The 913182-nt window shown below is 60.1% G+C and carries 861 protein-coding genes, 22 tRNA genes, 10 rRNA genes, 2 pseudogenes and 2 riboswitches (2 of these 897 cut by a window edge); of the genes and pseudogenes, 545 read left to right on the top strand and 350 right to left on the bottom strand.

Annotated elements, in window-relative coordinates:
* Positions 1 to 464, top strand: partial view of a TetR/AcrR family transcriptional regulator gene (locus FAZ30_RS04660; RefSeq protein ID WP_124641590.1) — the 3' portion only. It extends 127 nt beyond the left edge of the window; 464 of the gene's 591 nt are visible here — the last part of the coding sequence; its start codon lies beyond the left edge, outside the window; its stop codon occupies positions 462 to 464.
* A gap of 18 nt (positions 465 to 482) precedes the next feature.
* On the opposite strand, the gene FAZ30_RS04665 is transcribed toward FAZ30_RS04660, so the two are convergent.
* Positions 483 to 1304 carry a substrate-binding periplasmic protein gene (locus tag FAZ30_RS04665; RefSeq protein WP_199730948.1) on the bottom strand — a complete coding sequence of 274 codons (822 nt, stop codon included), beginning with the start codon at positions 1302 to 1304 and terminating at the stop codon, positions 483 to 485.
* Positions 1305 to 1497: 193 nt separating this feature from the next.
* Positions 1498 to 2967, bottom strand: a complete 1470-nt coding sequence (locus FAZ30_RS04670) for a DEAD/DEAH box helicase (RefSeq protein WP_137008904.1) — start codon at positions 2965 to 2967, stop codon at positions 1498 to 1500.
* Positions 2968 to 3219: 252 nt separating this feature from the next.
* Between FAZ30_RS04670 and FAZ30_RS04675 the strand changes: the two genes are divergently transcribed.
* Entirely contained in the window at positions 3220 to 3900 is a 681-nt protein-coding gene (locus FAZ30_RS04675) for an MliC family protein (protein WP_158613540.1), read from the top strand.
* A gap of 86 nt (positions 3901 to 3986) precedes the next feature.
* Entirely contained in the window at positions 3987 to 4532 is a 546-nt protein-coding gene (locus FAZ30_RS04680; RefSeq protein ID WP_124641596.1) for a YaeQ family protein, read from the top strand.
* Positions 4533 to 4700: 168 nt separating this feature from the next.
* Here the strand turns inward: FAZ30_RS04680 and FAZ30_RS04685 are convergent, their stop codons facing one another.
* The 4 genes from FAZ30_RS04685 to FAZ30_RS04700 all read right to left on the bottom strand — a co-directional run bounded on the left by FAZ30_RS04685 (position 4701) and on the right by FAZ30_RS04700 (position 6880).
* Positions 4701 to 5309, bottom strand: a complete 609-nt coding sequence (locus FAZ30_RS04685; protein ID WP_137008906.1) for an FMN-binding negative transcriptional regulator — start codon at positions 5307 to 5309, stop codon at positions 4701 to 4703.
* Positions 5306 to 5617 carry an antibiotic biosynthesis monooxygenase family protein gene (locus tag FAZ30_RS04690; RefSeq protein WP_137008908.1) on the bottom strand — a complete coding sequence of 104 codons (312 nt, stop codon included), beginning with the start codon at positions 5615 to 5617 and terminating at the stop codon, positions 5306 to 5308. The genes FAZ30_RS04685 and FAZ30_RS04690 overlap by 4 nt, the downstream gene beginning before the upstream one ends.
* Before the next feature lie 112 nt (positions 5618 to 5729).
* Positions 5730 to 6161, bottom strand: coding sequence for a carboxymuconolactone decarboxylase family protein (locus FAZ30_RS04695; protein WP_137008910.1), 432 nt, complete (start codon positions 6159 to 6161; stop codon positions 5730 to 5732).
* An 86-nt stretch (positions 6162 to 6247) separates the two neighbouring features.
* Positions 6248 to 6880, bottom strand: a complete 633-nt coding sequence (locus FAZ30_RS04700) for a LysE family translocator (protein WP_246043406.1) — start codon at positions 6878 to 6880, stop codon at positions 6248 to 6250.
* A 132-nt stretch (positions 6881 to 7012) separates the two neighbouring features.
* Here FAZ30_RS04700 and FAZ30_RS04705 point away from each other — a divergent pair, with 132 nt between their 5' ends.
* The 3 genes from FAZ30_RS04705 to FAZ30_RS04715 all read left to right on the top strand — a co-directional run bounded on the left by FAZ30_RS04705 (position 7013) and on the right by FAZ30_RS04715 (position 8632).
* Positions 7013 to 7456: an Lrp/AsnC family transcriptional regulator gene (locus tag FAZ30_RS04705; RefSeq protein ID WP_137008912.1), complete on the top strand. Its 444-nt coding sequence runs from the start codon at positions 7013 to 7015 to the stop codon at positions 7454 to 7456.
* 73 nt (positions 7457 to 7529) lie between these two features.
* On the top strand, positions 7530 to 8066 hold the full coding sequence (locus FAZ30_RS04710) for a GNAT family N-acetyltransferase (protein WP_124641606.1): 537 nt from the start codon (positions 7530 to 7532) through the stop codon (positions 8064 to 8066).
* A 50-nt stretch (positions 8067 to 8116) separates the two neighbouring features.
* Complete coding sequence (locus tag FAZ30_RS04715) at positions 8117 to 8632, top strand: M48 family metallopeptidase (RefSeq protein WP_124641609.1); 516 nt, start codon at positions 8117 to 8119, stop codon at positions 8630 to 8632.
* Here FAZ30_RS04715 and FAZ30_RS04720 read toward each other — a convergent pair.
* On the bottom strand, positions 8629 to 9567 hold the full coding sequence (locus FAZ30_RS04720; RefSeq protein ID WP_137008914.1) for an alpha/beta hydrolase: 939 nt from the start codon (positions 9565 to 9567) through the stop codon (positions 8629 to 8631). The two genes, FAZ30_RS04715 and FAZ30_RS04720, sit on opposite strands and share 4 nt — an antisense overlap.
* An 85-nt stretch (positions 9568 to 9652) precedes the next feature.
* Positions 9653 to 10909: an MFS transporter gene (locus FAZ30_RS04725; RefSeq protein ID WP_233578301.1), complete on the bottom strand. Its 1257-nt coding sequence runs from the start codon at positions 10907 to 10909 to the stop codon at positions 9653 to 9655.
* 195 nt (positions 10910 to 11104) lie between these two features.
* Between FAZ30_RS04725 and FAZ30_RS04730 the strand changes: the two genes are divergently transcribed.
* Positions 11105 to 12121: a class I SAM-dependent rRNA methyltransferase gene (locus tag FAZ30_RS04730; RefSeq protein ID WP_124641613.1), complete on the top strand. Its 1017-nt coding sequence runs from the start codon at positions 11105 to 11107 to the stop codon at positions 12119 to 12121.
* Between the two features lie 265 nt (positions 12122 to 12386).
* Entirely contained in the window at positions 12387 to 14252 is a 1866-nt protein-coding gene (locus FAZ30_RS04735; protein ID WP_124641619.1) for an ABC transporter ATP-binding protein, read from the top strand.
* A gap of 265 nt (positions 14253 to 14517) precedes the next feature.
* Here the strand turns inward: FAZ30_RS04735 and FAZ30_RS04740 are convergent, their stop codons facing one another.
* Positions 14518 to 14733, bottom strand: coding sequence for an HP1242/YdcH family protein (locus FAZ30_RS04740; protein WP_124641621.1), 216 nt, complete (start codon positions 14731 to 14733; stop codon positions 14518 to 14520).
* Between the two features lie 294 nt (positions 14734 to 15027).
* Here FAZ30_RS04740 and FAZ30_RS04745 point away from each other — a divergent pair, with 294 nt between their 5' ends.
* Positions 15028 to 16095: a GGDEF domain-containing protein gene (locus FAZ30_RS04745; protein ID WP_158613541.1), complete on the top strand. Its 1068-nt coding sequence runs from the start codon at positions 15028 to 15030 to the stop codon at positions 16093 to 16095.
* Between the two features lie 54 nt (positions 16096 to 16149).
* Here FAZ30_RS04745 and metH read toward each other — a convergent pair whose 3' ends face one another.
* The gene (gene metH / locus FAZ30_RS04750) at positions 16150 to 19863 is read right to left on the bottom strand and encodes a methionine synthase (protein WP_137010189.1); all 3714 of its coding nucleotides are present in this window, start codon (positions 19861 to 19863) and stop codon (positions 16150 to 16152) included.
* 118 nt (positions 19864 to 19981) lie between these two features.
* On the opposite strand from metH, the gene FAZ30_RS04755 reads away from it, so the two are divergent.
* On the top strand, positions 19982 to 20746 hold the full coding sequence (locus FAZ30_RS04755; RefSeq protein WP_137008916.1) for a substrate-binding periplasmic protein: 765 nt from the start codon (positions 19982 to 19984) through the stop codon (positions 20744 to 20746).
* A gap of 230 nt (positions 20747 to 20976) precedes the next feature.
* Complete coding sequence (locus tag FAZ30_RS04760; RefSeq protein ID WP_246043407.1) at positions 20977 to 21546, top strand: YqiA/YcfP family alpha/beta fold hydrolase; 570 nt, start codon at positions 20977 to 20979, stop codon at positions 21544 to 21546.
* On the opposite strand, the gene FAZ30_RS04765 is transcribed toward FAZ30_RS04760, so the two are convergent.
* Positions 21488 to 22906, bottom strand: coding sequence for an ATP-binding protein (locus tag FAZ30_RS04765; protein WP_137008918.1), 1419 nt, complete (start codon positions 22904 to 22906; stop codon positions 21488 to 21490). The two genes, FAZ30_RS04760 and FAZ30_RS04765, sit on opposite strands and share 59 nt — an antisense overlap.
* Entirely contained in the window at positions 22903 to 23442 is a 540-nt protein-coding gene (locus tag FAZ30_RS04770; protein WP_137008920.1) for a heme NO-binding domain-containing protein, read from the bottom strand. The genes FAZ30_RS04765 and FAZ30_RS04770 overlap by 4 nt, the downstream gene beginning before the upstream one ends.
* A 216-nt stretch (positions 23443 to 23658) precedes the next feature.
* Between FAZ30_RS04770 and FAZ30_RS04775 the strand changes: the two genes are divergently transcribed.
* Positions 23659 to 24633, top strand: coding sequence for a quinone oxidoreductase family protein (locus FAZ30_RS04775; RefSeq protein WP_137008922.1), 975 nt, complete (start codon positions 23659 to 23661; stop codon positions 24631 to 24633).
* A gap of 62 nt (positions 24634 to 24695) precedes the next feature.
* Here the strand turns inward: FAZ30_RS04775 and FAZ30_RS04780 are convergent, their stop codons facing one another.
* From FAZ30_RS04780 to FAZ30_RS04790, 3 genes are all read right to left on the bottom strand, one after another.
* Positions 24696 to 25163 (bottom strand): hypothetical protein, encoded by a 468-nt coding sequence (locus tag FAZ30_RS04780; RefSeq protein ID WP_246043408.1) that lies wholly within the window; start codon positions 25161 to 25163, stop codon positions 24696 to 24698.
* Between the two features lie 48 nt (positions 25164 to 25211).
* Entirely contained in the window at positions 25212 to 25583 is a 372-nt protein-coding gene (locus tag FAZ30_RS04785; RefSeq protein WP_124641634.1) for a hypothetical protein, read from the bottom strand.
* 91 nt (positions 25584 to 25674) lie between these two features.
* The gene (locus FAZ30_RS04790; protein WP_137008924.1) at positions 25675 to 25887 is read right to left on the bottom strand and encodes a hypothetical protein; all 213 of its coding nucleotides are present in this window, start codon (positions 25885 to 25887) and stop codon (positions 25675 to 25677) included.
* Between the two features lie 215 nt (positions 25888 to 26102).
* On the opposite strand from FAZ30_RS04790, the gene ompR reads away from it, so the two are divergent.
* Positions 26103 to 26828, top strand: a complete 726-nt coding sequence (gene ompR, locus FAZ30_RS04795; protein ID WP_124641638.1) for an osmolarity response regulator transcription factor OmpR — start codon at positions 26103 to 26105, stop codon at positions 26826 to 26828.
* Between the two features lie 3 nt (positions 26829 to 26831).
* A complete protein-coding gene (locus tag FAZ30_RS04800; RefSeq protein WP_233578305.1) occupies positions 26832 to 28151 on the top strand; it encodes an ATP-binding protein in 1320 nt (439 codons plus the stop codon).
* A gap of 14 nt (positions 28152 to 28165) precedes the next feature.
* On the opposite strand, the gene FAZ30_RS04805 is transcribed toward FAZ30_RS04800, so the two are convergent.
* Complete coding sequence (locus FAZ30_RS04805) at positions 28166 to 29026, bottom strand: DMT family transporter (protein ID WP_246043409.1); 861 nt, start codon at positions 29024 to 29026, stop codon at positions 28166 to 28168.
* Between the two features lie 179 nt (positions 29027 to 29205).
* Between FAZ30_RS04805 and FAZ30_RS04810 the strand changes: the two genes are divergently transcribed.
* Together FAZ30_RS04810 and FAZ30_RS04815 are read left to right on the top strand one after the other, a co-directional pair.
* The gene (locus FAZ30_RS04810) at positions 29206 to 29613 is read left to right on the top strand and encodes a ribonucleotide reductase subunit alpha (RefSeq protein WP_124641640.1); all 408 of its coding nucleotides are present in this window, start codon (positions 29206 to 29208) and stop codon (positions 29611 to 29613) included.
* 119 nt (positions 29614 to 29732) lie between these two features.
* Positions 29733 to 31349 carry an FMN-binding glutamate synthase family protein gene (locus tag FAZ30_RS04815; protein WP_137008926.1) on the top strand — a complete coding sequence of 539 codons (1617 nt, stop codon included), beginning with the start codon at positions 29733 to 29735 and terminating at the stop codon, positions 31347 to 31349.
* Positions 31350 to 31396: 47 nt separating this feature from the next.
* Here the strand turns inward: FAZ30_RS04815 and FAZ30_RS04820 are convergent, their stop codons facing one another.
* The 7 genes from FAZ30_RS04820 to FAZ30_RS04850 form a co-directional block, all read right to left on the bottom strand.
* Complete coding sequence (locus tag FAZ30_RS04820) at positions 31397 to 32434, bottom strand: histone deacetylase family protein (protein ID WP_124641643.1); 1038 nt, start codon at positions 32432 to 32434, stop codon at positions 31397 to 31399.
* Between the two features lie 80 nt (positions 32435 to 32514).
* On the bottom strand, positions 32515 to 33558 hold the full coding sequence (locus FAZ30_RS04825) for an extracellular solute-binding protein (protein ID WP_124641645.1): 1044 nt from the start codon (positions 33556 to 33558) through the stop codon (positions 32515 to 32517).
* Positions 33559 to 33625: 67 nt separating this feature from the next.
* On the bottom strand, positions 33626 to 34414 hold the full coding sequence (locus FAZ30_RS04830) for an ABC transporter permease (protein WP_103525836.1): 789 nt from the start codon (positions 34412 to 34414) through the stop codon (positions 33626 to 33628).
* A 1-nt stretch (position 34415) separates the two neighbouring features.
* Complete coding sequence (locus FAZ30_RS04835; protein WP_124641647.1) at positions 34416 to 35306, bottom strand: ABC transporter permease; 891 nt, start codon at positions 35304 to 35306, stop codon at positions 34416 to 34418.
* The gene (locus FAZ30_RS04840) at positions 35296 to 36381 is read right to left on the bottom strand and encodes an ABC transporter ATP-binding protein (protein WP_137008928.1); all 1086 of its coding nucleotides are present in this window, start codon (positions 36379 to 36381) and stop codon (positions 35296 to 35298) included. The genes FAZ30_RS04835 and FAZ30_RS04840 overlap by 11 nt, the downstream gene beginning before the upstream one ends.
* Before the next feature lie 96 nt (positions 36382 to 36477).
* Positions 36478 to 37368 carry an N-carbamoylputrescine amidase gene (gene aguB, locus FAZ30_RS04845; protein ID WP_137008930.1) on the bottom strand — a complete coding sequence of 297 codons (891 nt, stop codon included), beginning with the start codon at positions 37366 to 37368 and terminating at the stop codon, positions 36478 to 36480.
* 307 nt (positions 37369 to 37675) lie between these two features.
* The gene (locus tag FAZ30_RS04850) at positions 37676 to 38728 is read right to left on the bottom strand and encodes an AraC family transcriptional regulator (RefSeq protein WP_158613542.1); all 1053 of its coding nucleotides are present in this window, start codon (positions 38726 to 38728) and stop codon (positions 37676 to 37678) included.
* 247 nt (positions 38729 to 38975) lie between these two features.
* Between FAZ30_RS04850 and FAZ30_RS04855 the strand changes: the two genes are divergently transcribed.
* The 3 genes from FAZ30_RS04855 (at position 38976) to FAZ30_RS04865 (ending at position 40939) form a co-directional block, all read left to right on the top strand.
* Positions 38976 to 39479: a hypothetical protein gene (locus FAZ30_RS04855; RefSeq protein ID WP_124641655.1), complete on the top strand. Its 504-nt coding sequence runs from the start codon at positions 38976 to 38978 to the stop codon at positions 39477 to 39479.
* Entirely contained in the window at positions 39443 to 40417 is a 975-nt protein-coding gene (locus FAZ30_RS04860) for a DUF2145 domain-containing protein (RefSeq protein WP_124641657.1), read from the top strand. Before FAZ30_RS04855 ends, FAZ30_RS04860 begins: the two co-directional genes overlap by 37 nt.
* A 177-nt stretch (positions 40418 to 40594) precedes the next feature.
* Positions 40595 to 40939 carry a hypothetical protein gene (locus FAZ30_RS04865; RefSeq protein ID WP_124641659.1) on the top strand — a complete coding sequence of 115 codons (345 nt, stop codon included), beginning with the start codon at positions 40595 to 40597 and terminating at the stop codon, positions 40937 to 40939.
* Positions 40940 to 41142: 203 nt separating this feature from the next.
* On the opposite strand, the gene FAZ30_RS04870 is transcribed toward FAZ30_RS04865, so the two are convergent.
* Positions 41143 to 42048, bottom strand: coding sequence for a DMT family transporter (locus tag FAZ30_RS04870; RefSeq protein WP_124641661.1), 906 nt, complete (start codon positions 42046 to 42048; stop codon positions 41143 to 41145).
* A gap of 119 nt (positions 42049 to 42167) precedes the next feature.
* Here FAZ30_RS04870 and FAZ30_RS04875 point away from each other — a divergent pair, with 119 nt between their 5' ends.
* Positions 42168 to 42650: an Lrp/AsnC family transcriptional regulator gene (locus FAZ30_RS04875; protein ID WP_124641663.1), complete on the top strand. Its 483-nt coding sequence runs from the start codon at positions 42168 to 42170 to the stop codon at positions 42648 to 42650.
* Between the two features lie 40 nt (positions 42651 to 42690).
* Here FAZ30_RS04875 and FAZ30_RS04880 read toward each other — a convergent pair whose 3' ends face one another.
* Positions 42691 to 43293 (bottom strand): CBS domain-containing protein, encoded by a 603-nt coding sequence (locus FAZ30_RS04880; protein ID WP_124641665.1) that lies wholly within the window; start codon positions 43291 to 43293, stop codon positions 42691 to 42693.
* Positions 43294 to 43772: 479 nt separating this feature from the next.
* The gene (locus FAZ30_RS04885; protein ID WP_233578310.1) at positions 43773 to 45164 is read right to left on the bottom strand and encodes an aminopeptidase P family protein; all 1392 of its coding nucleotides are present in this window, start codon (positions 45162 to 45164) and stop codon (positions 43773 to 43775) included.
* Positions 45165 to 45386: 222 nt separating this feature from the next.
* On the opposite strand from FAZ30_RS04885, the gene FAZ30_RS20365 reads away from it, so the two are divergent.
* Complete coding sequence (locus tag FAZ30_RS20365; protein ID WP_158613543.1) at positions 45387 to 45542, top strand: hypothetical protein; 156 nt, start codon at positions 45387 to 45389, stop codon at positions 45540 to 45542.
* 51 nt (positions 45543 to 45593) lie between these two features.
* On the opposite strand, the gene FAZ30_RS04890 is transcribed toward FAZ30_RS20365, so the two are convergent.
* Positions 45594 to 46856, bottom strand: a complete 1263-nt coding sequence (locus tag FAZ30_RS04890; protein ID WP_137008932.1) for a benzoate/H(+) symporter BenE family transporter — start codon at positions 46854 to 46856, stop codon at positions 45594 to 45596.
* Positions 46857 to 46968: 112 nt separating this feature from the next.
* Here FAZ30_RS04890 and FAZ30_RS04895 point away from each other — a divergent pair, with 112 nt between their 5' ends.
* The 5 genes from FAZ30_RS04895 (at position 46969) to FAZ30_RS04915 (ending at position 51724) form a co-directional block, all read left to right on the top strand.
* Positions 46969 to 48402, top strand: a complete 1434-nt coding sequence (locus tag FAZ30_RS04895) for an aminotransferase-like domain-containing protein (RefSeq protein ID WP_137008934.1) — start codon at positions 46969 to 46971, stop codon at positions 48400 to 48402.
* Entirely contained in the window at positions 48402 to 49502 is a 1101-nt protein-coding gene (locus FAZ30_RS04900) for an NAD(P)/FAD-dependent oxidoreductase (protein WP_137008936.1), read from the top strand. Before FAZ30_RS04895 ends, FAZ30_RS04900 begins: the two co-directional genes overlap by 1 nt.
* A 7-nt stretch (positions 49503 to 49509) precedes the next feature.
* On the top strand, positions 49510 to 50109 hold the full coding sequence (locus tag FAZ30_RS04905; protein WP_137008938.1) for an MOSC domain-containing protein: 600 nt from the start codon (positions 49510 to 49512) through the stop codon (positions 50107 to 50109).
* A 97-nt stretch (positions 50110 to 50206) separates the two neighbouring features.
* A complete protein-coding gene (locus tag FAZ30_RS04910) occupies positions 50207 to 50971 on the top strand; it encodes a DeoR/GlpR family DNA-binding transcription regulator (RefSeq protein ID WP_124641675.1) in 765 nt (254 codons plus the stop codon).
* A gap of 204 nt (positions 50972 to 51175) precedes the next feature.
* A complete protein-coding gene (locus FAZ30_RS04915) occupies positions 51176 to 51724 on the top strand; it encodes a peroxiredoxin (RefSeq protein WP_137008940.1) in 549 nt (182 codons plus the stop codon).
* A 27-nt stretch (positions 51725 to 51751) separates the two neighbouring features.
* Here FAZ30_RS04915 and yddG read toward each other — a convergent pair whose 3' ends face one another.
* The 5 genes from yddG to glpK form a co-directional block, all read right to left on the bottom strand.
* Positions 51752 to 52615, bottom strand: coding sequence for an aromatic amino acid exporter YddG (gene yddG, locus FAZ30_RS04920; protein ID WP_124641679.1), 864 nt, complete (start codon positions 52613 to 52615; stop codon positions 51752 to 51754).
* Between the two features lie 78 nt (positions 52616 to 52693).
* Positions 52694 to 53428, bottom strand: coding sequence for a helix-turn-helix transcriptional regulator (locus tag FAZ30_RS04925; RefSeq protein ID WP_124641681.1), 735 nt, complete (start codon positions 53426 to 53428; stop codon positions 52694 to 52696).
* A 139-nt stretch (positions 53429 to 53567) separates the two neighbouring features.
* Positions 53568 to 55106 carry a glycerol-3-phosphate dehydrogenase gene (gene glpD, locus FAZ30_RS04930; protein WP_199730950.1) on the bottom strand — a complete coding sequence of 513 codons (1539 nt, stop codon included), beginning with the start codon at positions 55104 to 55106 and terminating at the stop codon, positions 53568 to 53570.
* Positions 55107 to 55470: 364 nt separating this feature from the next.
* Complete coding sequence (locus FAZ30_RS04935; RefSeq protein ID WP_124641683.1) at positions 55471 to 56175, bottom strand: MIP/aquaporin family protein; 705 nt, start codon at positions 56173 to 56175, stop codon at positions 55471 to 55473.
* A 228-nt stretch (positions 56176 to 56403) separates the two neighbouring features.
* Positions 56404 to 57900 (bottom strand): glycerol kinase GlpK, encoded by a 1497-nt coding sequence (gene glpK / locus FAZ30_RS04940; RefSeq protein WP_124641684.1) that lies wholly within the window; start codon positions 57898 to 57900, stop codon positions 56404 to 56406.
* A 620-nt stretch (positions 57901 to 58520) separates the two neighbouring features.
* On the opposite strand from glpK, the gene pyk reads away from it, so the two are divergent.
* The gene (gene pyk, locus FAZ30_RS04945) at positions 58521 to 59930 is read left to right on the top strand and encodes a pyruvate kinase (protein WP_124641686.1); all 1410 of its coding nucleotides are present in this window, start codon (positions 58521 to 58523) and stop codon (positions 59928 to 59930) included.
* A 76-nt stretch (positions 59931 to 60006) separates the two neighbouring features.
* Here the strand turns inward: pyk and FAZ30_RS04950 are convergent, their stop codons facing one another.
* From FAZ30_RS04950 to FAZ30_RS04960, 3 genes are all read right to left on the bottom strand, one after another.
* Positions 60007 to 60912 (bottom strand): alpha/beta hydrolase family protein, encoded by a 906-nt coding sequence (locus tag FAZ30_RS04950; RefSeq protein WP_124641688.1) that lies wholly within the window; start codon positions 60910 to 60912, stop codon positions 60007 to 60009.
* The gene (locus FAZ30_RS04955; protein ID WP_137008942.1) at positions 60902 to 61675 is read right to left on the bottom strand and encodes an alpha/beta fold hydrolase; all 774 of its coding nucleotides are present in this window, start codon (positions 61673 to 61675) and stop codon (positions 60902 to 60904) included. Before FAZ30_RS04955 ends, FAZ30_RS04950 begins: the two co-directional genes overlap by 11 nt.
* A 140-nt stretch (positions 61676 to 61815) precedes the next feature.
* Positions 61816 to 62817 (bottom strand): sulfate ABC transporter substrate-binding protein, encoded by a 1002-nt coding sequence (locus FAZ30_RS04960; protein WP_124641692.1) that lies wholly within the window; start codon positions 62815 to 62817, stop codon positions 61816 to 61818.
* A 217-nt stretch (positions 62818 to 63034) separates the two neighbouring features.
* On the opposite strand from FAZ30_RS04960, the gene FAZ30_RS04965 reads away from it, so the two are divergent.
* Both FAZ30_RS04965 and FAZ30_RS04970 read left to right on the top strand, forming a co-directional pair.
* Complete coding sequence (locus FAZ30_RS04965; protein ID WP_124641694.1) at positions 63035 to 63607, top strand: RBBP9/YdeN family alpha/beta hydrolase; 573 nt, start codon at positions 63035 to 63037, stop codon at positions 63605 to 63607.
* 196 nt (positions 63608 to 63803) lie between these two features.
* Positions 63804 to 64343, top strand: coding sequence for a DUF2059 domain-containing protein (locus tag FAZ30_RS04970; RefSeq protein ID WP_124641696.1), 540 nt, complete (start codon positions 63804 to 63806; stop codon positions 64341 to 64343).
* 57 nt (positions 64344 to 64400) lie between these two features.
* Here FAZ30_RS04970 and FAZ30_RS04975 read toward each other — a convergent pair whose 3' ends face one another.
* Positions 64401 to 64973, bottom strand: a complete 573-nt coding sequence (locus FAZ30_RS04975) for a helix-turn-helix domain-containing protein (RefSeq protein ID WP_124641697.1) — start codon at positions 64971 to 64973, stop codon at positions 64401 to 64403.
* A gap of 84 nt (positions 64974 to 65057) precedes the next feature.
* On the opposite strand from FAZ30_RS04975, the gene FAZ30_RS04980 reads away from it, so the two are divergent.
* The 3 genes from FAZ30_RS04980 (at position 65058) to FAZ30_RS04990 (ending at position 67523) form a co-directional block, all read left to right on the top strand.
* Complete coding sequence (locus FAZ30_RS04980) at positions 65058 to 65951, top strand: DMT family transporter (protein ID WP_124641699.1); 894 nt, start codon at positions 65058 to 65060, stop codon at positions 65949 to 65951.
* A gap of 92 nt (positions 65952 to 66043) precedes the next feature.
* Positions 66044 to 66343, top strand: coding sequence for a superinfection immunity protein (locus tag FAZ30_RS04985; RefSeq protein ID WP_124641701.1), 300 nt, complete (start codon positions 66044 to 66046; stop codon positions 66341 to 66343).
* Positions 66344 to 66398: 55 nt separating this feature from the next.
* Positions 66399 to 67523, top strand: coding sequence for an SLC13 family permease (locus tag FAZ30_RS04990; protein ID WP_124641703.1), 1125 nt, complete (start codon positions 66399 to 66401; stop codon positions 67521 to 67523).
* 73 nt (positions 67524 to 67596) lie between these two features.
* Here FAZ30_RS04990 and hutH read toward each other — a convergent pair whose 3' ends face one another.
* The 6 genes from hutH to hutC all read right to left on the bottom strand — a co-directional run bounded on the left by hutH (position 67597) and on the right by hutC (position 75062).
* Complete coding sequence (gene hutH / locus FAZ30_RS04995) at positions 67597 to 69129, bottom strand: histidine ammonia-lyase (RefSeq protein WP_124641705.1); 1533 nt, start codon at positions 69127 to 69129, stop codon at positions 67597 to 67599.
* A gap of 114 nt (positions 69130 to 69243) precedes the next feature.
* On the bottom strand, positions 69244 to 70926 hold the full coding sequence (gene hutU, locus FAZ30_RS05000) for a urocanate hydratase (protein ID WP_124641707.1): 1683 nt from the start codon (positions 70924 to 70926) through the stop codon (positions 69244 to 69246).
* Between the two features lie 61 nt (positions 70927 to 70987).
* Complete coding sequence (gene hutG / locus FAZ30_RS05005; protein WP_124641709.1) at positions 70988 to 71932, bottom strand: formimidoylglutamase; 945 nt, start codon at positions 71930 to 71932, stop codon at positions 70988 to 70990.
* Positions 71929 to 73176 carry an imidazolonepropionase gene (gene hutI, locus FAZ30_RS05010; RefSeq protein WP_137008945.1) on the bottom strand — a complete coding sequence of 416 codons (1248 nt, stop codon included), beginning with the start codon at positions 73174 to 73176 and terminating at the stop codon, positions 71929 to 71931. Before hutI ends, hutG begins: the two co-directional genes overlap by 4 nt.
* Positions 73177 to 73376: 200 nt before the next feature.
* Positions 73377 to 74201, bottom strand: a complete 825-nt coding sequence (locus tag FAZ30_RS05015) for an undecaprenyl-diphosphate phosphatase (RefSeq protein ID WP_124641712.1) — start codon at positions 74199 to 74201, stop codon at positions 73377 to 73379.
* Positions 74202 to 74345: 144 nt separating this feature from the next.
* Positions 74346 to 75062 (bottom strand): histidine utilization transcriptional repressor HutC, encoded by a 717-nt coding sequence (gene hutC, locus FAZ30_RS05020; RefSeq protein WP_205676649.1) that lies wholly within the window; start codon positions 75060 to 75062, stop codon positions 74346 to 74348.
* Between the two features lie 211 nt (positions 75063 to 75273).
* Here hutC and FAZ30_RS05025 point away from each other — a divergent pair, with 211 nt between their 5' ends.
* Both FAZ30_RS05025 and FAZ30_RS05030 read left to right on the top strand, forming a co-directional pair.
* Complete coding sequence (locus FAZ30_RS05025) at positions 75274 to 76113, top strand: D-hexose-6-phosphate mutarotase (RefSeq protein WP_233578313.1); 840 nt, start codon at positions 75274 to 75276, stop codon at positions 76111 to 76113.
* A gap of 104 nt (positions 76114 to 76217) precedes the next feature.
* Positions 76218 to 76793: an Rcat domain-containing protein gene (locus FAZ30_RS05030; RefSeq protein ID WP_124641718.1), complete on the top strand. Its 576-nt coding sequence runs from the start codon at positions 76218 to 76220 to the stop codon at positions 76791 to 76793.
* Between the two features lie 400 nt (positions 76794 to 77193).
* Here FAZ30_RS05030 and FAZ30_RS05035 read toward each other — a convergent pair whose 3' ends face one another.
* Positions 77194 to 77922, bottom strand: a complete 729-nt coding sequence (locus FAZ30_RS05035) for a 16S rRNA (uracil(1498)-N(3))-methyltransferase (RefSeq protein ID WP_124641720.1) — start codon at positions 77920 to 77922, stop codon at positions 77194 to 77196.
* A 317-nt stretch (positions 77923 to 78239) separates the two neighbouring features.
* Here FAZ30_RS05035 and FAZ30_RS05040 point away from each other — a divergent pair, with 317 nt between their 5' ends.
* Positions 78240 to 79025, top strand: coding sequence for an inositol monophosphatase family protein (locus FAZ30_RS05040; protein WP_199730958.1), 786 nt, complete (start codon positions 78240 to 78242; stop codon positions 79023 to 79025).
* A 69-nt stretch (positions 79026 to 79094) separates the two neighbouring features.
* Here FAZ30_RS05040 and gmhA read toward each other — a convergent pair whose 3' ends face one another.
* The 8 genes from gmhA to rarD all read right to left on the bottom strand — a co-directional run bounded on the left by gmhA (position 79095) and on the right by rarD (position 86194).
* Positions 79095 to 79679, bottom strand: coding sequence for a D-sedoheptulose 7-phosphate isomerase (gmhA, locus tag FAZ30_RS05045; protein WP_124641723.1), 585 nt, complete (start codon positions 79677 to 79679; stop codon positions 79095 to 79097).
* Positions 79680 to 79808: 129 nt separating this feature from the next.
* Positions 79809 to 80696: a DMT family transporter gene (locus FAZ30_RS05050; protein WP_233578314.1), complete on the bottom strand. Its 888-nt coding sequence runs from the start codon at positions 80694 to 80696 to the stop codon at positions 79809 to 79811.
* A gap of 59 nt (positions 80697 to 80755) precedes the next feature.
* Entirely contained in the window at positions 80756 to 81151 is a 396-nt protein-coding gene (locus FAZ30_RS05055) for a GFA family protein (protein WP_137008948.1), read from the bottom strand.
* Positions 81145 to 81798 carry an alanyl-tRNA editing protein gene (locus FAZ30_RS05060; RefSeq protein WP_137008950.1) on the bottom strand — a complete coding sequence of 218 codons (654 nt, stop codon included), beginning with the start codon at positions 81796 to 81798 and terminating at the stop codon, positions 81145 to 81147. Before FAZ30_RS05060 ends, FAZ30_RS05055 begins: the two co-directional genes overlap by 7 nt.
* Positions 81795 to 82724 (bottom strand): methyltransferase domain-containing protein, encoded by a 930-nt coding sequence (locus tag FAZ30_RS05065; protein WP_137008952.1) that lies wholly within the window; start codon positions 82722 to 82724, stop codon positions 81795 to 81797. Before FAZ30_RS05065 ends, FAZ30_RS05060 begins: the two co-directional genes overlap by 4 nt.
* A 6-nt stretch (positions 82725 to 82730) precedes the next feature.
* Entirely contained in the window at positions 82731 to 83204 is a 474-nt protein-coding gene (locus FAZ30_RS05070; protein ID WP_137008954.1) for a GNAT family N-acetyltransferase, read from the bottom strand.
* 35 nt (positions 83205 to 83239) lie between these two features.
* Positions 83240 to 85108 carry a M3 family metallopeptidase gene (locus tag FAZ30_RS05075; RefSeq protein WP_137008956.1) on the bottom strand — a complete coding sequence of 623 codons (1869 nt, stop codon included), beginning with the start codon at positions 85106 to 85108 and terminating at the stop codon, positions 83240 to 83242.
* 168 nt (positions 85109 to 85276) lie between these two features.
* Entirely contained in the window at positions 85277 to 86194 is a 918-nt protein-coding gene (rarD, locus tag FAZ30_RS05080) for an EamA family transporter RarD (protein WP_124641737.1), read from the bottom strand.
* 398 nt (positions 86195 to 86592) lie between these two features.
* Between rarD and FAZ30_RS05085 the strand changes: the two genes are divergently transcribed.
* Entirely contained in the window at positions 86593 to 90069 is a 3477-nt protein-coding gene (locus FAZ30_RS05085; protein WP_124641739.1) for an indolepyruvate ferredoxin oxidoreductase family protein, read from the top strand.
* A 125-nt stretch (positions 90070 to 90194) separates the two neighbouring features.
* Here FAZ30_RS05085 and FAZ30_RS05090 read toward each other — a convergent pair whose 3' ends face one another.
* Complete coding sequence (locus FAZ30_RS05090) at positions 90195 to 90434, bottom strand: hypothetical protein (protein ID WP_103523731.1); 240 nt, start codon at positions 90432 to 90434, stop codon at positions 90195 to 90197.
* Positions 90435 to 90581: 147 nt separating this feature from the next.
* Between FAZ30_RS05090 and FAZ30_RS05095 the strand changes: the two genes are divergently transcribed.
* Entirely contained in the window at positions 90582 to 91478 is an 897-nt protein-coding gene (locus FAZ30_RS05095) for an NYN domain-containing protein (RefSeq protein WP_124641741.1), read from the top strand.
* Positions 91479 to 91547: 69 nt separating this feature from the next.
* Entirely contained in the window at positions 91548 to 92060 is a 513-nt protein-coding gene (locus FAZ30_RS05100; protein WP_124641743.1) for a GNAT family N-acetyltransferase, read from the top strand.
* Positions 92061 to 92368: 308 nt separating this feature from the next.
* On the opposite strand, the gene pyrI is transcribed toward FAZ30_RS05100, so the two are convergent.
* The 5 genes from pyrI to FAZ30_RS05125 all read right to left on the bottom strand — a co-directional run bounded on the left by pyrI (position 92369) and on the right by FAZ30_RS05125 (position 97293).
* Positions 92369 to 92827 (bottom strand): aspartate carbamoyltransferase regulatory subunit, encoded by a 459-nt coding sequence (gene pyrI, locus FAZ30_RS05105; RefSeq protein ID WP_124641745.1) that lies wholly within the window; start codon positions 92825 to 92827, stop codon positions 92369 to 92371.
* A gap of 18 nt (positions 92828 to 92845) precedes the next feature.
* Positions 92846 to 93766 carry an aspartate carbamoyltransferase gene (gene pyrB, locus FAZ30_RS05110; protein ID WP_103523727.1) on the bottom strand — a complete coding sequence of 307 codons (921 nt, stop codon included), beginning with the start codon at positions 93764 to 93766 and terminating at the stop codon, positions 92846 to 92848.
* A 294-nt stretch (positions 93767 to 94060) separates the two neighbouring features.
* On the bottom strand, positions 94061 to 94666 hold the full coding sequence (locus tag FAZ30_RS05115; RefSeq protein ID WP_124641746.1) for a LysE family translocator: 606 nt from the start codon (positions 94664 to 94666) through the stop codon (positions 94061 to 94063).
* A gap of 104 nt (positions 94667 to 94770) precedes the next feature.
* A complete protein-coding gene (locus FAZ30_RS05120) occupies positions 94771 to 96846 on the bottom strand; it encodes a methyl-accepting chemotaxis protein (RefSeq protein WP_124641748.1) in 2076 nt (691 codons plus the stop codon).
* 192 nt (positions 96847 to 97038) lie between these two features.
* Positions 97039 to 97293 carry a YkgJ family cysteine cluster protein gene (locus tag FAZ30_RS05125; protein ID WP_059284398.1) on the bottom strand — a complete coding sequence of 85 codons (255 nt, stop codon included), beginning with the start codon at positions 97291 to 97293 and terminating at the stop codon, positions 97039 to 97041.
* Positions 97294 to 97473: 180 nt separating this feature from the next.
* Here FAZ30_RS05125 and FAZ30_RS05130 point away from each other — a divergent pair, with 180 nt between their 5' ends.
* Positions 97474 to 98688, top strand: a complete 1215-nt coding sequence (locus tag FAZ30_RS05130; RefSeq protein ID WP_137008958.1) for a cyclic di-GMP phosphodiesterase — start codon at positions 97474 to 97476, stop codon at positions 98686 to 98688.
* 50 nt (positions 98689 to 98738) lie between these two features.
* Here the strand turns inward: FAZ30_RS05130 and FAZ30_RS05135 are convergent, their stop codons facing one another.
* From FAZ30_RS05135 to FAZ30_RS05155, 5 genes are all read right to left on the bottom strand, one after another.
* Complete coding sequence (locus FAZ30_RS05135) at positions 98739 to 99542, bottom strand: mechanosensitive ion channel family protein (RefSeq protein WP_124641752.1); 804 nt, start codon at positions 99540 to 99542, stop codon at positions 98739 to 98741.
* Between the two features lie 92 nt (positions 99543 to 99634).
* Positions 99635 to 100369 carry an NAD-dependent protein deacylase gene (locus tag FAZ30_RS05140; protein ID WP_124641754.1) on the bottom strand — a complete coding sequence of 245 codons (735 nt, stop codon included), beginning with the start codon at positions 100367 to 100369 and terminating at the stop codon, positions 99635 to 99637.
* 93 nt (positions 100370 to 100462) lie between these two features.
* The gene (locus FAZ30_RS05145) at positions 100463 to 100816 is read right to left on the bottom strand and encodes a nucleotide pyrophosphohydrolase (RefSeq protein WP_124641756.1); all 354 of its coding nucleotides are present in this window, start codon (positions 100814 to 100816) and stop codon (positions 100463 to 100465) included.
* A gap of 100 nt (positions 100817 to 100916) precedes the next feature.
* The gene (gene gstA, locus FAZ30_RS05150) at positions 100917 to 101528 is read right to left on the bottom strand and encodes a glutathione transferase GstA (protein WP_124641758.1); all 612 of its coding nucleotides are present in this window, start codon (positions 101526 to 101528) and stop codon (positions 100917 to 100919) included.
* Between the two features lie 114 nt (positions 101529 to 101642).
* Positions 101643 to 101930 carry a VF530 family protein gene (locus FAZ30_RS05155; protein WP_124641760.1) on the bottom strand — a complete coding sequence of 96 codons (288 nt, stop codon included), beginning with the start codon at positions 101928 to 101930 and terminating at the stop codon, positions 101643 to 101645.
* A gap of 216 nt (positions 101931 to 102146) precedes the next feature.
* Here FAZ30_RS05155 and FAZ30_RS05160 point away from each other — a divergent pair, with 216 nt between their 5' ends.
* The 3 genes from FAZ30_RS05160 to FAZ30_RS05170 all read left to right on the top strand — a co-directional run bounded on the left by FAZ30_RS05160 (position 102147) and on the right by FAZ30_RS05170 (position 103618).
* Positions 102147 to 102644, top strand: a complete 498-nt coding sequence (locus FAZ30_RS05160; protein WP_137008960.1) for a Spy/CpxP family protein refolding chaperone — start codon at positions 102147 to 102149, stop codon at positions 102642 to 102644.
* A gap of 76 nt (positions 102645 to 102720) precedes the next feature.
* Positions 102721 to 103143, top strand: a complete 423-nt coding sequence (locus FAZ30_RS05165; RefSeq protein ID WP_124641764.1) for a hypothetical protein — start codon at positions 102721 to 102723, stop codon at positions 103141 to 103143.
* Between the two features lie 16 nt (positions 103144 to 103159).
* Complete coding sequence (locus FAZ30_RS05170) at positions 103160 to 103618, top strand: glycine zipper family protein (RefSeq protein ID WP_124641766.1); 459 nt, start codon at positions 103160 to 103162, stop codon at positions 103616 to 103618.
* Positions 103619 to 103694: 76 nt separating this feature from the next.
* Here FAZ30_RS05170 and FAZ30_RS05175 read toward each other — a convergent pair whose 3' ends face one another.
* From FAZ30_RS05175 to FAZ30_RS05190, 4 genes are all read right to left on the bottom strand, one after another.
* Positions 103695 to 104159 (bottom strand): DMT family transporter, encoded by a 465-nt coding sequence (locus FAZ30_RS05175; RefSeq protein WP_124641768.1) that lies wholly within the window; start codon positions 104157 to 104159, stop codon positions 103695 to 103697.
* Between the two features lie 53 nt (positions 104160 to 104212).
* Positions 104213 to 104629 carry a YkgJ family cysteine cluster protein gene (locus tag FAZ30_RS05180; RefSeq protein WP_199730952.1) on the bottom strand — a complete coding sequence of 139 codons (417 nt, stop codon included), beginning with the start codon at positions 104627 to 104629 and terminating at the stop codon, positions 104213 to 104215.
* A 7-nt stretch (positions 104630 to 104636) separates the two neighbouring features.
* A complete protein-coding gene (locus FAZ30_RS05185) occupies positions 104637 to 106613 on the bottom strand; it encodes a peptidase U32 family protein (RefSeq protein ID WP_137008962.1) in 1977 nt (658 codons plus the stop codon).
* Between the two features lie 243 nt (positions 106614 to 106856).
* Positions 106857 to 107090 carry a DUF2789 domain-containing protein gene (locus FAZ30_RS05190; RefSeq protein WP_124641772.1) on the bottom strand — a complete coding sequence of 78 codons (234 nt, stop codon included), beginning with the start codon at positions 107088 to 107090 and terminating at the stop codon, positions 106857 to 106859.
* A gap of 107 nt (positions 107091 to 107197) precedes the next feature.
* On the opposite strand from FAZ30_RS05190, the gene FAZ30_RS05195 reads away from it, so the two are divergent.
* The gene (locus FAZ30_RS05195) at positions 107198 to 108442 is read left to right on the top strand and encodes a winged helix-turn-helix domain-containing protein (protein ID WP_233578315.1); all 1245 of its coding nucleotides are present in this window, start codon (positions 107198 to 107200) and stop codon (positions 108440 to 108442) included.
* Positions 108443 to 108499: 57 nt separating this feature from the next.
* Here FAZ30_RS05195 and FAZ30_RS05200 read toward each other — a convergent pair whose 3' ends face one another.
* The 4 genes from FAZ30_RS05200 to thiC all read right to left on the bottom strand — a co-directional run bounded on the left by FAZ30_RS05200 (position 108500) and on the right by thiC (position 113275).
* Complete coding sequence (locus FAZ30_RS05200; protein WP_124641774.1) at positions 108500 to 108814, bottom strand: EthD family reductase; 315 nt, start codon at positions 108812 to 108814, stop codon at positions 108500 to 108502.
* A 59-nt stretch (positions 108815 to 108873) separates the two neighbouring features.
* Complete coding sequence (locus tag FAZ30_RS05205) at positions 108874 to 109326, bottom strand: GNAT family N-acetyltransferase (RefSeq protein WP_124641776.1); 453 nt, start codon at positions 109324 to 109326, stop codon at positions 108874 to 108876.
* Positions 109327 to 109494: 168 nt separating this feature from the next.
* Positions 109495 to 111030, bottom strand: coding sequence for an NCS1 family nucleobase:cation symporter-1 (locus FAZ30_RS05210; protein WP_137008964.1), 1536 nt, complete (start codon positions 111028 to 111030; stop codon positions 109495 to 109497).
* A 334-nt stretch (positions 111031 to 111364) separates the two neighbouring features.
* The gene (gene thiC / locus FAZ30_RS05215; protein ID WP_124641780.1) at positions 111365 to 113275 is read right to left on the bottom strand and encodes a phosphomethylpyrimidine synthase ThiC; all 1911 of its coding nucleotides are present in this window, start codon (positions 113273 to 113275) and stop codon (positions 111365 to 111367) included.
* A 75-nt stretch (positions 113276 to 113350) separates the two neighbouring features.
* Positions 113351 to 113498, bottom strand: a riboswitch (TPP riboswitch).
* Between the two features lie 118 nt (positions 113499 to 113616).
* Between thiC and FAZ30_RS05220 the strand changes: the two genes are divergently transcribed.
* The 4 genes from FAZ30_RS05220 (at position 113617) to FAZ30_RS05235 (ending at position 116898) form a co-directional block, all read left to right on the top strand.
* The gene (locus FAZ30_RS05220; protein WP_124641782.1) at positions 113617 to 114276 is read left to right on the top strand and encodes a protein-L-isoaspartate O-methyltransferase family protein; all 660 of its coding nucleotides are present in this window, start codon (positions 113617 to 113619) and stop codon (positions 114274 to 114276) included.
* A complete protein-coding gene (locus tag FAZ30_RS05225; RefSeq protein ID WP_199730959.1) occupies positions 114273 to 114602 on the top strand; it encodes a rhodanese-like domain-containing protein in 330 nt (109 codons plus the stop codon). The genes FAZ30_RS05220 and FAZ30_RS05225 overlap by 4 nt, the downstream gene beginning before the upstream one ends.
* Positions 114603 to 114737: 135 nt before the next feature.
* Positions 114738 to 115466 carry a uracil-DNA glycosylase gene (gene ung, locus FAZ30_RS05230; protein WP_233578318.1) on the top strand — a complete coding sequence of 243 codons (729 nt, stop codon included), beginning with the start codon at positions 114738 to 114740 and terminating at the stop codon, positions 115464 to 115466.
* 112 nt (positions 115467 to 115578) lie between these two features.
* Positions 115579 to 116898 carry a hemolysin family protein gene (locus tag FAZ30_RS05235; RefSeq protein WP_199730953.1) on the top strand — a complete coding sequence of 440 codons (1320 nt, stop codon included), beginning with the start codon at positions 115579 to 115581 and terminating at the stop codon, positions 116896 to 116898.
* Between the two features lie 105 nt (positions 116899 to 117003).
* Here the strand turns inward: FAZ30_RS05235 and FAZ30_RS05240 are convergent, their stop codons facing one another.
* Entirely contained in the window at positions 117004 to 118218 is a 1215-nt protein-coding gene (locus FAZ30_RS05240; RefSeq protein ID WP_137008966.1) for a cation:proton antiporter domain-containing protein, read from the bottom strand.
* An 82-nt stretch (positions 118219 to 118300) separates the two neighbouring features.
* Complete coding sequence (locus tag FAZ30_RS20370) at positions 118301 to 118456, bottom strand: hypothetical protein (protein ID WP_158613544.1); 156 nt, start codon at positions 118454 to 118456, stop codon at positions 118301 to 118303.
* A 173-nt stretch (positions 118457 to 118629) separates the two neighbouring features.
* On the opposite strand from FAZ30_RS20370, the gene FAZ30_RS05245 reads away from it, so the two are divergent.
* Positions 118630 to 119304 carry a hypothetical protein gene (locus FAZ30_RS05245; RefSeq protein ID WP_124641792.1) on the top strand — a complete coding sequence of 225 codons (675 nt, stop codon included), beginning with the start codon at positions 118630 to 118632 and terminating at the stop codon, positions 119302 to 119304.
* Between the two features lie 13 nt (positions 119305 to 119317).
* On the opposite strand, the gene FAZ30_RS05250 is transcribed toward FAZ30_RS05245, so the two are convergent.
* The 3 genes from FAZ30_RS05250 to FAZ30_RS05260 all read right to left on the bottom strand — a co-directional run bounded on the left by FAZ30_RS05250 (position 119318) and on the right by FAZ30_RS05260 (position 121721).
* Positions 119318 to 119815, bottom strand: a complete 498-nt coding sequence (locus FAZ30_RS05250; protein WP_124641794.1) for a GNAT family N-acetyltransferase — start codon at positions 119813 to 119815, stop codon at positions 119318 to 119320.
* 164 nt (positions 119816 to 119979) lie between these two features.
* On the bottom strand, positions 119980 to 120957 hold the full coding sequence (locus FAZ30_RS05255; protein ID WP_124641796.1) for an NAD-dependent epimerase: 978 nt from the start codon (positions 120955 to 120957) through the stop codon (positions 119980 to 119982).
* Positions 120954 to 121721, bottom strand: a complete 768-nt coding sequence (locus FAZ30_RS05260; protein ID WP_124641798.1) for a glycosyltransferase family 2 protein — start codon at positions 121719 to 121721, stop codon at positions 120954 to 120956. The genes FAZ30_RS05255 and FAZ30_RS05260 overlap by 4 nt, the downstream gene beginning before the upstream one ends.
* Before the next feature lie 496 nt (positions 121722 to 122217).
* Here FAZ30_RS05260 and waaC point away from each other — a divergent pair, with 496 nt between their 5' ends.
* The 8 genes from waaC (at position 122218) to FAZ30_RS05300 (ending at position 131567) form a co-directional block, all read left to right on the top strand.
* On the top strand, positions 122218 to 123180 hold the full coding sequence (gene waaC / locus FAZ30_RS05265; RefSeq protein ID WP_124641800.1) for a lipopolysaccharide heptosyltransferase I: 963 nt from the start codon (positions 122218 to 122220) through the stop codon (positions 123178 to 123180).
* A complete protein-coding gene (gene waaA / locus FAZ30_RS05270) occupies positions 123177 to 124436 on the top strand; it encodes a lipid IV(A) 3-deoxy-D-manno-octulosonic acid transferase (protein WP_137008968.1) in 1260 nt (419 codons plus the stop codon). Before waaC ends, waaA begins: the two co-directional genes overlap by 4 nt.
* A gap of 134 nt (positions 124437 to 124570) precedes the next feature.
* Positions 124571 to 125206: a TetR/AcrR family transcriptional regulator gene (locus FAZ30_RS05275; protein ID WP_137008970.1), complete on the top strand. Its 636-nt coding sequence runs from the start codon at positions 124571 to 124573 to the stop codon at positions 125204 to 125206.
* Positions 125207 to 125211: 5 nt separating this feature from the next.
* Positions 125212 to 126186 (top strand): secretion protein HlyD, encoded by a 975-nt coding sequence (gene hlyD / locus FAZ30_RS05280; protein WP_137008972.1) that lies wholly within the window; start codon positions 125212 to 125214, stop codon positions 126184 to 126186.
* A complete protein-coding gene (locus tag FAZ30_RS05285) occupies positions 126183 to 127934 on the top strand; it encodes an ATP-binding cassette domain-containing protein (protein ID WP_137008974.1) in 1752 nt (583 codons plus the stop codon). The genes hlyD and FAZ30_RS05285 overlap by 4 nt, the downstream gene beginning before the upstream one ends.
* Positions 127931 to 129055, top strand: coding sequence for an ABC transporter permease (locus FAZ30_RS05290; RefSeq protein WP_124641810.1), 1125 nt, complete (start codon positions 127931 to 127933; stop codon positions 129053 to 129055). Before FAZ30_RS05285 ends, FAZ30_RS05290 begins: the two co-directional genes overlap by 4 nt.
* The gene (locus FAZ30_RS05295; protein WP_233578324.1) at positions 129055 to 130155 is read left to right on the top strand and encodes an ABC transporter permease; all 1101 of its coding nucleotides are present in this window, start codon (positions 129055 to 129057) and stop codon (positions 130153 to 130155) included. Before FAZ30_RS05290 ends, FAZ30_RS05295 begins: the two co-directional genes overlap by 1 nt.
* A complete protein-coding gene (locus tag FAZ30_RS05300; protein WP_124641812.1) occupies positions 130155 to 131567 on the top strand; it encodes an efflux transporter outer membrane subunit in 1413 nt (470 codons plus the stop codon). Before FAZ30_RS05295 ends, FAZ30_RS05300 begins: the two co-directional genes overlap by 1 nt.
* A gap of 323 nt (positions 131568 to 131890) precedes the next feature.
* Here the strand turns inward: FAZ30_RS05300 and FAZ30_RS05305 are convergent, their stop codons facing one another.
* The 3 genes from FAZ30_RS05305 to thiD all read right to left on the bottom strand — a co-directional run bounded on the left by FAZ30_RS05305 (position 131891) and on the right by thiD (position 133873).
* A complete protein-coding gene (locus FAZ30_RS05305; RefSeq protein ID WP_124641814.1) occupies positions 131891 to 132340 on the bottom strand; it encodes a GNAT family N-acetyltransferase in 450 nt (149 codons plus the stop codon).
* Positions 132341 to 132432: 92 nt separating this feature from the next.
* A complete protein-coding gene (thiE, locus tag FAZ30_RS05310; RefSeq protein WP_124641816.1) occupies positions 132433 to 133047 on the bottom strand; it encodes a thiamine phosphate synthase in 615 nt (204 codons plus the stop codon).
* The gene (gene thiD, locus FAZ30_RS05315; protein WP_137008976.1) at positions 133034 to 133873 is read right to left on the bottom strand and encodes a bifunctional hydroxymethylpyrimidine kinase/phosphomethylpyrimidine kinase; all 840 of its coding nucleotides are present in this window, start codon (positions 133871 to 133873) and stop codon (positions 133034 to 133036) included. The genes thiE and thiD overlap by 14 nt, the downstream gene beginning before the upstream one ends.
* A gap of 73 nt (positions 133874 to 133946) precedes the next feature.
* Between thiD and FAZ30_RS05320 the strand changes: the two genes are divergently transcribed.
* From FAZ30_RS05320 to FAZ30_RS05355, 8 genes are all read left to right on the top strand, one after another.
* Positions 133947 to 134111 carry a rubredoxin gene (locus FAZ30_RS05320; protein WP_045845915.1) on the top strand — a complete coding sequence of 55 codons (165 nt, stop codon included), beginning with the start codon at positions 133947 to 133949 and terminating at the stop codon, positions 134109 to 134111.
* Between the two features lie 58 nt (positions 134112 to 134169).
* Positions 134170 to 134988 carry a M48 family metallopeptidase gene (locus tag FAZ30_RS05325; RefSeq protein WP_124641818.1) on the top strand — a complete coding sequence of 273 codons (819 nt, stop codon included), beginning with the start codon at positions 134170 to 134172 and terminating at the stop codon, positions 134986 to 134988.
* A 61-nt stretch (positions 134989 to 135049) separates the two neighbouring features.
* Positions 135050 to 135466, top strand: a complete 417-nt coding sequence (locus FAZ30_RS05330) for a CopD family protein (RefSeq protein ID WP_124641820.1) — start codon at positions 135050 to 135052, stop codon at positions 135464 to 135466.
* 88 nt (positions 135467 to 135554) lie between these two features.
* Positions 135555 to 136025, top strand: a complete 471-nt coding sequence (locus FAZ30_RS05335; RefSeq protein ID WP_137008978.1) for a CYTH domain-containing protein — start codon at positions 135555 to 135557, stop codon at positions 136023 to 136025.
* A 145-nt stretch (positions 136026 to 136170) separates the two neighbouring features.
* On the top strand, positions 136171 to 137448 hold the full coding sequence (gene hemL, locus FAZ30_RS05340) for a glutamate-1-semialdehyde 2,1-aminomutase (protein ID WP_124641823.1): 1278 nt from the start codon (positions 136171 to 136173) through the stop codon (positions 137446 to 137448).
* 164 nt (positions 137449 to 137612) lie between these two features.
* Positions 137613 to 140351 carry a DEAD/DEAH box helicase gene (locus FAZ30_RS05345; protein WP_137008980.1) on the top strand — a complete coding sequence of 913 codons (2739 nt, stop codon included), beginning with the start codon at positions 137613 to 137615 and terminating at the stop codon, positions 140349 to 140351.
* A 61-nt stretch (positions 140352 to 140412) separates the two neighbouring features.
* Positions 140413 to 140871 carry a hypothetical protein gene (locus FAZ30_RS05350; RefSeq protein WP_137008982.1) on the top strand — a complete coding sequence of 153 codons (459 nt, stop codon included), beginning with the start codon at positions 140413 to 140415 and terminating at the stop codon, positions 140869 to 140871.
* Positions 140858 to 141676 carry a DUF2145 domain-containing protein gene (locus FAZ30_RS05355; protein WP_246043410.1) on the top strand — a complete coding sequence of 273 codons (819 nt, stop codon included), beginning with the start codon at positions 140858 to 140860 and terminating at the stop codon, positions 141674 to 141676. The genes FAZ30_RS05350 and FAZ30_RS05355 overlap by 14 nt, the downstream gene beginning before the upstream one ends.
* 15 nt (positions 141677 to 141691) lie before the next feature.
* Here FAZ30_RS05355 and FAZ30_RS05360 read toward each other — a convergent pair whose 3' ends face one another.
* The 7 genes from FAZ30_RS05360 to lptM all read right to left on the bottom strand — a co-directional run bounded on the left by FAZ30_RS05360 (position 141692) and on the right by lptM (position 145909).
* On the bottom strand, positions 141692 to 142060 hold the full coding sequence (locus FAZ30_RS05360) for a CZB domain-containing protein (RefSeq protein WP_137008984.1): 369 nt from the start codon (positions 142058 to 142060) through the stop codon (positions 141692 to 141694).
* 351 nt (positions 142061 to 142411) lie between these two features.
* A complete protein-coding gene (locus tag FAZ30_RS05365) occupies positions 142412 to 143125 on the bottom strand; it encodes a helix-turn-helix transcriptional regulator (protein ID WP_137008986.1) in 714 nt (237 codons plus the stop codon).
* A 15-nt stretch (positions 143126 to 143140) separates the two neighbouring features.
* On the bottom strand, positions 143141 to 143533 hold the full coding sequence (locus FAZ30_RS05370) for a VOC family protein (RefSeq protein WP_137008988.1): 393 nt from the start codon (positions 143531 to 143533) through the stop codon (positions 143141 to 143143).
* Positions 143530 to 143796: a helix-hairpin-helix domain-containing protein gene (locus FAZ30_RS05375; protein WP_137008990.1), complete on the bottom strand. Its 267-nt coding sequence runs from the start codon at positions 143794 to 143796 to the stop codon at positions 143530 to 143532. Before FAZ30_RS05375 ends, FAZ30_RS05370 begins: the two co-directional genes overlap by 4 nt.
* Before the next feature lie 94 nt (positions 143797 to 143890).
* Positions 143891 to 144244: a VOC family protein gene (locus tag FAZ30_RS05380; RefSeq protein WP_137008992.1), complete on the bottom strand. Its 354-nt coding sequence runs from the start codon at positions 144242 to 144244 to the stop codon at positions 143891 to 143893.
* 241 nt (positions 144245 to 144485) lie between these two features.
* Positions 144486 to 145586, bottom strand: coding sequence for a pyridoxal phosphate-dependent aminotransferase (locus FAZ30_RS05385; RefSeq protein WP_137008994.1), 1101 nt, complete (start codon positions 145584 to 145586; stop codon positions 144486 to 144488).
* 179 nt (positions 145587 to 145765) lie between these two features.
* Complete coding sequence (gene lptM, locus FAZ30_RS20710) at positions 145766 to 145909, bottom strand: LPS translocon maturation chaperone LptM (protein WP_342773774.1); 144 nt, start codon at positions 145907 to 145909, stop codon at positions 145766 to 145768.
* A gap of 62 nt (positions 145910 to 145971) precedes the next feature.
* On the opposite strand from lptM, the gene cyaY reads away from it, so the two are divergent.
* The 8 genes from cyaY to FAZ30_RS05425 all read left to right on the top strand — a co-directional run bounded on the left by cyaY (position 145972) and on the right by FAZ30_RS05425 (position 152647).
* Positions 145972 to 146292: an iron donor protein CyaY gene (gene cyaY / locus FAZ30_RS05390; protein ID WP_124641841.1), complete on the top strand. Its 321-nt coding sequence runs from the start codon at positions 145972 to 145974 to the stop codon at positions 146290 to 146292.
* Complete coding sequence (locus FAZ30_RS05395) at positions 146292 to 146708, top strand: YqaA family protein (RefSeq protein WP_124641843.1); 417 nt, start codon at positions 146292 to 146294, stop codon at positions 146706 to 146708. The genes cyaY and FAZ30_RS05395 overlap by 1 nt, the downstream gene beginning before the upstream one ends.
* A 72-nt stretch (positions 146709 to 146780) precedes the next feature.
* Entirely contained in the window at positions 146781 to 147554 is a 774-nt protein-coding gene (gene rsmA, locus FAZ30_RS05400; protein WP_124641845.1) for a 16S rRNA (adenine(1518)-N(6)/adenine(1519)-N(6))-dimethyltransferase RsmA, read from the top strand.
* 332 nt (positions 147555 to 147886) lie between these two features.
* Entirely contained in the window at positions 147887 to 148786 is a 900-nt protein-coding gene (locus FAZ30_RS05405) for a glutamate/aspartate ABC transporter substrate-binding protein (RefSeq protein ID WP_124641847.1), read from the top strand.
* 236 nt (positions 148787 to 149022) lie between these two features.
* Positions 149023 to 149766 carry an amino acid ABC transporter permease gene (locus FAZ30_RS05410; protein ID WP_124641849.1) on the top strand — a complete coding sequence of 248 codons (744 nt, stop codon included), beginning with the start codon at positions 149023 to 149025 and terminating at the stop codon, positions 149764 to 149766.
* Positions 149766 to 150437, top strand: coding sequence for an ABC transporter permease subunit (locus FAZ30_RS05415; protein ID WP_124641851.1), 672 nt, complete (start codon positions 149766 to 149768; stop codon positions 150435 to 150437). The genes FAZ30_RS05410 and FAZ30_RS05415 overlap by 1 nt, the downstream gene beginning before the upstream one ends.
* 5 nt (positions 150438 to 150442) lie before the next feature.
* Positions 150443 to 151177, top strand: a complete 735-nt coding sequence (locus FAZ30_RS05420) for an amino acid ABC transporter ATP-binding protein (RefSeq protein ID WP_103525711.1) — start codon at positions 150443 to 150445, stop codon at positions 151175 to 151177.
* A 258-nt stretch (positions 151178 to 151435) separates the two neighbouring features.
* Complete coding sequence (locus tag FAZ30_RS05425) at positions 151436 to 152647, top strand: EAL and HDOD domain-containing protein (RefSeq protein ID WP_124641853.1); 1212 nt, start codon at positions 151436 to 151438, stop codon at positions 152645 to 152647.
* Between the two features lie 45 nt (positions 152648 to 152692).
* Here the strand turns inward: FAZ30_RS05425 and FAZ30_RS05430 are convergent, their stop codons facing one another.
* The 3 genes from FAZ30_RS05430 to FAZ30_RS05440 all read right to left on the bottom strand — a co-directional run bounded on the left by FAZ30_RS05430 (position 152693) and on the right by FAZ30_RS05440 (position 156593).
* Positions 152693 to 154318: a response regulator gene (locus tag FAZ30_RS05430; RefSeq protein WP_124641855.1), complete on the bottom strand. Its 1626-nt coding sequence runs from the start codon at positions 154316 to 154318 to the stop codon at positions 152693 to 152695.
* Positions 154319 to 154381: 63 nt separating this feature from the next.
* Positions 154382 to 155518, bottom strand: a complete 1137-nt coding sequence (locus tag FAZ30_RS05435) for a PilT/PilU family type 4a pilus ATPase (RefSeq protein WP_124641857.1) — start codon at positions 155516 to 155518, stop codon at positions 154382 to 154384.
* A 37-nt stretch (positions 155519 to 155555) separates the two neighbouring features.
* Entirely contained in the window at positions 155556 to 156593 is a 1038-nt protein-coding gene (locus tag FAZ30_RS05440) for a type IV pilus twitching motility protein PilT (protein ID WP_124641859.1), read from the bottom strand.
* Positions 156594 to 156753: 160 nt separating this feature from the next.
* Here FAZ30_RS05440 and FAZ30_RS05445 point away from each other — a divergent pair, with 160 nt between their 5' ends.
* The 6 genes from FAZ30_RS05445 to aroG all read left to right on the top strand — a co-directional run bounded on the left by FAZ30_RS05445 (position 156754) and on the right by aroG (position 161146).
* Positions 156754 to 157449, top strand: coding sequence for a YggS family pyridoxal phosphate-dependent enzyme (locus FAZ30_RS05445; protein ID WP_137008996.1), 696 nt, complete (start codon positions 156754 to 156756; stop codon positions 157447 to 157449).
* Positions 157450 to 157525: 76 nt separating this feature from the next.
* A complete protein-coding gene (gene proC, locus FAZ30_RS05450) occupies positions 157526 to 158329 on the top strand; it encodes a pyrroline-5-carboxylate reductase (RefSeq protein WP_137008998.1) in 804 nt (267 codons plus the stop codon).
* 6 nt (positions 158330 to 158335) lie between these two features.
* A complete protein-coding gene (locus FAZ30_RS05455) occupies positions 158336 to 158914 on the top strand; it encodes a YggT family protein (protein ID WP_124641865.1) in 579 nt (192 codons plus the stop codon).
* Positions 158915 to 158991: 77 nt separating this feature from the next.
* A complete protein-coding gene (locus FAZ30_RS05460) occupies positions 158992 to 159297 on the top strand; it encodes a c-type cytochrome (RefSeq protein ID WP_124641867.1) in 306 nt (101 codons plus the stop codon).
* A gap of 202 nt (positions 159298 to 159499) precedes the next feature.
* Positions 159500 to 159910 (top strand): RNA polymerase-binding protein DksA, encoded by a 411-nt coding sequence (gene dksA, locus FAZ30_RS05465; RefSeq protein WP_045845893.1) that lies wholly within the window; start codon positions 159500 to 159502, stop codon positions 159908 to 159910.
* Between the two features lie 159 nt (positions 159911 to 160069).
* A complete protein-coding gene (aroG, locus tag FAZ30_RS05470; RefSeq protein ID WP_137009000.1) occupies positions 160070 to 161146 on the top strand; it encodes a 3-deoxy-7-phosphoheptulonate synthase AroG in 1077 nt (358 codons plus the stop codon).
* A gap of 71 nt (positions 161147 to 161217) precedes the next feature.
* Here the strand turns inward: aroG and FAZ30_RS05475 are convergent, their stop codons facing one another.
* Positions 161218 to 162180 (bottom strand): DMT family transporter, encoded by a 963-nt coding sequence (locus FAZ30_RS05475; protein WP_124641871.1) that lies wholly within the window; start codon positions 162178 to 162180, stop codon positions 161218 to 161220.
* A gap of 200 nt (positions 162181 to 162380) precedes the next feature.
* Here FAZ30_RS05475 and FAZ30_RS05480 point away from each other — a divergent pair, with 200 nt between their 5' ends.
* Positions 162381 to 163322 (top strand): LysR substrate-binding domain-containing protein, encoded by a 942-nt coding sequence (locus tag FAZ30_RS05480; RefSeq protein WP_124641873.1) that lies wholly within the window; start codon positions 162381 to 162383, stop codon positions 163320 to 163322.
* On the opposite strand, the gene mobA is transcribed toward FAZ30_RS05480, so the two are convergent.
* From mobA to tkt, 9 genes are all read right to left on the bottom strand, one after another.
* Positions 163270 to 163851: a molybdenum cofactor guanylyltransferase MobA gene (gene mobA, locus FAZ30_RS05485; protein ID WP_124641875.1), complete on the bottom strand. Its 582-nt coding sequence runs from the start codon at positions 163849 to 163851 to the stop codon at positions 163270 to 163272. The two genes, FAZ30_RS05480 and mobA, sit on opposite strands and share 53 nt — an antisense overlap.
* Positions 163848 to 164306: a molybdenum cofactor biosynthesis protein MoaE gene (locus FAZ30_RS05490; RefSeq protein WP_124641877.1), complete on the bottom strand. Its 459-nt coding sequence runs from the start codon at positions 164304 to 164306 to the stop codon at positions 163848 to 163850. The genes mobA and FAZ30_RS05490 overlap by 4 nt, the downstream gene beginning before the upstream one ends.
* 1 nt (position 164307) lies before the next feature.
* Positions 164308 to 164559: a MoaD/ThiS family protein gene (locus FAZ30_RS05495; RefSeq protein WP_124641879.1), complete on the bottom strand. Its 252-nt coding sequence runs from the start codon at positions 164557 to 164559 to the stop codon at positions 164308 to 164310.
* Positions 164556 to 164756, bottom strand: a complete 201-nt coding sequence (locus tag FAZ30_RS05500; RefSeq protein ID WP_124641881.1) for a hypothetical protein — start codon at positions 164754 to 164756, stop codon at positions 164556 to 164558. Before FAZ30_RS05500 ends, FAZ30_RS05495 begins: the two co-directional genes overlap by 4 nt.
* Positions 164757 to 164833: 77 nt before the next feature.
* Entirely contained in the window at positions 164834 to 165898 is a 1065-nt protein-coding gene (fba, locus tag FAZ30_RS05505) for a class II fructose-bisphosphate aldolase (protein ID WP_124641883.1), read from the bottom strand.
* Between the two features lie 113 nt (positions 165899 to 166011).
* Positions 166012 to 166641, bottom strand: coding sequence for a LysE family translocator (locus FAZ30_RS05510; protein ID WP_124641885.1), 630 nt, complete (start codon positions 166639 to 166641; stop codon positions 166012 to 166014).
* A 73-nt stretch (positions 166642 to 166714) separates the two neighbouring features.
* Positions 166715 to 167890 carry a phosphoglycerate kinase gene (locus tag FAZ30_RS05515; protein WP_137009002.1) on the bottom strand — a complete coding sequence of 392 codons (1176 nt, stop codon included), beginning with the start codon at positions 167888 to 167890 and terminating at the stop codon, positions 166715 to 166717.
* Between the two features lie 397 nt (positions 167891 to 168287).
* Complete coding sequence (gap, locus tag FAZ30_RS05520; protein WP_124641889.1) at positions 168288 to 169301, bottom strand: type I glyceraldehyde-3-phosphate dehydrogenase; 1014 nt, start codon at positions 169299 to 169301, stop codon at positions 168288 to 168290.
* A 112-nt stretch (positions 169302 to 169413) separates the two neighbouring features.
* On the bottom strand, positions 169414 to 171399 hold the full coding sequence (gene tkt, locus FAZ30_RS05525) for a transketolase (RefSeq protein WP_137009004.1): 1986 nt from the start codon (positions 171397 to 171399) through the stop codon (positions 169414 to 169416).
* A gap of 327 nt (positions 171400 to 171726) precedes the next feature.
* On the opposite strand from tkt, the gene FAZ30_RS05530 reads away from it, so the two are divergent.
* Positions 171727 to 172458: a BPSS1780 family membrane protein gene (locus FAZ30_RS05530; RefSeq protein ID WP_124641893.1), complete on the top strand. Its 732-nt coding sequence runs from the start codon at positions 171727 to 171729 to the stop codon at positions 172456 to 172458.
* A gap of 170 nt (positions 172459 to 172628) precedes the next feature.
* On the opposite strand, the gene FAZ30_RS05535 is transcribed toward FAZ30_RS05530, so the two are convergent.
* Positions 172629 to 173099 carry a GNAT family N-acetyltransferase gene (locus tag FAZ30_RS05535; protein ID WP_124641895.1) on the bottom strand — a complete coding sequence of 157 codons (471 nt, stop codon included), beginning with the start codon at positions 173097 to 173099 and terminating at the stop codon, positions 172629 to 172631.
* Positions 173100 to 173269: 170 nt separating this feature from the next.
* On the opposite strand from FAZ30_RS05535, the gene parC reads away from it, so the two are divergent.
* The 12 genes from parC (at position 173270) to FAZ30_RS05595 (ending at position 192053) form a co-directional block, all read left to right on the top strand.
* The gene (parC, locus tag FAZ30_RS05540; RefSeq protein ID WP_370449618.1) at positions 173270 to 175600 is read left to right on the top strand and encodes a DNA topoisomerase IV subunit A; all 2331 of its coding nucleotides are present in this window, start codon (positions 173270 to 173272) and stop codon (positions 175598 to 175600) included.
* A complete protein-coding gene (locus FAZ30_RS05545) occupies positions 175600 to 177153 on the top strand; it encodes a two-component system sensor histidine kinase NtrB (protein ID WP_124641899.1) in 1554 nt (517 codons plus the stop codon). Before parC ends, FAZ30_RS05545 begins: the two co-directional genes overlap by 1 nt.
* Positions 177146 to 178477 (top strand): sigma-54-dependent transcriptional regulator, encoded by a 1332-nt coding sequence (locus FAZ30_RS05550; protein ID WP_137009006.1) that lies wholly within the window; start codon positions 177146 to 177148, stop codon positions 178475 to 178477. Before FAZ30_RS05545 ends, FAZ30_RS05550 begins: the two co-directional genes overlap by 8 nt.
* Before the next feature lie 487 nt (positions 178478 to 178964).
* Positions 178965 to 180500 (top strand): 16S ribosomal RNA (locus FAZ30_RS05555).
* A gap of 64 nt (positions 180501 to 180564) precedes the next feature.
* Positions 180565 to 180641 (top strand) — tRNA-Ile (locus tag FAZ30_RS05560).
* Between the two features lie 4 nt (positions 180642 to 180645).
* Positions 180646 to 180721, top strand: a tRNA-Ala gene (locus FAZ30_RS05565).
* Between the two features lie 276 nt (positions 180722 to 180997).
* Positions 180998 to 183889, top strand: a 23S ribosomal RNA gene (locus tag FAZ30_RS05570).
* Between the two features lie 147 nt (positions 183890 to 184036).
* Positions 184037 to 184151: ribosomal RNA gene (rrf, locus tag FAZ30_RS05575) — 5S ribosomal RNA — on the top strand.
* Together the 16S, 23S and 5S rRNA genes with 2 tRNA genes alongside form the textbook arrangement of a ribosomal RNA operon.
* Positions 184152 to 184344: 193 nt before the next feature.
* A complete protein-coding gene (locus FAZ30_RS05580; protein ID WP_137009008.1) occupies positions 184345 to 185967 on the top strand; it encodes a mechanosensitive ion channel family protein in 1623 nt (540 codons plus the stop codon).
* A 250-nt stretch (positions 185968 to 186217) separates the two neighbouring features.
* A complete protein-coding gene (locus tag FAZ30_RS05585) occupies positions 186218 to 187384 on the top strand; it encodes an EAL domain-containing response regulator (protein ID WP_137009010.1) in 1167 nt (388 codons plus the stop codon).
* Between the two features lie 65 nt (positions 187385 to 187449).
* A complete protein-coding gene (locus tag FAZ30_RS05590) occupies positions 187450 to 188187 on the top strand; it encodes a response regulator (protein ID WP_124645364.1) in 738 nt (245 codons plus the stop codon).
* A gap of 26 nt (positions 188188 to 188213) precedes the next feature.
* On the top strand, positions 188214 to 192053 hold the full coding sequence (locus FAZ30_RS05595) for an ATP-binding protein (RefSeq protein ID WP_137009012.1): 3840 nt from the start codon (positions 188214 to 188216) through the stop codon (positions 192051 to 192053).
* Positions 192054 to 192062: 9 nt separating this feature from the next.
* Here FAZ30_RS05595 and FAZ30_RS05600 read toward each other — a convergent pair whose 3' ends face one another.
* The 3 genes from FAZ30_RS05600 to hemA form a co-directional block, all read right to left on the bottom strand.
* Positions 192063 to 192971: a LysR substrate-binding domain-containing protein gene (locus tag FAZ30_RS05600; RefSeq protein WP_205676650.1), complete on the bottom strand. Its 909-nt coding sequence runs from the start codon at positions 192969 to 192971 to the stop codon at positions 192063 to 192065.
* A 516-nt stretch (positions 192972 to 193487) separates the two neighbouring features.
* Positions 193488 to 194564 (bottom strand): peptide chain release factor 1, encoded by a 1077-nt coding sequence (gene prfA / locus FAZ30_RS05605; RefSeq protein ID WP_124645361.1) that lies wholly within the window; start codon positions 194562 to 194564, stop codon positions 193488 to 193490.
* A complete protein-coding gene (gene hemA, locus FAZ30_RS05610) occupies positions 194564 to 195817 on the bottom strand; it encodes a glutamyl-tRNA reductase (RefSeq protein ID WP_124645360.1) in 1254 nt (417 codons plus the stop codon). The genes prfA and hemA overlap by 1 nt, the downstream gene beginning before the upstream one ends.
* A 193-nt stretch (positions 195818 to 196010) precedes the next feature.
* On the opposite strand from hemA, the gene pdxH reads away from it, so the two are divergent.
* The gene (pdxH, locus tag FAZ30_RS05615) at positions 196011 to 196652 is read left to right on the top strand and encodes a pyridoxamine 5'-phosphate oxidase (RefSeq protein WP_124645359.1); all 642 of its coding nucleotides are present in this window, start codon (positions 196011 to 196013) and stop codon (positions 196650 to 196652) included.
* A 6-nt stretch (positions 196653 to 196658) separates the two neighbouring features.
* On the opposite strand, the gene FAZ30_RS05620 is transcribed toward pdxH, so the two are convergent.
* A complete protein-coding gene (locus FAZ30_RS05620; protein ID WP_233578652.1) occupies positions 196659 to 197606 on the bottom strand; it encodes a LysR family transcriptional regulator in 948 nt (315 codons plus the stop codon).
* A 107-nt stretch (positions 197607 to 197713) separates the two neighbouring features.
* Here FAZ30_RS05620 and speB point away from each other — a divergent pair, with 107 nt between their 5' ends.
* Both speB and FAZ30_RS05630 read left to right on the top strand, forming a co-directional pair.
* Positions 197714 to 198670, top strand: a complete 957-nt coding sequence (gene speB, locus FAZ30_RS05625; RefSeq protein WP_124645358.1) for an agmatinase — start codon at positions 197714 to 197716, stop codon at positions 198668 to 198670.
* An 89-nt stretch (positions 198671 to 198759) separates the two neighbouring features.
* Positions 198760 to 200127 (top strand): sodium:solute symporter family protein, encoded by a 1368-nt coding sequence (locus tag FAZ30_RS05630; RefSeq protein ID WP_124645357.1) that lies wholly within the window; start codon positions 198760 to 198762, stop codon positions 200125 to 200127.
* Positions 200128 to 200189: 62 nt separating this feature from the next.
* Here FAZ30_RS05630 and fghA read toward each other — a convergent pair whose 3' ends face one another.
* Positions 200190 to 201023 (bottom strand): S-formylglutathione hydrolase, encoded by an 834-nt coding sequence (fghA, locus tag FAZ30_RS05635; protein WP_370449676.1) that lies wholly within the window; start codon positions 201021 to 201023, stop codon positions 200190 to 200192.
* 145 nt (positions 201024 to 201168) lie between these two features.
* Positions 201169 to 202302, bottom strand: coding sequence for an S-(hydroxymethyl)glutathione dehydrogenase/class III alcohol dehydrogenase (locus FAZ30_RS05640; protein ID WP_124645355.1), 1134 nt, complete (start codon positions 202300 to 202302; stop codon positions 201169 to 201171).
* A gap of 165 nt (positions 202303 to 202467) precedes the next feature.
* Here FAZ30_RS05640 and FAZ30_RS05645 point away from each other — a divergent pair, with 165 nt between their 5' ends.
* The 9 genes from FAZ30_RS05645 (at position 202468) to FAZ30_RS05685 (ending at position 211059) form a co-directional block, all read left to right on the top strand.
* Positions 202468 to 203388, top strand: a complete 921-nt coding sequence (locus tag FAZ30_RS05645; RefSeq protein ID WP_124645354.1) for a LysR substrate-binding domain-containing protein — start codon at positions 202468 to 202470, stop codon at positions 203386 to 203388.
* A 121-nt stretch (positions 203389 to 203509) separates the two neighbouring features.
* On the top strand, positions 203510 to 204085 hold the full coding sequence (locus tag FAZ30_RS05650) for a 3'-5' exonuclease (RefSeq protein WP_158613660.1): 576 nt from the start codon (positions 203510 to 203512) through the stop codon (positions 204083 to 204085).
* On the top strand, positions 204082 to 204738 hold the full coding sequence (locus FAZ30_RS05655) for a Crp/Fnr family transcriptional regulator (protein WP_124645352.1): 657 nt from the start codon (positions 204082 to 204084) through the stop codon (positions 204736 to 204738). The genes FAZ30_RS05650 and FAZ30_RS05655 overlap by 4 nt, the downstream gene beginning before the upstream one ends.
* Before the next feature lie 133 nt (positions 204739 to 204871).
* Positions 204872 to 205060 (top strand): YgaP family membrane protein, encoded by a 189-nt coding sequence (locus FAZ30_RS05660; protein ID WP_124645351.1) that lies wholly within the window; start codon positions 204872 to 204874, stop codon positions 205058 to 205060.
* A 219-nt stretch (positions 205061 to 205279) separates the two neighbouring features.
* Complete coding sequence (locus FAZ30_RS05665; protein WP_124645350.1) at positions 205280 to 207064, top strand: ABC transporter transmembrane domain-containing protein; 1785 nt, start codon at positions 205280 to 205282, stop codon at positions 207062 to 207064.
* Positions 207061 to 207882, top strand: a complete 822-nt coding sequence (locus FAZ30_RS05670) for an AraC family transcriptional regulator (RefSeq protein WP_124645349.1) — start codon at positions 207061 to 207063, stop codon at positions 207880 to 207882. Before FAZ30_RS05665 ends, FAZ30_RS05670 begins: the two co-directional genes overlap by 4 nt.
* A gap of 30 nt (positions 207883 to 207912) precedes the next feature.
* Entirely contained in the window at positions 207913 to 209310 is a 1398-nt protein-coding gene (locus FAZ30_RS05675) for an NAD(P)/FAD-dependent oxidoreductase (protein WP_124645348.1), read from the top strand.
* Between the two features lie 66 nt (positions 209311 to 209376).
* A complete protein-coding gene (locus FAZ30_RS05680; RefSeq protein ID WP_124645347.1) occupies positions 209377 to 209721 on the top strand; it encodes a cupin domain-containing protein in 345 nt (114 codons plus the stop codon).
* A gap of 126 nt (positions 209722 to 209847) precedes the next feature.
* Positions 209848 to 211059 (top strand): GGDEF domain-containing protein, encoded by a 1212-nt coding sequence (locus FAZ30_RS05685; protein ID WP_199731098.1) that lies wholly within the window; start codon positions 209848 to 209850, stop codon positions 211057 to 211059.
* A 13-nt stretch (positions 211060 to 211072) separates the two neighbouring features.
* Here FAZ30_RS05685 and FAZ30_RS05690 read toward each other — a convergent pair whose 3' ends face one another.
* From FAZ30_RS05690 to FAZ30_RS05705, 4 genes are read right to left on the bottom strand one after another with little or no spacing between them, the layout of a single operon-like run.
* The gene (locus tag FAZ30_RS05690) at positions 211073 to 212302 is read right to left on the bottom strand and encodes a Zn-dependent hydrolase (RefSeq protein WP_124645345.1); all 1230 of its coding nucleotides are present in this window, start codon (positions 212300 to 212302) and stop codon (positions 211073 to 211075) included.
* 44 nt (positions 212303 to 212346) lie between these two features.
* Positions 212347 to 213276, bottom strand: coding sequence for a 2-hydroxyacid dehydrogenase (locus tag FAZ30_RS05695; protein ID WP_124645344.1), 930 nt, complete (start codon positions 213274 to 213276; stop codon positions 212347 to 212349).
* Positions 213273 to 214031, bottom strand: a complete 759-nt coding sequence (locus tag FAZ30_RS05700; protein ID WP_124645343.1) for a class II aldolase/adducin family protein — start codon at positions 214029 to 214031, stop codon at positions 213273 to 213275. Before FAZ30_RS05700 ends, FAZ30_RS05695 begins: the two co-directional genes overlap by 4 nt.
* Before the next feature lie 15 nt (positions 214032 to 214046).
* Entirely contained in the window at positions 214047 to 215345 is a 1299-nt protein-coding gene (locus FAZ30_RS05705; RefSeq protein WP_124645342.1) for an MFS transporter, read from the bottom strand.
* Positions 215346 to 215513: 168 nt separating this feature from the next.
* On the opposite strand from FAZ30_RS05705, the gene FAZ30_RS05710 reads away from it, so the two are divergent.
* Both FAZ30_RS05710 and FAZ30_RS05715 read left to right on the top strand, forming a co-directional pair.
* A complete protein-coding gene (locus FAZ30_RS05710) occupies positions 215514 to 216494 on the top strand; it encodes a LysR family transcriptional regulator (RefSeq protein ID WP_199731097.1) in 981 nt (326 codons plus the stop codon).
* Between the two features lie 112 nt (positions 216495 to 216606).
* Positions 216607 to 216870 (top strand): hypothetical protein, encoded by a 264-nt coding sequence (locus tag FAZ30_RS05715; protein ID WP_124645341.1) that lies wholly within the window; start codon positions 216607 to 216609, stop codon positions 216868 to 216870.
* 48 nt (positions 216871 to 216918) lie between these two features.
* Here FAZ30_RS05715 and FAZ30_RS05720 read toward each other — a convergent pair whose 3' ends face one another.
* Together FAZ30_RS05720 and FAZ30_RS05725 are read right to left on the bottom strand one after the other, a co-directional pair.
* Complete coding sequence (locus tag FAZ30_RS05720) at positions 216919 to 218535, bottom strand: methyl-accepting chemotaxis protein (protein ID WP_124645340.1); 1617 nt, start codon at positions 218533 to 218535, stop codon at positions 216919 to 216921.
* Between the two features lie 419 nt (positions 218536 to 218954).
* A complete protein-coding gene (locus FAZ30_RS05725; protein WP_199731096.1) occupies positions 218955 to 219956 on the bottom strand; it encodes a cytochrome-c peroxidase in 1002 nt (333 codons plus the stop codon).
* 288 nt (positions 219957 to 220244) lie between these two features.
* Here FAZ30_RS05725 and FAZ30_RS05730 point away from each other — a divergent pair, with 288 nt between their 5' ends.
* Complete coding sequence (locus tag FAZ30_RS05730) at positions 220245 to 220493, top strand: hypothetical protein (protein ID WP_124645338.1); 249 nt, start codon at positions 220245 to 220247, stop codon at positions 220491 to 220493.
* Here the strand turns inward: FAZ30_RS05730 and FAZ30_RS05735 are convergent.
* The 6 genes from FAZ30_RS05735 to FAZ30_RS05760 form a co-directional block, all read right to left on the bottom strand.
* Complete coding sequence (locus FAZ30_RS05735; RefSeq protein WP_137009014.1) at positions 220486 to 220704, bottom strand: hypothetical protein; 219 nt, start codon at positions 220702 to 220704, stop codon at positions 220486 to 220488. The genes FAZ30_RS05730 and FAZ30_RS05735 overlap by 8 nt on opposite strands.
* A 277-nt stretch (positions 220705 to 220981) precedes the next feature.
* On the bottom strand, positions 220982 to 221296 hold the full coding sequence (locus FAZ30_RS05740; protein ID WP_124645336.1) for a hypothetical protein: 315 nt from the start codon (positions 221294 to 221296) through the stop codon (positions 220982 to 220984).
* Positions 221297 to 221334: 38 nt separating this feature from the next.
* Complete coding sequence (locus FAZ30_RS05745) at positions 221335 to 222207, bottom strand: slipin family protein (RefSeq protein WP_233578647.1); 873 nt, start codon at positions 222205 to 222207, stop codon at positions 221335 to 221337.
* A 140-nt stretch (positions 222208 to 222347) separates the two neighbouring features.
* Positions 222348 to 224246, bottom strand: a complete 1899-nt coding sequence (locus tag FAZ30_RS05750; RefSeq protein ID WP_124645335.1) for a putative bifunctional diguanylate cyclase/phosphodiesterase — start codon at positions 224244 to 224246, stop codon at positions 222348 to 222350.
* Positions 224247 to 224252: 6 nt separating this feature from the next.
* Positions 224253 to 226781: a chemotaxis protein CheB gene (locus tag FAZ30_RS05755; RefSeq protein ID WP_137009016.1), complete on the bottom strand. Its 2529-nt coding sequence runs from the start codon at positions 226779 to 226781 to the stop codon at positions 224253 to 224255.
* Between the two features lie 174 nt (positions 226782 to 226955).
* A complete protein-coding gene (locus tag FAZ30_RS05760) occupies positions 226956 to 227642 on the bottom strand; it encodes a Crp/Fnr family transcriptional regulator (protein WP_168190814.1) in 687 nt (228 codons plus the stop codon).
* 344 nt (positions 227643 to 227986) lie between these two features.
* Between FAZ30_RS05760 and FAZ30_RS05765 the strand changes: the two genes are divergently transcribed.
* Complete coding sequence (locus FAZ30_RS05765) at positions 227987 to 228379, top strand: hypothetical protein (protein ID WP_137009020.1); 393 nt, start codon at positions 227987 to 227989, stop codon at positions 228377 to 228379.
* A gap of 50 nt (positions 228380 to 228429) precedes the next feature.
* Here FAZ30_RS05765 and FAZ30_RS05770 read toward each other — a convergent pair whose 3' ends face one another.
* The gene (locus FAZ30_RS05770) at positions 228430 to 229140 is read right to left on the bottom strand and encodes a Crp/Fnr family transcriptional regulator (protein WP_205676651.1); all 711 of its coding nucleotides are present in this window, start codon (positions 229138 to 229140) and stop codon (positions 228430 to 228432) included.
* Between the two features lie 233 nt (positions 229141 to 229373).
* Between FAZ30_RS05770 and FAZ30_RS05775 the strand changes: the two genes are divergently transcribed.
* The 3 genes from FAZ30_RS05775 to fumC all read left to right on the top strand — a co-directional run bounded on the left by FAZ30_RS05775 (position 229374) and on the right by fumC (position 231963).
* Entirely contained in the window at positions 229374 to 230030 is a 657-nt protein-coding gene (locus tag FAZ30_RS05775) for a BON domain-containing protein (RefSeq protein ID WP_199731094.1), read from the top strand.
* Between the two features lie 151 nt (positions 230031 to 230181).
* Positions 230182 to 230385, top strand: coding sequence for a hypothetical protein (locus tag FAZ30_RS05780; protein ID WP_124645331.1), 204 nt, complete (start codon positions 230182 to 230184; stop codon positions 230383 to 230385).
* Between the two features lie 192 nt (positions 230386 to 230577).
* Entirely contained in the window at positions 230578 to 231963 is a 1386-nt protein-coding gene (gene fumC, locus FAZ30_RS05785) for a class II fumarate hydratase (protein ID WP_124645330.1), read from the top strand.
* 185 nt (positions 231964 to 232148) lie between these two features.
* Here fumC and FAZ30_RS05790 read toward each other — a convergent pair whose 3' ends face one another.
* The 9 genes from FAZ30_RS05790 to FAZ30_RS05825 form a co-directional block, all read right to left on the bottom strand.
* Positions 232149 to 232547 carry a hypothetical protein gene (locus FAZ30_RS05790; protein ID WP_124645329.1) on the bottom strand — a complete coding sequence of 133 codons (399 nt, stop codon included), beginning with the start codon at positions 232545 to 232547 and terminating at the stop codon, positions 232149 to 232151.
* Between the two features lie 607 nt (positions 232548 to 233154).
* Positions 233155 to 235056 carry an AAA family ATPase gene (locus FAZ30_RS05795; RefSeq protein ID WP_137009021.1) on the bottom strand — a complete coding sequence of 634 codons (1902 nt, stop codon included), beginning with the start codon at positions 235054 to 235056 and terminating at the stop codon, positions 233155 to 233157.
* A complete protein-coding gene (locus FAZ30_RS05800; RefSeq protein WP_342773794.1) occupies positions 235025 to 235546 on the bottom strand; it encodes an ABC-three component system middle component 5 in 522 nt (173 codons plus the stop codon). The genes FAZ30_RS05795 and FAZ30_RS05800 overlap by 32 nt, the downstream gene beginning before the upstream one ends.
* Entirely contained in the window at positions 235546 to 236100 is a 555-nt protein-coding gene (locus tag FAZ30_RS05805; RefSeq protein ID WP_124645326.1) for an ABC-three component system protein, read from the bottom strand. Before FAZ30_RS05805 ends, FAZ30_RS05800 begins: the two co-directional genes overlap by 1 nt.
* 5 nt (positions 236101 to 236105) lie before the next feature.
* Positions 236106 to 236267: a hypothetical protein gene (locus FAZ30_RS20375; protein ID WP_158613656.1), complete on the bottom strand. Its 162-nt coding sequence runs from the start codon at positions 236265 to 236267 to the stop codon at positions 236106 to 236108.
* Positions 236268 to 236718: 451 nt separating this feature from the next.
* The gene (locus tag FAZ30_RS05810) at positions 236719 to 238707 is read right to left on the bottom strand and encodes a helix-turn-helix domain-containing protein (RefSeq protein ID WP_137009023.1); all 1989 of its coding nucleotides are present in this window, start codon (positions 238705 to 238707) and stop codon (positions 236719 to 236721) included.
* The gene (locus FAZ30_RS05815; RefSeq protein ID WP_137009025.1) at positions 238700 to 239746 is read right to left on the bottom strand and encodes a TniB family NTP-binding protein; all 1047 of its coding nucleotides are present in this window, start codon (positions 239744 to 239746) and stop codon (positions 238700 to 238702) included. The genes FAZ30_RS05810 and FAZ30_RS05815 overlap by 8 nt, the downstream gene beginning before the upstream one ends.
* On the bottom strand, positions 239746 to 241710 hold the full coding sequence (locus FAZ30_RS05820; protein ID WP_137009027.1) for a DDE-type integrase/transposase/recombinase: 1965 nt from the start codon (positions 241708 to 241710) through the stop codon (positions 239746 to 239748). Before FAZ30_RS05820 ends, FAZ30_RS05815 begins: the two co-directional genes overlap by 1 nt.
* Positions 241691 to 242329: a TnsA endonuclease N-terminal domain-containing protein gene (locus tag FAZ30_RS05825; protein WP_137009029.1), complete on the bottom strand. Its 639-nt coding sequence runs from the start codon at positions 242327 to 242329 to the stop codon at positions 241691 to 241693. Before FAZ30_RS05825 ends, FAZ30_RS05820 begins: the two co-directional genes overlap by 20 nt.
* A 650-nt stretch (positions 242330 to 242979) precedes the next feature.
* Between FAZ30_RS05825 and FAZ30_RS05830 the strand changes: the two genes are divergently transcribed.
* From FAZ30_RS05830 to FAZ30_RS05845, 4 genes are all read left to right on the top strand, one after another.
* Positions 242980 to 243894 carry a hypothetical protein gene (locus tag FAZ30_RS05830; RefSeq protein WP_137009031.1) on the top strand — a complete coding sequence of 305 codons (915 nt, stop codon included), beginning with the start codon at positions 242980 to 242982 and terminating at the stop codon, positions 243892 to 243894.
* A gap of 426 nt (positions 243895 to 244320) precedes the next feature.
* A protein-coding gene (locus FAZ30_RS05835) for an IS3 family transposase (protein WP_137008754.1) occupies positions 244321 to 245471 on the top strand; the annotation gives its coding sequence in 2 pieces (ribosomal slippage) (positions 244321 to 244558 and positions 244558 to 245471; 1152 coding nt in all).
* The gene (locus tag FAZ30_RS05840; protein WP_137009033.1) at positions 245464 to 247329 is read left to right on the top strand and encodes an ATP-binding protein; all 1866 of its coding nucleotides are present in this window, start codon (positions 245464 to 245466) and stop codon (positions 247327 to 247329) included. Before FAZ30_RS05835 ends, FAZ30_RS05840 begins: the two co-directional genes overlap by 8 nt.
* Before the next feature lie 54 nt (positions 247330 to 247383).
* On the top strand, positions 247384 to 249207 hold the full coding sequence (locus FAZ30_RS05845; RefSeq protein WP_137009035.1) for a hypothetical protein: 1824 nt from the start codon (positions 247384 to 247386) through the stop codon (positions 249205 to 249207).
* Between the two features lie 305 nt (positions 249208 to 249512).
* Here FAZ30_RS05845 and gyrB read toward each other — a convergent pair whose 3' ends face one another.
* From gyrB to dnaA, 3 genes are all read right to left on the bottom strand, one after another.
* Positions 249513 to 251903 (bottom strand): DNA topoisomerase (ATP-hydrolyzing) subunit B, encoded by a 2391-nt coding sequence (gene gyrB / locus FAZ30_RS05850; RefSeq protein ID WP_124645325.1) that lies wholly within the window; start codon positions 251901 to 251903, stop codon positions 249513 to 249515.
* A gap of 135 nt (positions 251904 to 252038) precedes the next feature.
* Positions 252039 to 253145, bottom strand: a complete 1107-nt coding sequence (gene dnaN / locus FAZ30_RS05855) for a DNA polymerase III subunit beta (RefSeq protein WP_103523662.1) — start codon at positions 253143 to 253145, stop codon at positions 252039 to 252041.
* A gap of 53 nt (positions 253146 to 253198) precedes the next feature.
* Positions 253199 to 254596, bottom strand: coding sequence for a chromosomal replication initiator protein DnaA (dnaA, locus tag FAZ30_RS05860; protein WP_124645324.1), 1398 nt, complete (start codon positions 254594 to 254596; stop codon positions 253199 to 253201).
* 354 nt (positions 254597 to 254950) lie between these two features.
* Here dnaA and rpmH point away from each other — a divergent pair, with 354 nt between their 5' ends.
* The 12 genes from rpmH (at position 254951) to FAZ30_RS05920 (ending at position 265846) form a co-directional block, all read left to right on the top strand.
* Positions 254951 to 255085, top strand: coding sequence for a 50S ribosomal protein L34 (gene rpmH / locus FAZ30_RS05865; RefSeq protein WP_103523664.1), 135 nt, complete (start codon positions 254951 to 254953; stop codon positions 255083 to 255085).
* 7 nt (positions 255086 to 255092) lie between these two features.
* Positions 255093 to 255455 carry a ribonuclease P protein component gene (gene rnpA / locus FAZ30_RS05870; RefSeq protein WP_124645323.1) on the top strand — a complete coding sequence of 121 codons (363 nt, stop codon included), beginning with the start codon at positions 255093 to 255095 and terminating at the stop codon, positions 255453 to 255455.
* On the top strand, positions 255431 to 255640 hold the full coding sequence (yidD, locus tag FAZ30_RS05875; protein WP_045848138.1) for a membrane protein insertion efficiency factor YidD: 210 nt from the start codon (positions 255431 to 255433) through the stop codon (positions 255638 to 255640). Before rnpA ends, yidD begins: the two co-directional genes overlap by 25 nt.
* A gap of 19 nt (positions 255641 to 255659) precedes the next feature.
* Complete coding sequence (gene yidC / locus FAZ30_RS05880; RefSeq protein WP_124645322.1) at positions 255660 to 257309, top strand: membrane protein insertase YidC; 1650 nt, start codon at positions 255660 to 255662, stop codon at positions 257307 to 257309.
* Between the two features lie 149 nt (positions 257310 to 257458).
* Positions 257459 to 258811 (top strand): tRNA uridine-5-carboxymethylaminomethyl(34) synthesis GTPase MnmE, encoded by a 1353-nt coding sequence (gene mnmE / locus FAZ30_RS05885; RefSeq protein ID WP_124645321.1) that lies wholly within the window; start codon positions 257459 to 257461, stop codon positions 258809 to 258811.
* 146 nt (positions 258812 to 258957) lie between these two features.
* Positions 258958 to 260073 carry a sterol desaturase family protein gene (locus FAZ30_RS05890; RefSeq protein WP_124645320.1) on the top strand — a complete coding sequence of 372 codons (1116 nt, stop codon included), beginning with the start codon at positions 258958 to 258960 and terminating at the stop codon, positions 260071 to 260073.
* A gap of 201 nt (positions 260074 to 260274) precedes the next feature.
* On the top strand, positions 260275 to 261060 hold the full coding sequence (locus tag FAZ30_RS05895; RefSeq protein ID WP_124645319.1) for a substrate-binding periplasmic protein: 786 nt from the start codon (positions 260275 to 260277) through the stop codon (positions 261058 to 261060).
* Positions 261061 to 261706: 646 nt separating this feature from the next.
* Positions 261707 to 262828, top strand: a complete 1122-nt coding sequence (locus tag FAZ30_RS05900; RefSeq protein WP_124645318.1) for a Re/Si-specific NAD(P)(+) transhydrogenase subunit alpha — start codon at positions 261707 to 261709, stop codon at positions 262826 to 262828.
* 10 nt (positions 262829 to 262838) lie between these two features.
* On the top strand, positions 262839 to 263135 hold the full coding sequence (locus FAZ30_RS05905; RefSeq protein WP_045848133.1) for a proton-translocating transhydrogenase family protein: 297 nt from the start codon (positions 262839 to 262841) through the stop codon (positions 263133 to 263135).
* Between the two features lie 9 nt (positions 263136 to 263144).
* Positions 263145 to 264518: an NAD(P)(+) transhydrogenase (Re/Si-specific) subunit beta gene (locus tag FAZ30_RS05910; RefSeq protein ID WP_137009037.1), complete on the top strand. Its 1374-nt coding sequence runs from the start codon at positions 263145 to 263147 to the stop codon at positions 264516 to 264518.
* A 180-nt stretch (positions 264519 to 264698) separates the two neighbouring features.
* Positions 264699 to 265379, top strand: coding sequence for an META and DUF4377 domain-containing protein (locus FAZ30_RS05915; RefSeq protein WP_158613654.1), 681 nt, complete (start codon positions 264699 to 264701; stop codon positions 265377 to 265379).
* Positions 265380 to 265408: 29 nt separating this feature from the next.
* Positions 265409 to 265846, top strand: coding sequence for an META domain-containing protein (locus tag FAZ30_RS05920; RefSeq protein ID WP_158613652.1), 438 nt, complete (start codon positions 265409 to 265411; stop codon positions 265844 to 265846).
* Positions 265847 to 265912: 66 nt separating this feature from the next.
* Here the strand turns inward: FAZ30_RS05920 and FAZ30_RS05925 are convergent, their stop codons facing one another.
* The 4 genes from FAZ30_RS05925 to hemC are packed head-to-tail and all read right to left on the bottom strand — an operon-like array spanning position 265913 to position 269810.
* Positions 265913 to 267121: a heme biosynthesis protein HemY gene (locus tag FAZ30_RS05925; RefSeq protein WP_124645314.1), complete on the bottom strand. Its 1209-nt coding sequence runs from the start codon at positions 267119 to 267121 to the stop codon at positions 265913 to 265915.
* A gap of 3 nt (positions 267122 to 267124) precedes the next feature.
* Positions 267125 to 268147 (bottom strand): uroporphyrinogen-III C-methyltransferase, encoded by a 1023-nt coding sequence (locus FAZ30_RS05930; protein WP_137009040.1) that lies wholly within the window; start codon positions 268145 to 268147, stop codon positions 267125 to 267127.
* Positions 268144 to 268884 (bottom strand): uroporphyrinogen-III synthase, encoded by a 741-nt coding sequence (locus tag FAZ30_RS05935; RefSeq protein WP_124645312.1) that lies wholly within the window; start codon positions 268882 to 268884, stop codon positions 268144 to 268146. The genes FAZ30_RS05930 and FAZ30_RS05935 overlap by 4 nt, the downstream gene beginning before the upstream one ends.
* The gene (hemC, locus tag FAZ30_RS05940; protein ID WP_124645311.1) at positions 268881 to 269810 is read right to left on the bottom strand and encodes a hydroxymethylbilane synthase; all 930 of its coding nucleotides are present in this window, start codon (positions 269808 to 269810) and stop codon (positions 268881 to 268883) included. Before hemC ends, FAZ30_RS05935 begins: the two co-directional genes overlap by 4 nt.
* A gap of 348 nt (positions 269811 to 270158) precedes the next feature.
* On the opposite strand from hemC, the gene ppc reads away from it, so the two are divergent.
* The 4 genes from ppc (at position 270159) to FAZ30_RS05960 (ending at position 276159) form a co-directional block, all read left to right on the top strand.
* Positions 270159 to 272858 (top strand): phosphoenolpyruvate carboxylase, encoded by a 2700-nt coding sequence (ppc, locus tag FAZ30_RS05945; protein ID WP_137009041.1) that lies wholly within the window; start codon positions 270159 to 270161, stop codon positions 272856 to 272858.
* Positions 272859 to 273211: 353 nt separating this feature from the next.
* The gene (locus FAZ30_RS05950; RefSeq protein WP_137009043.1) at positions 273212 to 273982 is read left to right on the top strand and encodes a gluconate 2-dehydrogenase subunit 3 family protein; all 771 of its coding nucleotides are present in this window, start codon (positions 273212 to 273214) and stop codon (positions 273980 to 273982) included.
* Positions 273983 to 273992: 10 nt separating this feature from the next.
* Positions 273993 to 275750, top strand: coding sequence for a GMC family oxidoreductase (locus FAZ30_RS05955; RefSeq protein WP_137009045.1), 1758 nt, complete (start codon positions 273993 to 273995; stop codon positions 275748 to 275750).
* Between the two features lie 52 nt (positions 275751 to 275802).
* Complete coding sequence (locus FAZ30_RS05960) at positions 275803 to 276159, top strand: c-type cytochrome (RefSeq protein ID WP_124645308.1); 357 nt, start codon at positions 275803 to 275805, stop codon at positions 276157 to 276159.
* 34 nt (positions 276160 to 276193) lie between these two features.
* Here FAZ30_RS05960 and FAZ30_RS05965 read toward each other — a convergent pair whose 3' ends face one another.
* Both FAZ30_RS05965 and FAZ30_RS05970 read right to left on the bottom strand, forming a co-directional pair.
* Entirely contained in the window at positions 276194 to 277234 is a 1041-nt protein-coding gene (locus FAZ30_RS05965) for an ABC transporter substrate-binding protein (RefSeq protein ID WP_137009047.1), read from the bottom strand.
* 114 nt (positions 277235 to 277348) lie between these two features.
* Positions 277349 to 277936: a cupin domain-containing protein gene (locus tag FAZ30_RS05970; protein WP_124645306.1), complete on the bottom strand. Its 588-nt coding sequence runs from the start codon at positions 277934 to 277936 to the stop codon at positions 277349 to 277351.
* 105 nt (positions 277937 to 278041) lie between these two features.
* On the opposite strand from FAZ30_RS05970, the gene FAZ30_RS05975 reads away from it, so the two are divergent.
* Complete coding sequence (locus FAZ30_RS05975; protein WP_233578645.1) at positions 278042 to 280066, top strand: oxidoreductase; 2025 nt, start codon at positions 278042 to 278044, stop codon at positions 280064 to 280066.
* A gap of 12 nt (positions 280067 to 280078) precedes the next feature.
* On the opposite strand, the gene FAZ30_RS05980 is transcribed toward FAZ30_RS05975, so the two are convergent.
* The 4 genes from FAZ30_RS05980 to FAZ30_RS05995 all read right to left on the bottom strand — a co-directional run bounded on the left by FAZ30_RS05980 (position 280079) and on the right by FAZ30_RS05995 (position 283547).
* The gene (locus tag FAZ30_RS05980) at positions 280079 to 280891 is read right to left on the bottom strand and encodes an FkbM family methyltransferase (RefSeq protein ID WP_124645305.1); all 813 of its coding nucleotides are present in this window, start codon (positions 280889 to 280891) and stop codon (positions 280079 to 280081) included.
* 65 nt (positions 280892 to 280956) lie between these two features.
* Positions 280957 to 281535, bottom strand: a complete 579-nt coding sequence (locus tag FAZ30_RS05985) for a TMEM175 family protein (RefSeq protein WP_124645304.1) — start codon at positions 281533 to 281535, stop codon at positions 280957 to 280959.
* Positions 281536 to 281552: 17 nt separating this feature from the next.
* Positions 281553 to 282566, bottom strand: a complete 1014-nt coding sequence (locus FAZ30_RS05990) for a sensor histidine kinase (RefSeq protein WP_205676652.1) — start codon at positions 282564 to 282566, stop codon at positions 281553 to 281555.
* A 75-nt stretch (positions 282567 to 282641) separates the two neighbouring features.
* Positions 282642 to 283547: a DMT family transporter gene (locus tag FAZ30_RS05995; RefSeq protein ID WP_137009049.1), complete on the bottom strand. Its 906-nt coding sequence runs from the start codon at positions 283545 to 283547 to the stop codon at positions 282642 to 282644.
* 90 nt (positions 283548 to 283637) lie between these two features.
* Between FAZ30_RS05995 and FAZ30_RS06000 the strand changes: the two genes are divergently transcribed.
* From FAZ30_RS06000 to FAZ30_RS06020, 5 genes are all read left to right on the top strand, one after another.
* A complete protein-coding gene (locus FAZ30_RS06000; protein ID WP_137009051.1) occupies positions 283638 to 284561 on the top strand; it encodes a LysR family transcriptional regulator in 924 nt (307 codons plus the stop codon).
* 114 nt (positions 284562 to 284675) lie between these two features.
* Positions 284676 to 286058, top strand: coding sequence for an argininosuccinate lyase (gene argH / locus FAZ30_RS06005; RefSeq protein WP_124645301.1), 1383 nt, complete (start codon positions 284676 to 284678; stop codon positions 286056 to 286058).
* A 92-nt stretch (positions 286059 to 286150) separates the two neighbouring features.
* Positions 286151 to 287737, top strand: coding sequence for an EAL domain-containing protein (locus FAZ30_RS06010; RefSeq protein ID WP_137009053.1), 1587 nt, complete (start codon positions 286151 to 286153; stop codon positions 287735 to 287737).
* An 18-nt stretch (positions 287738 to 287755) separates the two neighbouring features.
* Positions 287756 to 288454: an aspartate/glutamate racemase family protein gene (locus tag FAZ30_RS06015; protein ID WP_158613650.1), complete on the top strand. Its 699-nt coding sequence runs from the start codon at positions 287756 to 287758 to the stop codon at positions 288452 to 288454.
* A 134-nt stretch (positions 288455 to 288588) separates the two neighbouring features.
* The gene (locus tag FAZ30_RS06020) at positions 288589 to 289359 is read left to right on the top strand and encodes a DeoR/GlpR family DNA-binding transcription regulator (RefSeq protein ID WP_059286917.1); all 771 of its coding nucleotides are present in this window, start codon (positions 288589 to 288591) and stop codon (positions 289357 to 289359) included.
* A gap of 98 nt (positions 289360 to 289457) precedes the next feature.
* Here FAZ30_RS06020 and FAZ30_RS06025 read toward each other — a convergent pair whose 3' ends face one another.
* Positions 289458 to 291089: a GGDEF domain-containing protein gene (locus FAZ30_RS06025; RefSeq protein ID WP_246043411.1), complete on the bottom strand. Its 1632-nt coding sequence runs from the start codon at positions 291087 to 291089 to the stop codon at positions 289458 to 289460.
* A 268-nt stretch (positions 291090 to 291357) separates the two neighbouring features.
* Here FAZ30_RS06025 and FAZ30_RS06030 point away from each other — a divergent pair, with 268 nt between their 5' ends.
* Positions 291358 to 293232 carry a ribonuclease catalytic domain-containing protein gene (locus tag FAZ30_RS06030; RefSeq protein WP_137009055.1) on the top strand — a complete coding sequence of 625 codons (1875 nt, stop codon included), beginning with the start codon at positions 291358 to 291360 and terminating at the stop codon, positions 293230 to 293232.
* Between the two features lie 268 nt (positions 293233 to 293500).
* On the opposite strand, the gene FAZ30_RS06035 is transcribed toward FAZ30_RS06030, so the two are convergent.
* From FAZ30_RS06035 to edd, 10 genes are all read right to left on the bottom strand, one after another.
* A complete protein-coding gene (locus FAZ30_RS06035) occupies positions 293501 to 294319 on the bottom strand; it encodes an HDOD domain-containing protein (RefSeq protein WP_124645297.1) in 819 nt (272 codons plus the stop codon).
* A gap of 88 nt (positions 294320 to 294407) precedes the next feature.
* Positions 294408 to 295301, bottom strand: coding sequence for an aldo/keto reductase (locus tag FAZ30_RS06040; RefSeq protein WP_137009058.1), 894 nt, complete (start codon positions 295299 to 295301; stop codon positions 294408 to 294410).
* Complete coding sequence (locus tag FAZ30_RS06045; protein WP_137009060.1) at positions 295301 to 296410, bottom strand: ABC transporter ATP-binding protein; 1110 nt, start codon at positions 296408 to 296410, stop codon at positions 295301 to 295303. Before FAZ30_RS06045 ends, FAZ30_RS06040 begins: the two co-directional genes overlap by 1 nt.
* Before the next feature lie 3 nt (positions 296411 to 296413).
* A complete protein-coding gene (locus FAZ30_RS06050) occupies positions 296414 to 297271 on the bottom strand; it encodes a carbohydrate ABC transporter permease (protein WP_137009062.1) in 858 nt (285 codons plus the stop codon).
* Positions 297264 to 298166, bottom strand: a complete 903-nt coding sequence (locus FAZ30_RS06055; protein ID WP_124645293.1) for a carbohydrate ABC transporter permease — start codon at positions 298164 to 298166, stop codon at positions 297264 to 297266. The genes FAZ30_RS06050 and FAZ30_RS06055 overlap by 8 nt, the downstream gene beginning before the upstream one ends.
* Before the next feature lie 207 nt (positions 298167 to 298373).
* Positions 298374 to 299618 carry an ABC transporter substrate-binding protein gene (locus FAZ30_RS06060; RefSeq protein ID WP_124645292.1) on the bottom strand — a complete coding sequence of 415 codons (1245 nt, stop codon included), beginning with the start codon at positions 299616 to 299618 and terminating at the stop codon, positions 298374 to 298376.
* Between the two features lie 259 nt (positions 299619 to 299877).
* Positions 299878 to 301305, bottom strand: coding sequence for a sensor histidine kinase (locus tag FAZ30_RS06065; protein WP_124645291.1), 1428 nt, complete (start codon positions 301303 to 301305; stop codon positions 299878 to 299880).
* Between the two features lie 6 nt (positions 301306 to 301311).
* Complete coding sequence (locus FAZ30_RS06070) at positions 301312 to 302007, bottom strand: response regulator transcription factor (protein ID WP_137009064.1); 696 nt, start codon at positions 302005 to 302007, stop codon at positions 301312 to 301314.
* A 130-nt stretch (positions 302008 to 302137) separates the two neighbouring features.
* The gene (locus FAZ30_RS06075) at positions 302138 to 302761 is read right to left on the bottom strand and encodes a bifunctional 4-hydroxy-2-oxoglutarate aldolase/2-dehydro-3-deoxy-phosphogluconate aldolase (protein ID WP_137009066.1); all 624 of its coding nucleotides are present in this window, start codon (positions 302759 to 302761) and stop codon (positions 302138 to 302140) included.
* A gap of 1 nt (position 302762) precedes the next feature.
* Complete coding sequence (gene edd, locus FAZ30_RS06080) at positions 302763 to 304598, bottom strand: phosphogluconate dehydratase (protein ID WP_124645288.1); 1836 nt, start codon at positions 304596 to 304598, stop codon at positions 302763 to 302765.
* A 249-nt stretch (positions 304599 to 304847) separates the two neighbouring features.
* On the opposite strand from edd, the gene zwf reads away from it, so the two are divergent.
* The 5 genes from zwf (at position 304848) to pgi (ending at position 310623) form a co-directional block, all read left to right on the top strand.
* Positions 304848 to 306326, top strand: coding sequence for a glucose-6-phosphate dehydrogenase (gene zwf / locus FAZ30_RS06085; protein ID WP_124645287.1), 1479 nt, complete (start codon positions 304848 to 304850; stop codon positions 306324 to 306326).
* A 152-nt stretch (positions 306327 to 306478) separates the two neighbouring features.
* Positions 306479 to 307156 carry a 6-phosphogluconolactonase gene (gene pgl, locus FAZ30_RS06090; protein WP_124645286.1) on the top strand — a complete coding sequence of 226 codons (678 nt, stop codon included), beginning with the start codon at positions 306479 to 306481 and terminating at the stop codon, positions 307154 to 307156.
* Positions 307137 to 308114 (top strand): glucokinase, encoded by a 978-nt coding sequence (locus tag FAZ30_RS06095; RefSeq protein WP_124645285.1) that lies wholly within the window; start codon positions 307137 to 307139, stop codon positions 308112 to 308114. The genes pgl and FAZ30_RS06095 overlap by 20 nt, the downstream gene beginning before the upstream one ends.
* A gap of 3 nt (positions 308115 to 308117) precedes the next feature.
* Positions 308118 to 308969, top strand: a complete 852-nt coding sequence (gene hexR, locus FAZ30_RS06100; RefSeq protein WP_103523703.1) for a transcriptional regulator HexR — start codon at positions 308118 to 308120, stop codon at positions 308967 to 308969.
* 4 nt (positions 308970 to 308973) lie between these two features.
* Positions 308974 to 310623 (top strand): glucose-6-phosphate isomerase, encoded by a 1650-nt coding sequence (gene pgi, locus FAZ30_RS06105; RefSeq protein ID WP_124645284.1) that lies wholly within the window; start codon positions 308974 to 308976, stop codon positions 310621 to 310623.
* A gap of 80 nt (positions 310624 to 310703) precedes the next feature.
* Here pgi and FAZ30_RS06110 read toward each other — a convergent pair whose 3' ends face one another.
* The 3 genes from FAZ30_RS06110 to FAZ30_RS06120 all read right to left on the bottom strand — a co-directional run bounded on the left by FAZ30_RS06110 (position 310704) and on the right by FAZ30_RS06120 (position 312615).
* Entirely contained in the window at positions 310704 to 311453 is a 750-nt protein-coding gene (locus FAZ30_RS06110; RefSeq protein ID WP_124645283.1) for an outer membrane protein OmpK, read from the bottom strand.
* Positions 311454 to 311629: 176 nt separating this feature from the next.
* Positions 311630 to 311965 carry an MGMT family protein gene (locus FAZ30_RS06115; RefSeq protein ID WP_124645282.1) on the bottom strand — a complete coding sequence of 112 codons (336 nt, stop codon included), beginning with the start codon at positions 311963 to 311965 and terminating at the stop codon, positions 311630 to 311632.
* Positions 311965 to 312615 carry an MBL fold metallo-hydrolase gene (locus FAZ30_RS06120; RefSeq protein WP_124645376.1) on the bottom strand — a complete coding sequence of 217 codons (651 nt, stop codon included), beginning with the start codon at positions 312613 to 312615 and terminating at the stop codon, positions 311965 to 311967. The genes FAZ30_RS06115 and FAZ30_RS06120 overlap by 1 nt, the downstream gene beginning before the upstream one ends.
* 124 nt (positions 312616 to 312739) lie before the next feature.
* Between FAZ30_RS06120 and FAZ30_RS06125 the strand changes: the two genes are divergently transcribed.
* The gene (locus tag FAZ30_RS06125; RefSeq protein WP_124645281.1) at positions 312740 to 313561 is read left to right on the top strand and encodes a class I SAM-dependent methyltransferase; all 822 of its coding nucleotides are present in this window, start codon (positions 312740 to 312742) and stop codon (positions 313559 to 313561) included.
* On the opposite strand, the gene FAZ30_RS06130 is transcribed toward FAZ30_RS06125, so the two are convergent.
* The 5 genes from FAZ30_RS06130 to FAZ30_RS06150 form a co-directional block, all read right to left on the bottom strand.
* Complete coding sequence (locus FAZ30_RS06130) at positions 313555 to 313893, bottom strand: GIY-YIG nuclease family protein (RefSeq protein WP_342773776.1); 339 nt, start codon at positions 313891 to 313893, stop codon at positions 313555 to 313557. The two genes, FAZ30_RS06125 and FAZ30_RS06130, sit on opposite strands and share 7 nt — an antisense overlap.
* A complete protein-coding gene (locus FAZ30_RS06135; RefSeq protein WP_124645280.1) occupies positions 313880 to 315466 on the bottom strand; it encodes a TerC family protein in 1587 nt (528 codons plus the stop codon). Before FAZ30_RS06135 ends, FAZ30_RS06130 begins: the two co-directional genes overlap by 14 nt.
* A 120-nt stretch (positions 315467 to 315586) precedes the next feature.
* A complete protein-coding gene (gene ccsB / locus FAZ30_RS06140; protein WP_124645279.1) occupies positions 315587 to 316729 on the bottom strand; it encodes a c-type cytochrome biogenesis protein CcsB in 1143 nt (380 codons plus the stop codon).
* Positions 316729 to 318753, bottom strand: coding sequence for a cytochrome c biogenesis protein ResB (locus FAZ30_RS06145; RefSeq protein ID WP_137009068.1), 2025 nt, complete (start codon positions 318751 to 318753; stop codon positions 316729 to 316731). Before FAZ30_RS06145 ends, ccsB begins: the two co-directional genes overlap by 1 nt.
* Positions 318754 to 318826: 73 nt before the next feature.
* Entirely contained in the window at positions 318827 to 319438 is a 612-nt protein-coding gene (locus tag FAZ30_RS06150; RefSeq protein WP_124645277.1) for a c-type cytochrome, read from the bottom strand.
* 90 nt (positions 319439 to 319528) lie between these two features.
* Between FAZ30_RS06150 and yihA the strand changes: the two genes are divergently transcribed.
* Positions 319529 to 320152: a ribosome biogenesis GTP-binding protein YihA/YsxC gene (gene yihA / locus FAZ30_RS06155; RefSeq protein WP_124645276.1), complete on the top strand. Its 624-nt coding sequence runs from the start codon at positions 319529 to 319531 to the stop codon at positions 320150 to 320152.
* A gap of 235 nt (positions 320153 to 320387) precedes the next feature.
* On the opposite strand, the gene FAZ30_RS06160 is transcribed toward yihA, so the two are convergent.
* From FAZ30_RS06160 to FAZ30_RS06170, 3 genes are all read right to left on the bottom strand, one after another.
* Positions 320388 to 321185 carry a septal ring lytic transglycosylase RlpA family protein gene (locus FAZ30_RS06160; protein WP_246043412.1) on the bottom strand — a complete coding sequence of 266 codons (798 nt, stop codon included), beginning with the start codon at positions 321183 to 321185 and terminating at the stop codon, positions 320388 to 320390.
* Between the two features lie 275 nt (positions 321186 to 321460).
* Positions 321461 to 321925, bottom strand: coding sequence for a tRNA (cytidine(34)-2'-O)-methyltransferase (locus FAZ30_RS06165; protein WP_103522942.1), 465 nt, complete (start codon positions 321923 to 321925; stop codon positions 321461 to 321463).
* Positions 321926 to 321965: 40 nt separating this feature from the next.
* A complete protein-coding gene (locus FAZ30_RS06170) occupies positions 321966 to 322676 on the bottom strand; it encodes a ComFC family protein (RefSeq protein WP_124645274.1) in 711 nt (236 codons plus the stop codon).
* Between the two features lie 128 nt (positions 322677 to 322804).
* Here FAZ30_RS06170 and bioB point away from each other — a divergent pair, with 128 nt between their 5' ends.
* The 8 genes from bioB to FAZ30_RS06210 all read left to right on the top strand — a co-directional run bounded on the left by bioB (position 322805) and on the right by FAZ30_RS06210 (position 332015).
* Positions 322805 to 323788 carry a biotin synthase BioB gene (gene bioB / locus FAZ30_RS06175; protein ID WP_124645273.1) on the top strand — a complete coding sequence of 328 codons (984 nt, stop codon included), beginning with the start codon at positions 322805 to 322807 and terminating at the stop codon, positions 323786 to 323788.
* A 108-nt stretch (positions 323789 to 323896) separates the two neighbouring features.
* Positions 323897 to 325051 carry an 8-amino-7-oxononanoate synthase gene (bioF, locus tag FAZ30_RS06180; protein ID WP_124645272.1) on the top strand — a complete coding sequence of 385 codons (1155 nt, stop codon included), beginning with the start codon at positions 323897 to 323899 and terminating at the stop codon, positions 325049 to 325051.
* Between the two features lie 64 nt (positions 325052 to 325115).
* Complete coding sequence (locus tag FAZ30_RS06185; RefSeq protein WP_124645271.1) at positions 325116 to 327959, top strand: putative bifunctional diguanylate cyclase/phosphodiesterase; 2844 nt, start codon at positions 325116 to 325118, stop codon at positions 327957 to 327959.
* A gap of 76 nt (positions 327960 to 328035) precedes the next feature.
* Positions 328036 to 328800, top strand: coding sequence for a pimeloyl-ACP methyl ester esterase BioH (gene bioH, locus FAZ30_RS06190; protein ID WP_137009072.1), 765 nt, complete (start codon positions 328036 to 328038; stop codon positions 328798 to 328800).
* Positions 328797 to 329708, top strand: coding sequence for a malonyl-ACP O-methyltransferase BioC (bioC, locus tag FAZ30_RS06195; protein WP_124645269.1), 912 nt, complete (start codon positions 328797 to 328799; stop codon positions 329706 to 329708). Before bioH ends, bioC begins: the two co-directional genes overlap by 4 nt.
* A 7-nt stretch (positions 329709 to 329715) precedes the next feature.
* The gene (locus FAZ30_RS06200) at positions 329716 to 330258 is read left to right on the top strand and encodes a GNAT family N-acetyltransferase (RefSeq protein ID WP_124645268.1); all 543 of its coding nucleotides are present in this window, start codon (positions 329716 to 329718) and stop codon (positions 330256 to 330258) included.
* 51 nt (positions 330259 to 330309) lie between these two features.
* Positions 330310 to 331200: a patatin-like phospholipase family protein gene (locus FAZ30_RS06205; protein ID WP_137009074.1), complete on the top strand. Its 891-nt coding sequence runs from the start codon at positions 330310 to 330312 to the stop codon at positions 331198 to 331200.
* Positions 331201 to 331361: 161 nt separating this feature from the next.
* On the top strand, positions 331362 to 332015 hold the full coding sequence (locus FAZ30_RS06210; protein WP_124645266.1) for a glutathione S-transferase family protein: 654 nt from the start codon (positions 331362 to 331364) through the stop codon (positions 332013 to 332015).
* A gap of 6 nt (positions 332016 to 332021) precedes the next feature.
* On the opposite strand, the gene dinB is transcribed toward FAZ30_RS06210, so the two are convergent.
* The 3 genes from dinB to FAZ30_RS06225 form a co-directional block, all read right to left on the bottom strand.
* Positions 332022 to 333086: a DNA polymerase IV gene (gene dinB / locus FAZ30_RS06215; protein ID WP_124645265.1), complete on the bottom strand. Its 1065-nt coding sequence runs from the start codon at positions 333084 to 333086 to the stop codon at positions 332022 to 332024.
* 12 nt (positions 333087 to 333098) lie between these two features.
* Positions 333099 to 333407, bottom strand: a complete 309-nt coding sequence (locus FAZ30_RS06220) for an Rdx family protein (protein ID WP_124645264.1) — start codon at positions 333405 to 333407, stop codon at positions 333099 to 333101.
* Positions 333408 to 333801: 394 nt separating this feature from the next.
* A complete protein-coding gene (locus tag FAZ30_RS06225) occupies positions 333802 to 334251 on the bottom strand; it encodes a copper chaperone PCu(A)C (RefSeq protein ID WP_370449674.1) in 450 nt (149 codons plus the stop codon).
* A 194-nt stretch (positions 334252 to 334445) separates the two neighbouring features.
* On the opposite strand from FAZ30_RS06225, the gene FAZ30_RS06230 reads away from it, so the two are divergent.
* The 5 genes from FAZ30_RS06230 (at position 334446) to FAZ30_RS06250 (ending at position 337510) form a co-directional block, all read left to right on the top strand.
* Positions 334446 to 335090, top strand: a complete 645-nt coding sequence (locus tag FAZ30_RS06230; RefSeq protein WP_124645262.1) for a MarC family NAAT transporter — start codon at positions 334446 to 334448, stop codon at positions 335088 to 335090.
* A 78-nt stretch (positions 335091 to 335168) separates the two neighbouring features.
* On the top strand, positions 335169 to 335996 hold the full coding sequence (locus FAZ30_RS06235; protein WP_124645261.1) for an AraC family transcriptional regulator: 828 nt from the start codon (positions 335169 to 335171) through the stop codon (positions 335994 to 335996).
* A gap of 85 nt (positions 335997 to 336081) precedes the next feature.
* Positions 336082 to 336477, top strand: a complete 396-nt coding sequence (locus FAZ30_RS06240) for a GFA family protein (RefSeq protein WP_124645260.1) — start codon at positions 336082 to 336084, stop codon at positions 336475 to 336477.
* Positions 336474 to 337190 (top strand): AzlC family ABC transporter permease, encoded by a 717-nt coding sequence (locus FAZ30_RS06245; RefSeq protein WP_137009076.1) that lies wholly within the window; start codon positions 336474 to 336476, stop codon positions 337188 to 337190. The genes FAZ30_RS06240 and FAZ30_RS06245 overlap by 4 nt, the downstream gene beginning before the upstream one ends.
* Positions 337187 to 337510 carry an AzlD domain-containing protein gene (locus tag FAZ30_RS06250; RefSeq protein WP_124645258.1) on the top strand — a complete coding sequence of 108 codons (324 nt, stop codon included), beginning with the start codon at positions 337187 to 337189 and terminating at the stop codon, positions 337508 to 337510. The genes FAZ30_RS06245 and FAZ30_RS06250 overlap by 4 nt, the downstream gene beginning before the upstream one ends.
* Here FAZ30_RS06250 and FAZ30_RS06255 read toward each other — a convergent pair.
* The 6 genes from FAZ30_RS06255 to FAZ30_RS06280 form a co-directional block, all read right to left on the bottom strand.
* Positions 337461 to 338348 (bottom strand): sterol desaturase family protein, encoded by an 888-nt coding sequence (locus tag FAZ30_RS06255; protein WP_124645257.1) that lies wholly within the window; start codon positions 338346 to 338348, stop codon positions 337461 to 337463. The two genes, FAZ30_RS06250 and FAZ30_RS06255, sit on opposite strands and share 50 nt — an antisense overlap.
* A 156-nt stretch (positions 338349 to 338504) precedes the next feature.
* On the bottom strand, positions 338505 to 339605 hold the full coding sequence (rodA, locus tag FAZ30_RS06260) for a rod shape-determining protein RodA (protein WP_199731091.1): 1101 nt from the start codon (positions 339603 to 339605) through the stop codon (positions 338505 to 338507).
* Positions 339580 to 341520, bottom strand: a complete 1941-nt coding sequence (mrdA, locus tag FAZ30_RS06265) for a penicillin-binding protein 2 (RefSeq protein ID WP_246043413.1) — start codon at positions 341518 to 341520, stop codon at positions 339580 to 339582. The genes rodA and mrdA overlap by 26 nt, the downstream gene beginning before the upstream one ends.
* Before the next feature lie 3 nt (positions 341521 to 341523).
* The gene (mreD, locus tag FAZ30_RS06270; RefSeq protein WP_137009078.1) at positions 341524 to 342027 is read right to left on the bottom strand and encodes a rod shape-determining protein MreD; all 504 of its coding nucleotides are present in this window, start codon (positions 342025 to 342027) and stop codon (positions 341524 to 341526) included.
* 2 nt (positions 342028 to 342029) lie between these two features.
* Positions 342030 to 342935, bottom strand: coding sequence for a rod shape-determining protein MreC (mreC, locus tag FAZ30_RS06275; RefSeq protein ID WP_124645255.1), 906 nt, complete (start codon positions 342933 to 342935; stop codon positions 342030 to 342032).
* A gap of 53 nt (positions 342936 to 342988) precedes the next feature.
* Positions 342989 to 344032, bottom strand: a complete 1044-nt coding sequence (locus FAZ30_RS06280) for a rod shape-determining protein (RefSeq protein ID WP_103522960.1) — start codon at positions 344030 to 344032, stop codon at positions 342989 to 342991.
* A 307-nt stretch (positions 344033 to 344339) separates the two neighbouring features.
* Between FAZ30_RS06280 and gatC the strand changes: the two genes are divergently transcribed.
* The 21 genes from gatC (at position 344340) to moaC (ending at position 366739) form a co-directional block, all read left to right on the top strand.
* Positions 344340 to 344627 (top strand): Asp-tRNA(Asn)/Glu-tRNA(Gln) amidotransferase subunit GatC, encoded by a 288-nt coding sequence (gene gatC / locus FAZ30_RS06285; protein ID WP_059284572.1) that lies wholly within the window; start codon positions 344340 to 344342, stop codon positions 344625 to 344627.
* 127 nt (positions 344628 to 344754) lie between these two features.
* Positions 344755 to 346206, top strand: coding sequence for an Asp-tRNA(Asn)/Glu-tRNA(Gln) amidotransferase subunit GatA (gatA, locus tag FAZ30_RS06290; RefSeq protein ID WP_124645254.1), 1452 nt, complete (start codon positions 344755 to 344757; stop codon positions 346204 to 346206).
* Between the two features lie 64 nt (positions 346207 to 346270).
* A complete protein-coding gene (gene gatB / locus FAZ30_RS06295; protein WP_124645253.1) occupies positions 346271 to 347698 on the top strand; it encodes an Asp-tRNA(Asn)/Glu-tRNA(Gln) amidotransferase subunit GatB in 1428 nt (475 codons plus the stop codon).
* A 392-nt stretch (positions 347699 to 348090) separates the two neighbouring features.
* A complete protein-coding gene (gene mraZ / locus FAZ30_RS06300; RefSeq protein WP_103522963.1) occupies positions 348091 to 348537 on the top strand; it encodes a division/cell wall cluster transcriptional repressor MraZ in 447 nt (148 codons plus the stop codon).
* The gene (rsmH, locus tag FAZ30_RS06305; protein WP_124645252.1) at positions 348534 to 349496 is read left to right on the top strand and encodes a 16S rRNA (cytosine(1402)-N(4))-methyltransferase RsmH; all 963 of its coding nucleotides are present in this window, start codon (positions 348534 to 348536) and stop codon (positions 349494 to 349496) included. The genes mraZ and rsmH overlap by 4 nt, the downstream gene beginning before the upstream one ends.
* Positions 349493 to 349765 (top strand): cell division protein FtsL, encoded by a 273-nt coding sequence (ftsL, locus tag FAZ30_RS06310; protein ID WP_059284568.1) that lies wholly within the window; start codon positions 349493 to 349495, stop codon positions 349763 to 349765. Before rsmH ends, ftsL begins: the two co-directional genes overlap by 4 nt.
* Positions 349765 to 351516 carry a peptidoglycan D,D-transpeptidase FtsI family protein gene (locus tag FAZ30_RS06315; RefSeq protein ID WP_124645251.1) on the top strand — a complete coding sequence of 584 codons (1752 nt, stop codon included), beginning with the start codon at positions 349765 to 349767 and terminating at the stop codon, positions 351514 to 351516. The genes ftsL and FAZ30_RS06315 overlap by 1 nt, the downstream gene beginning before the upstream one ends.
* Positions 351517 to 351527: 11 nt before the next feature.
* The gene (locus FAZ30_RS06320; protein ID WP_137009080.1) at positions 351528 to 353006 is read left to right on the top strand and encodes a UDP-N-acetylmuramoyl-L-alanyl-D-glutamate--2,6-diaminopimelate ligase; all 1479 of its coding nucleotides are present in this window, start codon (positions 351528 to 351530) and stop codon (positions 353004 to 353006) included.
* Positions 353003 to 354379, top strand: a complete 1377-nt coding sequence (locus FAZ30_RS06325) for a UDP-N-acetylmuramoyl-tripeptide--D-alanyl-D-alanine ligase (protein WP_137009082.1) — start codon at positions 353003 to 353005, stop codon at positions 354377 to 354379. The genes FAZ30_RS06320 and FAZ30_RS06325 overlap by 4 nt, the downstream gene beginning before the upstream one ends.
* 1 nt (position 354380) lies before the next feature.
* The gene (mraY, locus tag FAZ30_RS06330) at positions 354381 to 355466 is read left to right on the top strand and encodes a phospho-N-acetylmuramoyl-pentapeptide-transferase (protein WP_124645248.1); all 1086 of its coding nucleotides are present in this window, start codon (positions 354381 to 354383) and stop codon (positions 355464 to 355466) included.
* Between the two features lie 12 nt (positions 355467 to 355478).
* On the top strand, positions 355479 to 356858 hold the full coding sequence (gene murD, locus FAZ30_RS06335; RefSeq protein ID WP_137009084.1) for a UDP-N-acetylmuramoyl-L-alanine--D-glutamate ligase: 1380 nt from the start codon (positions 355479 to 355481) through the stop codon (positions 356856 to 356858).
* Positions 356855 to 358012 (top strand): putative lipid II flippase FtsW, encoded by a 1158-nt coding sequence (ftsW, locus tag FAZ30_RS06340; protein ID WP_124645246.1) that lies wholly within the window; start codon positions 356855 to 356857, stop codon positions 358010 to 358012. The genes murD and ftsW overlap by 4 nt, the downstream gene beginning before the upstream one ends.
* Before the next feature lie 232 nt (positions 358013 to 358244).
* On the top strand, positions 358245 to 359333 hold the full coding sequence (murG, locus tag FAZ30_RS06345; protein WP_137009086.1) for an undecaprenyldiphospho-muramoylpentapeptide beta-N-acetylglucosaminyltransferase: 1089 nt from the start codon (positions 358245 to 358247) through the stop codon (positions 359331 to 359333).
* A gap of 39 nt (positions 359334 to 359372) precedes the next feature.
* The gene (gene murC / locus FAZ30_RS06350) at positions 359373 to 360767 is read left to right on the top strand and encodes a UDP-N-acetylmuramate--L-alanine ligase (RefSeq protein WP_137009088.1); all 1395 of its coding nucleotides are present in this window, start codon (positions 359373 to 359375) and stop codon (positions 360765 to 360767) included.
* Between the two features lie 53 nt (positions 360768 to 360820).
* Positions 360821 to 361732, top strand: a complete 912-nt coding sequence (locus FAZ30_RS06355; RefSeq protein ID WP_137009090.1) for a D-alanine--D-alanine ligase — start codon at positions 360821 to 360823, stop codon at positions 361730 to 361732.
* Positions 361722 to 362447, top strand: coding sequence for a cell division protein FtsQ/DivIB (locus FAZ30_RS06360; protein ID WP_059285654.1), 726 nt, complete (start codon positions 361722 to 361724; stop codon positions 362445 to 362447). Before FAZ30_RS06355 ends, FAZ30_RS06360 begins: the two co-directional genes overlap by 11 nt.
* A gap of 46 nt (positions 362448 to 362493) precedes the next feature.
* Positions 362494 to 363705, top strand: a complete 1212-nt coding sequence (gene ftsA, locus FAZ30_RS06365) for a cell division protein FtsA (RefSeq protein WP_220272880.1) — start codon at positions 362494 to 362496, stop codon at positions 363703 to 363705.
* 95 nt (positions 363706 to 363800) lie between these two features.
* The gene (ftsZ, locus tag FAZ30_RS06370; RefSeq protein WP_103522973.1) at positions 363801 to 364985 is read left to right on the top strand and encodes a cell division protein FtsZ; all 1185 of its coding nucleotides are present in this window, start codon (positions 363801 to 363803) and stop codon (positions 364983 to 364985) included.
* Between the two features lie 117 nt (positions 364986 to 365102).
* A complete protein-coding gene (lpxC, locus tag FAZ30_RS06375) occupies positions 365103 to 366014 on the top strand; it encodes a UDP-3-O-acyl-N-acetylglucosamine deacetylase (protein WP_199731101.1) in 912 nt (303 codons plus the stop codon).
* A gap of 2 nt (positions 366015 to 366016) precedes the next feature.
* On the top strand, positions 366017 to 366199 hold the full coding sequence (locus FAZ30_RS06380; protein ID WP_137009093.1) for a hypothetical protein: 183 nt from the start codon (positions 366017 to 366019) through the stop codon (positions 366197 to 366199).
* A 60-nt stretch (positions 366200 to 366259) separates the two neighbouring features.
* A complete protein-coding gene (gene moaC, locus FAZ30_RS06385; RefSeq protein ID WP_137009095.1) occupies positions 366260 to 366739 on the top strand; it encodes a cyclic pyranopterin monophosphate synthase MoaC in 480 nt (159 codons plus the stop codon).
* Between the two features lie 14 nt (positions 366740 to 366753).
* On the opposite strand, the gene FAZ30_RS06390 is transcribed toward moaC, so the two are convergent.
* The 3 genes from FAZ30_RS06390 to FAZ30_RS06400 all read right to left on the bottom strand — a co-directional run bounded on the left by FAZ30_RS06390 (position 366754) and on the right by FAZ30_RS06400 (position 369122).
* The gene (locus tag FAZ30_RS06390) at positions 366754 to 367668 is read right to left on the bottom strand and encodes a DMT family transporter (RefSeq protein ID WP_246043414.1); all 915 of its coding nucleotides are present in this window, start codon (positions 367666 to 367668) and stop codon (positions 366754 to 366756) included.
* A 138-nt stretch (positions 367669 to 367806) separates the two neighbouring features.
* Entirely contained in the window at positions 367807 to 368328 is a 522-nt protein-coding gene (locus tag FAZ30_RS06395) for a CNP1-like family protein (RefSeq protein ID WP_137009097.1), read from the bottom strand.
* Positions 368329 to 368342: 14 nt separating this feature from the next.
* The gene (locus FAZ30_RS06400; RefSeq protein WP_137009099.1) at positions 368343 to 369122 is read right to left on the bottom strand and encodes an NRDE family protein; all 780 of its coding nucleotides are present in this window, start codon (positions 369120 to 369122) and stop codon (positions 368343 to 368345) included.
* A 113-nt stretch (positions 369123 to 369235) separates the two neighbouring features.
* Between FAZ30_RS06400 and FAZ30_RS06405 the strand changes: the two genes are divergently transcribed.
* The 8 genes from FAZ30_RS06405 (at position 369236) to FAZ30_RS06440 (ending at position 377712) form a co-directional block, all read left to right on the top strand.
* Positions 369236 to 369466, top strand: coding sequence for a sulfurtransferase TusA family protein (locus FAZ30_RS06405; RefSeq protein WP_124645237.1), 231 nt, complete (start codon positions 369236 to 369238; stop codon positions 369464 to 369466).
* Positions 369467 to 369542: 76 nt separating this feature from the next.
* Positions 369543 to 370577: a dihydroorotase gene (gene pyrC, locus FAZ30_RS06410; protein WP_124645236.1), complete on the top strand. Its 1035-nt coding sequence runs from the start codon at positions 369543 to 369545 to the stop codon at positions 370575 to 370577.
* Between the two features lie 597 nt (positions 370578 to 371174).
* Positions 371175 to 372794: a peptide ABC transporter substrate-binding protein gene (locus FAZ30_RS06415; protein ID WP_124645235.1), complete on the top strand. Its 1620-nt coding sequence runs from the start codon at positions 371175 to 371177 to the stop codon at positions 372792 to 372794.
* 185 nt (positions 372795 to 372979) lie between these two features.
* The gene (gene oppB / locus FAZ30_RS06420) at positions 372980 to 373900 is read left to right on the top strand and encodes an oligopeptide ABC transporter permease OppB (protein ID WP_059285663.1); all 921 of its coding nucleotides are present in this window, start codon (positions 372980 to 372982) and stop codon (positions 373898 to 373900) included.
* 15 nt (positions 373901 to 373915) lie between these two features.
* Positions 373916 to 374830, top strand: a complete 915-nt coding sequence (locus FAZ30_RS06425) for an ABC transporter permease subunit (RefSeq protein WP_124645234.1) — start codon at positions 373916 to 373918, stop codon at positions 374828 to 374830.
* A gap of 11 nt (positions 374831 to 374841) precedes the next feature.
* Complete coding sequence (locus tag FAZ30_RS06430) at positions 374842 to 375843, top strand: oligopeptide/dipeptide ABC transporter ATP-binding protein (RefSeq protein ID WP_124645233.1); 1002 nt, start codon at positions 374842 to 374844, stop codon at positions 375841 to 375843.
* Entirely contained in the window at positions 375836 to 376828 is a 993-nt protein-coding gene (gene oppF, locus FAZ30_RS06435; protein WP_124645232.1) for a murein tripeptide/oligopeptide ABC transporter ATP binding protein OppF, read from the top strand. Before FAZ30_RS06430 ends, oppF begins: the two co-directional genes overlap by 8 nt.
* Before the next feature lie 143 nt (positions 376829 to 376971).
* Positions 376972 to 377712, top strand: coding sequence for a M48 family metallopeptidase (locus FAZ30_RS06440; RefSeq protein ID WP_124645231.1), 741 nt, complete (start codon positions 376972 to 376974; stop codon positions 377710 to 377712).
* Positions 377713 to 377786: 74 nt separating this feature from the next.
* Here the strand turns inward: FAZ30_RS06440 and tcdA are convergent, their stop codons facing one another.
* Positions 377787 to 378572, bottom strand: a complete 786-nt coding sequence (gene tcdA / locus FAZ30_RS06445; protein WP_124645230.1) for a tRNA cyclic N6-threonylcarbamoyladenosine(37) synthase TcdA — start codon at positions 378570 to 378572, stop codon at positions 377787 to 377789.
* Between the two features lie 239 nt (positions 378573 to 378811).
* On the opposite strand from tcdA, the gene FAZ30_RS06450 reads away from it, so the two are divergent.
* The 3 genes from FAZ30_RS06450 to FAZ30_RS06460 all read left to right on the top strand — a co-directional run bounded on the left by FAZ30_RS06450 (position 378812) and on the right by FAZ30_RS06460 (position 381038).
* Positions 378812 to 379036 (top strand): hypothetical protein, encoded by a 225-nt coding sequence (locus FAZ30_RS06450; RefSeq protein WP_103522987.1) that lies wholly within the window; start codon positions 378812 to 378814, stop codon positions 379034 to 379036.
* Positions 379037 to 379167: 131 nt separating this feature from the next.
* Complete coding sequence (ltaE, locus tag FAZ30_RS06455) at positions 379168 to 380196, top strand: low-specificity L-threonine aldolase (protein WP_137009101.1); 1029 nt, start codon at positions 379168 to 379170, stop codon at positions 380194 to 380196.
* A 71-nt stretch (positions 380197 to 380267) separates the two neighbouring features.
* Positions 380268 to 381038 carry an alpha/beta hydrolase gene (locus FAZ30_RS06460; RefSeq protein ID WP_137009103.1) on the top strand — a complete coding sequence of 257 codons (771 nt, stop codon included), beginning with the start codon at positions 380268 to 380270 and terminating at the stop codon, positions 381036 to 381038.
* Between the two features lie 77 nt (positions 381039 to 381115).
* Here FAZ30_RS06460 and FAZ30_RS06465 read toward each other — a convergent pair whose 3' ends face one another.
* The gene (locus FAZ30_RS06465) at positions 381116 to 381430 is read right to left on the bottom strand and encodes a hypothetical protein (protein WP_124645227.1); all 315 of its coding nucleotides are present in this window, start codon (positions 381428 to 381430) and stop codon (positions 381116 to 381118) included.
* Between the two features lie 368 nt (positions 381431 to 381798).
* On the opposite strand from FAZ30_RS06465, the gene FAZ30_RS06470 reads away from it, so the two are divergent.
* From FAZ30_RS06470 to FAZ30_RS06485, 4 genes are all read left to right on the top strand, one after another.
* Entirely contained in the window at positions 381799 to 383832 is a 2034-nt protein-coding gene (locus tag FAZ30_RS06470; protein ID WP_137009105.1) for a prolyl oligopeptidase family serine peptidase, read from the top strand.
* Between the two features lie 212 nt (positions 383833 to 384044).
* Positions 384045 to 384761: a glutathione S-transferase family protein gene (locus tag FAZ30_RS06475; RefSeq protein ID WP_137009107.1), complete on the top strand. Its 717-nt coding sequence runs from the start codon at positions 384045 to 384047 to the stop codon at positions 384759 to 384761.
* Positions 384762 to 384814: 53 nt separating this feature from the next.
* Positions 384815 to 385345 (top strand): arsinothricin resistance N-acetyltransferase ArsN1 family B, encoded by a 531-nt coding sequence (locus FAZ30_RS06480; protein WP_137009109.1) that lies wholly within the window; start codon positions 384815 to 384817, stop codon positions 385343 to 385345.
* Between the two features lie 116 nt (positions 385346 to 385461).
* Entirely contained in the window at positions 385462 to 385824 is a 363-nt protein-coding gene (locus tag FAZ30_RS06485; RefSeq protein WP_124645224.1) for a cupin domain-containing protein, read from the top strand.
* A 123-nt stretch (positions 385825 to 385947) separates the two neighbouring features.
* Here the strand turns inward: FAZ30_RS06485 and FAZ30_RS06490 are convergent, their stop codons facing one another.
* Together FAZ30_RS06490 and FAZ30_RS06495 are read right to left on the bottom strand one after the other, a co-directional pair.
* A complete protein-coding gene (locus FAZ30_RS06490) occupies positions 385948 to 386577 on the bottom strand; it encodes a YceH family protein (RefSeq protein ID WP_137009111.1) in 630 nt (209 codons plus the stop codon).
* 191 nt (positions 386578 to 386768) lie between these two features.
* Entirely contained in the window at positions 386769 to 388301 is a 1533-nt protein-coding gene (locus FAZ30_RS06495) for a glycine betaine uptake BCCT transporter (RefSeq protein ID WP_281279259.1), read from the bottom strand.
* Positions 388302 to 388731: 430 nt separating this feature from the next.
* Between FAZ30_RS06495 and FAZ30_RS06500 the strand changes: the two genes are divergently transcribed.
* On the top strand, positions 388732 to 389484 hold the full coding sequence (locus tag FAZ30_RS06500; RefSeq protein WP_137009114.1) for a TlyA family RNA methyltransferase: 753 nt from the start codon (positions 388732 to 388734) through the stop codon (positions 389482 to 389484).
* A 101-nt stretch (positions 389485 to 389585) separates the two neighbouring features.
* Here the strand turns inward: FAZ30_RS06500 and FAZ30_RS06505 are convergent, their stop codons facing one another.
* Positions 389586 to 390044, bottom strand: a complete 459-nt coding sequence (locus tag FAZ30_RS06505; protein WP_137009116.1) for a universal stress protein — start codon at positions 390042 to 390044, stop codon at positions 389586 to 389588.
* Between the two features lie 269 nt (positions 390045 to 390313).
* Between FAZ30_RS06505 and FAZ30_RS06510 the strand changes: the two genes are divergently transcribed.
* On the top strand, positions 390314 to 390628 hold the full coding sequence (locus tag FAZ30_RS06510; protein WP_137009118.1) for a hypothetical protein: 315 nt from the start codon (positions 390314 to 390316) through the stop codon (positions 390626 to 390628).
* A gap of 2 nt (positions 390629 to 390630) precedes the next feature.
* Here the strand turns inward: FAZ30_RS06510 and ggt are convergent, their stop codons facing one another.
* The 11 genes from ggt to FAZ30_RS06565 form a co-directional block, all read right to left on the bottom strand.
* Positions 390631 to 392349, bottom strand: coding sequence for a gamma-glutamyltransferase (gene ggt / locus FAZ30_RS06515; RefSeq protein WP_137009120.1), 1719 nt, complete (start codon positions 392347 to 392349; stop codon positions 390631 to 390633).
* 185 nt (positions 392350 to 392534) lie between these two features.
* Positions 392535 to 393887 (bottom strand): glutamine synthetase family protein, encoded by a 1353-nt coding sequence (locus FAZ30_RS06520; protein WP_124645218.1) that lies wholly within the window; start codon positions 393885 to 393887, stop codon positions 392535 to 392537.
* Between the two features lie 212 nt (positions 393888 to 394099).
* A complete protein-coding gene (locus tag FAZ30_RS06525) occupies positions 394100 to 395710 on the bottom strand; it encodes a methyl-accepting chemotaxis protein (RefSeq protein ID WP_168190815.1) in 1611 nt (536 codons plus the stop codon).
* Between the two features lie 157 nt (positions 395711 to 395867).
* The gene (locus FAZ30_RS06530; protein ID WP_137009123.1) at positions 395868 to 397250 is read right to left on the bottom strand and encodes a DUF2252 domain-containing protein; all 1383 of its coding nucleotides are present in this window, start codon (positions 397248 to 397250) and stop codon (positions 395868 to 395870) included.
* A gap of 101 nt (positions 397251 to 397351) precedes the next feature.
* The gene (locus FAZ30_RS06535) at positions 397352 to 398110 is read right to left on the bottom strand and encodes an alpha/beta fold hydrolase (RefSeq protein WP_124645215.1); all 759 of its coding nucleotides are present in this window, start codon (positions 398108 to 398110) and stop codon (positions 397352 to 397354) included.
* A gap of 215 nt (positions 398111 to 398325) precedes the next feature.
* Entirely contained in the window at positions 398326 to 398700 is a 375-nt protein-coding gene (locus tag FAZ30_RS06540) for a hypothetical protein (RefSeq protein ID WP_124645214.1), read from the bottom strand.
* Positions 398701 to 398779: 79 nt separating this feature from the next.
* Entirely contained in the window at positions 398780 to 399232 is a 453-nt protein-coding gene (locus tag FAZ30_RS06545; RefSeq protein WP_124645213.1) for a DUF2214 family protein, read from the bottom strand.
* Between the two features lie 169 nt (positions 399233 to 399401).
* A complete protein-coding gene (locus FAZ30_RS06550) occupies positions 399402 to 400661 on the bottom strand; it encodes a glutamate-5-semialdehyde dehydrogenase (protein WP_124645212.1) in 1260 nt (419 codons plus the stop codon).
* Positions 400662 to 400809: 148 nt separating this feature from the next.
* The gene (locus FAZ30_RS06555) at positions 400810 to 401196 is read right to left on the bottom strand and encodes a DUF1987 domain-containing protein (RefSeq protein ID WP_124645211.1); all 387 of its coding nucleotides are present in this window, start codon (positions 401194 to 401196) and stop codon (positions 400810 to 400812) included.
* Positions 401197 to 401207: 11 nt separating this feature from the next.
* Entirely contained in the window at positions 401208 to 401768 is a 561-nt protein-coding gene (locus tag FAZ30_RS06560) for a SiaB family protein kinase (protein WP_124645210.1), read from the bottom strand.
* Positions 401769 to 401799: 31 nt separating this feature from the next.
* Positions 401800 to 403041, bottom strand: coding sequence for a PP2C family protein-serine/threonine phosphatase (locus tag FAZ30_RS06565; protein WP_124645209.1), 1242 nt, complete (start codon positions 403039 to 403041; stop codon positions 401800 to 401802).
* Positions 403042 to 403347: 306 nt separating this feature from the next.
* On the opposite strand from FAZ30_RS06565, the gene FAZ30_RS06570 reads away from it, so the two are divergent.
* Positions 403348 to 405246, top strand: coding sequence for a propionate--CoA ligase (locus tag FAZ30_RS06570; protein ID WP_124645208.1), 1899 nt, complete (start codon positions 403348 to 403350; stop codon positions 405244 to 405246).
* A gap of 104 nt (positions 405247 to 405350) precedes the next feature.
* Here FAZ30_RS06570 and FAZ30_RS06575 read toward each other — a convergent pair whose 3' ends face one another.
* Together FAZ30_RS06575 and FAZ30_RS06580 are read right to left on the bottom strand one after the other, a co-directional pair.
* Positions 405351 to 406976: a methyl-accepting chemotaxis protein gene (locus FAZ30_RS06575; RefSeq protein WP_124645207.1), complete on the bottom strand. Its 1626-nt coding sequence runs from the start codon at positions 406974 to 406976 to the stop codon at positions 405351 to 405353.
* 458 nt (positions 406977 to 407434) lie between these two features.
* Positions 407435 to 408748 (bottom strand): DUF3422 family protein, encoded by a 1314-nt coding sequence (locus FAZ30_RS06580; protein ID WP_137009125.1) that lies wholly within the window; start codon positions 408746 to 408748, stop codon positions 407435 to 407437.
* Positions 408749 to 409202: 454 nt separating this feature from the next.
* Here FAZ30_RS06580 and FAZ30_RS06585 point away from each other — a divergent pair, with 454 nt between their 5' ends.
* Genes FAZ30_RS06585 through FAZ30_RS06600 form a run of 4 tightly spaced genes read left to right on the top strand, consistent with a single transcriptional unit; the run spans position 409203 to position 413062 of the window.
* The gene (locus tag FAZ30_RS06585; RefSeq protein ID WP_124645205.1) at positions 409203 to 410195 is read left to right on the top strand and encodes a sulfate ABC transporter substrate-binding protein; all 993 of its coding nucleotides are present in this window, start codon (positions 409203 to 409205) and stop codon (positions 410193 to 410195) included.
* Positions 410196 to 410215: 20 nt separating this feature from the next.
* Complete coding sequence (gene cysT, locus FAZ30_RS06590) at positions 410216 to 411049, top strand: sulfate ABC transporter permease subunit CysT (RefSeq protein ID WP_124645371.1); 834 nt, start codon at positions 410216 to 410218, stop codon at positions 411047 to 411049.
* Between the two features lie 12 nt (positions 411050 to 411061).
* Positions 411062 to 411934, top strand: coding sequence for a sulfate ABC transporter permease subunit CysW (gene cysW, locus FAZ30_RS06595; RefSeq protein ID WP_137009127.1), 873 nt, complete (start codon positions 411062 to 411064; stop codon positions 411932 to 411934).
* Between the two features lie 45 nt (positions 411935 to 411979).
* Complete coding sequence (locus FAZ30_RS06600; protein WP_124645203.1) at positions 411980 to 413062, top strand: sulfate/molybdate ABC transporter ATP-binding protein; 1083 nt, start codon at positions 411980 to 411982, stop codon at positions 413060 to 413062.
* Between the two features lie 95 nt (positions 413063 to 413157).
* On the opposite strand, the gene FAZ30_RS06605 is transcribed toward FAZ30_RS06600, so the two are convergent.
* The 6 genes from FAZ30_RS06605 to FAZ30_RS06630 form a co-directional block, all read right to left on the bottom strand.
* Positions 413158 to 414768, bottom strand: coding sequence for an inorganic phosphate transporter (locus tag FAZ30_RS06605; RefSeq protein ID WP_124645202.1), 1611 nt, complete (start codon positions 414766 to 414768; stop codon positions 413158 to 413160).
* A gap of 158 nt (positions 414769 to 414926) precedes the next feature.
* Positions 414927 to 415358 carry a DciA family protein gene (locus tag FAZ30_RS06610; protein ID WP_124645201.1) on the bottom strand — a complete coding sequence of 144 codons (432 nt, stop codon included), beginning with the start codon at positions 415356 to 415358 and terminating at the stop codon, positions 414927 to 414929.
* 69 nt (positions 415359 to 415427) lie between these two features.
* Entirely contained in the window at positions 415428 to 416303 is an 876-nt protein-coding gene (locus tag FAZ30_RS06615) for a fimbrial protein (protein ID WP_158613648.1), read from the bottom strand.
* Between the two features lie 355 nt (positions 416304 to 416658).
* A complete protein-coding gene (locus tag FAZ30_RS06620) occupies positions 416659 to 417735 on the bottom strand; it encodes a fimbrial protein (RefSeq protein WP_137009129.1) in 1077 nt (358 codons plus the stop codon).
* Positions 417736 to 417937: 202 nt separating this feature from the next.
* Positions 417938 to 419254 carry an ABC transporter ATP-binding protein gene (locus FAZ30_RS06625; RefSeq protein ID WP_124645198.1) on the bottom strand — a complete coding sequence of 439 codons (1317 nt, stop codon included), beginning with the start codon at positions 419252 to 419254 and terminating at the stop codon, positions 417938 to 417940.
* 13 nt (positions 419255 to 419267) lie between these two features.
* A complete protein-coding gene (locus FAZ30_RS06630) occupies positions 419268 to 421007 on the bottom strand; it encodes an ABC transporter permease (protein ID WP_137009131.1) in 1740 nt (579 codons plus the stop codon).
* 475 nt (positions 421008 to 421482) lie between these two features.
* Here FAZ30_RS06630 and secA point away from each other — a divergent pair, with 475 nt between their 5' ends.
* The 7 genes from secA (at position 421483) to FAZ30_RS06665 (ending at position 429778) form a co-directional block, all read left to right on the top strand.
* The gene (gene secA / locus FAZ30_RS06635; RefSeq protein ID WP_137009133.1) at positions 421483 to 424200 is read left to right on the top strand and encodes a preprotein translocase subunit SecA; all 2718 of its coding nucleotides are present in this window, start codon (positions 421483 to 421485) and stop codon (positions 424198 to 424200) included.
* A 176-nt stretch (positions 424201 to 424376) separates the two neighbouring features.
* A complete protein-coding gene (locus FAZ30_RS06640) occupies positions 424377 to 424973 on the top strand; it encodes a Maf family protein (RefSeq protein ID WP_137009135.1) in 597 nt (198 codons plus the stop codon).
* A gap of 11 nt (positions 424974 to 424984) precedes the next feature.
* A complete protein-coding gene (gene rng / locus FAZ30_RS06645) occupies positions 424985 to 426481 on the top strand; it encodes a ribonuclease G (protein ID WP_124645194.1) in 1497 nt (498 codons plus the stop codon).
* A gap of 47 nt (positions 426482 to 426528) precedes the next feature.
* Positions 426529 to 427311, top strand: coding sequence for a serine O-acetyltransferase (gene cysE, locus FAZ30_RS06650; protein WP_124645193.1), 783 nt, complete (start codon positions 426529 to 426531; stop codon positions 427309 to 427311).
* Entirely contained in the window at positions 427308 to 428093 is a 786-nt protein-coding gene (locus tag FAZ30_RS06655) for a DUF1835 domain-containing protein (RefSeq protein ID WP_137009137.1), read from the top strand. The genes cysE and FAZ30_RS06655 overlap by 4 nt, the downstream gene beginning before the upstream one ends.
* Positions 428094 to 428197: 104 nt before the next feature.
* Positions 428198 to 429040, top strand: coding sequence for an isopenicillin N synthase family dioxygenase (locus tag FAZ30_RS06660; RefSeq protein ID WP_137009139.1), 843 nt, complete (start codon positions 428198 to 428200; stop codon positions 429038 to 429040).
* Positions 429041 to 429157: 117 nt separating this feature from the next.
* Positions 429158 to 429778 (top strand): cell division protein FtsI, encoded by a 621-nt coding sequence (locus FAZ30_RS06665; RefSeq protein WP_137009141.1) that lies wholly within the window; start codon positions 429158 to 429160, stop codon positions 429776 to 429778.
* Here FAZ30_RS06665 and FAZ30_RS06670 read toward each other — a convergent pair.
* The gene (locus FAZ30_RS06670) at positions 429765 to 430445 is read right to left on the bottom strand and encodes a flagellar basal body L-ring protein FlgH (protein ID WP_124645189.1); all 681 of its coding nucleotides are present in this window, start codon (positions 430443 to 430445) and stop codon (positions 429765 to 429767) included. The two genes, FAZ30_RS06665 and FAZ30_RS06670, sit on opposite strands and share 14 nt — an antisense overlap.
* Before the next feature lie 202 nt (positions 430446 to 430647).
* Between FAZ30_RS06670 and FAZ30_RS06675 the strand changes: the two genes are divergently transcribed.
* Entirely contained in the window at positions 430648 to 430875 is a 228-nt protein-coding gene (locus tag FAZ30_RS06675) for a hypothetical protein (RefSeq protein ID WP_124645188.1), read from the top strand.
* Between the two features lie 33 nt (positions 430876 to 430908).
* Here FAZ30_RS06675 and FAZ30_RS06680 read toward each other — a convergent pair whose 3' ends face one another.
* On the bottom strand, positions 430909 to 431685 hold the full coding sequence (locus FAZ30_RS06680; RefSeq protein WP_137009143.1) for a substrate-binding periplasmic protein: 777 nt from the start codon (positions 431683 to 431685) through the stop codon (positions 430909 to 430911).
* Between the two features lie 185 nt (positions 431686 to 431870).
* Here FAZ30_RS06680 and FAZ30_RS06685 point away from each other — a divergent pair, with 185 nt between their 5' ends.
* The 17 genes from FAZ30_RS06685 to FAZ30_RS06765 all read left to right on the top strand — a co-directional run bounded on the left by FAZ30_RS06685 (position 431871) and on the right by FAZ30_RS06765 (position 449070).
* Positions 431871 to 434024: a UvrD-helicase domain-containing protein gene (locus tag FAZ30_RS06685; RefSeq protein WP_124645186.1), complete on the top strand. Its 2154-nt coding sequence runs from the start codon at positions 431871 to 431873 to the stop codon at positions 434022 to 434024.
* A 34-nt stretch (positions 434025 to 434058) separates the two neighbouring features.
* A complete protein-coding gene (locus tag FAZ30_RS06690) occupies positions 434059 to 435771 on the top strand; it encodes a tetratricopeptide repeat-containing response regulator (protein WP_124645185.1) in 1713 nt (570 codons plus the stop codon).
* Positions 435759 to 436493: a LytR/AlgR family response regulator transcription factor gene (locus FAZ30_RS06695; RefSeq protein WP_137009145.1), complete on the top strand. Its 735-nt coding sequence runs from the start codon at positions 435759 to 435761 to the stop codon at positions 436491 to 436493. The genes FAZ30_RS06690 and FAZ30_RS06695 overlap by 13 nt, the downstream gene beginning before the upstream one ends.
* A gap of 145 nt (positions 436494 to 436638) precedes the next feature.
* Positions 436639 to 438144, top strand: coding sequence for a sensor domain-containing diguanylate cyclase (locus FAZ30_RS06700; RefSeq protein WP_124645183.1), 1506 nt, complete (start codon positions 436639 to 436641; stop codon positions 438142 to 438144).
* Between the two features lie 106 nt (positions 438145 to 438250).
* Positions 438251 to 438430, top strand: a complete 180-nt coding sequence (locus FAZ30_RS06705; RefSeq protein ID WP_124645182.1) for a DUF3460 family protein — start codon at positions 438251 to 438253, stop codon at positions 438428 to 438430.
* A gap of 123 nt (positions 438431 to 438553) precedes the next feature.
* On the top strand, positions 438554 to 439219 hold the full coding sequence (locus tag FAZ30_RS06710; protein WP_137009147.1) for a class I SAM-dependent methyltransferase: 666 nt from the start codon (positions 438554 to 438556) through the stop codon (positions 439217 to 439219).
* A gap of 140 nt (positions 439220 to 439359) precedes the next feature.
* A complete protein-coding gene (locus tag FAZ30_RS06715) occupies positions 439360 to 439779 on the top strand; it encodes a biopolymer transporter ExbD (RefSeq protein WP_124645180.1) in 420 nt (139 codons plus the stop codon).
* A gap of 3 nt (positions 439780 to 439782) precedes the next feature.
* Positions 439783 to 440739: a TonB C-terminal domain-containing protein gene (locus tag FAZ30_RS06720; RefSeq protein ID WP_137009150.1), complete on the top strand. Its 957-nt coding sequence runs from the start codon at positions 439783 to 439785 to the stop codon at positions 440737 to 440739.
* Between the two features lie 101 nt (positions 440740 to 440840).
* Positions 440841 to 442106, top strand: a complete 1266-nt coding sequence (gene tolB / locus FAZ30_RS06725) for a Tol-Pal system beta propeller repeat protein TolB (RefSeq protein WP_233578634.1) — start codon at positions 440841 to 440843, stop codon at positions 442104 to 442106.
* Positions 442107 to 442137: 31 nt separating this feature from the next.
* Positions 442138 to 442671: a peptidoglycan-associated lipoprotein Pal gene (gene pal / locus FAZ30_RS06730; RefSeq protein ID WP_124645177.1), complete on the top strand. Its 534-nt coding sequence runs from the start codon at positions 442138 to 442140 to the stop codon at positions 442669 to 442671.
* Between the two features lie 134 nt (positions 442672 to 442805).
* Positions 442806 to 443558, top strand: coding sequence for a tol-pal system protein YbgF (ybgF, locus tag FAZ30_RS06735; protein ID WP_124645176.1), 753 nt, complete (start codon positions 442806 to 442808; stop codon positions 443556 to 443558).
* A 50-nt stretch (positions 443559 to 443608) separates the two neighbouring features.
* Positions 443609 to 444430: a CPBP family intramembrane glutamic endopeptidase gene (locus FAZ30_RS06740; RefSeq protein ID WP_124645175.1), complete on the top strand. Its 822-nt coding sequence runs from the start codon at positions 443609 to 443611 to the stop codon at positions 444428 to 444430.
* Between the two features lie 121 nt (positions 444431 to 444551).
* Entirely contained in the window at positions 444552 to 445040 is a 489-nt protein-coding gene (gene purE / locus FAZ30_RS06745; RefSeq protein WP_103523042.1) for a 5-(carboxyamino)imidazole ribonucleotide mutase, read from the top strand.
* Complete coding sequence (locus FAZ30_RS06750) at positions 445041 to 446171, top strand: 5-(carboxyamino)imidazole ribonucleotide synthase (RefSeq protein ID WP_124645174.1); 1131 nt, start codon at positions 445041 to 445043, stop codon at positions 446169 to 446171.
* Positions 446172 to 446279: 108 nt separating this feature from the next.
* The gene (locus tag FAZ30_RS06755) at positions 446280 to 447161 is read left to right on the top strand and encodes a phosphoribosylaminoimidazolesuccinocarboxamide synthase (RefSeq protein WP_124645173.1); all 882 of its coding nucleotides are present in this window, start codon (positions 446280 to 446282) and stop codon (positions 447159 to 447161) included.
* Between the two features lie 244 nt (positions 447162 to 447405).
* Positions 447406 to 447987, top strand: coding sequence for a GNAT family N-acetyltransferase (locus FAZ30_RS06760; protein WP_124645172.1), 582 nt, complete (start codon positions 447406 to 447408; stop codon positions 447985 to 447987).
* A 75-nt stretch (positions 447988 to 448062) separates the two neighbouring features.
* On the top strand, positions 448063 to 449070 hold the full coding sequence (locus FAZ30_RS06765) for an alpha/beta hydrolase (protein WP_246043415.1): 1008 nt from the start codon (positions 448063 to 448065) through the stop codon (positions 449068 to 449070).
* 11 nt (positions 449071 to 449081) lie between these two features.
* Here FAZ30_RS06765 and FAZ30_RS06770 read toward each other — a convergent pair whose 3' ends face one another.
* Together FAZ30_RS06770 and FAZ30_RS06775 are read right to left on the bottom strand one after the other, a co-directional pair.
* Complete coding sequence (locus FAZ30_RS06770) at positions 449082 to 449450, bottom strand: DUF1294 domain-containing protein (protein WP_124645171.1); 369 nt, start codon at positions 449448 to 449450, stop codon at positions 449082 to 449084.
* A 121-nt stretch (positions 449451 to 449571) separates the two neighbouring features.
* Entirely contained in the window at positions 449572 to 451083 is a 1512-nt protein-coding gene (locus FAZ30_RS06775; RefSeq protein ID WP_199731088.1) for an amidase, read from the bottom strand.
* A gap of 314 nt (positions 451084 to 451397) precedes the next feature.
* Here FAZ30_RS06775 and FAZ30_RS06780 point away from each other — a divergent pair, with 314 nt between their 5' ends.
* On the top strand, positions 451398 to 453419 hold the full coding sequence (locus tag FAZ30_RS06780; RefSeq protein WP_137009152.1) for an NADPH-dependent 2,4-dienoyl-CoA reductase: 2022 nt from the start codon (positions 451398 to 451400) through the stop codon (positions 453417 to 453419).
* A 79-nt stretch (positions 453420 to 453498) separates the two neighbouring features.
* On the opposite strand, the gene FAZ30_RS06785 is transcribed toward FAZ30_RS06780, so the two are convergent.
* Entirely contained in the window at positions 453499 to 453987 is a 489-nt protein-coding gene (locus FAZ30_RS06785; RefSeq protein WP_137009154.1) for a TlpA family protein disulfide reductase, read from the bottom strand.
* Between the two features lie 333 nt (positions 453988 to 454320).
* On the opposite strand from FAZ30_RS06785, the gene gshA reads away from it, so the two are divergent.
* From gshA to FAZ30_RS06805, 4 genes are all read left to right on the top strand, one after another.
* Complete coding sequence (gshA, locus tag FAZ30_RS06790; RefSeq protein WP_137009156.1) at positions 454321 to 455604, top strand: glutamate--cysteine ligase; 1284 nt, start codon at positions 454321 to 454323, stop codon at positions 455602 to 455604.
* Between the two features lie 4 nt (positions 455605 to 455608).
* Positions 455609 to 456541 carry an XAC2610-related protein gene (locus FAZ30_RS06795; RefSeq protein WP_137009158.1) on the top strand — a complete coding sequence of 311 codons (933 nt, stop codon included), beginning with the start codon at positions 455609 to 455611 and terminating at the stop codon, positions 456539 to 456541.
* Positions 456542 to 456598: 57 nt separating this feature from the next.
* Complete coding sequence (gene gshB, locus FAZ30_RS06800) at positions 456599 to 457555, top strand: glutathione synthase (RefSeq protein ID WP_124645166.1); 957 nt, start codon at positions 456599 to 456601, stop codon at positions 457553 to 457555.
* A 147-nt stretch (positions 457556 to 457702) separates the two neighbouring features.
* On the top strand, positions 457703 to 458089 hold the full coding sequence (locus FAZ30_RS06805) for a diacylglycerol kinase (RefSeq protein WP_124645165.1): 387 nt from the start codon (positions 457703 to 457705) through the stop codon (positions 458087 to 458089).
* On the opposite strand, the gene FAZ30_RS06810 is transcribed toward FAZ30_RS06805, so the two are convergent.
* Positions 458086 to 458835 (bottom strand): hypothetical protein, encoded by a 750-nt coding sequence (locus FAZ30_RS06810; protein ID WP_137009160.1) that lies wholly within the window; start codon positions 458833 to 458835, stop codon positions 458086 to 458088. The genes FAZ30_RS06805 and FAZ30_RS06810 overlap by 4 nt on opposite strands.
* Positions 458836 to 458964: 129 nt before the next feature.
* On the opposite strand from FAZ30_RS06810, the gene FAZ30_RS06815 reads away from it, so the two are divergent.
* Complete coding sequence (locus tag FAZ30_RS06815; RefSeq protein ID WP_199731087.1) at positions 458965 to 459336, top strand: DUF1622 domain-containing protein; 372 nt, start codon at positions 458965 to 458967, stop codon at positions 459334 to 459336.
* 36 nt (positions 459337 to 459372) lie between these two features.
* On the opposite strand, the gene FAZ30_RS06820 is transcribed toward FAZ30_RS06815, so the two are convergent.
* From FAZ30_RS06820 to FAZ30_RS06840, 5 genes are all read right to left on the bottom strand, one after another.
* On the bottom strand, positions 459373 to 459756 hold the full coding sequence (locus FAZ30_RS06820; RefSeq protein ID WP_137009162.1) for a hypothetical protein: 384 nt from the start codon (positions 459754 to 459756) through the stop codon (positions 459373 to 459375).
* Positions 459757 to 460050: 294 nt separating this feature from the next.
* On the bottom strand, positions 460051 to 462348 hold the full coding sequence (gene topA / locus FAZ30_RS06825; RefSeq protein WP_124645161.1) for a type I DNA topoisomerase: 2298 nt from the start codon (positions 462346 to 462348) through the stop codon (positions 460051 to 460053).
* A 170-nt stretch (positions 462349 to 462518) separates the two neighbouring features.
* A complete protein-coding gene (locus FAZ30_RS06830; RefSeq protein ID WP_059287381.1) occupies positions 462519 to 462977 on the bottom strand; it encodes a Smg family protein in 459 nt (152 codons plus the stop codon).
* Positions 462978 to 463018: 41 nt separating this feature from the next.
* Entirely contained in the window at positions 463019 to 464101 is a 1083-nt protein-coding gene (gene dprA, locus FAZ30_RS06835; protein WP_124645160.1) for a DNA-processing protein DprA, read from the bottom strand.
* Positions 464098 to 465135, bottom strand: coding sequence for a LysM peptidoglycan-binding domain-containing protein (locus tag FAZ30_RS06840; RefSeq protein ID WP_124645159.1), 1038 nt, complete (start codon positions 465133 to 465135; stop codon positions 464098 to 464100). The genes dprA and FAZ30_RS06840 overlap by 4 nt, the downstream gene beginning before the upstream one ends.
* Positions 465136 to 465260: 125 nt before the next feature.
* Between FAZ30_RS06840 and def the strand changes: the two genes are divergently transcribed.
* From def to FAZ30_RS06880, 8 genes are all read left to right on the top strand, one after another.
* Positions 465261 to 465764, top strand: a complete 504-nt coding sequence (gene def / locus FAZ30_RS06845; protein WP_124645158.1) for a peptide deformylase — start codon at positions 465261 to 465263, stop codon at positions 465762 to 465764.
* A gap of 87 nt (positions 465765 to 465851) precedes the next feature.
* Positions 465852 to 466772, top strand: a complete 921-nt coding sequence (gene fmt / locus FAZ30_RS06850; protein WP_124645157.1) for a methionyl-tRNA formyltransferase — start codon at positions 465852 to 465854, stop codon at positions 466770 to 466772.
* 33 nt (positions 466773 to 466805) lie between these two features.
* Entirely contained in the window at positions 466806 to 467657 is an 852-nt protein-coding gene (htpX, locus tag FAZ30_RS06855; protein WP_124645156.1) for a zinc metalloprotease HtpX, read from the top strand.
* A gap of 163 nt (positions 467658 to 467820) precedes the next feature.
* Positions 467821 to 469074: a 16S rRNA (cytosine(967)-C(5))-methyltransferase RsmB gene (rsmB, locus tag FAZ30_RS06860; protein WP_124645155.1), complete on the top strand. Its 1254-nt coding sequence runs from the start codon at positions 467821 to 467823 to the stop codon at positions 469072 to 469074.
* Positions 469075 to 469078: 4 nt separating this feature from the next.
* Complete coding sequence (locus FAZ30_RS06865) at positions 469079 to 469633, top strand: DUF4390 domain-containing protein (RefSeq protein ID WP_233578629.1); 555 nt, start codon at positions 469079 to 469081, stop codon at positions 469631 to 469633.
* On the top strand, positions 469633 to 471738 hold the full coding sequence (locus FAZ30_RS06870; RefSeq protein ID WP_124645153.1) for a sensor histidine kinase: 2106 nt from the start codon (positions 469633 to 469635) through the stop codon (positions 471736 to 471738). The genes FAZ30_RS06865 and FAZ30_RS06870 overlap by 1 nt, the downstream gene beginning before the upstream one ends.
* On the top strand, positions 471738 to 473006 hold the full coding sequence (locus FAZ30_RS06875) for a sigma-54-dependent transcriptional regulator (protein WP_059285445.1): 1269 nt from the start codon (positions 471738 to 471740) through the stop codon (positions 473004 to 473006). Before FAZ30_RS06870 ends, FAZ30_RS06875 begins: the two co-directional genes overlap by 1 nt.
* A gap of 122 nt (positions 473007 to 473128) precedes the next feature.
* Entirely contained in the window at positions 473129 to 473884 is a 756-nt protein-coding gene (locus FAZ30_RS06880) for a HesA/MoeB/ThiF family protein (RefSeq protein WP_124645152.1), read from the top strand.
* Positions 473885 to 473945: 61 nt separating this feature from the next.
* Here the strand turns inward: FAZ30_RS06880 and FAZ30_RS06885 are convergent, their stop codons facing one another.
* The 5 genes from FAZ30_RS06885 to FAZ30_RS06905 all read right to left on the bottom strand — a co-directional run bounded on the left by FAZ30_RS06885 (position 473946) and on the right by FAZ30_RS06905 (position 476739).
* Positions 473946 to 474437 (bottom strand): TlpA disulfide reductase family protein, encoded by a 492-nt coding sequence (locus FAZ30_RS06885; RefSeq protein WP_124645151.1) that lies wholly within the window; start codon positions 474435 to 474437, stop codon positions 473946 to 473948.
* Between the two features lie 57 nt (positions 474438 to 474494).
* Entirely contained in the window at positions 474495 to 474902 is a 408-nt protein-coding gene (locus FAZ30_RS06890; protein WP_124645150.1) for an acyl-CoA thioesterase, read from the bottom strand.
* A 30-nt stretch (positions 474903 to 474932) separates the two neighbouring features.
* On the bottom strand, positions 474933 to 475307 hold the full coding sequence (locus FAZ30_RS06895; protein ID WP_124645149.1) for a VacJ: 375 nt from the start codon (positions 475305 to 475307) through the stop codon (positions 474933 to 474935).
* Positions 475308 to 475331: 24 nt separating this feature from the next.
* A complete protein-coding gene (locus FAZ30_RS06900; protein ID WP_137009164.1) occupies positions 475332 to 476177 on the bottom strand; it encodes a cell envelope integrity TolA family protein in 846 nt (281 codons plus the stop codon).
* Between the two features lie 97 nt (positions 476178 to 476274).
* Positions 476275 to 476739 (bottom strand): Dps family protein, encoded by a 465-nt coding sequence (locus FAZ30_RS06905; RefSeq protein WP_103523069.1) that lies wholly within the window; start codon positions 476737 to 476739, stop codon positions 476275 to 476277.
* Between the two features lie 106 nt (positions 476740 to 476845).
* Here FAZ30_RS06905 and FAZ30_RS06910 point away from each other — a divergent pair, with 106 nt between their 5' ends.
* Positions 476846 to 477142: a DUF167 domain-containing protein gene (locus FAZ30_RS06910; protein ID WP_124645147.1), complete on the top strand. Its 297-nt coding sequence runs from the start codon at positions 476846 to 476848 to the stop codon at positions 477140 to 477142.
* Here the strand turns inward: FAZ30_RS06910 and FAZ30_RS06915 are convergent.
* Positions 477136 to 477564, bottom strand: coding sequence for an FxsA family protein (locus FAZ30_RS06915; RefSeq protein WP_124645146.1), 429 nt, complete (start codon positions 477562 to 477564; stop codon positions 477136 to 477138). The two genes, FAZ30_RS06910 and FAZ30_RS06915, sit on opposite strands and share 7 nt — an antisense overlap.
* A 17-nt stretch (positions 477565 to 477581) precedes the next feature.
* Between FAZ30_RS06915 and cutA the strand changes: the two genes are divergently transcribed.
* The 8 genes from cutA (at position 477582) to FAZ30_RS06955 (ending at position 479059) form a co-directional block, all read left to right on the top strand.
* Positions 477582 to 477920, top strand: coding sequence for a divalent-cation tolerance protein CutA (gene cutA, locus FAZ30_RS06920; protein WP_124645145.1), 339 nt, complete (start codon positions 477582 to 477584; stop codon positions 477918 to 477920).
* 140 nt (positions 477921 to 478060) lie between these two features.
* A tRNA-Lys gene (locus FAZ30_RS06925) sits at positions 478061 to 478136 on the top strand.
* Between the two features lie 7 nt (positions 478137 to 478143).
* Positions 478144 to 478219: transfer RNA gene (locus tag FAZ30_RS06930), tRNA-Lys, on the top strand.
* Positions 478220 to 478249: 30 nt separating this feature from the next.
* Positions 478250 to 478325: transfer RNA gene (locus FAZ30_RS06935), tRNA-Lys, on the top strand.
* 10 nt (positions 478326 to 478335) lie between these two features.
* A tRNA-Lys gene (locus tag FAZ30_RS06940) sits at positions 478336 to 478411 on the top strand.
* Positions 478412 to 478440: 29 nt separating this feature from the next.
* Positions 478441 to 478516: transfer RNA gene (locus FAZ30_RS06945), tRNA-Lys, on the top strand.
* Positions 478517 to 478525: 9 nt separating this feature from the next.
* A tRNA-Lys gene (locus FAZ30_RS06950) sits at positions 478526 to 478601 on the top strand.
* Between the two features lie 131 nt (positions 478602 to 478732).
* The gene (locus tag FAZ30_RS06955; RefSeq protein ID WP_124645144.1) at positions 478733 to 479059 is read left to right on the top strand and encodes a hypothetical protein; all 327 of its coding nucleotides are present in this window, start codon (positions 478733 to 478735) and stop codon (positions 479057 to 479059) included.
* A 15-nt stretch (positions 479060 to 479074) separates the two neighbouring features.
* Here the strand turns inward: FAZ30_RS06955 and FAZ30_RS06960 are convergent, their stop codons facing one another.
* Complete coding sequence (locus tag FAZ30_RS06960; RefSeq protein ID WP_124645143.1) at positions 479075 to 479680, bottom strand: DUF4124 domain-containing protein; 606 nt, start codon at positions 479678 to 479680, stop codon at positions 479075 to 479077.
* Positions 479677 to 480324, bottom strand: a complete 648-nt coding sequence (gene pyrE / locus FAZ30_RS06965) for an orotate phosphoribosyltransferase (RefSeq protein WP_124645142.1) — start codon at positions 480322 to 480324, stop codon at positions 479677 to 479679. The genes FAZ30_RS06960 and pyrE overlap by 4 nt, the downstream gene beginning before the upstream one ends.
* Positions 480325 to 480400: 76 nt before the next feature.
* Here pyrE and FAZ30_RS06970 point away from each other — a divergent pair, with 76 nt between their 5' ends.
* From FAZ30_RS06970 to FAZ30_RS06980, 3 genes are all read left to right on the top strand, one after another.
* The gene (locus FAZ30_RS06970; RefSeq protein ID WP_124645141.1) at positions 480401 to 481183 is read left to right on the top strand and encodes an exodeoxyribonuclease III; all 783 of its coding nucleotides are present in this window, start codon (positions 480401 to 480403) and stop codon (positions 481181 to 481183) included.
* Between the two features lie 161 nt (positions 481184 to 481344).
* The gene (locus tag FAZ30_RS06975; RefSeq protein WP_124645140.1) at positions 481345 to 481803 is read left to right on the top strand and encodes a hypothetical protein; all 459 of its coding nucleotides are present in this window, start codon (positions 481345 to 481347) and stop codon (positions 481801 to 481803) included.
* A 167-nt stretch (positions 481804 to 481970) separates the two neighbouring features.
* Positions 481971 to 482567 carry an alpha/beta hydrolase gene (locus FAZ30_RS06980; RefSeq protein ID WP_233578627.1) on the top strand — a complete coding sequence of 199 codons (597 nt, stop codon included), beginning with the start codon at positions 481971 to 481973 and terminating at the stop codon, positions 482565 to 482567.
* 82 nt (positions 482568 to 482649) lie between these two features.
* Here the strand turns inward: FAZ30_RS06980 and FAZ30_RS06985 are convergent, their stop codons facing one another.
* Positions 482650 to 483486 (bottom strand): sulfurtransferase, encoded by an 837-nt coding sequence (locus FAZ30_RS06985; RefSeq protein ID WP_124645139.1) that lies wholly within the window; start codon positions 483484 to 483486, stop codon positions 482650 to 482652.
* A 183-nt stretch (positions 483487 to 483669) separates the two neighbouring features.
* Positions 483670 to 484092: an HIT family protein gene (locus FAZ30_RS06990; RefSeq protein ID WP_124645138.1), complete on the bottom strand. Its 423-nt coding sequence runs from the start codon at positions 484090 to 484092 to the stop codon at positions 483670 to 483672.
* A gap of 169 nt (positions 484093 to 484261) precedes the next feature.
* Between FAZ30_RS06990 and paeA the strand changes: the two genes are divergently transcribed.
* Complete coding sequence (gene paeA, locus FAZ30_RS06995) at positions 484262 to 485569, top strand: polyamine export protein PaeA (RefSeq protein ID WP_199731086.1); 1308 nt, start codon at positions 484262 to 484264, stop codon at positions 485567 to 485569.
* Between the two features lie 136 nt (positions 485570 to 485705).
* Positions 485706 to 486002: a protein YbgS gene (locus FAZ30_RS07000; protein ID WP_137009166.1), complete on the top strand. Its 297-nt coding sequence runs from the start codon at positions 485706 to 485708 to the stop codon at positions 486000 to 486002.
* Between the two features lie 85 nt (positions 486003 to 486087).
* Here the strand turns inward: FAZ30_RS07000 and FAZ30_RS07005 are convergent, their stop codons facing one another.
* Entirely contained in the window at positions 486088 to 486624 is a 537-nt protein-coding gene (locus FAZ30_RS07005) for a cysteine hydrolase family protein (protein WP_124645136.1), read from the bottom strand.
* A gap of 153 nt (positions 486625 to 486777) precedes the next feature.
* Here FAZ30_RS07005 and FAZ30_RS07010 point away from each other — a divergent pair, with 153 nt between their 5' ends.
* The gene (locus FAZ30_RS07010; RefSeq protein ID WP_158613646.1) at positions 486778 to 487530 is read left to right on the top strand and encodes a glutathione S-transferase family protein; all 753 of its coding nucleotides are present in this window, start codon (positions 486778 to 486780) and stop codon (positions 487528 to 487530) included.
* Positions 487531 to 487586: 56 nt separating this feature from the next.
* On the opposite strand, the gene FAZ30_RS07015 is transcribed toward FAZ30_RS07010, so the two are convergent.
* The 4 genes from FAZ30_RS07015 to FAZ30_RS07030 all read right to left on the bottom strand — a co-directional run bounded on the left by FAZ30_RS07015 (position 487587) and on the right by FAZ30_RS07030 (position 496209).
* Positions 487587 to 491429, bottom strand: coding sequence for a DUF3683 domain-containing protein (locus FAZ30_RS07015; protein WP_124645134.1), 3843 nt, complete (start codon positions 491427 to 491429; stop codon positions 487587 to 487589).
* A gap of 218 nt (positions 491430 to 491647) precedes the next feature.
* Complete coding sequence (pdxA, locus tag FAZ30_RS07020; RefSeq protein ID WP_124645133.1) at positions 491648 to 492637, bottom strand: 4-hydroxythreonine-4-phosphate dehydrogenase PdxA; 990 nt, start codon at positions 492635 to 492637, stop codon at positions 491648 to 491650.
* 3 nt (positions 492638 to 492640) lie between these two features.
* Positions 492641 to 493930, bottom strand: a complete 1290-nt coding sequence (locus tag FAZ30_RS07025; RefSeq protein WP_233578625.1) for a peptidylprolyl isomerase — start codon at positions 493928 to 493930, stop codon at positions 492641 to 492643.
* A gap of 2 nt (positions 493931 to 493932) precedes the next feature.
* Positions 493933 to 496209, bottom strand: a complete 2277-nt coding sequence (locus tag FAZ30_RS07030; RefSeq protein ID WP_233578624.1) for an LPS-assembly protein LptD — start codon at positions 496207 to 496209, stop codon at positions 493933 to 493935.
* 98 nt (positions 496210 to 496307) lie between these two features.
* On the opposite strand from FAZ30_RS07030, the gene amgK reads away from it, so the two are divergent.
* The 5 genes from amgK to ruvA all read left to right on the top strand — a co-directional run bounded on the left by amgK (position 496308) and on the right by ruvA (position 500236).
* On the top strand, positions 496308 to 497339 hold the full coding sequence (amgK, locus tag FAZ30_RS07035) for an N-acetylmuramate/N-acetylglucosamine kinase AmgK (protein WP_124645130.1): 1032 nt from the start codon (positions 496308 to 496310) through the stop codon (positions 497337 to 497339).
* A 10-nt stretch (positions 497340 to 497349) separates the two neighbouring features.
* Positions 497350 to 498048 carry an N-acetylmuramate alpha-1-phosphate uridylyltransferase MurU gene (murU, locus tag FAZ30_RS07040; protein ID WP_124645129.1) on the top strand — a complete coding sequence of 233 codons (699 nt, stop codon included), beginning with the start codon at positions 497350 to 497352 and terminating at the stop codon, positions 498046 to 498048.
* The gene (gene ruvC / locus FAZ30_RS07045; RefSeq protein ID WP_124645128.1) at positions 498045 to 498575 is read left to right on the top strand and encodes a crossover junction endodeoxyribonuclease RuvC; all 531 of its coding nucleotides are present in this window, start codon (positions 498045 to 498047) and stop codon (positions 498573 to 498575) included. The genes murU and ruvC overlap by 4 nt, the downstream gene beginning before the upstream one ends.
* Positions 498576 to 498664: 89 nt before the next feature.
* Positions 498665 to 499612 carry a prenyltransferase gene (locus FAZ30_RS07050; protein ID WP_124645127.1) on the top strand — a complete coding sequence of 316 codons (948 nt, stop codon included), beginning with the start codon at positions 498665 to 498667 and terminating at the stop codon, positions 499610 to 499612.
* A gap of 30 nt (positions 499613 to 499642) precedes the next feature.
* A complete protein-coding gene (gene ruvA / locus FAZ30_RS07055; RefSeq protein WP_124645126.1) occupies positions 499643 to 500236 on the top strand; it encodes a Holliday junction branch migration protein RuvA in 594 nt (197 codons plus the stop codon).
* 94 nt (positions 500237 to 500330) lie between these two features.
* On the opposite strand, the gene ribB is transcribed toward ruvA, so the two are convergent.
* Positions 500331 to 500978, bottom strand: a complete 648-nt coding sequence (ribB, locus tag FAZ30_RS07060) for a 3,4-dihydroxy-2-butanone-4-phosphate synthase (protein WP_137009168.1) — start codon at positions 500976 to 500978, stop codon at positions 500331 to 500333.
* 179 nt (positions 500979 to 501157) lie between these two features.
* Positions 501158 to 501312: riboswitch (FMN riboswitch) on the bottom strand.
* Between the two features lie 90 nt (positions 501313 to 501402).
* Here ribB and ruvB point away from each other — a divergent pair.
* The 4 genes from ruvB to FAZ30_RS07080 all read left to right on the top strand — a co-directional run bounded on the left by ruvB (position 501403) and on the right by FAZ30_RS07080 (position 504607).
* Positions 501403 to 502437: a Holliday junction branch migration DNA helicase RuvB gene (gene ruvB, locus FAZ30_RS07065; RefSeq protein WP_103524448.1), complete on the top strand. Its 1035-nt coding sequence runs from the start codon at positions 501403 to 501405 to the stop codon at positions 502435 to 502437.
* Positions 502438 to 502441: 4 nt separating this feature from the next.
* Positions 502442 to 503158 (top strand): glutamine amidotransferase, encoded by a 717-nt coding sequence (locus FAZ30_RS07070; RefSeq protein WP_124645124.1) that lies wholly within the window; start codon positions 502442 to 502444, stop codon positions 503156 to 503158.
* A 44-nt stretch (positions 503159 to 503202) separates the two neighbouring features.
* Complete coding sequence (locus tag FAZ30_RS07075) at positions 503203 to 503637, top strand: hypothetical protein (RefSeq protein ID WP_124645123.1); 435 nt, start codon at positions 503203 to 503205, stop codon at positions 503635 to 503637.
* 142 nt (positions 503638 to 503779) lie between these two features.
* Complete coding sequence (locus FAZ30_RS07080; RefSeq protein ID WP_124645122.1) at positions 503780 to 504607, top strand: hypothetical protein; 828 nt, start codon at positions 503780 to 503782, stop codon at positions 504605 to 504607.
* A gap of 66 nt (positions 504608 to 504673) precedes the next feature.
* Here FAZ30_RS07080 and proB read toward each other — a convergent pair whose 3' ends face one another.
* The 3 genes from proB to FAZ30_RS07095 form a co-directional block, all read right to left on the bottom strand.
* A complete protein-coding gene (proB, locus tag FAZ30_RS07085) occupies positions 504674 to 505792 on the bottom strand; it encodes a glutamate 5-kinase (protein WP_103524445.1) in 1119 nt (372 codons plus the stop codon).
* A 66-nt stretch (positions 505793 to 505858) separates the two neighbouring features.
* Positions 505859 to 507397 (bottom strand): hypothetical protein, encoded by a 1539-nt coding sequence (locus FAZ30_RS07090; RefSeq protein ID WP_124645121.1) that lies wholly within the window; start codon positions 507395 to 507397, stop codon positions 505859 to 505861.
* 126 nt (positions 507398 to 507523) lie between these two features.
* Positions 507524 to 508873: an adenosylmethionine--8-amino-7-oxononanoate transaminase gene (locus FAZ30_RS07095; protein WP_124645120.1), complete on the bottom strand. Its 1350-nt coding sequence runs from the start codon at positions 508871 to 508873 to the stop codon at positions 507524 to 507526.
* A 189-nt stretch (positions 508874 to 509062) separates the two neighbouring features.
* Between FAZ30_RS07095 and FAZ30_RS07100 the strand changes: the two genes are divergently transcribed.
* The 4 genes from FAZ30_RS07100 to FAZ30_RS07115 all read left to right on the top strand — a co-directional run bounded on the left by FAZ30_RS07100 (position 509063) and on the right by FAZ30_RS07115 (position 513716).
* On the top strand, positions 509063 to 509491 hold the full coding sequence (locus tag FAZ30_RS07100) for a pilin (RefSeq protein WP_124645119.1): 429 nt from the start codon (positions 509063 to 509065) through the stop codon (positions 509489 to 509491).
* 21 nt (positions 509492 to 509512) lie between these two features.
* Entirely contained in the window at positions 509513 to 509947 is a 435-nt protein-coding gene (locus FAZ30_RS07105; RefSeq protein WP_124645118.1) for a pilin, read from the top strand.
* Positions 509948 to 510003: 56 nt separating this feature from the next.
* Positions 510004 to 511833, top strand: coding sequence for a PglL family O-oligosaccharyltransferase (locus tag FAZ30_RS07110; protein WP_124645117.1), 1830 nt, complete (start codon positions 510004 to 510006; stop codon positions 511831 to 511833).
* A gap of 95 nt (positions 511834 to 511928) precedes the next feature.
* Positions 511929 to 513716, top strand: coding sequence for a PglL family O-oligosaccharyltransferase (locus FAZ30_RS07115; RefSeq protein WP_124645116.1), 1788 nt, complete (start codon positions 511929 to 511931; stop codon positions 513714 to 513716).
* 68 nt (positions 513717 to 513784) lie between these two features.
* Here the strand turns inward: FAZ30_RS07115 and rpoH are convergent, their stop codons facing one another.
* The 4 genes from rpoH to ftsY form a co-directional block, all read right to left on the bottom strand.
* Complete coding sequence (rpoH, locus tag FAZ30_RS07120) at positions 513785 to 514648, bottom strand: RNA polymerase sigma factor RpoH (RefSeq protein WP_103524438.1); 864 nt, start codon at positions 514646 to 514648, stop codon at positions 513785 to 513787.
* Between the two features lie 201 nt (positions 514649 to 514849).
* The gene (gene ftsX, locus FAZ30_RS07125) at positions 514850 to 515758 is read right to left on the bottom strand and encodes a permease-like cell division protein FtsX (RefSeq protein ID WP_124645115.1); all 909 of its coding nucleotides are present in this window, start codon (positions 515756 to 515758) and stop codon (positions 514850 to 514852) included.
* Complete coding sequence (gene ftsE, locus FAZ30_RS07130; protein WP_103524468.1) at positions 515755 to 516408, bottom strand: cell division ATP-binding protein FtsE; 654 nt, start codon at positions 516406 to 516408, stop codon at positions 515755 to 515757. Before ftsE ends, ftsX begins: the two co-directional genes overlap by 4 nt.
* 112 nt (positions 516409 to 516520) lie before the next feature.
* Complete coding sequence (ftsY, locus tag FAZ30_RS07135) at positions 516521 to 517639, bottom strand: signal recognition particle-docking protein FtsY (protein WP_124645114.1); 1119 nt, start codon at positions 517637 to 517639, stop codon at positions 516521 to 516523.
* Between the two features lie 704 nt (positions 517640 to 518343).
* Here ftsY and rsmD point away from each other — a divergent pair.
* From rsmD to rplQ, 48 genes are all read left to right on the top strand, one after another.
* A complete protein-coding gene (rsmD, locus tag FAZ30_RS07140; RefSeq protein WP_124645113.1) occupies positions 518344 to 518904 on the top strand; it encodes a 16S rRNA (guanine(966)-N(2))-methyltransferase RsmD in 561 nt (186 codons plus the stop codon).
* Between the two features lie 99 nt (positions 518905 to 519003).
* Positions 519004 to 519255, top strand: coding sequence for a YfhL family 4Fe-4S dicluster ferredoxin (locus tag FAZ30_RS07145; RefSeq protein WP_124645112.1), 252 nt, complete (start codon positions 519004 to 519006; stop codon positions 519253 to 519255).
* 139 nt (positions 519256 to 519394) lie between these two features.
* Positions 519395 to 519480, top strand: a tRNA-Tyr gene (locus FAZ30_RS07150).
* 53 nt (positions 519481 to 519533) lie between these two features.
* A tRNA-Gly gene (locus tag FAZ30_RS07155) sits at positions 519534 to 519607 on the top strand.
* 21 nt (positions 519608 to 519628) lie between these two features.
* A tRNA-Thr gene (locus tag FAZ30_RS07160) sits at positions 519629 to 519703 on the top strand.
* 39 nt (positions 519704 to 519742) lie between these two features.
* Positions 519743 to 520933, top strand: coding sequence for an elongation factor Tu (tuf, locus tag FAZ30_RS07165; protein WP_137009171.1), 1191 nt, complete (start codon positions 519743 to 519745; stop codon positions 520931 to 520933).
* A gap of 13 nt (positions 520934 to 520946) precedes the next feature.
* A tRNA-Trp gene (locus FAZ30_RS07170) sits at positions 520947 to 521022 on the top strand.
* Positions 521023 to 521089: 67 nt separating this feature from the next.
* Complete coding sequence (secE, locus tag FAZ30_RS07175) at positions 521090 to 521446, top strand: preprotein translocase subunit SecE (protein WP_124645614.1); 357 nt, start codon at positions 521090 to 521092, stop codon at positions 521444 to 521446.
* The gene (gene nusG / locus FAZ30_RS07180) at positions 521446 to 521979 is read left to right on the top strand and encodes a transcription termination/antitermination protein NusG (RefSeq protein ID WP_059287633.1); all 534 of its coding nucleotides are present in this window, start codon (positions 521446 to 521448) and stop codon (positions 521977 to 521979) included. Before secE ends, nusG begins: the two co-directional genes overlap by 1 nt.
* Before the next feature lie 98 nt (positions 521980 to 522077).
* On the top strand, positions 522078 to 522509 hold the full coding sequence (rplK, locus tag FAZ30_RS07185; RefSeq protein WP_059287632.1) for a 50S ribosomal protein L11: 432 nt from the start codon (positions 522078 to 522080) through the stop codon (positions 522507 to 522509).
* The gene (gene rplA, locus FAZ30_RS07190; protein WP_124645615.1) at positions 522510 to 523205 is read left to right on the top strand and encodes a 50S ribosomal protein L1; all 696 of its coding nucleotides are present in this window, start codon (positions 522510 to 522512) and stop codon (positions 523203 to 523205) included.
* A 176-nt stretch (positions 523206 to 523381) separates the two neighbouring features.
* Positions 523382 to 523456, top strand: a tRNA-Thr gene (locus tag FAZ30_RS07195).
* Positions 523457 to 523546: 90 nt separating this feature from the next.
* Positions 523547 to 524041, top strand: coding sequence for a 50S ribosomal protein L10 (gene rplJ / locus FAZ30_RS07200; RefSeq protein ID WP_124645616.1), 495 nt, complete (start codon positions 523547 to 523549; stop codon positions 524039 to 524041).
* Between the two features lie 36 nt (positions 524042 to 524077).
* On the top strand, positions 524078 to 524446 hold the full coding sequence (gene rplL / locus FAZ30_RS07205; protein ID WP_059285903.1) for a 50S ribosomal protein L7/L12: 369 nt from the start codon (positions 524078 to 524080) through the stop codon (positions 524444 to 524446).
* 155 nt (positions 524447 to 524601) lie between these two features.
* Positions 524602 to 528777: a DNA-directed RNA polymerase subunit beta gene (gene rpoB, locus FAZ30_RS07210; protein ID WP_124645617.1), complete on the top strand. Its 4176-nt coding sequence runs from the start codon at positions 524602 to 524604 to the stop codon at positions 528775 to 528777.
* Positions 528778 to 528833: 56 nt separating this feature from the next.
* Positions 528834 to 533027: a DNA-directed RNA polymerase subunit beta' gene (gene rpoC, locus FAZ30_RS07215; protein ID WP_124645618.1), complete on the top strand. Its 4194-nt coding sequence runs from the start codon at positions 528834 to 528836 to the stop codon at positions 533025 to 533027.
* A 164-nt stretch (positions 533028 to 533191) separates the two neighbouring features.
* Positions 533192 to 533563 (top strand): 30S ribosomal protein S12, encoded by a 372-nt coding sequence (gene rpsL / locus FAZ30_RS07220; protein WP_059285905.1) that lies wholly within the window; start codon positions 533192 to 533194, stop codon positions 533561 to 533563.
* A gap of 98 nt (positions 533564 to 533661) precedes the next feature.
* On the top strand, positions 533662 to 534132 hold the full coding sequence (rpsG, locus tag FAZ30_RS07225) for a 30S ribosomal protein S7 (protein ID WP_103526094.1): 471 nt from the start codon (positions 533662 to 533664) through the stop codon (positions 534130 to 534132).
* A 27-nt stretch (positions 534133 to 534159) separates the two neighbouring features.
* Positions 534160 to 536259 carry an elongation factor G gene (fusA, locus tag FAZ30_RS07230; RefSeq protein ID WP_124645619.1) on the top strand — a complete coding sequence of 700 codons (2100 nt, stop codon included), beginning with the start codon at positions 534160 to 534162 and terminating at the stop codon, positions 536257 to 536259.
* A gap of 75 nt (positions 536260 to 536334) precedes the next feature.
* Entirely contained in the window at positions 536335 to 537525 is a 1191-nt protein-coding gene (tuf, locus tag FAZ30_RS07235) for an elongation factor Tu (RefSeq protein ID WP_137009173.1), read from the top strand.
* A 14-nt stretch (positions 537526 to 537539) separates the two neighbouring features.
* Positions 537540 to 537851 carry a 30S ribosomal protein S10 gene (gene rpsJ / locus FAZ30_RS07240; protein ID WP_017507377.1) on the top strand — a complete coding sequence of 104 codons (312 nt, stop codon included), beginning with the start codon at positions 537540 to 537542 and terminating at the stop codon, positions 537849 to 537851.
* 144 nt (positions 537852 to 537995) lie between these two features.
* Positions 537996 to 538640, top strand: coding sequence for a 50S ribosomal protein L3 (rplC, locus tag FAZ30_RS07245; RefSeq protein ID WP_103522831.1), 645 nt, complete (start codon positions 537996 to 537998; stop codon positions 538638 to 538640).
* Positions 538640 to 539260, top strand: coding sequence for a 50S ribosomal protein L4 (rplD, locus tag FAZ30_RS07250; protein ID WP_059287127.1), 621 nt, complete (start codon positions 538640 to 538642; stop codon positions 539258 to 539260). Before rplC ends, rplD begins: the two co-directional genes overlap by 1 nt.
* Positions 539251 to 539565 (top strand): 50S ribosomal protein L23, encoded by a 315-nt coding sequence (gene rplW / locus FAZ30_RS07255; protein ID WP_197077176.1) that lies wholly within the window; start codon positions 539251 to 539253, stop codon positions 539563 to 539565. The genes rplD and rplW overlap by 10 nt, the downstream gene beginning before the upstream one ends.
* An 11-nt stretch (positions 539566 to 539576) precedes the next feature.
* Positions 539577 to 540410, top strand: a complete 834-nt coding sequence (gene rplB / locus FAZ30_RS07260) for a 50S ribosomal protein L2 (RefSeq protein WP_124644160.1) — start codon at positions 539577 to 539579, stop codon at positions 540408 to 540410.
* A 6-nt stretch (positions 540411 to 540416) separates the two neighbouring features.
* Entirely contained in the window at positions 540417 to 540695 is a 279-nt protein-coding gene (gene rpsS / locus FAZ30_RS07265) for a 30S ribosomal protein S19 (RefSeq protein WP_008955640.1), read from the top strand.
* A gap of 9 nt (positions 540696 to 540704) precedes the next feature.
* A complete protein-coding gene (gene rplV / locus FAZ30_RS07270; protein WP_045846869.1) occupies positions 540705 to 541034 on the top strand; it encodes a 50S ribosomal protein L22 in 330 nt (109 codons plus the stop codon).
* Positions 541035 to 541044: 10 nt separating this feature from the next.
* A complete protein-coding gene (gene rpsC / locus FAZ30_RS07275; protein WP_045846870.1) occupies positions 541045 to 541746 on the top strand; it encodes a 30S ribosomal protein S3 in 702 nt (233 codons plus the stop codon).
* On the top strand, positions 541730 to 542146 hold the full coding sequence (rplP, locus tag FAZ30_RS07280) for a 50S ribosomal protein L16 (RefSeq protein ID WP_045846871.1): 417 nt from the start codon (positions 541730 to 541732) through the stop codon (positions 542144 to 542146). The genes rpsC and rplP overlap by 17 nt, the downstream gene beginning before the upstream one ends.
* Positions 542146 to 542334 (top strand): 50S ribosomal protein L29, encoded by a 189-nt coding sequence (rpmC, locus tag FAZ30_RS07285; protein WP_021478360.1) that lies wholly within the window; start codon positions 542146 to 542148, stop codon positions 542332 to 542334. The genes rplP and rpmC overlap by 1 nt, the downstream gene beginning before the upstream one ends.
* Position 542335: 1 nt before the next feature.
* Positions 542336 to 542599: a 30S ribosomal protein S17 gene (gene rpsQ, locus FAZ30_RS07290; RefSeq protein ID WP_045846872.1), complete on the top strand. Its 264-nt coding sequence runs from the start codon at positions 542336 to 542338 to the stop codon at positions 542597 to 542599.
* 204 nt (positions 542600 to 542803) lie between these two features.
* A complete protein-coding gene (gene rplN / locus FAZ30_RS07295) occupies positions 542804 to 543172 on the top strand; it encodes a 50S ribosomal protein L14 (RefSeq protein ID WP_043579386.1) in 369 nt (122 codons plus the stop codon).
* Positions 543173 to 543181: 9 nt separating this feature from the next.
* Positions 543182 to 543496: a 50S ribosomal protein L24 gene (rplX, locus tag FAZ30_RS07300; protein ID WP_059287129.1), complete on the top strand. Its 315-nt coding sequence runs from the start codon at positions 543182 to 543184 to the stop codon at positions 543494 to 543496.
* A gap of 12 nt (positions 543497 to 543508) precedes the next feature.
* Entirely contained in the window at positions 543509 to 544048 is a 540-nt protein-coding gene (rplE, locus tag FAZ30_RS07305) for a 50S ribosomal protein L5 (RefSeq protein WP_045846874.1), read from the top strand.
* A 4-nt stretch (positions 544049 to 544052) separates the two neighbouring features.
* On the top strand, positions 544053 to 544358 hold the full coding sequence (gene rpsN, locus FAZ30_RS07310) for a 30S ribosomal protein S14 (protein WP_045846875.1): 306 nt from the start codon (positions 544053 to 544055) through the stop codon (positions 544356 to 544358).
* 14 nt (positions 544359 to 544372) lie between these two features.
* Complete coding sequence (rpsH, locus tag FAZ30_RS07315) at positions 544373 to 544768, top strand: 30S ribosomal protein S8 (protein ID WP_059287130.1); 396 nt, start codon at positions 544373 to 544375, stop codon at positions 544766 to 544768.
* A 9-nt stretch (positions 544769 to 544777) separates the two neighbouring features.
* Complete coding sequence (rplF, locus tag FAZ30_RS07320) at positions 544778 to 545311, top strand: 50S ribosomal protein L6 (RefSeq protein WP_124644161.1); 534 nt, start codon at positions 544778 to 544780, stop codon at positions 545309 to 545311.
* A gap of 13 nt (positions 545312 to 545324) precedes the next feature.
* Positions 545325 to 545678, top strand: coding sequence for a 50S ribosomal protein L18 (gene rplR, locus FAZ30_RS07325; protein ID WP_045846878.1), 354 nt, complete (start codon positions 545325 to 545327; stop codon positions 545676 to 545678).
* A gap of 13 nt (positions 545679 to 545691) precedes the next feature.
* A complete protein-coding gene (gene rpsE / locus FAZ30_RS07330; RefSeq protein WP_059284788.1) occupies positions 545692 to 546210 on the top strand; it encodes a 30S ribosomal protein S5 in 519 nt (172 codons plus the stop codon).
* Positions 546203 to 546388, top strand: coding sequence for a 50S ribosomal protein L30 (gene rpmD / locus FAZ30_RS07335; protein WP_059284787.1), 186 nt, complete (start codon positions 546203 to 546205; stop codon positions 546386 to 546388). The genes rpsE and rpmD overlap by 8 nt, the downstream gene beginning before the upstream one ends.
* Positions 546389 to 546391: 3 nt before the next feature.
* Positions 546392 to 546823 carry a 50S ribosomal protein L15 gene (gene rplO / locus FAZ30_RS07340; RefSeq protein WP_124644162.1) on the top strand — a complete coding sequence of 144 codons (432 nt, stop codon included), beginning with the start codon at positions 546392 to 546394 and terminating at the stop codon, positions 546821 to 546823.
* A gap of 11 nt (positions 546824 to 546834) precedes the next feature.
* A complete protein-coding gene (gene secY, locus FAZ30_RS07345) occupies positions 546835 to 548154 on the top strand; it encodes a preprotein translocase subunit SecY (RefSeq protein WP_124644163.1) in 1320 nt (439 codons plus the stop codon).
* A 275-nt stretch (positions 548155 to 548429) separates the two neighbouring features.
* Positions 548430 to 548543 (top strand): 50S ribosomal protein L36, encoded by a 114-nt coding sequence (gene rpmJ / locus FAZ30_RS07355; protein ID WP_011137711.1) that lies wholly within the window; start codon positions 548430 to 548432, stop codon positions 548541 to 548543.
* A 70-nt stretch (positions 548544 to 548613) separates the two neighbouring features.
* Positions 548614 to 548976, top strand: a complete 363-nt coding sequence (gene rpsM, locus FAZ30_RS07360; protein WP_103522827.1) for a 30S ribosomal protein S13 — start codon at positions 548614 to 548616, stop codon at positions 548974 to 548976.
* A gap of 16 nt (positions 548977 to 548992) precedes the next feature.
* Entirely contained in the window at positions 548993 to 549388 is a 396-nt protein-coding gene (gene rpsK / locus FAZ30_RS07365; RefSeq protein ID WP_008955659.1) for a 30S ribosomal protein S11, read from the top strand.
* A gap of 18 nt (positions 549389 to 549406) precedes the next feature.
* Complete coding sequence (gene rpsD, locus FAZ30_RS07370) at positions 549407 to 550027, top strand: 30S ribosomal protein S4 (RefSeq protein ID WP_059284783.1); 621 nt, start codon at positions 549407 to 549409, stop codon at positions 550025 to 550027.
* Between the two features lie 23 nt (positions 550028 to 550050).
* Entirely contained in the window at positions 550051 to 551034 is a 984-nt protein-coding gene (locus tag FAZ30_RS07375; protein ID WP_059284782.1) for a DNA-directed RNA polymerase subunit alpha, read from the top strand.
* Between the two features lie 24 nt (positions 551035 to 551058).
* Positions 551059 to 551454 (top strand): 50S ribosomal protein L17, encoded by a 396-nt coding sequence (gene rplQ, locus FAZ30_RS07380; RefSeq protein WP_103522826.1) that lies wholly within the window; start codon positions 551059 to 551061, stop codon positions 551452 to 551454.
* A 184-nt stretch (positions 551455 to 551638) separates the two neighbouring features.
* Here rplQ and FAZ30_RS07385 read toward each other — a convergent pair whose 3' ends face one another.
* A complete protein-coding gene (locus tag FAZ30_RS07385) occupies positions 551639 to 552436 on the bottom strand; it encodes an MOSC domain-containing protein (RefSeq protein WP_137009175.1) in 798 nt (265 codons plus the stop codon).
* Positions 552437 to 552472: 36 nt separating this feature from the next.
* Positions 552473 to 553891: an aminotransferase-like domain-containing protein gene (locus FAZ30_RS07390; protein ID WP_124644165.1), complete on the bottom strand. Its 1419-nt coding sequence runs from the start codon at positions 553889 to 553891 to the stop codon at positions 552473 to 552475.
* A gap of 178 nt (positions 553892 to 554069) precedes the next feature.
* Between FAZ30_RS07390 and aptA the strand changes: the two genes are divergently transcribed.
* The 3 genes from aptA to FAZ30_RS07405 all read left to right on the top strand — a co-directional run bounded on the left by aptA (position 554070) and on the right by FAZ30_RS07405 (position 558823).
* Complete coding sequence (gene aptA, locus FAZ30_RS07395) at positions 554070 to 555386, top strand: omega-aminotransferase AptA (protein ID WP_124644166.1); 1317 nt, start codon at positions 554070 to 554072, stop codon at positions 555384 to 555386.
* A 35-nt stretch (positions 555387 to 555421) separates the two neighbouring features.
* A complete protein-coding gene (locus FAZ30_RS07400; RefSeq protein ID WP_124644167.1) occupies positions 555422 to 556909 on the top strand; it encodes a CoA-acylating methylmalonate-semialdehyde dehydrogenase in 1488 nt (495 codons plus the stop codon).
* Positions 556910 to 557182: 273 nt separating this feature from the next.
* Positions 557183 to 558823 carry a methyl-accepting chemotaxis protein gene (locus tag FAZ30_RS07405; RefSeq protein WP_124644168.1) on the top strand — a complete coding sequence of 547 codons (1641 nt, stop codon included), beginning with the start codon at positions 557183 to 557185 and terminating at the stop codon, positions 558821 to 558823.
* Between the two features lie 43 nt (positions 558824 to 558866).
* On the opposite strand, the gene lnt is transcribed toward FAZ30_RS07405, so the two are convergent.
* The 8 genes from lnt to FAZ30_RS07445 are packed head-to-tail and all read right to left on the bottom strand — an operon-like array spanning position 558867 to position 565125.
* The gene (lnt, locus tag FAZ30_RS07410) at positions 558867 to 560384 is read right to left on the bottom strand and encodes an apolipoprotein N-acyltransferase (RefSeq protein WP_124644169.1); all 1518 of its coding nucleotides are present in this window, start codon (positions 560382 to 560384) and stop codon (positions 558867 to 558869) included.
* Position 560385: 1 nt separating this feature from the next.
* Positions 560386 to 561240, bottom strand: coding sequence for a CorC family transporter (locus FAZ30_RS07415; protein WP_124644170.1), 855 nt, complete (start codon positions 561238 to 561240; stop codon positions 560386 to 560388).
* 4 nt (positions 561241 to 561244) lie between these two features.
* Entirely contained in the window at positions 561245 to 561751 is a 507-nt protein-coding gene (gene ybeY, locus FAZ30_RS07420) for an rRNA maturation RNase YbeY (protein WP_124644171.1), read from the bottom strand.
* Complete coding sequence (locus FAZ30_RS07425) at positions 561729 to 562688, bottom strand: PhoH family protein (protein WP_124644172.1); 960 nt, start codon at positions 562686 to 562688, stop codon at positions 561729 to 561731. The genes ybeY and FAZ30_RS07425 overlap by 23 nt, the downstream gene beginning before the upstream one ends.
* A 19-nt stretch (positions 562689 to 562707) precedes the next feature.
* Entirely contained in the window at positions 562708 to 563058 is a 351-nt protein-coding gene (locus tag FAZ30_RS07430) for a hypothetical protein (RefSeq protein WP_124644173.1), read from the bottom strand.
* On the bottom strand, positions 563055 to 563360 hold the full coding sequence (locus tag FAZ30_RS07435; RefSeq protein ID WP_124644174.1) for a YciI family protein: 306 nt from the start codon (positions 563358 to 563360) through the stop codon (positions 563055 to 563057). Before FAZ30_RS07435 ends, FAZ30_RS07430 begins: the two co-directional genes overlap by 4 nt.
* A 22-nt stretch (positions 563361 to 563382) precedes the next feature.
* Positions 563383 to 564717 carry a tRNA (N6-isopentenyl adenosine(37)-C2)-methylthiotransferase MiaB gene (gene miaB / locus FAZ30_RS07440; RefSeq protein WP_124644175.1) on the bottom strand — a complete coding sequence of 445 codons (1335 nt, stop codon included), beginning with the start codon at positions 564715 to 564717 and terminating at the stop codon, positions 563383 to 563385.
* Between the two features lie 36 nt (positions 564718 to 564753).
* Positions 564754 to 565125: a hypothetical protein gene (locus tag FAZ30_RS07445; RefSeq protein WP_124644176.1), complete on the bottom strand. Its 372-nt coding sequence runs from the start codon at positions 565123 to 565125 to the stop codon at positions 564754 to 564756.
* Positions 565126 to 565572: 447 nt separating this feature from the next.
* On the opposite strand from FAZ30_RS07445, the gene FAZ30_RS07450 reads away from it, so the two are divergent.
* The 8 genes from FAZ30_RS07450 to FAZ30_RS07485 all read left to right on the top strand — a co-directional run bounded on the left by FAZ30_RS07450 (position 565573) and on the right by FAZ30_RS07485 (position 575321).
* On the top strand, positions 565573 to 566460 hold the full coding sequence (locus FAZ30_RS07450; RefSeq protein ID WP_124644177.1) for a ribokinase: 888 nt from the start codon (positions 565573 to 565575) through the stop codon (positions 566458 to 566460).
* A complete protein-coding gene (gene rbsD / locus FAZ30_RS07455) occupies positions 566457 to 566855 on the top strand; it encodes a D-ribose pyranase (RefSeq protein ID WP_124644178.1) in 399 nt (132 codons plus the stop codon). The genes FAZ30_RS07450 and rbsD overlap by 4 nt, the downstream gene beginning before the upstream one ends.
* 10 nt (positions 566856 to 566865) lie before the next feature.
* Positions 566866 to 568356: a sugar ABC transporter ATP-binding protein gene (locus FAZ30_RS07460; protein ID WP_124644179.1), complete on the top strand. Its 1491-nt coding sequence runs from the start codon at positions 566866 to 566868 to the stop codon at positions 568354 to 568356.
* A gap of 21 nt (positions 568357 to 568377) precedes the next feature.
* Entirely contained in the window at positions 568378 to 569316 is a 939-nt protein-coding gene (locus FAZ30_RS07465) for an ABC transporter permease (protein ID WP_124644180.1), read from the top strand.
* Positions 569317 to 569395: 79 nt separating this feature from the next.
* Positions 569396 to 570340, top strand: coding sequence for a ribose ABC transporter substrate-binding protein RbsB (gene rbsB, locus FAZ30_RS07470; RefSeq protein WP_124644181.1), 945 nt, complete (start codon positions 569396 to 569398; stop codon positions 570338 to 570340).
* Positions 570341 to 570480: 140 nt separating this feature from the next.
* On the top strand, positions 570481 to 571485 hold the full coding sequence (locus tag FAZ30_RS07475) for a substrate-binding domain-containing protein (RefSeq protein WP_137009177.1): 1005 nt from the start codon (positions 570481 to 570483) through the stop codon (positions 571483 to 571485).
* A gap of 134 nt (positions 571486 to 571619) precedes the next feature.
* A complete protein-coding gene (locus FAZ30_RS07480; protein WP_137009179.1) occupies positions 571620 to 574556 on the top strand; it encodes a bifunctional diguanylate cyclase/phosphodiesterase in 2937 nt (978 codons plus the stop codon).
* Positions 574557 to 574664: 108 nt separating this feature from the next.
* Positions 574665 to 575321 carry a HugZ family pyridoxamine 5'-phosphate oxidase gene (locus FAZ30_RS07485; RefSeq protein ID WP_205676653.1) on the top strand — a complete coding sequence of 219 codons (657 nt, stop codon included), beginning with the start codon at positions 574665 to 574667 and terminating at the stop codon, positions 575319 to 575321.
* 27 nt (positions 575322 to 575348) lie between these two features.
* Here FAZ30_RS07485 and FAZ30_RS07490 read toward each other — a convergent pair whose 3' ends face one another.
* From FAZ30_RS07490 to FAZ30_RS07510, 5 genes are all read right to left on the bottom strand, one after another.
* Positions 575349 to 576050 carry a S4 domain-containing protein gene (locus tag FAZ30_RS07490; RefSeq protein WP_137009181.1) on the bottom strand — a complete coding sequence of 234 codons (702 nt, stop codon included), beginning with the start codon at positions 576048 to 576050 and terminating at the stop codon, positions 575349 to 575351.
* An 84-nt stretch (positions 576051 to 576134) separates the two neighbouring features.
* Positions 576135 to 577412 (bottom strand): HD domain-containing phosphohydrolase, encoded by a 1278-nt coding sequence (locus tag FAZ30_RS07495; RefSeq protein WP_137009183.1) that lies wholly within the window; start codon positions 577410 to 577412, stop codon positions 576135 to 576137.
* A 188-nt stretch (positions 577413 to 577600) separates the two neighbouring features.
* Positions 577601 to 577677, bottom strand: a tRNA-Met gene (locus FAZ30_RS07500).
* A 33-nt stretch (positions 577678 to 577710) separates the two neighbouring features.
* Positions 577711 to 577787, bottom strand: a tRNA-Met gene (locus FAZ30_RS07505).
* A gap of 97 nt (positions 577788 to 577884) precedes the next feature.
* On the bottom strand, positions 577885 to 579036 hold the full coding sequence (locus FAZ30_RS07510) for a class I SAM-dependent methyltransferase (protein ID WP_137009185.1): 1152 nt from the start codon (positions 579034 to 579036) through the stop codon (positions 577885 to 577887).
* A 140-nt stretch (positions 579037 to 579176) separates the two neighbouring features.
* Between FAZ30_RS07510 and FAZ30_RS07515 the strand changes: the two genes are divergently transcribed.
* The 20 genes from FAZ30_RS07515 to FAZ30_RS07610 all read left to right on the top strand — a co-directional run bounded on the left by FAZ30_RS07515 (position 579177) and on the right by FAZ30_RS07610 (position 599895).
* Positions 579177 to 579950, top strand: a complete 774-nt coding sequence (locus FAZ30_RS07515; RefSeq protein WP_137009188.1) for a pteridine reductase — start codon at positions 579177 to 579179, stop codon at positions 579948 to 579950.
* Positions 579951 to 580050: 100 nt separating this feature from the next.
* Positions 580051 to 581019 carry a tRNA 2-thiocytidine(32) synthetase TtcA gene (ttcA, locus tag FAZ30_RS07520; RefSeq protein WP_124644187.1) on the top strand — a complete coding sequence of 323 codons (969 nt, stop codon included), beginning with the start codon at positions 580051 to 580053 and terminating at the stop codon, positions 581017 to 581019.
* Entirely contained in the window at positions 581009 to 581809 is an 801-nt protein-coding gene (locus FAZ30_RS07525) for a polyamine aminopropyltransferase (RefSeq protein ID WP_124644188.1), read from the top strand. The genes ttcA and FAZ30_RS07525 overlap by 11 nt, the downstream gene beginning before the upstream one ends.
* A 224-nt stretch (positions 581810 to 582033) precedes the next feature.
* Complete coding sequence (locus FAZ30_RS07530) at positions 582034 to 583338, top strand: nucleotide sugar dehydrogenase (RefSeq protein ID WP_124644218.1); 1305 nt, start codon at positions 582034 to 582036, stop codon at positions 583336 to 583338.
* A gap of 72 nt (positions 583339 to 583410) precedes the next feature.
* Positions 583411 to 584475 carry a Gfo/Idh/MocA family protein gene (locus FAZ30_RS07535; protein WP_124644189.1) on the top strand — a complete coding sequence of 355 codons (1065 nt, stop codon included), beginning with the start codon at positions 583411 to 583413 and terminating at the stop codon, positions 584473 to 584475.
* 38 nt (positions 584476 to 584513) lie between these two features.
* Positions 584514 to 585182 carry a hypothetical protein gene (locus FAZ30_RS07540; protein WP_124644190.1) on the top strand — a complete coding sequence of 223 codons (669 nt, stop codon included), beginning with the start codon at positions 584514 to 584516 and terminating at the stop codon, positions 585180 to 585182.
* Between the two features lie 97 nt (positions 585183 to 585279).
* Positions 585280 to 585810 (top strand): DUF4337 domain-containing protein, encoded by a 531-nt coding sequence (locus FAZ30_RS07545; protein WP_124644191.1) that lies wholly within the window; start codon positions 585280 to 585282, stop codon positions 585808 to 585810.
* A gap of 21 nt (positions 585811 to 585831) precedes the next feature.
* On the top strand, positions 585832 to 586401 hold the full coding sequence (locus FAZ30_RS07550; protein WP_137009190.1) for an acyltransferase: 570 nt from the start codon (positions 585832 to 585834) through the stop codon (positions 586399 to 586401).
* An 84-nt stretch (positions 586402 to 586485) separates the two neighbouring features.
* Positions 586486 to 587583: a DegT/DnrJ/EryC1/StrS family aminotransferase gene (locus tag FAZ30_RS07555; protein ID WP_137009192.1), complete on the top strand. Its 1098-nt coding sequence runs from the start codon at positions 586486 to 586488 to the stop codon at positions 587581 to 587583.
* Between the two features lie 2 nt (positions 587584 to 587585).
* Positions 587586 to 588881: a lipopolysaccharide biosynthesis protein gene (locus FAZ30_RS07560; RefSeq protein WP_205676654.1), complete on the top strand. Its 1296-nt coding sequence runs from the start codon at positions 587586 to 587588 to the stop codon at positions 588879 to 588881.
* A complete protein-coding gene (locus tag FAZ30_RS07565; protein WP_137009195.1) occupies positions 588868 to 590094 on the top strand; it encodes a DegT/DnrJ/EryC1/StrS family aminotransferase in 1227 nt (408 codons plus the stop codon). The genes FAZ30_RS07560 and FAZ30_RS07565 overlap by 14 nt, the downstream gene beginning before the upstream one ends.
* Positions 590091 to 591179 (top strand): glycosyltransferase family 4 protein, encoded by a 1089-nt coding sequence (locus FAZ30_RS07570; protein WP_124644195.1) that lies wholly within the window; start codon positions 590091 to 590093, stop codon positions 591177 to 591179. The genes FAZ30_RS07565 and FAZ30_RS07570 overlap by 4 nt, the downstream gene beginning before the upstream one ends.
* Positions 591176 to 592273 (top strand): glycosyltransferase family 4 protein, encoded by a 1098-nt coding sequence (locus FAZ30_RS07575; protein WP_124644196.1) that lies wholly within the window; start codon positions 591176 to 591178, stop codon positions 592271 to 592273. The genes FAZ30_RS07570 and FAZ30_RS07575 overlap by 4 nt, the downstream gene beginning before the upstream one ends.
* An 11-nt stretch (positions 592274 to 592284) precedes the next feature.
* Positions 592285 to 592977, top strand: coding sequence for a DUF1345 domain-containing protein (locus FAZ30_RS07580; RefSeq protein ID WP_137009197.1), 693 nt, complete (start codon positions 592285 to 592287; stop codon positions 592975 to 592977).
* Between the two features lie 35 nt (positions 592978 to 593012).
* A complete protein-coding gene (locus FAZ30_RS07585; protein WP_137009199.1) occupies positions 593013 to 594248 on the top strand; it encodes a glycosyltransferase family 4 protein in 1236 nt (411 codons plus the stop codon).
* 4 nt (positions 594249 to 594252) lie between these two features.
* A complete protein-coding gene (locus FAZ30_RS07590; protein WP_124644199.1) occupies positions 594253 to 594822 on the top strand; it encodes a hypothetical protein in 570 nt (189 codons plus the stop codon).
* A gap of 7 nt (positions 594823 to 594829) precedes the next feature.
* Positions 594830 to 595951, top strand: coding sequence for an acyltransferase family protein (locus tag FAZ30_RS07595; RefSeq protein WP_124644200.1), 1122 nt, complete (start codon positions 594830 to 594832; stop codon positions 595949 to 595951).
* 201 nt (positions 595952 to 596152) lie between these two features.
* Entirely contained in the window at positions 596153 to 597316 is a 1164-nt protein-coding gene (locus FAZ30_RS07600) for a DegT/DnrJ/EryC1/StrS family aminotransferase (RefSeq protein WP_124644201.1), read from the top strand.
* Positions 597313 to 597990 carry a sugar transferase gene (locus FAZ30_RS07605; RefSeq protein ID WP_124644202.1) on the top strand — a complete coding sequence of 226 codons (678 nt, stop codon included), beginning with the start codon at positions 597313 to 597315 and terminating at the stop codon, positions 597988 to 597990. The genes FAZ30_RS07600 and FAZ30_RS07605 overlap by 4 nt, the downstream gene beginning before the upstream one ends.
* Before the next feature lie 21 nt (positions 597991 to 598011).
* Entirely contained in the window at positions 598012 to 599895 is a 1884-nt protein-coding gene (locus FAZ30_RS07610) for a polysaccharide biosynthesis protein (RefSeq protein WP_124644203.1), read from the top strand.
* 61 nt (positions 599896 to 599956) lie between these two features.
* On the opposite strand, the gene FAZ30_RS07615 is transcribed toward FAZ30_RS07610, so the two are convergent.
* Positions 599957 to 601120 carry a GGDEF domain-containing protein gene (locus FAZ30_RS07615; RefSeq protein ID WP_124644204.1) on the bottom strand — a complete coding sequence of 388 codons (1164 nt, stop codon included), beginning with the start codon at positions 601118 to 601120 and terminating at the stop codon, positions 599957 to 599959.
* A 154-nt stretch (positions 601121 to 601274) separates the two neighbouring features.
* Between FAZ30_RS07615 and FAZ30_RS07620 the strand changes: the two genes are divergently transcribed.
* The 6 genes from FAZ30_RS07620 (at position 601275) to FAZ30_RS07645 (ending at position 606313) form a co-directional block, all read left to right on the top strand.
* Positions 601275 to 602186 carry a LysR family transcriptional regulator gene (locus FAZ30_RS07620; protein WP_124644205.1) on the top strand — a complete coding sequence of 304 codons (912 nt, stop codon included), beginning with the start codon at positions 601275 to 601277 and terminating at the stop codon, positions 602184 to 602186.
* A 136-nt stretch (positions 602187 to 602322) separates the two neighbouring features.
* Positions 602323 to 603084, top strand: a complete 762-nt coding sequence (locus tag FAZ30_RS07625) for a histidine phosphatase family protein (RefSeq protein WP_158613602.1) — start codon at positions 602323 to 602325, stop codon at positions 603082 to 603084.
* Positions 603085 to 603349: 265 nt separating this feature from the next.
* Positions 603350 to 604750, top strand: coding sequence for an aspartate ammonia-lyase (gene aspA, locus FAZ30_RS07630; RefSeq protein WP_124644207.1), 1401 nt, complete (start codon positions 603350 to 603352; stop codon positions 604748 to 604750).
* A 143-nt stretch (positions 604751 to 604893) separates the two neighbouring features.
* Entirely contained in the window at positions 604894 to 605250 is a 357-nt protein-coding gene (locus FAZ30_RS07635) for a hypothetical protein (RefSeq protein ID WP_124644208.1), read from the top strand.
* A gap of 87 nt (positions 605251 to 605337) precedes the next feature.
* Positions 605338 to 605577, top strand: coding sequence for a DUF2164 domain-containing protein (locus FAZ30_RS07640; protein ID WP_124644209.1), 240 nt, complete (start codon positions 605338 to 605340; stop codon positions 605575 to 605577).
* 136 nt (positions 605578 to 605713) lie between these two features.
* Positions 605714 to 606313 carry a YdcF family protein gene (locus FAZ30_RS07645; protein ID WP_124644210.1) on the top strand — a complete coding sequence of 200 codons (600 nt, stop codon included), beginning with the start codon at positions 605714 to 605716 and terminating at the stop codon, positions 606311 to 606313.
* 74 nt (positions 606314 to 606387) lie between these two features.
* Here FAZ30_RS07645 and FAZ30_RS07650 read toward each other — a convergent pair whose 3' ends face one another.
* Complete coding sequence (locus FAZ30_RS07650; protein WP_124644211.1) at positions 606388 to 606747, bottom strand: 50S ribosome-binding protein YggL; 360 nt, start codon at positions 606745 to 606747, stop codon at positions 606388 to 606390.
* A gap of 80 nt (positions 606748 to 606827) precedes the next feature.
* Complete coding sequence (gene ubiD / locus FAZ30_RS07655) at positions 606828 to 608303, bottom strand: 4-hydroxy-3-polyprenylbenzoate decarboxylase (protein ID WP_137009201.1); 1476 nt, start codon at positions 608301 to 608303, stop codon at positions 606828 to 606830.
* Between the two features lie 147 nt (positions 608304 to 608450).
* Here ubiD and FAZ30_RS07660 point away from each other — a divergent pair, with 147 nt between their 5' ends.
* Positions 608451 to 609047, top strand: a complete 597-nt coding sequence (locus tag FAZ30_RS07660; RefSeq protein WP_137009203.1) for an OmpW/AlkL family protein — start codon at positions 608451 to 608453, stop codon at positions 609045 to 609047.
* A gap of 103 nt (positions 609048 to 609150) precedes the next feature.
* Positions 609151 to 610206, top strand: a complete 1056-nt coding sequence (locus tag FAZ30_RS07665; protein WP_124644214.1) for a PLP-dependent cysteine synthase family protein — start codon at positions 609151 to 609153, stop codon at positions 610204 to 610206.
* A 26-nt stretch (positions 610207 to 610232) separates the two neighbouring features.
* On the opposite strand, the gene FAZ30_RS07670 is transcribed toward FAZ30_RS07665, so the two are convergent.
* Complete coding sequence (locus FAZ30_RS07670) at positions 610233 to 610928, bottom strand: pyrimidine 5'-nucleotidase (RefSeq protein ID WP_246043416.1); 696 nt, start codon at positions 610926 to 610928, stop codon at positions 610233 to 610235.
* 313 nt (positions 610929 to 611241) lie between these two features.
* Here FAZ30_RS07670 and FAZ30_RS07675 point away from each other — a divergent pair.
* From FAZ30_RS07675 to FAZ30_RS07700, 6 genes are all read left to right on the top strand, one after another.
* Positions 611242 to 612777 (top strand): 16S ribosomal RNA (locus FAZ30_RS07675).
* A gap of 64 nt (positions 612778 to 612841) precedes the next feature.
* Positions 612842 to 612918, top strand: a tRNA-Ile gene (locus FAZ30_RS07680).
* A 4-nt stretch (positions 612919 to 612922) separates the two neighbouring features.
* Positions 612923 to 612998 (top strand) — tRNA-Ala (locus FAZ30_RS07685).
* Positions 612999 to 613274: 276 nt separating this feature from the next.
* Positions 613275 to 616166, top strand: a 23S ribosomal RNA gene (locus FAZ30_RS07690).
* A 147-nt stretch (positions 616167 to 616313) separates the two neighbouring features.
* Positions 616314 to 616428 (top strand): 5S ribosomal RNA (gene rrf, locus FAZ30_RS07695).
* A gap of 207 nt (positions 616429 to 616635) precedes the next feature.
* Positions 616636 to 616989 carry a DUF5329 family protein gene (locus FAZ30_RS07700; protein WP_137009205.1) on the top strand — a complete coding sequence of 118 codons (354 nt, stop codon included), beginning with the start codon at positions 616636 to 616638 and terminating at the stop codon, positions 616987 to 616989.
* Positions 616990 to 617050: 61 nt separating this feature from the next.
* Here the strand turns inward: FAZ30_RS07700 and FAZ30_RS07705 are convergent, their stop codons facing one another.
* Genes FAZ30_RS07705 through FAZ30_RS07715 form a run of 3 tightly spaced genes read right to left on the bottom strand, consistent with a single transcriptional unit; the run spans position 617051 to position 622788 of the window.
* Positions 617051 to 618445 carry an efflux transporter outer membrane subunit gene (locus FAZ30_RS07705; RefSeq protein ID WP_246043417.1) on the bottom strand — a complete coding sequence of 465 codons (1395 nt, stop codon included), beginning with the start codon at positions 618443 to 618445 and terminating at the stop codon, positions 617051 to 617053.
* The gene (locus FAZ30_RS07710; protein ID WP_137009209.1) at positions 618438 to 621581 is read right to left on the bottom strand and encodes an efflux RND transporter permease subunit; all 3144 of its coding nucleotides are present in this window, start codon (positions 621579 to 621581) and stop codon (positions 618438 to 618440) included. The genes FAZ30_RS07705 and FAZ30_RS07710 overlap by 8 nt, the downstream gene beginning before the upstream one ends.
* A 13-nt stretch (positions 621582 to 621594) precedes the next feature.
* Positions 621595 to 622788: an efflux RND transporter periplasmic adaptor subunit gene (locus tag FAZ30_RS07715; protein WP_233578691.1), complete on the bottom strand. Its 1194-nt coding sequence runs from the start codon at positions 622786 to 622788 to the stop codon at positions 621595 to 621597.
* A 658-nt stretch (positions 622789 to 623446) separates the two neighbouring features.
* Between FAZ30_RS07715 and FAZ30_RS07720 the strand changes: the two genes are divergently transcribed.
* The 5 genes from FAZ30_RS07720 (at position 623447) to FAZ30_RS07740 (ending at position 628885) form a co-directional block, all read left to right on the top strand.
* Positions 623447 to 624349 carry an ABC transporter ATP-binding protein gene (locus tag FAZ30_RS07720; RefSeq protein WP_124645588.1) on the top strand — a complete coding sequence of 301 codons (903 nt, stop codon included), beginning with the start codon at positions 623447 to 623449 and terminating at the stop codon, positions 624347 to 624349.
* Positions 624349 to 625104: an ABC transporter permease gene (locus FAZ30_RS07725; protein ID WP_124645589.1), complete on the top strand. Its 756-nt coding sequence runs from the start codon at positions 624349 to 624351 to the stop codon at positions 625102 to 625104. Before FAZ30_RS07720 ends, FAZ30_RS07725 begins: the two co-directional genes overlap by 1 nt.
* Positions 625105 to 625126: 22 nt before the next feature.
* A complete protein-coding gene (locus FAZ30_RS07730; protein WP_059286005.1) occupies positions 625127 to 625375 on the top strand; it encodes a BolA family protein in 249 nt (82 codons plus the stop codon).
* Between the two features lie 8 nt (positions 625376 to 625383).
* A complete protein-coding gene (gene murA, locus FAZ30_RS07735) occupies positions 625384 to 626637 on the top strand; it encodes a UDP-N-acetylglucosamine 1-carboxyvinyltransferase (RefSeq protein ID WP_137009211.1) in 1254 nt (417 codons plus the stop codon).
* Between the two features lie 265 nt (positions 626638 to 626902).
* Positions 626903 to 628885 carry a methyl-accepting chemotaxis protein gene (locus FAZ30_RS07740; protein WP_158613676.1) on the top strand — a complete coding sequence of 661 codons (1983 nt, stop codon included), beginning with the start codon at positions 626903 to 626905 and terminating at the stop codon, positions 628883 to 628885.
* Between the two features lie 66 nt (positions 628886 to 628951).
* On the opposite strand, the gene FAZ30_RS20380 is transcribed toward FAZ30_RS07740, so the two are convergent.
* The 7 genes from FAZ30_RS20380 to FAZ30_RS07770 form a co-directional block, all read right to left on the bottom strand.
* Positions 628952 to 629113, bottom strand: a complete 162-nt coding sequence (locus FAZ30_RS20380) for a hypothetical protein (protein ID WP_158604645.1) — start codon at positions 629111 to 629113, stop codon at positions 628952 to 628954.
* A 135-nt stretch (positions 629114 to 629248) separates the two neighbouring features.
* Positions 629249 to 630094, bottom strand: coding sequence for an MlaA family lipoprotein (locus tag FAZ30_RS07745; RefSeq protein WP_246043418.1), 846 nt, complete (start codon positions 630092 to 630094; stop codon positions 629249 to 629251).
* Positions 630095 to 630097: 3 nt separating this feature from the next.
* Positions 630098 to 630391, bottom strand: coding sequence for an STAS domain-containing protein (locus FAZ30_RS07750; protein WP_137009215.1), 294 nt, complete (start codon positions 630389 to 630391; stop codon positions 630098 to 630100).
* A gap of 11 nt (positions 630392 to 630402) precedes the next feature.
* Positions 630403 to 631014: an MlaC/ttg2D family ABC transporter substrate-binding protein gene (locus FAZ30_RS07755; protein WP_124645593.1), complete on the bottom strand. Its 612-nt coding sequence runs from the start codon at positions 631012 to 631014 to the stop codon at positions 630403 to 630405.
* Between the two features lie 42 nt (positions 631015 to 631056).
* Positions 631057 to 631545 (bottom strand): outer membrane lipid asymmetry maintenance protein MlaD, encoded by a 489-nt coding sequence (mlaD, locus tag FAZ30_RS07760; RefSeq protein WP_124645594.1) that lies wholly within the window; start codon positions 631543 to 631545, stop codon positions 631057 to 631059.
* A 10-nt stretch (positions 631546 to 631555) separates the two neighbouring features.
* Entirely contained in the window at positions 631556 to 632341 is a 786-nt protein-coding gene (gene mlaE / locus FAZ30_RS07765) for a lipid asymmetry maintenance ABC transporter permease subunit MlaE (protein WP_059285994.1), read from the bottom strand.
* Complete coding sequence (locus tag FAZ30_RS07770; protein ID WP_124645595.1) at positions 632334 to 633152, bottom strand: ABC transporter ATP-binding protein; 819 nt, start codon at positions 633150 to 633152, stop codon at positions 632334 to 632336. The genes mlaE and FAZ30_RS07770 overlap by 8 nt, the downstream gene beginning before the upstream one ends.
* A gap of 136 nt (positions 633153 to 633288) precedes the next feature.
* Between FAZ30_RS07770 and FAZ30_RS20385 the strand changes: the two genes are divergently transcribed.
* Entirely contained in the window at positions 633289 to 633426 is a 138-nt protein-coding gene (locus tag FAZ30_RS20385) for a hypothetical protein (RefSeq protein ID WP_158613678.1), read from the top strand.
* Between the two features lie 66 nt (positions 633427 to 633492).
* Here the strand turns inward: FAZ30_RS20385 and dapD are convergent, their stop codons facing one another.
* Together dapD and dapC are read right to left on the bottom strand one after the other, a co-directional pair.
* Positions 633493 to 634314 carry a 2,3,4,5-tetrahydropyridine-2,6-dicarboxylate N-succinyltransferase gene (dapD, locus tag FAZ30_RS07775; protein WP_124645596.1) on the bottom strand — a complete coding sequence of 274 codons (822 nt, stop codon included), beginning with the start codon at positions 634312 to 634314 and terminating at the stop codon, positions 633493 to 633495.
* A gap of 55 nt (positions 634315 to 634369) precedes the next feature.
* On the bottom strand, positions 634370 to 635560 hold the full coding sequence (gene dapC, locus FAZ30_RS07780) for a succinyldiaminopimelate transaminase (RefSeq protein WP_124645597.1): 1191 nt from the start codon (positions 635558 to 635560) through the stop codon (positions 634370 to 634372).
* Between the two features lie 109 nt (positions 635561 to 635669).
* On the opposite strand from dapC, the gene FAZ30_RS07785 reads away from it, so the two are divergent.
* Complete coding sequence (locus FAZ30_RS07785; RefSeq protein WP_124645598.1) at positions 635670 to 636572, top strand: DMT family transporter; 903 nt, start codon at positions 635670 to 635672, stop codon at positions 636570 to 636572.
* Entirely contained in the window at positions 636569 to 637147 is a 579-nt protein-coding gene (locus FAZ30_RS07790) for a GNAT family N-acetyltransferase (protein WP_233578693.1), read from the top strand. The genes FAZ30_RS07785 and FAZ30_RS07790 overlap by 4 nt, the downstream gene beginning before the upstream one ends.
* Positions 637148 to 637205: 58 nt before the next feature.
* Here the strand turns inward: FAZ30_RS07790 and FAZ30_RS07795 are convergent, their stop codons facing one another.
* On the bottom strand, positions 637206 to 637421 hold the full coding sequence (locus tag FAZ30_RS07795) for a SlyX family protein (protein ID WP_103524424.1): 216 nt from the start codon (positions 637419 to 637421) through the stop codon (positions 637206 to 637208).
* A gap of 155 nt (positions 637422 to 637576) precedes the next feature.
* On the opposite strand from FAZ30_RS07795, the gene FAZ30_RS07800 reads away from it, so the two are divergent.
* On the top strand, positions 637577 to 637873 hold the full coding sequence (locus FAZ30_RS07800) for a DUF2325 domain-containing protein (protein WP_124645599.1): 297 nt from the start codon (positions 637577 to 637579) through the stop codon (positions 637871 to 637873).
* A 12-nt stretch (positions 637874 to 637885) separates the two neighbouring features.
* On the opposite strand, the gene FAZ30_RS07805 is transcribed toward FAZ30_RS07800, so the two are convergent.
* Both FAZ30_RS07805 and FAZ30_RS07810 read right to left on the bottom strand, forming a co-directional pair.
* Positions 637886 to 638635 carry an MgtC/SapB family protein gene (locus FAZ30_RS07805; protein ID WP_124645600.1) on the bottom strand — a complete coding sequence of 250 codons (750 nt, stop codon included), beginning with the start codon at positions 638633 to 638635 and terminating at the stop codon, positions 637886 to 637888.
* A 78-nt stretch (positions 638636 to 638713) separates the two neighbouring features.
* A complete protein-coding gene (locus FAZ30_RS07810) occupies positions 638714 to 639505 on the bottom strand; it encodes a class I SAM-dependent methyltransferase (RefSeq protein WP_124645601.1) in 792 nt (263 codons plus the stop codon).
* A gap of 109 nt (positions 639506 to 639614) precedes the next feature.
* Between FAZ30_RS07810 and FAZ30_RS07815 the strand changes: the two genes are divergently transcribed.
* On the top strand, positions 639615 to 641936 hold the full coding sequence (locus FAZ30_RS07815) for a DNA internalization-related competence protein ComEC/Rec2 (RefSeq protein WP_137009217.1): 2322 nt from the start codon (positions 639615 to 639617) through the stop codon (positions 641934 to 641936).
* A gap of 7 nt (positions 641937 to 641943) precedes the next feature.
* Here the strand turns inward: FAZ30_RS07815 and FAZ30_RS07820 are convergent, their stop codons facing one another.
* The 4 genes from FAZ30_RS07820 to FAZ30_RS07835 all read right to left on the bottom strand — a co-directional run bounded on the left by FAZ30_RS07820 (position 641944) and on the right by FAZ30_RS07835 (position 646823).
* Positions 641944 to 642837 carry an ATP-binding response regulator gene (locus tag FAZ30_RS07820; RefSeq protein WP_137009219.1) on the bottom strand — a complete coding sequence of 298 codons (894 nt, stop codon included), beginning with the start codon at positions 642835 to 642837 and terminating at the stop codon, positions 641944 to 641946.
* The gene (locus FAZ30_RS07825) at positions 642812 to 645430 is read right to left on the bottom strand and encodes a sensor histidine kinase (protein WP_124645604.1); all 2619 of its coding nucleotides are present in this window, start codon (positions 645428 to 645430) and stop codon (positions 642812 to 642814) included. The genes FAZ30_RS07820 and FAZ30_RS07825 overlap by 26 nt, the downstream gene beginning before the upstream one ends.
* Before the next feature lie 14 nt (positions 645431 to 645444).
* Positions 645445 to 646218, bottom strand: coding sequence for a ParA family protein (locus FAZ30_RS07830; protein WP_124645605.1), 774 nt, complete (start codon positions 646216 to 646218; stop codon positions 645445 to 645447).
* Positions 646219 to 646340: 122 nt separating this feature from the next.
* Complete coding sequence (locus tag FAZ30_RS07835) at positions 646341 to 646823, bottom strand: surface-adhesin E family protein (RefSeq protein ID WP_124645606.1); 483 nt, start codon at positions 646821 to 646823, stop codon at positions 646341 to 646343.
* 405 nt (positions 646824 to 647228) lie between these two features.
* Here FAZ30_RS07835 and recQ point away from each other — a divergent pair, with 405 nt between their 5' ends.
* From recQ to rrf (FAZ30_RS07875), 8 genes are all read left to right on the top strand, one after another.
* Entirely contained in the window at positions 647229 to 649022 is a 1794-nt protein-coding gene (gene recQ, locus FAZ30_RS07840) for a DNA helicase RecQ (protein ID WP_137009221.1), read from the top strand.
* 73 nt (positions 649023 to 649095) lie between these two features.
* Entirely contained in the window at positions 649096 to 650313 is a 1218-nt protein-coding gene (gene argJ, locus FAZ30_RS07845) for a bifunctional glutamate N-acetyltransferase/amino-acid acetyltransferase ArgJ (protein ID WP_124645608.1), read from the top strand.
* 468 nt (positions 650314 to 650781) lie between these two features.
* Positions 650782 to 652317: ribosomal RNA gene (locus tag FAZ30_RS07850) — 16S ribosomal RNA — on the top strand.
* Between the two features lie 64 nt (positions 652318 to 652381).
* Positions 652382 to 652458 (top strand) — tRNA-Ile (locus FAZ30_RS07855).
* 4 nt (positions 652459 to 652462) lie between these two features.
* A tRNA-Ala gene (locus tag FAZ30_RS07860) sits at positions 652463 to 652538 on the top strand.
* A 276-nt stretch (positions 652539 to 652814) separates the two neighbouring features.
* Positions 652815 to 655706: ribosomal RNA gene (locus FAZ30_RS07865) — 23S ribosomal RNA — on the top strand.
* Positions 655707 to 655853: 147 nt separating this feature from the next.
* A 5S ribosomal RNA gene (gene rrf, locus FAZ30_RS07870) occupies positions 655854 to 655968 on the top strand.
* Positions 655969 to 656066: 98 nt separating this feature from the next.
* Positions 656067 to 656181, top strand: a 5S ribosomal RNA gene (gene rrf, locus FAZ30_RS07875).
* Between the two features lie 75 nt (positions 656182 to 656256).
* On the opposite strand, the gene FAZ30_RS07880 is transcribed toward rrf (FAZ30_RS07875), so the two are convergent.
* Together FAZ30_RS07880 and pdxR are read right to left on the bottom strand one after the other, a co-directional pair.
* The gene (locus tag FAZ30_RS07880) at positions 656257 to 656757 is read right to left on the bottom strand and encodes a 2-thiouracil desulfurase family protein (protein ID WP_124644440.1); all 501 of its coding nucleotides are present in this window, start codon (positions 656755 to 656757) and stop codon (positions 656257 to 656259) included.
* On the bottom strand, positions 656754 to 658205 hold the full coding sequence (gene pdxR / locus FAZ30_RS07885; RefSeq protein ID WP_124644439.1) for a MocR-like pyridoxine biosynthesis transcription factor PdxR: 1452 nt from the start codon (positions 658203 to 658205) through the stop codon (positions 656754 to 656756). The genes FAZ30_RS07880 and pdxR overlap by 4 nt, the downstream gene beginning before the upstream one ends.
* A gap of 102 nt (positions 658206 to 658307) precedes the next feature.
* Between pdxR and FAZ30_RS07890 the strand changes: the two genes are divergently transcribed.
* The 3 genes from FAZ30_RS07890 (at position 658308) to FAZ30_RS07900 (ending at position 660994) form a co-directional block, all read left to right on the top strand.
* Positions 658308 to 658697, top strand: a complete 390-nt coding sequence (locus FAZ30_RS07890) for a rhodanese-like domain-containing protein (protein ID WP_124644438.1) — start codon at positions 658308 to 658310, stop codon at positions 658695 to 658697.
* An 8-nt stretch (positions 658698 to 658705) separates the two neighbouring features.
* Complete coding sequence (locus FAZ30_RS07895) at positions 658706 to 659461, top strand: GNAT family N-acetyltransferase (RefSeq protein ID WP_124644437.1); 756 nt, start codon at positions 658706 to 658708, stop codon at positions 659459 to 659461.
* A 93-nt stretch (positions 659462 to 659554) separates the two neighbouring features.
* Positions 659555 to 660994 carry a hypothetical protein gene (locus FAZ30_RS07900; RefSeq protein WP_124644436.1) on the top strand — a complete coding sequence of 480 codons (1440 nt, stop codon included), beginning with the start codon at positions 659555 to 659557 and terminating at the stop codon, positions 660992 to 660994.
* 105 nt (positions 660995 to 661099) lie between these two features.
* On the opposite strand, the gene gabD is transcribed toward FAZ30_RS07900, so the two are convergent.
* The 6 genes from gabD to FAZ30_RS07930 all read right to left on the bottom strand — a co-directional run bounded on the left by gabD (position 661100) and on the right by FAZ30_RS07930 (position 670322).
* Positions 661100 to 662560, bottom strand: coding sequence for an NADP-dependent succinate-semialdehyde dehydrogenase (gene gabD / locus FAZ30_RS07905; RefSeq protein ID WP_124644435.1), 1461 nt, complete (start codon positions 662558 to 662560; stop codon positions 661100 to 661102).
* A gap of 91 nt (positions 662561 to 662651) precedes the next feature.
* Complete coding sequence (gene gabT / locus FAZ30_RS07910; RefSeq protein WP_124644434.1) at positions 662652 to 663917, bottom strand: 4-aminobutyrate--2-oxoglutarate transaminase; 1266 nt, start codon at positions 663915 to 663917, stop codon at positions 662652 to 662654.
* 273 nt (positions 663918 to 664190) lie between these two features.
* Positions 664191 to 665495, bottom strand: coding sequence for a TolC family outer membrane protein (locus FAZ30_RS07915; protein WP_124644433.1), 1305 nt, complete (start codon positions 665493 to 665495; stop codon positions 664191 to 664193).
* A complete protein-coding gene (locus FAZ30_RS07920; protein WP_199731046.1) occupies positions 665492 to 668554 on the bottom strand; it encodes an efflux RND transporter permease subunit in 3063 nt (1020 codons plus the stop codon). Before FAZ30_RS07920 ends, FAZ30_RS07915 begins: the two co-directional genes overlap by 4 nt.
* Positions 668554 to 669639, bottom strand: a complete 1086-nt coding sequence (locus tag FAZ30_RS07925; RefSeq protein ID WP_124644431.1) for an efflux RND transporter periplasmic adaptor subunit — start codon at positions 669637 to 669639, stop codon at positions 668554 to 668556. Before FAZ30_RS07925 ends, FAZ30_RS07920 begins: the two co-directional genes overlap by 1 nt.
* Before the next feature lie 14 nt (positions 669640 to 669653).
* Entirely contained in the window at positions 669654 to 670322 is a 669-nt protein-coding gene (locus tag FAZ30_RS07930; RefSeq protein ID WP_233578535.1) for a TetR/AcrR family transcriptional regulator, read from the bottom strand.
* Positions 670323 to 670461: 139 nt separating this feature from the next.
* On the opposite strand from FAZ30_RS07930, the gene argB reads away from it, so the two are divergent.
* Positions 670462 to 671334, top strand: coding sequence for an acetylglutamate kinase (gene argB / locus FAZ30_RS07935; RefSeq protein ID WP_124644430.1), 873 nt, complete (start codon positions 670462 to 670464; stop codon positions 671332 to 671334).
* Between the two features lie 174 nt (positions 671335 to 671508).
* Positions 671509 to 671943, top strand: a complete 435-nt coding sequence (locus FAZ30_RS07940; protein ID WP_124644429.1) for a CBS domain-containing protein — start codon at positions 671509 to 671511, stop codon at positions 671941 to 671943.
* 62 nt (positions 671944 to 672005) lie between these two features.
* On the opposite strand, the gene FAZ30_RS07945 is transcribed toward FAZ30_RS07940, so the two are convergent.
* Positions 672006 to 672779, bottom strand: a complete 774-nt coding sequence (locus tag FAZ30_RS07945; RefSeq protein ID WP_124644428.1) for an IclR family transcriptional regulator — start codon at positions 672777 to 672779, stop codon at positions 672006 to 672008.
* A 191-nt stretch (positions 672780 to 672970) separates the two neighbouring features.
* Here FAZ30_RS07945 and FAZ30_RS07950 point away from each other — a divergent pair, with 191 nt between their 5' ends.
* From FAZ30_RS07950 to FAZ30_RS07995, 10 genes are all read left to right on the top strand, one after another.
* On the top strand, positions 672971 to 674158 hold the full coding sequence (locus tag FAZ30_RS07950; protein ID WP_124644427.1) for an acyl-CoA dehydrogenase: 1188 nt from the start codon (positions 672971 to 672973) through the stop codon (positions 674156 to 674158).
* Positions 674159 to 674339: 181 nt separating this feature from the next.
* Positions 674340 to 675530: a CaiB/BaiF CoA transferase family protein gene (locus FAZ30_RS07955; protein ID WP_124644426.1), complete on the top strand. Its 1191-nt coding sequence runs from the start codon at positions 674340 to 674342 to the stop codon at positions 675528 to 675530.
* 105 nt (positions 675531 to 675635) lie between these two features.
* Entirely contained in the window at positions 675636 to 677255 is a 1620-nt protein-coding gene (locus tag FAZ30_RS07960; RefSeq protein WP_124644443.1) for an electron transfer flavoprotein-ubiquinone oxidoreductase, read from the top strand.
* 329 nt (positions 677256 to 677584) lie between these two features.
* Positions 677585 to 678196 (top strand): hypothetical protein, encoded by a 612-nt coding sequence (locus FAZ30_RS07965; RefSeq protein ID WP_137009223.1) that lies wholly within the window; start codon positions 677585 to 677587, stop codon positions 678194 to 678196.
* 22 nt (positions 678197 to 678218) lie between these two features.
* The gene (locus FAZ30_RS07970; protein ID WP_124644424.1) at positions 678219 to 678557 is read left to right on the top strand and encodes a DUF4870 family protein; all 339 of its coding nucleotides are present in this window, start codon (positions 678219 to 678221) and stop codon (positions 678555 to 678557) included.
* Positions 678558 to 678910: 353 nt separating this feature from the next.
* Complete coding sequence (locus FAZ30_RS07975) at positions 678911 to 679123, top strand: DUF3820 family protein (RefSeq protein ID WP_059285267.1); 213 nt, start codon at positions 678911 to 678913, stop codon at positions 679121 to 679123.
* Between the two features lie 4 nt (positions 679124 to 679127).
* Positions 679128 to 680075, top strand: coding sequence for a ribosome biogenesis GTPase YlqF (gene ylqF, locus FAZ30_RS07980; protein ID WP_124644423.1), 948 nt, complete (start codon positions 679128 to 679130; stop codon positions 680073 to 680075).
* Between the two features lie 350 nt (positions 680076 to 680425).
* On the top strand, positions 680426 to 680779 hold the full coding sequence (locus FAZ30_RS07985; RefSeq protein ID WP_124644422.1) for a DUF2834 domain-containing protein: 354 nt from the start codon (positions 680426 to 680428) through the stop codon (positions 680777 to 680779).
* A 344-nt stretch (positions 680780 to 681123) separates the two neighbouring features.
* On the top strand, positions 681124 to 682455 hold the full coding sequence (locus tag FAZ30_RS07990) for an MFS transporter (RefSeq protein WP_124644421.1): 1332 nt from the start codon (positions 681124 to 681126) through the stop codon (positions 682453 to 682455).
* Positions 682452 to 683918 carry an amidase gene (locus tag FAZ30_RS07995; protein WP_137009225.1) on the top strand — a complete coding sequence of 489 codons (1467 nt, stop codon included), beginning with the start codon at positions 682452 to 682454 and terminating at the stop codon, positions 683916 to 683918. The genes FAZ30_RS07990 and FAZ30_RS07995 overlap by 4 nt, the downstream gene beginning before the upstream one ends.
* Positions 683919 to 683999: 81 nt before the next feature.
* On the opposite strand, the gene FAZ30_RS08000 is transcribed toward FAZ30_RS07995, so the two are convergent.
* The 6 genes from FAZ30_RS08000 to moaA form a co-directional block, all read right to left on the bottom strand.
* Positions 684000 to 684542, bottom strand: a complete 543-nt coding sequence (locus FAZ30_RS08000) for a hypoxanthine-guanine phosphoribosyltransferase (protein WP_124644419.1) — start codon at positions 684540 to 684542, stop codon at positions 684000 to 684002.
* Between the two features lie 66 nt (positions 684543 to 684608).
* Positions 684609 to 685478 (bottom strand): UTP--glucose-1-phosphate uridylyltransferase GalU, encoded by an 870-nt coding sequence (galU, locus tag FAZ30_RS08005; protein ID WP_124644418.1) that lies wholly within the window; start codon positions 685476 to 685478, stop codon positions 684609 to 684611.
* A gap of 80 nt (positions 685479 to 685558) precedes the next feature.
* Complete coding sequence (locus FAZ30_RS08010) at positions 685559 to 686998, bottom strand: tetratricopeptide repeat protein (protein ID WP_124644417.1); 1440 nt, start codon at positions 686996 to 686998, stop codon at positions 685559 to 685561.
* Between the two features lie 10 nt (positions 686999 to 687008).
* On the bottom strand, positions 687009 to 689435 hold the full coding sequence (ligA, locus tag FAZ30_RS08015) for an NAD-dependent DNA ligase LigA (RefSeq protein WP_124644416.1): 2427 nt from the start codon (positions 689433 to 689435) through the stop codon (positions 687009 to 687011).
* A 55-nt stretch (positions 689436 to 689490) separates the two neighbouring features.
* Complete coding sequence (locus tag FAZ30_RS08020; protein ID WP_124644415.1) at positions 689491 to 690672, bottom strand: cell division protein ZipA C-terminal FtsZ-binding domain-containing protein; 1182 nt, start codon at positions 690670 to 690672, stop codon at positions 689491 to 689493.
* 97 nt (positions 690673 to 690769) lie between these two features.
* Entirely contained in the window at positions 690770 to 691744 is a 975-nt protein-coding gene (gene moaA / locus FAZ30_RS08025; RefSeq protein WP_124644442.1) for a GTP 3',8-cyclase MoaA, read from the bottom strand.
* A 330-nt stretch (positions 691745 to 692074) separates the two neighbouring features.
* Between moaA and FAZ30_RS08030 the strand changes: the two genes are divergently transcribed.
* Genes FAZ30_RS08030 through FAZ30_RS08045 form a run of 4 tightly spaced genes read left to right on the top strand, consistent with a single transcriptional unit; the run spans position 692075 to position 694168 of the window.
* Entirely contained in the window at positions 692075 to 692467 is a 393-nt protein-coding gene (locus FAZ30_RS08030) for a MarR family winged helix-turn-helix transcriptional regulator (protein WP_233578534.1), read from the top strand.
* Positions 692454 to 692999, top strand: coding sequence for a cytochrome b (locus FAZ30_RS08035; protein WP_124644413.1), 546 nt, complete (start codon positions 692454 to 692456; stop codon positions 692997 to 692999). Before FAZ30_RS08030 ends, FAZ30_RS08035 begins: the two co-directional genes overlap by 14 nt.
* Before the next feature lie 25 nt (positions 693000 to 693024).
* Entirely contained in the window at positions 693025 to 693576 is a 552-nt protein-coding gene (locus tag FAZ30_RS08040; RefSeq protein ID WP_233578531.1) for a YceI family protein, read from the top strand.
* Between the two features lie 19 nt (positions 693577 to 693595).
* Positions 693596 to 694168: a YceI family protein gene (locus tag FAZ30_RS08045; protein ID WP_124644412.1), complete on the top strand. Its 573-nt coding sequence runs from the start codon at positions 693596 to 693598 to the stop codon at positions 694166 to 694168.
* Positions 694169 to 694235: 67 nt separating this feature from the next.
* On the opposite strand, the gene FAZ30_RS08050 is transcribed toward FAZ30_RS08045, so the two are convergent.
* The 3 genes from FAZ30_RS08050 to smc all read right to left on the bottom strand — a co-directional run bounded on the left by FAZ30_RS08050 (position 694236) and on the right by smc (position 699959).
* Entirely contained in the window at positions 694236 to 694931 is a 696-nt protein-coding gene (locus FAZ30_RS08050) for an energy transducer TonB (RefSeq protein ID WP_137009227.1), read from the bottom strand.
* A gap of 8 nt (positions 694932 to 694939) precedes the next feature.
* Positions 694940 to 696319: an MFS transporter gene (locus FAZ30_RS08055; protein ID WP_124644410.1), complete on the bottom strand. Its 1380-nt coding sequence runs from the start codon at positions 696317 to 696319 to the stop codon at positions 694940 to 694942.
* 124 nt (positions 696320 to 696443) lie between these two features.
* Positions 696444 to 699959 carry a chromosome segregation protein SMC gene (gene smc / locus FAZ30_RS08060; RefSeq protein ID WP_425456394.1) on the bottom strand — a complete coding sequence of 1172 codons (3516 nt, stop codon included), beginning with the start codon at positions 699957 to 699959 and terminating at the stop codon, positions 696444 to 696446.
* Positions 699960 to 700064: 105 nt separating this feature from the next.
* Here smc and FAZ30_RS08065 point away from each other — a divergent pair, with 105 nt between their 5' ends.
* The 25 genes from FAZ30_RS08065 (at position 700065) to FAZ30_RS08185 (ending at position 726826) form a co-directional block, all read left to right on the top strand.
* Positions 700065 to 700625, top strand: coding sequence for a YqgE/AlgH family protein (locus tag FAZ30_RS08065; RefSeq protein WP_124644408.1), 561 nt, complete (start codon positions 700065 to 700067; stop codon positions 700623 to 700625).
* Positions 700618 to 701046 carry a Holliday junction resolvase RuvX gene (gene ruvX / locus FAZ30_RS08070; RefSeq protein WP_124644407.1) on the top strand — a complete coding sequence of 143 codons (429 nt, stop codon included), beginning with the start codon at positions 700618 to 700620 and terminating at the stop codon, positions 701044 to 701046. The genes FAZ30_RS08065 and ruvX overlap by 8 nt, the downstream gene beginning before the upstream one ends.
* Before the next feature lie 13 nt (positions 701047 to 701059).
* Positions 701060 to 701572: a DUF3592 domain-containing protein gene (locus FAZ30_RS08075; RefSeq protein ID WP_124644406.1), complete on the top strand. Its 513-nt coding sequence runs from the start codon at positions 701060 to 701062 to the stop codon at positions 701570 to 701572.
* Positions 701565 to 702032 (top strand): DUF3592 domain-containing protein, encoded by a 468-nt coding sequence (locus FAZ30_RS08080; RefSeq protein ID WP_137009229.1) that lies wholly within the window; start codon positions 701565 to 701567, stop codon positions 702030 to 702032. The genes FAZ30_RS08075 and FAZ30_RS08080 overlap by 8 nt, the downstream gene beginning before the upstream one ends.
* Positions 702033 to 702207: 175 nt before the next feature.
* Complete coding sequence (locus tag FAZ30_RS08085; RefSeq protein ID WP_124644404.1) at positions 702208 to 702933, top strand: S-methyl-5'-thioinosine phosphorylase; 726 nt, start codon at positions 702208 to 702210, stop codon at positions 702931 to 702933.
* 187 nt (positions 702934 to 703120) lie between these two features.
* Complete coding sequence (rfbH, locus tag FAZ30_RS08090) at positions 703121 to 704563, top strand: lipopolysaccharide biosynthesis protein RfbH (RefSeq protein WP_124644403.1); 1443 nt, start codon at positions 703121 to 703123, stop codon at positions 704561 to 704563.
* A gap of 42 nt (positions 704564 to 704605) precedes the next feature.
* Complete coding sequence (locus FAZ30_RS08095; protein WP_137009231.1) at positions 704606 to 705571, top strand: glycosyltransferase family 2 protein; 966 nt, start codon at positions 704606 to 704608, stop codon at positions 705569 to 705571.
* Between the two features lie 31 nt (positions 705572 to 705602).
* Positions 705603 to 706376 carry a glucose-1-phosphate cytidylyltransferase gene (gene rfbF, locus FAZ30_RS08100; RefSeq protein ID WP_137009233.1) on the top strand — a complete coding sequence of 258 codons (774 nt, stop codon included), beginning with the start codon at positions 705603 to 705605 and terminating at the stop codon, positions 706374 to 706376.
* Positions 706373 to 707437, top strand: coding sequence for a CDP-glucose 4,6-dehydratase (gene rfbG, locus FAZ30_RS08105; protein WP_124644400.1), 1065 nt, complete (start codon positions 706373 to 706375; stop codon positions 707435 to 707437). The genes rfbF and rfbG overlap by 4 nt, the downstream gene beginning before the upstream one ends.
* A gap of 26 nt (positions 707438 to 707463) precedes the next feature.
* Positions 707464 to 708021: a dTDP-4-dehydrorhamnose 3,5-epimerase family protein gene (locus FAZ30_RS08110; RefSeq protein ID WP_124644399.1), complete on the top strand. Its 558-nt coding sequence runs from the start codon at positions 707464 to 707466 to the stop codon at positions 708019 to 708021.
* Complete coding sequence (locus tag FAZ30_RS08115) at positions 708018 to 708869, top strand: NAD-dependent epimerase/dehydratase family protein (protein WP_124644398.1); 852 nt, start codon at positions 708018 to 708020, stop codon at positions 708867 to 708869. Before FAZ30_RS08110 ends, FAZ30_RS08115 begins: the two co-directional genes overlap by 4 nt.
* Before the next feature lie 10 nt (positions 708870 to 708879).
* Positions 708880 to 709902 (top strand): radical SAM/SPASM domain-containing protein, encoded by a 1023-nt coding sequence (locus tag FAZ30_RS08120; protein ID WP_124644397.1) that lies wholly within the window; start codon positions 708880 to 708882, stop codon positions 709900 to 709902.
* A gap of 3 nt (positions 709903 to 709905) precedes the next feature.
* Positions 709906 to 711210, top strand: coding sequence for a glycosyltransferase family 4 protein (locus tag FAZ30_RS08125; protein WP_137009235.1), 1305 nt, complete (start codon positions 709906 to 709908; stop codon positions 711208 to 711210).
* Complete coding sequence (locus tag FAZ30_RS08130) at positions 711192 to 712346, top strand: FkbM family methyltransferase (protein WP_137009237.1); 1155 nt, start codon at positions 711192 to 711194, stop codon at positions 712344 to 712346. The genes FAZ30_RS08125 and FAZ30_RS08130 overlap by 19 nt, the downstream gene beginning before the upstream one ends.
* Positions 712343 to 713476 carry an FkbM family methyltransferase gene (locus FAZ30_RS08135; protein WP_158613610.1) on the top strand — a complete coding sequence of 378 codons (1134 nt, stop codon included), beginning with the start codon at positions 712343 to 712345 and terminating at the stop codon, positions 713474 to 713476. Before FAZ30_RS08130 ends, FAZ30_RS08135 begins: the two co-directional genes overlap by 4 nt.
* A 69-nt stretch (positions 713477 to 713545) precedes the next feature.
* A complete protein-coding gene (locus FAZ30_RS08140) occupies positions 713546 to 720427 on the top strand; it encodes a glycosyltransferase (RefSeq protein WP_137009239.1) in 6882 nt (2293 codons plus the stop codon).
* Positions 720428 to 720517: 90 nt separating this feature from the next.
* Positions 720518 to 721360 carry a flagellin N-terminal helical domain-containing protein gene (locus tag FAZ30_RS08145; RefSeq protein WP_124644392.1) on the top strand — a complete coding sequence of 281 codons (843 nt, stop codon included), beginning with the start codon at positions 720518 to 720520 and terminating at the stop codon, positions 721358 to 721360.
* 41 nt (positions 721361 to 721401) lie between these two features.
* Positions 721402 to 721863 carry a flagellar protein FlaG gene (locus FAZ30_RS08150; protein WP_246043420.1) on the top strand — a complete coding sequence of 154 codons (462 nt, stop codon included), beginning with the start codon at positions 721402 to 721404 and terminating at the stop codon, positions 721861 to 721863.
* Positions 721864 to 721900: 37 nt separating this feature from the next.
* A complete protein-coding gene (gene fliD / locus FAZ30_RS08155) occupies positions 721901 to 723259 on the top strand; it encodes a flagellar filament capping protein FliD (protein WP_124644390.1) in 1359 nt (452 codons plus the stop codon).
* A 24-nt stretch (positions 723260 to 723283) separates the two neighbouring features.
* Complete coding sequence (fliS, locus tag FAZ30_RS08160; protein ID WP_124644389.1) at positions 723284 to 723712, top strand: flagellar export chaperone FliS; 429 nt, start codon at positions 723284 to 723286, stop codon at positions 723710 to 723712.
* Positions 723713 to 723735: 23 nt separating this feature from the next.
* Positions 723736 to 724053, top strand: a complete 318-nt coding sequence (locus FAZ30_RS08165; protein WP_124644388.1) for a hypothetical protein — start codon at positions 723736 to 723738, stop codon at positions 724051 to 724053.
* 66 nt (positions 724054 to 724119) lie between these two features.
* Complete coding sequence (locus tag FAZ30_RS08170) at positions 724120 to 724476, top strand: DUF2802 domain-containing protein (RefSeq protein WP_124644387.1); 357 nt, start codon at positions 724120 to 724122, stop codon at positions 724474 to 724476.
* Positions 724473 to 725528, top strand: a complete 1056-nt coding sequence (fliK, locus tag FAZ30_RS08175) for a flagellar hook-length control protein FliK (protein WP_137009241.1) — start codon at positions 724473 to 724475, stop codon at positions 725526 to 725528. The genes FAZ30_RS08170 and fliK overlap by 4 nt, the downstream gene beginning before the upstream one ends.
* Complete coding sequence (locus FAZ30_RS08180) at positions 725506 to 725847, top strand: EscU/YscU/HrcU family type III secretion system export apparatus switch protein (protein ID WP_124644385.1); 342 nt, start codon at positions 725506 to 725508, stop codon at positions 725845 to 725847. Before fliK ends, FAZ30_RS08180 begins: the two co-directional genes overlap by 23 nt.
* Positions 725848 to 725959: 112 nt before the next feature.
* A complete protein-coding gene (locus tag FAZ30_RS08185; RefSeq protein ID WP_137009243.1) occupies positions 725960 to 726826 on the top strand; it encodes an NAD(P)-dependent oxidoreductase in 867 nt (288 codons plus the stop codon).
* Positions 726827 to 727001: 175 nt separating this feature from the next.
* Here the strand turns inward: FAZ30_RS08185 and FAZ30_RS08190 are convergent, their stop codons facing one another.
* Positions 727002 to 727292 (bottom strand): DUF1272 domain-containing protein, encoded by a 291-nt coding sequence (locus FAZ30_RS08190; protein ID WP_124644383.1) that lies wholly within the window; start codon positions 727290 to 727292, stop codon positions 727002 to 727004.
* Between the two features lie 382 nt (positions 727293 to 727674).
* Here FAZ30_RS08190 and FAZ30_RS08195 point away from each other — a divergent pair, with 382 nt between their 5' ends.
* Entirely contained in the window at positions 727675 to 727914 is a 240-nt protein-coding gene (locus tag FAZ30_RS08195; protein ID WP_124644382.1) for a hypothetical protein, read from the top strand.
* Here FAZ30_RS08195 and FAZ30_RS08200 read toward each other — a convergent pair.
* From FAZ30_RS08200 to FAZ30_RS08210, 3 genes are all read right to left on the bottom strand, one after another.
* Positions 727898 to 728407 carry a hypothetical protein gene (locus FAZ30_RS08200; RefSeq protein ID WP_124644381.1) on the bottom strand — a complete coding sequence of 170 codons (510 nt, stop codon included), beginning with the start codon at positions 728405 to 728407 and terminating at the stop codon, positions 727898 to 727900. The two genes, FAZ30_RS08195 and FAZ30_RS08200, sit on opposite strands and share 17 nt — an antisense overlap.
* 206 nt (positions 728408 to 728613) lie before the next feature.
* Positions 728614 to 729246 (bottom strand): hypothetical protein, encoded by a 633-nt coding sequence (locus FAZ30_RS08205; protein WP_124644380.1) that lies wholly within the window; start codon positions 729244 to 729246, stop codon positions 728614 to 728616.
* Positions 729247 to 729823: 577 nt separating this feature from the next.
* Complete coding sequence (locus FAZ30_RS08210; RefSeq protein WP_124644379.1) at positions 729824 to 730690, bottom strand: YicC/YloC family endoribonuclease; 867 nt, start codon at positions 730688 to 730690, stop codon at positions 729824 to 729826.
* 100 nt (positions 730691 to 730790) lie between these two features.
* On the opposite strand from FAZ30_RS08210, the gene FAZ30_RS08215 reads away from it, so the two are divergent.
* The 3 genes from FAZ30_RS08215 (at position 730791) to rph (ending at position 733498) form a co-directional block, all read left to right on the top strand.
* The gene (locus FAZ30_RS08215; RefSeq protein WP_137009245.1) at positions 730791 to 731759 is read left to right on the top strand and encodes a serine/threonine-protein kinase; all 969 of its coding nucleotides are present in this window, start codon (positions 730791 to 730793) and stop codon (positions 731757 to 731759) included.
* Between the two features lie 10 nt (positions 731760 to 731769).
* Positions 731770 to 732663, top strand: a complete 894-nt coding sequence (locus tag FAZ30_RS08220) for a PP2C family protein-serine/threonine phosphatase (protein ID WP_124644377.1) — start codon at positions 731770 to 731772, stop codon at positions 732661 to 732663.
* Positions 732664 to 732781: 118 nt separating this feature from the next.
* The gene (rph, locus tag FAZ30_RS08225; protein ID WP_124644376.1) at positions 732782 to 733498 is read left to right on the top strand and encodes a ribonuclease PH; all 717 of its coding nucleotides are present in this window, start codon (positions 732782 to 732784) and stop codon (positions 733496 to 733498) included.
* Between the two features lie 61 nt (positions 733499 to 733559).
* Here the strand turns inward: rph and FAZ30_RS08230 are convergent, their stop codons facing one another.
* The 4 genes from FAZ30_RS08230 to rstA form a co-directional block, all read right to left on the bottom strand.
* Complete coding sequence (locus tag FAZ30_RS08230; RefSeq protein WP_137009247.1) at positions 733560 to 734369, bottom strand: trypsin-like serine peptidase; 810 nt, start codon at positions 734367 to 734369, stop codon at positions 733560 to 733562.
* 89 nt (positions 734370 to 734458) lie between these two features.
* Complete coding sequence (locus tag FAZ30_RS20570) at positions 734459 to 735472, bottom strand: hypothetical protein (protein WP_205676655.1); 1014 nt, start codon at positions 735470 to 735472, stop codon at positions 734459 to 734461.
* A 138-nt stretch (positions 735473 to 735610) separates the two neighbouring features.
* Positions 735611 to 736882, bottom strand: a complete 1272-nt coding sequence (gene rstB / locus FAZ30_RS08240) for a two-component system sensor histidine kinase RstB (protein WP_124645386.1) — start codon at positions 736880 to 736882, stop codon at positions 735611 to 735613.
* Between the two features lie 2 nt (positions 736883 to 736884).
* Entirely contained in the window at positions 736885 to 737601 is a 717-nt protein-coding gene (gene rstA, locus FAZ30_RS08245) for a two-component system response regulator RstA (RefSeq protein WP_124645387.1), read from the bottom strand.
* 308 nt (positions 737602 to 737909) lie between these two features.
* Between rstA and FAZ30_RS20990 the strand changes: the two are divergent.
* The 7 genes and pseudogenes from FAZ30_RS20990 to cyoE form a co-directional block, all read left to right on the top strand.
* Positions 737910 to 738989 (top strand): annotated as a pseudogene (locus FAZ30_RS20990) (FIST signal transduction protein); the annotation flags it as partial.
* Positions 738972 to 739802 carry a methyl-accepting chemotaxis protein gene (locus tag FAZ30_RS20995; RefSeq protein WP_370449679.1) on the top strand — a complete coding sequence of 277 codons (831 nt, stop codon included), beginning with the start codon at positions 738972 to 738974 and terminating at the stop codon, positions 739800 to 739802. The pseudogene FAZ30_RS20990 and the gene FAZ30_RS20995, both read left to right, overlap by 18 nt.
* Positions 739803 to 740583: 781 nt before the next feature.
* The gene (gene cyoA / locus FAZ30_RS08255; protein ID WP_233578661.1) at positions 740584 to 741474 is read left to right on the top strand and encodes a ubiquinol oxidase subunit II; all 891 of its coding nucleotides are present in this window, start codon (positions 740584 to 740586) and stop codon (positions 741472 to 741474) included.
* Between the two features lie 3 nt (positions 741475 to 741477).
* Positions 741478 to 743520 (top strand): cytochrome o ubiquinol oxidase subunit I, encoded by a 2043-nt coding sequence (gene cyoB, locus FAZ30_RS08260; protein WP_137009251.1) that lies wholly within the window; start codon positions 741478 to 741480, stop codon positions 743518 to 743520.
* Positions 743521 to 743534: 14 nt separating this feature from the next.
* Positions 743535 to 744146 carry a cytochrome o ubiquinol oxidase subunit III gene (gene cyoC, locus FAZ30_RS08265; RefSeq protein WP_103525800.1) on the top strand — a complete coding sequence of 204 codons (612 nt, stop codon included), beginning with the start codon at positions 743535 to 743537 and terminating at the stop codon, positions 744144 to 744146.
* Complete coding sequence (cyoD, locus tag FAZ30_RS08270; protein ID WP_137009253.1) at positions 744146 to 744469, top strand: cytochrome o ubiquinol oxidase subunit IV; 324 nt, start codon at positions 744146 to 744148, stop codon at positions 744467 to 744469. The genes cyoC and cyoD overlap by 1 nt, the downstream gene beginning before the upstream one ends.
* On the top strand, positions 744430 to 745365 hold the full coding sequence (gene cyoE / locus FAZ30_RS08275; RefSeq protein ID WP_246043421.1) for a heme o synthase: 936 nt from the start codon (positions 744430 to 744432) through the stop codon (positions 745363 to 745365). The genes cyoD and cyoE overlap by 40 nt, the downstream gene beginning before the upstream one ends.
* A 182-nt stretch (positions 745366 to 745547) precedes the next feature.
* Here cyoE and FAZ30_RS21000 read toward each other — a convergent pair.
* From FAZ30_RS21000 to FAZ30_RS08295, 4 genes and pseudogenes are all read right to left on the bottom strand, one after another.
* A pseudogene (locus tag FAZ30_RS21000) lies at positions 745548 to 745727 on the bottom strand (transposase); the annotation flags it as partial.
* Between the two features lie 479 nt (positions 745728 to 746206).
* Positions 746207 to 746785 (bottom strand): hypothetical protein, encoded by a 579-nt coding sequence (locus tag FAZ30_RS08285; protein ID WP_124645392.1) that lies wholly within the window; start codon positions 746783 to 746785, stop codon positions 746207 to 746209.
* Positions 746785 to 748875 (bottom strand): peptidoglycan DD-metalloendopeptidase family protein, encoded by a 2091-nt coding sequence (locus FAZ30_RS08290; RefSeq protein ID WP_124645393.1) that lies wholly within the window; start codon positions 748873 to 748875, stop codon positions 746785 to 746787. The genes FAZ30_RS08285 and FAZ30_RS08290 overlap by 1 nt, the downstream gene beginning before the upstream one ends.
* Before the next feature lie 12 nt (positions 748876 to 748887).
* On the bottom strand, positions 748888 to 751506 hold the full coding sequence (locus FAZ30_RS08295; protein WP_137009255.1) for a type VI secretion system Vgr family protein: 2619 nt from the start codon (positions 751504 to 751506) through the stop codon (positions 748888 to 748890).
* A 609-nt stretch (positions 751507 to 752115) separates the two neighbouring features.
* Here FAZ30_RS08295 and dusA point away from each other — a divergent pair.
* The 8 genes from dusA (at position 752116) to recG (ending at position 759475) form a co-directional block, all read left to right on the top strand.
* A complete protein-coding gene (dusA, locus tag FAZ30_RS08300) occupies positions 752116 to 753084 on the top strand; it encodes a tRNA dihydrouridine(20/20a) synthase DusA (RefSeq protein WP_246043422.1) in 969 nt (322 codons plus the stop codon).
* 82 nt (positions 753085 to 753166) lie between these two features.
* On the top strand, positions 753167 to 753760 hold the full coding sequence (gene rdgB, locus FAZ30_RS08305) for an RdgB/HAM1 family non-canonical purine NTP pyrophosphatase (protein WP_137009259.1): 594 nt from the start codon (positions 753167 to 753169) through the stop codon (positions 753758 to 753760).
* A complete protein-coding gene (gene hemW / locus FAZ30_RS08310; RefSeq protein ID WP_137009261.1) occupies positions 753757 to 754998 on the top strand; it encodes a radical SAM family heme chaperone HemW in 1242 nt (413 codons plus the stop codon). The genes rdgB and hemW overlap by 4 nt, the downstream gene beginning before the upstream one ends.
* Positions 754999 to 755382, top strand: a complete 384-nt coding sequence (locus FAZ30_RS08315; RefSeq protein ID WP_045847662.1) for a RidA family protein — start codon at positions 754999 to 755001, stop codon at positions 755380 to 755382.
* A gap of 144 nt (positions 755383 to 755526) precedes the next feature.
* Positions 755527 to 755964, top strand: coding sequence for a DUF4124 domain-containing protein (locus FAZ30_RS08320; protein ID WP_168190818.1), 438 nt, complete (start codon positions 755527 to 755529; stop codon positions 755962 to 755964).
* 12 nt (positions 755965 to 755976) lie between these two features.
* Positions 755977 to 756813, top strand: coding sequence for a PhzF family phenazine biosynthesis protein (locus tag FAZ30_RS08325; RefSeq protein ID WP_137009265.1), 837 nt, complete (start codon positions 755977 to 755979; stop codon positions 756811 to 756813).
* Between the two features lie 100 nt (positions 756814 to 756913).
* The gene (locus FAZ30_RS08330; protein WP_124645400.1) at positions 756914 to 757351 is read left to right on the top strand and encodes a DUF2147 domain-containing protein; all 438 of its coding nucleotides are present in this window, start codon (positions 756914 to 756916) and stop codon (positions 757349 to 757351) included.
* A gap of 75 nt (positions 757352 to 757426) precedes the next feature.
* The gene (gene recG / locus FAZ30_RS08335; protein WP_137009267.1) at positions 757427 to 759475 is read left to right on the top strand and encodes an ATP-dependent DNA helicase RecG; all 2049 of its coding nucleotides are present in this window, start codon (positions 757427 to 757429) and stop codon (positions 759473 to 759475) included.
* A gap of 338 nt (positions 759476 to 759813) precedes the next feature.
* Here the strand turns inward: recG and FAZ30_RS08340 are convergent, their stop codons facing one another.
* The 5 genes from FAZ30_RS08340 to pstS form a co-directional block, all read right to left on the bottom strand.
* Complete coding sequence (locus FAZ30_RS08340) at positions 759814 to 761274, bottom strand: inorganic phosphate transporter (RefSeq protein WP_137009269.1); 1461 nt, start codon at positions 761272 to 761274, stop codon at positions 759814 to 759816.
* Positions 761275 to 761534: 260 nt separating this feature from the next.
* On the bottom strand, positions 761535 to 762299 hold the full coding sequence (gene pstB, locus FAZ30_RS08345) for a phosphate ABC transporter ATP-binding protein PstB (RefSeq protein ID WP_059284814.1): 765 nt from the start codon (positions 762297 to 762299) through the stop codon (positions 761535 to 761537).
* Between the two features lie 12 nt (positions 762300 to 762311).
* Positions 762312 to 763223 (bottom strand): phosphate ABC transporter permease PstA, encoded by a 912-nt coding sequence (gene pstA / locus FAZ30_RS08350; RefSeq protein WP_168190819.1) that lies wholly within the window; start codon positions 763221 to 763223, stop codon positions 762312 to 762314.
* Between the two features lie 15 nt (positions 763224 to 763238).
* Complete coding sequence (pstC, locus tag FAZ30_RS08355) at positions 763239 to 764201, bottom strand: phosphate ABC transporter permease subunit PstC (protein ID WP_124645404.1); 963 nt, start codon at positions 764199 to 764201, stop codon at positions 763239 to 763241.
* Between the two features lie 114 nt (positions 764202 to 764315).
* The gene (gene pstS / locus FAZ30_RS08360; protein WP_124645405.1) at positions 764316 to 765356 is read right to left on the bottom strand and encodes a phosphate ABC transporter substrate-binding protein PstS; all 1041 of its coding nucleotides are present in this window, start codon (positions 765354 to 765356) and stop codon (positions 764316 to 764318) included.
* A 165-nt stretch (positions 765357 to 765521) separates the two neighbouring features.
* Between pstS and tpiA the strand changes: the two genes are divergently transcribed.
* From tpiA to FAZ30_RS08450, 18 genes are all read left to right on the top strand, one after another.
* A complete protein-coding gene (gene tpiA / locus FAZ30_RS08365; RefSeq protein ID WP_124645406.1) occupies positions 765522 to 766268 on the top strand; it encodes a triose-phosphate isomerase in 747 nt (248 codons plus the stop codon).
* A 1-nt stretch (position 766269) separates the two neighbouring features.
* Positions 766270 to 766620 (top strand): preprotein translocase subunit SecG, encoded by a 351-nt coding sequence (secG, locus tag FAZ30_RS08370; protein ID WP_124645407.1) that lies wholly within the window; start codon positions 766270 to 766272, stop codon positions 766618 to 766620.
* A gap of 17 nt (positions 766621 to 766637) precedes the next feature.
* Positions 766638 to 766723, top strand: a tRNA-Leu gene (locus tag FAZ30_RS08375).
* 91 nt (positions 766724 to 766814) lie between these two features.
* Complete coding sequence (locus FAZ30_RS08380; RefSeq protein WP_045847652.1) at positions 766815 to 767171, top strand: NADH-quinone oxidoreductase subunit A; 357 nt, start codon at positions 766815 to 766817, stop codon at positions 767169 to 767171.
* On the top strand, positions 767162 to 767638 hold the full coding sequence (locus tag FAZ30_RS08385; RefSeq protein WP_045847651.1) for a NuoB/complex I 20 kDa subunit family protein: 477 nt from the start codon (positions 767162 to 767164) through the stop codon (positions 767636 to 767638). The genes FAZ30_RS08380 and FAZ30_RS08385 overlap by 10 nt, the downstream gene beginning before the upstream one ends.
* An 11-nt stretch (positions 767639 to 767649) precedes the next feature.
* Entirely contained in the window at positions 767650 to 768246 is a 597-nt protein-coding gene (locus tag FAZ30_RS08390) for an NADH-quinone oxidoreductase subunit C (RefSeq protein WP_124645408.1), read from the top strand.
* The gene (locus FAZ30_RS08395) at positions 768239 to 769492 is read left to right on the top strand and encodes an NADH-quinone oxidoreductase subunit D (protein WP_124645409.1); all 1254 of its coding nucleotides are present in this window, start codon (positions 768239 to 768241) and stop codon (positions 769490 to 769492) included. The genes FAZ30_RS08390 and FAZ30_RS08395 overlap by 8 nt, the downstream gene beginning before the upstream one ends.
* Positions 769492 to 769992: an NADH-quinone oxidoreductase subunit NuoE gene (nuoE, locus tag FAZ30_RS08400; protein ID WP_124645410.1), complete on the top strand. Its 501-nt coding sequence runs from the start codon at positions 769492 to 769494 to the stop codon at positions 769990 to 769992. Before FAZ30_RS08395 ends, nuoE begins: the two co-directional genes overlap by 1 nt.
* Positions 769992 to 771287, top strand: coding sequence for an NADH-quinone oxidoreductase subunit NuoF (nuoF, locus tag FAZ30_RS08405; RefSeq protein ID WP_124645411.1), 1296 nt, complete (start codon positions 769992 to 769994; stop codon positions 771285 to 771287). The genes nuoE and nuoF overlap by 1 nt, the downstream gene beginning before the upstream one ends.
* A gap of 3 nt (positions 771288 to 771290) precedes the next feature.
* Positions 771291 to 773645, top strand: coding sequence for an NADH-quinone oxidoreductase subunit NuoG (nuoG, locus tag FAZ30_RS08410; protein ID WP_124645412.1), 2355 nt, complete (start codon positions 771291 to 771293; stop codon positions 773643 to 773645).
* A gap of 3 nt (positions 773646 to 773648) precedes the next feature.
* Positions 773649 to 774695 (top strand): NADH-quinone oxidoreductase subunit NuoH, encoded by a 1047-nt coding sequence (nuoH, locus tag FAZ30_RS08415; RefSeq protein WP_124645413.1) that lies wholly within the window; start codon positions 773649 to 773651, stop codon positions 774693 to 774695.
* 26 nt (positions 774696 to 774721) lie between these two features.
* Positions 774722 to 775201: an NADH-quinone oxidoreductase subunit NuoI gene (gene nuoI / locus FAZ30_RS08420; RefSeq protein WP_197077215.1), complete on the top strand. Its 480-nt coding sequence runs from the start codon at positions 774722 to 774724 to the stop codon at positions 775199 to 775201.
* A gap of 9 nt (positions 775202 to 775210) precedes the next feature.
* The gene (locus tag FAZ30_RS08425) at positions 775211 to 775855 is read left to right on the top strand and encodes an NADH-quinone oxidoreductase subunit J (protein ID WP_124645414.1); all 645 of its coding nucleotides are present in this window, start codon (positions 775211 to 775213) and stop codon (positions 775853 to 775855) included.
* 26 nt (positions 775856 to 775881) lie between these two features.
* Positions 775882 to 776187 (top strand): NADH-quinone oxidoreductase subunit NuoK, encoded by a 306-nt coding sequence (nuoK, locus tag FAZ30_RS08430; RefSeq protein ID WP_045847642.1) that lies wholly within the window; start codon positions 775882 to 775884, stop codon positions 776185 to 776187.
* Between the two features lie 35 nt (positions 776188 to 776222).
* On the top strand, positions 776223 to 778253 hold the full coding sequence (nuoL, locus tag FAZ30_RS08435) for an NADH-quinone oxidoreductase subunit L (RefSeq protein WP_124645415.1): 2031 nt from the start codon (positions 776223 to 776225) through the stop codon (positions 778251 to 778253).
* A gap of 43 nt (positions 778254 to 778296) precedes the next feature.
* Positions 778297 to 779793: an NADH-quinone oxidoreductase subunit M gene (locus tag FAZ30_RS08440; RefSeq protein WP_124645416.1), complete on the top strand. Its 1497-nt coding sequence runs from the start codon at positions 778297 to 778299 to the stop codon at positions 779791 to 779793.
* Positions 779794 to 779811: 18 nt separating this feature from the next.
* Positions 779812 to 781266, top strand: a complete 1455-nt coding sequence (nuoN, locus tag FAZ30_RS08445) for an NADH-quinone oxidoreductase subunit NuoN (RefSeq protein ID WP_124645417.1) — start codon at positions 779812 to 779814, stop codon at positions 781264 to 781266.
* Positions 781267 to 781282: 16 nt separating this feature from the next.
* Positions 781283 to 781579: a DUF2818 family protein gene (locus FAZ30_RS08450; RefSeq protein WP_124645418.1), complete on the top strand. Its 297-nt coding sequence runs from the start codon at positions 781283 to 781285 to the stop codon at positions 781577 to 781579.
* Between the two features lie 222 nt (positions 781580 to 781801).
* Here FAZ30_RS08450 and FAZ30_RS08455 read toward each other — a convergent pair whose 3' ends face one another.
* Positions 781802 to 782668 carry a lipid A biosynthesis lauroyl acyltransferase gene (locus FAZ30_RS08455; protein WP_124645419.1) on the bottom strand — a complete coding sequence of 289 codons (867 nt, stop codon included), beginning with the start codon at positions 782666 to 782668 and terminating at the stop codon, positions 781802 to 781804.
* The gene (locus tag FAZ30_RS08460; protein ID WP_124645420.1) at positions 782665 to 783558 is read right to left on the bottom strand and encodes a lysophospholipid acyltransferase family protein; all 894 of its coding nucleotides are present in this window, start codon (positions 783556 to 783558) and stop codon (positions 782665 to 782667) included. Before FAZ30_RS08460 ends, FAZ30_RS08455 begins: the two co-directional genes overlap by 4 nt.
* Before the next feature lie 77 nt (positions 783559 to 783635).
* Here FAZ30_RS08460 and metK point away from each other — a divergent pair, with 77 nt between their 5' ends.
* A complete protein-coding gene (gene metK / locus FAZ30_RS08465; protein WP_124645421.1) occupies positions 783636 to 784805 on the top strand; it encodes a methionine adenosyltransferase in 1170 nt (389 codons plus the stop codon).
* 160 nt (positions 784806 to 784965) lie between these two features.
* Here the strand turns inward: metK and FAZ30_RS08470 are convergent, their stop codons facing one another.
* Positions 784966 to 786276 (bottom strand): ammonium transporter, encoded by a 1311-nt coding sequence (locus FAZ30_RS08470; protein WP_124645422.1) that lies wholly within the window; start codon positions 786274 to 786276, stop codon positions 784966 to 784968.
* Between the two features lie 24 nt (positions 786277 to 786300).
* Positions 786301 to 786639: a P-II family nitrogen regulator gene (glnK, locus tag FAZ30_RS08475; protein WP_124645423.1), complete on the bottom strand. Its 339-nt coding sequence runs from the start codon at positions 786637 to 786639 to the stop codon at positions 786301 to 786303.
* Between the two features lie 273 nt (positions 786640 to 786912).
* Here glnK and FAZ30_RS08480 point away from each other — a divergent pair, with 273 nt between their 5' ends.
* The 5 genes from FAZ30_RS08480 to FAZ30_RS08500 all read left to right on the top strand — a co-directional run bounded on the left by FAZ30_RS08480 (position 786913) and on the right by FAZ30_RS08500 (position 790356).
* Positions 786913 to 787200, top strand: coding sequence for an accessory factor UbiK family protein (locus tag FAZ30_RS08480; RefSeq protein ID WP_124645424.1), 288 nt, complete (start codon positions 786913 to 786915; stop codon positions 787198 to 787200).
* 6 nt (positions 787201 to 787206) lie between these two features.
* Positions 787207 to 788706, top strand: a complete 1500-nt coding sequence (locus FAZ30_RS08485; RefSeq protein ID WP_124645425.1) for a YifB family Mg chelatase-like AAA ATPase — start codon at positions 787207 to 787209, stop codon at positions 788704 to 788706.
* A gap of 73 nt (positions 788707 to 788779) precedes the next feature.
* Positions 788780 to 789538 (top strand): SPOR domain-containing protein, encoded by a 759-nt coding sequence (locus FAZ30_RS08490; RefSeq protein WP_124645426.1) that lies wholly within the window; start codon positions 788780 to 788782, stop codon positions 789536 to 789538.
* Positions 789539 to 789564: 26 nt separating this feature from the next.
* Positions 789565 to 790182 (top strand): thiol:disulfide interchange protein DsbA/DsbL, encoded by a 618-nt coding sequence (locus tag FAZ30_RS08495; protein ID WP_124645427.1) that lies wholly within the window; start codon positions 789565 to 789567, stop codon positions 790180 to 790182.
* Positions 790183 to 790279: 97 nt separating this feature from the next.
* Positions 790280 to 790356, top strand: a tRNA-Met gene (locus FAZ30_RS08500).
* Positions 790357 to 790569: 213 nt separating this feature from the next.
* Here the strand turns inward: FAZ30_RS08500 and purB are convergent.
* From purB to ffh, 3 genes are read right to left on the bottom strand one after another with little or no spacing between them, the layout of a single operon-like run.
* The gene (gene purB, locus FAZ30_RS08505) at positions 790570 to 791940 is read right to left on the bottom strand and encodes an adenylosuccinate lyase (protein ID WP_124645428.1); all 1371 of its coding nucleotides are present in this window, start codon (positions 791938 to 791940) and stop codon (positions 790570 to 790572) included.
* Positions 791937 to 792914 (bottom strand): ATP-grasp domain-containing protein, encoded by a 978-nt coding sequence (locus tag FAZ30_RS08510; protein ID WP_124645429.1) that lies wholly within the window; start codon positions 792912 to 792914, stop codon positions 791937 to 791939. Before FAZ30_RS08510 ends, purB begins: the two co-directional genes overlap by 4 nt.
* A gap of 47 nt (positions 792915 to 792961) precedes the next feature.
* On the bottom strand, positions 792962 to 794317 hold the full coding sequence (gene ffh, locus FAZ30_RS08515; protein ID WP_137009271.1) for a signal recognition particle protein: 1356 nt from the start codon (positions 794315 to 794317) through the stop codon (positions 792962 to 792964).
* Between the two features lie 108 nt (positions 794318 to 794425).
* On the opposite strand from ffh, the gene FAZ30_RS08520 reads away from it, so the two are divergent.
* Positions 794426 to 795247, top strand: a complete 822-nt coding sequence (locus FAZ30_RS08520) for a cytochrome C assembly family protein (RefSeq protein WP_124645431.1) — start codon at positions 794426 to 794428, stop codon at positions 795245 to 795247.
* A 63-nt stretch (positions 795248 to 795310) separates the two neighbouring features.
* Positions 795311 to 795664, top strand: a complete 354-nt coding sequence (locus FAZ30_RS08525; protein ID WP_124645432.1) for a ComEA family DNA-binding protein — start codon at positions 795311 to 795313, stop codon at positions 795662 to 795664.
* A 48-nt stretch (positions 795665 to 795712) separates the two neighbouring features.
* Here the strand turns inward: FAZ30_RS08525 and FAZ30_RS08530 are convergent, their stop codons facing one another.
* Entirely contained in the window at positions 795713 to 797113 is a 1401-nt protein-coding gene (locus FAZ30_RS08530) for a cryptochrome/photolyase family protein (RefSeq protein ID WP_124645433.1), read from the bottom strand.
* Between the two features lie 341 nt (positions 797114 to 797454).
* Between FAZ30_RS08530 and FAZ30_RS08535 the strand changes: the two genes are divergently transcribed.
* The 7 genes from FAZ30_RS08535 (at position 797455) to yacG (ending at position 804166) form a co-directional block, all read left to right on the top strand.
* Complete coding sequence (locus FAZ30_RS08535) at positions 797455 to 798528, top strand: porin (RefSeq protein WP_124645434.1); 1074 nt, start codon at positions 797455 to 797457, stop codon at positions 798526 to 798528.
* Positions 798529 to 798743: 215 nt separating this feature from the next.
* On the top strand, positions 798744 to 800456 hold the full coding sequence (pilB, locus tag FAZ30_RS08540) for a type IV-A pilus assembly ATPase PilB (protein WP_137009273.1): 1713 nt from the start codon (positions 798744 to 798746) through the stop codon (positions 800454 to 800456).
* Positions 800457 to 800473: 17 nt separating this feature from the next.
* Positions 800474 to 801694, top strand: a complete 1221-nt coding sequence (locus FAZ30_RS08545) for a type II secretion system F family protein (RefSeq protein ID WP_124645436.1) — start codon at positions 800474 to 800476, stop codon at positions 801692 to 801694.
* Between the two features lie 2 nt (positions 801695 to 801696).
* Positions 801697 to 802566 carry a prepilin peptidase gene (locus FAZ30_RS08550; RefSeq protein WP_124645437.1) on the top strand — a complete coding sequence of 290 codons (870 nt, stop codon included), beginning with the start codon at positions 801697 to 801699 and terminating at the stop codon, positions 802564 to 802566.
* Positions 802556 to 803167 (top strand): dephospho-CoA kinase, encoded by a 612-nt coding sequence (coaE, locus tag FAZ30_RS08555; RefSeq protein ID WP_124645438.1) that lies wholly within the window; start codon positions 802556 to 802558, stop codon positions 803165 to 803167. Before FAZ30_RS08550 ends, coaE begins: the two co-directional genes overlap by 11 nt.
* A 39-nt stretch (positions 803168 to 803206) precedes the next feature.
* Positions 803207 to 803965 carry a cell division protein ZapD gene (zapD, locus tag FAZ30_RS08560; protein WP_059284846.1) on the top strand — a complete coding sequence of 253 codons (759 nt, stop codon included), beginning with the start codon at positions 803207 to 803209 and terminating at the stop codon, positions 803963 to 803965.
* 3 nt (positions 803966 to 803968) lie between these two features.
* Positions 803969 to 804166, top strand: coding sequence for a DNA gyrase inhibitor YacG (gene yacG, locus FAZ30_RS08565; RefSeq protein WP_103524355.1), 198 nt, complete (start codon positions 803969 to 803971; stop codon positions 804164 to 804166).
* Positions 804167 to 804231: 65 nt separating this feature from the next.
* On the opposite strand, the gene FAZ30_RS08570 is transcribed toward yacG, so the two are convergent.
* Positions 804232 to 805473, bottom strand: coding sequence for an N-acetylmuramoyl-L-alanine amidase (locus FAZ30_RS08570; RefSeq protein WP_124645439.1), 1242 nt, complete (start codon positions 805471 to 805473; stop codon positions 804232 to 804234).
* Positions 805434 to 805919 carry a tRNA (adenosine(37)-N6)-threonylcarbamoyltransferase complex ATPase subunit type 1 TsaE gene (tsaE, locus tag FAZ30_RS08575; RefSeq protein WP_233578663.1) on the bottom strand — a complete coding sequence of 162 codons (486 nt, stop codon included), beginning with the start codon at positions 805917 to 805919 and terminating at the stop codon, positions 805434 to 805436. The genes FAZ30_RS08570 and tsaE overlap by 40 nt, the downstream gene beginning before the upstream one ends.
* Before the next feature lie 30 nt (positions 805920 to 805949).
* Here tsaE and queG point away from each other — a divergent pair, with 30 nt between their 5' ends.
* Complete coding sequence (queG, locus tag FAZ30_RS08580) at positions 805950 to 807017, top strand: tRNA epoxyqueuosine(34) reductase QueG (RefSeq protein ID WP_246043423.1); 1068 nt, start codon at positions 805950 to 805952, stop codon at positions 807015 to 807017.
* A 43-nt stretch (positions 807018 to 807060) separates the two neighbouring features.
* On the opposite strand, the gene FAZ30_RS08585 is transcribed toward queG, so the two are convergent.
* Both FAZ30_RS08585 and FAZ30_RS08590 read right to left on the bottom strand, forming a co-directional pair.
* Positions 807061 to 807525, bottom strand: coding sequence for a GNAT family N-acetyltransferase (locus FAZ30_RS08585; RefSeq protein ID WP_124645442.1), 465 nt, complete (start codon positions 807523 to 807525; stop codon positions 807061 to 807063).
* A 1-nt stretch (position 807526) separates the two neighbouring features.
* Positions 807527 to 807946, bottom strand: a complete 420-nt coding sequence (locus FAZ30_RS08590) for a MaoC family dehydratase (RefSeq protein ID WP_124645443.1) — start codon at positions 807944 to 807946, stop codon at positions 807527 to 807529.
* Positions 807947 to 808187: 241 nt separating this feature from the next.
* On the opposite strand from FAZ30_RS08590, the gene FAZ30_RS08595 reads away from it, so the two are divergent.
* The 9 genes from FAZ30_RS08595 to FAZ30_RS08635 all read left to right on the top strand — a co-directional run bounded on the left by FAZ30_RS08595 (position 808188) and on the right by FAZ30_RS08635 (position 818299).
* Positions 808188 to 808937 (top strand): electron transfer flavoprotein subunit beta/FixA family protein, encoded by a 750-nt coding sequence (locus FAZ30_RS08595; RefSeq protein WP_124645444.1) that lies wholly within the window; start codon positions 808188 to 808190, stop codon positions 808935 to 808937.
* 3 nt (positions 808938 to 808940) lie between these two features.
* The gene (locus FAZ30_RS08600) at positions 808941 to 809876 is read left to right on the top strand and encodes an electron transfer flavoprotein subunit alpha/FixB family protein (RefSeq protein WP_124645445.1); all 936 of its coding nucleotides are present in this window, start codon (positions 808941 to 808943) and stop codon (positions 809874 to 809876) included.
* A 216-nt stretch (positions 809877 to 810092) separates the two neighbouring features.
* A complete protein-coding gene (locus tag FAZ30_RS08605) occupies positions 810093 to 811874 on the top strand; it encodes an acyl-CoA dehydrogenase (protein ID WP_124645446.1) in 1782 nt (593 codons plus the stop codon).
* A 60-nt stretch (positions 811875 to 811934) separates the two neighbouring features.
* The gene (locus tag FAZ30_RS08610) at positions 811935 to 812153 is read left to right on the top strand and encodes a hypothetical protein (RefSeq protein ID WP_124645447.1); all 219 of its coding nucleotides are present in this window, start codon (positions 811935 to 811937) and stop codon (positions 812151 to 812153) included.
* On the top strand, positions 812119 to 813249 hold the full coding sequence (gene carA, locus FAZ30_RS08615) for a glutamine-hydrolyzing carbamoyl-phosphate synthase small subunit (protein ID WP_124645448.1): 1131 nt from the start codon (positions 812119 to 812121) through the stop codon (positions 813247 to 813249). The genes FAZ30_RS08610 and carA overlap by 35 nt, the downstream gene beginning before the upstream one ends.
* 23 nt (positions 813250 to 813272) lie before the next feature.
* Positions 813273 to 813929 carry a leucine efflux protein LeuE gene (leuE, locus tag FAZ30_RS08620; protein WP_124645449.1) on the top strand — a complete coding sequence of 219 codons (657 nt, stop codon included), beginning with the start codon at positions 813273 to 813275 and terminating at the stop codon, positions 813927 to 813929.
* A gap of 26 nt (positions 813930 to 813955) precedes the next feature.
* Positions 813956 to 817165, top strand: coding sequence for a carbamoyl-phosphate synthase large subunit (gene carB / locus FAZ30_RS08625; protein ID WP_137009277.1), 3210 nt, complete (start codon positions 813956 to 813958; stop codon positions 817163 to 817165).
* A 168-nt stretch (positions 817166 to 817333) separates the two neighbouring features.
* Entirely contained in the window at positions 817334 to 817810 is a 477-nt protein-coding gene (gene greA, locus FAZ30_RS08630; RefSeq protein ID WP_124645451.1) for a transcription elongation factor GreA, read from the top strand.
* A gap of 60 nt (positions 817811 to 817870) precedes the next feature.
* On the top strand, positions 817871 to 818299 hold the full coding sequence (locus FAZ30_RS08635) for a DUF4149 domain-containing protein (RefSeq protein WP_124645452.1): 429 nt from the start codon (positions 817871 to 817873) through the stop codon (positions 818297 to 818299).
* Positions 818300 to 818381: 82 nt separating this feature from the next.
* On the opposite strand, the gene FAZ30_RS08640 is transcribed toward FAZ30_RS08635, so the two are convergent.
* The gene (locus FAZ30_RS08640; protein ID WP_124645453.1) at positions 818382 to 818714 is read right to left on the bottom strand and encodes a YhbY family RNA-binding protein; all 333 of its coding nucleotides are present in this window, start codon (positions 818712 to 818714) and stop codon (positions 818382 to 818384) included.
* Positions 818715 to 818850: 136 nt separating this feature from the next.
* Between FAZ30_RS08640 and rlmE the strand changes: the two genes are divergently transcribed.
* The 4 genes from rlmE to glmM all read left to right on the top strand — a co-directional run bounded on the left by rlmE (position 818851) and on the right by glmM (position 823832).
* A complete protein-coding gene (gene rlmE, locus FAZ30_RS08645; RefSeq protein WP_124645454.1) occupies positions 818851 to 819468 on the top strand; it encodes a 23S rRNA (uridine(2552)-2'-O)-methyltransferase RlmE in 618 nt (205 codons plus the stop codon).
* Positions 819469 to 819548: 80 nt separating this feature from the next.
* Positions 819549 to 821459, top strand: a complete 1911-nt coding sequence (ftsH, locus tag FAZ30_RS08650; protein WP_103524369.1) for an ATP-dependent zinc metalloprotease FtsH — start codon at positions 819549 to 819551, stop codon at positions 821457 to 821459.
* 69 nt (positions 821460 to 821528) lie between these two features.
* The gene (folP, locus tag FAZ30_RS08655) at positions 821529 to 822371 is read left to right on the top strand and encodes a dihydropteroate synthase (RefSeq protein WP_124645455.1); all 843 of its coding nucleotides are present in this window, start codon (positions 821529 to 821531) and stop codon (positions 822369 to 822371) included.
* A gap of 126 nt (positions 822372 to 822497) precedes the next feature.
* A complete protein-coding gene (glmM, locus tag FAZ30_RS08660; protein ID WP_124645456.1) occupies positions 822498 to 823832 on the top strand; it encodes a phosphoglucosamine mutase in 1335 nt (444 codons plus the stop codon).
* A gap of 78 nt (positions 823833 to 823910) precedes the next feature.
* On the opposite strand, the gene alr is transcribed toward glmM, so the two are convergent.
* On the bottom strand, positions 823911 to 824981 hold the full coding sequence (gene alr / locus FAZ30_RS08665) for an alanine racemase (protein ID WP_124645457.1): 1071 nt from the start codon (positions 824979 to 824981) through the stop codon (positions 823911 to 823913).
* A gap of 116 nt (positions 824982 to 825097) precedes the next feature.
* Between alr and FAZ30_RS08670 the strand changes: the two genes are divergently transcribed.
* Entirely contained in the window at positions 825098 to 825727 is a 630-nt protein-coding gene (locus FAZ30_RS08670; protein ID WP_124645458.1) for a DedA family protein, read from the top strand.
* 53 nt (positions 825728 to 825780) lie between these two features.
* Here FAZ30_RS08670 and FAZ30_RS08675 read toward each other — a convergent pair whose 3' ends face one another.
* Complete coding sequence (locus FAZ30_RS08675) at positions 825781 to 826107, bottom strand: FKBP-type peptidyl-prolyl cis-trans isomerase (protein WP_059286051.1); 327 nt, start codon at positions 826105 to 826107, stop codon at positions 825781 to 825783.
* 162 nt (positions 826108 to 826269) lie between these two features.
* Here FAZ30_RS08675 and FAZ30_RS08680 point away from each other — a divergent pair, with 162 nt between their 5' ends.
* Positions 826270 to 827052: a DUF2189 domain-containing protein gene (locus FAZ30_RS08680; RefSeq protein ID WP_124645459.1), complete on the top strand. Its 783-nt coding sequence runs from the start codon at positions 826270 to 826272 to the stop codon at positions 827050 to 827052.
* Positions 827053 to 827062: 10 nt separating this feature from the next.
* Entirely contained in the window at positions 827063 to 828016 is a 954-nt protein-coding gene (locus FAZ30_RS08685; RefSeq protein WP_124645460.1) for a D-2-hydroxyacid dehydrogenase, read from the top strand.
* Between the two features lie 288 nt (positions 828017 to 828304).
* Here the strand turns inward: FAZ30_RS08685 and FAZ30_RS08690 are convergent, their stop codons facing one another.
* Positions 828305 to 828784 carry a DUF1841 family protein gene (locus tag FAZ30_RS08690; RefSeq protein ID WP_199106928.1) on the bottom strand — a complete coding sequence of 160 codons (480 nt, stop codon included), beginning with the start codon at positions 828782 to 828784 and terminating at the stop codon, positions 828305 to 828307.
* A gap of 58 nt (positions 828785 to 828842) precedes the next feature.
* Between FAZ30_RS08690 and FAZ30_RS08695 the strand changes: the two genes are divergently transcribed.
* On the top strand, positions 828843 to 829337 hold the full coding sequence (locus FAZ30_RS08695; protein WP_124645461.1) for a glutathione peroxidase: 495 nt from the start codon (positions 828843 to 828845) through the stop codon (positions 829335 to 829337).
* A gap of 13 nt (positions 829338 to 829350) precedes the next feature.
* Here FAZ30_RS08695 and trmB read toward each other — a convergent pair whose 3' ends face one another.
* Both trmB and FAZ30_RS08705 read right to left on the bottom strand, forming a co-directional pair.
* Positions 829351 to 830031, bottom strand: a complete 681-nt coding sequence (gene trmB, locus FAZ30_RS08700) for a tRNA (guanosine(46)-N7)-methyltransferase TrmB (RefSeq protein ID WP_124645462.1) — start codon at positions 830029 to 830031, stop codon at positions 829351 to 829353.
* Positions 830032 to 830067: 36 nt separating this feature from the next.
* Positions 830068 to 830985 (bottom strand): Rossmann-fold NAD(P)-binding domain-containing protein, encoded by a 918-nt coding sequence (locus FAZ30_RS08705; RefSeq protein ID WP_137009279.1) that lies wholly within the window; start codon positions 830983 to 830985, stop codon positions 830068 to 830070.
* A gap of 38 nt (positions 830986 to 831023) precedes the next feature.
* On the opposite strand from FAZ30_RS08705, the gene FAZ30_RS08710 reads away from it, so the two are divergent.
* The 6 genes from FAZ30_RS08710 to arcC all read left to right on the top strand — a co-directional run bounded on the left by FAZ30_RS08710 (position 831024) and on the right by arcC (position 838136).
* The gene (locus FAZ30_RS08710) at positions 831024 to 832052 is read left to right on the top strand and encodes a CDP-6-deoxy-delta-3,4-glucoseen reductase (RefSeq protein ID WP_124645464.1); all 1029 of its coding nucleotides are present in this window, start codon (positions 831024 to 831026) and stop codon (positions 832050 to 832052) included.
* A gap of 236 nt (positions 832053 to 832288) precedes the next feature.
* A complete protein-coding gene (locus FAZ30_RS08715) occupies positions 832289 to 832426 on the top strand; it encodes a DUF3149 domain-containing protein (RefSeq protein ID WP_124645465.1) in 138 nt (45 codons plus the stop codon).
* Positions 832427 to 832792: 366 nt separating this feature from the next.
* Positions 832793 to 834232: an arginine-ornithine antiporter gene (gene arcD / locus FAZ30_RS08720; RefSeq protein ID WP_137009281.1), complete on the top strand. Its 1440-nt coding sequence runs from the start codon at positions 832793 to 832795 to the stop codon at positions 834230 to 834232.
* A 75-nt stretch (positions 834233 to 834307) separates the two neighbouring features.
* Entirely contained in the window at positions 834308 to 835540 is a 1233-nt protein-coding gene (locus FAZ30_RS08725) for an arginine deiminase (protein ID WP_137009283.1), read from the top strand.
* A 92-nt stretch (positions 835541 to 835632) separates the two neighbouring features.
* Positions 835633 to 836643, top strand: coding sequence for an ornithine carbamoyltransferase (locus tag FAZ30_RS08730; protein ID WP_124645613.1), 1011 nt, complete (start codon positions 835633 to 835635; stop codon positions 836641 to 836643).
* A 548-nt stretch (positions 836644 to 837191) separates the two neighbouring features.
* Positions 837192 to 838136, top strand: coding sequence for a carbamate kinase (gene arcC / locus FAZ30_RS08735; protein ID WP_124645612.1), 945 nt, complete (start codon positions 837192 to 837194; stop codon positions 838134 to 838136).
* Positions 838137 to 838282: 146 nt separating this feature from the next.
* Here the strand turns inward: arcC and FAZ30_RS08740 are convergent, their stop codons facing one another.
* Positions 838283 to 839320, bottom strand: a complete 1038-nt coding sequence (locus FAZ30_RS08740) for a patatin-like phospholipase family protein (RefSeq protein WP_124643288.1) — start codon at positions 839318 to 839320, stop codon at positions 838283 to 838285.
* 226 nt (positions 839321 to 839546) lie between these two features.
* On the opposite strand from FAZ30_RS08740, the gene FAZ30_RS08745 reads away from it, so the two are divergent.
* A complete protein-coding gene (locus tag FAZ30_RS08745) occupies positions 839547 to 839885 on the top strand; it encodes a PadR family transcriptional regulator (protein ID WP_124643286.1) in 339 nt (112 codons plus the stop codon).
* The gene (locus tag FAZ30_RS08750; RefSeq protein WP_137009285.1) at positions 839882 to 840712 is read left to right on the top strand and encodes a DUF1700 domain-containing protein; all 831 of its coding nucleotides are present in this window, start codon (positions 839882 to 839884) and stop codon (positions 840710 to 840712) included. Before FAZ30_RS08745 ends, FAZ30_RS08750 begins: the two co-directional genes overlap by 4 nt.
* A gap of 75 nt (positions 840713 to 840787) precedes the next feature.
* On the opposite strand, the gene FAZ30_RS08755 is transcribed toward FAZ30_RS08750, so the two are convergent.
* Positions 840788 to 841345, bottom strand: coding sequence for an adenine phosphoribosyltransferase (locus FAZ30_RS08755; RefSeq protein ID WP_124643282.1), 558 nt, complete (start codon positions 841343 to 841345; stop codon positions 840788 to 840790).
* Between the two features lie 100 nt (positions 841346 to 841445).
* On the bottom strand, positions 841446 to 842744 hold the full coding sequence (locus FAZ30_RS08760) for an NCS2 family permease (protein ID WP_124643280.1): 1299 nt from the start codon (positions 842742 to 842744) through the stop codon (positions 841446 to 841448).
* Between the two features lie 168 nt (positions 842745 to 842912).
* Between FAZ30_RS08760 and gmk the strand changes: the two genes are divergently transcribed.
* The 12 genes from gmk (at position 842913) to FAZ30_RS08820 (ending at position 854967) form a co-directional block, all read left to right on the top strand.
* A complete protein-coding gene (gmk, locus tag FAZ30_RS08765) occupies positions 842913 to 843542 on the top strand; it encodes a guanylate kinase (RefSeq protein ID WP_124643279.1) in 630 nt (209 codons plus the stop codon).
* Between the two features lie 68 nt (positions 843543 to 843610).
* Positions 843611 to 843817, top strand: coding sequence for a DNA-directed RNA polymerase subunit omega (rpoZ, locus tag FAZ30_RS08770; protein ID WP_059284935.1), 207 nt, complete (start codon positions 843611 to 843613; stop codon positions 843815 to 843817).
* Positions 843818 to 843840: 23 nt separating this feature from the next.
* Positions 843841 to 845997, top strand: a complete 2157-nt coding sequence (locus tag FAZ30_RS08775) for a RelA/SpoT family protein (protein ID WP_124643277.1) — start codon at positions 843841 to 843843, stop codon at positions 845995 to 845997.
* A 3-nt stretch (positions 845998 to 846000) separates the two neighbouring features.
* Entirely contained in the window at positions 846001 to 846201 is a 201-nt protein-coding gene (gene thiS, locus FAZ30_RS08780) for a sulfur carrier protein ThiS (RefSeq protein WP_124643275.1), read from the top strand.
* Between the two features lie 22 nt (positions 846202 to 846223).
* On the top strand, positions 846224 to 847018 hold the full coding sequence (locus tag FAZ30_RS08785; RefSeq protein WP_226034193.1) for a thiazole synthase: 795 nt from the start codon (positions 846224 to 846226) through the stop codon (positions 847016 to 847018).
* Between the two features lie 130 nt (positions 847019 to 847148).
* Positions 847149 to 847361: a 30S ribosomal protein S21 gene (gene rpsU / locus FAZ30_RS08790; protein ID WP_059284939.1), complete on the top strand. Its 213-nt coding sequence runs from the start codon at positions 847149 to 847151 to the stop codon at positions 847359 to 847361.
* Positions 847362 to 847467: 106 nt separating this feature from the next.
* Positions 847468 to 847914, top strand: a complete 447-nt coding sequence (locus tag FAZ30_RS08795; protein ID WP_124643273.1) for a GatB/YqeY domain-containing protein — start codon at positions 847468 to 847470, stop codon at positions 847912 to 847914.
* Between the two features lie 63 nt (positions 847915 to 847977).
* Positions 847978 to 849759, top strand: a complete 1782-nt coding sequence (gene dnaG / locus FAZ30_RS08800; RefSeq protein WP_124643271.1) for a DNA primase — start codon at positions 847978 to 847980, stop codon at positions 849757 to 849759.
* Between the two features lie 71 nt (positions 849760 to 849830).
* Positions 849831 to 851759, top strand: coding sequence for an RNA polymerase sigma factor RpoD (rpoD, locus tag FAZ30_RS08805; protein ID WP_124643269.1), 1929 nt, complete (start codon positions 849831 to 849833; stop codon positions 851757 to 851759).
* Between the two features lie 87 nt (positions 851760 to 851846).
* Positions 851847 to 851923 (top strand) — tRNA-Ile (locus tag FAZ30_RS08810).
* Between the two features lie 387 nt (positions 851924 to 852310).
* A complete protein-coding gene (locus FAZ30_RS08815; RefSeq protein WP_124643267.1) occupies positions 852311 to 853579 on the top strand; it encodes a dicarboxylate/amino acid:cation symporter in 1269 nt (422 codons plus the stop codon).
* Positions 853580 to 853890: 311 nt separating this feature from the next.
* Positions 853891 to 854967: a type II asparaginase gene (locus FAZ30_RS08820; RefSeq protein WP_124643265.1), complete on the top strand. Its 1077-nt coding sequence runs from the start codon at positions 853891 to 853893 to the stop codon at positions 854965 to 854967.
* Positions 854968 to 855149: 182 nt separating this feature from the next.
* Here FAZ30_RS08820 and FAZ30_RS08825 read toward each other — a convergent pair whose 3' ends face one another.
* From FAZ30_RS08825 to FAZ30_RS08840, 4 genes are all read right to left on the bottom strand, one after another.
* The gene (locus FAZ30_RS08825; protein ID WP_124643263.1) at positions 855150 to 856481 is read right to left on the bottom strand and encodes a sigma-54-dependent transcriptional regulator; all 1332 of its coding nucleotides are present in this window, start codon (positions 856479 to 856481) and stop codon (positions 855150 to 855152) included.
* Positions 856474 to 858333: a sensor histidine kinase gene (locus FAZ30_RS08830; RefSeq protein ID WP_199730984.1), complete on the bottom strand. Its 1860-nt coding sequence runs from the start codon at positions 858331 to 858333 to the stop codon at positions 856474 to 856476. Before FAZ30_RS08830 ends, FAZ30_RS08825 begins: the two co-directional genes overlap by 8 nt.
* 164 nt (positions 858334 to 858497) lie before the next feature.
* Entirely contained in the window at positions 858498 to 860084 is a 1587-nt protein-coding gene (locus FAZ30_RS08835) for a methyl-accepting chemotaxis protein (protein ID WP_137009287.1), read from the bottom strand.
* Between the two features lie 175 nt (positions 860085 to 860259).
* On the bottom strand, positions 860260 to 861174 hold the full coding sequence (locus tag FAZ30_RS08840) for a LysR family transcriptional regulator (protein WP_137009289.1): 915 nt from the start codon (positions 861172 to 861174) through the stop codon (positions 860260 to 860262).
* Positions 861175 to 861292: 118 nt separating this feature from the next.
* On the opposite strand from FAZ30_RS08840, the gene lysA reads away from it, so the two are divergent.
* Positions 861293 to 862528, top strand: coding sequence for a diaminopimelate decarboxylase (lysA, locus tag FAZ30_RS08845; protein ID WP_137009291.1), 1236 nt, complete (start codon positions 861293 to 861295; stop codon positions 862526 to 862528).
* A gap of 63 nt (positions 862529 to 862591) precedes the next feature.
* Here the strand turns inward: lysA and FAZ30_RS08850 are convergent, their stop codons facing one another.
* On the bottom strand, positions 862592 to 863707 hold the full coding sequence (locus FAZ30_RS08850) for a porin (RefSeq protein ID WP_137009293.1): 1116 nt from the start codon (positions 863705 to 863707) through the stop codon (positions 862592 to 862594).
* Between the two features lie 418 nt (positions 863708 to 864125).
* Positions 864126 to 864425, bottom strand: a complete 300-nt coding sequence (locus tag FAZ30_RS08855; protein WP_233578404.1) for a BON domain-containing protein — start codon at positions 864423 to 864425, stop codon at positions 864126 to 864128.
* Positions 864426 to 864692: 267 nt separating this feature from the next.
* Here FAZ30_RS08855 and mltA point away from each other — a divergent pair, with 267 nt between their 5' ends.
* The 4 genes from mltA to FAZ30_RS08875 all read left to right on the top strand — a co-directional run bounded on the left by mltA (position 864693) and on the right by FAZ30_RS08875 (position 871350).
* Positions 864693 to 865943, top strand: coding sequence for a murein transglycosylase A (gene mltA, locus FAZ30_RS08860; protein WP_124643252.1), 1251 nt, complete (start codon positions 864693 to 864695; stop codon positions 865941 to 865943).
* A 205-nt stretch (positions 865944 to 866148) separates the two neighbouring features.
* Entirely contained in the window at positions 866149 to 867231 is a 1083-nt protein-coding gene (locus FAZ30_RS08865) for an efflux RND transporter periplasmic adaptor subunit (RefSeq protein ID WP_137009295.1), read from the top strand.
* A 12-nt stretch (positions 867232 to 867243) separates the two neighbouring features.
* Positions 867244 to 870363, top strand: coding sequence for an efflux RND transporter permease subunit (locus tag FAZ30_RS08870; RefSeq protein WP_137009297.1), 3120 nt, complete (start codon positions 867244 to 867246; stop codon positions 870361 to 870363).
* Positions 870364 to 870495: 132 nt separating this feature from the next.
* Complete coding sequence (locus FAZ30_RS08875; RefSeq protein WP_124643246.1) at positions 870496 to 871350, top strand: hypothetical protein; 855 nt, start codon at positions 870496 to 870498, stop codon at positions 871348 to 871350.
* A 15-nt stretch (positions 871351 to 871365) separates the two neighbouring features.
* Here FAZ30_RS08875 and gcvA read toward each other — a convergent pair whose 3' ends face one another.
* Positions 871366 to 872253 carry a transcriptional regulator GcvA gene (gene gcvA / locus FAZ30_RS08880; RefSeq protein WP_124643244.1) on the bottom strand — a complete coding sequence of 296 codons (888 nt, stop codon included), beginning with the start codon at positions 872251 to 872253 and terminating at the stop codon, positions 871366 to 871368.
* A gap of 76 nt (positions 872254 to 872329) precedes the next feature.
* Between gcvA and FAZ30_RS08885 the strand changes: the two genes are divergently transcribed.
* The 10 genes from FAZ30_RS08885 to FAZ30_RS08930 all read left to right on the top strand — a co-directional run bounded on the left by FAZ30_RS08885 (position 872330) and on the right by FAZ30_RS08930 (position 881966).
* Positions 872330 to 872890 (top strand): chromate transporter, encoded by a 561-nt coding sequence (locus FAZ30_RS08885; RefSeq protein WP_124643242.1) that lies wholly within the window; start codon positions 872330 to 872332, stop codon positions 872888 to 872890.
* Positions 872887 to 873408: a chromate transporter gene (locus FAZ30_RS08890; RefSeq protein WP_124643241.1), complete on the top strand. Its 522-nt coding sequence runs from the start codon at positions 872887 to 872889 to the stop codon at positions 873406 to 873408. The genes FAZ30_RS08885 and FAZ30_RS08890 overlap by 4 nt, the downstream gene beginning before the upstream one ends.
* Positions 873409 to 873498: 90 nt before the next feature.
* A complete protein-coding gene (locus FAZ30_RS08895; RefSeq protein WP_124643239.1) occupies positions 873499 to 874464 on the top strand; it encodes a fatty acid desaturase in 966 nt (321 codons plus the stop codon).
* 15 nt (positions 874465 to 874479) lie between these two features.
* Positions 874480 to 875541, top strand: coding sequence for a uroporphyrinogen decarboxylase (hemE, locus tag FAZ30_RS08900; protein ID WP_124643237.1), 1062 nt, complete (start codon positions 874480 to 874482; stop codon positions 875539 to 875541).
* A gap of 487 nt (positions 875542 to 876028) precedes the next feature.
* Complete coding sequence (locus FAZ30_RS08905) at positions 876029 to 878203, top strand: primosomal protein N' (RefSeq protein WP_124643235.1); 2175 nt, start codon at positions 876029 to 876031, stop codon at positions 878201 to 878203.
* Positions 878203 to 879624, top strand: a complete 1422-nt coding sequence (dacB, locus tag FAZ30_RS08910; RefSeq protein WP_137009299.1) for a D-alanyl-D-alanine carboxypeptidase/D-alanyl-D-alanine endopeptidase — start codon at positions 878203 to 878205, stop codon at positions 879622 to 879624. Before FAZ30_RS08905 ends, dacB begins: the two co-directional genes overlap by 1 nt.
* 29 nt (positions 879625 to 879653) lie before the next feature.
* Positions 879654 to 879911, top strand: coding sequence for a glutaredoxin 3 (gene grxC, locus FAZ30_RS08915; protein WP_124643230.1), 258 nt, complete (start codon positions 879654 to 879656; stop codon positions 879909 to 879911).
* Positions 879912 to 880059: 148 nt separating this feature from the next.
* A complete protein-coding gene (gene secB, locus FAZ30_RS08920) occupies positions 880060 to 880512 on the top strand; it encodes a protein-export chaperone SecB (RefSeq protein ID WP_124643228.1) in 453 nt (150 codons plus the stop codon).
* Positions 880512 to 880958 carry an SH3 domain-containing protein gene (locus FAZ30_RS08925; protein WP_124643226.1) on the top strand — a complete coding sequence of 149 codons (447 nt, stop codon included), beginning with the start codon at positions 880512 to 880514 and terminating at the stop codon, positions 880956 to 880958. Before secB ends, FAZ30_RS08925 begins: the two co-directional genes overlap by 1 nt.
* A gap of 3 nt (positions 880959 to 880961) precedes the next feature.
* Entirely contained in the window at positions 880962 to 881966 is a 1005-nt protein-coding gene (locus FAZ30_RS08930; protein ID WP_124643224.1) for an NAD(P)H-dependent glycerol-3-phosphate dehydrogenase, read from the top strand.
* A 200-nt stretch (positions 881967 to 882166) separates the two neighbouring features.
* Here FAZ30_RS08930 and FAZ30_RS08935 read toward each other — a convergent pair whose 3' ends face one another.
* From FAZ30_RS08935 to aroQ, 7 genes are all read right to left on the bottom strand, one after another.
* Positions 882167 to 882397: a hypothetical protein gene (locus FAZ30_RS08935; protein WP_124643222.1), complete on the bottom strand. Its 231-nt coding sequence runs from the start codon at positions 882395 to 882397 to the stop codon at positions 882167 to 882169.
* Positions 882398 to 882601: 204 nt separating this feature from the next.
* Entirely contained in the window at positions 882602 to 883180 is a 579-nt protein-coding gene (locus FAZ30_RS08940; RefSeq protein WP_205676656.1) for a thioredoxin domain-containing protein, read from the bottom strand.
* 124 nt (positions 883181 to 883304) lie between these two features.
* Positions 883305 to 884459: a DUF3426 domain-containing protein gene (locus FAZ30_RS08945; protein ID WP_137009301.1), complete on the bottom strand. Its 1155-nt coding sequence runs from the start codon at positions 884457 to 884459 to the stop codon at positions 883305 to 883307.
* Positions 884456 to 885352, bottom strand: a complete 897-nt coding sequence (prmA, locus tag FAZ30_RS08950) for a 50S ribosomal protein L11 methyltransferase (RefSeq protein ID WP_124643218.1) — start codon at positions 885350 to 885352, stop codon at positions 884456 to 884458. Before prmA ends, FAZ30_RS08945 begins: the two co-directional genes overlap by 4 nt.
* Entirely contained in the window at positions 885352 to 886710 is a 1359-nt protein-coding gene (gene accC / locus FAZ30_RS08955; RefSeq protein ID WP_124643216.1) for an acetyl-CoA carboxylase biotin carboxylase subunit, read from the bottom strand. Before accC ends, prmA begins: the two co-directional genes overlap by 1 nt.
* A gap of 100 nt (positions 886711 to 886810) precedes the next feature.
* On the bottom strand, positions 886811 to 887266 hold the full coding sequence (gene accB, locus FAZ30_RS08960) for an acetyl-CoA carboxylase biotin carboxyl carrier protein (RefSeq protein WP_124643214.1): 456 nt from the start codon (positions 887264 to 887266) through the stop codon (positions 886811 to 886813).
* A 34-nt stretch (positions 887267 to 887300) separates the two neighbouring features.
* Positions 887301 to 887750, bottom strand: a complete 450-nt coding sequence (gene aroQ, locus FAZ30_RS08965; RefSeq protein ID WP_059287045.1) for a type II 3-dehydroquinate dehydratase — start codon at positions 887748 to 887750, stop codon at positions 887301 to 887303.
* 300 nt (positions 887751 to 888050) lie between these two features.
* Between aroQ and queA the strand changes: the two genes are divergently transcribed.
* Genes queA through ubiB form a run of 6 tightly spaced genes read left to right on the top strand, consistent with a single transcriptional unit; the run spans position 888051 to position 893051 of the window.
* Entirely contained in the window at positions 888051 to 889082 is a 1032-nt protein-coding gene (gene queA / locus FAZ30_RS08970) for a tRNA preQ1(34) S-adenosylmethionine ribosyltransferase-isomerase QueA (protein WP_137009303.1), read from the top strand.
* A 30-nt stretch (positions 889083 to 889112) separates the two neighbouring features.
* Positions 889113 to 889484, top strand: coding sequence for a gamma-butyrobetaine hydroxylase family protein (locus tag FAZ30_RS08975; RefSeq protein ID WP_124643210.1), 372 nt, complete (start codon positions 889113 to 889115; stop codon positions 889482 to 889484).
* A gap of 2 nt (positions 889485 to 889486) precedes the next feature.
* On the top strand, positions 889487 to 890221 hold the full coding sequence (ubiE, locus tag FAZ30_RS08980) for a bifunctional demethylmenaquinone methyltransferase/2-methoxy-6-polyprenyl-1,4-benzoquinol methylase UbiE (RefSeq protein ID WP_124643208.1): 735 nt from the start codon (positions 889487 to 889489) through the stop codon (positions 890219 to 890221).
* Positions 890222 to 890267: 46 nt separating this feature from the next.
* Entirely contained in the window at positions 890268 to 890897 is a 630-nt protein-coding gene (locus FAZ30_RS08985; protein ID WP_137009305.1) for a LysE family translocator, read from the top strand.
* Between the two features lie 31 nt (positions 890898 to 890928).
* A complete protein-coding gene (locus FAZ30_RS08990; RefSeq protein ID WP_137009307.1) occupies positions 890929 to 891507 on the top strand; it encodes a ubiquinone biosynthesis accessory factor UbiJ in 579 nt (192 codons plus the stop codon).
* Positions 891508 to 891524: 17 nt separating this feature from the next.
* Positions 891525 to 893051 (top strand): ubiquinone biosynthesis regulatory protein kinase UbiB, encoded by a 1527-nt coding sequence (ubiB, locus tag FAZ30_RS08995; RefSeq protein WP_124643202.1) that lies wholly within the window; start codon positions 891525 to 891527, stop codon positions 893049 to 893051.
* 73 nt (positions 893052 to 893124) lie between these two features.
* On the opposite strand, the gene FAZ30_RS09000 is transcribed toward ubiB, so the two are convergent.
* The 5 genes from FAZ30_RS09000 to FAZ30_RS09020 all read right to left on the bottom strand — a co-directional run bounded on the left by FAZ30_RS09000 (position 893125) and on the right by FAZ30_RS09020 (position 898481).
* Positions 893125 to 893805, bottom strand: coding sequence for a 3-oxoacid CoA-transferase subunit B (locus FAZ30_RS09000; protein WP_137009309.1), 681 nt, complete (start codon positions 893803 to 893805; stop codon positions 893125 to 893127).
* Positions 893806 to 893807: 2 nt separating this feature from the next.
* Positions 893808 to 894521, bottom strand: a complete 714-nt coding sequence (locus tag FAZ30_RS09005; protein WP_137009311.1) for a CoA transferase subunit A — start codon at positions 894519 to 894521, stop codon at positions 893808 to 893810.
* A gap of 18 nt (positions 894522 to 894539) precedes the next feature.
* Positions 894540 to 895316 carry a 3-hydroxybutyrate dehydrogenase gene (locus FAZ30_RS09010; protein WP_124643196.1) on the bottom strand — a complete coding sequence of 259 codons (777 nt, stop codon included), beginning with the start codon at positions 895314 to 895316 and terminating at the stop codon, positions 894540 to 894542.
* Between the two features lie 54 nt (positions 895317 to 895370).
* Positions 895371 to 896762 (bottom strand): GntP family permease, encoded by a 1392-nt coding sequence (locus FAZ30_RS09015; RefSeq protein ID WP_124643194.1) that lies wholly within the window; start codon positions 896760 to 896762, stop codon positions 895371 to 895373.
* A 309-nt stretch (positions 896763 to 897071) separates the two neighbouring features.
* The gene (locus FAZ30_RS09020) at positions 897072 to 898481 is read right to left on the bottom strand and encodes a sigma-54 interaction domain-containing protein (protein WP_281279264.1); all 1410 of its coding nucleotides are present in this window, start codon (positions 898479 to 898481) and stop codon (positions 897072 to 897074) included.
* A gap of 133 nt (positions 898482 to 898614) precedes the next feature.
* Here FAZ30_RS09020 and FAZ30_RS09025 point away from each other — a divergent pair, with 133 nt between their 5' ends.
* A complete protein-coding gene (locus tag FAZ30_RS09025; protein ID WP_124643189.1) occupies positions 898615 to 898974 on the top strand; it encodes a carboxymuconolactone decarboxylase family protein in 360 nt (119 codons plus the stop codon).
* A gap of 75 nt (positions 898975 to 899049) precedes the next feature.
* Here the strand turns inward: FAZ30_RS09025 and FAZ30_RS09030 are convergent, their stop codons facing one another.
* The gene (locus tag FAZ30_RS09030; protein ID WP_124643187.1) at positions 899050 to 899418 is read right to left on the bottom strand and encodes an Mth938-like domain-containing protein; all 369 of its coding nucleotides are present in this window, start codon (positions 899416 to 899418) and stop codon (positions 899050 to 899052) included.
* A gap of 247 nt (positions 899419 to 899665) precedes the next feature.
* Between FAZ30_RS09030 and FAZ30_RS09035 the strand changes: the two genes are divergently transcribed.
* The 10 genes from FAZ30_RS09035 to FAZ30_RS09080 all read left to right on the top strand — a co-directional run bounded on the left by FAZ30_RS09035 (position 899666) and on the right by FAZ30_RS09080 (position 909027).
* On the top strand, positions 899666 to 900895 hold the full coding sequence (locus FAZ30_RS09035; RefSeq protein WP_124643317.1) for a pyridoxal phosphate-dependent aminotransferase: 1230 nt from the start codon (positions 899666 to 899668) through the stop codon (positions 900893 to 900895).
* A gap of 137 nt (positions 900896 to 901032) precedes the next feature.
* Complete coding sequence (locus tag FAZ30_RS09040; protein WP_124643185.1) at positions 901033 to 902343, top strand: homoserine dehydrogenase; 1311 nt, start codon at positions 901033 to 901035, stop codon at positions 902341 to 902343.
* Positions 902344 to 902534: 191 nt separating this feature from the next.
* Positions 902535 to 902882, top strand: a complete 348-nt coding sequence (locus FAZ30_RS09045; RefSeq protein WP_124643183.1) for a hypothetical protein — start codon at positions 902535 to 902537, stop codon at positions 902880 to 902882.
* Between the two features lie 26 nt (positions 902883 to 902908).
* Positions 902909 to 903331 carry a hypothetical protein gene (locus FAZ30_RS09050; RefSeq protein ID WP_137009313.1) on the top strand — a complete coding sequence of 141 codons (423 nt, stop codon included), beginning with the start codon at positions 902909 to 902911 and terminating at the stop codon, positions 903329 to 903331.
* Positions 903332 to 903333: 2 nt separating this feature from the next.
* Positions 903334 to 904743: a threonine synthase gene (thrC, locus tag FAZ30_RS09055; protein ID WP_124643315.1), complete on the top strand. Its 1410-nt coding sequence runs from the start codon at positions 903334 to 903336 to the stop codon at positions 904741 to 904743.
* A gap of 140 nt (positions 904744 to 904883) precedes the next feature.
* Positions 904884 to 905558: a flagellar basal body P-ring formation chaperone FlgA gene (flgA, locus tag FAZ30_RS09060; protein ID WP_233578402.1), complete on the top strand. Its 675-nt coding sequence runs from the start codon at positions 904884 to 904886 to the stop codon at positions 905556 to 905558.
* 71 nt (positions 905559 to 905629) lie between these two features.
* Positions 905630 to 905932, top strand: a complete 303-nt coding sequence (gene flgM, locus FAZ30_RS09065) for a flagellar biosynthesis anti-sigma factor FlgM (protein ID WP_137009315.1) — start codon at positions 905630 to 905632, stop codon at positions 905930 to 905932.
* Positions 905933 to 905957: 25 nt separating this feature from the next.
* Positions 905958 to 906422, top strand: coding sequence for a flagella synthesis protein FlgN (locus FAZ30_RS09070; RefSeq protein ID WP_158613568.1), 465 nt, complete (start codon positions 905958 to 905960; stop codon positions 906420 to 906422).
* Positions 906423 to 906533: 111 nt separating this feature from the next.
* Positions 906534 to 907454 (top strand): CobD/CbiB family protein, encoded by a 921-nt coding sequence (locus FAZ30_RS09075; RefSeq protein ID WP_137009317.1) that lies wholly within the window; start codon positions 906534 to 906536, stop codon positions 907452 to 907454.
* Between the two features lie 121 nt (positions 907455 to 907575).
* Complete coding sequence (locus FAZ30_RS09080; protein ID WP_124643173.1) at positions 907576 to 909027, top strand: DEAD/DEAH box helicase; 1452 nt, start codon at positions 907576 to 907578, stop codon at positions 909025 to 909027.
* A 141-nt stretch (positions 909028 to 909168) separates the two neighbouring features.
* On the opposite strand, the gene FAZ30_RS09085 is transcribed toward FAZ30_RS09080, so the two are convergent.
* From FAZ30_RS09085 to FAZ30_RS09100, 4 genes are all read right to left on the bottom strand, one after another.
* Entirely contained in the window at positions 909169 to 909735 is a 567-nt protein-coding gene (locus FAZ30_RS09085) for a LutC/YkgG family protein (RefSeq protein WP_137009320.1), read from the bottom strand.
* Positions 909732 to 911150 carry a lactate utilization protein B gene (locus FAZ30_RS09090; protein ID WP_137009321.1) on the bottom strand — a complete coding sequence of 473 codons (1419 nt, stop codon included), beginning with the start codon at positions 911148 to 911150 and terminating at the stop codon, positions 909732 to 909734. Before FAZ30_RS09090 ends, FAZ30_RS09085 begins: the two co-directional genes overlap by 4 nt.
* A complete protein-coding gene (locus FAZ30_RS09095) occupies positions 911147 to 911947 on the bottom strand; it encodes a (Fe-S)-binding protein (protein WP_246043424.1) in 801 nt (266 codons plus the stop codon). The genes FAZ30_RS09090 and FAZ30_RS09095 overlap by 4 nt, the downstream gene beginning before the upstream one ends.
* Positions 911948 to 912009: 62 nt before the next feature.
* On the bottom strand, positions 912010 to 913182 hold the 3' portion of the coding sequence (locus FAZ30_RS09100) for a methyl-accepting chemotaxis protein (RefSeq protein WP_137009323.1). It continues 162 nt past the right edge of the window; the window shows 1173 of its 1335 coding nt (coding positions 163-1335); its start codon lies off the right edge, out of view — the gene reads right to left on this strand; it ends in the stop codon at positions 912010 to 912012.

Genomic DNA, 913182 nt, shown 5'->3' on the forward strand with positions numbered 1-913182 from the left:
CCCACGGTGGCTTTTACTGGCACTTCAAGGACAAGGAAGATCTGGTCGCCCAGGTTTGCCAGCAGGCCATGCAGCAAATGGCACAGCAGTGGCAGCAGCAAGGCCAGCAGGCCGATGCGGGGCAGCAATGTCAGGCGGTGGCCGAGGACTACCTGAGCATTTCGCATCGGGATTTTCCGGATACCGGTTGCGTCGCGGCCGCACTGGCCGGCGAACTAAGCCGGCGTGGCAGCCAGGCGCGTCAGGCGTTTACCAGCGGGCTGGAGCAACAGCTGGCCACACTGGCCGAGGCCGCACAGCAGGACGCAGCCAGTGGCGGCAGCCCACTCAAACCGACGGTGCAATTGAGCCTGATGGTCGGTGCCCTGCTGTTGTCGCGTGCCGTCACCGACCCGGCACTATCCGCCCAACTGCTACAGGATGCGGCCGCGCTGATTGCTGGCCAGACCGCACCCGCCTGCTGAAGCCAGAACAGGTGGCCGTCAGGGCTGGCTGCGCTGGCAGGCCAGCCGCGTCTCCCGCACCATACGGTCGAATTCGCCGCTGCTTTGCAAGGCCTGCAAGCCGCGATTGAAGCGCGCGATCAGCTCGGCGCCTTGCGGATGCCGACGCCAGATCACCACATGCAAGGGAGCGGACCAGAATGCCGGGCTACTGGCCAGCTGTCCGGCCTGCAAGGGGGAAAAGTTGCGCGCCAGCAAAAACTGGCCAACATCTTCTTCGATGGGAAACAGATCGATGCGCCGTGCCAGCAACTTGCGGAAATTGCTCAGATCATCGGCCGCGCCGTCGGTATGCAACACACCCTGCTGCACCAGGCGGTCGAATTCTGCGGAATAGAAATTGCCGATGGTAATGCCGATACGCAGCCCGGCCAGATCAGCCAGTTGCGCCCAGCGCCGCTGCTCGGACTTGCGCTGGAAAAAAACCATGCGCGCCGACATCACCGACTGGCTGTACAGCAAATCCTGCAAGCGCTCTGGGCTGGGAGCCCAGCCCAGGCTGCCGTCCGCCGTGCCATTACGCGCCGATTGCAAGCTACGGTTATTGGGCAGGAAGCGGTAGGTCACCGTGACGTCGGCGCGGGCAAATGCCGCTGTCACCACACGGGACAGGATGCCGTTATCGGGAAGATGATTACCCAGATAGGGGGGCCACTCGTCGGACGCCAACACAATGGACAGCCGGCTGCCTCCCGGCAGCGGGCCGTGCGCGGCCAGTGCAGCCAGCGCCCACCCCAGCAACATGACGCCCAGGGCAACATGCCGGGCGCTGCCGGCATGACCTGCAAGCCATTGTTTCATGACCTGCTCCGTAACTCGAATCGTTAGCCACTGACGTGCAGACGCCAGACTTCCCCGCGACGGTCACTGCCTGACAGTGTCGTCATTCATTGACGATCGCGGCAGTGACTCGGTTCACTTCAGCATACGGGCCGCCAGCGGCGACAGCAAGCGCGGCGATCGACCGCCACCGCACCGCCTGGGCTACATCGACTTAGCGCTTGTTGGGCGACAGCAAGGCCGACACCGGGCGTGCCGGCTGGCTGCGACGCTGCTGCGGGGCATTGCCCGGCTTGGCCGTGGCGGCCTGACGGGCCGGCTGCGGCTGGCCACCCTGGCTACGCGGCTCGGCGGCCTTGCTGCGCGGCGTGCTGCCGGCCGGACGATGGCCATGACCGGTAGGCTTGCTCTGCTGTTCGTGGCGCGACTTGCCAGCTGCCTGGCCCTGACGTGCACCCTGCCCCTGACGACCGCCACCACCCTGACCACGACCACGGCCAGCGCTGTTGCCACCCATGGGAATGGGTTCCGGCTTCACGTTCAGGTCCGCCTCGAAACCCGGAATGGTGAAGCGGGCGATGGATTGCTTGGTCAGCTTTTCGATTTCGCGCAGGAAGCTGAATTCGTCGACACACACCAGGGAAATGGCTTCACCCGGGCTGCCGGCACGGCCGGTACGGCCAATGCGGTGTACATAGTCTTCCGGCACATTCGGCAATTCGAAATTGACCACATGCGGCAGCTGGTCGATATCCAGGCCACGGGCGGCGATATCGGTAGCCACCAGCACCTGCAGCTTGGAAGTCTTGAAATCGGCCAGGGCGCGGGTACGGGCATTCTGGCTCTTGTTGCCATGAATGGCCGCCGACGGAATGCCGATCTTGTCCAGCTTTTCGGCCAGACGGTTGGCACCGTGCTTGGTACGGGTGAACACCAGCACCTGATACCAGTTGTGGTCGCGGATCAGCTTGATCAACAGATCGGTTTTCTTGTCGCGGTCCACCAGGTGGACGCGCTGGTCGACCAGCTCGTTGGTGGTATTGCGGCGGGCCACTTCCACCAGCTTGGGCTGGTTGAGCAGCTTGTCGGCCAGGGTCTTGATTTCGTCGGAGAAGGTCGCCGAGAACAGCAGATTCTGGCGCTTGGCCGGCAGCAGTGCCAGCACCTTGCGGATATCGTGGATGAAGCCCATGTCCAGCATGCGGTCGGCTTCGTCCAGTACCAGGATTTCCACGGCGGACAGATCCAGCGTGCGCTGGCTGACATGGTCAAGCAGGCGGCCAGGCGTGGCCACCAGGATGTCTACCGGCTTTTTCAGGGCGGAAATCTGCGGGTTGATGCCAACACCGCCGAACATCACCATGGATTTGAGCGGCAGATGCTTGCCGTACTCACGGACCGATTCTTCTACCTGGGCTGCCAGTTCGCGGGTGGGGGTCAGCACCAGGGCGCGCGGCTTGCCGGGCTGGCGCGAGGGCGCATCCATCAGCAATTGCAGCAGCGGCAGGGTAAAGCCGGCGGTCTTGCCGGTACCGGTCTGTGCGGCAGCCAGCAGATCGCCACCTTGCAGCACCTGGGGAATGGCTTGTGCCTGAATCGGCGTGGGAATGGTGTAACCGGTATCGGCCACGGCACGCAACAAAGCTTGCGCCAGACCAAGGTCAGCAAAGGTAATTTCGGACATACTGCACTCCTGCGACTGCCTGATCGCAGTAAGCGACACCAATCTAGGCTGACGATAAACGGTTGAAATAAATGCGGAACGCCTCGGGATGAGGCTTGCATTGCGCGCCGATTGGCAAGACGCGGAAGTCGGCGAGTTTACAGACAATTGCCCGGGCAGGGAAATCATCCTGCGTATTGGTGCAGCGTAACATCGCGCCACATGGCACAATAAAGCATGCTCAAAATCCCCCCAGTACCATTCGCAGTCCTTTTGCTACTGCTCGTATCCGGCCAGGCCCATGCCCTGAACGGCGCGCACTCGCTTGGTACCGGGCCGGACAAAAACGGTGGCCGTGGCGGCCTGCGCCAGCCCGTACCGCCGGCATTGCCTCCCACGCCTACGATGCAGGCCACCGAGTTCGACTGCAACAAGCCGGCCAATGCCATGGAAACCATGCTGTGCCAGGATGAAGGGCTGATCCGGCTGGGTAACCGTCTGGACAAGGTCTTTACCCAGGCCATGGACAAAGCCAGGCAAAACAGCGCCGGCGCACCCAGCCAGAACAAGCTGGAGCAAGAGCAACGGCGCTGGGCGCACAATCTCAAGGAATGCATGAAGAACGATAATCCCCATATGTGTCTGGGGGATACCTATATTCTGCGCATTACCGAATTGCAGGCCGGCTGGGAGCTGGCACCCTCGCTGACCCCGCTGCACTACCTGTGCGGTGGCGGTGGCAATAACGATGTACTGGCCACGTTTTACCGCACCAAGCCGGCCACGGCGCGGCTGGTACGCGGCAAAAGCCAGGTCATCCTGCATCAGCAGGAGCTGGTCACCGGCGGTGCCCGCTATGCCGGCCAGAATGTCGAATTCACCATCCGGGGCAAGGAAGCCAGCATCAACTGGAAAGGCGAAAGCCTGCTGTGCATCAGCCAGCCAGAGCAATAGCGCCTGCCTCGCCCCTCCCGGTTTGTTCCAGACTCCTGCCGCCGCCTGTGCAGCGGCCTTCAACCCAACATTGCGGAAACATCACCATGGCGCTTACAGCCACCATTTATAAAGCCGGCCTGTCGATTTCCGACATGGACCGCGGCTACTATGCCAGCCACAACCTGACCCTGGCCCAACACCCGTCGGAAACCGTGGAACGCCTGATGGTGCGCCTGGTAGCCTTTGTGCTGAACGCCAGTGAAACCCTGAGCTTTACCCGAGGCCTCAGCTCTGATGACGAAGCCGAACTGTGGCAGAAGAATTACAGCGACGAAATCGAACTGTGGATAGAGCTGGGCGAACCGGATGAAAAGCGCCTGAAAAAAGCCTGCAGCCGGGCCGACCAGGTGGTGCTGTACAGCTATGGTGGCCGTTCCAGCGAAGTATGGTGGCCGCAAATCGAAAACAAGCTGGTGAAGCTGGACAAACTCAGCGTCTACCGCATCAGCACCGCTACCCTGGCCGAACTGGCCAGCCTGTGCCAGCGCGGCATGCAGCTGACCGCCACCGTACAGGACGGCCAACTATGGCTGGCCGACGAAAGCCGCAGCGTGCTGGTAGAAGTCGAGCCGCTGAAAGTGCCGCATTAACAATATGTTTACGATCTGTGCGACGCGGGTAGCCCGGCGTTCGCCAGATCGAGACAGGCTCCAAGCCCCTCTAACAAAACCCCTACTCCGGCGTTGCACCTGCTGGCGGTATGACTTCTGCTAGCGTCGGCGTCGGCAGACCTTGAGCCGGACCGCTACGAGGTTTTATCAGCCGTGCACAGGCCGAGGCATGACAGCCGCCAGCTGACGGGCGGCTTCGTCGCCCTGCTCCAGTGCGGCAATCACCCCCTGCCGGTCTTGCGGCAGCCGGTTCTGGCTGAGCTTGGCCTTGATATCCCAGCGCTGCACCCGCAGCCGAAAGCCGACAATGCCGCGCTGCATGGCGGCCATGGCCTGTGCCGATAGCGCGCTGCTGTTCCAGCCGGCCTCGCCTTCAAACTGCAGTGCCAGCTGCTGCAACAAGGCCGACAGCGCCCCGCCCTCCACCGGCTCTGCCCGGCCATGGGCATGCGCCACCCGGTAGTTCCAGGTTGGCACCATGCCGTCCGATACATACCAGCGCGGCGAGACATAGCCATGGGCACCACTAAACACCGCCACACTATCCTGCCCGAACAGCACCCCGGCATGGCCGTTGGCTCGCGCCAGATGACCAAGCAGGCAGTCTGGCTCGGTTGGGTCGGGCAGCAACACCAGATGGCTGAGCCAGGGTTCGCCATCCGCCTGGGTAATCAGCGTGGCCAGCGGATTGTCGGCCATTACCTGGCGCGCATAGTCGGCTTCGGCACGAAATGCCGCAGGACAGTACAAGCTCATGGTTGCTCTCCTGCCGCGGCGGGAAAGGCGTAGTCACGCAGCACCTGGGCAATCTGCACCCGGTAGCCGGCATACCAGCGCTCGCGTCCCAATTGCTGCGCCAGCAGATGATCGGCGTTGGCTTTCCAGGCGCTGATACTGTCCAGATCCGGCCAGTAGGACAACGCCACCTCCTGCCCGCCTTCATTGACCGCGACAAATTCCAGGCAGCCAAAGCGGCTCAGCGCCAGTTCGCGCAATTGTGCCGCCACCCGGCTGTATTCCTCGTCCAGCTGGCGGGCCGTAGCCCGGAAAATCACCACGTACATATTGTGTCTCCTTAGCGCGGCTAACAAAATAGCATCGCGTCCCTGACGCCAGGCGCGCCGACGCACACAGTACAAGGGTACGACGCAGCAGCAGGGGTTTTGTTAGCTGCTCTTATTGCCGCATGGCGATGGCCAGGCGGTTCAGTGCATTCATGCTGGCGATGGCCATGGTCAGGTCGCAGATTTCCTGCGCGGAAAAATGCTGCAACAAGGGCTGATACACCGCATCGGCCGCCTGGCTGGCCGCAATATCGGTCAGCGACTCGGCCCAGGCCAGCGCGGCCTGCTCTGCTGCCGAAAAATGCGGGCTCAGCCGCCAGCCGGCCAGCGTGTCCAGCCGGGCATGGCTTTCCCCGCCGCTGCGCAATGCCCGGGCATGCATATCCAGACAAAAGGCGCAGCCATTGAGCTGCGACACACGCAAGTACACCAGCTCCACCAGATTACGCCCCAAGGGGCTGTCCTCCAGCAGTTTCTTGATGGCACGCAAATGCTGCAAGGCGGGGCCGGACAATTCGGCATAAGGCTGACGCAGGCTGGACATGGCGGTTTCTCCTGAGGGCAAGCCTGCATTATCGGCCTGACAATGGCTCTGTTACAGGTCCACTTTTATCATCAAGTAGGGAACCACTAGCCCGCCAGGCTGGCCAGTGCACGCCACAGCAGCAGCAGGCCCATACCCAGCAATAGCACGCCACAGACGATATCGATGCCATGTCGCCCGGCCTCTCCCAGTCGGCCCAGCAAGCGACCGGCACCGAAAGCCAACACACACCACCACAGCGCCGAGCCGGCAAACACGCCAGAAACCATCAGCAAGGCCTCAGCCGCCCCCGGCGCGGCATGGCCGGACAGGCTGGCGAACACGGCCAGAAAGGACAAGATGGTCATGGGGTTGCTTAGGGTCAGCAGCAGCGCCGATGCCCAGGCGCTGCACCAGCCATGGGCACTTGCCGCCCGCGCAGCCTCGCTTGCCGCATGCCGCCGCAACATGCCCAGCCCCATCCATAACAACAGCAGGCTGCCAGCCACAGCCAGCGGCAGGGCCAGCGTAGTCAGCCGCTGAATCAGCGCACTCAGACCCAGCGCCCCCAGCGTGGCATACAGCGCATCGGCCGTCGCCGCGCCCAGCCCGGTGGCCAGCCCCACCCACGGCCCCTGCCGCACACTGCGCTCGATACAGAGCAGGCCAATGGGGCCAACCGGGGCGGCAATCGCCAGGCCCAACAGCAAGGCTTGGGCAAACAAGGTCAACAGATGCATGAGCAGGCTCCTGATTTAGAACCGACAGTGTGCGCGGCCTGCGGGCTGGCTTACATGAGTTTTTTCAGGCAAACCCAACCATATAACTGATAAATTAAAGCCAGAATGCAGTTCGACCATAAAGGAGCGGACATGGAGATCGACAGCAAAGCTTGGAAAATTCTGGAATGCCTGCAGCAGGATGCCCGCTTGTCACTGACCGAGCTGGCCCGTGCGGTGGAAATGTCAGTACCGGCGGTGTCGGAACGGGTAAAACGGCTGGAAGAAGCCGGCGTGATCCAGGGCTACCACGCCCGACTGTCGCCCGCCAAGGCTGGTTACACCTTGTCGGCCATGGTGGGCATTACCGTGGCGCAGCCCTACAAGAAAAAGCTGCTGCAATTGCTGGAGGACATGCCTGAGGTACTGGAATGCCACCACGTCACCGGGGCCGATTCCTATCTGTTCCGCCTGCTGGCGCGTGATGTCGGCCATCTGGAAGCCCTGGTGGCGCGGGTGAATCATCTGGGCGAAACCCGGACATCCATCATCCTGTCCACCCCGATTACTGCGCGCCCCTTACGTGCACCACGTTAATTGCCATGCAAAGCGAACCTTAACGTCATCTGCTTGTCGTAAAATCCGGTATTCCTAGCCCCTAGCCAAGCCCATGACCTCGCTGACCTTGCGTGTTGCCACCTTTGACGATGCCGGACTGATTGCCCGGCTGCATACCGAAAGCTGGCAGCACAGCTACCGCACCATCCTGTCCGACGACTATCTCGACCACGTCGCCCCGACCGAGCGCCACACCATGTGGACCCGTCGCTTCCATTACGACAATCATCTGTGGGTGCTGCTGGCCCTGTGGGAAGGCGAGCCGGTGGGCTTTGTCTGCCTGCTGCCGGATGGCGAGACCCAGCGCGGCCTGCTGCTGGACAATCTGCACGTGCTGCCCGGCCAGCAAGGCCGTGGCGTGGGCCGCAGCCTGCTACGGGCCGCAGCAGCCCAGGCCGACACCCTGCAGCCGGGCCGACCGATGCACCTGTGGGTATACGAGGCCAATAGCGAGGCGCGGCGTTTTTACAGCCGCATGGGCGGGGAAATGGTAGACCGCGAAAACGTGCTGGCCCCGGATGGACGCAAGGCCATTGCCCTGTGCTATCGCTGGCAGCAACCAGCGCAACTGGCCGCCGTCCAAGCATAAACCGCAGGCGTGGTGCGGCAGCGCAGCGCCGGCTTTGCTAAACTGGCGGCATGTCTGCCCTCAAATACCTGCTGCACTACCCACCCAGCCTGCTCGCCCAGGTCCAGGCCCGTCTGGACGACGGCAGCCTGGGCGACTGGCTGGCCAGCCGCTATCCCGACAGCCATGCAGTGCAGAGCGATAACGCGCTGTACCAGTATGTCAGCGAGCTGAAACAGCGCTATCTAAAAAATGCCCCGGCCCCCACCAAGGTGCTGTACGACAATCGCCAACACCCGGTCAAAGGGACGCTGGGCACCAATACCCAGATCTCGCGGGTGCAGGGCAGCAAGCTCAAGGCCAAACACGAAATCCGCATTGCCACGCTGTTCCGCGACGCGCCCGAGCCCTTCCTGCGCATGATCGTCGTGCACGAGCTTTCGCATCTGCGCGAGAAAAACCACGACAAGGCCTTCTATCAGCTGTGCTGCCACATGGAACCGGCTTACCACCAGCTGGAGTTTGATACCCGGCTATGGCTGACCCTGCGCGAGCTGGAGCCAGCCCCCAGCCCGGCAACGCGCTAACGGCGCTCGAGGAAAGCGGCGATCTGCTGGTAAGTCTGGGCGCACTCGGCCGCCACCAGCTGCTCCATATTGAGGAAGGCATGCACCAGATCATCAAAATGCAGATGCTGGTGCGGCACGCCAGCTGCCTGCAATTTATCCAGGTAGCACAGCGCCTCGTCACGCAGCGGATCAAAACCCGCTGACACCACCAGGGTGGCCGGTAGCCGCTCGGTCATCGCCATATGCAAGGGCGACGCCGCCAGCCGGTCTTCACCATGCTGGAAATAATTGTCGAAATACCAGGCAATGCGATCGCTGTTGAGGAAATAGCCTTCGCCATTCTCGCTAATCGACGGCAGGCTCATGCTGTAGTCCAGGCTGGGATAGATCAGCACCTGGGCGGCAATCTGCAAGGCAGTATCGTGCTGCGAGCGCGCACTCACCGTGGCCGCCAGCGCCGCACCGGCAGAGTCACCCATCAGCGACAGGCTGGGAAGAAACGGCAGCTGGCGCGCACTCAGCGCGGCAAACACGCCGCGGGCGGCGGCATAAGCATCATGCAGTGCTGCCGGATAAGGGTTTTCCGGAGCCAGCCGGTATTCCGGCACCACCACGATATGGCCGGTGGCTGCAGCCAGCCGGCGGCTGATGGGGTCGTATACGCTGACACTGCCGGCGGTATGGCCGCCACCATGCAGAAACAGCAGCACCGGCCGCGCCTCGCTCGGTGCCGGATGATAAATCCGCACCGGCACGCTGTAATCGCGGCCATGGATGATTTCGTCATTGACCCAGGCAATGTCCGGCCCGGCACTGACCAGGCTGCGGGTGACATTGGCCAGCGCCTCGCGGGCGCCGATGGCGGTGGGCTTGTAGCCGCTATCCCGCAGGCGGCGGATGAGCTGGTTGAGCTGGGACAACCAGTCGGTCAGCTTGGGGCTGACTGCATGCATTTTTACTTCTCCTGACTTGGGCAAACTTCAGCGTTTGCCGCCCATTAATATACCAAAGTCATTAAATGTGCCAGCGCAAGTGGTTTCACGAACTGGATACCAGCTGGTCACGGCCGGCCAGTTGCGGAAACCAGCGCATCCACAGCACCACCACCAGCAAGGTACCCGCCCCGCCCAGAACCACGGCCGGCACGGTTCCCAGCCAGGCCGCCGTGACGCCAGACTCGAACTCGCCAAGCTGGTTGGAGGCACCAATGAACAGCGAGTTCACCGAATTGACCCGGCCACGCATGTCATCCGGTGTTTCCAGCTGCACCAGCGTGCCGCGAATCACCACGCTGATGACATCAGCCGAACCCAGCAGCATCAGCGCCAGCAAGGACAGCGGGAAAGAGCGCGACAGACCGAACAGGATGGTGGCCAGGCCAAACACGGCGACTGCGGCAAACATGATATGCCCGGAGCGACGGCGTATCGGATGACGCATCAGCCACACCGACATCAGCAGCGCCCCGGCAGCCGGAGCCGAGCGCAGCAAACCCAGTCCCCACGGCCCGGTCAGGAGGATGTCGCGGGCAAACACCGGCAGCAAAGCCGTCGCCCCGCCCAGCAGCACGGCAAACAGGTCCAGCGAAATGGCACCAAGAATATCCGGCCGGCTGCGGATGAAGCGCACCCCCATCAGCAAGGAATCCAGCGACACACGCTGGCCAGTGGGCAGCACCCGGCTGGAGGGCAGCAGGCTCACCAACACCAGGCAGGCCAGAAAGCAGGCGGCTGACAGGCCATAAGTCAGTTCCGCACCCACGGCATACAGGAAACCGCCCAATGCCGGCGCGATGATGGTGGCAGCCTCATTGGCCGAGGCCGCCATGGCAATGGCCTGCCCCAGCAGGCTGGCAGGCACGATATTGGGCAACAGCGACTGCATGGCCGGCATGTCGAAGGCGCGGCAGCAGCCCACCACCACCGACAGGGCAAAGATCAGCTCGCGGCTGACCTGCCAGCCCGCGCCCAGATTACCCAGCAGCAGTGTCAGGGCAGCCAGCGACTGGATGAACAGGCTGATGGCCACCACCCGGCGACGATCAAAACGGTCCGACACCACCCCGGTGACCAGCACCAGCAGCACCCGTGGCAGAAATTGCAATAGTCCGACCAGCCCCAGGTCGAACGCACTGCCGGTCAGGGCATACACCTGCCAGCCAATGGCCACAGTGAGGATTTGAAAACCGGCAGTCAGCAACACACGGGCCGACCAGAACTGCCAGAAAGGGCGGCAATGCCGCAGGGATGCAGAAGCGTCGTTCATCGGGAAGATAAAGCAGGCCAGACTGGCCATGACAAAGAGATCAAGCCTACCGGCTAAACGCCTGTAACTCTAGCCTTACATGGCCTGCTTAAAACTCGCCAACACATTAGGCCCGCCCCACGATTTTTCCACGGCAGCCTGTTTGCCATTACCGTGGTGGTAGTAATTTTGAGGCCGGCCATCACTGGGCTTACAATTGCAGCCATTCCAGAAAGAAAGCATTCCATGTCCAACTCCCTGAGCGCCCTGCTGCAAGCAGCAGCCGACCGCCGCAGTGATCTTGTTAGCCGCCTGATCGCCGAAGATACCAATACTTACCGCCTGTTCCACGGCAGCGTGGAAGGCGTGGCCGGCCTGACGGTAGACCGCTACGGCGACCTGCTGCTGGTGCAAAGCTTCCACCAAAGCCTGGAAGATGCCGAGCTGGACGAAATCCGCAGCTTCTACGCCGGCCTCCTGCCGGAATTGCAGCTGGTCTACAACGACCGCAGCGGCAAGAATTCCCGCATCAACAACACCCTGAGCCTGCCCGAGCAAGCGGTAGCGGAAGAAAACCGTGTGGCCCATGAGATGGGCATCCGCTACCACATCCGTGGTCGCCACAGCGGCCAGGACCCGTGGCTGTTCCTCGACCTGCGCGCCGGCCGCCGCCGCGTGATGCAGCTGGCCGAAGGCAAGAGCGTGCTCAATCTGTTTGCCTACACCTGCGGTGTCGGCCTGGCAGCGGCCAAGGGCGGCGCGCAATTTGTGCTGAACGTGGATTTTGCCGAATCCAGCCTGGCCGTCGGCCGTGCCAATGCCAAGCTGAACAGCCTGGCCACCCGCCCGCGCTGCGTGCAGAGCGATGCCTTTGCCGCCTTGCGCCAGCTGTCCGGCATCGGCCAGCCCAAGATGGTGCGTGGCAAGAAAATGCCTCCCTTCCCGGCTCTGGAAGCCCGCCAGTTCGATCTGGTCTTCCTTGACCCGCCGCGCTACGCCAAGAGCCCCTTCGGCGTGGTCGACCTGATCAACGACTACCAGGCCCTGTTCAAGCCGGCCCTGCTGTGCACCGCCGAAGGTGGCATGCTGATCTGCTGCAATAATGTGGCCCAGGTTGATGGCAATGCCTGGCTGGAGTCGCTCAAGCGCAGCGCAGAAAAAGCCGGCCGTACCGTGCACGAAGTGGAATGGATTACCCCGGAGCAGGATTTCCCCAGCGCCGATGGCCAGCATCCGCTGAAGATCGTGCTGCTGCACGTCTGATTGCCGCTGTACCAGACTGCCCGGCCGACCCGCTCGGCCGGGCAGTTTTGTTTTTACCTGCGCCCGTTCGGGCCACCATCCGGGCAAGCTATCGCTACGCCACCGGGAACTGCCGGCAACAAAACCCCACTAAAATGGCGGCAACGCAGAAGGCGAGCCTGTGCCCAGCCATGCAAAAAAAGCATTGCTGATTACTTCGCTTCAAGCTATCGTCATACCCCCATACAACCTCAACGGACCACAGGTCCCGACAAGGACGATCTTTATGTTTTCCTGGTTTGAAAAGCGGGTAGACGTCTACCCGGATACACCTCCCGTCCAGCCACCCAAGGGCTTCCTGCCCTTTGTCTGGTCCGCCACCAGCGGCATGCGCCCCTACATCCTGTGCATGACCTTGCTGACCTCCCTCATCGGTGCCTTCGAAGCCTTGCTGTTCTCCATGCTGGGCTCCATTGTCGACTGGCTCAGCCATGTGGCGCCGTCGCAACTATGGACCCAGGAGCGTCATCACCTGCTGTTGCTGGGCGGCATCCTGCTGGCCAGTCCGCTGCTGATCGCCCTGCAGGCCATGTTCAAATACCAAAGCCTGTTCGGCAATTTCCCCATGCGCCTGCGCTGGCAGTTTCACCGCCACCTGCTGGGACAGAGCATGAGCTTTTATCAGGATGAATTTGCCGGCCGGGTAGCGGCCAAGGTGATGCAGACCGCGCTGGCCGTACGCGACACGGTGCTGATCATCACCGACATCCTGGTGTTCGTGGTGATCTACTTCATCACCATGGTGGCGGTGGTCGGCAGCTTCGATAGCAGCTTGCTGCTGCCCTTCATCGGCTGGTTGCTGCTGTATGTGGCGACCCTGGCTTTCTTCGTGCCACGGCTGGGCAAGGCCTCGGCCCGCCAGGCCGATGCACGCTCGCTGATGACTGGCCGCGTGACTGATGCCTATACCAATATCGCCACGGTCAAGCTGTTTGCCCAGGGTCAGCGCGAGGCCGCCTTCACCAAAAGTGCGATGCAGGAATTCATGCAGACTGCCTATGGCCAGATGCGCCTGGTCAGCGGCTTTGAAATCGCCAACCACATTCTCAGCATGGGGCTGATCGCCAGCACTGCCGGTGCCACGCTGTGGCTGTGGACCCAGGGCCAGGTCGGTATCGGTGCCGTGGCCGCCGCCACCGCCATGGCCTTGCGGCTCAATGGCGTGTCGCACTGGATCATGTGGGAAATGTCCAGCCTGTTCGAAAATATCGGTACCGTGCACGATGGCATCAGCACCCTGTCGCGGCCGGTCGCCATTGTCGACCAGCCGGCTGCCCAGGCGCTGCAGGTAGCACGTGGCGAGATACGCTTCGACAATGTCAGCTTTTCCTATGGTGGCGAACGCACCATTGTCGACGGGCTGAACCTCACCATTCGTCCCGGCGAAAAAATCGGTCTGGTCGGCCGCAGCGGTGCCGGCAAGTCCACCATCGTCAATCTGATGCTGCGTTTTTACGACATCGAACAGGGCCGCATCCTGATCGACGGCCAGGATATTGCCACGGTGACCCAGGACAGCCTGCGCGCGCAGATCGGCATGGTGACGCAGGACACCTCGCTCTTGCACCGCTCGGTACGCGACAACCTGCTGTACGGCAAGCCAGATGCCGGCGACGAGGCCATGATCCATGCCGCCAAGCAGGCCGAGGCGCATGACTTCATCCAGGCATTGACCGACCCCAAGGGTCGCCGTGGCTACGATGCCCATGTGGGCGAGCGCGGCGTCAAGCTGTCCGGTGGCCAGCGTCAGCGCGTGGCCATTGCCCGGGTGATGCTGAAAGATGCCCCCATCCTGCTGCTGGACGAAGCCACCAGCGCGCTGGATTCGGAAGTGGAAGCCGCCATCCAGAGCAGCCTGTACCGGCTGATGGAGGGCAAGACTGTGGTGGCCATCGCCCACCGCCTGTCCACCATCGCCGCCATGGACCGGCTGATCGTGCTGGACAAGGGACGGGTGGTGGAAGAAGGCGACCATGCCAGCCTGCTGGCTCAAGGCGGCCTGTATGCCCGGCTGTGGGCGCACCAGAGCGGCGGCTTTCTGGGAGAAGAAGTCGACGAGGCCATCCGCCCAGGAGAACTGGACCCGGCCTGATGCCATCATCCTGCCTGCCACAAACAAAAACCCGCCAGCTGGCGGGTTTTTTCATACTATCGACACCCCCTCGCTTTCCGGAAGGAAAGCGAGGCTCCCTTGCAGGGCAAGGGCGGGGGGAAAGGGAATAGATGGGAAGGCTGCGGAAGCAATAACTTAGTCGAAAGGCCCGGCTTTGCCGGGTCCAATGCAATCGCACCAAATAACTTTATCAGCAGCCTGAAACCCGCCAGTTGGCGGGTTTTTTCATGGCCGGCCCTGGGAATCAGGCTTCGGCTTTTTTGAGGATGACGTACAGTTCATCCTTGAGTTTCAGTTTTTCCTTCTTCAGCACTTCCACCTCCTGCGAACTGCCCTTCTCGATGGCGGCCTCGATATTCTTGATCTTCTGGTCCAGTTCATTGTGCTTGTTGAACAGGCGGCTGAAGTGGTCGTCTTCGGTTTTCAGTTTACTGATCAGATCACGGAATTCTGGGAACATCGGCTTCTCCTGATTGGTGGGTGGGGTGGCGTTCATGCCACCTGACTACAAGCTCATGCTAGTCCCGACACCAGTCTGCTTTCTTGATCTAAGGCATATGCGCCGGTAACAGACATCAGTGCATTGTGCACCGCCAGAGCGCGGATGCAAGAGCACACGGCGGGCCGGCCAGCCCTTCCCTGCCAACACCGCCTGCACATAGGTCCAGTCGACCACCCCAGACCAAGCCGCCACGATGCTGCGATGTTCCCGGGAGTGGCAGCCTCCGCTGTCGCCGCTTTGCAAGGAGGCCCCATGAAGTACCTTTATGCTGGCGATGCAGATTTCCAGCATCAATCCTTTCTCGAGCTGCGCCCCATCGCGGTATGGACACAGCTGCTGGGGGAGCTGTCCTGGCTGGCTTCCCTGCTGCTCAGCCACCCGCACCAGCAGGTCGACGCCGCCAACACGGTGCTGGTCTGCCTGATCATGCTGGCCGGCACCTTGCTATCGCTGAATGCCGGCCACCGCCACACCCTGCTACTGGGCATGCTGCTGAATCTGTGTGGCCTGGCGCTGGGCTTTCGCCTGAACATGCTGTTTGTCGCCGATACCAGCCTGTGGGCCACCTCGATTGCCGTGTGCATCAGCCTGACCATGGCTCCGGTTTTCCACAGCTCGTATTGCTTCGTGCTGGCCAGTGGCTGCGTGTGGGGCATCCTGCTGCAAGGTACGCTGGATGACCGACGCTTATGGCAACAGGATACGCTGATCGCTCTGCTGACCATCGTGACACTGGCCTCCGGCCTGATGCTCAACATCCTGTTTCGCCGCCTGCGGCTACGTGGCTACCATCTGCGTCGAGATCTGGAAGCGCTAGCCTTTCAGGACGCCCTCACCGGTATCGACAACCGCCGCAGCCTGCTGGAAAAGCTGCAGGCCTGGTATCCGGCCCAGCACGGCCATTTCCTGATGGTCGATATCGACGACTTCAAAAGCGTCAATGACGACTTCGGCCATGAAGCGGGCGATCAGGTGCTGCAACAAGTGGCGCGGCAGCTGAGCGGGCATCCCGACGTGGCCTTGTGCGGGCGGCTGGGCGGTGAGGAGTTCGGCCTGTTCACCCGGCTGCAGGACAGCCAGCGCGTCAGCGAACTGGCGAGCCAGCTGATACACCGGGTGAATAGCTGCAGCGTGGAGCAGCGACGGCTGTCCATCAGCATCGGCATCGTGCTGATGGATGGCCGCATCGGCCTGAGTGCCGCCCTGCGCCAGGCCGATGCGGCGCTGTACCAGGCCAAGCACCGCGGCAAGAACGGCTTTGTGCTGGCCCTGTCCTGCGGCCATCCGGCACCGCCGCACACACTGGCGCAGGCGGGCTAGCCCACGAAAAAGCCGCCCGCAGGCGGCTCGGTAGCTGGGCGCGGCAAGCCTGCGTCAGGCGTCGTAGCCCAGATTCGGTGCCAGATCACGCTCGGCCTGTTCCAGCGACACGCCGCGCCGCTGGGCATAACTTTGCACCTGATCCTTTTCCACCTTGCCCACGCCGAAGTAGCGCGCCTCCGGATGGCTGAAATAAAAGCCGGAGACGGCCGCCGTCGGCAGCATGGCATAGCCTTCGGTCAGCGTCATGCCGATGCCCGGGGCATCCAGCAAGGCAAACAGGGCCTTCTTCACCGTATGGTCCGGACAGGCCGGATAGCCCGGAGCCGGACGGATGCCACGGTATTCCTCGTCGATCAGCTGCTCATTGCTCAGCGTCTCGTCAGCGGCATAGCCCCAGAATTCGCGACGTACACGCTGGTGCATCAGCTCGGCAAAGGCCTCGGCCAGACGGTCGGCCAGCGCCTTGAGCAGAATGGCCGAGTAGTCATCGTTGGCAGCCTCGAAACGGGCCACATGCGGCTCGATGCCGATGCCGGCAGTCACCGCAAAAGCACCGATATAGTCCTGCACGCCGCTGTCGGCCGGGGCGATATAGTCGGCCAGCGCCCAGTTGGGCTTGCCATCCATTTTCGGCAGTTGCTGGCGCAGGCCCACCCAGCTCATCTGGCTGCTGTGGCCATCCACACTGCGGATGTCGATATCGTCATCGTTGACGCTGGCGGCCGGGAACAGGCCGATAACGGCACTGGCAGACAGCCAGTTTTCCTCGATGATCTGCTGCAACATCACCTGGGCATCGGCATACAGGCTGCGTGCCGACTCGCCCACGATTTCATCGTCCAGAATGCGCGGGAAGCGGCCGGCCAGCTCCCAGCTCTGGAAGAAAGGCGTCCAGTCGATGACGGCGGCGATATCCGCCAGCGGGTAGTTTTCGAAACGGCGCACGCCCAGCCACTGCGGCTGGGGCGGCACATAGCTGGCCCAGTCGGTTTTTTGCTTGTTGGCACGGGCCTGCTCCAGGCTGACTACCTTGCGGTTGGCCTTGTTGGCATGGCCTTCGCGGGCACGCTGGTACTCGGCCGCCACTTCGGCGACAAAGCCATCGCGCAGGGTATCGGACAGCAGATTGGAGCACACACCCACCGCACGGCTGGCATCCGGCACATAAATCACCGGATGCTGGTAGTGCGGCGCAATCTTCACCGCCGTGTGCACTTTGGAAGTGGTCGCCCCACCAATCAGCAAGGGAATGTCAAAGCCCTGGCGCTGCATTTCCTTGGCCACATGGCTCATCTCTTCCAAGCTTGGAGTGATCAGGCCGGACAGGCCGATGATGTCGGCCTTGTGTTCGCGGGCTGCATCCAGAATGGTCTGGCAGGGCACCATCACGCCCAGGTCGATCACCTTGTAGTTGTTACAGCGCAGCACCACGCCGACGATGTTCTTGCCGATATCGTGCACATCGCCCTTGACCGTGGCCATGATGATGACGCCCTTGGCCGGCGCATCGGCCAGACCCATGCGGATCTTTTCTTCCTCGATGAAAGGCTCCAGATGCGCCACGGCAGCCTTCATCACGCGGGCCGATTTCACCACCTGCGGCAGGAACATCTTGCCGGCACCAAACAGGTCGCCCACCACGTTCATGCCGTCCATCAGCGGACCTTCAATCACATGAATGGGGCGCGCGCACTTGAGGCGGACTTCCTCGGTATCTTCCACGATAAAGGTGGTCATGCCCTTGACCAGCGCATGCTCCAGCCGCTTCTCCACCGGCCAGTCGCGCCAGGCCAGGTCTTCCACCTTTTTCTCGCCTACCGCCTCGCCCTTGAAGCGTTCCGCCAGCGCAATCAGGTGTTCGGTGGCATCGCCGCCATCAGCCGGAGTGCGCATCAGCACCACGTCTTCAATGCGCTCGCGCAGCGCCTTGTCCACCTCGTCATACACTTCCAGCGCACCGGCGTTGACGATGCCCATGGTCATGCCGCGCTGGATGGCGTGGTAGAGGAATACCGCGTGGATGGCTTCGCGTACCTTGTTGTTGCCACGGAAGGAGAAGGACACATTGGACACGCCGCCGGAAATCTTGGCGTGCGGCAGGTTTTGCTTGATCCAGCCGGTGGCTTCGATGAAGTCGAGGCCGTAGCGGGCGTGTTCTTCAATGCCGGTGGCTACGGCAAAGATATTGGGGTCGAAGATGATGTCTTCCGGCGGGAAGCCCACTTCGTCCACCAGGATGCGGTAGCTCTTTTCGCAGATTTCCACCTTGCGGGCGTAAGTGTCGGCCTGGCCCTTGTCATCAAAAGCCATCACGATCACCGCCGCGCCATAACGGCGCAACAGGCGTGCCTGTTCCTTGAACTTGTCCACCCCTTCCTTCATGGAGATGGAGTTGACGATGCCCTTGCCCTGGATGCACTTGAGGCCGGCTTCAATCACCTCCCACTTGGAGGAGTCGATCATGATAGGCACACGGGCGATGTCCGGCTCGGCGGCGATCAGCTTGAGGAAGCGATCCATGGCCGCCAGCGCGTCCAGCATGCCCTCGTCCATATTGATGTCGATGACCTGAGCGCCGTTCTCCACCTGCTGCCGTGCCACATCCAGCGCGGTGGCGTAGTCGCCATTCAGGATCAGCTTGGCAAAGGCGCGGCTGCCGGTGACATTGGTGCGTTCGCCCACATTGACGAACAGGTCCTTGTCGCCGATGTTGAACGGCTCCAGGCCGGACAGGCGGCACTTTTTCTCGATATCCGGCAGCGCGCGCGGGGCGATGCCGTCCACCGCATGGGCAATGGCGGCGATATGGTCCGGCGTGGTGCCGCAACAGCCGCCAACGATATTGATCAGGCCGGACTCGGCCCATTCACGCACGAATTCGCCCATGGCGGCCGGTTCCAGATCGTAACCGCCAAAGGCATTGGGCAGGCCGGCGTTGGCATGCACCGACACATAGCTGGCGGATACCCGCGACATTTCTTCCACATAGGGGCGCAAGAGGTCTGGGCCCAGTGCACAGTTCAGGCCATACGACATGGCGTTGGCATGCGACAGGCTGTTGTAGAAGGCCTCGGTCGTCTGGCCAGTCAGGGTGCGGCCGGACTGGTCGGTAATGGTGCCGGACACCATGATGGGCAGCCGGGTCTTGTCGGGGTGATCGTCAAAATACTGATGGATGGCAAACACCGCCGCCTTGGCGTTCAGGGTGTCGAAGATGGTTTCCACCAGCAGGAAATCCGCGCCGCCGGCCACCAGGCCGTCAATCGCCTCGGTGTAGCTGCTCACCAGCTCGTCGAAGCTGACATTGCGATAACCGGGGTCGTTCACATCCGGGCTGATGCTGGCGGTGCGGTTGGTGGGTCCCAGCACGCCGGCACAGAAACGCGGCCGCGCCGGATTCTTTGCCGTTTGCGCCACGCACAGCTCTTTGACCAGCCGGGCGGCGGCGTGGTTGATTTCCCACACCAGGCTTTCCATCTGGTAGTCGGCCATGGCAATCGAGGTGGCATTGAAGGTGTTGGTTTCAATGATGTCGGCCCCGGCATCCAGATAGGCTTGGTGAATGCCGCCGATCACATCGGGCCGGCTCAGCACCAGCAGGTCGTTGTTGCCTTTTACGTCACAGGGCCAGTAGGCGAACCGCTCGCCACGGTAGTCAGCTTCCTGCAGATCATGGCGCTGGATCATGGTGCCCATGCCGCCATCCAGGATCAGGATGCGCTGCGACAGCTGGGAAAATACCGGGTGGGTGGTGTTTTTGGTCATGGCAAACAGGCTGTTATGGGCTGGATCGATAAAAGGCACACTCAAGGTGCGGCCGATCATATTACCATTGCGTCTGGAACTGTCAGACAACTAACTAAGAAGAAGAGAGTACAAGCTTATGGTTCGTTTGAATAAGACCTGGCTGGCGCTGTTGACGGGAGCAGCACTGGCGCAAGTGGCCGCAGCGGGCGGCGTACTGAAAATCGGGGTGTCGGATTCGGACGCACCGCCCATCGTGGTGCTGACGCCGGACAACCAGGCGCTGGCCGGTGGCCTGACCAAGGAACTGGGCGATGCACTGGCCGGCGAGCTGGGACTGAAAGCGCAGTATGTGGTGATCGCCCGCAAGCGGGTGGAAAACACCATTGAAGCCGGCAAGGTCAATATCGTGTGCAATGCCAATCCGGAATGGTATGGCAATGCCGCACGCCTGGGCTGGACGCGCGAATTTTATCCACAGGTGGAGCGGGCACTATCGCTCAAAGACATGCCAGACCTGCACCAGGCCGATGAAATGGTCGGCAAGCGCATCGGCACCATTCGCGGCTACAGCTATCCGACACTGGAACATCTGTGGGCGGTGGGCCGCACCACCCGCGTGGATGAGCCACGGCTGGAGCTGCTGGTGAAATCGCTGCAGAAGAAACTGACCGATGTCGCCATCTCCTCGGAACTGGAGCTGGCGTGGTGGGCCAAGACCAATCCGCAGGAAGCCCGCGCCTTCAAACAGCACCCGATGACGGTGACCTATATGCCCACCATGTGCGCGGTGGCACCCAATTCGCCGATCAGTACCGACAAGCTGAACCAGGGTATTGAAGCCATGCGCCGCAGCGGCAAGCTGAAGGCCATTCTCAAATCCTACGAATGGCAGACGCAATAAGCTGTTTCACGTGAAACCGGGCAAGCCCACCGGCTTGCCCCTGGCTGCGAACAAGGGGTGGGATGCCATACGCCGCCCCGGCCAACCCGGCCTCACCCTCCAGACAGCTGGTTTTTCAACTTACCTGCCAAATAGTCATCCCCCGCCCTTGCCCTGCAAGGATGTCTCGTTGTCATCGCAGCAAACGCGGGGGCCTTTGTCATCACTCTGCTCTTTTTTGCACACGCATCATGCATATCATTTATCTGCACGGTTTCAACTCCAGCCCGCAATCGCTGAAAGCACAGGAAACAGCAGCCTGGCTGGCCCAGCATGCACCCACCGTCACCTTGCACTGCCCGAAGCTGTCGCCTCATCCGGCCACGGCCATGCGGCGGGCGGAAGAATTATTGCTGTCACTGCCCGCCGACAGCTGGCTGATCGGCAGTTCACTGGGCGGCTATTACGCCGGTTGGCTGGCAGAAAAACATGGCCGCAAGGCCGCGCTGATCAATCCGGCCATCACGCCATATATCGATCTGCAGCGCTATCTGGGTGCGCAGCGCAACCCCTACACCGGGGAAGAGTACGTATTGGATGATGCCGACATGCAGGCCTTGCTGGCCATGCGTCTGCCAGCACCGGCGGCCGGCCAATACTGGCTATGGCTGGGCAGTGCGGACGAGGTGCTGGACTGGCAGGACGCAGCGCGCTATTACCGTGGCCACCGGCAAACCATTTTCAATGGCGACGACCACCGTCTCAAGCGCTGGCTTGAGTGTCTGCCGCCCCTGCTGGGCTGGGCAGCTTCTGCTGGCTGAGCAACTTGCTACCGCGCTGCATGGCCATTGACAGGCGCTCCAGGCTCACCGGTTTGGACAGGAAGTCATTCATGCCGGCCTGCTGGCAGCGTTCGCGGTCTTCATCGAAGGCATTGGCCGTCAGCGCAATGATGTGGGGCTGGTAGTCCAGCTCCAGCTGGCGAATGGCACGGGTGGCATCCAGCCCGTCCATTTCCGGCATCTGCATGTCCATCAGGATCAGCTCCACCCCGCCCTGGCTGACCCGCTCCAGCGCCTGCCGCCCGTTGCCAGCCAGCATGACATCGCGAAAACCGAGTTTTTCCAGCAGTTTGATAATCAGCTTCTGGTTCACCGTATTGTCCTCGGCCACCATGACCGACAACGGTGCCACGCCGGGAGCTGGCGTCTCCACCGGCGGCACCGCAACAGGTGCTTCGGCCGCCGGCGCACTGGCCTCGGTGGCCACCCAGTGCACGCTGAAGCTGCTGCCCACGCCGTGTTCGCTGCTGACATCGATGCGCCCGCCCATGGCCTCCGCCAGCCGTCGGCAGATGGCTAGCCCCAGCCCGGTACCGCCATAGCGCCGGGTCGTGGTGGAGTCGGCCTGCTCAAATGCGGTAAACACCTTGCCCAGCTGCTCCTGGGTCATGCCGATGCCGGTATCACGAATCACCAGCACCAGGCGCTTCATGTCGAAGGTATCTTCCAGCGGCTCGATGCCCACCGTCACGGTGATGCCGCCCTGATGGGTAAACTTGATGGCATTGCTCAACAGATTGCTGGTGATCTGGCGCAGCCGGGTGGCATCACCCAGCAGCCAGGCACTGCCCAGCGGCCGTTGCCATTCGATGCGCAGGCCCGCCTCCATCGCCTTGGGCACAAACAGATTCACCACGCTATCGAGCAAGGCATACAGATTGTAAGGTCGCTGCTCCAGCGTCAGCTTGCCGGCATCGATCTTGGACAGGTCGAGAATATCGTTGATCAGGGCCAGCAGCGAAGTGCCGCACTCCTGCAAGGTGGCCACCTGATCGCCCTGCTCCGGTGTCAGGCGCGAATGCGATAGCAGCTCGGCCATGCCCAGCACACCATTGAGCGGAGTGCGGATTTCGTGGCTCATCACCGCCAGGAATTCCGACTTGGACTTGGCCGCCATTTCCGCCTTGAGCAGCGCCTCGGACAGCTGTGCCATGCGCCATTCGACGATTTTTTCCAGCTGGGCCGCTACGGTGGACAGTTCAAAGTTGGCGTCGTACAAGGCGCGGCTACGCTGTTCCAGCAGCACCTCCGCCTCTTTGCGCGCGGTTTTCTCACGCTGGTAGCGCTTCTGGAAGCGCAGCAGCTGGTCTTGCAACTGGGCCAGTTCGTCATCGCTCATACCAGTTCCACCACGAAGCGTACCTTGCTGCCATCCTCGCTCAATGGCTCAGCCACGATGCGCCCTTGCTCACCGAAATGATCGAGCGCGCCCTGGATCAGGCCGGAGGCCAACGGTGCCAGGCAGCGCGGCGAGCTGTACAGCAAGGCCATGCAGCGCGCGTCGCTGCTGAGCACCTCGATTTGCGGCAGCTGCGCATCCGGATAAAGCTTTTGTACTTCCTGGTGAATGTGCTTCTCGATATTACCCAGCACCGTAAATGCGCTGCTGCAACCCTGGATGCTGTACGGATACAGCAGGGCAAAGCGGCCGAACAGGTAATGGCCGAAAGTGTAGATCAGTGCCTGCGCTTCCAGTCCGCTGCGCTGCGACAAGGCCGTCACCAGCGCCACCATCTCGGCAAAAGGATAGCTGCCCACCGCGGTGTAGGCCCCTCCCGATTTGATGCCGGCATCCTCGATGATGTCATCCACCATGTCGGCAGAAAAGCGGCTCTCCACCATTTCCAGAAACTCGGTAAACACCACGCCTTTCATGCTTGTTCCCTTCGTGTGGCTTGCATGCGCTGCTCTGCTCGCTACGATTAACCCTGCACGCAACAGTGCGTCATGGATTCAATGTAGGAAGAAAACCGGCCAAACACCAAGTCACCACCTGCGGGAAACACTCTGTTCTCTGGACACGGCTTGCATGGCAGTGGCCTGCGGTGCAGACTCGACGGCATGTCATCATGCTGGAAAAAGGACCGTACCATGAGCCAGGCCATCCGTTTTCATGTCACCGGATCACCCGATGTGCTGCAGCTGGAACACATCAGCGTCGGCGAACCAGGCCCAGGCGAGGTGCGCCTGCGTCACCGTGCCATCGGCATCAATTTCATCGATACCTATCAGCGCAGCGGACTCTATCCGATTGCCCTGCCCAGTGGCCTGGGCAGTGAAGCGGCCGGTGTGGTGGAAGCCGTAGGCGAAGGCGTGACGCAGGTGCAGGTGGGAGACCGCGTCGCCTATGCCGGCGGGCCGCTGGGGGCCTACAGCACACTCCGGCTGATTCCCGCCGCTGTACTGGTCAAGCTGCCGGACAGCATCAGCGATGAAGTCGCCGCCTGCATCATGCTGCAGGGCATGACGGTGGAGTACCTGATCCGCCGCACCTTTGCCGTACAACCCGGCATGACCGTGCTGTGGCATGCCGCCGCCGGCGGTGTCGGCCAGATCGCCGTGCAGTGGCTCAGCTCACTGGGGGTGCAGGTGATCGGCACGGTGGGCTCGGCCGCAAAAGGCGAGCTGGCACGCCAGCTGGGCTGCGCCCATGTCATCAATTACAACGAGGAAGATGTGGTGGCGCGGGTGCGCGAGATCACCGCGGGCAAGGGCGTGCCGGTGGTATACGACTCGGTGGGAAAAAGCACCTTCGAGATGTCGCTGAACAGCCTGGCTCCGCGTGGCACGTTCGTCAGTTTTGGCAATGCCTCGGGGGCCGTACCGGCATTCGAACCGCTGCTACTGTCGCAGAAAGGTTCGCTGTTTTTCACCCGGCCCAAATTGGGAGACTATATTGCCCAACGCGAGGAGCTGGAGGCATCGGCGGCAGCCTTGTTCGAACGCATTGCCACCGGTGCGGTACAGGTCCGGCCATCTGCCAGCTACCCGCTGGCCGCCGCCGCCACAGCGCACCGTGATCTGGAAAGCCGCCGCACTACCGGCTCCATCATTCTGCTGCCCTGAGCACCGGCTAGCCATGAAAAACCCCGCTGTCGTGACAGCGGGGTTTTATTTTGTGTCTGGTTTCAGTTGCCTGAAGGGGCCAGTGCCTTGCGCACACATTCGCGGCCTTGCTGGGTGGCGGTTTCGGCACAGCTTTGCTCGGCCGCCGCCCGTTGCTCGCAGCGGGCCTTGTTGCTGGCGTGGCTGCAATCGGCAGCGGGCAATCGCTCGCGCACACACAGCCGTCGTGCCAGCCCCTCGCTACCCTCGCAGGCCGCCTGTGCCGCCAGCAAGGCTTCACAGCGCCGGGCATCACGGCTGCGCTGGCAGCTGAGCGCCGGGGTGAACTGCTCGATGCAGGCTCGGCGCGACCCCGCCGTCAGATCAGAACAACTGAGCCAGCCTTGCCGGTAACTGGCGCAGCGTTGCGGCGCCATGGCCTTGTCACAATCCGGGGCCGCCTGCACTTGCGCCGACCACGCCAACCCCACCAACATGGCCAAACCCACCAGCCAGTTGCCGCTACTCCACTTACCCCAAGCTTTGTTCAAGGCCGTGATCCTTGCCACTGGCAATGTCCGGCTACAAAGATAGCCGGATCAATCGTTCTGGAATTGCTCCTGAGCCTTTTGTCGCTTGTCGCGCCAGAAATTGCGCTGTCCCGGCGGCGGATGAGAAAAACCATCCGGTGCAAAACGATCAGGTCCACCCATGCCACCCGCAGGCGGCGCCCCCGGAGGATGTCGGCGTTGCAGGCGGCGCGCGTCTTCCGGCGACAAGTCACCGGCCTGCACGGCCTCCTTCAGACGCAGATTGCGCAAGCGGCGTTCCTCTCCGGCTGATTGCCGGGGCGGGAAACGCTGGAATTCCGCCGCGCCGTCCTCCGCGCCATTTGGGCCCTGCGCCAGCACCGGCAAGGCGAACGCCGTCACCGTGGCAAACAGCAAGACATAAATGGCATGGTACTTCATGGCTTCATTTTAACCTGACATTACGCCTCCTGCCATGATGACTCACCGGCATCACAGCAGAAGACTGATGGAACATGAATGATTGTGGGGCTTACTTTTCGCCGGTTGGACGCCGCATCGAAGTCGATGCGCCATCCGGCACGGTGTATCCGGTGGCAGGCGTCGCCGCTGGCGTGCTCTGTGCGGCCAGCTGGCGCGCCTCGCGGATATCCGCGCCGTTACCGCCGCGCTCGGCGGCCTGCGCGGCCGAAGCCACGCCCAGGGTAGCAACGGCAAACAGCAATAGAATCAAGGGGTTTTTCATGATCATGATCTCCGGTATGCAGCACACTCTGGCAGTCTAGAAGGTGGCTTTTGCGCATCCGTGTGTCACATGTTACCAAATGTTAACTTTTGTGAATGCCTGATGGCGTTTAACAGAAATTCATGATCCACCATCGCCTTGCCGGCTGGGCCGGGTTAAGCTTTGCCACCAGTATGCCTGCCGCGTTGCCGCGCCGTGCGATCAAGGAAAACACCATGGAACACAACAAGATTCTCATCGTCGACGACGACGCCAAGCTACGCGAACTGCTTACCCGCTACCTGGGACAGCAGGGTTATGTGGTCGACACCCTGCCGGATGCCCGCGAACTGGACCGCAAACTGGCACGCAACCGTCCCGACCTGATGGTGCTGGACGTGATGATGCCCGGCGATGACGGCCTGGCGGTGGTGCGCCGCCTGCGCGCCCAGGGCGAGACGGTGCCGGTCATCATGCTGACCGCCCGCGGCGAAGATGTGGACCGTATCCTGGGCCTGGAAATGGGTGCCGACGACTATCTGCCCAAGCCTTTCAATCCGCGCGAACTGACCGCGCGCATCCAGTCGGTGCTGCGCCGCCACCACGCCACACCGGCGCTGGCCGCCCGCCACGAGTCCGACGAAGTCATCGAGTTTGGCGACTTCCAGCTTAATCTGGGCCGGCGCGAGCTGCTGAAAAACCAGCAAGCCCTGTCACTGACCACCGCCGAATTTGCCGTGCTCACCGTACTGGCCACCCACCCGCGCCGCCCGCTGACCCGCGAGCAACTGATGGAAATGGCGCTGGGCAAGGGTAATGGCGAATCGCTGGATCGCAGCATCGATGTGCACATTTCCCGCCTGCGCAAGACGCTGGAAGGCGGCGACAGCCCCTTGCGCTTCATCCAGACCGTGTGGGGCTACGGCTATGTGTTCGTGCCCGACGGCAGCGAGCGGGAGTAAGCGGTGCTGCGACGCCTGACCGGTTCCCTGCTGTTTCGCCTGATCGTGCTGGTGGTGGTGGTGGTGGTCACCACCCAGATCGTCACGGTCTATATCGCAGCGGGTGAGCGCCACAAGCTGATGGACAAGCAGCTGTATGCCCAGGTGGTGGATACACTGGCCTTCCTCGAAGGCTCGATGGACAATATGAGCCCCGTCCAGCGCACTGCTTTTCTGGCCAGCTACAACCGTCCGGGCCTGCCGCGCCTGCTGCCGCAACAAGCGGCGGCCAAGCAACAGTTCGACACCGAATTGCCACGGGTCGCCAGCAGCCTGGTCAGCCGGCTGAGCAAGGGGCTGGACGACACCGTGCGCGGCTACATGGTGCGCCGTGAAGACCGCAACGAGCTGTGGGTCAACGTGCATGTGCTGGACACCCCCTACTGGCTGGTCATCCCCTTTGGCCGTTACAGCGACCGCCCCATCTACGCCATCATCCAGGCGGCCTTGCTGGCTACCTTGCTGGCCACCCTGCTGGCCTCGCTGGTCGCCTGGCGCATTACCCGCCCCATTGGCAAGGTAGTGGCCGCTTCGCGCGAACTGGCGCGCGGCAATATGCCGCCACCGCTGCAGGAAAACGGCCCGCGCGAGCTGCAGGCGCTGGCGCGCGGCTTCAACCACATGGCCAGCGCACTGGACAGCGCGGCCCGCGAGCGCCGGCTGATGCTGGCCGGACTGTCGCACGACCTGCGCACGCCGCTGACCCGGCTGAAGCTGATGCTGGAACTACAGGAACACAATAGCGATACCCCGGACATGCTGGCCGACATCGACGAGCTGTCACGCATCGTGCGCCAGTTCATCGATTTCGCCCGGGCCGAAGAGTCGGCCAGGCTGGAGCCGGTGGCGCTGGCCGAGCTGGCCGACAGCGTGGTGGCACGCTTTGGCCGCGACGGGCTGGATGTGAAACTGCTGCGCCAGGCCGAGCCGGAATTGCAGGCCGATGCGCTGGCGCTGGAGCGGCTGCTCTCCAATCTGCTGGAAAATGCCCGTCGCTACGGCAAGCCGCCGCTGCGGGTGGAAGTCGCCCAGCGCGACGGCATGGCGGAGCTGAGCGTGATCGACCACGGTCAGGGCATTCCCGCTGCGCTGCGCGAATCGGCACTGGCCCCCTTCGAGCGGCTGGCCGAACACCGTGGCACCGATGGCGGCAGCGGTCTGGGGCTGGCCATCGTGTCGCGGGTGGTCAAGCAGCACCACGGCCAGCTGCAGTTTGCCGATGAGGCCGATGGTGGCTTTCGCATCCGCATCCTGCTGCCGCTGGCCACCCATCCAGCGGCCTGAAGCCGGCTGGCAGTTCAAGAACGGGACCGCCAGCCCAGCAGCAATACCCCGCACAGAATCAGCACCCCTCCCAGCAGCATCAGCACACCCACCGGCTCCGCCAGCAACAGGCTGCCCCACAGCACGCCGAATACCGGCACCAGATAGGTCACGCTGCTGGCGCGGGTCGCGCCCAGTTTGTCGATCAGCCAGTAGAAAATCAGATAGGCCAGGGCGGTGCTGCCCAGTGCCAGCAGCACGACCGCGCCCCATACCGTGGTCGATGGAGACTGGGCCGGCAGGGTCAGCAAAGCCAGCGGCGTCACCAGCACGGCGCCGCTGAACAGGCTACCCGTCGCCGTCACCAGCGCAGGCAGGCCGGGCAGCCAACGCTTGGCCATGTGACCGGACCAGCCATAGCAGGCCGTGGCCCCCAGCATGGCCAGCACCGGCAGCACAGTCTGTACATCGAAGGCGGCACCGCGCCCCAGCATCAACACCAGCACACCGGCCAGCCCCAGCGACAGGCCGGCTGCGCGGGGCAGCGTCATGCGCTCACCCGCCAGTGGCATGGCCCACAAGGCCGTCATCAGCGGCGTGGTGGCGTTCAGCACCGACGCCACGCCGGCCGGCAGGCTGAGGCTGGCCCAGGCAATCAGGCAAAATGGCAGCGCCGACAGAAACACCCCCACCACGGCAATGCGCTGCCAGTGTTGCCGCCACAAGGGCAGGCCTCCGCGCAGCAGCAAGATCGGCAACAACACCAGTGCAGCCAGCCCCAGCCGCAAGGCAATCAGCACGAATGGCCCCAGCGCGGGCACCGCCACCCGCATGAACAGAAACGAAGCCCCCCACAAGGCGGCCAGCACCACCAGTCCTGCCATTTCCCGTCGCATCGCCACCCTCCCCTTTGTCATGCCTGTCAGCATAAGCGGACAAACATGCTGCCGCCTCCTGTTTCTTGCCATTGAATTGCTCCCTCCAATGCCGCTGCCAACTAGTTCCAGCGGAGGATGGCAAACAGGATGACGACACCACACACTGCAAGCTGCCACTTCACCCTGTACTGAGCACCATGGACATCCACGATTTCAACGCGCTGCTGGCTGCGGCCCGCCAGCAAGCTGAGCCGCAGCATCTGCTGCTGGTATTTACCAAGGCCGTGCTGCATGACGACCACCAGCCGCAGGAAGCCGAGCGCTTCGCCCGTGGCGAGGGCGGCATCCTGCTGCCCATCATGTGTCTGGACCGCGCCGCTGGCGCACTGGTGGACTTTGCCAGCCTGCAGGCCGAATCGGCTCGCATGGGCGAGCCGTGGCAGATCGTGTTTGTCGCCTGTCTGGACGGCAAAGCCGGCCAGCAACCACCGGCTGATGCAATCGAAGCCGCGCTGAAACGCATGATCCAGACCATCCAGACCGGTGGCGACGTGGCGCGCTACCTGGCTTTCGACACCAGCGGCGAGCCGGTACGTTTCCACTGAGTTGCCGCCGCCAGGCATGGCATTGCGTCTGAGCAGCCGCTAAGCTGAAACACCGTTGCCGGCAACCAAGCAGGTTTGCCGTGCTCCAACCTGTTTCAGCCCAGCCTGCCGGAGCCCGCATGAATCTGTCCCTGCTCAGCCGTTATGCCTTTTTTGTCGCCTGCATCCTGCTTAGCCTGATCGGCCTGGCCCTGCACCGGATCGAATGGCTGTGGCCCTTCACCCTGACAGCCCTGGTACTCAGCCTGGTCGGCATACTGGACCTGCGGCAAACCCGCCATGCGGTAAGGCGCAACTACCCGGTGCTGGGCAATATCCGCTATCTGGTGGAGGCCATCCGCCCGGAAATCCGCCAATACCTGCTGGAAGCCGACGGCGAGCAGCTGCCCTTCTCGCGTGACCAGCGCTCGCTGGTTTATGCCCGAGCCAAGAACGTGGCCGCGGACAAGCCCTTTGGCACCATGCTGAATGTCTACGGCAGCGGTTTCGAATTCATCAGCCACTCCATCCGCCCTGCGCCGCGCAGCGACCCGGCCGGCTTTCGTATCACGATTGGCGGCCCACAATGCCGCCAGCCCTACTCGGCATCGGTATTCAATATCTCGGCCATGAGCTTTGGCGCACTCAGCGCCAACGCCATCCGCGCCCTCAATCAAGGGGCCAAACAGGGCGGCTTTTACCACGATACCGGCGAGGGCAGCATCAGCCCCTATCATCTGGAACACGGTGGCGACCTGGTATGGGAGCTGGGCAGCGGTTACTTTGGCTGCCGCGATGCGCAGGGCCATTTCGATGCGGAACGTTTTGCCAGACAGGCGCAAAACCCGCAGGTGAAGATGATCGAGATCAAGCTCAGCCAGGGGGCCAAGCCGGGCCACGGCGGCATTTTGCCCAAGCACAAGGTGACGCCGGAAATTGCCGCCACCCGTGGTGTGCCGCTGGGGCAGGACTGCGTGTCGCCATCCAGCCATAGCGCCTTTGCCACCCCGCTGGAGATGATGGCCTTCATCGCCCGCCTGCGCGAACTGTCCGGCGGCAAACCGGTGGGTTTCAAGTTCTGCTTGGGCCACCCCTGGGAATTCATGGCCATTGCCAAGGCCATGCTGGAGAGCGGCATCCTGCCGGACTTCATCGTAGTGGATGGCAAGGAAGGCGGCACCGGCGCGGCACCGCTGGAATTCACCGACCACATCGGCGTGCCGCTGCGCGAGGGCCTGCTGTTTGTGCACAACACCCTGGTGGGGCTGAACCTGCGCGACAAGATCAAGCTGGGGGCCAGCGGCAAGATCGTCAGCGCCTTCGACATTGCCAGCATGCTGGCCATCGGTGCCGACTGGGCCAATTCCGCCCGCGGCTTCATGTTTGCCGTCGGCTGCATCCAGAGCCAGAGCTGCCATACCAACCGCTGCCCCACCGGGGTGGCCACCCAGGACCCCTTGCGCCAGCGTGCGCTGGTGGTGCCGGACAAGGCCGAGCGGGTGTTCAATTTCCACCGCAACACCCTGCATGCGCTGGCCGAGATGCTGGCCGCCGGCGGCCTCACCCACCCCGAGCAACTGGCCGCCCACCATCTGGTGCGGCGGGTGAGCGATACCGAAATCCGCCTGTACTCGCAGCTGCACGTCTTCCTGCAAGCAGGAGAACTACTGGGCGAGGACATCAAGGCCGAGTTCTACGGCCGCATGTGGCGCATGGCGCAGGCGGGCAGCTTTGCCCCAGCCCCGGCCCATGCCTGAACACTAGGTCTGCGCGACGGCGAGGGAGGCAAGCCTCCCTCCTGCCATCAACCGGCCACACCCTCAAAGCCAGCCAGCACATTCACCGCATTCACCCCGATGTCCTCCACCGCGTAGCCACCCTCCATCACGAACAAGGTGGGCAAACCTAGCGTACCGATCAGCTGGCCCATGCGCAGATAGTCGGCGTTCTTCAATTTGAAACGCGAGATCGGGTCCTGTTCGAAGGTATCCACCCCCAGCGATACCACCAGCGCATCCGGCGCATAGGCGGCAATCCTGTTACACGCATCGGCCAGCGCCGGGCCGTAGTGCGACCAGTCGGTGCCGTGGGCCAGCGGATAGTTGTGGTTGAAGCCCAGCCCCTGGCCCGCACCCGTTTCGTCGGCATGACCGAGGAAATAGGGATACTCCACCAGCGGGTCACCGTGCAGCGACAGGAACTGCACATCCTCGCGGGCATAGAAGATGCTCTGGGTGCCATTGCCGTGGTGATAGTCCACATCCAGGATCGCCACCCGTCTGGCCCCCTTGTCCAGCATGGCCTGGGCGGCAATGGCGGCATTGTTCAGATAGCAATAGCCGCCCATATAGTCGGCCGCGGCATGGTGGCCCGGCGGACGGCACAGGGCGAAAGTGCTGTGGCCGGTGGCCTGCATGACATCCAGCGCAGTCAGCGCCACATTGGCCGAAGAGCGGATGGCCTGCCAGGTGCCGGCGGTGATCGGCACCCCGGCATCGAAAGAGTAATAACCCATCAGGCCGTCGATGTCCTGCGGAATGCGGTCGGTACGCAGGCCGCGCACCGGCCACACCAGCGGCAGCGCGTCATGGTTGCGGCCTTGGGCCTGCCACAAGCTCCAGGCTTGCTCCAGAAAGCGTACATAGCCGGCGTCATGCACCCGCAGCAACGGCTCCAGCCCGTGCTCGGTGGGGGCGATGATGTCGCCCAGGCCAGTCTGGCGCACGCGCTGCAACACCATGTCAGCGCGGCTGGGCATTTCGAAGCAGGGCTTGAGGGTGCCGTCGATCAGTTCGGCATTGCCGTGGTGCAGGTGGTGGTCGTCACTGTAAATCGTCAGCATGCAGGTCTCCCTGCCGCGGGCGGGGAGCCAGCGGCATTATGTCGTGGTGGTAAGGAAATGCCGGCGTCAGCCGGCGAAGCTTATTTCTTCAGCTTGGTCCACACCCGGTCGCGCAGGGCATTGGCCTTGGCCGAACAGTTCTTGTTGGGCACGAACAGCGCGCGCATGGCGGCCGTGGGGTTGATGGCCGGATCGGCCTTGAGGTCGGCCACAAAATAAGCCGAGCTGCCCTTGATGGCATTGTTGTAGCCGGTGAAGTTGGAGGCCTCGGCAATATTCTTAGGCTCCATCATCCAGTTGATGAACTTGAGCGCGTTGTCGCGGTTCTTCGCCCCCTTGGGGATGACCAGATTGTCGTTCCAGAAGGGGATGCCTTCTTTCGGATAGACAAACACGGCGGACTTGAGCTTCTGGCGGGTACGGTAGGCCGCGCCGTTCCACTGCTGGTGCAGGATGACTTCCTGCGCCTGCATGCGCTCGATGGTGCCGTCGGAGTTATACATGGCCAGCATGGGCTTTTGTGCTTCCAGCAGGTCCTGGATGCGCTTGGCCTGCTTGGGGTCCTCGGTACACTGATCCACTTTCAGGTAGATGGCGGCAGCCTTGTACAGCTCGGCCACGTCGTTGAGCGCCACCACCTTGCCCTTGAGCGCGGCCGGCGGGGTGAAGAAGCTCTTCCAGCTGTTGTCCAGCTTGCCGCCCGGCACGCGGCTGGCGTCATAGGTAAAGCCGGTGACACCCCACATGTATGGTGCGGAATAAGCACGCTGCGGGTCGAAATCCGGCTTGTTGAGCGGGGCTTCCACCAGCTTGAAATTGGCCATCTTGCTGGCATCGATTTTTTCCAGCAGGCCCTCTTCGATCATGATTTTCACCATGTAGTCGGACGGCACCACCACGTCGTAACCCTTGGCCCCGGCCTTGAGCTTGGCCAGCAGGGACTCGTTGGAATCGAATACATCCAGGTTCACCTTGATGCCGCTTTCCTTTTCAAAGCGCTTGAGCAAATCCTGCGGGATGTAGTCGGACCAGTTGTACAGGTTCAATTCGCCAGCGGCCATGGCCGAGGCGGATACCAGCAGGCCCGCAGCCAGGGCCAGCGAATGCAGTTTGCAGACTTTCATGGCATTTCTCCTTCGTAGGGTGAACAAGCAGCGAAAAATGAGAGGCGGACCAGACCGCCGACCCGGTTCAGGATTTGCGCTGGCCCATCCAGTAGGACAGCGCGACAAAGGCAATCGACACCAGCAGCATCAGCGCCGATACCGCATTCACTTCCGGGGTGATCCCCATGCGGATCAGGCCGAAGATGTACACCGGCAGCGTGGTGGCACCGGCACCGGCCACGAAAAAGGTGATGACGAAATCGTCCAGCGACACGATGAAGGCCAGCATGGCACCAGACAGCACGCCCGGCAGGATCAGCGGCAGGGTGACGCGGCGGAAGGTGGCAAACGGCCCGGCATACAGGTCGGCCGCGGCTTCGGCCAGCCGTGGGTCCAGCCCTTCCAGCCGCGCGCGGATGGGCAGGTAGGCAAAGGGAATGCAGAACACCGTGTGGGCAATCAGCACCGTCAGCAGCCCCAGGTCCAGCCCCAGCGCGAGAAAGAACAGCAAGGACGCCACGGCGGTGACGATTTCCGGCACCAGCAGCGGCAGGCCCAGCATGGCATTGATGAAGGCCTGACCACGAAAGCGCTTGCCGGCCATGGCCAGCGCCGCCATGGTGGCAAAGCTGGTGGCCAGCACCGTGGCCCCGCAGGCGATGATCAGCGAGTTCTTGGTCGCCCGCAGGATGTTGTCGTTGTCCATCACCTTCAGATACCAGTCGAAGGAAAAACCGGTCCACAGCGTGGCAATGCGGTTGGCGTTGAAGGACAGCACCACCAGCACCACGATGGGCAGGTAGAGATAGACAAAGGCCAGCATGGCGGTGGGTGTTACCCCGCGAAAGCGCCACAGCGTATTGGATGCTTGCATGTCATTCTCCCGGCGGACGCTGGAAGCGTCTGGTGTAGATCCACATCACCAGCAGTACCAGCGCCAGCAACATGAAGGACAGGGCCGCCCCGAACGGCCAATTGCGGGCAGTGCCAAACTGGTTCTGGATCAGATTGCCTATCATCAGGCTCTTGCCGCCGCCCAGTAGCTCGGGAATGAAGTAGGAACCGATGGCCGGGATGAACACCAGTAAACAGCCCGCCACGATGCCGGGCATGGCCAGCGGCAGAATCACCCGCCTGAGGGCCAGCCAGCGGTTGGCACCCAGGTCGAATGCCGCCTCCACCAGCCGCCAGTCCATTTTTTCCAGACTGGTGTAGATGGGCAGCACCATGAAGGGCAGGAAGGAATAAACGAAGCCGATGGCCACCGCCGTGGGGGTGTACAGCACATCCAGCGCGCCCTGACTCAAGCCCAGCCAGGACAGGCTGCTGTCGATCAGCCCGCCATTGCGCAGCAGCAGCATCCAGGCATAGGTGCGCACCAAGAGGTTGGTCCAGAAGGGAATGGAAATCAGCAGAATCAGCCGCTGGCGGGTCTTTTCCTCTTTCAGCGCGATATACAGCGCCGTGGGAAAGCCGATCAGCAGCGTCACCACGGTGGCAAAGCCGGCCAGCAGGAAGGAGCGGCCAAAGATTTGCAGGTAATCGCTATTCAGCGTGAGGCTGTCGTCCAGATCGCGCTCGTACAGAAACTGCACATAGGCATCCAGGCTCCACTCCTTCCAGCGCACCCCGCCATAGGTGTCCGGTGCCAGCAGCGACATCCAGCCCATCAGCAGCATGGGCAGCACCATGAACAGCAGCAGGGTCAGCGTGGTGGGAGCCAGCAGCAGGCGCCGGCGGGTGCGGCGATAGGGATCAAGCGTCATGGCCGGCCTCCTGCAGACGATGGAAAGCTCCCGGCTGAGCGGCAACCCGTACCGCATCGCCCACCCGTGCCAGGCGCGAGGCACCGCTGTCATTGGTATGGCGCACCCGGCAGGGCTGGCCATCGGCCAGTTGCACGGTATAGACGGTATCCACGCCGCGATACACCACCTCGGCCACCACACCGGCCAGGCCGCTGCCGGTGGCCGACAGTTGCAGCCGTTCGGGCCGCACGGCCAGCGCTGCCGCGCCATCGTGTGATTGATCCAGCACCTGACAGGACAGGCTGCCTGCTTCGCCAAACTGCAGCTGACCATCTGCCACCTGGCCTTGCAGGAAGGAGGTTTCGCCGATGAAGTCGGCGACAAAGCGATTGGCCGGCCGGTCGTAAATGTCTTCCGGGCTGCCCACCTGCTGCAACTTGCCGGCCGACATCACCGCGATGCGGTCCGACATGGTGAGCGCTTCTTCCTGGTCGTGGGTGACGAAAACAAAGGTGATGCCGGTTTCGCGTTGCAGGCGCTTGAGCTCCACCTGCATTTCCTTGCGCAGCTTCAGGTCCAGCGCCGACAGCGATTCGTCCAGCAGCAACACCCTGGGGGACGGGGCCAGCGCACGCGCCAGCGCCACCCGCTGCTGCTGGCCACCGGACAGCTGGTGCGGACGACGGCGGGCAAAGCCGGACAGCTTCACCAGCTCCAGCTTTTCCGCCACGATGGGTTTGATGTCGGCCGGCTTGAAACCGCGCATTTCCAGCCCGAAGGCGATGTTCTCCTCCACCGTGAGGTGCGGGAACAGCGCATAGCTCTGGAACACGGTATTGACCGGACGCTGGAAGGGCAGCTTGCCAGTGAGCGAGGCTCCGTACAGGCGGATATCGCCGGCACTGACATCCTCGAAGCCGGCAATCATGCGCAGCAAGGTGGTCTTGCCGCAGCCCGACGGCCCCAGCAGGGTGAAAAATTCGTTTTCGCGGATATCCAGCGCGATATGGTCCAGCGCCAGCACGGCCTGTTCGCCTGCGCCGAAGCGCTTGCAGACATGGTCGATCTCAATCGCCACACGGTTGCCGGTCATGGCAGTCCTCCTGTGGAATACAGTGGATAACATGGCCACGCCCTGCCCGCTGACGGGTCATGCGCAGACACGCAATACTTCGGAAATGAGGGAGGTTTAGCCGGCGGTGGGGACTGGCGTGTGCCCGTCCAGCGTCAGCAGCGCCGCATAGGCATCCGGCCGACGGTCGCGGAACACGCCCCAGCTGGCGCGCACGGCGGCCAGTTCTGCCAGGTCGAAGTCCTGCACCAGCACCGCCTGTTCATCACGCCCGGCACTGTGCAGCACAGCACCCTTGCCATCGGTGATGAAGGAGCTGCCGTAGTAGGTCTGGGAAAAGTCGCGACCCTGCTCGCTGCCAATGCGATTGGCGGCAAACAGCGGCATCAGGTTGGCGGCAGCATGGCCCTGCATGGTGCGCTGCCAGTGGTCGCGCGAGTCCAGCGTGGCGTCCTGCGGCTCGCTGCCGATTGCCGTGGGGTAGCACAGCAGCTCGGCCCCCAGCAGCGCCATGGCGCGGGCGCTTTCGGGGAACCACTGGTCCCAGCAGATGCCCACGCCCAGCCTGGCATAGCGGGTGTGCCACACCTTGAAACCGGTATCGCCGCCATTGAAATAGAATTTTTCGGAATAGCCCGGACCATCCGGGATGTGGGTCTTGCGATAGTGGCCCAGCACGCTGCCATCGGCATCGATGATGACCACGGTGTTGTAGCGCGCCTGACCGGCAGCTTCGAACACACTCAGCGGCAGCACCACCTGCAACTCGGCGGCCAGCCGCGAAAAATGCGCTACCGCCGGGTGGCTGGCCAGCGGTTCGGCCAGCGCGTGATAGCGCGCGTCCTGCTCGGTACAGAAATAGCGCCACTCGAACAGCTCGGGCAGCAGGATGATCTGTGCGCCCTGTGCTGCGGCCTGGCGGATCAGGGTTTCAGCCTGCTGCCAGTTGTGCTGGCGCGAGGCGGGATCGACTGCCATCTGGATGACGGCGACGGATGCCTTGCTCATTGGTTTCTCCTCCACTCTTGTGTAAACGGACAGGCTGCCGCCCTGGGCAATGACTGTTGGCAACAGTCACGGCGCGGGCGAATTCGGGCTGCGAAGTGGTCCGTTATTTTTTTATTCATTCTGCCAACAAGGCAGCGCAGCGAAAGATACAAAGCGGTCAACTAAGGGATAATTCCGGCCAAATCATGTGGCCAGATGGCCAACTGCCGATGCTGCAATGCGCTGCCCGGGCCGCAGATGGCTAGGGCAGGCAGGGCAAGAAAACGGGTAGACCGGCCGCGCTGGCCCGGAACAGGACCGCAGCGGCCTAGCGGCGCAGGTCGGACGGGCGCTTGCCGGTCCAGCGGGCAAAGGCGTGGCGAAAGCTGGCGGATTCGGCAAAACCCAGCCGTTCGGCAATCATGCCGATGGACAGCCTGGTGTCATGCAGCAGATGCAGGGACTGTTGATGGCGGGCCTGATCCAGCAAGGCCTGAAAGGAGGTGCCCAGTGCGGCCAGCTTGCGCCGCAGGGTACGCTCCGACATGTGCAGGGTGGCGGTCAGCTCGTCCAGCCGGGCAAAGCGTACCGGGTCGGACTGGATCAGCCGCAGCACCCGTGCCACCAGGGCCGAGCCATGGCTGCTGGCCCATTGTTCCTGCTGGCGCTGGCATTGCTCCTGCGCCATGTGAAAGCTGACGGCATCGGCCAGCGGCTGTGGGCGGTCCAGCCATTTGGCCGGAAACACCAGCGCATTGTCCGCCATGTCAAACTGGCCGGCATGGCCGAAAATGGCCGGATAAAGCCCGGCGTGGGCCGGCTGGGCAAAGCTCATGTGCACCGCCTTCGGACTCCAGCGCACGCCCATGCAGTCGCCGGCGATGCTCCACATCGACGACAAGCACATCTCGGCATTGAAACTGAGCAGGTCGGCCCGGTAGTGGTAATCATCGGCCAGCAGCCAGGCTTCCTTGCCACGTTCTTCCAGCCGCAGGGTAAAATAGCTGGCCAGCAGCAAGGGAAAACGGATGGCGGTTTCCAGTGCCACCCGTAGCGTGGGACTGACCAGCATGGTGTAGCCCAGAATGCCGTAATTGGAGGTGTGCATGGCGCGCCCCAGCCGCAGGCCCAGCGATTCGTCACAGGCCAGGCGGCGGGCATTGTCGAACACCGTCATTTCCTGGTGATGGTTGACCAGCCGTGCCGGCTCCTGCAGCCGCTCCGGTGGAATGCCGCTGCCAGCCAACAGATCGGCCGCGGCAATGCCCTGCTCGGCCAGCACATTCACCGTGGCCACGATGGCGTGCAGCGACACCGGCCGGCCGGATGGATTGTCGCTGCCGGGCAGAACAGCGCTGTCGTTGCAGGAAGACTGGGCCAAGCGGGGTTTCCTCGCGGTTTGCCGTGCAATGGCCTGATCTTGCCGTCTTGGCTGCCGCCACACAAGCCAGGCAGCTGGATGGCCAATCAATTTTTGTAAATCCGCTTGTGCCATGCAGCGCCCACTGGGAACAATAGGCCTGCGCATGCAGTCCACCGTTGCCACGGCTGGCTTGATCCTGCCTGACAACAGGCTTGTTCCTGCCGGTTTACCGGCCGCCCGCAATCCTCAGGAGGCCGCTGCTGCAATGATTTTTCTCACCGCAAGATTCCGCACCTTGATAGATAACACCAAGACCATGACCCACCTGAAGAAAACCATTGCCGGCTCCCTGCTGCTTAGCCTGGGCTTGCTGTGCGGTACGGCACACGCTGCCGTATCCCTGCTCTCCGTTTCCGACAGCGTCAGCGCGACGGTAGGCAGCATTTCCACCTCCTTGCAGAATTCGTCCAAGGCCATTGGCAAGATTGCTGAAGGCGACTACAAGGTCGTCGCCGTGGCTCAGGCAAACCAACCGGGCAAAACCCAGCTGACGCTGGTGCCGCTGGCCGCGGCCAATGCCACGGAGCCGTTCAACCTGTTTGTGGCGCAGGCCGACGTGAAACATGCTGGCGTGGAAGTCGGCCAGATCGTGCATGCACAGAAACAGGCTTATGGCCTGGCCTTTGCCCGCGCCGACAAGCGGCAGCCGTTTGCCCTGCTGCTGGATCAGGCATGGCAATCCGACGTGCAGCCCAAGGTGGTTTCCTGATTAGCCGGCCCATGCGGCAGCCGGCGCGCATCGCCCAGGCCCTGCTGACCGCAGGGCTGTTTGCATTGGGCGCGGCCCTGCTGCCCGCCAAGGCCGGGGCCTCCTCGCTGCTGTTCTGCGAACAGTCCTCGCCAGCGAGCGTGGCGCGCAAGAGCAGCCTGCTGCTGTTCAGCCAGCAGGTGAAAAACCTGCTGGAGCAGTCCGGCCACCAGGCGGCCATCATCTCCCGCTCCGGGCTGGACCTGGAGCGCTTCAACATTCGCCTGTCGCATGCCGGCATCAGCCTGCGTGACAACCCCAATTCGCCGTGGTCGGTGCGCCAGCTGTATTACGCCTGCGACGAGCAACGCCCCCACCTGTACGACCAGGGGTTGCCGGGTTTTCTGATCGACCAGCCGCAAGGCAGCACGGTCTATCTGTCCATCCTGCTGCTGCCCCCGGCACAAGAGGCGCCATTGCGGCAGGCCGCGCTGGACAACAAGCTGGCCTTGCAGCTGCTGTCTGCCGACTACAGCGCCAATGCCTACCCCTATTCCACCCGTTACCAGAACTGCAACCAGTGGCTGGTGGAGCTGCTGGCCCATGCCTGGGGCAGCCTGCCCGGCGGCAATGCGGCGCGCCAGCAGGCACAGGACTGGCTGCAACAGCAGGGCTACCGCCCGGATAGCGTTGATGTGAAACACCGCTACATGGTGTGGGCCGCCCATGTGGTGCCGCTGGTGCATAACGACGACCACCCTGCCGCCGAGCTGGACGCGCGCCGCTATCAGGTGAGCCTGCCGGCAGGTATCGAAAGCTTTGTCCGGCAGCAGATTGCCGGCACCGAGCGCATCCAGCTGTGCCTGCGCGAGCACACGCTGGTAACGCATCGCGGCTGGGATGACATGGCCACTGATTGCCGCCCGGCCAACGGCGACACCGTGCAACAGCTGGATTAGCTCCTGCGGCGGGCCAGCCAGCCCGGCACGCCCACGCAGCGCACACCTCGCTTACCTTTCTTTACCTGATCTTTACATTGCGCCCCCTCATGCCGCCGCCACGGGCTGTCGATAATGAAGCATCGATCATCATTACCCTGTAGCGAGCTCATGATGGATATCAGCAAGACAAATTCAGTGACGAGCAGCAACGCCAGCAAACTGGCGCTCGCGAACAAGCAGGCAGGCAAGACGGCGCTGGACGCCAAGGACGGCACACCGGAGCAGCCTTCGCCCTCCACCGTGGTCAAGCTGCAAAGCAGCGGCAAGACCAGCACCAGCGGGGATAACAGTAGTACTGGCGACGACAACACGCCTTCTGCGGTCAAATCCTTTACCTACGGCGTACTGAACCTGCCAGACCCGGCCGCCACCACCCCGGCCCCCGAGCCCAGCAGCAGCGCGGACAACAGTTATTTCACCGCCGGCCGCTGGGCCGCCGCAGCCGTCACCGTGGGGACGCTGATTTCATTGGTGGTGTAAATCGCCACCCGGCCGCAAGCGGCCCACAGGCCATCCAGTAGCAAGCCTAGAAGGTGTGCACAATCTAGAGAACAAAGGTTCAGACAAGACGCAATAGCGTGAAAAAGCGCAATGAACAGGGCATCCATGCGCATGTTGAACGCCATTTCAACGCAGGATCACCCGCCTAGCACAGATGCCTAGCACAGATCGTTAACAGCTTGTTAACGCCGGGCAATCAGCACGATGCCGGCCCCCACCAGCAGCATGCCGGCCAGTTCGCGGCTGGCCGGCCATTCCCCCAACTGGCTGGCCGCCATGGCCACCGCCAGCACCGGAATCACCAGCGCATTGAAACTGAGCGTACTGGCCGGCAGGCGCTTGAGCAGCCACAGCCAGGCCAGCCAGCCCACGGCGCTGGACAGGACTCCCGCATACAACATGCCCAGCACAAAACCTGCCGACCAGCGGATATGGGCAAAATCGGCCCATGGCCACAGCGCCAGCAAGGGCAGCAGGCCGATCACCGCCTGCCAGGCGGAAAAATTCAGGCTGTCCATGCCGCCATCCTGCGTCACCCGCTTGCTCAGCACAGAACCCAGCGCCCAGAAGAAACCGGCCAGCACCGCCAGCGCCATCGGCAGCACCCCGCCGTGCAACTGCCAGGGTGCCACGATCAACATCAGGCCGGCAAAGCCGGCGGCCAGCGCCTGTCGGCTACGGCGGGTAAACGGCTCGGCCAGCAGCCAGCGCGACAACAGCGCCACCCAGAACGGCATGGTGAACACCAGCACCGAGGTACGCCCGGCGGCACCGGCCACCAGCGCCAGGGTAATGGACAGACTGTAGAGAAAGGTGGTGCTCAGCCCCACCTGCGCCGCCTGAACCAGGCGCTGCGGCCGGATGGCGCGGCCGCGGGCCAGCAGCACGCCAAACAAGGTCAGGCTGCCCAGCGAGGTGCGCAAAATCAGGTGGGTGATGGGCGTGGTGGCCTGCAGGGTCTGCTTCATCACCACGTAGTTGTAAGCCCACAGCAGCACCAGCGCACAGAACAGGGCCATGGGCAGCCAGCGCTCTGCGCCGGCGCTGCGGAAAAAGGACGGGGCCAGTACGGCACTGGATGTAGACATGGAGCATCTCCTGAAGATGCAGCCAGTGTAGGCAGCGCTGGCGCTTGCGCCGCTGCGTTTTACTGCGCCAGAATGCACGCAAACTGAAGTTTTCGGAAAAGTAATGCAGGATTTCTGATATGACCAATGAAATAGTGCTGGATAGCTATGACCGCAAACTGCTGGCCTTGCTGCAGGATGATGCCCGCCGCACCCACGACGAGCTGGCCGAGGCTGTCAGCCTGTCGCCCACCGCGGTCACCCGGCGGCTGAAACGGCTGCGCAGCGAGGGCATCATCCGCCGCGAAGTGGCACTGGTCGACCCGGCCGTGCTGGGGCGGCCGCTACGGCTGGTGGTGAACGTGATTCTGGAGCGCGAACGCATTGCGCTGGTGGATGCCTTCAAGCAGGCCATCCGCGCCGCGCCGGAAGTGGTGGAGTGCTACCACGTGACCGGGCGGCCGGACTTTGTGCTGGTGGTGCTGGTGCGCGACATGGGGGACTACGAGCGCTTCTGCCGCGAGCACATCATGAGCAATGACAATGTGCGCGAGTTCGAGTCGCTGGTGGTGATGGAAACCACCAAGTACAGCACGGCCGTGCCCCAGGATGCGGCGGGCTAAGCGGGCTGGACCGGTTTGATAGTAGCCCAGCCCTACCCCGTTAACCCTCGTGCAACAGCGCGTGCTGGATTTCCGACAGCGCCTGCGGCACCCGCATGAAGTTGAGCGGCATGCCCAGCCGCCGCGCCATGTGCGAGGTGGAGAACATGCCACACAGTTGGTAATGGCCGGTATTGAGGTCCAGCTCGGCCACCAGCGCATGCTGCCGGCCCTGCTGCTTGAGCGTGGCCACCATGTGGCCGACGGTGGCGTGCTGCACATCGGCCAGCGACAGCATTTCCAGCTCGCTGCGCGGGGTCATCACATCGCGCACCAGCACTTCGTCATGGCGCTTGCCATGCCCCAGCATGCACTGCACCGGGCGCTCGCCCAGGATGTCGGATGCGGTGATCAGGCCCACCAGCCGGCTGTCTTCGTCCTGCACAAACAACAGGCGGATGCCACGGCTGATCATCAGGTTGTGGGCGTGACGCAGGATTTCATCTTCGCCGATGCTGACCGGGTCGATGATGCGCAGGTCGGTCATCACCTCCAGCGCCGGACTTTTCAGATTGATGGGGCGCAGCGGACGCTGGTCCAGATGCACCAGGTCGGTATGTTTGGGCATGGCCATGGATGGCAGCGCTTGAAATGAAGTTTCCATGTGACTCTCCAGCTGGATCGATGTTGTTGTCTGGCCAGACGGCGAGGCCTGGTCACAGTGGCACGGCGGACTGACTGTCGTGTCGCTAACGGGCTGGGCCGGCGCTGTCTCCCCCGCTACGGTCCAGATTTCATTCTAGGCAGGATTTTCCGGATGCAAGGCCGCTGTTGAGCCAAGGCTGCAAATTTGTGTTGCCGGCAGCCACCGACGGGGCTGGCCATCCAAACAAAAACCGCCGTAAACGGCGGTTTTTGTTTGGTATTGACATGCCTCATCTCGCTTTCTGAAATGAAAGCGAGGCTCCCTTGCAGGGCAAGGGCGGGGGGATAGGGATGAAACAGGAAGGCTGCGGAATCAACCACTTACCTAAAGAGGCCCGGCGGTGCCGGGTCCTGGTGCATCGTACCAAATCACTTTGTCAGCAGCCTGAAAAACCGCCGTAAACGGCGGTTTTGTGGTGTCGCAATGCCAAGGCAGGCTTACATCTGCATGATGGCTTCCAGCTCGTCCACCGTCTTGGGAATCGGCTCGCCCAGCACGCGGCTGCCACTATCGGTAACCAGTACATTGTCTTCGATGCGGATGCCGCCAAAGCCGGTCATCTCGGCAAAACGCGCATAGTTGATGTACTGGCTGTGGCGGCCCTCGGCCTGCCAGGCCTCAATCAGCGCCGGGATGAAGTAGATGCCCGGCTCCACCGTCAGCACCATGCCGGCCTTGAGCGCCTTGCCCAGGCGCAGATAGCCCATGCCAAACAGCGGGCTGCGCTGCACGGTGTCGTCATAGCCCACCAGATCCTCGCCCAGCCCTTCCATATCGTGCACATCCATGCCGATCTGATGGCCCAGCCCATGCGGGAAGGCGATGGCATAGGCGCCAGAGTCGACAATCTCCTCCACTGGCCCGTGGAAGAAGCCCAGCTCGCGCATGCCCTCCACCATCACCTGCGCCGCCAGCTTGTGCACGTCCAGATAACGTACCCCCGGCTTGATGGCGGCGATGGCTTGCAGCTGCATGTCCAGCACGATGTTGTACAACTCGCGCTGCTGCTGGTTGAAGCGCCCGCCCACCGGGAAGGTACGGGTGATGTCGCTGGCGTAGCCGCCACCGGAAGTACAACCGGTGTCGTTCAGCACCAGATCACCCTTTTGCAGCACATTGTCGTGGGCATGGTTGTGCAGCACTTCGCCACGACGCGAGAAAATGGAGGGGTAAGCCAACTGCCAGTCGTGACGGCGCATGATGCCTTCCATGATGCCCACCACCTGATGTTCCACCACGCCCGGTCGCGAAGACTGCATCGCCGCCACGTGCATGGCACCGGTCACCGCCAATGCAGCCTCCATTTCGGCCACTTCCTCGGCACTCTTGATCTCGCGCAGCGCCACCACGGCGCGGGTCAGCTGTGGCGAAAAGCCGGCGGCCACCTCGGCCGGATGCACGCCCAAGAGGCGACCCAGCTCCAGCCGGGTTTCACCACGATAGGGTGCCAGATAGTGAATCGTTCGGCCGGCAGCCACCGCATCCGCCAGCGCCTGCTCCAGTGCCGCATACGGCTGGCTGGCTGTGATGCCGGCACGCGCGGCGCGCTCGGCCAGCATCGGCTGCGGACCAGTCCAGACAATGTCTGCCACGTCCGGATCATTGCCAAACAGCGTGGCCACACCACTGGCACAGTCGATCAGCGCCGCCATACCCGGCTGGTTCTGGCCGAAGAAGTAGCGAAAGCTGGAATCCTGCACAAAGGGAAAGATGTTGTCGTGGTAGTTCATCGGCGAATCCACATTGCCGACGAACAGCAGCAGGCTGCCCGACAAAGACTGTTGCAGCGCGGTGCGGCGCTGCTGATAGGTGGCGGCAGAAAACATCATGTTCACTCCTTTTTCAACCATGTCAGCCGTGTTAACCGTAGCCGGCCGGCATTTTATGGCCGATATTGTGCTGACTGGAAAATTGTATACAGAATGACCACTGTACACGGCAGGCCGGAACATGACCAGCTTGCCGCCATGATAGTGCGGGCCCAAACCCGCCCCAAAGCGGGCGTCACCGTGCTGGCCGGGCAGCACTAGCCGGCCACCACCAATCTTTATGTGACCTTTACCGACAACAACAATACCAGCCAGCGTTTTCTGGCCAACCTTGCCGGCCTGCACAGCTTTCCCTGTGCCGTGAGCTACATCCCTACCGGCATGCTCGGTGCCGGCAGCCTGTCGGCCACTTCCACCTTCACCCTGTCTTACCAATGAAAAATGGCCACCCGGTTCATACTGGGCGGCCATTTTTCCTCAACTACTAGGTCAGTTTTTGCTTTGCATCACCGGCTTCAAGGCCGGCGTGCTTTTGGGGCGCGCCTTCAATAGCCAGCTTACGCTGCCCCCCGCCAGTACCGCCCACAGCGGTGAGCCCAGCCCGGCGATGGTGACACCCGATGCGGCCACCACAAAGGTGAGCAAGGCCGCTTCGCGGTGGCCGTCGTCCATCAGCGCGGCAGTGAGCGAAGAAGCCAGTGTGCCGAACAGCGCCAGACCGGCCGCTGTCACCACCAGCGCCTTGGGCAAGAGCAGCACCAAGCCTGCCAGTGCGCCACCGGCAATGCCCAGCACAATGTACAGCGCACCGCACACCAGCCCGGCCATGTAGCGGCGCTGTGGGTCCGGGTGGGCTTCCGGCCCGGTGCAGATGGCGGCGATGATGGCGGCCAGCGTCACACCATGGCCACCCAGCGGCGCGGTAATGATGGAGGCCAGCCCCAGCACGGTTACCGGGGAGCGCGCCGGAATGTGGTAGCCGGAAGCCGATAACACCGCCATCCCCGGCAAGAACTGGCTGGTGAGCGCCAGCAAGGCCAGCGGCAGCGCCAGGTTGACGAAGGCCGTCCACGACCACTGCGGCATGGTGAACAGCGGGCCGCTGCTGCCCTGCCAGCTAGCCGCCGTGCCATACAGCCCCTGCCAACCGGCCAGTGCCAGCCCCAGTGCGATGGCTGCCAGCAGGGCAAAGCGCGGAAACAGCTTGCGGCCGACAAAGAACAACACCGCCATCGGCACCACCAGCATGGCCTGCTGACTGGCCGCCCCGGCCACATCGGCGACAAAGTGAAACAGAATGCCCGCCAGCATGGCTGCCGCCAGCGAAGCAGGGAAAATTTTCATCAGCTTGTCAAAAGCACCGCTCACGCCCACCACGGTGACAATGACGGCGGCAGCCAGAAAAGCCCCCACCGCCTCGCCGTACGGTACGCCGGGCAGCGCCGCCAGCAGCAGCGCCGCACCCGGCGTGCTCCAGGCGGTAATCACCGGCACGCGCCAGCGCAGGGTGAGCCAGATGCCGGCCACGCCGGAGGCAATGGACACCGCCCACACCCAGGAGCCCAGCTGTGCCGCGCTCAGGCCGGCGGACTGGGCGGCATGCACAATAATAAGAAAGGGGCCGGAATACCCCACCAGCAGTGCAAGCACTGCGGCAAGGCCGGCCGAAGGCGAGAAATGAGACCAGCTAAACGGCACACGATCAGCATGCGTCTGGCCAGCAGGAGACTCTCGCGGGGAAAGGGTGGACATGGATGACTCCAAATGCGTTGATGCACACAGGCTAGAGCAAGCCGGCCCGCCTGCCTTCCCACAGCTGCCACAAACAGCGTAGACTGGACTGAATCTGTTATATAGAACAGCGATGACCGATCTTCCGCTTTATCTGCATATCGCCCGCCAGCTACAGGCAAGGCTGGACAGCGGCGAATGGCCACCGGGCAGCCGCCTGCCTGCGGTGCGCCGGCTGGCAGCCGAGCACGGCGTCAACACCCTGACCGCACTGGCCGCCTATCGCCACCTGGAAGAACAGCAAAGCGTGGTGGCGCGTCCGCGCAGCGGATTTTTTGCCGCCCTGCCACGCCATGTCGCCAGCGGCACGGCCGCCCAGCCCGGCCCAACCGCCGCCGCACTGGTGGACGTGGACAGCCGCATGAGCCAGCTGATCCGCCTGTCTGCCTCGTCCATCCGCCAGCAACTGCACATGGCCGAGGCGCACAGCAGCCTGTACCCGGCGCAGGAGCTGTCACGCCGCATGCAGCTGCTGCTGGCGCGCCAGCCAGAGCTGATCGGTGCCTACCTGCCCACGGCCGACCAGCAGCAGCTCCATCAGCAGATACGGCGGCTGGCCGCCAGCTGGCAGCTGGACATTCCACTGGACAAGGTGCTGTTTACCCAGGGCATTACCGAAGCCATCAGCCTGTCGCTGCGCTTGCTCACCCGGCCGGGCGACGTGGTGGCGGTGGAAACCCCGGTCTACTTCGGCCTGCTGCAAACCCTGCAGACGCTGGGCCTGAAGGCACTGGAGATTCCCTGCACGCCGGATGCCGGCCTGTCGCTGGAAGCGCTGGAATTCGCCCTGCGCCACGGTGCGCCAGTCAAATGCCTGGTGACGGTTACCAACTTCCAGAACCCTACCGGCGCACTGATGCCGGACGACAACAAAAAGCGCCTGCTGCAACTGGCACGCCGCCACGGCCTCACCATCATCGAGGACGATGTGTTCGGCGAACTGTACTTCGGCCCGCAGCATCCCACTCCACTCAAGGCCTGGGACCGCGACGGCGACGTGATTTACTGTTCGTCCTTCACCAAGAGCTTTGCCCCGGCCTTCCGCCTGGGCTGGCTGTCCGGCGGCCGTCACCATGCCGCACTGGAACGGCTGCGCGAAAGCAGCAGCCTGGTCAGCCCGGCCATCCTGCTGGCGGTGTTGTCCGAGGTGCTGGCCAGCGGCGATTACGCCCGCATCAGCCAGCGCATCCGCCAGCAACTGAAACAGCAAATGGATGCTCTGGCCGATGCGGTGCTGGCAGCCTTCCCGCGTGGCACCCGCGTACGCCGGCCACAAGGTGGCATGCTGCTATGGGTGGAAGGCCCGGAGGGGCTGGACAGCCAGGCCATGCTGGAAACGGCACTGGCGCGCTCCATCAGTTTCGCCCCCGGCCTGGTGTTCTCGGCCGAACCGCGCTTTGCGCATTGCCTGCGCATCAATTGCGGCCAGCCCTGGTCCACCCAGCTGGCGGAAGACATCCGTACCCTGGGCTGGCTGGCCAGCGAACAACTGAGCGGGAAAGCCTGATGGACACACTGGATTGCGTGGTCATCGGTGCCGGCGTGGTGGGGCTGGCCATTGCCCGGCAACTGGCCATGGCCGGACGCGAGGTGATGATCTGCGAAGCCGAAGCCCAGATCGGCCAGCACAGCAGCAGCCGCAACAGCGAAGTGATCCACGCCGGCCTCTACTACCCGCCCGCCAGCCGGAAAGCACAGCTATGCGTGCAGGGCCGCGATCTGCTGTATCGCTACTGTGCCGAGCGGCACATCCCGCACCAGCGTATCGGCAAGCTGCTCGTGGCCAACACGGCGGCCGATCTGCCACGGCTGCACGCCATTGCCCAGCGCACGACCCAGAATGGCGTGCACGATCTGCAATGGCTGGACGCTGCCGGCATCCGCGCGCTGGAGCCGGCGCTACACGCCCATGCGGCCCTGCTGTCGCCGTCCACCGGCATCATCAACAGCCACGCGCTGCTGCAAGCCCTGCTGGCCGATGCCGAAGCCCACGGCGCACAGCTGGCCTGTCATTCGCCGGTGAGCGGCGGACGCATCACGCCGCAGGGCCTGGCGCTGGACATTGCCGGCATGCCAATACCAGCCCGGCTGGTGATCAATGCCGCCGGACTGTGGGCACCCAGCGTGGCCGCCAGCATCACCGGCGTTCCACGTGAAACCATTCCCGCCGCCCATTACGCCCGTGGCGTGTATTTCAGCCTGAGTGGTCGCTCGCCCTTCTCGCGGCTGATCTACCCGCTGCCGGAAGCCGGCGGCCTGGGCTGCCACCTGACGCTGGATCTGGCCGGGCAAGCGCGCTTCGGCCCGGATGTGGAATGGATAGACGGCGTGGACTACCGGCTGGACCCAGCCCGCGCGGTGGCCTTTTATCACAGCATCCGCCGCTGGTGGCCGCAGTTGCCGGATGGTGCGCTGCAGCCCGCCTATGCCGGGGTACGTCCCAAGCTGGCCGGGCCGGGCGAGCCGGATGCCGACTTTGTCATCCAGGGGCCGGCACAGCATGGCGTAGCCGGGCTCATCAACCTGTACGGCATCGAATCCCCCGGCCTCACCAGTTGTCTGGCACTGGCCGAGGCCGTCAGCACGATGGTGAATCAACGCAGATGAGACAAACATGACCGACAGCGGCACCCTGCACTCCATCAATCTGGCTGCGGTCAGCCCCATGCTGATCGAGGGCCGCCGCATCATGAGCGGCATCAACAAGCTGCCGGTCAGCACCCTGCAACGGCCCGAGGCCATTGCGGTGGGCAAGCTGGGGCTGACTGGCGACGAACAGGCCGACCCCACGGTACATGGCGGCCTGGCCAAGGCCATCTACGCCTATCCGCTGGAGCATTACCCATTCTGGGAGCAAGCCTGCCAGCAGCACGGTTCGCGCCATGCCGGCAGCACATTGCATCACGGCATGCTGGGAGAAAACCTCACGCTCAGCGGCCTGCTGGAGCACGACGCCCACGTGGGCGATGTGCTGGAGTTTGCCGATTGCCGGCTGCAGATTACCGAGCCGCGCCAGCCCTGCTTCAAGTTCCAGGCGCACATGGACATGCGCCTGGCGGTGAAGCTGATGGCGCAAAGCGGCCATTGCGGCTTTTATCTGGCGGTGTTGCAAACCGGCACGCTGCGCGCCGGTGAATCCTTCCGCATCCTGCCCGGCCCGCGCCAGCTCAGCATGGCCGAAGCCTTCCGCCGCCGCGTGCACCGGCTGGACTGACACGGCAGCGCCTGCCAACGGCATTTGGCGAAATGCGCTGCTCATGTAGAATCAGGCAGCTTCCAACACCGCTGCATACAGACAACGACCCACCACCATGATCATTCTCAATCAGCGCCAGCAAGAACTGCTGGGCATCGTCCATCGCGAAAGCTATGTCACCGTGGAAAAGCTGGCTGCCCATTTTGGCGTCACCCACCAGACCATACGCCGCGACATTGCGCTGATGGCAGAACACCAGTTGCTGCAACGCTATCACGGCGGTGCCAGCGTGCTGTCCAGCGTGGAAAACGTGGCCTACAACGCCCGCCAGGTTCTGTGCATCGAGGAAAAGCGCCGGCTAGCCGAGCTGCTGGCCAAGCAGATTCCGGATAATGCCTCGCTGTTCATCAATATCGGCACCACCACCGAGGAAGTGGCCAAGGCGCTGCACCGCCATCGCGGCCTGCGGGTGATCACCAACAACCTGCACGTAGCCGACATGATGTGCGACTACCCGGATTGCGAGGTCATCGTGCTGGGCGGCGTGTTGCGCAAGCGCGACCGTGGCATTACCGGCGAAGCCACGGTGCAGCTGATCCGCCAGTTCAAGGTGGATTACGGCATCATCGGCATTTCCAGCATCGAAAACGATGGAGTGCTGCGCGATTACGACTATCGTGAAGTACGCACCTCGGAAGCCATCATCCAGCAATCGCGTCAGGTACTGCTGGCGGCCGACCACTCCAAGTTTGGCCGCCCGGCGCTGGTGGAACTGGGCCATCTGTCGCAGGTGCATGCGCTGTTTACCGACAAGCCGGTGCCGCCAGAAATGGAAGCGGTGATTGCCGAAGCCGGCACCCAGCTGTTTGTGGCCGGCTGATCCTTAGAGCCTGTTCAAAGTCTCGCGAGCTAGAGTGAGACAAGGCGAAAACGACCGGAAATGAAGTGGGGAAGCGGAGTTTACCTAGAGTAAATGAGCATTCCGCAGGTGTTTTTAACGCGGTATCACCCCATTTCGACTAAATCCAGCAGACTATGAACAGGTTCTTACGCCCAAGCACCCACTGTACTACGGAGTCATGCCATGAAACTGTTATCCCGTCTGTGTCTGTCGCTGGGTGTCACCGCCCTGCTGTGTTCGGCGCTGGCCCAGGCCGAACTGGCCAAGGGTGCTGCCGCGCCCGACTTTCGCACCGAAGCCTCGCTGGGCGGCAAGCGCTTTCAGTACTCGCTGAACGAAGCCCTGCAGCACGGCCCGGTGGTGCTGTACTTCTACCCGGCAGCCTTTACCAGTGGCTGCACGGTGGAAGCACACCTGTTTGCCGAGGCAGTGGACAAGTTCAAGGCACTGGGTGCCACGGTCATCGGCGTATCCGGCGATGACATCGAAAAGCTGCAGCGCTTTTCCGTGTCCGAATGCCGCAGCAAATTCCCGGTGGCGGCCGATGGCGAACGCAAGATCATGAAGGCTTACGATACGGTGATGATTCCCGGCACCAGCTATGCCAGCCGCACCTCCTATGTGATCACCCCGGATCACAAGGTGTGGTATAGCTACAGCGCCATGGCCCCCAACCAGCATGTGGCCAACACCATGCAGGCGGTCGAAGCCTGGAAAACTGCCGGCCACTAGCCAAGCCAGCCACCTGGCGGATGCGGCTCAGCGGCCGCGCGCCGCCAGCGCCGCCCCGCCGATGATGGCCACACAAGCCAGGGCCAGCGCACCACTCGGCTGAGCCAGGCCACACGCCAGCAACAGCAGGGTGGAAATCAGCGGCGCGGCATAGGACAACACCCCCAGCAGCGGCAGATTGCCCTGCTTCATGCCGATATCCCAGGTAAAGAAGGCGATGCCCACCGGCCCCAGGCCCAGGGCCAGCACGCCCAGCCAGGCCGACCACGGCGCGGACCACACCGTGGTTTCGCCATACAGATGGCACAGCCCGCCCAGCAGCGCTGTGCCTGCACAAAACCAGCCCACGGCGTCGGTCGGTACCTGCGCCACCATGCGGCTGGCTACCGAGTACAGCGACCAGATCAGCGCGCACAGCAGCGCCATCAGATAGCCGGGCAGATACTGGCCGGCAAAACCACCCTGCCCGCCGCCCAGCAATAGCCAGCACCCCGCCAGCGCCAGCAGGCCACCCAGCACATGCCAGCGCGACAGGCGCTGCCCCGGCAGCAAGGCGGAAAACAGCAGAATCAGCAACGGCCACAGATAGGCCAGCAAGCTCACCTGCACCGCCGGGGCCAGCCGCATGGCGAGGAAATAGCAGAAGTGATAGCCGAACAAGCCGCCCACCCCCAGCAGCCAGGCCAGCGGCGGCTGACGCAGATAGCCCAGCGGTGACTGACCGGCGTACAGCCATTTGGCCAGCATCAGGCCAAAGGCCAGGGCAAAGGTCATGCTCAGCAACTGAAAGGGCGGAAACACTCCGGCGGTGAGCCGGGTCAGCAGGGCCAGACTGCCCCACAACACAATGGACAGACTGCCGATCAAGGTAGCCTGGTGGCGGCTCAGCATGGCAAAACACCCGTGATGAAAATGCAATGCAGCAGCGTAGCGCGCTGGCAGCAGGCCGGCTTTGCCGCTGTGGCGGGCTTATTTGCCGTGCAGGCGGAAATGGCTGGGCGCGACACCGAAATGACGGCGAAAGCGGTCGCTGAAGGCCGACAGGCTGGCATAGCCGCAGTACTCGGCCACCTGCTGCACCGGCAAACGGCCTTGCTCCAGCAACAGCCAGCCATGCTGCATGCGCTGCTCCAGCTGGTACTGGCCAGGGCTCATGCCCAGCTGCCGGCGGAACAGCTCGGACAGCTGGCGCACGCTCAGGTGTGAGGCCGCTGCCAGTTGCGCCAGGCTGATGTCTTCGGCAAAGCGCGCATCCAGCAACGCGCGGGCCGCCGCCACGCGCCGGTCCAGCTGCAAGGCGGCCCCGGCACGCTCGGACAGCAATTGCGTCAGCAGCAGCAACATCTGCCGCTGCCCGGCCGCGCCGGCCGGTGGCCGTTGCAACTCCTCGCGCAAAAAGGCGACATAGGCCAGCAGGCTGGCATCCAGCGGCAAAAACGCTGGCAGCTGCGCCAATTGCGGGGCCAGCGCCGTCGGCACATTGGCCACCACAAAGGCATTGTCGCCCGGCGCAGCAAAACCGTGGCCGCTGCCCGCAGCGATCACGGCCAGTTGCCCGGCCGCAACATGGCCGCCACGGCCATCTACTTCCAGCTCCAGCCGACCACGCGCCGGCAACACCAGCTGGTGGTAATCATGCTGGTGCTGCTGGCTTTCCTGCTGATAGCTGCGCAGCTCCAGCAACAGGGTATCGGTGGTATGCATGACAGCATGGTAATGGCTGGCCACAAGGTGGCGTCAAGCTGCAGACAAAAAAAATGCCCCACCGACAAAGGTGGGGCCAGGGGAGGAGACGGGAGCAAGCCCCGATACAACAAGATACGCCAACAACAAAATCGATGACTCAGCCCGGCTGGGTGTTTGCTGCCCATTGCGCAGTCTGGCGCAGGCCAGCGCCGGCACGGTACTGCGCCAGCCAGCCGTCCAGGATGGCGCCGGCATCCGCCGGCAAATGCAGACGCAGCTTGCTGCGCCGCCACAGGATGTCTTCTGCGCTGACCGCCCATTCCTGATCCACCAGATAGCTCAGCTCGGCCTCGTACACGCCAGGGAGGATTTCCGCCCCCAGCTCGGCCAGCGTGCTGGCACTGCCGATCAGCGTGGCCAGACGCGTGCCGTAACTCTTCACATAGCGCTGCAGCACGGCGGCTGGCAGCCAGGGATAGCGCTGCGCACTGGCGGCAAGAAAGGCCGCCGCGTCGGCACCCGGCATGTCGCCGCCCGGCAGCGGCACGCCTGCGGTCCAGGTGGGCTGGCCATTGCCCAGCAGCGGGGCCAGCCGGTCCACCGCTTCTTCTGCCAGCTTGCGATAGGTGGTGATCTTGCCACCGAACACCGATAGCATCGGCGCTGCGCCGGCATCCAGCTCCAGCGCATAGTCGCGGGTCACGCTGGCGGCATTGCTGGCTTCGTCATCCAGCAAGGGGCGCACGCCGGAATAGGTGCTGAGCACATCCCCGGGGCCGATCTGGCTGTTGAAATAGCGATTACTCATGCGGCACAGGTAGTCCACCTCTTCCGCGTCGATGGCGACGGCACCGGGGTCGCCGTGGTATTCCACATCGGTGGTACCGATCAGCGTGAAGTCGTTTTCGTAGGGAATGGCGAAAATGATGCGCTTGTCCGGATTCTGGAAAATATAGGCATAGGGGTGATCGAACAGCTTGTTCACCACGATGTGACTGCCCTTGACCAGACGGATGGACTTGGGTGACGGCAGCTGCAAGGTGTCTTTCAGCAGGCTTTCCACCCAGGGGCCGGCAGCATTCACCACGGCGCGGGCCTCTACCTGCTCACGCTGGCCATCTGCCCGCTGCAGGGTGCAAATCCAGCGCTCGCCCTCGCGCCGCGCCCCCACACAGGCGGTGCGGGTAACGATGCGGGCGCCATGTTCGGCTGCCGCCATGGCATTGAGTACCACCAGCCGGGCATCCTGTACCCAGCCATCGGAATAGACAAAACCACGCTTGAACGCGGCCTTCAGCGGCGCGCCGGAGGGGTGCTTGGCAAAGCTGATGGTTTCCGAGCCGGGCAATACTTCACGTTTGGCCAGGTGGTCGTACAGGAACAGGCCGCAGCGGATCATCCACTCCGGGCGCTGGGATTTGTCGTGCGGCATGACAAAGCGCAGCGGCCAGATGATGTGCGGTGCCGCCTTGAGCAGCACTTCGCGCTCCTGCAGCGCCTTGCGCACCAGGCCGAATTCGTAATATTCCAGATAGCGCAGGCCGCCATGAATCAGCTTGGTACTGGCCGACGAGGTGTGCGAAGCCAGATCATCCTTTTCACACAGCAGCACGGACAGACCGCGCCCTGCCGCATCGCGGGCAATGCCGGTGCCATTGATGCCGCCGCCTATCACCATCAAATCATAGCGTTTCACTGTGCCATCCTCTGTCTTGTCGCCAGCCTACCGGCCTTGCTGTTATGCCTGCCCTGCCGGCTGAGCCGGCAGGTTCGATGTTGCCAGCATAGAGTCATGCGAATATAAATTCAACACAAAATGTTCGTTTATGTTCGTTTTGTGCGCTGCAATGTGTGTATGGACCACAATCTTGTTTGCTGACTGGTGGCAATAGCCGCCCTGCCCCGCAACAGCCAGCGCAGCTCCTGACTGGATGGCACGGTGACAGCAGCGCGCCGTCAGACGGCATCGGCGCAGGCTATGCGCAGAGTGACATAAAAAAAGCCACCCGCAGGTGGCTTGCCGGCCCCGAACCTCTGGGGCGACCAGGAGCAAAGCAAAATCACAGGTGGGTATAGGTCACCGCTGCCAGGGTAGCGCCCAGCAAGGAGCCCACCACCGGCACCCAGGCATAGCCCCAGTCGCTGGAGCGCTTGCCGGGAATCGGCAGCAGGGCATGCATGATGCGCGGGGCCAGGTCACGCGCCGGGCTCATGGCATAGCCGGTAGTGCCGCCCAGCGACACACCGATGCCCAGCACCAGCAGCGCCACCGGCAGGGCATCCATCGCCCCCAGCGACATCTTGGGGGCCACCATGCTGAGGATGGCAAACACCAGCACAAAGGTCGCCAGCACCTCGGACAACAGATTGCCCGGCAGGCTGCGAATGGCCGGGCCGGTGCAGAAGGTCGCCAGTTTCAGCTCGGCACACTCGGTGGTTTCGTAGTGCTTGCGGTAGATCACCCACACCAGCAGCGCACCCATCATGCCACCCAGCATCTGTGCCAGCACATAACCGGGCACGCGCGCCCATTCGAACTTGCCGGCCACCGCCAGCGCCACACTTACTGCCGGGTTCAGGTGGGCACCACTGATGGCGGCCACGCTGAATACACCGACAAACACCGCCATGGCCCAGCCAAAGGCAATCACGATCAGGCCGCTGTTATGGCCCTTGGTATTGCTCAGCAGCACATTGGCCACCACGCCATTGCCCAGCAACACCAGCAGGGCCGTTCCGATAAATTCACCAAACAAAGGATTCATGGTTTTGTCTCCGCACCAGGGCTCCCGCTACCATCCGCTACATTGGCAGACAGCTGCTCTCCCCCGGTGCGGCTACCACCGCGACAGACCGCTGGCGACGCAAACGTCGCCATGCCGGCTGCACGGTGGACACTCAGGAAAATGAAGCAAAGCAACCGCCGGACGGTTCATCCGGCCCACCGTCCGCCCGGGCATGGCGGCGGTGGGACAAGGCGGTCAGTTTGCGTCTCAGGATTCAGCCCAGGCCTTGGCTGCGTTGACTGCACGGTTCCAGCCACGGACATTGCTGCTCACTTCTTCGGCCGCCATGTCCTGCTGGAAGCGGCGGTCCAGCTGCCACTGGCCCTGGATATCGGCCACGCCATCCCAGTAACCCACAGCCAGGCCCGCCAGATAGGCAGCACCCAGTGCGGTGGTTTCGGTGATTTTCGGGCGCACCACATCCACGCCGAGAATGTCGGACTGGAACTGCATCAGCAGTTCGTTGACAGTGGCACCTCCATCCACGCGCAGCTCGGCAATGGCCATGCCGGCATCGGCTTCCATGGCCTTGAGCACATCCATGGTCTGGTAGGCAATGCTGTCCAGCGCGGCACGGGCGATATGGGCCGCCTTGGTCCCCAGGGTGGCACCGACAATGGTGCCTCGGGCATTGGGGTTCCAGTGCGGCGCACCCAGCCCGGCAAAGGCCGGTACCAGGTACACGCCGTCGCTGCTGGCCACTTCCTGCGCCAGCGGGCCGACATCGGCCGAATGGCGGATGATGCCCAGGCCGTCGCGCAGCCATTTCACCACCGCACCGCCAATGAAAATGGAGCCTTCCAGCGCGTACTGCACCTGGCCATCCACCTTCCAGGCAATGGTGGTCAGCAGATTATTGGAAGATTCAATCGGCTTGCTGCCGGTATTCATCATCATGAAGCAGCCGGTGCCGTAGGTATTCTTCACCATGCCCGGACGGGTGCACTGCTGGCCGAACAAGGCCGCCTGCTGGTCGCCGGCCACGCCGGCAATCGGGATTTCCACGCCCAGATGGGCGGCGTGGGTGTGGCCATAGACTTCGCTGGAGCTTTTCACCTCCGGCAACATGCTGGCCGGAATGCCCATGATGTCCAGCAGCTCGGCATCCCACTGCTGGGTGTGGATGTTGTACAGCATGGTGCGCGAGGCGTTGGACACGTCGGTAACGTGTACCTTGCCGTGGGTGAAGTTCCAGATCAGCCAGCTGTCCACCGTGCCAAAGGCCAGCTTGCCGGCTTCGGCGCGGGCACGAGCGCCCGGCACATTGTCCAGAATCCACTTGATCTTGCTGCCGGAGAAATAGGCATCGACCGGCAGGCCGGTCTTGCTGCGGATCGATTCCGCCAAGCCACGCTCCTTCAGCTGATCGCAAAATGCAGCGGTACGGCGGTCTTGCCAGACGATGGCGTTGTAGACCGGCAGGCTGGTTTCACGGTCCCACACGATGGTGGTTTCGCGCTGGTTGGTAATGCCGATGGCGGCAATGCTGCGGCCATCGATACCGGCCTTGGCCACGGCTTCGGCAGCCACGCCGGCCTGGCCGCCCCAGATCTCCTGCGGGTCGTGCTCCACCCAGCCCGGCTGGGGATAGATCTGGCGGAATTCCTTTTGTGCCAGCGAAACGATGTCGCCAGCCTGGTTGAACAGAATGGCGCGGGAACTGGTGGTTCCCTGGTCCAGAGCCAGGATGAACTGGTTTTTCATGTGAGGTGTCTCCTTTGCAATCCAAAGGCCGTTGCAGGCCGAGCGCTTTTTGCTGACTGGTTTTGACGGCATCACCTCAGACATCCCCGCCGGACTGGCCGGGAAAGTGAGGCAGCAATCTTTGTTATGTTGTTTTTTGTATTTATATTGTTCGTTTTATTTTCGGCCCATTCTAGTTGTCACGCTTCAGCTGTCAATCAACACGCATAAAACTTTCGCTGTTTGCTGAAATCCGACTAGTCGCCAGCGACCAGCTGGCCGTTTTGCAGCGCACGATATCGTAAATGACTATGGTCTGTAAGCACTGCACTACAAGGATTTGCGCCTTTCTTGCTTTGCAGCAAACCAGGCGTTTTATCGGGCGAGGCAAAATAACAACACCAGACCCCCGCAGCGCAAGCAAAACGCGCATGAACCGCACCCGCAAAATCTGTCTACTGGCAAGACGGCAACACCCAGACCAAGTACCGGCAAGGTAGCGCAGCCACTACAGCGCGGATGTGGCAGCATGATGCGGAAACAAAGAGACCCTGACGGGCAACTAGCCTGCAGATCAGGCGCACCGGACAACACCTCACGCCCGCCGGCAGCACTGGCCGGGCATCGACAAGGACCAAGACATGCTCCGCAATACCAAGATTCTCGCCACGCTGGGACCGGCATCCAGCAGCCCGCAGCAGATTCTGGCGCTGGCTCGCGCCGGGGTGAATGTGTTCCGGCTCAATATGAGCCACGGCAGCCACGACGATCACCGCGCCCGCCTGGCCGCCATCCGCGCGGCGGAAACAGAAATGGGCCGCCCCATCGGCGTGCTGGTTGATCTGCAAGGCCCCAAGCTGCGCATCGGCACCTTCCCGCAGGGTCCGGTCACCGTGCACACCGGCCAGCCCTACCGCTTTGTGCTGGATCAGGTGGATGGCGACGCCGAGCAGGTCACGCTGCCCCACCCGGAAGCCTTTGCCGCGCTGGAACACGGCCATCACATCCTGGTGAACGACGGCAAGCTGTCGTTTCACGTGGAACGCGTGCAGGACCGGGTGATCCACACCACGGTGGCCGTGGGTGGCGAGCTGTCCGATCGCAAGGGCTTCAACCTGCCGCAAACCATCCTGCCCTTGTCGGCCATCACCCCGAAAGACCGCAAGGACGCCGAATTCGCCCTGCAGGAAGGTGCCGACTGGATCGCGCTGTCTTTTGTGCAAACAGCCGAAGACGTGCGCGAATTGCGCCAGATGATAGGCAACAGCGTGGGCATTGTGGTGAAAATCGAGAAGCCCTCGGCCGTAGACCAGCTGGACGAGATTGCTGCGCTGGCCGATGCGGTGATGGTGGCCCGTGGCGATCTGGGCGTGGAACTGCCGCCGGAAGACGTGCCGGTGGTACAGCGCCGCATCGTGCACCAGTGCCGCCACCTTGGCCGCCCGGTGATCGTGGCCACCCAGATGCTGGAATCGATGATTTCCGCCCCCACCCCCACCCGCGCCGAAGCCAATGACGTGGCCACGGCGGTGTATGAAGGTGCCGATGCGGTGATGCTGTCGGCAGAAACCGCTGCCGGGGCCTTCCCGGTGGAAGCGGTGCAGATCATGGACCGGGTCATCCGCCGCGTGGAAGGTGCACCGGATTACCGCCGGGTAATGGCGCTGGACTACAGCGCCGCCGAGGCACCGGGCCAGGCCGATGCCATCGCCGCCTGCGTGCGCAAGGTGGCCTCCATCCTGCCGGTGACCGTCTCCGCCGCCTTCACCACCTCCGGCTCTACCTGCCTGCGGCTGGCGCGCGAGCGCCCGCACACGCCCATCATGGGCATCTCGCCGCGCCTGGACACCGCCCGCCGCCTGACCCTGGTGTGGGGCGTGGTGGCCTATAACGGCCCGGACGCGGAAAACCTGGAAGACATGGTGGTGAAAACCACCTTCTGCGCCACCAAACTTGGCCTAGCCGAACAGGGCAAGCCGATGGTGATCATCGCCGGCGTCCCCTTCGGCACACCGGGCGCCACCAACCTGCTGCGCATCGTCTACCCCTGATATTGATTGCAGCATGAAAAAAGCCGCCAGTGGAGCAGTCCGCTGGCGGCTTTTTCATCACTGCGCAGCAGGGCCGCTAGCGTTTTGCTGCCAGCGCCGGCAGTGTACGCAGGTAGGCATCCACCTCCGCGGCCCACAGCGCCGCCGGATGCCGGCTCAGACCGTGGCCGTCGCCATCGGCGACTGCCGGAGCATGGACGAAACGGGTGGAGCTGCCGCCAGCGGCAAAGGCCTGATGCCAGGCCACCGGTTCATCCGGCCCCCAGTACTGGTCGTTTTCGGCGTAGATCCACAGATTGGCCAGAGTGGTACGGCGGCCAAAATCGGCATACAGCGTGGTGAGTGCAGATGGATCGCAACTTTGACCGGGTGATTTCTCCGGATTGCCACCAGCGCCGCCGGCAAAATTGATATAGCCGATCACCCCGGGCGGGGTGGTGGCAGCGACTGCCACGGTAAGCAGGCCGCCGACCGACTGACCTTCCAGCACGATGGGCTGGCCGGCCCCCCAGGGCTGCTGGTCAATCCAGCGGATGGCAGCCTGCAAGGCCGCCCCGCCACCTTCGGCAGTACGCCGGTAATCCGGGTGACCGCTGCACTGCCCCGGTGCCTGCATGTGGGCGCTGTGGTATTCCGGATCGCCGCCGCCGGTACTGCCATAACCGGGGCGAATCGGTGCCACGATGGCAAAGCCCTTGCCCAGCCAGTAGGCAATCTGGCTGCGGCCCAGGGGATGCTGCAGCTGGTGGCGTTCCTGCTGGCTGCCAGCGCGACCATGGGAAAACAGCAGCACGGGAAATGGCCCGGTGCCCGCGGGCAGATAAACCAGGGTCGGCATATCCAGGGTGGAGCCGAAGATTCCTGCCCCCGGCAAGGGGATGGTGACCTCCTGCGGCTTGGGCAAAGTGGCCGCGCTGACCGGCTGGGCCAGACTGGCGGCCAGCAACAAGGCAGCAGACAAACGACGACATTCACGCCACATGTGCTCGCTCCAGAATGCCGGCCAGCAAGGTCGCCAGCCCGGCTGGGTTGTCTTCACTCATGGCATGGCCGGCATCGGCCAGCACATGCACCGCCACGCCCTTGGCCGGCAGTTGCTCCCTATCCGGCTGTGGCAGGGAAAGCGATCCGAATACCACGCTCCGTGGCATGGTCAGCGCCAGCAACTGGGAGCGCCAGCTGGGCTCGGCCCCGGCCACCAGCGATACCGCCGCACGATGCACCGCCGGGGCATGACTGGCCGCCAGCGAGCCGGCCCACAGCGGGCTGCCTTCGCGGCTGGCCAGGCGTGCCATGCGGCGCTGACCACGCTGGATGAATTCGTCTTCGCTCATCGCGGCCAGCGCACGGCTGAAGGGGCCGCCACCGCGATCCAGATTCGGCTCCAGCAACACCAGCTGCGCGACCCGTGCCGGACGCAGACTGCTGGCGGCAATCGCCACCGCGCCACCCATGCTGTGGCCGACGATGTCCAGCTGCGGCAGGCCCAGGTGATCGATCAGACTGGCTACGGTTTCGGCATGCGCGGCGATGGTATAGGCAAAGTCATCCGGCCGGTCGGAAAAACCGGCCTCCAGCAAATCCAACAGCAAACGGCGCTTTCCGGCCAGCGCCGGGTCTGCCGCCACGCGTGGGAAGTCACTGGAACCGGCACAGCCCAGGCCATGGATGAACAATAGCGGCACGCCGCTACCGGGCAGATCGTGATAGCGCAGCGCGCCATGGCTGCTGTGAAATACCTGCATGATGCTGATTGCCGCCTAGACCTGTTCAATGACAGCGCCCAGTCTAGTGCCTGTTGGCCGGCCTTGGGTAGCGCGACTGCCACAATGACAAAACCGCCACACCTTGCAGTGTGGCGGCCGGTTTCGTGTCGCGCGGGGGATTAATTCTTGCTGTAGATCTGGTCAAACACACCGCCATCGGCGAAGTGCTTTTTCTGGGTGGCACGCCAGTCGCCAAACACGTCCTTGAGGGTGAATAGCTTCACCTTGGGAAACTGGCTGGCGTACTTGGCTGCAATCTTGGCATCACGCGGACGGTAGTAGTTTTCTGCGGCAATGGTCTGGCCTTGCGGGGTGTACAGGAACTTCAGGTAAGCCTCGGCCTGCTTGCGTGTGCCTTTCTTGTCCACCACCTTGTCCACCACCGCTACCGGCGGCTCGGCCAGAATGGAGATCGACGGGGTCACGATGTCGAACTTGTCCGGGCCCATTTCCTTCACGGCCAGCACTGCTTCGTTTTCCCAGGCCAGCAGCACATCGCCCAGACCGCGTTGGGTAAAGGTCAGCGTGGCACCACGCGCACCGGAGTCCAGCACCGGAACATGCTTGTACAACTCGCTGACGTAAGCACGGGCCTTGGCCTCGTTGCCACCGTTTTTCTTCAGGGCATAACCCCAGGCCGCCAGATAGTTCCAGCGTGCACCACCGGAGGTTTTCGGATTGGGCGTGATCACTTGCACATCATTGCGTACCAGATCGCCCCAGTCCTTGATGCCTTTCGGATTGCCCTTTTTCACCAGGAACACGATGGTGGAGGTGTAAGGCGAGCTATTGTCCGGCAGGCGGGTTTGCCAGTTTTTCGGCAGCAGGCCTTCGTCAGCCAGCACATCAATGTCGTAGGCCAGCGCCAGCGTGGCCACGTCGGCAGCCAGACCATGCTGGATGGACAGCGACTGCTTGCCCGAACCGCCGTGCGACTGCTTGATGGTGAGTTCTTCGCCGGTCTTTTTCTTCCACTGCTCGGCAAAGGCCTTGTTCACGTCCTGGTACAGCTCGCGGGTCGGGTCGTAGGACACGTTGAGCAGTTCGGCCGCCTTCAGCGGCGTCACCGCCAGCAGCAGCACGGCTGCCAGCGCTTTCAGATTGGTGCGGATAGTCGTCATGTGGCGGCTCCTGAGGCTATGGGCTGGTTTGTTATGCAGCACACTGTAATCAGGATTTGTTTATCACTAGAAATGATTGTTTTTTATTCTGTTATTCGAAATAAATCTATTAAGCCGATCAATGAAATTTCTAAATCGCATATAAAAACAATTATTTATTACTTTTTGCGCCAATAGGTTTGTCCTATAGTGGCCACATCAGGATAAGGACTGCGCCATGACGCGATTTGCCGACGATTTCGATTTCATCATCCAGCCTGGCTGGAAAGGAAGTGGTGCCGACCACTGGCAAAGCCATTGGCAGCAGCGGCTGGACGCCATCCGGGTGAACAACGCCAACTGGGAACAGCCCGATCTGGAAAGCTGGCTCTCCGGGCTGGACCAAGCCCTGCAAGGCGCCAGCAAGCCGGCCATCGTCATTGCCCACAGCCTGGGCTGCATTACCGTGGCGCACTATGCGCGCCGCCATCCGGGGCGGATTGCCGCCGCGCTGCTGGTGGCACCGGCCGATGTGGAGCGCGCTTTCGTACCGCGCGAACTGCTGCCATTCGCCCCGCTGCCACGCCAGCCGCTGCCCTTTGTCAGCCGGGTGGTGGCCAGCGACAACGACCCCTTCTGCAAGGTAGCGCGCGCAGCGCGGCTGGCCGGCTACTGGCAAAGCCCACTGACCTGGCTGCATGAGGCCGGGCATATCAATGTGGCTTCCGGCCATACCCAGTGGGAAGACGGGCTGGCTTTGCTGCCGCCCTTGCTGGAGCGCGCCCGCGCCCAGCGCCAGGCAGCGGCCTGAACCGCTTGCCCGCCCTGACGGGAACTGTCCTTTTGTGATGTCATCCAAGCATCTTTGACCGCGCTGGCCGGCAGTGTCACACTCCCTGCCAGCCTGTTTTCTGATGCCCAGAGCGGCCGACAGCTGATTTCCCTGCCACAGGACACATCGCAGCAGGGTGCTTGTCATCCGTTCTTTATTCCCAAAAGGATGTCCCATGTTTGCTGCTAGCCCGATCAAGACCGCCATTGCCGCCATTGCGCTGACCCTGCCCATGCTGGCCCATGCCGATGCCGCACAGGATGCCGCCGCCAAGGAACTGGCCCAGGTGATCGGCCTGAACAATATGCCGAATGATCTGGCCAACCGCACCACTGGTTCGGCCGGCCCGCTGCTGCAGGAATACTTCGTCAAGAACAAGATCAACCTGACGCCGGAACAGCAAAAGAAGGCCCAGGAAGGCTTCAAGTCCTATGCTGAAGGCGTGCACAAAACCGCCGCCGACTACTTCAACTCCGCCGCCGTGAAAAAGCAGTTTGAACAGGAAGTGGCAAAGAATTACAGCGCACAGTTCTCTGCTGCCGAGATGCAGCAGATCGTGGCTTTCTACAAGACCCCGGCCGGCCAGAAGCTGATGAAGCAGCAGCCGGTGGTGATCGACGGCATCATGAAGAACATGCTGGGTTCTGCCGAAAAAACCCTGCTGCCGAAAATGCGTAGCGCTGCCGAGTCCTACGGCAAGACCATCAGCAAATAAGTAGGCGCATCACCAAGATCAAACGGCCCTGCGGGGCCGTTTTGCATGGCACAACCATCAGCGGTGCGGCACCATCAGGATGGTCTTGCTGAAACTGCACGGCAGCCCGCCAGGGTTGTGAAAGCTGTACAGCTGGTCCGAGGCAAAAGCCAGCGACTGTCCGGCCTGCAGATGGTATTGCTGTTGCGGCAGGGTGATGTCCAGCACACCGTCCAGCACATAGATGATTTCATTGCAGCCCGGCGCATCCGCCTCGGCGTGGTAGCTATCTGCAGCGGCCAGTTGCCAGCGCCACAACTCCAGTACCATGCCCGGCTGCGGTACCGACTCCAGCAGCGTGGCGTGGCTATCGGCCTGCACACCCTGCCAGATGCGCAGCGGCAGGTTGCGCGTGCTGGCCGGCAATAGCGGCGGGCGTACCACCTCGGCAAAAGCCAGCCCCAGCGCCGAAGCCAGCTTGTCCACGGTGGCGATGCTGGCATTGCTTTCACCCGCCTCGATATTCACCAGCATGCGCCGGCTGATACCGGCCAGTTCGGCCAGCCGCTCCTGGCTGTAACCCTGCTGCAGCCGTGCCTGGCGCAGATTGGCCGACACGTTCTGAATCACTTCCAGCGAACCGTTGCTCATGATATTGGGCAATATATTGCACAAATGATAACAAGTGCATTATATTGCACTTACCCACCTACCAGCAATGCACGACATACCATCATGACTACCCTGACCGCCAGCGCCGGCCTGCCGCCGCGCCACTCCCGCCTGCCCGACATGGTGCTGATCGTTGTCACCATGATCTGGGGCGGCACTTTCCTGGTGGTACAAAACGCCCTGCAGTGGGCCGGCCCTTTCGGCTTTGTCGGCCTGCGCTTTGCTGTGGCCGGGCTGATTGCCATGCTGCTGTGCTGGCGCGAACTGGCCGGCATCCGGCGCACCGAGCTGTTGACCGGCGTGCTGGTGGGCAGTGTGCTGTTCGGCAGCTACAGCCTGCAAACGCTGGGCCTGCAGCTGATTCCCAGCAGCAAGTCCGCCTTTCTTACCGGCCTGTATGTACCGCTGGTGCCGCTATTCCAGCTGCTGCTGTTTCGTCGTCATCCCCGGCTGGCCGCCTGGCTGGGCATTGCCATCGCCTTTGGCGGCCTGGTGCTGCTGTCCGATCCGCGCGGCATGCATTTCAACTTTGGCCCCGGTGAATGGCTGACCGTAGCCGGTGCCGCCATGATCGCGCTGGAAATCAGCCTGGTGGGGCGCTTTGCCAGCCAGTGCCATCCGCGCCGGGTCGCCGTGGTGCAATTGCTGACCGTGGCCTTGTTGTCCGGCATCGGCTGGCAAATCAGCGGCGAAGCTGCACCGCAGCTACAGCCCGGCCTGTTGCTGAGCCTGCTGGGCATGGGGCTGGCCACGGCGGTGATCCAGATCGCCATGAACTGGGCACAGAAAACCGTGCCCGCCACCCGCGCCACCATCATCTACGCCATGGAGCCGGTATGGGCCGGGCTGGTGGGCGCACTGGCCGGCGAATACCTCAGCGCCATGGCCATTGGCGGGGCGGCCATGATCGTGGCCAGCGTGCTGATCAGCGAGCTGGCAGGCCGTGGGGATGACTAGGGCAAAATATGCAGAATAATTGACCGGGCGGTTTGCCAAACCGCCCTGCTCGTGATTACTCTTGCCGCTTGTCCGAACCAACCCTGTCTGCCATGAAACCTGTCGATCTGCTCAAGGGCCTGTGCGCCATCGTGCTGGCTCTTGCCTTCCTGCTGTGGCTGTATGGCACGTTCACCAACCAGCCGGATTTTGTCACCGCCGCCATGTGGCTGGGCGATGTGCTGGTGATGCTGCCGGCCTACCTGATTCCCACCATTACCGCCTGGCTGGTGAAAAACCCGCGTCTGAAAACCATTGCCCTGATCAATATCCTGGGTGGCTGGCTGCTGCTTCCCTGGATCATCGCCATGGGCATGGCCATCAAGCGCGACGACCTGCGCGCGCAAGACTAAAACCATCAGATAAACGCGCTTGATAGCGGCGGCAGCCTTCCCGTAAGCTGCCGCCATGTCTGCCCTCTTCCCCCGCCCGCTGTTCTCCGGCCTGTTGCGCCCCTTCCTGCGCGACCGGCTCCTGCATGTATTGCTACTATTGATGGTGCTGCTGTGGCTGCCTCAGCCGCAAGCCGGCAGCCAGTTTGCCAACTGGATAGACTGGCCCACCATTGCCACCCTGGCCGGTCTGCTCTTGCTCACCAAAGGGGTGGAGTCCAGCGGCTATCTGAGCCATCTGGGCCGGCTGATCATCAACCGCCTGCCAAACGAGCGGGCGCTGGCGCTGTTTCTGGTCAGCATGTCCGCCCTGCTGTCCACCGTGCTCACCAATGATGTGGCGCTGTTCATCGTGGTGCCGCTCACCCTGGGGCTGCGCGGCATTGCCGGCCTGCCGATAGGCCGGCTGGTGATCTTTGAAGCGCTGGCAGTGAATGCCGGCTCCCTGCTCACCCCTATCGGCAATCCGCAAAATATCCTGCTGTGGCAGCTCTCCGGCCTGTCATTCGCCGGCTTTACCTGGCAGATGGCCCCGCTGGCACTGGGCAGCATGGTGCTGCTGTTGCTGGCCACCGCACTGGCCTTCCCCCGCCAACGGATTCATGCCCAATTGCATGATGATACTGGCGGCTACCAGCCGCGCTTGCTGGCGGTGTGCGCGCTGCTGTATGTCGGCTTTGTCCTGGCGCTGGAGTCGGGCCACCCCGGCTGGGGGCTGGCCGCGGTCGTCGCCGGGGTGGCCTTGCTGCGCCCGGCGCTGCTGCTGACGGTGGACTGGAGCCTGATTGCCGTGTTCATGCTGATGTTTGTCGATATCCGCCTGCTGACCGGGCTGCCTGCCCTGCACCACGCAACCGATGCCCTCGCCGGGCTGGGGCAAACCGGCCTCTACCTGACCGCCCTGCTGGGTTCGCAGCTGATCAGCAATGTGCCGGCCACCATCCTGCTGGTGAAATACAGCAGCGCCTACAAGGTGCTGGCCTATGCGGTGAATGCCGGTGGCTTTGGCTGTGTGCTGGGTTCGCTGGCCAACCTGATCGCCCTGCGCATGGCCGGCGAGCGCGGCATCTGGCTGCAGTTTCACCTGTATTCGCTGCCCGCCCTGCTGCTGGCAGGTGTGCTGGGCTACGTTCTGCTGTAAATCTCCACACGCAAAAAAACCCGGCCACCGTGAGGGTGCCGGGCAATGTGTCACCCTGACCGGGTACTCATGCTTACAGCGAAGGCAACAGCCCTGCCGCCACAAAGCGGTTGTAGCTGCCGCTGGCTACCAGCGCGGCGGCCTTCTCGATATCCGGCGCGAAGTAGCGGTCCTTGTCATAGAAAGTTACTTGTTCACGCAGCTCGGCCTTGGCTTCTTCCAGCTTGGCGCTGGCCTTGTGCGGGGCACGGAAATCCACGCCCTGGCAGGCAGCCAGCAGTTCCACCGCCAGGATGCCGGCGGTATTGCCCGCCATGTCGCGCAGGCGACGGCCGGCGAACGTGGCCATGGAGACATGGTCTTCCTGGTTGGCACTGGTCGGCAGGCTGTCCACCGACGCCGGGTGCGCCAGCGATTTGTTTTCCGATGCTAGGGCCGCGCCGGTAACCTGGGCGATCATGAAGCCGGAGTTCACCCCGCCGTTGTTGACCAGGAAGGGCGGCAGCTTGGACAGGTTGCTGTCAATCAGCAGCGCCATGCGGCGCTCGGACAGCGAGCCGATTTCGGCAATGGCCAGGGCCAGGTTGTCGGCGGCAAAGGCTACCGGTTCGGCGTGGAAATTGCCGCCGGACAGGATGTCGTTGTCGTCGCTGAACACCAGCGGATTGTCCGAGACCGAGTTGGCTTCCACTTCCAGCACGCTGGCGGAGTGGCGGATCTGCGTCAGGCAGGCACCCATCACCTGCGGCTGGCAGCGCAGGCTGTACGGGTCTTGCACCTTGCCGCAGTTTTCGTGCGAGTGTTCGATTTCGCTGTGTTCCAGCAGCACGCGGTAGGCGCTGGCGGCGTCGATCTGGCCGGCATGGCCACGCACGGCGTGGATGCGTGCATCAAACGGGGTGCGGCTGCCCTGGGCGGCTTCCACCGACATCGAGCCGGCCACCACGGCGGAGGCGAACAGGTCTTCCGCCGCAAACAGGCCTTCCAGGGCAAAGGCGGTGGAGGCTTGCGTACCGTTGAGCAAGGCCAGGCCTTCTTTCGGTGCCAGGGTGATGGGCTGCAGACCGGCGGCCAGCATGGCTTCACGACCATGCACGCGCTGGCCGTTGACGAAGGCTTCACCCTCGCCGATCAGCACTGCACTCATATGCGATAGCGGGGCCAGGTCGCCGGAAGCACCCACCGAACCCTTTTGCGGAATCACCGGGTAGATGCCGTGGTTGAACAGCGTCACCAGCGCTTCGATCACCTGACGGCGGATGCCGGAGAAGCCACGCGCCAGCGAGTTGATCTTCAGCGCCATCACCAGGCGGACGGTGGAGTCGTCCATCGGCGCGCCAATGCCGGCGGCGTGCGACAGCACGATGGAGCGTTGCAGCAGCTCCAGCTCGTCCGCTGCGATGCGGGTATTGGCCAGCAGGCCAAAGCCGGTATTGATGCCATAGGCGGTGCGGCCTTCGGACAGCACGCGCGCCACGGTGGCGGCAGCAGCGTCGATGCCGGCATGGCTGCTGGCATCCAGTTGCAGCTTGAGGCCGGTTTCACGCGAAACGCGGCGCAGGTCGGCCAGTGTCAGTTGGCCCGGTACGATATTGAGAATGCTCATGGTTTCAGTCTCTATTGTTTGTCAGCTGGCATCACGCCCGCAGGCGTGGCCAATCACTTTGTTGTTTGTACTTCATGCGCTGCCACCGGCTTGGCCGTGGGCAGCGCGCTCGTCTTACTTGAGCATCGGCAGATCGAGGCCCTGCTCACGGGCGCAGTTCTTGGCAATGTCGTAACCGGCATCGGCATGACGCATCACGCCGGTGCCCGGGTCGTTGCGCAGCACGCGGCCTACGCGCTTGGCGGCTGCGTCGGTGCCGTCACACACGATCACCACGCCGGAATGCTGCGAGAAACCCATGCCCACGCCACCGCCGTGGTGCAAGGACACCCAGGTGGCACCACCAGCGGTGTTGAGCAGGGCATTGAGCAGCGGCCAGTCGGACACGGCGTCCGAGCCATCCAGCATGGCTTCGGTTTCACGGTTGGGCGAAGCCACCGAACCGGAGTCCAGATGGTCGCGGCCAATCACGATAGGTGCCTTGAGTTCGCCATTCTTCACCATTTCGTTGAAGGCCGCACCCAGACGGGCGCGGTCTTTCAGGCCGACCCAGCAAATGCGTGCCGGCAAACCCTGGAAGCTGATGCGCTCGCGTGCCATGTCCAGCCAGTTGTGCAGGTGCGGATCGTCCGGGATCAGCTCTTTCACCTTGGCGTCGGTCTTGTAGATGTCTTCCGGGTCGCCGGACAGCGCCACCCAGCGGAAGGGGCCGATGCCTTCGCAGAACAGCGGGCGCACATAGGCCGGCACAAAGCCGGGGAAGTCGAAGGCATTCGCCACGCCTTCTTCCAGCGCCATCTGGCGGATGTTGTTGCCGTAGTCCAGCGTGGCGGCACCGCGCTCCTGCAAGGCCAGCATGGCGCGCACCTGCACGGCCATGGATTTCTTGGCGGCGGCGGTGATTTCAGCGGCGCTGTTTTGCTGCTTGGCGCGCCATTCGGCCACAGTCCAGCCTTGCGGCAGATAGCCGTGTACCGGGTCGTGGGCGGAGGTCTGGTCGGTGACCACGTCCGGGGTGATGCCACGATTCACCAGTTCGGTGAACACATCGGCGGCATTGCCCAGCAGGCCGACGGAAACCGCCGTGCCGCTGTGTTTGGCTTCTTCGATGATGGCCAGCGCCTCGTCCAAGGTGGTGGCCTTGCGGTCGACATAACGGGTTTTCAGGCGGAAATCGATACGGCTTTCATCACACTCGACAGCCAGCATGCTGAAGCCGGCCATGGTGGCGGCCAGCGGCTGCGCGCCACCCATGCCACCCAGACCACCGGTCAGGATCCAGCGGCCCTGCGCCTTGCCGTCGAAATGCTGGCGGGCGACGGCCACGAAGGTCTCATAGGTGCCTTGCACGATGCCTTGCGAGCCGATGTAGATCCAGGAGCCGGCGGTCATCTGGCCGTACATCATCAGGCCCTTCTTATCCAGCTCGTTGAAGTGTTCCCAGTTGGCCCAGTGCGGCACCAGATTGGAGTTGGCGATCAGCACGCGCGGCGCATCGGCATGGGTGTTGAACACGCCCACCGGCTTGCCGGACTGGATCAGCAAGGTCTGGTCGTCTTCCAGACGCTTGAGCACATCCAGAATGGTGTCGTAGCACTCCCAGTTGCGGGCAGCGCGGCCAATGCCGCCATACACCACCAGGCTTTGCGGATGCTCGGCGACTTCGGCGTCCAGATTGTTCTGGATCATGCGGTAGACGGCTTCGGTCAGCCAGCTTTTGCAGGAAAGCTCGGTACCGCGCGGGGCGCGGATGACGCGAGTCGGGTCGAAACGGCTGTCTTGTTGTGATGCGCTCATTGCTGTCTCCTTGGTACTTCCATGTTGTCGGGCAACTGCCCTGAATAGAGTGTGGCGTGGCTCAAAGAGAGCCTGTGGCCAGATGACGGGTGATACTCCACGCCAGCCGGGCCGCCGTCTTCGCGCCGTGGCTGTCGATATCGAATTGCGGGTTCAGCTCCACCAGATCAGCCCCGGCCAGCTTGCCGCTGCGGGCAATACTGCTGACCAGCGCCTCCACCACCTGCAGTTCCACCCCCATGGCGGCGGGGGCGGATACCGCAGGCATCACGCTGGCAGGCAGGACATCGAGGTCAATCGTGAGGTAGAGGATGTCTACCTGATCCATAAAGCCCTGCAGCGTGTCCTGCGCGGCCGCCAGGCCGGCCTGGCTCAGTGCGCTGTCCAGCAGCCACTGCACGCCCAGCTGGCCGGCGCGGGCAAACAGCGCCTGGGTATTGGATGGCTCGGCCACGCCCAGGCACAGGTAATGGAAGGGCCGGCCGCTGGCCGCGCAATCGGCCGCGATCTGCGCGAACGGGGTGCCGGAGGTGGCCTCGGCTGCCTCGCGGATATCAAAATGGGCATCGAAATTGATGATGCCGATCACCTTGTCCGGGTGCGCCGCAGCCAGGCCGCGCCAGGTGCCGTAGGCGGTTTCGTGGCCGCCACCCAGCACCAGCGGAAAATGTCCGCCCCCGGCGAGTTGTTCGACCGCCGCAGCCAGCCGCAAATGGGCAGCGTCCAGATCGCCATCGGTACAGGCCACATCGCCCATATCGCACAGCGGCCGGTCCTGATGCCAGGCCAGATTGGCCAGCGCCTTGCGGATGACTACCGGAGCGGCCGCCGCGCCAACGCGGCCCTGATTGCGGCGTACGCCTTCGTCACAGGCAAAACCGACAATGCCGATACCCGCCGGCAGGCCAGCGGCAAACGGTGTGGCCAGCTGGTGCCAGCGGCGGGCCAGTTCGCCTTCGCCAGCATCAATACGGCCGCTCCACAACTTCATGTCTGGGTTCATCATGCGTTTTCCTTGCCCGGACGCTGACCACGGAATACCCGTTCGGCCAGCGCATTGACGCCGAGTCCGTAGACGATTTCGGCAGGGTGATCGATATTCCACAGCAGCAGGTCGGCCACACAGCCCACGGCCAGCCGGCCATGGCTGTGGCCACGGCCCAGCGCCTGTGCGGCATGGCGGGTGGTGCCGGCCATGGCTTCTTCCGGCGTCAGGCCGAACAGCACACAGGCCTGGTTCATCGCCAGCCGGATCGAGGCAAACGGGCTGGTGCCGGGGTTGAGGTCGGTGGACACCGCCATCGGCACACCGGCTTCACGCAGCGCCGCCACCGGCGGCTTCTGGGTTTCGCGCAAAAAGTAAAATGCGCCGGGCAACAGTACCGCCACGGTGCCGGCGGCCTTGAGTGCAGCCACACCAGCGGCATCCAGATATTCGATATGGTCGGCCGACAGGCCGCCAAATTCGGCCACCAGCGCTGCGCCATGCAGATTGGACAGCTGCTCGACATGGCCCTTTACCCGCAAACCGTGCTGCTGCGCGGCCTCGAATACACGGCGGGTTTGCGCCGGAGAAAAACCCACGCTTTCGCAGAACACATCCACCGCCTCGGCCAGTTTTTCCACCGCCACGGCCGGCAGAATGTCGCGGATGACATGCTCGATATAGCCATCGCCATTGCCGGCAAATTCCGGCGGCAGCGCATGGGCAGACAGCAAGGTGGGCGACACCTCCACCGGCTGGCTGGCCGCCAGTTGCCGGGCAACACGCAGCTGTTTCAGCTCATCGGCCAGGTTCAGCCCATAGCCGGATTTCATTTCGATGGTGGTCACCCCTTCGGCCATCAGCGCCTGCAGGCGCGGCAGGCTGGCGGCGGCCAGTTGTGCCTCGTCCAGTTCGCGGGTGGCGCGCACGGTGGAGACAATGCCACCCCCTGCGGCGGCGATCTGCTGATAGGGCACGCCTTGCAGCCGCTTTTCCCACTCGGCTGCGCGGTTGCCGCCATACACCAGATGGGTATGGCAATCGATGAAGCCGGGGGTGATCCAGCGGCCGGCCGCATCCACCACCTCGCCATCGAAGCTGGCCGGGTTCAACTGCTGCTGCGGCACAATGGCAGCGATGCGGCCGGCTTCCACCACCAGTGCGTGGCCATGCAGCGCGCCATAGGGTGCGGCATGCTGCGTATCCATGGTGGCCAGCCGGGCATTGAGCCACAGGCTGCGCGGGCTATCGTGAGTGGGGGTCATGTCTGCTCCTGATTTGTATATACAAATAAACTGGATACGAAACCGTGTCAACAGCAGTTTTATGTGACTCTCAAACAAATATTGTACAAATAATCAATAAATTCAATGATTTGATAAAATAAAAAAGGGAGCCAGCGGCTCCCTTTGTGCGTCATAAATCCAACAGTATTTGTATAGTCAATTGTTTGTCGCGGTGTGACTCAGCTATCCACCCAGTTGACCCAACCGTAATGCCAGGTCAGCAACACGATGATGCCGAACACGATGCGATACCAGGCAAACAGCATGAAGCTGTGGCTGGAAATGAAGCGCAGCAACCAGCGCACGCAGAAAAAGGCCGAGACAAAGGAAAACAGCAGGCCCACAGCCCAGATACCCAGATCATCCGCCGCCAGCAGCGCCCGGTCTTTATACAGGGAATACAGCGAGGCCATGATCAGCGTGGGAATGGCCAGGAAAAAGGAAAACTCAGTGGCCGCCTTGCGCGACAGGCCAAACAGCATGCCGCCAATGATGGTGGCACCGGAGCGCGAAGTACCCGGCACCAGCGCAAAAGCCTGGGCGCAGCCCACCTTCAGCGCGTCCAGCGGCGTCATTTCCTCTACGGTTTGCACCCGAATGGTGTGCTGGCGGCGCTCGGCCCACATGATGACCAGCCCACCGATGATGAACATGCTGGCCACCACCGGGGCGTTGAACAGATGGGCCTTGATGGCCTTGCTGAACAGAAAGCCCAGCGCCGCCGCCGGGCAAAAGGCAATGGCCAGGTTGAGGATGAAACGCTGTGCTGCCCGGTCATGCCGGGCCCCGGCCACTACGCTGGCAATACGGGCACGGTATTCCCAGATCACGGCCAGAATGGCACCGGACTGGATGACGATTTCGAACAGCTTGCCGCGCTCGTCGTTGAACTTGAGCAACTCACCAGCCAGGATCAGGTGGCCGGTGGAGGAAATGGGCAGAAACTCGGTCAGCCCCTCGACGATGCCGAGGATGGCCGCCTTGAGCAGAAGCAGGGTATCCATGATGTTGTGGTCGGTGTTGGTGGTTGGGAAAATTCAGGGCGCTAGGATGCGCTGACAGCATAGCCGAACTGGATGACAGAATCACGGCACCGGGCTGGCGCAATGCCGTGCAAGCCACCGGGCCAGGCCGGTGACGCAGGCAGTTTACTTCTTGACCCGGCTTTGCGAGCGCAGCTTGTAGCGGCCGCCGGGGTGGACCAGCCGGGCAAAAGTGACCAGATTCTTGTAAGACCAGGTACGCCGCAGCACCAGCAGGCAGGGTTCGCTGGCGGTGATGCCCAGCATGGCCAGCTCACGTGTATCCGGCAACACCGCCTCGACCGTGTGTTCGATATCGGTCAGCGGGCAGCTTTCCATCAGGTATTCATTGGGTGTGCGCCGGCTGAAATCCTGCAGGATATAGTCCGGTGCCCAGGCCGGATTGACATAGCGGTCTTCCAGCTGGATGGGCAGGCCGTCTTCGCGGTGCACCAGAATCGAATGGAACACCGGCGTGCCCACCTTGACTCCCAGTTGCAGGGCGATTTCCTCACCGGCAGAGATGGTTTCCAGCTGATGCACGTCGGCCGTGTGGGTATGGCCACGCGCCTCCACTTCCGCTGCGATATTGTTGATGTCCAGCAGCGGCGATTCGGCCTTGCGTTCGGCCACATAAGTGCCATCACCGGCAAAGCGCAGCAGGATGCCGGCTTCGGCCAGATCGCGCACCGCCTTGTTCACCGTCATGCGCGACACGGAAAACTGCCTGGCCAGCTCCAGTTCCGGCGGTATCTTGTTACCCGGCAGGAATTCCTTCTTGCGAATGCCTTCCAGAATGTATTCCTTGATGCGCAGATAGCGCGGTTGAGCTGTGGCAGACACCTTGTGTTCCATGAAGTCGGGGGATGATGGATTCTAGACCGTGGCGGCAGGGCAAAGACTGATCCAGCGCAGACCACCGTGCGCTAGCATGCCCTGTTCCCACCGCCCTGACCAGAGCATTGCCCCGCGCGGGCTACCCTCAGCCACAGATCAAGGCGCGCCATTGCGCTATGATCATCCCATTTTCCTGCCAACGAGAAGCCCTATGGCCATGAACCTGCCTTCCGGTGCCCGGCTGATTGCCCTGGGCAACGATGTCACCCTGCTGCAGCTGGACAGCGGTAGCTGCAGCGCCACCCTGTCCTTGCTGGGTGGCCAGTTGCTGGCATTCCAGCCTTATGGTCAGCAACCCTGGCTGTATATGTCCCCCCAAGCCGTACTGCAGCCCGGCCGCGCCATCCGTGGCGGTGTGCCGGTCTGCTGGCCGTGGTTTGGCGCGCACCCGGATGATGACAGCGCCCCGGCCCACGGCGTGGCCCGCCAGCAGCCATGGACATTGCTGGCGGTGCTGCGCGACGGTGATGCGTTTCACGTGAAACTGCAAGGCCCGGACTGGCAGGGCCTGACGGTCGTACTGGAATACACCCTGTCCGACCATATCGACATCAGCCTGCACACCCGCAACGACAGCGCGCAGCAACAAAGCTTCAGCGCGGCCCTGCACAGCTATCTCGCGGTCAGCGACAGCCGGCGTATCCGCCTGCACGGGCTGGAAGAGGCGGTGTGCGAAGACAAGGTCGGCCGCCGTTACAGCCGGCTGCCGCCACAGCCGCTGCACTTGCAGGGCGAGTTCGATGCCATTGTCTACAGCGAAGCCGATGTGCTGCTGGAAGACCCGCAATGGCAACGCCGCCTGCGCATCAGCCGCAGCGGATCGGCCAGCGTGGTGGTGTGGAATCCGTGGCAGGACAAGGCGGCAAACCTTGCCGACCTGCCGGATGACGGCTGGCAGGATTTTGTCTGCATCGAAGCGGCCAATGCCGGCGAAGACAGCCGCCTGCTGGCCGCCGGTGCCAGCCACAGCCTGTGCTGCCGGCTGAGCTTGGCATGAGCAGCCCGCGCATGAGCAGCGGCCCTTGCCTGTCCGCCACCCTGGCGGACAGGGTATACTGCACGCCATCCCGCCAGCACGGCGTCGCAGTGGACAGCTTGTAAATGGCCAGACAGAACACGATTTCCAGTTATCTCCCGGTGACCTTTCCCAATGGCAACCGGGTGCGCCGCTTTGGCAAGCATTGCCCGCACTGCCATGCCATGGTGGGTTGCGAACACATGGCCGGCCTGGCCAGCCTGCAGCAGGACAAGCTGTTTCTGGCAGCCCAGGGCACCTGCCCTGCCTGTCAGCACCGCTTCCCCATTGCCTGCGTCATCACCGACGACAAGCGGGTGCACCGCGTACTGCTGCCCTTGTGGGTCTATCGCATGTGGCTGCAAATGGCCACCCGCAACACGCCACAACCGGTCGCCCAGGCTAACTGGGAAGTACAGGAAGAAAACACCGCCCCGGCACAGCAGGGCATCCTGCTGACGGATGCCGAGGTGGCGGCACGCTCGCCGGAGATACTCGGCCGCTTTCAGGACCAGCCCATCAGTGCCTGGATCGAATACCAGGACCGGCGCTTCGTGTTTGAACGCGCCGCACCGCCGGGGCAGTTCGCCCTGAGCGAGCAGGAAGTGCTGCTGGCTGGCAAGCTGATTTACCGTCAGCAGGACATCGCCACCACCGCCTGAGCCGCTGCTGATCCGCACGCAGTCACACCGCCCGGCCATGCCGGGCTTTTTGTTGGCTGGGACTTTCTACCGCGTTGGCAATTACCTACTTGGCTCAATCGCAAGCGATGCAGACAGTGCGCCCCATCCCCGTGGCGCGCGCCGTCTGGGGCGGGTTGGGCAAGGTTTTAAGCCGCCGCCATGTCTGAGCCATTCGACGGTAGCGAATGGCGAGTTCGGCGGCGCCTTGCCCGGCCCGAAACAGGCGGGGTTTCGCGCAACCCGGGGTCGCCTAGGGGTGCAGGGGAGCTGGCGAGGCAGCTCCCCTGCCTGTTTGGCGGGCAGCCCCGCCATGAAAAACAGCACCGCGCAGCGGTTCAAAGACTTGCTCTGACTGGCGCTGAGCGCGGATAAACAGAACTCAGATACAGTAATCCCCCCACACCGCCTGTACCGCCGCCACCGCCGCCAGCGCGGCTGTTTCGGTGCGCAGAATGCGCGGCCCCAGTTTCAGCGGCGTCCAGCCGGCCTCCAGCGCAGCAGCCTCCTCGCGGGCGGAGTAGCCACCCTCCGGTCCGGCCATCAGCCAGGCCCGGCGCGGCGCGCTGGCGATATCGGCCAGTTTCTGCGTGCCCAGCGGCGACAGGATCAGCCTGGCATCGGCATCCTGCTGCTGTTGCAGCCATTCATTGAGACTGAGAATGGGCAGCACCTGCGGCAGCGTATTGCGACCACACTGCTCGCAAGCCGACTGCACGATTTCCTGCCAGCGCTGTATGCGTTTGTCCGCCCGCTCGCCGGACAGCTTCACCACCGAGCGCTCGGCGGCGATGGGCTGAAACAGCGACACGCCCATCTCCACGCCCTTTTGCAGGGTGAATTCCATGCGGTCGCCGCTGGAAATGGCCTGCGCCAGCCCCAGCCATACCGGCGACTCGCGGCTGATGTCGTCAAAGCGGCTGATCTGGCATTCGGCAGCGCGCTTTTGCAAGGCCGACAGGCTGGCCTGGTACTCGCCGCCCTGGCCGTTGAACAGGGTCAGGCTGTCGCCTTCCTTCAGGCGCAGAACCTGCACATGGCGCACGACAGCATCAGGCAGCGACAGGGTTTGCCCCGCCGCCAGCGGTGTTTCGATAAAAAACCTTGGCATGGCGTATTGAAAGTCCGTGGTGATAACGGTATTTTGCTTTGTTTGCTGCAGTTGCAACAACCCATCTTTAGCAAGTGGTAAAAATGACGGCATCCATGCATCGTCATGATTGATCCGGGCTGCGTCACTTGCTTCAGCATCGTCTTGCCAATTCTGCTAAACAGCTTGGACAGGACGACAATCCTGCCGCTGGCGCTATTGCCGGCGGCCATGCAGTTTACCTTACAGACAGACGCCGGCCGGATGGCCGCTGTTGTCGTTTCTGCCAGACGCCTATCCATCCGGCCCGGCAGAACACTCAGGAGAACACCATGCAGGTGGTTGAACAGGTGATGCAAGTTGTCCGTGACGTGGCCCGCCAGGAGGTGATGCCGCGCTTTTTGCGTGTGGGTAAAACACGCAAGGACGACGGCTCGCTGTTCACCGAGGCCGATATGGCCTGCCAGCAGGCGCTGGGAGACAAGCTGCCGGCCGTGCTGCCCCACCCGGTGTTGGGCGAGGAAATGACGCGCGAGGAGCAGGATGCCTTATGGCAGGGCAATCCGGGCGGCCTGTGGGTGGTTGACCCCATCGACGGCACCACCAATTTCGTCAACGGCCTGCCCTATTTCGCCATTTCGGTGGCGCTGGTCATCGATGGCGTCAGCCAGCTGGGCGTGATCTACAACCCGGTATCCGACGAAATGTTTTATGCCCGTCGCGGCCAGGGCGCCTGGCTCAATGGCCGGCGCCTGCCGCTCAAGACCACCCGCAACAGCATGGGCGACGCGATTGCCGCCGTGGAAGTGAAATACCTGCGCTCCGGCAAACTGGCGGCGCGCATGAGCAGCGTGGCACCGTTTGGCAGCCAGCGCAGCATGGGTTCCAGCACGCTGGACTGGTGCTTTCTGGCGGCGGGCCGTTACGACCTCTACCTGCACGGCGGTCAGCGGCTGTGGGACTATGCTGCCGGCGCGGTGATTCTGGAAGAAGCCGGCGGCCGCCTGGCCAGCCTGAACACCGACGACTACTGGAGCGACACGGTGTGGAAGCGCTCGGTGATTGCCGCCATCGACCCGGAACTGTACGGCCACTGGCACCGCTGGGTGCGCGCCAACCAGTAGACTCAGACTTGCCCGCAAAGAAAACGGCCCTCAAGGGGCCGTTTTTCATGCAGTGGCCACATGCCGCAATCAGTAGTTTTCCGGGCAGAAATGCCGTTCCACCAGCTCGATCAGAATGTGCAGCACCTTGATGTGCAGTTCCTGCACGCGGTCGGCGTACTGGCCACCAGGGGTGTTGACGTAGACATCGGCCAGCGGCTCCAGCCGGGTGGCGGCACGGCCGGTGAGGATGATCACCTTCATGCCCAGTTCGCGCGCCACGCTGGCCGCGTTGACGATGGTCTGGCTGTTGCCACTGGTGCTGATGCCGATCAGCACGTCGCCGGCGCGGCCATGGCTTTCCAGATAGCGCGAAAACACATGCTCGTAGCCAAAATCGTTGGCCACGCAGCTCATGTGGCTGGGATCGGAAATGGCGATGGCCGCCATGCCGCGACGGTTGTTGCGGTAGCGGCCGGTCAGCTCTTCGGCGAAATGCATGGCGTCGCACATGGAGCCGCCATTGCCGCAGGAGAAGATACGACCACCAGCAGCGAGGCTGTCGATCAGCTGCTGCGCGGCCGCTTCGATGCTGGCCAGCGCCTGGGGATTGGCCAGCAGATTATTGAGGGCAGTTTGCGCTTCAGTCAGGCTGGACTGGATATGGGAAATCATCGGCGATCCGTCATGCGTGCGGGCAACAGCACCGCGCCATTGCCATCAGTAAACAGGGCTGGCCCAGCGGCCAGCCCCGTCATCATACCCTGCCCCCCGCCACGGCAGGAAATGGCAGCCAGGTAAAATTCAGCGAAGCACAATCAAGGCCGTGCCGGCGCAACTCACCACCGCCCCCAGCCAGGCCACCGGCGGTGGGGCCTGCTTCTGCACCAGCCACAGCATGGGCAGGATCAGCACCGGGCTGAGCGCCGACAGCATGCCCACCGTGGCCACATTGGCATGCTGCAAGGCCAGCATGATCAGCGTCATGCCCAGGCCCAGCGCCACCAGGCCGTTGAGCGCCGTCTGGCCCAGCATGCGCGGCGTATAAGCGCCGCGACTCCTGGCCAGAGACAGACCGCCCAGCAACAAAAGATAGTGCGCTGCACAGGCAATGCCCATGCGCAAGGCCGATGCGGTGACCGGTTCCAGCCCGGCGGCAATGGCCGGCTTGGCAAAGAATGTCCCCATGGCCTGGCACAGAGCCGCCACCATGCCCAGCAACACACCCGCCTTCAGATGGGTCGGATGCTCCCAGGCATGGGCATCTGCGCTGCGCCGGCCAAAAGCCACGGCCAGCAGCACGCCGCCAAACACCATGCTGCTGCCGACAAAGGCAGGCAGGCTGAGTTTTTCCTGCAGGAACAAGATGCCCAGCACCACCGAAAACACCGAATGCGTAGCAAACAGCAGGCCGGCGCGGCGCGGCCCCAGCAGGTTCATCGCGGAAAAATAAATGGTGTCGCCCAGAAAAATGCCGGTCAGGCCGGACAGCAGGGCCGGCCACAGATTGCTGCCATTGATGCTGTGCCAGCCACCGGAAAGCAGGCTGATGCCGCCCAACAGCACGGTAAGCAGGCTCAAGCGCAAGCGGGTAAAGGCAAAGGGGCCGAAATGGCGTGAGGGGCCGGCACCGAGAATGCCACCCCACGCCCAGCAGGCTGCCGCACCGATGGCGGCCAGGTCATACCACATAATATCCAGTCTGCCCGCCCGGACAGGCCGGACGGATGATCATGACGAAGCCTGCCAGCTTACCTGTCAGGCGGCCATTCCGGCCAGTGCGGCAGCGGGTCCACCTCCAGCCAGGGCCGGGCATGGCTGGTCCAGATATGCTGGCTTGCCTGCTGCGCAGGGACATCGTCCAGTGTGGCCACCCGCAGGATGACATAGGGGCTGCCCGCGCGCTCGGCCAGCAGATGGCTGCCACACTGGCGGCAAAAATGGCGCAGCTTGTCCGGCGACGAGGCAAAGCTGCCCAGGTGTTGCTGCCCGCGCAGCCAGCGAAAATGCCCGCGCAGCACCCCGGCGGTCGGCACATGGCTGGCCGCATGGGCTTTCTGGCAGGTCAGGCAATGGCAATGGGTAATCGGCAGATCCAGCTGCTCTACTTCATAAGCAATGGCACCGCACAGGCAGCTGCCTAGCATGACATATCCTCCAGCAGGGTGATTTCCACCCGCTCCTTGCCCTTGCCGATATTCTTGCGCTTGAGCGCAATGCGCCCCACCTCACCGGTGCGCGCCAGATGGGTGCCACCGCAGGGCACGCGGCAATAGCCCGGCACTTCCCAGTAACGACGCTGCGCAGCCTCATCGGCAAAAGCACTGATGATGGCGCTGTCGGCATCGATCAGGCCCTGCACTTTGGCGGTGATGGCCGGCAAGTGCGGGGTGATGGGTTCGGGCAGGGCAAAGTCGATGCGCGCCTTGTCGGCAGCGATATGTGCGCCAATTTTTTCCACCCCGGCAAAGTCGCGGCAGATGGTTTCCAGGGTCAGCTCGGCGGCAAAGTGCAGCCGCATCAGCCGGTAGCGGCGCGGCCAGTCTATCTCCACCAGTACGGCATCCCCCGCCTGCAATCGATGACCGGCAGGCAGGGTATAGACGATGTCCAGCCCCTGTGTTGCTGCCTGCAATACCGGCCAACCACCTATGCTGCCGGCGTCGCTCTCCTGCCCGCCGGAAAAGGCATAGAAAATGGTGTGCTGCAGCCAGACATGCTCACCATCCACCCGCGCCACCGTGGTGGCCAGCCGGGTCTGGTAGGGGTCGATCCAGAACTGTTTGCCCGTCATAGCAGGCGCGCCAGATAGTCGACCAGGCTCAGCGGATAGCTGAAGGGCTGGCCCAGCAACTGCTGGTAAACATCGCGGTACTCGGCATGCTTGGGCTGCAGCACCAGCGCCTGGGTCAGCGACTGCACCGCCGCATGGCTGTCTCCCAGCTGCACTTGCGACATCGCCAGAATGAACCAGGCTTCGTGAATGCGGAAATTCAGCGACAGCGCCTGCCGCGCCAGCAAGGCCGCCTCCTGATAGCGCTCAGCCTGGAATGCCGCCCCCAGCTGGCCAATGCTGTCTTCCAGCGGCGGCAGGGTGTCCTGCTTGCTCAACACCAGCGTGTGGCCATTGCCGACATTGCTGTCGCTTTCCTCCTGCGCCTCGAGCAGCCAAGCCACACCCAGACCCTGCTGGTTAAACCAGTTGAGCGCAGCCAGCAGGCCTTGCAGGGTGAACACGTGATAATGCATGCGCCACGGCAGCCCGGGCGACAGGCTTTGCGGCGTCATCTTGTGCTGAAAGGCCTCGATATGCGTCTCCAGCCCGGTGATCGGCCGCACGCTGTCTTCCACCAGTGCATCGCGCTTGGGCACGATCATGAAACTGATGCCACCCGGACGCAGCACCCGCCCCCACTCCAGCCAGGCGGTAAAAATGTCCGGTACATGCTCCAGCACATGCGAGCTGGCGATATAGTCCAGCTCGCCGTCGGCAAACGGCAGCGCGGTGGCCTCGGCCACCATGTCCACCTTGGCGACACCCTTGCCATAGCGCTGCTGCTCGGCGGCATACACCTGGTAGTCGATCAGGTCGGGTTCTTCCAGGTAGTGCTGCCCATCACAGGGGGCCACGCTGATGCAGTCGGCCGGAGCCAGCGGATTATGCGCGCCCCGCCCCAGCTCCACACCCTTGCCCTGCAGCCATTGTTTGGCCAGCTCCATAAGCGCTTATCCTTGTGTGCAGTCCGGCGTGCTCACCGTTGCTGCCAGTCGCTGATATACCTGTTGATCCAGCCGCTCCATCATGTACGCGGGCCGCGACAGGGCGGTGAAGCCAAATTGCGCATACAGGCCGTGTGCATCTGCCGTGGCCAGCAGCATGCGCCGCAGCCCCTGCAAGCCCGGATGCTCCATGATGTACGCCAGCAATGCCTTGCTGATGCCGCGCCCGCGCCAGTCCGGCAGCACGAACACATCGGCCAGATAGGCGAAAGTCGCCTGGTCGGTAATCATGCGGGCAAACCCCACCTGCTTGCCAGCAACATACACACCAAAGCACAGCGAGCCGGCCAGCGAGCGCTCGAACACATCACGCGGCAAGCCGGCGGCCCAGTAGGACTGCTGGCTCAGATAGTGATAGATCATGTCCCGCTCCAGCCGGGCGGGGTCACAGTCGAATTCCAGAGCAAGCGTGTCAGACATGGCGGGGCCTCATGGTGGCAAGGGCAAACAGGATATCAGGTGAGAGTGGCCGGATAGTGCGTCGCCACCCAGTGCTCGAACTGCCGACACATGGCGGCGTCACCCTGGCTGTTGTCGGCAATCAGTTCATCACCATGAACCAGACGGATACGGGCATCCAGATCGGCAGCCGCCGGCTCGGGATAGCGGCGGCTGGCGGCAGCGGCCATCTGCTGGCGGGCATCGGCCCAGGCCTGCTCCACGCTGCGGTTGCACTCGTCCGCCAGATAGCGGGCATTGAACGGTTCACCAGTCAGGCTGCGCAAGGTGGCGTCGTGGCTGATGCTGTTACCTGGCCCCCAGTAATGCTGGGCCAGCGCCGGGCCAATGGCCGGGTTGTCGGTCAGATAGCCGTACTGGCGCAGGAAATATGCACGCGTCTGATACACCGCCATATTGGCCAGCAGATAGCCGTGATAGGACGCCGCCGACTCCTGGTTCAGCAAATGCGGAATGGCCAATAACGGGCGCGGGCTGCAGGCAATGCCCAGAATGCGCTGCTCGCTGCTACGGGCCAGCTGCAATACCTGTCCGGCGGTCAGTTGCTCATCCGGCAATTGGTAGAGCGCCGCCTCGAAATAGCCCACCAGCAGAATCATGCGCTCCATGAAAGCGCGGTAAGGCTGGCTGGCCTCGATGCCGGCGTGGATCAGCGCCTCCGGCATGGCCTCGCCCTGGCGGTTTTGCGCATAGCGCGCCAGCCAGTCGGCATCGCCCAGCAGGCTGTCGCAGAACATGGACTGGGTTTCGGCATAGGCCATGGAGGTCGGCGCAAATTCCTGCGAAAAGCAGGGGGAATTCTGGGTCACATTGGCAAAGTGCGCCGCGTGGCCGCCCTCGTGGAACAGGGTGTTGATGGCGCGGTCGCCGCTGCCCACCTGGTCGGGCGTGGCATCAGCGGTGAAATTGACATGGGCCGGCACCCACTGGCCCTGCTCATCGACATAGCTGGGTTGCGGGCCATGGCAAAAGCCGTTCTGGTATTTGCCCTTGCGCTCGATCAGGTCCAGTTGCAGCAGCGCGCCGCGATACTGTATGCCCAGGCGGCGGAAGCTTTCCAGCCAGCGCTCCACCGCTTTGGTGAACGGCAGGTAAGGGTCCATCTGGCGGGTGACATCGCCGCTCATCTGGTGGCGCAGATTCCAGGCTTCCAGCGCATCGGCCCCCTTGTTACTGGCCAGCTGCTTGAGCGCGTTTTCGTTGACCAGGCGGGTGCGCTGCTCGAAATCATCCAGAATGACAAACAGCGCTTCTGGCGTCATCCGCTCGTTTTTCTGCACCTTGTAGTCGAAATAGTCGCGGTAACCCAGGGCACGGGCAAAGGCGTTGCGCTGGCGCACGATGTCCAGAAAGCCATTGTCCAGCACCCACTGTTCCAGCTGCAGCAAGGCGTCGTGCGAGCTTTTGCGGCAGGCTTCATCCGGATTGCTGCCCATATTGGTCACCAGCATGCTGAGTGTGGCGTCTTCCCACTGGCCGTGCTCGTTGCGGTGACGCAGGCTGTGCGACTGCCGGCGCGCAAACAGCGCCGCCTCCATCTCGATCAGCCCGGCCATGCGCTGGTGGGCCTCATCATTGTCGATGATGTTGCTTTCAAACAGTGCCAGCCAGCCTTGCAGGCCATGCAGCAAGCCAGCCTGCTCCGCATCGGGCGGCAAAGCCCGGGCAGCGGCCAGCATGGTGCGCGTCTGCTGCAGCCGCGCGGGGCTGGAGATGAAATCCTTGTAGGCGGTCTCGGCACGGCCAAAGCCGGCATGGTCGTCGGACATGCCCATGTAAGTGGACCAGAACAGCGCCTCCTTGGCGCGATGCACGGCCAGGTATTCCTGATTCAGCTGACGGAAAAAATCGCGTGGGTGTTGCATGTTTCTCCTTTTACTTCGGCCTGTCACTGGCACTTCATGAGCGCCATCGCCGGCAAACTGGCAGTTTCTGCCCGAACAACGCCAGGGTCAACGGCTATTGCTCCCCCGCTGCTGCCAGCAAAAAGCCCGGCATGGCCGGGCTTGCACGACGGGATGGTTGCATGACTTTCAGGCGGCGGCAGCGCTGCGCTTTTGCTGACGCATGGACAGCAGGCCGGCCGCCGAATACAGCAGCAAGGCCAGCCAGATCAGGCAGAAGCCCACCAGTTTGGCGCTGTCGAACGCCTCGCCGAACACCCACACCCCCAGCGCCAGCTGAATGGTGGGGCCGATGTACTGGATCAGGCCCACGGTGGCCAGCTTCAAGCGACGCGCGCCCGCAGCAAACAGCAGCAGCGGAATGGCGGTGACCACCCCGGCCCCCACCAGCAGCACATCGCTGCCAACCGACTCGTGCAGGAAGGCCGCCTGCCCCTGCCACTGGAACCACAGCAAAGCCGCCAGCGCCAGCGGTGCCATCAGGAAGGTTTCCAGCGCCAAGCCCTCCAGCGAGGCCAGCGGTGCTTTCTTGCGCAGCAAACCATACAGGCCAAAGGTGGCCGCCAGCGACAGCGCGATCAGCGGCACGGTGCCGCTAGTCCAGGTAATCCAGGCCACACCGGCAGCCGCCAGCAACACGGCACTGCGCTGGATGGGGCTGAGCTTTTCCGCCAGAAACAGCCGCCCCAGCAACACATTGAACAGGGGATTGATGAAGTAGCCCAGGCTGGCCTCCACCACATGGCCGGCATTGACTGCCCAGATATAAATCAGCCAGTTAAGCGACAGCATCAGCGAGGACAGGCCAAAAATGGCCAGCTTTTGCGGCTGGCGCACCGCCTCGCCCAGCCAGGCCCAGTTGTGACGCACGGTAAGAATGCCGGCCACGAACACGGCAGACCAGACAATGCGATGGCACAGGATCTGCAACGCAGGAATATGGTGCAAAGGCTTCCAGTACAGCGGAAACAGGCCCCAGATCAGGAAGGCAATAAAGGTAAACAGCACGCCGCGGGTGGCGTCCTGCCGGGACTGGGCGGAAGACATGACAGACTCGATGCATAAGGTGTTCAACGTAGCAGCTTAACGGCTTGGCGCACATGAAGAAACCACCGGCTCGATAACATGCTGTTCTGCCATGGAAACAATGCCGGCCAGCGGCCCTGCCCGCACATGCTGCACTGGCACAATCGCCGCACTGCCGGGGGCTGTACGTCAAGACCTTTGACGTTGACGTAAACGTAAGTTAGAGTCCGCCACATAGCAGCCACCCGCTGAGCCGAGGCATGGAGAATACCGCCCGGACACCGGGATTACGGCCTACAACATAAAGAAAGGCGTGCGTTTTCCAGCCGAGAAAACCCGCCACCGCCACAAGCGAGAACAAGCCGCAGGCCATGCCGGCCACCTTACCGGTCAGGACCCGCGCGGCAGGAGGAGAAACCATGTCTATCCGTCATGTTGATCTGGAAGAAAAGTACAGCGCCGCCACCGGCCAGGTGCTGATGACCGGCATCCAGGCGCTGGTACGCCTGCCCATGCTGCAACAGGAGCTGGACCGTGCCGCCGGGCTGAACACCGCCGGCTATGTCACCGGCTACCGTGGTTCGCCCCTGGGCAATGTCGATCAGACCATGCAAAAGGCCGAGTCCTATCTCAAGGCACACAATGTGGTGTTCCACCCCGGCCTGAACGAAGACCTGGCCGCCACCGCCGTGTGGGGCACGCAGCAGGTGAATATGTTCGAGGGGGCCAAGTACGATGGCGTCTACGCCTTGTGGTATGGCAAGGGCCCCGGCGTGGACCGCTCCGGCGACGTGATCAAGCACGGCAATGTGGCCGGCACCAGCGCCAAGGGCGGTGTGCTGCTGGTGGCCGGTGACGACCACGCGGCCAAGTCCTCCACCTTTCCGCACCAGTCCGACCACATCCTCGCCGCCAGCATGATTCCGGTGCTGTCCCCTTCCGGGGTACAGGAAGTCATCGACTACGGCCTGCACGGCTGGGCGATGAGCCGCTATTCCGGCTGCTGGGTATCGATCAAGGCCATTTCCGACACCATCGAAAGCTCGGCGGTGGTGGACATCTCCCCGGAACGCTTCAGCTTTGTCATTCCGCAGGACTTCCCCATTCCCGAAGGCGGCCTGTCCATCCGCTGGCCCGACCCGCCGCTGGTGCAGGAAAAACGCGTGCTGCATCACCGCCTGTATGCCGCCCTCGCTTATGCCCGCGCCAACAAGCTCAACCACATCACCCTGGATTCGCCCAAGCCACGGCTGGGCATCATCACCTGTGGCAAAAGCTATCTGGACGTGATGCAGGCACTGGACGACCTGGGCATCGACGAAGCCCTGGCAGCCGACATCGGCCTGCGCATCTTCAAGGTGGGCATGGTGTGGCCGCTGGAGCCGGAAGGCGTGCGCCAGTTTGCCGAAGGGCTGGATGAAATCCTGGTGGTGGAAGAAAAACGCCAGATCATCGAATACCAGCTCAAGGAACAGCTCTACAACTGGCGCGACGACGTGCGGCCACGGGTGGTGGGCAAGTTTGCCGAAAAAGGCGAATGGGCACTGCCGCACGGCGACTGGCTGCTGCCGGCTGCCGGTGAGCTGACCCCGGCCATGATCGCCCGCGCCATTGCCAGCCGGCTGGCGCTGATCTTCGACAGCCCGGTGATTCACGACCGGCTGAAGTTCTACGACGAAAAAGAAGCCCAGCTGGTCCAGCCGCGCGAGGCCATTGCCCGCGTGCCCCATTACTGCTCCGGCTGTCCGCACAACACCAGCACCCGCGTGCCGGAAGGCAGCCGTGCCGTGGCCGGTATCGGCTGCCACTACATGGCGCACTGGATCGAAGGCGACAGCACCAAGACCTTCACCCAGATGGGCGGCGAGGGCATCACCTGGGTCGGCCAGGCCCCGTTCACCCACACCAAGCACATTTTCACCAATCTGGGCGATGGCACTTACTTCCACTCCGGTCTGCTAGCCATCCGCGCCGCGGTGGCCGCCGGGGTCAACATCACCTACAAGATCCTGTACAACGATGCCGTGGCCATGACCGGCGGCCAGAATGTGGATGGCTATCTGGATGTGCCGATGATGACGCGCCAGCTGGCGGCCGAAGGGGTCAAGCGCATCGTCATCACCAGTGACGAGCCGGAAAAATACCAGGGCGTGCAGGGTCTGGCACCGGGAGTGGACGTGTTCCACCGCCGCGAACTGGACCGCCTGCAAAAAGAGCTGCGGGAAACCACAGGCACCACCATCCTGATTCACGACCAGACCTGCGCCGCCGAAAAACGCCGCCGCCGCAAACGCGGTGAATTCCCCGACCCGGCCAAGCGCGCCTTCATCAATGAAAAAGTGTGCGAAGGCTGTGGCGACTGCGGCAAAAAGTCCGGCTGCCTGTCGGTGCTGCCAGTGGAAACCCCACTGGGGCGCAAACGCAAGATCGACCAGTCCAGCTGCAACAAGGACTACTCCTGCGTGGAAGGCTTCTGCCCCAGCTTTGTTACCGTGGAAGGCGGCAAGCTGAAAAAGCAGAGCCCGGCGGCGGCCACGCTGGAAGCCATGCCCGCCCTGCCCGCACCGCAGATTCCGGCGCTGCATGAACCCTTCAGCATCATGATTACCGGCGTCGGCGGCACCGGCGTGGTCACCATCGGCCAGGTACTGGGCATGGCCGCCTATCTGGACCACAAGGGCGTCACCGTGCTGGACATGGCGGGTCTGGCGCAAAAGGGCGGCTCGGTGTGGTCGCACGTGCGCATTGCCGACAGCCAGCAGCAGCTGCACGCCGTGCGTATCGCCGCTGGCGATGCCAACCTGGTGCTGGGCTGCGATCTGGTGGTCACCGCCGCCGAAGAAGCGCTGGCCAAGATGCGCGAAGGCTTCAGCCACGCCATCGTCAACAGTTACGAATCGCCGACCAGCGCCTTCCTGAAAAACCCGGACGTGCGCTTCCCCAGCCGCGCCATGAAGGACGCAGTCATCGAATCGGTAGGCGCAGGCCGCTTCTGGGAAGTCAACGCCACCCGCCAGGCCACTGCGCTGATGGGCGATGCCATCGCCAGCAATATGTTCATGCTGGGTTATGCCTGGCAGAAGGGCTTGGTGCCGGTGAGCGAAGAGGCGCTGATGGAAGCCATCCGCCTGAATGGAGCCGCGGTCAAGTTCAACCAGCAGGCTTTTGTCTGGGGCCGCCATGCCGCTCATGATCCGGCGCGGGTGGAAGCGCTGGTGAATCCTTCTTCGGTGGTGCAGTTCGTTCCACGTGAAACCGTGGATGGCGTGCTGCATCACCGTGCCAGGGAACTGGTGGCCTACCAGAACCAGGCGCTGGCCGAACGCTACAAGGCGCTGGTGGACCAGGTGGTGCGTGCCGAGCAGGCGGTGAATCCGGCCAGCAGCGCACTGGCGCTGGCGGTTGCCCGTGGCTACTTCCATCTGCTGGCCTACAAGGACGAATACGAAGTGGCCCGCCTGTATACCAATGGCGATTTCCTGCGCGAGCTGGCCAGCCAGTTCGAGGGCGATTACCAGCTGCGCTTCCATATCGGTGCCGGCTGGATCACCGGCCATCAGCCGAAAAAAGTAGCGTTCGGCCCCTGGCTGCTCAAGGGCATGAAGCTGCTGGCAAAGTTGCGCTTTTTGCGCGGCAGCGCGCTGGACCCGTTTGGCTGGCAGGCCGACCGCAAGCTGGAACGCCAGCTGATTGTCGAATTCGAACAACTGGTCAGCAGCGTGCTGGCCGGGCTGAATGCCGACAATCTGGCCACGGCAGTAGAGCTGGTCAAGGTATTCGAAGGCGTGCGCGGCTTTGGCTATATCAAGGAGGCCGCCTGGAAACAGGCTGGCGAACGGCAACAGGGCTTGCTGCAGCGTTTCCGCCAGGAGGCTGGCAAACGCAAGGTAGCCTGATGGTTTTGTGAGTGTTGTAGCAGTAAAGAGGGTGGTTCAGGCGCGGATGATGTCATCCGCGCCCTTTTTTTGATCAAAAAATCCCGCTTTCGGGGAAAACGCGCACCGTTTCAAGGCACAGCCTTTCACGACAGCATCAGGCTGAGGCGACGTGCCTCGTCCAGCGCCTGGTCAACACCGTTGTACTCGTCCTGCCACACCCAGATGCCATGTACTGCATCCAGGGTTTCCACCAGCCACAGCCGGCCACTGCTGCCAAGCGCCACCTGGCGGGCACGCACCGGGCGGCGATAGTTGAACATCACGATTTCACTGGTTTTTTGCACAGCCGGGGTATGCTTGCGCGGGCTTGAAAAGAAGGGCATGGCGTAACCTCCTGTTGGGCGATATGCCAGGCAATACAGAGCAAGCGGCGTGCCAGCCGACACCATTCGATCAAAACCGGTGCGGTATTTTGACGCCAGCCGCCGCCGGGCTTAGCATGGCCGCATTCCCCAACCGGAAGCAACTGCATGGAAAACCGCAAACTCGCCGTCCTGATCGATGCCGACAACGCCCAGGCCAGCCTCACTGCCGAGCTGCTGGCCGAGGTGGCCAAATACGGCACGGCCATCGTCAAGCGCGCCTATGGCGACTGGACCACCACCCAGCTCAAGAGCTGGAAAGAGGTATTGCACAAGCACGCCATCCACCCCATCCAGCAGTTTGCCTACACCAGCGGCAAGAACTCCACCGACTCGGCGCTGATCATCGACGCCATGGACCTGCTCTACACCGGCAATTTCGATGGATTCTGCCTGGTGTCATCCGACAGCGATTTCACCCGGCTGGCCACCCGCCTGCGTGAAGGCGGCCTGACCGTCATCGGCATCGGTGAAAAATCCAAAACACCGCGCCCCTTCATCGCGGCCTGCGACAAGTTTGTGTTTACCGAAATCCTGCGCCCGGAAAAGCCGCCGGAAGTTGCCAGCGGCAACGACAAGCCGCGTACCCGCACCACCCGCCAGAGCAAGAGCAAGCCGGCCGTGGCCAAGGAAATCCACCCGCTGCAGGCCATGTTCACCTCGGCCATCGACGCCGTGGCAAGGGAAAGCGGCTGGGCCGAACTATCGGCGGTCGGCTCCTATATTGCCAAGAACGACCCCTCCTTCGACCCGCGCAATTACGGCCACTCGCGCCTGTCGCAAATGGTGAAGAAACTGGACTTCCTCAGCGTGCAGGAACAACGCAACGGCTCCAAGCTACACAGCGAAATCCGCATCAAGGACGGCGAGGTGGCCGAGCCGGCACCCGCCACCCCAGGCCCAGCTGCACCGCTCAGCCAGCCGGAAAGCCCGCCGGCAGCAGCGGCGCCGCGCAAGAAACGCACCCCGCGCAAGAAAACCGAACCCGCCGGCAAAGCCGGCTGAGCGGACGCTTCGATCCGCCCTGGCGCGTCCGGCAACGACGCGCCGGACTAGCTCATGACAGGAGAAAACATGCAGATACGTGATGCCAAGCTGGAAGATCTGGCCGTCATTCTGGATATCTACAACGAGGTGATTGCCACCTCCACCGCCATCTACAATGACGACCCGCTCAACCCCGGTGAATTTGCCATCTGGTTCCAGGACCGGCTGGCCGCCGGTTACCCGGTGCTGGTAGCCGAAGACCAGGGCGAAATCCTGGGCTTTTCCAGCTTCGGCGATTTCCGCCCGCGTCCGGGCTTTCGCTTTACCGTGGAACACAGCGTGCATCTGGCCGCCGCTGCGCGTGGCAAGGGCATAGGCAGCGCGCTGGTCAGTGCGCTATTCCCGCGCGCCGAGGCGCTGGGCAAGCACACCATGCTGGGCGCGGTAGATGCCGCCAACGAAGGCTCCATCCGCTTCCACGAAAAACTGGGCTTCATCAAGGTGGGCGTGCTGCCGCAAGTGGGCTTCAAGTTTGGCCGCTGGCTGGACCTGGTCTACATGCAGAAATTCATCAGCGGCCAGAGCGACGGCCCGGTGTAATTCGCACAGGACATTGATAAAAAAGAAAAACGCCGCAGTTTCCTGCGGCGTCAGGCTGTTGGCAATGTGATTTGCTACAACTCTACAGGACCCGGCAAAGCCGGGCCTCTCTATAAACATGTTGATCCGACAGCCTTCCCGTCTATTCCCCTTCCCCCCGCCCTTGCCCTGCAAGGGAGCCTCGCCTTCTTCAACGAAGGCGAGAAAAAGAAAAACGCCGCAGTTTCCTGCGGCGTTTTCTGTTCTGCTACTGCGCTGTTAAAACAGCGTCCGTTCTTGAAGTTCTCTATTCTCTTCCTCTGTACGACTTAGCGCACGACTGCAACAATATCCTTACTGAACACCTTTTCGCAATACTTGCATTTCATTTTGATGTCTTTGACCTGTGCCTTGACGAAGAAATGGCTCTTCACCGGCTCGGCATGCGAGATGCAATTGGAGTTGGGGCAGGCAAAAATGCCTTCGATGCTTTCCGGCAGTTCCAGCTTGTGCTTCTTCACCACTTCGAAATTATCGATGACATTGACCGTGGCCTTGGGGGCGAACAGGGCCAGCTCGTTGGCCTGCTCTTCAGTCAGGGCAACATTTTCCACCTTGATGATGTCCTTGGCGCCCATGTGGCGGGACGACAGGTTCAGCCCCACGGTAATGCGCTCGCCGGTTTCCGCCAGCTTGAACAGACGCAGGATGTTGACCCCCTGGCCAGCCGGGATGTGATCGATAACGGTGCCTTGTTTCAGGGCTTCAACGGTACGGGTGTATTGCATGATGTTTCCTTCCCTGATTTATACGGTTTCGTTCAGTACCAGCGACAACAGCGCCTGACGGGCGTACACACCGTTCTTGGCCTGCTCGAAATAGTAGGCATGCGGTGTGGCATCCACATCCACGGTGATTTCATCCACCCGTGGCAGCGGGTGCAACACCTTCAGATTGGTACGGGCGGTCTTGAGCATGTCGGCGCGCAACACGAACTGGCCCTGGATTTTCTTGAACTCGGTTTCGTCAAAACGCTCACGCTGCACACGGGTCATGTACATGATGTCGATCAGCGGGATCACATCGTCCAGGCTGTCGACAATGGTGTATTCGATGCCCTTTTCGTCCAGCTCCTCGCAGATATAGTCCGGCATGGCCAGCTGCTCGGGTGCCACAAAATAGAAGCGCGCGCCAAACAGCGACAGCGCCTGGGTCAGCGAATGCACGGTGCGGCCGTATTTCAGGTCGCCGACAAAGGCGATGGTGAGGTTTTCCAGCGTACCTTGTGTTTCACGAATGGTGAACAGGTCGAGCAGGGTCTGCGTGGGATGCTGGTTGGAACCGTCACCGCCGTTGATCACCGGTACGCTGGAGAATTCGCTGGCCAGCCGCGCCGCGCCTTCCTTGGGGTGACGCATCACCACGGCATCGGTGTAAGAGCTGATGATCTTGATCGAGTCAGCCAGGGTTTCGCCTTTTTTGGCGCTGGTATTGCCACCATCGGCAAAGCCGATGATGTCGCCACCCAGCCGCTGTACCGCAGTCTCGAACGACAGGCGGGTACGGGTGGACGGTTCAAAGAAACAGCTGCCCACCAGCTTGCCTTGCAACAGGTCATTGCGCGGCGTGCGTTTGAGCTTGCCCGCCGTTTCCACGACGAGCTCTAGCTCCTCGCGCGAAAAATCGGGGATGGAAATGATGTGTTTCCGATAGAGCGGGTTTGCCATGATGGGGGGTCCTTGCATTCTGCGAATTATTTTTTACCCATAAAAAAAAAGCCCCTGAGCAATCAGGAGCTTTTTTTCTGGAATTTCCGGGGTTCGGGAACAGTCCGGCCTCGCAGCAACGACACAACGCCACCGTGACAGGTGGTGCGGGCGCTAATGACAACAGCTGCAAATGGCGACAAGACGGCTCCTCCGAACAAACCCCGAGATTCTAATGCCAAATCAGCGGCTTGATAAGAGCAGTGTCGCATTTTGCAAATTTCATGACACCAATACGGCAAGGCAGCGACACATTCAGGTCGGCTGGCGCTGCCATAAACAGCGCAATCCCAGCCCTATCATCATCAAGCCGCTGGCCCGCTGCCCCCATACCGCCAGCCGTGACATGGAGCCGGCGGCGCAAAGCCGGCTTCCCAGCCACAGCAAGGCCATCAGATAACTCAGGTTCAGCAGACAGAACACCACGCCCAGTTGCAAAAAGCCCGGCAGGACCGCCTGCCCGACCGGCAGAAACTGCGGGAAGAAGGCCATGAAGAACACGATGGCCTTGGGATTACCCAGGGTCAGCAAGCAGGCGGAGTACAGTTGCCGCCGGCTGGCCGGGGTATCCGGTACAGGCGGTAGTGCCGCCTGACGCCAGCACTGGCAGCCCAAGTAGATCAGGTAAGCGGCACCACCCCAGCGCAACACGGCAAACAGCAGCGGATTGGCCGCCAGCAAGGCCGCGACACCCAGGGCCGACAACAGGATCAGCAGCATGTCACCCAGCAGCAAACCCGCCAGGGCCAGGCCAGCAGCACGCCAGCCTTCGCGCTGAAATGCCCGCCATACACACAGTGTGCCGGCTCCGGGAGTCATCACCAGCAACAGTGCCGCGGGTAAAAAGGCAGACCACAACATGGCTACTCCTCACAATGCGCACGACATGTGTAGCCATTCTGCAGCAGCCAGACAGCAAAACGCCACCCCGCAGGGTGGCGTGTGCCAGTACAGACAGGCCGGGTTTACAGCTTGAAATTGCTGACCAGGCTTTCCAGATTGGCCGATAGTTCGCGCAGCTGTGCCACCGAATCCGACACCTGCCGCACCACATGGCTATTGCTCTGCGCCATGGCGCTGATGCGCTCCACGTTCTGGGCGATTTCCTGGCTGGCCGTGGACTGTTCCCGGGTAGAGGCGGCAATGTCGACAATGCTGGCCACCAGGCCCTGGCTGCGGCCCAGCACCGTATTCATCGCCTCGTTGGCTTCATCTGCCACCGCCACGCTCAGTGTCACCTGCTCGCGGCTGTTTCTCACGTCGTCCACCGCCTCGCGGGTTTCACTGCCGATGGCATTGACGATGCGGGTAATCTGCACCGTGGCCTCGGCGGTACGCCCGGCCAGATTGCGCACTTCGTCGGCTACCACGGCAAAGCCACGGCCCATTTCACCGGCACGGGCCGCCTCGATGGCCGCATTCAGCGCCAGCAGATTGGTCTGATCGGCAATGTCCTTGATCACCCGCACAATGGTACTGACTTCTTCCGAGCGCTCGCCCAGGCCGTTCATCCGCTCGGCCAGCGCCTGCATGCTGCTGGTCATGCGCTGGATTTCAGCAGTGATGCGGTTGACCGTGGCCACGCTCTGCTCGGTCAGCTCGCCGGTTTCACGGGCGGTGATTTCGGCTTCCTGTGCGGTATCGGCGATGTGATGCACGCTCACCGTCACCTGCTCCACACCGGCCGCCGTGGCGCTGGCGGCATCAGACTGGCTGGCCGAAGCCTGCTGCACCTGGCTGGCGGAGTCGGCCAGGCTGGCGGCGGCAATGCTCACCTCGTGGCTTTGCTGGCGCACCTCGACAAACATGTCGCGCAGGCTGCCGATAAAGCGGTTGAAGGCATCGGCGGTGCGGCCGATTTCATCGCGATTGGCAATCTGCATGCGGACGGTGAGATCGCCACGGCCAGAGGCAAGCTGGTCCATGGTGTCGGCCAGCTGGTTGAGCGGCCGGGTCAGCGCGCGTACCACGGCCGTCAGCACCAGCAGAATCACCACCAGCGCCACCACGCCAATCAGGATGGCAGTCAGGCACTGCTTCTTGGCATCGGCGGTAATCGCCGCAGTCGGGATGGACACGCCCAGCGCCCAGAACTGGCCGGTATTGCCCACTTTCACCGGATGGAAGAAATGGGTGAAACCACCATCTTCATAGACGAAGTTTTCGCCTTTCTTGATCTGCTCCAGGTGTCCGGCCAGCGCGTCGTCCTTGGGCACCGGCTTGCCCAGCAGTTCCGATTTGGCCGTTACCACATACAGGCCACCTTCGGACACCATGCGGATAAAGCCAGTTTCATACAGATGGATGGCACCAAAGCGTTTTTGCAGCTGGTCCAGCGCCACATCGGTGGCCGACACCCCCAGCATCTTGCCGGCAGCATCCTTGACGACCACCGCCAGCGAGCTTTCCAGAATCATCTTGCCCTGCACTTCGTAGGGATAGGGCTCGGTAATGGTGTCGCGAGCACGCTGCTTGGGCACGTAGTAGAAATCGCCCCAGCCGGATTTTTCATAATCGGGCTGATAACTTTCCGGGTGCTCCTTGAACTTGGGGAATTCCTTCACCCGGTCGGCCGACATCATCACGTCCATCTGCGCCTTGCCCTGGGCATTTTTGGTGATGTAGGGCTGGTAGCGGCCGGTAGGGTCATGCCGTGGCCAGTCCAGGCGGAAGCCGTTGTCATTGCCATCGAAGGCATTGGGTTCCCACAACATCCACAGGCCAACCGATTGCGGGGCATCGTCCAGCATCTGCTGGATCATGTTGTCCGCCTGCTTGCGATCCAGCGGTGCAACGCGCTTGATGCCGAGAATGGCATCCGCCAGATGACGTGGCAGGGTGAATCCCTTGTCGAAATCGCTTTCTGCGTCTTTGGCATAACTGCTGGCCTGTTCAGACGCCAGCTTGTAACCCACATCGACTGCGGCAGTGTAGCTCTGCCAGGCAATCAGGCTGATCATCACGGCAAAACCAACGGCAATCGCCGCTGCCGCTACCACGATGATGCGCGTACTCAGATGACCCCATTTTGCTGTCGCCATGCATTTATCCCCCGATAAGCTGCTCTTTTAACTGTATGCCTAATATACGGCGTTTCAATACAAACTCTTTAATATATTGGGGTATACCCTCAACACTGGCGAGCAGAGCAAGCGCAATGCATGAGCAAGCGCAAATACACCAGCAATGAAATTCGCTAATGTCATTCACATGAATACTTGGCTAGTCGGGCTTCAGGGCGCGGTTTTCTCTTCCAGCAGGGTCAGCCAGGCCAGGGCGTGACTGTTGCTTTCACCGCACATTTCGGCAGAAGGCTGCAGGCCAGAACACACCGCTGGCCGCTCTGGCCGGCCAAACAGCAGGCAAAGATTGTCAGCGCTGAGCTGAACGCAGCGCACCCCGGCCGGCTTGCCCTGTGGCATGCCCGGGATGGGAGAGGAAATGGAGGGCGCGATGCAACACGCCGCGCAATGCAAACGGCAATCCATGGTGGGCTTTCTAGCGCGACCGGCAACAAGGGCCGGCCACCATATCACAAAGTATGCCGGCTACCGGCGCAGCTGACTCCCCTTTTCCTGCAGATAATTTACAATATCACTAACTGTTTTACTTTTTATCCCAGAGACCAGCGCCGCACCTTTTGCAGCCATCAAGTTAGAGCACAAGCAATGATCAAGTGCATCGATGTGTCCGATCTCAAGGTTGGCATGTACATTCACGACCTGAACTGCGACTGGATGTCGCATCCCTTCTTGCTGAAGCGCTTTCTGGTCAACGATGAAAGCGCCATTCACAAGATTGCCGATGCCGGTATCCACGAGGTGTATATCGACACCGACAAGGGCAAGGATGTCGCCCATGCGCCCACGGTCACCGAAGTAAAGCACAAGCTGGAACAGGAAATCATCGAGCTGGCCAGCCGGGAAGTCCCGGTGGAACGCCGGGTGGAAGCGGCGGCGGAATTCGGCCGCGCCCAGCTGATCCACAATGAGGCCAACCTCATCGTGCGCGGCATTCTGCAGGATGTGCGGCTGGGCAAGCAGGTGGAACTGGAAATGGTGGAGCCATCCATCGAAAAGATGACCACGTCCATTCTGCGCAACGGCGGTGCCCTGCTGTCGCTGTGCCGCATCAAGGACAAGGACAACTACACCTTCCAGCACTCGGTCAGCGTCGGCGCGCTGATGGTCAGCTTCTGTAACGCCATGAACATGAGCCGCGAGGTGATCCACCATGCCGGCATTGGCGGCATGCTGCACGATATCGGCAAGATGAAGGTGCCGGACAGCATCCTCAACAAACCGGGCAAGCTGACCGAGCAGGAATTCGCCGTGATGAAATGCCATGTGGTGGAGAGCAAGCAGATTCTGCTGGCCACCAAGGGCATTTCCGATACCGCAGTCAAAGTGGCCGCCCAGCACCACGAGCGCCACGATGGCAGTGGTTATCCGGAAGGGCTGAAGGGTGAGGAAATCTCCCAGCTGGGACAGATGGCAGCCATCGTCGATGTCTACGATGCACTGACCTCCGACCGCTGCTATCACAAGGGCATGGCGCCCACCGATGCCCTGCGCAAGATTTTCGAATGGTCGAAATTCCACTTCAATCCGGTGCTGGTGCAGGCCTTCATGCGCTGTATCGGCATCTATCCCATCGGCACACTGGTACGGCTGGAAAGCGGCCGGCTGGGGGTGGTGATCGAGCAAAACGACAATAATCTGGTTTCGCCCAAGGTGAAGGTATTTTTCAGCAGCAAGAGCAATACCTATATCCCGCCGGAAATCGTCGACCTATCGCGCAGCATGGGGGCTGGTGGCGGCGACAAGATCGTCAGCCACGAATCCCCCAGCAAATGGCGGATGGATCCGCTGCGCTTTCTGTAAACGACAAAGCCCGCCAATGGCGGGCTTTGTCTTGTCTGCGGCAAACCAGCTCAGCTCTGGCGCACCACCATAGCCTGTTCCGGTCCGGGAAAGCCGGCGGCAGCAAGGGTTTCGCGAATCAGCCGGTTGCTATCGAAATACACCTGCCAGTAGTGTTCCGGCTGGCAGCTGGGACGCACCGCCAGTACCGGCCCCAGCGCAGTGAACTCCAGCAGTTCCACGCTGACTGCCGGCTCGGCCAGCACATTGGGAATGGCGGCAATCTTCTCGCGCAGCAGGCTGATGGCCAGGGCATGATCGGCACTGGCTGCCAGCTGGGCTTTCAGATCGACCCGGCGGTGACCGTTGGCGCTGTAGTTCTGGATGTTGTCGGAGAAAATCTTGTTATTGCCGATCAATGTCATCACATTGTCCGGCGTATCAATAATGGTGGAGAACAGCCCCACTTCGCGCACGGTACCGCTGATGCCGGCCACGCTGACCACATCGCCCACCTTGAAGGGGCGCAGCACCACCAGGAAGATGCCGGCGGCAAAGTTGGCCAGCAAGCCGCTCCAAGCCAGACCGATGGCCACGCCGGCTGCACCGATGATGGCGGCAAAGCTGGCGGTTTGCACACCAAAGAAACCCAGCATGGCAATGACCAGCACCACGGTCAGGCTGACGGACAGGAAGGAATGTGCATAGCGGCGCAACGTGGGATCGAGCTTTCTGGCCACCAGCTGCTCTTCCATCAGCCGCCCGGCCAGGGCGATGAACCAGCGCCCCACCACCCACAGCACAATGGCGGAAACGATATTGATACCGGCCTGGATTGCCAGATCCGCCCAGTGCGTCCAATTGATGTCAGTCATGGTAATCCTATTTATTCAGTTGGTAGAAACCATTGAAAAATAGAATGTCCTTGGCAAAAAATCCAGCCAGCACGGTCCTGCCAGCAGCAGGCTCAGCCCAGCAAGCCCTGCAGCTGCTGGCAGGTATCGCCAATACCGGCCTCGATGCGGATATCGAATACCGCGTCCATACGGGTGGGCGTGTAATTGATCAGCGCCGTCGGCACGCCAGCGCGCGCCGCTTCCAGTGGAATCAGGTTGACCGGCGAGACCTCCAGCGAAGAGCCCAGCACCAGCAGCAAGTCCGCCGCCAGCGCCTGCTGGAAGGCCTGTTCGATCAAGGGAACCGGCTCGCCGTACAACACCACGTCCGGCTTCAGCACATCCATGCAGTGGGTACACAGCGGCAGCACATGGTGATTGATATAGTCCAGCCCCTGTTGCCGGCCGCAGGCAGGACAACTGGCGCTGCGCAGCGTGCCATGCAGTTCCAGTACCTGGCGGCTGCCGGCCACGCCATGCAGGCCGTCGATATTCTGCGTCAGCACCGTGACCTGCGTGCCCGCAGCCTCCAGCCCGGCCAAAAAACGATGGCCGGCATTGGGCTGGTAATTACCCAGCAACTTGGTGTGGAACAGCTGCTTGAAGCTATGCCAGAACGCTTCAGGGTCGGCACGGAAATAATCGATGGACACCAGCTCTTCCAGCTGCATGCCCTGCTGCCACAGCCCCTTGGCCGAGCGAAAATCCGGAATGCCCGACTCGGTGCTCATGCCCGCACCACTCAATACCACGATATGACCAGCCTGCCTGATGGCGGCGGCCAGCCGCATAATATCCTGCTGCATCTGCTGTCTCCTGCACCTGCTTTTTATTGTTGCCAAGCTTAGTCGCGTGCCGCTGCCACTGGCAAAAATCCAGTGCAGCAAGCTTGCCCAACATCAAGCCGATGGCGCACCGTTGACGGGTGCCGGATATTTGACGGCATTTTTCTGCAATTTGTCGCAGACAGCGGCATTGATATCCAGCTTCAGCACGCTAGCCAGCCGCACCAGATACAGCAGCACGTCGGCCACTTCTTCCTGCAGATGGGTAAAGCGTGCCGGGTCGTCTGCCAGCCGGGCGACTTCTTCATCGCTCAACCATTGGAAGATTTCCGCCAGCTCGCCCACCTCGCCGGTCAAGGCCAGCATCAGGTTGCGTGGCGTATGAAAGCGCTGCCAGTCGCGTGCATCGGCAAACTGCTGCAAAGCGGCTTCCAGTGCGGTGGTTTCAATCAAGCGCCTATCGCTCATCGCCGTTTCCTCCGGTGTGCGGTTTCACGTGAAACCGCAGGACACATGCAAAACAAAACGCCCGCAAGCGGGCGTCAGGCTATGGACAAGATCAGATGTCTCAGCGCAACAGACCTTCGTCCTGTAGCGCCGCCTGCACTGCCGGCAGCGCCTGCACCCGCGCCATGAAGGCGGAAATGGCCGGGAAATCATCCAGCGAACGGTGCACCATGTTCGCCCAGTTCAGGCAGGTAAACAGGTAGGCATCGGCCACGCTGAAATCCTCGCCCAGCAAATAGCGAGAGCTGGCCAGCTGTGCTTCCACGATGGCAAAGCGCGCGGTGAGCTTGTCCCAGGCGGCGTTTTTCACCTCGTCACTGCCAGGATAAAACAGCGGGGAAAAGCTCTTGTGTACCTCGGTGGCAATGTAGTTGAGCCACTCTTGCAAACGGTAGCGTGCCAGTGTGCCATTGGCAGGGGCCAGCTTGCGCTCCGGCACCAGGTCGGCCAGGTACTGCACGATGGCCACGCCTTCGCTCAGCACCGTGCCATCTTCCAATTGCAGGGCCGGTACATAGTTTTTGGGGTTGATACTGCGGAACTCCACGCCGCTGGCAGTCACATGCGGTTGCACACGCAGATTGACCTTTTCCACGCTGAACGGCAGCCCTGCTGCATGCAGCACGATATGCGGCGACAGGGAGCAGGCTCCCGGCGAGTAGTAGAGTTTCATCACATCTCCTGTGCGGAAAAACAGCGACTGCAGTACCCCGGCACCAGAGCAGCGCCGGATTCATCCTGATTAGCTGGGGCGACACCCTGACAATTTCAAGCCGGCAAGGCCGCTTCAGCCCTGTTTCGGCGAAAACAACCGGGGGCGGCCGTCCTTGCCCGCCACCGTGGATGGGCTGGATGGGCGGGTTGTCATTTCAATGAACAGGGCCTCGACCTGGGCGCGTGCCCAGGGCGTGCGGCGCAGGAATACCAGGCTGGACTTGATGCTGGGGTCCTGGTTGAAACAGCGGATGGCAATGCGCCGGCCCAGCTCGGGCCAGCCAAAACGCTCTACCAGCGCCAGCAGGATCTTTTCCAGCGTCATGCCGTGCAGCGGGTCATTGGGCGGTGTGTCGCTCATGCGAATCATCCTGTTGATAAGCGCCGGGAACACCGCCGCAGGGAAAAACGAGGCAGTGTAGCCCCAGCCCGGACAAACAACCAGCCGTCTGATTACGCGCAACACCGGGCAAGGCATTCATCATTGCTAACATTTGCCTGCCCTCCCGCAATACTTGGCTGACATCTGCAGCAGATACTGCATTCATCCACTTTCACCTGCACAAGGAAAAGCACCATGAAACTGATCAAATCGCTGTTGATTGTCGGCCTGCTGGGTAGCGCGGCTGCCACCACCGTTCACGCCATGGGCAAGGGTGATTGTGCCATGGGCGGCGATGACATGAAGCAACACATGTGGCAGATGGACCCGGCCAAGCGCGAAGCCATGATGGAAAAGCACCTGCAAATGCTGCATGACAAGCTGAAGATCCAGCCGGCGCAAGAGTCGGCCTGGAAAACCTATATTGCCGCCATCAAGCCGCTGCCACCCCAGGCCCAGGCTCCGGTAAAACCGGACGCCAAGCTGCCGGAACAGCTGGATGGCCATCTGAAAATGATGCAGCAGCATCTGGACATGATGCAGAAACACGTTGCCGCGACCAAGGCGCTGTACCAGCAACTGACACCGGAGCAGCAAAAGCAGTTTGATCAGGAAGGCCAGCGCATGCACGCCGGCATGCAACACCGCATGCCCCACCCGCGCCAGGCTTCCGCCCCGCTGCCGAAAAACTGAGCCTGACATCTGCAGCCATCACCCCGCAGCACCACCGGCCATGCCGGTGGCCGTGCGGTGAGAGTAGGAAAGCACCATGAACTCTCTGACACGCTTCGCCGGCCTTGCTGCGCTCGCCGGCACGATGCTGGCGGCTGCCCCTGCCGCTCAGGCACACCGTGGCGTTTACTATGGGCCACCGCATTTTGCACACTGGCACGATGGTTACTGGAACCATGGCTACTACCGTGGCCGGCTGGGCTGGTGGTGGATCTCCGGTGGTGCCTGGTACTGGTATAGCGCTCCGGTCTACCCCTATCCCGACCCCTACCTTCCCCCCGTGGTGGTCAACACGCCAGCCATACCTGAGGTGCCGGCAACGCCGCCACCGCCAGCCGAAGTGGCCAGCCCGGCTCCGGCCCAGGTCTGGTACTACTGCAAGGCGGCCAAGCAGTACTACCCCTATGTCAGTGAATGTCCCGGTGGCTGGAAAACCGTGCCGGCACAGCCACCCCGATAAGCCAGGACGCACCATCATGAACAAACTGTTGTGGTTACCACTGGCTGCCATCGGCCTGAGCGCATGCAGCACCGTACCACTCGGCCCCACCGTGGCGGTGATGCCGGCAGCGGGCAAACCGTTCGAGGTATTTGCCCAGGAAGAACAGCAATGTCGCCAGTATGCTGAAGCCAACAGTGGCGGCAGCAGTGCTGATGCCTCCAGCAATGCCATGGCTGGCAATATGGCACTGGGTACGGTGGTTGGCGCCGCAGCAGGTGCCTTGATGGGCGGCCATCATGGAGCCGGCGTCGGGGCTGGCGTGGGACTGATTGCCGGTACGGCTACCGGCAGCGGCGAGGCGGGCTACAGCGGGCGCGATGCCCAGTACCGCTACAATATTGCCTATGAGCAATGCATGTATGCCAAGGGTAATCAGTTACCTGACCAGCAGCGCTACAGCGCGCCTTACTATCCGCCACCGCGCCTGCCGTAATCCGCTGGCAAATGACAAAGGGGCTGGTCTGAAAGACCAGCCCCTCTTAATGTATGTGACGACCGGGCTCAGCGCATCAGCGGCCAAACCACTTGTCGCCAAAATTCACCAGCAGCACACCCACCACCACCAATGCCGCCCCCGCCAGTCGTGGCAGATTGACCTCGCGCAGCGGCATGGACAGCCAGCCGAAACGGTCGAATAACAGCGACGTGCACACCTGGCCGGCGATGATCAGCGACAGCATGGTTGCCACTCCCAGTCGCGGTGCCAGCAAGGTGGTACCGAACACAAAAAACGCACCCAACAAACCACCCAGAAACATCCACCACTCGCCACGCGCCAGTTGGCTAAGGCCGCTGAACTTCTGCCCGCTGCACACCGCCAGCAGGATCAGGCTGAGGGTTCCCACGGCAAAGGAAATCATTGCCGCCAACACGGTACTGCCATCCAGCAGCAGCTTGAGCTGATTATTGATCGCTGCCTGCAGCGGCACCACCACGCCGATGGCAAAGGCCATCAGGGCAAGAACTGAATTCATCTTTGTCTTTCGCTAGGCATTGTCAGCGGTGGCACTTGCAACCGCTGCCGGCTTCAGCCAGTCAGCTTGACCGCCACCACCGGGCGGGCGGCCTTGGGGTTGCGGGTGTAGGCGCAAAAACCAGGCTTGGGGCCGATCTTGGGGTGGTTGCGGCAGGTGTTAGGGCGCTGCTCATAGATGGTACACAGCCGGGTTTGCTGATCGAGGTAGTGGCAATCACCATTGGCGCGGCGCATCAGGGTAAAGATGCCGTGCTTGAAATTGAAATGCTGGATCACCCGCTGCTTTTCCAGCCGCTTGGCGATGTTCTTGATCGGCTCTTCCAGCTCGAACTCGTCCACCACCCCCATGCGCACCAGATCGGGCAGGCGTACTTCCACCGGCATGGAACAGCAGCTGCCCATGCAGTCGCTGCACAGGCCGTTCTTGTATTTGATCCAGGTTTCCAGTCGTTCGATATCCGCCATCATTGCTGCCTTATTGCGGACGTTGCTTGAAGAAAGTCATCGGCGCGGTGTAGGGAATCTCGCTGGGCGCCGGTGCTTTCAGGATGTGCTTTTTCATCTTGCCCATCACATGCATTTCACAGGGGCGGCATTCAAACTTGAGGGTGTAGGTTTCGTTGCCGGACTTGAGCGTCATCGGTTCGGCGCGCACCTGGCCCATCACCCCCTTCACGCCCTTGGCCTGCTTGGGACACAGGTTGTAGGAAAAGCGCAGGCAGTGCTTGGTAATCATCAGGCTGACTTCACCCTCTTCCTGATGCGCTTCATAAGCGGCCTCGATCACCTCCACCCCGTGCTTGCGATAGAACTGCCAGGCCAGCTGGTTGTAGACATTGGCCAGATAGCTCAGCGTCTTTTCCGGATATGCCACTGGCGGCTCCACGGCAGCCTTGCGCTGCGGCCTTAGCCAACCGGCCAGCCGGGCCTGTTCCAGCTGTTCGATGGCCTCGCGGCGCAGAGCGTTGATGGCGGATGCCGGCACAAACCACGGCTGGCTCAGCTGCAAGCTCACGTCGTGGGCGACAAACATGGTATTGCCCAGCTTGGCCAGGCTGTCACGCAGGCCCGCCTCGGCCTTGGCGGCATCCTTGGCCGGCTCCAGCGCCAGTTGAGCGACCGTGGTGGCGCTACAACCATCCTCATCGCTCACCGTCAGTTGCAGGCCATCAGCCTGTTCGCTCAGCGTCAGCCATACACCAATCTTGCGTTCGGCCGACTTTTTCAGCAGCGCCAGCTCCCAAGCGTGGTCGCGGTTACGACACAGGTCGGTGCCAGGTTTCAGGCCTTGCAGCAAAACCGGATCGTTAGGCTGGCAGCGCCACAGCAGATGGCCGCCGGGCACATGGCCGATCTGCTTGACGGTGTTGAGCTGCATGCCGACGACTTCACGCTTTTTCATGAAGTTGATGCCGTCGCCATTGCTCATGGTTTCCGGGGTGGCAATCTCCAGCCAGTCCGGCCCTACCTTGTGCACCACGCCCAGCCCCACACCAACAAACTTGGGCGAATCGAAAGCGCCAATGTCGATCTTGCGACCGGTGGCAAAGTAATCGGTGCTGCCACGGTGGAAGGTCTTGTCCGGGTCCGGTGCAAAGAATATTTCGCAGCTGCCGCTGGAGGCCGCTGCCAGTTCCGGACGACGCTCGATGATTTCGTCCAGCAGCAGGCGATAGTGAGCGGTGATGTTTTTCACATAGCTCACATCCTTGTAGCGCCCCTCGATCTTGAGCGAACGCACGCCGGCGTCCAGCAGCGCTTCCAGGTTATTGCTCTGGTTATTGTCCTTCATCGACAGCAAATGCTTGTCGAAGGCCACCACGCCACCGTCCTTGTCGGTCAGGGTATAGGGCAGACGACAGGCCTGTGAGCAATCGCCACGGTTGGCGCTGCGGCCGGTATCGGCATGGCTGATGAAGCACTGGCCAGAGAAGGCCACGCACAAGGCACCATGAATGAAATATTCGATGGTGGCCGCATCGCCCACGCGGGCGGCAATGCGCTTGATCTCGGGAATGGTCAGCTCGCGTGCCAGCACCAGTTGCGACAGGCCGGCATCGGCCAGAAAGCGCGCCTTGTCGGCATCGCGGATATCACACTGGGTGGAGGCATGGAGTTCGATGGGCGGCAAATCCATCTGCAAAATACCCATGTCCTGCACGATCAGCGCATCCACGCCGGCGTCGTACAGCTGCCAGATCAGCTTGCGTGCGGCTTCCAGCTCGGCGTCATGCAGGATGGTATTGAGCGTGGCAAAGATGCGCGCATGGTAGCGGTGGGCAAACTGGGTCAGGCTGGCGATGTCTTCGAGGCTGTTGCTGGCATTGTGCCGCGCACCAAAGCTGGGGCCGCCGATATACACCGCATCCGCACCATGCAGGATGGCTTCACGGCCGATCTCGGCGGTTTTGGCGGGCGATAACAGCTCGATCTGGTGCGACAACAGACTCATGACGATTCCTGACTTGAAAAAAGGGCTTTCCCGCTGGTGGGCAGTACGACGGGAAGGGGCGGAATTATAACGTAATCAGTGGCTTATAGATAGCCGCCACATAAAACCCCGCGCCATCGGGCTACGCTGTCAGCCATCCGTTTTCCCTGACCTCAGTGGACCGCCCCTGCGCACGCCGCGCATGACAAAAAACACGGGCAGTTGCCCAAAGCACTGCCCGTGTTTACGCATGCCTGCCTGAGACTATTTCTGGCTCAGCAACACCGCCAGTTCATCCACCGCCTCGGCCCATTCCGCGTCACAGGCCAGCGCCTGACGCAGAAAGTCTGCCTGAGAGACACTCCAGAACGGCGCATCGGCCAGCGCCTGTTCCGGCTCCAGCCAGTGACGTGCCAGAAACACTTTTATTGCCGTGACATCATTGTCCAGACCAAGCTGGGCAAACAGCTGCTCCAGCTGATGCTTGCCAGTATCCATCGTTATTTTTCCTCTTGCTCCTGATGCAGTACTGCAGGATGGCGCGGAACGGAACACAGCGCAATCGACAAGCGCAGTGGCTTTGCTATAGTCATCTGTCCTGTCTCATGTCTGCCCACACCATGACCCAGCATCTCAGCCTGCAACAAGCCCGCCTGCTGCATCTGGCCGCTCAGGGACTACTGGCTCCGCCACGGCGCAAGGCGGGCCCGGCCGACGTGATGACCGCCATTCGCCGCATGGCGCTGTTGCAGATCGACACCATCAGCGTGGTGGCGCGCAGCCCCTATCTGGTGTTGTACAGCCGGCTGGGCCATTACGACCCGGCCTGGCTGGATGCTGCGCTCGCCAGTGGCCAGCTGTTCGAATACTGGGCACACGAAGCCTGCTTCGTGCCGCAGGAAGACTACCGCCTGCTGCGCCATCGCATGCTGGACCCGGCCCAGATGGGCTGGAAATACCCGCAACGCTGGCTGGAACAACACCAGGATGCGGTCAACACAATACTGGAACATGTCAGGCAACACGGCCCGGTACGCTCGGCGGATTTCAAGCGCAGCGCCGGCAAGGGTGACGGCTGGTGGGACTGGAAGCCGGAAAAGCGCCATCTGGAAGTGCTGTTCACCCTGGGCCAGCTGATGGTGAAGGAGCGGCGCAGCTTTCAACGCGTCTACGATGTGGCCGAAAGAGTCAGGCCGGATTGGGACGACGCACGCGATCTGCCCAGCCTGGAAGCAGCGCAGCGCGATATGGTGCGCCACAGCTGCCGTGCGCTGGGCGTGGTCAAGGCCGGCTGGGTGGCCGATTACTACCGGCTGCGCCGGGGCAAGTACGATGCTTTGCTACACCAGCTGGCCGATGCCGGCGAGCTGATTCCGGCCCGGATCGAGGGCTGGCAGCATGATGTGTTTGTCCATCACAGCCTGCAGGCAGAATTGGTGCTGGCTGCCGAAGACAAGCTCAAATCCGGCCACAGCACCGCCCTGTCGCCCTTCGACCCGGTGGTATGGGACCGCAAGCGTGCCAGCGAACTGTTCGGCTTTGATTACCGCATCGAATGCTACACCCCGGCCGCCAAGCGCCAGTTCGGCTATTTCGTGCTGCCGCTGCTCAGCCGTGGCCGGCTGGTAGGGCGCATGGACGCCAAAGCCCATCGCCAGCAGGGTGTTTTTGAAATCAAGGCGCTGTATCTGGAAGCAGGCATTCAGCCCACTCAGCAGCTGTGCCGCGATCTGGCCGCCATGTTGGGCAAACTGGCCGCCTGGCATGGCACGCCGCGTATTCAGCTGCAGCAGGGTCCCGCCGCACTGGCGGCCGCCCTTCAGGCAGCTGAGAACCAGCTGACAAGATAGCTTGGCCACTTTGAACAAGGAGGCGCAAGGCAGCTGCAGGGGTTTTGTTGACGGCGCTTAACCCAGCAACACTTCGCTGTACTGGATCTGCGGCGTGATATCGGTGTAATTGGCGATATCACCCTGCAGCTCTTCCGCTATCGGCATGAACGCCGCCAAAAATGTCTCGACCGACTCAAACTGCAGCTGGCACTGCGCGGTGAACTGCGGCATGGTGCCCGGCTGGCTGCCGCTGATGCCCTTCTCCACCCGCATGTCGAGCAAGGCCGGAGCCAGCAGTTTGCTGGCCAGCGGCATGTGCTGTTGCAGGTAGTAGTCGAAATCGAAACGGGCAGTAGCGCTATACGGATAGAGAATGCTGACGTTGATCATGACCATATCCTTGGTGGTGAGGGCATCAGCATAATCGCATCGCCGCCCGCACTCCAGCTTCAAGCGACCTGCTTGCGGTACTGGATAAAGCCCAGATTGTCTGCCAGCCGGTCGTACAGCTGGCGCGCCGGGGCGTTGCTTTCATGGGTGAGCCAGTACACCCGGCTACAGCCGGCTGTCTTGGCATAGGCATACACCTGCTCGATCAAGGCCCGCCCGGCACCGGTACCGCGTATTTCCGGTTGCACGAACAGATCCTGCAGATAACAGTAATTGCCCGGCGTCCAGCTGCTGCGATGCAACACCGTATGTACCAGCCCCACCGCCTGCTCACCCTGCCAGGCCAGCCAGGCCTGCATCGGCTCGGCCGGGTCGAGAAAACGCTGCCAGGTGATGGCGGTATCCGCCTCGCTCTGGCTGCTGTGATAGAAATCCAGATAGCCCTGCCACAAGGGCAGCCAGGCGGCAAAATCAGTGGCGGCAAGCGGGCGGATGGATACGGCGTGGCTCATGGCGTTCTCCTGTGGATAAGCCCTCATGCTGCCCGGCTTATGGCCCCATGGGCAGAGCCAATGCCAGTCAACACAATGGAACCACTATCAGCAAAGTCCCAGGCTTTACCCACAGGAGTATTGCAACAGCAAACTTATCCACAAGAGAAGCCGCAACCATCCCCAGCCTCAGTGGCATGCCGGGACAGAAATCTTCTCACCGTCCACATCGATAAATGGACCACGACGATCAGCAATCAAGAAATAGATCATGCCGCCAAGCCCGGCCGCCATGAACCAGGAAAAGTCTCTGAACACAGCAAACAAGGGCAAGAAGGTGAGCCCAAGAGCCAGCCCGCCAGAGATCATCAGCGCAATGATCGCCCTGGGATTACTGCCTGCCATATAGTGGTATTCGCTCTGTGCATCATCTGAATACAAGGCAGGTATATTGATTTTCTGCTTTCTGATTATCCAGTAATCAATCATGATGATGCCGAATAGTGGCCCCAGCAATGCTCCTAATCCCCCCAGAAAAATCGGAATGACCAGGGGTGAGTTATAAAGATTCCATGGCAGGATAAGCAGCCCAATCAAAGCAGATAAAATGGCAGCTTTGCGAAAATTCATGTACTTCGGCATCAGGTTTGTCAATGCATAGGTTGGTGCCACAAAATTGGCCATCAAATTCACACCGACTGTCAGTATCAGTAGCGAAAGCGTGGCAAGCACCAACAAAAAGGTATTCGGAATCATCGCGACAATATCTGCCGGCGACGCAATGATATGGCCATCAATATGGTATTGCCCACCAGTAAGCACCACGACAATTCCACCAAAAAGCAACATATTGATTGGAATACCCCAGAAATTTCCCCAGAAAATGGAATTCCTGGATTGCGCAGCTCGAGTGAAGTCGCAGAAATTAAGAATGAAAGTACCGTAAACACTTACCCACAGGGCCGCAGCACCAAGAATTTTTATCCACATGTCAGTGCCACTCAGTGCATGACTCATTTCCCAGGCAATGGAAAACTTGGCACGCACCAGAATCCAGCCTGCGAGCGCGCTAAAAGTCATCAAGATCACAGGCCCGGCAATGGCTTCATACTTGCGAATCATTTCCATGCCATAGCTGACAATTACCAGCTGTATGGCCCACAGTAGCAGGAAAGTAGCCCAACCCAATGAAGACAGCCCAAGCAGGTTATCTGTCTGAAAAGACTTAAGTGCCGGGTAAATGGCAATCAGTGCCAATTGTAAGACAAGAGATGCCAGGTAAGTCTGAATACCAAACCATGCAATGGCAACGGCCCCACGCAATAAGGCAGGAATCTGCGCACCACGCGTGCCAAAAGCAATACGGCTCATCACAGGAAAGGGAATACCTGTCTTTTCACCCATATACCCGGACAGGTTAAGCAGCAAGAACAGGAATACTGCTCCAAATCCAAAGGCCAATAATATCTGCCAGCCACCCAGACCCAATGAAAACAGGCCAATTGCGAATGCATAATTCCCCAGGTTATGCACATCATTGGCCCATAGTGCAAAAATACTGTAAGCACTCCATTGCCTGCCATTTTTATTTGTTGGTGCTAAATCAGCATTATAAAGCCGTGAACTCAGCCCAGATTGGCCATCTAAATAATTGGTAACTGGCTGATCAGCAGGTGTTGCTGCCGGCAAATTGCCAGAATCTTCAATATAATCGGTTTGCCGCATGCTATTTTCTCCCTGTCCGGATGTAAATAAACCGTTGCAACAAGAGATACCGGAAAATAAATTACGCATGACCTGCAATGACTGCCCACTCGCTTCCTATCAGGATAATCAGCTTTATACTGCAAGACAGCATTGATCTCTCCGCAACAACTGTTCTGGTGCAGGCGGATGATGGCATTAAATGGCAATAATATGTCCTGAACTTATTGCCGGAATAAATAACTGAATTCCACAATCATCAATATCTGCATGCATAATCCAAAACAATGTTGCAGACCCAAAAAAACCGCCTGCACAAAAGTGACAGACGGTTTTGACTTCAGCTTCAGTTAGATCAGATCTTGTCGTACAGCTTGGCTCCGCCCTTCACAAACTCCACCGACTTCACTTCCATGCCCTTCTGCAGCGCCGCTTCCTCGCTGATGCCCTGCTTGGCGGCGAATTCGCGTACGTCCTGGGTGATCTTCATCGAGCAGAAATGCGGGCCGCACATGGAACAGAAGTGCGCCACCTTGGCGCTGTCCTTGGGCAGGGTTTCGTCATGGAAGCTGCGCGCCTTGTCCGGATCCAGACCCAGATTGAACTGGTCTTCCCAGCGGAATTCGAAACGCGCCTTGGACAGCGCGTTATCGCGGATCTGCGCACCAGGGTGACCCTTGGCCAGATCGGCCGCATGGGCGGCCAGCTTGTAGGTGATGATGCCTTCCTTGACGTCGTCCTTGTTGGGCAGGCCCAGGTGTTCCTTCTGGGTGACGTAGCACAGCATGGCCGTGCCATACCAGCCGATCTGGGCAGCGCCGATGGCCGAGGTGATGTGGTCGTAGCCCGGTGCGATGTCGGTGGTGAGCGGGCCCAGGGTGTAGAACGGCGCTTCGTGGCACCACTCCAGTTCCTTGTCCATATTCTCCTTGATCAGCTGCATCGGCACATGGCCGGGGCCTTCGATCATCACCTGCACATCGTGCTGCCAGGCAATCTGCGTCAGCTCGCCCAGGGTTTTCAGTTCGCCCAGCTGGGCGGCATCGTTGGCATCCCACACGCTGCCCGGACGCAGACCATCACCCAGGCTGAAGGCCACGTCGTAAGCCTTCATGATTTCGCAGATGTCCTCGAAATGGGTGTAGAGGAAGTTTTCCTGATGGTGGGCCAGACACCACTTGGCCATGATGGAACCACCACGCGACACGATGCCGGTCATGCGGTTGGCGGTCAGCGGCACATAGCGCAGCAGCACACCAGCGTGGATGGTGAAGTAGTCCACGCCCTGCTCGGCCTGCTCGATCAGCGTGTCCTTGAAGATTTCCCAGCTCAGGTCTTCGGCCTTGCCGTTGACCTTTTCCAGCGCCTGATAGATGGGCACGGTGCCGATGGGTACCGGCGAATTGCGCAAAATCCACTCGCGGGTTTCATGGATGTTCTTGCCGGTGGACAGGTCCATGATGGTGTCGGCACCCCAGCGGATGCCCCAGGTCATCTTGTCCACTTCTTCGGAAATCGACGACGTTACCGCACTATTGCCGATATTGCCGTTGATCTTCACCAGGAAGTTGCGGCCGATGATCATCGGCTCGGATTCCGGATGGTTGATGTTGTTGGGAATGATGGCGCGGCCGCAGGCCACTTCCTGGCGCACGAATTCCGGGGTGATTTCCTCCGGCAGCGCCGCACCATAACTGTGACCGGCATGCTGGCGGGTCATCAGCTCCAGCAGCTTGGTGTTCTTGCCACCGGCAGCCTGCAGGCTCCCGATATAGGCCTTGCGGTTCAGGCTTTCGCGGATGGCGACATATTCCATTTCCGGCGTGATGATGCCCTGGCGCGCATAGTGCATCTGGCTGACATTCTGGCCCGGCCGCGCACGGCGCGGTTTGCGCTTCAGGTTGAAACGCAGCTCGTCCAGTTTGCTGTCCGCTTCACGGGCGCGGCCGTATTCGCTGGACAGGCCGGCAAGCTGTTCGGTATCGCCACGTTCGGCAATCCAGGCAGCGCGCAAAGCCGGCAGGCCGCTCTGGATATCGATGCTGGCTGCCGGGTCGGAATAGATGCCGCTGGTGTCGTAAACATAGATGGGCGGGTTGGCTTCACCACCAAACTGGGTGGGGGTCGCGCTCTGGCTGATTTCACGCATCGGCACGCGAATATCCGGGCGGCTGCCTTCAACATAGATCTTGCGGGAATTGGGCAGGGGCTGGATGGCGGCAGTATCGACCACCATCTGTTCATTCAGTTTTGCGGGCGCGTTCATCGGGTTTCCTCCATGCGATGAAACGGCGCAAGGAGCGGAATTCCGGCGAACCGGGCTGCAAGGGAAGGGGGTGGGACCATGCAGATTGCGCTTCCCTACGCCGGGATTAACCGGGTCAGGTTCCAAGGGTATTTCTCACCCGTGCAACATGAAGCGGATAACATCCCCATCCAGTCTGGATAAGGACACCACAGCTTGCCGCACAGGACCCCTAGCGATGCTGTGAAGGTAAGGTAAATGTGGGATAATCGCAAGTTATCGTCATGACACGCTGCCTATTGAAGTCAGGTTTTCCGCAATGCGGCACACCCGCTTTGGCAGCCAGCCTTCGGAGTAAGCTGATGGATTTTGAAAATGCCCGTTTCAACATGGTCGAGCAGCAGATTCGTCCGTGGGACGTACTTGACCCGAAAATTCTGGACCTGCTGTTTCACGTGAAACGCGAAGACTTCGTTGCTGACGACAAGCGCCAGCTGGCCTTTGTCGACACCGAACTGCCGCTGCCGCACGGTGGCAAGATGCTGCAGCCCAAGCTGGAAGCCCGTCTGGCGCAGGACGTCGCTGTCGAGGCACAAGACAAGGTACTGGAAATCGGTACTGGTGCTGGCTATCTGACCGCCTTGCTGGCCAAGCTGGGCCGCCATGTATATAGCGTTGAGATTAATGCCGCCACGCGCGAAACCGCAGCTGCCAACCTGAAAAAAGCCGGTATCGGCAATGTCACCCTGGTGGAAGGCAATGGTCTGGACGGCCTGCAGCAGCAAGCTCCGTTCGATGTCATCGTGGTGGGTGGTTCGCTGCCGGTGGTGCCGGAAAGCCTGAAATCCCAGCTGGCCGTAGGTGGCCGCATGATCGTGGTGGTGGGTGACCTGCCGGTGATGAGCTGCAAGCTGATCAAGCGCGTGGGCGAATCATCCTTCAGCGAAACCAATCTGTTTGAAACCTGTATTTCCCGTCTGGCCAAGGCAGAAGCCATCGAGCCGGAACGCTTCGTTTTCTGATGCTCAGGGAAATCACTGCCAGCGATCTGGCGGCATGGCTGGCCGATACCGGCAAGGAACAGCCGCTGCTGCTGGACGTAAGGGAAGATTGGGAAGTTCAGCTGGCCAGCATTGCCGGTTCGCTGCACATTCCGATGAACCTGATTCCGCTGCGCATGAGCGAGCTGCCGGATGACCGGACCATCGTCACCGTCTGCCATCATGGTGTACGCAGCTATCAGGTTGGCCTGTACCTGGCCAATGCCGGTTTCGAACAGGTGCTGAGCCTGCGTGGTGGTGTGGAAGCCTGGGCCTGTGATGTAGATCCGGCCATGGCCCATTATTGAGATCAGCAGCCCCTCCCTGCCGCCAAGCCGTACCCTGACAAGGCCATTCCCTCGCGGAATGGCTTTTGTTTTGCAACTTGTCCCTGCTGCTTTCGTCCAAAAATGCAGCAAAACCAACCCGATACGGTATCTGTCTTGAGCCTTAGTCAACTCCAATACCTTGCTCCTGCCCTGGCCCCGGTGCATCCGGCCTGGGAGGATGTACTGAAATTACCTGCCGTCTTTGCCCGTCTGGTACAGATCGATCAGCAGCTGGGCCAGCAAGCCGCCCAAGGCAAAACCCTGTTTCCGCCACGCGCCGACATCTTCAGTGCCCTGCGCACCATGGCACCCGCCGACATCAAGGTGGTGATCCTGGGCCAGGACCCGTATCACGGTCAGGGCGAAGCCATGGGCTTGTCTTTCTCTGTACCTCCGGGCGTGCGTATCCCGCCCAGCCTGCGCAATATCTACAAGGAACTGGTAGCTGACCTGGGCGGTGGCATGCCAGCCAGCGGCGATCTTTCGCACTGGGCCGAACAGGGCGTGCTGCTGCTGAACAGCGTGCTGACGGTGGAAATGGACAAGGCCGGCAGTCATGGCAAGCTGGGCTGGCAACAGGTCAGCGACGCGCTGATTGATGCCGTCAACCAGAAAAATCCCGGCTGCGTCTTCCTGCTGTGGGGCAACTGGGCACAGACCAAGGCCGAGCGCATCGACACCAGCCGTCACCTGGTGCTGACTGCCGCCCATCCCTCCCCCCTGTCAGCCAGCCGCGGCTTTCACGGCTGCCGCCATTTTTCCCAGGTGAATGCCTGGTTGGCCGCACATGGCCGCGGCACCATCCACTGGATGCCGGCCGCCAGCCAGAACAGCCTGTTCTGAGCTGTAGCAAAACCGGGGTTGCTGCGGCAGCCCCGGCCGGCAAAACCCTGCTTTTCAGCACAGCCGCATTGCCCTAAGCTAACAGGGGTTATCTTCCCGCCTCTCCCGCATCGTGGATATTTTCTTTCTGCTAGTTCTAATTATTCTGAATGGCGTCTTTGCCATGTCGGAAATTGCCATCGTGTCTTCACGCAAGATACGGCTGCAACAATGGGCTGAAGAAGGCCGTCGTGGCGCACGCTCTGCCCTGCGGCTGGCGGAAGAACCCACCCGCTTCCTGTCCACCGTACAGATCGGCATCACCAGCATCAGCATTTTTTCCGGGGTGTATGGCGAAGCCGCCTTGTCCGATCATCTGCGCGACTGGCTGGAGCTGAACCTGCCGCAACTGCATGCCTATAACAAACCCTTGTCCGTTGCGCTGATGGTGGCAGCCATCACCATGTTGTCGCTGATCTTCGGCGAACTGGTGCCCAAACGGCTGGCCATGCTCAATCCGGAAGGCATCGCCAGTACCCTGGCACCGCCCATGTTGCTGCTGTCACGTGCTGCGGCACCGCTGGTACGCATGCTGTCGCGCCTGACCGATACCCTGTTGCGGCTGATTGGTGCGCGCAAGAGCAGCGAGCCATCGATTACCGAAGAAGAAATCCGCGTGCTGATGGAACAGGGTGCGGATGAAGGCGTGTTCGACCGTGCCGAACAGGAACTGGTGGAAAACATTTTCCGGCTGGATGACCGCAAGGTGGCGGCAGTGATGACCCCGCGCAAGGACATCATTTCGATTGATATCGAAGACCAGCAGCACGACAACCGGCAGTTGCTGATCTCGCACGGCTACAGCCGTTTTCCGGTGTGCAAGGGTGGCATGGAGCATGTGCTGGGCATTCTGGACACCAAGCGCATGCTGGACCGGGTGCTGGCCGGCCAGAGCGTGGATTTCATCGCCGACCTGGAGATCCCGCTATACATCCCGGCCACGGTCAGCCTGATGCAGCTGATGGAACAGTTCAAGCTGGCGCGCACCCATCTGGCGCTGGTGGTGGACGAGTATGGAGAACTGGAAGGCCTGGTGACCATGAACGACGTGCTGGAAACCGTGGTGGGCGACCTGCCGTCCACTCACGCCATCGGTGAAGAAGACGACATCGTACGGCGCGAGGATGGCAGCTATCTGCTGGATGGCATGGTGACGCTGGATGCCTTCCGCCAGTATTTCGATGTCGATTCCGCATTGCCGGGTGAAGACACCGGCAATATCCACACCCTGGGCGGCGTGATGATGTATCAGCTGGGCCGGGTACCGGCGGTAACCGACCGTTTCGACTGGCAGGGCTTCAGCTTCGAAGTGGTGGACATGGACAAGACCCGGGTGGACAAGATCATGCTGTGCCGGCTGCCCTCCAGCCGGCTCGAGCATAACGACAACTAAGAGCGGTTAACCGCCTCCTGGCCCTACCCTTGTACTGTCTGCGGCAGCGCACCTTGCCCCAGGTACCTTACGCAATGTTTTAGCCGCGCTAAGCCAGCCCTTGCGTCAGCTGTCCAGCGCCTGCTGCTGGCGCTGGCGATAGCGTTCGGTCCAGACAAACAGCAGCGGATTGATCAGGATGGACAGAATGGCACCGGCCAGAATCAGCGAATGGCAGTGCTCGCCCATCAGGCCCAAGGTAATGCCCAAGCCGGCCAGAATGAAGGAAAATTCGCCGATCTGCGCCAAACTGGCGGCAATGGTCAGCGCAGTGGCCGGGCTGCGGCCAAACAGGCGCACAATGCCATAAGCCCCCAGCGACTTGCCCACCACGATGATCAACAACGTGCCCAGCACTTCCCAGAAGTTATGCAACAAGACCGAGGGATTGAGCAGCATGCCGACCGACACGAAAAACAGCACGGAAAAGGCATCACGCAGCGGCAGCGATTCTTCCGCCGCGCGGTGGCTGAGCGGTGACTCGGCCAGCACCATGCCGGCAAAGAAGGCCCCCAGCGCAAACGACACATCAAACAGCAAGGACGCCCCGTAAGCCACCCCCAGCGCCGTGGACAGCACCGCCAGCCGGAACAGCTCGCGGCTGCCGGTATACACGATGCGCTCCAGCATCCACGGAATGAACCTGCGGCCAAACACCAGCATCAGCGCCACAAAAGCCGCCACCTTGCCCAGCGTCAGCACGATGGTCCATAGCACCGCGCTACCGCTGATGGCGGTGGCTGCGCCCTTGCCACCCAGCACCCCGGCAAAGATGGGCAGCAACACCAGGGTCAGCACCATCACCAGGTCTTCCACCACCAGCCAGCCGATGGCGATCTTGCCATCATCAGTCTGTTCCAGATTCTTTTCCTGCAAGGCCTTGAGCAAGACCACGGTACTGGCGGTGGACAAGGCCAGCCCGAACACCACGCCCTCGCCCAGCGGCCAGCCCAAGAGCTGCGACATGCCCATCCCCAGCACCGTGGCCAGCAGAATCTGGCCGATGGCCCCCGGCAAGGCAATGGCCTTGACCGACAGCAAATCGCGTACCGAAAAATGCAGGCCAACGCCGAACATCAGCAGGATGACACCCATCTCCGCCAGTTGCGGTGCAATCTGGCCGTCGGCGGTAAAACCGGGCGTAAACGGACCGGCCACGATGCCGGCACACAGATAGCCGATCAGCGGCGGCAGGCGCAGGCGAAAAGCCAGCGTTCCCAGGATGAAAGCAAACACCAGACTGCCGACAATGGTGGCAATCAGGGGCGAATGATGAAGCATGGCGCAGCCCTCCGGCAAAGTCTTGATGCAATGACTGATAGTAAAAAAGTCGATGTAGTTCCGCTTAATATTGAGTTTTTCATTAAAAAACACAAATAATTAATAATGCATAAAAATGCACAGCTGCCGGCAAGCCTGCCACCGCAAATTCAGACATGAATTCATCAGCTTGAACACAACGGCGGGCAATCCACTGCACCAGGCGCGGCAGGCTGCAAAAAAATATGCCAAGCAACATGACCGCAGCTCATGCTGAATGGCATGCGCACGGCACTGCCTGCGGAATGTATGGCTACGCGGTTTGCAGGAGCGCAAGCACGGCGTATTCTCTGCCGACAGCGGCAGCTGCCCGCGGAAAATGGTTTCCATGCAGCCGGAATCAAGCCTCATCACCCTGCCCCTGGAGTCGCCATGGCCCGTGCTTTTTCCCTGTTGCCCATCCTGCTGCTCGCTCAGCCCTGTCTGGCCGAGGAAGCGGTGCGCAGCATGACACTCAGCCTGGCTGGCACGGTCTACCAGACCAGCGCCGGCAGCGGGTCCCGCCTGCAGCCGAATATCGATCTGCGCCACGATACGCCCTATGGCAGCCTGTTCTTGCAGCAGGGCGAGGCCGGTGTCGGCCTGCCGGCTCCGGGTGGCTGGGTATCGCTGGCGGCCGCCAATGAAAGCCAGTGGGAACTGGGGGCCAATTCCAGCCACTGGATGGGTGTGGCGCGCTACGGGCTGGATCTGCCGCAGGATGGTTCACTCTCCATCGGCTATGCCGACCGGCTGGGCCATGCCAGCCCCGGCAGCCTGTTGCTGCTCAATCTGGACATCACCCTGGGCCATTGGCAGAACCAGCGCATCAGCCTGCTGGGCTGGGGCAGCCTGGCCGATAAACAGCGCGCCAGCAGTCTGGGACATCAGGCCAATGACAGCGGACGGCATCTTGAGCAAAGCAATCTGCTGCTGATGCTCAACCACCCCTTCAACCCGCGCTGGTCAGTGGATGTCGGTGCTGGTTCACGCTGGATGGCCGATCAGCAATCCCAGCACACGGCCGGCTGGCAGGCGGTGTTCAGTCTCAATGCCAAACTGTACTGAGAGCCCTCGGCCACTACAGACGCCGGCCGCACACGCTAGTACGGCGCGAACCACTCCAGCGCCGTTCGCTATCCGGATAACTGCCCAGCTCGGCCAAACCCGCCTTGCGCATCATCCCGGCCGAGCCGGCATTTTCCTGATGGCGGTCGGCACACAGCCAGCCACAGCCCTGTTCACGCAAGGCCGCACACACCGCCAGCAATAGCCGGCTGCCCAGGCCCTGCCCGGCACAGTCGCGGCTGATCACCGCCTCGATCAAAAAAGCCGCCTGCGCTGGCGCGATATCGGCCGGGCGGTACTGCGGATAAGGGTCGTCGCAGACAAACAGCATGGCACCCACCAGCTTGCCCTGCTGTTCTGCCAGCAAGCCCTGCACATGGCCTGCCGCCAATTGCTGCAGCGTCGCAGCCACGCCATCAGCCGGCAAATAATTCCAGTCATTCGGCCCGTCGTTCAGTATCAGTTGCTGGAGCGCGGCCACATCCGCGCCAAGTGCCGGGCGTATCTGCATATCAGTACCTGTCATCCGCGATTGAAAAAACCGAGCTGGCCAGAACAGGCCCGTAAACCGCCCGCCACGCTGCGCCAGCCATCCTGACCAACCGGTATGGCAAAAACGCGCCAGCAGCGCGCCACGCCGCCTCTATGCGGCAGCAAGTGGCCAGATCATGGCCTTTAGCACTGGTGATAGCCGCGATACCAGTCAACAAAGGCCTGCATGCCGGTCTGCAATGGTGTGTCCGGGGAAAAGCCCACGGCAGCGCGCAGCCGGCTGGTATCGGCATAGGTCACCGGCACATCGCCATCCTGCATCGGGTAGTACTCCTTCACCGCTTCACGACCGCAGGCAGCTTCGATGCTGTGGATGAAATCCATAAGCGCCACCGGATTGTGATTGCCGATATTGAACAGGGCATAGGGCGGCTGGCCCTTGCCTGCCCTTGGCACATGCTGCATCACCCGCACCACGCCTTCGACAATATCGTCGATGTAGGTGAAATCGCGTTGCATCTGGCCGTGGTTGAACACCTTGATCGGCCGGCCTTGCAAGATGGCCTCGGTAAACAGCCACGGAGCCATGTCCGGTCGGCCCCACGGGCCATACACGGTGAAAAAGCGCAGGCCGGTACAAGGCAGGTCATACAGGTGGGCATAGCTGTGCGCCATCACCTCGTTGGCTTTCTTGGTGGCGGCATAAAAGCTCACCGGCGCATCCACCCGGTCGTCCTCGGCAAACGGCACCTTGGCATTCTGGCCGTACACGCTGCTGGAGCTGGCATACACCAGGTGCTTCACCGCGTGACGACGGCAGGCTTCCAGCACATTGGTCATGCCCAAGAGATTGCTCTGGGCGTAGACATGCGGATTGTCGATGGAATAGCGCACGCCGGCCTGCGCTGCCAGATGAATCACGTAATCGAAGCTTTCCGCCACACACAGCGCGTTCAGCGCCGTCCAGTCAGCCAGGTCCAGTTGCACGAAGCGAAAGCCGTCACGGCCCTCCAGCGTGGCAAGGCGGGCCTGTTTCAGGCTCACCGGGTAGTAATCATTCAGATTATCCACCCCCACGACCTCGATTCCCGCTTGTTGCAACAGGCGTTCGGCCACGGCTCTTCCAATGAAACCGGCCACACCGGTCAGCAGAATCTTCATTTCCTGTTTCCCTGCCTTCCCAAACGATACAGCTCGTTGAGCTTGGCGTATTTGATATAGCTGTTGAAGCAGCCAATGCTGATGTGGACAAGACCGGGCAAACCGTCCTGAAAACCACGTCGCACCAGGTAAAACTTGGCAAAGCGCAGCAGCGGACTGAACACCAGCTTGGCCCATCCCGCCTTTTTCCCGCGTTTATACAGCAATTCGGCTTGCAGGCTGGTGTAGCGGTTCTGCTTGCTCAGATACAGCGCAATGTCCTCACCCGACTCGTGCATCAGGTCGCCGGAGAGTTTTTCCACAGGGCTGTCGGTCTGCACGTACTCGTGTACCAGGTCGTCCGACCAGCGTGCCTGGCGCCGATCAAACAAGCGCAGGCTCCAGTCCGGATAGCCTTCGCCATGCTTGAGAAAACGACCCATGAAACGGTTGCTGCGGGCAAAACGGTAAGCAGCTGCCTGTGGATTGTTCAGTATCTGTTTGATTTGCAATACCAATTCTGGCGATGGCCATTCGTCTGCATCCAGACACAACACCCAGTCATGACTGGCGGCAGCGACAGCAAATTGCTTCTGCGGACCGAATCCCAGCCAGTCCTGGTGGATAACTTTTGCCTTATAGGCAGAAGCTATCGCCACGGTTTCATCCGTACTTCCCGAATCCACCACCACGATTTCATCAGCCCACTGAATGCTCGCCAGTGTTTTTTCCAGCTGCAGAGCGGCATTTTTGGTGATGAGCACAACGCTGAGCGGTTCTCGCATCTTTTCTTGTTATTCCCATATGTATATGGAAGAAACTAGTAGAAGAGGCCCACTTGTTGTGGATAAGTCCTTATTTACCAGTTTATTCAATGATTTATTGCAGATTGAAAGTTGTTGGTCAGCGCATGACTGAAGACATGATCCTTTGTGGATAACTTTGGCAGTGTGCTGCAGACCGGGTTTATCCACATGCTGTCAGTGACTTGACCAAGCCGGTCTGTGAATACGCATTTCTGTCGTGTCCTGATTAGTTATCTTAAGCCCAATTTTATTATGAAGAGACTAATGAGAGCAGCGCTTTTCTGTTGATAACCCTGAAAAACCGTTATCTGTTCAGTAGCTTGCCCTGTTGATGGCACTGGGATTAATCGGGTGGTGGGAGGGCTGGCAGATTGTGGATAAATATGGCCGAAATTATTCACAGCTGCTTATCCACAAATGCTGCCTGTGGATTTTACGTGGTTAACCACAGCGACGCTCGGTTACAATGCGCGCCATGATGAACGTACTGATCGTGCGTACCTCGTCGATGGGCGACCTTATCCACACCTGGCCTGCCATTACCGAGCTGAAAACGCACTACCCCAACCTTCGTATCAGCTGGCTGGCCGAGGAAAACTTCGCTGACATCGCCCGTTTGCACCCGGCGGTGGATGAAGTCATTACCCTGGCCTGGCGGCGCTGGCGCAAAAACCTGCTGTCCGCGGCCACCTGGGCAGAAATCAAGGCCATGCGGGGCAAGCTGCGTGCCACCCGCTGGGAGCTGGTGGTGGATTGCCAGGGACTGCTGAAAAGTGCGCTGCCGGCCAAGCTAAGCTGCGCCCCGCTGACCGGTTACGACCGCCAGAGCATTCGCGAACCGCTGGCCTGCCTGCTGTATGACAAGGCCCATCGTGTCGACTGGTCGCTGTCAGCGGTCGAGCGCTGTCGCTTGCTGTTGTCCAAGGTATTTGGCTACCAGACGCAAGGCAGCCCGCAATTTGGCGTTCCAGCGGCGCTGCGGCCGGACTGGCTGCCGGCAGGTCAATACGCCGTGCTGCTGCATGCCACCAGCCGCGCTTCCAAGGAATGGCCGGAGCCAGACTGGATTGCGCTGGGTAAGCAGCTGGTGTCCCAGCACGGCCTGCAGCTGATCATTCCCTGGGGCAATGCCGCAGAACAGCAGCGGGCAGAACGGCTGGCGGCTGCCATGCCGCAAGCGGTGGTGGCACCGCGCATGAATCTGGTGGAAGCCTGTGGCGTGCTGGGCCATGCCCGTGCTGTCATCGGCGTGGATACCGGGCTGTGCCATCTGGCCAATGCGCTGAATGTGCCGCTGGTGGCCATTTATACCGATACCGACCCGAGCAAGACCGGCGTGGTGGAAACCCCCTGGGCCACCAATCTGGGCGGCATCGGCCAATGCCCGACGGTGGATGAGGTGATGCAGGCCCTGCTGGCGCGCAAGGACATGGCATGAATTGGCGGCGCGGGCTGTACTCGCTGTTGTGGTGGGCGGCCACGCCGCTGATCCGCCGCTATCTTAAAAAACGGGCGCGCAAGGCGCCTGCCTATCTGCAGCACTGGGACGAGCGTTTTGGTGCTGCCCGCACGCCACGAGCCACCGGTGCCATCTGGATTCATGCCGTTTCTGTTGGTGAAACCCGCGCCGCCCTGCCCTTGATTCAGGCACTGCGCCAGCAATGGCCGGATGCACCGCTGCTGCTGACGCAGATGACACCTACCGGCCGCGATACCGCGCGCCAGCTCTACCCGGATGCCGAAGTACGTTATCTGCCTTACGACTACCCCGGTGCGGTGCGCGATTTTCTGGCCTGCTGGCAGCCGCGCTTTGGCGTACTGATGGAAACCGAAATCTGGCCGAATCTGCTGCATGCGGCACAGCGGCAAGGGGTGCCGCTGTTTCTGGCCAATGCCCGGTTGTCGGAAAAATCGCTGCGCGGCTATCAGCGCATTCAGGGCTTGATTGTGCCGGCCCTGCGCAGTTTGACTGCCATTGCCGCACAAAGTCCGCAAGATGCCGAACGTTTGCAGCAGTTGGGTGCAGTTGACCCGCAAGTCTGTGGCAATACCAAATACGATTTCACCCCGCCAGCCGCCATGGCCGAACTGGCAGCGCAGTTTCGGCAGCGCATCGGCCAGCGCCCGGTGTTCATTTGCGCCAGTACCCGCGACGGTGAAGAAACGCTGATCCTGCAGGCCTGGCAACAGGCGAATGTCAGCAATACCCTACTGCTGCTGGTGCCGCGCCACCCCGAGCGCTTCGCCGCCGTGGCCATGCAGGCAGAGAGCATGGGCTTTGCCGTGCAGCGGCGCAGCGACAACGCGTCGATTGCTGCCGACACCAGCGTGTGGCTGGGCGACAGCATGGGCGAGCTGTTTGCCTACTATGGTTGTGCCGAAGTGGCTTTTGTCGGCGGCAGCCTGCTGCCGCTGGGCGGGCAGAACCTGATCGAGCCGGCCAGCCTGGGCCTGCCGGTATTGTTTGGCCCGTCCATGTTCAATTTTGCCGAGGCCAGTAAATTGGCCTTGGAGGCAGGCGCTGCCTTGCAAGTGGCCGATGCCGGACAGCTGGTGGCACAGGCCCTCGGCCTGTTGCAGGATGGTGTGCGTCGTCAGCAGATGAGCATGGCGGCGCAGGCCTTTACCGCCGCCCACCGTGGGGCCAGCCAGCGCATCCTGGCCTTGTTGCAGCGCCATCTGCAGCCGTCTTGACGCCGCTGACATCAAGCTGCTGTGCTGTTGTCATCCCGCCACGTGATGCAATGTTTTTCCTGTTTTGCATCAAGATTCGACCCATTCCGCGAATAGTGCTTTGCCATTTTTATACATATGTATAAATTGATGGCATGAACAGCGAACCCGCCCTGCATCCCACCCGCTCCCTGCTGCTGCAACACGGCTTGCAACTGATGCGCGAACACGGCCTGCGTCAGCTGACCGTGCGCGGTTTGTGCCAGCAGGCCGGGGTCAATACCGGCAGCTTTGTCTATCACTTTGGCAGCCGCCAGCAATTTGCCGCCGAATTGCTCGAGCACTGGTATGGGCCGCTCTACCAGCAATTGCAGGCAGTGCAGCAGCAAGAAGGCGCAGCGCTCAGCCGCTTGTCTGCCATGCTGTTGCAACTGATGGATTTCCTGCGCGAACAGCGCGGCCTCATCAGCCAGTTGCTGCTGGACGCCGGCTCCGGCGAAGCCGCCGTGCTGGCATTCATTCGCAATCTGGCACCGCGTCATCCGCAGCTGCTGCTGCAATGTCTGAGCGAAGCACAACAGGCCGGCCAGCTAGGCGTGGCTCCGCCCTTGCATCAGCTGATGTTTTTGATGTCGGCACTGGGTTTTCCGGTATTGCTGCAGCAACTGGGCAATGGCAAAGCCATGCTGCCGGACATGCTGCAAAAAGCGCTGGCCAGCTATGCGCTGGAACCGGCTCATCTGCAACAGCGATTGAACTGGGCGCTCAAGGGCCTCAGTTGTCAGGAGTGATTCACATGAACAAGCGCCTATTGTTTGGCATTGCCGTCTTGCTGCTGGCTGGTGGTGGCTATGTGTGGTGGCAGCATCAGCAGGCAGCTGATGAGCTGGTGTTGTCCGGCAATGTGGATATCCGCGAGGTAAACCTGTCTTTCCGCGTGGGTGGCCGGCTGCAGCAATTGCAGGTGGACGAAGGCGCGCAGATCAAGGCCGGACAAGTGCTGGGCCGGCTGGATGATGCGCCGCAGCGCAATGCCGTGGCCGATGCCGCAGCGGCACTGGCCGCACTCCAGGCCAGACAATCGCTGATGCATCAGGGTTACCGCAGCGAGGACGTGGCACAGGCGCGCGCCGCGCTGGATGCCCGCCAGGCGGTGCTGACCGACGCCAGTGCCGCCTGGCAGCGCCAGCAGGAACTGGCCGGCAGTGGCGCCGCTGCGGTCAAGGCACTGGATGCTGCCCGCTCTGCTCATGATCAGGCGCAGGCGCAATACCAGGCGGCGCAGCAGCAGTATCAGGCACTGAGCAAGGGCTACCGGCCGCAGGAAGTGGCCGAGGTGGACGCCAATGTCCAACGCGCCCAGGCGCAGCTGGCGGCTGCCCGCCTGCAACTGGCCGATACCGTACTCGCAGCCCCGGCTGATGGCATCATCCTCACCCGTGCGGTGGAGCCGGGCAGCATGCTGGCTGCCGGCAGCAGCGTGCTGACCTTGTCCTTAAGCAAACCGGTATGGGTGCGTGCCTATGTGGCCGAGCCACAACTTGGCCAGGCCCAGCCGGGACGCAAGGTATGGATTTACCGCGATGGGCGCAGCCAGCCTTATGCCGCAGTGGTGGGCTTTGTCTCACCCACGGCGGAATTCACCCCCAAGAATGTGGAAACCGCCGACCTGCGCACCGCCCAGGTCTACCGGCTGCGGCTGATTGTCAGCCAGCCGGATGCCGCCCTGCGTCAGGGCATGCCGGTGACGGTCAAGCTGGCCCGGCCATGACTGCCACCGAGGACACCATTGCCATCCGCCTGCAGGCAGTCAGCCACGCCTTTGCCGGGCGGCCGGCGCTGTGCGAGCTGAGTGCGGACATCCGCCGTGGCGTGATTACCGGGCTGGTCGGGCCGGATGGTGCCGGCAAAACCACCCTGCTGCGGCTGATGGCCGGCTTGCTCAAGGCCAGCGCCGGCAGCATCCGGGTAGAAGGGCTGGACCCGGTCAGCGCTGGCGATGCCTTGCGCCTGCAACTGGGCTATATGCCGCAGAAATTCGGCCTGTACGAAGACCTCACCGTGCTGGAAAACCTCACGCTATATGCCGATTTGCGTGGCGTCACCGGCCAGGCCAGGACGGACAGTTTTGAACGCCTGCTGGACTTTACCGATCTGGCCCGCTTTACCGACCGGCTGGCCGGCAAGCTGTCCGGCGGCATGAAACAGAAGCTGGGCCTGGCCTGCACCCTGCTGGGCTCGCCGCGCATTTTGTTGCTGGACGAACCCTGCGTGGGCGTCGATCCCATTTCGCGCCGCGAGCTGTGGCGCATGGTCAGCAGTCTGGCCGATGGCGGCATGGCGGTGCTGTGGAGCACCTCCTATCTGGACGAGGCCGAGCTGTGCGACCAGGTATTGCTGATGCATGAAGGCCGCCTGCAATACAGCGGCAGCCCGCAAAGCCTGATGGACAGCATGCAGGGGCGTAGCATGTTGTTGCAGAACATTGTCGGCAACCGACGGCAGGTGCTGCAGCGTGCGCTGCGCAGCCCTGCGGTAATCGACGGCGCACTGCAAGGCCATGCGGTGCGGCTGGTATTGCGCGAGGCCGGCAAGCTGCCGGATCTCACCCATCTGGACGCCGGGCCGCAAGCCTGCCTGCAAGCGGTCAAACCGCGGCTGGAAGATGCCTTCATCGACTTGCTGGGTGGCGGGCCCGGTGGCGATTCACCGCTGACCGAGCACATGCCGCCCGCGCGATTGCCGGCTGGTGTGGATGCCGAAGCCGTCATCGTGGCCCAGCAGCTCACCCGCCGCTTTGGTGATTTTGTCGCCACCGATCATGTGGATTTCCGCATCCGCCGTGGCGAAATATTCGGCCTGCTCGGCCCCAATGGCGCGGGTAAATCCACCACCTTCAAGATGATGTGCGGCCTGTTGCCGGTCAGCAGCGGCGAGGCACGGGTGATGGGGCTGGACCTGAAAAAATCCGCCAGCCAGGCGCGGCAGCAAATCGGCTATATGGCGCAGAAATTCGCCCTGTACGGCAATCTGAGCGTGGCACAGAACCTGGCGTTTTTTGCCGGCATCTATGGCCTGTCCGGTGCGCGTCAGCGCGCGGCGGTGGCCGATATGGTGCGGGTGTTCGGCCTGCAGCCTTTTCTTGCCATGAATGCCGGCGAATTGCCGCTGGGTTTCAAGCAGCGGCTGGCGCTGTCCTGCGCGCTGATGCACCAGCCGCCACTGTTGTTTCTGGATGAACCCACTTCCGGGGTGGACCCGGTCAGCCGGCGCGAATTCTGGAGCCATATCAACGGCCTGGTCGACAAGGGGGTAACGGTGATGGTGACCACCCATTTCATGGACGAAGCCGAATACTGTGATCGCATTGGCCTGGTATACCGTGGGCGGATGATCGCTGCTGGCACGCCGGACGCCCTCAAGGCCATGGTGGCCAGTGCTGAACTGCCCGACCCCAGCATGGAAGACGCCTTCATTGCGCTGGTGGAGCGCGACGACCGGCAGCGGGAGGCCCCATGAGCCTCAGCCTGCGCCGGCTTGCCGCGCTGTGCCGCAAGGAAAGCTACCAGATCGTGCGCGACCCCAGCAGCATCCTGATTGCCTTTGTGCTGCCGGTGTTGCTGCTGTTCATCTACGGCTATGGCATCAATCTGGATGCCAACCGGGTGCGCCTCGGCATCGTGCAGCAGGATGGCGGCGTGGAAGCCAGCCGTTTTGTCCAGACGCTACAAGCCTCGCCCTATATAGCCGCCAGCCTGTCGGCTTCCGAAGCAGCCATGCGCCAGCAGCTGCAGCTGGGCAGCGTGCGCGGGGTGGTGATCCTGCGCAGCGATTTTTCCGCCAAGGTCAGGCAAGGTCAGGGGGCGGCTGCCATCCAGCTCTTGACCGACGGGGCCGAGCCCAATACCGCCAATTTTGTCGCCAGCTATGTGCAGGGCGTGTGGCAGCTGTGGCAGGCCCAGCGCCAGCCAGGCCAGGCTGCCCCTGCCGGGCTGACGCTGCAGGCACGCTACTGGTTCAACCCCACCACGGTCAGCCGCAACTATCTGGTGCCCGGCTCGATTTCGGTGATCATGACCATCATCGGTGCCCTGCTCACCTCGCTGGTGGTGGCGCGCGAATGGGAGCGCGGCACCATGGAAGCGCTGCTGTCCACCCCGGTCACTCGCAGCGAGCTGCTGCTGTCCAAGATCATTCCCTACTACCTGCTGGGCATGGCGGCGATGAGCATGTGCGTGCTGGTGGCCACGCTGGTGATGGGCGTGCCGCTGCGCGGTTCGCTGTGGGTGTTGTTTGTGGTCACCAGCCTGTTTCTGGGCAGTGCGCTGGGGCTGGGCCTGCTGTTGTCCACCACCACGCGCAATCAGTTCATTGCCGCGCAGTTTGCGCTGACGGCGGCCTTTCTGCCGGCCATCATGCTGTCCGGTTTCGTGTTTGAAATCCGCAGCATGCCGCTGGCGGTGCAGGCGGTGACTTATCTGATTCCGGCGCGCTATTTCGTCAGCGCCTTGCAGACACTATTCCAGGCTGGTGAAATCTGGCCGGTCTTGCTGATCAACCTGCTGTTTCTGCTGCTGTCCGCCGCCTTCTGGCTGGGGCTGACCGCCTGGCGGACGCCGCGCCGACTGGATGGCAACTGATGATGTGGCAACGGCTGTTCACCCTGATCCGCAAGGAAATGCAGGCGCTGCTGCGCACTCCGCAAAGCCGCCGCCTGCTGATTGCGCCGGTATTGCTGCAGCTGCTGCTGTTTCCCTTTGCCGCCACGCTGGAAGTGAAAAACAGCACGCTGGCGGTGTTCAACCAGGATGGCGGTGCCGCTTCCATCGAGCTGGTACAGCGGCTGGCGGCCACCCAGGCCTTTCCACAAGTGCTGATGCTGCACAGCCAGCAAGAAATGCAGCAGGTGATAGACCGCCAGCAGGCCTTGCTGGCCATCAGCCTGCCGCAGGATCTGTCGCGCAAGCTGGCGGCCGGCCAGAGCGTGGCTGCCCAGGCCATCATCGACGGCCGGCGCAGCAATAGCGCGCAAATCGCCTATGGCTATGCGCTGCAGGTGATCCAGCAGTTTGCCGCCGAGCGCCGCCATCAGGCTCCGGCGGCCAGGCTGGTGGTGCAGAACCTGTACAACCCCAATCTGGAATACCGCTGGTTTGTGCTGCCCAGCCTGGTGGCCATCATCACCACCATCGGCTGCCTGATGGTGACGGCGCTGTCGCTGGCGCGCGAACGCGAGGAAGGCACTTTCGAACAATTGCTGGTGTCGCCGCTGACAGCGGGCTACATCATGGCCGGCAAGGCCCTGCCCGGCATGCTGGTGGCGCTGGTGCAAGGCTGCATCATCGCGGCCGCTGCGGTGTGGGTTTACCAGGTTCCGTTTGCCGGTACGGTGTGGCTGCTGATGCTGTCCATGCTGTGCTACGGCCTGTCGCTGGTGGGCTTCGGCCTGCTGATTTCTGCGGTCAGCAATAATCAGCAGCAGGCCTTCATGGGTTCGTTTGCCTTCATGTCGCCCGCCGTCATCCTGTCCGGCTACATGGCCCCGGTGGAAAACATGCCCTTGCCGCTGCGGCTGGTCAGCGCGGTGGACCCGCTCAGCCACTTCATCATCATCGTCAAGGGGATATTCCTGAAAGGCTATGGCTTTGCCGAAGCCTGGCCGCAGCTGTGGCCACTACTGGCGATTGCCGCCAGCACGCTGGCACTGGCCTATCTGATGTTCTTGCGCAGGAGTCACTGATGTCATCTCGCCAGCGGATTTTTCTTTTCTTGGCCAGCGCGGCGCTGAGCGCCTGCGCGGTGGGGCCGGATTACCAGCCACCGGCCAGCAGCCTGCCTGCGCAGTTTCATTTCCAGCCGGCCGCTGCGGCCAGCCAACCGGTGCAGCAGCAGTGGTGGACGGTGTTTGACGATGCCGCCCTCAGCCAGCTGGTGGAGCAGGCGCTGCAGGCCAATCTGGATCTGGCCCAGGCCGAGGCAAGGGTGCGCCAGGCCCGCGCCAGCCTGGGTCAGGTGGAGAGCGCGCTGTGGCCGCAACTGAGTGCCGGCGCGCGCAGCGGCCGTGACCAGTTCAGCCGCAACAGTGAAAACTTTGCCAATATCCCGTTGGCCAATCCCAAAACCGGTTTCAACGACTATCGCCTGGGGCTGGATGCCAGCTGGGAAATCGACCTGTTCGGCCACACTGCGCGCAGTCGCGAAGCCGCCAGCGCCCGGCTGGACAGCCTGCAGCAACAGCAAGCGGATATCGCCCTGCGGGTGGCGGCCGAGGTGGCGCGCAATGTGATCGACTATCGCGGTTGGTCGGCACGCCAGCGCAATGCCCAGACCCAGCTGGCGGCTGCACAGGACACCTTGCGTCTGACCCGCTTGTTGCGGCACAGCGGCGAGGTGTCCGACAGCGAACTGAACCAGGCCGCTGCCAGCGTGGCCAGCCTGCAAGCCACGCTGCCGCCCTTGCAGACGGCGCAGGGTGTGGCGCTGAGCGCCTTGAGCGTGTTGCTGGATCAGCCACTGGCCACGGTGGAAGCCCGACTGGCCGGCGAGCTGCCGATACCCGCCGTGCTGGCGCAGCCACCTATCGGCTTGCCGGGAGACTTGCTGCGCCGCCGGCCCGACATTCGCCAGGCCGAGCGCGAACTGGCGGCGGCCACGGCGGACATCGGTGTGGCGGTGGCCGAGCAATATCCCAGGCTGGTGCTGGTGGGCAGCGGTGGCTGGGATTCCATCCACGAGGGCAAGCTGACTGCCGCCGCCAGCCGCTTCTGGAATGTCGGCCCGCAACTGAGCCTGCCCCTGTTGAATGGTGGCCGGCTGAAAAACCAGGTCAGTAGCCGTGAAGCAGCCCGCGATGCCGCCGTGGCGGCTTATCGCCAGCGAGTGCTGGGCGCACTGGCCGATACCGAAACCGCGCTATTGCGTTACCAGCAGGAGGGGCAGCGTCAGCAAGCCTTGCACAGCAGCCTGCAACTGGCCGGCCGCCAGCTGGACATCGCGCGGCAGCGCTTGCAGGTGGGGGAAGCGGCCCAGACTGAAGTGCTGGGGCAAAGCCAGCAACTGGCGCTGGTCAGGGAGCAATGGCTGGCATCGCAGCAGGCGCAGGCGGAAAATCTGGTGGCCTTGTTCAAGGCCTTGGGCGGGGACGTGAAATGAATTTGCCGGCGTAGCGCCGCTAACAAAAACCCGCCGTACCCTATGTACTGTCGGCGTCGGCGCGCCTTGCCCCAGGGACGCTACGCTATTTTGTTAGCTGCTCTTAGAGCCTGTTCAAAGTCTCGCGAGCTAGAGTGAGACAAGGCGAAAACGACTGGAAATGAAGTGGGGAAGCGGAGTTTACATAAAGTAAATGAGCATTCTGCAGGTGTTTTTAACGCGGTATCACCCCATTTCGACTAAATCCAGCAGACTATGAACAGGTTCTTAGTACCGGGAGAAGGCTGGTGCGGCCAGGCAGCCACACCAGCAAGGCAAGTCGATCAGGCGGCTACACAGGCGGCACGGCGGTAGTAATTGTCGTAAGGGCCGTCGGCCTGCAGCACAAAGTTCTGGCGCTGGTAAAAGGCATTGGCCCGGCTGCCCTTGAGCACCTCCACCTGTACCGGCAGGCCCAGCTCGTCGGCCTCGGCCAGCAAGGCCTGCAATACCTGGCTGCCCAGGCCACGGCCATGCCAGGCCGGTTGCAGGTAGAACTGGTCGATCAGCAGGCCATCCTCGGCCGGTTTGAGCGAGACACAGCCCACGCGGCGTCCCTCCACCACGATGTGGCGACAGTATGCCGGCTGGAACTGTTCGGTAAAGCGCTGGCGTGCCCGCACCGGGTCGTAGCGGCCCAATGCCTCCAGACTGACCCGCAAGGCGCGCAGGCGCAGCGCCAGCAATTCGTCAAAATCAGCGGCACAGGCCGGCGCAAAGTGAAAGGCTGTCATGCTCACTCCTGGCTGCCGGACGTGCCGGCGTAGTCTGCAAGGTTGGGGGAATGCGGGGGTGCTTGTTAGAACCTGTTCCTGGTCTGCTGCGCTTAGTCGAACAGCGCCGCCATCTGGCGCGCAGCGGCGGCGGGGTCGGCAGCATCGAACAGGCCACCGATCACGGCGATGGCGCTGGCACCTGCTGCCACCACCTCGGCAGCGTTGTCCGGGGTGATGCCACCAATGGCCACGCTGGGCAGGCCCAGCTTTTTCGCCTCGGCAAACAGCGATAGCGGCGCGGCCACGGCATGGGGCTTGGTGCGCGAGGGGTAGACGGCACCAAAGGCGATATAGCTGGCACCGTCGCGGGCGGCTTGTTCGGCCAGGGCGATGTCGTTGTAGCAGGACACACCGATGATGGCGTTTTTTCCCAATACGGCGCGGGCATCGGCCACCGAGCCATCAGTCTTGCCCAGATGCACGCCATCGGCTTCCACCGCACGGGCCAGGGTGACATCGTCGTTGATCAGGAACAGCACCTGGCGGCTCTTGCACAGGCTGGCCAGCAAGCTGGCCTGGCGCAGGCGGCGCACGGTGTTGTCGCTCTTGTTGCGGTATTGCAGGATGGCCACGCCGTTGTCCAGCACGCGGCTGACCTTGGCCAGCAGTTGCTCGCTGTCATCCGCCTCCGGCGATACCGCATACAAGCCCTTAATCACTGTCACCCTCTGCTCCTTCGTCTTCGCGGGCCCAGAACATCCGGTCCGGGATGTATTGGCCCATGCCTGGGCGGAAACCCGCCACCAGGCTTTGATAGGTATATTCCTGTGCTTCGCGTACCGCCTCGGGCAGCATCAGCCCGGTGGCCAGCATGCCGGCAATGGCCGATGCCAGGGTGCAACCGGAGCCGTGGTAGCTGGCGGGCAGCCGCTCCCAGCGGTCGGCGCGTACGATGCCGTTGGGACTGTACAGACTGTTTATGACTTCTTTGGTATTTTCATGCGTGCCGGTAATCAGCACATGCGGGCAGCCCAGCGCCAGCAGACGCTTGGCGCATTCGTCCAGGCTCAGTTCTTCGTCTTCGTCCGGGTCGTTCATCGCCAGCCGGCGGGCTTCCATGCTGTTGGGAGTGATGATGGACACCTGCGGAATCAACAGGTCGCGCATGGCGGCAATCAGGTCGTCGTCGGCCAGTTCGTGGCCGCCGCCGCTGCGCAGCACCGGGTCCAGCACCACGGGCACATCCGGATAGTCGGCAATCAGCTGCGCCACCACGGCGACGTTTTCCACGCTGCCCAGCATGCCGATCTTGAACACCAGCACCGGAATGTCTTCCAGCAGGAAGCGCGCCTGGTCGTTGACCAGGTCGGAATCCAGCACCATGAAGTCATCCACGCCCACGGTATCCTGTACGGTGATGGCGGTAATGACCGACAAGGGATGGCAGCCCAGGCTGGCCAGGGTGAGGATGTCGGCCTGGATGCCGGCACCGCCGGAGGGATCGGAGCCGGCCAGGGTCAGTACGGCGGGCGGGGGGGGCAATGTGGACAAGGCGGTAACCTCTTTGGTCAGATCGTGCAGCAGCAATTAGAATGACTATTTTAACCGAGCTTGGGATAAACGTATGCGCACATGGATGTGTCTGATCTGCGGTTTCATCTACGACGAAGAAGCCGGGCGACCGGAAGACGGCATCGCGCCGGGAACGCCGTGGGAAGATGTTCCGCCCAACTGGACCTGTCCCGATTGTGATGCCCGCAAGGACGATTTCGAAATGGTGGAAATCTAACCTGGCCGGCAGCAGTGCATCATCATCATGGCTTGCAGGCCGTGGCAAGGAATGTGGCATGAAACAAGTTTGCAGAAAAGTCTTTTCCCATACGGTGCTATTGCTGGCGCTGGCCGGCTGTGCCCAGGTCAACACCACCAATAGTGGCGCGGTGGGCATTAATCGCAGCCAGAACATGTGGCTGAGCGCGCAGGAGGTGGAGCAGTCCTCGGCCAAATCCTATGCCGGGCAGCTCAGCCAGGCACGTGGGGCCGGCAAGCTCAATACCGACAAGGCGCTCACGGCAAGGGTCCGGCGCGTGGCGCAACGGCTGATCGCCCAGACCCCGGTGTTCCGCCCGGATGCCGCCCGCTGGAAGTGGGAGGTCAATGTGGCGCAGACGCAGGAGCTGAATGCCTATGCCATGGCGGGGGGCAAGATCATGGTGTATTCCGGCCTGGTGACGCGCTTGCAGCTGACGGATGACGAAATGTCAGCAGTCATCGGCCATGAAATTGCCCATGCGCTGCGCGAACACAGCCGGGAAACCATGAGCCAGGCCTATGCCCAGCAGATGGGCCTGTCGGTGGTGGGCGCGGTGGCCGGGCTGAACCAGAGCCAGCTCAATCTGGCCGGCATGGCGGCGGATGTTGCCCTGAGCAAGCCGCACAGCCGCACCATGGAGTCGGAAGCCGACATCATCGGTCTGGAGCTGATGGCGCGTGCCGGCTACAACCCCAATGCCGCGGTGAATGTGTGGAAAAAAATGATGAGCGCTGGCGGTGGCAGCGGGCCGGAGTTCCTCTCCACCCACCCGTCCGGGCCCACGCGCATCAGCGATTTGCAGGCACATATCCCGCAAGTCATGCCGCTTTATCAGCAGGCCAAGCGTGGCTGATGCCGTTTCACGTGAAACAGGCCGCGCAGCCTGCATGCAACGAAGTCTGAACGGAGTCTGAATGGCGTATCTCTATCTCAAGGCCTTCCACATCATCTTTGTCACCTCGTGGTTTGCCGGCTTGTTTTACCTGCCGCGCATCTTCGTCAACCTGGCCATGGCTGCGCCGGGGGCGGAATACGACCGCCTGCTGCTGATGGCACGCAAGCTGTACCGCTTCATGACGCCGCTGGCGGTGCTGGCCCTGGTGCTGGGCATGTGGCTGTGGCAGGGCTTTGGCATTGGCGGCGGCTGGCTGCATGCCAAGCTCACCCTGGTGGCGCTGCTGATTGCCTACCACCTGTACTGCGGCAAGCTGTATCGCGACTTTGTCGCTGCGGCCAATCGCCACAGCCATGTCTGGTACCGCTATTTCAATGAAATCCCGGTGCTGGCCTTGTGCGCGGTGGTGATTCTGGTGGTGGTGAAACCGTTTTGAAGCCGTTTTGATGTTGGCGCGGCGCGTGGCGCGGCGCTGAGCTTATGAATGAATGCAGGGCCGAGCGCCCTGAACGGGAAACAACAGCATGGGACTGGAAATCGAACGCCGCTTTGTCATTACCAACAATGACTGGCGTGGCCTCGCCGCAGGCGTGCAATACCGCCAGGGTTATCTGTCGGTGGAAAAGGAACGCACCGTGCGCGTGCGCATTGTCGGCGATCAGGCCTGGCTCACCCTCAAGGGCAATATCAGCGACATCAGCCGCCATGAATTCGAATACGCCATCCCGCTGGCCGATGCCCAGACCATCATGGACGCCATGTGCCCGATGGTGGTGGACAAGCTGCGCCACCGTATCGAGTTTGGCGGCTATGTCTGGGAAGTCGACGAGTTTTTCGGCGAGAATGCCGGGCTGGTGTTGGCCGAAATCGAGCTGCCAGCCGAAGATACGCCGTTTGAAAAACCGCACTGGGTCGGCGCGGAAGTGACACAGGACGGCCGCTATACCAATGCCTATCTGTCCAAGAACCCTTACACCAGCTGGGCGCAGCAGTGAAATGCCAACACCGGCCGGCCCGGCTGTGGAAAAATAACGCTTTTGCCTGCATGGATTAACTGTGGTCCATGACCTGCCGCGCCGGCAAACCCGATTCAGGCAGCAAACCACACGGTTTGCGCCCTACCCGTCATAAGGAAACAGCATGTCCCGCAATCTCGAACTGTTTGAACGTGGCAAGAAAACCATCCCCGGCGGCGTCAATTCGCCGGTACGCGCCTTCGGCTCGGTAGGCGGCACGCCGCGTTTCGTCAAAAAGGCCCTGGGTGCACACTTCTGGGATGCCGACGACAAGCAGTACATCGACTACATCGGCTCCTGGGGCCCGGCCATCGTCGGCCATGCCCACCCCACCGTGATCAAGGCGGTACAGGATGCCGCCGTGGACGGCCTGTCCTTTGGCGCGCCCACCGAAGCCGAACTGGATATCGCCGAAGAAATCTGCAAGCTGCTGCCCTCGGTGGAGCAAGTGCGCCTGGTATCTTCCGGCACCGAAGCCACCATGAGCGCCATCCGTCTGGCGCGTGGCTTTACCGGCCGTGACGCCATCGTCAAGTTCGAAGGCTGCTACCACGGCCACTCCGACAGCCTGCTGGTCAAGGCCGGTTCCGGTCTGCTGACCTTTGGCAACCCCTCTTCCGGTGGCGTGCCGGCCGACTTCACCAAGCACACCCTGGTGCTGGAGTACAACAACGTCGAGCAGCTGGAACGCACCTTCCAGGAAATCGGCGACCAGATCGCCTGCGTCATCCTGGAGCCGATTGCCGGCAATATGAACCTGATCAAGCCGTCGGCCGAATTCGTGCAAACCCTGCGCGCGCTCACCGAAAAACACGGCACGGTGCTGATCTACGACGAAGTGATGACCGGTTTCCGTGTTGATCTGGGCTGCGCCCAGGCGCTGCACGGCATCAAGCCCGACCTGACCACGCTGGGCAAGGTGATTGGCGGCGGCATGCCGCTGGCGGCCTTTGGTGGCCGCGCCGACATCATGGGCTGCATCTCGCCGCTGGGTAATGTCTACCAGGCGGGCACCCTGTCCGGCAACCCGGTGGCTGTGGCTGCCGGCCTGACCACGCTCAAGCTGATCCAGGAACCGGGCTTCCACGCCACCCTCAGCCGTCGCACCGCCCGCTTGGCCCAAGGCCTGGCCGAAGCGGCCAAAGAAGCCGGTGTGCCGATGGCCACCGACAGCGTGGGCGGCATGTTCGGCATCTATTTCTGCGATGCCGTGCCTAGCAGCTATGCCGAGGTGACCGCTTCCGACCGCGCCCGCTTCAACCGCTTCTTCCACGCCATGCTGGAAGAAGGCGTGTACCTGGCCCCGTCGGCCTACGAGGCCGGTTTCGTCTCCATTGCCCATACCGACGAAATCATCGAGCAGACCATCGCCGCCGCCCGCCGCGCCCTGGCCCGCATCTGAGCGGCTGACCTTGTAGCTTGACCGGACAGCCGCCTGCGGGCGGCTGTTTTCATTTCCCGGCCACATGGCCCCATGCTTCACCCGTGGTCAGATACCGCCATCACCACTGCTGCCTGCCGACAGCTGAGGCACAATAGCGGGCTGTGCCATCTTGTTATCACCCCATGAATCCCATCCCCTCCCAGCGCCTGGCCTGGCGCATTCTGGCCAATGAAGCCGGCATCCGTCTTACCCCCTGCCTGCAGCAGCAGAGCGAGTCCGGCTGGAGCCGGGGCCGGGTGCTGCCGCTGGGGCGCTTGCTGGATCAGGCCGACCAGTGGGACTGGCTGAGCGCGCAGGACCGGCTGGTGATAGTCCAGCTTGAGCGCACCCATCAGCTGGCGGATGGCAGCAGTCTGGCCGAGCTGGAGGGCGAAGCCGCCCTGCCCCTGCTGCTGGGCCATCCCGCCTTGTTCCGGGAAGACGCGCCGGATCAGCCGCTCACGCTGGAAGCCGGGCAGATCAGCCTGCTGATGCAGCGCCAGCAGCAGCAATTGCTGTTGCAGTTAAGTCCGCCGGGTATCGCCGCCTGTCAGCACTGTTTGTGGCAGCACAGCGGCGCCAATAGCCTGCTGGTGTACTGGCCGGGGCCGGAGATTCGCCAGCTGGCAGCCTTGCTTGGTCACAGCCTGACCGTGCCACTGGCGGCGCGCAAAAAACTGCTGGAGGCCATTGGCGACATGGTGCCGTGGCTGCCGATCGAGCTGGTGGATGCCGACTATGGCGATGACCTGCCCACCTGCCCGGCCGATAGCCGGCTGTTTGCCGTGCTGGTGCCGCTGCCGGAAGGCTTGCGCCTGCAACTGCGCTGCCGGGTGGCCGAGCATGCCGCCTGGTATCCGCCGGGGCGCGGACCATGGCAGCAGGTGGCGCTGGAACAGGGCCGGCCCATTCAGTTTCAACGCCAGTTGCAGCAGGAGAAACAGGCGGTGCAGCGGTTGCTGCAGGATTGCCCGGCACTGGCGGCGGCCCGGCCCGACCCTGACGGGGTGCTGGAATGGCTGCTGGCCGATCATGGCCAGGCGCTGGGCATTGTCGAACAGCTGCAAGCCATCGCCCCGTTGCGGCTGGAGTGCGTCTGGCCGCAAGGCCAGCGCCTGCGCATCCAGAGCAAGGCCGGCCTGCCCCAACTGCGGCTGAAGGTGCAGCGCAAGCATGGCTGGCTGGAAGTGACCGGCGAAGTACAGGTGGACGAAGACCGTGTGCTGCAGCTGCGTCAGCTGCTGGAGGTGCTGGCCAATCAGCCCGGCCAGTATCTGCGCCTGTCCGAGCAGGACTGGCTGGCCTTGTCCGACAGCCTGGCCGCCCGGCTGCAACAGCTGGCGCTGCTGGCCGACCACGCGGTGTCCGGCGGCCTGCGGCTGAGTCTGCTCAGCGCGCCCGCGCTGGCCGCACTGGGTGAGCAGATCGGCAGCTTTGCCGGCGATGCCGACTGGCAGCAGCGGCTGGCGGCTTGGGACAGCCTGCGCGACTATGCCCCGCAAGTGCCGGCCAGCTTGCAGGCCAACTTGCGGCCCTATCAGTTGCAAGGCTTTGCCTGGCTGGCGCGGCTGGCGCATATCGGGGCCGGGGCCTGCCTGGCCGACGACATGGGGCTGGGCAAGACGGTGCAGACGCTGGCGCTGCTGCTGGACCGTGCCCATCTCGGGCCGCAGCTGGTGGTGGCCCCCACCTCGGTGGCGCTCAACTGGCTGGCCGAGGCCGCCCGCTTCGCTCCCAGCCTGCGCTTGCGCCCTTATCAACAGCAGCGGGACTTATCCACAGTCGGACCGCAGGATCTGGTGATTGCCAGCTACGGCCTGCTGCAATTGCAGGGCGAACAATTTGCCGCCGTGCACTGGGCCAGCGTGGTGCTGGACGAGGCGCAGGCCATCAAAAATGCCAGCACCAAACGCGCCCAGGCCGCGCAAAGCCTGCGGGCGGATTTCCGCCTGGCCGCCAGTGGCACGCCGGTGGAAAACCATCTGGGCGAGCTGTGGAGCCTGTTCCGCTTCGTCACTCCCGGCCTGCTGGGTAATGAGGAGCGCTTCCAGCAGCGCTTTGTCCAGCCGATTGCCGAGGGGGATGAAGAGGCCCGCGCCGCGCTCAAGGCCATGATCCAGCCCTATCTCTTGCGCCGTACCAAGGCGCAGGTGCTGACCGAGCTGCCGCCGCGCACCGACATCACCCGCCGCATTCCCCTGTCCGAGCAGGAGCTGCACGTGTACGAGGCCATGCGCCAGCAGGCGCTGCAAAAACTGGCCGAGGTCGACAGCCAGGACAAGAAGACCATGCAGGTGCTGGCCGAGCTGACCCGGCTGCGGCGTTTCTGCTGCCACCCGGCGCTGCTGCAGCCGGACACCGCCCTGCCCGCCAGCAAGTTTGCCGTGTTCTGCCAACTGCTGGGCGAGCTGCTGGACAACGGCCACAAGGCGCTGGTGTTCAGCCAGTTTGTCGATCATCTTGCACTGGCGCGGCAATGGCTGGATGAGCAAGGCATTGCCTACCAGTACCTGGACGGTGCCACGCCCGGCAAGCAGCGCAAGGCGCGCATGGATGCCTTCCAGGCTGGCGAGGGCGATGTCTTCCTGATCAGCCTGAAAGCCGGTGGCACCGGCCTCAACCTGACCGCGGCCGACTATGTGATCCACCTGGACCCGTGGTGGAATCCGGCGGTGGAAGACCAGGCCAGCGACCGTGCCTACCGCATGGGCCAGCAGCGGCCGGTGACGGTGTACCGGCTGGTGGCGGAAAACACCATCGAAGAAAAAATCGTCGCCCTGCATGCAGAAAAACGCGCGCTGGCCGACAGCCTGCTGGAAGGCGGCGACATGGCGGCCCAGCTGGATGGCGCCGCTCTACTGGCCTTGTTGCAGGACTACTGACGCTTGTTTTGCTCAACATCCTATGTGAATATCCAAATTCGTATCTATTTGGAATAATAAAATGTTGAGTAGATTATTGCTTGCCAGCGTATTGGCGGCGCTGGCCGGATCGGCCTTGGCCGATTCGCTGACCAATACCGCGTCTGAGAAAATTTCGGTAGGTGCCGTGTCGGTGGTGGCCGCGCCGGTGGTCAGCATCGCCGGCAGTGCCACCGGACGCGGCGAATCGGTCTTGGGGCCGGTGCTGGCGGTGACCGGCAGTGGCTATGTGATTGTTGGCCTGGTTGAAGGCTCGGGCGATGTCATCAAGTTGACGCTGGAGTCGGTGCAGGGTGGGGCCAAATTATTGGTGGAATTGTCGCGCAGCACGGTCAAGGCTTCCGGCGCGGCCATCGGCAGTGCGGTACAGGTCACCGCCACGGCCAGCGGTACCTTGCTGGTGGTGTCTGGCAAGGTGCTGGCCTTTATCCCCAACAAGCTGGGCGAAGCCCTACTGGAGCATAGCCGTGTCCCGTCGTGAAACTTGCTTGAAATGGCTGCTGGTAGCGGCATGCTGCCTGCCTTTGCTGGCCCATGCCGGCCAGGCATGTGAAGAAAAACCGCTGACGCCGGAAACCTTCCGGCTGGCCATGCAGACTGCCGAACAGTTGCAGACCAAGCTCAATGAGGTGGACAGCAATGTGGTGGTGGTGGGGCGCATGGGGCAGGACCTGTCAAAATACGGCCTGCGCTATACGCATTTTGGCATCATGTTCCGTCCGGAAACCGGCGGGCGCTGGCGCGTGGCACACTTGCTGAACGAGTGCGGCACCGATCGTTCTGACTTGTGGTACGAGGGGCTGGGCAATTTCTTCCTCGACGATATGTTCCGCTTCGATGCGGTGCTGCTGGTCCCGCCGCCCGCAGTCGTTGAGCGCCTGTTGCCGCAGCTGCGTGCCGGCCGTCCTTTGCGTACCCTGCACACGACTCGCTACAACATGGTGGCCTATCCCTTCTCCACTCGCTACGAAAATTCCAATACCTGGGTACTGGAAACACTGGCCGCTGCTTCCACGACCGAAACACGCATCAACAGCCGTGAGCAGGCGCAGATGTGGCTGAAGCTGAACGGATATCAGCCAAGTGAAATGAATATCGGCCCGATGACCCGACTGGGTGGCCGCATGTTCAAGGCCAATGTGGCATTTGACGATCATCCTAACGAATTGCGTTATAACGACCGCATCCAGACGGTTTCGGTGGATTCCATCATCCACTTTTTCGATGAACGCAATGAAGGCTGGAAAATCATCGAGCTGCCCGGCCCGCAAGCGCGCCGCTTCTGAGCCTGCCCTACTGCCTTAGTGGCTGAACTGCTGTAACAGCCGCTTGCGCAGTTCGGCAATGCCGCTGCCCACGGCAGAGGACAGCTGGCTGTAGCGGGATGGCCCCACCGCCAACGCCTCGCGCGCGGCATCGAACTGGCCCTGGTTGATCAGTTCGGCCACGCGCGCGGCTTCCAGATGGAATTGGCGGTGGTTTTCCACCAGCTGTACAAACACGCTGGTGTGGCCGCAATTGACCCGGCCCTCGCCCTCTAGCCAGCGGCCCAGCTCGCAGCCACAACAGTCGCCAATCTGCGCGGCATCCAGCTGCCTGCCCTCCAGCATGGCCGTGCGTAGTTCCAGCTTCAATTCGAAATGCAGCAGCAGGGCATCTTCTAGATTCATGCCTATTTCCCCGACGACACTTCTCCCGAGTTCTTACTATAGCCAGCCACTGCTGGCGTGATGGGAATTGTCATGCGGCAAGCCACCAGGGCCTGTTAACACTATGTTTTCTGCGGCGCAGGCCCTGAAAGCTTGTCAATGCAAGGCGGAGGGTGCCGCGCTTGGTGGCCCCAAGCGCAAATCCGACAACGCGGCAGTGGCAAGCTGGTCGGGCCTGCCCTGTGGGGCGGATGTTGAGCGGCGCACTGCCTTGTCAAACCGCGCTGGCAGGGAATGCCCTGCCAGCGCAGTTTTTCGTGCATTGCATCCCCTCAACATCCGCCGCCGTGAAAAAAATAGCGTTAACAGGCCCTAGCTGCGGTGCCAGGACTGATGGGTGGTCTGGGCCAGCTGCCGGCGATTGGCCTCGCCGGCCTGCGCGGCCTGCAAAAAGCCATCCAGGGAAATGTGTGGCGGCCAGGCGGCCGTGACCGGCTGCCATTGTTGCAGACGGTCGATGCGGAAATGACGATAGTCCTGGCGCAGCAGACACCAGGCCGCCAGCGTCCAGCGATTGCCCCAGAAAAACAGGCCCAGTGGCAATACGCAACGCTGGCTGGCGTGGCCTAGTTCATCCTGATAGTCGATGGCCAGCGCCTGGCCGGCCAGTATCGCCTCGCGCAATGGTGCCAGCCGCTCGCAGGGATAGTCGTGATGCTGCGGCACAAACAGTGGTGCCGGCGTCAGCCCGGCCGAGCCCAGCACCGCGTGAATCTTGGCCAGTGCGCCGGCTGCTGCGCTGGCGGTGGCCGGGTCGGTCCAGCCGGCCAGCATGCGCGCGCCCACTTCCAGTGCCGCCAGTTCCGCAGCAGAAAAGCTCAATGGCGGCGGGCTAAAGCCCTGTTCCAGCCAGTAGCCCTCCCCCGCCTCGCCATTGACTGGCGCACCACTGCCGAGCAAGTCGGCCATGTCGCGGTAGACCGTGCGTACCGACACTTCCAGCCAGGCGGCCAGCTGGGCTGCCGTGGTGCGGCGGCGGCCGCGCAGCAGGTGGAGGATTTGCAGTAGACGGTCGGCACGGCGCATGCTGCGGGTCCTGCTTTAGTGCGGCAGCGGGCTGCACAACTCCAGCAGCATGCCGTCCGGGCAGCGCAGGAAGGACACGGTCTGGCCCCAGGGTTTGACCTGCGGCGCAGCCAGCTCGCTGGTACCGGCAGCCAGTGCCGCCTGATGCGCCGCTGTCACATCATCGGTAGCCAGGGCGATTTCCACACCCAGCGGCTGCACGCCATCATCGGCAAAGCGAAAGCCCTCTGGATGATTGCTCAGGGCCAGTGCCTTGCTGGCAAAGGACAGGGTGGTGTCGCCGGTGTCCAGCTCGCCATAGTCACCTTCCGGTGTGAGAAAGCGCCGGGAAAAGCCGAATGCCTCTTCAAAAAAGGCCAGCGAGCTGGCGACATCGGCCACATAAACAATGGTGTAGGCAAATTTCATCCTGCTTCCTTTCCTGATGCGCTGCGGGCTGGCTGTTCCCGTGCCAGTGCGATGACGCTGGCGATGGCCTGCCGTGCCTGCGGGCTGTTATGCCAGCAGCTAGAGCCAAGTGCTTGCGCCACCTGCCAGGTGATGTCGGCGGCTTCCTGGCCAGCCAGTTGGCTCAGGCTGCTAAAGCCGATTTGTTCCAGCCGGGTGATGACTGTGGGGCCAACCCCTTTGAGTGCCAGCAGTTGCTGGCGTTCCTGTGCGGAAAACGGCATGGAGCGGCTCCGGTGGTGCTGGCCGGCAAGTGGCGTGTGGCGACTGCCAGCCAAGCTGGAATGAGCATGATATCCGCTAGCGGACTTGTCCGCTTCAGGGCTGCAGATGCAGGCCGATGCTATTGCCTTCGCTATCTTCTATCAGTGCGATATCGCCATTGCCGTCTTCCAGCGTGGTGATGGGCAGCAGCACCTTGCCGCCAGCGGTTTTTACCCGCTGCAGCGTGGCAGCCAGATCCGGCCCGCCATCCAAGTAGATTTGACAACCCTGACCACCGGCCGGCAGGCGCGGGCTGGCCATGATGCAGCCGGAGCTGTCGGGAAACACGGCGATGCGATCAGTCATGCAGTCTTCCTGCTTCAGTTGCAGCTGCAATACCTGCTGATAAAAGGCAACGGCGCGGTCAAAGTTGGCGGCGGGGATTTCAAACCAGTGAATCAGCGACATGGATGGCTCCGAAAAGGGCTACGGCGGGGTTGCCGTGTTCACAGCATGCGCGCCCCCTGCTGACAGCATATTGTCAGTAGCTGGTGGCATGGTGGGCTATGGATGCAAAAAAACCACCGGTCGGCAAACGCGGTGGTTGGTGGTGCTGCCCGGAGCCTGTCTGATCCGCTGCTTGGAGCGGCTAACAAAAGCGCAGCATCCCCAGAGCAAGGAGCTGCAACAGGGTATTTGTTAGCCGTGCCTAGTCCAGCTGACCGGCCAGGGCGGCCAGCACACGGGCGCTGGTGGCCTGCGGGTGGGCGGTGATGCGCAGCATGTGGCGCACTGCCGGGTGTTGCGGACGGTGGATGGCAATGCCGCATTGCAAGAGATGGCGCTGGATGGCCTCGGCCTGCAGCGCATCCGGGTAGGCCACACAGACAAAATTGGTGTGCGAGGGCAGCGGCGTCAGGCCCTGATCGTACAAGGCATGGCTCAGGTGATGACGCAGGGTGATGGTTTGCGCCACCAGCTTGCGCGAGTAGTCCGGGTCATCCAGCACGATTTGCGCGGCGGCCTGGGCAATGCTGGACAGCGCATATTGCGGACGGATCTGGTCGGCCTTGGCGATGATGTCGGCACTGGCGATGGCATAGCCCACGCGCAGCCCGGCCAGCGCATAGGCCTTGGACAGGGTGCGCAGGCGCAGGGTGTGCGGCAGGATGCCCGTGGGCGGCGCATCGGCGGCATCAGTACAGAAATCGACATAGGCCTCGTCCAGCAGCAGCAGGGTATGCGGCGGCAGCGCGGCGCGCAGGGTACGGATGTCTTCGGCCTGCCAGTAATGGCCGGTGGGATTGTCCGGATTGGCCAGATACAGCACCGAGGCATGCTCGGCACGGGCCACTTCGGCCAGCCGCGCCAGATCCGGCCGCATGTGCTGGCCGCGCTGGCAATAGGGCACTTCCAGCACGCGCGCACCCACGCCTTCGGCAAAGTAGCGGAAGCTCGGATAGGTACCAGCGGTGGTGACCACGGCATCGCCCGGGTTACAGGTCAGGCGCAATGCCAGCAGGATCAGGCTGTCGGCCCCGGTATCGAACAGCACTTCAGCCGCACTTACGCCATTGAGTTTTGCTGCCCGCTCACGCAAGGCATGGGCATAGGGGTCGGGATACAGCCTGGCCATTTCCGCCAGCGCCTTGCCCAGTTCGCCGGCCAGTGGCGATACCGGATCCGGCAGGCTCTCGTTGGAGCCGATGCGGGTCTTGATGCGGTGCCCCAGCGCCGTTTCCAGCTTCACGATGCCGGGAAAGGGATTGACGATGGTGTGGTGTTCGAGATGGCGGGCAAAACGGGTCATGGCGGCTTTCGTCCTTGCAGCAGAACATTCTAGATGGCGACGGGGCGGCGACAAATCAGCAGATCAGCTAACGATAGCATCCCGCAGGATAAGGCAGCCAAGACCGGCGGCACGGCAGTGTAGCGCTGGCGTGGGCCGGCGCTGCTGTGCCAGGGGTAAAAACCGGTAAAGGGGGCCGCTCAAGGGGCTGGTCTGGCCTCTGCCGCCGGTGCCGAGGCATGGCTGCGGGTTGGGTCCGGCTTGGGAAGATACAGGTTGCCTTTATAGCCACAGGCAGTCACGACAAGGCTCAGGGCAAGGCAGGTCAGCATGGTTCGCAGCATAAAAAGCAGTCCGGTGTGGCAAAATCCCGAGTCTAGCACACGCGATTCAAGGAAGAGACGACATGAACGAGAGCGAATTTCTGGATGTGACCGACCGCATTTTCAGCCGGATCGAAGATGCCATCGACGATGCCGGCGTGGATGCCGACTTTGTCAGCAATGGCAATGTGCTGGAAATCGAATTCGACGACGGCGGCAAGATCGTGGTCAATCGCCATGCCGCCAATCAGGAACTATGGATCGCAGCCAAGAGCGGCGGCTACCACTTTGCCTTCAAGGATGGCCAGTGGCTGGCGGCACGTGACGGTGCCGAGTTCTTCAGCACGCTGAAAACAGCCATCGCCCAGGCTTGTGGCGAGCCGGGGCTGGAGCTGGATATCTGATGCAGGCTGTGTGGCTGGCGCTGGGCGGGCTGGTGGTCTCGGCCTTTACCTCATCCACCATCCTGCCGGGCAACTCCGAAGTGGTGCTGGCCGCCTTTCTTTACAAATGGCCGGACTGGCTGTGGCCGGCCCTGCTGCTGGCCACCGTGGCCAATAGTGCCGGCAGTGCCACCAGCCTGTGGCTGGGGCGGGTGGCTCCCAAAAAGGAAGTGTCACCGCGCATCCGCCGCTGGTTTGAGCGCTATGGCCCGGCGGTGCTGTTGCTCAGCTGGGTGCCGCTGATCGGCGATGCCCTACCGCTGGCCGCCGGCTGGCTGCGCCTGCCCTGGTTGCCCAGCCTGTTGTGGCTGACCGTGGGCAAGGCAGTGCGCTATCTGGTACTGGCCTGGGGCGTGCTGGCGGCGCTGCATGCCTGATCATGCGCAAGCGGGTTGGCATGTGCTGGCGCTGAGGGTTTACAATTCAGGCAATTCTTATCTCGAGCTTCCATGAGCCAACATATTCCCCGCAAACGCTTTGGCCAGAATTTTCTGCAAGATGCCAGCGTGATTGAAAACATCGTGCACGCGGTCAATCCGCAGCCTGCCGATGTGGTCATCGAAATCGGTCCCGGTCTGGGCGCCATTACCAAGCCGCTGCTGGATCGCCTGCCGCATCTGCATGTGGCGGAAATCGACCGCGACATCATCGCCCGCCTGAAAAAGGAATTCCCGCCGGAACGCCTGACCATCCATGAAGGCGATGCGCTCAAGTTCGACTTTGGCTCCATTAGCGATGGCGCGTTCAAGATTGTCGGCAACCTGCCCTACAACATCTCCACCCCGCTGCTGTTCCACCTGGCCAGCTTTGGCCAGCGTGTGACCGACATGCACTTCATGCTGCAAAAAGAAGTGGTGGACCGCATGCTGGCGGAGCCTTCCACCACCGATTTCGGCCGCCTGACGGTGATGCTGCAGTACCGCTTTGAAATGGAGCTGGTGCTGAACGTGCCGCCGGATGCCTTCTGGCCGCCACCGAAAGTGGATTCGGCCGTGGTGCGCATGATTCCGGCCCCGGGACGCTGCGGTGTGGCCCGTGATGAAAAAGCATTGGAAGAACTGGTGACCAAGGCCTTCTCGCAGCGCCGCAAGACCCTGCGCAACAACCTGAAGGGCGTGCTGGAACTGGCCGATTTCGAAGCGCTGGGCATAGACCCGGGCCTGCGGCCGGAAAACCTGGCGGTGGAGGATTTTGTCCGCATGGCGAACCACCTGTCCGCCTGAACTGTCGCAACAAATTGACAAGTGCTACCCCGTCGGCGGCACTTGTTGCAGTGCCGCTTGCATACTGTCGCCACTGGCCGCAGAATCGCAAACTTTTCACCCCGGCCTGGTCGGGGTGTGCAGTAATACAGGGAGAGCCGCCCGCATAAAGAGGCGGTGACTGTAAGCAGGACATCCGGCAGCGTCCGGCTGGCAGGTAAACGGGGGTTTACCGGTCGTACCAGCCTGGCTGTGCCTGTTACCTGCTGCTGGATAATCCAGCCTATAACAGCAGTGTCCGCGGTCTTCGGGCTAAGGGCAGTGATCGATCAAGGACCCCAGGAGAAACTTATATGAAGCTTTGCACCCGTCTTATCTCTGCAGCAACCCTGGCCGCTCTGGCCAGCACCCCGGCATTTGCCGCCGAACTGACCGGCACCCTGAAGAAAATCAAGGAGTCCGGTGTCATCGTACTGGGCAACCGCGATGCCTCCATTCCTTTCTCCTACTACGACAATAACCAGAAGCCCATTGGCTACTCGGTCGATCTGGCCAACAAGGTTGTCGAAGAAGTGAAGAAAGAGCTGAAAATGCCGAACCTGCAGGTCAAGTACAATCTGGTGACCTCGCAGACCCGTATCCCGCTGGTACAGAACGGTACGGTCGATCTGGAATGTGGCTCCACCACCAATAACGTCGAGCGCCAGAAGCAAGTGGCCTTCTCGGTGGGCATCTTCGAAATCGGCACCCGCCTGCTGACCGCCAAGACCTCCGGCGTGAAAGACTTTGCCGACCTGAAAGGCAAGAACGTCGTCACCACCGCCGGTACCACTTCCGAGCGTCTGCTCAAGGCCATGAATGCCGACAAGCAACTGGGCATGAGCATCATCTCTGCCAAGGATCATGGCGAATCCTTCCTGATGCTGGAATCCGGCCGCGCCGTGGCCTTCATGATGGACGATGCCCTGTTGTACGGCGAAATGGCCAAGGCCAAGAGCCCGGCCAACTGGGTGGTCACCGGCAAGCCGCAGTCGTTTGAAATCTATGGCTGCATGCTGCGCAAGGACGACGCTGCCTTCAAGAAGGTGGTGGACGACGCCATCAAGGCCACTTACAAGTCCGGCGAAGTGAACAAGATCTACGCCAAGTGGTTCACCAGCCCGGTTCCGCCCAAGGGCCTGAACCTGAGCTTCCCGATGTCCGAAGTGGTGAAGGAACTGATCGCCAAGCCGACCGACAAGGCCGCCGAATAAGCGATTCCTTGCTGTAGTGCAGATGATGAGCCGGCAGATGCCGGCTCAATTGCTGCCTGCCTGTTTTCCCTCCGTGCTACCGGCTATAACGGCAGCACGGGGCGGTGGCGCATCTGCCCTTGCTGTCTGCCCAAGAGCAGGCAGGGACTTCATCCGACTCCCATGGTTTCCCGCTACCGGGAGGCATGCGGCTGTCGGCAGCAGACGCTTGCGTCTGCTTGCATCAGGAGAAAAACATGAACTACCACTGGGACTGGGGTATTTTTTTCAAGTCCACCGGTGTCGGCAGTGAAATCTACCTGAACTGGTTTGTTTCCGGTCTGGGCTGGACTATTGCCGTGGCGCTGGCTGGCTGGGCGATTGCCCTGCTGCTGGGCTCGGTACTGGGTGTCATGCGCACCCTGCCGGGCAAGCTGCTGCCCACCATCGCCACCACCTATGTCGAGTTGTTCCGTAACGTGCCGCTGTTGGTGCAGTTGTTCATCTGGTACTTCCTGGTACCGGACCTGCTGCCCACGCCGCTGGAAATGTGGTTCAAGCAGGGCATCAGCCCGGCGGCATCCGCCTATCTGTCGGTGGTGGTGTGCCTGGGCCTGTTTACTGCCGCCCGCGTTTGCGAGCAGGTACGTACCGGTATTCAGGCGCTGCCGCGCGGTCAGAACAATGCGGCGCTGGCCATGGGCTTTTCCACGGCGCAGGCCTACCGTTTCGTGCTGCTGCCGCAGGCTTTCCGCATCATCATTCCGCCGCTGACCAGCGAGTTTCTGAACATTTTCAAGAACTCCTCGGTGGCCTCGCTGATTGGCCTGATGGAGCTGTTGGCGCAAACCAAGCAAACCGCCGAGTTTTCCGCCAATATTTTCGAAGCCTTCACCCTGGCAACGCTGATCTACTTTGTCCTCAACATGAGCCTGATGGGCTTCATGGCCTGGGTGGAAAAGCGGGTGCGCATTCCCGGCATGATGGGAGGTAGCAAATAATGGCCCTTGATTTCAGTCAGATCATCCCCGCCCTGCCCGGCCTGGCCGATGGCATGGTGCTGACGCTCAAACTGCTGGTGATGGCAGTGGGCGGCGGCGTGGTACTGGGCACCCTGCTGGCGCTGGCGCGACTATCGGACAACCTGCTGCTGTCGCGGCTGGCCAAGTGGTACGTCAATTACTTCCGTTCGATACCGCTGCTGCTGGTCATCTCCTGGTTCTACCTGGTGGTGCCCATGGTACTGAGCTGGATCACCGGCGACCTGACCCCGGTGGGGGCCTTTACCTCCTGCCTGGTGGCCTTCGTGATGTTCGAGGCGGCGTATTTCTCCGAAATCGTCCGCGCCGGCATCCAGTCCATTTCGCGCGGGCAGATCAATGCCGCCTACGCGCTGGGCATGAGTTATGGCCATGCCATGCGGCTGGTGATCCTGCCGCAGGCTTTCCGCAAAATGATGCCGCTCTTGCTGCAGCAAAGTATCATCCTGTTCCAGGACACCTCGCTGGTGTATGCGGTGGGCTTGATGGACTTTCTCAATACCGCCCGCTCCAAGGGCGATGTCGTTGGTTTGCCGCATGAATTCCTGCTGTTTGCCGGTGCGGTTTACTTCGTGATCAGTTTCGGCGCGTCGCAATGGGTGAAGCGTCTGCAAAAAAGGTTTGCTGTATGAGCGCGATGATTAGCATCAACAATGTAAGCAAGTGGTATGGCGACTTTCAGGTACTGACCGACTGCACCACCGGCGTCAAAAAAGGCGAGGTGGTGGTGGTGTGCGGGCCGTCCGGTTCCGGCAAATCCACCCTGATCAAGTGCGTCAATGCGCTGGAACCTTTCCAGAAAGGTGAAATCATTGTCGACGGCATCGCGGTGGGCGATCCGAAAACCGATCTGCCCAAGCTGCGCAGCCGTGTCGGCATGGTGTTCCAGCATTTCGAGCTGTTCCCGCATCTGTCCATCACCGAGAACCTGGCCATCGCCCAGGTCAAGGTGCTGGGCCGCAGCCAGGACGAAGCGCGGGAAAAGGGCCTGAAGCTGCTGGATCGCGTTGGCCTGAAAGCCCATGCCCACAAATTTCCCGGCCAGTTGTCCGGTGGTCAGCAGCAGCGCGTGGCCATCGCCCGTGCGCTAGCGATGGACCCCATCGCCATGCTGTTCGACGAGCCGACCAGTGCGCTGGACCCGGAAATGATCAATGAAGTGCTGGACGTGATGACCGAGCTGGCCCAGGAAGGCATGACCATGATGTGCGTCACCCACGAAATGGGCTTTGCCCGTCGGGTGGCACACCGCGTCATCTTCATGGACAAGGGTGCCATCGTGGAAGACTGCGACAAGGATGCCTTTTTTGGCGACATCAATGCCCGCTCCGAGCGTGCCCGTCAGTTCCTGTCGAAGATTCTGCAACACTAAGCACTGCAGCAAACCAGAAACCCGGCAACGCCGGGTTTTTTTATGCCGAGCCGGTAGGCTTGCTCAGGCAACTAAGCAGGATATTTTCCCAATATTGCTTAATAGCGCCATGGCTATGACATTGTTATTGTTATTAGTTGATAATACTTACAAATGATGTAAACGTTAATGTATTATCATTGGAGAAAATTACCTGCTAACCTCTCTGCACCGCGCCTACACTGACGATAGCGCTAACCTTTCCAGCCAGACCAGTCCATGTATTCAACCCGCTATCTTGGGCGTCAGCCCATCGTTGATGCCAACCAGCAGTTGGTGGCTTACGAACTGTTGTTCCGCTCCAGCCAGGCCAATGTCGCCAGGGTCGACGACGACGTGATGGCGACCACGGCGGTGATCCGGCATGCCTTTGTCGATCTGGGCGTGGGCGAGGTGCTGGGTGACCGTCTGGGCTTCATCAATGTCAGCGAAACCCTGCTGATGGATGATCTGCTGGATGTGCTGCCTTGTGACAAGGTGGTGCTGGAAATCCTGGAAACGGTAAAGGTGACGCCGCCCTTGCTGGAGCGACTGGCCGAGCTGCGGCGCAAGGGTTTCCGGCTGGCGATGGATGATGTGGTGGAGCTGGATGCCGACAGATTGGCCCTGCTGCCGCTGGTGGACATCGTCAAGATCGACCTGGTGGCACTCAACCTGCTGCAATTGCGTCAGCTGGTGGCCGATCTGGCGGGCTTCCCCGGCATTCTGCTGGCGGAGAAGGTGGATACGGTAGAGCAGTTCGAACTGTGCCGCGAGCTGGGCATCCAGTGGTTCCAGGGCTATTTCTTTGCGCGCCCCACCGTGCTGTCCACCCGCCAGGCCAATGCCAGCCAGCATGCCATGCTCAGCCTACTGGGCTTGTTGATGAGCGATGCCGACAACGACGAGCTGTCCCAGGCGCTGAAACTGGCACCGGACGTGGTGCTGATGCTGATGAAACTCAGCTCGACGGCCTCGGCCGCGACCCGACGGCCGGTGGCCTCGGTGAGCGAGGCCATCATGTTGCTGGGGCGGGCCAAGATCAAGCGCTGGTCAATGCTGTTGCTGTTTGCCAGCAATGCCACCGATATCCAGCCGCAGCGCAACCCGCTGCTGGAGCTGGCGGCCACGCGCGGCCGCATCATGGAGCTGCTGGCCGAAGCCTGCTATCCGGAGCGGCGCGATGTCAGGGAAAGTGCCTTCATGATAGGCATGCTGTCGCTGGTGGATGTGCTGGTACAGCAGCCCAAGGCCGAGGTGATTGCCAGCCTGCCGATTGAGGACAGCCTGAAAGAAGCCGTACTGGAAGGCCGCCATGTGCTGGGCGAATTGCTGCGTGTGGCGCTGAGTCTGGAAGACGATGCCGCCCCGCATCCGGCAGGCTACGACCCGGAAGTGCTGATGCGGGTGGAAACCCAGGCGCTGGACTGGGTCAACAGCATGTGGAAGTAAACACCGGGCAGCCTGCCGCACCACACCGGCCTGCTGCCCGCGTCATTAGGCCGATCTGGCTTCTGCGCCGTCCTGATCATGCAGCCGGCTGAGCAAGCCCTGCACCCGTTCATTGTCCCTGGGCAGCCAGTCCAGCATCTCGCGCAGCATCTGGTCGTATTCGCTGGTGTCCTGGTTTTTCTTGCGCAGCTGCTCCCGTACCCGTAACAGAATGGCGCAGGCATTCATGCCGGTGCGCTCGTTGTACAGGCGCATCGCCATTTCATGCAGCATGCGCCCGGCCTCGGCCGCGCGGCCTTCTGTGGTCAGTTCCACGGCCTTGTTGCTCTGTTCCTGCAGTTCGGCATAAGCGTGTTCGATCAGCTCGCTGCAATGGGCATGCTTGCGGGCGATTTCCAGCAGCGTGGCCAGTTCATGGCGGCTGTAGGCAAAGCGCATGGTGATGGTGCGGGTCCAGCTGGCCAGCAGCTCAGGCTCGATCAGCGTTTCCGGCAGGCGCACCACGGCACCCAGAAAGCGCTGGGCCGATTCAAAATGGACAAAGGACTTGAGCAGATCGTCGGCCGCCAGCTTCAATTGCGCCAGTGCTTCTTCGGCTCTTTGCTGTACCAGCGCAGTCAGCGCCTTGCAGGTCAGCAGGGTGAATTGTGCTTCCGGGCGCTCGGCCAGGCTGGCGCTGATATCGGCCTGCAGGCGGTCGATATACTGGGTGTTGCCGGTTTCGGAATAGGCCTGCAGCAGGTCTATCAGTACTTCCGGGCCAAAGAAATTATTGTTGCGGCCGATTTCCACTGCACGTTGCAGGTATTGCGCACCTTTTTCCGGGTCGCCGGAGCGCAGCGCCGCCGTGCCGCAGCTTTTCAGCCGGTGAAAATTGCGCGGCGAGATATTCACGGCCTTTTCCAGTACATCCACCGCCTGGGCGTACTGGCCCTCGTCGATCAGGTTCTGCGCCAGCAAGTCGTAGGCATCGGTATACAGCGGTGCATCCTGGATGATTTCCTTGAGCAGCTCGCTGGACTCGCCCTGCATGCCCTGGTCGGCCTGGATGCGCGCCACGCCCATCTTGGCCCAGGGAATCACCTTGCTTTCCAGCAGCGCCTGATAGATGTGCAGCGCTTCGCCCTGCCGCCCTTCAGTCACCAGCAGTTCGGCGCACAGCCGGTTGGCATCGAGGCGATTCATCGGGCCGGGGGCGGCGGCTACCAGTTGCTGCAGGGTGCTGATGGCGGCGCTGCGGTTGCCCTTTTCCAGCTGCTCGTGTGCCGGTGCCAGGAAGGACTTGCGCCGGTGTGCGCTGTTCATGCGGGTCAACAGCAGATTGGAGTTGAAGGGCTTGAGGATGTAGTCGTCCGGTGCCATTTCCGCCGCTGCCACCACCCGCTCGTATTTGCGCTCGCCGGTAATCATGATCCAGATGGTGGACAGTGGCAGGGTGCCGGTCTTGCGCAGTGCTTCCAGCAGCTCCTGGCCATCCATGCCGTCACCCAGATTGTAGTCGCACAGCACAACATCAAAGCGGCGTCCCTTCAGGCGTGCGCGCCCTTCTGCCGCACTGCTGACGGCATCGGAGCGGGTAATGCCGGCCATGGACAGCATGGTGCGCAGGCTCTGGCGTACCGTGAGGGAGTCCTCGATGATGAGGACGGTGGTGTTTTCGTCAAAGTACATCAGCTATTTTCCAGCCGGCGCGCCGCACCGTGGGTGCCGACGTGCACGGGTTGTGCGCATATCTCAGACGATATCCAGATGATCGATGCCTTCCAGCGGATCGCGGCCCTTGGAGCTTTCACTGTACAACTTGATTTTCAGACGCAGGTCGTTGATCGAGTCGGCATTGCGCAGCGCGTCTTCATAACTGATATAGCCCGCTTCGAACAGGTCGAACAGCGACTGGTCGAAGGTTTGCATGCCGGACTCGCGCGAACGGCCCATGACTTCCTTCAGCCCGGCAATTTCACCCTTGAACACCATGTCGGAAATCAACGGCGTATTCAGCAGGATTTCCACTGCCGCCACCCGGCCACGGCCAGTCTTGATCGGCAACAGTCGCTGCGAAATGATGGAGCGCATGTTCAGCGACAAATCCATCAGCACCTGCTGGTGCCGCTCTTCCGGGAAGAAGTTGAGAATGCGGTCCAGTGCCTGGTTGGCATTGTTGGCGTGCAGTGTGGCCAGGCACAGGTGGCCGGTTTCGGCAAACTGCAACGCGTAGCCCATGGTTTCCCGGTCGCGGATCTCACCCATCAGAATCACGTCCGGCGCCTGACGCAGGGTGTTTTTCAGCGCGATTTCCCAGTCTTCGGTATCCACGCCCACCTCGCGCTGGGTCACGATGCACTTCTTGTGCTGATGCACGTATTCGATGGGGTCCTCGATGGTGATGATGTGGTCCTGGTTGTGGCTGTTGCGCCAGTCCACCAGTGCCGCCAGCGAGGTGGATTTACCCGAACCGGTACCGCCGACGAAAATCACCAGTCCACGCTTGATCAGCGCGATGTCCTGCAATACCTCCGGCAAATTCAGCTTGTCGAAGGTGGGAATCTCGGTATTGATCTTGCGCATCACCATGCCGGCACAGCCCTGCTGGATAAAGGCGCTGACCCGGAAACGGCCCAGCCCCGGCGGGTTGATGGCGAAGTTGGCTTCCTTTTTCGACTCGAACTCTTCGGTCTGGCGGTCATTCATCACCGAACGCACCAGCTCCTTGGTGTGTTGGGCCGACAGCGGCTGTGGGGCCACCGGGGTGATCTTGCCGTCTATCTTCATGGCCGGGGGAAATTCGGCGGAAATGAAGATATCGGAGGCATTCTTGCCCACCGCATGCTTGAGCAGATCGTGAATGAATTTTGATGCCTGGTCTTTTTCCATGATGGCCATCCGGGCTGGCTAGCTTGCCTGCTGAAGTTTAGAACGCATCCTTGGATGCCGCCTTCTGGCGTGCCTCGTTCGGGGCCACGATATTGCGCCGCACCAGCTCCTGCAGGCACTGGTCCAGTGTCTGCATGCCGTGTTGCTGGCCGGTCTGGATCATCGAATTGATCTGGGCGATCTTGTTTTCGCGGATCAGGTTACGAATGGCCGGCGTGCCTATCATGATTTCATGGGCAGCAACCCGGCCATTGCCGTCCTTGGTTTTGAGCAAGGTCTGCGAAATCACCGCACGCACCGACTCCGACAGCATGGAGCGCACCATTTCCTTTTCACCGGCCGGGAACACGTCGACGATACGGTCGATGGTCTTGGCGGCCGAACTGGTATGCAGCGTGCCGAATACCAGGTGGCCGGTTTCCGCTGCGGTCAGCGCCAGGCGGATGGTTTCCAGATCGCGCAATTCGCCCACCAGGATCACATCCGGGTCCTCACGCAGCGCCGAGCGCAGCGCATTGGAAAAACTGTGGGTCTGCAAGCCGACTTCACGCTGGTTGATCAGCGATTTCTTGCTGTCATGCACGAATTCGATTGGGTCTTCCACCGTCAGGATGTGCGAATAATTGTTCTCGTTGACGAAATCCACCATCGCCGCCAGCGTGGTGGACTTACCCGAGCCGGTCGGGCCGGTCACCAGCACCAGGCCGCGCGGATAGCTGGCGATATCCTGGAAGATCTTCGGCGCGCCCAGCTGTTCCAGCGTCAGCACCTTGGACGGAATCACACGGAACACCGCGCCCATGCCACGGTTCTGCACAAAGGCATTGACCCGGAAGCGCGCAATGCCCGGCAGTTCGAAGGAGAAGTCACACTCGAACTCGTCTTCGAAAATCTTGCGCTGGTAGTCGTTCATGATGTCGTACACCATATCGTGCACATCATGATGATCCAGCGGCGGCAGATTGATGCGCCGCACGTCGCCATGTACCCGGATCATGGGTGGCAGACCAGCGGACAGGTGCAGGTCCGATGCCTTGTTCTTGACGGTAAAAGCCAAGAGCTCGGAAATTTCCATTTATAATTTCTCCACGATTACCCGGCGGTGGGCATGACGCTAACGTTTTTTTGCGATTGTAAGCGCAAGCTGTTGCAAAAGGATATGTGGACAGCAATCTAAGCGGCACGTCCTGCTGTTTTCTTTGTAGAGACAGCCCGCCATCGCCACAAGGAACACCATGAGCGATTCCGTCGCACACGCCATCGAACACGTCCGGCAGCAGATCCACGCCGCCGAAGCCGCCGCCGGGCGCACGGCCGGCAGCGTCCGCCTGCTGGCGGTGAGCAAGACCTTTCCCGCCAGTGCCGTGCAACAGGCTTACGCCGCCGGCCAGCGGGCCTTTGGCGAAAACTATGTGCAAGAGCTGCAGACCAAGGCGGCAGAGCTGGCTGCGCAGGACATCGAGTGGCACTTCATCGGCCCGCTGCAATCCAACAAGACCCGCATCGTGGCGGAAGCTGCGCACTGGGTGCATTCCATCGAGCGGCTGAAGATCGCCCAGCGCCTGTCCGAGCAGCGGCCGGACAGCCTGCCGCCCTTGCAAGTGTGCGTGCAGGTGAATGTGTCCGGCGAAGCCAGCAAGAGCGGCTGCGCCCCGCAGGAAGCCAAGGCACTGGCCCTGGCGGTGGCGGCGTTGCCCCGCCTGCAACTGCGCGGGCTGATGTGCATTCCGGAGCCTACCGAGGATGCCGCCAGACTGGCCGGCCAGTTTGCCCTGCTGCAGCAATTGCAACAGGAATTGCGTGCTGCTGGCCTCGCATTGGATACTGTATCCATGGGAATGTCCGCTGACATGGCACAGGCCATCGCTGCGGGCAGCACCATGGTGCGCGTCGGTACTGCCATTTTCGGTGCGCGGCACTATCATTCATAGGTTGGCATTCATAAGCGGGCAACCGGCATGCAGCGCGGCCGGACCGCATACAAGAGTCAAAGAGGAAAAATAGGCAATGCAGATTACCTTCATCGGCGGCGGCAATATGGCCACGGCCATCATCGGCGGCCTCCACCAGCAGGGCGGCCATCATATCCACGTGGTGGACCCGAATGCCGCCAAGCTGGCCGAACTGGCCCGTGATTTTGGCGTGAGCACGTCGAGCGATTTGCCGGAACAGCTGTCGGCCGACGATATCGTGCTGCTGGCGGTCAAGCCGCAGCAGCTCAAGGAAGTCTGCCAGGCACTGGCCCCGCGTCTGAATGGCGGCATGGTACTGTCCATCGCCGCGGGCATCCGCTGCGATGCCATGGCGCGCTGGCTGGGTAGCGAGCGCATTGTGCGCGTGATGCCCAATACCCCGGCCATGGTGGGCATGGGTGTTTCCGGCCTGTATGCCGCCGGTGGTGCCAGCGCCGCCGACCGCGACCATGCCGAGACCATCATGCTGGCGGCCGGCATCACGGTATGGCTGGACAAGGAAGAAGGCATCGACGACATTACCTGCGTTTCCGGCAGTGGCCCGGCCTATGTCTTCTATTTTATTGAAAGCATGATCGAAGCCGCCGAGCAAGCTGGTTTTGCTGCCGACGAAGCGCGCCGGCTGGTGCTGGCCACCTTTGACGGTGCGGTGGAGCTGGCGCGCCAGAGCCCGCTGCCGGTGGCCACCCTGCGCACCAATGTCATGTCCAAGGGCGGTACCACCGAACGCGCCATCGGCCGCTTCGAGGCAGAAGGCGTCAAGGCGGCCATCATCGCCGGTGCCATGGACTGCCGTGACCGCTCCATCGAAATGGGCCAACAACTCAGTCAGGATTAAAGCTTCATGTTTCTGGAAACCGTGCAATTTCTGATCAAGACCATCGCCGACCTGTTCGTGCTGGTATTGCTGCTGCGTTTTTACCTGCAGGTGGCGCGGGCGCCGTTCAAACACCCCCTGTGCCAGTTTGTCATGGCGGCCACCAACTTCGCCGTGCTGCCGCTGCGCAAGCTGCTGCCTTCGCTGCGTGGTTACGACAGTGCCACCATGCTGCTGGCCTGGCTGGTCAGCATGGTTTCCAGCGTGATCATTCTGGCGCTCAATCCCATGTACACCCTGGCCGCGCCGGAAACCTGGCTGGCCCTGTCGCTGCTGGCGGTGCTGGATGTATTCAAGCAGTCGCTGACCCTGCTGATGGGGGCGGTCATCGTGCAGGCGGTGCTGAGCTGGGTGAATCCCTATAATCCGCTCAGCCCGATTCTGGATGCGCTGACCCGCCCGTTTCTCCGCCCCTTCCGCCGCGCTGCCGTGGGCGGGGTCGATTTGTCGCCGCTGATTCTCTTCCTGATCATCCAGGTCATTTTGATGCTGCCGGTGCATTTCCTGGAAAGCAGCTTCTTGATGCAACTCAAGGTGGCGATGTAACAAATATGTTTATTTGTCATGCTCTGCCGCATCTGAAAAGATGTAGTGTAATTTCCTCAATGATCTGGAGAATCGTGATGAAGAAAATGCTGCTTGCTGCCCTGCTGCTGGGTACTGCTGCCGCTCCGGCCATGGCCAATCAGGCGCTGGCACAAAAGAACAACTGCCTGTCCTGTCATGCGGTTGATCACAAGGTAGTTGGCCCGGCCTACAAGGACGTTGCCAAGAAATACGCTGGCGACAAGGGTGCTGAAGCCAAGCTGATCGCCAAGGTGAAGGCTGGTGGTTCCGGTGTGTGGGGCCCGATCCCGATGCCGCCGAATGCCCAGGTCAGCGATGCCGACATCAAGACCCTGGTCAAATGGGTTCTGGCGCAAAAATAAGCGTCATGCAGTAGCGCAAGGCGGCCTTTGGCCGCCTTTTTCATGTGACAGGCTTGTTACCAGCCTGGATTGGCGCTATACCGAGTGTCAGCAGCAGGTGACGCCGAAGAAGGCGAATTGTCGTTGGCAGTTGCACAAATCCGATACCGTGGGTAATCTTCTTCGCCTGTCTGCCAACTCTCATGCTGGAAGCACCAAAATTATGGCCAAGCTGACCGAACAAGATATTCTCAACTGGGAAGGCGATGATTACATGAACGCCGACCATCTTGAGTTCTTCAAAGACCGGTTGTTGCAGATGCAGCAGGAGTTGTTGATCAACGCCAATGCCACTGCCAACCATTTGCAAGAGCAGGAAGCAACCCCGGACCCTGCGGACCGGGCCACGCTGGAAGAAGAGTATGCACTGGAGCTGCGCACCCGCGATCGTGAGCGCAAGCTGCTGCAGAAGATCCAGGCCTCCATCCGTCAGATTGACGATGGTTCCTATGGTTTCTGTGAAGACACCGGTGAGCCCATCGGCCTGCGCCGCCTGATGGCCCGTCCCACCGCTACCCTGTCGGTGGAAGCCCAGGAACGCCGCGAACGCATGAAGCGTCAGTACGCAGACTGATCCGCTGCGGCGTTCTGCCCAACAAAGCGTCATCGCCTTGCGATGGCGCTTTTTGTTTTTTTGCCGGTGCTTGTCAAGTACATAAGGGCTTGTCGGCCTTGGCTGGTACGGGTATCTTGCTGCTATGCAAGGTAAAAACGATATCAGCTAGGGACAAACATGCAACGCCAGACCGACGACGTAAGAATCAGCGAAATCAAAGAGTTACTGCCTCCTATCGCCCATCTGTACGAACTGCCGATTACCGAAACCGCTTCCGAAGTCATCTACACCACGCGCAAGGACATTGCGGCCCTGCTGCGCGGCGAGGACGATCGCCTGCTGGTGGTCATCGGCCCCTGTTCCATCCATGATCCGGAAGCAGCCATCGAATACGCGCGCAAGCTCTCCACCCTGCGCAACAGCCTGGCTGGCGAGCTGGTGGTGGTGATGCGTGTCTACTTTGAAAAACCGCGCACCACGGTTGGCTGGAAGGGTCTGATCAACGACCCGCACCTGAATGAATCCTACGATATCAATACCGGCCTGCGCCTGGCCCGCCGCCTGCTGCTGACCCTGAACGACATGGGTATTCCGGCGGCCACCGAATTCCTCGACATGATCACCCCGCAATACTTTGCCGACCTGATCAGCTGGGGTGCCATTGGTGCGCGTACCACCGAAAGCCAGGTTCACCGTGAACTGGCCTCCGGCCTCTCCTGCCCGGTGGGCTTCAAGAATGGTACCGATGGCAATCTGAAGATTGCCGTGGATGCCATTCGCTCGGCCAGCGTGTCGCACCATTTCCTGTCGGTCACCAAGACCGGCCATTCCGCCATCGTTTCCACCGGTGGCAACCCGGATTGCCATGTCATCCTGCGCGGTGGCAAGGAACCCAACTATTCGGCCGATCACGTACGTGCGGCCGCTGCCGAACTGGCCGCCGTGGGCCTGTCGCAAAAGCTGATGGTGGATTTCAGCCATGCCAACAGCCGCAAGGATTACCGTCGCCAGATGGAAGTGGCCGATGATGTGGCCGCCCAAATGGCCGCCGGCGATCAGCACATCTTCGGGGTGATGGTGGAAAGCCATCTGGTGGAAGGCCGCCAGGATCTGAAGCCGGGCTGTGAGCTGAATTATGGTCAGAGCATCACCGACGCCTGCATCGGCTGGAATGATACCGAGAAGCTGCTGACCACCCTGGCTGATGCAGTCAAGGCGCGTCGTGCCAAACTGGGTGTGGTCGGCGGCAAGTAAGCCGGTCGTCTCCCGCAAGAAAAACGCTGCCCTGGGCAGCGTTTTTTATTACCAGTACCAAACAGCAAGGTTCAGCTGCCTTGCAGCGCCACCTGGCCTGGGCTGCTGGTTTCCGGCTCGGCATGACGACGCACTGCCCAGCACACGCCGCCCAGCAACAACAGCATGGATGCCAGCTCCAGCGGCCGTGGCCAGCGTTGCAGCCAGACAAAGCCGTACAGCAAGGCAAAGACGGTTTCAAACACGATCAGTTGGCCGGACAGCGTGGGTGGCAGACGGCGGGCGGCGGCGTACCACAGCGCGTTGGCCAGCCAGGACCCGCCCAGCGCGCAGCCGGCTGCCGCCAGCCAGAACAGCTGCCAGTGCTGGGCCGTGGTGGCGTGGCTGACCATGGGCAGGCCCAGCCAGTGGCAAGCCAGCCACAGCAGCAGCCCCATCACCCCGGTGACCATGCCCAGCAGGCAAGACCACTCATGGCTGTCAAAACAGGGCCGCCGGCGCAGATAGCGGGCATTGCTGGCGGCAAACCAGCTCCAGCAGGCCAGTGCACCCAGTGCAGCCAGCACCCCGCTCAGCCGCGCCCAGCTGCTCTGGCTGCCATGGCTACCGGCAAAGGTATCGATATTGATGCAGACAATGCCGGCCAGCACCATCGCCAGCGGCCAGCGCAACTGGCGTAGCGACAAGGCCCCCTCATCTTTCAGTCCTAGCAGGGTGATGGTGACTGGCAGCACACCGACAATCAGCGAAGCCGGGGCAATGCCTACCAACTGGATGGCCGCGGCCAGCAGGATGAAATACAGCAGATTACCCACCAAGGACAGGCGGGCCAGCATCAGGATATCCTCGCGCTGCAAGTGTGCGCGCAGGCGGCCGGCCAGCGGCAGCGCCAGCAGCAGGGAAATCAAGCCATACAGACTGAAGCGCACGGCGCACAGCAGCCAGGGGCTGAATTCCGGCAATACCTGCGGCACCATCAGCACCAGTCCCCACACCGCCCCGGCCATGCCGGCATAGCCTATACCCCGTTTCATCTGCTGCTCCCTGCCATTGTGCTAAACAAGGGCAAGGCTAAGCCGGCCGGCCTTGCCCGACAAAGGATATCTCGGCATTCACGCATTCCTTAGAGGAATGGCTTGCCAGTGGTCACCCTATCTGGATTAATAGTCTGGCAATGACACGATGCGGATCGGGAATGCCACCATCTGGTGGACACAATGGGGAAGGAGCTTGCATGAGTCGCTATCTGAAAAACCTGCCACCGCTGGAAAGCCTGATTCATTTCGAGGCTGTGCTGCGCAATGGCAGCTTTACCAAGGCGGCCACCGAGCTATGCGTGACCCAGAGCGCGGTCAGCAAGCAGATCCGCACCCTGGAGGACTGGCTCAAGCTGCCGCTCTTCGAGCGGCTGGTGCGCGGCATCCAGCCTACGCCAGCCGGGCTGGCGCTGCAGCGCGAGGTATCCCCCATGCTGCAATCGCTGCTGCACAGCGTGGCACGGCTGCAGGCCGAGCATAACCGCCACACGCTCACCGTGAACTGCACCCATGCGGTGGCGCAGTTCTGGCTGTTTCCGCGCCTGGTGGCTTTCAGCCAGCAGCACCCGGACATTACCGTCAATATTCACGCCAGCAACAGCATGGACGAGGCCAGTGTGGCGGAGTACGACTTTGCCATTTTCTATGGTGACGGACGCTGGAGTTCGCTGGCGGCCGAGCCGCTGTTTCCCGAGGTGGTGTACCCGGTGTACAGCGCCCAGCTAGACTACCCGGCCATCACCCAGGTGGAGCAGTTGGCTGCCCTGCCCTTGATCCAGCTGGATTCATCAGCCTGGAACTGCATCAACTGGCATGACTGGTTCGGCCATTTCGGTCTGGTTTATAGCCCGCCGGCGCGGGTGCCGATGTTCAATCAGGTGACGCTGGCCTTCAATGCCGTGTTGCAAGGCATGGGCATAGGGTTGGGCTGGGAATTCATGGCACATGATCTGCTGCAGCAGGGCGTACTCAAGCGGCTGGGGCCGTTTGCCTTTGTCAGCGGCAAGGTGGATTTTCTCGCCCATCCCCGCCACAAGTCGCTGAGCGACAATGCCCGGCTGTTCAAAAGCTGGCTGCTGGACAGTGTCAGTCAGCCGGCCATTGCTGTTCCAGCTGGCGGACTGCATCCAGGGTATTGAGATTGGGCAGGCTCTGCGCAAAGGGCAGGCTCTGGTGTTGCAGCGTCGCCAGCCAGCCGCGGATGGAGCGCCCCCCCGCCGCCAGATAAGCAGCCAGCGCATCCGCCAGCCCGGGCTGCAAGGCCAGCAGGCTGGGATGCCATTGGGCTGGGTCGCTGGCGCTGATCACCTGTTGGCTCGGCAGGGCTGCCAGCAAGCGCGCGGCAAAATCAGCTGGCAGGCACACCGCATCGCAGGGCAGCATCAGCAGGATGCTGTCCGGCGCGGCCTGCATGCCGGCCAGCAGCCCGGCCAGCGGGCCGGGAAAGTCTGGCAGGCTGTCCGGCAATACCGGATGGCCGTACGCAGCGTATTCATCCAGATGGCGGTTGGCAGAAATCAGGATGTGCTGTGGTGGCTGGCTTTGTGCGGCCAGTGCTTGCAGGGTATGGGCAAGCAGCGACTGGCCGGCCAAGCTCACCAGCCCCTTGTCCACACCGCCCATGCGGCGCGCCTGGCCACCGGCCAGAATCAGCGCGGTATAGTTCATTGCCAGCGGCCGATGGCGGCCTGATCGCTGTGTTTGGCTTCCACCCAGTGGGCGCTGCCATCCTGCAGGATTTCCTTCTTCCAGAACGGTGCGGCGGTCTTGAGGAAGTCCATCAGGAATTCCGCGGCGGCAAAGGCATCCTTGCGATGGCTGCAGGCGGTGACCACCAGCACGATAGGCTCGCCCAGCGGCAAATGACCCACGCGGTGTATGATGGTGGCGGCCTGCAGCGGCCAGCGCTGGCCGGCATGTTCGATGATGGCGTGCAAGGCTTTCTCGGTCATGCCCGGATAGTGTTCCAGCTCGAGCGCGGCCACGTCCTGGCGGTCGCCATAATCGCGCACCAGGCCGCTGAAGCTGACCACGGCACCGCAGGCCGGGTTGCACGACAGCCGGTCGATTTCCGCACCGGCATCAAAGCGCCCGGTTTGCACCCGCACGGTAAATGGCTGCATCTCAGCCCCCGGTTACAGGTGGAAAGATGGCGACTTCATCACCATCGCGCAGTGCGCTGTCCGGGTCGACCAGCTCCTGATTACAGGCCACGCGGAAGGTCTTGCCATGGCCCAACTCGGTGGCCCAGCTCCCACCGCGCAGGCGCAATTCCACCAGCAGTTCCGCTACGCTGCTGGCTTCGGTTTCCAGGCTTTCCTGGCCGGTGCCAAAGCTGTCTTTCAGCCGGGCAAAATACACCATGTTCAGTTTCATGACTTGTCCTCCGCTTGTGTGCTGGCCTTGTCGTGTCCCAGCAGCATGATCCACAGATGAAAACCCAGTCCCAGCAGTGGCACCACGGCCAGCAGGACGACAAAAAACCATTCCAGGGGAGATAAGAGATCGGCCATGGCTGCAGTGTAAGCAATCGGCTGCGCAGCGCCAATGCTGCTGATGGGGGAGACGGCCATGCTGCTGTTGGCCAGCCTGGCGCGGGCAAGAAAAAACCCGCTGAGGGCAGCGGGTTGGTCGATTCAGTGGCGGCAGCTTATTTGATGATCTGCGCCAGCTGGCCCTTCAGATACAGATTGGCCATGGTGTCCAGGTTGATGGCCTTGATCTTGCTGGCCTGACCGCAGGCACCGAAGGCTTCGTAGCGGGCGATACAGATATCGCGCATGGCATCGGTGGAGGCCTTCAGGTATTTGCGCGGGTCGAATTCCTTCGGGTTCTGCGCCATAAAGCGGCGGATGGCACCGGTGGAAGCCAGACGCAGGTCGGTGTCGATATTCACCTTGCGCACGCCGTGCTTGATACCTTCGACGATTTCTTCTACCGGCACGCCATAGGTTTCGCCCAGATCGCCACCGAACTCATTGATGATCTGCAGCCATTCCTGCGGTACCGAAGACGAACCGTGCATCACCAGATGGGTATTGGGGATGCGAGCGTGGATTTCCTTGATACGGTCGATGCGCAGCACGTCGCCGGTGGGCTTCTTGCTGAACTTGTAGGCGCCGTGGCTGGTGCCGATGGCAATGGCCAGCGCGTCCACACCGGTGTCCTTGACGAAGCGGGCGGCTTCTTCCGGGTCGGTCAGCAGCTGGCTGTGGTCCAGCACGCCTTCGGCACCCACGCCGTCTTCTTCGCCGGCTATGCCGGTTTCCAGGCTGCCCAGGCAGCCGATTTCACCTTCCACCGACACGCCGCAGGCATGGGCGAAGTTGACCACGGTACGGGTCACATCCACGTTGTAGTCGTAGTTGGCCGGGGTCTTGCCATCGCTCTTCAGCGAGCCGTCCATCATCACCGAGGAGAAACCCAGCTGGATGGAGCGCTGGCAGATGTCCGGGCTGGTGCCGTGATCCTGGTGCATCACCACCGGGATATGCGGGAATTCTTCCACGGCCGCCAGAATCATGTGGCGCAGGAAGGGGGCTCCGGCGTATTTGCGGGCACCGGCCGAAGCTTGCACGATCACCGGCGCGTCGCACTTGTCGGCGGCTTCCATGATGGCGCGCATCTGTTCCAGATTATTGACGTTGAAAGCCGGCAGGCCGTAGCTGAATTCGGCTGCATGGTCCAGCAGCTGACGCATGGAAACGAGTGCCATGAAAATCTCCTCAGGTCGCACCGCCTGCTGGCGGCACGGGGTTTAAATCAAGGGCCGGGACCTCTTGTGGAGAGCCCGCCCGATAACAGATCCGATACGGTATGCGTGTTGCGCTAGCGCCGGGAAATGCCGGACAGCAACAGCCCGGCGCCGATAAAGGCCCCACCGGACACCTGATTCACCAGCTTCAGGCGACGCGCGCTGTTGAGCCAGCCGGCCAGGCGGGCACCACCGCTGGCATAGGCAAACTGCCAGGAGGCTTCGATCACGTAAAACGTGGCCGCCAGGATGGCCAGCTGCGGCCCCTGCGGCAGGCGCGCGTCCATGAATTGCGGGAACAGCGCGGTAAAAAAGATAAAGGCCTTGGGATTGCTCATCGACACCAGAAAACCGGTGCGGAACATCACCCAGGGCGTGTGGGCCTTGCTGTTGTCGTCGGCCACTTCCGTTACCGGTTGCGGCGTGGCGCGCCAGGTCTTGATGCCCAGATAGATCAGATAGGCGGCACCGGCGTATTTTACTATGGAAAACAGCTGTTCCGATGCGGCGAGCAAGGCGCCCAGGCCGGCTGCCGAGCCCAGCATGATGATGCCCAGGCCCGTCATCAGCCCCAGGCAGGTCACGGCGGTGCGCCGCACGCCATGGTGAATGCCGTGGGTCATGGCCAGCAGCATATTGGGGCCGGGCGTGGCCGAGACGAAAAATACGGTGGTGATGAACAGCAGCCAGGTATTCAGTGGCATGACAGCACTCCGGCAAGGGTGGGGAGAATGACGCGGTGGCCGCGCCATTCACTTGCAAGACAGGATAAGGTGATCAGGCGGCGCGTTCGGCCAGAATCGCCACGGCCGGCAGTTCCTTGCCTTCCAGGAATTCCAGGAAAGCGCCACCGCCGGTGGAAATGTAGCTGATGTCGTCGGTAATGCCGTACTTGGCAATGGCCGCCAGGGTGTCGCCACCGCCGGCAATGGAGAAGGCCGGCGACTGGGCGATGGCCTGGGCCAGGGTCTTGGTGCCGTTGCCGAACTGGTCAAATTCGAAGACGCCGACCGGGCCGTTCCATACCACGGTGCCAGCCTTGGCGATAATGGCGGCCAGCTCGGCCGACGAATCCGGGCCGATGTCCAGAATCATGTCCTCAGCGCTTACCTCGGCCACATTCTTGGTGGTGGCGACGGCGCTTTCGGCAAACTCGGTGGCACATACCACGTCGCTGGGCAGCGGCACATTGCCGCCACGGGCGCGGATCTTGGCGATGACCTTTTTGGCCTCATCCACCAGGTCAGCCTCGGCCAGCGATTTGCCGATGTTCTTGCCTTCAGCCAGCAGGAAGGTGTTGGCGATGCCGCCACCGACGATCAGCTGGTCGACCTTGTCGGCCAGGGACTCCAGAATGGTCAGCTTGGTCGAGACCTTGGAGCCGGCCACAATGGCCACCAGCGGACGGGCCGGAGCCAGCAGGGCCTTGCCCAGTGCGTCCAGCTCGGCGGCCAGCAGGATGCCGGCGCAGGCCACCGGGGCAAACTGAGCCACGGCGTGGGTGGAGGCCTCGGCGCGGTGGGCGGTGCCAAAGGCATCATTGACGAACACATCGCACAGGCTGGCATAGGCCTGGCCCAGCTCGGCATTGTTCTTTTTCTCGCCCTTGTTCAGGCGCACGTTTTCCAGCATCACCACTTCGCCGGCAGCTACGGTCAGGCCGGACTGCCAGTCGGCGACCAGGCGTACCGGTCGGCCCAGCTGGGTGGACAGGCGTTCCACCACCGGAGCCAGGCTGTCTTCTGGCTTGGGTTCGCCTTCGGTAGGACGGCCCAAGTGGGTCATCAGGATGACGCCGGCACCAGCCTTCAGGCTGTGTTCAATGGAGGGCAGGCTGGCGCGGATGCGGGTGTCGTCGCCGATCACGCCATTTTTCACCGGCACGTTCATGTCGACACGGATCAGCACGCGTTTGCCGGCCAGATCCAGTTCGGTCAGTTTGTTGAATTTCATCGGTGGCTCGCTTTTATCTGTTGGATGCAATTGGCGACCGCCTTCGTGGGGGAAGGCCGTACAACCGTTGTTCAGGACGGTGACAGCATCACCGCCATGGCCATTCCGGGGGAAGTGACCTGCTGCGGTGTTGTTGCTGCCAGCTACTGTACCGGGCTGCCCGCAGGCTTAACAGATACCAGATCAAGTAGTGTATTTATTACAGCAGTATGGGCTTGCACGGCTGGCGGCAGGCTGCTAGCCGCAGCGAAAACCCTTGCCGTCACCATGGTGGATGCTGGCCGGGAGCAAGGCTCGACCGGAGCGCCAGCGGGTCTGTCATGGCATGCCGGCAGGCATGGACGGCGATGACCCGCCTGCCGGTTTCAAGCAGCACGGCCCTGTCGGGCCGTGGGGATTACTTGGCTTCGAACATGGCACGCGCGGTTTTCAGCATCTGGTTGCTGAAGCCCCACTCGTTGTCGTACCAGGCCAGTACCTTCACCATATTGCCGCCAGTCACCTTGGTCAGCGTGGCGTCAAAGGTGGAGGCTTCGGTGCTGTGGTTGAAGTCGGAAGAAACCAGCGGCAGGGTATTGAAGCCCAGCACGCCCTTCATCGGGCCTTCGGCTGCGGCCTGCAGGATTTCGTTGACTTCGTCCTTGGTGGTGTCACGGCCGGACTTGAAGGTCAGGTCTACCAGCGAAACATTGATGGTGGGAACGCGCACGGCGAAGCCATCCAGCTTGCCCTTGAGTTCCGGCAGCACCAGGCCCACGGCCTTGGCGGCACCGGTCTTGGTCGGGATCATGTTTTCGGTGGCGGAACGGGCGCGGCGCAGGTCCTTGTGACGCACGTCGGTCAGCACCTGGTCGTTGGTGAAGGCGTGAATGGTGGTCATCAGGCCCTTGGTCACGCCGATGGTGTCATTCAGCGCCTTGGCCACCGGGGCCAGGCAGTTGGTGGTGCAGGAGGCGTTGGACACCACGGTCATGGCGCTGGTCAGCACATCGTGGTTCACCCCGTAGACGATGGTGGCATCGACATCGTCGCCACCCGGTGCCGAGATCAGCACTTTCTTGGCGCCGGCATCCAGATGCAGCTGGCACTTTTCCTTGCTGGTGAAAGCACCGGTACATTCCAGTACCAGATCCACGTCCAGCGCTTTCCACGGTAGTTCGGCCGGGTTGCGGGTGGAGAAGAAAGGAATCTTCTCGCCGTTGATCAGCAGGTTTTCTTCGTCATGAGCGATGTCTGCCGGAAAACGGCCGTGCACGGTGTCGAACTTGGTCAGGTGGGCGTTGGTGGCCAGATCACCGGTGGCGTTGACGGCCACTACCTTGAAGTCATTGTGCAGATCGTATTCGTAAATGGCGCGCAGTACCTGTCGGCCAATGCGGCCGTAGCCATTGATCGCGATGCGAATGGTCATGCTATTACTCTCCCGGAAAGTCTGGTGCCTCGCCGTGTGAGCGGGTCAGAATGGAGACACCATGAAAATAAGGCCACCCCTGCTTTGTTTTTGGATGGGGTGGCCGTGTGGCTTAATGAATGATGTTTTTGGTCTTGGCGACGACGTTGTCGACGGTGAAACCGAACTCCTTGAACAGCACGCTTGCCGGAGCGGATTCGCCGAAGTGGTCTATGCCGACCACATCGCCTTCCAGACCGACATACTTGCGCCAGAAGTCAGGCACGCCGGCTTCGATGGCCAGACGCGGCAGGCCGGCCGGCAACACGCTTTGCTGCCAGGCCTTGTCCTGCTGGTCGAACACATTGCTGCACGGCATGGACACCACGCGCACGGCGATGCCTTCGGCAGCCAGGGCTTCCTGTGCTTTCAGTGCCAGTTCGATTTCCGAACCGGTGGCAATCAGCACGGCACGGGCATCGGGTGCATCGCGCAGCACATAGCCGCCACGACGGATGGCCGCGATCTGTCCGGCATCACGCGCCACGAACGGCAGGTTCTGGCGGCTGAGGATCAGGCTGCTCGGGGTGGTCTTCTGCTCGATGGCATGGGCCCAGGCCACGGCGGCTTCCGTGGTATCGCACGGACGCCAGGTGTGGTGATTGGGGATCATGCGCAGCGTGGCCACTTGCTCGACCGGCTGGTGGGTCGGGCCATCTTCGCCCAGGCCGACGGAGTCGTGGGTGAACACGAATACCGGGTTGATCTTCATCAGCGAGGCCATGCGCAGTGCATTGCGGGCGTATTCGCTGAACATCAGGAAGGTGCCGCCGTAGGGGCGCAGGCCACCGTGCAGCGTCATGCCGTTCATGATGGCAGCCATGCCGAACTCGCGCACGCCATAGCTGATGTAGTTGCCGTTACCGGCCGCGTCTATCCACTTGGAGCCCGTCCAGTTGGTGAGATTGGAGCCGGTCAGATCGGCCGAACCGCCAACGAACTCAGGCAGGCTGGGCGAGAAGGCTTCCAGTGCTATCTGGCTGGCCTTGCGGGTGGCCACGGTCTGGGCTGCATCGACGATCTTGGCGATGGCGGCGTCGCGCGCTTCGGCCCAAGCCGCCGGCAGTTCGCCCTGCATGCGGCGTTCGAATTCAGCTGCCAGTTCCGGGTAAGCGGCACGGTAGGCATCGAACTGCTTGTTCCATTCGATTTCGGCCAGTGCACCCTTGTCGCGGGCGCTCCAGGCGGCATAGATATCGGCCGGGATTTCAAACGGCGCGTGCGGCCAGTGCAGCGTTTCGCGAGCGGCGGCAATTTCAGCCGCGCCCAGCGGTGCGCCGTGCACGTCGTGGGTGCCCTGCTTGTTGGGCGAGCCAAAGCCGATGGTGGTCTTGCAGCAGATCAGCGTCGGACGGTCGCCCTTCTTGGCGGTTTCGATGGCCGTGGCGATTTCCACCGGATCGTGGCCGTTGACGTTCTTGATCACCTGCCAGCCGTAGGCTTCGAAGCGGGCCGGGGTGTTGTCGGTGAACCAGCCTTCGACGTGGCCGTCGATGGAGATGCCGTTGTCGTCCCAGAAAGCGATCAGCTTGTTCAGGCCCCAGGTGCCGGCCAGCGAGCAGGCTTCGTGGCTGATGCCTTCCATCAGGCAACCATCACCCAGGAATACCCAGGTATTGTGGTCGACTACGGTATGACCGTCGCGGTTGAACTGGGCGGCCAGCATCTTTTCGGCCAGCGCCATGCCCACCGCATTGGTGATGCCCTGGCCTAGCGGGCCAGTGGTGGTTTCCACGCCCGGTGCATAGCCGTATTCCGGGTGGCCCGGGGTCTTGGAGTGCAACTGGCGGAAGTTCTTGAGGTCATCGATGGACAGATCGTAGCCGGTGAGATGCAGCAGGCTGTAGATGAGCATGGAGCCGTGCCCGTTGGAGAGCACGAAGCGGTCACGGTTGGACCAGGAAGGATTGGCGGGATTGTGCTTCAAGTGATCGCGCCACAGTACTTCGGCGATATCAGCCATGCCCATCGGGGCGCCGGGGTGACCAGATTTGGCCTTTTCCACTGCATCCATAGACAGGAAACGAATGGCGTTGGCTAGCTCGGTTCGGGTGACCATTTCGGGAAAACCTCAAAAACAGTAAAGGGGGCGGGACAGAACCGGTACGGCAGTGATTTCAGGCCTGCGCATGGCGCTGGCATGGATTAACCGCCGCTAAATCATGGAATTATCCCTGATTTTGCCGCATTGCGGCAACCTTCACGGCACAGGTAGTGCGCCAGTTTCATGCAATTTCAATGCCCCGCCTGTCGTGTGGGGGAATGGTGGCTGACCCACCCTGCCGGTGCGCCGCCGGTGTGCGGGCTTGACGCCACCCCCTCGCCTCATTGACAGTCGGCGGATGTTTTTCACATTTCACCACCAGCCATTCAGACAGGGACAAGCATGCAGACAGATTTCTCGGCACGCGTCGATGCACGCAAAGTTGGCTATACACAGGGCTGGCGCTGGATCGTGCAGGCTTTTTATCTGGTGCGGCAGCAGCCGCTGACCTGGATGCTGCTGGCTGGCAGCTATTTGCTGATCCACTTTGCCGTGGCGGCCATCCCGCTGCTGGGTGCCCCGCTCACCTTTTTTCTGGCACCCATTTTCGCCGCCGGTTTTGTGCTGGCGGCGCAACAGGCCGAGCAGGGGGTGGAGCTGAAAATGGCGGCGCTGTTTGCCGGGTTTCGGCTGGCGTTGCGGCCCTTGCTGAATGTGGGGATGCTGTATCTGGCGCTGTTATTGCTGGCGATGATGCTGCTCAGTGCGCTGATGCCCATGCTGGGCATTCACCTGACAGCTGCGCAGGCAGGACAGGAGCTGCCACAGCTCAGCGGCCCGATTGCCCCCTTCATGCTGCTGACGTCCGCGCTGATGTTTCTGCTCAGCCTGTGTTACTGGTTTGCGCCGGCGCTGGTGGTGCTGAACGGGCTGGGGCCGTGGCAGGCCTTGCGTGACAGCTTCCGCGCCGGCCTCGCCAACTGGCCGGCGGTGTTGCTGTCGGCCTTCATGCTGGCGCTGCTGCTGTTTCTGGCACTGCTGCCGCTGGGTCTTGGCCTGCTGCTGTGGTTTCCGGTGCTGTATGTCACCGCCTATACCGGCTGGAAAGACCTGTTCGCCGTACGGCCAGCCTGAGCTGGCTTAGAGCCTGTTCAAAGTCTCGCGAGCTAGAGTGAGACAAGGCGAAAACGACCGGAAATGAAGTGGGGAAGCGGAGTTTACCTAGAGTAAATGAGCATTCCGCAGGTGTTTTTAACGCGGTATCACCCCATTTCGACTAAATCCAGCAGACGATGAACAGCTTCTTAGGCAGCCAGCGTGCTGCGACGCATGTCCACATGCAGGATGCCGCCATCGTCATAGGGCTCGGACACGGCGACAAAACCAAAGCGTTCGTACAAGCCCTGAGCCGCGGTCTGGGCTGACAGCATGATGGCTGCGGCCGGATACAGGCGCAGACTGTGCGCCACGGCCTCGGCCAGCAGCTGGTTGCCCAGGCCTTTGCCGCGGGCCGCCGGTTCCAGCACCACGCGGCCAATCGCGGTGGCATCCGGGTATTTGACCCCGGGGGCAATCAGCCGGGCATAGCCCAGCAAGCGGCCCTGATCGTCGCGCCCCAGCAGGTGGTGGCAATGCAGGTCGACGCCGTCGACATCACCGTAGATGGATTGTTGTTCCAGTACGAAAACACGGTCGCGCAACTGCAGCATTTCATACAGCGCGTGCGGGGTAAAACCCTCAAACGGGTGGCATTGCCACTGCAACAGGCTGGCCATAGTAGAATTGCCCTCGATAATGAATGGCGCAGTGCTCCACCCTGCCCGGCTGATGGCCGGTGTGCAGCGTGGCGGCACTGCAAATGAACAAGCTGAAACCCTATCACACAAGCAAGCCCAGCCCCATGAACAGTAACGATCTCTTTGACGAAGCGCCGCCAGCCGCCGGCATGCTAGTTCCCCCTGCGCCACCGGCCCCGCCGGCCGACGCGCTGTCGGGCGACTGCATCCCGCTGGATCTGTATGCCGAACGCGCCTATCTCGAGTACGCCATGAGCGTGGTCAAGGGCCGCGCGCTGCCGGAGGTGGCTGACGGCCAGAAGCCGGTGCAGCGCCGCATCCTGTATGCCATGCGCGATATGGGTCTGGCACACGGTGCCAAGCCGGTGAAGTCGGCACGGGTGGTGGGTGAAATCCTGGGTAAATACCACCCGCACGGCGACAGCTCGGCCTACGAGGCGCTGGTGCGCATGGCGCAGGACTTTACCCTGCGCTACCCGCTGATCGACGGTCAGGGCAACTTCGGCAGCCGCGATGGCGACGGTGCTGCCGCCATGCGTTACACCGAGGCGCGGTTGACGCCGATTGCCGAACTCTTGCTGGCGGAAATCGACATGGGTACGGTGGATTTCGTGCCCAATTACGATGGTGCCTTCGAAGAACCCGCCCTGCTGCCGGCGCGCCTGCCCATGGTGCTGCTCAACGGTGCTTCCGGCATTGCCGTGGGCATGGCCACGGAAATCCCGCCGCACAACCTCACCGAAGTGGCACGCGGCTGCCTGGCCTTGCTGGCCAATCCGGCGCTGACTACGCGCGAGCTGATGGACTACATCCCCGGCCCGGACTTCCCCGGCGGCGGCCAGATCATCACCCCCTTCGACGACATCCTGACTGCTTATGAAGGTGGCCGGGGCAGCGTGCGGGTGCGGGCCAAGTGGGAAGTGGAAAAGCTGGCACGCGGTCAGTGGCGCGTCATTGTCTCCGAGCTGCCGCCCGGCTCGTCGGCACAGAAGGTGCTGGCCGAAATCGAAGAAGCCACCAACCCCAAGCTCAAGGCCGGCAAGAAGGCGCTGACGCAAGACCAGCAAAACCTCAAGAGCCTGATGCTGTCGCTGCTGGACCGCGTACGCGACGAATCGGACAGCCAGTGCCCGGTGCGGCTGGTGTTCGAGCCCAAGTCCAGCCGGCAGGACCCGGACGAGTTCATCAACATCCTGCTGGCGCAAACCAGCCTGGAAGGCAATGCCTCGATGAACCTGGTGATGATCGGCCTGGATGGCCGCCCGGCGCAGAAGGGCCTCAAGGCCATTCTGTCCGAGTGGATCGATTTCCGCCGCACCACCGTCACCCGTCGCCTCAAGCATCGCCTGGGCCAGGTGGAAAAGCGTATTCATATTCTCGAAGGCCGCATGATTGCCTTCATCCATATTGATGAAGTCATCCGTGTCATCCGCGAATCGGACGAACCCAAGCCCGACCTGATGAAGGCCTTTGGCCTGTCCGAAGCGCAAGCCGAAGACATTCTGGAAATCCGTCTGCGCCAATTGGCACGGCTGGAAGGTTTCAAGCTGGAGAAGGAGCTGTCCGAGCTGCGCGAAGAGCGCGAAGGCCTGCGCCACGTACTGGATACGCCGGATGCCCTCACCCGCCTGATTCGCGATGAAATCATGGCCGACACCGCCAAATACGGCGACAAGCGGCGCAGTGAAATCAAGGCGGCCGAACGTGCGGTGCTGACCCAGACCATCGCCGACGAGCCGGTCACCATCATCCTGTCGCAAAAGGGCTGGATCCGCGCCCGGGTTGGCCACAATGTCGACCTGTCGGCGCTGGCCTTCAAGGATGGCGACAGCCTGCACACCGTGGTGGAAACCCGCACCGTGTGGTCGGTCATCGTGCTGGACAACAAGGGCCGTACCTACACCATTGATCCGGCCGATGTCCCCACCGGTCGTGGCGACGGTGTGCCGGTGGCCTCGCTGGTGGACCTGCAGGACAACGCCAAGCCGGCGCAGATGATTTCCGGCAAGGACGAAGCCCGCTTTGTGGTCGCTGGCTCCGGTGGTTATGGCTTTGTCGCCAAGCTGTCCGACATGTCGGGCCGGGTCAAGGCTGGCAAGGCCTTCATGACGCTGGACGAAGGCGAAAGCGTGCTGACACCGGTGGCGGTGGCCGCCACGGCCGATCTGGCGGCGCTGCGGCTGGTGGCCGCGGCGGACAATGGCCGCTTGCTGGCCTTCCCCGCCGGCGAACTCAAGGAAATGGCCAAGGGCCGTGGCCTGATGCTGATGGGGCTGGAGGCCGGTGAGTCAGTCACCGCCATTGGTCTGGTCAAGGGCGACAAGGCGCTGCTGGCCACGGTATCGGTGCGCGGCAAAGTGGCCGACGAAAAGCTGGCGCTGGCCGAATTCGACGCCAAGCGCGGCAAGAAAGGCAAGCTGATGCCGAAGAAATGGGCGGTGTCCGCCATTGGCGACCTGCCGTCGGTCGAGACTGCCTGATGCTGGATCGCCCGCTGCCGCTGACCCCGCGCAAGGCACTGGCATTCGTCAACGGCTTCCGTGCCCTGATGTTGCTGGTGCTGTTGTTCATGTCCATGCTGCAAGGCACGGAAGGACAGCCGCTGGTCGATGGTGGTGCGCGTTTCTATCTGTGGTCGGTAGTGTACGGCGGGCTGATCCTCTGCTGGTTTGCCCTGCGCACCGGCAAGATTGCTCACACCCTGCAGCTGTCGCTGGCCATTGCTGCCGACATCCTGATGATTGTGTTGCTGATGGGCCTGAACGGTGGGGTGAAAAGCGGCTATGGCATGCTGCTGCTGCCCTATCTGGCCGTGGCCGGGCTGCTGTCCTCCGGCCGCTATGCCTTGTTCTATGCCTCCATCGCCACGGCCAGCCTGTTCGGTTACGTGGGCTACGAGCATTACCGCCACGAGATACTGTTTGGCAGCTCCGCCGACTTTTTCCAGACCGGCTTGCTGTCGCTGGCCGGCTTCGTGACCTCGATGGTCACCTACCAGCTGGCGCGGGTGGCGCGCGAGTCGGAAGAGCTGGCCTCGCGTCGTGGCGGGGAAATCGCCAACCTCAACCGCTTGAACGAACTGGTACTGCAAAGCCAGCGCGATGCCGTCATCGTGCTGGATGAAACCGGTACCGTACGGCAGTTCAATGCCCAGGCCGTACGCTATTTTCCCGGCATGCAGCGCGGCATCCTGCTGCCGGAACTGGCTCCCATCGTCGAACGCTGGCGGCTGAACAGCCATTCGCCCATGCCGGTGTTTGTCGAACGCAATGTGCGGGGCCGCCAGCTGGCCGGGCGCATGGTGCCGATTCTGGCCGGCGATCTGCGCGGCGTGGTGATGTTTCTGCGCGATATGGCGGATATGGCCGAAGAGGCCAAGCGCATCAAGCTGGCCGCGCTGGGCCGGCTTACCGCCAATATCGCCCATGAAATCCGCAACCCGCTGGCGGCCATCTCGCATGCCGGCGACCTGCTGGCCGAAGGCGCAGAAGATGCCGCCACGCAAAGGCTGACCCGCATCGTGCGTGACAACGCCAAGCGTATCAACGGGCTGGTAGAAGAAGTCCTGATGCTGGGCCGGCGCGACCGGGTCAAGACCGAAACCATCCGGCTGTCGCAATTCCTGGCCGACTTTCTCGAACAGTTCGGCATGGCCCAGCCGGAAGCAGCCGGGCGCATTCTCACCACCTTTCACAGCAGCAGCAGCGTGTATTTCGACCGTGGCCATCTGGGGCAGATATTGTCCAATCTGGTGGCCAATGCCTGGCGGCACTCCTCGCGCGTGCATGGCGCGGTGCACATCGAAATCAGCCAGCTGGAGTCGCAGGTGCTGATTCGCGTCATCGACGATGGCCCCGGCATGAATGAGGATGCCCAATCACACCTGTTCGAGCCCTTCTTTACCACGGAAAGCAGCGGTACCGGCCTGGGGTTGTATATCGCCCGCGAATTGGCCGAGGCCAATGATGCACGGCTCGACTATATCCCGCCGGGCGGCGTTTTCCGTTTAAGCTGTCATCATGCCTATGAATAAGAAAGTCTTGCGCGTGCTGGTCGTCGACGACGAGCCGGATATCCGCGAACTGCTGGAACTTACCCTGATCAAGATGGGGCTGGAGGTGGTCACCGCCGGCAATGTCGGCGAAGCCACCGCCCGGCTGGCGCGCGAGCCCTTCGACCTGATCCTCACCGACATGCGCATGCCGGATGGCGAAGGCATCGAGGTGGTGCAGTTCATTGCCGACCAGTCGCTGGATATACCCAGCGCCATCATCACCGCCTATGGCAGCACCGAAAGTGCCGTTCGCGCCATGAAAGCCGGTGCCTTCGATTATCTGTCCAAGCCCATCAGCCTGGCGCAGCTGCGCACGCTGGTGAAATCGGTATTAAAGGTAGAAGGCAATGGCAAGCCGCTCAGTATCGAACGGCTGGTGGGTGATTCGGCCGCCATGCTGGAAGTACGGCGCATGGTGGACAAGCTGGCCCGCAGTCAGGCGGCGGTCTATATCAGTGGCGAATCCGGTACCGGCAAGGAGCAGGCCGCCCGGCTGATTCACGAACAGAGTGCGCGCGCCGAGCGCCCCTTCGTACCGGTCAATTGCGGTGCCATCCCGGAAACCCTGATGGAAAGCGAATTCTTCGGTTATCGCAAGGGCGCTTTTACCGGTGCCGACAGCGATCGCGACGGCTTTTTCCAGCAGGCCAATGGCGGCACGCTGTTCCTGGACGAAGTGGCCGACCTGCCGCTGGCCATGCAGGTCAAGCTGCTGCGTGCCATTCAGGAAAAGAAAGTACGCAAGCTGGGCAGCCCGCAAGAAGAAGCCGTCGATGTCCGCATCATCTGCGCCACCCATAAAGACCTGGCCACGCTGGCCGACACTGGCCAGTTCCGTCAGGACTTGTATTACCGGCTGAATGTACTGCCACTGCGCATGCCGCCACTGCGCGAGCTGCGCGACGACATTCCACGCTTCATCGGCGCGCTGCTCGACCGCTTCGCCACCCCAGACAACCGGCCACGGCTGACCCCGGCCGCTGTCAAGGCCATGCTGGCTTATAACTACCCCGGCAATTTCCGCGAACTGGAAAACATCCTGGAGCGTGCCATCGCGTTGGCAGGCGACGACAAGGTCGACGTACTCGACCTGCAACTGACGCCCTGCCCGCAGTCCGACGATGAACAGAATGCCGAATACGCCGGTAGCGAACCATTACAGGACTTCCTCGACCGCGTAGAACGCGAGGCCATCCTCAAGGCGCTGGATGCCACCCGTTTCAACCGCACCCAGGCTGCCAAGCTGTTGGGCCTCACCTTCCGCTCCATGCGCTACCGCATGGATAGACTGGGTATCAAATAGACCCGCAGCGGAAGCGCGCTACCTCTATATAGTGTTCAGCATGCAAAAAGCCCGGCGTCAGCCGGGCTTTTTGCTGTCGGTGTCGGTGTGGTGCCCCCCTTTTTACGCCAGCCAGCTCCACCCATCACGACAAGTGCGAACGGGGAGGCGCCGGTTTCTGCGCACCCACAGCAAGACTGTAATAAAACCCCCACGGCATAAGCCGTTTCCCCTCAGTCACTTAGCCCGATGAGAGTCGATGTTTGGCCAGAATCTGCACTTTTCTTCGCACAAAGTGTTGACGAGGACAGGGTGCGGCGGTATAGTTCGCCTCCTCAGCAGACAACGCAGCGACGGAAACGAAACGCAGCGACCTGCACCGCTCTTTAAAAAACAGAATAACCGATAGGTGTGAGTACTTGGCGAAAGCCAAATACTTGCACTGCAAGAAGAAGAAGTACTTGTTTATTTCTTTGATCTTGCGTGCCAGAAAATTTGCTATGAGATTGAACTGAAGAGTTTGATCCTGGCTCAGATTGAACGCTGGCGGCATGCTTTACACATGCAAGTCGAACGGTAACAGGGAGCTTGCTCCGCTGACGAGTGGCGAACGGGTGAGTAATGCGTCGGAACGTGCCGAGTAGTGGGGGATAACTATCCGAAAGGATAGCTAATACCGCATACGCTTTGAGAAGGAAAGCAGGGGATCGTAAGACCTTGCGCTATTCGAGCGGCCGACGTCTGATTAGCTAGTTGGTGAGGTAAGAGCTCACCAAGGCGACGATCAGTAGCGGGTCTGAGAGGATGATCCGCCACACTGGGACTGAGACACGGCCCAGACTCCTACGGGAGGCAGCAGTGGGGAATTTTGGACAATGGGCGCAAGCCTGATCCAGCCATGCCGCGTGTCTGAAGAAGGCCTTCGGGTTGTAAAGGACTTTTGTCAGGGAGGAAATCCCTAAGGTTAATACCCTTGGGGGATGACAGTACCTGAAGAATAAGCACCGGCTAACTACGTGCCAGCAGCCGCGGTAATACGTAGGGTGCAAGCGTTAATCGGAATTACTGGGCGTAAAGCGTGCGCAGGCGGTTGTGTAAGTCTGATGTGAAAGCCCCGGGCTCAACCTGGGAACTGCATTGGAGACTGCACGGCTAGAGTGCGTCAGAGGGGGGTAGAATTCCGCGTGTAGCAGTGAAATGCGTAGAGATGCGGAGGAATACCGATGGCGAAGGCAGCCCCCTGGGATGACACTGACGCTCATGCACGAAAGCGTGGGGAGCAAACAGGATTAGATACCCTGGTAGTCCACGCCCTAAACGATGTCAACTAGCTGTTGGGGGTTTGAATCCTTGGTAGCGTAGCTAACGCGAGAAGTTGACCGCCTGGGGAGTACGGCCGCAAGGTTAAAACTCAAAGGAATTGACGGGGACCCGCACAAGCGGTGGATGATGTGGATTAATTCGATGCAACGCGAAAAACCTTACCTGGTCTTGACATGGTCGGAACTTGCCAGAGATGGCTTGGTGCTCGAAAGAGAACCGACACACAGGTGCTGCATGGCTGTCGTCAGCTCGTGTCGTGAGATGTTGGGTTAAGTCCCGCAACGAGCGCAACCCTTGCCATTAGTTGCTACCATTTAGTTGAGCACTCTAATGGGACTGCCGGTGACAAACCGGAGGAAGGTGGGGATGACGTCAAGTCCTCATGGCCCTTATGACCAGGGCTTCACACGTCATACAATGGTCGGTACAGAGGGTCGCGAAGCCGCGAGGTGGAGCCAATCTCATAAAACCGATCGTAGTCCGGATCGCACTCTGCAACTCGAGTGCGTGAAGTCGGAATCGCTAGTAATCGCGGATCAGCATGCCGCGGTGAATACGTTCCCGGGTCTTGTACACACCGCCCGTCACACCATGGGAGTGAGTTTCACCAGAAGTGGGTAGGCTAACCGTAAGGAGGCCGCTTACCACGGTGGGATTCATGACTGGGGTGAAGTCGTAACAAGGTAGCCGTAGGGGAACCTGCGGCTGGATCACCTCCTTTCTAGAGAAGGCGATCGTCAAGTATTCACAACCTATCGGTTATTCGTGATTTAAGGGTAGTAACTGGGTTTGTAGCTCAGCTGGTTAGAGCACTGTGTTGATAACGCAGGGGTCGTAGGTTCGAGTCCTACCAGACCCACCAGTTTGGGGGATTAGCTCAGTTGGGAGAGCACCTGCTTTGCAAGCAGGGGGTCGTCGGTTCGATCCCGTCATCCTCCACCATTCTTACAGTGCAAACAAAAGCGCACACAACCTGTCAGGGTTGCGTGAATTTCTGTTTGCGTTGTTTTTACAATGCCCGATCTTTAACAAACTGAAGAAGCCGAATTAATTAGACGGCGAGATGAAATACATGGAGTTAATTCTGCATGTAGGACAAATCGTCATCTTGGGAATTTGATTGTATCTAGTGTCATGTCGCCATATCAAAAGGGGCGGTGTGGCACGTCGCACAAACACATTCTGTCGGATTGGTAATTTAGGTTACTGAAATGATAGGGTCAAGCGACTAAGTGCATCTGGTGGATGCCTTGGCGATCACAGGCGATGAAGGACGTGTAAGCCTGCGAAAAGCGCGGGGGAGCTGGCAATAGAGCTTTGATCCCGCGATGTCCGAATGGGGAAACCCACCTAGCAATAGGTATCCCAGACTGAATACATAGGTCTGTGGAGGCGAACCGAGTGAACTGAAACATCTAAGTAACTCGAGGAAAAGAAATCAACCGAGATTCCGTCAGTAGTGGCGAGCGAACGCGGAATAGCCTGTATGTGATAGAGATTGAGATAGTGGAAGGACCTGGAAATGTCCGCCATAGTGGGTGATAGCCCCGTACACGAAATTTCATTCTTGGTACTAAGCATACGAAAAGTAGGGCGGGACACGCGAAATCCTGTTTGAAGATGGGGGGACCATCCTCCAAGGCTAAATACTCGTGATCGACCGATAGTGAACCAGTACCGTGAGGGAAAGGCGAAAAGAACCCCGGGAGGGGAGTGAAATAGAACCTGAAACCGGATGCATACAAACAGTGGGAGCCTCGTAAGGGGTGACTGCGTACCTTTTGTATAATGGGTCAGCGACTTACGTTCAGTAGCAAGCTTAACCGCATAGGGGAGGCGTAGGGAAACCGAGTCCGAATAGGGCGATTTAGTTGCTGGGCGTAGACCCGAAACCGAGTGATCTATCCATGGCCAGGATGAAGGTGCGGTAACACGCACTGGAGGTCCGAACCCACTAGTGTTGCAAAACTAGGGGATGAGCTGTGGATAGGGGTGAAAGGCTAAACAAACTCGGAGATAGCTGGTTCTCCCCGAAAACTATTTAGGTAGTGCCTCATGTATCACTTCCGGGGGTAAAGCACTGTTATGGCTAGGGGGTCATTGCGATTTACCAAACCATGGCAAACTCTGAATACCGGAAAGTGCGAGCATGGGAGACAGACGGTGGGTGCTAACGTCCATCGTCAAGAGGGAAACAACCCAGACCGCCAGCTAAGGTCCCAAATGATCAGTTAAGTGGTAAACGAAGTGGGAAGGCCCAGACAGCCAGGATGTTGGCTTAGAAGCAGCCATCATTTAAAGAAAGCGTAATAGCTCACTGGTCGAGTCGTCCTGCGCGGAAGATGTAACGGGGCTCAAACTGATAACCGAAGCTGCGGATTTGCACGTAAGTGCAGATGGTAGGGGAGCGTTCTGTAGGTCTGTGAAGGTGTCTCGTAAGGGATGCTGGAGATATCAGAAGTGCGAATGCTGACATGAGTAGCGATAAAGCGGGTGAAAAGCCCGCTCGCCGAAAGCCCAAGGTTTCCTACGCAACGTTCATCGGCGTAGGGTGAGTCGGCCCCTAAGGCGAGGCTGAAAAGCGTAGTCGATGGGAAACGGGTTAAAATTCCCGTACTTTTGTGTAGTGCGATGTGGGGACGGAGAAGGTTAGGTCAGCGGCCTGTTGGAATAGGTCGTTCAAGCTGGTAGGTGGTTAGGGTAGGCAAATCCGCCCTTTCATTCAACACCGAGAAGTGATAACGAGGGTCTACGGACCTGAAGTGACTGATACCACGCTTCCAGGAAAAGCCACTAAGCTTCAGCTACACAAGAACCGTACCGCAAACCGACACAGGTGGGCAGGATGAGAATTCTAAGGCGCTTGAGAGAACTCAGGAGAAGGAACTCGGCAAATTGATACCGTAACTTCGGGAGAAGGTATGCCTCTTTAGGTGAGATCCCTTGCGGATGGAGCTTGGAGAGGTCGCAGAGAATCGGTGGCTGCGACTGTTTATCAAAAACACAGCACTCTGCCAACACGAAAGTGGACGTATAGGGTGTGACGCCTGCCCGGTGCTGGAAGGTTAAGTGATGGGGTGCAAGCTCTTGATCGAAGCCCCAGTAAACGGCGGCCGTAACTATAACGGTCCTAAGGTAGCGAAATTCCTTGTCGGGTAAGTTCCGACCCGCACGAATGGCGTAACGATGGCCACACTGTCTCCTCCTGAGACTCAGCGAAGTTGAAGTGTTTGTGAAGATGCAATCTCCCCGCTGCTAGACGGAAAGACCCCGTGAACCTTTACTGTAGCTTTGCATTGGACTTTGAAGTGGTTTGTGTAGGATAGGTGGGAGGCTTTGAAGCCAGGACGCTAGTTCTGGTGGAGCCAACCTTGAAATACCACCCTGACCCCTTTGAGGTTCTAACCTTGGTCCGTTATCCGGATCGGGGACAGTGCATGGTAGGCAGTTTGACTGGGGCGGTCTCCTCCCAAAGTGTAACGGAGGAGTTCGAAGGTTACCTAGGTACGGTCGGAAATCGTGCTGATAGTGCAATGGCAAAAGGTAGCTTAACTGCGAGACCGACAAGTCGAGCAGGTGCGAAAGCAGGACATAGTGATCCGGTGGTTCTGTATGGAAGGGCCATCGCTCAACGGATAAAAGGTACTCCGGGGATAACAGGCTGATACCGCCCAAGAGTTCACATCGACGGCGGTGTTTGGCACCTCGATGTCGGCTCATCACATCCTGGGGCTGTAGCCGGTCCCAAGGGTATGGCTGTTCGCCATTTAAAGTGGTACGTGAGCTGGGTTCAAAACGTCGTGAGACAGTTTGGTCCCTATCTGCAGTGGGCGTTGGAAGTTTGACGGGGGCTGCTCCTAGTACGAGAGGACCGGAGTGGACGAACCTCTGGTGTACCGGTTGTCACGCCAGTGGCATTGCCGGGTAGCTAAGTTCGGAAGAGATAACCGCTGAAAGCATCTAAGCGGGAAACTCGCCTGAAGATGAGACTTCCCTGAGGGCTTGACCCTCCTGAAGAGTCGTTCGAGACCAGGACGTTGATAGGTCGGGTGTGGAAGCGCTGTGAGGCGTTAAGCTAACCGATACTAATTGCTCGTGAGGCTTGATCCTATCATTTGAGTGGCTTGGGAGACCAAGACCGAATGGATAGTGAGTGTGCGACGCGATCAAAGATCCAAGAGTAAGATATCTAATTAATTCAGTGTTCCAGACGGAGTCTGGGGTACAAAGCTTCTTCGAGTTTGTTGACAGTTTATGTCTGGTGGCCATAGCGAGGTGGTCCCACGCCTTCCCATCCCGAACAGGACCGTGAAACGCCTTAGCGCCGATGATAGTGTGGCATTCGCCATGTGAAAGTAGGACACCGCCAGACTCCCCATACACAAGCCCAGCTCAACAGAGCTGGGCTTTGTGCGTTTGGGCCTGGCCTGAGTGCCCACAAGCCGCCCAAGGGCGGCTTTGTTGCGTCGGAGGCCTGGCTTGGCGGGGTCGGGTGAAGGTGGCCTACCTGCCCTCAAGGACAGCAAACAGCTATGATGTATCTGTCATTGACAGGAGAATGCAGCATGGCCCGAATTCTGCTCGGTATCCTTTTCTTGTGGCTGGCCGGTCCGGCGCAGGCGGCGGAACCACGGCTGGCACCGGATGGTTGGGAACAGCAACGCACGCTGGTACTGGGGGGCCAACCGGTTTATCTGTTCATGGCCAAAGAGGGGGAGCTGACGGCCCAGCAACGCGTGGCCAGGGTGCAGGCCCGCTTGCAGGTTCTGGAGGCGGCAGATGCCAGCCATGCGGTTGAAGCGACGCCATATGGGCAGGGGGCCGCCGCGGGCTACCGGCTGTCGGTCAACGGCAAGTCCTTGTTCAATATTGTCGCTGGTGATCTGGATCCGGCGGATGGCCTGAGCTTGCAGCAGTCTGCCAGTAATGTGCAGCAGCGGCTGAATGCCTTACGGCTGGCCTATCTGGAGGAGCATTCTTCCGGAGCACTGGCTACCGCGCTGGCCTTGAGCCTGGCAGGCAGTGTGCTATTCGCTGCGCTGCTCTATCTGATGATGGTTTTGCGCCGGCGCGCATTGCTGCGGGTGTCGCAACGGCATGCGCTGTTTCCTGGCTGGCTTAACAAGCGGCAGACCCTGCAGCGGCTGCTGCAGCGTGCTGAAGGCAGCATCATCAACCTGACCACGGGTTTGTGTGTCATTTTTCTGAGTTATCTGTGGCTGACCTGGCTGCTGGGGCGTTTTCCCTACACCTTGCCCTGGAGTCGTCGTCTGGGCAGTTTCCTGTGGCAGCTGGTCGCGTCGCTGGGCTCTGATGCGCTCGGTGCGCTGCCCGGTTTGCTGACGGTGGGGCTGATCTTCCTGTTTACCCGCTTGCTGACCCGTGGTTTGCAACTGATCTTCGACATGGCCGAACGTGGCCAGCTGCGTTTTCCCGGCCTGCATCCCGAGACCGCCGGTGCTACGCGCCGCTTACTGGGGGTGGTGCTCTGGCTGTTTGCGCTGACGGTTGCCTATCCCTATCTGCCGGGAGCGGACTCCGATGCGTTCAAGGGGATGAGCGTGTTTTTCGGTTTGCTGGTCACCTTAGGTTCGGCAGGCATCATGAACCATGCGATGAGTGGCCTGGTACTGGTGTATTCGCGCGCCTTGCGACCGGGTGATTTCGTGCGCATCGGTGATGTGGAGGGTGTAGTGACCGAACTCAGTGCCCTGTCGACCAAGATACTGACCCGGCAGGAGCACGAAGTGACGCTGCCCAATGCGGTGGTGGTGGGCGGCAAGGTGGAGAATTACAGCCGCACCAGCCCGGGCCGTGGCCTGATACTGACGACCACGGTCACCATTGGTTACGACACGCCGTGGCGGCAGGTCAGTGCCATGCTGGAGCTGGCGGCACACCGTACCTCACTGGCGGATCACACCGAAGCCGTGGTGGTGCGGCAGTTGAACCTGCAGGATTTCTACGTCGAGTACGAACTGCAATTACGTGCAATTGCCGATGCCCTGCCGCAGGAAGTGCGCAGCGAGCTGCATGGGCATATTCAGGACACTTTCAACGAATTCGGGGTGCAGATCATGTCGCCACATTTCATGGCTCAGCCGGAGCAGGCTGTCATGGTGCAAGCCGCACAATGGTATGCCGCGCCAGCCCGACCAGCTACGGCAGAGGGTGATCAGGCCAAATAGCTGTTTGTCATCAATTGTGTGAAATCAGCGCGGAGGAACCCCGCTAGCAGCCAGATGCGATTGGCTGGGGCAATCTGTGCTTTTCTAGCCTGGAATTTATATTAATTGTTTAAGTGATCGCGGATTTTATCAATAAGTGCCGGCGTAATGCTTGCCTGGCAGGGTGGCTTGCTGCTATACCAAAAGCGTAAATTATCGCATTGCTGCCGGCCTTCCCATCTCCGGTGGCCATCCGCCGAGGGATACCGCAATGTCGTCGCTGCCAATGAGGCTGTTGATCCTGGAAGACCAGGTGATTCTGCGCAAGCTGATTTCCCGCCAGACCGGCTTTTTCAGCCGCCATGCCACCCAGATTGATGAATTCAGCGACCCGGCCGAGGCCTTGCGCAGCGCGGCGGAAATCAGCTACGACCTGATCATTACCGATATCGGCATGCCGGGCATGAACGGCATCGATTTCATCAAGAATCTCAGTGCCATTGGCTGTCGGGCCTCCTTGTTGATCATTTCCGGTTACGACGACCGCACTTTGCACACCATTGCCGACATGGCCCGCCATCAGGGTATCAGCAGCGTCCATTTCCTGTGCAAGCCCTATAGCATCGACCAGTTTCTACATCGGCTCAACGCGGTCTTTGCCGATCTGGAGCAGCGTGCGCTTACCTGTCCGCTTGATCTGCAACAGCTGTGGCAGGACTGTGCCAGCCAGCCGCTGCAGCTGGAGTTCAAGCCAGTACTGAGCCGTGATACGCAGCAGCTACGTGGCATGCACCTGGCAGCCATCCGGCTGCATGACAGGCTGTTGCCGCTGGATGCTGCGCTATACCGCCAGCTGGCGGCCAATCCGCAATTGCCGGTGCTGATTCTGGAAGTGGTCATGGAGCAGCTGGCCCAATTGCTGGCCAGCCTGCCGCTGGAGCAGCGCCAGCACTGTCTGTTCAGCCTTTATCTGGCTGGCGATTGTCTGGCCAACGACAATCTGTTCGACCGCTACCACAGCACCTTGCGTCAATATGGCATCCAGCCCGGGCAGATCGGCTTTCTGCTGGCCGATGGCATGCATGAGCAACGGTCGGCAGTGTGCTTTGAAAACATTGCCAAATTGAAGTACTTCGGCTTCTCGCTGCTGGCAGACCAACTGGGCGAAGGCGGGCTGACGGTGGGCAATTTGCTGCGCTTGCCGCTGGATGGCGTGTGCATTTCAGCCAGCGCCCTGCGCCAGTTGCGCCTGCAGGCCGTGGATATGCCGGCACTGCTGCACTGCTGCGGCCTGACTTTGCCGCAGTTGACCATCACCCGGCTCGACATGGAAGCCGACCTTGCGCTACTGGACGGCCTGGAAGGCTGCAGTGTCAGTGGCGAACAGATAGCCCTGCAGATGAGCAGCAGCGAACTATCATCTTATTTACAGCAATAGACTGCCGGCAAGCTCATGCACCAGACCGGCAGCGTACTGATGTCCCGCCATGCAAAGGGGTGAACATGTCTAACGAGCTAGAAAAACTCAAGATACTGGTGGTGGACGACCAGTCGCTGGTCAGGACGCTGGTCAGCCAGTCCTTGCAGTCCATGGGTATCCGGGCTGAAAACATCTCGCAGGCACCGGATGGCAGCACTGCCATGCGCACACTGGACATGCGCATGGTGGACCTGGTGCTGTGCGATGTGGAAATGAAGCCGATGAACGGCCTGGACCTGCTCAAGGAACTGCGCTGCGGCCATACCATGAATGCCTCCAATCTACCGTTCATCATCCTGTCCGGGCATGCCGACCGCGGCAATGTCACGGTGGCCGTACAGCTGCATGCTGATGGTTTTGTGGTCAAGCCACCCAAGCCGGTGGATGTGGAAAAAGCCATTGCGCAGGCCTTGCGCCGCACCCGGCCGGAAGTGGACCCCTTCAGCTATTACGGGGTGGATACCGGCACGGATTACGACAAGAAAGTGTTCCGCCGCCTGTTCGAGCCACGCCCGGAAGACCTGCCCGATGGCCCCAATGAAACGGTTACCGTAAACAGTGCCAAGCCCGGCTCCGTGCTGGCCGAGGACCTGTTCAGCAAGGGCGGTCACCTGTTGCTGCCACGCGGTGCCAGCATTTCTGCCAACCAGCTGGCGGTACTGCGCAACTACAGCGACCGCTATGGCGTGCAGCAGCTGGTGGTTGAAAAAGCCGTGGAGGCCGCCGCCGAGGGCGACCCTGCCTCCGAGCCGACCGGCTGAAACAGACTGCCCGCAGGGGAGAGTGCATGGCCACTATCAGCAACAAGGCAAGCCAGACCTTATCCATTGGCAGGGCGGTCATCGCCATCGTGGTGTTGCTGGGGGTCTTCCAGATCGGCTGGGTGGCAAGATTGCTGTCGGTGTCATGGCAGCATTATCAGCAGGCAGTAGCGCTGGCCGAGGTACACCAGATCCGTACCAAGCTCTATACCGCTGCCGATCTGCTGCGGCGCGAGGCCATACTCAGCCGCAGTCTGCTGTATCGCGACCATCCGCCTTTCCCGCAGGAGCGCAGCCAGCTGCAGCTGCTGCGCGCACAGGCAGATCAGTGGATGGAGCTGGCGCTGGCAGCTGGTCAGCGCGATGTGGTGAGCGAGCAGCGTCCCAAGCTGGCCATGGTGCAGATGCAGCTGGACAGTTTCCGCAGCTTGCGCGCAGAAGTGGACATGCACATTGGCCCGGCGTGGGGCCAGGACGAAACCCTGGGCTATGCCGAAGAACTGTCATCCCGCCATCTGCAGGACGCCATCGATAATGTACTGATCGGCATGAACGGCCAGATGAAATGGACCGCGCCGGCCGGGCTCTACATCAATATGGACATTGCCCAGAGCAGCTGGAGCATAGGCCATACCCTGCGCACCACGGCAACGGCCTTGCTGTTGCGCAGCGAGCTGGATTCACCGCTGAGCGAGACGGAAGAGGGCGACCTGCAGTCGCGACTGGACCTGAGCAATCTGATGCTGCAACAGCTGCGGGTGGATGCCGGCCATATCGAAGACCCGGCGCTGGCCGACAGCCTGCGCCGTATTTCCGATTCCGCCCTGACCCTGCACATGCTCAACAAGCAGCAGGTGCAACAACAGCAGCAGCACCAGAGCATGCGTGGCATGCAAGGCGCCATGCAGCCGCTGCTGGACAAGGTGCAGCAGGAAAGCTGGGCGCTGTTCCAGAATGCCAACCGGCTGTGTGCCGAGCAGATCCAGCAGGCGCTGGCTGATTATCGCCGCCAGCTGATCCATGACAGCCTGCTGGGGCTGGCGATACTGGGGCTGGCGCTGATCCTGCTGTACAGCATGACCAAGCGGGTGCTCAAGCCGCTCAATCACCTGCAAAGCATGCTGGATGCCGCAGGCGACGCCATCATGACCATCAGCCAGCAAGGCTGCGTGTTGTCGGCCAATGCCGGGGCGCAGCGCTTGTTCGGTACCGGCAGGCAAGCGCTGGAAGGCCTGCCCATCAGCCAGTTGCTGCGGCTGCAGCAGTCCTTGGACGACACGCTGTTGGCCGCCAGCGAGCTGGGTAGCCAGGTGCTGCAAGGCGAAGGGATCAAGCTGAACGGTGAATTGTTTTTCGCCGGCATTACCCTCAGCACCTTCCGTACTTCGGCCTCGGAAAAAGTCTTCATGCTCATCGTGCGCGACGAGCATCAGCGCCGCATTGCGGAAAACTCGCTGGAGCACAACCTGAGCATGCTGTCGGCCATTTCTCATGTGGAAAACCTCATGCTCAGCCGCTGGCCGCGCAATGAGGTGCTGGACCGGCTGCTGCAGGAATTCATCCGTTTCAGCCATGCCGAACAAGGCTTCATGCTGGTGCTGGCCGAGTTTCCGGATGACCGCTTCGAAATCCACCTGCAGGCCGGCCAGTGGCCAGACACCTTGCCCCCGCTGGAAGAACTGTCCCACGAAGCCGAGCCGCTGACCTGGCTGCTGCAAAGGCTGGCAGAGATGCCGTCGTGGATTACCCTGCCGGTGTCGATGGATGACGACGTATCGGCGCTGATCTGCCTGCGGCAGCCTGATCTGGCCATGCTGGGCAAGGGCATTCAGCCGCTGGTGGGGGCCTATGCCAATATTCTCGGCTTTTTCGACGAAGAAGACCGGCGCATGCTGTCCGAATCGCAGTTGCGCTCGGTATTGCAGGAAGAAGAAGCCATCTATTCCGCCTCGCCGGTCGGCTTGCTGCGGCTCAACGAGCAGATGCAGATTGTCCGTGCCAACCGCATGGCCGAAGACATCTTCAGCCAGGATGGCAATATGTTGCCCGGCATGCATTTGATGGAACTGCTGGCCTCAGACCAGAGCTGGTTCGACCTGACCAGCCAGCTCAACAGCATGGTGCAATACCAGAGCAAGCTGCGCTGCGAACTGGAATGCCTGGGGGCCGACGGCCGGCCGATCTGGGTGCTGTTCGAGGGCATGCTGCTGTTTCCCGACCGGCCGCGCGAGGGCACCATTCTGGCCTGTCTGGATATCACCGAGCGCAAGCTGGCGGAATTCGAGCTGCGTATGGCCCGTGACCAGGCCAATGCTGCCAATCGGGCCAAGAGCTCTTTCCTGGCCACCATGAGCCATGAAATCCGTACCCCGATGAACGGTGTGCTGGGCATGCTGGAATTGCTGACCATGACGCCGCTCAACCCCGAGCAGAAAGACAGCGTCAGCACCATTCAGGAGTCGGCACGCACCCTGTTGCGGCTGATCGACGACATCCTGGACTTCTCCAAGATCGAGGCCGACAAGCTGGAGGTGGTGCAAACCCCGACGGCGGTCAAGCCGCTGCTGGAGCAGGTACGCACCCTGTATGCCGAAACGGCCGCAGCCAAAGGCCTGCGCCTGCAACTGGAAGTAGACGACAAGCTGGCCCCGGCCCTGCTGCTCGACCCCTTGCGGCTGCGGCAGATTCTGCAGAACTTTGTCAGCAATGCCGTCAAGTTCACCGCCAACGGCGGCATCACCCTGCGGGTGGAAGTGCTGGAACAGGAGTTTGCCGCGCAGACGTTGCGCTTTGACATCATCGATAGCGGCATTGGCATTTCCCAGGAAAACCTCAGCCGGCTGTTCGAGCCGTTTACCCAGGCCGAATCCGATACCAGCCGGCGCTTTGGCGGCACCGGCTTGGGGCTGGCCATCTGCCGCCGGCTGGCAGGCCTGATGGGTGGCCATGTCGAGCTGGAAAGCCAGCCCGGCGAGGGGACCCGTGCCTCGCTGCTGCTGGTGGCCAATATCGTGGACGAAGCCGAGCTGCCGGCTGTCGAGGCCGACAGTGGCCAGCCGCCAGCGGCTGCGCCGGATGCGCCGCATGGTGTGGTGTTGCCCATCCTGTTTGCTGAAGACAATCCCACCAATCGCAAGCTCACGCTGCGCCAGCTGGAAAAACTGGGCTATGCCGCCGAGTGTGCCGAGGATGGCGCACAAGCCTACGCCATGTGGCAGGCCGGCCAGTACAGCCTGTTGCTGACCGACTGCCACATGCCGGTGACCGACGGCTACGAACTGGCACGGCTGATTCGTGCCTATGAGGCCGAACATGCCGAGCGTGGCCACCTGCCCATTATTGCCTGCACCGCCAATGCCGGGCAGGAAGAGCTGCACAAGACCAGTGCCGCCGGCATGGATGATTTTCTGACCAAGCCGCTGGCCATCAACGTGCTATCGGCCATGCTGGATAAATGGCTGCACCAACCGCAGGAGAATGTGATGTCCGACACCCAGGAACAGACACCCAATAGCGCCGCCCCCTGTCCTGTAGACCGCTCCGTGCTGGAGGTCTACAGCGATGGTGAGCTGTCCGTCGAGCTGGAAATCCTGCACGACTTCGAAGAGGCCAATCGTGAAGACATCGCCGCGCTGCGCCTGGCGGCAGCCGAGGTCAATGTCGAGCAGCTGGCCTGGGCCGCGCACCGGATCAAGGGCGCCAGTCGCATGGTGGGGGCCAATGCCATGGGTGATGCTGCCGAACAGGTGGAGAAGACGGCCAAGGCCGGCCAGGGCGAGCAGGCGGTGGCGCTGCTGGCCGGGCTGGAAGTCGCGCTGGGTGAGTTTGAACACTGGCTGCAACAGCAGGACACCGCCAGCGTATAAGCCGGCTGGCTACATATTGCGGCTGATGGCCTCGCTGCGTTCCAGCGTGGCGATCAGCCAGTCGCGGAAGGCGCGGATCTTCGGCTGCTGTGCCATTTCGTGCGAGTACATCAGGTAGTAGGCCCACTCGGTTTCCAGCACGGTATCAAACGGAATCACCAGTTTGCCGCGCTGGATGTCGTCGTTCACCATCGACACCTGTGCCAGCGTCACCCCCATGCCGGCGGCTGCCGCATGCAGGGCGTATTCCAGTGCGTCGAAAGTCACGCCGCTTTCCGAATTCAGCGAGTTCACCCCCGCCAGCTTCAGCCAGCGGTCCCACACATCCTGATCGCGCCACGGGTGCAGCAGGGTGTGGTATTGCAAATCTTCCGGCGTGCGCAGCGGATGCGCACCTTGCAGCAGCGCCGGCGAGCACACCGGCACCAGCTTTTCGCGGCAGATGCATTCGATGCGCATGTCGGTGGACACTTCCGGCCGCGCCATGCCGATGATGGCCAGATCATACTCGGCCCGGTTGAAGGGCTTGTCGTGAATCAGCTGGGTGATCAGGTGCAGGGTGTATTCCGGGTAGCGGGTCTGGAAATCCGGCAGATTGGGCAGCACCCAGCGCATGGCCGGAGTGGGGGGGATGCGCACCCGCAGGCCGCTCTGGCGCAGCCGCAGCATTTCACTGGCTTCGTGTAGCAGCTGGAAGGCATCGCGTGCCGGTTTCACCAGCGCCTCGCCCTCGGCCGTCAGCGCCAGCCCGCGCGCCTGGCGAATGAACAAGCTGGTGCCGTAGAACTCTTCCAGCGTCTGCACATGGCGGCTGACTGCGCCCTGAGTCAGATGCAGCGAGGTGGCGGCACGGGTAAAGGACAAGTGTTCCGCCGCAGCGACAAAAACACGCAGCGCGTTAAGAGGAGGCAGTTTCATCGAATTCATGTCGTTTAGTCATGGCTGGCATGATTATAACTGCTTTGCCAGTTTTGCAGTGGCTGCTTATCCTTGCGGCCTAGCTCATTGATAATCAATGCAAAGAATCGATTTGCTTCAGTTGAAGCATTTTATTGTGCAAAGCCAGCTACTTGCTGGGGTTTTGTACGAGCGATGTCCTCAATGCATGGATAATCTGCTGGCGCGGCAGGTGCCGCCAGCAAGCCCCCATCACCTGGCTGCTGCCCTTGCGGCAGCGCCTACAGTTTTCCACCCATCTCCACGTTGGGAACGGCCGGGTCTTACCTCTGGGACCTGGCCGATTTTTTATCTATTCCGATGATTAGCAGCCTGCCATCCGGCTGACAGGCAAGAAAAAAGGCCACTTGCGTGGCCTGAAGATTCGGAGAAAAAGCCGCAGGACCGGATGAACCGGCCCCCTTGCGGACAAGGGCTGCTTTTTCGGGGTCAGAGTGTACAACGATGTCCGCTGCGGGGCAAACCGCGCCGTGTCGATCAGTCGCCCAGCGCTGCCAGCAGTTCGGCTTGCTGTTCGGTGATCAGTGCGTCGGTCAGCTCGACCAGATCGCCATCCATCACGTAATCCAGCTTGTACAGCGTCAGGTTGATGCGATGGTCGGTAATGCGACCTTGCGGATAGTTATAGGTGCGGATGCGCTCGGAGCGGTCACCGGAGCCGATCAGGCTCTTGCGCTCGGCCGCTTCCTTCTGCTGCTGTTCGCGGCGCTGGATGTCGTTGATGCGCGCCGCCAGCACCTGCATGGCGCTGGCCTTGTTGGCGTGCTGGGAACGGCCATCCTGACATTCCGCCACGATGCCGGTGGGCAGGTGGGTGATACGCACGGCGGAATCGGTCTTGTTGATGTGCTGGCCGCCCGCGCCACTGGCACGATAGGTATCAATGCGCAGATCGGCCGGGTTCAGCACTACATCCACCAGCTCGTCGGCCTCGGCCATCACCGCTACCGTGCAGGCCGAGGTATGGATGCGGCCCTGGGTTTCGGTGGCGGGTACGCGTTGCACGCGGTGGCCGCCGGACTCGAACTTGAGCTTGGAATAAGCGCCAAAGCCGATGATGCGGACAATGGCTTCCTTGTAGCCGCCCAGGTCGGACTCGCTGGCGGAGACGATTTCCACCTGCCAGCGATTGCGTTCGGCAAAGCGGGTGTACATGCGCAGCAGGTCGGCAGCAAACAGCGCGGCTTCGTCGCCACCGGTGCCGGCACGGATTTCCAGAAAGATGTTCTTTTCGTCGTTGGGGTCTTTGGGCAGCAGCAGTTTTTGCAGCTCCAGCTCCAGCGCGGCCATCTTTTCCCGGCCTTCATCGATTTCCAGCTGGGCGAATTCCTTCATGTCCGGGTCGGACAGCATCTCGCCGGCAGTGGCGATATCGGTTTCGCACTGCTGGTATTGCTGGAAGGTTTCCACCACCGGGGTGAGTTCGGCGTGTTCACGGGTCAGCTTGCGGAACTGACCCATATCGGCAGTCGCCGATTCGCTGGCCAGGAGGTGGGTGACCTCTTCCAGACGATCGGCCAACTGCGACAGTTTTGTCGCAATCGACGGTTTCATTACGACTCCGGGTGTAAGTGGTACAGGCGGGCGATGGTTTCCACCACGGCCGCATGCTCCGCGCCGCTGCCCGAGGACAGGGCCTGGGTCGGGGGATGCATCAGTTTGTTGGTGAGTTGCTGCGACAGGCTTTCCAGCACTTTTTCCGGTGGAGTGCCCTTGGCCAGCTGCTTGAGCGCGGCCTCCAGCGCATGGCGGCGGGTACGGTCGGCTTCGTCGCGCAGGGCGCGGATCAGCGGTACTGTTTCGCGCTTTTTCAGCCAGTCGTTGAATTCGGCCACACGGGCCTGAATGATGGACTCGGCCTCTTCGGCAGCGCTCTGGCGGGCTTCCTTGCCCACTTCCACGATGCTGGCAATATCGTCCACCGTGTACAGGTAGACGTCGTTGAGCTTGCCGACTTCGATTTCGATATCGCGCGGCACGGCCAGATCCAGCATGAAGATGGGCCGATGGCGGCGGGCCTTGATGGCGCGCTCCACCAGCCCCTTGCCGACGATGGGCAGCTGGCTGGCGGTGGAGGTGACCACCACATCGTAGCGGTGCAGCACATCGGGCAGCTCGGCCAGGGTGATGGCATTGCCGCCAAACTGCTCGGCCAGCTTTTGCCCCCGCTCCAGCGTGCGGTTGGCAATGGTGATACAGGAAGGCTCACGCGCGGCAAAGTGGGTGGCCACCAGTTCGATCATTTCGCCCGCGCCGATGAACAGGATGTTCAGTTCACCGATGGTGGGGAAAATCTGCTCGGCCAGTTTCACTGCCGCAGCGGACATGGACACCGAACTGGAACCCACCGCCGTGCTGCTGCGCACTTCCTTGGCCACGGCAAAGGTGCGCTGGAACAGGCCATTGAGCAGCGAGCCCAGCGTGCCGACGTTTTCGGCGGCGCGTACCGCGTCTTTCAACTGCCCCAGGATCTGGGTTTCGCCCAGCACCATGGAGTCCAGGCCGGAAGCCACGCGGAAGGCATGGCGGGCGGCACTGCTGGCATCCAGCTGGTACAGATAGGGGCGTAGTTCTTCCACCGGCAGGCCGTGGTATTGGGACAGCCATTGCAGCGCCTGCTCGGGATTGTTGCTGTTGCAGTAGATTTCGGTGCGGTTGCAGGTGGAAACGATGGCTGCCTCGCGCGCCGCGTGTGAACCCACCAGGCTTTCCAGCGCATTGGGCAATACCTCGGCCGGGAAGGCTAGCTTCTCGCGTACCGACAGCGGGGCGGTGTGATGATTGAGGCCAAAGGCAACCAGATGCATGAGCGGAAAAGGCCGCGGAGGAAATGCGGTATTCTAGCCTAAGTTGCCGCCAACGTCCCTAACTCTGGGGTTTTTCCGTGGCAGTTGGCTCCATCTCATGGCTGCTGTCAGCAGCGTCAGCGCCGCCAGTGCCCGACTACCCGCTGTGCAGCTTCTGTCTTACCATGGCGTCTGACCGAATCAGGAGAACCGCATGTCGCTGAATCTTGCCGATATCCGCCAGGATTATTCGAAAAAGGAATTGTCACCGGAAGACTGCCTGCCGGATGCCGTGGCGCAGTTCGAGCTGTGGCTGAACGAGGCAATGACGGCGCAGGTACACGAACCGACGGCGATGAATGTCGCCACGGTGGGCGAAGATGGCCGCCCGACGGCGCGCATCGTGCTGCTCAAGGGCGTGGAGAACGGCCAGCTGGTGTTCTACAGCAATTATCTCAGCCGCAAGGGCCGGCAGCTGGCGGCCAATCCCTATGTTTCCGTCACCTTTTTCTGGCCGGAACTGGAACGCCAGGTGCGGGTGGAAGGACGGGTGGTGCCGGTCGCGCCGGAGGTCTCCGACGCCTATTTCTCCAGCCGACCCTATACCAGCCGGCTGGGGGCCTGGGCCAGCGAGCAGAGCACCGAGATCAGCTCCAAGAATGTGCTGATCAGCCGCGCCGCCATGTTTGGCGTCAAGCACCCGCTCAGTGTGCCGCGCCCGCCGCACTGGGGTGGCTACGCGGTGATTCCCGACCGTGTCGAATTCTGGCAGGGCCGCCCCAGCCGCCTGCACGACCGGGTGGTGTATCTGCTGCAGGCCGATGCCGGCTGGCAGCGGGTGCGGCTGGCACCCTGAGCTGGCTCAGGCTGGCGGTAGCTGGTGTGCCGCCAGCAAATCCTGCATGAAAGCGCGTAATACCTCGCTCTGTCGTGAGCTTTGTCGCGTCACCATGTGAAAGGTGGGGTGGTAGCACAGCTGCGCCGGATTGAGCGCCCGCAGCAAACCCTGCTCTACCATGGGACGGGCGAAGTGCTCGGGCAGAAAGCCCAGATGATGGCCGGACAGAATCAGCACGGCCATCGCTTCCATATTGTCGGCGCGCGCGGTGATGCGCCAGTTTTCCACCGGCAGCGGGATGTCCGGCAGCGGGTAGCTGCGCCAGGCCCAGTCGTGCCGGGCGACTTCTTCCACCGGCAGATTGCCCGCCTGCTGGAACAGCGGGTGTTCCTGGCTGCAATAGGCCATCTGGTGTTCGGTAAACAGCGGCAGGTATTGCAGGCTGGGGGCGCGGTGCCAGAAATAGCCGATGCCCAGATGGATTTCCCCGTTGATCAGTGTCTCTTCCAGCGTGCCGGGTGCCAGCATGGACAGCACCAGTTCCACCGCCTCTTCGCGCTGACGAAACCGTCGGATGGTTTCCGATAGCCGCGCATGCGCCCGCATGGTGGTATGCCCCACCACACCAATTCTTAACTGTCCCACCAGCTTGCGTTCCAGTTGCCGCGCCTCCACGCAGAAGGCTTCGGCGGCATCCAGCAACTGGCGGCTGGCATTGAGCAGCTGGCTGCCCTTGGCGGTGAGGGCAAAGCCGGCGCGGCCGCGTTCGCACAGGCGATAGCCCAGCCGGGTTTCCAGTGCGGCCAACTGGTTGCTGATGGTGGACTGGCTGACATTCAGGGTGGACTGGGCGGCGGAAATGCCGCCGGCATCGACAACGGCACGAAAAACCCTGATAAGGCGTAAATCAAGGCTGGACAGGGTGTTGAGCATGGTTTTTTCCCGGTGATGACGGTGAGTCAGTCCGGTCATTACACACATTCAGATTTATCAATGTAAACAGTGGAATACGGTGATTTTTCCCAAGTTGCCGCCTGAATAGACTGAGCCCTCGTTCAACCTCAGTTTCAGGAGTCTGCATGTCAATCGCTGAACGCCATCAGCCGCTGGGCGGCAATGCCATGCCGCGCTTTGGCGGCATCGCCACCATGATGCGTCTGCCCAAGGTGGAAACCGCCGCCGGCCTGGATGCCGTGTTTGTCGGCCTGCCGCTGGATATCGGTACCTCCAACCGCAGCGGCACCCGTTTTGGTCCGCGTGAAATCCGCAATGAATCGGTACTGCTGCGCCCTTACAACATGGGCACCGGTGCCGCCCCCTTCGACACCTTGCAAGTGGCCGACATCGGCGATATCGCCACCAATCCCTACAACCTGCTGGACAGTGTGGCGCGCATCGAGGCGGGCTACCGCGAGCTGCTGCAGTACGACGTGATCCCGCTGGGGCTGGGCGGCGACCACACCGTCACCCTGCCCATCCTGCGCGCCATCGCCGCCAAGCACGGCCCGGTGGGGCTGATCCATGTCGATGCCCATGCCGACATCAACGATGAAATGTTTGGCGAAAAGATCGCCCACGGCACCACTTTCCGCCGTGCGCAGGAAGAAGGCTTGCTGGCAGAGGGCCGCGTGGTGCAGATCGGCCTGCGTGGCAGCGGCTACGCCGCCGAGGATTTCGACTGGGCGCGCCGTCAGGGCTTTCGCGTGGTGCCGGCCGAGGAGTGCTGGAACCAGTCGCTGCAGGGGCTGATGCAGGAAGTACGCCAGCAACTGGGCGGCGGGCCGGTGTACCTGAGCTTCGACATCGATGGCATCGATCCGGCGTTCGCACCCGGCACCGGTACGCCGGAAGTGGCCGGCCTGACCTCGGTGCAGGCGCTGGAAATCGTGCGCGGCTGTCAGGGGCTGAACCTGGTGGGCTGTGATCTGGTGGAGGTGTCGCCGCCGTATGACACCACCGGCAATACCGCGCTGCTGGGGGCCAATCTCTTGTTCGAGATGTTGTGTGTATTACCTGGCGTCACGATCCGCCGCTAAAGCAATAACAGGCTGCCACAGAGCAGCCGCATAGATTCCGTTTGAATAGCCAATTAATTGCCAACAAGGCAGATTGAAGGAGAATAACCATGGGACTCGATATCTTCGTCGTGTTCATTTATATCGCCGGCATGCTGTTGCTGGGCTGGCTGGGCATGCGCCGCGCCACCAGCCGGGAGGAATTTCTGGTGGCAGGCCGCAACCTGGGGCCGGGTTTTTACATGGGCACCATGGCGGCTACCGTACTGGGTGGGGCTTCTACTGTGGGGACAGTAAAGCTGGGCTATGTGTACGGCATTTCCGGCTTCTGGCTCTGTGCCGCCCTGGGCTGCGGCATTCTGGTGCTCAACCTGTTCATGGCCAAGCCGCTGCTCAAGCTGAAGGTGTTTACCGTCACCCAGGTGCTGGAGCGGCGCTACAACACCGTGGCCCGCCGCACCAGCGCGCTGGTAATGCTGATGTACGCGGTGATGATCAGCGTGACCTCGGTGCTGGCGATTGCTACGGTGATGCAGGTCTTGTTCGAGCTGCCGTTCTGGATGGCGGTGGTGATCGGCGGTGGGGTGGTGGTGCTGTATTCCGCCGTGGGCGGCATGTGGTCACTGACGCTGACCGACATCGTGCAGTTCCTGATCAAGACCATCGGCCTGATGTTCATCCTGCTGCCCATCTGCCTTTACCGCGTGGGCGGCTGGGAGCAACTGGCGGCCAAGCTGCCGGCGTCCTACTTCAGCTTTACCGCCATCGGTGGTGAAACCATCCTCACCTACTTTGTCATCTACTTCTTCGGCATCCTGATCGGCCAGGATATCTGGCAGCGGGTATTCACCGCCCGCAGCGAAGGCGTGGCGCGCTACGCCGGCAGCATTGCCGGGGTGTATTGCATTGTGTATGGCTTGGTCTGTGCCGCCATCGGCATGGCTACCAAGGTCTTGCTGCCTGATCTGGCGGTGCCGGCCAATGCCTTTGCCGCCATGGTGAAGGAAGGTTTGCCGGACGGGGTGCGCGGGCTGGTGATTGCCGCTGCGCTGGCGGCGATGATGTCTACCGCCAGTGCCGCCTTGCTGGCGGCGTCCACCACGCTGACCGAGGACCTCAGCGGCCGTGATGGCTGCAGCCTGTGGACCAACCGCATTGTCACCCTGCTGGTTGGCCTGCTGGTGCTGGTGCTGGCCATGTTGGTGAGCGATGTGATCAGCGCGCTGACCCTGGCTTACAACCTGCTGGTAGCCGGCATGCTGGTGCCTTTGATGGGGGCCATCTTCTGGTCGCGTGCCACCACGCCGGGGGCCATCAGTAGCATGGTGCTGGGCTGTGGCACGGCTATTCTGGCCATGATCAGCTATGGGCTGGACTCCAATGTGCCCATCTATCTGAGCCTGGCCGTGAGCGTGCTCAGCTTTGTGCTGGTCAGCCTGGTGACCCGCAAGGAGCAACGCCAAGCCGCCGGTATCTGACCGATTGATGGCAGCAAGCGAAACAGCCGGGTATCCCGGCTGTTTTTGCATCTTCCGCTGGTTTAGCCGGCCAGATGTTCGGCGTGAAAGCGCAGCTGCTCTTCGATAAAGCTGGCAATGAAGTAATAGCTGTGGTCATAACCGGGATGGCGATGCAGCTGTAGCGCATGGCCACCGGCACGGGCAGCATTTTCCAGCGCTTCCGGCTTGAGCTGTTCGGCCAGAAAGTTGTCAGCCAGACCAATATCCACTCGCAGCGGCGGGATGTGTGCCGCCTGCTCCAGCACATGGCAGGCATCCCACGCTAGCCACTGGCTGCGCTCCTCGCCCAGATAGGCGGCAAAGGCTTTCTGTCCCCACGGTACATTTACCGGATTGGCAATCGGGCTGAAGGCCGATACCGATGCATAGTCCTGCGGCCGCTTGAGTGCGCAGATCAGCGCGCCGTGGCCACCCATGGAGTGGCCGGCAATGGCTCGCCGCTGGCTTACCGGAAAGTGCGCCTCGATCAAGGCCGGCAGCTCGCGGCTGACATAGTCGTACATCTGGTAGTGACGATTCCACGGTGCCTGGGTGGCGTTGAGGTAAAAGCCTGCGCCCTGACCCAGATCGTAGGCCGGGTCATCGGCCACGCCTTCGCCGCGCGGGCTGGTGTCCGGAGCCACGATGGCCATGCCCAGCTCGGCGGCAATACGCTGCGCGCCGGCTTTCTGCATGAAGTTTTCGTCGGTGCAGGTCAGGCCGGACAGCCAGTACAGCACCGGCACCTTGTCACCCCGTGCCGCCTGCGGCGGCAGATAGATGGCAAAGCGCATGCGGCAGCCCAGCACGGCGGAGTCGTGCAGGTATTGCTTGTGCCAGCCACCAAAGCACATGGTGCTGCTGATGTTTTCCAGATTCATTTCCGTCTCCCGAATAAGCCGGGCCTGCCACAGGTGCAGCCCGGCCCGGTGGTGCTTGGGGCGGCCAACAAGCAGCCTGGCGTCAGCGCAGCAAGGCGCGACGGTGCAGGCCATCTGTCAGCGGACTAGGAACAGGCTCTTAGTCCTTGCTGTAGTGGATGACGGAACGAATACTCTTGCCCTCATGCATCAGCTCGAAGGCGGTGTTCACTTCTTCCAGCGGCATGGTGTGGGTGATGAAGTCGTCCAGGCGGAATTCGCCCTTCAGGTAACGCTCGACATAGGTCGGCAGTTCCGAGCGGCCACGCACGCCGCCAAAGGCGGAGCCGCGCCATACCCGGCCGGTCACCAGCTGGAAGGGACGGGTGGAGATTTCCTGGCCAGCACCGGCCACGCCGATGATCACCGACTCGCCCCAGCCCTTGTGGCAGCACTCCAGCGCGGAGCGCATCACATTAACGTTGCCGATGCATTCAAAGGAGAAGTCCACGCCGCCATCGGTCATTTCCACGATGACATCCTGGATCGGCTTGTCGAACAGCGTGGGGTTGATGCAGTCGGTCGCCCCCAGTTTTTTCGCCAGCTCAAACTTGCTGTCGTTGATGTCGATGCCGATGATGCGGCTGGCCCCGGCCATGCGCGCACCGATGATGGCCGACAGGCCGATGCCGCCCAGGCCGAAGATGGCCACGGTATCGCCGGCCTTCACCTTGGCGGTGTTCACCACCGCACCCATGCCGGTGGTCACGCCACAACCCAGCAGGCACACTTCTTCCAGCGGCGCCGCCTTGTTCACCTTGGCCAGCGAGATTTCCGGCAGCACGGTGTATTCGGCAAAAGTGGAGGTGCCCATGTAGTGATAGATGGGCTGGCCGTCCTTGGAGAAGCGGGTGGTGCCGTCCGGCATCAGACCCTTGCCCTGGGTGGCGCGGATTTTCTGGCACAGATTGGTCTTGCCGGACTTGCAGAACTTGCACTCGCCACATTCCGGCGTGTACAGCGGAATCACATGGTCGCCCACCGCCACGCTGGTGACGCCTGCGCCCACCGACTCGACAATGCCGCCGCCCTCATGCCCCAGGATGCAGGGGAAGATGCCTTCCGGGTCGGCTCCGGACAGGGTGTAGGCATCGGTATGGCACACGCCGGTGGCCACCAGCTTCACCCGCACCTCGCCCGCCTTGGGCGGGGCGACTTCCACTTCCTCGATGGACAGCGGCTGGCCGGCGGCCCAGGCTACGGCGGCCTTGCACTTGATGATGTCTTGACTCATGGGATTCTCCTGATGGGTGGCCAGCGGCATCCCGCCCGGCAAGGGACGGCTGTCGGCCGGTCCGGTGTCTCGGGGCTGGCATGCAGCAGCAAACCGCCATTGTATTGGTGTCTGTTTGCGAGATAATCTGGTCAATTGGTAAATGATTTTTTCCGTGGAGTAATAATGGCGACATGGCAAGGGGTGAGCGAATTCGTCAGCGTGGCCGAACTGGGCAGTTTTACCCGCGCCGCACGGGCGCTGGACCTGTCGGTGGCGCAGGTCAGCCGCGAGGTGACCCGGCTGGAACAGCGGCTGCACGTGCAGCTGCTATACCGCACCACCCGCCAGCTGACCCTGACCGAAAGCGGCCGCCTGTATCTGCAACATTGCCGGCAGTTGCTGGACGGGCTGGACGAGGCCGAACGCGCCTTGTCCTTGCACCAGGCCGTGCCACAGGGGCGGCTCAAGCTCACCGCCCCGGTAGCCTATGGCGAGAGCCATATCGCGCCCTTGATCACCGGCTTTCTGCAACGCTACCCGGCGCTGGACATCCAGCTCAATCTCACCAATCAGGTGCTGGACCTGGTGGCCGAAGGCTACGATCTGGCCATCCGGCTGGGGCATCTGGCCGAATCCAGCCTGATGGCACGCCGGCTGGCCAGCCGCCGTCAGCATGTGTGCGCTGCGCCGGCCTATCTGCAGCGCCATGGCCTGCCCAACAGCTTGTCCGAGCTGGATGGCCACAACTGCCTGCTGGGCAGCAATGACTTCTGGCATTTGCAAGAAGGCAACAAGCGCCGCCTGCTGCGGGTGAAGGGCAGCCTGCGTTGCAATAGCGGCCACGCCCTCACCCATGCCGCCCTGCAGGGTGTGGGTATCGTGCAATTGCCGGACTACTATGTGGCGCGCCATTTGCACAGTGGCGCACTGGTGGAGCTGCTCACCGCCTATCGCGAGCCGGACGAGGGGATCTGGGCGCTGTATCCGCACAACCGCCAGCTCTCGCCCAAGGTGCGCATGCTGGTGGATTACCTGGCCGAGTGCCTGCCTGCTGTTAATCCCTTGCCACCGGTGGCTGGCGGACAAATATCGCCATCGCGCTGAAACCCCGGGCCGCTTTGCCGTATCATGCCGGCATTGCCGCCGGCCTGTTGCCGGGCGGCGCTCTGCATGCAAGGCCCTGATGATGCTGACCCGGCAAATCCCCCGCGAAGAAATCAAAACCATGCCCCTGTTTCCGGCGCTGACGCCGGATCAGGTATGCATGCTGGACAACCCGGAAGCCTTGGCGGCTGCCCTGCCGGATTTGCTGGCGGCGCCCTTGCTGGGTTTTGATACCGAATCCAAACCGACCTTCCGCAAGGGCGAGGAGTCGGACGGCCCGCACCTGATCCAGCTGGCTGACAGTCAGCGCGCCTGGCTGGTGCCGGTGGTCAAGGGCGTGTTGCCGGACGAGATCAAGACATTGCTGGCCGATCCGGCACGCCCGCTGGTGGGTTTCGATCTGGTGTCCGACCGCGCCCTGCTGAAAAGCCGGCTGGGGGTGGAGTGTGGTGGACTGATCGATCTGGGCAACTTGCTGCCCTCCGAGGACGCCCGCATTACCGTGGGGGCGGTGCAGGCGGTGGCGCGGCTGTTTGGCCAGTACTTCCGCAAATCGAAAAAACTGTCCACCACCAACTGGTCGCGCCTGCCCTTGAGCCCGGCGCAGCAAGCCTATGCCGGCAACGACGCCTGGGTGGCACTGCGGGTGTATCAGGAACTGCAGCAGCGCGGCCTGCTGCCGGATGCTGCAGCATGAGCGACTGGACCCGTGCCTTTACCGCGCTGGACGGGCTGGATGACGCCAGCCGCCAGCTGTTGCAGCTACAGAGCCATGCGCTGAGCGCGCCAGAAGGCACGGTGCTGTTCCGCGAGGGCAGCCCCTGCCAGGCCTATCTGTTTGTGCAGCAGGGGCAGATCCGGGTCCAGAAGCTGGGCGAAAACGGCCGCGAAATCACCCTGTACCGGGTGGAAGCGGGTGAAACCTGCATTGTCACCACCGCCTGTCTGATGAGCGGCAAGGATTATGATGCCGAAGGCGTGGCGGAAACCGCCATCCAGGCGCAGGCGCTGCCGATTCCGGCCTTTCGCCAGTTGCTGGCCAGCTCGGCTGCCTTTCGCGATTTCGTGTTCCGCGCCTATGGCAGCCGCATTGCCGACCTGCTGTTGTTGATTGAAGAGGTGAGTTTTGGCCGCATCGACCAGCGACTGGCCGCCTGCCTGCTGCAGCGTGCGCGTGGGCAGTTGGTGCTGAGCCTGACTCATCAGGAACTGGCCGCCGAACTGGGCAGCGCCCGCGAAGTGATCAGCCGCCAGCTCAAGGACTTCGAACGCCGTGGCTGGATTCAGCTGGGCCGTGGCCAGCTGCAATTGCTGGATAGCAGCGCCCTGCAGCAACTGGCCGGCAAATAAGCGCCCACTGTGGTTTTTGCGGCCGTTTTGTCCCAGCTGGTGCCGCTGTGTGATCTAGTCACTGAAGCGGCTTGCCGCAAGGCCTAGTCTCTCCTCATCGCCATCTGCATGGCCCCAACCTGAGGAGAAGCACATGTCCCCGAATGTAGGCGGTATCGACCGCACCCTGCGCATTGTCATCGGCATCGCCCTGATCATCGCCACCGTGGCCGGCCTGTTGCCGGTGTGGGGCTGGATTGGCATCGTGCCGCTGGCCACCGGGCTGATTGGCTGGTGTCCGGCCTATCTGCCCTTCGGCATCAAGACCTGCAAGCTCAAATAACACGATCTGCGATACTCGGGTGATCCTGCGTTGAAATGTCGTTCAAAATGCTCATGGACTCCATGTCCATTCCGCTTTTTCACGCCATTTCGCCTTGTCTGACCCTTCGTTCGCTAGATCGTGGATGGCTCCAGGACCGCCAATCGGCTGATACCGCCCGAATGGCCGTAGCCGGTGGCATGGTGTAGCCTGACAGCCTTGTTTTCATCGGGTCTGCCCATGTCTGCCACACCACCTGCCCGCCCCCTGTTGCAACGCATCAGCCCCTTGCTGGGGCTGCTGCCCTTTGTCCGCCCCTATCGCCGCCGCGCCCTGCTGGCCTTGCTGGCGCTTACCGTGGCCGCGGTCTCCACCCTGGTATTGCCGATGGCCTTCCGGGTGCTGATCGATCAGGGCTTTTCCAGCCGTAATGCCGGCCATATCAACCAGTATTTCCTCATGCTGTTCGGCGTGGCCGTGGTACTGGCGCTGGCCACCGCCGGGCGCTTTTACCTGGTGTCCTGGCTGGGTGAACGGGTAACTGCCGATGTGCGCAGCGCCGTCTATCGTCACGTCATCAGCATGAGTCCGCAGTATTTCGAAACCACCCAGACCGGCGAGGTGCTGTCGCGCCTCACCACCGACACCACGCTGGTGCAGACGGTGATCGGCACCAGCCTGTCGATGGGCCTGCGCAATGTCTTGCTGATGCTGGGCGGGCTGGTGATGCTGGGCATGACCAGCCCCAGCCTCACCGGCTACATCCTGGTGACGCTATTGCTGGTGGTGCTGCCCATCGTGCTGTTTGGCCGTCGGGTACGGGCGCTGTCCAAATCCAGCCAGGACCGCATTGCCGATTCCAGCGCCATGGCCGGTGAGGTGCTCAATGCCATCCCCACCGTGCAGGCCTTCAACCAGCAGGCACAGGAAGCCGGCCGCTTTGTCGGCTCGGTGGAACTGAGCTTTGCCACGGCGCTGGCGCGTATCCGCGCCCGCTCCTTGCTGACGGTGGCGGTGATCATGCTGATCTTCGGTGCCATCGTGTTCGTGCTGTGGCTGGGTGCGCAGCAGGTATTGGCCGGACAGATGAGCGGCGGCCTGCTGGCGCAGTTCATCCTGTATGCGGTGGTGACGGCCGGTGCCATCGGCGCGGTGGCCGAGGTGTGGGGCGATGTGCAGCGCGCCGCTGGCGCCACCGAACGGCTGATGGAACTGCTGCAGCTGACCTCGCCGGTGACCGAAGCGGCCCAGCCGCATGCCTTGCCCATGGCTGGTCGGCTGCGTTTGCAGCAGGTGAGCTTTGCCTATCCTTCGCGGCCGGAGCAGCCTTCGCTCAGCCAGATTGATCTGGAACTGGCTCCCGGCGAGCATGTGGCGCTGGTGGGCCCCTCCGGTGCCGGCAAGTCCACGCTGTTCCAGCTCTTGCTGCGTTTCTACGACCCGCAACAGGGTGCAATCAGCCTGGGCGGCGTGGACATCCGCCAACTGGCCCTGGCCGATTTGCGCCAGCATATCGGCGTGGTGCTGCAGGATTCGGTGATCTTTGGCAGCAGTGCGCTGGAAAACATCCGCTACGGCCGGCCCGGTGCCAGCGATGAAGAAGTGTTCGCTGCCGCCCGTGCCGCCGCCGCCCACGATTTCATCCAGGCGCTGCCGCAAGGCTATGCCACCTATCTGGGCGAGCGCGGCGTGCGTCTGTCCGGCGGCCAGCGCCAGCGCATCGCCATTGCCCGCGCCATCCTGAAAAACCCGCCCATCCTGCTGCTGGACGAAGCCACCAGTGCGCTGGATGCCGAATCCGAACAGCTGGTACAGCAGGCGCTGGAACGTGCCGCGCACAATCGCACCACGCTGGTGATTGCCCACCGCCTGGCCACGGTGAAAGAGGCCGACCGCATCGTGGTGCTGGAAGGGGGACGTATCGTGGCGCAGGGCCGGCATGATGAGCTGCTGCACAGCTCGCCGCTGTATGCGCGGCTGGCGGCCTTGCAGTTCGGCCCCGAGGCGGGAGCCTTGCCGGCATGAGCGAGGCGGCCGAGGGCGACGCCGGGCTGACCCGGGCCGTGGTGGAGCGCTACCACCAGGCGTGGAAGCAGCGCCGGCTGGAGGACATTCTGGCGCTGTACCACCCGCAGGTGAGTTATCACGACTTCCTGCAGAACCGGGTGTTCCGGCTGGCCGAGCTGCGTGACTACGTGCAGGCGTCCCTGCCACAGGGCGAGGCCGAGCGGCTGGAGCACTGCGACCGCATCCGCGTGGATGGCGATACCGCCTTCATCCAGTACCAGCTGGTGTTGCGCGGTAGTGGCGGGCTGGCTTCCTTTCAGAGCAGCGAAGCCATTAGCGTGCGCGACGGGCTGATCTGGCGCGTGCGCGAATATGCCACCCTGCAACACGGCAGCAAGGCTGGCAGCGGCGCGACCAGCCAGCGCAGTCCGCTGCAAAGGCTGGGCCTGTCGGCACGCCAGCTGGGGCGCATGGCGGAAGACCTGCACAGCTATTTCCGTCTGCAGCAGCCTTATTTGCAGGCCGACTGCAATCTGGCGGCCGTGGCCAGCGCCACCGGCTACAGCCGCAACCAGCTGTCCTATCTGCTCAACCAGGTACTGGGGCAAAGCTTTTACCGCTACGTCAATCAGGCCAGGCTGCAGCATCTGCTGGCCAGCCTGCCCGCCGCCGACAGCATGGCGCGCATCGACCAGCTGGCCTTTGCCGCCGGCTTCAATTCGCTATCGGTGTTCTACCGCTGTTTTCGCGACCATACCGGCCTGACCCCCGCCACCTGGCTGCGGCGTTTTCCGTGCGGGTCCGCACAGACGACCAGCCAGCCGGACAAGGACTAAGCTGCAGGCTTCTTGCATGGAGGCCTGCCGATGGGCGCAACACACAATATCAGCCTGTGGATGGAACAGCTGGGCGACAGCCTGCAGCCGCGCCCGGCGCTGCACGGCGATATCGAAGCCGATGTCGCCATTGTCGGTGCCGGCTTTACCGGGCTGTGGACGGCTTATTACCTGAAACAGCAGGCCCCGGATCTGAACATCGTGGTGCTGGAAGCCGAGATCGCCGGCTTTGGCGCATCCGGCCGCAATGGTGGCTGGGTGATTGGCGAGGTGCTGGGCGAAGACCGGCTGCTGGCCGGGCTGGACCCGCTCGCCCGCAGCCATAGCCGCGCACTGCTGCATGACATTCCCGACGAAGTGGGCCGGGTCATCGCCCGCGAAGGCATTGACTGCCACTATCGCAAGGGCGGGGTGCTGTACTGTGCCGCCCGCTATCCCGAGCAGGAAAGCCGGCTGCGCCAGCAACTGGTCGACTGGCGCGCCCATGGCCACGGCGAGGAAGACTATCGCTGGCTGGAGGTGGCCGAATTGAACCAGCAGCTGCGTCTGGCCACGCCGTATGGCGCGGTGTTTTCGCCCCATGTGGCCACCATTCAGCCGGCGCGGCTGGTACGTGGCCTCGCCGCCTGTGTCGAAGGCATGGGGGTGGCCATCCACGAACAAAGCCGTGTCGACACGCTGCGTGCCGGCGAGCTGCGCACCGCCCACGGCCGGGTGCGGGCGCGCTGGGTGGTGCCGGCGGTAGAAGGCTATGCCAGCACCCTGCCGCCGTTTGGCCGTTATCAGTTGCCGGTGCAAAGCCTGATCATCGCCACCGAACCCTTGTCCGAGGCGCTGTGGCAGGAAATCGGACTGGAACACGGCCAGGCCTTCAGCGAAAACAGCCGGCAGGTCAGCTATGGCCAGCGCAGCCGCGACAATCGGCTGGTGTTTGGTGCCCGTGGCGGCTATCGCTTTGGTGGCCGGCTGCGGCAGAACTTCAATCTCAGCCCGGACGAAATCAATCTGCGCCGCCAATTGATGGTGGAGCTGTTTCCCATGCTGGCCGGGGCGCGCATTACCCATGGCTGGGGCGGCAATCTGGGTGCGGCACGGCGTTTTCAGCCCCATATGGTGTGCGATGCCGGCCACGGTCTGGCCTGGGCCGGTGGCTATGGCGGTGAGGGCGTGGGTGCCAGCAATCTGGCTGGCCGTACCCTGGCCGAGCTGATGCTGGGCAAGGACACACTGCTGACCCGCCAGCCCTGGGTAAAAACCGTGGCCAGCCTGGGCCGCTGGGAGCCGGAGCCACTACGTTGGCTGGGCTACAACGCCATCATCAAGAGCTTTGTCTGGGAAGACCAGACGCTGAACAACCCCGCCAGCCCGCCATGGCAGCGTCGGCTGGTGCAGCGGCTGGCCGACCGGATGGAAAGCCTGATGCGCTAGCCAGCACCGCCCCTTGCCACAAGGCCAGACCATTTACAGTGAGTGCCAGCTAACAGGAGAAGCATCATGTCGATTACCCTGCTGCCGCAATGCGGCGCGCTTCCGCTATCCGCAGCCAGCCCGGTGGCCATGCCGCTGAGCTTGCCGCACGCGGCCACCCGCGTGCATGCCGTCGAGCGCCCGGACGGCGTGGAAACCGGCGTGTGGGAATGCAGCCCCGGCCGCTGGCGGCGCCAGATCATGCAGGCGGAGTTTTGCCACTTTATCCAGGGGCGTTGCCGCTTTATCCCCGATGATGGGGAGGCCATCGACATTCGCGCCGGCGATGCACTGTTTTTTCCCGCCAATAGCGCGGGGGTGTGGGAGGTGACGGAAACCGTGCGCAAATCCTATGTGCTGTGGCCGGACTGAGAACAAGCGCAGAAGCCGCGGTAGCGGCGATAAGGACGACGGCATGTCGCGGTGGACGGGGTAGCGGGGCTTGGCCTAAACTGGCCGCTCTCCCCTCATGGCTGCTGCATGCCGAAGCAGAATCCCGTGTTCAATACTGCATCAGACCAGCCGCTCGCCTTGCCAGGCCGCTGGCGGGTCACCATCCCCAAAGCACTGTGGCCGGAATTTGAAGGCTATATCTGGCAGCATCATCGCGGTTTCCTGCTGCTGACCAATATCATCGCCGCGCTGGCATTTTTCTCTTATGTGCTGGCCGATTCCCTGCTGATTCCTGACATGGCGCAAGCATCACTGCTGCTGCGCGCTGCCCTGTTGCTGGTGGCCTTGCTGGATATCTGGCTGGTGTTTGGCCGCAGCCGCAACGTCCTGCTGATGGACCAGCTGATGCCGCTGCACGACCTGATTGCCACCGTGGCCTGGTTCGAGCTGCTCAAGCGCAGCCACTCGCCGGATGTGCCCACTTTTCTCTATGCCTCGCTGATTTTCATCGTGTTCGCCAATCTGGGCGTGCGGGTGTCGTTCAAGGGTGCGCTGGCCAGCTCGCTGGCCATTTCACTGGTGATCATGGGCAATGTGGCGCTGATGAACCCGCAGGACAGCAAGCCGCTGCTGGTGTTCTCGCTGGTCTACCTGCCGGTGCTGCTGTTCTGCCTGTTCATGAGCTGGAATACCACCAGCAGCGTGCGGCTGGCTTTTTATGCCTCACGGGAAGAAGCAAGGTGCAAGAACGAACTGTCCTCGCTGAACCGGCGGCTGCAAATGCTGGCCTCCACCGATGCGCTCACCCAGGTGGGCAACCGCCGCGCCTTTGATCTGCAGCTGGAGCAGCTCTGGCTGCAGATGGGCCAGCATGGCCGGCCCTTTGCCCTGCTGCTGGTGGATATCGATTTTTTCAAACCCTATAACGACCACTATGGCCATCTGGCAGGCGACCATGTGCTGGCCGAGGTCGCCAGCGCCATGGTGGGCAGCCTGCGCAGCGGGCAGGCCAGAGCGTTCCGCTATGGCGGCGAAGAGTTTGCCATCCTGCTGCAAAGCGGCCATCAGGACGAGCTGCAGCACATCGCCCAGCGCCTGCTGCAGCAGGTGGCGGCCTTGCAGGTAGAACACCGCCACCGCCCGGACGGGCTGCCGCATCTCACCATCAGCGTGGGTGCGGCCTTGTCCAGTCTGCCGGGCTTGCGCCACGCCACCGACCTGCTGGCCTGCTGCGACCGCATGCTGTATCGCGCCAAGCAGCAGGGGCGCAACCAGCTGCAGCTGGCGACGGATGCCATGGCGGTGGGCAGCGACTGAGCGCCGCCTGGCGTCAGTCTTGCGGCTGTCCTCCGGCCCTTTGCAGCACCGCACCCAACAGCACATCGGCCCCCATGCGGACGTCGTGTGGCAGCGCGTCTTCCGCCTCGTTGTGGCTGATGCCGCCCACGCAGGGGATGAAGATCATGGTGGTAGGACAGTGCCGTGCCAGATGGATGGCGTCGTGGCCGGCACCGCTGACAATCTCCTGATGCGGATAGCCCAAGGCCGTTACCGCCTGCTGCACGGCAGCGATGCAGTCGCGGTCGAACGGCGTGGCGGCGCTGAACCAGTGCTGCTGGATGTCGACCGTCAGGCCGCGCGCCGCTGCCAGTTCCTGCAGTACGGCGCGGGCGCGTTGCTCCATGGCCGCGATCTGCGCGTCCTGATGGTGGCGCAGGTCGATGGTGAAGTGGACCTGGCCGGGAATGGTATTGCGCGAGGAGCCGGGAATGGCCAGCTGCCCCACGGTCACCAGCCCGTGCGGGCTGAATTCACCGGCCAGCTGTTCCAGCCGGCTGATCATGGTGCTGGCTGCAAACAGGGCATCGCGGCGCAGGGCCATGGGCGTGGTGCCGGCGTGGGCCGGGCTGCCGGTGACCAGCACATCCAGCCAGCAGATGGCCTGGCCGCCCGTCACCACCCCGATGGGCAGGCCGGCCTGTTCCAGGATCGGCCCCTGTTCGATATGGGCTTCGAAATAGGCATCAAACGCCCGGCCCAGCGGCAGGTTGCCGGCATGGCCGGCCAGCGCGGTGGCCACGCTGATGCCCTGTGCGTCTTCTGCGGCCAGGGCCTCGTCCAGCGGCAATACACCGCAAAACGCCGCCGAACCCAGCATGGCCGGAGTGAAGCGCGCGCCTTCTTCATTGGTCCATACCGCAATTTCCAGCGGCTTGTCGGTGGTGATGCCGGCATCGTTCAGGCTGCGTACCACTTCCAGCCCGGCCAGCACACCATAGATGCCGTCAAAGCGGCCGCCGGCCGGCTGGGTATCCAGATGGCTGCCCATCACCACCGGCATGGCTTGCGGGTCGCGGCCGGGGCGGCGGGCAAACAGGTTGCCGATGGCATCGGTGTCCAGGCTCATGCCGGCCTGGTGGCACCAGTCGGCAAACAGGGCGCGGCCGGCGAAGTCTTCCGCCGACAGGGCCAGCCGGCAATTGCCGCCTGCTGTGGTGGGGCCGACTTTGGCCATGTCCATCAGGCTATTCCATAAGCGTGGACCATTCACGGTCAGCATTGTCGTTCTCCTCAATTGTTTGTGTTTGTTTACGCGGCGGGGCTTCAGTAGCCCAGCGCCGGATCGGCGCGATGCAGCAGGGCTGCGCCTGCGGCCAGCCGCCGGGTGTTTTCTGCGATCTGGCTGGCAATGCAGCGCGCCGAGGCGGCCGAAGCCATGTGCGGCGTGACGGTGACGCCCGGCGTGCGCCACCACGGGTGAGCGGCTGGCAGCGGTTCCTGTTCGAACACGTCGAGCAAGGCCGCGCGCAACTGGCCACTGCCGAGGGCTGCTGCCAGATCCGCAGCCGCCACATGCTGGCCACGGCCGCCATTCACCAGCACTGCGCCGGGGGCCAGTGCGGCAAACAGCTGGCTATCCAGCAGTCCTGCGGTGGCGGTGGTCAGCGGCAGCAGATTGATCAGCAGATCCAGCCCGGCCAGGCAGTCCTGCAAGCCGCTGTCGCCGTGGTAACAGCCCACCCCGGCCAGCGTCTTGGGGCTGCGCGACCAGCCGCGTACCGCATAGCCGGCCCCGGCCAGATCCTGTGCCACGGCGCTGCCCATCGAGCCCAGTCCCAGCACGCCCACCCGGTATGCGCTAGCGGGGCATTGCGGCGGCCGCTGCCAGCGCGCCTGGCGCTGGTTGGCCAGCACCAGGTCGAAATGACGCTGATAGTGGATGACTGCCCAGCGCATGAACTCCACCATGCCCTGGCGCTGTTCCGGGTCCACCACCCGGCACACCGGCACGGCCGGCAAGCCGCCGGCTGTGTCCAGGTGCTCGATGCCGGCGGAGACCGAATGGATCAGCCGCAGCCGGGGCAATGCCTGCAAGCTGCCTGCTGGCGGAAACCAGCAGGCGGCAACTTCCGCTTCGCTGGCACCCGCCTCGTGCGCTTGCAGCACGCACAGTGCGGGTGCCACCTGGGCAAAGGCCTGGCGCAGCGCTTCGATCAGTTCGGCATCGTCGGTGAGTAGCACCACCGTGCTCATGAGGCATAGCTTTGCTGTTGATCGGCAATCAGCGACAGCGCCGCCTGCCAGCCCAGGGCGATGATTTCTTCTTCATCGCTACGGGCGAACTGGGCCGAGGTGTGCTGGCGCACCGCCTCGCTGGGGTAGTGCAGCTGTGCGCCGCCAGCCATGGCCTGTACCTGTGCCTGACAGGCGCGCTCCAGGAAGTAGATTTCGTGGAAGGCTTCGGCCACCGAGCGGCCACCGGCCAGCAGGCCGTGGTTGCGCAGGATCAGCGCCTTGTTGTGCGGGCCGAGGTCGGCCACCACCCGTTCGCGCTCTTCCAGCGACAGGGCAATGCCCTCGTACTCGTGGTAGCTCAGCCGGCCGTAAAACTTGAGCGCATGCTGGGTAATCGGCAGCAGGCCATGTTCCTGTGCCGACACCGCCATGCCGGCTGCGGTATGGGTGTGTACCACGCAGTGCAGGTCGGGCCGGGCCATGTGCACGGCAGAATGGATGACAAAGCCTGCCTTGTTGACGCGCTGCACCTCACCGTCACCGCCCACCACATTGCCATGCTGGTCGATGCGTACCAGGTCGGAAGCACGCATGTGCTGGAACAGCACGCCGTAGCGGTTGATGAGGAAATGATGCTCGGGGCCGGGGATGCGCAGCGAAATATGGGTGTCGATCATGTCCGTCATGCGGAAATGGGCGATCAGCCGGTACAGCGCTGCCAGCTCGCAACGCGCCTGCCATTCTTCAGGGGAAAATCGGGCCGCTTGATTCATGAGGTTCTCCAGGGGTTAACGGACAAAGACCAGCTCGGGGGGTGTGCTCTGCCGCCGCAGGCGGGCCAGCCCGGCCACGCCGACAAAAGACACCAGGGACAACAGTGAGAAGAACAGCGCCAGCGGCCACCATTCGCCGGCAAAGCGGCTGGCCAGCCAGGTGCCGATCAGCGGCGTGGTGCCGCCGGCCAGGGCGCAGATCAGCTGGTAGGCCAGCGAAATGCCGGAATAGCGCAGCCGCACCGGAAAGGCCTCGACCATATAACCGGCAATCACCGCATACAGGCCGGACAGGGTGACCACCGCCATGGCGATGCCCACGGTCATCAGCAGGATGTTGCCGGTTTGCACCAGCAGGAACATGGGATAGGGCAGCACCACGCACAGCAGGGAGACGATCTTGAGGAAGCGCCCCTCGCCGATCTTCTCGGCCAGCAGCGCGGAACAGGGCTGCGACAGGAATTGCAGGATGGTCACCAGGAACAGCGTGTCCAGAATGGTGGAACGGGCAATGCCCTGATACTGGGTCACATAGGTGATCATGAAGGTGTTGGTGAAGAAGAAGCCGGCCGAGCCAATGGTGACGGCGGCGGCGGCGAACAGGATTTCACGCCAGCAATCGCGTATCACTTCCAGTACCGGATATTTCGCCGTGCTTTGTTCGGCCTGTACGGCCTTGAATTCCGGCGACTCGTCCACGCCGATGCGGATGGCCAGGCCCACGCACATCAAGAGGCCGCTGGCCAGAAAGGGCAGGCGCCAGCCCCAGCTGAGAAAGTCGGCCTGATCCAGCGAGGTGACCAGCCGGAAGGCGATCAGCGACAGAATCAGCCCGGCCGGGCTGCCCAGCTGGGCAAACGAGGCATAGAAGGTTTTGCGCTTGGCCGGTGCGTGTTCGCTGGCCATCAGCACGGCCCCGCCCCACTCGCCACCCACCGAAATGCCCTGGATGAAGCGCAAGGCCACCAGGCCAATGGGCGCCCAGATGCCGGCACTGGCATAGCTGGGCAACAGGCCGATGCCGGCGGTGGCCACGCCCATCAGCATCATGGTGAACAGCAGCATTTTCTTGCGCCCCAGCCGGTCACCCAGATGGCCGAACACCATCCCGGCCATGGGGCGGGCGATAAAGCCGACGGCAAAGGTGGCAAAGGCCGCCAGCGTGCTCAGCGTGGGGTCGCTGCTGGGGAAAAACACCTGGCCCAGCACCAGGGCGGCAGCGGTGGCATAGATGTAGAAATCGTAAAACTCGATGGTGGTGCCGATGAAGGCGGCCGCCGCGGCTCGGCGCGACTGGCTGGAGGCTTGTGACATGGGGGATTCCTCTTTTTTGTAGATACGTGTTCGAGATCGGGTGACATGCACGTCGGTCTGCGCTCTGTTGGCGCGGTGAGGGTTTATCGCATGGGCATTACCATTAGTAAAATTATCAAAATTGAAGCTTAAAATAAGCAGAATTAATGAGTAACAGGAGGGCTGAACATGGCAAAAACAACAGGGACAACCCAGGCCAACATGACAGCAGGACGGCGTTTTCTGAGCGACAGGCTGGATTGGAATCTGCTACGGACTTATCTGGTAATCGCCCAGGAAAGCAGCATCAGCCGGGCTGCTGCCCGCCTGCATGTCACGCAGTCGGCGGTGAGCCAGGCCTTGAAACGGCTGGAAGAACAGTTGCAATGCACACTGATACTGCGGCAGGGGACGCGCTTCGCGCTGACGGAAACCGGCGATGAAATCTTCCGCATTGCCAGCGACATCTACGGCAATGTGTCGCGGCTGAGTGCCGCGCTGGAAAGCCGCAGCGAGGACATGCTGGGCAAGGTGCGCATACTGTGTGCCACCGGGCTGGAGGTGGCCGGCTACGATGCCTATCTGGCCCGTTTTCACCAGCAGTACCCACGGGTGGAACTGGAAGTGGAAGTCATGCGCAGCGCCGACATCATCAGCGGCCTGCTGCAAAAAACCGCCACCCTGGGGTTGGGCCTGTGCCGCCTGCCGCAGGCACGGCTGGAGCGGCGCTGTCTCATCACCCAGCGTTATGCGTTTTACTGTGGCCGCAGCCATCGCTTGTTCGGCCGCAGCGATCTGACGCTGGAGTCATTGCAGGGGCAGGATTTTGTCAGCTTCATCAGCGACCAGATTGGCGGCAACCTGTCGCCGCTGACCATCTTCCGCGACCAGCAAGGCTATACCGGCAAGATCATTGCGGCATCATCCAGCCTGGAAGAAGTGCGGCGGCTGGTACGCGCCGGCTTTGGCATCGGCAGCCTGCCGGAACACGTGGCGGCCCGCGATGTGGCACAAGGCGAGCTATGGCGGCTGCCGCCAGCCGCAGGCATTGCCGATCTGGATCTCTATCTGCTGTGGAACCGGGAGCAGAAGCTGGGTACGGCGGAAAGCGTATTTCTGGAGGGGCTGCAGCGCTGCTTGCCAGGGCTGGAAGAAAAAGACGGCAGTTGACGCGCGACCAACCGGCAGCTGGCGGCAAAGATTGCCTGCCGGCGGCAAGATTGGCGTCAAGAGATGTAAAGCAATGATAAGAAAAGAAAAATCGGCTCGATAAAAGGCTGGTATGGATATTGCAGTAGCCGGGCATCCCCTGCCGGGCTTGCTGGCTTGTGCCGGGACCATCCAGATACCACCACCAGACCGCCAGGAGTCCAGCAAGATGGCCATGCCGATTTCACCCGCCAGCAGCTATGGCAGCACTATGCCCAAAACCATTAGCAGCAGTCGTCCGGCACCCGCGCCGGCACCGTTCACCCCCACGCCGGCGACAGAACAACCGGCCAGCCTGGGCGGCAATGTTGGCTCGCTGATCAATACCAAGGCCTGAGTCAGCCGCCCGGCCGCGCCCTGAGCACGGCCCGGGACGGCTGCACCATCACACCTGGTAGCGGGCGAGAATATCCGCCTGCTGTCGCGCCATCTCATCCAGCTGGGCGGCATTCTGCGCCGTATGCTGGGCTGCCGCGCTGGCCTCTTCCGAAGCCTGCGCCGTTCTTTCCACCATGGCGGCAATATTGTTGCTGGCCTCGCCCTGCTGCTGGATGGCGGCGGCCACGGCATCGCTGCCCTGTACTGCACCGCCGGCCAGTTCGCCGATACGACGCATGGCCACCGCCGCCTGATCGGCGCGGGTGACGCCCACTTTCACCAGCTCTTCCGCCTTTTGCATCTGGGCGGTGGCCTGGCCGGCATTGCCCAGCATGGCCTCGATGGTGGAGGAAATCTCCTGGGTCGACTTGGTGGTGCGCTCGGCCAGCTTGCGTACCTCGTCGGCCACCACGGCAAAGCCGCGGCCTTGTTCGCCGGCGCGGGCGGCCTCGATGGCGGCATTGAGCGCCAGCAGATTGGTCTGGTCGGCAATATCGCGGATCACATTGATCACGGTCGCCACCTCGCCGCTGTGTGCTTCCATCTCGTGAATGCTGCTGGCCGACACGGTTACCACCTGGGAAATCTGGTGAATGTCGTGGATGGTCTGTTCGATGATGCCGCTGCTGTCTTCGACCAGCGTCTGCGCCGATTTGGCCCCGGCGCTTTGCTCGGCCGACTGCTCGGCCACATGGTTGATGCTCACCGTCATCTGCTCGATGGTGGCGGCGATATTGGCCGAGGCCTCGCTCTGCGCACCAGAGGCCATCGACACCTCGTTGGCGGTTTGTGCCAGCTCTTGCGACGAGCGCTTCACCTGATGCGCGCCATCGGCCAGTTGGCCAAACGCCTGTTGCAGGCCATCCAGCAGCTGGTTGAAGGCACGGGCAGTCAGGCCGATTTCATCCTGGCTGCTGCTGTCGGCGCGCAGGCGGAAATCCCGCTGGCTGCTGACCGCCTCGATGGTGTGCTGGATGGAGCCCAGCCCGTGGCTGATGGTGCGGTACAACAGCAAGGCCAGCGCGCCGGTCACCAGCAGCGCCAGCGCCATCAGCCCCAGTGCCACGGCAAATACGGTCTGGTAAGTGCGGTCGTTGTCGGCCGCCAGTTGCTCGGCCAGCCGGTAATTGAACTTGGCATGCTGTTCTACTGCCTGCATCAGCTGAGTGGCGGTCTGGGCAAATTCGTTATTGGTCAGCGCTACCGCCTGTTCGGTCTGATTGCTGCGCGACAAGGCCAGAATCCGGCTGCGTCCCTCGCGATACTGCACCATCATCGCCTTGTCTGCGGCCAGCAGCTGGCGGTCTTCGTCGCTGGCGCTTGCATTGATCTGATAGGACTCCATCAGCGTGTCAAAGCGCTGGTCGGCATCGGCCAGGTTTTTTTCAGCCAGCGCTTTTTGCTCGGCCGTGGTGGCCAGCACATGGCGCAAGGTATTGGCACGGATATCTGCCACCGCCCGCAGGGTTCCCTGCATGACTTTCAGATCGGGAAAGGTACTGTTCCGCACATATTCGAAGCGCTGCTGCCCGTCATGCAGCGCGTGAATGGCATAGCCACCAACCAGCAACATGCTGGCCAGCGCAATCGACAAAGTCAGCAATAATTTTTTCGTGATGTTCATGATTTATCCCGAAATCAAAAAAGTAGTGACGGCTGGCCAGGTATAACGCATGTGCATAGCACCAGCTAAATCGTTTCAGCTTAGATAGTAGGGTAATTTTCAGCCATTTTAAAAGTGATCTTTACAAATATTTCGATTATGAAAATGACATTTTTGTTAAGTAAACAGCAGCGATAAGCCCTGGCAGGATCAGCCAGCAGTCGGTATGGGCTTCGCTAGCCGAGGCTGAGCGTCTGCCATCATCGGGCAGCGAGCCGGCCTGGGACTTGCGCCATATCAGTTACTACTTATTTTTTAGCGATAGTCAGGGTTGTGCGTGGCAAACACCTGGGTAGTGCTTGAAAAGCAAACAGGCCTGCCAACTCAGCAGACCTGTTGTCGTGTCAAGGCACGCAGCTGCCTGACGGGAGCAGAGCGCTCTAGTTGAATGGCGTCGGGCGCGGGGTGTTATTGCTGGATGCCGGCAGAATCGGCAGCACGACCTGCGGTTGTTTGCCGGTAAGGGTATGCAGGAAGGCGACAATATCGCCTATTTCCTGCTGGTTGAAGGCGCGGCCCAGTTGCAGCTTGCCCATGGTGGACACCGCGGCTTCCAGTGTCGGGGCGCCTGCATCGTGGAAATAGGGCGCGCGCAGTGCCACATTGCGCAAGGACGGGACCTTGAACGACATGCGGTCGGCATCGTTGCCGGTTACCCCCGCCCGGCCCTGGGCCGGATTGCTGGTCTGATACGGTGTTACCAGGCCCATTTTCTGGAAGGAATTCCCCCCCACGGCGGGGCCGTTATGGCAGGCCACACAGCCGGCGGTCTTGAACGTCTGGTAGCCGCGCAGCTCCTGCGTGTTCAGCGCCTTCTTGTTGCCCTTCAGCCACTGGTCAAAGCGCGAATCCGGCGTGACCAGGGTTTCTTCAAAGGCGGCAATCGCCTTGGTTACCTGTTGCATTGAGACATTGCGGTTGCCGAACACCTTGTCGAATTCATTGACGTAGGCCGGCATCGAACGCAGCACATCCAGCGCCAGCACATGGTTGGACGCCATTTCCTTGGGGTTGGCAATCGGGCCGCTGGCCTGCTCTTGCAAGGACTTGGCACGGCCATCCCAGAACTGGGCCAGGTTCAGGCTGGAGTTGAGCACCGAAGGTGAGCGGATAGGCCCTTGTTGCCAATGGTCGCCAATCGAGGACGTGAGATTGTCACTGCCGCCGGTGGACAGGTTGTGACAGGAATTACAGGAAATGAAACCGGATTTGGACAGGCGCGGTTCAAAAAACAGTTTTTTGCCCAATTCCACCATGGCCGGATTCTTGATGACTGGCTTGGGAATGGGCTGAATAGGTTCACTCTGAATACTGGGCGCAGCACTGGCAGATATTGCCAGCCACAGCGGAAACATCATGCCGATATATTTGATGAATTGCATTGCCATCTCCATTTGCGGTTGAAAAATGATTGTTGCGCGTAGCGAATCGAAAAATTTCATGGTGTGTCGGCAAATGTTCCGTGTAGCTGAATTATTCTATTGCGTCTTTTAAAACAGGCCATGGCGTATTTCATGGGATGGTCGGGATAATTGTGGGAGTTATCCCGTCATAAAACAGTATGAAATAAAGCCGCATACACGATGATTAATGCGTTGCCATGGTTGAGTGCCAAGATGGGGCAGTTTGAGATCGGCTGATTTGTCGCAGATCAAATAGCGCAAATCAAAATGCTGGTAGGTAAATTGATATTTTCAATTCATTTGATAGCCAAAAAATATCAGCATGCTTTATTTGGCAGCCGGAATATCCCCAGACCATTGCAGGGCAATGCCCGTGGTATAGATGGCTGCAGGAGAATGAACAGAATGGCAGTGCAGGTATTTACCACAGCAGGAATGCCGGGCAGGGCAGGTAAGGGCAGGGCAGGCGACATGCCAGGATCTGGCATGAGGAAGGGCGTAGCAGGAATTATTTAAAGAAAAACATGAAACCCAGCGTGAGCAGGATAAGCAGGCACAGCATGCTGATGCCGCACATTTGCTCGATGATGGCATCCATACAAACCATCATCCAGCGCGCAGCCTTGCTGCTGCTGCCCTTGCCGGAGACAGGGTGCAGCAGCGGTCTGGATATATTTCTTTGCCTGAAGGAAAACATTTCTTGAATACTCTTAACAATAATTGCCACAAGACAATAATTGTTAAATTAAAGCAAATCAAGATATTAGACAGTAAATAAGGTGTTAAGTAATGAAAATAACCATATGGCATTGTTTGGCTGGCTGGGATGTGCCGTGCCGGATTGCCAAGGCAAGCCGGTCTGGGGGAGGCCCAGAACAAGGCTCCAGGCAAGCACTTGCCCAGTTCTGCAGCGACGCTCCCGGAAAGGCATCATCCCTGCGCCAAAGCCAGTAGGGCTGGCTGCTCTGCAGCATGCTGGACGGCGTGGACCACTTACCCCGCCATCAGCACTCGCCCAGCCTGGGCTGATGGCGTTGCCTGTCGCTTTTTACCGCTTGTTCATGCTCGTAGCTCACCAGAATATTCATCAGCATGGTGGTCATGGCGGGTGTCAACATGGAAAAGCGCTGCGACCGGTAAGCTGCACTGATGGCGTGAAACAGCGTGCGGCTTTCGCCGGATAACTGACGCAGATCGCCCAGGGTAAACAGGCGGACATCGTAGCGAGAGCCCATCAGCAGCCAGAAACCCGCCAGCATGGCACCGTCCCGGCTGCCATCCATTGCATTGATCCGAGCCAGAATTTCGCTTTCCGTCATGTCCGCACCACCCTTTCTTCAAGAAGCCTGGGCATTGCTCATGCCGCCGCCGGCATGGCAGGGGCGACCGGCGGCAAGCTGCTGCTGGCGGCAATGCCCAGCGTCAGCATGGCGGGGTTCATGCTGTCCACCATGGTGCTGGGAATCAGGATGGTGGTTCCCCGCTCCTTGGTGGTCTCGTAAATGATGTTCATCGCCCGCAACTGCAAAGCCCCGGGCTGCTGCTGATAGATGCGGGCCGCCGCGACAAACTGGCCGGCAATTTCCGCTTCGGCTGCGCCCAGAATGATGCGCGCCTGCTTTTCGCGCTCGGCCTGCGCCTGACGGGACATGGCATCCTGCAAGGCTACCGGGATGGCCACATCGCGGACTTCCACCGAGCTGACGGTAATGCCCCACTCGCTGGTTTTCTGGCCGATGTCCGTGCACAGCTGCTGGTCCGCCGCCCGCCGGTCCGACAGCAAGGCGGCCAGCATGGACGAACCAATCATCTCGCGCAAAGAGGTTTGGGCGACACGGTCGATGGCTTGCTGGAAGTCGGTAATCGCCAGCGCGGCTTTCTGCGCATCGTGCACATGCCAGAAGATGACGGCGTCTACATTGACCGGCACCGTGTCGCGCGTCAGGGCCTGTTCGGCGTTGAAGGCGGTGGTCTGGATGCGCTCATCGATGATGGCGACCACGCTGTCTATCACCGGCAGGATGACAAACAGGCCCGGGCCGCGCACCCCCTGCAGCTTGCCGGCGCGAAGCACCACGAATTTCTGCCAGGTATTGGCCATTTTGAGCGACATGCCCGTCACCATGCCGGCCAGCCAGAAGATAGCCGCCAGCCAGGTGCTACCCAGCATGCCGATGCCGGCACCCGTGGCCAGCAGGCATAGAACAATGAAAAAGGTAATGGGGTTCACGCTGATGCTCCTGCATGGATACCGGCTATGCGCCGAAGGCAACCGGACGGGACATCATCAGGGAAGTGGCAGCGGCTGTCGGTGCTGCAGCATACATAGCGGGCAGATTCGCCGCCGGCGGCAAGCGGGTGGTCCGTGAGCTAGCGTTCTTGCCGCAGCGACGGCATGTTTTCCCATCTGCGTTCCTGCTGCCAATGCAGCATCCAGGCGCTGACGGCACTGGCCGGCATGGGGCGGGCGATGGCATAGCCCTGGCAGTAGTGGCAATCCAGCTGCAACAGCATGGCACCATGCGCCAGGGTTTCCACCCCCTCGGCAATCACTTCGCGGTTGAATGCTCGCGCCAGCCGGATGATGCTGTCGACGATATTGCGGTCTTCCGGACTGTTCAGCATGTTGCTGACAAAGCTCTGGTCAATCTTCAGCATGTCCACCGGCAGATTGCGGAAATAGGACAGCGAAGAATAACCGGTACCAAAGTCGTCCAGCGCAAAGCGGATGCCATGTGCGCGGCAAGTCAGCAGCGTCTGTATCGACTGGGCCACCTTCTCCAGCGCTGCCGTTTCCAGCAATTCCAGCCCCAGCTGTGCCGGCGACAGCAGTGGAAAGCGCGCCAGTTGCTGCAGCAGCTTGTCGGCAAAGTCTTGCTGCTGCAGCTGGCTGGCACTGATATTGATGCTGACATCCAGCACCATGCCTTGCTGCCGCCAGTGTTCCATTTGCTGCAGCACCTGGCTGACCACCCATTGGCCCAGCACCAGTTCGGCACTGCTGCCTTCCAGCACTTGCAGGAAATTTTCCGGGGTCAGCAAACCCAGCTCCGGGTGTTGCCAGCGCAGCAAGGCTTCCAGGCCGGTCACCCGGCCATCGCGCAAGTCGACCTTGGGCTGGTAGTACAGCAGCAGCTCGCCCTGTTCCAGCGCGCTGGTCAGCCGTGACAGCTGGTGGTGGTATTCCCGTATCAGTTGATCCTGGGCCAGATCGTAATAGTGGTAGCGGTTTTTGCCGGATTGCTTGGCCAGATACATGGCCTGGTCGGCATGGCGCAGCAGGGTGTCATTGTCGGAATCGTCATACGGATAAACCGTTACCCCGATGCTGGCGGTAATCCGCACCAGGCGGCCGGTCAGCAACTGCGGCGTGCCAACGGCCTGCAGCACGCGATCCAGCACCTGGCGGTACTCTGCGTCGTCGGCCAGGTCGGTCAGCAGCAGCACGAATTCATCGCCCCCCAGCCGGGCAATGATGTCATTGGCCCGCAGCGCCAGGCGCAGCCGGTCGGCGGTATCCACCAGCAACTGGTCGCCGGCCTCGTGTCCCAGGCTGTCGTTGATCGGTTTGAAGCCGTCCAGGTCCAGATAACATACCGCCAGGTGCTTGCCGGTGCGCTGCGCCCGTTGAATGGCCAGATTCAGCCCCTCGGTCAGCAGGCGCCGGTTGGGCAGGCCGGTGAGCAAATCGTAATTGGCCATGCGGGTCAGCTCGTCTTCTTTCTGCTTGAGCTGGCTGATGTCGGAAAAGAAGCCGATATAGTGCCGTGCGCGACGGCAGGCACCGGGGGGTTCTCGCAGCAAGGTCAGAAACAGGCGTGCCGGATAGGATGAACCATCGCGGCGCAGGCAGCTCAGCTCGCCGTGCCAGCTGCCGTCCCGGCGCAGTGCGCGCAGCCACGACCTGGGCTGCAAGCCGTCCACGCCCTTGCTGGCCAGCATGGCCACCCGCAGGCCAATGCTTTCGCTGGCGGTAAAACCGGTGATGGCGGTAAATGCCGGGTTGATGTCGACAATGCGCATGGCCCCATCGGTGATGACAATGCCTTCGTGGCTATGACTGAACACGCAGGCGGCCAGCCGCAGCGCTTCGTTGGAATGCGTCAGTTCTTCGTTCTGCATTTCCAGTTCGATCTGGTGCACTTGCAGCTCGTGCAGCAGGCGTAAGGGATCTGGCGTCCCGTGCAAATGGGCCGGCATGGCTTGCAGCCGTTGCTCGGCACGCTGGCGCAAGGTGGCGGCGTCTTGTTTTGCATGGGGCTTGACCATCAGCGCTTACTCCAGGTGTTGTTGCAGGCGTGCTTCCAGGCTGGCGATCTCCGTCGTGTCGATAAAAGTGATCACGATGCCGTCAATCACGTTATCCAGTCGGCGATACGGCATGATGCGTACGCGGTACCAGCGGCCACTGCGGCTATGCACCCGTTTTTCGGCAAAGACCAGGGTTTGCAGCACCTTGGCGGCATCGTCCAGCAAGCGGGGGTATTCCAGCTCGCCCCGGATGTCGGACAAAGGGCGGCCGATATCGCCGGGAATGAACTTGAACAGCGCGGTGGCATGGCTGGTAAAGCGTCGCAGCCGCATCTCGCCATCCAGAAACACCGTGGCAATTTCCGTGCTGTTCAGCAGGTTGTTCATGTCATTGCGTTCCCAGGTCAGGTCGTCCAGCTTGGCCTGCAGCTCGGCATTGATGGTTTGCAGTTCTTCGTTCAGCGATTGCAGCTCCTCGCGCGAGGTGGTCAGCTCCTCGTTGGTGGCCTGTAGCTCTTCATTGCCGGACTTCACTTCTTCCAGGGCAATCTGCATGTCTTCCTGCATGGAGCGCAGCAATTTGCGGTTTTGCTCCAGTTCCTGTTCCAGCATCAGCTCGCGTTCGCTGACCGACGCGCGGCGTCGTGGCCTGGCCTTGGGCTGCGGTGCTTCGGTAAACACCACCAGCAGCCGGCCTTGCAGCCCTTCTGGCTGGCGGATTAGCTGTACCGTCAGATGAAAGTGGTGTGGCGTGCCAAATCCATCCACCTGCAAATCATTCACCTGCACCAGCTCCACACCGGACTGCACTTGCAGAATGGCGGTATTCAGCGCGCTACCCAGCCCGGCGCGTGCCATGGCATGGATATTCACATTCACCTTGCCGGCGGCGGGCTCCAGGTATTTGCCCACCCGGCCGCTGATATAGAGGATATCGCCGTCGCTATTGATCAGGACGGCAGCAGGGGCGTAATTCTGCTGGATGAGCTGGTCGGTCTGGTATTCAAGGCTTTTTCGATAATCTGGCATTGTTTCTTCAATAGTCAGCAACGATCTGGACTGTGTCCGCAGCGGAAACTCCAGCGTCCGGCTGCGGCTGGCACTGTCGCTACGGGTGAAAATGCGGTTTTTCTTGTCCAACGGTAAAAACAGGTTGGAAAACCGTCCGGTGGTTTCCGCGCTGCCCAGCACCAGAATACCCCGGCTGCACAAGGCGTAATGAAACAGCGGCAGCAGCTTGTCCTGCAACACGGTATCCAGATAAATCATCAGATTGCGGCATGACAGGATATCCAGCCGGGTAAAGGGCGGATCGGAAATGATGTTCTGCGTGGCAAAAACAATCATGTCGCGGATGCCCTTGCTGACCCGGAAGTGATTATCCTCGGCCACGAAGTAGCGTTCCAGCCGCGCGGCCCCCACATCGGCAGCCATGCTGCACGGATAGACGCCACGCCGGGCAAGCTGGATGGCGTCGTCATCCAGATCGGTGGCATAGATTTGCAGGCTGAATTGTCCCGCAGGCTGATGCAATAACAGCGACTCGCGAAACAGGATGGCCAGCGAGTACGCTTCCTCGCCGCTGGAGCAGGCCGGCACCCAGGCGCGCAATGCCTTGCCCGCCGGGTAGAGGGCAAACAGGGCCGGCATGGCCACGTCGCGCAAGTACTCCCACACCGCCGTGTCGCGGAAGAAGCGGGTGACGCCGATGAGCAGCTCCTTGAGCAGCAAGTCGCGCTCTTGCAGATTGGCACGAAAATGCGCGGCATAAGCCTGCAGGTTCTCCAGCTGCAACAGGGCCATGCGCCGCTCAATGCGGCGATTCAGGGTATTGGGCTTGTAGTGGGAAAAATCATTACCGGTATGCTGCAGCAGCAGGCTGATGATTTCGCGCATGGCCTGCTGCGGGTCGGGCAGGGTCTGCCCTGTCCCCGGGTGGTCGTCCAGCCAGCCGGCGCATTGCTCAGCCACCAGCCGGGGCAGCCGTTCCGGTGCGGCCACGAAGTCCACCACGCCACGGTCTATCGCGCTGCGCGGCATGCTGTCGGCGCGGGCGGTTTCCGGGTCCTGGGCAAAGGTCAGCCCGCCGCAGGCCTTGATTTCCTGCATGCCCAGCATGCCATCCGCACCCATGCCGGACAGAAGCACCGCCATGCTGTGCTTGCCCAGCCCGTGCGCCAGCGTGTGAAACAGGTGGTCGATCGGCAGCCGCTGTCCTGCCGCCGGTGGCGACAGATAAAGGCAGCCACGCTCAAAACTCAGGGTTTTGTTGGGCGGAATGACATAAATGCAATCCGGCAGAATCGGTGTGCCGTGACTGGCCTCATGCACGGCCAGGTGGGTATGGCCTGCCAGCAGTTCCGGCAGGATGCTGGCGTAGTCGGGGGCCAGATGCTGGACGATGACCAGCGCCATGCTGTTGCCCGGCACAATGCCGGCCACAAATGCTTCCAGCGCCTCCAGCCCGCCGGCCGAGCAGCCGATGCCAATGATGGCAAGCGGCGGGCAGGCGGGGGGCGCTAGTGGAGATTCCGCATGGAGAGAGTTTTTCATCACGTTTTTCTGTGCAGCACACTGCACGCCAGACAGCCCGGGGCAATATGACACCGGGCAGTGCCTTGCACCCTACTCCCTATTACTAGAGCGACGGGAAATTTTCGCATTGCAGCATCCAATTGTGGTCGATCTACCCGTTGCCGGCTTATCCGGCGCGCCGTAACGGCGGCGCTAAACCAGCTGGGCATGGTTGCGCGCAAACAGCGCATAACAGCTGCAGGCCGCCAGCTGCAAGCCGGGCCGGTTCAGAATACTGACCACGCCACGGCGATAGCCAATCAGGCCCTGGCGCTGCAACTGGCCTGCCGCCTGCGTGATGCCGACCCGGCGCACGCCCAGCATGTCGGCCAGCATTTGCTGGGTGAAATGGATTTCATCCCCTGGCAGGCGGTCGTGTGCCATCAGCAGCCAGCAGGCCAGCCGTGGCTTGATCTGGTGAAAGTGGGCACAGCTGGCAGACAGCGCCAGCTGTTCGTGCGTGGCATAGAGATAGCGCTGGCTCAGCCGGATCAGCGGGCGGCTATGCCGCAGCGCATGCCAGAAGCCCAGATAGCTCAGCTGCAGCCCCCGTCCGGCTTCCATGACCGTGGCCTGCAAGGGAGAGCGTGCCTTGCCCAATACCAGGCCGGCACCCAGCATGCCCTCATTGCCGAACATGCCGGCCGCCACGCCATGATTACCGCTCGCGGCCTGCACCACCACCAGCCCGGACAGCGGGAAATAGACCTGACTGCCGCCATGGCCGGGCAGGCCCAGCCGGGTGGCCAGCGGTAATGCCGTTTCCTCGCATAGTGCCAGCAGCTGGCGGCGGTCGGCAGCGGGCAAACGCTGCAAGATGCAATTATATGGCTGCGCCATGTTTCCACTCCGCGCCGCAAGCCCGGCGGTGATTGGCAGCCCGGTATTGAGCGCCACCGCCAGCCTGCGCGCAGCAGCAAGCGCTGACTGTCTGTTACCGCGCTTAGCGCATCGGCCATCCACACCGGATTTTACCGATGGCCAGGCCAATGTTTGCCAACGCACATACGAGCGGATCGCGGCTGCCACAAGATAGGGCTGGCGGAAAAACATCTCCGTCTGGCCTGCCGGATTCCATTGCTGCTGCCCTGCTGCTGGATGAGGCCAGGCCCGATTTGCACTGCCCGGGCAAGGGAACAAGCCCCTTTCCCGGCAGCCACCATGACCCGTAGCGGAGAACATTCATGAGCACTACATATCAGCCATTGCCCACATTCAGCCAGCCCGTCGTGGGGCTGGGCCTCAAATTCATGGCCATTTCCCTGGACTGCGCAGAGAAAATCGTCCACTTCAATCTGGCCTTGGGCCGGGCCGGGATGGACACCTGCGCCTTGTCGATGAAAGAGCTGACAGTTGCTGCCTCGCCAGAGGAAACCATGAGCAAAATCAGCAAGATAAGCAGCGATGCCTCCAGCAAGGTCATGCACTGCTCAAGCGAGCTGTGTAACGACCTGTCCAAAAGCCATGAAGACCTGTGTGCGCTGACCGAGCATCATTTCAGCGCCTTGCGCAGCGTACTGTCCGACCTGCCTGCCGCTGACGGCAGCAAAAAGAAAACCGTCAGCACGGCCCTGTAAACCTTTCCCGCAGCCTGGCCCGGCTCGTGCTGTGCCGGGCTGCTGGCTTTTTACAGCGCCCGGCGTGGTGGCAGCAAGCGCTCATACTCTTTTTTCACCACCGCATAACACTCGCAAGTACGGCTTTCCAGCGCCTCACGATCCAGCACCTTGATATGGCCACGGGAATAACTGATCACCCCCTCGCGCTGCAGATTCAGCGCCGCATTGGTGACCCCCTCGCGGCGGACCCCCAGCATGTTGGCAATCAGCTCCTGCGTCATGCACAGCTCATTGCCCTGCAGCCGGTCCAGGCTGAGCAGCAGCCAGCGGCACAGCTGCTGATCCAGCGAGTGGTGCCGGTTGCATACCGCGGTTTGCGACATCTGGGTAATCAGCGCCTGGGTATAGCGCAGCAGAAGATGCATGAAGGGCAGCGAGCGGTCGAATTCCTGGCGGATGATTTTTGCCGGCAGACGGTAGCCACTTCCCCCGCTCTGGACCACCGCCCGGCTGGGGGTGGACTCCCCGCCCATGAACAGGGCAATACCGACGATGCCTTCATTGCCCACCACGGCAATCTCAGCGGAGTCGCCATTCTCCATGACATACAGCAGTGAAACGATGGCCGTCACCGGGAAATACACGTGACTCAGCGTGTGGCCAGACTCGTACAGTGTCTTGCCCAGCGGCAGTTCCACTTTTTCGAGAAAGGGAGTGATGTGTATCAGCTCAGTATCGGGCAAGACCTCAAGCAGGCCATTGCCCAGACAAGTATCCATCTGTCACCTCCGCATATTGAACCGTTTAATTCAATCTCTATAAACATAATCTAAAAATTAAGCAGAGTCTGTACGCTAACGAACATTAAGACTTGCGGCAGCAGGCCTGCACCACAGTAATCCAGCCGGCGATCAGCAGGGCAGGCCGACCCACCTGCTATGTGCGCCAGCAGACAGACGAGCGGGCCGGCCAGGCCTGACGATGGCCCTTCACAGGACCAGGAGGTGCAATCATGATCAAGACCGACAGCCAACTGCAGGCGGATGTGATGGCCGAGCTGCAGTGGGACCCGCAGATCAATGCCAGCCATATCGGCGTACAGGCCAGCGATGGCGTCATTACCCTGAGCGGGCATGTGACTGACTTCAACCAGAAATGGGCCGCCGAACATGCCGCGTTGCGGGTGGCTGGTGTGCAGGCCATCGCCATCGAAATCAACGTGGAACTGCCCTGGCCAGACCGCCGTACCGACAGCGACATTTCCGGTGCCGCCGCCCATGCACTGCAGCTGGTGGGCGCACTCAAGGGCCACGCCATCAAGGTGATGGTGGAAAACGGCTGGATCACCCTGTCCGGTGATGTGGAATGGGATTTCCAGCGCAAGACCGCTACCCGGCTGCTGCGCCACCTGACTGGCGTCACCGGCGTCAGCTGCGAAATTGCGCTGCGCAGCAAGCTGGTCAGTGCAGCCATCAAGGAAGAAGTGGAAGCCGCGCTTAAACGGCGCGCCATTCATGATATCGACAGCATCACCGTGAGCATTTCCGGGCCGGATGTCATTCTGGGTGGCACCGTACACAGCTGGTCGGAGCGGGCACTGGCCAACCATGCCGCCGCCGGCCTGCCGGGTGTGCGCAATGTCATCGACAAGATTGCCGTGCTTATCTGAGGGTGACGACGCCGCGCCGCCAACTGCCAACGCGGAAGATATCTTGCGCTATGCCGGTTAACGCACAGACGGCCCAGCGCCAGGCGCGCATGGTGGAGTGGATGTCGGGTGAACTCACCCGACACAATCAGTAAGACCAGAGGTACACGCAATGACTTCCATCACCGAAAAGCACGACACCGCAAAACCCGCCGACAGTAGCAACAGCAAGGCCAATGCCGGCATCACCAGTACCGGCCCGGTATTCAGCCAGAAGGGCAATACCGTTGAATCCGGCAAGGACGTCGCCAAGGACGCAGCAGGCAAAGAGCCCGGCAACATGCAGGACAAGGCCGCGGACAACACCAAGGCCTGAGCCGCGCACCGCACTAGCGGACTCGCCTGCTACTAAGCCAAGGCTGTCCGCCATGCACACCCCGGCCTGCCTTGTGGCACCAGCCTGGCGGTAATAAGCTGCCTGTCAATTTCATCCCGGAATTGATGGGCATTTTGCATGATGGCGGGCACGGGCCAGCCGCCACCCGCCCGGTCAGACGGAGCCAGCTTGATGACTACTTTCCAACGCATGGAGAGCGACAGCTTTGGCAGCATCGCCATCCCCGCCGATGCCCTGTGGGGGCCGCAAACCCAGCGCTCGCTGCAACACTTTGCCATTTCAAACGAAACCATGCCGCCAGCGCTGATCCATGCCCTGGCCGCCGTCAAGCGCGCTGCCGCACAGGCAAACAGTGAACTGGGCCTGCTGGACGCCAACAAGGCCCAGGCCATCATGGCTGCCTGCGATGCCATCTGCGCCGGTCAGCATGCGCGGCAGTTTCCGCTGTCGGTCTGGCAAACCGGCTCCGGCACGCAAAGCAATATGAACATGAACGAAGTGCTGGCCAATCTGGCCAGCCTGGCGCTGGGTGGCCTGCCTAGCCAGCCTGCCGTGCTGCACCCCAATGACGACATCAACCGGGGGCAGTCATCCAACGACGTATTCCCCACCGCCATGCACCTGGCCGCCGCACTGGGCCTGAGCCGGCAACTGCTGCCGGCGCTTGGCACGCTGCGCGCCATGCTGCAGGCCAAAGCGCAGGCGTACTCCCAGCTTATCAAGATTGGCCGCACCCACCTGCAAGACGCCACCCCGCTAACCCTGGGCCAGGAAATATCAGGCTGGGCCGCACAACTGCAGCATGCCGAACAAGCCGTGCAAAACAGCCTGCCCGCACTCTGCCAGCTGGCCATCGGCGGCACTGCCGTGGGTACCGGGCTCAACACCCACCCGCAGTTTGGCGACCGGGTAGCCGCCATCCTGGCAGCACAAACCGGCCTGCCCCTGCGCAGCGCAGACAATAAATTTGCCGCCCTGGCCGGGCACGATGCCATGGTGGTGGCCCACGGCGCGCTGAAAACGCTGGCCACCGCGCTGATGAAAATCGCCAACGACATCCGCTGGCTGGCATCCGGCCCGCGCTGTGGCCTGGGCGAACTGATTTTGCCGGCCAACGAAGCCGGCAGCTCCATCATGCCGGGCAAGGTCAACCCCACCCAGTGCGAGGCCGTCACCATGCTGTGCTGTCAGGTGATGGGCAACGATGTGGCGCTCACCATCGGCGCGGCCTCGGGCAACTTCGAGCTGAATGTGTTCAAGCCGCTGATTGCCCACAACTTCCTGCAAAGCCTGCGTCTGCTCTGCGATGGCATGCACAGCCTGGGCCAGCACTGCATTGCCGGGCTGGAGCCAGACCGCACACGCATCGCCCAGCTGCTGGAACAATCGCTGATGCTGGTCACCGCCCTCAGCCCGCACATCGGCTATGACAAGGCCGCCAGCATTGCCCACCACGCCTTGCAGACCAACTGCACGCTGAAACAAGCGGCACTGGAACAGGCTGGCATCAGCGCCGCCCAGTTCGACGCCTGGGTGCAGCCCGCTCACATGGTGTAAGCCGCCAGGCCGCTACCGGTAACCGCCAGCGCGCCGCGCGCCACGCCCAGCCACGGACAGAAAACGGTGGCAGGCCGCACGGGCGAGAGGTTTGCCACGGCCAGCGCGGGCCGCCCAGTAATCAGCAAAGCAAGGCCAAGCCTTGCTTTTTTCTTTGCCGGACGGCGTGCGGCCAAAGCGCGGGCCTATGTCGGATGCAGGGCGGCCAGCGTACGGGTAAGCAAATGGTGCAGATGCTGCAAGATCAGATACTGGTCGCTCGGCTCCAGCGCGGCCGCATGCTCGGCATTCAGCAACTGCAGCAAACCCTCCAAGGTGCGGCGGCTTTCCAGCAGGCGCGCATCTACCTCGCTCCATTGCGCTTCCAGCCGATGGCAGACAGCCAACACATCCTGCCAGGCCTGCGCCACGGCCGGCGCGGGTTGGCTACCCAGCGCCGCCTGCATGGCGGACAGGCTGGCATGCAGCGGCCCCAGCGGCAGACAGGCTTGCTGCAGGAAATGGGCAAACTGCGGATCGGACTGACGGGGAGAAGAAAAAGACGGCTGCCCGGACGGCGGTGTATCGCGAGGCGTGCTGCTCATGGCAAATCCTCCGAGAGTTGAGAACTTCTGCCTGCCATGCCGACGCCAATCGGGGGTGGCAGGCACATGGCGGGATTGGCGTTACCGGACTCTCGGAACCGGCGCTTCCAAGGAAGCTCCCACCACGGCCCGCCATAGAAAAAGGCAAAGCAATGGTGCGAGGACTGGTGCGTATAAACGCAGCAGTCCGCCGAGAGTTGAGTCGGGACGCCAATCCCGGTGCCGCTATTGAACGGCACCGGGGGATTATCAGCCGGGAAGGGGGCCAGAAGCAAGGCAGGCGGCCAGCCAAACGCCAACACCCGACTAGACGACACTGCGTGGATGAGCACGGCGGTGGATGAGCAGATTGATGCCCCGCGCAGTCCGGCAAGGCAGAGTAAAGAATGTGACGTAAAAGCGGCTGACAAACTCATGCCAGCCACCCAAGATGGCAAAGGCGTTACCAACAACAGGAAACCGGTACCAAAGCGGCTCCCACCAAGGACTGTAAAAGCATAAAAAAAGCCCACCATGTTCAGACGTGGTGGGCTTTTTGTGGGGGAGTGGTTACTAAAGTAAAATGTTACTCAATACCCATCACTACAGAAGAAAAATAATAAAGCATTTATTTAAATTTTAGGCTCTTATTTTGTTGAGTATACGTTGCGCCGATAACATAATTAGGAGTATTAAGATCAGGATGAATACTCTTTGTAGCTATAATTATCTGCCCTTTTGCTTCAAGAGTCCCAATGTTTTTTGCTATCACCATTTGGAAGTTTTGCGATCTGGCATCTTCCATACCACCATTTTCTATTCCGTCCAAGATCATCAATCTTGGAATTCGGATATAGTTTTTTTCCAAAGATGTAAAAAGAAAAGCTAAATGCAAGGCATTGTTTAAATATACAGCGGTGCTCTCTGCAAAGGATGTTTTATTATTGACAGAAATCCTATTTGCAGCAAAATCATATTCTACTTCTGTAGCTGCTTTGAATGTTTCTTCGGTCCCAGTGTCCGTGCTGATTAAATAGAGTAAATGCTTTGCTATCGTTTGGTTTACTTCAGTCTCTCGACTTGATGAGGTTGATTGATAGGTCGAGATCGCTGTCTTTAGATCATTAACTTCACCTTGTAGCTCATTTCTTTCTTTTGAGAGTTGCTCTAGAGCCGCATGTAGCTCACCAATTTTTTCCAGATTCACAATTCTTTCTTCATATTCGCCTATTTGCTTATACAAAGTGTAATATTCTTTTTCTGCGGCACTATTCACTGACTGTAGATTTATAGATGAACTTCGTATATTTTTCTGCAAAGCCGAACGATACTCTTTCCTCTTTTTTTGCAGTTCATCTATACGCAATTTTCTTTGTTCAAGAAGACGAGTTGACTCACGAATTTGTATTTCAATCTCATTCTTCATTCGTAAAATATTTACTTCTCTCGTTTGCTTTACGTTATCTGTCCCACAAAGGTCGCAGCAACTATCACCATGATCATTGATATTGGATAAGCATGCAGGGCAAATATCAAATTTAATAGAAGTAAATGCTTTTTCTGTCCTAATTGATTCAATTATAGAGTTCAACTTGTCCCGAAGTTCGGTAATGAACTCAGTAGAATCGTTTATCTCGTAGGTTAAAGCCTGTATTTCTTCTTCGCATTCTAGAAGTTCTATCTTTTTCTTTATGTTTTCTTGTGCAAAATTTTCCGTAACTTCTTTTTCTTTAGAGTATTGAAGGGATTCAATTTCCTTCAATTTCAATACTTTCTCTTCAGATAGTTTTATTTTATTGTTTAAAGAAATTTTCTGCTGCTCTATGGAATTCAATTCTTTCGGGTAAGAGGTTTTTCCAATGACCGTATATACGGCCTGAATTTTTGCAATAACTCGATCTAATTCTTTCTCTTTTTTACTTAATTCTATTTTCTTTTCATATAAAGAATTGTCATATAGGCCCAGCAAATATCTTCCTATTGCTTCTCTCTTGAATGCAGAATCAAATTGTTCTATATTGAAAATGCATGACGCAGGGTTTGATTGATCACTATAAAGTAATCTAAAAATTTGATGCAATGTAATATTGTTATTTTCATCCGCTCGAGCTTCGGGTAGTCCTAAAATAGAAAAAATTTTTTGTGAAAAACTTTCTCTGCTGGAGTTTATTGAGTAAGGGTAGTTATTCCACTCATTGATACTTGTCAAAATAGCTTGATCATATGCTTTAAAGCAAATATCAATTGGTTGTTTCTCTTTTTCAGAATGAAGCCTTCGCAAAGTCAGTGGGGGGTGGCCATTCGTCTCAATCTCTACAAAAATCGAATCACAGCTATTTGCTTCAACTCGCCAATTGCGAATCTCATATCCGAGACCATACATCAGCAGCTGAATAACTGAGGTTTTTCCACCACCATTGCGACCACTTAAAATATTCAGACCGTAATGAAATTTTTCATCATAGACTACCTGCCCTTTCCAATGAGCAACAAGCCTGTTAATTTTTAATGTTGGATGAAATAGAGTCATACTTGTATTCCATTAAATGGCTTGATGCCTTCAGCCCATTTTGGCCATAAAGTTCTTGATCAGCAAGAACGTTATTTATAAATGCAATTACATCTTTTATTTCTTGGCGGACTTCAATTTCTGTAAGAGCAAATAACTCTGGAGAGTAATTTTCTTTCAAAATCACATACGAACTACTGTTGGGTATTTTTTGTAATATCTTAGATATTATTAAATTGTCAATAACGGAATTCTGAATTGATTTCATGGACTCGAACAAAAAATACGCATCGAAAACATTATACGAATTTTTGAATTTCTTGAATGGGTTTTTTTGCTTTTGTAACTCTCTTGGAAGAGTGATTCGAGAAACGTGAACAGGAAAGGCAAGTAGAAAGTCATATATTCTAAGGCGGTCGTGCTCAATTTTTCCTTTACTGGTTCCGTTCAGAACATTAAGTAATCGAAAAAGTGTATGGTAAGGATCTAGAGCTTTATTGTAGAGTAGCATCACTTCCACTCCAGATGACAGTTGCCAGTTAGAAAATATACCATTCCTCTTAATTGGCGAGAATATATATCTAAAACATTCTCACCAAGCTTCTCATTCAACACATTTTCGATACTTTGTCTCAGAATAAGACTTAGCTCGTGATCCTGGCATTTATTTCTAATTTTAGGCTTTATTTCAGAATTGAAAATTGACTCAATTTCGGCAAGCAAGTATGTAATGATTTTTTGAGCAGACTTGTAGTGTTGGTATTTTACAATCAGTTTCGAGACAGACTCTTTCAGGTCCTCTGCATCTTTTATCAGGTAGGAATACCCAGCTTCAGATAGTTTTGTACTCAAATCTCGAATATCAGACTTACTGTTTTTATAATGAGTAAGTTCGTCAATTAACTGATTAGTACAGGATTTGTTCTCGACCTCTTTTTTATAAAGATTAGAAAAGAGGTCAAGCTGAGTTGGACGGGGAAGGTATATTTCATATTTGTCACCAGCGGTTACGTCGCCAAGTGCAGTTATATTTTCTTGCTTAACAACTTTTCTAGCTGAAAACATAGCAATTACTTATGAATCTTATCGCCGGCAGTTACATCACCAGCGGAAATAATGTTCTGCTGTACAATTTTTTTACCGCCGACCCATTTGATCGCTACCTTTACACCTAAACCTAAGACAGCCAAACCAGCAATTACAGCGAGAGCGATGATGAGTAAAGAATTCATTTTGATTTATAGAGAGAGTATGAAAAAGGTTCTCTAAAGATAACTCATACGAAATGCATAATGCAAAAATTTCTACTATGGAATGTACATCTAGTGATACTTCAAAACAGACGTGGCGAGTGTAAGCATTTGATTGTATTGAATTTATTTACAACCAAGATTGAAAGTAGAATGATTTATCATGTCACCTGCAACCTAAAGATGAAAAGAATCAGTGCATCTCCTGGTTCGGATGTGTTGATTTGTGTGAGTCAGAAATTATGTGTGCAGCCGTAACTTTCACCGCTCAATCGAAGGTCTGCTAAGGCCAAAAAAAAGCCACCGTTCTCGGTGGCTTTTTCATTAACTGAATCAGTAGCTTTTCACTAACCTGACGCAACTATACTGTTGGTGTCACCCGTCAGAGCTTATGTAGGATCCCATTTCTGTCTAGATTTGGGTCTTTGCCAAATCAACGAGGTTCTAGCTGAAAGTGGGACGGATCAGGTACCGGCGTCCCATTTTCGTAGATGATCCTCTGCCAGGCTTTATCACGTCGCTTCACCGTGTCGTGCCACTTCGTCAGATCGCCAACACTGTGCTTGTCGATGAACTGGTCAAGCGCTTCAGAACGAGTATATACCAGCTGGCGGCATGCTTCGATGCTGGTTCCCCGAAGGGGGTAGATCGATACTGCCTTCAGCATGAGCATTGCTTTTCTGGGGGAGCGGCCGATCCTGTCCGCGATCTCGGTACCGAAGATGTGTTGCCGGAGGAAGCGATCGACATCCACCTTGCGTACCCTGGAGCCCTGATGTTTCTGGTTGCCGATTTTTTGAGCTGGAATGTATTCATTTTGGGTTAGCCAGTAAGCAACTTGCTGTTTCACCCCTAATACTTCCGCAAGCTCTGGAATCGTAATCCAGTTGACTCGATCTGTTTGCATGGTAGCTCGCCACTGGATCAGATCCTTGCGCTTGAACACCCAGCGGCTGATGCCTGCTTTGCCGATGAGCGTTTTGGTCAGCACCAGCGTCCCCGCTTTGACCTCCTCTACCAACGACACGATCTCGTCCGCGTTCCACTGCCAGTAGTGCAGCACATCCGCTAGCGAGACTTCATCATCATCTACACTGTAGGTGCGTGGCAGTTCCTCGCCCAGTTCTGCTAGCTGGTATACCTCTGTGCTGGATATGCACCATGGTAGGTGCTGCTGGTCGTTCACTCGCCTGGCTGATGGGAAAAGTAGTTTCAATATTCGTCGCATCCGGACTTTGCCCAAGCCGAGAATCTCCATGGCTTTGGTCATCGTGATCTCGCCAGCCAAATCCTCCTCGACTTGTGCCAACTGGTCTTTTCTAACCATCAGGAAATGTCGGCCCCTAGTACTGAACGACTCTTGTCCATCCAGTTGCCCAGAGCGGATAAGATAGCGCAGCCTGGCCATCGAGATGCCTAATCGCTCAGCAGCTGCTTTGCCAGTAATCCACTGAACATTTTCGAAGATATCTTCGAGTATGGAGTTGGGCAAACGTTGATTTCTCTTGGCAAGCGAGCCTTTCCAGTCATGAGCCATCCACTGGAAAAAGGCATATCGCACCGGCTCGTAGATACCACCGCGCAGCCCACCTTTAAATAAGTACTGGTATGCATCCTTGAAAACGGCCTTCAGACTCATCCTGTGCTTTCCCCCGGTGTTTTGCAGCACGTCGAGGGTCTGGTGGAACTTCTCGGGCCAAAAGACCAGCATCTCTGCTGCCAGTGATGAAATGGCCCAGGAAACAGCCATCGATCCCGCATCAGCAATTTTGAGGGGTTTCAGTCCGGCAGCGGGATCCAGATACGCACCCAAATATCGGAGCAGCGATTGAACTTGGGCAACTGTCATTTCATTGAATGGGTATCCCTGCTGATAGCGGATGTCCTGTCTGTGCAGAATCTGCTCCAGCACCTCGCCGAGCAAAATGCTGGCTGGCGGCGCGTCCTCCGGTATTTCTTGCCGCAGGTCTGCGCCACAGTTGCAGCGCAGCAAGTTATCCCGCTGCCAGGTCAGGTGTTCGCCACAGCTCGAGCATTGGTCGATCAACCACACGCCATGCTTATGGCAGGCGTCAAAGTGCAAAACCTCCCAACCAAGCCGCCAGCGTGGATCCTCTCCCAAGCAGTATGGGCAAAACCGGGCGTGCTGCCGATTCCAGATGCCGGGATGCTCTTGCTGAAGCTGGGCCACGTATCCCACCTGCTGATGCAGTTCCTGGTAGAGCTGTGGATGTGGCAGTAGCTGTTGTTGCAGCAAAGCTTCCGGATTGAAGGCAATGCCAATCTCCTCCAGGTCACGCAGGTTCATAAAGTTAGCTTCTGCTAGTCTGAACAGATAGCCAGTCGGCCCCTCGCTCCGGGAAGGATGGGGGCGGATCAACAGAGTTGGTACTGGTGGCAGTGGAGTAGTGCCGTCATGCATTGCTTGCCCCTCCTTTGGTTGACCGTAATCCGAGTTTCATGGCGACGGGCGAGCCGACGGGATCCTTGCGTGTATGCTGGTAAAAGACCTCTCCAGGTTGCGTCAACGGCCGTAATGGTGACTCAGGATGGAATGGGTTCAAGATGTCTGGCACGTCCTTCCAGATGCGCTCGCGGAAACCGGCAGCTAGCACATCAAGCGACAAGGTACTCAGCCCGGCCAGGTTGGCCGCCGATACGGCTCCTTCCAACAGCTTGATGGTGTAGTCGACTAAACCAAAGCTTGCCGCATGGATGCGCCGGGCCAAGTTGGCCTCGTACAAGGGAATTTCGCTTTCCATCGGCAGGCACGAGGCAATGGCTTTGAGCAGACCGCGGTACTCGATGAAGTCGGCCTCATCCTCAAGAGAAAAGGGATCAACCGGAACACTTGGAGAGAAGCGACGAGACAGTTGCTCATTACTGCGAATGACAAGTTCAGCTGCGGGTAAGCCGCACCCGACTATGCCCAGCCTGGTACTTTCCAGTAGATTCTTCAGCCAGTCAGTGACATCTCGAAATGCAGCCACGGTAGGGGGGTAGAACAGATGCTGAAACTCATCGAGCAGCAACATTTCCACGCCACAGCGCTTGATGAATGCTACAAGCCGGGTCGTCTTCTCGGGTGCTGTACCGCTGTGTGACTTATGGTCACCCATCGCTTCAAGGATGGCCCCAGCCAAGCTCCGCACCGTTGGAGAGGATGGCACCTTCGCAACTAGAACCGGTAGATGTGTCCGTTGTCCCTCGAAAGCACGTGGATACTCCGCTTCATACGCCTCGAGGATGGTGCTCTTACCTGCACCAGAAGGGCCAATCAGCAAAACACCGCCCCCCACCCCATGGGTGCGACGGCGATGATGCAACTCGGCGATCTGAAATAGCGCGTTCCGGAATCGTTGATGGCAAATCGGTTCCAGCAGCAGCTTGTAGCCCAGCACCTTGTCCGAGGTAAAACCGGCAGCGGGTACAAACTTCTTCATCATCAGAAGGGGATCCATCAGACACCCCCTTTCTTGGGCAAGACCGAAAACTCAGGTAAGTCGTCGCCCAAGCCGTCCGGCAGGTCTACTGGAGGGGCAACCTTCTTCCGTCTGGCGGGTTTTCTGGCTTCGGCCAACGGGTCCTGCTTTGCCAGTGCAGCCTCGCTGTTCAGGTTGAACTGGCGTGCCCCCGACTTCCGGTAGCCCATCTTTTTGTGCTGCAGTGCCGCTTGCGCCATCTCCTGAATTTCGCGCTTTGCTTCCAGTAGCTCCGGTGTATTGCACTGCTCGCCGAATTTTTTGCGAGCATGGGCGCGAATAGTGCGGTGCATTTCCCTGGTGAGGCCCGCGGCGTACTCCATATCTCTGGCTGGAACACGGAGGTAAACCTTGCTGTCCGGATCCAGGACGTGGATATGGCTGACCTGATCTTCGTAGTACTTGATATCCACCGGGAGGTTTTTGCCGGTGCGACGGCGAATCAGCTGCACAAGGTGGTCGTTGTAATGCAGCCCGTCGAACTCCACGCCGTAATGGAACAGCGTGCGCTGGACGGGGATGCCGGCAATCAGCTCCAGCTGCTGCGGGTTGACCGGCAAAGCAATGGGCGTTGTCTGGGCCGACTCTTGCCATCGGTCCAATGGCCGGCTGTTGATGCCCCGGTGTGGCGTGACGTTGTAAACATCGACGATCCACTTGGTGATCAAGTGGGTCAACGTCTGCATATCCAGGCAAGCCTGCTTTTCTGATTCGTAGTCACCTCGCTGCTTCGGATTGGAAAACGTGGTCCCAGGCAGGGTGTGAATGTGACCCGCACTCATCGTACGAATGTAGCGCTCGATCCCCCCTTTTTGGTAAGACATCTTCGAGCCGCAGAACAACACCACAATGCTCAACTCCAGGCAGCCTTGTTCAAACCCGGTGCTGTGAAGGTCGGGCCCATTGTCTACCGCAACTAGCTGCGGGATACCGTAGGCTGGCCAGCAATTCTTGATGTCCGGAAATTGAGCGAGGAGATCATCTTTTGGCAGGATGGCACGCCTCAGGCATTGCAAGAGCGAGTTGGCCGATGGCGCACCGATGCTGATGTAGAAGCCAACGATCATTCGTGAATAGTGGTCAATCGCCAGGGTAATCCACGGCCGTCCCAGCGCCAGGCCTGTCACCAAGTCGATGATGATGATATCCAGCGGCGTATGGTCGATCTCAATGCGCTCCAGAATGGCTTGAGTCTTGACCATCCCAATGGCGGCCCGGTACTTCATGCGTGTGGCTTCAGCCCCTTCCCGAGCCAGATCAACGAGGTCTTGTTGAAGCTCCCCCAGCCAGCGGTAAACTGTGGTGCGCCCCGGACATTTCATCTGCTCATGTGCGGGCAGTACCTGGTTGATAGCCTGAACACGCGCTTTAATCCGTTCATAGACAGTAAGCTTGGGCAGCTTGTTGTCTGTCAGGTAAACCTCGGCGATGACCTCTTCAAAGATGGCGTAACTTGGCTTGTGCTGGTGGATTGAAGCCGAGCGATTCCACGGAATCAGCTTCAAAATGGACCGCGTTTGCCGGTAACGCCGCCACCAGGCTGAAACGGTCGACGGACACGGCGGATCTGTATCACCGATCTCTTCTGAGATTTCACGGATACGTTCTTCCCATACCGCCGAGTTATAGGGTGTCTGCTCGGGATTCAGCTTCTGCAGATAATGTAGCCGGCGTTTGGCAATCTCCTGGATTTTGGGCGGGTAGGTCGATAGATCACGGGGGGTAACCACGTAGATCACATTCCCCAGATTGGCCAGCGACTGCTCATCGATCAGCCACTCTTGTGACTGCCAGCGCTCCAAGAGTTCGGCATATGTCAGGCTCAGAATTTCGCCGTCCTCGGAGCACAGCTGCAACTTGCCACTGGCGAGTCTCCGGTCCAGTTCCCAACGAGTCTGTCCGGCGATGAAGCAAAGTCCACGCTTAAAAGTAAATCGCTGCATGATTGCCTCCCTCAGGTAAGTGCACAAGGGATGCAGGTGTGAGTACTAGCGACAGGTCAGCGATAAGCAAGCCCTTTGCTATCAGGGCATAGGCGACACCCATGCCGAAAATATCCATGCATTCCTGGAGGGTTGCGTAATCATGCCCTTTCAGTGTTGCTGCAACCCCCTTGGCTGACGGTAAATGTTCTGGAGGGTGCTTGTACCAATGTTGTAGTTTCCTAAGATTGCTGAACTGAGGCTCTTGGCGGATTTCATGTTCAGTCAGAATCAGAAAGTGTTCACCCTGCTCTTGCAGATACAGCGCTATCCGCTGGTATTTGGCCTTCACCACTGGACGTTTGAGCTCCTCTGCGGGCTTGACCTCAATGAGCAATGAAGTCTCATCGCACAAGTTAACGCGTACATCAGGGACATAACGACACATCCTTTCGCCGTCCCAATAGATAACCTCCTCTGGCTGCTCCTGATAGCTGATCACACCCGGTGACAGCTCAACTAACATCAGCGCATCTTTCTCTAGAGGGGACTCCCAGACCACCATCCTGTTGAGTTTTTTAGAAGGGGAGTCACCGCGGATGTGCCGCCCCCGGCGGGTAACGACTTTACGTACTCGCATCGTATTCTCCTGGTAGCGCAGGCAAGACTTCTCCCTGCGCTACCACGCATCTGTTTAGGAAAAGCCAATCGCAGGACGAGCGAAGCCGCCGTTCAGCAGCTTGCTGACCGTTTTTGGCTTGAAATGGGGGAATGTGGCTTGACCGCTAGGATGCGCGAGACGATACTGAGCTTGTCTAGGGCAAAGGTTTCGGCTTTTGCATCAAAGGGCTAGCCACTGTGCTAGCCTTTTACATTTCTGCTCCTCCTTCAAATTGATGTTGCTGGGGATACTCCCGGCAAGGGCAGTTCCTCTTCTTTCCTCAACATGCTTCATGTGGACTGGGGGCCGTTGAGCGGACATCCCAAAGCCATGATGCGACATCGCACGTCAGGGCATACCGCCCCCTTCTTCCCGGCAAAGTGAATATGCGTACCTCCAACTTTCCTTGGCGGATTGCTTTGTCAAAGCCGGCCCAAGTCTTGAAGCCCAAGGCTTGCCATAGCACCGCATCGCCCATCAATGGTCCATAGGCATCCAGCAGACTGCGCTGCAATTCGTCGAAGGAGGCTGAGGTAGTCATGGTCAGGTGAAATCAGATTGGGCTGGATATAGAGGAGTGATACCAAACTCTGTGGTAACGTGAAAGCGGCCATGAAAAGGGGAGTTTCATGATACCAAGTGATGTAAAGCGGATGGGAAGGCCCCGCCACTCGCCGGTAGAGAGGTTGCGAGCCAAGCTGTGGTACTACGCGGTCAAGTCGAGAACCTCACTTAGTGACTACCAGCTTGATCTGTTCTTTCTGGAGAAGCTGGGGCGTCGGCCGAAAGATCCCCAGATGCGTAGCCGGATTTTCGAAACAATACGTTTGCACGGCACGCTTCCTTCTAATGGAAATCATCCCAAACGCGATTTCGATCTGATTCAACTGGTGGAGGAGGAGACTGCCTTTGCCGGTACGGCAGAGCTTTTTTACTCCCCTTATTGGCAGCTTTTGACGCGTAATGACTTGGAAATTGTTGTTTACCACGACATTGCACAGGCGGCGATGAGTCGATTGGGGCTAGCACGAACGGACTATTACGGAGAAAAATCTATTCGGAACATTTGCCATCAGAGTCATGAGAAGGTGATGCCGAGTTTGCCGATTCCCAACGATTATATGTATAAAATGTATGGACAAATGCTACATAAGGTGATGAAAAGTGGCTCGCCAACATTGGACAATCTAGTTCTCCTGGGGGCCCTGTTTCGCGAGGCATACTTGGCATGTGCCTTAGAGATCGCCATTCAGGTCAGGGATTGTTACTGCGAGTTACTAACAGATTATGTGTGTCAGGACTGGCTTGATCCAATTGCTAAAGCATTACAGGAAATAGGTGAAGGCTATCTGGTTTTCTCCCATGCTTATGATTACATGTATGGACCAGCTGAGAAGCCTCCCTATGACGATTTTCCTCTAGCGGTTGTCGAGCGCCCGATCTGGTACGCAGGCGACGTAACGTCCATGAATCAGTCTGGTCGGCAACTGGAGGAGTGGCGCAGGCTAGAGCTCTTGAAAAAACAAGGCCTAGAAGGCGTCTGATAATGTTCCCTTCGCAAGATATTTGCGGAATTCTATAGCCAACAGAATAGCTTGGGCTTCACCTACTCGACTTGACGACAAGCGGCCTCAGCCCTATCTACCAAGGCATCAATCGCTTCCGTCAATGCGTGTGGAGCGGAATAGGAAACGGATAGCATCCCATGCTTTTCCTTGATGTCCATCCAGTGAAAACCTTGTGTGGCTCCCCCTTTGAGCAGCTCAGCTACGCCCGCACATAGAACGGCGATAGCCGGTAGCCAGCCTTCTGGTACGCTATTGTCTAGCCGCCGGCCTGATTCGAACTGCCAACGGTAAAGGTTATGGATGTCATCCCGGTTCATGCTGTCCTCGCTATATACGACCTGAATCGTCCCTCCTTTCCTAGACACTTCGAGAGCCTCACACTAGGCCCCACAAGGAGGTGTCATGAGCAAGCCGCGTTTCCCCGAAGAGTTCAAGATTGAAGCGGTCAAACAGGTAACCGAGCGTGGTTACCCAGTGGCCGAAGTCGCCAGCCGCCTCGGCGTCTCTGCCCACAGCCTGTATCAATGGCTGAAACGCTATGACCCCAAGCGCGCCACACCGGTCGAATCTGCAGACCAACAAGCCGAAATTCGACGCCTCAAGGCAGAGCTCAAACGGGTCACCGAGGAGCGCGACATCCTAAAAAAGGCCGCCGCATACTTTGCCAAGGAGTCCGGGTAAGGTATGCCTTCATCCGGGCCCACGCGCAGCAATTTCCAGTTCGACGACTGTGCTGGGTCATGGCAGTGCACCCCAGTGGCTACTACGCCTGGAGAGCATCCCCGCATTCACCGCGAGCGCGTGAAGACCAGCGCTTGCTGGGGCACATCAAGCAGGCTTGGCTCGAAAGTGGCGGTGTCTATGGTTATCGCAAGGTGCATGACGACCTGCAGGCTCAGGGAGAGCGCTGTGGCAAACATCGTGTGGCACGACTGATGAAGCAGGAGGGCTTACGTTCGCAGACGGGTTACCACCGGCGTCCTGGGCATTACAGTGGCCGCCCGGCAGTGGTGGCACCGAATCACTTGCAACGCCAGTTCACTGTGAATGAGCCGAATAAAGCCTGGGTGACCGACATCACTTATATCCGCACGCATGAGGGGTGGTTGTACCTGGCGGTGGTGCTGGACCTGTTCTCGCGGCAGGTGATTGGCTGGTCGATGCAGTCACGTATCGATAGAGAGCTGGTGCTGAATGCCTTATTGATGGCGGTATGGCGGCGTCAGCCCAAGCAGGAGGTACTGGTGCATTCCGACCAGGGAAGTCAGTTCAGTAGCTACGACTGGCAAGATTTTTTGAAGGCACATCGCTTGGTACCCAGCATGAGTCGGCGCGGGAACTGCCACGACAATGCTGTGGCTGAGAGTTTCTTCCAGTTGTTGAAGCGGGAGCGTATCAAGCGAAAAACCTATCACGACCGGGAGGAAGCTCGTCGTGACATCTTCGATTACATCGAGATGTTCTACAACCCGAAACGCCGGCATGGTTCCGCAAACGGGCTATCGCCGGTAGAGTTTGAGAAGCAATATTTCCAACGGCTCAAGAGTGTCTAGAGAAGCCGGGGCGATTCATTGCATCAAGGTCCAGACAAAAGCCATCGGTGAGAAGGCTTGGCACGCCCTCAACATGGATTGGCGCCCGGCATTTCTAGACCCCACCTTGGACGCTTCGGACAAGGCGCTTGACTTCAAGCCTACGTCACAAGCATGCGAATCATCCGAAACAAATCTGAGTGGCACATCCATCACCATCACAGACCTGCAGAGCGACTGGTCTAAGCAGAAACTCGTGGAAATTGCCTCGCTTCACCTTGCGAAGCTAGCAGACCCGTTCGCCAAACATCGTGCAAACAAATTTATGGAGGTCACATTTCAGGATGAGGTGATACCGGTTCCGACGCTCGATAAAGAGCCTTTGAACTATGTTGATGCGGTGGTAGAAGCGAATCTTCGCTACGACGACAATGATGCTCCGATTCTAAAGGTTCACGTTAACTATATAACCCACAAAAAGGAACGCACGCTGGAGCTTAGTGGCGATGCTCTTCGAGCTTGCGTTCGAGAGGGTCTCGAAAAACGCACCTCCAAAAGCAAACCACTTGTTGACGCAGAGATCGTTGCACGAGCGTTGAACCATCTTGGGCCATGGGAGCTGAAATTTTACTGGTTTAACCGTGGTCGCATACAGCGTAAGCACCGGGAGTTATATGATAACCAGATAAAAAGTTTTCTAGAGCAATGGTCTGGTGGCCTGTTGATTTATCGTGACGGTTATCGCGTGTATCCATACGGAGGACGCTCCGATGACTGGCTGGACCTAGACAAGAAGGCCTTAGCCTCCTCGGCATACAAGTTGAACCGTGCGCAGATCGTGGGCTACCTCAGGCTCTCGAGTATTGCAAACCCCGCACTCCTCGATCAAACCAATCGGGAAGGTTTTCGAGACTCTCCCGACCGAGAGGCGCTTAAGCGAGTGCTACGCTGGGTAATTGCTGGTTCTGTAAGACAGTTCCTCGAGCAAGTTGATCGTGAAATCGAGCCACCTCTTACTGAGGTAAAACAGAAGGTAGATCAACAAATTACAACATCGAAGGGACTTGCGGTCGAGGCGCTGCGGAGCATCAAAAGAGCAGCCCCAACTGAAACAACAAACGTCGCCACAGTCATGCGTGCGTTTGACCAAGTCTCGGAAGCGTGGGAACGCGCGAAGCTCCGAATCGAAAACTTTGACAAGGAAATCGAAGGCTACATTCACCTGGCGGGGGTGGGGCTAATGCTTGAGTTTATTGCGCATGAACTGTCACGCGTAACACAGGACACATTGAAAGCGGTTACTAGCGGGAAGATGTCGCCACTGGCCGTTGAAGCACAACTGAAGACCCTAGAGAAACGGGTCCGAATTCTCGACGAGCTCAGTATTCCTGGTCGCCAACTACGATTCCAACAGTCCATTCTCGACATTGCCCTACTACTAAGCGATTTCCATCAAGCCAAGGCTGCGCGCAGCAGCATTACGCTCCGCGTCACACCGACATCGGAGAAAAATCCTTGGGAGGAAAAAGTCGAGAAGGGGCAGGTTCTTCAGATTTTGGACAACCTTATAAGCAACTCTTTCTACTGGCTTGACAACCGATTCGACAAGAGCGAGCCCGGCGTCATCGACATCCAAGTCGTCAAGAGTGCACGCCAGGTGCGAGTAACGGATAACGGTCCAGGCGTTCCAAACGACCGCAGAGAATTCATCTTCGAGCAATTTGCAACGACCAAGCCTCCTCGCGAAGGACGCGGGCTTGGCCTTTACATCGCCCGCAGGCTTGCAGAAGAGAACGGTGCAACACTGGAACTCGCGCCGCCCGGAGAGGACGGAATGGCACGAACGTTCATTCTCGAATTCGGAAATAAGACACCCTAACTAAGCATTTCAAAATGAAATCGTCATCAAGAAATTGAGGCGTAGAGATTCGTTATGCCATTGAATATTCGTAAGGCTGTTGTCATCGACGACGCGTTGGGCCCACCACCCCCTGGGTTGGTACAGCAGGCGCAGAAAGATAACTGGGCTGATTTCGTCTTCCGCTCTGAAGCAGCAGTTAACGCACTAAATCGGGAACTCTTTACTGAACAACCGCTCGATGCGGAGGCCCTCGTCGAAACGCTAACTAGCCAGCATTCGCATTTGACCAGGCTTTGGCACTTACTAAGGGATGGAAAGATCCCTGAAGCGAACTTTGCCTTACTCTTCGAAGAAGCGGAGGCCGAAATGATGGCGCGGGCAGGTTCGGCGAATTTGGTTGTTGAGTATCTTCAACAACTCGTCGGTACACAGAACGTTTCGACTTTTTGGGCATACGATGGGGCAACCGAAGCCCTTGCGGCAGCGGATGTTGCTTTTGTTGACTTTTACCTCAACAACGATGAGACAGAAGCAAATGCTCTTGACCGCATCGCAGCAGCTGCTCCCCAACTTAAAGGCCCGACGCTTCTTTTCTTTATGTCGTCACAGGCAACCCTCGAACAGCAGCAAAAAGTCCGGGAGAAGATTAATCGGCGTAGCGCCTTCTTTGATGTCATGCTCAAGACGGACATCAATACGGATTTCTTGGATTCCAAAATAGGGACCAAACGAGAGTCTTTCGATAGCAATCGTGCACTGGAGAATGTTATCAACCAGGCGGTCGACGCAGCTAATGCCGCGGTGGCCGAGTTTCGTGTGCGATGTGCCGAACTCGAGGTACACGACCTGAGGCTCCTAAATCTGACTAGATTGGAAGCCGAGGGGGAATCTTTGCAGGAGTACCTAACGTGGCTATTCTCTGAAGCGCTTGCAGCCAAGACGCGCCGCTTAGCTCTCAGCCATGTACAAGACAGCGTCATTGAACCTGCGGCGATTGGGTTTTCAGGCCAAGTATCCCAAGGTACAGTTCTCTTCGACTTGTTTTCTGAGGTGGTGTTTGGCCCCCCCTTGGCGGCAGACAAGGGAATTCGTTTCGGTGAGGTTTTTCAATGTGTGGCCGAGCCGAACGAATACCTTGTGGTGCTAACTCCGGCTTGTGATTTGCAGCGGTGCGACCCTGATAAAACTGTATTGTGTGCAAGGGCGTTGGCGCTTGATTACAGCGGTCCTCGCGAAATCACAAAGTCAAAGTTATTCGGAAAGCTAAATGAAGGGAAGCTTTGTCACCTGCTAACAACAGGCTCGAGCGGCAACGGCAAGCCGATTTTTTCCCTGCTTACTTGGGCCTCCGCGCGAATCACGACTTTGACCGTTGCGGAGCTAAAGGCCGCAGAATATAGACGTGTGGCACTGATGAACGAAATCTTCGCACAGGAGGTGAAGGAAGACGTTCTCCGAGTCCTAGGGCGTGTGGGCACTCAGATTGATCCGCCGCCCCCGCAAGCGCTCGATGCCGTGCTATCTTGGAAAACAGCTGCCGGCAACGCTTGGCAAACAGAAGCAACTCCCGCGAATCGGTTCGCTTCAGCCTTGCTCACCTTCTCCGCAGACAAGAACGGCGCAGTTGCGGTGATTTCCGATGAATTCAAACTTTGGGCAAAGCGAAAAATATTCGACAGCTTCGATGGGCCCCCCCCTGAGAGTCTGACTAGATGTCTAACCACGCTTGCGGCTGAAAGCCAGTTCAAAATGAATAAGGCTTTCAAATGTGAGAGCGGGGCTTTGACTGTCAGGCTCATCGACCCCACACTAAATCCACCCAATGAGCCCAACGCTTGGATCGTGATAACACTACTTACAGGCTCCCCACAGGAGCAAAACGAAGACGACGGGTAATCCCCTGTGTCACCGAGCACATTTGTGCTTGGATCAACGATGACCGGATCGACGCCCCCCGGAAGCGACTAGCTACAAAATGATTTCTAGCTGAAGGGGTGGTCATTGGTAGTAGCCTCTCTAGTGTTTGTGGCACTGACTACTTTTGACTAGTGGATTTGTGAATGCTGCAAGTCTCATCGATTACTTGGAAATAAAAAATGGCCTCCAAAGTTGGAGGCCATTTGCTAATCGAAGTGCACAGAGCAGAATCCCAAAAATCTAGAAAAGTGGGAAATATCTAGATATTCGTGGGATCCTACAGCTTACACATCAATATTCCGCGCAATCAGGGCGTTGCCTTCGATAAAGGCGCGGCGGGGTTCTACGTCGTCGCCCATCAGGGTGGTGAACACGTCGTCGGCGCCCATCACGTCCTCGATGCGTACCTTCAGCAGGCGGCGCACGTTCGGGTCCATGGTGGTTTCCCACAGTTGTTCCGGGTTCATTTCGCCCAGGCCTTTGTAGCGCTGGATGTTCATGCCCTTTTTCACTTCGGCCAGCAGCCAGTCCAGTGCTTGGCCAAATTCGCTGATCGGCTTCACGGTTTCGCCACGGCGTACTGCTGCGCCTTCTTGCAGCAGGCCGCTGAGCAGTTCGCCGGTTTTGGCCAGTTCCGCGTAGTCGCCGGTTTCCAGGAAGTCCTGGTCCAGTACGGTAACCAGCACGTTGCCGTGCAGTTTGCGGATGATCTTGATCAGGTGGCCGTCGTTCTTTTCGTCGTGCAGCAGTTCCAGCGTGATGGCTTCTGCCGGTACCAGCGCGCGCAGGCGGGCGATGGTGTCGTTGGAGGCTTGTTCGCTGGCCAGTGACAGGCGGCCGGACTTGAGCATGGCTTCCAGCACCAGCGGGTCGATGACGCGGCTTTCGCGTTCGATCACGGCGCGGGCCAGCAGGAATTGGCGGGCTACTTCGGCCAGGGTGTCGCCGGCCAGCGGGGCGGCATCGGTGCCGGGGACGAGTTCGGCTTTTTCCAGTGCCAGTTGCAGCAGGTACTGGTTCAGCTCGTAGTCGTCCTTCAGGTAGCGCTCTTGCTTGCCGTGCTTGGCCTTGTACAGCGGCGGCTGGGCGATGTAGATGTGGCCGCGTTCTACCAGTTCGTGCATCTGGCGGTAGAAGAAGGTAAGCAGCAGGGTGCGGATGTGGGCGCCGTCGACGTCGGCGTCAGTCATGATGATGATGCGGTGGTAGCGCAGCTTGTCCGGGTTGTATTCGTCCTTGCCGATACCGCAGCCCATGGCGGTAATCAGGGTGGCCACTTCCTGGCTTTGCAGCATCTTGTCGAAGCGGGCGCGTTCCACGTTGAGGATCTTGCCCTTCAGCGGCAGGATGGCCTGGAATTTGCGGTCGCGGCCTTGCTTGGCGGAGCCGCCGGCGGAGTCACCCTCGACCAGGTACAGTTCGCACAGCTTGGGGTCTTTTTCCTGGCAGTCGGCCAGTTTGCCGGGCAGGCCCAGGCCGTCCATGATGCCTTTGCGGCGGGTGATTTCGCGGGCCTTGCGCGCGGCTTCACGGGCGCGGGCGGCATCGACGATCTTGCCGCAGATGGTTTTGGCGTCGTTGGGGTTTTCCAGCAAATAGCTCTTGAGCGCTTCGCTGATGACTTCGTTGACCACCGGGCCGATTTCGCCGGATACCAGCTTGTCCTTGGTCTGGCTGGAGAACTTGGGGTCCGGCAGCTTGACGGACAGTACGCAGGTGAGGCCTTCGCGCATGTCGTCGCCGGTGGTGTCCACCTTGGCCTTTTTGGCCACTTCGTGTTCTTCGATGTACTGGTTGAGTGTGCGGGTCATCACCTGACGCAGCGCGGTCATGTGGGTGCCGCCGTCACGCTGCGGGATGTTGTTGGTGAAGCACTGGACGCTTTCCTGGTAGGAGTCGTTCCATTGCATGGCCACTTCTACCGTCATGCCGTCTTTTTCGCCAATACCGTGGAACACCTTGGGGTGCAGCACGTTCTTGTTGCGGTTCATGTATTCGACAAAACCGGCTACGCCGCCGGAGAAGGCGAAGTTTTCTTCCTTGCCGCTGCGCTTGTCCAGCAGGTTGATGCCCACGCCCTGGTTGAGGAAGGACAGCTCGCGGATGCGCTTGGCCAGGATGTCGAAGTGGAATTCTACCAGGCCAAAGGTTTCTTCGCTGGCGCGGAAGGTCACTTCGGTGCCACGGTGGTTGCTGTGGCCGGTTACGGTGAGCGGGGCCACGGCGTCGCCACGACGGAATTCCATTTCGTGCACCTTGCCGTCACGCCAGATCTTCAGCTTCAGCCAGTCGGACAGCGCGTTCACCACGGAGACGCCCACGCCGTGCAGGCCGCCGGAGATCTTGTAGCTGTTGCTGTCGAATTTGCCGCCGGCGTGCAGGATGGTCATGATCACTTCGGCCGCCGAACGTCCTTCTTCCGGGTGGATGTCGGTGGGGATGCCCCGGCCGTTGTCCGATACGGTGATGGAGTTGTCGGGGTTGATGATGACCTTGATGGTGTCGGCATGGCCGGCCAGGGCTTCGTCAATGGCGTTGTCCAGCACTTCAAACACCATGTGGTGCAGACCGGTGCCGTCCGAGGTATCGCCAATGTACATGCCGGGGCGTTTGCGTACTGCATCCAGACCCTTGAGGACTTTAATGCTATCCGCGCCGTATTCCTGTTCGCTCATCCGCTTCTTTCCTGCGGTGGGGGAGGGGGCGGAGGGGGCTGTCCCCGTCCGCGCTGTACCGCCCTTTGCCGCTTATACTCAAAATCTCGAAAACTGCTGCTTGTGGCAGCGGCTACGTCCGACTGTGTTGCTGCATCAGATGCGCATCGGCATCACGATGTACTTGAAGTTGCTGTAGTCGGGAATGGTGACCAGCGTGCTGCGGTTGGAGTCGCCAAACGCCATCTGCAGGGTGTCGGCCGGCAGGTTGGTCAGCACATCTAGCAGGTAGTTGATGTTGAAGCCGATTTCCAGCTCGCCGCCCTGGTAGGCGATTTCCAGTTCTTCTTCCGCTTCTTCCTGTTCGCTGTTGGTACACAGGATGGACATCTTGCCCGGTGCCAGTACCAGTCGCACGCCACGGAATTTTTCGTTGGCCAGAATGGCGGCGCGTTGCAGCGCGTGCAGGAAGGTGAGGCGTTCGATCAGGAAGATCTTGTCGTTATCCAGCGGAATCACGCGGTTGTAGTCGGGGAACTTGCCGTCTACCACCTTGCTGATGATCACGGTGGAGCCAAAGCTGAAGCGCACCTGGTTGGCCAGCACTTCGATATTGATTTCGTCGTCGCTGTCCTGCAGCAGCTTGTACAGCTCCAGGATGGTCTTGCGCGGCAGGATGACTTCGGCCTTGGGCAGGGTGGCTTCCACGTCGGCGCTGGCAAAGGCCAGGCGGTGGCCGTCGGTGGCGATCAGCTTGACTTGGTTGCCGTCGGTTTGCATCAACAGGCCGTTGAGGTAGTAACGGATGTCCTGCACGGCCATGGCAAACTGCACCTGCGAAATCAGGCGTTTCAGTTCGCGCTGCGGCAGGGTGAAGCTGGCATCAGAGGCCGAGCCCACCGACAGCAGCGGGAAGTCTTCCGCCGGCAGGGTTTGCAGGTTGAAGCGGCTTTTGCCGGCTTTCAGCGTCAGGCGGCCGTCCAGTTGTTCCAGCGTGACGGTGGCCTTGTCCGGGATGGCGCGCAGGATGTCCTGCAGCTTTTTGGCCGAGGTGGTCAGGCGGAAGTCTTCGCCCGGCAGTTCGTCGGCACTGGCGGTGGTGATCTGGATTTCCAGATCGGTGGCCAGAAAGCCTACCTGGCCGCCCTTCTTTTCAATCAGTACATTGGAAAGAATCGGCAGGGTATGGCGTCGTTCGACAATACCGGTCACCGCCAGCAGGGGCTTGAGAAGGGCATCGCGTTCGGCTTGCAGGATCAGCATGTTTCGGGCTCCCGAATGTGTCCAGAGTCAGTTATCGGTTGAATCAACATCGTTCAGTTACGCAGCATGGATAGCAGCGTATCGTAATCGTGTGCCATATCGGCGTCATTACTGCGCATTTCGGCAATGGTCTTGCAGGCATGCAGCACGGTGGTGTGGTCGCGCCCGCCAAAGGCGTCGCCGATATTGGGCAGGGAAAGCTGGGTCAGCTCCTTGGCCAGTGCCATCGCCACCTGGCGCGGCCGGGCGATATCGCGGCTGCGCTTTTTGCTGTGCATGTCGGACAGCTTGATCTTGTAGTACTCGGCCACCGTTTTCTGGATGGCATCTACCGTGACCTGGCGGTTGCCGGCGGCCAGGATGTCTTTCAGTGCTTCTTTTACCAGATCCAGCGAGATGTTCTGGTTGGTAAAGCGGGCATAGGCCACCACGCGTTTGAGCGCGCCTTCCAGTTCGCGCACGTTGGAGCGCACGTTCTGGGCAATGAAAAACGCCACCGGGTGATCCAGCTTGATGCTGTCGGCCTCGGCCTTTTTCATCAAAATAGCCACACGCATTTCCAGCTCCGGCGGCTGGATTTCCACGGTTAGGCCCCAGGAGAAGCGCGAGATCAGCCGCTCTTCCATGCCTTCTATCTGCTTGGGGTAGGTGTCACAGGTCATGATGACCTGCTTGCCGCCCTCGATCAGTGCATTGAAGGCGTAGAAGAATTCTTCCTGGGTGCGGTTCTTGCCGGCAAAAAACTGGATGTCGTCGATCAGCAGCAGGTCCAGCGAGTGGTAGTAGCGCTTGAATTCGTCAAACGCCTTGTGCTGATAGGCGCGCATGATGTCGGCCACATAGCGTTCGGCGTGGATGTAGCGGATCTTGGCCTGCGGGTTCTTCTGGAACACGTGGTTACCGATGGCCTGAATCAAGTGGGTCTTACCCAGGCCCACGCCACCATAGACAAACAGCGGGTTGTAGGCCTGGTCGCCCGGGTTTTCGGCAATCTGCATGGCAGCGGCGCGCGCCAGCTGGTTACCTTTACCCGTTACCAGGGTGTCAAAGGTAAACGAGGGGTTGAGCCGGGTGCTTTCGTGGCTGCCGCCAATGGCTTTTACTGCGGCCTGCTTGGCCTGGCTGGGAATGTTGCTGGCTGCCGGGGTGGGCGCGGGTTTGCGCACGCCATTGCCCACGGCTGCGGGCACGGCCAGTGGCTTGCTGCTGGGCGCACCCAGGCGCAGCTCGACCGGTGCTTCGCCAACCAGCTCGACAGCCAGTTCTTCAATGCGGCCGAGGAAACGGTCTTTGATGAACTGCATGATGAAGCGATTGGGTGCAAACAGCGCAATGCCTTCATCGTTGGCTTCGGCCGCCAGCGGCTTGATCCAGGTGTTGAACTGCTGTGAAGACAGTTCGGCCTCGAGGCGAGCGAGGCAGGCAGGCCAGAATTGATCCAGTTCGGTCATTAAGTACACACAAGTAAAAGCAAAAACCCGCCGTGACGATTATCAGGTTCGGCGGGATGGGCCATGGTTTGCCGCCCGGTGGGTTGGCCGGCGCAGTGCGCCTGGCGTGGGGCGTAACCTTGGCATGTGTTCATGCATGGCAGTGGCTTGCACCATCCTCCTGTCGCGCATACCGCCCTGGGCGGGTGGTCTCGTTTAATAATTACGCAGGGGGTGAGGTGCGTTAAGTTTCGACATTCTAACGGTTTTCAGCAAAGTTATCCACAGGTGTACTAAAAATTTGCCATTGACAAGCGGCGGTTTTTCTTGTGAAATCACGCGTTTATTTCCGTTTCGAAACAGGAATTCTTTATCATGAAGCGTACTTACCAGCCTTCCAATACCCGCCGCAAGCGCACTCACGGCTTCCTCGTTCGCATGAAGTCCCGCGGTGGCCGCGCAGTGATTGCCGCCCGTCGTGCCAAGGGTCGCAAGCGCCTGGCCGTATAAGTTAGCAATGACTTATCGCTTTCGCCGTGTGCACCGGCTATTAAAAACGGATGAATTTTCATCCGTTTTTAGTTTGCGGCAAGCGCGCAGCACAGCTTTGTTTCAGGTGTACGCCCGCCCCAATGAATTGGGCCATGCCCGTGTCGGCCTTGTTGTCGGCAAAAAGGTTCACAAGCGGGCAGTACGCCGAAACTACATCAAGCGTACGGTACGCGAGTGGTTTCGCCTGAACCAGGCGGCTTTGCCGGCGCAGGACTACATCGTCCGAGCCAAACAGGCCTTTTCCCGCGCTGACAGAGCAGAAGCTGTCATCGCCTTGTCTACACTCTTTGCTAAACTGGCACGATGTCGCGCCTCCTCATCCTCCTGATCCGTTTTTATCAACTGGCCATCAGCCCCTGGCTGGCACCACGGTGCCGCTATGTGCCGACCTGTTCCAGTTACGCGATCGAGGCGGTGAGAAAGCATGGCGCCTGCAAGGGCGGCTTTCTGGCGATGAAACGCATCGGGCGCTGTCACCCCTGGGGTGGCAGTGGTTATGACCCGGTTCCCTGAACTTTCCGGTATCGTAGAGATGGATTCCAAGCGACTCATAATCTTCATCGTCCTGTCCATGGGCATCCTCCTGCTGTGGCAGGAGTACTTTGCGCCCAAGCCTGCTCCGCAGCAGGTGGCACAGACCCAAACGGCTTCGCAGCCGGACGCACAGGCCAGCCATACCGCCAGCGCCCAGCCTGCTGATGCAGCCAAGCTTACCGCCGGTCAGCGCATTCGCGTCAGCACCGATGTGATCAAGGCCGAAATCGATACCGTAGGCGGCGACCTGCGTCAGCTCGACCTGCTGAAGCACGATTCCGCCACGGATGCCAAAAAGCCGTTCGAGCTGCTCACCGACAAGAATGGTCGCGTGTATGTAGCCCAGACCGGCCTGGTGGCAGCCAGCAATCCGGCACTGCCCACCCACAAAACCGTCTATAGCGCCGAGCAGTCCAGCTACACCCTGAGCGGCGACAGCCTGCAGGTGAAACTGACCGCCCCGGTGGCGAATGGCGTGCAGGTGGTGAAAACCTACACCTTCAAGAAGGGCAGTTACGATATCGGGGTTCGCTTCGACATCCACAACGGCGGCAGCACGCCGCTGGCCCCGACCGCCTATTACCGTCTGTTGCGTGACGGCCAGGCACCGGAAGGCGAAGGCCGCTTTGCCCACACCTTTACCGGCCCGGCTGTTTACACTGCCGACAACAAGTTCCAGAAGGTTTCCTTCGAAGACCTGGCCAAGGGCAAGGGCGACTACGCCAAGAACGCCACCGACGGCTGGGTGGGCATGCTGCAGCATTACTTCATGACCGCCTGGATCCTGAAGCCGGTGGATGCTGCCAGCGTGTGCAAGGATGAAAAATCCTGCCACTTCGAGCTGAAGGACAGCAACGGCCTGTACTCGGCTGCGGCCACCGTGGACCTGAAAACCATCAACCCCGGCCAGACCGCCTCCATCGCCGTGCCGCTGTATGCCGGCCCGGAAGACTACAGCGTGCTGACCCGTGTTGCTGATGGCCTGGAATATTCCAAGGACTATGGCTGGGTGCACATCTTTGCTTCGCCGCTGTTCTGGCTGCTGACCAAGCTGCACGGTCTGGTACAGAACTGGGGCTGGGCGATTGTGCTGCTGACCCTCACCGTCAAGGCCATCTTCTACCCGCTGACTGCTGCATCCTACCGCTCCATGGCCAAGATGAAGGCCCTGGCACCGCGTCTGGAGCGCATGAAGGAACAATACGGCGACGACCGCATGAAGTTCCAGCAGGCTGTGATGGAGATGTACAAGAGCGAGAAGGTGAATCCGCTGGGTGGCTGTCTGCCCATGCTGATCCAGATCCCGGTGTTCATCGGCCTGTACTGGGCGCTGCTGGCTTCGGTCGAGCTGCGTCAGGCTCCGTGGATCCTGTGGTACACCGACCTGGCCCGTCCGGACCCGTTCTATGTACTGCCGGTGATCATGGCCGCTACCATGTTCCTGCAAACCTTCCTGAACCCGCCGCCGACTGATCCGATGCAGGCCAAGATGATGAAAATCATGCCGGTTGCCTTCTCGGCCATGTTCTTCTTCTTCCCGGCTGGTCTGGTGCTGTACTACGCAGTCAACAACATCCTGTCGATTGCCCAGCAGTGGTACATCAACAAGAGCATTGAAAACAGCAAGAAAGTCGCGCTGCAGTCCTGATGTGGACGGTAGTGCCCCAGAAAGCCCGGCCGGATAAAGGCCGGGCTTTTTTCTGATACAGTAAAAATCAGCGCAAGCTGACCGAAACAGCTGCCGCCGCACGCCCCGCGGCTGTTTCGGCCAGCCTGTCAGCCGCAAGGAAAGCCCGCATGTCTACTCTCTACGCTCCCGTCACCATCTGTGCCATTGCCACTGCACCCGGTCGCGGTGGCGTGGGCGTCATCCGTGTGTCCGGCCGTGATCTGCTGCCTTTTGCCGCGGCACTGAGCGGCGGCAAGCAGCCCAAGCCGCGTTATGCCACCTATACCGACTTCTACGCTGCCGATGGCCAGGCCATCGACAACGGCCTGCTGCTGTACTTCCCCGGCCCCAACAGCTTTACCGGTGAAGACGTACTGGAATTGCAGGGCCACGGCGGGCCGGTGGTGCTCAACATGCTGCTGTCGCGCTGCCTGCAACTGGGCGCACGGCTGGCCGAGCCGGGCGAGTTCTCCAAACGCGCTTTCCTGAATGACAAGATGGACCTGGCCCAGGCTGAAAGCGTGGCCGACCTGATCGACGCCTCCAGTGAAAGTGCAGCCCGCAGCGCGCTCAAGTCGCTGAAGGGGGCGTTTTCCAATGAAATCCATGTGCTGGTGGATGAGCTGATCACCCTGCGCATGCTGGTGGAAGCCACGCTGGATTTCCCGGAAGAGGAAATCGATTTTCTCAAGCAGGCCGACGCGCTGGGCAAACTGCAAACCCTGCGCCAGCGCCTGCAACAGGTACAGGCCACGGCGCGGCAGGGGGCCATCCTGCGCGAGGGCATGCATGTGGTGCTGGTGGGCCAGCCCAATGTCGGCAAGTCCAGCCTGATGAATGCGCTGGCGGGGGATGATGTTGCCATCGTCACCGATATCGCCGGCACCACCCGCGACACCGTGCGCGAGGAAATCGTTATCGACGGCGTGCCGGTGCACATCATCGATACCGCCGGCCTGCGTGATACCGACGATGTGGTGGAGAAAATCGGCATCGAACGCACCTGGCAGGCGGTAGAGCGCGCCGATGTGGCGCTGGTGCTGGTGGATAGCCGCGACGGCGTCACCGCCGAGCTGGAGGCCATTCTGGAGCGCATTCCGCCGCAACTGCCGCGCCTGTTCATCTACAACAAGGCCGACCTCAGCGGCGACGCCATCGGCCTGTCTGAACAGGATGGCCGCAGCGTACTGCACCTGTCCGCCCGCACCCATGCCGGGGTCGATCTGCTGAAAGCCCGCCTGCTGGAGCTGATTGGCTACAGCGGGGCCAGCGAAGGGGTGTTCCTGGCACGCGAACGCCATCTGGACGCCATTCGCCGTGCTGCCGAACACATGGAGCTGGCGCATACAGATTGGGAAATGGTGGAAATCTTCGCCGAAGAGCTGCGATTGGCGCAGAACGCGCTATCGGAAATCACCGGCCAGTTCACCCCGGACGACTTGCTGGGCGTGATTTTTAGTCGTTTTTGCATCGGCAAGTAACACCCGCCAGCTGCTTCTCCCGGCCGGGCGCCTGCAGCCTGGCGCTTGCCGCAACAAAATTCCAACAATCTTCCACCTGGCTTTGCTGTACCGTTGGGTACAGGCATTTCTCCTGCCGTTTTGCCATGTCTCGCGGATCAAGTCTGATGGAACAAATCACCGTATACGCCTTCCCGGTTTTCCTGCTGCTGATGCTGGGGGAACTGGGCTATGGCCTGGCCATTGGCCGCAACACCTATCGCCTGAGTGACGCGCTGGCCAGCCTGAGCCAGGGTTTGCTCAGCCAGCTGGTGGCCAGTGTCAGTACCTTGTTCCAGATCGGCCTGTATGCGCTGACATGGCGGCACCTGGCGTTGTTTCCCCGTGCTGCGCTATGGAATAGCGTGTGGGGCTGGCTGCTGGCCATCGTGATGTTCGATTTCTGCGATTACTGGCTGCACCGGGTGGGGCATGAGAGCGCGGTGTTCTGGGCGGCGCATGCCGTGCATCACCAGAGCCAGGATTTCAATCTGTCCACCGCACTGCGCCAGGAAAGCACCGTGGCCTTTCTCGGCTGGCCGTTTTATTTGCCCATGGCGCTGGCCGGTGTCGCTCCGGCCCAATTTGCGCTGGCCGGGCTGATCGTCTTGCTCTACCAGTTCTGGATTCATACCGAGCATATCGGCAAGCTGGGCTGGTTCGACCGGGTGTTTTCTTCCCCGTCCAATCACCGGGTGCATCATGCGGTGAATGACCCGTACCTGGACAAGAACTACGGCGGCATGTTGATCATCTGGGACCGGCTGTTCGGCACCTTTGCCGAGGAGGACGAAGCCCCGGTATACGGCACCCGCAGCCCGCTCAACAGCTGGAATCCCTTGTGGGCGGTGGCATCGGGCTATGTGCCGCTGTGGCGGCTGGCTTGCCAGGCCCCGCGCTGGCAGGACAAGTTCAAGGTATGGTTCAAGCCGCCGGGCTGGCTGCCGGCCGGCGTGGCGGATAACAGCCCGGCCTTTGATCTGCAGCGCGCCCGCCAGCGCTTTGATCTGCCGCTGACCCGCACCAGTATGGCGCTGGCCCTGCTGCAGTTTGTCCTGCTGACGGCCGCCGGTGCGGCTTATCTGTGGCAAGTGGATGGCCTGGACAACCTACAGCGGTGGGCATTTGCCTTGTTGCTGGTGGCCGGCCTCACCGGGCTGGGCAGCCTGCTGCAGGGACGTCTGGCTGTGGTCGGTCTGCTGCTGCTGGATGCCCTGCTCATGCTGGCTGCCTGGCTGTTGTAATAGCCTGTGTCAGCGGCTTGCGAGTGCGAGTGAGACCAGGCGAAAACGACCGAAAACAAGTGGGGAGGCGGATTCTACCTGGAGTAAATGCGCATTCCGCAGGCGTTTTTAACGCAGTATCACCGCAGCGCAGCAGACGATTAACTGGTTCTTAGGCTGCGCGCAGAAAATACCTTTTCAGTACCAGGGTTTGGCTATAGCATGAGCAAAAATCATTTTGCGGATGTCATGTTTCCTTTCCTGCGCGGGCTGTTGCCGCTGGTCCTGTCACTGTTTTTATGCCCGGTTTGGGCGGCCAGTCCACCATTGGTATTGGCATTCAATACCTTCAGCCCCTGGAAAACGCTGGATGCACACGGCCAGCCATCTGGTCCCTATGTGGAGATCGTCAAGCTGCTGGCTGCCAGGCTGGATGTCCCCGTGCAATACCTGCCCTGTCCCTTGCAACGTTGCCTGCAGGCCATGCAGCAGGGGCAGGCTGATCTGGTGATCGGCGTACGCAACAGCGATGACCGTGATGCATACATCGATTTTCTCGATCCTCCCTATGCGGCAGCCACGCCGCTGGCGATTTACCTGCGGCGTGTCGATTCGCGCAAGGTACGCCGCTATGCCGACCTCTATCCATTGCGTATTGGTGTGGTCGAGGGGATGCGCTATCAGCCTGTTTTTGATGCAGATAAACAGCTAGAGCGTGATTTTGCACCAAGTAGTCTGTCCAATTTTCGCAAGCTGCTGGCTGGGCGAGTTGATGCTGTGGTCATTAATCGGCGCAACGGCATGGAGTTGTTGCACAGCCAGGGTTGGGAAGCTCTGATTCGCGAGCAGCCACTGCAGTTGCCGGCGCAGGAAGAGCGCCGGCTCGGGCTGTCGCGTCGCTCAGCCTGGTATGCCCGGCGTGGCCGATTGACGGCGGTGCTGCGTGGCATGCTGCGTGATGGCAGCATTGCCAGATTGCTGGCCGTCATGCCCATCGCACCCAAATGACCCAGATGGCGAGTCAGCCTTCCTGTACCACTCGGGCAGAGGAGTCAGGCTCACTGCCAGTAGCCTGTGCTGCGTCAAATGTCAGCGTTGTGACTAGGCTTTGCCCGCTGGCATCGCCTTCAGGCTCTTTGCCCTTGCCGGTAATGGGCTTTGCACTATGGTGCACTGCACGATAAAACCCTTTCCGCTCAATGTTTTCACCCCGGCCACCCGGCTATTCATTTTGATTAACAGTACCTTAGTGTTAATGGTTAACCCTGCTTTACAAGCTGGCGGGCGAACCGTTAGTGTCAGGCAACGCGGTGCTTTCCCATACTTGGTACTGCTCTTGCCACCCTGGATGCCAGTTGATTTTTCCTGCGCCAGCGGTGCAGCTCAGGCTGACGTGCAAAGCAGGCAATGCCGACTCCCTGCCCGCACCCGACTTCCGCGCTGCGTGACCCCGGCCCGGAACACCCTGCCGTATTGACCGGATCGTCAGACGGTATATGGTTGGTGACTGTCGCAATTGTGTAAAAGTATTGCGCAAAATCAACATTCATGGTTTTAATATAATTCAAACGCTCGTTCGAAAAAGCCTCGCACGGGCGTTCGCTATCTTTTGGGTTTTGTTTTTTGTCATTTCACATTGCAGGAGAATTTGACCATGCAGATCGCTATTCCGGCCGAAAGGCTGGCTGGTGAAAAACGCGTGGCCGCGACACCGGAAACGGTGAAAAAGCTGATCGCCATGGGTCACACCGTGGTGGTGGAGCAGGGAGCCGGGCAGTTTGCCGCTGCTCCCGACGCGGCTTATGCAGAACTGGGTGCCAGCATTGCGGCCAATCGGGCCGAGGCGCTGGCGCAGGCCGACATCGTGCTCAGCGTGCGTGCGCTGGACGAAGCCGGCATTGCCGAGCTGAAACCGGGTGCGGTGCTGATCGGCCAGCTGGCCCCGTATCAGAACACCACCTTCCCGCAACTGGCTGCGCGCAAGGTCTCGGCCTTTGCCATGGAACTGCTGCCGCGTACCACGCGGGCGCAGAGCATGGACGTGCTGTCCAGCCAGAACAATATCGCCGGTTACAAGGCGGTGCTGCTGGCCACCCATTACTATCCGCGCTTCATGCCCATGCTGATGACCGCAGCCGGCACGGTGAAGCCGGCCAAGGTGCTGATCATGGGTGTGGGTGTGGCTGGTCTGCAGGCCATTGCCACGGCCAAGCGCTTGGGTGCGGTGGTGGAAGCCACCGACGTACGGCCTTCCACCAAGGAGCAGGTGGAATCGCTGGGCGGCAAGTTCATCGAAGTACCGATGACCGATGAAGAAAAAGCAGCCAGTGATGGCGTGTACGCCAGGGAAATGTCGGACGACTACAAGCGTCGTCAGGCCGAACTGGTGAGCAAGCACGCCCGTGCGGCCGACATCATCATCACCACCGCGCTGATTCCGGGCAAGAAGGCCCCGACGCTGATCAGCGCCGACATCGTGGCCGCAATGAAGCCGGGTTCGGTCATCATCGACATCGCCGCCGAAGCCGGTGGCAACTGTGAACGCACCCAGCCGGGCGAGGTGGTGGTCACTGACAACCACGTCACCGTGGTGGGCCAGTTCAACCTGCCGGGCGAACTGGCGGCAGATGCCTCCAGCCTGTATGCCAAAAACCTGCTGACTTTCCTGTCGCTGATGCTGAGCAAGGAAGGTTTCACCCTCAATCTGGAAGACGACCTGCTGGCGGCCACCCTGGTGACCCACGACGGCCAGGTGCGTTTCCCGGCGGCCAACTAAGGAGAACAAGATGGTCGATCCCTTTATCGCCAGCCTTACCGTCTTCGTGCTGGCCGTGTTTGTCGGCTACCACGTGGTGTGGAATGTCACCCCGGCGCTGCATACCCCGCTGATGGCCGTCACCAATGCCATTTCCGGCATCATCATCGTCGGTGCCATGCTGCAGGTGGTGGACATCAATGGTTCCGAAATCACCCTCACCTCGGTGCTGGGTACCATCGGCATCTTCCTGGCCAGTATCAACATCTTCGGCGGCTTCATGGTCACCCAGCGCATGCTGGACATGTTCAAGAAGAAGAAAAAGTAAGGAAGAACCATGGCTAATATTTCTGCAGTACTTTATCTGGTGGCGGCCGTGCTGTTCATCCTGGCGCTCAAGGGCTTGTCCAGCCCGGTGACAGCGCTGCGCGGCAACAAGTTCGGCATCATCGGCATGCTGATTGCCGTGGTCACCACCTTCATGATCATGGACAAGCCGGTGCTGGGGCTGATTGCTGGCGCCATTGTCGCCGGTGCCGTGATTGGTGGCTGGAAGGCCAGAACGGTGGAGATGACCGGCATGCCGGAACTGGTGGCTGCCATGCACTCGCTGGTGGGCCTGTCGGCGGTGCTGATCGCCGTGGCTGCCATCTTCCATAGCGGTGTGGAACACACTGGCGTACAGAAGGTGGAGCTGTTCATCGGTGCCTTTATCGGTGCCATCACCTTTACCGCCTCGGTCATTGCCTACGGCAAGCTGTCTGGCCGCTTTGGCTCCAAGGCCGTCAGCTTCAATGGTCAGCATCTGCTGAACCTGCTGCTGGCGCTGTCCATGGTCGGCTTCGGCGTGGCCTACTTCGTGACGGATAGCCACGCTGCCTTCCTCGCCATGGTGGCGATTGCACTGGTACTGGGCGTGACGCTGATCATCCCCATCGGCGGCGCTGACATGCCGGTGGTGGTGTCCATGCTCAACTCCTACTCCGGCTGGGCGGCAGCGGGTATCGGCTTCACGCTGAACAACCCGGTGCTGATCATTGCCGGTGCCTGCGTGGGTTCGTCCGGTGCCATTCTGTCCTACATCATGTGCAAGGCGATGAACCGTTCCATCGTATCGGTGCTGCTGGGCGGCTTTGGTGCGGAGTCGGGTGGTGCTGGCCCGGCTGGTGATGCCGGTCCGAAGAACTACAAGTCCGGTTCGGCAGAAGATGCAGCCTTCCTGATGAGCAATGCTGACAGTGTGGTGATCGTGCCCGGTTATGGCCTGGCGGTATCCCGTGCCCAGCATGCCTTGCAGGAGTTTGCCGAGTTGCTGCACGAGAAGGGCGTCACCGTACGCTATGCCATCCACCCGGTGGCGGGCCGCATGCCGGGCCACATGAACGTGCTGCTGGCCGAAGCCGAAGTGCCCTACGAGCAGGTACTGGAGATGGAGGAGATCAACTCCGACTTCAACAATACCGACGTGGTGCTGGTGATTGGTGCCAACGACGTGGTCAACCCGGCGGCACAGAAGGACAAGGCCAGCCCCATCTATGGCATGCCGATTCTGGAAGCCCACAAGGCACGTACCGTGATCGTGGTGAAGCGTTCGATGAGCGTCGGCTATGCCGGCCTCGACAACGAGCTGTTCTACATGGACAAGACCATGATGGTGTTTGGCGACGCCAAGAAAGTGGTGGAAGACCTGGTGAAGGGCGTGGTGCACTAAGCCACTGCCGCTTGTCACAACGAAAACCCTGCCGCGCCGGCAGGGTTTTTTCTTGCCCGCCGCGCAGGCTTGGCGGCAGGCGCAGCCATCCTTAGGATGGGTTGACTGTAGTCGCTATATGGAACTCATGGCTTGTTCCGGCCTCTTAAATATTAGCGTTATTTAATTTTGGAGATGAATATGCACTGGAAAACCACCGCCATTATCGCCGCTCTGTTGTCTGCTCCTGTTGTTGCCCAGCCCAATCTGGTGGGCAGTGAATGGCAGCTGGTATCACCCAAAGTGGCCGAACCGCTGCCCACGCTGTCGTTTCAGGCCAAGGGCATCAGTGGTTTTGCCGGCTGTAACCGCTTTACCGGCCATACCAATGCCGAAGGCAAGCTGATGGTGGCCACCACGCGCATGATGTGTCCGCCCGCCATGATGCAGACCGAACAGGCGTATATCGGATTCCTGTCGCAGCCCTTCCAGATCAAGACTGATGGCAAGGCGCAGCAACTGGTGCTGACGAGTAGCGCAGGCGAATATCGCTTTGTGCGCAAGCAGGACAAGGTGGCAGGCCATCCCGCAGCAGCCACGGCCCCGGCGCAGCGGCCGCAGTATCTGTATGTCAGCAGCCAGCGTAAAAACTGCAGTGCTGGCGCGGGGCAGATGCAATGCCTGCAGGTCCGCAGCAGCGAAAACCAGCCCTGGCAGTTGTTCTACGGTGAGATCGAGGGTTTTACACCGCAGCCCGATACCGCCTACTACCTGAAGCTGCGCTATGAAACCGTGCAGAACCCGCCAGCGGATGCATCCGCCGTGCGGACCATCCTGGACCGCGTGGTGTTCAGCGAAACCATCAGCCGCAGCGTGCAATGAGCACGGGCCGCTCAGTCAGGAGTCAGCGCATGAGACATTTCTGGTTACCGGTACTGGTATTAGGTTGGCTGACCGGCTGTGCCAGCGCGCCGCCGGCCACGCCCGCCGACAAGCCGCAGGGCTGGCAGGCACCGCGTGATCTGGCCAGTCTGGAAGGACGCTGGCAGCAGGTGGATGCCGGCAAGGATCAGCCCTACCGGCTGGAATTCGCCGCCGGCCGGGTGCATGCCTCAGCCGGTTGCAACGGTCTGGGCGGTGTGGTGAGCCTGGAGCAGGGCTTGCTCAAGACCGGGGCGATGATGTCGACCCTGATGGCTTGCCCGCCGCCGCTGGATGAGCGTGAGCGTAGCCTGAGCCAGTTGCTGTCGGCACAGCCACGGCTGGTGGTGCAGGGCAATCGGCTGCAATTGCAGGCGGGTACGGATCGGCTGGAATTCCAGCGCGAGGACAGTCACGGCGGCAGTTGAGTACCGCACAGAAAATGAAAAAGCCCGCGTTTTTTAAGCGCGGGCTTTTTGCTGTGTGGCCAGGCTTCAGTCGCCTTTGGCCAGTGCCAGCTCCAGGCTGCGGTGGTAATGCTGCGCGGCCTGTTCTTCCTTGCCGGTGGCCTCGAACAGCCGGGCCAGCTCTGCATTGGCACACAGCGTGGCGCTGATGGAGTTGCTGGCTTCCAGATAGCTTTGCGCCTTACCCCACAGCTGCTGGTTCATCGCCAGACGGCCCAGCGCCAGCAACAGCATGTGGTCGCGTGGACGGCTCTTGAGCCAGCCTTCTGCATCGCGCATCAGTTCCAGCCGCTTTTCCGGCGACAGGCGCTCGGCCAGCTGGCCCAGCTCGCGTGCCAGTTCCGGCGTGGCCTGTTCTTCGTCGGCCAGCGCCTCGCCCAGCAAGGTGGCGGCATAGTCGAAGTCTTCCAGCGCAATCAGCCGGCTGACGATTTCGCTGACCAGTACCGGATTGCGCCGTTCGGCGTCCGGGATGCGGCGCAGCCAGTCGCGCACTTCGCGGCCACCGACAAAGCCGGTCAGCTGCTGGCTGTAGGCGGCCAGACGGTAACGGCGGGCCTGTGCCGGTTCCAGCGCTTCGGCCTTGAGCAGCTTTTCGGTCAGTGCCAGTACCGCTTCCGGCTGGCGTTGCAGCAGGCGGACTTTCAACTCCAGGCGCAGGGCATTGGTGAGATTGGGCGACAGGGCGCGGGCACGTTCGATGGCGGCCAGTGCGCCCAGCGCGTCCTTGGCTTCCAGCTTCAGTTCGGCATCCAGCATGTGGCGCGCCAGCTGCAGGCGTTCCGGCAGGGCATCCAGCTGTTGCAGATAGCTGTCACGCTTGTCCAGATCGCCGGTGGCACCCGCAGAGCGGGCGGCCAGCAACAGGGCAAGGGCACGGTTTTCCGGCGCATATTCGTCGGCCATGGCCTTGAGCGCTTCGCGCTCGGCTTTCTGGAAACGGCCTTCAAAAAAGGCGATACCGGCTTCACGCAGGGCGTGACGGGCGGCTTTCAGCTTTTTCTGACGCTGGAAACGGCGCACTTCGGTGGGCAGGCCGGCGGTGATGCTGATGATGCGCATCACCACGTAAGCCAGCGCAATCAGGGCCACGATGCCCAGTAGCAGCAGGTTGAACGACACCTCCATGCGGTAGGGCGGCAAAAACAGGATGGCGTAGCCGGTATTGAGGGTGGAGGCCAGCCCCACCAGCACGGCCAGGGCGAACAGCCCGGTAATCCAGATGACAAATTTCACCGGTCAGTCTCCCTTGTTGCCCTGAGCATCACGTACCGCTTTCAGGCTGGCATTGAGGTCGGGCAGGGTTACGGACAGTGGCGCACCTTTCAGTTCCAGCAAGGTGGACAGCCACTGGCGAGTGGCCGGCGCGTCATTGTCGAAGTAGCGCAGCACATAGGACTGGGCGGCGCTGACATCGGCATCGAAGGTGGTGCCGTCACGCTGGATCAGTGCCAGGCGGGCATCCAGCAGGCGCATTTTCAGGTTTTCCCGCAGGAAGAAGGACTGCTCAGGCGACAGCAGCAGCGCTTCGGGCTTGTCCATGCGGCGGATGTGCACCAGCTCGCCCAGGCTCTGGCTGATGTCGGCCACCAGGCGTTCCCAGAAGGGGGCGCTGGCCGGCAGCGGCTTGGCAGCACGCTTGTCTTGCAGGCGATGCGCATCCACCACCAGCGGCAGGCTGTCGCCGGACAGCATCAGCCGGTCCAGCTTGACGGTGAGGCCGACGGTGTCCAGATAGGGCAGGGCCTTGAGCTTTTCCAGATCAGTGGCCACGGCTTTTTTCACCGCGATCAGCTGCGGCTGGTCGAATTTGGACAGGCGGGCGTCCACCATCTGCAGGGCGGAAATGGCGGCGGGGACGTTGCCGGCCAGTTGCAGCTGCTGGCTGGCAATGGCCAGGGTGTGTTCCACCTCGGACAGCAGCCAGTCGCTGCGGGTTTTGGTCAGCTCCTGGTACATGCCGTTCAGCGTGGCGTACTGGCCAGCGGATTCGTTGACGCGGGTTTCCAGTACCGCCAGCTTGGCGTCGGTGGCGCGGGCGGCGGTCAGTGCCTGCTCGGTCATGCCACGCAATTCCTTGGAGGCGCCATTACCTTCAGCCAGCCGGCCAGCCAGTTCCTGGCGGGCGGCAGCCAGCTCCTGCTGGGTGCTGTACAGCTGCCAGCCGGACAGGCCGAGGGCAGCCAGCGCCACCAGCAGGGCCAGGTTCAGCTGTTTTTTGCGGGACGGACGGGGGGTGTCGACAGTCTGGGTTTCGCTCATGGGTGACGGGAGAACCATTCTCTGAGGCCGGCGACGAGCGCATCGTCATCGGCCCGGGTTGTCACGATGCGTGTCGCGCCCAGAGCCTGCAATCGTTCGGCAATGCGCGGGTGCGGCACACAATACAAAAGGCATTGTAACGTCCCGGCTCTTGCCGGACCAGCCAGTCTGAACAATTGCTCGGCCATTTCACTGGATGTGATCACCATGGCGTCCGGCGGGCCATCATCCAGCAGGCTCCAGTCAGGTGCGCCATCCACCCGCTGGTAGACCTCGGCCAGCGTCACCGTGGCACCGCGCTGGCGCAGGGTATCGGCCAGCAGGGCACGGCCGCCCTGGCCACGCACGATCAGCCAGTGCTGGCCGGCGACATCAGCCAGCTGCGGCAGGGCCAGCAGGGCTTCGCTGTCGCTGCCTGCCGTGGGAAACAGGATGTCCTGCCCGCTGAGCGTGGCCAGGCGGCGGGCGCTGGCCTGGCCGACACAGGCTAGCTGTGCCTTGAGTGGCTGTGCCTGCAGCGTAGGCCAGGCCATGTCGATGGCGCTGGGGCTGACAAAAAACAGCCAGTCGGCCTGCGCGGCCTGCTGCGGCAGCTGGGCCAGCGCTTCCGGCTGCGGCTGGATATCCATCACCGGAAAGGCCTGCCCCTGCCAGCCGGCAGCGGCCAATAGTTGCAGCAAGCGGCCGCTTTGCGCGGCCGGTCTGGCCACCAGAATGCGGCGGCCAGCAGTTGTCATTGCTGGTCTTTCAGTACGGCGTCGATCAGCGGCTTGGCGCCATCATCCAGCAGGCGTTTGGCCACGGCACGGCCCAGCGATTCGGCATACTGGCGCGGGGCGCTGGCGGCTGCGGTGAGCATGACCGAGCCATCCGGATGCGCCACAAAGCCGCCCAGGCTGATGACGTCGTCGCTGAGGGTGGCAAACGCGCCCAGCGGCACCTGGCAGCTGCCGCCCAGTTCACGCGCCAGTGCGCGCTCGGCGCTGACACAGGCGTGGGTGTCCGGGTGGTTCAGCGGCTGCAGCAGGGCCAGCATGTCGGCGCGGTCGGCACGGATTTCAATGCCCAGCGCACCCTGGCCTGCAGCCGGCAGGCTTTCCGACGGGGCGAGTTCTGACCGGATACGGTCGTGCAGCTCCAGGCGCTTGAGGCCGGCTGCCGCCAGAATGATGGCGTCGTACTCGCCTTCGTCCAGCTTGCGCAGGCGGGTTTGCACATTGCCGCGCAAGGGCTTGATCACCAGTTGCGGGTAGCGCGCGCGCAGCTGCGATTCGCGGCGCAGGCTGGAGGTGCCCACCACGCTGCCGGCCGGCAGCTCGGCCAGGCTGGCAAACTTGTTGGAAACAAAGGCATCGCGCGGGTCTTCGCGTTCGCAGATGGCGGCCAGGGCAAAGCCTTCCGGCAGCACCATGGGCACATCCTTGATGGAGTGTACGGCCAGATCGGCACGGCCTTCGGCCAGCGCCACTTCCAGCTCTTTCACGAACAGGCCCTTGCCGCCGATCTTGGACAGGGTCTTGTCCAGGATCTGGTCGCCCTGGGTGGTCATGCCGAGGATTTCGACAGTAAGGTGCGGATACAGCGCTTGCAGGCGGGCCTGAATGTGTTCTGCCTGCCACATGGCGAGCCGGCTTTCGCGGCTGGCGATGACGATCTTGTCCATGAATTGCATTCCTGACGATGAATTTTCGTCCGATTCTAGCATGCAGGCATGGCAACGCCCGGAGTCGGATCAAGGAAAACCAATTGGCCGGGTGGTGGTGGGCAAGGGTCAACCCCCGTTGCTGTTGTGCACAAAATGTGCGAAAAAAATCAGGAAAATTCGGTAATGAACACACTACAGCGGCAATGCTGCCTATGATGTTTGTTCGCCAGTCTGCTGAAGCCAGGTTGCAACCTGTCTTGAGAAGATTGCCATCCCATTCATACACAAGGCCGTCATCACGGTTCCGGTGCCATATGCACCGCAAGCGGACAAGCCGGCCAGACGATTCGACAAAGGAAACTGGACATGACGGAGCTGGACAAGGATCTTCCCCTACGTGCCGACCTGGCGCGGCTGGACCGCCTGTTGGGCGAGGTATTGCATGCCCAGGAAGGCCCCGAGGTGTATCAGGAGGTCAAGGCCATTGCCGCGCGCACGCCGGAACAGCGCGCGCTGCCCTTGCCGGCCAGCTTGTCGCCCAAGGCCACCACCGCACTGGTGCGCGCCTGTGGCCTGTATGCGCAGCTGTTCAATATCGCGGAAGACCTGCACCACACCCGTCGTCGTCGTGCGCACCAGATTGCCGGCTCGCGTCCGCAGCAGGGCAGCCTGAACCGGGCGCTGGCGCGGCTGAAGGAAGACGGCGTCAGCTTTGCCCAGCTGTCGGCAACGCTGCAGGATGCCTATGTCGGCGCCATCCTCACCGCCCATCCCACCGAGGTACAGCGCCAGAGCGTGCTGGACGGCCACCGTGCTGTGCGCAAATTCCTCAGCCAGCTGGGTTCGCCTGACATCACTCCCGAAGAAGAAACCGAGCTGGACGGCAAGCTCAAGCGGGTGATCCTGTCCATGTGGCAAACCTCGGAAATCCGCCACTTCAAATTGTCGGTGGAAGATGAAATCAAGAACGGTGTGGCCTACCACCCGATGACTTTCTTCTCCGCCCTGCCACGGCTGTATCAGCGTCTGGGCAAGGAAGTCGAGGCGGCCTGGGGCCAGGTTCCGGCCCTGCCGCCGTTTATCCGTGTTGGCAGCTGGATTGGTGGCGACCGCGATGGCAACCCCAATGTCAACGCCTCGGTCTTGCGCCACGCCTTCACCCTGCAAGCCACCCAGGCTTTCGAACAATATCTGGCCGAACTGGCATCCCTGTACCGCGAGCTGTCGCTGTCCGAGCGCCATGTCGCCGTCAGCCCGGCCTTGCAGGCGCTGTCGGACCAGACGCCGGACAACAAAGAAAGCCGCGAGCAGGAACCCTACCGCCGCGCCTTGGCCACCATCGAAGCCCGCCTGCTGGGCAAGGCGGCCGAATTGGGGCTGGCGGTACGTGGCCGCTGGCCGGTGGGTGAGCCCTATCACGATATCTCGGCGTTTCAGGCCGACCTCGCCACCGTGGCTGATTCGCTTATCGCCCATGGCAGCGACTTGCTGGCCGATGGCCGCCTGGCGCGCCTGCGTCGTGCGGTAGAGGTGTTCGGCTTCTTCCTGATGCCGGTGGACCTGCGCCAGTTTGCCGGCATGCACGAGGCAGTGGTGAGCGAGCTGTTTTCCAGTGCAGGGCTGGAGCATTACCCGGCACTGGACGAGGCGGCGCGCATCCGCGTGCTGCTGCGCGAACTGTCCACCCCGCGGCTGTTGTATTCACCGTATCTGAGTTACAGCGCCGACACCGAAAAAGAGCTGGCCATCTTCCGCGAAGCGGCGCTGATCCAGCAGCAATTCGGCAAGGAAGCCATCAGCCAGAGTATCATTTCCAATTGCGCCACCGTCAGCGACATCCTGTCGCTGGCGCTGATCCTGAAGGAAACCGGCTTGATCCGGCTGGAAAACGGCATGCCGGTGTCCACCATCAATGTGGTGCCGCTGTTCGAAACCATTGCCGACCTGGTGGCCGCCACCGACATCATGGACACGCTGTTTGCCCTGCCGTGGTACCAGTTGCTGCTGAAGAGCCGTGGCATGATGCAGGAAGTGATGCTGGGCTATTCCGACAGCAACAAGGACGGTGGTTATCTCACCAGCCAGTGGGAGTTGTACAAGGCCGAGCAGCGTCTGGTGCATAGCTTCGACAAGGCGGGCGTCAAGCTGCGCCTGTTCCACGGCCGTGGCGGCTCGGTAGGGCGTGGCGGTGGCCCGTCCTTCGAGGCCATCATGGCGCAGCCGGCTGGCAGCGTGGCCGGGCGCATCCGTATTACCGAGCAGGGCGAGGTGATTGCCTCCAAGTATTCCGATCCGGACATCGGCACCCGCAATCTGGAAGCGCTGGTGGCGGCCACACTGGAAGCCAGCCTCACCACTCACCCCAGCTGCGAAGCGGATGGCGAAGTATTCGACGAGCTGTCCGAAGCCGCGTTCAAGGCCTATCGCCAGCTGGTGGAAACCGAAGGCTTCATGCAGTACTTCCTGGAAGCCACGCCGATCAATGCCATTGCCAAGCTGAATATCGGCAGCCGCCCGGCCTCGCGCAAGAGCCTTGCCTCCATCAAGGACCTGCGCGCCATTCCCTGGGTATTCTCCTGGTCGCAGTCGCGGGTGATGCTGCCGGGCTGGTTCGGTTTCGGCTCGGCCGTCGCCGGCTTCATCGCCCGCCATGGCGACGCCGGGCTGGCAAGGCTGCAGGGCCTGTACCGCACCTCGCCCTTCTTCCAGGTGATTCTGTCCAATATGGAACAGGTGCTGGCCAAGGCCGACCTGGGCATCGCCCGCCGCTTTGCCGGCCTGGTTGCCGACCGGGCGCTGGCCGAGCAGCTGTTTGGCCAGATTGAGGCCGAATGGCAGAAAACCCACGACGCCTTCTTCGCCATCAGCGGCCAGAGCAGCCTGTTGCAGCAAAACCCCACCCTGCATCGCAGCCTGGAAACCCGTCTGCCCTATCTGGATGCGCTCAACCTGCTGCAGGCTGATCTGTTGCAGCGCCTGCGCGAAAACCCGGACGATGCCGAAGCGTTGTACGCCATCCACCTCACCATCAACGGTACTTCTGCAGGCCTGCGTAACAGCGGTTGAGCTGTCGTTTCGGTAGAAAATGACAAAACCGCCACTCTCGCGTGGCGGTTTTTCTTTGGCGGGGCACTGACATCTGCAGATCGTTATGACCGGCGGAGCTTGGCGACGGGCTGCTGCATTTTCTTTTTTTACATACCGAAAATGTATGCCCTGGCCCTTATCCCATCCCTAGCCGGGGCGAATTTTCCTTTTTGCCCAGCGGCCGGCGTCAGCTGCTTGTGCAACTGATCCGGCGACACCCATTCTGGGGGAAAGTTGTCCGCCCGATGACGACTCCTGTCTGGTTGTGCTGGCTGCATACTGCGGCGCGACCCATATTGTTCCACTGCCTCCGTCACAGGAAGGAGCAAGTAATGACCGCCCCTGTCGATTTGCCCCCCGCTAATGAGCCGCAAACGTCTCGTCGCCTTTTCCTCAAACAGCTGGCCGCTGCCTCCGGCAGCCTGCCGCTGGCGGGTGGCAGTGCCGCTGCCCTGCTGCTGCCAGGGCAGGATGCCCTTGCCGCCAACTCGGCCAGCGCCAGCCCACCAATCAATACGGTCTATGGCTATGCCAGTTTCAGCCCGGATGAAGCGGCGTTTGTCGAAGCGCTGGTCAACCTGATGTGCCCGGCCGACCCTCTCACGCCCAATGGCGTGGATTGTGGCTTGGCCATTTATATCGACCGCCAGCTGGCTGGTAGTTTTGGCCAGGGTGCCAAGCGTTATATGGCTGGCCCTTTCCTGCAGGGGGCGCCGCAGAGTGGCCCACAACTGCCACTGACGCCGGAGCAATATTTCAAGGCAGGCGTAGCAGAGGCCGACCGTGCAGCCCTGCGCTTGCATGGCCAATTATTCGACGCGCTTGCTCCGGCCCAGGCCGATGCCTTCTTGCAGCGCCTGGCTGGCGGTGCGGTGGATGGGGAGCAGCTGGCACTGGACCACTGGTTTAACGATCTGGTGTATCCGCTGTTCACCGAGGCCTGTTTTGCCGATCCACTCTACGGCGGCAATGTCGGCATGGTGTTCTGGAAAATGATTGGCTATCCCGGCCTGCCCGCCACGCATGCGCTGGATGTGGTGAATTATCTGGGCAAACCCTATCCGGGACGTGCCACGCCCAAATCGATTGCAGATTTCAGCTAAGGAGGCCGGCATGAAAACACGTGCAAGCAAGACGGTGGTGATTGTCGGCGGTGGTCTTACGGCGGGGCTGATTGCCCGCCAGTTGACGGCCAAGGGCTGCGAGGTACTGGTGCTGGAGCGCGGTGGGGATCACCGCAAGGGCCCGGAATCCAGCCTGCCCAACCAGCGTGACGAGCTGCGCTGGGCGGTGCGCCAGGGGCTGATGCAGGACTGGTCGCGCGAAACTTACACGCTGCGCCATCAGTCCGGCCAGACTGCCTTGCCGGTGCGCTGGATGGAGTCCTTCCTGCCGGGCCAGGGGCTGGGTGGGGCTGGCAACCACTGGAATGGCCACCTGTATCGCTGGGCAGAATATGACCCGCAACTGCGCAGCCACACTATCCAGCGTTATGGCAAGCAGGCCATTCCGGCCGACATGCCGTTGCAGGACTGGGGGGTGAGCTACGCCGAGATGGAGCCCTACCACGATCTGTTCGAGCGCTTGTTTGGTCTGTCTGGGAAGGCGGGTAACATCAAGGGCCAAAAACAGGAGGGTGGCAACCCATTTGAAGCAGCGCGGCGAGGTGAGTACCCGCAAGCACCTTTGCATATTCTGGAGTCGGGCCAGGTATTCAAAACCGCCTGCGAAAAACTGGGCTATCACCCGTTTCCGCAAGCCGCGGCCAACTCTTCCGGTGCGTATACCAATCCGGATGGGCAGAAACTGGGGCAGTGCCAGTACTGCGGTCATTGCGAGCGTTTCATCTGCGAAGCCAATGCCAAGGGTTCGCCACAGGTGCTGCTCTATCCCATGCTGCGCCAGCGCAAGAGTTTCGAAGTCCGACTCAATACCCAGGTACTCGGGCTGCGTTACGACAGTCACGGCAAGCGGGCCACGGCCGTGCATTGTCTGGATTTGCTCACCGGGGAGGAGTACGAACAGCCGGCCGAGGTAGTGGTGCTGGCGGCCTTTACCATGAGCAATACCCAGTTGCTGCTGCACAGCAAGATCGGCAAGCCTTACGACCCGGTCAGCAACAGCGGTGTGGTGGGCAAGAATTTCTGCTATCAGGTGAACGCCGGGGTGGATCTGTTCTTCAAGGACAAATGGTTCAATCCCTACCTGGCCAGCGGCAGCACCCAGATGGTGATCGACGATTTCAACAACGATAACTTCGACCACACCGGGCTGGGCTTTCTGGGTGGTGCCACCATTCAGGGCTGGCAGTTTGGCGGCCGGCCAATCAAGAGCCGACGCGTGCCTGATGGCACACCACGCTGGGGGACTGCCTGGAAACAGGCCAATGCCGACTGGTATGCCCACTCCATGTCGCTGGGCATCGAGGGCAGCTGCTACCCCAATCGTGGCAATTACCTCAGCCTGGACCCCACCTATCGTGATGTATTCGGCCGGCCGCTGGTGCGCATGACCTTCGACTTCCGCGACAACGAGCAAAAAATGGCCCGTTTCGTCAGTGGCAAGATGATGGAGATTGCCAACGCCTGCGGTGCCGACCAAGTGGGCAGGTTGCAGCCGCTGATTACGCCGTTTGACAGCCGTCTCTACCAGACCACCCATATCGTGGGCGGCACCATCATGGGCGAGTCAGCGCATAACAGCGTGGTGTCACCCCATCTGCAGCACTGGGATGCCCATAACCTGTTTGTCGTGGGCGCATCGGTCTATCCACACAACTCCGGCTACAACCCTACCGGCCCGCTGGCGGCACTGGCCCTGCGTCTGGGTGACGATCTGCTGCGTTATCTGCAACGCCCTGGTCGCTTGTAATGTCATCGGGCTGCCCGCAGGGCGCAGCCCTTGTCCACAGAAGGAGATTCCAATGCGTACCATTTTGTTGGCGACTGGCCTGCTATTGCTTTCCTTGCCCGTCTTTGCCGATAGCCCGGCTACTGCACCGGCTGCCTTTGCGCAGTGCGCCGCCTGTCACAGCGTGAACGGTAGCAATGGTGTCGGCCCCAGCCTGAAAGGGATTATCGGACGCAAGGTCGGTAGCTCCCCGGGCTTTCGTTACAGCCGCGCCATGAAAACCCTGGGCAAGAGTTGGGACAAGGCCTTGTTGTCCGCCTATCTGGCCAATCCGCAGCAAGCAGTACCCGGCAATGTGATGCCGTTTGCCGGCGTGCCGGATGCCGGCCAGCGTGCCGCCATTGTCAATTATCTGGCAACACTGCAATGAGATGGGTCCGTCAGATTACTGACGGACCCTTAATTTATTTACGCCCAACCCAGCTATTGAAACGCTGTTCCAGCGATTCGCCATGGTCGATCCAGAAGCGGTAATCCAACGCCAGCGCCGTGCGCTGGTTTTGTGGGGCACTGGGCAGGTCGGCCAGTGCCGCCGGTGATAGCTGGGTCAGCGCCTTGTTATTGGTGGGGCCGTAGGCAATCTGCTCGGCAAACCGTTTCTGCTGGCTGGAACGGCTGGCGAGGCTGATAAAACGCAGTGCAGCTGCCTTGTTAGACGAGCCTTTGGGAATGGCCCAGTAATCCATTTCGTAGATGTTGTTGAGCCACACCGCTCGCAAATTGCGTCCTTCCTTGCGGGCATTGCTAATGCGTCCGTTATAGGCCGTGCTCATCACCACATCACCCGCCAACAGATACTGGGCGGGCTGGGCTCCAGCTTCCCACCATTGGATGAATGGTTTGATCTGGTCCAGTTTTTTGAAGGCGCGCTCGACGCCGGCAGCAGAGGATAGCGTCTGGTAGACCTTGTCTGGGCTGACACCGTCCGCCATCAGGGCAATTTCCAGCGTGTATTGCGCGCCACGGCGCATGGCACGCTTGCCGGGAAAACGCTTGGTATCCCAGAAGTCCTGCCAGTGTCGCGGTGCGGTTTTCAGTTTGTCGGCGTTATAGGCCAGCAGGGTGGAGGAGATGAACATGCCCATGGCACAGGGCTGCATGGTTTCCGGTAGAAAATCGGCTTTATTGCCAAACAGCTTGCTGTCCAGGCGCTCGAATAAGCCCTCATCACAGCCTCGGCCTTGTAGGGTTGCATCCACTTCCACCACATCCCAGCTGACATTGCGGCTATCCACCATGGCCTTGATCTTGGCCGCTTCGCCATTCCAGGTGCTTGGGATGACGCGCAAGGATGTTTCCTGCTGGAAGGGTTGGTAATAGGCCGTGACTTGTGCGTCCTTATTGGTGCCGCCGTAGGACACGACAACCAGATCGCGGGCAAGAGCGGGCAGACTGCACAGGGCGAGTAGGCTGGCTAGCACGCGGCGGTGGTAAATACTCAACATGACATCTCCTCCTGTTATGTCCGGCAACTTCCCTTGACGGATGCCGGTGTTGTGTGTTCCAGGAGTTTATGTCTTATTAAAAAAATATAAAATAAATTTTAGTATGTATAAAAATCAGTAGCCAGGTGGTGTAATCACCCAGATGACGATGGTGTCGCTGGTGCCGGGGTTGCGATAGCTGTGTGCTTCCTGGCTGGAAAAGGCAAAGCTATCGCCTGTCTCCAGATGGAACTGGCGTGCGCCAACCTGCAACTCCAGCGAACCTTTCAGGACAAAACCGGCTTCCTCGCCTTGGTGGCTGTAACTTTCCTCGCTGGAGGCTCCGGGAGGAATCAGGCTGTGGATCATTTCCAGCTGACGCTGGCTCCGCGGGGTCAGCAGGTGATCGACAAAACCGTGTTGGTAATCGAGCCGCAGCCTTTGCTTATGCCGGACTACATAATCTTTTTCTTCGGCGATCAGGGTTTCGGGCCCGTGGAAAAACCACTGTACGGTTACGCCCAGGCTGCGGGACAGGCTAAGCAGGGCATTGATGGAGGGTTGGGTGCGATTGCGTTCGATCAGGCTGATATGGCCGATGGAAAGCCCGCTACTTTCTGCCAGATTGGCCAGGGTTAAGCCTTGACGTTTACGCAACTCACGGATGCGCTGGCCAAGCTGCAAGGTGTTGTCATCAGTCGGGGTAGAGGCGGAGTGGTTCACGATGGATTTATCAGGCAAGAGTAGCTGTCAGAATAGCCATTAAAAAAATTTGCAAATTATTTTAATTTAAGCAAAATTAAAATACGCGTTGCTCAGGATGCATGCATGTTGCCATGCCTGGCGGCGCAAGCCCAGCGCGAAATCCGTGCTGCTCGGCCTACCTTGCCCGGAGACACCATGCCCAGCCAGTTTCCCCAACTCTTGTCACCCTTGCGCATTGGCAGTGTCACCTTGCGCAACCGCATTGTCTCCACCGGTCACGATACCGTGCTGCCGGTTGACTGCCAGGTCAGCCCGGCATTGATTGCCTATCATCAGGCGCGGGCACGGGGCGGTGTCGGCCTGATCGTGCTGCAGGTGTCCGGTGTGCATGAGAGTGCGCGCTATACCTCGCACGCGCTGATGGCCACCGACGATGGCTGCATTGCCGGCTATCGGGCACTGGCCACGGCGGTGCAGGCCGAGGGGGCAAGGGTGTTTGCCCAGCTGTTTCATCCCGGCAGTGAAATCATGGAAACCGCCGACGGCATGCAGGCGGTGGCCTATTCTGCTTCACGCTGTGCCAGCGAGCGCTTTCATGTGGTGGCGCGGGCGCTGACCACGGCGCAAATCGCTGAAATCGTGGCGGGCTATGCCGCGGCCGCGCGGCGTATTCGCGCGGCCGGCGTGGATGGTGTCGAGATCGTGGCCAGCCATGGTTATCTGCCGGCGCAGTTTCTCAATCCCCGGCTCAACCAGCGCAGCGATGGCTATGGCGGTGATGCCGCAGCCCGGCTGCACTTTTTGCGCGAGGTCGTGGCGGCGATCCGCGCAGAGGTGGACGCGGACTGCGTGGTGGGCCTGCGTATTTCTGCCGGGGAGTGCGATGCCGAGGGGCTGGAGGAGAACGAGGCGCTGGCTGCCTGCGTGGCGATACAGGCCGAGCTGGATTATGTCAGCCTGGTGGCCGGCACCTCGGCCAGCCTGGGCGGGGCGGTGCATATTGCTCCGCCCATGGCCTACCCGGCCGCCTATCTGGCCGGGCAGGCGGGGCGTTTCCGTCGGCAGCTGGACATTCCCCTGGTCCTGGCCGGCCGGATCAACCAGCCGCAAGAGGCCGAGCAGTTGCTGGCCGATGGCGTGGTGGATGCCTGTGGCATGACGCGGGCGCTGATTTGCGACCCGGAGCTGCCCAATAAGGTGGTGCAAGACCAGGCGGATGCCATTCGCGCCTGTATTGGCTGTAATCAGGCATGCATCGGTCGTTTTCACCGTGGCCTGCCGATTTCCTGCATCCAGAACCCGGTGTCCGGGCGCGAGCTGCAATTTGGCGACTTGCAAGCAGCCGCGACATCCCGCCGGGTGATGGTGGTGGGCGGCGGGCCGGCCGGCATGAAGGCGGCGGTGATCGCGGCGCAGCGCGGCCATCAGGTCACGCTGTACGAGGCGGGCAGCCAGCTGGGCGGACAGGTATTGCTGGCGCAGCAATTGCCGGGGCGGGCAGAGTTCGGTGGCCTGCTGACCAATCTGCACTACGAGCTGCAACAGGCGGGTGTACAGGTGCGGCTGGGCCAGACGGTAGACCGGGCGCTGGTACAGCAGCAGGGTGCCGAGGTGCTGATCCTGGCGACCGGAGCCCGCCCTGCGCCGCCCCGGCTGGAAATCAGCGGCGGCATGCAGCTGCTGGACGGCTGGGCGCTGCTGCAGGGGGCACGCCCGGGCAGCCGCGTGGTGGTGGCGGACTGGCGTGCCGACTGGCTTGGGCCGGGGCTGGCGATCCGGTTGGCGCAGTCTGGTCATCAGGTCACGCTGGCGGTCAATGCCACCCATATGGGGCAGGCGCTGCAAATGTATGTACGCGACCAGCTGGCAGCCCAGCTGCATCGTCTGCAGGTGGCGATCATTCCCTATGCCCGGCTGTATGGCGTGGACGAGGACACCGTCTATCTGCAACATACCGCCAGCGAGGAAGCCATGCTGTGCGAGGGGGTGGACACGCTGGTGCTGTGCCAGCCCTTGCAGCCGGTGGATGCACTACGCCAGCAGCTGGACGGCCTGGCTCTGGAGATTCATGCCATTGGCGACTGTCTGGCCCCGCGTACTGCCGAAGAGGCCATTTACGAAGCCACCCGGCTGGCCTGGCAGCTCTAGCCGGGCACAGGGCTACACCAGTTGCAGGCGGCCGCCTTCGTTTTTCAGGTGCGGGATCAGTGCATCGTCCTGATGCACCGCCAGCACATTGACGCCGGCCGAATACAGCTGGTAGCCCAGCGCCTCCAGCCAGGGGCGGATCACCGTCATGTCCGACTTGATGATTTCCATGAAAATCAGTGGCCGGCAGCGGCGGATGGACTGTTCCGCCCCCTGCAACACCTGATCTTCCATGCCTTCCACGTCGATCTTGATGAAGTCGATGCGTTGCAGGCCAAGCGAATCCAGGCTGATCAGATCGATGCGGATGGTGCGGTGCTGGTAATCCAGCGTCTGGCCGATGAATTCATTGCTGGCCGACTGTTGCAACTCCACGCTGCCAAAAGAACCGGGGCGCAGGTAGTCCGGTTCGGGAATGTCGATCTGCCCGCAGCTGGCGCCCACGGCCGAGTTGAGCGCATTGACGTTCAGACAGTTGTTGAGGGCGATATTGCCGCACAGCGCGTAGTAGATTTTTTCCTGCGCCTCAAAGGCGACGACATGGCCCCAGGTATACATGAAGCGGGCCATCTCGATGGTGTGCACGCCGATATTGGCACCGCAGTCGATGGCCAGCACCCCTTCGCCACGATCACGCAGGCAACTGGCCAGCAAGGCCAGCACGAAATCCACTTCCTCCTGCTCGTAGCCGCTTTGTGTCATCAACTGGTAGCCGACGCCATAGGATTCGCCGTCGGAAGGGGCGAAGTCGTTGCGGTTGACGATCATGCTGCCGTGGTTGGTGGACAGCAGCATGAAGGGAGCGGGGCGCGGAATGTTTTTCATGGCGAAAGTCCATTGCAAGTAAGCGGGCATTATGCCGTAAGCCGCCCGCCCCCGGATATGACGTTTTAATGCCCCGGCTGTGCCTGCTCCATGCGGCGGTCCGGCACCAGCCACCACAGCGCCAGCAGGCCGTAGATGGCGGCCCCCAGCCAGCTTTGGTAGAAGGACAGCACGATGCCAGCCAGGTAGAACAAGGGCGACAGCTTGCCTTTCAGATCGCGGCCCAGTGCCTGGGTCATCACTTCACGGTTGCCCGGCACGCACAGCAGGGCGCGCTGCATCAGATACCAGGCCAGCGCGGACATCAGCAGCACCACGCCGTACAGGGCCACCGGCAGTGCGGCCATGTGGTTTTCCCCCATCCAGCCGGTGACAAAGGGCAGCAGCGACAGCCAGAACAAGAGATGCAGATTGGCCCACAGCACGCGCCCGTCCACCTGGCGCACCACATGGTAGAAGTGGTGGTGATTGTTCCAGTAGATGCCGACATAGATAAAGCTCAGCACATAGCTGAGGAAGACTGGCCACAAGGCGGTCAATGCCGCCAGGCTGGTGTCGTGCGGGACTTTCAATTCCAGCACCATGATGGTGATGATGATGGCGATCACGCCATCGCTGAAGGCTTCCAGGCGGTTTTTGCCCATGGTGGCTCCGTAGTGGTTCAGTGCAGCAGTGCAGATTGTTGCTGGCGGGACAAGGGGCGGTAGGGCAGGCGGATCAGGGTGTGGTACTGGCCGTCGGCAGCGGCCACCTGCAAGGAGGCCTCGGCGTCGTAAAACAGCTCCAGCCGTTCGCGCAGATTGTCCAGCGCCATGCGGTTGCCACGATGCGGCTCGCCCTGCCCGGCCAGCGGATTGCTGACGCTCAGCAACAGCTGGCCGCTTTTGAGCTGGGCGCGGATACGGATTTCACCGCCCTTGCCGCAGCGCTCCACGCCATGGTGCACGGCGTTTTCCACCAGCGGTTGCAAGAGCAGCGGCGGCAGGCTGGCATCCAGTGCGGCCTGGATGTCCCACACCACGTTCAGGCGCTGGCCCAGCCGTTCGCTTTCGATGGCCAGATACATCTTGGCCAGTTCGATTTCCCGTTCCAGGCTGGAGGTATGGCCGGGATCGGCCATCTGGGCGCGAAACAGGTCGGCCAGGTTTTCCAGCACCATTTCCGCTTTTTCCGGCCGCGAGCGGATCAGCGCGATGGCGGCATTCAGGCTGTTGAACAGGAAGTGCGGGCGAATGCGTGCCTGCAGTGCCGCCAGCCTGGCCTCGCCCAATGCCGGCGACAGCGCCCGCTGGCGCAGGCTGAAGTAATGCAGCAGCAGGATCGCCAGCAGGCCGGCCAATAGCGGCCGCTCCAGTCGTGGCAATTCCAGTGCGTTGAGCAGGCGATCCTGTACCAGCACACACAGCATGCACAGCGCCACCACCAGCCAGTTGCCCCGCCGCTGCCGGCCCAGCCAGGGTGACAGCAGGCCGAGCAGGCCCAGGCTCAGCAGCAGTGAGGGCTCCACCCAGCTGGCCCGGCTCAGGATGCGCCCGGTCAGCGTATCGCCATCCGGCAGGAAAACGGCGCTGCATAACAGCAGCAGATTGAGTGATAGCAGGATGCGCAGCATCACCCCCAGATTGCGAAAGTCGGGGATGGCAAAGACCGGGTGTTGTCGCGGAGGCTGGCGCATGGGGTCGGGTGCAATGGACAGGTATCTCAATGATAGCAAGCCGCTGTCCGGCACGGCGAATCAGCGCGGCGGCCTTCAGGCGGCAGCGGTTTGCAATCTGCCCGGGCGTACCGCCCACAAGCTGGCCGCCACCATCAGCAAACCGCCCAACCAGCTGCTGGCGCTCAGTGTCTCGCCCAGCCACAGCATGGCGAACAGGGCACCGAATACCGGCTCGCTGCCGGTCAACAGCGCCACCCGGGTGGCACTGCTGTGACGCAGCGCGTAGTTCATGGCAAAAAAGGCGAACAGGGTGCAGAACAAAACCAGGAACAAGATATCGCCCCAGAACGCCGCCCGGGCCGGCAGGGCAGGCAAGCCGCCGTTCAGGCTGGCCAGCAGCAGGCAGCCCAGGCAGATCAGCAGGCCTTGCAGCCCGGTCAGCGCCAGCGTGGCCACCGGCCGGTCTGCGGTCAGCTTGCGGGTAAGGCTGGTGACGGCTGCACGCAGTACGGCGGCCAGCAGGATCAGCAGATCACCCCCGTTCAGTTGCAAGTGAGTGGCCCCGCTCAGCAGCCAGGCGCCGCAGAGTGCGGCTGCCGCCGCCAGCAGCGCATCGCGGCTCGGCTGTTGCCCCAGCAACAGCCATTCGGCAAAAGGCGTCAGTACCAGGCACAGGCTGATCAGGAAGGCGGCATTGGCCGCACTGGTATGGGCGATGCCATAGGTTTCGCACAGGAAAATCGCCAGCAGGCCCAGTCCCAGCGGCAGCGCTGCGCCCAGGGTGGCGCGGCGGATGGCAGGATCAGCCAGGGCGCGCTGGGCCGGCAGCAGCAACAGGAAGCTCAGGCCAAAGCGCAGGGCCAGCACGCCCAGTACCGGATAAAACTGCAGCGCCTCCTTGGCCAGCCCATAACTGCTGCCCCATACCATGGCGACCAGTAGCAATAGCAGGTCGGGCAGGGCGGGGTAACGTTGATGCAAGGGGTGGCGGCTGGGCATGGCGGGCTTTCATTGTCGAGTCAGTACGCTCATTATCATTGCCTGGTCATGGCTTGATAATCGCTGTTGTTGGAACAGGAATTGTGCGTAATGGGAACAAATGGACTGATTGCCATGCTGCCGGACATGGCGGTGTTTGTGCTGGTGGTGGAGCGTGGCAGCTTTTCCGCGGCGGCGCGGCAGCTGGGCATGACGCCGTCGGCGCTTAGCCGGCAGGTGGCACGGCTGGAAGCGGCGCTGGGCGTGCGCTTGCTGGAGCGCACCACCCGCCAGTTGCGGCTGACCGATGCCGGGCAGGCCACGCTGGCGCGCTGTCGCAGCATGCTGGATGCTGCTGACGAAGCGGTGCAACTGGCCCAGCAACAACATGCCCGGCCGCAGGGCAGGGTGCGCATCAGTATGCCCAAGGCTTTTGGCCGTTTTGTGGTGGCACCGCTGCTGCCGGCTTTCCTGGCCAGTTATCCACAGGTGGATGTGGAGCTGTTCATCAGCGACCGCGATGTCGACCCGCTGGCCGAGGGGCTGGACCTGACCGTGCGGGTGACTGACACGCCGCCACCGGGCATGGCCGGGCGGCCCTTGCTGCCGGTGCGCCAGCTGCTGTGTGCCTCGCCGCAGTACCTGGCCACGCATGGCCGGCCAGCCCATCCACGCGATCTGGCGCAGCATCTGTGCTTGTACTTGGCCGAGCATGAGGCCGACAAGCGCTGGCAGCTGCGCCGTGGCAATGAACAGCTGACGGTGGCGGTGAGTGGCCGCTACGCCACCAATCACAGCGAACTGCGGCTGCAGGGCGTGCTGGCCCATCTGGGCATTGCACCGCTGCCGCACTTTACCACGCAGGCAGCGCTGGAGGCCGGGCAGGTGGAAACCGTGCTGGACGATTGGGAATTCACCACGGCTTATCGCGGCATGGCCTGGCTGCTGTATCCGCCCAATCGCTATCTGGCACCCAAGGTGCGCGTGCTGATTGACTATCTGGCCGAGCGCCTGGGCGCGAAAACGTCGCCATGACACGGTAATGCCACAGCCGGGCAAGACCCGACTCGCCCTGAGGGGATGCTTTCCCTATAATTGCCACTGCTGCCTTGGGGTAGCCCAGAACAATCACCGCAGGGAATCATCGAGATGCAAGAAAGCCATGCCTGGTCCGGTCGCTTCAGCGAACCGGTTTCCGAACTCGTCAAGAAATACACCGCCTCGATCGACTTCGACAAACGTCTGGCCGAATTCGACATCGAGGGCTCGCTGGCTCACGCCGCCATGCTGAACAAGGCTGGTGTGCTGTCCGATGACGACGTGGCGGCTATCCGACGCGGCATGGCTGAAATCCTGGACGACATCCGCGCCGGCCGGCTGGAGTGGAGTGTGGATCTGGAAGACGTGCACATGAATGTGGAACGTCGCCTCACCGACAAGATCGGCGATGCCGGCAAGCGCCTGCACACCGGCCGTTCGCGCAATGACCAGGTCGCCACCGACATCCGCCTGTGGCTGCGCGCGCAGATCGACGCCATCGTCGGCTTCATCGCCGAACTGCAAACCAGCCTGCTGGAGCTGGCCGAACAACACGCTGATACCGTGATGCCGGGCTTCACCCACCTGCAAGTAGCCCAGCCGGTGACCTTTGGCCACCACATGCTGGCCTACGTGGAAATGCTGGCGCGCGACGCCGAACGCATGACCGACTGCCGCAAGCGCGTCAACCGCCTGCCGCTGGGCGCTGCCGCACTGGCCGGCACCACCTTCCCCATCGACCGCCACTACACCGCCCAGCTGCTGGGCTTTGACGATGTCTGCCACAACTCGCTGGACGCCGTGTCCGACCGTGACTTCGCCATCGAATTCACCGCCGCCGCCAGCCTGGTGATGGTGCATCTGAGCCGCCTGTCGGAAGAGCTGATCCTGTGGATGAGCCCGCGCGTCGGCTTCATCGACATCGCCGACCGCTTCTGCACCGGCAGCTCCATCATGCCGCAGAAGAAAAACCCGGACGTGCCGGAACTGGTACGCGGTAAATCCGGCCGCGTGGTGGGCCACCTGATTGCGCTGGTCACCCTGATGAAGGCGCAGCCGCTGGCCTACAACAAGGATAATCAGGAAGACAAGGAACCCTTGTTCGACACCGTGGACACGCTGATCGACACCCTGCGCATCTACGCCGACATGATGCGTGGCGTCACCGTGAAGCCGGAAGCCATGCGCGCCGCCGTGCTGCAGGGCTTTGCCACCGCCACCGATCTGGCCGACTACCTGGTGAAGAAGGGCCTGCCTTTCCGCGACAGCCACGAAGTGGTGGCGCTGAGCGTGCGCTACGCCGAAGGCCGTGGTGTGGATCTGGCCGACCTGTCGCTGGAGGAGCTGCAACAGTTCAGCAAGCTGATCGAGCAGGACATCTACCAGGTGCTGACACCTGAGGGCAGCCTGGCCCAGCGCGACCATGTTGGCGGCACTGCGCCGAATCAGGTACGCGCCCAGATTGCCCGTCACAAGGCAAGACTGGCCAGTTGAACAGTTAATACTGTTTAAAACCAAACCGCCGCTATCGGCGGTTTTTTATTGGCCTACAGTGGGACCTGTGATGAATTTTCAGCGGAGGTTCCGTGCAATTTCCTTCCATCGAGCCGCTGGGGCGCAGCCAGCGCATCATGCTCACCATGCTGCCCGGGCTGGCCTTGTTCATGCTGGGCGGCCTGTTGATGCTGTACCAGTTTCATGCGGCCATCCAGCACGCGTTGAAGGCCCAGCTTGCTTACAAGCTGGAAAAAATCGAGCAGATCGTGGATCGGGCCCAGAGAACCGGCGAGGGCATGCTGCAACAGCCCAGTGTGGACTGTCAGGTCATTTATCCGGAAATGCGCCGCCAAGTCACCATCCAGCCCTATGTCCGTTCGATGCGCCTGATCGACCACGCCGGCCGGGTGTATTGCGATTCGGTGATTGGCTGGCATGCGCCGGCCTATTCGCAGGAATACCCGCGCGTGCAGCGGCTGCAATTAAAACCGGGTAACCGGCTATCGCCCTGGCACCCCTTGCTGTTGTTGTGGCTGGAGGCAAAGCGTACTGATGTCGGCGGCATCCAGGTCGTGGTGGATAGTGAATATCTCAAGGACAGACTGACTCATCTGGAGCAGGACTCCTGGTTTTATCTGCATGTGGGCGACAGCTGGTTAAGCGAAAGTGGCGAGATGATTGCGCCGCAGCCCCGCCCTTACTGGCAGCAGCGACGCCTGGCCTCGGCACGCTATCCACTGGAGCTGGTGATGGATTTCTCCATGCCCGCCATGTTGCAGCAAAGGGCAAGTCAGGAGCCGGATCAACTGCTGCTGCTGCTGCTGTTCAGCTGCACCTTCAGCTGGGGTTTTCATCGCCTGCTGCTGCGCAGCGGGGCGCCCAGCCGCGAATTGCAACGGGCGGTGCGCCAGCAGGAATTCATTCCTTACCTGCAACCGCTGGTCGATAGCCAGCACCTGCAGTGGTGTGGGGTGGAAGTGCTGATGCGCTGGCAGCATCCGCTCGATGGCATGGTGTTGCCGGAGCTGTTCATCCCCTTTGCCGAAAGTACCGGCCATATCGTGGCCATGACCCGCTCGCTGATGCAGCAGACTGCCGCGCAACTGGGCGTGCTCAGCTTGCCCGCTGGTTTTCAGATCAGCATCAATGTCAGTGCCGCCTATGTGGCCGATGGCTCCCTGCCGGCCGACTGCGCCGCTTTCCTGTCGGCCTTCCCGCCCGGCAGCATCCGGCTCACCCTGGAGCTGACCGAGCGCGAACTGATCAACACCGGCCCGCAAACCGATGCCTTGCTGGCGCAGCTGCATGATCTGGGTGTGCGCATTGCCATCGATGACTTCGGCACCGGGCATTCCAGCTTGTCCTATTTGCAGAAAATGGATGTGGATGAACTGAAGATAGACCGCAGCTTTGTCGCCGGCATCGGCAGTGACAGCCTGTCGGCGGATATCCTGGACAGCATTCTGCAACTGGCTGCCAAGCTGGGGCTGACGGTGGTGGCGGAAGGCGTGGAGTGCATGCAGCAGGAAGATTATCTGCGCCAGCATGGTGCACACCTGCTGCAAGGCTACCGCTATGCGCGGCCGATGCCGATCAGTGAGTTCATGCTGCGTCCCGAATGGCATAATAGGCCATCCGAACCGCGTACCCGCGTTCACGCCGAGGTACACCCCTAACAGATGCCAAGCCCAAACATGACCCTCCCCGTTATCGGCGTAGCCGGCGTGACCGTCCCCGGCGCCCTTGATTGCCTGTCCAAGCTGCACCAGCTTTCTGCCAGCCTGTGCTGCGGTCACCATCATCACCCGCGTTTCGTGCTGGACCAGCCAGACTTTGGCGTGGTGCACGCCGCCCAGCTGCAGGAGCGCTGGGACATTGTGGAAGATTCCATCGTCGGCTCTCTGCAGCGGCTGGCCGTGGCCGGGGCGCAACTGGCGGTGATCCCGGCCAATACCGTGCATTGCCGTATCGATGGCATCCGCCAGCGCTCTCCCGTGCCGGTGCTGAGCATGCTGGACGTGGTAGCCGCCGATTGCCAGCGTCGTGGCCTGCGTCGGGTGGGCGTGCTGGGCACGCGCTGGACCATGCAGTCCCATCTTTACCGCCTTCCATTTGCCGCCGTAGGCATCGAAGAGTGCATTCCAGACCCGGCGCAGCAGGCGATGCTGCAGCAGGTCATCTTTGACGAGCTGGTGCCCACCGGCAGGGCCAGTGCGGACGGCCTGCAGCAACTGTTGCAAGTGGTGGATGGCTTGCGTGCCCAGGGCTGTGATGGCCTTGCCCTGGCCTGTACCGAGCTGCCGCTGGTGCTGGACGAAGCCAATTGCGGCATGCCGGCGGTGGATACCACGGCAGTACTGGCTGCAGCGGCCATGCAGGCTGTGCTCGGCTAGTCTGGCCAGCTGTTGTACGGAATACGGCTTTCGCCAAAGGCTTGTGGCGGGTCAAGGGCGGATCGGTGCAAGCATTTGCCCTTTGACCGGAAAATATGTTAGTAACTAAACATGATTTTCGGAATCGAATCCCTATGAGCCGCTCACCCCGTCACGACAAGATTCTGCAGCTGGTCCGCGAAAACGGCTTCATGCCGATCGAAGAGCTGGCCAGACTGCTCGATGTCACGCCGCAGACCATCCGGCGCGACATCAACCAGCTGTGCGAAGAAAATTTGCTGCGCCGTTACCATGGTGGAGCTGCCCTGGGCAGCAGCGTGGAAAACGAGGATTACTTTGCGCGCAAAGGAAAATTTCAGAGCGAAAAGGCACATATTGCCGACATGATCGCCGGCAGCATTCCCGATCACGCTTCGCTGTTCATGAGCATAGGCACCACCATCGAGGCGGTGGCGCAGGCGCTCACCATCACCCACAAGGGTTTGCGCGTCATCACCAACAATATCCATGTGGCCTCCATCATGTCGGCCAACCCGGATTTCACCGTGATGATCACCTCCGGCGTGGTGCGCGCATCGGATGGCGGCATTACTGGTGTGGCGACGCTGGACTTCATCAACCAGTTCAAGGTGGACTACGCCATCATCGGCGTGTCCGGTATCGAAACCGATGGCTCGCTGCTGGATTTCGACTACCGCGAAGTACGGGTGGCACAGGCGATGATGGCCAATGCCCGTCACCGCTATCTGGCGGCCGACCACAGCAAGTTTGGCCGCAATGCCCTGGTGCGCATGGGCCATATCAGTGAATTCCACACTGTGTTCACCGATGCCGAGCCGCCGGAGTCGCTGGCCAAGCTGCTGGAAGAACACAATGTCAGGCTGATTCTGGCCGACGCAGTCTGAACGGTGTGGCGTGTGCTGGCGCGATTGCGCCACACCGCTTGCCAGGAAAAACGCCCGCGTTTAGCGGGCGTTTTGCTTGCTTGTGTGCCGAGGCAGACTCAGGCTTCCGCTTCGCGCCGCGACAGCGGGACATGTTCGGGCGAGTAGCCCTCTACCCGGTTGCGCCCCAGTCGCTTGGCCTGGTACAGCATGTCGTCCGCCTGCTGCACCAGCAGGGTGGTGTCGTCGGCGGTGGCCAGCGAGCTGATGCCGACGCTGAAGGTCTGGCGGAAGGTTTGCTGGTTGCTGCGCTGTTCGATCTGGGAAAAAGCCTGGCGCATGGCATTCATGATGCGCAAGGCGTCTTCCTGACGGGTGCCGGGCAGGACAATGGCAAACTCTTCGCCGCCATAGCGGCTGATCAGGTCGGAACGGCGCAGCCGCTCTTTCAGGAAGCGGGCCAGATTCACCAGCACCTCGTCGCCGGCCGGGTGGCCATAGGTATCGTTGATGGTCTTGAAGTGGTCCAGGTCCAGCATGACCAGCGACAGCGCACGCTGGTCGCGCTTGGCGCGCAATACTTCGTACTCCAGCTGGGCATACAGATGGGAGTGGTTGAGCAGGCCGGTGAGGCTGTCGTTGATCATGTAGGAGCGCAGCTTGCGGTAGCGGCGCGCGCGGTTGATCACCGTCACCACCAGCTCTTCCGGCGCCACCGGCTTGGTGAGGAAGCCGTCGATGCCCAGCGTCAGGGTATCCAGCTGGATGGACTGCCGTTTTTCCACCGACAGAAACAGGATGGGAATGCCATCCAGCAAGCGTTGCTGGCGGATGATCTGCGCCAACTCCATGCCATTGCACTCCGGCATATACATATCCATCAGGATCAGGTCCGGGCGGAATTGCACGATGCCGTCCAGCACGCGCGCCGGGTCGGTGACCTGCAGCGCATCCACGCCATGGCTGTTCAGCACATTGGCGTAGAGGCCGGCCAGCGAGGCCATGTCCTCCACGATCATCACCCGCAGCGGATCGCGCTTTTCTCCCAGATCGCCAAAGCTGAGGTTGTCGATCAGCTCGTGCGCCAGCAGCGGCCAGGCCAGGAAGCCGGACGCACCAGCCCGCACCGCCAGCAGGCGGGCTTCGAAGTCGTAGCGTGACGAGCAAAACAGCAACGGGCACAGGCCGCGTATGGTGTCGGCCAGCGCCATGATGGGGTCGCCGGGATTGAAGTCGGTATAAGCCACCACCGCTGCCGGCGTGGCATCCTGCAGCGCCTGCGCCAGCTTGGAGGCCTGGTACATGGATTGCACCATGAAACCATAACAGGACAGCTGTTCGCTCAGGTTGCGGGCTTCTTCGCTGGGCGGCATCCACAGATAAACCAGATGCGGCCCCTGCTGGATCAGCCCGCCGCTGAAGTGTTCCGGCAACAGCTGGCGGCCTTCCATCATGGCCAGCTGGCTGACGATGCCCAGATGGTGGCGTAGCGCGCCATAGCGTTCGGTTTCGCCCGGCACCGTATCGTTCTGCAGCAGCCATAGCTGTAACAGCTCGCGCAGTGCCAGGCATTCGGGCAGTAGCTGTGCGGCGTCTTCGCCCTGAATGTAACGTTCCAGATTGCTGACCAAGGACAGCAGATGCGTGGCCAGCGAGCGATCCCAGCGGGTCACCAGCATGTGGCCAATACGGTCGATCTCACGTGCCGCGTGCTCTCTTGCCGAAATATTTGCGTTGCTTCCCAGCGTCATAGTGGATACCCGATTCCTGCCGACATGCGAATTGTTATGTAAAGACGAGCTGGCCTGTGGCCGCCGCATGTTAAGACCCACTGACAAAACCCCCGCTCCTGCGTTGCGCCTCCTTGCCGTACGACTGGTACTGTCTGCGTCGGCCGGGTCCTCTGCGAGGTTTTGTCAGCGGCTCTGAATCCTGTTGCTGCGCCTGCATTTGCAAAGTGGCGCAGGGCCTGAAGGTGAAATGATATAATTTTGGCTTAATGAATCAGTTGGCGCGCAAATGAACGTATTTTACGAAGAAAGCGGCTCCTTCAAGGTTGGCACGATCGTTTCCCGTTCCGATGCCAGCTTGCAGGTAGATACTCAACATGGCAAGCGAGCCAAGATCAAATCCAGCAATGTTTTTCTCGAGTTTAGCTCGACTGTGGCAGATTTTCTGCCTGCAGCTGAAAAAATGGCCGATGAAATTGATCTGGATTTCCTGTGGGAGTGCAGTCCGGAAGACGAGTTCGAGCACGATGTGCTGGCCGCCGATTACTGGGGCCATGCGCCTTCGGCACTGGAAAGTGCAGCCATCATCCTGCGAGTATTCGGCGCGCCCATGTATTTTTACAAAAAGGGCAAGGGCCGTTACAAGAAAGCCCCGGAAGAAGCACTGAAAGCCGCGCTGGCCGGCATCGAGCGCAAGAAGCGCGAGCAGGAGCAGATCGACGGCTGGGTCGCCGAACTGAAGGCCGGCAGCTTGCCGGAGGCCATCCGCAGCCAGTTGATGTCGCTGCTGTGGAAACCGGACAAGAGCACGCTGGAGTTCAAGGCCTTTGATCAGGCCGCGCGCGAACTGAACCAGCCGCCGCTGAAACTGGCGCAAAGCGTGGGCGGCATCAGTTCGGTGCCCGACTACCTGATGGCCGGTTTCCTGATGGAATACTTCCCCAAGGGCGCCGGTTTCGGCAAATACGCGGCACCGCAGCCGCCGCAAGACCTGCCGCTGGCAGAAGCGGTGGCCTTCTCCATTGATGATGCCAACACCACCGAGATCGACGATGCGCTGTCGGTTGTCGATCTGCCGGATGGCAACAAGCGTGTCGGCATCCATATCGCCGCCCCCACGCTGGGCGTGCCGGTGGATTCGGACATCGAAAAGCTGGTGTGGAGCCGCCTGTCCACCGTGTATTTCCCCGGCGACAAGATCACCATGCTGCCGGATGACGTGGTACAGGCCTTCACCCTGCAGGAAGGCCAGGATTGCCCGGCGCTCAGCCTGTACGTGGATGTCACGCCCGAGTTCGAGCCGGTGGCCTATGAAAGCCGCATCGAGAAGGTGCGCATCGGGGCCAACCTGCGCCATGCCCAGCTGGAACAGCAGTTCAACGAAGACACCCTGCTGAACGATCCGGGTATCGACTACCCCTTCAAGCAGGAACTGACCTGGCTGTGGCATTTTGCCAATGCGCTGGAAAAGCGCCGTGGCAAATACGACCCCACCCGCCCGGTGCAGATGGACTACAACTTCGATGTGGTCGATGGCAAGGTGCAGATCACCCTGCGCAAGCGCGGCGGGCCCATGGACAAGCTGGTGTCGGAACTGATGATTCTGGCCAACAGCGAGTGGGGCCGCATGCTGGCCGAGGCCGACATCCCCGCCATGTACCGTGCCCAGAGCATGGGCAAGGTGCGCATGACCACCCGTCCCGAGCCGCATATCGGCCTGGGCGTGGCGCAATATGCCTGGGCCACCTCGCCGCTGCGTCGTGCCACCGACTTCGTCAACCAGCGCCAGCTCACCGCGATGATCCGTGGCGAAAAGCCGCAGTTCGAGCAGGGCAACGCCATGCTGTTCGCCCTGCTGCGCGATTTTGACGCGACTTACTCTGCCTATCTGGGTTTCCAGGACAAGCTGGAGCATTTCTGGTGCCTGCGCTGGTTTACCCAGGAAGGGGTCAGCAATATCACCGCCACCTTCATCAAGGAAGATCTGGTACGGATCGACGGCCTGCCGATGCGGGTACGCATTCCGGGCCTGCCGGAACTGGCACGGGGCGACCGTATCCAGCTGGGCGTGATCCGCATCGACGAACTGATGGCCGAGATCGAGTTCCGCTTCACTGGCGTGGTGGGCCATGTCGAAGCGGCCAGCGAGGAAGAAGAAGGTTGAGTATTGCCCTGTCCGGGATGAAAACAAAAAGGCTGCCTGATGGCAGCCTTTTGCTTATTGCCACACCCCTCTCGCTTTCTGAAAAGAAAGCGAGGCTCCCTTACAGGGTAAGGGCGGGGGGATAGGGAATAGATGGGCAGGCTGCGGAAGTAATCACTTAGTCGAAAGGCCCGGCTCTGCCGGGTCCGGTGCAATTGTGCCAACTTACTTGGTCAGCAGCCTGAAGGCTGCCTGCGGGCAGCCTTTTGTTTTGTGATGTGGGGCGGAATCAGAACATGTCGTCGATACCGGTGCAGGCTTCTTTCAGTTCGCCCATGGCGGCATTGATGGCGTCGCGATCAATGCCCAGCTTGTCCACCACCGCCCATGGCAGGGTGGCCTGCATGTCGGCCTCGCTCATGTCGTGATTGAAGCCGGCCACCAGGTAGGCCGACAGGCCGATCACGATGGCAAACTGGGTGACATCGCCCAGCAGGTCGTGCTGATCGCGGATGGCTTGCTGGATGTCGTCGGGGAAGTTCCAGCGCCGTGCCAGCTCGGCGCCCACTTCAGTCAGGTCTACGCCCAGCAGCATGCGTTCGGTGGCGACCCGGTCGGCACCGCCGGCGACGATCTTGTCGATCTGCACCGCTTGTTCCGGCATGGCCACATGCAGCACCAGCTCGCCGATATTGGACAGCAGACCACAGGTATAACCCAGCTGGGCATCCAGCTTGGCCAGCCGCGCCAGCCGCTTGGCAGTATTGGCCATGGCAAAGCTGCGCTGCCAGAAGCTTTTCATGTCAAAGCCGGCAATGCCGGCCGTGGCACCGGTAATGCCGGAGGCGATCACCAGAATGCGCAGATTGTCGAAGCCCAGCAATACCACGGCATCATCCAGCGAACCGACGCGGCGGCTACCGCCAAAGCGGGCGGTATTGGCCAGCCGCAGCACGCGCGCGGTCAGCACCTGGTCATGGCCTACCTTGTCGCTGATTTCATCGATATTGATATCGGTCTTGTGAAAGCTTTCGATCAGCTCCTGCACCACCTTGGGCACCATGGGCAGCCGTCCCGAGGCTTTTTCAAAAATGTCCGCCACTTGCATGTCTTACCCCCTTTGTCATGACCTAGCTTATTGAGCTTAGGCGAAGCGGCGGGGAATAAAAGATTTAAAATACCGTGTGCTGTTGCTGTCAGGCCACGCTGTGGCCGTGGGCGGCTTCCAGCAGGGCAAACCAGTGCTGCCGCTCCAGGTGCAGCTGGCAGGCGGCGGCAGCTTCGTCCAGCGCCGACAGGCGGCGCGAGCCGACGATGGGCAAGGGGCGGGCCGGGTGGCGCAGCAGCCAGGCCAGCGCTACGGTGGCCGGCTGGACGGCCAATTCGCCGGCAATGTCAGCCAGTACGGCATGCAGGGCCGGGTGGGCCGCTGCCTGCAATAGCAGGCCGCCAGCCAGCGGCGACCACACCATGGGCCGAATGCCGGCCTGCAGGCACTGGTCGAAGCTGCCGTCGAACAAGGGCGCGGTGTGCAGCAGCGAGGCCTCCAGCTGATTGGTGAGCAGCGGGGTGCGCGATGCCAGCAGGGCAAACTGGCTGGGGCTGAAATTGGACACGCCAAAGTGCCGCACCTTGCCGCTGGCCTTGAGGCTGGCAAAGGTGTCGGCCACTTCGTCCGGGTTCATGAGCGGGTCCGGGCGGTGGATCAGCAGCAGGTCCAGATAGTCCGTGCCCAGGTTTTGCAAGGAGGTATCTACCGACGCCAGGATATGGGCGCGGCTGCTGTCGTAGTGCTTCACCTGCCAGCCGCGGCTGGCATCTTCCGGCTTGATGCTGCACTTGCTCACCAGCTGGATGTGCTCACGCCGGCCGGAGTTGGCCTTCAGCCATTGGCCGAACAGCGCCTCGCAGCGAAAACCACCGTAGAGATCGGCATGGTCGAAGGTGGTGATGCCGAGGCTGATGGCATGCTCGATCCAGTGTGCCAGCTCGGCTGGGGAGAAATTCCAGTCGTGCAGCCGCCACAGGCCGGCGGCCACCTGCACAACTGGCCCTCCCGGGGCCAGTTGTGCAGGTGGCAAGGTGTGCATCAGGCAATCCGTTGTTCTGTCGTGGGGTCGAACAGCACGGCCTTGGACACGTCGAACACCAGTTCCATGCTGTGGCCCGGCAGTTTGGCTTCGGTCGGGTGGGTACGGCAGCATACCTTGGTGTTGTTGAGCGAAACAAACACCAGGGTGTCCGGGCCGGTGGGTTCGATCACGTCGATATGGCAGGCCATCACCGGCAGCCCTTCGCGGTAGGCGGTGCGGGCGTCGGTGATCTGTTCCGGGCGGATGCCGAAAATCACCTCGCGGCCCAGCCACGGCTTCATCTTGTCCTGGGCATGCGGCAGCGGCAGGATGACGCAACCCTGGTCGTCACAGATTTTCACCCCCAGCACGCCGGCGGATTCCACCACCTGCGCCGGAATGAAGTTCATCGATGGCGAGCCGATAAAGCTCGCCACAAACAGATTGGCCGGGTTGTCGTAGATGTCCTGCGGGCTGCCAAACTGCTGCACGATGCCGTCCTTCATCACCGCGATGCGGTCGCCCAGCGTCATCGCCTCGATCTGGTCGTGGGTGACATAGACGATGGTGGATTTCAGCCGCTGGTGCATCAGCTTGATTTCGGTACGCATCTCCACCCGCAGCTTGGCGTCCAGATTGGACAGCGGCTCGTCGAACAGGAAAATGGACGGATTACGTGCCAGCGCCCGCCCCATGGCCACGCGCTGGCGCTGGCCACCGGACAGCTGCGAGGGCTTGCGGTCCAGCAGGTGGGTCATCTGCAGCATCTGCGCCACGCGCTCGACGGTGGCGTCGATCTCGGCCTGCGGCATCTTGCGGATTTCCAGCCCGAAGCTGATGTTCTTGCGCACGCTCATCGACGGGTAGAGCGCATAGCTCTGGAACACCATGGCGATGTCGCGGTCCTTGGGCGACAGCTCGTTCACCCGCTTGCCGCCGATTTCGATATCGCCGCTGGAAATGTCATCCAGCCCGGCAATCATGTTCAGCAGCGTGGATTTGCCGCAGCCGGAGGGGCCAACCAGAATCAGGAACTGGCCGTCTTCAATGGCGATATCAATGCCCTTGAGCACGTCGGTGCCGTTGGCGTAAGTCTTGCAAACATTATTGATGGAGAGAGCGGCCATCGTTCAACCTTTCACAGCACCGGCTGTCAGGCCACGCACGAAATAGCGGCCGGCAACCATGTAAACGAACAGGGTGGGCAACGCGGCGATGATGGCGGCAGCCATGTCCACGTTGTATTCCTTCACCCCGGTAGAGGTATTCACCAGATTGTTCAGCGCCACGGTGATGGGCTGCGATTCGCCAGAGGCAAACACCACGCCGAACAGGAAGTCGTTCCAGATCTGGGTGAACTGCCAGATCACGCACACCATGAAGATGGGGCCGGAAATGGGCAGCAGGATGCGCAGGAAAATCGTCCAGAAACCAGCACCGTCGATGCGCGCGGCCTTTACCAGCTCATCCGGGATGGTGACGAAGAAGTTGCGGAAAAACAGCGTGGTAAAGGCCAGGCCGTAAATCACGTGCACCAGGATCAGCCCGCTGGTGGTATTGGCAATGCCCAGCTCGCCCAGCAGGCGCGCCATCGGCAGCAGTACCACCTGGAAGGGGATGAAGCAGCCGACCAGCAGCAGGGTGAACAGCACGTCCGAGCCACGGAAGCGCCACATCGACACCACGTAGCCGTTGACCGCGCCGATCAGGGTGGAGATCAGCACCGATGGCACGGCCATCTTCACCGAATTCCAGAAAAAGCCCTTCATGCCGCCGCACTCCACGCCGGTGCAGGCGCTGGACCAGGCCTTGCTCCAGGCATCCAGCGTGATGGATTGCGGCAGGGCGATCAGGTTGCCGCTCCGGATGTCGTCCAGGGTTTTCACCGAGGTGGACAGCATCACGTACAGCGGCAGCAGGTAATAGATGGCCATCAGCACCAGTGCGGCATACAGCACGATGCGGCCGGGGGTGAGGTGTTTAGCCACGTTTGGCGCTCCTTGTTTCCATATACATCAGCGGCACCAGCACGGCGACGATGGTCATCAGCATCATCATGGCCGAGGCGGCCCCCAGGCCCAGCTGGCCACGGGTAAAGGCAAACTGGTACATGAAGATGGCCGGCACGTCCGAAGCGGTGCCGGGGCCGCCGCCGGTCAGCGCCATCACCAGGTCGAAGCTCTTGATGGCGATGTGCGACAGGATCAGCAGCACGCTGAAAAACACCGGGCGCAGGCTGGGGATGATGATGCGCCAGTAGATCACCGGCAGGCTGGCGCCATCCACCTGGGCGGCCTTGATGATGGAGTCGTCGATGCCGCGCAGGCCTGCCAGGAACAGCGCCATCACGAAACCGGACGACTGCCACACCCCGGCAATCACCACGGTGTAGATGGCCTTGTCCGGGTCCACCAGCCAGTCGAAGGTGAAGTCGGGAAAGCCCCAGTCGTTGATGACTTTTTGCAGGCCCATGTCCGGATTCAGCATCCATTTCCAGGCGGTACCAGTGACGATGAAGGACAAGGCCATCGGGTACAGATAGATGGTGCGCAGCGTGCCTTCGCTGCGGATTTTCTGATCCAGCAGCACGGCGAGGAACAGGCCGACGGCCAGCGTGCAGCCGATGAACAGGCCGCCGAAAATGCCCAGATTGGCCACGGCAGTCCACCAGCGGTCATTCTCGAACAGTGCCTGATACTGGATCAGGCCGGCGAAATCCATCTGCGGCAGCAGCCGCGATTCGGTCAGCGACAGCCAGCCGGTCCAGGCGATGAAGCCGTAGACGAACACCAGGCTGATCAGCAAGGTGGGCGACAGCACCAGCTTGGGCAGCCAGCGGTCTGCCAGCGCCGACAGACTGGCTTGTGATTGGGGTGTGGACATGAATCAATCCTCGCCATGCCGCTGAGGCGATGCCGCGCGGGACGCGCAGCGTCGATCTGTCCTGGCGGGGAGGCAGGACGGATGGTCAGACGGTATGGCTTGCTTTGCTAGGAGTTAGACAGACAGCCGCAGGCCGCATGGCGCGTCAGGGCTGTCCACGGCATTGCGCACCCGGGCCGGCTGGCCCGGGGCAAGCTTGCTGCTCGCTTAATGCACCTTGCCGGCCTTGGCCAGACGCTCGGTAGCGGTTTTCGGGCTCATCGACGAGTTCATGAACTGCGAAATCACGTCGTCCATTGCGCCTTCGGTGGCAGACGGCATGGCCATCTTGTGGGCGAAGCTGGGCACCAGGCCGCCGCTCTTGGAGGCAGCGGTCAGGTCAGCCTTGGACTTCTTGGCGCAGTCGTCAAACTTGTCCATCGGCGTGTCCAGACGGGCCGGAATCGAACCCTTGTTCAGGTTGAACACTTCCTGGAAGTTCTTGCTCATCACGGTTTCGGCCAGATCAGCCTGAGCCTTCTGCGCGGCGGCGTCCTTCTGCTTGAACATGGCCAGGCTGTCGATGTTGAAGGTGAAGCTGCCGGCGGTACCCGGTGCGGCAACACAGAGGAAGTCCTTGCCCGGCTTCTTGCCGGCGGCGGTGAATTCACCCTTGGCCCAGTCGCCCATGAATTGCATGCCGGCCTTGCCATTGATCACCATGGCGGTGGCCAGGTTCCAGTCACGGCCTGCGGCGCCCTTGTCGATATAGCCCTTCACTTTTTGCAGGGTTTCAAACACCTTCAGGGTGGTGGGGCCGGCCAGCGTGGCTTGGTCCAGCTGCACGAAAGCCTTCTTGTAGTAGGCCGGGCCACCTACGCCCAGTGCCACCGATTCGAACAGGGTGGCGTCTTGCCACGGCTGGCCGCCATGGGCAATCGGCTGGATGCCGGCTTTTTTCAGTTTTTCTGCGGCATCAAAGAATTCCGGCCAGCTGGCCGGCACCTTGGCACCGGCCTTCTTGAAGGCTTCCGGGTTCACCCACAGCCAGTTCACGCGGTGCACGTTGACCGGGGCGGCCACGTACTGGCCCTTGTATTTCATCACCTGGCTGACTACCGGCGGCAGCTGCTTGTCCCAGCCTTCAGCCTTGGCCACCGCATCGATATTGGCCAGCACACCTTCGGCACCCCATTCCTGGATGGCCGGGCCCTTGATCTGGGCGGCTGTCGGCGGGTTGCCGGATACCACGCGGGTTTTCAACGCGGTCATGGCATTGTCGCCACCGCCGCCAGCCACGGCGAAGTCTTTCCAGTTATCGCCCTTGGCGGTCATCATTTTTTTCAGTTCGGCCACGGACTTGGCTTCGCCGCCCGAGGTCCACCAGTGCAGCACTTCCACTTCGCCGGCAAATACCGTGGCCGGCAGCAGGGTGGCGGCCAGCAGTGCTGCGCTCAGCTGTTTGCGTTTCATTCTCTTGTCTCCATCTTGTAGCGTTGCATTTAGGTTTTTTATGGTGCATCCGGCGGCGCGCGGTCAGGACCGGGGCCGGATGTGCAAGAACTATAGCGGCAGATTGTAAGTTTTGTGTAAGGTTTGGAGCGAAATGCTGTAAGAAAATGACAAAGCCTGAATGCGCCGCAGCATGACATTGGAGATAATTCAATAAACATAAGGCACTGCGCTGGTGCTGCTTTGCAGCAAAATGGTGCGCCGTAGTGTGTCAACTACACTACGGGCCGGCTTGCCCGGAGGGATTTTCCCGCTGGAACAGCAGGCTGGCACACAGTCCGTGCGGGGTGTTGTCGCTTAGTTCCACCCGGGTGTGATGGCGGCGGGCGATCTCCTGCACGATGGCTAGCCCGAGGCCGCAGCCCTTGCCGCCAGCCAGACTGTTGACCCGGTAAAACCGCTGGAACACCTTGTCGCGTTCGGCCGGGGCGATGCCGGGGCCGGTATCGCATACCTGCAACTGCACGTGCTGGCCGAGTAGGCGCAGTGTCACGGTGATTTCGCCGCCGGGCGGGGTGTACTGGATGGCATTGTCCAGCAGGTTGGCCAGCAGTTCGCGCAGCAGGCCGGCGTGGCCCAGCACCTGCAGGCTGTCGTCGCCGCTGTCCAGCCCCAGGTCCAGCTTGCGCGCCAGCGCACGCGGCACGGCCTCGGCGGTGACTTCGCGACACAGCTGCTTCAGGTCGAGCTGCTTCAGTTGCAGGCCGGCTTCCGGCTCGGCCCGCGCCAGCGCCAGCAGCTGGTTGACCAGATGAATGGAGCGCGCCACGCTGGTTTCCACCTGCTCCAGCTGGCGGCAGGCACGCGGGATGTCCGGTGTGCTGCCCAGCAGTTCGGCCTTGACCAGTTCGCTCTGCGATTTCAGCCCGGCCAGCGGCGTGCGCAGCTGATGGGCGGCATCGCCGATAAAGCGCCGTTGCTGCTCCACCTGGCGGTTGACCTCTTCCAGCAGGCTATTGATGGCGGCGGTGAGGGCGCGTACTTCGGCCGGGGCATTGTTGACTTCGATGGGGGCCATGTCGCGTGGCGAACGGTTTTCCACCACCCGGCGCAGACGGCGCAGCGGCGACAGGCCACGGCTGATGCCAGCCCAGACCAAGAGGCTGGTCAGCAACATCAGCCCCAGCAGGGGCAGGCCCATGTCCAGCAGGATCTTGCGGGTCAGTTCGGCGCTGAGCGCCCGGCTTTTGGCTACCTGTACCAGCATCAGCTGCGGCTGTTCCACCGTGCCGGCCAAGAGATAGAGCGCAGCCACCCGCACATCCTGGCCTTTCATGCTGGCGTTATAGAAATAGCTGGCCCCGGCGCGGGCTGCCAGCGTGGCCGGTGGGCGCGGCATGGCCGGTTCGCCCAGCAAAAAGGCTGCCGGTGGCGAGCTGACCATGTAATAGACGCGGTCGGTCGGGTCTTCTTCGAGGATTTCGCGGGCAGCGCGCGGGAAGTCGACATAGAAACCATTGCCGAAGGGTTTGACCTGCCGCGCCAGTGCGCGCGAAGTCTGTGCCAGCGTCTGGTCGATCACCTCGTTGGCATAGCGCACCGCCATGGCATGCGCCAGCATGGCGGCGGCCAGCCACAGCACCAGCTGCGGCAGCAGCAGCCAGATCAGCAGCTGGCGGCGCAGGGAAAGTTGGCGCGGACGCGGCATGGTGGCCTAGCTGTCTTCGGCCAGCGTCAGCAGATAGCCCAGCCCGCGCACCGCACGGATGCCGGCACCGCTGCCATCCAGTTTCTTGCGCAGCCGGTGCACATAGACTTCCACCGCATTGCTGCCGATTTCTTCCCCTTCGCCGGACAGGGCGGCGGAGATTTGCTCCTTGCTCAGGACTTTTTCCGCCTGGCTCATCAGGATGAACAACAGTTCCAGCTCGCGTGCCGACAGATCAAGCGGTTGCGTGCCGCTCCATGCACGCTGGGCGCTGCGGTCCAGCCGTAGCGGGCCAAAGTGCAGTTCTTCCCGTTGCAGTTCGTCACGCACGGTATCGCTGGCGCGCTGGCGGCGCAGCAGGGCGCGGATGCGTGCTTCCAGCTCAGGGAAATCGAAGGGTTTGACCAGATAGTCATCGGCCCCGGCATCCAGCCCGGCCACGCGGTCTTCCATGCTGTCCAGTGCGGTCAGCAGCAAAATGGGCAGTGCCGGCTGGTGTACGCGCACATGGCGCAGCACCTTGAGCCCGTCCTGTCCGGGCAGGCCGATGTCGAGAATGACAGCATCGAACGCTTCACTCAGCAGCACCTGCTGGGCGGCCAGGCCATCGCGGCGATGGCAGACCTCGAAGCCCAGCTGGGTCAGGCGGGTAAGCAGGGCATCGGCCAGTACGGCATCGTCTTCGGCCAGAAACAGTTTCATAGGAGCGACAGGCTGCAGGTGAAGGCCTGATGGTAGTGCAGATTTGGTGGCTTCGGCCATCGCGGCGCGATGTGCATTGCAGCAAAAAGCCCGCACAGGGCGGGCTTCGGGGCAGGACTGCAGGCGGGGTTTACTGCGCCAGCGCGCTGGCTTGCTTGGCCAGCTCGGTGATGCGCGCCCAGTCGCGGTTGGCGATGGCGTCTTCCGGGGTCAGCCAGCTACCGCCGACGGCCAGTACGTTTTGCAGGGCCAGGTATTCCTTGGCCTTGACCAGATCAATGCCGCCAGTAGGGCAGAAGCGCAGGTCGGGCAGCGGGCCGGCCAGCGACTTGAGCAGCTTGATGCCGCCCACGGCTTCGGCCGGGAACAGCTTGAGGATGTCAAAGCCTTCGTCCTGGGCGCGCATGGCTTCGGAGGCGGTGGCCACGCCGGGCAGCAGGGTCAGGTTGGCATTGCGGGCGGCCGAGGCCAGCTCCGGGGTCAGGCCGGGGCTGACGCCAAACTGGGCGCCGGCATCCAGTGCGGCTTCCAGCTGGGCGCGGTTGCGCAGCGTGCCGGCACCGACGATGGCTCCGGGTACTTCGTCGCGCATGCGGCGCATGGCGGCCAGCGCCGCCTTGGTGCGCAGGGTGACTTCCAGCACGCGAATGCCGCCATCCACCAGCGCACGCGCCAGGTCTACCGCAACAGCGGCGTCATTTACCACGATGACCGGCACAACCGGTCCCTGACGCAACAGGGTCAAAGCGTCCATATCAGTTTCTCCACAGCGGGTGATGGAAGCTCATGGCACCAGCTTCCGCGGCATCGGCGGATTCGCGGAATACCGCGAACAATTCACGCCCGACGCCAAATTGATTGTGTTGCAGATCGACACTGATCTGCTCGCGCGCCGCCCATTCTTCGGCCGGCACTTTCACTTCCAGCGTGCCGGCATTGGCATCCAGTTTCACGATGTCGCCATCGCGAACCTTGCCGATACTACCGCCCATTACCGCCTCCGGCGAGACGTGGATGGCAGCCGGCACCTTGCCCGATGCGCCGGACATGCGGCCATCGGTGACCAGGGCCACGGCAAAGCCGCGTTCCTGCAGGATGGACAGCGCCGGGGTCAGCTTGTGCAGCTCCGGCATGCCGTTGGCGCGCGGGCCCTGGAAGCGGATGACCGCGATGAAGTCGCGTTCCAGTTCGCCACGCTTGAAGGCGGCCAAGAGTTCGTTCTGGTCGTGGAATACCACGGCCGGGGCTTCCACCACGCGGTGTTCCGGCTTGACCGCCGAAACCTTGATCACGGCGCGGCCCAGGTTGCCGGACACCACGCGCAGGCCGCCATCGGCGGTAAAGGGGTCGGCGGCCGGGCGCAGTACGTTGTCGTCGCCACTGACTGCCGGGGCCGGACGCCATTTCAGCTGGCCATTGTCCAGCCACGGCTCGTTGGCGTAGGCCGACAGGCCACGGCCGACGATGGTATCCACGTCTTCGTGCAGCAGGCCGGCGGCCAGCAGTTCGCGGATGACAAAGCCCATGCCGCCAGCGGCATGGAAGTGGTTTACGTCGGCCTTGCCATTGGGGTAGACGCGGGTCAGCGACGGGATGATGGCCGACAGTTCGTCGAAATCATCCCAGTTGATATCGATGCCGGCGGCGCGGGCAATGGCGACCAGATGCAGGGTGTGGTTGGTGGAGCCACCGGTGGCCAGCAGGCCGATGATGGCGTTGACGATGGATTTCTCATCGATCATGCGGCCCACCGGAGTGAAATGCTCACCCTGGGCGGCGATGTGCGCGGCCTGACGGGCGGCTGCGCGGGTCAGTGCCTCGCGCAGCGGTGTACCCGGATTGACGAAGGCGGTACCCGGCAGGTGCAGGCCCATGATTTCCATCATCATCTGGTTGGAGTTGGCCGTGCCGTAAAAGGTACAGGTGCCGGGGCCGTGGTAGGACTGGCACTCGGATTCCAGCAGCGCATCCCTTCCCACCTTGCCTTCTGCAAACAACTGGCGCACCTTCGCCTTTTCATCGTTGGCAATGCCGGTGGTCATCGGGCCGGCCGGAACAAACACCGCCGGCAGATGGCCAAAAGTCAGCGCGCCAATCAGCAGGCCGGGCACGATCTTGTCGCACACGCCCAGATACAGGCTGGCATCGAACATCTGGTGCGACAGCGCCACGGCCGTGCTCATGGCGATGACGTCGCGCGAGAACAGCGACAGCTCCATGCCGGGCTGGCCCTGGGTCACGCCGTCGCACATGGCGGGTACGCCGCCGGCAAACTGGGCAGTGGCACCGGCCTTGAGGGCTTCTTCCTTGATCCAGGCCGGGTAGGCTTCCAGCGGCTGGTGGGCGGACAGCATGTCGTTATAGGCGGAAACGATGGCCAGATTGGGGCGGTGTGCTTCCTTGAGGTGGATCTTGATATTGTCCGGCATGGCCGCAAAGGCGTGGGCCTGATTGGTGCAGGACAGTTGGGCGCGTTCTACCTTGCCCTGCTGGGCGGCAGCAGCCAGATGATTCAGATAGGCCGCGCGACGCTCGCGGCTGCGATCTATGATGCGCTGGGTAACAGTATGCAGTACCGGGTGCAGGGCCATGGCAATTCCCGTGATGAATGTGGGTAAATGGTAGTTTTACTACACTTAAATTGCAAGAAAACAGCCTGGCCCAATTACCGGCTTATTCGGCCGAATGGGCTTTAGAGGCTTTCTGGTAAAGGTTTCTGCCAAATTTTCCATGAAATGGCAGGTGTTGCTTTCTGCGTATTACCCCGGCAAATCACATGGACATGCCAAAATCGGGTGGTAATATAACTACATTGCAAATGCACGAGACGGAAGATCACTATGGATAACCGTAGCACGCCTACCCCCGCTTTCGATATGGTGCTGTTCGGTGGCACCGGCGACCTGGTCATGCGCAAGCTGTTGCCCTCCCTCTACCAGGCGCATGCCGCCAGCCTGCTCAACGAGCAAGGCCGCCTGCTGGCACTGGGTCGCAAGGCGATGAGCCGCGACGACTACCTGGCCCAGGTGGAAAAGAGCGCGCGCCAGCATATCAAGGAACACTTCGATGCGGCGGCCTGGGCTTCTTTCTGCAGCCGTATCGACTATCTGCAGGTGGATGCCGGCAACGCCGCCCACTATCCGGCCCTGGCCGAAGCAGTAGGGCAGCACCCGGAGCGGGTGGTGGTCTGTTATCTGGCCACCGCGCCCAATCTGTTTGCCGGCATTTGCGAAAACCTGGCAGCTGTCGGCCTGAATCGACCCAATGTGCGCGTGGTACTGGAAAAGCCGCTGGGCATCGATCTGGATTCGTCCAATGCCATCAATGACGATGTGGCGCACTTCTTCAAGGAAGAACAGCTCTATCGTATCGACCACTACCTGGGCAAGGAGTCGGTGCAGAACCTGATGGCCATCCGCTTTGCCAATGCGCTGTTCGAACCGCTGTGGCGGCGCGAGTGGATTCACGACGTGCAGATCACCATTGCCGAAGACCTCGGCGTGGGCACGCGTGGCGACTTCTACGACGGCACCGGCGCGCTGCGCGACATGGTGCAGAACCATCTGCTGCAACTGCTGTGCATCGTGGCGATGGAGCCGCCGGCCAGCATGGAAGCCGATGCCGTGCGCGATGAAAAGCTCAAGGTGCTCAAGGCATTGCGCCCGTTCAGCGAACAGGATGTGTCCAACAAGACGGTGCGCGGCCAGTACAAGGCCGGCGCCGTGGCCGGGCAACCGGTGGTGGGCTATCTGCAGGAGCTGGGCATCCCGGCGGACAGCAATACCGAAACCTTTGTCGCCATCAAGGCGGAAATCGACAACTGGCGCTGGGCCGGCGTGCCCTTCTTCCTGCGTACCGGCAAGCGCATGCAGGACCGCCTGGCCGAGATTGTCATCAATTTCCGCGATGTGCCGCACCAGCTGTTCTCCGGCCCGCTCAGCGGCAGCCACACCGCCAACCGGCTGGTGATCCAGCTGCAGCCGGAAGAAAGCATCCGTCTGTACTTCCTGGCCAAGGAGCCGGGCGACACCATGCGTCTGCAGCCGGCCTTCCTGGATCTGGACTTCTACAAGGCTTTCAAGGTACGCCGTGCCGATGCCTACGAGCGCCTGCTGCTGGATGTGATCCGCGGCAAGCTGGCTTTGTTCATGCGTCGGGACGAACTGGTGGAAGCCTGGCGCTGGGTGATGCCCATCATGGAATGCTGGCAGAACAGCAGCAACACCCCACCCAAGCAGTACACCGCCGGCACCTGGGGCCCGGCCGCTTCCAGCGCGCTGCTGAGCCGTGACGGCATCAGCTGGCACGAAGAGAGCTGATAGATGGCATGGCGGGCGGCTAGCTGCCCGCCCTCTCCTGCACCTGCAATCGCGGGCAGCACAACACAGCAATAACAAGCCGGCCAGCAAGAGCGGCATTCACCCGGTGTCGTGGCCTGCCCGGGGCCGGGTGCAACGTGAGGATGGCATTGATGAAGTGGTATGAATTTTCCGAGGCGGCGGACTGTTCCGTCGCGCTGGCCGCCACCGTGGCCCAAGGTCTGGCCCATGCGCTGGAACGCGATGGTCAGGCCGTGCTGGCGGTATCCGGCGGCAAGTCGCCGGTGCCGTTTTTCCATGCGCTGCGCACTCAGTCACTGGACTGGTCCCGCGTGGTGATCACCCTGGTGGACGAGCGCTTCGTGCCGGCCGATCACCCGGACAGCAATGCCGCGCTGGTGCGCGAACATCTGCTGCAGGATGCCGCCGCTGCTGCGCGTTTTCTGCCGCTGGTGGGCGAGGCTGTCGATGCTGCTGCCGAATTGGCTACTGCCAACAAGGCCTATCTGCGCCCCACCATAGCGGTGCTGGGCATGGGCGAGGACGGTCACACCGCCTCGCTCTTCCCAGGGGCTGCTGCGCTGGCCGACGGGCTGGACATGGCGCGCAGCCTGCCGCTGCTGACCGTGCAGCCGCTGACTGCGCCGCACCTGCGCGTGACCATGAGCAAGGCGGCCTTGCTGGCTTGCGACCAGCTGATCCTGGCCATCCAGGGTGCGGGCAAGCGCAAGGTGTTCGATCAGGCGGTGCAGGGTATCAACGACAGCCTGCCCATCAGCCATTTCCTGTTGCAAACGGAGTGCCCCATCGATGTCTACTGGACTGCCTAATACCTGGCCACGGCTGGTGGCCGACATCGGTGGCACCAATGCCCGCTTTGCGCTGGAAACCGCTCCGGCGGTGCTGGAGGATGTCGAGGTGCTGCCCTGTGCCGATTTCCCCACGCTGGAAACCGCCATGCGCAGCTATCTGGCGCGCGTCGGCACCCGCGCCGTAGCCCATGCGGCCATTGGCATTGCCAACCCGGTCACCGGTGACTGGGTGCAGATGACCAATCACCACTGGGCCTTTTCCATCGAAGCCACCCGGCTGGCGCTGGGGCTGACTTCGCTCATCGTCATCAACGATTTCACCGCGCTGGCCTTGTCGCTACCGCATCTGCCACGCAATGAGCTGGTGCAGGTGGGGGGCGGCGAAGCGGTGGCCGGCAGCCCGCTGGCGCTGATCGGCCCCGGCACCGGTCTGGGTGTATCTGCCCTGCTGCCTTACCCCGGCGGCTATAGCCCGCTGGCCGGCGAAGGGGGCCATGTCAGCTTTGCTCCGTTTGACGAGCGCGAAGCCGCCATCTGGCACTATGCCCGCGAACGGCACGGCCATGTGTCGGCCGAGCGCCTGCTGTCCGGTCCGGGACTGGTGCTGATCTATCACGCACTGGCGGCACTGGCCGGCGAGCCCGAGCAGGATTTGTCCGCCGCCGACATCACCACCCGTGGCCTCTCGGGTGCCTGTCCGCGCTGCCGCGAAACGCTGGATGCCTTCTGCGCCATGCTGGGTACGGCTGCGGCCAATCTGGCGCTGACGCTAGGCGCACGTGGCGGGGTATACCTTGGCGGTGGTATCGTTCCACGTTTGATCGACTACTTCAAAACGTCGCCATTCCGCCCGCGCTTCGAAGACAAGGGCCGCTTCTCCGCTTATCTGGCGGCGATTCCGGTATTTGTCATCGATAGCCGCTACCCTGCGCTCATCGGCGCGTCGGCAGCGCTGGCGGCGCACCTGGAGCACTGACCCATGCTGGAAAGAATCAAGTCTCAGCTTGAAGCCCTGTCCTCGGCCGAACGCAAAGTGGCCGAGCTGGTGCTGGAACAGCCCTATACCATGATGCAGGCTGCGGTGGCCGATATTGCCCGCAATGCCGGTGTCAGCCAGCCCACGGTGATCCGTTTCTGCCGTTCCATGGGCTGCTCGGGTCTGCCCGACTTCAAGCTGAAACTGGCAGGCAGCCTGGTGACCGGCGTGCCCTATGTGCATTCCAGCGTTCGCCCGGAAGACCCGACCTCGGAAATTGTCGCCAAGGTGTTCGACAATACCGTCACCGCCTTGCTGAAAAGCCGCAACGACGTCAATCCGCAGGCCATCGAGGCGGCCATCGAGGCCATCTCCCGCGCGCGGCGCGTGGAATTTTACGGCTTGGGCAACTCCGGCATCACCGCCGCCGATGCCCAGCACAAATTCTTCCGCTTCGGCATTTCCACCGTGGCCTATGCCGACACCCACATCCAGATGATGGCGGCTTCGGTACTGAACGCCGACGACGTGCTGGTGGCCATTTCCAGCTCCGGCCGCTCGCGTGAGCTGCTGGACGCGGTGGAAGAAGCCACTGCATCTGGTGCCACCGTGGTGGCCATCACCGCCAGTGGCTCGCCCCTGGCACGGGCTGCCACCATCGCCCTGATGGCGGACACCCAGGAAGACAATGAAACCTACAGCCCGATGATCTCCCGCATCATCCACCTGGTACTGATCGATGTGCTGGCCGTGGGCGTGGCCTTGCGGCGTGGTCCGGGCGTGATCGGGCAGCTGGAAAAAACCAAGCACAGTCTCAAAGCGAAAAGACTGGCAGAACGGACAGAAGAGGATTGATATCATGAGCGACCTGACCCAACTTCCCGCCTGGCAAAGACTGTGGGACCACTTTGCCGATGCCAAGCAACTGCATATGCGCGAGCTGTTCGAAAGCGACCCGGAGCGGGCCGAACGCTACGGCCTGGAAGTGGGTGGCTTGTTCCTGGATTACTCCAAAAACCGCATTACCGACGAAACCCTGCAGGGCCTGATGCAGCTGGCACGCGAAGCCGGCCTGCCGGAGCGCATCAAGTCCATGTTCAAGGGCGAGAAGATCAACACCACGGAAAACCGTGCCGTGTTGCACGTGGCGCTGCGCAATCGCACCAATTCGCCCATCTTCGTCGATGGCGAAGACGTGATGCCCAAGGTGAACTCGGTACTGGAGCGCATGGGCAAGTTTGCCCACGCCGTGCGTTCCGGCGAGTGGCTGGGTTATACCAACCAGCCCATCACCGACATCGTCAATATCGGCATTGGCGGTTCGGACCTGGGCCCGCTGATGGTGTGCAGTGCGCTACGGCCGTTTGGCCATCCGCGCATGAACATGCATTTCGTCTCCAATGTGGACGGCGCCCAGCTGAAGGAAACCCTGAAAAAGGTCCATTCGGAGACCACCTTGTTCGTGGTGGAATCGAAAACCTTCACCACCCAGGAAACCCTCACCAATGCCCTGACCGCACGCGACTGGTTCCTGCAGCGTGCGCGTGACGAAAAAGCCGTGGCCAAGCACTTTGTTGCCGTATCCACCAACCAGAAAGCGGTGGCGGACTTCGGCATCGACCCGTCAAACATGTTCGAATTCTGGGACTGGGTAGGCGGCCGCTACAGCCTGTGGTCGGCCATCGGTCTGCCCATCATGTTGTATCTGGGCGAGGAAAACTTCACCGAGCTGCTTAACGGCGCGCACATCATGGACCAGCATTTCCGCAATGCGCCGTTCGAACAGAACATGCCGGTGCTGCTGGCCATGATCGGCATCTGGTACATCAACTACTTTGGCGGCGGCAGCCATGTCATCGCCCCCTACGAGCAGTATCTGCACCGCCTGCCGGCCTTTATCCAGCAGCTGGACATGGAATCCAACGGCAAGCAGACCCGCACCGATGGCAGCCCGGTGAATTTCGAAACCGCGCCCATCATCTGGGGGGAGACCGGCATCAATGGCCAGCATGCTTTCTTCCAGCTCTTGCATCAGGGCACGCATATTTCGCCGATCGACCTGATTGCCTCGCTGGAAAGCCGTGGCAGCCTGCCGGGGCATCATGAAATCCTGCTGGCCAATGTGTTCGCCCAGGCCGAGGCCTTCATGCGCGGCAAGACCGCTGACGAAGCCCGCGCCGAGCTGGTGGCCCAGGGCATGCAGGGTGCGGCGCTGGAGGCGCTGGTACCGCACAAGGTGTTTGCCGGCAACCGTCCTACCAATACCCTGCTGATGAGCTTTCTTGATCCGCGCAACCTCGGTTCGCTGATTGCCGCTTACGAGCACAAGATTTTTGTGCAGGGCGTGATCTGGGGCATCAACAGCTTTGACCAGTGGGGGGTGGAGCTGGGCAAGCAACTGGCGAAAACCATTCACGGCGAGCTGACCGGCAAGCTGAAGGCGGCCGAGCACGACAGCTCTACCCGCCGGCTGATCCAGCTGTACCGTCAGGCCAACAAGAGCAAGTAAGCGTGCTGCCTGAGTCATGGGCAGCCGCCAAAGAAAAACGCCTCCGGATGGAGGCGTTTTGCATGGCAGCGCTTCGGTGATCAGAAGTTGTACTTGGCGCTGTAGATCACGGCGTTCTGGTATTCGCCGGAGCCCAGTTTCTGGTCGGCGTAGCGGTACTGCACGCCAGTGGTGAAGCGCTTGCTGACATTCCACCACAGGGCGATGGCCCCGTTTTCACCGGTATTGTGCTTGTAGTTGGGGGTGAATTCCTGTTTGCGGGCAAATTCGGTTTCATGCCATTGGGTCACCAGGAAGGACTGGCCAAAAGCACTAAACGGATAGAGCAGCACATAGCCGGCCATCCAGCCATTGAAGCCGGAACCCACGCTGAAAGCGTCCAGTTCGTCATGGGCGCCGATGAAGGGCTTGAGGGTCAGGTTGCCGTACTTCAGTTCGGTGCTGACACCCAGTACGCGGTTCTGGGTGAAGAAGCCGTTGCCGCGGGTATCGTAGATGTGGGCATACAGCTGTACCGGCACGTCGCCGACCTGGGTCAGGTTGAAGCGGCCGATGGCCTTGGTGGTGTAGCGACGGTCGTAACCGTTGGTGCCGTGGTCGCTCTTGCCCGGATTTTCCAGATCGAAGAAGCCATACACATCACCCCAGCTGCCACCCATGCCGCCTTCGGCCTCCAGGTAGACAAAGTCTTTCTTGCCGCTTTGGTCAGTGGTGCGGCCAGACCAGTCGAGATAGTTGGCGCTGACATTGGCAAAAGACCAGTTGTCGGCCTGGGCCAGGCTTGCACTTCCCAGCAAGGACAGGGCCAGCAGCAGTTTACGAGCTTTCATTTTTTCCGCCTAAGTGAACTTTTTTTATATGGATTGCCACGCATGCAGACATACGGGGCGCGCAGGGTAGCGCATAAAACTCCATATTGAAAAGTTTCAGCTCAAGCGACGTAACATTTCGGCAACATTATGAAAACAGTATGCGGCCGTGTCAGACAATATTCAGCAGGAACCACTCAGCCAGCGCCGCCCGGCGCATAGGATTCGGCTGGCCAGCCATAGCGAAACAGGCTGATTTTACCGCTGGCAGAGAACTCGATGCCCTCCTGTTCCAGTAGTACGCGCTGCCAGTCGGCCTGTTCCGTGCCGGGGCGGGAAATGCTGCCTGCGCTGCTGACTACCCGGTACCAGGGCAGGGCGTGGCCTGTGGGCAACTGTCCCAGCAGCTTGCCGACATGGCGGGCATGGCGTGGGAAACCGGCCAGTTGCGCCAGCACGCCATAACTGCTGACTCGCCCAGGCGGAATCTGCCCGACCAGCTGCAGCACTGCGTGCTCGAAGGCGGGAGACATCAGCGGAAGCGGGCGTCGGCTACGAAGGGGTTGTGGCGTTTTTCGTCGCCGATAGTCGTCAGCGGGCCGTGGCCGGGGATCACCACGGTGTCGTCCGGCAGCAAAAACAGCTTTTGCTGGATGGCATCGATCAGTTGCTGGTGATTGCCCATGGGGAAGTCAGTGCGGCCGATGGAGCCCTGAAACAGCACGTCACCCGCCACCAGCAGGCTGGCGGCTGCGCTATAGAACACCACATGGCCAGGAGTGTGACCGGGGCAGTGGATCACTTGTAGTGTTTCCTGGCCGATGCTGACCGTGTCGCCTTCGTTCAGCCAGCGTTCCGGGGTGAGCGCCGGGCTGGAAGGAAAGCCGAACATGCGGCCCTGATTGGGCAGCTGGTCCAGCCAGAAACTTTCGCTTTGCTCCGGGCCTTCGATCTGCACACCCAATTGCGCCGCCAGTTCGCCGGCACCACCTGCATGGTCGATATGGCCATGGGTCAGCAGCAGCTTGGTGACGGTGAGCCCCTGCTGCTCGGTCCAGGCGCGGATGCGGCTGATATCGCCACCGGCATCAACAATGGCGGCCTCGCGGGTCACACTGCACCACAGTACGCTGCAGTTCTGGGCAAAGGGGGTAACCGGAATCAGGTGGTACTGCAGGGACATGGCGGCGCTCGGTGGAGTGGGGATGGCAAATTGTGGCATGGTGCGCGCCAGCGGCCAAGCTTGTCGGGGGCTGGGGCGGTGAAACTGGTAAAATCGCGCCATTCCCGCTTTACCGGAGGCCAAGATGAGCCTGATCCCCGAAATCAAACCGCAGCAGTCGCTGGAGTTGCTCAAAGAACTGCACATCCTTACCCGCGACGGCAAGATCAACCAGGACACCCGCCGCAAGCTCAAGCAGGTTTACCACCTGTACCAGTTCATCGAGCCGCTGCTGCAGGATGTACTGGATAGCAAAGGCAGTGTGACGCTGGCCGACCACGGCGCTGGCAAGTCCTATCTGGGTTTTATCCTGTATGACCTGTTTCTCAAGGACAAGGCCGTCGGCGAGGTATTCGGCATCGAGACCCGGCCCGAGCTGGTGCAGAGTTCGCAGGCGCTGGCGGCACGGCTGGGCTTCGCGCGCATGGGTTTTCTCAATCTGACGGTGGAGCAGTCCATCACCTCGGATGAACTGCCGCCACAGGTCGATATCATCACCGCGCTGCATGCCTGCAATACCGCGACCGATGATGCCATCCGCTTTGCGCTGGCCAAGGACGCCAAATACATCGTGCTGGTGCCCTGCTGTCAGGCCGAGGTGGCCGCTGTGCTGCGCCAGAAAAAGAACGAGACCTTCGGCAAGACGCCGTTGTCCGAGCTGTGGCGTCACCCCATCCACACGCGCGAGTTTGGCAGCCAGCTGACCAATGTGCTGCGCTGCCTGCAGCTGGAGGCGCGTGGCTACCAGCTGACGGTGACCGAGCTGGTGGGCTGGGAGCATTCGATGAAGAACGAGCTGATCATTGCCAAGAAGACCGGCAAGGGCAAGCAAAGCGCACGCGAGCGGCAGGAAGCGATCCTGCACGAGCTGAATCTGGAAGACCTGCGCGAGCGCTTTGTTTATTGAGTGTCTGAGGCCTGGCGGGGGCTAGTTGCCAGCCAGGCGTTCAGGTCACCTTGCGCCGCCAGCTGGCGTTTGGCGGCGGCGGACAGGCGTTTGATGGCATGCTCGGCCTTCAGCGCCTGTGATTTGTCGGCAAAGGGGTGGATCAGCACGATGCGCTGCGGCGGGTTGAGCCGGGTATAGCGTGCACCTTTGCCGGCGCAGTGGGCGGCATAGCGCCGCGTCACATCGGTGCTGATGCCGGTGTAGAGCGCGCCGTCACGGCATTCCAGCATGTACAGATACCAGCTGGAGGCCGCCGCCGGCGCGGTGTTGTCGGCCTCAGTGCTGCTCATCTTCCAGGCGCGGCAGCGGGCAGATGCTGACGCGCTCGGTGCGGTTGCCCTTCTGCTCGGTCACGCTGATTTCCCAGCCGCCTTCGCGGATGCTGTCGCCCAGGCGCGGAATGCGCTCCAGACGATGCATCAGCAGGCCGGCCACGGTGTGGAAATCCTCGTCCTCGTAATTGCCCAGTTCGATGTATTGCTCCAGCGTCATCAGTTCCAGGCTGCCTTCCACGTCGAGGCTGCCATCTTCATGCTGTACCAGAGCCGGCTGCTCGTGGCGCTCGTGTTCTTCCGGGAAGTCACCGGCAATCGCTTCCATCAGGTCTTTCTGGGTGACGATGCCTTCCAGGCTGCCAAATTCATTTACCACGAAGGCCATGTCGGCAGCTTGCTGGCGGAAGGCTTCCAGTGCTTTCAGCACGGTCATGCCTTCCGGCAGCACCAGCGGTTGACGCAGCGCGGCCATCACGTCCAGCGTCTGGCCATCCAGCAACTGGGCCAGCAGGTCTTTGCGGGCGACGATGCCCAGCGGCTCGTCGATACGGCCGGCGCCGACCACCAGCAGGCGCGAGTAGGGGCTGTCGCGCAATACCTTGCGTTGCTGTTCGGCATCCTGGCTGATGTCCAGGCGGTGGATGTCCGAGCGTGGGGTGGCAATCACCCGTATCGGCCGCTCGGCCAGGGTCAGCACGCTGTGGATCATGGCGCGCTCATTGTGGGCAAACGCGCCTTCCCCTTCTTCACGCGGGCCTTCTTCCTTTTCCTGCTCGTGATGGCTGCCATGTTGCAAGGGCGCATTGCCCAGCAGGCGCAGCACGGTATCGGCAGTACGGGAGCGGAAGGTATTGCGACTGTTCAGATAGCGTTGGTGGTTGACGTTGGCCACCTGGTTGAATACTTCGATCAGTACCGAGAAGCCGATGGCGGCGTACAGATAGCCCTTGGGGATATGGAAACCGAAGCCGTCGGCAATCAGGCTGAAGCCGATCATCAGCAAGAAGCCCAGGCACAGCATCACCACCGTGGGGTGGGCGTTGACGAAACGGGTCAGCGGCTTGCTGGCCATGATCATCATGCTCATGGCGATGACCACCGCCAGCATCATGATGCCAAGGTGTTCGGACATGCCAATGGCGGTGACCACCGAGTCGATGGAGAACACCGCGTCCAGCACCAGGATCTGTACCACCACGGTGGCGAAGGCGGCGTAGGCTTTCTGGCCGTTGCCGTCGCTGTGTTCCACCCCTTCCAGCCGCTCGTGCAGCTCCATGGTGGCCTTGAACAGCAGGAAAAGACCGCCGCCCAGCATGATCAGGTCGCGCCCGGAAAAGCTTTGTCCCAGTACCGAAAACAGCGGTGCGGTCAGCTTCACCAGCCAGCTGATGCCGGCCAGCATGAACAGTCGCATGATCAGGGCCAGTGACAGGCCCAGTACCCGTGCGCGGTCACGCTGGTGGGGGGGGAGTTTCTCGGCCAGGATGGCCACGAAAATCAGGTTGTCGACGCCGAGCACGACCTCCAGCACGATCAGGGTCAAGAGGCCTAGCAGGGCATAGGGGTCAGACAGCCATGAAAAATCCATGATGTAAAAACGCGATCCTTGAAAAGAAACAGTCCACACAATAACAAACCCCGGCTTTCTTGTCCGCGCCGGGGGCAAAGCAAAGCCCCGGCCATGCGACTGGCCGGGGCTGGGTGAGGTTTACAGACCGCCGTAAGAATGCAGGCCGGTCAGGTACATGTTCACCCCGAGGAAGGCGAAGGTGGTGACCAAGAGGCCGATGACGGCCCACCAGGCCAGCGGTTCGCCACGCCAGCCCTTCACCAGGCGGATATGCAGCCAGGCGGCGTAGTTCAGCCACACGATCAGGGCCCAGGTTTCCTTCGGGTCCCAGCTCCAGTAGCCGCCCCAGGCATCGGCTGCCCACATCGCACCCAGAATGGTGGCGATGGTGAAGAACAGAAAGCCGATGGAAATGGCCTTGTACATCATTTCATCCAGCACTTCTGCGGCAGGCAGCCGGTCTTTCAGCACGCCCTTGAGCACCAGCAGCTCGGCCACACCCAGCATGGCCGACATGGCGAACGCACCATATCCGACAAAGTTTGCCGGAACATGAATCTTCATCCACCACGATTGCAGGGCCGGGATCAGCGGCTGGATTTCATGCGCCTGGCGATCGAAGCTGTACCACAGGATAAAGCCGACAGCGGCACTGATGACCAACAGCACGAAGGCACCGGCCTGGCGGGTGGCAAAGCGCGCTTCGTAGTACAGATACATCAGCGCGGTGATCAGGGTGAACAGGATGAAGACTTCGTACAGGTTGGATACCGGGATGTGGCCGACATCGCTGCCGATCAGGTAGCTCTCGTACCAGCGCACGAACAGGCCGGCCCCACCCATCACCGCCGCCGCCCAGGTCAGGCCGCTGCCCATGCGCGAGAGCATGGTCGAGCGGGTGACCAGGCCGGCCCAGTACACCAGGGTGGCCAGGAAGAACAGCGTGCACATCCACATGATGGCCGACTGGCTGGACAGCAGGAATTTCAGCCAGAAGGCCGTCTGCGCCCGTGCCAGCTCGCCGTGGTACAGGCTGATGCCCAGCAGGGCCACGCTGGCCGACAGCGGGAAGAACCAGCGCCAGGACTTCCAGAACCAGCCCAAGGCGATCAGGCCGATGGCCGAGCCGGCCAGAATCGCCTGCTCATAGCCATCCATGAAGGGGTTGTACAAGCGCCAGGCTTGCCCGGCAGCCACCAGTACCAGCACGGCATACAGCCAGTCGCTGGGCTTCAGCCGCTTGTACAGCGGCTGCTCGACAAAGGATTGAGCCAGTTCCATCACTTACCTCGTACCAACTGTTGAATTGCCTCGCTGCGGCGGCGGAAGTCCTCGTCCAGATCACGGTTGTGACGGTTGGAACTCATGGCCAGCCGCACGCTGGCTGTGCCACACCGCAGCCACAGCCGAACTTCGCGTACGTAGAACATCAGGATGATGCCGATGACCAGCATCAGCGAGCCAAGATACACCAGGTTCTTGCCCGGCGAGCGAGTCAGTTGCAAGCCGGAAGCCTGTACCTGGTCAAAGCCCTGCAGCTGCAGCAGCACCGGAGCCTGGTAATCATGCAGGGCACTGATGCCCACCAGGCTGTCCAGCAGGAAACGATAGTGCTGGCTGTCCATGGCGACCGGTGGCAGGCCGGCCTTGGCATCGGCCACATTCATCACATCCACCACGGCACCTTGCAGGATCTTGACATAGGTCTGGGCCACGGCCTGACGCTTGTCTTGCGGCACCTTCTCATCCAGGAACTGCTCCAGCGCCACGAAACCGCCTTGGGCAAAGCGCGCCAGTATCCATTTCACACTGCCGGCAAACTGCTGCTGCATGGCCGGGCTGATGGCCGAACCCTGCATGGCCTTGGCCGTGGTGCGCTGTGCAATCTCATCATAGAGTGCCGGGTTCATAAACGCGCTGCGCAAACGCATGAAACGGTCCAGCGACAGCTTGTCGTCCAGCGGCAAACGCAGGTACTGGAAGGGATCGGATACCTTGTTGCGTACGCCGGCCACCATATAGCTGGCACCATCCTGCTGGATCGGGGCCATATAGTGGTGGAATTCAATGGCCTGGCCCTGTTTGTCGCGCAGTTTGAAGCTGATGGAAGGGCCGATATTCTTCAGCTGCTTTTCATGCTTCACTTCGCGCGCATCCTGCATGCGCTGGGCCAGGCTCTTGCCTGCGGCAGCATCGGTCTTGCCGCCCATGTTCTCGATATTGAACACACGCAGTTCGCCAAACTCCAGGCTGTAGTCCTTGCCATTGGCACGTAGCGGCTGGCCACCCATGGAAATGCCCTTGATGTCCACCGGCTGCATCTGCGGGGCTTCCAGGTTCCAGGCTTTCAAGGACAGCGGTGAACCGCCATCGCCAAAGCTGGCCTGGTAAATGGCCACGCCGTCCACGATCAGCGGATGGTTCACCTTGACCTGGGCTTCGGTCACCTTGCCAGTGGCCTTGTCGGTGACCACGATGTCGCTGGCAAACAGCTTGGGCATGCCATTGCTGTAGTAGTCGACGTAGAACTTCTTCAGGCTGACGGTAAACGGCAGCTCTTGTACCAGATAGCCATTGCCGGCATTCAGGAACACCACATCGCCGCTCTTGCCCTCGGCAATGGTGACATTGCCGCGAAAAGACAGATTGGAGGTGGACAGGCGGCTTTGTGACGGAATCTGGCTTTGCGGGATGTCACGGGTTTCCGGCACCACGCTGCCCACCATCTCGGCCAGCTTCAGCGGCAGGTTGCCATCCATCAGGCCACCAATGCAGATCACCACCAGTGCAATGTGGGCGAAGAAGTAGCCCAGCTTGCTGGCTGCGCCTTTTTTGGCAGCCAGTACCAGGCTGCCGTCTTCACGCTGGTGTTCGCGCCAGCGCCAGCCCTGGCCGCGTAGATAGGCGCGCAGCGTATCGGGGTCGACCGTGTCGGCCGGCAGCTCCACGCTGTGCTTGATGGCAGCCAGCGAGTTGTCTGATGCCTTTTCGCGATAGGCCTTCATGTCCTTGATGAAGCCCGGGCCATTGCGCAGGATGCACAGTGTGGTGGACAGCACCAGGAAGGCCAGAATGGTCAGGAACCAGCCCGAGTGGTAAACGTCGTACAAACCCAGCTGTTCGAATACGGCAAACCAGTACTGGCCGAATTCAAAGGCGTAGTTGGGGTAGGGCTCGTTCTGCTTCAGTACGGTGCCGATGATCGAGGCGATGGCCAGAATGGTCAGCAGACCAATGGCGAAACGCATCGAACTGAACAGCTCGTACAACTTGTAAAAGACGGTGTTGCGGGAGTTTTTTGTCATCTTGGTGCCGAACACAAAAAGGGAAGCCGGTTAAGGCTTCCCTTTTGAACAAGGCTATTCGCAAAAGTTGCGATTAGCGCAGACCCGAAATGTATTCGGCTACTGCCTTCATTTCAGCATCGCTCATGCGGGAAGCAACATCCGACATGGTCACGTTCTTGCGATCGCTACCTGCCTTGAAGTCACCCAGCTGTTTGGCGATGTAGGCGGCATGCTGGCTGCCCACACGCGGGAACTGGTCGGGGATACCCTTGCCGGCCGGGCCGTGGCAGGCCATACAGGCCGGTACGTGGGTTGCCGGGTTGCCTACGCGGTATACCTTGGCACCCAGCGTCATCAGATCCTTGTTGGATGCTTCACGCGCCTTGGGTTTCTGCTGGCTGAAGTAGGAGGCCACGTTGCGCATGTCGGCATCGGACAGTGCTGACGCCATGCCCAGCATGATCGGATTCTTGCGCTCGCCCTTCTTGAAAGCCTGCAGCTGGTTGTAGATATACACCTCATGCTGGCCGGCCAAGGTCGGGTTTGCCGACGCTACGCTGTTGCCATCAGCACCGTGACAGGCGGCACACACCGTGTCAACGATCTGCTTGCCCTTTACCGGGTCTCCCTTGGCAATGCCTTCTGCCCACGCACTTCCAGCCAGGGTTGCCGCAGCTACAGCCAACAGCATCATCCGTTTCATGATCGCTCCTTGTGAGGAATTCTTAAATATCTGTAAAAGTGGCAATTTCAAACCTGTTATTCTATACCAACTGAAATCAACCTTACTACTATGTCGATTTTTAAAAACGCCACTTTTTATACCACCGTCAACCATTTGAAGGACTTGCCGCCCACCCGCGCCGAGGTTGCCTTCGTGGGGCGGTCCAATGCCGGCAAGTCCAGCGCCATCAACACGCTGGCTAACCGTACCCGGCTGGCGTATGTCTCCAAGACACCGGGCCGTACCCAGCATATCAACTTCTTTGACCTGGGCCATGAACGTTTCATGGTGGATTTGCCCGGTTATGGCTATGCCGAAGTACCGGAAGCCGTACGGGCACACTGGGTGCAGCTGCTGGGTCGCTATCTGCAAACCCGCGAGAGTCTGATCGGCCTGATCCTGATCATGGATTCGCGTCGACCACTGCTGGAGCTGGATCGGCAGATGCTGAATTTCTTCCGTGATACCGGCCGGCCCGTGCATATTCTGTTGTCCAAATCCGACAAATTGTCGCGTAGCGACCAGCAGCAAACCCTGAACATGGTGCGGCGCGAACTGGCTGACTACCCAGGGGTGAGCGTGCAGCTGTTCTCCAGCCTGAAGAAAACCGGTACCGAACAGGTGGAGCAGGTGGTGATCGGCTGGTTTGATGCTGTACAGAAAGAACAGGACGAGCCGCCAGTCGCGGAATGACGGAACTTTGTCGGGGAGGGTGACACTAACCGTGCAGGTGCTCCGGCACCTCCCGCTTGCCTCCCTGAGCGGGAGCCTTACGCTGACAATTAAGGCCTTTACCCCGGCGCCATGTGCGCCGGGTTTTTTATGGCCGGCATTCCTGGCGCGGGCAGCCAGACATGAAAAAAGCGAAGGAATTCCTTCGCTTTTGTTTGGGCAAGTGGGGCGGCGATGCCAGGCCGCCACCATCCGCTCAGTTCTTCATCACCACGTTTTCCACCTTCAGGCTCTCCGCAGCGCTGCGCACGGCAGCATCCGACGGGAAGGGGCCCAGGCGTACCTTGTAATTGCCTTGCTGGTTGATGATGCCCAGCTTGGAATCGTAACGGTCGTCCATTTCATCCAGCATCTTCTTCAACAGCGCTTCGGCATTGGCCAGCTTGTTGAAGGAGCCCAGTTGCAGATACTTGGGATTGTCCTCTGCCTTGATGTCGGGGCTATTGCTGGCGACGGCTTCACCGCCGGCCATCGGCCAGACACGTTCGATGCTGACCTTGGCACTGCCTTGCTTGACGAAGCCCAGCTTGTAGGCAGCGGCGTAAGACAGATCCATCGCACGATTCTTGTGGAAGGGTCCACGGTCGTTGATACGTACGATGACCGACTTGCCATTGGTCATATTGGTCACCCGGGCATAGCTCGGGATCGGCAGGGTCGGATGGGCCGCCGTCATGGCAAACATGTCGTAACGCTCACCCGAGGTGGTTTTTCTGCCATGGAACTGCTTGCCATACCAGGAGGCCCGGCCACTGGCCTGAAAGGGTTTCTCGCTGGTGTCGGGACGGAAGCTCATTCCCATCGCCGAGTAAGGCTGGTTGGCTGACTTGATCAGCGGTTCTGCTTGGGGTACGGCATCCGGTACCAGATTCAGATTGACCGGAATGTGGTCAGCAGGGCCATCTTTCTGAAAATAGGCACCGCCATTGTTGGCTACGGTGGGCTTCTTGGTCGGCTTGGCCGACGTTTGGCTGGTGGCGCTCGCCGTCTTCACGGTGGAGCAGGCCACGAGTACGAGACTGACAAAAACAAGCCACAGCCATCGGAGTACTGATTGCATAGACCTCCCTTATGCTGTTGGGCACATCAAAAAACACTGGCGACTTGCGCTCGGCTGGCGAGTGCAGTCCCTGCCTGGAAGAGCAAAACTGCCTGGCCCGTGCTATCACCCCGATGCCGCATTGGCGGCAGGGTGCAGGCTTGCAGTCTGGTTCACTTCAGCAGCAATGTTTCTTGCTGGCCCGTTAGTGTTGGCCGGTCTGTGAACTGTCAGCTTCCTCCTTCAAATCCGATCTGCCGCCACGCTTCGAACACCGTGATTGCAACGGCATTGGAAAGGTTCAGGCTTCTCGATTCGGGGCGCATGGGCAAACGAATCCTCTGTGATGAAGGAAAATCCTCCAGCACTTCAGGCGGCAAGCCGCGGGATTCGGGACCGAACAGCAGTACGTCCCCAGATTGGAAAGAGATCTGGTCATGGCGCGTGGCGCCTTTGGTTGTTGCAGCGAAAATTCGCCGTCCTTGCAGGGCCTGCTGACAGGCAGCCCAGTTTTCATGGACAACGACACGGGCATATTCGTGGTAGTCGAGGCCCGCGCGTCGCAACTTGGCATCCTCCATGGGAAAACCCATGGGTTTGACCAGATGCAGTTCACAGCCGGTGTTGGCACATAAACGAATCACATTGCCCGTATTGGGCGGGATTTCCGGCTGAAAAAGAACAACGGTGAACATCGTTGGCTGGCTGGATTGTTCCAAAGAATCAAAATCTTGGTCAAGTTTTTGGGAAGAATGCCCTGCAGAGCACCCACGCATCGACCCGTTTTGCCCCCTGTTTTTTGAGCTTTTCGGCCAGGGCAGACAGGGTCATTCCACTGGTTGCCACATCGTCCACAATCGCGACGGAAAGCCCGTCAATACGTTGTTTTACGCCAAATGCATCGCGAACATTTTGGCGTCTTTCGGCACGTCCGAGAGAGGCTTGCGGCACAGTGTTGCGTTTTCGCCAACACAGTGTGGAGGAAAAACGGCTTTCCATTGTAACAGCGATTGCCTGGGCCAGTGGAATGCTCTGATTAAAGCCCCGTTCTGCAAGTCGTTCTTTTGACAAGGGAACAGGTAGAACCAGATCACTGCGAATGGCTGTTTTCATGGCAAATTCGGCCATCAGCCGGGCTAGTGTGCCGGTCAGTTCCAGCCGCTTTCCATACTTCATTGCATAAATAATTGTATTCAGAGGGTAGCCAAATAGATAAGGAGCGTGTAGTGCGTCGAAAGCCGGGGGTGAGCGCAGGCAAAAGCCACAGATATCGCCCGTGGCTGCTGGTTCCGCACAAATCGGGCAGTGCTGCCCGGGCAGGCGCGGCAGACTGGTTTTGCAGCCCTGGCAGAGCCCGAAATGACTGTTTCGTGTATTACACAACAAGCACGATTGATTAAATATTGTGCAATTGTCAATTAATTGCCTGGTGATATTTGACAGCATGATGCGCCCTCTGCAAGACTGCAACCAGACACTCTTACCCACGCGGTTTTTTTCTTAAATTACCCATTTGTCCAGTTGCTGTTAGTCATTAAATGCAATTGGAATTTTTTAGTGACGAAAGCTCATTCATGACCACGCAAGCCATCCAGTTTTCCCGCCCGGCGACTCCGCATCCACAGAGCAATACCTGGTCGGTGGCAGAGATCGAGGCACTGCTCAGCCTGCCCTTTATGGAGGTGGTTTTCCGCGCTGCCGAGATTCATCGCCAGTTTTTTGATCCGACCAAGGTGCAGTTGTCGACGCTGGTTTCGATCAAGACCGGTGGCTGCCCGGAAGACTGTGGTTACTGCCCGCAATCGGTGCATCACGATACGCCGGTGGAAAACCAGCCAATGATGACGGTGGACGAGGTGATTGCCGTGGCGCGCACCGCCAAGGCCAATGGCGCCGGCCGCTTCTGCATGGGCGCAGCCTGGCGCGGCCCCAAGGATGCCGACCTGGAGCAGACCTTGCACATGGTGAACGAGGTGAAAGCGCTGGGGCTGGAGACCTGTGCCACCTTTGGTCTGTTAAAGGATGGCCAGGCGGAAAAACTGAAACAGGCCGGGCTGGACTATTACAACCATAATCTGGACACCGCACCGGATAAATATGGCGACATCATTCATACCCGCGAGTACGAGGATCGCCTGGACACGCTGGGCAAGGTACGTGGGGCCGGGCTGTCGGTGTGCTGTGGTGGCATTGTCGGCATGAACGAAACCCGGCAAGACCGTGCCGGCCTGATTGCCCAACTGGCCAATATGGAGCCGCAACCGGAATCGGTGCCGATCAATAATCTGGTGAAGGTGGGTGGCACTCCGCTGGAAGGGGCAGAACCGCTGGACTGGACCGAATTTGTCCGCACCATTGCGGTCACCCGCATCACCATGCCCAGAAGCTATGTACGTCTTTCTGCCGGTCGTCGCGAGATGCCGGAAGCGATGCAGGCGCTGTGCTTCCTGGCCGGTGCCAACTCGATTTTCTACGGCGACAAGCTGCTGACGACCGGTAATCCGGACGTGGATGCCGACCGTGTTTTGATGGAAAAACTGGACTTGTCACCGCTGTAAATCCTTGGCCATATCTGCCCTTGTGCGGCTGGATTTTTGAAATGTATATATAAGGAATACTTTTCGTGAAATCCGCCCGCCAAGGGCAATCATTTTCTGGAAAACCGCATGCGCTCCCAGGACCTTTCCTCGGCACTGCTGGAATTGCAGCAGCAGCACCGTTTTCGCCAGCGTCATATCGTGGAAACGCCACAATCCTGCGAGATGATCATCGAGGGCAAATCCTATATTGCCTTTGCCAGCAATGACTATCTGGGGCTGGCCAACCACCCGGCGCTGGTCGCTGCCACGCGCGAGGCGCTGTCGCGTTGGGGAGTGGGGGGGGGTGCTTCACATCTTGTTGCCGGCCACTTCGCCATTCATGAAGAAGCCGAGCAGGCGCTGGCAGCATTTTGTGGTAGCGAGGCGGCCTTGCTGTTCAGCTCCGGCTATGCCGCCAACCAGGCGGTAATCACCAGCCTGGTGGGGCGTGGCGATGCTGTGTTTGCGGACAAGCTCAACCACGCTTCTCTGAATGATGCCTGCCTGCTGTCCCGTGCTACATTCCGCCGTTTTCGTCATAACGACCTGCAGCAGCTGGAGCAGTTGCTGGCCAGCACGCCGGCCCGTACCCGGCTGATTGCCGTGGATGCGGTGTACAGCATGGATGGTGATGAAGCGCCGCTAAAGAAGTTGCAGGAACTTGCCGATAAATACGATGCGTGGCTTTACATTGATGATGCGCATGGATTCGGTGTGCTGGGCGATGGCCGTGGGTCGGCAGTGGAGCAGGGTTTGCACGGAGAGCGGCTGATCTATATGGCCACTCTTGGCAAGGCAGCTGGCGTGGCCGGTGCTTTCGTCGGCGCCAGCAGCCAGTTGATTGCGTGGCTGGTCAACACCGCCCGCAGTTATATCTTCACGACCGCCCAACCACCGGCGCTGGCCGCTGCGGTGCTGGCCAGTCTGCGACTGATCGCAGACGAGCCGTGGCGCAGGCAGCGCTTGCAGCAGAGCGTGAGCCTGGTAAGGGAAAGATTGTCAGAGGTAAATTTTCCGCTGATGGCATCCCGTACCCCGATCCAACCCATTATCATTGGTAGGAACGAGCAGGCATTGTTGCTGGCTGCACAGTTGAAGGAGCGTGGATTCTGGGTGCCTGCGATACGGCCGCCTACCGTCCCTGAGGGAACGGCACGTTTACGCCTGACATTGTCGGCAGCCCATACACAGGACCAGCTTGAGGGCTTACTGGACTGTGTGGTGGAGGCAATGCAGCCATAGGGGATGGCTGCGTCTGTTCGTAGCATGACCGGAATTTCCGGCTAACTCATACTACGATAATGACATGAAGAGTACGGCTGATTATCTGTCCTCCCAGCAAGAGGCTGCTGAAACTGCCTTGTCCCTGCTGCAGGATCAGGGCGAACCTGCTGCCGCAGCTGTCTGGGCGCTGGTGGGGACGACATGGCAACGTCTGGCCACGCTGGGTGGGGCGGACACCTTGACACCGGCTGCGGCATTGTCTGCGGGACGACTGCCCGGGCCGGATGGCGGAGCCATGCCCTTGTCGGTGCAGGGCGAGCTGATTGGCTGGCTGGTCTGGCGCGGCAAGATGCCGGCGAATACCGCCGCGATTGCCTCGCTGCTGACCGGGCATCTATTGAGTGCACGGCAGCATTCCGAGCAGTCCCAGTCGCGGGTGATGAATGAAACCCTGCTGGAAATCAGCCAGCTGCCCAGTGAGTGTGGCACGCTGGATGACATGCTGCCCAAGCTGCACCGCTTGCTGATGCGGCTGATGGATGCCAGCAATTTCTATATTGCCCTGTATGACGAACAGGCCAGCAGCCTGCATTACCCCTTTTACGCCGACCAGCTCGACCCGGCCCCACCTTCACCCGAACAACTGTTTTCCGCGACGCAGAGCGAACGCTCGCTGACTGCCTGGCTGATGCGCATCGGCAAGCCGCTGGTGCTCACCCGTGAACGGCTGCTGGAAATCTGCGCGCAAGAACAGTTGGTGCTGGAAGGCCCGGTGCCCGAACTATGGATGGGGGTGCCGCTGACCAATGCCAGTAACGCCGTCATCGGTGCGGCGGTCATGCAGTTCTATGCCAACCAGTCGCCATGCACCTCGGCCGAGCAGACGCTGTTTCTGTTTGTTGCCCGCCATGTCGGCTATGCGCTGGACCGCATGTTGTACCGCAGCCTGCTGGAACGCCAGGTCTGGCTGCGCACCTGCGAGCTGGAGGGGATGAATGCCCGTCTGCGCTCCGAAGTGTCCGAACGCCAGCGCGCCGAGCGCTTTCAGGATGTGCTGTTCCGCATTGCCGACCTGTCCAATACCTGCCTGTCGCTGGAAGCCTTTCTGGCCGGCGTGCACCGGCTGCTGATGGAGTTGGTGGCCGCCCGCAACTGCCAGGTGGCGCTCTACAGCATGGACAATGATCTGCTTAGCTTTCCTTATTGCTCCGACGAGCAGCAACCGGCAGCCAAGACGCGGCGGCCAGGCAAGGGCCATGTCGAGCAGGTGCTGCACAGTGGCCGTGCGCTATTGCTGGATCGCCTCAATCCGCAGCTGCCGTCTGCTGATGGTGCCGGGCCACTGCTGCATAGCTGGCTGGGCGTGCCGTTGTACTGCGGGCACGAGCTGCTGGGTGTGCTGTCGGTGCACAGCTATCAGGAAGAAGTGATCTACAGCTATCGCGATCAGGAAGTGCTGGAGTTTGTCGCCAACAATATCGGCACGGCACTGGCGCGGGTGCGTGCCATGCAGGAACTGCAAAACGCCTATGCCGAGCTGGAAGAGCGGGTACGCGAACGCACCAGTGAGCTGGATGCGGTCAATGCCCAGCTGGAGTTCGACAGCCTGCACGACCCGCTCACCAAGCTGCCCAACCGCAATTACTTTGCCAAAACCTTGCGCCGCGCCTGGGAAGGCTATGTGGCGGGCAACGGCGCCCGCTTCAGCGTGATCTTTATCGATCTGGACCGCTTCAAGCTGGTGAATGACACGCTGGGCCATCTGGCTGGCGATCATCTGTTGTTCGAGGCGGGTGCGCGCATTCGCTCCTGCCTGCGCCATTACGATTTCCTGGCCCGGCTGGGGGGCGACGAGTTTGCGGTACTGCTGTTTGGGACCGAAACGCTGGAAGGCTGCGAGATGATCGCCCGGCGCATTGTCAGCGAATTCGAACGGCCGGTGATTCTGGCCGGGCGCGAAGTCTTCTCCACCGCCAGTGTCGGGGTGGTGCTGGCCGACCGCGAGCATTATCACAAGGCAGAAGAGCTGTTGCGGGATGCCGACCATGCCATGTACTGCACCAAGCAGCAGGGCCGGCAGGGTTATACCGTGTTCAATCACCAGTTGCGCATCAATCAGGCCGACCAGTTGGCACTGGAAAGCGAATTGCGCCGGGCGCTGGAGGTAGAGGATCAGCTCTTGCCCTATTTCCAGCCTTTCATCGATGCCCGCAGCGGTGAGCTGGTGGGTTTCGAATCGCTGGTGCGCTGGCAGCATCCGGTGCGCGGCCTGATTTCGCCGGCGCTGTTCCTGCCCATGGCCGAAGAGAGCGGGCTGATCACCCGGGTCGACCGCTACATGATCAATGCCGCCTGCCGCCAGCTGCGGCTGTGGCTGGACGAGGCGCGGGTGTCGCGTGACATTGCCCTGCATATCAATCTGTCCTCGGCCAATTTCCACGATCCGGAACTGGTGGCGTGGATGCGCGACATCATCGACAGCTACCAGCTGCCGGCCTCCATCCTGCATCTGGAAATCACCGAAAGCGCGCTGATCGACGTGCCGGATATCGCCGCCACGGTCATGCACGCCTTGCATGATCTGGGCGTCAAGCTGGCGCTGGACGACTTCGGCACCGGTTATTCCGCACTGTCCTATCTGCATCGCTATCGTTTCGATGTGCTGAAGATAGACCAGAGCTTCGTGTTTGATGTGGACCGCAAGGAAGAGTCGTTTGCCATCGTGCGTGCCATTCTGGCGCTGGCCCAGGCTTTGGGGCTGGATGTGGTGGCCGAAGGCGTGGAAACCGCCGCCCAGCTGGCGCGCTTGCAAGAGATGGGTTGTGGCAAACTGCAGGGTTATTACTTTGCCGCCCCGACCCCGGCGGCAGCTATCGACTGGGAGCGGCTGGCGCGCTTTGTGCAGGAGTTTCGCCGTGCGGCCTGAGCCGGCAGCCCGTGCGGCTGCTTTCTTTCGCCCCGCACTCTTGCGAAAACCACCTTTCTCCCCCATTTGATTGCCCATGACTCTGTTTGTTGAAAGCCGCGGCCGTGGCCCGGACGTGGTAATGCTGCATGGCTGGGGCCTGCATGGCGGCGTATTCGACCGTGTGGCCGACGTGCTGGCCGCGCACTACTGCGTGCATCTGGTCGATCTGCCCGGCCATGGCGGTTCTGCCCCCCTGGCGCGCTTCGATGCCGATGCCGTGGCCGACCAGCTGGACGCCCATTTTCCTTTTCCCCTGCAACTGCTTGGCTGGTCGCTGGGTGGCCTGATTGCCCAGCACTGGGCGGCCCGTCACCCCGACAAGATCAAGAGTCTGGCGCTGGTGTCCACCAGTCCGCGCTTCGTGCGCGACGACAGCTGGCCACATGCCCAGCAAAGGGCTGCCATCGAAGCGGTGGGGGCCAGCCTCGACAGCGCCTTCGAGCAGACACTGGAGCGTTTTCTCGCCCTGCAGATGATGGGCGCGCCCGCTGCACGCGATACCGTAAAGGCCGTGCGCGAGCAGCTGTTTTCCCATGGCCGGCCGCAAGGCCTGCTGCCGGCGCTCGAATTATTGCTGGAGGCCGATGCACGTGCGCTGGCCGGCCAGATTCATTGTCCGGTGGCGCTGTTTTACGGGGCGCGCGATGCGATCACCCCCATTGGTGCCGGCCGCTGGCTGCAGTCTGCCCTGGCCGATGCCACCCTGCACGAATTCACCCAGGCTTCGCACGCGCCATTTTTGTCTCATCAGGACGAATTTGTCGCCAAGCTGGCCCAGCATCTGGAAGCCTCCGCATGAGCGAAGCGTTTTACACCGACAAAGCCCGTATTCGCGCCTCTTTCGAGCGCGCCGCCAGCAGTTACGACTCCGCTGCCGTCCTGCAGCGTGAAGTGTCCGACCGCATGGCCGAGCGGCTGTCCTATATCAAGCATCAGCCACAAGTGATCCTGGATGCCGGCACCGGCACCGGTTATGGCGCGGCCCAGTTGCGCGCCCAGTATCCGGAAGCACAGGTGGTGGAGCTGGATCTGGCTCACGCCATGCTGTGTGCCTCGCGTGAGCGCCAGCGTGCCGGTGATGGCCTGCTGAAAAAACTGTTCAAGCGCAGCCAGCCCTGGCAGGTGTGTGCCGATGTGGAAAGGCTGCCGCTGGCCGACAATAGCGTGGACATGATCTGGTCCAATCTCACCATCCAGTGGGTCAATATCCCGGATAGCGTGTTCAGCGAGTTCGAACGCGTGCTCAAGCCGGATGGCATGCTGATGTTCTCCACGCTGGGGCCGGATACCCTGTTCGAATTGCGTGAAGCCTTTGGCGGGGTCGACCAGGCCACCCACGTCAACCAGTTCATCGACATGCACGACCTGGGCGATGCGCTGATGCGCGTCGGCTTTGCCGAACCGGTGATGGACATGGACAAGATCGTGCTTACCTACGACCAGGTGCGCGACGTGATGCACGACCTCAAGGCCATCGGCGCGCACAATGCCACCCGCGACCGCAGCCGCGGCTTGATGGGCAAGCAGGCCTGGCACCGGATCGAGGCCAATTACGAGGCGCGGCGGCGCGACGGCACGCTACCGGCCACCTATGAGGTGGTGTATGGCCATGCCTGGAAAAGCACGCTGAAAAAGAGCAAGGCGTTGTCGGATGGCCGGCAGGTGATCGAATTCGTCAAACCGGGCAGCTGGCCGGGCAAGGTCTGATACGGTCATGACCGACTGCCTGCGGCCAGCACGGCCGGAAGATGCCACTTGTCTGGCGGCACTGGCCAGCCTGGTATGGCTGGATACCTATGCCACCGCAGGCATTCGCCCGGCACTGGCGCGCTATGTGCAAGCCAGCCTGAGTCCACAGACATTTTTGGAGAAGCTGGCGGACGACTGCCAACACATTCTGCTGATTGAGCGCGACGCCCATGTGCTGGCCTATGCCGTGTTGCAAGTGGGTGCCGTCTGTCCGGGAGAGGCGGCCTGGCGGGCCGAGTTGGCCACGCTTTATGTGATGCCGCGCTTTGCCGGGCAGGGGCTGGGACGGCAGTTGCTGTCGGCCAGCCTGCAACTGGCCAGCCAACTGGGCTACCCCGGCTTGTGGTTGAGTGTGTTCCACGGTAATCAGCGCGCATTGGCTTTTTATCGGCATCTGGGCTTGCAACAAGTGGGGGATTGCTACTTTGAAATGGAGCAGGAGCGCCATCTCAACCATGTTTTCCTGTTGCCGGGTCCGGGCAAGGGGAACCATGCTGCGCTGCAATAATCGAATGACTCCAATACGCTCCCAACCCCGTTACTACTTATTCAATCCATCATGACACTCCTACGCCGCCTGGCCCCGGCCAGCCTGCTGCTCTTGCTGGCCGCCTGTACCCTGACCCAGCCCAAAACCGAAATCACTGCCCCGAAAGTCCCGGTCAAGCCACGTGTTGCGCTGGCGCTGGGTGGGGGGGCCGCCAAGGGCTTTGCCCATATTGGCGTGATCAAGATGCTGGAAGCCAACGGCATTGTGCCGGACATCATCACCGGCACCAGTGCCGGCAGTGTGGTGGGCAGCCTGTATGCATCAGGCCTGAACGGTATCCAGTTGCAGGCCAAGGCCATGCAGCTGGATGAGTCGGAACTTACCGACTGGACCCTTTCCACCAAGGGCTTTCTCAAGGGTGAAAAGCTGGAAGCCTATATCAACACTCAGCTGGGCAACCGTCCCATCGAGAAGCTGCCGCGCCGCTTGGGCATCGTGGCCACCGAGCTGGATTCTGGCCAGAAAGTGGTGTTCCGCACCGGCAACACCGGCCAGGCCGTGCGCGCCTCCGCCAGCATTCCCAATGTCTTCCTGCCGGTGGTGATCGGCGGCAAGCGCTATGTCGATGGCGGCCTGGTCAGCCCGGTGCCGGTGTCGGCGGCGCGCGAAATGGGGGCGGATTTTGTCATCGCCGTGGATATTTCTGCCAAGCCCAAGGCCGGCAAGGCCACCGGCCTGTTTTCCATGCTGGACCAGAGCTTCAATATCATGAGCGGCCCGACACTGGCGGCCGAATTGAAGCAGGCTGATTTGGTGATTCGCCCCAATGTGCTGAATATCGGCTCGGCCGACTTCGAGGCACGGCACCAGGCCATTCTGGAAGGCGAGAAGGCCACCCAGCAAGTGATGGCCGTTTTGCGCAGCCGTCTGCAGCAGAAGTCACTGGCACTGGTACGCTAAAGCGCTGCCCGGCGGGCCTCGCTGTCTGGCTGTCGCCGGGAAAGATGGCATAATGCAGGCGTTGTCGGCCAAGCCGGGCTGACAACGCCTGTTTTGCGTGGTGCCATCTGCCCTGCAAAGTACCGTTTTTTACTCTGGGCGCAGCCCGCAAGGAGAACCGCATGATCAAGCTCTACGGCGTGCAGCTGTCCGCTTACTACAACAAGGTCAAGATTGCCCTGCTGGAAAAGGGCGTCAATTTCCAGGAAGTGCCCACCCGTCCTTCGCAGGAGCCGGCGCTGCTGGAACTGAGCCCGATGGGCAAGATCCCCTTTGTCGACATTAACGGCCATGCCCTGTCCGAATCCTCGGTGATTCTGGAATGGCTGGAAGATGCCTACCCCACCGCTGCCCTGCTGCCGCCTACCCCGAATGGCCGTGCCAGCGCGCGCGAACTGATGACCCTGCTGGATCTGTACCTGATGCCGGCAGCCGGCCCGCTGTATCGCCACCTGCAATTTGGCGCTGCACTGGATGAGGCGGGCAAGGTCGCTGCCAAGGCGGCGATTGAGCGCAGCCTGTTGGCCATTTCGCGCTTGGTACAGTACGGCCCGTGGCTGGCTGGTGAGTATTTCAGTTTTGCCGATATTTCGGCTGCCTGTGTCTTGCCACTGGTGGCATCGTCCACGCAGCAGATTTATGGCGAAGATCTGACCACCATCATTCCGGGTATCGAAGACTATCTGGCCTTGCTGGGCAAGCGTTCCAGCGTGGCCCGCACCTGGCAGGACAGCGCGGCTGCCCGGGCAGCCTTTCTGGAAGCCAGCAAGCAGTAAGCACGGCTACAAGGCGTCGAACAGCGGCAGTTGCTGCGGCTGGTCGGCGTCATCTGCCAGCCTCACCCCCACCCCCACCAGCCGCACCGGGCGCTGGCCGCGGGCATAGGCGATCTCCAGCAGATCGCGGTAGTCGGCGCTGCTCAGCTGCCGACCGGTATGTTCAGCGGTGGTCTGGCTGAAATCGGCAAACTTCAGCTTTACGCTCAGGCCCTTGAACGGCGGATTCTCCGCCCGGGCAATGCGCCTCTGCAGCTTGCTCATCAGCTCTGGCAGCTTGTCCAGACAGGCGGCCAGGTCGGGCAGATCCTGGGCATAGGTCTCTTCCACACTGATGGATTTGCGACTGCGGTCGGTGGAGACCGGCCGCTCGTCCTGTCCGCGCGCCAGCTGGTATAGGCGTTCGCCAAAACGGCCGAAGTGGCGCATCAGGTCTACCTTTTCCCATTGGCGCAAGTCGCTGCAGCGGTGTATGCCCAGCTGTTTCAGCTGGGTGGCGGTCACCTTGCCCACCCCATGAATCTTTTCCACCGGCAGGCCCAGCACAAAGCTGTCGACGTCCTGTGGCCGGATCACCAGCTGGCCGTCGGGCTTGTTCCAGTCACTGGCGATCTTGGCCAGGAATTTGTTGGGGGCGATGCCGGCGGAGGCGGTGATGCCGACTTCGGCACTGATCTGCCGGCGAATGGCTGCGGCCATGCGGGTGGCGCTGCCTTGCTCATGTGGCTGGCAGCTGACATCCAGGTAGGCCTCGTCCAGCGACAGCGGCTCGATCAGCGGGGTATAGCGCTCGTAGATGGCCATGATCTGCTGGCTGGCCTCGCGATAGCGGCGCATGTCGGGTGGCAGGATGATGAGCTGCGGGCACAGCCGCAAGGCACGCGCCGAAGACATGGCGCTGTGTACGCCAAAGCGGCGGGCGATGTAGTTGCAGGTGGCGATGACGCCGCGGCTGTCAGGCTGGCCGCCCACCGCCAGCGGCACTTCGCGCAGGCTGGGGTCGTCACGCATTTCGATGGCGGCATAGAAACAGTCGCAATCGACATGGATGATCTTGCGTTGCCCGGTCATGCAGCCTCGTGATCAGTCGGCTGCGCGTTCGCTGTGGCCCAGCGTCTTGTCAGGTGCCACCCGGTCGCGCACCAGCTGCTTGAGTTGCTTGATGTCTGGGAAACCGCCATCGAGTTTGCGGTCCCACAGGGTCTGCTCATCGATGCTGATGCGGAACACACCGCCGCTGCCGGGGCGCAGCGCCACTTCGGCCACTTCCTTTTCAAAGGTGGTCAGCAGCTCTTGCGCCATCCAGGCAGCGCGCAGCAGCCAGCGGCAGCCAGTGCAATATTCAATGGCAATGCGGGGGAGTGGGGCTTGGGGTGTGCTGGGGGTATTCATGAGAATCCGGCTTGAATGAGTGCCGGATAGCATAACGCAGAATGAGGAAAAATCCGCCGGTTCCCTGAGTCGATCTATTATTTGACGGGCCTTGTCTGGCAAGACCCGTTCTCCTCCATCGTGTTGACTCTTTTAGTGCAGACTTGGCGCTTACTACTATTAGGGTAACCGGCGGACTGAGCAGTACAAACAGTTGTTCAACTCAATTCCCGGACGCCAGTGTGCCCAAGGATGGTGCGGTGGTAAAGCGATTACTCTAACAAAGGTCGAATGCTGCATTGCACGATGTCACATTAGCGCCACATTGGGCAGAAAAATGCCCGCGAAAGCGGGCGGTGGCAATAATTGGCTAGAAAAATCAGTAGATTGGCAGGATTTCTCTAGCCCAAAACCATCAGTGTTCCAGCACCATCGGCGCGTCTTTTTCCACCAGCACTTCCACGGTCACCGTGCCGGCCTTGGCGAACTTCAGCGTCAGCGGGAAGCGTTCGCCCGCCTTCAGCGGCTGTTTCAGGCCCATCAGCATGATGTGGTAGCCACCTGGTGCAAATTTCACTTCGCTGCCGGCTGCCACGGCCACGCCACCGCTCACTTCGCGCATGCGCATCACGCCGTTGTCGTTGATATGCACATGCAGTTCGGCCTTGTCGGCGCGCGGTGTGCTGGCGGCCAGCAGGGTGTCGGCCTCCTTGCCGGTGTTCTTGATGCTCAGATAGGCCGCGCCGGTGGGGCTGGCTTCCGGCATGGCACGGCTCCAGGGGTGGCCCAGTTCCAGTGTGCCCAGCTTGAAGCTGTGGGCAGAAACAGTGGCGGCCAGCAGCAGGCCGGCAAGCAGGGTCAGCAGTCGGGACAGGGACATGGGGTTCTCCAGAAAATTTGCGCACAAATTAGCACAGTTCCACCCCTGTCGCCTGCGACAAAGTGTCGCAGCGATGGGTTTGTCGGGATGCGACACCGACATGGCCAACTACGACGATGCACTATCATTTCTGGCGCAGATATTTATAATCGGCAGCTTATATTCCATGTGTTTTCATCATGCTTGAAACCTTGTCGTTGAAGTTCCTGTTTGGCGGTTTGCTCAGCTTGCTGACCATTACCAACCCGCTGTCCAAGATTCCGTTGTTCATTTCACTGACTCAGCAGATGAACGACGCGGGCCGTGCCAATCAGGCGCGCCGCGCCTGCCTGTTTGCCGCGGCCATCATGCTGGTCAGCCTGCTGGCCGGTAACCTGATCATGGCTGCTTTCGGCATTTCCTACGGCGCACTGCGTATCGCTGGCGGGCTGGTGGTGGCGGTGCTGGGTTATCGCATGCTGTTTCTGTCGCAGGACCCTGGCATGGCCCCCAAGACCAGTGAGCGTGAAGACTATGCCTTTTTCCCGCTGGCCATGCCCGGCATCAGCGGGCCGGGGACCATCGCGGTGGTGATCGGCATTTCCACCGAAATCGCCGAGCTATCCGGCTGGCCGGCCAAGGCGCTGGCTTTCGGCATGACTTTTGTGGCGATTGCCGGCACCAGTGTCGGCATGTGGCTGGTGCTGCGCTCTTCGGCCATGATTTCGGCGCGGTTGGGGCGTGGCGGGCGCGAGGTGACTACCCGGCTGATGGGTTTCCTGCTGATCTGCGTCGGCGTGCAGTTTGTCGGCTCCGGCATCCGCACCTTCATGGCCGGTTCCTGAAGGGCGCAAGATCGTTCAAGTTTTCCGCTGATGGCTGTGCCAGAATGAGCCGGACCCTGTCTGTTGCGGTTTCATACCATGCCACTGCCTGAGCACGAATTTTCCCGTTTCTTTCGCGCCGACGATATCGCGCCGCTGGAATGCCTGGATGCCTTTTACCGGCAGCAGGTGTTTGCGCCGCATTTCCACGAAGAATATGTGGTGAATGCCTTGCTGGCCGGTGCGCAGGCCTACCGCCATCGTGGCGGCCATCATATTGCCGGGGTGGGGGCGCTGGTGCTGATGAATCCGGGCGAGGTGCATACCGGCGAGTGCGCGCACCAGCAAGGCTGGGCCTATCGCGGCTTTTATCCTGCGGCCTCGCTGATCAGCCAGCTGGCGGCGGAAATCAGTGGTCAACCGGGTGTATTGCCGTATTTTCGCCAGACCGTGGTGCTTGATCCACCGTTGGCGGCCCGCCTGAACCAGCTGCATCAGCTATTACGCGACAGCCGCGATGTATTGCAGCGTGAGTCTGCGCTGTATGCGGTGTTCGGACAGGTGGTGCAAAGACATATGCAGATTGCCGAAGCCCCTGTGCGGCCGTGGCCGCAGGCGGTGGAGCGGGCGCGGCAGCTGCTGGCCGACTGCGTGGCAGATAATCTGTCGCTGGCTACGCTGGCGCAGGAAGTGGGCTTGTCACCGTGGCAGCTGAACCGGCAGTTTTCCCGCCATCTGGGCTTGCCACCGGTTGCCTGGCGCAATCAGCTACGGGTGGTGCGTGCCAGACGCATGCTGGCCGGCGGCCACAGTCCGGCGGCCACTGCGCTGGAGCTGGGCTTTGCCGACCAGCCACACCTGACACGGGTGTTTCGGCATGCACTAGGGATTACCCCGGCAGCCTATCAGCGCAGTGTGCGTGGCTGACAGCGGCCAAGAGCGCAAGATCGTTCAAGCCGCCGCGTAGATGGCATGGTAGGGTAATGTTGTTGCCATTTCTGATTCTGTGCTCATGTCTTATACCGGCTCCTGTCATTGCGGTGCAGTGCGCTTTCGGCTGCACGCCGAACCCGAAGAACTCACCACCTGCGACTGTTCACTGTGCGTAAAGAAAAATGCACTGATGACGCGGGTGCATGAAAGCCAGCTGGAGATACTGTCTGGTGCCGAGGCGCTGAGCGAGTACCGCTGGAATAGCGGCATTGCCCGCCATTTCTTTTGCCAGCATTGCGGTATCTATACTTTTCACCGCAAGCGCGCCATGCCGGATCATTTCGGCGTCAACATTCATTGCCTGGATGATTACGACCACAGCACCTTGCCGGTGCGCGCCACCGAAGGGGCCAACATGAGCCTGCAGGGCGACAGCCTGCGCGCTGTTTGGCCCGGGCCACGGGAGGCATCATGACGCACACCGTCAACCGCCGCGCACTGCTGCTGGAAGGCACGCGTGATACCGTGCCCATGCTGGTGGGCGCAGCCCCATTCGGGGTGATCTTCGGCACGCTGGCCATCGCCGCCGGCCTGTCCAGCGCCACGGCCATCGGCATGTCGGTGCTGGTGTTTGCCGGTTCTTCACAGTTCATCGGTGTCAGCCTGATCGGGGCCGGCACTGCCTTGCCGGTGCTGTGGCTCACCACCTTTGTGGTGAATCTGCGCCATGCGCTATACAGCGCTACCTTGCTGCCCTTTGCCCGCGACTGGTCGCTGGCCTGGCGCTGGCCGCTGGCGTTCTGGCTGACCGATGAAACCTTTGCCGTAGTCGAACACCGCTTTCGTACCAAAGGTGCCGAGGGCGGCCAGTGGTACTGGCTGGGCTCGTCGCTGGCCATGTATGGCAACTGGCTGTTGTGGACGGTGGTGGGGGTAAGCCTGGGGCAGTCGCTACCGGGCCTGGCCAACCTGGGGCTGGATTTCGCCATGGGGGCCACTTTTGCTGCCATCGTGGCACCACAGCTCAAGCGCCGGCCGGCGCTGGGTGCCGCCGTGGCGGCTGGTGTGGTGGCCATGCTGGGGCGTGGCTTGCCCTACAAGCTGGACCTGATGCTGGCCGCGCTGGCAGGGGTACTGAGCGGCCTGCTGCTGGAACAGTGGGCCAAGCGCAAGGAGCCGAGCGCATGAATCACTGGCTCGCCATTATTGGCATGATGTTGCTGACGGTGCTGATTCGCGCCAGCTTTCTGGTATTCGGCCAGCGGCTGGCTTTCCCCGACTGGCTGAACCGGGCCTTGCACTACGTACCGCCGGCCGTGTTGTCCGCACTGGTGGTGCCAATGGCGCTGGCCCCGTCCGGTACGGTGGATATCAGCCTGCATAATGCTTACCTGCCCGGCATCATCGTTGCTGCGCTGGTGGCGTGGAAAAGCGGCAAGACCTTGCTGGCCATCGTGATCAGTTTTGCGGTGTACGGCCTGTGGCGCTGGGGCCTGCTGCCCGGATGAGGGCTTCGGCCTGTTCCGGCGCGCCCAGCAGCAAGACCAGCCTGGCGCGCCAGCCATTGGCCTGCCAGGCTTCGCGCAGCATGTCGCGCCACTCGACCAGGCTGACCCACAGCGGGTTGAAGCTGTTCACCGGCTTGACCGTGCCATAGTCGCAGGGTTCATCGTCGCGCTCGGCCACGAAGCTGCCAAACAGCCGGTCCCAGATGCACAGCACCCCGGCATAGTTGCGGTCGATATAGCAGGGATTGCGCGCGTGGTGGCTGCGATGGATGGACGGTGTGTTGAACACGTATTCCAGCCAGCCCAGCTTGGGAATGGCCTGGGTGTGCACAAAAAACTGGAAGGCCAGATTCAGCAGCACCACGCCGACGACCTGTTGCGGCGGGAAGCCCAGCCAGGCTAGCGGCAGCCAGAAGGCCCACATGCCGGCCAGCGGATACATCAGGCTCTGGCGAAAGGCGGTGGAAAAATTCATCCGTGTCGAGCTGTGATGCACGCTATGCGCTGCCCACAGCCAGCGTATGCGGTGGCTGGCGCGGTGAAACCAGTAATAGAGAAAGTCCTGTGCCAGAAACAGGCCAAAAAAGCCAAGCCAGCTGGCTGAAAAATCGAACAGGCGGTGTTGCTGGTAGAGCCAGCCATAGAGCGGCAGCACCAGCAGCCAGGCCAGCTTGTCGGCAGCCTGATGCAGCAGGGCCAGGCAGGCATTGCACAGGCTGTCGCGCCAGTCATAGATATCACTGCGGCCCTGCCGCTGCCAGTAATACAGCTCCCAGCCTATGCAGCCCAGAAACAGCGGTGCCAGCGCCAATAGCAACAATTGCACGTCGAATTGCATGATGTCTTCCTCGTAGATGGCCTTGCGTCATGGCGCAAACGCTCGATTGGAGTTGTGGCTCTATTTCTACAGGAAGAAGCAGTCTGCCGGCAACAGCTCTGCATGGGAGCGGGGGCATGCCAGCCCCCGGCTGTGGTAGGAATGGCTGGTGGGCGCTCAGCGCCGGGCGTTGCCTATGCTCATCAGCATGCCCATGCCGACAAACAGGGTGACGGTGGCGGTGCCGCCGTAGGAGACAAAGGGCAGCGGCACGCCCACCACCGGCAGAATGCCGGCCACCATGCCCATATTGACGAAGGCATAGACGAAGAAGGACAGGGTAATGGCACCGGCCATGGCGCGGCCGTACAGGGTTTGCGCGCCGGCGGTAATCAGCATGGCGCGGCTGAGTACCAGGGTGTAGAGGAAGACCAGAATGATATTGCCGACCAGGCCGAATTCTTCCGAATACACGGCAAAAATGAAGTCGGTGGTGCGTTCCGGGATGTAGTCCAGATGGGTCTGGGTGCCATTCAGCCAACCCTTGCCCCAGGGGCCGCCCGAGCCGATGGCGATCATCGACTGGATGATGTGGTAGCCCGCGCCCAGCGGGTCTTCCATCGGGTCGATCATGGTCATCACCCGGCGGCGTTGGTAATCATGCAACATATTCCACACCACCGGCATGCAGGCCCCCGCCGCTACCATGCCACCCAGAATCACCTTCCATGGCAGGCCGACGAAGAACAGCACGAAAAAGCCCGAGGCGGCGATCAGCATGGTGGTGCCCAGATCGGGCTGTTTCAGTACCAGCGCACAGGGAATGGCAATCATCACCGCGGCTACCAGGTAGTGCCACCAGCGCATGGATAGCTCGTATTTCTGGAAGAACCAGGCCAGCATCATCGGCAGGGCGATCTTCATGATTTCCGAAGGCTGGATGCGGGTGATGCCCAGTTCCAGCCAGCGGGTGGAGCCGTTGACGGTGACACCCTTGAAATGCACCGCCAGCAGCAATACCACCCCGATGCCATAGATGGGCGGGGCAAAATTCATGATGCTTTGCGGCCGGCTGCGTGCCAGCAGCCACATGATGGTGAGCGACAGCAGGGTGTAGATCAGCTTGTTGTCGATCTTGTCCAGGCCCTGGTTATTGGCGGAGTACAGCACCACCAGGCTGAGGGCGAAGATCAGTCCCAGAAACAGCATCAGCGGGCCATCCAGCGGGGCCTTGATGGTGAGCCACAGGCGTTTAATCAGATGTGGCTGCAGCGTCATCGGCGGTATCCATTGGCATGGTCTTCATGTCTCCGCTGATGGAGCTGGGGACCTTGCCCGTCATGTAGTAATCGAACAGGCCGCGCGCGATAGGCGCTGCCGCTGCCGCGCCAAAGCCGGCGTTTTCCACGATGACCGCAACGGCAATCCTGGGCTTGTCCACCGGGGCGAAGGCGACAAACCAGGAGTGGTCGCGGTATTGCTCGGCCAGGGCGGAGGCGTTGTATTTGGCCCCCTGCTTGATGGCCACCACCTGGGCGGTACCGGTTTTGCCGGCCATGGTATAGGGCAGGCCGATACCCAGCCGCCAGGCGGTGCCGCCCGGCTTCATCACCGATTGCATGGCGGTTTTGACGTATGCGAAGTTTTCCTGCTTGAAGGGCAGGGTGCGATCCGGCTTGGCTTCAACCAGCCGGCTCTTGCCGCTCTTGGCCTCCACCACTTCCTGGACCAGATGCGGTTTGTAGGCCACGCCTTCATTGGCGAGGATGGCCACCGCATTGGCCATTTGCAAGGGGGTGTAGGAGTTGAAGCCCTGGCCGATGCCGATGCTCACCACATCGGCCGGATACCAGCGGCGGTATTCCTCCTTGTAACGGGCAAAGCGCTTGGCTTTCCATTCCTTGGTCGGCAGCACGCCGCTGGCCTCGCCGTCCAGGTCGATGCCGGTGGGGCGGCCCAGGCCAAACTGGCCGACGGTGGGGGCGATCTTGTCGATGCCCATATCCCAGGCCAGCTTGTAGAAGAAGGTATCACTGGACACCTGAATCGCCTTGGCCAGATTGGCCGAGCCGTTACCGTTCTTGTTGCTGTCGCGGAACTGGTGGCTGGAGCCGGGCAGGGTAAAGAAAGCCGGTGCCGGGCGTACATCGTGCATGCCGATGGAGTGGGTTTCCAGCGCGGCCATCGACATGAAGGGCTTGAAGGTGGAGCCAGGCGGATAAGTGCCGCGCAGGGCGCGGTTGATCATCGGCTTTTGCCAGTCGCTGTTGAGCGCGGCCCAGCTCTGGCTGTCGATGCCGTCGATGAACAGGTTGGGATCGAAACCCGGCTTGGACAGGAAGGCCAGCACGCCTCCGGTGGTGGGGTCGATGGCGACCAGTGCGCCACGACGGTTGCCGAACAGCTTGTCAGCCACTTCCTGCAGGCGGATATCCAGCGCCAGTTTCAGATTATTGCCATTCACCGGCGGGGTACGGCGCAGGCTGCGGATGGCGCGGCCGCCGGAGTCGGTTTCCACTTCCTCGAAGCCCACCTGGCCGTGCAGGTCATCCTCGTACACCGCTTCCAGACCGGTCTTGCCGATGTAGTTGCTGCCTTTGTAATTGGTGCTCTTGTCTTCGTCGTCCAGCCGCTCCTGGTCTTTCTGGTTGATGCGGCCGATATAACCCAGCACATGGCTGGTGAGTTCCTTGTAGGGGTAGTCGCGGAACAGGCGTGCCTTGACCTCTACACCAGGATAGCGCCAGGCATTGGCCGCCACGCGCGCGGCTTCCTCTTCGGAGAGCTTGACCTTGAGCGGGATGGATTCGAAATCCTTGGATTCGCCCAGTAGCTTCTTGAACAGTTTTTCATCGCGCGGCGTGATGTTGACCAGCTTGGCCAGCTCGGCAATGGTGGCGTTCATGTCCGGCATCTTGCTGGGCACTAGCTCCAGCGTATAGGCCGAGTAGTTTTGCGCCAGGATCACCCCGTTGCGGTCCATGATCAGGCCACGGTTGGGCAGGATGGGCAGCAGGGAGATGCGGTTGTTTTGTGCCAGCGTGGAAAAGTGTTCGTACTGGTAGACCTGCAGCCAGACAAAACGGGCAATCAGGATGCCGAACATCAGCAGCATGAAACAATAGGCCACGATCAGCCTGAGCTGGAACTGGCCGTCTTCAGCCTGCGGATTCTTGAAGCGGGTAGGGCGCACGTCTTACACCGAATGATGACGGTAAGGCAGCAACAGCAGCTTGGTCAGCAGGGGCCACAACAGCGCGCCGATCAGTGGCGGCAGGAAATAGCTCCAGCCGACAAAGGCAGAGCCGCTGAGCATGCGTGCCACCACCATGATGCTCTGGTTGCACAGCATCAGCCCCAGCACGCTGAGGGCTTGCTGGCCCAGATTGAACATCACGAGCTGGCGCTGGCGGCTGAGCGCCAGATAAGCGGTGGCGGAATAGGCCAGTGCATGTTGTCCCAGCATGCCGGCGGTGGCGATATCGGCTACCAGCCCCATCAGGAAGGCGACGCCCACATTGACCCGGCGCGGCTGGTTGATCAGCCAGTACAGCAGCACCAGGCTGATGAAGTCAGGCAGCCAGCGGGTGGAGCCATGCGGCAGCGGAATCATTTCCACCAGCACCGCCAGCAGCAGGGTCATGAAAATGAAGCGGCGCTTGACCGGCTTGAGCAATTCCTTGGGGCGGTCGAACGACATGCTTACTCCGAATCGGCGGGCTTTTTGCCCTTGGTCTTTTTCGCCGGAACAACCGGATCGGCCGGACGCGGCGGCGTCTGGCCCTTTTGCTGCAATACCAGCACGAAACGGGTTTGCTGCACGCCAGCCAGCGGCTCGGTGGTGATGCGGCTGAACGCTGCACCGGCGTTGCGTTCCACCTTGCTCACCCGTGCGACCGGCGTACCTTCCTGATACAGACCGTCGATGCCGGAGGTCACCACCATATCGTTTTCGCGCACATCGGCATGCAGCGGCAGATAGCGGATTTCCACCCCGCCGCCATAGCCGTACAGAATGGCGCGCTCGCCGGTACGGGCGATCATCACCGGCACCATCTGGTTCTTGTCGATGATGAGGGACACTTCGGCAGTCAGGGGCTGCACGCGGGTGATCTGCCCCAGCAGGCCACGGCCGTCCACTACCGGTTGCCCCGGTTGCAGATGGGCATCAGCACCCTTGTCGATGATGATCTTGTAAGAGAAGGGATCGCGCCCGGTATACAGCGTCTCTGCCAGCTGGGCGGCATCATTGCGGCTGGCCTTGATGGTATTCAGGCTGCGCAGCTCGTTCAGCTCGCGCTCCAGCGTTTCCAGCCGTGCCAGACGGGCGGACATTTCCAGCTGGCGGGTGCGCAACTGGTCATTTTCGCTTTTGAGATCGGCCTGCACGGTGAAGTAGTCGCTGACATGGCGCACCATGCCCAGCGGCAGGTTGACGGCGCGCTGCAGCGGATACAGCACCAGCGACATGCCGTCGCGGGCCTGTTCCATCAGCCCATAGCGGCTGTCGCCCACCAAGAGTGCGATGGAGGCCAGGGCACAGAGAAGCAGGCGCGTGCCAGGCTTGGGCCCGGAGCGGAAAAAGCTGGGGGTGTTGGCGAAGTCCATCAGGCGGTATGCCACCCCTTGACGGGGTGGCCGCAGGTCCGTTTAGGAAAGAATCAGGGTACGTTGGTGAAGATGGTGCCGATCTTGTCCATCTTTTCCAGTGCCTTGCCCGAGCCGCGCACCACGCAGGTCAGCGGTTCTTCGGCCACGAATACCGGCAGGCCGGTTTCTTCGGCCAGCAGACGGTCGATGTCCTTGAGCAGCGCACCGCCACCGGTCAGTACCATGCCCTTGTCGGCGATGTCGGCACCCAGTTCCGGCGGAGTCTGTTCCAGGGCGATCTTCACGGCCGACACGATCTGGTTCAGGGGTTCGGTCAGCGCTTCCAGGATTTCGTTGGACGACACGGTGAAGGCACGCGGAATGCCTTCGGCCAGGTTGCGGCCCTTGACTTCCATTTCACGCACTTCGGCGCCCGGGAAGGCCGAACCGATGGTTTTCTTGATTTCTTCGGCGGTGGTTTCACCAATCAGCATGCCGTAGTTGCGGCGGATGTAGTTGATGATGGCTTCATCGAACTTGTCACCGCCAACACGTACCGAGTTGGAATACACCACACCACCCAGCGAGATCACGCCCACTTCGGTGGTGCCGCCGCCGATGTCCACCACCATGGAGCCGGTCGGCTCTTCTACCGGCAGGCCGGCACCGATGGCAGCGGCCATCGGTTCTTCGATCAGCTCGACGCGGCGCGCGCCGGCAGCCAGGGCCGAGTCGCGGATCGCCTTGCGTTCCACCTGGGTGGAGCCGCAGGGTACGCAAATCACGATGCGCGGGCTGGCAGCAAAGAAGCGGTTGGGGTTCACCTTCTTGATGAACTGCTTGAGCATCTGCTCGGTGACGGTGAAGTCGGCGATCACGCCATCCTTCATCGGACGAATGGCCTGGATGGAGCCCGGAGTACGTCCCAGCATGCGCTTTGCTTCCAGGCCGACGGCCAGGATGGATTTCTTGTTGGTGGGCACATCGCTGTGAATGGCGACCACGGATGGTTCGTCAAGCACGATGCCCTTGCCACGCATGTAAATGAGGGTGTTGGCCGTGCCAAGGTCGATGGCAAGGTCGTTGGAGAAGTATCCGGTGAGCGAACGAAACATTGGGCGGTCCTGGTTCAGTTTCCGTCAGTCGGGCGCGATGCGCGTCCGGCAAATTCTTGCATGGGCTTGGGTTCCCGGTTCCCGTCGCAGCGCACGTCCAGGCTGGCCTGGGACGGCGGACGGCGGCCCTCCGGGGGACATCATTGTTGCATCACGTCGCACAAATAAACAGCAAGGCCGGCAGGCAGAAAACCCTACCCGCAGCAGCACGATTCATGTCGCGATGTGTGATGTCGATCTTGGGAGAATCAAACCCGTTATGATACCCTATAAAGCTTGAAATATTAAAGGTTTTAACGAGGACGCCATGTCTCTGACGCACCAGGATGTCGCGCGGATTGCCAAGCTTGCCCGCATCAACGTAAGCGATGAAGAAATCGCCGCGGTTGGCAACCAGCTTAACAATATTTTTGGCCTGATCGAGAAGATGCAGGCCGTCAACACCGATGGCATCGAACCGATGGCCCATCCGCAGGATGTAAGCCTGCGTCTGCGTGAAGACATCGTGACCCAAACCAACCAGCGCGAGGCGTTTCAAGCGGTCGCTCCGCAGGTGGAAAAGGGCCTGTTCCTCGTTCCCAAGGTGATCGAGTGAGTTTCAGAGCAGCACGGTTTGGGATGGTTCCCGCTTGGGAATGGCTTTTTTCCTACCCCGTTCTGCCGTCCTGCCATGGCAGGCACACCCGCTCACTGATCCCAGCTTAACCGGATATCAAGACAAAATGACGAACGCCACCCTCAAGCAACTGTCGCAACAACTGGCGGCGGGCGAGGTGTCGAGCGTGGAATTGGCCACGCACTACCTCGACCGCATCGAGGCGCTGAACCCGCAGCTGAATGCCTTCATTACCGTGGACCGTGCCCGCACCCTGGCCGATGCCGCTGCTGCCGATGCCGCCCGCGCCGCTGGCCAGGCCGGCCTGCTCACCGGCGTGCCGATGGTGCACAAGGACATCTTCTGTCAGCAGGGCTGGAAAACCAGCTGCGGCTCGAAGATGCTGGACAACTTCATCTCGCCCTACAGCGCGCATGTGGTGGAGCAGTGCAATGCCGCCGGCCTGGTGACGCTGGGCCGCGCCAATATGGACGAATTCGCCATGGGCTCGTCCAATGAAAACAGCTACTACGGCGCAGTGAAAAACCCGTGGGATCTGAACGCCATTCCGGGCGGCTCGTCCGGTGGCTCGGCCGCTGCGGTCGCCGCCCGCCTGACGCCGGTGGCCACCGCCACCGATACCGGCGGCTCCATCCGCCAGCCAGCCAGCCACTGCGGCGTGACCGGCATCAAGCCGACTTATGGCGTGGTCTCGCGTTATGGCATGGTGGCTTATGCCTCTTCGCTGGATCAGGGCGGCCCGATTGCCCAGACCGCCGAAGACTGCGCGCTGATGCTGAACGTGATGGCCGGCTTTGACGAGCGCGATTCCACCAGCCTGGAACGTGCCCGCGAAGACTACACCCGCGATCTGAACCAGCCGCTGGCCGGCCTGCGCGTCGGTCTGCCGCGCGAGTATTTTGCCGATGGCCTGGATGCCGATGTGGCCAAGGTCATCGCCGATGCGGTAGCCGAGCTGAAAAAGCAGGGCGCACAGGTGGTGGACATCAGCCTGCCCAATACCGAGCTGTCGATTCCGGCTTACTACGTGATCGCCCCGGCCGAAGCCTCCACCAACCTGTCGCGCTTTGACGGCGTGCGTTATGGCCATCGGGCTGCCGAGTACAAGGACCTGGTGGACATGTACGAGAAAACCCGCGCGGAAGGCTTTGGCGCGGAGGTGAAGCGCCGCATCTTGGTGGGCAGCTATGTGCTGTCGCACGGCTATTACGACGCCTACTATCTGAAGGCGCAAAAGATCCGCCGTCTGATCGCCAACGACTTCAAGGCTGCATTCGAGCAGTGCGACGTGATTCTGGGGCCGGTGGCACCGACTGCCGCTTTCAATATCGGCGAGAAGTCTGGCGATCCGGTACAGATGTACCTGTCTGACATCTACACCTTGTCGGTCAACCTCGCCGGCCTGCCCGGCATGAGCGTGCCGGCCGGTTTCGACCGCCGTGGCCGTCCGGTAGGTTTGCAGATCATCGGCAATTATTTTGGCGAAGCAAAAATGCTGAATGTGGCGCACCAGTTCCAGTTGGCTACCGACTGGCACACCCGCGCTCCCGCCCTGTAATCAAGACCGCACAGGGGCGGCACCGCGCCGGCCCCTGTCGGCATAGCAAAAGGATTTCTCCGCGATGAAATGGGAAGTCGTCATCGGTCTTGAGGTGCATGTGCAGCTCAACACCGCTACCAAGATTTTTTCCGGTACCAGCACCGCCTTCGGTGCCGAACCGAACACCCAGGCCTCGGCCGTGGAACTGGCCTTCCCCGGCGTACTGCCGGTGCTGAACAAGGCCGTGGTGGAAAAAGCCATCCGCCTGGGTTTGGCCTTGGGCTCCAAGATCAACCAGAAGAACGTGTTTGCGCGGAAAAACTACTTCTACCCCGATCTGCCCAAGGGCTACCAGATCAGCCAGATGGAGCTGCCGATTGTCGAAGGCGGCGTGCTGCCGATTCTGGTGGGCGAGGAAGAGAAGCTGGTCAAGCTGACCCGCGCCCACATGGAAGAAGATGCCGGCAAATCGCTGCATGAAGATTTCAGTGGCATGACCGGCATCGACCTCAACCGCGCAGGCACTCCCTTGCTGGAAGTGGTGTCCGAGCCGGACATGCGCTCGCCGGAAGAAGCCGTAGCCTATGCCCGCGCCCTGCACGGCCTGGTGATGTGGCTGGGCATTTGCGACGGCAATATGCAGGAAGGCAGCTTCCGCGTGGATGCCAACGTCTCGGTGCGCCCGTTTGGTCAGCAAGAGTACGGTACCCGCCGCGAGATCAAGAACCTGAACTCCTTCCGCTTTCTGGAGCAGGCCATCAAGTACGAAATCCAGTGGCAGATCGACACCCTGGAAGATGGCGGCCGCGTGGAGCAGGCGACCGTGCTGTTCGACCCGGATAGCGGCGAAACCCGCATGATGCGTAGCAAGGAAGACGCGCACGATTACCGCTACTTCCCCGATCCAGACCTGCTGCCGGTTCGCATTGCCGACGAGCAGATCGAACGCATCCGCAGCGAAATGCCGGAGCTGCCGGCTGCGATGAAGGCCCGCTTTGTCGAAGCCTTCGGCGTGTCGTCCTACGATGCCGCACTCTTGACCGGCAGCCGCGCCACGGCGGAATACTTCGAAGCCGTGGCCCAGGCCTCCGGTCAGGGCAAGCTGGCGGCCAACTGGGTGAATGGCGAAATCGCCGCCCGTCTGAACCGCGATGGCAAGGACATTGGCGCTTGTCCGATTGCTGCCGAGCGTCTGACCGGCCTGATCCAGCGTATTGCTGACAACACCTTGTCCAGCAAACTGGCCAAGCAGGTGTTCGATGCACTGTGGGACAGCGAGCTGACTGCCGATGCCATCATCGAGCGCGATGGCTTGAAGCAGGTGTCCGACGTAGGTGCCATCGAAAAAATGGTGGAAGAAGCCATCGCCGCCAACCCTAAGGCGGTAGAGGAATTCCGTGCCGGCAAGGAAAAGGCGCTCAACGCGCTGGCCGGCCAGGTGATGAAGGCTTCCAAGGGCAAGGCCAATCCGGCTCAGGTGCAGGACATCCTGAAACAGAAACTGGCCTGATTCACCCGCCGCTATTCCCTGTCGGCGGTGTTCAGCGAACGGCATGCTGCGGCATGCCGTTCTGTTTTTGCAGTTTAAATGGACAATTTTAACTGCCCCCTGCTGTTTTTCCGGACTGGCCACCGCCTGGCATTTGATTGTCATGGAAAAATCATTGTGTTGTCTTCCCGCACCATTTCAGCTCATAGCTCACTTTGACTGCCGGTATTAACCCACTGATTTGACACGGAAAGCGCTTTTTGAGGCTGTCGCTAAGTCATTGTCGCAAAAGGTGAATTAGCGCCGAGTGATGTTGACCGTAATGAAGTTCTTTCTTATAGTGGCGAAATGTGGGGTGAAGTGGGTAAAAGTGGGGCGACGGCTCCTCAACTTTCAGCGGTGGTGTCCAGCTCATGATCGGCGGCGTCAGTATTGTCTCTCTTGATAGCAAGGGTCGTTTGGCCATTCCGGCCAGACACCGTGAGACACTGCTGTCCGCGTTCGGGCACAAGCTGGTTGTCACCCTCGAATCCCCCGACCATCTGCTGATTTACCCAGAACCTAACTGGCGTCCGGTTGAAGCCCGTCTGCTCGCACTTCCCACCGGCAATCCCACGCTGAAACGCTACCAGCGCCTCGTGCTTGGCCACGCAGAAACGCTGGACATGGACAGCGCCGGACGCATCTTGCTGCCTTCCCGCCTGCGCGAACTGGTCGGTCTGGACAAGGATGTGGCGCTGGTGGGCATGGGCAACCGCTTCGAGCTGTGGAATGCCGAGGAGTGGGACAGCCAGACCACGGAAGCACTGGCCATCGACCAAGCCGATCTGGCACAACATCTTGGAGACTTTACCCTGTGAGTTCCACCCCGTACGTGCACCGCACGGTGCTGCTAGCCGAAGCTGTAGCCGCGCTCGCCATCAAGCCTGATGGCGTGTATGTGGACTGCACCTTCGGTCGCGGTGGCCACAGCCGGCTCATCCTGTCGCAGCTGGGGCCGCAAGGCCGCCTGATTGCCTTCGACAAGGATCTGGAAGCCATTGCCGAAGCTGACAAGCTGGCGGCAGAAGACAGTCGTTTTACCATTGTTCACAACGGTTTCGAGACCCTGGGGCAGGAGCTGGCCCGCTTGGGTGTGGCCGTGGTGGACGGTGTATTGATGGATCTGGGCGTGTCCTCGCCACAGATCGACGACGGGCGTCGCGGCTTCAGTTTCCGCTTCGATGCACCGCTGGACATGCGCATGGACACCACCCGCGGCATCACTGCCGCCCAGTGGCTGGCTACTGCGGAAGAAGACGAAATCAAAGAGGTCATCAAGACTTATGGTGAAGAGCGGTTTGCTCGCAAGATCGCAGCAGCCATTGTTGCGCAACGGGAGCTCGCTCCCCTCCAGACCACGCGTGAGCTCGCCCTGCTCGTTGGGCAAAACGTCCGTACTCGGGAACCGGGTCAGGACCCAGCCACGCGGACCTTCCAGGCGATCCGGATCTTTGTGAACCGCGAGCTGGACGAGCTGAAAGCGGTGTTGCCGCAAGCGGCCCGTCATCTGGCTGAGGGCGGCCGGCTGGCCATCATCAGCTTTCACTCGCTGGAAGACCGTATCGTCAAACAATACCTGCGCGATGCCAGCAGCGTGGAAAAGCTGCCCACCTGGGTGATGGTGCGTGCCGACGAAATGGCCCGCCCGCCGCTGGAAACCGTGGGCAAGCCGGTGCGTGCCAGCGCGGAAGAGGTGCGTGAAAACGCCCGTTCGCGCAGCGCCATCATGCGTATCGCCGAACGTACCGCCGCGCCGTGGCGGGAGGGGGATGCATGAACCGCCTGTGCGCGATCCTTCTGGTGCTGGTCGTGGTGTCCGCCTGGTCGGTGGTCACCTCGCAGCACGTATCGCGCAGGCTGTACAGCGACCTGCAGAAAGAGCAGAAGTCCGCCCAGCAGCTGGAGGTGGAATTTGGCCAGCTGCAACTGGAGCAAAGTACCTGGGGTGCACACGCGGTGATTGAAAAGGCCGCCAGTACGCGGCTGGGCATGCACACACCGGATCCACGCCAGATCCAGGTGATCTCTGCCCGGGGAGGTGCCTGATGCGCACCAGCTACTCCGCCCATCAGCGTGAACGCCTTGCCGATGCCAGCCCTGCCCTGAAAATGACGGCAGGGCGTGTGCGTTTTGTGCTGGTGATGCTGGGTCTGCTGTTTCTGGCGCTGATTGGCCGTGCCATTTACCTGCAAGTGGTGCAGCAGGACTTCCTGCAAGGCCAGGGTGAGGCGCGTTTCCGTCGTGCCATGACGCTGGAAGCCAACCGCGGGGTGATTACCGACCGCAATGGCGAACCACTGGCCATCAGCTCGCCGGTGCAAACCATCTGGGCCAGCCCGGCCGACATGGAGCCGGTGCCGCCGGCCAAGCTGCGTGATCTGGGCAAGCTGCTGGACATGGCGCCGGAAGAACTGGCCACCAAGCTGTCCGACCGCAAGAAAGAATTCGTCTACATCAAGCGTCAGATCAATCCGGAAGTGGCAGACAAGGTGATTGCCCTGGGCATTCCCGGCATCGCCAAGCAGCAGGAATACCGCCGCTTCTATCCGGCCGGGGAAATCATTTCCCACATCATCGGTTTTACCGGGGTGGACGGCAAAGGCCAGGAAGGCGTAGAGCTGGCGCGCGAAAAAATGCTGTCCGGCAAGGATGGTCGCCGTGTGGTGATCAAGGATCGCCGTGGCCACATCATCGAGGATGTGGCCGCCATCGAACCGCCCCGAGATGGCCAAACCCTGGCACTGGCGGTGGATCATCGCATCCAGTACCTGGCTTATCGTGAAATCAAGGCTGCGGTAGAAGAGAACAAGGCCAAGGCCGGCAGTGTAGTCGTGCTGGATGCCAAGACCGGAGAACTGCTGGCGCTGGCCAACTACCCCTCCTTCAATCCGAACAACCGGGTCGGTACCACGCCGGAAATGCTGCGTAACCGCGCAGTGATCGACCTGTTCGAGCCTGGCTCCACCATGAAGCCGCTGTCGATCTCGCTGGCGCTGGAACACGGCAAGGCCAACGTCAATACCGTGCTGGACACCCACAGCTACATGATCGGTCCGGCCACCATCCGCGACGTATCGGCCCAGCCCAGCCTGAATATTCTGGGCATCATCCAGAAGTCGTCCAATGTGGGTACCAGCAAGCTGGCGCTGCTCAATTCGCCGCAGGATTTCTGGACTTATTACGATTCCTTGGGCTTTGGCCGCCCGCCCAATACCGGTTTTCCCGGCGAGGCGGCAGGCCGTCTGCGCGACTGGAAAAGCTGGCGGCCCATCGAACAGGCCACCATGTCCTTCGGCTACGGCGTATCGGTCAGCCTGCTCCAGATGGCGCGGGCTTACACCATTTTTACCAATGATGGCGTGATGCTGCCCATCTCGCTGTACAAGACCAGCACCCCCATGCCGGGCAAGCGTGTGCTGAGCGAGAAAACCTCGCACGAAATGCATGACCTGCTGGTGGCCAATAGCGAGCCGGGTGGCGGTGCTGTCGGTGGCCGCATCATCGGTTACAGCATCGGCGGCAAGAGCGGTACCGCACGTAAGCTGGAAGGGCGCACCTATGTGGCCAACAAGCACCGCGCCCTGTTCATGGGCTTTGCCCCGGGCAAGAACCCCAAACTCATCGTGGCCGTGATGATCGACGAACCCACGGCCGGCAAATACTACGGCGGCGCCATTTCCGCGCCGGTGTTTTCCCAGGTGGCTGGCGGCGCGCTGCGCGTGCTGAATGTGCAGCCGGACGAGCCGTCCAACAACAGCTTGCTGCCGGACTCGACCCCGGTCCCTGCGGATTTTTGAAGAAACAGAACATGAAAAGTCGCCTGACAAGCTTGCCGGACTGGGATCCGGCACAACTGAACCAGCTGGGCCTCCCCCTCAAACGGGTCGAGGCTGACAGCCGCCGTGTGCTGCCCGGAGATATCTTCCTGGCCTGTCACGGCGAGTACGCTGATGGCCGCGATTTCATTCCTGCTGCACTGGAAAAAGGTGCCGCAGCCGTGCTGTGGGATAGCGCTGACGGGTTTGCCTGGCAGCCGGAATGGGATCTGCCCAATCTGCCGGTACCGGCCCTGCGCGAGCGCGCCGGCATGGTGGCCGCCCATGTCTATGGTCAGCCCAGCCTGGCGATGACGGTGATCGGCATTACCGGCACCAACGGCAAGACTTCGATTTCCCACTGGCTGGCGCAGGCATTTTCCCTGCTGGGGCAGAAAGCCGCGCTGATCGGTACTGTGGGTAATGGTTTTTATGGCGAACTGACCGAAACCACCCACACTACGCCGGACCCGGTCACCGTGCAGCAGAAACTGGCTGAATACCGTCGCCAGGGTGCACACGTGGTGACCATGGAAGTGTCCAGCCACGGGCTGGACCAGTCGCGTGTCAATGGTGTCAGCTTCGCCACGGCGGTGTTTACCAATCTGACCCGCGACCATCTGGACTACCACGGCAGCATGGAAGCCTACGGTGCGGCCAAGGCCAAGCTGTTCCACTGGGAAGGCCTCAAGCATGCGGTCATCAATGTCGATGACCCGTTTGGCCGCCAGCTGGTGCAGGACATTGATGCCAGCCAGACCAAGGTAGTGAGCTACGGCCTGACGCAGGGTGATGTGCGCCCGCTCAGCCTCACTGCCAATCTGGACGGCCTGCACTTGCAGGTGACCACGCCGTGGGGCGAGGTGGACGTGCGAACCGGCCTGGTGGGCCGTTTCAATGCCAGTAATCTGTTGGCCTGTCTGGCCACCTTGTGCGTCAACGGTGTCAGCCTGGCCGATGCGGCTGCAGTCATGGCGCGCATCCAGCCGGCACGTGGCCGCATGCAAAGCATAGGCGGCAGCCACGAGCCGCTGGTGGTAATCGACTACGCCCACACCCCGGACGCGCTGGAAAAGGCGCTGGCTACCTTGGCGGATATCCGCCCGGCCGGCAGCAAGCTGTATTGCGTATTCGGCTGCGGTGGTGACCGCGATCCGGGCAAGCGCCCGATGATGGGCGAAATCGCCGAACGCATTGCCGATGTGGCCGTGGTGACCAGCGACAATCCGCGCACCGAAACCCCGCAAACCATCATCGAACACATTCTGGCTGGCATGAGCCACCCGGGCCATGTCGAGGCAGACCGTGCCGCCGCCATTCACTGGGCAGTCGCCCAGGCGCAGGCTGGCGATATCGTGCTCGTCGCTGGCAAAGGCCACGAGGAATACCAGGACATCGCCGGGGTCAAGCACCCGTTCTCCGACTTCCGCATTGCCGAAGAAGCACTGACGGCCTGGGGAGACCGGGCATGATGACCCTGCAACAGGCGGCACAATTGGCTGGCGGCATCCTGACGGGTGGCGACGGACAGGCGCGTCTGGCCCGCGTGGTTACCGATAGCCGTGCCGTGCAGCCGGGCGACCTGTTTGTCGCGCTCAAGGGCGAGCGTTTTGATGCCCATGATTTCGTGGCCGATGTGCTGGCCCGCGGTGCTGCTGCCGCACTGGTGGACAACAGTTTTGTACTGGAAGGTGCCTGCCTGGTCCGGGCGGACGACACCCGTTTGGCACTGGGCCGGCTGGCGGCCGGCTGGGCTGCGCTGCAGCCGGCATTGCGCATCGGCATTACCGGCTCCAATGGCAAGACCACGGTCAAGGAAATGGTTGCCGCCATTCTCAAGACCCATGCCGGAGCCGACGCCGTGCATGCCACCGCCGGCAATTTCAACAACGACATCGGCCTGCCGCTGACCCTGCTGGGGCTGACTGCCGCCCATCGCTATGCGGTGCTGGAAATGGGCATGAACCATCACGGTGAGCTGACTTACCTGACTGGCCTGGCCCGGCCGCAAGTGGCACTGGTCAACAATGCCATGCGCGCGCACTTCGGTTATTTCGCCGACACCACCGATGTGGCGCGGGCCAAGGCCGAAATTTTCCTCGGTCTGCCGGAAGATGGCGTGGCCATCGTCAATGCCGACGACGCCAATGTCGCGCTGTTCCGTACGGCTGCCGGCAAGCACCGCGTGTGCAGCTTCGGCCTGCAACAGCCTGCCGACATCAGCGCCACGGACATCAGCCTGCAGGCGCTGGACAGCAGTTTCACCCTGTGCAGCCCGCAGGGCGAGCAGGCCATCAGCCTGCCGGCACCGGGCGAGCACAATGTGCGCAATGCGCTGGCTGCGGCTGCCATTGCGCTGGCGCTGGAGGTGCCGCTGGCCACCATCGCCGCCGGTCTGGCCGCTTTTGGCAATGCCAAGGGCCGTCTGCAGCAGAAGGCCGGCCTGCATGGCGGTGTGGTGATTGACGACAGCTACAACGCCAATCCGGATTCGATGAAAGCCGGTATCGATGTATTGGCCCGTCTGCCGGCCCCGCACTGCTTCGTGATGGGTGATATCGGCGAGCTGGGCGAGTCGGCCGCGCAACTGCATCGCGAAGTGGGCGAACACGCCCGCCAGCGCGGCATTGCCCAACTGGTGACGCTGGGCGAACTCAGCCGTCACGCCGCCGCGGCCTATGGCGACGGCGCACAGAGTTTTGATGATTTCGCGGCGCTGGCCAGCTGGCTGGGCGCCAATTTGCAAGCGGGAGCCTCGGTGCTGGTGAAGGGTTCACGCTTCATGCGTATGGAACGGGTGGTGGAACACCTGACGACCGCAAAACAACAAGAAGAGGGAGTGTAAGGTGCTGCTCTGGCTAGCTGAATTGCTGGGTTCTCATATCCGGACCTTTAACGTTGTGTTCTACGTCACCCTGCGGGCGGTGATGGCGGCGCTGACTTCGCTGACCATCTCGCTGCTGATGGGGCCGTGGGTGATCCGCAAACTGACCGAACTGAAAGTCGGCCAGGCGGTCCGCAACGATGGTCCGCAGACCCATCTGGTCAAGGCCGGTACGCCGACCATGGGCGGTTCGCTGATCCTGCTGTCCATCACCATCACCACCCTGCTGTGGGCCGACCTGTCCAACAAATACGTCTGGCTATTGCTGGCGGTGATGCTGGGTACCGGTGCGCTGGGCTTTTACGACGACTGGCGCAAGGTGGTGTACAAGGACCCGAAAGGGGTGTCGGCCAAGTTCAAGATGGCCTGGCAATCCACCATTGCCATTGCCGCCGGTGTGTTTCTGATTGCCACCGCCAAGCTGCCGGCTTCCACCGAATTCATCGTGCCCTTCTTCAAGACCGTGGCCTACCCGCTGGGCGTGGTGGGCTTCTGCGTACTGACCTATCTGGTGATCGTCGGTACCTCGAATGCCGTCAACCTGACAGATGGTCTGGATGGTCTGGCCGCCTTGCCGGTGGTGATGGTGGCCTCCGGCCTGTCCATCTTTGCCTACGTGGCTGGCCACGTGGTGTTTTCCCGTTATCTGGGCCTGCCCTTCATCCCAGGCGCGCATGAGGTCGTGGTGTTCTGCGCCGCCATCTGCGGGGCCTGTCTGGGCTTTCTGTGGTTCAACGCCTATCCGGCCCAGGTATTCATGGGTGACGTGGGCGCGCTGGCACTGGGCGCAGCGCTGGGCACCGTAGCGGTGATCGTACGGCAGGAAATCGTGCTGTTCATCATGGGCGGCCTGTTCGTGATGGAAGCGCTGTCGGTGATGATTCAGGTGACCTCGTTCAAGCTCACCGGCAAGCGGGTGTTCCGCATGGCTCCGCTGCATCACCACTACGAATTGAAGGGCTGGAAAGAAACCCAGGTTGTCGTGCGTTTCTGGATCATCACCATGATGCTGGTGCTGGCCGGCCTCGCTTCGTTGAAATTGCGTTAAGGATAAGGGCTCATGGACTTTGCTGATCGTCACATCGCGGTAGTGGGGCTGGGAGGCTCGGGGCTGGCTGCCGCGCGCTATCTGGCTGCCCACGGCGCACGCGTGGTGGTGGCCGATAGCAAGCCCGCGCCGGAGCGCGTGGCCCAGCTGCTGCAAGATGTGCCGACGGCGGAATTGCGTAGCGGCGCGTTTGATGCCAGCACCTTTGCCGGCGTCGACATGCTGGTGCTCAGCCCCGGCGTACCGCTGAAAGCCCCTGCCATTGATGCTTTCCGCCGTGCCGGTGGCGAAGTGGTGGGTGATGTGGAGCTGCTGGCCCGCGCCATCAAGGGTCATGGCAGCAAGGTCATCGCCATCACCGGCTCCAATGGCAAGACCACCGTCACCAGTCTGGTTGGCCATCTATGCCAGCAGGCTGGGCTGGATACCATCGTGGCCGGCAATATCGGCTTGGCGGTACTGGAAGCCCTGCTGGAGCGCGAACAGTCCGGCAAGCAGCCGGACGTGTGGGTGCTGGAGCTGTCCAGCTTCCAGCTGGAAACCACTTACAGCCTCGCGGCGGATGCTGCCACGGTGCTGAATATTTCCGAAGACCATCTGGATCGCTACCACGACCTGCTGGATTACGCCCACGCCAAGACCGCCGTGTTCAATGGTCTGGGGGTGCAGGTGCTCAACCGCGACGACATCCTGGCCCCGGCCATGGTGCGCCCCGGTCATGTGGTGAAGTGGTTCTCGCTCAAGCAGCCGGTGGAATACAGCCTGCTGCAGCAACAGGGCGAATACTGGCTGAGCGCGCAGGGCGAGGCCGTGCTGCCGCAAGCCAGTCTGCAACTGCAAGGCCTGCACAATGCCGCCAATGCACTGGCCTCGCTGGCCTTGTGCGACAGCATCGGGCTGGACCGTACCGCCCTGCTGCAAGGCCTGCAAAGCTTCCAGGGCCTGGCACATCGCGTGGAACTGGTAGATGAATTTGACGGCATCGCCTGGATTGATGATTCCAAAGGCACCAATGTCGGTGCTACCGAAGCCGCCCTCAATGGCATGACGCGCCGTGTGGTGCTGATTGCCGGTGGTGACGGCAAGGGCCAGGATTTCAGCCCGCTGTTGCCGGCCTGCCAGCGCATTGCCCGCGCCGTGCTGCTGATCGGCCGCGACGCCGCTCGTATCCGCGCCGCACTGGCGGATAGCGGTGTGCCGCTGCAGGATTGCGCCACGCTGGAAGACGCCACCCGCGCTGCGGCCGCACTGGCTCAGCCGGGTGATGTGGTGTTGCTGTCGCCGGCCTGTGCCAGCCTGGATATGTTCCGCAACTATGCCCATCGCGCTCAGGTATTCATCGATACCGTGGCGGAAATCAAGGCCGCTGCGGTCGGAAAGGGGCAGCCATGATCGTGCACTCGGCGCGCCGCTATACCGCCATCAAACCTTTTGACGAGGCACTGGCCTGGGCCCTGGCCCTGCTGTTGTCCATCAGCCTGGTGATGGTGTACTCCGCGTCGATTGCCTATGCCGAAGCCGATGCCGCCACGCAGAACCGCTACTTCTACCTGATCCGCCACGTCATCTTCATGGTGATTGGTCTCAGCGCTTCTTACATCCTGTTTCAGGTACCCACCCGTATCTGGCAGAAATACGCCGGCAAGCTGTTCCTGCTGGGCATCGTGCTGCTGGTATTGGTGCTGGTCCCCGGCATCGGCCGGGTGGTGAATGGTTCGCGCCGCTGGATCAACCTGTTCGTGCTCAATCTGCAGCCGTCGGAAATCATGAAGTTTGCCACGGTGATCTATGCCGCCGATTACACCGTGCGCAAGACCCACAAGCTGCACAGCCTGAAAGAAGGCTTTGCGCCGATGTTCGCCGCCATGGTGGCGGTGGCCTTCCTGTTGCTGCGCGAGCCGGACTTCGGCGCGCTGATGGTGGTGATGTCCATCGCCATGGGCGTGCTGTTCCTGGGCGGCATCAATATGCGCATCTTCTCCGGGCTGGCGGTGATGGCGGCAGTGGCCATCGTGCTGCTGATCATTTCCTCGCCGTATCGCCTGAAGCGGGTGCTGGGTTTCATGGACCCGTGGGACGACCCCTATGGCAAGGGCTACCAGCTGTCGCATTCGCTGATCGCCATTGGCCGGGGCGAGTGGTATGGCGTGGGGCTGGGTTCCAGCATTGAAAAGCTGTTCTACCTGCCCGAGGCCCATACCGACTTCATCATGGCGGTGATTTCGGAAGAATTCGGCTTTGCCGGCATCTGCGTGGTGATCGGCCTGTATGCCTGGATCGTGCGCCGTGCGTTTCACATCGGCGTGGAATCGAAAAAGCTGGAGCGCTTCTTCCAGGCGCTGGTGGCGCAGGGGCTGGGCATCTGGCTGGGCATTCAGGTGTTTTTCAACATCGGCGTGAACATGGGTCTGCTGCCCACCAAGGGCCTGACCCTGCCGCTGATGTCGTTTGGTGGTTCGGCCATGTTGATGAATCTGGTGGCGATGGCCGTGCTGCTGCGGGTTGACTATGAAAACCGCCGCATCATGCGCGGCTACAAAGTGTAGCCGCGCAGGACCAGCGCCGACAGGCGCGTAAGGGCGCAAGCCCGGTTGTGGCGGTTTCTGCGAGGCCGCAGGACGAAGCTAAAACCGGAGCGAAGGGCGGCTACAAAGTGTAGGCGCGCAGGACAAGCGCCGACAGGCGCGTGAGGGCGCAAGCCCGGTGGCGGCGGTTTCTGCGAGGCCGCAGGACGAAGCTAAAACAGCGCATCATGCGCGGTTACAAGGTTTGATGAAGATGACGAACAGAACGGTCATGGTAATGGCAGCCGGTACGGGTGGACACATTGTCCCCGGCCTTGCCGTGGCCAAAGAGCTGCAACAGCGCGGCTGGAAAGTGGTGTGGCTGGGTACCGAGCGTGGCATGGAAAACAAGCTGGTGCCGCCCACCGGTATTCCGTTGGAGCGGCTGGCTTTTCATGGTGTGCGCGGCAAGGGTCTGCTGGGTTCGCTTAAGGGCGTGTTGCAGCTGTGCGCGGCTTTTGTGCGTGCGGCGCAGCTGTTGTTCCGCCATCGTCCGGATGTGGTGCTGGGCATGGGCGGCTATGTCTGCCTGCCGGGTGGGGTGATGAGCGGCCTGCTGTGGAAGCCGCTGGTACTGGTGAATGCCGATGCCAGCCTGTTGCTGAGCAACAAGGCCTTGCTGCCGTTTGCCCGCAAGCTGGTGTGCGGCTTTGACGGCAGTGCCGCCAGAAGCGTGGCCAAGTCGCTGGTCACCGGCAATCCGGTACGGCGTGAAATCGAAGCCCTGCCGGCACCGGCACAACGCTATGCCGGCCGTAGCGGTCCGCTGCGGGTACTGGTGGTGGGTGGCAGCCTGGGCGCGCGGGTACTGAACCAGACCCTGCCGCAAGCACTGGCGCTGCTGCCGCAAGCACAGCGCCCACAGCTGACCCACCAGACGGGTGAGGCCAATTTTGCCGAGGTACAGGCGGCGTATCAGGCTGCCGGCCTGGGCAAGGATGTGACGCTGCTGCCGTTTATCGATGACATGCCCAGCCGGCTGGCCGAGTGCGACCTGATCATCTGCCGCGCCGGTGCCATCACGGTGAGCGAGCTGTGTGCCGCTGGTGTCGCCAGCATTCTGGTGCCGCTGGTGGTGTCCACCACCGCGCATCAGCGCGACAACGCCAGCTGGATGGCGACGGAAGGCGCGGCGATTCATCTGCCGCAAAGCGAATTGACAGCACAAAAGCTGGCAGACGTTCTGGCTGGTCTTGACCGGCCCCGTCTGCTGGAACTTGCCAGCCATGCCCATGCCTTGGCCAGACCGGGCGCAGCCGCCCGGGTGGCCGATCTGTGTGTGGCACTGGCAGACGAACAGTAATACGGCAGCCACAAGCGGCCGGAAGCAACGAGAAAGAACATGAAACACAGGGTCAAACACATTCACTTCGTCGGCATCGGTGGTGTCGGCATGTGCGGCATCGCCGAGGTTCTACTGAACCTGGGTTACAGCGTGTCCGGTTCGGACATGGCTGATGGTGCCGCCACCCAGCGCCTGGCCGCGCAGGGCGCACGCGTGTTCTTTGGCCATGACGCCACCTATATGGAAGGTGCCGATGTGGTGGTGACCTCCACCGCGGTGAAGGCTGACAACCCGGAAGTGCTGTGCGCCCGCGAGCGCCGCATTCCGGTGATTCCGCGCGCCATGATGCTGGCCGAGCTGATGCGCTTCAAGCAGGGTATTGCCATTGCCGGTACCCACGGCAAAACCACTACCACCAGCCTGACGGCCTCGGTGCTGGCGGCAGCTGGGCTGGACCCCACTTTTGTGATTGGCGGCAAGCTGACCGCAGCGGGCACCAATGCCAAGCTGGGTTCGGGCGAGTTTCTGGTGGCCGAGGCCGACGAGTCTGACGCGTCCTTCCTGCACCTGACGCCGGTGATGGCGGTGATCACCAATATCGACGCCGACCACATGGACACCTACGACCACAGCTTCGACAAGCTCAAGCAGGCGTTTGTCGATTTCCTGCACCGCCTGCCTTTCTATGGCCGTGCCGTGCTGTGTGTGGACGACCCGAATGTGCGCGAAATCCGCAGCCGCATCACCAAGCCGGTGACCACCTATGGCCTGGACGATTCGGCTGACATCTATGCCGAAAACGTGGTGGCCGCCAGCGGCCAGATGCATTTCGACGTGGTGGTCAATAACGGCCAACGCCATTCCTTCCCGGTGGTGCTGAACCTGCCGGGCCGTCACAACGTGCTCAATGCGCTGTCGGCCATCGCTATTGGCCTGGAGTGTGGCGCGGACATCCCGTCCATCCAGCGTGGTCTGGCCGAGTTTGCCGGCGTGGGCCGTCGCTTCCAGCGTTACGGTGAAGTGGCCTTGCCGGCAGGTGGCAGCTTCACCCTGGTGGACGACTACGGTCACCACCCGGTGGAAATGGCCGCCACCCTGTCCGCCGTGCGCGGTGCCTTCCCGGACAAGCGACTGGTACTGGCCTTCCAGCCGCACCGTTACAGCCGCACCCGTGATTTGTTTGAAGATTTCGTCAAGGTATTGAACGGCGTGGATGCGCTGTTGCTGTCGGAAGTGTATGCCGCCGGCGAAGCGCCCATCGTGGCGGCCGATGGTCGTGCGCTGGCCCGCGCCGTGCGCGTGTCCGGCAAGGTGGAGCCGCTGTTTGTCGAGCAGATTGCCGACATGCCGCAAACCATCATGGACATCGCCCGTGATGGCGATGTGGTCATCACCATGGGGGCAGGCTCCATCGGTGCCGTGCCGGGCAAGCTGGTGGCGGGCAAGCTGTAAGTAGCAGGCGAATTTTGGCGGGAGCGCCCCGAGCCTCCCAGTAAGGAAGAGCAATGAAGCAGTACGGCAAAGTGGCAGTGATGATGGGCGGCAGCTCCGCCGAACGCGAAATCTCGCTGATGAGCGGCAATGGTGTGCTCAGCGCCTTGCGCTCGCGCGGGGTGGACGCCCACGCCTTCGACCCGGCAGACAAACCGCTGTCGGCGCTGAAGGACGAAGGCTTCGAACGCGTATTCATCATCCTGCACGGCCCATTTGGTGAAGACGGCACTTTGCAAGGTGCGCTGGAAACGCTGGGTATTCCGTATACCGGCTGTGGGGTGATGGCTTCGGCCATCTGCATGGACAAATGGCGCACCAAGCTGTTGTGGCGCGGGGCCGGTTTGCCGATTCCGGAATTCGAACTGCTGGACGAAGACAGTGACTTCGCTGCCGTGGAAGCCCGGCTGGGCCTGCCGCTGTTCGTGAAACCGGCGACCGAAGGCTCCAGCATCGGTGTGACCAAGGTAAAACAGGTCGGCGAGCTGAAAGCAGCCTTCGACGAGGCACGCAAGTACGACCCGCTGGTATTGGCCGAGCGCTTTGTCGGCGGTGGCGAATACACCTGTGCCGTGATTGATGGCCAGGCTTATCCCACCATCAAGATCGAGCCGGCCACCGAGTATTACGATTACCAGGCCAAGTATTTCCGCGACGACACGGTATACCGCTGCCCGTCCGGCCTGAGTGAAGAAGTGGAACAGCGCGCGCGCGCACTGTGCCTGCAGGCTTTCCGGGTATTGGGTGGCCAGGGCTGGGGCCGCGTGGACTTCCTGATGGATGAGGAGGGTGGCATCTATCTGCTGGAAGTGAATACCAACCCGGGCATGACCAGCCACAGCCTGGTGCCGATGGCCGCACGCGCCCAGGGCATCAGCTACGAGGACCTCTGCCTGAACGTGCTGGATATGGTGCATGTGGGATAACCATCAGCTGCTGAAAGGCCTGGCCAATTTCCTGCTGGGTGCCTCGCTGCTGATGCTGATGTATGCAGGTGGATTCTGGGTGACGCATGCGCCGGTGTTTCCGGTGAAGAAGATCCAGATCCAGGGACAGATGAAAAGGGTGACGCCGGAACAGCTGCGCTTCATTGCCGAGCATGAGCTGACCGGGACTTTCTTCACGCTGGACATCGACAAGACGCGGGCAGCATTCGGCAAGCTGCCCTGGGTGCGGGATGCCCAGGTGCGCCGGCGCTGGCCGGATGCGCTGGAAATTGCAGTGGAAGAACATGTGGCGCTGGCGCGCTGGGGCGAAAACGGGCTGGTAGACAGCCACGGCGACCGCTTCGACGCAGCCAGTGATCAGCAACTGCCGGTATTTTACGGGCCGGCAGGGGCCGAAAAGGACATGACAGCCATGCTGGCGCGTTTGCGTCAGGGATTGAAGCCGACGGGGCTGGCCCCCAAGGACATCTGGCTGTCACCGCGCCGCGCCTGGCAGGTTGGGCTGGATAACGACATCAAGCTGGATCTGGGTCGTGGCGACGTGGATTTGCGGGTGGAGCGATTCGCCCAGTACTGGAAAGACAAGCTGGCAGCGCTGCCTTACCACATCGATTACGTGGATATGCGCTACCCCAATGGATTTGCCGTGCGGATGCCTGATTACAAGGCCCCGCCGGCTCAAGTGAAAAAGTAATACCAAGCTGGAGCGACAGGTGAGCAAACCTAAGGAAAGCAAGAACATGCTGGTCGGCCTGGACATCGGCACATCCAAGATCGTGGCGATTGTCGCGGAAGTTCTGGATGACGGCCAGCTCAACATCATCGGCATGGGCCAGACCCCGTCACGCGGCCTGAAGCGCGGCATGGTGGTGAATATCGAGTCCACGGTGCAGGCCATCCAGCGTGCGCTGGAGGAGGCCGAGCTGATGGCCGACTGCAAGATTCACGAGGTGTTTGCCGGCATTGCCGGTAGCCACATCAAGAGCATCAACTCGCACGGCATGGTGGCCATCAAGGACCGCGAAGTCATGCAGATGGACATCGAGCGCGTGATTGAAACCGCACGCGCCGTCACCATCCCGCCGGATCACCAGGTGCTGCACATCCTGACCCAGGAATACAGCATCGACGGCCAGGAAGGTGTGCGCGAGCCGCTGGGCATGAGCGGTGTGCGGCTGGAAGCCAAGGTGCATATCGTCAGCGGTGCCGTGTCTGCTGCGCAGAACGTCACCAAGTGCGTGCGCCGTTGCGGTCTGGAAGTGTCCGACCTGGTGCTGCAGCCGATGGCCTCGGCCATTGCCGTGCTGTCGGAAGACGAAAAGGAACTGGGCGTCTGCCTGATCGATATCGGTGGCGGTACTACTGATATCGCGGTGTATGCCAACGGTGCCATCCGCCATACCGCGGTGATTCCGATTGCTGGCGATCAGATCACCAACGATATCGCCATGGCACTGCGCACCCCCACCAAGGAAGCGGAAGACATCAAGATCCAGCACGCCGTGGCGCTGGTGACCATGGCCGATCCGGGCCAGATGATCGAAGTGCCGGGCGTGGGCGAACGCGGTCCGCGCCAGATGTCGCGTGCCACCCTGGCCGAAGTGGTGGAACCACGGGTGGAAGAACTCTTCCAGCTGGTACAGCAGGAGCTGCGCCGCAGCGGTTTCGAAGACCTGCTGTCCTCCGGCATCGTGCTGACTGGTGGTGCCAGCCTGATGCCGGGCATGGTGGAACTGGCAGAAGAGGTATTCCACATGCCGGTGCGCGTGGGCGTGCCCAAGTATGTTGGCGGCCTGGCCGAAGTGGTGAAGACCCCGCGCTTCTCCACCGGTGTCGGTCTGTTGTTGTACGGCAAGGACCAGATCCAGACCCACAGCGGTCCCAAAGTGGAAAGCGCTGGTGTCGGCCATCTGTTCGGCCGCATGAAGGCCTGGTTCGCCGGGAATTTTTAAGCCTGGGCGGCCGGGTGGCCGCTGGGGTGATGTGTTTTATCGGGCAGCAGTAAATATCGGAAATGTAAGCTCATCTTAAACTTGAGGAGAGGCAAATGAGCGGAATGGTTTTTGAAGTAATGCAAGAGACCGCCAACGCGGCCGTGATCAAAGTGATCGGCGTGGGCGGTGGTGGTTGCAATGCCATCGATAACATGATCAGCAGTCATGTACATGGCGTGGAATTCATCTGCGCCAATACCGATGCGCAATCCCTGCAGCGCAACAAGTCGCCGCAGAAACTGCAACTGGGCAACAACCTGACCCGTGGTCTGGGTGCCGGTGCCAACCCCGAAGTGGGTCGTAGCGCCGCACTGGAAGACCGCGAACGCATCGCCGATGCCCTGCGCGGCGCCAATATGGTCTTCGTGACTGCCGGCATGGGTGGTGGTACCGGTACGGGCGCAGCGCCGGTGGTGGCCGAAGTGGCCAAGGAGCTGGGCATCCTCACCGTGGGCGTGGTCACCCGTCCGTTCGACCACGAAGGCAAGCGTCTGAAAGTGGCACAGAGCGGCATCGAAGACCTGAAAAAGCATGTCGATTCGCTGATCGTCATCCCCAACGAAAAGCTGATGGAAGTGCTGGGCGACGATGTCACCATGCGCGAAGCCTTCCGTGCTGCCGATGACGTGCTTAAGGGCGCGGTAGCCGGTATTGCCGAAGTGATTACCTGCCCTGGCCTGATCAACGTCGACTTTGCCGACGTGCGCACCGTGATGTGCGAAATGGGCCTGGCCATGATGGGTTCCGCCTACGCTTCCGGTATCGACCGTGCCCGCGTGGCTGCCGAGCAGGCCGTGGCCAGCCCGCTGCTGGACAACATCACCCTGGAAGGTGCCCGTGGCGTGCTGGTGAACATCTCCACCGCACCGGGTTGCCTGAAGATGAGCGAATACCGCGAAATCATGGGCATCATCCGTCAATACGCCGACGAAGATGCACAGATCAAGTTCGGTACCGCCGAAGTGGAAGACATGCCGGAAGACACCATCCGTGTCACCCTGATTGCCACTGGCCTGGGTCAGCAAAAGCCGGTACGCGAAGAGCGTCCGGAATACATCAAGATCGTCAAGACCGGCACCGACGACCGTGCGGTAGAGGTCATCAACTACGACGATTTCGATACCCCGGCTATCATGCGTCAGGGCCGTCGCCGCGCTGCGCCGTCCACCGACTTCTCCAACCCGGAAGTCAGCGACAGCTATGACATTCCGGCCTTCCTGCGCAAGCAGGCCGATTGAGAAAGGCCTATCTGGTAAAATAGTTAAAAACTATTTATCTGTGACAAGCAATCAATAAAGCATGGCGCAAGCCTGTGCTAAAATCGGGTTTTCCCGATTGCCTGAAAGCTTCACATGATATTCCAGCGCACGCTGAAACAAGCGATCAGCGCCACAGGTGTCGGCTTGCATTCTGGCGAGCGGGTGAAACTCACCCTGCTGCCGGCAGCGCCCGACACCGGCATCGTCTTTCGCCGCACCGACTTGCCCGAGTCGGAGGATGTGAAAGCCGAGCCCGCGCTCGTCAACGACACGCGCCTCTCCTCCACGCTGGTGACCGCCACCGGCGTGCGTGTCGGCACGATCGAGCATTTGATGTCGGCCTTTGCCGGCTTTGGCATCGACAACCTCATTGTCGAGGTGACGGCGGCGGAAATGCCCATCATGGATGGCTCCGCCGCCCCTTTCATTTATCTGCTGCAAAGTGCTGGCGTGGTCGAGCAGACTGCGCCCAAGCGCTTCATCCGCGTCAAACAGGCAGTGGAAATTGTCGAAGGTGACAAATGGGTCAAGCTGGAGCCGATGGATGGCTTCAAGATCACCCTGTCCATCGAATTCAACCATCCTGCTTTCAATCTGGCCCCGCAAAAGGTCACCATCGATTTCGCCAGCAGCTCTTATCTGGACGAAATCAGCCGTGCCCGTACTTTCGGCTTCATGCACGAAGTGGAATACATGCGCCAGCACGGACTGGGACTGGGCGGCAGCCTGGACAACGCCATCGTCATCGACGACGAATACGTGCTCAATCCGGAAGGCCTGCGTTTCCCCGACGAATTCGTGCGCCACAAGATCCTGGATGCCATTGGCGACCTCTACATCATCGGCCACCCGCTGATTGCTGCTTTCTCTGGCCATAAATCCGGCCATGCGCTCAACAACAAATTGCTGCGCAAGCTGCTGGACACGCCGGACGCCTGGGAATACGTCAGCTTTACCGACCCGCTGGATGCCCCGTCCAGCTTCCACCGCCTGCCCGAGGTGGTGTAGCCATGTTGGCGCTGTGGCGGCTGTGGGCCATTGTCATCATTCTGGCTTTTGGCTGGTCCGCCATCAGCTACGCCCTCACGCGCAACCCGCGCTATCTCAAGCTGAGCCAGCGTCTGTGCAAGTGGACTGGCGGCCTGGGGTTGCTGCTCACCCTCTTCTGGCTAATTGGCAAACTGATCCGCTAGCGGCACACTGCCAGCCTCTTTCCCTTAGCCGCTTGAGGCTACATCTTGCTGGAGGTTTTCATGTCCGGATTGACCCATTTCGATGCCAGCGGCCAGGCCCATATGGTGGATGTCGGTGACAAGCAAAGCACGCGCCGCCGTGCGGTGGCGCAGGGCAGCATACAGATGCAGCCCGCCACCCTGGCGCTGATCCGCGATGGCAACCACAAAAAAGGCGACGTACTGGGCATTGCCCGCATCGCCGCCATCATGGCGTCCAAGCGTACCGCCGACCTCATCCCGCTATGCCACCCAATCGCCCTGACCCGCGTTGCCGTTGAATTCTCCCTGAACGAAGCCAGCAGCAGCATCAGCATTGCCGTTACCGCCGAGTGCAGCGGCCAGACCGGCGTGGAGATGGAAGCGCTCACCGCCGCCAGCGTTGGCCTGCTGACTATTTATGATATGTGCAAGGCCGTGGACCGTGGCATGGTGATTTCTGCCGTGCAATTGCAGGAAAAAGAGGGTGGCAAGAGTGGCCACTGGCAGCGGCAGGACTGAGCCAGCGTCTTGCTCTAATCATGCAGCTCGGTCAGTTGCACCTGCTCCGGCCGCGCCTCACGGCTGATCAGGATGACCGCCGCCAGGATCAGCCCGCCGCCCAGCGCCTGGCTCCATCCCAGCTGCTCACCCAGCAGCAGCCAGGCCAGCAGGATGGTGACCACCGGTTCGGCAGTGGAAATCAGCGAGGCCTGGGTGGCTCCGGTATCGGCCAGCCCGGACAGGAACAGTGCCAGCGCGGCTACCGTGCCGAAGCAGGCAATGCCCAATACCGCCAGCCAGCCATGCAGGCTGGCCGGACCGTGAAATCCTGAGCTGCCCAGATAGATGCCATAGCAAGTGGCGGCGGAAAACACCACCACGCAGGCTGAAGTCAAAGGATGGCAGCCCTGGGTATAGCGGCTGCCCGCCAGGATATACAGCGAATAGATCACGGCAGATGCCAGCCCCAGTAGCAGGCCCAGCGGCTGGGCTGACAATTCCAGGCCGATGGTGATGGCCAGGCCGGCCAGTGCCAGCAGCAGGGCGAGTAGGCGGCGTGCGCTGAATCGTTCGCCCAGCAGCAGCGTGGACAAGACCAGCACGATGGCGGGGAACAGGTAGAGCAACAGGGCGATGGTGCCGGCACTGGCATAGTGCAGGCCGGAAAAATAGCAGGCAGCCATGCCGGCATAACCCAGGCTGCCCATGGCCATCAGCACCAGCAGGGCACGTCCGCGTGGCCACGGCAGCTTTTTCCAGACGACCCATGGCAATAGCAACATCCCGGCAAGGAAAAAGCGCAGGAACAGCAGGCTGGCGGTGGACACGCCGTCGGCATAGGCAAAGCGGGCCAGGATGGCCATGCTGCCAAAACCGATGGCGGAGAGAAGAATCTTGAACTGAGCCAGCGTCAGGGCGCGGGGCAGGGCGGAAGGGCTGGAGGACACAGGACGGCCAAATGCGGATTAAACAGCTATTGATACCGCAATTTCACCTGCTTGTCATGGCGCTTGCACCTGACTGGTGCAAAACAGCGTGCACAGCGGGCGGATGATCTGGCCCTTGCTGTCCACGCTGGGCCTTATTTAGCGCCAGGGGGCGGCGCGCAACAGCTTGATGGCCTGTTCGACGGATTTCGGGGCCGTCTTCTCCACGCACAGGTCTTCACGCAGCGCGCGGCGGGCCTTGTCGTCGTAGGCAATCTTGCGCCAGTCGGCGCGCAGCGACTCTATCCAGCGCTTGTTGATGCTGTCGCCAAAGGCATAGCTGCGATAGCTCCCCTCGGCGCACTGTATGCCTTCCACGCTGAGGTTTTCCGCACCGGATGGGCTTTGCACGCGCAGAATCAGCCGCACCACGCCATCTTCACCCACGCTCAGGCTCTTGCTGTCGGCAAAGTATTTGTTGGCGACTTCCGGGCCGACATAAAAGCCGATCCAGTCTGGTGCGGTCGGGTAGGTTGGAATGCTGAACTGGCCTTCACTCCACGGCTGCACTTCGTCCATCGCGTAATTGGTATTGTTGAAGCCTTTGTTGTATTCGCTGGCCTGGGCGCTCAGCGCCAGCAGCAGTCCGGCCAGGGCCAGACCATATCGGGACAATTTCAAGCACGTCTCCTGCTTCAAAGCTTGGCCGGGTGTTGTACCTGCCCCGGCCGGATGGTGTAACGGCGGCGGCCGGCTTCGCGGCCGGCCAGCCCCCAGGAAAGTTCGGACAAGCTTACATCACCCCGTGCCGATACGTTGAGCAGCATGGAAGAACGGGTGCCGTAGTCGCGTCCCTGAATGAACACGGGCGACAGGGTTTTTTCCAGCGCCAAGCCAACCCCGGTATTGGGCAACTGTCCCGGGCCGGCCTGGGTGGCATCGGCCAGCCAGGCAAAGGCTTCCGCCTCACTGGGTGGACGGCGCAGGCCGCGCAGCTGTTCGGCCAGCCGTTCGCTCTTGAACCAGGGGGTATCCAGCGTGGCATTGGACAGGGTGTGTACCCCGGGCGTGACACGGGCGATGCGTGCGCCACGGCTGTGGAAGTGGAACAGGTCATCCACCTTGCCATACAGCAGATTGAACGGTGCGTAGTGCTGATGGTTGTCGCGCAGCCAGTCGGCAAAGCTGAAGGGGTCGTCCTCGCCGGTGACGAAACGCTGCACCAGCTCGCCACGCGAACGCGCGCCGCTTTTGCCGTAGCCTTCGCGGAAATTGGTCAGCGCGGCAAAGCGGCCCCGGCCATCCACCATCAGCCAGCTGCCGCCCGCCTGCAGGTCGCGGCCGCCCAGGGTGTCGGCATGGCCTTCCCACCAGTCCAGCGTCGCACTGGGGCGGGCGTAGTATTCGTCGCGGTTGGCCAGCAAAACCAGCTGGCCCAGGCCGGGCATCTTGTAGGCAAAGGCAATCACGCACATGGCGGGTGTCCCGATTTTGGGGGGCTTGACGAGTGGCGTACACTAAGCGGATACAGAGCCGGTAGAATACCGCCTCCAATTGGCATTGTAACGTAAGACTGAGCGAAACCCCCATGACTCCCGACCGCCTGATTGACCTGTCCGGCCTGAACTGCCCCTTGCCCATCCTGCGTGCCAAGAAGGCACTGGCGGAAATGGACAGCGGCAAGGTGCTGGAAGTGATCGCCACCGACCCCGGCGCGCCCAAGGATTTCGAGGCCTTCTGCCGCCAGACCGGCAATGCCCTGCTCGAATCCGCCACCACCGCGGAAGGCAAGTTCCGCATGGTGTTGCGCCGCAAATGATGTGGGCGGCGGCACACCTGGCCGGTGGCCGCCTGCCTGTCCTGATACCGATAGTCCAGAGATAGAGCGAAACCGCATGCAGACCCTTACCCTCATCCGTCCCGACGACTGGCACCTGCACCTGCGCGACGGCGCAGCCCTGGCGGCCGTGCTGCCCGATACCGCGCGCCAGATGGGCCGCGCCATCATCATGCCCAATCTGAAGCCGCCGGTGACTACGGTGGAAGCTGCTGCGGCCTACCGTGAACGCATTCTGGCAGCCTTGCCGGCTGGCAGCCGTTTCCAGCCGCTGATGACGCTCTACCTCACCGACAACACCAGTGCCGAGGAAGTGTACAAGGCGCGTGCCAGTGGTTTCGTGCACGGCATCAAGCTGTATCCGGCGGGTGCCACCACCAATTCCGACTTTGGCGTGAGCAGCATCGACAAGGCTATGCCGGCACTGGAAGCCATGGCCGAGTGCGGCATGCCGCTGCTGGTGCATGGTGAAGTGACCGATCCGGCCATCGACATTTTCGACCGCGAAGCGGTGTTCATCGAGCAGGTATTCCAGCCGCTATTAAGCCGCCTGCCGTCGCTGCGCGTGGTGTTCGAACACATCACCACCAAGGATGCGGCCGAGTATGTCGCCAGTGCGCCGGCCAATATCGCGGCCACCATCACCGCCCATCACCTGCTGATGAACCGCAATGCCATCTTCGTTGGCGGCATCCGTCCTCACCATTACTGCCTGCCGGTACTCAAGCGCGAACTGCATCGCCAGGCGCTGATGGCGGCGGCCACTTCCGGCTCGGCCAAGTTCTTCCTCGGCACCGACAGCGCCCCGCATGCACGCCATGCCAAGGAAGCGGCCTGTGGCTGTGCCGGCATGTATACCGCCCATGCCGCCATCGAGCTGTATGCTGAAGCCTTCGAGGCCGCCGGTGCGCTGGACCAGCTGCAAGCCTTTGCCAGCCTGAACGGCCCGGCCTTCTATGGCCTGGCTCCCAATGCCGACACCGTCACTTTGGTGAAGGAAAGCTGGCAGGTGCCGGCAGCGCTGGAGTATGACGGCGACAGCCTGGTGCCGCTGCGTGCTGGCGAAACCATCCACTGGCGTCTGCAAGACTGAAGCCGCTGCTGCCGGCCATAGCCGGCTGTGTTGATGAAAGCTCCCGGGTGGGAGCTTTTTTTATGGTTTTACCGCCAGGTATTGTCTGGCAATCCAACGCCATGGTGGCGGCTGGCTGAGGTTGGCCATGTCATGCAGCTTGGGTGGAGCGCCTTGATTGACGGGCGATACGGCTGGATTCAGGTTTTTATCGTACTGATATTCGTTACTGTAATCTGCTGATTAATATGCTGCCGGCCTGAATAGGCAAATGGCAGTGTGCCCTGGCAGCAAATGTGCCGGCTAAATCAGTCGACGCATGCAAGATAATAATGCCTGCCAATATAATTACTCATGGCAGGGGCGGTAAATTTTGTGGTTTGGCTGAAAATACTGTGAAAAATTGCTGGCAAAAGCGCTAACGTCGTTGAAATGACACGGGTTTGGCAAAACGCTTGTCATATTGTTCTGAATCATACTTGAAGAATTTAAAAACGCTGGCGCATAATGGCCCGGCCCGTTTCGGACAGTTAATCGGGAAAGTTCCGAACATAATTCGGATAAAAGAATTTGCGCACCCGCAATAAGCGGGGCTCTACAGAACAGGAGAATAGGCGAATGTCACACAATAAATCGCTGCGCGTGGCCGCGGCCGCAGTTGCCCTGGCACTGGCCGGTACGACCGGTTTTGCCATGGCCGCCCAGGTACCGGCAGGCGTCAAGCTGGCTGCCAAGCAGGAGCTGATCCGCAACACCGGTTCCGAGCCGGAATCGCTCGATCCGGTGCTGGCCGAATCGGTACCGGCCAATACCATCACCATGGATCTGTTCGAAGGCCTCACCGCCACCGACAGCTTTGGCAAGGTGATGCCGGGCGTGGCCGAGTCGTGGAAGCAGACCAGCCCCACCACCTGGGTATTCAAGCTGCGCAAGAATGCCAAGTGGTCGGATGGCTCCGCCGTGACCGCAAGCGATTTCGTGTATGGCTGGCAGCGTTTTGTCGATCCCAAGACCGCCTCTCCCTATGCCTCCACCTATGGCATCTTCATCCAGAACGGCAAGGAAATCACCGAAGGCAAGAAGCCGGCTTCCTCGCTGGGCGTGAAGGCTGTGGACAAATACACCCTGGAAGTACAAACCCCCTACCCGGTGCCGTTCATGCCGTCGCTGGTAGCCAATACCCAGCTGGCACCGCTGCCCAAGGCCACCATCGACAAGTTTGGCAAGGACTGGACCAAGCCGGGCAAGATGGTGTCCAACGGCGCTTTCGCGCTGAAGGACTGGCAGGTCAACAGCAAGATCGTGGTGGAAAAGAATGCCCAGTACTGGGATGTGAAGAACGTGCAGCTGGGCAAGATCACCTATCTGCCGATCGAAGACCACAATGCCGACGTGAAGCTGTATGAGTCCGGCGAAAACGACTGGGTGCTGGAACTGCCGTCCGGCACCTACGACAAGTACAAGACCCAGTACCCGAAGGAAATCCGCAATGCGCCTTTCCTGGGCCTGCGCTACTACTCGCTGAACAACAAGGACCCGCTGCTGAAGGACGTGCGCGTGCGCAAGGCGCTGTCCATGGTGCTGGACCGTGACATCCTGGCCAAGAAAGTAACCGCCGACGGCCAGTCCCCGGCTTACAGCGCCATCGTCACCGGCACTGCCGGCGCCGATGTCACCAGCTATGACTGGGTGAAATGGCCGATGGCCAAGCGGGTGGAAGAGGCCAAGAAGCTGCTGGCCGAAGCTGGCGTGAAGCCCGGCACCAAACTGAAATTTGCCTACAACACCAGTGACTACCACAAGAAGATGGCCATCTTTGCCGCTTCCGAATGGAAATCCAAGCTGGGCCTGAATACCGAGCTGGAAAGCCTGGAATTCAAGGTGCTGCTGAAGAAGCGCCATGACGCCGACTTCCAGATCGCCCGCAATGGCTGGAATGCCGACTACAACGACGCCACCACCTTCCTGGCGCTGGTACAGTGCGACAACGACCAGAACGACAACAAGAACTGCAATGCCAAGGCCGAAGCGCTGATCAAGCAGGGTAGCGATACCACCGATCAGGCCAAGCGCAAGCAGCTGTTCACCCAGGCCGTGAAGATGATCATGGATGACTATCCGATGATTCCGCTGCTGCAATACACCGCACCGCGTCTGGTGAAGTCCTATGTGGGTGGCTACGGCAAGAACCCGATGGACCGCTACCGCGGCAAGGACCTCTACATCATTCAGCATTAAGCATGGCGCTTGATTGAATGATGCAAGAGGCGGGGGCGCTTGCCCCCGGTTGAACAGAGGCCGGATGTCCGCCAGACGGACATCCGGCTTGTGATGTAGAGCATCATGCCGGAGCGGTTCGCCCTGCAGGCGCGTTCACAAGACGCGTGCTGTGCTGGCGGACGACAACCGGCTGGAGTATCCCCATGTGGTCCTATACTTTCCGACGCGTGCTGGCCACCATTCCCACGCTGCTGGCCGTCATTACCGTTTGCTATCTGTTGCTGCACCTGACGCCGGGCGGCCCCTTTGACGGGGAGCGCAAGGTATCGGCAGCGGTGCTGGCCAATTTGCAGGCCAAGTACCATCTCGATCTGCCCTTGTGGCAGCAATATCTGTATTACATCAAGAGCCTGCTGCAGGGTGATCTGGGCGCGTCCTTCCGCTATGCCGACTGGAGCGTGAACGATCTGGTGGGCAAGGCCTTGCCGGTATCCGCTGCCATCGGTGGCGGTGCCATCGTTATCTCCTTGTTCATCGGTGTGGCGCTGGGCATTGTGGCCGCACTGCGCCAGAACAGCCTGATCGACTACTTTGTCATGCTGCTGGGCAATATCGGCGGCGCTTTTCCGTCCTTCGTGCTGGGCCCGGTGCTGGTGATGGTGTTTGCCATCGGCCTGGAATGGTTGCCGGCCGGCGGCTGGGATGATTTCTCGCTGCGTTACATGGTGCTGCCGATTGCCCTGCTGGTGTTCATCAACATCTCCACCATCGGTCGCGTGATGCGCGGCAGCATGATTGAGGTGCTGGGCAGCAACTTCATCCGTACCGCCCGTGCCAAGGGTTTGCCGATGCGTACCATCGTGCTGCGCCATGCGCTCAAGCCGGCGCTGATGCCGGTGGTGTCGGTGATTGGCCCGCTGGCCATTTCCTCGATTACCGCGGCCGTGGTGACCGAAACCGTGTTCGGCCTGCCGGGCCTGGGCAAGCTCATCGTCAATGGTGCCGCCAACCGCGACTACACCCTGGTACTGGGGCTGGTGGTGCTGGTGACGGTGATTACCGTTGTTCTCAACCTGCTCGTGGATCTGGCCTATGCGCTGCTGGACCCGAAGATTCGCTACTGAGCGGGAGCAAAAATCATGATGCAAAGCAAACAGAAAGCCATGACGGCGGCGCTGGACAATGGTCTGGTCGATGCCGCCGTGGAAGGCCGCAGCCTGTGGCGTGACGCGCGCGTACGTTTTTTCCGCAACAAGGCCGCCGTACTCAGCCTGATCATGCTGGTGTTGATCACCCTGGCCTGTATTTTCGGGCCAATGGTGCTGCCGCACACCTATGAAGACACCGACTGGGACGCCATGGGCATTGCTCCGACGCTGGCCAATACCCACTGGTTCGGTACCGATGCGCTGGGGCGTGACCTGCTGGTGCGCTGCCTGATCGGCGGCCGCATTTCGCTGATGGTGGGTGCGCTGGCCACCATCGCCTCGGTGGCACTGGGCATTGTCTGGGGGGCAACCGCCGGCTTCATGGGCGGCAAGGTCGATTCGCTGATGATGCGCATCGTCGACATGATGTACGCCGTGCCCTATCTGCTGATCGCCATCCTGATGGTGACCCTGCTGGGCCGCGACTTCTACCTGGTGGTGCTGACCATTACCGTGTTCTCGTGGATGGACATGGCACGGGTGGTGCGCGGCCAGACGCTGGCGATCAAGTCCAAGGAATATGTCGAGGCGGCGCACGCCATTGGCGTGTCCACCCCCAAGATCATCTTCCGCCACATCGTGCCCAATCTGTTGGGCATCGTGGTGATCTACACCACGGTTACCGTGCCGGGCGTGATCCTGACCGAATCCGTGTTGTCCTTCCTGGGCCTCGGGGTGCAGGAACCGATGACCAGCTGGGGTGTGCTGATTCAGGATGGTGCCGGCGTGATGGATGCCAGCCCGTGGATTCTGCTGTTCCCGGCCGGCCTGCTGTCGGTCACCTTGTACTGCGCCAACTATATCGGCGACGGCCTGCGCGATGCGCTCGATCCGAAAGATCGTTGAGGTAGCAACAGATGAGTCTATTGAAAGTAAGTAATCTGGGCGTGCAGTTCCAGACCAACGACGGTGTGGTCAGCGCAGTCAACGGCGTCAGCTTCGAGCTGGAAAAGGGGCAGACCCTGGGCATCGTTGGCGAATCCGGCTCGGGCAAGAGCCAGACGGTGCTGGCCATGATGGGCCTCTTGGCCAAGAACGGCAAAACCACCGGTGAAGCGCTGTACCAGGGCAAGAACCTGCTGGCCATGAGCCCGGCCGAGCTGAACCGCATTCGTGGCGACCGGCTGGCGATGATTTTCCAGGACCCGATGACCTCGCTCAATCCCTATCTGACGGTAGAGCGCCAGATGACCGAGGTGCTGGAGCTGCACAAGGGCATCAGCCGTCGTGACGCGAAAAAGCGCGCCATCGAGCTGCTGGACGCGGTGCGCATTCCCGAAGCCGCCCGCCGCATCAATATGTATCCGCACGAGTTTTCCGGCGGCATGCGCCAGCGGGTGATGATTGCCATGGCCTTGTTGTGCGAGCCGGAAGTGCTGATTGCCGACGAACCCACCACCGCGCTGGACGTGACGGTGCAGGCACAGATCCTCACTCTGCTCAAAGAGCTGCAGCGTGATTTCGGTACCTCCATCGTGATGATTACCCACGATCTGGGCGTAGTGGCCGGCCTCTGCGAAAAAGTGATGGTGATGTATGGCGGCCGCGCCATGGAGTACGGCAGCGCTGACAATATCTTCTATCAGCCCAGCCACCCCTACACCATCGGTCTGCTCGGCGCACTGCCACGGCTGGATCACGATGGCAGCGAGCTGGTAAGCATTCCGGGCAATCCGCCCAATATGGCCAGAATGCCCAAGGGTTGCCCGTTCTCCGAGCGTTGCACCCACGCCAGCAGCCGCTGCGCGGACGAACTGCCGGCACTGGCCGCCAGCAACGTGAACCCGCAGGTGCTGCGCGCCTGTCACAAACCGGCCGACGAATTGCAGCAGGCAGCACAGGAGGTGGCCCATGTCTGAACAAGCCAAGCAGCCGATTCTGTCGGTACGTGATGTCAAAGTGCATTTTCAGGTCAAGGGCGACGGTGCCTGGCCGTGGAGTGCCAAGCGCACGCTGAAGGCGGTGGACGGGGTCAGCTTCGATCTGTACGCCGGTGAAACCCTGGGTGTGGTGGGCGAGTCCGGCTGTGGCAAGTCCACCCTGTCGCGCGCCATCCTCAACCTGATTCCGGCCACCAGCGGCGAAATCGTGTGGATGGGCAAGGACCTGACTCGCGGCACGGACAAGGACTGGCATGCGGTGCGCAAGGACATCCAGATGATCTTCCAGGATCCTCTGGCCTCGCTGAACCCGCGCATGACGGTGGCGCACATCATCGGCGAGCCGCTGCGGGTGCACAAACCGGAGCTGTCGGAAGCCGAAGTGATGAAGCGGGTGCGCGCCATGATGGCGCGGGTGGGGCTGCGTGAGCAGATGATCAACCGCTATCCGCACGAATTTTCTGGTGGCCAGTGCCAGCGTATCGGCATTGCCCGGGCGCTGATTCTGGAACCCAAGCTGATCATCTGCGACGAGCCGGTGTCGGCACTGGACGTGTCGATTCAGGCGCAGATCATCAATCTGCTGAAAGAGCTGCAGCGCGAGATGGGGCTGGCGCTGATCTTCATCGCCCACGATCTGGCGGTGGTCAAGCATATCTCCGACCGCATCCTGGTGATGTATCTGGGCCGCGAGATGGAGCTGGCACAAAAGCATGCCTTATACGATGCGCCTGCGCACCCGTATACCCGCGCGCTGCTGTCGGCCATTCCCATTCCCGATCCGAAGCTGGAGAAAAACAAGGTCATCCAGATCCTGCAGGGTGATCTGCCCAGCCCGATCAACCCGCCTTCGGGCTGCGTGTTCCGCACCCGCTGCCCACAGGCCGAGGCGCGTTGCGGCACGGAGAAAATCCAGCTGCGCCAGATCAGCGAGCAAAGCCAGAGCTCCTGCCTGCTGGCCTGATTACGCGCTGGTGCCAAGCAAAAGCCCTGCATTTTCATGCAGGGCTTTTTATTGATTGTTATCCCAGTGTTAACAGAGTGGGCTGTTGCTTAACGAAAAATTACGCTAGCATGTTAGCGCTTTCTAAAAAACAGGATTTCGTGATGAAAAAATTGCACCTTGCTCTGGTATTGGCATTGTCCCTGTCTGGCGCAGCCCAGGCTTTCGATCTGAACGGCATGCTCAGCTCCGGCAGCGACCTGCTCAAGGCGGCGACCCTGAGCGATGCCGACGTGAAGAGCCTGGCCGCTGAATCCAGCGTGGCCATGGACAAGAAAAACAAGGTAGCCGCCCCCTCCAGCGCCTATGGCAAGCGTCTGGCCAAGATCGTCAAGGGTCTGGACAGCGAAGACGGCACCAAGCTGAACTTCAAGGTCTATCAGACCAAGGAAGTGAACGCCTTTGCCATGGCAGATGGCACCGTGCGTGTGTACAGCGGCCTGCTGGACAAGATGGATGACGACCAGGTGCGTTTCGTGATCGGCCATGAAATCGGCCACGTGAAGTTGGGCCACACCAAGAAAGCCATGCAGCTGGCTTACTCCGCTTCCGCTGCGCGCAAGGCCGCCGGTAGCAGCGGCAACAGCACTGCCGCAGCCCTGAGCGAGTCCGACCTGGGCAACTTTGCCGAAGCCATCGTCAATGCACAGTTCTCGCAATCGCAGGAAAGCGATGCCGATGCCTATGGCGTGGGCTTCCTCAAGCGCCACAACTACAATGTGCAAGGCGCACCGTCCGCCCTGCGCAAACTGGCCGAGCTGTACGGCAACGACAGCAGCATGCTGGCCAGCCACCCGGCTCCGGGCGAGCGCGCCACCAAGGTGGAAAAGCTGATCGCCAACTGATCAGTCTTCCTGCTGAAAAAAGGCCTCCGCATGGAGGCCTTTTTGCTTGTCCTGCCAGTGCAGTGCAGGGCGACTCAGCGCTTTTTCGCCGGCTTGGCCAGTTGCTTCAGCGCATGTGACACCGCTACCAGCCCAAAGCTGGCGGTGACAACCATGCCGGCACCGAAGCCGGCGCAGGACAGACCCTGCGGACCACGGCTGCTGTCGGCCTCACAACTTTGTGTGTCGGGATAAACCAGCTGTTCGGTAGAGAACACGCAGGGAACCTGCAGCTTCTTGCCGGCATCGCGCGGGAAGCCGTGATAACGGCGCAGGTTATAACGCAGCTTGGACAACAGCGGGTCGTAAGTGACCTCGCCCAGATCCGCCAGCTTGATCTTGGTCGGGTCCATCTGGCCGCCGGCACCACCGGACACGATGAAGGGCTGGCGTTGGCGTACACACCAGGCTGCCATGGCGGTTTTGACCCGCAGATTGTCGATGCAGTCGATGATGAAGTCGAAGCCCTGGCCCAGCATGGCATCCAGATTGTCTTCAGTGACGAAATCCTCGATTTCCTGCACCACGCAGGCCGGATTGATGGCGCGCACCCGTTCGGCCAGTGCCGTCACCTTGGCCATGCCGTAATGCGGGTCCAGTGCCGGCAGCTGGCGGTTGGTATTGGATTCGGCAATATTGTCCAGATCAATCAGCGTCAGGTGGCCGATGGCGCTGCGCGCCAGTGCTTCCACCGCCCAGGAACCCACCCCGCCCACGCCCACCACACAGACATGAGCCTGCTGGAAACGGCTCAGCGCCTCTGCGCCATACAGGCGGGCAATACCGCCAAAGCGGCGTTCAAGATCAGCATCGTGCGACATCGGGGCATCCGGTACGGAAAAACGGCCAAGCATAACCAAGCCGGGGCTGGCTGACCAGTGGTGTGGCAGAAAGCGGCTGCGTCCTGCCTGCAACAGCCGGCTGCGGCGGACTAAGAACAAGCAGCTGATTTATTGGAACTTTCCTTACCCTTGCCTATCCTTGTCTGTGGGTCCGTCAAGAATGCACACCGGCATTCCTCTGAACCGGGCCTGCCTCCGTGATCTCAAGGGAGTCTCCCATGAAGCTACCGAGTTTCGATATCGACCTGGACAAGCATTACAACGCCACCGTCGTCATCGCCTGCGTGCAGTGCGGCCATGAAAACCGCCATCATCTGAAAGCCCTGTCCCCCGACCATACCCTGCGCTGCCAGTGCGGCAGCGACATCTCGATGAACAGCACGGCCATGCTGGCCGCCCAGCGCCGCGTCAGCGAACTGAAGCAGGCATATCGAATACCTTGATGGAGTGATTCCCACAATCTGCGTACTGCCCCCGGCAACCCGTTTGCTGGCACAATCAGGCAGGGCCTGATTCAGAAATTTCCTCGTACGGCGGCCTTTATGGCCGCCGCTTTCATTTGCAGGAGCACAGCATGCAGTGGATTGATATGCGCAGTGACACCGTTACCCAACCCACCCAGGCCATGCGTCACGCCATGGCTCATGCCGTGGTGGGCGACGATGTCTATGGTGACGACCCGACTGTGGTCGAACTGGAAACCCTGGCCGCCCGGCTGCTGGGCAAAGAGGCCGCGCTGTTTGTGCCCACCGGCAATTTCGGCAATCAGCTGGCCATTTTCACCCACTGCCAGCGTGGCAACGAGGTGATTCTGGGCGACGACTGCCATATCGTCTGGCACGAAACCGGCGGTGCGGCGGTGATCGGTGGCGTGCAGTTGCGCACCATTGCCAGCGACAAGGGGGTGATGGATCCGCAGGAAATCGAAGCGCGCATCCGGGTGGGCCAGGATGTGCATTGGCCCAAGACCGGGCTGATCTGCCTGGAAAACGCTCACAGCAATGGCCGGGTGATTCCGCTGGACATCATGCAGCGCACCGCCGACATCGCCCGTTGCCACGGCGTGCCGGTGCATCTGGATGGGGCGCGGGTATTCAATGCCGCCACGTATCTGGGCTGTGATGTGCAGGAGATCACCCGTCATGCCGATACGGTGATGTGCTGTCTGTCCAAGGGGCTGGCCGCACCGGTCGGTTCCATCCTGGCCGGCTCGGCCGATTTCATTGCCCTCGCCCGCTACAATCGCAAGCTGCTGGGTGGCGGCTGGCGTCAGGCCGGGGTGCTGGCGGCACCGGGCCTGCTCGCGCTGACCGAGATGACCCAGCGTCTGGCCGAAGACCACGCCAATGCCCGCTATCTGGCCGAGCAACTGGCCGGCATGCCCTGCATCGAGGTGGACATCGACGACGTGCACATCAATATGGTGTGGTTCCGCTTGCTGGCCGACATCGATATCAGCGAACTGATGGCCGCCCTGACGGCTGACGGCATCAAGGCCAATCCGCCCGAGGGTGGGCGCATGCGCTTGGTGACGCACTGGCAGGTCAGCCGGGAAGCCATCGACCGGGTACTGGAGGTGTTTCAGCGGGTATTAAGTGACTGACAGTCCGGCCCGCAGCGTGCCATGCGCTGTCAGGACGCCCCCGATTGAATCTGCAAGTGCGGAGAGACAGCATGAAAAGCGTATGGATCTTGTTGTTGGCATTGTGTTGCGGCAGGGTGCTGGCCGATGAGCAGCTGCTTACGCTCAGCACCCGTCCCGGCGTGAGCCAGCGTCTGTTGTTGCTGGAACCCGCCGGCAAGCCGCTGGCCAGCCTGATCCTGTTTACCGGTGGCGAGGGCACGCTGAAACTGGGCGATAGCGGCCAGTTGGGTGCCGGTGCCGGCAACTTTCTGGTCAGGACCCGCCAGCGCTGGGCAGAGCAGGGCTTTCAGGTGGCGGTGGTGGATGCGCCGTCCGACCATCCGGACAATATCAGCCGTAACGATTTTCGCAGCAGCGCCGAGCATGCCGCAGATATTGCCGTGGTGATGGATGAGTTGCGCCGTCGGGCCGCGGTTCCGGTATGGCTGGTGGGCACCAGCCGAGGCACGACCTCGGCGGCGGCTATCGGCATCCGCCTGCAACCGCGCGTGGCCGGGCTGGTGTTGACCTCCACCATCAATCACGATCGTGGCAATGTTGCGGCCATGGATTTGCCACAGCTCAGCCTGCCGGTCTTGCTGGTACAGCACCGGCATGACCAGTGCAAGGAAAGCCTGCCGGCCAATGTGCAGCCGATACTGGACGGGCTGCTCAAGGCACAGCCGCGCGCCCTGCTGGAGTTTGATGGCGGACAGAACCGGGGTGACCCCTGCCAGCCTTGGGCCGCACATGGGTATAACGGTATCGAGGATGAAGTCATCAGCCAGATCGCGGCCTGGATAAAACAGCATCAGCGCTGAGCTGCGGTTTGCTGCAATGGGTGGGGCTCACTGCCCGGCACCGCAGGCGGCAGCGGTGGTCTGCGGCATGAGTGCTATCAGTCATAGACCACGGTAACGATGGCCTTGGCGGGCTTGTCCATCGTGTAGACACTGGCCAGGGGTGGTGCGATGTAGCGGGAAACCCCTACCGACTGGGTCGCCGCCGGGCCGGCGCAGCTGGGGTTGGCAGCCGCCTCGCGCGCCATTTTGTAGGCAGCGGGATGTTGGGCATAGTTCATCCAGGTTTCGGCCGGGAGGGTGCAGGGTGTATTGACGATGGCACCATGAAAACTGATGGTGCCAGTGCTGGCGGCGACGCCGTTGCTGCTAAGCAGAAGCAGGACGCTGAGTGTGGCGAGCAGGTTTTTCATGATTATTTCCAAGATTAATAAGTAAACAGATGCAGTAAATAAGAAATTTCTACACAGGTTATAGGAAATTGACCAGAAAACCGCTAGTTATCGATTGCTGAAGTATTGCTGAAACTTTGTGAAGATTGACTTATAAAAACAGCCATTCTGGTGTTTTTATTGATAAAAACACATATTTTTGGCATTTTTTGTTAAAAATCCAGGCTTGATTGTGAGGATTTTTTGGGCTCTTGCAAAAGTGCCGAGCATTTGCACGGCTGGCCCAGTACTAAAGAACGGGTCGAGCGTATTTTCCCGTCGCGTGTTTGATTCATGGTCGCCGGGTGTCGGTGCTAAGCTGTGCGCCTGTCTGAATTTCTGGTTCTGTCATGTCCCACCTTCCCGATTCCCAGCTGTGGCTGGAAAGCCTCGACGACCCTGCAGTCCAGCAATGGGTTGCTGCGCAGAACAGCCACACCCAGGCGCTGCTGGATGCCGATGCGCGCTATGCGCCCTTGCAGCGCGACATCCTGGCGCACCTGCGCGATACGCGGCAGATTCCCTTCTTTTCCGAGCACGCCGGCTGGCTGTACAACTTCCATCAGGATGAAACCCATCCGCGCGGCATTTACCGCCGCAGCACACTGGCGGCTTACCGGGCTGGTGCACAGGAATGGCAGACGGTGCTGGATGTGGATGCGCTGGCGGCCGAAGCTGGCAAGGATTGGTATCTGGATGGCGTGGCGCATTGCACGGTTGCGCCCACACGGGTGCTGGTGCATCTGAGCGAGGGTGGTGGCGATGCCAGCCTGGCCTGGGAATACGATCTGGATGCCGCCGCCTGGGTGGAGCAGGGTTTGCGTTTTCCCAAGGGCAAGAATCATATCGCCTGGCGTGACCCGGACAGCGTGTTTGTCTGCCCCGGCTGGAAGGGCGCGCCGCTGACCCGCTCCGGCTATCCCAGCGAAGTATGGCTGGTGGAACGTGCGGCCGATGGCCAGCATCAATGGCAGCAGCTGTTTGTCGCACCCGCCGGTGCGATGATGGTGGCGGCCTGGCGTTATCTGGATGGCGTGGATGGCGTGCTGGACCTGATCGAGGCCGCTGATGGCTTTTACAGCAAGACCTATCATCTGATTGATGCCGAGCTGCAAACCCGGCCGCTGCCACTGCCGGCCAAGGCGGATATCGAGGGCTATCTGCATGGCCAGTTCATCGTCAAGCTGGCCGAAGACTGGCCGTGGCAGGGCGCAACCTATCTGGCGGGCAGCCTGCTGGCCGTGCCGCTGCGCCACTTGCTGGGTGGTGAGGGGGCGGTGCAGTGCCTGGTGGAGCCCGCGCCGCGGCTGGCCATCGAGTCGGTGGAAACCACCCGCAGCAGCGTGGTGGTGAACCTGATCGACAATGTCCGCAGCCGTCTGCAGGCGTTTGAGCTGCATGGCGAGCAGTGGCAGCCGCGCAGTCTGCCGGTGCCGGATTCCGGCGTGATCGAGTTTGCCGACCAGCCTTGGGACAGCGAAGTGCTGTGCTATAGCTTCAGCGATTTCCTTAATCCCACCGGTCTGTACCGGTTGGATGTGGCCAGTGGCCAGCAGGAATGCCTGCGCCAGCAGCCCGCGGCTTTCGATGCCAGCCGTTTTGTCGCCGAGCAATGCTGGGCCACTGCGCCGGACGGGGTGGCGATTCCCTATTTCGTGGTGCGCGCCCGCGATGTGGTGCTGGATGGCAGCACGCCCACCCTGTTGTATGGCTATGGCGGTTTCGAAGTGCCGATGATGCCGTATTACGTGGAAAACTTCGGCGCGCACTGGCTGGAAAAGGGCGGTGCCTTCGTGCTGGCCTGCATCCGTGGTGGTGGGGAGTTTGGCCCTGGCTGGCATCAGGCCGCACAAGGGGTGAAGCGCCCGGTTTCCTTTGACGACTTTTGCGCCGTGGCCGAAGCCCTGATTGCCAGCGGGCTGACCTCTCCGGGCAAGCTGGGCATCGAAGGCGGCAGCAATGGTGGCTTGCTGGTGGCGGCCTGCATGGTGCGCCGGCCGGAACTGTTCAAGGCCGTGGTGTGCGAAGTGCCACTGCTGGACATGCTGCGCTACACCGAACTGCTGGCCGGTGCCAGCTGGATAGACGAATACGGCGATCCGGCCAATCCGGACGAGGCGGCGGCGCTGGCTGCCTATTCGCCTTATCACCAGATCAAGCCGGAGGCGGTTTACCCGCTGGCGCTGTTTACCACCAGTGCGCGCGACGACCGGGTCCACCCCGGCCATGCCCGCAAGATGGTGGCGCGCCTGCAAGAGCTGGGCCACGGTGCGCTGCTGATCGAAACCGATGCCGGCGGCCATACTGGCAATGCCGGCCAGCAGCAGACTGCCGATGAGCTGGCGCGGGTGCTGGTGTATCTGTATCAGCGGCTGATGGACTAAGAACCTGTTCATAGTCTGCTGGATTTAGTCGAAATGGGGTGATACCGCGTTAAAAACGTCTGCGGAATGCTCATTTACTTTATGTAAACTCCGCTTCCTTAGCCGTTTTCGCCTTGTCTCACTCTAGCTCGCGAGACTTTGAACAGGCTCTAGGCCATCGTCATCAGCAGGCGACAATGTTAGTCTGGGCGTTTCCTGCCGAGGAGACGCCAGTGATCACCCTGTACGTGTTTGGCCCGGCCTTCGGCCTGCCCGATGCCAGCCCCTTTGTGCTGAAGGCCGAGATGCTGCTCAAGCTGTCCGGCCTGCCTTATCGCAAGCTGCGTGGCAGCATGCGCCGTGCGCCCAAGGGCAAGCTGCCTTATATCGACGACGCCGGCACGCGGGTGCCGGATTCCACGCTGATCCGCCTGCATCTGGCCGAGCAGCATGGCATCACCCTGGATGCTGGGCTGTCGGAGGCCGACAAGGCGCTGGCCTGGAGCGTGGAGTGCCTGTGCAGCGACCATCTGTACTGGTGTGTGGTGCATGAACGCTGGATGGATGATGCGGTTTTTGCCCGTGGCCCGGGGGTGTTTTTCCAGCGCGTGCCATTCCTGCTGCGCGGCATGGTCATTCGCATGATCCGGCGCAAGGTGCGCGCCAATCTGCATGGTCAGGGCCTGGGACGCTTCAGTCCGGCCGAACGCCAGCGTCTGTTGCAACTGGATGTGGCCAGCCTGGCCGCCCTGCTGGGTGATAAGCCCTATATGCTGGGCGAGTCCCCGAGCTGGCTGGACGCCACGGTATTTGCCTTTGTCGCCTCGGCCTGGCTGGCCACACTGGGCGACACCCCCAGCCAGCAGGCGGTGCGGCAGCATGCCAATCTGCAGGCTTATGTCGAGCGGCTGCGCCGGCAATACTTTCCCGACTGGACGACCGAGGCATGACTGGCGCGTTTCTTGCACAGCAGAACGGCATCATCCCGCCCCAGACCCTGAGCATGAGCCAAGATATCCACATCCGCCCGGCCACGGCGGCCGACGCCGCCAGCATTGTGGCGATTTACAACCCCTACGTGCTTGATACCACCATCAGTTTTGAAGAACAGCCGGTGACCGAGCAGGAAATGGTCGAGCGCATGCGCAAGGTGGACGAGCAAGGCCTGCCCTGGCTGGTGGTGGAGCTACATGGCGAGCTGCTGGGCTATGCCTATGCCACGCGCTGGCGGGTGCGGCATGCCTACCGCTTTGCGGTGGAAACATCGGTGTACTTTGCCGCAGAGGCCCGTGGCCAGGGCCTGGGCAGCCGGCTGTACCGCGTCTTGCTGCAGCAATTGCGCGCGCTGGGCGTGCACATGGCCATTGGTGGCATTGCCCTGCCCAATCCGGCCAGTGCCGCTCTGCACGAGGGCTTGGGTTTCCGTCAGGTAGCCACTTTTCACGAGGTGGGCTGGAAGGCTGGCCGCTGGCTGGACGTGGGCTATTGGGAGCTGAAACTCAATGATGGCCCACCACTGCCGGATGCGGGCTGACCGCGCGATCTGCGCCGTTGTGGAGCCGTCCTCTCCCCAGAGTGGTGCGTGCAAAACCTTGGACAGCTGCTCCGCTTTGTGACATTTTTGATCAAATACTCACAGGAGGAGCAGACATGGCACAAGCCAGCGACATCATCGTGTTTCAACGCAACCCGGTACGGGTCGAGCAATTCAATGCACCGGCCGACCGCCGCATCGAAGGCGAGTGCGCCCAGACAGTAGAAAACCATTACTCCGACCCTAGCGGCCAGTTTCACGCCGGTATCTGGAGTGGTGGCCGTGGCAGCTGGAAGGTGAAATACAGCGAGCACGAATTCTGCACCCTGCTGGAAGGCTATGTGCGGCTGACCGATCTCCACGGCGACAGCGTGGAGCTGTATGCCGGCGACCATTTCGTCATTCCTGCAGGTTTCGAAGGGGTATGGGAGGTGCTGGAACCGGCGCGCAAGACCTACGCCATCTTCGAGGCCAAGTAGCCCCGCCTGACAGGACAAAACAAAGCCCCGCACTGGCGGGGCTTTGCTATTGGCGATCAACGGCAAGACTTGATGCGGCTAACAGGATAGCGCAGCGCCGCATCAGGCTTTTGTTCGCGGCTCTTATTCGCCCAGGCTGTGTTCCAGCTGTTGCAATCTGGCCTTGAGAGCGGCCACTTCGGCTTCCAGTGCCGCTACCCGCCCGGCGACACCGACATCGATGATGGCTGCTGCGCTGATTTCATTCGGGCTGGGTTCGCCACTGAGCAGATGGCACCAGCGCGCCTCACGCTCACCCGGCTGGCGCGGCAGTTTCATGACCAGCGGCGGGTATTTGTCGGCCAGCGCTTCCAGTGCGCCTTCTACTTCTTCCACGCCGCCAAAGCTGTAGATGCGGCCGGAACGGGTGCGGATCTCCGCGCTGGTCTGCGGGCCGCGCAGCATCAACAGCGCCAGTGCGGCCTGACGTGCGCCGTCGATATTCCATTCATAGTTCAGACGATGCTCATACTTGGCGACCCGGCTGCCGGCCGGCAGCCGCTCGGTGACCAGTTTTTTCGCCATCAGTCCGGCCAGGGCGGCACTGAGCTCGGCATCGGGCAGCTGCATCACCGGCTCGCGGCTGGTGAGCTGATTGCAGGCGGAAGACAGGCTGTTCAGTGTCAGCGGGTAGGCATCGGGTGTCAGCGCCTGTTTTTCGACCAGTGCGCCCAGTACCCGCACTTCCGCGGCATCCAGTTGGTGTGTATCCATCTTGTGCTCCCTTGTTGCAATGCGCACATCATCGCATCAAGCACACTAGGCAACCAAGCTTTGTCGCCGTCCGGCCTTAGAGCCGCTAACAAAAAACCTGCTGCTGCGTTGCGCCTCCTTGCCGTACTCTTTGTACTGTCTGCGTCGGCGCGCCTTGCCCCAGGGACGCTACGCTATTTTGTTAGCCGCTCTTATTGTGGTGGCTGTTGTTTCGCCAGCAGGGCATCCAGCTGGTGCAGGCGCTGAATCTCGCGCTGGCGCGCGGCATCTTCATCTTGGGACAGTGCCTTGTACAGCGAAACCGCCATGCCGATCATGATCAGCATGAAGGGCAGGGCCGCCACGATGGACATGGTCTGCAAACCCTTCAGCCCGCCGCTGGACAACAGCACCAGGGCAATGGCCGACAGCAGTACGCCCCAGATCAGCTTGACGCGGTGCCCCGGGTTGAGCGAACCGCCGGAGGACAGCATGCCCAGCACAAAGGTGGCGGAGTCGGCCGAGGTGACGAAGAAGCTGACCACCAGCAGCATGGCCAGTATGGACAGGGCCCGCCCGCCCGGCAGGTAGTCGAACATCACATACAGCGCGGTGGACACATCCTGTTTCACCGCGCTGACCAGGTCGGCGCCGGCAAACAGTTGCAGCTCGAGTGCCGTACCGCCGAACACGGCAAACCAGACAAAGCTGGCCAGGGCCGGCACCAGCATCACCCCCACCACGAATTCGCGAATGGTGCGCCCGCGCGAGACACGGGCGATGAACATGCCGACAAACGGTGCCCAGGTCACCCACCAGGCCCAGTAAAACAGCGTCCAGCTGGCAATCCAGCTGCTCTGGTTGAAGGGCGACATGCGCAGGCTCATGCTGGTGAGATTGCCCAGATAATCGCCGAAGGTGGTGGTGAAGGTATCAAAGATGAAACCGCTGGGGCCCAGTACCACCAGTAGCAGCATCAGGCCGCAGGCCAGCAGGATGTTGAGATTGGACAACCACTTGATGCCGCGTGACAGGCCGGTGAGCGAGGACAGCAGAAACAGCACGGTGGCGATGGCGACGATGGCAAAGGTCAGCCAGGGCGAAGCCTGCAGGCCGAACAGTTTTTGCAGTCCGCTTTCGATCTGCAAAGTGCCAAAGCCCAGCGAAGTGGCCACGCCGAATACCGTGGCCAGCACGGCCAGGATATCAATCGCCTTGCCAATGGGGCCATCGACCCGCGCACCCAGCAGAGGCCGGAAGGCCGCGCTGATCAGGCCCGGGGTACCACGGTTGAATTTGAAATAGGCCAGAATCAGCCCCATCAGGCTGTAGATGGCCCACGGGTGCAGGCCCCAGTGGAAAAAGGCATAGCGCATGGCGGCGCGCGCCGCGTCGGCCGACTGGGGCGTGATGGCGGCGCTGGCCGGGGTAGCGAAGTGGGACAGCGGCTCGGCCACGCCCCAGAACACCAGGCCTATGCCCATGCCGGCAGAAAACAGCATGGCAAACCAGCTGCCACGGGAAAACTCCGGCTCCTCATCTTCTTTTCCCAGCCGGATATGGCCGAAACGGCCAAAGGCCAGATACAGCGCAAACACCAGAAAGCCGAAGACGCTGAGCAGGTAAAACCAGCCGAAGCGGGAAATGGTATAGGCCAGCAAGGCGGCGGTGGAGTCGGCCAGCTGTTGTGGGGCGAGTGCGCCGAACAGCACAAACAGGGCAGTCAGTAACAGGGATAGGCGCAAGACCAAGCTTGTCTCCTTTCATCGGGCAGCCAGCAGAAAACCGGGCAGGGCGGCATTCACTGGCAGGGTGTGGGCATGGCTGTCACCCGGGCAGGCGCAGGGGCGCTGCGGGTGGCAGGCGGATGGTGTGGCTGCTGTGGCATGGCAAGTGGCGATGCAACACGGCGAGGCAGCCTGAAATGAGCGGCAATCTGTGCTGTGCCGTTATGGATAATTGAATGAATTCAAGATATTGCCTTTTTACCATATCATTATTAGTAAATTGTTGTAAACAAATATACTGAATCGGCGAGGGGCGGCACGATCCTGCGCGGGCGACTTGCGGGCGTTTTGCCCTAGGGGCCCGCTGCCGCTAAATGGATGGATGCTTGACAGCATGCGGCGGACTGGCCAACCTGTCGCCTTTCGAAAAGCATGCAAGGAAACGGTGATGAAGCGGGTGGATCTTCTGTTGGTGGAACAAGGACTTGCCACTTCACGTACGGTGGCACAAAGCCTGCTGGAAAGCGGCCGGGTCAGCCTGAATGGCCAGGTCATCAGCAAGGCCAGTTCAAAGTTTCCCGCCGGCACGCCCTTGCAGGTCAGGCCTGATCCGGCCGACCGCTTTGTCTCCCGTGGCGGGCAGAAGCTGGATGGGGCCTTGCAGCAGGCCGGGCTGGATATCACTGGCTGGCGGGTGCTGGATGTGGGGCAGTCTACCGGCGGCTTTACCGATTGCGCCTTGCAGGCTGGTGCCGAGTATGTGGTGGGCGTGGATGTTGGCCATGATCAGCTGCACCCCAAACTATGGGATGATCCGCGCGTCCGCTGTTTTGAAGGGGTGAACGCCCGTGCGCTGGATGGCCGGACCTTGTTGCAGGCCAATGCTGGCCAGCCATTCGACCTGATGGTGTGCGATGTGTCGTTTATCTCGCTGACGCTGATCCTGCCATCAGCCCTGCCTTTGCTGGGGGAGAGCGGCCGTTTGCTGGGGCTGGTCAAACCGCAGTTCGAGGTGGGGCGCGGCGCGCTGGGGCATGGTGGCATCGTGCGCGATGAAAGCCTGTTTGCCGGCGTGCAGGACAAGATCAGCAGTTGCCTGGACGAGCTGGACTGGGAAGTGGAGCAGTGGTTTGACAGCCCGCTGACCGGTGCCGATGGCAACCGCGAGTTCTTCGTGCTGGCACGCCGGGCTGTCTATTGAGCGGACAAAGAAAATCCGCAGAGGCATCGCACACTCTGCGGATGGCACCGGCCACCTTGCCTGTGGCCTGACGGTGCGGTGGGATATCGGCTGGGGGCGCTTCAGTCTTCCTCGCCGCGCACCACCAGCAGTGGGCAGTGGGTCTTGCGCATGACGTTCTCGGCAAAGCTGCCCAGCATCAGGTGAGCCAGTCCGCTGCGGCCATGGGTGCCGATGACGATCAGCTCGGCCTGGTGGCTGTCGGCAAAACGGATCAGCGCATCGGCCATGTCCTTGCCGCCCTCCCAGCTTTCTGCGATATGGCAGTCCACCCGGCTGACGCCTTCGTTGATGGCCTGTTTTTGTGCCTTGTCCAGTAATTCCCGCGCCTGACGGAAAGCCAGATCATGCAGCTGATGGGTATCCAGCGCACCCACGCCTTCGATGGCCATGTCGCGCAAACTGGCCACATGCACCAGCGACAAGCTGGATTGCGCCATTTTGGCAATACGTAGTGCCTCGGCTAGAGCCTTTGCAGAAGTTCGGCTACCATCTACTGCAATAACAATGTGTTGATACATGGAGTGCTCCTCATAAAACCGTCGCTCGCGCCTGGTCAGATGGCGGTACTATCGGCCGGCATGACGCCTTGCCCGGCGGACAGAAGCGGCTGAATACCCTGTTTGATTTCAGGATACTCGCGGCAGATGAAAGACTCTCCGAACTAATTGTTATGCACTTGATCTATAACAAATTCGAACAGACCATGCGCCGCGTTTAATGCGTGAACCCATGGTCTGCCGCTATTCTGTCGACCACTTTGCACACTTGAGGGGGATGGTTTTACATCATGTTGATCTTTGCCTTGCTGTCCTTGCTTGTCATTGCCGCCATCGTTGCCTGGAGTCTGAAATCGGGCAAGCGCAAAAACAAGAAGACGGTGGACGATAGCCGTATTTACGCAGCGCATACCCAGTCCCGGCCACTGGAGCCACTGGAACACAGCACCGGCCATGCCTTCGGCCTGCTGCTCAAGGCCGCCCGTGGCGACCGTTCGGTGGTGGAGAAGTGGATCATGGCCGAACAGCATCAGAATATGCCGCCGATCAGCCGTGATGGTGCGATCGAGCAACTGGCCCAGCGTCTGCAGGCCAGCCGCCGCTAGCCCTAGCGGCCGAGCACCAGCCCTTCGCGGCGTGGATCCGCTCCGCCGATATAGCCATTACCCGTTCTGACCAGCGCCGACAGGCCACTGGTCATTTCCACCGTCTTCACCTGATGGCCCAGCGCGGTCAGCGTGCTGCCCTGCACTTCCAGCCCCTGCCCGGCTTCCAGCTCGGTGGTGCCATTGCGGTTGCCGTAGTGCGGCAGGCTGACCGCTTGTTGCGGATCGAGTTTCCAGTCCAGCAGGGCGATCAGTGTCTGGGCAACATAGCCGATGATCTGGCTGCCACCGGGCGAGCCAGTGGCCAGCAGGAACTGTCCCTTGCTGTCGAACACCATGGTGGGCGACATGCTGCTGCGCGGCCGTTTGCGTGCTTCCACCCGGTTGGCCACCGGCTGTCCCTTGTCTTCCGGTGCGAAGGAAAAATCCGTCAGCTGGTTATTCAGCAAAAAGCCCTTGACCAGCATGCGGCTGCCAAACTGGTCTTCAATCGAGCTGGTCATGCTGACCACCCGCCCTTGCCGGTCCACTACATTGAGGTGCGAGGTGCTGGGCAGCTCAGGTGCGCTATCCCTGCCATACGCCGACAGTTTGACACCGGATGGCTCGCCCGCGCTGACCGCACCCATGCTGCGCTCTGGCTGGATCAAGCGGCTGCGCTGCTGTAGATAATCGGTGGCAACCAGGGCCGCGCTGGGCACGTTGGCAAAAGCCGGGTCAGCCAGATAGCGGTTGCGGTCGGCAAAGGCCAGCTTGCCCGCTTCCGCGAACAGGTGAATGGTGGAGCCGGCGGTGGGCGACATGTCTGCCAGCGGGAAGCGCTGTAGCATGCCCAGCATTTGCAGGACGGCGACGCCGCCTGAACTGGGGGCATCCATGCCGCAAACCTGCCAGCTGTGATAGGGACCGCACAGCGGTTTGCGTTCGATGGCCTGGTAGGCGGCCAGATCCGCTGGCAGCATGCGGCCTGGGTTACGCGGATGCTGATTCACCTTGGCGATGATGGCCGTGGCGATGTCACCCTCGTAAAAGGCACGCGGGCCACGGCGGGCAATCTGCTCCAGCGTCGCGGCATAGTCGGGGTTTTTCAGCAGGCTGCCCATGGCTTTGGGCTGGCCATCGGGCTGATAGAAATAGCGGCGGGCCGCCTCGTCCTGCTGCAGAAACCGGTCGGAGGCGAGCAGGCTGTACAGCCGTGGCGAAATGGCAAAGCCCTGCTGCGCCAGCTGGATGGCGGGCTGGAACAGGCTGGCCCACGGCAGATGGCCACCATGCTGGTGTGCCAGCTTCAGCATGGCCAGTACGCCGGGAACACCAACCGAGCGCCCACCCACGACAGCCTGATAGAAGTCCATCGGCTGGCCTTGTGCTTGCAGGAAAAGCTTGCCATCTGCCGTGGCCGGGGCGGTTTCCCGGCCGTCAAAGCTGGTGAGCTGGTGGCCATCGTAATACAGCATGAATGCCCCACCGCCGATGCCGGACGATTGCGGCTCGGTCAGGCCCAGCACCAGCTGGGCGGCGATGGCGGCATCGATGGCGCTGCCACCACGCTGCAGGATGTCCAGTGCAGCCTTGCTGGCATACGGGTTGGCGGTCGATACCATGCTGTTGCGCGCACTGACTGCGGGGCGGGGGCTAAAGCCGCTGGCAGCCTCCGGCGCAGCGGTTTCCGCCAGAGCGGGCAGGGCGCACAGCAAGAGCAGCAGACTGCGTAACAGCATGAAGATAAACCTCGGTTGCGATGGGATGGGTGAGCCGTGGCTGCCGCCGAAGGGGGCGGGCAGTGTGCAAGCATATGGGCAATGTTGCGGCAGGGCTGGGTGAGGGTCAATTCAGCGCGGTCAGCCATGAAAAACGGCCTGGCACGTTAATGTGCCAGGCCGTTGTCATTGCCGGGTTGGCAAATTCAGGACAGGGTGGCCAGGTACTGGCGCTCCCATGGCGTGATCTGGTTGTGGAAATGGCTGAGTTCCACGTCCTTTACCGCCAGATAGGCTGCACTGAATTCGCTGCCGAACAGGCGTTCTGCCGTGTCATGGGCGGCCATCAGGGCGCAGGCGGCATCCAGGGTATTGGGCAGGGTGGCGGCATCGGCATTGTTGAAGACATTGCCAACAGCCGGCTCGCTCGGGCTGAGCTTTTCTTCCACGCCGAGCAGGCCTGCGCCCAGGCTGGCGGCCAGCGACAGGTAGGCATTGGCATCGCAGCCGGGCAGGCGGTTTTCCACGCGACGGGCTTCCGGGCCGGATACCGGCACGCGGATGCCGACCGAGCGGTTGTCCACTCCCCAGCTCACATTCACCGGTGCAGCCAGACCCTTGACGAAGCGGCGGAAGGAGTTGGGGCTGGGGCAGAACAGCGGCATCAGGTGTGGCAGATACTGTTGCAGGCCGCCGATGTAATGGAAGAATTCGGCGCTGGCTTCACCATTGGCCTGGCTGAACACATTATTGCCCTGGCCATCCACCACGCTCTGGTGCAAGTGCATCGAACTACCCGGCTGACCGGGCAGCGGCTTGGCCATGCACACCACGGTCAGGCCGTGCTGGTAGCCGATTTCCTTCAGCGCGTACTTGAACAGGAAGGTCTGGTCGGCCAGCTCCAGCGCATTGCCATGCTTGAGGTTGATCTCGAACTGGCTGGGGCCCATTTCGTGCACATAGGTATCGGTCTGGATGCCCAGTTGCTCGCAGGCGCGGTACAGGTCGTCGAAGAAGCCTTCCAGATCGTTCAGCGTGGAAAAGCTGAAGGCATCGAAGCCGGTTTCGCGGCGGCCGGTACGCAGGGCCGGTGCCTGGAAGGCTTGGTCCGGATTGGCGTGGGCATCGAAGATGTAGAACTCCAGCTCCGGTGCCACCACCGGGGTCCAGCCCCGTGCCTGATAGCGCGCCAGAATGTTCTTCAGCGCCGAGCGCGGTGCCAGCGGCGACAGGCTGCCATCGTGGTCGATGTTGTCACACACCACCATGGCGCGCGGGGTCTTGGCCCACGGCACCGGGCGCAGCGTGGCGAAGTCCGGGCGCAGCACGACATCGGGGTCGTTTTCGCCATAAAAGCGGTAGTCGGGAAATTCGCCCACGCAGGTCTGGATGGCGACGGCACGGGCAATACGTAATTCCTGGCCTTTGATCAAAGCCTTGGCAGGCAGGGTTTTGCCACGGGCAAAGCCGCTGACATCAGCAAAGGCCAGCTCAACGTCGCGGACGTTTTGCTGAATCAACCATTCGGCTTGAGCAGCCGCGATGGAGTGTTGGGACATGCAGGTCTCCCCTGGAGTGTTCTCGATTGTTTCATCTATCTGCCTGTCTGTCGGTACTGCATTTTTTTGATTTTGCGGGCTGTGCCCTGAGGGCATTATGCCACCGGCAGGGGGGAGGGCAAGCGTGATGTCGCTTCGGCTAGTCATGGCACATGAAAAAACCGGCCCTGTTGCAGCCAGGGCCGGTTTGATCACAAGTGAGAAAAGCGCGCTTACAGCCGGAAGCGTGATACCGACTGGTGCAGCTGGCGGGCGTGCTGGTCGATATTCTGCATGGCATCGACTGCCTGCTTGACCGAACTCTGGGTTTCTTCCACCACGCCAGCCACCTGCTCCACGCTGACCGCGATATTGGCACCGGCCTGGCTTTGCTCGGTCATGGCACTCACCACGGAGTGCAGGCTTTCCAGTGCGCTGTGTGCCTGGCGGCTGATGGTATCCAGGGTCTGGGCGGCCTGATTGGCCTTGCCCACACCCAGCTGCACGGCCGGACGGATTTCCTGCATGCGTCCGGCCACGGTGCCGGTTTCATCCACCACGGCCTGGACGATGCTGGTGATTTCGTCGGTGGCGGTAGCGGTACGCTCGGCCAGCTTGCGTACTTCGTCGGCCACCACGGCAAAGCCACGGCCCATTTCACCGGCGCGGGCGGCCTCGATGGCGGCATTGAGCGCCAGCAGATTGGTCTGGTTGGCGATGTCGCGAATGGTTTCGGCAATGCCGCTGATGTTACGGGTACGTTCGGCCAGGCTGCCGACCAGGTCGCTGACATCTCCCACCTGGCTGGCGATGGATTCGATGCCGCTGGCCGCTTCCTTGGCCACCAGCTCACCTTCGCGTGCCAGCTGGCTGGAACGGCGGGCTCCTTCTTCCGAGCCGCCGGCATTATCCTTGACGTGGTCGATACTGACCGACAGCTGCTCGATGGAGGCGGCTGCCGAGGCCGTGGAGTTGCTGGCAATGCCGGACACCTCGTCCACCTTGTTCATCTGGGCGGACAGCTGCTGGCCGGCGTGGCCGATATCGTCGGTGGACTGGCGGATCTGGTTGATCATCTCGCGCAGTTTCTGCTGCATTTCGTGCATGGCGGCCAGCAGGCTCTGCGGCGGGCCGTTAACCTTGATCTGCTCGGTGAGGTCGCCCTGGGCAATCTGGCGTACTACTTGCGCGGCGTAGCCGGGTTCACCGCCCAGTGAACGGATGATACTGCGCGACATGGCACTGCCCAGCACGATGAGGGCCAGCACCGAAACCCCGCTGAGAATCAACAGGATGGTGCCTTGACGCCAGAACAGGGCGTCGATGTCATCGATGAAAAAGCCGGTGCCCACCGTCCAGCCCCAGGGGTCGAAGCGCACCACGCCGTTCAGCTTGGGTAATTGCTCTTTGTCCGCCCCGCGCGAAGTCTGGATGGTGACGATGCCGTAATGGTCCTTTTGCAGTGCTTCGTTGTAGACGGCTACCGTGGTTCGGCCATCGGGCACGGTGCTGCCCATGTCCACCTTGCCTTCACGCTCTGCCTTGGGGTGCAGTACCAGCCGGTTGTCGCTGTCACGGGCAAAGAAGTAGATGTCATTCACCTTCAGCGCCTTCAGCGTCTTGCGCGCCATATCCTGCGCCTGCTGCCGGCTCAGTTTGCCGCTGGCTTCCTGCTTGGCGTAATAATCGAGTGTGTTCTCCGCCATGCGCAGCAACAGGGTGATCTGTTCGTGCTTTTCGCTCTGCAGCGTACTGCGGGTGATGTATAGCGAGGTGGCTGCCAGCGTGATCAGCGCGATCAGGCTGGCAGCAATGATGATGAGCAGGCGGGTATTGACGCGCACGATGCTGTCCCCTTGGGTGGAGATAATTTTTAAAATGGCATGGTCTGTAAACTGCCGCAGCAAATATACCGGGGTATTGTTAATACTAAACGCTGGGCTCAGCAGAAATAACTGCTGAAAACCCCTAGTTGTTGGCGTATCGGTATGGATTAGCTGTTTATAGTCTTTGCTCTGCCAAAGCGGCAGTAAAAACTGTGAAATCCAGTTCCACCTGATCGGCATAACACATGGCATAGCTGGCAATGGCCTGGTCGAATTTGTCCGACTGGCCGATATAGCCGGCCATTTCAGCGGCACGGCCGCCGGATTTGGCATGCGCACGTGCCAGTGCCCAGGCGCAGGCCTGGCCAAATGCTGCCAGGCTTTCCGCTGAATCGAATGATTCCAGCGCCGGTGCCGCCTTCATGTCGCGCAGCTGGCGCACATAGAAATGACGGTCGCCCGGCCCGGTAGTCCAGCCCAGGAACAGATCACTGGCTGCCTGCATCAGGCGCTGGCCAAATACCACGCGCTTGCCCTGATGGCCGTGCACGCATTGCTGGGTGTAAGGCTCCAGCACCGAGCTGCGCGCTTCTTTCAATTGCAGGAACAGCGGCTGGTCGTATTCGTCCTGCAGCAGCATCACCAGGCAACGGGTGCCGACGCTGCCCACCCCTACCACCTTGAAGGCGGCATCTACCAGCCGGAAACGGCTGAGCAGGGTGCGGCGGTCTTCTTTCAGCGTGGCGCTGTACTCGGCCAGCATGGTGTGCAGCAAGTCGTGTGAGCTGCCATCGCCCAGCCAGTGCTCGTCATTGCCCCAGACCTGGTCTTGCTGTTGCATGTGGAAGATGACTGGTGGGTTGTCGCGCAGGCGCAGGCTGCCATCTTCCAGTACCGCCATCTTGGGCAGCAGTTTTTCCTGGGTCTGGCCGCGCGCCTTGTCGGCCAGCTTCAGCAGCTGCTGGCGGATGGTGTCGCTGTTGGCCCGCGCCAGCAATTGTTCAAAACCCACCTTGCAGTACCACAACTCCAGCTGGCTCATCTGGGCATATTCCTGCATGCGCTTGCGGTAGGTCCCCACCAACTGGCAGACCGCCTGCCGCGCTGCACTATTGCTGAAGCCGCGATTGCGCGCAGCCAGCACCACGCTGACCGCCAGCCGCTTGATGTCCCATTCCCACGGTGCCTGATGCGTTTCGTCGAAGTCGTTGATGTCGAACATCAGCTGGCGTTCCGGCGAGGCGAAGAAGCCGTAGTTCATCAGGTGGGCATCGCCGCAGGTTTGCAGGGTGATGCCGCTATGGGGCGTCGCGGCCAGATCGGCAGCCTGGATCATCGCCATGCCACGGAAGAAGGCAAAGGGCGAAGCCTGCATGCGGCTGTAGCGCAGAGGGATCAGCGAAGGCACGCGGCCTTCCGAGGTCTGGTGCAGCATGGCCACCACGTCGCGCTGCGGACTCAACTGGCACTGAGCCTGCAGGGTGCGCGAGCAGCTTTCACGGCGCGCCTTGCCAGCGGCGAGGCGTTTTTCATATTGCGGATGTGCGGGAGTGGTCATGGCAGATAACAGGCTGAAGATGACATTTCAGCTCAGTGTAATCCGGCAGACATGAAAAATTGATGATGGGGTGTCATTTGCTGTCACGGACAGCGTGTGGGTTAGTCGCGTTGCAGGAAGCGCAGCAGTTGCTGGCGGTAGTGCAAGGCTGCTGCAGGTTGCGCTTGCCAGTGTTGCGGTAACTGGTGGCCCGCCCCGGGCAGCCACAATAGTTGGCTGCTGCGGCACAGGCTGGTGCTGGCATGCAGTTTTTCAACCAGCAAGCGCGGAATCACCGCGTCCTGTTCTGCTGCCACGATCAACACATGACCGCGAAATTGTTGCAGGCGCGGCCAGGCATCGCTCTCGAGCCAGCTGACTGGCTGGCGCAGCATGGCGCTGAAAGCCGGGCCGAAGGGGACATCAAATGCTTGAGCGGTGTAGACGCCCGGTACTTGCAGGATCAGGTGGCTGCAGGGTAGCTGATCCAGCAGACGCAGGGCGATATAAGCGCCCATGCTGCTGCCCAATAGCGCCACTGGTCTGTTGTCTGCATGGCAATGGCGGTACACGGCCAGGGCCTGTTCCACCCGCTGGCGCAGGCTGGAGCCCAGCAGGCTGCCGCCGGTTTCGCCGTGACCGATGAAGTCAAAAGCGCTGCTGGCAATCTGCTGCGACTGCAGATGCTGTCTTAATGGCAGATAGCTGGAGCGGTCGGCTTGCCCTGCACCGTGCAGCAACATCAGCTGGCGTAATGGGGCCGGGCTGGTGCAGCAGTCACCGTGCAGCAGGGTATGGAGAAATGGCAGGGTGAATGTTGTGCGGGGGAGTGAGGAATCCTGCATGGCACAGGCTATCGCGGGTGTGGTGTTGATTGTCATGATGATGTTTTATCCACAGATTCATGCACAGGCTATGCACATCATCCACAGCAGATTGGGAATTTGCAAAAGCATGCACAGCCGACCCGCCACGGCTGTCGGGACATTGTCACGCATTGTCGGCGCGGTAGGCCGTCTTATGCACAGCTTGTTCAGGATTTATCCCGTTCATCCACTGCATGGGTACCGGTGGCCAACTTATCCACAGTGGTGCGTCAGCTGGCGCAGCGCTTGATCAGGCGCAACCAGGGCGGGGTCAGCGGGATGCCGTTTTGGTCAACCTGTAGCCGGCTGTGCTCGCCATCCGGCTGCACATCGACTTGCAGGCTGGTGTTGCCGCTGACCGGATTGAGCAGCCTGATGGTTTCCATGCCGTCGGCCTTGCTTTCACGCTGCACGTAGTCATCGGGAATCTTCAGCTGATGGATGCCCTGTTTCAGGCAATCTGCCACGACGGCGGGCTTGTTGTCGGATGGCAGTTGCAGGCTGCTGTCGGCGCGTACCATGGCGGGGCTGGCCAGCAGGCTGGCTAGCAGCAGTACGCTGTTCAGGTGTTGGCGCAGGGTTGGCGTTGAGGAGGTTGTTGGCATGGGGCTTGGCTCTGGCAAGTGATATGCGGATGGAGGCCTGACCGCGCCCGCTGGTTCCGTCTTGTTGCTGCAACAGATGTTAAGGAGTATTGAACACGCCGGTTTGCCAGGCGCTGGACAGCAGCAGCAACAGCAGTAGCAGCAGCAATTGCCGCCGGCTGTATCGTGCCAGCTGCCCGCAGAGCTTGTCCGCTGGCAGGCGGCCGCGTTCCAGCCTTTGTCGGCACTGGCTGATCAGCGGACGGTTGCGCCACTCCTGCAGCAGCAGCAACAGAATGCCCAGCAGCTTGGCCATGGCCAGCGGGACCGGCCGGCCTTGCTGCCACAGCATGGCGGCATGGTAATAAGCCAGCCCGGCACCGCTGCACAGCCACAGCAGCAGGCTGAGCCGCCACCAGTTGTCGGCGCGCAGGCAGCGCGTCAGGGCGGGGGCATCCAGTGGCGGAGCCAGATTGCGGGCGCGGGCGGCAAGCGCACCCAGGCCGCAGCCCAGGGCCAGCAGATGAAGCGTGGCAAACAGCCATTGCAGCATGATGACCCCCCGGCCAGCCAAGTCTGACTACACTAGTGAAGCTGGCTGCGGCTGGCAAGCATTCAACGCTATTTGTCTGTCATGGCGGCGGTGGGGGTGATATTTACCACGCGGGTGAGCGGCGCAAAAAAACCGGCCGCAGCCGGTTTCATCACGGATTGGCTAGCGTTCAGCCGCGTACCTGGCCATCGCCCAGCACGATCCATTTCTGGCTGGTGAGGCCTTCCAGTCCTACCGGGCCACGGGCGTGGATCTTGTCGGTGGAGATGCCGATTTCCGCGCCCAGGCCATATTCGAAGCCATCGGCAAAGCGGGTGCTGGCATTCACCATCACGCTGGAAGAGTCCACCTCGCGCAGGAAACGGCGTGCCCGGCCGTAATCTTCGCTGATGATGGCATCCGTGTGATGGCTGCCATAGTGGTTGATGTGCTCGATGGCTTCGTCCAGATCCTTCACCACCTTGATGGCCAGAATCGGGGCGGAGTATTCGGTATACCAGTCGTCCTGGGTGGCCGGTACGATCTGCTCGCCCAGAATCACCCGGGTGCGCTCACAGCCGCGCAGCTCTACACCCTTTTCCCAATAGGCCTCGGCCAGGCGTGGCAGGATGAATTCGGCAAAGGCCGTGTGCACCAGCAGGGTTTCCATGGTGTTGCACGGTGCGTAGCGCTGGGTTTTGGCGTTGATGGCGATATTGAAGGCTTTTTCCGGATTGGCCGTGTCGTCGATATAGACATGACAGTTGCCGTCCAGATGCTTGATCACCGGCACGCGCGCTTCGGCGCTGATGCGGGCGATCAGGCTCTTGCCGCCACGCGGCACGATGACATCGACGAACTCCTGCATGGTGATCAGTTCGCCCACGGCGGCGCGGTCGGTGGTTTCCACCACTTGCACCACTTCGGCAGGCAGGCCGGCCAGGCGCAAGCCTTCATGCACGCAGGCGGCAATGGCCTGATTGCTGTGGAAGGCTTCCGAGCCGCCACGCAGGATGGTGGCGTTGCCGGATTTCAGGCACAGGCCGGCGGCATCGGCGGTGACGTTGGGGCGGGCTTCGTAAATGATGCCCACCACGCCCAGCGGCACGCGCATCTTGCCCAGTTGGATGCCGGACGGGCGATAGCAGAAGTCGTCCATTTCGCCCACCGGGTCGGGCAGGGTGGCGATCTGGCGCAGGCCTTCGGCCATGCCGGCCACCGTGGCCTCGGACAAGGCCAGGCGGTCGATGAAGGCCGCATCCAGCCCGGCGGCGCGCGCGGCATCCAGGTCTTGCTGGTTGGCCGCCAGCAGTTTGGCACTGTCGCGCAGGATGGCGTCAGCCATGGCGCTGAGTGCCTGGTTTTTCTGGCGGGTGTCGGCCTTGGCAATCGCGCGGCTGGCTTTGCGCGCCGCCTGGCCGACGCGCTGCATGTAGTCCTTCACATTCATGGCAATGTCCTGATGCTGATCACTGTTCGGGTAGTGAGCCAGATTACCGCAAAACTGCCCGGCTCAGCCAGCGACAAGCAAGTGGATATTGTCAGACAGCGTGGCCGAACTAGGGCCTGTTAACACTATGTTTTCTGCGGCGCAGGCCCTAACCCACCATGGCGCAAGGATGGAAGTCCAGCGCCATGAAATCGTCGGCCACTTCCTGGCCGAATTCGAGGATGGTTTCGTCATCTTCGATGTAATGCCAGTTGAGCGTGACGTAGTTGCCGGCTACCGCTGCATCGTTGAACAGGCTGAACAGCTCCAGCAGTACCTTGGTGCTGGAGCTGTTGAAGTAGGCCAGCTGGATGTCCACGGTGATCTGGGTGGATTGCAGGCTGGGCAGGTAGTTTTGCACCGCCTGCATGATGGGGCCGAAAAAGGCTTGGGCGTTTTCCGGGTAGCTTTCTCCGCGCAGGCTGAGCTGGTGCTGGTCGAACTGGAAGTTCACTTCCGGCGTGGACGAAGTCGGGGCGATATACAGGTTTGACATGGCTCGGTGCTTTAAATGGTGGCTTTGAGATAGAAGGTGGTGAAGGGGCCGGATGCGCCGGCCTCATCGACAAAATCAAACTCGATGGGGTTGCTGGAGTCGCGGGCGACGGTGAGGAAACCCAGGCCGGCACCCTTGCTGCCGGCTTCGCCTTCGGCGCGCAGCTTTTCCTTGTACAGGGCCTTGATTTCGTCGTTGGTCATGGTGCGCAGCGGTTCCAGCTTGGCGCGGATGTGGCTGGCCCCGGTGGGGCTGATGGGGTTGGCGCACACCACGTAGTAGTGGCCGTCGGCTTCACCCACCCACAGCGAACCCATGCGGATTTCGTGGTCAGAGTCGTCGGTGGCGGTCAGGTGATCGGCCGAGTAATGCACCACGTTCTGCGCCATTTCCACGAACACGGAAAACAGCTTGCGGCGGGCGGTCTGGCTGGCGTCCAGGCTGGACAGGCGCAGGCGCAGCGAGTCGCCCATGGCGGTGACGATGCTTTGCGAGAAGTAGCCGGTGTAATAGAACACTACGTTTTCCTGGCGGGCCAGTTCCTTGAAGCGGTGGAAATCGGTCAGGCTCATGCGCGTGCTTTCTTAATGGGGTGGGGCTGGGTCAGAGCAGGTGTACGCCAAACAGGCTGACATCGTCGCGGCGGCTGTTGTCGCCCTGCCATTTGAGGAAGGCGTCGATCAGCTGTTTCTGCTGTTGTTGCATCGGCTTGTCAGCGTGCTTGAGGATGTTTTCTTTCAGGCGCTTTTTGCCAAAGCAGATGCGCTTGGGGCCGCCGATCTGGTCGATGATGCCGTCGGTGCTGATATACAGGCGGCTGCCCGGCGGCAGCTGCACGGCGTGGTTGTCCCACTGGTAGTCCAGCGGTGTGCCGACATAGCCCACGCCCTTTTTGTTGGCATCCAGGGTGTGGACTTCGTCCGCACCCGGCTCCAGTACGAACAGCGGCGTTTTGGCCGAGGCATAGGTGAGGGTGCGGCTGGCGTAGTCGAACCAGCAGAAGGCACCGTCCATGCCGTCGTCGGAGTTCAGCTCCGGGTGGTCGGCGAGGCCGGCCTCTTCCGGGGTGAGCTGGCCCAGCGACTGCTTGACCTGCTGGTTGATGGCGCGCAGTAGCGCAGCCGGGTTGTGCAGGTCGTGGCTGCTCAAAACCTGTTTCAGCGTGGAGGCCATGATCAGGGTCATGAAGGCCCCCGGCACGCCGTGGCCGGTGCAGTCGATGACGGCGACAAAGAAGCCGTCCGGCCGTTTGACAAAGTAGTAGTAGTCGCCACCGACGATGTCGCGCGGTGCCCACACCATGAAGTAATCATCCAGTGCACTGGCCATGTCGCGGCGCGAACTTTGCAGGAAGGACTGCTGGATCACGCTGGCGTAGTTGATGCTCTCCATCATCTGGCGGTGCTTCTCCGCCTGCTGGTCGGCCAGTGCCTGCATCAGCGACACGCCTAGCCCCATGCCGGCATAGGCATTGTCCAGATTGATGATGAAACCGTCCGACAGCACTTTCTTGTCCGCTTCCAGCGCCATGAAGGACAGCTCGGTAATCGGTGTCAGATAGTCGACGATCAGCGGGCTGGCATTCATGAAGGCGGTGCAGGGCTTGCGGCCAAAGATTTCGCGGTGGAAGGGCCGGGCCAGCGTGCTCATGAAGGTATTGCGGTTGATGATGCCGATGGCGCGTTGCTGCTCCACCACCGGGATATTGCTCAGCCCCTCGTCCTGGGTGAACAGTTCCAGCACGTGGTAGTTGTTGTCGTGGGGGCTGACGGTGGGTGGCGTTTGCAGCAGATGTCCCGCCATGGATTGCGAGCGAGCGGCGTGGGGTGTGCTGTCTAGCGGCATGATGTTCTCGGCGGAATTGACGTGGCCGCAGTCTAGTTTTGCCGGATGATGATTCAGTTACTGCCAGATGAACTTTGCTTTATTGCTAATTAAAACAAACGTTATTTATTAGTGTTTTTGATTATTGAATGAATATTGACTGGCAGATCTGTCGCCTGTTGTTTCGTGCCGACGGCAGTCCTGGCAGGCCTGCCCGAGATGGTGATGCTGCTTGACCCTGTGGCATAAAGGGCTTATTTTGCTTGTCTAGCAACCGCTTGGTTGATAAATAAAACAAAGATCTAGCTACCATCCTCGGGAGACTGCATGAGCGACTATCAAGAATTCCATCGCCGTTCCATCGAGCAGCCAGAAGCATTCTGGGGTGCCGAGGCCGCGCGCATTCACTGGCACAAGCCCTATACCCAGGTCCTGCAGTACGACAACCCACCCTTTCGCCAATGGTTTGCCGGTGGCGAGACCAATCTCTGTTACAACGCGGTAGACCGCCATCTGGCCGAGCGTGCCGAGCAGGCTGCGCTGATTTATGTGTCCAGTGAAACCGGTGCTGAAGAAAGCTACAGCTACCAGCAGCTGTACGAAGAAGTCAGCCGCTTTGCCGCCATCATGCAGGCGCAGGGTGTGGGCAAGGGTGACCGGGTATTGATTTACATGCCGATGATTCCGGAGGCCATCTTTGCCATGCTGGCCACGGTGCGGCTGGGTGCCATCCATTCGGTGGTGTTTGGCGGGTTTGCCTCGGCCAGCCTGGCCACCCGTATCGAAGATGCCGCGCCCAAGCTGCTGATCACCGCCGATGCCGGCATGCGTGGCGGAAAGGTGATTGCCTACAAGCCGCTGGTGGACGAAGCGATGGAGCTGGCTGGCTCTGCGGCAGCGGACAAGGTGATCCTGGTCAATCGCGGGCTGGCCGAAGCACCGATGATGAAGCCGGGACGCGATCTGGATTACGCCACCTTGCGCCAGCAGCATCTGGATGACCGTGCCGAGGTGGAGTGGGTGGAGTCCAATCATCCCAGCTACATCCTGTATACCTCGGGCACCACCGGCAAGCCCAAGGGCGTGCAGCGCGATACCGGTGGCTATGCCGTGGCGCTGGCCTCCACCATGGAATACATCTATGGCGGCAAGCCGGGCGAAACCTATTTTTCCACCTCGGATATCGGCTGGGTGGTGGGCCACTCCTACATCGTCTATGCCCCGCTGATCAGCGGCATGGCCACGCTGGTGTACGAAGGCTTGCCCATCCGTCCTGATCCGGGCATCTGGTGGCAACTGGTGGAGAAATACCGCGCTACGGTGATGTTCTCCGCCCCCACCGCCTTGCGCGTGCTGAAAAAGCAGGACCCGGAATGGCTGCACAAATATGATCTGTCCAGCCTGCGCGCCTTGTTCCTGGCCGGCGAGCCGCTGGACGAGCCGACGGCGGAGTGGATTTCCGGCGAGCTGAAGATTCCGGTGCTGGACAACTACTGGCAGACCGAAACCGGCTGGCCGATGCTGACCGTGTGCAATGGCGTGCAGCCGCTGCCCACCAAGCTGGGCAGCCCCGGCCTGCCGGTGTATGGCTATAACGTCAAGCTGCTGAACGAGACGACTGGCGAAGAAGTCGCGGTGGGCGAGAAGGGGGTGATTGCGGTGATTCCGCCCTTGCCGCCAGGCTGTATGAGCACGGTATGGCGGCAGGACGAACGCTTTGTGAATACCTATTTCAGCCTGTTCCAGGACCGCAAGGTGTATTCCTCGTTTGACTGGGGCGTGCGCGATGCCGATGGTTATTTCACCATACTGGGCCGCACCGACGACGTGATCAATGTGGCCGGCCACCGTCTGGGTACCCGTGAAATCGAAGAGGCCGTATCCGGCCATGCGGCGATTGCCGAAGTGGCGGTGGTGGGGGTGCATGACACGCTGAAGGGCCAGGTGCCGCAGGCGTTTGCCGTGCTGCGTGACCCGTCGGTGCTCAAGGATCCGGAAAAGAAGGCTGCGCTGGAAAAAGAAGTGATAGCCAAGGTGGCGTCGCAGCTGGGGGCAATTGCCAATCCGGCCCGGGTCTACTTCGTCAATCAGCTACCCAAGACCCGCTCCGGCAAGGTGCTGCGCCGTTCGATACAGGCGCTGGCCGAGGGGCGTGATCCGGGCGATCTGACCACGCTGGATGATCCGACCGGGCTGGAGCAGGTACGCGACGCGGTACAGTCTTGAACTGAAGGTGGGTGGACACAGCCGGCGCGGGTCAGTTGCCGGTGGTGGATTCAGCCGCATCCTGTGACGGGATGCGGCATTTTTACGTCTGCTTCACGCCCGGCTCAGCTGCGGAATACGCTGACGGCCGCGTTGAGCGCCTTGGCATGGCTGTTGAGCTGGTCGGAGGCGGCGGCCGAGGCTTCCACCGTGACCTGGTTGGACTCGGTCATGCTGGCAATCACCTCGATGCGCTGTGCCATGTCGCCCATGGCGCTTTGCTGCTCGTGCAGCGCCAGGCTGATGCCCTGGATGTGCTCGACGATCTGGTCGGTATTCTGGCGGATGCCGCTGATGGCCTCGCGCGCCTTGTGGGTCTGGTCCACGCCGTGGTTGGAGGCATCCACACTGCTTTGCATCACTCCGACCACCCCGGTCATGCCCTGGCGGATGGTTTCGATCTGCCCGGAAATCTCCACCGTGGCCACCCCCGTGCGTTCTGCCAGCTTGCGTACTTCATCGGCCACTACGGCAAAACCACGGCCCATTTCCCCGGCCCGCGCGGCCTCGATGGCGGCATTCAGCGCCAAGAGATTGGTCTGGTCGGCGATGTCGTGAATGGTGCGGGTGATGGAGGCAATGGCATCGGTCTGCTTGTTCAGGTCGTCGATGGCGCTGGCGGCGCTGCTGATGCGCTCGGCAATATGGCTGATGTCGTTGGCGGTGGCGTGAATCAGTTGCTCGCAATCGCTGACCATCTGCCCGGCACCCTGTGCCTCGCCGCCTACATCCTGGCTCTGGCTGCCCAGTTGCTGGATGCTTTGCAGCACTTCTTCCACCGACACACTCATCGAGCGGGTCGATTCGCTCTGTACCGTACTGGATTTCTGCAACTGGTGCGCCGCGCCGCTCATGCTGTCGGCGCTGCTGTCCAGTTCGCCGGACAGGTTGCGGATATTGCTGGTGATGTTGCGCAGCTGGCCTTGCATGTCGGCCAGGCTGTGCAGCAGGCTGCCTTCGCTGTCCGCCGGCAGTACGATGCGCTGCCCCAGATCGCCGCTGGCGATGCGGTTGGCCACTTCCATGGCCAGCGCCGGTTCGCCACCCAGTACGCCGAACACCCGGCGATACAGCAACACCCCGCCCAGGCTCACCACGATGACCAGCAGTGCCGCCAGACCCAGCGTCATATTGCGCAACTGGGCCGTGGTGTGGTTCATCGCGGCATAGGCTGTGCTGTCCTGCTGGTGGATGAGGGTATTCAGCGCCTCGACCTGCTTGGTCAGCTCTTCGGCACGTTCGTCAAAACCGCCACCCTTTTCCTTCATCAGTACATTGCCTGCTTCGCGGCCACCCTCGATATAGGCTTTGGCCATGCGCTTGCCCACGCTGTAGAACTGGTCTGCCGCTTGCTGCATGGCGCTCACCTTGCCGGCCAGCTCCGGGTCAAGCCGGCTGATGGTGGGCAGGTTTTTTTGCAGTGCCTGGTAATGTTCCTCGGCATCCTTGTAGCCATCGGCATCGCCGGTGGCGCTGACATCGGTCAGGAATTGCTGGATCTGCACCACGTGGTAGCGCACATCCGTCATGTTCTGCACCAGGGCGTTGGTGACGTCCTGTTCGTAATGGGCGGTTTCGTCGATGCGCTGCAGGCTGAACAGCGTGACCAGACCTAGCGTGAGCAGCAGCGCCACGACAATGGCAATGAAACCGACCAGGATGGGTTTGAGTTTTTGTGTTTTGCGCGACATGAGGGTGACTTGCTGTGAGTAAGGTGGCCAGGCCGGGATGGTGCCGTATGGGTGATGGGGATGGTCCAGACCGCTGGGGTGCGGATGCCCATGCCGGATGCTGCTGCAATGGCAACCCCGATACGGAAAGGGTTGATTTTGGCGGAAACCAAATTGTCTGACAATAAGAATTGTTTTTGTTTTGATGATTTCCATCAAATGCGAGTCTTATTTTCTGTAGTCGCTTGAAAAGCAAGTGTTCACCACACTGGATATGCCGGTTTGCATGCCTGAAGGCCTGGCGGGCATCGCATAGCACAGACGCGCCGAGGGCGGCTGGCACGAGTATCAGTCTGGCGGTGGTGGAGGACGGTTAACCATACCCCGCAAAGCACCCGGACCAAGGCGCACTGACGCCGACTGTGCAAATAGTGCGGCGACGGCGGCGCAAGGCCGGAGCGGGGTATTGGCTGCGGCTGTTAGCGCAACAGATCGGTATCGTGACCCTTGTTCAGCGATGCCTTCAGCCGGCGCATGCTGAACCACACGGTCAGTGCCACCAGCGGAATGGCCAGGCCGGTCAGCAGCTCCACATTCAGATGCAGGCCTGCGGCTTCCACTGCCGCCAGCAGGTGGTGCAAGAGGCTCACCATATAGTAGGTCAGCACGCCAACCGACAAGCCTTCCACGGTTTCCTGCAGCCGCAGCTGCAAGGCGGCCCGGCGATCCATGCTGGCCAGCAAGGCGCGGTTCTGTTCTTCGTGCAGCACTTCTACCCGGGTGCGCAGCAGGGCGGTGGTGCGTTGCAGGCGGGTGGTGATGCGGTCCTGGCGGCGCGCCACGGTTTCGCAGGTATTCATCGCCGGGGACAGCCGGCGTTCCATGAACTCGCGGAAGGGCTGCATGCCGGAGATGCGCTGTTCACGCAATTCGCTGATGCGCGCTTCCACCAGCCGGTAATAGGCGTGGGCGGCGGAGAAGCGGTACTGGCTTTCCGCGATCAGCTGTTCCACCCGCGTGGCCAGTGCGGTCAGTTGCGACAGCAACTGTGCATCCGAGCCATTGCCCTCGGTGGCCGCCATGCGTTCGGTGATGGCGCGTAGCTCAATGCCCAGATTGTCCAGATCGCGCATCTGCTTCTTGGCAATGGGTAGTGCCAGCAGGGTCAGCATGCGATAGGTTTCCAGTTCGAACAGGCGCTGCAGCATGCGGCCGGACTGGCTGGCACCCATGGCGCGGTCCACCACCACATAACGCGAGAAGCCTTCGGCCAGCCGGGCATCCGGATGCAGGCGCAAGTCGGTATACGCCGCGCCATTGCCATCGCCTATCTCCGCACCGATCAGCTCGCGGCCGCCAAACCAGCGGCTCGCCATCTCGGCCAGTTCGGTTTCGCGCTCGGAAGGCAGCAGCACGGCGTGCAGCGCCACCAGCACCACGCCGGGCAGGTCGCGTAGCCAGGCGGCGGGAATGCGGTCGAGCGCGGTGCGCTCAAAGGGGTCGGCACAGTCGCCACCAACAATAAAGGTGTAGCGGGCAAATTCGGTATGCAGCGACCAGCGTACTGTCAGGTCGCCGGCGCTGGCCGAGTAATACGCCTGCTCCGCCAGCGGCGCGGGCAGGCCGATGCGCTCGGCCAGGTCGGCCAGTGCCGCCCGCTGTGGTGCATCGTCGAAATCGTAATACAGGCTGAGCGAGGTCAGCCTTGCCGGGGAGGGAATGGCGGCATAAGGCCGCGCATGGGCTTCCTCGTTCAGTTCACGGCGCAGGTGGTGCGGAGTGAGAGTGGTCATCGGTGGGTCCTGAAAGGTAAACGGTTTCAGTGCTGAGGAGCCGGCACACTCATCAGGACTCAAACCGCTCGAGCGCAACAGCATACCCGATACGCCATTGGCCACACCATGCAATTACCGCGCCAGCCAGACGACAGCTTGCTGAACACCATTCAGCTGTGGCAAGCGGTCTTCCTTGCTGTCAGCAGTGGGTGGGTGGGCGTGCCCGCAGTGGAAAGTCGCTTGCCGGACCGGCTGGCAAAATCACCGCTCCGATGTTGCGCCTGCTTGCCGAATTGATTGGTACGGTCTTTATCGATGCGTCTCGTCCCGGCTCTCTCCGAGGCTTTGTTGGCTGCCGCTGGCACAGTGCGATTAATAGTCTTTTTTGATATAAATGCATCTCACAATATTATTAATGGGAATAAAGAGGCTGGGTTAGCATGATGTCAGTTCAATCTTCCCGGAGTCCATCATGAAATTGCGCGCTTTGTTCGGCCTGGTGGCCGCGGTGCTGTCCGCCCATGTGCTGGCAGATGCCACGTTGCTGAATGTTTCTTACGACGTGATGCGCGATTTCTACAAGGACTACAACCCGGCCTTCCAGAAAGCCTACAAGGCCAAAACCGGCGAAACCATCAGCATCCAGCAGTCGCATGGCGGCTCCAGCAAGCAGGCGCTGTCAGTGGCCAATGGCCTGGCGGCAGACGTGATCACCATGAACCAGGCGTCCGACATCGACCTGCTGGCCACCCGTGGCCTGATTCCGGCCAACTGGGCCAGCCGCCTGCCCAATGCCTCGGTGCCGTTTACCTCGACCACGGTGTTCCTGGTGCGCAAGGGCAACCCGCACAAGGTACGCGACTGGAATGACCTGGCCAAGCCAGGTGTGCAGGTGATCATCCCCAATCCGAAAACCTCGGGCAACGGCCGCTACACCTATCTGGCCGCCTGGGGTTCCGGCCTGAAACAGCCGGGTGGCAGCGAAGCCAAGGCGCGTGCGCTGGTGGCGGGCATCTTCAAGAACGTACCGGTGCTGGATGGCGGTGGCCGTGCTGCCACCACCACCTTCATGCAGCGCCAGATCGGCGATGTGCTGGTGACTTTTGAAAACGAAGCCGAGCTGATCGCCCGCGAGTTTGGCCGTGGCAGCTTTGAAATCGTCTATCCGCCGCTGTCGGTGCTGGCGGAAAACCCGGTGGCCATTGTCGACAAGGTGGTGGACAAGAAAGGCACACGCAAACAGGCCGAGGATTATCTGCGCTTCCTGTGGAGTGCCGAAGGCCAGACCATTGCCGCACAAAACTACCTGCGTCCGCAGGACAAGGCCGTGGCGCAGAAATTCGATGCCCAGTTCCCCTATGTGAAGACCTTCACCGTGCAGAGCGTGTTCGGCTCGTGGGCGGCGGTCAATCAGAAGCACTTCGCCGATGGCGGCGTGTTCGACCAGATCTATAGCAAGCATTAAGCGGAGAGCACGTGAGCAATATCCTGAATCTGCGCCATAGCGTGCTGCCCGGTTTCCGGCTCAGCTTTGGCATCACCCTGTTCTGGCTGGCGCTGATCGTGCTGTTGCCGTTTGCTGCGCTGGTGTATTCCACGGTGGGCATGGGCTGGCACGGTTTCCTGGCAGCGGTGGGTAGCGAGCGCGTCATGGCCTCCATCCGGCTGTCCTTCGCCACTGCCGGCCTGTCGGCTCTGATCAATCTGGTGTTCGGCTTTCTGGTGGCCTGGGTGCTGGTGCGTTATCCCTTCCCGGGCAAACGGCTGGTGGATGCGCTGGTGGATCTGCCCTTTGCCCTGCCCACGGCGGTGGCCGGCATCGCGCTGACCACGCTGTATGCACCCAATGGCTGGATTGGCCAGTTTCTGGCGCCGCTGGGCCTCAAGGTGGCGTTCACGCCGCTGGGCATCATCGTGGCGCTCACCTTTATCGGTCTGCCCTTTGTGGTGCGTACCGTACAGCCGGTGCTGGAAGACCTGGAAAAAGAGCTGGAAGAAGCCGCCACCTGCCTGGGTGCCAGCCGCTGGGACATTTTCCGCCGGGTGATCTTTCCGGCCACGCTGCCTTCGCTGATTACCGGCGGCACCATGGCCTTCGCCCGTGCCACCGGCGAATACGGCTCGGTCATCTTCATTGCCGGCAATATTCCGCTGGTGTCGGAAATCGCCCCGCTGATCATCGTCTCCAAGCTGGATCAGTTCGACCAGCAGGGTGCCACGGCGGTGGCGCTGGTGATGCTGGGCATTTCCTTTGTCTTCCTGTTGTTGATCAACCTGATCCAGTGGTGGGCTGCACGCCGCCACGGGGCCGGGCGCTAAGCGGAGTGCTGCATGGCTAATCTGACTACCGAAAGCCGCCCGGTGCGTTATGCGCTGACTGCCGTGGCGCTGGTGTTTTTGTTCCTGTTTCTGTTGCTGCCGCTGATCGGGGTGTTCTGGGAAGCGCTGCACAAGGGCTGGCAGCTGTACCTGACCGCGCTGGTGGAGCCGGAAGCCTGGTCGGCCATCAAGCTGACGCTGATTTCCGCCGCCATCGCCGTACCGCTCAACCTGGTGTTTGGCGTGTCCGCCGCCTGGGCGATTGCCCGTTTTGATTTTCGCGGCAAAAGCCTGCTCACCACCTTGATCGACCTGCCCTTCGCGGTGTCGCCGGTAGTGGCCGGGCTGATGTTCATCCTGCTGTTCGGCGCCAATACCGCCGTTGGCGGCTGGTTGCAAGACCACGGCCTGCAGGTGATCTTTGCCGTGCCGGGCATCGTGCTGGCCACGGTATTCGTCACCTTCCCCTTTGTCGCCCGCGAGCTGATTCCGCTGATGCAGTCGCAAGGTGCGGATGAAGAACAAGCGGCTATCGTGCTGGGGGCCAGCGGCTGGCAGACCTTCCGCAAGGTGACGCTGCCCAATATCAAATGGGGCCTGCTGTACGGGGTGATCCTGACCAATGCCCGTGCCATGGGTGAATTTGGCGCGGTCAGCGTGGTGTCCGGCCATATCCGTGGCGAAACCAACACCATCCCGCTGCATGTGGAGATTTTGTACAACGAGTACAACTTTGTCGGCGCTTTTGCCTGCGCCTCGTTGCTGGCCTTGCTGGCGCTGGTGACCCTGCTGGTCAAATCGCTGGTGGAGTGGCATCTGCATCGTCAGCAACACGCCTCTACCCTGCGTACCGCCGAAGCCCGTCTGCAAGCCGCGCAACCGTAAACGATCTGGTGGACCGCTGCCGTTGGCGGCGGTCGGAGAACAAGCATGAGCATCGAAATCCGCAATATCCGCAAGCAGTTTGGCCAATTCACCGCGCTGGACAATGTCAGTCTCGATATCGCTTCCGGCGAGCTGCTGGCCTTGCTGGGGCCATCCGGCTGCGGCAAGACCACCTTGCTGCGCATCATTGCCGGTCTGGAAAAACCGGACGCCGGCCAGGTGCTGTTCGGCGGTGCCGACGCCACCCACACCCATGTGGCCGAGCGCCAGGTAGGCTTTGTGTTCCAGCACTATGCGCTGTTCCGTCACATGACGGTGTTCGACAACGTGGCCTTTGGCCTGTCGGTGAAGCCGCGCCGTGAACGCCCCTCGGCCGAAGAGATTCGCGAACGGGTGATGAAGCTGCTGAAAATGGTACAGCTGGACTGGCTGGCCGATGCCTATCCCGGCCAGCTCTCCGGTGGCCAGCGCCAGCGTATCGCCCTGGCCCGTTCGCTGGCGGTGGAACCCAAGGTGCTGCTGCTGGATGAGCCCTTCGGCGCGCTGGATGCCAAGGTGCGCAAGGACTTGCGCCGCTGGCTGCGCGAGCTGCACAACGATATGCACATCACCAGCGTGTTCGTGACCCACGATCAGGAAGAGGCGCTGGAAGTGTCCGACCGCGTGGTGGTGATGGATCACGGCCATATCGAGCAGGTGGGCCGTCCGGATGATATCTACGAACATCCGGCCACACCGTTTGTCACCCAGTTCCTCGGCGATGTGAACCTGTTCCATGGCCGCGTGGATGCTGGCCAGCTCACCATCGGCAATTACGAACAGGCGCTGAGCCAGCATCAGGATGCCAGCGGCGATGCCGCGGTGGCCTATGTGCGGCCGCATGATCTGGACCTGTCGCAACAGCCGGAAGGTGCGCTGGCGCAAGGCCGGGTCGAGCATATCCATGCCGTGGGCCCGGTGGTGCGGGTCGAACTGCAACAGGCCGATGGCCAGACCATCGAGGCGGCGGTCAGCAAGGAGCGCTTCCGTGCGCTGGGCATCGTGCCGGGCGACACCGTCTATGTCACCCCGCGCAAGCTGGCGGTCTTCCTGAAAGATGCCGCCGGGCAGCAGGATTATGTGATCTGAGCGCCAAGCCAGCCCAAGACAAAAGCCGCCCGTGGGCGGCTTTTGCCATTAGTGCCTGCGAACACGCTGCGTGTGGCACAGGCTCTGGTTGGTAGTCAGACAAACAGCTTGCTGAACACCCAGTACAGGCTGGCCGACAGCACAATGGCGACTGGCAGGGTCAGTACCCAGGCCATCAGCAGATTGCGGATGGTATCGATTTGCAGGCCGGAGCGGTTGGCTGCCATGGTGCCGGCCACGCCGGAAGACAGCACATGGGTGGTGGAAACCGGCAGGCCGAAGGCGTCGGCAGCGCCAATGGTGGTCATGGCCACCAGCTCGGCTGAAGCACCCTGGGCATAGGTCAGATGGGTTTTGCCTATCTTCTCGCCCACGGTCACCACGATACGGCGCCAGCCCACCATGGTGCCCAGCCCCAGCGCAATGGCGACAGTCACTTTCACCCAGGTAGGGATGAATTTGGTGGAGGCATCCAGCTCGCCCTTGAAGGTTTTCAAATTGGCCAGCGTGGCCTGATCCAGATGCGCCTCCTTGCTCTGCTGCAACAGGCGGATGGATTCGGAAGCCAGATACATGTCATTACGCACATTGCCGACCGATTCTTCCGGTACGGCAGCCAGGCTGCCATGCGCTTCGATCTGCTGGCCGATCTGGCCGGTTACTGCGGCCAGCGCCGGCACCACATCGGGCTGCCAGTGCTGGCTGCGGATATAACGGGTGAGCACGGCACGCGGCTGTTGCGGGGCAGCAGCCGGTACGGCGCGTTGTAGCGACTGCTGGGTGGCCTGGGCCACCAGTACGAACTTGCCCATTTCGCTGGCAGGCAAGGCGCGGTTCAGGCCATAGGACAGCGGCACGGTGCCGACCAGAATCAGCATGATCAGGCCCATGCCTTTCTGGCCGTCGTTGGAACCGTGGGCAAACGACACCCCGGAACAGGTGAGTACCAGCAGGCTGCGAATCCACCACGGCGGTGCTTCTTTGTTCTTGGGGGCTTCAAACAGCTGCGGCTGTCTGACCAGACGCTTGAGCAGCACCAGCAGCAGGGCGGCGCAGAAAAATCCCACCAGCGGCGACAGCAGCAGCGAATAGCCCACCTTGCTTACCTGGGTCCAGTCCACGCCGCTGGTGCCGTCGCGGCCATGCATCAGCGCATTGGCAATGCCCACACCGATGATGGAGCCGATCAGCGTATGCGAGGAGGAGGCGGGCAAGCCCAGCCACCAGGTGCCCAGATTCCACAGGATGGCGGCAATCAGCAGGGCAAACACCATGGCGAAGCCGGCGCTGGAGCCTACCTGCAGGATCAGTTCTACCGGCAGCAGCGAAATGATGCCAAAGGCCACCGCGCCGCTGGAGGTGAGTACGCCGAGGAAATTGAACAGGCCAGACCACACCACGGCCACATGCGGCGGCAGGGAGTGGGTGTAAATCACGGTAGCCACGGCATTGGCCGTGTCATGGAAGCCATTGACGAACTCGAAACCCAGGGCAATCAGCAGCGCCAGAATCAGCAGCAGGATGGAAATCCAGCTGCCATGGCGGGCGATGGTGTCATTGACATCGTGAAACAGGTTGAGTCCGGCAAACAGCAAGCCACCGATCAGCAAGGCAACGAACAATAATACGGTGCTGCTGTTGGTGGGGCGGTGCACTGCCGTTGCGGCGGTGCTGCGACTGAGCGCCACCTCGGAAGACTGGTCCATGAAAGCTCCTTGAAAATATTCAAGAAGCATTAATACGCGTACCAGATTGCAAGGTAGTGACAGTAAGCTGTTGTTGATTGATTTAAAACAAAATTTAACATGCGGCCCACGCCGCTGGCTGTCCGCCTATGCGCTGATGGGGTGCGGCTAGCGTATGTTCAGCGCCGGCGGTGGTGGGCGATCAGCCGTGCCAGCGCTGCGCTTACCAGCGGATTGCTGACCTGCTGTGCGCCGGCTTCGATCTCTTCCAGCGCCTGCTGGCTGATGCCGATGCGCTTGGGCGGCGGCGGCGGCGGATTCAGATGAATGTCCACCTTGATGCGGATCTTGCTGGCGCTATAGCCGCGCGACTCCAGCGGCAGCAACAGGCTGTTGCCCATCATGCGTAGCCGGGCGGCCACGATGCCGTTATGGGCAAACACCACCAGCTCGCCATCGCGAATGCGCACGGCACGGCAGGCCTCGGCCAGCTGCGGCGGCAACTGGCTGCGAAAAGCCTGGTCCAGCGCCATCAGCGCATTGGCTTCGCGCGTCAGCTGCGACAGCGTGCTGTCGGTGCGGGCGATATCCTGAAACTGGCGTTCCGACATGGTGGCTCTGACTGGGATGAATCGGCCATTGTAGCCGATTAACTTCCTCCCCAGCACAAGCCTTGCCCATCATTGATAAGACAGGGTAAAGGTGGCCGCGGCGGAAAACACGCCGGGCGTGATCGTGCCGATGCGTATATACGACGCACTGAAGGGAATGCTTTGCAATCCAGAGACATTGTCCAGATAAATCTGGTTGATGTTGCCGGGGGTGGGGGTGTCCGGGCCGAAGCCGACGACATCGCCGTTGTAACGCAGCTCTACGCCCAAACCCTGAGCGCTTGAGTTGGCGTCCGGGAAGAGAATGCGCCCGGTCTGGCCGATATCACTTTTGTCGGTAAACGTGATGTAGAGCTGGGTAGGCGTCGAGCAGTTGACGCTGATATTGAATGGCGTGCTGCCGTACACGCTGTTGATTGTGGGCAGACTGGATTGTGTGCCGATGTCCGGCAGAGTGACGGGATTGGGGCTGATGCTGACTACATTGCAGGTGTTGGCTGTCACCTTGAAGCTATTGGTGAGTAGCGGTATTTCTACCGGAATGGCGACACCGTCGTTCACCACAATGCCGTAGATCATGCCACTGAGATCAACCGTGCCGCTCTCGGCCACGTTGGCTGTCTTGTAGAAAGTGAAGTAAAAAGCACCTTGCCAGGGCATGTTGTAACCGCTGCCCATGTTGACGCAGACATAGTATTTTTGCTTGTCCGGAGCGCTGGGGTCATCTTTCGAATAAGAGCCACAGCCCGGATATTGCGTTGCCAGACCTACCGCATAGCCAATGCCGGCTACATTGGTGGCATAGATTCGCATGCCGTTGAAACTGGTGAGATAGGGGCTCTTGGTTCTCAGGCCAAACATCGACTGGCTGACGTAGCTGCAGCTGAACTGCAGGGCATTGGTGCTCTGGACGAAATACGGTGGATAACTGGTACCGATGCGCATGTCCCGGTTGGTACTGAGGTCGGGAAATGTGATTACGCTGCTTTGTTTTGCGGTGCAGCCACTGGCCGCCCATATGGCAGGACTGTTCAGCTGTAGCAATGCTGCGATGATGGCAAGTAGGCGCAATAGTGAATAACACATGGCAGTGTTCCTTGTCAGGTATGAATTCACCTAGCATTGCGCAAATATCCCCCTGGATTGCTGTGAAAATGATATAAAAGATAATGATAATTCCGCAGTTGTTAGGGAAATATCCTATTTAAATCTTTGCTGTATATTAATGCGCTATTTGTTAGCGATTGCTTATCTTTGTGCCGCAGTGAGGGCGTTGTGATGAGTAAGGCGATTTCCGCATTTATTGATAAGAAAAAGTAAAGGTGGCTGTCGTTGATACGGTGCCTGGTGATATGGCCCCAGTGCGAATGTAAGAGGCTGAAAATGGAAAGCTTTGTTGCCCGGAGAAGGTGTTCAGGAAAAATTGATTGGTATTGCCACTATTTTCAGAGTCTGGCCCGTAGTAAATGATATTGCTGTTGTAGCTCAGCTGTGTACCAACACCGCTGGATGTGGAGCTATTGTCTGGTGTCAAGATATTGCCAACCTGGCCTAAATTGTTTTTGTCAGTAAAGGTAATATATAAATTGGTAGTATTCGGGCAGCTGGTATTGATATTAAAAGTAGTGTTGCCCGCGGTGCTGTTTAGAAAGGGCAGCTGACCCGCACTAATAGTGGGCAGATTGACGGGGTTGGGAGAAACGGAGCTGGTGCAGCTGCTATTTATCACATTGGACGGGGTGGTGATTAATGGTAGCTTGCCATAGGTGGTGCCAGGGCCAGGCAAGAAATAAGCGGCTGAATAGATTTGATTGCTCAGATCCAGTGTGCCACTGCCAACCGGGTTGGATATTTTATAAAACTGTAGATAGAAAGTGGCGGAATAATTCGATACGAGCGAGGAGCTGCAGGAATAAAAATTGTTCGGCTCATAAGGCTGGTTAGGGTAATTGCTATCAGTGTCGCCAATCCAGCTGGGCGGAGTGTGGAAATTACACGAAAAAGTGCTTGAGCCAGCGGATAAAGAGCCATCAACGCCAAGGGCGTAGCCAATGCCCGGGATATTGCTACTAAACACGCGGCGGCCATCGATGGTGGTGACGTAGCTGCCGGTGGTGTAGATACCGTACACATGGGCATTGCCAGCGGGCAGACTGGTGCAATCAAACTGCCTGATCTTGGCCGACATCACCTGGCTACCAATTGGGCTGTTAATCGGCAGGGCATTCAGGTTTTGATTGAATGAGGGTAGCGTAATACTGTTTGATCCTGCGACCGTGCAGGTGGCGTAGGTGTTGGCTGAAAGCAGTAGGGTAATGAGCGGCAGGAAAACAAGCGCAAATATTTTATATATGCGACCGTGGGTTGATCTTGACATTTTAAAATTACCATTACAAGTGTTGATGATAATTTCAAAAATATAAGTTTTTGATGCGGCTTTGCAGTAGGCGTTTTCTTAAAGATGGCTGCGATTCCGTACGCATGTATCGTAATGACGGTGTTCTGCGTCCCATAGATAAAGGCCGACCTGTTGCCAGGCCGGCCTTGCCATTATTGTGCTGCGTCGTCGCGGCAGCGCTTTACTGTGCGCCTTCCACGTCTTCCATGCTGAAGGTTTCAGTGTGGTCGTTGTAGGAGAAAATTTCCGCGTAACGGCCCCAGCTGATCACCGTATCCAGTGTTTCCTCGGCGGCGCTGTCGCTGAGCGAGTCTTCCAGTTCCTGCTCGAAACGCAGGCGCGGCGCACGCTGGCCGGGGCGTTCCTGCAGCACGCGGCGGATGCGTGCCGCCAGCGGGATGTGGCGCAGCAGGTGCTCGGCAAACATCACCTTGCGTTCCTGCGTGCCGTAGTCGGCAAACAGTTTGCCGGCAGCGGTCAGCTCGATATCGCCATCACGCAGTTCGACAAAGCCCAGATGTTCCAGCGTTTCCGTTACCGGGAACAGGTCATCCACCTCCAGCAGCAGCTTGCTGCCGATTTCCGGCAAGTCGGCGCGGCCGTTGTACGGTGCGGCGGCCAGCGCCTCCATCAGGCCGGCCATCAGGTTGGTGGACACTTCGGTCAGCGGGCTGCCGATTTCCAGTTGTACCTTGTGCAGGGTGTCGGCGCTGCGGCGCTGGGTCATCAGCGCATAGATGTCGTCCACCATCTTGCGGAAAACCGGGTCCAGCCGGTTGCGCGGATGGGCGAACGGTACCTTGATCTCGGCCACCACGCGGCCGGGGTTGGACGACAGCACCATGATGCGGTCGCACATGAACACCGCTTCTTCGATGTTATGGGTGACGATCAGGATGGACTTGATCGGCAGCTGCTTCTGGTTCCACAGGTCGAGCAGGTCGGTACGCAGGGTTTCCGCGGTCAGCACGTCCAGCGCGGAGAAGGGCTCGTCCATCAGCAGCAGGGTGGGGTTGACCACCAGGCCGCGGGCGAAACCCACGCGCTGGCGCATGCCGCCGGACAGTTCGCGCGGATAGGCGTTTTCAAAGCCGTCCAGGCCGATCAGGTCGATGGCGGCCAAGGCGCGGCGGCGGCGCTCTTTCGGCTCCACGCCCAGCGCTTCCAGCCCGGCTTCCACGTTTTGCAGTACGGTCAGCCAGGGGAACAGGGCGAAGGTCTGGAACACCATGGCCACGCCTTCGGCCGGGCCATTCAGCGGCTGACCACAGTAGTTCACCTCACCGGCGCTGGCCTGGATCAGGCCGGCAATGATGCGCAGCAGGGTGGATTTGCCCGAGCCGGAGCGGCCCAACAGGCCGACGATTTCACCTTCGTGCAGGGTGAGATTGACATCGTCCAGCACCTGGATGTCTTCCTCACCGCCCTTGTGATAGCCCTTGTCGACATGCTTGAGGGAGAAGATTTCCTGTCTCAGGGTTACGGTTTCTTGTGGCATGAGTTTCCCCCTTTTAGTTGAGACGGAGTTTGTTTTCGGCAATGGCGTACAGCGGACGCCACAGCAAACGGTTGAACAGCACGACAAACAGCGACATCACGCAGATGCCCAGCAGAATCTTGGGAAAGTCACCGGCTGCGGTCATCTGGGCGATATAGGCACCCAGGCCGTGTGCCGCCAGTTTGTCATCCCCCCACGACACCATTTCCGACACGATGCTGGCATTCCAGGCTCCACCGGACGCGGTGATGGCACCGGTGATGTAGTAAGGGAAAATGCCCGGCAGCATGACCTGCTTCCACCATTGCCAGCCCTTGATGTGGAAGTTGGCCGCGGCCTCGCGAAAATCATTGGGGAAGGCGCTGGCACCGGCCACCACGTTGAACAGGATGTACCACTGCGTGCCCAGCACGATCAGCGGCGACAGCCAGATGTCCGGGTTCAGCTTGAAGTGCACGATGAACACCACGAATACCGGAAACAGCAGATTGGCCGGAAAGGCCGCCAGGAACTGCGCCACCGGCTGGATCATCTCGGCCAGGCGTGGTCGCAGGCCGATCAGCACGCCTAGCGGCACCCAGACGATGGAGGCCAGCGCAATCAGCAGGGTGACACGGATCAGGGTGATGAAGCCCAGGCCGATGACCTTGAAGGTTTCGCCCAGCCCCACTTCACTGCTGATGAAGCTGTACAGCCGCCAGCATACATAGACTACCAGCACGGTCATGAGCCCACCCCACACGATATCCAGCCCGCGCGTGACGCTGGAGTGGGGTTCGCTGTGAATGGCACGCGGCAGGGTAATGTTCAGCCGCATGCGTGCCAGTTTTTTCAGCAGTTTGCCAAAGGGGCGCAGCAGTTGCTGGATGATGCGGGTGCGCTGGATCAGGTTCAGCACCCATGATTCCGGCGCGGCCTGCGACATGGTGTCTTCCAGGCGGAACTTGTCGGCCCAGGCGACCAGCGGACGGAACAGGAACTGGTCATAAATGACGATGACCACGGTCATGGTGAGGATGACCCAGCCCACGGCTGTCAGGTCCTTGTGGCTGATGGCCATGGCCAGATAGGAACCCACACCGGGCAGGGTGACGGTCTTGTCGCCCACGGTGATCGCCTCGGAAGCCACCACGAAGAACCAGCCGCCGGACATGGACATCATCATGTTCCAGATCATGCCCGGCATGGAGAAGGGCACTTCCAGTTTCCAGAATTTCTGCCAGCCGGACAGGTGCAGGTTTTGCGACACTTCTTTCAGATCGTTGGGCACGGTGCGCAAGGACTGATAAAAGCTGAAGGTCATATTCCATGCCTGCGAGGTGAAAATCGCAAAAATGGCCGCGAATTCAGCCCCCAGCACCCGGCCGGGGAATAGCGCCAGGAAAAAGGTCACGGTGAACGAGATGTAACCCAGCACCGGCACCGATTGCAGGATGTCCAGAATGGGTACCAGCAACTGACCGGCACGGCGGCTCTTGGCCGCCAGCGTACCGTACACCAGTGTGAACACGATGGAGGCGATCATGGCCGCCAGCATGCGCAGCGTGGTGCGCAGTGCGTACTCGGGCAGATTGGCCGCGTCCAGCGAAATGGGCTCGGTCTGCAAGGCACTGATTGGCGCCCAGGTGCCCTGGATGCCGGTGGTGGCGAACAGCAGAAAACCCAGGATCAGGGGGAAGGCGATCAGGTCCCAGCGATTGGGAAGCAGCCGTTTGGCTGTGGCGGGAATAAATGGACGGATAACGGTAGTCATCAGGCCTCTCCGATTGGTGTGGTTAACCTGGCGGAACAGTGCAGGCCCTGTTCCGCTTCTTCATCAGATGAGCACCATCTTTTGTCAGGACACGGCTGGCCGTGGGCAAACATAAAACTGGCTCTGCAAACGCGCACGAATAATAGCAAGGCGAACATAAAATTTTGATGAAAATTGACATTTTTTTGTATGGATTATGTAACGACACAATTCTGTCGAAAAATACTGTCCTGTGCAGTTTTCCTCAACCTTTATATTGGCTTGGGACATTTTCAGAATCGGCCGCTGCCAGCCCGGCAGGAGCCAGGGCCGAATCATGCCCCGCAGCCTGCCATACCACCGCGCCCGCCGCGACAAGTTTGACCAAGCAGGCTTGATTCAGCGCAAGCTCGCCCCCATAAACTTGTGCACGGGATGTGCTACACTTTCGCCTATTTTGTTTTGTCGGCCCGTCTGGGCCTCTGGATTGGAATACATGATTTCCTCGCTACTCAAGAAAGTATTTGGCAGCCGCAATGACCGCCTGCTGAAGCAGTATCGTCAGGAAGTGGCGCGCATCAATGCCCTGGAAGAAGGCATGAAAGCGCTGTCCGACGAGGCTTTGGCGGGAAAGACCGCCGAGTTCAAAAAGCGCGTCGTGGACGGCGCCTCGCTGGACAGTATCCTGCCGGAGGCATTTGCCGTCTGCCGCGAAGCTTCGCGCCGCGTGCTGGGCATGCGCCACTTCGATGTGCAGCTGATCGGCGGCATGGTGCTGCATAACGGCAAGATTGCCGAAATGCGGACCGGTGAGGGCAAGACCCTGGTCGGTACCCTGCCGGTCTACCTGAATGCACTCACCGGCAACGGCGTGCACGTGATTACCGTCAACGACTACCTGGCCAGCCGCGACGCCGGCATCATGGGCCGGCTGTACAACTTCCTCGGCCTGACCGTGGGGGTGAACCTGTCGCAGATGGCGCATGACGACAAGCAGGCGGCCTACGGCTGCGACATCACCTACGGTACCAATAACGAATTCGGTTTCGACTACCTGCGCGACAACATGGTGTTCACCACCGGTGAAAAAGTGCAGCGCAAGCTGGCCTTTGCCGTGGTCGACGAAGTGGACTCCATCCTGATCGACGAAGCGCGTACCCCGCTGATCATCTCCGGCCCGGCCGAAGACAATATCGACATGTACCAGCGCATGAACGCGGTACCGCCGCTGCTCAAGCGCCAGGAAACCGAAGAGGGCGAGGGCGACTACTGGGTGGATGAAAAGGCCCACAGCGTGTTGCTGTCCGAGGCCGGCCACGAGCATTGCGAAGAAATCCTGGTCGAGCTGGGCATGCTCAAAGAGGGCGACAGCCTGTACTCGGCCACCAACATCACCCTGATGCACCACCTGATGGCCGCCCTGCGCGCCCATTCGCTCTTCCATCTGGACCAGCACTATGTGGTGCAGGATGACGAAGTGGTGATCGTGGACGAATTCACCGGCCGCCTGATGGCCGGTCGCCGCTGGTCCGAAGGCCTGCACCAGGCTGTTGAAGCCAAGGAAGGCGTGGAGATCAACCGCGAAAACCAGACCCTGGCCTCCATCACCTTCCAGAACTACTTCCGCCTGTACGGCAAGCTGTCCGGCATGACCGGCACCGCCGACACTGAAGCCTACGAATTCCAGAGCATCTACGGCCTGGAAACCGTGGTGATCCCGACCAACCGCCCGATGGTGCGTATCGATTCGCAGGACAAGGTGTATCGTTCTGCGCGTGAAAAGTACGAAGCCATCCTGGCCGACATCAAGGATTGCCACGAGCGCGGACAGCCGGTGCTGGTGGGTACGACCAGCATCGAAAACTCCGAGCTGATTGCCGATCTGCTGCAAAAAGCCAAGCTGCCGCATAACGTGCTGAACGCCAAGGAACATGCGCGTGAAGCTGATATCGTGGTACAGGCCGGCCGCCCCGGCGTGATTACCGTGGCCACCAATATGGCTGGCCGTGGTACCGACATCGTGCTGGGTGGGAATCCGGAACCGGAAATCAAGGCGGTCGAGAAGGATGACAGCCTGAGCGATGCCGACCAGCAAAGCCGCGTCGAAGCCATCCGCACCGAATGGAAGCTGCGTCACGACGCCGTACTGGCGGCTGGTGGCCTGCACATCATCGGTACCGAGCGCCATGAATCGCGCCGTATCGACAACCAGCTGCGTGGCCGTTCCGGCCGTCAGGGCGACCCCGGCTCCTCCCGCTTCTACCTGAGCCTGGAAGACCCGCTGCTGCGCATTTTTGCCTCCGACCGCGTGGCGGCCATCATGGACCGTCTGAAAATGCCGGATGGCGAAGCTATCGAACACCCGTGGGTTTCCCGTTCCATCGAAAATGCCCAGCGCAAGGTGGAAGGCCGCAACTTTGATATCCGCAAGCAATTGCTGGAATACGATGACGTGGCCAACGACCAGCGCAAGGTGATTTACCAGCAACGCAATGACATTCTGCAGGACGAGGATGTCAGCGATGTGGTGGTCAATATGCGCGAAGGCGTGCTGTCTGATCTGGTCGATCTGCACCTGCCGCCGGAAACCATGGAAGAGCAGTGGGATCTGGTTGGTCTGGAAAAGACCCTGGAAGCCGAATTCCAGCTGGCCGCCCCGGTGGCCGAGTGGATCAAGGCCGAGTCCACGCTGGATATCCCGGACATCAAGCAGCGCATCATCACGCTGGCCGCCGAGGTGTATCAGGCCAAGGTGGAGCTGGCCGGCGAGCAGGTCATGCGCCAGTTCGAACGCAGCCTGGTGCTGCAGATGCTGGACACCCACTGGCGTGAGCATCTGGCTGCCATGGATCACCTGCGTCAGGGCATTCATCTGCGCGGCTATGCGCAGAAGAATCCCAAGCAGGAATACAAGCGCGAAGCCTTCGAGCTGTTTGCCGACATGCTGGAACGCATCAAGCGCAGCGTGGTGAATGTGCTGATGACCGTGCAGATCCGTGGTCAGGAAGACGTGGACGCGGTCGAGCCGCACCAGCTGGGCGAGTACGAGATGCAGCATGCCGAGCCGGGTTCCTCGCTGGGTGAGGACGATGGCGAAGACAATCCGCTGTCGCCGGAAGCCCTGTCCGAGCAAGGCCTGCGCGTAGGCCGCAACGACCCTTGTCCATGCGGCAGCGGTAAAAAGTACAAGCAGTGCCACGGCCGTCTGGCCTGAGTCTGACCACCGTCTGACCATGACCTGACGCACCAAACGCCCTGCCTTTTCGCAGGGCGTTTTGCGTAGGTGCAGCTACGTAGCCGGGCAGCTTTTGCGGTGCAGCAGATGGTCGGCCACCGGCCGCTCTGCTACCCTTGCAGCTAATAATCGATAACACTGGCAGCGACAACATCATGACCCCGAGCGATACCCGTATTTACCTGGCATCTGGCAGCCCACGCCGGCGCGAGTTGCTGGAACAACTGGGCGTACATCTGGAACGCATCCACGCCGACATCGACGAATCCGTGCTGCCCGGCGAAGCTGCCGTGGCCTATACCGAGCGCCTGGCGCGCGAAAAAGCGGCCGCCGGCTGGGCGGTGGTACAAAACTGCGGCCTGCCGTCGCGGCCCTTGCTGTCGGCTGATACCACCGTGGTACTGGATGGCGAAATCTACGGCAAGCCGGCCGACGCTGCCGACGCCGCCCGCATGTTGCGCGCCTTTGCCGGCCGCAGCCATCAGGTGGTGACCAGCGTGGCCGTGCGCCAGGACGAGCGCATCGAACTGCGTACCTCCATCACCGAGGTGTACTTCCGTGCACTGAGCGAGGACGATATCCAGCGCTACATCAACAGTGGCGAACCCTTCGACAAGGCAGGTAGCTATGGCATCCAGGGTCTGGCAGCCGTGTTCATCGAGCGTATCGAGGGCAGTTATACCGGGGTGATGGGCCTGCCCGTGTTTGAAACCGCCACCTTGCTGGGCCTGTTCGGACACCAATTCCCCTAAGGAGGAAGACCATGCTGCATCAGTCCATTCCTCTGCCGCGCGACATCCAGCGCCCCAAGGAACAAATCCTCGTCAACATCACCCCGCAGGAAACCCGGGTGGCGGTGCTGGAGGATTCCATCGTGCAGGAACTGCACGTGGAACGCGCCGCCAGCCGCGGCATTGTCGGCAATATCTATCTGGGCCAGGTCAAGCGCGTGCTGCCCGGCATGCAGAGCGCCTTTATCGAAATCGGCCTGGAACGCGCGGCCTTCCTGCATATCGCCGATGTGCTGGAACAGCGCCAGCATCCCACCGAGCCGCAGCGCATCGAAAAGATGTTGTTCGAAGGCCAGACCGTGCTGGTGCAGGTGATCAAGGACCCCATCGGCACCAAGGGTGCCCGCCTGTCCACGCAAATGTCGCTGGCCGGCCGTTTTCTGGTGCACCTGCCGCAGGAAGAACACATCGGCATCTCGCAGAAGATCGAGAGCGAGTCGGAGCGCCACAGCCTGAAGGCACGGCTGGAGAAGCTGCTACCGCCGGATACCCCGCGCGGCTACATCATCCGTACCAGTGCGGAAACCGCCAGCAATGACGAGCTGCAGGCCGATATCGAATACCTGTCCAAGCTGTGGGCCGATATTCGCCACAAGTCGCAGCACCTGCCGGCGCAAAGCCTGTTGTACGAAGACCTGCCGCTGGCCGTGCGCGTGCTGCGCGACATGGTGAGCGACACCACCGAGCATGTGATTGTCGACTCCACCGAAAACTACAGTCGCATGGTGGAGTTTGCCGAGCAATACGTGCAGTCTGCTGTGCGCAAGATCGAGCGTTATTCCGGTGAGCGCCCGCTGTTCGAGCTGTTTTCCATCGAAGCGGAAATCGACAAGGCGCTGTCGCGGCGGGTGAACCTGAAGTTTGGCGGTTACCTGATCATCGACCAGACCGAGGCGATGACCACCATCGACGTCAATACCGGTGGCTTTGTCGGCAACCGCAATTTTGACGAAACCATCTTCAAGACCAATCTGGAAGCCACCCAGGCGATTGCCCGCCAGCTGCGGCTGCGCAATCTGGGCGGCATCATCATTGTCGATTTCATCGACATGGATAACGAAGAGCACCAGACCGCCGTACTGTCCGAGCTGGCCAAGGCGCTGGCGCGCGACCGCACCCGCGTCACGCTCAATGGCTTTACCAGCCTGGGCCTGGTGGAAATTACCCGCAAGCGTACCCGCGAAAGCCTGGCCCACGTCTTGTGTGAACCCTGCCCCACCTGCCAGGGCCGTGGCGAGATCAAGACCGCCCAGACCGTGTGTTACGAGATCCAGCGTGAGATCGTGCGCGAGGCACGCCAGTTCGATGCCAAGGGCTATCGTATTCTGGCGGCCCAGCCGGTCATCGACATGTTCCTCGACGAAGAGTCGCAAAGCCTGGCCATGCTGGTGGACTTCATCGGCAAGCCGATTTCGCTGTCGGTGGAATCCACCTATACCCAGGAACAGTTCGACGTGGTGCTGTTGTAGTTGCAGGCCCGGTGCTACGCCGGCCTGCTTGTGATGGAGTAGTAAGCATGAAGCAACAAAGCGGCGATGCCCTGTGGCTCGCCATCCTGCAGGAAGCGGAACAGGCCGCACGCGACGAGCCCATGCTGGCCAGCTTCCTGCACATGACGGTATTGCGCCACAGCACGCTGGAAGACGTGCTGGCCTTTCACCTGTCCAGCAAACTGGCGAGTCCGGTGATGGATGCCCGTGCGCTGATGGAGCTGTTCCGCGAGGCGCTGGCGTCGGACCCGGCCATCAGCGCCTCGGCGCGGGCGGATATCCGCGCCTGTTTCGAGCGTGACCCGGCCTGCGACAGCTATTCCACGCCCTTGCTGTATTTCAAGGGCTTTCATGCCCTGCAAAGCCAGCGCATCACGCACTGGCTGTGGCAGCAGCAGCGCAAGACGCTGGCGCTGTTCCTGCAAAACCGCATTTCCGAAGTCACCGGTGCCGACATCCATCCGGCGGCCCGCATCGGCCAGGGGGTGATGCTGGACCACGGCACCGGCCTGGTCGTCGGTGAAACTGCGGTCATCGGCAATAATGTTTCCATCCTGCATGGCGTCACCCTGGGTGGCTCCGGCAAGGATCGCGGCGACCGTCACCCCAAGATCGGCGACGGCGTGATGCTGGGGGCCGGCGCGGCCGTGCTGGGCAATATCCGCGTGGGTGAATGTGCCAAGGTGGGTGCCGGCAGCGTGGTGCTGGAAGATGTGCCGCCGCATACCACCGTGGCCGGCGTGCCGGCGCGCATCGTGGCCCAGGTGAATGAAGGCATGCCTTCGCTGGACATGGATCAACGGGTGTGACGGCCAGCGGCCAGGTTTTGCATGTGGTGCAGGGTGGCAACGCCGCTGCGCTGCTGCGCCAGGTGCTGGCGGATGCTGAGGTGCTGGCCTTCGAGGAGGACTTCAGCCACGGTCCGCTGGCCGATGCCGATACCATCGACCCGCAACTGCGCATGGCCTGGTGGAACCGCATCTGGTGGTCGCACACCTGGTGGCCTGACATCGACCAGCAATTCCAGCTGGCCTGGTGGCAAAGTCGCAAGCGCCTGTTCCGCGCACTGTCCGAGCAGCAGCCGCTGTGTGTCTGGCTGGGTAATACCGTACACGACCAGCTGATGCTGGCCATGCTGGCGGCCAATGCCCATCCCGATCAGCTGCTGACGGTACAGGAGCTGGCAGGGCAGGTGGCATCGCGTCATAACGGTTTCTACGCCGTGGCCATGTGTACTGTCGCCGAGCTGCAGCCGCTGCTTGCCCGCCCGCGCACGCTGCTCGCCTCCGAGCGCGCGCAACGGATTGCCCTGTGGCGCCATTGGCAGCAGCACGCCAATGGCTGGCGTGGCCAGATCGATGGCCAGTTGCAGGACTATCCGGCCGCTCATTTCGATGCCCGCCTGCTGGCCTTGTTGCGCGAGCAGGGCGAACAGCCCGCGGCCCGGCTGCTCGGCATGCTGATGGGGCAGCTGACTAGCGAGCTGGTGGGCGATAGCTATCTGTTCTGGCGTCTGGCCGCCTTGGCCGAAGCCGGTCTGCTGGGGCTCAAGCCACAGCCAGACGGCCCGCCTATCATCTCCCCGGTGTGAAGCGGAACCGCCAGCTTTGCAGGGAAGCGGCAGGCGGGTAGAATCCGCCGCCGTGGTCCGTCCCGATCTTGCCTGACGGCCATTCCTTGCGAGGAAACCATGCGATGAACGTCCGCGTTGTCGATTACCGCGCAGCCGATGCTGCCGCCCAATTCACCCGTTCCCTGCACGAAACCGGCTTTGGCGTGCTGGTCAACCATCCCGTCCAGCAGTCGCTGGTGGAAAAAATCTACGCCGACTGGCTGGACTTCTTCGACAGCCCGGCCAAGCACGACTTTGCCTTCGACCCGCAGCGGCAGGATGGCTATTTTTCCACTGCCATTTCGGAAACCGCCAAAGGTGCCAGCCACAAGGACATCAAGGAATATTTCCATTGCTATCCCTGGGGACGGGTGCCGGCCACGCTGGCCGAAGATGTCCAGCGTTACTACGCCAGCACCAATGCTCTGGCGCGTGAACTGCTGGGCTGGGTAGAGCAATACACCCCGGCCGATATTGCCGCCCACTACAGCGAACCCTTGTCCGGGATGATTGCCGACAGCCAGCAAACCCTGCTGCGGGTGCTGCGTTATCCGCCACTGACCGGTCAGGAACCTACCGGATCGCTGCGTGCGGCCGCCCATGGCGACATCAACCTGCTGACCATCCTGCCGGCAGCCAATGAACCCGGCCTGCAAGTGCAGGACAAGCAGGGCAGCTGGGTGGATGTGCCCTGTGATTTTGGCATGCTCATCATCAATATCGGCGACATGCTGCAAGAGGCCTCGCGCGGCTACTATCCGTCCACCCAACACCGCGTGGTCAACCCGCAAGGCGAGGGCGCGCGCAAGAGCCGGGTGTCGCTGCCACTGTTCCTGCATCCACGGCCGGAGGTTGTGCTGTCGGCGCGACATACCGCGGGCAGTTATCTGGATGAAAGATTGCGCGAACTGGGTGTCAAAAAATGAAATGGCCCGTGCAGGGTTAAATAAATTAATAGTATGTAAATGACTGTAAATGCCCTTCGGGGCATTTTTTTTACCTGCTAGGGTTGGCCTTGTTTTTATCGTCTGGCGAGTAATAAGGTGAATTATCTGTTGCGTGCGCTCATGGCGCCGCTTGCGCTGACATTAAGTGCTTGCAGCCTGATCACTTCTCCCCTGGTGGCCGGAGTACAATTGGCCAGCACGGCGGTCACTTCGGTAGCCAATATGGCACCCAATACCAGCACCAATGGCATCGCACACCCGCATGACGAGTTACATAATGTGTGTGTTGAATTAAATTCAGGAGTGATCGTTGCTGATTTTATTCCGGAACTGCAAAAGCAGCTGCGAGAGCGGGAAATAGAAAGCCGAATTTATGCTGCAGGTAATATACCGTCTGATTGCGAGGCGACGATCTATTACACCGTATTGACGCAATGGGGTTCACCGCTGTTCAGCGATGAATTACGCCCTTATATTACCGACATCAATTTGCTGCTGAAGAAAAATGGCAAGGTATTGGCCAATGCCGCCTACCGACTGGATGGCATGGCCTATGACAAGTGGAGCAGCACCGGCAGGAAGCTGACGCCACTGCTGCAGAAAATATTCACCACCGACAATATGGCGCAGTGGCAGAACAGCGCCACGAGCCGCGATGATGCCAGCCACTTTGAACAAGATGTAGCCCGACGGGCTAGCGCGGCTACCAGAAATTGATCAGTCCGGCGAAGAAGCGCTGCGCATCGGTGCGCGAGGCCACATCGCTGGCCACACCGTTCACTAGCTGTTCGATGCGTGCATCACCCACATCGGTGGATGACACCACATTGCCCACCTTGATGTCGCGCTTGTTTACCACGCCAGAGAAACGCAGCACGGTGGTATTACCACTGGCGGCCACGGCTTTTTCGCCAGCAATGGCCATATAGCCGTTGGGCAATACATCGGTAACCGATACCATCAGGCTGCCGCTGATCTGGTTGGTATTGCTGACCTGACCAATACCTTTCAGGCTGTTACTGCCACTGGCCTTGCCGCTGTAATCAAATATTTCTTTCAGCAAACCACCCATCGATGAAAGCGCACCAGGGCCGGATTCGGAAATGGACGAGGTCCGGTTGGTGGTGGTGTTGGCATTATTGCTGGAGGAAAGATTCTCGGCGATATTGATTTTCAGCGCATCGCCAACATGGCTGGCAATGGGCTCTTCAAATAATAGCATGGCCTTGTTTGGCTGATAAATCGAGCCGGGGCTATCTTCCAGGGCTACCGGGGTATATTGCGGCCGGATATGTACCGGAGCGGTCACCAGATTAGGTGGGGATGAGGCACAGCCAGTGATCAGGCCAGTCAATAAAAGATAAGCCCTTGCATGAATAAGCATGGATTTCACTTTGGCCCTCTCTAATAGTTGCGATGACTCCTTTAATTCTATTTGGCTGAATGGTTAATTGCCGTTAGCGATCAGAAAGTAAAGTAAGAAAATGTAAAGCGCGTAGCCATCTTCCTTAACGTTGCATAACGTAAATTTACATGCCGGCCGGTCTGGCATCAGAAAATGTAAAAAACGCTATGGGGAGACGGACATGAGCACAATCAGTGGCGTAGCCGCATCGACACAGCCCCTGTCGGCATACGGGGTGTTACGGCGCGATGCACAAGCAGTTGTCAGCGATGTGGAAGGTGTGGCCAAGGCAATCGGCCACGGCCTGGTGGCCGGCGGTAGTGCCACCGGCTCGGCGGTGGCGCATGGACTTAGCGCGGTGGGCGACAGTCTCAGCGCGCTGGGGCATACCATTAACACCTATGTCTAGGCGGTAGCGTGATGCGCTGGCCTGGGTACTGCTTCAGCGCTGAGTGAAGTCGGCAATGTCGGCCGGGACTTTGTCCCGGCCCATGTATTTCTGGCGCAGCCGTTCGGTGAAGCCACTTTTCTGTAGTGCATCCAGCGCAGCCTGCAAGCGTCTGACCGTGTCGTCCGGCGTTTGCCGGTTCAGCGCATACCAGTACTGGTGCTGGCCGTCCAGCAGGGCGACCGCCTGCACCTGGCGGGCATCCAGCCCGGCCTGTTGCAGTTGCCAGGCCATCGCCCAGTCCAGCATGGCCACCAGATCGACGCGTCCCAGCTGCAGCTTGCCCAGGTTCACTGCATCGCTGCGGCCGCTGTCCTGCTGCTCGCCAAGGCGCAAGCCCAGCTCCAGCAGCCGCTTTTGCGTGGCGGATTCGAACAGGGTGCTGGTGCGCAGTTGTTTCAGTTGCTCGATATTGCGCAGCTGGATGTCCTTGCGCCTTGCCAGCCGGTACAGATAGATGCGGCGCGCGCCGATGGGGCCTACCCAGCGAAACAGGTTTTCCCGCTCTGGCGTACGCACCATGCTGAACAGCAGGCTGCCGGGAGTGGACTGTGTCATGGCATAGCCGCGTGCCCAGGGCAGCAACTGCTGGCTGAGCGGGATGGCGGCCTTGTCGGCCATGGCCTGCAGTAATTCGCTGGAAAAACCGCTCACCTTGTCCTGCTGCAGAAAGTTCAGCGGTGGCAATTCCTCGGTGTAGGCGATCAGCGGGCTGGCGCTGGCCGGATACCACCACAACAGCACAAACAGCAACAGCAGGCGTGGGTACATGGGCAATCAAAAGAGTCGTTTAACTGAATTTAACCCTGCATTAACAGGTGGGCAAGCCATGTCCAGGCAATGAACAAGCCCCGCTCATTCAAGCAGCTTGCCGCGACAAGCGTGTGACAAGCCCGACTGCGTGCCCAGCTGGTGTAAAATGGCCGCCTCCATCACGCCTTGAAGAAACGCCTGCCATGAGTGAGCTGTTAGCCGGACTGAACAACGAACAACTGCGTGCCGTCACCTGGCCTGCCAAGAGTGCGCTGGTGCTGGCCGGGGCCGGCAGTGGCAAAACCCGGGTGCTGACTACCCGCATCGCCTGGCTGATTGCCACCGGGCAGGTGAATCCGGCCGGGGTGCTGGCCGTCACCTTTACCAACAAGGCGGCGCGCGAAATGCATACCCGGCTGGGGGCCATGGTGCCGGTGAATGTACGCACCATGTGGATTGGCACCTTTCATGGCCTGTGCAATCGCTTTCTGCGCGCGCATTACCGCGATGCCGGCCTGCCGCAGACTTTCCAGATTCTCGACTCGGCCGACCAGCAGGCTGCCATCAAACGCCTGCTGAAAAGCATGGAGCTGTCGGACGAAAAATACCCGCCGCGTGCGGTGCAGAGCTTTATCAATGGCAGCAAGGAAGCCGGCGTGCGTGCCGAGCGCCTGCCACCGCCGCTGACGCCGTATGAGGCCAAGCTGCACGAGCTATATGCCACGTACGACGCGCAGTGCCGCCGCGAAGGCGTGGTGGATTTTGCCGAGCTGCTATTGCGCAGCTACGAGCTGTTGCAGGCCAATGCGGCCTTGCGCGCCCATTACCAGGGCCGTTTCCGCCATATCCTGGTGGACGAATTCCAGGATACCAACCGCCTGCAATACGCCTGGCTCAAGCTTTTGTCCGGCGAGCACAACGTGCTGTTTGCCGTGGGCGATGACGACCAGTCCATCTATGCCTTCCGTGGCGCGGAAGTGGGCAATATGCGTGCGCTGCTGTCCGACTTCCAGGTGGCGGAGCCGGTGCGGCTGGAGCAGAACTACCGCTCGGTCGGCACCATCCTGACGGCCGCCAATGCCCTGATCGAGCGCAATGACGGCCGGCTGGGCAAGAACCTGTGGACCGATGCCGGCGAGGGCGAGCAGATCCGCCTGTACGAAGCCTATTCCGATGGCGACGAAGCCCAGTTCATCATCGACGAGGTAAAGAGCCTGCAGCGCGAAGGCATGAATCTGTCCGACATGGCCATCCTCTACCGCTCCAATGCCCAGTCGCGGGTGCTGGAGCATGTGCTGGTGAACGCCCAGCTGGCCTACCGCATCTATGGCGGCCTGCGCTTTTTCGAGCGGCTGGAAGTGAAGCACGCGCTGGCCTATTTGCGTCTGGTCAGCAATCCGGACGACGACAACGCCCTGCTGCGCGTCATCAATGTACCGGCCCGTGGCATCGGCGCCCGCACGGTGGAAAACCTGCAGGCGGTCAGCCGTGAGCAGGGCGTCACCCTGTGGCAGGCCTGCTGCGCAGCCGGCGGTGGCCGTACCGCCGCCAAACTGGGCGAGTTCGTGCTGTTGATCGAAGCCTTGCGCAGCAAGGCCGAGGGCATGACGCTGGCGGAAACCGTCAGCCTGATCATCGATCATTCCGGCCTGCGCGCCATGTACGAGCAAGACAAGAAAGAGGGCGAGGAGCGGCTGGCCAACCTGGACGAGCTGATCAATGCCGCCGCCGGTTTCTTCCCGGATGCGGCCGAGCAGGCCATTGTCGAATTCCTCAGCGCTGCCAGCCTGGAAGCCGGCGAGCATCAGGCCGAAGCGGGTGAGGATGCGCTGCAACTGATGACCGTGCATGCGGCCAAGGGCCTGGAGTTTGATGCCGTGTTTGTTTCCGGTCTGGAAGAAGGCCTGTTCCCGCACGAAAACAGCATGAACGACAGCAAGGGCCTGGAAGAGGAACGCCGGCTGATGTATGTGGCGGTAACCCGCGCCCGCAAGCGGCTGTATCTGTCCTGCGCCCAGAGCCGCATGCTGCATGGCCAGAGCCGCTATCCGGTCCGTTCGCGCTTTGTCGAAGAAATTCCGCCCGAACTGGTACGCGTGCTGTCTGCTACAGTAAAACCTGTGCCGCAAAACACGCATCGCCGCGCACCCTGGCTGGACGAAGTGGCCGCGCCGGCGGTGCCGGCCGCCCAGCTGCAGGGTTTCCGCATTGGCCAGAGCGTGGGCCATGCCAAGTTCGGTTCCGGTGTGGTGATCAATGCCGAGGGCAGCGGCAGTGATCTGCGGCTGCAGATCAATTTTGCCGAGCACGGGCTGAAGTGGCTGGATTTGCGTTATGCCAAGCTGACCGCCGAATAATGACATTCCATCCGGGTTGGCCGATGATGACGCCATGAGTGACAAGCACCCTTCCACCACCTACCAGAGCCTGACCGCAGGGCAGGGTGGCGCCGAACCGGCACGCAAGTCCTACGAGGACCCGTACGGCAGCCGCCTGTTCCTGATCATCGACAGCCTGCCGGAGATGCAGCGCGCGCTGGCCATGACGCTGGCCTCGTTTGGTGCCGACAAGGTCGAATACGCCAGCAAGGCCGGTGATGCGCTGGCCAAGATGGCCAAGTTCGAATTCGACGTGGTGCTGTGCGACTACGACCTGGGCAATGGTTACGATGGCCTCTACCTGTTTGAAGAGGTAAAGGAACGCAACCTGATCAAGCAGTCCTGCGTGTTCATGATCGTCACTGGCGAGCGCCGCTCGCAGCGGGTGATTTCCGCAGCCGAGCTGGCCCCGGACGACTACCTGCTCAAGCCCTTCACCGGCGAAGTGCTCAGCCAGCGGCTGGAAAAAGCCATGCGCCGGCGCGAGGCTTTTCGCGTGGTGGACGAAGCCATCATGCGCCACGAATACCTGGCCGCCATTGATGCCTGTAGCCGCAAGATCAGCCAGCGCGGCGAGTTCACCCTCGACTTCATGAAGCTCAAAGGCTCGCTGGCGCAAAAAATCGGCGACTTCGACACCGCCCGCAATCTGTATATGGAAGTGCTGCGCCTCAAGCCGCTGGCCTGGGCCAAGCTGGGGCTGGCCAAGTCGCTGACCGGGCTGAAGTCCTACGACGAAGCGCGCCTGCTGTTCGAAGAAGTACTCACCGACAACGAAAGGGTGATGGAAGCCTACGACTGGCTGGCCAAGCTGCATCGCATCCATCACAACCTGCCCGGCGCGCAAAGCACGCTGGAAAAGGCCACCACGCTGTCGCCGGTGGTATTGCGCCGGCAAAAGCAGCTGGCCGAGGTGGCGCTGCTGAACAAGGATCTGGAAACCGCCGAAGCCGCCAGCGAAGAAACCCTCAATATCGCCAAGTACACCTGGCATCGCAGCCCCACCCACTACGCCATGCTGGCGCGGGTGCAGATGGCGCGTGGCGAAACCGGCACCGCCGCCCGTACCCTGGGCAATCTGCGCCGTGACTACCGCTACAACGAAACCGGCGAATGGATGTGCACCGTCATCGACAGCCAGTTGCAAGGCAAGCTGGGCAATCGCGACAAGGCGCGCACGCTACTGGCCGAGGCGGAAGCCGGCTACCAGAAGCTGAGCGAAAACCTGCCGGCCGATGCGCAAATGGAATTCGCCCGCGCCTGTTTTGCCCAGGGCAAGCAGGACAGTGGCAATGCCGCCATGCGCGACCTGGTGCGCAACAACCACGACAACGAAGAGCTGCTGTCCACCATCGGTGGCCTGTTCGATGAAATGGGGCTGGGTGAAATGGGCCGCCAGCTGATTGCCGACAATGTGCAGTCCGTGCTGGAGCTGAATAACCAGGCGGTACGCGAAGCCCAGGCCGGCCGCTTCGACCAGGCCATCGAGCGCTTCGTCAAGGCGCACGAGGAAATGCCGCACAATGTGCAGGTCATGCTTAACCTGGCCAACGCCACCATGGCCTATGTGCATGGCAATGGCTGGCATGAAAGCCATATGCGCCGTGCTTACGACATGCTGGTGCAGGTGCGCACGCTGGCACCGGCCAATAACAAGTTTCAGAAAATCCTCCGCGCCTGGCGGCAACTGGTGGAAAAACTGGGCAAGCCGCAATGGGTGCTGTAGAGCGGCTGCGCGTGCTGGTGGTGGACGATGAGCCACTGGCGCGTGAGCGCATGGTGGCGCTGGTGGCCCAGTGTGGTGCGGCTGCCGTGGCCGCGCTGGGTGATGCCATGGCCGCCAGCGACTGGCTGGAGCGACATGCTGCCGATGTGCTGCTGCTGGACATCTCCATGCCCGGCATCAGTGGCGTGGAACTGGCTCGCCGCCTGCGCCAGCATCCGCTGCCGCTGCAACTGATCTTCACCACCGCGCACGAGCACTATGCGGTCGATGCCTTCGAGCTGGATGCTGCCGATTACCTGCTCAAACCGGTCAGGCTGGAGCGCCTGCGCCAGGCGCTGGACAAGGCCGCACGCCGCTGTGGCGGCAAGCCTGCCATCGAGGCCCATTTCAGCGTGCGCCATCGCGACCGGCTGCTCAACATCCCCTTCAGCGCGGTACGCTATCTCAAGGCCGAGCAGAAGTACGTCAGCCTGGTCACCGTCGATGAGGAATACTTGCTGGATGATTCGCTGGTGGCGCTGGAGCAGCGGCTAGGCGACAGCGTATTGCGCATCCACCGCAATTGTCTGGTGATGCGCCATGCGCTGCAGGAGCTGCTGCGCACCGGCAATGCCGACGAAGAACTATGGGCGGTGCGCTTGCGCGGCATTGCCCAGCCACTGGCGGTCAGCCGCCGCCAGCTGCCGGCCATCCGCGCCAGCTTGCGCCAGATAAGCAGCTAGTTTAGACAGTTGCCGCAATCCCTTGCCATTTGCGGCGATTTAGGTTAGGTGAAATTACTTAGCCAGCCGTTTTGCTGCGGTTTGCTCCGCTCAGACCGCGGCGCTTTCTATAGAATCACCGTTTTTATCCCACCAGCAGCTGCCCATGCGGATCAAACTGGCCACTCTGGCTTGTACCCTGCTCTGGTTCGTGTTGAGCGCCTTGATAGCCATGGCCTTCCTCAGCCGGGCAGTGCTGAGCGCCGAGCAGGAATTCGATCTGCTGGCCACTCGCCTGTCCGAGCAACTGACGCAAAAGCTGCAGATCAACGACACCATTCTCGACAGCTATGCGGCCTTTGCCATGCTGGACCATCAGCATGACGCGCAGGAGCAGATCTTTGCCCGGCAGATGGCCGAACGTTACCCGCAGCTGGTCTCGCTGGAGCGCATCCGCCGGGTCACCCAGCAGCAATTACCGGTCTGGAGCACGCAGATGGCCGAGCGCTGGGGTGGCGATTTCCGCCTGCATGCCTATGCCGCCGGCAGCCTGGCTGTGCTCTATCCCTTGCCGGCGCACCCCGACTACTACCCGATTGAGTCCATCCAGCCGCTGACCCAGGCAGTACGCCCGCTGCTGGGTGCCGACATCGCACGTGATCCGCAACTGCAACAGACCTTGCAGCACGCGCTGCGCACCGGTCGCACCACCATGTCAGCCCCCTTCCTGCTGCGCGAAGGCTATCGCGGTCATGTGCTGCTGCAGCCGCTCAATGCCAGCGCCCTGCTGTTGCAAGGCCGGCTGCCGGAACAATTTGTCGCGCTGGTGCTGCGCTCCGACTACCTGCGTCCGGCCGACACCACGCTGCCGGCAGGCATGAAGCTGAGTATCCGCCAGCGCGGTCAGCCGTCGGCTGCGGCTGCCTATGTCCAGATCCCCGGCCAGCAGAATGGCTGGCTCAGCACACTGGGCTTTCCGCGGCTGCAGCTGGAACGGGCGCTGGGCAGTGAGGCACAAGTACTGAACTTGCGGCTGGACTGGCAGCTGGGCTGGTTCCTGCTCAGTGGTTTCGAACTGAGCGTGATTTTCTGCCAGTCCCTGCTGCTGTTCTTGCTGCTGGCGGTCGGCCTACGCTTTTACCGCGGCTTGCTGTCCAAGCAGCAACGGCGCGAAAACCACCTGTTCTATCTGGCCAATCACGACCGCCTGACCGGTCTGGCCAATCGCAACCTGTTTTACGACCGGCTGCAACACGCCATTTCGCGGCAGAACCGCAGTGGCAAGCGGCTGGCGGTGCTGTTTCTGGACATGGACCGCTTCAAGCCGGTCAATGACAGCTATGGCCACGCGACCGGTGACAAGGTGTTGCAGCTCATCGCAGCCCGCATCCTGGCCATCATGCGCAGCGAGGACACCGTGGCCCGCCTGGGTGGCGACGAATTCGTCCTGCTGATGGAAGATGTCGAGTCCAATCGCGAGGCCGACCGGGTTCTGGAGCGGCTCAAGCATGCCATCCAGCAGCCGTACGAGGTGGATGGCCACAGCATCCAGCTGGGGGTGAGCATCGGCATTGCCTACTATCCCGAAGACGGCATGCTGATCGAGGAATTGCTGGATGTGGCCGACCGCAAGATGTACGGCGACAAGCAGCCGGAGATCACCCGCCGCTGAGCGGCGCTGTGGTGTTTGTGCCGCCGGCCCGGCAAATATCCGGCAATCCCATGGCCTCTGTCCGGCGTATCGATTAAAATCCGCCGATCAACGACAGGGGAAAACCATGTACCAGTCCGACTTCACCAAATTCATGAGCGAATTTCTGGACAAGAATCCGGAAGTAGACCAGCAGCGTCGCGAGCTGCGCCTTACCCTGTGGGACCGCAAGGTGAGCCTGGACGATCAGCGCCGCTGGAAGGAATCGAGCGTGGCGCAAAAGCCGTACGTCTACCAGCCCGAATAAGCAGTTTCCGGCCCGGCCCATGCCGGGTCCACCCTGAACGCCCCCCGCTGCCAGCCCCGCTCACGGCCTCCGTGCCGGACTGGCAACCCGAGTGGGCGTTTTGTCATTTTGCCGAGAACACCCATGACCAGTCGTACCGTGCCGCTGGACGGCCCACTGCATGATTACCTGATGGCCATTGGCCTGACCGAGCATCCGGTGATGCGCGAACTGCGCGAATTTACCGCCGGCCACCGCATGGCCAAGATGCAGATCGCCCCGGAACAGGGGCAGTTCATGGGCTGGCTGGTACAGCTGACGGGCGTGCGCCGCTACCTGGAAATCGGCGTGTTCACCGGGTACAGCACGCTGGCTGCCATGCTGGCCATGCCGGCCGATGGCGAGGCCGTGGCCTGTGATGTCAGCGAGGAGTTCACCGCCATCGCGCGCGAATACTGGCGCAAGGCCGGGGTGGAGTCGCGCATCCGGCTGGTATTGCAGCCGGCACTGCTGACGCTGCAACAACTGCTGGCAGAGGGCCGGGCCGGTCAGTTCGACCTGGTATTCATCGATGCCGACAAACCGTCCTACCAGGACTATTACGAGACCTGCCTGCAGCTGGTGCGTCCCGGTGGGGTCATCGCCATCGACAATATCTTTTTGTCCGGCCGTGTGGTGTCGCCACGGCCGCAAGATCCGCCCGGTGTGCAACTGATGCACGATTTCAATGCCCGGCTGCAACAGGATGCGCGCATCCGCCATTGCGTGCTGCCGATAGGCGACGGCCTGACGCTGTGCACCCGGCTATAAGCCGCGCCCGGGTCGTGCTGGTGGCGAACTTTCCTGGTCAGCGGCGGGTCAGACCCCTTTTTTGTTAAGCAAGATGTTTGTCATCCGGCCCATTCGGGTGCGGTGCTATGATGGCAAACTGAACTTTCGTCCGGACCCCCATGCTGAATCGCCGCCCCCGCCGCCAAATGAACCAGATGAACGTGGTGCCGTATATCGACGTCATGCTGGTGTTGCTGGTCATCTTCATGGTGACTGCGCCCATGTTCACGCCAGGGGTAATCCAGGTGCCCAGCGTATCGCAGGCCGCCGCACTGGATCAGCCGCCACTGGAGGTGGTCGTGGAGATGGGCAATAAGGTGCATATCAAGGATGGTGACAAGAGCATTGCTGCCAATGCCGACGATCCAGATGCGCTGGCGAAGCAGGTAGCCGCCCAATTGGCAGGTGCCGACCGCCCGGTGGCCATCTCTGCCGACAAAGACCTCAAGTATTCCGAAGTCGTGGCGGTGGCCGATGCCTTGCACAAGGCCGGCATCAAGCGCGTGGCCCTCACCGTCAAGCAGCAGAATCATCAGTAAGGCATGAAGCGCTCCGACTCCTCCCTCTCCGGCTCATTACTGGCCTCGCTGCTGTTCCACGCCCTGGTGGGTGGCCTGCTGCTATGGGCCGGCTTGAACAGCCAGCAGCCGGTCAAGGAAGTGCCGCTGGCGCTGGAATTGTGGAGTAGCGCGCCGCCGCCGCCCGCAGTGGCCGAGCCGGTGCCCGCCGTGAAAGCTGCGCCTGCGCCCCCCGTGCTGACCCCGCCGGCCCCGCCGCCGGAACCACCGGCCGAGGTCAATCTGGGGGCGAAGAAAAAGCCCGAACCCAAGCCGCCGCACCAAGTAAAACCACCAGCAGAGCATGTCAGCAAGCCTGCGCCGGTGCAAAAGCTGTTGCCGGAAAAAGCCAAGCCGGAACTGGTAAAGAAAGTGGAAACGGAGAAAAAGCCGGAGCCGCCGAAAAAGCAGGATAAGCCAGCAGAAAAACCGGTGAGCAAGCCGGCCACACCGGCTGTCGCCGACAAGAAAGCGGCCAAAACCCCGCCGCCAGAGCAAGCGGGCAAGGGCAGCAAGCAGTCGAAAACCTATAGCAACGAAGTCGATGACGCGCTGGCTACGCTGGACAGCCCGAATACCGGCCACAAGGCCAATGCTCGCAGCACGCAGGCTGGTAGCGCCAATGGCATGGCCGGTGGCTCTATCAATGGTTCGGCCGCAGCCAAAGGCGGCTGGATCGACAAGGTCAAGGCCAAGGTGACGCCGCTGGTGCAGATTCCGCCGGATGTGTCCGGCAATCCCAAAGTCGTACTGCTGGTTACCTTGCTGCCCACGCTGGAAGTGAGCAAGGTGCAGCTGATCAGCCGCAGTGGCAACAATGCCTATGACGAGGCAGTGCAGCGTGCCATCTGGGAGGCGCGTACCTTCCCCAGCCTGCCGGCCGGGGCCAATTTCAACGATGGCTATCGCCAGTTCAAGATGGAATTCCGCCCCCGCTCCTAGCGTGGGGCGGGTAATGGCCGAAGAATCACTGCTTATTCACGAAATTTCGTATCAAGAGGGAACTCATGCCGCGCATCCGTACTCTGTTTAAGGCATTGCTAATGTTTGCCTTGCTGGCCAGCACCGGCGCCCGCGCTGAAATGACCATCGAAATCGTCGGCGGCGGCGCCAGCAAGCACGCCATCGCCGTGGTGCCGTTCAAGGATGAAACCACACGCCTGCGCGAAGCGCTGACACCCATCATCCGCAGCGATCTGGAGCTGTCCGGCGCGTTTCGCATGGTGGATGGCGCGGCCGTTGCCAATGTGCCGGTGGAGCCGGCGGATGTCCGTTACCCGCTGTGGCAAGGTGCTGGCGCGCAGTCCATCGCCATCGGCAAGGTCGAGGCAGTGGCCGGCGGACAGGTGAAGATCAGCTTCCGCTTGCTGGATGTGGCGCAGAAAAAGCAGCTGACTTCCGGCGAGTTCACCGTGACGCCAGACCGTGGCCGCGAAGTAGCGCATACCATCGCCGACATGATTTATCAGGCCATTACCGGGCAGAAGGGCATTTTCAATACCCGGGTGGTGTATGTGCTGAAAAACGGCCGCAACTATATGTTGCAGGTGGGGCTGATCACCGATGTGGACAGCAACCGGGCGCAAACCATTCTGCGCTCGAAAGAGCCGATCATCTCGCCCAGCTGGAGTCCGGATGGCCGTTATCTGGCTTATGTTTCGTTTGAAAGCAAGAAGCCGGTGGTGTGGGTGCAGGATCTGGCCACCGGTCAGCGCCGCGCCGTGGCCAATTTCAAGGGCAGCAATTCCGCCCCGGCCTGGAGCCCGGATGGCAGCAAGCTGGCAGTGGTGCTGACCACCACCGGCAACTCGCAGATTTATCTGGTGAATACCCTGGGCGGTGCACCGCGCCGCCTCAGCTATAGCGATGCGATTGATACCGAGCCGGCGTTTACCCCGGATGGCAGCCAGATCTACTTTGTGTCCGACCGCACCGGCGGGCCGCAAATTTATCGCATGGCTGTCAGCGGTGGGGCCGCCCAGCGCGTTACTTGGCAGGGTAGCTACAACGTTTCGCCGCGTGTTTCACCGGATGGCCGCACGCTGACCTTTATCCGGCGCGAGGCCGGCCGCTTCCGCGTGATGGCGCAGGATCTGGCCACCGGCGATGTGCGTGCGCTGTCGGACAATGGTTTTAACGAACGCCCCAGTTTCGCCCCCAATGGCCGCATGGTGCTGTATGCCAGCGATGCCGGCGGCAAGAGTGTGTTGTACGCCACCACGCTGGATGGCAGCAGCAAGGTGAAACTGGCAGTAATCAATGGCGAAGTGCAGGACCCGTCATGGGGCCCTTTCAATAATCCGCAATGATGTAATGCATTCAAATCCAAGGAGTGAAGGCATGAACTGGAAGCAACTCGTACTCGGCACCGCCACCGTCACCCTGCTGGCCGCCTGCGCCAGCACCAAGCCGGCCCCCGTGGCACCGGCAAGCAATAATGGCGCTGCCAGCAGCAGCCAGACCACCGCCCCGGTGGATACCGGCAGCAGCGACATGAAGTCGGTGCAGGGCGATCCGCTGCACGATCCGAACAGCCCGCTGGCCAAGCGCAGCGTGTATTTCGACTTTGACTCGTCCACCGTGAAGAGCAGCGACAAGCCCACCGTGGAAGCCCATGCCGGCTACCTGAAGGATCATGCCGACCGCAAGGTGATCATTCAGGGCAATACCGACTCGCGGGGCAGCCGTGAATACAATCTGGGCCTGGGTCAGCGCCGTGCCGAGGGCGTGAAGCGCTCGCTGGAAGTGCTGGGCGTGAAGGACAGCCAGCTGGAAGCAGTCAGCCTGGGCAAGGAAAAGCCGAAGGCAACCGGCAATACCGAAGCTGACTTCGCCGAAAACCGCCGCGCCGACATTCTGTACAACGGCGAGTAAAGCGGGCGATACGGGCTGCCCGCATGGCGGCCCGCCGCCGGCACGCATGCAACAGGCCGAACATCAGTCCATGGACATCCGCGGGCTGCTATGATGTTCGGCCAACCTGTATTCAACGGACCGAGAACTGCCCCATGAAACGGCTTGCCCTCAGCGCGGCGCTGCTGCTGACCCTGTCAGCCTGCGCCACCACCAGCGACATCGAAGCAACCCGCAACCAGATCGATCAGGTCAATCGCCAGGCCAGCGCCAGATTGTCCGAAGTGGAAAGCAAGCTGTCCAACGAGAAGCTGCTGGAAATGGTCAATCAGGTAGACAGCCTCAAGGCAGAAGTCGCCAAGCTGCGCGGTGAAGTGGAAGTGGCCAATTACAATCTGCAAACCACGCAGAAGCGGCAGAACGATCTGTATAACGATCTGGATGGCCGGCTGTCCCATCTGGAGAGCGCCGGCAAGGAGGCCGCAGCCCAGCAGGCTGCCAGCCAGCCCGCCGCCACGAGTGCCGCTGCAGCCGATACCCAGACCAGCCCCGATTACGACAAGGCACTGAACCTGCTACGCGCCCGCGACTTCCCCAAGGCCACGAGCGCGCTCAGCCTGTATGTGCAGCAGAACCCGAACACACCGCAGGCGGTGGATGCCTTGTACTGGCTGGGTGTGGCACATACCGCACAGCGCCAGTACGATGCCGCCATCGAGATACACCGCCGCTTTGCCGAGCAGTTTCCCGACAATCCCAAGGCACCGGATGCGCTGCGCAATGTGGCCAACTGCCAGCGTGACCTGGGACAGGCCGACAGCGCCAAGACCACGCTCAAGCGGCTGATCAAACTCTATCCATCTAGCTCCGCCGCGCAGAAGGCGCGCGAGCAACTCGCCAAAATGTAAGCCCTTACCGCCCGGCCGCGCTTTGCGCTGGCTGGGCGGCTGCTCATCCCATGATGCTACCTGCCCCCCTTGAGCTGGCCAGCTTTGGCCTGCTGGCCACGGCCTTGCTGCTGCAAAGCCTCAGCTTGCCGCGCTCCTCGCTGCTTGCCGGTGTGGCGGCCATTGTACTGGCCGTCTGCAGCGGCCTGCTGCAGCCTCTGGGCTTGTTGGCGGTGCTGCTGGCCGGCGGGCTCAGCTATGCGGTTTATCGACGACCCCGCGCCGAATTGCGGGTGCTGTGGATTGCCCTATTGCTGGCCCTGGCGCTGCATGCCTTGCCCGGCTTTGATAATCCCTTGCTGTGGCAGGGCAGGGTGACACCCAATAGCGAGGTGTACCGGCTGTTCTGGAGTTTCGACAAGGGCGTGGCCGGCTGGCTGCTGTTGCTGGGCCTGCACGGTGCGCCGCACCATGGCCGGGCCTGGGGCAGTACCGTCGCCGCCGTGGGTGCATTGTTGCTGCTGCTGGTACTGGGGCTGGCGCAGGAAAGCGGCATGATTGCCTATGCGCCCAAGCTGCCGGTCTGGCTGCTGCCCTGGCTGTTTGCCAATTTCTTTCTTACCGCCCTGCCGGAAGAAGCGCTGTTTCGCCACGGGCTGCAGCGCTGGCTGGAAAACCGGGTAGAACCACTGCCGGCGCTGATTGCCGCCTCGCTGCTGTTTGGTGCCGCACATGTGGCCGGTGGCTGGGGCTGGGTGGGGCTGGCCACGCTGGCCGGGCTGGGCTATGGCCTGATCTATGCCGCCACCCGCCAGGTGGCGCTGGCTGCACTGGCCCATCTGGCCTTCAATACCGCCCACCTGTTGTTGTTCACCTATCCACGGCCGGGCTGAGGGGTGGGTGGCAAATCAGCACAGTGCGATAAATGTCTTGATATCAAAATAAAAAACCATTCCGGCCCACCCCTGCTCTCAGGTAAAATCACGTCTTTATTCCTCCCTGAGCTGCACCGCCATGATTGAAGTTGGCATCGTGATGGGTAGCAACAGCGACTGGGAAGTCATGCAGAACGCCGCTCGCGTACTGAAGGACTTCGGCGTTGCTTTTGAAACCCGCGTCGTCTCCGCCCACCGTACCCCGGACCTGCTGTTCAACTACGCCGAAACCGCTGCCGCGCGCGGTCTGAAAGCCATCATCGCCGGTGCTGGCGGTGCTGCCCACCTGCCGGGCATGCTGGCGGCCAAGACCCACCTGCCGGTGCTGGGCGTGCCGGTGCCGTCCAAATACCTGCGTGGCGAGGATTCGCTGCTGTCCATCGTGCAAATGCCCAAGGGCATCCCGGTGGCCACCTTCGCCATCGGTGAAGCGGGTGCTGCCAATGCCGCGCTGTTTGCCGTGGCCATGCTGGCCAATGCCGTGCCGGAACTGGCGGAAAAGCTGATTGCCTTCCGCAAGCGCCAGGAAGAAACCGTGCTGGCGATGTCGCTGCCGGAGGTCGAGTAAATGGCTGCCATCCTGCCGCCGTCCATGCTGGGCATCCTCGGCGGTGGCCAGCTGGGCCGCATGTTCGCCGTGGCCGCCAAGACCATGGGCTACCGGGTAACGGTGCTGGACCCGGACGCCAACGCGCCGGCTGCCCAGTTTGCTGATGTACACCTGTGTGCGCCCTTCAATGATGCTGCTGCACTCAAGACCCTGGCGCAGACCTGTGCCGCGGTCACCACCGAATTCGAAAACGTCAACGCCGACGCCATGCGCGAACTGGCCCGTACCACCCGCGTGTCGCCCTCGGGCGACTGTGTGGCCATCGCCCAGGACCGCATCGTCGAAAAATCGTGGATCAACAAGGCCGGTCTGCCGACTGCGCCTTATCTGGCCATCGAAAGCGTCGAAGACATCCAGGTCGAGCTGGCGCCCTATCTGCCCGGCATCCTGAAAACCGCCCGTCTGGGTTACGACGGCAAGGGTCAGGTACGGGTCAGCACGGCAGAAGAAGCCCGTGCCGCCTATGCCAATCTGGGTGGTCAGGCCTGTGTGCTGGAAAAGATGCTGGAGCTGAAGCTGGAAGTCTCGGCCATTGTCACCCGCGTCAGCACCGCGCAGATCGCCGTGTTTCCGGTGGCGGAAAACAGCCACGAAAACGGCATTCTGGATGTGTCCATCGTGCCGGCGCGCATTGCCCCGGCGCTGGCCGCATCGGCCCAGCAGATGGCGCAAAGTCTGGCCGAAGCGCTAGACTACGTTGGCGTGCTGGCCGTGGAATTCTTTGTGCTGGCCGATGACAGCCTGGTGGTGAATGAAATCGCCCCGCGCCCGCATAATTCCGGCCATTACACCCTGACCGCCTGCCTCACCGACCAGTTCCAGCAGCAAGTGCGTGCCATGTGCGGCCTGCTGCCCGGCCGCACCGACCTGCTCAGCCCGGTGGTGATGGTGAACCTGCTGGGCGATGTGTGGAAGGAAGACGGCCGCGAACCCAACTGGGACGTGCTGGCCGAAGCCCCCAACGCCCAGCTGCACCTGTACGGCAAGAAGCAGGCACGCCCAGGCCGCAAGATGGGCCATTTCAACGTGATGGCCGCCACTGCCGACGAGGCGCTGGAACAGGCTGAAGCGCTGAAGGATACGCTGTAAGCAGCAATCGGCACTGTTGGCATGGCTGCCAGCGGTGCCGCCAAGTTTTCAATATCGCCGATGGCCCCACGATGGCCTGATGGCCCAGCTCGCAAGCAAGGACGTGTCATGACCGGACTCAATACCACCAATCTGAAAAGCCTGAAGAAAATCTACTCCGGCAAGGTACGCGATCTGTACGAGATCGACGACAAGCGCATGCTGATGATCGCCACCGATCGTCTGTCCGCCTTTGACGTGATTCTGGATGATCCCATCCCGGCCAAGGGCCAGATTCTGACCGCCATTTCCAATTTCTGGTTTGAAACCCTGAAGGACGTGGTGCCCAACCACCTGACTGGCGACAAGCCGGAAGACATGGTATCCGCGGAAGACCTGCCGCAAGTGGAAGGCCGCGCCGTGGTGGCCAAGCGCCTGAAGGCTGTGCCGATCGAAGCCGTGGTGCGCGGCTATCTGGCTGGCTCCGGCTGGAAGGAATACCAGAAGTCCGGCACTGTGTGCGGCATCGCCCTGCCGGCCGGTCTGCAGGAATCCAGCCAGTTGCCCGAGCCCATCTTCACCCCGTCCACCAAGGCGGCAGTGGGCGATCACGACGAAAACATCAGCTACGAGCAGTGCGTGGAGATCGTCGGTGCCGAACTGGCCGCCAAGGTCAGTGCCACCGCCATCCTGCTGTACAAGACCGCAGCCGAATTCGCGGCCAAGCGCGGCATCATCATCTGCGATACCAAGTTCGAGTTTGGTCTGGATGAAGACGGCACCCTGGTGCTGATGGATGAAGCGCTGACGCCGGACTCCAGCCGCTTCTGGCCGGCCGACAGCTATGCCGCCGGCAGCAATCCGCCGTCCTTTGACAAGCAGTTCGTGCGCGACTGGCTGGAAGCTTCCGGCTGGAACAAGCAGGCTCCGGCCCCGGCCGTACCGCTGGATGTGCGCGAGAAGACCGCGGCCAAGTATCGCGAGGCGCTGGAACGGCTGACCGGCAACTAAGAGCCGCTAACAAAAACCCTGCTGCGGCGTTGCGCCACCTTGCCGTACCTTGTGTACTGTCTGCGTCGGCGCGCCTTGCCCCAGGGGCGCTGCGCTATTTTGTTAGCCGCTTTAAGTGATCCACCGAATCATCGCTAGAGCAAACGCCCGGCCTGTCCGGGCGTTGTTACGTCTGGCATGCTGCTTGAGTCACTCATGGCCTGCGCTTACACTCACAGGCCATCCTCCCTTGCCAGACGCCGCCATGACCACCATCCAGCCAGTTCTTGCCACGTCCCGCCTGCAGCTGCTGCCCGCGCACATCGGCCTGGCGCGTGCCATGCTGGATTATCAAGTGCGCAACCGCCAGCACTTTGCCGCCTGGGACCCCAAGCCCGGCGACATGTTCTTTACCGAGCTGTACTGGACCATGCAGCTGCGCCAGCAGGCGCTCAGCTGGGAGCAGGGCCGGGGAGCGCGTTTTTTGCTGACCCAGCCGGAGCAGCCACAGCAGATCGTTGGCACGGTCAGCCTCAGCAATATCGTGCGCGGTGTGTTTCAGGCCGCCCACCTGGGCTATGGCATCGACCACACCCTGCAAGGGCAGGGGCTGATGCATGAGGCGGTAACGGAAGTCATCCGCTTTGCCTTTGCCGACTTGCGTCTGCACCGCCTGCAGGCCAATTACCAGCCGGCCAATGCCCGCAGCGCCGCATTATTGCAGCGACTGGGCTTTGTCGAAGAAGGGCTGGCGCGCGATTACCTGTATATCAACGGCCAGTGGCGCGACCATGTGCTCACCTCGCTCACCCATTCCGGTTTCGATCCGCAACAGATGCTGGCCTGAAACCGCATGGCGGTTGCCAGCCACGGCAAAATCATGTTTTCTGCTAACTGATGCCGCCAATGGGGCGCGGCGGCGGTGCAGTCCCCACACCCCGGCAGTCTGGCACCCGGCTATACCGCGCCGGCAAGCCAGACGCCTTATTTCTGCGAGGAAAACATGGAGCATTTCGATCTGCTGGCGGCCGATGGCCACCGCATTCATGGCTGCCGCTGGCTGCCACCCACCGGGCAGGCGCTACGCGCCGTGCTGCTGATCGCCCACGGCATGAGCGAATATGCCGCCCGTTATCAGCCGGTGGCACAGCTACTGGCGGCACAAGGCATTGCGGTCTACGCCCATGACCATCGCGGCCATGGCCCGCATGCCGCCCATCAGGGCTGGTTTGCCGCCGAGCATGGCTGGGACAAGGTGGTAGGCGATGTGGAATGCGTGCGCCGGCACGCAGCGGCGCAGCATCCGGACCAGCCCTTGCTGCTGTTCGGCCACAGCATGGGGTCCTTTATCGCGCGCAGTTATTTCCTGCAGTACGGTGACAAATTGTCGGGCTTGCTGTTGTCCGCCACCGGCTATCGCCAGCGCCCGCTGGCACGTGTGCTGCGTGCCGTGGCCAGGCTGGCAGGACGCTTGGGCGGCATGAATGCACCCAGCCGTTTCATGGCAAGGCTGGTGTTTGGCAGCTTCAATCTGGCTTTTATTCCCGCACGCACCAGCATGGACTGGCTGTCACGCGATCGTACGCAGGTGGATGCCTATATTGCTGATCCGCTGTGCGGCTTTGATCCCACTCCCGGCTTATGGGTAGACCTGTTCGGCGGCATCATCGCGCTGGAGCAAGGAGAGGCCGCCGCCGCAGGGCGCTTGCCACGGCATTGTCCGGTGTATCTGCTGGCCGGTAGCCGCGATCCGGTCAGCCATGGCCGGCTGGCGCTGGGGCAGCTGGAAATCCGTTACCGCGATGCCGGGCTGATCGACATCCACAGCCACGTCTATCCGGGCGGTCGTCACGAAATGCTCAACGAGAGCAATCGCGCCGAGGTCGTACAGAATATGCAGGTGTGGCTGGACCGGGTGATCAAGCGCTAACGCAGCTGGTTTCAGACGGGGTGGGCGACATGCCACAGCCAGGCTATCCAGCCGCCCCAGGCCAGCCAGTGCAGCAGCACGATCAGCCAGAATGTCAGCTGGTAGCTGCGCTTGCTCGACTTGTGCTGCAGCCAGTGTTGCCCCAGCAAACCACCCGGCCAGCCGCCCAGCAGCTCCAGCCAATGCAATAGTTTTTCCGGCGTGCGGCGACCATGGTGAATAGCCTGGCGCTTGTCCCAGCCATACACGGCAAAGGTCAGCACACTCATGCCGAGGTAAAACAACAGCGGCCAGAACAGACTGTGGGTGAGTGCAAAGCTACCGGCCGCCAGCAAGGGCGGCAGGGCAAGCAGATTGGCGAGTGGGCGGGGTAGGGACATGGTGCTTCCGAGCAAAAAACACAGTGTAAGCAGCCTGCCAGCGCACGCCAAGCAGGGAGCATCGCCTACTGCTGGACCAGCAGCCTGCGCTGCTGATGGTGAGCACCATGCAGGGTAGGGCTCATGATGCAGATAACCAGGGTGGTGCAACAAAGCCACCCAATACTTTTTCCAACTGGGCTGCGACATGCAGCAAGGCATCGTCTTGCCAGCGCTTGCCTATCAGTTGCACGCCGAAGGGCAGGCTATCGATGCAGCCGCTGGGCAGCACCACGACCGGGTTGCCGGTGACCGAGAACGGAACCGTCATGGACAGCGTTGCTTCCAGATAAGGCAGCATGCTGCTGCCAACCCTGACTCTGGGTGGAGGCCGGTGCGGTGGCATGGCCTGACCGGGATAGGGCTGGACCGGCGCTACTGGGCAGAGCACGGCATCCCACTGATCCAGGAAGTTTTCCAGCGCGCTGATCAGTTGCTCGCGCTGGTTCAGCGCCTGGTTGTAGAGGTGCAGATCCAGCGCCAGTCCCCTGCTGAGACTGTGGGAAATCGCATGTCTGGTTGGCAGGACATGTCGTAGCCAGCTGCCCAGCTTGGCTTGCCAACCGGGCAGGCCAAGGCCGACCTCACTGCCGGCCAATAGGCCGAATGTTTCCCAAGCGGTATGGAGATCGAAGTCGGCTGGCGCGCAACGCACCACGTGCAGGCCGGCAGACCGGAGCCTTGTTTCCACCGCATGTAACCCAGCCTCAATCGCCGGGCTGCACGGCGTGGCGAAATCATCCCACAGTGCAAGGCTGAGTCCTGTCGGCGGCGCGATGTCTGGCGTTAGCGCGGCCGGGGTAAATGGAATAACAGTCGAATCCATGCCATCTGGACCAGCAATCAGGCGATAGCCCAACTGCAAGTCGGCCACGCTGCGCGCCAGTACTCCCATCGACAGCATGTGCCACACACTGCGGCCGGTTTTGCCCAGATGAGCCGGCAGGTGAGGAATATGTCCGGTGCGAGGGATGCGGCCCTCGCTTGCTTTGAGCCCGGCAATGCCGCAGTAAGCGGCAGGGATACGGATGGAGCCGGCAAGATCACTGCCGATTTCCAGCAGAGAAAAGCCGGCGGCAATGGCAGCAGCCGCCCCGCCGGAGCTGCCGCCGGGTGTCCGCGCCAAGTCCCACGGATTGTGTGTGAGGCCGAATAGCGGGCTCCAGCAATGCGGTGCTCCAGCCAGTTCGGGCAGATTGCTTTTGCCCATCAGAATGGCACCGGCGGCACGCAATCGAGCTACCACGGTGGCATCTGCCGTGGGCTGATAGTGTTGCAAGGGCCGGAAACTGGCGGTGGTGCGCAGATCACGGGTACAGAAGCTATCCTTGATGCTGACCGGCAGCCCCTGCAGCGGCGGCAAGCGCATACCCCGCTCCCGGTACGTATCCATGGCAGATGCTGCTTGGCGTGCCGGCTCCCGGTTGAGGGTAATCAGCGCATTGAGCATGGGGTTGTACTGGTCAATGCGCTGCTGGCAGGCATCGACCAGCGCCGAAGTGGTCAAGCGGCCATCCTGTAGCTGTTGCAGGGCGGTGGTGGCGGTCAGCCTGCTCATGTCCAGCAGGGCGGAGGCAGCTAGCTTGTCTGGCATGGGACTTCTCCGGGAGAGGGCAGGCGCAATGCTCTGGGCGTGCCGGTAGCTAAGTGCATGGTGCTAGAGGCTGAACCGCTGCCATGCAAGAAACAGCCAACAGTTGCATGGTGCCGCCAAGACCATGGGTATAACAGTCATGGATGACTGACCTTGCGGTCGGCGCTGCGACACGCGTACTTGCGTGTTAATTGACAGCTTACTTACTAGTAAGTATTGTCGAGCGACAATAATCCATGCCATGCCGGCTAATGACCGGCTGCTGAACCATAATCAGGGCGAGCGCCTGCTCGCCACGTCGACGAGGACGAAACATGACTGCTTATCCGCATTTGCTCTCCCCGCTGGATCTGGGCTTTACCACGCTGAAAAACCGCGTCTTGATGGGCTCCATGCACACCGGGCTGGAAGAAGCGCCTGGTGGCTTCGACAAGATGGCGGCTTTTTATGCCGAGCGCGCCCGTGGCGGCGTCGGCCTGATCGTGACTGGCGGCGTGGGGCCGAATGCCGAGGGCTGTGTGGCCGAGGGGGCCTCCATGCTGGCCGATGAGCAACATGTGCCGGACCACCGCAAGGTGACTGACGCCGTGCATGCGGCGGGCGGCAAGATTGCGCTGCAGATTCTGCACTCCGGCCGCTACAGCTTTCAGGAAAAATGCGTGTCGGCCTCGCCATTGATCGCGCCCATCAATTTCTACCGTCCGCGCGAGCTGTCTGATGCCGAGGTGTGGCAGACCATTGCCGACTTCGCCCGTTGTGCCGGCCTGGCGCAGCAGGCCGGCTATGACGGCGTGGAGGTGATGGGCTCGGAAGGCTATCTGATCAACCAGTTCATCGCCCGTGCCACCAACAAGCGTACCGATGACTGGGGTGGCAGCTTTGCCAACCGCATCCGCTTTGCCATTGAAACCGTCAAGGCGGTACGCGCCGCGGTGGGCAGCGATTTCATCATCATCTATCGCCTGTCCATGCTGGACCTGGTGCAGGACGGCAGCAGCTGGGACGAGGTGGTGCAGCTGGCGCAAGAGATCGAGCGCGCCGGTGCCACCATCATCAATACCGGTATCGGCTGGCACGAAGCGCGTGTCCCCACCATCGCCACCATGGTGCCGCGTGGCGGCTTTGCCTGGGTGACCAAAAAGCTGATGGGCAAGGTGAACATTCCGCTGATCACCACCAACCGCATCAACACCCCGGAAGTGGCCGAAGACATCCTGGCCAGCGGCTGTGCCGACATGGTGTCGATGGCGCGCCCCTTCCTGGCCGACCCTGATTTTGTCAACAAGGCGGCTGCCGGCAAGGCCGCTGAAATCAATACCTGTATTGGCTGTAATCAGGCCTGTCTGGACCATATCTTCCAGGGCAAGCTCACCAGCTGTCTGGTGAATCCGCGTGCCTGCCGCGAAACCGAACTCAATTACACCCCGGTGACCCAGGCCAAGAAGCTGGCGGTGGTCGGGGCCGGCCCGGCCGGGCTGGCGTTTGCCACCATTGCCGCCGAGCGCGGCCATCTGGTCACGCTGTTCGATTCCGCCAGCGAAATCGGCGGCCAGTTCAATGTGGCGAAGAAGATTCCCGGCAAGGAAGAGTTTTTCGAAACCCTGCGTTACTTCGCACGGCGCATCGACACCACCGGTGTCACGCTGCGGCTGAACACCCGCGCTGATGCTGCCATGCTGAAAGACTTCGATGAAGTGGTGCTGGCCACCGGCATCGCACCGCGCCTGCCGCAGATCGACGGCATCGATCATCCCAAGGTGCTGAATTACCTGGACGTGCTCAAGCACGGCAAGCCGGTGGGCAAGCGCGTGGCCATCATCGGTGCGGGTGGCATCGGTTTTGATGCTGCCGAATTCCTCACCCATGAGGGCAAGTCGACTTCGCTGGACGTGGCCGCTTTCATGCGCGAGTGGGGGGTGGATATGAGTGTGGAACAGCCTGGCGGCCTCAGCCCGCAAGGCCCGCAGCCACATGCCAGCCCGCGCGAGGTGTATCTCTTGCAGCGCAAGCAAAGCAAGGTGGGTGATGGCTTGGGCAAGACCACCGGCTGGATTCATCGCGCCAGCCTGCAGATGAAAAAGGTGAAGATGCTGTCCGGCGTCAGCTACCACAAGATCGACGATGCCGGCCTGCATGTCAGCATCAAGGACGAGCTGCAGGTGCTGCCGGTGGATAACGTCATCATCTGTGCCGGGCAGGATCCGCTGCGCGAACTGCAGCAGCCCTTGCTGGATGCCGGCAAGACCGTGCACCTGATCGGCGGTGCCGATGTGGCGGCCGAGCTGGATGCCAAGCGCGCCATCAATCAGGGGGCCACCCTGGCGGCAGCCATCTGATCAGGCTGTGCTCCGGTCCTCATCATGAAAAATCCCCGCCAGCTGCTGCGGGGATTTTGCTTGCTGCTATGTAGTGTGCTTACAGAAAGTGGCGTAGCGTGTCTTCCAGATTCTTCTCGTTCAGCCGCCCCAGCAGGCTGCCCACCTGCTTGCCATTGCGATCCAGGATAATGCTGTAGGGCAGGGCACCGGCCGGGTTGCCCAGCGTGCGCAGCAGGCTCAGCGTATCGCTGTCGCCCAGTACGATGGGGTAGCTGATTTTCAGCTGGCGGGCGAAGTTGTAGGTTTCCGTCTTGTTGTCCAGCGCAATGCCCACAACCTCCACCCCTTTGGGGGCCAGTCGTTCGCGCAGGGCATTGAGCATGGGCATTTCTTCGCGGCAGGGGCCGCACCAGGTCGCCCAGAAATTCACCAGCACCACTTTGCCTTGGTAAGCACGTAGCGAGACGGAATTGCCGGTCTGGTCGGTGAAGCGGGTTTGCGCCAGCGTGGGGGCGGCCAGCGTGCTCAGTGGCAGCAGGCAGAGCAGGGCGGCCAGCAGGCTGGCGCGCAGGGTGGTCGGGCTCATGTGGCCTCCATCGTGAAGAGTGGCAAGTGGTAAGGGGAATTTCACCCGGATGGTTTTGGAGCAGCGGCCTGCGGCCAAGTTTCATGTCTGGCGGGCAAAATGCGGCCTGTTGCCCCGGTCGCTGCTGGCATATTGCGCCGGCAGGGTACTTGCATGGCAACGATACGCGCTTCATCCTGCAGGGTCGATGCGGCCGAGCCAGGCTGGCCAGTGTGGCATTATGCCAAACAGGATGAGCTGAAGCATTCCTTCATCCTGAAGGCTTGAATTCCCTGGCTCCAACCCCCACCATAGATCAATTCGCAGCAAGTCATCCACCGTCTAGGGGAACCCATGACCGTCCCACATCTGTCCACTGCACTGACCGGCCCCCTGCTGGAACTGGAAAGTCGCATTCTTACCGCCCAGCCCCACATCGAGCACTGGTTCCGCAGTCAGTGGCATAACCACGCCGCACCGTTTTACGGCTCGGTCGACTTGCGCAACAGCGGTTTCAAGCTGGCCCCGGTGGACATGAATTTGTTTCCCGGCGGACACAACAATCTCAATCCGGATTTCCTGCCCTTGTCCATCCAGGCGGCGCAGGCTGCCGTGGAAAAGGTCTGTCCGGAAGCGCGCAGCATCTTGCTGATTCCGGAAAACCACACCCGCAATACCTTCTATCTGCAGAATGTGGCCACACTGGTACACATTTTCGAGCAGGCCGGCCTCAAGGTACGGCTGGGCACGTTGAACCCGGAAATCACCGAAGTCACTGAGCTGACCAGCGCCGGCGGCGACATCGTCAAACTGGAACCCATCCTGCGCCAGGGCAACCGCCTGAAGCTGGCCGACGGTTTCAACCCCTGCGTGGTACTGCTCAACAACGACTTGTCCGGTGGCATCCCCGATATCCTCAAGGATCTGGAGCAGAATCTGCTGCCGCCGCTGCATGCCGGCTGGGCCGTGCGCCGCAAGAGCAACCACTTCACTGCCTACGACCAGGTGGCCGATCAGTTCGCGCAGCTGATTTCCATCGACCCGTGGATGATCAACCCCTACTTCGTCAACTGTAACGGGCTGGATTTCCATGCCCGCCAGGGCGAGGATGCACTGGCCGAATCCGTGGCCAGCACGCTGGACAAGATCGCCGCCAAATACCGTGAATACGGCATCAAGAACGACCCCTTTGTCATCGTCAAGGCCGATGCCGGCACCTATGGCATGGGCGTGATGAGCGTGAAGAGCCCGGAAGAAGTCATCGGCCTCAATCGCAAGGCGCGTAACAAGATGTCGGTGGTGAAAGAAGGGCTGGAAGTCTCCGAAGTCATCGTGCAGGAAGGGGTCTACACCTTCGAAACGGTAGAAGACGCCGTGGCCGAACCGGTGGTGTACATGATGGACCGTTTCGTCACCGGTGGTTTCTACCGCGTGCATACCGGCCGTGGCATTGACGAAAACCTCAACGCACCGGGCATGCAGTTTGTGCCGCTGTCGTTTGAAACCCCCTGCCTGCCGGACAAGCATGGCTCGCCGGACTGTGCGCCCAACCGCTTCTATGCCTACGGCGTGATTGCCCGCCTGGCGCTGCTGGCAGCCGCGCTGGAGCTGGAAAACACCGACCCCGAGCGCGACTGAGGCCATGAAGCAGCTGCGCGGCCTGTTGCTACTGCTGTTGCCCATGCTGGCAACAGCAGCCAGCTTTGACTGCAGCAAGGCGGCGAGTGCTACCGAGCAGGCCATTTGCAGCCAGCCGGCGCTATCGGCGCTGGACGAGCAATTGGCCGCTGCCTATCGACAGCACAATCAGCAAGGCCTGCTGCAGGACAATCAGCGCCAGTGGCTGGCCGGACCGCGCGCCGAGTGCAAGGCCGATGTTGCCTGCCTGCAAAGCCGTTATCAGCAGCGGCTGGAGCAATTGCAGGGTGCAACGCTGATCCGTCAGCGCATCGACAATGCCGCGCCGGCCTATCGCTTTGATATCAGCTTGATCAACTGGGGCGAACGCGACTGGGCGGCCGAAGGCCCGGCGCTGATCAACATCATCGACAAGCGCAGCCAGCGCCAGCTGCAGCAGCTGCGGCTGGACAATGTGTATATGGCGCGTGGCGACGATGGTAAGCCGCTGGTCAATTCGGCGCGGCTGTATGATTTTCAGGGCGTGATCAATGTGGCTGACTTCGACTTTGATGGCCATGCCGATTTCGCCGTACAGAACGGCAATGACGGCCCCTATGGCGGCCCCACCTATAGCGTGTATCTCTACGACAGCACCAGCAAGCAGTTTGTATTGAGCGATGAATTATCGACGCTGACCGCCGAAACGCTGGGCATGTTCCAGGTGGATGCCAAACACAAGCGGCTGAGCACCTTTGCCAAAAGTGGCTGCTGTTACCACGAAACCACCCACTACCAGTTTGATGCCCGCCACCGCCTGCAGGCGGTGGAGCGGCTGATTGAAGACGCGCAGGACCCGGCAGGCAAACAGGTGCGGGTGACCCGCGAAACCCTGGTCAACGGCCGCTGGAAAACATCTACCCGGCGCTATGCGCTGGATGCCTACTATCATCAATGAATCCGATGGCCGTCAGCCGGCCCGCCAGTGCGTGCTGGCGAAACCCTGGAGAGCACTATGCGTATCCTGTTCATCGCCGACCCGCTGGAACAGTTCAAGATTTACAAGGACACCACCTTTGCCATGATGGAAGAGGCGGCGCGACGCGGCCATGCCATCAGCTATGCCCAGGCGCACCAGCTGTCGGTGGAAGGCGGCCGCCTGCTGGTGGATGCCCGTGGTCTGACTGTCACCGACGAGCGCAAGGGTGACCATCCGGCCTGGTACAAGCTGGACGATGTACACCGCCAGCCGTTGACCGCTTTCAATGCGGTGGTGATGCGCAAGGACCCGCCGTTCGACATGGAATACCTGTACGCCTCGCAGCTGTTCACGCTGGCCGAGGCACAGGGCGTCAAGGTATTTACCAGCGGCCAGGCGCTGCGTGACTTCAACGAAAAGCTGGCCATCCTCAATTTCCCGGAGCTGACGGCCCCCACCATGATCACCGGTGAAACACCACGGCTGAAGGCCTTTATCCGCCAGCATCTGGACGTGATTCTCAAGCCGCTGGACAGCATGGGCGGTGACAGCATTTTCCGGGTGACGCCAAACGACCCCAATCTGTCGGTGATTCTGGAAACCATTACCCTGCGCGGCAAGCGCACCATCATGGCGCAGCGCTATATCCCGGAAATCCGTGATGGCGACAAGCGCGTGCTGGTGATTGACGGCGTGCCGGTGGACTACTGCCTGGCGCGCATTCCGGCGGCGGGCGAAACCCGTGGCAATCTGGCGGCTGGTGGCCGTGGCGAAGCCCGCCCGCTGAGCGCGCGCGACCGGGAAATCGCCGAAGCGGTCGGCCCGGAGCTGAAAAAGCGCGGCATCCTGCTGGCCGGGCTGGATGTCATCGGCAATTACCTGACCGAAGTGAATGTCACCAGCCCCACCTGCTTCCGCGAAATCATGGACCAGACCGATATCAATGTCGCCGGCCTGTACATCGATGCACTGGAACGCGCCACCGCACATTAAGCCTTGCCATCAGCCTGTCATCTGCCGGCGGCAACATCGCCGCTGGCAGGGGCTGGCTCGCTTGCCCGGCTGGCCGGTAGCGCTTAACATGCCGCTCGCCGGGCCGGCACAATGCCACCCGCCATCCGCGCAATCACTGGATCTGACATGAGCAAGCATGAGGAAAGCCCGTTCAAGGGCAAGACCGGCGTCCGCCGGCTGATCAACGCCTTCGGTTACTCGCTGGACGGCATCAAGGCGGCCTGCCGTCACGAGGATGCCTTTCGCCAGCTGGCCTTGCTGGCCTGCATCCTGATTCCCTGTGCGCTGTTCCTGGTGCCGGCCAGTCCGCTGGCACGGGCCATGCTGGTGGCCAGCTCGCTGGCCACCCTCATCATCGAATTGCTCAATTCCGCCATCGAAGCCGCGGTCGATCACACCTCGCTGGAGCGCCACCCGCTGGCCAAGCGTGCCAAGGACATGGGCAGCGCCGCCCAGCTGCTGGGTTTGATCAATCTGGCAGCGGTATGGCTGCTGGTGTTGTTCGGGCGCTAACGCCGCAAGCCGCAGCGCGACAGAGACTGCGCCAGCAGCGACAGCAGGCTGGCCAGCAGGAAGGCGCTATGGCTTTCCAGTCGTGGCAGCAGCAGTACCAGCGTCAGGCAGAATGCAGCAAAGGAAAAGCGTCCCAGCAGCATGCCACGCAATAGCGTCTGCACCGCAGCAGGCCCCTGTGCCTGCTGCATCGATACCGCCATCACCACCCCCAGCAGTGGAAATACCGCCAATACGCCGCTCCAGGCTGGCCCCAGTCGGTGCGCGGCTGTACTCACCCCCAGCGTCAGCACGGCAGCGGCCAGCATGCGCAGCCACAGCCGGTCGGGGCTGCTGCTGTCCAGCGCTGGTTTGGGTGGCCGTGGCAGCAAGACGTAATTGCCACTGACGCTGAGTGCCGCGATACCCAACGCCAGCAGGAGCGAGGGCGTCAGTTGCTGCAATAGCAGCGCGGCCAGCAGCCAGCCACTCAGGGCCGCAACCAGCGCCACTGGCCAGTGTTGGCGACTGGCGGTGCGGGCATAGATCAGGTTGAACACTTCGGATGCCGCAATGGCGGCGATGGCTTGCATGGCGGCCATGGCAGCAAAGGCCTTGCCCTGCTCGTGCGCCAGCAGCCACAGAATGGGGCCGGCGACGATGGGCAGGCCGGACAGCCAGCCGGCGAAGCCGGGGCCGCGGTAACGTGCCACCAGCGACAGCAAGTACAACAAGGTGGGGATCAGGGTCAGTTTGAGCAGCAGCATGCAGTGGACCGGTAACAACAGCCGGCTCAGCATAGCATGTGAATGGCATGGCTCGCCTTGTCGGGCTGCCTGCTGGCGTGCTTGCGTGTATGCTGGTTGGCCCCTGTCATGTCAATCGAGAGGATGCATATGCTGTCACCGGCAGATTCTGGCGTGGAAGAACTGGTGCTCAATCTGGTGCTGTGGCTGAAACTGGCGGTCGAAGCCTGTGGTGCGCTGGTGATAGGCGTGGGTGTGCTGTTTGCTGGCGTGCGTTACCTGCAGCGCTGCTTCCAGCCGGGGATGATGCAATACAACGCGGTGCGGCTGAGCTTTGCCCGTTTTCTGGCGCTGGCGCTGGAATTGCAGCTGGCGGCGGACATCCTGTCTACCGCGGTGGCGCCCAGCTGGGACCAGATCGGCAAGCTGGCGGCCATTGCCGTACTGCGTACGGCGCTCAATTTTTTCCTCGCCCAGGAAATTCGCGATACCGAGCAGGCCGATCAGCCACCGCAGAGCTGACGGCTCTGTGCTGGCAGCACTGCCGGCGTTCAGGTCTCAGCGTGCCTGGCGTCGGTACAGGTAGCCAGGGTAGACGCGGATGCAGCCGCTGACATCTTCGACCTTGCCATATTCCCCCACTAGCTCCCAGCTGGCCCCGTTGGCTTGCAGTATCCGGTAGACCGGGCTGCCGGCCTGATAAAACAGCAAGTCATTGCCATGGAAGTGGTCGAGCGGCAGCAGGGGGTGCTGGCTGGGCAGCACCAGCAGCATGGCCGCCGTTTGCACGTCCATGTCGGCCAGTTGTTCGCGGTCGGCGGCCACCATGCCGCAGAAGGCTAGCAGGAAGGCAAGCGGCAGCATCAGCCAGTGGCCGCTGAGCAGGCCGAACAGGGTGAGAATGGTGGAGCCGGTAAAAAAGAAGCTGCTGTGTGTTTTCATGAGCGGGTTCATTGCCTGGGCTTGTGGCCTGCAAATGGCAAACGCCGCCTGGCTGGAGGCGGCGTGTTGTCTGGGGACGCGGTGGCACGTCGCAGGAGCCTTGTGGCGTGTTAGCTGCTGACGGTTTAGCCTGATTTCCGGATTATATGGCGATTTTTCCTAAATTGATTAATAGAATCAGTCAATTACTAATGATAATGGTCTAGCTCTCGCTGTCGCCGGGTTTTCACTGCATGGCCAAAAAAACAACGCCACCCGAAGGTGGCGTCATGGTGTGCTGCAGCGGTCCGCGCTTTACTCTTCTGCCGGCTTGGCTTCCGGCGGTGCAATCACCTCACTGTAGCCACATTCCTTCTGCGGGCAGACTTTCTCGGTACCGCGACGCTTGGTGGTCTTGATGGTGAGGATAGGCCAGTTGCACTTGGGGCAGGGCTCAGCTACCGGCGGATTCCAGGTAGCGTACTTGCACTTGGGATAGGTATTGCAGCTGTAGAACAGCTTGCCGTAGCGGCTCTTGCGCTCAATCAGGTGGCCGGTCTTGCATTCCGGGCATTCCACACCGGTGTCGCGTGGTTTTTCCAGCGGCTCGATGTGTTTGCACTTGGGGTAATTGGCGCAACCGATGAACTTGCCGTAACGACCCTTCTTGATGTGCAGTTCGCCGCCGCAGTCCGGGCAGACCCGGCCTTCGATCACCGTCGGTGCTTCGGCTTCTTCGGCGGCCTGTTCGGCGGTTTCACCCATATTGCGGGTGTAGTCGCAGTCCGGGTAGCCGGTGCAGGCGATGAAGCGGCCGCGCTTACCAAACTTGATGGACAAGGGCTTGCTGCATTTCGGGCAGGCTTCGTCCAGGCTTTCGGTGGTGACTTCGGCGCGGGAAATGCTCTCCTTTTCCGCCAGCTGCTTGGAAAAACCCTTCCAGAAGCTGTCCATCACCGGCACCCACTCACGCTGGCCACTGGCGATATCATCCAGCTGGTTTTCCAGCTTGGCGGTGAAGTTGTAGTCCACGTACTGACTGAAATGCTCAGTCAGGAATTTGTTGACGATGTCGCCGGTGTCGGTGGGCTGGAAGCGCTTCTTGTCGAGGATGACGTATTCGCGGTCTTTCAGCGTGGAGATGATGCTGGCGTAGGTGGAAGGACGGCCGATGCCGAATTCTTCCAGCGCCTTCACCAGACTGGCTTCGGAGAAGCGCGGCGGCGGCTGGGTGAAGTGCTGCTCGCCATACAGCTTGTCCACCGGCAGGCTGTCGCCTTCTTCCAGTAGCGGCAGCTTGGCGTTGTCTTCGTCCTCGGCATCATCCACGTCTTCCTCGTACACGGCGAGGAAGCCGGCAAAGGTCTGCACCTGGCCGCTGGCACGGAAGATGCCCTCGCCCATGGTGATGTCCACGCTGGTGGTGTCGAACTTGGCCGGTGCCATCTGGCAGGCCAGGGTACGCTTCCACACCATGTCGTACAGCTTGAACTGGTCGGTGGTCAGGAAGGGCTTGACCGAGTCCGGTGTGCGCAGGATGGAGGTGGGGCGAATCGCCTCATGCGCCTCCTGGGCATTCTTGGACTTGTTCTTGTAGGCAACGGCGTTCTTGGGCAGAAAGTCGTTGTTGAAGGTGTCACTGATATAGCTGCGGATTTCTTCCACGGCTTCATTGGCCAGTGCCACCGAGTCGGTACGCATATAGGTGATCAGACCGACCGTGCCCTGGCCGATGTCGATACCTTCATACAGCTGCTGCGCGGTCCGCATGGTGCGGTCGGTGGTCATGCCCAGCTTGCGTACGGCTTCCTGTTGCAGCGTCGAGGTCGTGAAAGGGGCAGCCGGGCTGCGCGATTTCTTTTTCTTCTCGATGGTGGTGACCGTGGCTGGCTGGTTTTGCAGACGCGCCAGGATGTCGGCGTGTTCGGCATCACCCGGAATGGCGAACTGATCCAGCTTCTGGCCGGCCAGTGTGGTCAGCTTGGCCGAGAACTTGGTTCTGCCCTTGTGGCTGTCCAGATGCACCGACCAGTATTCCTGCTGCACAAAGGCCTTGATCTCGTTCTCGCGTTCGCAGATCAGGCGCAGTGCCGGGCTTTGTACCCGACCTGCCGACAGGCCGCGGCGGATTTTCTTCCACAGCAGCGGCGACAGATTGAAACCCACCAGATAATCCAGGGCGCGGCGTGCCTGTTGGGCATCGACCAGATCCTGGGCGACTTCGCGCGGGTTGCCGATGGCTTCCAGTACCGCGTTCTTGGTGATTTCGTGGAACACCACGCGCTGGGCGGTTTTGCCCTTCAACAGCTTTTTGCTGTTGAGGATCTGCACCAGATGCCAGGAAATGGCTTCACCTTCGCGGTCCGGGTCAGTGGCCAGGTAGACATGGTCCACCTCGGCCACCGCCTTGACGATGGCGTCTACATGTTTGCTGTTGCGGGCGATCAGCTGGTACTTCATGGCAAACCCCTTTTCCGGGTCTACCGCACCGTTTTTCGGTACCAGATCGCGCACGTGACCGTAGGAAGCCAGGACTTCGAAGTCCGGTCCCAGGTATTTCTTCAGCGTTTTTGCCTTGGATGGCGACTCAACGATCAAGAGGCTGGAGGGCATGTTTTCGTTTCAGTGTGTACCGGAGGAGCTCCGGCTGATAGCGGTTCTATCTATCAAATAAAGCAAGTGCGCAAATAAAACAAGAGCGCGTGTGGCGCTCTTGTGCAAAATTCCGTGCAGTCTCGTCAGGCGAGGCGGGATGTTAAGCCCGTCGCACCGGCGCTGACAAGTCATTGCATGGTGGGTTCGCCATGAATGGCGTCCAGCAATTCTTCGCCCAGCAGGATGGGCAGTTCTGCCTTTTGCGCCCACAACACCATCAGTGCCACCAGTTTGGCCGAGCCGACATTGATATCGTCGTCCGGCAATTCAAACAGGCGGTCAATCACCATTTCGCGCTGCGAGGGCGACAGCGCGCCGTGGTCTTCCAGAAACTGGATCAGGCCGCGCACCTCGGTTGGCAGGCGTTCCTGCTCGGCATCGGCATAAATGCGCATGCCCGAGGCGTCGTCCGCGCTGGCATACAGGCCTTCCACCATATTGGCGACATTGTCCAGCCAGTCCAGCGCGTCGTTGATTTCCTCGTCTTCGAAGCCGGCGGCTTCCAACTGGCGCATCAGTGTGCCGCGGTCACCAAAGGCATCCGGGTCACGGTATTGCTCGAACAAATAAGTGAGAACGTCAAACATCAGGTCTTCTTCAAATGAGCTGCTACAGAATCCAGTCTGAATCAGACCAGTCGCTGGACCTGCCCGCCAGGCAGGCTGGTGAGCTTGCCGGCAAGCTCCAGCTCGAGCAGCATCGCGTAAACCTCCCCTTGCGTCAACCCGAGTTGCTGCGCCAGCCACTCGCTGCTGACCGGGTCGAAGCCCATCAGGGTGAGAATCTGCTCTGCCGCCGGTGCCGGATCTGCTGCGCGAACAGGGGCTGCCGGCGCGCTGCGGCTCAGCCGGCCCACTTCTTCCAGCACGTCTTCCACCGACTCCACCAGCCGGGCGCCATCCTTCAGCAACCGGTGGCAGCCACGTGCCTGCGGATTGTTGATCGAGCCAGGCACGGCCATGACTTCGCGCCCGCTTTCGGCCGCGAGCCTGGCGGTAATCAGCGAGCCGGAGTTGATATTGGCCTCCACCACCAGGCAGCCGCGGGAAAGGCCGGCAATGATGCGGTTGCGGCGCGGGAAGTGGCCGGCCAGCGGACCGGCACCCAGCGGGAATTCAGACAGGATCAGCCCGGCACTGCCAATCTGGTGTGCCAGTGCACGGTTGCTGGCGGGATATACCCGATCGATGCCGGTGCCGATCACCGCGATGGTGGAGCCTGCCGCGGCCAGCGCACCCTGGTGTGCCGCGGCGTCGATGCCGCTGGCCAGTCCGCTGACGATGGTGTAGCCGTGCTCAGCCAGACGCTGGGCAAAGTCGCTGGCGATCTGCTTGCCCGGCGGCGTGGCGCTGCGGCTGCCCACCATGGCCAGCATGGGCTGTTGCAGTAATTCCCGACGACCGCGAGCAAACAGCAGCGGCGGTGGCGATGCGGTTTCTGCCAGCGCTTGTGGATAGTCGTCATCCTGCAGGCTGAGCAGGCTGCACTGCTCGCCTTCGGCCCAGGCCAGCGCGGCGTCAACGTCCGGCTGCGCCACCCGCTCGCGCAGGGCCATGGCCGCCTGCTGGCCGATCAGCGGCGTGGTTTGTGACTGCCCGGCAGCCACGGCATGGCTGGCCGAACCAAAGCTGGCGATCAGCTTGAGAAAGCCGGCCGGGCCAATGCCCGGTGTCAGTGCCAGCAGCAGCCAGTCGCCGGAGGACTCGCTCATTCGCTTTCCGGTGCGGCCACGACATCACCGACGCTGGCCGCGTCGGTGCTTTCCAGCACCAGCCCGTACGACACCTTGTCAAACACCCGGTAGATGAAAATCTTGCCGATGGTCTGGCCTGGCAGCATGACCGACTTTTTCTGACCGTCGGCAGTGATGATGGAAACCGGCTTGCCGTTCTTGTAGATGCTGAGCACGTCGCCGGCTTCGACCTGTTCGCGCCGGCCCCGGTTGATCACTATATTGGAATACTGTGCGGCGCCATCCACGCCATCGTAGATCGAGATGATCTGGCCGCGGATGTCGCTGTCCGGGCTGTGCGGTACGTAGCTGACAAACTGGTCTTTCGGAGCTTTGATCAGGCGGTCGCCCACCAGGATTTCACCAGCCACGCTGGTGATGTGCATGCTTTGTACATCCTCACCCAGCTTGTCCACCACCACGTCGCCACCGTACATCACTTCGTAGCCGAGGTTTTCCTTGGTGTCGGGGTCGATCAGTGCCTTGCCGGCGCGGTAGGCCTGCCAGTTGCCCACTTCGCCGACGCCATTGGCATAGACGCGGTCGCCGGTGCCGAAGGCCAGCCGTTGTTCCGGTCCGGCAATCAGCCTGGGTGCCAGGCTGAATTCTTCTTCATTGACCACCAGCGGACGGCTGAGGAAGGGCTCGATGGCCTTGGCCGGAATGCTGGGAATCGCCTTGCCCACGTCGGACATGCGTATTTGCGGTGACAGCCGGAGTTCGCCCTGGCCACCTTTTTCCAGCGACAGCCGCGGCTGGCCGTTGACATAGCTCAGTACCAGTACGTCGCCGGGGTAGATCCAGTGCGGGTTTTTGATGTCGCGCTTGTTCATCTGCCACAAGCTGGGCCATTTCCATGGGCTCTTGAGGTAGCGACCCGAAATGCCCCACAAGGTATCGCCCTTGCTCACGGTATAGCGCTCAGGTGCGCCGGGCTTGATGGTGAGCGTGTCGGAAAATGCCGGGAGAGCCAGTCCCAGAGCCAAAGCAAGCGATATAATACTTTTACGCATGAAAAGTGCCCCAATATTGAGTGTAACGAGCGCCCGCGAGCGCTCCTTTGACAAACGAGCATGCGTCAGACCCGTCTATTATCGACGTGCTGATGGCATTACGACAACTTGGAGCAAGAAAACCGATGGCGCTGCTGAACATTCTGCATTATCCGGATGCGCGTCTGCATACCGTGGCCACGCCGGTCGAGACTTTTGACGCTGCCCTGCAGACCCATATCGACAATATGTTTGACACCATGTACGAGGCCAAGGGCATCGGCCTGGCCGCGACCCAGGTGGACTACCACCAGCGGCTGGTGGTGATGGACATTTCCGAAGAACATAACGAGCGTCGCGTCTTCATCAATCCGGTCATTACCGAAAAAGAAGGCGAAACCGTGTACGAAGAGGGCTGCCTGTCGGTACCCGGCATCTACGACAAGGTGACCCGTGCCGAACGCGTCAAGGTGCGTGCCCAGGATGCCACCGGCAAGGTGTTCGAGCTGGAGGCCGACGGCTTGCTGGCCATCTGCATCCAGCACGAAATCGACCATCTGGATGGCAAGGTATTCGTTGAATACCTGTCCGAGCTCAAGCAGGGCCGGATTCGCACCAAGATGAAAAAGCGCGAAAAGCAGAATATGTAAGCCCGTGGCCGGTCGTGACAGCGGCCGGCCTGCTTATCCCACACCCGAGACACGGTCAGCCCTGTCTCTTGTTTTTTCAGGTTCACGATGAAACTGATTTTTGCCGGTACGCCGGAATTCGCCGCCGCAGCGCTCAAAGCCCTGTTGGCTGCCGGGCATGAAATTGCCCTGGTGCTGACCCAGCCGGACCGCCCGGCGGGGCGTGGCATGAAACTCAAGCCCAGCCCGGTGAAGCAGGTCGCACTGGAACATGGCTTGCGGGTGGAGCAGCCGGTTTCCCTCAAGACGGCAGAAGCCCAGGCCATGCTGCAGGATATCGGCGCAGAGCTGATGGTGGTGGCCGCCTATGGCCTGCTGCTGCCCAAGGCGGTGCTGGACATCCCGCCGCGCGGCTGCCTCAATATCCACGCCTCACTGTTGCCGCGCTGGCGTGGTGCCGCGCCGATACAGCGCGCCATCCTGGCCGGCGACAGCGAAACCGGCATCACCATCATGCAGATGGATGTGGGGCTGGATACCGGTGACATGCTGTCCATCCATCCGCTGGCCATTGCTGCCGATGACACCGCCGCCAGCCTGCACGACAAGCTGGCCGTATGTGGTGCCGAAGCCATTGTCAGCACGCTGGCGCAACTGGACAGCCTGCAGGCACAGCCGCAGCCGGAAGAGGGCGTGAACTACGCCCACAAGCTGACCAAGGCTGAGGCCGAGGTGGACTGGTCGCTGCCGGCCGACACCATTGCCCGTGCCATTCGGGCCTACAACCCGGCTCCGGGCGCGTTTACCAAGCTGGACGGCGAGCCGCTCAAACTGTGGTTTGCCCATGCCATTGTCGGCCAGGGCGAAGCCGGAGTCGTGCTGTGTGCCGATGCCGAGGGCGTGGTGGTGGGCAGTGGGGACGGGCTGGTGGTACTCAGCCAGTTGCAAGCAGCGGGTGGCAAGCGCCTGAGTGCGCGTGATTTTGCTGCCGGCCGTGCCGCGCTGGCGGGAACCCGTCTGGGCGGCTGAGCGTCACAACAGGCCAGAGCAAAGGAGGCTAGCGTGAATAATCTGATCAAGACGGCCATGCTGATGGCCGCCTTCGTGGCCTTCCTCGGCATCATCGGTGCCATGGTGGGCGGCAAGAGCGGCCTGTTGCTGGCCTTGCTGTTTGCTGGCGGGATGAATCTGTTTGCCTACTGGAATTCCGACCAGATGGTGTTGCGCATGTACAACGCGCAGGAAGTGGATGCCCGCACCGCTCCTGAATTTTACGGGATGGTGGCCGAGCTGGCGCAGCGTGCTGGCCTGCCCATGCCCCGGGTCTACGTCATCCATGAAGACCAGCCCAATGCCTTTGCCACCGGGCGCGACCCGGAACACGCCGCCGTGGCAGCTACCAGCGGCATCATGCGCATGCTGGACTACCGCGAACTGCGTGGCGTGATGGCGCACGAACTGGCCCACGTGCGCCACCGTGACACGCTGATCTCCACCCTGTCGGCCACCATGGCCGGCGCGGTGTCGGCACTGGCCAGCTTCGCCATGTTCTTTGGCGGGCGGGACGAAAACGGCCGACCGGTCAATCCGCTGGCCGGCATCCTGGTGGCGCTGCTGGCCCCGCTGGCCGCCAGCGTCATCCAGATGGCCATTTCCCGGGCGCGCGAATTTGAAGCCGACCGTGGCGGTGCCGAGATTTCTGCTGATCCGCTGGCATTGGCTGCAGCGCTGCAGAAGATCGAGTACTACGCTCAAGGTATTGCCATGCCCACGGCGCAGGCGCACCCGGAAACCGCGCAGATGATGATCATCAACCCGCTCTCCGGTCTGAGCATGGGCGAGCTGTTCCGCACCCATCCGCATACCGAGGAGCGCATTGCCCGCTTGCATGCTATGGCGCGCGGCGTGGGCTGAACGTATCATGCGCCTCTAGCAAGGATCTGTTGCCGCCGGATCAAGCAAGACTGCTTGGTTTCCGGCGCGGGCAGAGACCCACGGGCCGGTGCCGCCAGATGCGAGCCGGCCGTTATCAACGGCGAGAACGCAGTCCTCGCCGTTTGCCATTTAAGGTTTTGACATGCATCGCATACAGCAACTGGCCGCCGACGTGCTGGGCCAGGTGGAATCCGGCCATACCCTGACCGAGGCCCTGGCCCAAGCCCAGCGCCAGGGCAGTGAACTGACGCCGCAAGAGCGCGCCGCCTTGCAGGACATCTGCTACGGCAGCCTGCGCCAGCTGGCGCGTCTGCGCTTCTGGCTGCGGCGGCTGGTCCCCAAAGCCCTGCCGGAACCACAGCTGGAACGGGTGCTGCTGGTAGCGCTTTATCAGCTGGTGTATACCCGTGCCGCCGATTACGCCATCGTCAACGAGGCGGTCAAACTGTCCGAGCGCTTGGCGCGCGGCAAATTCAAAGCCCTGGTCAACGGCGTGTTGCGCAATTTCCTGCGTCAGCGCGAAGAAATGCTGCGCCTGGCGGACAAGGATCTGGAAGCAGCCACCAATCATCCGCGCTGGTGGATCAAGGCTGTGCAGCAGGCTTATCCGCAGCAATGGTCTTCGGTGCTGGAGTGGAATAACAGCCATCCGCCGATGACGCTGCGTGTCAATGCGCGCAAGAGTACGGTGGCCGGCTACCTGGCGCAGCTGGAAGCTTTGGGCATGGCCGCAAGCGCGTTGGATGATATCTGCGGCATCCAGCTGGAAAAGCCGGTCAATGTGCGTGAACTGCCGGGTTTTGCCGAAGGCGTGGTCTCGGTACAGGACTGGGGCGCGCAGCAGGCTGCCGTGCTGCTCGACTTGCAGCCCGGACAGCGGGTACTGGATGCCTGTGCCGCTCCCGGCGGCAAAACCTGCCATATGCTGGAGCTGGCCGATCTGCAACTGACTGCGCTGGACATCGATGCCCAGCGACTGGAGCGGGTGGCCGACAATCTGCAGCGCTGCGGGCTGAGTGCCAGCCTGCAGGCCGCGGATGCCGGCCGCAGCGCCGACTGGTGGGATGGCCAGCCGTTTGACCGCATTCTGGCCGACGTGCCCTGCTCGGCATCTGGGGTGGTGCGCCGTCATCCGGACATCAAGTGGCTGCGTCGCCCCGGCGATTTTGCCGCGCTGGCGCGCCAGCAGGCAGTGATGGTTGACACGCTATGGGGGCTACTCGCCTCCGGGGGCAAAATGCTTTACGCTACGTGCTCGATTTTTCCGGAAGAAAATCAGCAGCAGCTGGCCGCATTCCTGGCGCGTCATTCCGATGCCGAATGCCTGAATCAGCAACAACTGTTGCCCTGTGAGCGTCATGACGGTTTCTATTACGCGCTGCTTGCGAAACATTAGCCTGGTGTTATGGCTACTGGTCTGTGCCGTCAACACGGCGCAGGCCGATGGCATTCTTGCGCGCCGCGCCGATGCCGAGCTGACCCAGGATGGCCAGCTGTCGCTCAGTACCCGCTTTCAGACCAAACTGTCCAGTGGCCTGAGCGATGCCCTGGGGCAGGGCGTGGTCCTGACTTTCCGGCTGGAATTCGAACTCACCCGGCCGCGCAGTACCGCTTACTATCTCAACCTGAAAGAATGGTTCGAGCCGCATGCCAGCCTGGCTTTCAAGCTGTCCTACCAGCCACTGACCAGTCGTTACCGCATTACCATCGGCAGTTTTTCCAATTATTACCGCACCCTGGCTGAAGCCATGGGCGCGCTCGGCTCGATTCAGGACTGGCGCGTCTTGCAAAGCGGTGCGCTCGATCCGCGCAGCGCCGGCAGTGTCGCTGGCCGGGTGCGGCTGGTGCTGGACATCAGTGAGCTGCCCAAGCCATTCCAGATCAATGCCCTGGGCTCGGGGGAGTGGAGTCTGTCTTCCAACTGGACGGCCATCAGCATGAAAGATGGCAGCTGATGCGTTACGCAGCCATTGCTCTGGCAACGTTCGGCGCCATCATGCTTTACCTGCTGGCGGTAGCCACCGGCAATGCCTCCAAGCTGGCCGAGTACTACTGGTGGGTGTTTGGCCTGAACAGCCTGTTGCTGCTCGGCCTGCTCGGCGTGGTGGGCCGCCAGCTGCTGCGCCTGCGCCAGCGGGTCAAGGGCCGCGTGTTCGGGGCCAAGCTGACCCAGCGCCTGGTGATGATGTTTGCCGTGGTGGCGCTGGTGCCGGGCTTGCTGGTGTTTACCATCTCGGCCCAATTCCTGACGCGCAGCATTGAAAGCTGGTTCGATGTCCGGGTGGAGTCGGCGCTGGACCGTGGCCTGGAGCTGGGCAAGGGCGCACTCAACTATGTGCTGGAAGACGTCGCCCGCAAAAGCCGCGTGGTGCTGGATGATATCGACGGCCTGCCTGGCAGCATGTTGCCTTCGCGGCTGGAACGGCTGCGCGAACAGCTGGGCTTGCGCGAGCTGGCCATTTTCAACAAGTCGGGGCAGCTGCTGAATTTTGCCAGCAATAATACCCACCAGCTGCCGCAGCAGCCCGCCCGCGATACCTTGCGTGGCCTCAAGCTGCGCCAGGGCAGCAAGAGCATCGAAAATGAGACGGGTGGCCTGACGCTCAAGGTGCTGCTGCCGTATCGCACGCTGGACGGCGACTGGCGCGTGTTGCAGGTGGTGCAGACCGCACCGCAGACCATTGCCCATGATGCCGAGCAGATTGAAACTGCCCGCGCCGAATACCACCAGTTGCTGCTGTCGCGCGATGGCCTGAAAACCTTCTACATGCTGACCCTGGCGCTGGCCTGCCTGCTGGCGCTGACTTCGGCCCTGGCTTTTGCCTTGTTCCTGTCCGAGCGACTGTCCGCACCGCTGTCCGAACTGGCCGCAGGCACCCGTGCCGTGGCCCAGGGTGACTTTTCCAAGCGTCACCCGGTCTATCGCCGCGACGAACTGGGCATGCTCACCACCCTGTTCAACCGCATGACCCAGCAGCTGGAAGAGGCACGCCAGACCGCCAACCAGAACCAGCGGGCACTGGAGAGCGGCAAGCTTTATCTCGAAAGCATACTGGCCAATCTGTCCGCCGGTGTCATTGCACTGGACGAAGGCTGGCAGCTGCGTGCCGCCAATACCAGTGCCGGCCGCATCCTGGGGGTGGACTTTGCCGAGCTGGTCGCCTATCCGGTCAAGCAGTGGTCAACGCTGGTCCCCGCACTGATTCCGCTGGTGGATACCATGCTGCAGCACGGCGAGAACAAGCTGGAAGAAGAATGGCAAACCCAGCTGGATTATGTCACCGGTCAGGGTGCGCGCAGCTTGCTGGTGCGCGGTGCCCGCTTGCCGGAACGCTCCGGAAGCGGTTATGTTGTGGTGTTCGATGATATAACCGAGCTGGGACGGGCGCAGCGCGATGCGGCCTGGGGCGAGGTGGCCAAGCGGCTGGCGCATGAAATCCGCAATCCGCTCACCCCTATCCAGTTGTCGGCCGAGCGTTTGGCGATGAAGTTGACCGCCAAACTGGAGGCGGCAGATGCCGACATGCTCAAACGCTCTACCGACACCATCATCAAGCAGGTGGCGGCGCTGAAGAATATGGTGGATGCGTTTCGCGATTATGCGCGCGCACCACGCATCAAACTCAGTGAACTTGATCTCAATCAGGTAGTACGGGAGGTTGCCACGCTGTACGAATCCAATCCGGCTGTTAAGATTGAACTGGAAGACAGGCCGCTGATGATCATGGGGGATGCCGCACTGCTGCGGCAGGTATTGCACAACCTGATGCAGAACGCACAGGATGCGGTCCTTGACGTTGACATCCCGATGATTCACATTAGCAGCCGACAAGAAGGAAGAAACGCGACCGTCTGCGTGCAGGACAATGGTTCGGGCTTTCCTGCCGAGCTCCTGCCACGCGCGTTCGAGCCCTATGTGACCAGCAAGCCCAAGGGAACGGGGCTGGGACTGGCGGTGGTGAAGAAAATAGCGGAGGAACACCATGGCCAGGTCATATTGGGGAATGGCGAGCAGCAAGGCGCGCGAATTCTTCTCACCCTGCCATTGCTGGAGGCCTAATGCGTAGCAGCGATATATTGATTGTTGATGACGAGATCGGAATACGTGAACTGCTCTCGGAGATCCTGCAGGATGAGGGATACACGGTTGCCCTGGCGGAAAACGCCGAGGTAGCCAGACAGCTGCGCAACCAGACGCGTCCCGCGCTGGTGCTGCTGGACATCTGGATGCCAGACTGCGACGGGGTTACCCTGCTCAAGGAATGGGCCAAGTCCGGCCAGCTCAACATGCCGGTAGTCATGATGTCTGGCCATGCCAGCATCGATACCGCAGTGGAGGCGACCCGCATCGGCGCCTTCGATTTCCTGGAAAAGCCGATTGCCCTGCAAAAGCTGCTCACCACGGTGCAGCGCGCGCTGAAGTATGGCGATATGCAGGCCAATACCTCCTTGAATCTGGACAAGCTGGGACGCAGCGAACCGATTCAGGAACTGAAACGCCAGCTGGAACGGGTGGCCAAGGTCAAATCACCGGTGTTGCTGACTGGCGAACCAGGGTCCGGTTTCGAACTGGTGGCACGTTTTTTCCATCAGGGCAATACGCCCTGGGTGACGCCGGCCAAGCCGGAACAACTGGCGGATGCGCCGCTGGAATTGCTGCAGAAAGCCAATAACGGTGTGTTGTTCCTGCCAGAAATCGGCCAGTACAACCGTCGTGTGCAACAAGGTTTGCTGTTCCTGCTGTCCAAGCTGGACCGCTTCAATGTGCGCCTGCTGTGCTCCTGCAGCCGGCCGCTGCAGGAATTGCTGGTTGATCCGGAGTGCGATAATCGCCTGCTCACGGCATTGTCGAGCGTGATTGTGCCGATTCCGCCGCTGCGCGAGCATGCAGAGGACATCATCTTCATCGCCGAGCAGATCCTGATCGAGCTGGTGGAGTCGCGGCAGGTTCCCAACAAGAAGCTGACCACGGCAGCGCTGAATGCGCTGCGCCAGTATGACTGGCCGGGTAATCTGGAGCAGCTGCGCAGCATCATCAAGAGCCTGGCGCTGACCTCGGAATCCGATGATGTCGACGCACCGGAAGTCAACAAGGTGCTGGCGCAGTTCCGCCATGAAAAGCCGGTGGAAGAGTCGGGTTTCGATTTCAACATGCCGCTACGCGAATTGCGCGAGCAGCTGGAGCGGCGTTACTTCGAGTACCACATCTCGCTGGAAAACGGCAATATGAGCCGTGTGGCACAGAAAGTGGGGCTGGAACGGACCCACTTGTACCGCAAGCTCAAGCAGCTGGGTATCAAGTTTGCCCGCAAGGTGGTAGAAGAGTAAGCCCTGTCTGTAGCCTGTCTGTAGCCTGATAAAACGCCGGCCTTGTGCTGGCGTTTTGTTTTGCCGGCTAGCTAGTCTGCACTATGGCGCAGTCCCCCTGATTTCCACTAAGCTTGCACTCCATGACAGATCTGAATGATGCAGCCCTGCTGCGCTATAGCCGACACATCCTGTTGCCGGAAATCGATATCGAAGGCCAGCAGCGGCTGGCTGCGTCCCGTGTGCTGGTGATCGGTGCTGGTGGGCTGGGTTCGCCGGTGGCGCTGTATCTGGCCAGTGCGGGTGTCGGTCAGATCACGCTGGCCGATGATGATCAGGTGGAGTTGAGCAATCTGCAGCGCCAGGTGGTACATGATATGGCGGCGCTGGGGGTGAACAAGGCAGAGTCCGCTCGTGCCCGCATGCTGGGGCTGAACCCGGATATTCAGGTGCGTGCGCTGGCCGAGCGCTTAAGCGCAGACCGTCTGCTGGAAGAAGCGCGACAGCACGATCTGTTGCTGGACTGTTCCGACAATTTCGCCACGCGCCATGCGGTTAACCGTGCCAGTGTGGCGGCCGGTGTGCCCTTGGTCTCGGGAGCTGCGGTACGCTTTGCCGGCCAACTGGCGGTGTTCGACCCGCGCGTGGCGGGCTCGCCCTGTTATCACTGTCTGTTTGCCGAGGAGGGCGAGGCGTCGGATGGCCCTTGTGCCACCTTCGGCGTGCTGTCCCCGCTGGTGGGGGTGATTGGCAGCATGCAGGCGGTGGAGGCGGTCAAGTTGCTGGCCGGGCGACAAGCGGTGCTGGGGCGACTGACTCTGTACGATGCGCTGAGCGGGGAGTTCCGCCAGATGAAATTTGGCCGCGATCCGGCCTGTCCGGTGTGTGCGGGCGGCTGATGTGTATACGGTCATTGCCATGCAAAAGCCCCGCTTTGGCGGGGCTTTGTGCTGATGGGGATTACGCACCCAGTTGCTGGTTCAGTATCTGGTGTACTTCCTTGAAATCCATCACCCCGACATAGCGCTTGAGAATATTGCCCTGCTTGTCGATCAGGAAGGTGGTCGGTGCCAGCTGGATATCGCCGAAAGCCTTGGCAATGCTGCCCTGACCATCGAGAGCGACAAAGAAGGGCAGCTGGTTCTGTTGCACGAAAGCCTGTACGTAATTGGGCGGATCATAGCTCATGGCGACGGCCATGATTTGTAAGCCCTTGCTGCCATACTGCTGGTGCAGCTTCTTGATTTCCGGCATTTCTTCCACGCAGCCGGAACAGCTGGTAGCCCAGAAATTGACCAGTACCACCTTGCCCTTGAGTGAGGCGGTGTCCGCTTGCTGGCCGTTCAGCGAGGTATAGCTGACCTGCGGTGCCGCATTGCGGTCGAACAGCAGGGTATAGGCCACCAGGCCGATGACGGCGACAGCCAGTAGTGCGATCAGAACCTTCTTCATGCTTGCTACATCCGGAAAGGGGATAAACAGCAGCCCCGTCTGGCGGGGCTGTCGGGCTTATTGGTCCAGCATGGACTGCAGGAGTTCCTTCAATTGTCCGTCCAGCGTCACTGCCTTGTTCTGCTTGGCATCAAACACCACAAAAGTAACATCGGCCTCGGCAACCACCTTGTCGCTGTCGGCCAGGGTGACGCGTTGGTGCATGACGGCGCTGCGGCTGCCGATGCTCTTGACCGAGGTGGCCAGTGCCAGCTCGTCGCCCATGGTGGCGGGATAGCGATAGTCGATGTTGATATTGACGACGACGAGTGCCAGCCCGGATTGTAAAAACCAGGGCAGATCGCCACGGTCTTCGAAAAAGCTCCAGCGGGCTTCTTCCAGAAATTCCAGGTAGCGGGCGTTGTTGACGTGGCCGTACAGGTCCAGATGATAACCCCGGACCTTGATGCGTGTTTCATGCGACATGTGTTTCCCCTTGTAGTGAAAAGCTGGATCTCAATCCTCGGCGTCGAGGTCCAGCGGGACGAATGGTTCGCGCTCTAGTGGCGTCTCGACCATATCGGTGAGTACGGAGTGGATTTCTACTTCAAACCACTCCAGAAACAGGGCCGGGCTCAGTTGTGCCGGCCACAGTTGTTCGTCATCGCACCAGTCGGCCAGCTCGGCCTGAAACAGCAGACGGTAGTGCTGCAGGACGAAGTCGGCAGCCGAGGCGTAATCGTCGGCAGCCGGAATCAGCAGGGCATTGCAGTCGCGGGTGAGGATGTCCAGATCCAGTTGTCCATCCAGCTCGCCGGGCAATTGCTGCAGCCAGTCGAGAAAAGGGGCTTTGGGGCGGATCAGCGCGATGCTGCGGTTGACTTCAAACATGATGCTTCCTTGTCGTGGGTTCGACTAATTGTTGTCCCGGCTAAAGGTAAAGGCCTTGACGATGGTCAGGGCGCCCTTGCCGGCCAGTGAGGGTGGAAAGCGGCCGAATGGGGCGTGGCGGGTGACCAGATTGATGGCGGCATCGTCCACCACGCTATTGCCGGATTTTCGCACCACCTTGATGTCCTGCAAGCTGCCATCCGGCAGAATGCTGACCGCGAGGGTGACCGAGCCGTAGATATGCTGCTGCCGCAATGCTTCCGGATAGTTTTGCTGCCCGATGCGTTCCATGCGTAGCCGCCAGTCTTCCTTGTAGCGTGCCCAGGCATAGCGGTTGGCACTATCGCCCGCGCCGTCGGCAGATCCGCTTTCCAGCGTGCTGTCTTTTACGTCGCTATCACCCCGCTGCACGCTGCCGAGGGTGGCAATTTGCCCCAGCAGCTTGGCGGCGCTGACTGGTGCGCTCGCGGAGTGCTGGGCAGGCGTCACATCGGCCAGTGCCGGTTTTTTGCGGTGGTTTTCGTGCAGCAGATTGGTGTTGTTGCTGGCTGGCGGCGTGGCGGCTGACTGCTCTGCCTGCTCGGGCTTGGCCGTGGGCCGGCTGTGGCTGGCCAGCTGATCGGGGGCGCTGGTATTGCCGCGACCCTGGTTGCTGTCTTCGCTCTGGCGGAGGGTGGGTAGTGCTTGTCGTGTCGGTGCTTGCACCAGCTGGATGTTGATACGGTTGCTGTCGGGCAGGGTGATGCCGGGTGTCCATGACATGGCGCTGCTGCCCAGCAGCAAGGCATGGGCCAGCAGGGACGCTGCGATCATGATGATCAGCGGTCCGTTAGGGTTGGTGCTGGTGGGTTTGCGCAGATTGGCGGTCATGGGCAACTGGCGGCCTCCGTAAGACTGCTGCAGTTTACCATGGCTGGGGATGTGCCAAGAAAAACGCCGCGCTAGGCGCGGCGTGTGGTGTGTCAGCTTATTTGTCCAGCATGCTGCGCAGCATCCAGGCGGTTTTCTCGTGCACTTGCAGGCGCTGGGTCAGCAGGTCGGCGGTTGGCTCGTCAGCCGCGCGCTCGGCCAGCGGGAAGATGCTGCGGGCAGTGCGACAGAGGATTTCATGGCCATCCACCAGCTGTGCCAGCATTTCTTCGGCCTTGGGTACGCCGCTGGCTTCGGCAATGGCGGTCAGCTTGGCGTAGTCGGCATAGCTGCCGGGGGCAAAGTGGCCCAGTGCACGGATGCGTTCGGCGATCAGATCTACTGCCAGCGACAGTTCGTTGTATTGCGTCTCGAACATCAGGTGCAGGGTGTTGAACATCGGCCCGGTGACGTTCCAGTGAAAATTGTGGGTTTTCAGATACAGCGTGTAGGTGTCTGCCAGCAGGCGGGACAGACCGTGGGCGATGTCTTGACGATCTTGTTCGTTGATACCGATATCCATATGCAAACTCCTGGTTAATGGGCAAGTCCGGCCAGATCAGGCTGCAGAGCACTGCTTGAGCACGACTGAATTTGGTCTAGAATTGCCCTTTTGCGGAAAAATCATCATGAAACCCTGGCTGGTCTGTAGCGGCCATACGGTGCGTCTTACCTTGCATGTCCAGCCCGGCGCACGAAAAACCGAGGTGGCGGGCGAGCATGGCGACTGCCTGAAAATCCGTCTGGCGGCTCCGCCAGTCGATGGCAAGGCCAATACTGCACTGCTATCCTGGCTGGCCGACTGTTTTGCTGTTGGCAAGCGCTCTGTTACCTTGCAGGCCGGTGACAAGAGCCGGCACAAGGTGGTGCTGATCGAGTCGGCGCGGTCCGAACCGGAAGTGCTGGCCTTGCTGGGCGTTCAGTGAAGGCGCTGCTGCTGATCCGCTACCGGTTTGTCGACACGGCTGAATTCGCCTTCGATGACATCATCCGGCGTGCTGGCAGCCGCAGCTGCCCCCATATTCAGCGCCGGGCCTTTGAACGGCAGCAGCAGCAGTATAGCCAGCAGGTCGCTGAGGATGCCAGGAATGGCAAACAGCAGGCCGGACAAGGCATAGCGCAGGGGCCACAGCAGCGAATAGAGCGAAACCTGCTGGCCCTGGCGCAGTACGCTGGACAGCGTCAGCAGCGCACCCAGCTTCTGGTTGCGCAGCATCCAGATGCCCAGCAGACTGCTGGCCAGCACCAGCAGGAACACCACGCCACCGCCCAGGTGATGGGCCAGCGTGACCAGTGTGGCGATTTCCAGCAAGGGATAAAGCAGCAATAACAGCAAGATGGCGCGCATCGAATCAAGGTATCCGTATGAATTGTCTGATGGTGATCTGCAATGTGCCGGACGAAAACACCGCCACGCACATTGCGCATGTTCTGGTACAGGAGCGTTTGGCCGCCTGCGTCAATATCCTGCCAGCCTGCAGGTCGGTTTATTGCTGGGAGGGCGCGCTGCAGGAAAGTAGCGAGTTTCCCCTGCTGATCAAGACCATCCCGGCCGGCTACGCCAGGCTGCAGCAGCGTTTGCTCGAGCTGCATCCTTATGATGTGCCGGAAATCATCGCATTGCCAGTGGCGCAGGGCTTGCCCGCCTACCTGACATGGGTATCACAGTCGCTGCTTTCAAGTGATGACTATGCGGGCGCATGAAAAATTTGGACCGGTCGCCATTTGCCATGGTTCCAGCCGTGTAGCATGAAATGCGGGTCTATGCCCCGGTTTTTCCAAATTATTTCGGTAAAAGCCTTGACTGAAAAAGACGGTTTTATTATAGTTGCGAACTCTTTCGTGGGTCGGTAGCTCAGCCGGTAGAGCAGCGGACTTTTAATCCGTTGGTCGCGAGTTCGAATCTCGCCCGACCCACCACAGTTTCGGGTTGTTAGCTCAGTTGGTAGAGCAGCGGACTCTTAATCCGTAGGTCGAGTGTTCGAGCCACTCACAACCCACCAGTTTTTCCGGTTTTGCCGTCAAGCAAGATCGGGTCGGTAGCTCAGCCGGTAGAGCAGCGGACTTTTAATCCGTTGGTCGCGAGTTCGAATCTCGCCCGACCCACCACCGCTTTTGCGGGTTGTTAGCTCAGTTGGTAGAGCAGCGGACTCTTAATCCGTAGGTCGAGTGTTCGAGCCACTCACAACCCACCAGTTTATCGTTGTTACCTCATTGCAGGATCGGGTCGGTAGCTCAGCCGGTAGAGCAGCGGACTTTTAATCCGTTGGTCGCGAGTTCGAATCTCGCCCGACCCACCACCGCTTTGCGGGTTGTTAGCTCAGTTGGTAGAGCAGCGGACTCTTAATCCGTAGGTCGAGTGTTCGAGCCACTCACAACCCACCAGTCAGTATGCAGAAGCCCGGTCGCCAATGGAGACCGGGCTTTTTGCATTGTGGCGGCGCAGCGTGGTCGTCAAGCCTGCCATCCGCGTGGATAATGGACAGCGTCAAGAATACCTGTGAGAGGGCAAGGCAATGATCAAGCAATTTGGTTGTGTATTGTTGCTGGCGGCGACGGCGCTGCCGGTGCTGGCGCAAACGGTGGATGAGCAGCTGCTGGCGGCGCAGATGGCTTATCAGCAAGCAAATAATCTGCAGGAGCAGGCCCAGGCACGGCTGACGCAGGCGCAGGCGTCCAAGCAGCAGGCGGATCAGCGCCTGGCCGATGCGCAAATGGCGGCACAGCGTGCGGCGGAAGAGCTGTCGGCGGCGACTGCGGCACAAAGTGCGGCCAGTGAACAGTTGCAGCAGCATACCCGGCAACTGAAGGACGCATGGCAGCGCAAGGAGGCTGGCGGCTGATACGGCACGGAGGGCTTATGGAGCGCTGCGGCTGATCTGCTGGTAGCGGTTGATGTCTTCCTGCATTTTCTGCCGTACGCTGTTGAGTTCGGCCTGCTTGGTGCTGATCAGCGCGCCCAGCCCTTTTTGTTCCTGCTGGATGACCTGGATATTGTGCTGCAGGGCCGGTGCCGCCGGCCGGTGCAGTTTCTGGCTGACGTCTTGTTCTTTCAGCATGTCGCGCAGCTGCAGGTTGAGGCCTTTCAACCTGGAGTACTGGGCATCCAGCGAAGCCTGCAGGATGCTCAGCTGTTTTTCCCGGTCGGCCTTCAGTTCGCCGACATTGCGGTAACTTTCCAGCAGACCCTTGTCGTAGCGTGCGCTATCCAGCTGGCGTTGTTGTTCCTGCTTGCGCTGGGTTTCGCTGGCTTCACGCTGGAGGCGCGCCTGTTCGCTTTCCGCTGGCTTGCGTATCACGCCCTGCCGGTTTAGTTCGGCCACACCCTGCTTCTGGTTTTGCAGCGGTGCGGCGTCGCTGTAATGCACCTTGCCTGCTTCGTCCACCCACTTGTACAGCGCGCCATCGGCTACGGCGACGCTGCTACTCAGTACGATTAACAAGGCAGGCAAGTGCTTGGTCATTTTTCATTCACTCCATATTGCGCGCGATACGCGCGTACTGCCGTCAGGTGTTGCGCCAGCTCCGGGCTGCCCTCAAGGAAGCCCAGCAGGTCTTCGAGGGTGGCGATGGCCAGCACCGGCATGCCGTATTGCTGAGCCACTTCCTGTACGGCCGACAATTCGCCGCTGCCACGTTCCATGCGGTCCAGTGCGATGGCCACGCCAGCCGGTGTGGCACCGGCTGCACGGATCAGTTCGACCGATTCGCGCACCGAGGTACCCGCGGAAATCACGTCGTCAATGATCAGCACGCGGCCTTGCAGCGGTGCGCCAACCAGGTTGCCACCTTCGCCGTGATCCTTGGCTTCTTTACGATTATAGGCAAAAGGCACGTTACGGCCTTGTTCGGCCATGGCCATGGTCGCGCCGGCGGCCAGGATGATACCCTTGTAGGCCGGTCCGAACAGCATGTCGAACTCAAGACCGCTCGCCATGATCGACTTGGCATAGAAGCGCGACAGGTGCAGGGTGGACAGGCCATCATTGAACAGGCCGGCGTTGAAGAAGTACGGCGATTTGCGCCCGGCCTTGGTGATGAACTCGCCAAATTTCAATACCTGCTTGTCGAGTGCAAAACGGATAAAATCTTGGCGGAAATCGCTCATATCATTCCTCATGGATACTAGTTAACTATCTGAACGGCTGGAAAAATTGCCGGCAAGGATAGCACAGGAGACTGCATTGCTTCGAATCGTTTCAGCCAACCTCAATGGCGTCCGCTCGGCGGACAAGAAGGGTTTTTTCGACTGGTTGGCCGGAATTGCTGCCGATTTTGTCTGCGTGCAGGAGCTGAAGGCCCAGGCAGCTGACCTGAGCGAGCGCATGCGCGCACCGGATGGCATGACCGGCTATTTTCATTATGCCGAGAAAAAGGGTTACAGCGGCGTAGGGGTGTATACCCGTCATCAGCCGGATGCGGTGATCGAGGGGCTGGGCGTGGACTGGATCGACGCCGAAGGGCGTTTCCTGCAGCTGGATTTTGGCAATCTCAGCGTGATTTCGCTCTATCTGCCGTCGGGTTCCAGCAGCGATGAGCGCCAGCAGGTGAAGTTCCAGTTTCTGGCGGTGTTCATGCCGCATCTGGAGCAACTGAAAGCGGCCGGCCGCGATATCGTCATCTGTGGCGACTGGAATATCGCCCATCAGGAAATCGACCTGAAAAACTGGAAGGGCAATCTGAAAAACTCTGGCTTCCTGCCGGAGGAGCGCGCCTGGATGAGTGATCTGCTGGGGCGTGTGGGCTGGTGCGATGTGTGGCGCACGCTGTATCCCGAGCAGCCTGGCTATAGCTGGTGGAGCAATCGCGGCCAGGCCTATGCCAAGGATGTGGGCTGGCGTATCGACTATCACATCGTCACCCCATCGCTGATGGCGGTCGCTCAGGCAGCCTCGGTGTACAAGGATGAAAAATTCTCCGACCACGCGCCGTTGATCGTCGACTACGCACTGCAGCTGCCAGCTTGATGAATTTGTGTTGAGCACAGCGCGTTGGCAACACATTGTAATCATTGTGTTAACCCTAGCTGATGTGTTGCACCTAGGATGAAGTGATCGCTTGTGCGCGTGCACCGGCAGGGAAAGCCTGCCGGCTGCTGGCCTACACGTCACTTCATAGGATGCATGCCATGAAAAACCGTCTGCTGCTGCTTTTACTGGGCCTGGGTGCCACGGCGCCGGCATTGGCCGCCAATGTTGGCATTTCCGTCAATATCGGTGAGCCGGGCTTTTACGGCCAACTGGATATCGGCAATTACCCAGCCCCGGCCTTGTTGTATCCGCAACCGCTCATTGTCAGCCCGGTGGTGGTGGCACAGCCACCGGTCTACCTGCGCGTTCCGCCAGAACACGCTCGTCATTGGGACCGTTATTGCCGTCGCTACCAAGCCTGTGACCGCCGCGTGTATTTTGTGCAGGACCGGTGGTACCGGCAGGAGTTTGCGCCACGCTATCAGCGCGAGCACCCGCGTGGTCATGATGGACATGACAATGGCTGGCACAAGGGTGAAGACCACCGTGGCCATGGCTACCGTGATGAGCGACCCGGCGCTCCCTGGCCTGATCAGCAGCGTGAGGGCCGCCACTGATAAGGCCTTGCCCAACCCAGCAAGCGCCGGTTTGACCGGCGGTTTTGCATTCCCGCGCACAAGGCTTTAGCCTGTTGCCTGCGTGGCTGCTGCGGCAGTTACGTTGCAGATCAACCATGATGCGGCCATGGCAAGGCAGGTGGCATCAGCAAGGCATAAGGGCGGCGATGCTGGACGATGATGATGTGGTGCTGATTACCGTACCGGGCTGGGGCAATTCTGGTGACAAGCACTGGCAAACCCTGTGGGAGCTGACCTATCCGCTGGCGCGGCGCGTCCAGCAACAGGACTGGCTCTATCCGGTACGTGAACAGTGGGTGGCCGCGCTGGATGCGCTGGTACGGGATAGCGGTGGCCGTATTGTGCTGGCGGCTCACAGCCTGGGCTGCCACACTGCGGTGGAGTGGCTGCGTACTGTTGATCTGGCCACCCAGCGCCGTATCAAGGGTGTGTTGCTGGTGGCACCACCGGCTTTGCCGATTACCGAGGCACGGGCAAGGGCCAGTGGCGAGCTGCCGGAGGGCACGGCGCTGCCGGCATTCTCGGGCTTTGCACAAGCCAGTGGCGGAACGCTGCCGGTGCCAGCGGTGATGGTGGCCAGCCGGGATGACCTGTTCTGCGACTTTGCCACGGCACAGGCCATGGCAGAGCAGTGGGGTGTCAGACTGGTGGACGCTGGCTGTTCCGGTCATATGGGAAGCCATGCCGGGCTGGGCAGCTGGGCTGTCGGACAGCAGTTGCTGCAGCGTTTCATACTGGCCTGAGCCGCCAGGGGCCAATAAAAAACCGCCACCTTCGTTAGCGAGGGCGGCGGTTTTTATATTGCGGGGGTGTTGTTAGCGGGTCTTAGCGGGCGACCGGACGTTCCGGATCACTGCACCATTCGCTCCACGAGCCAGGATACAGGCGGCTGCCGCTCAGCCCGGCATGTTCCATTGCCAGCAGATTATGGCAGGCGGTGACGCCGGAGCCGCACTGGTGGACGACCTGTTCCGGGTTCAGCCCTTGCAACACGGTGTTCCATTCCTGCTGCAGCGTGGCGGCATCCTTGAAACGGCCTGCGCTGTCCAGATTCTGCTGGAAGAAGCGGTTGCGGGCGCCGGGAATGTGGCCACCGACCGGGTCCATGGTTTCGCCTTCACCGCGGAAACGTTCCGGGCTGCGGGCATCCACCACGACAAAGTCCTGTTCATCCAGATTGGCCAGCACCTGATCGGCATCGACGGTTTCGATGAGGCTGGCATTGACCGGGAAGCGGCGCGGCATATAGCGCTTTTTGTCGGTTTCCAGTACCGCCCCGGCTTGCTGCCAGGCCTGGATGCCGCCATCCAGCACGGCGACGGCGGCGTGGCCCAGCCAGCGCAGCAGCATCCAGGCGCGGGCGGCGTACATGCCGCCGGCGTCGTCATAGCAGATGACCTGAATGTCGCCGGTAATGCCGGCAGCACCCAGATCCACCGCCAGACGCTGGCCGTCCGGCAAGGGGTGACGGCCATTGCTGCCGGTCTTGACGCCGGACAGGTGGTAGTCGAGGTTGAGGTAGCGTGCGCCAGGAATGTGGCCGGCCTGATAGGCATGCAGGCCGTATTCCGGGTCGGTCAGCTGGAAGCGGCAGTCGAGAATGACGTAGTGCTCGGGATCAAGCGCCTGCAACTGTGCCAGGCTGATGAGGGTGGTGTACATCGGCTTCTCCTGAATGGGTGTGCTACATGGCGGACATGCGCCATGTGGCAAGGAGGAGCCGCTTACGAGCCGGCCCAGGGGCCGGCTTGAAAGCGGTTCCGCATGCCTGCCGGTACGTGGTGGCAAACCGGCAGGACCGCTCTAGCCTACACAGAAGCAGCAGCAGTCGGCAAGCAGACCGGTTTATTGCACTGCAGCGGCAAGTGGCTGATTTTTCAAGGCAGCACGCAGGCTGTCGGCCAGGCCCGGCTGGCTGTGCTCAGTGCCCTGACGCTGCGGGCTGGCCCAGATCGGGCTGGGAAAGTGGGCATCGTCGGCAAAACGCGGGATGACATGCCAGTGCAGATGCGGCACCACATTGCCCAGGCTGGCCAGGTTGATCTTGTCCGGCTGCATCACCTGGCGCAGTGCGCGCTCGGTATGTAGCACCCAGTCCAGCAGATGGCGGGCATCGGCAGCGGACAGGTCGCTCATTTCGCGCACATGCTGTTTCCAGATGACGCGGCAGAAACCGGGATAGCCGGCTTCGTCCACCAGCAGTACCCGGAGTAGGGCGTCTTCATGCAGCAATTCGCCGGCCGGCTGGGTGCAAAGAGGGCAAGTCATGGTCAGGTAGTCATTTCCTGTTGATGGATGTCGCTCATTCTACCGCGGCTGGTACTTGCTGGATTTTTTCGTCTGTTATACTGATTGAACTGTCCGTATGTTCAGTCCTGTCATGCGGGCCTGCTATTCTGTACAAGACAAATCGTCGCTAACTCCCTGGAAATACTGTGTGAATCTGGTTCAAAGCCTGATGGTGATTGCCGTACTGATTTTGATCAGTGCCTTCTTTTCCGTATCGGAAATCTCGCTGGCGGCGGCACGTAAAATAAAACTGCGGCAAATGGCCGAAGAAGGCGATATGCGCGCCGACCGCGTGCTGGCCTTGCAGGCGCAGCCGGGCTTGTTCTTTACCGTGGTGCAGATCGGCCTGAATGCGGTGGCCATCATGGCCGGTATCATGGGTGAAGCGGCCTTTACCCCCTATTTTGCCCAGGCGCTGCATCTGGTTTTTTCCGCTGACTGGGTGGAGCGGGTCAGCTTTTTGCTGTCTTTTGTCACGGTGACGGCCTTGTTCGTGCTGTTTGCCGACCTCATGCCCAAGCGGCTGGGCATGTCCGCACCGGAGCAGATTGCCGTGCGCGTGGTACGGCCGATGCAGGCCTGCGTGCGGCTGTTCATGCCGCTGGTGTGGTTGTTCAATGGCATGGCCAATATGTTGTTCCGGCTGTTCGGCCTGCCCACGGCCCGGCCGGATGACCTGACCCCGGATGATATCGTCGCCATGATGGAGGCAGGTGCCGAGGCCGGCGTATTGCATCAGCAGGAGCATCATCTGATCGAAAACGTGTTCGAGCTGGAAAGCCGCACCGTGCCCTCATCGATGACCGCGCGCGAAAGCGTGGTGTATTTCACCCTGCAGGAAGAAGAAAGCAGCATCAAGCGCAAGATTGCAGAAAGCCCGCATGCCAAGTATCTGGTGTGCGACGGCGTGGTGGATGCGGTGGTGGGCTATGTCGATTCCAAGGATATCCTGACGCGGCTGGTGAACCAGCAGAGCGTGTCGATCAAGCGTGAACTGACCATCCGCAATGTGCTGATCATTCCCGACAGCCTGACCCTGTCCGAGCTGCTGGCACGCTTCAAGGCTTCGCGTGAAGACTTTGCCGTGGTGATGAACGAGTATGCGCTGGTGGTGGGCATCATCACCCTGAATGATGTGATGAGCACGGTGATGGGCGACCTGGTGACGCAAAGCCAGGAAGACCAGATCGTGCAGCGCGATGCCGACAGCTGGCTGGTGGATGGTGCGTCGCCGGTGGAGGATGTATTGCGTGCGCTGGACATCGACAGTTTTCCGGATGACGAAAACTACGAAACCATCGCTGGTTTCATGATGTATATGCTGCGCAAGATCCCCAAGCGTACCGACCATGTCGAGTACGCCGGCTACAAGTTCGAGGTGGTGGATATCGACAACTACCGCATCGACCAGTTGCTGGTGACACGGGTGGCCCCGGTGCCGGCACCGCAAGCCTGAGCCGGTTACGATTGCTTACACAGGCTTACAAGAGTCTCACAGACGGGGTCGCGCCCCCTCCCTAAGATGCAGTTCATGGAGGCAGCAAACACACTGCCCCCGGAACTCAACAAAGTCGCCTTACGGGAGAATGACCATGAAAAAGATCGCCGCACTCGTCCTGACCGCTGTGTTTGGTCTCGCCTCCGCTGCCGGCTTTGCCGCTGATGCCTCCGCCCCTGCTGCCAAGCCTGCAGTGACTGCTCCGGCCAAGGCCCATCACGCCAAACAGCATCAGGCCAAGAAACACCACGCCAAAAAACATCAGGTGAAGAAGGCCGCTTCGGCCCCGGCTGCGCAAAAGGCCCAGTCTGCCAAGAAGCATGTGCACAAGCACCACCATCATCACGCCGGCAAGCATCACCAGCATGCCCCGCGCAAGCTCAACCAATAAGTAATTAAGCCGTACAGCGGCAGCTCACTCGCAGTAGTGCTCAAAAAAGAGGAGGCGCAAGCCTCCTCTTTTTCATGTCCGCTCTTCAGTCCAGCTCGGCTACCTTGCACACGCGCAAGGCTTGCGGGGTTTCATCCATATTGCGCCATACCCAGTTGAAGTGCGCCACCACCTGCTCACCACTCAGCAGGGGACGGTTGCGGCAGGTATGGGCATCTTCCAGCACGGTTACCGCATAGTCGTGCGACAGCGCGCTGCGAATGGCGTAATCAATGCAGAAGTCGGTAGCGGAGCCGCCTATCCACAGATGCTGTATCGCCAGCTGCTGTAACAGCGCATGCAGCTCTGGCCGATAGAAGCTGTCACCGACGGTCTTGTGTACCACCGGATCACCTGGCAGCCGCTGCAAGGCCGGATGGAGCGCCCAGCCGGCGCTGCCGGGGGCCAGATCGGTGCCGGGCGGGCTGTCGTGCTGCACGAAGATGACGGGCATGTCGAGTTGGCGGGCTTTGGCAATGGCCTGATTCAGCCTGGCCAGTACCGTAGCGGCCTGGTAGGGCGGGGTGGGTTCGAACTGGGCAAGCTGGACATCGACAATCAGCAGGGCGCGTGCAGAGGGCATGGCTCATTCCGGTGGGTGGAGGCTGCATGGTTGTATCAGCAGAGCTGGCTACGCGGCAAGCCTGATCTGGCGCAAGTCTCCGGCAAAAGAAAAATAATCCTTTTGTCATTAATGCATACTGTGCGACCAGGACATCCTCGTGCCAGAGTCGCCATGCTCAAGCTCTATCAATTTGCCTTTTCCCACTTTTGCGAGAAAGCCTGCTGGGCGCTCGACTATAAACAGCAGCCCTTTGATACGGTCAATCTGCTGCCCGGCCTGCATGTGCTGTGGAGCCGCCGTCTGGCAGCGGGCACGTCGCTACCCATCCTGTGGGACGGCGCGTACATCGTGCAGGATTCAAGCGCCATCATCGATTATCTGGAGCAGCGCTGGCCACAGCCAGCCTTGACGCCGGCAGCGCCCGAATTGGCGATGCAGGCGCGGGAGTGGGAGCGCTGGCTGGGAGAGGAAATCGGCGTGCCATTGCGGTTGTGGTTTTATCGCCATGTGCTGGCGCAGCGGCGCTACGCCATGGCCTTTCTGCTGCGTGGCGCGTCGCGGCGGCAGGGGCTGTTGTTGCGCTGCTTGTTCCCGCTGATCCGGCCTGCCATGCATCACAAGATGAAAATCAATCCGGTCAACGCCGCTGCGGCGCGACTACAACTGGAGCAGGCACTGGACAGGCTGGAAGCGGCTTTGCAGGGGCGGGACTATCTGGTGGGTGACGCCTTCAGCCGCGCCGACCTGACTGCTGCCGCATTGCTGTGGCCCTTGTTACCGTGGGAGGGGGATGAAGCGGCCATGCAGGCCCGTTTGCCCGAAGTGGTGTGGCTGTGGCGGCAGGGCTTTGTACAGCGCCCGCTGTATGGCTGGTTGCAGCGCATCTACCGCCTGCATCGCCCAGCGTCTTGTATCCAGCCATGAAAAAACCGCAGGCCGTAACGTAGCCTGCGGTTTGATGGAGGATGCGCGATAAAGGCTTACAGCAGCACGCGTTCGATGCCGCCGTTGCGGGCTTTTTCCACGTAGTCCTTCATCCAGTTCTTGCCCAGGATGTGCTTGGCCATTTCCACCACGATGTAGTCGGCCTCGGTGCCGGTGTCCGGGCTGTAGCGCGACAGGCCCTGCAGGCAGGACGGGCAGGAGGTGAGAATCTTCACCGGCTGTTCGGTAGCACCGATCTTGGCCAGATCCTTGTTGATTTCTTCTTCCTTGCGCGAACGGACCTGGGTGGCAATATCCGGGCGGCTGGCGGCAAAGGTGCCGGACTCGCCGCAGCAGCGGTCACTCAGCGTCACGCTGCCGCCCAGCAGCTTGTTGGCCACATCCAGCGGCTGGTAGGTCTTGATCGGGGTATGGCAGGGGTCGTGGTACATATACTTCTGCCCGGCGATGCCTTCCAGCTTCAGGCCTTTCTCCATCAGGTATTCGTGGATGTCGATGATGCGGCAGCCGGGGAAGATATCCTCGAAGCGGTACTTGGCCAGCTGGTCGTAGCAGGTGCCACAGCTCACCACCACAGTCTTGATGTCCAGATAGTTCAGCGTATTGGCCAGGCGATGGAACAGCACGCGGTTTTCGGTGGTGATGGCCTCACCCTTGTCGGCGTAGCCGGCCGAGGTCTGCGGGTAGCCGCAGCACAGATAGCCCGGTGGCAGCACGGTCTGGGTGCCGACATGCCACAGCATGGCCTGAGTGGCGAGGCCTACCTGGCTGAACAGGCGCTCCGAACCACAGCCGGGGAAGTAGAACACCGCTTCGGCGTCTTCGGCCAGCTGCGGATTGCGGATGACCGGTACTACATTGGCGTCTTCCACATCCAGCAGGGCGCGGGCGGTTTTCTTGGGCAGGCCGCCTGGCATCGGCTTGTTGATGAAGTGGATCACCTGCTGCTTGATCGGCGCCTTGCCCACGGTGGACGGCGGTTGCTTGGTTTGCGCGCCGGTCAGGTGCAGTTTTTTGCCCACGCTGTAGCCCAGCCGTTGTGCCTTATAGGCAAAACCCACCAGACCGCCACGGATGGCCTTGATGGTGGCCGGGTCCTTGACGGTGAGGAAGGCCATGCCCAGCGCGGTACCGGGGTTGAAGCGCTTGTTGCCGGTCTTGCGCAGGAAGTTGCGCATGGCGACCGAGACATCGCCAAAGTCGATCTTGACCGGGCAGGGTTTGACGCAGCGGTGGCACACCGTGCAGTGGTCAGCCACATCCGACAGCTCGTCAAAATGCTTGAGGCTGACGCCACGGCGGGTTTGCTCTTCGTACAGGAAGGCCTCGGTCAGCAGGCCGACGCCCAGAATCTTGTTACGCGGGCTGTACAGCAGATTGGCACGCGGCACGTGGGTGGAACAGACCGGTTTGCACTTGCCGCAGCGCAGGCAGTCCTTGACGCTGTTGGAGATGCTGCCGATGTCGGACTGTTCCAGAATCAGCGATTCCGCCCCCAGCAATTCGAAGGACGGGGTGTAGGCCATGGACAGGTCGGCCCCTGGCAGCAGCTTGCCCTTGTTGAAATGGCCCTTGGGGTCGATGCGCTGCTTGTAGGCACGGAAGGGGGCGATTTCTTCTTCGGTGAGGAATTCCAGCTTGGTGATACCAATGCCGTGTTCCCCGGAAATCACACCGTTCAGGCTGCGTGCCAGTTGCATGATGCGTGCCACCGCCTTGTGCGCGGTTTGCAGCATGTCGTAGTCGTCGGAGTTGACCGGCAGGTTGGTGTGCACATTGCCGTCGCCGGCGTGCATGTGCAGGGCCACGAACACGCGACCGCGCAGCACCTTCTGGTGCAGGGCATGCACGGCATCCAGGATGGGTGCATCGGCCTTGCCGGAGAACAGGCTTTCCAGATCGTTCAGCAGTTCGTCTTTCCAGCTGACGCGCAGCTGGAAGTCGCGCATGGCGATGAACAGGGTGGCCGGCGTGGCGTTGGCATCCACCAGCGGTGCCTCTGGCCATTGTGCGCGGTACTGGGCAAACGGTGCGTCCAGATTGTCCAGCAGCCACTGCCAGCGCTGGCGCAACGTGGCAATCAGCTCCAGTGCGGTGCCGCGACGCTCGCCGATGATTTCGTCGGCGGAAACCGCACCACCTTCGGTATCCACCGGCAGGCGACCATGGAAGTATTCGGTGAGGGTATCCAGCAGACGCAGCTTGTTGGCGACCGACAGCTCGATATTGATGCGCTCGATGCCGTCGGAGTAGTCGCCCAGGCGCGGTAGCGGAATCACCACGTCTTCGTTGATCTTGAAGGCATTGGTGTGGCGGGCGATGGCGGCGGTGCGCGAACGGTCCAGCCAGAACTTCTTGCGCGCCTCGGCGGTGACGGCGATGAAGCCTTCGCCGGTACGGGCATTGGCATAACGCACGACCTGGCTGGCGGCTTCGGCCACGGCGTTTTCATCGTTGGACACGATGTCGGCAATCAGCACCATCTTGGGCCGGCCCTTGCTCTTGGCCTTGGTGGCATAGCCCACGGCCCGTACATAGCGCCAGTCCAGATGCTCCAGGCCGGCCAGTTGTACGCCAGCCTTGCAGCCTGCGCCATCCGGCTTGAAGTAGTCGGTGATTTCCACGATGGCCGGGGTGGCCTGGGCTACCGTGCCGAAGAATTCCAGACAGACGGTGCGGGTGTGCGCCGGCATCTTGTGCAGCACGAAGCGCGCGCTGGTGATGATGCCGTCGGTGCCTTCCTTTTGCACGCCGGGCAGGCCGGCGAGGAATTTGTCGGTGACGTCCTTGCCCAGGCCAACCTTGCGGAAGGAAGGGCCGGGGATGTCCAGCTGTTCGGTGGACAGCACGGTCTTGTCGTCGTCCTTGAAGCGGGTGACGCGGAAGCTGGCGACATCGATGTCGTGGATCTTGCCGTAGTTGTGCGCCAGGCGTTCGATGAACATCCAGTTGCCGTCGGTATCCACCATTTTCCAGCTGGCCAGGTTGTCCAGCGCGGTGCCCCACAGCACGGCCTTTTTGCCGCCGGCATTCATGGCGACGTTGCCGCCGATACAGGAGGCTTCGGCCGAGGTCGGGTCAACCGCAAACACCAGGCCGGCGGCACTGGCCGCTTCCGATACCCGGGCGGTGACCACGCCAGCTCCGCACTGAATGGTGGCGCGTTCGCCATCCAGACCCGGCAGGCCGATGTATTCCACGCCGTTATGCTGCACCAGCTTTTCGGTGTTGATCACCGCGCTGCGGCGGTCCAGCGGTACGGCGCCACCGGTGTAGCCAGTACCACCACCACGCGGGATGATGGTCAGTTCCAGTTCGATCAGCGCACGCACCAGCGGGGCGATTTCTTCTTCGGTATCCGGCGACAGCACCACGAAGGGGTATTCCACGCGCCAGTCGGTGGCGTCGGTCACGTGCGACACGCGAGCTAGGCCGTCGAACAGGATGTTGTCCTTGCGGGTATGGCGCGACAGTTTTTTCAGGATGGCCTGGCGCAGCTCGCGCGTTTCGGCAAACTGCTGGGCAAAGCGGTCCACCGCCTCGCGCGCCGCCGCGATCAGCCGGCCCACCTTGTCATTGCCCTCGCGGCGCTTTTCCACTTCCTGCAGGCGGTGGTGCATGGCCTCCACCAGCGCGGACAGACGCTTGGGATTGTCCAGCAGGTCGTCAACCAGATAGGGGTTGCGATCCACTACCCAGATATCGCCCAGCACCTCGAACAGCATGCGGGCGGAGCGGCCGGTTTTGCGCTCGCTGCGCAACTCTTCCAGCAGTGCCCACATGGGCTCGCCCAGAAGCCGGATAAAGATTTCCCGGTCCGAATACGATGTGTAGTTGTAAGGTATCTCGCGAAGACGCTGCTGGGTGCTGGTGGTCATGGTCCGTGCTGCAGTAATTGTTTGAATATATTATCGGCTAGTTTAGCCCAATTGCTGCGTTGCGAAAAATGCCGCATGCGTCATTTTCTCATTTTCACGTGAAGATACCGTGGCTGATTGGATGTTGTCGGACAATATTGGCCAGTATTGGCTAAGGCCTTGCCACAAAAGGAAAAGCCCCTGTTATCAACAGGGGCTGCCAGGTTTTGCGCGTGGTTTTATTGCCGGTTCCGTGCCAGTTGCTCGGCGAGCTTGATGGCCTCGAACAGGCTGCCGGGGTCGGCGCGGCCAGTGCCGGCCAGATCCAGTGCCGTGCCGTGATCCACCGAGGTGCGGATGATGGGCAGGCCCAGCGTGATATTGATGCCGGCGCCAAAGCTGGCATGTTTGAGCACCGGCAGGCCCTGGTCGTGGTACATGGCCAGTACCGCATCGGCCTGGGCCAGCTTGTCGGGATTGAACAGGGTATCGGCCGGCAGCGGGCCGATCAGCTGCATGCCTTCGGCGCGCAGTTGTTGTAATACCGGTTCGATGACGTCGATTTCCTCACGCCCCATGTGACCGGACTCGCCGGCATGCGGGTTGAGGCCGGCGACCAGAATGCGCGGCGAGGGCAGGCCGAATTTGTGTTGCAGATCGGCATGCAGGATGCGGATGACCGCTTCCAGCTCCGGTTTGGTGATGGCGTCGGCAACAGCGCGCAGCGGCAGGTGGGTGGTGACCAGCGCCACCCGCATGCCTGCGCCGGCCAGCATCATCACCACACGCGCGGTGCCGGTGTGCTCGGCCAGATATTCGGTATGTCCGCTGAACGGTACGCCGGCGTCGTTGATCACGCCCTTGTGTACCGGTGCGGTGACCATGGCAGCAAACTCGCCGGACAGGCAGCCGGCTATCGCCACATCCAGGGTGTTCAGCACATAGTGGGCATTGGCCGGATCCAGCTGGCCGGGGGTGACCGCGGTGGCCAGCGGTACGTGTTGTACTTCCAGTACGCCGGCCGGAGCGGCTGCCTGCCCTGGCTGGTAGGGCTGAAAGCGCAGGGCGGTCAGGCCCAGCTGCGCCGCACGCTGCTGCAATAGCGGCAGGTCGGCAATGATGACCCGCCGTGCGCCGTCACTGTGGTCTGCCAGTTGCAGGACCAGATCCGGGCCGATGCCGGCTGGCTCGCCAGCGGTAACGGCCAGCAGGGGGCGGGTATCAGCCATGGCTTACTTGTCGTCCAGGCGTTCTTCAACAAAGGCGGAGTCGCGCAGCTGGCGTACCCAGTCCAGATAAGCCTGGTCGAGTTTGCGCAGGCGCAGCTGCTGTTTGATGGTCTGGCGTTCGCGGTCGGCCGATACATCCTGATTGCGTTTGGCTTCCACCAGAATCAGGTGCCAGCCGAAGGGGCTGCGTACCGGCTCGGACACGGTGGCTACCGGCAAGCTGAGCATGGCCTTTTCAAATTCCGGCACCATGTCGCCCTTGTTCACCCAGCCCAGATCGCCGCCTTTGACGTTGCTGCCGTCTTCCGAATAGAGCTTGGCCATTTCGGAGAATTTGGCACCACGCAGAATGCGGTCGCGAATCTGCAGGATGCGGTTTTTGGCATCAGCCTCTGATACGGCTTCGTTGGTGCGGATCAGGATGTGCGAGGTGTGGTACTGCTCCACCATCAGCGGCTGGTTGCCGCTACGCTTTTCAATCAGCTGGAAAATCATGAAACCCTGGGCGGTGCGGATGACGCCGGTGTGCTGGCCGGGGCTCAGCTGATCCAGCATGGAGACGAACTCCGGCGGCAGCGTGGCTGCCGGACGCCAGCCCAGATCACCGCCCTTGATGCCGTTGGGGGCGTCGGAATAACTGGCGGATACCTTGGCAAAGGGCTGCTTGTCGTTCAGCTCGCCCAGTGCCTTGTTGGCCTTGGCCGACAGCGCGTCCAGCTGTTTGGCATCGGCGCGCTCGGGGGTGCTGATCAGGATGGTGGCCAGGTGGTATTCGCTGCGATTGGCGCTTTGTGCGCTTTTCAGTACCTGATCCACTTCGCTATCGGTGACATTGATGCGCGAGCCGATTTCATTGTTTTTCAGGCGTGCCAGCACGATTTCGCGGCGGATTTCTTCGCGGAAGCGGGCGAAGGGCACACCTTCCTTGGCCAGCTGTGCCTGCAGGCCTTTGACGTCCAGCTTGTTTTGCTTGGCCAGATCAGCAATGGCCTGGTCCAGATCATGCTCATCCACGCGCATGCCATTGCTGCTGGCGTACTCCATTTGCACTTGTTCGGTAATCATCTGCTCCAGCACCTGGCGCGCCAGGATGTCGCGCGCAGGCGGCATCACGTTCTGGCCCTTGAGTTGCTGGATGGCTGCATCGATGCGGTTTTGCAGGTCGATATTGGTGATGACGGTCTTGTTGACCACGGCCACGATGCGATCCATCTCGCTGACCGGGGACGCCGGCGCCGCATGGGTCGTCTGGACAATGGTGGCGATCAACAGGGCAAGCAGGGTTTTTTTCATGGTCAATTGGATCGGATGTCGGAAATATTGGAGTAGCCCGGAATCGCCAGTTTCAGTTCGGAAGTGGGATTGCTGCCCAAACCGCCCAGACCGCGCAGTTCCAGCTGGAAAAATACACCGGTATGAGTGGTGGCGGAAGTAATGGTGGTCGCCAGCGAGGCGTCACGTTTTACCACGGCCCGCGCAGTCCAGCAGCCGTCGTTGTACTCCACCCCGAGCAGATGCTCAAGCGGCTTGTTGTCGATCAGCGAGTAGTTTTCCCGCGCCACGGCATACCACTGGCGGGCGATGGGCCATTGCACGCCGATATCGATCTGGCGCAGCGGACCATATTGCGTGGTATCGCCGATCTGCTCGTAACGGCCATAGCGATAGCGCAGGCTGACGGTTTTGCCCGGCTCGGGGTTATAGCGTACTTGCAGGTTGTAGCGTTGGGTTTTGGCCAGATCCTGGTTGTATTCGTAGGTGCTGTCCAGACGCCAGGCGCGGGTCAGATCGCCGCCCAGGCTACCCAGCAAGCCCTTGCTGTTGTTTTGCAGGGTGATCTGGTCGCCGTACAAGGAGGTGTCTTCATTCTTGAAGTAGTAGCGCTGACCCAGCATCACGCGCAGGCGCTCGATACCGGTTTCGCTGCTGATCAGCCGGCTGGTCAGGGCCGCAGTCAGCTGGTTGGCCGCATTGATGCGGTCCCAGCCGGAGAAGCGGTTTTCCGAGAACAGCTGGGCGAAGTTGAAGTCATTTTCCGAGCTGTCGAAGTTGGGGATCTTGCTCTGGTCCTTGGCCGGGATGTAAACGTAAAACAGCCGTGGTTCCAGGGTTTCGACATAATCGCTGCCACGGAAATTGGCATCGCGTTCGAAGTAGAGGCCGGAGTCGGTACTGAAGATGGGCAGGGTACGGGTGATATTGCTGCCCGGGGTGGTATCGCTGCCCAGCGCATTCAGTGAATAGCTGGTGTAGTTGACGCCGAACTTGGGCTTGATGAAGCCCCAGCTGCGCTCAAACGCCCAGCTCACGCTGGGATAGGCGACCACACGGTCACCCGTCTGCAGCGTGGGGTGCGAGAAGCGGGTGAGATCGCCCTGCAGGTTGAAACTGAAACCATCCGGCAGCTTCTGGTTGGCGGTCAGCGTGATCTGCGGCAGTCGCGCATAGGGCTGGTCGGCCGGGATGATCGGGTCTTCCAGCGTCTGGTAACGCTGGGCGCGCAGCATGGTATTGACACTGCCACCCTGCCAGCTGGTGGTGTAGTTGACCCAGGCCTGGCGCATCAGGTTGACGTTGGTGGCGCTCAGGGTGCGGTCGCCGAAGTCGGTGAAGTAATTGACATCGGAAACGTAGTTGTAGTCGTAGCCGAAGGTCAGGCCCGGCACCACCGTCTGCCTGTGCGTGGCGTACCAGGCATAGCGGTCGGTATTGGTCAGCTTGTCATTGCGCAGCTGCTCGGTATAGATGCTGCCGGAGAAATCCGGCTCCAGATAACGGAACTCGCCAGCCAGCATGGTGCCGTGCTTGAGGTTGATGTGCGGCGTGATGGTGGCGTCGTAATTGGGGGCGATATTCCAGTAGTAGGGCAGCGCCAGGTCGAAGCCGCTGCTGCCGGAACGGAAGGTCGGTGTCAGCAGGCCGGACTTGCGGCTGCCATCCAGCGGGAAATCGATCCACGGGGTGTAGAGAATCGGCACGCCCTGGAATTCCAGCCGGGCATTGCGTGCTACACCGATATTGGTGGTGTAGTTCAGGTCCAGCGTGGAGGATTTCAGATACCAGGAGTCATCGCCCACCACGCAGGAGTTCACCCGGCTGTTGATCAGGCGGTACTGGTCTGGCCCGGTGAATTGCACCTCGCTGCCATCGCCGCGGAAGGCAATGCCGGTTTTGGCCAGGCTGCGCTGGTTGCCACCGGGTTTGTTCTGGCTATCCGGGCTACCCATCTGGAAGAAAGGCTGTTGGGCGGAGCCGGTATGCTCGTCCATCCAGTAATCCAGCGTGGTGCCGGTGACGACATCCTTCTCGCGTGTCAGGCGGAAATGATTGCCGGCCTTGACGCGGTTTTGCTGCTGGTAGTAGTCCAGCCAGTCGGCTTCCAGGGTTTGGTTGTCACGGATGACGACCACATCGCCACTGGCCTTGAGCTTGTCCTGCATCTGCCCGTCCATGTGGTCGGCCGTGACGTGGGTCTGGCCTTGGGCGGCGGGCACCGTGGTGAGCGCTTGCTGCGCAATATCATCAGCCTGGGCGGCAGAAACCGAAAAAGCGGCTGCCAGGGCCAGGGTCATTCTCGTGGGCTGCAGTTTGAGCATGCACAAAGCCATATCGTGTGGGCAGGTGGGCAGGTTAAAATCAGACGATTCTATCAGCATCGTGACGAACCGACATGCAACGTTTGGAACAACTCAAAAGCTGGCTGACCAGCCTTTACCCGCAAACCGACATCGTGGTGGAGTTTGCCGCCGCCGATGCCGACTTCCGCCGCTACTTCCGCGCGCAGTTCCCGGATGGCAGCACACGCATCGTGATGGATGCGCCGCCGGAGAAGATGGACACCGAACCCTACGTGAAGGTTCGCGAGGTGTTCGCCATGGTGAATGTACCGCAAATCATCGCCCGCGACCGCGAGCAGGGCTTCATGCTGCTGGAGGATCTGGGCAAGATCACGCTGCTGGCCGCGCTGGAGCACGATGAGCGTCCGCTGGTGCGCCGCCACCTGCTGCTGGAAGCCGTGGACACCCTGGTTGAGCTGCAACAGGGTAGCCAGCCCGGCGTACTGCCGGAATACGACGAAGCCTTGCTGCGCCGGGAACTCAGCCTGTTTCCGGAATGGTATTGCGCCCAGGAATTGGGCAAGCCGCTCAACTTTGCGCAGCGTCAGCTGTGGGACGAAGGATGCAAGCGTTTGCTGGCTGCCATCCTGCCGCAGAGCCAGGTTTATGTGCACCGCGACTTCATTGTGCGCAACCTGATGCTGACTGCCGGCCGCCCGGGCGTGCTGGATTTCCAGGACGCGGTTTACGGCCCCATCAGCTACGATCTGGTGTCCTTGTTGCGTGATGCCTTTATCGAATGGGAAGAGGATTTCGTGCTCGACATCGCTATCCGCTACTGGGAAAAAGCACGGGCAGCTGGCCTGCCGGTGCCGGAAAGCGTGGATGATTTTTACCGCGATTTCGAATGGATGGGGGTGCAGCGCCACCTGAAAGTGGCCGGGATCTTTGCAAGACTTTACCACCGCGATGGCAAGGATAAGTACCGTGGCGAGATTCCGCGCTTCATCAAATACCTGAAACGCACCACGCGTCGCTATCAGGAGCTGTCTCCTTTTTATCAGTTGCTGCTGCAACTGGTGGGCAAGGACGACACCGATGCCGAGCTGCAATCGACCTATCCGGTGTTGAGTGTCAAAGGCTGATGGCAACGCGATGAAAGCCATGATTCTGGCCGCTGGTCGCGGCGAACGGATGCGCCCGCTGACCGACCATACCCCCAAACCGCTGTTGCTGGCCGGGGGCCGTCCGCTGATCGAGTGGCATATCCGCCGCCTGGCGGCAGTGGGCATCCGGCAGCTGGTCATCAACCATGCCTGGCTGGGGGCGCAGATCGAGCAGGTGCTGGGCGACGGCAGCCGTCTGGGCGTTTCCATTGCCTATTCTCCGGAAGCGACGGCGCTGGAGACCGCTGGCGGCATCGCCAGTGCCTTGCCCTTGCTGGGTGATCAGCCTTTTCTGGTGGTGAATGGCGATGTGCTGAGCGATGTGGATTTTGTCTCCCTGCAACAGGCTGCCACGCAGCTGGATGGCCAGCAGCATCTGGCGCATCTGCTGCTGGTGGATAATCCGCCGCACAATCCGGCCGGTGATTTCGGTTTGCTGGCGGATGGCCTGCTGGCGGCCAGCCCAGCCGCGGGCAACGGCCTGACTTTTTCCGGCATTGCTGCCTACCATCCGGCCTTGTTTGCTGACACGCCGGCCGGCCGGCCGGCCAAGCTGGCACCGCTGCTACGCGCCGCCATGGCGCAAGGGCAGATCTCGGGTGGCAGGCTGGATGGCCTGTGGCTGGATGTGGGCACGCCGGAGCGCCTGGCCGAAGCGGATGCCATCGCTACAGGTTGGTCGGCGTGAGCCGGCGCATTCTGGGCATAGACCCGGGTAGCCGCATCACCGGTTTCGGGGTGATCGATCTGCTTGGCCAGCAGCGCCATTATGTGGCCTCCGGCTGTATTCGCACGCCACAGGGCGCGCCACTGGCAGACCGCATCAAGGTCATCATCGATGGCCTGTTTGGCGTGATCGATACCTATCAGCCGCATGAGGCCGCCATCGAGCAAGTGTTCGTCAACGTCAATCCTGCCGCGACGCTGATGCTGGGCCAGGCGCGTGGGGCCTGCGTGTCGGCGCTGGTGATGCGCAATCTGGCGGTGTCCGATTACACCGCCTTGCAGGTCAAGCAATCGGTAGTGGGGCATGGCAAGGCGGCCAAGGAGCAGGTGCAGCACATGGTGGTGCGCATGCTCAATCTGTCTGGCACGCCGCAGGCGGATGCAGCCGATGCGCTGGCCGTGGCGCTGGCCCATGCCAATCTCAGTGGCGGTGCCATCGGCGAGCTGGCACGCCAGGGGCTGAAAGTGCGGGGCGGGCGTTTGGTCTAGTGCCGCTTGGCATCTTCAACTTGTGCTGACGCAGACCCTGGCGGCGGCTGTTCGCGCTATGCTCTGGTCATTAGCAAGCGGAGCGCTTCATGTCGCAGATTCCTGTCAGTCTCGAACCCAGCGCGGCGGTGCTGGCCCATCATCCGGCGCGCTGGTGGCTGGCCACCCGGCCGGCGTTTCTCAGCATTACCCTGGCCGGCGTGCTGCTGGGCCTGGCCGGCAGTGGCTGGCCAGCCGTGCAGCAAAACTGGCTGCTGGCATTGCTGGGTTTGTTGCTGGCCTTGCTCACCCACGCTGCTGTCAATGTCATCAATGATGTAGCAGACCACCACAATGGTACGGATGCTGCCAATACCGCACGGCTGTTTCCCTTTACTGGTGGCAGCCGCTTTATCCAGAACGGCGTGCTCAGTGCCAGGCAGATGCAGGGGCTGGCCTATGGCTTGTTTGGTCTGGTGGTGCTGGGTGGTCTGTATCTGGTCAGCCTGCGCGGCCTGCCCTTGTTGCTGATCGGCCTGGTCGGCGTCGTGCTGGGCTGGGGCTATTCGGCACCGCCCTTGCGGCTCAACAGCCGTGGCTTTGGCGAACTGAGTGTGTTGCTGTGTTTCCTGTTGCTGCCGCAAGGCATGGCGGTCTTGCTGGCCGGGCAGTGGCAGCAGCCTTTGCTGTGGGCCAGCCTGCCCTTTGCCATCCTCACCAGCCTGCTGTTGTACATCAACCAGTTTCCCGACCGCACGGCGGACCGGCTGGCCGGCAAGTGGCACTGGGTGGCACGTTTGCCGCTGGAGCAGGCGCGCAGCGTGTACGGTGTGCTGGTGTTGCTGGCTTATGCCTTGCTCATCTGGCTGGTGTGGCGTGCGCTATTACCGCGCTCTGCCTTGCTGGGCTTGCTGAGCCTGCCGCTGTCCTTGTTTGCCGCGCGGCAGTTGTGGCGACATGCCGCCGAACCGGCGCGCTTGCGCCCGGCCATCATTGCCACCATCATGGCGGCCAATCTGTTTCCCCTGCTGCTGGCCCTGGCCTTGCTCCTCGGCTGAGCGGCGGTATATCTCTGGAGAATCACCCACATGATCGGACGCCTCAGCGGCAATCTCATCGAAAAACTGCCGCCGCAAGTGGTGGTGGATGTCAACGGTGTCGGCTATGAAGTGGATGTGCCGATGACCACCTTTTACCAGCTGCCGGCGCTGGGCCAGAAAACCACGCTGTTCACCCATCTGGTGGTGCGCGAGGATGCCCATCTGCTGTATGGCTTTGCCAGCAAGGAGGAACGCGAAACCTTCCGCCAGCTGATCAAGGTGAGCGGCATCGGTGCCAAGATCGCGTTGGCCGTGCTGTCGGGCATGACGGCGGATGAACTGGCGGTAGCCATTGCCAGTGAAGACCTCAAGCGTTTGTCCTCGGTGCCGGGCATTGGCAAGAAAACCGCCGAGCGTCTGGTGCTGGAGCTGCGCGGCAAGTTGGCCACCGGCAGTAATCTGGCAGTGCCGGGTGGCCTGCCTTTCGCTGCCACGCCGGACGACAAGAGCGATATCGTCAATGCGCTGCTGGCCCTGGGTTACAACGACAAGGAAGCCGCCGCCGCCACCAAGGGCTTGGCAGCAGATGTGACGGTGAGCGACGGGGTGCGGCTGGCGCTGAAGAACCTGATGAAGGGCTAGTTGCCGCTGCACGCTGTGGACAAGCGGCAATGAACAAGGCCAGCGGCATGCCGCTGGCCTTGTTGCTTTCAAGCTGCGGCCGACAAACTCCGGATCAGGCGCAGACGGCGCTGGCCTGCTGCTCCAGCCACAAGGCCAGTTTAGCCACCGTCAGCATGGGCAGCTGGTGCAAGGTGGCATAAGCCTGCAGCTGTGCGCCGCGCATCATGCTGCCATCCGGGTTCATCAACTCACACAAGACCCCTGCCGGGCTGAAACCGGCCAGTTCCGCCAGGTTGACTGCCGCTTCGGTATGGCCGCGTCGCTCCAGTACGCCGCCAGGGCGGGCGATCAAGGGAAAGACATGGCCGGGGCGGGCCAGATCAGCCGCCTGCGCTTGCGGGTGAATGGCCGCACGGATGGTGGTGACCCGGTCGGTGGCGGATACCCCGGTAGTGACGCCCTGTGCCGCTTCGATGCTGACGGTAAAGGCCGTGCCATAGCGGCTGCGGTTGTCCGGCACCATGGGCGGCAGCTGCAGCCTTGCCGCATGGGCTGGGGTCAGGCACAGGCAGACAATACCGCTGCCATCTCGAATCAGCCGTGCCATTTCCGGCACGCTCAAGGTATCGGCCGCCAGGATCAGGTCGGCCTCGTTTTCGCGGTCATCATCATCGCTGACAATCACCGGCCGGCCCTGACGCAAGGCGGTCAGCGCGGCGGCCAGCCGCGGGGGGAGGGAAGGGGATTGGGTGTAATGCATGAAACGGTCCTCGATCAAGTCAGAGAAACACGTTTCAGGGCGTGAAAAGCCGCCAGCAACAGCCATTGTCGCCAGCGATGGATGTATTGCAGACCGTGTGCGCCAGCCATGGCTGACGCCGGTGTCTGCATCACACCGGACAGGATGACGCCAGTCCGGCATGGCCAGACTGGCGCTGCTGTCATCTTCTTTCATCCGGACTATCACCGTCGGCTCTGGCATCGCACCAGATCTGCTGACCCTTTCTCATCAGAAAAAGGCGCTCGCGGGCTCGGCCTGCTGGTGTGCAGGCCATACCGCCGGTGGGGAGTTGCACCCCGCCCTGAAGACGTAGCAAGGCCGCGCACTGTGCGTCGGCCAGCGGCCAGTATAACGCAGTGGTAAGATGGCGGGATCGCACCATTCGGCTTTATGGCAACGGCACATGATTGAAACCGACAACCTGATCGGCGGCGCACCCGAGCGCCGCATCGTGACCCAGCAAAGCCTGTCCACCCAGGAAGAAGCGCTGGAACGCGCCCTGCGGCCCAAGCTGCTGGATGAATACGTCGGCCAGAAAAAAGCGCGTGAACAGCTGGAAATCTTCATCGAGGCGGCCAAGCGGCGCGGCGAGGCACTGGACCATGTGCTGTTGTTCGGCCCGCCCGGCCTGGGCAAGACCACGCTGGCCCACATCGTGGCCCGTGAAATGGGTGTCAATCTGCGCCAGACTTCCGGCCCGGTGCTGGAGCGTGCTGGCGATCTGGCGGCGCTGCTGACCAATCTGGAACCGCATGATGTGCTGTTCATCGACGAAATCCACCGTTTAAGCCCGGTAGTGGAGGAAATCCTCTATCCGGCGCTGGAGGATTACCAGATCGACATCATGATCGGCGAAGGGCCGGCTGCGCGCTCGGTCAAGCTGGACCTGCCGCCCTTTACCCTGATTGGTGCCACCACCCGTGCCGGCATGCTGACCAATCCCCTGCGCGACCGTTTCGGCATTGTGGCGCGGCTGGAGTTTTACACCGCCGAGGAGCTGACGAAAATCGTCAGTCGCTCGGCCGGCTTACTCAATGTCACGCTGGCGGACAATGGCGCATTCGAAGTGGCCCGTCGCTCGCGCGGCACGCCGCGTATCGCCAACCGCCTGCTGCGGCGGGTACGCGATTATGCCGAAGTGAAATCCGATGGCATCGTCACCGCCCAGGTGGCCGATGCCGCGCTAGCCATGCTGGACGTGGACCCGGCCGGGCTGGATGTGATGGACCGCAAACTACTGGCGGCCATTCTGGAGAAGTTTGGCGGTGGCCCGGTAGGGCTGGACAATGTGGGTGCGGCCATTGGTGAGTCGACCGACACCATCGAAGACGTGATCGAACCCTTCCTGATTCAACAAGGCTATCTGCAGCGCACACCGCGCGGGCGGATGGCCACGGCATTGGCCTACACCCATTTCGGCCTGCCGCTCAAAGACTAGCCTCATGCAGAAAATCATCATCAAGACCGGCCGAACCTATCCGGCACTGGCCGAACAACTGGGCGATTTCGAACAGTGGATTGAACGTGAACTGGGCGCCGCGCCAGGCGAGTGGCGGGTGGTCGATGTCCAGCGCGGCGAAGCACTGCCACCGGTCGCTGATTGCCGTGGTGCGGTGCTGACTGGCTCTCCTGCCATGGTCAGCGACTATGAAGACTGGAGTGTCAGCACGGCGGCCTGGCTGCGCGAGGCGGTACAGGGCAATGTTCCCCTGCTGGGCATTTGCTATGGCCACCAGCTACTGGCCGATGCGCTGGGCGGTACAGTGGGCTATCACCCGCAGGGGCCTGAGGCCGGCGTGGTGGATATCCAGCTGTTGCCGGAGGCGGGGCAGGATCTGCTGCTGGCCGGGTTGCCGCCGGCTTTCCCTGCGGCGGTGATTCACTGGCAATCGGTGACTGCCTTACCGCCCGGTGCGGTGCGGCTGGCGGCCAATGATTTCGAAGCCAACCATGCTTTTCGCATCGGTTCGGCCTGGGGCGTGCAGTTCCATCCCGAGTTCGATACTGCCGCCATGGCGGCCTATCTGAGCCATCTCGCCCCGGCCTTGCAGGCTGCAGGAACAAGCGCAGAGGCCTTGCATCAGTCCTTGCGACCTACCCCGCATGCGGCGGGGCTGCTGCAGCGTTTTGCCCGTTTGCTCGAATACCAGGCGGCCTGATCCGGCCGTCCCGGTTCATCTTTGTTTTCCAGAAAGGGAACATCATGTTTTATGCACTGTTTACCGCCATTGTTGCAGTGGCGCTGGCCGCTTCGCTGGCGGTGGTGCGTTTTTTCGATCCTGCGGTGTACAAGATTCTGCTACGCACGCTGGGGCAGGATCTGGCCGATGCCTGGCGCCGCTATATCAGCTTTGCCATTCTGGTGGCGGGTATTTCCGGTGGAGTGCGGCCGTGGAATCTGGAACAGTACCTGCCGCCATCGGCAGGCAAGGGGAGTACCCAGCTGGAAATTACCGGTGCGCGCTGGCTGCTGGAGCTGTGGAATGCACTGACTGAAACCCTGCGTTCGATTGCACTGGTGATGCTGCTGTTTTTCCTGTGCTCGATGATGGCGTATGTGATTGCCCGCTCGCTGGAGTTACGCCGGTCCCGCGATTTGCAAGTTGATGCCAGGCAGCCGGATGCGGAGCAAGATTAAGGATATCGATGTCTCTTGAGTAGTGGCCTTCGGCTGATCGTGCTTATTTGGACACCGCCCCTGTACCGGGCGGTGTTTTTTATTTTGCACAGCAATTTGATGGTATTTACATTATTTGACATTGGCATTTCATGAAATCAAAATGATCACTCCCTATATTTATAATCATGTCATTAAAATGAAAAAATTCGCTTTTCTGCTTGCTGCTGTTGCCTCAACTTCGACATGGGCTGCCAATACCATGCCGCCAGTGCAATTGGGTATTGAGGGGTATCACGAGACCTATCATGAAACGGTGGACGGCTCCAGTTTCATGACGGAAAAAGCACGTATGCTGGGTATTAACATGGCTATACGTGAAGATGTGAACGATAAGGGCGATGCATTCCTGTTGCGTGGTCGTTATGCTTGGGGCAGTGCTGATTACTCCAGCGCATCAGGTGAATTCAGTGACCTTAGTCGTAAGAATTTTGATTTCAGCCTGGTTTATCAGCATGATTTTGCTTTGAGCTTTACTACGCTGACACCAGAGTTCGGCATTGGTTATCGCCGACTGGATGACCATCTGGAACAGTCTGGCTGGGGTGGCTATGAGCGCAATTCCATGTACAGCTATTTGCTGTTTGGCATTAGCAGCCGTAACACGCTCAACGCCGACTGGATGATCTCGCCTCGCATAGCCTACAAGTATGTGATAAGCGGGAGCCAGGAGTCGCGGTTGAGCGATATCAGTTCTTCGTGCAGCAATCTGAATAACCGTCAGAAAGACGGTTATGGCTATGAGTTGAACTTGTCTTTCGACCGTAAGCTGAGCAGTGGTAACTACCTGTCGCTGGCTCCGTATTATCGCTACTGGAATATCAAGGACAGTGATACATCTACTGCCGTATGTGGCAACTGGATCATTTCCGGTATGGAGCCACGCAATACCACCAAGGAAGTCGGTATGAATCTGTCGTACTCTTTCTGAGTCACGATATCTGTAGATATGAAAAAGGCAGCCTTGCGCTGCCTTTTCTATTTGCTGCCGTATTAATTACAGCGTGACCATATTGTCGCGGTGGATCAATTCCGGTTCCACCATATAACCCAGCGTGGCTTCGATCTCGCGGGTGGTTTTCTTCATGATCAGGCGGGCTTCGTCCGAGCTGTAGTTGACCAGGCCACGCGCTACTTCCAGCCCTTGCGGATCAACACAGGCCACGGCCTCGCCGCGCAGGAAATCGCCTTCGATAGCCGTGACGCCGACCGGCAGCAGGCTGGTGCCACGTTCGCGCACGGCCAGGGCGGCGCCGTTGTCCAGCACGATGCGCCCGGTGAGCTTGAGGTGATCGGCCAGCCACTGCTTGCGGGCGGCCATGCGATTGGTCGGTGCCAGCAACTGGGTGCCAATCCCTTCTCCATCAGCCAGGCGCGACAGCACGTCATGCTCGCGGCCACAGGCAATCACCGTGGCAGCACCGCTGCGTGCCGAGCGCTTGGCGGCCAGGATCTTGGTGATCATGCCGCCAGTGCCCACGCTGGAGCCGGCACCACCTGCCATGTCTTCCAGCTTGGGGTCGCCCGCTTCCGCCTCGTGGACAAAGATGGCATCCGGATGCTTGCGCGGGTCGGCGCTATACAGGCCTTGCTGGTCGGTCAGGATGATCAGCGCGTCGGCTTCGATCAGGTTGGTGACCAGCGCGCCCAGGGTGTCGTTGTCGCCAAAGCGGATTTCATCGGTCACCACGGTGTCGTTCTCATTGATGATGGGGACGACATTGAGGTTGAGCAGGGTCGTGAGGGTGGAGCGGGCATTCAGATAGCGGGTGCGATCGGCCAGGTCTTCGTGGGTCAGCAGGATTTGCGCGGTTTTCAGGCCGAATTCACGAAAGGCGGTTTCATAAGCCTGGCACAAGCCCATCTGGCCCACTGCGGCAGCGGCCTGCAGTTCGTGCACCCCCTTGGGGCGTACCGACCAGCCCAGTCGCTGGCAACCTTCGGCGATGGCGCCGCTGGATACCAGCACCACCTGTTTGCCACGACGCTTGAGTTCGGCGATTTCCGCTGCCCAGCGCGCCAGTGCCGACAGGTCCAGCCCCTTGCCGTCATTGGTTACCAAGCTGGAGCCTACCTTGACCACGATACGGCTGGCGGCATGAATCACCGAACGCATACAAAATCCTCTGTCTGGCTATGAATATCGAGCTAGCCAGTGTACCGCAAACTGCCGTGGCATGGCTCAGAAGTACTCGCTGGCGCGAAATTCCATCAGCTGGAAATGGGGTGACTGCTTATCCAGCCGCGAGCTGCGAATCAGGCTTTCTCCAGCCGTATCCCATAGGCGGAATTCACGCAGCCGGCTGAATAGACGGCCTTGGGTGACCAGTAGCGGTGGCCGGTGCAGACTGGTGATGGCCGGCAGGCGTAGCGCGTATTGTGGTGTATCGGCTGGATGGGTGATGCTGGGGATGAGCATCACGGCTTCGGGCTGCCGGCCGATGATCTCGACGCCGCATTCCACATCGATACCATCCGGCAATAGCGATACCCAGCAAATCATGCAGAGCTGGGCGGTGTCCGGTTTGCCCGGCTGGGTCAGCAGAATGGCCTCGCCGGCTCGCAGTGTCTGGCCACGCGGCTGGCCGCGCAACAAAAAGCCGGTCGCACTCTGATTCACCACCACAAACAGGCTGGGCGCCGGTGGTGCACGGGTGCTGGCCGGAGGCGCAGCCTGCTCGTTGCCAGCCTGTACCCAGCTCATGCCATTGCTGCGATACCAGATGGCAGGAATGGTGGAAATCAACTCGATGACTTCCTGTATCGGCAGGCGCTGATGCCGCCGCCGCCGTGGTTGTTGCCATTCGGCGGCCAGCGATTGCAGCAGGGCCAGCTCATCGTAAACCTGGCTCGGACTATGGCTGGTGTTTTGCAGCCGGGTCAGCTGCTCCACGCTATGCGTCAGTACCGTGATGGCAGGGGAGAGGTCGAGCAGATAGCAGGCGGCATCCAGTGTTTCACTCTGTACGCGCAGGAAGCGTGGCGGTTCGTCGCGGCTGGAGTCCACCAGATAGCCATGTACCCTGCCCTTGAGGGCTTCCACCGGCAGCAGGGTGGTCTGGCGTGACAGATCCATGATCAGTTGCTTGGCCACCAGCAATTCCGGCATCGACAGCCGGTTGGTGGAGGTGAGCCCCAGCAGCAGAATCTGCCGATAGATCAGCTCTGGTGAGTCGTCCTTTTCCAGATGTTTTTCCTGCCAGCCGCGTGCTAGGGCAAAGCTGTACAGCTGGTGGCAGTCTTGCCAGAAGTGCGCGGGGGGCGGGCTGTAGCTCTGGCAACAGATGTTCAGCAGCTGCCGCGCCGCCATCATGGTGTACAGCAGCAGTTCAATGCGCTGTTGCTCACGCTCCAGCAGGCCGCGCTTGGCCAGGCGTTCGCTCAGGGTGAGCTTGAACGCGACAAAAATAGACTCGAACAGCGCGGCACCCAGCATGGCCAACTGGCGGGTGCGCACCACCGAAGTGAGGTCGGTTTGGACAATCTCACTTTCCAGCGCCGGATAGTAGCGATCCAGCCCTTTGAGGTAGTGCAATAGCAGCTTGTGCCGATTGCCTACTTCCATCGGCGTGCGGCTCAGGCCTCGCAGGGCCTCAAGCAATAGGCGGCCGCATTCCTGCAGGTCGCTATACGGCAAGCGCTCTACCCAGCTGGCTACGCTGTCGGGGTTGGTGTCGACCAATCGTGGATCCCTATCGAGGGCGGGCAAGGCAAGCTGCATCGTGCGTCCTCATGGCAAGGCGGCGTAGCGCTGGGAATGAAAGGCGGGGAAGCGGATGTAAATCGTTCCCTGCCATGTATCACTCTCTATGCTATTTGAATTAAGCCGGCCAAAGCAAGGTAGCACTCAGGGCAAGGCAGTCACAGGCCCGGTCAAAACATCGTTTTGTTGACTTAACTCATCCAGTACCTGTGTTGTGGCCTGAAACAGTTGAGTCATCTCCTCTGCTTGCAAGATGTAAGGCGGCATGAAGTACACGGTTTTGCCAATTGGCCTTACCAGGCAACCATGCTTAAGCATGGCTGAGAAAAAGGCTTGTGCAAAGTCCGAGCGGGGGCTGTCGACATCAAAGGCCCAGATCATGCCGGTATGGCGGAAATGCCGTACGTCGGCACGCTCGGCCAGCGGTGCCAGAATGGCGCTAAAGGTTGCGGCCAGCTCGCGGTTACGGGCGATGATGTCTTCATCGGCAAAGATATCCAGCACTGCCAGTGCCGCACTGCAGGCCAGCGCATTGCCAGTGTAGCTGTGTGAATGCAGAAAGCCGCGCGTCACCTCATCGTGATAGAAGGCCTGATAGACCGTATCGCTGGTCAGCACGCAGGACAGGGGCAGGAAGCCGCCGGTAATCCCCTTGGATAGACAGAGAAAGTCTGGCGTGATCCCAGCCTGCTCACAGGCAAACAGAGTGCCGGTGCGGCCAAAGCCGACCGCGATTTCGTCGGCAATCAGGTGTATCTGATACTGATCGCACAGCCGGCGCAGCTCCGTGAGGTAAACCGGATCGTACATGGCCATGCCGGCAGCGCCCTGCACCAGTGGTTCGACGATGATGGCCGCCATTTCACCAGCTTTCTTGGCCAGCACATTCTCCAACGAGCGCAATGCCTGCCTTGCCACATCGGCTGCACTTTGCCCCGGGCCAGCCTGGCGCGCATCCGGGGTGGGGACACGTACCCCGGGTTTCAGCAGCGGCGCATAGGTCGCGGAAAACAGTGGCACATCGGTCACTGCCAGCGCACCGGCAGTTTCGCCGTGATAGCTGTTGTCCAGACTGATAAAGCGGCATTTCTCCGGACGACCGACATTCTTCCAGTAATGAAAGCTCATTTTCAGCGCGATTTCGGTGGCACTAGCACCATCCGAGGCATAAAACGCATGATCCTGGCCGCTCAGCGCGCACAGCCGCTCGGACAGCTCAATCACTGGCTGGTGGGTAAAGCCGGCCAGAATGACATGCTCTACCTGATCCAGTTGATCCTTGATTGCCTGCTTGATCCTGGGGTTACCATGGCCGAACAGATTGACCCACCAGGAACTGACCGCATCCAGATAGCGTCGGCCTTCGAAATCCTCCAGCCACACGCCCTCGGCGCGCGCGATGGGAATGATGGGCAAGGTTTCATGGCGCTTCATCTGGGTACATGGATGCCACACATGCTGGCGGCTGCGTTGCAGCCAGTCCTGATTGCTCACGGCAAACTCCTGAATGGGGAATGGGCTGGATGCTAACACAGCCCGCAAGCACCACCCGAACTGACAAAAAACGTCACATCCTGCCGCGTAATGCGGGCTATGGGATGTACTGACGGACTGAATTTACTGGATGGGGCCGCTTGGCACGCTTTCTGCATGGTATGGATAGTGCATACCACGGAGAGGGTCATGCGGGGCAATAATGGTTTTACTTTGATTGAACTGATGATTGTTGTTGCCATCATCGGCATATTGGCCGCGATTGCCATACCGGCGTATCAGGCTTACACGATACGAGCAAAGGTAGCCGAAGGGTTGCTGGCTGCCGATGCGATCAAGTCTGCAGTTTGGGATAGCTATACCAGTAATAATAGCTGGCCATCCAGTAATGCGTCAGCAGGTATTTTGTCGGCAAGCACTTATGCAACGAAATATATTGATTCAATCAATATAGTGGCAGCATCGTCAGTCAGCAATATAGTAGTAAATTTTAATGCTAGTACGGTATTGTCTGGATTGACCGTAACCATGATGCCACAACTTTCTAGTGGTTCAATCATGTGGACATGTCAAGCCAGTGCAACATTTTCACAGTACCTTCCATCGAGTTGTCGTTAACTTTATAAAGAGGAATACGTTATGAATAGCAAAATTCAGCAAGGTTTTACCTTGATCGAACTGATGATCGTTGTTGCCATCATCGGTATTCTGGCTGCCATCGCTATCCCGGCCTACCAGGATTACACCAAGCGTGCGCGTGTAACGGAAGGTTTGTCGCTGGCATCTGCAGCCAAGACTGCCGTATCTGAATATTACGCATCTAATAACCAGTTTCCGACGTCAAATGCTTCGGCAGGTTTGTCAACATCTATTTCAGGTAATGCTGTTTCCAGTGTGGTGGTTGGTACCTCTGGTGTTATTACCGTGACTTATAACACATTAGTTGACTCTACCGGGTCCGCTAATACTTTGACCTTGAGCCCTAGTTCGGGAAGTGGTGCAATTTCGTGGAAATGTGCTGCAGCTACCCTTCCAACAAACTGGGTACCTTCCAACTGCCGCAACGGTAACTGATTTTGATCATTGAGTAATTAATTAGGGAAGGTGCTCTGCAAAGAGCACCTTTTTTTATGATGATTAAAAAGATAACCATGGGCAGCTTATTAATTGCTGCGGCAGTAACCATGCCTTTTTTGAGCTGGCTGCGCTATGCGCCTCTGCCTGATTGGGTGTCGGATGCATCGTGCTTGTTTTTCTTGGCGACTTCCATGCTATTTATCCTACCAGCACGGAATAATTCCTCACTAAATATCTCTGCAGTATTGCTACCATTTTTGTGTTTTGCCATTTATCTGGCTATGACTGGTCATAATTTGGCGAATTTCACAATCTTGATTGCAATACTGGGCTTTCTTGTTCTTTGGAGTTTGCAGTTCTCCATTCATTTCAATAAAAATAACAGCGAAGATTTTTTGCTGATTCTGGCGACAGTCATTTTTATTTTTTCCATGCTGCAAGTGGTGTTGGGCTTGTTGCAGGTGTTGAGTCTTGCTCCTTTATTTCAAGGCTATGTGGTATTTGATCAGTCTGAGGTAAATTCAAATATCATGGGTAATATTGGGCAGCGTAATCAGTATGCCCAATTTTTAAGCTGGGGAATCCTGGCTGCCTGCTATCTTTATGCTAAAAGACGATTGCGTATGTCTTTCTTCATCGGGAGCGTTTTTCTTCTGGCTTGGCTGTCAGCATGTGCAGGTGCACGTCTGGTGTGGGCTTATGTGCTGATTTTTGCCGGGCTGGGATGGTATTGGTCAAGGCAGAATAAGGCTGAAACAGTCCGCCGAATGATCCGGGCTGTGATGATCGCAGTTGTCTTGATAGTATTGACGCAATTATTTAGTAAGCAGATTGCAGCACTGTTGGCCTGGCTCGGTATTCCCATCCATGTTGTTAGTGGTGCAGACCGTTTCTTTTCTGCTGGTTTTGGTATTCGTCGCCGTATTGAGTGGACTAAAGCATGGGAAATTTTTCTGCAACATCCCTGGTTTGGCGTTGGTTGGGGAGGTTTCCCCGCTCAGTCGGTGGAGATGGAGCTGACTGGTGGTCTACCGAAATATCCTGAGAGCTGGCTGTTTGTTCATTGCCATAACCTGTTTTTCCAGCTGTTGGCTGAAACCGGCATTGTTGGTGTACTGATTGTATTTGCCACACTTGGCTACGCACTGGGCAGTTTTTTTAGAAAAGGACAGCAGTCGGCGGAAAACTTGCTGTTGCTGGGTATTGGTGGCGTGATCCTGGCGCACAGCATGTTTGAATACCCGCTATGGTATCTGCCATTTTTGAGTATGTTTTTGATTGTTCTTTTGCTAGCGCCAGCGCCAAGAGTAACAATTTCGATGCGGCCATCATTTGTCAGGGTGGCGGGTTTGGTTGTCGCGATAATGACATTGCTTTATCTTGGGACTGGTATTGCAGCCTTTAAAACAATGGTCGCCTATGACTTGCCAGCACCAAATGCACAAGAGAATGTGCGGCGGATGGGAGCCTTGTTTGATGTTGGCAAAAATCCGTTGTGGACTAATGATGCAGATATGGTATTGGCCAATTATTTGATTCCCTCGCGTGAGCAGCTGGATCTGAAGCTGCAGCACTTTTCCCGATTGGCAGCATACCGACCCTACCCTGAAGTGCTACTGAAATTGGCAGTCTTGTATGCACTGGATAAGCAGATGGCCAAAGCCGAGCATACGATAAAGCTGGCAATCGCCAACTATCCAGATTATGCGCCCAATTTTGATTACCGTTTGGCCGTGATGAAGAAAGATGAACTGAAGCCATTGCAGCTGATTACCTCCAAGGCGGCCAAGGCATATGTCGATCATGGTGTTCAGACCGATCCTGGCCGTATCGCGGCAGTCATGACAGTTGCCTCCCCGGCCACCCGCAAGCCCTTGTTCTAGGTAGTTAACGACACTGCCAGTCTTCTGGCTGGCGGTGTCTTCACCGCGCTACATGCGGTATCCTCCATGCTTTGCTTTTAGCCCCAGACTCCATCATGTCTTTTCCAACTTTTTCCCGCCGTCTGGCCTTGCTGGCGTTTTGCCTGATCGCCATCATGCCTTTTGCCTCCCGTATCCATTTCGTGCCATTGCCGCAGTGGTTTGGCGAGATGAATGTGGTGTGGCTGATGCTGGCCGCAGCGGTTTATCTGTTGCCCAGCGGCATGCTGTTCGAGCGGGTGCCGCGTGCCAGCTGGTGGTGTCTGTGGCTGGCCATCGTGTGGGCGCTGCAGCCGCAGCTGGTCCATGCGCTGTTTCCCGGTATGACTTATGCCACCGCGCTGGCCTGGCTGGTGGTGGCTTTGCTGGCTGGTTTGTCTTATAGCCTGCAGCAGACCTTTGGCAGTCGCGAGTTTGCGGTGTGGCTGGCGCGCGCCATCATTGTCGGCGGGCTGGTGCAGTCGCTGATCGGTCTGGCGCAACTGACGGGCTTGGCCAATAGCCTGGGCTTGTTTTATGACAGCGCCCACCCGACGACCAATATCTTTGGCCATATCGGGCAGCGCAACCAGTATGCGCATTACCTGATGTGGTCGGTGGTCAGTGGAGTGTATCTGTTTGCGGTGGATCGCCTGGCGCGTGGCTGGTTGGTGCTGCTGGTGCTGTGGCTGGGGCTGATGCTGGCCTATGCCGCATCGCGTACTACCTTGCTGTATCTGCTGGCCTTGACCTTGCTGGGTGGCTTGTGGCACTGGCGGATGCAGTCTGCGGTATCGCGCCGCTTGATGTGGGCGATGCTGCTGTCTTGTGTGGTGGTGTTTGCGGCGCAGTTTGCCTTGCCGCTGGTGAATCATCTGCTCTCTTTGCTGACACATGCCACGGTGAGCAACGCTTCGGGGGTGGAGCGGCTGGCAGCCAACGGCGATGATATGGGCTCGCGCCGGCTGGCGGAAATGGGCAAGGCCTGGTTGAGTTTCAAGTCGCACCCGCTGTGGGGGGTGGGCTGGTCGCAATATGCAGCGGAAAGTGTGCGCTTGCAGCCTTTGCCGCAATTTGCTTCTGCCGGTTTCAATAGCGGTTTGTTTACCAATTGCCATAATCTGATTCTGCAATTGCTGGTGGAAATGGGACTGCCGATCACCTTGCTGGTGGTGGGTGGCTTTGCCTGGGTGATCTGGCCTTTCTTCAGCGAGCAGGCCGAGGCTGAGGGGATGCTGGCCTTGGGCTGCATGGCGGTCACCCTGATTCACTCCATGCTGGAGTACCCACTCTGGTATCTGTATTTCCTGGCGATGCTGGTGGTGTTTGCCTCGATGTCTCCTGCGCGTACCGGTCGCGCGGGCTGGATGCTGCGGGCGTGCTGGATGCTGGGCATGCTGTTCATCGGCTATATGTCGGTGGTGACCTGGTCTACCTATAACGAGCTGGTTGGGCTCTATACCCAGACGGATAACCCGGCGCGTGATGCCAAGCGACAGCAGCGGTTGGCCGAGATCATGGAGCAGCACCCGCTGTTTGCCTACCATGCACTGAGCACGCTGGATGACTATCTGGTTGCCGACAAGAACAATCTGACGCGCAAGTTGCAGTGGGAGGAGCGGCTGACAGCTTTCCGCCCTTACCCGGATGTGATGATGAAAAAGGCACAAATGCTGGCGCTGGCCGGACGCGAGGCGGAAGCCAAGGCGACGGTGAGCACGGCACTGGCCTCATTCCCGACTTATGCCAAGGATTATCTGGACGGTATTGATGAAGAAGTCCCGGCGTGGCAGCCGCTGCGCGAGATCGCACAGCAGGTGTTTGACCGCCTGCCAGCCAAGTATCGCGGTGGCGAAGGGGAATAAGCGGTCGCTGTAAAATTGAAAAGCCCGCGCTGAATGGCGCGGGCTTTTTTCATTGCAGTAGCAGGCAATCAGTTGTCGATAACGACGCCTTCGCTCAGCGCAGTTTTCATTTTGCCGAGTGCCTTGGCCTCGATCTGGCGGATGCGCTCGGCAGAAACCCCGAACTCTGCAGCCAGCTCGTGCAAGGTGGCGCCGCCATCATCGGCCAGCCAGCGGGCTTCGACAATGCGACGGCTGCGGGCATCCAGCGATGCCAGTGCGTATTCGATGCCTTCGGTTTGCAGATGGTCGAACGCTTTGCGTTCCAGCGCACGAGTCGGTTCGTGATGGGCGTCGGCCAGCCAGTCGATGGGGGCAAAACCTTCATCGTCGCCATCGTCGGCCATCAGCGCGATATCCTGCCCGCTCATGCGGGTTTCCATTTCACGCACTTCTTCCGGCTTCACGCCAAGGTCTTCGGCGATTTGCCGGGCTTCGTTTTCACTCAGCGCAGAAAAACTGCTCTTCATGCTGCGCAGATTGAAAAACAGCTTGCGCTGCGGCTTGGTGGTGGCAATGCGCACCAGGCGCCAGTTGCGCAGGATGAATTCGTGAATTTCAGCCTTGATCCAGTGCACGGCAAAGGAAAACAGGCGTACGCCACGGCCCGGCTCGAAGCGTTTTACCGCTTTCATCAGGCCGATATTGCCTTCCTGGATCAGGTCGGCCTGTTGCAGGCCGTAGCCGGCATAACCACGCGAAATCGATACGACAACGCGCAGATGTGACAGCACCATCTGGCGAGCGGCTTCCAGATCATTGTCTTGCTGGAAGCGGGTGGCCAGCTCGGTTTCCTGTTCGGGGGTCAGCATGGGAACACTGTTCACCGCCTGGATGTATTGCTCCAGGCTGCCGCTGGACGACGGAACGGGCAAGGCAAATGTTGTGGTCATCAGTGTAACTACCTCCTTGGGTAGTGCTATGTTAGCACTCGTATATTGAGAGTGCTAGCAAGCAAAGGTTCCAGCGTCAATGATTTTTCCTATCGGGCTGATAGCTTTTTCAGTGGAAAATCGCTGGGAATATTCTGCTGGTCGACATCGGCTGAATGTCACCATAAGCGACATTCAGCCAGAAGTGAAAGGGAATGATTGTTAACGAGGTTGAATCTGCCGCAGGTGATGGTCGGAAGCCAGGCGGGCGCCCAGCATCGCCAGCAGGGCGGAAATGGCCAGCACAACAAGCAACTCGACAACGCTGAGGCCGCGTAACTGCACGGCTTCGTTGTAAAGCTGGGCAAATTCGTGGATGGCGGGGTTGGCCGTCATTACCAGCCAGCTGGTCAGCCCCCATGCGGCCAGACCGGCAAGCAGGCCCTGCCACATGGCGTGGTACATGAAGGGGCGACGGATAAAGCTGTCCGGCGCGCCAATCAGCTTGGCCACTTCGATTTCATCGCGACGGGCCAGAATCTGCATCCGTACCGCATTGTGGGTGACCAGAACCAGGGCAATGCCCAGTGCCGCGCCGAGAAACCAGGTCAGCTGTTTGCCCATCTCCACCATGCCGTACAGGCGCTTGGCCCAGCGGGCATCGAACTGGGCGGTTTCCACCATGGGCAGGCCGGATAGTTCTTTTTGCAGCATTTCCAGTTCGTGGGGTTCCAGCGTCTTGGGGGTGACTACAAAGGCGTCTGGCAGCGGGTTGTCAGTCAGACCATCACTCAGTCCTGGCAGACCGTTGCGCTTTTCCAGATCGGACAGCGCCTGCTTCTTGCCGACGAAGCTGTAACTCTGAATGCGTGGGTGTTTGGTGAGGGTGCTGGAGACGGCGGCGAGGTCGGCTTCCTCGGCTGATTGCTCCATGAACAGGGTGATCTGTGGCGTGGCGGTGAGCCGGCCAGCCCATTCCTGGATGCTGCTTACCGTCAGATAAAGCGACAAGGGCAGGGCCAGCGCGATGGATAGCATCAACAAGGTGAGCAGGCTGCCGAACGGTTGGCGCAGGATCTTCACCAGCGCCTGTCTGGCGCTTTGCCAGTTCAGATAGAGAAAGTGTTTCATGCGGCGAACTGCCCTTCTTTCAACCGGATGATGCGACGTCCGTAGTCTTCCATCAGGGTTTCGTCATGGGCGGAAATCACCACGGTCACCCCAACCTGATGGAAGGATTTGAACAGCTCCATGATGTCCAGCGCGTAAGCGCGGTCGAGGTTGGCTGATGGTTCATCTGCCAGCAGCAGGCTGGGGCGGTGCACCACGGCGCGGGCAATGCACAAACGTTGCTGTTCGCCACCAGACAGGCGAATCGGCATGGATTTTTCTTTGGACAGCAGGCCAACCTTGTCCAGTGCGGCACGCACCCGGCGTGCGGCATCACGTCGATCGAAGCCGATGATGTCCAGCGGCAACATAACGTTATCGAAGACCGAGCGATCGAACAGCAGCTTGTGGTCCTGGAATACCATGCCGATATGCTGGCGCACATAGGGAATCTGACTGCTGCGCAGCTTGGACAGATTCTGGCCGCTGACAATCACGCTGCCGCTGCTGGCGCGCTCGATGCCAGCCACCAGCTTGAGTAAGGTAGATTTGCCGGCACCGGAATGGCCGGCCAAAAAAGCCATTTCACCAGTGTCGATGGTAAAGGAAAGATTCTTCAGGGCTTCGTTGCCACCGGGATAACGCTTGGTGACCTGGTCGAACTGAATCATGCGCTGCATTCCCCTTGATCCTGAGCTGCAGGCCAGCGTATTCGCCAGGGCCTGCCGGGTGAGGTGTCGCCGGCAAGCAATCACCGGCGCGGGTCTCTATAAAGTGTGTCGATCAGTCGAACAGGGCGTCGACATAATCCTTGCTGTTGAACGGGCGCAGATCGTCGATGCTTTCGCCCACACCGACAAACCGTAGCGGAATCGGCCGCTGCTTGGCAATGGCGGCAATCACACCACCCTTGGCGGTGCCATCCAGCTTGGTCAGAATCAGCCCGGTCAGGCCCAGGGCGTCATCGAATACCTTGACCTGGCTGATGGCGTTCTGGCCGATGTTGGCATCCAGCACCAGGATGATTTCATGTGGCGCATCCGGCAGCGCTTTCTGGATGACGCGCTTTACCTTTTTGATTTCTTCCATCAGATGCAGCTGGGTCGGCAGGCGCCCCGCCGTATCCGCCAGTACGATGTCGATGCCACGGGCGGTAGCCGCCTGGATGGCATCAAAGCACACGGCAGCAGCGTCGCCACCTTGCTGGGCAATTACGGTGACATTGTTACGTTCGCCCCAGGCCATCAGCTGTTCGCGCGCAGCTGCGCGGAAGGTATCGCCAGCAGCCAGCAGCACGCTCTTGCCTTGCTGCTGATAGTACTTGGCCAGCTTGCCAATCGAGGTGGTTTTCCCGGCACCATTCACCCCAGCCATCATGATGACAAAAGGCTTCTTGCCGCTGACATCCAGCGGCTTTTCCAGCGGGTGGATCAGATCATTGAGCGAATCCTTGAGTGCGCCTTTCAGCTCACTGCCGTCTTTCAGGCCCTTCAGGCTGACGCGCTCGCGCACATCCTGCAGCAGGTGCACCGTGGCATCCATGCCCATGTCGGCGGTCAGTAGTACGGTTTCCAGCTCTTCGTACAACTCCTCATCGATCTTGCCACCGCCAAACAGGCCAGCCAGCGATTTGCCCAGTTTGTCACGGGTTTTGGACAGACCAGTCTTGAGGCGTTCGGTCCAGCTCTGCTTGCGTGCCGGCGGTTCTGCTGCGGCACTGACGGGGGGAGGAGTCGGGTTCTCCGGCGCGGGTACGGGCGCCTCAGGGATGTCGGGTGTAGCAAGCGGTGTGGCTTGCAAGGTGGCGGGAGCCGCCGCCGGGATGTCTGCCGGCTGGCTGGCTAGGGGTTCTGCAGCCGGGGTTTCAACCGGCTTTGGCTTTTTCTTGAAGAAACTGAACATGCGTCTGCGTAGTCAACGGTAGGCGATAAATGGCTAAATTGTATCCTTAAATCAGCCACTGGGCAGAAACGATGGTGATGAAAGCCAAAGCCGGGCTGATTGGCCGTGGTGAAGGGCGTTGGCACTGTCGATTGGAGGAGGGCATTTAGCCTAACCAGCATGCCTATGCTGCTGCGCCCATGTCTGAAGGTGAAGGCAGGTCGCGGCTGCGGATGAGGTGAGTGGGTGAGTTTGCCAGTCACGTTGATTGGACGAGATGGTGTGCAAGCTGGGTGTTCTCAGGCTACGTCACCCGGCTAGGTGGCAAGCACCGTGTGCCACGGTGGTTTGTAATGGCATGGTTCCGCCGAAGCGGCATGCGCTGTTGATCAGGCTGATCAATCAAGCATTGTCATTGGGGCTATTTATCAAGCGATGGCTAATCGGCATGCAGAAACCGGGTGTGTGTGCTTTGCTACCCACACGTCTATATAGAGCATAGAGGATGTGCCTGGCGCAGGCAGATTGGTAATGGCGCTGATGGGGCATGTTGTGCTTGCCTGTGGCATGGCTACGCGGCGCTGTCTGCTTGTTGGTCCAGGGTCTTGTCTGGATACGCACTGTGACGGCGGGTGCGACACCTTTGAACGCCAATCTGCGTCAGATGCAGCATGCCGGACGGGAAACGGGTAAACTCTCGCCCTTGAGTTTTTAGCCCAAGCGTCATGAATCAACAGCGAAACAAAGTCCGAATCATCGGCGGCCAGTATCGTCGTCGCTTGCTGCCCTTTCCGGATGCCGAAGGTTTGCGCCCAACGCCGGACCGGGTGCGGGAGACGGTATTCAACTGGCTGGGTCAGGAATTGCACGGCAAGCGCTGTCTCGACCTGTTCGCCGGCAGCGGCGCCCTCGGTTTCGAAGCGGCCTCGCGCGCAGCGGCACGTGTGGTCATGGTGGAAAAGTCGCGCAAGGTAGCGGAATCGCTCAAGGCCAATCGCCAGTTGCTCGCGGCGCATGCCATCGACGTCGTCCCAATGGATGCCTTGCTGTACCTGAAAAGCTGTCGAGAGCAATTTGACATCATTTTCGTCGATCCGCCGTATGACTCCAGCTTGCTGCAGCAGGCATTGCCCTTGTTGCAGCCGTTGCTGGCTACTGACGGCGTATTGTATTTCGAAGCCAGGCACTGGCCGGAAAGTTTGCCAGGCTGGCAGATCCTGAAGCAGGACAAGGCCGGCATGGTGCATTACGCACTGGTCCGGCCTGCGACTGAAGAATCGCTGTAATACGTAGGCAGGTCGCCGCATAAGGATATAACGGGGCGAACTTGCGACCGTGCTGCACGGATGACAGAATCAATACTGTGAATACCTGAGGAAATTACTATGTCTCTCATGATTACCGACGAATGCATCAACTGCGACGTCTGTGAGCCGGAATGCCCGAACAATGCCATCTCGCAGGGTGAGGAGATCTATCAGATCGACCCCAGTCTGTGCACTCAGTGTGTAGGCCACTATGACGAGCCGCAGTGCCAGCAAGTCTGTCCGGTGGATTGCATCCCGCTGGATCCGGCCCATCCGGAAACCCAGGATGAGCTGCATGCTAAGTACCTGGTCATTTCCGGCAAAGCCTGATTGAAGCTAAGTGCTTGATGAAAAAGACAGAGCCCCGCAGTTTGCGGGGCTTTGTTCTTTTTCTGGCAAAAATAATGAAAAAAATTGCAGCACAGGTGTTGACGAGGGAAGTGGGTATCTATACTATTCGGGTCTCTCAGGGGGGGTTACCCCAGCGGTCAACGGGTCCGGACTGTAAATCCGGCGGCTCAGCCTTCGAAGGTTCGAATCCTTCTCCCCCCACCAGAATTTTTTACGTCTTGGCGGCGTGTAGTTTGAAGGCCGTATAGTTGTTGCAGGCGGGTGTAGCTCAATGGTAGAGCAGAAGCCTTCCAAGCTTACGACGAGGGTTCGATTCCCTTCACCCGCTCCAAGCGTTAATGCCTGTTAAAGGGCCCATGTAGCTCAGGGGTAGAGCACTCCCTTGGTAAGGGAGAGGTCGGCAGTTCAATTCTGCCCATGGGCACCACCCATTTGTTTGTAGTTATTCAAATCAGGAAATTTTGCCATGGCTAAGGAAAAGTTCGAGCGGACCAAACCGCACGTAAACGTCGGCACCATCGGTCACGTTGACCATGGTAAGACCACCCTGACCGCAGCGATCACCACCATTCTGTCGAAGAAGTTCGGTGGCGAAGCCAAGGACTACTCCCAGATCGACAGCGCGCCGGAAGAAAAGGCACGTGGTATTACCATTAATACCGCGCACGTAGAATACGAAACCGAAGCACGTCACTACGCTCACGTAGACTGCCCGGGTCACGCTGACTACGTTAAGAACATGATTACCGGTGCAGCCCAGATGGACGGTGCTATCCTGGTATGTTCCGCTGCTGACGGCCCGATGCCGCAAACTCGCGAACACATCCTGCTGTCCCGTCAGGTTGGCGTACCGTTCATCATCGTTTACCTGAACAAGGCTGACCTGGTTGACGACGCTGAGCTGCTGGAACTGGTTGAAATGGAAGTGCGCGATCTGCTGTCTTCCTATGACTTCCCGGGCGATGACACTCCGGTGGTAATCGGTTCGGCTCGTCTGGCACTGGAAGGCGACCAATCCGAAATGGGCGAACCGTCCATCTTTCGTCTGGCCGATGCTCTGGACTCCTACATCCCGACTCCGGAACGTGCAGTTGACAAGCCGTTCCTGCTGCCGATCGAAGACGTGTTCTCGATCTCCGGTCGCGGTACTGTAGTAACGGGTCGTGTAGAGCGTGGCATTGTTAAGGTTGGTGAAGAATTGGAAATCGTGGGCCTGAAGGCAACTGCGAAGACCACCTGCACCGGCGTTGAAATGTTCCGCAAGCTGTTGGACCAAGGTCAGGCTGGTGACAACGTAGGCGTACTGCTGCGTGGCACCAAGCGTGAAGACGTAGAGCGTGGCCAGGTTCTGGCCAAGCCGGGCACGATCACCCCGCACACCAAGTTCGCTGCTTCGGTATACGTACTGAGCAAGGACGAAGGCGGCCGTCACACCCCGTTCTTCGCTAACTACCGTCCGCAGTTCTACTTCCGTACTACCGACGTGACTGGTGCAGTAACTCTGTCCGAAGGCGTGGAAATGGTAATGCCGGGTGACAACGTAGAAATCACCGTAGAACTGATCGCTCCGATCGCTATGGAAGAAGGTCTGCGTTTCGCCATCCGTGAAGGCGGCCGTACTGTTGGCGCCGGCGTGGTAGCAAAAATTCTTGCTTGATTAATAGGTTTATAGGCCAGTAGCTCAATTGGTAGAGTATCGGTCTCCAAAACCGAGGGTTGGGGGTTCGAGACCCTCCTGGCCTGCCAATTAAGACCAGCCGGCGCTTTGCGCCGGTTGGTCTTTTGTCGCATACGCGCAGAGAACATTCCGCACATGGAAATGCAAGATAAACTCAAGCTGGCTTTGGCCGGTCTGTTGGTAGTGGCCGGTGTTGTTGGCTTCTACATGATTCCTGAAGACCAGGGCGTGTTGCGCGCGCTGGCATTCATTGCTGGCGTTGCGCTGGCGGCGGGTGCGGTTTGGTTGTCGCATCCGGGCAAGGATTTTGTTGCCTATGCCAATGACTCGCTGGTCGAGGCGCGCAAGGTTGTGTGGCCGACGCGCAAAGAAGCCATGCAAATGACCGGCATGGTTTTCGTCTTCGTTCTGGTATTGGCCCTGTTCATGTGGATGGTGGATTCGGGTCTGTCCTGGTTGTTTTACGATGTAATTCTTGGTCGAGGTAGATAATGGCAAAGCGCTGGTATGTTGTGCATGCTTATTCTGGTTTTGAGAAGAGTGTGCAGAAGGCGCTGCGTGAGCGCATCGAGCGTTCCGAGGTTGCTGACCTGTTCGGTCAGATCCTTGTTCCGGTCGAAGAGGTGGTGGACGTCAAGAACGGTCGCCGCTCCATTACCGAGCGCAAGTTCTTCCCCGGTTACGTGCTGGTCGAAATGGACATGACCGACGATACCTGGCACTTGGTGAAGAGCACTCCCAAGGTGACTGGTTTTGTTGGTGGTACGGCTAACCGCCCGGCGCCGATTTCCAAGAAGGAAGTCGAGGCCATCATGCAGCAGATGCAAGAGGGTGTGGAGAAGCCGAAGCCGAAGGTGCTGTTTGAAGTGGGTGAGAAGGTCCGTGTTATCGATGGTCCCTTCAATGACTTCAATGGCTCGGTGGATGAGGTTAATTACGAGCGCAACAAGTTGCGTGTGTCTGTGCAGATTTTTGGTCGCGACACGCCGGTTGAGCTTGAATTCAGTCAGGTAGAAAAGCTGTAATTCTGCTTGGCAGTTAGTTTGTAAGCGTATATACTCTTGCGCTTTCGTCCGGGAAGCGAGTGCACGCTCGCGCTATACCCATTTTAGGAGTTTTAAACGTGGCAAAGAAAATTGTCGGCTATGTAAAGCTGCAAGTGCCCGCTGGTAAGGCCAACCCGTCCCCTCCGATCGGTCCGGCCCTTGGTCAGCGTGGTCTGAACATCATGGAATTCTGCAAGGCGTTCAACGCCCAGACCCAAGGCATCGAGCCGGGCCTGCCGATTCCGGTTGTGATCACTGCTTATGCAGACAAGTCCTTCACCTTCATCATGAAGACGCCGCCGGCGACCATTCTGCTGAAGAAGGCTGCTGGTATCAAGTCCGGTTCCGCCAAGCCGCATACCGACAAGGTAGGCAAGGTAAGCCGTGCTCAGCTGGAAGAAATCGCCAAGACCAAGCAGCCGGATCTGACCGCTGCTGATCTGGACGCCGCTGTACGCACCATCGCCGGCTCCGCCCGTTCGATGGGTCTTGAAGTGGAGGGTGTGTAAATGGCCAAGCTTTCCAAGCGCCTGCAAACCCTGAAGGCAACTGTTGATCGCAACAAGCTGTACGCTGTTGAAGAAGCAATTGCTCTGGTTAAGACCGCAGCTACCGCCAAGTTTGATGAGTCGATCGATATCGCCATCAACCTGGGTGTTGATCCGCGTAAATCCGACCAAGTAGTTCGTGGTTCGGTTGTTCTGCCGCGTGGTACTGGTAAGTCGGTACGCGTTGCTGTATTTGCTCAAGGTGCCAACGCCGAAGCCGCCAAGGCTGCCGGTGCTGAAGTTGTCGGTTTCGACGACCTGGCCGAGCAAGTGAAAGCCGGCAACCTGAACTTCGACGTAGTCATTGCTTCCCCGGATGCAATGCGCGTTGTTGGTCAGCTGGGTCAAATCCTCGGCCCGCGTGGCCTGATGCCGAACCCGAAGGTTGGTACTGTTACCCCGAACGTTGCCGAAGCCGTGAAAAACGCTAAGGCCGGTCAGGTTCAATACCGTACCGACAAGGCAGGTATCATTCACGCTACTATCGGTCGCGCTTCTTTCGAAGCCGATGCGCTGCGTGAAAACTTCACCGCTCTGGTTGATGCCCTGGTGAAAGCCAAGCCGGCAGCCTCCAAGGGCGTGTATCTGAAAAAGATCGCCGTATCCAGCACCATGGGTATTGGCGCTCGTGTAGATACCAGCTCGATCAGCGCCTAAGCTGATGCGAGTTAGGCAGGGCGGTTCGCCGCCTTGCCATTGGCTTTGGGCTGGCAAGCTTGCTTGCCGGATTGTCAAAGACCGTAGGTGCCGCAAGGCTTAATCGCAAACCGCTGCCCAGCGGTAAGTATCCTACGCAGATGGTGTACCCGTAGTAGGCTTCTGAAGAGTTCAGGGCTCATGTAGCTCAGGGGTAGAGCACTCCCTTGGTAAGGGAGAGGTCGGCGGTTCAATTCCGCCCATGAGCACCAGTTTCCCTTCTCTATGTTGTCTCCTGATAGGTCGCCGCTGCAAAGCGGAGCAGAAATTTTTCTGCTTCATTTCAGTCTAGGAGGTAGACCTTGAGTCTCAATATCGAAGATAAAAAGGCAGTCGTCGCTGCTGTAGCTGCCGAGCTGGCCGCTGCTCAGACCCTCGTCATCGCCGAATATCGGGGCATCGAGGTAAGCAGCATGACCAAGCTGCGCGCTCAGGCGCGTGCGCAAGGAGTTTACCTGCGCGTTCTGAAGAACACGCTGGTACGCCGTGCGGTAGCTGGTACCCAATTCGAAGCGCTGGCCGAACAAATGGTTGGCCCGCTCGTTTACGGTATCTCTACCGATCCGGTTGCTGCTGCCAAGGTGCTGCATCAATTTGCCAAGGCTGACGACAAGATCATCGTCAAGGCAGGTTCTTACAATGGCGACGTGCTGAATGCTGCTCAGGTTGCTGAGCTGGCTTCTATCCCGAGCCGCGAAGAACTGCTGTCCAAGCTTCTCTACGTTATGCAGGCTCCGGTTGCAGGCTTCGCCCGCGCCCTGGCAGCACTGGCAGAGAAGCAAGCCGAAGCCGCTTAACTTATTTGATTCTTATAGAATTCAGGAGATTTTTACATGGCAATCACCAAAGAAGACATCCTCGAAGCCGTTGCTGGTCTGACCGTAATGGAACTGAACGACCTGGTTAAGGCGTTCGAAGAGAAGTTCGGCGTTTCCGCTGCTGCCGTTGCCGTTGCCGGCCCGGCTGCTGGTGCCGCTGCTGTTGAAGAAAAAACCGAGTTTGACGTTGTTCTGAACGCTGCTGGCGACAACAAGGTAAACGTGATCAAGGTTGTTCGTGCTATCACCGGTCTGGGCCTGAAAGAAGCCAAGGACATGGTTGACGGCGCTCCGAAGACCGTGAAAGAAGCCGTTTCCAAGGCTGAAGCTGAAGAAGTTCTGAAGCAACTGACCGAAGCCGGTGCCAAGGCTGAAATCAAATAATCTTCTTTGAAAAAAGAAGGTGAGGCTGGCGGAGAAATCCGCCAGCCTTATTGCGCTTGTAATTGGCCGAAACAAAGATAGTAAAAGCCAGCAATTACCCGGCGTGGCTGCTGACTTTTGGTTTCTTGCGCCACTACCACCTCGATGGAGACTCTATGAGTTATTCGTTTACTGAGAAGAAGCGTATTCGTAAGAGCTTTGCGAAACGCGCCAGTGTTCTCGATGTCCCATTCCTGTTGGCGACCCAGATTGATTCTTATGCCGATTTCCTGCAACTGGGTGTACCGCTAGATCAGCGCAAGGATGCTGGTCTGCAAGCCGCGTTCAAGTCGATCTTCCCGATCAACAGCCATAATGGCTATGCGCGTCTTGATTTTGCTCACTACATCCTTGGCGAGCCGCCGTTTGACGTGCAGGAATGTCAGCTGCGTGGCATTACCTATGCCGCTCCGCTGCGTGCCCGTATTCGTCTGACCATCCTGGACAAAGAGTCGTCCAAGCCGGTGGTAAAAGAAGTGCGCGAGAATGAAGTGTACATGGGCGAAATTCCGCTCATGACCACCAATGGTTCTTTCATCATCAACGGTACCGAACGCGTTATCGTTTCCCAGCTGCATCGTTCCCCGGGCGTGTTCTTCGAGCACGACCGCGGCAAGACCCACTCCTCTGGCAAGCTGCTGTTCTCCGCCCGCGTGATTCCTTACCGCGGTTCCTGGCTGGACTTCGAGTTTGACCCGAAAGACCTGCTGTACTTCCGTATCGACCGTCGCCGCAAGATGCCGGTGACCATCCTGCTGAAGGCACTGGGTTACAGCAACGAACAGATCCTGTCCGAGTTCTACAGCTTCGATACTTTCTATCTGACCAAGACCGGCGTATTCATGCGCGTGGTGCCGGAACGTCTGAAGGGCGAAGTGGCCAAGTTCGATATCGTGGCTGCCGATGGCAAGCTGATCGTGGCCAAGGACAAGCGCATTACCGCCAAGCACATCCGTGATATCCAGACTGCACAGCTGGATCGCATCGAAGTGCCGGCTGACGTGTTGCTGGGCAAGGTGCTGTCGCACAACGTCACCAATGTGGATACGGGTGAAGTGCTGGCGCGCGCCAACGAAGAAATCACCGAAGAGCTGCTGGCCAAGCTGGCACTGGCCGAGATCGACCAGGTGGAAGTGCTGTTCACCAACGATCTGGACCAGGGCGGTTATATTTCGCAGACCCTGCGTACCGACGACAGCCTGGACCGCCTGCAGGCTCGCGTTGCCATCTACCGCATGATGCGTCCTGGCGAACCGCCGACTGAAGACGCGGTGGAAGCACTGTTCCAGCGTCTGTTCTTCAGCGAAGAAACTTACGATCTGTCGCGCGTGGGCCGCATGAAGTTCAGCTCGCGTACTTATCAGTACAAGTTCGATGAAAAGACCCCGGAGTGGTTCAAGTCGCTGATTGGCGAGAAATTCGCCCATCGCCGCGACGTGATGGAAGGCACGTTGTCGACTGAAGACATCGTTTCCGTCATTGCCATCCTGTGCGAACTGCGTAACGGCCGTGGCGAAGTCGATGACATCGACCATCTGGGTAACCGTCGCGTGCGTTCCGTGGGCGAACTGGCCGAGAACCAGTTCCGTGCCGGTCTGGTACGTGTTGAGCGCGCAGTGAAGGAACGCCTGAATCAGGCCGAGTCCGACAACCTGATGCCGCACGACCTGATCAATGCCAAGCCGGTGTCGGCCGCGATCAAGGAATTCTTCGGTTCCTCGCAGCTGTCGCAGTTCATGGACCAAACCAACCCGCTGTCGGAAATCACCCACAAGCGCCGTGTATCGGCCCTTGGCCCGGGTGGTCTGACCCGCGAACGCGCCGGCTTCGAAGTGCGTGACGTACACCCGACCCATTATGGCCGTGTATGCCCGATCGAAACCCCGGAAGGTCCGAACATCGGTCTGATCAACTCGCTGTCCGTGTTTGCACGCACCAACGAGTTCGGTTTCCTGGAAACACCGTACCGCAAGGTGGTGGACAGCAAGGTCACCAACGAGATCGACTACCTCTCGGCGATTGAAGAAGGTCGTTACGTCATTGCTCAGGCCAATGCCGAGCTGGGCGAAGACGGTACCCTGATCGACGAACTGGTTACCTGCCGTGAAAAAGGCGAAACCATTCTGGCTACCCCGGACCGCGTGCAGTACATGGACGTGGCCACGGGTCAGGTGGTGTCGGTTGCTGCCTCGCTGATTCCCTTCCTGGAACACGATGACGCCAACCGTGCCTTGATGGGTGCCAACATGCAACGTCAGGCCGTACCGTGCCTGCGCCCGGAAAAGCCGTTTGTCGGCACGGGTATCGAACGTTCGGTCGCTGTTGACTCCGGTACCACCGTGGTTGCCCGTCGCGGCGGCGTGGTGGACTACGTTGATGCCAGCCGCGTTGTGGTGCGTGTCAACGATGAAGAAGCGGTTGCTGGTGAAGTGGGTGTGGATATCTACAACCTCACCAAGTTCACCCGTTCCAACCAGAACACCAACATCAACCAGCGTCCGGTGGTGAAGGTGGGCGACAAGATCGCCAGTGGCGACGTGGTAGCCGATGGTGCTTCCACTGACCTGGGCGAACTGGCGCTGGGTCAGAACATGACCATCGCCTTCATGCCGTGGAATGGTTACAACTACGAAGACTCGATCCTGATCTCCGAGAAGCTGGTGGCAGAAGACCGCTACACCTCGATCCATATCGAAGAACTGTCGGTTGTCTCCCGTGACACCAAGCTGGGACCGGAAGAAATCACCCGTGATATTCCGAACCTGTCCGAGCGCATGGCAGGCCGTCTGGATGAAGCCGGTATTGTCTACATCGGTGCCGAAGTGGAAGCCGGTGACGTACTGGTGGGCAAGGTAACACCGAAGGGTGAAACCCAGCTGACGCCGGAAGAAAAGCTGCTGCGCGCGATCTTCGGCGAAAAAGCCTCCGACGTGAAGGATACCTCGCTGCGTGTTCCGACCGGCACCGTAGGTACCGTGATCGACGTGCAGGTGTTCACCCGCGAAGGTATCGAGCGCGACAAGCGCGCCCAGTCCATCATTGATGCCGAACTGAAGCGCTACCGTCTCGACCTGAACGACCAGCTGCGTATTTTCGAAAACGATGCCTTCAGCCGTATCGAACGTCTGATCCTGGGCAAGGTTGCCAATGGTGGTCCGAAGCGTCTGGCCAAGGGTACTGCCATCGACAACGAATACCTGGACAGCCTGCCGGTCAAGCACGACTGGTTCGACATCCGCATGAGCGACGAAGACATCGCCAAGCAGCTGGAGCTGATCAAGGAAAGCCTGGTACAGAAGCGCGAAGAATTCGACCTCAAGTTCGAAGACAAGAAGCGTAAACTGACCCAGGGCGATGAATTGCCGCCTGGCGTGCAGAAAATGGTCAAGGTTTACCTGGCCGTGAAGCGTCGCCTGCAGGCCGGTGACAAGATGGCTGGTCGTCACGGTAACAAGGGTGTGGTTTCCCGCATCCTGCCGATCGAAGACATGCCCTATATGGGCGATGGCCGTCCGGTCGACATCGTGCTGAACCCGCTGGGCGTACCGTCGCGTATGAACATCGGTCAGATTCTGGAAGTGCATCTGGGTTGGGCTGCCAAGGGTATTGGTGAGCGCATCGATCGCATGATCAAGCAACAGAAGGATGTTGCCGACGTTCGCGCCTACCTGGAGCAGCTGTATAACGATACTGGCAAGACCGAAGATCTGGCAGGCCTTTCCGATGCCGAGATCCTGGATCTGGCGGACAACCTGCGCAAGGGCATGCCGTTTGCCACGCCGGTATTCGACGGCGCCAAGGAAACCGAGATCAAGCACATGCTGAATCTGGCTTATCCGAGCGGCGACGAACTGACCGAGCAGATGGGCTTTAACGAGTCCAAGACCCAGATGACCCTGTACGATGGCCGCTCCGGCGAAGCTTTCGACCGCAAGGTTACCGTGGGTGTGATGCACTATCTGAAACTGCATCACCTGGTTGATGACAAGATGCACGCCCGTTCCACCGGCCCGTACTCCCTGGTTACCCAGCAGCCGCTGGGTGGTAAGGCGCAGTTCGGTGGCCAGCGTTTCGGTGAGATGGAAGTGTGGGCGCTGGAAGCGTATGGCGCCGCCTACACTCTGCAGGAAATGCTGACGGTGAAGTCCGACGACGTAACCGGCCGTACCAAAGTTTACGAAAACATCGTCAAGGGCGAACACAAGATTGACGCGGGCATGCCGGAATCCTTCAACGTGTTGGTGAAGGAAATCCGCTCGCTCGGCCTGGATATCGACCTGGAACGTTATTGATTGGGTGAGAAGGCGCGGCATCATGCCGCGCCTCCTGTCCCCTGACTGGAGACGCAATGAAAGCTCTGCTCGACCTCTTTAAGCAAGTAACGCAAGAAGAAGAGTTTGATGCGATTAAAATCGGCATCGCCTCACCCGACAAGATCCGTTCCTGGTCTTATGGTGAAGTTAAAAAGCCGGAAACCATCAACTATCGTACCTTCAAACCGGAACGTGACGGCCTGTTCTGCGCCCGCATTTTCGGACCGGTAAAAGACTACGAATGCCTGTGCGGCAAGTACAAGCGTCTGAAGCACCGTGGCGTGATCTGCGAAAAATGCGGCGTGGAAGTGACCTTGTCCAAGGTTCGCCGCGAGCGCATGGGCCACATCGAACTGGCTAGCCCGACCGCGCACATCTGGTTCCTGAAGAGCCTGCCGTCCCGTCTGGGTATGGTGCTGGACATGACCCTGCGCGACATCGAACGCGTACTGTACTTCGAAGCATTTGTCGTGACCGATCCGGGCATGACCCCGCTGCAATATCGTCAGCTGCTGACCGAAGAAGACTTCCTGGACAAGGAAGACCAGTACGGTGAAGAGTTCGTCGCCATGATGGGTGCCGAAGCCGTACGCGAACTGCTCAAGCGTCTGAATCTGGATACCGAGATCGAGACCCTGCGTCGCGAGCTGGAAGCCACCAATTCCGATACCAAGATCAAGAAGATTGCCAAGCGCCTGAAGGTGCTGGAAGCCTTCCAACGTTCCGGCATGAAGCCGGAATGGATGATTCTGGAAGTGCTGCCGGTGCTGCCGCCGGAACTGCGTCCGCTGGTACCGCTGGATGGCGGCCGTTTCGCCACCTCCGACCTGAACGACCTGTATCGCCGCGTCATCAACCGTAACAACCGCCTGAAGCGTCTGCTGGAACTGCGTGCACCGGACATCATCGTGCGCAACGAAAAGCGCATGCTGCAGGAATCGGTTGACTCGCTGCTGGACAACGGTCGTCGCGGCAAGGCCATGACCGGCGCCAACAAGCGTCCGCTGAAGTCGCTGGCCGACATGATCAAGGGCAAGGGCGGTCGTTTCCGTCAGAACTTGCTGGGTAAGCGCGTGGACTACTCCGGTCGTTCCGTGATTACCGTAGGCCCGACCCTGCGTCTGCATCAGTGCGGTCTGCCGAAAAAGATGGCGCTGGAACTGTTCAAGCCTTTCATCTTCCACAAGCTGGAAGTCATGGGCCTGGCCTCCACCATCAAGGCTGCCAAGAAGCTGGTCGAGCAGGAAGTGCCGGAAGTATGGGACATCCTGGAAGACGTGATCCGCGAACATCCGGTGCTGCTGAACCGTGCGCCGACGCTGCACCGTCTGGGTATCCAGGCATTCGAGCCGGTACTGATCGAAGGCAAGGCCATCCAGCTGCATCCGCTGGTCTGCGCGGCATTCAATGCCGACTTTGACGGTGACCAGATGGCCGTTCACGTGCCGCTGTCGCTGGAAGCGCAGATGGAAGCCCGCACCCTGATGCTGGCTACCAACAACGTGCTGTCCCCGGCCAACGGCGACCCGATCATCGTACCGTCCCAGGATATCGTGCTGGGTCTGTACTACATGACTCGCGACAAGGTAAACGGCAAGGGCGAAGGCATGGTGTTTGCTGACACCAAGGAAGTGCATCGTGCCTACGAAACCCGTCAGGTCGAACTGGCTACCCGCATTACCGTCCGCCTGAAGGAATGGGAAAAGGACGAGCAGGGCGAATTCCAGCCGGTGATCAAGCGCTACGACACCACTGTCGGCCGCGCCATCCTGTCGGACATCCTGCCGAAGGGCCTGCCGTTCGAGCACATCAACAAGGCGCTGAAGAAGAAAGAAATCTCCAAGCTGATCAACGTATCGTTCCGCCGTTGCGGCATTCGCGATACCGTGATCTTTGCCGACCAGTTGATGTACACCGGTTTTGCCTACTCCACCCGTGGCGGTATCTCGATTTGCGTGGACGACATGCAAATCCCGGGCAAGAAGGTCGAGCTGCTGGGCGAAGCTCAGAAAGAAGTCAAAGAGATTGAAGAGCAGTACCGTCAAGGTCTGGTTACCCAGGGCGAACGCTACAACAAGGTTGTGGATATCTGGGGCCGTACCGGCGACAAGATCGCCAAGGCCATGATGGACGAGCTGTCCAAGCAGAAGGTGCTGGATCGCGACGGCAAGGAAGTGGATCAGGAATCCTTCAACTCCATTTACATGATGGCCGACTCTGGTGCGCGGGGTTCCGCAGCACAGATCAAGCAGCTGGCCGGTATGCGGGGTCTGATGGCGAAGCCGGACGGTTCCATTATCGAAACGCCGATTACTGCCAACTTCCGTGAAGGTCTGACGGTTCTGCAGTACTTCATCTCCACTCACGGTGCCCGTAAGGGTCTGGCGGATACGGCCTTGAAGACGGCTAACTCCGGTTACCTGACACGTCGTCTGGTTGACGTGACGCAGGATCTGGTGGTGATTGTGGATGATTGCGGCACCAATAATGGCTTCGTGATGAAGGCGGTTCTGCAAGGCGGCGACGTGATCGAAGCCCTGCGTGACCGTATCCTGGGTCGCGTGACCGCGGTAGACGTGGTGGATCCGTCCACTGGCGAAACCGTACTGGAAGCCGGCACCCTGCTGGACGAGCACATGGTTGATGTGATCGACAGCCTGGGTATCGATGAAGTCAAGGTTCGCACCGCCATTACCTGCGACACCCGCTATGGTCTGTGCGCCAAGTGCTACGGTCGTGACCTGGCACGTGGCAAGCGCGTCAATGCTGGTGAAGCTGTTGGCGTGATTGCAGCCCAGTCGATTGGTGAGCCGGGTACCCAGCTGACCATGCGTACCTTCCACATTGGTGGTGCTGCGTCGCGAAATGCCGCTGCCAGCCAGGTAGAAGGCAAGTCGAACGGTACCGTACGCTTCTCCAGCCAGATGCGTTATGTGGCCAACTCCAAGGGCGAGCTGATCGTGATCACCCGCTCTGGCGAGGTGGTGATCCATGACGACATGGGCCGCGAGCGCGAACGTCACAAAGTACCGTACGGTGCCACACTGATGGTGACTGATGGTCTGGTGATCAAGGCTGGTGCAGTCCTGGCAACATGGGACCCGCATACCCGTCCGATCATTACCGAATACGCTGGCCGCGTGAAGTTCGAAAACGTGGAAGAGGGCAATACCGTTGCCAAGCAGACCGACGAAGTGACCGGTCTGTCCACTCTGGTCGTGATCGATCCGAAGCGTCGTGCCGGTTCGCAGTCCAAGATGCTGCGTCCGCTGGTGAAGCTGCTGGACGAAAATGGTCTGGAAGTGAAGCTGGCTGGTTCGGATGCCTCGGTATCCATTACCTTCCAGGTTGGCGCCATCATTACCGTGCGTGACGGTCAGGATGTGGGCAAGGGTGAAGTACTGGCCCGTATCCCGCAGGAATCCTCCAAGACCCGCGATATTACCGGTGGTCTGCCGCGTGTGGCCGAGCTGTTCGAAGCCCGTTCGCCGAAGGATGCCGGCATGCTGGCCGAGGTGACTGGTACCGTATCGTTCGGTAAGGACACCAAGGGCAAGCAGCGCCTGATCATTACCGATCTTGAGGGTAGCGGTTACGAAAACCTGATCCCGAAAGACAAGCACGTACTGGTGCACGATGGTCAGGTGGTCAACCGTGGTGAATCCATTGTCGACGGTCCGGTTGATCCGCACGACATCCTGCGTCTGCAGGGTATCGAGGCGCTGGCCCGCTACATCGTGCAGGAAGTGCAGGAAGTGTACCGTCTGCAGGGTGTGAAGATTAACGACAAGCACATCGAGGTGATCATTCGCCAGATGCTGCGTCGTGTCATCATCTCCGACAGCGGCGACACCGAGTTCATCCAGGGCGAACAGGTAGAACGCGCCGATGTACTGGAAATGAACGACAAGATGCTGGCGGAAGGTAAGGAACCGGCTCAGTACGAAAACGTACTGCTGGGTATTACCAAGGCATCCTTGTCCACCGACTCCTTCATCTCGGCGGCTTCCTTCCAGGAAACTACCCGTGTACTGACCGAAGCGGCCATCATGGGCAAGAAGGATGATCTGCGCGGTCTGAAGGAAAACGTGATCGTGGGCCGTCTGATTCCGGCTGGTACCGGTCTGGCTTACCACCGTACCCGTCGCCGTCAAGGCCTGGGTCTGGACACCACGCATTCGCAATTGCTGGAAGAACAGCCAGTAGACGAAGTGGAAAACAACAGCTGATTTTGCTAAAGCCAGCTGAGTGTTGAAAAAACGCTGCGCCATCAACGGTTAACGTTGAGGGCGTAGCGTTTTTTATTTGACGGTAAGTGATTGACTAAAATATAATCCTCCGTCCTTCTGGAGACGTGTTGTCTGCAGAATGAATCAACTAGGAACTGATAGTAATGCCAACCATTAACCAACTCGTTCGCAAGGGCCGTACGGTCCTGACCGTGAACAGCAAGGTGCCTGCGCTGGAAGCTTGCCCGCAGAAGCGTGGCGTGTGCACCCGTGTTTACACCACCACCCCGAAAAAGCCGAACTCCGCTCTGCGTAAAGTGTGCAAAGTTCGTCTGACCAACGGCTTCGAAGTGATCTCCTACATCGGTGGTGAAGGCCACAACCTGCAGGAACACTCCGTAGTGCTGATCCGTGGCGGTCGTGTAAAAGACTTGCCGGGTGTGCGTTACCACACTGTGCGCGGTTCCCTGGATACCGCCGGTGTTAAAGACCGTAAGCAGTCCCGCTCCAAGTACGGTGCAAAGCGTCCTAAGTAATTGGGATGTATTAGCGGCGGCCTGAGGTCGTCGAGTAAGTGACTGCTTTTAATGGGTGGTCATGAGCCCAAGCTCAACTGAATATTGAAGGAAGTAACATGCCAAGACGCAGAGAAGTCCCCAAGCGCGAGATTCTGCCGGATCCGAAGTTCGGTTCCCAAGATCTGTCCAAGTTCATGAACGTAGTGATGATCGACGGCAAAAAAGCTGTTGCAGAACGCATCATCTACGGCGCACTGGCCCAGATCGAAAAGAAGACCGGCAAAAACGCACTGGAAGTGTTCAATAGCGCACTGACCAATGCCAAGCCGGTTGTAGAAGTAAAAAGCCGCCGTGTAGGTGGTGCTAACTATCAAGTTCCTGTTGAAGTTCGTCCGTCCCGTCGTATGGCTCTGGCCATGCGCTGGCTGCGTGACGCTGCGCGTAAGCGTGGCGAAAAGTCCATGGACCTGCGCCTGGCTGGTGAGCTTATCGATGCGGCCGAAGGCCGTGGCGGTGCCATGAAGAAGCGTGATGAAGTGCATCGTATGGCAGAAGCCAACAAGGCCTTCTCGCACTTCCGTTTCTAAGCTCAACCACACAATAAGGTGTAGATCGTGGCTAGAAAGACCCCCATTGAGCGCTACCGTAACATCGGTATCTCCGCTCACATTGACGCCGGTAAGACAACCACTACCGAGCGTATTCTGTTTTACACCGGTGTTAACCACAAAATCGGTGAAGTTCACGATGGCGCCGCCACCATGGACTGGATGGAGCAGGAGCAGGAACGTGGTATTACCATTACCTCTGCTGCCACCACCACCTACTGGAAGGGTATGGGCCTGCAGTACCCGGCTCACCACTTCAACATCATTGACACCCCGGGTCACGTGGACTTTACCATTGAGGTAGAGCGTTCCATGCGTGTACTGGATGGTGCCGTGATGGTTTACTGCGCTGTGGGTGGTGTTCAGCCCCAGTCGGAAACCGTATGGCGTCAGGCCAACAAGTACAAGGTTCCGCGTATCGCTTTCGTGAACAAGATGGACCGTCAAGGTGCCAACTTCTTCCGTGCGGTTGAACAGGTGAAGACTCGCCTGCGTGGCAACCCTGTGCCTATCGTTGTGCCGATCGGTGCAGAAGACGGTTTCACCGGCGTGGTTGACCTGCTGAAGATGAAGGCCATTATCTGGGACGAAGCCTCGCAAGGCATGAAGTTCGAGTATGGTGACATCCCGGCCGACCTGGTTTCCGTAGCCGAAGAATGGCGCGAAAAGATGGTTGAAGCCGCTGCTGAAGTCAGCGACGAAATGATGGACAAGTACTTGGGCGGCGAAGCGCTGACCGAGGAAGAAATCGTTGACGGCCTGCGTCAGCGCACCCTGCGTTGCGAAATCCAGCCGATGCTGTGCGGTTCCGCGTTCAAGAACAAGGGTGTTCAGCGCATGCTGGATGCTGTGATTGAACTGCTGCCGAGCCCGCTGGATGTTCCGCCGGTTCCAGGTGAGCTGGACGATGGCTCTCCGGTTACCCGTCAGGCTTCCGACGACGAGAGCTTCTCCGCTCTGGCCTTCAAGCTGATGAATGACCCGTACGTAGGTCAGCTGACCTTCTTCCGTGTTTACTCTGGTGTGGTGAAGTCCGGTGATACCGTACTGAACTCCGTCAAGGGCAAGAAGGAACGTATCGGCCGTATCGTACAGATGCACGCCAACGACCGTAAGGAAATCGAAGAAGTACGCGCTGGTGACATCGCTGCTGCTATCGGCCTGAAGGAAGTGACCACCGGTGAAACCCTGTGTGCCGTTGATGCCCCGCTGATTCTGGAGCGCATGGAGTTCCCGGATCCGGTGATTCACGTTGCCGTTGAGCCGAAGACCAAGGCTGACCAGGAAAAGATGGGCGTTGCCCTGAACCGCCTGGCCAAGGAAGACCCGTCTTTCCGCGTACGTACTGACGAAGAATCCGGCCAAACCATTATTTCCGGTATGGGTGAACTGCACCTGGAAATTCTGGTTGACCGTATGCGTCGCGAGTTCGGCGTTGAAGCCAACGTGGGTGCTCCGCAGGTTGCTTACCGCGAAACCATCACCAAGACTGTTACTGATGTGCAAGGTAAGCATGCCAAGCAGTCTGGTGGTAAGGGTCAGTACGGTGATTGTACGATTACTCTGGAGCCGTCCGGCGAAGGTCAGGGCTACAAGTTCATCGACGAGATCAAGGGAGGTGTGATTCCGCGTGAATTCATTCCTTCCGTTGACAAGGGTATCCGTAACTCGCTGAGCAACGGTATCTTGGCTGGGTTCCCGGTGGTTGACGTTACTGTGCGTCTGACTTTCGGTTCCTACCACGATGTCGACTCTTCGCAGATCGCCTTCGAACTGGCTGGTTCCATCGCATTCAAGGAAGCCATGCGCCGTGCTGGTCCGTGCATCCTTGAGCCGATGATGGCCGTTGAAGTGGAAACGCCGGAAGAGTACATGGGCGATGTAATGGGCGACCTGAACCGTCGTCGTGGCATCGTGCAAGGCATGGACGATGATGGTCTGGGTGGCAAGAAGATCAAGGCAGAAGTACCGTTGGCCGAGATGTTTGGTTACTCCACCGACCTGCGTTCCGCTACTCAGGGTCGTGCTACCTACTCCATGGAGTTCAAGCACTACTCTGAAGCACCGAAGCATGTTGCTGAAGCGGTAATGGCTGCCAAGAAGTAATGCGCGCTGAAGCTGACCGGAACCGGTTTTCGGTCAGCTCTGATCTAATGTTCTTTAATTAAGGATTTTTGCAAAATGGCAAAAGAAAAGTTTGAGCGGAACAAACCGCACGTAAACGTCGGCACCATCGGTCACGTTGACCATGGTAAGACCACCCTGACCGCAGCGATCACCACCATTCTGTCGAAGAAGTTCGGTGGCGAAGCCAAGGACTACTCCCAGATCGACAGCGCGCCGGAAGAAAAGGCACGTGGTATTACTATTAATACCGCGCACGTAGAATACGAAACCGAAGCACGTCACTACGCTCACGTAGACTGCCCGGGTCACGCTGACTACGTTAAGAACATGATTACCGGTGCAGCCCAGATGGATGGTGCTATCCTGGTATGTTCCGCTGCTGACGGCCCGATGCCGCAAACTCGCGAACACATCCTGCTGTCCCGTCAGGTTGGCGTACCGTTCATCATCGTTTACCTGAACAAGGCTGACCTGGTTGACGACGCTGAGCTGCTGGAACTGGTTGAAATGGAAGTGCGCGATCTGCTGTCTTCCTATGACTTCCCGGGCGATGACACTCCGGTGGTAATCGGTTCGGCTCGTCTGGCACTGGAAGGCGACCAATCCGAAATGGGCGAACCGTCCATCTTCCGTCTGGCCGATGCTCTGGACTCCTACATCCCGACTCCGGAACGTGCCGTTGACAAGCCGTTCCTGCTGCCGATCGAAGACGTGTTCTCGATCTCCGGTCGCGGTACTGTAGTAACGGGTCGTGTAGAGCGTGGCATTGTTAAGGTTGGTGAAGAATTGGAAATCGTGGGCCTGAAGGCAACTGCGAAGACCACCTGCACCGGCGTTGAAATGTTCCGCAAGCTGCTGGACCAAGGTCAGGCTGGTGACAACGTAGGCGTACTGCTGCGTGGCACCAAGCGTGAAGACGTAGAGCGTGGCCAGGTTCTGGCCAAGCCGGGCACGATCACCCCGCACACCAAGTTCGCTGCTTCGGTATACGTACTGAGCAAGGATGAAGGCGGCCGTCACACCCCGTTCTTCGCTAACTACCGTCCGCAGTTCTACTTCCGTACTACCGACGTGACTGGTGCAGTAACCCTGTCCGAAGGCGTGGAAATGGTAATGCCGGGTGACAACGTAGAAATCACCGTAGAACTGATCGCTCCGATCGCTATGGAAGAAGGTCTGCGTTTCGCCATCCGTGAAGGCGGCCGTACTGTTGGCGCCGGCGTTGTTGCCAAAATCATCGCCTAATCGGAGCAGATAATATGCAAAGCCAGAAAATCCGCATCCGCCTGAAGGCCTTCGATTACAACCTGATCGATCGTTCCGCCCAGGAAATCGTTGAAACTGCCAAGCGTACTGGTGCTGTTGTTAAAGGCCCGGTTCCGCTGCCGACCAAAATCGAGCGTTTCAACGTACTGCGTTCCCCGCACGTGAACAAGACTTCCCGCGATCAGCTGGAAATCCGTACTCACCTGCGTCTGATGGACATCGTAGATCCGACCGACAAGACTGTTGATGCTCTGATGAAGCTCGACCTGCCGGCCGGTGTGGATGTGGAAATCAAGCTGCAGTAATTGCTGGAAACCTAGTAATTGTGAGCTAAGTGCTTGCGATTGCTAAATTTCTTGTGATACATTAGCGGACTCGCAATTTTGCGAGTCCGCTTTTGTTTTTGTATGCCGGTCAATCGTAATCGGCGCCTGCAAAAGGAAATAAACATGAGTTTAGGTCTTGTCGGTCGCAAAGTCGGCATGACCCGCATTTTTGCTGAAGACGGTGCATCCGTCCCGGTAACTGTGCTGGACATGTCTGCTAATCGCGTCACACAAATCAAAACCGCTGAAGTTGATGGCTATTCCGCCGTTCAAGTAACCTTCGGCACCCGTAAGGCAAACCGCGTTAATAAGGCGGCTGCCGGTCACTTTGCCAAGGCTGGCGTTGAGGCAGGTCTGGGTCTGAACGAATTCGTTCTGTCCGCAGAAGCCCTCTCCACCCTGAAGCCGGGTGATGCACTGTCCGTTGAAATCTTCGCCGTAGGCCAGCTGGTTGATGTAACCGGTACCTCCAAGGGTAAGGGTTTCTCCGGTGTGATCAAGCGTCACAACTTCTCTTCCAACCGTGCTTCCCATGGTAACTCGCGTTCGCATAACACGCCGGGTTCCATCGGTCAGGCTCAGGATCCGGGTCGTATTTTCCCGGGTAAGCGCATGGCTGGTCAGTACGGCAACGTCAAGAGCACTGTTCAGTGCCTGGAAGTTGTTCGTGTTGATGCCGAGCGTCAGCTGCTTCTGGTTAAGGGTGCCGTTCCTGGCGCCAAGAACGGCGACGTAGTCGTTCGTCCTAGCGTGAAGGCAGGTGCGTGATGGAATTGAAAGTAATCAATAGCCAAGGTCAGGCTGCTGGCAGCCTGCAGGCATCCGAGACTCTGTTCGGTCGCGAATACAACGAAGCGCTGGTTCACCAGGTTGTGACTGCATTCCTGGCGAATGCTCGCAGTGGTAACCGTGCCCAGCTGACTCGTGCCGAAGTACATCATTCCACCAAGAAGCCTTTCAAACAGAAGGGCACTGGTAATGCGCGTGCTGGTATGACCTCCACGCCGAACCGTCGTGGTGGTGGTCGTGCTTTCCCGAATAGCCCGGACGAGAATTTCTCGCAGAAGGTTAACCGCAAGATGTTCCGCGCTGGTATGGCAGCTATTCTGTCCCAGCTGGTTCGCGACGAACGTCTGGTTGTGGTTGATTCGCTGTCGGTTGAATCGCCGAAAACCAAGGAATTCGTAGGTGTGGTTAAGTCCATGGGTCTGGAACAGGCTCTGTTCATTACCCGTGAACTGGACGAAAACCTCTATCTGTCTTCGCGCAATCTGCCGAACGTGCTGGTGATCGAAGCACAACAAGCTGACCCGTACAGCCTGCTGCGTTTCAAGAAGATCGTCATCACTCGTGAGGCGGTGCAGCATCTGGAGGAGCAGTGGGCATGAATCAAGAACGTCTGTTGCAAGTAATTCTGGCCCCGGTTGTTTCCGAAAAGAGCACCATGGTTGCTGAGAAGCATCAGCAAGTTGTATTCCGTGTTGCTACCGATGCTACCAAGCCGGAGATCAAGGCTGCGGTTGAAATGCTGTTCAACGTGAAAGTTGAAGGCGTATCCACCGTTAACGTCAAGGGCAAAGTAAAACGCTTTGGCCGTACCTTTGGCCGTCGTAAAGACTGGAAAAAGGCTTACGTTAGCCTGGTTCAGGGTCAGGAAATCGATCTGACCGCCACCCCGGCCGCTGCGGAGTAAGGAGATAGAGCATGCCTATCGTTAAAGTAAAACCGACTTCCGCGGGTCGTCGTGCAGTTGTCAAGGTGGTTCACCCTGATCTGCATAAAGGCGCTCCGCACGCCGCTCTGGTAGAGAAAAAATCTTCCACTGCTGGCCGTAACAACAATGGCCGTATCACTACCCGTCACATGGGTGGTGGTCACAAGAAACATTACCGTCTGGTCGACTTCCGTCGCAACAAGGATGGCATCCCGGCAAAAGTGGAACGCATCGAATACGATCCGAACCGCACTGCCCACATTGCTCTCCTGTGCTACGCCGATGGCGAACGCCGCTACATCATCGCTCCGCGCGGTGTGAAGCCGGGTGCTGTTCTGCTGTCCGGTGCCGAGGCTCCGATCAAGGCTGGTAATACTCTGCCGATCCGCAACATCCCGGTGGGTACCACTATCCACTGCGTTGAGCTGCAACCTGGCAAGGGCGCCCAGATGGTTCGTTCCGCTGGTGGTTCCGCCATGCTGCTGGCCCGCGAAGGCGTTTACGCTCAGCTGCGTCTGCGTTCCGGCGAAATCCGCTTGGTGCATGTCGATTGCCGTGCGACTGTTGGCGAAGTGAGCAACGAAGAGCATTCCCTGCGCAAGCTGGGTAAGGCTGGTGCTAGTCGCTGGCGTGGTATTCGTCCGACCGTTCGCGGTACGGCGATGAACCCGGTCGATCACCCGCATGGTGGTGGTGAAGGCCGTACTGGTGAAGGCCGTGTGCCGGTTAGCCCATGGGGCACTCCGACTAAGGGCTTCCGTACCCGTCGCAACAAGCGTACCGACAATATGATCGTACGCCGTCGCTATTCTACTAAAGGGTAATTGACAATGGCACGTTCGCAGAAAAAAGGCCCGTTCGTTGATCTGCACCTTCTGAAGAAGGTCGACGCGGCGCGTGCAACCAGTGACAAACGTCCGATCAAAACCTGGTCGCGTCGTTCGACCGTCCTGCCGGACTTCATTGGTTTGACCATCGCGGTTCACAACGGTCGCACCCATGTGCCTGTTTATGTTTCCGAAAACATGGTCGGTCATAAACTGGGCGAATTCTCGCTGACTCGTACCTTCAAAGGCCACGCGGCCGATAAGAAGGCGAAGAAGAGATAAGGTGAAGCGATGAGAGTATCTGCAAATCTGAAAAGCGTCCGCCTGTCGGCACAAAAGTGCCGCCTGGTGGCCGATCTGATCCGCGGTCAATCCGTTGGTCAGGCTTTGAATATCCTGGCCTTCTCCCCGAAGAAGGGCGCGGTTATTGTGAAGAAAGTGCTGGAATCTGCCATCGCTAACGCCGAGCACAACGAAGGCGCTGATATTGACACCCTGCGTGTCACCAGCATCTTTGTTGACAAAGGCGCTAGTCTGAAGCGTTTCACTGCCCGTGCTAAGGGTCGTGGCAATCGCATCGAAAAGCAGACCTGCCACATCTCGTTGACCGTTGGCAATTAAGGGGTAAGAAATGGGTCAGAAGATTCATCCGACGGGATTCCGTCTTGCCGTTAACAAAAACTGGTCTTCCAAGTGGTTCGCCAATTCGAAGAATTTCCCGGAAATGCTGATGCAAGACCTGGAAGTCCGCGAATACCTGAAGAAGCGCCTGGGTCATGCGGCTGTTGGTCGTGTCACCATCGAGCGTCCGGCTAAGTCGGCACGCATTACCATTCACAGTGCCCGTCCGGGTGTGGTGATCGGTAAAAAAGGTGAGGACATCGAAGTTCTGAAGCGCGAACTGCAAGCTCGTCTGGGCGTGCCGGTTCACGTGAATATCGAAGAAGTTCGCAAGCCGGAACTGGACGCGCAAATCATCGCCGACGGTATCGCTTCGCAGCTGGAAAAGCGTGTGATGTTCCGTCGTGCCATGAAGCGTTCCATGCAGAACGCCATGCGCATGGGCGCTCAGGGCATCAAGATCATGTCCTCCGGCCGTCTGAACGGTATCGATATCGCTCGTAGCGAATGGTATCGCGAAGGCCGCGTGCCGCTGCATACCCTGCGTGCCGATGTTGACTACGCTACCTCTGAAGCCAAGACTACCTACGGTATCATCGGCATCAAGGTATGGGTTTACAAAGGTGAGCTGAAGCCGGGTCAAGTAGCGCCGGCTCCGGTTGCGACCGAGAAGAAAACGAGAAAGGGCCCACGCAATGCTGCAGCCAACTAGACTCAAGTACCGTAAACAGCATAAAGGCCGCAACACTGGTATCGCTACCCGTGGTAACAAGGTCAGCTTTGGTGATTTCGGTTTGAAGGCTGTTGGTCGTGGTCGTCTGACTGCACGTCAGATCGAAGCGGCCCGTCGTGCCATGACTCGTCACATCAAGCGTGGCGGTCGTATCTGGATCCGTATTTTCCCGGACAAACCGATTACTTCCAAGCCTGCTGAAGTACGTATGGGTGGGGGTAAGGGTTCTCCGGAATACTACGTGGCCGAAATCCAGCCTGGCAAGATGCTGTACGAAATGGACGGTGTTAACGAGGAACTCGCTCGTGAAGCTTTCCGTCTGGCCGCAGCCAAGTTGCCGATCGCCACTGTGTTTGTAACTAGACAGGTAGGTCAGTAATGAAAGCGTCCGAACTGAAAGCCAAAACTGTTGACGAGCTGAAAGTGGAACTGCTGAGCCTCCTGAAGGCCCAGTTTGCCCTGCGCATGCAGCACGCTACTCAGCAACTCGCCAAGACCTCTGAACTGAAGAAAGTGCGTCGCGATATCGCTCGTGTACGTACCGTTCTGAAAGAAAAGGCAGTTTAAGATGAGCGAAACCAAAGTTGTACGTACGCTGACCGGTACCGTCGTCAGCGACAAGATGGATAAGACTGTAACCGTTCTGGTCGAGCGCAAGGTTAAGCACCCGATCTACGGCAAAATTATCCGTCGTTCCAAGAAGTTCCACGCACACGACGAGAACAACGAGTTTAAGGCCGGTGACATCGTAGTAATCAGCGAGTCCCGTCCCCTCTCGAAGACCAAATCGTGGGTGGTAACTGCCCTGGTAGAGAAATCTCGCCAGGTATAAGACTTGCAAGGGACGAAAGTCCCTTGTATAATGGCCATCTTCTTATCCGTGTCGGATAGGAATTCCGCCCTTACGGGGTCCAAAACTGGCCGTTTGACACGCCACAGTCTTGCTGTGGCGTTTCGTCTGTTTGGTCTTGCTCTTATGCGAGAAACCGGCAGGTGAAAGTGACGGATAAAGTTGGATTAGAAAGGTAATCATCAAATGATCCAAATGCAGACCATGCTTGAGGTCGCTGACAATACCGGTGCGCGTCACGTTATGTGCATCAAGGTATTGGGCGGTTCCAAGCGTCGCTATGCAAGCGTTGGCGACATCATCAAGGTGAGCATCAAGGATGCTGCTCCGCGCGGTCGCGTCAAAAAAGGCGACGTGTACAACGCAGTAGTAGTACGCACCGCCAAGGGCGTGCGTCGTCCGGACGGCTCGTTGATCAAGTTTGATAGCAACGCTGCCGTTCTGCTCAACAACAAGCTTGAGCCGATTGGCACTCGCATCTTCGGGCCCGTGACGCGTGAACTGCGTACCGAGCGCTTCATGAAGATCGTGTCGCTTGCTCCTGAAGTGCTGTAAGGAGGTCGCATGCGCAAAATTCGTAAAGGTGATGAAGTCGTAGTAATCACCGGTAAAGACAAGGGTAAACGCGGCACCGTTCTGCGTGTTCTGGAAGAGAAACTGGTTGTTGAAGGTGTGAACATCGCCAAGAAACACCAGAAGCCGAATCCGGTACGTGGTGTTGCTGGTGGTATCGTCGAAAAGATCATGCCTGTTGACGCTTCCAACGTCGCTATTTTCAATCCGGCTAGCCAAAAGGCTGACCGCGTGGGCTTCAAGACTCTTGAAGACGGCCGCAAGGTACGCGTGTTCAAGTCCAACGGCGAAGTTATCGGCGCGTAAGGAAAAGCAAACATGGCACGTTTCTACGATTTCTACAAAGACAGCGTAGTGCCGGAACTGATGAAACAGTTCGGCTACAAGTCGATCATGGAAGTACCGCGCATCGAAAAGATCACCGTCAACATGGGTGTGGGCGAAGCTGTTGCCGATAAAAAGGTAATGGAATTTGCCGTGGGCGATATGGAAAAGATCGCCGGCCAGAAGCCGGTTGTCACCACCGCTCGCAAATCCATCGCTGGCTTCAAGATTCGCGATGACTATCCGGTCGGCTGCAAGGTAACCCTGCGCCGTGAACGCATGTACGAATTCCTGGACCGTCTGGTGACCATCGCGTTGCCGCGTGTCCGTGACTTCCGTGGTGTTTCCGCCAAGTCTTTCGACGGCCGCGGCAACTACAACATGGGCGTCAAGGAACAGATCATCTTCCCGGAAATCGAGTACGACAAGATCGATGCTCTGCGTGGTATGAACATTACTGTTACCACTACGGCGAAGACTGACGAAGAGGCCCGCGCACTGCTGGCCGCGTTCAAGTTCCCGTTCAAGGGTTAAGCACATGGCAAAACTTGCACTGATCAAGCGTGAAGAGAAGCGCGTTAAGGTGGCTGAAAAATTTGCCGCTAAGCGCGAAGCCCTCATCGCTACCATCAACAATCAAAGCCTCTCGGAAGAAGAACGCTTTGCCGCTCGCCTGCAACTGCAGCAGCTGCCGCGCAATGCTTCCCCGGTTCGCCAGCGTCGTCGCTGTGCTATCACCGGTCGTCCGCGTGGCGTGTTCCGTAAATTTGGTCTGGGTCGTAACAAACTCCGCGAAATCGCCATGAAGGGCGAAATTCCGGGTGTTGTTAAGGCCAGCTGGTAATAGGAGATACATAAATGAGCATGCACGATCCTATTTCCGATATGTTGACCCGCATCCGTAACGGCCAAATGGCTTCCAAGGTGGCTGTTGCAATGCCGTCTTCCAAGCTGAAAATTGCGCTGGCACAGGTGCTGAAAGAAGAAGGCTACATCGAAGATTTCGCCGTTGCCGGCGAAGCCAAGAAGCCTGTTCTTGATATCCAGCTCAAGTATTACGCTGGCCGTCCGGTGATCGAGCGCATTGACCGCGTTTCGCGTCCCGGCCTGCGCGTATACAAGGGCTCCACCGAAATCCCGAAGGTAATGAATGGTCTGGGTGTAGCGATTCTGTCTACTTCCAAGGGCATCATGACCGATCGTAAAGCACGCGCTGCCGGTATCGGCGGTGAGCTGCTCTGCGTCGTGGCGTAAGGGGGTCAAATGTCTCGCGTAGCTAAGAATCCGGTGGCCATTCCGGCCGGCGTCGAAGTAAAATTCGGTGCTGCAGAAGTGACTGTTAAGGGTGCCCTGGGCAGCCTGAGCACCGCTCTGTGCCAAGAGGTTGAAGTCAAGTTCGACAACAATGAACTGACTTTCGCCGCTAAAAACGACAGCAAGTTCGCACGTGCCATGTCTGGTACTCTGCGTGCTCTGCTGAACAATATGGTGATTGGTGTCTCCAAGGGCTTCGAGAAGAAGCTGCAGCTGGTAGGTGTGGGCTATCGTGCCCAGGCTCAAGGCGACATTCTGAACCTGTCTCTGGGTTTCTCTCACCCGGTAGCTCACCAGATGCCCGCTGGCATCCAAGCTGTGACACCGACTCAGACCGAGATCCTGATCAAGGGTGCTAACAAGCAACTCGTTGGCCAGATCGCTGCCGAAATCCGCGCATACCGCTCCCCGGAACCCTACAAGGGCAAGGGCGTTCGTTACGCTGATGAGGTTGTGGTTCTGAAAGAAACCAAGAAGAAGTAACTGAGGCACTGACATGGACAAGAAACAAGCTCGACTCCGCCGTGCACGTAAAACCCGTGCTCGGATTGCGGAGCTCAAGATGGTGCGTCTCACTGTTTACCGCACCAACAGCCACATTTATGCCCAGATCATTGATGAAACTGGCAGTAAGGTACTGGCAAGCGCTTCCACTCTGGAAGCCGAAGTACGCGCTGACGTTTCCAATGGTGGCAATGTGGCCGCTGCAGCCGTAGTCGGTAAGCGCATCGCTGAAAAAGCCAAGGCAGCCGGTATTTCGACCGTGGCATTTGACCGTTCCGGTTTCAAATACCATGGCCGTATGAAGGCTGTGGCAGACGCAGCCCGTGAACACGGTCTCGTATTCTAATTCGGAGTGAAGAATGGCTAAGCACGAAATGGAAGATCGTGGCGACGGTCTGGTCGAGAAGATGATCAGCGTCAACCGCGTCACCAAAGTGGTTAAGGGCGGCCGTATTATGGCTTTCTCCGCCTTGACCGTCGTTGGTGATGGCGATGGCGGCATCGGTATGGGCAAAGGTCGTTCCAAGGAAGTTCCGGTTGCCGTACAAAAGGCAATGGAACAGGCCCGCCGCAATCTGGTAAAGATCCCGCTGCGTAATGGTACCCTGCACCACACCGTATCGGGTAAGCACGGTGCTACTACCGTCTTTATCCAGCCGGCTAAAGAAGGTACTGGCGTTAAGGCCGGTGGCCCGATGCGTGCAATTTTTGACGCAATGGGTATTCACAATGTTTCGGCCAAGATTCATGGTTCCACCAACCCGTACAACGTGGTTCGTGCAACTCTGGACGGCCTGAGCAAGATTAGCACCGCCTCTCAGGTTGCCGCCAAGCGCGGTCTGACCGTTGACGAGATCCTGGGGGTTAATCATGAGTAACGCCAACACTGTAAAGGTAACTCTGGTAAAGAGCCTGATCGGTCGTCTGGAATCCCACAAGGCTTGCGCCCGTGGCCTGGGTCTGAAAAAGATCCGCCAGACTGTGGAAGTGCTCGATACCCCTGAAAACCGTGGCATGATCAACAAGATCAGCTACCTGCTCAAATTCGAGGGCTAAGAGATGCTGCTGAACACCATTCAACCCGGTGACGGCGCCAAGCATGCGAAGCGTCGTGTAGGTCGCGGTATTGGTAGCGGCCTGGGTAAGACTGCCGGTCGTGGCCATAAGGGTCAAAAGAGCCGTGCAGGTGGTTTCCACAAGGTCGGTTTTGAAGGCGGTCAAATGCCGCTGCAACGTCGCCTGCCGAAACGTGGCTTCAAGTCGCTGACGGCTCGCTTCAATGCAGAGGTTCGCCTGTCCGAACTGAACTTGCTGCCGGTCGATGAAATCGATCTGTTGTCGCTCAAGCAAGCTGGTCTGGTTGCTGCTCAGGCTCTGGTAGCCAAGGTGGTACTGTCCGGCAAGATCGAGCGTGCTGTTAAGCTGCGTGGTATTGCAGCGACTGCTGGCGCTCGCGCTGCTATCGAAGCTGCCGGCGGCAGTATTGAATAAGGCGCACTTACGTGTCGAATACTTCTCTAGTTGGAAATACCAATAAATTTGGTGATTTGAAGCGCCGTATCATGTTTTTGATCGGAGCTTTGATTGTTTACCGCATCGGCGCTCATATTCCGGTGCCTGGTATCAATCCTGCCGAACTAGCGAAGTTGTTCCACACGTCGCAGACGGGCCTGCTCGACATGTTCAACATGTTCTCGGGCGGTGCCCTCTCGAGATTTACGGTATTTGCCCTGGGCATCATGCCGTACATCTCTGCTTCCATCATTCTTCAGCTGGCTTCCGAGGTTCTGCCTAGTTTGAAGCAGCTGAAGAAGGAAGGCGACGCGGGACGTCGTAAGGTAACCCAGTACACACGTTATGCAACCGTATTGCTGGCCTCGTTTCAGAGTTTCAGTATCGCGGTAATGCTGTTTAAGCAGCCTAACCTGGTGGTGACTGCCCAGTGGGAGTTCTACCTGACAACCGTGGTAACCCTGGTTACCGGCACCATGTTCCTCATGTGGCTGGGTGAACAGATTACCGAACGCGGTATCGGCAACGGTATCTCGCTGATCATCTGTGCAGGTATTGCATCAGGTGTTCCGGCTGCCATTGGCAAGACGCTCACGCTGACCAGTCAAGGCTCGCTGCCCATCCTGTTTACCATCGTGCTGTTTGTTGGTGTTGCACTGATGACTTACGTTGTTGTGTTCGCAGAACGCGGTCAACGTAAAGTATTGGTCAACTACGCCAAGCGTCAGGTTGGTAATCGTGTCATGCAGGGCCAGAGCACGCACATGCCGCTCAAGCTCAACATGGCAGGGGTGATTCCGCCGATTTTTGCATCCAGCATCATTCTGTTTCCTGCCACCATTCTTGGCTGGCTGGGCAACAATGAAAGCCTGGGTTGGCTCAAGGGCGTAGCTGACAAGCTGCATCCCGGACAGCCCATCTATGTGCTGCTGTATGCAACGGCCATCATTTTCTTCTGTTATTTCTACACCGCTCTCGTTTTCAATCCGAAAGAGACGGCAGACAACTTGAAGAAAAGTGGTGCTTTCATCCCAGGTATCCGTCCAGGTGAGCAGACTTCGCGTTACATCGAGAAGATCATTCTGCGGCTGACACTTATCGGTGCGATCTACATTACGCTGGTTTGTCTGTTGCCGGAATTCCTCATCTTGAAGTGGAATGTACCGTTCTACTTCGGTGGTACATCACTGCTGATCATCGTGGTGGTCACCATGGATTTCATGGCTCAGGTTCAGTCCTACGTACTGTCGCATCAGTATGAGAGCTTGCTGAAGAAGGCTAACTTCAAAGGCAATGCCCTTACCCGCTGACACACGTGTTCTCGCTGGGTTATATGGCTAGGTAAGACACCATCCAGATGCAGGGTGAGATCAGGCAGGAGCACCTGGGTGCTGCTGCAGGATCAAACTTGAGAATGGACACGTAGTAATTGGGCGTAAGCAGTAATGACACAGATGTTCGCATCTGTGCCCTGGCTGTTTACAAGGTTACGGTGGAACTAATTCCATCCGATTTGACCTCTGCCCGTATCGTGTTCCGTGCGAAATAACGCACTCGCTCTTTTAGAGTAACGAAAGGAACTGACATGCGAGTACAGCCTTCGGTAAAGAAGATTTGCCGTAACTGCAAAATCATCCGTCGCAATCGCGTAGTTCGCGTGATCTGCACGGACCCGCGTCACAAGCAAAAGCAAGGCTAACATTTGTTAGACCTGACTTTGCGTGTTACAATCGCAAACTTTTCAAGGTCTTAAGGCTTAAGGAAAGAGTATGGCCCGTATTGCAGGGGTAAATATCCCCAATCATGCGCATGCCGTTATCGGCCTGCAGGCAATTTTCGGCATCGGTCAGACTCGCGCCCAGCAGATTTGTGTTGCTGCCAGCGTGAATCCCTCCACCAAGGTGAAGGATCTGACAGAAGCTGAGATGGAAACTCTGCGTGAAGCAGTGGCGAAGTTCACCGTTGAAGGTGACCTGCGTCGCGAAATCACCATGAGCATCAAGCGTCTGATGGACATGGGCTGCTATCGCGGTCTGCGTCATCGTCGTGGCCTGCCGTGTCGCGGTCAGCGCACTCGCACTAACGCTCGTACCCGCAAGGGACCGCGTAAGGCGATCGCCGGCAAGAAGTAACTAAAGGAACACAGAAATGGCTAAAGCAAACACAGCTGTCCGTGTACGTAAAAAAGTGCGCAAGTCTGTTAGCGAAGGTATCGTGCACGTGCACGCTTCGTTCAACAACACCATCATCACTATCACCGACCGTCAAGGCAATGCACTGTCTTGGGCTACCTCTGGCGGCGCTGGTTTTAAGGGCTCGCGCAAAAGTACACCCTTTGCTGCTCAGGTAGCAGCAGAGCACGCTGGTAAAGTTGCCCAAGAATACGGTGTGAAGAACCTCGAAGTTCGTATCAAGGGCCCGGGTCCGGGTCGTGAATCCGCTGTTCGCGCACTCAACGCGCTGGGTTTCAAGATCACCAGCATCTCCGACGTGACGCCGGTACCGCACAACGGTTGCCGTCCGCCCAAAAAACGTCGTATTTAATTCGGAGAGTGTGAGAACATGGCACGTTATATCGGCCCGAAATGTAAGCTCGCTCGTCGTGAAGGCACCGACCTTTTCCTGAAGAGCGCGCGTCGTGCACTGGATTCCAAGTGCAAACTGGACACCCCTCCTGGCCAGCATGGCGCTCGTAAGAGCCGCCTGTCTGACTACGGTGTCCAGCTGCGTGAAAAGCAGAAAATCCGCCGTATCTATGGCGTACTCGAGCGTCAGTTCCGCAACTACTTTGCGGAAGCTGTGCGTCGTAAAGGCTCCACTGGTGAAAACCTGCTGAAGCTGCTCGAGGCCCGTCTGGACAACGTTGTATATCGCATGGGCTTTGGCTCCACTCGTGCAGAAGCACGTCAGTTGGTAAGCCACAAGGCTATCGTTGTGAACGGCCAGGTAGTTAACATTCCGTCTTTCCAGGTTAAAGCTGGTGACGTTGTGTCTGTCCGCGAAAAGGCCAAGAAACAGGCCCGTATCGTAGAAGGTCTGGCTCTGGCTGAGCAAGGTGGTTTCCCTACTTGGGTGTCGGTTGACTCCAAGAAGATGGAAGGCGTCTTCAAATCTGCTCCGGAACGTTCCGAACTGTCTAGCGATATCAACGAACAACTCGTTGTGGAATTCTACTCCAAGTAATCGCTAGCTCTTAGGGAATGACTATGCAAAACAGCGCTTCGGAATTTTTGAAACCTCGTCTGATTGACGTGCAGCCGGTCTCCGCGACCCATGCACGCGTATCGATGGAGCCGTTCGAGCGTGGGTACGCCCATACTCTGGGAAACTCGCTGCGCCGCATTCTGCTGTCGTCGATGCCGGGCTTTGCTCCTACCGAAGTGACTATCGCTGGCGTTTTGCATGAGTATTCCGCACTTGATGGCGTGCGTGAGGATGTCGTAGACATCCTCCTCAACCTCAAGGGCGTAGTGCTTAAGCTGCATGGTCGTGACAGTGTTGTGCTGACCCTGAAAAAGGAAGGCGAAGGCGCTGTCTTGGCTGGCGATATCGAGTTGCCGCATGACGTGGAAGTGATCAATCCGGAACACGTGATTGCTCATCTCTCCGTTGGTGGCAAAATCGACATGGAGATCAAGGTCGAAAAAGGCCGTGGCTATCAGCCTGTGTCTGTTCGGTCCATGCATGAAGAAAACCGTTCCATCGGTACCATTCAACTGGATGCTTCCTTCTCGCCGGTTCGCCGTGTGAGCTTTGCAGTGGAAAGCGCCCGTGTTGAGCAACGTACCGACCTCGACCGCCTGGTTCTCGATATTGAGACCAATGGCGTCATCGAACCGGAACAGGCCGTGCGTAATGCTGCACGTATTCTGATGGATCAGCTGTCGATCTTTGCTGACCTCCAAGGCACAGCGGTTGAAGAAGTCGTTGAAAAGGCGCCGCCGATCGATCCGATCTTGCTGCGTCCGGTAGACGATCTTGAACTGACGGTTCGTTCGGCCAACTGCCTGAAGGCAGAGAACATTTACTACATCGGCGATCTGATCCAGCGTACTGAAACCGAGCTTCTGAAGACTCCGAACCTCGGTCGCAAGTCGCTGAACGAGATCAAAGAAGTTCTCGCTTCGAAGGGCCTGACTCTCGGCATGAAGCTCGAGAATTGGCCTCCGGCTGGTCTGGAAAAGCCGTAAGTTTGAGACTAAAGGACATTAACAATGCGTCATCGTTACAGTAATCGTAAACTGAACCGCACGACCAGCCATCGTCTGGCGATGCTGCGCAACATGGCGAATTCGCTGCTGAAGCACGAAGTTATCGTGACCACGCTGCCGAAAGCCAAGGAACTGCGTCGTGTGGCCGAGCCGCTGATTACGCTCGGCAAAAAGCCGTCTCTCGCCAACCGTCGTCTGGCGTTTGACCGCACTCGTGACCGCGATATCGTGGTTAAACTCTTCGACGAACTCGGCCCGCGCTTCTCCGCCCGCAATGGTGGTTATGTGCGTATCCTGAAGTACGGTTTCCGCAAGGGCGACAACGCCCCGATGGCTCTGGTAGAGCTGGTGGATCGTGCTGAAGATGCCGTCGCAGTCGTAGATGACTCCGCTGAGTAATTTTCAGTGAAGTTGTGAAAAAAGCCAGCGTAAGCTGGCTTTTTTCATTTCTGAGTCTGTTTCGCAGGCCAGAATCCCTTGTCGGGCAGCTCAAACCGGGCTGGTGGCCGGCCGATTTTCACACGAGACTAATCAAGTCTGATGTTTCGACCGCCGGGCATGACCGCTATGCTCTGTTATCTATTCAGAAGGTGTAGCGTGATTCTACAACTTCCACCGCAGCACCCAGTTCCAGTATCCCTTCACTGCGGGCGACAAGGTTGACTCCAAAGCAGATGCCTTCGGGCAGCTGGCGGGTGCGAATCAGCGTGTGCATTGGCTCGTTGTCGCTGGAGAATTCACCGGTTTGTGGATCGACTGTGGTCAACTGGCAGCGGGTACATGGCTTTGCCACATCAAACAGGATGTCGCCAATGCGAATGACGCTCCAGTCATCTTCTTCATAAGGCATGGCGCCATCGATAACCAGATTCGGGCGGAAGTGGCGCAGGCTGACCGCCTGAGGCAAGTCCTGATTCAAGGCATCCAGCGAAGCCTGATTGACTAGCAGATAGGGGTAGCCGTCAGCAAACGACATTGGCGTATTGCCAGATTGCAGGGTGCGGCGGGAGTGCATGCCGAGCCACAGCAATTTGCAAGGAATGCCCATGTACTGGCTAAACCAGCCATCCACATGACTGTCACCGTGCAGCGCGCTGAATTCATCCTTCCAAACTGCAGTGACAACCGGCAGGGTATAAACCTGGGTCATGGCCATCACAGCTGGCATGCCGGGTGCTTTAAGCAGCATGCCGCCCGGAATCAGATCCATTTCAATCAGCACCATGCGCGGAAATTCGCGCGCGGTAAGAAAGCGGCCTTCCGGTGTGACCAGCAGCCATTCGCGGTCGTGCAGCAAGCCTTGCTGGCTGGCATAGGCACGGCTATAGCTAATACCACGGGCCGATTTCATCGGATGCACGAACATCTGGCTCAGTTGCATGAAAACTCCGCTAAAAATGGTGGTTTGCCGCTCATGCTAGCATTGCTGGCCAGCTCTGGCACTGGTGTGATCCTGCAGAAAGCGCCATAAGCGCTCATCCTGGCTGTAGGCAACATTGAAGCGTAGCCAGTGGCTGGCTTCACCGTAGGGGCGGAACAGGTGCCCCGGTGCCAGCAGGATATCCTGTTTCAAGGCTTGCTCGGCCAACTGCATGGTATCAATGGGCTGTGGCGGCCTGGCGCACAGGAACAGGCCGTTGCTGGGGCGGGTAAACAATTGCCAGTCCAGTGCCAATAAGCGTTCGGCTGCAAGAAACTGTGCTTCGGCCAAGCGTGACTTCAGTTTTTCCACCTGTCGCCGGTAGCGGCCTTCGTTGAGCATTTCCAGCACCACTCGCTCATTCAGCTCCGGTGTGGTCAGGCCGGACATCATTTTGTAGCGCAGCAGCTTTTCCACACTATCCGCCGGGCAGGCAATAAAACCCACGCGCAAGCCTGGCGACAGCGTCTTGGAAAAACTGTCAATGTAGATGACACGACGCAGGCCATCCAGTGCGGCCAGCGTGGGTTGGCGGCCATGGGTGAAGTCCCCCGAAACATTGTCTTCCACCAGCAACAAATCGTATTGCTCGGCCAGCTTGAGCACCTGATGCGCCGTTTGTACCGAATAACTGGCACCGGTAGGATTTTGCAGCCAGGGATTGGTGAAGAAGGCGCGCGGTCGGTGAGTTTCGAGTAAGGCCTGCAAGGTGGGGATGTCAGGTCCTTGCTCGGTCCAGGGGACGCCCACCAGGTTGAAGCCGCGAAATGCCAGGCAGGACATGAGATTGCAATAGCCGGGATCGTCTACCAGTATGGTATCGCCGGGGCGTAGCAGCGCGCAGGCCACCATATCCAGCGCTTTGCTGGCCCCCTGTGTCAACAGGATGTCGTCCCCCTGTACTGGTACACCTTTTTCTGCCAGTTGCTGTGCCAGCTGCCGGCGTAGCACCGGATAGCCTTTGGGGTCGCCATAGCGCAGATTCATATCACCATGCCGCGCCAGTGCACGCAGGGCTTTCTGTTGCGCTTCGATGTCATACCAGGCGGAGGGCAGCCAGCCACAACCGGCCTGCAATGCCTGTTCTGAATGCTCGTATACATTGCGCAGCAGCCAGTGCTCATCGATGGGCAAGTCTTCCAGACGCGCTGCCTGGCGCAGCGTACCGCTGCGTTGGCGCACTTCCACGTAAAAGCCCGAACCCGGACGCGAACGCAGATAGCCCTGTGACAACAGGCGGTCGTAGGCTTCAACCACGGTAAACGGGCTGACACCATTATCCGTGGCGAAGCGGCGTATCGAGGGAATGCGCGTGCCGGGCCGCCAGTGACCGGCATCGATGGCATGGCTAATGGCGCTGACAATGGCGTCGACCAGGGTCTGGCCGGCTTGTGGACTGATGCTCAGGCTGGTCATGGTTGCTTTCCACGGGAGGCAAGCAGGCAGCTAACCGCTGTGCTTGCTGAACTGTACTGGTGAATTTACCGATACGGTCATGACAAATATCTGCATAACTGTACCTGTAATTGTATTGGTGTGATGACTAAATTGTCAGACATCAGGCAGAGACGACTGCCGTCAGGAGGAAGAACACATGACCGAACTCAATATGGATGCATTCTGGATGCCGTTTACGGCTAACCGCCATTTCAAGAGCGCACCGCGCATGCTGGTGAGCGCTGATGGCATGTACTACAAGGACGACGCTGGCCGCGAGATCATGGACGGCTGTGCCGGCCTGTGGTGTGTGAATGCTGGTCACAATCGCAAGCCCATCGTCGAAGCCATCCAGAAGCAGATTGCCACCCTGGACTATGCGCCGCCCTTCCAGATTGGCCATCCCAAGGCCTTCGAGGCAGCGGAAAAGCTGGCGGCCATGGCGCCCCAGGGTCTGTCCAAGGTGTTCTATGTCAACTCCGGTTCCGAAGCTGCCGACACCGCGTTGAAGATGGCGGTGGCCTATCACCGCGTGCGGGGCGATGCCGCAAGGGTCAAGCTGATCGGTCGCGAACGTGGTTATCACGGTGTCAACTTCGGCGGTATTTCGGTGGGCGGCATTGCCGGCAACCGCAAGCTGTTCCCGGTGGCCTTGCCGACGGTAGATCACCTGCGCAGCACCCATGACCTGGCCCGCAATGCCTTTACCCGTGGTGAGCCGGAATTCGGTGCCGAATTCGCCGATGAGCTGGACGCCCGCATTACCACCCTGCACGACCCGTCCACCATCGCGGCAGTGATTGTCGAGCCGATGGCCGGCTCCACCGGCGTGCTGATTCCGCCGAAGGGCTATCTCAAGCGCCTGCGCCAGATCTGCGACAAATACGGCATTTTGCTGATTTTTGATGAAGTGATTACCGGTTTTGGCCGATTGGGTGCGGATTGGGCTGCCAACAAATTCGATGTGCTGCCCGACATCATCACCTGCGCCAAGGGCCTGTCCAATGGCGTGGTGCCGATGGGCGCGCTGCTGGTCAAGCCGGAAATTCACGATGCCTTCATGGCGGCTGCCGCCGACCGTGCCATCGAGTTCCCGCATGGTTATACCTATTCGGCACACCCGCTGGCCTGCGCTGCCTCGATTGCCACGCTGGACTTGTACCAGGAAGAGGGCTTGTTCCAGCGCGCCGCCGCCTTGTCCGGCCTGTTCGAAACCAAGGCGCACCAGCTTAAGAGCGTGAAAAACGTCAAGGACATCCGTAACCTGGGCCTGGTCGCCGGCATCGAACTGGACAGCCGTCCGGGTGCGCCGGGTGCGCGTGGCTTCGATGTCTTCCTCAAGTGCTGGGAAGCCGGCGTACTGGTGCGCTTTACCGGCGACATCATCGCCGTCTCGCCGCCGCTGATCATCAGCGAAGCCGAAATCGACCGCTTGTTTGCCGTGATTGGCGACGCTATCCAGGCCACGGCCTGAACGTATACCTCCAGAAAGACCGGACAGGATTCAAGATGAAAACCATTGCACATTTTATTGGCGGCGAACTGTATCAGGGCCAAAGCGGCCGTGTGGCCGATGTTTACAATCCGGCACTGGGCGAAGTGGTGGCGCAGGTCGGTCTGGCCAGTGTGGATGAAGTGAATGCGGCGGTCGCCAACGCCCGTCGCGCTTTCCCTGCCTGGGCTGAAACCTCGCCACTGAAGCGTTCGCGAGTGATGTTCAAGTTCAAGGAGTTGCTGGAAGCCAATCAGCGCAAGCTGGCCGAAATCATCTCCGCCGAACACGGCAAGGTGGTGTCGGACGCACTGGGTGAAGTCACCCGTGGTCTGGAAGTGGTGGAGTTTGCTTGTGGTATTCCGCAGCTGCTCAAGGGTGAGTTCACCGAGCAGGTGGGCAGCGGTATCGACAGCCACTCCATGCGCCAGCCGCTGGGGGTGGTGGCCGGTATCACGCCGTTCAACTTCCCGGCCATGGTGCCGCTGTGGATGCTGCCGGTAGCCATTGCCTGCGGTAACTGCTTCATCCTGAAACCGTCGGAGCGCGATCCGTCTGCCGCCCTGTTCCTGGCGGATCTGCTGCAGCAAGCCGGCTTGCCGGATGGTGTGTTCAATGTGGTGCATGGTGACAAGCTGGCCGTGGATACACTGTTGACCCACCCGGATGTGTCCGCCATCAGCTTTGTTGGCTCCACGCCGATTGCCCAGTACATCTATGAAACCGGTGCTCGCCACGGCAAGCGTGTGCAGGCGCTGGGTGGTGCCAAGAATCATATGGTGGTGATGCCGGATGCCGATCTGGATGGCACGGTGGAAGCACTGATGGGCGCTGGCTACGGCTCTGCCGGCGAACGCTGCATGGCCATTTCCGTTGCGGTGGCGGTGGGCGATGTAGCCGATCAACTGGTCGAGCGCCTGAAGGCGCGTGCCGCCACGCTGAAAATTGGCGTGGGGGCCGATGCCGCCGCCGAGATGGGCCCGCTGGTTACCCGTCAACATCGCGACAAGGTCAAAGGCTATGTCGACCAAGGTGTGGCCGAAGGCGCAACATTGTTGCTGGATGGGCGTGATTACCAGCACCCGGGGCATGAGAACGGTTTCTTCCTCGGCCCCTGCCTGTTTGATCACGTCACCCCTGACATGACCATCTACAAGGAAGAAATTTTCGGGCCGGTATTGTCGGTGGTACGGGTGCCGGATTTTGACAGTGCGGTCAATCTGATCAACGCCCACCCCTATGCTAATGGCACGGCCATCTTTACCCGCTCCGGCGGTGCGGCGCGCGAATTTTCCCACCGCATCCAGGTGGGCATGGTCGGCGTGAATGTGCCGATTCCGGTACCGATGGCCTTCCACAGCTTTGGTGGCTGGAAAGCCTCGCTGTTTGGCGACCACCACATGCACGGTCCGGAAGGGGTGCGTTTCTACACCCGCATGAAGACCATCACCAGCCGCTGGCCGGAAAAGCTGACTGCCGAATTCGTGATGCCCACCATGAAATAAGGACGACCCAGAGGCGGAGCCTGCGGGCTACCCATCTCTTTTGACCCGGCCCGAGGCCGGGTTTTTTTATGTCTGGTGTGGTCGCCCTGGTGGTAGAAAAAGCCGGATTTGATGAAATTGAGGATGTATTCTGAAAGATGCTCTTCTAATTTGAAATATATCCATGGGTAAACCCCTGTGGCGAGTGGCCTGCATCGCGGTAGAATGACGTCGTACTGATATTTAGAGCAGTTGCTTGCTAGAAACACTGCCAACGGGACCAGAGAGAAAACCATGAAAACAAATACCGGAATGAGCTTGCGCGCTCGCCTGATCGCCTGGCTATTGCTGGTGGCCTTGCTGATCTGTGCCTTGAGCGGGTTGGCGCTATACAACCAGCGCAATGCCATGTTGCAGGACAGACAGGACAAGACGCGCAATCTGACGGAAAGCGCGCTGGGCGTCATCAGCAGTTATGAAGCGCTGGAAGCCAGTGGCAAGCTGAGTGAGGCGCAGGCCAAGCAGATGGCGGCCACCACCTTGATGGCCAGTCATTACGACAAGAAAGAATATTTCTTCGGCTACGACCAGAACTGGAACTACGTCATCCACGGTGCCAAGGCCGCCATGCTGGGCAAGAATGTCCAGGGGCTGAAGACGCCGACCGGTGTCGATCTGGGGCAGTTGTTCATCGATACGGTCAGCAAGGGCAATGGCCAGGGTTTTGCTGAATATGTGTGGGACAAGCCCGGCTTTGATCAACCCCAGCCGAAGATTTCCTACCTGATGACCAGCGCGCGCTGGCATTGGGTGATTGGTACCGGCATTTACCTGGATGATGTCCGTGCCGCCTTCATGCAGCAGCTGTGGCTGACGCTGCTGGAGGTTGGCGTCATTCTGCTGTTGTTGCTGATTGCCGGGGTGTTCCTGATGCGCAGCATCCTGGGACAGCTGGGGGCCGATCCTGGCGATACCATGCGCGTGGTGCGCCGTATTGCCGATGGCCATCTGGATACCGTGGTGCCCTTGCAAGCCGGTGACAAGAGCAGCGTGATGGCCGCCGTGGCCGACATGCAGCAGCACCTGAAGCAACTGGTGCGTGAGATTGCTGACGAGGCTGGTCGCCTGTCGCAGATGAGCTCCGATGTGGCGCGCCGCTCCGATGCCGTGGTCAGTGGCTCTGACCAGCAAAGTGAGGCTGCTGCGGCCATGGCGGCTTCGATCGAACAGCTCACGGTCAGCATCAATCATATTTCCAGCCATGCCCAGGATGCGCGCAATCTGTCGCAAGAGTCAGGCCGCTTGTCGCGGGAGGGTGGCGAAGTGATTTCCAGCGCGGTGAGTGAAATGCACCGCATCAATGAATCGGTGGATCAGGCGGCGGTCACGATTGCCGATCTGGCCAGCAAGACCCAGACCATTTCCAGCATCATGCAGGTGATCAAGGATATTGCCGACCAGACCAATCTGCTGGCGCTCAATGCGGCCATCGAAGCAGCACGCGCCGGAGAGATGGGCCGTGGCTTTGCCGTGGTGGCCGACGAGGTGCGCAAGCTGTCCGAGCGTACTGGCCAGGCGACTCAGGAAATCGCCGGCATGATCCAGGAAATCCAGACCAGCTCGGACCAGTCGCGTGCTTGTATGGAAGAGGCGGTAGGACGAGTGAAAACCGGTTTGCAACTGGCGGTGCAGGGGGGCGAGGCCATCTCGCATATTCGCGACAGCGCCACCGGGGTGGTGGATGTGGTGAACGAAATTTCCCATGCGCTGAAAGAGCAGGGCAGTGCCAGTACCGAAATTGCCCAGCAGGTGGAACTGATTGCCCGCAGCGCCAGCAGCAATGCTGCCGAATCCGCTGGCACTTCGCAGGAAGTGCAGGCCATGCACACCCTGGCGGATGATCTGCGGCAGCTGGTCTCCCGCTTCCATGTCTGAGTCTGGTGATCCAAACAGAAAAGCCCTCGCAGGAGGGCTTTTTCTATGATGCCGCCTGCTCGGGCGGGCGGCTGCTTTGCCGCCGCTGCCAGGCCCCCAGGCCGATGGCCAGCAGTAGCAGGGCGATGCAGCTGCCGATCACCGGCTGGTTGCCGCGCTGCATATAGGGAGTGAGGCCCTGATAATCCTGCACCATGCCTTCCAGTACCTGCTGGGTAAAGGGTGCGGCCACGCTGGCGATCTCGCCATCCGGGCGGATGATAGCGGTCATGCCGGTATTGGTGGCACGCAGCATGAAGCGGCCGGTTTCCAGCGCCCGCGCCTGGGACAGCTGCAGATGCTGGCTCATCGCCACGCTTTTGCCGAACCAGGCCAGATTGCTGACATTGGCCAGTATGCCGGCCTGTGCCGCCGGGCCGATCAGCTCTTCACCAAAGCTGTCTTCATAGCAGATATTGAAGGCGATCTTGTGGCCGGCCAGCAGTAGCGGAGCCTGGTTGGCACCGCCGCGGCTGAAGCCGGACAGTGGCATGTTCATGTACTGGTAAATCCAGCCGATCAGCGCCGGCAGCGGAATGAATTCGCCAAAAGGCACCAGATGGTCCTTGGCGTAATAGGGCTGGGCGGTGTCAGTGAGGGTGACCACCGCGTTCAGGTAGCCCCGGCCGTCGTTGGTGCGGCGTGGGATACCGGTGGCGAGTGCCATGTTCTTGCGGCGGGCATCGCCGGCGATCATGGTGAGATAGCCGGAAGGCAGGTCGTCCAGGAATACCGGCAGTGCGGTTTCGGGCAGGATCATCACCTCGGCCTGCGTGCTGGCCACCTGCTGGTAATAAATCTTCAGGGTTTCCTCGAAGGTAGCCGGGTCCCATTTGATGGCCTGGGCAATATCACCCTGGGCCAGTGCCACCCGGTAGGGCTTGCCCGTCGGGGTGGTCCAGTTGATGGATTGCAGCCAGAAACCACCACTCCACAGCAGGGTGATGCCGACCACGGCGGCCATGCGTTGCAGGCGGTTGCCACTGGCGACCAAGACCAGTGCGCCGGCGGTAAGCGCCACCAGATAGCTGGCCAGGTGGACGCCACCAATGGGAATGAAGCCGGACAGCGGGCTTTCCGTTACCTGCGAATAGCCGATGGCCCCCCAGGGAAAGCCGGTCATCACCCAGCTGCGCAGCCATTCGCCCAGCTCCCACAGCGCGGGGAAGGCGAGCAGCCAGCGCACCCAGGGCCGCTGATCGATGCGCGTGGTCAACCAGCAGGCAAGGCCTGGCCAGATGGCCAGATAGGCGGGCAGCAGCAGCACCAGCGGCGCGGCCAGCAGCGCGGGCAGGCCGGCGACATCGTGCAGGCTGTGGTAGATCCAGTTGAAGTTGCTGGTGTAGGCCGCCACGCCCCAGACATAGCCTGTGCGGAAGGCGAGCTGCGGGTTGCGTTGCACCAGTTGTGCCAGCGCCGCCAGCGACAGCGGCAGCAGACCGTACAGGCGGTACGGCGCAAAGCCGTACAGGGTCAGGGTGCCGGCGAGGGCGGCGGCAATCAGCACAAACAGGGTGCGCATGTCAGTCGTGGCTGCTATCGGTGGTATTGGGGTGCAGACGTTCCACCAGCAGGGTCTGCAGGCGGCGGCTGTCGGCACGCAATACGGTGAAGCGCAGCGAGCCGGATTCCACGGTTTCACCACGCTTGGGCAGGTGGCCGATCAGCGAAATCACCAGGCCGCCTACGGTATCGACGTCGTCGTCGGCATAGTCGGTGGCGAAGTATTCGTTGAAGTCGGCCACTTCGGTGAGGGCGTTCACGCGGTAACGCTGGTCGCGCACCGGTACGATATTGTTGTCGTCTTCTTCGAAGTCGTATTCGTCTTCGATATCGCCGACGATCTGTTCGATCACATCCTCAATGGTCACCAGACCGGACACGCCGCCGTATTCGTCCACCACGATGGCCATGTGGTTGCGGTTGGAGCGGAATTCGCGCAGCAGCACGTCCAGCGGCTTGGATTCCGGCACGAACACGCCGGCGCGCAGCGTGGCGCGCAGATCGAAGGTTTTGGGCGCATGGAAGTAATGCAGCAGATCCTTGGCCAGCAGAATGCCCAGCACGTCGTCCTTGTTGTCGCCGATGACCGGAAAGCGCGAGTGACCGGTGCGCAGCACATCCGGCAGCAGGCGCTCGATGGGGTCGTCGATACGGATGACGTCCATCTGGCTGCGCGGAATCATCACGTCGCGAGCGGTCAGGTCACTGACTTCCAGCACGCCTTCGATCATGGCCAGCGCTTCAGCGTCCAGCAGATTGCGTTCAAAGGCGGAGTGCAACAGGGTAATCAGCTCCTCGCGGTCTTCCGGTTCGCGCAGGAGCATGGCGGACAAGCGTTCCAACAGGCTGGGCTTGTGTTTACTGGGGTCTTCCATGGGGTTAGCGTTTTTCCTCTAGATAGGGATCGGGATATCCTAACTTCGCAAGAATGACAGTTTCAAGCGTCTCCATGATTTCCGCTTCTTCGTCATCCTCGTGATCATAAGCTTGCAAGTGCAGCATGCCGTGTACCAGCAGGTGGGCATAGTGGGCCATCAGGTCCAGTCCTTGCTCGGCGGCTTCTTTTTCCACCACCTCGGTGCACAGCACCAGATCGCCGAACAAGGGCAGGCCGGCGACATTTTCGCCTTCATTCAGCGCAAAAGACAGCACATTGGTGGCGTAGTCCTTGCCACGGTAGGTGTTGTTGAGGCTACGGCCTTCCTCGCTGCCTACCAGCAGGATGCTGACCTGGGCCTGTTTTACATCAGCTTGCAGGGCGGCCTGGCAGCAACGGCGGATCAGTTTGTCGTCCGGCAGCAGCTGTGCCTGGCTGCGGTCTTCCAGTGTCAGCTGCAGGCGGGCGGCTAGGCGCGGCAGCGGATTATTTCGCTTGGCTTGTTTCATCGTTCTTCAATTGATAGTGATCGTAGGCATCGACGATTTTCTGCACCAGCGGATGGCGCACCACGTCTTCGCTCTGGAAATGGTGGAAATGAATGCCACGTACCTGGCCCAGGATCTTTTCCACTTCCACCAGCCCGCTTTTCTGATGACGCTGCAGGTCGATCTGCGTCACGTCGCCGGTAATCACCGCACGCGAGCCGAAGCCGATGCGGGTGAGGAACATCTTCATTTGCTCCGGCGTGGTGTTCTGCGCCTCGTCCAGAATGATGAAGGCGTTGTTGAGCGTGCGGCCGCGCATATAGGCCAGCGGCGCGATTTCGATCAGGTTCTTCTCGAACAGCCGGGTGACGCGGTCGAAGCCCATCAGATCGTACAGGGCGTCGTAGAGCGGGCGCAGATAAGGATCGACCTTCTGGGCCAGATCGCCGGGCAGGAAGCCCAGTTTTTCGCCAGCTTCCACCGCCGGGCGCACCAGCACGATGCGCTTGATAGCATCGCGCTCCATGGCATCCACCGCGCAGGCCACGGCCAGATAGGTCTTGCCGGTACCGGCCGGGCCGATGCCAAAGGTGATGTCATGCTGGCTGATGGCCTTGATATAGCCGCTCTGGCGCGGGGTACGGCCACGCAGATCGCCACGGCGGGTCAGCAGCACGGGTACATCGGCATCCTGCTGCTCGTGCTGGCGTACTTCCACCAGTTCCAGCTGCACGTCGTCGATGGAGATGTCGCGCTTTTCCGCCAGCAGATACAGCCGGGTCAGGCTGTAGACCGCCAGATCGGCGTGTTCGCCGCTGCACTTGAAGTGCTCGCCACGGCGCTGGATCTGCACATCCAGACCGGTTTCGATCTGCTTGAGGTTTTCGTCCAGCGGACCGCACAGACGGGCCAGCCGTTCATTGTCGACCGGATTGAAACTGAGAGGAGTGGTATTCATCGTGTAGGCGAAAGAGGGTTCAGTGGCTGAACAGCAAGGCAAACCAGAAACTGGCTTCCAGAACAAGCAGCACGCAGGCCAGCAGGGTCAGCAGCATGAACAGGCCATTGCGCAGGCCAGCCAGGGTGAGCTTGTCCAGCAAATACAGCAGCACGGCATACAGCCCCAGCGTGCCGCCAATGGCCGCCGGGCCGGTCAGCAGCAATAGCGAGCGGCTACCCCAGCCGCCATTCACGCCGGGCTGGCCCAGCAAGAGGCTGGGCAGCAGCAATAGCGGCAGGGCGATGAGGCAGGCCAGGGCAGCCCGGCGGGCATGCCGGCTGAGCGGACGGGGTGCCAGCAACAGCTGGCTAGCGGGGTTCTGGTTCAAGGAGCAGGCTCCACTGCAGTATCGGCCAGCCCTTCCAGCCCGGGGGCAGTTATGCTGGGGTGGAATTCGGTGATGTCATAACGCGCCAGCCCGGCCAGGGCGAACGGGTCTTGCGCCAGTCTTTGTTGTAGGGCCTGCCGTTCACCACGCGCCAGAATGATGCCGCCGGTGCGTGGTTCCTTGCGGCCGGAGGCGAGAAACAGCCCGTCGGCGTAGCACTGTTTCAACCACAGCACGTGCTGTGCCAGCTGGGCGTCGATCTCTTCCAGCGGGGCGATATAACTGAGTGCAACAATAAACATGACGGGCCTTTGCGCGAGGGCTTTACGCGGTTTCTTGAGTCAGGATTTCACCCATCAGCGAGTGCGGACGGGCATCGGTAATCACCACATCCACCATCTGCTTGAGTAGGCGCGGCTGGCCGACAAAATTCACCACCCGGTTGTTGGCGGTGCGGGCTGCCAGCATGTTCGGGTCTTTCTTGGAGATATTCTCCACCAATACGCGCTGCACGCTGCCGACCATGCTCTGGTTGATGGCATAGCCGCGTGCCTCGATCACTTCGTTCAGTGCTTCCAGCCGCCGCACCTTTTCCGTGTGCGGGGTGTCGTCGACCAGATTGGCCGCCGGCGTGCCGGGACGGGCGCTGTAGATGAAAACATAGCTGAAGTCGAATTCCAGGTCTTTGACCAGCTTCAGTGTCTGTTCGAAATCAGCCTCGGTTTCACCGGGGAAGCCGACAATGAAGTCGGATGACAGGCACAGGTCCGGGCGCAGCGCGCGCAGCTTGCGGATGATGGACTTGTATTCCAGCCCGGTATAGCCGCGCTTCATGGCGCTGAGGATGCGGTCGGCGCCGCTCTGCACCGGTAGATGCAGATGCGAGACCAGCTTGGGCAGCTTGCCATAGCAGTCGATGATGCGCTGGGTGAACTCGCGCGGATGGCTGGTGGTAAAGCGCAAGCGCTCCACGCCCGGCATTTCGTGCACGTATTCCAGCAGCAGGGCGAAATCGGCGATCTCGCCATCCGCCATCAGGCCGCGATAGGCATTGACGTTCTGGCCCAATAGGGTGATTTCCTTCACCCCCTGCTGGGTGAGGCCGGCGATTTCGGTCAGCACGTCTTCAAACGGGCGCGATACTTCCTCGCCACGGGTGTAAGGCACCACGCAGAAGGAGCAGTATTTGGAGCAGCCTTCCATGATGGAGACAAAGGCCGCCGCACCGTCGACCTTGGCCGGCGGGATGTGGTCGAATTTTTCGATCTCGGGGAAGGAAATATCCACCTGGGCCGCGCCGCTGTACTGGCGGGCGCGGATCATCTCCGGCAAGCGGTGCAGGGTTTGCGGGCCGAACACCACGTCGACATAAGGCGCACGCTTGACGATGGTGTCGCCTTCCTGGCTGGCCACGCAGCCACCGACGCCGATGATCAGGTCGGGGCGGGCTTCTTTCAGCGGACGGATGCGGCCGAGGTCGGAAAACACCTTTTCCTGGGCTTTTTCCCGCACGCTGCAGGTGTTGAACAGGATGACGTCGGCTTCTTCGGGATTGTCTGTCTTGATCATGCCTTCGGCATCGCCCAGAACGTCGACCATTTTGTCAGAGTCGTATTCGTTCATCTGGCAGCCGAAGGTCTTGATGTATACCTTCTTCATTGCTACGCGGATTCCAGCTGGTTCATGGGGTGGGCCTTACTGCTGACGCTGCTGCAGCAGCGCGATTTCAGCCTCGCTCAGCACCCAGATACGGTTGATATTGCCTTGCAGATCCAGCGTGATGCCGACTGTCTGTCCCACCAGGGTGGGCAACTGGCCGGTGAGCACGAAGCGGTTGTCACCGTCGAAAATGCGCAGGCCGGGCGCGGTGGCATAGCTCTGACCGGAGGGGATCAGCGTCGCCAGCAGCGCGCGCAGCAAGGAGCTTTCGCTCTTCACGAAAGTGACGGTGTTGTTGTCCACGCTGGAGATGGTGCCGGCCAGGATATTGGCGGGCAGCAGTCTGTTCACGGCCATGGCTGGCAGTGACAGCAGGCAGAGCAAGAGGGCGATGATGAGTGTTTTCATAATCAAATGAATGTGTTGGCCGATTTTAGCACAGCCGGCTTGCTGGCGCAGGGGACTTGTCGGCAGCGCGCGCGCGGAGTTTTCCTGCTGCGGTGCGACAAGGACAAGCAGGAATCCTTGCCGGACAAGGGGCTGATGATTTGTGCGCTGCAACTACATGGCGAGCGTCCTTGGCACCGCCGTGGTGCGTGCTACTGGCTAAAGCGCGCCGTTGGCTGGCAGTCTTGCACCACGGTGTGGTTTTTTTTCGCTGCCATGTAGTTGAAAACTTACATTTATTGCGTGTTGTGCTTCCACCGACATGCCGGCTCTGCTATAAGTTCACCCAATTGCTGAGTACGTTTTAGCCTCTAATGAACAGCAGCCTGCCACTGCCTGCGCCCGCCGTGTCAAATGACACCGCCGCGCCTGGCCAAGTTGGTGGCGCTGCGCCTGGAAAGACAAGACATGAGCCGAGTTTTGCTGATCGGTAGCGTCAACATGGACCTGGTGGTGGAAGCGGACAGCTTTCCGCGCCAGGGTGAAACCCTGTTTGGCCACCGCTTTGCCACTTATCCCGGCGGCAAGGGCGCCAATCAGGCGGTGGCCGCCGCCCGTCTGGGGGCCGAAGTCAGCCTGATCGCCTGCCTGGGCAAGGACGCTTTTGGCGACCAATTACTAGCCGGCCTCAAGAGCGAGGGTATCGATACCCGCTGGATCAGCCGTGTGGATGAAGCCACCGGCATGGCCAGCATTACCCTGGCCGGTGGTGACAATGCCATTCTGGTTGTACCCGGCGCCAACCACGCGCTGCTGCCGGCGCAGCTGGACGCCGCCGAGCAGGCCTTCATCGACGCCGACGTGGTACTGGCCCAGCTGGAAGTGCCGCTGGTCACGGTAGAGCATGCCGCCATGCTGGCCGTGCGCCACGGCAAGCCCTTCATTCTGAATCCGGCACCAGCGCAGCCCTTGCCGGAAAGCTTGCTGCAGCAGGTCAGCCTGCTGACCCCCAACGAATACGAACTGGCCGTCGCCCTGTCCAGTCAACAGCCCTGGCAGCAATTGCTGGCCGGCCGTCCTGGCGGCATCGTGATGACCCAGGGCAGCCAGGGTGCCAGCTATGCCGACGCCCAAGGCAGCCTGCAGCAGATTGCCGGTTTCCCGGTGGTGGCAGTGGACAGTACCGGTGCCGGCGATACCTTTAATGGTGCGCTGGCGGCATTCTGGAGTATGGGGCTGGCCGCAGCGGTAGGGCGTGCCAATGCCGCTGCCGCACTGTCGGTGACCCGGCGCGGTGCGCAGGGCGGCATGCCCACCCTGGAATCGCTGCAACAATTTCTGGAACAACAGTCATGAAGAAACTGGGACATCTGAACCGCGACATCGCGCGGGTACTGGCCGGCATGGGGCATACCGATAGCCTGGTGATTGCCGACTGTGGCCTGCCGATTCCGCCCGGGGTGGAGTGCATCGACCTGGCGCTGGCGCTGGGCGAGCCGGGTTTTGCCCGGGTGCTGGACAGTGTTCTGGCTGATTTTCAGTGCGAACGCGCGGTGTTTGCCGACGAGTGTCGCGCACACAACCCGGCGGTGGTGGACACCGCCGCTGCCCTGTCACGGCAGGGTGTGGCGCTGGAGTGGATCAGTCATGAAGAATTCAAGCAACGCTGTCAGGCTGCGCGGGTGGTGATCCGCACCGGCGAGTGCACACCCTACGCCAATGTGATTTTGCATTCCGGCGTGATTTTCTGAGGGGCGGCGCATGAATGTCGTAATGCAGGGCATCAGCAAGGCTTTTGGCCCGGTCCGCGTGCTGGAAGAGGTCGACTTTGCCATTGCCGGCGGTGAGATTCACGCCCTGATGGGCGAAAACGGTGCCGGCAAATCCACGCTGATGAAAATCCTCAGCGGGGTATACCGCAGCGATGGCGGCTCCATCCGCATTGATGGCCAGCCGGTGGAGATTCGCTCCACCCGTCAGGCGGAAGCCTGCGGCATTGCCATCATCCATCAGGAATTGAACCTGATTCCGCAGCTGTCGGTGATGGAAAACCTGTTCCTCGGCCGCGAGCCTTCCCGTTTCGGCGTGATCGACAGCGCGCGTATGCGACGCGAGGCATCGGCGCAGCTGGCGGCGCTGGGGGCTGGCAATATCGACCCGGAATGCGAAGCCGGCCTGCTGTCCATCGGCCAGCAGCAGATGGTGGAAATCGCCAAGGCGCTGGCCATGGATGCACAGCTGCTGATCATGGACGAACCGACGGCAGCACTGACCGAGCGCGAGATCGACACCCTGTTCGGCCTGATGCGGGCGCTGAAGGCGCGCGGCGTGGCGATCGTGTACGTGTCGCACCGCATGGAGGAAATCTTCCGCATCTGCGACAAGATCAGCGTGTTGCGCGATGGTCGTTTTGTCGGCGAGCGGGTGATTGCCCACACCGACTTTGATGAAGTGGTGCGCATGATGGTGGGGCGCGAGATTGGCGACCGCTTTCCCAAGCGCACCGTGCAGCCGGGTGCCGTACGCCTGCAGGTGGACGGGCTGGCTGACGAGCGTCATGTGCGCGACATCAGCTTTGCCGTGCGCGCCGGCGAAGTGCTGGGCGTAGCCGGGCTGATGGGTGCCGGGCGCAGTGAAATCCTCAAGACCCTGTTTGGCCTGAACCGCCGCAGCGCAGGGACGGTGCTGCTGGACGGACAGCAAGTGGAGCTGGGCAGCCCCGGTGCGGCCATTGCGGCCGGGTTGGCTTTTGTGACGGAAGACCGCAAGAGCCAGGGCCTGGTGCTGGGCATGTCGGTACGCGAAAACGCCACCCTGGTCCATCTGCCGCAGTATGCGCGGCTGGGCGTGGTATCGGACGCTGCCGAGCAGCAGGCAGTGGCCGGGCTGATCGAGCAATTGCGCATCCGCACCCGCGACGCCGAACTGGAAGTGAAATCGCTGTCTGGTGGCAATCAGCAAAAAGTGGTGTTTGCCAAATGGCTGGCACAGCCGCCCAAGGTGCTGTTGCTGGACGAACCCACCCGCGGGGTGGATGTGGGCGGCAAGGCCGAGATTTATCACATCATCAACCAGCTGGCTGCCGCCGGTGTTGCCATCGTGATGGTGTCGTCGGAGCTGCCGGAAGTGATGGCCATGAGCAACAGCATCCTGGTGATCCATGAAGGTCGTCAGACCGGTCTGTTCGAGGCGGCCAGCGCTACCCAGGAAAGCATCATGGCGGCCGCCACCGGCACCGCGCATGCCGCCTGATTTCAGAGCAAGGAATACACAATGACTCCAAAACAAAAAGCCACCCTGCAGCGTCTGGGCCCCTTTATCGCCCTGGTGCTGGTGTCGGTGGGACTGGCCGTGCTCAGCCCGGATTTCCTCACCGTGGCCAATCTATTGAACGTGATGCGTCAGGTATCGATCAATGCGCTGATTGCCTTCGGCATGACGCTGGTGATCCTGCTGGGCGGCATCGACCTGTCGGTCGGTTCCATTCTCGCCCTGTCCTCAGTCGCCATCGCCACGCTGATCCAGGCGGGCGTCAACCCGATGCTGGCTACCCTGTTGGGTGTAATCGGTGGCGGGCTGATGGGCCTGTTCAACGGGCTGGTGATCAGCAAGGGCAAGGTGGCCCCGTTCATCGCCACCCTGGCATCGATGACCATTCTGCGTGGCCTCGCGCTGGTGGTGTCCGGTGGTAGCCCGATTACCGGTTTCAACAGCGATCTGTTCTCCATGCTGGGCGGCGGCTATGTCGCCGGCCTGCTGCCGATTCCGGTGCTGTGGATGCTGATCATGTTCGGCCTGTTTGCCTTCCTGCTGAAGAAAACCGTGTTTGGCCGGCATGTGTACGCCACCGGTGGCAATGAAGAAGCCGCCCGCCTGTCTGGCGTGAAGGTGGACCAGATCAAGCTGTGGGTCTACACCCTGTCCGGTGCCATGTCGGCCATGGCCGGCGTGGTGCTGACCTCGCGGCTGAATTCGGCCCAGCCTACTGCCGGCAGCGGCTACGAGCTGGATGCCATCGCTGCCGTGGTATTGGGCGGCACCAGCCTCACCGGTGGCCGCGGCTGGATCTTCGGCACGCTGATGGGCGCGTTGCTGATCGGCGTGCTGAACAATGGTCTTAATCTGCTGGGGGTATCGTCCTTCTATCAGCAGGTGATCAAGGGCGTGGTCATTCTGCTGGCGGTGCTGATCGACCGCAGCGGCAAGAAGTAAGTACTGGTTTTCGCATCAACAATGGCCCTGTGCCAGGGCCAGTCAACGCAAGCTAAATCATTAATCAGGGAGACTCACCATGAATCGCATTCTTCACCCGCTGCTGGCCAGTCTGCTGGTATTCGGCATTGCCGCCTGTTCCAAGCAAGGCCCGGACAGTGCCGCACCGGCTGCCGCCAGCGCCCCCGCTGCTGCTGCCGCTGATGGCCAGGTGACCGTAGGCCTGGCGGTATCCACCCTCAACAATCCTTTCTTTGTTTCGCTGCGCAAGGGTGCAGAAGACGAAGCACAGAAGGATGGCATCAAGCTGATTACCGTGGATGCGCAGGACGACCCGGCCAAGCAGCAGGCCAGTGTGGAAGACCTGATCCAGAAGAAGGTCAGCGTCATCCTGATCAACCCGACCGACTCCGCCGCCGTGGCCAATGTGGTGAAGGAAGCTACTGGCAAGGGTATCAAGGTGGTATCGCTGGACCGTAGCGTGAACGGTGCCGAAGTCAGCGCCCACATTGCCTCGGACAACGTGGCTGGCGGCAAGATGGCTGGCGAGTTCCTGCTGCAAAAGCTGGGTGGCAAGGGCCGTATCGTCGAGCTGGAAGGCATTGCCGGTTCGTCTGCCGCCCGTGAGCGCGGCGAAGGCTTCCACAAGGTGGTGGATGGCAAGGCCGACGTGAAACTGCTGGCCAAGCAGCCGGCTGATTTTGACCGTGCCAAGGGCCTGTCGGTGATGGAAAACATCATCCAGGGCAACAAGGACATCCAGGGTGTGTTTGCCCACAACGACGAAATGGCACTGGGCGCGCTCAAGGCCATTCAGGCGGCGGGTCTGAAAAACGTGGTGGTGGTGGGCTTTGATGCCACGGCCGATGCCGTTGCCGCAGTGAAAGCCGGCACGCTGGCCGCCACCGTGCAGCAGCAGCCCGAGCTGATCGGCCAGTATGGCATCCAGACGGCCAAGAAGCTGGCTGCCGGCCAGAGCGTGGACAAGTTCATCCCGGTGCCGCTGAATCTGATCAAGCAGTAAACCAGCCCTCTGCCGGAGCGGGGCTGCCTCACTCCGGCTGGCTTGTAATACAATTGCTACATCGCGCATAACCCCCGCTGCTGTCATGGTTGCCGGGGGTTGTTGCCATCTGTGATCAATTCCTGACAGGAAAGCCCGCCGTGACTGCCTACAAGCGTCTCACCATCGATGATATTGCCAGTCTCGCCGGCGTCTCGCGCACCACGGCCAGCATGGTGCTGAACGGCCATGCCGAACGCTACCGTATTGCACCGGCCACGGTGGAGCGAGTGGAAAAAGTGGCGCGCGAGCATCACTTCAACCCGTCGCAGTCGGCGCGCTCCCTGCGCAGCAAGCGCAGCAACAGCATTGGGCTGGTGATTCCCGATCTGACCAACTCGGCCCATGCCGCGCTGGCCCAGGCCATGGAAAACCTGTGCCGCGCCCGCGATTACCAACTGGTGCTGGTCACCAGCGATGAGGACCCGGCACGAGAGGCCGAAGGCATGGCGCATCTGGTGGCGCGCCAGGTAGACGGCATGGCGGTGGTGCCCTGTAGCAGCGATGCTGCCCGCTATCAGCCGTGGACCACCCGGCTGCCGCTGGTGTTTGTCGACCGGCGCATTGACGGCAGTGGCATACCTTCCGTGGTGACCGATGCCACCGATACCGTGGCACGGCTGATCGGCAGCAAGCTCGCGCAGGACGTGCGCGAGGTGGTGTATTTCGGCGGCCAGCCCACGCTGTCGCCCAGCCGCGACCGTCTGGCCGGCTATCGTCAGGCCTTGCAGTCGCACGGGCTGGCCGAGCAGGCGCACTGGGTGCAGGAGCGCGATTTCCAGCGCGCCTCCGGTTTTGACATGATGCAGCAGTGGCATGCCCGCGAAGGGCGCTATCCGCAGGCGCTGTTTACCGCCTCCATCACCTTGCTGGAAGGGGTGCTGTCCTTCATGAGCCAGACCCACCGTCTGCGCGAAGCGCCATCCTGTCTGATGACCTTCGACGATCATCCGTTGCTGGACTGCCTGCCGATTCCGGTGGATGCCATCGTGCAGGATGGCCAGGCCATGGCGGATCAATGCCTGCAACAGATCTTTTCCCTGTTGCAAGGCCAGCCACCGGCCAAGGCCGATGTGGCGATTCCCGCCAGAATCACCAGCCGTTAAGTCACGCCGCCCCGGCCATTTCATGGTCTGCGACGGGCGTATGCCATGAACATCTATTTTTCAGAGCGATGAGTGACGCTCTGCCCACGACATGCTAATGTCGGGCGGCTGTCATCTATCTGCAAGGACGTTCCGTGTCTGCTCGATTTCCCGCCATGTTGCGGCTGGCTGTGGTCTATGCCCTGATCGGCGTTCCTTCCCTGTACAGTGCCATTCCGCCGGGCTATACCGCACCGGTGTTTCCGGCTGCCGGCATCGCCATGATGTCCTTGCTGCTGTGGGGCCGCGCGCTGTGGCCGGGTGTGCTGCTGGGTTCGCTGCTGGTGCAGCTGGTGGCCAGCGGGCAAGCCGGCGTGCATGGCTGGGCATATCTTGCGCTGCTGGTGGTGCCGCTGGCAGCCACCGTGCAGGCGCTTGGCTCCTGCTGGCTGATCCAGCGCTGGATAGGCTGGCCCAATCCGCTGGATCGCGCAGACAGCGTGATCCGGCTGATGTTGTTCATCATTCCGCTGTCCTGTCTGCTGAGTAGCGGCATCAGCGTGCCGGCCTTGGCTGCGCTGGGTGTGCTGCCGGCCAGCGATCTGCTGTTCAATGTCTGGAACTGGTGGCTGGGCGATACCTTTGGCTGTCTCATCATGCTGCCACTGATGCTGGCGTGGTTTGGCCGCCCGCGCAGCGAATGGCGCGCCCGCAGCCCTGCCTTGCTGTGGCCGATGCTGCTGACCGCGCTGACCATGGTCGGTTTCAGCGCCCTGATTCATCACTGGGAAGCGCTGCGGGTGCAAAGCCAGTTCAACCGCGATGCCGGCCAGATCGAGCTGGCGCTGAAAAAGCGCCTGGACATGCAGCTGGATGGCATGCTGGCCCTGCAACAATTGCAGACCCGCTCCCCGGGCGATTCCGCCAGCCAGTGGCGCGAAGTGACGGCATCCTGGCTGGCGCGTCTGCCGGGTACGCAAAGCCTGGGCTGGTGCCCGCTGGTGAGCGATGCCGAGCGTGTAGCATTCGAAGGCCACGCGCTGGCAGGCTCTTCCATTCTGGCACGTGATGCCGCCGGTCATGTCGCGCCGTCGCCGCAGCGTCCTTCCTATTTGCCGGTCCGCTATATCGAACCCTTGGCCAGCAACAAGCGTGCGCTGGGGCTGGACATCCTGTCCTCGCCCGAGCTGGCCACTACCATCCGGCACAGCTTGCAAAGTGGCCAGCCGATGGCCAGTCCGGCCATCCGGCTGGTGCAGGAAGCGCAGAAGCAAAAGGGCGTGGCGCTGTATCAGGCGGTATACGCCCCGACGGACGATAGCCAGCATCAGGTGCTGCGCGGGGTGATTTCCAGCCTGTTTCGCATGGATGACATTGTCAGCAGCACGCTGCAGCATGGCGTGCGTCACGATATCGAAGTGTGCTTGATTGATCGCGACGGCGCGCCCGGTTTCCACCGCCTGTCCGGCCCGGCCAATTGCGGCAAGGAGGGCTGGTTCGGTCAGCGGCCGCATTTGCTCAGCCAGTTTTCCTTTGCCGGGCGCAACTGGGCATTGCGCCTGCGTGCCAGCGAGGATTATCTGGCCGGGCTGCGCAGCTGGCTGGAGTGGATCACCTTTGTGGTGGGGCTGGCCATGACCGGCCTGTTTGGCGGTTTTCTGCTGATTGTCACCGGCTATACCCGACGCATGGAAGGCGAGGTGCAGCAGCGCACTGCCGAGCTGGCCGATATCAACCAGCAGCTGCAAACCCAGCTGGATGCCACCCGCAAGGCCGAGGCCAATGTGACTTACCTGGCCTTGCACGACAGCCTGACCAGCCTGCCCAACCGTGCCTGCTGGCTGACCATGGCACGCCATGCCATGGCCGAAGAGGACAAACGTCAGCTGGCGGTGCTGTTTCTGGACATGGATGAATTCAAGACGGTCAACGACAGCCTGGGCCATCCGGTCGGCGACCAACTGCTGGTGGGCATTTCACGCCGTCTGCAGCAGCCGCTGCCGCCGGATGCCATGCTGGCCCGCTTGGGTGGCGACGAGTTTGTCATCTTGCTGCCTTATCAGCAGCAGGCAGAGCTGGATGCGCTGGGCGAGCAATTGCTGGCCCTGTTCGACCCGGCGGTGGTGGTGGAGCAGCACGAGTTGCGCTGCACGGTCAGCATTGGGGTGGCACTGTTCCCGCAGGACGGGCAAGACCCGGACACCCTGCTGCGCCATGCCGACATGGCCATGTATGCGGCAAAGGAAGCCGGCCGTGACACCCTGCGTTACTACACCCCGGACATGAATACCCAGGCCATGGAGCGCCTGACGCTGGAGCGCGACCTGCGCCGTGCCCTGCAGGACGACCCGGCCCAGCTGGTGCTGTATTACCAGCCGCAGCTGGATGCCGACAGCGGCCGCTGCATTGGTTGCGAGGCGCTGGTGCGCTGGCGTCATCCCTTGCGTGGGCTGATGTTGCCCGGTGAGTTCATCAGCCTGGCCGAGCGCAGCGGGCTGATTGTTGAACTGGGGCGCTGGGTGCTGGCCGAGGCTTGCGCCGAACAGGCGCGCTGGGCTGCGGCCGGCCTGATGCTGCCGGTATCGGTGAATCTGTCGCCGGTACAGCTGGAACGCAGCGATCTCACCCCTTATGTGCGCGGGCTGGTGAAACGCTACCAGATCGCCCCCGGCATGCTGGAGCTGGAGCTGACCGAAGGCGCGCTGATGAGCGAGGATGCACGCCATCTGGAGGTATTCAATGCGCTGATGCAGCTGGGCTGCCGCTTTGCACTGGATGATTTTGGCACCGGCTATTCCTCGCTGTCGCGGCTCAAGCGCTTCCCCATCAGCCGCTTGAAGATAGACCAGGCTTTTGTCAGCACCTTGCCGGGCAGTGGCGATGACGAAGCGGTGGTGCGTGCCACGCTGTCGATGGCGCGCGACATGGGCATGGATGTGGTGGCCGAGGGGGTGGAAACCGAGGCCCAGCATCGCTGCCTGCAGGCCATGGGTTGCGCGCAGATGCAGGGCTACCACTTTGCCCGCCCGATGCCGGCTGCCGAGCTGTTCCGTTTTGTGGCCCGGCTGCCGCAGGCGCAGGATTCGCGCTGATCTTGCTTGCGCCAGCGCAAGCCGCTGCCGGATGGCGCTGACGCCAGCGTAGCGGCTGTGGCATAACATGCCGGCTCACTATCCTGCCGTCCAAGGGAGAATCTTGCTGTGAAAATTCCATCCACTGTTGCCCTGCAACTGATGCATGGCAGCCATTACGCCACGCTGGCCAGCCATTCCATTCAGCTGCCCGGCTATCCTTATGCCACGGTATTGCCCTATGTGCTGGATCAGGCGCACCGGCCCCTGTTGCTGATCAGCGCGCTGGCCGAACACACCCGCAATCTGCTGGCCGATGGCCGTTGCAGCTTGTCCATCGTGGAAGACGGTGTGAGCGATGTGCAGGCTGGTGCCCGGCTGACCCTGGTGGCCGATGCGCAGCGTATCGAGCCTGAACCGGCGCTGCTGCAACGTTTTTGTCGTTATCAGCCGGCGGCAGCGGATCTGTTGCAGCTGGATTTCATGTTCTTCCGCCTGCAGCCTTTGCGGCTGCGCTATATCGGCGGCGTCGGGCGCATGGGCTGGCTGGAAGCGCCCGAGCTGGATGGCTTGCCCTTATTGGCACTGGAAGACGAGGCTGCGCTGTTGCGCCAGGCGGTGGTGGCCGATGGCATCCAGCTGTTGGGGCTGGATGCGCTGGGGGTCGACTATCGGGTGGGAGAGGCTGCGGGACATCGGCGGCGGCTGTGGCCGGAGGCCATGCCCTCGGGCGAGGGCTTTGCTGCTGCGGCCTTGCAGGCAGTGGCAGCGCTGGCGGCTGACTAGCCACAGGCTGGCTGCCAGTTCTTGGGCCTAGAAGGACTCCATCGGCAGCAGGTAGCGCCATTGCCCGGCAGGCAGCTCGCCAATGCCCAGTTTGCCAATACGGATGCAGCGCAGGGCCAGCGGCTGCAAGCCCAGGCCCTGGCAGATGGCGGCCAGTTGGCCGGCCTGTACTGCCGTCAGCACCAGTCGCAGCTGGCGGTCGCTCTGGCGGCTCACTTTCAGGCCACGCGGCGCTTTACCCGGTAGCTTCAGCTGTTGCAGAGCTTGTTTCAGGTCTTCTGCGCTGGGTGCTGCTTCCAGTTGAATCAGGTATTCCTGCTCGGCATCGGCCAGCTTGCGCGCCAGCTTCTTGTCCAGTGTCAGGGCCACCAGGCCATGGCAGCCCGGCTCCAGCGCGCCGGCCTGTTGCAGCGGCTTCAGGTGGCGCGGATTGAAGACCACCTCGCTGCCATCGCGCAGAGAGTGATTGTCCGGGGTAATCAGCGCGGCTAGCGGCAAGGGCTCGGCAGCGGCACGATGTAGCAGCAGGCTGATGCTCAGTTCGCCCAGCGTCATGCGCGGCTTGTCCAGCTCGATGCGCTGTTCCGGCCGCACGCGGCTGCCCAGTTGTTGCACCAGTTGGCCATCCACTCTGACCCGCCCCTGTTCGATGAAGGCATCGGCTTCGCGGCGCGAGCACAGCCCCAGCTCCACCATGCGTTTGGACAAACGCAGTTCCTGTTCACTCATTGCGGTACTCCAGTGGGATCGACGCAGGGTCGGGGTCGGCGATTATCCGCCTGCGCCCGGGTGCTGGCAATCGTGCCGCCAGACTCAGGCGGCTTTTCCTGCCGGCAGTGCGGCCGCCATGGCGCCATCCATGTCCTGCGCAGCCAGGGCCAGAATGGTCGGGTCGATGCGCTGTTGCGCCGCCAGTTGCTGCAGGGTGGCCAGCACTGCGTCGGCACTGAGTCCGGCGCGGTAGGGCCTGTCCTGGGCCAGTGCCTGAAAGATGTCGGCCACGCGCAGGATGCGCGCCTCGATGCACATGCTGGCTGCGCTCAGGTGGAAGGGATAGCCGTGGCCATCCGGTTCTTCGTGGTGATAGGCCGCCCAGCAGGCGATTTCTTCAAAGCCGCGGATATGCCGCAGGATCTGGTAGGTTTCAAAGCTGTGGGCATTGATCAGGCTGCGTTCGCGGCTAGTGAGGCCGGCGGGCTTTTCCAGTATTTCATCCGGCACGCGCAGCTTGCCCAGGTCATGCAGCAGGGCGGCAATTTCCAGTTGATCACAACGTCCTGGCGTCAGCCCCAGTCGCTCGGCCAGCCAGCGCGACAGGCCGGCCACGCCTTGCGAGTGGCGCGCGGTAAACGGGCTTTTGGCATCGACAATGCAGGAAAACAGCGTGGCCAGTTGCTTGAGCTGCGCCGTGCTGGCCTGGCAGGGCAGGCTCAGTTCGCGCATGTCCTGCAACATGCCGGCAATGCCGCGTGGCTCCAGTTGCAACCAGAAGGCTTCGGCTTGCGACGCTTGCAGAAAAGCCTCGACCAACTGCGGGGCAAAGTGCTGGCCGCTACGCTGGGCGATCTGCTCACGGATGGCCGGCGTGTGGGTGAGCAATTCGCCGCTGCTGTAAAAGGCCGCTGCCATGGCGTCCACCCGGTCTACCAGATAGATCAGGTTGGCCTGTTCGGCTATTTCGCGGCTGAGGCCAGGCATGGCCGCCAGTTTTTCCCATGGGGTGTGGTGATAGCGTACCGGCTCTGCCATGGCGGCCAGCGGGGTAAAGCTGGCCAGCAGGGCTGCGCCAGTCAGGCAATGCTGCTGGGAGCCGGCCCAGTCGAACTCGCTGACCAGATGCTGATGGGTGCGGGTGGAGGAGACGCCGATATCGTGCAGCAGGCCCAGATCGAACAGAAAATTGGCCTGTTGCCGGCTCAGGCCCAGCGTCAGTGCGCAGTGATAAGCCATGATGCCGACCCGCTTGCCGTGGGCCACATCATCGATGCCGACCAGATCAAGCGCATCGGACAGCGCGTGTATCACTTCGCGCAGGTCGACATGGATGCTGCAGTCAGCAGCGGTGGCGGAAAGGGGGGAGGCGACAGGCATGGTGGTCTTTCGCATCAGATGATCGGGCAGTCCACTCAGGGGACTGTTCTCTCAATCTAATGCATGCCGGTAGCGCCCGAAAGGCGGAATATTGCTTGTCCTTGACATGCCGCAGGCAGCGCGGTGGCCTGCGACGCACGTACAAAAGCAAAAGGCCAACTCCTTGGAGCTGGCCTTTGCGGTAATGCTGGTGGCGAATCAGGGACTCGAACCCCGGACCTGCGGATTATGATTCCGTCGCTCTAACCGACTGAGCTAATTCGCCGGGAGCTTTGCGTGAGCAAAACTCGGAAAACTGTGGTGGCGAATCAGGGACTCGAACCCCGGACCTGCGGATTATGATTCCGTCGCTCTAACCGACTGAGCTAATTCGCCACATTTCTCGATGCGCTTGCACCGAGACGCGAACTATACGCAGCGTTTTTTCGGCTGTCAACCAAAAATGCGTGCGATCTGCGGCGGGCTTGCTGCGTTACAGGGTGTGGCAGCGGTCGCCCTGGGTAAAGCCCAGCCAGTCGATGCTGATGCCACGGCCAAAGCCGATCACCTTGAACAGTTCTCCCATCTCCTGCATGGACAGCAGCTTTTGCACCATGGCCACCACTGGCAGATAGCTGGCGCTGTCGTCGGCATCCAGTTCGCCCAAGAGCTGGGTGATGCCGGCATTGATCAGGAATTGCGCCTGGGTGGTGTAGCCGATCAGGTCCAGCCCGGCATCGATACCGGCCTGGGCAATGGCGGTGAAGTCCACGTGACAGGTGAGGTCCATCAGGCCGGGCAGGAAGAAGGGATCGTCCACGGTGTGGTGGCGGTAATGGCCGATCAGCGTACCCATATGGCGTTGCGGGTGGTAGAACTCGGCTGCCGGGTAGCCATAGTCCACCAGCAGGATGGCCCCGCGCACCAGGTGGCGCGCCAGGGTGTGGATGAAGGCGGTGTTGCTCAGGCTCAGTTCGCTGATATAGCCGGCCTGGCTGATGTTCAGTGCCGCTGCCTGCCCTTGAAGGGCCGGGTCCTGGATGGGGCGGTCCTGCCAGATGAACTGCTCACCCTCCAGCGCCACGCCGCGTTGTTGCGGTTCGGGGGTCCAGTGCAACAGCTCGCAGGGCATGGCATCCAGCACTTCATTGCCGATCACCACGCCATCCAGTTCGGCCGGCAGCACGCTCAGCCATTGCAGGCGGTCCGCCAGATGGGGCAGGGCGGCGCGGATGGCGTTTTGCTGGCGCTCGATCAGGTCGGCCGACAGGTCGATGATGATGTACTGTTCCGGCAGGCAGTCCAGCGCTTCCAGTTCGGTGAGGATGTCGATGGCCAGCTTGCCGGTGCCGGCACCGAATTCATACAGCTTGCCGGCCGTTTGCGGCAGCAGTTCGGCAATCTGTCTGGCCAGGGTGCGGCCAAAAAACGCCGACATCTCCGGCGCGGTGGTAAAGTCGCCGGCGCTGCCCAGCTTGTGGCTGCCGGCCGAGTAATAGCCCATGCCGGGTGCGTACAGCGCCAGTTCCATATAGCGTGAAAAGGGAATCCAGCCGCCGGCGTCGCTGATGGCCTGGCGGATATGGGTGCACAGTGCCTGGCTGGTGGCCAGTGCCGCCGTGCTGGGAGCGGGTAAGGTGGTCATGGAATGCATCCTGCTACAATGTGCGGCGATTGTGGGCGAAAGCAGGGCGCGGGAGAAGAGGCCCCGCGCATTTTATCGCCGTCTAGCGCTGGCCGGTGCGTGTCGCCGGCAGTGGGTAACCATTCGGAGATGAACAGCAGATGGCGCGACAGCAAGAAGCCGCCGAGCAGGTGCTCGAGCAGCGCGTGGTGTTGATTACCGGTGCGGCGCGCCGGGTTGGTGCGGGCATTGCCCGGTTGTTGCATGCGCGCGGCCTGCGGCTTTTGCTGCATTATCGCGGCTCGCAGCGCGAGGCCGAGGCACTGGCGGCCGAGCTTAATGGCCGGCGGCCGGCTTCGGTGCGGCTGTTGCAGGCTGATTTGCTGGACATGCAGGGCTTGCAGCAGTTGGCAGCACAGGCGGTGGCCGCTTTTGGCCGGCTGGATGGCCTCGTCAACAATGCCTCCAGTTTTTTCCCTACCGAGCTGGGCGAGATCGACGAGCTGGCCTGGCACGACCTGATGGGCAGCAATCTCAAGGCACCGCTGTTTCTCAGCCAGGCAGTGGCCCCGGCCCTGCGTCGTAGTGGCGGGGCCATCGTTGGCATTTCCGACATTCACGTCGAGCGGCCCATGCGTCGCCACGTGGTGTACAACCTGGCCAAGGCCGGCCATGCCCAGCTGATCCGCAGCCTGGCGCTGGAGCTGGCCCCGCTGGTGCGGGTGAACGGCGTGGCACCGGGGGTGAATCTGTGGCCGGAGGACGATGCCTCGTTTGATGCGGCCGAGCGTGCCAGTATCGAGGCCACCATTCCGCTGCAACGTACCGGCCAGCCGGATGACATTGCCCGCGCCGTGGCTTTCCTGTTGCTGGATGCCAGCTATGTCACCGGCCAGATCCTGGCGGTGGATGGTGGTCGCAGCATCGTGCTGTAGGTCTTGCCGCCACAGCCGCAGGCCATGCCGGGAAAGAGCGTGGATTTTGGCGGGGAAAAACAGTAAAATCGCCTGTTTTTCAATTTCTTAGCCGTACCCCATGTCCGAACAGAACGCCGTACTCGACGACAAGGCCAAAAAGGCCGCCTTCGAGGGCAATAAACTGGCCAAGCGCCTGCGTCACCATGTGGGTGATGCCATCAATGATTTCAACATGATCGAAGAGGGCGACCGGATCATGGTGTGTCTGTCCGGCGGCAAGGACAGCTATACCATGCTGGACATCCTGCTGGGTCTGCAAAAATCCGCCCCTATCGATTTCTCCATCGTGGCGGTGAATCTGGACCAGAAACAACCCGGCTTCCCGGAAGACGTGCTGCCCGGCTATCTGGCTTCCATTGGTGTGGAATACCGCATCATCGAGGAAGACACCTACTCCATCGTCAAAAAGCTGGTGCCGGAAGGCAAGACCACCTGCAGCCTGTGTTCGCGGCTGCGCCGTGGCATCCTGTACCGCGTGGCCGACGAGCTGGGGGCCACCAAGATCGCGCTGGGCCATCACCGCGACGACATCCTGCACACGCTGTTCCTCAATATGTTCTACGGCGGCAAGCTCAAGTCCATGCCACCCAAGCTGGTGTCGGACGACGGCAAGCACATGGTGATCCGCCCGCTGGCCTATTGCCGCGAAAAGGACATCATCCGCTATGCCGACTTGCGCCAGTTCCCCATCATTCCGTGCAATCTGTGCGGCTCGCAGCCCAATCTGCAGCGCCAGGTAGTGAAGGAAATGGTCAACGACTGGGACAAGCGCTTCCCCGGCCGCGTGGAAAGCATGTTCCGCGCCCTGCAAAACGTGGTGCCTTCGCATTTGTGCGATACCGGCCTGTTCGACTTTGTCGGCCTGCAAACCGGCGACAGTCCCTTCGAGAATGGCGACACCGCCTTTGACAAGGAAGAGTTCAATGATCCACTGCCTGCGGCGGAGGATGAGGATGTTCCGTTGAGGCGCACCATCAGCATTCTGGATTCCCGCAAGCCGGGCGAGGGGAGCGCTTGTGGCGCGTAGAGCCTTGCATCCTTTCCGCCGCCGGGTGCGTGCGGCGGTAGACGACATGCCGGAAGTGGAAATCTCCGAAGCCGGCAATATCCGGTCCTTGCATCTGGGCTCGGAAACCATCCAGAGCTCGATGGACATGGACGAGCCGGCCGAGCTGGTGTTGTCCTACAGCCGCGCCATGATGGCCTTTCTGCTGTGGAACGACGACCCGCGCCATATTCTGCAGATCGGCCTGGGCGGCGGATCTTTCGCCCGCTTCATCGACGAATATCTGCCGGACGCGGTTAGCGTGGCGGTGGATATCAATCCGCAAGTCATCGCCGTGGCGCGTGCCTTTTTCAAGCTGCCGGAAGAGGGTGATTTCTTTGAAATCATCGAGGCCGACGGTGCGGATTACGTGAAGATTTTCCGTGGCTCCACCGACGCCATCCTGGTGGACGGTTTCGACGGCTTGCAGATTGTTGACGAACTCACCAGCGAAGATTTCTTCGAAGATTGCAAACGCGCGCTCAGTCCGCATGGCGTGTTCGTCACCAACTGGTGGAGCGGCGACAAGCGCTATCACAGCTTTGTCGAGCGTCTGCTCAAGGTATTCGAGGGCCGCGTGCTGGAGCTGCCTTCGGCCAGCCATGGCAATGTGGCGGTGATGGCCTTCCGCCAAAGCCCCACGCTGACCCAGTGGGAAGCGCTCAAGGAGCGTGCCGACCGCATGGAATGCCGCTTCGGGCTGGAGTTTGGCGACTTCGTCCAGCGGCTGAAACAGACCAACCAGAGCACGGCCGGGCATCTGCTGATCTGATTGCGCCGTGTTGTGTGGTGGCGGGCATTTTGTCACGTTTGGTAACCCCAGCAGCCCGTCAAGCAGGCGTATAATGCGGCGCTTGAAACTGCACACGCGCGGTTTGAGCCAGATCAGCAAGCCCGCCAGCCAGGCGAGGCACACTGCCAGACCTTACCGAATTCAGTGCATGGTCGCCGTGGGCGGCCATGGCAGGTTTTTACTTTGTTGGGACTATCATTGTGATCAAGCAGCAATTGCTTAACCGTATCGCGGACAAATCCGCCGTCATCGGCATCGTGGGTCTGGGCTATGTCGGCCTGCCGCTGATGCTGCGTTTTGCCGAAGTGGGCTACAAGGTACTGGGCTTTGACATCGACCAGAGCAAGGTTGACGCCCTGACCGCCGGCAAGAGCTATATCGAGCATATCAGCGCTGACAGCATCGCTACCGCGCTGACCCGTGGTTTTGAAGCCACCACCGATTTTTCCCGCGCGCCGGAAGCCGACACCCTCATCCTGTGCGTGCCGACCCCGCTGAACAAATACCGCGAGCCGGATCTGTCCTTCGTGCTGGATACCATGGACAGCCTGGTGCCCTACCTGCGCGAAGGCCATCTGGTGTCGCTGGAGTCCACCACCTACCCGGGTACCACCGACGAAGAGCTGCTGCCGCGCATGCAGTCCCGTGGTTTCCAGGTGGGGGAGAATGCCTTCCTGGTGTTCTCGCCGGAGCGTGAAGATCCGGGCAATCCCAATTTCACCACCCGCACCATTCCCAAGGTATGTGGCGGTTACAGCCCGGCCTGCCAGGAAATCGGTGTGGCGCTGTACAGCGCGGTGATCGACAAGGTGGTGCCGGTGTCGTCCACCCGCGCCGCCGAAATGACCAAGCTGCTGGAAAACATCCACCGTGCGGTGAATATCGGTCTGGTCAACGAAATGAAGATCGTTGCCGACAAGATGGGCATCGACATTCACGAAGTGATTCGCGCTGCTGCCACCAAGCCCTTCGGCTTCGTGCCCTACTATCCGGGCCCGGGCCTGGGTGGCCACTGCATCCCGATTGACCCGTTCTACCTCACCTGGAAAGCGCGTGAATACGGCGTGAACACCCGTTTCATCGAGCTGGCTGGTGAAGTGAACAGCAATATGCCTGACTGGGTGGTGGCGAAAGTCGCTGCTGCGCTGAACACCCGCAAGAAAGCCATCAATGGCAGCCGCGTGCTGGTGCTGGGCATTGCCTACAAGAAGAACGTGGACGACATGCGCGAAAGCCCGTCGGTATTCCTGATGGAAAAGCTGCGTGATCTGGGTGCAGAAGTGTCCTACAGCGACCCGCACGTGCCGGTGTTCCCGAAAATGCGCGAGCACCACTTCGAGCTGTCCAGCGTCGCGCTGGATGCCGCCACCATCGCCAGCTACGACTGCGTGCTGCTGGCCACCGACCATGACAAGTTCGACTATGCGCTGCTGAAGCAACACGCCCAGCTGATCGTCGACAGCCGTGGCAAGTATCTGGAACCCGCCGACCACATCGTCAAGGCTTGATCTTGTCGGCATAACGCAAGCAGGCGACCCCACGGTCGCCTTTTGCCGTTTAAGCACAGAACGGAACCCACCATGAAAACCGTACACCACGCCCCCATTACCGACCGCAAGATCCGCTTCGCGCTGGTTGGTTGTGGCCGCATTGCCAACAACCATTTCGGCTCGCTGGAACAGCATGCCGATCGCGCCGAGCTGGTAGACGTCTGTGATGTTGATCCGGCTGCGCTGCAAGCAGCAGTCGAGCGCACCGGTGCCCGTGGCCACAGCAATCTCACCGACATGCTGGCCTCCACCAATGCCGACATCATCGTGCTGACCACCCCGTCCGGCCTGCATCCGGCACAGAGCATCGAATGCTCGGAAGCGGGTTTTCACGTGATGACGGAAAAGCCGATGGCCACCCGCTGGGAAGATGGCCTGGCCATGGTGAAAGCTGCCGACAAGGCCGGCAAGCGCATGTTCGTGGTGAAACAGAACCGTCGTAACGACACCCTGCAACTGCTCAAGCGCGCCATGCAGGAAAAGCGTTTCGGCCGTATCTACATGGTCAACGTCAATGTGTTCTGGACCCGTCCGCAAAGCTATTACGATCAGGGCGGCTGGCGTGGCACCTGGGAATTCGACGGCGGTGCCTTCATGAACCAGGCCAGCCACTATGTGGACCTGCTGGACTGGCTGATCGGCCCGGTGGAAAGCGTGCAGGCTTACACCGCCACGCTGGCACGCAATATCGAAGTGGAAGACACCGGCACGGTCAGCGTCAAATGGCGCTCCGGCGCGCTGGGCAGCATGAACGTGACCATGCTCACCTACCCCAAGAACCTGGAAGGCTCCATCACCATCCTGGGCGAAAAGGGTTCGGTGCGGGTGGGTGGGGTGGCGGTCAATGAAATCCAGCACTGGGAATTCGCCGAGCCGCACGCCATGGACGATGAAATCAAGAACGCCAGCTACGCCACCACCAGCGTCTACGGCTTTGGCCACCCGCTGTACTACGACAACGTGATCAACGTGATGCAGGGCAAGGCCGAGCCGGAAACCGACGGCCGCGAAGGGCTGAAGTCGCTGGAACTGCTGATTGCCATGTATCTGTCGGCCCGCGATGGCCGTCGCGTCAGCCTGCCGCTGGATTATTGATCTGATTCAGGTTCCGGATGTCCCGGAGGAGAGTAGCGATGAAGGCATTGATGGTGTCGGTAGCCTTGCTTGGCATGGCGGGTATTGCCCAGGCTGCTGAAAGCGTGGTGGGCGTGTACAAGCAGGGTGGCTATGTGGCGACCAAGCTTGAATTAAAAGCCGATCATCGGTTTTCGTTTGAAATCCTGGGCTCCGGGATTAAAGGCGAGGCTTCCGGTCTGTGGGAGAAGGCGGATGGCGGTGTCACGCTGACGACTGATCCATTCCCTCCGGTGTTTCGTTTATTGGAAACCAAGGCGGATAGTGAGCACTGGGTTGTGGAGTTTGTGCAGCCTGATGGCCAAACAATGCCCGGCAAACCTTCTCCGCGTTCCGCTCTGGGGATGAATGGCCTGGGGGCTGCGTTGGTCCACAACAATGGCCAGGTGCTGACGATGGGCAATGGCGACATCGGGCCATGGCAAGTCAGTTGGCCGCGTGAAGGTGTGCTGAAACAAGTCGTGGTTGCCAACGCCTTGAATGTTTTCCAGGCACCTACCTTTATTCCGGCACAGCCTGGACAGAGCCGGTATCGCATTGCCGTGGATATCGCCTCGGCCTATAAGATTCCGTTCAATAAATCCTTGGTCAGCGTTTCGCCGGACCGGGCAGAGCTGATTACGCCTGAATCCGGCTATAAATTGAATTTGAGTAAAGAGACAGATTAATCCCGGCAGCATCTGGATTATCGAGCCTTGTCCCGGCCCGTAACACGCGGGCCGGTCTGTCATCCCGATTGGCATACAGCAACACTGAAACACACTCATGGCTGAAGAAAAGAAAGACCCCTGGCTGAATTATTTGGCGCTCACCACCGTCATCCTGGCCGTGTGCGCCACGCTGTCCACCTTCAAGGGCGGCGGTTTTTCCACCCGCAGCGTCATCGCCCAGGCTCAGGCCTCGGACCAGTGGGCCTACTATCAGGCCAAGGGCATCAAGGGCAATCTGTACGATGTCGAGCGTGAACGGCTGCAATTCGAAATGGAGCAGCTGCCGGCCACGGCGCCACAGCGCGAGCATTACCAGCAGCAGCTGAAAAAGCTGGGCGACAAGGTGGCGCGCTACAGTGCCGAACGCAAGGACATCGAAAAGATGGCCCGCCAGCTGGAGGTGGAACGCGATGCCGCCCAGCGTCAGGGCAAGCCCTTTGGCGTGGCGGTGATTTTCCTGCAGGTGGCCATCCTGATTTCTTCCATCGCCGGTCTGTTCAAGCGCAAGCTGATCTGGCTGGCGGCACTGCCGGTGGGGCTGCTGGGCCTGGTGTATTTTGCCGACGGTTTTTTCCTGTTTTTCTGAATCTGAGCGCGAGGCCTGGACATGACCCAATACACCGTACACCCCACTGCCATCATCGATGATGGCGCGCACATCGGTGCCGGCACCCGTATCTGGCACTGGGTGCATATCTGCAGCGGTGCCAACATCGGTGAGCGCTGCTCATTCGGGCAGAACGTGTTTGTCGGCAACGACGTCGAGATCGGCAACAACGTCAAGATCCAGAACAACGTCTCCATCTACGATGCGGTGACGCTGGAAGACGACGTGTTCTGCGGCCCGTCCATGGTGTTCACCAATGTCAACAATCCGCGCAGCCATGTCAGCCGCAAGGATGAATACCGCCGTACCGTGGTGAAGCGTGGTGCCTCCATCGGCGCCAATGCCACCATCGTCTGTGGCCACCATGTGGGCGAGTATGCCTTCATCGGTGCCGGTGCCGTGGTGACCCGCGATGTGCCGGCCTATGCGCTGATGGTGGGTACGCCGGCCAAGCGCATCGGCTGGATGTGCGCCTGCGGCGAGCGCCTGCCCAACGATATCGGCACCCACGCCTGCACGGCCTGCGACAGCTTTTACCAGATCGGTGGCAATCACTGCGCACCGGCCTGAGACGCGGCAGTTTGCGCCACGCCTTTCTCTTTCATCATTGACGGCTGTCCGCAGGACAGCCTGGCCCCAGCAAGGAATCGAGCCATGAGCATCCAGTTCATCGACCTCAAAGCGCAGTACCAGCATCTGAAAGCCGACATCGACACCCGCATCCACGCGGTGCTGGATCATGGCCAGTACATCATGGGGCCGGAAGTCAAAGAGGTGGAACAGCAACTGGCCGCCTACACTGGCGTCAAGCACGCCATCGGCGTGTGCGATGGCACCAAGGCGCTGCTGATTGCGCTGATGGCGCTGGGTGTGGGGCGTGGCGACGAAGTCATCACCACGCCGTTCACCTTTATCGCCACCGGTGAAATGATTGCCCTGCTGGGTGCCACCCCGGTGTTTGTCGACATCGACCCCATCAGTTACAACATTGATCCGGCGCTGCTGGAAGCCGCCATCACCCCGCGTACCCGCGCCATCATGCCGGTCAGCCTGTATGGCCAGTGCGCGGACTTTTCCGCCATCAACGCCATTGCCGAAAAACACGGCATTGCGGTGATTGAGGACGGTGCGCAAAGCTTTGGTGCCAGCCAGCACGGCAAGAAGTCGGGCAACCTGTCCACCATCGGCTGCACCAGCTTCTTCCCCAGCAAGCCGCTGGGCTGCTATGGCGACGGCGGTGCTTGCTTCACCAATGACGACGAACTGGCGAAGAAAATGCGCGAAATCCGCATTCACGGCCAGGACCGTCGCTACCACCACCCGGTAATCGGCCTGAATGGCCGGCTGGATACCATCCAGGCCGCGGTGCTGCTGGCCAAGCTGCCCAGCTTTGCCGACGAAGTGGCGGCGCGTGAGCGCATCGGTGCCCGCTACAGCGCGCTGCTGCAGGACGTGGCCCGTGTGCCGGTGATCGGCGCGGGCAATACCCATGTCTACGCCCAGTACACCATCGAGGTGGACAATCGCGAAGCAGTACAGAAAGCCCTGCAGGAACTGGGCGTGCCCACCGCCGTGCATTACCCGATTCCGCTACACCTGCAGCCGGCCTTTGCCCATCTGGGGCAGGGCGAAGGCAGCTTCCCGCTGGCCGAAGCCGCCGGCAAGCGCGTGATGAGCCTGCCGATGCACCCCTTCCTGGATGAAGCCACCCAGGACGCCATTGTCGCTGCGGTGAAAAAGGCATTGAGCTGAGCGTGCTGGCCAAACTCAAGGCCAGGCTGGCGCAGGGCGGCTTTGCCCGCAATGTCGCCACCCTGGCTGGTGGCGCAGCGGTGGCGCAGTTTCTGCCGGTGCTGTTCACTCCCTTGCTGACCCGCCTGTACAGCCCGGCCGATTTTGGCGTGCTGACGCAGTTTGTTGCCTGGCTGTCCAATCTGGTGGTGATTGCCACCTGGCGCTACGACATGGCGGTGGTGCTGCCGGAAGAAGACAGCGACGCCATGCGGCTGATGGTGCTGGCGTTGCTGTTCAATACCCTGCTGCTGGCCGGGCTGAGCGTGCCGCTGCTGCTGGCCGGGCCGTGGATTGCCGCGCAGCTGCATGCGCCGGCCATGGCACCCTGGCTGCCCCTGCTGCCACTGGGCATCTGGGTGGCGGCCAATAATCAGATCTGGACCAACTGGAATAACCGCCAGCGCCGTTACAGTGCCAATGCCCAGGGCCGCATGGGGCAGTCTGCCGCCATGGTGACGGTGCAGCTGGCCGCCGGTTTCGGCAAGCTGGGTGCGCTGGGTCTGCTGCTGGCACAGATTTCTGGCCAGACCGCCTCCTGGCTGGTGCAGGCGCGGCAGGACTGGCGCGCACTGCCACAATGGCTGCGCACCGCGCGCAGCGGTGGCATGGGGCGCATTCTGCGCCGCTATCGTGAATTTCCGCTGGTCAACACGCCACATGCCTTTGTGGTGGCGCTGCAGGACTCCTTGATGGTGCAGCTACTGGGGATATTGGCCACCGCCGAGCTGATGGGCCACTACGGCCTGGTGGTGCGGGTGCTGAAGCTGCCCGCCGCCTTGCTGGGGCAGGCGGTATCGCAAGTGCTGTACCGCGATCTGGCCGAAGCCCATGCCAAGGGCCACAGCCTGCGTCCCTTGCTGAAAAAGGCGCTGCTGGTGCTGTCGGCGCTGGCCATTGCGCCTTTTCTCATCATCATGGCCTGGGGTGGGCCGCTGTTTGCCTTTGCCTTTGGCGAACAATGGCGTGATGCCGGCCTGATTGCCGCCACGCTGACCCCGTCCTTCTTCTGCATGTTCCTGGCTGCGCCCTGTTTCATGGTGCCGATGGTGTTGTCGCGCCAGCGCCAGTCGCTGCTGTTTGCCCTGCTAGGCGTGGTGGTGAACCTGGGTTCGCTGGGCGTGGTGTACTGGGCCGGCGAGGACGCACATCAGGTTTTCCGCCTGCTGTCGGTGGCTGTTTCCATCTATTACATCGTTTACATGGTCTGGGTATTCCGGCTATGTCGCCAACTGGAGCAAGAACATGCTCACGGCTAACTCGCTGACGCTGTGCGATTACCTGTCCGCCTTGCCCGGCATGCTGCGTGGCCGGGCATTCCAGCGCGCGGCGCTGCGGCGCGAGCTGGCTGTCTGCTTTGGTGTGGACGAGGCGCGCATCGGCCTGTATGACACCGGCCGTGCCGCACTGCGCGTGCTGTTGCAGCAACATGGCATAGGCGCGGGCGCTGAAGTCATCGTGCCGGCCTATACCTGCGTGGTGGTGCCCAACCAGATTCCGGCACTGGCAGCCACGCTGCGTTTTGTCGATGTCTCTGCTGACACCTTGAATTTCGATTGGGACATACTGGCCGCCGCCATTGGCCCGGCCACCCGCGCAGTCATCGTACCGCACAATTTCGGCCTGCCGTGCCGGGTGCCGGAGGCCTTGCGCGCTGCCCATCCGCAAGTAAAGTTCATCGACGATGCCGCCCACGGTTTTGCCAGCCAGCTGGACGGCCAATGGCTGGGCAGCTATCACGATGGCGCTTTCTTCAGTTTTGAATACTCCAAAAATCTGAGCGGTGGCATCGGCGGGCTGGCCATCTTTCCGTCCGGCATGGCCGCACCGCAGCAAGAGTGGCCGGAGCTGTCCTGCGCCGATGAATGGCGTTTGCTGGCCACGCTCAAAGCCCATCTGCTGACTGCGCGCTGGCCACTGCTGGGGCGCATCACCATGGCGATTAACCGTCGTGTGGGGCTGATTTACCGCTCGGCTGATGCCGAAGTGACGCAGGGCGTGCCGCATCCGGTACGCGCCATGCCGCTGCTGTCCAGCGTACTGGTGCGCCGCCAACTGGCCCATCTGTCTGCCACACTGGCGCACAAGCAGGCGCTGGCCCGGCGTTATCAGCAGGCTTTGGCAGCACTGCCGTTTATCAAACAATGGCCGCTACCGGCCGGGGCGGAGTGCCACTGGGTGCGCTACCCGTTTGCGCTGTCCCGTCCGGTGGGCAACAAGGCCGCCGTGGCGCGGCGCTTGAGCCAGGCCAGCGGGCTGAATATCGGCGTGTGGTTTGATGATGTGATTCACCCGGCCGGCTCCTTCCGCCACGGCTATGTGGCCGGTAGTGCGCCGCAGGGCGAGCAACTGGCCGCCACGGTGCTGAATCTGCCGATGAATATCGCGCTGGCCGACGATGCGCGGCTGGCTGGCCGGCTGGACAAGCTGCTGGCCGAGCTGCGCTGCATCGAGAAAGAAAACATTCAATGAAGCTGTTGTTGATCGGCTCGGCCTCGGTACATACCTGGCGCTATCTGGCCGGCATCGCCCCGCATGTGGCAGAAATCTGGCTGGCCTGCAATGGCGAAGTGCCAGCGGACAAGCGCCCGGCCAATCTCAAGGGCGAGCTGCGGCTGGACTTTGGCCTCAAGGCCTTGGGTAGCGCTGGCAAACTGCGCCGCTGGATAGCGCAGATCGGGCCGGACCTGGTGCATGTGCATCAGGCCAATAGCGTGGCTTGGCATGCGCGCCGTGCTCTGGTGGGCAGCCATGTGCCCATGGTGCTGACTGCCTGGGGCTCGGATGTGCTGCTGCTGCCGGACAGTAACCGGCTGATGCGGCAGATGGTGGCGGGCAATTTGCGCGCGGCCAGCGCCATTACCTCGGATTCGTTGTACATGGCGGCGAAAATCCGCCAGCTGGCGGGCGAGGACTGCCGTATCGATGTGCTGAATTTCGGCATGGACGCCTTGCCCGCGCAGCCGGATATTGCCGCCAAGGCCAACAAGGTGCTGTCCTGCCGCCTGCACAAGCCGCTCTATCGCATCGACGCTATCCTGCATGCCTGGCAGCAGGTGGAAGCCAGTGGCCGTTATCCGGACTGGAGTCTTACCGTGGCCGCCAGCGGCGAATCCACGGATAGCCTGAAAGCCTTGGCTGCCAGCCTGGGGCTGCAGCGGGTGGAATTCACCGGCTTTGTGTCGTCTGCGGTCTTGGCTGGCCTGTATCAGGAATCGCGGCTGTTTGTCAGCGTGCCGCGCTCGGACGCCACCAGCATCAGCCTGCTGGAAGCCATGGGGCACGGTTGCCTGCCGGTACTGTCCAATCTGCCGGCCAATGGCGAGTGGGTGATCGATGGCCTCAACGGCCTGATTGCCGAAGACATCGCCCGTCTGGCCGACAGTCTGCACGCCGGCATGGCCTGGGCGGCGGACAATGCCCGTCTGCAACAGGCGGTGCAGCTGAACCGTCAGCTGGTGGCGCAAAAGGCGCTACACCAGACCAATATGCAGCACTTTGCTGATCTCTATGCCAGCCTGTTGTCCGGGCCGGCGCACAAGGATTCTGTCGTATGAAAGTAGCCCATCTCACTTCCGCCCATCCGCGTCACGACATCCGCATTTTCGTGAAGGAATGCGCCACCCTGGCCGCTGCCGGCCATGAGGTGACCCTGATCGTGGCGGATGGTCTGGGCGAGGAAATCAACAAGGGTGTGCGCTTTCACGATGTCGGCCCCAAGACCGGTGGCCGCTTTGCCCGCATGACCGGCACGGTGCGCCGGGTGTACGAAGCAGCGCTGGCGCTACGCCCGGACATCGTGCATTTTCACGACCCTGAGCTGATCCCGGCTGCGCTGCGCTTGAAGCAGGCCGGCATCAAGGTGATTTACGACGTGCACGAAGACATGCCACGGCAGATTCTGGCCAAGCACTGGATTCCCGGTGCGGTGCGGCCACTGGTGTCTGGCAGCTTCGAAACGGTGGAAGACTGGGCGGCCAAGCGTTTTGACGCGGTAGTCACCTCCACCCCGCACATCCGCAAGCGCTTTGCCAAGCTGGGCGGCCGGGTGCTGGATGTGTGCAATTTCCCGATTCTGGAAGAGCTGGTGCGCGACACGCCGTGGGACAGCCGCAAGAACGAGGTGTGCTATATCGGCGGCATCAGCCGCATTCGTGGCATCGCCCCCATTGTGGCCGCGTTGCCGGATACCGCCACCCGGCTGAATCTGGCCGGCATCTGGAGCGAAACCGACTTGCGCGCCGAGCTGGAAGCCCAGCCCGGCTGGGCAAGAGTGAATGATCTGGGCGTGCTGGACCGCAAGGGCGTGGCCCAGGTGCTGGCACAAAGCAAGATCGGTCTGGTGACGCTGTTTCCCACCCCCAATTACGTCGATGCACTGCCGATCAAGCTGTTTGAATACATGGCGGCCGGCATGCCGGTGATTGCCAGCGACTTCCCGGTATGGCGCGAAATCGTTGATGACGCTGGCTGCGGCGTGCTGGTGGACCCGCAAGACCCGTCGGCCATCGCCGAGGCCATCAACAGCCTGATGGCGGATGAAGAGTGCATGCGTGCACTGGGCGAAGCCGGCAAACAGGCGGTGCTACAGAAATACAGCTGGGCGGCAGAGGGCCGCAAGCTGGTGGAACTCTACGCCCAACTGGCCTGAGGAGACGCTATATGGACAAACCCACCCGCCATCATCACGGCCCGCTGGCTCACCTGAGCCATCTCATCCGCACCCGGCCGCGGCTGTTTGTCGCCATCGTGTTTGGCCTGGCGGTGGCGCAGGCGCTGGCCATGTTCACCCCCATGCGCACACTGACTGCCTATGTAATGGGCTGGAATGCCGGGGCCGGCCTGTATCTGCTGCTGGCGCTGCACATGATGCACGGGGCCGATGCCGAGCAGATCCGCCACCGGGCGGCGCGGCAGGATGAGGGCGAGATGGCGATTCTGGCACTGGTGGTGCTGGCGGCCGTGGTGTGCCTGTTGTCCATTGTGGCGGAGCTGTCGGTGGCGAAAGACCTGCACGGCAGCAGCCGTGGCCTGCATATCGGCCTGTCGGTGCTCACCATCTTTACCAGCTGGTTGTTCACCCAGGTGATGTTTGCCCTGCATTACGCCCACCAGTACTACGTGGCGCTGTTCCGTTGCGGCAAGCCGGGGCTGGAATTCCCCGGTGAGGAAGAACCCAATTACAGCGATTTCTTTTATTTTGCGGCGGTGATCGGCACCTCGGGCCAGACCGCCGACATCAGTTTCAGCTCACGGGCCATGCGCCGCATCGGCTCCGTGCATTGCATTTTGTCCTTCCTGTTCAATACCACCGTGCTGGCGATGATGATCAACATCGCCGCCGGCCTGTTCTGACAGGCGGACCCTAACCTTTTCGGAAAAGCAGCAGCGTGCGCATTCTCTATATCAATCACTATGCCGGTAGCCCGCGCCACGGCATGGAATTCCGCCCCTATTACCTGGCGCGCGAATGGGTGAGGGCCGGCCATGAAGTGAACATGCTGGCGGCCGATACCTCGCATCTGCGCCAGACCAATCCACGCTTGACGGCCAAGTATCAGGACGAAGACATCGACGGCATCCGCTATACCTGGTGCAAGACTCCGGCCTATCCGGGCAATGGCCTGAAGCGGGTGATCAACATCTTCAGCTTTCTGGGCAAGGTGATGGGCCTGTCCGGACGCTACCTGAAAGAATGGAAGCCGGACGTGGTGATTGCTTCGTCCACCTATCCGCTGGATACCATTCCCGCTGCCTTCATTGCCGGCAAGACCGGTGCGCGGCTGGTGTACGAGGTGCACGACCTGTGGCCGCTGACGCCGGTGGAAGTGGGCGGCATGTCGCGCTCCCACCCCTTCATCCGCCTGATGCAGTGGGCCGAGGATTTTGGCTACCGCAAGGCCGATACCGTCATTTCCATGTTGCCCTGCGCCCGTGACTACATGATGGAGCACGGCATGGCGGCGGAAAAATACCATGTGGTGCCCAATGGCGTGGATGTGGCCGAATGGCAGGGCGCAAACAGCCAGTTGTCGATTGAACACCTGGCGGTGCTGGCGCAACTGAAGGCCGACGGGCGTTTCCTCATCGGCTATGCCGGCGGGCATGGTCTGGCCAATGCGCTGGATTTCCTGCTGGAGGCCGCCGCGCAATTGCAGGACACGGCGGTCAGCTTCGTGCTGGTGGGCGATGGCCCGGACAAGGCCGCGCTGGTGGAAAAGGCTGCGGCGATGGGCTTGTCCAATGTCTTGTTCCTGCCCAGCATTCCCAAGCGGGCGGTGCCGGCCTTCCTCGCGCAGATGGACAGCCTGTTCATCGGCTGGCGCAAGCTGCCCATCTACCGTTTCGGCATCAATCCCAACAAGTTGTTTGACTACCTGATGGCCGGCAAGCCGGTGATCCATTCGGTGGAAGCGGGCAACGATATGGTCAAGGAAGCCGGGGCGGGGATTAGCGTGGGCGCGGAAGACCCGGCTGCCATCGCCGGGGCGGTACGCCGCATGGCAGCGTTGACGCCCAACGAGCGTGGCCGCATGGGCGCGGCGGGGCGGCAGTATGTGCTGGCCCATCACGACTACCGCGTGCTGGCGCAGCGTTTCCTGCAAGCGGTACTGCGCAAGGGTTGATGCCATGTTGCGCCTGCTGGGAAAACTGCTGCGTCTGGGGCTGAAGCTGGCGGTCTGGGTCGCCGTGTTCTTCTGCAGCATGGTGCTGCTGGCCATGCTGCTGGATGCCGGCCCGCTGTGGGCCTTGGCACTGCTGGCGGTGTATCTGGGCTGTTACGCGCTGGCCAGCTGGTGGCAATGGGGCCGCCTGCAGACGGCCTTGCTGGCCGGCTGGTTCGGCCTGTTCTGCGGTGCCATGTTCTACTGGGACAAGCATGGCGGCGGCGGTCAGCCCGCACCGGAGTGGCTGAAGCTGCTGGCGCACTGGCATGGACTGGGCTGGATCGTGTTGGTGTTGCTGTTTTTGCCGCTTACCTTGCTGGAAATGCTGGTCAAGCAGCTGCGCCGTCGCCGTGAGCGGGTGCAGGCTCCGCCGGCTGATGTCTTCACGGCCAATCCGGCGCAGTTTGATTTGCAGCAGTCGTTTGAGCAGGCAGAACAGAGACAAAAAACCGTGCAAACCTGTCCTAACGGCGAGGATAATAGCGGTTTTAACCTTCATGACCGGCGTAATGTGACGCCGGAAGACAGGTGAGTGCGGGATGAGTAGCAACAAGCAGCATATCCGTTTTGATTTTGCCGATGGCCTGCGCGGCGTGGCCATCCTGTGCGTGATCTTGTTTCATTTCACCCAGACCTTCTGGCAGCACCGCGAACGCATCAGCGACATTCTGAATATGGAGCCGCTGGAAGGCTATGCCGGGGCATCCTTTGTACTGCCCTTCAATCTGGGCGCAGTGGGGGTGGGCTTGTTCCTGCTGATTTCCGGCCTGCTGATTCCCTTGTCGCTCACCCGCATGGGCGGGCTGCGCTTTGCCGTGTCGCGGGTATTCCGTATTTATCCCACCTACTGGGCCGGGCTGGCGGTGACGCTCGTGGCGTTGTGGATTGCCGCCTGGCTGGCGGATAACGAATTCGATATCACCCGGCGCGATGTCATCGGCCATGTCAGCATCGCCTTTCAGGACATGCTGGGCGGACGCAATATCGACCCGGTGATGTGGACGCTGAAGGTAGAACTGTGGTTTTACGCCTTGCTGGGTACGGCCTTTGCGCTGACCGGGCGGCGGATCAAATGGGCGATCTGGCTGCTGCTGCCCTTGGTGGCCATGCTGTGTCGTGGCCCGAATGCACAGGGCCTGCACGGCCAGCTGGCCCACTTCTGGGCCTATGACCAGTATTTCCTGGCCTCGGTGGTGTGCTATTTCCCGCTGATGTTTGCCGGTTGCTGGTGTTATTTCTATCTCACCGGCCAGGCCGGCAAGCTGGAAACCGTGCTGCATTTTGTCGGCCTGTTGGCCATGTTTGTGTGGGTCACCAACTGGCCGTCGGCGGAGCTGTACGGCAGCTACCTGATCGGCATCAGCCTGTTTGTACTGGGGGTAGTGCGCCCGGGCTTGTGGACCCATCCCTGGCTGGCGCGTATCGCCGCCGTCAGTTACGCCTGGTATGTGTGTCATTCCAATGCCGGCTATGTGCTGATGGAAGTGCTGGCTGAGTACAATCTGCCGTGGTGGCTGCTGGTGGCAGCTGCCACCGCCATGACCTGGTGCCTGGCGTTGGCTATCAACCGCTGGGTGGAGCTGCCCACGCAAAAGCTGGGCAAGCGCGCCGCCGATGCATTGAAAGACAAGCCAGCCACGGACAAGCTGGCGCGCCAGTAAGCGCAGCTAACAAAAACCCTGCTGCTGCGTTGCGCCGCCTTGCCGTACTCATTGTACTGTCTGCGGCGGCGCGCCTTGCCGCAGGGACGCTACGCTATTTTGTTAGCCGCTCTAAGCGTAGCTGACAAGACCGAATACGCGACTGGCAACCATGCGTCGGCTGCCAGCCATGAACAACGACGCCTATTGAAGATGACGAAAATGAGCGAACAGAAATTCCTGCCCTTTGCCCTGCCGGATATCGGCGAAGAAGAAATCAATGAAGTGGTGGATGCCCTGCGTTCCGGCTGGGTGACTACTGGGCCCAAGACCAAGCAGTTCGAAGCCGACTTTGCCGCCTTCATCGGCGAAGGCGTGGAAGCCATTGCGGTGAACTCCGCCACCGCCGGCCTGCATCTGGCGCTGGAAGCCATCGGCATCCAGCCCGGTGACGAAGTGATTGTCCCCAGCTACACCTTTACCGCCACCGCCGAAGTGGTGCGTTATCTGGGGGCGGATCCGGTCTGTGTCGATGTGGACCCGGCCAGCTTCAATATCAGCCCGGCTGCCATCCGTGCTGCCATCACGCCGAAAACCCGCGCCATCATGCCAGTACACTTTGCCGGCCTTGCCTGCGAGATGGACGAGATTCTGGCCATCGCCCGCGAACACGGCCTGAAGGTGGTGGAAGACGCCGCCCATGCGCTGCCCACCCGTTACAAGGGCAAGCTGATCGGCACGCTGGATTCGGATGTCACCGTGTTCAGCTTCTACGCCAACAAGACCATGACCACCGGCGAGGGTGGCATGGTGGTGTCGAAGAACAAGGACCTCATCGCCCGCTGCAAGATCATGCGTCTGCACGGCATCAGCCGCGATGCCTTCGACCGCTATGTGTCCAAGACCCCGGCCTGGTTCTACGAAGTGGTCGCCCCCGGCTTCAAATACAATATGCCGGACACCGCCGCGGCCATGGGCATTCACCAGTTGAAGAAAATTGCCGGCTTCCAGCAAAAGCGTGAGTTGATGGCCGCCCGTTTCGACCGTGAACTGGCCGACCTGCCGCTGATCCTGCCAGCGCGTCCGGCCGATGCCGCCGGCCAGCATGCCTGGCATCTGTATCCGGTGCGTATCAAGCCGGAGGCCGGCATCAGCCGCGACGACTTCATCCTGCGCATGGCCGAGAAGGGCATTGGCTGCTCGGTGCACTTCATTCCGCTGCACCGCCAGCCGGTATGGCGTGATGGCTACCAATTGGCGCGCAGTGCCTTCCCGGTGGCTGATGCCGCCTTCGAGGCCGAAGTCACCCTGCCGCTGTACACCCGCATGAACGAGGACGATCAGACCCGCGTGATCGCTGCGGTTCGCGAGATTCTGGGCGCATGAGCCAGCCGCGTGACTCCGGGCTGGGCCAGTCCCCGGCCTTGCTGCCGCCGTGCTGCCGCCCGCCGGGTGCAGGTTCGCCGCTGCTCAAGCGCTTGTTCGACCTGATCGCGGCCAGTGCCGGCCTGCTGCTGCTGGCGCTGCCGCTGCTGCTGGTCGCCTTGTGGATCAAGCTGGACTCACCCGGCCCGGTGTTTTTCCGCCAGGTGCGGGTAGGACGCGGCGGCCTGCTGTTCCGCATTCACAAGTTCCGTACCATGCAGGTGAATACCGAGGTGCAAGGCCAGCTCACCGTGGGGGCGGACAGCCGCGTCACCGGGGCCGGGCGTTTTCTGCGCAAGAGCAAGCTGGATGAACTGCCGCAATTGCTGGACGTGCTGTTCGGCGACATGAGCCTGGTTGGCCCGCGCCCGGAAGTGCCCAAGTACGTGGCACATTACCCGGAGGATGTGCGCGACATCGTGCTATCGGTGCGCCCCGGCATCACCGACTGGGCCTCCATCCGCATGATCGACGAAAATGAAATCCTCGGTCGTGCCGCCGATCCGGAGCAGGCCTATATCGAACAGGTACTGCCGGAAAAGCTGGGCTACTACGTGCGCTATGCGCAAACCCACAGCCTGCTGGAAGATATCCGCATCATCTTTGCCACCTTGCTGAAAATCGTGCTGCGCTGACCGGCGCGAAAGCCAAACGACATGCTAGACAAACTGCTGACCTTTTCCCGTCACAACAAGATGGCGCTGTTGGCGCTGATGGATGCCCTGTTGCTGCCATTGGCCCTGTGGAGTGCCGTGGTGCTGCGCCTGGGCGGCTACTGGGACCCGAAGCTGGACCCGTATCTGTGGATCTTCATCGTGCCGCCGCTGTGGGTGATTCCCATCTTCGTCAAACTGGGCCTGTATCGCGCGGTGCTGAAGTATCTGGACGACAAGATCGTCTACACCGTGTTTACCGGGGTGAGCCTGGCGGTGCTGGTGCTGACGGCGGTGATCGTGATGGCGCGTATTGCGCCGTTTCCGCGCTCGTCCATCATCATCTTCTGGATGTTCGCCATGGCCTATATCGGTGGCAGCCGCTTTGTGCTGCGCGGCCTGGTGCGGCGTATCGATTCGGTGGATGCCCCGCGCGAACACGTCATCATCTATGGTGCCGGGCAGGCCGGGGTACAACTGCTGCTGGCCTTGCAGGCGGGCAAGGAATACCGGCCGATGGCCTTTGTCGATGACAATCCGGAATGCTGGAAACGCACCTACCGCGGCCTCAGCGTGCATGCCCCCACCGACCTGCCGCTGCTGATCGAAGACACGGCCGCCAGCTGCATCCTGCTGGCCATGCCCTCGGTCAGCCGTGGCCGCCAGCGCGAGATTCTGGAATCGCTGGAGCATCTGCGCATTCCCATCAAGCGCCTGCCCGGCATGGCGGATCTGGTGTCCGGCGAAGCGCGGGTGGAAGAGCTGAAGGAAGTGGAAATCGAAGACCTGCTGGGCCGTGACCCGGTGCCGCCCAGCCCCGAGCTGCTGGCGCGCAATATCCAGGGCCGGGTGGTGATGGTGACCGGTGCCGGCGGCTCCATCGGCTCCGAGCTGGTGCGGCAGATCGCCCGCAACAATCCGGCGCGCATCGTGCTGTTCGAGCTGACCGAGTTCGCCCTCTACGCCATCGACCACGAGTTGTCGCAGCTGGCACCGTCCATCCCGCGCACGCCGGTACTGGGGTCGGCCACCGACCATGCCCGGCTGTGTCAGATTATGCGCGCCTTCCAGGTGGAAACGGTTTATCACGCCGCCGCGTACAAACACGTGCCGATGGTGGAACACAATCCGGTAGCCGGTATCCTCAACAATGCCTTCGGTACCGACACCACGGCGCAGGCGGCGGAAGATTGCGGTGTGGATACCTTTGTGCTGATTTCCACCGACAAGGCGGTGCGTCCCACCAATGTGATGGGTGCCACCAAGCGCCTGGCCGAACTGACCTTGCAGGGCCGCCATGCCCGTGGCAGCAGCACCCGCTTTGTCATGGTGCGTTTTGGCAATGTGCTGGGCAGTTCCGGCTCGGTGGTGCCCTTGTTCAAGAAGCAGATTCAGGCCGGTGGCCCGGTGACTGTCACCCATCCGGACATCACCCGTTACTTCATGACCATTCCAGAAGCCGCCCAGCTGGTGATCCAGGCCGGGGCCATGGGCGAGGGCGGTGATGTGTTCGTGCTGGATATGGGCGAGCCGGTGAAGATTGCCGATCTGGCGCGGCGCATGGTGCATTTGTCCGGATTGGAGGTGCGTGATGACAAGCACCCGAACGGCGACATCGAAATCCGCTTTTCCGGTTTGCGTCCGGGCGAGAAGCTGTACGAAGAACTGCTGATTGGCGACAACGTGCTGCCCACCGATCATCCGCGCATCCTGCGGGCGCAGGAATACCATCTGTCCGCGCCGGAACTGGCGCAATTCATGCAGCAGCTGGCACAGGCCTGCCAGCAACTGGACGCCGCCAGCGCCTTTGCCTTGATGCAGCAGGTTGTACATGAATTCCGGGCCAGCCCGGCGACCCAGGACTGGGTGGTGTTGCAGCAGGGCTGAGAACCGGTTTACGCCCTTTCGCCTTGTCTGCCCCTTCGTTCGCTGGATCGCGAACAGGCTGTCAGGCTGTCGGGAGTCCGTCGCTGATCACCCGGTCACGCCCCAGCTGTTTGGCTTGATACATGCGGGCATCGGCCAGCTCCACCAGCTGGCGGCGGACATTGCATTTGTCTGCCAGCCGCTCGGCCAGGCCGATGCTGGCGGTCAGCGCCGTGCCATCCGGCCGCTGGCCCAGCCCCTGCTGGCGCAGCCGGTCCAGCGCCAGCCTGGCCTGGATCATGTCGGTATTGGGCATCAACAGCAGAAACTCTTCACCACCCCAACGCACCAGCACATCGCCACGCCGCACACAGGACAGTGTTTTTTGCACCAGCTGTTTCAGGGTTTTGTCGCCAGCGGCATGACCAAACTGGTCGTTGATGCTCTTGAAGTGGTCAATGTCGATAAAGGCGATGGCCAGCGGCATCTGGTTGCGCTCGGCATTGACCAGTTGCAGTTCCAGCATCTCGATACCGCTACGGCGCGAGAAGGCGGTGGTCAGCGGATCGCGGATGGTCTGGCCTACCAGGGCGATGATAAAGGCCAGCTGGCTGATGCTGGCCAGTGAGGAAACACTCGCCAGCAGCGACAGCAGCCAGAATTCACCCCCGAAGGAAGGCCAGCTGGCGACCGACCAGTCCAGCGACCAGGCGATGGCATAAGCCAGCAAGACCGGTGTGGCAAAGGCCAGATTCTCGATCAGGGTGAGCGGAAAAATGGAAAAGGCCGCCAGCAAGACAAAGGGCAGAAAGGCATAACCCGTGCCAATGGCCGCCGATACCCCTTCCAGGTGGTATTGCGTCATCAGCTGGTGCGAGCCGATATAAAACAGCGTGGGGATGGCAAACAATACCGCCATGCCGCGATAGGCCCCGGATAGCTGACCATCCTGCGGACACCACAAGACCAGCGCCACAAAGGCCAGGGTGGCCAGCACCCGCATGGTGGCCAGCATCTGCCATAGCCCGGATGGCAGGGTCATGACATCCACCACGATCCACAAAGGGGTGAGCAGGGCAAACAGCAGGGCGAACAGACGCACGCGATTGACCAGCATCAGCGCGCGGCGTTGCTCCAACAAGGGCATGTGCTGGTGTGGGCTCAACAGCCAGCTGGTTTCATTACTGGCGATCTCGCCGGGCAGCAGGCCAAGAATCCGCCGCCAGATGGTGTGTGTGATTCTCATTGTCAGACAAGTTTTGAGTTTGCAGCATTGTAGGGGCAATGTGCTCTCCGACCTTGTAAAATATCAAATCATGCGGAAATTAGTCGCGAACATTCTGAATAGCTGGCTGATTTTAAATAATATTTAATGCTACAAGGCGAAGGAGGGCTGCCATTTGGAAACCCGCTGGCTGGAAGATTTTCTGGTACTCGCCGACACCGGCAGTTTTACCCGTTCGGCCGAGGTACGCCACCTTACCCAGCCGGCATTCTCCCGTCGCATCAAGTCGCTGGAAAGCTGGTTTGGTGCCGATCTGATCGACCGCACCACTTATCCAACGAAACTCACCACGGCTGGCGAGCTGCTGCGCGAACAGGCGGTGCTGATGCTGGGGCAGATCAACAGCACCCGCGCCCAACTGCGCGGCCTGCAACCGTTGCCGGCCGGCACGCTCAGCCTGGCCGTGCCGCATACGCTGTCCTTCTCGTTTTTTCCCAAGTGGCTAAGCAGGGTGGAGCAGGGGTTTGGTTCGCTGTCCTGCCGCCTGCAAGCCAGCAATGTGCATGATGCGCTGCTGGCATTTGTTGAGGGCGGCTGTGACCTGCTGATGTGCTATCACCACCCCAAGCAGCCGGTAGATTTGGCTGATCCACGCTATAGCGGCTTGCGCTTGGGAGTGGAATCGTTGCGTCCCTATGTGCGCAGCAAGCCGGATCGCAGCCCGCGCCATGCCTTGCCCGGCAGCGCCGCCCAGCCACTGCCCTTTCTGGGCTATGCCAGTAATGCCTATTTCCGCCTGATGACCGACCTGATTCTGGAAGCGGCCCCGGAGCCCACTTTCCTGTCGCTACGCTATGAAACCGATATGGCGGAAGGTCTGAAAAACATGGTGCTGGAAGGGCATGGCGTGGCGTTTTTGCCCACCAGCTCGGTTCAGCGCGAATTGCGTTCGCGCCAGCTGGTGCTGGCGGCGGACCAGGGCTGGAGCGTGGATATGGAGGTGAGGCTGTACCGCGACAAGAAGCGCAGCCGGCCCGAGCTGGACGCCTTCTGGGATTACCTGGCCGCCAGTGCCGATCCGGTCTGAATTGGCCCCATTGATCGGGACGAAACCCACCCGCTTTTAGGCGCTTGCCTGCTGCTGCCGGCTGAATATTTTCCTAGCATGGCCAACCCTGATGTTGCTCAACACTGGAGAGGCCGAGATGAAATGCAGGAAAGTTATGCAATGGATACTGTGCTGCCTGGCAGTACTGTCGGGGCCGGCCGCGCTGGCCGCCCCCAGCAATGCCAGCGGACCGGTAGTGGACATCTATTTATTGCGCCACGGCAAAACGCTGTTCAATACCACCAGTCAGGTGCAGGGCTGGTCGGACACGCCGCTGACCGCGGCAGGCATCAAGGGCGCGGAGGCCGCCGCCAGAGGACTGGCCAGCACGCCCTTCATTGCGGCCTACAGCAGCGATCTGGGGCGGGCGCGTGCCACTGCCAGAATCGTACTGGCGCAAGGCCAGCGTAAGGGCTTGTCCTTGCAGGAAGACGAGCGCTTCCGCGAATGGAACTATGGCAGTTTTGAAGGCCGGCCGGATGCCGAAATGTGGACACCCTTGTTCCGCCAGCAGGGCATGGTGTTCGATCCTGGCTGGGGCAACTGGACTGCCTTTACCCACAAGATGAATGATCGGGCCATTGCACAGGCCATTCACGATAACGACCCGCGTGGCTGGGCGGAAACCTATCCGCAGATCGAAGCGCGACTGCGTGCCGGCATGCAGGATGTCGTGAGCAAGGCCGTGGCGGCGGGTGGCGGCAATGTGCTGCTGGTCAGCCATGGTGGTGCCATTCTCAGCATCCTCGATATCTTTGTGCCCGGTCAGGCCAAGAACACCGATATTCCCAATAGCAGCATCACCCTGCTGCGCTATCAGAATGGCCAGTACCAGCTGCTCAACGCCGGCGATGTCAGCTATCAGCAAGCACGCTGAAGCCTGCGTCAGTTCCTGCGAGGGCTGCTCCCGCGATATACCAAGCCGTATTACGGGCAGCCCTGTCTGAGCAAAACGCCCGCCACCCAGCTGGTGGACCTGCTGTTTTGGCTGGCCAGCCCGCACTCTGGCCGGGTATTTTCCATGGTTATGCAAAATTTGCATGGACTGATTGCGAATCGGAATTGGCCAAGCCGCTGGCTGGCAGCCTACAGTCTGCCCCCATCACTCCGCGCTGGCGGAGACCATCGACAAGGGTTTCTGCATGTCCACACGTATCGAACACGACCTGCTTGGCGATCGCGCCGTTCCGGCTGCTGCCTACTGGGGTGTCCACACCCTGCGCGCGGTGGAAAACTTCCCCATTACCGGTCAGACCATTGCCAGCTATGGCGACCTGATCATCGCACTGGCGCAGATCAAGAAAGCGGCTGCCCAGGCCAATCGTGATCTGGGGCTGCTGGATGGTGTACGCGCCCAGGCTATTGTCGATGCCTGCGACGAACTGGTGGATGGCAAGCTGCACGAGCAGTTCGTGGTGGATGTGATTCAAGGTGGGGCAGGGACTTCCACCAATATGAATGCCAATGAAGTCATCGCCAACCGCGCGCTGGAGCTGTTGGGCCATGCCAAGGGCGAATACGACAAGCTGCATCCCAACGAACACGTCAACATGAGTCAGAGTACCAATGACGTGTATCCCACCGCGCTGCGCCTGGCCACTTACTGGGGTGTACTGCGCCTGCAACGCACCATGTTCGTGTTGCGCGAAGCCTTTGCGGCCAAGGCGGATGAATTCAAAAATGTCTTGAAGATGGGCCGGACCCAGCTGCAAGACGCAGTACCGATGACGCTGGGACAAGAGTTCCAGACCTATGCTGTGATGCTGGGTGAAGATGAGCAGCGCCTGAGCGAAGCCCGTGCGCTGATGCTGGAAATCAATCTGGGTGCCACTGCCATCGGCACCGGCATCACTGCCCACCCGGATTACGCCCGGCTGGTGTGCCTGCACCTGTCCGAACTGACCGGCCTCAAGCTGATGACCGCGCCCAATCTGATCGAAGCCACCCAGGACTGCGGCGCTTTTGTGCAGCTGTCCGGTGTGCTCAAGCGTGTGGCGGTCAAACTGTCCAAAACCTGCAACGACTTGCGCCTGCTGTCCTCCGGGCCGCGCGCTGGCATTGGCGACATCAATCTGCCGGCCCGTCAGGCAGGCTCGTCCATCATGCCGGGCAAGGTCAATCCGGTGATTCCGGAAGTGGTCAACCAGGTGGCCTTTGAAGTCATCGGCAACGACATGACCATCACCATGGCCGCGGAAGGTGGCCAGCTGCAGCTGAATGCTTTCGAGCCGGTCATCGCCTATAGCATGTTCCGCAGCGTGCGCCATCTGGCCAATGCCTGCACCACGCTCACCGAGCATTGCGTCAAGGGCATTACCGCCAACGAAGCCAAGCTGCGCGCAGACGTACTCAACTCTATTGGCTTGGTGACCGCACTCAATCCCATCATCGGTTACGCCGCAGCTACCGCCGTGGCTGCCGAAGCGCACGCTACCGGTGGCAGTGTCTACGATATCGTGCTGGAGCGCGGGCTGATGCAGCGCGCCCAACTGGATGAGGCATTGCAGCCGGAAGCCCTGACCCAGCCGCGCTGCTTGTCTTAAAAGGTGTTCTGCTGTCGGTACTTGTCCGGTACCGACTTTCCTGTGTTGGCCGGGTATTTACCCGGCCATTTTTTTTGCTGGCTTGTGCCGAGGGAGGGCTGGATGTATAAGTGTATTGTGCATTGCACAAAAAGGAGTGGAACATGACACAAGCCCTCATCTGGTGGCTGGAGAACAGCCCCCGCTGGCTAAGCAGCTTCAGCGCGCAATGGCGTTGCCAGCAAGAAGTATTGCGTGCGGCCACCTTCCATACCGGTCACGTGTTGTGCAGCCCGGCGCCCTTGCCGGACAAGCTGTCCCGCTTGCTACGCCGTTCCTGTTCTGATGCCATCACCCTGCTGCATGACCATGGCGAGGTGCAATTGCAGCTGTGCAGCCAGTTGCCTGCGCCACAACACGACCCCTGCCAGCTGTATACCCTGGGGCAGCGCTTGCAGCAGCGTACCGGCGAGGCCTGCCTGCACGGCCTGGTCGATATCGGGCGCGCCCTGTCGCGCTGATTGTGCGGCCGTGGCGGTGCGAATGGCTTTGCAGTCGCTGCTGGGCAGGGCACAATGCCGCTCTTTACGCATTCAGAGAGTCCCGCCATGTCCAGCCAATCCATGCTCAGCCAGCAGCAACTGCAACAATTGGCTCCCGAGCTGCAAGATTATCTGGCCACCCAGCTGAATCTTGACGTCGGCCAGTTTGATGCCCAGTTCCTGCTGGATTTTGTCGCCGCCAAGATAGGCCGGCAGATCTATAACAAGGCGCTGGACGATGCGCAGCAGGCATTGAGCAGCCGTATGGAGTCACTGCAGGCTGCCATCTGGGAACTGGAAAAATAGGTCGGTTGCAGCTGTTTTCAGGCCTGCGACGGCTCCTGTCCCGTCCGCGACTGCCGCTTGCCTGGTAGCCAATGGCTGCCATCCCTAGGCCAACGGCGTTACAATCAGGCTTTCCCTCCTCCTGCGCCCAAGGTTCATGCTTTATCTGCGTCTGATGCTCAAAGGTTTCTTGCTGGCCGTGCTGCTGGTGCTGCTGGGCTTTGGCTACATGGCCTGGGGCATTGCCCGTTATGCCGATGAGCCCGCCACGCAGCCGGCTGATGCCGCACTGGTACTGGGTGCCGCGGCCTGGGGCAGCAAGCCTTCGCCCGTGCTGCGCGAGCGCATCAACCACGCGGTGACGCTTTACAAGCAAGGCCGGGTGCGCTGGATTGTGTTTACCGGAGGTACTCCGGAGCCCGGCTATCCCACCGAGGCCGATGTCGGCCGCGAGTTCGCCTTGCGCCAGGGGGTGCCGATGACCGCCATGCTGGCGGAAAACGAGTCGCGCACCACTTGGCAGAATCTGGAAAACGCCCACAAACTGGCGGCACCGTTTGGCATACGCTCCTTTCTGCTGGTGAGCGATCCACTGCATATGCGGCGCGCAGTACTGATGGCACATGACCTGGGCATGGCTGCTGCGCCAGCTCCTACGGAGTCCAGTCGTTATGTCAGCTGGAGCAACAAGGTCAAATTCCTGGTCAGGGAAACCTGGCTATATGTCGGCTACCGGGTGTTTCGCAAGCTGTCCTGATCGTAGGGATGTGGCGGCTTGAATAGATGTAAAAAAACCGGCTCAAGGCCGGTTTTTTTATCGGTACCGCACAATCAGGCGCTATGCCACAGATCGATCAGGTCACCGGCTTCCACATTGGATACTTCGCTGCGTGCTTGCAGCCAGGCTACCAGCTTGCTGCGGATTTCTTCGGTAATGGCTACTTCACCCACCGGGAAAACCACACCTTCCAGCTTTTCATTACCATCGAAATGGCCACCGAAGCTGATGGCGGTATCGTCGATGCAGTTGAGCCAGTCGTCCAGCAGCGCATCGGTATCAACACCCTTGGCGATGGTGGCGATCAGGTGAAAACCCAGCTCGCGGTATTCGCCAACACGCATTTTCTTGCGCTGACGATGGTTCAGACGCTTCAGGCGCTGGGTGGAGTTGGGGTTGTGCAGATCGGACATGATGACTCCTTACAAAAAGACGTGGCGATGATAACAGGCATTGCCGGGCGGCAGGAAAATAGCGGCTGCAGCGGCAATCGTTACAGCCCCAATTGCTGCCAGAGGCTGTCGACCTTCTGTTTTACCGTTTCATCCATCACGATGGGCACCCCCCATTCACGATTGGTTTCTCCCGGCATCTTGTTGGTGGCATCCAGCCCCATCTTGCCGCCGAGGCCGGATACCGGGCTCGCGAAGTCCAGATAGTCGATGGGGGTATGCTCGATCAGCGTGGTATCGCGCACTGGATCCATGCGGGTGGTGATGGCCCACATCACTTCCTTCCAGTCGCGGCAATCCACATCATCGTCCACCACAATGATGAACTTGGTATACATGAACTGGCGCAGGAAACTCCAGCAGCCCATCATCACGCGCTTGGCATGGCCGGGGTATTGTTTTTTGATGCTGACCACCGCCATGCGATAGCTACAGCCTTCCGGCGGCAGGTAAAAGTCAACAATCTCCGGAAACTGCTTTTGCAAAATGGGAACAAACACCTCATTCAGCGCCACCCCCAGCACAGCCGGCTCATCTGGCGGTTTGCCGGTATAGGTGCTGTGGTAGATCGGGTTTTCGCGCATGGTGATACGGTCGATGGTGAATACCGGGAAATAGTCCTGCTCGTTGTAATAGCCGGTATGGTCGCCATAAGGGCCTTCCAGGGCCATGTCATCAGGATGAATATGGCCTTCCAGCACAATCTCGGCCCGCGCCGGCACTTGCAGATCAGAGCCGATGCACTTCACCAACTCGGTACGGCTGCCACGCAACAGCCCGGCAAACTGGTATTCGGACAAGGTATCCGGCACCGGAGTGACTGCGCCCAGAATGGTCGCCGGATCACAGCCCAGTACCACGGCCACCGGATAGGGCTGGTCAGGATGCTGTTGGCGAAATTCACGGTAATCCAGTGCACCGCCGCGATGGGCCAGCCAGCGCATGATGACGCGGTTTTTGCCGATGACTTGCTGGCGGTAGATGCCCAGGTTCTGCCGCTTCTTGTTCGGCCCACGGGTGACCGTGAGTCCCCAGGTAATCAGCGGGGCAACATCGCCCGGCCAACAATGCTGGATGGGCAGGCGTGACAGATCAACCTCATCCCCCTCCCAGACAATCTGCTGGCAAGGGGCTTTGCTGACCACTTTGGGGGCCATGGACAGCACCTGCTTGAGCAGTGGCAGCTTGTCCCAGGCTTCCTTCAGCCCCTTGGGCGGTTCCGGCTCTTTCAGGTAGGCTAGGGTCTTGCCGATTTCACGCAACTGCATCACGTCGCTGGCCCCCATGCCCATGGCGACCCGCTTGGGCGTGCCAAACAGATTGGCCAGTACCGGCATGTGGTAAGTCTGCGTATCGTGCCGGGGTTGTTCGAACAGCAGGGCGGGGCCAGCCGCTTTCAGTACCCGGTCGCCAATCTCTGTCATCTCCAGATGTGGCGAAACCGGAAGGCTGATTCTTTTCAATTCGCCTTGCTGTTCCAATTGAGCAACAAAGTCCCGCAGGTCGGCATATTTCATGACTGTTTCATGATCTTAAGCAAAGTTTTGACCGGAAGGTTTGGTTAACCTCCGCTTGAACGTCGCAAGCTACTGCCGACCTATTAGAAAGTCAATTACGGTAGAAGCCCAAGACCGTGAACTTGCCTACACTCTTGGAGAATACAAATGAAAAAGCTTGCTCTGGCTGCGGCCATCGGTCTGATTTCCGCTAGCGCCTTCGCCGCTCAAGGCGATATCCTGGCCCGTTTCCGTGTGATCAACGTGAACCCGGATGTCAGTGCTGATAGCACCCTGTCCGCCATTCACACCGATGTGAAGTCCGATACCGTGCCGGAACTGGACTTCACCTACATGATCACCAATAACATTGGTGCCGAACTGATCCTGGGTACTTCCCGTCACGAAGTGAACAGCGATCTGGGTTCCCTGGGCAAGGTTTCGGTTCTGCCGCCGACCCTGACCCTGCAATACCATTTCATGCCGGAAGCGACCTTCCGTCCGTATGTTGGTGTTGGTGTGAATTACACTCGTTTCTACAATAACGGTCTGAAAGTTGGCAACACCGCTGTTGACATCGATCAGAACAGCTGGGGCCTGGCCGCTCAAGTTGGTGCTGACGTTGCCATCAGCAAGAACCTGTTCATCAACTTTGACGTGAAAAAGATCGACATCAAAACCAAGGCTCGCATGGGTGGTTCCGATCTGGGCACCCTGAAGATCAATCCGTGGGTTTACGGTATCGGTATCGGCACCAAGTTCTAAGCAACTTGTCTGGCCTCAAGAAAGCGCCTCGAAATCGAGGCGCTTTTTTATTTTCTGGCAATAGAATATTGTATTCTAAATTTATAAATCCAGGAGATAAGGCATGAGTAGTTGGTCTAGTACGGCAGTGCGTAAAATCGAGGCAGATTTCAATCGCTCCAGTGACACCCACCTGATACCGCTGCAGATTCCGGCCCTGCCGCAAATCCAGCTGTATTTCAAGGACGAATCCACCCATCCCACCGGCAGCCTCAAGCACCGACTGGCACGCTCGCTGTTCCTGTACGGCTTGTGTAATGGCTGGATCCGCTACAACACCACCATCATCGAAGCATCCAGTGGCAGTACGGCAGTGTCCGAAGCTTATTTCGCGCGCTTGCTGGGTCTGCCTTTTATTGCGGTGATGCCGCGTGGCACCTCGGCCGAGAAGATTCGCTCCATCGAATTCTATGGTGGTCGTTGTCATCTGGTGGACGACCCGGCCACCATCTATGAAGAATCCCGACGTTTGGCGCAGGAGTTGAATGGCCATTACATGGACCAGTTCACCTATGCCGAACGAGCCACCGACTGGCGTGGTAACAACAATATTGCCGATACCATTTTCAAACAGATGGAACTGGAAGCGAATCCAGTGCCGGAGTGGATTGTCTGCGGGGCAGGTACCGGTGGTACATCGGCCACATTTGGTCGCTACGTACGCTATCAGAAGCTGACGACGCAGATCTGCGTTGTCGATCCGGAAAATTCGGTATTTTTCGATAGTTACTACAGCGGCAACAGCGACTGTCGCTGCGAAGGCGGTTCCGGTGTTGAAGGCATTGGCCGCCCCCGCGTCGAACCATCGTTCATCCCCACCGTTATCGACAAGGTCATCCGCGTGCCCAATGTGGCCAGCTATGCCGCTATTCATTTCCTGGAGCAGGTCATGGGCCGCAAGTGTGGTGGCTCCACTGGCACCAACCTGTTCGGCGTGTGTGAACTGGTCAGCGATATGGTGCGTAATGGCCGGCACGGCTCGGTAGTTACGCTGATCTGCGATGATGGCAATCGCTATCTCAATAGTTACTACAACCCGCAGTGGCTGGAAGATAATGGCCACCAAATTGCATCATGGGTAGAGCGCTATCGTCGCTTCTTCTTCGAAGGCCGCTGGTAACTCCATGCGATCAACTGCGGCGACCCCTACCAGCGTTGCCGCAGCAACTGACTTAGCTTGCTGACCCGCACATCGACAAACGCCGGTTTACGTGATTGCCGGCTGACCCACACTGTACGCATGCCCAATGATTTTGCTGCGTACAGATTGGCTAGTGAATCCTCCACCATGATGCAGCGCGCCGGATCGAGTCGCTCCGCCTGCAGCATGCAGCGAAAGCCACGCCGATCCGGTTTCGGCTGGAAGCGCATTTTCTCCATGCCATAACAGGCAGCAAACTGCTGGCGGATATGCATTCTACGCAGCAGCCCCTCTATATAGTGTTGTGGGCCATTGGAGAGCACGATCTTGCGGCCAGGCAAAGTGCGCAAGGTCGTCCCCAGTGCCGGCTCCCATACCAGCCAGCGATATAGCTCATCCAGCAAATGTGTTTCCTGCAGGAAATGCCGGGCATCCACGCCATGGTGGCGTACCAAACCCTGCAGCGTTGCACCATAACGATGCCAGTATTGCAGTCTCAGCCGCCGGGCTTCCTCCTCCGTCATGGCAAGATGCCGCTCCATATACAAATTCATCATGCGACTGATATGGGCAAAAATGCCCAGGCTCGCCTGATGCAGCGTGTCATCGAGATCAAAAATCCAGGTGGGGACAGACATATGACGGGTCAAAGCAAATGTTAGGAAGCGGCTATTATCATGAGCCAAGTGCAAGACTTCCAACGCTTACATCTTTCTTCTACTGGGTAATGATTTGCTGTTTTATTTAAAATCAAATACTTGCCTTGTTTTCTGCAAAATAATGCACTTTTCTTCGCACAAAGTGTTGACGAGGACAGGGTGCGGCGGTATAGTTCGCCTCCTCAGCAGACAACGCAGCGACGGAAACGAAACGCAGCGACCTGCACCGCTCTTTAAAAAACAGAATAACCGATAGGTGTGAGTACTTGGCGAAAGCCAAATACTTGCACTGCAAGAAGAAGAAGTACTTGTTTATTTCTTTGATCTTGCGTGCCAGAAAATTTGCTATGAGATTGAACTGAAGAGTTTGATCCTGGCTCAGATTGAACGCTGGCGGCATGCTTTACACATGCAAGTCGAACGGTAACAGGGAGCTTGCTCCGCTGACGAGTGGCGAACGGGTGAGTAATGCGTCGGAACGTGCCGAGTAGTGGGGGATAACTATCCGAAAGGATAGCTAATACCGCATACGCTTTGAGAAGGAAAGCAGGGGATCGTAAGACCTTGCGCTATTCGAGCGGCCGACGTCTGATTAGCTAGTTGGTGAGGTAAGAGCTCACCAAGGCGACGATCAGTAGCGGGTCTGAGAGGATGATCCGCCACACTGGGACTGAGACACGGCCCAGACTCCTACGGGAGGCAGCAGTGGGGAATTTTGGACAATGGGCGCAAGCCTGATCCAGCCATGCCGCGTGTCTGAAGAAGGCCTTCGGGTTGTAAAGGACTTTTGTCAGGGAGGAAATCCCTAAGGTTAATACCCTTGGGGGATGACAGTACCTGAAGAATAAGCACCGGCTAACTACGTGCCAGCAGCCGCGGTAATACGTAGGGTGCAAGCGTTAATCGGAATTACTGGGCGTAAAGCGTGCGCAGGCGGTTGTGTAAGTCTGATGTGAAAGCCCCGGGCTCAACCTGGGAACTGCATTGGAGACTGCACGGCTAGAGTGCGTCAGAGGGGGGTAGAATTCCGCGTGTAGCAGTGAAATGCGTAGAGATGCGGAGGAATACCGATGGCGAAGGCAGCCCCCTGGGATGACACTGACGCTCATGCACGAAAGCGTGGGGAGCAAACAGGATTAGATACCCTGGTAGTCCACGCCCTAAACGATGTCAACTAGCTGTTGGGGGTTTGAATCCTTGGTAGCGTAGCTAACGCGAGAAGTTGACCGCCTGGGGAGTACGGCCGCAAGGTTAAAACTCAAAGGAATTGACGGGGACCCGCACAAGCGGTGGATGATGTGGATTAATTCGATGCAACGCGAAAAACCTTACCTGGTCTTGACATGGTCGGAACTTGCCAGAGATGGCTTGGTGCTCGAAAGAGAACCGACACACAGGTGCTGCATGGCTGTCGTCAGCTCGTGTCGTGAGATGTTGGGTTAAGTCCCGCAACGAGCGCAACCCTTGCCATTAGTTGCTACCATTTAGTTGAGCACTCTAATGGGACTGCCGGTGACAAACCGGAGGAAGGTGGGGATGACGTCAAGTCCTCATGGCCCTTATGACCAGGGCTTCACACGTCATACAATGGTCGGTACAGAGGGTCGCGAAGCCGCGAGGTGGAGCCAATCTCATAAAACCGATCGTAGTCCGGATCGCACTCTGCAACTCGAGTGCGTGAAGTCGGAATCGCTAGTAATCGCGGATCAGCATGCCGCGGTGAATACGTTCCCGGGTCTTGTACACACCGCCCGTCACACCATGGGAGTGAGTTTCACCAGAAGTGGGTAGGCTAACCGTAAGGAGGCCGCTTACCACGGTGGGATTCATGACTGGGGTGAAGTCGTAACAAGGTAGCCGTAGGGGAACCTGCGGCTGGATCACCTCCTTTCTAGAGAAGGCGATCGTCAAGTATTCACAACCTATCGGTTATTCGTGATTTAAGGGTAGTAACTGGGTTTGTAGCTCAGCTGGTTAGAGCACTGTGTTGATAACGCAGGGGTCGTAGGTTCGAGTCCTACCAGACCCACCAGTTTGGGGGATTAGCTCAGTTGGGAGAGCACCTGCTTTGCAAGCAGGGGGTCGTCGGTTCGATCCCGTCATCCTCCACCATTCTTACAGTGCAAACAAAAGCGCACACAACCTGTCAGGGTTGCGTGAATTTCTGTTTGCGTTGTTTTTACAATGCCCGATCTTTAACAAACTGAAGAAGCCGAATTAATTAGACGGCGAGATGAAATACATGGAGTTAATTCTGCATGTAGGACAAATCGTCATCTTGGGAATTTGATTGTATCTAGTGTCATGTCGCCATATCAAAAGGGGCGGTGTGGCACGTCGCACAAACACATTCTGTCGGATTGGTAATTTAGGTTACTGAAATGATAGGGTCAAGCGACTAAGTGCATCTGGTGGATGCCTTGGCGATCACAGGCGATGAAGGACGTGTAAGCCTGCGAAAAGCGCGGGGGAGCTGGCAATAGAGCTTTGATCCCGCGATGTCCGAATGGGGAAACCCACCTAGCAATAGGTATCCCAGACTGAATACATAGGTCTGTGGAGGCGAACCGAGTGAACTGAAACATCTAAGTAACTCGAGGAAAAGAAATCAACCGAGATTCCGTCAGTAGTGGCGAGCGAACGCGGAATAGCCTGTATGTGATAGAGATTGAGATAGTGGAAGGACCTGGAAATGTCCGCCATAGTGGGTGATAGCCCCGTACACGAAATTTCATTCTTGGTACTAAGCATACGAAAAGTAGGGCGGGACACGCGAAATCCTGTTTGAAGATGGGGGGACCATCCTCCAAGGCTAAATACTCGTGATCGACCGATAGTGAACCAGTACCGTGAGGGAAAGGCGAAAAGAACCCCGGGAGGGGAGTGAAATAGAACCTGAAACCGGATGCATACAAACAGTGGGAGCCTCGTAAGGGGTGACTGCGTACCTTTTGTATAATGGGTCAGCGACTTACGTTCAGTAGCAAGCTTAACCGCATAGGGGAGGCGTAGGGAAACCGAGTCCGAATAGGGCGATTTAGTTGCTGGGCGTAGACCCGAAACCGAGTGATCTATCCATGGCCAGGATGAAGGTGCGGTAACACGCACTGGAGGTCCGAACCCACTAGTGTTGCAAAACTAGGGGATGAGCTGTGGATAGGGGTGAAAGGCTAAACAAACTCGGAGATAGCTGGTTCTCCCCGAAAACTATTTAGGTAGTGCCTCATGTATCACTTCCGGGGGTAAAGCACTGTTATGGCTAGGGGGTCATTGCGATTTACCAAACCATGGCAAACTCTGAATACCGGAAAGTGCGAGCATGGGAGACAGACGGTGGGTGCTAACGTCCATCGTCAAGAGGGAAACAACCCAGACCGCCAGCTAAGGTCCCAAATGATCAGTTAAGTGGTAAACGAAGTGGGAAGGCCCAGACAGCCAGGATGTTGGCTTAGAAGCAGCCATCATTTAAAGAAAGCGTAATAGCTCACTGGTCGAGTCGTCCTGCGCGGAAGATGTAACGGGGCTCAAACTGATAACCGAAGCTGCGGATTTGCACGTAAGTGCAGATGGTAGGGGAGCGTTCTGTAGGTCTGTGAAGGTGTCTCGTAAGGGATGCTGGAGATATCAGAAGTGCGAATGCTGACATGAGTAGCGATAAAGCGGGTGAAAAGCCCGCTCGCCGAAAGCCCAAGGTTTCCTACGCAACGTTCATCGGCGTAGGGTGAGTCGGCCCCTAAGGCGAGGCTGAAAAGCGTAGTCGATGGGAAACGGGTTAAAATTCCCGTACTTTTGTGTAGTGCGATGTGGGGACGGAGAAGGTTAGGTCAGCGGCCTGTTGGAATAGGTCGTTCAAGCTGGTAGGTGGTTAGGGTAGGCAAATCCGCCCTTTCATTCAACACCGAGAAGTGATAACGAGGGTCTACGGACCTGAAGTGACTGATACCACGCTTCCAGGAAAAGCCACTAAGCTTCAGCTACACAAGAACCGTACCGCAAACCGACACAGGTGGGCAGGATGAGAATTCTAAGGCGCTTGAGAGAACTCAGGAGAAGGAACTCGGCAAATTGATACCGTAACTTCGGGAGAAGGTATGCCTCTTTAGGTGAGATCCCTTGCGGATGGAGCTTGGAGAGGTCGCAGAGAATCGGTGGCTGCGACTGTTTATCAAAAACACAGCACTCTGCCAACACGAAAGTGGACGTATAGGGTGTGACGCCTGCCCGGTGCTGGAAGGTTAAGTGATGGGGTGCAAGCTCTTGATCGAAGCCCCAGTAAACGGCGGCCGTAACTATAACGGTCCTAAGGTAGCGAAATTCCTTGTCGGGTAAGTTCCGACCCGCACGAATGGCGTAACGATGGCCACACTGTCTCCTCCTGAGACTCAGCGAAGTTGAAGTGTTTGTGAAGATGCAATCTCCCCGCTGCTAGACGGAAAGACCCCGTGAACCTTTACTGTAGCTTTGCATTGGACTTTGAAGTGGTTTGTGTAGGATAGGTGGGAGGCTTTGAAGCCAGGACGCTAGTTCTGGTGGAGCCAACCTTGAAATACCACCCTGACCCCTTTGAGGTTCTAACCTTGGTCCGTTATCCGGATCGGGGACAGTGCATGGTAGGCAGTTTGACTGGGGCGGTCTCCTCCCAAAGTGTAACGGAGGAGTTCGAAGGTTACCTAGGTACGGTCGGAAATCGTGCTGATAGTGCAATGGCAAAAGGTAGCTTAACTGCGAGACCGACAAGTCGAGCAGGTGCGAAAGCAGGACATAGTGATCCGGTGGTTCTGTATGGAAGGGCCATCGCTCAACGGATAAAAGGTACTCCGGGGATAACAGGCTGATACCGCCCAAGAGTTCACATCGACGGCGGTGTTTGGCACCTCGATGTCGGCTCATCACATCCTGGGGCTGTAGCCGGTCCCAAGGGTATGGCTGTTCGCCATTTAAAGTGGTACGTGAGCTGGGTTCAAAACGTCGTGAGACAGTTTGGTCCCTATCTGCAGTGGGCGTTGGAAGTTTGACGGGGGCTGCTCCTAGTACGAGAGGACCGGAGTGGACGAACCTCTGGTGTACCGGTTGTCACGCCAGTGGCATTGCCGGGTAGCTAAGTTCGGAAGAGATAACCGCTGAAAGCATCTAAGCGGGAAACTCGCCTGAAGATGAGACTTCCCTGAGGGCTTGACCCTCCTGAAGAGTCGTTCGAGACCAGGACGTTGATAGGTCGGGTGTGGAAGCGCTGTGAGGCGTTAAGCTAACCGATACTAATTGCTCGTGAGGCTTGATCCTATCATTTGAGTGGCTTGGGAGACCAAGACCGAATGGATAGTGAGTGTGCGACGCGATCAAAGATCCAAGAGTAAGATATCTAATTAATTCAGTGTTCCAGACGGAGTCTGGGGTACAAAGCTTCTTCGAGTTTGTTGACAGTTTATGTCTGGTGGCCATAGCGAGGTGGTCCCACGCCTTCCCATCCCGAACAGGACCGTGAAACGCCTTAGCGCCGATGATAGTGTGGCATTCGCCATGTGAAAGTAGGACACCGCCAGACTCCCCATACACAAGCCCAGCTCAACAGAGCTGGGCTTTGTGCGTTTGGGCCTGGCCTGAGTGCCCACAAGCCGCCTAAGGGCGGCTTGGTTGTATCTGGGGCCTGGTCAGGCGGGGCTGCTGCTGCAGCTGGCAATATCGAATGAGGGCAGGCATGATCGTGGCTTTGTGGCGATGGTGCCAATAGTTCTTGATGAGCGGAGACACGATGCAGAAATATGGAGCAGCCCTGCTGCTGCTGGTTGTACAGCAGGCACTGGCGATGCCCACCGGGGTGGCCGGACAGGAGATCCAGTTTTTACTGGATAAAATTGCGAGCTCACAGTGCCGATTCGAGCGTAGCGGTAGTTGGTATGATGCCCCGACTGCGGTGGATCACCTGAAAATGAAGCTGGATAAAGCCGGAGATCAGGTGCGTAGTGCCGATGATTTTATCCAGGGGGTTGCCAGCAAAAGCTACCTTTCCGGCAAGCCATACCATCTGGCTTGTCCGGGGGCTCCGGTACAGGAGTCAGCACTCTGGCTACGGGCTGCGCTCAAGCAGTACCGTCAGAAACACTGAGCAGGATGTCGTGCACAAGAAAAAGCCGCTTTGCAGCGGCTTTTGTTCATCTTGAATCCAATCAGCTTGTCTTGCTCTCCCAGCCTCCACCCATGGCCTTGTACAGGCTGATGGCGGCGTTCAGACGATCAAGCTTGGCATTGACCAGATTCAGCTCTGCCTGGAAGGTGTTACGCTCGGCATCCAGCACATCCAGATAGCTGGAGTAACCGTTGTCGTAGCGCAGTGTCGCCAGATGCAGTGCCCGGTTCAGCGCGGTCAACTGGGTGGTCTGGGCTTCCTGCACTTCGCGGGCTGCGCTGCTGGCAATCAGTGCATCCTGTGTTTCCTTGAAGGCGGTCTGGACTGATTTCTGATACTGGGCCAGTGCCTGGCGCTGGCGGGCGCTGGCGGCATCGACGTTCAGGCCAGTTTGGCCAAAGTTGAAGATGGGGGCCGTTGCATTACCGACAAAACTCCAGGTGCGGGTGGCACCGCTGAATAGCGTTTCCATCGACAGGCTCTGCGAGCCCAGTGCTCCGGTCAGGCTGATGCTGGGGAAGTAGGCGGCCTTGGCCACGCCGATACGGGCATTGGCAGCGACCAGTTGTGCCTCGGCGGCAGCCAGATCCGGGCGGCGCTCCAGCAGGCTGGATGACAGCTCAGCCGGAATGCTGGGCGGCACATTCAGCATCTCAATGGCCTGGCCACGCTGCAGTTTGCCTTCCAGCAGTTCGCGGGGCGAGCGGCCCAGCAGGACGGCGAGGGCGGTTTCGGTTTGCCGCAGCGATTTGTTCAATTGCGGAATGGTGGCACGTGCCGATGCGGCTTCTGATTCAGCCTGGCGCATGTCCAGCTCAGAGGTCATGCCGCCCTTGAAGCGCTTCTGGCGCAATTGCAAGGAGGATTCACGGCTGTCCAGCGTTCGTTTGGCAATGTCCAGCTGTGCGTCAAAGGCACGCATCTGGAAATAGGTTTGTGCAACCTGAGCGCTGAGCGACAGTCGGGCCGCATCGCGATTGTACTGGCTGGCGGCCAGGGTGGCGCGTGCTGCTTCGTTGCTGCGGCGCAGCTTGCCCCACAAGTCCAGTTCCCAGCTGGCCGTCAGATTGGCATTGCGGACATCGGCAATCAGCGGGCTGCCAGGCGTGGTGGTTTCGGCGGAAGTACGAGCGCGCTGGTAGCCGGCGTTGGCTGCCACACTGGGCAGCAGCTGGGCACGGGCAATGCCGGCCAGTGCGGCGGCTTCATCCACCTGGGCGGCAGAGAAGGCCAGATCCTGGTTGTGCTGCAGAGCCTCGGTGATCAGCTGGTCGAGCACCGGGTCGTGGAACTGCTGCCACCAGTCACTGGGCACGCTGGCCTGTTGTGCTGTCGTGCTGGCCGGCAGGTCGAGCTTGGGCCGACTGTAGTCCGGGCCGACTGCGCAGGCCGAGAGGGCCAGGCTTAGCAGCAAGGGGAGAGTGCGTTTACGCATGATCCTTGCCTCCTGCCTCGGTATCAGCCTGAGGCGGTTTTCGTTTGGAAAATTTCATGATCACCATGAAGAACATGGGGATGAAGAAGGTGGCGATGAAGGTGGCTGCCAGCATGCCGCCGATCACCCCGGTACCGATGGAGTGGCGGCTGGCTGAGCCTGCACCACTGGAAATAGCCAGCGGTACGCAGCCCAGCACGAAGGCCAGCGAAGTCATCACAATGGGGCGGAAGCGCAGCCGCGCTGCGGCGAGGGCGGCGTCGGCCAGTTCCATGCCTTCTTCCATTTTCATCACGGCAAATTCGACGATCAGAATGGCATTCTTGGCAGCCAGGCCGATCAGCGTCACCAGTGCCACCTGGAAGTACACGTCGTTGGCCAGTCCGCGCAGCCAGTTGGCCATCAGCGCACCGAATACGGCAAACGGTACAGCCATCAGCACGCTGATCGGCAGGCTCCAGCGCTCGTACTGCGCCGCCAGGATCAGGAACACCATGATCATGCCGAAGGCAAACACCATCACCGACGAGCCGCTGCTGGACTTCTCCTGGAAGGCCGAGCCGGTCCAGGCCAGGCTATAGCCTTCCGGCAGGGTTTCCTGTGCAACTTCTTCCATCGCCTTGAGTGCATCACCCGAGCTGTAGCCCGGTGCCGGACCACCAACGACCTTGGCGGCGGGGAAGATGTTGAAGCGCTCCAGGCTTTCCGGGCCGGTGGTTTGTTCCACATTCACCAGTGCGGTGAGCGGGATCATATTGCCATCCTGCGAGCGGACATAGATATTGCGCAGGTCATCCACCTTGCTGCGGAAATCGGCCTCAGACTGCAGCTGCACGCGGAAGGTGCGGCCAAACTTGTTGAAGTCGTTGACATACAGCGCACCAAAAGTGCTCTGCATGGTGTCGAACACGGTATTGATCGGCACATTCAGCGACTTGGCCTTGGCCCGGTCCAGCTTGACGAACAACTGCGGCACGCTGGCGGAGAAGGTGGTTTGGATGCCTTTCAGTTCCGGACGCTTGGCTGCGGCATCGACCAGTTTCTTGGTGATATTGCCCAGCTCCACGGCGCTGCCACCGGCGCGCGACTGCACATAGCTTTCAAAGCCACCAGTATTGGACATGCCAGAGATCGGTGGCGGGTTGAAGGCCAGCACGATGCCATCGCGAATGCCCATCATGCCTTTGCCAAAGACGTCCTTGACCACTGCCTGTGAGGATAGGTCGGGTGTCTTGCGCTCATCCCACGGTTTGAGGGTGATGAAGGACACCCCGGCATTGGTGCGGTTGCCGCCGGACAGGATGTCAAAGCCGGCGAAGGACATGCGGTCTTTCACCGCCGGGTTGCTGGCCATCATGTTATCCAGCTTGTCCATGGTGGCTTCGGTACGTTGCAGCGAAGCACCGTCAGGCAAGATGGCCACGGCCAGGATATAGCCCTGGTCTTCATCCGGTGCCAGGCTGGACGGAATGGTGCGGAACAGCCCGGCGCTGAGTGCGATCAGGCCAGCAAACAGCAGCAGCCCCAGCAGCGCACGCTTGATCAGAAAGTTGACGCCAGCGGTGTAGCGTGCCGTCTGGCGGTCAAACCAGTTGTTGAACCAGACAAAGAAGCGCGCCGGATGCTGATGGCCTTCCTTCAGGATCAGTGCGCACAGCGCCGGGGTCAGCGTCAGTGCCACCAGGCCGGAGATGGTGACCGAGACGGCAATGGTGATGGCGAACTGCTTGTACATCTGACCGGCGATGCCGCCCAGGAAGGCCACCGGGATAAACACCGAACACAGCACCAGCACAATGGCGACCAGTGCGCCGGATACTTCTTCCATGGCCTTGAAGCTGGCCTGCAGCGGGCTGAGCTTTTCCTCGGTCATCAGCCGTTCGACGTTTTCCAGCACCACGATGGCATCATCCACCACGATGCCGATGGCCAGCACCATGCCGAACAGCGTCAGCGTGTTGATGGAAAAGCCGAACAGATACATCCCTGCAAAAGTGCCGACGATGGACACCGGCACGGCCAGGCAGGGGATCAGCGTGGCGCGCCAGTTCTGCAGGAACAGGAAGACCACGGCGAATACCAGCAGCATGGCTTCGGCCAGGGTGTGGTAGACCTCATTGATCGATACTTCGACAAACTTGGTGGTGTCGTAGGGAATGCCGTAGCTCATGCCCTTGGGGAAGCTGACGGACAGCTTCTGCATTTCAGCTTCCACTGCCTGGGCCGTGGCCAGCTGGTTGGCACCCGGCGCCAGGAAAATCCCGATAGGAATGGTTGGCCGGCCATTGTGGCGACCGTTGAAGTCGTAGGACAAGGCACCCAGCTCCACCCGTGCCACGTCTTTGAGCCGTACCGCCGAGCCATCGCTATTGGAACGCAGGATGATGTTTTCAAACTCTTCCGGCTCCGACAGGCGGCCCTGGGTGGTGACGGTATAGGTGAAGTCCAGCTTGCCCGGCTGGGGTTCGGCACCGATCTTGCCGGCGGCGAACTGGGCATTCTGTTCCTTGATGGCATTGGACACGTCGCTGGGAGTCAGCTTGAGCTGGGCCAGACGGTCCGGCTTCAGCCAGATCCGCATCGAGTAATCCTGGCCGGCGAAGTTGACCACATCACCCACGCCCGGTACCCGTTTCAGTTCGTCCACCACGTTCAGCAAGGCATAGTTGCTGATGAACAGCGTGTCGTAACTGTTATCCGGCGAGTACAGCGAAATCACCTGCAGGATGGAAGACGATTTCTTGGTGACATTCACCCCCTGGCGGCGGACTTCTTCCGGCAGTTGCGAGGTGACCGACTGCACCCGGTTGTTGACGTTGATGGTGGCCTGGTCAGCGTTGGTGCCGATCTTGAACGACACGCTAAGCGACAATTTGCCGCTACTGGAGCTGACCGACTGCACGTACAGCATATTGTCCACACCGTTGATGGCCTGCTCCAGCGGAGCCGCCACGGTGTTGGCGATGACTTCGGCCGAAGCGCCCGGATAGCTGGCGGTCACCTGGACCACCGGCGGTACGATCTCCGGGTATTGCTCGATGGGCAAAGCCTTGATGGCAGCCAGACCGGCCAGCATGATGATGATGGAAATCACGCTGGCAAAGATCGGCCGCCTGATGAAGAAGGCGGAAAACATGGCTCAGGACCTCTTAAGCGGGTTGCTTGGCAGCAGGAGCGCTGGCATCGGCCCGATAGGGCTGCGGCTTGACCTCGGCACCCGGGCGCAGCTTGATGATGTTGTCCACCACCACCTGCTCACCCGACTTGAGGCCGCTTTCCACTAGGACTTCCAGGCCCACGTCCTGTGATACGGTGATCGGCCGCGGTTGGACCTTGTTGCCTTCTCCCACTACCCACACCATCTTGCCTTGCTGGGTGGTCAGCACCGCGCGCTGTGGCACGGCAATGGCATTGATGCGCTCGGCACCCTTCAGGATGACCCGCACAAACTGTCCCGGCAGAATCTTGCCCTGCGGATTGGCCAGCGAAGCGCGCGAGCGAATGGTGCCCGTGGTGCTGTCCACCAGGCTGTCGGTGAAGTTGAGGAAGCCGTTGTGATCGAACAGGCTGCCGTCGGCCAGTTTGAGCGCCACTTCAAAGTGGCCGTTGTCCTTCAGCTTGAGCAAACCCTTGTCCTGCATCTTGCGCAGATTCATCTGATCGCTGTCCGACATGCTGAAGTTGACGTAGATCGGGTCCAGTTGCGAAATCTTGGTCAGCAGGCTGCCGTCGGCGCTGGTGGAAACCAGGCTGCCCTCGGAACGGGTTTCCTGACTGGTCATGCCAGAGATCGGTGCGGTAACGCGGGTGTAGTCCAGATTGATCTGGGCTTCTTTCAACTTGGCGCGTGCGGCGGCAACCTGTGCCTGCGCAGCCTGATAGGCGGCTACGGCATCGTCACGGTCTTTCTGGCTGACCGCATTTTCCTTGAATAGGGGCATCACGCGGTCGTAGTCCTGGCGCGTGCTGGCCAGTTGGGCTTCCTGCACCTTCAGTGCGGCAGCGGCCTGTTCCAGCGTAGCCTGGTAAGTGGCGGGGTCCAGCTGGAACAGCAAATCGCCCTGTTTCACCGGGCGGCCTTCGGTATAGGCCCGCTTGAGCAGGATGCCGCCTACGCGGGCGCGCACTTCCACTTCGCGTGAGCCGGCCGCCTGGCCGACATATTCAAAATTCACCGGAATATTGCGTTCGCTAATCTTGATGACCGATACCGGCATGGCGGGCATGGCCGCTTGTGCCGCCGGATCGGTTTTCTGGCCGCAGCCGGCAAGGCTGACGGCAAGGGCGCTCAATAACAGCCATTTGCCATGCCGCGCGGGCAGGGAAAGTGAGTGCATAGACATGGAATGTCCTCGACAAGTTGAAGTGAAAATCTGCATCCCCTGCAAGCTGCGCAGGCCCCGACGGGGCGGCAGGCAGGGGCATATTGTTAGTTTCAGTGTTGTCTACTGTATTGATTGTCATGCTGGCCTATGTGCAAGGTGACATAGTCATGTGACAGGCAGCAAGGGAGAGTGCGCATTCTATATACATTCGTGTCTGTATGTAAAATGGTGTTAATACGAATACAGCATCAATTTCTGATAAATAAAGACAATACTTAGGAAAATTCGTTCTTATCCATGCGCGCTGGCAAAAAGATCTTGAAAATTACCGGCCTGTCAGGGGGGAATAGCCCATTACCCTCACCGGGTAAATGTACTTAAAAAACAACACCTCCGGCCCAGGCAGGGCGCTGGGCAGGCCGCGACAGGGCTGGGTGAAAGCGGGTCGCTCGCTCAGGATGAATCATGCATGTGTGGCGGCTGGCTGGGACGGAACTCGGGTGGCCGCCCTGCTTGGCCGCATTGCAGGTCAAGGGCAGGTGCGACAGCTGGGACGGTGAGTGTGCTGATGCAGTGCTTTGCCCTGTGAGCAGGCCGCCACAGGGGCACAACTTTTCCCTAGGCCGGAAGGGCGGCGGTATAATCGCTCTCTTTTTTCCGAGCATTCACCAACCTCATGCCTTCGGCCATCGAAATACAAGCGGTCAGCAAGCGCTATGGTGCGCTGCAGGCGCTGGATGATGTCAGCTTCCGTGTGGAGGCCGGCGAGTTTTTTGCCTTGCTGGGGCCAAACGGGGCGGGCAAGACCACGCTCATTTCTGCCATGGCCGGTTTGTCGCGGCCTGATAGCGGCAGTATCCGCATCATGGGACACGATGTGGTGCGCGATTTCCGTGCGGCCCGCATGAGCCTGGGTGTGGTACCGCAGGAATTGGTGTTCGATCCCTTCTTGTCGGTACGGGAAACCTTGCGCTTTCAATCCGGCTATTTCGGCCTGACCCGCAACGACGACTGGATCGACGAGCTGCTGTTCAAGCTGGGCCTGGCCGACAAGGCCAATGTCAATTTGCGTGCGCTGTCCGGTGGCATGAAGCGCCGGGTGATGGTGGCGCAGGCGCTGGTGCACCGTCCGCCGGTGATGGTGCTGGACGAGCCGACCGCCGGGGTGGATGTCGAACTGCGCCAGAGTCTGTGGGCCTTCGTCAAGGAATTGAACGAGGCCGGTCATACCATCGTGCTGACCACGCATTATCTGGAAGAAGCAGAAACCCTGTGCAACCGCATTGCCATGCTCAAGCGCGGCAAGCTGGTGGCGCTGGAGAGCAAGGACAAGCTGTTGCAGCATGGCAAGGAGCGCGAGGTGGCATTCAAGCTGTCGGCACCCTTGCCGGATAGCCTGCTGCCCAGCAAGGTGCGCGAGGAAGATGGGCGCATCGTGCTAAAGCTGGCGGAGCTGAGCCAGCTGGAAGGCGTGCTGGCCACGCTGCGCGAAGCTGACGTACGTGTACGCGAACTCAATGTGGTGGAGGTGGATCTGGAAAGCGTGTTCGTGAACATGATGCACGGGGGGCGTAGCTGATGCAGGGCTTCCTGACTTTGTTCCGCAAGGAGCTGGTGCGCTTCTGGAAGGTGTCCTTCCAGACCGTGGCCGCACCGGTGCTGACGGCACTGATGTACCAGCTGATCTTTTCCCATGTGTTGTCGCGCCATGCCGAGGCCTATCCGGGGGTGGGTTATACCGCTTTCCTGATTCCGGGTCTTGCCATGATGTCGATGGCGCAAAATGCCTTTGCCAATAGTTCGTCCAGCCTGATCCAGTCCAAGATCACCGGCAATATCGTGTTCTTGCTGTTGCCGCCGCTGACGGCGCTGGAGTTTTTTGCCGCCTACATGCTGGCATCCATCGTGCGCGGCCTGGCCGTTGGCGCTGGCGTGCTGGTGGTGACGGCCTGGTTCGGCTTGCCGCTGCCCAGTCATCCGGGCTGGGCACTGCTATTCGGCATTCTTGGCTGCGGTGTGCTGGGCACGCTGGGGGTGATTGCCGGCATCTGGGCAGAAAAATTTGATCAACTGGCTGCATTCCAGAACTTTTTGATCATGCCGCTGACTTTCCTGTCTGGCGTGTTCTATTCCATTAACAGTCTGCCGCCATTCTGGTATGCCGTATCGCATGTGAACCCGGTCTTTTTCATGATCGACGGTTTCCGTTACGGCTTTTTCGGCCAGGCCGACGTCAGCCCCTGGCTGTCGCTGGGCGTGGTTGGCGGCAGTTTTATCTTGCTTTCCGGGCTGGCTTTGTGGCTGATCAAATCAGGCTACAAGCTGCGCCATTAGGATGCGTTTTCAGGATGCACACATGATTTCCACCGAACAGGTCAAACAATACATCGCCGCCGGCCTTAACTGCTCCCATCTGGAAGTGGAAGGCGACGGCCATCATTTTTACGCCACCGTGGTGTCGGCGGAATTCGCCGGCAAGCGCCTGATCGACCGTCACCGCCTGGTGAAGGAAGTGATTGCCACCCGTCTGGCCAGCAATGAAATCCACGCCCTTTCCATCGTCAAGGCAGCCACGCCGGACGAGTGGGAAAAACTGCAAGGCTGATCCCCGATATGGACAAACTGAGAATTTGCGGCAATGGTCCGCTGAATGGCGAAATCCGCGTGTCCGGCGCCAAGAATGCGGCGCTGCCGATTCTGTGCACCAGCCTGCTGACTGCCGACACCATGCGCTTTACCAATGTGCCGATGCTGCGCGACATCTCCACCACCCAGAAGCTGCTGCAGGGCATGGGTGTGCGGGTGATGACCGACAATGTGCACGAAATGGAAATCACCGCCGATCACCTGGACAGCCTGGTGGCACCGTATGATCTGGTGAAAACCATGCGTGCTTCCATTCTGGTGCTGGGCCCGACCCTGGCGCGCTTTGGCGAAGCCACCGTGTCCCTGCCCGGTGGCTGTGCCATTGGCAGCCGGCCGGTGGATCAGCACATCAAGGGCCTGGTTGCCATGGGGGCGGAGGTGGTCATCGAGCATGGCTACGTCAAGGCCAAGGCCGCGCGTCTGCGTGGCGCGCACATCGTGATGGATGTGGTGACCGTGGGGGGTACCGAAAACCTGCTGATGGCAGCCGCACTGGCCGATGGCACCACCATTCTGGAAAACGCCGCACGCGAACCGGAAGTGACTGATCTGGCCAACTGTCTGGTGGCCATGGGTGCGCGCATCAGCGGCATCGGTACCAACCGTCTGGTGGTCGAGGGAGTGGACAAGCTGCATGGCTGTGAATACGCCATCATGCCCGACCGTATCGAAGCCGGTACCTTCCTGGTGGCCGCTGCCATTACCCAGGGGCACCTGATCCTGCGCAATGCCGCTCCGCGCAGCATGGAGTCGGTGCTGGACAAGCTGGTGGAAGCCGGTGCGATTGTCGAGGCTGGCGATGACTGGATTTCGCTGGACATGAAGCGCCGCCCGAAAGCCATCAATTTCCGTACCCTGCCTTACCCGGCTTTCCCGACCGACATGCAGGCACAGCTGATGACGCTGAACTGTGTGGCAGAAGGTACCGGCATCGTGACTGAAACCATCTTCGAAAACCGTTTCATGCATGTGCCGGAGCTGAACCGCATGGGCGCGCGCATTGAAGTGGAAGGCAATACCGCCGTGGTGCACGGTGTGGACAAGCTGTCCGGTGCCACGGTAATGGCAACCGACCTGCGCGCCTCGGCCAGCCTGGTGCTGGCCGGCCTGGTGGCGCAAGGCGAAACCATCGTCGACCGCATCTATCACCTGGACCGCGGCTACGAATACATCGAGAAGAAACTGGGCGCTGTCGGCGCGCAGATCGAACGTATCAGCTAAGACCTGTCGTTTGCGCCAGGATTGACGCTTAGCGTCGCTTGGCAATAATTTGACCAAATATGGCATCAATATCGCGTAAATGCGGATTGATGTCATATTTTTTGATCAAATCATAAGAATTTCTGTGAAAATGGACAGAGCGGCCAATAATAAATGGCCAGTTACAAAGGGGAAGTGCCCGGAGATTGCCCTTGGCGGGCAAACCGGACCGCTACGGCGGCATCCCTGTCGACATCACAATAATCGAGCGGCAGACGGAGTTCTTATGTTCAAAACAATCAGGAACAAGATATTGATCGGCAGCGGCCTGCTGATACTCATTGGCTTTGCCTTGTTGATCGGGCTGAATGCCTATGCCCATTACCAGCAGGCACGGGAACAGGTACGCGACAATGCGCGCCTGCTATCCGAGCGCGAGGCCGGCAATGTGCAGCGCTTGCTGGAGTCGTCCTATCACGCGGTAGAGACGCTGGCCGAAGCGGCTGGTGCAGTCAAACGCAATATGCCGGCCAATGGCCGGCAGCTGGTGTCGGAGATGACCCGAGCCCAGCTGCCGCATAATCCGGATGCGGTCGGCTACTGGGTCATCTGGGACCCCGACGCCTTCGATGGGCGCGACAAGGAGCTGGCTGGCAGCGAGCACAATGACAAGCAAGGCCGCAGCGGTGTGTATTGGTTCAACAAGGGTGGCAAGGTGGATGTGGTGTGGGGTGGCGAAGGTGTGGATGCCAGCGACTACTACAAGCTGCCCAAGGCCAGTGGCAAGCCGGTCCTGACCGAGCCCTATGTGGATGAAGACATCAAGATACTGATGGGGACGCTGGCCATTCCGCTGCAAGTGGATGGCAAGGTGCTGGGCGTGGCCGGGGTCGATCTGGCACTGGGCCATTTGCGCGAGCTGGCCGCCAAGGTCAAGCCTTATGGCAGCGGTGCGATGAGCCTGTACTCCAACAAGGGCGTCATGCTGGCGGGGCCGGAGCAAGGCCTGATCGGCAAGCCGGACCCGAGCCTGCCTGCCGAGATCAAACAGGCTATCGAGAGCGGCAAGGAAGTGCAGTACGAGACTGCCGATGGCCTGTGGCATTTCGTGCTGCCGGTGCGGGTGGGGGACATCGCCCAGCCATGGGCGGTGCGCATCAGCATTCCGCCGGCGGCCGCACTGGCACCGGTTTGGGCGGCGACCTGGCAGTCGGTGGCCGTTAGCGTGGCCATTCTCTTGCTGATCCTGCTGCTGCTGGGGCTGACGCTGACCTACCTGCTGCGTCCGCTGGGACGGCTGCAAAGCGCAATGACCGAACTGGCCAGCGGCAGTGGGGATCTGACACGGCAGCTGGCCATCATCAGCAGCGATGAAATCGGTGCGGCCGCCTCGGCCTTTAACCGCTTTACCGGCTCGCTGCATGACATGATGCTGGATGTACGCGGCCATGCGTCTGGCGTGTCCGGTTCGGTGCGCACCATGACGGTGGATATCGGCCAGATTCGCGACAGTTCGGCACGGCAGTCGGAAGCGGCCAATGCCACCGCCGCCAGTGTGGAAGAGTTGTCGGTCAGCATCAGCCTGATTGCCGATGCCAGCAAGTCGGCCGAACGTCTGGCGCATGAGGCCGGCGGCATGTCGGCACAAGTGGCTGACAGTGTGCATGCCACCTCGCGCGAAATCAGCGGTATTGCCGATACCGTGCGTGGGCTGGCCAAGGTGATGTCCGGCTTGCAGCAGCGCTCCGGCGACATCAGCAGCATCATCAATGTGATTCGCGATATCGCCGATCAGACCAATCTGCTGGCGCTGAATGCGGCGATCGAGGCTGCGCGTGCGGGTGAGCAGGGGCGTGGCTTTGCCGTGGTGGCGGACGAAGTGCGCAAGCTGGCGGAGCGTACCTCGCAGGCCACGCTGGAAATCGGTGGCATGATCCAGGCCATCCAGCAGGATACCCAGCGGGCGGCCGGCAGCATGGAAGGGGCGCTGTCACAGGTGGAAAGTGGCGTCAGGCAAGCCGAACTGGCCGCCTCGTCGATCACCCGCATTACCGACAATAGTCAGCAGGTGGTGCGCACGGTTGGGGATATTGCCGTCGCAACGGCAGAACAGTCCACCGCCAGCCAGGAGATTGCCCAGCATATTGAAAGCATCCACAACATGTTGCAGCAGTCGGATGAGTCGGTGCGTCAGAGCTATCTGGCCATCGAAACCCTGCATCAGCTGGGAGACGAGCTGGAAGCCCTGATCGGGCGCTTCAAACTGTAGCGCAGTGGCTCATGCCCGATGTACAACAAGCGGCCTTGTGGCCGCTTTTTCTTTGCTGCGTGGCACTCAATGCAGAATCTGGATGGCTTGCTGCGGATGTTCGGCGCTGTATTCGGCGATGGCCTCTTCCAGTAGCTCGGGAGTCAGGTATTGGCCGTTGGAAACGGCATGGCGCAGACAGCGGGTCAGGTATTCCAGTGCTTGTTGCGGGATGCGGCGGTCTTCCATGATCAACTCCGATTAAATAATTTAGTAAATTCTAATATTTATGCCGGACATGATCTTGTGCCAGATCAAGCGCCGCTGCGCTATCAATGAAAAAGGCAGCCTGCTGGCTGCCTTTTATCTGTCAAAGCGGAAGGCTTATTGCGCAGCAGAGGCTGCGGCGTGTGCGGCTGCCGAGGCTTCGGCATGGCTGTTGGCACTGGCCGCAGGGGCAGCTTCTGCGGCAGGGGCCGAAGCAGCGGCCGGGCTGCTGACCAGATCGTCGATATTCATGTCGTCGTTCTGGGTCGGATTGGGTTGGCCCAACTGCCTGGCCCGCAATTGCAGGAAGCCGTCACGCATATAAGTGTAGGGGTCGATGGCTGCCGCCGACAGGCTGTCATCCAGGTCCAGATAACGGGCGCGGGTATTGATGCCGTACACCCCGTAGAAAGCGACCGCCTCGTTGGTATTGTGGTAGACCAGATGCTCCGGCCCATTGATGCCCAGCGATACACCCAGCCCCAGACCATCGCGTACCGTGCTGGGACCAAAGAACGGCAGCACCAGGTAGTTGCTGCTCTTCCAGCCCCAGTGAGCAAAGGTGTCACCCAGCGAGGTCTTGTTGTTCTTCAGGCCGGCGGGGGTGGCGATGTCGATCAGGCCAAACAAGCCAAAGGTGCTATTCAGCGCTACCCGCATGATGTCGTTGAGCGCTTTTTCCGGCTCGGCCTGCAGCAGGTTGTTGGCGGCGCTGTACACATCCTTGAAGTTGTCGAAGAAGTTGCCAACAGCCGTGCGGAAGGGGCCTGGCGTAACGGCGCGATAGCCCTGGGCGGCCGGTTTCATCACCCATCGGTCAGCGGCATCGTTGAACAAATACATCGAGCGGTTGAATGATTCGTACGGGTCTTGCGGCGTGGCCGGGTGGGGGCTGGCACAGCCGGCCAGCAGCAGGGTGCCGACCAACAGACTCGCGGGCAGCAGGCGATGCTTGCGGGTCATGGTTTACTCTCCTTGCGGGCTGGCCAGCAGCTCGCGCAGTGCATACAGTTCAACAAGATCGGACAGGCGGGCGGGCCAGTTCTGCAGCTGCAGGGTCTGACCGGCCTGCTCTGCGGCACGGCGGCAGGCCAGCAGCAGGGCGACTGCCGAGGAGTCCGCTTCGCTGATGCCGGACAGGTCCAGCTGCAGCGGGGCGCGGGCGACACGGGCAGTCAGGGGGGCCAGCAAGGCACCACTGCTGTTCATGTCCAGCTTGCCGGACAGGCGGCCCTGCCCGGTGGCGGTTTCCTCGAACATGGTGTGCGTCCTTATTTGGCAGCCGGCAGGGCGGCGTTCTTGTCCTGCAGCATCTTGATCAGGCCATCCACACCACTCTTGTTGATTTCCTGATTGAACTGGTTGCGATAGACGGTGACCAGGCTGGCACCTTCCACGCTGACATTGAAAATTTTCCAGCCTTGCGCTGTCTTGTACAGGGTGTAGTCGACGGCAACCGGGCCCTTGTCGTTGCCCGGCAGGGTAACGGCAGACTTGACGGTGGCTTCGCGGCCACTGTTGCCGACGACGACATTAGGCTGAATGTCGATCTGGGCGCTCTTGAACCGGGTCATGGTGGTGGAGTAGGTACGCACCAGCAGGGTCTGGAATTGCTGTGCCAGCGCGCCTTGCTGCGCCGGGCTGGCCTGACGCCAGCCCAGGCCGACGGCCAGGGCAGTCATGCGCTGGAAGTCGAATTGCGGCACGGCCAGCGCTTCAACCTGCTGACGGATCTGCTTGGTGTTCTTGCCGTTTTCCTGCTTCAGGACATCCATGATCTGGCGCGAGGTGTCGCGTACCAGATCAGCCGGATTGTCGTTGGCAGCCATGGTGTGGGCGCTCAGGCCCAGCAGGACGAGAAAGCATGCGATCAGTTTTTTCATGATGTGTGTCAGTCTTTATTGGTTATGCACTATGTCTGGAATTTACTGCGCGGCCGAGGCAGTGCTCTTGGCCGTATTGCCGCCGGAGAAGCTGGTCATGAACTTGCCGATCAGCTGTTCCAGTACCAGGGCAGACGAGGTCAGCGTGATGTGCTCGCCGGCTTTCAGTTCGTCCGGGTCTCCCCCTTGCAGCAGGCCGATGTACTGCTCGCCCAGCAGGCCGGCAGTCAGGATTTCGGCGCTGGCGTCCCGGCTGAAGGTGTATTGCTTGTCCAGGTTCAGGGTGACGCGGGCACGGTAGGTTTTGGTGTCCAGCTGGATGCCGCCGACGCGGCCAACCACTACACCGGCTTCCTTGATCGGTGCCTTCACCTTCAGGCCGCCGATATTGTCAAAATCGGCATACAGGGTGTAGGTCTGGTCCGCGCTTTGCGGTGTGAGATTGGCCACCTTGAGCGACATGAACACCACCGCCGCAATGCCGACTGCCACAAACAGGCCTACCCACAAATCAATAGTAGAGCGTTTCATTACCCATTTCCTAGAACATGAAGGCGGTGAGGACAAAGTCCACCGCCAGGATTACCAGAGCCGAAGTCACCACCGTGCGGGTGGTGGCGGCGGATACGCCGGCCGCGGTGGGCGTGGCGTCATAGCCTTCGAATACCGCGATCAGCGTGACGGCGATGCCGAAGCACAGACTCTTGATCAGGCCGTTGACCACGTCGTAGTGCAGGTCGACGTTGTTCTGCATTTGCGACCAGAAGGTGCCGGAATCAAGCCCGATCATCACCACGCCAATCAGGTAGCCGCCAAAGATGCCCATCACATTGAACATGGCCGCCAGGATGGGCATGGAGATCACCCCGGCCCAGAAGCGCGGGGCGACCACGCGGGCGATGGGATTGACTGCCATCACGCTCATGGCGTCCAGCTGCTCGGTGGCCTTCATCAGGCCGATTTCCGCCGTCATGGCGCTGCCGGCGCGGCTGGAAAACAGCAGTGCGGCCAGCACCGGTCCCAGCTCGCGCAGCAGCGACAGGGCTACCAGCGCGCCCAGCGCATCGGCCGAACCGAAGCGCGACAGGGTGTTGTAACCCTGCAAGCCCAGCACCATGCCGACAAACAGGCCGGACACCACCACGATGATGACCGACATCACCCCGGCGAAATAGATTTCGCGGATGGTGAGGTTGAAGCGCAGCAGGCTCTGGCCGGAATAGCGCAGGATGGCCAGCAGGAAGCGGGTGATGAAACCCAGCCGCCAGATGGCGTTGATGGTGGTGTGCCCCAGCCGGCGCAGCGGTGACAGCAGCAGCTCAGTCATGCTGGCCTCCTTTCAGGCCCAGGTCCTGCTGCAGCGAAGTGCTGGCAGGATAGGCAAAATGTACCGGGCCATCGGCCTCGCCCCACATGAACTGGTGTACCCAGGGCGAGGGAGAGGCGCGGATTTCTGCCGGTGTACCCGCCGCGACCACCGCGCCATTGGAGACGAAGTAGACGTAATCGACGATATCCAGCGATTTGTGCACGTCGTGGGTCACCATGATGGAGGTGGTGCCCAGTGCATCGTTCAGCTTCTTGATCAGGTGGGCAATCACACCCAGCGAGATCGGATCGAGACCGGTAAAGGGCTCGTCGTACAGCATCAGTTGCGGGTCCAGCGCGATGGCACGCGCCAGTGCCACGCGGCGGGCCATGCCGCCGGACAGCTCGGCCGGCATCAATCCTTGTGTGCCACGCAGGCCCACGGCGGACAGTTTCATGATCACCAGATCATGAATCATGCTGTCCGGCAGCCGGGTGTGTTCGCGGATGGGGAAGGCAACATTGTCTTCTACCGACAGGTCGGTAAACAGCGCGCCAAACTGAAAGAGCATGCCCATGCGGCGGCGATGCTCGAACAGCTCGGCATGGTTCATGTCCGCCACATTGCGGCCGTCTACCAGCACCTGGCCGGCACTGGGACGGATCTGGCCGGAGATCAGGCGCAGCATGGTGGTCTTGCCACTGCCGCTGCCACCCATGATGGCGACCAGCTTGCCGCGCGGGATGGCGAGGCTGATGTTGTTCAGGATGGGGCGTTCACCATAGGCGAAGCTGACATTCCTGAATTCGATGAAATGGTCTGAAGACACGGATTTTCCGGATAAAAACACGAGTGAAGTCCCGGCTTGCTTGGGCTCAAGACAGGTGGATTTTATAGGGTTGTAGGAGTCTCGCCAAATACATAAGGTTTCAGCGTGTAACGATGTTGCATTGCAAGGACAAATCTTGACAAGTGCTGCTGGCGAAGATTGTTTAAATAAGTTTGAAGCAATAATAAAAATCACAAGTGCCGATTATTTCATTGGCATGTTGTGGCGGCAAGCTGTTTTCCGGCAATGCGTGGTGCTGGCGGCCAGAAAATGACAAAGACCCGGCAGGGCCGGGTCCGGTCAGCCTGCGCTGGCAGGGCCTGCCAGCGCGGTGTGTGGCTTATACGCCGCGCAGCAGTTCGTTGATGCTGGTCTTGCTGCGGGTTTGTGCGTCCACTTTCTTGACGATGACGGCGCAGTACAGGCTGTGGCTGCCATCCTTGGACGGCAGGTTGCCGGACACCACGACCGAGCCCGGCGGGATGCGACCATACGTCACTTCGCCGGTTTCGCGGTCGTAGATCTTGGTGGATTGGCCGATGTACACGCCCATGGAGATTACCGAGCCTTCGCCCACGATCACGCCTTCCACCACTTCGGAGCGGGCACCGATGAAGCAGTTGTCTTCAATGATGGTGGGGCCGGCTTGCAGCGGTTCCAGTACGCCGCCAATGCCGACGCCGCCGGACAGGTGCACGTTCTTGCCGATCTGGGCGCAGGAGCCGACAGTGGCCCAGGTGTCCACCATGGTGCCTTCATCGACATAGGCGCCGATATTGACGTAGGACGGCATCAGCACGGTGTTCTTGGCAATGAAGCTGCCCTTGCGTGCCACGGCACCCGGTACCACGCGGAAGCCGGCTTCCTTGAAGTGGGCTTCGCTCCAGTCATGGAACTTGGTGTCCACCTTGTCGAAGTAGCGGCTCACACCATCGTCCTGTACCACATTGTCGCGAATGCGGAAGGACAGCAGCACAGCCTTCTTGACCCACTGGTTGACGACCCAGTCGCCGTCTACCTTTTCGGCCACGCGCAGGCGGCCATTATCCAGCTCGTCGATCACCTGGCCGATGGCGGCCTTCAGTTCGGCGGATACGGTGGCGGGGGTGATGTCGGCGCGCTTTTCGAACGCCTCTTCGATCAGGGCTTGGATCGGATGCATGTGATGGAGTCCTTTGGCAAGGTGAATGGAAACAGTCATGTCTGGTGGATGTCGCTTATTGAGTAGTTGTCTTGACGAAACGCACGATGCGTTCGGCGGCAGCCTGACATTCTGCCAGTGTCGCGACCAGAGCGATACGGATATAGCCGCTGCCCGGATTCACGCCATGTGCGCTACGTGCCAGGAATGAACCCGGCAGCACGGTAATGTGCTCCTGCTCGAACAGGGCTCGGGCAAAGGCGGCATCGTCGCCTCCCGGGATTTTGGCCCACAGATAGAAGCTGGCATCCGGCAAGGCGACGTCCAGTACCTCGGCCAGTATCGGTGTTACGGCCTGGAACTTGGCGATATAAGCGGCGCGGTTTTCCTCGACGTGGGTTTCGTCATTCCAGGCGGCCACGCTGGCGGCCTGGATGGTGGGGCTCATGGCACCGCCCTGATAGGTGCGGTACAGCATGAACTTGGCCAGCAGGGCGGCGTCGCCGGCGACAAAGCCGGAGCGCATGCCCGGCGCGTTCGAGCGCTTGGACAGGCTGGTAAACATCACCAGTCGCTCAAAGCTGCGGCCGAGTTTGCTTGCTGCTTCCAGCCCGCCCAGCGGCGGCTGGCCAAAGTGGATTTCGGAATAGCACTCGTCACTGGCAATGACAAAACCGTAGCGGTCTGACAGCTCGAACAGTTTTTTCCAGTCGTCCAGTGCCATGACCGCGCCGGTGGGATTGCCCGGGCTGCAGACAAAGACCAACTGGGTGCGGGCCCAGACCTCGGTCGGCACGCTGGCCCAGTCCGGCTGGAAAGCCGTGTCGGCCGTACAGTTGACATAGAAGGGTTCGGCCCCTGCCAGCAGTGCCGCGCCTTCGTAAATCTGGTAAAACGGGTTGGGCGACAATACCACCGGTTTGACGGCCTGCTGGCTGTCGATCACGGTCTGTACAAAGGCGAAAAGGGCTTCGCGGCTGCCATTGACCGGCAGGATTTCCTTTTCGGCATCCAGCTGCAGGCCGTAGCGGCGCTGCATCCAGTCGGCGCAGGCCTGGCGCAGCTCCACGCTGCCCAGGGTGGCCGGGTAGACCGACAGGCCGCCCAGTGCATCGACCAGCGCCTGTTTGATGACGTCCGGCGTCGGGTGCTTGGGTTCGCCTATCGACAGATTGATATGCGGCTTGTCAGCCGGGACCGCACCAGCCATCAGCTGGCGCAGGCGCTGGAAGGGATAGGGTTGCAGGCTGTCCAGGTGGGGATTCACGCTTGGTTCTCTCTATGCTGTGGGAGCAGCTTGGCCATGCCAGCTGCTTCTGGTCTTGTTTGGCCTTGCTACTGCAAAGCCACAGAATCGCTCATCTTAAGAAATCGTGATGCCTCTTGTAAAACAAAAGCTTCTTGCCATCGTTGCCATTCTGACCACCGCACTGGTATGGGGCCTGATGTGGTACCCGTTTCGTGCGCTGAATGAGCGTGGTGTCAGCATCGCGCAAACCTCGCTGCAGGTATACCTGATTGCCGCCATTCTCGGCATTGCCCTGTTTTGGGATGTCTATCGCCGCCAGTTGCGCTGGCATCCGGTATTGCCGCTGCTGGCCTTGCTGTTTGGTTGGTGCAATTTCAGTTACACCTGGGCGGTGTCGGAAGGCATGGTGATGCGGGTGCTGCTGCTGTTTTACCTGTCGCCATTGTGGACGGCCTTGTTTTCCCGCCTGCTGCTGCAGGAGAGGCTGACCCGTACTGGCTGGCTGCTGGTGGGTTTGTCGCTGGCAGGTTGCCTGACCATCCTGTATCGTCCCGGCCTGCTGGAGGGTGCCGCGCTGCTCAGCCAGCGTTATGAGTGGCTGGCCCTGTCTGGCGGCATCAGCTTTGCCTTGGGCAATGTGCTGAGCAAGCGCGCCCGCAATCTGCCGGTGCCGGTGAAGTCGGCCACCATCTGGTTTGGTGTCGCGCTGATGGGCTTTATCGCACTGGCCAGTCGCCAGCAATTGGGTGCGGTGCTGCAGACGACAGGCCAAGCATGGTTGTTGCTGGCACTGCTGGGGATGACCTTGCTGGCCACCAGCATCATTTCCCAGCATGGTGTCAGCCTGTTGCCGGCCAGCCAGACCATGACATTGATGCTGCTGGAGCTGGTGTTTGCCGCGCTGTCGGCCTACTGGCTGGCCGGCGAAAACATGAGCCTGCAGGAGTGGCTGGGCGGTGCGCTGATCGCGGGTGCCAGCCTGCTCTCCGGCAAGATGACGCAGCCAGTGGCTGCACAGGAGAAAGCATGAATATCCGGCGTATGCACGCGGACGATTTTCCGGCCTTTTGGCCGACGTTTCACAGCATCATCCAGGCGCAGGACAGCTATGCCTACGACCCGCAACTGAGCGAGGAGCAGGCACGGGCGCTATGGTGCGAACTGCCGCAGGAAACCTGGCTGGCCGAAGAGGACGGGGTGTTGCTGGGCAGCTATTTTCTCAAGCCGAATGCGGCCGGGCCGGGCAGCCATGTGTGCAATTGCGGCTATATGGTGGCTACGGCAGCGCGTGGCAAAGGGGTGGCAGCGGCGCTGTGCCTGCATTCGCAGCAGCGTGGACGCGAACTGGGCTTTCTTGCCATGCAGTTCAATGCAGTGGTGGCCAGCAATACCGTGGCAGTAGCCTTGTGGAAGAAACTGGGTTTTGCCGAGGTAGGTCGCGTGCCGGGTGCGTACCGGCACCAGAGTCTGGGGCTGGTAGATTGCCTGATCATGCACAAATGGCTGCAACAGCCAGCTGCATCCGCGACGACTGCGCCGCCGGTGCAGCTGATTGCGCGCAAGAATATCGAAGCGGTGGTGGCACGCAAACGTCGCAAGGACTGATGGCCGCCGTAAGCCGGGTACGGCGAGGCGGTGCCAGGCCGGAACGAGGAAGCGAGTTTTAGTAGTGTGGCGGGATGTCGTCGCGCAGCGAGCCACCGCTGTTGCCGCTATCGGGCTGGGCAGCCTTGAACTGCTGGTAGACCAGGCGTAGCTGTTGCTGTAGCAGGTCTATCTGTTGCTGCTGGCGCGCTACGGTGGCGTTGAGGCTGTCGAGCAGGTCGTCCTGGAAGGCGATTTTCACTTCCAGTTCATTCAGGCGGTCTTCGGTATGCATGGCGGCATTTTACCTCAGGGGATGGAGCGGTGGCGCAGTCTTGAGCTGCATTGCTGGAATATCAAATCCAGTTTTTATTATTTTTAGGAATTTTCCGAGCCAGTTACAGTTTGTCCATCACCCGGCCGCAGTGCGGCACTAGGAGGAGGACTGACATGGATGCCCTGCTGATCGGTGGCGATAGCCTGGGACAGATCCCGGATGTGCTGGCCTTGTACGATATCCGCATTGCCCGCCATATTACCGGCCGCAATACCCAGCACCAGCGCAAGGTGCCGCTGCCCAAAAACACCCAGATGCTGATTCTGCTGACCGACTACCTGGGTCACAACACCATGCGTCACTATCGCGATACCGCAGCGGCGCATGGCATTCCGGTGCTGGCTTGTCGTCGTTCCGCCACGGCGGTGGCCGAGCGCTTGCGGCATGATGGCTGGCAACCGCAGGGGTGAAGCCAAGCCGGCTTAGTTGCGGGCCGGCTGAATGCTGAAGGTCTCGATGGCCTCCAGCTCCATGATGGCGCTCGACAGGTCGACCACATTGATCAGATGGTGCTTGTTGATGGCCGACACCATAAAGCTCCACTCGCTGCCGTCCGGGCCTACCTTCAACGAGATGCTTTCCTCATGCACGATCACCCCCAGGCTGCGCAGATCGCCTGAAATCTTGTCTACCGTCCAGTGCTGCTCGCCCGGCACGGTGAGATTGACATACAGGCTGAAGCGGCGGGGCAGGCGGTTTTCCATCCAGTTCAACACCCGCATGCAGGCAATGCACAGCAAGGTGACGGCGATGGCGGACAGGTAAAAGCCCACCCCCACCAGGATGCCGATCACCGAGGACATCCACACCGACGCGGCCGAGGTGAGACCGCTGATGGACATGCCTTCCTTCATGATCATGCCGGCTCCGAGAAAACCCACCCCGGTCAATACACCTTGTGCCACGCGGGTCATGTCGCCATGCATGATGTCGGCGTGCGCACCGCCATACCAGAAACCCGAATAGCCGATCATGCTGATGACGCCGGTGGCAGCCATCGACACCAGGCCATAGGTGCGCATGCCGGCAGCGCGGCCATTCGACCAGCGTTCATAGCCGACCAGGCAGCCCAGGATCAGGCCACCCAGCAGATTGCAGGTAATCAGCAGGTTGACTTCCCATTTCTGGGCCGACCAGTACTGGTCTAGCAGTTGGGCAAAGGTAATGCTCATGGAGGGCTTTCTTGTTGGTATCCGTGGGTGCCACTTCAAGGCTAGGCCTGGCCGGTCAGACAGGCAAGCAGCTTGCTGCTACTGGCTGTCAGTTTGTGGGCGCAGCGCCTTGATGATGTAGAGGTCGAAACGGGTGGATTTGCCATCCAGCACTGCCGAAGGCTTGGCCCCTTCAATCGGGGCACCCAGCCGTGGCCGCTTGACCACGACCCGCACCTTGGCCGCCGTGATGGCGGCCTCCAGCAAACGGGCGCTGTCCATATCATCGCCAATCACCTGCTGAAAGGCCTGCATGTCTTTCTTGGCGGCCGCAGTTTTCTTGTCGGTATCGGGAAACATGGGATCGACAAATACCACTTCGGGGCGTTGTTCCGGCGGCAATTGCAGCAACCAGTCCGCCGAGTTGGCATGCACCAGCTGCATGCGTGCCGCAATGGCGGCGGTATCCGCCGCGCGGGCTGCGCGTTCCAGTGCATCAAACAGCAGGGCGGCTGCCACCGGCGAGCGCTCCACCATGGTGACCTGACAGCCCAGGCTGGCCAGTACAAAGCTGTCGCGCCCCAGGCCCGCCGTGGCATCCACGATGTGCGGCAGGTCTTTGGCCCCTTTCAGTCCCACTGCCTTGGCTACCGGCTGGCCACGGCCGCCACCCTGTTCGCGGCGGTGGCGTGCGGCACCTTCGACAAACTCGGCGTATACCGCGCCATGCTTGTTGCCGGTGGTGACCAGTTCCAGCCGCTGCGGGCCCAGCTCCAGCCAGTATCCCGCGTCGGGACGCCGGCTCAGCAAGGGCAGGGCAAAGCGGCTGGCCAGTCCTTCGGCATAGTCGCGGCGCGCGCTTTCGGCGCAGAACAGGGGCGTGACGGTCATGAGGCTTCCTTGAATAACTGCCGGCACGATACGGGATGCGCCGGACGGCGGCAAGCCGCCTGTCCGGCTCGACATTGCCAGCGGCAGCGGCAAGCGGCATAACAGCCGCATGCTGAAACTCGCCTTGTTCGTGTGCGGCGTGGTGTGCTGCGCCTTTCTGCCACAGCTGCCTTCCTTGTGGAATCTGAGCGGTCTGAGCCTGTTGGCATGGCTGCTGACGCGGCTGGCCCGTCCGCGCCCGGCCATGCTGGCCGGCTTGCTGGTGGCCTTCCTGCTGGGCTTGGGCTATGCCGATGCACGGGCGCAATGGCGGCTGGCACAGGAATTACCCGCCACGCAGTGGCAGCAGCCGTTGTTGCTGGAGGGTGTGGTGCGCGGGCTGCCCGCAGCAGGGGATTATGGTGTGCGCATGCAGTTTGAGGTGGAGCGGGTGCTGACTGCCGGAGCCCATTTGCCACCGCGCGTGCAACTGACGGTATTTGCCCGCAAGGGTGAACTGGTCATGGCTGCGCCATGGCATGCCGGTCAACGCTGGCAGCTGACGGCGCGCTTTCGCCCGCGCCAGTCCACCGCCAACCCCTTCGGCTTTGATGCCGAGCAGTGGCTATGGTCGGAAGGCGTGCTGGCCAGCGGCACGGTGCAGCCTGCTGCCCGGCAGCTGGGCGAGGCGCAGGATGCCACGGCCTGGGTGGACAGGCTGCGCGAGCGGCTGGTGTTGCGTATCGAGGCGGTGCTGGGGCGCAGCCGGGCCGCCGGACTGGTGGCCGGCCTCACCGTGGGGGCGCAGCAGCGCATTGATCGTGCCGAGTGGCAGAGCCTGGCACGTACCGGGCTGACGCATCTGGTGTCGATCTCCGGCCTGCATATCACCATGGTGGCCGGCATGGTCGCTGCCCTTGTGGCAGGTGTGCTGCGCCGCTGGCCGCTGGCATTTTGTCCTCCGCGCTTGCTCATTGTCGGTAGTGGTGTCGTGGCGGCCGCCTGCTATGCGGTGCTGGCCGGCTTTTCGGTGCCCACCCAGCGCACCCTGTACATGCTGGGCTGCATGGTACTGATGCTGCTGTGGCGGCGGCACTGGTCTGGCCTGCATATGTGGTGGCTGGCCTTGACGCTGGTGTTGCTGATTGACCCGTTTGCAGTGCTGGCGCCGGGGCTATGGCTGTCTTTCGGGCTGGTGGCGGCGTTGATGTTGTCGTCGGCAGGGCGGCGTCGGCCAGCCGGTAAGGCGTACCAGCTGTGGCGAGGGCAATGGGCGGCTACCGTGGCCTCGCTACTGCCGCTGCTGAGCCTGTTTGGCAATTTTCCGCTGGTGTCGCCGCTGGCCAATGCCGTGGCCATTCCCTTTGTGTCGGTGTTACTGACGCCGCTGGCATTGCTGGCCGTGGCCTTGCCGTGGGAGTGGCCCTTGTTGCTGAGCGGCTGGCTGGCCGAGTGGTTTTACCGTGGCGTGGACTGGCTGGCGCAATGGCCCATGTTGCAACTGGCCGCCGCGCCGTGGCCGCTGTTGCTGCTGGGGGGCATCGGCAGTCTATATTTGCTGGCTCCCGCCGGCATGCCCGGTCACTGGCTGGGGGCCAGCCTGCTGTTGCCGGCCTTGTGTTATCAGCCGCCACCGCCGCAGGCCGGGGAGTTCCGGGCGGTGGTGCTGGATGTGGGGCAGGGCTTGTCGGTACTGATCCAGACCCGGCAGCACGCCCTGTTGTTTGATACCGGGGCGGCCGAGGGCGGGCGCTGGGTCTTGCCGCAATTGCAGGGGCTGGGCATACGGCAACTGGATGTCTTGCTGCTGTCGCATCACGACAAGGACCACGATGCCGCCGCTGCCGATGTTGCTGCTGCTCTGCCGGTGCGGCGCATCCTGACCGGCCAGAAGGCCACGCTGGAGCAATACGGCTTGTCCGGTCAGCGCTGCCAGCGCGCTCAGAGCTGGGTCTGGGATGGTATCCGCTTTGACGTGCTCTGGCCGCCGGCCGCGGAAGTGCTGACGGATGACAACAGTCATAGCTGTGTGTTGCGGGTGGCGGGCCAGCGGCATGCGCTGATGCTGACCGGCGATGCACCGCGTGCGGTGGAGGAGCGGCTGGTGGCGGATTATGGCCAGCAATTGCGCAGCAGTGTGCTGGTGGTTGGGCATCATGGCAGTCGTACTTCCACTGCGCCGCTGTGGCTGGAAACATTGCAGCCGCAGCTATCGGTGCTGAGTGCGGGCTTTCTCAACCGTTACCGCCACCCGCATCCGCTGGTGTTGGCGGCCCTGCAGCAACAGGGCCGGGTATTGCGTACCGATGCCGATGGCTTGCTCAGCCTGACGCTGGGGGCGGAGGTGCGTTATGACTGCTATCGCCAACAGGCGGCACGCTACTGGCGCAGTGCCGGGCCTTGTGCCCAGGATGGCGAGCCGGCAGCACCGGCATCTGCCCGGCTAAAATGAGGAGCGGCTACCGCTGGCGCTGTACGCGGGCCACCACGCAGTTGCCCTTGCCCTGGTATTCCACTTGGTCAAACGACAGCTTGCGGGCAATCAGTATGCCGCGCCCGTGGCTGGCCATCAGCGAAGCCGCCGGGCAGTCTTCATATTGCTGCCAGTCAAAGCCCTCACCCATGTCCTGGATGGTGAAGCTGAAGCGGTCGGGCTCGCGCACAAAACTGATGCTGACTTCGCGTTGGCCCAGTACCGGGTCATGCTGGCGGCGCTCCAGTTCACTTTCCCAGTCGCCCTCGGCCTGCAGCCGGGTCTTTTCCTCGTAACTGATGGCGAGATTACCGTGCTCCACCGCATTGACCATCAGCTCAAACAGGCCGGTGGCTACTTTTTCCGGTTGCGTGCAGGTGCGCGCCAGCAATGCGGTGACGGTCTGCGCTTCCTTCAGCGTACGCAGCCGGAATTCGGCCTGCTGCAATTGCGCCAGTGCATCGAGATGCTGCTTGGCCAGCTCGCGAAAAGCCTGGTGGCGGTCCCAGTGACTGTGCGCTGCCTTGACCACGGCCAGCAGCATGTCGCGGGAAAAGGGTTTGGTCAGATAGTAGAAGGCACCGGCCTCCATGCCTTCCTGCACGCTGGCCGGCGAATTGATGGCCGTCTGCATGATGACCGGCAGGAAATTCAGCTCGGGGGTGTTCTTGATGCGCTTGAGCACATCAAAGCCGTTGAGGCCGGGCATCATCTTGTCGAGTAGCACCGTGGACAGGCTGCTGCCTTGCTGCTGGAGGATCTCCCAGGCCTGCTCGCCGCTCTCGGCACACAGCGTTTCGTAACCGGCTGCTTCCAGCAGTTCGGTCATCAGCTCCAGATTGAAGGGCTCGTCGTCAACGAGTAAAAGTCGATGTGACATGGCTTATCTCTTGGGATGTCGCGCTATTGTCGTGCCGGCGTGGCAGTACCGCGGTAAAGGCCGCACCGCGCGGGCTGAGGTTTTCGGCAAAGATGATGCCGTGGTGTGCCTGAATGATTTCCCGGCAGATGGCCAAGCCCAGGCCGGTGCCGCCGGCTCCGGTCTTGGTGGAGCTGCTCTGGATGAATTTGTCGAAGATGGTTTCCACCTCGTCCACCGGAATGCCGGGGCCGCTGTCTTCAACGCAGATGAGGATTTCCTCCTGCTGCTGGTTATTGAGTTGCAGCCGGGCGGTGACGCGGATGACTTCGCCGGCCGGGCTGAACTTGATGGCATTGGACAGCAGATTGCGTATCACCTGGCCCAGGCGGAAGGGGTCGATGTCGGCCGTCAGCTTTTCCGGCGTGCAGTACAGGTAAAGCTTGATGTTGTGGTTGCTGGCCAGCGGCGTCATTTCATCGCAGGCTTCGCGCAGGCAGTGAGCCAGATCGAAGTGACCGAAGTGGTAGTCCATCTTGCCGACTTCCATCTTGGCCAGATCCAGCAGGTCGTTCAGCAATTGCAGCAGGCGGTTGCCGCTGCTGTGGATGCGCTGGAAGTATTGTTCCAGCTTGTCGTCCTGCAGCAGTCTGGCGCGGGTTTCGCCAATTTCGGTAAAGCCGAGAATGGCGTGCATGGGGGTGCGCAGTTCGTGCGACATATTGGCCAGGAATTCGGTTTTGGCGCGGCTGTTTTCCTCGGCCAGGGTCTTGGCCTGACGCAGGGCATCTTCCATCTCGCGCTGGGCGGAGAAGTCCTGGTACAGCCAGATGGTGCCCAGTTTGGGTACCGAGGGATTGACTGCCCGGCCAAACATGCGGCACCAGATCAGCTTGCCGCTACCGGTGCGCAGCTTGACTTCGGACTGGACCACCTTGCCATCGTTCAGCAGGTTGTACAGCGCCCGCCCGGTGCGTTCCCATTGCTCCTGGCTCTCGAAGTAGGGCAGTGTGGTCTGGCCGATGACTTCGTCTTCCTCGCGTTCGAACAGGTCGAGAAAAGCGCCGTTAACCCGGCGCAGGTGGCGGTCGACGATATAGGCCATGGCCATGGGGCTGGCTTCCAGCAGCGCCGCCAGTTGCCGGCTTTGTACCTCTACCTGTTCGGCCAGGCTGTTTTTCAGCCGGATCAGCGCCGCTTCCTGTTCTTTACGCAGGCTGATGTCGCGGCATACCGCCACATAGAAGGAGTCGTCCGGTGCCTCTACCCGGCTGAGCGACAGTTCGACCGGCATCTGGCTGTTGTCGCTGCGCAGCAGGTGGGCTTCGAAGGTACGACCTTCGCGGGCGGCGGCAATCGATTCGAAGCTGATGCTGGGGCTGAGGCTGTACAGCTCGGTCAGCAGGGAGCCGACCGGCAGGTGTTCGATGGATTCGGCGCTCTGGCCGATCAGCTTGGCGGCTGCCGGATTGACATGGGTAATCAGGCCGCTGCGGTTGATCAGGATGATGGCATCGGAACTGGCTTGCAGAATGGCGCGCTGGCGCGCCTCGCTTTCGGCCAGCGCCTGTTCCGAGCTGGCGCGGTCGTTGATCTGTTCGCGCAGGGTGCGGTTATTCAGCTCCAGCTGATGATGCTGGCGGCGCAGCAGGGTGCGCAGGCCCTGGTTGTTGCTGATCTGGCGTTGTTGCAGGATCAGCAGCAGGCACATGATCAGGGCGGAAGTCGCGAGAATGCCATAGCCCTGTGCACTGAGCGCCGGCTGGTTGTCTTCCAGCGGATAGGCACCAAACAGCAGGTCGTAGCCGCCGATGCTGCGGCGGGTGGTCAGCAGCGGATTGCCGGATGGCAGGGCCTGCAGCGGATGAGAGTCGAGGCTGGGCCGGTCTGGCGCATCCTGGTTCCAGGCGACCAGCCGCACATGCTGCAAGGGATTGGGCTGGTCGGGATTGCTCTGGCTGCTTTGCAGCAGCAGGTCGCTGCGCAGGTTCACCAGCAGCAGGTGGCCGTCGTCATTCAGGTTGGCCATGATGTCCAGCCGGGGGGGCGCACCGGGAATCAGGGTGTTGAACATCAGCATGGGCTGGTTGCGATTGCGCGCCTGCTCCATCTTGCGGCGCGCATTGTCCAGGCTGCCCAGATCCATGCCTTGCGGCAGGGCATTGCCATCGTCCGGCAGATAGCTTTCCACCGGGTAATACATGGGCTGTTGCGGGCTGGTGACCAGATGCCGGTCTTTCAGCATGCGAATGCTGTTGGCAATGGCGGTTTCAAACTCGGTGCGCTGATTCGGTTCGATACGGCGCACGATGCCGATGCCGCCAAAGCGGCTTTCTTCCTTGAGTACCGTGGGGGCCAGCTCGCCCAGATTGGGGGGCGTGCCGGTGCTGTGGCGCTGGCGGATCAGGCTTTGCGCCAGCAGGTCGGTACGGTCGAGCATTTCCTGCAGCCGGGTGGCCAGCAGTTCGGTGCCCAGTTCGCCCCAGTGCTGCAGTTTTTCCTGTTCGCGCACGCGGTCGTTATCCAGCAGCAGCGCGTATTCCGCGCAGAGCAGGATAATGGTCAGTAGCGCTCCCAGCAGCAGGGAAGTGAAGCGACTCAGGCTGGTCGACATGATGTCCCGCTGGCTCAGGCCAGCTTGTCGTACAACGCAGCGAATTCGACGGCGAGCTTGTGCTTGGGATCCAGATAGATCATCGGGCGTGCTACATCGTGCGATTCGCGGATCTTGACCGAGGCCGACAAGGGCGGGTCCAGTACCGGCAGGCCTTCGGCACGCAGCTCGGCCACCAGTCGTACCGGCAGGCTGGCGCGCGGCTGGAACTGGTTGACCACGATGCCTTCTACTTGCAGCGCCGGATTGTGATCGGCACGGATTTCCTCGACGCTGGCCATCAGGTTGTACAGCGCCTGGCGCGAGAAAGCGTCGCAGTCAAATGGAATCAGGCAGCGGTCGGCGGCAATCAGCGCCGAGCGGGTAAAGAAATTCAGCGCAGGCGGGGTGTCGATCCAGATTTCGTCAAAGTCACCGGCCACCTGGTCCAGTGCTTCTTTCAGCTTGAACATCTTGTAGCGGCTTTCCAGCTTCACCATCAGCTCGCTCAGCTCCGGGTGCGAGGCCAGCAGTTGCAGTGCATCAAACGGCGTGTCGCTGACGAAATCCTGCAAATCCTTGCTGTACATGCTGATATTGAGCATCTGGCCAAAAAAACCGGCGGCCGATTTTTCGGCGGCGGGCTGGATGGCTCCGCTCAGATACTGGCTGGCATTGCCCTGGGCATCCAGATCGATCAGCAATACCTTCTTGCCTCGACGGGCGGCAACCGCCGCCAGGTTGGCGGTAATGGTGGATTTGCCTACTCCACCTTTCTGATTGAACACCACACGACGGATGGCGTGCATGGGATCTCCCTCTGGCAATGCCGGTGAATGCGCTGACAAATCAATGACGGTGATTTTGCCGCCAGCCTGTCTGATTGATGCAGGCTGGGCGGTGCTTATCGGTTGGTTTGGCTCCGAATATATCAGAAGCCGGCCAGGCCTTTGCATACGTATTGCATCTGCTGAAAACTGGCAGAGTTTTGTGTCACCGGCATGGCCTTTATCTGGCTGTCATTGTAAGTGTAGCTGGCAATCTGCCGGCCATTTTCATCAAACAGCACCATGGCGGTCAGCCGGAAGGTGCGTGCCGAGCAGTCGATCAGCCAGCTGTTGATGGAGACCTTGTGGCGCGGGGTGGAGAGGAAGTTTTCCTTGCGCAGATTGAAAATGGTCTTGCGGTCGCGGAAAGTGACCACCGAGCCTTGCGGCTTGATCGACAGCTTGTCCAGTTCGTTCAGGATATTGCCGTTGGGCGAGACACCGAGGTTTTCCCAGTCGGCATTTGCCTGTGACAGCGTTGGGCCGGGGCCTGGCCGCGGCTTGGTCGGGCTGGTCTGGGGCGGCAGGGTGGTGCAGGCGGCCAGCAGGCTGCCACAGGCTGCCAGGGCGAGCAGACGATAAAACATGCTTGATCTCCGGTTTGATGCGCACAGTTTCGCATAGGCCGCCCTCAGGGGGAAATCGTGCGGGCCATGCGGCGGCAAGTTGCAGCGCGATTGGAGTTTTGTTACTGCCAGCGGTTCAGCAGCGAGGGGAGAATATCTTGTGGCGAGAACGATTTTTTACAATTTCTGAAAGTTTATAGCGCATACGGCTAGGAACTTTCCTAGTGGCAGCAGGGTCTTTCATGCACGAGAGCATTTTCCTCTTCGTTTCACATTGTCTCCATCCAACTTGTTGCCGCCCCTTCCCGGGCGGCTTTTTTTTGCTGCCAGCCGCTTTGCCGTACAATAGGTAGCTTCCCATGACTTCGACAGGTTGCTGCCATTTGTCGCGCTGGTGTTTCCAGCCGGATCTGGTCTCTTTTCCGCATGCAGGACGCACTCTCCCTACTTGGCAATATCTTTGGCTACCCGGCGTTTCGTGGGCAACAGGCGGAGATCGTCAATCATATCGTCGAAGGCGGTCACGCACTGGTGCTGATGCCTACCGGTGGCGGCAAAAGCCTGTGCTACCAGATACCAGCCCTGCTGCGGCCGGGCATCGCCATCGTGGTGTCGCCGCTGATCGCGCTGATGCAGGACCAGGTGGCCGCGCTGACCGAAGTGGGTGTCGCAGCGGCCTGCCTTAATTCAGCCACCTCGCCGGAAGACGCACGCGCCATCGCCATGCAGGCGCGGGCCGGCACGCTGGATCTGCTCTATGTCGCCCCCGAGCGGCTGCTGACGCCCCGTTTTCTCGATTTTCTGGCCCAACTGGATATTGCACTGTTTGCCATCGACGAAGCGCATTGCGTCAGCCAGTGGGGGCACGATTTCCGCCCGGAATACCAACAGCTGGGCATGCTGGCCGAACATTATCCACAAGTGCCGCGTATTGCCCTGACGGCAACGGCCGATCCGCAAACCCGCGAAGACATCCTGCATTACCTGAAACTGGGCGACGCACGGGTGTTTCTGTCCAGCTTCGACCGCCCCAATCTGTTCTATCAGGTGGTGGAAAAGCACAATGCCAAAAAGCAGCTGCTGGACTTCATCAATAATGAATATCCCGGTGCTTCCGGCATCGTGTACTGCCTGTCGCGCAAACGGGTGGAAGAAACCGCCGAATGGCTGAGCCAGAACGGCATTCCCGCGCTGCCTTACCATGCCGGCCTCAGCCACGAAGTGCGCGAGCGCCATCAGCGCGAGTTCTTGCGTGAAGAGGGCATTGTCATGGCAGCCACCGTGGCCTTCGGCATGGGTATCGACAAGCCGGATGTGCGCTTTGTCGCCCATATCGATCTGCCCAAGAGTCCGGAGAACTTCTATCAGGAGTCGGGCCGCGCCGGGCGCGATGGCCTGCCAGCCTCCAGCTGGCTGTGCTATGGCCTCAACGACATGGTGCAGCTCAACCAGATGATTCAGGGTTCGGAAATGGCCGAGCTGCAAAAACAGGTGGAGCTGTCCAAGCTGGATGCCATGCTGGCCTTCTGCGAAACCGCCAGTTGCCGCCGCCAGCAAATCCTCAGCCACTTTGGCGAAAGCAGCCAGCCTTGCGGTCATTGTGATAATTGCCTGAATCCCCCCATTACCTTTGATGCCACTGTGCCGGTGCAAAAACTGCTGTCCTGTATCTATAGAGTAGAGCAGCGCTTTGCCGCCAATCATGTGGTGGACGTGCTGCTGGGACGCAGCAACCAGTCAGTCACCAGTTTCGGTCATGACAAGCTGTCCACCTTCGGTATCGGCCGTGATTACAATCAGCGCGCCTGGCGCTCGCTGATCCGCCAGCTGGTCGCCCGCAAGATCCTGCAGGTGGATATTGCCCGTGGCCAGTCGCTGGTGTTGACGGATGCGTGCAGATCGCTGCTCAAAGGGCAGGAGAAAATCTATCTGCGCCCGCTGGCTGAAGACAGTAAGGCGCGCAGCGTCAATACCGATCGCTGGCTGCGTACCGAGCGCGAAGAACGGCTATGGCAGGCCCTGCGCCGCTGGCGGCGGCAGATGGCGGATGAGCACAATGTGCCGGCTTATGCTGTCTTTTCTGATCGCACCCTGCGCGATATCGTCGAGCGCCGCCCGCAAAACCTGCGTGAACTGGGAAAAGTGTATGGTCTGGGCGAGCTGAAACTGGCGCGCTACGGTAGTGCGTTGCAACAAATCCTGGATAGCCAGCAGGAATGATTCCGTTACAATCGAGCCACACAACACGCAAGCAACAAGCACGTGTCAGCGTGCAGGCATTGGAGAACTCATCATGGCAGTCAATCTGACCCCGGTTAGCGCCGACCAACTGGCCATCATCGATGGCATCGAACTGAATGTGGCAGAGGCCGGTATCAAAAAGGCCAATCGCAAGGATGTGCTGGTCATCCGCATCGACAAAGGCAATACCGTAGCCGGCGTCTTCACGCAAAACCGCTTCTGTGCCGCCCCGGTGCAGATCAGCAAGAAACACCTGGATGCCGGCGTGCAGATTCGCGCACTGGTGGTGAATACCGGCAACGCCAATGCCGGCACCGGTGAAGATGGCCGCCAGCGTGCGCTGTCGGTCTGCCAGGCACTGGCTGGTGAGCTGGATTGCGCTGTCGAACAGATTTTGCCGTTCTCTACCGGTGTGATTCTGGAGCCGCTGCCGGTCGACAAGATCATCCAGGCATTGCCCACCCGTCGTGAGGCTAACTGGGCCGAAGCGGCCGAAGCCATCATGACCACCGATACCGCCCCCAAGGCCACCAGCCGTACGCTGGAGATCGACGGTGCCAAGGTCAGCATCACCGGCATCGCCAAGGGCGCTGGCATGATTCATCCCAATATGGCCACCATGCTGGGTTTCGTGGCGACCGATGCGCCGGTCACCCGCCCGGTACTGGAGCAACTGGTCAAGGAAGTGGCCGACCTCTCCTTTAACTGCATTTCGGTTGATGGCGACACTTCCACCAATGACAGCTTCATTCTGGTGTCCACCGGCAAGAGCGCCGCGCCGCGCATCGACTCGGTCAATCACCCGGCCTATGCCATCCTCAAGGCCGCGCTGGTGGATGTGGCTACCGAACTGGCTCAGGCCATCATCCGCGATGGTGAAGGTGCCACCAAGTTCATCAGCGTCAAGGTCGAAGGTGGCCGTTCCGTTGCCGAGTGCAAGGACGTCGCCTACGCCATCGCCCGTTCGCCGCTGGTCAAGACCGCTTTCTTTGCCTCTGATCCGAACCTGGGTCGCCTGCTGTGCGCCATTGGCTATGCCGGTGTCAGCGATCTGGATGTCGATCGCCTCTCTCTCTATCTGGATGATGTACTGGTTGCCTGCAATGGCGGTCGCAACCCGGATTACCAGGAAGAAGATGGCCAACGTGTGATGAGCCAAAGCGAAATCACCGTACGTGTCGTACTGGGGCGTGGCGCAGCCCAGGCTACGGTCTGGACCTGCGATTTCTCCTATGACTATGTAAAGATCAACGCGGACTACCGTAGCTGATACAGCGATGAGTCGTACTTTGTACAAAAAGCCCGGCGTCAGCCGGGCTTTTTGCTGTCGGTGTCGATGCGGTGACCTGCTTTTTACGTCAGCCAGCCCCACCCATCACGGCAAGTGCGAACGGGGAGGCGCGTATTTTTGTGCGTCCGCAGCAAGGCTGTAATAAAACCCCTATGGCATAGTTTATTGCCCATCAGTGACTTAGCCCGATGCGAGTCGATGTTTGGCCAGAATCTGCACTTTTCTTCGCACAAAGTGTTGACGAGGACAGGGTGCGGCGGTATAGTTCGCCTCCTCAGCAGACAACGCAGCGACGGAAACGAAACGCAGCGACCTGCACCGCTCTTTAAAAAACAGAATAACCGATAGGTGTGAGTACTTGGCGAAAGCCAAATACTTGCACTGCAAGAAGAAGAAGTACTTGTTTATTTCTTTGATCTTGCGTGCCAGAAAATTTGCTATGAGATTGAACTGAAGAGTTTGATCCTGGCTCAGATTGAACGCTGGCGGCATGCTTTACACATGCAAGTCGAACGGTAACAGGGAGCTTGCTCCGCTGACGAGTGGCGAACGGGTGAGTAATGCGTCGGAACGTGCCGAGTAGTGGGGGATAACTATCCGAAAGGATAGCTAATACCGCATACGCTTTGAGAAGGAAAGCAGGGGATCGTAAGACCTTGCGCTATTCGAGCGGCCGACGTCTGATTAGCTAGTTGGTGAGGTAAGAGCTCACCAAGGCGACGATCAGTAGCGGGTCTGAGAGGATGATCCGCCACACTGGGACTGAGACACGGCCCAGACTCCTACGGGAGGCAGCAGTGGGGAATTTTGGACAATGGGCGCAAGCCTGATCCAGCCATGCCGCGTGTCTGAAGAAGGCCTTCGGGTTGTAAAGGACTTTTGTCAGGGAGGAAATCCCTAAGGTTAATACCCTTGGGGGATGACAGTACCTGAAGAATAAGCACCGGCTAACTACGTGCCAGCAGCCGCGGTAATACGTAGGGTGCAAGCGTTAATCGGAATTACTGGGCGTAAAGCGTGCGCAGGCGGTTGTGTAAGTCTGATGTGAAAGCCCCGGGCTCAACCTGGGAACTGCATTGGAGACTGCACGGCTAGAGTGCGTCAGAGGGGGGTAGAATTCCGCGTGTAGCAGTGAAATGCGTAGAGATGCGGAGGAATACCGATGGCGAAGGCAGCCCCCTGGGATGACACTGACGCTCATGCACGAAAGCGTGGGGAGCAAACAGGATTAGATACCCTGGTAGTCCACGCCCTAAACGATGTCAACTAGCTGTTGGGGGTTTGAATCCTTGGTAGCGTAGCTAACGCGAGAAGTTGACCGCCTGGGGAGTACGGCCGCAAGGTTAAAACTCAAAGGAATTGACGGGGACCCGCACAAGCGGTGGATGATGTGGATTAATTCGATGCAACGCGAAAAACCTTACCTGGTCTTGACATGGTCGGAACTTGCCAGAGATGGCTTGGTGCTCGAAAGAGAACCGACACACAGGTGCTGCATGGCTGTCGTCAGCTCGTGTCGTGAGATGTTGGGTTAAGTCCCGCAACGAGCGCAACCCTTGCCATTAGTTGCTACCATTTAGTTGAGCACTCTAATGGGACTGCCGGTGACAAACCGGAGGAAGGTGGGGATGACGTCAAGTCCTCATGGCCCTTATGACCAGGGCTTCACACGTCATACAATGGTCGGTACAGAGGGTCGCGAAGCCGCGAGGTGGAGCCAATCTCATAAAACCGATCGTAGTCCGGATCGCACTCTGCAACTCGAGTGCGTGAAGTCGGAATCGCTAGTAATCGCGGATCAGCATGCCGCGGTGAATACGTTCCCGGGTCTTGTACACACCGCCCGTCACACCATGGGAGTGAGTTTCACCAGAAGTGGGTAGGCTAACCGTAAGGAGGCCGCTTACCACGGTGGGATTCATGACTGGGGTGAAGTCGTAACAAGGTAGCCGTAGGGGAACCTGCGGCTGGATCACCTCCTTTCTAGAGAAGGCGATCGTCAAGTATTCACAACCTATCGGTTATTCGTGATTTAAGGGTAGTAACTGGGTTTGTAGCTCAGCTGGTTAGAGCACTGTGTTGATAACGCAGGGGTCGTAGGTTCGAGTCCTACCAGACCCACCAGTTTGGGGGATTAGCTCAGTTGGGAGAGCACCTGCTTTGCAAGCAGGGGGTCGTCGGTTCGATCCCGTCATCCTCCACCATTCTTACAGTGCAAACAAAAGCGCACACAACCTGTCAGGGTTGCGTGAATTTCTGTTTGCGTTGTTTTTACAATGCCCGATCTTTAACAAACTGAAGAAGCCGAATTAATTAGACGGCGAGATGAAATACATGGAGTTAATTCTGCATGTAGGACAAATCGTCATCTTGGGAATTTGATTGTATCTAGTGTCATGTCGCCATATCAAAAGGGGCGGTGTGGCACGTCGCACAAACACATTCTGTCGGATTGGTAATTTAGGTTACTGAAATGATAGGGTCAAGCGACTAAGTGCATCTGGTGGATGCCTTGGCGATCACAGGCGATGAAGGACGTGTAAGCCTGCGAAAAGCGCGGGGGAGCTGGCAATAGAGCTTTGATCCCGCGATGTCCGAATGGGGAAACCCACCTAGCAATAGGTATCCCAGACTGAATACATAGGTCTGTGGAGGCGAACCGAGTGAACTGAAACATCTAAGTAACTCGAGGAAAAGAAATCAACCGAGATTCCGTCAGTAGTGGCGAGCGAACGCGGAATAGCCTGTATGTGATAGAGATTGAGATAGTGGAAGGACCTGGAAATGTCCGCCATAGTGGGTGATAGCCCCGTACACGAAATTTCATTCTTGGTACTAAGCATACGAAAAGTAGGGCGGGACACGCGAAATCCTGTTTGAAGATGGGGGGACCATCCTCCAAGGCTAAATACTCGTGATCGACCGATAGTGAACCAGTACCGTGAGGGAAAGGCGAAAAGAACCCCGGGAGGGGAGTGAAATAGAACCTGAAACCGGATGCATACAAACAGTGGGAGCCTCGTAAGGGGTGACTGCGTACCTTTTGTATAATGGGTCAGCGACTTACGTTCAGTAGCAAGCTTAACCGCATAGGGGAGGCGTAGGGAAACCGAGTCCGAATAGGGCGATTTAGTTGCTGGGCGTAGACCCGAAACCGAGTGATCTATCCATGGCCAGGATGAAGGTGCGGTAACACGCACTGGAGGTCCGAACCCACTAGTGTTGCAAAACTAGGGGATGAGCTGTGGATAGGGGTGAAAGGCTAAACAAACTCGGAGATAGCTGGTTCTCCCCGAAAACTATTTAGGTAGTGCCTCATGTATCACTTCCGGGGGTAAAGCACTGTTATGGCTAGGGGGTCATTGCGATTTACCAAACCATGGCAAACTCTGAATACCGGAAAGTGCGAGCATGGGAGACAGACGGTGGGTGCTAACGTCCATCGTCAAGAGGGAAACAACCCAGACCGCCAGCTAAGGTCCCAAATGATCAGTTAAGTGGTAAACGAAGTGGGAAGGCCCAGACAGCCAGGATGTTGGCTTAGAAGCAGCCATCATTTAAAGAAAGCGTAATAGCTCACTGGTCGAGTCGTCCTGCGCGGAAGATGTAACGGGGCTCAAACTGATAACCGAAGCTGCGGATTTGCACGTAAGTGCAGATGGTAGGGGAGCGTTCTGTAGGTCTGTGAAGGTGTCTCGTAAGGGATGCTGGAGATATCAGAAGTGCGAATGCTGACATGAGTAGCGATAAAGCGGGTGAAAAGCCCGCTCGCCGAAAGCCCAAGGTTTCCTACGCAACGTTCATCGGCGTAGGGTGAGTCGGCCCCTAAGGCGAGGCTGAAAAGCGTAGTCGATGGGAAACGGGTTAAAATTCCCGTACTTTTGTGTAGTGCGATGTGGGGACGGAGAAGGTTAGGTCAGCGGCCTGTTGGAATAGGTCGTTCAAGCTGGTAGGTGGTTAGGGTAGGCAAATCCGCCCTTTCATTCAACACCGAGAAGTGATAACGAGGGTCTACGGACCTGAAGTGACTGATACCACGCTTCCAGGAAAAGCCACTAAGCTTCAGCTACACAAGAACCGTACCGCAAACCGACACAGGTGGGCAGGATGAGAATTCTAAGGCGCTTGAGAGAACTCAGGAGAAGGAACTCGGCAAATTGATACCGTAACTTCGGGAGAAGGTATGCCTCTTTAGGTGAGATCCCTTGCGGATGGAGCTTGGAGAGGTCGCAGAGAATCGGTGGCTGCGACTGTTTATCAAAAACACAGCACTCTGCCAACACGAAAGTGGACGTATAGGGTGTGACGCCTGCCCGGTGCTGGAAGGTTAAGTGATGGGGTGCAAGCTCTTGATCGAAGCCCCAGTAAACGGCGGCCGTAACTATAACGGTCCTAAGGTAGCGAAATTCCTTGTCGGGTAAGTTCCGACCCGCACGAATGGCGTAACGATGGCCACACTGTCTCCTCCTGAGACTCAGCGAAGTTGAAGTGTTTGTGAAGATGCAATCTCCCCGCTGCTAGACGGAAAGACCCCGTGAACCTTTACTGTAGCTTTGCATTGGACTTTGAAGTGGTTTGTGTAGGATAGGTGGGAGGCTTTGAAGCCAGGACGCTAGTTCTGGTGGAGCCAACCTTGAAATACCACCCTGACCCCTTTGAGGTTCTAACCTTGGTCCGTTATCCGGATCGGGGACAGTGCATGGTAGGCAGTTTGACTGGGGCGGTCTCCTCCCAAAGTGTAACGGAGGAGTTCGAAGGTTACCTAGGTACGGTCGGAAATCGTGCTGATAGTGCAATGGCAAAAGGTAGCTTAACTGCGAGACCGACAAGTCGAGCAGGTGCGAAAGCAGGACATAGTGATCCGGTGGTTCTGTATGGAAGGGCCATCGCTCAACGGATAAAAGGTACTCCGGGGATAACAGGCTGATACCGCCCAAGAGTTCACATCGACGGCGGTGTTTGGCACCTCGATGTCGGCTCATCACATCCTGGGGCTGTAGCCGGTCCCAAGGGTATGGCTGTTCGCCATTTAAAGTGGTACGTGAGCTGGGTTCAAAACGTCGTGAGACAGTTTGGTCCCTATCTGCAGTGGGCGTTGGAAGTTTGACGGGGGCTGCTCCTAGTACGAGAGGACCGGAGTGGACGAACCTCTGGTGTACCGGTTGTCACGCCAGTGGCATTGCCGGGTAGCTAAGTTCGGAAGAGATAACCGCTGAAAGCATCTAAGCGGGAAACTCGCCTGAAGATGAGACTTCCCTGAGGGCTTGACCCTCCTGAAGAGTCGTTCGAGACCAGGACGTTGATAGGTCGGGTGTGGAAGCGCTGTGAGGCGTTAAGCTAACCGATACTAATTGCTCGTGAGGCTTGATCCTATCATTTGAGTGGCTTGGGAGACCAAGACCGAATGGATAGTGAGTGTGCGACGCGATCAAAGATCCAAGAGTAAGATATCTAATTAATTCAGTGTTCCAGACGGAGTCTGGGGTACAAAGCTTCTTCGAGTTTGTTGACAGTTTATGTCTGGTGGCCATAGCGAGGTGGTCCCACGCCTTCCCATCCCGAACAGGACCGTGAAACGCCTTAGCGCCGATGATAGTGTGGCATTCGCCATGTGAAAGTAGGACACCGCCAGACTCCCCATACACAAGCCCAGCTCAACAGAGCTGGGCTTTGATTTAGCTGTTTTGCTGACTGTTGAGTCATTCCGGCAGGAAAACAGACGACAGCTTGTGTTTGGTGGCCATAGCGAGGTGGTCCCACGCCTTCCCATTCCGAACAGGACCGTGAAACACCTTAGCGCCGATGATAGTGTGGCATTCGCCATGTGAAAGTAGGACACCGCCAAACTTCCCATTTGCCAGCATGCTGGCTAGCAAAAAGCCCGGACTTGTTCCGGGCTTTTTGCATTCTGATCTCATCAAATCAATGTCTGTCAGTCACTAGCTCCAGCAGTTGGTCTATTTCATTTTCATTGAATACCTGCAAGCCATGCTGTTGCAGCAAGGCGGCAGTGACACCCTGGCCGTGTTGCAGTTGTTGACTGAAGCTTCCATCGTAGATGTCGTGGTTGCCACAGGATGGGCTATTGGCTTTGAGCAGTGCCAGCTGGCAGCCATATTGCCTGGCCAACTGCAAGGTATGCTCTGCTCCGGCCTTGAATGGCTGGCTAACATCTTCGCCACTGGCCGTCACCACCCTGGCCAGGCCCAGCAGGACCCCTCGGCCATCACCATTGATGATTTCAGCAGCAGGGCGTGGTACTGGCAGTCCTCCTGCGCATTCGGGGCAGACGGGTAGTAGCTGGTAATGTGCCGCAAGCTGTGTCAGGCATGCGGCATTCTGACCCTTGGACTGACCATCGTAGCGGACAGGTTGCCCCAGCAGGCAGGCACTGATCAGTAATGGTGGTTTGTGATGGGTCACAGCATGGGCTCCAGCAATTGCGCCAGCCGCAAGGCAGACTGGCGGATAAGGGTTTCTTCGACGCCGGCATAACCCAGTACCAGCCCGTTTTGCTGGGGCTGCTCCAGATAATGGCCGGATAGCGGGCGTAGCCATAGCTGCTCCCGGGCGGCATGGCTGCTTAGCTGCTGGTCGTCGACATGGGCGGGCAGTCGGGCCACCAGATGCATGCCGGCCTGGCCGGCAGATAGGGGGAGTGCCCTGCCCAGGGCATGGTCCAGCGTATGCCGCAGCAACTGCTGGCGTATGCGGTACAGTTCGCGCATGCGACGAATGTGGCGGGCAAAGTGCCCCTGTTCGATAAAGTCGGCCAGTGCTGCTTGCTGGGCATAGCTGCCTTCACGGTAGAGGCGGGCATAGGCTGCGCGAAAACTGTCGATCAGTGCCGGTGGGATCACCAAATAGCCTAGCCGTAACGCCGGAAACATCACCTTGCTGAAGGTGCCGACATAGATGACCCGCTCGCTGCTGGCCAAGCCCTGTAGGGAGGCGATGGGCTGAGCATCGTAGCGGAATTCGCTGTCGTAATCGTCTTCGATGATCCAGCTATTACCGGTTTCGGCTAGCTGCAGCAGCTCCAGCCGCCGTTGCAGCGACATCACCACGCCACTGGGGTATTGGTGGGAGGGGGTGATGTAGATCAGCCGTGGGGTGCTGCCGGCAGGGGCTGCGGCCGGATTCAAGCCTTCGTTATCTACTGCCACCGGTGTGAGCTGCAGACCAGCAGCTTGCAGTGCTGCCTGAGCACCGACATAACCCGGATCTTCCATCCAGGCGCAGTCGCCGGCATCGCTTAGCAGCCTAGCGGTAAGTTCCAGTGCCTGCTGGGCACCTTGTACGATGAGTATCTGCTCGGGCTGACAGCGCACCGAGCGCGACAGCTGCAGATAGTCACACACCGCTTGCCTGAGTTCTGGCAAGCCACCTTGTTGCTGATAATGCCACCAGTGAGCGGGAGCCTGTTTGCTGCGCACTTGTTGCAATCGCTGCCAGGTGTGGTGTGGAAACTGTTCTAACTCCGGTAGCCCGGGCGCAAAGGCACCGGTGAGTCCGGTAGGCAAGCGGCACTGTGCGGTCAACTGCTGGCCTCGCTGTGACAGACCGGCATGCGGCATGACGAGAGCTTGGGTAGTTTGCTGGGCAAACACCTCGCTGACAAAGGTGCCGGCTCCCTGTCTGCTGTGCAGATAGCCTTCTGCCAATAACTGATCATAAGCCGCCAGCACGGTATTGCGGCCCAGTTGCAGCGCCTGTGCCAGTGCGCGGCTGGCAGGCAGTGCGCTGCCGCCTTTGAGCTGCTGGCTGCGTATGGCTTCGCGCAGCAGACGGTATAGCTGCTGACCCAGCGTGGCCTGCCCATCGCGCAGCAAGCAGCGCTGCAGGTGTTCGATAATCCAGTCGGTTTGCACGAGGGTGAGTGGTTCCTGCTTGAGGGTAATAAGTGGTTCTTTTAGAGGAATCAATTTGCCCGTAATCTGCTGATATTGCAATGCATGAACAAGGAGAGGCTGATGACGCAGCTGGAGTTCTATCAGGCCAAGCTGGCCTATGAAATCGATGCCGCTGATGTAAAGGCAGCGCTGGATGCCGGGGAGAAGCTGATTCTGATCGATACCCGCGCCAGTAGTGCGTTCGAAAGGGAAACCATTCCCGGTGCCTTGTCATTACCGCACCGTACCATGTCGGTACAGACCACGGCCGCTTTGCCGCGTGATGCCTTGCTGGTGCCGTTTTGCGATGGCATAGGCTGTAATGGATCGACCAATGGGGCGATCAAGCTGTTGCAGCTGGGGTTTCGGGTAAAGGAGCTGCAGGGTGGGCTGGACTGGTGGAAGCGTGATGGCTACGCTACCGTTGGCAGCCATGCCGTGGCGGCATCCGCCATTCAATGTGCCTGTTAGGAGTGATCATGTCTGATGTCTTTATCGAGCAGCGTCTGGCAGCAGGCGAAGCCAATGCACTGGGCCAATTGCATGGTCTGCCGCTGCCGACGTGGCAGCCCTGTCCGCACCCGCCTGCTGTGGTGTTACAAGGTCAGTATTGCCGGTTGGAGCCCCTGTCGGTGGCTCGCCATGGCGAGGCACTCTACGCTGCGATGCAGCGGGATGTGGAGGGCGCAAACTGGACCTATCTGGGCTATGGTCCGTTTGCTGATCTGGCAAGCTATCTGCAGTGGCTGCGCAGTATGGAAGGCCTGGCTGATCCGCAGTTTTATGCCATTGTGGATATCGGCTCGGGGCTGGCTGTTGGTCTGGCCAGCTATTTGCGCATCGACCCGGCCAATGGGGTGATCGAAGTGGGTCATCTCAATTTCTCGCCCCTGCTGCAACGCACGCCGGCCGCGACCGAGGCCATGTATTTGCTGATGCGCCATGCCTTCGCGCTGGGCTACCGCCGCTATGAGTGGAAGTGCAATGCCCTCAACCTGCCTTCACGCCGCGCGGCCGAGCGCTTGGGCTTTCTGTTTGAAGGCTTGTTCCGGCAGGCGATGGTCAGCAAGGGGCGTAACCGCGATACCGCTTGGTATTCGATACTGGATAGTGAGTGGCCGATGGTGCGCCAGCTGCTGGAACAATGGCTTTCTGCTGATAATTTCGATGCTGCAGGACAGCAGCGGCAGGCATTGGCTGCCATAATGACTAGCTGGAGAGGCGCACAGCAATAAGGCAAATTGCGTGATTTGGCTGCCCCGAGGTTTCACCTCGGGCGGGCTGGCGGGTACAATGGGATGTTTTTGCTGAATTTTTCTGGTTGACTGATGACACCTCATCCCCGCAATGCCCATATCAAGGGCGAGCCGCAATTGCCCAACCGCTTCATTTTTGGCGACGCCGTGGACGAGTCCGGTCTGGAAGCGACCGAGTATCTGGTGCATACCGCTGCTCCGGCCTTTGTCTGCCGACTGGTTGGCAATGACTTCACCGACTTTGCCGGTCGTGATGAAGAGGAATTTGCCAGTGCGTTGTTGTTCGATGTGGACGGCAATCGCAGCGTATACGTATGCAACCGCGGCTTGCGCCTGTTTGATTTCAACTTCAGTGGCGAGGCCCCGACGGCATCCCGTCTGCAGGCCATTTGCGACGAAGCCATTGCCTGCTATCAGCGCTTGCATGAGGCCTATGCCGAACGCGAAGTGGGTCCCAAGGTCAGGGAAATGCGTCAGGGGCCGACCGAGCCCTTACCACCGGCCGAGCGCAGCCGTGCCATCCGCACCTTGCGTGATGCAGCGCGTGCCGCCACACAGGACCCGATCCATCGCGCAGGTTTTGCCGCCCAGGTGCAGCAGGCGCTGATGGGGGGCGATCAGGCGGTGTTCACCGAAGCCCAGCTGTCCCTGTTGGGCGAGCCGGCAGCGCGTGCCTTGCTAGTGAACAGCGCACGCGATGCCATTGCCTTTCCCGAGGTGGTGCGGGCGGATGGCTCGGTGATGTCTTTCGAATTGTGGGCCTTGCCGTTTGCCTTTTCCCGGGCACAGGGTGGGGTGTGGTGGCACTTCCCGCTACTGGAACGGTTGGAAACGCCGCTGGCGGATGCGCTGGATGTGCCGGAAAAGGCCATTTTGTGGATTTCTCCCACGCTGTTTACCGTGGACATGCTGAATGAGCGCGCCTGCCAGAACCTGATGCATCTGGCCGGGGTGATGGATGCTGGCTGTGATTTTGCGCCGCTGGATCCGGACTCCTCCCGTGCCACTTACGAGGCGGCGCGCAAGACGCAGGACCCGCAACTGGTGATCTCCTGGCTGCCTTTCCTGGTGGAGCGTGGCGCGCTGCCGGTGGAGCAGGCGCGGCAATTGTCGCGCAAGGCGCTGGATGCGGTGATGCCGCTGGTGCAACAGGCCATCGGTGCCGAGATGGAGTATGGCGAAGCCGAGCTGTTTGCTCCGCTGCCGTGGTGGGAGTCCTTGCAGGCCGGCGTACGCGCCTGGAACCGCAAGCGGCTGGGGCTGACCGTGGCCCTGATCGCGACTCGGGTTGGCGGTCTGCAAGACCTGCAAGCCGTGGCCGAATATCAGCCGGAAATGCAGGGTTATGAGGTGGGCCTCAAGCTGCGTGGCAGCGAAGAGCTGCTGGCGCGCTCGCCCTGGCTGATGGTGCCGGACGTGGCTCCGGACAAGGATGCGACCTGGCAGGACTTGTGCGATTGCTTGCGCGAGGCGGATATTCCGCTGTCGGAAACCATCGTCAAGCTACATTGATTTGTGGGCAGATGCCAAAGACAAGGGCCGCGTGAGCGGCCCTTGTCTTTGGCGGGTACGAAAAAAGGCCGCGCAAGCGGCCTTTTTCAGCAGGGATGACCGGACTTACTTGTCCAGACCACCCAGCAGTACGTATTTGATTTCCAGATAGTCTTCAATGCCGTACTTGCTGCCTTCGCGGCCGAGGCCGGATTGCTTCACGCCGCCGAAGGGTGCCGCTTCATTGGACAGGATGCCGCTGTTGACGGCGACCATGCCGTACTCCAGGCCTTCCGATACACGGAAGATACGACCCACATCGCGGGCATAGAAGTAGCTGGCCAGACCGAATTCGGTGTCGTTGGCCATCTGGATGGCTTCTTCTTCGGTGCTGAAGCGGAACAGCGGTGCCAGCGGGCCGAAGGTTTCTTCCTTGGCCACTTTCATCGCCGGGGTCACGCCGGTAATCACGGTGGGTTCGAAGAAGCTGTGGCCCAGTGCGTGGCGCTTGCCACCGGCTACCAGCTTGCCGCCCTTGGCCAGTGCATCGGCAATGTGCTCTTCCACCTTGGCCACGGCATTGGTGTCGATCATCGGGCCTTGGGTAATGCCGTTTTCCAGACCATTGCCGACATTGAGCTTGGCAACCGCAGCAGCAAACTTTTCGGCAAAGGCATCATAGACGCCATCCTGTACCAGCAGGCGGTTGGCGCAGACGCAGGTCTGGCCGGCATTGCGGTACTTGGAGATCATGGCACCTTCTACGGCGGCATCCAGATCGGCATCATCAAACACGATGAACGGCGCGTTGCCGCCCAGTTCCATCGATACTTTCTTGACGGTGTCGGCACACTGGGCGATCAGCTTGCGACCCACTTCGGTGGAGCCGGTGAAGGAGAATTTCTTCACGGTGTCGCTGCCGGTCAGCACGCTGCCGATTTCGCTGGAGCCACCGGTCAGTACCGAGAATACGCCAGCCGGGATGCCGGCACGTTCGGCCAGTACGGCAATGGCCAGGGCCGACAGCGGGGTCTGGCTGGCCGGGCGCACCACCATCGGGCAGCCAGCTGCCAGTGCAGGAGCAGCCTTGCGGGTGATCATGGCATTGGGGAAGTTCCACGGGGTGATGGCGGCGGTCACGCCGATCGGCTCCTTGGTCACCAGAATGCGGCGGTCCGCAGCCGGTGCCGGGATGGTGTCGCCGTACAGGCGCTTGGCTTCTTCGGCATACCATTCGATATAAGAAGCGCCATAGGCGATTTCGCCCTTGGCTTCGGCCAGCGGCTTACCCTGTTCGCAGGTCAGGATGACGGCCAGGTCGTCCTGGTTCGCCATCATCAGGTCAAACCAGCGGCGCAGGATGGTGGCGCGTTCCTTGGCAGATTTCTTTTTCCAGCTCTTGAAGGCTTCGGCAGCACCGGCCACGGCGCGTTCGGCTTCGGCCTTGCCCATTTTCGGTACGGTGGCGATGACTTCGCCGGTAGCCGGGTTGGTGACGGCAATGGTTGCGCCGTTGTCAGCATCCAGCCATTGGCCGTTGATATAGCACTGCTGCTTGAGCAGGGAAGGATCTTTCAGATTCAGCATGTCTCTCTCCAGTAGGTGGGCGGAGGATATTGTTTGTGCAGACGGCCAACCCCGCTGCCGGGATTGGCCGTTGCCATCAGCCGTTAAGCGATCAGGCCTTCAGGGCCGCTTCCAGCTTGGCCAGCGCTTCGGCGAAGATTTCATCTTCGATGGTCAGCGGGAACAGGAAACGCACCACGTTGTAGTACACGCCGCAAGTCAGCAGGATCAGGCCGGATTCCAGCGCCTTGGTCTGTACCTTCTTGGTGAACTCGGCATCCGGTTCGTGGGTGCCCGGCTTGTTGAACTCGACAGCGACCATCGCGCCCAGACCACGGATGTCGGCGATCTGCGGGATGTCTTTCTTCAGGCTGTGCAGCTTTTCTTTCAGCAGGTCGCCCAGCTTGTTGGAGCGTTCCAGCAGGTTTTCTTCCTGAATCACGTCGATGACGGCGCTGGCAGCAGCCAGACCCAGCGGGCTGCCGGCGTAAGTGCCACCCAGGCCGCCCGGTGCCGGTGCGTCCATCAGTTCGGCCTTGCCGACCAGGGCTGCCAGCGGGAAACCGCCTGCCAGCGACTTGGCCATGGTGGTCAGGTCCGGGGTCACATCGTAGTGTTCCATGGCAAACAGCTTGCCGGTACGGGCAAAGCCGGCTTGCACTTCGTCGGCAATCATCACGATGCCGTTGTCGTCACACAGCTTGCGGATGGCACGAACCCATTCGGCCGGAGCGGAGTAGAAACCACCTTCGCCTTGTACCGGTTCGAAAATGATGGCGGCAACGCGCTTGGCTTCGATATCAAACTTGAACAGTTTTTCGATGCTGGCCATCGAATCTTCCACCGATACGCCGTGCAGGGCATTCGGGTAGGCAGCGTGGTAGATCTCACCGACAAACGGACCAAAGCCGATTTTGTACGGGGCTACCTTGCCGGTCAGTGCCATGCCCAGCATGGTACGACCATGGAAAGCACCGCCAAATGCGATCACACCCGGGCGGCCAGTGGCGGCGCGGGCTACCTTGATGGCATTCTCGACGGCTTCAGCACCGGTGCTGAAGAAAGCGGTTTTCTTGGCGAAGTTGCCCGGGGTCAGCTTGTTCAGCTTTTCGGCCACGTCAACATAGGATTCGTACGGAACAACCTGATAGCAGGTGTGGCTGAACTTGTTCAGTTGCTCGGCGACGGCGGCCTGTACCTTGGCGTGCAGGTGGCCGGTATTCAGTACGCCGATACCGCCAGCAAAGTCGATGTAACGGTTGCCTTCGATATCCCATACTTCGGCGTTCTTGGCCTTGTCGGCAAAGAATGTACACATTACACCCACGCCGCGCGGGGTTGCATCGGCCTTGCGTTGCATCAGATCTTTGTTGCTCATTCCATCTCTCCTAAGATTGGGGTGCCTGGCGGCGATGTCCTGGACGGAAGGGCTGGTTGCGGCGGCGGCACTTTCGATGCTTTTTTGCCGGGTCAACCAGCTGCCGGGGCGATAATTCGGCGGCTTCCAGAGTCGTTTGATTCTAATCAGGTGTTTAGCAAAAAGCTACACTTGCTACAAAAAGTTAAACACTTGTTGCAAGACCAGCACACCATGAAAAATGGGGCCGCTGTGCGCACAGTAGCCCCATTTGATCAAAAGTCACAAATTTTCTTAATGCCGCACTGCCGCATTCACCTCTTGCAGCTGGTCCTGATCCAGCGTGCCGGCCACCTGTCCCAGTTGCAGGCGTGCCGTCAGGTAATCGTATTTGGCGGTAGCCAGGCTGGTGAGCGCATCGTAGTAAGCCTGCTCTGCCTGCAACACGTCCAGGTTGGTACGAATGCCCACTTCCTTGCCCAGCTTGGTGGAGTCAACCTTGCTTTTGGCCGATACCAGCAACTGCTGCTGCGCCCGTACCAGTGCCGCGCCATTGGTCACACCCAGCCAGCTTTTGCGGACATCCTCCTTGAGCTGGCGGCGGGCGGACTCGAGCTTGTCGCGTGCGGATTCTTCGCGGGCCAGTGCTTCGCGAATTTGCGAGTTGATGCCGCCCCCGGCAAACAGCGGCAGGCTGACGGACACGCCTATGCTGCTGCCGCGTGTCACCGGCAGGGCATTGGGCTGGTTGCTGCGGTTGTCGTTGTAGCCGGCATTCAGGGCGACTACCGGTAGCTGGTTGCCGCGCTTTTCGGTCACGGTCTGGCTGGCGTAGGCCAGTGCCTGCTCCGCTGCCTGCAAGGTAAGGCTATTGTTGGTCGCCCGCTCCAGCCAGCCTTGCAAGGTGCCGGCTGGCGGTGGCGGCAGCTGTTGCTGCAAGGGCTGGATGGCGCTGGTATCCAGCCCGGTCAGCCGGCGCAGATTGTTCTGGCTGATTTCCTGCTGGTTCAGCGCAACGATTTCCTTGGCGCTGGCAGCATCGAAGCCGGCCTGGGCTTCGTGGGTATCGATGATGGTGGCGGTGCCCAGCTCAAAGGCGGTTTTCGCCTGCTCCAGCTGTGTGCGATAGGCTTTTTTGCTGGCACGGGTGGCGGCCAGGGTGTCTTCGGCCAGCAGGACATCAAAATAGGCGCGGGCGATGTCGACGATCAATTGCTGCTCTGCCGCGCTGAAGGCCGTTTCTGCCTGCAGGCGGGCAATCTTGCCTTTCTGGTAGGCGCTGTACTTGCTAGTGTCGAACAGCGGCTGGCTCAGTTGCACGCCATAGCCGGAGCTGTCGTAAGTGGACTGTCCGGCCGGCTGGGTCGGGTTGGTATGGCTGTAGCTGCCGGTCAGGGCGACTTGCGGCAGCAACTGGGCGCGGCCCTGCACGGCCAGTTCGCGGCCGGCTCCCAGCTCGGCGCGCGAGGCGGCGTAGTCGCTGTTGTAGTCGCGTGCAGCCAGCCAGGCCTGGGTCAGGTCGAAGGCCGGCGTGGCCGTGCTGGCCAGCATCAGGGCCAGTCCACTCAGCAGCGGTGCGCAGTGGGCGTATGTCTTCATGATGTTCTCTTCGGTTTGCTTTCCACCCTGAACCACTGGGCGTACAGGGCGGGCAAAAACAGCAGGGTCAGCACCGTGGCCACCAGCAGGCCACCCATGATGGCCACGGCCATCGGCCCCCAGAAGGTGCTGCGGGTGAGCGGAATCATGGCCAGGATGGCGGCCAGCGCCGTCAGCATGATGGGGCGGAAGCGCCGTACCGTCGAGCCGATGATGGCTTCGTGCCGGTCTATGCCTTCACGGATGTCCTGTTCGATCTGGTCGACCAGGATCACCGAGTTGCGCATGATCATGCCGGACAGGGCAATCACCCCCAGCATGGCGACAAAGCCAAAGGGCGAGTGGAAGATGATCAGCGTCAGCGTGACGCCTATCATGCCCAGCGGTGCGGTCAGCAATACCATCAGGGTGCGCTGGAAGCTTTGCAGCTGCAGCATCAGCAGGGTTAGCACCACCACGATCATGAAGGGTGCGACGGCGGCGATGGCGGTCTGCGAATTGCCACTGGACTCCATCGAACCGCCCAGCTCGATGTGATAACCCAGCGGCAGGCTTTGTTCCAGCTGCTGCATCTGCGGCCACAGCGCGGCGGACACATCATCACCCTGCACGCCGTCGGCCACATCGGCATTGACGGTGATGGTGGGCAGGCGGTTGCGCCGCCAGATGATGGATTCTTCCGGCTGGTATTCGATCTTGCCCAACTGGGAGACCGGCACAAAGCGGCCACTGGCGGTTTGCACCTGCAAATTACCCAGCGCGGCCACGTCGCTGTGCTCCTGCTTGTTCAGACGGGCGACAATGCCGACGCTGCGGTTGCCATCGCGATAATCGGTGATGGTGGCACCGGAAATCAGCATCTGCAGCTGTTGCGACAAGGATTGGCTGTTGATGCCCAGCAGGCGGATCTTGTCCTGATCCAGCGTAATGCGCAGCGCCTTCAGCTGTTCGCCCCAGTTGATGTTGACGTGACGGCTAGCCGGATGGGCGCGCACTTTTTGTTCTACCTGGGCGGCAATGGCGCGGATCTTGTCATGATCCGGTCCCATGACGCGGAACTGCACCGGGTAGCCCACCGGCGGGCCGTTTTCCAGCCGGGTCACCCGGCCGCGCACCAGCGGGAAATCGTGGTCGAAGATGGATTCCAGCCGCGCCTTGACCTGTTCGCGCACATGCTCGTCGCCGGTCATCACCATCAGCTGGGCGTAGTTCAGATGCTGTTGCTGCTGGTCCAGCGGCAGGTAGAAGCGCGGGCTGCCGCTGCCCACATAGCTGGTGACGCTGAGCACGTTCTTGTCCTGCTTGATCAGCGCTTCCAGCTTTTTCACCTCGCCTTCGGTGGCGGCATAACTGGCACCACGTGGCAGCCACATGTCCACCATCAGCTCGGGCCGGTTGGACGAAGGAAAGAACTGCTGGGCCACCAGCAGGCGGAAGGCCAGCAAAGACAGTACGAAAATGCCCAGCGTGGTGGCAATGACGGTCTTGCGGTAGTGCAGACACCATTCCAGCAGCGCACGAAAGCGGATGTAGAAGGGCTTCTGGTAAACATCATGCGTCTGATGATGCATGGCCTGTTCCGGCAGCAGCTTGTAACCCAGAAACGGCGTAAACACCACGGCGACGATCCACGACAGGATCAGCGCCAGCCCCACCACGGCAAACAGGCTGAACACGTATTCGCCGGCATCGGACTTGGCCAGCCCCACCGGCAGAAAGGTGGCGGCGGTAATCAGCGTGCCGGTGAGCATGGGGAAGGCGGTGCTGGTGTAGGCATAGGTGGCAGCCTGGAATTTGTTCCAGCCCTGTTCCAGTTTCAGCGCCATCATTTCCACGGCGATGATGGCATCGTCCACCAGCAGGCCCAGCGCGATGATCAGCGAACCCAGCGAGATGCGTTGCAGATCGAGCTTGAAGAAGTACATGGCCAGAAAGGTCATGGCCAGCACCAGTGGAATCGACAGTGCCACCACCACGCCGGTACGCAGGCCCAGGCTGAAGAAGCTGACGGCCAGCACGATCAGCACCGCCTCGATCAGCGAACTCATGAATTCGCCAACCGCACCCTTTACCACCTTGGGCTGGTCGGACACAGCATGGATCTGGATGCCCACCGGCAGCTTGGCCTGGATTGTCTGCAGGGTTGCGTCCAGATGCTCGCCCAGCTTCAGCACATCGCCGCCGCTTTTCATGCTGATGGCCAGGCCCAGGGCCGGCTGGCCATTAAAGCGCATGCGGAAGGAGGGCGGGTCGATGAAGCCGCGGTGAATGCTGGCAATGTCAGCCAGGCGCAGCGTCTTGCCATTGGCCACGATGGGCGTGTTGGCCACGGCCTCTACCGTGCTGTAATTGCCGGTCGGGCGTACCCAGATACGGTCGCTGGCGGTTTCGTAGCTGCCGGCCGGCAGCATGGCATTCTGTTGTTGCAGCGCGGTCCAGATGGTGCTGGTGTCCAGCCCCAGCGAAGCGAGCTTGCTGCTGGACAGGTCGATATAGATGTTTTCGCTTTGTTCGCCCACCAGGCTGACCTTGCCCACATCCGGCACGCGCAGGATTTCTTCCTTGGCGCGGTCCACGTAGCGGCGCAGTTCTTCTGCACTGAAGCCATCGCCGGTGAAGGCATAGATATTGCCGAAGGTATCGCCGAACTCGTCATTGAAATAGGGCCCCAGCGCGCTGCTCGGCAGGCTGCTGCGCACGTCGCCCAGTTTCTTGCGGACCTGGTACCACAGGCCCTGCACGTTTTTGGCCGGAACATCTTCACGCAGCGTGACCAGCAACAGCGATTCGCCCGGCTTGCTGTAACTTTGCACGTATTTGATTTCCGGCATTTCCTGCAGCTTTTCTTCCAGCCGGTCGCTGATCTGCTGCTCCACCTGCTCGGCCTTGGCCCCCGGCCAGTAAGTCTGCACCAGCATGGCCTTGAAGGTGAATTCCGGGTCTTCTTTCTGCCCCAGCTGGGTGTAGGCCCACAGGCCGGACACCATCAGCATCACCATGAAGTAGAACACCAGCGCCTGGTGGCGCAGCGCCCATTCCGACAGATTGATTTTCTTCATCACTGTTCGCCTTGCTGCAGCAGAAGCACGCGCTGACCTTCGTGCAGCAGGTGCACGCCGGCGCTGACCACCTTGTCGCCTGGCTGCAGGGCACCGCGCACGGTGACGCTGTCGCTGTCCATGTTGAGGACGCTGACGGCGCGGCGGCTGACGCGCAGCGTCTTGGCATCGACAATCCACAGTGAATGCTTGCCCTGCTCATCCAGCAATGCGGTCAGCGGCAGCCGCATGGCGGCGCTGTCGCCATGGCTGGCAGTGGGCAAGGAAACCGTGGCGGTTTGGCCCAGTGCCAGGCTGTCTGCTTGCGGCAGGGTGATGCGCGCGGCATAGGTGCGGGTGGCCGGGTCGGCATCGCCGGCCAGTTCGCGTAGCCGGCCGTGGTATTGCTGTTTTCCGGCCCACAGGCTGATGGTGAATTCGGTTTGCTTACGCACGCTGGCCAGGGCATTTTCCGGAATCTGGATGGCGACTTCCCGTTCGCCGTCATGCGCCAGCCGTGCGATGGCTTGTCCGGCGGCAACTACCTGTCCCGGCTCCGCCTGCATCTGGCTGACGATGCCGTCTGCATCGGCGACTAATTGGGTATAGCTGCCCTGATTGTGGCTGGCTGTCAGTTGTGCGCGGGCTTCGTCGCGCTTGGCGCGAGCTGCGTTGACGCCATTTTGCTGGCTGTCGACCTGCGCCTGGCTGATGAATTGCTTGGCCAGCAGCTCCTGATAGCGCTTCAGATTGAGCTGCTGCTGAGCGAGGTCGGATTCTGCTGCGGCCAGCTGAGCTTGTTTGGCATTGCTGTCCAGCGTGGTGTCGCTGGCGTCCAGCCGGGCCAGTACCTGTCCTTTCCTGACATGCTCGCCGCTGTTGACCAGCTTGGCGATGACCTTGCCGCCGATACGGAAGGCCAGGTCAGTTTCGGTGCGGGCGCGGACTTGTCCGGCAAAACAGTTGCCGTTGTCTATGCCGCGCTGGCCGGCGCTAACCACGCGGACCGGGCGGATTTCTTCGCTGGGGGCTGCCTGTTTGCTGCAACCGGCCAGCAGTAGCAAGCCAAGCAGGGCAAGACGCCAGTGGTGGGGAGAGGTGGACATGGGTGTGTTTCCTGTCAGTTCTTTTTCAGGCCGTGCAGCACCAGATCCAGCGCGTCTTTGAGAAAACCGAGCGGGTCTTTGGTGGAGCCGATACAGCAGCCAGGCAACTGGCCGAAGGAGTGGCTGAAAATCATGGTGGTCAGCAAGGGGGCCAGTAGGGCATCAACCGTGTGCGCCAGCGGCACGGCACGGAATTCGCCACTGTCGATACCGCGTTGCAGCACCATGCTCAGCATCTGGTTGCTGGGGGAGATGACCTCATCGAAATAGAACTGGGCCAGTTCCGGAAAGTTGGCGGCTTCGGCAATCATCAGCTTGCACAGCCCGGCGGACTGGGCGCTGCCCACTTCTTGCCACCACTGTTCCACCATACGGTGCAGCAATTCACTGGCCGAACCGTCAAAGTCGCGGGCAACCAGGGCCAGTTGCTGCAGATTGGCCACGATGGTGCCACGGGCAATCGCCTTGAAAATTTCTTCTTTGTTCTGAAAATACAGATAGGGCGTGCCCTTGGTGACACCTGCTGCCCGGGCGATGTCTTCCATCTTGGTGGCGCGATAGCCTTTTTCTACAAACTGGCCCAGGGCGGCATCCAGTATTTCAGCGGGGCGGGCTTCTTTTTTTCTGCGCCAGCGGGCGATCGGGCAGTTTTCGGTCATGGATTTAACTGAATGTCTGTTCATTAATGTTCCGCAATGTAGTGCAATCGCCTTGTCATGGCAATTAATAAATCACTGTTCAGTAGCTTGATTGATTAGAATGCAACACATTGTCGCCAGTGGCCGGAATGGCTCCGGTCCTTACCCCCAGAAGGAGATTGTCGTGTCTGTAAATGCCGCTGAAAAAGCGTTGGTTCTCGCCGAGGCCCTGCCGTATATCCGCCGTTTTTCCGGCAAGACCATCGTGATCAAGTACGGTGGCAACGCCATGACCGACGATGCGCTGAAAGAAGGGTTTGCCAAGGACATCGTGCTGCTCAAGCTGGTGGGCATCAACCCGGTGGTGGTGCATGGCGGCGGCCCGCAGATCAACGAACTGCTGGAGCGCGTGGGCAAGGAAGGCAAATTCATCCAGGGCATGCGCGTGACCGACCAGGAAACCATGGATGTGGTGGAAATGGTGCTGGGCGGCCTGGTGAACAAGGAAATCGTGTCGCTGATCAACACGCATGGTGGTAAGGCCGTGGGCCTGACCGGCAAGGATGGCCATTTCATCCGCGCAGAAAAGATGTTCCTCAGCGATGAGAGCGAAGACAAGATCGACATTGGCCAGGTAGGCGAGATCTCCAGCATTGATCCGGCGCTGGTGTCGCTGCTGGATCGCCAGGATTTCATCCCGGTGATCGCCCCCATCGGTGTGGGCAGTCAGGGCGAAGCCTACAATATCAATGCCGACCTGGTCGCCGGCAAGCTGGCCGAAACCCTGAACGCCGAAAAGCTGATCCTGATGACCAACACCCCGGGCGTGCTGGACAAGGAAGGCAAGCTGCTGACTGGCTTGACCGCCGAGCAGGTGGACGCCCTGTTTGCCGATGGCACCATCCACGGCGGCATGCTGCCCAAGATCAGTTCGGCGCTGGATGCGGCACGTAGTGGTGTGAATACCGTGCACATCATCGATGGCCGCGTACCGCATGCGCTGCTGCTGGAAATCATGACCGACGACGGTGTCGGCACCATGATCCGCGCCGGCTAGGCGTCAGCACACGACAAGCAAGGCCGGCAACAGCGATGTTGACCGGCCTTTTTCATCTGCGTGCCACATGCACCGCTTCCGCGCGGCATACCTTGTGCCATTTCGTTGATCAGTCTTGTTCTATAGTATTAAAACAGGTTGTTTCAGGTTCTCGTGGCCGAACAGGAGGGTGCAATGCAGACAGTCAGACAGTTGCTGGAGCAGAAGTCCGGGCGTGTGCTGGTGACGGTATCGCCGGAAAGTACCGTGTTTCAGGCTTTGCAGGTGATGGCAGAGCACGATGTCGGTGCCGTGCTGGTGATGGAGGGCGGCGATGTGGTGGGGATATTCTCCGAGCGCGACTATGCGCGGCGCATCGTGCTGCAGGGGCGTACTTCTGCCGGCACCCGCATCCGCGACATCATGACCAGCAAGGTGGTGTATGTCACGCCAGACCAGAACTCCGACCAGTGCATGGCGCTGATGACGGAAAAGCACATCCGCCACCTGCCGGTGCTGGAGGGCAAGACGGTACAGGGTATGTTGTCCATCGGCGATCTGGTCCATGCCACCATTCAGGAGCAGGCGCAGGTGATCAACCAGCTGGTGCACTATATCCAGAGCGCCTGATTGTGCTGCTGCATACAGGAAAAGCCGCCATCAGGCGGCTTTTTGCTATCTGGCGCGGCAAATCAGGCGACCGGCACGATGCGCTGGCGCAAGGCAATCAGCGCCGGGGCCACTTGCTGCTGCATCACCTCGGCAGTGAAGGCAAAGGCCGGGCCACTGGCGTTCAGGCTCATTGGCGGCTGGCCCGGGTTGGGCGAGGGCAGGTGCACGCCCACCGCCATCACGTCAGGTTCGTATTCGCCAAATGATGCTGAATAGCCACAGTGCAGATACTCATCGCTGGCCTGTTGCAGACGCTGCTGCAAGGCCGGCCAGCGCTCGCCATAGCGTGCGGCCAGTTCGGCATCCAGCTGACGGCGTGTGCTGTCCGGCAGGCCGGCATAAAAAGCCCGGCCAATGGCGGTGGTGGCGATCGGCACCCGCGAGCCAACGGTCAGCTGCACGCTGACCCGTGACTGGCTGCGGCAGGTCTCCAGATACACCATATCCGTGCCATCGCGCATGGCCAGGCTGATCGACACATTGTTTTCCAGGGCAAATTCGCGCATCAGCGGGCCGGCAACCTGGCGGATGTCATAGCTGGCCAGCACCACCGAGCCCAGCGCCAGCAGTGCCACACCCAGGCGGTAAAAGCCGCTGTGTTCATCCTGCGACAAATGACCCAGCTTGGTCAGGGTGTAAGTCAGGCGTGACACGGTGGATTTGGGCAGGCCGGTACGCTTGGCGATTTCCAGGTTGGACAGCGCCGATTCGCCGGGGCGGAAAGCCGCCAACACCTGCAGACCACGTGCCAGCGCGGTGACGAATAGCCGGTCCTTGTCATCCTCTTCCTGCATTGCTTTCCTCATTTCTATATTGATGGCCTGGATTTTCCAGCCTGGCGTTGCGGCGCGAGCGGCAAGCATAGCCTGCTTGCGGTCAGGATCAAACAAAACGCTTTACAGCCGAATTTGGAGTTGTTAGTCTATTCTGCAATGTAAAACGTAATTCCGCAATGCGGAACAAGCAAACCCAAGGAGAACTCTCGATGGCCGCATCCAACAGCCGCGCACCCTTTGCCTGGGAAGATCCCTTCCTGCTGGCCGATCAGCTGACCGAAGAAGAACGTCTGGTCCAGCAGACCGCAGAAGCCTATTGCCAGGATCGCCTGATGCCGCGCGTGCTGACGGCCAATCGTGAAGAACGCTTCGATCGCGAAATCATGAGCGAGATGGGCGAGCTGGGCCTGCTGGGCTGCACCATCGACGGCTACGGCTGTGCCGGCCTCAGCCACGTCGCTTACGGCCTGGTGGCTCGCGAAGTAGAGCGCGTCGATTCCGGCTACCGCTCGGCCATGAGCGTGCAGTCCAGCCTGGTGATGCATCCGATCTGGGCCTACGGCTCGGAAGCACAGAAAGACAAATACCTGCCCAAGCTGGCCACTGGTGAATGGGTGGGCTGTTTCGGCCTGACCGAGCCGGATGCCGGTTCCGACCCGGCCGGCATGAAAACCCGCGCCCGCAAGGTAGACGGCGGCTATGTGCTGTCCGGTAGCAAGATGTGGATTACCAATAGCCCGGTAGCCGATGTGTTCGTGGTGTGGGCCAAGGATGATGAAGGCGAGATTCGCGGTTTCGTGCTGGATAAAGGTATGAAGGGCCTGTCGGCACCGAAGATTCATGGCAAGTTCAGCCTGCGTGCCTCCATTACCGGCGAAATCGTCATGGACGAAGTGCTGGTGCCGGAAGATGCCATCCTGCCGGGTGTGAAGGGTCTGAAAGGCCCGTTCGGCTGCCTGAACAAGGCCCGCTTCGGCATCGCTTGGGGCGCCATGGGGGCTGCCGAGTTCTGCTGGCATGCTGCCCGTCAATACACGCTGGACCGCAAGCAGTTTGGCCGCCCGCTGGCCGCCACCCAGCTGATCCAGCTGAAACTGGCCAATATGCAGACTGAAATCGCCCTGGGCCTGCAGGCAGCTATCCGTGTTGGCCGTCTGCTGGACGAAGGTAAGGCCGCGCCGGAAATGATCTCGCTGATCAAGCGCAACAATTGCGGCAAGTCGTTGGACATCGCCCGTATCGCTCGCGATATGCACGGTGGCAATGGCATTGCCGACGAGTTCCACGTCATCCGCCATGTGATGAACCTGGAAGCCGTCAACACTTATGAGGGTACGCATGATGTGCATGCCCTGATTCTGGGCCGAGCCCAGACCGGTATTCAGGCATTTGCCTGATAGCACAGCGGGGGTATGGCTCCACCTGCCCCTGTTGTTGGTTCCTGTCTGTCCTTGTGAGGCCCGGTGAGTACCGGGCCCTTTTTTTGGTGCACAGCGTAATGCGGCTGCCGTGGCGGCGGCATCACTCTGTCCATCCGGCGGCTGTCTAAGCGGCCATCAAACGCATCAGGAGAACAATATGGCGGGCGCACTCGCAGGCATCAAGGTTCTGGATCTATCCCGTGTACTGGCCGGCCCCTGGGCGGGCCAGTTGCTGGCTGACCTGGGTGCCGAAGTGCTCAAGGTCGAGCGGCCCGGGGCCGGTGACGATACCCGGCAGTGGGCACCACCCAGCCTGCCGGATGGCACGGCGGCCTACTTTCTGTGCGCCAACCGCGGCAAGCGCTCGGTGACGGTGGACATCACCAAGCCGGAAGGGCAGGAGATTGTCCGTGCGCTGGCACGCGATGCCGACGTGGTGATTGAAAACTACAAGGTGGGTGGGCTGAAAAAATACGGGCTGGATTACGCCAGCCTCAGCCAGCTCAACCCGCGGCTGGTGTATTGCTCGATTACTGGTTTTGGCCAGGATGGCCCTTATGCCGAACTGCCGGGCTACGACTACATCGTGCAGGGCATGTCCGGCCTGATGAGCATCACCGGGCCGGCCGATGGCGAGCCGCACAAGGTAGGTGTGGCCGTGACCGATCTGTTTACCGGCATCTATGCCAGCAATGCCATTCTGGCGGCCATCATCGCGCGCCAGAGCAGTGGCAAGGGTCAATACATCGACATGGCCTTGTTTGACTGCGCGCTGGCCTCGCTGGCCAATATCAATATGAACTGGCTGATCGGCCAGCAAGTTCCGCCACGGCTGGGTAATGCCCACGCCAATATCGTGCCCTATCAGGTGTTTGCCTGTGCCGATGGACATTTCATCCTGGCTTGCGGCAACGACAAGCAGTTTCGTGCGGTGTGCCAGGTGATTGGTCTGTCTGCCTTGGCGGACGACGAACGCTTTACCAGCAATCCGCAGCGGGTCAAGCATCGTGACAGTGTGGTGCCGCTACTGGCCGAGGCCTTCATGGCAAAAGGCCGTGACCAATGGCTGAAGCTGCTGGATGAAGCCGGTGTGCCTTGTGGGCCGATCAATACGGTGGACGAAGCCTTCCGCGACCCGCAGATTCAGCACCGCGGCATGGAAATACACTTGCAGGACAGCGTAGGGCAAAATGTGCCCCTGGTAGGGTGTCCGATCAAACTTTCCGGCACGCCAGTCGAGTACAATCAGGCCCCTCCCAAACTGGGTGAACATACCGACGACGTACTGCGCGCGCTGGGCTACGACGCTGCCAGGATTGCCACACTGCGTGAGCAAGGCACCGTTTAAACGCTTGTTTGATTTTGACGAGCGAGGCCGCTTCATTGCATGATGACTGCCAGCCAATAAGGACAGCCCACCGGGCGCAAAGGAGATGTGGTGCAACGCGATTATATGGAATACGACGTAGTAATCGTCGGCGGCGGCCCTGCCGGGCTGTCTGCCGCGATTCGCCTGAAGCAAGTGGCCGAGGCCAAGGGCCAGGAAATCAGTGTCTGTCTGCTGGAAAAGGGCTCGGAAATCGGGGCGCATATCCTGTCGGGCGCCGTGATTGAAACCGGCGCACTGGCTGAACTGATACCGGACTGGAAAGAAAAGGGCGCGCCGCTGAATATCCCGGCACTGTCCGACCGTTTCCTCTACCTGACGGAAACCGAGTCCATCCAGCTGCCGACCCCGCCGCAGATGCACAATCACGGCAACTACATTGTCAGCCTGGGCAATTTCTGCCGCTGGCTGGGTGAGCAGGCCGAAGCGCTGGGCGTGGAAATCTACCCTGGCTTTGCCGCTGCCGAAGTGCTGTATCACGCCGATGGCTCGGTCAAGGGCGTGGCGACTGGTGCCATGGGTACCGGCAAACTGGGCGATGAGCCGGGTGAGCCGGGTATGGAGCTGTGGGCCAAGCAAACCCTGTTTGCCGAAGGCTGTCGCGGTTCGCTGACCAAGATGCTGTTCGAGCGCTTTGCGCTGCGTGATGGTGCCGACCCGCAAACCTACGGCATCGGCATCAAGGAACTGTGGGAAGTGAAACCGGAAAACCATAAGCCGGGCACCATCACCCATACCGTGGGCTGGCCGGTGGACACCGCCACCTATGGCGGTTCCTTCATGTACCACCTGGAAGACAACCAGGTGGTGGTGGGCTATGTGGTCGGTCTGGATTACAGCAATCCCTACCTGTCACCGTTCGAGGAATTCCAGCGCTTCAAGACCCATCCGGCCATCAAGGGTGTGTTCGAAGGCGGCCGTCGCCTGTCCTATGGCGCACGTGCCTTGTCCGAAGGCGGCATCCAGAGTCTGCCCAAGCTGACCTTCCCGGGGGGCGCGCTGATCGGTGATACCGCCGGCTTCCTCAATGTGCCCAAGATCAAGGGTACCCATACCGCAATGAAGTCGGCCATGCTGGCTGCCGATGCGGTATTCGAACTGCTGCAGGCAAATCCGGAAGCACAGGGACAGGAAGCCGTCGGCTATTCCGCCTGCTTCAAGCAAAGCTGGCTGCGCGAAGAGCTGCACCAGGTGCGCAATATCCGCCCGTCCTTCCGCTGGGGCCTGTGGCCGGCGATGATCTATTCGGCCATCGACACCTTCCTGTTCCGTGGCAAGGCACCGTGGACGCTGCGACACAAGCATGCCGACCACGCAACACTGCTGCCTGCCAGCCAGTGCAACCGTATCGACTATCCGAAGCCGGATGGCGTACTGACCTTCGACCGTCTGTCCTCGGTGTTCATTTCCAACACCAATCACAGCGAAGACCAGCCACCCCATCTCAAGCTGAAAGATGCTGCTGTACCGATCAGCCTGAATCTGGCCAAGTACGATGCGCCGGAGCAACGTTATTGCCCGGCTGGTGTGTATGAAATCGTCGGCCAGGACGAGGGCAGCCCGCGCTTGCAGATCAACGCGCAAAACTGCGTGCACTGCAAGACCTGTGATATCAAGGATCCCAGCCAGAATATCAACTGGTGTACGCCAGAAGGCAGCGGCGGCCCCAACTATCCCAATATGTAAGCGGCCCTTGTCGCTGCTTGTTGCAAAAGCCCGGCATATCGCCGGGCTTTTTTGTGCAATGCAATGTTTTTTACCTGTCTACCTTGACAGGTAGCAGGCCTTGTTGGCAGGATGGTCAGCATGATTACTTTCTCCGCAGTCTTTAACGCCTATTTTTATTGGTACCGCAGCTCACGGCGGCTCCAAGGGGCGTCTCTGGACTAAGAAAAAGTACAAGAGAACGAACAAACCCGATAAATGCCGCCGCGGTCACTCCGGCGGCATTTGTTTTTTCAGCAGACAAATCAGCTCCGGACCCACCCAGGCAAGCCCGACTGGAGATGCAGGTCATGAATGAAGTCAGTGATGCAAGGCAGATAGCCCGAGAAAGCGCCAGTCTGGCGCTGGACGGTGCTGCATGGTCCGTAACCCTGTTGACCGATGGCGAGGCCTTGGCCAACGCTGTCGCACCACAAGCGGACAGCCTGTATCGCTACCTGCAGCAAGACCAGACAGCGGCCACGCCGCTGCTGGAATCGCTGCTGCCGGACATTCGTGCCTTTGCCATGCTGCTGGCTTCCACGCGCCGGCACCACCGCTGTTCGCCCGAACGCTTTGCCGATGCGACGGACTGGCTGGCGGCCCGCATTGTCGTGCTCGAACTCAGCCATGTTGCCGTGACCTTGCCCGAACTGACTCAGCTGGATGAAGCGAACCGCCGCCTCAAGCTGCTGTCGGAACAGTTGCAGCTTACACTGTCGCCGGCAGCCCCCGTGCTGCTGACCGCACCTGAGGCCGAACCCGGCGTACTGCGTGGTTGGAGCCGACAGCGGCAGAGCGGCATGCTGGGCACGGTGCATGGCATGCAATCCATGCTGATGGCCTCGCGCCTGGTGGCGCAGCAATGTCGTCAGCGGCTGCAACCCTTCTGGCACGGCCTGCAGGTAGCACGCCGCGGCTGATACACCGATAAGCGGGAATGTTATGCAACTGCAAACGCGTGATGATGAGCGCAAACTGAATAATCTGACCCTGGTGGTGTATATCCTGCAGGGCTTGAGCCTGTTTACCGGCGTACCCATGCTGGTCGGCGTGATCATCAACTATCTCAAGCTGGATGATAGCCGTGGTAGCTGGTATGAAAGCCACTTCCGCTGGCAGATCAAGACCTTCTGGCTGGGGCTGCTCGGCACGGTGCTGGGCTATGCGCTGGTATGGATATTGGTCGGTTTTGCCATTCTGGGCCTGACCTGGCTGTGGTGCCTGTACCGCGTGCTGCGTGGTTTTCTGGCTTTCAATGACGGCAAGCCGCTGCCGCTGTAAGGCTGGATAAAAAGACGGGCAACCGTTGCCGGCTGCCCCAAGAGGCCCTGAGCCGGTTGCCGGAACGTAATCCGTCCCAATGAAAAACCGTGTGCTGACACGGTTTTTGTGCTGCAGGGCCTGCGTCGCTATCACTAAACTGACTAGGTCTGGCTGGTGCGCAAGGCGGATTGTCACCCCAGACGAAGCGCCACCATGCTAGCTGCCGGTGCGCTTGGCCGATAGCAAAATGACAACGTCACTTGTCGTAGGTCAAGTTCTACCATAGCAGAACAAAACCCCGACAAAACAAGGCTGTGGCGTAATGGCTCCGGCTTTGGCACAATGCGCAACCTTCAGTCCGATGTGAAATCATGCAACAAGAAGATCTGCAACGGCTGGTCAGCACGACCATGCCTTTTGGCAAACACCAGGGCACCCTGCTTTGCGACTTGCCCGGCAACTATCTCAACTGGTTTGCCCGCGAGGGTTTTCCCAAGAGCGAGATTGGCCGCCTGCTGCAATTGATGCAGGAGATCGACCACAATGGACTGAGTTATTTACTGGACCCGTTAAGAAAGCGTTAAAAGCATGGCAATTCAATGGTTTCCCGGCCACATGAACAAGGCGCGCAAAGATGTCATGGAGCGCCTGAAAGACATCGATGTGGTCATCGAAATGCTGGATGCGCGCTTGCCGGCGTCCAGCGCCAATCCGATGCTGGCGCGCATGGCCAAAGGCAAGCCGCGCCTGATGATACTCAACAAGCAGGATCTGGCTGATCCGGCCATCACCACGCAGTGGCTGGACTGGTATCGCGCCAAAAAGCAGACCCAGGCCATTGGCCTGGATGCCGGAGAGCGCGCGCCATCGCAAAAGCTGGTGGCAGCCTGCCGCGAACTGGCCCCCAATCGCGGCGGCCTGGACAAGCCGTTGCGCGTGCTGATCTGTGGTATTCCCAACGTGGGCAAATCCACGCTGATCAACAGCATGAGCAGCCGCAAGATCGCCAAGACCGGCAATATGCCAGGGGTAACCAAGAACGAGCAGCGCATCATCCTGGACGATGATGTTGAGCTTTACGATACGCCCGGCATGCTGTGGCCCAAGATCGAAGTGGAAGAGGGTGGCTATAATCTGGCCGCCAGCGGTGCCGTCGGTCGCAATGCCATGGACGAGGAAGAAGTCTCGCTGGAGCTGCTCAAATACCTGCTGCAACACTACGTGCCACAGCTGACTGCCCGCTATCGCCTGGACGAGGTGGACGGCCTGCAAGACTGGCAGGTGTTGGAAATGATAGGCCGCAAGCGTGGTGCCATGCTCGGTGGTGGTCGCGTCAATATCCAGAAAGCTGCTGAAATCGTGCTCACCGATTTTCGCGATGGCAATACCGGCCGTATTACCCTGGAGCGTCCGCAGGAATGGATCGTGTGGGAAAAGCGTGCCAAGGAGCTGGCCGCACAGAAAGCTGCTGCCCGCGAAGCCATGATGAGCGAAAAGGAAAAGCGCAAGCACGCCTCTCGCGGCCCACAAGATTGATATCGGTTTTGTCGATAACCGGATAGCGCAGAATGCAGCTAGGAGCATGGCGCAATCCTGTTTCGATGTTCGTTTTGAAGTTCATATCACCAGATATGTTTTTGCTCTAGTTTTGTAAGAGAGGCGTTGTCGTGGCTTTTTATGCCATGTGACTTATGGGTTCCAGCCACAATATGTGGGTATGTAGCCTGAATAGACAGTAGCGCTACGGTCCTCTTCTCTTTACCTTGCTCGCCAGTTTGGCTTTCGTCCAGATGCCTCATGAGGCCTGTAGTTCACTGAACTGGTAAATCTCAGTGCACTGTCCGCTCTAGACTAGACATTCGCATATCCCCTACAGGAGGTGATTAATGAGCTTGAAGAAAGACCATACTGCCTTGGCATTCTTTGCTCTAGCCATCATTGGTTTCGTAATTACTTGGTACTACAACCTGCAGTACCTGATGCAGGGTGGTGGTCTGGGGCCTGCCGAGTTCTTTGTTGCCGCCTTTGCCAATCCGCTCACAACAGCTATCACCATTGATGTCTATCTGTCAGCCATTGCATTTTCCGCTTGGGTAATCAGCGATTCACGTCAATCACAGCTTAAGTGGCCATGGGCTTATATATTTCTCTGTTTTTCGATTGGCTTGGCGGTGTCATTCCCCATGTATCTGGCTTTTCGAGAGCGGGCCAAAAATAAGGTCAGCTTCGCCAATCCCTGAATCGGCGCTAACGATTCGGTGTTTTTGCAGCGCAAACTTGCTTATCAGCAAATCCGCCGATCATCCATCAGTCGACTGATCCAGAACTGACGTGGCCATAGCCATGGCAGCCTAGTGTTCAATTGTCTGGCTTTCCGCTTTACTCATTCCTTATTTGCTGCAGGCCAATTTGCTGTGTTCTGGGTCGGGCTGATCTCTATGCCAGTGTGCTGCCAAAGCGGACAGTAGCTGCCAGCATGGTAGCCGACCTACCTTGCACCTCTGTTTCGTCCGCATGGCAGGCCCGGTGTGCTGCCAGCGACACGATTGGGCTAATCCTATCTGGCAGCTAGAGGTGGCAAGGCATGACGCCTGACAAATCGATTTCCCGGCGGCGGCAGATTATTGCGGCGGTCGTGGGCAATACGCTGGAGTGGTACGACTTCATCGTCTACGGCTTCATGACCAGCATTATTTCCAAGCTGTTTTTCCCGGCCGACGGCAATGAATTCATTTCTTTGCTGATGGCGACAGCCACTTTTGGGGTCGGCTTCTTCATGCGGCCTGTGGGTGGTGTGCTGCTGGGCATCTATGCCGACCGTAAGGGCCGCAAGGCGGCCATGCAGTTGATCATGGCCATCATGGCCCTGGTGTCCTTGCTGATTGCCTGCGCGCCACCCTATGCGGCCATCGGCATGGCAGCCCCGTTGCTGATCGTGCTGGCGCGGCTGCTGCAAGGTTTTGCAACCGGTGGCGAATATGCCAGTGCCACGGCCTTTCTGGTGGAAGCGGCACCCGCTGATCAGCGCGGCCTGTACGGTTCCTGGCAGTTGGTGGGACAGATGCTGGCCATTCTGGGCGGTGCCGGCATGGGCGCGCTGATTACACATAATCTGGATCAGGGCCAGCTGGAGAGCTGGGGCTGGCGGCTTCCGTTTCTGATCGGTTTGTTGATTGCCCCGGTAGGTTGGTGGGTGCGCCGCCACATGGACGAAACCGAGGCCTTCCTCGAAGCCAGCCAGCCGCAGGCGACTGCGCCCGGTCTGGGTGGGCAACTGCAACAGAACCGGCGCAATATTCTGCTGACCATCGGCCTGACCATTCCCGGTACGGCAGGGTTTTATGTCCTGCTGGTGAATATGCCGGGCTATGTGCATCGCCAGTTTGGCTTGCCGCTGGATCAGGCCTTTGCCATCCAGATGCTGGCCGTGGCCTGGATGACCATCCTGATTCCCTTTTCCGGGGCCTGGTCCGACCGGATAGGCCGACGCCCCTTGCTGTTATGGCCCTATTTCATTTTCTTGCTCATGGTCTATCCCGGCTTTGCCTGGCTGGCCGACGCGCCGAGCATGGGCCGGCTGCTGGTGGTGCAGCTATTGTTCTGCACGCTGCTGGGGCTGGCTTTCGGACCAGCACCAACAGCGGTATCTGAGCTGTTCCCGGTACGGGTGCGCTCTACCGGCGTTTCCATTGGCTACAATCTGGCCGTCATGATTTTCGGCGGTTTCGCCCCCTTCATCGTCACCTGGCTGGCCGGTAGCACGGGCTCGCCGATTGCGCCGGTTTACTATCTTTTGCTCTCTACCGCACTGGGCGTGATTGCCTGTTATTTTCTGCCTCGTGGCCGCCCGGCGACGACTGAAATCGTGCCGGCCTCGCTGGCCACTTCCAATGCTGCATCCGGGAAATCACTATGACTCAGCCTATTTCAGCTCTTGATCCCATCGTGGCGCTGGATGCGCTTCCCCTGTCGCAGGCGATCCACCAGCGGCAGCTGTCTTGTGTCGAAGTGATGCGCAGCTATCTGCAGCATATCGACCGGGTCAACCAGCAGGTGAATGCGCTGGTGTCGCTGCAGGATGAGGCCTCACTGCTGCAGCAGGCCGCGCAATGCGATACCGAGCTGGCTCGTGGAGAATCCCGTGGCTGGCTGCATGGCATGCCACAGGCGATCAAGGATCTCTCTGCCACGCGCGGCATCCCGACGACCATGGGCTCAAGCCTGTACCGCCAGCATCAGCCAGCCAGTGACGGCATCATGGTGGAGCGCATGCGGGAAGCGGGGGCCATCTTCATTGGTAAAAGCAATACCCCGGAATTCGGTGCCGGTTCACATACCTATAACGCGGTCTTCGGCGCCACCGCCAATGCCTATCAGCCAGAGCTGTGTGCTGGTGGCAGCTCGGGCGGTGCCGCCGTAGCCCTGGCCCTGCGCATGCTACCGGTGGCCGATGGCAGCGACATGATGGGTTCGCTGCGTAATCCGGCGGCTTTCAATAATGTATTCGGCTTTCGCCCCAGCTGGGGAACAGTGCCGCTGGGGCCAAGCCCGGAGCTGTTCTTGCAGCAACTGGCGACCGAAGGGCCGATGGGGCGTACTGTGCCGGATATTTTGGCATTGCTGCGTACTCAGGCTGGTGCGGATGTCAGAGCGCCGCTGGCGCATGGTGCCATCGCCGGGCTGGAGCAGTCGCTGCAACAGGATGTCAGTGGCTGGCGGCTGGGCTGGTTGGGTGACTGGAATGGCTACTTGCCGATGGAGCAGGGGGTGTTGCAGCAGTGTGAGCAAGCCTTGCCCGACTTTGCCGCTCTGGGCTGCCAGCTTGAGGCTTGCACGGTGAATTTTGATCCGTCGCTGCTATGGGAAAGCTGGGAAGTCCATCGCCACTGGCTGATGGCGGGTAGTCTGCTGGCGGATTATCAAGACCCGCAGCGTCGCCAGCAGCTCAAACCCGAATTGCAATGGGAGATCGAGGGTGGTTTGCAACTGACCGCGCTGGATGTGTACCGCGCTTCGCGCATACGCAGTGACTGGTATCGTGCCGTATTGCAGTTGTTTGAGCAGTTTGATTTTCTGTTATTGCCCAGCGCCCAGGTTTATCCGTTTGCGCTGGAACAGCACTGGCCACGCATGGTGGGTGGCCGCGTCATGAGCAGCTACCACCGCTGGATGGAGGTGGTCATCGGGCCGACCATGGCCGGCTTGCCCGTGATGAACGTGCCGGTTGGCTTGGGCAGCAACGGCTTGCCGATGGGTGTGCAAATCATTGGTCGCCCACGGGCAGATATCGAAGTATTGCAACTGGCCCATGCTTACGATGGGCAACGGCGCTGGGTGCAGACCATCCTGCCTGAGCTGCTGCAGGCGACAGCCCGCTAGTCTGGGTGGAGGTCGGTCCATGAAAAAACCGCGAGGGGCAGACCCGCTCGCGGTTTGTTTTGCTTGCCAGCCGTTGGCGGCTTACTTCAGTGCGTGAATGGCCGGCAGATTGCGCCAGGCACCGCGTACGTCCATGCCGTAGCCAAAGACATAGCGGTCCGGTACATCCAGACCAACAAAGTCACAAGCGATCGGTTTTTCCTTGGAGATCAGCTTGTTGGCAAACACGCCGCTGTAGAATTCCTTGGCACCCATACCCATCACCTTGTCGCGGATGGCCGCCATGGTATGACCTTCGTCCAGGATGTCATCCAGCACCAGTACCACGCGATCGCGTACATCTTCCTTGGGGGCCTGTTTCCATACCAGTTCGCCGCCGTGGGTCTTGTCGCCATAGCGCGATACATGCACGTAGTCGAAATCCAGCGGGAAATTCAGGCGCGGCAGCAACTGGCCGGTAAACACCACGGCACCACCCATCACGGACAGGACCAGCGGATAGGTTTCACCCAGTTTTTCGGTGATTTCCACTGCCATGCGATCGACGGCAGTGCTCACCTCTTCTGCGGTGAACAGAATGTCCGAGCTATTGATCAGACCGCGAGCTTCGGCAATGTTGGGCATGTTGACTCCTTGAAAAAATACAAACGCCGCTCCGTCTACAGAGCGGCGTAATGGAAAATTAGCAGATCAGTTCCGCAGGTCTTGCAGATACTGAGAAAATTCCTTGGCCACTTCGTGGTGCTTCAAACCATAGCTGACGGTAGCTTTAAGATAGCCCAGTTTCGAGCCGCAATCGTAGCGGGTTCCCTTGAATGGCAAGGCCAGTACCGCCTCTTCTTTCAGCAGGGCGGCAATGCCGTCGGTCAGCTGGATTTCACCGCCCGCTCCGGGGGGGGTGTTCAGCAGCTTGTCGAAAATGCGCGGGGTGAGAATGTAACGCCCTACCACGGCCAGATTGGACGGTGCCACATCCGGGTGCGGCTTTTCCACGATGCTCAAGACCTGCTGCTGTCCCTGGGCATTACTGCCGGTTTCGACAATGCCGTAGGAACCGGTTTCCTCGCGGGCCACGGTTTCCACCCCCAGAATCGAGCTGTGCGTGGTATCGAACAGGCTGACCATCTGCTCCATCGCACCTGGCTCACCATCGATCAGGTCGTCGGCCAGGATGACGGCAAAAGGCTCATTGCCCACTACCGGGCGTGCGCACAGCACGGCATGGCCCAGGCCCAGTGCTTCGGTCTGGCGGATATAGATGCAGCTGACCGAGGGCGGGATGATGCCGCGCACGGTGTCCAGCAGCTTCTGCTTGTTCTTGTTTTCCAGCTCGGTTTCCAGCTCGTAGGCCTTGTCGAAGTGGTCTTCGATGGAGCGCTTGTTACGGCCGGTAATGAAAATCAGCTCGGTGATGCCGGCGGCAATGGCCTCTTCTACCGCGTACTGGATAAGGGGTTTGTCCACTACCGGCAGCATTTCTTTCGGGCTGGCCTTGGTGGCGGGCAAAAAACGCGTACCGAGACCGGCTACCGGGAATACCGCCTTGCTGATTTTCTTCATCGTCGTAGAAGTCTTCAATTGAAAATATTTCTGACTGGCGCGCATTCTATCCTGTCTTGCGCGCCGCACCAAACAACAACTCAATCCCGCGGCCATTGCCGCAGCGTTTTTGCCACGCTGGCGATCAGGGGCGGCCAGTCACCAGGGGTGGCCTGCCGCCAGATACGCATGCTGGCATACCAGGGTGAAGTTTCACCCTGGGCCATGAAGAAGGGGGCACTTTCCGCCCGCATCAATACCCATACCGGCTTGCCCAGTGCCCCCGCCAGATGGACGACCGAGGTGTCCACACTGATCACCAGATCCAGCTGACTGATGATGGCAGCGGTATCGGCAAAGTCGCCAATCTGTGGGGCAAATACCCGGTCTTGCAACGCGGCAGGCAGCTCGCCCAGTTGTAGCGAGACAAAGTCAGCGGTCATGTCGTCCAGCAGAGGCATAAAGTCAGTCAGCGGCACGGATTTGTTCTGCCGGCCATGGTCGGCAATGCCAACCCCCCAGCTGCCGGTTTCCCAGACAATGCCAATGCGTAGCCGGCCAGGCTGGCGTGGCGGTAGTCTGGCATCCCAGCTTGTAGCCAGTGCCGGATCGGCTTGCAAATAGGGCTGATCAGACAAGTTTGCCAATGTGACATCCAGTTGCAGCGGCAGCGACATCAGCGGCAGTTGCCAGTCATGCGGCGGAGGTGTGTCCTCCAGCGGCACCAGTTCGATATTGTGTAATTGGGCAAACAGCCGCAGGCAGGCATTCTGGCAGGCCAGGATTAGCCGGGCAGCGGGATGGCGGCGCTGCAGTTTGGGCAGGAAACGCACCATCTGCAGGGTGTCGCCCAAGCCTTGTTCGGCCCAGATCAGCAGGCTTTGCTGGCCCAGCGGCTGCCCTTGCCAGGCCTTTTCACGATAGCGCGGCTGCATGATGGTGCCCCAGCGTTGTTCGTACAGCGGCCAAGCTTCGCGGTAACGGCCCTGCAGCAGCAGGGCCACCGACAGGTTGAAGGCGAGGAAGGCATCGTCGGCCTGTAATGCCATGCCTTGCTGGTAGGCGCTGACCGCCTCGTCCAGTCGTAGCGCGCAGGTCAGCGCATTGCCCAGGTTGTTCAGCCGTCCCGCACTGGCACCCGCCAGTTGCAGTGCATTCTGGTGGCAGATAGCCGCATCGTCATAGCGCAGGGCATATTGCAGCACCACTCCCAGATTGCTCCAGGCATCGACATGCTCGGGTTCCGCCTGTAGCACTTCCAGCAGCAGGTTTTCTGCCAGCGCCAATTCGCCCAGCTCCTTGAGCAGCACGGCCAGATTGCATTTGATATTGCTGGAGGAAGGATTAAGCGCGGCGGCAGCCAGATAGTCTTCCAGTGCCAGCGGATATTGCTTCAGCCGCATCTGCGCCGTGCCACGGTTGAACAGGGCCTGCCAGTCCTGGGCATTGCGGCGCAGGCATTCGCTGAAGGCGGCGATGGCCTGCTGCTGGTCTCCGGCGGCTGCCAGACGGTTGCCCCGTTCGAAAGCGCTTTCGGTCATGCTCGTCCTTTCAACTGGCTGCCGCTTGCAGCATGGCTTGCAGGGCGGCTTCATCCAGCACGGCTACGGCCAGTTCCTGGGCCTTGGCCAGCTTGCTGCCGGCGTCGGCACCGGCCACGACAAAGTGGGTTTTTTTCGACACGCTGCCAGCCACTTTGCCACCGGCTGCTTCAATCAGTGCCTTGGCCTGATCCCGCGACAGTGTGGGTAGGGTGCCAGTCAGTACAAAGGTTTTGCCATCAAACAGCGGGTGGGTGTTCCCCGTGTCTTGTGGCAGGCTGTGCAGGATTTCTGTGCGCAAGTCAGCCAGCTGTTGCAAGGCGCTACGATTGGCCGCTTCGTCCAGCCAGTCGGCCAGCGCATTGATGACCTCGGCTGGCAGTTGCAGCAGCAATAGCTGGCGGCGCTCCATGCGGGCCAGTTGCTCCAGCCCGCTGATTTGTGTCGCCAGCTGCTGGCTGCGCACCTCGGTCAGGCGCGGAATGTTCAGTCGCGCCAGCAGGACTGCTGGCTCCAGCCGCTCGGCCAGCTTGGCTGAAGGCGCATGCTCGTCGGCCGGAGCGACATAGTGCAATAGCGCGTCCAGTGCTGCTTCGTTATTCTCTTCGGCAAAGAAGTCGGCCAGCGACTGGGCTACCACGCCGCCAATATCCGGCAGGGCGGCAAACAAGGCCGCTGGGGCACGACGGATCAGTGCCAGCGAGCCCAGCCAGTCGGCCAGGGTCTTGGCGGTGGATTCGCCGACATGGCGGATGCCCAGCGCAAACAGCAGGCGGGCCAGGGGTGGCTGGCGGCTGGCTGCGATGGCCTGCAACAGATTTTCTGCCCATTTGCTGGCGACCTTGCCGGCTTTGACGGTTTCCGGCGTCACGCCTTCATCTTCGTCGGCGCGGCGCTTCATCTCCAGCAAATCGTCCAGCGTCAGTTGATACAGATCGGCCACGCCGTGGACATAGCCATATTCCACCAGCTTGTCGATATAGCGTTCACCCAGGCCGTCGATGTCCATCATGCGCCGCCCGGCAAAGTGCTGGATGGCCTGGCTGCGCTGCGCCTTGCAGCTGAGTCCACCGGAGCAGCGGGCAATGGCTTCGCCTTCTTCGCGTACCACATGGCTGCCGCACACCGGGCAGTGGCTGGGCAGGCGATAGGGCGGATATTGTGCTTCCTCACCCTGGATGAACAAATCACCGCCAGCGGCCGGTCGCAACGGTCGGCGCTCCAGCACCACGGAGACCACTTCCGGAATCACATCGCCGGCGCGACGCACGATCACCGTGTCGCCGACGCGTACATCCTTGCGCAGCACTTCGTCTTCATTGTGCAAGGTGGCATTGGTGACGGTAACACCGCCAACGAATACCGGCTGCAAGCGGGCCACCGGGGTAATGGCACCGGTGCGGCCCACTTGTGCTTCGATGGCTTCTACCAGCGTCAGTGCCTCTTCGGCGGGGAATTTGTGGGCGATGGCCCAGCGCGGTGCGCGCGAGACGAAGCCCAGTTCTTCTTGTTGGGCACGACTGTTCACCTTGTACACCACGCCGTCAATTTCAAAGGGCAGGGTGGCGCGTCGTTGCAGCACGTTTTCGTAATAGGCCGCCAGACCATCCGCGCCGCTGACGACCGGGCGCAGGCTGGCTTCGACGACTGGAAAACCCAGTTGCTGCAGCCAGTCCATTTCACCAGCATGGCTGAGTGGCCAGTCGGCACCTTCCACTTGGGCGATGGCATAGGCGTAAAAAGACAGCCGCCGTTGCGCGGTAATGCGCGAATCCAGCTGGCGCAGGCTGCCGGCGGCGGCATTGCGCGGGTTGGCGAAGGGCTTGTCACCGCGTTGCTGCTGTTCGGCATTCAGGCGTTCGAAGTCGCGCTTGAGCATCAGCACTTCGCCACGCACCTCCAGCAGCGCGGGTGGCTGCTCCCGCTCCAGCTTGAGTGGAATGGCGTGGATGGTGCGAATATTTTCGGTGACGTTCTCGCCGGTGATGCCATCGCCACGGGTGGCGGCCTGTACCAGTACGCCTGCACGATAAAGCAGGCTGATGGCCAGGCCATCAAATTTGGGCTCGGTGGCGTAGCGGATCGGGGATTCGGCCAGTTCGCGCCGGATGCGTTCGTCAAATTGCACTAGTTCGGCGTGGCGCTGGGCAAAGTCGTCCCGTTGCATGTCGGAAAAAGCATTGCCCAGCGACAGCATGGGCACACTGTGGGTGATCTGGCTGAATTCCGGCAGCGGTGTGCCGCCTACCCGCAGGGTGGGGGAATCAGCTGTTTTCAGTTCTGGATGAGCATTTTCCAGCGTTTGCAGTTCACGGAACAGCCGGTCGTACTCGGCATCCGGCACGCTGGGGGCATCCAGCACATAGTATTCATGGCCATAGCGGGTCAGCTGCTGGCGCAGGGCATGGGCGCGGGCGGCGAGGTCGTTGGTGGTCATCGGATAGTCTCAAAACGGAAAAAGGCCGGCATGTGCCGGCCTGCGCGCTGTGGATTCAGGCGAACAGCCTGAGTGCGGCGACACTGCCTGGTGCAATGCCGCGATCGTCCATGCTGCTGTAAATATGCACCAGTTGGTCGCGGATACGCGACAGTCCGACATCGGACAAGACGCGGCGGTTGTCATCCACCAGTTGCGCGTCGAATTCGGCGGCCAGCTGTTTGGCAAACAGCACGGCGCGGTCGAATACTTCCACACCACCGGCCACGCGCGGCACATCAAACAGCAGCGTCAGCGCCGGGAAGGACTTGTCCAGCAGGGTGTGGAAGGTAAACGGCATCTGGTCGGCTGCCATCAGCGAATACAAGGTGTTGCCAGAGTCGGCCAGGTAATGGAAGGCACCGTCCGGCTCCAGCTGCAGGCCACCGGCCTCGACAAAGCTGCGCAGGCGGGTGCCTTCCACGGCTTCGCGCGGGACGACATTGATGCCGATCAGCACGTCGACATCGGCGCAAAAGCGATCCAGTTCGCGTGCGGCCACCAGTTTTTGCTGGCGTTGCGGAAAGCTGACTGCGGCATCGTGTTCTTCGGCGAAGCGCGATACCTGCTGGCAGAAGCCAGCCAGTTCCGGTTCGGTAACCGAGCCGCTGCGATCCACCATCTGCATGCCGATGTTGATTTGCTTGTAGCGGGTGCCGGGCACGGCTTCGGCCGGTTTCCACAAGCCTTTTTCGGTGCGGCCGATGATGTGGGTGCGCTTGCCGACATTGAAGCGCGGCATGGCTGCCAGCTCGTGCGGTTCGTGGAAAACGACCTCGGCGATGAAGTCAAGCGAGGGGTCGAGCAGGGCGGCGACCAGCGCCTGATGATCGGCCGATTCAAACTGGCCGGACTCGTCGTCTTCGCGTTGCGGCATCGGCTCCGGTATCGGTGCCGGGCGTTCTACCGCTGGCGGCAGGGTGAGGGAAGTGTCTTCCGGGATTTCCGGTTCGAACGGTTCGTCGTCGTAACCGGCCGGCAAGTGGGCGCTGTCGACCAGCACCGGTTCCATGCGGTCGGCACGTACGCCATCCCGGACATTGTTTTTCGGGACGTTCAGCAGGACGTCGTCATGAGGGCGCGCGAAAGCCTGGCTGGTTTTCTTGCGAAAGCGCCACTCCTGAAAAACATTGAATCCGAACACCAGGGCGATGACTGCAACGCCCAATATCAGTACACCAATCTGCAATTCGCTCATTAGGCCGTCCGCGTTAAGGCGAATAATTTGCCAATAGTATAACGAAAGCGGGCTGTTGCAGGCTATGGCCGGCACAAACTAGCTGCTTTTGGGCGCATTAACCGCCAGTCATCGACATGATACGGATGAGTTTGCCCGGATTTTCGCGAAATTCGTGCCGTTCCGGCTTCAGCTCGATGGCCTGGCGGATGGCAGCGCGCAAGCCTTCATCGCTGATGCCGGCGCGCAGTAATGGCCGCAATTCGAAACTTTCCTCCTGCCCCAGGCACATATACAGCGTGCCGTCGACCGACAGGCGGACGCGGTTGCAAGTGGCACAGAAATGCTGGGAAATCGGAGTGATCACTCCCAGCGTGAATGCCCCATCGACGCTGCGCCAGTAACGTGCCGGACCACCGCCCATTTCACTGTTCTGTGGAAACAGACCAAAACGCAGGCGCAATTGTTCCAGTACCGGCTGCAAATCGAGATAGGCGGTATTGCGGCCGCTGTCGCCCATCGGCATGGCTTCGATCAGTCGCAGCACAAAACCGTTGGCGATGCAGAAACCGACCATGGCTTCGATGTCCGCCTCGTTGACATCCTTCATGGCCACCATATTGATCTTGATGGGTGACAGGCCGGCGGCGCGGGCTGCCTCCAGGCCGGCCATGACTTGCGGCAGGCTGTCGCGGCCGGTGATGGTGTTGACGCATTCGCGCCGTAGCGAATCCAGGCTGACATTGACACGCTTGACACCGGCGCGGTACAGCGCGTCGGCATGACGCGCCAGCTGGGTGGCGTTGGTGGTGAGCGACAGGTCTTGCAGGCCGGGCAGGGCTGCCAGCCGGCCCGCCAGTTGCGGCAGGTTGCGCCGCAGCAAAGGTTCGCCGCCTGTCAGTCTGACCCGGCGCGTACCCAGGCTGGCAAAGGCCGCCACCACGCGTTCGATTTCGTCGAAGGTGAGCCAGTTTTCCGGTTCTTCGAAGTCCTTGAAGCCTTTGGGAATGCAGTAGCTGCAGCGCAGGTCGCAACGATCCGTTACCGACAGGCGGAGATATTCAATGCTGCGTCCGAAGCGGTCCTGCAGGATATTCATGATGGTGCGACCAGGTTAAGTCACCACGGGGCTGCCGTGATGGTTGATATTGAGCAGAATAGCGCCAAACCTTGCTGGGTAAAAGGCGTTAGGAATTATTGTCGTTTGTCGTGGTCCACTGCTCTTTGTCCTGATTTGTCGGCATTCTGCTACGGTTATGTCTGTGAAAGACGTGGATTTTTCTTAACATTGATTGCAAATTAGTTCTAGTATGAACTATACTGATTAGAACAAAAGGTTGATGACGCTATGAGTCATGCAAAAAAGGAGCCGTCTCTGTCGCTTATCCGGGAACTCGCGCGGACATTCCAGGCGTTTGAACAATTGTCGGCTTTTCATATCCGCCAGATGGATCTCACGCCGCCACAATTTGATGTGGTGGCGACACTGGGCAATACGCCGGGCATGAGCTGCAAGGAACTGTCGGAAAAAACGCTGATCACCAAGGGAACGCTGACCGGGGTGATCGACCGCCTGATTGAAAAAGGCGTCGTCAGTCGCTGCGCGCAGGAACAGGATCGCCGCAGCGTCATGGTGGCATTGACCCCGCAAGGCGAGGCTTTGTTCCAGCACGTGTTTCCGGCGCACATCGCCTATATGAAAACCGCCTTCGACCTGCTGGAACCGGCGGACATGGACGAATTGTGCCGTCGGCTGGCTCAGCTGCGTTCTGCATTTAACCAGGTACTGGAGCAAAAAAAACATGAAATCGAGTGAGCGTTATTCCTCACCGGCCATCGCATTGCACTGGCTGATTGCCGGGCTGATTGTCGTTACCTTTATTGTTGGCCTGCTGGTATCCGACATGCCATTGTCGCCAGCCAAATTCAAATACATCGCCTGGCATAAGTGGGCAGGCATCACCATTCTGGCGCTGGTCGCCGTGCGCTTGCTGGTGCGTCTGCTGAAGCGCCCGCCAGCCTTGCCGGCACACATGAATGGTCTGGAGCGTCTGCTGGCACATGGTGGCCACCTGGCACTGTACCTGTTGATGTTCGCTGTGCCGCTGACTGGCTGGCTGATGAGTTCAGCCTATGGTTTCCCGGTGGTGCTGTTCAAACTGGTGCAACTGCCTGATCTGATCGCCCAAAACGAACAGTTGGCGGCCACCCTGAAGACTGTGCATGAAACCCTGAACTGGATCATGGCCGCCTGTGTGGCAGGCCATGTGCTGGCCGCCATCAAGCACCATGTCATCGACAAGGACGGCATGCTGTATCGCATGAGCCTGCACAGCCCGCGTCAATAAACCCTTACCTGAAGTGAGAACGAGCATGAAACAACTGAGACTGATTCCTGCTGCATTGCTGCTGGTCGCCCCGCTGTTGCAGGCCGCGCCGCTGGACACAGGCAAGAGCCAGATCAACTTCAGCATGAAGCAGCTGAATGTGCCGGTGACCGGCAGCTTCAAGAAATTCAGCGGCACCGTGGTGCTGGACCTGAAGAAACCAGAAACCGGCAAGGCCGACATCAGCATCGACACCGCCAGCATCAGCCTGCCGACCGCCGAAGCAGTGGGCGAGGCCAAGAAGGCAGACTGGTTCAATGTGGCTAAATTCCCGTCGGCCCGCTTTGTCAGCAGCAGCATCAAGAACCTGGGTGGTGGCAAATTGCAGGTGGCTGGCAAGCTGACCATCAAGGGCAATACCCGTGATGTAACGGCTCCCTTCGTGGCCCGTCAGGAAGGTGCCTTGACCGTGGTGGAAGGCGTGCTGCCGGTATCGCGGCTGGCTTACAAGATTGGTGAGGGCGACTGGGCCGATACCGGCACCGTGGCCGATGAAGTACAGATCAAGTTCAAAGTGGCCATTCCGGCCGGCAAATAACACTCAGGAGAGTTAAGTCATGATGAAGAAAGCCTTGTTCGCTGTTGCGTTTTCGGCCTTTGCTGGTGCCGCCCTGGCTGCCCCGGTGAGCTATAGCGTGGACCCGACACACACCGTGGCCCAGTACGAAGTGCGTCACCTTGGTTTCTCGGTACAAACCGGTGTATTCACCAAGACCGCCGGTAATGTGGTGCTGGATACCGAGGCCAAGAAGGGTGCCGTAGACATCACCATCGATACCAACTCGCTGCAAACTTACCTGGCTGCGCGTGATACCCACCTGAAGAGCAAGGATTTCTTCAATGTGGCCCAGTTCCCCACCATCACCTTCAAGTCGACCGATCTGAAGTTTGCTGGTGACAAGCTGGCTGCTGTTAACGGCAACCTGACCATTCTGGGCGTGACCAAGCCGGTTACCCTGACCGTGACCAACTTCGGTGGCGGCAAGAACCCGATGAGCGGCCAGGAAACCTACGGTGCCAACGCCGAAACCACCATCAAGCGCAGCGATTTCGGCATGAAGACTTTCCTGCCGGCGATTGCCGACGATGTCACCCTGAAAGTGAGCATCGAAGCCGTCAAGGCACAGTAATCCCGCTATTGCTGTAGCAAGACCAAAGCCCGCAGATGCGGGCTTTTTTCATGGAATGGCGGGGTGCTCAGTGCGACTGCAGGCTGAAGCTGATTGGCACCAGAATGCGCGATGCGATGGCCGTGCCATCCTGGCGGGCCGGTACAAAGCGCCAGTCGGCCACCGCGGCGCGGGCCGCTTCGTCCAGCCGGCGCGAGTGGCTGCCGTCGACGATGTCGATCTGGCCGGCGCGGCCTTCGGGTGTGACCAGCACCCGCAGCACGACACGGCCTTGTTCGCTCAGTTCACGCGAACGCTCCGGATAGGGCGGCTCGGGGTTATGCAGATAGGCCGTGCGGTATAGCGCGGGATGATTCTCTGCACCGCTGGTCGCCGGCATAGTGACGGCTTTGCCTGGGGGGCTTGCGGCCAGCTTGTCGTTGGCAGGGCTGCTGGCCGGAGTGGCCGGTGCCGGGCTGGCTATAGCCTGCTGTGGTTTGCTGTCCGCCGGCAGGCGTGGGCCGGGTGTCGGTGTGGGCGGGGTGGTGAGCAGGGGCGGTGTGGAGGCTTGCACATGCTTTGTTGGCGGGCTGACGGTGTGCGGCGTCTGCGGCATCCGCGCCGGCATTGTTTGTAACTGTAATTGCAGGCCGGTTTGTGCCGGGGCCGCTGCGGGCGCTGCCGGCCAGAACGCGTGGCCGTAGCCCAGCAGCCCGGCATGCAGCAAGAGCGACAGCAGCAAGGCCGTGGACAGGGACAATGACAGGTGCGGCAGTCGCGGCATGTAGTGACTCAGCAGCGCATGTTGGCCGACGGGCGTGCGTATTGCCACCAGGCGACTGCCATCGACAGCAGATAAAAAACCAGGAACAGCATGAAGGCGGGCACGAAGCTGGCGAACCAGTCCAGTGCGCTGCCGAAGGCCTTGGGGATGAAGAAGCCGCCCAGCGTGGCCGAGACCGAGCTGATGCTCATGGCGGCCACGCCGCGCCGTCCGCCTCGGGCATAGGCGTCGGCAATGCTCTCGCCGCTGCTCTTGGCCTGCCGGCCGGCCTCGATCAGAAATACCTTGGGTGACAGCTGGTAGGACGAGCCATTGCCCACGCCAGCGGCAAAGAACATCAGCAAAAAGGCACACAAGAACAGGATGAAGCTGCCGCCGTCGAGCTCACCGGGCAGGCTGGCCAGAATGAGCAGGGTGCCGATGACCATCAGTGCATTGCACACCAGCGTGGTGATGCCGCCACCGATGCGGTCACCGCACCAGCCGCCTATAGGCCGGGCCAGCGCGCAGATCATCGGCCCCATGAACAGATAGGGTGTGGCATTGACCAGTGGGAACAGCGCGTGCGCCAGCAGCGGAAAGGCCGCGGAAAAACCGATGAAGGTGCCGTAACTGCTCAGATACAAAAGGCAGATATACCAGGTGTGGCGCTCTTTCATCATCAGCCACTGGTCGTGCAGGGTCAGCCGCAGCTTGGGCAGGTCGTGTGCATACAGCAGGCAGAGGGTGGCAATCAGCAGGATGGGGATGATCCAGATATAGCCGGCGTTCTGCAGCCAGATGGGATGCACCTGCGCACCACGGCCCCAGATTTGCGGCTCGCCGGCCAGGCTGCCAAACAGCGGGACGGCAATGGCCAAGGGCACCACGATCTGCACCACCGACACGCCCAGATTGCCCATGCCGGCATTCAGGCCCATGGCAAAGCCCTTGGCCGACTTGGGAAAGAAAAAGCTGGTGTTGGACAAGTGTGATGACGACGCGGCGCCGCCAATGCCGCAGCAGGCGGCCACCAGCAACAGCAAGGGGAAGGGCGCGCTGATGTCCTGCACCAGCCAGCCCACGCCCAGCGCGGGAATCAGCAGGAACAGCGTGGAAATGCCCAGCCAGGTGCCACCGCCCACCCAGCTCCAGATGCAGGCGTAAAACAGCCGCATGATGGCCCCCACCAGTGGTGGAATGGACACCAGCAGAAATTGTTGCTGGCCAGTCATGGCAAAGCCGACTGCCGGCAAATTGCTGACCACGATGCTCCACATCATCCATACATTGAAATTCAGATGCAGGGCGAGGGTGGAGAGCAGGAGATTGCGATTGGCAATCCTGCGGCCGCGGGTTAGCCAGAAAATGATGTTTTCCGGCTCCCAGCGCTTGATGCTTACCGTCATGCCCGAGGTCTCGAAGAAGTCAAAATGTGCGTCATGGCAACGCAAGTCGCGCAGTATGAGCGCCACCTGTCGAGCATAGATTGCGATGTATCAACTGCGCCATGTTGAAACTTGCGTAGATGCGTCATGCAATTTCGCGCATCTTCAGTGCCTCGACAATATCCACCGCCACGATGCGGCTGACGCCCTGTTCCTGCATGGTGACGCCCACCAGCTGCTCGGCCATTTCCATGGTGAGACGGTTGTGCGAGATATACAGGAATTGGGTGCGTTCGGACATTTGCTTGACCAGATCACAGAAGCGGCTGGTGTTGGCATCGTCCAGCGGCGCATCGACTTCGTCGAGCAGACAGAACGGAGCCGGGTTGAGCGAGAACAGTGAAAACACCAGGCTCATCGCCGTCAGCGCCTTTTCGCCACCGGACAGCAGGTGGATGGTGCTGTTTTTCTTGCCCGGCGGCTGGGCGATGATCTGCATGCCGGAATCCAGCAAGTCTTCACCGGTGAGCACCAGCTCGGCACGGCCACCGCCAAACAGGGTGGGGAAAAACTCACGCATCTTGCCATTGACTGCTTCATAGGTGCTTTGCAGCATCTGGCGTGTTTCACCGTCTATCTTCTGGATGGCTTCTTCCAGCGTGGCCATGGCCTGGTTCAGGTCTTCGGCCTGGCTGCCCAGATACTCGCCGCGTTTGCGGGCTTCTTCCAGTTCTTCCAGTGCGGCCAGATTGACCGCCCCCAGCCCTTCCAGGGCGCGGGCCAGGCGGGCGATTTCTGCGGCCAGTGAATTGGGCTTGATGGCATCGGTGAGGTCGGCCAGCAGCGCGGCCTCGTCGGCCTGGGCTTCTTTCAGCTCCTCGGCGAAACGTTCCATGGCCAGGCGGGCTTCCTGGTGCTTGAGCAGCCAGTCGGAACGGCCTTCGCGCAGTGCCGGCAGGGCGGCGTTGACCTCGTGCTGACGCTGGGTCAGCTGGCGCAGTTGCTCGGTCATGCCGTTCAGGCGGTCGCGGGTGTGCGCCAGTGCTGCTTCGTGCTGTTCGCGCAGTTCCAGCGCTTGTTGCATGGCCTCTTCCGGCACGGTGTCGTCGACGGTCTCGGCCTCTTCGGCCAGGGTTTCTAGCCGTTCGGCCAATTGCTGGTCGCGTTCGTCCAGCTCGCGGGCGCGGCGCGCCAGTTCGCCGGCTTTCTGTTCGGCGGTGTTGAGTTCCAGGCGGATTTCATGCAGCTGCCGTTCGGCATCGCGGGTTTTATTGCGGGCCAGTTGCAGGCCGGTTTCGGCATTCAGGCGGTCCAGCCGCACTTCTTCCAGCTGTACGGTCAGCTCTTCCAGTGTCATGGCCGACTCTTCACTCAGCAGTTCGCCTTCTTCGATTTCCAGCGCAGCCTGCTGTTGCTCCTGGCGGATGCGCAAGCGCTCGGCCTCGATAAAGGACAAGCGTGCTGCACCCTGGCGGGCAGCCTGATCCAGCTTGACGTGCTCCAGCGTCACCGCATTCAGCTCGGCTTCCAGCCGGGTGAGCGAACCTTTTTGCGCCCTGACTGCTTCGGCCAGCATGCCGTTCATGCTTTGCAGCGATTCACGGCGCTTTTGCAGTTTGTCGATGTCCGGTGCCAATTGCTGCTGGCGGCCGTGGGCGGCTTCCAGTTGCTGCTTGCGCACCATCACGCCGGCGCCGCTGGCCTCACTGTGAAAGCTGACACTGCTGGCACTGACCCGGTGGCCCTGCGGGGTGAGCAGGCATTGGCCAGCCAGCAGCTGGGCGCGGCGGGCGATGGCCTGGGCCAGGTCATCGGCCAGATACACGCCGTCCAGCCAGTCGGCCAGCGCGGCGGTAAATGGCGCGCTGGCGCTGATCTTGTCCAGCAGGCGCGGCCAGGGCTGGGCGGCCGTGGCCGCCGGCTGTTGGCCATCCACCACGGTCAGCGCTGCCGGTGGCTGCTCGGCGCAATGGGCGGCACGGGCGGTGAGCCGCTCGCCCAGTACCGCTTCCAGCGCGCCCTGCCAGAGCGGGTCGATCTGCACCGACTGCCAGAGCTGCGGGCTGTGGCTGAGGCCTTGTTGTTCCAGCCAGTCGGCCAGTTTTTCACCGGCGGCCTCGCGTTCCAGTACAGCAGTCAGCGCGGCCACTTCGGCTTCGGCCCTGGCCAGTTCGGCGCGCTGGCTGGCGAGTTGTTCGTCCAGCTTTTCCCGCTCCGAGGCCAGATCGGCCAGTTTGGCTTCGTCGGCCACCACCCGCGCGCGCACCGCGTTCAGTGCCGAGCGCGCCCGTTCTACTTCAGCTTGCGCCGCTGCTTGCTGGGCGTGGTCGGGGAGATTGAGTTCGGTCAGCTCGCGCTGCAACGATTGTTCGCGGCCGGCCAACTGTTCCAGTGCACGGCGCTGGTGCTCGGCTTTTTGCCGCGCCAGGTCGCGCTCGCGAGTGAGGTTGGCCTGCTGTGCCAGCAGCTGTGCCTGCAACTGGTCGCGCGCACGGAATTCGGCTTCGGCCATGGGCAGCAGGTCGGCACCGTCTTCCAGCGCCATCTGCGCTTCTTCCAGGCGCATCTGGGCTTCTTCGCGCCGGGGCAGCCAGTCGTCCAGCTCCATGCCGGCCTGACGGCGGCTTTCGGCCAGTTGTTGGCGTTCGCTGCGGGCGGCGGCCAGTTCGCGTTCCACCCGCACCTGGTTTTGCTGGCGATGGCGTTGCTGTTCTTCCAGCCGCGCCAGTGCCGCATTGGCTTCAAACAGCCGCTGTTGTGCTTCATGTACTGCATCACTCACCGCGTAGTGGCTTTCGCGCACGGTTTCCAGTTCGCTATCCAGATGGGTGAGCGCCGCTTCCATGGCGGCTTCTTCGGTTTCAATGCGCGACAGCTCGGCACGGGCGTGCGCTTCGTTGCGGCTGGCTTCTTCACGGCGGGCCAGTGCCAGCAAGTTTTGCTTGTGGGTGAGGGTGCCGCGCAGGTCGTGGTACTGGGCGGCCACTTCGGCTTGCTCGCTCAGCCGTTCCACCTGGCGCTCCAGCTCCTGGCGCAGGTCTTCGATGCGTTCCAGATTGGCACGGGTGTCAGCGATGCGGTGTTCGGTTTCGCGGCGGCGTTCCTTGTATTTGGAGACGCCGGCGGCTTCTTCCAGATAGGCGCGCAGCTCTTCCGGGCGGGCTTCGATGATACGCGAGATCATGCCCTGTTCGATGACTGCATAGCCACGCGCGCCCACGCCGGTGCCGAGGAACAGATCGGTGATGTCGCGGCGGCGCACTTGCTGGTTGTTGATGTAGTAGCTGGACTCGCCCTGGCGGGTCAGTACCCGTTTGATGGCCACTTCGGTGTACTGCCCCCACGGGCCGGTGAGCTGGCCGTCGGCATTGTCGAACACCAGTTCCACCGAGGCGCGGCTGACCGGCTTGCGAGTGGATGAGCCGTTGAAGATCACGTCCTGCATCGACTCGCCGCGCAGCTGCTTGGCGCTGGATTCGCCCAGCACCCAGCGCACCGCGTCAATCACATTGGATTTGCCGCAGCCATTGGGGCCGATTACCGCCACCAGCTGGCCGGGGACCGGAATGCTGGTGGGATCGACAAATGACTTGAAGCCGGAGAGTTTGACGTGGGTCAGGCGCAAGGCGTCCTCGCTGGGTGAATGAAGCAACGGCGGCATTTTATCAGGGTGGCGGCATTTGGTCGGATTTGCTGCAGATCAAGCGTCAAACTGCGCCAGGAGTTGTCAGCGCTGTTGTCAACTTTGTTGTGCCATAATGCCCGCATGGAACCGCTATCGCTGACCGATCACTTTCTGATTGCCATGCCCAATATGGCTGATCCCCTGTTTGCCCGCTCGCTCATTTACCTGTGCGAGCACGGCGAACACGGTGCCATGGGCCTGATCATCAACAAGCCATCCGGCATTGCCATGGTGCAGTTGTTCGAGCAGATCGACCTGCCGCTGGAAAACGATCCGCTGCGTGGCGAGTCGGTGTACTTCGGTGGGCCGGTACAGCCAGACCGTGGCTTTGTGCTGCATGCGCCAGCCGGGCATTGGCAGTCCAGCCTGCAGGTCAAGGACGGCATGGCGCTGACCACGTCCAAGGATGTGCTGATTGCCGTTTCCGAGGGCCGTGCCCCGGAGCGCATGCTGATTACCCTGGGCTATGCCGGCTGGACCGCCGGGCAGCTGGAGCAGGAAATCCGCGACAACAGCTGGCTGACCGTCAAGGCCGAGCCTTCCATCCTGTTTGATCTGGCGGCAGAGCTGCGCTACGACGCCGCCATGTCCTTGCTGGGATTTGATCCCTCCTTGCTGTCGGGAGATATCGGGCATGCTTGAGGGAACGGTACTGGCTTTTGATTTTGGCGAACGGCGCATCGGCGTGGCCATGGGTGAAACCATGCTGGGCATTGCCCATCCGCTGCTGACCATCGATACCGAAATCACCGACGCCCGCTTTGCTGCCATCGGCAAGCTGATCGACGAATGGCGGCCGGCGCAACTGGTGGTGGGCCTGCCCATGCACCAGGACGACACCGAACATCAAATGACCCAGCTGGCGCGCCGTTTTGCCAACCGTCTCAAGGGCCGTTTCGGCCTGCCGGTGTGGCTGGTGGACGAGCGGCTGACTTCGGTAATTGCCGAATCCATGCTGGAAGAGGCCGGCGTGCGTGGCCGCAAACAGAAACCGGCGCTGGACCAGGTGGCTGCCCAGGCCATTCTGGCCACCTGGTTCGAAAGCCCCGGCATCGCCGTCTGAACCATTTATCATCATGCATCTATCGCCCCGTTTGCAGACATCCATCCTGATGCTGGCCTTCCTGCTCAGCCTGTCAGGGCTGGTATACCTGCTGCTGGACCCGGCGCGCAGTGCCAGCCAGTGGCAGCCGGCCCCCGGCCATGTCGAATCCAGCCGTATTCTGGTCAATAGCCCGCCCGAGCACCCCGACCAGATCCACTGGGAGCCTTATGTGCAGTACCTGTACACGGTAAACGGCGAGCTCTACCACGGTGATCAGCTATACGCCGTGGCTGCTGGCCTGCCGGGCGATCACAGCAGTGCCGAAGACATCACCCGTCGCTTTCCTGCCGGCAAGGCCGTGGTGGTGTATTACAACCCGCACGAGCCGACGCGCGCGGTGCTGATCCGCGCCGGCGACAGCAGCATCGGCAGCGGGCAGTTCATTCTGGCGGCGCTCAGCACCCTGTTTGGCTGGGCCTTGCTCGACCGTCTGCTGCAACGCTGGCGGCTGGGGCGCGGCAAGCGGGCGGCAGCGCATGGTTGAAAAGCTGCTGCAAAGCCTGATGCTGCTGGCCGGACTGGCCGCTTTCGGCTATCTATGGTGGCTGGGGGCCAAGGGCGATGCGTCGAGTAGCTGGCCCAGTGCGGTCGGCATCGTGCAGCAAAGCCAACTGGAACAGCGCCAGGTCAATGCCGGTGGCGATCGCGACAATACCTGGGAATACTTTCCCCACATCAGCTACCACTACCAGGTGCAGGGGCAGGACTATCAATCCACTAACCGGCGCTTTCCCAACCCCGGTTACAGCCGCAGCCAGCAGGAAGTGGCTGCCATCCTGGCGCGCTATCCCGCCGGCGCGCAGGTAAGGGTGTATTACAACCCGGCCAATCCGGCCGAAGCCTGCCTGGAAACCGGTCAGCACTGGACCGCCTGGGTGGGCAAGGTGATTGCGCTGCTGATGGCCGTAGTGGCTGCCTGGCTGCTGTGGCGCGGGCAAGACTGAAGCGTCAGCAGGGAGGCCGGACATCCGGCGGCCCTTGTCAGCAGGTTTTTCCATGCCAATCGACTGCCGTACCGGATAAAGCAATTTATCCCCCCGCCCGATTAAGCCATAATGCCAGCAAAACCAAGCCGCATGGCACTTGCATCCACGCCATGCCATAACAAGGGGACCGACTATGTTGGCCATTATCGGAGGCAGCGGTCTAGCCAAGCTGCCGGTTCTGGAAGTAACCCATCGCCAGGTAGTGAGAACACCGTACGGTGATCCATCCTGCGCGCTGACTTTTGGCCGCATCGGTGAGCAAAACGTGGTGTTCATCGCCCGCCACGGCCACGGCCACTCGCTGGCACCGCATGAAATCAATTACCGCGCCAATATCTGGGCGCTGCACAACCAGGGCGTGAAAGGCATTCTGTCCATCGGCTCGGTCGGCGGCATTCGCGCCGACATGGGACCGGGCACGCTGGTGGTGCCGGACAACATCATCGATTACAGCTGGGGCCGCAAGCACACCTTTTTTGATGGCCCGGAGCGGCCGGTGGTGCATGTGGATTTCAGCAATCCCTACGACGACGGCCTGCGCAGCAAGTTGATCGAGGCGGTCAAGGCCAGCGGCAAACCAGCCGTCAACCAGGGTATCTACGCCTGCACCCAGGGCCCACGACTGGAAACCGCAGCAGAAATCCTCAGGCTGGAGCGCGATGGTGCCGATATAGTCGGCATGACCGGCATGCCCGAAGCCTGCCTGGCCCGCGAATTGAACCTGCCCTATGCCCACCTGTGCCTGGTCGTGAACTGGGCCGCCGGCAAGGGTGGCAGCGCCACGGTGAATTTCGATCCCGCGACGGCCGAAGCCGGCATCAGCGATGTCACCGCAGTGCTGCTGGCGATGCTGTCTTGAGCGCAGCCCCGGCTATCAGGTCAGAGCGGTTTGCCGTAGCCACGGCAACCATGGATGGATTGAAAGGTAAATAATGAGTGAGTTTGCAGGGCAACTGGCCTTGGCGCGGTATTTTGATCCGGCCAGTGGCGCAGCGACTGAAACGGAAGTTCTCGTACTGGAGCAGGCTGATCGACAATGCCTTGTCATGCGACTGCCATTGCCGCTGGTCGACTTGCTGGCCAGTCTGTCCTCGGGCAATGCGCCTGCGGTGGCGGAAATATTTCATCTGGATTCATCGCAGCTGCATGGCTTGCATGCCGCTACGCCGAGTGAGCTGGAGCAAGTGCATCGCTGGGCAGCGCGCTACTGGGTGGCGCGGCATGGCGCCAGCAAGTTCGACCAGACTCCGCCTTTTGTCCCTGGACAAACTACCGTTCCCCCATCCGGCAAGGTGATTGGCACGCCCGAGCTGCTGGCCATGACCGATGCCGTGATGGATGGCTGGCTGACCACCGGCCGCTTCAATACCCGCTTTGAGCAGGCGCTGGGGCAGTTTGTCGGTGTGCCGCATGTGCTCACCACCTCGTCTGGCTCTTCGGCCAATCTGCTGGCCTTCATGGCCCTGACCTCGCCACGGCTGGGTGAGCGCGCCATCCGTCCGGGTGACGAGGTCATTACCGTGGCCGCTGGTTTTCCCACCACGGTCAATCCGGCCATCCAGTTTGGTGCCATCCCGGTTTTCGTCGATATCCAGCTGCCTACCTACAATATCGATGTCAGCCGCATCGAGGCCGCCATTTCGCCCAAAACCCGCGCCATCATGCTGGCCCATACCCTGGGTAACCCGTTTGATGTCGCGGCGGTGAAGGCGCTGGCTGACAAGCATGGCCTGTGGCTGGTGGAAGACTGCTGCGATGCCCTGGGTGCGCGCTTTAACGGCCAGCATGTCGGTACTTTTGGCGACCTGGCCACCGTCAGCTTTTATCCGGCCCACCACATCACCATGGGCGAGGGCGGTGCGGTGTTTGGCCGCTCTGCCGAGCTGATGGCCATTGTCGAATCCTTCCGCGACTGGGGCCGTGACTGTTACTGCAAAACCGGCTGTGACAATACCTGTGGCAAGCGGTTTGGCTGGCAGTTTGGTGAGCTTCCCTTCGGCTACGACCACAAATACGTGTACACCCATGTCGGTTACAACCTGAAAATCACCGATATGCAGGCGGCCTGTGCCCTGGCCCAAATGGACCGTCTGCCCGGTTTCATTACTACACGCCAACAGCATTTCGACTACCTGAGCCAGGCGCTGCAACCACTGGCCGATCGCCTGCTCCTGCCACAAGCCACGCCAGGCAGTGAGCCTTCCTGGTTCGGCTTCCCGCTGACCTTGCGTCCCGAAGCGGGTGTGGCGCGGGTGGACCTGCTGGCCTATCTGGATAGCCAGAAGATTGGCAGCCGCCTGCTGTTTGGTGGCAACTTGCTGCGCCAGCCCTATATGAAAGGCGTGCCGCATCGCGTCAGCGGTGGTCTGGAGCAAACCGATACCGTCATGCACGATACCTTCTGGATCGGACTGTATCCTGGGCTGACCACGGCTGCGCTGGACTGGACGGTTCAGCAGTTGCGCAGCTATCTGGGTGTATTTGACTAGGCCGGGCCAGAACTCAACCGTTTCCGTTTCGAGGAAGACTGCATGACGACTCCACGTGTCACCATCGGGATGCCGATTTACCGTGAAGCCCGCTACCTGGACATGACCCTCCAGTCGCTGCTGGCGCAAACATTCGGCGATTTTGAACTGATCATCTCGGATAATTGTTCTGATGATGGTACTTACGAAATCGCCGAACGCTATGCCAGCATGGATAGCCGTATCCAGTTGCTGCGTACCGAGCAAACCATTGCCGCCCCCCAGAATTTCTACCGCATTTTCGAACGTGCGCGTGGCGAATACATGATGTTTGCGGCTGGTCATGATCTCTATCACGCCAGTTTCATTGAGCGCTGCGTGCAGCAGCTGGATGACAATCCCAATGTAGTGCTGGCCACCGCCGCCACCGCCTGGTTCAACGATAGTGGCGTAGGGTCGGTGATTGGCGGTGCTTACGATACCCGTGGCGTTGATAAGCTTTCACGCATGACGGTGGTGGTATGGGGCCTGACCTTTGCCTATCAGCTGTATGGCCTGAACCGTATGTCTGCCTTCCGCCAGGTGCAGTATCGTGATGTGCAAATGCCCATCATGGGCATCGACCACGTCATGCTGTTCGAAATGGCCAGCCTGGGTGAGTTCGCCCACAACCCGGAAGTGCTGTTTTTCCTGCGCCAGGCGCACGACTTTGGTGACCCGGAAGCCTACAAGCGCAAGCTGATGCTGGACGGGGTGGATGGATTCCAGAGCTTCGAGAACCAGATCAATGCCTATATGGATGTCATCCGGCGTAACCTGCCGCCAGGAGTCGATCGCGACATGTTCATCAATAACGTGGTGAACTGCTGCCTGCTCAAGTATCGCAATACCCTGCAATGTTATGGACTCGACTTCACCCAGATCAGCGAACAGACTTCGCCGATCCTGGCGCAGTACCTGACGGTGCAAAAAGACATGGCCAATTTCATGAATATCCTGCTCGGCGAGTGCTACGGCCACATCGCCTGAGGTCAACAGCAATGGCTGATGGAGAACAACAATGAAAGCAGTGATTCTGGCGGGTGGTCTGGGGACGAGAATATCCGAAGAAAGCCATTTGAAGCCCAAGCCGATGATCGATATCGGAGGTAAGCCCATCTTGTGGCACATCATGAAGATCTACTCTTCACATGGCATCAATGACTTCATCATCTGCCTGGGTTACAAGGGCTATGTGATCAAGGAGTATTTCGCCAATTACTTCCTGCACATGTCAGACGTCACCATTGATTTCTCCAACAACCAGATGGAAGTGCACGAGCGGCATGCCGAACCCTGGCGTGTGACCTTGCTGGATACCGGTGAAAACACCATGACGGGTGGCCGTCTGAAACGTGTCCGCAACTATCTGGCTGCGGGTGAGAGCTTTTGCTTCACCTACGGCGACGGCGTAGCCGATATCGATATTACCGCCGAGGTGGCCTTTCACCGTGAGCATGGCAAGCTGGCCACCGTGGCTGCCGTGCAGCCGCCAGGGCGTTATGGTGCTTTGCTGACGGATGGCGCGCAGGTGACCGGTTTCCGCGAAAAACCACCAGGTGATGGTGGCTGGATCAATGGTGGCTTTTTTGTGTTGCAGCCTGAGGCCATTGATTTTGTGGAGGCCGATGCCACCAGTTGGGAAGGCGAGCCCATGGCCGAGCTGGCCGGCCATCAGCAATTGATGGCATTTGAGCACAATGGCTTCTGGCAGCCGATGGACACCCTGCGCGAGAAGTCGCAGCTGGATGATTTGTGGCGCTCGGGTAACGCCCCGTGGAAAGTCTGGCCATGAATCCGCAGTTCTGGCGCGGCCGCAAGGTGTTGCTGACCGGGCATACCGGCTTCAAGGGCAGTTGGCTGAGCCTGATGCTGGCTGGTTTTGGTGCCCGGCTGGCCGGTTATGCCCTGCCGGCAGAGCCGGTTTCCCTGTTTCGCCAGGCCGGGCTGGACGCCTTGTTCGAGCTGCATGCCGAGCAGGACATTCGCGATCCCGCCATGCTGGCGCAGGTGATGGAGCAATTCAGCCCCGAATTGGTGATCCACCTGGCCGCCCAGCCGCTGGTGCGGCGCAGCTATGCCCAACCAGTGGACACCTGGTCGAGCAATGTCATGGGTACGGTTCATCTGCTGGAGGCGGTACGGCATTGTCCTGCGGTGCAAGCTACGCTGGTGGTGACCTCGGACAAATGCTATCAAAACCAGAACTGGAACTGGGGCTATCGCGAGTCGGACCCGCTAGGAGGCCATGACCCCTACAGTGCCAGCAAGGCTGCTACCGAGCTGGTGGTGCAGAGCTATCGGCAAAGTTATTTCGATGCTGCAGGCCCCTTGCTGGCCACGGCCCGTGCCGGCAATGTCATCGGCGGCGGCGACTGGAGCGAGGACCGCCTGATCCCTGATATCGTGCGCGGCATGCAGCACGCCAGCCCGGCGCGTATTCGCTTTCCTGGTGCCACCCGGCCCTGGCAGCATGTCCTTTCCTGCCTGGATGGTTACCTTACCTTGTCCGAACGCTTGCTGGCCGGCGAAAGAAATCTTGCCCAGCCATTCAACTTTGGCCCTGCCGCTGCCGATAACCTAACAGTGCTGCATGTTTTGCAGGCCTTGCAGGCCAGCTGGCCGGCGCTGCGCTGGGAGCTGGGTGACGAATCGCCTTTGCATGAAGCCGCGCTGTTGGCCCTGGATGCCACACGAGCCAATCTGCAACTGGCCTGGCGACCGGCCTTGAGCCTGGAGCAGGGTTTGCAGTGGACTGCCGACTGGTATCGCCAGGTCGTGGATGCACCTGATCTGGCGCGAGCGCTCACTGAGCAGCAGATCGCAGATTATCTCGTCCTGTCAGCCCGCAGCTGAGCGCTGACCGGGTAGCAAGGAATACCGTGAGCAGCAAATTTGAAATCCAAGCCCTGCCGCAGGCGGGCGCTTACCGGGTAAGCCGCCAGCCCATCGCGGATAGTCGGGGTTTGTTTGAGCGCCTGTATTGTGCCGAGGAGCTGCAAGCATTGATCGGCAAGCCGCTGGCCCAGATCAATCGCTCGCTCAGCACCCGTGCCGGCACCCTGCGCGGCATGCATTTCCAGTATCAGCCCCGGGCAGAAGTCAAACTGGTGTCCTGCCTGCGCGGTGCCATTTTCGACGTGATCGTCGACATCCGTGCCGGTTCGCCAACGTATTTGCAATGGCATGGCGAGGTCCTGAGTGAACAGAATCATGTGGGTATCATTGTGCCGCAAGGGTTTGCCCATGGTTTTCAGACCTTGGTTGACGATGCCGAAACCTTGTATTTCGTGGACGAATTTTTTGATCCGGAACATTATGCCGGCCTGAATCCGCTCGATCCTGCGCTGGCGATTGACTGGCCGTTGCCAGTCAGCGAAATGTCGGAGCGGGACCGCACTTACCCGCTGCTGCCAGACTTTCAGGCGGTGTGCTTATGAGCAAGTCCGTGCGGCGTATTGCCATTAGCGGTGCCAGTGGTTTTATTGGCCAGCATGTACTGGCAGCCTTACAACACAGCGATGACGAGATCGTCGCGCTGTGTCGCGATCCTTCCCGCCTGCAGCAGTGGCAGCCACGGGTGGAAGTACTGCAGCTGGATCATGCCAAGCCACCGGCCGATGCTTATGAGCAGATGGGCCGGCCGGATGTCTTGCTGCACCTGGCATGGCAGGGTTTGCCCAATTATCAGTCCTTGCACCATTTCGAGCAGGAATTGCCACGGCAGTATGCCTTCTTGCGCCAGCTGGTGGCCGAGGGACTGCCGGCGCTGGTGGTGGCCGGAACGTGTTTTGAGTACGGCCTGCAGTCAGGGGCCCTGTCCGTGGCACAGTGGCCACAACCTGCCACACCCTATGCGCTGGCCAAGCATGTCCTGCATCAGCAGCTGCGTTTTCTGGCGCAGCAAACCGGCTTTTCCCTGAGCTGGGCGCGGCTGTTCTACATGCATGGTAGCGGCCAGCCACCCCAGACCTTGTGGTCACAGCTGGAGGCCGCCGTGGCAAGAGGCGAGACACGTTTCAATATGTCGGGTGGGGAGCAGCTGCGTGATTATCTGCCGGTGGCCGAAGTTGCCCGGCAATTGCTGGCGCTGGTACGCGCCCCCGGCCAGCCTGCACTGTGTAATATCTGTTCCGGCCAGCCGGTATCGGTGCGGCGTCTGGTGGAAGGCTGGATTGCCGAGCAGGGCTGGAACATAGACTTGAACCTGGGTCATTACCCTTATCCGCAACATGAGCCAATGGCCTTCTGGGGTGTCCCGGCCAGGTTCGAGCCCAAGAATATATGAGGAGTGTGCCGTGAAAGCCGTGGTCAAACCCCGCATCCATCTGGATGACAGAACCCCTCTGGAGACGGTGATTCCGTTATCCACCCCGTTTATCCTGAATGTTGATCCGGCCAGTGCCTGCAACTTCCAGTGTACTTTCTGCCCCACTGGCGATCGCGGCCTGATCAAGGATACCGGCCGTTTTCAGGGGCGGATGAAGCTGGAAGTGTTCCAGAAGATCATTGACGACCTGGCAGCCTTTCCGCAGCCCTTGAAAGTGCTACGGCTGTACAAGGATGGCGAGCCCTTCCTCAACAAGAATCTGGCGCAGATGGTCGACTACGCGCGCCGTAGCGGGCGCGCCGCCTATATCGATACCACTACCAACGGTTCTTTGCTGGAGCCGGAACGTGTGCTGCCGGTGATTGAGGCCGGCCTGGATCGCATCAATATCTCTATTGATGGCATGAACCGAGAGCAATACCTGCGCTTCACCAAGTTCGATATCGATTTCGAACAGATGGTGGCCAATATCCGCCATTTGTATGAGAACCGGGGCGATTGTGAAGTATTCATCAAGATTCCCTCGGAACTGATCACCACGGCGCAGCGGCAGCAGTTCCTGGATATTTTTGGCGAGATCGCGGATCGCATCTATATCGAGAACTTTGCGCCATGCTGGCCGGAGTTCGATGTTGAGGCCAGAACCGGCATCCAGATTAGCCGGGGCATCTACGACCAGGATGTGAGTGAAACCAATACCTGCCCCTATATCTTTTATTCGATGTCGGTGAATGCGGATGGTCAGGTCAGCTCCTGCTTTCTGGACTGGGGGCGCAAGCTGCTGATTGGTGATGTGCGCGAGCAATCGCTGGTCGATATATGGAATTCGCCTGCGATGAACGATTTGCGCATTCTGCATCTGGAAGGAAAGCGCAAGTCGCATCCGGTATGCGGCAAGTGCGGCCAGCTATCGCATTGCCTGCCGGATAATATCGATGCCCACGCGCCCATGCTGCTGGAGCGCATGCAGCGCTTTCTGGGGCGGAGCTAAGCAGTGTCCGGCGCTGTTGGCGACATGCTGACCATCGTGCATCTGACTGCCCACCTTGGGGGCGGGGTCGGCAAGGCCATGTGCAGCCTGGTTGCGGGGGGCCGGCAGGGGATCAAGCACCACTTTCTTTGCCTGGAGCGCCCGGAAAAGCAATTGTGGATAGAGCAGTTGCGCCAGCTGGGTGCCCAGGTATCGGTGTGCCCGGACCGGGCGCAACTGGAGCATATTCTCCGGCAGGCCGACATCGTGCAGCTGGAGTGGTGGAATCACCCGGCCACGCTGCACTGCCTGGCCGGTCTGGATGGCATCCCGATGCGGCTGGTGAGCTGGTGTCATGTATCTGGCTTGTTCAGCCCGGTCCTGCCGCTGGGTTTGCTGGAGGTCTGCGATCAGGTGGTGCTGACATCGGCCTGTTCGCTACAGGCAGAAGGCATCGCCAAGCTGCAGGCCCGGCGTCCACATCGGCTCCGAGTGATCTCGAGTGGCAGCGGGCTGGCCAATCAGCCGATACCGGAACGTGCTGTCAGTCAGCCCTTGCTGGCCGGTTATCTGGGTAGCCTCAATTTCTCCAAGCTACATCCGCGCTATGTTGAGTATTTCCGTCTGGTGGCAGATAAGACGCTGGCCATCCGCATGGCGGGCGATGTGCTGAATCAGGCGCTATTGCAAGAACAGGCCGCCAGGATGGACAGGCCGGGCTTATTGCAGTTCGAAGGGTTTACCGCCCGGCCCGGTGAATTCCTCTCCCAAATCAACGTGCTGCCTTATCTGTTGAACCCCACACATTACGGCACGGCAGAAAATGCCTTGCTTGAAGCTATGGCCATGGGAGTGCTGCCCATCGTGTTGGCCAATCCGGCAGAACAGGCGATTGTGCAGCATGGCCACACCGGTTTTGTCATCGAGACTCCACAGGAAATGGCACAAGTCCTGCACATGCTGCAGCAAGATCCTGCACGCCGGCTGGAGATGGGCCTGGCTGCAGCCAGGCAGGTACGTGCGCAGTTTACCGATACGGCCATGGCGGAATCCTTTGCTGCGTGTTATCAGGACCTGATGTCACAAGATAAAGGCATGCACGCATTTTCCCGGGCCATAGGCAGTCAGCCCGAGCAGTGGTTTCTCAGTTGCCAGCCACAGCCTCAGCAATTTTTACAGCAGCAATGGAGTGAGTTGCTGAACGGAGATGGGCGCTATGCCGTGCTGGAGCAAACTAAGGGAAGTGTTTTTCATTTCCATGACTGCTTTCCCGATAATGCGCAGTTGAGCGGCTGGAGTAAGGCATTGGCATGTATCAACGCGAATTGACTGACATGGATGACCTGGCCCATGCGCAGGCGCTGCTGGGCGAGATCTGTAGCCGCGTTATCCCTGCGGCACCGCGCAAGGTGGACAAGCCGCTATGGCTTTATGGCGCAGGTAATCTGGGGCGAATGGCTTATGCCTACCTGCAGTGGCTGGGCATTCCGGTAGCCGGGGTGGTCGACCGCCAGGCCGCGCATTGGCGTGGGCAGGATGATTGGCAGGGAATCGCCCTGTATGCACCTGATGAGCTAAGCGATACCGATCAGCAGCAAGGCCTGCTGGCCGTGACCATTTCCACCTTGCCCTTCAGTGTATTGCAGCAGCAATTACGGGCTGCCGGCTGGAACGATGTATTGCCGTTTTATGATGTGGCCGAGGCCTATCGCGACCGACACCCTCTGAGCAATGGCTGGTTTGCCGACACGCTGAGCCCGCTGGAAATACAGGGCATGCAGCAAGCACTGGCACGATGGGACGATGCCCACTCGCGAGCACATTATCTGCAGTTTCTTGCCTGGCGCTGTTTGCGTGAAGACTGGGTGGATGCCAGCCATCCTGTGCTGCCTGAACAGCGCTATTTCATCCCCGAGCTGCGCGCCTGCTGGCAGGCACGGGAATGTTGGCTGGATGTGGGAGCGCATCACGGAGAGGTCAGTCAGCGTATCCACTCGGAACGACAAGGTGCGGATGACCGCTTTATCCTGATAGAGGCCGATCCTGCCAATGCACAAGTCATCCGGCAGCAATGCCCATCCTTTGAGTTGTTGCCGCTCTGCGTTGGCGACAGCAACCGGCCGCAGCCCTTTCTGGGCGGACAAGGCTATGCCTCGCAAGTCACTGCATTGGCAACCGAGCTGGTGCAGCAAGTGACGCTCGACAGCCTGCGCTTGCCTGCCAGCATCATCAAACTGCATCTGGAAGGGCATGAACTGGCGGCTTTGCGTGGCGCGCTGCAGACCTTGTTGCAGCAAAGACCGGTGCTGATGATGACTGTCTATCATAACCGTCAGGGTATGGCCGAGCTGCCCGCATGGCTCGCGGAGCATTTGCCGGACTATCGTTTGCTGTTCCGCCTGCATGGCTGGTGCGGAACGGCTGCCGTGATTTACGCCTTACCATCGGAAAGAATGCACTCATGAATCAGGCTGAATTGTTTCGGCATCTCCAGTCGCTGTCTCATCCCGATCAGCTCTGGACATTACTGCGCCGGCAAACATCTGATTGCACACTCGCCCCCAGCGCTCTGGCTGGTCTTGGTGCTTGTGTGCTGTATGGCGCAGGTTTTTTTGCCAGAGAAGTGCTGCAACAGTGGCAGCAGGCCGGATATCAACCACAAGGGTTGGTGGATAGCAACCCCGCCAAATGGGGAGGGGAGTTGGAGGGGATGACCATCCAGTCTCCGGCTGTGCTGGCACAGCTACCGGCAGGAACGGCGGTGGTGATTGCTGCGATGCAGGTGCATGGCCTGGGTGAGCCATTGCAGGAGCTGGGCCTGGATGTCTGGTATGCCGAGCGTGACGGTAGTATTGGCCGCACGCCTGGTCATTGGCTGTTACGGCATCCAGAACGGGTAGACAAACTGTGGTCTTCCTTGCAGGAAAACCACTCGCGCCAGGTGTTGTTGTATACGATGGCTGCCAGATTGTTCCAGCAGTTCCATTTCCCCATGCAGGGCAATATCTTCCTCAACCCGCTTGCCAGTTCGCCCCAGTATTTTGATCATCGCGTCTGGCAGCCTCGTGGCAGGCAAGTCTATGTGGATTGCGGTGCATTCGATGGTGACTCGATTGTCGCGTTCGTCCGCGCACTGGGTGATGAACATCAGATCATCGCTTACGAGGGTGATCGTCAGAATTACCTGAATGCACAAGCCAACTTGCAGCGCTACCAGATTGCAGCACAGATGCGGCATTGCATTGTGGGTGGTCAGCACGATACCGGTCTGAGTTACAACTGCCGTGATCTTCCTGGCGAACAGGCGGTGGAGCGGATTACACTCGATCAGGATCTGTTTGCACGGGCAATCCATCCGACATTGATCAAGATGGATATCGAGGGGAGTGAGCTGGCTGCGCTGGAAGGAAGCAGGCAAATCATCCAGCAAGTACGGCCGCGGCTGGCTATCTGCAGTTATCACACTACCCGCGATCTGATCGAAGTACCCATGTTCATCATCGAACACGGGGAAAACTACCGCCTGATCTTGCGGCACCATTCACCTAATACCCTGTGGGAAACCGTTGCTTACGGCGAACCTTTGCCCGCTTGAGGCTTTGCCTGCCTGCTCGAACATTTCACCCTCACGGCATGTCGGCCATGCCAGAAGAAAGTAAAGTTTATGCTGACTTTGTTTATCCTCATTCAATCGGTAGAAGAGATCCAACGAGTTTGGGATCACTGGCAGCAGAATGCAGGCTCGCATGAAGTGATCCTGCTGATCGATGTGCAGCTGCAGAATGCGCCTTTGCCCGCGCATACCCTGCCTGTAGTTTTTGTCAGTTTCAACAACGGCCTGCCCATGCTTGCCGGGGCGGACCTGGGTGCTGCCGGTGAGTGGCTGGGTTTTGCCTCGCCGGGCAGCTATCTGCTGCAACAGCCCTGGAGCGAAACACCCGATGCCGACTGGGTGGTGACCGACTGGTGGGCTTCTCTGCAAGACAAACTGCCGTTCCGCCACGAACGCAGCATGCAGAATGAACAGGACTACCGCCTGCATGTGCTGCAGGACCTGAGCGCCTGGCAGCAACTGCTGCAACGCAGTCACGATCCGGCCTGGCTGCTGCTGGACCAGCCGGTCAGCTGGTTGCGCAAGGAATGGTTGCTGCAAGATGCCGCGCCGGGCGCTTGCATGGTGCCGTGCGAGTGGCTGCAGCACAGGCTGCTGACTGATCTGCAGCAAGGCAAGGCGGTACGCTTGCAGGTGCTGCCGGTTGCCGCCGCGCTGTTGCCGGTGCTCAACAGACTGCCGGAACAGGTGCAAGTGCAAGCTTCGCAACGGGAAATGGTCAGTTGGCTGCTTGTGCTGCTGGGCCAGAATCCGGGCCAGTCTGCTCTGCGCCAGACAGTGCTTGCCCTGGTGCAGCAACATCGCCCCTGGCTGTTGACGCCGCGGGCTGCCGAAGGTTCGGCCTATGCAGTGCTTGCCGACGTGTTCCGAGAGAATTGCCCGGATGCACCATCCCTGGCTCCAGTATTGAAACAGGGGCGGGAGTGGGTGCTGGTCAGTGAGGCGCAGTTCGACAGCATTCAGGTGATCAGTCATCAGCAGGCTGCTGTATGGGAGGCCCGCGCCGATAGCTTGCGACCTGCGGTCATGCGCAGCGAACTGGTGCGGGTAGACCAGATATTGATCATCGAGGCTTTCGATGCCACCTGGCTGGATGCCGAAGGCTGCATCTTCCAGTTGATGGCGCTGTATCGCCTGCCAGATGGCCGCTGGGTCTTGCCCGCGGTATTGCAACATTGGGCAGAGGCAAAGCTGAATGCACTGACGGCCATGCTCAATGCCATGCAGCAGCAAGCACAACGCAATCAGGTGGTGTTGCTGGATGGCGATTTTGCCCGTGAACTGGGCGATATCGGCAATGGTCGCTTCCTGCCGGGCATGGAAGGCTATGCCACGCTGGTACAACACACGGCACGCTATCGTTTCGCGGCCGGGCAGGGCAGGTTGGGGCGGGTGCTGGATTGCGCTTCCGGTGCCGGCTATGGCTGGCAATTGCTGCACGATGCCGACTGCATGGATAGCTATACCGGTATCGACCTGAATCCCGATGCCATTGCCTTTTCGCGCCGTTTCATTCCGCATGCACCAGCCAGTTGCCAGTTTGAAGCCCGCTTGCTGGATACCCTGCCCAAGGCGGCTTACGACACGGTGATTTCCTTTGAAACCATCGAGCACACCGACGACCCGGAAATCTTTCTGTGGGACCTGTCCGAGCGCATCGCGCCAGGTGGCCGCCTGCTGTTGAGTCTGCCCACGGAGCGTTGGGCAGGGTCGCATCTGAATCCCACGCACTGGACCAACTGGAATGAACAGCGGGTACGCCGCCTGTGTGAACGGGTGTTTGATTCGGTACACCTGATCAGACTGCGGCTGTCGCTGATTACACCGGAAACCTTCCAGTCGGGGCTATTGCATGAAGGGCTGGCAGAGGCGGGAGAGGACGAGGGTTTTGTCATTATCTTGCAGCAGCCGAAAGTGCGTCAGCATGGTGCACGCGTCGTGTTGCAGCGCCGTTTCGCCATGGGCGATGCCTTGCTCGCCAGCAGCTTGTTCCCGGCACTGCGCAGCACATATCCAGACCATCAACTGGTGATGAAAACGCAGGTCGTGGAGGTATTCCAGGGCGTGCCCGAGCTGGATATTGTCGGCTGCATGTCCTTGAGTGTGCGGCCGGAGGACATCCACATCAATCTGGATAATGCCTACGAAGAAGCGCGGGCATTGCACATCATTGAGGCTTATGCGGCTAAGGCGGGTGTCGCTGCGGCGGCACCGCAGTTGCCACGGCTGTCACAGGATTACCGTCTGCTGGCAGGTAAAGTGCTGGAGGCCGGCTGGCTGGGCAAGCGCACACCGGGCTATGTGCTTGCCATTCACATGGCATCGGCATCGCCTGACCGCATCTGGCCTTTGCCACATTGGCTCAAGCTGCTTGCCGCATTGCAGCAGCATGATATTGCCCTGGTCTTGCTAGGGGGCAGCAAGGATCTTCGTCTGCAGGCGCTGCCCAGAGCCCTGCAAAAGAACGTCATCAGCATGGTGGCGGAGGGCAGCATTGCCGAAACCGCCGCCGCGATTGCCGTGGCCGATGTGCTGATCGCACCTGATTCTGGTCTGATCCATATCGCCAATGCGGTGGGAACGCCGGTGGTCGGCCTGTTTGGCATGGCCTTGCCAGAGACCCGTCTGTCTTTGCAGGGCAAATCAATTGGCCTTATCGCAGATATCGAATGCAAGGGTTGTCTGGCCGAGCTGGCTCCCGACGCCCTGCCGCTGTGCCGGCGTGGCCATGCTTATTGCATGGATGAATTGCGGCCTGCCGTCGTGCAGCAGGCAGTAGAGCAGTTATTGAGCCAGATACAGCCTTGCCAGTGGCAACCCCGGCTGTTGCAGGCCTTGCCGCTGCCGCAGGATGAGAAAATCTATCTGCAGGCCCAAAAAACCAGCTTACCTTTGCAGCCCACACCGCAGGTGGAGAAGCACGCTGCAGCCACATCGTCGTCTACGGTCGAGCTGTCCGGGCTGTCTGGCTTGCCTTTGCTGCCAACGCGCCGCCTGCAGCCCAAACCATTTGCCGCTGCCGCGACATTCCCGCCACAGGAAAAGATCCGTCTCGGCATTCTGTCTGGCGATGTGCTGGATGGTGCCTGCATGCGCTTGCGCCTGTTTGACCCGTTCAGTCTGCTGTCTCCCTGGCTGGACACCGTGTTTTTCCCCGGCAACGGCATGTACGATTGCACCCACGAGGCGGTGGATATCGATGCATTTACCCAGTGGGCTGATCTGTTCGTGATCCAGCGTGCGATTTGCAGCGAACGCAATCAGGATTTTGTCAGCAAACTGTTTGCCACCGGCAAGCCCATCATTTTCGAGCTGGATGACTGGCTACCCGCCTTGCCCGCTTCACATCCGCAGTTCAATGACTTCTCACCCTGCGACTTGTGGCGCTTCTGGCAGCAGCATCTGCCGCAGTGCACGGCGGCAACCGTCAGCACCGAGCCCTTGGCTCAGCAGCTCAAATCACTGATTCCTGATGTCAGGGTTGTGCCAAACACGCTGTCCAGGGCTTATTACACCAGCTTCTCGCCCCGTAGCAGAAAGCCGGATGAGCCGATCACCATTGGTTTTGCCGGTACCTCTACCCATGTCGGCGACGTGAAGATGATCAACCAGGCATTGCTGGGCATTCAGCAGCGCTTTGGCCAAGGCCAGGTCCGCTTTGTGTTTTGGGGCTGCGTGCCGCTTGGTTTTGAAAGCGCCTCGAATGTGACGGTAGTCAACAAGTCGGTTCCCTATCCGGATTATCTGAAGGAGCTGCAGCGACTGGGGCTGGATATTGCGCTGGCACCGCTGGAAGACAGTGTGTTCAACCATGGCAAGTCCGATCTGAAATGGCTGGAGTACACCGCAGTCGGTGCGGCGGCCGTGCTGAGTGATGTGGCGGCCTATCAGGAAGCCAAGCAACTGGGGCTGGCCGAAGTGGTCGCCAATGATGCCCGCAGCTGGGAAGACGCCATTGCCAGGCTGATCGAAGACCAGGCCTATCGGACCCAGTTGCAAGCACGCTCCTACGACTACCTGCAGCAGTACGCCACGATGGAAGACCAGCTTGGGCACTGGGTGCGCTTGTTGCAGGATGTACTGCCGCCTAGCCTGAGCCAGGTACTGGATAGTTATGCGGCCGAGCATCATGGTCCGGTGCACAGACAGCCCGTTTCATTGATGCACGCTGATGATTACCGAGCCTGGAATAAATGGGAACAAAGCCATCAAATACGGGAAATCGATGCGGAAATGATGGCTGGGCGGATGGTCATGCAGTGGCGGCAGCAGCCTGAGTTCTTGCTCATCATGCAGGTTTCTTATGCTGAGCGTGACCGCCTGGCGACAACCATCGACAGCTTGCAGCAGCAAATGTATCAGCGCTGGAAACTGATCGTGCTGGCTGACTGGAAACAGCCGGATCCGATCTTCACCGGCAATGACACGCTGGGTTGGCTACAGCTGGATACGCTGGATGATCCGCAGCTGCTGAGCGCTGCGCTGAACGGCTTGCTGGGCGAGGTGCGCAGTGACTGGGTGATGTTGCTGCCGGCAGGGGTGGCCTTGGCTCCGCAACTGCTGCTGCGCATGGGCGACGCTATCCAGGCGCAAGCCCAGGCACTGGCGATTTATACCGACCACGACAGCTACACCCAGCCGGGATGCTATGTTCAACCTAGCCTCAAGCCTGATTTTTCGCTCGATTATCTGCGTGCCTATGACTACGTGGATAGTGCGGTTGCCTTGTCTTATCAGGGATTGGCCAGCCTGGGCGGTTTTGAAGCCTACCCGGGGGCCGAGGTCTGGAATCACTTGCTGCGGCTGGCGGAAAACTACGGACTTGGCGTCGTCCATCATCTGGATGAGGTCTTGTTCCACCTGCCGGCACAGCCGCTTGGTGTGCGGCACGAACGTGAAGCGGCGCGTCAGGTAGCGCTGGAGAACCATCTGCAAAGACTGGGAATCGCGGCAACGGTAAGTAGTGGTTATGTGGACAATACCCTGCATGTGGATTACCAGCTGAGCGGTACGCCGCTGGTGTCCATCATCATTCCCACCCGCGACAAGCTGGAGTATCTACAGCCCTGCGTGGAGAGTCTGTTTGCCAATACCACGTATCCGCACTTCGAATTGCTGATTGTCGACAATCAGTCGATTGATCCTGACACGCTCGATTTCTACGCCAGCCTGCAGCAAGACTACCCTGGGCGGGTGCGCATCATCGAATATCCGCAGGCCTTCAATTTTTCCGCCCAGTGCAATAGCGGCGTCGCTGCTGCACAGGGTGAATATGTACTGCTATTGAACAACGATACCGAAATCATCCAGCCGGAGTGGCTGGAGCGGATGCTGGGCATTGCCCAGCGCCCGGAAGTCGGTGCCGTGGGGCCACGACTGGTTTATCCGGAGATCGGCCGCATCCAGCATGCCGGCATTGTGCTCGGCCTGCCCGCCGGCATGTTGTCGGTAGCGGATCATGTGCATGAAAAAGCAGCCCTGGATGAACCTGGCTACATGAACCGCTTGTTGACCGAACAAAACTACTCGGCGGTGACTGCGGCGTGCTTGCTGGTCGCCAAGGATAAATACCTGGCGGTGAATGGTTTTGATGCAGATGATCTGACCGTGCTGTTCAACGATGTCGACTTCTGCCTCAAATTGCAGCAGCAGGGGCTGCTGAATGTTTTCACGCCCTATATCACGCTGGTGCATCACCATGCCAAGAGTATCGGCAAGCAAACCTATGATCCGACCATCGCCCTGCGTGCGGCAGCACGCGAGCAGCAGGAACTGGGTGTCATGCTCAAACGCTGGTTGCCCCGACTGGCGCATGACCCGGCCTATAACCGCCACCTGAGCCTGCGTTCCAAGAGCATGCTCATCGAAAACACCTGCACGGTCAGCTGGTCACCACGTGAACAAGGCAAGACCAAGGTATTGGGGCTACCCATTGCCGGTGGCAGTGGCGAATACCGCGTATCAATGCCTTTCCATGCGCTGCAGCAGGCGGGGCGACTGGATACCGATCTGATTTCACCGGTCAAGGGCGGTGCCATGCCGGTACTGTCCGTGGTGGAAATGGCCAGGCTGAATCCGGAAATCCTGCTGGTGCACACCATCCTGTCAGATGGCATGCAGCATGCCTTGCAGCAGTACCGGGAGTACTTGCCAGACATGCGCGTGGTATTCGGGCTGGACGATCTGGTGGGAGCGCTGCCGGAAAAGAACATCCTGCACCGCCTGTGGCGCAAGACCATGCCGGATGCCCGCCCGCGTTTGCGCGCCATGCTCAAGCACTCGGATAGCCTGATCGTATCGACCGAGCCACTGGCTGATGCCTGCCGCAACATGATTGATGATATCCACATCATTCCGAACCGCCTGGCGCGGCATATGTGGGGCGACTTGACGTCTGGCCGCCGCCAAGGACGCAAGCCGCGTGTCGGTTGGGTCGGTGCCCAGCAGCATCAGGGTGATTTGGCGCTGATTCTTGAAGTCGTCAAACAGACAGCGCATGAAGTTGACTGGGTATTCATGGGTATGTGCCTGCCGGAGATGCGACCCTATATCGCAGAGGAGCATGGCTGGGTACCTTTCCAGGACTATCCCGCCAAGGTGGCGGCACTGGATCTGGATCTGGCCATTGCTCCGCTGGAAGTCAATGTCTTCAATGAGTCGAAGAGCAATCTGCGCTTGCTGGAATATGGCGCCATGCGCTGGCCGGTCATCTGCACGGATATTTATCCGTACCAGACCAATGCTGCGCCAGTATGCCGTGTGCCCAATACCACCAAGGCCTGGGTCGAGGCCATCCGCGCCCGCATCCATGACCTGGACGCAGCTTATGCGGAGGGCGCTGCCCTGCGCGCCTGGGTGGATCAACATTACTGGCTTGATGATCACCTGGATGACTGGCAACTGGCACTAAGCGGCCAGATTCCCAAAAAATAATCACAGGGCCGCTAAAGTTTGCCAACGGGGGGCCGATAACTAGTCAAGGCCCACACTGTCGCCCCCCCGAATGCTCTAAGGAGAATCATCATGGCACTTACCGTCAACACCAATATTGCGTCGCTCACCGCACAGAACAACCTGAGCAACTCCAGTTCTTCGCTCAACCTGTCCCTGCAACGCCTGTCCTCCGGTCTGCGCGTAAACAGTGCCAAGGATGATGCTGCCGGCCTGGCCATTTCCCAAACCCTGACTGCCGCCATCCGTGGTAACAACCAGGCCATCCGTAACGCTAACGACGGTACTTCCGTAGGCCAGACGGCTGAAGGTGCCTTGGGTCAGATCGGTAACAACCTGCAGCGTATCCGTGAAATCGCCACCCAGTCGTCCAACGGCTCGGTTAGCGACACTAACCGTTCGCAGCTGCAAAAAGAAGTCGACCAGCTGACCCAGGAAATTTCGCGTATCGTACAAACCACCCAGTTTAACGGTACCAAACTGCTGTCTGGTGGTAACACTCTGACTTTCCAGGTGGGTTCGTCCGGTTCTACCGACAACACCGTATCAGTATCGGCATCTGACCTGACCACTCAGCTGTCGTCCTACAACTCTTCGTTGACCAATACCAATACCATCAACGTATTGACCCAGACTGGCGCCCAGGCTCAGCTGTCGGCACTGGATGCGGATATCGGATCGGTATCGAACATTCGTTCCACCTTCGGTGCGGTACAAAACCGTTTTGATGCAGTGGTTTCCAACCTGCAAAACTACGTGACCAACCTGACCGCCGCCAACAGCCGTATCGTGGATGTGGACTTCGCATCGGAAACCGCCAACCTGACCAAGAACCAGATTCTGCAACAGGCCGGCACTTCCATCCTGAAGCAGTCCAATTCGCTGTCGCAATCGGCACTGACACTGCTGCAGTAAGCTACACTGAAGCCATAAGCTGAAAATCGGCCTCGGTTGGCATGCTAACCGGGGCCGTCTGCACAGGAGTAGTTGCCATGCAAATATCATCGACGAATGGTCCCGTTCTGCCTTTGGCGACCACCCCGACTGCGCGTCAGCAGAATCAGCTGATTCAGGGTAATACCGCAGATGCCACCGCCAGTTCGGTCTTGCCCAATTCTGCCGCCGGCGTGACTGCGGTAGGGCAAAGCCAAGCGCAAAACACTACCAATGATGGAACTCAGCAGAAAAAATCAGATCCATCTGAGCTGCAGAATTCGGTAAAGCAGCTGAATGATGTGGCCAAGCTGTACTCCAGTCAGCTAGAGTTCTCTGTCGACAAAGATACCAATATTCAGGTCGTCAAGGTTGTCGATCAGGAAACCCAGAAAGTGATCCGGCAGATTCCCTCGGAAGATGCCATCCGTATTGCCAAGGCAATCGGCGATTTCAAGGGTTTGCTGCTCAAGGATAAAGCCTGACGGCGGTAGCGTTCAGTATGTAAGGAGGTAGTGCCCCATGGCTTCCATCACGACCAGTGTCGGCTCGCTGGATGTACAGTCTATCGTCAGCCAGTTGATGACCATTGAGCAGCAGCCTCTGCAAGCCAGTCAGCAGCGCTCCAGCAAATACAATACCCAACTGAGTTCGATCGGCCAGATCAGCTCCGCCCTGTCGGCCTTGCAAAGCGTCTCCGGCAAGATGTCGACCGGATCATTCCTGCAGCAATTCAAGGCTGCTTCCACCGATACCAGCATTGCCAATGTCACCACCACCACCGGTGGGGTGGCGGGTAGTTATGCGCTCAACGTGACGCAGTTGGCCAAATCGCGCCAACTGGTGTTTGACCAGTTCGGTGGCAGCAATGTGACAGACCCCAAGGCAACCTTGAGCGGGGCACCCACCTCGCTGACACTCACTGTCGCTGGCAAGGACACCGTGATCAATCTGACGCCCAGTGCGACAGATACCGTCAGCCTGCAGTCCATTTCTGACCGCATCAACCAGAGCGGTGCCGGGGTGAATGCCTCGGTGGTGCAAAACAACGGCCAGTACAAGCTGGTGCTGGCTTCTGCTGTTTCCGGTAGTGATAACGCTTTCAGCATTAAGGCAGGTGGCAGCGACTCTGGCACGACAAGCGGTTCAACCCTGGCCGGCCTGACGCAAAGTGCTACGGCTGCCAGCGAATCGACTGCAGCGGGCGATGCCTTGCTGACCGTGAATGGCGTCAGTGTCTCCTCGGGCAGCAACCACCTGACCAACGTCATTTCGGGTGTCAATGTCGATATTACCAAGCTGGGGCAGTCCACCGTCACCATGGCCTCGGATAGCAGCGGCATTACTTCTTCGTTGCAAGGTTTTGTCGATGCCTACAATCAGGTGAAATCTGCGGTAGACTCGGCACGTTCCGGCAGCCTGAAGGCGAATGCATCGGTACTTGCCATCCAGCAAAAACTGACCAGCATCCTGAGTACGCCGATTCCGGGTGTCGATGCAAATACTTCGTATGCCTACCTGTCCCAGGCCGGTATCGCCATTCAGAAGGATGGCTCGCTCAAGCTGGACCAGACCGCCTTCAACAAGGCGCTGAGCGCCAACCCCAGCGCGGTGGCCAATCTGTTCGGCAACACCAGCAATACCGGCTTTGGTGACCGGCTGAGCGCGGCGGTCAATGACTTGCTCGGCCCGAATGGGGTGATTGAAACCAGCAAAAGCTCGATCAATAGCCTGATTAGCTCTGAAACCAGTTATCAGACCAGCATGAGCGCCAAGCTGAGTGCGCGGCAGACTCAATATACCCAGCAATACACAGCGTTGAATGCCGTATTGTCGAAAATGCAGCAATCGACCAGTAACTTGTCCAGCCTGCTGGCTTAGGACAGATAGAGACGGTAAAGAACCATGCTGAATTCCAAAATGCTCAAGCAGTTCAACAAGGCCTATGAAGATGATGCGCTAAAGGCAGCCGTGTACGGTGCCAGCCCGGTGGGCCTTGTTGTACTGCTCTACGAAGGTGCCATCAAGGCGATCAGTCAGGCCGGCTATGCCATAGAGTCGCAGCGTTATGATGAAAAATCCCGGCTGATCTCCAAGACCATCGACATCATTGATGGCCTGCGTGAGTCGCTGGATTTGCAGCAAGGCAGCGAGGCGGCAAGCAATCTGAATGACCTCTACATCTATATGAAGCAGCGTCTGAGCATTGCCAATCTCAAGAATGATCTGGAAATCCTGGCAGAGATTCGCCGCCTGCTGGAAACCATCCTGCCTGCCTGGCAGGAACTGAATCGTTCCGGCATGGCGACAGGCGCGGCCAGCAATGCCTATTGAGCCGGCCCTGACGAGGAGTTGCCATGAGCGCTGATTTCAATCCCCTGCAAATCGATGCCATGCTCGCCAGCATGGCAGCTGCCCTTGCGGCTTGCGAGGCGCAGGATTTTGAATCGGTGACGCGCCTGGCGGCCGAGCAGGAAAGCGAACTGGCCGCCTTGCTGCACCAATTGCAGCCCATCGCCGCCGGTATCCCGGAAGAGACCCGCGCGAAACTGCGACAGCTGGTGACACAGCGCGAGCTGCTGCAACAGCATATTGCCGACTGGATTGCCCAGATGCGCGAAGAAATGCAAACCGTCAGCCAGAACAGTCGTCTGCTCAAGACATATTCTTTATAAAGGCTGGCTTGGGTTGTTGCCGGTTTCACCATACACTTAGAAAAAGTGCAGCGTGAGGTTCATACCATGTCCGGTTCGCTCTTTTTCTATATGGTTGGCTTGTTCCTGCTGGGGCTGGCTGCTGCCTGCGGCTATCTGTACTGGCGTCTGCATCAGCTGGAAGGCCGGCGCGATAGCCTGACGGCAATGTATCTGGATCAGCACCAGCAGCAGATCAGCGCCTTGCAGCGCGATCTGGCCCGGCTCATGGCCCGGCTGGAACAGCAGTCGCGCACTGAGCCGGCTGTGCTCAGTCCCTATAATCAGGCCATCGAAATGATCAAGCAGGGTATTCCCGCTTCCGAAGTCGCGATGCAATGCGGTATTTCGCGCAGCGAAGCCGAGCTGATCATTTCTCTGTACCGCAATAACTCCACCTCATGATTCCATCCCTGCCGCCCGCGATCACCACCGGCACCCTGGCGCCGCAAACCGTTTCCTCCGTCCGCTTGTTGCTGGAGGGGGGCCGGGCGCTGCTGGATGCCAGCGTACTGCCGGCCAAGCTGCCGCCACTGCTACTGGGCGAGCAGGTGGATGCCCAGGTCGTTGATAGCAAGGACAATGGCCAGCAACTGTCGGTGCTGATCAAGAACAGCCTGTTCAACCTGATCGTGCCGCAAGGGATGACGGTCAGTGGCAATACCCTGTCGCTGAAAGTGGCGACCCTGTCGCCGACACTCAGCTTTGCCTTGCAGGAGCAGAGCAAGGAGCTGCCGCAAGATGGCTCGGTGGAAGTGCAATTGAGCCCAGCCTCCAAGTACCTCACCGGCATGTTGCAGACCGGCAAGCCGGGCTTGCCGGCAGCCGATCTCAGTCTGGACGCGGCCACACAAACGCCCGCCAATCTGGCACAGAATCTGAAAAACAATGTCAGCCAGAGCGGCTTGTTTTATGAGTCCCATCTCAAGGAATGGCTGGACGGCCGCCACAACCTGAGCCAGGTACAGCAGGAGCCGCAGTCGCGCCTGCTCAGCAAGCTGAATGATGATCTGGCCAGCAATGCCTCCAGCAGTAATGCCACCGCAAGTAATACGCTGAGCCCCAGAACGGTGGCACCAGAACTGGCCAATCTGGTACAGCGCCAGCTGGATATCGTGGAAAACCAGCAACTGCAGCTCAACGGCTATGCCTGGCCAGGACAGCCCATGCAATTGCAGATTCAACAGGAAGAAACCCAGGAGCGCACCGGCAGCCTGGGTGCTGACGAGGCTGGTGTATGGAGTACTTCCTTGTCGCTCAGCCTGCCGGCGCTGGGTGGTTTGTCGGCGCGGGTGCGGCTGGTAGGGCAGAGCGTGCAGGTATCCTTTGTGGCCGAAGAAGACGAAGCTGGCGGCCTGATTCAGCAACATGCAGCCCAGTTGCAAAGCGGCATGGAAGCGGCCGGGCTGACGCTGGCCAACCTGATGGTGAAACATGGCACAGTCTCCCAAGGCTGAAGAAGGCCGCAAGTCGGCCGTTGCGCTGGCCTACCGCGAAGGCCAACGCTCGCCTACCGTCGTGGCCAAGGGCTATGGCCAACTGGCCGAGCGCATCATTGACCGGGCCAAGGATGCCGGTGTCTTTGTGCACGACTCGCCCGAGCTGGTATCGCTGTTGATGCAGGTCGATCTGGACCGGCATATTCCCGAAGAGCTTTACCGCGCCGTGGCCGAAATTCTGGCCTTTGTCTACTTCCTGGAAAACAAGGCAACCGGTGCTGATTTTGAGTTCGAGTCCTGGCTGGCCGGGCGTCAGAACAAGCAGCCATCCAGCTGAAACCCCACCTGCCATCTGTGTGTGGCCATCTGCTTTATTCCCAATGCTTGCCCTTAAAAGCCGCGGTTTGCGGTAATCTTATGCTTTGCCTTCGCATACAGCTGGAGTGGATATGAAAGTCGGTTATATCGGACTGGGCATCATGGGCCTGCCTTGCGTTTTGAACCTGTTGAAAGCCGGACATGCGGTCACCGTTTGGTCGCGACGCCCGGACAGCGCAGCAGCGGCACTCGCTGCCGGAGCCAGCTGGGCGGATAGCCCGGCGCAACTGGCCGCCCAGGTGGACGTGCTGGTCAGTAATGTCTCCGACACCCGCGATGTGGAGCAGGTGCTCTTGGGCGAGCAGGGGGCCGTGCATGGTGCGACAAAGGGGCTGGTGTGTGTCGACATGAGCACCATTTCTCCGATTGGCGCGCGCGACATCGCCGCCCGACTGGCCGCTGCTGGAGTGGATTTTCTTGATTGCCCGGTATCCGGCGGCCAGGTGGGCGCTGTGAATGGCAGCCTCACCATCATGGTGGGCGGCAAGGCCGAGGCGCTGTCCAAAGTCCGCCCGGCACTGGAGGCCATGGGCAAGACCATTACCCATATCGGTGATTCAGGTGCCGGCCAGGTGGCCAAGGCCTGCAATCAGATCGCCGTTGGTGTGGGCGTGGCTGCCGTGGCTGAAGTCATGAAGCTGGCCAAGGCCTGCGGCGTTGACCCGGCACCGGTACGCGAGGCCCTGTTGGGGGGCTTTGCCCAAAGCCGGGTACTGGATATCCATGGCCAGCGCATGATTGATGACAACTATGCGCCGGGTTTCAAAGCCCATTTGCACCTGAAAGACATGGGCATCGTGCTGGATACCGCCCGTCAGCTGGGCATCCGTCTGCCGGAAGCCGAGCGGGTAGCAGGCCTGATCGGCCAACTGGTCGAGCAGGGAGAGGGCGAGCTGGACTCTGCCGCCATCGCCCGCTTGATCTGGCAGCAGAACTAAGCCGCTTGCAGGCTTGGCTAGCTGTGGGCGACATGGCTTGAGTGAGATTAAGGACCCCGCGTAGGCGGGGTTCTTTGTATCTGCTGCTGGATAGTCCGCCCCCGGCCAGGGGCTAATTATCTGAACCGCTCCGCAGTTTGCGGAGCGGTTTCAGTTTTCGCACGACACGGCCTGCTCAGTCCTGTTGCCGTTCTGCCAGCCACCGCGCGTGAGCGGCCAGGTCCACCGGGCGATAGACCTCACGCTGGCTCGCCGGGTAGTGCTGCAGATCATTATCATGCCGGCCACCGCTGGCCGGGCGCAGCGGGCGCGGGCTGAAGCCACCGCCGCAGTTGGGGCAGACCTGCTGCAGCAAGGCCACGCATTCTGTGCAGAAGGTGCATTCAAATGAACAGATACGGGCATGAGCTGCGTCGGGCGGAAGCGGCGTACGGCAGTGTTCACAGTTTGGGCGAAGTTCCAGCATGCTCAAGTCTCCTGATGGTGATGTCACAGCCTAGCTGCCATCGCTTGGGGGGAACAGGCCTGGCCCGGACATCATCCAGCCAAATCCGGACAGCCTTGTTGGCGGGGTAATAGTGGCCTCGGCCATGCTTCCATGGCGCGGCAAGCTGAACGCTGGGCTGAGGTATACGGCATTGCGATCCGCGTTCGCTCGCTGTTCGTGCCGTGCGGATGTGCACATCCAGCTAAAGCACACTCCGGTGTACTGTGGTGCGCCAGCAAAGATCACTGTGCGCGGAGTAGGGCGCTATTGTCCGGTGCAACATCCTTCCGCCTGGCAGAAGGCAACTGAACGATATGCCGGTTGCGGCACTCTAACCGTGTCTGCCAAGCAGGAGGCTGCCATGGATGCCATTGATATTCTGGGCCTGATGAAAAACCACCCGCCACCAGAGCCAGTCAGCCTGTCTGCCATTCCCTTGCTGTTGGCGCAGGCCATTGCCGGCATTGCGGCGAAATTGAGTGTAGAGGAGCTGGACAAGCTGGTCAGGGCTGGCGCGGCCCTGTATGCCCACGAACAGGATGTGTGCTTCAGCAGTGTTGCCGCCGACTTATTGGCGAAGCAGCTTAACGAGTCGCCTTGACTGGCTTGGCCGGGGCCTTTTCGGCTGGCTCGGGCAGGTACTGCACCATCAGTGCCAGTTGGGTCCGGTAGCCGTTTTCCTGCAGCATGCCCAAACGCTCATGCCAGGTCAGGCTGTCGCCGGCATGCCGCATGCCGCCATTGCCGCTGAGCAGAATGGCCGCACTGCCGCCATTGCGCCTGACTTGCTGGGCGATAGCCCGTAGCATGCTGAGATTCACATAGGGCTGATCATAGTCGCTGACACGCAGCATGCCCATGATCCGGTAACGGTGTGGCGGGTCGCCGGCGTCCCATATTTCCACTCCGTCCACCAGCCGCTTGCTGCCCCCCTCTCCATCAATCACCTTGTTGCCGTTGCGATATTCGTAGGTGGTGTAGTCGGCCGTGGTGCACGCCACCAGGCAAAGGGCTAGCGCGCCCAGTGCTGCCAGAAGGGCAGGCCGTCTGATTAGTAGCGGGCGCAGCGCCGAGGCCGGCAATGGTTTCAACATCAAAGACTGATCCGAGGTGAGGGTGGCGGCAAGCGCAGAGCCGCATGCCTGTGGGGCTGGAGGTGCATGCCCGGCACGTGTGGTGCGCTGTTTTGTGCAGGCATCTTAACGCTAGTGCGAACGTACGGGCGGACTGGCCGCCCCGCGGGCGGGTAAAGAAATGCAAAACCGGCTGGCTGCTGGTGGCTGCTCGCTCCGCGCAGTACTCAGTCATTCCAGCAGCGCAGGCCATTGGCGCGCATGAAGTCGGGATTTTGCAGCAGGGACTCGGCAAAAGCGTTGTTGGCAATCAGCTGCTCACCCCGGCGCTTGAAGAGCGCGCGCATCTGTAGCCCGATGGGCTGGCCATATTTCTTGAAGCTGATCAGGTACTGGATGTTGAACCCAGCCATGCCGCTGGCAGGGATATCTGGCGTGGCTTGCGTCGCCGGACTATCCCAGCCCTTGCCACAGTGCGTGATCAGCTCAAACAGGAGCTGTCCGTTGGCCAGACGGATACGCCTGGAAAAATAAACAGCGGTCCGTGCTTGATCAACCCACTGCTTTTTCGCCAGATTGGCGTTCTCTGCCAGCGCGTCATTGCGCGGGATGCGGGATTTCCTCACATCCGGGTCCGCATGAATATGCCGATAAAACCGGTCGGCCGCACGGCATTCGCTACAAGCACCTGCCTGCAGGAAGGCCATTTCCTCACGCGCTACCGGTGCCACGACAGCCAATGGTGGTGATGACGGGAGATAAGGATCACTGCTGCTGGCCGGGATGGTATTGAGCAAATCTCCATAGCTACACCCGCCCAGCAAGATGCTTATTCCCATTGCCAACACGATCCGGCGCATGACTCATTCCTTATGTGTGAGCCGGCATTCTAGGTGGCAAGCGCGGTGGATGAATACCATTCCGATGTAAAGATTGTAAGCATGACCTTCAGCTGGCCGGCGGCCCGCCTGTCACCACCATGCACAAACCCGTGTTTTCCATGGCAGGCATGGCGCGTGTGCCGCTTTCCCTGCCGATGAAGTACGGCCCATCACACTGGCGATCCAGTCACGGCGCTGCCTGGACATACCGGTATTGATGCAGGGCAAGGGGATGGTCATCGCCGGTGGACGGTGCAAGTCGCCCCCGTAATACTGGCAGCGCTCTCACACCTCCATTGATGTTGTTGATATCGCTCACCTTCTCCCGGGTGGGCGATTTTTCTTTCCCCTTTGCGCTAGCACGCGCTGGTCAGAATGGTAGCGTCAGCCAGACGCGGTTAATGCCTTCCTCGCCCTTGAGCTTGTGGTTCATGTGTTTGGCCAGGACTGGTCATGTGCTTTGTTGGTAGTGGGCTGGCACGACTTGAAATGAATAAAGCCCCGACTGGCGGGGCTTCTGTTGGTGCGGTGCCACGCTGTGACACGGCATGAAGGTTTACTCGATATTCTGGATCTGCTCGCGCATTTGCTCGATCAGCACCTTCAGTTCGACCGAGGCCTGGGTGGTTTCGGTGGAGACCGATTTGGAGCCCAGGGTATTGGCTTCGCGGTTCAGTTCCTGCATCAGGAAGTCCAGGCGCTTGCCGGTCTGGCCGCCGGTCTTGAGGATGCGTTTGACTTCGCTCAGGTGGGTGGTCAGGCGGGAGAGCTCTTCATCCACGTCGATCTTCTGGGCGAACAGGGCAAATTCCTGCTTGATGCGGTCATCCTCGACATTGCCCAGCGCTTCTTGCAGGCGGCCGGACAGCTTGTTCATATAGGCTTCCAGAATCAGCGGCAGCTTGGGCTTGATGCCGGCGATGATGGTTTCCATCGAGGTGACGCGCTCTTGCAGGATGAGCTTGAGTTTTTCACCTTCGCGGCCGCGCGAGGCATTGAAGTCTTCCAGGGCGGTGGCCAAGCTTTGCAGGCAAAGCTGTTGCAGTACTTCCGGCGGCAGTGAGTTGCTTTTCAGGATGCCGGGCCAGCGCAGCAGCTCGCCGACGGACAGGCCCTTGGCCTGCGGGGCACGTTGCTCGACCTGGGCGGCCACTTGCAGCAGGCTGTCCAGCGCCTGGGCGTTGAGTTCCAGCGTGGTGGTGTCGGTTTCCAGCTGGTTCAGGCCAACACGGCATTCCAGCTTGCCACGGGTCACGCGAGATGACACCATCTCACGCAGCTGTGGCTCGATGACGCGCAGCTCTTCCGGCAGGCGCATCTGTACATCCAGATAGCGGTGATTGACTGCGCGGACTTCCAGGCTGAGCAAACCGCCGGGAAAGTCTCTGCTGATGGAGGCAAAGCCTGTCATACTTAGAATCATTGTGGGTCCCCGATAGTGATGTCAGTCAAAACGATACCGGGCCCGAATTGCTGTTGTAGCTCAATTCCGGGCCAACGAACACTATAGCAACTGCCATGTCATGACTCAATCCAGCCAACTGACTGCCTTGCCGGTAGGTTATCGCCTGGCGGAGTACACCATCGTTCGCCAGCTGTCCGTAGGCGGCTTCAGCGTCGTCTATCTGGCGCTGGACGATGCCGACCGCAAATACGCCATCAAGGAGTATCTGCCGCGCAATCTGGCCGAGCGCGATGATGAAGGCATGGTGACCGTGCCGCACGAGCTGGACCGCGATGCCTTCAATCTGGGTTTGAAGTGTTTTTTTGAAGAAGGCCGCATTCTGGCGGAAATCAGCCACAGCAATGTGGTGCACGTGAGCAATTTTTTCCGGGCCAACCAGACCGTGTATATGGTGATGGAGTATGCCGATGGCCGTTCGCTGGGGCGTGAGCTGGAGGTGACCGGTGGCCGCATCGAAGAGCGGCGCTTGCGCAAATGGTTTGCCGCCCTGTTGTCGGGCCTGCGCGAGGTGCATTTGCACCGTCTGCTGCATCTGGATATCAAGCCGGCCAATATCTACCTGCGCCGTGGCGGGCATCCGCTATTGCTGGATTTTGGTGCTGCGCGCCAGACGCTGTCGCGGCGCGACAAGCATTTCGCCTCGATGTACACGCCCGGCTTTGCCGCGCCGGAACAGTACGAGAAAGATCAGCCGCTGGGGCCGTGGACTGATATCTACGCCATCGGTGCCTGCCTGTATGTCTGCATGGGCGGCCATACCCCGCAAATTGCCGAGCATCGGCGCGAAGCGGACAAGCTGGTGCCGGCAAGCAAGCTGTTCCGCCATTATTATTCCAGAGAGTTGCTTGAATTGACGGATCAATGCCTGAACCTGGCTCCTGACGAGCGTCCACCCAGTGTGATGGCGATTCAAAAGCGCCTGCTGGATGCCGATTACAGTGACCCTGAGCCTATGCCCGAATCCACCCAGGCCGCCAAGCGGCTGGTAGGCTGGATCAAGGGGCTGGCCGGCGGCCGTTCTTCCTGAGGAGTTGTCGATGAAACTATCCATTTTTCAGGAAAGCCGTATCGGCGGCCGTAGCTACAACCAGGACCGCCAGGTGATTGCCCATTCGCGGGAAGCCGTGATGCTGGTGGTGGCCGATGGCATGGGTGGCCACCTGCAAGGCGAGGTGGCGGCGCAGATCACCATCGATCTGATGAGCGAACTGTTTTATCAGCAAGCCACCCCCACGCTGTCGCATCCCAACCGTTTTCTGGTCAATGCCATCAGCTCCACGCACCAGGCCATCCTGGACTATGCCGCCGACCAGCGTCTGCCGGAAATTCCCAGTACCACCGTGGTGGCGGCCATCATTCAGCAGGGCATGCTGTACTGGTGCCATGTGGGTGATTCGCGGCTTTATCTGCTGGATAACAAGCAGGGCATGCGTTTGCGCTCGCGCGATCACTCCCAGGTGCAGCGGCTGATTGATCAGGGCAAGCTGACCGAAGAGGGCGCGCGCACGCACCCGGAGCGCAACAAGATTTATAACTGCCTGGGTGCCACCAGCGATCCGGATATCGACATCGGAGAAAAGCAGTTTTTGCAGCCCGGTGCCTCCATCGTGTTGTGCTCGGATGGACTGTGGTCGCAGATCAGCGATAGCGAGATGGAAAAGGTGTTTATCGGCCGCGCGGTGGGGCAGGTGATGCCGGCGCTGATGAATGTGGCCGAACGCCGTGCCGGCAGTGCCGGTGACAATCTGTCTGCGGTGGCGGTTACCCTGCTGGATGATAGCGCCGACATCACTGGCAAGGCCGATGCGCTGGATACGCTGCTGACGCCGCCACGCCATGCCGGGCGGGTGATTCTGGACCCGAATCTGGAACTGATGCACAAGGAAATCCTGGCCAGCCGCGTGGCAGCGCCTTCCGGCAAGCAAAGCTGACGCCGGCTGGGCCGGCATTTTCAACCCGGCGCTGCCTTGTAGGCAGCGTTATTGTTTTCAGGCCGGTGGTGGCTGCAGACCGGTTGCCACCTGATGCCGTTTTATATTGGAAAGTACGATGCGACCCTCTCAACGCAATACCGATGCCCTGCGCGAAATCCGCCTGACCCGTCATTACACCAAGCATGCCGAAGGTTCGGTGCTGGTGGAGTTTGGCGATACCAAAGTCATCTGCACCGCCAGTGTGGATGAGTCGGTGCCGGGCTTCCTCAAAGGCAAGGGCAAGGGCTGGGTGACGGCCGAATACGGCATGCTGCCGCGCTCGACCGGCAGCCGCATGCGCCGCGAATCCGCAGCCGGCAAGCAAAGCGGCCGCACCCAGGAAATCCAGCGCCTGATTGGCCGTTCGCTGCGGGCGGTGGTGGACATGGAAAAACTGGGCGAGCGGCAGATCCAGATCGATTGCGACGTCATCCAGGCGGATGGTGGCACCCGCACCGCCAGCATTACCGGCGCGTTTGTCGCCCTGCACGATGCCATCAGCGGCCTGATTGCCCAGGGCAAGCTGAGTGAAAGCCCCTTGCGCGATTTTGTCGCCGCCATCTCGGTGGGCATTCACCAGGGCGAGGTCGTGCTGGATCTGGATTATCTGGAAGATTCCGACTGCGAAACCGACATGAATGTGGTGATGACCGGTAACGGCCGCTTTGTCGAAGTGCAGGGCACGGCCGAGGGCGAGCCGTTTTCGGAAGAGGAAATGGCCAGCATGATGCGCCTGGCCAAGCAAGGCATCGCCGAGCTGATTACCCTGCAGAAGCAGGCATTGGGCGTGTAAGGACAGGCTCCAAGCCGCTGTGTCCACGGCAATGAAGCGAAAGGGGCCTTGGGCCCCTTTGTCATTTCTTGCGCTTGCCTTGCTGGATGAATTGTTGCAATTGCTGATAGAACAAGGGGGTGGCGAGCGCCATATTGTCTTCTTTATGGCGGCGTGCCGGGCTGGGGGCCGAGCTTTGTATGCCGACCAGCGTCATGCGGCCGTTGAGCCGAGCCAGCATGGGCGAGCCGCTATTGCCCTCCAGCGTGTCACAGCGGTGGGTCAGCCGGCCGTCTGGCAGCAGGCCGGTGGCCTGACAGTTGCTGTGCACCAAGAGGTGGTTCAGATCATCCAGCGGGTAGCCGCCATTGGTGACTTTCCAGTTGGCCGCCTGCAGTTGTTGCTGCAGTGCGGCACTGTCGCCGGCAAATACCGGTATCACGCCACGGCTGCGGCCCAGCGGCTGGCTTAGCCGGACAAAGGCAAAGTCGCGGTTGGCGATTTTTTTCGGGATATAGGTGCCGTCGGGGCGGTGTTCCAGCCCGGCCAGGAAGCCCTTGTCGACCTGTACCTCGCTGATGCCGCTTTGCTCGGCATATTCACTGCCTGACAGCCCCACGGTAAAGCTGACGGCAGGATCGAAACGGCCACGTTTGTTGATGAAGCAATGGCCAGCGGTGACGACAACATCCTCGGCCACCAGGGTGGCGGTACACACCAGATGGCTGCGGGTTTCCAGCTGCCCCACCGGCTGCCATTGTGCGCTGTCGGGGTCGGTCTTCACGCGTTCATCCTTGCCAAAAAACAGGATGAGCTGTTCGGCCGTGGGTTTGGCCTGGGACGGCAGCGGCAACAGGCAGAGAGACAGGCAAAGCAGGGTGATGCGCAGCATGGGATGGGCTTTCAAATGCAAACGGGGCGCCGAAGCGCCCCGCAGGTATGGCTACAGCCAACCGTAGTCAGCTGTTGATTCCATGCCGATTACTTGGCAGCGGAAGCGGCCTTCTTGGCTTTGGCTTTCTTGGCCGGAGCGGAAGCGTCAGCAGCTTGAGCTTTCTGAGCGGAAGCTTCTACTTTCTTGGCAGCGTGCTTTTTAGCGTGGTGCTTTTTGGCAGCGTGCTTTTTGGCAGCGTGCTTTTTGGCCGGAGCGGAAGCGTCAGCAGCTTGAGCTTTTTGAGCGGAAGCTTCTACTTTCTTGGCAGCGTGCTTTTTAGCGTGGTGCTTTTTAGCGTGCTTTTTGGCCGGAGCGGAAGCGTCAGCAGCTTGGGCTTTTTGAGCGGAAGCGTCTTTCTTGGCTACTTTCTTAGCCTTGGCTTTCTTGGCCGGGGCGGAAGCGTCAGCAGCTTGAGCTTTCTGAGCGGAAGCTTCTACTTTCTTGGCAGCGTGCTTTTTGGCGTGGTGCTTTTTAGCGTGCTTTTTGGCCGGAGCGGAAGCGTCAGCAGCTTGGGCTTTCTGAGCGGAAGCGTCTACTTTCTTGGCAGCGTGCTTTTTAGCGTGGTGCTTTTTAGCGTGCTTTTTGGCCGGAGCGGAAGCGTCAGCAGCTTGAGCTTTTTGAGCGGAAGCGTCTTTCTTGGCTACTTTTTTGGCTTTCTTGGCCGGAGCGGAGGCTTCAGCAGCTTGAGCTTTCTGAGCGGAAGCGTCTTTCTTGGCTACTTTTTTAGCTTTCTTGGCCGGAGCGGAGGCTTCAGCAGCTTGAGCTTTCTGAGCGGAAGCGTCTTTCTTGGCTACTTTTTTAGCTTTCTTGGCCGGAGCGGAGGCTTCAGCAGCTTGAGCTTTCTGAGCGGAAGCGTCTTTCTTGGCTACTTTTTTAGCTTTCTTGGCCGGAGCGGAAGCTTCTGCGGCTTGAGCCTTCTGAGCGGAAGCGTCTTTCTTTACTTTCTTCTCAGCCTTCTTGGCCTTGTGGATAGCTACCGGAGCGGAGGTGTCAGCAGCGAAGGAAGCAGTGGAGGTCAGGCCGAAGGCGGCGGTCAGAGCGAGCAGAGCCAGCTTTTTCATTTTTGTAAAACTCCTAAGTTCATCTTGAAAATCAAGTTTGAAGGAGGACAGATAGTCCTATTCAGGGGGGCATCCTAACGGTGCTGCACCGCAACGTCTACCCGTGCGATGTTTCTCAATGTAACAAAATGTACATTCTCATGTTGGCCAACGAAGAATGAATCTCGCTCCACCCAATGGCGATTTCTCCACCAGTACTTCACCGTGATGCAGGCGGGCGATGCCGGCGACAATCGCCAGGCCCAGACCATGGCCGCCAGTCTTGCGGCCACGGCTTTCATCCAGCCGGATAAAGGGGTCGAACACACGGGCGCGATCCGTCTCCGGAATGCCGGGGCCATCATCATCCACCATGATGATGCAGTTGCGGTTTTCCACACAAACCGTGGTCTGGATGGTGCTCTCGGCATAGCGGCGCGCATTGGACAGAAAGTTGTCGAGCGCCCGGGTGACCAGGTATTGGTCAGCCAGAAAATCAAGCTCCTGGCCGGATGGTTCTATCCAGTTCAGGTCCGGTGCCAGCGTGGCCTGTTCGTGGATACGCTCTTTGGCCCAGGCAATGGCATTGAACTGGTTCAGTTGCAGCGGCGCTTCCGGCCGGTCCAGCTTGGCATGGAACAACAGCTCTTCCACCAGCGAGTCGATGGCGTCCAGGTCTTTTTCAATGGCTTTCTTGGCCGGGGAGTCTTCGTCGCCTTCCAGCAGGGCCAGCCGGTAGCGCAGCCGCGCCAGCGGGGTGCGCAGTTCGTGCGCCACCGCATTGGTCAGCGCCTTCTTGCTGGCCAACAGGGCAGCGATGCTGTCCGCCATGTGGTTGAAGGCGGCGGCAACCTGGCGCACGCCAGAGCGGCTGGGCAGGTGGACCCGTGCCGAGAAATCACCGCCAGCCAGTTTGCCGGCGGTTTTTTCCAGCGTAACCAGATCTTTCCAGTGTGGCTGCATCCACAGGAATACCGGTATCGCCAGCGACAGGCCCAACAGCGCCAGCAAGGCGTAATCCACCGATTTGAGCTGATGCAGGAAGAACAGGTAGCGCAGCGGACCAGCCACCAGCAGGTAGTTGCTGTCTTCGATCTTCTGCAGGAACAGGTATTTGTCTTCCAGCATCACGATCTCGCCGCGATTGAGCGCTTCTTCCGATTCCTCGTCCAGCAGGTAGTTACTTTGCTTTTCTACCGTGACCTTGAAGGTGAAGTCGTGATTCGAGCTTTGCAGCGTTTCCGTCCAGCGGTCTTCCGGTATGCCGTGCAGGTCGGCCTCGATCAGCGAGAGCGTGGTGCGCAGGAGATCGGACAGATAGCGTTCGCCCACATCGTCCACTGCTTGCTTGTATACCGCGCCCACCATCACCACCGCCACCATGAAACAGGTGACCAGCAGCAGGTAAAACTGGATAAACAGACGCCGCATGCTTATTCCCAGCCGGACAGCGAGAACAGATAGCCGCGGTTGCGCACTGTCTTGATGCGGAAGGGTTCGGTCGGGTTGTCGCCCAGTTTTTTGCGCAGGCGGGAGATGGCTACGTCTATGCTGCGATCCAGCCCGTCATAGCTGACGCCGCGCATTTCCTTGAGCAGGATGTCGCGGTTGAGCGTTTCGCCGGCATGGCTGGCCAGCAGCCATAGCAAGTCGAAGTCCGAGGTGGACAGGGCCACTTTCTCCCGCTCCAGGATGACGTCGCGGCTGACCGGGTCGATGGAGAGCTGGCCGAATACCAGCTTGCGCTGGGTCTTGAGCGGCTGGGTTTCCGTTGCCGGCTGAGCTGGCCGCATATTGCGCAACTGCGAGCGCAGGCGTGCCACCAGCACCGAGGGCGGGGTGGTTTTCAGAATGTAGTCGTTGGCGCCCAGCTCCAGCCCCAGAATCTGGTTCATGTCGCTGTCCAGCGAGGTGAGCATGATGATGGGGCCGTCAAAGTTCGGCCGTAATTCGCGGCAGATGGACAGGCCGTCCTTGCCTGGCAGCATGATGTCCAGCAACACCATGTCGGGGGCCTCGCGCTCAATGGTGGCCAGCGCGGTATCGCCGCGCGGTTCGATTACCACGTCCATCTCGTGGCGGGACAGAAAGTCGCTGATCAGTTCGGCCAGGTCGGGGTCGTCTTCCACAAACACGATACGGTAAGTCATGCCATGCAATCCATCGGGTTGATTCAATACCGGAGGAGTATGGCGCTTGGCGACGGCAGACTCAACCTTGCCGCATGGCTGGCCGGTGAGCGAATTAGTTCATGACTTAAGAATAACCACAATAAATTTGGGATTTTTCTTGCTAATATCAAGGTGGTTCATGTTTTTTGCATGTGAATGATAATTAGTAAAAACAATGCAATGGGAGAGTCGGGATGTTCTTCAAGCGTAATAAGACAACAAACGCCACGCGGTCCAGCCATCTCGGGCTAGACCCCATCCAGCTTATCCGCACGCGTAGCAGCTCCATGGATAATGATTTGCGCGCTGCCAGCCGCAGCGACATCAAGCTGGTGCTGGGGTTTATCAACCCGAGCGCCAATCTGGACCAGGTCGCCCGCAGTGCTGCTACGGCATTTCCGGGGGCCAAGGTGGTACTGACCACCACGGCGGGTGAACTGTGCTCGGCCAAGGCGGGTGATGCGCTCTACCTGCCGGCCAATCCGGGCTGGGACAGCATGGTATTCCAGCTGTTCGACCAGCAGGTGCTGGCTGACGTGCATGTAGCCAGCGTGCCGCTGGCCTGCGAGGACATCAAGTCCGGCCAGCCCAAGCTGGGGCATGATGAGCGGGTGCGCCGTCTGGTGGACAATCTGTCGCGGGTGCAGCCGTCGTTTTCCATGAATTATCAGGAAGGTTTTGTACTGACCCTGGTGGATGGCCTGTCCAATAGCGAAAGCTATCTGATGGAAGCCATTTACGAGTCGGACCGCTTTCCCTACCTGTTTATCGGCGGCTCGGCCGGCGGTCCGCTGGATTTCAGCATGACCCGCCTGCATGATGGCCAGAGCGCGCGCGATGGCCATGCCGTATTGGTGTTCATCAAGCTGGCACCGGCTTATCGCTATGGCGTGTTCAAGTCGCAGAACTTCCAGGAAACCGGCACGGCCTTCACCATTGCCAAGGCCAGCTCGGAACTGCGCCGGGTCGAGTCGGTATTCGACCGCGATGGCAAGGTGTGCAATGTGGTGGATGTGCTGGCGCGCCATTTTTCCTGTCGACCTGCCGAAGTGGCTGAGCGGCTGGGCAAATTCAGTTTCGGCATCAAGCTGAAGAACGAGATGTTTGTCCGTTCCGTGCTGGGGGTGGATGCCGAGAAGGGCGTATTGCAATTCGCCTGTGACCTGTCGTTTGGTGAAGAACTGCACCTGCTCAAGCAAGAGGGGCTGGTGGAGCGCACGCAGAGTGATTTTTCCCGCTTCAGCCAGGGCAAGCCGGCGGCCATTGGCGGTTTGCTCAACGACTGCATCCTGCGCCGCCTCAATAACAGCGGCGCGCTGGCCAATAGCAATGTCTACGGCAATATCCCGGTGGCCGGTTTCTCCTCCTTCGGCGAGCTGCTGGGGGTGAACATCAACCAGACCCAGACCGCAGTGTTCTTCTATCCGGCGGTGGAAAACTTCCAGGACGATTTTGTGCAGCGTTTCCCGGTGCACTACGCCAACTTCAAGAATTACTTCTACAGCCGCGAAGTATCGCGTGCCCACTGTATTGACCGTATGAAAACCCAGGTCATCCACGAGCTGCAGGGCTACAAGAGCTTTGCCAGCCAGTTGATGGAAAGCCTGCCGCTGTTCCGCCAGGCCTCTGCCGAGCTGGTCACGCATCTGATCGCCATCCAGCAGGAAATTGCGCGTTTTTCCGATAGCGTGGAGCAGGGCAACAAGACTTCCGCCAATGTCAGTCAGCGTATCGTTGAGCTGGAAAAAGACGCGCGCCAGATTGGCGACGTGATGCTGATGATCAAGAAGATTGCCGAGCAGACCAATTTGCTGGCGCTGAATGCGGCCATCGAGGCGGCGCGGGCGGGCGAGGCCGGCCGTGGCTTTGCCGTGGTGGCCGACGAGGTGCGCAAGCTGGCCAACAACACCCAGTCGAATCTGGATGCCACCGGTGGCGCGGTGGAGCATGTGATGAGCGGGGTGCAGCAGGTGGGTGTGGACATGCGCGAGATGAATGCCCATGTCGGCAGCTTTGCCCAGGAAATGCAGCAGGTCATGGACTTGCTGGCCAAGCTGGCGGCGTCCTCGGGCAGCAGTCAGCAGCAGCTGGACCAGATGGTGGACAGCACGGGCGAGCTGTACGAACGCATGCGCAAGGTGGATCAGGATCTGGAGGCCATCCTGGCGCTCGAACGCTGATCGCCGGTTCGCAATCTGCATTGCCGGTGTAGTTTCTGCCCGGCCAGGGCCGGCAATGACAGCTTGTCTGCCGCATAGTTACCTCGCCATACACAACACCGCCGTCTTGCTTGCAAGCGGCGGTTTTTTCATGCCTGGCAGCTTCTGCTGCGCGCTTCTGTTCTGGCTGGTGGGTGTTTTTTGTAACTAATTGCAACAATCCGTGTGCGGTATCGCACAGACCATGCGAAAGGCGTAAATCCTTGCTGCGCTTATCATGAAGCTGCCATCTTGATATTGACATAAATCAAGCATGCACCATTTTGATGCGGTTTTCCGGGCAATGCCCGGCAGTGACGGCTTGCCCTGGGGAATGAAACTGATTTGTAATAGCGCGCCCGTCACTGTGACAAATTGTCGCAGCGTTGTCAGCCCCCGTTTGTGCGCTGCGGCATGACGGCGCTGCCGGCCAGATCTGCTGGCCGTATACCGTTTCACCTTTTCCGTTTGGCGGCGGTCTGCACAGGCGCAGACCATCCAGCAACAGCATGGTCAGCGCGTGATGACTGGTGCTGGCGGGGAGGGTTGGGCAGATGGGGATGGAATGATATTCATTACGGGTAGAGTGGCAAGGTCGTGCGCTCTGCCCGCCGGGTCGGCCCTGTTGCCGGCTGCTGCATCACCGACAGTGCCAGGCCGTGCACTGTCACCCGCGCCAAGGCGCGAGCAACGAATCTTTAACCCGTAAAGTCGTATGATGAGAAACTTTAGACCCACCCGCCTGTTGTGGGGACTCTCGCCCGTGCTGGCTGTACTGCTCTCGGGGTGTCAAGGTGGCATTCTTGACCCCAAAGGACAGGTAGCGGCGGATGAAAAGTCCCTGATCATCACGGCCACCCTGCTGATGTTGCTGGTTGTCATCCCGGTCATCGTGATGACTTTCCTGTTTGCCTGGAAGTATCGCGCCAGCAACAAGGATGCCATCTACACCCCCAAGTGGTCGCACTCCAACAAGATCGAAGCCGTTGTCTGGATCATCCCCATCATCATCGTGGCCTGTCTGGCGGTGGTGACCTGGAATACCACCCACAAGCTCGACCCCTACCGCCCGCTGGATTCGGACAAGAAGCCGATCAACGTGCAGGTGGTGGCCATGAACTGGAAGTGGCTGTTCATCTACCCGGATCTGAACATCGCCACCGTCAACCAGATCGCCTTCCCCAAGAATGTGCCGGTGAATTTCCGCATTACCTCGGATGCCGCGATGAACTCCTTCTTCATCCCGCAACTGGGTGGCCAGATTTACGCCATGGCCGGCATGGAAACCAAGCTGCATCTGGTGGCCAACGAGGCGGGCACTTACAAGGGCTTCTCCGCCAACTACAGCGGTGCCGGTTTCTCCGGCATGAAGTTCAATGCCATTGCCACCGAAACGCCGGAACAGTTTGATGCCTGGGTGCAAAAGGTCCGTGCGTCGGGCAAGGCGCTGAACGCGGATGCCTACCTCGCGCTGGTCAAGCCGAGCGAGAACAATGCCGCGGCCTTCTACACCACGCCAGAACCGCGTCTGTTTGATGCCGTGCTGCACAAATACATGGCAGGCCGCCAGTCGCTGGCTGCCACGGACGACGAACTGAAGCTGGCTGCACTGACCAAGCGTCTGTGCGAAACCCCGGCCGTCAAGGAGCAATAATCGATGTTGTTAGGCAAACTGACTCTGGATGCCATTCCACTCCACGAGCCCATCATCGTGGCTGCGCTGTCCGGCGCCGGCCTGATGGGCCTGCTGGTGATGGCACTCATTACCAAATTCGGCAAGTGGGGCTATCTGTGGCATGAGTGGCTGACTTCGGTTGACCACAAGAAAATCGGCGTGATGTACATCATCGTCGCCATGATCATGCTGCTGCGCGGCTTTGCCGATGCGCTGATGATGCGTGCCCAGCTGGCCATGGCCACTGACGGGCATCTGGGGGTATTCCCGCCAGAGCATTACGATCAGATCTTCACCGCCCACGGTGTGATCATGATCATCTTCATGGCCATGCCTTTCATGACCGGCCTGATGAACATCGTGGTGCCGCTGCAGATTGGCGCGCGCGACGTGGCCTTCCCCTTCCTGAACTCGCTGAGTTTCTGGCTGCTGGTGTCGGCGGTGATTCTGGTCAACCTGTCGCTGGGTGTGGGCAACTTTGCCCGTACCGGCTGGGTGGCCTATCCGCCGTTGTCCGAGCTGGGTTTCAGTCCTGATGTGGGGGTGGACTACTACACCTGGGCCTTACAGATATCCGGGATAGGGACGACGCTAACGGCGATCAACTTCCTGGTAACCATCATCAAGATGCGCGCACCGGGCATGAAGCTGATGCAGATGCCGATTTTCACCTGGACCTGCACCTGGGCCAACGTGCTGATCGTGGCTTCCTTCCCCATCCTGACCGGCGCCCTGGCCATGCTGAGCCTGGACCGCTACCTGGACTTCCACTTCTTTACTGCGGAAGCCGGTGGCAACGCCATGATGTACCTGAACCTGTTCTGGGCCTGGGGCCATCCTGAAGTGTACATTCTGGTGCTGCCGGCTTTCGGTATCTTCTCCGAAGTCATCTCCACCTTCTCCGGCAAGCGCCTGTTCGGCCATACCTCGATGATCATCGCCAGTGGCGTGATTTCGGTACTGGGCTTCATGGTGTGGCTGCACCACTTCTTCACCATGGGTTCCGGTGCGGACGTCAACGCCTTCTTCGGTATCGCCACTATGGTGATTTCGGTGCCGACCGGGGTGAAGCTGTTCAACTGGCTGTTCACCATGTATCAGGGTCGTATCCGCTTTACCCCGCCGGTATTGTGGACCATGGGTTTCATGGTGACCTTCTCCATCGGCGGCATGACCGGCGTGCTGATGGCCGTACCGGGTGCCGACTTTGTGCTGCACAACAGCCTGTTCCTGATCGCCCACTTCCACAACACCATCATCGGTGGCGCGGTATTCGGCTATCTGGCTGGTTTCTCCTACTGGTTCCCCAAGGCCTTCGGCTTCAAGCTGAATGAAAAGCTGGGCAAGGCGGCTTTCTGGTTCTGGCAGAGCGGCTTCATGTTCGCCTTCATCCCGCTGTACATCCTGGGCTTCCTGGGCATGACCCGTCGTCTGAACCATACCGATAATCCGGCATGGGACCCGTGGCTGTACCTGGCCTGCGTGGGCGCGGTGCTGATTGCCTGCGGTATCGGCTGCCAGCTGCTGCAGATCGTGGTGAGCATCCGCGACCGCAAGAAACTGGCCGACGTGACCGGCGACCCGTGGAATGGCCATACCCTGGAATGGTCCACTTCCTCGCCGCCGCCGTTCTACAACTTCGCTACCGTGCCGCATGTGCATGATATCGACGCCTTCACCGACATGAAGGAAAGGGGCGAGGCCTACAAGGTGCCGCAGAAGTACGCACCGATTCACATGCCGAGCAATACCGCCACCGGCGTGTACATCGGCGGCTTCACCACCCTGCTGGGTTTTGCCTTGATCTGGCATATCTGGTGGCTGGCGATTGTCGGCCTGGTCGGCATCATCGGTGCCATGCTGGCCCGTGCCTACGACAACAATCTGGACTACTACGTGCAGCCGGATGAAGTCGAAACAATCGAGCGTGCCCACTTCGAGCAGATGGGCATTGATGTGGACAACTACACCGAACGCGATGCTGAAAAGCCGCGTCGTGGCAGCCGTCCCACCACTACCGCTTAACAGGTTGAGCCAAGATGAGTACTTATGTAGAGCACGCGCACGACGCGCATGACGACCACGAGCACCACGACAGCGGTTCGCAAACCGTGCTGGGCTTCTGGTTCTATCTGATGACCGACTGCATCCTGTTCGCCACTGCTTTTGCGGCGTACGCGGTGCTGTACCGCAACGTCGCCACCGGCGTTTCGGGCAAGGAAATCTTCGAGCTGCCTTATGTGATGGGTGAAACCGCAGCCCTGCTGCTGTCCTCCATCACCTACGGCTTTGCCATGATTGCCGGTTACAAGGGCAACAAGTCGGCCGTGCTGGGCTGGCTGGCTGTCACCTTTGCCTGCGGCGCAGTGTTCATCGGCATGGAAGTGAACGAGTTTCACCACCTGATCGCCGAAGGCCACGGCCCCAATGTCAGCGCCTTCCTGTCATCCTTCTTTGGCCTGGTGGGCCTGCACGGCCTGCACGTGACTGCCGGCCTGATTTGGATGACGGTGATGATGATCGAAGTGGCCAAGACCGGCTTGACCGGCCGCGCCATGACCCGCCTGAACTGCCTCAGCCTGTTCTGGCACTTCCTCGACATCGTGTGGATCTGCGTATTCACCGTCGTCTACCTGAAAGGAGCCATGTAATGAGCCAGGCACATGAACATGCCGCCGATCATGGCAGCGTAAAAAGCTACCTCACCGGCTTCGTGCTGGCCATCATCCTCACCGCCATTCCCTTCTGGATGGTGATGAGCGGTGGCCTCACCAAGCAGGCCACGATGATCGGCATCTTCGGCTTTGCCGTGGTGCAGATCATCGTGCACCTGAAATACTTCCTGCATCTGAACTTCACTAAGGAAGGCAAGCTCAACAGCTTCTCCTTCCTGTTCACCGCGATGATCATCGTGATGCTGGTTGGCCTGTCGGTGTGGATCATCTCCACCGCCGACGCGCTGATGCTGCGCTGAGCGAGGCTGCATTGAAGCTCAAGCGTTATTTGCAGGTGACCAAGCCGGGCATCATCTTCGGCAATCTCATCTCTACCGTGGGCGGTTTTCTGCTGGCCACGCAGGGTCGGCTGGACTGGACCCTGCTGCTGGCCACGGTAGCGGGATTGTCGCTGGTGGTGGCCTCCGGCTGCGCCATCAACAACTGCATCGACCGCGATATCGACGCGCGCATGGCCCGCACCCAGAAACGGGTGCTGGTGACTGGCGACATGAGCCCCAAGGCGGCGCTGGCACACGGTTTCGTGCTGGGAGTGGCCGGCTTTGCCACACTGGGGATCTGGACCAATAGCCTTGCCCTGGCTTGCGCGCTGTTCGGTTTCCTCATTTATGTGGGCGTGTACAGCCTGTATATGAAGCGCAAGTCGGTATACGGCACCCTGGTGGGCAGCCTGTCCGGCGCAGTACCGCCAGTGGCGGGCTACTGTGCCGCCAGTGGCCGCTTTGACAGCGGTGCGGCCATTTTGCTGCTGATGTTCTGCCTGTGGCAGATGCCGCACTCCTACGCCATCGCCATCTTCCGCTTCAAGGATTACGAAGCCGCGAAGATTCCGGTACTGCCGGTAGTGAAGGGCATTTCCGAGGCCAAGCAGCAGATCGTGCTGTACATCCTGGCTTTCGCCGTGGCCACGCTGCTGCTGGTGTTCTACGGCTATGCCGGCTACGGCTACCTGGCCGTAGCCTGTGCCACCAGCCTGTGGTGGCTGAAGATGGCGCTGTCCGGTTACAAGGAAAGCACCGACGACCGCATCTGGGCGCGCCAAGTGTTCTTCTTCTCCATCATCACCGTGACCGCACTGTCGGTGATGATGGCGGTGGATGGCCAGGTACCGGCACATATCGGCTGGATGCTGTAAGCACTGCCCGCATCAGATCAAACCTCCGCCTGCAGCATGGCTGCCGCGGAGGTTTTTCTTTGTCTGGGCTGAGTACAGGGCTTTCTACGGCAGCTATTGAGTTGTGGGGCATTCATGCAATGCCAAGTGACCGGCTGGGTGTAAGGCTGATCAATACTGGGGGGACGTCGCCCAAACCCCGTTTACACAAAAATTCGGACAGGCTCTACCCGGGCGTAAAGCGAGATGACTTTGTCGTCGAATCCGGTCCAGCGGGTCTGGTGCTTGGGAATGAGTTGCGGCTCAAAGGTACCCTGGCGGTCGCGTGGTAGCTCGATAGGTAACTCTCCGAACTCGCCCTTGAGGGTCTGCGGCTCTTGCCGTTCCGGGTGTTGCTGGCGGGATTGAGCACTGGCTCGTGTTTGCTATGACCAAGGTGTGCGGCCATCTCGGCATCTAGGGCTTTCTCGACCAGCAGCTTGGTCATTGAGTAGGCCGTTCTCACCGATGAGGTCTTCGGGCTTCTGGTAATCGGCCAGCAAGCTGTTCAGTAGTGCGTCAGGTACGTCGTGTTTTTTCGAGCTCATTGTGTCTCCAGACTAGGTGGCAGTTTCCTGCCAAATGTCCGTTTACACAAAATTCAGTACACGCCCTTATCAGTACTTTATGAACGTTCATTTTTTGGACAAAGCAGTCGTTCTAGCTTGAGATGTGCGTGGTTGTGCGTGAAAATCGCGAGTATACTCTATACTGGGGAGACGCCCCCCCCTGATGCTAGCCGACCCTGAGTGTTTTCATAATGGCGCTGTAAGCTTTCACTTGGATTACTGAGATCAGTCTATAGTATCTGTTCGAATAGTAGTTACTTGCTTCGCTCAAATATTTTAATTTTATATTCTTTTAGAAATTTCGAAAAAAATGAGACTCTTTCTTTCACGAGTTTCTGCCAGCACATACTATCTGGCCTGCACTTTGAGGCACGGCCTAAGTAGGAATTATAAACAAACTTCTTATTTTCATTTTGCCCAGTTATTGTTAGGCACTGCCCCCCCATGGAAACCTCACCCTTTTCATTGCTTATTTGGCACAAATTAAATGCCGTGTAAATATGATGTTCATCCAACTTCACAGTATTCACTTCAGAGTAAAGTGGGGTATTGAAGTAATCAGCTCCACCAATTTGAGCCCAGTCATCTTTTGCACACATTTCAGCAGATGTACATATTTGCATGGAATCTGAATCGTAACCATCTCGACTTCTTGCCAAAAATAAATCAATATAAATTTCCCCAGCACTTTCGCTAAAGCTTATATTGCGATACAAATTGCCACCGGCTTTACTTACTTGCTGCTTGTTTTTTAATGCAATGGATTCTGCCTGCGATGTAGGGCTGATATAAAAAAGTGCAAGGAAAATTATAAATAATAATTTTTTATTCATTAAACTAAGTCCATTAGTATTTTTGCAATTCTGACGGTATGGTACTGTCTATTCTCCAGTCCGTTAGTTCCTCCATTAATTTCCACGCAAACTGTCCTTGCGATGGCACTAAGATCGCCTTGAAATTCGTCAATAATTTTATTAATTGTACTATTTTTCCTTGGCTCACCTCTTCTTGGTCCTGACTCCCAGTACCATGCCCCTGCATCTATTGTTGCATAGATGTCATTAATTAATAAATCAGGATTATTGATTTCAGGTCTTCTAGCGTTCTTTTTAGACCACCACGCAGAGTCAAATGAACTCCTTGTTATTTTGCCTCGATAAATCCAATAGCCAGCATAGTTGGATTTACCTGTAAGCTGTTTAATTCCCCTGCCTCTGTATTTATATCCATCACCAGGAAGATCATTGCCAAGTTTACCACCATACAGGTCGTTGCATGATTTTTCAGATCGTGATTCACTCATCCATGTAAGTGTACGGGATTCTTCCGCCCCTTGCGCAAAAAAATTCGTCATTCGCAAGCCAGTTTTATTAATTAGATGTTTTCTGATTGCGATGCAAATCTCTCTCCTATACTTTTCTCGAATAGTTTCGCTCAATCCATTTTTAGCAGTCTGAATTTTTCCTTTATCTTTCTTTTGAATGTCATCAGGATATATTCTCTTTAGTTCGTTCTTATCGATCCAGTTGCACCGCCTAAACTGCTCAACAAATAATCTAGGATGAAAATGCCAATGGGTACTAGGGATCTCCAATTCAGCCTCTTCCCAAAATGATAAAGATTCAACATATCCCTTGAATTCGGCATATTTCTTCTCATCCATTGGATCGTCTAATACATCACTTTTACTTTTTAGCCAGGCATATCGCGTATCAATTGTGGATCTTTCCCACTCAGTCGGAAATTTACAAATTGTTCGTGAAAGCCGTGACTGAACTTTGCTATCGCTCAGTGCGGCTGCTAGTACGCCTTTTTCCAACTTCTTCCCACTATTTCCTGTGAGCCATTTCTCAAGCGTGGGGGAGTTGCATTGGCTATCCGGTGTAGGATCATCCTCAATCAAGGTCCAGCCAAGCCAGTGGGGGAAGTCGGCATCGCTGAATTTTTTGATGTCTACAGCATTCAGGTTAACCCAGCCTTGGCCGCCTGGATAATTGACCTTGTGCCAATGTGGTACTGTACCGGCAGAGAGCGATGTTTCATTTTCAGTGTTGATGACCCGACCAAATCGCAACAATTCGTAAGCAGCGCTCGGTGCAATATGGAAGGCATCCCCTAATGCAGTTGCTTTGTTGTAAAGACTGTACTCATATTTGTCATCGCTATTTGCTAATGGCGAGCCAATCTCAATGAAGATACCCTCTTGCTGAGTATCCTTTTGCCTAGTTGTTAGCAGGCATTTTCCGCGTTCAAAGTGCATCGTCACAAACAATGGGACGTTGGATGTATGCACCGCAGCGCCACTTCCTGAGGGAGCTTGCGGCGATGCAATAGAAGCAAAAAATGGTGTGCCTGGCGGTAGATAGAAATGTATATCGCCGTAGACAATCTTGTCCCGCCCATCCTTACTGATATCCAGCTTGCCCGAGTTTCTACCGACGATTTTTTTCAGATTGGCATCGTCGCAGATGATTTCCAGATGGATAGCATTATTACCGTTGCAGCTACCTACGCTGCCCAAGCTATCCTTGCGATTGACCGGCTGCTTTTTTTTGACAAAAACCTGCTTGAGATGCATATAAATCGAGTAGTACTCGATCTGCCCATCCGGACCTTCACCAATTTCTGTGCTGTGCTTGATGACCACACAGCCATTATCGGTTGCTCCCTGATAGGCCAAAGGCTTTTTGTCTGCATCAGGAGATGGGTCGCGCTTATAAACCACCACTCCATCGGCAATTGCACGCACCGGCTCCCCCTGTGCTCCGGTATCGGTATGTTCGATATGTTGGCCACCGTGCCAAGCCATACGACTGGCAATTGGAAAACCTCCGCGAGAGGTAAAGGGTATCAAAGCAGCTAGCCACTGTTCATCACTGGCATTACCCTGAGGTGTTTTGAGAATAGGTGGACTGATAATCATGTTGTTACCCGCTTATTCAGAGAAAGGGTGGGTATTGGGTGGGGTGTATTTGTCTTTGGGCAAGCTGGGTAGTGGGATATTCATGCTATCCGGCCCGCTCAAGTCATGGCTTGCCCCTTTTACGGTTACCGTACCCGGGCAATGCACCTCGATATTGCCGCCGGCGATGCGGATATAGCCGCCACCTGCCGTCAGTAATATTTCCTGCTTGGCATTGACCACAATCTTGTCTTTGCAGGATGTAATCGTCACATCCTTGTCTGCGGTGATCTCCATCGCATCGCTCTGCGCTTGCACCTGCACCTTGCCCTTCGCGGCAATCAGCTTCAGCGCGATCTGGTCTTTTACTCCCGCCACGAACAGGCTGATGTGCTGGCCAACGTTGTGCAGCCAGCGGCGGCCGGTGGTGTGGTTGCTGTCGCGCTGGGCGATGAGGTTGAGGTTGGTGCCGGCAGAAATTGTCTGGCTTTGTTCGGTCAGGCTGGCAATGCCGGCTGGGGCGGACAGGATGAGCAGCGGCTGTTGGCCGGCCTGGTCTTTGGCCGTTTTGCCGTCTTTGTCGGTGTTGCTGCCGGCTTCCCAGGCCTTGACGGCGGCGGCGTGGTGTTGCAGGTGGCCGCTGTCTTTCTTGCCGTCTTTGCTGTTGTCCGGCTTGATGCCGTCCGGCCCGGTTTCCATGGTGTCGGCCAATTGGCCAGTGGCCACTTCCGCCAGGCTCTGGCTGAGGCTGAGCGCGGCGTCGAGCTGGCTTTGCGCGTGGTCGCGCGCCAGTTGTTTGCCGCCTGCGCCGTTTTGCGCTTCGGTGCTGATGAGCAGGCCGTGGCCGGCGCGGATGGCACCGTGCTGGTCGGTGCGCAGTTCGAAGCCTTCACCGCGCGGCTGGGCTTTGCCATTGCTGCGCGGGTGGGTGAGGAAGCCCTGGTTGAGCTGGGTTTTGCCGGGTTCGCTGGATAGCTTGGCCCGCACTTCGCCGGGGGTGTCGTCGAACAGCAGTTCGTTGTACTGGCCGCCCTGGTGTTCTTTGGACTTGATGCCGGACAGGGTCTTGTTGGCCGGCAAGGCTCCGGCGCCGCTAAAGGCCGGGGTGGCGTGGCTGCCGTTGTACAGCACGCCGACAATCACCGGGCGGTCGATATCACCTTCGATAAAGTCGATCAGTACTTCCTGACCGATGCGCGGGATGAATTGGTGGCCCCAGCCGGCACCGGCGCTGGGCATGGCCACGCGCAGCCAGCAGGAGGAGCTGTCGTCCAGATTGGCACCGATGCCGGGGTGTTCGTCCGGCCGCTGCCAGTGGAACTGCACCTTGATGCGGCCCAGTTCGTCGGTGTGGACTTCCTCGCCAGCGGGGCCGACCACGGTGGCGGTCTGCACACCTTTCGCTGTCGGCTTGGCCTGGGTGCTGTGGGCATAGGCCGGGGTAAGCGGGATGCCACGACGCTGGGCGGTGATCTGGGTCTGGAAGGGGCTGCTGTTCTGCGAATCGGCAGCATTGTCTTGGCCGAGCAAGCCACGCAGGCTGCTGGCCAGATCGCCCGGCAGATTGTTGTTGGCGCGGAAGGTTTGGCCGGTGACGACGAATTCACGCTGCTCGCTGCTGTCGGCTTCGTGCGCTGGGTGTTCGTCCAGCCGGAACCACTGGCCGGCCTGCAGGCTGCGCACACTGCCGCTACCAGAGAACTGCTTGGCCTGCACATCGTGCGCCTGCTGGCGCAGTTGGGCGTATTGGCTGAGCTGCTCGGCATCGCTGGCGTAGTACAGCGACTGCGGGTCGTAATCCTGCAGGGTGGATTGCAAGGCATCACCGCTACGGCCTTGCTGGATGCGGCTTTGGTCGCCGGTGTGCTGGGTGCTTACCGGCTGGTAGTCGAAACTGGCCAGTGCGACATTGCCGGACACCACCTGGCGCGCGGTGCTCCAATCGGTCAGGCCGTCTTCGTCCTCGGTGGCATCGCTGCGGTGAAAGCGCACGCGCTCGCTGGCCGCCGGCGGCAGGCTGTAAGCGTCGTCGAACACCACCAGCTTGACCTGCGGATGCTCGCCATCGACATGCTCGAAACGCCAGGCATAACCTTCTTCGTGCAACAGCCGTAAGATGAAGTCGAAATCGCTCTCGCGATACTGCAGGCAATAACTGCGCGGGCTGGCTGATGCGGTGTGGAATTCCAGCGTCTGCACCTGGGCAAACACCGGATTATTGGCCTGATGCTCGGCCAGGATCTGTTTGACGATGTCCGGGACGGACAGGTCCTGAAACACCCGCGAGGTGCGGCGCAGGCGCAGCAGGGCAAACGGCGGTTCGATGGTGAGGCCATACTTGGCAAAGCCGCCATCAGAACCCAACAGCTCGGCGCGCGACACCACGCCACAGCGCACCACCTCGCTGCCAGCGGCATCCAGCACCCCGAGACGGGCGGCTACGCCCAGCAGCGACTTGAGCTCGATAGTGCCGTCGGGTGACAGACAGCTGAGCTGATAACGATAGGCCTCGGACACGCCCTCGCTGCCGTCCAGGGTGTGCGGCAGCAGCTGCTCGGCGGCGATCTGCCCGCCATCCAGCTGCAGGGTGAGCAGGCGCTGGTGCTGGGAAAAGGCGGCGGCGAAGCTGGCGAGCAGTGCAGAAAAGTCCATGGCGTCTCATCACGTCTGCTGACGTGAATCTTCACATTCTGTTGAAAGTTCAACAGTTTATGCGCCTAACATGCGCTGGACAAGGTGGAATGGCATGGCTAGGTATTTATACGGGGAGTCGGTGAGCCGCGCATGACTCATCGAGCATTTAGCTGATGCGCCTGTCAATGGCCTGCCTTATATGTTGGCGAATGGCGGGATAGGCAATTGCAATGCCCGGGATTCTTTTCGCTGTCTGCAGCAGGACTGAGTCGCCCAGCTTTTCGAGGCAGGATGATTTCACGCGCGGCAAGCTGGAAAACGAAGGCAGGAAATTGAGCACTGCATGGATGCTTAATCTTGCCAGCGTGCTTGACCCGCACTTGTGCGCGATAGGATAATTCTCCGTTTTTTCAACTGCTTAGTGGTCGTTGCCATGTGGCGGGTATTCCGGTGCCAGGAAGTAGCGCGAGAGTGTTGCCAGATCCCTGCACGGGTAGTGCCTTAGCTAGCGCCAATGTGGCGAATAACAGGCAGAAATTGGCTGGAATGAACGTAAATAAGACTATCCACAACGGCGCTGAAACGAGCGCCAGTCAAGCATTCCCAGGGAAAAAGTCCTCCCGGCGCATGAGCGTGGCCCCCATGCTGGACTGGACCGACCGTCACTACCGCTATTTTGCCCGGCTGATCAGCCGCCACACCTGGCTGTATACCGAGATGGTGACCACCGGTGCGCTGTTGTATGGCGATGTGGAGCGTCACTTGCGCTTTGACGAGGCTGAGCACCCGGTGGCCTTGCAACTGGGTGGTTCCGATCCGGCTGAGCTGGCGCAATGCGCCCGGCTGGCCCAGCAGTGGGGTTACGATGAGGTCAACCTCAATGTGGGCTGCCCGTCGGAGCGGGTACAGAAGGGGGCCTTCGGTGCCTGCCTGATGGCCGAACCGCAACTGGTGGCCGACTGCGTCAAGGCCATGCGTGATGCGGTGGATATCGACATCACGGTCAAGCACCGCATCGGTATCGATCAGATCGAGCATTACGACTATCTGGCCGGCTTTGTCGACCAGGTGGCTGAGGCCGGCTGCAGCACCTTTATCGTGCATGCGCGCAATGCCATCCTCAAGGGCCTCAGCCCCAAGGAAAACCGCGAAATCCCGCCGCTGAAATACGACTATGTCTACCGGCTGAAGCGGGAGCGCCCCGAGCTGGAAATCCTGTTGAATGGCGGCGTCAAGACCAATGCCGAAATCGCCGAACATCTGCGCCATGTTGATGGGGTGATGGTGGGGCGCGAGGCTTATCACAATCCCTGGCTGATGGCCGATTGGGATGCCGCTTTCTATGGCGATGACAGTACCGCGGTCAGCCGTGCGCAGGTGGTGGATGCCATGCTGCCGTATATCCGCGCCCGGCTGGCGGAAGGCCACAAGCTGCGTAATATTGCGCGCCATATACTGGGCCTGTTCCAGGGTATGCCGGGTGCACGCCAGTGGCGGCGCATGCTGTCCGACGCCAAGCTGCTGGATGGCGCGGACGAAGGCCTGCTGCTGCAGGCGCTGGCGGCCATGCCATCGCGCGTCGGCGAAACCGAATAATCCGTCCTGACAGCAGGGTGGACGCGCCATGCGTCGCCGCTTACCCTGCGTCTTTGGTCTGCATTCAACAGGATGAATCCGCATGTTCGACAAACTGGTATTGGCCAGCAATAACGCCGGCAAGCTGAAGGAATTTTCCGCGCTGCTCGCCCCGCTGGGCGTGATGGTCATTCCGCAAGGTCAGCTCAATGTGCCGGAGTGCCCGGAGCCGCATTACACCTTTCTGGAAAATGCGCTGGAAAAAGCCCGCCACGCCAGCCATGTCACCGGCCTGCCGGCGCTGGCCGACGATTCCGGCATCTGCGTGGAAGCGCTGGGCGGCAAGCCCGGCGTGTTGTCGGCGCGCTATGCCGGCGAACCCAAGTCTGACGAGCGCAACAACGCCAAGCTGATTGAAAAGCTGCAAGGCAAGGCCAACCGCCGCGCCTGGTATTACTGCGTGCTGGTGCTGGTGCGCCATGCCGATGATCCACAACCGTTGGTGGCCGATGGCATGTGGTATGGCGAAGTACAAGATACTGCAGCGGGCGAGGGTGGTTTCGGTTACGACCCCTACTTCTACCTGCCAGAATTCCGCTGCACCGTGGCCCAGCTGGCCGCGGAAGACAAGAACCGCGTCAGCCATCGCGGCAAGGCCATGCAGGCGCTGCTGAGCAGACTGCGTGAGCTGGTATGAGCGTGATTGACCTTTCGGCGCTCAAGGGTGGCCTGCGCGAACTGCCGCCCTTGTCGCTGTACATCCATTTCCCCTGGTGCGTGCGCAAGTGCCCGTATTGCGATTTCAACTCGCATGAACTGAAAAGCAGCAGCGGCCAGACCGTACAGTGGAATCCGCAAGCTGGCGTTGCCAGCGGTGGTTTCGATGAAATGGCCTATGTGCAAACCCTGCTGCGCGATCTGGAATACAGCCTGCCGGCCATCTGGGGCCGCAGCGTCAGCACCATCTTCATGGGCGGCGGTACGCCCAGCCTGTTTTCTGCCACAGCCATGGATACCTTGCTAGCTGGCATCCGTGCCCGGCTGCGGCTGGCACCGGATGCGGAAATCACCATGGAGGCCAACCCCGGCACGTTCGAAGCAGAAAAATTCCGTGGCTATCGCGAGGCGGGTATCAACCGTCTGTCCATCGGCATTCAGAGCTTCAACCCGCAGCATCTGCAAGTGCTGGGCCGTATCCACGACGGCGACGAGGCGCGTCGTGCCATCGACATCGCGCTGTCCTGTTTCGATAACGTCAATCTGGACCTGATGTACGCCTTGCCCGGCCAGAGCGTGGAGCAGGCGCTGCAGGATCTGGATACCGCGCTGTCTTATGGCATCACCCATTTGTCGGCCTATCACCTCACCATCGAGCCCAATACGCTGTACGCGGTGCGCACGCCGCAGAATTTGCCGGATGACGAGATTTCTGCCGATATGCAGGACGCCATCGAAGCGCGGCTGGCGCAAGCTGGTTTCGAACACTACGAAACGTCAGCTTTTGCCCGTCCGGGGCGGCGTAGCCGTCATAACGTCAATTACTGGCAGTTTGGCGACTATCTGGGTATTGGTGCCGGTGCCCACGGCAAGATCAGCAACCACGAAGGCATCGTGCGCGAAATGCGCCACAAGCAGCCGGCGGCCTATATCCAGGCGGTGGCCGACGGCCAGCCGGTGCAAAGCAGCCGCAAGGTGAAGCGCGACGAATTGCCGTTTGAATTCATGATGAATCTGTTGCGGCTGACCGGCGGCTTCGAGACGCGCCTGTTTACCGAGCGTACCGGTTTGCCTGTATCCTGTATCCGCAATGAATTGCAGCAGGCCATCCAGCAAGGATTGCTGGAGCAGGATGCCACCACCATTCGCCCCACTCTGCAGGGGCAACGTTTTCTCAATGACCTGTTAACCCTGTTTCTCGGGGACGGAGACCAGTAAATGACCAAAGAAATCATCCATACCGAACATGCCCCGGCCGCCATCGGTGCCTACTCCCAGGCTGTGAAGGCAGGCAATACCGTTTACCTGTCCGGCCAGATCCCGCTGGACCCGGCCACCATGACCGTGGTCGAAGGTGGCTTTGCTGCCGAAACCCATCAGGTATTCAAGAACCTGAAAGCGGTGTGCGAAGCCGCCGGAGGCAGCCTGGACCAGATCGTCAAGCTCAATGCCTATCTGACCGACCTGTCCAACTTCGCCACCTTCAATGAAATCATGGGCCAGTATTTCAGCCAGCCTTACCCGGCACGTGCTGCCGTGGGTGTGGCCAGCCTGCCCAAGGGCGTGCAGGTGGAAGCCGAAGCGGTACTGTTCCTGGGCTGATTTTCCGCCCGACTGCACTAGAAACAGGCGATCTTGATCGCCTGTTTTTTATTGTGCGGCTGTCCCTGACTGATGGCGCAGCAGCCAGCACAGCTGGAATCGGCTTTCATCTGGAGTCCGATCCCTGCTGGTGGAGTGCTGGCCATGTCGCGTCTTCTTCCCCTGCTGTTCTGGCTACTGGTGCCGGCCGTGCTACAGGCTGCCGTATTCAAGTGTATTGGCCCGCAAGGGCAGCATAGTTATCAGGACCATCCCTGTCCGGCCGATCACCGCAGTCATACCTTGCAGGGTGGCAGCTTCAGTCTGGTAACGCGTGAGCCCTATCAGCTGCGCGAGCTGCAAGACAGCCGGCAGCAAACGGCCAAACAAGCCAGGGCCATGCAGCAGGAGCAAGCCAAGGCGCTGCAGTTGCGCCAGCGGCAGGCTCTGCAGCAACGCAAACAGTGCGCCCGCCTGCAAGCCAGACAGCAAACGCTGCAGCGCCAGTTGACCCTCAGCCGTTCTCCCTTGCAAACACAGCGTTTGCAGAGCCGGCTTGCCAGTATGGCAAATGACTTGCACGATGCGGCTTGCCTATCCTGATGCGAGACCGCCATGCGCCGCTACACTTTTGAAATCGTCAATGTATTCGCTGAAACGCCCTTCGGTGGCAATCCGCTGGCCGTGTTCTGCCAGGCCGAGGGGCTGAGCGAGCTGGAAATGCAGCTGCTGGCGCGGCAGATGAACCTGTCGGAAACCGTATTCCTGCTGCCGTCCTCGCAAGCGAATGCACAGCTGCGCATTTTTACGCCAGCGCATGAGCTGCCTTTTGCCGGCCATCCCGTACTCGGAGCCGCCAGTGTGCTGCATCGCCGGCAGTCGCTGGGGGAGGCGTTCACCCTGCAGACTGCTGCTGGCGTGATTCCCATCCAGCATCAGGATGGTTTGTTTACCCTGCAGGCCAATGCCGCCAGCGAGCGCCCATCCGGCCTGAATGCCGAACAGGCCGCAGCCATGCTGGGTTTGCCGGCACAGGCGGTGCTGGAGGCTCCTGCATGGCTGAATACCGGCAGCGAGCAGCTGCTGGTGGCGGCAGCCAGCCGCGATGCCGTTTTGGCGGCACGCCCGGTAGCCGAGCTGTTTCTGCGTGATGCCTGCTTGCAGCCCGGCCGCAGTGTGGCCTATCTGTGGCACGAGGCCGATGGTGTGGCGACTGTTCGGCTGTTTTACGGACAGGATGGTGCGGTGCTGGAAGACCCGGGTACTGGCTCGGCTTGCGCCAATCTGGGCGGCTGGTGCAGCCTGCACCAGCGCTATCCCTTGCAATGGCGGGTAGAGCAGGGCGCGGTGCTGCAGCGCCCCAGTGTATTGCACTTGACGGTGGATGATGCGCGTCGTATTTATGTCGGCGGTAAGGTGGTGGCGCTGGCACAAGGCGAGTTGACTTTGTGAAACAAGCGTGTGACTTGACGCAATGCCGACCCGTTGGCATGCTAGAGTCGCAGCTCCAAACTAGCGTTTCATAAAGACAGACAACACGAGGAAAGACATCATGAGCAAGTTGTGGAAAGCGGCCGCTTTGGCCCTTGGATTAGCCGCATTGTCGCATAGCGTGCTGGCCGACAGCCCGATTGGCAGCTGGAAAACCATCGACGACGACACCAAGCAGGCCAAGGCTGTGGTGCAGATTGCCGAAGGTGCCAACGGCGAATTGTCCGGCAAGATCGTCAAGCTGTTCCAGAACCCGGAAGTGGTGTGCGAGGCCTGCGATGGCGACCGCAAGGGCAAGCCGGTCAGCGGCATGACCATTCTGTGGGGCCTGAAGAAAGACGGCGACAGCTGGGCCAATGGCAAGATTCTTGACCCGCATAACGGCAAGGTTTACAGCGCCAAGATGAAACTGGTAGACGGTGGCAAAAGGCTGGAAGTACGCGGCTTCCTGGGCGTGTCGCTGCTGGGGCGTACCCAGGTGTGGGAACGTCAGCAATAAGCCTGTCCGACGCGACAGCCAGGGCGGAGTGCCGGCAGCGGCCTCCGCCTTGTTTTTTGGGTACAATCGGCGCTGATGACCCATGCCAACGACCTCGCCGGGCAGCCGCTCAATGTAGCACCAGCCCTGGCCAAGAAACTCGACAAGCTAGGCCTGCACCGGCGCTTTGACCTGGTGTTGCACCTGCCGCTGCGCTACGAAGATGAAACCCATCTCTATCCCATCACGGCGGCACCCTACGGCCAGCCGGTGTTGGTCGAGGGGCGGGTCATTGGCCACGAAGTCCAATTCCGTCCACGCAAACAGCTATTGGTGCGCATCGAGGATGCCGGCGGTGTGCTGCTGCTGCGCTTCATCCACTTTTATCCCAGCCAGCTCAAGCAGTTTGCCGATGGTGCCCTGGTGCGGGCCATGGGTGAGATCCGCCGTGGCTTCCACGGCGACGAGATGGTGCATCCGAAAACGCGCGAGGTGGTCGATGGCACGCCGCTGGCTGAAAGCCTGACGCCGGTGTATCCCACGGTCAACGGCGTGACCCAGCCCATGTTGCGCAAGCTGATTCGCAGCGAGCTGCAAAGCCTGCCATTGCCGGAAACCTTGCCCCCCGCCGCCATTGCCCATCTGCAGCTGCAAAGCTTTGCCGATGCCGTGCGGCTCTTGCATTCACCGCCACCGGAATACAGTGCCAGCCAGCTGAGCGAGCCTGCTTTGCCGGCATGGCAAAGGCTGAAGTTTGACGAGTTGATGGCGCAGCAGTTATCGATGCGTCTGGCTTATCGTGCCAGACGGCAGGGCCGGGCTCCGGTGGTGCGCGGCAGCGGCCGTCTGCGTGAGGCGTTGTTTGCCAGCCTGCCGTTCCGTCTCACGGCGGCGCAGCGCAAGGTGCTGGACGAAATCGATGCCGATCTTGCCCAGGCGCATCCCATGCATCGTTTGCTGCAGGGCGACGTGGGCAGTGGCAAAACCGTGGTGGCGGCGCTGGCCGCACTCACCGCCATCGAGGCCGGGTTTCAGGTGGCACTGATGGCACCGACAGAAATCCTGGCCGAGCAGCATTATCGCAAGTTGTCCGGCTGGCTTGCCCCCCTTGGGCTGACCGTCAGCTGGCTCTCTGGCAGCCTGCGCAAAAAGCAGAAAGAGCTAGCGCTGGAGCAGATGGCCAGTGGCACGGCCCATCTGGTAGTGGGAACACATGCCCTGTTTCAGGACGGCGTGGATTTTGCCCGGCTGGGGCTGGCCATTGTCGATGAGCAGCATCGTTTTGGTGTTGGCCAGCGGCTGGCGCTCAAGCAAAAAGGCCAGGAACCACATCAGCTGATGATGTCGGCCACACCGATTCCGCGCACCCTGGCCATGAGCTTCTACGCCGACCTGGATGTGTCGGTCATCGACGAGCTGCCGCCGGGACGAACTCCCATCGTCACCAAGCTGATCAACAGCAGTCGGCGTGAGGAAGTCGTCGATTTCGTCCACAAGACCTGCAGTGAAGGCCAGCAGGTGTACTGGGTGTGCCCGCTGATCGAAGAGTCGGAAACCCTGCAACTGCAGACTGCGGTCGAAACCCACCGCCAACTGGCTGCGCAACTGGGGCAGTGGCATGTTGGCCTGCTGCATGGCCGCATGAAAGCGGATGAAAAGGCAGCCGTCATGGCCGCTTTTGGCAGTAACCAGTTGCAAATCCTGGTGGCCACCACAGTCATCGAAGTTGGTGTGGACGTGCCCAATGCCTCGCTGATGGTGATAGAGCATGCCGAGCGCATGGGGCTGGCCCAATTACACCAGTTGCGGGGCCGGGTAGGGCGGGGCAGCGCACGCAGCGTCTGCATGCTGCTGTTTGAAAACCCGCTGTCCGATATTGCCAAGGCACGCTTGAAAGTGATTTATGAGAATGTTGATGGCTTCGAGATCGCTCGTCAGGATTTGCTGATCCGTGGCCCGGGCGAGTTTCTCGGTGCGCGCCAAAGCGGAGTGCCCATGCTGCGCTTTGCCAATCTGGAAGACGATATCGAACTGCTGGAGGCGGCGCGGGAGCTGGCACCGGAAATACTGGCGCGCTGGCCAGAGGCCGCAGATGCCCATCTGGAGCGCTGGCTGTCTGGCCGCGAACAATTCCTCAAGGCATGAATGTCCGCGCAGTGACAGGTCAAGCTGGCTAGTGCGGGCCGCGATTCAGCTGGAAGCGGGCTGTGGTTTTTCTCCGTTATTGATCTGTGCAATCGCTATTGCAGATAGGTAAGGCGTATGCAAAAAAAAGCGCCTCATCCGTAAGGATGAGGCGTCAAGGGATTGCTGCAAACAACAAAGGAGAAACCATGATGAAACATGATTATATTAGCAAATTATAAAGTTCGGAATCAATGCTGAATAATCGCTTGTTTGATGTAGGTCAAATTTGACCCGTCATGATGAGGATCATAGAAAAAGCCGCCCTTGGGCGGCTTTTTCGGTAGTCGCAAGCTGGATTACTTCAGCCAGTTACTAGCCAGGTAATACAGGCTGCCAGATAGCAACATGGCAACCGGCATGGTAAACAGCCAGGCGAGAAGAATGGAGCGCACGGTAGACCACTGCAGGCCGGCCTTGTCGGCCACCATGGTGCCGGCTACGCCGCTGGATAGCACATGCGTGGTCGAAACCGGCAAGCCAAACTGACTGGCCAGGCCAATGGAAACCGCGGCTGTCAGCTGCGCCGACATCCCTTGTGCATAAGTCATGTCTTTCTTGCCAATGCCTTCGCCAACGGTTTTTACCACGCGACGCCAGCCGATCATGGTGCCACCACCCAGTGCCAATGCCACCGCGATGATGACCCAGGTGGGTGCATACTCGGTGGTAACGGTCAGGTCCTTGCGCAGATTGCTCAGCAGCTGCTTGTCATCGGCATTCAGATTCGGCAGCGAAGCCGCCTTTTTGGCTGCATCGTCCAGGCAGAGCAGGTCGGTACGGACATCCCAGCGCTTGTTGTCCGGCAGGCTGCGGTAGCTGCTGCCATCGCCAAGTGCGGTGATCAGATTATCAGCGGTACGCAGGGTGTCACGCGGTCGGCAGTCGTGGATATTGCTGCCTGCGACCGTCGGTTTGAACATGGTATCCAGCGCAGTCTGGTGGCGATTGTAGAATTGCTGCAGGTGCAAGGCCGCATCGCGGGTGCGTTCGATCTGGTAAGGCGTGCTGTCCAGATTGAGTACATATTTGGCCGGAACGATGCCGATCAGCACCAGCATGATCAGGCCGACGCCTTTTTGACCATCGTTGGAGCCGTGGGAGAAGCTGACCCCCATGGAGCTGACGATCAGCATGAAACGCATCCAGAATGGAGGATGCTTGCGTCCTTCAACCTGTTGGCGCTGGAAAGGCGTCTTGTGCATATTGCTTTGCGGACGGGCACGCCGCAGGCTGATGACCAGCAGGCCGGACAAAAAGGCACCGACCAGTGGCGAGCACAGCAAGGACAAACCCACATCGATGGCTTTGCCCCAGTTCACCCCTTGCGACAAAGGGGTGCCGTTGATCAGACAGTTGGCCAGACCCACACCGAGGATGGCGCCGATCAGGGTGTGCGAGCTGGAGGCCGGTAGGCCGAAATACCAGGTACCCAGATTCCAGGCAATGGCTGCCGCGAGCAAGGCAAACACCATGGCCATGCCGCGCGCGGTATTGACTGAAACCAGCAGGTCTACCGGCAGCAGGTGCACGATGGCGTAGGCGACGGCCAGGCCACCAGTCAATACCCCGAGAAAGTTGAAGACGCCCGAGGCAAAAACCGCCAGACGCGGCTTCATCGACTGGGTATAAATGACGGTAGCGACCGCATTGGCCGTATCGTGAAAACCGTTGATGAACTCGAAGGCCAGGACAAAGCCCAGCGACAGAATCAGGGTAATGGCCACATGGGTGTCCAGCCCTGCAAAGAGGTCCAGCATGATCGTGAAAATCGTGTAAAGGAAAGCCGGGATTGTTGTGTCCAGACCTTCAGGCGTCAAGTAAATGAAACAAAAAAAACGGGGCTTGTCGTTTTCCCGTCGTGGCAATGGGGCTGTTCTTGACAGGCTGGTCTTTCGCCCGGTTTTTTCAGGATTTATCGGATGGCCGGCGCAGGAATATCAAGCAAGAAGCGACTGCTGCATAAAGCAACACCCCGCATGCATGGAGGCAGGCGGGGTGTCGGTAGCAGCCAGCTGTCTTAGCCGAATTTACCGGTGATGTAATCCTCGGTAGCCTTTTGTTTGGGCGCGGTGAAGATATTGTCGGTTTCGCCGAATTCCACCAGCTCGCCCAGATACATATAGGCAGTGAAGTCGGATACCCGGGCTGCCTGCTGCATATTGTGGGTCACAATCGCGATGGTGTAGTCCTCTTTCAGCTCATGTATCAGTTCTTCGATGTGAGCAGTTGAAATCGGGTCCAGCGCAGAGGTCGGTTCGTCCAGCAGCAGTACTTCCGGGCGGGATGCCACCGCGCGGGCAATGCACAAACGCTGCTGCTGGCCGCCGGACAGTGAATTGCCGGACTGCTTCAGCTTGTCCTTCACTTCATCCCACAGCGCAGCCTTGCGCAGGGCCCACTCCACCCGGTCATCCATTTCGGTCTTGGCCAGCTTCTCGTACAGCTTCACCCCGAAAGTGATGTTGTCGTAGATGGACATGGGGAAGGGGGTTGGCTTCTGGAACACCATGCCCACCTTGGCGCGCAGCAGGTTGATATCCACGTCGCGGCCCAGGATGTTGTTACCGTCCAGCAGGATTTCACCTTCGGAGCGCAGCCCCGGATATAGCTCGTACATGCGATTGAAGGTACGCAGCAGCGTGGATTTTCCGCAGCCGGACGGGCCGATGAAGGCCGTGACCATGCGCGGGGCAATATCCAGATTGATGTTCTTCAATGCGTGGAAGTTGCCGTAGAAAAAGTTCAGATTCTTGACCTGAAGCTTGACATTGTTATCAGCCATAGTCGTCATGCCTTAATGCGATTGGGTTTTCTGGCTGCCCATCCAGCGGGCAACAATATTAAGCGTCAACACGCTCAGGGTAATCAGCAAAGCACCGGTCCAGGCCAGGGTGTGCCAGTCTTCGTACGGGCTCATGGCAAACTGGAAAATCACGATGGGCAAGTTGGCCATCGGCTGGTTCATATTGCTGTTGAAGAACTGGTTGTTCAGTGCGGTAAACAGCAAGGGTGCGGTTTCCCCTGAAATGCGCGCAATGGCCAGCAGGATACCGGTCATCACGCCGGCCTTGGCCGAACGCAAGGTAACGTACAGCGTGATTTTCCACTGCGGCGAACCCAGCGCGGCGGCGGCTTCGCGCAGGGTATTGGGTACCAGGCGCAGCATGTTTTCCGTGGTGCGCACGACGACCGGAATCACCAGCAGTGCCAGTGCCAGCGATCCGGCCCAGCCGGAGAAGTGCCCGACGCTGACAACATAGACTTCATAGACAAACAGGCCGATCACGATGGACGGTGCCGACAGCAGAATGTCGTTGATGAAACGGGTGGCCGGTGCCAGCCAGCCACGCTGACCGAACTCCGCCAGATAGATACCAGCCAGAATGCCGATCGGGGTGCCGATCAGCGTGCCGGAAATGGTCATGGCCAGGCTGCCGTAAATGGCATTGGCCAGGCCGCCCTGGCTGCCGGGTGGTGGCGTGCTCTGGGTGAATACCTGCATATTGATGCCGGACAGGCCGTGTTGCAGCAGGGTAAATAAAATCCAGAACAGCCAGAACAGGCCAAAGGCCATCGTCAGGGTGGACGCACCCATATTGAAGGCATTGACCAGACGGCGACGACGATAGATAGAAGTATTCATGGTGCTGCTGCTTCCGCTGCGATCCTGAACGTTCAGGGATTCGCTCAATGTGCTGTTAGCCATGATGATAGCGCCTTGTCAGGATGCCTTGCCTTCCTGTTTCTGCAGACGCAGCAACAGGAGCTTGGCGCAGGCCAGTACGACGAAGGTGATGAAGAACAGGATCAGACCCAGTTCGATCAGCGAGGCCATATGAAACTCGCCAGTCGCCTCGGCAAACTCGTTGGCCAGAGCCGAGGAGATCGACTGGCCCGGCTCGAACAGACCGACGGCAAAGCGCGATGAGTTACCGATCACGAAGGTCACTGCCATGGTTTCACCCAGTGCGCGGCCCAGCCCCAGCATGATGCCGCCGACCACACCGGTCTTGGTGTAAGGCAGTACGACATAGCGCACCACCTCCCAGGTGGTGGAGCCCAGACCATAGGCCGACTCTTTCAGCATGGTCGGTACCACTTCAAACACATCACGCATGACCGAGGCGATAAAGGGAATCACCATCACGGCCAGAATCAGCCCGGCAGTAAAGACGCCAATACCCATCGGCGCGCCCTGGAACAGCAGCCCGATCAGCGGGATATCGCCCAGATTGTCGATCAGCACGGGCTGGATATGGTCGGCAAACAGCGGGGCAAACACGAACAGGCCCCACATGCCATAAATGATAGAGGGAATGCCTGCCAGCAGCTCAACAGCAATACCCAGCGGGCGCTTGAGAACGTTGGGGCAAAGCTCGGTCAGAAACACGGCAATGCCGAAGCTGACTGGTACACCAATCAGCAAGGCAATCACCGATGTGGCCAGCGTGCCGAATACCGGCACCAGAGCGCCGAATTTCTGTGCGACCGGATCCCAGTCACTATCGATCAGAAAGCTCCAGCCGAAACGGCTCAGGCTGGGCATGGCACCAATGATGAGGGAAATCAGGATGCCCACCAGCAAGGCCAATACCAAAAAGGCAAAGCAGCGAGTGGATACCCTGAAGATATTGTCTAGCAGCATCTGGCGCTGCATTTGCTGGTTATTGCTGAACTTTTCCATGAGGATACTCGGTCGCGTCTCAGACAAAAAGCCGGGGTTGCTCACCCCGGCCTTGGTACCACACCGGCAGCTGCATCAGCTTGCATGCCGCTGGCCGGTGTCGCCATGCTGCACTCAGTTCAGTACCGGCTTGCCACTGGCGTCGGTAATCTGCTTCCAGCTGGTGCGAATCACGGCCTTCACGCTGTCCGGCATCGGGATGTAATCCAGATCCAGAGCGGTCTTGTCGCCATTCTTGTAAGCCCAGTCGAAGAACTTCAGTACTTCAGTACCTTGTGCCGGCTTGTCCTGCTTCTTGTGCATCAGGATGAAGGTGGCGCCAGAAATCGGCCAGCTGTCCTTGCCTGCCTGATTGGTAAGAATCAGATAGAAGCCAGGGGCTTTTTTCCAGTCAGCATTGGCCGCTGCGGCTTTGAACGTTTTTTCATCCGGGGAAACAAAGTTGCCGGATTCGTTCTTCAATTGGCCATAAGCCAGTTTGTTCTGTTTGGCATAAGCGTACTCAACATAACCAATGGCACCCTTGATGCGGGTTACATAGTTGGCCACGCCTTCATTACCCTTGCCACCTACACCGGTCGGCCAGTTAACCGCAGTGTTGGAACCAACCTTGCTGGCCCACTCGCTGGAAACCTTGGACAGGTAGTTGGTGAAGATGAAGCTGGTACCCGAGCCATCGGAACGGCGCACCACGGTGATTTTCTGATCCGGCAGCTTGACGCCCGGATTCAGGCTGGCCAGTGCCGGGTCATTCCATTTGGAAACCTTGCCGAGGAAAATGTCAGCCAGCACCGGGCCGGTAAACTTGACCTGGCCTGCGCTGATGCCCGGAACGTTGACAACCGGAACCACGCCGCCAATAACGGTCGGGAACTGGGTCAGTCCGGATTTTTCCAGCTCTTCAGCTTTCAGCGGCATGTCGGAAGCACCGAAATCAACAGTCTTGGACTGGATTTGCTTGATGCCGCCACCAGAGCCGATGGACTGGTAGTTCATGCTGTTATTGGTTGTAGCCTTGTAGGTGGTTGCCCACTTTGCATACAAGGGATACGGGAAAGTAGCGCCGGCGCCGGTGATGTCGGCAGCCATGGCTGCACCAGCGACGAAGCCGGCGGACAAGGCCAGCGAGGCGACCAGACGTACGGACTGTTTCATGCTTGCTCCTGAATTATTAGGGTAAGGCCCTGCGAGGTGTTGAGGCGCATCCTATCCCTTCAAGTTTTCAGAAATATTACAAGTCGTGGAAAAGCAGATTGCGGAGTTTTGACGATGACGGGACTAGGGATATAATCCGCAGCACTTAAACGGAGGCACCCGGACATGGCAGGCAAGCTGATTATCGGAAACTGGAAGATGAACACCCGCGCGCAAGGCGCGCAAACCCTGCTGGATGCACTGCTTGCTGAGCCGGCATGTAATCAGTCGTGGGTCGGGGTGGCCGCCCCTGCCGTGTACCTGGCTATGCTTGCGCATCGGCTGCAGGGTGCATCTCTTCAACTGGCTGCGCAGGATGTGAGTGCCTTTGCTAATGACGGTGCGTATACCGGGGAGGTCTCGGCGGCCATGCTGCGGGATGTCGGTTGTGCTTATGTTCTGGTCGGCCATTCCGAGCGCCGGCAGTATTTTGCCGAGAGCAACCCGCTACTGCTGGCCAAGATGAACAATGCCCTTGCCGCGGGCGTGGTGCCAGTGCTGTGCGTGGGCGAAACGCTGGAGCAGCGCGAGCAAGGGGACTACCTGCAGGTCATTTATCAGCAATTGTCCATTCTTGCTGATATCGATGCCGGCGAGTACCTGGTCGCCTATGAACCGGTGTGGGCTATTGGCACCGGTAAGGTCGCAACGCTGGAGCAAATTGCCGAGATTCACAGCGCCATCAAAACGTGGTGCTTGCAAAATGCCAAGCCCTCCGCTAATATTCGCGTCCTCTACGGCGGCAGTGTAAAGGCAGAGAATGCCGAGTCAATCCTGATGACAGACAATGTCGATGGAGCCCTTGTTGGTGGGGCATCTCTGGACGCCGGATCATTCAGGATGATTTGCCAGGCCGCAGGAAAATTGATATAGTATGGAACTTATTAAGACGCTTATTTGGGTTGTTAACCTGCTCTCCGCAGTGACGATTATTGTCCTTGTCCTCATGCAGCATGGCAAGGGTGCGGATATGGGTGCAGCTTTCGGCAGCGGCGCTTCCGGAAGTCTGTTTGGTGCGTCTGGCTCTGCGAATTTTTTGAGTAGAACCACTGCGGTTGCAGCGGTTGTATTCTTCTCCACGAGTCTCACTCTTGTTTATCTGTCGGGGGGCGGAAAAACAGATCTGGGTGTGATGGGTGGCAAGGTTGAACAAGTTGCGCCGCAAATCCCGGTCGGGGCAACCACTGGCAAAGCTTCGGGCACGACGTCAAAAATTCCGGAGTGACAGTAAAGTTATATTGTGCCGACATGGTGAAATTGGTAGACACGCTATCTTGAGGGGGTAGTGGCCGTAGGCTGTGTGAGTTCGAGTCTCACTGTCGGCACCACCATTCAAAAATAGGCCACCGGGATTCCGGTGGCCTATTTTATTTGGAGCCAAGGGGGGTAATTCCTCCTTTTTTTGGGGGTGTACGGGAAATGCTGCAAAATTATTTTCCCATTCTGTTGTTTGTCATCGTCGGGTTGCTGGTTGGCGTGGGTCCTATTGTTCTTGGCAAGGTCCTCGCCCCCAATCGTCCTGACCCTGAGAAACTCTCTCCTTATGAGTGCGGATTCGAGGCCTTCGAAGATGCACGCATGAAATTTGACGTTCGCTACTACCTCATTGCCATTCTTTTCATTCTGTTCGATCTGGAAATTGCGTTTCTGTTTCCCTGGGCTGTGGTCCTGAAAGAGCTGGGTGCATATGGCTTTGGTGTAATGGTGGAGTTCCTGGCGGTATTGACGCTGGGCTTCGTCTACATGTGGAAAAAGGGAGCGCTGGAATGGGAGTAGAAGGTATTCTGGAAAAAGGCTTCGTGACCACGACGGCCGACAAGCTCATCAACTACACCCGTACCGGTTCGCTGTGGCCGATGACCTTTGGTCTGGCCTGTTGTGCCGTGGAAATGATGCATGCTGGTGCCGCGCGTTACGACCTGGACCGTTTCGGCATCGTTTTTCGCCCCAGTCCCCGTCAGTCTGATCTGATGATCGTGGCCGGTACGTTGTGCAACAAGATGGCGCCGGCACTGCGCAAGGTGTATGACCAGATGGCGGAACCGCGCTGGGTCATCTCCATGGGCTCCTGTGCCAACGGTGGTGGCTATTACCACTACTCCTATTCTGTCGTCCGTGGCTGTGACCGCATCGTGCCGGTCGATGTCTACGTGCCAGGCTGTCCGCCGACTGCCGAAGCACTGCTCTATGGCATCATCCAGTTGCAGAACAAGATCAAACGCACCTCCACCATCGCCCGATAAGGTAAGCACTTATGGCCTCCAAGAAAATGGAAGCATTGGGATCGGTCGTCGAGCGGGTGCTGGGCGACAAGCTTGTTTCAAGCACGCTGGCCCTCGATGAACTGACCATCGTCTGCAAGGCGGCAGATCTGATCGCCGTGGCCACCACGCTGCGTGATCATGCTGAACTTTCTTTCGAACAACTGATTGACCTGTGCGGTATGGACTACAGTGCCTATCGCGACGAAGTATGGGATGGCCCGCGCTTTGCCGTGGTCTACCACCTGCTGTCGCTCAAGCACAATGTTCGTATCCGTTTGCGCGTATTTGCCGAGGATGACAGCTTCCCGCTGCTCGCATCGGTCAATCCGGTATGGAATGCTGCCAACTGGTTCGAGCGCGAAGCCTTCGACCTGTACGGCATCGTCTTCGAAGGTCACCCCGACCTGCGTCGCATCCTGACCGACTATGGCTTTGTCGGCCATCCTTTCCGCAAGGATTTCCCGCTGTCCGGTCATGTTGAAATGCGTTACGACCCGACCCAGCAGCGCGTGATCTACCAGCCGGTCACCATTGAGCCGCGCGAAATTACCCCGCGCATCATTCGTGAGGAGAACTACGGTGGCTGAGATCCGTAACTACACGCTGAACTTCGGTCCCCAGCACCCGGCAGCCCACGGCGTATTGCGTCTGGTGCTGGAACTGGACGGCGAAGTCATCCAGCGTGCCGACCCGCATATCGGCCTCTTGCATCGCGGTACCGAGAAGCTGGCTGAAAGCAAGACTTTCATCCAGTCTTTGCCGTATATGGATCGTCTCGACTACGTATCCATGATGTGCAACGAGCACGCCTACTGCCTGGCCATCGAAAAGCTGCTACAGATCGAAGTGCCGCTGCGCGCGCAATACATCCGCGTGATGTTTGCCGAAATCACCCGTATCCTGAACCACCTGCTGTGGATTGGCGCACACGCCATCGACATCGGCGCCATGACCATGTTCCTGTACGCTTTCCGTGAGCGCGAGGATCTGATGGACTGCTACGAAGCCGTGTCCGGTGCCCGTATGCATGCCGCCTATTTCCGTCCGGGTGGCGTTTACCGTGATCTGCCGGACTCCATGCCGCAGTACACCATCTCCAAGATCAAGAATGCCAAGGAACTCGCGCGCCTGAACGAAGGCCGCAAGGGTTCGATGCTGGACTTCATTGACGACTTCACCAAGCGCTTCCCTGGCTATGTTGACGAATATGAAACCCTGCTGACCGATAACCGTATCTGGAAGCAGCGTACCGTTGGCATTGGCGTAGTCAGCCCGGAACGTGCCAAGAATCTGGGCTTTTCCGGCCCGATGCTGCGTGGTTCCGGCATCGAGTGGGATCTGCGTAAAAAGCAGCCCTACGATGTTTACGATCGCATGGATTTTGATATTCCGGTGGGCAAGGGCGGCGACAGCTATGATCGCTATCTGGTGCGCGTGGAAGAAATGCGCCAGTCCAACCGCATCATCCAGCAATGCGTGGCTTGGCTGCGTGACAATCCGGGTCCGGTCATCACCGACAACCATAAAGTGGCTCCACCGTCCCGCGAGGGCATGAAGTCGAATATGGAAGACCTGATTCACCACTTCAAGCTGTTTACCGAAGGCATGCATGTGCCGGAAGGCGAAGCCTACGCCGCGGTAGAGCATCCGAAGGGTGAGTTCGGTATCTATCTGGTATCCGACGGCGCCAACAAGCCGTACCGACTGAAAATCCGTGCCCCGGGCTTTCCACATCTGGCAGCCCTCAATGAAATGGCTACGGGCCACATGATTGCCGACGTGGTGGCCATCATCGGTACCCAGGATATCGTGTTTGGGGAGATCGACCGCTAATGCTATCCGCACAATCACTCGCCGCCATTGACCGCGAAGTCGCCAAGTATCCGGCCGACCAGAAACGCTCGGCGGTCATGGGCGCGCTGCGCATTGCCCTGGTGGAGCGCCGTGAAACCGGCAAGACACCGGAAGAGCGCTGTCTGAATACCGAGGTGATCGAATTCGTTGCCAACTACCTGCAGATTGCGCCGGTAGCTGCTTACGAAGTCGCCACCTTCTACAACATGTACGACATGAAGCCGGTTGGGCAGTACAAGATCACGGTCTGCACCAATCTGCCCTGTGCCCTGTCCGGTGGCGTCAACGCTGCCGAGTACATCTCCAAGAAACTGGGCATCGCCATTGGCGAAACCAGTGCTGACGGCAAGTACACCTTGCTGGAAGGGGAGTGCATGGGAGCCTGCGGCGATGCGCCGGTCTTGCTGGTGAACAACCACAAGATGTGCAGCTTCATGACGCCCGAAGCAATCGACAAGAAACTGGCGGAGTTGAACTAATGGCAGTCTTCGTCAATGGTGTGATTTTCGACGGCATCGATACCTCTGCACAGGATTGCTGGAAGCTGGAGGCCTATGTGGCCCGTGGCGGCTACCAGGCTCTGCGTCGCATCATCGAATCCAAGATGGCGCAAGAGGACGTGATTGCCGAAGTGAAAAATTCCGGCCTGCGCGGTCGTGGCGGTGCGGGCTTCCCCACCGGCCTGAAGTGGAGCTTCATGCCGCGCTCCTTTCCGGGCGACAAATACGTGGTGTGCAATACCGACGAGGGTGAGCCGGGTACTTTCAAGGACCGCGACATTCTGCGTTTCAATCCGCACGCCCTGATCGAAGGCATGATCATCGCCGGTTATGCCATGGGTACCAAGGCTGGTTACAACTACATCCACGGTGAAATCTTCGAAGAGTACGAACTATTCGAAGCCGCACTGGATGAAGCCCGCCAGGCTGGTTTCCTTGGCAACAACATCCTGGGCAGCGATTTCAGCTTCGATCTGTTCGCCCACCATGGTTATGGTGCCTACATCTGCGGTGAGGAAACTGCGCTGCTGGAATCGCTGGAAGGCAAAAAAGGCCAGCCGCGCTTCAAGCCGCCGTTCCCGGCCAGCTTCGGTCTGTACGGCAAGCCCACCACCATCAACAACACCGAATCCTTCGCCTCCGTGCCTTTCATCATCCGTGATGGTGCACAGAAGTTCCTGGAAGCGGGCAAACCGAATAATGGCGGCACCAAGCTGTTCTCCGTGTCGGGCCATGTGAATCGTCCGGGTAACTACGAGATTCCGCTGGGTACCCCGTTCTCGGTACTGTTGGAAATGGCCGGCGGCATGCGTGATGGCAAAAAGCTGAAGGCAGTGATTCCGGGTGGTTCTTCCGCCCCCATCCTGCCTGGCGACGTCATGATGCAATGCACCATGGACTACGACAGCATTGCCAAGGCCGGCTCCATGCTCGGTTCGGGCGCTGTCATCGTGATGAATGAAGATGTGTGTATGGTGAAGGCGCTGGAGCGTCTGGCCTACTTCTATCACGAAGAATCCTGCGGCCAGTGCACGCCGTGCCGCGAAGGCACCGGCTGGCTGTACAAGGTGATCCATCGCATTGCCCAGGGTGAAGGTCGCCCGGGTGATCTGGAGCTCCTGGATTCGGTAGGCAATAACATGGCCGGCCGTACCATCTGTGCACTGGCAGATGCTGCCGTGTTCCCGGTTCGCAGTTTCACCAAGCACTTCCGCAATGAGTTCGAGTACCTGATCGAGCACAAGAAGCCCTTGGTGGACCACAAATGGTGTTGAGCGATGCTTGAAATCGAAATCGACGGTAAAAAACTGACTGTCCCGCAAGGCAGTACCGTGATGGATGCCGCCCATTCCGTGGGTACCTACATCCCTCACTTCTGCTATCACAAGAAACTATCCATCGCCGCCAACTGCCGCATGTGTCTGGTGGAAGTGGAAAAAGCACCCAAGCCGCTACCCGCCTGCGCTACGCCGGTGACCGACGGCATGAAGGTGCATACCCATTCCGACATGGCCAAGAAGGCGCAAGCCGGCGTGATGGAATTCCTGCTGATCAACCACCCGCTGGATTGCCCGATTTGCGATCAGGGCGGTGAGTGTCAGTTGCAGGATCTCGCCGTAGGCTATGGCAACTCTTCTTCCCGTTATCAGGAAGAAAAGCGCAGCGTAGTTGGCAAGGATATGGGCCCGCTGGTTTCCGCAGAAGAAATGTCGCGCTGCATTCATTGCACCCGCTGCGTACGCTTCACCGAAGAAATCGGCGGCTTCCAGGAAATCGGCATGGCCAACCGTAGCGAATTCTCGGAAATCATGCCTTACCTGGGCAAGACCGTGAATTCGGAAATCTCCGGCAACGTCATCGACCTCTGCCCGGTGGGTGCGCTGACTTCCAAGCCTTTCCGCTACAGCACCCGTGCTTGGGAGCTGTCGCGCCGCAAATCGGTCAGCCCGCACGATGGTCTGGGTTCCAATCTGGTGGTGCAGGTCAAGAGCAACGAAGTGATGCGTGTTCTGCCGCTGGAAAACGAAGCCATCAACGAGTGCTGGATCGCCGACCGCGACCGTTTCTCCTACGAAGGCCTGAACTCCGCCGAACGTCTGCAAAAGCCGATGATCAAGTTCGACGGCAAGTGGCACGAAACCGACTGGGAAACCGCGCTGGCGTATGTGGTCAAGGGCCTGAACGGCGTATCGGCCGATCATGGCAAGGATGCCATCGGTTTCCTCACCAGTCCGCACTCCACCACCGAAGAGCTGTATCTGGCGCAAAAACTGGCCCGTGCCTTCGGTGTCAACAATATCGACTACCGTCTGCGTCGCAGTGACTTCTCCGCCGATGCCGCCCAGCAGGGTGCGCAGTGGCTGGGTTCCAGCATTGCCGAGCTGACTGCTGCCAAGTCCATCCTGGTGGTGGGTAGCACCCAGCGCAAGGAACAGCCGCTGCTGGCTTCTCATCTGCGTCAGGCAGTGAAGAAGGGTAGTGCGCTCAACGTGATCCACGTTGCCGACGATGCCCTGCTGACTGCACTCAATGCCAAGCTGATCGTATCGCCGCTGGCGCTGGTCAATGCACTGGCCCAGGTGCTGAAGGCTGTGGTTGAGATCAAGTCTGCCCAAACCGCCGTCGATCTGGCTGCCGTAACCGTGGGTGCCGAGGCGCAAGCGATTGCCGCCAGCTTGGCAGGTAGCGAAAGCGCCGCCATCGTGCTGGGCAATGTGGCACAACACCATCCGGCCTTTGCCCAGCTGCTGAAGCTGGCGCAGGAAATCGCCGCGCTGACCGGCGCACGTTTTGGCCTGTTGGCTGAAGCTGCCAATAGCACCGGTGCCGAGCTGGTGGGTGTCTTGCCGCACCGTGCCGCTTTTGGTGCCACCACCACGGCTGGCCTGAACGCCGCCGCGATGATCGCCGCGCCGCGCAAGGCTTACTTCCTGCTGAATACCGAAGTGGAATTCGACAGCTACAATCCGCAAGCTGCCGTGGCCGCTATGAAGCAGGCTGCCACCGTGATCGCACTGACTGCCTACAAGGGCGCAGGGCTGCTGGATTACGCCGATGTGCTGCTGCCGATTGCCCCGTTCTCGGAAACTGCGGGTTCCTTCGTCAATATGGAAGGCAAGCTGCAGTCCTTCAACGGCGTGGTCCGCCCGCTGGGCGAAACCCGTCCGGCCTGGAAGGTCATGCGCGTGCTGGGCAATATGCTGGGTCTGACCGGTTTCGAGCAGAACAGTGCGGAAGAAGTCCGTGCCGAACTGCTGGCCAAGGGCGCGCTGGAGTCGGCCTTCAATAATGCACTGGGTGATGTGGCGGTGAATACCGCTGCGGCAACTGGTCTGGTGCGTATCGGTGAAGTCCCGCTGTACCAGGCTGATGCCATCTGCCGCCGCGCCCAGTCGCTGCAGCAGACTGCTGATGCTGCTGCACCGCTGGCAACTGCCCATTCCAGCCTGTTGGCCCGCCTGAATATGGCCGCCGGCAAGGAAGGCTTGCTGCGTCAGGGTTCTGGCGAGCTCAAGGTGCTGGTCGAGGCTGATGACAGCCTGCCGGCTGACACGGTACGTCTGGCAACGGCACATCCGCTGACTGTTGGTCTGGGTGGCATGTTCGATTCCATCGAGCTTACACAGGGGTAAAACATGGAGTTCTTGCAAGGCATTCTCGGTAATGAAGCGGGGCTCACGGTGTGGACCCTGCTCAAGATCATCGCCATCGTGGCTCCGATGATGATTGCCGTCGCGTATCTGACCTACTTTGAACGCAAGGTAATCGGCTACATGCAGATCCGTATCGGCCCCAACCGGGTTGGTCCGCTGGGTCTGCTGCAGCCTCTGGCTGACGGCCTCAAGCTGTTGATGAAGGAAATCATTCTGCCGGCGCAGTCCAGCAAGGGCTTGTTCCTGCTGGCTCCGGTGCTGGCCATTGGCCCGGCACTGGCTGCCTGGGCGGTGGTTCCCTTCAGTGACACGCTGGTGCTGGCTAATGTCAACGCCTCGTTGCTGTACATCCTGGCGCTGTCGTCCATCGGTGTATACGGCATCATCGTCGCTGGCTGGGCGGGTAACTCCAAGTACTCCTTCCTTGGTGCGATGCGTTCCGCGGCCCAGATCGTTTCTTACGAACTGGCCATGGGCTTTGCGCTGGTCGGTGTACTGATGGTATCCAGCAGCCTCAATCTGGTTGACATCGTCAAGCAGCAGGGGCATGGCATGGCTGGTGGTTCGCTGTTCTCCTGGAACTGGCTGCCGTTGTTCCCGCTGTTCATCGTCTACCTGATCTCTGGCGTGGCTGAAACCAACCGCGCACCGTTTGACGTGGCTGAAGGTGAATCCGAAATCGTGGCCGGTTTCCACGTGGAATACTCCGGCATGGCGTTTGCGGTGTTCTTCCTGGCTGAATACGCCAACATGATTCTGGTATCGGCACTGACTTCCATCCTGTTCTTGGGCGGCTGGCTGTCACCCTTCCCGGCAAGCTGGGGCCTGCTGGGTGCCGGCGGTTTCTTCTGGCTGGCCATGAAGATGGCGTTTGTACTGTTCTGCTTCCTGTGGTTCCGTGCCACGTTCCCGCGCTATCGCTATGACCAGATCATGCGTTTGGGCTGGAAGGTGTTCATTCCGGTCACCCTGGTGTGGATCCTGGTCCTGGGTATCTGGATGATGACCCCGCTGTCGCTGTGGAACTGAGGGGATAGGTAAAGAACATGGATACGATTCGCAACTTTTTCAAAACCTTCCTGCTGGTGGAGCTGGTCAAGGGCCTGATGCTGACCGGGCGCTATTTCTTTGCCCGCAAGATCACCGTCCAGTTCCCGGAAGAGAAGACGCCGATTTCCCCACGCTTCCGTGGCCTGCATGCGCAGCGCCGCTATGCCAACGGTGAAGAGCGTTGCATTGCCTGTAAGTTGTGCGAGGCAGTGTGCCCGGCAATGGCCATCTCGATCGAGTCTGAGCAACGTGAAGATGGCACGCGCCGTACTTCCCGCTACGACATCGATCTGACCAAGTGCATTTTCTGCGGTTTCTGCGAAGAGGCCTGCCCCGTCGACGCAATCGTGGAAACGCACATCTTCGAATACCACGGTGAAAAACGTGGCGACCTGTACTACACCAAGCCGATGCTGTTGGCGGTTGGCGACAAGTACGAGGCCGAAATCGCTGCCAACAAGGCGGCGGATGCCAAGTACCGCTAAGGGGGCCTCATGAGCATGACTACGGTTATTTTCTACATCCTGTCCGCCATTTTGCTGTTTGCGGCGATACGGGTGGTCACTGCCAAGAACCCGGTTCACGCCGTGTTGTACTTGGTGCTGGCTTTCTTCACCAGCTCTGGTCATTGGCTACTGCTGCAGTCCGAGTTCCTGGCCATTACCCTGGTACTGGTTTATGTGGGCGCGGTGATGGTGCTGTTCCTGTTTGTGGTGATGATGCTGGACATCAACGTGGAAAAACTGCGCGAGGGTTTCTGGCGCAATTTCCCGGTGGCTGCCACCGTTGGCCTGATCATGGCTTTCGAAATGGTGCTGATCCTGACCAATCCGCATACCGGTCTGGCTGACTACAAAGCCGGTGCGGCGCTGGCGGCTGATGCCAGCAATGTGAAGGTACTGGGTCGCCAGCTGTACACCACCTACCTGCTGCCGTTCGAACTGGCTGCTGTGGTGCTGTTGGTGGCCATGGTGGCTGCCATCGGTCTGACCCAGCGTAGCCGCAAGGACACCAAGGTGGTGGATGCTGCAGATCAGGTCAAGGTTCGCAGTCAGGACCGTGTGCGCATCGTGAAGATGCAAGCCGAAAAAAATGTGGAAGCGGCCGATACTGCCGAGTCCGGTGAGCAACAGGCCTGACGGCCGAACAACATAAGGGAGGAAATGTGCTGACACTAACTCACTTCCTGGTGCTGGCCGCAATCCTGTTTGCCATCAGCGTGCTGGGGATTTTCCTGAACCGGAAGAACCTGATCGTGCTGTTGATGGCCATCGAACTGATGCTGCTGGCAGTGAATTTCAATTTCATTGCCTTCTCGCATTACCTGTCCGATACAGCAGGCCAGATTTTCGTATTCTTCATCCTGACGGTAGCAGCGGCAGAGTCGGCCATTGGTCTGGCCATTCTGGTGGTGCTGTTCCGCAATATGCGGACCATCAACGTTGAAGACCTGGGCAGCCTCAAGGGCTAAGGCAAACCGGTTACCAAACTACAAAGCACACAAGCATGGATATGAAAAGCTTATACCTGCTGATTGCGCTCTCACCACTGGTGGGATCCATCATCGCAGGCTTGTTTGGATGGGCAATCGGCCGCCGCGCTTCCCACGTCGTGACGATTCTCGGCGTGGCAGTCTCGGCAGCCCTGTCCTTCAAGGTACTTTATGCCTTCCTTAGCGGGCAGGCAGAAGTCTTCAACGCGCCGGTCTATACCTGGCTGACCGTCGGTGGCTATGAGTTCTCCGTCGGCTTCCTGGTGGATTCGCTGACGGCAATGATGCTGGTGGTCGTGACCTTCGTGTCGCTGATGGTGCATATCTACACCATCGGCTATATGCAGGAAGATCCCGGCTATCAGCGCTTCTTCAGCTATATCTCGCTGTTTACCTTCTCGATGCTGATGCTGGTGATGAGCAACAACTTCATCCAGCTGTTCTTCGGTTGGGAAGCGGTGGGCCTGGTGTCCTACCTGCTGATCGGCTTCTGGTTCAAGCGTCCGACCGCGATCTACGCCAACCTGAAAGCCTTCCTGGTCAACCGTGTGGGTGACTTCGGTTTCCTGCTGGGCATCGGCTTGGTACTGGCTTACTTCGGCGGTTCGCTGAATTACAGCGATGTATTCGCTGCAGCACCGGCGCTGGCCAGCAAAACCATCCAGATCATCCCGGGCCACGACTGGTCGCTGCTGAGCGTTACCTGCATCCTGCTGTTCATCGGTGCCATGGGTAAGTCGGCACAGTTCCCGCTGCACGTGTGGCTGCCGGACTCGATGGAAGGTCCGACTCCGATCTCCGCGCTGATCCACGCCGCCACCATGGTGACGGCCGGTATCTTCATGGTGTCGCGCATGAGCCCGCTGTTCGAACTGTCCGATACTGCGCTGAACGTGATCCTGGTGGCTGGTTCGATCACCGCGCTGTTCATGGGCTTCCTTGGCATCGTGCAGAATGACATCAAGCGCGTGGTGGCTTATTCCACCCTGTCGCAGCTCGGTTACATGACGGTTGCCCTGGGCGCTTCGGCCTACCCGGTCGCCATGTTCCATGTGATGACCCACGCCTTCTTCAAGGCACTGCTGTTCCTTGGCGCCGGTTCGGTCATCATGGGCATGCACCATGATCAGGACATGCGCAATATGGGCGGCCTGCGCAAGTACATGCCGATTACCTGGCTGACTTCGCTGCTGGGTTCGCTGGCGCTGATCGGTACCCCGTTCTTCTCCGGTTTCTATTCCAAAGACTCCATCATTGAAGCGGTACAGCTGTCGCACCTGCCGGCAGCCAGTTTTGCCTACTTCGCGGTGATTGCCGGTGTGTTCGTGACGGCCTTCTACTCCTTCCGCATGTACTTCCTGGTCTTCCATGGCAAGGAACGCTGGATGGAGAAAAAGGATGATCACCATCACGGTCACGACGACCATGACCATCACCATGGTCTGGGTCCGAATGACAAGCCGCATGAATCGCCGTGGGTGGTGACCCTGCCGCTGGTGCTGTTGGCCATTCCGTCGGTACTGGTTGGTTTCTTCGCCATCGAACCGCTGGTTTACGGTTCCTTCTTCAAGGGTGTCATCGCCATTCACAGCGAGGCACACCCGGCACTGGAAGAACTGGCGCATGAATTCCACGGTGCCAGCGCCATGGGCATGCACGCCTTTACCTCGCTGCCTTTCCTGCTGGCCCTGGCCGGTGTGGTGACAGCCTGGTTCTTCTACATGAAGGCTCCGCAGATTCCGGCCGCCATCAAGCAGAAGTTCAGCTTCATCAATCAGGTACTGGAAAACAAGTACTACCTGGACGAGCTGTACTACGCCGTGTTCGCCAAGGGCTCGCGCGCCCTGGGTACCTTCTTCTGGAAGGTGGGTGACATGCTGCTGATCGATGGCCTGGTGGTGAATGGTGCAGCCAAGCTGGTGGGAACCTTCTCCAAGCTGGTACGCAAGCTGCAGACCGGTTTCATCTACAGCTACGCCATGACCATGATTATCGGCGTGCTGGCATTGATGACGCTGTGGTTCTCGCAGATCATCCTGCGCTAAGGCCCAGACCTCTGGAATTGGAATAACTACTTAGGTTTTGACTATGTTCACAAATCAGTTAAGTCTGGTGATCTGGGCCCCTATCGTGGCCGGGTTGCTGGTGCTGGCTACGGGAGGAGACCAACGGGCCAATCTGGCCCGCTGGCTGGCAGTAGCCGGTGCCTTGATCGGTTTCCTGCTGTCTCTGCCGCTGTTTACCGGCTTCGACAACCTCAACGGTGGCATGCAGTTTGAGGAAGTGAAGCCGTGGATTGCCTCGTTCGGCATCCAGTACCACCTGGGCGTGGACGGCATTTCCATGCTGTTCGTCATCCTCAACAGCTTCACCACTCTGATGGTGGTGCTGGCTGGCTGGCAGGTCATCCAGAAGCGTCCGGCGCAGTACATGGCCGCCTTCCTGATCATGTCTGGTCTGATCAACGGTGCGTTCGCCGCACTGGATGCCATCCTGTTCTATGTCTTCTTTGAAGGCATGCTGATTCCGATGTATCTCATCATCGGTGTCTGGGGTGGTCCGCGTCGTGTGTATGCGTCTTTCAAGTTTTTCCTGTACACCCTGCTCGGCTCGCTGCTGATGCTGGTGGCCTTGATCTACCTGTACTTCCAGGCTGGCAAGACCTTCGACATCCAGGCTTTCCAGGCGATTGCCAAGATTCCGCTGAACGTGCAGATCCTGCTGTTCATCGCCTTCTTCCTGTCGTTTGCAGTCAAGGTACCGATGTGGCCGGTTCATACCTGGTTGCCGGATGCCCACGTTGAAGCCCCGACTGGCGGCTCCATGGTGCTGGCAGCGATTACCCTGAAGATCGGTGCTTATGGTTTCTTGCGGTTTGCCCTGCCCATCCTGCCGGATGCGGCACGTGAACTGTCGTGGATCATGGTGGCGCTGTCGCTGGTAGCCGTGGTGTATATCGGCCTGGTGGCGCTGGTACAGAGCGATATGAAGAAACTGGTGGCTTACTCCTCCATTTCTCACATGGGCTTCGTTACCCTGGGTCTGTTCATGTTCAGCGGTTCGCACCTGAACCAGTGGGCTGTGGAAGGTGCGCTGGTTCAGATGGTGTCGCACGGCTTTGTTTCCGCCGGCATGTTCTTCTGTATCGGTGTGATGTATGACCGCGTACACAGCCGCAACATTGCCGACTACGGTGGTGTGGCGAACAAGATGCCTATCTTTGCCGCTTTCATGATGCTGTTTGCCATGGCCAACTCCGGCCTGCCGGCTACTTCCGGTTTTGCCGGTGAGTTCATGGTGATCATGGGCGCAGTTCAGGTGAATTTCTGGTATGCGGCTCTGGCTGCCACTACGCTGATCTTTGGCGCTGCCTACACCCTGTGGATGTACAAGCGGGTGATCTTCGGCGAGGTGAGCAATCACCATGTGGAAGAAATGGCTGATGTGAACAAACGCGAATTCCTGGTGCTGGCCGTGCTGGCCATTGCAGTGCTGGGCATGGGTCTGTACCCGCAAGGCTTCGTCGAAAAGATGCACCTGTCGGTGAATGACCTGATTGCGCATGTTGCGCAGACCAAGCTCTAAGGCCATAAGGAAAACATAATGAATTGGGCTGATCTGAACCTGATGCCTGCCTTGCCCGAACTGTTCATGTTCCTGGCGATGCTGGTCATCCTCATGCTCGATGCTTTCATTTCGGATGCGAAGCGCGGCATCACCTACGGCCTCACCCTGCTGACTCTGGCAGGCTGTGCGGCGCTGCAGGTGTATACCTACTCCGCCGTGCCGGTGCATAGTTTCTCCGGCATGTTTGTTAGCGATGCGCTGTCCAGTCTGGTGAAGCTGGCCATGTACGGCAGCACCGCCATGGTGCTGGTATACAGCCGTCAGTACATTGCTGATCGGGGTCTGTTCCGTGGCGAGTTCTTCACCCTGGCCGTGTTCGCCCTGCTGGGCATGAACATCATGGTGTCGGCGTCGCACTTCCTGTCGCTGTACATGGGCTTGGAACTGCTGTCGCTGTCGCTGTACTCGCTGATCGCCTTGCAACGTGATGAAGTGAAGGCAACCGAAGCTGCCATGAAATACTTCGTACTGGGTGCGCTGGCTTCCGGCCTGCTGCTCTACGGTATTTCCATGGTTTACGGTGCCACCGGCACGCTGGACCTGGCCTTGGTAGCCAAGGCCATCAAGATGCACACTGCCAACGATATGTTGCTGGTGTTTGGCCTGGTGTTCATCGTGGCTGGCTTGTGCTTCAAGCTGGGTACGGTTCCCTTCCATATGTGGGTACCGGACGTGTATCAGGGTTCGGCCACTGCCGTGACGCTGATGATTGGTGCTGCACCCAAGCTGGCTGCCTTTGTATTCGTGCTGCGCATCCTGGTGCAAGGCATGGAGGCCATGGTGGCTGACTGGCAAGCGATGCTGGCACTGGTTGCCGTGCTGTCGATGGCCATCGGTAACATCACCGCCATTGCTCAGACCAATATCAAGCGCATGCTGGCGTACTCCACCATCTCGCACATGGGCTTCCTGCTGCTTGGCCTGCTGGCCGGTACGCCGGAAGGCTATGCCGCTGCACTGTTCTACTCGCTGATCTATGTGCTGATGTCCATGGTGAGCTTCGGCATCCTGCTGGGTCTGTCCCGTGCCGGTTTCGAATGCGAAACCCTGGATGACCTGAAGGGCCTGAACAGCCGCAACAGCTGGTATGCCCTGCTGATGCTGCTGACCATGTTCTCCATGGCCGGTGTGCCGCCGCTGGCAGGTTTCTATGCCAAGTTTGCCGTGATCAAGGCTATCGTGGACATTCACCTGTACTGGCTGGCCATCATTGCCGTGATGATGTCGCTGATCGGTGCCTTCTACTACCTGCGCGTAGTGAAGAACATCTACTTTGATGAAGCCCAGGATACGTCGGCCATCGTGATGCGTGCTGACATGAAGCTGGTGCTGTCCATCAATGCACTGGCCTTGCTGGTGCTGGGCATGCTGCCGGAGCGTGTGATCGAGTTGTGCATTCAGGCGATGAAGCAATCGCTCACCGTTATCTGATAGGAAAGCTGCCAGCATGCAAGCCAGTGTTGCTACTTTGTTGATTGTCGCCTTTGTGGCAGCCAATCTGCCCTTCCTGACCCAGCGTCTGGGCGGTGTGATCCGCATGGGCAACAAGCACTTTGGCTGGCGCTTGCTGGAGCTGCTGGTGCTGTTTGTGCTGGTCGGTGTGTTTGCCCGCTTTCTGGAAGCGCGGCAGATGCCTGTTCAGCCACAGCACTGGCAGTTTTACGTGACAACGGCGGCCCTGTTTTTGGTGTTCGCTTTCCCCGGGTTTGTGTATCAAACCTTTTGGAAGAAACGTAGCAGTTAAGCTGTACTGTGTTGTTGAAGAACCCGGCTCTGGCCGGGTTTTTTATTGGCTGTATGTGGATGAGACGCTTGTCAGCCCAGGCTGCTTTTCAGCAGAGTCTATGTCGTCGCCTGAAGTGGCGTGCAGTAGAGGTGAAACAAGGAGGCGGCTGGCAAAGACAAGAAAAACCCGGCGCGTAGCCGGGACAGTAGCAATCAGGCAGGAACTGAAACGCAAATTGCATCAATAGATGCGTTCCTCACCCTCTGGCCGGGTCTTGAAGCGCTTGTGCAGCCAGAAATACTGCGCAGGTACTTCGCGGATACGCTCCTCCAGAAAGGCATTCATGCGGCGGGTATCGGCTACCACGTCATCACTCGGATAGTTTTCCCAGGCCGGGTAGAACTCCAGCTCAAAGCGGTTCCCAACCCGGCGTGCAATCAAGGGTACAACGCGCGCCTTGGCCAGCTTGCTGATGCGCGACAAGCCGGTAATGGTCGCGGCGTCTTTTTCAAAGAATTTCACGAAGACTGAGTCACGCGCGCCAAAATCCTGATCGGGCAGGTAGAGGAAGGGCGTATGCTCCTTGCGCATGGCCTTGATGATGGAGCGCAGCCCTTCATTACGCGGCACGATGTAGCAGTTGTCATAGCGCTGGCGACCCGCATAGATCTGTGCGTCCAGGGTGTCGTTTTTCTGCTGCGAATAAACACTGACCAGCGGCAGCACCTGATTGAGCGCAAACACGCACATTTCAAAGCCGACAAAGTGCGGATAGAACAGGATGACATCCTCGCCCTTGGCCCGCAGCTCTTCCACGATATGCAGATTCTTGATGGTGACCAGCTTGCGGATACGCTCGGCTGAGCTCCACCAGGCCACGCCATATTCCAGCGCCAGCCGGATCATGAAGCCGAAGTTGGCCTTGACCAGCTGGACACGCTCGGCTTCCGTCATCTGTGGGAAACACAGCCGCAGATTGGTTAGCCCTACCTTGCGACGATCTGCCGCCAGGTGGTAGGCAAGCAGGCCAATGGCATCAGCCAGCATGCCAATGGCCCACATGGGCAGCAGGCGAATCAGCCACAACAGGGCAAAAGCGATCTTCATGGGTTTCCTTGCAGATGGTCTGGCGGAGTGACGCCGGCCGGACATTTGTAACGGTTATAGCTCCACAGGTATTGGCTGGGGAAGCGGCGGATCAGGTTTTCCACAGTGTGGTTGAGCAAGGCGCAGTCGGCATCCTTGTCACCGCTGAAAGGCTGCGGCATGGACTCAATATGCACGACAAAGCCCTCTCCCTGTGGCAGGCGCTCGCCGACGAAGAACAACACCTCGACCCCGCTCACCTGTGCCAGACGCGGCACCAGACTCATGGTGTAGGCCGGTTTGCCAAAAAAAGGCGCCCATACACCCTCGCCATTGCCCGGAACCTGGTCGGGCAGGATGATGGTTGCCTCGCCGGACTTCAATGCTTTCATCAGGATTCTGACGCCGGCACCGGTGGCCGGCGCAGTCTTGCCCTTGCCTCTGGCCCGGCCAGCCTGCATGACCGGCTCCAGCCAGCCAAGCTTGGGCGGGCGATACATGGCGGTAAGCGGAAAGGGCAGGCGCGAGCTGATATAGCGTCCTGCGATATCGTAGCTGCCCAGGTGTGGGGTAACGAACACGATGCCGCGACCAGCCTGCAATGCCGCTTCCACGTGCTGCCAGCCGTGACATGCCTTGACCAGCGCCGCGATGTCTTCCGGCTCTCGACACCAGGCAATGGACAATTCCAATGCACCTTTGCCGGTTTCTCGTGCGGATTGTTTGACTAGTCCTTGTAAAACCTGATAATTTTCACAGATTTTACTCGACGCCAGATTATCTCTCATCCTTTGCGCATAGCGGGGGGAGGCGAGATAAGTTAGCCGCCCCAGTATGGCGCCGAGACTTTGCAGCCACGACAGCGGCAAACGCGCCAGCAAGGACAACATGAGTTGGACCAGCTTGGACATGGTTTAGTCAGTGGTGATCGTAAAGCGGCCTATTTTATCATCACACTGTTTTGCTTTATTCGGGAATCAACAAACAAATGAGCGAATATCTGTTTACGTCGGAGTCGGTATCGGAAGGCCATCCGGACAAAGTCGCCGACCAAATCTCTGATGCCATCCTCGATGCCATCCTGCGCGAAGACAAATACGCTCGCGTTGCTGCCGAAACGCTGGTCAATACCGGTCTGGTAGTGCTGGCTGGCGAGATCACCACCTCGGCCAATATCGACTACATCAAGGTCGCACGCGAAACCATCAAGCGCATCGGCTACGACAACTCCGAACTGGGCTTCGACTACCACGGCTGCGCCGTCATGGCCTGCTACGACAAGCAGTCGCAAGACATCGCACAAGGTGTCAACGAAGGCGAAGGCATGGACCTGAACCAGGGTGCTGGTGACCAGGGCCTGATGTTCGGCTACGCCTGCGATGAAACCCCGACGCTGATGCCTTTCCCCATCTATTACGCCCATCGTCTGGTACAGCGCCAGGCCGAATTGCGCAAGGATGGCCGTCTGCCGTGGCTGCGTCCGGATGCCAAGAGCCAGATCACCTGCGTCTACGATGGCGAAACCGGTCTGCCCAAGCGCATTGACACCGTGGTTCTGTCCACCCAGCACAGCCCGGAAATCGATCACAAGACGCTGACCGAAGCCGTGATCGAAGACATCATCAAGCCGGTGCTGCCGCCGGAAATGCTGACTGCCGAAACCAAATACCTGGTCAACCCGACCGGGCGCTTCGTCATTGGCGGCCCGATGGGCGATTGCGGCCTGACCGGTCGCAAGATCATTGTCGATACCTACGGCGGTGCTGCACCGCACGGCGGTGGTGCTTTCTCCGGCAAGGACCCGTCCAAGGTCGACCGCTCGGCAGCCTATGCTGGCCGTTACGTGGCCAAGAACATCGTAGCCGCCGGCCTGGCGCGTCAATGCCAGATTCAGGTTTCTTACGCGATCGGTGTGGCTGAGCCGACCTCGATTGCTGTGGATACCTTCGGCACCAACAAGATCCCGAACGAAAAGATCGTGGAGCTGGTGAAGAAGCATTTCGACCTGCGTCCGAAAGGCATCATCCAGATGCTGGACCTGCTGCGTCCGATCTACGGCAAAACCGCCGCTTACGGCCACTTTGGCCGCGAAGAGCCGGAATTCACCTGGGAACGCACCGACAAGGTAGAGGCCCTGCGCGCAGACGCTGGCCTGTAAGCTGGCAGAAGCTTAAAGCAAGGCAAAAGCACCGGATGTGAATCCGGTGCTTTTTTTATGCACTGAAACCGAACATGGCTCTTGCGGCAGGCAAAAAAAGAGGGCGCCGAAGCGCCCCTAAGTCCCTTACCACAACAAGTAAATCGGTATTGGTCTGCTGTTATTCCACACGTTCGCCATGCAGAACCACGTCCAGGCCTTCACGTTCTTCGTCTTCAGCCACACGCAGACCCACGACCAGATCAATCAATTTCAGCAGGATGAAGGTGATGATGGCGCAGTACACCACGGTCACACCCACACCCAGTGCTTGTGTCGCCAGGCTGCCTTCCGATCCGCCAATGCTCTTAACCGCGAATACACCGGTCAGCAGCGCACCCACAATACCGCCCACACCATGCACACCGAAGGCATCCAGCGAGTCGTCATAGCCCAGCATGTGTTTCAGGCCAGTGGCACCCCAGAAGCAGATTGCCCCGGCAGCAGCACCGATAACCAGCGCGCCTTTCACATCCACGAAGCCAGCCGCAGGGGTAATGGCAACCAGACCAGCCACTGCACCAGATGCCAGACCCAGTACCGACGGTTTACGCTTGGTCACCCATTCAACCAGCATCCAGGCCAGGGCCGCAGTGCCAGTAGCAACTTGGGTGGTCATCATCGCCATGCCGGCACGACCATCGGCAGCAACGGCGGAGCCGGCGTTAAAGCCAAACCAGCCAAACCACAGCATGGAAGCACCAATCAGGGTCAGAATCAGGTTGTGCGGCGGCATGGCTTCCTTGCCAAAACCCACACGTTTGCCCATGACCAGTGCACAGATCAGGCCTGCGATACCGGCATTGATATGCACCACGGTGCCACCAGCGAAATCCAGCACACCCTTGTCAGCCATCCAGCCGCCCGGAGCCCAGACCCAGTGCGCAACCGGTACGTAAACCAGCAGCGACCACAGCGCGGTGAAGATCAGTAGTGCAGAAAACTTCATCCGCTCGGCAAAGGCGCCGGTGATCAGGGCCGGAGTGATGATGGCGAAGGTCATCTGGAACATCATGAACACCGACTCCGGGATGGTTCCAGCCGACGGGTGCACTGCAATCTTCTTGGTGTCCGCCAGGTAATCCATGCCACTCAGCAGGAAACGGCTCAGGTCGCCCAGGTAGGGGCTGCCTACGGTAAAGGCCAGGCTGTAACCGATAACGGCCCACAGTACGGTCACCAGTGCGGTGATGGCAAAGCTCTGCATCAGCGTGGCCAGCACGTTTTTCTTGCGGACCATGCCGCCGTAGAACAGTGCCAGACCCGGAATGGTCATGAACAGCACCAGTGCGGTGGAAGTCAGCATCCAGGCGGTATCGCCCGAATTGATGACCTTGAAATCGGCCATGGCCGGGCCGGCCGGTGCATCAGCCAGAACCGGGAGTGCCAGCGCCAGCAGGCCGGTACCCAATGCAGCAAATTTTTTCTTCATTTCATTTCCCCTGTAGAGCGTGGCTTAAACCGCGTCGATACCGGTTTCCCCGGTCCGGATCCGCACGATTTGTTCAAGGTCGAAGACAAAAATCTTGCCATCACCGATTTTGCCGGTACGAGCCGATTTCTCGATGGCCTCAACCACTTGGTCGAGCAGGTTGTCATCGATGGCGATTTCCAGTTTTACCTTCGGCAGAAAGTCCACTACGTATTCGGCACCGCGGTAGAGCTCGGTGTGACCCTTCTGACGACCAAAGCCTTTTACTTCCGTGACGGTAATGCCTTGTACGCCAATGGCGGATAGCGCTTCACGTACTTCATCAAGCTTGAACGGCTTGATCACGGCGGTGACCAGTTTCATGTTCACTCCTTTGTAATGGACCCAGATGTGTATTTGCCTAGCTGATGGAGGTCATTGCATAAACCGTGCCAGCTTGCTATCTGACTGTTAGCTAAGAAATTTCTTTGCAACAACTGGCATTTGCCAGCTGAAACTAGGCATCGGCACCACTGAGGAGCATTTATCATAAATAGACTGCACCGCTTTGGTGCGCCAGGGCAAAACTGCAGTGCGGAAGGGATTTTGCTAAACTCAACACAGATCATCGAACCCACCGTCCTAAGGAGAGCTGAAATGTTGAGTCAGAAATTGTTTGAGGAAATCAGCGCCAAGATCAGCGATACCATCGCTGCCAGTCCGGCCAAGGATATCGAAAAGAATATCAAGGCCATGATGGCATCGACTTTTTCCCGTATGGATCTGGTGACCCGGGAAGAGTTTGATGTCCAGCAAGAAGTATTGGTCCGTACCCGCGAAAAGCTGACTGCTCTGGAAGCGCGGCTTGCCCGGCTGGAAAACCAGCTTTTCCCAGAAGAAGCCCAAGCTAAGTCTGAAGCTCAGGCCGAGCTGGGACACTCCTGATCGACGATGGCGCTTGCCGTTGTCGCAAGCCGCGCACTGGCGGGGCTGCAGGCTCCGGAAGTTGCGGTTGAAGTACACCTGGCCAATGGACTGCCGCAATTCACCATCGTTGGGCTGCCCGATACCGAGGTAAAGGAAAGCCGTGACCGTGTGCGAGCTGCCATCATCAATTCCGGTTTTGAGTTTCCCGCCCGCCGCATTACTGTCAATCTGGCACCGGCAGATCTGCCCAAGGATTCCGGCCGTTTTGATCTGCCGATTGCCATTGGCATTCTGGCTGCGGCTGGCCAACTGCAGTGTCCACAGCTGTCTGACTATGAGTTTGCTGGAGAGTTAGCACTCAGCGGGCAGTTAAGAGACATTCGGGGTGCATTGGCCATGGCCTGCCAGACCAGCCAGGCTGGCCGAATGTTTTTTTTGCCGCGTAACAGTGCTCTTGAAGCTGCACTGGTGTTGTCGGGAAGTGTCTATGCAGCCGACAGCCTGTTGCAGGTCTGTGCCCATCTCAATGGAGTGCAGTTGTGTGAACCCGTCTTGGTCAACCAGAACAGCATCAGTCCCGTTTATCCTGATCTGGCTGATGTAAAGGGCCAGCTAGCCGCACGGCACGCACTGGAAGTCGCAGCTGCAGGCGGACATAGCTTGTTGCTGGTCGGGCCTCCCGGTACGGGCAAGTCCATGCTGGCCTCGCGTCTGCCTGGCATTCTGCCCGCTATGGATGACCAGCAAGCATTGGAAACCGCCGCAATACAGTCGCTAGGTTCGCACGGTTTTCATACTGCACAGTGGCGGCAACGACCGTATCGTGCCCCGCACCATACCGCCTCGGCAGTCGCCCTTGTCGGGGGTGGATCTGATCCTCGTCCGGGTGAAATCAGCCTGGCACATCATGGTGTGTTGTTTCTGGACGAGTTGCCCGAGTTCGAGCGCAAAGTGTTGGAGGTGTTGCGTGAACCTTTGGAGTCGCAGGTAATCCATATTTCCCGTGCAGCACGGCAAGCGACCTTCCCAGCAGATTTTCAGCTGATTGCCGCCATGAATCCTTGTCCTTGCGGCTATCTGGGGCAGCCTTCCGGTCGTTGCCAGTGTACCCCGGAGCAGATTGCCCGCTATGTCGGTAAATTGTCGGGCCCCTTGTTGGACCGCATCGACATGCATGTACAGGTGGCCAACCTCAGCGCACAGGAGCTGACCAGTGATCAGCCTGCCGAGGCTAGCAGCAGCATTCGCCAGCGGGTACAGCATGCAAGAGACCGTCAGCTGCAAAGACAGGGGTGCTGTAATGCCCGTCTGGCCGGGACAGAGCTTGAGCGCCATCTGCATGCCAGTGCCGATGTCCTCGGCTTGTTGGCACAGGCCTTGGATCGCCTTGGCTTGTCCGCTAGAAGCTATCATCGGATACTGCGCATTGCGCGCACTGTGGCGGACATGGATGGCAGTGTGCGGCTCGGGCGGCAGCATATGCTGCAGGCCATCCAATTGCGACGTAGTGGATTGACCTTATAATGCTGTGAAATATATTTTCACTGAGTTTTAATAGATAATGAGCGGATTGACTGCATGGAAATGGTAGTAGTACATGGCTAATCGTGATGTGAAAAATTCGTCGCGTTCATCGTCCTCTGGGCGAGCGCGCACTGCCGGCAAAAGCGGTGGTGGTGGCATGGTGGCAGGCATTGTTATTGGCCTGATTGTCGGTGTTGCCGTTGCAGTTGGGCTGGCGATGTATTTGAATCGTTCTGCTACTCCCTTTTCCAACCTGGAAAAACTGGATCACAAAAATTCGTCATCTGAGGCTTCGGCTCCGTCGACAGAGTTGCTGGAGCCCGGTACCAAGATCGCCGATGTACAGCCTGCCGCTCCCGTAGCCTCGGCACCAGCGAAAGTCGAAGCTCCGCCTGTCCCACCTATGCCAGCCGAAGTGTCTCCTCCGGCCGCAACGCCTCCCGCAGCCAAGAGCAAGCCGGCTGCACCCGCTGCCAACACTAGCAAGGATGAGCAGCGTTTTGACTTCTACAAAATTCTGCCGGGTCAGGTAGATGCCGTCCCGGCTGATGGCAAGACAAATGGCAAGGAGCGGGAACCTTCCGCAGCTGCTCCGGCCAAAAAGGTCTACCTGCAGCTGGGCGCTTTCCAGAACGAAAACGAGGCTGACAATCTTAAGGCCAAGCTGGCCTTGCTGGGTGTGGAAGCCAAAATCCAGTCCGTGTCGTTGGCTGACAAGGGCATGGTGCATCGGGTGAGGGTGGGGCCGCTTAGCAAGCAAGAGGATGTGGACCGGATTCGCTCCCAACTGAAACAGGATGGTATCAATGCTGCCGTGGTCAAGGCAGAGTGAACGTCATAGCGTCTAAAGGATAAAAAATGAAAAAGTGGTTGATGATGGGCTTTCTGCTGCTGAGTGGCGCTGCCAGTGCCGCATCGGAGCTGGGTAAGGACTACATGCTGATGAGCAAGCCGCAGCCGGTAGCTAATCCGAAGAAAGTGGAAGTCATCGAATTCTTCTCCTATACCTGCATCCATTGTTTCCATCTTGACCCGCTGATCAGTGCCTGGGAAAAGAAAAAACCATCGTATGTTGATTATCGTCGCGAACAAATTGTCTGGCAGAAGCCGATGGAAGGATTTGCCCGACTGTTTGCCACGCTGAATGTGACCGGTTCGATGGAAAAGCTGAACAGCCCGGTGTTTGATGCAGTCATGCAGAAGAAAATCAACTTGGCTGATCCTGCGATATTGAGCGACTGGCTGAAAAAGCAGCCTGGTGTGAATGTCAGCAAGTTCATGCAGACCTACAATTCTTTCGGCATCAACAGCCAGGTTGCCCGTGCCAGCCAGATTACCCGTGCATACAATATCGAAGGTACGCCTACTATTGTGGTGAATGGCAAATATGCATTGGCACCTGCAACGCCGGAACGCTTGATCGAAGTGATGAATGATGTGATTGCCAAGGCCAAGGCTGAAAGCAATATCAAATAAGCTTGGTACTTTGCGGTGGTGTCAGAGCGCTTGTTCAGCTATTTTTGGTCAAGTGCTTGACGTCATCCGGTTAGTGCGATAAGATGCATTTCTCTGACGCGGGGTGGAGCAGTCTGGTAGCTCGTCGGGCTCATAACCCGAAGGTCGTAGGTTCGAATCCTGCCCCCGCAACCAAGTTTTCAAGAAAAGACCACTCAATTGAGTGGTCTTTTCTTGTGTGTACTGTGGTGCACGGTAGTACATACGTTCGGTTTGTTGTTCAGAACGTATTCCCTCGAGTCATCTATTTAGGGCCGCATTCTTTGGAATGTGGCCCATTCTTTTGCACTTCGTAAACGCCGGATAAAGAAAAAGCCGCCCTTGGGCGGCTTTTCATTGCAGTGCTGATCAAATGCGCTTTGCCAGTTCGGCAGCTTTGCCAACATAAGCAATCGGCGTCAGCTCCAGCAGGCGAGATTTTTCTGCTTCGGGAATTTCCAGCCCTTTGATGAAGGCAGACAGTGTCTCGCGCGTAATGCCGTCCTTGCCGCGGGTCAGCTCTTTCAGCTGCTCGTAGGGATTGGGCACACCGTAGCGACGCATCACGGTCTGGATCGGTTCTGCCAGCAATTCCCAGCTGCGGCCCAGTTCGTCAGTGATGGCCGCCGGATTGATTTCCAGCTTGTTCAGGCCCTTCAGGCAGGCTTTGAAGCCGAGCATGGTATAGCCGAAACCGACACCCATATTGCGCAGTACGGTGGAGTCGGTCAGGTCGCGCTGCCAGCGTGACAGCGGCAGCTTTTCTGCCAGATGGTTCAGGATGGCATTGGCCATGCCCAGATTGCCTTCGGAGTTCTCGAAGTCGATCGGGTTGACCTTGTGCGGCATGGTCGAGCTGCCAACTTCGTCCTTCTTTACCTTCTGTTTGAAGTAGCCCAGCGAGATATAGCCCCAGATGTCGCGGTTCAGGTCGATCAGGATGGTGTTGACGCGGGCCACTACCTGATACAGCTCGGCCATGTAGTCATGCGGCTCGATCTGGATGGTATAGGGATTGAAGGTAAGGCCCAGGCCGGATACGAAGCGGCCACACAGACTTTCCCAGTCAATCTGCGGATAGGCAACCAGGTGTGCATTGTAATTGCCGACTGCACCGTTGATTTTGCCGAGGATTTCCTGGGCGACCAGCTGTTCGCGCTGGCGTTTCAGGCGATATACGGCATTGGCCATTTCCTTGCCCATGGTGGACGGCGTTGCCGGCTGGCCATGTGTGCGGCACATCATTGGCAGGTCGGCCAGTTCGTGTGCCAGTTGTTGCAGCTTGAGGATGACTTCGTCCAGTGCCGGCAATACCACGGTATTGCGTGCGGTTTTCAGCATCAACGCATGCGACAGATTATTGATGTCTTCTGATGTGCAGGCAAAATGGATGAACTCGCTGGCAGCCATGACTTCGGTGTTGCCCGACAAGCGCTCTTTCAGCCAGTATTCAATGGCCTTGACGTCGTGGTTGGTGCGCGCTTCGATGGCTTTTACTTCTTCGCCGTGCTGCACAGTGAAGTTGCTAATGACATCATCGATTTCGCGGATGGTTGCCTCAGAGAAGGGCTTCACTTCCTCGATGCCTGGCTCGGCAGCCAGCATTTTCAGCCATTCCAGTTCTACCTTGATACGAAACTTCATCAAGCCATATTCGGAGAACAGGTTGCGCAAGCCTTCAACCTGGGCGGCATAGCGGCCATCCAGCGGGCTCAGGGCGGTCAGCGGGTTCAGATTCATGACGAGGTATTTCCAAGCGTGGTTTGCCAGTCGGGCTGGCAGGTTTCAGTACAAAACAAATCGTTTGGGTCAGGCTGGTATGCCAGCCTGCGTGCTAGTCCGGCAGCCAGTTTGTCGGCGGCTTCCGGTTTGAAGCGGAAAAACAGTTCGGGCTCGATCATCTCGACTTCCATCAAGGCAAGCTGCCCGTGGTTATCGCGAATGATATCGACACGGGCATATAGCACATCAAAAGGCAGTGCAGCCACGGTGGCTTCGGCGAAAGTGCGTTCTTCAGCAGTGGCTTGATGGGAATGGACGCTGCCACCATGGTCATCCTGCACCCGGAAGTCGCCTGCTTGTGGCAGCTTGCGGATGGCATGACTGAAAGCGCCATCGATAACCATCAGTGACAACTCGCCCTGACTCAGTATGTGCTGCTGGAATGGTTGCAGCATCATGGCTTCTTGCTGGATCAGCTCGGCAAAAGTACATTCCAGCGCCGTGCTGCTTCCTTCATCCAGCCGGTAGGTGTGGCGGGCAGAGCCCGACACTACCGGCTTGAGAATGGCATGCTCCCATGCGCAGTCCTGCAGGCACTGCTCCAGCGTACGGGTATCACCCTTCTCAATGTAGTGACTACTGACCGTGTTGATACCCTTTTCTGCCAGTATCGCCAGATAATGTTTGTCGATATTCCAGTTGATCAAGTCGGCACTATTGAACAGCGTGGTTTGCCGGGCGACCCGGCTGAGCCAAGGACTAAACTCGCCAAAGCGGTCAAAATAGTCCCAGGTGGTGCGAAACAGTATGCTGCGCGTCTGCGTCCAGTCGAAATCCGGGTCGTCCCAGGCCTTGCGCGCAACGCGTAGTCCTCGAGCTGACAGGGCTGCCATGACAAGGCCGTCTTCGTGATGAACCTGACGGCTATACCAGTCGGCCTCATTCAGCTGGAGTAGGGATTGCTTGGTTAGTACGACTACATCAAACTGCATGCATTTCCTTCACGTCAAGAAAAACGGGTGCCAGGCACCCGTTTCGCTTACATCCCGGGCATCATGCCCTTCATGCCTCGCATCATTTTCATCAACCCGCCCTTGGCGGAGAACTGCTTCATCATTTTCTGCGTCTGTTCAAACTGGTTGAGCAGGCGATTGACCTCCTGCACGGTCACGCCGGAGCCGGCGGCAATACGGCGCTTGCGGCTGGCTTTCAGTAGCTCAGGTTTGCGGCGCTCTTCCATGGTCATCGCGTTGATGATGCCCTCGATGCGGCGCATGGATTTTTCGGCTTCTGCGCCTTGGATACCCTTGGCCATCTGGCCTAGTTGGCCGGGCATTTTTTCCAGCAGATTGGACATGCCACCCATTTTTTTCATCTGCTGCATTTGCGCCTTGAAATCTTCAAGATCGAAGCCCTTGCCGGACTTCAATTTCTTGGCCATGGCGGCTGCTTCGTCCTGATCGATGCCCTTCTGGACTTCTTCAATCAGCGACAGCACGTCGCCCATGCCCAGAATGCGGCTGGCGATACGGTCAGGGTGGAAGGCTTCCAGTCCGCTGACTTTTTCACCTACACCGATAAACTTGATCGGCTTGCCAGTAATGTGGCGTACGGAAAGCGCAGCACCGCCACGCGAGTCACCATCCATTTTCGTCAGAATGACGCCAGTCAGCGGCAGGGCTTCATTGAAAGCCTGCGCGGTATTGACGGCATCCTGGCCCTGCATGGCATCAACAACAAACAGCGTTTCCACCGGATTGATCGCTGCGTGTACCGCCTTGATTTCCGCCATCATGGCTTCGTCAATGGCCAGGCGACCAGCAGTATCGACCATCAGCACATCAAAGAAATGGCGCTTGGCATGATCTACGGCGGCACGGGCGATCTCGACAGGTTGCTGCTGGCTATCGGAGGGGAACCACTCAACGTCTACTTGCTCGGCCAGCAGCTTCAACTGTTCAATAGCAGCGGGGCGGTATACGTCGGCGGATACCACCAATATCTTTTTCTTCTGCGTTTCTTTCAGCAATTTGGCCAGCTTGCCCACCGTGGTGGTTTTACCGGCACCCTGCAAACCTGCCATCAGTACGATGGCGGGCGGAACGGCGGCCAGATTGAGGGCGTCGTTTTTCTCCCCCATCAATTTGACGAGTTCGTCGTTGACAACACCAACCAGGGCCTGGCCTGGTGTCAGGCTACCCATGACCTCCTGGCCAAGGGCGCGCTCCTTGATCTGGGCGATAAAGGATTTGACGACAGGTAGTGCAACGTCGGCCTCCAGCAAGGCCATGCGAACTTCGCGCAAGGCGTCCTGGATATTGCTTTCGGTCAGGCGGGCATTGCCGCGCAGATTCTTGATGACGCCGGACAGGCGGTTGGTCAGGTTGTCTAGCATGCTGAGTCCTTCTGTCTGCCAACGAGGGACAGGTTGGTGTAGACTTTCAAACTGTCGATTTTACCACGAGCTGCCGGGTTGACGCCCGCAAATGATGGCGCTAACACCATGACTGCTTTTATTTTTGTTCTGACAATCCTGCTCATCTTCGCCTATGGCGGCCTTTCCTGGCACTTTATCGGTAACTGGAAAGGTGTTGCCAGTTTGCCGCGCAACCCCCGGTTCGAGCACACTCTGCTGGGTGTCATCTTGCTGTTGCATGCTTATGCTGTCATGTCGCCGCTGTCCGAAGGCAGCATGATTTCACTGGGGGTGGGGCGTGCCTTGTCGGTGGTGGTGTGGATGATGTTGGTGATCTACTGGACCTGCAGTTTTTTTTATCGGGTTGAAGGGCTGCAATTGTTCATGATGCCCCTGGCCATGACGACACTGGGATTTGCGCTGGTTTTTCCGGGTGAGCACATCATGCACGATCTGGGCAACCCGGCTTTCGCCCTGCATGTATTGGTCTCAATAGTGGCTTACAGTCTGTTTGCCATCGCAGCCTTGCTGGCAGTGCTGATGCTGTTTCTGGAAAAAGCATTGCATGACAAGCGCTGGTTGTCTCTGGTGCGGCAATTGCCACCATTGCTGTCGCTGGAAAAAATGATGTTTCAGGTGATTGGTATTGGATTCATGTTGCTCACTGTATCTTTGCTGACGGGCGTGGTCTTTTCGGAAGAAGTGTTTGGCAAGGTTGTGGCTCTTAGCCATAAGACAGTTTTTTCTGTTATTTCCTGGCTGTTGTTTGCAGGACTGCTGCTGGGGCGTCACTTCAAAGGGTGGCGTGGCAAGGTGGCCATACGCTGGACATTGGCTGGCTTCGCTGCTTTGCTATTGGCTTATATCGGCAGCAAAATGGTATTGGAGTTGTTGTTGCATCGTGCATGATCCAGTTGTTGTAGCGGGTTATATTTTTTGTCATCACTTTCATTAGTAATGAGGAGCTGCTTCATGAAAAAACTGTTTGCCATGATTTTTGGCCTGTTGTTTATCTGCGCTTCTGCCTTTGCTGCAGTCAATATCAACACGGCAACTCAGCAACAGCTGGAGTCGCTTAATGGTATCGGGCCAGTCAAAGCCAAGGCGATCGTCGACTACCGCACCAAGAACGGTGCCTTCAAGTCGGTGGATGACTTGAAGAAGGTGTCTGGTATCGGCGACAAGACGCTGGAAAAGCTGCGTAAGGATATTGCCGTTAGTGGGAGCAGCACCGTACCGGCAGCAGCGCCAGCCAAGGCGGCTGCACCAGCAGGCAAGGCTGTAGCAGGTAAGAAAGAAGCCTCCAAACCAGCGGCAAAGAAATAAGTATTGATCGCAAACAGCAAAGCGCCCCGTGGGGCGCTTTGTTTTTACCTAGCTCTTGTTCTTGCCGAATAATTGCAAGGCACGTTGTCGCTGTATTGCGTGGTCCACGATGGGGGCAGGGTAGTCGCGTTTCAATTTGAAGCCCAGTGGTGGATTTTTAGCCAGCCAGGGTGCATGAATGTCTTTGTTGTTAAGTGATGCCAGTTCTGGCACGTAACGACGGATGAACTTGGCTTCCGGATCGAATTTTTCTGACTGTGTTACCGGATTGAAAATCCGGAAGTAAGGCTGGGCGTCACAACCTGTCGATGCAGCCCACTGCCAGCCGCCGTTATTGGCAGCCAGGTCAAAGTCTAGCAAGGTCTCGGCAAAGTAGGCTTCACCCCAGCGCCAGTCAATCAGCAAGTCTTTGACCAGGAAGCTGGCTGCTATCATGCGCAGACGGTTATGCATATAACCAGTCTGCTTCAATTGCCGCATGGCGGCATCGACGATGGGATAGCCGGTTTGCCCTTCCTTCCAAGCTGTAAACCATTCCTGCGAATTTTCAAACTCAAGCTGGCGGTATTCTTCCTTGAAGCTGCTGCCCACCACTAGCGGGAAGTGCCATAGCAGCTGTTGGTAAAAGTCGCGCCAGATCAGTTCTCCCAGCCAGCACTCCGCCCCCTCTCCACCTTGCTGCCAGGCAAATTGCGCCAATTTCCGGACGGAAATGGTGCCAAAGCGTAAATGCGTGGACAGATAAGAGACGCCCTTTGTTGCCGGAAAGTCACGCCAATTCTTGTAATGACTAATGCGAAGCATGAAGTCGGCAAACAGTTGCTCTGCTGCTTCACCGCCTCCTTGCAAAACAGTGTGTGTGTGCGTGAAGCCGAGGGTTTCAAGTGATGGTGATGGCGGAGTTTGCCAGTCGCGGTCCAGCTGCTCCAGATGGTCTTGACTGAGGTAGGACTGCAGGGTGATCGGGGCCAGCCGCTTGAGCCAAGCATTCTTATAAGGTGTGAACACGGTATAAGGGCGGCCAGCCGCAGTTAACAGCTCATCTGTTTCGAAAATCACTTGATCCTTGAATAGCTCAAGTTGCCCCGATTGTTGTGCCAGCTTCTCGGCCACCAGTTTGTCGCGCACTATCGCCGCCGGCTCGTAGTCCCGGTTGGCGAAAACCCTATGGGCTCCCCATTGTTGTGCCAGGTTCGGAATGATGTCCTGTGCCCGGCCATGTGCCACATACAAATCACTGCTTGCAGCCGCAAGTCTTTGTTGCAGGGCTGCGACGCACTCCCAGATGAAGGCAATGCGCCGGTCAGTTGCCGGCAGTGTGGCAAGTATGTCGGTATCAAACACAAAAACACAGCGCACTGCTGCGCCAGACTTTAGGGCATGAAAGAGGCCGGCATTGTCATCAATACGCAAGTCTCGGCGAAACCAGAAAATATGTGTTTGAGGCATGGGTATGCGCGGCCTTGTTGATATGTTTAAGGGTGGATCATCCAATTTTTCATCATTTTTGCAACACATTCGAGGGGGTGTTGTATTTTTGGTTTGATGATTTTCATTGCTTTTTCTTTGTTATTTTCAATAAAAATCAATTGCTTACGATGTTTTTTTTCTCGCTGGTACGGGGATAATCCTGAATCGCCTGCTGCGATGTTTTGTATTTTTGCAACGAGCGCTTTATATTTCAGCCAGCAACTCGCCGATCAATCGGCAGTGAAAAAATGTCCGGGGGCCTCAGATGTAAGGGGCAATCTAACAGGACTACATTAAACTGACTTCGAAAGGAATTAGCGATGAACAAGAAGCTGATCGCCCTGGCTCTGGCCGCTCTGCCGGTAGCCCACGCAATGGCTGATGTAACCATTTACGGCACCATCGAAGCCGACATGGAAAGCAGCAAGGCTTACTCCAACAGTGCTACTAGCGGTGGCAAGCTGAAGTCTACTACCCGTATCGACGACACCGGCTCCCTGATTGGTTTCAAGGGTAACGAAGATCTGGGCAATGGCCTGAAAGCTATCTGGCAGGTTGAGCAAGGTCTGAGCATTGACGGTACATCCAAGCCTACGACCGGTGCTAATGCCAGCAACACGTTTGCTACCCGTGACTCCTTTATTGGTCTGCAAGGTTCTTTTGGTAAGGTTCGTCTGGGTAATCTCAGCTCCTTCCTGAATTCCGATGCTGGTGCTCCGGACGCTTGGATCTATGGTAGTGGCGTGAATGGCCTGACCTATAGCTCGATCAATCAGTTGGATGATCGTTACAAGAATTCCATCCGCTACGATATTCCGGAATTTGTAGCTGGCCTGAGCGGTGCTATTCAGTATGGCGTTGATGAAACCAACGCTAACAACAAGCAGAATGTATGGAGCATTGGTTCTACCTACACCAACTCCGGCTACTTCGGCACTTTTGGCTACGTTCGTAAAGCTAACGCTATTGGTACCGACAAGGCTGCTAACTACTGGCGCGTTGAAGGCGGTTACAACGCCAATAACATCCTGGCTGCTGCTTACTACGGTCATTCCAAGCTGGATTCTGATGTTATTTCTAATAACTTTGCAGGGTCGACTGCAGTTGGTACTTCCGGCGTATCCCATAAGGAAGCTGGCCTGACCCTGGGTTACACCATTGGCGCTATCACCCCGAAATTCTCCTACGGTCGCGTATGGGGTGCTTCGGTTGAAGGTGGTTCCGATATCAAGGGTCACCTGAACCAGTACGTACTGGGTGCTGACTATGCTCTGAGCAAGCGTACCACTGCTTACGCTTCCTACGGCTACGTTCAAAACACCTATCGTGATTCCACCAACGACAAGTACTCCAACGAGCACACTGTTGCTGTTGGCGTTCAGCACAAGTTCTAATTCTCGCTTCGAGAGTTAAACTTAAGAAAAAGGACTGCTTCGGCAGTCCTTTTTTTATGTCTGTGTCGGCGTTGTGATCAGTAGCGATTTATGCCGAATCCACCTGGCTTGTAGGTGCTGACGGTGCTGCCACTTTGTGCCACCTGCGCATATAATGCCTGCAGGGTAGTGCAATGCTCTGTGCTACGGGCGCTGAGAATAGACAAAGGGATTTTATGGAAGCTTCTGCGGGGATATCTGGCCTGGGGCGGGCACTTGTTCAGAATAATGCCTTGCTGTTGCAGGATGCAGAGGCGATTCAACGTCTGGCGCAGGCTTCCGGTATCAGCTTTGTCGAGCAATTGATCGCCAGCAAGAAGATGTCGGCCGTGGAGGTGGCGACCTTTGCCTCTGGCGTGTTTGGCTACCCTTTGCTGGATATGGGCGCGATTGATCCTGCCCTGTTACCCAAGGGTATGGTTGATGAAGAATTGATCGGCAGTCGCCGTCTGGTTCCCTTGTTCAAGCGTGGCAATAGACTTTATATCGGCACTTCCGACCCTACCCAGACCTCGGCCTTTCATGCCATTACCTTCAAGACCGGCCTGACGGTTGAAGTGGTGGTGGTTGAGGATGACAAGCTGTCCAAGGTGATCGGCAAGTACACCGAGGATGCTACTGCTGCCATCAAGGCCCTTGAAAACGAGGATTTTGGTGATCTGGAGTTTGTCGATCCGGATGCACCTACCGCACACAGCGAAACCAATCAGCCAGATGTCGATGATGCGCCGGTGGTCAAGTTCATCCATAAGGTGTTGCTGGATGCGATTACGGGTGGTGCTTCCGACGTTCACTTTGAACCGTATGAAAAATTTTATCGTATTCGTTACCGGGTCGATGGCCAACTCAAGGAAATTGCCCAGCCGCCCTTGCTGCTGAAAGAAAAAATCGCCTCTCGCATCAAGGTGATTTCCCGCCTGGATATTTCAGAAAAGCGAGTTCCTCAGGATGGCCGCTTGAAGCTGGTTCTTTCCAAGACCCACTCGATTGATTTTCGCGTGAGTACCTTGCCGACCTTGTATGGCGAGAAGATCGTGATGCGTATTCTTGATGCCTCCGCGGCATCGCTGGATATCGAGCAGCTGGGGTTCGAGCCGGAACAGAAAAAATTGCTGCTAGAGGCAATTGGTCGCCCGTATGGCATGGTGCTGGTTACCGGGCCAACCGGTAGTGGTAAAACAGTGTCGCTTTACACCTGCCTGAATCTCCTGAATAAGCCCGATATCAATATTTCCACGGCAGAAGACCCGGTCGAAATCAACTTGCCGGGCATCAATCAGGTCAACGTCAACGAAAAGGCAGGTCTGACTTTTTCTTCGGCCTTGAAAGCCTTTTTGCGGCAAGATCCCGATGTGATCATGGTGGGTGAAATCCGTGACTTCGAGACGGCGGATATTTCCATCAAGGCCGCGCAGACTGGTCACATGGTATTCTCCACGCTGCATACCAATAATGCTCCGGCCACATTGACGCGTTTGCTCAACATGGGGGTGGCGCCATTTAACGTGGCCAGCTCCGTACTGCTTATCATGGCGCAGCGTCTGGCGCGTCGTTTGTGCGGCCATTGCAAGGCCCCAGTGGATATACCTGATACGGCCTTGCTGAGGGCTGGGTTCCGGCAGGAAGAATTGGATGGCAGCTGGAAACCCTATGGCCCGGTCGGTTGCGATGAGTGCCGCGGTTCCGGCTATAAGGGTCGTACCGGTATTTATGAGGTGATGCCGATTACCGATGCGATGACCCGACTAATCATGCAAAATGGCACGGCGATTGATATCAATGATCTGGCCTTGAAAGAGGGCATGGTCGATCTGCGGCATGCAGGCCTGCTCAAGGTCAAGCGAGGGCTGACCTCGCTGGCTGAAATTGAGGCAGTGACCAACGACTAGATACAAGAAAGACAAGCATGGCGACCGTGGCGAAAAAGACAAATCCGGGGTTTATCTGGGAGTGGGAAGGCAAGGACCGGTCCGGCAAGGTCATCCGTGGCGAGCTGCGTGCGGAAACCGAGGCTGTTGCCAAGACGCAATTGCGGCGGCAGGGGATCAATGTACTCAAGGTAAAGCGCCGGCGCAGCGGTTTTGGTCGCAAGATCACCGAAAAAGACATCACGCTGTTTACCCGTCAGCTCTCCACCATGATGCGAGCTGGCGTGCCCTTGCTGCAGGCTTTTGATATCACGGCCAAGGGGCACAGTAATCCCGCCGTCACCAAGATGCTGCTGGAGGTCCGTGCTGATGTGGAGACGGGTCTGTCACTGGCGGAGGCCTTCCGCAAGAAGCCGCTGTATTTCGACAAATTATTCTGCAATCTGATCGCGGCTGGCGAAACCGGTGGTGTGCTGGACTCCTTGCTCGACAAGCTGGCCACCTACAAAGAAAAAGTGATGGCGATCAAGGGTAAGATCAAATCCGCCATGATCTACCCGACGGCGATTATTGCCACGGCCTTCATTATTACTGCAGTGATCATGATTTACGTGATCCCGGCGTTCAAAGACTTGTTCTCGAGCTTTGGTGCTGACCTGCCAGCACCGACGCTAGTCGTAATCTGGTTGTCAGATTTCTTCGTTCACTGGTGGTGGCTGATTTTCGGTTCCATTTTCGGTGGCATTTTTTCTTTTTTCTATGCCTTCAAGCGCACGCCCAAGCTGCAAGAGCAGTTTGATCGCATCTTGCTGAAGCTGCCCGTGCTTGGCGACATCATCCGCAAAGCGACCATTGCCCGCTGGTCTCGTACCCTGTCCACCTTGTTTGCTGCCGGTGTGCCGCTGGTCGAAGCGCTGGATTCGGTTGGTGGTGCCTCGGGTAATCAGGTGTATAGCGAAGCGACCAAGCTGATTCAGAATGATGTCAGTGCCGGTTCCAGCCTCAGCTATTCCATGCAGCGCACCGGGCTGTTTCCCAATATGGTGTTGCAGATGACTTCGATTGGTGAGGAGTCCGGCTCGCTTGACCAGATGCTCGACAAGATTGCCGATTTCTATGAAGAAGAAGTCGACAACGCGGTGGCCTCGCTGTCCAGTCTGCTGGAGCCGGCCATCATGGTGATTCTGGGTGTACTGATTGGCGGTCTGGTCATCGCCATGTACATGCCGATTTTCAAGATGGGTCAGGTGGTAGGTTAAGCATGACTGAAATGGCAAGTGTATTCGCTGGCAATGCCGGCTTGCTGGTGGTGGTGGTATTGCTGTTTGGTCTGCTGGTCGGCAGCTTTCTCAATGTGGTGATTCATCGTTTGCCCAAGATGATGGAGCTGGGTTGGCAGCAGGAGTGTGATGCTTACCTGGGACGGGAGCAGACGGTGCAGCCCAAGTACAACCTGCTGGTGCCCGCATCACATTGCCCGGTGTGCCGGCAGGAAGTCCGCCCCTGGCAGAATATTCCCTTGTTGAGTTATGCCTTGCTGCGTGGCCGCTGTCATGGTTGCAGTACGGCGATCAGCCTGCGTTATCCGGCTGTTGAGTTGCTGACCGGAGGCCTGTTTGCGCTGCTGGCCTGGCATTATGGCTGGAGTGTGCAGTTGCCTGCTTACCTGGCGCTGACTGCGGTGCTGGTGGCACTCGCGTTCATTGATGCCGATACCCAGTTGCTGCCGGACAGCTTGACGCTGCCCTTGTTGTGGGCAGGCCTGCTGTTCAATCTACTGACCGGTACTGTTGCACTGTCCGATGCTGTGCTGGGCGCGATGGCTGGCTATCTGAGCTTGTGGCTGGTGTACTGGCTGTTCAAGCTGGCTACCGGCAAGGAGGGCATGGGTTATGGTGATTTCAAATTGCTGGCAGCCTTTGGTGCCTGGCTGGGTTGGAGCATGTTGCCGCTTATCATCCTGCTGTCTTCTCTAGTGGGGGCGGTGGTCGGTATCGTACTGATCCTGCTGGCACGCATGGGCCGTGGCCAGGCCTTGCCATTTGGCCCATATCTGGCCGCTGCCGGCTGGATTGCCTTGCTATGGGGTCAAGACATTGTTGCTTGGTATCTAGGCATGTATGCCCATTAATATTGTTGGCCTGACCGGTGGTATCGGTTCCGGTAAAAGCGCCGCCGCTGCGCAGTTCGCTGAACTGGGCGTGCCGGTGGTGGATACGGATGTCATTGCGCATGCACTGACTGCGGCTGATGGTGCTGCCATGCCGCTGCTCGCCGCAGAATTCGGTAGCCAGGTGGTCGCGGAGAATGGCGCTCTTGATCGGGCGGCGATGCGGGCCTTGGCCTTTGCCGATCCGGATAGCCGCCGCCGGCTGGAGTCCATCCTGCATCCGCTGATCCGCGCCGAATCTGTCCGCCAGTTGGATGCCGCTCGCGGGCCCTATGTCTTGCTGGTGGTGCCCTTGTTGTTTGAAAATCCGGATTATCTGGCACTGGTGCGGCGTAGCCTGCTGGTGGATTGTGCGGAAGAGGTGCAGTTGGCGCGGGTGCAAGCCCGCAGTGGTTTGACCGCCGAAGCGGTACGCGCCATCATGGCGGCGCAGATGCCGCGTGTGCAAAGATTGGCACGGGCGGACGATGTCATTGATAATGACGGCTCGCTTGCGGCATTGCAGCTTCAAGTCGAGGCCAAACACCAGTATTATCTTGCAAACCTTGCCCACGGCCAGTGACAAGGCATTTTCCAAGCCACCAAGAAGGGCAAACGTCTTGTGATCAGTTTTGAGTTTCCTGTCACCGAGCGCACCCGTACCCTGCTTCGACTGGAGCAGCTGTATGACCGGCTGGCTTATTTTCTTGGCAAGGATCATCCGCTGGATCATCATGCCGGCCTGCTGGTGTTGTTCGAATTGCTGGAAACGGCGTCACGTGCCGATTTGAAGGCTGATCTGCTGCAGGAGCTCGAGCGGCAGAAACAGGTGCTGGAAGCGCTGCGTGAAAATCCCAATGTGGCGGAAGAAACGCTGGAAAAAGTTCTGGACGAAATCGAGCTGTCCTCCAGCCAGTTGCTCGGTGTGACGGGCAAGTTTGGCCAGCACCTGCGTGAAAACGAGTGGCTGATGGCCATCAAGCAGCGTGCAGGCATTCCCGGTGGTACCTGCCAGTTTGATTTGCCGTCTTATCACCTGTGGCAGCAGAAGCCTGCTGAGGAACGGCGGCGCGACATGCGGCGCTGGGCTGCACCGCTGATGCCGACTGCAGAGGCCGCGCGCATCCTGTTGCATCTGCTGCGCGATAGTGGCAAGACGCATCATTATGTTGCCCGCAATGGTGCTTTTCAGCAGATGTCCGGCGGTAAGGTGGTGCAGATGATTCGCATCGCTTATGACCCCAGCCTGAATGTATTGCCGGAATTGTCTGCCAACAAATATGCGATCAATGTCCGCTTCGTCAGTGCCGTTACCGGTGAAAGCCGGCCACGGCAGACAGAGTGTGATGTCGAATTTACCCTGACCAACTGCAAGTTCTGAGCCATGTCCCAAGCTGTTCGTACCGTACCTTGTCCTACCTGTGGCGCTGCCGTGCGCTGGGAGCCAGCCAGCCAGTTTCGTCCGTTTTGTAGCGAGCGCTGCAAGATGATCGATCTGGGCGAGTGGGCCAGCGAGACTTACCGTGTGCCGGCGCAGGAGGAAAGCCCGGACAGCGAGATCGATCCATCGCGCTACTCTTGAGCCATTTCGGCGATACCAATAACAAGGCCCGCAATTGCGGGCCTTGATCATTGCTGGAGGCACACTCAGGCGCGGGCGGCCAGTGCGGCTCCCTGAGTGAAGTAGGATTTGACGCCACTGAGGATGGAGCCAGCCATTTGCTGCTGGAAATCGCCATCCAGCAGGCGCTGCTCTTCTTCCGGATTACTGATGAAGGCGGTCTCGACCAGGATGGATGGGATGTCCGGGGCCTTGAGTACGGCAAATCCTGCTTGCTCCACCTGGGCGCTATGCAGCTTGTTCAAGCCACCCACCTTGCCCAGCATGATCTTGCCCAGCTTCAGGCTGTCGTTGATGGTGGCGGTCTGCGTGAGATCGAGCAGCGTGTGCGCCAGGAATTTATCCTTGCTGGCGATCTTCACCCCACCAATCAGGTCCGAGCTGTTTTCCGATTGCGCCATGGTCTTGGCAAAGGCACTGGATGCACCTTTTTCCGACAGGGCGAATACCGATGAGCCACGTGCACTGCGATTGGGTGCCGCGTCGGCATGGATGGAGATGAACAGGTCGGCATTCAGTTTACGTGCCTTGGCGACGCGCACACCCAGCGGAATGAAGATGTCTTCTTCGCGGGTCATGAAGGCTTTCATATTGCGTTCGGCATCAATCATGCGCTTGAGCTGCTTGCCGATGCGCAACACGATATCCTTTTCGCGGGTGCCATTCATGCCGATGGCGCCCGGATCCTCGCCGCCATGGCCCGGGTCCAGCATCACCACGATCGGCCGGTTCGCATCATTCTTCTTCGGTTTGACCTGGGGTGGCGGCTCGGTCAGCTTGCCCTTGTTGTAGTCGTCCAGCAGTGCCATCAACGGATCGTCTTGCGTGCCAGTGGCAGGGTAGAGGTCGACCACCAGCCGGTGCTTGTATTCGGCGACCGGATTGAGGGTGAAGGCCTGCGGCTTGACGTCGGTCTTGAGCTCCAGCACCAGTCGTACCGTGTCCGGGCTGAACTGGCCGGCGCGGGCGGTCTTGATGTAGGGGTCGGCGTCGGCGATCTGGCTGCTGATGTCTTTCAATACGCTGTTGAGCTGCACACCTTCCAGGTCAATCACCAGCCGGTTGGGATTGCTGATGGTGAACTGTTTGAACTTGATGGCATCGCTGGCTTCCAGCGTGATGCGGGTATAGCTGGAGGCCGGCCAGATACGGATGGCGACTACCTGGCTGCTGCCAGCGAAGCCAAGCTTGCTGACGCTGAGCAGGAAGGTGGCGGCAGCCGCGCCAATCAGGCGGCGGCGGGTGGGGTCGAAAGTCGAGTCAGGCATGACTGTCCGGTTTCTGTGCTTGCGGTTAAACGATACGTGCGACCCTGTCCGCTGACCTCTAGTTCCAGCGTCAGGTCAGCAATGGGCAATAAGTCCCCAGCTTTATCCGGCCACTCCACCAGGCAGACGGTGTCCTGGCCGAAGTAGTCGCGAAAGCCGGCGTCGTCCCACTCTTCCGGGTCGGCAAAGCGGTACAGGTCGAAATGGTGCACGGTCAGGTCGGCCAGCGGGTAGCTTTCAACCAGAGTATAGGTCGGGCTTTTCACCCTGCCTTGATGGCCCAGGCCGGCCAGCAGGCCACGGCTGAAAGTGGTTTTGCCGGCACCCAGATCGCCCTGCAGGAAAATTACCACGCCGGCTTGCAAGGCGCGCGCCAGCGCACCGCCCAGGGCGAGGGTGGCGGTTTCATCGGGCAGGCTGCCGCAGTGAACGCTGGTATCATCCATGGCCATATGACTGAGAAATCCTATCAAAACATGGATTATCCCGAATTGGCGCGCCAAATCAAAGCCTGGGCACGAGAATTGGGCTTTGCCGATGCCAGAATCGGCCATGCCCGGCTGCCCGCAGAGGCTGAGCACAAGCTGCAAGCCTGGCTGGATGAGGGCTGCCATGGCGAAATGGACTATATGGCGCGGCACGGTGCGCTGCGGGTGAAACCGGCCGAACTGCTGCCCGGCACCCTGACCATCATCAGCGTGCGCATGCACTACTGGCCGGCAGACGCGCAGGCAAGCGAGTCGGTGTTGCAGGATGGCCGGCTGGCCTATCTGTCGCGTTATGCGCTGGGGCGGGACTATCACAAGGTGATACGTGCCCGTTTGCAGAAGCTGGCCGATCAGATCCGTCAGGCCATCGGTGACTTCGGTTATCGGGTGTTCACCGACAGCGCACCGGTGGCCGAAGTGGCGCTAGCCGCCCAGTCCGGCCTTGGCTGGCGCGGCAAGCATACCTTGCTGCTGAACCGGCAGCAGGGTTCGCTGTTCTTTCTGGGCGAACTGTTTACCGACCTGCCCTTGCCGGTGAATGAGGAGGAGGATGGGCACTGCGGCCGCTGCACACGCTGTATTGATATCTGCCCGACCCAGGCCATCACCGCGCCTTACAAGGTGGATGCCCGCCGCTGTATTTCCTATCTGACCATCGAGCTGAAATCAGCCATTCCGCTGGAGCTACGGCCTTTGATCGGCAATCGGGTCTATGGCTGTGATGATTGCCAGCTGGTTTGCCCGTGGAACCGCTTTGCCGTCAATACCGCCGAGGCTGACTTTGCCGTGCGCCATGGTCTGGATCACGTCAGCCTGCTTGAGCTGTTTGGCTGGAGCGAAGCCATGTTCAAGGAAAAACTGGCGGGCAGTCCGATCTACCGTATCGGTTACCCCAAATGGCTGTCCAATCTGGCGGTGGGGCTGGGCAATGCGCCATACGATCCGGCTATCGTTGCTGCACTGGAAGGGCATCAGCATGCTGATGAAGCACTGGTGGCCGAGCCCGTGCGCTGGGCTTTGCAACAACAACGGCTGCGTGCTGCAGACAGCCAATGAAAAAGGGAGCCTTGCGGCTCCCCGGTGCATCACTGCGGCCAGCTCAGTTGAGCGGCTTGGTGAAGTGAAACGAGCTAATGCTGAATCCCTTGCGGAAATACAGGCGGTGCGCTTCGGTGCGCCAGGTGCCGGAATCCAGCACTTGAAAGCCGCAACCCAGCCGGCGGGCTTCGTCGGCACACCAGTCCAGCAACTGGCTGCCTATGCCTTGCGAGCGATGGGCTTCATCGCTGACCAGGTCATCGATATACAGCCGCAGGTCTTCATAGGTGTTTTCGTATACCCGGTACAGGGCGAGTCCCAGCGGCTTGCCGTCACCATCCAGCGCCGCCACCATGCGTGCGCCAAACGAGCAGACGCGTTGCATTTTTGCCGCATAGCTGTGGCCGTGCTCCGGCAGCATGGGGCGCAGCTGGCGGTGCAGGCTGCTGCACAGGGCCAGTAATTCCGGCTCGGTGACCTTGCCGGTTTCGTCAGTCAGCGGCACGATGCGCAAAGACAGGGCCATTTCAGTCGCCACGTGACGGTGCAATCACCAGTGATTCGCCATCCAGAATCACCTTGCCCTGCACCAGACACTGCGTTGCCAGCTTGACGCGCTTCTTCTCCGGGAAAATTTCCACTACGGTAGCGCGGGCGGTAACGGTCTGGCCGATACGTACCGGAGCCTTGAAGCGGGTGGATTGCGACAGGTAGATGGTGCCGTTGCCCGGCAGGCGGGTGCCGACCACGGTGGAGATCAGGCTGGCGGTCAGCATGCCGTGAGCGATACGCGTTTCAAACGGCGTGGTTTCGGCGTATTCCTGATTGATGTGCACCGGATTGTCATCGCCGGAAACAGCAGCAAACAGCAGGATATCGGCTTCGGTAATGGTTTTGGCGTATTCGGCAGAATCGCCGACCTTGATATCTTCAAAGTAGACTGTCATGAGGGAGCCTCCGGCTATGACGTTGAAATTGCTGCACTGCATTGTGCCATGCAGCAGACGAAATGCAAATTAAGCGGAAATGACGTAGTATCTGCAATCAGTTGTTTTTTTGCTACGTGCCACACACTAAAATTCAACCAAACGCTCGTTTGAAATGGCGTTGGGGCATAATTCGGGAAACACCACGGTAGCAAGTCCCTTCCGAGTTCGATTAACCCAGAGAGCTATTCGCTGGAGGAATATGAAAGTTCTAGTCGCTGTTAAACGCGTTGTCGATTACAACGTGAAGGTTCGGGTGAAGGCTGACGGGTCTGATGTCGATGTCGCCAACGTCAAGATGTCGATGAATCCCTTTGACGAAATCGCGGTGGAAGAAGCCGTGCGTCTGAAGGAAGCCGGCAAGGCCACCGAGATTGTTGTTGTTTCCATGGGCGTGAAGCAGTGCGAGGAAACCCTGCGCACCGCTCTGGCCATGGGCGCTGACCGTGCCATCCTGGTGGAAACCGATACCGAACTGCAGCCGCTGGCCGTGGCCAAGCTGCTCAAGGCCGTGGCGGACAAGGAACAGCCGCAACTGCTGATCGTCGGCAAGCAGGCCATTGATGATGATGCCAACCAGACCGGCCAAATGGCTGCGGCTTTGCTGGGCTGGGCCCAGGGCGCATTCGCTTCCAAGGTGGATGTTGCTGCCGAAACCGTCGACGTTACTCGTGAGATCGACGGTGGCCTGGAAACCCTGAAGCTGCGCCTGCCGGCCGTGGTCACTGCCGACCTGCGCCTGAACGAGCCGCGCTTCATCAAGCTGCCCAATATCATGGCCGCCAAGAAAAAGCCGCTGGAAAAGACCAGCCCGGCCGATCTGGGCGTCGATGTCACTCCGCGTCTGAAAACGCTGAAAGTGGCCGAGCCTTCCAAGCGCTCTGCCGGCATCAAGGTAGCCAATGCTGCCGAGCTGGTAGCCAAACTGAAAAACGACGCAAAGGTGCTGTAAGCCATGGCCATTCTCGTTATCGCTGAACACGACAACCAGGGCCTGAAAGCAGGCACCCTGAATACCGTAACTGCCGCCGCCAAGCTGGGCGAAGTGCATGTACTGGTGGCCGGCCACAATGCCGCAGCTGCTGCCGACGCCGCCAAGAGCGTGGTTGGTGTCAGCAAGGTGCTGCTGGCTGATGCGGCCCAATACGCCCACGGTCTGGCCGAATCGCTGTCCGCCCTGGTAGTGGACGTGGCCAAGAGCTACAGCCATGTGCTGGCTCCGGCTACTTCTTTTGGCAAGAACCTGCTGCCGCGCGTGGCTGCCTTGCTGGATGTGGCGCAGATTTCCGAAATCACTGCCATCGAATCGGCTGATACCTTTGTGCGCCCGGTATACGCCGGCAACGTGCTGGCCACTGTGCAATCGGCTGATGCCATCAAGGTGATCACCGTGCGTACCACGGCTTTCGATGCTGCGGCAGCTCAAGGTGGTTCCGCTGCGGTGGAAAGCGTCGCCGTGGCGGCTGATCCGCAACTGTCCAGCTTTATTGGCCAGGAGCTGACCAAATCTGACCGTCCGGAACTGGGCGCTGCCAAGATCATCGTTTCCGGTGGTCGTGCGCTGGGTTCGGAAGAGCAATTCAAGGCCGTGATCGAACCGCTGGCCGACAAGCTGGGAGCTGCCGTTGGTGCTTCGCGTGCCGCAGTTGACGCGGGCTACGCCCCGAACGACTACCAGGTTGGCCAAACCGGCAAGGTAGTGGCACCGCAGCTGTACTTCGCTGTGGGTATTTCCGGTGCCATCCAGCATCTGGCCGGTATGAAAGATTCCAAGGTGATCGTGGCGATCAACAAGGACGAAGAAGCGCCGATCTTCCAGGTGGCTGACTACGGCATTGTGGGTGACCTGTTCACCGTGGTGCCGGAATTGCTGGCCGAACTGGCCAAGTAAAGGTGTGTGGGGAGGGGCAGCCCTCCCCATCCGAGCAGGCAGCATAGCCGCCGGAATCAAAAAATAAAAACCGGCTACGACCGGTCTGCTTCATGGAGGAGCAAGCTTTCCCGCCGCAGCTCGCGGTGGGTAGGCATGCTCATGCATCAGGTGGACGGCGAGCCGGTTTTTTCATATCTACGACGATTGTAGTGCAGCAAGAATAAGGAGAGGCTGATGATTTATAACGCGCCAGTTAAAGAAATTCGCTTTGTTCTCAATGAATTGGCCGAGCTGACCTCGGTGTGCAGCCTGCCTGGTTATGAAGACTGCTCGGTGGAGCTGGTCGATGCCATTCTGGAAGAAGCCGCCAAGTTTGCCGAAGGGGTGCTGGCTCCCATCAACAAGCAGGGTGACAAAGGGGCCACGCTGAAAGACGGCGAAGTGACCGCCGCGCCGGGCTTCAAGGACGCCTGGCAGCAATATGTCGAATCCGGCTGGGTGGGCCTGCGTGCGCCGGCTGATTTTGGCGGGCAGGGCATGCCGGCGCTGGTGGCGATTGCCGCCGAAGAAATGTGGTGTTCGGCCAATCTGGCCTTTTCACTGGCACCGCTGTTGACGTTGGGTGCGGTGGAAGCCATTCACCATCATGCCTCGGAAGAACTCAAGGCCATTTATCTGCCGCGCATGTCCAGTGGTGAGTGGACTGGTACCATGAACCTGACCGAGCCGCAGGCCGGTTCCGACCTGGCTCAGGTACGCTCGCGTGCCGTGCCGCAGGCCGATGGCAGCTATCGCATCAGTGGGCAGAAAATCTTCATCACCTGGGGTGAGCACGATATGGCCGACAATATCGTCCATCTGGTGCTGGCCCGTCTGCCGGACGCTCCGGCCGGGGTGAAGGGTATTTCCCTGTTCATCGTGCCCAAGTTCCTGGTGAGTGCTGATGGCAGCCTGGGTGCGCGTAACGACGTACGTTGCGTATCGCTGGAACACAAGCTGGGCATCCACGGCAGCCCGACGGCGGTGATGAGTTTTGGTGATAACGATGGTGCCATCGGCTATCTGGTGGGCGAGGCCAACAAGGGTCTGGGCTATATGTTCACCATGATGAACCACGCCCGCCTTGGGGTGGGGGTGGAGGGCATGTCGGTATCCGAGCGCGCCTACCAGAAGGCAGTGGAATATGCCCGCGACCGCGTGCAAAGCCGGGCTGTCGGTTCGCCCGACCCGGCTGGTGTGGCCATCATCAAGCATCCCGACATCCGTCGCATGCTGATGACCATGCGCGCCCAGATCGAAGCCCAGCGCGCGCTGGCCTTCTACACCGCTGCGGCGCTGGATCGTGCCTCGCGCCATCCGGTGGCCAGCGAAGCAGCGCGCAATCAGGCGCTGGTGAATTTCCTCATTCCCATCGTCAAGGGTTGGAATACCGAGCAGGCCAATGAACTGACCAGCCTGGCGGTGCAAGTGCATGGCGGCATGGGCTTTATCGAAGAAACCGGCGTGGCGCAGTACTACCGTGATGCGCGCATCACCGCCATTTACGAAGGCACTACCGGCATTCAGGCGCTGGACCTTATTGGCCGCAAGACCTTCAGCGAAGGCGGCGCGACGGCCCGTGCGCTGTTGGATGAAGCGCGTGCCACGGCTGGCAAGCTGGAAGCCGCCGGTTACGCCAGTATCGCCGCCAATCTGCAGCAGGCTGCGGCCGAGGCCGAACGCTGCGTTGCTTTCATTCTCGATAGCTTCGGTAGTCAGCCGCAGCTGGCAGCCGCCGGTTCGGTACCTTTCCTCAAGCTGATGGGTATTGTGCTGGGTGGCTGGCAACTGGGCCGCGCCGCGCTGATCGCCCGCGAAAAACTGGGGGAAGACGGTGTGGATGAGGATTTCCTCAAGGCCAAAATCATCACCGCCCGCTTCTTTGCCGAGCATATGTTGCCGCAGGTCGGCGGCCTGGCCGCGGCCATTGTGGATGGTGCCGACAGCGTGCTGGAACTGGACGACAGCCTGTTCTAAGCTGAAGTCCTGCCAGCCGAAACAGCCACCTGCGGGTGGCTGTTTCTTTAAGTAAAGCTATTGGAAATTGTGCAGGGAAAATCAGGAAGTGATGCAAAAACAGGTGCTTGTGACTTGTTTCAACTGGCCGAAAGCGGTATGATTGAAAGGTTTAACCAAACGGGACAGGCGCAAAACGTCGTGTCCCGTTATTCACATAAAAATCCGCAAAAACATACAAGCGAAACGCAACAGGAGCTAGTCAGTGTCAACCGTACCAGCGATCCTCGTCTTGGCTGACGGTACCCTCTTCAAGGGCAGTGCCATCGGAGCCACCGGCCATACGGTCGGCGAAGTGGTATTCAATACCGCCATGACCGGGTATCAGGAAATCCTCACCGATCCCTCCTACACCAAACAAATCGTCACCCTGACTTATCCCCATATCGGTAATGTCGGCGCGAATTCGGAAGATACCGAATCACGCGCCGTTTTTGCATCCGGTCTGATCATTCGCGATCTGCCGCTGTTGCACAGCAACTTCCGTGCGGAAGATTCGTTGTCCGACTATCTGGCCAAGAACAATGTCGTGGCCATCGCCGATATCGATACCCGTCGCCTGACTCGCATTCTGCGCGAGAAGGGTGCCCAGCCTGGCTGCATCATGGCTGGTGCCGATCTGGACGAAGCCCGCGCGCTGGAACTGGCACGTGGTTTCGGCTCCATGGCTGGCCAGGATCTGGCCAAGGTGGTCAGCTGTGCCGAGTCCTACCAGTGGAAACTGGGCGAATGGAAGCTGGGTGCCGGCTATAGCGAACAGGCCGAAACCCCCTTCCATGTCGTTGCCTACGACTTCGGTGTCAAGCACAACATCCTGCGCATGCTGGCCGAACGTGGCTGCAAGCTGACCGTGGTTCCGGCGCAGACGCCGGCCAAGGATGTGCTGGCGCTGAATCCGGATGGCGTGTTCCTGTCCAACGGCCCGGGCGATCCGGAACCGTGCGACTACGCCATCGCCGCCATCCGCGACATCCTGGAAACCCGCCTGCCGGTATTCGGTATCTGCCTGGGTCACCAGTTGTTGGGTCTGGCCTCCGGTGCCAAGACCAGCAAGATGAAGTTTGGCCACCACGGTGCCAACCACCCGGTGCAGGATCTGGACAGCGGCCGCGTGATGATCACCAGCCAGAACCACGGCTTCCAGGTGGATGAGTCCACCCTGCCGGCCAATGTGCGCGTGACCCATCGCAGCCTGTTCGACCAGACCGTACAGGGCATTGCGCTGACCGACCGCCCGGCATTCTCCTTCCAGGGACACCCGGAAGCCAGCCCCGGTCCGGAAGACGTGGCCTATCTGTTTGACCGCTTCATCACGGCGATGAGCCAGGCGAAGTAAACGGACCAGAACGGAGAACAAGCATGCTGGGCATTACCGATATCACCACCTACCTGATTGGCACCATCATCATCGTGTTGCTGCCAGGCCCCAACTCCATGTATGTGCTGTCGGTGGCGGCACAGCGCGGCATCCGCCGCGGCTTTGTGGGGGCCTGCGGGGTATTTGCCGGTGATGCAATCCTGATGACGCTGGCCGCCACGGGGGCGGCAGGGGTGCTCAAGGCCAATCCGGCCCTGTTTGCCGTGGTCAAGTATGCCGGTGGTGCTTACCTGACCTGGCTGGGCCTGCAGATGCTGCGTGGCGCCTGGCGTGCCTGGCGCAGTGCTTCCCGTACGGAAGACGCTGCGCCGCAAGCACAGCGCGAAGTGGACGCCAGCCGTCCCTTCGTCAAGGCGCTGGTCATCAGCCTGATGAACCCCAAGGCCATCTTGTTCTTCGTGTCCTTCTTCGTGCAATTCGTCGACCCGGCCTATCCGCACCCGGTGCTGACCTTTCTTGTGCTGGGCGGCTTGCTGCAGTGCTGCAGCGCCCTCTATCTGGCCACCATCATCGTGTCCGGAGCAAGACTGGCCGAAGCCTTCCGCCGCCGCCGCAAACTGTCCTCCGCCATGTCTGGCGGGGTGGGCGCGCTGTTTCTGGGCTTCGGGGCCAAACTGGCGGCAGCCAGCCTGAACTGAACAATTGAAATTGACTGAGCGATAACATGCCGAAACGTACCGACCTCAAGAGTATTCTCATCATCGGCGCCGGCCCCATTGTCATTGGCCAGGCCTGCGAGTTTGACTACTCCGGCGCCCAGGCCTGCAAGGCCCTGCGTGAAGAAGGTTACAAAGTCATCTTGGTGAACTCCAATCCGGCCACCATCATGACTGACCCGAACATGGCCGATGTCACCTACATCGAACCGATCACCTGGCCTGTTCTGGAAAAAATCATTGCCAAGGAACGTCCGGACGCCATCTTGCCCACCATGGGCGGCCAGACCGCACTGAACTGTGCGCTGGACCTGGCCAAGCATGGCGTGCTGGAAAAGTACAATGTCGAGCTGATCGGTGCCACCGAAGACGCCATCGACAAGGCAGAAGACCGTGGCCGCTTCAAGGAAGCCATGGCCAAGATCGGCCTGTCCTGCCCGCTGTCCTTTGTCTGCCACAGCATGGAAGAGTCGCTGGAAGCGCAGTCCAAGGTGGGTTACCCCACGCTGATCCGCCCGTCCTTCACCATGGGCGGCTCCGGTGGCGGCATCGCCTACAACAAGGAAGAATTCCTGGCGATCTGCGAGCGCGGCTTTGAAGCGTCTCCCACCCATGAACTGCTGATCGAGCAGTCCGTACTCGGCTGGAAAGAGTACGAAATGGAAGTGGTGCGCGACAAAAAAGACAACTGCATCATCATCTGCTCCATCGAGAACTTCGACCCGATGGGCGTGCATACCGGTGACTCCATCACCGTGGCTCCGGCACAGACCCTCACCGACAAGGAATACCAGATCATGCGTAATGCATCGATCGCGGTACTCCGTGAAATCGGCGTGGATACCGGTGGCTCCAACGTGCAGTTCGCCACCAATCCGGTCAACGGCGAAATGATCGTGATCGAGATGAACCCGCGTGTATCGCGTTCGTCGGCACTGGCTTCCAAGGCCACCGGCTTCCCGATTGCCAAGGTGGCTGCCAAGCTGGCCGTGGGCTACACCCTGGACGAACTGAAAAACGACATCACCGGCGGCGCAACCCCGGCTTCGTTCGAACCGTCCATCGACTACGTGGTCACCAAGATCCCGCGTTTTGCCTTCGAAAAATTCCCGCAGGCCGACAACCGCCTGACCACCCAGATGAAGTCGGTGGGCGAAGTGATGGCCATGGGCCGCACCCTGCAGGAATCCATGCACAAGGCGCTGCGTGGCCTGGAAACCGGTCTGTCCGGTTTCAACTCGGTGACCAGCAACGAAGAAACCATCCGTCACGAAGTCAGCACCCCGGGACCGGAACGCATCCTGTACGTGGCCGACGCCTTCCGCGTGGGCATGAGCCGCGACGATGTGTTTGCCTTGAGCAAGATCGACCCGTGGTTCCTGGCGCAGATTGAAGACATCGTGGGCGAAGAAAAAGCCCTGGCCGGCCGCAAGGTGGAAGAGTTGAGCTTTGACGAACTGCGTCGTCTGAAGCGCAAGGGCTTCTCCGACCGTCGTCTGGGTGAACTGCTGAATACCGACCAGGCTGCCGTGCGCGCCAAGCGCTGGGCATTGGGTCTGCACCCGGTCTACAAGCGTGTGGATACCTGCGCGGCCGAGTTCGCCACTTCCACCGCCTATATGTATTCCAGCTACGAAGAAGAGTGCGAAGCCAACCCGTCCGACCGCAAGAAGGTCATGGTACTGGGTGGCGGCCCCAACCGTATCGGTCAGGGCATCGAATTCGACTACTGCTGCGTGCATGCGGCGCTGGCGCTGCGTGAATCCGGTTTCGAGACCATCATGGTCAACTGCAACCCGGAAACCGTCTCCACCGACTACGACACCTCCGACCGTCTGTACTTCGAGCCGCTGACGCTGGAAGACGTGCTGGAAATCTGCCGTATCGAAAAGCCGTTTGGTGTCATCGTGCAGTACGGTGGCCAGACCCCGCTGAAGCTGGCGCGCGCGCTGGAAGCCAATGGTGTGCCCATCATCGGGACCAGCCCGGACATGATCGACGCCGCGGAAGACCGCGAGCGCTTCCAGAAGCTGCTGCACGACCTGGGCCTGAAACAGCCGCCGAACCGCACTGCGCGTACTCCGGCCGATGCCATGAAGCTGGCCGAAGAAATCGGCTATCCGCTGGTGGTGCGCCCGTCTTACGTACTGGGTGGCCGTGCGATGGAAATCGTGCACGAGCCGGCCGACCTCGAGCGCTACATGCGCGAAGCGGTCAAGGTATCCAACGACAGCCCGGTACTGCTGGATCACTTCCTCAATGACGCCATCGAAGTCGACGTGGATTGCATCTCTGACGGCACCTCGGTGGTGATCGGCGGCATCATGCAGCATATCGAACAGGCTGGTGTGCACTCCGGTGACTCCGCCTGCTCGCTGCCGCCGTACAGCCTGTTCCCGGCGGTGCAGGACGAAATCCGTCGCCAGACCGAAGCCATGGCGCGTGCGCTGAATGTGGTTGGCCTGATGAACGTACAGTTCGCCATCCAGGGTGACACCATCTACGTGCTGGAAGTCAACCCGCGTGCCTCGCGTACCGTGCCGTTTGTTTCCAAGGTAACCGGCGCATCGCTGGCCAAGATTGCCGCTCGTGCCATGGCTGGTATCAGCCTGATCGAGCAAGGCTTTACCCAGGAAGTCATCCCGCCGTATTACGCGGTGAAGGAAGCCGTATTCCCCTTCATCAAGTTCCCTGGTGTCGATACCATCCTTGGGCCGGAAATGAAGTCCACCGGTGAAGTGATGGGTGTGGGCAAGAGCTTTGCGGAAGCCTTCGTCAAGAGCCAGCTGGCTGCCGGCGACAAGCTGCCGCGCACCGGCAAGGTGTTCCTGTCGGTACGCCAGTCCGACAAGAACGGTGCGGTAGACGTGGCACGTGAGCTGCAGCGTCTGGGCTTTGGCGTGTGTGCCACCCGTGGCACGGCCAAGACCCTGGCCGAAGCCGGCATCGTGGTGCAGGTGGTCAACAAGGTAAACGAAGGTCGCCCGCACATCGTCGACATGATCAAGAACGGCGAAATCGACGTGCTGGTCAATACCGTGGATGAAAAGCGCCAGGCCATTCAGGACAGCCACTCCATCCGTCGCAGCGCGCTGCAGGCCCGTATTCCGCAATACACTACCCTGGCTGGTGCCAAGGCCGTGTGTGTGGGCATGGCGCATGTGGAAGAGTTTGATGTTTACAGCGTTCAGGAACTGCACGCCTCCATCAAGCACTAATCTTGCTGCCAGCTGGAAGCTAAGGGACAAGTTGTGCGTTGAAGCTTTGAACCACAAGCGATTTGCCGTTACAATCTAGCTATTGAACCCGCAACACCCAAGCCGCCGTCTCGTACGGCGGCTTGTGTTTTTGATGACGGCGGGGTACCGCCTCAGGAGAACACCCGAATGAACAAAGTCCCGTTGACTCTGCGTGGCGCCGAGCTTCTCAAAGAAGAACTGCAACGCCTGAAGAGCGTGGAACGTCCGGCGGTTATCGAAGCGATCGCCGAGGCGCGTTCGCATGGCGACCTGTCGGAAAACGCCGAATACGATGCAGCCAAGGAACGCCAAGGCTTCGTCGAAGGCCGCATTGCCGATCTCGAAGGCAAGATTTCCAATGCCATCATCATTAATCCGGCCGAGCTGGATGCCGATGGTCGCGTGGTGTTTGGTGCTACTGTCGAACTGATGGATCTGGAAACCGAAGACAAAGTCACCTACCAGATCGTGGGCGACGATGAAGCCGACATCAAGGTCTGCAAGGTTTCGGTCAATTCGCCGATTGCGCGTGCGCTGATCGGCAAGGAAGCCGGCGATGTGGCCGAGGTGGTGGCACCGGGCGGCATCCGCGAATACGAAGTGCTAGACGTCAAGTACATCTAAAACTGTCAGATCAAACGCGCGGCTATCGCGCGTTTTTGCTGTGTTTCAGGGAGAGCGCGCATGGATGGGTTGCGAGCGATTACCAGAACCTTCTGGATAGGCGGGCTGTGGGTCATTGGCCTGATTGTCACGCCGGTATTGTTCAAGATGCTGGATACGGTGACCGCAGGCATGGTGGCTGGCAAGCTGTTTGCCGGCATTGCCTGGGTTGGTCTGGTCTGCGGTGTATTTTTGCTGGTGGACAATGTCTGGCGCAATGGCGTGCGCGGCATGAAGGAGAGCAGCTTCTGGCTGATCGTCGGCATGCTGCTGTGCACCGTCATCAACCACTTTGCGGTCACCCCCATCATCGCCGAGCTGAAGTTGCAGATGAACCATGCGGCGGAAGGGCTGTTTGGCGGTGGCTTTGCCACCTGGCACGCCATTTCCAGCCTGATTTATCTGGTGCAAAGCCTGATGGGCCTGGCCTACATCCTGCGCCGTGACTGAGCAGGTCTGAGCACCAGCAGGGCCGGGACAAAATAAAAGCGGTGGAGTCCCACCGCTTTTGCTATACCGGCCAAGAGCTGGCTCAGGATTGCGACGCCAGCTTCAGTGCCTTTTTGTTCTTCGGCAGTACGATGCGCTGTTTGTCGCTGGGACGCCACAGCACCAGCAGTTTGCCGATATGCTGTACCGGAGCAGCACTGAGATCATCGCAGATTTGCTCGTACAGCGCGATGCGGGCAGCGCGGTCATCACCTTGTACGCGGATTTTGATCAGCTCGTGGGCATCCAGGCTGATGGCGATTTCGCGCAGTACGGAGTCGCTCAGGCCATTATTGCCGATCATCACGACCGGGTTGAGCGTCTGGGCCAGACCCTTGAGGTGTTGGCGCTGGAAAGGTTGCAGTTCGATTTTCATTGGACAGGCTTGGTTTCAAAGCAAAACCGGATTCTACTAGAGTTTGGCCCTTTGCCCAAACTCTGGCCACAAACAGACTGAAAAACAACAGGATAGCCCACCGGCTATGCTGGACGAGATTGGCAGAAAGCTACCCATGGCAAGAAGTACCAGCAGCAATATCTGGCTGCGCGAACATGTTAACGACCAGTATGTACAGATGGCCAAGAAAGACGGCTACCGGGCAAGGGCAGCGTACAAGCTGCTGGAAATCAACGAAAAAGACAAACTGATACGCCCCGGTACCGTGCTGGCCGACCTGGGGAGCGCCCCAGGCAGCTGGTCGCAAGTAGCCGCCCGTATCGTCGGTGAGCAGGGCAAGGTGTTTGCGCTGGATATTCTGCCGATGAATCCGATTGCCGATGTGGAATTCATCCAGGGCGATTTTCGTGAAGAAGAAATTCTGCAGCAGTTTGTCGACCTGCTGGATGGTCGTGCGCTGGACCTTGTAATTTCCGATATGGCACCCAATATCTCAGGAATGAGCGCCATGGATCAGGCCAGAAGTTTTCTCCTGTGTGAGCTGGCGCTGGAATTTGCGCGCGATCACCTGAAACCCGGCGGCAGTTTTCTCGTCAAAGTGTTCCAGGGCAGTGATTTCCAGTCCTACCTCCAGGCCATGCGCGAGCTGTTCGAAGAGGTGGTCACCCGCAAACCCAAGGCCTCGCGCGATCGTTCCAGTGAAATTTACTTGCTGGGCAAGGGCCGACGCTGACATACAACCCCTCGGGGTTTACAATCCATACCAATGAAATACGCAACCGCAAAGTCAGGGCACAGAGGAGTCCGCTACTCGTGAACAATATCGGCAAAAACATAGCCATCTGGGTCATCATCGGTTTGGTACTGATGACAGTATTCAATCAGTTCAACAAACGCCAGGACGCCCAGAACCAGATCGAGTACTCGCAATTCATCAGCGATGTCGAATCCGGCAAGGTGCAATCCCTGAGCATTGAGGGCCATCCCCTGCGTGGCCAGTGGCTGAAGGGTAAGCGGACAGACGGTTCGGCATTTGCCACCTACGCTCCGTACGACCCGCAACTGGTCGAAGACCTGATCAAGAACAACGTACGCTTCTCCGCCAAGCCGGAAGAAGAACCGTCCATGCTGATGAGCATCTTCATCAGCTGGTTCCCGATGCTGTTGCTGATTGGCGTGTGGGTTTTCTTCATGCGTCAGATGCAGGGCGGCGGCAAGGGCGGTGCTTTCTCCTTCGGCAAGAGCAAGGCGCGCATGCTGGATCAGGACACCAATACCGTGACCTTTGCGGATGTGGCCGGCTGCGATGAAGCCAAGGAAGAAGTAAAGGAAATCGTCGATTACCTGCGCGATCCGTCCCGCTACCAGAGTCTGGGTGGGCGCATTCCGCGCGGCATCTTGCTGTGTGGCTCCCCGGGTACCGGTAAAACGCTGTTGGCCAAGGCCATCGCTGGCGAAGCCAAGGTGCCGTTCTTCAGCATCTCTGGTTCCGACTTTGTGGAAATGTTTGTCGGCGTGGGTGCTGCCCGTGTCCGCGACATGTTCGAGCAGGCGAAAAAGAACTCGCCTTGCATCATCTTCATCGATGAAATCGATGCTGTCGGCCGCCAGCGTGGTGCTGGTCTGGGCGGTGGCAACGACGAACGCGAACAGACGCTGAACCAGCTGCTGGTGGAAATGGATGGTTTCGAAACCAACACCACCGTTATCGTGATCGCCGCGACCAACCGTCCTGACGTACTCGACCCAGCCCTGCAACGTCCGGGCCGTTTCGACCGCCAGGTGGTGGTGCCGCTGCCGGATATCCGTGGTCGCGAACAGATTCTGTCCGTGCACATGCGCAAAGTCCCGATTGCTGCCGATGTGGAACCTTCGGTCATCGCTCGTGGCACGCCGGGTTTCTCCGGTGCTGATCTGGCCAACCTGGTGAACGAGGCTGCGCTGTTTGCTGCCCGTCGCGCCAAGCGCCTGGTGGACATGGTGGATTTCGAGTCGGCCAAGGACAAGATCATGATGGGTGCCGAGCGCCGCAGCATGGTGATGTCGGAGGAAGAAAAGCGTAATACCGCTTATCACGAATCCGGCCATGCCGTTGTTGCCAAGCTCTTGCCCAAGTCGGATCCGGTGCACAAGGTCACCATCATTCCGCGCGGACGTGCGCTGGGTGTGACCATGCAGCTGCCGGAACAGGACCGCTTTGCCTATGATCGCGGCTACCTGATGGACCGTCTGGCCATTCTGTTCGGCGGTCGTATTGCCGAAGAGCTGTTCATGAACCAGATGACCACCGGTGCTTCCAACGACTTCGAACGTGCCACACAAATGGCGCGCGACATGGTGACCCGCTACGGCATGTCCGACAAGCTCGGTCCGATGGTGTATGGCGACAACGAAGGTGAAGTCTTCCTGGGTCGTTCCATCACCACGCACAAGAACCTGTCCGAAGCCACGATGCAGCAAGTGGATATGGAAATCCGCCGCATTATCGACGAGCAGTACGGGCTGGCCCGCCGTCTGCTGGAAGATAACCGCGACAAGGTGGAAGCCATGACCGCAGCCCTGCTGGAATGGGAAACCATCGATGCCGAGCAGATTAACGACATCATGGATGGCAAGCCGCCGCGTCCGCCCAAACCGGGCAGCGGTTTCCCGGCCAAGCCGGAAGACAAGCCGGCTGAAGCCAGCCCGGCAGCAGCAACATCTACGCCGGCTCAGGAACTCTGATCACCGGTTTTTGCAGGGCGGCAGCTTAGGCTGTCGCCCTGTTTTGCATTTATCAGGCAGATATTTCCCATGCAATTGCTTGAATGCGGGCGTTTCCAGCTCGATCTGACCCAGCCCATGATCATGGGCATCCTCAATGTCACGCCGGATTCGTTTTCCGATGGCGGTCGCTTCAACTCCCTGGATAGTGCGCTGCAACGTGCCGAAAGCATGCTGGCAGACGGTGCGGCCATTCTGGATATCGGTGGTGAATCCACCCGTCCCGGTGCGCCGGAAGTCAGTGTGCAGCAGGAGCTGGACCGGGTGATGCCGGTGCTGGAACAGTTGAAGGGCATCGGCGCGCCCTTGTCGCTGGATACCCGCCGTACTGCGGTGATGCGTGCCGCCTTGCAATTGGGGGCGGTGGATCTGATCAATGATGTTTCTGCGCTGGAGGATGATGGTGCGGTGGACGCGGTGGCTGCATCGAATGTGGCGCTCTGCCTGATGCACAAGCAGGGTAATCCGGACTCCATGCAGCAGGCCCCGCACTATCTGGATGTGGTGGATGAAGTGGGCCATTATCTGTTGCGCCGGGTACAGCTGTGCCGCGATGCCGGTATTGCCGATGCCCGTCTGCTGATCGATCCCGGTTTCGGCTTTGGAAAAACTCTGCAGCACAATCTGCAATTGCTGGCCGGACTGCGCCGTATCGAGGCCATCAGCGGCCTTCCCTTGCTAGTGGGGCTGTCGCGCAAATCCATGCTCGGTGCCATTACCGGCGAGGCCATTCCCTGCGAGCGGCTGGGGGCCAGCCTGGCCGTGGCGCTGTTGTCCTTGCAGCAGGGCGCCAGGATAGTACGGGTACACGATGTCAAGGCCAGCCATCAGGCCTTGCAGGTGTGGGGCGCGATGCAGGCCTATGCCGACTGACGCCGTTATAGCCGCAGAGTTTTGCTGTGCGACTTGGCGCACAGGTACAATGCATGACTCCCGCAGGGGCCATTTTGCTGTTATGCGTTGCCAGCCATGCTGCGGCAACGTGATTAGGATGATGAGATGAGTCGCAAATATTTTGGAACGGATGGTGTGCGTGGCGAAGTAGGGCAGTTCCCCATTACGCCGGATTTTGTTCTCAAGCTGGGCCATGCTGCTGGCCGGGTGCTGGTCGATCATGACAAGGTGCATCGCCCCACGGTGTTGATCGGCAAGGACACCCGGATTTCCGGCTATATGCTGGAGGCGGCGCTGCAGGCCGGCTTTACTGCTGCCGGTGTCAATGTACTGCTGACCGGGCCTTTGCCGACTCCGGGCATCGCCTATCTGACGCGTGCGTTGCGGCTGGAGGCCGGGGTGGTGATTTCTGCCTCGCACAACCCGTATCAGGATAATGGCATCAAGTTCTTTGCCGAAGGTGGCAAAAAACTGGATGACACGCTGGAGCTGGAAATCGAGGCCATGCTTGAGCAGCCGATGACCACCAACAGCTCGGTGGAGCTGGGGCGCGCCCGTCGTATTTCCGGTGCCGCCGAACGCTATATCGAATTCTGCAAGAGTACCTTCCCCGGCGAGCGCGATCTCAAACAGCTCAAACTGGTGGTGGATTGCGCGAATGGTGCCACCTACCATATCGCGCCCAAGGTATTTCACGAACTGGGTGCCGAAGTGGTGGTCATTGGCGGGGAGCCGGATGGCTACAACATCAATGACAAGGTGGGCGCGACCTACCCCAAGACCCTGCAAGTCGCCGTGCTGGAACACCATGCCGATTTCGGCATTTCGCTGGATGGCGACGGCGACCGGCTGATCATGGTGGATCGCAATGGCAAGGTGTATGACGGCGACCAGCTGATTTACATCATTGCCAGGGCCCGTGCCGCGCGCGGCGACCTGCGGGGCGGCGTAGTGGGGACCGTGATGACCAATATGGCGATGGAACTGGCCCTGAACAAGCTGGGTGTGGCTTTTGGTCGTGCCAAGGTGGGTGACCGCTACGTCCTGGAAATGCTGCACGCCAATGGCTGGCAGGTGGGGGGCGAGGCCTCTGGCCATATCCTGTGTCTGGACAAGCACACCACAGGGGACGGCATCATCTCCAGTCTGCAGGTATTGGCCAGTCTGGCCGAAATGGGCATCAGCATGGAAGAAGCCTGTCACGACTGGACGCCATTCCCGCAAACCATGATCAATGTCCGTCACAATGGTTGCGACTGGAAAGCGGCTTCTGCCGAGGCATTGGCCGCTGCCGAGGCTGCGCTGGTTGGCGTGGGGCGCGTGGTATTGCGTCCTTCCGGTACCGAGCCGGTGGTACGGGTGATGGTGGAAGCGAGCGACCGTGGCTTATCGGAAAAGTGGGCCAGAGAAATTGCTGCCACCATAGAGCGGGTCGCCTGAGCGGGTTTTTCTGTTTGGCAGTAAAAATGATAAGGCCACTACCTTATAGGTAGTGGCCTTTTGCATGGAGCAGGGGTGTCAGCAATACTTGCGCGGCACCCGTGGTGCCACGGCACACATCAGCTCGTAGCCGATGGTGCCGGCTGCCGCAGCCACTTCTTCAATCGCTACATTGGGCCCCCACAGCTCTACTTGGCTGCCGATATCGGCCGCAGGGATGTGGCTGAGGTCGATGGCCAGCATGTCCATGGATACCCGGCCCACTGTGGCGCTGCGCTGGCCAGCCACCATCACCGGTGTGCCATTGGCGGCAATACGCGGATAGCCATCCGCATACCCGCAGGCGACGATGCCGATGCGCATGGCCTGTTCCGCTCGGAAGTTCAGCCCATAGCCCACCGTATCACCAGCTTGTAGTTGCTGGATGGCGATGATGTCGGCACTCAGTGTCATGGTGGTTTGCAGGCCCAGCGCGGTACCGTGGCATTCGGCAAACGGCGAGCAGCCGTACAGGGTGATGCCCGGCCGCACCACATCGCCATGGGTCTGTGGATGGCGGAATACCGCAGCGGAGTTGGCGGCGCTGACCGCCAGGCCACTGGCTGCGGCCACTGGAGCAAAGGCCTGCCATTGTGCCGCGACGCCACGGGCATCATCGGCGGTGGCAAAGTGGGTCATGATGGTGCTGGTACGGACCTGGGGCAGGGACTGCAGATTGGCCAGAGTCGCTGCAACTTGCTCCGGGCGAAAGCCCAGCCGGTTCATGCCGCTGTTCACCTTGAGCCAGACCTCCACCGTTTGTGGCAGGGAACCTTCGCGCAGCCAGGCAATCTGGTGAGGGGAGTGAATGGCACCGCCAATGCGATAAGTGGCCATGGCTTCGACTTCGGCACGGTCGAAAGGGCCTTCCAGCAGGACGATGTCTTGCTGGATGCCGGCCTGGCGCAGGGCGATGGCGTCTTCGATGTTGAGCAAGGCAAATCCGTCGGCGCTGTCGGCCAGGGCTAGTGCACAGCCCAGACTGCCATGACCATAGGCATCAGCCTTGATCACGGCCAGCGCGCGGCGGCCTGCGGTTTGCTTGCGGGATTGTAAATAATTATGGCGCAGGGCGGAATGATTGATTTCCACCCGTATAGGGCGTGTCATGTCAAGAAAGGATAAGGTCGAGGTGTGCTATTATAAGCGCCCGATCATGCACTCGGACAATCAGCCCGCGGCCAAATCTTGTGTCAGGACAAGACCGCGCCGGTCGGCGGAGCACTATGGACATACTGCAGATACTTCTCGATTTCTTTACCGGTTACGGTTATGTGGCTGTCTTTACCGTATTGCTGGTGTGTGGGTTCGGCATTCCGATTCCGGAGGACATCACTCTGGTCGCCGGTGGCATCATCTCCGGTCTGGGTTATGCCGATGTGGATGTAATGTTTCTGGTCGGAATGGCCGGGGTGCTGGCGGGCGATGGCATCATGTTTGCAGCCGGCCGCTTTTATGGGCACAAGGTGCAGCGCTTCCGGCCCATTGCACGCATCCTGACCCAGGAGCGTTTCGAAGCGGTACAGGAAAAGTTTGAAAAGTACGGCACCTGGGTGTTGTTTGTTGCCCGTTTTCTGCCTGGCCTGCGCTCGCCCATCTTCATTACTGCCGGCATGACCCGTCGCGTCCCGTATTGGCGCTTTCTGTTGATGGACGGTTTTGCCGCGCTGATTTCCGTACCCGTTTGGGTGTATCTGGGCCACTACGGCGCAACCCAGCGCGAGTGGCTGATGCACATGGTGCATCGCGGCCAGGTGGGCATTCTGTCGGCTGTCGGCGTGCTGCTGACGGTGCTGCTCATCGTCTATCTGTGCCGCCGTAAAAAGTGCTGTGCTGCTTCCGAGCTGAAAAAATAGATTGCCAAGCGTGAAAAAAGCCACCAGACGGTGGCTTTTTTTTCGGGCCAGACTCAACCCACCTGCAGTAATTCCACTTCAAACACCAGGGTGGCATTCGGCGGAATCACCCCGCCGGCACCCCGTGCACCATAGCCCAGTTCCGGCGGGATGGTCAGCTTGCGCTTGCCACCTACCTTCATGCCGACCACGCCCTGATCCCAGCCTTTGATGACATGGCCGGCACCCAGCGGGAAGCTGAAGGGCTGATAACGATCCTTGCTGGAGTCGAACTTGCTGCCATTGGTCAGCCAGCCGGTGTAGTGCACGGTGACTTCTTCACCAGCAACGGCTTCGGCACCTTCGCCGACGGTCAGATCTTCAATGATCAATGCGCTCATCTTCTCGTAGTCCTTGTATCTGGTTCAAGCAAGGCGGAATTGTACCATCCGCCAGCTGGTGTGGCTGCTGGAGGTTCATGTTGTATTTGTATTTTGCAATCAATAGCTTATAAAGAAATTAACTGTCTGGTTTACCCACCCACCACCAGAAGGGGATTCGTCATGGACATTACCCACGGCACGTCCCGGGAACACCCGGTTGTTCACCATGTCTCTGTTACCCAACCACTGCTCTGGCTCAGGCAGGGCCTGAAAGACCTGCGCAAAGCCCCGGCTGATGCCATGTTTTACGGTGCAGCCTTTGTGCTGATGGGCTATTTGCTGATCAGCTATTTCGACAGCGCCCCACAGTTTGTGCTGACGCTCAGCACGCTGTTCTTGCTCGGTGGACCTTTTCTCGCCATCGGCCTGTATGATCTGGCGCGCCAGCATGAGGAGATCCGCGCGCCGCAGCGCGTCAGCCTGTGGCACAGCATGAGCGCCTGGAAGGCCAACCTGCCGGGTTTCACCCTGTTTGCCGCGTTGCTGGCGGTGCTGGTGTTTGGCTGGTTCCGTGTGTCCTTGCTGCTGTTTGCCTTGTTCTACGATACGGCAGCCTTGCCGAGTCTGGACGAGCTACTGGCCAATGCCATGCTGCCCGCCAACCTACCTTTCCTGCTGGCCTATTTTGGCGTCGGTTTCCTGTTTGCGGCGACAGTGTTCGCGCTTAGTGTGGTGGCCATTCCCATGCTGCTGGACAAGGAGGTCGATACGGTGACCGCCATGGTCAACAGCCTGCAGGCGGTATACAAGAATCTGCTGACGATGACCGTATGGGCCGCTATGATTGTGATCCTTACTGCCGTGGGTTTTGCCACCTATTTCATCGGCCTGATCATCATCATGCCGGTGCTTGGACTGGCCAGCTGGCATGCCTACCGCGCCATGATCACTTATGAAAGCTGATGCCTGACCGATGACCCACCCCTCCATCGTATTCCTCGACCGGGACAGCCTGCCTGTCCCGGTTCCCGTTTTCCCGTTTGAGCATGCCTACCGCGAAATCGCCGCCACTACTCCGGAGCAGATTGTCCGGCATGTTGGCGACGCCGACATCGTGATCACCAATAAGGTGGCTTTCACCCGCGAAACCCTGCTGCAACTGCCAGGCGTGAAAATGCTGGCCATTGCGGCGACCGGCTACAACCATGTCGACCTGGCATGCTGTCGTGAGCAGGGGATCGCCGTGGCCAATATTCGCCACTATGGCGATGAAACCGTGGCCGAGCATGCTTTCACGCTGATGCTGGCGCTGGTGAAAAACCTGCCGGCCTATCAGCGCGATGTGGCTGCCGGGGTATGGGAGCAGGCCCAGCAATTCTGTCATTTCGGTGCACCGATTCGCGATCTGAAAGGGGCTACGCTGGGCATTTTCGGCTCTGGCGGCATCGGTCAGGCGCTGGCCGAGCGCGCCCGTGCCTTTGGCATGCGGGTGCAGTTTGGTGAGCGCAAGGGAGCGAGCGTGGTGCGTGATGGCTATGTCAGCTTTGCCGACCTGCTGGCGACGTCCGACGTGCTGTCACTGCACTGTCCACTCAACGATGACACCCGCAACATGATTGCCCAGGACGAATTGATGGCCATGAAGCCGGGGGCCATCCTGATCAATACCGCGCGCGGCGGGCTGGTGGATGAACAGGCGCTTGTTGCCGCCTTGAAGTACGGTCAGCTGGGTGGTGCCGGTTTTGATGTGCTCAGTACCGAGCCGCCTACGGCAGGTAATCCGCTGCTCAAGGCCCGTCTGCCGCATTTGATTGTGACACCGCATATTGGCTGGGCCAGTCAGCAGGCCATGCAGCGGCTGGCGCAGCAGCTGGTCGACAATATCGCCGCCTATGTGGCGGGCAGAGCAGAAAACCGGCTGGCCTGAGCCTGGCGCAGGCGGCTGGCCAAACGCAGTTTTTGTTAAACATTGTTTAATCAGAAAAAATACTTAATGAGCAATGTCGGTATTGGGCAATAATGCCAATTGGATTGCTTTAAATATTGTTAATGATTGAATTAAGGCATAGTATTAAATGGTCTGGGCCCGTAACGGGTTCAGGCTGCCCCGCTTGATCCGCCGTGGTTGCTCTGTCTTCCACGGCGCTTTTTTTGTCTGCTCCAGACTTAGGCTGCAGCCCAGCTGCCAGACCAGGGGACTGCAAGGACGGGCTGTTCAGTCCGGAATATCGTTGGGATTGATGCGCGGGCGTTCTTCCTCGCCCATGCCCAGCTTGCCCCGTACACAGGAAATGTAGCGGTTCACATCCGGGCCGCCGCCATAGCGCTGCGCATGCCAGATCATCTCTCCCAGGCACTCCATCATCTCGTGCTGGGCGCGATGCTCGTCGCCATGGCGCAGGGCGAGTTGCGCGTACAGTGAGCGGATGCCGAAGGGCTGGTCAATCGAGCGTTGTTCCTCAATGGCCACGTGCAGGCCAAGATGCAGGAAGGGATTGGTCTCGCCCATTTCCGGCGTCCATTCCTGTTCCAGGTATTTTTCTGGATGATTCAGGATGGAGTGGTACTCAGGGTGGTCTATAAGAATGGAAAGCACGATCTTTTCCAGATCGGTCAATACCACACCATTCTGGTGTTTTTTCCAGGTGTCGAAGAAGAAGCCGCGTGCATCCTGGCGGCTGGGTGAAAACAGCATGTGCAATACCTGAGTACGTTTCTCGGATAAGCCAGGATTATACGGAAGGGAGATAGCCATGACCACGCTTTACGCATTCTCGGCCCTGACTGCCACAGGCAGTCAATTGCCCCTGGCCAGCCTGCAAGGCCGGGTGGTTTTGCTGGTGAACACCGCCAGTGAATGTGGCTATACCCGGCAATATGCCGGACTGCAGCAGCTGCATGAACAGCTGTCATCCGCAGGCTTGAGCGTACTGGCCTTTCCCTGCAACCAGTTTGGCGGGCAGGAACCAGGTAGCGATCAGGATATTGCCGCTTTTTGCAGCAGCCGTTTTGCCGTTGGCTTTCCGGTACTGGCCAAGGTCGAGGTAAACGGTGCGCAGGCCGATCCCTTGTGGCGCTGGCTGACCCAGGCGGATACACCGCACCCGCATCCGGTGAAGTGGAATTTCACCAAGTTTCTGGTGGATGCAGAGGGCAGGGTGGTGAAGCGCTACGAGCCGGCGGTGGAGCCGCATGAACTGCAGGAGGATATCGAGAACTTGCTGAAACGGGCAGCAGCCAGCGGCTGATGCCCGCCATGGTTTATTTACGACTGAAGATGATGTCCCACACGCCGTGCCCCAGCTTGATGCCGCGGGCTTCGAACTTGGTGAGCGGACGATAGTCCGGGCGCGGTGCATAGCCGTCAGCGGTATTGGCCAGATCACCATTGGCGCTGAATACTTCCATGATCTGGATGGCGTAGTCTTCCCAGTCAGTGGCTGCGTGCAGATAGCCACCCGGCTTCAGCTTTTTCACCAGCTTTTCCACCAGCGGGGCCTGGATCAGCCGGCGCTTGTTGTGGCGCTTCTTGTGCCAGGGGTCGGGAAAGAAAATATGCACCCCGTCCAGGCAGCCATCAGCCAGCATGTGGTCCAGCACTTCCACCGCATCGTGGCGGATGATGCGCAGATTGCTCAGCTCTTTTTCGGCAATCAGCTTGCACAGATTACCCACGCCTGGCGAATGCACTTCCACGCCCAGATAGTCGCGCTCGGGGTTGGCGGCAGCGATTTCCGCTGTTGCTCCACCCATGCCAAAGCCGATTTCCAGAATCTTGGGAGCCTGGCGACCAAAAGCCTGCTGCAGATCGATGGCTTCAGCCTGATATTCGATGCCCCATTTGGGCATGCCTTCGTCCATGGCGCGCTGCTGGCCTGCCGAGAGATGTCCCTGACGCAGCACAAAGCTTCTGATGGCGCGCCCGAATGCCGGATTTTCCATGTGATTCAAACAGATAATTGCGGGAAGACGCGCATGTTACCGAATCTTGCCGGCCTTAGCGAGTGCCACGGCTTGCCAGGCGGGATTTGCCGCCAGTTGCGCGACAAATTGGCGGGCTGTGGGATAGCGCAGTGTGACGCCCAGCTCCGCCAGGCGCGCATTGCGGATGCGCCGCGACTCCGCCATATACGACCACAAGGCCGGGCTCACCTGCTGGCGGACTTCGGCGCGGCTCAGCTGTGGTGGCATGGGCAGCGAAAGTGCCCCAGCCAGCATGGCATACCAGTCGGTGATGGTTAGCGGTTCGTCATCGCAGGCATTGAATACCCGGATGCCACCTCGCTGCTGCTGCAGGCTGGCGATGCACAAGCGCGCCAGATCATCGGCATGGATGTGATTGCTATAGCTGTCTTCCGCCGGCAGGATCAGGGGCGTGCCTTGTAACAAGCGGGTCAGTGGCAGGCGTTCCAGCGCGTAAATGCCCGGTGCGCGCAAGATATTCAGCTGGCAGCCATGGCGGCCGGCAAAGCCGCGCAATGCGGTTTCGGCATCGGCCCGGCGTTGGGCGCGCCCGGTCTGGGCTTGCAGTGGCGAGCACTCGTCCAGCCAGGCTCCATCCCCATTTCCATACACGCCAGTAGTGCTGATATAGCTAAGACGCTGTGGTATCCTGTCGGCTTTTGCCAGTGCGTACAACAACTTGCGCGTGCGATTGTCCCGTACGCCGCTGCCGGGAGGCGGCGCGGTAATCCATACGTCATCGGCCAGCCCCGCGATTCTGTGCAGGCTATCCTGGCAGTCCAGATTGGCCATGATGGGTAGGGCGCCGCCCTGGCGTGCTGCCTCGGCTGCGGCCGGATGGTGGGCAATGGCGAAAACGCGCCAGTGCCGGACCAGCTCGGGCAGGGCGCGCCGGGCGACATCGCCCAGACCTGCAATCAATAAAGTACGCATAGGCAGCATATTACCCAGATTTGGAATAAAGGTACCCAATGAGTTCCCAGGTCAAAGTGCTCCCGAGTGGGCATACGTTCAGTGTTGAAGCGCATGAAACCATTCTGGAAGCGGCTTTGCGCCAGAATGTCGGCCTGCCTTATGGCTGCCGTGACGGTGCCTGTGGCGCCTGCAAGGGCAAGGTAGTGGAAGGCGAAGTATGCCAGGATGGCTATCAGGACAAAGCGCTGCCGGAAAGCGAACGCGTCCAGGGTATGACCCTGTTCTGCTGTGCCCGCCCACAGGGCGATGTCACCATCGAAGCCCGTGAAGTGGCCGGTGCCGGTGATATCCAGATCAAGACCCTGCCGTGCCGCGTGGAAAGCATGGTGAAAATGCATGATGTGGCTGTGCTCAAGCTCAAGCTACCGGTATCGGAACGCTTGCAATTCCGCGCCGGCCAGTACATCGACATTCTGATGAAGGACGGCAAGAAGCGCAGCTTCTCCATCGCCAATGCACCGCATGACGATGCCTTCCTGGAATTGCACATTCGCCATCAGCCGGGTGGCAGCTTCTCGGAATATGTCTTCAGCCAGATGAAAGAGCGCGAGATCATGCGCTTCAAGGGTCCGCTGGGTTCTTTCTTCCTGCGCGAAGAGTCGGACAAGCCGATTATTCTGGTGGCCAGTGGCACCGGCTTTGCACCGGTCAAGGGCATTATCGAGCATGCCATCCATCATGGCATCCAGCGCCAGATGGTGCTGTACTGGGGCGCACGTACCAAGGCCGACTTGTACATGGCTGAACTGGCTGCCAGCTGGCAGGCAGAGCATGCCAACATCACCGTGATCCCGGTGTTGTCCGAAGCCTTGCCGGAAGATGCATGGCAGGGGCGCACCGGCTTTGTGCACCAGGCGGTGCTGGATGACTTTGATGATCTGTCCGGCTATCAGGTGTATGCCTGTGGCGCACCGGTGATGGTGGAGTCTGCCCATCGCAGCTTTATTCAGGAGCGCCAGCTGCCGGAAGACGAATTCTTCTCCGATGCCTTCTTCCTGTCCAAGGACATGGGTGGCAGCAAGTAATCGCACCTAGCCGTACCAAGACAAAACCCCTGCATGCAGGGGTTTTTCATTTGCAATCCCGCTCTGTGCTGATGGCAGCATGCTGCCTGTCATCATCTGCTTTGCCACATTGACGGTCAGCAATCTGCCCGGCATGCGTATTTTTGACCTGCATCAACATCCCTGTTTTGAGTATGGCTATTATGACTATCGACTAATCAATCAAGGCGGCATACCGCCAGCTAGAGGAGTGGAAGATGGAACTGCTGGGACAACTTCTATCCGACGATGTCGGTGTATTGGGATTGGCCACCATTGTCTTTGCCACAGTGGTTGTTGTGGGAGTGATCGTAGTGATTACACGCAAAGTGAAAAACGCCGGCCCGAATGACTGAGCTGGCCTGATTGTGATTGGTGTCTAGATTTCCTCTTGATGTGTGTGTTGGTGGATACGGTGGTGGGCCGTATCCATTTTTTTTGCCTGCGATAATTTGTAAAAACAATTTAACGTTGTCTTTGTGAATGATTGCGCATTTTGAATTTAAAAATTCTATTGGGATATCTTCCCGCTTCCTCCTATAACGCCCTCGTTACCCCTAGTGTCAATCAGAAGTTGCCTGCCCTGCCTATTTGATCTTGATCAAACATGTGTTTGACGTTTCTGGAATCAGATCGGTCTCGCCATTATCATTACATCAACGAATAAGAAATTAATAATATACAGATAGTTTTCAGGTAAATGTATTTCACGGAGAACGAAAATGTCCACTGAAACTGAAGCACAAGGTGGCGGAGCACCCAAACTGAAACTGGGTGCACTCACCGCACTGGTAGTGGGGTCCATGATTGGCGGCGGCATCTTCTCGCTACCGCAGAACATGGCGGCAGGCGCAGGAGCAGGCGCCATCATCATTGGTTGGGCCATTACCTTTCTGGGCATGCTGACGCTGGCATTTGCCTTCCAGATGCTGGCCAACCGCAAACCGGAAGTAGAAGGCGGGGTATATGGTTATGCCCGAGCCGGTTTCGGTGACTACATGGGCTTCAACTCGGCCTGGGGTTACTGGATTTCGGCCTGGATCGGTAATGTTTCCTACTTTGTCGTGATGTTCTCGGCATTGGGCTTCTGGTTCCATGCCTTTGGCGACGGCAACACGCCGACGGCCATCATCTGTGCCTCGGTAGTGCTGTGGGCCTTGCATTTCCTGGTATTGCGCGGTGTGCATGGTGCGGCTTTCATCAACACCATCACCACCATTGCCAAGCTGGTACCGCTGGCGCTGTTCATCGTCCTGGTGGTGTTTGCCTTCAAGATTGACACCTTCAATCTCGACTTCTGGGGTAATCCGAAGCTGGGTTCCATCGTCGATCAGGTGAAGAGCACCATGCTGGTGACCGTGTGGGTGTTCATCGGTATCGAAGGTGCCTCGATGTTCTCTGGCCGTGCCGAGAAGATGAGTGATGTGGGCAAGGCGACCGTAGTGGGTTTCCTGCTGACCATTGCCCTGCTGGTTGCTGTATCGGTACTGGCACTGGGTGTGATGACCCAGCCGGAACTGGCCGCACTGAAGAACCCGTCCACCGCTTATGTGCTGGAAAAGGCGATTGGTCCCTGGGGTGCCAACATCATGAATGCTGGTCTGGTGATCTCTGTCGGTGGTGCGCTGCTGGCCTGGACCCTGCTGGCTGCTGAAGCACCTTACCTGGCCGGTAAAGATGGCGTGATGCCGCGCATTTTCGGTACCACCAATGCCAACGGTTCGCCTGCTGCCTCGCTGTGGCTGACCAACGGCCTGATCCAACTGTTCCTGGTCATCACTCTGTTCAGCTCGGCCGGTTATCTGGCACTGCTGTCGCTGGCGACCTCGATGATCCTGATTCCTTACCTGCTGTGTTCTGTGTATTCCTTCATGGTGGCCCAGCGTGGCGAAGGCTACCAGGCAGGTGAAGGCAAGGGCCGTGACCTGAGTATTGCCGGTATTGCCAGTGTGTACGGTGTATGGCTGATCTACGCCGCTGGTGTGAAGTATCTGTTCCTGTCGATGGTGCTGTATGCCCCGGGCCTGCTGTTCTACCTGTGGGCCAAGAAAGAACATGGCGAGAAGCCGTTCAAGGGTGCTGAAGCCGTACTGGCCGCCATCATCGTCGTACTGGGTGCCATTGCCACCTACGAACTGATTACCGGTCAGCTCTCCCTCTAAGACAACAACTGTTTAATGAGGAGCGCCCACCAGGCGCTCCCCGACTCCCTTACCACACATTGAAGGAGTTTGATCATGACTAAATTTGGTGTTCATTCCGAATGCGGCAAGCTGCGTAGCGTGATGGTGTGCCGTCCGGGCCTGGCCCACAAACGTCTCACCCCCGACAACTGCCACGACCTGCTGTTCGATGACGTGATCTGGGTTGAACGCGCCCAAAAAGACCACGCCTTCATGGTTGAGCAAATGCGTGCGCGCGGCATCCACGTGATCGAAGCCCACGACGCCCTGGCCCAAGTGCTGGACGACAAGGCCGCCCGTAGCTGGCTGCTGGACCGCAAGGTCAAGGCCGACAATGTGGGGATCGGCATGCTGACCGACCTGCGCAGCTGGCTGGACGAAATGCCGTCTACCCAACTGGCCGAACATCTGATCGGTGGTATTGCCAAGTTTGAACTGCCGTTTGACCCGAAAGGCCTGTTCGGCGGCTATCTGGACCAGTCCGAATTCGTCATCCCGCCGATTCCGAACAGCCTGTTCCAGCGCGACCCGTCCTGCTGGATCTATGAAGGCGTGACGCTGAACCCGATGTACTGGCCGGCTCGCCGTCAGGAAACCCTGATCCTGCAATCCATCTACCAGCACCATCCGTACTTCGCCGGCAAGGTGAAAGTATGGTGGGGCGACTGTGACAAGAACCACGGCCCGGCCACGCTGGAAGGCGGCGATGTGATGCCAATCGGCAACGGCGTGGTGCTCATCGGCATGGGCGAACGCACCAGCCCGCAAGCCGTGGTGCAAGTGGCCAAGAGCGTGCTGGGCAAGGAAGGCGGCGCCACCCGCGTCATCGCCTGCCAGATGCCCAAGTCGCGTGCTGCCATGCACCTGGACACCGTGTTCAGCTTCCTGGATATCGACCTGCTGTCGGTGTTCCCGGACGTGGTCAACGAAATCGTCTGCACCAGCATCTATGCCGGTGACAAGGAAGGCGAAATCCGCTTCGAACGTCACGAAGGCGTGGCCTTCACCGAAGTGGTCCGTCAGGCACTGGGCCTGAAAGAAGTGCACATCATCCAGACCGCTGGCGATGCCTACCAGCGCGAACGCGAACAATGGGATGACGGCAACAACGTGGTGGCACTGGATCGCCGCGTGGTGGTGGCCTACGACCGCAACACCCATACCAACAAGCTGATGCGTCAGCACGGTGTGGAAGTGATCGAGATTCCGGCCTCCGAACTGGGCCGTGGCCGTGGCGGTGGTCACTGCATGACCTGCCCGATCATCCGTGACGAAGTGAAGATCTAAGTCGCTGCACCAGCAGCAAACCAAGCACATCAATATCGCCCGGTGGCGTTGGCCCAAGCCCGCCACCCGGCACCGAAACAAGGAGTGTTACCATGGCTTTCAATCTGCGCAACCGCAATTTCCTCCGCATGCTGGACTTCACCCCGCGCGAAATCCGCTACATGCTCGATCTGGCCCGCGACCTGAAACGCGCCAAGTACACCGGCACCGAACAGCAACACCTGAAGGGCAAGAACATCGCCCTGATCTTTGAAAAGACCTCCACCCGTACCCGCTGTGCTTTCGAAGTGGCCTGCTACGACCAGGGCGCCAACGTTACCTACCTCGGACCGTCCGGCTCGCAGATCGGTATCAAGGAATCGATGAAAGACACCGCCCGCGTACTGGGCCGCATGTATGACGCCATCGAATACCGTGGTTTCGACCAAGAGATGGTCGAGAACGAACTGGCTAAATTCGCCGGCGTACCGGTTTACAACGGCCTGACCGACGAATGGCACCCCACCCAGATGCTGGCCGACGTGCTGACCATGTGGGAAAACAGCGACAAGCCGATCTCGCAAATCAGCTACACCTACCTGGGTGACGCCCGCAACAATATGGGCAACTCCCTGCTGGTAATCGGCAGCAAGCTGGGCATGGACGTGCGCATCGGCGCCCCGAAACACCTGTGGCCGACCGACGAGCTGGTAGCCGAATGCCGTGAAATCGCCGCCAAGACCGGTGCCCGCATCACCCTGACCGAAGATGCCGCCGAAGCCGTCAAGGGCACCGACTTCATCCACACCGACGTGTGGGTATCGATGGGCGAACCGGCCGAAGTCTGGGCCGAACGTATCCGCCTGCTGAAGCCTTACCAAGTGAATGCCGCGCTGATGGCTGCTGCACAGAACCCGCAAGTGAAGTTCATGCACTGCCTGCCGGCCTACCACAACAGCGAAACCAAGGTAGGCAAGGAAATTGCCGCGCAATACCCGGACCTGTCCAATGGCATTGAAGTGACCGAAGACGTGTTCGAGAGCGAAGCCTGCATTGCCTTCGAGCAAGCAGAGAACCGCATGCACACGATCAAGGCCATCCTGGTCGCCACCCTGGGTGACTGAATTCCGGGCGTCTGACGGCTGCGCCTTTGCATCCCGGTGGTCGGCGCTGCGCGCTGTCCTCATGGACTTGATGTCCACTGCGGCAGCTGTGCTGCGGCGCTCACCGGCCTGCTGTGGCTCGCTCGCCAGCCACCTCGGAATGGGCAAGGTGGCAAAGCCCTGCTGCGTTGTTGCGCCGCCTTGCCGTACGACCTGTACTGTCTGCGGCGGCGCGCCTGGCAGCAGGCGCTACGCTGGCTTTGCTGCCTCGCCAGAGTGGAATCAGTCTTCAGCGACAGCGGAATGGGCAAGGTAGCAAAGCCCTACCGGATTGCCAGTCATTGAAGTCTGACAGCCACACCGTTTTACCCTCCGCGACGGCACACCCCTGAAGCCGTGGAGTGGCCCGAGATCCGGCCCCCCCTCACTCAGCCGGATCTCACCCCCATCCCGGCCCCGTCTTCCCTCGGGCAGACCGGCCACCACATCAAAAATCAGATGGACTGCCCAAGCAGGCCGTCAACGCCGCCACCCCAAGCACAGCGGGGCGGGGCAGGAAAGGAAACACCATGCGAGTCGTCGTAGCCCTGGGCGGCAATGCCCTGCAACGTCGTGGCGAAGCCATGACCGCTGACAACCAACGCGCCAACGTCAAAGTGGCCGCCGAACAACTGGCCGCCGTCACCCGCCTGGGCCACAACCTGGTGATGTGCCACGGCAACGGCCCGCAAGTAGGCCTGTTGGGCCTGCAAAACGACGCCTATGCCCGCCACGTCGATGGCAAGGTCACTCCGTATCCGCTGGACGTACTGGGTGCGCAGACCGAAGGCATGATCGGCTACATGATCGAACAGGAACTGGGCAATGTCCTGCCGTTCGAAGTGCCGCTGGCCACCATTCTGACCCAGACCGAAGTGGACGCAGCCGACCCGGCCTTCCAGAACCCGACCAAGTTTGTTGGCCCGGTGTACAGCAAGGAAGAAGCCGAAGCCATGGCCGCCAGCCACGGCTGGACCGTGAAAGCCGATGGCGACTACTACCGCCGCGTGGTGCCGAGCCCGAAACCGAAGCGCATCTTCGAAATGCGCCCGATCAAATGGCTGATCGAAAAAGGCGCCGTAGTGATTGCCGCTGGCGGCGGTGGCATCCCCACCATGTACCAGGGCGACAAGCTGGTGGGCGTGGAAGCCGTGATTGACAAAGACCTGGCCTCGGCCCTGCTGGCCCGTGAAGTGGACGCAGACTACTTCGTCATCGCCACCGACGTGAAGAGCGTGTTTGTTGGTTGGGGCACCCCGGAAGCCAAGGCCATCCGTCACGCCCACCCGGACGAAATGGACAAGCTGGGCTTTGCCGCCGGCTCGATGGGTCCGAAAGTGGAAGCCGCCTGCGAGTTTGCCCGTCTGACCGGCAAGCGTGCGGTGATTGGCGCGCTGGAAGACATCGAGAAGATCGTGAAGGGCGAAGCCGGCACCATCATCTCGACCGAGAAGACCGGGACCGAGTGGTACTGAGCTAGGGCGCTAAAACACCTGCTGCTGCGTTGCGCCGCCTTGCCGTACTGCTTGTACTGTCTGCGGCGGCGCGCCTGGCATCAGGCGTTTTACGTGTAGTGCACAAGGGCTGCCATGGCAGCCCTTGTTGCATTCGCGCGGCAGAATCAGGCGAGTCCCAGTTCCGCGGCATGGTCATGGCACAGTGCCAGACCGGCGGAGTAGCCTGCCTGGTACATCTGCGACAGATTGGAGTAAGACCAGTCCAGCTCCTGCTCGCGTTGCGCGGGGCTGATGAACTGGTCATATGCTACGCGCAGCAACTGGGTGCGCGGCTTGCCGTCGGCATCCTTGTTATGGATTGCTTCGAACAGTTTCAGATCGTCGCGGGCAATTTCGGTCAGCGGGGTGATGATGGACTGCACCCAGGCATCGTACAGATCGCGTGGCGGATGCAGCAGCTGTTCGCTGCCCAGCACATCAAAGACCACCGTGGTGTCGATATGCGGGTGGTCCTGGAACAGGCGCTTGAAGTTGAGGGTATCGATGGCCGCACCCTCGATATAGTAGTCGCCATCCAGCAAGTAGGGCGGGTAGATCAGCGGAAAAGACAGCGCTGCCAGAAAGTGTTCGTGGGTGATCTGCTGCTTGTCCCAGCACTCCATGCGCTTGCGGCTGAGGTTGTAGGCATTCAGATAGAACTGTGGCTTGAGGCTGGCCAGCTTGCTGAAATCGACTACCTGGTCGATGAACGGCACATGGGCACACAAGCCCTTGCTCTGCGCGGTCAGGTCGCTGGGGCAGAGGCTGGCCATCAGCCAGTTACTCCAGTCGGCGGCCAATCGCTGCAGTGGCCCCCGGTCGGCCTGGGCCTGGATGGCCTGCAGTACCGGATTGGCTTGCTGCCATTGGCGCCAGATGTCTGCCAGCGGGCCGGGTTTGTTGAATACCTTGAAATTGACCGGGAAAGCGGAGTACAGCGCATCGGCCACCCCCATGTCGGCCAGCTTTTCCAGCGCGCTTTTGGCGTCCTGGCCCCTGGCTGCGGCATAGAGCAAGCCAACTATCGCTCCTGCCCCCGAGGTGGAAATGATGTCAAACTCAACGCCCGCTTCGATAAAGGCTACTAGCGAACCTGCCATCAGGGTGGCATTGGGTGCGCCACCACCCAGTACCAGCGCCAGCGATTTCTTTTTGGAGTGCATGCTTGTGATTCCGGGTGATGATCTGTCAGGAATTATGCTTTATGGATGATGAATTTACTTATTGCATAGTAAAAAATTTAAATTCACATCGTCAGTGATTCGGTGACCACCACTACGTGGTTTTACCATGTACCTTGTAATGCATAGTAGTTGGGAATAATATCCGGCTTGTTCTTGCATCTGGCACGCCTATCTACCGTGTAATGCAAGGTATGGGAGTCTGACCATGAAAACGCAGTTGAAAAAGGGCACGTTGGACATGTGCGTGCTGGCGGCACTGGCAGCGGGTGACAGCTATGCCTACGAACTGGTAAGCATTTTGTCGCGCAGCATGGAGGTAAGCGAAGGCACCATGTACCCGCTGATGCGCCGGCTGCAGGCCGAGGCATGGGTTTCCACTTATCTGGTGGAATCGGCCAGCGGGCCTTCACGTAAGTACTACACCTTAACCGTTGAAGGGCGGCGACAGTTAGTGCTAATGCAGCAGGAATGGCAGGAGTTCGTTACTGATGTGAACAGTGTGTTGCAACTGGCCGCAGGCCGGGCCAAGGGAGAAACAGCATGAAGCAGCAGGAATTCATCGAACAATTGCAGGATGCTTTGTCACGGCTGCCGGAAGGGGAGAGGCAAGACATCATTGCTGATTATCAGGAGTATTTCCGTGATGGCCTGGCGGCCGGCCGCAGCGACGCGGACATTGCAGCTGCCCTGGGTGATCCGCACCAGCTGGCGCGGGAACTGATGGCGCGTCATCACATGGCGCGCTGGGAGAGCCGCAAGAGCTTCGGCAACCTGTTTGCCGTGGTGGGAGCCATTGCTGGCCTGGGTTTTCTCAATTTCATGCTGGCCATTCCCTTCCTGTTCTATCTGTGGCTGCTGACCATGGCGGCACTGGCTGCTACCGGCATCCTGATCGGTGGAGTGATGTTGTTCGGCACGTTGGCATGCAATGAGCTGTTTGCTTGGCCGGCCCTGCATGAGGCACGAGACATGCGAGCGGTCTGGTCCGTATTTGAGCAAGGTGGTCCGACGGGTAATATCCATATTCGTGGCAGTCATGGCGAAAAGGTGGATGTGGTGCGTGATGCTTCCTCCGGGCAGGCCCGCATCAACATACAGTCCAGCGGTGGCACGGTCAGCTTGGAGCGTAATGCTAGCGATGCCACCGGTCAGTTGCGCATCGAAGACGAAGAAGGGCGGGTGGATATTGATGCGCTGGATTGGGGCTTTAGTCGCAAGGGGGCCTGGATTGCCAGCGTAGTCATGATATTGCTGGGTGGTGGTGGGGTGTTCCTGTGTTATCTGCTGGCGCGCTGGACTTGGCGTGGTCTGCTTTCCTATGGCCGTTATCAGTTGGGCTTGCTGGATAAGGCTAGGAGACTGGATAGTTGAGTCCTTGCATTGTCATAGGTAAAAACGGACCCCGTGAGGTCCGTTTTGTATGGATGTGGTGTTGCAGTATCTGACTCAGTGCCCTTCATAAGAACAGACAGTGAACACATCCAGGCCGGCATCGCGAATCAGCTGGCCGCCGCCCAGTTCGGGCAGTTCGATGATGGTGGCGGCTTCCAGTACGTTCGCCCCCAGCTTTTTCAGCAGATTGTAGCCGGCCATCATGGTGCCGCCGGTGGCAATGAGGTCGTCGATCAGAATCACCCGGTCGCCCGCCTTGCAGGCATCGGTATGAATCTCCACCGTGGCGTTGCCATATTCCAGCTCGTATTCCTCCGCCACCGTGGTAAAGGGCAGCTTGCCCTTTTTGCGGATGGGCACGAAGCCGACATTCAGCTCGTAAGCCAGTACCGAGCCAATGATGAAGCCACGGGCATCCAGGCCGGCAATCAGGTCCACTTCTTCCAGCATGTAGCGATGAACATAAATGTCGATCAGCATGCGGAAGGTCTTGGGGTTTTGCAGCAGCGGGGTGATGTCGCGGAACATCACGCCCTGGCTGGGCCAGTTGGGCACGGTGCGGATCCAGCCCTTGAGGTAGCTGGAGTAGTCGAGATTGCTGAGATTTTCCATGGCGCTATTGTACTTTCAAATGAAGCGAGCGTGTTTGGCTGCGCTGAAAGTAAAAAGGCCCGCCGCAACAAGCGGCAGGCCCTGTATTGCCCGATGTCGATCAGGCGAAGAAAGCCAGCTTGAAGATCCACAGCGCGGCAATCACCAGCACGGCCGGTTTCAGGTCGGCAAAGCGGCCAGCCAGAATCTTGATCACAGCATAGCTGATGAAACCGAAAGCAATGCCATCGGCAATCGAGAAGGTAAACGGCATGGCCAGTGCAGTCATCACCGCAGGGGCGGACTCGGTCAGGTCGTTCCATTCGATTTCTGCCAGACCGCGCGCCATCAGCACGGCGACGTAGCACAGTGCCGGTGCAGTAGCGTAGGCCGGTACGGTCTTGGCCAGCGGGGATACCCACAGGCAAGCCAGGAACAGGATGGCCACGACGATGGCGGTCAGGCCGGTGCGACCACCCACGGCGGTGCCGGCAGCGGATTCGATATAGGCAGTGGTGGAGGAGGTGCCCATCACGGCACCAGCGGTGATGGCAATGGAGTCGGCCAGCAGGGCGCGCTTCAGGCGCGGCAGCTTGCCATCCTTGTCCAGCAGGCCGGCGCGATGCGATACGCCTACCAGAGTGCCGGTGGTGTCAAACAGATCGACAAAGAAGAATACGAAGATCACGCCAACCAGGCCGGCATTCATGGCGCCGTGCAGGTCCATGGCCATATAGGTGGGGGCCATGCTCGGCACCGGAGCGAAGATGCCTTCGAACTTGGACAGGCCAAATACGATGGACAGCACGGTGACAATCAGGATGCCGATGATGATGGAGCCCGGTACCTTGCGGTATTCCAGTGCCACGATCAGGAAGAAACCCAGAATCGCCAGCAGAGTGGTCGGATTGTGGATGTCACCCAGCGTCAGGTAGGTGGCCGGATGCGGAGCAATCACGCCGGCATTCTTCAGTGCGATGATAGCCAGGAACATGCCGACACCGGCGGAAATGGCAAACTTCAGCGAACGCGGAATGGCGTTGACGATGGCTTCGCGCACCTTGAACAAGCTGACAGCCAGGAAGACCAGGCCGGAAATGAATACCGCACCCAGTGCCGCTTGCCAGGGGATCCCCATGCCCTTGACCACGCTGAAGGTGAAGTAGGCATTCAGGCCCATGCCAGGCGCCAGAGCGATCGGGTAGTTGGCTACCAGGCCCATGATGGCGGTGCCCAGTGCTGCAGCCAGGCAGGTCGCCACGAATACGGCATTCAGGTCCATGCCGGTAGCCGACAGGATCAGCGGATTGACCAGTACGATATAAGCCATGGTCAGAAAGGTTGTGAAGCCGGCGATGACTTCGGTTCTCACCGAAGTGCCGTGTTCCCTCAGCTTGAAAAAGCTTTCCAGTAGTTGCATGACAGAGATGCTCCGAGCCTTAGTTATGATTTGGTTAAGACGCGGGATTTTACTTCGGTGTGAAGACAAACACCTAAATCTTGACATGAAGATACTTTTACCCTTAACCGGAAATGCACTCTGTGGTATTCTGAAAAATTACCCTTTCTTTGGCAGGAAGCTCGATTGATGACCAAAGCAGTCGGGAACATCTATATCGTGGTGGCACCTTCCGGCGCGGGCAAAACCTCGCTGGTGGCGGCTTTGCTGCAGGCAGAGCCAACCGTTGAGCTGTCCGTTTCCTACACCACGCGCCCTGCGCGCACGGGTGAGGTGGATGGCCAGCATTACCACTTTGTCGGGCATGCCGAATTTCAGGCCATGATCGAAGGCCAGGACTTCCTGGAGTATGCCGAGGTATACGGCAATTTTTATGGCACCAGCGTGCGCTGGCTGCAAAGCCGGCTGGAGCAGGGCCGCGACATCTTGCTGGAAATCGACTGGCAGGGTGCCGAGCAGGTGCGCAAGGTATTCCCGGAGGCGATCGGCATTTTCATTCTGCCGCCTTCCATCGAAGAGCTGGAGCGCCGCCTGCGTGGCCGTGGTACCGACAGCGAAGAAGTGATTCTGCGTCGTCTGGCTTCGGCCCGTTCCGAAATCGACAAGGTAGCCGAATACGACTACATCGTGGTCAATGACGATTTCGAACGCGCCAAAGGTGATCTGGTCAGCATTTTCCGCGCACGCCGCCTGCGTGCGGCAGTGCAAACCCTGCGACTGGCGCCGGCGCTGGCCCGCATGGGCGTGCAGCACGACTAGCACGCATTGGTTGCTCCGGCAAAACTCGATATAGTTATCCACATCGCGCAATTTACGAAAGAAATCAGATGGCACGTATTACCGTAGATGATTGCCTGGATCGCATCCAGAACCGTTTTGACCTGACTCTGGCCGCAGCCTATCGCGCCCGTCAGGTTGCCTCCGGCGCAACTTCCTTCGTGGATGCCGGCCGTCACAAGCCCACTGTTGTTGCGCTGCGCGAAATCGCTGCCGGCCATGTAGGCAAGGAAGTTCTCACCCGTAGCAAGAGCTGATCAGGGTGCAGGCGGAGCGACACATGGAGACCGGGCTGGAGATCGCCATCGATTACAAGGCATTGATCGAACGCGAAGCGGCGGCATTTTTCGAGGCAGCCGCCCGTTATCTCAAGCCGGAAGACGTGCAGTTGCTGCGCCAGGCCTTCGATGTCAGCCGTGAGGCGCACGAAGGCCAGACCCGCAAGAGTGGCGAGCCCTACATCACCCATCCGCTGGCGGTCGCGACCATGCTGACCGACTGGCGGCTGGATGTGCAGGGTCTGGCTGCTGCCTTGCTGCATGATGTGCTGGAAGATACCGGTGTCACCAAGCCCACGCTGGCCGAGAAGTTCGGCAAGGTGGTGGCGGATCTGGTGGATGGCCTGTCCAAGCTGGAAAGGCTGGAATATCAGACCAAGGAAACCGCCCAGGCGGAAAACTTCCGCAAGATGGTGCTGGCCATGGCGCGCGACATTCGCGTCATCATCGTCAAGCTCGCCGACCGGCTGCACAATATGCGCACGCTGGACTCCATGCGCGAGGACAAGCGCCAGCGCATTGCCCTGGAAACACTGGAAATCTACGCGCCGATTGCCAATCGCATCGGTCAGAACAAGGTCTACCGCGAGCTGCAGGATCTGGCTTTCAAGCACCTGCATCCGCATCGCTACAGCGTACTGTCCAAGGCCGTACGTGCCGCGCGCGGCAACCGCCGCGAAGTGGTCAACAAGATTCTGAAAACCGTCAGCCAGCGGCTGGTGGAAAGTAATATCGAAGCCACCATCAAGGGGCGCGAAAAAAACCTCTACAGCATCTACAAGAAAATGCAGGAAAAACACCTGTCATTTTCCGAGGTGCTGGACATCTACGGCTTCCGTGTTGTCGTGAATGACATCCCCAGCTGCTACCTGGCGCTGGGTGCCCTGCACAGCCTGTACAAGCCTATTCCGGGTAAATTCAAGGATTACATCGCCATCCCCAAGGGGAATGGCTACCAGAGTCTGCACACCACCCTATTCGGCCCTTACGGCACGCCGGTCGAAATGCAGATTCGCACCCGTGAAATGAACGGCGTGGCCGAGGCGGGTGTCGCCTCGCACTGGATGTACAAGAGCGGCGACGCCGGCATCAATACCGCCCAGCAACGCACCCACCAGTGGCTGCAAAGCCTGCTCGACATGCAGGAGGAGAGCGACGACGCCGTCGAATTCCTCGAACACATCAAGATCGACCTGTTCCCGGACGAGGTGTACGTGTTCACCCCCAAGGGCAAGATCATGGTGCTGCCGCAAGGCTCCACCCCTGTCGATTTTGCCTATGCCGTACACACCGACGTAGGTCATCGCTGCATCGCCGCGCGCGTCAATCATGTGCTGATGCCGCTACGCACCGTACTGCGTAATGGCGATACCGTCGAAGTCATCACTTCGACCCAGGCCAAGCCCAATCCGTCCTGGCTCACTTTCGTGCAAAGTGGTCGTGCGCGTTCCGGCATCCGTAATTACCTGAAGAGCCTGCAGCGCGAAGAGGCGTCCACGCTGGGCGAGAAGATGCTCAAGCAAGCCATCGGCGCACTGGCGGTGTCACCGCTGCTGCTGGATGACGCGCTCAAGTCTGAATACATGGCGGTGCATGGCGACAAGCTGCATGCATTTGCTGAAGTGCTGGCCGAAATCGGTGCCGGCAAACTGTTGCCCATTGCGGTGGCACGCCGTCTGGTTGAGCTGGCCGGTGAGCGACTGGGTGAGGATGTGCGTGTTGGTCCCATCACCATTCGCGGCAACGAAGGCGGCACCGTGCAGCTCAGCAGTTGCTGCAATCCTTTGCCGGGTGACGAGATTCTTGGCGTCATCACCAAGGGGCAGGGCTTGGTGATCCACCGCATCGCTTGTCCGAATGTGCAGCGGGTTGATCACGACAAGGTGCTCAACGTCAATTGGGAAACCCAGCGTGACCGCATGTTCGGTGTTTCTGTCAGCGTGCTGGCGCGCAATGAACGCGGTGCGCTGGCGGATATCGCCGCCGCCATTTCACAGGCTTCTGCCAATATCGAAAGCGTCGATACCCAGGATACCCATGTGGGCGACGGCTTTATTCACATTCATTTCCGCCTGCAGGTGGAAAGTGTCGAGCATCTGTCACGCGTGCTGAACGAAATCCAGAATCTGGTCGTGGTGCAACGGGCGGAGAGGAGATAAGCCATGCAGTTGTGCATCAATGGCGAAATGAAACAATTTGCCGCGCTGGCTACCGTGGCAGAGCTGGTGCAGGCGCTGGAGCTGGTCGGCAAACGGGTTGCCGTCGAACTCAATGGCGAGATCGTACCCCGCAGTCAGCATGGCCTAGCCGCGCTGGCGGATGGGGATGAACTGGAAATCGTGGTGGCGGTTGGCGGTGGCTGACGCTGCGCCAAAGGAGTGGAAAGTGCAGGATCAACTGGTCATTGCAGGCAAGGCTTATAACTCACGCCTGCTGGTAGGTACTGGCAAGTATCGTGATTTCGAACAGACTGCCGAGGCGCTGGATGCCTCCGGCTGTGACATCGTTACCGTCGCGATTCGGCGTGTCAATCTGGGTCAGCACGCCGGTGAGCCCAATCTGCTCGATTTTTTGCCGCAGAACCGTTACACTCTGCTCCCCAATACGGCGGGCTGTTATTCCGCCGAGGATGCCATCCGCACCTTGCGCCTGGCGCGCGAGCTGCTGGATGACCATCGTCTGGTCAAGCTGGAGGTGCTGGGCGACTCCGGCAACCTGTTCCCCAATGTCAAAGAAACCCTGAAAGCAGCCGAAGTTCTGGTGGCCGAGGGCTTTGATGTCATGGTGTACACCTCGGATGACCCGATCATTGCGCGCGAGCTGGAGCAAATCGGCTGCTGCGCCATCATGCCGCTGGCCAGTCTGATCGGCTCGGGCATGGGCATCCTGAATCCGTGGAATCTGAAACTGATCATCGAGCAATCCAGTGTTCCGGTGTTGGTAGATGCCGGCGTGGGGACCGCATCCGATGCGGCCATTGCCATGGAACTGGGTTGTGATGGCGTGCTGATGAATACCGCGATTGCCGCTGCCGGCAATCCCGTATTGATGGCACATGCCATGAAACTGGCTGTCGAAGCAGGCCGCGCCGCCTATTGTGCGGAGCGGATGCCGAAACGTTTTTATAGCGCTGTACCAAGTTCTCCTAGTGAGGGGGTGATTTCTTCTCGCAAGCCGTGATGCACAAAAGCGCCACAAAAAGCTTGTCGGGAATGCTTCAGACTTTTCCAAACCGCGTATTGTTGTTAAAATGCTGTTTTTTATAGGTAGCGGTACGTCCATACCTACGGATCTAAGGATACTTGAGTCAATGCCGAATATTCGCGTTAAAGAAAACGAGCCGTTCGAAGTCGCCATGCGTCGCTTCAAGCGCGCTGTAGAAAAAACCGGTCTGCTGACCGAACTGCGCGCTCGTGAGTTCTACGAAAAGCCGACCACCGAACGCAAGCGTAAGCACGCTGCTGCCGTAAAGCGCCACTACAAGCGCATCCGCAGCCAGATGCTGCCGCCGAAACTCTTCTAAGAGTTGCTCCGGCAATAAAGCGGGACCGCAGGCATGGCCTGCGGTTTTGCCATTTGTACTCCAGAATTCTTACGCCATGTCTTGACATGGCCCTTGTGAGCACGACATGAGCCTCAAAGTTCGCATCAGCGATGACATGAAGTCCGCCATGAAGGCAAAGGACACCGAGCGTCTGGCCGCCATCCGCCTGTTGATGGCTGCCATCAAGCAAAAGGAAGTGGACGAACGTATCGAGCTGGATGACGCAGCCATCGTGGTGGTGATCGACAAGATGCTCAAGCAGCGCCGTGACTCCATCTCGCAGTACGAAGCCGCTCAGCGCCAGGATCTGGCCGACAAGGAAAAGGCCGAAATGGTCGTGCTGATGGCCTATATGCCGCAGCAATTGTCCGAAGCGGAAATCGACGAACTGGTCGCCAAGGCTGTTGTCGACAGTGCAGCCGCCTCCATGCAGGACATGGGCAAGGTCATGGGCCTGTTGCGCCCGCAACTGGCGGGCCGTGCCGATATGGCACTGGTCTCTGCCCGCATCAAGGCCAAGCTGAGCGCCTGACCTATGGCCGGGTGCTGTATGGCCCGGTATTTTGTTCCCTCGTGTTAAGGCAGGTGTTCGCCGTTGATTCCACAGGACTTTGTTGATCAGTTGCTGTCCCGTGTCGATCTGGTCGACGTGGTGGATCGCTATGTCCCGCTGAAGAAGGCCGGCCAGAACTATCTGGCCTGCTGTCCTTTCCACAAGGAAAAATCCCCTTCCTTTACCGTTAGTCCCAGCAAGCAGTTCTATCACTGCTTTGGTTGTGGCGCGCATGGTTCTGCCATTGGTTTCGTCATGGAATACCAGGGGCTGGGCTTTGTCGATGCGGTGAAGATGCTGGCGGAAAGCATCGGCATGCAAGTGCCGGAAGTGCGCAGTATCAATCCGGAAGCTACCCGTGCGGCGCGTGAGCGTCAGCTGTCGCTGGAAGAAGTGATGCAGCTGGCGGCGGGCTATTTCAAGCAGCAGCTGAAATCGGCCCCAGTCGCCATCAGCTATCTGAAAGGCCGGGGTGTCAGTGGTGAAATTGCCGGCCGTTTTGGGCTGGGTTATGCGCCGGGTGAATGGCAGAATTTGCAGGCCATTTTCCCGCAATACCAGGACGACAAGCTGGTGGATGCCGGCCTGGTGATTCTGAATGAAGAAAGCGGCAAGCGTTACGACCGCTTCCGCGAGCGGGTGATGTTCCCCATTCGTAACCAGCGCGGCGCCATCATCGGTTTTGGTGGCCGGGTGCTGGGCAAGGGGGAGCCCAAGTATCTGAACTCACCGGAAACGGTGCTGTTCGAAAAAGGCCGCGAGTTGTATGGCCTGTATGAAGCCCGCCAGGCCATCCGCGAAAAGAACCGCGTATTGGTGGTGGAAGGTTATATGGACGTGGTGGCATTGGCCCAGTTTGGCATTGGCTATGCTGTGGCTACGCTGGGGACGGCCACCACCGGCGAGCACGTGCGCAAGCTGATGCGCCATGCCGACCAGGTATATTTCTGTTTTGACGGTGACAAGGCTGGCCAGAAAGCCGCCTGGCGTGCACTGGAAAACAGCCTGCCGCAATTGCAGGATGGCAAGGCGCTGAATTTCCTGTTTTTGCCGCAGGAGCACGACCCGGACAGCTATATACGGGAATTCGGCACAGAAGCATTTGAACAGCAGCTGGAAGAACACAGCCTACCGCTGTCGGTTTACTTTACCCGCGAGCTGACAGGCCGCGTGGATATGAATACGCCGGAAGGGCGGGCAGACCTGATCAAGCAGGCCAGCCCGCTACTGGCACAGATTGCAGCACCGGCGCTGGGCTTCATGATCAGAAAAAGGCTGGCGGAACTCGCCGGCATGGACGTCGACGATTTCGACATGCTGACCACGGGCAAGAAGGCGCCGGAGCGCAAGGGCAAGCGGGAATACCGCCTGCCGGAAGAATCATATCGCCAGATCAACACGCCCATCGTCCACAAGCAGATCAAGTGGCTGCTGATGAACCCGGCGTGGGCCGGTGATGTGACATTGCCGGACAGCCTGCCGCTGTCCGACGAACTGGCCTGCTTTGCGATGTTGGCCGAGAGTGTGCAGGGACACGAACAGCCGCCCAATACGGCGCAATTGATAGAGGGGCTGCGCGGCACCCCCTACGAAGGGCTGATCGACAGTGTGCTGCACCAGGCCATGCAGGATCCGGACGAGTTTGCCGACCCCGGCGAGGATGATCGCACCCAGTTTCAACACGGCAATACCAAGCTGTTGAAAATGCTGCGTGAAGCCCAGGTGGAAAGGCTAAAACTGAAAGACCGCAACGAAGGTCTAACGCCGGAAGAGAAAGCATTATTCAGGGAACTGCTCCGAGACCTGCTCGGCTCATCCCCGTGAGCCAGGGCAGAAGTGACGTAGTTGTGTTATAATCAACTGTTTTTTTCGGCTTATTTTAAGCAGGAAGCAAAATGGCGGCCTCTCCCGAAAATCAAAAAGACGTACAGGACAACGAAGAACAGGTAATGAGCCTGGAAGAGCAGCGTAAACGCCTGCGCCAGCTGATTGCCCTGGGCAAGGAACGTGGCTATCTCACCTATGCTGAGATCAACGACCACCTTCCGGAAGATGTCTCCGATGCCGAACAGATCGAAAACATCGTCACGATGATTTCCGGCCTGGGCATCCAGGTTTACGACGAAGCCCCGGACGCAGAAACCCTGCTGATGTCCGATGCCACCCCGGCCGTGGCTGATGAAGACGCGGTGGAAGAAGCCGAGGCAGCCTTGTCCTCGGTCGATTCCGAATTCGGCCGTACTACCGATCCGGTGCGCATGTATATGCGCGAAATGGGTTCGGTGGAGCTGCTGACCCGTGAAGGCGAAATCGAAATCGCCAAGCGCATCGAAGACGGCCTCAAGCACATGATTCTGGCGATCTCGGCTTGTCCGGGAACCGTGGCCGAAGTGCTGGAGCTGGTCGAGCGCATCAGCAAGGAAGAAATCCGCGTTGATGAAGTAGTGGACGGTTTCATCGATCCGAATGCCGATACGGCTGAAGCGGCGCTGCCGTTTGCCGAGCCGGAAGTCGAGGAGGATGCGCTGCTCGAAGACGAGGAAGCAGAAGCCGAAGACGACGAGGCCAGTGCCGAAGCCGCCAATCTGGCCAATCTGGAAGAGCTGAAACAGCAAACGCTGGAGCATTTTGCCGGCGTGCGCATGATGTTCGACAAGATGGTCAAGGTGCTGGAAAAGGAAGGCTCCAAGTCCAAGGGCTATCTGGAACTGCAAGACGCCATCACCACCGAATTCATGCTGGTGCGCTTCTCCACCCGTCAGATCGAGTCGCTGTGCGAATCGCTGCGTCGCCGTGTCAATGAAATCCGCACCTTCGAGCGCGATATTCAGGACATCTGCGTCACCCGCGTGCGCATGGACCGTACCCACTTCATCAAGGTTTTCCCGGGCAACGAAATCAACACCGCCTGGGTGGAAACCGAAATCGATTCCGGCAAAGCCTGGAGCGAGGCACTGACCCGCTTCAAGTACGCCATCATCGAGAAGCAGACCAAGCTGTCCGAGCTGCAGGATCGCGCCATGTTGCCGATCAAGGAGCTCAAGGAAATCAACCGCCAGATGTCGGCGGGTGAATCCAAGGCGCGGCGTGCCAAGAAGGAAATGATCGAGGCCAACCTGCGTCTGGTGATTTCCATCGCCAAGAAGTACACCAACCGTGGCCTGCAGTTCCTCGACCTGATCCAGGAAGGCAATATTGGTTTGATGAAGGCGGTGGACAAGTTCGAATACCGTCGTGGTTACAAGTTCTCGACCTATGCTACCTGGTGGATTCGTCAGGCCATTACCCGCTCCATTGCGGACCAGGCCCGTACCATCCGTATCCCGGTACACATGATCGAAACCATCAACAAGATGAACCGCATCAGCCGTCAGATCCTGCAGGAAACCGGTCGCGAACCGGACCCGGCCGAACTGGCGGAAAAGATGGAAATGCCGGAAGAGAAAATCCGCAAGATCATGAAGATTTCCAAGGAGCCCATCTCCATGGAAACCCCGATCGGCGACGACGACGATTCCCATCTGGGCGACTTCATCGAAGACCAGAACAACCTGGCACCGTCTGATGCTGCGATGTACTCCAGCCTGAAAGACGCCACCAAGGAAGTACTGGACACCCTGACGCCGCGTGAAGCCAAGGTACTGCGCATGCGTTTCGGTATCGACATGAATACCGACCATACCCTGGAAGAAGTGGGCAAGCAGTTTGACGTGACGCGTGAGCGGATTCGTCAGATCGAAGCCAAGGCCCTGCGCAAGCTGCGTCACCCGACCCGTTCGGAACGTCTGCGCAGCTTCCTGGATAATGAGCCGGGCGGTCAGTAAGCTGGCCTTGTAGGCAGACATCATCCCCAAGCCGCTTGCATCAGGGCTTGGGGATTTTTATTTGTCTCTGCTATAATGCCCCCCTTCGGGCCTTTAGCTCAGTTGGTTAGAGCAGAGGACTCATAATCCTTTGGTCATCGGTTCAAGTCCGATAGGGCCCACCAAATTCAGACAACGGCTTGCTGCGATTTCGCGGCAAGCCGTTTTTTATTGGCTTTACTATCGCTTGGTCATTGCCGACCGCCGTGGCTGGCAAGGTGCGGGATGGCCCGCTATGATGCTGCATTGCAGAAACTTTTTCTTTGCCAGCGGGTCTAGCTCGCTGCCACGCTAGCTCGTGTCTGCATTTCCCCCAGCTGTTCGGTCGGGTTTCCAAACGCACCTCGGCCCCTCTGTTCGGCTTTCCGAATGCATGTCATTGTATTTTTAATTTTATTGTTTAAAAACAATGACTTGCTTTGCTGTTTTGTGAATTTTTTCTGGCATGATTACTGCTGATACGAGCGGACTCAACACCGGTCTTAAAGCCGGGTTACTCTGGAGAAACGCTCGTGAAAACCAACAAGATTACCCTGTGGGTCTTGATCGCCCTGGTATTGGGCATCGCAGTCGGCTACGGCTGTCACACCTCGATTACCGATCCCAAGCAGCTGAAAGAGGTTGCCGGTTACTTCTCCATCCTGACCGACGTGTTCATGCGTCTGATCAAGATGATCATCGCCCCGCTGGTGATGTCCACGCTGGTGCATGGCATTGGCAGCAGTGATTCCCGTTCGATTGGCCGCGTTGGCCTGAAAGCCATGGGCTGGTTTATGGGTGCCTCGCTGGTTTCCCTGTTCCTGGGCCTGATCTTCGCCAATACCCTGCAGCCGGGTCTGGGTTACACCCTGCCGATGGCTGATGCTTCCGCTCCGGTAGTGAAGGCTACTGCGCTGAACCTGAAGGATTTCATCACCCACATGTTCCCCACCAGCTTCTTTGACGCCATGGCGAAAAACGAAGTGCTGCAAGTGGTGGTGTTCTCGGTGTTCTTCGGTGTGGCCATCGCTTCCTACAAGGGTCCGAAGCCTGACATCCTGATGAAAGGCTTGGAGCAGCTGGCCAGCATCATGCTGCGCGTGACCAATATCGTGATGATGTTTGCTCCGGTAGGTGTGTTTGGTGCGGTTGCCGCCACCATTACCGCTGATGGCCTGGGCGTGCTGTCGATGTACGCCAAGTTCATGGGTAGCTTCTATCTGGCGCTGACCTGCCTGTGGCTGCTGATGATTGCTGCGGCTTATGGCTTTGTCGGCAAGAAGATCTTCGCGCTGCTGAAAACCATTCGCATGCCGCTGATGCTGGGCTTTGCCACTGCCAGTAGCGAAGCTGCCTATCCGACCCTGCTGGAACAGCTGGAGCGTTTTGGCATCAAGGAGCGTATCTCTGGCTTCGTGCTGCCGCTGGGTTATTCGTTTAACCTGGATGGCTCCATCATGTACACCTCGTTTGCTGCGCTGTTCATCTCGCAGGTTGCCAACATCCACCTGACCCTGGGCCAGCAGATCACCATGCTGCTGATCCTGCTGATCACCAGCAAGGGTATCGCCGGTGTGCCGCGTGCCTCGCTGGTGGTGGTGGCTGCCGTACTGCCGATGTTCAATCTGCCGGAAACCGGCATTCTGCTGATCCTGGGTATCGACCACTTCCTGGACATGGGCCGCACGGCGACCAATGTACTGGGTAATGCGATTGCCACTACCGTGGTGGCTGCGTCCGAAGGCGATATCGATGCCGAGGCTGCGCATGTCAACCCGGCTTTGGCAGAAGACCAGGCCTGAGCGCCTTGAGAACCTGTCCCTAGTCTGCTGCGCTTCGGTGATACTGCGTTAAAAACGCCTGCGGAATGCTCATTTACTTCATGTAAATTCCGCTTCCTTAGTCGTTTTTGCCTTGTCTCACTCTAGCTCGCGAGACTTTGAACAAGTTCTAAGGCCCTGCCACCGTTTGACCCCATAAAAATCCAGTGACAGACCCCGGCCTGCCCAAGCCGCCGATACAGGCGGACAGGCAGGACGCGGGGCTGATCGCTGCAGCCAGTTGCTTCCCGGCAACGACATCCCCACTAGTCTTTCTACAAAGAGATAGAGACATGAAAAAATCGTTCAATCTGCTGTTGTCCAGCGCCGCCGTGATGGCTGCCCTGTGTGGTCAATCTGCCCATGCAGCCGAAGCGGCCAAGCCGCACGTGGTGATTCTGGCTACCGGCGGCACCATCGCTGGTACCGGTGCCAACAGCACCACCACCATCGGTTATACCGCTGCCAAGCTGGGCGTGGACAAGATGATTGCCGCCGTGCCCGAGCTGTCCAAGGTGGCTGATGTGCGTGGTGAGCAGGTGGCCCAGATCGCCAGCGAAAGCATGACCAACGAAGTGTGGCTGAAGCTGGCCAAGCGCGTGAACGAACTGCTGGCGCAGAAGGATGTGGATGGCGTGGTGATTACCCACGGTACCGATACCATCGAAGAAACCGCTTATTTCCTGGATCTGGTGGTGAAGAGCAAGAAGCCAGTGGTGGTGGTTGGTTCCATGCGTCCGTCTACCGCCATCAGTGCTGACGGCCCGATCAACCTGTACAACGCCGTGATTCTGGCAGGTAGCAAGGATGCTGCCGGCAAGGGGGTACTGGTTGCATTGAACGACCAGATCAATGCTGCACGCGAAGTGACCAAGACCAACACTTCCACCACCGATACCTTCAAGACGCCGGAACTGGGCTACCTCGGTTACATGCAGGACAACAAGCCGCATTTCTACCGCATGTCCACCCGCAAGAACACGGCCGATACCGAGTTTGACGTGAGCAAGCTGAACAGCCTGCCGCGCGTGGATATCGTTTACGGCTATGCCAATATGGACCGCGTGGCCATGGATGCCAACATCGCTGCCGGCGCCCAGGGCATCGTGCAGGCTGGTGTGGGTGATGGCAGTATCGCCGCACAGATGATGCCGGCCTTCCGTGATGCCCGTAAAAAAGGCGTCGTGCTGGTGCGTAGCTCGCGCGTGGGCAACGGTATTGTCGCCCGCAACGGCGAGGCCAATGACGATCAGGAAGATCTGGTGGTCAGCGACACGCTGAATGCACAGAAGGCACGCATTCTGCTGATGCTGGGCCTGACCAAGACCCACGACACCAAAGAACTGCAACGCATGTTCTACACCTATTGAGCCGCAGGGCCGGGTACTGTGCCGGCCTGTCTGCCCGTTGTGATGCCGGTGTCGAGCCGGCGTGATCCCCCCGCAACGGCAGCATGGCGCAGTGCCTGCTCATGCAGCCTTTGGCAAGCGGCCCGCGATGGCCGCTTTTTTTACGCCCGCAACCCGGCGCAGGCCGGGCGATAGCGACACAATCAGCCCGGCTGGTTGAGGCCGTATTTTTTCAGCTTGTCGAACAGGGTGGTCTTGGCCACTTTCAGGGCTTCGCTGGTGCGGCTGAGGCTGAAGCCGTGGCGGCGGAATTCTTCGGCGATCAGTGCGCGTTCGAAAGCTTCGACGGTTTCGGCCAAGGGCAGGCTCTGGCTCAGTTCGCCGGATTCGGACAGCGGGCTGCGGATGCCCAGCACATAGCGTTCGGCCACATTGCGTAGTTCGCGCACATTGCCCGGCCAGTCGTAGGCCAGCAGCTCGGCCTGTTCATGGGCCTCCAGCTGCGGAGTGGGGCGGTCGAAGCGGCTGGCGGCCTGCAGCAGGAAGTATTCGAACAGCAGGGGGATGTCCTCGCGCCGTTCGCGCAGCGGCGGCAGTTGCAGGGTGACCACGTTCAGCCGGTAGTAGAGGTCACTGCGGAAGCTGCCGTTATTGCCCATGGCCTTGAGGTCGGCCTTGGTGGCCGACACCACGCGGCAGTCGACGGAGATCGGGGTATTGGAGCCCAGCCGTTCCAGCGTGCGCTCTTGCAATACGCGCAGCATCTTGATCTGCAGCGGCAGCGGCATGCTTTCGATTTCATCGAGGAACAGCGTACCGCCATTGGCGTATTCGATGCGGCCGATGCGGCGCTTGGCCGCGCCGGTGAAGGCATGGGCTTCGTGGCCGAAGATCTCGCTCTCGAACAGGTTTTCTGCCAGCCCGCCACAGTTGACCGCGACAAAATTGTTTTTCTGACGACGGCTGATTTCATGCAGGCAGCGTGCCACCAGCTCTTTGCCGGTGCCGGTTTCGCCCAGGATCAGCACATTGGCCGAGGTATCGGCCAGATCGGCGATCATGCGCCGCACTTTCTCCATGGCCGGCGAGCGGCCAATCAGCCGTGCTTCCAGGCTTTGCTTGTCATGTAATTGCCGGCGCAGGCTTTCCACTTCCAGGCTGAGGCGGCGCTGCTCCATGGCGCGGCACACCACTTCATGCAGTCTTTCCGATGAAAACGGCTTCTCGATGAAGTCGTAGGCCCCGTCCTTCATCGCCTGTACTGCCAGGCTGACATCGCCATGGCCGGTGATCAGGATGACCGGCAGGCCGCTGTCGCGAGCCTTGAGCTGGCGTAGCAAGGCCATGCCATCCTGACCCTGCAGGTGAATGTCGCTCACCACCACGCCGGGGAAGCCGGGCAACAGCAGCGACAGTGCCTGCTCGGCGCTGGCGACGCCGCGTGCTTCCAGACCTTCCAGTGCCAGTGCCTGTTCGCAGCCCAGCCGGACATCCGGATCATCTTCGACAATCAACACTTTCATGCCATCAAACATGGCGGTTTTCCTTTGTGGCAAGCGGCAGGGTAATGGTGAATACCGCGCCACCCTGCGGGTGGTTGTCGGCGCTCAGGCTGCCGCCGGCTTCGGCGATGATGCCGGCGCTGAGTGTCAGCCCCAGGCCCAGGCCGATGCCGGCGGGCTTGGTGGTGACAAAGGGCTCGAACAGCTGGGCGCGTACGGCATCCTGCAAACCGGGGCCGTTATCGCGAATCTGCAATTGTAGGTGTTCTGTGGTGCGATGGCCGCTGATTTCGATGATGGGCTGTGGCCGGTCTTGCAGCTCGTCCAGCGCATTGGCCAGCAGATTCACCAGCACTTGTTCAAAGCGGTTGGGGTCGCAGCGTGCCTGCCACGGCTCCGGCGCATTGGGGCGCACAATGCGTACCTGGCTGCCCTCCAGCCGGTTGCGCAGCAGCAGCACCGCACTGTCGATGGCCAGGCTGATGTCCACCGTGCCCAGGCTGCTGGTGGACTTGCGCGCATAGCCTTTGAGCGCGCTGGTGATTTCGCCCATTTTATCCACCAGTTGGCAGATGGTTTGCAGATTGCTGCGGGCGGTGTCGGTTTGCTGGCGTTCGATAAACTTGATGGCATTGCCGGACAGGGTGCGCAGGGCGGCCAGCGGCTGGTTCAGTTCGTGCGCGATACCGGTGGCCAGTTGCCCCAGCACGGCCAGCTTGCCGGCCTGTACCAGATTGTCCTGGGTCTGGCGCAGGTGCTGTTCGGCGCGGATGCGCTCGCTGACTTCTGCCTGCAGTTGCAGATTGGTGCGGGACAGGTCGGCGGTGCGCTCTTCCACCTTGCGTTCCAACTCGCGGTAGGCGCGCTGCAGTGCCTCGCGCGCGGCCAGTTTGTCGCGCAGGCGACGACGCCGTTCGTTCAGCCACAGGATACCGGTGAGGCTGAGCAGGGTGAGCAGGGCGGCCAGCGCCGCACGGTTATAGGCCAGCTGATAAACCGGCTCCAGGCTGGACAGCACGGTAAGCCGCCAGTTGGACAGCGGCAGTTGCAGCGATTGCCCCAGCATGTCGCGCGGGTAGGCCAGCCGGCTCAGCGTGCGCCGGCCGCTCTGGTCCAGCCGGTAGATGTGGCTGCCGTTGCCCAGGCTGCGTCGTTCTTCCAGCCCAAGGGGTTGCAGGCGTTTGCGGTTGTATTGCCGGTTGCGGTCGAAGGCATCCTGCAGGGCCTTGCTGAAAGGCTTGAGGGTACTGAATTTCCAGCCCGGCTCGGTGGCCAGGATGACCACTTCATTCTGGTCGGACACCATCACCATGGTCTTGTTTTCGCGCCACAGCTTTTCCAGGTATTCCATATTGATCTTGACCACCGCCACGCCAATGATGCGGCCGTGGCTGGTCAGTGGCTCGGACAGATAGTAGCCGGCCTCGCTGCGGGTGGTGCCCACGCCGAAAAAGCGGCCAGGCTGGCCATTGATGGCATCGGTGAAATAGGCACGGAAGGCATCGTTTTCGCCCAGATAGCTGTCGGGCTGACGCCAGTTACTGGTGGCGCGCACGATGCCGCTGCTGTCCATGATGTAGATGGCGCTGGCCCCGGTGCGCTGGCTCAGGCGTTCCAGATAGTCATTGGCAGCCTGCTGGCGCTGGCGGTCTTGCGGGGCGTGCAGCAGCCGTTCCACATAGGGCGACAGGCCGAGCAGGCTGGGCAGGCGGGCGTAGTGGCCGATCTCGCTGTTGAGGCTGTTGGCGTACAGTTCCAGCCGCTGGGTATTGGCCGAGCGCAGCTCGTCCAGCGAACCGTCCACGCTGGCGCGAAAAGAGGCGACGGCGGCAATGTCCATCAGCACCAGCAATAGCGCTATGCGCAGTACGGTACGCAGTTTCAAGCGAAATCCAATCCTCGGGGCGGGCTGCGGCGCACCGGGCAGTGCCGGCGACCAGCAGAAAGGCGGCCGTTGGCCGCCTGCTGTGATTCGGGTCAAGCCGCACGCAATGGCGGCAGCCGGCTATTGTAGCAAATGCCTTCGCCTTCGCGGGGACGCTTGCCTGCCTACAGATGCCGTTCGAAGTGGCTGACCAGCCGCTTCAGGTCGTGGGCCGTGGTGTGCAGTTGCTGTGCTACCTCGCTGGTGGTGGCGATGCTGTGGCTGTTCTGCTCGGTGAGCGCACTCATGGTCTCCATATTCTGTGCCACTTCGGTGGAGGCCGATGACTGCTGCTGCAGCATTTCCGCCACGTTGGCTGCCGATTGCGCCACGCCCTGGTTGGCCTCGCGGATGGCCGCGAGGCTGGCGCTGGCGGTGCCGATGGCATCTTCCACGCCCTGTACCCGTTCCAGTGCGGCATGCACGTTCTGCAATACCTGATGCGTGCGTTGGTGCAGCACATTGATCGATTGCTCGATTTCCAGCGTATTGCCCGCCGTGCGCTCGGCCAGCTTGCGCACTTCGTCGGCCACCACGGCGAAACCACGGCCCTGTTCGCCGGCGCGGGCGGCCTCGATGGCGGCATTCAAGGCCAGCAGATTGGTCTGGTTGGCGATTTCCTTGATGACCGAGGTGACCGAGCCGATTTCCTCGGCTGATTTTTCCAGAACCAGGATGGCATCGCGCGTGGTCTGGAATTCTCCCATCACCTGGCGGGTAGCCTCGCGGGTTTGCAGCATCTTGTCCTCGCCCTGATCGGCCAGCTGGTTGGCGGCGCTGGCATGTCCGGCACCGGTGCGGGTGGTGATGGAGATTTCATTGACCGATACCGACAGCTGTTCCAGCGCTGCCGCCACGCGGGTGATGCCTTCCTGAGCATGCTCGCCGCGTTGTTGCAGATTGCTGGCCTCGGTATGGGTGGCCGTGGCGGCCTGGCTGATGTCATGCGCGCCCACTACGACATCGGCCAGTACGGCGCGGGTATTGATGCGCATGGTTTCCAGCATTTCCAGCATCTGTCGCACATCCTGGCAGCCAGACTGGGGAATGGCTTGCTTGAAATTGCCTTCGGACAATCGGGCCAGGCCCTGTTTCGCCTGTTCCAGTGGTGCCGCCAGCCGCTGGTGAATCAGCACTGCAGCGCCAATCAGCCACAGGATGCTGGCTGCGTTGAGGTAGTCGTGCAGGCTATCGGGCAGGAGCAGTTGGGAAAGCAAGGCCAGTATCGGTGGCAGCATGGCCAGTATCAACAGGTTTTGCAGGCTTGCTGATCTTGGCTGGCGGGTTTGGGGAAAGCTGGCCCGTTTGGCACGCACATCGGCATAGAGTTGTTCGGCCTGCTGGCATTGCTGTTTGTCCGGAGCGCTGCGCACCGACATATAGCCAACGGTATGGCCGTTTTCACGAATGGGGGTGACATAGGCGTCCACCCAGTAGAAATCCCCCTGTTTGCTGCGGTTCTTGACCAGCCCGCGCCAGGGATGGCCGCCCTGGATGGTCTGCCACATGTCTTCGAAGGCTTCCGGTGGCATGTCCGGGTGGCGTACGACATTGTGTTGCTGACCGATCAGCTCGCTTTCGCTGAAACCGCTGATATCAATGAAGGCGCGGTTGGCGTAGGTGATCAGTCCCTTCAGGTCGGTCTTGGTGACGATGGGGCGCTGCGGATGCAAAAACAGTTCCTGCTGCGTAACCGGCTGGTTGATGCGCATGACGGGCTCCCTGAGTAATGCTTCTGTCCGGGGTGCCGTGCAGCGAAGGTGGGCATGACGACGGCCGCAAGCCGGCACCGGCCGGTATTGTTTCTTTACCGGTATAGTCGAAAAACCCTAATGCCATAATTTTTCTTCCACTGCTGCTTGACCGTGCACAATGCTGTGCAAGGCTTTACACGAGGCAGGCGGTACGCTGGCTGGCTTCTTGCAGTACCTCCTGCAATAACAGGTCGAAACTGTCGACCAGGGCGGAGGCCGGGCGGTGCAAGGGCCGCACCAGATGAACGCGGAAGGGCAGGGACACGGCCAGCTTTCTCACCACCACACCCTGACCGGCAAACTCCAACGCAGTGAGCGGATTGACCACGGCAATGCCGACGCCCTGACGCACCATGCTGCATACCGAGGCCGCGCTGTGGGTTTCCAGCACCATTTGCCGCTGCACCTGTTGTTCGGCAAACAGGCTATCCAGCTGCTGGCGGTAGATGTCGCTGACTGACAGGCTGATGAAGGCTTGGCCGGCGAAGTCGGCCAACTCCAGTACCGCCTTGTGGCACAGCGGGTGGCCGCTGGGCAGCACTGCGACTTCATCGGCACAGAAGATTTGCTGCTGACTGGTGCCAGCCGGTTGCAGCTGGCTTTCGGTCAGTCCCAGATCATGGCGTTGCGCGGCCAGCCACTCCTCCAGCAAGGGCGATTCCTGTGGTGCGATGCTCAGCCTGACCTTGGGATAGCGTGCCAGAAAGCGCTGACACACCGTTGGCAGCACCGCCTGGGAGAACATCGGCAGACAGGCGATGGACAGCTGGCCATGGTCGAAGTGACGCAAGGCTTCGGCGGTGCTGACAATGCGCTCCAGCCCCAGATAGGCACGCTGGACCTCTTCGAATAATTGCAGGGCCTGACGGGTGGGGCGCAGCCGGCCACGGACGCGTTCGAATAGCGTCAGGCCACTTAGTTGTTCCAGCCGGGCCAGTTCGCGGCTGATGGTGGGCTGCGAGCTGTGTAGCAGGATGGCGGCTTCGGTGACGCTGCCGGTGGTCATGATGGCGTGGAAGATTTCCACATGGCGCAGGTTGAAGGACATGGCATGGCTCGGCTTGCTGGGGACGGCCATATCATAAATGAAAGACCTAGCGATAAATTGATATTTTATTTTCGTCACAGGCTGCGGCAGTATCATGGCAATCATTGAATGGAATGCCATGAAAACTTTCGTCGCCCCCCAACTTGCCGCCCTGGCCGAACAATTCGGCGCCCCGCTGTGGGTATACGATGCCGCCGTGATTCGCGCCCGCATTGCCCAGCTCAAGCGGTTTGATGTGATTCGTTATGCACAGAAGGCCAATTCCAATACCCATATCCTGCGCCTGATGCGTGAGCAGGGCGTGATGGTGGATGCGGTGTCACTGGGCGAGATCGAGCGTGCACGTCAGGCGGGTTACGATCTGTCTTCCGCCGAGCCGTCCGAGGTGGTATTCACCGCCGATGTGCTAGACCGCGCCACGCTGGAGCAGGTGGTGGCCGAGCGTATCGTGGTCAACGCCGGCAGCATCGACATGCTGCGCCAGCTGGGCGAGCGTTCGCCGGGCCACCGCGTGTGGCTGCGCATCAATCCCGGTTTTGGTCATGGCCACAGCCACAAGACCAATACCGGCGGTGAAAACAGCAAGCACGGCATCTGGCATGCCGATCTGCCGGCGGCGCTGGCGGTGATTGCCGCTACCGGCCTCAAGCTGGTGGGCATCCACATGCATATCGGTTCTGGCGTCGATTATGGCCATCTGCAGCAGGTATGCGGTGCCATGGTGGAGCTGGTACGCAGCCTGGGGCAGGACATCGAGGCCATTTCCGCCGGTGGCGGCCTGTCCATTCCTTATCGCGACAGCGATAGCCGCATCGATACCGAGCATTACTTCCAGCTGTGGGACGCCGCCCGCAAGGAGGTGGAACAACTGCTGGGCCATGCCGTGCGGCTGGAAATCGAGCCGGGCCGCTTCCTGGTGGCCGAGTCTGGAGCCTTGATTGCCGAAGTGCGTGCGGTCAAGGCCATGGGCAACCGCCATTTCGTGCTGGTGGATGCCGGCTTCAACGACCTGATGCGCCCTTCGCTGTATGGCAGCTACCACGAAATTTCGGTGCTGGAGCGCAGTGGTCAGGAGAAAACCGGCAAGGTCGCCACCGTGGTGGCCGGCCCCTTGTGCGAGTCGGGTGATGTGTTTACCCAGCAGGAGGGCGGGGTGGTGGAAAGCCGCGACCTGCCGCCAGCGGCTGTGGGCGACTGGCTGGTGTTCCACGATGCCGGTGCCTATGGCGCGACCATGTCGTCCAATTACAATAGCCGCCCGCTGCTGGCCGAGGTATTGCTGGATGAGGCGGGCCCGCGCTTGATCCGTCGCCGTCAGACCATGGCCGAGCTGCTGGCACTGGAGGCGGTGTAAGTCTGCGATCCTGGCAAAAAAAGCCCGCCGTTAAGGCGGGCTTTTTCATGTGCAGGTGCTGGCTTAGAACTCCTTGCGCAGCATCAGCCAGCTGGTGTTGGCATCCGGCTGCTCCAGTCCCAGCGCGCGTTGGCCGCCAGCGTTTTGCCTGACCTGGCCATAGCCGGCTTGCAGCCAGCTGGTTTTGCTCAGGTAGTACTCGGCACCGATGGCCCACTGATTGGCGCCCCAGTTCAGGCTCTGACCATCTATCTTGACCTGGCGGCGGTGCGAATATACCGCCATGGGCTTGAAGTTGCCCATGCGATAAGCGGCGCTCAGCGCATACACCTGGCTGGTGAGCTTGTTGTTGCCGGTTTTGGCGATGCCGGCTTCGATAATGCCTGGAATCTCGAAGTCGTCGCTATTGTCCTGGTTCTTGTGGGCATTGCCGTACAGCGTGGTTTTTTGCAGGGTGGCGGCCAGCGCCAGATTGTTGGCGTTGTAGCCGAATTCCAGCCGGTGCACGCCGCTATTGTTGCTGGCAATGCTGTTGAGCTTGGTCAGATAGGCGTAGGTGGCGAAGTAGCCGTCGTCGGCGTAAGACAGGCGCAAGCCCCAGGTGTCGCCGCTGCTCTTGCCATCCACCTGCTTTTCGCCGGCCCCATATTGCAGGCTGCCCTGCACGCCGTACAGGCGTGGGCTATCGTAGCGCAGGCTGTTTCTGGCGCGGCTGTCGCCGTAGTTGTTGCTGCCGAATATGTCGCGCGCTTCGTACAGCGGGTAGGCAATGCCACCTTTCACGTCGCGGCGCGGGCTGGCCATGATGTCGGTGGCCTCGGTATCGGTCAGGACGTCATCGATAAAGCCGGCGCGCAGTCTGCCCCAGCCGCCTTCCAGCCCGACAAAGCTCATGCGGTTGGCCAGCCGGCCGCTGCCGGTACCGTTGTTGGGTACGCCATCCAGTGCCATGCCGGTTTCCACCTGCCAGATGGCCTGCAAGCCGTTGCCCAGATCCTCGCGACCCTTGAAGCCGATCTTGCTGCCGTAGTCGTCGATGCCGGTGGTCTGGCGGTAGTGGGTATCGGCACTTTTCATGCTGTTGATGCCAACGCGCATGGAGCCGTAAATGGATACGTCGGCCAGGGCCAGTGCGGGCAGGGTACAGGCCAGGGCTGCGACCAGAATGCGTGGGTTCATGGGTTTTCCTGATAATTGACGGGACTAGCCATTGCCGCAGTGGCGGAAGGCTGGGCGGGCTGAGTGTGCTGAGGCGGGCGAGTCAGCGTCAATGCGTCAGGGTAGGGTGGGTGTTTGGCGATTATTTACGTAAATTTGCGCTTATTTTTGTATATTTTCTTTTAATTGCAGGCAAGATGGGCGGCCTCTACGGGCTGGCAGCTTGGAGAGGGCGGGCTGCTGCTGTACCGAAGGTCGGGGCCTGCTTACGTATGCGTGGTCTGCCCAGGATAGGGATGAGGTGAGACGTGGCTGGTTCTACCGGCTTTCCGGGCGATTCCTGGCTTTGCTGGGAAGCCTCCGAGCCGGGCCGGACGTGAAAACGCCTCCGGCTGGCGGAGGCGCTGGTAGCAGGCAAGGCCCTGATCGGGCCTTGTGCTTACATATTCATATTATTGATGACGAACTTGACGCCCGGCACCTTCTCGGCGATGACGCCAGCTTTGAACATCTGCTGGTCATCGGTCATCTTGCCGTCGATGGTCACTTCCTGCTTTTTGCTGGCAACGTGCAGATTCAGTGCTTTCAGTTCCGGATCAGCATCCAGGGCGTTCTTCACATTGCTAGCCAGCTGTTCGTCAGTGGGAATGGCATCTTCGGCGTGGGCCATGAGGGGGGCGAAGCCAATGTTCAGGGCCAGGGTTGCCAACAGGGCGGAACGAGCGAAAAGGTGTTTCATGGTTATCTCCTTGCTTCAAGCAGCGTGATGGCCTGGCCGACCATTGCGATGGATCGCCAGTGGACTGTGTTGTGGCGACATGTTATCCAGCTTTGTTTGCAGTTTTGTTGCGGCTCGATGAAATAGTGCATTTGGCGAACTCGCTTGCCAGGCCCGGGTCAGACGCGAGTCCTGACCGTGCAGCGCTGCGCCGCGCACGGTAACATGGCGGCTGGCTGTTTCCAGCCAGTCACCACCCTGATTTTTAAATTACGCAAGTTCCCGTCCATGCTGAAACGATTGTTGTTGCTGTTGCCACTGCTGTGGCTGGCAGCCTGTTCCACCACCACCCCTACCACGCCGCGTCCGGGCGATGGCGGCCTGCTGAGTCCGGCAGCGTTGCCGGCCTGGCAGCAGCAGAATATGGGCGACACCCTGTCGGCCCTGCAGCAAAGCTGCAAGGTCACGGCGCGCAAGCCGGCCTGGCAGGCGGTCTGTGCCGATGCCGCACGCATTCCTGCTAGTGATGGTGCACAGGCGCGGCAGTTTTTTGAAAGTCGCTTCAATGCCTGGGCGGTACGCGATAGCGCCGGCAGCGGCGGCTTGATTACCGGCTATTACGAACCTCTGCTCAATGGCAGCCGCAGCCGCAGCGAGCGCACGCCTTATCCGGTATATGGCGTGCCGGCCGACCTGCTGGTACTGGACTACCCGCCCGCCTTGCATGGTCGCAGCGTGCTGGTAGCACGCAAGGCTGGTGGCAATCGTCTGCAGTTGCTGCCGGGCAAGAATGAAGCAGCGCCGGGCGAGATTGAAATCCGCCCGGCGGATTTTCCCGTGGACAGCCGCAGCAACAAGCTCAAGGGGCGGCTGGCGGGTAACCGTCTGCTGCCGTATTACACCCGGGCCGAGATTGCCCAGGGCAAGGGCGTGGCCAGTGCGCCGGTACTGGCCTGGGTGGAGGACCCTGTGGAGCTGTTCTTCCTGCAGGTACAGGGCTCGGGCCGCATCCAGCTGGAAGACGGCAGTTTTCTGCATGTCGGCTATGCCGAGCAGAATGGTTATGCCTATCAGTCGATTGGCAAATGGCTGGTGGAAAAGCGCGAGTTGACGCTGTCTGCCGCCTCGATGCAGGGCATACAGGGCTGGATCAAGGCCAACCCCGGCCGGCAACAGGAGCTGTTTGCAGTCAACCCCAGCTATGTCTTCTTCAAGACGCTGCCGGGCGGCGACAGTGGCCCGGCCGGTGCACTGGGCGTGCCGCTGACCGGTGGTTACAGCATTGCGGTTGATCCGCATTACATTCCGCTGGGGACGCCGGTCTATCTGGCAACGACCTGGCCGCTCAGTCAACAACCACTGACCCGGCTGGTGCATGCCCAGGATACCGGCAGCGCCATTCGTGGCGCGGTGCGCGCCGATCTGTTCTGGGGCTATGGCAGCGAGGCCGGCATGTATGCCGGCCGGATGAAACAGAATGGCAGCATGTGGATGCTGCTGCCCAAGGGGATGACGCCGTCGATGGCGGCAGCGCCTTAGCGCCTGTTCATAGGCTGCTGGATTGAGCCGAGATGGGGGTGATACTGCGTTAAAAACGCCTGCGGAATGCTCATTTACGCTAGGTAAACGCCGCTTCCTTACGCGTTTTTGCTTGGTCTCACTCTGGCTCGCGGGACGCTGAGCAGGCTCTTAACATGACAACGGACGACAAGAACGGATGAAAGCAAGCTGGCTGGGATGGGGAATGCTGTTGGCGCTGTTGGCAGCTTGCGGCAAACAAGGCGAGGGTGCTGCCAGTGGCAAGGCCGTGGCCTCCGCTGCCGTGGCCGGCGCACGCGAGCTGTCGCGCGCCGATGTGGAGGTGGCGCAGCTGTCTGCCTTGCGTGATGCCTTGCCGTTTACCGGTACGCTGGCCGCGCTGAAAAGCAGCAGCATCGCCGCCGAGGTGGAAGCCAGGGTCAAGGATGTGCTGGTGCGCGAAGGCGAGTCCGTGCGGCAGGGGCAGGAGCTGGCACGGCTGGACTCCGAGTCGCTGGACCAGTCGGTCAGCGAGCAGCAGGCCCAGCTGGCCGCTAACCAGTCGCGGCTGAAGCTGGCGCGCACCAAGCTGGACAAGCAGCACGAGCTGCTGCAAAAGGGTTTCATTTCCCAGCTGGCCTATGACGAGGCCGAGAGCGAATTCACCGTGCGCCAGGGCGAGCTGCAGGCGCAGATCAGCCAGCTGGCACGGGCGCGGCGCTTGCAGGCCGATAGCGTGGTGCGCGCCCCGATAGCCGGCGTGGTCTACGAGCGCAAGATCAACCCCGGTGAAATCGCCGCCAAGAATGCCCGGCTGTTTTCCATTGCCGACCTCAGCGTGCTGGAGTTGAGCGCGACGGTGCCGGCGCAATGGATAGGCCGCATTCAGCCCGGCCAGCAGGCGCGCTTCAGCGTGGAAGGCCTGCCCGACGAGTTGAGCGGTGCCGTGGTGCGCGTCAATCCGGTGGCGCAGAGCGGCACCCGCAGTTTTCTGATTTATATCCGTGTCGACAACCGCGACGGCCGGCTCAAGGCCGGGCAGTTTGCCAAGGGCGGCGTGGTATTGCGCCAGCTGGAGGGGCAGGTGGTGCTGCCGCAGAACGCGGTGCAGGATTTGCAGGGCAAGCCCTGGGTCATGCTGGTGGAACATGGCCGGCTACAGCGCCTGCCGGTGCAGCTGCTGCTATGGTCGCAGACCGAACGCAAGGTGGCGCTGCAAGGGGTGAAGCCCGGCCAGCTGGTTCTGTCCGCCGCGCTGCTGGGTGTGGCTGCCGGTGATGCCGTCAGCCTGCCGGCCGGCCTCAAGTAAGGGGATGATGCCATGTGGTTGACCCGTGTCAGCGTGCGCAATCCCTACTTCGCCACCGTGTTGATGCTGACCTTGCTGGTGCTTGGCCTGTTTGCCTGGTCGCGGCTGCCGGTGGAGGAGCTGCCCGACATCCGTTTCCCGGTTGCCGTCATCACCACCCAGTACAGCGGTGCCTCGCCCGAAGTGGTAGAAAGCGAAGTCACCCGCCCGCTGGAAGAGGCCATCAACACCATCAATGGCGTCAAGCACATCCGCTCCTATTCCTTCGAAGGCAGTTCCACCATCGTGGTGGAGTTCGCGCTGACAGTAGACCCCAATATCGGTGTACAGGATGTACGCGACCGGGTGGGCGGGGTGCAGGGCCGTTTTCGCCGTGAAATCGCTACGCCATCGGTATCGCAATTCAATCCCAACGACCAGCCGCTGCTGTCGGTCAGCTTCAGCTCCAGCCAGGTGTCGCAGCGCACGCTGACCACCTGGCTGGAAAACACGCTGAAAAAGCGGCTGCAAACAGTGTCCGGCGTGGGCGAGGCCAAGGTGGTGGGCGGTGTGAAGCGGCAGATCCGCATCGACGTCGACCCCTACCGGCTGGAAGCCAGTGGCCTGTCGCTGCAGGAAGTGGCCGATGCCATCCGCGCCGGTAACCGCGACTACCCGGCCGGTGCCGTCAGCACGGCCAGCAATGAGCTGAGCGTGCGCGTCAGCGGCAAGCTCAAGTCACCGGACGACTTTGCCAGCCTGGTCACCGGCTATCGCAATGACAGCCCCATCCGCCTGTCCGACATCGCCAGTGTCAGCGATGCCGAGGCCGAAGCGGACAGCCTGGCGCTGATCGACGGCAAGCCCGGCGTTGGCATGGATATCCGCGCGGCACGCGGTGCCAACGTGGTGGAGGTGGCCGACGGCGTCAAGCAGGTGATTCGCCAGTTGCAAGGCCAGCTGCCGCCGGGCACCCAGGTGCGCTTTACCTATGACAAGTCGGAAGACGTCAGGAAATCGCTGGCCAATGTCGAAGCCAGCTTGCTGGAGGGCGCGGCACTGACGGTGCTGATCGTCTTCCTGTTTCTGGGCAGCTGGCGCAGCACGGTGATTACCGGCCTTACCCTGCCGGTAGCGCTGATCGGCACCCTGTTTGCGCTGCAGGCGCTGGGTTTCACCCTGAACCTGATGACGCTGATGGCGCTGTCGCTGTCCATCGGCCTGCTGATTGATGACGCCATCGTGGTCCGCGAAAACATCGTGCGGCATCGCCATCTGGGCAAGAGCCATTATCAGGCGGCGCTGGATGGCACCAATGAAATCGGCCTGGCGGTGCTGGCCACCACCTTGACTGTGGTGGCGGTGTTTTTGCCGGTCGGTTTCATGAGCGGCATCATCGGCAAGTTTTTCCACCAGTTCGGCCTGACCGTGACCGTGGCGGTGCTGATTTCCATGCTGGTCAGCTTTACCCTCGACCCGATGTTGTCGTCGATCTGGCCCGATCCGCACCAGCACGGCGACCGCCATCGCGGCCCGCTGGGCCGGCTGCTGGATGGGTGTGAACGCTCGCTGGACCGGCTGGCCGAGCGCTATGTGACGGCCATCGGCTGGACGCTGCGGCATCGCAAGACGGTGCTGAGCGGTGCGCTGCTCCTGCTGCTGGGTAGCTGCATGCTGGTGCCACTGATCGGTGGTGAATTCATGCCACGGCAGGACAAGGGCAAGTTTTCGCTATCGTACAAGACCGCTCCCGGCTCTTCGCTGGATTACACCACCAGCAAGGGGCGTGAGCTGGAAACCTTGCTGCGTCGGCTGCCGGCCGTGCAGTCCATCCAGCTGACTGCCGGCAGCGGCAGTTTCGGCTCGGGCAAGAGCGATGGCCAGCTGGTGGTGGATCTGGGTAGCAAGAGCACGCGTAGTCACAGCCTGTTCAGCGTGATGCAGCAGGCACGGGCTGCCGTCAGCCGGGTGGCCGGGGTGGAGATCCTCTCGCTGGAAGAAATGGGCAAGGAAGGCCCCGGTGGCAAGCCCATCAATATCGGCCTGCGCGGCAGCAATCTGACCGAGCTGGATGTCGCGGCCAATGCCTTGATCAAGCAGCTGGCCAAGGTAAAAGGAGTGGGCGATCTGCAAAGCAGCCTGGCCGATGCCGACCCCGCGCTCAAGCTGGACATCCGCCGCGATGCGGCGGCCAGCCTGGGGGTGGATCTCAATCGCGTGGGCAGCACGCTGTCGCAGCTCTTGGCCGGGGATGTGGTGGGCAGCTGGGAAGCACCGGATGGCGAAAACTACGATGTACTGCTGCAAGTGCCGCGCAGTGAGCGGCGCAATGAATTGCTGGACATCATTACCGTGGCCGGGCGGCCGGATGCCAATGGCGCAGCCAGCATGGTGCCGCTGTCCACGGTTACCCGGCTCAGCCCTGGCCTCAGCCCGCGCCAGATCGACCGCGTCGACCTGCTGCGCCAGGTGACTGTCACCGGCAATATCGCCGGGCGGGATGCCGGCTCGGTGTTTGCCGACATCAGCAAGATCACCGCTACTTTCAAACTGCCGCCCGGCGTGGTGCTGGCCGAGGAAGGCGAGCGCCGCGACATGGAAGAATCCCTGGGCTATGCCGTGCAGGCGCTGGCCATGGGGGTGATCTTCATCTACATGATCCTGGCGGCGCAGTTCCGCAGCTTTACCCAGCCGCTGGCCATCATGGTGGCGCTGCCACTGGCTTTCGTCGGGGTATTCCTGGCCTTGTGGCTGACCGGCTCCACCCTCAATATGTTCTCGGTGATCGGCATCATCATGCTGATGGGGCTGGCGGCCAAGAACGGCATTCTGCTGGTGGATTTCATCAATCAGGCGCGGCGTGAGGGCCTGGGCCGTAGCGAGGCCATCATCGAAGCTGGCCGGGTCCGGCTACGCCCCATCATGATGACCAGCCTGGCGATGATTTTCGGCATGCTGCCGATGGCGCTGGGCGGCGGCGAAGGGGCAGAAACCCGCGCGCCGATGGCGTATGCCATTATCGGCGGCATGATCACCTCCACCCTGCTGACCCTGATTGTGCTGCCGGTGGTTTACAGCTATCTGGACAGCTTGCGGCTATGGTTGCGGCGTTGGCTGGCACCCGCCGGCAGTGGCGTTGACCTGCCGCGCTAGCTGGCCATTCCGTCAGTATCGCAGCATGCTTGGCCCAGGTCCTGCCTACACTGCAATACCCCGCAGCCGCTGCGGCAGTGATTGTTTGATGCATCTGTTATAACAGTATGAATAAACAGTAAGGTAGCTGCCATGTTCAAGCCACTTGCCACCCTGTTGTTGTCCTTGCTGTTGAGTGCCCACTCCCTGGCCGCCGTGCCGGTGCAGCCGGTGCGCTATGCGCTGGTGTCCGGGCTGAGCGATCCGCATCGCGCCTATATGCTGGCCCTGTTGCAACTGGCCTGCGACGAAGCCCGGCTGCGCTGCCAGCTGCTTGGCACCAGCACCATGAACCAGTCGCGCGCCCTGGTGCAACTGAGCAAGGCCAATGGTGGCATCGACCTGTTCTGGGGCATGACCAGCAAGGAGCGCGAGCAGAAGACCTTGCCGATCCGCATTCCGCTGGACAAGGGACTGATTGGCTGGCGTGTGGCACTGGTTCCGGCCGAACGGCCCGATTTGCTGGCGGGCATCAGCACCCGTCAGCAACTGGCGCGGCTGGTGGCCGGACAGGTGGACGACTGGCCGGATACGAGCATCCTGCGCAGTGCTGGCCTGAAAGTGCTGACCAGCCAGGATTATGGCAATCTCTTTCCCATGTTGCAGCGCAAGCGTTTCGACTATTTCCCGCGCAGTGTGATGGAAGTGCAGCGCGAGGCTGCCCTGCCGGTGGCGCAGGGGCTGGTGATCGATCCGCACCTGCTGCTGCGCTATCCCGCCGCCATGTATTTCTTTGTCAGCCCGCATCAGCCCCAGTTGGCCAGCCAGTTGGAGCAGGGTTTGCGCATGGCCTTGCAGGATGGCCGTTTCAACCAGCTGTTCCAGCGCTATAACGGTCAGGTTCTGGCCGGGCTGGCGCTGGCCAAGCGCACGCTGATCGAGCTGGACAATCCCTTGTTGCCACCAGCCACCCCGCTACAGGATTCCAGCCTGTGGTATCGCCCCTGACATCGGCCAGCCACCTCAGTGCTGGCTGCCTTCCTCTTCCAGCCAGCGGCAGAATGCCGTTACCAGTTCATCGTCTACCAGTGCTTGTGGCACCGCCCAGGAATAGCCGCGCACGGTGATTTCCGGCCCGGCCAGCGGTGCGACCAGCTTGCCGCTGGCCAGCTCGCTTTCGATGACCGGCAGCGCCCCCAGCGTCACCCCCAGTCCGTCCACTGCGGCTTGTAAAGCCAGGTAGTAATGGTCGAAATGCTGATCGGCTGCTGATTGCAAGGCCGGCACCCCGGCCGCGGCCAGCCAGCGTGCCCAGGCCACCGGCCGGGTTTCCGCGTGCAGCAGGGTATGGGCGGCGAGGTCGGCAGGCTGCCTGATGGGCAGGCGCTGCAGCAGGGCCGGGCTGCACACCGGTATCTCCCGTTCGGTGAGGAAGGCATGCGAGACAAAACCATGCCAATGGTCCTTGCCACGGCGGATGGCGATGTCGAAATCGGCATTCTGGTTGTTGATGCTGGCATCCGAGGTCGCCAGCCGCAGCTCGACGCCGGGATAGCGCAGCTGGAAGCGGGTGAGCCGCGGCAGCAGCCAGTGCATGGCCAGGGTGGGGGTGACATTGATATTCAGCCGCCGTCCCTGCTTGCGTGCCGTCAGCTTTTCGGTGGCACCGGCAATGCTGTCCAGTGCCGCCTGAATGGCTGGCAGGTAGGACTGGCCGGCCACCGACAGCCGCACGCGCCGGCCGTGGCGTTCGAACAGCTCCACGCCCAGCCACTGTTCCAGCTGCTGGATCTGGCGACTGATGGCACCGTGGGTCACATACAGCGCGCTGGCGGCTGCGCTGAAACTACCGTGGCAGGCAGCGGCTTCAAAGGCTTTCAGCGCATTGAGCGGGGGAAGGCGTCGGTTCATGCTGGTGAGTTTAGCTCACATGGAAAGCCATAAAAACTCGTTTGTTGATTAGGGCTGGGCGGGCTAGGCTTGCAGCATGACTTCATCCCTGATCATTCCAAGCCGCCGCCAGTTGTTCCTGGGCTTTTTCAGCATAGGACTCAGCGGTTTCGGCGGTGTGCTGCCGCTGGCCCATCGCATGCTGGTACAGCAGCGCCGCTGGCTGAGCGAAGAAGAATTCACCGAACTGCTGGGCCTGGGGCAGATTCTGCCTGGTCCCAATATCGTCAATATGTCCATCGCCATCGGTTCACGCTTTCATGGCGTGGCAGGTGCCTGGCTGGCCGTGGCCGGCCTGATGCTGGCGCCGCTGGTCATCGTGCTGAGCATGGCCATGCTGTACGACCATTACCAGAGCCTGCCGGATGTGCAGGGTACCTTGCGTGGCCTTGCCTCAACGGCGGCCGGCCTGTTGCTGGCCATGGCGCTGCGCATGGGCGAGAAAATAGAGCGCCATGCGGTGGCCGCCGTGTTTGCGCTGCTTACCCTTCTGGCTGTTGGCGTGCTGCGCTGGCCGCTGCTGCTGGTGTTGCTGGTGCTGGCTCCGGTATCGGTATGGCTGGCGCGCCAGCGCGGTCGGGCAGGAGAGAAAGCATGATGCTGCTGCTGTCGCTACTGGCCAGTTTTTCCGTGTTCTCGCTGATGGCAGTGGGTGGTGCCATTACCCTGATTCCGGAAATGCATCATTACGTGGTGGAAAGCCATCACTGGATGAGTGGCCAGGAGTTTGCCGCGCTGTTTGCCATTGCCCAGGCTGCGCCGGGGCCGAATGTGCTGGTGGTCAGCCTGATCGGCTGGAAGGTGGCCGGCCTGGCCGGAGCTTTCGCCGCCACGGTGGGGATGTGTGGCCCCTCGTCACTGCTGTGTTATTACGTGGCCCGGCTGTGGCAACGCTGGCATGCCTCGCCATGGCGGCGCGCCATCGAGCGCGGTCTGGCACCACTGACCATCGGCCTGGTGACCGGCAGTGCCATGCTGATGAGCGAGGCCGCCAACCAGCATTGGTCCGGCTGGTTGTTGTGTGCCGGCAGCACCGTGCTGGCCTGGCGTACCCGCGTCAATCCGCTGTGGCTGCTGGCTGGCGGCGCACTGCTGGGCTTTGCTGGCTGGATCTGAGCGCCCCGGTTCCGGCAGGTGCCGGGCGGCGTCATCTGTGTTTCATGCAGAGCCGTCACACTGCGCTTTACTGCCGCCGCCGGAGCCTGCATGTCTTCCTCTGCCATTCCCGTACGCCTCAATCTGCTCTTGCTGCTGCTGGCGCTGCGCTTGTGGCTGGTCGAACTGGTGGCAGTGCCGCTGGCGGTGGCCTGGTTTCATCCCGCTTACGGTCTGTTGCTGGTGGCGGCGGTACTGCTGATTCCGCTGCGCTGGCAGCTGTTGCACGAAGCCGTGCATGGGCTGCTGCTGCCTTCGGTGCGTTACAACCGGCTGGCCGGACGCCTGCTGGGCATCAGCCTGGGCATTCCCTTTGATGTATGGCGGCAGGCGCATCATCTGCATCACCGCTACAGCCGCAGTGCGGCCTGTCGGGTGGAGGTGTATGAGCCGGGCGAGGAGGCGGGCTGGCAGCGCCGGCTTTATCTGTGGCTGCGGCTGTGTGGTGCGGCCTATCTGATGGCGCTGGCCGGCAGCCTGCTGCTGCTGTTCTGCCCGGCCCTCGGACGCTGGCGCTGGCTGGCCGGGCGCGCACCCTTGCTGCCCTTGTTGCAGCGTCGTGTGTGGCGCAGCCCGCAGCGACACTGCGCGCGGTTGGATGCCCTGCTGGCCTGGCTGCTGCCCGGCCTGTCATTGCTGATCTACGGCGCGCACGACTGGATGCTGTGGCTGGCTTTGCTGGCGCGTGCGTTGTTGATCTCGCTGACCGATCACGTCTGCTTTGCCGGCCAGCCGCTGGGCGATGCGCGCCGTGCCGCCAATCTGGCGCTGCCGCGCTGGCTGGGCCTGTGTCTGCTCAACAGCCATTTGCGCGGTGTGCACCATCTGTGGCCACAGCTGTGCTGGCAGGCGCTGCCGCAGCGTTTCGTCTCTGCCCGGCTGGAGTGGGATGGCCGTTTCAGCCAGGCAATCTGCCTGCGCCAGTGGCGTGCCACTCCCGCCACCGGCCTGCCGGTAATACCCCGGCGCAAGGCAGGGACAGGTATAATGCCGGCTGATTCCATTACGCCAAGCTAGCAAGCCCATACCATCATGACCCAGCTCAAGAACGATACTTTCCTGCGCGCGCTCCTGAAGGAGCCGGTTGAATATACCCCCATCTGGATGATGCGCCAGGCTGGACGCTACCTGCCGGAATACCGCGCCACCCGCGCCCGCGCCGGCAGCTTCATGGGCTTGTGCACCAGCCCGGATTACGCCACCGAAGTCACCTTGCAGCCGCTGGAGCGTTTCCCGCTGGATGCAGCCATCCTGTTTTCCGACATCCTCACCGTGCCGGACGCCATGGGGCTGGGCCTGTACTTCGCCGAAGGCGAAGGCCCCAAGTTCGAGCGCCCGCTGCGCGATGAAAGCGCCATCCGCGCCCTGAGCGTGCCGGCGCTGGACAAGCTGCAATACGTGTTTGATGCCGTCTCCAGCATCCGCAAGGCACTGGACGGCCGCGTGCCGCTGATCGGCTTTTCCGGCAGCCCCTTCACCCTGGCCTGCTACATGATCGAAGGCGGCGGCTCGGATGATTTCCGCAACGTCAAAGCCATGCTGTACAGCCGTCCGGAATTGCTGCATCACATTCTGGCCGTCAACGCCCAGACCGTGACCGATTACCTGAATGCCCAGATCGATGCCGGCGCGCAAGCCGTGCAGATTTTCGACACCTGGGGCGGCGCGCTCAGTCATGCGGCCTATAAGGAATTCTCGCTGGCCTATATGCAGCGCATCGTGGCCGGTCTCAAGCGCGAGGCCGATGGCCGCCGCGTGCCGGTCATTGTGTTCACCAAGAACGGTGGCCAGTGGCTGGAAGAGATTGCCGCCATCGGTGCCGACTGCGTAGGCCTGGACTGGACCACCGATATCGGTCTGGCCCGTGCCCGTGTCGGCGACAAAGTCGCCCTGCAAGGCAATTTCGACCCGAACGCGCTGTTTGGCTCGCCGGCAGCCATCGAAGCCGAGGCTGCACGTATCCTGGCGGCCTATGGACAGGGTTCCGGCCATGTCTTCAATCTGGGTCACGGCATCTCCCAGCATGCCGACCCCGAGCACGCCGCCGCCCTGGTAGCGGCCGTGCATCGTCTGTCCCGTCCCTTCCACCAGTAAGTGTGCATAGGCCGGGGCTGCGCCCTGGCCTGTTGGCATTTGCAAGTACGGCCTGATCAATTCCCGCTTTGTTGCAAAGGTATTTCTCAAAACAGTCTGATTTATCAGCTGTTTCATCCATTGCGGGGTGTGGGGTATCGCCCCAGCCGGGACGGACTTTCTGCAGTATGTGCAGCCTTTTTTGCCCTGCTGATCAAAGGGGTGTTGACAGCATTGCCCGGTGGTGTTCTCAGAGTTATTCACACTGGGAACTGTAGCTGTGCAGACTTGTCAAGCCCACTGGGCAATATTAGTGCTGCGCTTTTAAGTAATTGAAAAATAAGCACTTATTCTTCTGATTAATTTTTGTGCAATCTAATGGAAATGCTGATTTAATAGCCTTTCCCCGGCCAGTAAACGAGTTGTTCACAAAGATATCCACAGCTTCTGTGCATAGATCGCGCAAAGCCTTGTCGGAATTGGGTTTGATGTAAAAGGGAAAATTGCCGTGGGTCTTCAGAGAGTTCAGGTGGTGGTCGATCTGCCCCTATTTGGCGCATTTACCTACCTGTCTCATTTTGCAGTCAGCCCCGGTCAGCGGGTGGCTGTTCCCTTTGGTAATCGCCTGTTGTGTGGCGTGGTTGTCACTGGCATACCCCCCGAGGGTTTGCTCGACAGCCAGCTCAAACAGCTGGAGCAGGTATTTGACAGCCTGCCCCCCTTGTCGGCCGACTTCCTCGCGCTGGCCGAATTCGCCGCCGCTTACTATCACTTTCCCCTGGGTCAGACCCTGTTCACCGCCCTGCCCACCGGGCTGCGCGAGGCGCGCGACATCACCCCGCCGGACGAGCGCCCGTATGGCCTGACTGAGGCGGGCCTCGCCGCGATGCCGGCCGCGCGGCAGCGGGCGCGGCTAGCCTTGTGGCAGGCCTTGGGCGATGGCCCGCTCAGCCAGCCCCAGGCGCGGCAGATCACGCCGCAGGCTGGCAAGATCCTGGCCGACTGGCTGGCCGCAGGCCTGGTACAGCGGCTGGAGCCGGAAATCCAGCCGCTAGAGCTGGGCCCCAGTCCGCAGTTGAATGCCGACCAGCAGGCGGCACTGGATGCCTTGAGCTGTGAGCCGGCTGGTTTCCAGGCCTGGCTGCTGCATGGCATTACCGGCAGTGGCAAGACCGAAGTCTATCTGCAGCGCATTGCGCTCTGCCTGGCACAGCGGCAGCAGGTGCTGGTGCTGGTGCCGGAAATCAACCTGACCCCGCAACTGATCGAGCGCTTCCTGCAGCGCTTTCCCGCCAGTCGCATTGCCGTACAGCACAGCCAGTTAGCCGAGGGAGAGCGCCTGCGCAACTGGCTGGATGCCTGGCAGGGGCGGGCCGACATCATCATCGGCACCCGGCTGTCGGTGTTCACCCCCATGCCACGGCTGGGCATGATCGTGGTGGATGAAGAACATGACGGCTCCTTCAAGCAGCAGGACGGCCTGCGCTACCATGCGCGTGACCTGGCGATCTGGCGTGCGCGCCGTGCCGGCATTCCCATCGTGCTGGGCAGCGCCACGCCCAGCCTGGAAACCGTGGCCAATGTCGAGGCTGGCCGCTACCGCCAGCTCAAGCTCAATCAGCGCGCCCACGGGGCTGCGCGCTTGCCGACGGTGCGGCTGGTGGATACCCGTCGCGCCAAGCTGGTCGAGGGATTGTCCGATCCGGTGATCAAGGCGCTAGCGGCGCGGCTGGAGCGCCAGGAAATGAGCCTGGTGTTCATCAACCGCCGTGGCTTTGCCCCGGTGCTAGCTTGTACGGATTGCGGCTGGACCAGCGGTTGTCCGCGCTGCTCCACCCGGCTGGTACTGCATCTGCTGGAGCGCAAGCTGCGCTGCCATCATTGCGGCTGGGAGGAGAACGTCCCGCATGCCTGCCCGGAATGTGGCGCACCGGATATCAAGCCGCTGGGCGAGGGCACGCAAAGGCTGGAGTCGGCACTGGGCCGGCTGTTTCCGGAGGCCCGCATCCTGCGCATCGACCGCGACACCACCCAGCGCAAGCAGGCCTGGGACGAGATTTACCGCAAGGTCCATGCCGGCGAGGTCGACATGCTGGTCGGCACCCAGATGCTGGCCAAGGGGCATGACTTTGGCACCTTGTCGCTGGTGACGGTGCTCAATGCTGACGGCGGGCTGTACTCGGCCGATTATCGTGCTTCCGAGCGGCTGTTTGCCCAGCTCACCCAGGTGGCCGGCCGCGCCGGCCGGGCCGATGCACCGGGTGAAGTGCTGGTGCAGACGCAGTGGCCGGAGCACCCGCTGTATCAGGCCCTGGTGGCGCATGATTTCGACGGTTTTGCCGCCAGCTTGCTGCAGGAACGCCGCCAGGCGGCTTTCCCGCCCTCGGTCTATCAGGCCCTGTTGCGCGCCGATGCCCCGGAGCTTGCCAGTGCTACGGCCTTTCTCACCCACGTCCGCCAGCAGATGCAGGCACTGGCGGCCGAGGTGCTGATATCCGGCCCGGCCCCGGCGCTGATGGTGCGGCTGGCCAATCGCGAACGGGCGCAACTGGTGCTGGAGTCGGCCAATCGTCAGGCCCTGCACCGTTTTCTTGATCAACTGCCCCCGCTGCTGGATGCCCAGGCGCGCCAGCACGGCCGTGGCTTGCGCTGGTCGCTCGATATCGACCCGCAGGAGATGTAATGAAGTCAGTCATACACGCATTCGCCCTGATCTTGCTCACCAGTACGGCGGGTGCCGCCACGCTGGACCTGCACGGGCTGAAGCCGGATGAAGTCGCCATCTGGGCGGCACCGGTCGAGGGCGGTACCGAACTGGCCAGCCTGCGCGCCGATGCGGCGGTTAATCCAGCCTCCACCATGAAGTTAGTGACCAGCTGGACCGCACTCAACCGCCTCAAGCCCGGCTACCACTGGACTACGCGGCTGGTGTCGGCGGCTCCGCTGGAAAACGGCGTATTGAAGGGCGACCTGGTCTGGGTGGGGGCGGGCGATCCACGCTTTAGTACCGCCAATCTGCAAGAGCTGCTGCGTGGCCTGCGCCAGCGTGGCGTGCAGCGTATCGATGGCCGGCTGCTGCTGGACAAGAGCGCTTTCAGCAGCATAGGCACGGCGGAAAATTTCGGTGGTGACGAGGGCAAGTCGTTTACGGTTGAGCCGGATACCCATCTCACCGGCCTGAAAGTGGCCTGGTTGCGTTTTTTCAATGACGCCAATGGCGCACGGGTGGTGCTGGACCCGCCGCTGGCCGATGTCAGTGTGCAGGCCAAGTTGAGCAGTGCCGGTGGCAGCGCCAGTTGCCCGGACGTCAGGCAATGGGTGCAAATCCGCCAGCAAGCCGGGCAGATCGAGGTCAGCGGCAAGCTGCCGGCTGCCTGCGATGGCAGTCAGGCCTATGTGAATGTGCTGGAGCACAATGACTTTGCCGCCCAGTCGTTTGCCGCGCTGTGGGCCGAGCTTGGGGGCAGCGGCCCGCAGAGCGTGGCGATTGCACCGGCACCGGCAGGGGCGCGCACACTGGCGCAATTCCAGTCCGAGCCGCTGACCGTGGCGCTGGCCGATATCAACAAATACAGCAACAACACCATGGCACGCACCGTCTATCTGACACTGGGGCGGGAAGAAGGGGGGAGCGATACCCCGGCCGCCGCCCAGCGCGCGGTACGCCGCTTGCTGGCCGAGCAGCATATTTCCGACGAAGCGCTGGTGCTGGAAAACGGCTGCGGCCTGTCGCGGCGCGAGCGGGTGTCGGCCCGTTTGCTCGGCCAGGTACTGCTGAATGCCGCGCGTGGCCCCTATGGTGGCGAGCTGCTGGCCAGTCTGCCGCTGGCCAGCGAGGACGGCACGCTCAAACGGCGCTTTGCCAGCATCGGCCCGCGGCTGCGCATGAAAACCGGCACGCTGAAGGACGTCAAGGCGCTGGCCGGTTACTGGCAGGCTGCCGACGGGCGACGGCTGGCCATCGTGGCCATCATCAACAGCCCGCGTGCGCTGGCGATGGGGCCGGCACTGGACGGCATCGTGGCGGATCTGATCCACCGCTTCGACCGCAGCGCACCGGATAGCAGCCAGCTGCCAGCCGCAGAAGCTATAATGCAGCCCTGAATCCCACCACGCATTAAACAGGTTTTGTCATGAAACACGTCACCATGTATACCACCGCAGTCTGCCCCTACTGCATCCGCGCCAAGCAAGTGCTGGCCAGCAAGGGCGTGACCGGCATTGAAGAAATCCGCATTGATCTGGACGATGCGGCACGCGATCACATGATGAGCAGCACCGGCCGGCGCACCGTGCCACAAATCTTCATCGGCGACACCCATGTCGGCGGCTGCGACGATCTGGTGGCTCTGAACCAGGCCGGCAAGCTGGACGTGCTGCTGGCTGATTGACCGCCATCAAGCAAGCACGGAGTCGCCTGCTGCCATGGCCCATTCCCGCTGGGCCGCACTGGCCGCACACCGTGCTTTCATGCGATGATGCAAACCTGATTTTCCTTTGCAACCGGCCGCCCGGGGCGGCCATCAGCGAGACTGAGACATGAGCGAGCAACAAGAGCTGCAACCGGTATTCTCCATCGAAAAAATCTACGTAAAAGATCTGTCCCTGGAAGTGCCGAATGCACCGCAGGTCTATCTGGAAGCGGCCCAGCCGGAAATCGACATGCAGCTGGCCAGCGAAGGCAAGCAGATTGATGACGGCTTCTATGAAGTGGCGCTGACCGTGACCGTGACCGCCAAGCTGCCGGAAAAAACCATGTTCCTGTGCGAAGTGACCGAAGCCGGTATCTTCCGCATCGAAAACGTGCCGGTCGAAGACATCGAACCCATTCTTGGCGTGGCCTGCCCGAACATCCTGTTCCCCTATGCCCGTGAGACTGTTTCCAATCTGGTGAACCGCGCTGGCTTCCCGCCGGTACTGCTGTCGCCGATCAACTTCGAAGCGCTGTACATGCAGCAGCGCGCCCAGCAAGCCGAAGCCGGCAACGCCTGATGCTGCGCCGCCTCGTCGCCGCTGCTGCCGTGCTGGCCGGGCTGTATGCCCTGCCGGCGCAGGCGCTGGAATTCCGTTCGGTCAAGGAAACCGGTGTGGCGCTGTACGAGGCGCCCACATTGAGTGCCAAAAAGCTGTTCGTGGTCAGCCGCTATTATCCGGTGGAAGTGTTGTCCAGCCAGAAAGAGTGGTCGCGCGTGCGTGACGCCACTGGCGGCATCGCCTGGATTCCGCTGGCGGCACTGTCCGGCCAGCGCTGGTTGCTGGTGACGGCCGACCAGACCGTGGTGCGCGCCACGGCCTCTGCCGATGGCCAACCCGTGTTCAGCGTGGCCCGCGATGGCGTGCTGCAATGGCAGGAAGCGCCCAAGGATGGCTGGGTCAAGGTCAAGCACCGCGACGGCAGCAGCGGCTTTGCCCGCATCACCGATCTGTGGGGCCTGTAAACCATGAAACTGGCCATTCTGGGGAGTGGGGCATGGGGTAGCGCATTGGCGCTAGCTTTTGCCCGTCATCATGATGTCAGCCTGTGGGGGCGCGATGCCGCCCAGATGTCCGACATGGCGGCCGAGCGTGTCAACCGCCGCTATCTGCCGGACTGTCCCTTTCCCGACAGCATCACGCTGACCGCGGAATTGCCACGTGCCATCCACGGCGCCGAGCTGATCCTTATCGTCACCCCCATCGTTGGCCTGCGGCCTACCTTGCGGGCGTTGACGGCACTGTCTTCCGCGCTGCCGCCCATCCTGTGGGCGTGCAAGGGCTTCGAAACCGGTTCCAGCCTGCTGCCGCATCAGGTGGTGGCCGAAGAGTTGCCGACTGATCACCCCTGTGGCGTATTGTCCGGCCCCAGTTTCGCCCGCGAAGTGGCAGAAGGCCTGCCGGCTGCAGTAACCATCGCCGCGGATGACGGCGAGTTTGCCCGGCGTATTGCGCGTGAGCTGCACAGCCCGCTGCTGCGGCTGTATGCCAATGATGATCTGGTGGGTGTTGAAGTGGGTGGCGCGGTCAAGAATGTGATGGCCATTGCCACAGGCGTAGCCGATGGGCTGGGTTTTGGCATGAATGCCCGCGCCGCGCTCATTACCCGTGGTCTGGCGGAAATCACCCGTCTGGCCAGTGCGCTGGGTGCCAGCCAGCAGACCATGATGGGCTTGTCCGGCATGGGCGATCTCATTCTCACCTGCACCGGCGCGCTGTCGCGCAATCGTCAGGTGGGACTGAAGCTGGCCGAAGGCAAATCGCTGGAGATCATTCTGGCCGAGCTGGGCCATGTGGCTGAAGGCGTGAGCACCGCTCGCGAAGTGCTGACCATGGCGGAAAGACTGGAAGTGGAAATGCCGATTACCGCGGCCGTGTGCGGCCTGCTGTATCAGGGCAATGATCCGCATCGGGTGGTGGAAGGGCTGCTGAGCCGCGCGCCCAAGTCCGAAGGTGGCGGTGCGCTGGATTGATGCTTGCCGTGTACCAATGAAAAAAGCCTCCATCATGGAGGCTTTTTTTAATGTTTCATGCCCTGGCAGTGATGGGGGCTGCTTCAGGCTTGGAGCGGTTAACAAGAGCGTAGCGTCCCTGGGGCAAGGCACCGACGCAGACTGTACCAGCAGGACGGCCAGCAGGCGCAAGGCCGCAACAGGGTTTTTGTCAGCGGCTGTTAGTGCGTGCGCTGGTTCTCACGCAGGCTCTGTGCATCCCAGTAGGCATTGATGTTCTGGATGCGCTGCTGCTCGGCGGCCGGCAGTTTGGCGAAGTCATTCTTGATCGTTTGCTGCTCGGCCTGCCAGGCGCTTACCGTGGCTGCTGCCGGCGGGTTGTTCTCGGTGTCATGGGCAAAAGCGGCGCTGCTGGTGATCAGGGTAATCAGGGCGATGGCTAGGGTTTTCATACTGTTTTCCTTGCTGATGAGATTGTGTGTCTGCTGTGTTCTACAGCTTGGGAACAGTATATTTTTAGTAATCAGTTCAATAAATACCTATTATTTAAACCATTTATTTACTATTGGTGTTTAATAGGACGAAACTTTGGCCGGTGCGCATAGTCGACACCGGTCTGTCATGTCATAGCACCAGTACGTGGTTCTGCTGTTGACTCAGGCTGAGCTGCTACTGTCGTCGCTTCCTGCTGTCCTGTCAGGATGGTCAGCGGGCGGCTCTGCCAGCTGCAGCCGTGCGGCAATGTCGTGCTGCTTGAAACGGCCGTTGCTATGGCACAACCGCTCCGCGTACAGAATGACATTGTCGCTGTCGGCAATCAGGATGGCCGGGGCGGTATAGCCGCTGAGTGGGTAGCCGCTGGCCAGCACCCCGTATTGCTTGTGAAAGTCCCGACCACGCAGGGTGGAGAGCAGGGTGACGCCAGGCAGGCCGTGCTCGTGCCGGCTGCGCAGCAGGGAAGAGGGCGAATCCACACACACCACGATCAGTTGCAGGTCTGGCCAGTTTTCGAGAAAGCGGCGGGTATCCCGCAGCAGGGCCAGGCCACCGTGTTCGTCTTCATCCAGCGACAGCAGGGTCAGAATGACCTTGGGCTGGCCGGCAAAAGCCTCCAGCGCAATATCGCGTTTGTGTTCGTCCACCAGCATGAAGCTGGGCAGATAACTGTCCGGCAGCGGGAACTCGCCGCTCACCGGAATGGCCTCGTCGCCATACTGCAGTATGAAATCGTGCATGCGCTGCCTCCTTATCCTTTAATGCTGGACCGCACAGAGCCAAATACAAGGCCGATTCGACATTCTGTTGACGGGCAGGCGCAAAAAAAGCGGCCGAAGCCGCTTGGTGTGGGGTGTGTGCCGCTCAGGGATAGAACCAGTACAGGCTGTATCCCATGGCGCGCACCTTGCCGGCATCCAGCCGCATGGTGACTTTCACCTCGCTGTTGGCATTGAAGCGCTGCAGCTTGAAGTCGTCAGCCTTGAGGTATTCCTTGGGCGAGAACACCTTGCGGATCAGCACCTGATCGTCGGCATCCTTCAGCGAAACTTCCAGCATCGGGTAGTTCTGGGCAAAGGCGGCATGGTTCTTCAGGGTGGCGGACAGCTGGATCAGGTTGGCATGCTCCGGCACGAAGGCCAGCTCCGACCATTCGGTGCGGATCTGGGCGATATCGGTAGGCCAGGGCACGTTGCAGCCAGCAATATGGCAGAAGGCTTCCAGTGCCGGACGCGCTTCCGGTACTTCGGCGGCAATGCGGGTGCGATTGAAGTAAACCAGCTGGCCGGCCAGCAGTACGCTGCCGATGATGGCCAGCAATACCATGACGGTAGTCAGCAGCGGATTGCGCCGGTGCGGCTCGCTGCTTTCTTCGTCGGCTTCACCCAGATCGCCATAGGGATGGGGCGGGCGGGCTGGCGGTGCCGGGGTTTCAGCCAGTTCGGCGCTGGCAGCGGCGGCGGGCGGCGGAACATCGTCGGCCTGCTCACCACGGCGGCGTTTGTTGCCAAACACGTCGGGCAGGGGGGCAGCCTGCTCTGGCTCATCCAGCTCGGCCGCATAGTTCTGGCTGGGCGTCGGGCTGGTTTTGCGGGTTTGCAAGGCTTCGGCCAGCGCACGCTGGAACTCTTCGGCCTCGCGGCTGCTGCCGCTGTCGGGCGGCTGCATGGTATTGGCAGGGGCGAGCGCAGGGGCAGGCTCCAGATCGAAATCGTCGGCAGTGGCCGGGCTGACTGCGGTCTGTGGGTCGAAGTCGGGCAGTTCCAGCTCGAAATCGTCCATCGGATCGGCAGGCGGCTGCGCGCGGGGCACGGCGGCAGCGGGCGGCGTGGCCGGCACGGGCTGCGGTGCGGCTGGCGGTGTCAGTACCGGCGGCGTGTCGGTACTGACAAAATGCTCGGTGGCGTTGAATACATGCGAACAGCGCCCGCAGCGGACGAGTCCGTTGGCGGCAGATAACTGCTTGTCGTTAACCTTGAAACGGGTCTGGCAACTGGGGCACTGTGTCGTATAGCTCATACGCTTGGGCGTCGGGTTCCTGTCAATCGTGTCCAACCCTCGTCGAACACGGGCGTATCCATGGTGAACCACTGCGCATAAATGGCAGACAGTTCATCAGCCTGTTCGGCAAGAATACCGGAAAGAACGATTCTACCACCGGTTTTTACATGGCTTGCCAGCAGCTGGCCAAGCATGCGCAGCGGGTTGGCCAGAATATTGGCCAGCACGACATCATACTGCGCGGCCGGATTGGCATCCGGCAGGCAGAAGGTGGCAGTCACGTTGTTCTGGTCGGCATTGTCGCGACTGGAACGCACCGCCTGGGCATCGATATCCACCCCCAGCGCCGAGCCTGCGCCCAGCTTGAGGGCGGCAATGGCCAGAATGCCGGAGCCGCAGCCGTAATCCAGTACGCTTTCATTGCCCTCTATATGCGCATCCAGCCACTGCAGGCACAGCCGCGTGGTGGGATGGCTGCCGGTGCCGAAAGCCAGGCCCGGGTCCAGCTGCAGGTTGATGGCGTCCGGCGACGGAGCATCGTGCCAGGTGGGGGTGATCCACAGGCGGTCCGAGATGCGGATGGGTTCGAACTGGGATTGCGTCAGGCGTACCCAGTCCTGCTCTTCCACGCGTTCGGTCTTGTACGCCGGCATGGCCAGCTTGCAGGCGGTGCAGGCGGCGGCGATTAGCAGCGCGACGTCGGCATCTTCGGCAAACAGGGTGATGATGCGGCTGTGATTCCACAGCTTGTCCACCGGCATGCCGGGTTCGCCGAAGATGGGCTGTTCCAGCTCGGTGCCGGCCAGCGCATCTTCAATGGCGGTCGACAGCGCGCCGGCGTCCATCAGGGCATCGGCCAGGCGTTCTGCCACGGCCGAATCAGTGTCGATGGTGGCTTGTAGCCAAGCCATTATGCCTCTCCCTTTTTCATCTGCGACAGGCGCTCTTCCAGATAGTGAATACTGGTGCTGCCGCGCTGGAAGGCGGCATCCATGAACAATTCCTGATGCAGCTGGATATTGGTCTTGATGCCGGAGATGGAGATTTCCGACAGCGCCACGCGCATGCGGGCCATGGCCTGTTCGCGGGTGTCACCGTAGGAAATCAGCTTGCCTACCATGGAGTCGTAGTGCGACGGCACGGTATAGCCCTGGTAGATGTGCGAATCGATGCGAATGCCAGGGCCACCGGCCGGATGATAGCTTTCGATCTTGCCCGGCGAGGGTACGAAGGTAAACGGATCTTCCGCGTTGATGCGGCATTCCATGGCATGGCCACGCAGGATGATGTCGCTTTGCTTGTAGCGCAGCTTTTCGCCGGCAGCGATGCGGATCTGCTCCTGCACGATGTCCACGCCGGTAATCATCTCGGTGACCGGGTGTTCTACCTGCACGCGGGTGTTCATTTCAATGAAGTAGAACTCGCCGTTTTCGAACAGGAATTCAAAGGTACCGGCCCCACGGTAGCCGATGCGGCTGCATGCTTCGGCGCAGGCGGTGCCGATGCGCTGACGCTGCTCGTCGGTAATGCCCGGTGCCGGTGCTTCTTCGATGATTTTCTGGTGGCGGCGCTGCATGGAGCAGTCGCGTTCGCCAAGATAGATGGCATTGCCGTATTCGTCGGCCAGAATCTGGATTTCGATATGGCGCGGCTGCTGCAGGTATTTCTCCATGTAGACAGTCGGGTTGCCGAATGCCGCACCGGCTTCGGTGCGGGTCATCTGTACCGAGTTGATCAGCGCGCCTTCGGTATGTACCACGCGCATGCCACGGCCACCGCCGCCACCGGCGGCCTTGATGATGACCGGGAAGCCGATTTTCTTGGCGATCTTGACGATCTCGGCCGGATCATCCGGCAAAGCACCAGCCGAGCCGGGTACGCAAGGCACACCGGCAGCAATCATCGCGTCCTTGGCCGACACCTTGTCGCCCATCAGGCGAATGGTGTCCGGGCGCGGGCCGATGAAGACAAAGCCGGATTGTTCCACGCGTTCGGCAAAGTCGGCGTTTTCCGACAGGAAGCCGTAACCGGGGTGGATGGCCTGGGCGTCGGTCACTTCTGCAGCGGCGATCAGCGCCGGCACGTTCAGATAGCTCTTGGTCGACGGGGCCGGGCCAATGCAGACCGACTCGTCGGCCAGCTTGACGTATTTGGCTTCACGGTCGGCTTCGGAATGCACGACCACGGTCTTGATGCCCATTTCGCGGCAGGCGCGCTGGATGCGCAGGGCGATTTCGCCGCGGTTCGCAATCAGGATTTTTTCAAACATGGTAGGGACGTCCGTAGAGTGGCGCGTCAAACGACAAGGGCACAGACGCTGTGTCTCGTGCCCTGTCATCTCTGGCGTCTATTAGCGAGGCAGAGAAGAATTACTCGATGATGAACAGCGGCTCGCCGTATTCCACCGGCTGGCCGTCTTCGGCCAGTGCGGCCTTCACCACGCCGGAACGGTCGGCTTCGATTTCGTTCATCAGCTTCATGGCTTCGATGATGCACAGGGTATCACCGACATTCACGCTCTGGCCTACTTCCACGAAAGGCTTGGAACCCGGGCTGGCCGAGCGGTAGAAGGTGCCGACCATCGGCGACTTCAGCGCATTGGCGTTGTTGGCCGGGGCCGGGGCTTCTGCTGCGGCTACCGGAGCGGCGGCCGGTGCCATTTGCTGTTGCATCGGCATCTGCATCATCGGCTGGGCGTAGGCGATCTGGGTGTTGGCCGATACGCGGGTGATGCGGACTTTCTCTTCCCCTTCGGTCACCTCGAGTTCGGCAATGCCGGATTCTTCGACGAGATCGATCAGTTTCTTCAGTTTACGCAGATCCATGGTAATCCTTCGGATGGGATGTACTTTATTATGCTCAGGCTTGCGCGGACAAACGCCGGATGGCGTGCGCAAGTGCCAGCTCATAGCCCTGCGCGCCCAGACCGCAGATCACGCCGACCGCCAGATCGGAAAAATACGAATGCTGGCGGAAGGGTTCACGGGCGTGGACGTTGGACAGGTGTACTTCTATGAATGGCACCTTCACCCCCGAAATGGCGTCACGCAGGGCAACGCTGGTGTGGGTAAAGGCCGCTGGATTGATGATGATGAACGACGTTCCGTCTGTCATGCAGGCGTGGACGCGATCAATCAAGAGGTGTTCGGCGTTGCTTTGCAGCGCCTCAAGCTCGAAACCGGCGGCGCTGGCCTGTTCGGTCAGCCGCTGGTTGATGGAGGCAAGCGTATCCCGGCCATAGTGCTGTGGTTCCCGTGTCCCGAGCAGATTGAGGTTGGGGCCGTGCAGCACGAGGATTTTTCCGGTCAAAGCTTTGCTCCTGAGTTCAACATGGGCGCGAGTTTGCCGCAATTAGCGACACGATGTCTAGCTTTTCGAGTATTTCAAACGGTTGTTTGATGGTTGGCGGATGCTGCGGATTTGGCCGGAAAGCCCGCCATTTCGAGCGAATGCACTACAGTGAACCGCATTTTAAACGGTGGCAAATTTTTTACAGTTTCTTGCGCCGCACTCTTGATCAAGCTCAAATTCGGCGCTTGGCCGAACAAGTCCGTGCCGGGGCTGGCTGGCGCGGGTATAATTTGCCGGTTTTGATTCGAGCTTCACGCCATGCTGCTGTCTGATTTCGATTACCACCTGCCAGAACACCTGATTGCCCAGCATCCGCCCGCCGTGCGCGGTGCCAGCCGTTTGCTGCATGTTGCCGGCACTTCCCTGACCGACGGGCAGTTTGCCGATTTTGCCAGCCAGCTCAAGGCCGGTGATGTGATGGTGTTCAACGATACCCGCGTCATCAAGGCCAGACTGTTTGGCGAAAAGGCCAGTGGCGGCAAGATAGAGGCGCTGGTAGAGCGCGTGCTGGATGCCCACACCGTACTGGCCCATGTGCGCTCTTCCAAGTCACCCAAGCCCGGCACGCGGCTGATTTTTGCCGAACGCTGGGAAGCGGAAATGGTCGAGCGCGACGATGCCCTGTTCAAGCTGCGCTTTCTGGCCGAAGACAATGTGTTCGACATCCTGGAGGCTTCCGGCAAGCTGCCGCTGCCTCCCTATATAGAGAGAAGCGCCGAAGGCGACGACGACGAGCGCTACCAGACCGTCTACGCCCGCGAGCAGGGCGCGGTGGCGGCGCCCACTGCCGGCCTGCACTTTACCGAGGAAATGCTGGCGGCCTTGCAGGCCAAAGGTGTGGAACTGGCCTATGTCACCCTGCATGTGGGGGCAGGCACCTTCCAGCCGGTGCGGGTGGAAAACATCGCCGAGCACAAGATGCACAGCGAAATCTACGAAGTGCCGCAGCGCACCTTTGAGCTGATCCAGTCAGCGCGTGCGCGGGGCAACCAGGTGCTGGCGGTGGGCACCACCAGCATGCGCGCACTGGAATCTGCCGCGCGCAGTGGCGAGCTGGTGGCTGGCCGTGGCGAGACCGACATCTTCATCACGCCGGGTTACCGTTTCCGCGTGGTAGATCGCTTGCTGACCAATTTCCACCTGCCCAAGTCCACCTTGTTGATGCTGGTCTCGGCTTTTGCCGGCTATCCGGAAATGCGTGCTGCCTACGCCCATGCGGTGCAGCAGCAATACCGTTTCTTCAGCTATGGCGATGCCATGCTGTTGGAACGCAAGGACGAGCAGGGCTAAGCGCCCATCTTTGAAAACGACGAGGCAGACATGGCAGGAATCAGTCCCAATAGTGCCCAAGTGCAGGAAATCACCCTGCATGCCGTTTCGCGTACGCTGGAAATCAGCTTTGATGATGGTGAGCGCTTCCAGCTGCCGGCCGAATACCTGCGGGTGTATTCGCCCTCTGCCGAAGTGCGTGGCCACGGTGCCGGCCAGGAAGTGCTGCAGGTGGGCAAGCGCCAGGTGGCGATCACCGCGCTGGAGCCGGTGGGCCACTACGCCCTGAAGATTACCTTTGATGATGGCCACGACAGCGGCCTCTATAGCTGGTCTTACCTTTACGAGCTGGGTGCGCAGCAAGCGGCATACTGGCAGGATTATCTGAATCGCCTCGCCGCCGCTGGCGCGAGCAGGGAGTGAATATGGATCAAGAAACGCATTTTGGCTTCAAGACGGTGGCCGAGAGTGAAAAGGCCGGCAAGGTAGCCGATGTTTTCCATTCGGTGGCCAAGAAGTACGACGTGATGAACGACCTGATGTCCGGTGGCCTGCATCGCGTGTGGAAGCATTTCACCCTGACCACCTCCGGCGTCAAGCCCGGCGACAAGGTGCTGGATATCGCCGGTGGCACTGGCGACCTGGCACGTGGCTGGTCCAAGCGCGTGGGCAAGAAGGGCGAAGTATGGCTCACCGACATCAACAGCTCCATGCTGACCGTGGGCCGCGACCGCCTGCTGGACGAGGGCCTGATTCTGCCGGTATCGCTGGCGGATGCAGAAAAACTGCCGTTCCCGGACAATTATTTCGATGCGGTGTCGGTGGCCTTCGGCCTGCGCAACATGACGCACAAGGACGCCGCACTGAAGGAAATGTGCCGCGTGCTCAAACCGGGCGGCAAGCTGATGGTGCTGGAGTTCTCCAAGGTATGGAAACCGCTGTCGCCCATCTATGACTTCTATTCCTTCAAGGCGCTGCCGGTGATGGGCAAGATGGTGGCTGGCGATGCCGACAGCTACCAGTACCTGGCCGAATCCATCCGCATGCATCCGGATCAGGAAACCCTGAAGGCCATGATGCTGGAAGCCGGCTTCGGCAAGGTGGACTATCACAATATGACGGGTGGTGTGGTGGCGCTGCACAAGGGCTACAAACTCTAAAGCCCCTGTGCCGGGTCTGCCGGTGAAAGCATGACAAGGAGATTCCATGGACGGCATCACCAATCTGTGGGCCTTCATGGCGGCAGGCTTGTTGCTTAACCTGACGCCCGGCCCGGACACTTTTTACATCCTGGGTCGCAGCACGGCACAGGGCAGTCGTGTCGGCCTGCTGTCAGCGCTGGGCATAGGCCTGGGCAGTCTCGGGCACACCCTGCTGGCCGCCTTTGGCCTGTCAGCGCTGCTGGCGACATCGGCCATGGCCTTTCTGGCAGTCAAGCTGCTGGGGGCGGGCTATCTGCTGTGGCTGGGCGTGAAGATGCTGCGTCGTCCTGGCAGCAGCGTGGCTGGTGATGCTGCCCGGTTGGAAGCCGCGCGGCCAGCCAAGATTCTGCGCGAGGCCTTCTTCACCAATCTGTTCAATCCCAAGGTGGCGCTGTTTTTTCTGGCCTTCCTGCCGCAGTTTGTCAAACCGGGTGCCACCGCCGTGTCCTTTGTGATTCTGGGCCTCAGCTTTGTTGCCACCGGCTTTGCCTGGTGTGCGGCATTGGCCTTGCTGTCGGCCCGGTTGGGCGACTGGCTGCGGCGCAAGGGTGTGGCGCAGCGACTGGACCAGCTGTGTGGCGGCCTGTTTATCCTGCTGGGTATCAATCTCTTGTTTGCCCGGCTGAAACACTGAAACCGGGCCGCTTGTTTGTGGAGCATTGCTGATGCGTATCCAGATTGCCGTATTCAATCATCTGCTGAACCAGCAGCCCGCCGTGCGCGCCGAGCTGGCGGCCCATGCCGGCCGCCGTGTTGGCATCGCCCTGGCTCCGCTCACCGTGCGTGGGGTGATTACCGATGATGGCTGGCTGGCTGCCTGTGAGGGCGAGCCTGAGGCCGTCATCCGCTTGCAGCATGCCGCTGCGCTGGCAGCGGTGAGCGGTCGTGATCCGGCGCTGAGTGATGTCAGCCTGGAAGGCGACGCCGAGCTGGCTGTGGCCATTGGCCGTCTGATTGCGCGTCTGCGCTGGGATGCTGGCGAAGACCTGTCGCGGGTCATGGGCGATGTGGCGGCCAACCGTTTGCAGCGCGTGGCACGGGCCTCGCTGGGCTTCAAGGGTGAAATTGCCTGGCGCTTGCTGGAAAACTGGGTAGAGCACCTGCGCGAAGAAGCGCCCATGCTGGCCAGCCGGCAAGCCGTGGGCAGCTATCTGCGTGCGGTGGACAGCCTGCGCGATGATGTGGCGCGTAGCGAAAAAAGACTGGCGCGGCTGGAAGCGGTGCTGGTGAAACCAAAGGAATAAGGGCTAGCCCGGTCATTATGCGGATTTCGCGTTTTTTCAAGATTGTTTCCACGCTTTACCGTTATGGTCTGGATGATTTTTTCGAAGGTCATTCGCGCCTGGGTTTTGTCCACACGCTGCTGAAGCTGTGTCCGCTGCCGCGAGATGTCAGCGCGCCCTTGCCAGAACGGGTGAGGCTGGCACTGGAAGGGCTGGGGCCGATTTTCGTCAAGTTCGGCCAGGTCTTGTCGACCCGGCGTGACCTGCTGCCGCCCGACTATGCCGATGCGCTGGCCCAGTTGCAGGACCGGGTGGCCCCGTTTGACGGCGCGCTGGCGCGGCAGGTGATCGAACAGAGCTTCGGCCAGCCGGTAGAGAATTTGTTTGTGGATTTTGAGATCACCCCGGTGGCCAGTGCCTCGGTGGCGCAGGTGCACAAGGCCTGGCTCAAGCAGCCGGATGGCAGCCGTGGCCGCGAGGTGGCGGTCAAGGTATTGCGCCCCGGCATTCAGCCGGTGATTGAGCAGGATCTGGCCTTGATGTCCACGCTGGCCCGCTGGGTGGAGCGTTTCTTCATTGATGGCAAACGGCTGAAACCGCGCGAGGTGGTGGCCGAGTTCGACAAGTATCTGCACGACGAACTGGACATGATGCACGAGGCGGCCAATGCCTCGCAGCTGCGGCGCAACTTCACCGGCTCGGACATGCTGATCGTGCCGGAAGTGTTTTACGACTACACCAACCGCAATGTGCTGACGCTGGAGTGGATGCACGGCACGCCGGTGGGGCAGATCGAGCGCCTGCGCGAGCAGGGTGTGGACTTGAGCAAGCTGTCGCGCTTCGGGGTGGAAATCTTCTTTACCCAGGTGTTCCGCCATGGTTTTTTCCATGCCGACATGCACCCGGGCAATATCTTCGTGGCGGAAGATGGCCGCTATATCGCGCTGGATTTCGGCATCGTCGGTAGCCTCACTGATGAAGACAAGCATTATCTGGCGGTGAATTTCCTCGCCTTCTTCAATCGCGATTACCACCGCGTGGCCACCGCGCATATTGAATCCGGCTGGGTGCCGAAAACCACCCGCGCTGAGGAGCTGGAAGCGGCAGTACGCACGGTGTGCGAGCCCATCTTTGAAAAACCCTTGTCGGAGATTTCCTTCGGCCTGGTGCTGCTGCGCTTGTTTGAAACCAGCCGCCGTTTCAATGTAGAAATCCAGCCGCAGTTGGTCCTGCTGCAAAAAACCCTGCTCAATATCGAGGGACTGGGACGCCAGCTGGACCCCAACCTGGATTTGTGGGTGACCGCCAAGCCTTTCCTTACCAAGTGGATGAACGAGCAGATGGGTTGGCGTGGCATGCTGCGCACCCTCAAGCAGGAGGCTCCGCAATGGGCCACCACCCTGCCTACGCTGCCGCGCAAGCTGAATGAGGCGCTGTCTGCCGCCAAGAGCGACCTGCTGGTGGAGGGGTATATCCAGCTGATGCGAGAGCAGAAGCGGCAGAATTTCCTGCTGGCGCTGATTGCCATTCTGCTGACCGCCTTGCTGGCCAAATCCTTGTTGTAATCTGCGGGATGGGGAAACAGAAAAGCACGCGACTGCTGGCAGCGCGTGCTTTTTTCATGCAATAGCCATGGTGTTAGCCGGCGATGGCGCTTCCCCTGGGCTGAAGCGTTGCCGGCACATGCAGCGGCGCGGCGGTGCGCGAGCTGATGTCATGCAGGCTGACGCCCGGTGCCAGCTCCTGCAGATGCAGGCCGTCGACCTCCACCCGGATTACGCCCAGATCGGTAATGATCAGGCTGACCACGCCGACACCGGTCAAGGGCAGGGTGCAGCGCTCCAGTAGTTTGGCTTCCTCGCTGCCATCCTTTTTCTTGGCGGTGTGCTCCATCAGCACCACCACCCGCCCCACGCCGGCCACCAGATCCATCGCCCCGCCCATGCCCTTGACCATCTTGCCCGGAATCATCCAGTTGGCCAGATCGCCACTCTGGCTGACCTGCATGGCACCCAGAATGGCCAGTTTGATCTTGCCGCCACGGATCATGCCGAAGGAGTCGGCCGAGCTGAAGATGGCCGAACCGGGCAGGGTGGTGATGGTCTGCTTGCCGGCGTTGATCAGGTCGGCGTCCACTTGCTCTGCCGTCGGAAACGGGCCGATGCCCAGCAGGCCGTTTTCTGATTGCAGCCACACTTCCATGCCGGCTGGCACATGGTTGGCCACCAGCGTCGGCAGGCCAATGCCCAGGTTCACATAAAAGCCGTCCTGCAATTCCTGTGCCGCACGGGCGGCCATTTGTTCTCGGGTCCAGGCCATGTTCAAGCCTCCGCCAGACTGGCAGCGCGCACGGTGCGCTGCTCGATGCGTTTTTCGGGATGGGGGTTCAGCACCAGTCGCTGCACAAAGATACCGGGGGTGTGGATGGCATCCGGGTCCAGCATGCCGTTTTCCACGATTTCTTCCACTTCGGCCACGGTGATGCGCCCGGCCATGGCGACATTGGGATTGAAATTGCGGGCGGTACGGCGATAGATCAGGTTACCGGCGCGGTCGGCCTTCCAGGCCTTGACCAGCGCCACATCAGCGCAGAGGGCCTGTTCCAGGATATGCGGCTGGCCATTGAAGTTGCGAACCTCTTTGCCTTCCGCCACCAGCGTGCCGTAGCCGGTGCGGGTGAAGAAGGCGGGAATGCCGCTGCCGCCAGCGCGCAGTTTTTCCGCCAGCGTGCCTTGCGGGGTGAATTCCAGCTCCAGCTCGCCATTCAGGTACTGGCGTTCGAATTCCTTGTTCTCCCCCACGTAGGAAGCAATCATCTTGCGAATCTGTCGGGTGTTGAGCAGCTGGCCCAGGCCAAAGCCGTCCACGCCGGCATTATTGGAAATGGCGGTGAGATTGCACACGCCGCTGTCGCGCAGTGCGGCGATCAGCGCTTCGGGAATGCCGCACAGGCCGAAGCCGCCCACGGCAATGGTCTGGCCATCGGCCACGATGTCGGCCAGGGCGCTGGCCGCATCCGGGTAAAGCTTGTTCATTGGTTTTCCTTGCTTGCTTTACTGGGCAGTCCAGCCGCCGTCCATGGCCCAGGCAGCACCGCGTACTTCATCGGCCGCCGGGCTGCACAGGAACACCGCCAGCGCACCCAGCTGCTGCGGCGTGACAAACTGGCCGGAGGGTTGCTTCTCGGCCAGCAGCGCTTGCTGGGCCTGTTGCGGGCTGCTGCCCTGCTGCGCGGCGCGGTCGGCAATCTGCTGTGCCACCAGCGGGGTGAGCACCCAGCCCGGACAAATGGCATTGCAGGTGACGGGGCTGTGGGCGGTTTCCAGCGCCACGGTTTTGGTGAGGCCCAGCACGCCGTGTTTGGCTGCCACATAGGCGGATTTGCCGCTGGAGGCCACCAGGCCGTGGGTGGAGGCGATATTGATGATGCGGCCCCAGCCGCGCTCGCGCATGGCCGGCAGCAGCAGACGGGTGGTGTGGAACACCGCACTCAGATTGATGGCCAGCACCTTGTCCCATTGCGCCGGGGGAAAGTCTTCTATCCGGGCCACATGCTGGATGCCGGCGTTGTTGACCAGAATGTCCACACCGCCGCACTCTGCAGTGGCGAAATCGCACAGCGCGTCAATCTGGGCCGGGTCGGACAAATCTGCCGGATGATGCCAGGCCTGCACGCCCAGTGCCTGTATCTGTGCCAGGGCGGCTGCCACATCGCCAAAGCCGTTGAGCACGATATTGGCCCCGGCTTCGGCCAGTGCTTGGGCAATGCCCAGGCCGATGCCGCTGGTGGAGCCGGTGACCAGCGCGGTTTTTCCTGCCAGTGAAGTCATGATGGATATCCTGTCAGGCCCCGCCGGCTGGCAGAGCCTGAACGCTATAGAGAATTAAACGAGGCCGGTGAGGTAGAACACGCTGATGACGAAGAACACCGCCAGCGTCTTGATCAGGGTGACCGCGAAGATGTCGCGGTAAGCCTCGCGGTGGGTGAGGCCGGTGACTGCCAGCAGGGTGATCACCGCGCCGTTATGCGGCAGGGTGTCCATGCCGCCACTGGCCATGGCCACTACGCGGTGCAGCACTTCCAGCGGAATGCCGGCCGCCTGGCAGGCGCTGATGAACTGTTCGCCCATGGCGGCCAGCGCGATGCTCATGCCGCCGGAAGCCGAACCGGTCACCCCGGCCAGGGTGCTGACCGTGACGGCGGCATTGACCAGCGGATTGGGAATGTTCTGCAAGGCATGCGCAATCACCATGAAGCCAGGCAGGGCGGCAATCACCGCGCCAAAACCGTATTCCGAGGCGGTGTTCATCGCCGCCAGCATGGCTCCGGCGATGGCACCCTTGCTGCCCTCGGCAAATTTCTCGCGGATGGCCGGCCAGGCGCTGAGGGCAACGAAGGCAATGCCCAGCAGCAGGGCGGCTTCTACCGACCAGATGGCGGTGACGGTGGAGATCTGCGTGGTGACTGGTTTACTCATGCCGGCCAGTTTCAGCTCATGGCTGACCCCATACCAGGCGGGAATCCAGCGGGTGAAGGCAAAGTTGCTGATGCCGATCAACAGCAAGGGGGCCATGGCCAGCCAGGGCGAGGGCAGGTTGCTGGTGTCGATGTGTTCCGGCTCGTTGTGCAAATCGGTGCCATAGCCTTCGCCCTTGGCCATCAGGCTGCGACGGCGCCATTCCAGATAAGCCAGCCCGACGAGGGTGATGAACAGCGCGCCAACCACACCCAGTACCGGGGCCGCCCAGGCCGTGGTCTTGAAAAAAGTGGTGGGGATGATGTTCTGGATCTGCGGCGTACCCGGCAGCGAATCCATGGTGAAGGAGAAGGCCCCCAGTGCCACCGTGCCGGGAATCAGCCGCTTGGGAATATTGCTCTGGCGGAACATCTCGGCGGCAAAGGGATAGACGGCGAATACCACTACGAATAGCGAAACCCCGCCGTAAGTCAGCAGCGCGCATACCGCTACGATGACGGCGATGGCGCGTTTCTCGCCGATAAAGCGGATGACGGCAGCAACAATCGACTTGGAAAAGCCGGACAGCTCCACCAGCTTGCCGAACACCGAACCCAGCAGGAATACCGGAAAGTACAGTTTGACGAAGCCCACCATCTTGTCCATGAACAGCCCGCTGAAGGCAGGTGCCACGGCAGAGGGTTCGGTTAGCAGGACGGCGCCCAATGCCGCCAGTGGTGCCATCAGAATGACGCTGTAGCCGCGATAGGCCGCCAGCATCAGGAAGAACAGTGCCAGTAAAACCACGATAAAACTCATGGTGCATCTCCTCTATTGTTGTGTGGCCCACTGCGGGGCCCTTGTGTGGACCTGGCGCATGGCCCTGTCCCTGAACGGGATAACAGCAGGAAGCGTGCCTGAATTGGATATTCAATTAAATCAATAGCTTGCTGTGAATTGTGCTGGCGGTGAGGGCTTGCTGTCTCTGTTTGGAGACGCTATGGCGGCTTAGGACAGTGGCAGGGCCGCTAGTGGCGGGGGGAGCGCGGCCCGTCTCGCTTGGTAGACGCTGTCTCTGTTTCGAGACGAGGCCGGATGTCCTGCCGCTGACTGGGCTTGTGCTGGCGGCTAGGGCAGGGTGCGGATGCCCAGCGCGGCCAGCTTCTTGTATAGGGTGGCGCGGCCCATGCCCAGCTGGCGGGCGGCGGTTGGCACATGGCCGGCGGCGGCGGCCAGCGCTTGGCGTAGCAGTTGCGCCTCGAAGCGCGCCATCTGCTGCTGGTAATCGCCACCATCCTGCTGCGCGGCAGGCATGGGGCCCAGCAGGCTGTTGATGTCGGCTTCGTCCAGCATGCCGCCCTGGCTGAGCATGCTGGCCCGCTCCAGAATATTGCGCAGCTCACGCACATTGCCCGGCCAGTGATAGGCAGCCAGCCGCTGCATGGCTGCCAGCGTCAACTGGCAGCGCCCCATGTGGCCGCGCTGCGCCAGTTGCAGCAGCAGCGATTCGCACAGCGCAGGCAAATCCTGCAGATGGGCACGCAGCGGCGGCAGCTGGATGGTCAGCACATTCAGCCGGTAGTAGAGGTCGGCGCGGAAGCTGCCGGCTGCCACCTTTTCTTCCAGCCGGGCCGAGGTGGCGGCAATGATGCGGATATCCGCCCGCAGCACGCGGTTGGAGCCCAGCTGTTCGAATTCCTTGTCCTGCAATACCCGCAGCAGCTTGGCTTGCAGTGCGGCCGGCATGTCGCCGATTTCATCCAGAAACAGCGTGCCGCCATCAGCCAGTTGCAGCTTGCCGCTGCGGCCTTTCTTGTCTGCCCCGGTATAGGCACCGGCGCTGGCACCGAACAGCTCGGCTTCCAGCAGGGTATCGGGAATGGCCGCCATGTTCAGGCTGACCAGCGGCTTGCCTGCCCGTGGCGAGGCGGCGTGAATGGCATGGGCCAGCACTTCCTTGCCGGTGCCGGTTTCACCCAGCAGCAGCACTGCACCTTCCAGCGGTGCTGCCAGCCGCGCCTGGCGCTTGACCTCGCTGATCAGCGGGCTGTCGCCGACAAAATGTTCGAAGCTGTATTTGGCGCGGCGTGCCTGGGCCAGCGATTCACGGGTGGCGGCCAGCTCCTCGGCCAAACGGGTGAATTTGGCCACCAGCGGTGCCAGCGACTGGATCTTGTCGAACAGGGCAAAGCCGACCGCGCCAACGGTACGCCCGGTGGCATCTTTCAAGGGGAGGCGGGTGACCACCAGCTGGTCGCCGCCGGTGGGCATGATGTCCAGCAGCATGGGTTCGCCGGTGCGCAGCACTTCGCGCATCTGGCTATTGGGAATGACGCTTTCCACCGGCTGGCCCAGCGTGCTCTGCGGGTCGGCAAAGCCAAAACGCCCGGCATAGCGGGCATTGATCCAGATGATGCGGGCCTGCTCATCCACGATCACCGTTCCCTGGTAAATATCATCCATATGCTGGAACAGCGACTGCATCGCCCATTGCCGGACGTGATCATAATCTGCCAGTTCGGTAGCGGAGTGGGGCACGGTCTGTCCTTGGGCGACGTGGATGAGGCAGATTACCACGCAGCTTGGGCGCATCGCCAAGCAGCTTGGCATGCTTGCAATATTATATGAAAATATATAATATAAATCATGCAAAAACGCCGAGGAGCATTCCATGAGTCATGACTACACCGCATTGGCCCGCGATCTGGGCAGCAAGCTGGCGGAATTCCGCCGTGAAATACCCGAAACCATGAAAGGCTTCGGCCAGATGAGCCGCGCCGCCCATGCCGATGGCGCGCTGTCCAACAAGACCAAGGAGCTGATCGCGCTGGCCATCGGCATCGCCAACCGTTGTCAGGGCTGTCTGGCCTTCCACAGCAAGGCGCTGGTGGAGCTGGGCTGCAGCCGCGCCGAATTCATGGAAATGCTGCAAGTGGCGGTGTACATGGGCGGCGGCCCGTCGCTGATGACCGCGGCCGAGGCGCTGCAGGCTTTTGAAGAGTTTGGCGGCGAGAAACCGGCGGCCGCCTGACCTGGCAGCGCAAGCCCATGCCCCAATAGCCAAGCCCCGCCTGATGCGGGGCTTTGTCATGGCGGCCTTGTTGTGTCAAATCGCCAGAATGGCGGCCACCACGCGGCGGTCTTCCGCCATCAGGATGTTGAAGGTGCGGCAGGCCGCCTGGGTATCCATCACGTCCACACCGATGCCGGCGTTGACCAGCGCGGCCATCAGGCGCGGGTGGAAAAAGCGCAGGCTGGCGCCGGAACCGAACAGCACCAGCTCAGGTTGCAAATCCAGCAGCATGTTGAAATGTGACTCTGCCAGGCTGGAAAAGTCATCCACACCCCAGGCCTGTACGCTGTCCGGCGTCACGATCAGGTTGCCATCGTGACGTTCGGCATTGATCAGCACATGGCCTTCGCCATAGCCGGTAAACAGGTTTCTGCCCTGTCCCAGGGCCTGATGCATTTTCATGGGCTCGCTTTCCTGCAAGGGTAATGGTGGTGCTGGCGTCGGGTGTTGCAGCACGGCAGCGCAAGCGCGCACTCCGTAATGCAGTGCAGCACGGTTTGGGATAGGATTATACCCTGACCTGCTGTTGCCAGACGGTGTCGCCAATGGCCGGGACAGACAAGGGACTCTAATGAAAGACAACAAACCGCGCCGCCGCAAGACCGCCGCAGTGTCCGGGGCGCGGCCCGTGACGGAAAAACAGGCCACCATGCAGCCAGTACACAAATCGCAGAAGCTCGCCAATGTTTGCTACGACATCCGTGGCCCGGTGCTTGAGCATGCCAAGAAGATGGAAGACGAAGGCCATCGCATCATCAAGCTGAATATCGGCAATCCTGCGCCATTCGGTTTTTTTGCGCCGGATGAAATCATCGAAGACGTCATCGTCAACCTGCCGTCCGCCTCCGGTTATTCCGATTCCAAGGGCCTGTTTGCCGCGCGTAAATCCATCATGCATTACGCGCAGGAAAAACAGCTGCCCAATGTCAGCATGGACGACATCATCATCGGCAATGGCGTGTCCGAGCTGATCGTGATGGCCATGCAGGCGCTGCTGGATAATGGCGACGAAGTGCTGGTGCCCGCACCGGACTATCCGCTGTGGACCGCTGCCGTCAGCCTGGCCGGTGGCAAGGCGCTGCACTATGTCTGCGACGAAGAGCAGGGCTGGTTCCCCGATATCGACGACATCCGCGCCAAGATCACCCCCAATACCCGCGCCATCGTGGTGATCAACCCCAACAACCCCACCGGTGCCGTGTATCCGCCGGCACTGTTGCAGCAGATTGTCGATCTGGCGCGCCAGCATCAGCTGATCATCTACGCCGACGAAATCTACGACAAGGTGCTGTACGACGAAGTCAAACACACCTCCATCGCCTCGCTGGCACCAGACCTGCTGGTGGTCACCTTCAATGGTCTGTCCAAGAACTACCGCGCCTGTGGCTATCGCGCCGGCTGGATGATTCTGTGTGGCGAGAAAAAACACGCGCGCGACTATATCGAAGGCCTGAACATGCTGGCCTCGATGCGGCTGTGTGCCAATGTACCGGCGCAGTTTGCCATCCAGACTGCACTGGGCGGTTACCAGAGCATTGATGATCTGGTGGCACCCAGCGGCCGCCTGGCCCGCCAGCGCGATCTGGCGCACAAGCTGCTCACCGACATTCCCGGGGTGACTTGCGTCAAGCCGCAGGGGGCCTTGTATCTGTTCCCGCGGCTGGACCCCAAGATTTACCCGATCAGCGACGACCAGCAATTCATTCTGGAACTGCTGCAGGAAGAAAAAGTGTTGCTGGTGCAGGGCAGCGGGTTTAACTGGATTGCGCCGGATCACTTCCGCGTGGTATTCCTTCCTAACTCGGATGACCTGATCGAAGCGATAGGTCGCATCGCCCGTTTCCTGGCGCGTTACCGCCAGCGTCACGGCACGGCCTGATGCTCCATGCAGCCGGCGGCGCAACAGCCCGCCGGCTGTGTCATCCGCGTGAAGACCTCTTGGCAAGCCGGTATGGCCGCCTTGCCAAGAGGCCGTCGGCCCGGGACAAAACACTAGAGACAGACATGGAGATGGTAATGAAACCAATCAATATTGGCCTGATGGGCGTGGGGACTGTCGGTGGCGGTGTCGCCACCGTACTCAAGCGCAATGCCGAGGAAATCGCCCGCCGCGCTGGCCGCGAAATCCGTCTGACCATTGCCTCGCGCCGCAATCTGGAGCTGGCACGCCAGCTGGTGGGCGATGATGTCAAGTTGGTGGCCGATGCCTTTGCCGTGGTCAACGATCCGGAAGTCGACATCGTGGTCGAGCTGATCGGTGGCGACACCGTGGCCAAGGAGCTGGTGCTCAAGGCCATCGCCAATGGCAAGCATGTGGTGACGGCCAACAAGAAGCTGCTGGCGGTGCATGGCAATGAAATCTTTGCCCGTGCCCAGGAACAGGGCGTGATGGTGGCCTTCGAGGCTGCCGTGGCTGGTGGCATCCCCATCATCAAGGCGCTGCGTGAGGGCCTGTCGGCCAACCGTATCGAATGGATCGCCGGCATCATCAACGGTACTTCCAACTTCATCCTGACCGAAATGCGCGAGAAGGGTGCCAGCTTTGCCGATGTGCTGGCCGAGGCGCAACGCCTGGGTTATGCCGAAGCCGATCCCACCTTCGATATCGAAGGTCACGATGCCGGCCACAAGCTCACCATCATGGCCGCGCTGGCCTTTGGCATCCCCATGCAGTTCGATAGCTGTTACCTGGAAGGCATCAGCAAGCTGGACGGCGTGGACATCAAGTACGCTGAAGAACTGGGCTACCGCGTCAAGCTGCTGGGCTTTACCCGCCGCACCGATGCCGGCGTGGAACTGCGCGTGCATCCGACGCTGATTCCGGAAAGCCAGCTGATCGCCAACGTCAACGGCGTGATGAATGCCGTGCTGGCCAAGGGCGATGCCGTCGGCCAGACCCTGCATTACGGCGCGGGTGCCGGCGCGCTGCCGACCGCCTCGGCCGTGGTGGCGGACATTGTCGATGTGACCCGCCTGCTGACCGCAGACCCGGAGCATCGCGTGCCGCATCTGGCCTTCCAGCCGGATCAACTGAAAGACCTGCGTATCCTGCCGATCGACGAGGTATATAGCTCTTACTACCTGCGTATCGGCGCTGCCGACCGCGCCGGTGTGCTGGCCAATATCACCGGCCTGCTGGCAGAAAACGACATCTCCATCGAAGCGCTGATCCAGAAGGGCTCGGCCAGCGAAGGCAATGCCGAAGTGGTCATCCTCACCCACCGGGTGCAGGAAGGGGCCATCAACGCCGCCATCGCCGCCATCGAGGCACTGGAAAGCGTAGCGGGCAAGGTAGTGCGCCTGCGCATGGAAGAACTCAACGACTAAGAACGTGTTCACGTTCTAGCGAACGAAGGGTCAGCCAAGGCGAAAGGGCGTGAAAAAGCGGAATGGACAGGGAGTCCATGAGCATTTTGAACGACTTTTCAACACTGGATCACCCGAGTATCGCAGAGCGTGAACAGGTTCTAAGGCATTCGCCCCGTCATCGCCGACGGGGTGGCAACTGGATGGTGGCAATGGCAAGACTCTGGATAAACGGCGTAGGCATGGCCTGTGCCCTGACTGCATCGGCGTTGTATGCCACGCCGCTGACGCCCGGCCAGCATAATCTGCTGCAGGGCTTCCTGATGCGCGGCTGTATCAAGCGCACCCCGGCATCTGACGGGGTGGCCGAGCACTCCGACGCCCAGGTCCAGAAATATTGCCAGTGCGCCAGCGAGCATCTGGCCAACACCTTCACCTCGGAAGAGGTGATGGGCGTGCTGACCGGACAGATCCGCAAGGACGATCCGCGCGGCAAGAAACGGCTGGTGGAAGCCTCTGCTGCCTGTAGCCGTCATCTGGATGCAAGTAGCGCCGACTGAGACTCAGCTACCCAATGGAACACATCATGGCTACCTTCCCCAAACGCTTGCTGCTGTCGTTGCTGTTGTTGCCACTGTCTGCCTGGGCTGATACCACCAGCGGCAGTCTGGCGGACGATCCCAGCATGGCACCCTATGTCCAGAATTTCAGCCAGCTGATCAGCAAGGGCTGCATGACCAGCTTTGCCAATGACAGTGCAAAGCTCAAGCAGCTGGAACAGCAGCTTGGTCATGCCATTACCCAGCAAAACCGCAGCAGCTACTGTAGTGGTGCCGCCGACAAGGCCATGCAGGCGCTGACCATCGATGACCTGAGCGAAGCCGTGGCCAACAGCATGTCTGGCAGCAAGACCGAGAGTGGCAGCAATACCTTCAAGGCCTTTTCACCCGAGATCAAGAAAAAGATCGTCAAGGCCAGTTTTCAATGTCTGGACAGGTTGACCAACTGATCATGAAGTACCTCAGCACACGTGGCGGCATGCAGCCGCAAAGTTTCAGCGACATCCTGCTCATGGGCCTGGCACCGGATGGTGGCTTGGCGCTGCCGGAAAGCTACCCGCAAATCAGCCGCAGCCAGCTGGATGCCTGGCGCGGCCTGTCTTATGCCGAGCTGGCCTTCGAAATCATCCGCCTGTTCGCCACCGACATCCCCGAGGCCGACCTCAAGGACATCGTCAGCCGCACCTATACTGCGGCCGTCTTTGGCAGCGAGGACATCACCCCGGTGAAGCGCCTGTCCGATGGCCTGGTGATTCTGGAACTGTCCAATGGCCCGACGCTGGCCTTCAAGGACATGGCCATGCAGCTGCTGGGCAACCTCTTTGAATATGTGCTGGCCAAGAAGGGCCAATCGCTGAATATTCTGGGTGCCACTTCCGGTGACACCGGCAGCGCTGCCGAATACGCCATGCGCGGCAAAAAGGGTATCAATGTCTTCATGTTGAGCCCGGATGGCCTGATGAGCGCCTTCCAGCGCGCACAAATGTTCAGCCTGCAGGATGCCAACATCCACAATATCGCCATCAAGGGCATGTTCGACGACTGTCAGGACATCGTGAAGGCGGTGCAGAATGACCACGCCTTCAAGGCCAAATACCAGATCGGCACCGTCAATTCCATCAACTGGGCGCGTGTAGTGGCGCAGGTGGTGTATTACTTCAAGGGCTATTTCAACGCCACCAGCAGCAACGACGAACAGGTCAGCTTCTGCGTGCCGTCAGGCAACTTCGGCAATGTCTGCGCCGGCCATATTGCCCGCCAGATGGGCCTGCCGGTGCAGCGCCTGATCGTGGCCACCAATGAAAACGACGTGCTGGACGAATTCTTCCGCACCGGTGCTTACCGTCCGCGTGGCACGGCCAATACTTATGTCACCTCCAGCCCGTCCATGGACATCTCCAAAGCCTCCAACTTCGAACGCTTCGTGTTCGATCTGGTCGGCCGTGATGGTGCCGCCGTGAAGGCATTGTGGGCGGATGTGGACGCTGGCAAGGGTTTTGATCTGTCGGCCAAGCTGGGCGATGCTGCGCAAAAGTTTGGTTTTGTTTCCGGCAAGAGCAGCCATGCCGACCGCCTGGCCACCATTCGTGCCGTGGATGCCAGCGATGGCGTGGTGGTGGATACCCATACCGCCGACGGTATCAAGGTGGCGCGCGAACTGCGCCTGCCGGGTGAAACCGTGGTCTGCCTGGAAACGGCGCTGCCGGCCAAGTTTGCCGATACCATCCGCGAAGCGCTGGACCGCGATCCGCCGCGTCCGGCTGGTTTTGATGGTCTGGAAGACCTGCCGCAAAAAGTGGTGGTGTTCGACGCCGACGCCGCACGGGTCAAGGCCTTTGTCGAACAGACCCTGGCCGGCTGAAGTCTGCCCGTGTCAGCCAGACAGGCTCCGTCAGGAGCCTGTTTTTCATTGCAGCTTGCAACTGTTGCCGGCTTTGCCACTCTGATGGCAGTCAGCTTACGCCGATACGCATGGGCAACCGGACTGGATACAATGGCAGGATGAAATTCCCTTATCTGTTTCTGAGCATGCTGCTGTCCGGCATGGTGTGCGCTGCGGCCAACCAGGATATGGTGGCACTGGAAAAACTGGCCGACCGCTTCATGCAGCAGGAAGTCAGCCATCGCCAAGCCAGCTACAAGCTGGGGCGGCTGGATCGCCGGCTGGTGCTGCCTGCATGTTCCAGCCCCAAGGTGGATTGGTCCAATACCGCGCAGACCAGTGGCAATACCAGCCTGGTGATTGTCTGCCCTGACAGTGGCTGGAGCATACGGCTGCCGGTCGCCGTCAATGAAAAGCAGCTGGGCGTGGTCCTGACCCGTTCCGTGGCCGCCGGAGAGGTGCTGCAGGAGGGGGATGTGAAGCTGGTGGAAATTGCCAACCCGGGGATGGCGCGCAATGTGCTGAACGAACTGGCTCTGGCTGTGGGCCAGAGCATGCGCAGCGGGGCGCCGGCGGGCAGCTGGCTACGCAATTTCATGGTGCATGCACCCTATGCGGTACGCACCGGGCAGCCGGTCAAGGTATCGGCCGGCGGCGACGGTTTCAGTGTTTTGTCCGAAGGTACGGCCAATGGCAATGCGGCCATCGGCGAAGCTGTGTCGGTCCGCCTCAGCAGCGGCAGGATGGTGCGTGGAATGGTACAGCCCGATGGCACGGTCAGTCTGACATACTGAATAAAGTTTCAAGAGATTGCTTTTTCAGCCGATAATAGATCAAACCCCTAGTTAGTTTGGAAGGTCCCACCATGAAAATCGACAACTCGGGCAGTGCGGTTGGTGCCTATGCCAGCCAGAGCAAGCTGGCCAAGCGCGATGCCGGCACGCAAGCGACTGCTGCCGGCTCGGCCCCGACCGATAGCGTGGAAATCAATCCGCTGGCCAGCCGTATCAGCGCACTGGCAACCCAGGCTGGTGACGCCGCGCCGTCGTTCGATGCTGCCAAAGTGGATGCCATCAAGAGCGCCATTGCTGCTGGCAGCTTTTCGGTCGACCCCGGCAAGATCGCCGACAGCCTGATCGCTTCCACCAAAGAATTGCTGAACCAGTAAGCCCGGCAAAATGGTTGACGCTGCCATGAATCAACAACAAGGCTTTGCCGAACTGTGCCAGGCTGAAACCGCCCATGTACTGCGCCTGGTTGAGCTGCTGCAGCAGGAGCAGCAGGTGATGATCGCCGGCCAGGTGCATCTTCTGGAGGCCTTGGCCGACAGCAAGAGCCAGGTGCTGGACGAACTCGCCAGACAGTCGCAGCAGCGCGGCCAGTTGATGAAGACGCTGGGCCTGTCTGATAGCGATACCGTGTATATCTGGCTGGCTGACAAGCCGGCCGAGCGCCAGGCCTGGCTGGCACTGGAAGACCAGATTCACCGTGCCCAGGGCATCAACCAGCTCAATGGCAGCTTTATCGAGCAGCAATTGGGGCAGGTCGAAGAATCGCTGACGGTACTGCGCCAGGCCGCTGCTGCCACGCTCAGCTATGACCGTGGCGGCCAGCAGCCGCAACCGGTAGGTGGCCGGCGCTTTCTTGGTTCGGCCTGAGTCCGTTTTCTCGCTGTTTCTCCCGCCTGTCGCTGCGATGTGGTGGGCGCATCTGTCCCTTATGTGGTATCTTCGCCGCTAGGCCTGAGCAAACCACCATCCAAAAATCTGATGACCCTGATTTCCCTGATATTTGCGCTGGCACTTGAACAGCTGCGCCCACTGGGCAACCGTAACCGCGTCTGGCATGTGTTTACCCGTTATGCCAATCACCTGGAACGCAACCTGAATGCCGGTGCCAACCGGCATGGCGTGTTTGCGTGGATGCTGGCCATCCTGCCGCCGGTGTTGCTGAGCCTGCTGGTGTACTACGCCTTGTATGCTGCCAACCCGCTGTTTGCCATTCTGTGGAACGTGCTGGTGCTTTACCTCACCATGGGCTTCCGTCACTTTTCCAGCGCTTTTTCCGAGATATCCCTGGCCTTGGCCGAGGGGCGTGATCTGGATGCGCGCACCGCATTGTCGCGCTGGACCGGTTTGCCGGCAGCCGAATTGTCGGTGGGTGAGATTTCACGGCTGGCCATCGAGCAGGGCGTGGTAGACAGCTATCGTCACGTGTTCGGCACCATGTTCTGGTTCGTACTGTTGCCGGGGCCGTCCGGTGCCTTGCTGTACCGTCTGTGCAGCATGCTGGGCCAGAAATGGGGTGGTCGTCAGGCTGAGGAAGACCGCTTTGGCCGATTTGCCGGCAGTGCTGCTGCTTGGCTTGACTGGTTGCCGGTGCGTCTGACTGCAGCCAGCTTCGCCGTAATGGGCGATTTTGAAGACGCGGTTTACTGCTGGCGCTCGCAGGCAAAAACCTGGGGTAATTACGCTAACGGCATTCTGCTGGCCTCGGCGGCCGGCGCGCTGGGCGTCAAACTGGGCGATCCGCTCCGACAGGATTACACCATCAAGTTCCGGCCTGAACTGGGCCTGGGCGACGAGGCGGATCCCGGCTTCCTGAAAAGTGCCGTCGGACTGGTGTGGCGCTCGGCCCTGTTATGGTTGTTTGTCGTCCTGTTGCTCAGCGTTGCCAATCACATGGCCTGATGCCTGCTAATCGCCGCCCGTGATGGGCGGCGTTGCCATTTCAGCACGGCCATGTTCATGAACAAGGGGATGCGTCGCCCACTGCGCCGCCATCACCCAACCGAATTGCAGGAGCACACACATGCTGTTTTCCGAACTCGGGCTGTCGCCCGAGATTCTTCGTGCCATTGAAGAACAAGGCTATACCGAGCCTACCCCCATCCAGGCCAAGGCCATTCCGCTGGTTCTGTCTGGTCGCGATCTGTTGGCGGCTGCACAAACCGGTACCGGCAAGACTGCCGCTTTCATGCTGCCCATCCTGGAGCGGATGAAGAAATTCGCCAATACCAGCGTATCGCCTGCCATGCATCCGGTGCGCGCGCTGGTGCTGTCGCCCACGCGCGAACTGGCTGACCAGATCGGCGTCAACGTCAAGACCTATACCAAGTATTTGCCGCTGCGTGCCACCACGGTGTTTGGCGGCATGAATATGGACCCGCAAACCGCCGAATTGCGCCGTGGCATGGAAATCGTCATCGCCACGCCGGGCCGCCTGCTCGACCATATCCAGCAAAAAACCATCCAGCTGAACAAGGTGGAAGTGCTGGTGCTGGATGAAGCCGACCGCATGCTGGACATGGGCTTCATCCAGGACATCCGCAAGATTATGAGCATGTTGCCCAAGGAACGGCAGACCCTGCTGTTCTCGGCTACCTTTGCCACAGAAATCAAGCGCCTGGCTGCGGACTTCATGAAAGATCCGCAGACGGTTGAAGTGGCCCGTCAGAACGCCACCAACGAGCAGGTGGAACAGCTGGTGTATTCGGTGGATGCCGGCCGCAAGCGCCATCTGCTGAGCCATCTGATCAAGACTCGCGACATGAGCCAGGTCATTGTGTTCTGCAAGACCAAGATCAGTGCCGACCAACTGGCGCGTGATCTCAAGCGCGATGGCCTGGTGGCGGAAGCCATTCATGGCGACAAGGCACAGGCTTCGCGCCTGGAAATCCTGTCCTCCTTCAAGGAAGGCAGCCTGCGCGTGCTGGTGGCCACCGATGTGGCGGCCCGTGGCCTGGATATTACCGAGCTGCCGTTCGTGGTGAATTACGAGCTGCCCAATTCGCCGGAAGACTATGTACACCGTATCGGTCGTACTGGCCGTGCCGGTGCCAGCGGTATCGCCATTTCGCTGATGAGCCCGGCGGAAACCCGCCAGCATGAGGCCATTGAAAAGCTGACCCGCCAGACACTGACGCCGCAGGTGGTGGAAGGCTTCCAGCCGGGTGCAGCTGCCCCACGTGAAGAATCGGCACCGCGTCGCGAGTCTTCCCGTGGTGAGGGTGGTCGTGACTATGGCCGAGACGGGGGGCGTGAAGGAGGTCGTGAAGGGCGTACGAGTCCGGTGCGTTCTGCCCCGCGCGAATCGCAGCGTGATCCGATGTCCTTGCCGGCATCTGCCCTGATGGTGGGCAAGTCGGGCGAGGGCCTGAAAACCATCAATCCGACCGCCGGTAGCCGCCGTAGCCGCAAGGCGCAGCGCGAAGTACCGGCACTGCTGCTGCCGCCGCGTTACAAGGTGGAAGCCAACCGCTGAGTATTTGCCGCTGCCAGCCCGAAACCGCCCGTCGCCAGACCGGCGGTTTTTTCATGTCTGATGGAAAGGGTGGGTAGAAATGGCGGGCAGAAAAATGGCCCCCGCAGGGGCCCCAAGGAAGCAATGCTCCGTGCGTACAAATCAGACAAAAATCACCAGTGCGGCCATGGCACCATGGGCACCCATTACCAGGCTTTGTTCGATATCGGCGGTGCGGGATGAGCCGGAAATGAAGGCACCAAAGCCGTGCTCCGCCATGTCGATACGGGCATAGGCATCGCGCATGGTGTCTACCATGGCGTCACGTGGCACCACCAGTACCAGCTTCTGGGTCAGGAAATAGATGGAGCGGAAGTGGTTGTCCGGGTGGCTGACCCACACGGTGGCGTTTTCTGCCACCGCCAGCTGACCGGGGACGATGGCGACATCGACATCGTGCCAGGCATGCGGATCGCTGACTTCTTCGTGCTCCGGCAGCGTCAGATCCACCGTGCGCCCGGCATCCGGCCAGCGACTGGCGACGATGTCGGCCACGCTCTGGCCCGCTGCTAACTGGACGGCATCGCCACCCAGATTGCGAATCAGCGTGGCAAACGCCTCGAACGGGTTGTCGTAACGAATGAAGGGCACGGCATGGATGTCCGGCAATGCCGTGGCTTGCGGGCGGTTCTGGCGGATACGGGCCAGTATGCTGTCACGCGTGCTCATTGCTGCTCCTCCTTGTCCTTCTTGTCCTGTTTATCTTTTTTGTTCTGGCTGCGCTGCTGGTACTGTTCCTTGAAGCTTTGGGCCGGCATCGGTGGCAGATCACGGCCTGCGCGGCTCCAGGCGCTGTGGCGGGTGAGGCTTTCCGGGATGATGGGCACCACCTTGCGCATCACCTTGCCGCCCAGATCGAACAGGGCCGGATGCTGGGTCAGAAAACGCATGGCCAGCAGGCCCATTTTCTTGCCGGTGGGCAGCAGGTTCTGGTCGAAGGCTTTCTTGCGATGCAGCACCAGCTGCTCGTGCAGATTGATCTTGACCGGGCAGACATTGGAGCAGGAGCCGCAGGTACTGCAGGCAAAGGCCATGCTGCCGTGTTTTTTCATGTCGCGGCTGGGGCCCAGGGTAGAGCCGATGGGGCCGGGAATGATGTAGCTGTAGCTGAAGCCGCTGCTGCGCCGGTAAACCGGGCAGGTATTCATGCAGGCGCCGCAACGGATGCAGCGCAGGCTCTGGTAGAAGTCTTCATTGCCCAGGATGTCGCTGCGGCCATTGTCGACGATGACGATGTGCATCTCGCCACCAGGGCGGGCCTGGTGAAAGTGCGAAGTATATGTCGTCACCGGCGAACCAATGGCCGAGCGGGCCAGCAGGCGGGTGAATACCCCCAGGTGCTCCAGCTTGGGGATAATTTTTTCCAGACCCATGCTGGCAATGTGAATCGGCGGCAGGCTGGTGCCAAGGTCGGCATTGCCTTCGTTGGTGCATACCACCACGCCACCGGTTTCAGCGATGGCAAAATTCACCCCGGTCAGGCCGGCATCGGCAGTCAGGAAATGCTCACGCAGATTGGCGCGTGCCGCGTGGGTGAGATAGGTGGGGTCGTTATTGCCGGCTTCGGTGCCCAGCTCCTTGTGGAAGAGTTCGGAAATCTGCTCTTTCTTCAGGTGGATGGCCGGCATCACGATATGGCTGGGGGCTTCGTGGCGTAATTGCACGATGCGCTCGCCCAAGTCGGTATCCACCACCTCGATGCCGCGCTGCTCCAGATAGGGGTTCAGCCCGCACTCTTCGGTGAGCATGGACTTGGACTTGACCAGCTTCTTCACCTGCCGCGCCGCCAGAATGCCGTGCACGATGCGGTTGTGCTCGTCGGCATCGGCTGCCCAGTGGACGGTGACGCCATTTTTTTGCGCATTGGCTTCAAACTGTGCCAGGTAATCGTCCAGTTGCGACAGGGTATGGGCCTTGATTTCGCGTGCCAGCCGGCGCAGTTCTTCCCATTCCGGCAGCTGTTTGGCCTGGGCATCGCGCTTTTGCCGTACCCACCAGATGGCGCTGTCGTGCCACTTGGCCTGGGCACGGTCTTTGAGGAATTCTGCCGCTGCCTGCGGGTGTTTTACGCTGTCGTCCTTCATGCGCCTGCCCCCCGGCCAGTGAGAATTTCCACGATGTGCAGCGGGCGAATCTGCTTGCCCTGATGGCGGATGATGCCGCCCATGTGCATCAGACAGGAGGGGTCGGCACCGACGATGTATTCCGCGCCGGTGGCCTCATGCTGGGCAATGCGATCCTCGCCCATGGCGGTGGACAGCTCCGGTTCGTCCACGCAGAAGGTGCCGCCAAAGCCACAGCATTCGTCGCGGCGTTCGGGCAGCAGTACGTCCACGCCATCCACCAGCTTGAGGATGTTTTCCAGCCGCGACTGGTAGGGAATCATCAGTTCGGACGGGCTGGCGTGGTGCAGCTCGCGCAGGCCGTGGCAGCTTTGGTGAATGGATACCTTGTGCGGGAAGTAGACCGGCTTGGGCAATTTTTCCAGCTTGAGTACGTCCTGCAGGAATTCGATGATCTCGTAGACCTTGGGCTTGAGCTGCTGATAGGCCGGGTCTTCCGCGATATACCAGTCGTAGTGGTGGGTGACGTGCGAGACGCAGCTGCCAGAAGGGGCGACCACATAGTCGTATTGCTGGAATACGCCGGTAAAGCGTCGGGCGGCATCACAGGCCCCCTTGCTGTCACCGTTATTGGCCAGCGGCTGGCCACAGCAGGACTGTTGCAGCGGAAATTCCACCTCGCAGCCCAGGCTTTCCAGCAGCTCGAGCGTGGCCATGGCCACATGAGGGAAAAGTTCGTTGATGAAACAGGGAATGAACAGGCCGATTTTCATGGTGCGCGGGGCCTCCGACAGGCTGGAGCAGGGGACTGGCTGCATTTAATCCCCATTTCCCCCGCTTTGCCAATGCGGAATTACCCTTGAGCCTGCTCCCGCCGTGCTCAGTTCGCCTGATCGTTCTGGTTTTTCATCTCGGCAAAACGGCTGATCACCTGCACCACGCCCTTGGCCTGGTGATTGATCTGCGCAATGGTCTGCCCCACGCGCTGCGATAACTCCACGCTGCCATTGGCCTGTTGCAGCAGGCTTTGCATGCTGGCCACCGCCGTATCGGTGCGTCCCTGGATATCCTGCACCATGCTGCTGATTTCCCCGGTGGAGGAGCTGGTGCGCTCGGCCAGTTTGCGCACTTCGTCGGCGACCACGGCAAAGCCACGCCCCATTTCACCGGCACGTGCGGCCTCGATGGCGGCATTGAGTGCCAGCAGATTGGTCTGGTCAGCAATTTCCTTGATGGTCTGAACGATGGAGCCAATCTGTTGCGAGCGATCACCCAGCTGCTGCACTTGCTGGCTGCCGCGTTCGATGTCGGTCGCCATGGTCATGATGCCTTCGATGCTTTGCTCGATGTCGAATACGCCGGCATTGGCCAGTTCCTGCGTCTCTTTCGAGGAGCTATAAGCCAGCAGCGCCGAGTCCCGTTCCATGACCTGTTGTTCTACCTGCTGGCTGATGTCGGTGGCGAACTTGATGACGCTGAGCACCTGTCCGCTTTCATCCAGCACCGGATTGTAGTTGGCCTCCAGCCACACGGTGCGGCCATCGCGGGTTAGTCGCTGGATGCGGCCGCTGTAGTGCTGACCGTTGCGCAGGCGCTGCCATAGCGCTTCGTATGCCTGGCTGGCGGCGAATTCCGCCGGGCACAGCAGGCGGTGCTGCTTGCCGATCAGGCTGTCACGGGTATAGCCGGTGGCCTGCAGGAAATTGTCGTTGGCACTGATGATCTGCCCGTCCGGGGTAAATTCGATCACCGCCATGGCGCGGTTGATGGCTTGCAGGATGGCGTCGTTGCGAGCGGCGGCATTGACCGCGGCAGTGATGTCGGTGGCAAACTTGACGATGCTGACGACCTGGCCTTGCTCATCCAGTAGCGGGTTGTAAGTGGCTTCCAGCCAGATAGTGCGACCATCCGCAGCGCAACGTTTCACCCTTCCCTGATAAAACTCGCCACGGCGCAGTCTGTCCCAGAAACGCTGGTAATCGCTGCTGGCGGCATAGGCGCTGTCACACAGCTGGCTGTGTTTTTTGCCCTGTAGCTCTGCCTGGCTGTGATA

The organism is Aquitalea aquatilis (genome assembly GCF_005155025.1).
GTDB lineage: Bacteria > Pseudomonadota > Gammaproteobacteria > Burkholderiales > Chromobacteriaceae > Aquitalea > Aquitalea aquatilis.

Coding starts and splice junctions, on each gene's coding strand:
- FAZ30_RS04665 (WP_199730948.1), bottom strand. CDS start 1,304: ATGAAACAATGGCTTGCAGGTCATGCCGGCAGCGCCCGGCATGTTGCC.
- FAZ30_RS04670 (WP_137008904.1), bottom strand. CDS start 2,967: ATGTCCGAAATTACCTTTGCTGACCTTGGTCTGGCGCAAGCTTTGTTG.
- FAZ30_RS04680 (WP_124641596.1), top strand. CDS start 3,987: ATGGCGCTTACAGCCACCATTTATAAAGCCGGCCTGTCGATTTCCGAC.
- FAZ30_RS04685 (WP_137008906.1), bottom strand. CDS start 5,309: ATGAGCTTGTACTGTCCTGCGGCATTTCGTGCCGAAGCCGACTATGCG.
- FAZ30_RS04690 (WP_137008908.1), bottom strand. CDS start 5,617: ATGTACGTGGTGATTTTCCGGGCTACGGCCCGCCAGCTGGACGAGGAA.
- FAZ30_RS04695 (WP_137008910.1), bottom strand. CDS start 6,161: ATGTCCAGCCTGCGTCAGCCTTATGCCGAATTGTCCGGCCCCGCCTTG.
- FAZ30_RS04700 (WP_246043406.1), bottom strand. CDS start 6,880: ATGCATCTGTTGACCTTGTTTGCCCAAGCCTTGCTGTTGGGCCTGGCG.
- FAZ30_RS04705 (WP_137008912.1), top strand. CDS start 7,013: ATGGAGATCGACAGCAAAGCTTGGAAAATTCTGGAATGCCTGCAGCAG.
- FAZ30_RS04710 (WP_124641606.1), top strand. CDS start 7,530: ATGACCTCGCTGACCTTGCGTGTTGCCACCTTTGACGATGCCGGACTG.
- FAZ30_RS04715 (WP_124641609.1), top strand. CDS start 8,117: ATGTCTGCCCTCAAATACCTGCTGCACTACCCACCCAGCCTGCTCGCC.
- FAZ30_RS04720 (WP_137008914.1), bottom strand. CDS start 9,567: ATGCATGCAGTCAGCCCCAAGCTGACCGACTGGTTGTCCCAGCTCAAC.
- FAZ30_RS04725 (WP_233578301.1), bottom strand. CDS start 10,909: ATGGCCAGTCTGGCCTGCTTTATCTTCCCGATGAACGACGCTTCTGCA.
- FAZ30_RS04730 (WP_124641613.1), top strand. CDS start 11,105: ATGTCCAACTCCCTGAGCGCCCTGCTGCAAGCAGCAGCCGACCGCCGC.
- FAZ30_RS04735 (WP_124641619.1), top strand. CDS start 12,387: ATGTTTTCCTGGTTTGAAAAGCGGGTAGACGTCTACCCGGATACACCT.
- FAZ30_RS04740 (WP_124641621.1), bottom strand. CDS start 14,733: ATGTTCCCAGAATTCCGTGATCTGATCAGTAAACTGAAAACCGAAGAC.
- FAZ30_RS04745 (WP_158613541.1), top strand. CDS start 15,028: ATGAAGTACCTTTATGCTGGCGATGCAGATTTCCAGCATCAATCCTTT.
- metH (WP_137010189.1), bottom strand. CDS start 19,863: ATGACCAAAAACACCACCCACCCGGTATTTTCCCAGCTGTCGCAGCGC.
- FAZ30_RS04755 (WP_137008916.1), top strand. CDS start 19,982: ATGGTTCGTTTGAATAAGACCTGGCTGGCGCTGTTGACGGGAGCAGCA.
- FAZ30_RS04760 (WP_246043407.1), top strand. CDS start 20,977: ATGCATATCATTTATCTGCACGGTTTCAACTCCAGCCCGCAATCGCTG.
- FAZ30_RS04765 (WP_137008918.1), bottom strand. CDS start 22,906: ATGAGCGATGACGAACTGGCCCAGTTGCAAGACCAGCTGCTGCGCTTC.
- FAZ30_RS04770 (WP_137008920.1), bottom strand. CDS start 23,442: ATGAAAGGCGTGGTGTTTACCGAGTTTCTGGAAATGGTGGAGAGCCGC.
- FAZ30_RS04775 (WP_137008922.1), top strand. CDS start 23,659: ATGAGCCAGGCCATCCGTTTTCATGTCACCGGATCACCCGATGTGCTG.
- FAZ30_RS04785 (WP_124641634.1), bottom strand. CDS start 25,583: ATGAAGTACCATGCCATTTATGTCTTGCTGTTTGCCACGGTGACGGCG.
- FAZ30_RS04790 (WP_137008924.1), bottom strand. CDS start 25,887: ATGAAAAACCCCTTGATTCTATTGCTGTTTGCCGTTGCTACCCTGGGC.
- ompR (WP_124641638.1), top strand. CDS start 26,103: ATGGAACACAACAAGATTCTCATCGTCGACGACGACGCCAAGCTACGC.
- FAZ30_RS04805 (WP_246043409.1), bottom strand. CDS start 29,026: ATGCGACGGGAAATGGCAGGACTGGTGGTGCTGGCCGCCTTGTGGGGG.
- FAZ30_RS04810 (WP_124641640.1), top strand. CDS start 29,206: ATGGACATCCACGATTTCAACGCGCTGCTGGCTGCGGCCCGCCAGCAA.
- FAZ30_RS04815 (WP_137008926.1), top strand. CDS start 29,733: ATGAATCTGTCCCTGCTCAGCCGTTATGCCTTTTTTGTCGCCTGCATC.
- FAZ30_RS04820 (WP_124641643.1), bottom strand. CDS start 32,434: ATGCTGACGATTTACAGTGACGACCACCACCTGCACCACGGCAATGCC.
- FAZ30_RS04825 (WP_124641645.1), bottom strand. CDS start 33,558: ATGAAAGTCTGCAAACTGCATTCGCTGGCCCTGGCTGCGGGCCTGCTG.
- FAZ30_RS04830 (WP_103525836.1), bottom strand. CDS start 34,414: ATGCAAGCATCCAATACGCTGTGGCGCTTTCGCGGGGTAACACCCACC.
- FAZ30_RS04835 (WP_124641647.1), bottom strand. CDS start 35,306: ATGACGCTTGATCCCTATCGCCGCACCCGCCGGCGCCTGCTGCTGGCT.
- FAZ30_RS04840 (WP_137008928.1), bottom strand. CDS start 36,381: ATGACCGGCAACCGTGTGGCGATTGAGATCGACCATGTCTGCAAGCGC.
- aguB (WP_137008930.1), bottom strand. CDS start 37,368: ATGAGCAAGGCATCCGTCGCCGTCATCCAGATGGCAGTCGATCCCGCC.
- FAZ30_RS04855 (WP_124641655.1), top strand. CDS start 38,976: ATGATTTTTCTCACCGCAAGATTCCGCACCTTGATAGATAACACCAAG.
- FAZ30_RS04860 (WP_124641657.1), top strand. CDS start 39,443: ATGGCAATCCGACGTGCAGCCCAAGGTGGTTTCCTGATTAGCCGGCCC.
- FAZ30_RS04870 (WP_124641661.1), bottom strand. CDS start 42,048: ATGTCTACATCCAGTGCCGTACTGGCCCCGTCCTTTTTCCGCAGCGCC.
- FAZ30_RS04875 (WP_124641663.1), top strand. CDS start 42,168: ATGACCAATGAAATAGTGCTGGATAGCTATGACCGCAAACTGCTGGCC.
- FAZ30_RS04880 (WP_124641665.1), bottom strand. CDS start 43,293: ATGGAAACTTCATTTCAAGCGCTGCCATCCATGGCCATGCCCAAACAT.
- FAZ30_RS04885 (WP_233578310.1), bottom strand. CDS start 45,164: ATGATGTTTTCTGCCGCCACCTATCAGCAGCGCCGCACCGCGCTGCAA.
- FAZ30_RS04890 (WP_137008932.1), bottom strand. CDS start 46,856: ATGTCCACCCTTTCCCCGCGAGAGTCTCCTGCTGGCCAGACGCATGCT.
- FAZ30_RS04895 (WP_137008934.1), top strand. CDS start 46,969: ATGACCGATCTTCCGCTTTATCTGCATATCGCCCGCCAGCTACAGGCA.
- FAZ30_RS04900 (WP_137008936.1), top strand. CDS start 48,402: ATGGACACACTGGATTGCGTGGTCATCGGTGCCGGCGTGGTGGGGCTG.
- FAZ30_RS04905 (WP_137008938.1), top strand. CDS start 49,510: ATGACCGACAGCGGCACCCTGCACTCCATCAATCTGGCTGCGGTCAGC.
- FAZ30_RS04910 (WP_124641675.1), top strand. CDS start 50,207: ATGATCATTCTCAATCAGCGCCAGCAAGAACTGCTGGGCATCGTCCAT.
- FAZ30_RS04915 (WP_137008940.1), top strand. CDS start 51,176: ATGAAACTGTTATCCCGTCTGTGTCTGTCGCTGGGTGTCACCGCCCTG.
- yddG (WP_124641679.1), bottom strand. CDS start 52,615: ATGCTGAGCCGCCACCAGGCTACCTTGATCGGCAGTCTGTCCATTGTG.
- FAZ30_RS04925 (WP_124641681.1), bottom strand. CDS start 53,428: ATGCATACCACCGATACCCTGTTGCTGGAGCTGCGCAGCTATCAGCAG.
- FAZ30_RS04935 (WP_124641683.1), bottom strand. CDS start 56,175: ATGAATCCTTTGTTTGGTGAATTTATCGGAACGGCCCTGCTGGTGTTG.
- glpK (WP_124641684.1), bottom strand. CDS start 57,900: ATGAAAAACCAGTTCATCCTGGCTCTGGACCAGGGAACCACCAGTTCC.
- pyk (WP_124641686.1), top strand. CDS start 58,521: ATGCTCCGCAATACCAAGATTCTCGCCACGCTGGGACCGGCATCCAGC.
- FAZ30_RS04950 (WP_124641688.1), bottom strand. CDS start 60,912: ATGTGGCGTGAATGTCGTCGTTTGTCTGCTGCCTTGTTGCTGGCCGCC.
- FAZ30_RS04955 (WP_137008942.1), bottom strand. CDS start 61,675: ATGCAGGTATTTCACAGCAGCCATGGCGCGCTGCGCTATCACGATCTG.
- FAZ30_RS04960 (WP_124641692.1), bottom strand. CDS start 62,817: ATGACGACTATCCGCACCAATCTGAAAGCGCTGGCAGCCGTGCTGCTG.
- FAZ30_RS04965 (WP_124641694.1), top strand. CDS start 63,035: ATGACGCGATTTGCCGACGATTTCGATTTCATCATCCAGCCTGGCTGG.
- FAZ30_RS04970 (WP_124641696.1), top strand. CDS start 63,804: ATGTTTGCTGCTAGCCCGATCAAGACCGCCATTGCCGCCATTGCGCTG.
- FAZ30_RS04975 (WP_124641697.1), bottom strand. CDS start 64,973: ATGAGCAACGGTTCGCTGGAAGTGATTCAGAACGTGTCGGCCAATCTG.
- FAZ30_RS04980 (WP_124641699.1), top strand. CDS start 65,058: ATGACTACCCTGACCGCCAGCGCCGGCCTGCCGCCGCGCCACTCCCGC.
- FAZ30_RS04985 (WP_124641701.1), top strand. CDS start 66,044: ATGAAACCTGTCGATCTGCTCAAGGGCCTGTGCGCCATCGTGCTGGCT.
- FAZ30_RS04990 (WP_124641703.1), top strand. CDS start 66,399: ATGTCTGCCCTCTTCCCCCGCCCGCTGTTCTCCGGCCTGTTGCGCCCC.
- hutH (WP_124641705.1), bottom strand. CDS start 69,129: ATGAGCATTCTCAATATCGTACCGGGCCAACTGACACTGGCCGACCTG.
- hutU (WP_124641707.1), bottom strand. CDS start 70,926: ATGAGCGCATCACAACAAGACAGCCGTTTCGACCCGACTCGCGTCATC.
- hutG (WP_124641709.1), bottom strand. CDS start 71,932: ATGATGAACCCAGACATGAAGTTGTGGAGCGGCCGTATTGATGCTGGC.
- hutI (WP_137008945.1), bottom strand. CDS start 73,176: ATGACCCCCACTCACGATAGCCCGCGCAGCCTGTGGCTCAATGCCCGG.
- FAZ30_RS05015 (WP_124641712.1), bottom strand. CDS start 74,201: ATGGATACCCTGCTTCTGCTCAAGGCGGCCATCCTCGGCATCGTCGAG.
- FAZ30_RS05025 (WP_233578313.1), top strand. CDS start 75,274: ATGAACCTGCCTTCCGGTGCCCGGCTGATTGCCCTGGGCAACGATGTC.
- FAZ30_RS05030 (WP_124641718.1), top strand. CDS start 76,218: ATGGCCAGACAGAACACGATTTCCAGTTATCTCCCGGTGACCTTTCCC.
- FAZ30_RS05035 (WP_124641720.1), bottom strand. CDS start 77,922: ATGCCAAGGTTTTTTATCGAAACACCGCTGGCGGCGGGGCAAACCCTG.
- gmhA (WP_124641723.1), bottom strand. CDS start 79,679: ATGATTTCCCATATCCAGTCCAGCCTGACTGAAGCGCAAACTGCCCTC.
- FAZ30_RS05050 (WP_233578314.1), bottom strand. CDS start 80,696: ATGTGGTATGACCTGGCCGCCATCGGTGCGGCAGCCTGCTGGGCGTGG.
- FAZ30_RS05055 (WP_137008948.1), bottom strand. CDS start 81,151: ATGCTAGGCAGCTGCCTGTGCGGTGCCATTGCTTATGAAGTAGAGCAG.
- FAZ30_RS05060 (WP_137008950.1), bottom strand. CDS start 81,798: ATGACGGGCAAACAGTTCTGGATCGACCCCTACCAGACCCGGCTGGCC.
- FAZ30_RS05065 (WP_137008952.1), bottom strand. CDS start 82,724: ATGGAGCTGGCCAAACAATGGCTGCAGGGCAAGGGTGTGGAGCTGGGG.
- FAZ30_RS05070 (WP_137008954.1), bottom strand. CDS start 83,204: ATGTCTGACACGCTTGCTCTGGAATTCGACTGTGACCCCGCCCGGCTG.
- FAZ30_RS05075 (WP_137008956.1), bottom strand. CDS start 85,108: ATGCAACACCCACGCGATTTTTTCCGTCAGCTGAATCAGGAATACCTG.
- rarD (WP_124641737.1), bottom strand. CDS start 86,194: ATGTCTTCCGCCCAGTCCCGGCAGGACGCCACCCGCGGCGTGCTGTTT.
- FAZ30_RS05085 (WP_124641739.1), top strand. CDS start 86,593: ATGTCTATCCGTCATGTTGATCTGGAAGAAAAGTACAGCGCCGCCACC.
- FAZ30_RS05090 (WP_103523731.1), bottom strand. CDS start 90,434: ATGCCCTTCTTTTCAAGCCCGCGCAAGCATACCCCGGCTGTGCAAAAA.
- FAZ30_RS05095 (WP_124641741.1), top strand. CDS start 90,582: ATGGAAAACCGCAAACTCGCCGTCCTGATCGATGCCGACAACGCCCAG.
- FAZ30_RS05100 (WP_124641743.1), top strand. CDS start 91,548: ATGCAGATACGTGATGCCAAGCTGGAAGATCTGGCCGTCATTCTGGAT.
- pyrI (WP_124641745.1), bottom strand. CDS start 92,827: ATGCAATACACCCGTACCGTTGAAGCCCTGAAACAAGGCACCGTTATC.
- pyrB (WP_103523727.1), bottom strand. CDS start 93,766: ATGGCAAACCCGCTCTATCGGAAACACATCATTTCCATCCCCGATTTT.
- FAZ30_RS05115 (WP_124641746.1), bottom strand. CDS start 94,666: ATGTTGTGGTCTGCCTTTTTACCCGCGGCACTGTTGCTGGTGATGACT.
- FAZ30_RS05120 (WP_124641748.1), bottom strand. CDS start 96,846: ATGGCGACAGCAAAATGGGGTCATCTGAGTACGCGCATCATCGTGGTA.
- FAZ30_RS05125 (WP_059284398.1), bottom strand. CDS start 97,293: ATGGATTGCCGTTTGCATTGCGCGGCGTGTTGCATCGCGCCCTCCATT.
- FAZ30_RS05130 (WP_137008958.1), top strand. CDS start 97,474: ATGATCAAGTGCATCGATGTGTCCGATCTCAAGGTTGGCATGTACATT.
- FAZ30_RS05135 (WP_124641752.1), bottom strand. CDS start 99,542: ATGACTGACATCAATTGGACGCACTGGGCGGATCTGGCAATCCAGGCC.
- FAZ30_RS05140 (WP_124641754.1), bottom strand. CDS start 100,369: ATGCAGCAGGATATTATGCGGCTGGCCGCCGCCATCAGGCAGGCTGGT.
- FAZ30_RS05145 (WP_124641756.1), bottom strand. CDS start 100,816: ATGAGCGATAGGCGCTTGATTGAAACCACCGCACTGGAAGCCGCTTTG.
- gstA (WP_124641758.1), bottom strand. CDS start 101,528: ATGAAACTCTACTACTCGCCGGGAGCCTGCTCCCTGTCGCCGCATATC.
- FAZ30_RS05155 (WP_124641760.1), bottom strand. CDS start 101,930: ATGAGCGACACACCGCCCAATGACCCGCTGCACGGCATGACGCTGGAA.
- FAZ30_RS05160 (WP_137008960.1), top strand. CDS start 102,147: ATGAAACTGATCAAATCGCTGTTGATTGTCGGCCTGCTGGGTAGCGCG.
- FAZ30_RS05165 (WP_124641764.1), top strand. CDS start 102,721: ATGAACTCTCTGACACGCTTCGCCGGCCTTGCTGCGCTCGCCGGCACG.
- FAZ30_RS05170 (WP_124641766.1), top strand. CDS start 103,160: ATGAACAAACTGTTGTGGTTACCACTGGCTGCCATCGGCCTGAGCGCA.
- FAZ30_RS05175 (WP_124641768.1), bottom strand. CDS start 104,159: ATGAATTCAGTTCTTGCCCTGATGGCCTTTGCCATCGGCGTGGTGGTG.
- FAZ30_RS05180 (WP_199730952.1), bottom strand. CDS start 104,629: ATGATGGCGGATATCGAACGACTGGAAACCTGGATCAAATACAAGAAC.
- FAZ30_RS05185 (WP_137008962.1), bottom strand. CDS start 106,613: ATGAGTCTGTTGTCGCACCAGATCGAGCTGTTATCGCCCGCCAAAACC.
- FAZ30_RS05190 (WP_124641772.1), bottom strand. CDS start 107,090: ATGGATACTGGCAAGCATCAGCTGGAGCAGCTGTTTGCCCAGCTTGGT.
- FAZ30_RS05195 (WP_233578315.1), top strand. CDS start 107,198: ATGTCTGCCCACACCATGACCCAGCATCTCAGCCTGCAACAAGCCCGC.
- FAZ30_RS05200 (WP_124641774.1), bottom strand. CDS start 108,814: ATGATCAACGTCAGCATTCTCTATCCGTATAGCGCTACTGCCCGTTTC.
- FAZ30_RS05205 (WP_124641776.1), bottom strand. CDS start 109,326: ATGAGCCACGCCGTATCCATCCGCCCGCTTGCCGCCACTGATTTTGCC.
- FAZ30_RS05210 (WP_137008964.1), bottom strand. CDS start 111,030: ATGCGGCAAACCGATTATATTGAAGATTCTGGCAATTTGCCGGCAGCA.
- thiC (WP_124641780.1), bottom strand. CDS start 113,275: ATGAACGCGCCCGCAAAACTGAATGAACAGATGGTGGTCGATACTGCC.
- FAZ30_RS05220 (WP_124641782.1), top strand. CDS start 113,617: ATGGATTTTGAAAATGCCCGTTTCAACATGGTCGAGCAGCAGATTCGT.
- FAZ30_RS05240 (WP_137008966.1), bottom strand. CDS start 118,218: ATGCTTCATCATTCGCCCCTGATTGCCACCATTGTCGGCAGTCTGGTG.
- FAZ30_RS20370 (WP_158613544.1), bottom strand. CDS start 118,456: ATGTTGCTTGGCATATTTTTTTGCAGCCTGCCGCGCCTGGTGCAGTGG.
- FAZ30_RS05245 (WP_124641792.1), top strand. CDS start 118,630: ATGGCCCGTGCTTTTTCCCTGTTGCCCATCCTGCTGCTCGCTCAGCCC.
- FAZ30_RS05250 (WP_124641794.1), bottom strand. CDS start 119,815: ATGCAGATACGCCCGGCACTTGGCGCGGATGTGGCCGCGCTCCAGCAA.
- FAZ30_RS05255 (WP_124641796.1), bottom strand. CDS start 120,957: ATGAAGATTCTGCTGACCGGTGTGGCCGGTTTCATTGGAAGAGCCGTG.
- FAZ30_RS05260 (WP_124641798.1), bottom strand. CDS start 121,721: ATGCGAGAACCGCTCAGCGTTGTGCTCATCACCAAAAATGCCGCTCTG.
- waaC (WP_124641800.1), top strand. CDS start 122,218: ATGATGAACGTACTGATCGTGCGTACCTCGTCGATGGGCGACCTTATC.
- waaA (WP_137008968.1), top strand. CDS start 123,177: ATGAATTGGCGGCGCGGGCTGTACTCGCTGTTGTGGTGGGCGGCCACG.
- FAZ30_RS05275 (WP_137008970.1), top strand. CDS start 124,571: ATGAACAGCGAACCCGCCCTGCATCCCACCCGCTCCCTGCTGCTGCAA.
- hlyD (WP_137008972.1), top strand. CDS start 125,212: ATGAACAAGCGCCTATTGTTTGGCATTGCCGTCTTGCTGCTGGCTGGT.
- FAZ30_RS05285 (WP_137008974.1), top strand. CDS start 126,183: ATGACTGCCACCGAGGACACCATTGCCATCCGCCTGCAGGCAGTCAGC.
- FAZ30_RS05290 (WP_124641810.1), top strand. CDS start 127,931: ATGAGCCTCAGCCTGCGCCGGCTTGCCGCGCTGTGCCGCAAGGAAAGC.
- FAZ30_RS05295 (WP_233578324.1), top strand. CDS start 129,055: ATGATGTGGCAACGGCTGTTCACCCTGATCCGCAAGGAAATGCAGGCG.
- FAZ30_RS05300 (WP_124641812.1), top strand. CDS start 130,155: ATGTCATCTCGCCAGCGGATTTTTCTTTTCTTGGCCAGCGCGGCGCTG.
- FAZ30_RS05305 (WP_124641814.1), bottom strand. CDS start 132,340: ATGACAGCCTTTCACTTTGCGCCGGCCTGTGCCGCTGATTTTGACGAA.
- FAZ30_RS05320 (WP_045845915.1), top strand. CDS start 133,947: ATGCGCACATGGATGTGTCTGATCTGCGGTTTCATCTACGACGAAGAA.
- FAZ30_RS05325 (WP_124641818.1), top strand. CDS start 134,170: ATGAAACAAGTTTGCAGAAAAGTCTTTTCCCATACGGTGCTATTGCTG.
- FAZ30_RS05330 (WP_124641820.1), top strand. CDS start 135,050: ATGGCGTATCTCTATCTCAAGGCCTTCCACATCATCTTTGTCACCTCG.
- FAZ30_RS05335 (WP_137008978.1), top strand. CDS start 135,555: ATGGGACTGGAAATCGAACGCCGCTTTGTCATTACCAACAATGACTGG.
- hemL (WP_124641823.1), top strand. CDS start 136,171: ATGTCCCGCAATCTCGAACTGTTTGAACGTGGCAAGAAAACCATCCCC.
- FAZ30_RS05345 (WP_137008980.1), top strand. CDS start 137,613: ATGAATCCCATCCCCTCCCAGCGCCTGGCCTGGCGCATTCTGGCCAAT.
- FAZ30_RS05350 (WP_137008982.1), top strand. CDS start 140,413: ATGTTGAGTAGATTATTGCTTGCCAGCGTATTGGCGGCGCTGGCCGGA.
- FAZ30_RS05360 (WP_137008984.1), bottom strand. CDS start 142,060: ATGAATCTAGAAGATGCCCTGCTGCTGCATTTCGAATTGAAGCTGGAA.
- FAZ30_RS05365 (WP_137008986.1), bottom strand. CDS start 143,125: ATGCGCCGTGCCGACCGTCTACTGCAAATCCTCCACCTGCTGCGCGGC.
- FAZ30_RS05370 (WP_137008988.1), bottom strand. CDS start 143,533: ATGAAATTTGCCTACACCATTGTTTATGTGGCCGATGTCGCCAGCTCG.
- FAZ30_RS05375 (WP_137008990.1), bottom strand. CDS start 143,796: ATGCCGTTTTCCGCACAGGAACGCCAGCAACTGCTGGCACTCAAAGGG.
- FAZ30_RS05380 (WP_137008992.1), bottom strand. CDS start 144,244: ATGTCGCTGATTCACTGGTTTGAAATCCCCGCCGCCAACTTTGACCGC.
- FAZ30_RS05385 (WP_137008994.1), bottom strand. CDS start 145,586: ATGACCCGTTTTGCCCGCCATCTCGAACACCACACCATCGTCAATCCC.
- lptM (WP_342773774.1), bottom strand. CDS start 145,909: ATGCTGCGAACCATGCTGACCTGCCTTGCCCTGAGCCTTGTCGTGACT.
- cyaY (WP_124641841.1), top strand. CDS start 145,972: ATGAACGAGAGCGAATTTCTGGATGTGACCGACCGCATTTTCAGCCGG.
- FAZ30_RS05395 (WP_124641843.1), top strand. CDS start 146,292: ATGCAGGCTGTGTGGCTGGCGCTGGGCGGGCTGGTGGTCTCGGCCTTT.
- rsmA (WP_124641845.1), top strand. CDS start 146,781: ATGAGCCAACATATTCCCCGCAAACGCTTTGGCCAGAATTTTCTGCAA.
- FAZ30_RS05405 (WP_124641847.1), top strand. CDS start 147,887: ATGAAGCTTTGCACCCGTCTTATCTCTGCAGCAACCCTGGCCGCTCTG.
- FAZ30_RS05410 (WP_124641849.1), top strand. CDS start 149,023: ATGAACTACCACTGGGACTGGGGTATTTTTTTCAAGTCCACCGGTGTC.
- FAZ30_RS05415 (WP_124641851.1), top strand. CDS start 149,766: ATGGCCCTTGATTTCAGTCAGATCATCCCCGCCCTGCCCGGCCTGGCC.
- FAZ30_RS05420 (WP_103525711.1), top strand. CDS start 150,443: ATGATTAGCATCAACAATGTAAGCAAGTGGTATGGCGACTTTCAGGTA.
- FAZ30_RS05425 (WP_124641853.1), top strand. CDS start 151,436: ATGTATTCAACCCGCTATCTTGGGCGTCAGCCCATCGTTGATGCCAAC.
- FAZ30_RS05430 (WP_124641855.1), bottom strand. CDS start 154,318: ATGTACTTTGACGAAAACACCACCGTCCTCATCATCGAGGACTCCCTC.
- FAZ30_RS05435 (WP_124641857.1), bottom strand. CDS start 155,518: ATGGAAAAAGACCAGGCATCAAAATTCATTCACGATCTGCTCAAGCAT.
- FAZ30_RS05440 (WP_124641859.1), bottom strand. CDS start 156,593: ATGGAAATTTCCGAGCTCTTGGCTTTTACCGTCAAGAACAAGGCATCG.
- FAZ30_RS05445 (WP_137008996.1), top strand. CDS start 156,754: ATGAGCGATTCCGTCGCACACGCCATCGAACACGTCCGGCAGCAGATC.
- proC (WP_137008998.1), top strand. CDS start 157,526: ATGCAGATTACCTTCATCGGCGGCGGCAATATGGCCACGGCCATCATC.
- FAZ30_RS05455 (WP_124641865.1), top strand. CDS start 158,336: ATGTTTCTGGAAACCGTGCAATTTCTGATCAAGACCATCGCCGACCTG.
- FAZ30_RS05460 (WP_124641867.1), top strand. CDS start 158,992: ATGAAGAAAATGCTGCTTGCTGCCCTGCTGCTGGGTACTGCTGCCGCT.
- dksA (WP_045845893.1), top strand. CDS start 159,500: ATGGCCAAGCTGACCGAACAAGATATTCTCAACTGGGAAGGCGATGAT.
- aroG (WP_137009000.1), top strand. CDS start 160,070: ATGCAACGCCAGACCGACGACGTAAGAATCAGCGAAATCAAAGAGTTA.
- FAZ30_RS05475 (WP_124641871.1), bottom strand. CDS start 162,180: ATGAAACGGGGTATAGGCTATGCCGGCATGGCCGGGGCGGTGTGGGGA.
- FAZ30_RS05480 (WP_124641873.1), top strand. CDS start 162,381: ATGAGTCGCTATCTGAAAAACCTGCCACCGCTGGAAAGCCTGATTCAT.
- mobA (WP_124641875.1), bottom strand. CDS start 163,851: ATGAACTATACCGCGCTGATTCTGGCCGGTGGCCAGGCGCGCCGCATG.
- FAZ30_RS05490 (WP_124641877.1), bottom strand. CDS start 164,306: ATGCAGCCATTTACCGTGCGGGTGCAAACCGGGCGCTTTGATGCCGGT.
- FAZ30_RS05495 (WP_124641879.1), bottom strand. CDS start 164,559: ATGAAACTGAACATGGTGTATTTTGCCCGGCTGAAAGACAGCTTTGGC.
- FAZ30_RS05500 (WP_124641881.1), bottom strand. CDS start 164,756: ATGGCCGTCTCCCCCATCAGCAGCATTGGCGCTGCGCAGCCGATTGCT.
- fba (WP_124641883.1), bottom strand. CDS start 165,898: ATGGCACTCGTTTCCATGCGTCAGCTGCTGGACCATGCAGCCGAATTC.
- FAZ30_RS05510 (WP_124641885.1), bottom strand. CDS start 166,641: ATGCCACTGAATACCTGGCTGCTGTTCATCACCACCGTATTTTTCGTC.
- FAZ30_RS05515 (WP_137009002.1), bottom strand. CDS start 167,890: ATGAAATTCAACAAACTGACCGAACTGGATCTGGCCGGCAAACGCGTG.
- gap (WP_124641889.1), bottom strand. CDS start 169,301: ATGACCATTCGCATCGCGATCAATGGCTACGGCCGCATTGGCCGACAG.
- tkt (WP_137009004.1), bottom strand. CDS start 171,399: ATGGTCACCCGAACCGAGCTAGCCAACGCCATTCGTTTCCTGTCTATG.
- FAZ30_RS05530 (WP_124641893.1), top strand. CDS start 171,727: ATGCAGACAGATTTCTCGGCACGCGTCGATGCACGCAAAGTTGGCTAT.
- FAZ30_RS05535 (WP_124641895.1), bottom strand. CDS start 173,099: ATGGCCAGCCTGTTGCAGTGGCAATGCCACCCGTTTGAGGGTTTTACC.
- parC (WP_370449618.1), top strand. CDS start 173,270: ATGCTAGTTCCCCCTGCGCCACCGGCCCCGCCGGCCGACGCGCTGTCG.
- FAZ30_RS05545 (WP_124641899.1), top strand. CDS start 175,600: ATGCTGGATCGCCCGCTGCCGCTGACCCCGCGCAAGGCACTGGCATTC.
- FAZ30_RS05550 (WP_137009006.1), top strand. CDS start 177,146: ATGAATAAGAAAGTCTTGCGCGTGCTGGTCGTCGACGACGAGCCGGAT.
- FAZ30_RS05580 (WP_137009008.1), top strand. CDS start 184,345: ATGGCCCGAATTCTGCTCGGTATCCTTTTCTTGTGGCTGGCCGGTCCG.
- FAZ30_RS05585 (WP_137009010.1), top strand. CDS start 186,218: ATGTCGTCGCTGCCAATGAGGCTGTTGATCCTGGAAGACCAGGTGATT.
- FAZ30_RS05590 (WP_124645364.1), top strand. CDS start 187,450: ATGTCTAACGAGCTAGAAAAACTCAAGATACTGGTGGTGGACGACCAG.
- FAZ30_RS05595 (WP_137009012.1), top strand. CDS start 188,214: ATGGCCACTATCAGCAACAAGGCAAGCCAGACCTTATCCATTGGCAGG.
- FAZ30_RS05600 (WP_205676650.1), bottom strand. CDS start 192,971: ATGAAACTGCCTCCTCTTAACGCGCTGCGTGTTTTTGTCGCTGCGGCG.
- prfA (WP_124645361.1), bottom strand. CDS start 194,564: ATGAAACCGTCGATTGCGACAAAACTGTCGCAGTTGGCCGATCGTCTG.
- hemA (WP_124645360.1), bottom strand. CDS start 195,817: ATGCATCTGGTTGCCTTTGGCCTCAATCATCACACCGCCCCGCTGTCG.
- pdxH (WP_124645359.1), top strand. CDS start 196,011: ATGTCGCTGAATCTTGCCGATATCCGCCAGGATTATTCGAAAAAGGAA.
- FAZ30_RS05620 (WP_233578652.1), bottom strand. CDS start 197,606: ATGACCGGACTGACTCACCGTCATCACCGGGAAAAAACCATGCTCAAC.
- speB (WP_124645358.1), top strand. CDS start 197,714: ATGTCAATCGCTGAACGCCATCAGCCGCTGGGCGGCAATGCCATGCCG.
- FAZ30_RS05630 (WP_124645357.1), top strand. CDS start 198,760: ATGGGACTCGATATCTTCGTCGTGTTCATTTATATCGCCGGCATGCTG.
- FAZ30_RS05640 (WP_124645355.1), bottom strand. CDS start 202,302: ATGAGTCAAGACATCATCAAGTGCAAGGCCGCCGTAGCCTGGGCCGCC.
- FAZ30_RS05645 (WP_124645354.1), top strand. CDS start 202,468: ATGGCGACATGGCAAGGGGTGAGCGAATTCGTCAGCGTGGCCGAACTG.
- FAZ30_RS05650 (WP_158613660.1), top strand. CDS start 203,510: ATGCCCCTGTTTCCGGCGCTGACGCCGGATCAGGTATGCATGCTGGAC.
- FAZ30_RS05655 (WP_124645352.1), top strand. CDS start 204,082: ATGAGCGACTGGACCCGTGCCTTTACCGCGCTGGACGGGCTGGATGAC.
- FAZ30_RS05660 (WP_124645351.1), top strand. CDS start 204,872: ATGTCCCCGAATGTAGGCGGTATCGACCGCACCCTGCGCATTGTCATC.
- FAZ30_RS05665 (WP_124645350.1), top strand. CDS start 205,280: ATGTCTGCCACACCACCTGCCCGCCCCCTGTTGCAACGCATCAGCCCC.
- FAZ30_RS05670 (WP_124645349.1), top strand. CDS start 207,061: ATGAGCGAGGCGGCCGAGGGCGACGCCGGGCTGACCCGGGCCGTGGTG.
- FAZ30_RS05675 (WP_124645348.1), top strand. CDS start 207,913: ATGGGCGCAACACACAATATCAGCCTGTGGATGGAACAGCTGGGCGAC.
- FAZ30_RS05680 (WP_124645347.1), top strand. CDS start 209,377: ATGTCGATTACCCTGCTGCCGCAATGCGGCGCGCTTCCGCTATCCGCA.
- FAZ30_RS05690 (WP_124645345.1), bottom strand. CDS start 212,302: ATGCTGACCGTGAATGGTCCACGCTTATGGAATAGCCTGATGGACATG.
- FAZ30_RS05695 (WP_124645344.1), bottom strand. CDS start 213,276: ATGAGCACGGTGGTGCTACTCACCGACGATGCCGAACTGATCGAAGCG.
- FAZ30_RS05700 (WP_124645343.1), bottom strand. CDS start 214,031: ATGAATCAAGCGGCCCGATTTTCCCCTGAAGAATGGCAGGCGCGTTGC.
- FAZ30_RS05705 (WP_124645342.1), bottom strand. CDS start 215,345: ATGTCACAAGCCTCCAGCCAGTCGCGCCGAGCCGCGGCGGCCGCCTTC.
- FAZ30_RS05710 (WP_199731097.1), top strand. CDS start 215,514: ATGGCAAAAACAACAGGGACAACCCAGGCCAACATGACAGCAGGACGG.
- FAZ30_RS05715 (WP_124645341.1), top strand. CDS start 216,607: ATGGATATTGCAGTAGCCGGGCATCCCCTGCCGGGCTTGCTGGCTTGT.
- FAZ30_RS05720 (WP_124645340.1), bottom strand. CDS start 218,535: ATGAACATCACGAAAAAATTATTGCTGACTTTGTCGATTGCGCTGGCC.
- FAZ30_RS05725 (WP_199731096.1), bottom strand. CDS start 219,956: ATGCAATTCATCAAATATATCGGCATGATGTTTCCGCTGTGGCTGGCA.
- FAZ30_RS05730 (WP_124645338.1), top strand. CDS start 220,245: ATGCTGGTAGGTAAATTGATATTTTCAATTCATTTGATAGCCAAAAAA.
- FAZ30_RS05740 (WP_124645336.1), bottom strand. CDS start 221,296: ATGACGGAAAGCGAAATTCTGGCTCGGATCAATGCAATGGATGGCAGC.
- FAZ30_RS05750 (WP_124645335.1), bottom strand. CDS start 224,246: ATGGTCAAGCCCCATGCAAAACAAGACGCCGCCACCTTGCGCCAGCGT.
- FAZ30_RS05755 (WP_137009016.1), bottom strand. CDS start 226,781: ATGAAAAACTCTCTCCATGCGGAATCTCCACTAGCGCCCCCCGCCTGC.
- FAZ30_RS05760 (WP_168190814.1), bottom strand. CDS start 227,642: ATGGCGCAGCCATATAATTGCATCTTGCAGCGTTTGCCCGCTGCCGAC.
- FAZ30_RS05765 (WP_137009020.1), top strand. CDS start 227,987: ATGAGCACTACATATCAGCCATTGCCCACATTCAGCCAGCCCGTCGTG.
- FAZ30_RS05770 (WP_205676651.1), bottom strand. CDS start 229,140: ATGGATACTTGTCTGGGCAATGGCCTGCTTGAGGTCTTGCCCGATACT.
- FAZ30_RS05775 (WP_199731094.1), top strand. CDS start 229,374: ATGATCAAGACCGACAGCCAACTGCAGGCGGATGTGATGGCCGAGCTG.
- FAZ30_RS05780 (WP_124645331.1), top strand. CDS start 230,182: ATGACTTCCATCACCGAAAAGCACGACACCGCAAAACCCGCCGACAGT.
- fumC (WP_124645330.1), top strand. CDS start 230,578: ATGACTACTTTCCAACGCATGGAGAGCGACAGCTTTGGCAGCATCGCC.
- FAZ30_RS05790 (WP_124645329.1), bottom strand. CDS start 232,547: ATGAGCAGCACGCCTCGCGATACACCGCCGTCCGGGCAGCCGTCTTTT.
- FAZ30_RS05795 (WP_137009021.1), bottom strand. CDS start 235,056: ATGACTCTATTTCATCCAACATTAAAAATTAACAGGCTTGTTGCTCAT.
- FAZ30_RS05800 (WP_342773794.1), bottom strand. CDS start 235,546: ATGCTACTCTACAATAAAGCTCTAGATCCTTACCATACACTTTTTCGA.
- FAZ30_RS05805 (WP_124645326.1), bottom strand. CDS start 236,100: ATGTTTTCAGCTAGAAAAGTTGTTAAGCAAGAAAATATAACTGCACTT.
- FAZ30_RS20375 (WP_158613656.1), bottom strand. CDS start 236,267: ATGAATTCTTTACTCATCATCGCTCTCGCTGTAATTGCTGGTTTGGCT.
- FAZ30_RS05810 (WP_137009023.1), bottom strand. CDS start 238,707: ATGCATGACGGCACTACTCCACTGCCACCAGTACCAACTCTGTTGATC.
- FAZ30_RS05815 (WP_137009025.1), bottom strand. CDS start 239,746: ATGGATCCCCTTCTGATGATGAAGAAGTTTGTACCCGCTGCCGGTTTT.
- FAZ30_RS05820 (WP_137009027.1), bottom strand. CDS start 241,710: ATGCAGCGATTTACTTTTAAGCGTGGACTTTGCTTCATCGCCGGACAG.
- FAZ30_RS05825 (WP_137009029.1), bottom strand. CDS start 242,329: ATGCGAGTACGTAAAGTCGTTACCCGCCGGGGGCGGCACATCCGCGGT.
- FAZ30_RS05830 (WP_137009031.1), top strand. CDS start 242,980: ATGATACCAAGTGATGTAAAGCGGATGGGAAGGCCCCGCCACTCGCCG.
- FAZ30_RS05845 (WP_137009035.1), top strand. CDS start 247,384: ATGCCATTGAATATTCGTAAGGCTGTTGTCATCGACGACGCGTTGGGC.
- gyrB (WP_124645325.1), bottom strand. CDS start 251,903: ATGAGCGAACAGGAATACGGCGCGGATAGCATTAAAGTCCTCAAGGGT.
- dnaN (WP_103523662.1), bottom strand. CDS start 253,145: ATGCTGATCCTGCAAGCCGAACGCGATGCCCTTCTCAAGCCCCTGCTG.
- dnaA (WP_124645324.1), bottom strand. CDS start 254,596: ATGACCGAACTGGATCAATTCTGGCCTGCCTGCCTCGCTCGCCTCGAG.
- rpmH (WP_103523664.1), top strand. CDS start 254,951: ATGAAGCGTACTTACCAGCCTTCCAATACCCGCCGCAAGCGCACTCAC.
- rnpA (WP_124645323.1), top strand. CDS start 255,093: ATGACTTATCGCTTTCGCCGTGTGCACCGGCTATTAAAAACGGATGAA.
- yidD (WP_045848138.1), top strand. CDS start 255,431: ATGTCGCGCCTCCTCATCCTCCTGATCCGTTTTTATCAACTGGCCATC.
- yidC (WP_124645322.1), top strand. CDS start 255,660: ATGGATTCCAAGCGACTCATAATCTTCATCGTCCTGTCCATGGGCATC.
- mnmE (WP_124645321.1), top strand. CDS start 257,459: ATGTCTACTCTCTACGCTCCCGTCACCATCTGTGCCATTGCCACTGCA.
- FAZ30_RS05890 (WP_124645320.1), top strand. CDS start 258,958: ATGGAACAAATCACCGTATACGCCTTCCCGGTTTTCCTGCTGCTGATG.
- FAZ30_RS05895 (WP_124645319.1), top strand. CDS start 260,275: ATGAGCAAAAATCATTTTGCGGATGTCATGTTTCCTTTCCTGCGCGGG.
- FAZ30_RS05900 (WP_124645318.1), top strand. CDS start 261,707: ATGCAGATCGCTATTCCGGCCGAAAGGCTGGCTGGTGAAAAACGCGTG.
- FAZ30_RS05905 (WP_045848133.1), top strand. CDS start 262,839: ATGGTCGATCCCTTTATCGCCAGCCTTACCGTCTTCGTGCTGGCCGTG.
- FAZ30_RS05910 (WP_137009037.1), top strand. CDS start 263,145: ATGGCTAATATTTCTGCAGTACTTTATCTGGTGGCGGCCGTGCTGTTC.
- FAZ30_RS05915 (WP_158613654.1), top strand. CDS start 264,699: ATGCACTGGAAAACCACCGCCATTATCGCCGCTCTGTTGTCTGCTCCT.
- FAZ30_RS05920 (WP_158613652.1), top strand. CDS start 265,409: ATGAGACATTTCTGGTTACCGGTACTGGTATTAGGTTGGCTGACCGGC.
- FAZ30_RS05930 (WP_137009040.1), bottom strand. CDS start 268,147: ATGAGCGAAACCCAGACTGTCGACACCCCCCGTCCGTCCCGCAAAAAA.
- FAZ30_RS05935 (WP_124645312.1), bottom strand. CDS start 268,884: ATGACAACTGCTGGCCGCCGCATTCTGGTGGCCAGACCGGCCGCGCAA.
- hemC (WP_124645311.1), bottom strand. CDS start 269,810: ATGGACAAGATCGTCATCGCCAGCCGCGAAAGCCGGCTCGCCATGTGG.
- ppc (WP_137009041.1), top strand. CDS start 270,159: ATGACGGAGCTGGACAAGGATCTTCCCCTACGTGCCGACCTGGCGCGG.
- FAZ30_RS05950 (WP_137009043.1), top strand. CDS start 273,212: ATGACCGCCCCTGTCGATTTGCCCCCCGCTAATGAGCCGCAAACGTCT.
- FAZ30_RS05955 (WP_137009045.1), top strand. CDS start 273,993: ATGAAAACACGTGCAAGCAAGACGGTGGTGATTGTCGGCGGTGGTCTT.
- FAZ30_RS05960 (WP_124645308.1), top strand. CDS start 275,803: ATGCGTACCATTTTGTTGGCGACTGGCCTGCTATTGCTTTCCTTGCCC.
- FAZ30_RS05965 (WP_137009047.1), bottom strand. CDS start 277,234: ATGTTGAGTATTTACCACCGCCGCGTGCTAGCCAGCCTACTCGCCCTG.
- FAZ30_RS05975 (WP_233578645.1), top strand. CDS start 278,042: ATGTTGCCATGCCTGGCGGCGCAAGCCCAGCGCGAAATCCGTGCTGCT.
- FAZ30_RS05980 (WP_124645305.1), bottom strand. CDS start 280,891: ATGAAAAACATTCCGCGCCCCGCTCCCTTCATGCTGCTGTCCACCAAC.
- FAZ30_RS05985 (WP_124645304.1), bottom strand. CDS start 281,535: ATGGGCAAAAACCGCCTGGAAGCCTTCAGCGATGGCGTGATCGCCATC.
- FAZ30_RS05990 (WP_205676652.1), bottom strand. CDS start 282,566: ATGCGCCAGCCTCCGCGACAACACCCGGTCTTTGCCATCCCCGACTTT.
- FAZ30_RS05995 (WP_137009049.1), bottom strand. CDS start 283,547: ATGCCCAGCCGCCACCCCTTGCATCAACGTTACCCCGCCCTGCCCGAC.
- FAZ30_RS06000 (WP_137009051.1), top strand. CDS start 283,638: ATGGGAACAAATGGACTGATTGCCATGCTGCCGGACATGGCGGTGTTT.
- argH (WP_124645301.1), top strand. CDS start 284,676: ATGCAAGAAAGCCATGCCTGGTCCGGTCGCTTCAGCGAACCGGTTTCC.
- FAZ30_RS06015 (WP_158613650.1), top strand. CDS start 287,756: ATGACCCTCCCCGTTATCGGCGTAGCCGGCGTGACCGTCCCCGGCGCC.
- FAZ30_RS06020 (WP_059286917.1), top strand. CDS start 288,589: ATGAGCCGCTCACCCCGTCACGACAAGATTCTGCAGCTGGTCCGCGAA.
- FAZ30_RS06025 (WP_246043411.1), bottom strand. CDS start 291,089: ATGACGCTGGGAAGCAACGCAAATATTTCGGCAAGAGAGCACGCGGCA.
- FAZ30_RS06030 (WP_137009055.1), top strand. CDS start 291,358: ATGAACGTATTTTACGAAGAAAGCGGCTCCTTCAAGGTTGGCACGATC.
- FAZ30_RS06035 (WP_124645297.1), bottom strand. CDS start 294,319: ATGCAAGTGGCGGACATTTTTGAAAAAGCCTCGGGACGGCTGCCCATG.
- FAZ30_RS06040 (WP_137009058.1), bottom strand. CDS start 295,301: ATGCACACCTTGCCACCTGCACAACTGGCCCCGGGAGGGCCAGTTGTG.
- FAZ30_RS06045 (WP_137009060.1), bottom strand. CDS start 296,410: ATGGCCGCTCTCTCCATCAATAATGTTTGCAAGACTTACGCCAACGGC.
- FAZ30_RS06055 (WP_124645293.1), bottom strand. CDS start 298,166: ATGTCCACACCCCAATCACAAGCCAGTCTGTCGGCGCTGGCAGACCGC.
- FAZ30_RS06060 (WP_124645292.1), bottom strand. CDS start 299,618: ATGAAACGCAAACAGCTGAGCGCAGCACTGCTGGCCGCCACCCTGCTG.
- FAZ30_RS06065 (WP_124645291.1), bottom strand. CDS start 301,305: ATGCCGCGTCCGCGCCAACTTTCCCTGCGCCGCCAGCTGCTGATCTGG.
- FAZ30_RS06070 (WP_137009064.1), bottom strand. CDS start 302,007: ATGAAACTGTTTCTGGCCGAAGACGATGCCGTACTGGCCGATGCCCTG.
- FAZ30_RS06075 (WP_137009066.1), bottom strand. CDS start 302,761: ATGGACGCTTTGACCCTGTTGCGTCAGGGACCGGTTGTGCCGGTCATC.
- edd (WP_124645288.1), bottom strand. CDS start 304,598: ATGGCCCTGCACCCGGTACTGCATACTGTTACCCAGCGCATCATAGAT.
- zwf (WP_124645287.1), top strand. CDS start 304,848: ATGGATAACCGTAGCACGCCTACCCCCGCTTTCGATATGGTGCTGTTC.
- pgl (WP_124645286.1), top strand. CDS start 306,479: ATGAAGTGGTATGAATTTTCCGAGGCGGCGGACTGTTCCGTCGCGCTG.
- FAZ30_RS06095 (WP_124645285.1), top strand. CDS start 307,137: ATGTCTACTGGACTGCCTAATACCTGGCCACGGCTGGTGGCCGACATC.
- hexR (WP_103523703.1), top strand. CDS start 308,118: ATGCTGGAAAGAATCAAGTCTCAGCTTGAAGCCCTGTCCTCGGCCGAA.
- pgi (WP_124645284.1), top strand. CDS start 308,974: ATGAGCGACCTGACCCAACTTCCCGCCTGGCAAAGACTGTGGGACCAC.
- FAZ30_RS06110 (WP_124645283.1), bottom strand. CDS start 311,453: ATGAAAGCTCGTAAACTGCTGCTGGCCCTGTCCTTGCTGGGAAGTGCA.
- FAZ30_RS06115 (WP_124645282.1), bottom strand. CDS start 311,965: ATGTCTCCCGCCTTCGAGCACGCAGTGCTGCAGCTGGTCGGGCAGATT.
- FAZ30_RS06120 (WP_124645376.1), bottom strand. CDS start 312,615: ATGTCCCTGCAGTACCACCTGATTCCGGTTACCCCCTTTGCCCAGAAC.
- FAZ30_RS06125 (WP_124645281.1), top strand. CDS start 312,740: ATGAGCCTGATCCCCGAAATCAAACCGCAGCAGTCGCTGGAGTTGCTC.
- FAZ30_RS06130 (WP_342773776.1), bottom strand. CDS start 313,893: ATGAGCAGCACTGAGGCCGACAACACCGCGCCGGCGGCGGCCTCCAGC.
- FAZ30_RS06135 (WP_124645280.1), bottom strand. CDS start 315,466: ATGGATTTTTCATGGCTGTCTGACCCCTATGCCCTGCTAGGCCTCTTG.
- ccsB (WP_124645279.1), bottom strand. CDS start 316,729: ATGGAACTGGCTCAATCCTTTGTCGAGCAGCCGCTGTACAAGCGGCTG.
- FAZ30_RS06145 (WP_137009068.1), bottom strand. CDS start 318,753: ATGACAAAAAACTCCCGCAACACCGTCTTTTACAAGTTGTACGAGCTG.
- FAZ30_RS06150 (WP_124645277.1), bottom strand. CDS start 319,438: ATGAAACGGATGATGCTGTTGGCTGTAGCTGCGGCAACCCTGGCTGGA.
- yihA (WP_124645276.1), top strand. CDS start 319,529: ATGTCGATTTTTAAAAACGCCACTTTTTATACCACCGTCAACCATTTG.
- FAZ30_RS06165 (WP_103522942.1), bottom strand. CDS start 321,925: ATGTTCACCGTTGTTCTTTTTCAGCCGGAAATCCCGCCCAATACGGGC.
- FAZ30_RS06170 (WP_124645274.1), bottom strand. CDS start 322,676: ATGCTGTCAAATATCACCAGGCAATTAATTGACAATTGCACAATATTT.
- bioB (WP_124645273.1), top strand. CDS start 322,805: ATGACCACGCAAGCCATCCAGTTTTCCCGCCCGGCGACTCCGCATCCA.
- bioF (WP_124645272.1), top strand. CDS start 323,897: ATGCGCTCCCAGGACCTTTCCTCGGCACTGCTGGAATTGCAGCAGCAG.
- FAZ30_RS06185 (WP_124645271.1), top strand. CDS start 325,116: ATGAAGAGTACGGCTGATTATCTGTCCTCCCAGCAAGAGGCTGCTGAA.
- bioH (WP_137009072.1), top strand. CDS start 328,036: ATGACTCTGTTTGTTGAAAGCCGCGGCCGTGGCCCGGACGTGGTAATG.
- bioC (WP_124645269.1), top strand. CDS start 328,797: ATGAGCGAAGCGTTTTACACCGACAAAGCCCGTATTCGCGCCTCTTTC.
- FAZ30_RS06200 (WP_124645268.1), top strand. CDS start 329,716: ATGACCGACTGCCTGCGGCCAGCACGGCCGGAAGATGCCACTTGTCTG.
- FAZ30_RS06205 (WP_137009074.1), top strand. CDS start 330,310: ATGACACTCCTACGCCGCCTGGCCCCGGCCAGCCTGCTGCTCTTGCTG.
- FAZ30_RS06210 (WP_124645266.1), top strand. CDS start 331,362: ATGATCAAGCTCTACGGCGTGCAGCTGTCCGCTTACTACAACAAGGTC.
- dinB (WP_124645265.1), bottom strand. CDS start 333,086: ATGACCGGGCAACGCAAGATCATCCATGTCGATTGCGACTGTTTCTAT.
- FAZ30_RS06220 (WP_124645264.1), bottom strand. CDS start 333,407: ATGAATACCCCCAGCACACCCCAAGCCCCACTCCCCCGCATTGCCATT.
- FAZ30_RS06230 (WP_124645262.1), top strand. CDS start 334,446: ATGCTTGAAACCTTGTCGTTGAAGTTCCTGTTTGGCGGTTTGCTCAGC.
- FAZ30_RS06235 (WP_124645261.1), top strand. CDS start 335,169: ATGCCACTGCCTGAGCACGAATTTTCCCGTTTCTTTCGCGCCGACGAT.
- FAZ30_RS06240 (WP_124645260.1), top strand. CDS start 336,082: ATGTCTTATACCGGCTCCTGTCATTGCGGTGCAGTGCGCTTTCGGCTG.
- FAZ30_RS06245 (WP_137009076.1), top strand. CDS start 336,474: ATGACGCACACCGTCAACCGCCGCGCACTGCTGCTGGAAGGCACGCGT.
- FAZ30_RS06250 (WP_124645258.1), top strand. CDS start 337,187: ATGAATCACTGGCTCGCCATTATTGGCATGATGTTGCTGACGGTGCTG.
- FAZ30_RS06255 (WP_124645257.1), bottom strand. CDS start 338,348: ATGCAATTCGACGTGCAATTGTTGCTATTGGCGCTGGCACCGCTGTTT.
- rodA (WP_199731091.1), bottom strand. CDS start 339,605: ATGACGCTGCAGCCACATCTGATTAAACGCCTGTGGCTCACCATCAAG.
- mreD (WP_137009078.1), bottom strand. CDS start 342,027: ATGTCGTTCGACCGCCCCAAGGAATTGCTCAAGCCGGTCAAGCGCCGC.
- mreC (WP_124645255.1), bottom strand. CDS start 342,935: ATGGACTTCGCCAACACCCCCAGCTTTTTCCGCTCCGGGCCCAAGCCT.
- FAZ30_RS06280 (WP_103522960.1), bottom strand. CDS start 344,032: ATGTTTCGTTCGCTCACCGGATACTTCTCCAACGACCTTGCCATCGAC.
- gatC (WP_059284572.1), top strand. CDS start 344,340: ATGTCTCTGACGCACCAGGATGTCGCGCGGATTGCCAAGCTTGCCCGC.
- gatA (WP_124645254.1), top strand. CDS start 344,755: ATGACGAACGCCACCCTCAAGCAACTGTCGCAACAACTGGCGGCGGGC.
- gatB (WP_124645253.1), top strand. CDS start 346,271: ATGAAATGGGAAGTCGTCATCGGTCTTGAGGTGCATGTGCAGCTCAAC.
- mraZ (WP_103522963.1), top strand. CDS start 348,091: ATGATCGGCGGCGTCAGTATTGTCTCTCTTGATAGCAAGGGTCGTTTG.
- ftsL (WP_059284568.1), top strand. CDS start 349,493: ATGAACCGCCTGTGCGCGATCCTTCTGGTGCTGGTCGTGGTGTCCGCC.
- FAZ30_RS06315 (WP_124645251.1), top strand. CDS start 349,765: ATGCGCACCAGCTACTCCGCCCATCAGCGTGAACGCCTTGCCGATGCC.
- FAZ30_RS06320 (WP_137009080.1), top strand. CDS start 351,528: ATGAAAAGTCGCCTGACAAGCTTGCCGGACTGGGATCCGGCACAACTG.
- FAZ30_RS06325 (WP_137009082.1), top strand. CDS start 353,003: ATGATGACCCTGCAACAGGCGGCACAATTGGCTGGCGGCATCCTGACG.
- murD (WP_137009084.1), top strand. CDS start 355,479: ATGGACTTTGCTGATCGTCACATCGCGGTAGTGGGGCTGGGAGGCTCG.
- ftsW (WP_124645246.1), top strand. CDS start 356,855: ATGATCGTGCACTCGGCGCGCCGCTATACCGCCATCAAACCTTTTGAC.
- murG (WP_137009086.1), top strand. CDS start 358,245: ATGACGAACAGAACGGTCATGGTAATGGCAGCCGGTACGGGTGGACAC.
- murC (WP_137009088.1), top strand. CDS start 359,373: ATGAAACACAGGGTCAAACACATTCACTTCGTCGGCATCGGTGGTGTC.
- FAZ30_RS06355 (WP_137009090.1), top strand. CDS start 360,821: ATGAAGCAGTACGGCAAAGTGGCAGTGATGATGGGCGGCAGCTCCGCC.
- FAZ30_RS06360 (WP_059285654.1), top strand. CDS start 361,722: ATGTGGGATAACCATCAGCTGCTGAAAGGCCTGGCCAATTTCCTGCTG.
- ftsA (WP_220272880.1), top strand. CDS start 362,494: ATGCTGGTCGGCCTGGACATCGGCACATCCAAGATCGTGGCGATTGTC.
- ftsZ (WP_103522973.1), top strand. CDS start 363,801: ATGAGCGGAATGGTTTTTGAAGTAATGCAAGAGACCGCCAACGCGGCC.
- FAZ30_RS06380 (WP_137009093.1), top strand. CDS start 366,017: ATGTTGGCGCTGTGGCGGCTGTGGGCCATTGTCATCATTCTGGCTTTT.
- moaC (WP_137009095.1), top strand. CDS start 366,260: ATGTCCGGATTGACCCATTTCGATGCCAGCGGCCAGGCCCATATGGTG.
- FAZ30_RS06400 (WP_137009099.1), bottom strand. CDS start 369,122: ATGTGCGTGATTGCCTTTGCCTACAAGATGCCCGGCCTGGGCCAGCTG.
- FAZ30_RS06405 (WP_124645237.1), top strand. CDS start 369,236: ATGACTCCCGACCGCCTGATTGACCTGTCCGGCCTGAACTGCCCCTTG.
- pyrC (WP_124645236.1), top strand. CDS start 369,543: ATGCAGACCCTTACCCTCATCCGTCCCGACGACTGGCACCTGCACCTG.
- FAZ30_RS06415 (WP_124645235.1), top strand. CDS start 371,175: ATGTCACACAATAAATCGCTGCGCGTGGCCGCGGCCGCAGTTGCCCTG.
- oppB (WP_059285663.1), top strand. CDS start 372,980: ATGTGGTCCTATACTTTCCGACGCGTGCTGGCCACCATTCCCACGCTG.
- FAZ30_RS06425 (WP_124645234.1), top strand. CDS start 373,916: ATGATGCAAAGCAAACAGAAAGCCATGACGGCGGCGCTGGACAATGGT.
- FAZ30_RS06430 (WP_124645233.1), top strand. CDS start 374,842: ATGAGTCTATTGAAAGTAAGTAATCTGGGCGTGCAGTTCCAGACCAAC.
- oppF (WP_124645232.1), top strand. CDS start 375,836: ATGTCTGAACAAGCCAAGCAGCCGATTCTGTCGGTACGTGATGTCAAA.
- FAZ30_RS06440 (WP_124645231.1), top strand. CDS start 376,972: ATGAAAAAATTGCACCTTGCTCTGGTATTGGCATTGTCCCTGTCTGGC.
- tcdA (WP_124645230.1), bottom strand. CDS start 378,572: ATGTCGCACGATGCTGATCTTGAACGCCGCTTTGGCGGTATTGCCCGC.
- FAZ30_RS06450 (WP_103522987.1), top strand. CDS start 378,812: ATGAAGCTACCGAGTTTCGATATCGACCTGGACAAGCATTACAACGCC.
- ltaE (WP_137009101.1), top strand. CDS start 379,168: ATGCAGTGGATTGATATGCGCAGTGACACCGTTACCCAACCCACCCAG.
- FAZ30_RS06460 (WP_137009103.1), top strand. CDS start 380,268: ATGAAAAGCGTATGGATCTTGTTGTTGGCATTGTGTTGCGGCAGGGTG.
- FAZ30_RS06465 (WP_124645227.1), bottom strand. CDS start 381,430: ATGAAAAACCTGCTCGCCACACTCAGCGTCCTGCTTCTGCTTAGCAGC.
- FAZ30_RS06470 (WP_137009105.1), top strand. CDS start 381,799: ATGTCCCACCTTCCCGATTCCCAGCTGTGGCTGGAAAGCCTCGACGAC.
- FAZ30_RS06480 (WP_137009109.1), top strand. CDS start 384,815: ATGAGCCAAGATATCCACATCCGCCCGGCCACGGCGGCCGACGCCGCC.
- FAZ30_RS06485 (WP_124645224.1), top strand. CDS start 385,462: ATGGCACAAGCCAGCGACATCATCGTGTTTCAACGCAACCCGGTACGG.
- FAZ30_RS06490 (WP_137009111.1), bottom strand. CDS start 386,577: ATGGATACACACCAACTGGATGCCGCGGAAGTGCGGGTACTGGGCGCA.
- FAZ30_RS06500 (WP_137009114.1), top strand. CDS start 388,732: ATGAAGCGGGTGGATCTTCTGTTGGTGGAACAAGGACTTGCCACTTCA.
- FAZ30_RS06505 (WP_137009116.1), bottom strand. CDS start 390,044: ATGTATCAACACATTGTTATTGCAGTAGATGGTAGCCGAACTTCTGCA.
- FAZ30_RS06510 (WP_137009118.1), top strand. CDS start 390,314: ATGTTGATCTTTGCCTTGCTGTCCTTGCTTGTCATTGCCGCCATCGTT.
- ggt (WP_137009120.1), bottom strand. CDS start 392,349: ATGCTGTTACGCAGTCTGCTGCTCTTGCTGTGCGCCCTGCCCGCTCTG.
- FAZ30_RS06520 (WP_124645218.1), bottom strand. CDS start 393,887: ATGTCCCAACACTCCATCGCGGCTGCTCAAGCCGAATGGTTGATTCAG.
- FAZ30_RS06530 (WP_137009123.1), bottom strand. CDS start 397,250: ATGACCACTCCCGCACATCCGCAATATGAAAAACGCCTCGCCGCTGGC.
- FAZ30_RS06535 (WP_124645215.1), bottom strand. CDS start 398,110: ATGACAATCAACACCACACCCGCGATAGCCTGTGCCATGCAGGATTCC.
- FAZ30_RS06540 (WP_124645214.1), bottom strand. CDS start 398,700: ATGCCAACAACCTCCTCAACGCCAACCCTGCGCCAACACCTGAACAGC.
- FAZ30_RS06545 (WP_124645213.1), bottom strand. CDS start 399,232: ATGCTGCAATGGCTGTTTGCCACGCTTCATCTGCTGGCCCTGGGCTGC.
- FAZ30_RS06550 (WP_124645212.1), bottom strand. CDS start 400,661: ATGAATGTGAAGGACTACATGCAGCGCGTCGGCCAGGCGGCGCGCAAA.
- FAZ30_RS06555 (WP_124645211.1), bottom strand. CDS start 401,196: ATGTCAAACCTGTATATCGCCCCGACTTCGTCCACGCCGGAAGTGAAC.
- FAZ30_RS06560 (WP_124645210.1), bottom strand. CDS start 401,768: ATGAGCCTGACCGATTTCCACCGCTTCAAGGAACTGGCCCGCCAGGAA.
- FAZ30_RS06565 (WP_124645209.1), bottom strand. CDS start 403,041: ATGCCGCTAGACAGCACACCCCACGCCGCTCGCTCGCAATCCATGGCG.
- FAZ30_RS06570 (WP_124645208.1), top strand. CDS start 403,348: ATGAGCGACTATCAAGAATTCCATCGCCGTTCCATCGAGCAGCCAGAA.
- FAZ30_RS06575 (WP_124645207.1), bottom strand. CDS start 406,976: ATGTCGCGCAAAACACAAAAACTCAAACCCATCCTGGTCGGTTTCATT.
- FAZ30_RS06580 (WP_137009125.1), bottom strand. CDS start 408,748: ATGACCACTCTCACTCCGCACCACCTGCGCCGTGAACTGAACGAGGAA.
- FAZ30_RS06585 (WP_124645205.1), top strand. CDS start 409,203: ATGAAATTGCGCGCTTTGTTCGGCCTGGTGGCCGCGGTGCTGTCCGCC.
- cysW (WP_137009127.1), top strand. CDS start 411,062: ATGGCTAATCTGACTACCGAAAGCCGCCCGGTGCGTTATGCGCTGACT.
- FAZ30_RS06600 (WP_124645203.1), top strand. CDS start 411,980: ATGAGCATCGAAATCCGCAATATCCGCAAGCAGTTTGGCCAATTCACC.
- FAZ30_RS06605 (WP_124645202.1), bottom strand. CDS start 414,768: ATGGACCAGTCTTCCGAGGTGGCGCTCAGTCGCAGCACCGCCGCAACG.
- FAZ30_RS06610 (WP_124645201.1), bottom strand. CDS start 415,358: ATGTCGGAACGCCAGTTTCAGGATATCGCCCGCACCGACAGCACGCTG.
- FAZ30_RS06615 (WP_158613648.1), bottom strand. CDS start 416,303: ATGCGCATCGGTACCAGTTATCCACCGTATTTCGTCCAGAGCACCAAT.
- FAZ30_RS06620 (WP_137009129.1), bottom strand. CDS start 417,735: ATGTCAAGATCAACCCACGGTCGCATATATAAAATATTTGCGCTTGTT.
- FAZ30_RS06625 (WP_124645198.1), bottom strand. CDS start 419,254: ATGCCACAAGAAACCGTAACCCTGAGACAGGAAATCTTCTCCCTCAAG.
- FAZ30_RS06630 (WP_137009131.1), bottom strand. CDS start 421,007: ATGACTACCGTTATCCGTCCATTTATTCCCGCCACAGCCAAACGGCTG.
- secA (WP_137009133.1), top strand. CDS start 421,483: ATGATTTCCTCGCTACTCAAGAAAGTATTTGGCAGCCGCAATGACCGC.
- FAZ30_RS06640 (WP_137009135.1), top strand. CDS start 424,377: ATGACCCCGAGCGATACCCGTATTTACCTGGCATCTGGCAGCCCACGC.
- rng (WP_124645194.1), top strand. CDS start 424,985: ATGCTGCATCAGTCCATTCCTCTGCCGCGCGACATCCAGCGCCCCAAG.
- cysE (WP_124645193.1), top strand. CDS start 426,529: ATGAAGCAACAAAGCGGCGATGCCCTGTGGCTCGCCATCCTGCAGGAA.
- FAZ30_RS06660 (WP_137009139.1), top strand. CDS start 428,198: ATGAACGTCCGCGTTGTCGATTACCGCGCAGCCGATGCTGCCGCCCAA.
- FAZ30_RS06670 (WP_124645189.1), bottom strand. CDS start 430,445: ATGCTTATTCATGCAAGGGCTTATCTTTTATTGACTGGCCTGATCACT.
- FAZ30_RS06675 (WP_124645188.1), top strand. CDS start 430,648: ATGAGCACAATCAGTGGCGTAGCCGCATCGACACAGCCCCTGTCGGCA.
- FAZ30_RS06680 (WP_137009143.1), bottom strand. CDS start 431,685: ATGTACCCACGCCTGCTGTTGCTGTTTGTGCTGTTGTGGTGGTATCCG.
- FAZ30_RS06685 (WP_124645186.1), top strand. CDS start 431,871: ATGAGTGAGCTGTTAGCCGGACTGAACAACGAACAACTGCGTGCCGTC.
- FAZ30_RS06690 (WP_124645185.1), top strand. CDS start 434,059: ATGAGTGACAAGCACCCTTCCACCACCTACCAGAGCCTGACCGCAGGG.
- FAZ30_RS06695 (WP_137009145.1), top strand. CDS start 435,759: ATGGGTGCTGTAGAGCGGCTGCGCGTGCTGGTGGTGGACGATGAGCCA.
- FAZ30_RS06700 (WP_124645183.1), top strand. CDS start 436,639: ATGCGGATCAAACTGGCCACTCTGGCTTGTACCCTGCTCTGGTTCGTG.
- FAZ30_RS06705 (WP_124645182.1), top strand. CDS start 438,251: ATGTACCAGTCCGACTTCACCAAATTCATGAGCGAATTTCTGGACAAG.
- FAZ30_RS06710 (WP_137009147.1), top strand. CDS start 438,554: ATGACCAGTCGTACCGTGCCGCTGGACGGCCCACTGCATGATTACCTG.
- FAZ30_RS06715 (WP_124645180.1), top strand. CDS start 439,360: ATGCTGAATCGCCGCCCCCGCCGCCAAATGAACCAGATGAACGTGGTG.
- FAZ30_RS06720 (WP_137009150.1), top strand. CDS start 439,783: ATGAAGCGCTCCGACTCCTCCCTCTCCGGCTCATTACTGGCCTCGCTG.
- tolB (WP_233578634.1), top strand. CDS start 440,841: ATGTTTGCCTTGCTGGCCAGCACCGGCGCCCGCGCTGAAATGACCATC.
- pal (WP_124645177.1), top strand. CDS start 442,138: ATGAACTGGAAGCAACTCGTACTCGGCACCGCCACCGTCACCCTGCTG.
- ybgF (WP_124645176.1), top strand. CDS start 442,806: ATGAAACGGCTTGCCCTCAGCGCGGCGCTGCTGCTGACCCTGTCAGCC.
- FAZ30_RS06740 (WP_124645175.1), top strand. CDS start 443,609: ATGATGCTACCTGCCCCCCTTGAGCTGGCCAGCTTTGGCCTGCTGGCC.
- purE (WP_103523042.1), top strand. CDS start 444,552: ATGATTGAAGTTGGCATCGTGATGGGTAGCAACAGCGACTGGGAAGTC.
- FAZ30_RS06750 (WP_124645174.1), top strand. CDS start 445,041: ATGGCTGCCATCCTGCCGCCGTCCATGCTGGGCATCCTCGGCGGTGGC.
- FAZ30_RS06755 (WP_124645173.1), top strand. CDS start 446,280: ATGACCGGACTCAATACCACCAATCTGAAAAGCCTGAAGAAAATCTAC.
- FAZ30_RS06760 (WP_124645172.1), top strand. CDS start 447,406: ATGACCACCATCCAGCCAGTTCTTGCCACGTCCCGCCTGCAGCTGCTG.
- FAZ30_RS06770 (WP_124645171.1), bottom strand. CDS start 449,450: ATGTCCCTACCCCGCCCACTCGCCAATCTGCTTGCCCTGCCGCCCTTG.
- FAZ30_RS06775 (WP_199731088.1), bottom strand. CDS start 451,083: ATGCCAGACAAGCTAGCTGCCTCCGCCCTGCTGGACATGAGCAGGCTG.
- FAZ30_RS06780 (WP_137009152.1), top strand. CDS start 451,398: ATGACTGCTTATCCGCATTTGCTCTCCCCGCTGGATCTGGGCTTTACC.
- FAZ30_RS06785 (WP_137009154.1), bottom strand. CDS start 453,987: ATGAGCCCGACCACCCTGCGCGCCAGCCTGCTGGCCGCCCTGCTCTGC.
- gshA (WP_137009156.1), top strand. CDS start 454,321: ATGACCGTCCCACATCTGTCCACTGCACTGACCGGCCCCCTGCTGGAA.
- FAZ30_RS06795 (WP_137009158.1), top strand. CDS start 455,609: ATGAAGCAGCTGCGCGGCCTGTTGCTACTGCTGTTGCCCATGCTGGCA.
- gshB (WP_124645166.1), top strand. CDS start 456,599: ATGCGTATCCTGTTCATCGCCGACCCGCTGGAACAGTTCAAGATTTAC.
- FAZ30_RS06805 (WP_124645165.1), top strand. CDS start 457,703: ATGAGCAAGCATGAGGAAAGCCCGTTCAAGGGCAAGACCGGCGTCCGC.
- FAZ30_RS06810 (WP_137009160.1), bottom strand. CDS start 458,835: ATGCTGCTGCTCAAACTGACCCTGATCCCCACCTTGTTGTACTTGCTG.
- FAZ30_RS06815 (WP_199731087.1), top strand. CDS start 458,965: ATGCTGTCACCGGCAGATTCTGGCGTGGAAGAACTGGTGCTCAATCTG.
- FAZ30_RS06820 (WP_137009162.1), bottom strand. CDS start 459,756: ATGAAAACACACAGCAGCTTCTTTTTTACCGGCTCCACCATTCTCACC.
- topA (WP_124645161.1), bottom strand. CDS start 462,348: ATGCCCTCCAGCCTCTTGATCGTTGAGTCGCCATCCAAGGCAAAAACG.
- FAZ30_RS06830 (WP_059287381.1), bottom strand. CDS start 462,977: ATGTTTGACGTTCTCACTTATTTGTTCGAGCAATACCGTGACCCGGAT.
- dprA (WP_124645160.1), bottom strand. CDS start 464,101: ATGAGCGAGTCCTCCGGCGACTGGCTGCTGCTGGCACTGACACCGGGC.
- FAZ30_RS06840 (WP_124645159.1), bottom strand. CDS start 465,135: ATGCGTAAAAGTATTATATCGCTTGCTTTGGCTCTGGGACTGGCTCTC.
- def (WP_124645158.1), top strand. CDS start 465,261: ATGGCGCTGCTGAACATTCTGCATTATCCGGATGCGCGTCTGCATACC.
- fmt (WP_124645157.1), top strand. CDS start 465,852: ATGAAACTGATTTTTGCCGGTACGCCGGAATTCGCCGCCGCAGCGCTC.
- rsmB (WP_124645155.1), top strand. CDS start 467,821: ATGCATCGCATACAGCAACTGGCCGCCGACGTGCTGGGCCAGGTGGAA.
- FAZ30_RS06870 (WP_124645153.1), top strand. CDS start 469,633: ATGCGTTACGCAGCCATTGCTCTGGCAACGTTCGGCGCCATCATGCTT.
- FAZ30_RS06875 (WP_059285445.1), top strand. CDS start 471,738: ATGCGTAGCAGCGATATATTGATTGTTGATGACGAGATCGGAATACGT.
- FAZ30_RS06880 (WP_124645152.1), top strand. CDS start 473,129: ATGACAGATCTGAATGATGCAGCCCTGCTGCGCTATAGCCGACACATC.
- FAZ30_RS06885 (WP_124645151.1), bottom strand. CDS start 474,437: ATGAAGAAGGTTCTGATCGCACTACTGGCTGTCGCCGTCATCGGCCTG.
- FAZ30_RS06890 (WP_124645150.1), bottom strand. CDS start 474,902: ATGTCGCATGAAACACGCATCAAGGTCCGGGGTTATCATCTGGACCTG.
- FAZ30_RS06895 (WP_124645149.1), bottom strand. CDS start 475,307: ATGTTTGAAGTCAACCGCAGCATCGCGCTGATCCGCCCCAAAGCCCCT.
- FAZ30_RS06900 (WP_137009164.1), bottom strand. CDS start 476,177: ATGACCGCCAATCTGCGCAAACCCACCAGCACCAACCCTAACGGACCG.
- FAZ30_RS06905 (WP_103523069.1), bottom strand. CDS start 476,739: ATGGATATCGGTATCAACGAACAAGATCGTCAAGACATCGCCCACGGT.
- FAZ30_RS06910 (WP_124645147.1), top strand. CDS start 476,846: ATGAAACCCTGGCTGGTCTGTAGCGGCCATACGGTGCGTCTTACCTTG.
- FAZ30_RS06915 (WP_124645146.1), bottom strand. CDS start 477,564: ATGCGCGCCATCTTGCTGTTATTGCTGCTTTATCCCTTGCTGGAAATC.
- cutA (WP_124645145.1), top strand. CDS start 477,582: ATGAATTGTCTGATGGTGATCTGCAATGTGCCGGACGAAAACACCGCC.
- FAZ30_RS06955 (WP_124645144.1), top strand. CDS start 478,733: ATGATCAAGCAATTTGGTTGTGTATTGTTGCTGGCGGCGACGGCGCTG.
- FAZ30_RS06960 (WP_124645143.1), bottom strand. CDS start 479,680: ATGACCAAGCACTTGCCTGCCTTGTTAATCGTACTGAGTAGCAGCGTC.
- pyrE (WP_124645142.1), bottom strand. CDS start 480,324: ATGAGCGATTTCCGCCAAGATTTTATCCGTTTTGCACTCGACAAGCAG.
- FAZ30_RS06975 (WP_124645140.1), top strand. CDS start 481,345: ATGAAAAACCGTCTGCTGCTGCTTTTACTGGGCCTGGGTGCCACGGCG.
- FAZ30_RS06980 (WP_233578627.1), top strand. CDS start 481,971: ATGCTGGACGATGATGATGTGGTGCTGATTACCGTACCGGGCTGGGGC.
- FAZ30_RS06985 (WP_124645139.1), bottom strand. CDS start 483,486: ATGTACACCACCCTCATCAGCCTGGCACAGTTGCAGGCGCTTGATCCC.
- FAZ30_RS06990 (WP_124645138.1), bottom strand. CDS start 484,092: ATGACTTGCCCTCTTTGCACCCAGCCGGCCGGCGAATTGCTGCATGAA.
- FAZ30_RS07000 (WP_137009166.1), top strand. CDS start 485,706: ATGAAAAAGATCGCCGCACTCGTCCTGACCGCTGTGTTTGGTCTCGCC.
- FAZ30_RS07005 (WP_124645136.1), bottom strand. CDS start 486,624: ATGCCCTCTGCACGCGCCCTGCTGATTGTCGATGTCCAGCTTGCCCAG.
- FAZ30_RS07010 (WP_158613646.1), top strand. CDS start 486,778: ATGCTCAAGCTCTATCAATTTGCCTTTTCCCACTTTTGCGAGAAAGCC.
- FAZ30_RS07015 (WP_124645134.1), bottom strand. CDS start 491,429: ATGACCACCAGCACCCAGCAGCGTCTTCGCGAGATACCTTACAACTAC.
- pdxA (WP_124645133.1), bottom strand. CDS start 492,637: ATGGCTGATACCCGCCCCCTGCTGGCCGTTACCGCTGGCGAGCCAGCC.
- FAZ30_RS07025 (WP_233578625.1), bottom strand. CDS start 493,930: ATGAAAAAAACCCTGCTTGCCCTGTTGATCGCCACCATTGTCCAGACG.
- FAZ30_RS07030 (WP_233578624.1), bottom strand. CDS start 496,209: ATGACCCTGGCCCTGGCAGCCGCTTTTTCGGTTTCTGCCGCCCAGGCT.
- amgK (WP_124645130.1), top strand. CDS start 496,308: ATGCAACGTTTGGAACAACTCAAAAGCTGGCTGACCAGCCTTTACCCG.
- murU (WP_124645129.1), top strand. CDS start 497,350: ATGAAAGCCATGATTCTGGCCGCTGGTCGCGGCGAACGGATGCGCCCG.
- FAZ30_RS07050 (WP_124645127.1), top strand. CDS start 498,665: ATGTCGCAGATTCCTGTCAGTCTCGAACCCAGCGCGGCGGTGCTGGCC.
- ruvA (WP_124645126.1), top strand. CDS start 499,643: ATGATCGGACGCCTCAGCGGCAATCTCATCGAAAAACTGCCGCCGCAA.
- ribB (WP_137009168.1), bottom strand. CDS start 500,978: ATGCATTACACCCAATCCCCTTCCCTCCCCCCGCGGCTGGCCGCCGCG.
- ruvB (WP_103524448.1), top strand. CDS start 501,403: ATGATTGAAACCGACAACCTGATCGGCGGCGCACCCGAGCGCCGCATC.
- FAZ30_RS07070 (WP_124645124.1), top strand. CDS start 502,442: ATGCAGAAAATCATCATCAAGACCGGCCGAACCTATCCGGCACTGGCC.
- FAZ30_RS07075 (WP_124645123.1), top strand. CDS start 503,203: ATGTTTTATGCACTGTTTACCGCCATTGTTGCAGTGGCGCTGGCCGCT.
- FAZ30_RS07080 (WP_124645122.1), top strand. CDS start 503,780: ATGATCACTCCCTATATTTATAATCATGTCATTAAAATGAAAAAATTC.
- proB (WP_103524445.1), bottom strand. CDS start 505,792: ATGCGTTCGGTGATTCATGCCGCCAGCCGTATCGTGGTCAAGGTAGGC.
- FAZ30_RS07090 (WP_124645121.1), bottom strand. CDS start 507,397: ATGCAGCTTGCCTTGCCCGCCCTCGATAGGGATCCACGATTGGTCGAC.
- FAZ30_RS07100 (WP_124645119.1), top strand. CDS start 509,063: ATGCGGGGCAATAATGGTTTTACTTTGATTGAACTGATGATTGTTGTT.
- FAZ30_RS07105 (WP_124645118.1), top strand. CDS start 509,513: ATGAATAGCAAAATTCAGCAAGGTTTTACCTTGATCGAACTGATGATC.
- FAZ30_RS07110 (WP_124645117.1), top strand. CDS start 510,004: ATGATGATTAAAAAGATAACCATGGGCAGCTTATTAATTGCTGCGGCA.
- FAZ30_RS07115 (WP_124645116.1), top strand. CDS start 511,929: ATGTCTTTTCCAACTTTTTCCCGCCGTCTGGCCTTGCTGGCGTTTTGC.
- rpoH (WP_103524438.1), bottom strand. CDS start 514,648: ATGACCACAACATTTGCCTTGCCCGTTCCGTCGTCCAGCGGCAGCCTG.
- ftsX (WP_124645115.1), bottom strand. CDS start 515,758: ATGAAACACTTTCTCTATCTGAACTGGCAAAGCGCCAGACAGGCGCTG.
- ftsE (WP_103524468.1), bottom strand. CDS start 516,408: ATGATTCAGTTCGACCAGGTCACCAAGCGTTATCCCGGTGGCAACGAA.
- ftsY (WP_124645114.1), bottom strand. CDS start 517,639: ATGTTCAGTTTCTTCAAGAAAAAGCCAAAGCCGGTTGAAACCCCGGCT.
- rsmD (WP_124645113.1), top strand. CDS start 518,344: ATGAATCAACAGCGAAACAAAGTCCGAATCATCGGCGGCCAGTATCGT.
- FAZ30_RS07145 (WP_124645112.1), top strand. CDS start 519,004: ATGTCTCTCATGATTACCGACGAATGCATCAACTGCGACGTCTGTGAG.
- tuf (WP_137009171.1), top strand. CDS start 519,743: ATGGCTAAGGAAAAGTTCGAGCGGACCAAACCGCACGTAAACGTCGGC.
- secE (WP_124645614.1), top strand. CDS start 521,090: ATGGAAATGCAAGATAAACTCAAGCTGGCTTTGGCCGGTCTGTTGGTA.
- nusG (WP_059287633.1), top strand. CDS start 521,446: ATGGCAAAGCGCTGGTATGTTGTGCATGCTTATTCTGGTTTTGAGAAG.
- rplA (WP_124645615.1), top strand. CDS start 522,510: ATGGCCAAGCTTTCCAAGCGCCTGCAAACCCTGAAGGCAACTGTTGAT.
- rplL (WP_059285903.1), top strand. CDS start 524,078: ATGGCAATCACCAAAGAAGACATCCTCGAAGCCGTTGCTGGTCTGACC.
- rpoB (WP_124645617.1), top strand. CDS start 524,602: ATGAGTTATTCGTTTACTGAGAAGAAGCGTATTCGTAAGAGCTTTGCG.
- rpoC (WP_124645618.1), top strand. CDS start 528,834: ATGAAAGCTCTGCTCGACCTCTTTAAGCAAGTAACGCAAGAAGAAGAG.
- rpsL (WP_059285905.1), top strand. CDS start 533,192: ATGCCAACCATTAACCAACTCGTTCGCAAGGGCCGTACGGTCCTGACC.
- rpsG (WP_103526094.1), top strand. CDS start 533,662: ATGCCAAGACGCAGAGAAGTCCCCAAGCGCGAGATTCTGCCGGATCCG.
- tuf (WP_137009173.1), top strand. CDS start 536,335: ATGGCAAAAGAAAAGTTTGAGCGGAACAAACCGCACGTAAACGTCGGC.
- rpsJ (WP_017507377.1), top strand. CDS start 537,540: ATGCAAAGCCAGAAAATCCGCATCCGCCTGAAGGCCTTCGATTACAAC.
- rplC (WP_103522831.1), top strand. CDS start 537,996: ATGAGTTTAGGTCTTGTCGGTCGCAAAGTCGGCATGACCCGCATTTTT.
- rplD (WP_059287127.1), top strand. CDS start 538,640: ATGGAATTGAAAGTAATCAATAGCCAAGGTCAGGCTGCTGGCAGCCTG.
- rplB (WP_124644160.1), top strand. CDS start 539,577: ATGCCTATCGTTAAAGTAAAACCGACTTCCGCGGGTCGTCGTGCAGTT.
- rpsS (WP_008955640.1), top strand. CDS start 540,417: ATGGCACGTTCGCAGAAAAAAGGCCCGTTCGTTGATCTGCACCTTCTG.
- rplV (WP_045846869.1), top strand. CDS start 540,705: ATGAGAGTATCTGCAAATCTGAAAAGCGTCCGCCTGTCGGCACAAAAG.
- rpsC (WP_045846870.1), top strand. CDS start 541,045: ATGGGTCAGAAGATTCATCCGACGGGATTCCGTCTTGCCGTTAACAAA.
- rplP (WP_045846871.1), top strand. CDS start 541,730: ATGCTGCAGCCAACTAGACTCAAGTACCGTAAACAGCATAAAGGCCGC.
- rpmC (WP_021478360.1), top strand. CDS start 542,146: ATGAAAGCGTCCGAACTGAAAGCCAAAACTGTTGACGAGCTGAAAGTG.
- rpsQ (WP_045846872.1), top strand. CDS start 542,336: ATGAGCGAAACCAAAGTTGTACGTACGCTGACCGGTACCGTCGTCAGC.
- rplN (WP_043579386.1), top strand. CDS start 542,804: ATGATCCAAATGCAGACCATGCTTGAGGTCGCTGACAATACCGGTGCG.
- rplX (WP_059287129.1), top strand. CDS start 543,182: ATGCGCAAAATTCGTAAAGGTGATGAAGTCGTAGTAATCACCGGTAAA.
- rplE (WP_045846874.1), top strand. CDS start 543,509: ATGGCACGTTTCTACGATTTCTACAAAGACAGCGTAGTGCCGGAACTG.
- rpsN (WP_045846875.1), top strand. CDS start 544,053: ATGGCAAAACTTGCACTGATCAAGCGTGAAGAGAAGCGCGTTAAGGTG.
- rpsH (WP_059287130.1), top strand. CDS start 544,373: ATGAGCATGCACGATCCTATTTCCGATATGTTGACCCGCATCCGTAAC.
- rplF (WP_124644161.1), top strand. CDS start 544,778: ATGTCTCGCGTAGCTAAGAATCCGGTGGCCATTCCGGCCGGCGTCGAA.
- rplR (WP_045846878.1), top strand. CDS start 545,325: ATGGACAAGAAACAAGCTCGACTCCGCCGTGCACGTAAAACCCGTGCT.
- rpsE (WP_059284788.1), top strand. CDS start 545,692: ATGGCTAAGCACGAAATGGAAGATCGTGGCGACGGTCTGGTCGAGAAG.
- rpmD (WP_059284787.1), top strand. CDS start 546,203: ATGAGTAACGCCAACACTGTAAAGGTAACTCTGGTAAAGAGCCTGATC.
- rplO (WP_124644162.1), top strand. CDS start 546,392: ATGCTGCTGAACACCATTCAACCCGGTGACGGCGCCAAGCATGCGAAG.
- rpmJ (WP_011137711.1), top strand. CDS start 548,430: ATGCGAGTACAGCCTTCGGTAAAGAAGATTTGCCGTAACTGCAAAATC.
- rpsM (WP_103522827.1), top strand. CDS start 548,614: ATGGCCCGTATTGCAGGGGTAAATATCCCCAATCATGCGCATGCCGTT.
- rpsK (WP_008955659.1), top strand. CDS start 548,993: ATGGCTAAAGCAAACACAGCTGTCCGTGTACGTAAAAAAGTGCGCAAG.
- rpsD (WP_059284783.1), top strand. CDS start 549,407: ATGGCACGTTATATCGGCCCGAAATGTAAGCTCGCTCGTCGTGAAGGC.
- FAZ30_RS07375 (WP_059284782.1), top strand. CDS start 550,051: ATGCAAAACAGCGCTTCGGAATTTTTGAAACCTCGTCTGATTGACGTG.
- rplQ (WP_103522826.1), top strand. CDS start 551,059: ATGCGTCATCGTTACAGTAATCGTAAACTGAACCGCACGACCAGCCAT.
- FAZ30_RS07385 (WP_137009175.1), bottom strand. CDS start 552,436: ATGCAACTGAGCCAGATGTTCGTGCATCCGATGAAATCGGCCCGTGGT.
- FAZ30_RS07390 (WP_124644165.1), bottom strand. CDS start 553,891: ATGACCAGCCTGAGCATCAGTCCACAAGCCGGCCAGACCCTGGTCGAC.
- aptA (WP_124644166.1), top strand. CDS start 554,070: ATGACCGAACTCAATATGGATGCATTCTGGATGCCGTTTACGGCTAAC.
- FAZ30_RS07400 (WP_124644167.1), top strand. CDS start 555,422: ATGAAAACCATTGCACATTTTATTGGCGGCGAACTGTATCAGGGCCAA.
- FAZ30_RS07405 (WP_124644168.1), top strand. CDS start 557,183: ATGAAAACAAATACCGGAATGAGCTTGCGCGCTCGCCTGATCGCCTGG.
- lnt (WP_124644169.1), bottom strand. CDS start 560,384: ATGCGCACCCTGTTTGTGCTGATTGCCGCCGCCCTCGCCGGCACCCTG.
- FAZ30_RS07415 (WP_124644170.1), bottom strand. CDS start 561,240: ATGGAAGACCCCAGTAAACACAAGCCCAGCCTGTTGGAACGCTTGTCC.
- ybeY (WP_124644171.1), bottom strand. CDS start 561,751: ATGAAACAAGCCAAGCGAAATAATCCGCTGCCGCGCCTAGCCGCCCGC.
- FAZ30_RS07425 (WP_124644172.1), bottom strand. CDS start 562,688: ATGAATACCACTCCTCTCAGTTTCAATCCGGTCGACAATGAACGGCTG.
- FAZ30_RS07435 (WP_124644174.1), bottom strand. CDS start 563,360: ATGTTTATTGTTGCACTCAGTTATATCGCCCCGCTGGAAGAGATCGAC.
- miaB (WP_124644175.1), bottom strand. CDS start 564,717: ATGAAGAAGGTATACATCAAGACCTTCGGCTGCCAGATGAACGAATAC.
- FAZ30_RS07445 (WP_124644176.1), bottom strand. CDS start 565,125: ATGAAAACACTCATCATCGCCCTCTTGCTCTGCCTGCTGTCACTGCCA.
- FAZ30_RS07450 (WP_124644177.1), top strand. CDS start 565,573: ATGAGCCGAGTTTTGCTGATCGGTAGCGTCAACATGGACCTGGTGGTG.
- rbsD (WP_124644178.1), top strand. CDS start 566,457: ATGAAGAAACTGGGACATCTGAACCGCGACATCGCGCGGGTACTGGCC.
- FAZ30_RS07460 (WP_124644179.1), top strand. CDS start 566,866: ATGAATGTCGTAATGCAGGGCATCAGCAAGGCTTTTGGCCCGGTCCGC.
- FAZ30_RS07465 (WP_124644180.1), top strand. CDS start 568,378: ATGACTCCAAAACAAAAAGCCACCCTGCAGCGTCTGGGCCCCTTTATC.
- rbsB (WP_124644181.1), top strand. CDS start 569,396: ATGAATCGCATTCTTCACCCGCTGCTGGCCAGTCTGCTGGTATTCGGC.
- FAZ30_RS07490 (WP_137009181.1), bottom strand. CDS start 576,050: ATGAGTGAACAGGAACTGCGTTTGTCCAAACGCATGGTGGAGCTGGGG.
- FAZ30_RS07495 (WP_137009183.1), bottom strand. CDS start 577,412: ATGCCTGTCGCCTCCCCCCTTTCCGCCACCGCTGCTGACTGCAGCATC.
- FAZ30_RS07510 (WP_137009185.1), bottom strand. CDS start 579,036: ATGACCACCTTACCCGCTCCCAGCACGGCGGCACTGGCCACCAGCCAG.
- FAZ30_RS07515 (WP_137009188.1), top strand. CDS start 579,177: ATGGCGCGACAGCAAGAAGCCGCCGAGCAGGTGCTCGAGCAGCGCGTG.
- ttcA (WP_124644187.1), top strand. CDS start 580,051: ATGTCCGAACAGAACGCCGTACTCGACGACAAGGCCAAAAAGGCCGCC.
- FAZ30_RS07535 (WP_124644189.1), top strand. CDS start 583,411: ATGAAAACCGTACACCACGCCCCCATTACCGACCGCAAGATCCGCTTC.
- FAZ30_RS07540 (WP_124644190.1), top strand. CDS start 584,514: ATGAAGGCATTGATGGTGTCGGTAGCCTTGCTTGGCATGGCGGGTATT.
- FAZ30_RS07545 (WP_124644191.1), top strand. CDS start 585,280: ATGGCTGAAGAAAAGAAAGACCCCTGGCTGAATTATTTGGCGCTCACC.
- FAZ30_RS07550 (WP_137009190.1), top strand. CDS start 585,832: ATGACCCAATACACCGTACACCCCACTGCCATCATCGATGATGGCGCG.
- FAZ30_RS07555 (WP_137009192.1), top strand. CDS start 586,486: ATGAGCATCCAGTTCATCGACCTCAAAGCGCAGTACCAGCATCTGAAA.
- FAZ30_RS07565 (WP_137009195.1), top strand. CDS start 588,868: ATGCTCACGGCTAACTCGCTGACGCTGTGCGATTACCTGTCCGCCTTG.
- FAZ30_RS07570 (WP_124644195.1), top strand. CDS start 590,091: ATGAAGCTGTTGTTGATCGGCTCGGCCTCGGTACATACCTGGCGCTAT.
- FAZ30_RS07575 (WP_124644196.1), top strand. CDS start 591,176: ATGAAAGTAGCCCATCTCACTTCCGCCCATCCGCGTCACGACATCCGC.
- FAZ30_RS07580 (WP_137009197.1), top strand. CDS start 592,285: ATGGACAAACCCACCCGCCATCATCACGGCCCGCTGGCTCACCTGAGC.
- FAZ30_RS07590 (WP_124644199.1), top strand. CDS start 594,253: ATGTTGCGCCTGCTGGGAAAACTGCTGCGTCTGGGGCTGAAGCTGGCG.
- FAZ30_RS07595 (WP_124644200.1), top strand. CDS start 594,830: ATGAGTAGCAACAAGCAGCATATCCGTTTTGATTTTGCCGATGGCCTG.
- FAZ30_RS07600 (WP_124644201.1), top strand. CDS start 596,153: ATGAGCGAACAGAAATTCCTGCCCTTTGCCCTGCCGGATATCGGCGAA.
- FAZ30_RS07605 (WP_124644202.1), top strand. CDS start 597,313: ATGAGCCAGCCGCGTGACTCCGGGCTGGGCCAGTCCCCGGCCTTGCTG.
- FAZ30_RS07610 (WP_124644203.1), top strand. CDS start 598,012: ATGCTAGACAAACTGCTGACCTTTTCCCGTCACAACAAGATGGCGCTG.
- FAZ30_RS07615 (WP_124644204.1), bottom strand. CDS start 601,120: ATGAGAATCACACACACCATCTGGCGGCGGATTCTTGGCCTGCTGCCC.
- FAZ30_RS07625 (WP_158613602.1), top strand. CDS start 602,323: ATGCAATGGATACTGTGCTGCCTGGCAGTACTGTCGGGGCCGGCCGCG.
- aspA (WP_124644207.1), top strand. CDS start 603,350: ATGTCCACACGTATCGAACACGACCTGCTTGGCGATCGCGCCGTTCCG.
- FAZ30_RS07635 (WP_124644208.1), top strand. CDS start 604,894: ATGACACAAGCCCTCATCTGGTGGCTGGAGAACAGCCCCCGCTGGCTA.
- FAZ30_RS07640 (WP_124644209.1), top strand. CDS start 605,338: ATGTCCAGCCAATCCATGCTCAGCCAGCAGCAACTGCAACAATTGGCT.
- FAZ30_RS07645 (WP_124644210.1), top strand. CDS start 605,714: ATGCTTTATCTGCGTCTGATGCTCAAAGGTTTCTTGCTGGCCGTGCTG.
- FAZ30_RS07650 (WP_124644211.1), bottom strand. CDS start 606,747: ATGTCCGATCTGCACAACCCCAACTCCACCCAGCGCCTGAAGCGTCTG.
- ubiD (WP_137009201.1), bottom strand. CDS start 608,303: ATGAAATATGCCGACCTGCGGGACTTTGTTGCTCAATTGGAACAGCAA.
- FAZ30_RS07660 (WP_137009203.1), top strand. CDS start 608,451: ATGAAAAAGCTTGCTCTGGCTGCGGCCATCGGTCTGATTTCCGCTAGC.
- FAZ30_RS07665 (WP_124644214.1), top strand. CDS start 609,151: ATGAGTAGTTGGTCTAGTACGGCAGTGCGTAAAATCGAGGCAGATTTC.
- FAZ30_RS07700 (WP_137009205.1), top strand. CDS start 616,636: ATGCAGAAATATGGAGCAGCCCTGCTGCTGCTGGTTGTACAGCAGGCA.
- FAZ30_RS07705 (WP_246043417.1), bottom strand. CDS start 618,445: ATGCGTAAACGCACTCTCCCCTTGCTGCTAAGCCTGGCCCTCTCGGCC.
- FAZ30_RS07710 (WP_137009209.1), bottom strand. CDS start 621,581: ATGTTTTCCGCCTTCTTCATCAGGCGGCCGATCTTTGCCAGCGTGATT.
- FAZ30_RS07715 (WP_233578691.1), bottom strand. CDS start 622,788: ATGTCTATGCACTCACTTTCCCTGCCCGCGCGGCATGGCAAATGGCTG.
- FAZ30_RS07720 (WP_124645588.1), top strand. CDS start 623,447: ATGCCTTCGGCCATCGAAATACAAGCGGTCAGCAAGCGCTATGGTGCG.
- FAZ30_RS07725 (WP_124645589.1), top strand. CDS start 624,349: ATGCAGGGCTTCCTGACTTTGTTCCGCAAGGAGCTGGTGCGCTTCTGG.
- FAZ30_RS07730 (WP_059286005.1), top strand. CDS start 625,127: ATGATTTCCACCGAACAGGTCAAACAATACATCGCCGCCGGCCTTAAC.
- murA (WP_137009211.1), top strand. CDS start 625,384: ATGGACAAACTGAGAATTTGCGGCAATGGTCCGCTGAATGGCGAAATC.
- FAZ30_RS07740 (WP_158613676.1), top strand. CDS start 626,903: ATGTTCAAAACAATCAGGAACAAGATATTGATCGGCAGCGGCCTGCTG.
- FAZ30_RS20380 (WP_158604645.1), bottom strand. CDS start 629,113: ATGGAAGACCGCCGCATCCCGCAACAAGCACTGGAATACCTGACCCGC.
- FAZ30_RS07745 (WP_246043418.1), bottom strand. CDS start 630,094: ATGACCCGCAAGCATCGCCTGCTGCCCGCGAGTCTGTTGGTCGGCACC.
- FAZ30_RS07750 (WP_137009215.1), bottom strand. CDS start 630,391: ATGTTCGAGGAAACCGCCACCGGGCAGGGCCGCCTGTCCGGCAAGCTG.
- FAZ30_RS07755 (WP_124645593.1), bottom strand. CDS start 631,014: ATGAAAAAACTGATCGCATGCTTTCTCGTCCTGCTGGGCCTGAGCGCC.
- mlaD (WP_124645594.1), bottom strand. CDS start 631,545: ATGAAACGCTCTACTATTGATTTGTGGGTAGGCCTGTTTGTGGCAGTC.
- mlaE (WP_059285994.1), bottom strand. CDS start 632,341: ATGACTGAGCTGCTGCTGTCACCGCTGCGCCGGCTGGGGCACACCACC.
- dapD (WP_124645596.1), bottom strand. CDS start 634,314: ATGCATCCGATCCAAGCCCTGATCGAAGAGGCGTTCGAAAAGCGCGCC.
- FAZ30_RS07785 (WP_124645598.1), top strand. CDS start 635,670: ATGCCTCTTGTAAAACAAAAGCTTCTTGCCATCGTTGCCATTCTGACC.
- FAZ30_RS07790 (WP_233578693.1), top strand. CDS start 636,569: ATGAATATCCGGCGTATGCACGCGGACGATTTTCCGGCCTTTTGGCCG.
- FAZ30_RS07795 (WP_103524424.1), bottom strand. CDS start 637,421: ATGCATACCGAAGACCGCCTGAATGAACTGGAAGTGAAAATCGCCTTC.
- FAZ30_RS07800 (WP_124645599.1), top strand. CDS start 637,577: ATGGATGCCCTGCTGATCGGTGGCGATAGCCTGGGACAGATCCCGGAT.
- FAZ30_RS07805 (WP_124645600.1), bottom strand. CDS start 638,635: ATGAGCATTACCTTTGCCCAACTGCTAGACCAGTACTGGTCGGCCCAG.
- FAZ30_RS07810 (WP_124645601.1), bottom strand. CDS start 639,505: ATGACCGTCACGCCCCTGTTCTGCGCCGAAAGCGCGCGCCGCGACTAT.
- FAZ30_RS07815 (WP_137009217.1), top strand. CDS start 639,615: ATGCTGAAACTCGCCTTGTTCGTGTGCGGCGTGGTGTGCTGCGCCTTT.
- FAZ30_RS07820 (WP_137009219.1), bottom strand. CDS start 642,837: ATGTCACATCGACTTTTACTCGTTGACGACGAGCCCTTCAATCTGGAG.
- FAZ30_RS07825 (WP_124645604.1), bottom strand. CDS start 645,430: ATGTCGACCAGCCTGAGTCGCTTCACTTCCCTGCTGCTGGGAGCGCTA.
- FAZ30_RS07830 (WP_124645605.1), bottom strand. CDS start 646,218: ATGCACGCCATCCGTCGTGTGGTGTTCAATCAGAAAGGTGGAGTAGGC.
- FAZ30_RS07835 (WP_124645606.1), bottom strand. CDS start 646,823: ATGTTTTATCGTCTGCTCGCCCTGGCAGCCTGTGGCAGCCTGCTGGCC.
- recQ (WP_137009221.1), top strand. CDS start 647,229: ATGCAGGACGCACTCTCCCTACTTGGCAATATCTTTGGCTACCCGGCG.
- argJ (WP_124645608.1), top strand. CDS start 649,096: ATGGCAGTCAATCTGACCCCGGTTAGCGCCGACCAACTGGCCATCATC.
- FAZ30_RS07890 (WP_124644438.1), top strand. CDS start 658,308: ATGACGCAGCTGGAGTTCTATCAGGCCAAGCTGGCCTATGAAATCGAT.
- FAZ30_RS07895 (WP_124644437.1), top strand. CDS start 658,706: ATGTCTGATGTCTTTATCGAGCAGCGTCTGGCAGCAGGCGAAGCCAAT.
- FAZ30_RS07900 (WP_124644436.1), top strand. CDS start 659,555: ATGACACCTCATCCCCGCAATGCCCATATCAAGGGCGAGCCGCAATTG.
- gabD (WP_124644435.1), bottom strand. CDS start 662,560: ATGCTGAATCTGAAAGATCCTTCCCTGCTCAAGCAGCAGTGCTATATC.
- gabT (WP_124644434.1), bottom strand. CDS start 663,917: ATGAGCAACAAAGATCTGATGCAACGCAAGGCCGATGCAACCCCGCGC.
- FAZ30_RS07915 (WP_124644433.1), bottom strand. CDS start 665,495: ATGAAGACATACGCCCACTGCGCACCGCTGCTGAGTGGACTGGCCCTG.
- FAZ30_RS07920 (WP_199731046.1), bottom strand. CDS start 668,554: ATGAAGAAAATCAATCTGTCGGAATGGGCGCTGCGCCACCAGGCGCTG.
- FAZ30_RS07925 (WP_124644431.1), bottom strand. CDS start 669,639: ATGTCCACCTCTCCCCACCACTGGCGTCTTGCCCTGCTTGGCTTGCTA.
- FAZ30_RS07930 (WP_233578535.1), bottom strand. CDS start 670,322: ATGAACAGACATTCAGTTAAATCCATGACCGAAAACTGCCCGATCGCC.
- FAZ30_RS07940 (WP_124644429.1), top strand. CDS start 671,509: ATGCAGACAGTCAGACAGTTGCTGGAGCAGAAGTCCGGGCGTGTGCTG.
- FAZ30_RS07945 (WP_124644428.1), bottom strand. CDS start 672,779: ATGCAGGAAGAGGATGACAAGGACCGGCTATTCGTCACCGCGCTGGCA.
- FAZ30_RS07950 (WP_124644427.1), top strand. CDS start 672,971: ATGGCCGCATCCAACAGCCGCGCACCCTTTGCCTGGGAAGATCCCTTC.
- FAZ30_RS07955 (WP_124644426.1), top strand. CDS start 674,340: ATGGCGGGCGCACTCGCAGGCATCAAGGTTCTGGATCTATCCCGTGTA.
- FAZ30_RS07960 (WP_124644443.1), top strand. CDS start 675,636: ATGGAATACGACGTAGTAATCGTCGGCGGCGGCCCTGCCGGGCTGTCT.
- FAZ30_RS07965 (WP_137009223.1), top strand. CDS start 677,585: ATGAATGAAGTCAGTGATGCAAGGCAGATAGCCCGAGAAAGCGCCAGT.
- FAZ30_RS07970 (WP_124644424.1), top strand. CDS start 678,219: ATGCAACTGCAAACGCGTGATGATGAGCGCAAACTGAATAATCTGACC.
- FAZ30_RS07975 (WP_059285267.1), top strand. CDS start 678,911: ATGCAACAAGAAGATCTGCAACGGCTGGTCAGCACGACCATGCCTTTT.
- ylqF (WP_124644423.1), top strand. CDS start 679,128: ATGGCAATTCAATGGTTTCCCGGCCACATGAACAAGGCGCGCAAAGAT.
- FAZ30_RS07985 (WP_124644422.1), top strand. CDS start 680,426: ATGAGCTTGAAGAAAGACCATACTGCCTTGGCATTCTTTGCTCTAGCC.
- FAZ30_RS07990 (WP_124644421.1), top strand. CDS start 681,124: ATGACGCCTGACAAATCGATTTCCCGGCGGCGGCAGATTATTGCGGCG.
- FAZ30_RS07995 (WP_137009225.1), top strand. CDS start 682,452: ATGACTCAGCCTATTTCAGCTCTTGATCCCATCGTGGCGCTGGATGCG.
- FAZ30_RS08000 (WP_124644419.1), bottom strand. CDS start 684,542: ATGCCCAACATTGCCGAAGCTCGCGGTCTGATCAATAGCTCGGACATT.
- galU (WP_124644418.1), bottom strand. CDS start 685,478: ATGAAGAAAATCAGCAAGGCGGTATTCCCGGTAGCCGGTCTCGGTACG.
- FAZ30_RS08010 (WP_124644417.1), bottom strand. CDS start 686,998: ATGACCGAAAGCGCTTTCGAACGGGGCAACCGTCTGGCAGCCGCCGGA.
- ligA (WP_124644416.1), bottom strand. CDS start 689,435: ATGACCACCAACGACCTCGCCGCCCGCGCCCATGCCCTGCGCCAGCAG.
- FAZ30_RS08020 (WP_124644415.1), bottom strand. CDS start 690,672: ATGAGCGAATTGCAGATTGGTGTACTGATATTGGGCGTTGCAGTCATC.
- FAZ30_RS08035 (WP_124644413.1), top strand. CDS start 692,454: ATGAAATCGAGTGAGCGTTATTCCTCACCGGCCATCGCATTGCACTGG.
- FAZ30_RS08040 (WP_233578531.1), top strand. CDS start 693,025: ATGAAACAACTGAGACTGATTCCTGCTGCATTGCTGCTGGTCGCCCCG.
- FAZ30_RS08045 (WP_124644412.1), top strand. CDS start 693,596: ATGATGAAGAAAGCCTTGTTCGCTGTTGCGTTTTCGGCCTTTGCTGGT.
- FAZ30_RS08050 (WP_137009227.1), bottom strand. CDS start 694,931: ATGCCGCGACTGCCGCACCTGTCATTGTCCCTGTCCACGGCCTTGCTG.
- FAZ30_RS08055 (WP_124644410.1), bottom strand. CDS start 696,319: ATGACGGTAAGCATCAAGCGCTGGGAGCCGGAAAACATCATTTTCTGG.
- smc (WP_425456394.1), bottom strand. CDS start 699,959: ATGCCGCCGTTGCTTCATTCACCCAGCGAGGACGCCTTGCGCCTGACC.
- FAZ30_RS08065 (WP_124644408.1), top strand. CDS start 700,065: ATGGAACCGCTATCGCTGACCGATCACTTTCTGATTGCCATGCCCAAT.
- ruvX (WP_124644407.1), top strand. CDS start 700,618: ATGCTTGAGGGAACGGTACTGGCTTTTGATTTTGGCGAACGGCGCATC.
- FAZ30_RS08075 (WP_124644406.1), top strand. CDS start 701,060: ATGCATCTATCGCCCCGTTTGCAGACATCCATCCTGATGCTGGCCTTC.
- FAZ30_RS08080 (WP_137009229.1), top strand. CDS start 701,565: ATGGTTGAAAAGCTGCTGCAAAGCCTGATGCTGCTGGCCGGACTGGCC.
- FAZ30_RS08085 (WP_124644404.1), top strand. CDS start 702,208: ATGTTGGCCATTATCGGAGGCAGCGGTCTAGCCAAGCTGCCGGTTCTG.
- rfbH (WP_124644403.1), top strand. CDS start 703,121: ATGCGACTGCCATTGCCGCTGGTCGACTTGCTGGCCAGTCTGTCCTCG.
- FAZ30_RS08095 (WP_137009231.1), top strand. CDS start 704,606: ATGACGACTCCACGTGTCACCATCGGGATGCCGATTTACCGTGAAGCC.
- rfbF (WP_137009233.1), top strand. CDS start 705,603: ATGAAAGCAGTGATTCTGGCGGGTGGTCTGGGGACGAGAATATCCGAA.
- rfbG (WP_124644400.1), top strand. CDS start 706,373: ATGAATCCGCAGTTCTGGCGCGGCCGCAAGGTGTTGCTGACCGGGCAT.
- FAZ30_RS08115 (WP_124644398.1), top strand. CDS start 708,018: ATGAGCAAGTCCGTGCGGCGTATTGCCATTAGCGGTGCCAGTGGTTTT.
- FAZ30_RS08130 (WP_137009237.1), top strand. CDS start 711,192: ATGTATCAACGCGAATTGACTGACATGGATGACCTGGCCCATGCGCAG.
- FAZ30_RS08135 (WP_158613610.1), top strand. CDS start 712,343: ATGAATCAGGCTGAATTGTTTCGGCATCTCCAGTCGCTGTCTCATCCC.
- FAZ30_RS08140 (WP_137009239.1), top strand. CDS start 713,546: ATGCTGACTTTGTTTATCCTCATTCAATCGGTAGAAGAGATCCAACGA.
- FAZ30_RS08145 (WP_124644392.1), top strand. CDS start 720,518: ATGGCACTTACCGTCAACACCAATATTGCGTCGCTCACCGCACAGAAC.
- FAZ30_RS08150 (WP_246043420.1), top strand. CDS start 721,402: ATGCTAACCGGGGCCGTCTGCACAGGAGTAGTTGCCATGCAAATATCA.
- fliD (WP_124644390.1), top strand. CDS start 721,901: ATGGCTTCCATCACGACCAGTGTCGGCTCGCTGGATGTACAGTCTATC.
- fliS (WP_124644389.1), top strand. CDS start 723,284: ATGCTGAATTCCAAAATGCTCAAGCAGTTCAACAAGGCCTATGAAGAT.
- FAZ30_RS08165 (WP_124644388.1), top strand. CDS start 723,736: ATGAGCGCTGATTTCAATCCCCTGCAAATCGATGCCATGCTCGCCAGC.
- FAZ30_RS08170 (WP_124644387.1), top strand. CDS start 724,120: ATGTCCGGTTCGCTCTTTTTCTATATGGTTGGCTTGTTCCTGCTGGGG.
- fliK (WP_137009241.1), top strand. CDS start 724,473: ATGATTCCATCCCTGCCGCCCGCGATCACCACCGGCACCCTGGCGCCG.
- FAZ30_RS08180 (WP_124644385.1), top strand. CDS start 725,506: ATGGCACAGTCTCCCAAGGCTGAAGAAGGCCGCAAGTCGGCCGTTGCG.
- FAZ30_RS08185 (WP_137009243.1), top strand. CDS start 725,960: ATGAAAGTCGGTTATATCGGACTGGGCATCATGGGCCTGCCTTGCGTT.
- FAZ30_RS08190 (WP_124644383.1), bottom strand. CDS start 727,292: ATGCTGGAACTTCGCCCAAACTGTGAACACTGCCGTACGCCGCTTCCG.
- FAZ30_RS08195 (WP_124644382.1), top strand. CDS start 727,675: ATGGATGCCATTGATATTCTGGGCCTGATGAAAAACCACCCGCCACCA.
- FAZ30_RS08200 (WP_124644381.1), bottom strand. CDS start 728,407: ATGTTGAAACCATTGCCGGCCTCGGCGCTGCGCCCGCTACTAATCAGA.
- FAZ30_RS08205 (WP_124644380.1), bottom strand. CDS start 729,246: ATGCGCCGGATCGTGTTGGCAATGGGAATAAGCATCTTGCTGGGCGGG.
- FAZ30_RS08210 (WP_124644379.1), bottom strand. CDS start 730,690: ATGATTCTAAGTATGACAGGCTTTGCCTCCATCAGCAGAGACTTTCCC.
- FAZ30_RS08215 (WP_137009245.1), top strand. CDS start 730,791: ATGACTCAATCCAGCCAACTGACTGCCTTGCCGGTAGGTTATCGCCTG.
- FAZ30_RS08220 (WP_124644377.1), top strand. CDS start 731,770: ATGAAACTATCCATTTTTCAGGAAAGCCGTATCGGCGGCCGTAGCTAC.
- rph (WP_124644376.1), top strand. CDS start 732,782: ATGCGACCCTCTCAACGCAATACCGATGCCCTGCGCGAAATCCGCCTG.
- FAZ30_RS08230 (WP_137009247.1), bottom strand. CDS start 734,369: ATGCTGCGCATCACCCTGCTTTGCCTGTCTCTCTGCCTGTTGCCGCTG.
- FAZ30_RS20570 (WP_205676655.1), bottom strand. CDS start 735,472: ATGAAAAAGCTGGCTCTGCTCGCTCTGACCGCCGCCTTCGGCCTGACC.
- rstB (WP_124645386.1), bottom strand. CDS start 736,882: ATGCGGCGTCTGTTTATCCAGTTTTACCTGCTGCTGGTCACCTGTTTC.
- rstA (WP_124645387.1), bottom strand. CDS start 737,601: ATGACTTACCGTATCGTGTTTGTGGAAGACGACCCCGACCTGGCCGAA.
- cyoB (WP_137009251.1), top strand. CDS start 741,478: ATGTTGTTAGGCAAACTGACTCTGGATGCCATTCCACTCCACGAGCCC.
- cyoC (WP_103525800.1), top strand. CDS start 743,535: ATGAGTACTTATGTAGAGCACGCGCACGACGCGCATGACGACCACGAG.
- cyoD (WP_137009253.1), top strand. CDS start 744,146: ATGAGCCAGGCACATGAACATGCCGCCGATCATGGCAGCGTAAAAAGC.
- FAZ30_RS08285 (WP_124645392.1), bottom strand. CDS start 746,785: ATGAATAAAAAATTATTATTTATAATTTTCCTTGCACTTTTTTATATC.
- FAZ30_RS08290 (WP_124645393.1), bottom strand. CDS start 748,875: ATGATTATCAGTCCACCTATTCTCAAAACACCTCAGGGTAATGCCAGT.
- FAZ30_RS08295 (WP_137009255.1), bottom strand. CDS start 751,506: ATGGACTTTTCTGCACTGCTCGCCAGCTTCGCCGCCGCCTTTTCCCAG.
- dusA (WP_246043422.1), top strand. CDS start 752,116: ATGAGCGTGGCCCCCATGCTGGACTGGACCGACCGTCACTACCGCTAT.
- rdgB (WP_137009259.1), top strand. CDS start 753,167: ATGTTCGACAAACTGGTATTGGCCAGCAATAACGCCGGCAAGCTGAAG.
- hemW (WP_137009261.1), top strand. CDS start 753,757: ATGAGCGTGATTGACCTTTCGGCGCTCAAGGGTGGCCTGCGCGAACTG.
- FAZ30_RS08315 (WP_045847662.1), top strand. CDS start 754,999: ATGACCAAAGAAATCATCCATACCGAACATGCCCCGGCCGCCATCGGT.
- FAZ30_RS08320 (WP_168190818.1), top strand. CDS start 755,527: ATGTCGCGTCTTCTTCCCCTGCTGTTCTGGCTACTGGTGCCGGCCGTG.
- FAZ30_RS08325 (WP_137009265.1), top strand. CDS start 755,977: ATGCGCCGCTACACTTTTGAAATCGTCAATGTATTCGCTGAAACGCCC.
- FAZ30_RS08330 (WP_124645400.1), top strand. CDS start 756,914: ATGAGCAAGTTGTGGAAAGCGGCCGCTTTGGCCCTTGGATTAGCCGCA.
- recG (WP_137009267.1), top strand. CDS start 757,427: ATGACCCATGCCAACGACCTCGCCGGGCAGCCGCTCAATGTAGCACCA.
- FAZ30_RS08340 (WP_137009269.1), bottom strand. CDS start 761,274: ATGCTGGACCTCTTTGCAGGGCTGGACACCCATGTGGCCATTACCCTG.
- pstB (WP_059284814.1), bottom strand. CDS start 762,299: ATGGCTGATAACAATGTCAAGCTTCAGGTCAAGAATCTGAACTTTTTC.
- pstA (WP_168190819.1), bottom strand. CDS start 763,223: ATGGCTAACAGCACATTGAGCGAATCCCTGAACGTTCAGGATCGCAGC.
- pstC (WP_124645404.1), bottom strand. CDS start 764,201: ATGGAAAAGTTCAGCAATAACCAGCAAATGCAGCGCCAGATGCTGCTA.
- pstS (WP_124645405.1), bottom strand. CDS start 765,356: ATGAAACAGTCCGTACGTCTGGTCGCCTCGCTGGCCTTGTCCGCCGGC.
- tpiA (WP_124645406.1), top strand. CDS start 765,522: ATGGCAGGCAAGCTGATTATCGGAAACTGGAAGATGAACACCCGCGCG.
- secG (WP_124645407.1), top strand. CDS start 766,270: ATGGAACTTATTAAGACGCTTATTTGGGTTGTTAACCTGCTCTCCGCA.
- FAZ30_RS08380 (WP_045847652.1), top strand. CDS start 766,815: ATGCTGCAAAATTATTTTCCCATTCTGTTGTTTGTCATCGTCGGGTTG.
- FAZ30_RS08385 (WP_045847651.1), top strand. CDS start 767,162: ATGGGAGTAGAAGGTATTCTGGAAAAAGGCTTCGTGACCACGACGGCC.
- FAZ30_RS08390 (WP_124645408.1), top strand. CDS start 767,650: ATGGCCTCCAAGAAAATGGAAGCATTGGGATCGGTCGTCGAGCGGGTG.
- nuoE (WP_124645410.1), top strand. CDS start 769,492: ATGCTATCCGCACAATCACTCGCCGCCATTGACCGCGAAGTCGCCAAG.
- nuoF (WP_124645411.1), top strand. CDS start 769,992: ATGGCAGTCTTCGTCAATGGTGTGATTTTCGACGGCATCGATACCTCT.
- nuoG (WP_124645412.1), top strand. CDS start 771,291: ATGCTTGAAATCGAAATCGACGGTAAAAAACTGACTGTCCCGCAAGGC.
- nuoH (WP_124645413.1), top strand. CDS start 773,649: ATGGAGTTCTTGCAAGGCATTCTCGGTAATGAAGCGGGGCTCACGGTG.
- FAZ30_RS08425 (WP_124645414.1), top strand. CDS start 775,211: ATGAGCATGACTACGGTTATTTTCTACATCCTGTCCGCCATTTTGCTG.
- nuoL (WP_124645415.1), top strand. CDS start 776,223: ATGGATATGAAAAGCTTATACCTGCTGATTGCGCTCTCACCACTGGTG.
- FAZ30_RS08440 (WP_124645416.1), top strand. CDS start 778,297: ATGTTCACAAATCAGTTAAGTCTGGTGATCTGGGCCCCTATCGTGGCC.
- nuoN (WP_124645417.1), top strand. CDS start 779,812: ATGAATTGGGCTGATCTGAACCTGATGCCTGCCTTGCCCGAACTGTTC.
- FAZ30_RS08450 (WP_124645418.1), top strand. CDS start 781,283: ATGCAAGCCAGTGTTGCTACTTTGTTGATTGTCGCCTTTGTGGCAGCC.
- FAZ30_RS08455 (WP_124645419.1), bottom strand. CDS start 782,668: ATGAAGATCGCTTTTGCCCTGTTGTGGCTGATTCGCCTGCTGCCCATG.
- FAZ30_RS08460 (WP_124645420.1), bottom strand. CDS start 783,558: ATGTCCAAGCTGGTCCAACTCATGTTGTCCTTGCTGGCGCGTTTGCCG.
- metK (WP_124645421.1), top strand. CDS start 783,636: ATGAGCGAATATCTGTTTACGTCGGAGTCGGTATCGGAAGGCCATCCG.
- FAZ30_RS08470 (WP_124645422.1), bottom strand. CDS start 786,276: ATGAAGAAAAAATTTGCTGCATTGGGTACCGGCCTGCTGGCGCTGGCA.
- glnK (WP_124645423.1), bottom strand. CDS start 786,639: ATGAAACTGGTCACCGCCGTGATCAAGCCGTTCAAGCTTGATGAAGTA.
- FAZ30_RS08480 (WP_124645424.1), top strand. CDS start 786,913: ATGTTGAGTCAGAAATTGTTTGAGGAAATCAGCGCCAAGATCAGCGAT.
- FAZ30_RS08485 (WP_124645425.1), top strand. CDS start 787,207: ATGGCGCTTGCCGTTGTCGCAAGCCGCGCACTGGCGGGGCTGCAGGCT.
- FAZ30_RS08490 (WP_124645426.1), top strand. CDS start 788,780: ATGGCTAATCGTGATGTGAAAAATTCGTCGCGTTCATCGTCCTCTGGG.
- FAZ30_RS08495 (WP_124645427.1), top strand. CDS start 789,565: ATGAAAAAGTGGTTGATGATGGGCTTTCTGCTGCTGAGTGGCGCTGCC.
- purB (WP_124645428.1), bottom strand. CDS start 791,940: ATGAATCTGAACCCGCTGACCGCCCTGAGCCCGCTGGATGGCCGCTAT.
- FAZ30_RS08510 (WP_124645429.1), bottom strand. CDS start 792,914: ATGCAGTTTGATGTAGTCGTACTAACCAAGCAATCCCTACTCCAGCTG.
- ffh (WP_137009271.1), bottom strand. CDS start 794,317: ATGCTAGACAACCTGACCAACCGCCTGTCCGGCGTCATCAAGAATCTG.
- FAZ30_RS08520 (WP_124645431.1), top strand. CDS start 794,426: ATGACTGCTTTTATTTTTGTTCTGACAATCCTGCTCATCTTCGCCTAT.
- FAZ30_RS08525 (WP_124645432.1), top strand. CDS start 795,311: ATGAAAAAACTGTTTGCCATGATTTTTGGCCTGTTGTTTATCTGCGCT.
- FAZ30_RS08530 (WP_124645433.1), bottom strand. CDS start 797,113: ATGCCTCAAACACATATTTTCTGGTTTCGCCGAGACTTGCGTATTGAT.
- FAZ30_RS08535 (WP_124645434.1), top strand. CDS start 797,455: ATGAACAAGAAGCTGATCGCCCTGGCTCTGGCCGCTCTGCCGGTAGCC.
- pilB (WP_137009273.1), top strand. CDS start 798,744: ATGGAAGCTTCTGCGGGGATATCTGGCCTGGGGCGGGCACTTGTTCAG.
- FAZ30_RS08545 (WP_124645436.1), top strand. CDS start 800,474: ATGGCGACCGTGGCGAAAAAGACAAATCCGGGGTTTATCTGGGAGTGG.
- FAZ30_RS08550 (WP_124645437.1), top strand. CDS start 801,697: ATGACTGAAATGGCAAGTGTATTCGCTGGCAATGCCGGCTTGCTGGTG.
- coaE (WP_124645438.1), top strand. CDS start 802,556: ATGCCCATTAATATTGTTGGCCTGACCGGTGGTATCGGTTCCGGTAAA.
- yacG (WP_103524355.1), top strand. CDS start 803,969: ATGTCCCAAGCTGTTCGTACCGTACCTTGTCCTACCTGTGGCGCTGCC.
- FAZ30_RS08570 (WP_124645439.1), bottom strand. CDS start 805,473: ATGCCTGACTCGACTTTCGACCCCACCCGCCGCCGCCTGATTGGCGCG.
- tsaE (WP_233578663.1), bottom strand. CDS start 805,919: ATGGATGATACCAGCGTTCACTGCGGCAGCCTGCCCGATGAAACCGCC.
- queG (WP_246043423.1), top strand. CDS start 805,950: ATGGATTATCCCGAATTGGCGCGCCAAATCAAAGCCTGGGCACGAGAA.
- FAZ30_RS08585 (WP_124645442.1), bottom strand. CDS start 807,525: ATGGCCCTGTCTTTGCGCATCGTGCCGCTGACTGACGAAACCGGCAAG.
- FAZ30_RS08590 (WP_124645443.1), bottom strand. CDS start 807,946: ATGACAGTCTACTTTGAAGATATCAAGGTCGGCGATTCTGCCGAATAC.
- FAZ30_RS08595 (WP_124645444.1), top strand. CDS start 808,188: ATGAAAGTTCTAGTCGCTGTTAAACGCGTTGTCGATTACAACGTGAAG.
- FAZ30_RS08600 (WP_124645445.1), top strand. CDS start 808,941: ATGGCCATTCTCGTTATCGCTGAACACGACAACCAGGGCCTGAAAGCA.
- FAZ30_RS08605 (WP_124645446.1), top strand. CDS start 810,093: ATGATTTATAACGCGCCAGTTAAAGAAATTCGCTTTGTTCTCAATGAA.
- leuE (WP_124645449.1), top strand. CDS start 813,273: ATGCTGGGCATTACCGATATCACCACCTACCTGATTGGCACCATCATC.
- carB (WP_137009277.1), top strand. CDS start 813,956: ATGCCGAAACGTACCGACCTCAAGAGTATTCTCATCATCGGCGCCGGC.
- greA (WP_124645451.1), top strand. CDS start 817,334: ATGAACAAAGTCCCGTTGACTCTGCGTGGCGCCGAGCTTCTCAAAGAA.
- FAZ30_RS08635 (WP_124645452.1), top strand. CDS start 817,871: ATGGATGGGTTGCGAGCGATTACCAGAACCTTCTGGATAGGCGGGCTG.
- FAZ30_RS08640 (WP_124645453.1), bottom strand. CDS start 818,714: ATGAAAATCGAACTGCAACCTTTCCAGCGCCAACACCTCAAGGGTCTG.
- rlmE (WP_124645454.1), top strand. CDS start 818,851: ATGGCAAGAAGTACCAGCAGCAATATCTGGCTGCGCGAACATGTTAAC.
- folP (WP_124645455.1), top strand. CDS start 821,529: ATGCAATTGCTTGAATGCGGGCGTTTCCAGCTCGATCTGACCCAGCCC.
- glmM (WP_124645456.1), top strand. CDS start 822,498: ATGAGTCGCAAATATTTTGGAACGGATGGTGTGCGTGGCGAAGTAGGG.
- alr (WP_124645457.1), bottom strand. CDS start 824,981: ATGACACGCCCTATACGGGTGGAAATCAATCATTCCGCCCTGCGCCAT.
- FAZ30_RS08670 (WP_124645458.1), top strand. CDS start 825,098: ATGGACATACTGCAGATACTTCTCGATTTCTTTACCGGTTACGGTTAT.
- FAZ30_RS08675 (WP_059286051.1), bottom strand. CDS start 826,107: ATGAGCGCATTGATCATTGAAGATCTGACCGTCGGCGAAGGTGCCGAA.
- FAZ30_RS08680 (WP_124645459.1), top strand. CDS start 826,270: ATGGACATTACCCACGGCACGTCCCGGGAACACCCGGTTGTTCACCAT.
- FAZ30_RS08685 (WP_124645460.1), top strand. CDS start 827,063: ATGACCCACCCCTCCATCGTATTCCTCGACCGGGACAGCCTGCCTGTC.
- FAZ30_RS08690 (WP_199106928.1), bottom strand. CDS start 828,784: ATGCTGTTTTCACCCAGCCGCCAGGATGCACGCGGCTTCTTCTTCGAC.
- FAZ30_RS08695 (WP_124645461.1), top strand. CDS start 828,843: ATGACCACGCTTTACGCATTCTCGGCCCTGACTGCCACAGGCAGTCAA.
- trmB (WP_124645462.1), bottom strand. CDS start 830,031: ATGGAAAATCCGGCATTCGGGCGCGCCATCAGAAGCTTTGTGCTGCGT.
- FAZ30_RS08705 (WP_137009279.1), bottom strand. CDS start 830,985: ATGCGTACTTTATTGATTGCAGGTCTGGGCGATGTCGCCCGGCGCGCC.
- FAZ30_RS08710 (WP_124645464.1), top strand. CDS start 831,024: ATGAGTTCCCAGGTCAAAGTGCTCCCGAGTGGGCATACGTTCAGTGTT.
- FAZ30_RS08715 (WP_124645465.1), top strand. CDS start 832,289: ATGGAACTGCTGGGACAACTTCTATCCGACGATGTCGGTGTATTGGGA.
- arcD (WP_137009281.1), top strand. CDS start 832,793: ATGTCCACTGAAACTGAAGCACAAGGTGGCGGAGCACCCAAACTGAAA.
- FAZ30_RS08725 (WP_137009283.1), top strand. CDS start 834,308: ATGACTAAATTTGGTGTTCATTCCGAATGCGGCAAGCTGCGTAGCGTG.
- FAZ30_RS08730 (WP_124645613.1), top strand. CDS start 835,633: ATGGCTTTCAATCTGCGCAACCGCAATTTCCTCCGCATGCTGGACTTC.
- arcC (WP_124645612.1), top strand. CDS start 837,192: ATGCGAGTCGTCGTAGCCCTGGGCGGCAATGCCCTGCAACGTCGTGGC.
- FAZ30_RS08740 (WP_124643288.1), bottom strand. CDS start 839,320: ATGCACTCCAAAAAGAAATCGCTGGCGCTGGTACTGGGTGGTGGCGCA.
- FAZ30_RS08745 (WP_124643286.1), top strand. CDS start 839,547: ATGAAAACGCAGTTGAAAAAGGGCACGTTGGACATGTGCGTGCTGGCG.
- FAZ30_RS08750 (WP_137009285.1), top strand. CDS start 839,882: ATGAAGCAGCAGGAATTCATCGAACAATTGCAGGATGCTTTGTCACGG.
- FAZ30_RS08755 (WP_124643282.1), bottom strand. CDS start 841,345: ATGGAAAATCTCAGCAATCTCGACTACTCCAGCTACCTCAAGGGCTGG.
- FAZ30_RS08760 (WP_124643280.1), bottom strand. CDS start 842,744: ATGCAACTACTGGAAAGCTTTTTCAAGCTGAGGGAACACGGCACTTCG.
- gmk (WP_124643279.1), top strand. CDS start 842,913: ATGACCAAAGCAGTCGGGAACATCTATATCGTGGTGGCACCTTCCGGC.
- rpoZ (WP_059284935.1), top strand. CDS start 843,611: ATGGCACGTATTACCGTAGATGATTGCCTGGATCGCATCCAGAACCGT.
- FAZ30_RS08775 (WP_124643277.1), top strand. CDS start 843,841: ATGGAGACCGGGCTGGAGATCGCCATCGATTACAAGGCATTGATCGAA.
- thiS (WP_124643275.1), top strand. CDS start 846,001: ATGCAGTTGTGCATCAATGGCGAAATGAAACAATTTGCCGCGCTGGCT.
- rpsU (WP_059284939.1), top strand. CDS start 847,149: ATGCCGAATATTCGCGTTAAAGAAAACGAGCCGTTCGAAGTCGCCATG.
- FAZ30_RS08795 (WP_124643273.1), top strand. CDS start 847,468: ATGAGCCTCAAAGTTCGCATCAGCGATGACATGAAGTCCGCCATGAAG.
- rpoD (WP_124643269.1), top strand. CDS start 849,831: ATGGCGGCCTCTCCCGAAAATCAAAAAGACGTACAGGACAACGAAGAA.
- FAZ30_RS08820 (WP_124643265.1), top strand. CDS start 853,891: ATGAAAAAATCGTTCAATCTGCTGTTGTCCAGCGCCGCCGTGATGGCT.
- FAZ30_RS08825 (WP_124643263.1), bottom strand. CDS start 856,481: ATGTTTGATGGCATGAAAGTGTTGATTGTCGAAGATGATCCGGATGTC.
- FAZ30_RS08835 (WP_137009287.1), bottom strand. CDS start 860,084: ATGCGCATCAACCAGCCGGTTACGCAGCAGGAACTGTTTTTGCATCCG.
- FAZ30_RS08840 (WP_137009289.1), bottom strand. CDS start 861,174: ATGTCCTTCAACCTGCGCCATGTGGAAATCTTCCACGCCATCATGACC.
- lysA (WP_137009291.1), top strand. CDS start 861,293: ATGAAAACTTTCGTCGCCCCCCAACTTGCCGCCCTGGCCGAACAATTC.
- FAZ30_RS08850 (WP_137009293.1), bottom strand. CDS start 863,707: ATGAACCCACGCATTCTGGTCGCAGCCCTGGCCTGTACCCTGCCCGCA.
- FAZ30_RS08855 (WP_233578404.1), bottom strand. CDS start 864,425: ATGAAACACCTTTTCGCTCGTTCCGCCCTGTTGGCAACCCTGGCCCTG.
- mltA (WP_124643252.1), top strand. CDS start 864,693: ATGCTGAAACGATTGTTGTTGCTGTTGCCACTGCTGTGGCTGGCAGCC.
- FAZ30_RS08865 (WP_137009295.1), top strand. CDS start 866,149: ATGCTGTTGGCGCTGTTGGCAGCTTGCGGCAAACAAGGCGAGGGTGCT.
- FAZ30_RS08870 (WP_137009297.1), top strand. CDS start 867,244: ATGTGGTTGACCCGTGTCAGCGTGCGCAATCCCTACTTCGCCACCGTG.
- FAZ30_RS08875 (WP_124643246.1), top strand. CDS start 870,496: ATGTTCAAGCCACTTGCCACCCTGTTGTTGTCCTTGCTGTTGAGTGCC.
- gcvA (WP_124643244.1), bottom strand. CDS start 872,253: ATGAACCGACGCCTTCCCCCGCTCAATGCGCTGAAAGCCTTTGAAGCC.
- FAZ30_RS08885 (WP_124643242.1), top strand. CDS start 872,330: ATGACTTCATCCCTGATCATTCCAAGCCGCCGCCAGTTGTTCCTGGGC.
- FAZ30_RS08890 (WP_124643241.1), top strand. CDS start 872,887: ATGATGCTGCTGCTGTCGCTACTGGCCAGTTTTTCCGTGTTCTCGCTG.
- FAZ30_RS08895 (WP_124643239.1), top strand. CDS start 873,499: ATGTCTTCCTCTGCCATTCCCGTACGCCTCAATCTGCTCTTGCTGCTG.
- hemE (WP_124643237.1), top strand. CDS start 874,480: ATGACCCAGCTCAAGAACGATACTTTCCTGCGCGCGCTCCTGAAGGAG.
- dacB (WP_137009299.1), top strand. CDS start 878,203: ATGAAGTCAGTCATACACGCATTCGCCCTGATCTTGCTCACCAGTACG.
- grxC (WP_124643230.1), top strand. CDS start 879,654: ATGAAACACGTCACCATGTATACCACCGCAGTCTGCCCCTACTGCATC.
- secB (WP_124643228.1), top strand. CDS start 880,060: ATGAGCGAGCAACAAGAGCTGCAACCGGTATTCTCCATCGAAAAAATC.
- FAZ30_RS08925 (WP_124643226.1), top strand. CDS start 880,512: ATGCTGCGCCGCCTCGTCGCCGCTGCTGCCGTGCTGGCCGGGCTGTAT.
- FAZ30_RS08930 (WP_124643224.1), top strand. CDS start 880,962: ATGAAACTGGCCATTCTGGGGAGTGGGGCATGGGGTAGCGCATTGGCG.
- FAZ30_RS08935 (WP_124643222.1), bottom strand. CDS start 882,397: ATGAAAACCCTAGCCATCGCCCTGATTACCCTGATCACCAGCAGCGCC.
- FAZ30_RS08940 (WP_205676656.1), bottom strand. CDS start 883,180: ATGCACGATTTCATACTGCAGTATGGCGACGAGGCCATTCCGGTGAGC.
- FAZ30_RS08945 (WP_137009301.1), bottom strand. CDS start 884,459: ATGAGCTATACGACACAGTGCCCCAGTTGCCAGACCCGTTTCAAGGTT.
- prmA (WP_124643218.1), bottom strand. CDS start 885,352: ATGGCTTGGCTACAAGCCACCATCGACACTGATTCGGCCGTGGCAGAA.
- accC (WP_124643216.1), bottom strand. CDS start 886,710: ATGTTTGAAAAAATCCTGATTGCGAACCGCGGCGAAATCGCCCTGCGC.
- accB (WP_124643214.1), bottom strand. CDS start 887,266: ATGGATCTGCGTAAACTGAAGAAACTGATCGATCTCGTCGAAGAATCC.
- queA (WP_137009303.1), top strand. CDS start 888,051: ATGCTGCTGTCTGATTTCGATTACCACCTGCCAGAACACCTGATTGCC.
- FAZ30_RS08975 (WP_124643210.1), top strand. CDS start 889,113: ATGGCAGGAATCAGTCCCAATAGTGCCCAAGTGCAGGAAATCACCCTG.
- ubiE (WP_124643208.1), top strand. CDS start 889,487: ATGGATCAAGAAACGCATTTTGGCTTCAAGACGGTGGCCGAGAGTGAA.
- FAZ30_RS08985 (WP_137009305.1), top strand. CDS start 890,268: ATGGACGGCATCACCAATCTGTGGGCCTTCATGGCGGCAGGCTTGTTG.
- FAZ30_RS08990 (WP_137009307.1), top strand. CDS start 890,929: ATGCGTATCCAGATTGCCGTATTCAATCATCTGCTGAACCAGCAGCCC.
- ubiB (WP_124643202.1), top strand. CDS start 891,525: ATGCGGATTTCGCGTTTTTTCAAGATTGTTTCCACGCTTTACCGTTAT.
- FAZ30_RS09000 (WP_137009309.1), bottom strand. CDS start 893,805: ATGGCCTGGACCCGAGAACAAATGGCCGCCCGTGCGGCACAGGAATTG.
- FAZ30_RS09005 (WP_137009311.1), bottom strand. CDS start 894,521: ATGAACAAGCTTTACCCGGATGCGGCCAGCGCCCTGGCCGACATCGTG.
- FAZ30_RS09010 (WP_124643196.1), bottom strand. CDS start 895,316: ATGACTTCACTGGCAGGAAAAACCGCGCTGGTCACCGGCTCCACCAGC.
- FAZ30_RS09015 (WP_124643194.1), bottom strand. CDS start 896,762: ATGAGTTTTATCGTGGTTTTACTGGCACTGTTCTTCCTGATGCTGGCG.
- FAZ30_RS09025 (WP_124643189.1), top strand. CDS start 898,615: ATGAGTCATGACTACACCGCATTGGCCCGCGATCTGGGCAGCAAGCTG.
- FAZ30_RS09030 (WP_124643187.1), bottom strand. CDS start 899,418: ATGAAAATGCATCAGGCCCTGGGACAGGGCAGAAACCTGTTTACCGGC.
- FAZ30_RS09035 (WP_124643317.1), top strand. CDS start 899,666: ATGCAGCCAGTACACAAATCGCAGAAGCTCGCCAATGTTTGCTACGAC.
- FAZ30_RS09040 (WP_124643185.1), top strand. CDS start 901,033: ATGAAACCAATCAATATTGGCCTGATGGGCGTGGGGACTGTCGGTGGC.
- FAZ30_RS09045 (WP_124643183.1), top strand. CDS start 902,535: ATGGCAAGACTCTGGATAAACGGCGTAGGCATGGCCTGTGCCCTGACT.
- FAZ30_RS09050 (WP_137009313.1), top strand. CDS start 902,909: ATGGCTACCTTCCCCAAACGCTTGCTGCTGTCGTTGCTGTTGTTGCCA.
- thrC (WP_124643315.1), top strand. CDS start 903,334: ATGAAGTACCTCAGCACACGTGGCGGCATGCAGCCGCAAAGTTTCAGC.
- flgA (WP_233578402.1), top strand. CDS start 904,884: ATGAAATTCCCTTATCTGTTTCTGAGCATGCTGCTGTCCGGCATGGTG.
- flgM (WP_137009315.1), top strand. CDS start 905,630: ATGAAAATCGACAACTCGGGCAGTGCGGTTGGTGCCTATGCCAGCCAG.
- FAZ30_RS09070 (WP_158613568.1), top strand. CDS start 905,958: ATGAATCAACAACAAGGCTTTGCCGAACTGTGCCAGGCTGAAACCGCC.
- FAZ30_RS09075 (WP_137009317.1), top strand. CDS start 906,534: ATGACCCTGATTTCCCTGATATTTGCGCTGGCACTTGAACAGCTGCGC.
- FAZ30_RS09080 (WP_124643173.1), top strand. CDS start 907,576: ATGCTGTTTTCCGAACTCGGGCTGTCGCCCGAGATTCTTCGTGCCATT.
- FAZ30_RS09085 (WP_137009320.1), bottom strand. CDS start 909,735: ATGAGCACGCGTGACAGCATACTGGCCCGTATCCGCCAGAACCGCCCG.
- FAZ30_RS09090 (WP_137009321.1), bottom strand. CDS start 911,150: ATGAAGGACGACAGCGTAAAACACCCGCAGGCAGCGGCAGAATTCCTC.
- FAZ30_RS09095 (WP_246043424.1), bottom strand. CDS start 911,947: ATGCAGCCAGTCCCCTGCTCCAGCCTGTCGGAGGCCCCGCGCACCATG.